Source organism: Cohnella terricola (assembly GCF_007786475.1).
GTDB classification, from domain to species: Bacteria; Bacillota; Bacilli; order Paenibacillales; family Paenibacillaceae; genus Cohnella; species Cohnella terricola.
Map to the genome: position 1 here is coordinate 1 of NZ_VNJJ01000001.1, position 669,380 is coordinate 669,380.

Genomic DNA, 669,380 nt, shown 5'->3' on the forward strand with positions numbered 1-669,380 from the left:
CTTAAAACGCTATTGTAAGTTGCATGCACATGAATGACGAACATCGGAAAGCCGTATGAGGGAAAACCTCAAGTACGGTTTGATGAGGAGGGGCTGAATTTATTTTCAGTTCTTTACTCTAGTTTGCGACAATGATACGGGCAAATCCGATCTTGCTTCCTCCATTGTCGCAAAAAGCAGCAATGGTGCCTGTGAATCCGTGCTCCGAACTCTCATTGTCGCAAAAAGCAACAATGACGCATGTAAATCCGATCCCCGGCGCCCATTGTCGCAAAAAGCAGCAATGGTGCCTGCGAATCTGTACTCCTTGCTCTCATTGTCGCAAAAAGCAGCAATGGTGCCTACGAATCCGTGCTCCGTGCTCTCATTGTCGCAAAAAGCAGCAATGGTGCCTGCGAATCCGTGCTCCGTGCTCTCATTGTTGCAAAAAGCAGCAATGGTGCCTGTGAATCCGTGCTCCTTGCTCTCATTGTCGCAAAAAGCAGCAATGGTGGAGAGCCATTGAACCAGTCGCAGCAACTTCCCCGTACGCCCACCGATTCGTCACCCGCCAAGTTCAGCCTCTAGCCGTTTTTTTTCATTTTGCGGACCGTTCGTGATATAATGCGTTAGAACTGAACTTGCTGCTAACGGCTGGCCGAAGCAACGGGAAGCCAAAGGCCGGAGATAAGCCGGTAGATGTGGAGGGGCTTACCTCATGACGGATCAATCGAAAGATAATTTGGTGTTGTTTCCGAAAACGCTGGATTATTATCAGATACAATTGACGAAAATGTTGGAGACGGAACGCTACGGGGAAGCGAAAGCTTTGCTATCCTTTCTTCTGACATGCCACGGAGATGCGGATAAACACCATACAGAATGGCAGGCGCTTCTCGGGTGGCTGGAAGCGGCGTTCCCCGGGACGGCAGGGGATCTTGATTACGATGCGCTGCTTACGGACGACTTCGGCGAAGAAGAGACGGATGAGAAGGATCTTTTCAAGCGCAAGGTCGCTGAACGCAGCGCGACGGATGCCGACTACATACCGCAGTTATTGGCTTCGCTGTATAGCAGCGTGGATCCCGGGCAGCAAATGCTGATCTTAGGTCAATTAATGCACGTCGTTCACCCGGACGTCGATTTGTCGCTTCGACAATGGCTTGCGCGCGAAGAGTACGTTCCTCCTTTGCAGTTTCGTGCGCTGCAAGCGATTCGCAGTCAAGGAGCCGCTGGCCCCGTATCCTTCTGGAGAGACGGCGAGAGCCTTACCGTGGAAGCCGGAGATACGCCTTTAACTTTCGCCGAGTTCCCACAGGGCGTTCATCAAGTGTTGGAGCGGGTAAGCCGGTCGGCTGAAGTGTCCGATCCAACTCTCGCCTACTTCGCGGAGGAGATCTGGAAAGACTGCGTAGAAATCGCGTACGGATCGCTGATCTACAAAAGCATGATCGCTGACGACGACGGCTCGTCCGATGTTTGGGCCGCGGCGCTGCATCAATTGCTGATGGAAAAGCTGCATGCCCGATACGGCGACGAGTGGATCAGGGAAATGTACGGCATTACGGACGAGTTGAGGTTTCGTTACGAACAGGCGCTCAGGTGGTTGCGGCAATATTCGATGGAGCCGCGGTCGGTGGATTCGTAGAGAGCATGCCCAATGACGGAGCGATGATGGGACTTGAAGTTATGCCTTGTAATGATGTCTGAAGTTGTTTTATAATAGAGTGGTTTATGTGAATTGCCGCATGCGAGCGGCAAGATGTTACGGAGGGGAAAGCATAAAATGTCAGCAAAATGGGAAAAGATAGAGAAGAACCTTGGTGTTCTTGAAGTAGAAGTGGATGCGGAGCAAGTTTCCGTTGCATTGGACAAGGCATTCCGCAAAGTCGTTCAAAAAGTAAACGTACCGGGCTTCCGCAAAGGCAAAGTGCCGCGCTCGATTTTCGAAGCTCGTTTCGGAATCGAAAGCTTGTATCAAGACGCTATCGACATCATGCTTCCGGAAGCTTATACGAAAGCGATCGACGAAGTAGGCATCGAGCCGGTCGACCGTCCGGAAATCGACGTAGAGCAAATCGGTAAAGGCCAATCTTTCAAATTTAAAGCCAAAGTAATTGTTAAACCGGAAATTAAGCTCGGTGAATACAAAGGATTGGTCGTTCCCGTCGAAGATTCCGCGGTAACCGACGAAGAATTGAATGCGGAGCTCGAGCGTCTGCAACAACGCCATGCGGAATTGGTCGTCGTTGACGAAGGACCGGCTCAACAGGGCGACTATACTTCGATCGACTTCGAAGGATTCCTGGACGGCGTGCCTTTCGAAGGCGGCAAAGGCGATAACTATTCGCTCGAACTTGGATCCGGTTCCTTTATTCCGGGCTTCGAAGACCAAGTCGTCGGCCTGAACATCGCCGAAGAGAAGGACATCAACGTCACGTTCCCGGAAAACTACCAAGCGGAGAACTTGGCTGGCAAACCGGTTGTGTTCAAAGTGAAGCTGAACGAAATCAAACGCAAGAACTTGCCAGCGCTTGACGACGAGTTCGCCAAAGACGTTAGCGAGTTCGATACGCTCGACGAGTATAAGGCAGATCTGAAGAACAAGCTGCAAGATCGCAAGTCGAAAGAAGCCGAAACCGTTCGCGAAACGGCAATCGTCGATAAAGCGGCCGAGGCGGCTGAATTGGAAATCCCTGAAGTCATGATCGACACCGAGATCGACGCCATGATGAAGGACTTCGAAAACCGCTTGCGCCAGCAAGGCATGAACCTGGATCTGTACTTCCAATTCAGCGGCCAAGACGAAGCGGCTCTGAAAGCACAAATGAAAGGCGACGCGGAGAAGCGCGTACGCAGCAACCTTGTGCTCGAAGAAATCGCCAAAGCGGAGAAAATCGAAGTTTCCGAGTCCGAAGTGGACGAAGAGCTCGAGAACCTGTCGAAGATGTATAACCGTCCGGCGGAAGAGCTTCGCGGCATTTTCGCATCGAACGGCTATCTGGACAACTTGAATGCGGACCTGAAAGTTCGCAAAGCCGTAAAATTCCTGGTTGAAAACAGCAAATCCGCGTAAGTCGAACAACATAGTCAAGGCACGTGTAACCCGCGTGCCTTATTTTTCTCCCTGAATACATAATTGGCAAATGCCGAACAACGTGACGGATACCCGAAAAAGACTCGTCAACATGACATTCCGTTTTGAACGTGTTAAACTATTACCGAGATTCGAAGTCTAATGAGAAAAGGGGTTGGTAACATGTTAGTACCAATGGTCGTCGAGCAAACGAATCGCGGAGAGCGGTCGTACGATATCTATTCCCGGCTTCTGAAGGACCGCATCATTTTTCTCGGAAGCGCGATTGACGACGATGTCGCCAATCTCATTATCGCTCAATTGCTGTTTCTTGCGGCGGAAGATCCGGATAAGGATATCCATCTGTACATTAACTCCCCGGGCGGCTCGGTAACGGCCGGCATGGGAATCTTCGATACGATGCAATTCATCAAGCCAGACGTCTCGACGATTTGCGTCGGCATGGCCGCGAGCATGGGCTCCCTGCTTCTTACGGCAGGCGCACCGGGCAAGAGGTTCGCGCTCCCGAATAGTGAAATCATGATTCACCAGCCGCTTGGAGGGGTAAGAGGTCAGGCATCGGATATAAAGATTCATGCGGATTGGATTGTGAAGACGAAGCAAAAACTAAATCAGATTTACGTTGAGCGCACGGGTCAGCCTTATGAGAAAATCGAACGGGATACCGACCGCGATAATTTCATGAGCGCCGAAGAAGCCGTACAGTACGGCTTGGTTGATCGGGTGATCTCCCAACCCGTCCAGACGGACAATCCGCAAGCGTAACACGATAACCGTCTTATGGACGGAGATGCGGTTTACTAAGGAGGGTTTACATGTTTAAATTCAGCGACGAAAAAGGCCAGTTGAAGTGTTCGTTCTGCGGCAAATCGCAGGATCAAGTCAGGAAATTGGTCGCCGGACCCGGCGTATATATATGTGACGAGTGTATCGAGCTTTGCACGGAGATCGTGGAGGAGGAGCTCGGACATGAAGAAGAGCTCGATCTGAAAGATATTCCGAAGCCGATAGATATCCGCAACATATTGGACCAATACGTCATCGGACAAGAGCAGGCGAAGAAGTCTTTGTCGGTTGCCGTATACAATCATTACAAACGGATTAACTCCCAAGCCAAGATCGAAGACGTCGAACTGCAGAAGAGCAATATTATGCTCGTTGGCCCTACAGGCTCCGGGAAGACGTTGCTGGCTCAGACGATGGCCAAAATCTTGAACGTTCCGTTCGCGATCGCAGACGCGACTTCCTTGACGGAAGCCGGGTACGTCGGCGAAGACGTCGAGAACATTTTGCTGAAGCTTATTCAAGCGGCTGATTACGACGTAGAGAAAGCCGAGCGCGGCATTATCTACATCGACGAAATCGATAAAGTAGCGCGCAAATCCGAGAATCCATCCATTACACGGGATGTTTCGGGCGAAGGCGTACAGCAAGCGCTGTTGAAAATTCTTGAAGGCACCGTCGCTTCCGTTCCTCCGCAAGGCGGACGCAAGCATCCTCATCAAGAATTTATCCAGATCGATACGACGAACATTCTGTTCATTTGCGGCGGCGCGTTCGACGGTCTGGAACAGATCATCAAGCGCCGTATCGGCAAAAAAGTCATCGGTTTCAGTTCCGTTCTCGAAGGCCAGAAGGATATGAAGCCAGGCGAGTATTTGTCCTTGGCTCAACCGGAAGATTTGCTCAAGTTCGGGTTGATTCCGGAATTCGTCGGTCGTCTTCCGGTCATCTCGACGCTCGAACCGCTTGATGAAGCGGCTCTTGTCCGCATTCTCTCCGAGCCGAAGAACGCGCTCGTGAAGCAGTACCAGAAGCTGCTTGAGATGGATAACGTCAAGCTTGAATTCGAGAGCGGCGCGCTTGAGGAAATCGCTCGCGAAGCGATCAAGCGGAACACGGGAGCGCGTGGATTGCGGGCGATCATCGAGAGCGTTATGCTCGAAGTGATGTACGAAGTGCCGTCGCGCGACGACGTCGTCAATTGCTTGGTGACCGCGAAAGTCATCAAGGATAAGATGGCGCCCGAGTTAACGACCAAAAAAGGCAAGAAAAAAGAAGAAAGCGCGTAACGGGAGCAGGACGAAAGCCGCCACGAAGGCCTTTCGGCCGCCGCGGAGTTCGCCTAGATTGCCGGTTCCACCCTGCGCTCAAGCGGGGTGGACTTTGGCGTATACAGGGGAGAAAACATATGTACAAACGCACGGATACGGTCGCTGTTAAAGTCGGGAACTTGACGATCGGCGGCAACAACCAAGTGATCTTGCAAAGCATGTGCACGACGAAGACGGCGGACGTCGCGGCAACGGTCGCGGAAATCAAGCGGCTGGAGGAAGCGGGCTGCCAGCTCGTGCGCGTTACCGTCAACAATAAAGAAGCTGCGGAAGCGATCAAAGAAATCAAAAAGCAGATCAAGATCCCGCTTGTCGCGGATATCCATTTCGATTATCGTCTGGCGCTGCTAGCGATCGAGAACGGCATCGACAAAGTTCGCATCAATCCGGGCAATATCGGCCGCCGGGAGAAGGTAGAAGCGGTCGTTAAGGCATGCAAGGAGCGAGGTATTCCAATTCGTATCGGCGTCAACGCCGGGTCGCTCGAGAATCATTTGATCGAGAAATACGGCTATCCGACGGCGGATGCAATGGTCGAGAGTGCATTGTTCCACATCGGCATTCTTGAAGAACTCGATTTTCACGATATTATCGTTTCTCTTAAAGCTTCCGACGTCCCGATGGCGATCGAAGCGTATATGAAAGCGGCGGAAGTCATTCGTTATCCGCTTCATCTCGGCATTACTGAGGCGGGCACGCTGTTCTCCGGAACGATCAAGAGTTCTGCAGGCCTTGGTGTGTTGCTTAACCATGGTATAGGCAACACTATGCGAATTTCGTTAAGCGCCGATCCTGTTGAAGAAATTAAGGTTGCGCGCGAGCTGCTGAAAGTATTCGGCCTGATCACCGACGCGCCGACGCTGATCTCTTGCCCGACTTGCGGCCGTCTGGACATCGATTTGTTCGCGGTGGCGAACGAGGTCGAGGAATATTTGTCCAAGCTGAAGGTTCCGATCAAAGTTTCCGTGCTCGGCTGCGCGGTGAACGGACCGGGCGAAGCCCGCGAGGCCGACATCGGCATCGCCGGGGCCAGAGGGGAAGGCATGCTGTTTCGTTACGGGGAGATGATCCGTAAAGTGCCGGAAACGGAACTCGTGAGCGAGCTCAAAAAAGAAATCGACCAGATCGCGGCTGCTTATGCCGAGACTGGCGTTATACCGGGGCGCAGACATGGATAAGATGAAGAAGCTGGCGATCTCGGCGATTGGAATCGGAATGCTCGTTTTAAGTGCGTGCGGCCAAGGGCAAACTTCCCATGAATCCCATGAATCCCATGCTTCATATGCGGCTAATGGAGATTTGCGGGAAGTGACGGCTTCGACGGCGAAGCTTCCAACGTTTCTGGACGGTCAATCGGAAGCCGTGAGAGTCGCTTATCAAGTCGCGGGAACGTTGGACGATACGTTGCAATGGATTCCTTGTTATTGCGGCTGCGGAGATAGCGCTGGGCACCAAAGCAATTTGAATTGCTTCATCCATGAAATTCGCGAAGACGGCACCGTCGAGTGGGACGATCATGGAACGAGATGCGGCGTATGCGTGCAGATTGCCGTGGAATCGGCCCATTTGAAGCAACAAGGCAAGTCGAATTTGGAAATTCGCCAGTACATCGACGGCAAATACGAAACAGGATATGCCAAACCAACGGACACGCCGATGCCTGCAGCCTGAACATCTCAAGTTCGGGACTAACATTGACGATGTATGCAAGGGGCGTGAAGAAATTCGTTCTCACTAAGCAGACGATCCAGGAGACGTGCGATACCGCTTCCTATGCGCGCGGGGAAGCTTATTATCGAGCCGATCGGGTCTTGTCCATCAAAAGAGAAGCGGGCGGAGCAAGCTGCCGGGCAACCGTCAGGGGCTCAAACCAAGAACGATACGAGGTTGAGGTCGCGTTCGACGGGGACGGAGAAATTCGTGCGTCCTGCGAATGCGCGGCCTATTCCCCGTTGTCGTACTGCAAGCATATCGTCGCTGTGTTGCTCAGGCTTGCAGATGAGGAATCGGACGATACGGCCGCTGAAGACATAGAAATGACCGACAAGGATATCCAGCTGACGAAGCGGGTTATCCTTTTGTTCGATCGCGCGATAAGCCGTCGGAATTCAGACGAATCGGGTCTGGATCGCGAAGAGTACGCGGATACCCGAACGCTTGAGGTCGAATTTTATTGCAAGCTCGTAAAAAGCTTCGCGGGCAAACAATTATTCGCGATCTCGATGAAGATCGGCCCAGGCCGAATGTACGTCGTTCAGAAAATCAAAGAGTTTCTCAAACATGTCGAGACATGCACACCTATGGCGTTCGCGAAGCACTTCTCGTACGATCCTTCCGAACATGCTTTTAAAGAGGACGATGCGCGATTCATCGATCTACTGATCTCGGCGATGAACGTCGAGAACGTCTATCAGGATCTGTTTCACTCCTTATCTTCTTATTCCTACAGGGAAGAGAAGATATTGGCCGTTCCACCCGAGGCTTGGGAGAAAATGCTTCCGCTGCTCGATCGGGTGAACATCAGCTTCGAGGACAAAAGAATCGGCACTCAGCGAATGGAACTTATGGATGGAGAACTGCCGATCTCCGCTAGGCTGAACAAGGCGCAGGACGGCGGGTATCGGCTTGATTTCGAGGGTTTGAAAAATTCGGATTTCCTGGACAATTACGGCGTGGCGATCGTGAACGGACTGCTATTTCGGGCCGATCCCGAGCAATTGGAGCGGATCTCGGAATTAAGAAAAATGTTTCATTTCGAGAAAAATACGCGCCTACTGATCGCTCCCGATCAGATCGAAGCTTTTATAGATCGCGTCGTACTAGGATTAAAACCGTTTATCCGAGTCGAAATATCGCCGCAGATCGCCGACCGAATCGTGAACCCGCCGCTCAGCGCCCGCTTATATCTCGATATGGACGGAAATAGGCTGCTTGCAAGATTGGAATACGTCTACGGCGACGTCATCATCTCTCCTCTCCCGCAGAAGGAGACCAAGAATGCCCGGGAAGACGTTATTCTCCTGAGGGATCTCGATCGGGAGAACCGGATTATGGGGTTGATCGAACGGGCTTCCTTCAAATTCAACGGCAAGGACGTCTATCTGGACGCCGAAGACGATATCTACGACTTTCTGTACGACATCGTGCCTCAACTTGAAGGCGACGTGGAGTTGTTCGCAGGCGAGTCGGTCCGGAAGGCCGTAAGTACCGACGACTACCGGCCTAAGGCGCGAGTGGACGTCGATACCGGGACCAATTGGCTGGAAGTGTCTTTCGATATGGAAGGAATGGACGAGCAAGACGTTCAGAACGTTCTGCGGAATCTTGTCGAGAAGCGTAAATATTACCGGCTGCCGAGCGGCCAATTTCTGTCGCTGGAGCAGGAAAGCTTCCGCGACATTACGCGACTATTCGAGGAACTCGATTTACGAAAACCGGATGCAAACGGAAATCGCATGCAATTGCCCGCGGTCCGGGGCTTCCAGCTGATGGACCAGTTCGGGGCTTCGGCCCGCGGCGTTCAAGTCGGGAAGTCTCTGCGCAAATTGTGGGATAATCTGCGGCATCCGGATAACCTCGAATTCGAAGTGCCCGCCGATATAGATCCCGTTCTGCGGGATTATCAGAGATACGGCTTTCATTGGCTGAAGACGTTATCCCATTACCGGCTTGGCGGAATACTCGCCGACGATATGGGACTGGGCAAGACCATACAAAGCATCGCTTATATCGTCGCGGAGTCGGGCCATACCGGAGAAGACGGGGAGCGTCCGGACCCGGCGCTGATCGTCTGTCCCGCCTCGCTGATCTACAACTGGGAGCGCGAATTTCGCAAGTTCGCTCCGGAATTGAAGACGATCGTGGCTGCGGGGGATCGTCAGGAGCGCAGCGGAATCATGGCGGAGGATCCGAAAGAGGCGGACGTATGGATCACCTCTTATCCGCTTCTTCGCAGGGATATCGAGTGGTACGAGCAACGCCGGTTCCGCACGGTTTTTCTCGACGAAGCCCAGGCGATCAAAAATCACGCTTCCCTAACCTCGCATGCCGTTAGAAGATTGCGATCCGGGCAGCGGTTCGCTCTGACCGGTACGCCGATCGAGAATTCCCTTGACGAGTTATGGTCGATCTTCGACGCGATATTCCCGGGATTGTTCGAGGGCAAGAAGTCGTTCTCGGAGCTCACCCGTGAGAAGCTCGCCCGCATCGTAAGGCCGTTTATTCTTCGGCGGCTCAAGAGCGACGTGCTTAAGGAGCTCCCCGACAAAATCGAGAGCGTGCAGCCATCCGAACTATCCATCGAACAGAAACAGTTGTATCTCGCTTACTTGGAGAAGCTGCAGTCCGACGTCGCTCGGGATCTCTCGGCGGATGGAGGGTTCCGGAGAAACCGGATGAAAATATTAGCCGGGCTAACCCGTCTCAGGCAGCTCTGCTGCCACCCCGGCTTATTCTTAGACGGGTACGAGGGAACGTCGGGCAAGTTGGAGCAACTGCTCGAGATCGTCGAAGAATGTCTGGGCGGAAACAAACGGATGCTGATCTTCTCTCAGTTCACTTCGATGTTGGAGATCATACGTCGAGAACTTGAAGGACTGGGCATTCCGTACTTCTATTTGGACGGGTCTACGCCTTCGGAGCGCCGAGTGGAGATGTGCGACGCGTTTAACGGCGGCGATCGGGACGTCTTCCTGATCTCGCTAAAGGCCGGAGGCACGGGATTAAACCTGACCGGGGCCGACACCGTCGTGCTGTTCGATCTTTGGTGGAATCCCGCGGTCGAGCAGCAAGCGGCCGACAGGGCGCACCGCATCGGACAAAAGAAGGTCGTGCAGGTCATAAAACTCGTAGCGCAAGGGACGATCGAGGAAAAGATACTGGAACTGCAGCAGCGGAAAAAGGATCTGGTCGACGAGATCGTTCAGGCCGGCGAAACGGCTTTGACGACGCTAACGGAGGACGATATTCGGGAACTGCTTGAATTGACATGACTATATCTGCCGGCATTCGGGCAATACTACCAAGTATAGCCCGGGTGTCGGTTTATTTGTCTTTGACCGGATGAAGCTGTACCTGCCTGAGGGCGCGATCGGGGAGGATGATATCAGATGAACCTAAGCATGGTTCTCATGTTGATTCAAGTGTTTTTTGCCGTTGTCATTGGCATTTACTTTTGGAATTTGCTGCGCAACCAGAAGAATAACCGGAGCGCAGTGGATCGGGAATCCCGCAAGGAGATGGACAAGCTGCGCAAGCTACGTTCCATCTCGCTAACGAAACCGCTCGCGGAGAGAACCAGACCTGCTGCCATTACCGATATCGTCGGCCAGAAAGAAGGCTTGAGGGCGCTCAAAGCGGCGCTCTGCAGCAGCAATCCGCAGCACGTGCTTGTATACGGCCCTCCGGGCGTCGGTAAGACGGCCGCCGCAAGGGTCATTCTGGAGGAAGCGAAGAAGAATAAGCTTTCACCTTTCCGCCTCGATGCGAAATTTACCGAGATCGATGCGACGACGGCCAGATTCGACGAGCGCGGAATCGCGGATCCGTTGATCGGGTCGGTTCACGATCCGATCTATCAAGGCGCGGGGGCGATGGGGGTCGCGGGCATACCGCAACCGAAGCCGGGGGCGGTGACGAAGGCGCACGGAGGCATTTTGTTCATCGACGAGATCGGCGAACTGCATCCGATCCAACTGAACAAGTTGCTAAAAGTGCTCGAAGACCGAAAGGTGTTCCTGGAAAGCGCCTATTACCACGCGGAGGATACGAATATACCGATGTATATTCACGATATATTCCAGAACGGTTTGCCCGCGGACTTCAGACTCGTCGGAGCGACGACCCGTTCGCCGGGAGAGCTTCCGCCGGCGCTGCGAAGCCGCTGCATGGAAGTTTATTTTCGCCCGCTTCTGCCCGCCGAGATTGCGGAGATCGCCGAGAATGCGATTCAGAAGATCGGGTTTACGCCGCGACAGGATGCGCTCGATGTCATCAAGCGTTACGCGACGAACGGGCGCGAGGCGGTTAACGTCGTCCAGCTCGCTGCCGGGCTTGCGTTATCGGAAAATCGCGAGGAACTGAATGCGGCAGACATCGAATGGGTCGTCAATAGCAGTCAGCTTCCGCCCCGACCGGATCGCAAGGTACCGTCCAAGCCGCAGATCGGTCTCGTTAACGGATTAGCCGTTTACGGACCGAGCATGGGAGCGTTGCTCGAGATCGAGGTGACGGCGATTCCGGCGTTGCCTGGAAAAGGCCAACTTAATATTACCGGCGTCGTGGAAGAAGAAGAACTGGGAGGCGGGCAACGGACGTTGCGGCGCAAGAGTATGGCGAAAGGCTCGCTCGACAATGTGCTGACGGTGCTTCGAAGCAATGGCTTCCAACCGGAGAATTTCGACCTGCACGTCAATTTCCCCGGAGGAACGCCGGTGGATGGTCCTTCAGCCGGAGTCGCGATGGCGGTTGCGATCGCTTCGGCGTTAACTAAGCAGCCCGTGGACAATAAAGTCGCTATGACGGGAGAGATCAGCATTCACGGGGCGGTCAAACCTGTAGGCGGAGTGGTGGCCAAAGTCGAAGCGGCGTTTCAATCAGGAGCGGAGACGGTCATTATTCCGAAAGAAAACTGGCAAGCGATATTCGAAGGACTCGAAGGCGTCAAGGTCATTCCCGTCGACAGGGTGGAAGACGTATTCAGCCATGTGTTCGAGGACAGGATAAGCTGGCTGACGGCGAGACAGCAGACCGCCGAACTGCCTGTAGCCGCGGACGCATTCGCTGCCGCTCCCGCGGGTTCGGTGTTCCAAGCGGTGAATGTTCGGTCCGATTTGCCACCGTTAGAACGGAAGCCCCGTGGAATAGAGGGCTGAGATCCATATTCATGTTTGGCCTAAAGGAAGTAAAGACGATACAGGGTGAATGCCGATATCGTCTTTTCTTTTTTCATAAGAGTTCTCAACAATCATTGCCCGTTTTTGCGGCAAGCGAATACATTTGATACAATGACTGGAGTGTTTGAAATCGTTCCAGAACTGCGAGGTGCGTCAATTATGGGTTCGAGCAAACAGAAGAGCCGTTCCATACCCCTGCTACCCTTAAGAGGGCTACTCGTATATCCGAGCATGGTGCTTCACCTGGATGTAGGCCGGGAGAAATCCGTTAAAGCTTTGGAGCAATGCATGATCGAAGATCATATGATTCTGCTTTGTTCCCAATCGGAAATCAATATCGAGGAGCCGACGCAAGAAGATATTTACCGGGTCGGAACTATTGCCAAAGTACGCCAAATGCTAAAGCTGCCCAACGGAACAATCCGGGTCTTGGTAGAAGGCGTCAGCAGGGCCGAGATTGAACAATATTTGCCGAATGAAGAGTTCTACGAAGTGTTGGCCAGCGAGCTGCATGAATCGGAGACGAACGATTCGGAGCTCGATGCGCTCATGCGCGCCGTTCTCACTCAGTTCGAGCATTACATTAACCTTTCCAAGAAGGTGACGCCGGAGACGCTTGCCGCGGTGTCCGATATCGATCAGCCGGGACGGCTTGCCGATGTCATTACAAGCCATCTTTCGCTGAAAATAAAAGATAAGCAGGAAATTCTCGAAACCGTCGAGGTCCGTCCCCGTCTGGAGAAGCTTCTCGATTTTCTCAACAACGAACGCGAAGTGCTGGAATTGGAACGCAAGATCAGCCAGCGCGTCAAGAAGCAGATGGAGAAGACGCAGAAGGAATATTATCTTCGCGAGCAGATGAAAGCCATTCAGAAGGAGCTTGGCGATAAGGAAGGTCGCGCCGGGGAAGTCGAGGAGTTAAGGACGCAACTCGCCGAAGCGAATCTTCCGGAGAAGATCGCGGCCAAAGTCGAGAAGGAAATCGACCGATTGGAGAAAATGCCGGCTTCTTCCGCGGAGGGAGGCGTCATCCGCACGTACGTGGAATGGCTGCTTGCACTGCCATGGACGAAGATGACGGAAGACCAGCTTGACATCGCGAACGCTGAGAAAATCCTGAACGACGAGCACTACGGGCTCGATAAGCCGAAGGAACGCGTGTTGGAATACTTGGCGGTGCAAAAGCTGGTCAAGAAATTGAAAGGTCCTATTCTTTGTCTGGTGGGTCCGCCGGGCGTCGGCAAAACTTCGCTGGCGAAATCGATCGCGTCGTCGCTCGGTCGCGAGTTCGTACGGATTTCCTTGGGCGGGGTCAGGGACGAAGCGGAAATTCGCGGTCATCGCCGAACTTATGTGGGCGCGATGCCTGGCCGGATTCTGCAAGGAATGCGCAATGCTGGAACCGCGAATCCGGTATTCCTGCTCGACGAGATCGACAAAATGGCGATGGATTTCAGGGGAGACCCTTCATCCGCGCTTCTCGAGGTGCTCGATCCCGAGCAAAATACAACGTTCAGCGATCACTACATCGAGATGCCGTTCGATCTTTCCAACGTCATGTTCGTGACGACGGCCAACGTCGTGCATAACATTCCGCGCCCATTGCTCGACCGGATGGAGCTTCTGCAAGTGCCCGGATATACCGAGCTCGAGAAGCAGCAGATCGCCGAACGCCATCTGTTGCCGAAGCAAAAACGCAACCACGGCTTGACGGATGACCAGCTCGTATTAGAAAGAGACGCCTTAATGTCTCTGATCCGCCACTATACGAGAGAATCCGGCGTTCGGAACATGGAGCAGCAGCTCGCCTCCATTTGCCGCAAAGTGGCCAAAACGATCGTCGCCGATCCCGAAGCCGCTCCGATCGTCATCGACGCGGAGAAGCTGAAGGAAATGCTCGGGCCGCCGAAGTTCCGCTACGGCATGGCGGAGCAGGAAGACCAGGTCGGGGCAGTCACGGGACTCGCCTGGACGGAAGTGGGCGGCGATACGCTCGTTATCGAGGTCACCATCATGCCGGGAAGCGGCAAGCTGACGCTTACCGGGCAACTGGGCGACGTGATGAAGGAATCTGCGCAGGCCGCCTTCAGCTACACGAGAAGCCGGGTAAAGGAATTCGGCATCGATCCGCAATTCCATGAGAAGAACGATATTCACATTCATATTCCCGAAGGAGCCATCCCGAAGGACGGACCTTCAGCGGGCATTACCCTCGCCACGGCGCTGATCTCGGCTCTAACGAACAGCAAAGTATCGAGAGAAGTCGCGATGACCGGAGAGATCACGCTTCGCGGCCGCGTGCTTCCGATCGGGGGGCTGAAGGAGAAGTCATTGGCTGCGCATCGCGCGGGCATAACGAAAGTGCTGTTGCCCAAAGACAACGAACGCGATCTTCGGGACATTCCGGACAGCGTCCGGGAGAGCATGACTTTCGTGCCCGTCTCCCATATGGACGAAGTGCTGCGACATGCCTTGTCCGAGCCTTTGCACGCGTTAGCGGAACAAACGGCTGACGAGCACGGGTCCGGCGCGGAGGAGATTCGGCCTCCGGTGGAAGATAAGCCGGAAGACACGCCTCCGCTGGGAGCGCATTGATAGGAGACGTAATCGCCATGAAAATCAAGCAAACTGAATTTGTAATCAGCGCGGTCGGCCCGGCCCAATATCCGGAGGACGGATTGCCGGAAGTGGCTTTGGCCGGCCGCTCCAACGTTGGAAAATCCTCTCTGATCAACAAAATGCTGCTGCGCCGCAACTTAGCTAGAACGAGCCAGCAGCCGGGTAAGACGCAGACGCTGAACTACTACAAAATCAACGGAGATCTATTCTTCGTTGATTTTCCCGGATATGGGTATGCCCGGGTGTCCAAATCCGAGCGCGAAGCTTGGGGTAAAATGATCGAACGGTACTTGCGGGGCCGCGAGCCGCTTAAGCTCGTGCTTCAGCTCGTAGACGTGAGACATGCCCCGTCCGCCGACGACGTCAAAATGTACGAGTGGTTGTCCCATTACGGCATCCCGATGATCGTCGTCGCGACCAAGGCGGATAAAATATCCCGTTCGCAATGGCAGAAACATATTAAAGTCATACGCCAAAGTCTCGGAATGCCGGGACACGTTCCCCTTGTCCTGTTCTCTTCGGAAACGGGACAAGGAAGGGACGAATTATGGAGCATGATCGCGCAAGCGGCAGAAATACCGCTTAATTCCCCCTCTGAACCCCCCAACATTGCGCAGGAAACAGAGGATAACGGGTAAAAGATCGTCTGGATCGCGGGAGGAATCGATTTTTTCACGTTTTTCCCGTGAAAATCACGTTTGCCCGGGAGGAAACGTCTTGAGAATTCGCGTATAATTAAATCAATTATCGCGAAATACAATCGCAAGACAATGGGAATTGAGGAGATTTTATGGCTCAACGAGTAGCCACGGAGTATGTCAATGCCTGCTTGTCTCTGACGGAAGCCGAAATGCCAAAATTGATTTCACTATGCGAAGTTCAACAGCTTAGGCTTCAAGTATTTGTCCTGGACAACGGGAACCAGGAAGTCGTAATGGAAGACGAAGTCGGCGGAGAATCCATACGCCTGACCTTCGAACGGGTGAACGGCCAATTCCGTTGCGCGCTGACTTGCCGCGTGATCCATCTGAAACTGACCAACGCGCTACGCAAATTGGTCTCGACTTTCAAGGGCGATGCGGTCGTCAATCGGATTTATCAAGGTTTTACGATGATATATCATTATATTCAAGGCAATGTAGCACGCATCATAGAATGCAAGGGGTCGACGTTCAAGACGGTGTTCGAATATCGGAATACGGTCGGACGGCTGGAATCCTTGTATCAGAGTTGTTCGGTAGAAGAAGAAATCGAGCGTTTGCGAGGCTCGGTTAACGAACTGCTTGATTTGCGCAATCAGACGAAGGAAACCGGACTCATTCGCGAGATCGATCAACGCCTGAAATACCAAAGCAGCTTATTGTTTTCTCTCGAAGCCTGATTCGGGGGCGCATCCGAAAGAGCCATGAAGATGGCTCTTTTTTTATGGAAAAATACAAGGAAGAACCCTTACTCCACCGGCATTCGAAGCGTTAGCCGAGCTTACAAAATTAACTATTGCATTTACCCCGTATAGATGTTATTTTTAGATTCGTTGACAACACAATATTAGGAACCAGGATTCACTCAAGGAATGCGGTGAGAGCAAATTCCCTCCAAGTGAATGACGTAGGTCCTAGCGGATGAAATCAGTTTCACATTTTATTCCTAGGAAGGGGGAACCGAAAGATGGAATACTCGACTTTCGGACGACACGTTGCGGTTGACACATGGGGAGGAAACATTGATTTATTGAACAGTGCGGAACTTCTCCAATCGCACATGGTGGAAGCGGCGGAAGCTTGCGGCGCGACGGTACTCTCGGTTCAAGCGAAACAATTCGAACCTCAAGGCGCAACCGTATTGGTTATGCTATCGGAAAGCCACATTTCCATTCACACGTATCCTGAGAGAGGCTTTGCCGCGATTGATTGTTATACTTGCGGTGAAACCGTGGATCCACAGGCTGCAATCGATTATCTTGTTGACGTTCTAAAACCGGAGAAAACCTACGCGAAGAAATTAATCCGCGGACTTGGCGAACTGCAGGTCGAAGAACCAGTGATCAACCAGGCCGAGCTCGTGAAATAACGATAAGTTTAATGACCACGAGGGATAACCTCGTGGTTTTTTTCGTCTGTTTCCGGAATACGGCAAGATCAAATCGACGACAATAAGTAAAAGCTTGCGAATCGCTTTTTCATAAAGTTTTCATATTTGAAGGGAATGCGCCCTACCGACTGTGCTATAATTATCGTTGATATATACAGGCAAGTCCCTTAACTCCAAGAAGAAAGCCAGGTGAATGCCATGCATCTGATCGTGGTCGGATTAAATTACCGCACTGCTCCCGTCGAAATCCGGGAACGCTTCGCGTTATCCGAACGTGAGATGCCGCTTGCCCTGCAGGCGCTCCGGCAAACGACGGGCATTCTCGAAGGAGTCGTCGTGGCGACTTGTAACCGGACGGAAATTTACGCGGTCGTTGATCAGCTGCACGTATGCGGGCATCATATCCGCTCGTTCATGGAACAGTGGTTTAAAATCCCGCGTCAGCAGTTCAATTCGCATCTATATATGCATGAAGACGATCGCGCGATAGAGCATTTGTTCCGGGTCGCAAGCGGTCTCGACTCGATGATTATCGGCGAGACGCAAATTCTCGGACAAGTCCGCGACTCTTTCTTGTTGGCTCAAGAGCTGAACGTGACCGGAACGTTATTCAACCGTCTTTTCAAACAGGCGATTACGCTGGCCAAACGCGCCCACTCGGAGACTTCGATCGGGGAAAGCGCGGTATCGGTTAGCTACGCGGCGGTGGAATTGGGGAAAAGAATTTTCGGCCGTTTCGACGACAAGAAGGTCATGATCGTCGGCGCGGGGAAAATGAGCGAATTAACGGCCCAGCATCTGCACGCGAACGGCGCCAAGGAAGTTTACGTCGTCAACCGCACGATCGAGAAGGCGACGGAGCTTGCCGGGAAGTTCCAGGGCGAAGCCATGACGTTCGACGCAGCGCTTGACCGGCTGAGAGAAATGGATATTGTCATCAGCAGCACGGGCGCTGACCGGTTCGTAATTACTCGCAAGGACGTCGAGGCTGCGATGATCGCACGCAAGCAAAGGCCGCTTTTCCTGATCGACATCGCCGTGCCGCGAGATATCGAACCGGTATGCGGAGATGTGGCCAATGTGTTCTTATACGATATCGACGATTTGGAAGGCATCGTGGAGACGAATATGTCCAAGCGGCGCAAGGAAGCTGCCATCATCGAGAAGATGATCGATGACGAGCAAGAAGCTTACCGCCAGTGGTATACAACGCTCGGAGTCAGCCCGCTTATCCGCGCATTGCAGGAAAAAGCTGCCGTCATTCACGATAACACACTGGATAGCATGCTCCGCAAGCTTCCCGAGCTTGATGACCGTCAAGTGAAGGTCATTCGCAAGCTGACCAAGAGCATCGTAAATCAAGTGATACACGATCCGATCTTGCGGATTAAAGAGCTGGCCGCCGAGAAGCGCAGCGACGAAGCGATGAAGCTGTTCGTTCAACTGTTCGCGCTCGAGGACGACGTCGCACAGTTGAAGGCGGAAGAGAAAGCTGGAGAAAAGGCCCGGAAAGAAAATTCCGGTCCCGCTCTGGATGTCGACAAGTTGCTGGCCCAGTTGGCGGGAGCGCTATAATCACGCAACGAATGTTGGAGGCGTTGCCCCCATGGTCACCCAAGATTGGTTAACTGACGCCGTACTTTATATTTATGCCCTGAGTCTGCTGTTTTTCGTGTCCGACGCCGCTTCCGGCAACCGGAGCGCGAGAAAAGTCGGAACAGGGCTGCTTGTTTTTGTGTGGGTTCTTCAAGGCGTATTTTTGCTCGCGCTCCTGATTAAGCGTTTCACCGTTCCAGAGATCACGCTAAAGGACTTTTTGTTTGTCGTTTCCTGGCTGCTCGTTTCGGCTTCGTTTATATTGAATCGCATCATTAGGGCCGAACTGCTGGTGCTTCTGGTGAACGCGGTCGGGTTCGCGGTGCTTGCTCTTAATCTCATTCAGCGACCGCACCGCGCGATAGAGCTGGAGCCGTGGGAAGTCGCCCGCAGGCTGCTGATCGTTCATGTTAGCTTGATTACTTTGGCATTCGCTCTATTAACGATTACAGCCATTTTAGGAGTTATGTATCTTTTTCTGCATCGTAAGCTTAAATCCAAGAATTGGACGCACGTCATGAGCCGAATGCCCAGCTTGGAATGGATCGACCGATTCGCTTATCGGATTGGACTCATCGGCGTGCCGTTGCTGCTTCTATCGCTATCGACGGGAACCGCTGCGCTGCTGCAAGACAGGAATCCGGCAAAGCTGCTGGACGAGAGGGTGCTGCTTTCCTTCGCGGCGGGATTAATTTACGTTGTATACTTGGTTCGCCGAATGAAATCCCAAGATGACGGAACGCGGCTTGCCCTGTGGAATTTGCTGGCGTATGTGCTGCTGGTCTTTGGATTCTTCGCCAGCTCGGGTTCATCGTTTCACAAGATCGTATAAGCCGGAGAGGGGAGCCGTCATATGGCCGAATGGTATCCGCTGCTTCTGAAGCTAGAAGGGAAAACATGCGTCGTGTTCGGCGGCGGCCCCGTTGCGGAGCGCAAAGCGGGCGGATTGCTGCAAGCGAACGCCGACGTGCGTATCGTTAGCCCCAGAATAACGGTAACGCTGCGGGAATGGGCGGACGCCGGGCGATTGCACTGGGAAGAGCGGGAAGCCGAAGACGGCGACGTCGATGATGCCGTCCTTGTTTTTGCGGCTACGAATCGTCCGGAAATCAATCGCAGGATGTGCGAGCTCGCCAGACGGAGGGCGATTCCGGCGAATATCGCAGATGAAGGCGAAGAAGGGGATTTTCTCGTACCCGCGGTGCTGCGAAGAGGCGGGCTCGTCTTGACCGCGAGCGCTACAGGCGCAAGCCCGGCGCTTGCGACGCGTATTATCGACGAACTTGCCGTGCGGTACGGGCAGGAATACAATGAGAACATCGAAGTGCTTAAAATCATTCGCTCGATCGTCAAGGCCGAAGTGCCCGATCCGGCCGAACGTCGCGAGCTTCTTCAAGCGGCCGTGACCGACGAAGCGTTAAGCGAGTGGCGATCGACTTCTTGGCAGAACGATAAGAGCAGGCTCGTCGCTAGACTGCGGCAGAGAGCCAACGACCGAAGGGATAGATAACTCTATGCGCAATATTATTGTAGGATCCAGGCAAAGCGCGCTTGCGCTGACGCAAACGAACCAAACGATTCAATTGTTGAAGGATTTGTGCGAAAAAGAGGGGCTTGCTTATACGTTCGAAGTGAAGCCTATCGTCACCCGGGGAGACCGCATTCTGGACGTTACGCTCTCCAAAGTCGGGGGCAAAGGACTTTTCGTTAAAGAAATCGAAGAGGCGCTGTTAAACGGAACGATCGACTTGGCGATTCACAGCATGAAGGACATGCCTTTCGAGCTGCCTGAGGGGCTCGTCATCGGCGCGATACCCGAACGGGAGGATCCGCGGGATTGTATCGTAAGCCGAGAAGGCAAGCTGCTTTCCGAATTGCCGCAAGGCGCGAAGATCGGAACCAGCAGCCTTCGCCGGTCTGCCCAACTTCAGGCGTACAGGCCGGACTTTCGAATCGAATCCATGCGCGGGAATATCGATACGCGCTTGAGGAAGCTGGAAGAGGAAGGTTTTGACGCGATTCTTCTCGCGGCTGCCGGGTTGCATCGGATGGGCTGGAAGGATCGCATTACCGAATATTTGTCTCCGGATATTTGTTTACCGGCGGTTGGACAAGGGGCGCTCGCCATTGAATGCCGCGGAAGCGACGAGGAAGTGCTTGCGCTCCTCGGATTGCTGAACGATACGGCTACCGCGCGTGCCGTAGCGGCAGAACGCCGTCTTCTCGGCATGCTTAACGGAGGCTGCCAAGTGCCGATCGGGGCGTACGCCCAACTGGAGACGGATGATGCGGAAGGTTCGATCGTATTGAACGGACTCGTTGCGTCTCCGGACGGGAGCCGCTTGCTAAAAGAGGCGGCATCCGGCGCGGAGCCGCTTCAAGTCGGTTCCGAAGCGGCCGAGGCTTTACTGCGCCGCGGAGCAGACGTCATACTGGCTGAAGCAAGGGAGTGAGCCGGATGGATAAGGGGATCGTCTATTTGGTCGGAGCGGGTCCTGGAGATCCGAAGCTGATCACCGTCCGCGGGTTGGAGGCTCTGAAGCGTTCGGACGTTATCGTCTACGACAGGCTGGCCAGCCCGCAACTGCTGAATTACACGAAGCCGGATGCGGAGAGAATCTACGTCGGCAAGCTTCCCGATCGCCATACGATGAAACAAGAGGAGATCAATCAACTGTTGGTCGATCTTGCGCTTCAGGGCAAAACCGTCATTCGCCTGAAAGGCGGGGATCCGACCGTATTCGGTCGGGTCGGCGAAGAAGCGGAGCTATTGCACAGAAACGGAATCCTATACGAAATTATCCCTGGCATCACTTCGGCGATTGCGGTGCCAGCATATGCGGGGATACCCGTCACGCATCGCGATCTGGCCTCATCTTTTTCTGTCATTACCGGACACGAAAGCCCGGAAAAGCTGGATCATTCGATCTACTGGGACAAGGTGACGAACGCCACCGGAACGCTCGTGTTCCTGATGGGCGTGGCCAAGATCGGATATATCAGCGATCAACTGATCAGGCACGGGCGCTCGCCGGATACTCCCGTCGCGCTCGTTCAGTGGGGCACGAGAGCGGAACAGAGGACAGTTACCGGCATTCTTAGCGATATAGAAGCTAAAGTCAAAGCCGCCAATCTGCAGCCGCCTGCGGTTATTATCGTCGGCGACGTCGTCAAGCAGCGGGCAACGCTGTCTTGGGTCGAGAAGAAACCTTTGTTCGGACAGCGTATTCTCGTGACCCGGGCCCGATCGCAAGCGAGCGAGCTGGCGGCCAAGATCGACGAGCTCGGCGGGGAAGCTTACGAGTTTCCCGTCATCGAGACGAGGCTGCCGTCGACGAAGGAAGCGGAGTCGGCGATTGAACAGGCATTAGGAGCCGCGGAATCTTACGATTGGGTCATGCTTACAAGCATTAACGGCGTTGATTGCTTCTTTCGCTGGCTCGACCGTTTCGGCATCGACATTCGCCGTTTCCATCGCGCGAAATTCGCCGCGGTCGGGCCGAAGACGGCCGAGGCGCTCGCTTCTCGCGGCGTTCGCGCGGATCTGCTGCCCGAAAGCTTTCGAGCGGAAGGATTGCTCGACAGCTTAAGCGGGGTCATCGCGGAAGGACAAACGGCGTTGCTTCCAAGAGGCGACCTGGCTAGGAAGATTCTCCCCGAGGAGCTTAAGATTAGGGGCGTCAAAACGGTGGAGATCGACGTCTACGACACCGTGCTTTCCGTTCCCGAGGACAGATGGTTGCCTGAAATGCTGGAGCGGGGTGAAATCCATACGGTCACTTTTACCAGTTCTTCGACGGTGACGAATCTGCTTGAGGCGCTTCGCCGGTTAGGCGTGCGGAATCCCGCGGAAGCGCTGAAGAGCTGCGAGATTGCCTGCATCGGGCCGGTAACGGCCAAGACGGCAGAGGCGAATGGGCTAAAAGCGACGATAGTGCCGGATACTTATACGATAGATGGTTTAGTGGAAGCGTTGGCCGACAGAAGGCGCGTTTCGAAAGGGGAAGATTAAAATGGCATTTCCGACGGTCAGGCATCGCAGATTAAGAAGCTCGGCGGCCATGCGCAATCTTGTAAGGGAGACCAGCCTCGGACGAAACGACCTCATTGCTCCGATCTTCGTGACGGAAGGCGAAGGAGTTCGGGATGAGATCAGTTCGATGCCGGGCGTGTACCGGTGGTCGCTCGATACGATGGAGAAGGAATTGGCGGAGCTTGCAGGGGCGGGCATACAGTCCGTTCTTATATTCGGAATTCCGGACCATAAAGATGCAACGGGAACTTCCGCATACGACGACAACGGAATCGTGCAAAGAGCGATCCGCAAGATCAAAGCGCTCTATCCTGATTTTATTGTTGTCGCGGATACGTGCCTGTGCGAATTTACCGACCACGGCCACTGCGGTGTCGTCCATACGACAGAATGCGGAGCCGATATCGATAACGACGAATCTCTCGATCTGCTGACGAAGACGGCGGTATCCCAGGCTAAGGCGGGGGCGGATATTATCGCGCCTTCCAATATGATGGACGGGTTCGTGGCGGCCATTCGCCAAGGGCTGGACGAAGCGGGATTCAGCAATACGCCGGTCATGTCCTATTCGGTGAAGTATTCTTCGGCATATTACGGCCCGTTCCGGGAAGCCGCCCAATCCTCGCCGCAATTCGGCGATCGCAAAACGTATCAGATGGACGCCGCGAACGCCCGCGAGGCGTTAAGAGAAGCGCGGACGGATGCGGAAGAAGGCGCGGATTTCCTAATGGTCAAGCCCGGTCTCGCCTATCTGGACATCGTCAGAATGCTGAGGGATCGTTTCGATCTTCCCATCGTGGTCTATAACGTCAGCGCAGAGTATTCCATGGTGAAAGCGGCGGCGCTGCAAGGATGGATCGACGAGAAGGCGATCGTGTTGGAGACGTTAACGGGAATGAAACGGGCCGGAGCGGATCTGATCATCACTTATCACGCCAAGGACGCGGCGCGCTGGCTCCGGGGAGAATAGCGGGACGAGACGTGAACTCCAAGCGGCAAAAATGCGTTATCCAATTCTAATCGCAGGATGTGACGATAATGAGCGAAAATCATCAAATCCGTATCGATTCCAAATCCAAGGCGGCTTTCGAGAAGGCGAAGCGCGTCATCCCAGGCGGGGTAAACAGTCCCGTCCGCGCCTTTAAATCCGTCGAATTGACTCCCCTCGTCATCGAACGTGGCGAAGGCAGCCGGATTACGGACATCGACGGCCAGACGTATATCGATTATGTGCTTTCCTGGGGACCTCTGATCGCAGGCCACGCCCATCCGGAAGTGGTTGAAGCGATCAAGAGGACCGCCGAGAAAGGAACGAGCTTTGGCGCTCCGACCGAACTCGAGACGCTGATGGCAGAGCTTGTATGCGAGAGGGTGCCTTCCGTTGACGTCGTGCGGATGGTCAATTCTGGAACGGAAGCGACCATGAGCGCGCTGCGTCTTGCCCGCGGGTACACGAAACGGAGCAAAATTTTGAAGTTCGAAGGCTCCTATCACGGTCATGCCGACAGTTTGCTCATTAAAGCCGGTTCCGGCGTCGCGACATTGGGATTGCCCGACAGTCCTGGCGTACCGGAAAGTGTGGCGTTGCATACGTTAACGGTTCCATACAATGACCTGGAATCCGTTAAACTCGCGTTCGAACGTTTTGGCGAAGAGATCGCTGCGGTTATCGTCGAACCGGTCGCCGGCAATATGGGCGTCGTCCCTCCTCTTCCCGGCTTCTTGTCCGGATTGAGAGAACTCACGACCCAATACGGAAGCTTGCTCATTTTCGACGAAGTGATGACAGGATTCCGGGTGAATATCAATTGCGCGCAAGGCTTGTACGGCGTAACGCCGGACTTGACTTGCATGGGCAAGGTTATCGGCGGCGGACTGCCGGTAGGCGCATACGGCGGGAAAAGAGAGATCATGGAGCATATGGCTCCGGTCGGTCCGATCTATCAAGCCGGAACGCTATCGGGTAATCCGCTCGCGATGGCAGCGGGGTATACGACGTTAAAGCTGATGACGGAGGAAGCCTATCAGCTGCTGGAGCGTCTGTCCTCCCGCTTGCAGGCGGGGCTTGAGCGTAACGCCAAGGAGCACGGCGTTCCGATGACGATCAACCGCGTAGGCTCGATGGTGTGTCCGTTCTTCACGGACAAGCATGTCATCAATTACGACATCGCCAAGACGGCCAACACGGAACGCTTCCGCACCGTGTTCCGCAAGCTTCTCGACCATGGCGTCAATATCGCGCCGTCTCCGTTCGAAGGTTTGTTCGTATCTACGGCCCATACGGAGAACGACATCGATTTGACGATCGAGGCGCATAGGTTGGCTTTGTCAAAGCTATAGGACACCTGCGCTGCAATAAGGTACAGATTCTCTTGAATTTGAAGAGATCTGTACCTTTTTTAACATATCAGAAAGTAAAAAACTCGCTATAGGAGCGTGCCAGCCACTACTTGTTCGCTCCCCGGGTGATTAGTGATGAAAAACATCATACTTCTGCTTTGTGGGGTGTTGGTAGAGAGCAAGTATGATGAAAAACATCGCTATAGGAGCGCGTGCCAGCCACTATTTGTTCGATTCCCGGGTGATTAGTGATGAAAAACATCATACTTTCGCCTCGAGGGGCGCCGGTAGGGATCAAGTACGATGAAAAACATCGCTATAGGAGCGTGCCAGCCACTACTTGTTCGATTCCCGGGTGATTAGTGATGAAAAACATCATACTTTCGCCTCGAGGAGCGCCGGTAGGGAGCAAGTATGATGAAAAAACTCGCTATAGGAGCGTGCCAGCCACTACTTGTTCGCTCCCCGGGTGATTAGTGATGAAAAACATCATACTTCTGCTTTGTGGAGCGCCGGTAGGGAGCAAGTATGATGAAAAACATCGCTATAGGAGCGTGCCAGCCACTACTTGTTCGATTCCCGGGTGCTTTGTGATGAAAAATATCATACTTTCGCCTCGAGGAGCGCCGGTAGGGAGCAAGTTCTATGAAAAACATCGCTATAGGAGCGTGCCAGCCACTACTTGTTCGCTCCCCGGGTGATTAGTGATGAAAAACATCATACTTTCGCCTCGAGGAGCGCCGGTAGGGAGCAAGTACGATGAAAAACATCGCTATGGGAGCGTGCAAGCCACTACTTGTTCGCTCCCCGGGTGATTAGTGATGAAAAACATCATACTTTCGCCTCGAGGAGCGCCGGTAGAGAGCAAGTATGATGAAAAACATCGCTATAGGAGCGTGCCAGCCACTATTTGTTCGATTCCCGGGTGCTTTGTGAGGTGCTGGTAGAGAGCAAGAATGATAAGGGTTGTTTGCATTTTCAGTCATGCCCGCTTCTCCCCGGCATATAGATAAATAATGAATTGTAAAGGTCCCGGTCGCATCGATCGGGTGCTTATGCCGAAGGGAGGACTTCGTCGTGACGGACCAGTTGAACGGGTTGCGATTCGATATTTACGAGCGCGTGCACTTGCCTGACGATGTAGCCGCAATCGAGGAGCTCGAGGAGATCGAATTGGTGCCTCATATGCAGGCATTGCCACAAGATGATCAAGTGCTTTTGAGAGGGCATTTGCTGTTGTCTGGAATTTACCGCTCTCAGGAATCCTCAGGAGTGTCTCAACTTGAGCATTGGATTCCGGTCGAAATCTCGCTTCCCCTTAATCGGATTGAAAGCGTGGAGGAATTGGCCGTAGAGATCGATAATTTCGACGTGGATTTAATGACGACGCGATCGCTCAACGTGACGGGGGTTCTAGCGCTACGCGGGCTGCAGATGCAATCCGCGCAAAGTCCGATATGGAGGGACGACAGCTTTACTGTCGTGCACCAGGCGATGGATAGCGAACAGGACGATCAAGAGGACAGAATTCATCAGGCGCAATATGATGCGGACGGGGCGATCGTCGAGAAAGCATCTTTTTCCTCGCCCGCCTTGAACGAGCAGATCGAACAGGGCAGGGAAGACGAATGGGGGCTGCAGCAGGAGATCGACTCGTTGACCTCGCACGAATCCGCCGGAGAAAGCAAGGAGAACGGGTGGCTGTCGATGTTCCAGCATCTGGAGGAAGCCAGAGCGGACGAAACGGAAGATGAGCTTATGCCGGAACTGCACGAAGTTTCGGTTTCGAATGACGGCGAAATTCCATTGTGGGGGGACTTGACGAAGGAACGGATCGAAGAGTCGACGTTCCTGGTTGAACCCGAGCTCGTTCAAGAGCCTGACGCGGTATCGGAGGCCGTCGAGGAAATACCCGATGTCAAGGTCGCGCTTGGCGGCAAACCGCTTGAATCGGTAGCCGCGCCGCAGCAGACGGGAGTAGGGCTGCTCTCTCAATTGGGAGAGAAAGGCGCCAAACGAGAAGCGGAACTCCGTATTCAGGAAGCCGCGTTGGCCGAAGAGCAGGCGAAGCAATCCGGCGGTTCGTCTCAGAATTCAAGTACCGGAGACGAATTGGAATGGACGCGGCTATTCCTGAACAACGGTGCGGAGACGAACGCCTTCAAAAAAGTGAGAATGTGCATCGTGCAAAGGGAAGAAACACTCGATCTGATCGCGGATAGATACCACATTCAGCCGAGAGAGCTTCAGTTATACAATCGCCTGCAAGAGCCCTATTTGTCCGAAGGGCAAGTGCTTTATATCCCATAGAAATCCGATGGCCGTCCTCGCGTCGATTCGACGAGGACGGTTTTTTTTGCCGTTAATCGGGTCTCTGCTATCGAAGTCATACATGGTTGCTTTAATCGGCAACGGCTGTCGTAGCCCGGCGAATTCAATCATATTGACTCCAATACGGGCGAAGGGTAAAATAATTACATTAACACAGATAGGGAATAGCAGTCTGACCGTCCATCAGAGAGCGGAACCGCTGCATGAGCCAGCGCTGAGAGGTTCCGCGGGATTACGTTCCGCTGCAAGTCGCCCTGGAGTTTCTTGCTTGAAAACCGGCAATTCGCCGGCGAAGTAGAGCAGGACGGTTGCAACCGTTACTTTGCGGAGAGTGCCGTCGCGGTGCGTAATGATCGACCGGACGGAACGAAGGTGGTACCACGGAAGTTTACCTTTCGTCCTTTGCGGCGGGAGGTTTTTGTTTTGTTTGCCGCTTGTAATACGCGGCTGTCGAATCGATGTCTCTTGGAGGTTGTCCACAAATGTCCGAAAATCAAAAAAGCCCAAACGTCGAAATGCCAACGACTTATGACCCGACGAGCGCGGAGCAAAAATGGTACGATACTTGGCTGCGCAGCGGATATTTCCAAGCGGGAAAACGGCCCGACGCGCCTAAATACACCATCGTCATCCCGCCGCCCAATGTGACCGGCATGCTTCATATTGGCCATGCTCTGGATTTCACGTTGCAGGATATCCTGATTCGCTTTAAGCGGATGCAAGGATTCGACGCCTTATGGGTTCCGGGGACCGACCATGCCGGGATCGCTACGCAGACAAAAGTCGAACAGAAGCTTCGCGAAGAAGGAAAAACCCGCTACGACCTTGGCCGGGAAGATTTCCTGGAGAAAGTGTGGGAGTGGAAAGAGCTGTATGCGGGTACAATCCGCGAACAATGGTCCAAGATGGGCCTAAGCCTTGATTATTCGCGGGAACGTTTTACGCTCGACGAAGGTCTGTCCAAGGCCGTTCGCGAAGTTTTCGTGCGCCTGTACGACAAAGGACTGATCTACCGCGGCAAACGGATCATCAACTGGGATCCGGCGGCGCGTACCGCGTTGTCGGATATCGAGGTTGAGTATAAGGAAGTCAACGGCCATCTGTATCATCTTCGTTATCCGCTAGCGGACGGAAGCGGCCATATTACGGTCGCGACGACGCGTCCGGAGACGATGCTCGGAGATACCGCAGTTGCCGTCCACCCGGATGACGACCGCTACAAGCATCTGATCGGCAAAATGATCCTTCTTCCGATCGTTAATCGCGAGATTCCGATTATCGGCGACGAATACGTCGAGAAAGAATTCGGCAGCGGCGCAGTCAAGATTACGCCCGCGCACGATCCGAACGATTTCGAGGTCGGTTCAAGACATGATCTGCCGCAGATTACGGTCATGGACGAAGGCGGCCGGATGAACGAATTCGCCGGTCCTTATCAAGGTTTGGACCGTTCCGAATGCCGTAAAGCGATCGTAAAAGATTTGCAAGAGCAAGGCGTGTGCATTCAGATCGAGGACCATGTGCATCAAGTCGGCCACAGCGAGCGCTCCGGAGCGGTCGTTGAGCCTTACTTGTCCACGCAATGGTTCGTGAACATGAAGCCGCTCGCCGAGAAAGCAATCGAATCGCAGAAATCCGGACAAGGCGTTAATTTCGTCCCGGATCGATTCGAGAAAATCTATTTGCACTGGATCGAGAACGTTCGCGACTGGTGTATCTCCCGTCAGCTTTGGTGGGGACATCGCATTCCTGCATGGCACCACGAGACGACGGGCGAAGTATACGTCGGCATGGAGGCGCCGGAAGGAGCCGATCAGGCGGATTCGCCTTGGAAGCAGGACAACGACGTACTCGATACGTGGTTCAGTTCTGCGTTGTGGCCGTTCTCCACGCTCGGCTGGCCGGACGACAGTGAGGATCTGAAACGATTCTATCCTACGGATGTGCTCGTGACGGGCTACGATATTATTTATTTCTGGGTCGCGCGTATGATTTTCACCGCCTTGGAATTTACCGACCGGATCCCGTTCAAGGACGTGCTCATCCACGGTCTCGTGCGCGACGCGGAAGGACGCAAAATGTCCAAGTCGCTTGGCAATGGCGTCGATCCGCTCGAAGTCATCGAGAAATACGGAGCCGACGCGATGCGTTTCATGATCTCGACCGGCAGCACGCCGGGGCAGGATTTGCGCTTCAGGTTCGAGAAAGTCGAGCAAGCGCGCAATTTCGCCAATAAGATCTGGAACGCGTCCCGGTTTGCCCTAATGAATCTTGGAGGTTTCTCGCATGATCAGATCGACCTAAGCGGGGAACTGTCGACCGCGGATCGGTGGATTTTGCACCGCTTCAACGAAACCGCGCGGGATATTACCCGCTTGATGGAAAGCTACGAGTTCGGGGAAACCGGGCGATTGCTTTACAACTTCATCTGGGACGATCTGTGCGACTGGTATATTGAATTTTCGAAGCTTACGCTGTACGGCGAAGATCCGGCGGCGAAGCGCAGCACGCAATCCGTGCTTGCTTACGTGCTCGATCGCACGCTCCGTTTGCTGCATCCGTTCATGCCTTATCTCTCCGAGGAGATCTGGCAGCATCTGCCGCACGAGCCGGGGGAGACGATCATGCTGGCCGCATGGCCGGAGTATCGCGCGGAATTCGAAGCGGCGGGTTCGGTCAAAGAGATGGAACTGCTCATGGAAGCGATTCGCGCCGTTCGCAACATTCGCGCGGAAGTGAACGTGTCGCCGGGCAAAAAGATCGAGCTGCTGCTTAAACCGACCGGGGAAGCCGAGGAAGCGATTTTCGCGCGGAACGAGATATACATCCAGCGATTCTGCAATACGTCCGCCTATGCCCTCGATCGGCTGCTGACACCTCCTGAAAAAGCGATGACGGCCGTCATCACCGGTGCGGAGCTTTATCTTCCGCTGGCTGGTCTGATCGATATCGCACAGGAAATCGCCCGCTTGAACAAGGAGTTCGATAACCTGAACGCCGAAGTGGAACGCGTGGAGAAAAAGCTAGGCAATGAAGGATATATCGCCAAGGCGCCGGCCCACGTCGTCGAACAAGAGCGTGCTAAAGGTCAGGATTACCGCGAGAAACGGGACAAAGTGCTGGCAAGAATCGCCGAGCTTCAAGGGTAACGGAGGTTGAACGGCTAAATGACGAACGATAATCTCTCGGCGGCGTCCGCTTTTCGGACGGCGGAAGAAGCGATGGCCTGGATTACCAGTCTGACTTCTTTCGGCATAAGACCGGGAATGGAACGAATACAACTGCTCATGGAAAGGTTTAATCACCCTGAGCGGAGGCTGAAATTCATTCATGTGGCTGGTACTAACGGTAAAGGTTCTGTGTGTGCGTATTTAACAAGCGTTCTGCTTCGGAGCGGTTATGACGTGGGGACGTTCACGTCTCCTTATCTCACCTCGTATTCCAATCGGCTGCAGTACAACGGACAGGATATTGAAGACGACGTTCTGGTACGTCTCGCGAACTTGCTGAAGCCTGCCGCGGAAGAATTGGAGGCCAGCGAGTTCGGGTCTGCGACGATGTTCGAAGTTACGACGGCGCTTGCCTTGCTCTACTACGGTACGGTTGCTTTCCCCGATTACGTCGTATGGGAAACGGGACTAGGAGGACGCTTGGACGTGACGAATATCGTGACGCCGATCGTCAGCGTCATTACGAACGTCGGCCATGACCATATGGACGTGCTCGGTCCGACGCTTACGGATATTGCCCGGGAAAAGGCGGGAATCATCAAGCCCGGCGTTCCCGTCGTGACGGCTGTCTCCCAGCCCGAAGTCGTCGCTGTCGTCGAGGAGACGGCACGCGCCAAGCAGGCCACGGTCTACCGCCTTGGAGACGAATACTCTTATGAGACGTTAAGCGTCGCCGAAAATGAGCAAAAGTTTTCTTTTCAAAGCCAATTCCGTGCTATACAATCGTTAACGTTAACCATGAACGGAGAGCATCAGATCGAGAACGCGGCGACGGCCGTGATGGCTTTGGAAGTGCTTAGGCAGTATTATGCGGTAATTGTGGACGACGAGCATCTGGAGACCGGATTGCGCGAAACGTCTTGGCCAGGAAGGCTCGAGATGGTATCAGACGATCCGAGAATTTTGCTCGACGGCGCGCACAACCCGGAAGGCATGGAGGCACTCAGCCGGGCCCTCCGGACTGTGTACCGTTTCGATCGGTTAAATGTGATGATGGCGATGATGCCGAATAAGAATCATGAGCATTCTTTGCGGCATATACTACCAATGGTGGATACGCTTGTGATCACGGAACCCGATTTTCATAAGAAAATGAACGCGGTCGATCTGGCTGCCGTCGCCGAAGGGCTGCGATCGGAGTTGAACGGACCGCAAAAAGTGATCGTAGAGCCGGATTGGCGCCGTGCCCTGGAATTGCTGACCGAAGCTTCGGCTTCGTCCGACGGCAACGAAAATACGCTAAACGTGATCACCGGAACGTTGTATTTGATTGCGGACGTCCGTTCGTGGCTGATTCATGGAAAGAAATCTGAAAAAGGCTGGTGAAGCGTTGTTGCGGACCGCTGAGCACGTACATTTTATCGGTATCGGAGGCTATGGCATGAGCGCCATCGCCCGGGTCATGCTGGAGATGGGATACCAAGTGTCCGGATCCGATGTGGCGCGCCAGGAATTGACCGACAAACTGGCGGCCAAAGGAGCTCAAATCTATATCGGCCACGAACCGGAGCATGTCCGGGGGGCCGATCTAGTCGTTTATTCGACGGCGCTATCCAAAGATAACGTCGAACGGCAAGAAGCTGAACAATTGAACATACCCGTTCTTCACCGGGCCCAAATGCTTGCTCGTCTTCTTAACGACCGGACGGGCGTCGCCGTAGCCGGTGCGCACGGCAAAACGACAACATCGTCGATGATTGCTCTTGTTATGGAAAATTGCGGACTCGATCCGACTTACATTATCGGCGGAGAGATCGTCAACGTCGGTACGAACGCGAAGGCGGGTAACGGCAAATTCGTCGTAGCGGAAGCTGATGAGAGCGATGGTTCTTTCCTTCAGTATGAGTCCGCCATCGGGGTCGTCACGAACATCGAAGCCGATCATCTTGAGAATTACGACGGGGACTTCGGCAAGCTGAAGGCGGCTTATGTATCGTTCCTTCGGAATATTCGGCCGGATGGCTGCGCCGTCGTATGCATCGACGATGAGAACGTCCGCGAGCTGCTCCCTCAAGTTCAAGATAAGCGAATAATTACTTTCGGCATGGAATCGGATGACGCCGAATATACGGCGACGAACATCGAGCTTGGGGACCGCTGCGTGTCCTTTACGGTCAGTCACCGGAATGACGTGTTAGGTCAAGTCGAATTGTCGGTTCCAGGCAAGCATAACATGTACAACGCGCTCGCTACGACGATCGTCTGTCTCGAGGCGGGGATTCCATTCGCGTCGATCGTGGAAGCGATCCGCGAATTTCGCGGTGCCAAGCGGCGGTTTCAAGTGCTTGGCGAAGTGAAGGACATGCTGGTGGTCGACGATTACGCCCATCATCCGACGGAGATTCAAGCTACGATTCAAGCCGCGAAAGCGACAGGAAAGCGGATTATCGCAGTATTCCAGCCCCAGCGCTATACGAGAACGTATTTTTTGCTGGATGCTTTCAGCCGGGCTTTCTCCGACGCGGACGAGGTCATGATCACCGATATTTACTCGCCGGCGGGCGAGCAGAGAATCGAAGGCATCGATTCCCGCAGACTCGTGGAACTGATTTCTCAGAACAGTAATCCGAACGTGTCGTACATTCCGACGAAGGAAGAAGTGCGCGACTTGCTCACGCAACGGGTCGCCCCGGGAGATCTCGTGCTGACCATGGGTGCGGGTGACATTTGGAAAACGGCAGTCGAGCTCTCTCGATTGCTTCGCGAACGCGAGAATGAACAATAAAGTTTCTCATTACCGTACCTCTGCCAATTGCGATTGGCGGAGGTTTTTTGTTATCGTTCATATTTGTCTCTTGTCTCTCATATTGTAAATTACTAGATTGAGGGACAAGGGGAGACGCCGCATGCCATCCAACGCCAGAATGACGATTCGTTTCGAGCCGCCCGCCAAACCGAAACAGCCTTCGGCTTCCGGAGAGCGGCATGCCGTTCGGCAACCGATTATCGAGCTCATAGAGCCGGATGAGAAGCCTGCGCTGGTTAACAAAGAGGCGAGAATGGGATTCACCTCATGGAACAGTCCCTATCAAGACGATATTCATGCTTTGGAAGAGATTATCCGAAGAACGGATACCGATCACCATAGACAGCCGATCATCGTTCGCGAAGTTAAAGAAGAAGCTCAATATGACGAGATCGTCGTCAGCGATGCCGCGCGAATTCCGAAAGACTCGGAAGACCTGAGGGAGGGCGGTTGGTATTCGCATCTGGGAACGCTGGAGCCGGTGAAAGAGACCGGACCGTCTTGGGGGCGAGTGATTCTATCCGTGGCCGCGGCGATCGGGACCGGAATCCTGTTCGGATATATGGTGTTGAGCTTGTTTACCGGGGCACCGCTGTTTCCAGGTAAAACGGATACGATGCTCCCCGTTCAAGCGACGATGGAGAAACCGTCCAAGACGAATACCTCCCCCGCGTCTTCGCAGAATTCTGCCAAAGCGGGGAGTTCCAATACCGCCGGCGTTACGCCGCCATCCGCGCAAACGGCTTCCGTACCGGTCGTCGAAGTTGCGGGATCCAATTATTACTTGCTGCAATTCGGCGTCTTCAAAAGCAAGGAAAGCATGGAGACGGCGGCTCGGCAATTGCGGGATAAAGGAATTTCGGCCGCGACCGATGTCAGCGACGGATATCGCGTATACGCTGGCGCGGCGACGACAAGAAGCGATGCGGAGCTGCTAGCCGCCGTCATGCCAGGGATGGACATCTATGTTAAAGCCGAGAAACAGGAGGCGCTTGCCGTCTCGACGGACGCGCTTTCGCGGGAAGGAGCGAAATTCATGAACGCAAGCGCGGATTTGATTCGGAAGCTCGTTCTGATGTCCGGGGCGGGAATCCAAGAAGATCAGGTCCGGAAGTTCGGCAAGGAGGATATGGCATCTTTGCAAGATATCGCTCAGGCGTGGTCGAAGATATCGGGGGCCGCGGACAAGATGGGGAGTGGGAGATCGGAAAACGCCGGCATTGTCGTACAAGCGCTGAATTCCGCCCTTGCTTCGGTTGCGGATTATAACGAAAAGCCAACGAGGAAGCTTCTGTGGAGCATCCAGTCCGACGCGATGAAGGCGCTCCTGACAGACCGTCATATCCGTGCCGAGCTCGGATCCTAAGCCGCGAGATCGTGGAGCGACATCGCATATCGGGACTTTAGTATGGGACAGCCTGCATCGCTCAGGCTGTCTTTCGCTTTACACATTGTGCGTCTTGTTAAGGCAACGTATAATGAAAGAATGGGTGTCAAAAAATGGTGGGAGACGGGGAAAAATGAAGAAAAACGGATGGATTTTACTCTTGTTTATCTTTCTTGGGCTGATTGCCGGCGCATTAGTCGCGAATTGGCTTCGAGAAGTTCCGGGCCTCGCCTTTTTGACCCGTGCCCTCGAAGTGAACTGGTCGCCGGCGGCGGATTTGTCGGTCATCAGATACAGCTTCGTCATCGATATTCGATTAAGTTTGCTGAGCGTAATCGGGGCGATCGTCGCGATATGGCTCTACCGTAAAATGTAATGCGAAAGGAAGAGTCTGAAGATGTCTTCTGCTATTCCGGCTAAGCCGCGGCTTGTGCTAGCCTCCGCTTCACCTCGCCGGCAAGAATTGATTTCTTTGCTTGGTCTTCCCGTGCGGGTCATGCCGAGCGGCGCCGCGGAGGATACGCCCGAGGAGTGGTCTCCCGGACAGATCGTCGAGGAACTTTCGTTGCGGAAGGCGCTCGCCGTAAAAAAAGAACTAACCGAACCATCGGATGAATCGTCTATTGTAATAGGCAGCGATACGATCGTCGTGTTGAACGGAATCGCGATGGGCAAACCTAAGGACGAGCTGGAAGCCGTACATATGCTGAGGCAGCTTTCGGGAAAAACGCACGAGGTTTATACGGGCGTATCCTGCGTAAAGGTGTCCGACGGCAGAACCGTAACTTCCCATCGCGTGACGAAAGTCCGGATGAGAACGTTGACGGACGATCAGATTGCTCGATACGTGGCAACGGGAGAGCCGATGGACAAGGCAGGGGCGTACGGCATTCAGGAAGTCGGAGCCTTGCTGGTCGAATCTATCGAGGGAGACTATTTTAACGTAGTCGGTCTTCCCGTGTCGCTCCTGGCCGTTCTGTTGGAACAATTCGAGATTACCGTACCCTGAACGTTAAAGCCAATCCCGCGGCCGACGCGGCTATCGAAGGCAGGTTAACGCCGTGGAGCAGAGATCTTTTCGCATACGCGAAATTCCTTTCGAGGAAAGGCCGCGGGAACGCATGCAGCAATACGGGGCGGAGGCTCTCAGCCACGCGGAGCTGCTGGCGATTTTACTTCGTACGGGCTCATCTAACGAATCCGCCGTGCATTTGGCCCAGCGCATTTTGAACGAAAGCGGGGGCTTGCGCAGACTGGCGGAGAGCAATTGGGAAGAATGGACGTCGATCCGCGGTATCGGCCCGGCGAAGGCGCTGCAACTGCAGGCCTCGATCGAGCTCGGACGCAGGGTTGCGCGTTCCAAGCTTCCGGAGATGATCAAGATTTCCTGCCCGCAGGATGCGGCGGATCTTCTAATGGAAGAGCTGAGACATCGCCGCGAAGAGCATTTCGTTTGCCTATTTCTAAACACCAAAAACCAGGTGATCGGTCGACAGACGTTATCGATCGGCAGCCTGAACGCTTCCATCGTCCATCCGAGAGAAGTGTTCCGGGCGGCTATACGGCGCAGCAGCGCCGCGATTCTCTGCGCGCATAATCACCCTAGCGGGGATCCGACTCCGAGCTCGGAGGATCTTCAACTAACCAAGCGATTGGGGGAAGCCGGACAATTGATCGGAATCGAATTGCTCGATCATTTGGTAATCGGTGACAATCGCTTTATTAGTTTGAAGGAGATGGGTTGCTTATAATATAATAAACAAGATTGTCCCCGACGACTGACACGCATCCTGAGGCGTCAACATAGCAGTCGCGGTTAAAGCAGGAGGTAACTAACATGGTTGGAGGATTTACGCGGGATTTGGGAATCGACCTTGGAACCGCAAATACGCTCGTTTACATGAAGGGAAAAGGAATTGTCGTCAGAGAACCGTCCGTGGTCGCTCTGCGTACCGATACAAAGAAAATCGAAGCGGTCGGTTCCGACGCCAAGAAAATGATCGGACGTACGCCGGGTAACATCGTAGCCATTCGTCCGATGAAGGACGGGGTAATCGCGGACTTCGAAACGACGGCGACAATGATCAAATATTTTATCCGTCTGGCCCAGAAGCCTCGGGCGATGTTCCCTCGCCACCCGGACGTCATGGTCTGCGTGCCGTCGGGAATTACCGCCGTTGAGAAAAGAGCGGTGGAAGACGCCACGAAACAAGCCGGGGCGCGCGAAGCCTATATTATCGAAGAGCCGTTCGCCGCGGCGATCGGCGCCGATCTGCCGGTATGGGAACCGACGGGAAGCATGGTCGTCGACATCGGCGGCGGCACGACGGAAGTCGCGGTCATCTCGCTCGGCGGCATCGTGACCAGCAAATCGATCCGCATCGCGGGCGATGAGATGGACGATGCGATTATCTCTTATATTAAACGGCTGTACAATCTGATGATCGGTGAAAGGACGTCCGAGCAGCTCAAGATGGAGATCGGATCGGCCATGCCGTTGGAGCGGGTCGAATCGATCGAAATTCGTGGACGGGATCTCGTGACCGGATTGCCCAAGACGCTGGCGATTACGTCCGATGAAATCACGGAGGCTCTGTCCGATACGGTCAATTCGATCATTGAAGCCGTTAAAGCGACACTCGAGAGATGTCCTCCCGAGCTCTCCGCGGACATTATGGATCGCGGAATCGTACTTACCGGAGGCGGAGCGCTGCTTCGAAATTTGGACAAGATGCTTGCACGCGAGACCGGCATGCCTGTATTGGTAGCCGATAACCCGCTCGATTGCGTGGCGATCGGAACGGGCCGCGCGCTCGATAATATTCATCTTTTCAAAACCAAAGGCGGCTCCCGATCCAGCCGATAATTATTCAGGACGGGAAAGTTGGTGAGCGCGATCTTTCGTTTAATGCGTAATAAGCGTTTGTTTATTCTCATGATCGGGCTGATCGTGTTTATCGCGCTCATGGGATTTACGTTAGGCCGGACGCGATTGACCTGGCCGGAAAAATTCATTAACGACGCTTTCGGGACTGTGCAAGGAGTATTGTACCGGCCGGTCGGAGCGGTCGCGGATTTCTTCCGCGATCTCGGCCGGCTTTCCGATGTCTACAAAGAAAACGAGCAGCTTCGCATGACGGTCGCCCAATATACGCAGGACCAGATCAGATTCAACGAACTGGAGACGAATAACAAGCGGCTGCAAGAAGCGCTGGATTTCACGGAACATCAGAAAAACATGGATAACTACCGTTACCTGATCGCGCAGGTCATCGGGAGTACTTCCAACCCATACGAGAAGACGATCACGATTAACCGCGGCAGCAAAAACGGCGTCAAGCCGGGCATGGCCATCAGCACGGTGGACGGACTGATCGGACTCGTCAGCAAGGTGAAAAATTTCACTTCTACCGTTACTTTGGTTACGAGTTTGGATGCCAACACTTCGAAAGGCACCCCGGTGTCTGCATCATTCCTTAGCAAGCCTGATTCTTTCGGAATTATAGAATACGATGCGGAAACGAGAACGCTGCAGATGTCGAAGATCGATGAGAAAGACAAGCCTGCCGAAGGAGACAAAGTCGTTACGTCCGGCTTGAGCAGCTTATTCCCTAAGGGAGTCATCATTGGGACGGTCAAGAATAGCCAGGTCGGGGACTTCGGATTGACGTATACGGCAACGATCGAACCGGCCGCGAAATTCGACCATCTCAGGGAAGTGTTCGTCATTGTCGTTCCCGAGGTGGATGAGCCGTGAAAATGCGCACCAATTGGGTGATTCTGCTGGGGCTGGTATTGCTCATCCTCGAAAATTCAATCGTGCCCTGGCTCGTCCCTCCGGCGTGGAGCGATCGACTGCTTCCGCACTTGAACTTCATTCTTACAATTTTCGTGGCCGGGTATGCCGGACGTCACACCGCTTTTTTGTTCGGGCTTGGTTTTGGCTTGCTTCAGGACTTGTTATCTTACGGCCATTTGATCGGCCCTTACGGATTCGGGATGGGGTTAATCGGCTATGCAGCCGGTTTGCTCGCAGGTTACAGAAACTTCACGATCGTCGTATTCTCCTGGGCGGTAATCGTCTTCGGTATAATGCTGGATTCGATCGTGTATTGCATTTACAAGCTGTTCCGGATTACGGATCTCGTATATTCCTTCGTTTTCTATTGGCAGGTGGCGCCTACGGCGCTGCTTCAACTGCTCGTTGCGCTCGTTATGTACGTTCCAGTTCGCCGATATCTGGTAAAGCCAGCTGTATCTTCGGGCGACGAAAGCCCGGAGTAAGCGCGGTTTGACCTAACAGGCAGGAATTCCGCTTGGCGAAGCAGAATTTCAATAGCGTAGGGAGGAGCGGACACCGTGGCGAGCAAATCAACCATTACAATCAAGGGCATTAAAGAAGGCCTCGTTTTTCTGCTGGACGACCAAGTCGATTTCGTCCATCTTCTCGACGATTTGAATGAGAAGCTAGACAAGCATGGACAGCAATTCAACGGTCCTATTGTGCATATTTTCATTAAGCTGGGCTCCAGGCAACTGGAAGAGGAAGACAAAGAGAGAATTCGCGCGGTTTTCCGCAGACAAGGTAATTTGCTGATTCAGTCGATCGAGAGCGACCCTAAGGAAGAGGCCCCGGACCTTGCTTCCGCGCCGACTTTGCATAAGATAGTTGGTATCGTCAGATCCGGACAAACGTTGGAATACGACGGAGATCTGATTCTTCTGGGGGATGTGAACCCTGGGGGAACAATCCGATGCAGCGGTAACGTTTACGTGATGGGGGCGCTAAGAGGGACGGTACACGCCGGGAAAGATGGCAATTCGGATGCGATCATAGTAGCATCTTTAATGAGGCCGACCCAACTGCGGATCGCCGACGTCATTAGCCGCCCGCCGGACGAATGGACATCCTCGGAACCTTGGATGGAATACGCATTTCTACGTGAAGGGACGATGTCGATCGACAAGCTGACGAGTCTCAGCCGGCAGCGCAAAGAAGTCATGCTGTTCAAAGGAGTGTAGAATCATGGGAGAAGCGATCGTTGTCACTTCGGGGAAAGGCGGGGTCGGCAAAACGACGACATCGGCCAATTTGGGAACGGCTCTGGCGATGATGGGACAAAAAGTATGTTTAGTGGATACCGATATCGGGCTTAGAAACCTCGACGTCGTCATGGGGCTCGAGAACCGCATCGTCTATGATATTATCGACGTCGCGGAAGACCGCTGCAGGGTCGGGCAAGCATTGATCAAGGACAAGCGCTTTGAAGAGCTCTACATGCTTCCGGCCGCCCAGACGAAAGACAAGAACGACATTTCGCCGGAACAAGTGCGCCAAATTATCGAAAGCCTCAAGCCGGACTTCGATTACATTATTATCGACTGCCCTGCCGGAATCGAACAAGGCTTTCGCAACGCGATCGCCGGCGCTTCCCAGGCGATCATCGTTACGACGCCGGAGAACGCCGCCGTTCGCGACGCCGACAGAGTGATCGGACTGCTTGAGAAAAACAATTTTCCTTCTCCGAAACTCATTATTAACCGTATTCGGCCGACTATGGTCAAATCCGGAGAGATGCTTGAGATCGATGACATCTGCCAAGTGCTCGCCATTGATCTGATCGGGATCGTGCCGGACGACGAATTCGTCATCAAAGCAGCGAATTCAGGAGAGCCGACGGTCATGAACGTCAATTCGCGGGCGGCCATCGCTTATCGTAACATTGCCCGCCGTATTTTGGGAGAAACGGTTCCCTTATCGCAATTGGACGAGAAATCAGGCATGTTTAGTAAAGTCAAGAAGTTCTTCGGAATGGGATGATCGGACTTGCTTAACCGATTGAAGAAGATAGACTGGATGATGCTGACCATCCTCGTGGCGTTCATGGGGATTAGCACCATTCTAGTGAGAAGCGCAACTTACAACAATCCGGCCTATCCCAATCTCGACATTAAGACTCTTATTTTCTATGGAATCGGATTCGGCGTCGTAATCCTGGCGACGTTGGTGGATTACCGGTTAATTTTGAAAGTATGGTACGCGTGGTATGGGATCGGAATTATATTATTGATGCTCATCTTTGTTATTGTCGAAAAGAAAAACGGCGCCCGAAGCTGGTTCGAGTTCGGCGATTTTTCTTTTCAGCCAGCGGAGGTCATGAAGCTATTCCTGATCATTGCCATCGCTGCGCTTATGGGGAGACGGAAGGGCGATCCGCTTCGAATGCGGAGCGACGTCATGATCGTGGTGGCATTTTCTTTCGTACCGTTTATGCTTGTCATGCTACAGCCCGATTTGGGCAACGCGATGATCTATATTTTCATCGTCTTGGGAATGCTCTGGATTGGCAATGTTCGCTATTCGTACGTCATGATCGGCTTAACTGCCGTCATAGGCGGTATGCTGCTGTTCGTGACGTTGTTCAATACGTACAACTCGGAAATCGAATCCTATTTGAACAGCCACAAGCTCGGTCATTGGTACGAACGGATCAATACGTACATTCATCCAGAAGAAGCCTCCGCGGACGCGCGCAGGCAATCAGAATACGCTCAAATCGCCATCGGATCCGGAGGACTGTCGGGCGACGGCTATTTGCAAGGGGAATCCAAGAAACGCAAGTTCATCCCTTATACGTACTCGGATTCCATCTTTGTCGTTGTCGGCGAGGAATTCGGTTTCCAAGGAGCGGCTTTGCTGCTGCTCTTGTACTTTCTCTTTATCTACCGAATGATTTTGATCGCCTACCAGTGTTTGGATTTGCGCGGATCGTATATCATTATCGGAATCGCATCGATGATGGTGTTCCAGATCTTCCAGAACATCGGGATGATGCTCGGAGTCATGCCGATCACCGGCATCACGCTTCCGTTCATCAGCTATGGAGGAACTTCGTTGCTGCTGAATATGATGTCGATCGGGCTCATCTTCAGCATCCGGGCGCATCAAGATAAATATCAGATCGATTAACATACCAACTGAGGTTTCCGATTAAAAGAGCCGTTCTTTTTCCGATGTGTATTGGAATGGAACGGCTTTTTTATTTGTGCGCACCGCATTATACCAAACTCTGAAAGTTGCTCGAAATAATCGAGCTACTCGCCGCGCACCCGGCCAAACCCTGGGGGTTGCTCGAAATAATCGAGCTACTCGCCGCGCACCCGGCCAAACCCTGGGGGTTGCTCGAAATAATCGAACTACTCGCCGCGCACCCGGCCAAACCCTGGGAGTTGCTCGAAATAATCGAGCTACTCGCCGCGCACCCGGCCAAACCCTGGGGGTTGCTCGAAATAATCGAACTACTCGCCGCGCACCCGGCCAAACCCTGGGGGTTGCTCGAAATAATCGAACAATGTCGTGATTACGCCGACGCCGGCGGAGCCTCTGGCATTGCCATCCTGCGGCATGGTCTAATCTCCGCTTGTCCGCCATAAGGTAGTAGGAGAAAGCGGACAAGGAGGGCTTGCGATGCAAATTCGAAATAACGTTCGTGAACGCAGGCGGGAGAGGATCGCGCAGCTCATCGGGCAACAATCTGTGGAACGGAATAACGTTCCCGATACGATCGGGGAAGAACCGAGGCTGCACTTGTTGAAGGACGAGGAGCCTTCCCTTCCTGCCGCCGAGACTTCCCGAGTTGAATCGATCGCACCGCGTACGCCATCGCCGCCGGACAATTTGCGCTATCCTTCGCAACGATTGGAATTCGAATCGAATTCACTTAGAGAGTCGGATCCCGAACTTTGGTGGAAGGAACGTGAGAAGCGACTCAAGGCGGGAGAGACACCCGGCTGGCAAGGTTTAAAAGGAATTCCTCCCACGTCTTCCCGATCGAATCAATCGACGGGTGGCTTTAATCAGCATCGGTTTGTCCACGGACTGACTCTGCGATTCGTCCTGGCCGCGCTGATGCTTGCGGGAATGTGGGGGTGGCTGAAGCTAGAGTTGCCCGGTAGCGCGCAAGCCCGCCTCTGGATGGTTCGGTCGGTCACTCAGGATATGGATTTTCAAGCGATCGAAGCCTGGTACGGCGATACGTTCGGAGGAAATCCCGCTTTTTTTTCGTTTAACCGCCGCGAACCGGATACCCGGTTAGTCTCGGCTTCGCTTTCTCCATCGGAGACCGCGGTCCCCGTTCGAGGAAAGATCGTTCAAAGCTATGCGGAGAACGGCACCGGTATTAAGCTGTCCGCGCCCGGGGGAAGCGGGATCAGTGCGATCTATAAAGGAAGAGTTCAACAAGTGACGCAAGATCCGGACGGCGGCGTGACGATTATCGTACAGCACCCTAACCGGGTTCTTTCGGTATACGGAGGCTTAGGTAAATCGTCCGTTAAACCGAACGATTGGGTAGAGATCGGGCAACAGCTTGGTCAATTGGACAGGTCCAAGGACGTACTGTCTGAAGGGGTTCTCTATTTTGCCGTACAGCGGAACGGAAGCACGATCAATCCCGCGGAAGTGGTCTCCTTTGATTAAATGGCGGGGAATGGCCTTTCGTCTTCATCCGCTGTTCGTGCTTGTCATGATTGCCTCGATCGCGACAGGCCACTTTGCGGAACTAGTGACGTTGTTCTTGATCGTGCTATGGCACGAATTGGGGCATCTAGCCGCCGCTCTGCGTTTCGGATGGACAGTGAAGGAAATTAAACTGCTTCCGTTCGGCGGCGTCTTGGAAGTGGAGGAAGCGGGGATCGTGCCCGCGAGGGAAGAGCTATGGGTTGCGCTCGCCGGACCGGCCCAGAACGTCGTTCTGGCGGGGATCGGATATTTGTTCGGACACTTGGGCTGGATCGATCAAGGCTGGTCGGACGATTTCGTGCGTGCCAACGCGCTGATCGGCCTTTTTAATTTATTGCCCGTTCTCCCGTTAGACGGGGGGCGGATCATGCAGGCATGGATCAGCATTCAGGTTCCCTATCACCGGACGTTGTTATGGAATGCGAAGATCAGCTTGGTCTTTAGCGTCCTCATCGTCGGATTTTCTTTGTACCCGCTCGCGAACGGCGGCCTGCTGCATTTGAACTTATTAGCGGTTGGTCTCTTTTTATGCGCAACGAATTGGACTTATTATCGTAACATTCCATTCGTTTTCTTGCGTTTTCTCGTGCATCGGAGCGAAAGGGCGGAGAAGCAGATGGATCGGGGCAAGCTCTCACAGCCGATCGTTATCTCTGACGACAGGCCGCTGCTGCTGATCATCAAGCTGTTCATGAAGGAACAATATCATCTCATTTATGTCATGAAGCAGGGGAAAATCGCTAGAGTCGTCCCCGAGAAGACGGTAATCGACGGATTTCTCGGCCGATTGTCGTCGGGGAATGCGGATTTGAAGTTTTTCATGTAAAATAGACATCATCATTTTCCGTTCGCGGAGGTTTACATGAAGCAACTGTTTCTTCACTATTCGCATAATGTTACCCAATCGGCTCTATTGGAGAATGGCATCCTGGCCGAATTCGGCGTGGAACGGACGGAAGGCGTTTCGTTGATCGGCAATCTCTACAAAGGACGAGTCGTGAACGTGTTGCCCGGCATGCAGGCCGCGTTCGTCGATATCGGTTTGCAGAAGAACGCATTTCTATACGTAGATGACGTTCTTCATCCTCATCTGGACAAGCAACCGAAGGAGAAACCCGCTATTAACGATCTGTTGAAGCCAGGGGACGAATTACTCGTCCAGATTATGAAAGAACCTTTGGGCGGCAAAGGAGCCCGCGTCACGACCCATTTCTCGATACCGGGCAGGTGGCTCGTGTATATGCCGGATGCGGATTACATAGGCATATCCAAGAAAATAGAGCACGAATCGGAACGCGGCAGATTAAAGGGCCTTGCCGAATCGATCCGGGCGGAAGGGGAAGGCATCATCCTCAGGACGAACGCCGATGGTGAAAGCCGCGAGGCGTTGGAGGAGGACCTGAACCACTTGCGTCGCGTTTGGCGGAGCATCTTGGAACGCAGCGAACAGGCAGCAGCGCCATCCGAGCTCCATCGCGACATCGGTCTTGTCGGACGTCTGGTCCGGGACGTGATCACGCCCGATACGGAACAGTTGATCGTCGACGACGAAGCCAGCCTGCTGGAGGTCAAAGCCTACTTGCGCCAGGTCGCCCCGGCATTGGAGGGTAAGGTGCAGCTCTATTTGGAGCAACCCCCTTTATTCGAGAAGTTCGGGATCAAGGAGCAGATTGACAAAGCCTTTCAATCCAGAATCTGGCTGCCGAGCGGCGGTTATCTCGTCTGGGAGCAGACGGAAGCCTTAACGGTCATCGACGTGAATACGGGCAAGTATACCGGCTCGGTGGATCTCGAGGAAACGGTGTTCCAGACGAATAAGGAAGCCGCGGACGAGGTAGCCAGACTGATTCGTTTGCGCGACGTCGGGGGCATTATCATTATCGATTTTATCGATATGGAAACGGAGGATCATCGCCAGCAAATCGAACTTCAATTGGAGATGAGAATCAAGCGGGACCGCACCAAATGCCAAGTCGTCGGCTGGACTCGGCTCGGATTGATGGAAATCACGCGCAAGAAAGCGAGAGAAAACGCGATGAACTTTTTCTACGAAACTTGCGCTTCTTGTAAAGGAAGAGGGAAAATTTATATTCGTTAATCATTTGTGTTGAATTGACGCGATTGATGTGATAAAATCCTATAGTGCGTGCAATCTGATGATTTGCAGGCTACAACCGCGCTCCACCGGGTCGATAAGATCGGCGCTGCTCTGGCGGCATTACGCTACGGCATCCGACACCCCAAGAGGCGAGTCTTAGACATGAGGAGGTGCACCAGATGTACGCGATTATTGAAACTGGCGGCAAACAATACAAAGTCCAAGCAGGCGACGTGATCTTCGTTGAGAAGCTCTCCGCTAACGCAGGCGAAAGTATTACGTTTGACCGTGTACTTGCCGTCTCCAAAGACGGAAGCCTGACGACGGGATCCCCGATCGTGTCCGGCGCGTCCGTAACGGGCAAAGTCGAGCAACAAGTGAAAGGCGAGAAAATCATCGTCTTCAAGTACAAGCCTAAGAAGAACTACAAACGCAAGCAAGGCCATCGTCAACCGTACACGAAAGTGACGATCGAGAACATTAAGGCATAAGAGAGGCGCCGAGATGATCGCGATTACGATCGTGCGCAATGACAAGAGGGCTATTATACGGTTTACCGTAACGGGGCACGCTTTTTACAACGATCCTGGCAAAGACATCGTCTGCGCCGGAGTATCGGCCGTCGCCATAGGAGCGGTTAACGCGATCGAGAAGCTGACGGGCCTGGTCCCTCATGCGGTATCGAAATCGGGCCTGCTCAAGGCGGAAGCTCCGCTTAGCGCGGATCCCCTGCGGAACGATCAAGTCCAACTTTTGTTGGAGGGAATGGTCGCCGCTCTCGAATCCATCGTGGAATCTTACGGCAAGTACGTGACCATAAAAGAAACTTTTGAGAAAAAAGGAGGTTGACACCATGTTGAAGTTAGACCTTCAGTTATTCGCCTCGAAAAAAGGGGTCGGATCGACGAAGAACGGACGGGACAGCCACTCCAAGCGCCTTGGCGCGAAGAGAGCGGACGGCCAAGTCGTAACGGCCGGAAGCATCTTGTACCGTCAACGCGGCACGAAGATTCATCCGGGCACGAACGTCGGCATCGGCAAGGACGACACGTTGTTCGCGCTCGTACCGGGCGTCGTGAAGTTCGAGCGTCTGGGACGCGATCGCAAGAAAGTCAGCGTCTATCCTGAAGCGCAAGCTCCGGTAGCTGCCGCGCTTGAAGTTTAATAGGGCATCCAGAACCCCGGCCAAAACAAGTTGGTCGGGGTTTTTGCGTAAACGGGGCGCTTGCGGTCGTGATTCATGGTGAAGCTGAACGAGCCGTGTTATACTGGACAAGTGAATGGCTTCCGGACTTTAGCAAGGAAGGAATTACGAAACGGGAGATATCGCATGATGTTTAGGAGAATAACATTATGGGAATGGGCGGCCCCGATATCGTTGGCGTTGCCTGTCGCGGCAGTATGGATCTGGCATCGTTCATGGTGGACGTTAATCGTATTCGTTATTTGGACGTTCGCGGTCATCCTTTTCATGAGTGCATGGCAAAGACGCAAGCATCGGGAGCGATGCGGCCGACTCAGCGAGTTGTCGCAACTATCGACACTCCGAACGTTAAGCCATCATCGGCACGATTGGATGAATGAATTGCAAATTTTGTACGGCTATTTAAGGCTGAACAAGTTCGATAAAGCAGTCGATGTCGTGGACAGAATAAGAATGCGAATGGAACAGGATAGCAAAATATCGCAGTTAGGCATACCGGAGCTGGCCGTTTTCTTGCTGTCTTTTCGCACGGTGTGCGATACGATGCGATTGGAAGCGGACATTCAGGATGGACTTCAATTAGATAAGCTGCCGATCGACGCGACCCGGCTCTGCGGCAAGATCATCGGGCTCATCAACGTCTTCCGGTTTCGGGCGACGCTTCCGCTCCATGGCGAGAACGTTCTTAAACTCTTTCTGTCCTATGGCGACAGCCATCTTAAAATCGTGATGGACTACGACGGCGAACTCGCAGCTGCAGACAGCGTAATCGAAGAGTTGAAGCAAATCTTGGACGGAATCGGTCATTTGGACCAGGGAATAGAGCCTGCAGAACATTCTCAGCAAGCGCGGACAATGGTGATCCATTTTCCTCTGCCGGCATAATGGAGTGAATACAACATGTTTGTGGATAAAGCGAAGATTTTCGTGAAGGGCGGCGACGGCGGCGACGGGCTCGTCGCTTTCCGCAGGGAATTATATGTTCCGGAAGGCGGTCCGGCCGGCGGTGACGGCGGCAACGGCGGGCACGTTATTTTCAGAGTGGACGAAGGCTTGCGCACGCTGATGGATTTCCGCTATCAGAAGCATTTTAAGGCGACGAGGGGCGAGAAGGGCCGCAATAAATCGCAGCATGGAGCGAATGCCGAGCACATGGTCGTCCGCGTTCCTCCGGGAACGATCGTGATGGACGACGATACGGGAGAATTGGTGGCGGATTTGACCCGGCACGGTCAGGAAGTGATTGTGGCGAAAGGCGGACGGGGCGGACGAGGCAATATTCGCTTCAAAAGCTCGGTCAATACCGCTCCCGCCATCGCGGAAAACGGCGAAGAAGGGCAAGAGCGTTGGGTCACCCTGGAGTTGAAGGTGATGGCCGACGTCGGTTTGGTCGGTTTTCCGAGCGTCGGCAAATCGACTTTGCTGTCCGTCGTATCGGCGGCTCAGCCTAAGATCGGCGCGTACCACTTCACGACGATCACGCCGAATCTGGGTGTTGTGGATCTGGGCGACGAGCGCAGCTTCGTCATGGCCGATCTCCCGGGGCTGATTGAAGGCGCGCATACGGGAATCGGCTTGGGTCACGAATTTTTGCGCCATGTCGAACGCACACGCGTCATCGTCCATGTCGTGGACATGTCCGGAATGGAGGGTCGCGACCCGTTCGAAGATTGGGTCAAGATCAACGATGAGCTGAGACTTTATAATGCTAAGCTCGCGGATCGTCCGCAGATTGTCGCGGCTAATAAAATGGATATGCCGGAATCCGAGGAGAACTTGGCCGTATTCAAGGAGAAAGTCGGGGAGACTCGTCCGGATATCGTCATTATGCCGATCTCTTCCCTTACGAAACAAGGCGTGAAGGAAATGCTCTACCGCGTCGCGGATCTGCTCGATTCGCTGCCGGAGCTTTCCGAGCAGGAAGAGAACGAGCAAACCGCCAAAGCGGAAGAAGGCGTCGTATATCGCTACGAGCCTTCCGGTGATATCGAATTTACGATCTCGAGGGACAACGAAGTGTTCGTGATCGAAAGCGAAGGCATCGAGAAGTTAATGAGACGAACGCAATTCAACTCCTATGAAGCCGTTATGCGTTTCGGACGCATCTTGCGCGGCCTTGGCATCGATGATGCGCTTCGCAAGCGCGGTGCGAAGGATGGCAACACGATCCGAATCGGGAAGTTCGAATTCGAATTTTTCGAAGGCGGCACTGACGATTATTTGTACGAAGACGAGTAACGATCGTAGCGATTAAAGGAAAAAGCCGTCTCGCGGGAGCGTAATAAGCTCTCCGAGACGGCTTTTTTCTATGCAGTTGTTCTTCACGGGTGCAGATTACCTATTGCCGGGGACGTCTCTATTCGATATAATGTCCTCTATATACAAACATTCGTCTTTTCTGGGAGGACGCATCATGACAGAACGTTATTATGTCGTCCGCGAGGACTTGCTGCCGGATGGCATTCTGAAGACGGAGCAAGCCAAAGAACTGTTGCGGCGCGGAGAAGCGGCCACGATTCACGAAGCCGCAGAACGCGTAGGGCTTAGCCGCAGCGCTTATTACAAATACAAAGACGGCGTATATGCGCTTGAGCAAGCTTCCCGGGAGTCGATCGCGACTTTGGCGATGGATTTGGAACATCGCTCGGGCGTATTGTCCAAAGTTCTCGGCGTGCTCGCGGCAAGCGAAGGCAACGTGCTTACGATATCTCAGTCGATCCCGCTTCAGGGAATGGCTAACGTTGTGGTTTCCATCGATATTTCGCCGATCAATGGCGCGCTGCCCGAACTACTTGGCACGCTTCGTTCGCTTGACGGAGTCAAGAAGGTAAGCGTTGTCGGTCGCAGTTAATGTTAATAGAGTGAGCATGATGACAGCTGAAAGCGGAGGAATAGTGATGAAGCCGATAAAAATAGGGTTGCTTGGATTGGGCACGGTTGGAACGGGAGTCGTAAGACTTGTCGAAGGCCATCAGGACGATCTCTCCAATCAAGTAGGTTCGCCGATTTCGATCTCGCAAATTCTGGTGAAAGATCGCAGCAAAAGCCGCAATATTCCGATCGATGCTTCCAAATTGACGGAGGATCCGTGGGAGATCGTTCGCAATCCCGACATCGACGTCATCGTCGAAGTCATGGGCGGCATCGAACTGACCAAAGATTATATTTTGGAAGCTCTTGAACGGGGCAAGCACATTGTAACGGCCAATAAAGATCTGATGGCGCTTCATGGACGGGAAATTCTCGAGAAAGCTCGCGACAAAGGCTGCGACGTTTTGTACGAAGCGAGCGTAGCAGGCGGGATTCCGATTATCCGCACATTGATCGAAGGATTTTCTTCCGATCGGATCACGAAAATTATGGGCATCGTCAACGGGACGACCAATTATATTTTAACGAAAATGAGCCAGGAGGGCGTGGCCTACGCGGACGTGCTCAAAGAAGCTCAAACACTCGGATACGCGGAAGCCGATCCAACGTCCGACGTCGAAGGACTCGATGCCGCCCGCAAAATGACGATTCTGTCCACGCTCGGATTTAGAACCGACGTCGCTTTGGAGCACGTCAAGGTTAAAGGAATCAGCGCCGTTTCCCAAGAGGATATCCAATATGCCAAGCGACTCGGATACGAAGTCAAGCTGCTTGGCATCGCGGAGCGCCAGGACGATCTCATCAGCGTGAGCGTTGAGCCGACCATGGTCAAAACGAGCCATCCGATCGCTTCCGTCAACGGCGTGTTTAATGCTGTATACGTTCACGGCGAAGCGGTCGGAGAGACGATGTTCTATGGCGCCGGAGCGGGAGAGCTTCCGACGGCAACGTCCGTCGTGGCCGACTTGGTCGCCGTTGTCAAAAATATGAAGCTCGGCGTGAACGGACGCCAATCGCAGCTTTCGTACAATGTAACGAAACTGAAGACGGACGAACAGATCGCTTCGAAGTTCTTTTTGTTGCTGCACGTCGAAGACCGCGCGGGCGTTCTTGCGCAGATCGCCCAGGTGTTCTCCGATTGCGAAGTCAGCATCGAATCGGTCATGCAGCCTTCGACGCCGAATCAGTCGAGCACGGAGATTATTATCATTACCCATCAAGCCAGCAAAGCGGCGATGAACAACGTTCTGAAGGCGTTCGAAAGCTCGTCCGCAGTCAGGAAAGTCAAAAGCGTCTATCGCGTAGAAGGCTGATAATTCCTTTTTCACTCGTCATTAAAGGAGCTTTAATATGCTTGAGCAAATCATAACAGAAGCAAAACCCGCGATCGGCCGCGTCATCGTGAAGGTGCCGGCCAGCACGGCCAATCTTGGCCCGGGATTCGATTCGCTAGGAATGGCCTTATCGTTATTCGCATGGGTTAGCATGGCACCCTCCCAGGAAACCCGAATTACGCTGGTGGGAGACCATCTGGAAGGTGTAGCTACGGACAAAACGAATCTGGTGTACGAGGTCGCGCAATCGGTGTTCCGGAAAGCGGGCGTCGAGATTCCCGAGCTCGATATTGGCATACGCAGCGATATCCCGTTAACGAGGGGACTCGGCAGCAGCGCTTCGGCAATTGTCGGGGCGTTGGCGGCTGCGAACGCGTTAACCGGTAATGCGCTGTCGGATGACGAACTGTTTCAGATGGCGACGGCGCTGGAGAATCATCCGGATAACGTTGGCGCCTCGCTATTCGGGGGAATCGTCGTCGCTGCATGGGATGGCAAGAGAGCGGAATATGTTCGGATCGAACCGCCTAAGGACATGAGTGTGATGGTGGCGATCCCTCAATTTGAATTGTCGACCAAAAAGGCGCGCAACGTACTTCCGGAGCAAATCTCGATGAAGGACGCGGTGTTTAACGTAACCCATAGCTCTTTGTTAACCGCCGCGCTGGCTTCCGGCCGTCTTGATCTGCTTTCACACTCAATGAGAGACCGGCTTCACCAGCCATATCGCGCGGCGCTCGTTCCCGGAATGGAGACGATTCTAAGGGAGGCGACGGAGCACGGAGCGCTTGGCGCGGTGTTATCGGGCGCGGGTCCTACGCTGTTGTTCCTATCCAAATCTAAACAAGCCGGTAGTGGCAAATTGGAAGCGTTCGTGAACAAGGTTATGTCCGCCGAAGGAATTGAAGTCTCGATTCGCTGGCTGGAGATTTGCCTGCATGGACCGCAAGTGCGGTTTATCGGGGAGAACGAGCCGGAGTTCGCGTTATCGTCCCGACAATTGCTGCAATTCGCCGAAGCGGAGGTCAACGTATGAGTAAGCGCAAATCGGTAGCCCTATTGCCACAAGGTACGGTTTCGGACGAAGCGGTTCGTTATCTGTTCCGTGACGAAGACGTGGAGTTTGTATATTGCAAAATGATCGCGGACGTATTCCAATCGACCGCTAACGGAAACACAGATTGGAGCGTTATCCCGATCGAGAATACGATTGACGGTTCCGTCAATCTGCATACCGATTGGCTCGTTCATGAAGTGGACTTGCCGATTCGGGCGGAATGGGTGTACCCTTCTATCCAGAATTTGATCGGATCGGCATCCGAACTTGCTGGCGAGAACGGTCAGTGGGACCCCAGCAAAATTGTGAAGGTCATGAGCCATCCTGTCGCCATGGCGCAATGCCTGCAGTTCATACGCGCTAAGCTGCCGCATGCGGAGCTTGAGACGCTGAGCAGCACCAGCGAAGCCGTCAGAACGGTCAAAGCCAATCCTGCAAAAGGCTGGGTGGCGCTCGGTACTCGTCTAGCGGCGGCGGATATGAAACTCGACGTGCTCGAATCCGGCGTAACCGACCACGACAACAATTACACACGTTTTCTGCTTGTCGGTAATACCCCCTACGAGAATCAAAAGGCGACATCGACGAAGACGAGCGTTCTGATTACGCTGCCCGAGGATTATCCCGGTCTGCTTCATCAAGTGTTGTCCGCGTTCGCGTGGCGCCGAATCAACCTGTCCAAGATCGAATCCCGTCCGACGAAGAAGAAGCTTGGAACCTATTATTTCTATATCGATATCGCGTACACGCTCGACTCGGTGTTATTACCGGGAGCGCTGGCCGAGATCGAGGCGCTCGGCTGTCAGGTGCGATTGCTTGGATCGTATCCGAGTTTGCCTTACGAGGGCGAAAAGAATTGATATTGTTTAATCGTTCCGGCATGCCGAGAGGCTGCCGGTTTTTTTTGCGTGATAAGCAGTTTATCCTTGGTTAGTTGCAATTATGGATGTCAAATGCCCAAGAACTGCATAGGATGTAGGGATTGCGCGAGGGCGTTTGCCCGGTCGTGAGATATGTCATCATCTATTCAGGAGGGAACGGCGTGAAAATCCATATCGTAAAGCAAGGAGACTCGTTGTATTCCATCGCCAAGAAATACGACGTACCGTTGGAGGAAATCATTAAAGCCAATCCGGATATCAGCAATCCCGACATTATCGAGCCGGGAATGAAAGTGAAGATTCCTTCGCATGCAAAAACGCCTCTCGGAGTCATTCATCAACATATCGTCCAGCAGGGAGATACGCTTTGGAAATTGTCCAAAGCGTGGGGGATTCAGCTTGCGGATCTAATCAAGGCCAATCCGCAACTGAAAAACCCGAACGCTCTGTTGACGGGGGAAGTCGTCAACATTCCGAAGACGGATCCGAACCCCGCGGTTCCCGGGCCCGCGATGCATTCTGGCAAAGCCAATACGGGAGTTAAGGCGGAAACCGGCAAAAAGGCGGAAACGGCCGTTATGCCCCAACCTGCACCAATTCCTGCACCAACGCCTGCGCCTCCTCCTGTTACGATTAAGCCCGCGCCTGTTGCGCCGGTTCAAGAAGCAAAGCCGATCTATGGTTTAAAAGTTCATGAGCAAGTGGAGATCGTTCATCAATATCCGGTTCAAGAGGTGCATGAACATCACGTGCATGAACACCATGTACATGAACATCACCACGGTTACGGCATGCCGCTCGTCGGTGCGGAGTCCATGTACCCCGGGCACGGATATAGCGGTTTTGCATCCGAGAATGAAGAGCCATCGGTTGCCGGACAATCCATGTTCCCTGGACACGGCTACGGAATGAATCAGCCGTTCGTAGGAGGAGAATCGACGTTCCCTGAGCACGGCTACGGAATGAATCAGCCGTTCGTAGGAGGAGAATCGACGTTCCCAGGACACGGCTACGGGATGAATCAGCCGCTCGTAGGAGGGGAATCGACGTTCCCCGGACACGGCTACGGGATGAATCAGCCGCTCGTAGGAGGGGAATCGACGTTCCCCGGACACGGCTACGGGATGAATCAGCCGTTCGTAGGAGGGGAATCGACGTTCCCCGGACACGGCTACGGGATGAATCAGCCATTCGTGGGAGGGGAATCGACGTTCCCCGGACACGGCTACGGGATGAATCAGCCATTCGTGGGAGGGGAATCGACGTTCCCTGGACATGGAGGGCCAGCGAATATTGCTCCATTGGGAGGCGAAGTCGCAGGCAAAACGGCGGGCTGCAAAACCTGCGGAGGAAAGACGTCCGCAATGCCGAGTAACGTGATCGCAGGAGTTTCTCCATTCGCCGACGCTTACCCGGGAACGGGGTTTTCCGGCTTAGGCAGTCCGTACTCCATGTCGCCCTATGGCACTAGCCCGTATACCGGATATCCCGGAAGCTATCCAACGGCGGATCAACCTGGTTTTCAACCTGGATATCAACCAGGATACCAACCAGGGTATCAACCGGGGTATCAACCAGGGTATCAACCGGGGGCTTATGGCATGCCCGGAGTAGGCGGCTTCGGGGGGGAACCGGCACCTGGATATCCCGCGTACGGCGGCGGAATGCCTCCGATCCCGTCAATGCCTCCGGTAAGAGAAGACGGATCCGATCTTCGTTCCGACGGGGAAGATGAAGCGCCGGCTAAAACGTCCGCCGCAAAAAAACGCCAAGCCAAGCCGAAAGGCAAGCCGGTTCAAGTACGAGTAAATAAACCAAGACGAAAAGAAAGCACTCCATGGATCAAATGGTAAAATAAGCGCATAACACCGGAATTCCCAGGCAACAATAAAGAAAAAAGCAGGGAAGGGGATTCCGGTGTCACGCTTTCGTGTATTTAAAGAACTGAAGAAGTCGTTAAGAAGAAAACGCCGCCATGTCTGGTCCCTTGGAATAGGCGCGGCAGTGTTCCTACTAGCATCTTTGGCGGGTTCATGGTTGGCTTATCGGGTCATTAAGCAGACTCCATCGGAGGTATTCTTGCCAGCGGAGTCTACCCCGGTATGGATGGACGGCTCCGATCATTCTCCGAAAGCCCCGTCGCGGGAGAAGGCCCTGCATGCGTTAAAAGGGCGCCGCGAGGAAGTAGAGCTTGTCCTTCATCGGACCTATCTTTGTGGGGAAGAAACGCGTCGGCTAGGCAGACTCCCGGCTTCCGAAGCAGAGGAACTGCTAAAGGCGCATCGGGAATGGGACGCGAAACTGGATACGGCCGTAGGAAAATTAACGATGGAAGAGTCTGTCGACGATCTATCTCCGCAATGCCGTCAAACCGCTTATATCGGCATGGACAAAGACGGCAACCTATCCTTGTATGACGGTCCTCCTTGGAAGGAAAAAGTGATCCGCACCTTCTTCCAGCTCGACGTGGACATGCTGGAATCCCGCATGAGCGAGGATCGCGTTCGGGAATTGGCGGAAGGCATTCGCGTGTCGGACAAGGAAGAATACAACAGCGTGCTGTCCACCTTTAACGAGTACGCCAGCTTGAAATCGAACGCCGTGCCTCGGTCTTAAGGGCATCAACAATAATATGCGAGTCCCAAAAAAGTCGATACCGGAGGATGATCCGGGTATCGACTTTTTTTGCACCAATAATTCGGCAGAACCTAACTAAATCGCACGAAATCGCGTTCCCCGCCCCTGCAGTCCGATGAAACCCAACTAATTTGCACGAAATCGCGTTCCTCGCTCCTGCAGTCCGATGAAACCTAACTAAATCGCACGTAATCGTGTCCCCGCCTCTGTAGTCCGATAAAACCCATTTTTTTAACCTTCGCCTGAATTGTGTTCTCCTTCTGTTCTCATGGAGGGGAACATTTGCTATAATAAAATGAATTATGCGAAATGATGCTAGAATCGGGGGATCGCTTCATGAGAGTATTGGGGATCGATCCCGGAATAGCCATTATGGGATTCGGGTTTATCGACAAAGCAGGACACAAGCTGACTCCCGTTCAGTATGGCTGCATCGAAACGGCGGCCGGCACTCCGCAGGAAGTACGATTGAAGCAAATCTATGAATCCGTCTGCAGTTTGCTAGACCAGTATAAGCCGGACACGGTTGCGGTCGAAAAGCTGTTTTTTAACAAAAACGTCACCAACGCGTTCAGCGTCGGACAAGCCCGCGGGGTGTTTATGCTAGCGGCGGCCCAACGCGGCTTGCCGATTGCGGAATATACGCCGATGCAAGTCAAGCAAGCGGTCGTCGGATACGGCGCCGCCGAGAAGAGGCAGGTTCAGGAAATGGTCAAAATGTTGCTCAAGCTATCGACCGTGCCGAAGCCGGACGACGTGGCCGATGCGCTTGCGGTCGCGATCTGCCATGCCCATTCCATGGTACTTAACGAACGAATGAACGGAGTGACGCGATCGTGATCGATTATTTGCGGGGTAAGGTCGCCCACGTTGAAAGTGAATATGTCGTTCTCGACGTCCGCGACATAGGTTATCAGGTATTTACGCCGAATCCTTACGCTCTGGCTCGTTCCGAAGAGTCCGTGCAATTATTTACTTATCACCATGTCCGCGAAGACGCAATGCAGCTCTTCGGCTTCACAACGCGCGACGAGCAAGCTCTCTTCCGCAGGTTGTTGGAAGTATCAGGGATCGGCCCTAAGGTCGCGCTTGGCGTGCTTGCGGGAGGACGTCCCGAGACGGTCGTCGCGGCAATCCAACAAGAGAACCTGACATTCTTGACGAAGCTGCCGGGGATCGGGAAGAAAACGGCGCAAAGAATGATCCTTGATCTAAAGGACAAGCTCGGAACGATAGACAGCAGATGGGCTGTCGCATCGATGATCGATCTTGAAGCTCCGGCAGCCGCAGCCCAAGGACAATCCTCGTCATGGACCGCTGCTCGCGAAGCTTTGACTGGACTAGGATACCGCGAAGCGGAATTGGATAAAGCGTGGACGGCAATGCAAGACGGCTTGACCGGCGAAGAGTCACCGGACGCGCTAATCAAGAAAGCGTTGCAGCAATTGTTCCAGGGATGATCGGGAAGCGGGAGAGGAGGCTGTAACAATGGAAGACGAGCGTATCGTCACCGCGCATCTGATGATGGAAGATCAAGCGGTGGAATACAGCTTGCGCCCTCGCTACTTGGCCGAATATATCGGCCAATCGCAAGTGAAGGACAATATGAAGATCTACATAGAAGCAGCCAAGATGCGGCGCGAGCCGCTGGACCACGTGCTTTTGTACGGTCCGCCCGGACTCGGCAAGACGACGCTGTCCAATATTATTGCCAACGAGCTCGGCGTGCATATCCGAACGACGAGCGGACCGGCGATCGAACGTCCGGGAGACTTGGCGGCCATCCTGTCCAATCTTCAGGAGAACGACGTTCTGTTCATCGACGAGATTCATCGACTGCATCGTACGGTCGAGGAAGTGTTGTATCCCGCGATGGAAGATTTCGCGTTGGATTTCATTATCGGCAAAGGTCCGAGCGCACGATCCGTACGACTGGATCTGCCGAAGTTCACCCTGATCGGGGCGACGACCAGAGCGGGCTTATTGTCGGCTCCGCTAAGAGATCGTTTCGGCGTCGTGAGCCGACTCGAATATTACACAGAAGACGAGTTGGCGTTTATCGTGACGCGCACGGCGGAAATCTTCGGCGTCGGCGTCGTCGGCGAAGCGTCGCGAGAGATCGCAAGACGTTCCAGAGGAACGCCGCGCATCGCCAATCGGCTGCTCAAACGCGTCCGCGACCATGCGCAAGTCAGAGGAGACGGCATGATCACCGAAGAGGTCGCCAGCGATGCCCTGGAACGAATTCAAGTCGATCCGATGGGACTCGACAGCATCGACCACAAAATGCTCCGAGCGATGATCTTGAATTACGGAGGAAGACCGGTCGGCTTGGATACGATCGCAGCGTCGATCGGGGAGGAAAGCCAGACGATCGAAGACGTGTACGAGCCGTATTTGATGCAAATCGGGTTTCTGCAGCGTACCCCCAGGGGGCGAGTCGCCACTTCTGCAGCCTACAAGCATTTAGGGCTGCCTATTCCGGAATCTAAAGGATAATGGACAACCGACGATATCAACGAGACGGAGGTAAAAACGGTGACCAATAAGAGCAACGGCAAGCGGTTCTATTCGCGTCTACTGCTGACTGCCGCGCTTCTAACGGGATTAGCGAGTTCCAGCTTCGCTCCCGTGCCGGCAGCAGCGGCTGTCCGAGTGCCGGACACGATCCGGGCGGCGTTCTTTATCAACCTCGGGGCGAGCAAATACCAGTCGATTACTCCTACGGCTACACTATTTTCCCCGGGAGGCATGAATCTGGCATGGCGCGGTTCTCAGGGTGGTTTGCCCGTGGACGTCGTCCCGGCGGGGCAAGGCGTTCGGTTCGCGATGGACGGGTATCGGGCTCTCGTGCTGGAAACTCCGGATTTTAACGCCGCGCTGACCGCGTTAAAAAAAATACAGGCATCATCGAACGCTGGATCGATCACGCAGCTCGTGAAATCCGGCAAAATCGTATACCAAGTAACGGAAGGGGCCTATTCCAGTGCCGCCGGGGCAAGTGCAGCCGTTACGAAATGGACCAGTGCCGGGGTCGCTTCCGGCGTGCAATCCCTGCTTAGTCCTCGAGTGTTGGGTCCATGGGCCGTCGAATCGGGTCCGTATTTCTCCGCAACGGAAGCGCAATCGGCTGCCGATAGGATTGGCAATGCCGGTTTCGACGCGTTCGTTGCCCTTAAGCCCAAGGACAACGCCATGCAGTATGTCGTACGCATCGGCCAGGAGAAAGACAATTCGACACTAGGGGCTTTACAGCAGTCGGTTGCCGCGGCGGGGGGAGCGAACGTCCGTATTCCCGACGCCGGAGAGACCTATGCGACGATCCGCACGGACTTGACTTATAACGGCAGCGCAAATCAACCGATGACGTTATATGCGATGTCTTCGGGGGCTTCAGGTATTCTTCGCGCCGATCCCGTAGGCACGAGCGGAATCCAACTCATCGAACGCAGCAAAAGAACGTACAGGGGCAGCATGGAAATCAGCGTCCTGAATCAATCGCTGGCGGTCGTGAACGAAGTCGGATTCGAAGAGTATTTGTACTCCGTCGTCGGAGCCGAAGTCGGTCCAAGTTGGCCAATCGAAGCCCAGAAAGCTCAAGCGGTAGCAGCACGCTCCTATGCTCTGTCGTCAGGAACGGGTTTCCAGATCGCGCAGGTCGTGGATACGACGCTGAGCCAAAGCTATTACGGGATCGGATCGGAGAACGACAATTCAACGGCAGGCGTCAACGCGACGGCTGGCGAAGTGTTGACCTACGGCGGTAAAGTTATTAACGCGGTATTCTCCGCCAATGCCGGAGGCATTACTGCTGACGGCACCTCCGAAATCTGGGGAGGCGACAGCTCCTATCTGGCGGCGGCCGTCCTGAGCCCGGACGAAGGGCCTCAGAAAGGGAAATTGGACTGGCACTACATCGCTCTTTCCAACGGACAGACAGGATATATTCGTTCCGATCTAGTTGCGGATAGCGGCCAAGTTCATATGAGCGGAGCGAGGCTGCTCAAAATCGTCGGTGAAGGCGTGGCCGTTCGCGCCAAACCGCAAGCGACGACGGAGGAGCCGCTCGCGAGAGTCGGGACGGGCTCGTTGGTCGTCGAACTCGAACAGGTTCCGGAATATACAGATTACAGCTGGATAGAGGCGCCGAAGACGCCGGATCAACTGCTGACGGCGCTGAATAAACGAGCAAAAACGCCGATAAACGGACCTCTGCTTACATTGGAAGTGTCCAAACGAGGCCCTTCCGGACGCGTGACGGAAGTTAAAGCGAACGGGGTTGCCGTTAACGTCGGAGTCGGAGACAATCTTCGCGGAGCTCTTGGCGGTATTAAGAGCACGTTGTTCTCAATAGAGGAGACGGGACGCTTCACGATCCTTGGAGAGGATGGCAAAAAACGCGAAGTCCCGGCGCAAAGCGGATCGCTCCAAATCATCGGAGGCGACGGCAAAGCGAAGAGACTGACGGATGAGAATCTGTTTATGATGGACGGCAACGGCCAATTGCGCGCGGCGACGTCCGAACCAGGATTTGTCCTGTCGGGCAAAGGCAACGGGCACGGCGTAGGCATGTCCCAATGGGGAGCCAGAGGGCTTGCTGAACAAGGGTATGACTATCAATATATCCTGCAATACTACTACAAGAATGTGTCGATCGAAAAGGATGCCGAATAGATGAACGTTAGCGATTACGATTTTAATTTGCCGGAGTCCTTGATCGCGCAGACTCCATTGCTTGACCGATCCTCATCGCGTTTGCTTGTGCTGGATAAGGAAACCGGCTATATCGAGCATCGCGCTTTTACCGACTTGGCGGAATATTTGCAACCGGGCGACACCCTCGTGCTCAATGATACGAGGGTGCTTCCTGCTCGTTTATTCGGCGTTAAGGCCGATACGGGAGCGAAGGCCGAGCTGTTGCTGCTAAAACGCGTCGACGGAGACCGATGGGAGACATTGGTTAAACCCGGGAAAAAACTGCATAAAGGGGCACGGATCGTATTCGGGTTATCCGATAACGGCAGCGAGCAGGAGGATAAGCTTGTGAATCGCGAGCCGCTGCTGACTGCGATCGTCGAAGAAGAAGGCGATATGGGGGCGCGGATCGTACGTTTCGAGTACGAGGGGATTTTCAACGAACTGCTGGATCGGCTGGGACAGATGCCTCTCCCGCCCTATATCAAGGAACGACTTGCCGACCGGGAGCGTTATCAAACGGTCTATTCCCGCAACGAAGGTTCGGCCGCCGCTCCGACGGCAGGGCTTCATTTCACGGAAGATTTCCTGCAACAATTACAGGAGAGCGGAATTAAGCTCTGTCCGATTACGTTGCATGTCGGTCTTGGCACCTTCCGTCCCGTATCCGCGGACACGATCGAGGAGCATGAGATGCACGCGGAATGGTATTCGATTAGCGAGGAAAGCGCAAAGCTTCTTAACGAGGCCAAGGCAGGCAAAGGAAGAATCGTCGCCGTCGGCACGACTTCCGCAAGAACGCTCGAGACGATCGGGCAGCGTTTCGCAGGCAAACCGATCGAAGCATGCAATGGTTGGACGGATATTTTTATCTTTCCGGGTTACGAATATACGATGGTCGACTCTTTGCTGACGAATTTCCATTTGCCGCGTTCAACGCTTGTCATGCTCGTTAGCGCTCTGGCCGGCCGCGAGCACATTTTGAACGCCTATCGCGAGGCGATCGATAATCAGTATCGGTTTTTCAGCTTCGGAGACGCGATGTTCATTACTTCTATGTCGAAAGGAACTCCCTAATGGCAGTTAAATACGAATTAATCAAAACTTGCGCCCAGACCGGCGCAAGGCTCGGGAGATTGCATACGCCGCACGGCGTGATCGATACTCCGACGTTTATGCCGGTCGGAACGCAAGCTTCCGTCAAAGGTATGAGCCCTGAGGAGCTCAAGACGCTAGGCGCGCAAATCATTCTCAGCAACACTTATCATCTGTTTCTGCGCCCCGGGCACGAACTGGTGAAGGAAGCGGGAGGACTGCACCGTTTCATGAACTGGGACCGTCCGATCTTGACGGACAGCGGCGGTTTTCAAGTGTTCTCCCTGAGCGAAATGCGCAAGATTACGGAAGAAGGGGTGCAGTTCCGTTCTCATATTAACGGAGACAAGCTTTCCCTGACGCCAGAGAGCGCGACGCAAGTACAGAATGCGCTCGGAGCCGATATCATCATGGCGTTCGACGAGTGTCCTCCGTACCCGGCCGAGTATGAATACGTAAAGCAATCAACGGAGAGGACGAGCCGCTGGGCCGAAAGATGCCTTAAAGCTCATAGCCGGTCTCACGATCAAGCGCTGTTCGGTATCGTCCAAGGGGGCATGCACGCGGATTTGCGCAAACAAAGCGCGCTCGATTTGACTTCCCTTGATTTTCCGGGGTATGCTATGGGTGGACTGAGCGTAGGCGAGCCTAAGCATTTCATGTACGAAATGTTGGAAGAGACCATCCCTTATCTACCTGGCAATAAGCCTCGTTACTTAATGGGGGTCGGCTCACCGGATGCGCTGATCGAGGGAAGCATCCGCGGAGTGGACATGTTCGACTGCGTGCTGCCGACCCGGATTGCCCGCAACGGTACGCTGATGACGAGCCAGGGACGGATGGTTGTTCGCAACGCCAAGTACACGAACGATTTCGGTCCAATGGATCCGGAATGCTCCTGTTATGCATGCCGTAACTATTCCCGCGCATATATTCGGCACCTGATTAAAGCGGACGAGATGTTCGGTCTCCGCCTGACGACCATACATAACTTACATTTCCTTGTAAATCTAATGGTTCAGGTTCGCGAAGCGATTCGGGAAGATAGGCTTGGAACTTTCCGCGAGGAATTTTTCGAGAAGTACGGAATGGCTGACAACGAAAGCGGCTTTTAAGAGGGGAGGGAAAACAAATGTGGCTGGCTGAACCAAGCGGCGGGAGTAACATTATCTACACATTGGCGCCTTTTATTTTGATGTTCGCCATTTTTTATTTCCTGCTGATTCGTCCGCAACAAAAGAAGCAAAAGCAACGCGGAGCGATGCTGAACGCTTTGAAAAAAGGAGATAAAGTGGTGACGGTCGGGGGCTTGCACGGCACGATCTCGGAAATCACCGACGACACAGTCGTCATTAAAGTGAACGATGTTACGAAGCTTACGTTCGACCGTTCTTCCGTGAATAATGTCTCCGCTCGCTCTACGGAGTCGGAGAAAGCATAATCAAGCTTATCCAGCAAAAAAGCCTTCTCGCCAGGACTCTACTCCATGGCGGGAAGGCTTTTTTTGTCGCGGTTACGAAGGAGCAATCTCGAATGCGATCTATTCTCCGCCCATGCGCCTGCTCTGAGGCCGACATAAGCGGACAGAATGGCGAGCGCAACTCCAGCCACCATATCGGTGAACCAGTGAATCCCTAGATAGAATATGGAGAACACGATGACGCCGGCATTAATCCAGTTAAACACCGCCCAGCGGCGAATGCCCGACTTGCTGGCCAGTAATGCGAGCGTAACGGAAATCGACGTATGCAGGCTAGGAAAGCAATTATCCAAGCCAGACAGCGACCGATATTCCTGTTCGAAGGTCGGGAATACGTCCAGCATCAGAAAGTGGACTTGAGAGTGCGCAAACCATACTTCGTTAACCGGAACGAACAAATAAAAAGGAACGGCGACGAAATAATTGACCAAGATCGCGATACAAAAAGCGTAGTACATTTTCATGTTGCCCCGTTGCGTGTAGATGCCGACGGAAGCGATCATGGCTGATTGGAACAGGACGAGATAGAAGACTGCGCACACGGCTGTTAACAGATCGGAATGAATGTTGTCCTGCAGCCATACGTGCCAGTTCCCTTCCCACCCGGTAAGAGGAGAGGTGAGGTCGTAGGTGATGCCGATCCATTTCTCTAATCGGAGCTCGTTTTTGTTCACAAGCATAATGGCTATAACAGAAATAAAGAAAAGCAAATACTTTCGGGAAACGACCAAAGACTTGACGAATGCCCATGCTGCCGCGAAAGGCTGGCGCCCCGTTCCGAACACGATCAGAACGACAACTGCGATGAGCGTTGAGTAAGCCACAGTCGACATGTTGTGAAATAAAACCATGACTTGCCTCCCAATTGATTCCAGTAAATCTGACTCCTATTATTATAGCACAATATTGGAACTTTATCTCTTCACCGCGAACTCGATCCGGTGTTCACGCCAAGCATTCCTCCAAGAGCTCCTGCGAGACAAGTCACGAGCAATAAAATCGGAACGGCGCTCGTCCAGCCCGCATCGGTGGCGAGGAAGCTGATCGTCAGAAGCAGCACCGCATAGAATAAGCCGTTGGCGAGCCCGAAATACCATCCGCGTCTTCCCGAACGTCTGGCGGATACGAAGCCGCCGGCAAGCGCCGCGAAGCCGTGCACGCCGAACACCCATGTCTGCAGATTGGATTCTTTGAAAGATGAACCTGTCAGTAGAACGGACAATAAGATGGCTCCAATCGCCAGCCATATTCCGGACCAGTAAATGCCGGAAGCGACTGGCGACGCGTTGCGCAAGCCGAAAAGGCGAGTAAACAGATGCAAGGATCATCACTCCTTGTGGAAATAGGATTTGTAACAGCTTATGGCAATTCAAGGAAACCTAGTACAGGCTAACCGTCATTCCCATATTTTCTGCGGCAGCGATCGGAATGAGCGCCCGAGAGATCGGTGACACTATATGTCCGGGCCACCATTATTCGGTCGGATGCACGCCACCCGGTCAAAGCGCGGAGGGATTTGCATGGAAATGACGGCTATTTTGCTTCGAACGACTTTCATGTATTTTTTCGTATTTCTGATCTTGCGGCTGATGGGCAAACGCGAGATCGGCAAGCTTTCGGTATTCGACCTAGTCATTTCGATCATGATTGCGGAGATCGCCGTCATCGTTATCGAAACGACTGAAAAATCCCTTTTGTCGGCGGTGTCGCCGATCCTTCTCCTAGTTCTCATTCAAATCGGCTTCGCCTTTCTATCGCTCAAAAGTCGTAAGATACGCATGCTTCTAGACGGCAAGCCGAGCGTACTTATACGCGACGGGCACCTCAATCGCAAGGAAATGCTTAAGCAGAGATATAATCTTGACGATCTGTTGCTCCAATTGCGGGAAAAGCAGGTCGCCGCGGTCGAGGACGTGGAGTTAGCCGTGCTCGAGTCCACCGGCAAGCTTTCGGTTATCACGAAGAAGACGGACGGGCGAGAAGCGCAAGGAGAATCTCGACCGTCGTCTTCAGATAAATCCGAACAGGGGCCGGTCATTCGCTATGAAGTGCTTCCGATGCCTCTGATCATGGATGGGATTGTGCAAGACGAGAACTTGGAGAAGCTGGGAAAAACGCGATTTTGGCTCAAAAACGAGCTGCAAAAATTCGACGTGGATAACTTCAAACAGGTATTTTTGTGCAGCATTGATCATAAGGGCAAACTATACGTGGATAAAAAATAACGGATTATGAAGAAGGTTTTCTAGGGAAAAATCGCCCGATGAGCGGTATTCGGGCCGCATCGTTACGATCGACCAACTTCAGCATAACGATCAGAACTATGTATACGAGGATGGCGATGAAGCCGGAAACGGCCAGGTTCAAGCTGCTTTGGCCGAACGGATCATAATTCCATATTCGTAAGGCAGCCGCGCTCATGACGACCATAGCCAGGGTTACCTTAAGAAAGTCGAGCGGCTGCATTCTGAAGCCGGTCAGCTTGGCTACGCTGATCCAATGAAGCAAGGTGACAAGCATCATATTAACGCTGATGGCGATTACAGCTCCGACGATGCCGAATCTAGGATCGGAGGCCAGTTCGACGATCAAGAGCAGTTTGACGGCCGCTCCGGCGAACGTGTTAAACAACGCCGTTCCTGGCCGGTTAAGCGCTTGAAGCGCCGCCTGCAGCGGAGCCTGCATATAGAGGAAAATGGCCAGAGGGGCCATCCACCGCAGCATGTCTGCCATTGAATCGTTGCCATACAGAAGCGTGCATAAAGGGCTTGCGAGCAGCCCCATCAGCACGACGAACGGGGCACCCGTCATGACGGCCAGCTTCATCGACTGATGAAGCCTGACGTGAATCGTTGTCCAATCTTCGCGCGACGCTGCTTCAGATAGCGAGGGGACGAGGGATACCGCCAATGAGTAGGTGAGCGCCCCCGGCAGAAGTAGAAGCGGGATGACCATGCCTTGCAAGGCGCCGTATTGCGCCGTGGCTCCCGCGGCGGCAACGCCCGCAAACGTCAAACTTCTGACGGTAAGAATGGACTCAAGCAAATAGGAAAGAGATCCGATCATTTTGCTCCCCGTAACCGGAACTGCGGTATGCAGCAACTCCCTCGCATAACCTTTTTTTCTCGCCGATCCGGCAGATTCGGCTTCGGCGGGTTTGCGGCGATCCCGGACGAATTGAAACCAGAGAACGAGCAAACCCGCGAGCTCGCCCGCGACCATCCCGAGAACGCCCCCCGCGGCCGCCATCTCCAAACCGTACGGCAACAACATCCATGCGAACAGCAAGGTGAGCACGATCCGAAATACCGTTTCAGATGTTTGGGACAACGCCGTCGGAATCATATTTTGTTTGCCTTGGAAATATCCGCGCCATACGGAGGATAACGCGGCGAGCGGGAGTACAGGAATCATGGCCAGGAATGCGGAATGAACGCGGGAATCGGTCATGATTCGCGTCGAGATAAAGTCCGACAAAATTAAGCAAGCCGCGGCCGCGGCCAAACTGATCGATAGGGAGATCGTTACCGCGACCTTTAATATTCGGCGACCCGATTCGCGGTCGTTCCTAGAATCCGCTTCGGCGACGAGCTTGGCAACGGCGAGAGGAATTCCTCCGGATATGATCGTGAGAAGCACGATCATGAATGGAAAGACCAATTGTATGAGGCCGACGCCTTCCGCGCCAATCATCCTCGGCAACGCGATGCGGGGAACAAATCCGAGCACCCGGTTCAAAAGCCCAGCGGCCAGCAGGATCATGGCGCCCTGGATGAAAGATTGTTTGCGAGAACTCAATGGGATCCCTCTTCCCTTGAATGGGTTAGTCCATATGTATGCGAGGGTTGTCCGGCTTCATGCTAATCTACCGGCAGGAAAATTGCCCTTGAATATCGAAAGAATTAAGAGCATCATTAAGAACGGCGCTTTTTACGCGTTTACGACAGACCGGGAGGGAACCGCAGTGGAAGAACTTGAAAAAAAATTGCCGAACGATGAAATGGTGGCATCCGATAGCGGATCCTCGCTTTCCGAATTCGAATTGAACGAGACGATTGCCCAGCTATGCCAGAGCAAAGCGGAGGAATTTCGCTTGATCGGATATGAGCAAGTGACCGGACCGGATGTATGGGAGTGCGTAAGCGATAAATATCATAAAAAAGGCACCCCGCCTCTATACGAGGTCGTGAACGACATTTTGTCGTTGAAGGTGACGCAATTCATGAATTTTATTACGCTAAGCATGTACAGGGGCGAAATTCGATAATCGAAATCGACGAAAAAAGCCTTCCTTCGCGAAAGGCTTTTTTGACTTCTTTTTCATCGCGTAGGTATAATAGGAACATTGAGAATTGAAAGGGGACCGCAATAGAGATGAAACGAATTATAGCTTTCGTGCTCGTTGTTCTCGTAAGCTTCGGAATTATGGGGTATTTCACTCCGGGGTTGCTGAACGAAACGAAGCTTGGGCTTGACCTGAAAGGCGGAGTCGAAATTCTGTACGAGGCGCATCCGATTACGGAAGGCGGCACCGTAACGAAGGAAACTCTGAAACAAACTGCCCTGAGCTTGGAAAAGCGCGCGAATAAATCTGGCGTGGCCGAACCCGAAGTCACGACGGAAGGAAATAACAGAATTCGTCTTAAAATTGCGGTTTCGACGGGAACGACCGATAAGGAACGCGACGAAGCGATTCAGAAGATTCGCGATTTGATGAAAAAGCCTGCGGAGCTTACATTCCGCAGCGCAGCCGGATGCGCGGACGGCTCTTATTGCACGACCGAGCTGTTGGGTTCCGACTTTAAAGAAGGCGCGGCTAAGGTCGAATTCGACAATCTGAACCGCCCTTTGGTTCGGATTGAAGTAAAAGACAAGCAGTTGTTGGCGGATGTATCGAGTAAGCTCGTCCGTAAAAATCTCGCGATCTATTTGGATGAAGATCTAATCTCGGATCCTGAAGTTCAGCAGCCGCTGACGGACGGAACCGCGGTCATCAGCGGTCAACGTACGAGGGCGGACGCTCAGAATCTGGCCGATATTATCAATTTGGGTTCTTTGCCGCTCAAAATTACCGAGAAATATACGCAAAGCGTCGGAGCGACGCTCGGCAAGCAATCCTTGCATGATACGCTGTTCGCCGGGGGCCTTGCTTCCGTACTTATTCTGCTGTTCATGCTTGTGCTCTATCGCATCCCAGGTCTTGTGGCGAGCATCTGCTTGATCGTGTTCGTGTGGGTACTGCTCGGGATCTTCTATTTGATGGGGGCGACGCTTACGCTTCCGGGCATCGCGGCGTTCGTTCTTGGCATCGGGATTGCCGTCGACTCGAACATTATTACGGCCGAACGGATCAAGGACGAGCTTCGCAGCGGCAAGACGATCACTTCGTCGCTTCGCGCCGGAGCCAAGAACAGCTTCCGGACGATTATCGACGCTCACATTACGACGATTATCGCCGGATTCGTCCTCTATTTTATGGGCCACGGCGTGGTCAAGAGCTTCGCGCTCGTCTTGCTGTGGAGTATCGTCATCAACGTGGTGACGAACGTATTTTTGCCGCGTTATCTGCTTTCGCTCCTCATCAAGAGCGGATATTTCAACAAGCCTAAGTTTTACAGCGTGAAGGAGAGTGAAATCAGTGCGCTCTAAGAGATCGTTCGACTTTGTCAAAACCAGCCCATTTTTCCTTTCCATTTCCGCTGTGATATTGCTCATCGGTCTGGTCTTTGTCGGAATTTTCGGCATGAATTACGGCATCGATTTCAGCTCGGGAACGTCGGTCGACGTGACGACCTCCAAAACGCTGGATGAAGCTCAAGTGAAAGAATTTTTAAATAAGCAGCAACTTGGGGATTACACGCTTGCTCCCGGAGAGAAACGGGAATCGATCCGTTTTAAGACGGCGCTCGACGAGAATCAGGAAAAGCAGTTCAAGGCGGATTTCCAAGCCGCGCTTGATCCGAATGCCTCCTTCGAGATCAATATCGTCGACGTCGACATTGCTAAGGAACAGGAAACGAATGCGTTGATCGGGCTGGCCGTGGCCAGCTTGGGCATCATGATCTACGTCAGCATTCGTTTCGAGTGGCGTTTTGCGCTCGGCGCGATCATATCGACCGTATACGATGCCTTGTTCGTTATCTGCATGTTCTCGATCTTCCGTCTGGAGGTTAACCTTCCGTTCATATTGGCGGTACTGACGATCATAGGTTATTCCATCAATGATACGATCGTCATCTTCGACCGAATCCGGGAGAACTTGCGTTTCGCCAAAATCAAATCCCATGCGGATTTGGAACGTCTAGTCAACGATAGTATCTGGCAAACGTTGGCGCGCTCGATCAATACCGTTATTACCGTATTGATCGCCGCCGTCTGCTTGTTCATCTTCGGCGGGGAATCGATTAAGCTGTTCTCGCTCGCGATGATCTTCGGATTGGCCAGCGGTGCGTATTCATCGATCTTCATCGCTAGCCAAATCTGGCTCTTCTTGAAGAAGAAGCAGCCGATCAAGAAAGTCGCGGTTAAACCGCAAAGCGCGAATACGCCTTAAGCATCAGGAAAGGAGTGGCTCTAATGGCTATGGACCATCGCTCCGTCTCTGCGGAACGCGGTACCCTGGTTTCCTTGTGGGGGCTGCTCGGCATGTTTATCGTTAAAGGCTCCGTCGGATGGCTGACGGGGAGCAAAGCGCTGCTAGCGGACGCTTGCCACTCCGCGGCGGATTGTGCGCATACGCTAACCTCCTATCTGGGCATGCGTAAAGCGCGATTGAATCCGAACGCCGCCGGTTCTCCGCGGCAACAGCCGGAAGTCGCGGCGGCGATCGTCTTATCCGCGATCTTGTTCGTTGCGGGTATCGAAATGGGAGTCTCCTCGATCCGCACGGTCGCGAGCGGCGCAGATAAAGCTCCAGGCGTGGGAGCGGTCGTCGTCATTGCCGTCGGAATCGGGGTCAGGGAAGGCCTTGTTAGGTACAGGCGCAATAGCGACAGCCGCTTTGGAATCCGCGGAGATCGGGCGGGGGACAATCGTTCCGATATTTTCGCATCGCTTACAGCTTTGGTTGGAACTTCCGGCGCCGTCGTAGGCGACATGTACGATATGCCGTTCCTGTTCGTGCTCGATCCGGCCGCGGGCCTCGTCATCTCGGTATTCGTTATCCGTATGGGGTATCGCATGACGTCGGGCGTTGTCCGCTCATCCAAACCAAACGGGATGGACGATTCGGATACGCAAACGCTGATCGAAGCGGTGCAGATTATCGACGGCGTCGTTGCTGTAGATGAAGTGAAGGCCAGGGAGCATGGGCACTACGTCATCTTGGACGTCTCCATACGGGTCAACCCGCGAATTAGCGTATTTGAAGGACAGGATGTCGCTCATCGTGTGCGGAGGATCTTGACCAAACGGTTCCTTCACGTCATCGACGTTAACGTCAAAGTGCAGCCTTACGATGCCGGTTATCCTTACAAATCGAATCACCAGCAAGAAGAGCTTTCTTCGCTCTTGCAATAATCGGATGATGATAAGATCCGCCGCCGGCTTGGCGGCGGGTTTTTGTTTGCGTTCGGGGAACGGGAAGGGGTTCTACATGATCAAATCCAAATATAGATGGGTGATGCCCTCGGCAGAGGAACATCTCGTCGCGAAGTTATCCGAGGAACTGCGGATCGACCGATTGTGCGCCGGCGTGCTGGCAGGACGGGGATGGACATCATTAGAGGAAACGGCGTCGTTTCTCAAGCCGGATGCTGATCGCTTGACGGATCCATTCGAGATGAAAGGGATGGCCGCGGCTGTAGATCGGATTCGCCACGCGTTGCGGGAAGGCGAGAAGATTCGCGTGTACGGCGATTACGACGCCGATGGCGTCACGTCGACGGCGCTTATGGTCCGACTATTGACGTCGCTCGGCGCAAATTACGATACCTATATTCCCCATCGGAGCCGGGAAGGATATGGGCTTAATCTTGCCGCGATCGACTTGGCCGCGGAAGCGGGGGTGCGGCTTCTAGTTACGGTGGACAACGGGATTAGCGCGGTCGAGCAGATCGCCTATGCGTCGAGGCTTGGCATCGATGTGGTCGTAACCGATCACCACGAACCTCCCGAAACGCTGCCGGAAGCGATCGCGCTCGTTAATCCGAAGCAAAAAGATTGCCCTTATCCTTTTAAGGGACTGTGCGGCGCGGGCGTCGTGTTTAAGCTGGCGCATGCGATGCTCGGGCGTTCCGTACTGGAATATGCGGACCTGGCCGCGATCGGGACGATCGCGGACTTAATGCCGCTGACCGGAGAGAACCGGATCATTGCGCGGCTGGGTCTGGAACAGCTCAGGAGCCGACCGATCGCGGGAATCAGGGCGTTGACCAAGGCGTCGGGAATAAAGCCGGAAGATTTGACTAGCGGACGGATCGCCTTCTCTCTTGCTCCTAGATTAAACGCAGGCGGTCGGCTCGAGCATGCGGATAGCGCGCTTCGGCTTCTTACGGCGGCCACGGACGAAGAAGCGGATGTCTATGCGGCGGAACTGGATCGGCTGAATGGGGAGAGGCAAGCTCTTGTCGAGCAAACTTTCGAAGAAGCGGATGGATTATGGAGGAGCATGCGAGAAACCGACGGGTTTGTCGCCAGGCATGCGATCGTACTGGCGAAAGAAGGCTGGAACGCGGGAATCGCCGGATTGGTCGCCTCCAGATTCGTGGAAAAGTATTATCTCCCCGCTGTTATTCTAGCGACGGATGCGGGGACCGGTTTGTGCAAAGGCTCCGCACGCTCGATCGACGGCTTCGATTTGTATGCCGCGCTGACCGAATGCGCGGAATGGATGGAGCATTTCGGAGGGCATCAAGCGGCGGCGGGGCTGACCATGAAGCGGGTTCACGTCGCCGAGCTTGCCGCCCGCCTCGACCGGATCGCTCAGGATCGAATAAGTCAGGACGATTGGCAGCCGAAGAGACGCATCGATCTTAGCGTCTCGCTGTCAGACGTTACGCTTAATGCGGTAGACCAGCTCGCGCGGCTCGAACCGTTCGGAAGCGGTAATCCGACGCCCCGGATCGCTATTGGCAATTTACGAATAAGAGACAGCCGGACGATGGGCAAAGAGAGCAAACATCTGCGCTTGACCGTCGAGCAGTCCGGGACGTCGATCGAAGTCGTAGCGTTCGGGATGGGAGCGCATTGCGACCGACTTCCACCGGGAATGCGAATCGATCTGCTTGGGGAACTGACAGTGAACGAGTGGAACGGCAACCGCAAAGCGCAAGTGATGTTCCAGGACTATCGCTCGGAAGATTTGCTATTCAAAGATCGACGTCACGAAAAGGACCCCTTAGCGGCGTTGGATCTGCTCGTTAGCGAAGGGGCGTCGGACCTAGTTGTCGTATGCGCGTCCCAGACGGGGTACAGGGAGGCCATGCATAGATTCGGCACGACGGGGGTGCCGATCGGGTTGTATTCCGATATGGAAGATGATCCGTTAACGAATGCCGAGACAGCTGCTGCGGCCGAGCGGGATCCGGCAACGGCTTCCGCATCCGAACAGGAACGCAGTCATCTGGTGCTGATCGGGTTGCCCGATGATGAGCAGGGATTACGAAGCTTAAAAGCGTGGCTGCTTCCGGAACGTGGTCTGGAACTCGTCACCGTTCTCCCGGATCGGACCTCGGAAACTTTCAAAGACGAAAAACAGCTTTTATTTCCCGATCGCAAGCATTTTGCCGAAGTGTACTCGATGTGCTTAAAGCGCGGAGAATGGCTCGACAATCCCGACGGTTTCCAGCAAGAGACCGCGTTGCAGACAGGCTGGCCGCTCGCGACGGTTCGGATGATGCACGAGGTATTCGCCGAGCTTGGGTTCATTGCCGCGTCCGGCGCCTCGCGGAAAGTGGTCAATAACCCGACTCGAAAGCCGTTGGAAGAGTCGGCCCGTTACCGCAAAGCCCGCGAGATTCACGAAGCGAAACGGCTGCCCGTGCTGTCGACGGACGAGTTGCATCGATGGCTGCAATCCTGCCATAACGCGAAGCCGCAGAATGCATGATCATGCCGTTCCCTGCATGCTCGATTTCCAAGCTAGCCAAAGACCGATCAAAAAGTGTATAATGCTTTTCGTGACCGAGAACGCTCAGGTTCATCCTTATGAAGGAGTATGATGATAGCCGTGAATTTTAAAGACTACATTCGGGTTATTCCCGATTTTCCGCAACCGGGCATCCGGTTTAAGGATATTACAACATTGCTGAAGGACGGCCCGGCATATCGTGCTGCCATTGACGCGCTTAAAGAACTCGTGAAAGATAAAGAAATCGATCTGATCGCCGGACCCGAAGCCCGCGGTTTCGTGATAGGCGCTCCGCTCGCGCTTGCGCTCGGCGTCGGTTTCGTGCCGATCCGCAAAAGCGGGAAGCTGCCAGGAGAGACTGTAGAGGCGGCTTACGATCTGGAATACGGCAAAGACCGTCTCGCCATTCACAGCGACTCGATCACACCCGGACAAAAAATTCTAATCGCCGACGATCTGCTCGCCACTGGCGGAACGATCGCGACGTCGATCGATTTGATTCACCAGCTCGGGGGAGAGATCGTGGGCGCTGCGTTCTTGATCGAGTTGAGTTATTTGAGCGGACGCGACAAGCTGCAAGGCATCGACGTCGCTTCGCTTATGACGTACTGATCGAACTTCTTGATGAAAAGACATCCGATAATCCGACGGTTATCGGTATGTCTTTTTTTGTTGTTGGCCTTCCGCGACAATCCGCCAAGGTTGACGATTCCCGCCGCGAAGAGGCATAATGATAGCAATAACTTCAGGGGAAAATTCCGGCGTAAGGCGCCGGCGGAAAGGAATTCGGCATGGGCATGGAGCTGCTTCTCGAGAAAGCATCTACGTATATGAAGGAACAAGATTTGCAGAAGATTCGGGACGCTTACGAATTTGCCGAAGAAGCGCATCGCGGTCAAGTTCGCAAATCGGGCGAGCCCTATATTTTACATCCCGTGGCCGTTGCTGAAATATGCATGGGGATGCAGATGGACGTCGTCACGGTGATGGCGGCGCTGCTGCATGACGTTGTCGAAGATACGAACGTGACGCTCGACGACTTGCGCGAACGGTTCGGAGAGACGCTTGCCGGGCTTGTCGACGGGTTGACCAAACTCGAACGGATCCAGTTTCAATCGAAGGAAGAACAACAGAACGAGAATTATCGCAAAATGTTCGTGGCAATGGCCAACGATATACGCGTGATTTTGATTAAATTGGCCGACCGTCTCCATAATATGCGCACGCTCAAGTTCCAATCGGAAGAAAGCCAAAGGCGCATCGCGCACGAAACGTTGGAGATTTTCTGTCCGATCGCCCACCGGCTCGGGATCAGCGCAATCAAATGGGAGATGGAGGATATCGCCCTTCGATTCCTGAACCCGCAGCAATATTACCGGATCGCGCATCTGATGAAGATGAAGCGGACCGAGCGCGAGCAGCATATCGCCGAACTGATCGAGAAAATCCGCGAGAAGCTCGAGGAGATGGGCATCCAGGGCGATATTTCGGGACGTCCGAAACATATCTACAGCATCTACAAAAAGATGATGTCCCGCAACAAGCAATTCAACGAAATCTACGATTTGCTTGCGATTCGGATATTGGTAGACAACGTGAAGGACTGTTATGCCACGCTTGGCATTATCCATACGTTGTGGAAACCGATGCCGGGACGTTTCAAAGACTATATCGCTATGCCGAAAGCGAATATGTATCAATCTTTGCATACGACGATCGTGGGATCTACGGGCGAGCCTACGGAGGTACAGATACGGACATGGGAGATGCACCGTACGAGCGAGATCGGCATCGCCGCCCACTGGGCGTATAAAGACGGCAATTCGGCGGGAGTCGTGCCGGGCAGCTTCGGGGATAAGATGAATTGGTTCCGCGAAATCATCGAGCTGCAGCAAGAAACGCGCGATGCGGCGGAGTTCATGGAATCGCTGAAAATGGACTTTTTCACCGATCTCGTGTTCGTGTTCACGCCGAAAGGGGAAGTGTTCGAACTTCCGGCCGGATCCGTTCCGCTAGACTTCGCTTATCGCGTCCATACCGAGGTCGGGAACCGAACGATCGGAGCCAAAGTGAACGGGCGTATCGTTCCGCTTGACCATAAGCTGAAAACCGGAGATATTGTCGAAATATTAACATCCAAGCACTCCTACGGTCCTAGCCAGGACTGGCTTAAGGTCGCACAATCGTCCCATACGAGAAGCAAAATCCGTCAATGGTTCAAGAAAGAGAAACGTGAAGAAAGTGTCGAAAAAGGTCGTGAGCTGCTTGAACGGGAATTGAAGCGGCTGGGCCTCGAGACTCATGAGTGGATGTCGGACGACAAGCTGCTGGACGCGGCGAAGAAATTCACGTTTAACGACGTGGAGGACATGCTGTCGGCGATTGGCTTTGGCGGCATTACGGCGGCTCAGATCTGCACAAAGCTGACGGAGAAGCTGCGTAAAGAGACGGAAGAAGCGCAGCAAATCCAGCTCACGACGGAAGTCAAGGAGATGAAGGCGCCGGCTTCAGCTACAGAGAAGAAGCGTCCTACACACGGAGTCAGCGTGAAGGGCGTGGATAATCTGCTAGTCCGGTTCGCGCGTTGCTGCAATCCCGTCCCGGGAGACGATATTATCGGTTATATTACGCGTGGCCGCGGCGTGTCGGTGCACCGAACCGACTGTCCGAATATCCCGACTGGGGAAGACGGGGAAGAAGCGGCGCGCGTCATCGAGGTCGAGTGGGAAAACTCGGTGGAGGCCAATTACAGCGTCGAGATCGAAATTCTCGGCCATGATCGCCGCGGGTTGCTCAACGAGGTGCTCCAAGCGGTCTCGGAGAGCAAGACGAACATTTCCGCCGTTTCCGGACGTTCCGACAAGAACAAGTTGGCGATTATGCATATGACGATTTTGATCCGCAATAAGGATCATCTCCAGTCGGTCGTGGATAAGATCAAGCGTGTCAAAGATATTTTTTCCGTGCAGCGGAATATGCAATAGAACCGTTGGTTTATGATGGGAGAAGCAGAACATGAAAGTAGTCGTGCAACGGGCGTCCGAAGCCCGGGTGACCGTGGACGACAGCGTCGTCGGCGAGATCGGCAAGGGATTGATGCTGCTGGTTGGCGTCGGTCAGGAGGATACGGAGCAGGATTTGATTTGGATGGCGGACAAGCTGGCGGGTCTCCGAATCTTCGAAGACGAATCGGGTAAGATGAACTTGTCGGTCGAAGATGTGAAGGGCGATATTTTGTCTGTATCCCAGTTTACGTTATTCGGCGATTGCCGTAAGGGCAAGCGGCCGAATTTCATGGGCGCGGCCAGACCGGAGCTTGCCGAAGAACTGTACGAGAAGTTTAACGAACGATTGCGTGGACGGGGATTGCGCGTGGAAACCGGGAAGTTCGGGGCGATGATGGACGTGGCTCTCGTGAACGACGGCCCGGTCACTTTGATCTTGGACAGCCGCAGCGTTTAACGAAGGCGCGTATTGGAAAAACTACATGTCAAAATCCAGCGTGTGAAAAGGCGGGAGATGGCGACATGAGACAATCGCGCAAAGAAAAAACGACGGAATGGTTAATGCGGGAAGGTTTAATGCCGGAACGCCGTGAAGCGATGGCGTTATCCGATCGGATCGGCATGGAACTAGGCGGCGATCTGGGCGCCGGACCGGCTGCGGGCGGGGCTAATGGCAGACGCCATTCTCCTGGCGGCCGGGGATAAGCGATTGTCTGATTTTCGCCATTGTTCGACAGGAATCGCTGAGAATCCGCTTTCTATTTTGTAATGAAACTGTAATCTGATTTACACGATCGTTTAAACTTAATCGACTAATCTATAGACGACCCCCTTTTTCAATATATACAATCATTGAACCTGTCGACGTTGACAGGTTATTTTCTTTCTAGCGGCTTTTTGACAAGCGGTTGCTTGACAGGCCTTCGGCAACAGACTACAATAAATAACAATTGAATTTGCCTTAGATTCGATGACGGGAGCAGTACTCCGGCCCCACGCCCACAGAGAGGAAAGCCTTTAGGCTGCAAGCTTTCCGGCGATGAACGGACGAACGACACCTCCGAGAACCCGATGTGAACTTTTCCGGCTGGCGATGCCGACGGAATCAGTAGCATTGCGGCGCGGCCGAGCGTTAACCGGTTTAAGAGCAAGCCGAGGACCGGAAGGGAACGGCTTGAATGACGGGTGGCACCGCGGGAGCATATCAAGCACGCTCTCGTCCCTGACGATCGTTACGATCGTTACGTGGACGAGGGCTTTTTTAATGGGTTGAAAAAGGAGTGAAACGACAATGAGTTTTCAGAAACCTCCAGGGACGCAGGACATTATGCCCGGCAGCACCGAGTTGTGGCAATACGTAGAGAATACGGCTCGCGATATCTGCCGCCGCTACGGATTCGGAGAAATCCGCACGCCGATCTTCGAAGCAACGGAATTGTTCAAGCGGGGAGTCGGAGAAACGACGGACATCGTCGAGAAAGAAATGTATACGTTCGAAGACCGCGGCAAGCGCAGCATGACACTGCGTCCGGAAGGAACCGCGGGCGTTGTCCGCTCGTACGTGGAAAACAAGCTTTACGGAGAGCCGGACGTCTCCAAGCTTTACTACATTGGACCTATGTTCCGCTATGAGCGCGCGCAGGCGGGAAGATACCGGCAGTTTCACCAATTTGGCGTGGAGGCGATCGGTTCGGTCGACCCGGCTTTGGACGCGGAGATTATTGCTCTAGGCTACGGCTTCTATCGCGAGCTTGGGCTTCAAGGCGTCACGGTGGACTTGAATTCCGTGGGCACGCCTGCTGTGAGGGCTGCTTTCCGCGAGAAGCTGCTTGCTTATCTGGAGCCGATGCGGGATAGCTTATGCGACGACTGCAAATCGCGGATGGCACGTAATCCGCTCAGGGTGCTCGATTGTAAAGTCGATCAAGACAAATTCACGAATGCTCCATCTATTATCGACAGTTTGGACGAGGAATGCGAAGCGCATTTCGCGCGGGTTCGCGAGTGCTTGGACGAGATGGGCATTCCGTATAACCTGAATTCGCGTCTCGTGCGGGGCCTCGACTATTACACGCATACGGCGTTCGAATACAAGGCTCAAGGCATCGGCGCGATCGATACGATCGGCGGAGGCGGGCGGTATAACGGACTCGTGGCCGAGATCGGCGGGGACGACAAGCCGGGAGTCGGGTTCGGGCTCGGCTTGGAAAGAACGCTGCTGCTGTTGGAAAGTCAAGGAATCAAGCCCGATCTGGCAGCTCAGGCCGACGTCTACGTCGTCACGTTGGGCGAACGTGCGGAGAAAGCGGCGTCTGCTCTTCTGCAGCGTCTGCGCGTTGCGGGAATCGCCGCCGAGCGGGACTACCTCGGGCGCAAGACGAAAGCGCAGTTCAAAGCGGCAGAACGCAGCGGGGCCAGCTTCGCTGCGGTGCTCGGCGACGATGAGCTAGATCGCGGGGAAATCTCTTTGCGGTCCGTGACGGGCGGAGATCAGCAGGCCGTCAAGCTGGAAGATCTGGCGAATACGATCAAAAATAAGCTAAAAAGCGAAAAGGGGAATAACCACTCATGATGCTCAAAACGAACGATTGCGGTACACTCACGAAGGAACAGGTCGGCCAGACGGTCGTGCTTAACGGATGGGTACAAGGCTGGCGCGATTTCGGCGGCCTGCTCTTCATCGACCTTCGCGACCGCTCGGGAATCGTGCAGATCGTCTTTAATCCGGAAATCTCGAAGCAGGCGCTTGAATTTGGCAGCCGCGCTCGCAACGAATACGTGCTTGCCGTCCAAGGCAAAATCGTCGAACGCGATCCGGAGACGTTTAACCCTAACCTGGCAACTGGCGAGATTGAAATCCAGGTTCAAGAAGTGGAGATTATCAACGCGGCGAAGACGCCTCCGTTCCCGATCGAAGACGGCGTTGAAGTCGATGAATCGCTCCGCTTGAAATACCGTTATCTGGACTTGCGCCGTCCGGAGATGCAGAAGACGCTTCTGCTTCGTTCCAAAGCGACCAAAGTATTCCGTGATTTCCTGGACGATAACGGCTTTATCGACGTCGAAACGCCGATCCTGACCAAGAGCACGCCGGAGGGCGCGCGCGATTACCTCGTACCGAGCCGGGTTCATCCGGGCGAGTTCTTCGCGTTGCCGCAGTCTCCGCAGCTGTTCAAGCAATTGCTGATGGTCGGCGGCTTGGAGCGCTACTACCAAGTAGCTCGCTGTTTCCGCGATGAAGACCTTCGCGCGGACCGTCAACCGGAATTTACGCAAGTCGATATCGAGACATCGTTCTTGTCCCAAGAGCAACTGCTCGGCATGATGGAGCAACTGATGGCTCGTTTATTCCGCGAGACGATCGGCGTCGAGATTCCGACTCCGTTCCAGCGTCTGACGTACCATGACGCGATTCATAAATACGGATCCGACAAGCCGGATCTGCGCTTCGGCCTGGAGATCGAAGACGTAACCGATATCGTCAAGGGCAGCGACGTGAAAGTATTCGCGTCGGTAGCCGCTTCAGGCGGCGTCGTGAAAGCTCTGAACGCCAAAGGCTGCGCAAGCTGGAGCCGCAAGGAGCTCGACGATCTCCAACCGTTCGCGGCTCGTTACGGCGGTAAAGGCATCGCTTGGATTACGGTGAAGGATGGCGAATGGCGCGGTCCGATCGTCAAATTCTTCAAGCCGGAAGAGATCGCCGCGCTGACGGAACGTCTGAACGTCGAAGAAGGCGACTTGCTGACCTTCTCCGCCGATAAGCTGAAGACGGCTGCGGACGTAATGGGCAATCTGCGTCTGAAGGTCGGCAAAGAGCTGGGACTGATCGACAATAAAGCGTACAAATTCCTGTGGGTCGTCGACTTCCCGTTGCTTGGCTGGGACGAAGAAGCGAAGCGCTTCGTCGCCGAGCACCATCCGTTCACCCGCCCAAGAGACGAGGATCTGCCGTTGTTCGACAGCGATCCGGGCGCGATCCGCGCGCAAGCGTACGATATCGTGCTGAACGGTTATGAAGTCGGCGGAGGCTCCATGCGGATCTATCGCCGTGAAGTGCAAGAGAAAATGTTCCAGGCGCTCGGCTTCTCGCCTGAGGAAGCGAAAGAGAAATTCGGCTTCTTCCTCGACGCGTTCGAATACGGCACGCCTCCGCATGGCGGCATCGCATTCGGTCTGGACCGGTTGATCATGCTGCTGACAGGTCGCACGAACTTGCGCGAAACGATCGCGTTCCCGAAAACCGCTAGCGCTACGGACTTGTTGACTGACGCTCCGTCTTCTGTCGAGGAACGGCAATTGGAAGATCTGCATATTCGTTTGTCCGCGAAAGCGGCTGCGGCACTGGCGAAGAACGAGGCTGACGCCTCCGCGGAAGCTGCTGAGCCGGCCGTACAAGGCTAATAGAAGGGGAGAACGACGATGCTGCATCAATTCTCCAGAACGGAACTCGCGATCGGGCCGGAAGGACTGGAGCGTCTGAAAGGCGCTACCGTCGCCGTGCTTGGAATCGGCGGAGTCGGCGGGATTGCGGCCGAAGCGCTCGCCCGCTCCGGGATCGGCCGAATTATCCTGATCGACAAGGACGTCGTCGACATCACGAACATTAACCGTCAGGTCCATGCGTTGACGACTACGGTCGGGCAGCCTAAGGCGGAACTGATGAAGGAACGGATCAAGCTGATCAATCCGGAATGCGACGCGATCGCCCTGCGGATGTTCTATACGGAGGAAACGTACGAAGAATTGTTCAAGTTCCCTCTGGATTACGTGATCGACGCTTCGGATACGATCGTCTACAAGGTTCACCTCATCAAGCAATGCCTGGCTCGGGGCATTCCCGTCATCTCGAGCATGGGAGCGGCCAACAAGATGGATCCTAGCCGCTTCCAAGTCGCGGACATTTCGAAGACGACGGTCGACCCGATCGCTCGCGTCGTGCGCAGAAAGCTACGCGAAGCAGGGATCAAGAAAGGCGTCAAGGTCGTCTTCTCCACCGAGGAGCCAATTAAGCCGCGAGAAGACGTGACGCAGCGGATCGTGCCGGATACGGCGCCGGAGATCCGCAAAGCCCAGCAGCCGCCTTCCAGCAATGCGTTCGTACCGCCCGTGGCCGGATTGATCATGGTCAGCGTCGTATTCAAGGATTTGGTGGAAACAGTAGGTCAAAGCCGTGGATGAAGCGCTGATCAAGAAGCTTCGCGTCCCGCCGGCAGGCAAGATTGCCGTGATCGAAGCACCCGAAGGGTTTCTCGCTCGGATAGGTCAAGAAGAAGAAAAGCTTTATGCGTTCGGGAGCGAGTCCGGTTCATGCGATTACGTGCAATTGTTCGCCGAGAATGTCGCCGAGCTGGAGAAGTATGTGCCGGAGGCGCTGCGAGCGGTCAATAGGGACGGCATGTTATGGATTTGTTATCCGAAAGGAACGTCGAAGATCAAAACCGACTTGAATCGGGATAAAGGTTGGGCCTGCGTCAATAAAGCGGGTTGGGAGGGCATCGCCCTCGTATCGATCGACGATACGTGGTCGGCGATGCGGTTTCGGCCCGTCGAGGCAGTAGGCAAGTCGCGTCCGTCGCCTGAAGAGCGGCGCTCTTCGCGAACAGAGTCTGCCGAACCTCCGGAAGTGCCCGAAGATCTGCGCGCGGCGTTGCAGGAGAACGAGGCTGCGGAGTCCTTTTTCGCGAAGCTGGCGCCTTCCCACAAGAAGGAATATATTCGCTGGGTCCTAGATGCCAAAAGGCAAGAAACCCGGGATTCGCGGGTAAGGCAAACGATCGAGAAGCTGCGAGGCGGTTTGAAGCGGCCATCGGATAAATGAGATAAGGCTATTTCGGGTGCGTACCCGGAATAGCCTTTGTTTTTTTGACTCAAGGCCGATGAATCGTTTGGACATGATCAAGATGAGTAAAGGTATGGACGCTATCGGCTGTGACTAGCTCCAACAGGTTGTTTTGCACCGATGTCAGCAGGCCGACTTTTTCCGGGCGTTTTCCCAGATCCAGAACGACGAACTCGTTCTCGAACTTTTTTAATTGTTGATCGAACATACGCGCGAGCGGCGGCGCGGCCGAATGGATCGGATGAAGGTTTTGCTTGATCGCGTAAGGAATTTTGCGAGAATCGTAAGGAGAGAGTATTTTCAAATGCCGCATCGAAACGTAGAGCGACCTGAACGTGGACGAATGAAAGACGAAGAAGTCGTTCATGATGCTGGTTACGTAACCGTGAACCGTCTGATTGCCGGCGATATGAATCACGGAAAACACGCCTTTGGAATTCCATAACACTTTGCGGTAGGACAAGTTCTTCGCGGCATCGAGCGGAGGCTGGGAAGGCGCGGCGATAATCGCATGATGAGGTGGACAACTCGTCAAGAGTTCGACTTGAACAAGCGGAATGTATAGAAAAAGAGTTCCATCGAATATAACAAGCACATCGGGGCCAAGATCGACTAGTCGGCCTGTGATGGGAAGGGGAATTCCTGAAACGGTTATCGAAACGGCCTGGTTCAAATAATTATCCATCGTGCGGCGAATGCACCTCCATGGCGACTGCGGCTACGCTCGGCCCCGCCCAGAATGAGCTTTCTATGAATATATCTATGTGCACCTCTGGTACGGAGTAACGGTTGGTTGTCCGAGTAGGAAACAAATTCCGCGAAATGTAACAGGTATAAGCCTTTTTTTGAACGTAGTTCTGCACCTGTCTCTATCGACGGCGGATTCTCGCACATAGACTGTATGATCTTTATAGGGGAGGTGCACAATCATTGAGCATGCGGTTGCATAAGAAGAGTAAATGCGATCCCAAGCATCCCAGACACAGACGCAGAAGGCATAGGCGGCACGTTCGTCACTATCCTGTTCGCGAGCCGGATCGCGAGCCGGATCGCTACCCGGTTGCCGAACCTGTTACTACGTCGCCGGGTCCATATATCGATCCGTGGTGGGGTTGGCATTGGAGGGATCCCCGTTATAATGGGTACCCGGTTGGAACCGGCAGAACGGAGCCGGCCGAGAGACGCACGGATGGAGTCGGCAGGCGTTCCGGTTCGGCTGGCGGTCGATCCGGCGGTGCAGAGAGACGTTCCGGCGGGGTCCAGCAACCTGGTTGGGTCCAGCAACCCGGTTGGGTCCAACATCCTGGTTGGGTTCAGCGTCCCGGTTGGCCTAATCGGCCTGCGGGAGAAGCCGAAAGGCGTTCCGGTTATCATAGAAGCGGGCACGTTTGACCGATTCGTGCCAGGATGGGGTTTCCGCGCGGTTCCGCTGCTGGAAGCCCTTTTCTTGATGGCTTGCGGCATAGACGAATGCCGTTTCCGCGGATGCCCCGACGGAATACGATGATCATGACGTGACGACGATTGAAGAGGAAGGCGAACTCGGGATGCCTCTACCGGTAATAGCGCTTAGTATCAGCGATTCGGCGATGCGAGACTTGGACAAAAATCTGTGGAACGGCATATACGTGCCAGCGAAAATGAAGAACAATAGTAAAACTTCAGCGGTCTCGATCCGTTACCGGGGAGGCCATACGCGGGATTACCCGAAAAAGTCCTACGAGATCGTTCGCGATCGGAGGACCTTCCATTACAACGCGGAATTCGACGATCCTTCATTGATTCGCAACGCCCTTTCCTTAGCTTTCTTTCCGATGATCGGCGTGCCCGCTCCGCGAACGAAACACGTTCGCCTCTTCGTGAACGGGGAACCGAAAGGAGTGTATCTGGAAATCGAAGGTGTCGAGAGGGCTTTTTTTCGCAGAAGGAATCTCGGAATCTCATCTTTATTTTACGCGGTGAACAACCGGGCGGACTTCGGGTTAATTTCTTCGGAATCGAATAGACGCAAGCGTTCCTTGCTTGCCGGCTACGAATTCAGGCTCGGCGCGAGTTCGGAAAAGACGCGCTTGAAGTCTTTTATTAAAGGCTTAAACGTTCTTCGCGGGCCGAGCGGGGAAGCTTTCATCAGATCGCGGCTGGACGCGGACAATTACTTGCGATGGCTGGCCGGAGCCGCGCTGACGGGAAACTTCGACGGGTTTGAGCAAAATTACGCGATCTATCGAGGAGGTAAAAAGGGCAAATTCCGCATGATTCCTTGGGATTACGAAGGGACTTGGGGACGCGATTGTTACGGCAAAATCGTCGCAAGCGATCTAGTGCCGGTCTCGGGTTATAATGCTCTGACGCGCAGGCTGCTCGCGTATCCGATCGCTCGCAAGAAATATCGGTCCATTTTGCGGGAGGCGCTCGAAGGACCGTTCGCCGAGAAGCGGCTGATGCCGATCGTAGAGGACATGATGAACGGCATATCGCCCTACGTTCGCGAGGACCGGACACGCAAATGGACATATGGGGAATTTGCGCGGGAACCGCTGATCATCCATGATTACATTCGGGCAAGGCGAGCGATCGTAGCGAAGGAGCTCGGAAACCAATAGGGGAACGTCAGTTCTTATTCTCTTCCTGAACCGTGCGCTTTCTGGTATGATGGTAGGGAAGAAAGGCGGTTATCCCAAATGGATTTATTCAGCTTTCAAGCGGAATCGACGCCGCAAGCGCGGCTGCTTGCCGATCGAATGCGGCCGGAGACGCTGGAAGAATATATCGGACAGGAACATTTGATCGGACCTGGTAAAGTGCTTAGAAGGGCGATCGAAGGGGATGTCGTTTCCTCCATCCTTCTATTCGGCCCGCCGGGATGCGGAAAGACGACGCTTGCTCACATCATATCCAAACGCACCGAAGGTGACTTCGTTCGACTGAACGCCGTCGACGCTACGGTCAAAGACGTACGCGAAGTTATCGAGCAAGCCGATCGCAACAAGAGCATGTATGGACGCAAGACGATTCTGTTCTTGGACGAGGTTCATCGCTTTAATAGCGCGCGTCAAGACGCGCTGCTGCCCGCGGTCGAGCGGGGAACGATCGTCTTCATCGGAGCAACGACGGAGAACCCGTTCCATTCCGTGAATGGGGCGTTATTGTCGCGATCGACGCTGTTCCGGCTGGCTCCGCTGACGAAAGAGCATTCTTTACAGGCGATGAGGAGGGCGCTTTCCGACTCGGCCAAAGGACTCGGATTCATGAAGCTGCAAGTCGACGAAGACGCGCTCGACCACATCGCCTCCATGGCGAACGGAGATATTCGCCGCGCGCTGACGGCTTTGGAACTGGCTGCCGTCACGACGCCTTCGGAATTGGATGGAACGGTACGCGTGACGCTCGAGATCGCGGAGGAATCGATCCGCCAGCCGACGGTGCAAGCGGACGAATCGACGCAGTATGACGTGCTATCGGCTTTCCATAAGAGTATTAGAGGGTCCAGCGATGCGGCGCTCTTCTGGTTTCTGTACGCGGTGGAGAAGCTGGGCATGGATCCGATGGTGTTCCTGCGGCGCTTGACGGTCGCTTGCGGCGAAGATATCGGACTTGCGAACCCGCAAGCGATGGTGCAGGCGGTAAGCGCGATGGAAGCCTATCATCGCATCGGATGGCCGGAAGCGAAATACATCGTCGCCCAGGCGATTCTATTCGCCGTCGAAAGTCCGAAGTCCAACGCGATCGCGGTGACGATTGGGCGGATGATGGAAACGTTCGATGCGATCAAGTCCGCGGAAGTGCCGCTGCACTTAAGAGACGGGCATTACAGCGGCGCTGCCAAACTTGGGCACGTCGGTTATAAGTACCCGCATGACTACCCAGGTCATTACGTCGAACAGAATTATTACCCAGACAAGCTTTCCACCCGGGTCTTCTACGAAGCGACTGAGCAGGGGATGGAGGATAAGATCCGGCAGAACCAGCTTCGGCGCAGAAGAAAAAAGGAAAATTGAACCTATTTCGTTGGAAATCGGGATATCCGGCCTTTTCGTTCGAAAAACCGGCATAGGTGGCAGGCTCAAGCGAATAGAGATGGGTACTACGGCAGTTTACGAGGTCAACCGTCGTTTGACGGACCGTTGCAAACCGTCTAAGCTATAATAAAGTCGTATATCTATTTTCATATATGCGGCGAGTCTTTATTTTTCTTTAATTACAAAGGAGGTGTACCTGTCCTTCCGATATCGGTGAGGATAGGAATTATTTGGACGGCGACCCCTTTCCGTTAAGCGTGGATTTGGTCCTGATTTTTGTTTTAGTTTTTCTGAATGGGTTTTTCGTGGCGGCTGAATTCGCTATGGTGAAAGCGCGGGGCACGAAGATCGACAGCCTGGTGCAAGAAGGGCATAAGAAAGCGAAAGGCGCCTCCCATCTGATGGAGCACCTGGACTCCTACTTGTCCGCGTGTCAGCTCGGGATCACATTAACTTCTCTCGGCCTCGGCTGGATCGGTGAACCGGCGATAGCCAGAATGCTCGAACCGGTATTTCAGGCTCTCCACTTCAGCGATAAGATCGTTCATCCGCTTTCGTTCATTATCGGATTCGCCTTTATTACGGTGCTGCATATCGTACTCGGGGAATTGGCTCCGAAATCGGTTGCCATCCGCAAGGCGGAGACGGTGACGCTATGGGCGGCAACCCCGCTCATCTTATTCAGCAAGATCATGCGTCCCTTTATCTGGTTGCTGAACGGCACCGCCGGATTATTGCTCAAGCCTTTCGGCATCGATATCAAGGAGGATACTTCGTCCGCACATACGGAAGAAGAAATCCGGATCTTGGTGCAAGAGAGCCATAAGAGCGGATTGATCGACAACACCGAGCTTACGCTTATGGATAATATCTTTGATTTCGCGGAAACGAACGCGCGCGAGATCATGATTCCGAGAACGGAAATGATCTGCTTGTACGGCAATCTGTCGTTCCAGGAGAATAGAACGATCGCTCTTCGCGAGATGCACACGAGGTATCCGGTATGCGAGAAAGACAAGGACAATATTATCGGCTTCGTCCATATTAAAGATTTGCTTAAAGTGCCGGACAACGCGCTTCTGGACATCCGCGATCTGATTCGACCGATGACGACCGTGCCCGAAAGCATGCCGATCAGCGCGCTTCTGAAGCTTATGCAGAAGAAGAAATCGCAGATCGCCATTCTGATCGACGAGTACGGCGGAACTTCCGGACTTGTTACATTGGAAGATATCATGGAAGAGATCGTCGGCGAAATTCAGGACGAATTCGACGAGGAGCGTCCCGACGTGGAGGAACGCGATGAGAATACGTTCTCGATTAACGGCATGATGTTGATCGAGGAAGTGAACAGCTTCTTCGGATTGGATATTCCGACGGACGATTACGATACGATCGGGGGCTGGATGTATTCCCAGATCGAGAATCCGCCGAAGAAAAATCAATTCGTCGTTTCCGATAACGGCTTCCGATTTACGATCGAAGAAACCGATCACTTGCGGATTTCCCGAATTACCGTGAATCGCACGGATGACAAGACCGAGTGGGAACCGCAAGCCGAGACGGGTTAACGCATAGAGAAAACAGAGCTCCCGAAAGGGACTCGCTAACACAAAGAAACCGTTCTTTTCATAAATGGGTGGGTAGTGCCTCCATTTAGTAAAGAGCGGTTTTTTACGGTATATTATGAGTTTGTACATTCGATAATAATAGATGGCATGTATTTCCTGTATGAGCGAAGCGTTTGCCTTTACTTGATATCCGTTCAAACCCCGTCCGAGTGCACTGTAACGGTCTCGTAGACCGTTACATCCACCGAAACCCCGTCCGCGTGTTCTGTAATGGTCTGGCAGACCGTTACATCCGCCGAAACCCCGTCCGCGTGCACTGTAACGGTCTCGCAGACCGTTACATCCGCTGAAACCCCGTCCGCGTGTTCTGCAAGAGATAAATTAATCGACAGAAATTATCAGGTCAGCACCGTTTGTTAGTTTTCTCGCCGAAGGTTCGCGAGCCAAAAACCAACCGCACCAAGAAGGGCGAATACGGCTCCGATGCGGAATACGTAGGCGAGTCCGAACGAATCATATAACCAACCGCCTAACGTGCCCGCAATCAGTCCGGCCAATCCGGACCAGACGACGGCGAACACCGCTTGTCCAGACGAGCGGTATTCGTCTGGGATCAAGGCTTGCAGGCAACGCAGCGCCGTTATGTAGAAAATGGCGAAGGTGAGGGCGTGCAACATTTGCAGAGCGACCATCATCCAAGGCTCCGTAGCCATGCTGAGTAGCGATAAGCGAACGACGTACATCGAGCTGGCAATCGCAAGCAGAGGAAATTCGCGAAAACGATGGCCATACTTGGCAAGCAGAAAAAAGATCGGAATTTCGCTGACGGCCGAGGCCAACGAGGCATATCCGATGACGGAGTCGTCCGCCCCGATTTCCCTCATCGCCACGGATAGGAACCCTTCGTTCATCCGGTGCGCGGCGGATACGAACATAATCAAGCCGAAAAATACGAGCGTTTCCCGGCGGCGAAGAAGGGCGAACAGGCCTTTGAATTCGAATTTTCTCAGCGTTGCTTGATAATCCCCGATAAAGAAGGAGAAAATCAGCGATATCGAAATGACGCAGAGAATGATTGGTATCGTTAAGTTCGAGCCATACACCTTCAACACGTAACCGAAAATAACCGCGCAAATCGCATATCCGAGCGAGCCGTACATCCGAATGGAAGGGAAACTGATCTTCATACGTTCCGCCGCCAGCAGTGACACGCTGTCGAGCATCGAGTTATTCGGTGTTTGGAAGAAGTAAAAGAGCGCCATAATCCCCGCCATGATGGCGAACTCCTTTTGCGGCAACAACCAGGCAAGCGCGAGAATTTGCACCGCGTATAACACGTTAAGAATGCGAGGCAGATTTTTGGTGCGGTCGCTGAGTACGCCAACGGCGAGATTGGATATGATGGATAATAAAGGGCCGACGGAATAGATCGCTCCGATTTGCAGCTTAGAGAAACCTTTGCTCTCGAAATAAAGCGGAAAATAAGCGACGAGGAGCACCATAGAAGCATAGTTTGCGAACTGCAGCGTGCGCAGCACGAAGAGTTGGCCCCGCATCGAGTGGGTTGGATTCATGCTGGATTCTCCTGTTTTAAGATATTAATCGTTCGGTGGCTTCGGCGGAAGAGCCAATAAAGGAATAGCAATTCCGCGACGACTCCTCCGGATTGGGCGATCGACCCGAGCACGCCGTTCCACGATGGAAGCAGCAGGACGAGCAGGAAAACGGTCGCGGCGGTGAAGATCGCGTTGGAGATTTGGGAACCGAACATCAGCTTCGTTTCTCCGTGAGCCATGACGATCCCGTTTAACGTGTCGAGCCATGGGAAAACAAGCACGAACGGAAGAAAACCGCGCAACGCGTGAATACAGGAAGTGAGCAACTCGTCTTTGACTCCTAGAACGTGAGAGAACATCCAGCCTCCGATCGGGGTGAACGCTATCAGAGTCAGAAGCAACGGAGGGACAAAACCGAGCGTTAACGTGAACTTCCGCACGATCGCAGGATTCTTCTTCACGAAAAGCAGAGCGATCTGGTGGAAGTAGGTAAAGAAGCCAAGGACCAGGTTCATGAGGCTTCCGGCGACGGCAAAGGATGCGACGGCGAGCGTGCCTCTCTCGGTCGTGCCGAGTAAAGCGTTCAGAATGGGCAGCGTCCATACGACAACCAAGGACGAATAGAGCAGCGGGTTGTAAAAAGCAGCCACTTGTTTCGGTCGGATCGTCTCGCATTCTTCGTCTTTCTCCGGCATCTGCTTAAGCAGCCTGCTGGATTCCCACCAGCTCAGCAATGCTTCGATCATCATGCCGAAGACGAAGATGATGGTACCTTGGATCGCTCCGGTGACGCCGACGTGCAGGAAATACTGGGAAAGCAGAAACATAGCCCCCAAGCGAAATACCATCGCGATCGTTAACCAGCGCGTCTTCATTTTGTATATGATAACGCCTTGGTACAAACAGCGGATGCCCGAGAAGACGGAAAGGAACATGAGCGCAGCGTAAGCGTGGATCGCTTGCTGTTCTACGGCCGTGTCGGCTCCGTAAGCGCCTCCGAAAATCCAATGACCGACCGGAGTGTAGGCGATTAGACCGCCGAAGACGATGGAAGCGCCAAATACATAGAAGCTGACATGCCTGACAGCGCGAAAAGAAATCCGGTCCCTCACGAGCGCGGAGCAGGTTTGCCGGAACAATACCGCGGGTTTCTCGGTCACGGTTAGCAGACTCATGGCAAGCGCGTAACCCGCGAGAATGATCTCGGGATTGTCGGATCTGGCTAGCGTTCCGTTAATGATGATGTGAGACAGGTTGATCAGAAGAACGGAAATCCCCATCGGAATGAAAAACAGCAAAAGCCGTCTCAGCGAGACCGGCCCGTTATCGGTAGACATATGTTTCTCCTTGTGAGGGACGCGGACGGCTCCTCATGTCGAGTTAACTAGTATTATATCAGATAAAGGAGGAATTTCGGGGAACATTTTCACATAATAAAAGCTGGATTTCACCTATATGAAATGATAAATTAAAGAATGATGCTTTTAAAAACGGCGTATGAAAAAAGTTCAGGTGGTTACGATGCGAATGGCGCACGAAAGACAGTCGGACAGCCATTTCGTATTCAGCGAAAGGCTCGGCATAGAAATCCCTAGCCTGCAATGCGATTGGGACGAACTGGACTCGGGAAGCCAGACGGTTATTTTAACCAGATGGGAATTGATACGCGGGTCGATTCCGGATCGGATAATGGGTTTCGAAGCCGTTATCCGCGTCAAACAGCAACTGCTGTTCGAGGAGGACGATTTCACGCGTTCCTGCCTATTAAATGGGGAAATTGCCGATCTCGCAAGCCGGATCAACGATCTCAACATTTGGTTTCGGGCGCAACAGGAATTGAACGGCGATGCCAAACAACACGCCGGTTAGAGCAAAGCGGAGGACCCTAAGAAATGACAAACCATACGTTGCTAGCGGGCCGCTCACCACGCGGACCTTTTTCGTTAATGAAAAGAGTGTATAAATACATTTTGCCGGAAGTTCGCGCCGAGCTCGGCCGTTGGCGAGAGAAAGCCGATGGGATACCGGATGCAGAGCTTCGCAAGCAGGCGCTCGATAGCATGAATGCCAAGCAATTCCACTGCGAGGGAGGCGGCGTGTACGCGGCCGCGAATCTGGAGCAGCGGCATGTGCTGATTCCGCTGATCGTCGCATTGCAAACGATAAGCGATTATTTGGATAATCTGTGCGATCGCAGCACATCGCTGGACGCACGCGATTTTCGCTTGCTGCATCAAAGCATGCTGGACGCCGTCACGCCCGAGGCACAGCCAAGTAATTACTATGCTTTGAGAGAAGAACAGGATGACGGTGGTTATCTTCAGGCGCTCGTCTCGCAATGCCAAGCTTCGATAGCACTTCTGCCTTCCTACGGGAAAGTTCAGTCACACGTCGTCGAGCTGGTTCAATTGTATGCGGATCTGCAAGTCTACAAGCATATCGCCCACTCCCGCCGCGAAGCGGAATTGCTAGAATGGTGGAACAAGCATTCCGCCGGGTATCCGCAGTTGCAATGGAACGAATTTGCTGCAGCGACGGGGTCCACGCTAGGAATGTTCATGCTTTTTCTTGCGGCCACCGATCCGCGGCTAGATACGGAACAAGCGAAGGCGATTCGCGACCGTTATTTCCCGTCGATCTGCGGTTTGCATATTCTGCTTGATTATTTGATCGATCAGGCGGAGGACAGAGAAGGCGGAGATTTAAACTTCTGCAGCTATTACGACGACGAGCGAGCACTTAATGAACGCATGAGGCTGATGGTTCAAGCCGCGAGACAATCCGCCGACGAGCTGCCCTTCGGGCATTTTCACCGAATGATCGTGGAAGGTTTGGTCGCGTTGTACTTGTCCGATCCGAAGGTGAGGAAACAGCGGGACGTGCGGCAGACCGCCAAGCTTCTGATGAAGGGGAGCCCTTGGACTAGAGTGTTCTTCTGGCTGAACAGCCATTGGATAAGGAAGGCCATGTAAGTTACAGAGAATCAAACAGGGAGGAATTTTGGAGATGAGTGCAGTTAAGAAGATTGCCGTACTGACAAGCGGCGGGGATTCGCAAGGGATGAACGCGGCGGTAAGAGCCGTCGTCAGAAGCGCGCTATTTCGGGGGATTGAAGTATATGGCGTGCAGCGTGGTTACCAGGGCTTGCTTAACCGGGATTTAAGAGAAATGGATTTGCGCAGCGTAGGCGACATTATTCAGCGCGGCGGCACGATTCTGCAGACGGCCCGCTGTAAGGAGTTCGTAACGCCGGAAGGCCAACAACGCGGTGCGGACGTGCTGCGCGAGTATGGGATCGACGGCCTTGTCGTTATCGGGGGCGACGGTTCCTATCAAGGCGCGAATAAGCTAAGCAAGCTGGGAATCAAAACGATGGCCTTGCCGGGTACGATCGATAACGACATTCCGTTCACGGATTTTACGATCGGTTTCGATACGGCGGTTAGCATCGTCGTCGACGCGATCAATAAGCTTCGGGACACGATGACTTCCCACGAAAGATCGTCCGTCGTCGAGGTTATGGGGCGCCACTGCGGCGATATCGCTCTATATGCCGGTTTGGCGAGCGGAGCGGAAGCGATCCTTGTGCCTGAGGTTCCGTTTGATATTAAGGAGATCTCGCTTCGCATGAAGGACAACTTCCAGAAGGGCAAACGGCACGGCATCGTGGTTGTGGCCGAAGGCGTCGGATCGGGAGACGAAGTTGCCCGGGGCATTACCGAGTACAGCGGCATCGAACCTCGCGTTACCGTGCTAGGGCATATTCAACGGGGCGGAGCGCCAACCCATAACGATCGGATTCTGGCTAGCCAATTGGCGGATTACGCGGTGCAACGGCTCATGGAAGGCGATTCCGGCAAAGGGATTGGCCTTGTCAAAGGGGAATTCGTCGCGACGGATATCGAACAAGTCGTATCCACGAAAAAATCCTTTAACCTGGACTTATACAACTTGGCATTGCGCTTAGCCCAATAATCGCTTTTACGGGGCTGTCCCAGGGTCTGATGATCCGAGGGACGGCTCTTTTTTCATGTTCTGGTAAAATATTTTGCCCTAGCGTAGAACTCTTATATCCATTATAATAGCGGATGAGAGAACGGAATTTCATTCGTAATGAACAGAATTTCAAGAAAATAAGTCCTTGGAATGGTGTGAGTTTGGTTGGATAACGACAAAGTCAAAAAAGTAGTCGAGGCAGCCAAGTTATATTACGAGTTGGACTACAGCCAGAATCAAATCGCGGATACGCTTGGGGTATCCCGACCGACCGTTTCCCGTCTTCTACAGCAAGCTAAATCGGAAGGCATCGTCACGATCGAGATCAAGGATCCGACGGAGGATGTCGAAGTTCTAAGAGGTTTGCTGAAAGAGAGATTCCAGTTGAAGAACGTTGTGGTCGCTTTTACTCCGACTTATGAAGAAAGCGTCGTCAAAAGGTATATCGGCCAAGCGGCGGCGGCTTTTATCGCGGAGCTTGTCAAAGACGGCGACACGATCGGGGCGTCGTGGGGATCGACGATGTATCAAGTTGCCCTGCATCTGAAAGGGAGGTCTTTGAATAATTCCTTCGTGGTGCAATTGAATGGAGGGGTCAGCGATGCCGACATCCGGATATCTCCGTCGGAGATCGTTCATCGGATAGGCAAAGCTTTTAACGTGACACCTTACTTCATGTATTTGCCCGCAATTGTAGATCATATTCTCGTGAAGCAGGCGATGCTTACGGATCGCCACATTCGCAGGGTCATGGATATGGGACTTCAAGCGAATATCGCCGTTTTTACGGCGGGGTCGCCGACACCGGATTCCGTCCTGCTGAATTCAAGCTATTTGCGCAATGAAGAATTGGAGATCATAAGAACGAAGGCTGTCGGCGACATTTGCTCGAGATATTACGATTCCGACGGCGAAATCTGTCTTCCAAGCCTGAACGAACGCACGGTGGGCATCGAACTCGCGGACTTGCGCTCCAAGGAACATTCGATCCTGGTCGCAGGAGGCGCTTCTAAAGTAAACGCTATCTTGGGCGCTCTGCGGGGAAATTACGTTAATACGTTGGTTACGGATCAGATTACGGCTAGATCATTGCTCAACAAAACACAAGCATAGGAGAAATGACAACGATGATGACGCCTGAACAAATCGCGCAACGAATCGACCATACTTTGCTGGCAGCCGTTAGCACGAAGAACGATATCGTAAAATTATGCGAAGAAGCGAAGCAATACGGCTTTGCGACGGTCTGCGTGAATCCGTATTGGGTGCCGCTGGCAGTTCGCGAACTTGCCGGCAGCAGCGTAGGCATAACGACGGTAATCGGCTTCCCACTCGGCGCGAGCCGGACGGAGACGAAAGTCGCGGAAGCGCGGGATGCCATTCAAGCCGGCGCGACCGAGATCGATATGGTCTTGAATATCGGAGCGTTGAAATCGGGCGATTCGGAAGCCGCAAAACGCGACATCGCCGAAGTTGTTGCCGCTTGCAAAGGCAAGGCGCCGGTAAAAGTCATTATCGAAACGTGTTATTTAACGGACGACGAGAAACGCCAAGCTTCTCTGCTTTGCAAGGAAGCGGAAGCCGATTTCGTCAAGACGTCGACGGGATTCGGCACGGGCGGAGCGACCGTCGAGGACATCGCGCTCATCCGCAGCGTAGTTGGACCCGATATGGGCATTAAAGCTTCGGGAGGCGTTCGTAATCTCGAAGTGGCTGAGAAGCTCATTGAAGCAGGGGCAACCAGGCTCGGGGCAAGCTCATCGATCGCTATCGTCACGGGCGGAAATGCCCAAGGCTATTAAAAGTATATCTGGACAAGTCAAGGAGGGCACCGAGCGATGAGAACTGTGGATTTAATTACGAAAAAACGCGACGGCGGCGAATTGACGGAACAAGAAATCAACAGCCTGATCCGCGGGTACACCGACGGATCGATTCCCGACTACCAAATGTCGGCAATGGCCATGGCGATTTTCTTCCGGGGGATGACGCCGACGGAAAGAGCGAACTTGACGATGGCGATGGTTCACTCGGGAGACACGATTGACTTGTCCGGGATTTCCGGAATCAAGGTCGACAAGCACAGTACCGGAGGGGTCGGAGATACGACGACACTTGTTCTCGCTCCTTTGGTCGCTTCCATCGGAGTACCCGTTGCTAAAATGTCGGGAAGAGGATTGGGGCATACCGGAGGAACGATCGACAAGTTGGAAGCTGTGCCCGGTTTCCATGTCGAGATCGATAACGAGACGTTTATCGATCTTGTGAACCGCAACGGGCTAGCGGTCATCGGGCAAAGCGAAAACTTGACCCCGGCGGACAAAAAGCTTTACGGCTTAAGGGACGTTACGGGAACCGTAAATTCGATTCCGCTCATCGCCAGCTCGATCATGAGCAAGAAGATCGCATCCGGCGCGGATGCCATCGTGCTTGACGTGAAGACCGGAGACGGCGCTTTCATGAAAGAAATGTCTGAGGCGGAAGAACTCGCTTCTTGCATGGTGGATATCGGCAATCGCGTCGGACGTCGCACCGTTGCCGTATTGTCGGATATGAGCCAACCGCTTGGCAACGCGATCGGCAACGCGCTCGAAGTGAAAGAAGCGATCGATACGCTGAGAGGCGTCGGCCCCGAGGATTTAACGGAGCTATGCTTGACGCTTGGCAGCCATATGGCCGTATTGGCCGGAGTCGCTTCCAGTAAGGAAGAAGCTCGGGATCTGCTTGAACAATCCATCGCAAGCGGCAGCGCGCTCGATAAATTCAAAGCGTTCCTGACCGCTCAGGGCGGCGACGCTTCGCTCGTCGATGAGCCCGAACGTCTCGTTACCGCTAAGTATCGTATCGAAGTTCCTGCCAAAGAAGAGGGCTTCGTCGCCGCGATCGCCGCGGAGAGAATCGGCCTTGCGGCCATGATGCTTGGCGCGGGGCGGGCGACGAAAGAGTCACAGATCGATCTCGCCGTCGGCATCGTCCTCCATAAGAAAATCGGGGATCGCGTTCAACTCGGAGAGTCTATCGCTACGATTCATGCGAATAGCAATTCGAACGACGAAGCGTTGGCGAAAATTTACGAATCCATCGAGATTCGGCCACAACCGGTCGCGCCTCCGGCGTTAATCGTCGGGGAGATTAAATAAATGAAAATCAAGCGGCGGACAAGCAAGTTGGGGTTAATGGGTTACACTTATAAAGGGGGTGAAAAGAAATGGGCCAGTTGCTAAAAAGAATGGAAGAGGCGACTAAGTATATCGCGTCTCGAATCGACGACAAGCCAAAGATCGGCCTGATTCTGGGCTCCGGTCTGGGAGAACTCGCCGACGACATTCAAGACGCTGTCCGGATTCCTTACGAGTCGATCCCGCATTTTCCGGTATCGACGGTTGAAGGTCATGCGGGCCAGCTCGTAATTGGTCGACTCCATGAACGGACGGTCATCGCAATGCAGGGGCGGTTTCATTATTATGAAGGCTATTCCATGCAAGAGGTTACGTTCCCGGTGCGCGTCATGAAGGCGCTTGGGGTCGAAAGACTCATCGTGACGAACGCTTGCGGAGGCATGAATCCCGATTTCGAACCGGGAGATTTAATGCTTATTCAGGACCATCTGAACATGACGGGCGCCAACCCGCTGATCGGGGAGAACGAATCCGCATTGGGACCTCGTTTTCCGGATATGAGCCGAGCGTACACACCAGATTTGCTCGAGCTTGCCCGGGAGACGGCGCAATCGCTAGGCATTCGTGTCAGACAAGGCGTTTACGCCGGGATTACCGGTCCGTCTTATATGACGCCGGCTGAATTGAAGATGCTTCGCCTGATCGGCGGCGACGCGGTGGGCATGTCCACCGTGCCGGAAGCGATCGTAGCGAGCCATATGGCCATACAAGTACTTGGTATTTCTTGCGTTACGGACATGGCGATCGGGGAGCATCTAGAACCGTTAAGCCATGAGCAAGTCATCGAAGTCGCGAACCGTACAAAACCGAAATTCATCTCGCTTGTCAAGGAGATCGTTTCGAAGCTGTAGGCTTGAGGCTACCCGATTTGCAACGCGCAACATTCAATTCCATCGATAATCGATTATAAGGAGAGAATAGGATATGAATAAAACAGCTAAGCTGTTTACAGGTATTATGCTTGTCGCTTCCTTGACGCTTACTGCATGCGGAGCGAAAAATAACAATGGCGGTGCAGCTAGCCCGAGTGAAAGCCCAAGTGCTTCGCCAAGTGCTTCACCAAGCGCAAGCCCAAGTGAAGGCGCGGGAACCGTTGACGGCAAAGGCTTCAAATTCGCGATGGTTACAGACGTAGGCGGCGTAAACGACAAGTCGTTCAACCAAAGCGCTTGGGAAGGTCTTTCTCGTTTGAAAGACGACACGGGAGCAAGCGTCAAGTATCTCGAGAGCAAAGAAGCGACAAACTATTTGACCAACCTGAACAAATTCGTACGCGACGATTATAATCTGACATGGGGTATCGGCTTCCTGATGGGCGACGCGGTAAAAGACGCGGCAACCAAAAATCCGAAAGCACACCTTGCGATCATCGACAATGAAGTCGACGCGCCGAACGTAGCCTCCATTACGTTCGCTGAAAACGAAGGATCTTTCCTCGTTGGCGTAGTTGCCGGCATGATGACGAAATCGAACAAAATCGGTTTCGTAGGCGGAATCGACATCCCCGTAATCAAACGCTTCGAGCTTGGTTTCGTGGCGGGCGTCAAAGCGGTTAATCCGGACGCGAAGGTTACGGTCAACTATACGGGCGCATTCGATAAAGCAGACCTGGGTAAAGCTGCTGCCGCTTCGATCTACAACGACGGCGCGGACATCATTTTCCACGCGGCTGGCGGAACAGGCAACGGCGTGTTCAACGAAGCGAAAGAACGCAACAAGTCGGCTAAGCCGGACAAGAAAGTATGGGTTATCGGCGTCGACAAAGACCAATCCCTCGAATTCGGCGACGACGTTACGCTGACTTCCATGTTGAAACGCGTTGACGAAGCCGTATACCGCATTTCCGAGCAAATGATCGAAGGCAACTTCCCTGCGGGAAAAAACACGACGCTTGGTCTGAAAGATGATGCGGTTGGTTTGCCGGAAACATCGACCAAGAACGTGCCTAAGGAAGTATTGGACAAAGTCGAAGAGTACAAGCAAAAAATCGTAAGCGGAGAAATTACGGTACCGACTGCCAAGTAATTAATAACTAGCAAAGGGTGCGACTATGGAACAGGCGAATACAGTCGTAGAAATGCGCAACATTACGAAACGTTTCCCCGGCATCGTCGCAAACGATAGCGTCAACTTCAAGCTGAGAAAGGGCGAGATTCACGCCCTTCTCGGCGAGAATGGCGCCGGCAAATCGACGATGATGAACGTCTTGTTCGGGCTATACCAGCCTGAAGAAGGGGAGATCTTCGTTAATGGGCAACAAGTCGTCATAGACGGTCCCAATAAAGCGATTAAACTCGGCATCGGAATGGTGCACCAGCACTTCAAGCTGGTGCATCCGTTTACCGTGACGGAAAACATCATCCTTGGCAGCGAGCCCAAGAAATGGCTGGGACTCGCGGTGGATAAGAAGATGGCCTACGAGAAAGTCGGCAACCTCTCCCACCAATATGGCTTAAACGTGGACCCCTATGCGAAAATCGACGAAATCTCGGTCGGCATGCAGCAAAGGGTCGAAATCCTGAAGACGCTGTACCGTGGCGCGGACATTTTGATTTTCGACGAACCAACAGCGGTGCTGACTCCGCAGGAGATCAGTGAACTGCTCGTTATTATGCGTAATCTTGTCAATCAAGGTAAATCGATTATTTTGATCACCCACAAACTTAAGGAAATTATGGCGATTGCCGACAGCGTTACGATCGTACGTCGGGGCAAAGTCATTGACAGCTTGCCGGTAGCGGGAACGAGTCCAAACCAATTGGCCGAGAAAATGGTCGGTCGGGAAGTGTCGCTTAAGCTCGACAAAAAGGATGCCGTGCTGGGCGAGCCGATATTGGAAGTGGACAACCTAGTCGTCAAGGGCCGACAAGGCCTGAATGCGCTTAACGGAACAAACTTCACGCTTCGTCGCGGAGAGATTCTCGGCATTGCCGGCGTGGAAGGAAACGGCCAAAGTGAACTGATCGAAGCGTTGACCGGTCTTCGCCCTGTCGCGGACGGTTCGATCAAAATCTCCGGTGAAGAGATCGCGGGCAAGAAGCCGCGCCAAATCTCAGAGGCGGGAATATCCCTGATTCCGGAAGATCGTCATAAGCATGGTCTTGTGCTCGATTTCCCGGTGCGGGAAAACATGGTTCTGGAAACTTACTATCAACCGCAGTTCAACAAAAAGGGTTTTCTCGATTTCAACGAGATCGCGACCCATGCGGAGCGGCTCGTAAAAGACTTTGACGTGAGAACGCCGTCCATTATGACGGACGCTCGCGCTTTATCCGGAGGAAACCAGCAGAAGGCGATCATCGCGAGGGAAGTCGACAAAAACCCGGACGTTCTGATCGCCGCCCAGCCGACGCGGGGATTGGACGTCGGCGCGATCGAGTTTATTCATAAGAGACTCGTCGAGCAGCGCAACATGGGTAAAGCGGTACTGCTCGTCTCTTACGAGCTCGAGGAAATCCTTCAATTGTCCGATCGAATTGCGGTCATCTATGAAGGACGCATCGTTGGGGAAGTCAAACCTTCCGAGACGAACGATCAGGAACTAGGTCTCATGATGACGGATTACAAGCGACCGCAAGGAGGCCCGGAAAGTGAATAAACTGATTAGAGCATTCACGAAGGATTCGGCGCTCGTTCCGCTCGTCGCGATCGTGCTCGGATTGATCGTGGGCGCGATCATTATGCTGATCGGCGGTTATGACCCGATATTAGCCTATCGGTCGCTGCTCGAAACCGTATTCGGTAATCGATATGATTTCGGGGAAACGTTGACGGCGATTACGCCGATCCTGTTCACCGGCTTGTCCGTCGCGTTCGCGTTTCGTACCGGTTTGTTCAATATCGGCGCAGAAGGACAATATATTATGGGCATGACGGGGGCGACGATTATCGGCGTTACCGTGCACCTGCCGTGGTATATTCATGCTCCGCTCGCGGTTGTTGTCGGCGCGATATGCGGCGGTATATGGGGCATGATTGCAGGTTATTTGAAAGCGGCCAGAGGCGTGAACGAGGTCATTACGACGATCATGTTGAACTGGATCGCTTTGCATCTGGCGAACTATCTCGTCAATCGTTTCTTGCTCGAGCCGGGTAAAGGCAGGTCTTATATGGTAGACGACTCAGCCTCCGCAACAATTGGTTGGCTGTCTCGTTTCATGGATGACGCGCGGATGCACTGGGGAATGTTTTTTGCGTTGCTTTGCGTCATATTCTTCTATGCTTTTCTCTGGAGAACGAAACAAGGCTTTGAGCTGCGTGTTGTCGGATCGAACGCCGACGCGGCCGCTTATGCCGGAATCAACGTCAATAGTGGCGTCGTGAAGGCGATGTTCATCTCCGGCGCGCTGGCGGGATTGGCCGGAGTATTCCAGGTGCTTGGCGTATTCCACAACCAAGTGATCGCGGCCAGCCACACCGGACATGGATTCGACGGCATCGCGGTTGCGCTGCTCGGAGGCAATACCCCTCTCGGCGTACTTCTGGGAGCGATCCTGTTTGGAACGTTGTCCTATGGGGCGGCAGGCATGAGCTTCGGGGCGGATGTGCCTCCGGAGATCATTCGCATCGTCATCGGATCCGTTATTTTCTTCGTCGCGGCTCCGGGCATCATCCGTTGGCTGCTGAAGCGGGTATCCGGGAAGAAACGCAAAGAGGAGGCGATCTAGATGGATGCGGCAACGATAGGACATATGCTCAATACCGCCTTCGTATTCTCGACAGCGTTAATCTTGGCCGCGCTCGGCGGGATCCTCTCGGAACGATCGGGCGTCGTCAATATTGGATTGGAAGGTTTGATGACGGCAGGGGCGTTCGCCGCCGCCGTGGCAGCCTTCAAAGCGCAGGAGGCGGGGTACGGAGCCGCGTCGCCTTGGATAGGCGTAATCGCCGGGGCGATCTTTGGCTTGCTATTCTCGCTGATCCATGCGGTGGCGACGATCACGTTCAGGGCCGATCAGGTCGTCAGCGGGATCGTCATCAACTTCATTGCGGGCGGTTCGACCTTGTATCTCGTGAAGCTGCTTTTCTCGGGCTCCGGCGAAACATCGCTCGTCAATGAAGTTTTCCACAAGGTGAAAATTCCGCTGCTATCGGATATTCCGATCATCGGTGATGGGATTTTTAACGCTTACCCGACGACTTACCTGGCTTTGATCTTGGTCGGTGTGATCTATTATATGCTGTACAAAACGGCTTTCGGCCTGCGCCTCCGTTCTGTAGGCGAGCATCCGAGCGCGGCGGATACGGTTGGCATTAAAGTGCTCCGTATGCGTTACGCGGCAGTGCTTATGAGCGGAATTCTCGCCGGCATCGGCGGTGCGACCATCGCCATGACGACAACGGGATCGTTCTCGCACAACACGATATCCGGACAAGGTTTTATCGCGCTGGCGGCTGTTATCTTCGGTAAATGGAACCCGCTTGGCGCAATGGGCGCTGCGTTATTTTTCGGATTCGCGCAGTCGATCAACAACGTATTGCAGTTGTTCGATTTCTCGTCCCATATCCCGCCGGAATTCATTTACATGCTGCCGTACGTGCTCACGATTCTCGTGCTCGTCGGAGCGGTCGGACGCTCGAAAGCGCCCGGAGCTTTGGGAGAACCTTATTTCCCAGGCAAACGATAACGAACCGCATTATTTAAGAAAGACTGTCGAGAACTTCTCGGCAGTCTTTCTTATATCCCAGAATAGCACGATTAAATCGAGTAACTCCCATGCTGCGCCGTCGTTGTCCCAGAATAGCACGATTAAATCGAGTAACTCCCGGCTTGCATCAAATCAAAAACCCGCCGGGAATCCCGGCGGGATTGAGTTGTATCTTATCAAGTGAATAAGTGCTGTAATCTTAATACTTAACGCCTTCCGAATATCTGTTGCCTGCGCTCCACAAGAGGAACTCCTGAACTCCGCTGTCGTTAAGGGCTTTAATCTGCGCTTGCACTTCCGCTGCCCCGTAAGGAATATAATGTCCTTTGCCTAACCACTTGGCGGTAAAGTCCTGTATCCACGGCCGGATAACCGGCTTGTTGTCTCCTAGAGGCTCCAGCTTCTTATGCGTATCGTCCATGGCGCCTTTGACCGTTGCGTAAGGAGCCGTATCGGGGTCTTTCTGTTTAAACCAACCGGTGCTGTAATGGCTAGGATAGATCATCGGACAGATTACGTGAACCGAATTGGAGATCTTCGTAAAATCTTGTCCGATCCCTTCGGCGGCCGGTACGGATGCCGCGTAGCCGAAAATATCGACGGACACTCTAACCCCAAGCGGCGCCAATTCCTTTTTGGCGTATTCCACGAACCCGGTGACGATGTCGACTCGGCTCAGTTCGTTTTTGTCGAACTTCAGGTTGTCGGCTTTTTTCTCGAAACCTTCGGGGAACCTGACATAGTCGAATTGGATTTCTTTAAAGCCCAGCTTAGCCGCTTCTTTGGCGATCTCGACGTTGTACTCCCATACTTCCTTACGATAAGGGTTGACGAATTTGTCTTTGTTTTTATTTTGCCAGAGCGTTCCGTCCTTCTGGATAAAGGAGTACTCCGGATGCTCCTTAGCGAGCACGCTGTCTTTGAAGACGACAACCCGCGCGATCGGGTAAATGTCGTGCTCCTTTAAGGTCGTCATGAGCTTATCGATATCTTTAATATAAGGCTGGGGACTGCCTAACTCCTGCAATATCGGGTTAGTCGTTTTGTATGTAATGTTGCCCAAATCGTCCTTGATATCAATAACCATGGCGTTCAAATCCGTCTTGTCGATCAAGTTCAACAGACTGGCCATTCTTTCGCCGCCGGCGCTGTAAGCCGTAACATAAATTCCTTTGACGACCGGAGCGTCCGGTTGAGGATCCCCTACGATTACGGGGGATTGCCCGTTGTCCGTTGTCGGATCGACGGGAGCCTGCATATGATGCATTCCGGTCTTCATGATTTTCCATAAGCTGTCCTGCGACTTCCCGTTTTCTTGCTGTCCCCCGATCATGCTGTTGAAAAGCAGAATAAACGTCAGAAAAATATTCATTTATATACTCTCTCCCTATAAGCTCTGTAACAAGATTATAAACGAGATAGGGGAGAGTAGACACAGGTATTTTGTAGTATTTTGATGAAATTTCCGGGTTATCCAATAAATAATTTACCGCTTCCGAAATTCCCCGATCACGTCGACCGTTTGAACGACGTTTACGAAAGCTTTGGCGTCCACTTCTTTGATCATTTTACGGAGTTCGGCCAGTTCAAACCGGGTTGTGACCGTCATGAGCATATCCCGTTCTTCGCTCGTAAATGCGCCTCGGGTTTTGATGATGGTGACGCCTCTAGGAAGCTTGAGCAGTCTAGAAGCGATTTCTTGGGTATGGTTGGTGACGATAAAGGCGGTGACTTTATGGTGAGGCGTGTACGCGGTGTCAATGATTTTTCCCGTCAAATAAATCGACAGCAACGAATACAGGGCGGCATTCCAATCATTTTTAAGGAAACCGAGGGCGGCGACTACGATCGTGTTTAGAAAAACGGTCATAAGGCCGATGGGCAAGTCCCTGTATCGTGATATAATAGAAGCGATGATGTCAAAGCCCCCAGAGGAGCCTCCATATCGAAGCGTGACCGTTGTGCCTAATCCGACGAGAACGCCGCCGAATACGGAGGCAAGCAACCGATCATTCGTAAGCTCGATAACCGGAATAACCTGAAGAAAAATAGCCGTGGAGACAACGGTCACGATACTAAGCGCGATAAACCTTTTTCCGAGAACGCGATACCCCCAGAGCAAAATCGGCACATTCAGGGCAAAATACAGCCAGCCGATATTCCAACCGCTTAAGTATCCAATCACCATGGCAACGCCGGATAGGCCGCTGCTAAGCAGCTTCGTCGGTATCAGTAACAACTGGAAGCCGAGCCCGACCGTGGCGGCACTGATCATCATCAAAAATACGGGGCCAAGAATGGCAATCCTCTTCATGACAGATCTCCCTTGTAGACAAAAACGTGATAAACTTCGGTTGGTTTAGATTTCCCTTGTAATGGAAGCTCATTCAACCGGATGGAATTGTTTGGCTGAAACAATTTCCTCAGACTAGAGTTTATGAGCGGCTTTGTGCTATAATGAACTGATCATTTTTTTGGAAGCCGTAAGTTGAAGGCCCAACACAGAAGGAGATTGAAAAAGTTTGAACACATTTGCAGAGTTTGGTTTGGAGCCTGATGTTCTTCAAGCCATATCGGAGATGGGATTTGAAGAGGCGACCCCAATCCAAGCGAAAGCTATTCCCGTTGCCATCGCAGGCAAAGACATGATCGGGCAGGCCCAGACGGGTACTGGTAAGACCGCAGCATTCGGCATACCGCTGATCAGCAAGATCGCTGCATCAGAAGACCGCATTGTCGCCTTGATTATGGCGCCTACTCGCGAACTCGCGATTCAGGTATCGGAAGAAATCGAGAAGCTTGGACGTTTCAAGGGACTTCGTTCCTTGGCTATATATGGCGGTCAAGACATCTCACGTCAAATCCGTTCCTTGAGACGGAAGCCGCAGATCATTATCGGAACACCGGGTCGTTTGCTCGACCACATTAACCGCAAGACGATCCGCCTAGACGACGTGCAAACTGTCGTGCTGGACGAAGCGGACGAAATGCTGGACATGGGCTTCATGGAAGATATCCAATCGATCCTGAAGCTTGTGCCGGAAGAACGCCAGACGTTGCTCTTCTCCGCGACGATGCCGGCAAACATTCAGAAGCTTGCGCAGCAATTCCTTCGCGAGCCGGAGCACGTGAAAGTCGAATCCAAGCTGCTTAGCGCGCCTTCGATTCAACAATATTACGTGGAAATCCAAGAACGGATGAAATTCGACGGTCTCTGCCGTCTTCTCGACATGGAGCCGCCTGAATTGGCAATTATTTTCGGTCGTACGAAGCGCCGCGTTGCCGAGCTTTCCGAAGGTCTGATGAAACGCGGGTACGCTTGCGACGGCCTGCACGGTGATTTGTCCCAGAACCAACGCGACGCCGTCATGCGCAAATTCCGCGACGGCAGCATCGATATTCTCGTTGCTACAGACGTAGCGGCGCGCGGATTGGACGTATCGGGCGTCACTCACGTTATTAACTTCGACTTGCCGCAAGATCCGGAAAGCTATGTTCACCGGATCGGCCGTACGGGCCGTGCCGGCAAAGAAGGCACTTCCTGGTCGTTCGTTACGCACCGGGAGATCGATCACCTCCACTTCATCGAGAAGGTAACGCGTCACCGCATCGCCAAGAAGATGCTTCCGACATTGTCCGAAGCGATGGAAGGCAAGCAGAAAGTGCTGGCGGAGCGTATCATGGAAACCGTTCGTACAGAAGAAGAAGTCAACCCTTTCAAATGGGTGGCTATGCAACTGCTGGAGCAGTACGATTCCGTTGAATTGCTTGCCGCGGCAATGAAATTGCTTAATGGCGACAAGAAAGACGTCAACATCGAATTGACTCCTGAAGATCCGGTACGTTCCAAGAAACGTAAATTCGAAGGCAATCGCAGCGGTGGTTATAGCAGCGGTAGCGGCGGCGGACGTCGTTACGGCGGCAGCAGCGGCGGTCAAGGCTCCTGGCGTCAAGGCCAAGGCCAAGGGCGCAATGATTCCCGCGGCGGTTCCGGATATGGCGGCGGCCAACGTAAGCCATACGGCGGCGGCGGCAATCGTTACAATAACAATCGCGACGACAGTGGTTATCGGGATCGCGGCGGACGTACGGAGCGCAGAGACGATTCCCGCGGCAGCCGTTCTCAAAACGAGGATTTCGTAAAGATCTAATCAAGCAGGCATACTGACGAAATGGTCATCAGGGAGGAATCCCCATGGAAATGCGGGGCATGATGGGCGGCTTCTATAAGCTGTCCGAATGGATCATGAGGTTGTCAGTTACGAATGTATTATGGCTACTCACATCGTTGCCTTTCTGGTTAGTGATGTTTGCATTTCTGACGGCACAAAACGAGACCGAGCTGCAAGCGTTCGTAATTCCGCTTGCAGTCGTGGCTCCGTTTACTCTGTTTCCGGCGACCTCGGCCATGTTCTCGGTCGCCCGGAAATGGGTGCTTGGAGATGTTGACGTGCCGCTTCTGAAAACATTCTTTCGTAACTACAAACAAAACTACGTTCAGGCGATGATCGGCGGTATTGTCTACGCGCTCCTGTTCGCGATTCTTATAATTGATTTTCAGGTCTATTTACGGCAAATTGCCCAATTGCAGTTGCTCGCGTACTTGTTTATCGCATTGATTATATTGCTGTCGATTTCTTTGCTGCACTTTTTCTCGCTGCTATCGCACTTTCATATGAAAACGGTTCAATTGCTCAAGAATGCGCTTATTCTCACGATCGGACGACCTATCCGTTCTCTGATCATGGCGATCGGCGCAGCGGCCGTGCTCGCTCTGAGCTTTATGAAATTCACGTTTCTTATCCCGTTTTTCTTCGGAAGCATCATCGCCGTTTACACGTTCTTTAACTTCAATCTGGTCATCCAGAAGATGATGTTGCTTAAAGAAGCGGCCGAAGCGACGGACGAATCCCAATCGGAGGACGAAGCGGACGGCGAAACCGACGAAGAGTCCGAAGAAGGAAAGAAATCCCAAGGCTAATCGTTTTACTTTTCAATCCTGCCTGATTATAATAGGAATATTCCTGCCCTGTACGTTACGGCGCTTTATTGTTTTGAACCAATGTTTGTTTCCAGGGAGCTCTACATCGCCAGGCGGCTGACAAGCCCTCGAAAAGGGAAGTCAAAACCCGGGCTGCGGGCACCCACCTGCCAAAGCAGGTTCAGAAACATGCACGTCGGACGGCAATGGCGGGTTTTTTCTATCTATGGGCTTTAATCCCCGGGACAGGCGTGGTATGATAGAACGTAGCGCCAAGGGTACTCGGAGGGAGAGAGAGCATTTGAAGCGATTGTTGATTGGGTTAATCCGAAGCCATGAACATACGAGCGACAAGGCGAAAGATCCAAAGCTTAAATCTCATTATTATCGCCTTTCGAAAGATCGTGCTTGGGACGAGATTAGCACCATTCTCAAGAAGATGAAGGGGTACAAGGTCCTTCACGAAGTTCAGACGGTCGGGGAGATCGTCATGGAGAAAAAATCGATGGCCGGGCGCACGATGGACATTACAGTCCAACTCGTCGGCACGGGCCCAGGCAATACTGCGGTAGATATTTATTCCGCTTCTAGAGGGTCGCTTGGCGATTTGGGAGCGAATTATCGGAATATACAAGAAATATATAGCGTGCTGGATCGTAAATTGGCTACATATAAATCGTAGACAAGCGTTCCTGAAGACATAGAAAAGCGAGGAAGGCGATACCCGCCCATACCTCGCTTTTGTCTTGCATATGTCCTGGCTTATAGCAGGCTCTTAACCGCGGAGATAGCGGCCTCGTAGTTTGGATGCTCGCCCATTTCGTTCAGCACTTCGATGTAAGCAATTTTATCGTTGGCGTCAAGAACGAAGATCGCTCTCATATCCAGTTGGAATTCTTTGATAAGAACGCCGTATGCTTTGCCGAAGCTGTTGTCTTTGTAATCCGAAAGAAGATATACGCGATCGACTCCTGCTGCGGCGCACCAGCGAGCTTGAGCGAACGGCAAGTCCACGCTGATGGTGAGAATGGCGACGTTGTCGCCCAGTTTGGAAGCTTCTTCGTTAAAACGGCGGGTTTGCGCGTCGCAAACACCGGTGTCGATCGAAGGGACGACGCTGATCAGTTTAACCTTGCCGGCGAAATCTTTCAGGGAAGACGTCTCGAGCAGGTTTTTGTTCAAGGAAAAATCGGGAGCAGCGTCTCCGACTTTTAGTACCGGACCGACGAGAGTGATTGGATTGCCTTTGAATTCGGCGGAACGTTCTTGGGACATGAATAGCTTCCTCCTTCATTGATAAGGTTTGCCGTTATCATTATAATCGTTATGGAATGTCCTTGTCCAATCATTGGAATAAACGCGTTACGGAGGAGAGGTTCACTTGGAACTTAGGCAATTGGAATATTTCGTGCAGGTTGCCCGTCTGCAGCATGTTACGAAAGCTGCCGAAGAGCTTCATGTGGCGCAGTCAGCGGTCAGCAGGCAGATTCACAGGCTCGAAGAAGAACTCGGCATTCGCCTATTCATGCAGCGAGGCCGCAACGTTCAACTGACGCCCGTAGGTCAACTGTTTCTGCGTAGAGCCGAAGCGGTGTTGGGAGATCTGGATCGGGCCGTGATGGAAATTCATGAATTTCTAGATCCCGAAGTCGGCGAGATCAGGCTTGGGTTTCCTCATAGCTTAGGCATACATCTCGTTCCCCAAGTCGTAGCCGCTTTTAGAAAGCTGCATCCCAACGTAAAGTTCCGTTTTCGTCAAGGCATGTACCCTTCGCTAATCCGGGATGTTGTCGATGCGGAAGTGGACATCGCTTTTATATCGCCTTTTCCCGATAAGAACGAGCAAGTCACGGGAGAAGTCGTCCTGACGGAGGAATTATTCGCGATATTACCGGAAAGGCATCGATTGGCAAGGGCAAAGTCTATCGTGTTAAGCGATCTTAAGGATGAGACCTTCGTTTTGTTCAGTTCGGGTTATTCCCTGCGTCCGATCGTATGGGATGCCTGCAAGGAAGCCGGGTTTACGCCGAAAATCGGTTTCGAGAGCGAAGAACACGGCACGATACGGGGCTTGGTCGCCGCCGGTATGGGCGTTAGTCTATTGCCGGAAATGGCGATGTACGAGACGAGCTCGATGATGCCGGCCGTCGTGAAGATCAGCGAGCCTCACGTCACCCGAACGATCGGCATCATTCACAGGGCGGGAGAGAAGCTACCTCTCGTCGTACGCATGTTTCATGAGTTTCTGATCGATTTCTTTAAGAACGAATATAAAACGCTGTAACGTTGTTGCCGGAAGGATATGAAGAGGGTGTCCCAAAACCATTGACTGAGGGACACCCTTATTCCGATTACTTTGCGGGGACCCGGGTTGCGGGCGTTAAATTTTGTAGTTAAAGTTAGCACACACCCTGCCTTTCTCCGCCACAAATCTCCGAATGAGTATCGTCACTTTCTACAGCTGTATTCTGCATGGCGATGTACCGGCATATCCTCTCTGGTTAAAAATTTCAGCCGATTTCATCATGATATGTTCCCGAGTAGTGTCCCCTTTTTTCATGAGCTCCTCTGTATGAACCTTGTTCTAATCATTTATTTTTAACAAATTATCCGATTCCGGCCTTGCCTTTCACTAGAAAAATGATACAATAAATAAAATACCGAACGGTATCTTTTTGTTGTACAACAAGCCATTCTAGAATGAAATAGCGCCGAGCCATTTTGGACGGATCGGACGACTCGTATATAGCCCCATTGAGTTATTCTTGTTTTTCGATTCGTATCGCATAATGAATATGTAGGGTACGCAAGGACAAGGAAGTGATTATATATTTTAGAAAAACGGAACGAAAATTCTCATAGTTGCTCGCTATCATGAAGTTGATGGGAATTTGATTACAGGTCAGATTCCACTTCTCTCTGGCTGTAACCAAACCCGTTATTGAAAAACTAGGGTAAAGGTATGGGGCTGCTATTTAAAATAGTGGTCCCATGCTTTCTTTTTGAAAAAAATTGGTTAGGTGGTTATTTATTTGGATGCAGTGATTATAGAAAATAAAACAGCAAGTAAAAGCACGACATTGGCGTTGCTAGCGCTAACAATAGGGGCATTTGCGATTGGAATGACTGAATATATTATTATGGGGTTACTTCCTGAAGTGGCCGAAAGCTTGCAGGTGTCCATCCCCTTAGCGGGGCTACTCATTACCGGATATGCACTGGGTGTGGCTATAGGAGCTCCCATCATCACAGTTGCCACTCATCGAATGAAGCGAAAGCAGTTGCTTCTCTTTCTTATGATTCTGTTCATAGCAGGTAATGCATTGGCTGCTCTTGCACCGAACTATGGAGTATTAATGGCAGCTCGTATCGTGGCTGCATTAACTCATGGGTCCTTTTTTGGTGTTGGATCTGTTATTGCAGCTGGACTGGTTCCTAAGGAAAAACGGGCTGGAGCTATTGCCATCATGTTTACCGGCCTGACACTTGCAACTATTCTTGGCGTTCCAATCGGTACATTTATTGGTCAAACCTATGGATGGAGATCCTCCTTTTGGACGATCACTATAATAGGACTGATTGCTTTGATTGGGATTGCCATACTCGTTCCAAAAGTAAAGGCATCTTCATCAAGCCTAAAGCAGGAGCTTGGTGCACTGCGTCGACCAACAGTTTATGTTGCTCTTTTGATGACGACGTTTGGTTTTGGAGGAGTCTTTACAGCGTTCACTTATATTTCACCGATTTTAACTGATATTACTAAGTTCCCGGTAAATTCCGTTTCTTACATCCTTGTTTTGTTCGGAGTCGGCAGCGCGCTTGGAAATATTATTGGGGGCAAACTGGCTGACCGTAAATTAATGCCATCTCTCCTTGGGATACTCGTTGTGTTGGCCATAGTTTTAGCAATATTATCAATTACGGATCAGTATAAAGTACCTGCTTTGATTACTATTTTTGTATTGGGAATGGCCGCTCTTGGAACTGTACCGGGATTGCAGCTCCATATGCTGAATACGGCCAAAGAAGCTCCAACGCTAGCGTCGACTTTAAATGTTGCGGCTTTTAACTTGGGTAATGCGCTTGGTGCGTATATCGGAGGCTTGGTTATAGATTTACAATTTGGGGGAGGCCTAACAGCCGTTCCTTGGGTTGCTTCCATCGTAACCGTCGTGGGAATTTTATTTACTCTCTGGAGTGCTCAACAACAAAAGAAGAGTATTAGACCTTAATTTTGGTATCCGCGAAGCTTCGCTCAATTGTTTCTTTTCGGTAAGCGTCAAATAGCCCCCACCTTGATCCACAAGCACGGAACAGCTAGGGGCTATCGCTAAGTTGGTCTCGGAAGGGAAAGTAGATGTTAAGATTACAGAACTTTCCCAATGACACTAGAAGGCGTGCGAATGCGCATGGACTGAGCGAAACGGGGCACGCAAGGGGGAAAATCATCGATGATGAGTTACAGACTCGGCTGGCCGTCACGGCTTCGATGCTGTATGCCACATCGACAAAAAGAGCAAGTCCAGAGAACGACTAGCCGGCGATTGCCGTCGTTCGACCTCTAAAGCACTATCCTCGAGCAGATGGTTCCTCATAGCTTTGCAAGCCGGCGTCGCGCAAAGTTCTTCCGACATAGCCCAACTCTCGACGTGCAGCGGCATCGTTGACTGTGAACTCACGCCCGATCATGCGTATCATCGAGCGTGAGATCGGCGGATCGCCGTCTTTTCGCGTGACGGCCCAGATAGTGTCGAGCAGCCGGCCAATGGATGAGGCAAGCCAGTAGGGCATCGAACGCAGCTTATCGATGGACAGGCCCTGCAAGTTCGCGAGCGAGGCGACGAACTCACGGAAAGTCTGCCCTTCCTGGTCTTTGATGAAGAAGGCATGACCGCCTTCTCCGCGCTTAAGAGCGCATTGTATGGCTTCGACCACATTGTCCACGTGGCAGGTTGCAAAAGCGTAGTCGCCGCGGTTGATGAAGGCGAACTGCCCAGATCTGACTGCTTCGGGAAGCGCTCGACTAAACGGATCACCAGGCCCCCAGATAGCCGGTGGGCGGAGCGCGATGGTGCGAAAGCCGGGTTTGTTGGCTGCCAGAACCAAAGGCTCGGCCCGTGCCTTGCTCGCCAGGTAGGCGGAGAAGTGGTTCGGGAATGTTGGCGCACTTTCATCGGCGTCGCGGATGGGCGTACCGCTATTATCCATGAGGATCCCCGCCGCGCTGATGTAGACGAATGTATTCGCCCCGGCGGACTCAGCTGCTTTCAACAAGGCTACGGTGCCATCGATGTTGGTACGGAAGAAGGGTTCGCGAGGCCCTGAGAAGCGGAACAGGGCGGCCGCGTGCACAACCGCATCAATCACCGGCAATATGAGTGGCGTGTTGCTTTCGAGATCGGCATCGACTGGCGTCGCACCAATGGACTTGAGTTTGGCGAGAGATGATGTGGAGCGTGTGAGAGCGAAAATCTCGTGACCGTCCTCCACGAGCTTCGTGATCAGGCGGCCGCCGAGCAGACCGGTGCCTCCCGTGACGAGAATTTTCATTATGTTCGTCCTTTCTGTTCGGGATCTAGGATGGACCGTATTGCGCCCTCACGGATTTGCTCCAGGACCTCAGAAGTGGGTGGCACCACCTTGCGTAGCCGAGCTGTGACGTGAAGTAGGGATGCAGCATTCGCAGACGCCCACATGAGATCGGCAGCCACCTCCACCGTCGGCCTGAGCCGACCCTCAGCGGCGATGGCCGTGATGCGTTGGATCAGGAGCGCAAAGGCCTGCTCGGCGGCGGGAATTGCAGCGTCGTCGAGAACGCGGCTCATCATCACCGCGTAGAGCCGTGGACGAGCCGCCGCAAAGCGCACGTAATCGTCCCAGCCCTCGCGTAGCGCCATCACCGGATCGGAGGATTGGGTGGCAGTCCTTTTGCTTTCGAGAAACTGTGCAAATGCTTCCGTAATGGCGGCGCTCAGAAGCCCGTCGGCGCTGCCGAAGTGATGGTACAATGTCGGTGCGGTCACCTTCGCAATTGCGCAGACGGAGCGTGTCGAGAACTGTGCCTCGCCCTCTTCCTCGAGAACTTGTAAAGCCGCATTGAGCAGAGTGTCGTGTGTATTCATGTGACCAATATAGCACAGCTATATTGGTTTGTCTATAGCGGTGCTATATTGATGCGCTCCCGCCATCAAAGTCTGGCACAGTATGGCATGCCGAAGGTGGTTGGCACGTAGAAGCGGCGTTCTCTATGCGGCATGCTGGTGGCTGACATCTTCCTGCAGCTATCTCACTTTCGATGGCGGATAGAACTGGCAAAGCCCACGAGAATCGTGGGCTTTATTTTCTTTTTTGTGGAGATCATATAAGCATCATATTCTATTTTACGCTTCCGAGCGCTTAACTGTTTTTTAAACAACAATTCTGCAAATAGGACGCAAAGCATGCTGTATTCATTTGCATATGCTTATTATCCCCATCCAATTTGCTGAGCAAAATGCCTCCTTCGAGCAAGGAAAAGGCAAATGAAGCAAGTGCATCTGTATCCAAATCTTCCTTAAACTCCCCACTCTTCATCCCATCAAGAATTATACTCTTCATCATAACCAAATAGTTATGCAGCCCTTGCCTTGCCCGATCACGAAGCTCCGCATGAGTATCGTCACTTTCGACTGCTGTATTCTGCATGGGGCATCCTCCAATAAATGGTGGATTATCGACAACATCTTCATATACACGAAAAAATGCAAGTAACCTCCCTGACGCAGACTGCTCTTGGTCGACCGCCTCAGCAAATTTCCCGCTAACCATACTGGCAGCGTAATTGTAGGCTTCAAGCGCAATCTCATCTTTGCTTGTAAAATGCCGATAGATGCCCCCTTTCTTAATTCCGGTGTCGGCAATAATATCGTTTAACGATGTACCGGCATAACCTCTTTGATTAAAGATTGCTGCCGATTTCATAATAATGTGCTCTCTTGTTCGATCTCCTTTTTTCATAGGTTCCTCCGAATGATCTTATTCTAATCTAACATTATATCAAATGTTACGGCCGAAACCTTGCCAACGTCTTAAATCCTGATATAATAAAGGTACCGATCGGTATCTTTTATTTTAAAACAAACCCATTCCAAAGGCAAACTTGATGGTGCATCTCAGCGTGTACCTGTACCAACAGGCTCCGTAACAGAACTCGTAGCCGTTTTGAACGCTAAGGTAACGGTTGAGGAAGTTAACGCCGCTATGAGAGAAGCGTCCGATCCAGAAACATACGGATACACGGAGGACGAGATCGTATCTTCCGATGTTAGAGGAATGACATTCGGGTCTCTTTTTGATGCCACTCAAACAAAAGTTCTAACAGTTGGCGACCAGCAACTGGTGAAAACAGTAGCCTGGTACGATAATGAAATGTCTTACACCGCGCAACTGGTTAGAACATTAGAATATTTCGCAAAAATCGCCAAGTAACATAGAGGAAAGAATGATAGAGAAAGGCCATTGATTAAGAGGAAATGCGAACAGCGAAGCTGATCGCACAGCCTCTATGAAAGGAGTCATGAAATGAGAGATTCCGAGGAATTGTTCGAAGAGGTAGATGATGTATTGAGAAGACTGCGTCCTTTTTTAATCCGCGATGGCGGAGATGCCGAATTGGTTGAGGTTAAGGACGGAGTGGCTAAATTAAAATTCTTGGGAGAGTGTAACGGCTGTCCTAGTGCAACGATCACATTAAAGGCTGGCATTGAACTTGCCATTTTTGAAGAAGTGGATGGCATTCATGAAGTCGTTCAAGTCTTCTAGAAAGAAAGCCATTGGATAAGCCACAACAACCAGGGGGGGCTGAAGTAAGATGAGTGAAGCAGCAGAAACGCTAGAGGGTTGGTATGCGCTGCATGATTTCCGCACAATCGACTGGGTTGCCTGGAAAGGTGCAACCGCAGAGGAACGCGAGACTGCAAAGCATGATTTAATGATGCTAATCAACGAATGGTCGGCGGTCGAATCCCGGATGGAAGGCAGCTTGGCAATGTACGCCGTCGTCGGCCAGAAGGCAGACATTATGTTTATAAACCTACGTGAGACACTCGAGGAGCTGAACTCAGCGGAGAACGCATTTAATCGTTCCGGGTTCGCCAAATTCGTGAAACCCGTTTACTCGTACGTCAGTATCGTCGAGCTGAGCAGTTATTTAGCACCTCCCGGCTCCGATCCGATGCAAGTTCCCGAGGTAGCCGCTCGACTTAAGCCAATCCTACCCAAGGCGAAGCATATCTGCTTTTACCCTATGAACAAGCGACGCATGCTCAACGATAACTGGTACATGCTGTCTCTGGAGGAGCGCAAAAACTTCATGCGCAGTCACGGTATGATCGGCCGCAATTATGCGGGCAAGGTCAAGCAGATTATCACCGGCTCGGTCGGCTTCGACGATTGGGAGTGGGGTGTCACACTGTTTGCGGACGAGTCGCTGCAGTTTAAGAAGCTCGTCTATGAGATGCGTTTCGACGAGACTAGCGCACGCTTCGGCGAATTCGGCCAGTTCTACGTCGGCAACATACTCACGCCCGGTGGCTTGACAGAGTTGCTGAACGTGTGAGGCCAATAGAGACACCGACGGCTAAATTATGCTTCACGGATTTGTGATTTTTTTTATCTTTTGTGACAGTTCTAGGTCCGTTTCGGATCAGATAATATCTGGTACATGGTCCGACTGATTTCCACGATCTAATCCGAGTAAGAAGCCAGCGACCTGGATTGCTGGCTTCTTCATAACGACTTCAGTTGCTTCAGTCAAATGATCATTGGCCAGCGCTGCATCAATTCCCGCTGTTACGCCCGCTGATGTAATGATTCGGCCTTCGCTCCTTCAAGAGACACATGCCCCTTTTTTATCATCGACAAATCGTAAAAATACGTATCATAACACAAAAGAAACCGTTCTTCGGTTAAATGGAAGTGTCGAGCAACCATTTAACTAAAGGAGCGGTTTCTTCTAATTATCATCCTATTTTACAGCCGAGAGTGTCCCAAAGGACATCCTCTAACTGCGTTCTGCGCGATTTAATCGCGATTGTTGTTCGTGAAGATCATAATGTACTTCAATAGCTCGAGCATGGCGATCAAAGCGGCGGCCACATAGGTTAGCGCGGCGGCATTCAACACTTTGGCGACGCCGCGTTCTTCGTCGCGGGTAATGAAACCTTCAGCAACCATCAGGTCGCGAGCTCGCGAACTTGCGTTAAATTCGACCGGCAACGTAACGAGTTGGAAAGCGACCGCAGCCGAGAAGAAAATAATGCCGAGTCCGATCAAATTGGTAAAGTGGAACACAAAGCCGAGTATCAGGAGCAGCGGAGCCGCTCCGGAAGCGATGCGCACGACCGGGAACATGCGATGGCGCATGACGAGCATCGGATAGGATTGATGGTGTTGAATGGCGTGTCCGACTTCATGGCAAGCGACCGAGATCGCGGAGATCGAGCTTTCGTAATAGACGGGTTCCGACAATCGAACGACGCGGGCGAGCGGGTCGTAGTGATCGGAGAGGCTGCCAGGCACGGGCTCCACGGGAACGTCATGCAGACCGTTGCGGTCGAGCATACGTCTGGCGGCTTCGTATCCCGTCATTCCGCTCGCGGCTCTTACTTCAGACCAGCGGCCGAACGTGCTTTTGACCCTGAATTGAGCCCACAAGGACAACAGAAACGCAATGATGATCAGAAAATCCATCGGGTGAAAGAACAACATCGTTATCAACCTCCGACCTTTCGATTCCGAGCTTACCCCGCATTACATAAAATTGCTTTTCCCCAATAGAAGGAGCAGCGCCTCCACGCAAGCCGCGGTTTGCGGCGTGATCGCTTGAAACAGCTTCCTGGCTTGTCTGGGCTTCAATTGCTCCAGCACGGGTTCGAGCTCCTTGACCTCCCGTTCAAGCTGCGCTAAGTGGGTCTGCAGCTCCGAGAGCTTGCGAGCGACCGCCTCGTCGGCGGCTACTTGGTTAAGCGAAGCGAATTGCTCCCTGATTTCTTCAAGCGAAAACTTCTGCGCTTTTAATTGTTCAATACGGCGAATGCGGCTTAAGGTTTCATCGTCGTATAAACGGTAATTTCCGGTAGATCGTTTGGCCGGCGTAAGCAAGCCCAGGCTCGTGTAGTAATCGATGGTGCGAGAGTTGATACCGGCTAAAGAGGATAGCTCTCCAATCCGGTATAGGCGCTGGGCCTCCATCGGTCCTTTTCGCATCGATATCACCTTCCTTATGACGGAGTAGTCTTGCTTTAATCATACAGAATGCGGAACCGTACAGTCAAACGGGATGCTTCTTCGAACATAATTCAAAAGAAACAATTTTAGCGATAACATAACGTGACGTGCAATGTATATCATCTTATGTTATATATGTGTAACATATAAATGATAAATTTAACGAAAATACCTTGAAAATACGATTGCCTCCTCCTATAATGACATTAATCGTTTCCCTATATGTCATATAACATTACATTGAGGAGTGGTTTGAGTGACCGAGGAACTGAATATGGGGCTTAATGCGTTATGGGTGATGCTTGCGGCGATATTGGTGCTGCTCATGCAAGGCGGATTCATATTGTTGGAATCGGGATCAACGCGAATGAAAAACGCGGGCCATGTCGCCGGCAAAACGATCTTTACGCTAGGATTGGCTTCGCTCGTTTATTGGGCGGTTGGATACGGGCTCGCGTTCGGCGGGGAAGCTTCGGATGCGCTGAATAAGTTTATCGGACTCGGCAACTTCTTCTTTACTCCGGACATTGCCTCCGTGGATAACGGCTTGCCGAATTCGGTGTTTTTCGTTTTCCAACTCGCGTTTGCGGCCGTGTCGCTCTCCATCGCTTGGGGAGGTTTCGCGGAGCGGGCAAAATTGTCCTCTTACTTGATTTTTACTTTGATTTTCGTATCAGTGATTTATCCGGTTGTCGCTCACTGGATCTGGGGTGGCGGCTGGCTAGCCGCGGACGGCGCGCAAGACTTCGCGGGGTCGACGGTCGTTCACTTGACAGGCGCGATCGGAGCGTTGGCGGCGACGATCCTGCTGAAACCGCGAATCGGCAGGTTCAATAAAGACGGTTCCGCCAACGTGATTCTTGGCCATAATCAAGTATACACGGCGTTATCGGTTCTGTTGCTTTGGGTGGGTTGGTTCGGCTTTAACGCTGGAAGCACGATTGCGATCGGCGACGGCTTTTTCGGTTTCGTGGCGTTTAATACCCAATTGGGCGCGGCCGCAGGAGCGGTGGCGGCGATGCTGATCTCCTGGCTTGTGAACGGCAAAGCGGATATTACGGCTATGCTCAACGGAGCATTAGCCGGTCTGGTCGCCATTACGGCGTCTTGTGCGTTCGTCGATCCATGGGCGGCTGTCGTGATCGGCCTTGTCGCGGGTGTGCTCGTCTTCTTTAGCGCCAAGTTCTTCGAGAAAATCAAGGTGGACGATCCCATCTTCGCGCTGTCCGTTCACGGCGCGGCAGGAATTTGGGGGACGTTGGCGAATGGATTGTTTGCGACTGAAGAGCTGTCCGCCAAAGTCGGCGTAGGCCAAGCGGGCCTTTTTCAAGGCGGAGGATGGGGTCAATTATGGGTTCAGTTCGAATCCGTAGCGGTATGCGGAGCGTTCGCGTTCGCAGCTTCATTCATCGTCCTGTGGGTCGTGAAAAAAGCGATCGGGTTCCGCGTGACTGAGGAACAAGAAATTATCGGATTGGATTTAAGTGAACACGGGAGCTACGGTTACCCCGAACAAATGAAGAAAGCCGGTACAAACGCGTAACGCGGCGATTCAGCTACCGGCGCGAACACGGGAGGAATAACCGCATGGGAACGTCCTCGAGGAATCGACTGCTGCTTGACATCGCCAGCGCCGGCGATCCCGAGTCTTTAAGAGTGGCTAGGGAGAGGGTAATGAAAGCGTTGGAGCCGGAGCTGTATTCTTTGCCGGCCGTTACGGAGATCGTGACGCTAAACGAGCTTCACGATGCTCTGATAGCCCGGGCGCTGGTGCTAGCGGAGAAAGAGGTGGCACGGTTGGGGTATGGAGCCCCTCCCGTGCCTTATGCATATATGCTCTACGGCAGCGGCGGTAGATACGAGCAAACGATGCACAGCGATCAAGACAGCGGGCTTGTATATGGGGATACGGCGAGCGAGGATGATGGAGAGAAGAATCGGCGCTATTTTTTGCTGCTCGCCGACAAGGTCGTTCAGTATTTAATTTTGCTCGGATATCCGCCTTGCGATGGAAACGTGATCACCTCGAATCCGGAATGGTGTCTGTCCCTTGCCGGCTGGATCCGCAAAATAGACCATTGGATCGACGATCCGGATTGGGAGAACGTGCGATATTTACTGATCGCTGCCGACGGACGGGCGGTATACGGGGACAAGGAACTCGCCGATCGATTGCGTGATCGCTTTTATCACGACATGCTCGATCACCCTTCGATCGCCCAACGCATGCTGGACAATACGCTTCGACACAAAATTCTTGTCGGCGTATTCGGTCAGCTGCTGACCGAAAGATACGGGGAGGACACCGGGAGTCTTGACATTAAGTACGGGGCATACATCCCGATGGTGAACGCGATCAGGCTCCTAGCCCTACAAGCGGGAGTTCGCGAAACGAGCACGCTGCGCCGAATAGAAGCGCTTCGAATGGCGCATCTGTTATCCGAGGAAGAGGCAGAGGAGGCGGAGGAAGCATTCGTCTTATTTATGAGATTAAGGATGCTGGCTTCCGTATCCGAAGCGAACGGTCAATGGTCCGGTAGCGGGAAAGTTCCCGCGGCCCGATTAACGAAGGAGATGATTGCACCATTAAAAAAAGCGTTGCGAGTCGGAGTTAAACTTCAGAAAAAAGTACAAAAGGAGCTGCAGCGAGGATTCGGCGGGAGGTGATGGAAATGAAGGGTCCCAAGGAAACGGGCTCGATGGGGAGGATGTGGAACCTATACAAGATGGGCGGCCTCACGCCGGCCATCACGTCGATGTTCGGCTCGTCCAATGCGCAGCAGATGGCATTCATTCGTTCCATGTCGAGAGAGCAGCGCAAGGAAAGCGCCATGGAGTTGCGCCTCTCGGAGATGGAGGCAGTCGTGTTCGATTTAGAGACGACAGGCTTTTATCCTTATAACGGCGACGAGATTCTGTCTATAGGCGCGGTCATCGTACGCGGAAGAGAATTTGCCGAAGAGGCCCCTTTTTACCGGCTCGTGAACCCGAATAGGCGTATTCCCGCCCATATTACCGAGCTTACCGGAATCACGAATGAAATGGCCGAGAACGCCCCCGATCTGATGCAAACGCTGCACGATTTCATGAACTACATCGGGAAGAGAGTCCTCGTCGCCCACGGCAGCGGTCATGATAAACCATTTCTGAATGCGGCGTTATGGCGAACATCGAAAGTAAACTTGACCCACCGGATACTGGATACGATGATGATCGCCAAGTGGCTCGAGCCAAACGCGATTTATTACGGGCTCGACGAAGTGCTTCATCGCTACGGGATAGAGGTCACGGAACGCCATCACGCTTTGCACGATTCGATGATGACGGCCAAGCTATATTTTCGATTGCTCGAGCGGATCGCGGATCGCAACGTTCATACGTTGGGCGAGCTCTACGCTTATCTAAGTCGGCATTAAGGACACTACGGCAGCCGCTTGAGCGGCAGGTTGATCCAATAATCTGAACCATTTCGCCGATAGACAGACAGATCGTGAGCGGACTCCGAAAGCCCGATAATCCAATAAGTTGCCCAAGGAATGGATCCCCGCTTGTCGCTTTCGCTGGGCAGGGGTGAGCCGTTCGGGTGAGTATGAAATAAACCGACGATTTCGCGTCGGTTTTTGTGAGCTTGGAAATAAGCGGAGACCCATTCTTCTGGATCGAAAGCAAAAGCTTCTTCCAGCGATGTCGATCGATTGCGAAAAAGGCAGAAATCGTCGGCCGTAACGATTCCGTCACTAACGGTACCGTAGATGATGCCGCAAGCCTCGAAGGGCAGCCTTCGGCGTACGGCTTCCGTAAGCCGGTTCTCGAATAACGAGTCGAGATGAATTTCCGTTTCATGATCCATTGCCTTGTTGCACCGCCTTCCCACTCGTAGTATGAGCGAAGACGGAGCGGCAAGCAATGTCTATTGTACCTTTTTGCCAGGCTTGACCATGAAAAACACGAGTCCCAAAGCGACCAAAGATAACGCGGACACGGTAATGAATACGAGTTGGTTGGATTTCCCCATCATCCAGCCGAACAATGGCGGACCGAACGCGACCCCGAAAAACCGGAGGCTGCTATACAGCGATGTGATCATGCCTCTTTCGGCTTTCTCCACTGCACCGGTTATCATCGTATTCAGGCAGGGGAGGAGCAAACCGGTTCCAATGCTGCTTATGGTCAGCAATCCGATGAACACGTACAGGTTCGTATTCAGCCAGATCGCCAGAGCGAGCGAAACGGCCATAAGGGCTAGACCGATATTCATCAACCAACGAATCAGGACGCCGTTTTTACGGATGACCGTACCCGTAATGTAAGAAGTCGTCACCATGCCGAATAAAGGAATCGCAAGCACGAAACCTTTCCATACTCCGTCGATCGAATAGGGGGGCTTTTCCAAAATATCCGAAAGAAAAAACAGCACGCCGAACAAAATGAACAAAGCGAGCGATCCCGCGAAGAACGACGAAATGAGCCAGCGCCCTTGCTTGATGAAAATCTGTTTGATCGATTGCATGTATTTACGGATCGGCTGCGGTTCTTCTTTCCGTTTAGGTTCTTTAATGAGAAACAAAATGGCCAGCAAAGAAAGCAAACAGAACGCGGGAAAAGCGAAAAAGGCGGCATACCATACGATGAGGGCGAGAAGGGAGCCGAGTATCGGGCTAACGACTTTGCCGGCGCCGTTGGAAGCTTCGATGAGACCGAGCGCTTGGCTTTCTTTGCCTTCTTTGTAAAGATCGCCGACTAACGCCATCGCGATCGGCGCCGTACCGGCAGCTCCGATCCCTTGCAAAGCTCGGGCTCCGATCAGTACGCCGTAGGAATTCCAGACCGCCCCGAATCCGGCGAGAATGCCCGCACCTCCATAAATAATAAGCGCAGGAATCATGACGGCTTTGCGGCTGAATCTGTCGGAAAGATAGCCGGCGATCGGAATGATAATGGCTGCCGACACGGAAAATAAGCTGATGACCAAGCTGCTTTGAAATTGGGAAATTCCGAGTTTCGATCGCAATGTAGGCAATATCGGAACAAGCATGGAATTGCCGAGAACGAGCACTAACGGGACGGTGGATAAAGCGATGTACTCCCAGACTTTGCTTTTGCGTCTGCCTTGCGCATCGGGAGAGGACTTCGCGTTCGCCGCATCGGCTGAATCATCGGTAACGATGTCGCTGGTAAAAGTGACGGACAGCTTATGTTTGGATTTCGTTGCTGCTGGCAATCCGATTCCTCCTTATGGCATCGTCTTGAAGATAAGCGTACTTGCGGTTAAGGTTCCCGCATGAATATGTCAATATGCGCAATTATGAACGCTTTATGAATCGGGAATGCTCTACAACGGGGATGAAGAATGGAACCCGATTCGGAAATAGGATAAAATAAAGGGAAACGCCTATAGTTTGGAGACGAGTGAAAACCCCATGAAAAAGAACGCGTTTATTGTATTGCTGGTAATAGCGGTCGCTATCGGATATTGGTTGTGGGAAAGCAATGGCAAGGAACCAAAGAGTCAAGCGGCGGAAAATCCGGCGGTTAGCAGCCCGATCGGCGACATTCCGGCGTCACCCGAGCCTAAAGAAAATCGCTTCGCGCCAGCGTTTGAATTGGATTCGCTTGACGGCACGACCTCCTACAGCGTCGGCGGCAAGCGGGATAAGGCGCTGATCGTCAATTTCTGGGCAGCGTGGTGCGGTCCTTGCGAACTGGAAGCTCCGGATCTCAAGGACATCTACGATAAGCATAAGGAACAACTGGATCTATACGCCGTTAACGCAACCAATTTCGATAAGGTAAGGGAAGCCAAAGATTTCGTGAAGGAGCAGCAGTTCGTGTTTCCCGTATTGACGGATGTGAAAGGAGTCGCGGGGGATCTTTATAAGGTAAACGGATACCCGATTAGCTTTATTATCGATCGGGACGGAGTAATCCGACATCGGATTCAAGGTATAATCGACCGCGAGCAATGGGAGCTTTATTTACAAGAAGTTCTTGAATCGTAGAGCAAAGAAAAAAAAGGATCGTTCGAATGAGTTCGAACGATCCTTTTGTAGTCGGGATTAATGATTCATTAATCCGTTCGTTTGAATCAACTCGGGAGCGAATTCGTCCTTCGCCATTCCGATCAAAGCGTAACGGATACTGTCCACGAGCGCTTCCCAGCTGGCTTCGATCACGTTGGACGATACGCCGACTGTACTCCAAGTATCCTTGAAATTCGTAGACTCGATAAGTACGCGGACTTTCGCGGCCGTGGTGTCCTTCTCGTCAAGCACGCGCACTTTGTAGTCCGACAAATGGACGTCGCGAATGCCCGGGTAAAATTGCACAAGCGCTTTGCGAAGCGCGTTATCCAGCGCGTTCACTGGACCATTGCCTTCCGCGACGGTGTACACTTGTTCTCCGGCGACGTTGATCTTGACGATCGCTTCGGTCACCATTTGTCCGGCGTTTTTCTCGACCATGATCTTGAAAGACTCGACAGAGAAGATTTCGACGGAGTCGCCGTAAGCGTCTCTTAGAATCAGCTCTAGCGAAGCGTCGGCTCCTTCGAATTGGTAGCCTTGATGCTCCAAGTCCTTGATCCGATCGATGACTTCGCGGGATTTCATGCCTTCCGGATTCACTTCGAGTCCCATTTCCTGCGCTTTGGATAAAATGTTGCTTTGTCCCGCGAGTTCGGATACGAGAACCCGCTGTTTGTTGCCGACGAGATGCGGCTCGATATGTTCGTATGTTTTGGAATCTTTCATGATCGCGGAGACATGGATGCCGCCCTTGTGAGCGAAAGCAGCGTTGCCTACGTACGGCTGATTAACCGGCATGTTCACGTTGGCAATCTCGCTGACGTAACGCGCAACGCCAGTCAAATTTCTGAGCTGTTCGTCGCTTACGCAGTTGTAGCCCATTTTTAATTGAAGCGTCGGAATAATCGAGCAGAGGTTCGCGTTGCCGCAACGTTCGCCGTATCCGTTGATCGTGCCTTGGATCTGTCTTGCTCCGGCCGTGATCGCGGCCAGTGTGTTCGCAACTGCAAGCTCGCAATCGTTGTGCGTATGAATGCCGATCGGGGCATCGATCTCCGACACGACGCGGGAGACGATCTCGTTGATCTCGCTTGGAAGCGTGCCGCCGTTCGTATCGCAGAGGACGATCCACGCTGCTCCGGCCTCTTTCGCTTTGGCCAGCGCGGCCAGCGCGTATTCCGGGTTTGCTTTGTAGCCGTCGAAGAAGTGCTCCGCGTCGAACAGAGCTTCCATTCCGCTGTTTTTCACAAAGGCAAGAGACTCATAGATCATAGCCAGGTTTTCTTCCAGCGTCGTTTGCAAAGCCGTGTGAACGTGGAAGTCCCAGGTTTTGCCGACCAATGTAGCCGCCTGCGCTCCGGATTCGGTGAGATGCTTAAGGTTGATATCCTGTTCGCAAGAACTGTTTTTCCTGCGGGTACTGCCGAACGCCGTTAACTTTGCCTGCAGCTTCATCTCGCGGACGCGACGAAAAAACTCGATGTCCTTGTTGTTGCTGCCGGGATTGCCGCCTTCGATATAGTGGACGCCCAGCGCATCGAGCTTCAGGGCGATTTTAACCTTGTCTTCGGCGGTCAGGCTAATGCCCTCGCCTTGCGTACCGTCGCGCAAAGTAGTATCGAAAATACAAAGTGGGGTTGACATGCGTAACCGGAAAGCCTCCTTAAATATAAAAACAGGTTAAACTATTATACCATGGACATTCTTAAATGTAGAGAGTAACGTCCGTTGCCGATAGGGTCGCAGCCTTTGTATAATAATAGCGATGGAGGAGGGATGAACTTGAGCGACGGCGCGGGCAAGGGACGTATTATATTGCATATCGACATGAACGCGTTCTATTGCTCCGTTCATGCCGCCGAAAATCCGGAAGACTATATGGGGAAGCCGACGGCGGTGGCGGGAAGCGTGGAGCTTCGCAAAGGAATCGTAGTGACGAGTTCTTATGAAGCCAGAGCCAAAGGGGTACGCACGGGGATGACCGTACGGCAAGCGTTAAGCGCTTGTCCGGACTTGCTCGTGATCTCTCCGGATTTCGATCTCTACCGGAAATACAGTAAAGGTTTTATGCGAATTGCGGGTAACTATACGCCATTGGTCGAGGCGGTCTCGATCGACGAATGTTTTCTGGATATTACGGGGAGCTCGCAATTCGGCTCGGCCTTCGAAATCGCGGAGACGATCGCAAGGAGGGTCAAAGAGGAGCTGTCTCTTCCTTGCTCCATCGGAATCGCACCGAATAAGCTGCTGGCCAAGATGGCTTCTGATATGCGCAAGCCCGATGCGATCACGATCCTGCGCAGGCGGGATATGCCTAAACTGCTCTGGGACAAATCTTGCCAGACGTTGTACGGAATCGGCGCACGAACCGCGGATAAGCTGCTGCGCCTTAATATTCGCACGATCGGGGAGCTTGCCGCCGCCGACGAGAGCATGTTGATGGATCGCTTCGGCGTATACGGCTCTTGGATGAAACGGGCCGCGAACGGTTACGACGACTCGCCGGTCGAGCCGCTTCACGAAGCGCCGAAATCGATCGGACACACGACGACGCTGCCCGCCGATTTGACCGAACGGGACCAATACCGCAGAGTGCTGCTCAACCTCGCCGACCAAACGACCCGCAGGCTTAGACATCAGCGGATGGTCAGTTCGACCATACAGATCACGATACGGGATCCGGATATGCGTACGATTACGAGATCCGTGACGCTGTCCGTGCCTACGGAGGCGGCGGACGACGTGTATGCGGCGGCTTGCAAACTGATGGACGCGCATTGGCAAGAAGGGAAACCTGTTAGGCTGCTCGGGATTACGCTCCAAACGTTAACCCCGAAAAAAGAAACTCCACTCCAACTCGACTTGTTCACATATGAAGCCGAGCCCAAGAAAGAACGGCTGATTACCGCCATGGATTCGCTCAGGGACAAGTTCGGAGAAAGCGCCGTGCTGACGGCTGGCATGCTCGGAGACGATCCGTCAACTTTAATTCGCAATAAGAAGCTGAGGGGAACTTCGCTTCAGAAAGATTTTTTGCGGGATCCATCCGATAGTGAAGAGGGCTAGAGGACTAGAATAAAATCCAATAATAATGGGTCAGTCCCGCAAAATGGTTTGATCTTGGCTTCGTTTTATATTATATTGGAGTGTAGTGGACTACTTTCGTTTGACACGGAAAGATTATAGGAGGTAAAAGCACATGGCAAAGTATACTTACGTTGATAAAGACACGTGTATTGCTTGCGGTGCATGCGGAGCGACCGCGCCCGACATTTACGATTACGACGATGAGGGCCTCGCCGAAGTGATTTATTCAGGGGACGGCAACCACGGCAACACGGAAATTCCGGAAGATCTGTACGACGATCTGCAGGATGCTTCCGACGGCTGCCCGACGGATTCGATTAAGATCGCGGATTCCCCGTTTAATATGTAATAGCGAGATCACAAAAGCTTTTCCTCGGACTCGTATGTCCGCGGAAGAGCTTTTTTTTATGGATCAACTCCGCAGTAATGCATCATTTCCTCCTAATTTCTGCATTATCAGCAGAATTGATCGTACTTATAAGATCATTCTAATTGACCCTTGGCTCCCTCTATGATAGGTTCAAAGGAGATAATTAATTAATGAAACATGAATACTAGGAATTAAAAGTTCATGCATCATGCGCGAGGTGGATATTGTTGGTACTCCAGGTCACGAACAGTCCTTTTAATCAGGAACAAGTCGAACTGCTGAATCGATTGCTGCCAGGTCTAACGGAAACCCAACGTTATTGGCTGGGCGGCTATTTGGCGGCTCAAGGTTCTTCCGCAGGAACGAGCGGCGCTCCAGTTAATCCAGTTGCTCCAGCGGCGCAAGCGCCGGCAGTCTCGAAAGAAGTTACCGTGCTCTTCGGGTCTCAGACCGGCAATAGCAACAAGCTGGCGAAGAAGCTGTCCAAGAGGTTGGAAGATCAGGGCATGAAAGTCGCGGTTGCCGCGATGAGCGATTTTAAACCGAACACGCTGAAAAACGTCCAAAACCTGCTAATTCTAGTCAGCACGCACGGCGAGGGAGAACCGCCGGATAATGCGATTTCTTTCTACGAATTCCTGCACAGCAAAAGAGCGCCTCAATTGGATACATTACAATTTTCAGTGCTTGCGTTGGGCGATACTTCTTACGAATTTTACTGCCAGACAGGCAAGGATTTCGACAATCGTCTCGAACAGTTGGGCGGCAAGCGCCTAACGCCCCGCATTGATTGCGACGTGGACTTCGAAGAATCCGCCGAAGAGTGGATGAACAACGTGCTGGCTTCGCTAAGCGAAGTTGCAGCAGCCTCAGCCGCTGCGGTTGCAGGCCCATCCGGCTCGGCAGCGCTAAGCTTGGCGGAATCGGAATATTCCCGTTCTAACCCGTTCCAGGCCGAAGTGTTGGAAAATCTCAATTTGAACGGACGCGGAGCGGACAGAGAAACGCGCCATCTCGAGATTTCATTGGAAGGCTCCAATCTTCAATACGAGCCGGGCGACAGTCTCGGCATTTACCCCGAGAACCATCCTCGTCTCGTCGACGAGTTGATCGCGGCGACTGGGTGGCAAGCGGAAGAACCCGTGGTGGTGAACAAGAACGGCGACAAGCGGCCACTTCGCGAAGCGCTTCTGCGTCACTTCGAGATTTCGGTGTTGACGAAGCCGATAATGGAACAGGCGGCCAAGCTATCTTCCAGCCCGGAATTGACCGAACTGACGAGCGCCGGACACGAGCAGGAGCTTAAATCGTATATCAACGGCCGCGATTTGCTGGATCTGGTCCAGGACTATTCCTTCAAAGACGTGAGCGCCGGACAATTCGTAAGCATTCTTAGAAAGCTTCCTCCGCGCCTGTATTCGATCTCAAGCAGTTCGAAGGCGTTCCCGGACGAGGTGCATGCTACGGTTCGCGCGGTGCGTTACGAAGCGCACGGTCGCGACAGGTACGGCGTCTGCTCTGTGTTCCTCGCGGAAAGAATAGAGTCGGGCGACAAGCTCCCGGTATTCATTCAGCAGAACGAGAGCTTCAAGCTTCCGGACAATCCGGACGCGCCGATCATTATGATCGGACCGGGTACCGGCGTGGCGCCATTCCGCGCGTTCCTCGGAGAACGGGAAGAGACAGGCGCAAGCGGGAAAACGTGGCTGTTCTATGGAGATCAGCATTTCTCCACCGATTTCTTATACCAGATCGAATGGCAGCGCTGGCTTAAAGAAGGCGTGTTGACGCGCATGGATGTTGCTTTCTCCAGAGATACGGATCAGAAAGTGTACGTGCAGCACCGCATGCAGGAAAGCCGCCACGAGTTGTTCCAATGGCTGCAGGAAGGCGCGTATGTCTACGTCTGCGGAGACGAGAAAAAGATGGCTCACGATGTTCAAGCCACCCTTCTCTCGATCATCGAACAAGAAGGCGGACTAAGCGCGGAAGCAGCGGGAGAATATTTGGCTCAGATGCAACAGCAGAAACGTTATCAGAGGGATGTTTACTAAGTCGGCCCCGAAGATTGCGAGAGGAGAATCAAGAGATGTCCGAAAATAACTTACTGTCTCCGAATAGCGCCCCTCATAGCGACGTCGAAGATATAAAGATCAGAAGCAATTATTTGCGCGGAAAACTTGCCGAGACGCTCGAAGACCGGATTACGGGGTCCATCCCCGAGGACGAAAACCGGCTTATGAAATTTCACGGCAGCTACATGCAAGACGATCGCGATCTGCGCAACGAACGGCAGAAGCAGAAGCTCGAGCCGGCCTACCAATTCATGCTTCGCATTCGCGCCCCGGGCGGCGTCGTAACGCCGGATCAGTGGCTGATGATGGATCGCATCGCGCAACAATACGCCAACGAGTCGATTCGATTGACGACTCGGCAATCGATTCAGCTTCACGGCATTATCAAGTGGAACATGAAGAAGACGATCCAGGAGATCAACGACGCCCTGCTGACTACGCTCGCCGCTTGCGGAGACGTGAACCGCAACGTCATGGCCAGCCCGAATCCTTACCAATCGGAAGTGCATTCCGAAGTGTACGAGTGGTCCTGCCGGCTCAGCCAACATCTGGAACCGCAAACGAACGCTTATCACGAAATTTGGCTCGACGGCGAGAAGGTCGTAGACAGCAATGCGGAACAGGAGCCGATCTATGGGCCTGTTTACTTGCCGCGTAAATTCAAGATCGGGCTGGCTGTTCCCCCTTCGAACGACGTGGACGTATTTTCCCAAGACTTGGGCTTTATCGCGATCATCGAGGACGGCAAGCTGAAAGGCTTTAACGTGACGGTCGGCGGCGGGATGGGGATGACTCACGGTGACCCGAAGACATACCCTCAGGTCGCTCAAGTCATTGGATTCTGCAAGCCGGAGCAAGTCATTGACGTGGCCGAGAAAACCGTCACGATTCAACGCGATTACGGCGACCGTGCCGTTCGGAAGCACGCCCGCTTCAAGTATACGATCGACGACCGCGGCATCGACTGGTTTATCGGCGAACTGAGCAATCGTCTGGGATGGAAGCTGGAGGACGCTCGCCCTTATCATTTCGACCATAACGGCGATCGCAACGGCTGGGTGAAAGGAATCAACGGGAAATGGCATTTCACCTTGTTTATCCAGAACGGACGCATTAAGGACGAAGAAGATTACCCGTTGATGACGGGATTAAGGGAAATCGCCAAGGTGCATAACGGAGATTTCCGGCTGACACCTAACCAAAGCTTGATTATCGGCAATGTCAGCACCCAGAAGAAGAAAAAAATAGAGGAACTGATCAAGCAATACGGTCTGACCGACGGGGTTCACTATTCCGCTTTGCGGAGAAACGCGATGGCGTGCGTCGCGCTGCCGACTTGCGGACTCGCGATGGCAGAGTCGGAACGTTACCTGCCTTCCTTGCTGGATAAGATCGAGCCGATGCTGGACGAGGCGGGACTTCGTGACGATGATATCGTCATTCGCATGACAGGCTGCCCGAACGGATGCGCCCGGCCTGCGCTTGCGGAAATCTCGTTTATCGGGAAAGCGCCGGGCAAATACAATATGTACTTGGGCGGCGGATTTGCCGGACAGCGCCTGAATAAGCTTTACAAAGAGAATATCGGTGAGAAGGAAATTCTGGACTCTCTTGCGCCTATCATCAAACAATACGCGAAAGAACGGAACGAAGGCGAGCATTTCGGCGATTTCGTCATTCGCGCGGGCCATGTCAAGGAAGTTCGTTCAGGATTGGATTTCCATTCTTAATGTAATCGAGGTGCAAGTTTTGAAGGGGAGGATTCCCCCAATACTTGCACCTTTTCTTTTTGGCGTGCCCGCATCTGGTCGTTCTAACGGTGTGTCAGACCCTTACAGCCTCTGAAACTCAGTACGCAGTCGTTCTATCGGTGTGGCAGACCCTTACAGCCTCTGAAACTCAGTACGCAGTCGTTCTAACGGTGTGGCAGACCCTTACAGCCTCTGAAACTCAGTACGAGGTCGCTCTAACGGTGTGTCAGACCCTTACAGCCTCTGAAACTCAGTACATAGTCGTTCTAACGGTGTGGCAGACTCTTTCCGCCCCCGCCACTGCGATGCCTTAACAACTCAAGCCGAAAAACCGATAATAAGGGAGGTAAAACGATCGTCGGAGGTGAACGGCATGAGCAAAGAATCCCGCATTGACGAACAGATCCAACACTTCTACGACAACGTTCCCGATGTAGGAGACGCATTGCCGCTTAAGGAATACCTCCTAAAGCATGAAGATAGCCGAATGGCTTGGTATTTGCTTGGTAAAGAGTATGAAGGCAAAGGAGATACGGCGAAAGCCACCTATTGCTTCGCGCAAGCCGGAGAAATCTACGAAGCATTCGAGTCCAAACCCGCGCCGCAGTTGCCTAACAGCAAAGAGAAAAGCAAAAAGAGCTGGCTTAAGCGGATTCTTCTACTGCTAATTCCTCTTTTTCTTGTTGCTGGCGCCATATTGGCGGTCCGTGAGTTCGTGCTGAAGGACGAGCCAGTCGCGCAAGAAGAGCCGGTCAAAGAGGCGAGTGTCTCCCCGTCTCCCGATGGCGTCGTCGCAACCAAGCCGGGAAACGCCGGGAAACCGGCCGCGTTGCCCTCGGGAGCGATCCCGCCGGATTTGGTCGCGGGAGCATCCGGGCCGGATGACGCCGGGCGCAGCGAGCTTGGAGCGCTATTGACGAAGAAGCCATCGAGGCAACCTCGGATTCTGATCGTTTCTCCTCGTCTTGGCAAGTGGAGCGATTGGGTCAAGAGCGGCAAGCCGATCGCTTCCGCGACTTCGGATAAGGAGTCGGGAACGGCCGGGATTCAATGGTTCGACTCGAAATGGTGCGATTGCAAGCCGGACGACGGAAAGGCCGTTCAGAAGCTGGTGCAGGGCTGGAAGCCGATGCAGGAACAGAAAATCGCGCTTCGTTCGGCGATGATTCGATACAAAGAAATGACGGGGAAATGGCCGTCTTCGCCAGAGTCCCTCGCGGGGGATTATCCGGCGAATACGATGGCGGGTTGGACGGAAAATATGACTCCGTGGTTCGATGAATTAAAAGCGGTTCTCGAAGACAGGAAAGATGGCAAAATACCGAAAGCGCCGGTATGGCCGGATAGCACCGGACCGGAAGCGGGACACGGCTCTCCATCCGGGCAATTGTCTTCGCTAGCCGAACAACCGTTAGAGGTTATCGTCGACAAGAGCAATCATAGGCTTGCCATCGTAAGCGGTTCAGTGATTTTGCGGAATTACGAGGTCGGATTGGGCGGTGACAAGACGCCCGAGGGAAAGTTCGCGATCACCGAGAAGGTCAAAGATCCGAACGGACGCAGCAACGGAGCCTTCGGCAGCAGAGGGATGACATTGTCCGACAGCAGGTACGGTATTCACGGGACGGATGAGCCGAAAAGTATCGGGAAAGACGAATCGCTCGGCTGCGTCAGAATGAAGAAGGAAGATATCGAAGAATTGTACGATCTTGTTCCGATGGGAACGCCCGTGACAATTGCAAAAGGAGGCTTGCCCAACGAACTGCGCGCGCCGCCGGAGCGATTCAAGCTGCCGAGCACACAGGACGAGACAAACCCCCATAAAGTATATGATTGGTTAGGTTAATTGCAGAGTTGACTTCATTAAATGTCTAACGCAATAAGCAAAGCCATAATAACGATAATAACCCCAATAGCCGCCCCTATCCAGATAAGCGCCTTCTTATTGACTTGTTCCTTCGGTTTCTGGCGCGAGACGGGCGGTTTTTTTTTGGCTGTGCTCATGAATATCAACCTTTCTATCGTATAATTCGCTTTCTTTCTTCATTGTAATCGTTTTCTGAGGAAAATGCCAGACAAGCCGTAGGGCTTGCGGCGGGAAGAAAAAAATTTGAATTTACTTTCGCGGCAACGCGGGAGCAGGCAGGTTGCCCTTTTCTTTTCCCCGCGAAAAGGCTAAACTGTTACCCGAAAGGTTTTCATTTCTTGTTTCGGTTTTTTGAAAGGATGTCGAATTCATTCATGTACAAATTGGCTAAACCGTTCTTGTTCAAAATGGATCCGGAATCCGCGCATCACTTGATCATAGACGGAATGGGCGCCGCGGCGAAAGTGCCGGGCGTGCCGGGGCTCCTGTCCACGATTTGGGGCACGAAATCATCCCCGGAACTCGCAGTAGATCTGTTTGGCCTTCATTTTCAGCATCCGATAGGTTTGGCCGCAGGTCTGGATAAGAACGCCAAAGCCGTAACGGGGTTCTCGAAAATCGGTTTGTCTTTTATGGAAGTGGGCACGGTAACGCCTAAAGGACAATCCGGCAACGAACAGCCGCGCCTGTTCAGGCTTCCGCCGGACGAAGCGCTCATTAACCGAATGGGGTTCAACAACGACGGTGCGGACGCGATGGCGAAACGGCTCGCCAAGCTCGGCAAATGCAAGATTCCGCTAGCCGTCAATATCGGCAAGAATAAGGTTACGCCGAATGAGCAGGCGGCGGACGATTACCGCGCGTGCGTGCAGAAGTTGTTTCCGTACGGAGATTTCTTCGTTGTGAATATCAGCTCTCCGAATACGCCGGATCTTCGGGCATTGCAGCATGGGGACGAATTGCGCGAACTGCTTAACGCGGTCAAGGACGAGATGGGCAAACAAGCTGAACGGCACGGGGAAATGCCTAAGCCGATTCTGGTGAAGATCGCCCCCGACAATACGGAGGAACAGCTCGAGTATATGGCGGAAGCGATCCAGCTTAGCGGGATGTCCGGAATTATCGCGACGAATACGACGATCAGCAGGGACGGGCTGACGCACGGCAATGCCGGAGAAACGGGCGGACTCAGCGGCCGTCCGCTTACGCAGCGTTCCACGGAAATTATCCGCAGCCTTTATCGGATGACGAAAGGCAAGCTGCCGATTATCGGCTCGGGAGGTATTTTTACCGCGGATGATGCGTACGAGAAAATACTGGCCGGAGCAAGTCTAGTCGAAGTGTATACGGCAATGATCTATAAAGGGCCCGGATTGTTTAAAGAAATTCATAGCGGGTTGATTGAACGGCTGAGACGGGACGGATTCACCCGGATAACGCAAGCGGTAGGAGCGGGCCATCGTTAGGAGGAAAGCCGATGGAAGGTATGGACTGGGGAAAGTTCTTGCTGCCATACGAGCAGGCGGTGGAGGAGTTAAAGGTTAAATTAAAGGCGCTGCGGGCGGAGATGAAAGCCAGAGACGAATATGCGCCGATCGAGTTCGTCACCGGACGGGTGAAACGGGTCTCGAGCATTCTGGAGAAGGCGCGGAGATTGTCGGTTCCCTTGGACCGGATCGATCTGGGCATCGAAGATATCGCGGGAATCCGCATTATGTGCCAATTCGTGGACGATATCCATCGCGTCGCGGAATTGATTCGCCACCGCAAGGACTTAATGCTTGTCTACGAGAAGGATTATATTACGAACTATAAGGAAAGCGGATATAGAAGTTATCATCTGATCGTCGAATATCCCGTTCAGACGTCTCTCGGCTCCAAGCCGGTGCTTGCGGAAATTCAAATTCGCACGCTGGCGATGAATTTCTGGGCGACGATCGAGCACTCGCTGAACTATAAGTACCGCGATCAGTTGCCTGCGCACGTCAGGGAGAGATTGCGCAATGCCGCGGAAGCAGCTTTCTCGCTCGATAACGAGATGTCGAGCATACGACAGGAGATCGTTGAGGCGCAGCAGGACTTCGAGGAAAGCTCCGTCGTCGTGCGGCAGGTGCTGAACGAGATCCAGGAGCTGTATTTTTTCCGTCGAGTCAGGGAAGCCGCCCAGTTCCAGCGCCGGTTCAACGAGCTGTGGGAGCAGGACGATATTTGGGGACTGAAGGAACTGTCCCTGGAAGTCCAGGCGGCGCTAGACCGCGCTGGAAAAGGCGGACCCGAGTAACATGCGCGGCAGCGGGGGGCCAGCCAGCGGGTTGAACGACGTTGCAAAGGACGAACGTTTCGTCGCTTTCGTGACGTATTTCAACCGCGATCGGGATTATTTCGAATGTCATGAAGTGATGGAGGAACTGTGGCTGGAGAACGGCCGCAGTTCTTTGCTTCAGGGGCTGCTTCAGGCGGCGGTCGGCTTGCACCACTGGGATAACGGCAATCGCTCGGGCGCTGTGAAACTGATGAAAGCTTCCTTGGATAAGCTTGGCGGCTATCCGGATGAAATGCTGGGACTTGATCTGCGGAGCTTGCGGGATGAGCTGGAGATCAGCCTGGAAGCGCTGGCTGCCGCGCCTGACCATGCGCTTTTCCGGGCTTTCAGATTGAACGTTCTGGACGAACATGTGCGTATCGCAGTCGAGGGTAGCCTTATCTAACGGTCCGCCAGACCGTTATTTGGTGCCGGAGCCGGGAAAACGCCTCTGTAACGGTCTGGGAGACCGTAAGATGGTGCCAGAGCCGGGAATCCGCCGCTGTAACGGTCTGGGAGACCGTTAGAACGTCTCAACCTCGGGAAAACGCCGCTGTAACGGTCCGGGAGACCGTTAGAACGTCCCAACCTCGGGAAAACGCCGCTGTAACGGTCCGGGAGACCGTTAGAACGTCCCAACCTCGGGAAAACGCCGCTGTAACGGTCTGCCAGACCGTTAGAAAGCCTCAACCCCGGGAATCCGCCACTGTAACGGTCTGGGAGACCGTTAGAACGTCTCAACCTCGGGAATCCGCCGCTGTAACGGTCTGGGAGACCGTTAGAACGTCTCAACCTCGGGAATCCCCCGCTGTAACGGTCTGGGAGACCGTTAGAACGTCTCAACCTCGGGAATCCGCCGCTGTAACGGTCTGGGAGACCGTTAGAACGTCTCAACCTCGGGAAAGCGCCGCTGCAACGGTCCGGGAGACCGTTAGAAAGCCACAACCCCGGGAGTCCGCCGCTGTAACGGTCTGGGAGACCGTTAGAACGCCTCAACCTCGGGAAAACGTCGCTGTAAGGGTCCGGGAGACCGTTAGAACGTCTTAACCTCAGGAATCCGCCGCTGTAAGGGTCCAATGTCACGACAGACGAAATTAAGTACATGCGACGAACTTATCTACTAGACAAAAGTGGTTTCTTCGGAGATAAGCCCGCCAGACGGTACTAATAGCGCCCCAATGTCACGACAGCCGAATTTAAGTACATGCGACGAACTTACTTACTAGACAAAAGTGGTTTCTTCGGAGATAAGCCCGCCAGACGGTACTAATAGCGCCCCAATGTCACGACAGCCGGGTATAAGTTGCGGGCGAGCAAAAAAATGCGGTCCCGAACGCCTGCGCGAGGCTTGTTCGGGACCGCATTCTTTTAAGCGTTAGGGTTAAAGTTGTCTTCGATAAGCTGATGGATCTCATCGTGCGATTTGCCTTGCTTGGTCCATTCCTCGATCTTGACCAACTCCTCGGTGCAAATGCCGCATTGACCGCTGTGATCGGTCCAGGTTACGCCCGATTCATTCTGCTCCGCAACATAACAGCGGAACAGGGAACCGTGAGGGTCATCCTCATACTTCATGCAGCCGCAGTAACAGTTGACCATTTTCATGATCTCCTCGTATTTGCCGACGACGGAATAAAGATGTCTCGTGCGTCCCGAGTATTTGTCGAGGAAGGAAGGCATGTTCGCGAGAGATGCCTTCTGCTCCCACATCTCGTTGCCGTGGCGATGCGGTTCGCTGGCATTGGAGCCGCCTCCGCCGCATGCAACGAGCAGAATGCCGCCGGCCAGAACGGCCGCGGGCAGCGCGAGCAACCATTTGGCCTTCATTAGCTATTGCCCTCCGGCTTATGCTTCTCGAAGAAAGCTTTGAAGTCGTCCAAGGAGTACCCCAAGGTCGTCTCCGATTCCTTTAAGCCGCCTTGCATCCGCTCGCTTTCTACCCCATCTTTGAAGTAAACTAACGTCGGAGTGGCTTCGATGTTCATTTTGTCGAAATATTCCCCGAATTCGCGCAGATTAAACTGGTGAAGATTAATCCCGAGATCATCCGCAAGAGGCTTAAGCTGCGGTGTCGTAACTCTGCAATGCGGGCAATCCGAAGCGAAGAAGTACACGAAGAAGCTGTCTTTGTCTGCAATCTTCTTGTTCAATTCGTCGGGAAGCATGATGTTGTTGTAGTTCGGATCTTTAAGAATGTCCCGGGTAGCCGGGAACAGTTTATCCGCCGGTTTGCCGTAGACGGTGTCCGGCTTCATGTTGTTTAATACGACTAGCGCGACGATCAGCACGGCGAGCGCTCCGAAGAAGATCGACAATTTTTTGGCATTCACTAACGATTCCCCCAGTTCGGACGGTAAAATATTTTGTTAAGATGGACAAGTTCCCTAAACTCTCTTACATTATACCTAATAAGGCTATTCAACAAAACAGGCTTGTCCACAATGACAAGAAACTGTCGCAATAGAAAGCAGGGTGAAGGATGAAAACATCGATACGACTCGATAAAATGCTCGGAAACCTAGGCTACGGCACGAGAAGCGGCATTAAGCTGCTAATCAAACAGGGTGCAGTAACGGTTAACGGAGTCGTCGTCAAAGACCACGGCAAACAAATTCGGCCGACCGAGGACGAGGTTGTTTTGGACGGAGAGGTGATTCGATATCGGGATACCGTGTACGTCATGCTTCATAAACCGGCCGGAGTCATTTCCGCGACGGAAGACCATCGGGATCGAACGGTCATCGATCTGCTCGACGAGGAGATCAGCGTCTTCTCTCCTTTTCCGGTAGGGCGGTTGGATAAAGATACGGAAGGATTGCTTCTGATCACGAACGACGGGAAGCTGTCTCACGAACTGCTGTCCCCCCGCAAGCATGTTCCCAAAACGTATCGTGCGCTTGTCGCGGGAGCCGTAGGGGACGAAGATGGAGCAGCCTTCTCCAAAGGCGTCGAGCTCGACGACGGTTATGTGACGATGCCGGCTCAATTGAGGGTGTTGGCTACCGCCGAGGCAGGCGAAGCGGAGAGCACCATTGCCGCTAGCGACAAGGAAAACGGCGACGAGATGATGGCGGTGCTAAGACATGAACCGGAAGATGTCTCGTCGATTCCGCAGAAGACGTTAAGCTGGATTGAATTGACGATCCATGAAGGAAAGTTCCATCAAGTCAAGCGCATGTTCGAAGCCGTCGGCAAAAAAGTGCTCTATCTCCGCCGCGTCTCCATGGGGCCGCTGAAGCTGGATCCCGAACTTAAGCCCGGAGAATGGCGCGAACTGACGGACGAGGAAACGGAAAGCCTGCACAACTACCGGAAGGATGCGAAGGAATGAGATTTCGTTTGATTGCTTTGGATGTAGACGGCACGCTGCTTAATGATCATCATGAGCTTACGCCAAGGGTGAGGGAAGCGGTTCGCGCGGCGGCGCAGCAAGGCGCAGAGATCGTTCTATGCACGGGCCGCGGCCCTACGAGTACATTACCCGTATTGGAAGAGCTCGGCCTGGCGGGAACGATGATTACCCACAACGGCTCAGCCGTCGTCGACAGCAAGACAAGAAATGTTCTGCAGGATACGACCATTGGGCACGATCAGGCGCAACGTTACATCTCCTTTTTCAAGGAACGGGGAATTCATTACGACATGAATACGGCGTTTGAACTGTTCGTCGAGGAAATGAAGGAAGACGCGGCGCAAATGTATCATAAAATGATGGCGCGGCCGGTTATTCGGGGCAACGACGAGGGCTTGCCGGAACATCTGGTCAAAATGTCCGTTTTTGCGCCCAAGCAAGTGCTGGATGACGTGGAGAAGGAATGGAGCGGCTGGCTGCACGAACTTCAGACGATTCGAAGCGGGGATAATTTTATCGATGTGCAGCATTTGCAAGCCAACAAAGGGCAAGCTTTGGAAAGACTGGCCGCGATGAAGGGAATCGATAGAGAGCACATCCTCGCTATGGGCAATTATTATAACGATACGGGCATGCTCGCTTTCGCGGGGTGGGGGATCGCCATGGACAACTCGCCGGCCGAGGTGAAGGCGATAGCTAACGAAGTGACCGCGTCCAATAACGAAGACGGAGTGGCGCAAGCGATCGAACGTTTAGTGCTTGCGGCGCGATATTGACGAAAAAAGCAAGCCGGTCATCCGGCTTGCTTTTTCAATAATTCCGTCCGTAGTCCACGAGATTTCTACCCGGTCGTTCCCCTGCTGCGTAATTTCGCAGATTGCTCGTGAAGATGTCCGTAACCTTTTGTTTGTATTGGCTCGTCCATCCTCCGATATGAGGCGTAATGATGACGTTATCCATCGTCCATAGCGGGTGATCCGAGGGCAGGGGTTCCGTCTCGAATACGTCCAGACCCGCTCCCCCGATCGCGCCATTCGCAAGTGCCTCCACCAACGCATCAGTATCGACGGAAGCGCCGCGTCCCATATTAAAAAACAAAGCGTGAGACTGCATACGATCGAACCGGCCCGCATCGAAGAGGTGATGGGTTTCTTCCGTATACGGGAGAATGTTGACGATGACATCGCTTTGCGCGAGTACGAAGTCCAATTGTTCCATTCCGTACATTTCATCGACGGCTTCGACCGGTTTGGCGCTGCGCCTTACGCCGAGGGTCCGCATCCCGAACGCTTTGCCGAGACGGGCAACTTCTTCTCCGATCACGCCGACTCCGATAATTCCCATCGTTCTGCCGGCGAGCTGATGATAACGCTCGGATGCTTTCCACTGCCCCCTGCTTTGCTGGCGAATGGCATGATGCAGATTGCGGCTGAAGGCCAGAAGCATTGCGAACAGCGTTTCCGCCATCGATACCGGATGAATGCCGCTTGCGCTTGTCAAATAAATTCCGCGATCGCGAAGCTTGTCGAGCGGAAGCTTATCCACTCCGGCGGAACTCGTCTGCACCCACTTCAATCGTGCGGCGGAATCGAGTGCCGCTTCCATCCGCGAGTTCCATCCGAGCACGATTTCAGCGTTTAAGAAATACTCGTCAGCAATCGAATCCGCATCGCCGGACACGATCGTCCAGTCCGGTATTATGTCGCGAATTTGCTCGATTTGTTCAGGTTTGAGTTCGAAGAGCAGTAGAAGAGTAGGCATGCGAGTTCACTCCTTGAGCTTATTATCCACGGCGGCGTTGCTTAATGGGCCCAGAGGCGGCGCCGCGGTCCAGTGCGGTGAAAGCGGTTACCCGATTTTTGCCGTTCGTCTTGCTGTAGTACATCGCTTGATCGGCTTGCTTCATGAGCGACTCCGCGGTTTCTCCGGGGGAGACCATGCTGTAGCCGACGCTGATCGTGACGATCGATTCCTTCTCCGTCCGGGCGCGGATATTCTCGGCAACTTGCGCTACCGACGACGCCGGTCCGACGATAAACGCGACGAGTTCTTCGCCGCCGTATCGTCCGGCGAGGCCGATGCCGTCCGTCTCTTCCATGATCATCGAGGAGACTTGTTTCAGCACTCCGTCGGCTTTATGATGCCCGTGGGTATCGTTCAATTTCTTGAAGTTGTCGATGTCGCAGAAGATGACGCCGATCGATCGGCCCGTCGCGATCAGTTTGTCCAACCTACCCATAAAATACCGCCTATTATACAGGTTGGTCAACCCGTCGGTAATGGAGGAGCGATATACCGATTGCAAAATCTCGACGACCCGTTCGAACAAAATGGAGAAGAGGAAAATATAGTAAAACACGGGAAGCAGGCCCGAGATCGTCTTGAAGACGTGGACCTCGGGCGCCCAATAAACGGAAGAGATGGCCAAGATCTGCATCGTAAACGCGATCCATAAGCTGGTCATATATTTGCGCGGCTGACCGATATGCGGGGCGAACATCAGCACGAACAACGGGCCAAGCAGCAACAAAAATCCGTCCAGAGCCGGAGTCGATTGGATTCGGTTCATCCATTCTTTGTCGCCGGAGGAGATGCCCGGAAGGAGGTCTCCCGCCGCAACTAGCAGCCCGGTGACGAGCAAACCGTAAAACCAAAGCCGGGTTCGCGGACGCCGACGGTGATAGAGTTCGAAAACGGCGAAATTAATGACGATAAACGCATATACTTGTAGAAGCTTTCCGATGAAAACAAGAATCGGCGACGAAGGCGTCAGATCCAGCGAGATGGCCATCTGAAGCAGATGTTGGATCAGAATGAAGGATAGCGACGTCAGCAGCGATCTATAAGCGAGTTTGCGGTTGCTGACGTATAGGCGATAGGACATGAACAGCATCAGAGCTACGATGACCACGGCCATCGACGAAGAGAACAGAAGGCCGAAATTATCAGGCGTTAACGTAATAAGGAACATGGGAGTCTCCTTTGGGGCAATCTATGTAACTTGCAGAACATATGTTTCTAATATATCATATTTTCTGAAAGACGAAGAGCGTTAATCAGTTCAATTTCAATCATACAGCAAGATCATAGCAAGCGAGGAGGAATCGCTATGAACATATTGCAGGCGCTGTTTTTTCCACCGGAGCAGCCTGGCGGCGTATCGTCGATGGTTCCCTATATTGGGGAGAGGTTTCGCAAGATCGGCTGGGAGATGGAGATGTTCTCGCTTCCGAAGCGCATCCGGAATAAAGGGAACGAAGAGATCGAATTCGCCACTTTCGATTGGCGGTCTTATTCAGGCCATACTATCGTGGACAAATATATTCAGACGTACAAAGACTATATTTGGTGGACGCGATTACGTTTATCGGACCAGCGCTACGACCTGATCCATGCGCATCACCCGATCGCCGCCTTAGCGATGAGCCACATTTATCCCGATACGCCCATCTTAATGACGGTGCACTCCAGTTACGAGCGGGAACTGATCCTGAACGGACGAATCGCAGAGGGGGGGCACGAGCATCGGTTCTTGACTTCGATCTACGGAGAACTTGAGCATCGGACAGACCGTCTGATGACCGTGTCGAATTCCTTTGCTAATTATATCGGCACTTACTTGAAAGAACCTGACAGCACGATCGTCATTCCTAACGGATATGATGAAAAAAGATTCAAACCGGTTCCCCACGAGAACGAAGTCGCTCAGCTTGTCTCCGTATGTCGGCTCGTGCCGGCGAAAGGCCTGGACGTTTTGCTGCAGGCTTGCGCGGAGCTGCGCAAGCGGAACGCGAATTTTGTATTGCACATTATCGGCGACGGACCGATCCGCGAACAACTCGAACAGTTGTCGCAGGAGTTGGGCATATATGACGATACGATTTTTTACGGATACATGCTGCACCCGGAAGAGCTGCTTCCCTTCTTCGATATCTTCGTGCTGCCATCCCGAGCGGAAGCGTTCGGTTCGGTGTTCGCCGAGGCGGCGCTTTGTTTGCTCGCGCTCGTCGGAACGAACGTTGGCGGCATCGCGGAACAGATTGAAGACGGCGTGAACGGCTTGCTCGTTCCCCCCGAGAATGCTACGGCTTTGGCGGATGCGCTGGAGACGGCGATCAACGATCCGCACTTTCGGTACGAGATGGCGCGCGCCGGGTGGAACAAGGCGAAAAAGGCGTATTCTCTCAATCGCGTGATCAACGAATTGAAAAGCATCTATGGCTATTACGACAAGAGTACCGAATCAGAAACCAGTATAGGGGAGATGTGAACGAAGTGGGCGTTCCTTTTTCCTTTATCCATGCAGCCGACTTGCATCTGGACAGTCCGTTCAAGGGGCTGACGAAAGCTCCTGAAGCCGTGCAAGCCCGGCTGCGCGAGTCAACGTTCGCGGCGTTAAGGAATCTGTGCGGACTCGTCGGCCGAGAGAAAGTCGATTTCGTCGTGATCGCCGGCGATTTGTTCGATGCGGCCGACCGCTCCTTGCGCGCTCAGCTAAGGCTCGAGCGTGCCTTGAGGGAAATGACGGAGCAAGGGGCGCAAGTGTTCGTCGTTCACGGCAACCACGATCCGGAAAGTGGGCGGCGTGCCCGGCTCGAATGGCCCCAGGGCGTGCGCGTATTCGGGACGTCACAGGTAGAATGCAACACCGCACATACCCACAGCGGCGAGATAGCCGCCCATATATACGGCATTTCCTATTCGACTCCTGCCGTTACGGACAATCTGGCGCTTCGCTTCAAGAAAAAGGAGGGAGCGCCTTTTCATATCGCGTTGCTGCACGCCAACGTGGACGGAGATCCCGCGCATGATAATTACGCACCCTGCAAGCTGGACGAGCTGTCGTCCGTGGGGTTCGATTATTGGGCACTCGGCCATGTTCACGACCGGCGAACGTTGCGCGAATACCCGCATGTCGTGTACCCGGGCAACCTCCAGGGACGGAGCGTTCGCGAGACGGGCGGTAAAGGCGCTTATGCGGTCTCGGTATCGGAGACCGGAGAAGTCGACATGCGCTTTCACGATCTTGCGGATGTGCTGTGGCAGGAGATTGCCGTCGAGATAGACGGTATCGAGCGCGAGCAGGAACTGCGCGATCTGATGTTGGAGGAGCTTGAAGAGGCCCGGCGGCAAGCCGGAGGGCGACCGGTCCTGGCGCGAATTCGTCTGGAAGGGCGGGGCGCTATGCACGAGCGATTGTTCGATGATGGAATGACGGAGGTGTGGCTTGAAGAGCTTAGGGAATGTCTTGAACCGCCGGAATCGACGGAAGCTTGGATCTGGCCGGAATCGATAGCTGTCCGCACGAAGGGATCGATAAAGCTCGAACAAGCCGCGGAAGAAGACGGGTTTCTGGGCGAATTGTTGAGACGGGGCATATCGGCCGCGCTGCTGCCGGAATCGTCGAAAGAACTATTGGACGAAGCCGCAGAGAGCTTGCGCAGGCAGCCTAAGATTCGCGAATGGCTGGAGTCGAGGTCTCATGGAGAGCGTGAATTATGGATTCGGCAAGCGATGGAGCTGTCCGCGGCGTTGCTTCGCGATGAAGACGCCGGTTAAGCGGTCGAGGTGGAGGGCACGGAATGTACATAAAAGAACTGCGAGTAGACGGGTATGGCGCTTTGCAAGATTTGGCAATTGAGCTTGCCGGCGAACGCGCAGGCGGGCGTACGCCGAACTTAACCGTCATCTACGGCTTAAACGAAGCGGGCAAAAGCACGCTGCTTCGATTTGTTCGCAGCATGTTATACGGATTTCCGACTCGGAAGGACCCCGTGGAGCGTGGGGAGCCTGTATTAGGCGGCCGGCATGGCGGCAGCTTGCTCGTGGCGGACAAGTCCGGCCGCCAGTGGCGGATCGAACGGCATGCAGAACGGAGTGGAGAGCTAAGAGTTCGGGACGAAACGGGAGTGGAACGCATTATCGGGCAGCCGGAGTGGGAAAGGCTGATGCTCGGGGGCGTATCGGAGCGGTTATTTCGCCAATTGTTCGCCGTGTCTTTAAATGAGCTCCACGAGCTTCGTTCCCTGCAAGGGGAGGAGCTTGGCAATTATTTGTATCATGCTGGGCTGGCAGGAGGTTCGGCGATTACTGCAGCCAGGCGCAAACTCGGATCGGAGCTGGATAAGCTGTATCGCCCCAAAGGGTCGACGCAGGAAATGAACCGGCTGCTTGGACGGATGAAGGAAATCGAAACATCGATCCGCCAAAGCCGCGACGATGTGCAATATTATCGGGAAACAACAGATGAGCTCTCCCGGGTTGAGGACCAATTGCTTCGGATCGAGAAGGCTTTCCCCGAGTTGAGAATACGCGCGGCCAAGCTGCAGGGCGCTTACGAGCTTCGCGAATGGTGGCTGAAGCGGGAAGTGCTGCTTGCCGAGGATTCTGAATTAAGATCGGGCTTGGTGGATCCTGACGCTCCTCTCTTGCAAGAAGAAACCGCGATCGCATGGGCGGAATTGAAAGCCGCGACAACTGCCGGGGAACTCAAGCTATCGGAGTTGCGAGAGTCTCTCGCTTCCTTGCGCATGCAGCGGGAGAAGTTGGCATGGGACGAAAAATGGGTCGCCGCCCTTCCCGAACTCCAGCGGCTTGAGTCGATACGCGAAGGGATTGCAGCCAAACGGGACGAGCGATCGGAACTGGAAGCCGAGCGCAGGATGATGGACGAGGCGGTGCGGAATGCGTTGTCTGGAATCTCCGCGGAGTGGGGGGAATCCGAACTGCTTGCTTTCGGCGGGTTAACTGCCGAGAAGGAGCAGGTGCGCAGACTAAACCAGACTTGGGAGGAAGCGGAAAGAGCCACGGGCGCGCTGCAGGCCGAGCTTCGCAAGCTTGATAGGCAGATCGAAGTGCTTCTTGCCGAGGAGCGGGCGTTGGTGTCGGATATGCAAAGCGGTTCGATCGGAAGGGAGGCAGGCGTTTCCTTGGATTATGTCGGTTCGGACGGTATTTTCGTGCCGCGCACGAAACCCGCCCTATTCGAAGCCTGGCATCAAGCGGATGATGCCCGCCGGGAATACGAGCTTGCCAGGGCTAACACCGCGAAACCCGCCCGCGACCGGTTATCCCGTTCGGACACGAACCGCAAGGAACCGGCGAAGGGCGTGTACGCGGTATCAGGTCTTATCGCGGCGGCGGCAGTCGCGCTAACGATCCTACTGAGTCAAGGGGATAACGTCCCGTCCGCGGCTTATCTGCTCTCCGCGAGTCTATTGCTATTATCCGTTTGCCTCGCCGTCTACGGATGGCGGCGACAGAACCGGCCCCCTGTCCGGGGCGACGAAACCGAACCTTCGAATGAGACTTATGCTCATACGCGCAAGGCTCAGGCCCAGTTAACCGAGCGACTTGGCCGATTGCTCACTCATCCCGAGACGGCGACAGCCAGTCTGCTGGAAGATCCGAGAGCGGATAATCAATCGCTAGACGAACGGGGATTGCAGGAAACGGAAGTTGAAGCGTGGCGGCGACTTCGGAGTGCCGTATACGAACAGGTAGAACGGCTAGAAGAGATCGATCGCGGAAGATCTAAGGGACAGGAACTGCAGAGCCGAATCCAGGAGTTGATTAAGGAAAAGGATCTCATCGAGCTTGATGCGAAGGAGCAGAGGGAACGCATCCATGAGCTGCGGGAGAACTGGCAACAATGGCTCCGCGATCGCAAGCTTCCTGCGTTCCTCATGCCGGACGTATTGCCGGAGCTAATGGGTGCGACGGAACGGGGGCAGGTAGCGTTGCGCCAACGCCAGCGCATAACGGAACGGTTGAACGTTGTGGACGGGGCGATCCGGGAATTCGAGCAAGCCGTTGCCCCGTTCGCGGAAGCTTTCGCTCCGCCTCCGGGCATGCGCTCGGACCCGATGTTGGCCGTACAATGGCTGCATCGGGAAGCGGACGAACAACTGAAAACGATGGATGAAGCGCAAAATATCGATCGCCTCATCGAAATGGCGGAGCGATCTATCGAAGAGGTAGCGGAAGATCGGTCGAGAGTCGAACGCGGGATCGCGGAGCTGTTGCGAACGGCGGGGGTTATTTCCGGAGCCGAGTTCGAGCAGAGGATTCGCATTGACGAGCGTTGTTCATCGCTGCGTAAGGAAGCGCGGGAGATTCAATTAAGGCTCGAGTCCGGAAGGGACTTCGGCGCCCAGGCGGAGTTGTACGAACTGCTGGGCAAGCACGACGAGGCATCGCTTGCCGCGCTTCTGGAACAGAGTCAAGAAGCGCTCGCAGCCGAGGAAGCGCTACGTTCGGAACTGCTGGACAAGCGGGGCCGATTGGCGCAAGAGCTCGATCGGCTGCGCAAGGAAGCCGAAGCCGAAGACAAAAGGCATAAGCTGAGCGATCTTCAAGCGCAGTTGGAACGGGTGGTAGAACGTTATGCGATTGTTTCGCTGGCGGATCGCTTGATCGTCCGGACGAAAGCCGTCTACGAGGAAGAGAAGCAGCCGGAGGTTCTCCGGCAGGCCTCTCGGTATTTCCGGCAAATGACCGGCGGCAAATACGAGCGGATCGTCGCTCCCGGAGATTCGAAGTCGCTTTTCGCGGAGACGAAAGACCGGAGGACGGTGGACAGCGTATTTTTAAGTCGCGGAACCCAAGAGCAGCTTTATCTTGCCATGCGTTTCGCATTATGCGGCGCGGCTTCTCCGGAACAGCCGCTGCCGCTGCTCCTGGACGATTTGTTCGTCCATTTCGACGAGAGCCGTTTGAAGCTGACGCTGCCCGTCTTGGAGAATCTGGCGGAATCCCGGCAAGTTATTCTATTTACTTGTCACGGGCATGCCGCCAGGACGCTTACGGAAGGAATACCCGATTCAAGAATGGTTACGCTTGGAGGTTAGGCGGTTTGGGACTGTTGTTGGTAAGAGCCCGGTCTCGACCGATCAGGAACAACCACCCCAAGCTGAGCATGCCGAACATCGGATACAATGCCGAGAGCAGCTTGCCGAAGCCGAATTGACCGGCAAGGAAACAGAACAATAGCAGCACGGCCGTAAGCATCCAAGGGGAAGCTTTCGTTCTAACGTGCAATTGCAGCGTAAGTCCGTAAATATCGGCGACGAGCGTCGTGAAGATTTCCATGAAAATCAATAAGACATAAACCCAATGAAGCCATGTGCCGAGTTCTCTGGCGATACCGCCCATCGGAATATCGAATTGCGCGATGCCCGGCATTCGCGAAGCGAGCGCGAAATGGCCAGCCAGCAACAGCACGCCGATGCCGATCCCGCCTATCCAAGCGCCTCGCAGCAAGCTACGGCGATCGCCGATCGTCGATCCGAGCGGAACGAGGACGGCTTGAGACATCGACAGGTTAAACGCGGCGTATAGAAAGGGAGATAGCCATGCCGCCCAAGGAGAAAGCTCGTTAGGCGCTCTCAACCATTGATCCGTCAGCGGGTTCTGCAGCGTCTTATAGACCAGGAATATCGAAAATATGATCATCATCGGCACGACGATCGTATTGATCGCAAGAATCGCGTTCATTCCTTTGCGCAGCAGCATGAAGCAGGCGAACATCGTGACGATCAACCCGGTTTGATAACCGAGATTCAGTTGCTCGGAGAAAACGGAACCGGCGCCCGCCAGCATGACCGCGTTCACGCCGAGCAAGACGAATAGCATGATATGACTGATCCAGCGTCCACCTCGCTCCCCGAACAAATGCTTATTCAGATCTTCGTAAGATTTGGCTTTTATCTCGGCCGACAGGAGCATCACCTTAGCTCCGATCCATACGAAAAACATCGTAGACACGATGATCAGATATGGTCCCCAATAGCCGAATCGCGTGAAAAACTGCATCACTTCCCTGCCGGACGCGAACCCGGCTCCGACGACGGTCCCGATAAATACCAGTGCGACTTGTATGCTCATGGCCCATTGCTTCATTCCGCGGAACCTCCCGATCGGACCTTGTCCATTCCTACCTTAACTTTATGTCGCTTATCGGGCGGGCATGACTTATGAAAGCTGAGTCGCAATAAAAAACGCCTTCTTTCATCCGGAAAAATCCGTTGAAGGAAGGCGTGTTAAATATCATCTTTGAGAAGTTTGATGGACAATACTTTGCGGGAGTCGGGATCCAAATCGACCTTTAGCCACCCGCCGGATACTTCAAGCGCAAGAACGTTCGTCTTCGCGCCTGCCGAGATGCCGAGCAGATCCGCGGCTTTGGTGCCGTCCATTCCGTAGGACAACCCTTGAACACCCGTGTTCACTTTGTTTGAGGTGATCTCGATATAGACGACTTTATCCCGCTCGTTCAGTCCGATTGCCAAACCGTCGTATTCCCAGATGTTAATCGTATTCGAATCTCCGGGTAGAGGATAAGAATCGTCGGGAGCTCCGTAATGCTTGACGACCTCCTTCTCCGACGCGCCAAGCTTCAAGCTGGCGAGCGACGGCGATTGGGGCTCGAAAATAGGCTCGGTCGGCTTTGAAGGCGGCTTCGATTGGGGCTGGATCGTAGACGTTTCGACAGTCGGCGCCGACGCCGAAGGTTGAATGTCGGGCTGATGTTGCGGCGGCTCCTCCTTAAGCGGGGGTTCCTTGGTTGCGCCTGTCACCGGTTTACTCGAAGGCCGGGCAGGCGAGTTCGTTTCGGGAGATACCGTCGCCGGAGGCGGATCGGCGCTCGCTCCGGAGGAATGAGGAGCCTCGGCGGATGAATTGCACGATGCTAATGCGAAGGATAGCAATATCGCCGCGCATATTTTCAAGCGCGACGGCGAGTAAAATGGCATGTTCATCCCCTCCTCTGGATTTCCCTACTAATATATAAGACAATACACGACTGGAAAAGTTTCGAACCAGTCGTCCTTTTTTTGAAAATCATGCTTTTGTCGCATCCGGTCGCAGTTTGTCGGGACTATAGTCGCGCTAACGCAACATTTTTTGCTTCGCCGATGGAAGCGATAACTGACGAAATCCGGTGTTGCGCGGGGGAATAGGATATGGTACGTTAAACGGAAAAGACAACGGGCGGTGGAGAAGACGATGGATATTCTCAAAGAGAGAATTTTGAAAGAAGCGAGTGTCATCAACTCCGGGGTGTTGAAGTTGGATTCTCTGCTTAACCATAGCGTGGATCCGCAATTAACGATGGAGATGGGCAAGGAGTTCGCGGCCAGGTTCGCCGACGAACGCATTACGAAAGTGATCACCGTCGAGGCATCGGGCATCCCCGTCGCTTTTGCAACGGCGCTTCAGTTCGGAGTGCCGCTCGTGTTCGCACGCAGAAAGAAGACGCTGCTAGGCGAGGCGGACGCTTATTGCGAGAGAGTGCCTTCCTTCACGAAGGGGATCGTGACCGACCTGATCGTATCCAGGCATCTTCTGAGCAAAGAGGATTCCGTTCTTTTTATCGACGATATTATCGCGAACGGCGATGCTGCACGGGGATTGATCAAAATTATCGAGCAGTCTGGCGCCGAGCTGAAAGGGATCGGAATCGTGATCGAGAAGTCGTTCCAAGCGGGCGGACGCACGCTTAGGGAGTTAGGCTACCGGCTGGAAACACTCGTTAAAATCCAATCATTGGACGACGATAAAATTACGTTTGCCGATTAGCCAAATGGGTAATGCGCATTCTTTCGATCCTGAGATCATTATCGTATAATAGAAGTATCCTGCAGATGGGGAGGCGAACAGCAATGGACAATGCCAATCAAATCAATTTGCCGGCCGACTTCTTCTTGCATAAGCTGGAAGAAGCTAAAATTCATTTCGAGCGCGCGCTCGATTGCAAACACACGGAGTTCGACGATTTGTACCCGTACATGATCGAGCATCCGCAATTTTTCTGGTATAAGCGTTACGTCGCATGGTCGGAACTGCTCACGATCGTGAAGCTATGCGAAGAGCTGAAGCTTCCATGGACGGAGCGTTTCGCAACCCATCAGGCGGAATATGTACAGAAGCGAGTCATGTCCAGCAAAGTACTCGACTACTGGTACGAAACGAACGATTCGAAGGAGCACGTCGGGTGATCGCGGCGTTGCCGTTATGTTAAAGAACCGGAGAACCCGCGGGGACTAAGCCCAGCGGGTTTTTCCGCCTAATTAGGAGGCGAATGCCAATGTTGAACGATGAGCAATTGGACAAGCTGCGTGTAGACGGAACGAAAATCAGAATCGTCAGGGACGCGCTAGCGGAAAATGATGTCAGGGGAATCGTAGTCGCTTGGGATGACGATTATGTATTGATTCGCCGCCCGAATCGGCGAGTGATCAAGGTGAAGCGGGAATATCCGATTCAATTGGCGAGCGAGCCGAGACAATGGTCGCTTGAATGAATTTTCCATCATTGAGGAATCCTGAACGTACGGCTCGCAGATGGCAGGCGGGCCGAACCGAAGGATTCTTCTTTCGATTAACGGAGGGATGGACGTGACGCTGGCGGAACAAAATGGCTGGAGCGAACTGGACGCCAAAACACGGCAGCTTATCGGCTTGGGCGTGGCACTTTACGCCAACAACGAGGATTGCGTATTTCGCTATACGCAGGAAGCCAAGGCGATGGGAATCAGCGACGAGCAGATAATGGGGACGGTCGCCGTCGCCGCGTCGGCAAGCGAACGGATCATGTCGCAAGGCGCGGCCAAGGTTGAAGAAGCTCTAAAGATTCAATTGGCAGGGTCGAAAAATTCGGCAAACGCTCATGCATCCATTGCGTCCAACCCATTGCGATACCAGCAAGAAAGCGATGCGGAATTCGCCGATGACGAAGCTTTCGGCCTTTTCGGAGTGATGATCGGAGAAGTGTCGCCATCGTATTGATCGAGTGGTATTAACTGAAAATTAGAACTTCGAGTACTTCTCTTGACTTCGCTTTGATATTTGTGATATTATAATATACGTGATTTCGACAAAGTTACTCGTGCTTACTGCCAATGAGGCGCGATGTAGTCGAAGATTACGTTCCAAAATGCGGTCATGGCGGAATTGGCAGACGCGCTGGCTTCAGGTGCCAGTGGTAGCAATACCGTGGAGGTTCGAGTCCTCTTGACCGCACCACCTTAAGAATGAACGAGCTCTTGAACTTGTCCTTGTGACGGTTCAGGAGCTTTTTGTATGATTGGGATTTGTAAGGTGTTACTTATGACTTGCGCCGACGAAACCTTAAAGCTGCAATCCAGATGAGCATGAGCAATTTTCCCTTCACATTAAAACAATAAGCCGCATGAGTAGTCACTTCAACCTGATACTTCATCATTTTCAGCCATTCCAACATGAAATCGCTGAAAAGAACACCGGTTGGGCTGTCCGAATCTGGAAGACGCTGATATGTTGTTTTAAGCAACATATCAGCGACTTTTCAGTACTTCTCTTTAACGTGGCTACCTTGCTTCTGTTATTTTCCTAGCTCGCTTGCATAGCATTTGAGCCTGTATGAACATTGGATTTGCGACTGGTGATGAGCAGTTGTACGCCGATCATCGCAACAATTATAACAACCATAGCGAGCAGCGCAGCATTAAAGCTTCCGGTGCGATCATGGACCGCCCCGATGAATAACGGGCCTAACGCTCCGATCATATAACCGCCGCACTGAGACATAGCCGACCAAGATCCGGCTTCCTCCGAAGATTTCGTCTCGACAATCGGCAGCATAAGCCCCAGCGGAAATAATCCTCCCGCCCCGATTCCCAGGAATATGACAGCCGGTAGCATTGGTAGACGGAGCAATAACAAGATAATTCCAACCAACTCAAATACACTGCATAGAATGAGAAAAAATCTTCGATTGCCGAATCTAGAAACAAGACCGGGTACCGTCAAGGATACAGGAATTTGAATCATTGTAAAAACGGTAAGAAGCAATGCCGAGTTTTCAGCACTGTAGCCGAAGCTATGGGCAATCGGCGAAATCCATGCCGTAACCGAATAAAACATACTTGCCATCAATCCGAAAAATAACGTTAACAGCAATGCTCTTTTATTGCGGATTGGAAGCTTGGAACGGACCGTACTACTTTTGTTCTCCTTGTTTCGAAGAAAAACCGACCAAACGATTAGCGCAATTACGCCAAGGAATGCCCAGCATGACAGGGTCAACGTTAAGCTCTGGTTGCTTCGATGATAGATCGGAATCGAAAATGCGGAAGCCACTGCCGCTCCTACGATCATGGAGGCAGAATAAATGCTTACGATTCCGGGCTTCGTCGGAAAATACTTCTTAATAAACCCGGACAGCAGAGGTCCTGCCAAGCTAATCCCGATGCCGCCAACCAAGGCGCTCGCTACCAAGACCGGGACTGAACCGACAATCCCCCGCACAGCAGTTGCGCCCGTAATGAGCACTAACGAGATAAAAATGGTGCGCTCGAGACCTAGCCGATCACGCAGCGTCGTTGCTAATGGAGCAAAAATCCCCATGCAAAATACGGGAAATGTGGTCAGCAAACTTGCTGTTAACCCGCTCATTCCCAGATCGTTTTGCAGCGTTCCAAGCAAAGGGGCAACAGAGGTAATAATCGGTCTTAAGTTCAAGGCTGCAATAAAAATCGCTACAATTAAATAAAGCTTTTTCATCGGTTGCTTCCCTCCTGCTTATCTGTGTGAATATATTTATAGTATTTTTGTCTGAAAACGGCTGATTTTTTCAGGAGAAACGAATTAGTTGTTCGCATATTGGGCAGACGCACGCCTGCGAAGTGGTGACGATTGCAAGGCCGAGAGCTGTGCCAAATTGAAACGTCTCAAACCAGAATAGGTACTAAAAAGCTCCTTAGGAAAAAAGGAAGCAAGTTTATGACCAAAGGGAGGGAGTCTATGAAACCTGGACTGCGTCAGACTTACAACATTCCTGTTGAAGCTACGCTGGATGTTATAGGCGGCAAGTGGAAAACGCTGAGTTTATGTCATTTAACGTATGGTTCTAAAAGAACGAATGAACTTAAAAAAAACATTCCAGAAATTACGCAAAAAATGTTAACCCAGCAGCTCAGAGAATTGGAGGAGGACGGAGTTATCACAAGAACGATATATAACCAGGTACCGCCAAAAGTTGTTTATGAATTGAGTGAGCTGGGCGAATCCCTTAAGCCTATCGTCGATCTGATGTGCGATATCCGATTGACATGGGAGAGCGCTTCGCTGCCAGCGAAGCGCTCTCTCACCGATAGTAATCGTCAGTCTCCACTAGATAAGCGATACAATTCAATAGGAAGTCGCTATAGACCCAGCTTCTTGGAAAGCCTTGGTTAATACTTCTTCCCTTTTCAAAGAAAAATTCCCTTGCGCACGAATGATTTGATAGTCGTCGACTCCCATAAAGTTGAACATTGCTTTTAAAAATTTGTGGGAATATTCCACTTCCGTGTACCAGTCATTGTTTGTATAGATCCCGTCACTCGCTTGAATGACAAGCACTTTCCTGCCGTCTTTTAGCAGACCGACTGATCCGTTGTCTGTATAGGCAAAAGTCTCTTTCGCGATTAGAATGTTATCCATATAGTCTTTTAGCTTGGATGGAATGTTAAAGTTATGCAGTGGCATGGCGATGACGTATTTCTTCGCAATTTTAAATTGCTGTAAGATTTCCGATATTCGGGAGTCGAGCGCCCGTTCGTCATCCGTTAAACGCTCATTTCTCCCCTTTTTTTCCTGTAGACTTAGAAAGGTACGGTCAACGAAAGGAATGTGTTCCCGATATAAATCGATTTGTTCAATGGGTCCTTCCGGATTTGTTTTTTTGTAAGTCTCTAGAAAACGATGAAGCACTTGCAGACTGACGGATGAATCGGCATCTACTTTTGGATGTGCATTAATAACAAGTAGTTTTTCCAACTTCGATAACCCCTTATGCTCAATATTGTTTACGTATATAGAGACAACCAAGGGATATATTTTGTGACATAAGTTGCAATTCATATTATCGCCTTCGCGCAAGCTACGGCTTCGCGCTCGATTCGAACGGCCGCATCGGCGACTAGGCGCAGTTGACGACAAGTCTCGCCTCGGACCAAACAAGCCGCCCCGAACGAGATTTTTTTCGCGGGAGCGGCTCATTTGGCGTGCAAGTTCAGATAGGAGGCGAATGATCGAATACGCCCGGCTTAGATCGAGCTTGCGTTCGCTAACGACTCCTCGGCGTCCTTCGCAGGCTGCCCCAACTTGGCTCTGCCGACGCTCAGCGCGACGACCGCGCCGGCGGCCGTGACGCAGAGCGCGAGCACGAAGCCATGGTCGTCGGTCAACCCGTATAGCACCTTACGGGTTAATAGGGCCTCGTTCTTCCATTCGGCGATTAAATCTTCAACTGTAATATACTCTCATCCTCTCCTGAACAAAATCCTCTGCTAGCCTTGTCCCATTTCTTTACTCCCAATGCCTGCTATTAGGGGTTAAGGAATTCGCTTACCGCATGAAAATAACCGTTTAAATCGTCAGCATGGACACCGTGGCCGCATTGTTCAAAAACAATAAGCTTCGTATTCGGTCTTCGCTCCTCCATACGTCTCGCTTGCTCCGTATCGAGAATGAAGCTTTTTGCGCCATGAATGAGCAGAATCGGGGTACTTGAGCCTAACCAGTCATCCCACCATACCCCGTTGGACTGAGGTACGGACACTTGCAGCCCCTTCAAATCCGTTCGGAATCCCCAACCTTGTTCGTCCTCAAACACGCTTTCGGCAAAATAATCAATAGCCCGGACCCCTGTGCTCGCAATCGATTCTCTCAGCTCCTTTAGGGAAGCCGATCGGTTTGGAAGCTTGTCGGCAAAGGAGAAATCGGCATTAATCTCCGCACCGATATCCTCAACGATAACGGCTTTCACCAATTCGGGATAACGGGCTGCGAACTGATAAGCATTCAATCCGCCCAAAGAATGTCCCAAGATTGTGACAGGGCGCCCCCCAAGCTGCGACTGAACGAGGTTCAGAATATCATTCACGTAATCGTCTCTTGCATATTCATTACCTTGGGGGTGCTCGCTCCAACCGTGTCCGCGTTGATCCAGAGAAATAACCCGCCAATCTTGGAAACGCACGGCCAACTCCGAAAATGATCTTGCATTGGCCATATACCCATGCAACATAACAAGCACTCGGTTGCTATCTCCGCCAAAATCAAGATAGGAAAGTCGAAGATTACCCGAGAAAAAAAATTTCCTTATGGCCGATTGGTCAGAGCTGGAATTCGACATCATATTGACTCTCCTTTCTATTTTACTGTTGTTCCTCGAATTTATTATTACCGCTAATGGTGACAGTTCTTGTCATCGATAAACTCCTTATTTTCAGATGTTAAGCGGCAAATTTCGTATTTCAAGCTTTCGTTGTTGTTGTCCATACAAAACTGCCAACAAGGCAGCTATCGCCATAAAGATTGCACTGGACGCAACGCCCACATGCAAGCTGTACCGTTCAACCACCACGCCTCCAACGATGGGACCTATAATCTGCCCTGAGGCAAAAAAGGCGGTGGCTATGCTTAGACTTGCCGCATAAACATTTTGAGGGACATGTCGCCGAAGCAAAGCCGTCGTCATCAACGGAGGAGTAATAAAGGATACCAACCCAATCGTGATTGCGCCCAATGCCGTAAAAAACAAATCATCGGTAATTACGCCGCACACCCCGATCGTCCCAATGGCTAACCCCGACGCAAGCGTATAACCGCTCGGCCATCGGTCAATGGCTTTGCCTCCGATCCATCCGTTAAATAATCCCGCAAACCCGATTGCGGACCAGACCAATCCGGCATAAAGCGATGGAATGCCTTTGCTCACTAAATAAGGAATTAGATAGGTGAAATAGATGATGTAACCCCATCCGAAGAAGAAATAAGAACCGATTAAGAATAAGAGCTTCTTCGGATTCAAAAAGAGACGGTACGCCTTCACGCTTTCTTGGTCCTGTGGCTTCGATTCCGGCGACGAGGGTAATTGGGCGGATCCTCGCCTTTTGGTAACAAACTCGAATCCGAACGCGGCAATGACGCCGAATATCCCCATAGCTGCCCAAGCATACCGCCATCCCTGCAAGTGAGCAGGGTCTATCGTAAAGGGGGCGAATATACCCGTCACCAGAATGCCGGCTGATCCGCCTAACCAAATAAGACCCGATGCCGTTCCTCGTTCCGCCGGTCGAACTGCATCCATAGCAATGGACAAGACTAATACCGTGGCGAAGGCCGATAATAAGCCAATTGCGAACCTCCATAACCCGAGCTCAGTGAAATGATCGCTAAATGCCGAGCCGATCAAGGCCAATCCGAGCAAAAAGCACGTTAATCTGTTGATGACATGCTTGTGGTCTGGAAAGCGTGATAACAAAGGGGAAAGGCACAAAGTCCCGATTAAATAACCGATAAAATTGACTGTGCCTAATATGCCCAATTGTCCGTAACTACCTCCGATCGCCCTTTGTATCCCAGGTAAGAACATGCCGTAAGAGAGCCGTGAAAAACCGAGAATGACGACAAACAAAAGCGAAGCCCATAAAGTGATCCAGTTGAATGCGGATTTCGTGCCCATTATCCCACCTACTTCAAAAGTTAGTATTTACCCTATTGTAAAATTACGGATATGTTTTGTAAAATTGAATTATATGAATAAATAGTTTGTAAAAACTGAACGAAATGGTGATGATAATGGATATTCGAGCTATAAAGACCTTCGAGGCTTGCGTGCGTCATGGTCATTTTTTGAAAGCCGCCGAAGAACTCCGATATGCGCCCTCTACGGTAACTCTTCAGATTCAACGTTTAGAAGCAGACCTGGGCGCTTCTTTATTTGTGCGCGACGGCAAACGAGTGATCGTAACTGAAGCCGGTCGATGGCTCTATCAAGAAGTCTCGACTTTATTGAAGTCAATCGGATCCATCAGGCAGACCGTCTCCGATATCGCGTTGGGGGATAACGGCTACGTTCGCTTCGCCGCCATCGAGCCTGTCGCAAGCCAAAAGCTAGCAGCTGTCATAGCCGATTTTTGCAAGACTCGACCGAAAGTGGAGTTCATCATGGAAGTAAGCGGGAGCAGAACGATCGCTGAGAGGGTACGGAACGGCGAACTAGACTTCGGAGTTTGCTCCGCTCCAAAGGCGGGCCTGACACTGGAGTTTGAGCCTTTAATCGAAGAACGATTAGGGATCATGTTAAACACGAGACACCCACTGGCCGAGAACGACAGCATCACGATGAGCGACCTCTTAGGACAGACCTTGCTCATAAAAGAACCGACTTGTATTTATCGAGAGCTTTGGGAAACGGCGTTTAATCCAGATGAAAAAAACGATTTCTCTTGCATTGAGGTTGGAAGTTTCTTTGTGATTCAACAAATGGTTAAAGCAGAATTCGGCATTGGGATTGTTCCAATGTACAACGGCTTGGAACAGGCAGACTCCGTGGTCATCAGATCATTCGCCGATGTGAACCCTGTTGTCACTATAGGCTTCGCTTATAAAAATAAAAACTACCTGGGAAAGGCATCATTATTGCTAATGAATGCCATTCGGGAATCCTTTAACCAATTCGGAACCGATGTGAAAAAGAGTTGATTGTGACTCATTCGACTTCAACTGGTTCAAATTGAATTCGTATATCCTATGGCAGGTGCTTTCCATTGGTTGAATAATACAAGGACGGGAGAGCCACCTCAAACTGGGATGGCTCTCCTATTTGGGACATTCTATCTTACTAGTGGCTGTCATTTGTTAACCAAGCGGCTCAACCTTACCGAACCGACTCTTGCTAGCAATGCGGATTTAGCCTGATCCAGCGAAGCGCTCTCCCACCGTGGTTTATTTCACTGCCCCAATAATCTGGCATCATACATTAATTGTATTTGAATACCGTACGGGTCTTCGATAATACCGTATGCTTCGCTAAACACATTTCTGGATAAAGGAACAATAATTCTTACCCTATCATCTGTAGTCAAGCTCTTGTAGAAATGTTCGATTTCTTCTAAATCCGCACTCTGAATACACAATGAGGTATTGTTACCCACTGCATATTTTTCTTTGGTGTCCATTGAATTCTCTGCCAGCATTACCTTTGTTTTTCCGATTGATAAGACGGAGTGAGAAATATTATTCTTATTTTCATCAGTAAACTGCAACGAACTGTCACGTTTTGCCATGTCTTCATAAGTAACAAGTAACAATTCCTCTGCGTTGAAATGGTTTTTGTAGAAATTTATCGCTTCTTTTGCTTTTCCGTTCATGGATAAGAAAATAGCTACTTCCAGTGTTGCACTCATGGTATTAATCTCCTTTTATCTAATGATCTCAGGTAGATATCTTTTAACATTGATATAGTACCTTGAACTTAGTATCTTATAAAAAGGAGTCAAAACATGGCACCTTTATGAGGAGAGTTATTATGAAGAAATCAGAAAGACTAAATGACCTGATAAGATTTTTAAATAATCGAGAGTTCTTTAATTTAAATGACCTGATGGATAAATACAATATTTCAAAAAGTACAGCTTTACGTGATATTAGTTCATTAGAACAATTAGGCATGCCTATTTATTCGGAACATGGCAGACATGGACGATACGGTATCCTAAAAAATAGATTGTTATCCCCCATTGTTTTTACTATTGATGAAGTGTATGCTCTATACTTTGCCATGTTGACGTTAGAATCTTATCAATCAACGCCATTTCATTTAAGTGTTAATCAACTAAATGAAAAGTTTGAAAACTGTCTTTCTAAAAAACAAATAGAACAGGTTCACAAAATGAAAAAAGTCCTTCAATTTGAAATGTACCTACATAATAATGTCAGTCGCTTTTTAGATAAAATTTTAAAAAGCATCCTTAATGAGAGCAGCTGCACGGTTCAATATCTAAAAAATAGTCAGAAAAAAAGTTACCATGTTCAATTCTTCAAAATCTCCGCTAAGTTTGGTCAATGGTATGCTACTGGAATTGAGTTAAATACGAATAAATACAGCGTTTTTAGATGCGACAGGATTACCTTTATAGAAGAAGAGAACAATAAATCTCAATTTACTATAGATGAACTCGTTAGTCGTTCATTAAGTATTTATCGTTCCGAGAAGAGTATTCGCTTTGAAGTCGAGATTTTAGAACAAGCAATGGATATTTTTTATAAAGAACATTATCCTTCTATGAAAATAGAAAATGGTAATAAAACAGTTATTAAGGGATTCTATAATCAAGGAGAAGAGGAGTTTATAGCTGACTATTTTATGAGATATGGTCATTATGTTATGTCAGTGAAGCCTGAATCGTTAAAACAAATCATCCAAGATAGAGTGGAGAATCTCTTAAACCACTACCAAAAATTATAAATCGGCATCTCAACGATTTGTCCGTCCACGTGACCGTCGGCTAATGAGTCTGCCGTTGTCGAAAGGCCCGGGCCTCGGCGCTGCAATCTAGATAATCGAGATTAGCGGGCGGCGCGGAGGCTTTTTCGGCGCTCTAACTCCGAGATCGGGACGAATGCGAGTCAATACGGGTTGTTTTGGCGTTGGAATCCACTGAGCATAGGGGGTTCGTGGGGGGATAAGAAGCTGGAGCGATTGGATCACGTATAGCAAGAACCCGATCGCGACAGGCCTGTTGCAGCCCTCTTTGGGCTTCACGTTCAAAAGCTTGCAAACAAGAGAGAGAAGAAATGGGACTTTACAATTCCTTTTTATTCTGATTATAATATGATTAGAATTCTAACTATAGAGGTGCTTTGTGATGAAAGAAAGCAAGCATGAGGACTGGCAGTGGGATAAAGGACCGATTGGTCGGCTTGTCAAAACTGGCTATGTTACGTTGCGTAGAGAAGTGGAAGAATTATTAAGACCTCTGGGTTTAACCCACACGCAATGGAGCTTGTTGAGTGTTATTCGCCATTTTCCAGGCATTTCGCCATCTCAATTAGAACCAATTCTGATGATTGAAAGGCCAAGCGTCACCAGTCTGCTGAACGGGTTGGAAAGCAAGGAACTAATCATCCGAAAGAATCATCCGCAAGATGGTCGGTACAAACTTATTTATTTAACGGAAACGGGTTTGAAATTGGCAGAAGAGACGCAACATTTCACTACTGTTGTAGAAGAACGGGTTAAAGATGGAATGACGGCGGACGAATTCGAATCCTTAAAGGCACTCCTTGTCAAAATGGTCGATTTATTCGCAAAAGAGTGACGATCATTTTTTTAAGAATATAGTTAGAATTCTAATTAAATAAGAAGGAGAAAAATCATGAAGAAATGGGTTCGTATTGCGGGATGGATCGTTGTAGGTCTGACTTCATTATTTTTTATTCAGAGTGGAATTCAGAAGTTGGTGGGTACAGAACAGATGGTCGATATGTTTCATGAGTTAGGCTATCCCGACTGGAGTCGAGTCGTAGTTGGATTGATTGAAATAGTAGGCGCGGTTCTGTTGGCTTTACCGCGCTTGACCTTCTACTCTGCAGCCGCGCTTGGAACACTTATGATTGGAGCAGTTGCTTCCGAATTGTTAGCCGGTCAGGGTCTGGGAGCCTTATTGCCTGGTCAATGGTTGCTCTTATTGGGTCTGATTGCAGGAGTGCGAATCAAATTAAATATACAATCAAAAGCAAGGAGAGTTGAGAACAGTGACAAAAGATTCCAAAAAACTGACATTTGAAAGTTTCGGTTGGTTAGGCTTTCATCATGTGGCCTTAGTTACTCCGGACTTGGACGCAACCATTCTCTTTTATGAAGATGTGCTTGGAATGCACTCATCAACGGTATACCCAGCACTCTCTCAGCGCGGCAGGCACTGTTTTGTAAAACCTGGTGAAACGGAATCGTGGGGAATTCATTTTTTCGAATACCCGGATGCCCAAATATTTCAAAGCACTGATGCGCTGAGACGTCTTGCGGAAAATCCGGAGTCGGCTGATTTATATCGATTCGTGTCCGGAGCGCTTCAACATATCGCGTTTGCACTCGCATCAGAAGAAGATGGGTTGGCCTTGCGCAGTAAACTAAACAGCCACGGAGTTGCAATGACAGAAATCTACGATCAGGGTAAAATACGCAATTTTATTTTTGTTGATAATAATGGAATCCAGTTGGAAGCCGCATGGCCAAAGAAGTAAGGCAATTGGGGATAGGAACTGAAACATGAAATAGAAGATATCCTGCAAACAACCACCAACGGGTTGCAAACATTAGCGTTTTAATCACACCAACCTTTCGGGTGCTACCTTGCAGCATTTGGACTATTGTTGGCGCTCTCTTCATCATAAGCAGGTGATTCCGACCAGAACGAAATAGAGAAATTATTGAAGCGAGCCTATGATCTGGGCTTTCATTATTCCCAACTGAACAGAGATGTGTTTCTTGCTTCGAACTATGCGCATTAACATTGTAACCGGATCGCCGTATAACACTGACCTTGCGAGGTTAGTGTTTTTTCGTGTGGATTCCTTTTTTCAAATTAGCGAACGATAAATCTTGGATAGCCCTCTTTCAATCGCCGCTCGCTCATCTTCGTCCAGAACGCTAAGGAAATAGTTTTTGATCCCATCCGCATAGGTAGGCCATGTGGCCAGAAACGCTTTTTTCCCTTCCCGGGTCAACACCGCGAACGCTCCTCTACGGTCTTCCTCCGTTCGTTCCCTCTTCACGAATCCTTCCCGTTCCAACCGTTCGACGACCCGCGTCAGACCGCTGCGCGTCAGCACCACATGCTTCGCCAACTCGGTCATTCGGAGCTTTTTGTCCGGGGACTGATACAAGGCCACCAGGACGTCGTACGTCGTCAGCGGGATTTTCCTTTGATCCGACAAATCTTTCTCGATTCTTTCGATTACGGCTGCATGTGCGTTCACGAATGCGCGCCATACCGCCAATTGGTGTTCATCGAGCCGTTTCATGCACAGTCCCTCCTGAATGTCTCAACTAATAACATCATATACGAAAAGTTGTTGACTGAGCAAATAACTCGTGATATTTTATTGTTCAAGAAATATTTGCTTAGTCAAATAAATGGGGAGGAGCTATCTGCGATGAGCGGCATTTTGTTTGGTCTGTTATCCGCTTTCTCTTTCGGCACAGCCGATTATTTGGCAGGTAGGGCGAGTCGGAAAACGGGGATTTTTTCGACGCTCTATTTCATGCAGCTGGTCGGGTTGATCTTCCTGACCGTTGCCATGACGTTGGCGGGACAGTGGGGCAAATTGCCGGTCGATCCGAACGCAGTCTTATCGGCAAGCCTGTGGATGGCGTTGGATCTAATCGGCATACTTTTGCTATACCAAGGGCTCGTTTCCGGTAAAGCGTCTATCGTCGCCCCTATTGCCTCCAGTTTCTCGGTCATCACCGTCATCCTGGCCTTGGCGTCCGGAGAGCGAATCGATATAGGGAGACTAACGGCGATCGTTCTGACTTTTGTCGGCGTCCTTTTGACTACGCTGGTTTTATCGTCGAAACAAAAGATGGCAAGACCCAGTAGGAAGCTGGAAAGCGGGGCGGTATGGGCGATATTGGCTGCCTTGTTTCTCGGAGTGGCTTTTTTCGGTCTTCGTTATACGCAGCAATCGCTTGGCGGTCTGGCGACGGTATGGATCGGCCGGCTGCAGGCGACGATACTGCTCCCGATTGTATTTGCTTGTCTGAAGAAGCGTATCGGACTCGCACTCCCGGATTTCAAGAGCGCTGGCCTGATGGTCATCGTCGGCATTCTCGACGCTGCGGCTCTGGTCAGTTACAATTTCGGGCTCGGTTTGGCAAACACCTCGATTGTCATCGCCGCAACTTCGCTGTTTGCCGTCGTTACCTTCCTATGGGGAGTGCTGCTCGACCGGGAAAAACCTGCATGGAACCAGTGGTTGGGAACCGGCTGTACATTCATAGGCATTTTCATCATTTCCTTGCTCCAATAAAAAAATGATTGAGGTGAATTGGATGAAATCAATCCTGTATATTACCGCGAATCCGAAGCGCGAGGAGTTGTCCAACAGTCTGACGGTGGGCCGTCGTTTGGTGAATGCGTACCGATCCTTGAATCCCGACGCCGCGATAACCGAAATCGACGTCTACCGGCAGCCGATTCCGCTCGTGAACGAACATTTCTTAGCCGCGCGTCCGAAGATTGCGGCCGGAGAAGTGCCTGACCAGCTTCCGCCCGAAGAAAAGGAAATCACGGAGAGATTCTATGCCCGCACCTTGCAGTTCATGGAAGCAGATACGTATATTTTCGCCTTTCCGTTGTGGAACTTCGGGGTGCCGCCACTGCTGAAAGCTTATGTTGACACAATAAAAGTGGCGCGGAAAACGTTCCGCTATACGCCCGCCGGTCCGGAAGGTTTGCTGAAAAATAAAACGGCCGTGCTCATTCAATCCAGCGGGGACGTGTACACGACCGGTCCGTTACGGGAATATGAACATGGGAGCCGGTATTTGAAGTCCGTCTTATCGTTCATCGGCGTGGAGAGGATCGAAACGATCCTCATGGAAGGAATGGACAAAAGCGGGGGAGATGCCACGGAGAAGAGAAATCAGGCAATCGAGCGTGCTGTGGAGCTTGCAAAGACGCTGTGATGAATTGGAGTGGTCGTTCAGCGTCTGGGGCTTCAAGACAGTTCCTCTTACCGACCGTGCAAAGAAGAACCTTCGCCGTCTAGTCAGACGGTCTATCGCGTATCCGCCCGAATTGTGCCACTGAGCGAAGAGGCGCTAGCGCATTTTCGGCATCGTGAGTCGGCGTTTGTGTTGCTGACCGATATTCGCGATGACCAACGGGCTCCCCGATGCCGAGGTGTTGCGGCTGTACAAGGAGCAACACGAAGCGGACGGAATTTGTAGCCGCTGGTTGCCCTGCAAACGTACTCGTCCGTCAACAGCTCCACCAATTTCCATTTTTTTATGGAGAACATGCGCGGAAGATGAGTTACTTAATCGTGAAGCGTGTATTTATCATATAACACTTGACCAATCTGATGAAAGGATAACGATTTAGGATTTGCACGTGCTAAAAGCATTGATCCGATGAGCGTTGATAAAAATAAAGATGCTTCAGCATGAGTATCTGCATGACAATTAAATGCGTTGCACTTAACCCCTTCCTCTAAAGTTTTTGCCAACCAATCCAGATTGAGTTGCAGAAATAACTTCACTTCTTGCTGAATCGAATCTTCCAAAGTAATGATATCGCTGCTCAGCATAACACATAAACAAATTCTGCCATCTTCTGAGAAAATAGACTGATAGGCTTGCAGATACTCCTGCAATTTCTCCCGAGAACCCAATTCTGATTGATCGACTTGTTCCAATACCTCTTGAATCGTTTTTCGGTATCGTTTCATTAGCTCAAGCCCTAAATCTGTTTTGCTAGGAAAGTAGTAATGGATACTTGACGTTTTGATATCGAGTTCCTTAGCGATATCGGCATAACTAAAAGCATTAAAGCCTTTTCGTTGGATGAGTTTTTGGGCAGTATCCATGATGTTTTGGTGAGTGCTCTTCTTTGTATTCATCATGATGATATTTTAACCTATTAGTAGATAAAAATAAATCCAAAAAGAGCATTGAAAATCTGTTCGAAATCCATTATGATTTTATCTATCTACTAGTAGGTAGATAAAATCATAATGGAGGTACTACCGTATGAATAATTTAACAACGACTTATGCTACCGCAACAATTGAAGGCTTGGACATTTTTTATCGCGAAGCAGGTCCCAAAAATGCGCCTACTATTTTATTATTACATGGATTTCCGACTTCCAGTCATATGTACCGAAATCTGATAACTGGATTGGCTCAACACTATCGTGTGATCGCGCCGGATTATCCGGGATTTGGCAACAGCAGCGCGCCTGAGCATCACCAATTTTCGTATCGATTTGACACTTTTGCCTCTTTAATAGAAAAGCTTTTAGCACATTTGCAAATCGATGATTTCTTTGTTTATTTAATGGATTATGGTGCGCCAGTTGGTTTCCGCATCGCTAGCAGCAATCCAAATCGAGTCAAAGGGCTTATTGTTCAAAACGGAAATGCTTATGAAGAAGGATTAGCAGAATTTTGGATTCCAATTAAAGAATATTGGAACAATCCAACCGATAATGAAAAACGAGAAGCGCTCCGCTGGCTAACAAGTTTTGATGCAACCAAATGGCAGTATACACATGGTGTAGAAGACGTATCACGAGTTAGCCCTGATACGTATACATTGGATCAAATTTACTTAGATCGACCTGGAAATCAAGAAATACAATTGGATTTATTTTTAGACTATGGTTCTAACCCACCATTATATCCTGCTTGGCAAAAATATTTTCGCGATTTCCAACCACCTACCTTGATTGTATGGGGGAAAGGAGACGAAATCTTCCCAGCAAGTGGAGCTTATCCTTATTTGCGTGATTTACCTCAAGCAGATCTGCACATCTTGGATGATGCAAGCCACTTTGCTTTGGAAACACATGGAGAAAAAATCAAAAATCTGATGTTGGCGTTCTTAAACAAACATAAATAAATCGAAAGAAGTGGAACCCATGACAAATATCATAAAACCACCATTTACATTAGAAACAGCGCGAGCAAAAGTAAAAGCAGCCCAAGATGCTTGGAATACACGTGATCCTGAAAAAGTCGCTTTGGCGTACACCATTGATTCTCAGTGGAGAAATCGTGCCCAATTTTTTGTTGGCAGAGAAGCGATTGTCGCATTTTTGAAAAACAAATGGGAAAAAGAAATGGACTATCGTCTCATGAAAGAATTGTGGGCATATACAGACAATCGAATTTCCGTCCGTTTTGAGTATGAGTGGAGAGATGCTGATACCAATCAATGGATGCGAACACACGGAAACGAACACTGGGAATTTGACCAAGATGGTTTGATGAAAAGAAGAGATATGAGTGCAAATGACTATACCATTGAAGAATCCGACCGCAAGTATAAAGTCCTTTAAAATTTTGCATGTCAAAAATCAGACAGCGAGCAGTCAATGATCTGCCAGCCGTCTGATTTTTTTATCACGATTTTATGAAACACGGATTAAATCAATTGGTTTTGCGAAACTGACTTGGCGTTAATCCTGTCGCTTTCTTAAATGCGCTAAAGAAATGGCTTCTCGTTTGGAAACCTGTCTTTGCGGCGATCACGGTAAGATTATCGTCGGTGTTAGTGAGTAAATATTTGACTTGCTCGATTCGTTCGAGAAGAATATAATCCGCCAAAGTCACTTGGGAAGCTTCTTTGAATACATAACGCAAATGGCTTGTCGAGTATCCGAGATGATCTGCAATGGTGTCCACTGACATCGAAGGGTCCTGTAGATGCTGTTGCACATAATCCAATGTCTCTTGAAATAGTTCGCCTTTGCGACCGCTGATTTGTTGTTGATCTAGGGTATCCATAATTTGGAGTATCTCGTCTTCAATCCAACGTCTTGCCTCAACTAGAGAAGAGAATCGGGATGAGTCCAGTTCAGATGATAAAGTGACTTTATTGAATGACTTGAAGATTCTATAGGCAATCATTTGCAATTGAAAAAAGAATTCATTGTATGTCACGTTCTTCAAATCATTCAATAAGCGATCCAATAGTTGAAGGACTTGATTTCGATCGATTTGCTTTATGGCATGGATGAGTTCGTTCATTATTTTTTCGTCCGGGTGTTTGTGTTCGGAGCTATAGCTTTCTTCCAGATCCTGTGCCGTGTAGACCTTATTCTCTCCCTTGAAAAATTTCAACAATGTGAGTTCGTACGTGTCTTCATAGTCTCGACGAACGTTTTCCTGGATCCGCAGCTTGGAAGAACATGCAATAGAAGTGCGGATGTGCAGCCATCTCTCGATTTGCGCTCCAAGTAACAATAAAACGGTAGAAATCTCGTGTTGTTCACCCCCGGTTTCGGAAGCGCCGATAAGAAGGACGAGATGATCGCCGCCCATATCGACGATTTCGCAGAGGAACTGCGCTTCCTTCACCACCTCATCGCCGATATTGCACATCGCATATTTTAAGAGCTTTCTTGAATTATAATTATAAGTTTCTACAAATTGTTTATATGATTCGATGCGAATGACAGATAAATAATAGGAATCGAGGGAAAGTAACTGAGACGATTGTTCGATGTCATTACGAATGATCGGATAACCTTGTAGAACCCATTGACGCAGAAATTCTTCTCTAACAATGTTGTGATAATCTTTCAAAGAGTGTTTCATAGTCTGATTCGAATTCAGCAAATACATAAAACTGTTGCGGATGATGTCGGCTTCCCCCATAGATTTGCCGATATCCTCATTCCCCAGTTTGCTTTGCAATTCTCTTGATAACATGCGGAACGGTCCGAGCGTTCTCTTCGAATTCCAAAAGTATAAAAGTAACATAACCCCCATTAGAACGATGCAAGAAATAGCGATTTTCTTTTTAAACCATTCGATATTTCGGATCATCTCTTTCTCAATGACAATGAAATGCATGAACAGCTGCCCCGGCAGAAGCTCTACTGAAACGATTTGAGGCTCCTTCGCGGAGGAATACTCCAGTGATTGGAGAGACTCCAATAGTTTGTCGGAAGAAGTAACGGACATCTGATCAGGCAGATCATCTCCGAGGATGATTTGGTTATGTTTGTCCGTAATCGATATTTGCAACCCCGCCGTGTCCTCGTTTTGAAGCAAAAACTTTTGCAGTTCCTTTTGATTGAGAATGATAACGAGATATCCTGCATGTAATGTGACTGCTTGTGTGCTAGGTACAACTAAAGAAATGTAGGATGTCTCGCCAATCGCATGAGGAAAGAAACCAATGTAAGCCGGATGGTCGCGCAGTATTTTATCGACAATATTCTGATCGTAAAAGGATCCGAAATCAGCAATGCCTGTGGATGAATCTATGACTCTTCTCGTCTTTGTATTGATTAAATATATGGAATGCAAGAAGGGTTGTTGATTGGCTAATCGGGTACTTGCCTTGAATGCTTCAGCATCCATTACAGGATTGCTGCGATCCGTGATGAGCCATTCATTGATGGCATTTTCTTGGCTGCTGCTGATGCCGAATGATCGGATTGTATCAAAAGTAAATTGTGTGTTGTGATACGAATGTTTTATTTTGGCCAAGGCGAACATGTTCACGTCAGCGGCGGCTCTCTTTGAATATTCGTGAGATAAGAAAAAAGCAAATGCAATTAACATCATCATAATCAGACTGAGAATCGGGGGAAATCGCAGAAACGTCCTACCACTAACTATTTTCATTCCAAGCTCCTATGTTTTGAAATTGAGTGTCCATTCATTATATAAACAAAGGCAACCGTCGTAAAAGTCTTCATTTTGGAATGAGTCCTCATTCTGATTTATTTGGCGAATCGGCACTTCAAGAACCGATTCGTTAATATGTTGACTTTACCCGTTTCGAAGTTGCTTTTAAGATCGAGACAACAACCGGATGTTACTAAAATCATTGTAAAGGAGCACACATGGAACTTTTCCGAGATATTAAAAAAAATGTCGACCTGTATTTGTTGGCTTTGCCAGGTTTGTTGTTTCTCGTCCTATTTGCATATGTCCCGATGTCAGGACATTTGCTTGCTTTTAAGCAATATCGATTGGCCGACGGGATATGGGGAAGTCCGTGGACCGGATTAGATAATTTCAAGTTTTTTTTCGGTGGCCCAGACTGGCTTAAAGTAACGCTAAATACGCTGTTTCTAAATGGATTGTTCATTGTCGCAAGCTTGTTGGTTTCAGCCGTCATGGCGGTGCTGCTGAATGAAATGAAGAATCGCTTCTTTAAGAAAATGGCGCAGTCTGTTATATTTCTACCCTACTTTATTTCTTGGCTCGTCGTTAGTTTGATGGTTTTCGCGTTCCTGAATTCGGAAGACGGCATGTTAAATAAAGCGTTTGAATCCTTTGGCTGGTCACCGATTCCGTGGTTTCAGACGAAAGAAGTATGGCCGGCAATTCTTACCTTTATTTATGTTTGGAAATTTGCGGGCTATTATTCGATTATTTTCTTGGCTGCGATTACGGGGATCTCTTCTGAATACTACGAGGCGGCACAAATCGACGGTGCAACTCGTTTCAAGCAAATCATTTACATCACGCTTCCATTGATTAGGCCAGTTGCTATCGTACTTGCTCTACTGGGTGTGGGCAGAATATTTTATGGAGACTTTGGGATGATTTACGGAATTATAGGAGATAACGGGATTCTGTTTCCTACAACGGACGTGATCGATACGTATTCTTTCCGAGCGCTGCGACAACTAGGAAACTTTAGCATGTCGGCAGCGGTAATCCTGTATCAATCCGTCATGGGGCTAATCTGCATCCTTCTATTTAATGGGCTAATCCGTAAAGTCGATAAAGATTCCAGTTTATTCTAGGGGGCCGAAATGAGCATTCGTAAAAACCGTTCTAATGGGGAAAGAGTCTTTGTCTTTGGTGTTTATTCAATCGTCATTTTGTTCTCATTGTGTTGTCTGATTCCGTTTTGGTACGTCTTTATTGACTCCTTCGCTACGGATTCCAGCTTCGGAGTACATGGTTATCAATTATGGCCGTCAGAGTTCTCCTTGGATGCGTATCGCTATTTGCTCAGAGGGGATCAGATTTTCCGCAGTTATCTCATAACGATTATAGTTGCTGCGGTCGGCACGGCACTTGCCGTACTTATCACTTCGACGTTCGCTTACGTTCTAGCTAATAAGAAGATGAAATACCGGAGAATACTATCCTTTTTAACCTATTTTACAATGATATTTGGCTCCGGTTTAGTTGGTTTTTATATTTTGATTGCCAACTGGTTGGACCTGAAAGACTCAATTTGGTCGCTCATATTGCCGTATTTATTGAATCCATTCTATGCATTTATACTCGTTTCTTTCTATAAGACATTGCCGGCCGAAATCAACGAGTCCGCTACAATTGACGGAGCAAGAGAATTCAGGATTTTCTTCAGCATTATTTTTCCGATTACGGTGCCGGCTATTGCAACGATTACGCTCTTCTATGTCCTTCAGTACTGGAACGATTGGTGGCTGTCATTGCTATTCATTGATAACAGCAAATTGCACCCGCTGCAAATGATGATTAGGCAATTGATCTCTAATCTAAACGTATCGTCCTACGTATCAGGAAGCAATACAGCCTACAACGTCTCGGTACCGACCAGCATCATTCAAATGGCCACAGTGTGTCTGACGATTGGACCGATTATATTTGCATACCCGTTCGTGCAAAGATATTTCGTAAACGGACTTACTGTTGGTGCGGTGAAAGGCTAATCGAATCGTTATTCGCCGTTTGATAACGGTTGAATAGATACTTTACAAGGGGGAAGAAACAATGAAAAAGATGTTGGCAATCAGTATGACTTTATTAATGGGTACTTCGCTAATTACCGGTTGCTCCAAGACTGATTCTCGGCCAGAGGGATCAAAGTCCGCTCAAGAGCAACTTGACCAGGTTACGTTGAAAATAATGATCCCGGGAGATCGTCCAAAAGACTTCGATGCGGTAATTGCCGAAGCCGAGAAACGGTTGGCGCCAACGTTAAACGTGAAACTTAACGTCGTGTTCGTTCCATGGTCCGATCTTGCCCAAAAGACGCAAGTTACATTGGCATCCGGCGAAGCCGTGGATTTAGTGTTCGATGCGCCTTGGTTACATTTGAACCAAATGGTTGCAGCCAACTATTACGCGCCGCTAGACGATTTGCTAAAGCAATATGGTCCGGATATTTTGAAAGCCCGCTCCGAGCAATTGTGGGAAGCTAACAAATACAATGGACAAATCATGGCGATTCCGCTCAGCAACGCTTACTTAGCAGGTCATGTTTACTATGTTCGTAAAGATTTGAGAGAAAAGTTGGGCGTCGCTCCAATTAAAACATATGACGATCTCATCAAGTTTGCTGAACAAGTAAAGGAGAAAGTTCCAGACATCTCTCCGATTATTTCTTATAAAGCAGTTACGGATTGGACCAATTTCCGCACCTTTTTCGATTACGATTCCCATCTTAATGAAACTGCCATCGGTGTTAACGGCGTTCTCTACCTGAAGGACAATGACGGCAAAGTGCACAATATGTTCGAAGAAATGGATTCTACTGTATGGAAATGGATTACCGATGCCAGATATCTGTATCAAAATAAATTAATGTATCAGGATGTCATGTCAGTCAAAGACCAAATGGAAGTTTTTAAATCCGGTAAAGCGGCAATCATCAACGCTGCTGATTTCGGGGTTAAAACCGATGTGGCGAACGCTTTGAAGAAAAATGTCCCTGGGGCAGAGGTAGAGGCGGTTACGTTCTTCAAGCTGGAAAAGGAAGCGAACCTTTCGAGCTTCCAGGCATGGAATTTCATTGCGTTGTCACAGGTTAGTAAAAATAAAGAGCGGGCGATCCAATTCCTCAACTGGACGCAGCAAAAGGACAACTATGATTTGCTGGCATACGGTATAAAAGGAACGAACTGGGAACCTATCGGAGAAAATCAATACAAGGTTCTTAATGACGGCTATGCCTGGTTCCCATATGCGTGGATTTGGAATCCAACCCTGGATCGCTATGACCAAGGTCTGGGCGAAGAGGCGCAAGCGCTTAATCAATTTGTTGCCGATGCAGACAACTTTACGCCTAGCAAGTTGACCGGCTTCACGTTTGATTCTGCCCCAGTCGCCAATGAAATCGCGCAGTTAAATACACTACGCGATAAATACATGGATGCAATCTACCTTGGCATCGTAGATCCTGAAACGTACTGGAACAAATATAAGAGCGAAGCCAGCTCGGCAGCCAAGAAAATTCAGGTTGAAATGCAGAAGCAAATCGATGCGTTCCTGGCATCGAAGAATTAAACGCAAGTAATCATCTGATAAATCCACTGGTGCCGACGCTTTTCCATCACCGCGTCGGCACCGTTTGTTTCATGCGAAATTACGAGGTATGGAGGTCGAACAAATTGTCTAACGGACTAAAACGGAAATGGAAAGTTTATGTGCTGCATAATTCGCATACTGACATTGGATATACGGAAAGGCAAGAGAAGATAGAGAGATTTCATGCCGATTTCATTCGCCAAGCTGTTCGAATCATTGAAGATATCCAATCGGGCAAACGGTCGGAATGGAAAGGATTTCGCTGGATTTGCGAGACTTTCTGGCAGGTGGAGGCTTTCTTGGCAGCCGCAACGGAAGATGAAATTATTCGTTTCGAAGATGCCGTTCGCAGGGGGGATATCGAACTGCCCGGCACCTACTTGAATCTAACCGAGCTGATCGATGACAATGTCCTTCGTTCCATGCTCGATCGTTCGCAAAAATACGGTCGTTCCTTGGGCGTTCCAATTAAAACGGCGATGACGGCCGATGTCAACGGCTTAAGCTGGGGCTATGCCCAGACGATGGCCGATGCCGGAATCGAAAACTTCATCAGTTGCACACACTCCCATCACGGGACGTTCCCGCTCGGACTCAAGCAGACGCCTTTCTGGTGGAAAACGCCGAAGGGCGATCGCTTACTCGTTTGGAATAGCGAGTATTACCATATGGGGCATGAGTTAGGCTTGGTGCCGAACGCGATGACGACTTATTTGTTGAAAGACGAGTTCACGACAACTCCCATTATGGAGAACCATTGGGAAGTGGCAACGACGCGTTTATTTCGTTATTTGCGCAATCTGGAAAACGAAGGTTATCCATACGATTTCGTGCCGATTTTCGTTTCCGGCTTAATAACGGATAACGCGCCTCCGAACGGTGCGATTATGGATTACATCAAGTTGTGGAATGAACGGTTCGGGGAAGAAGTCGAAATGGAAATGACGACGTTGACGCCATTCTTCGATCACGTTCGCCAGCAAGATGTTCCGATCCCGGAATACTCGGGTGATTGGCCGGATTGGTGGTCTGACGGTTTGGCGTCCACACCACTTCATACACAGTTGTTCAAGGATGCCCAGCGCAAATTGCAGGTGATCAAGAAACTCGACCCGGAAGGAAAGATAGCTCGTCCGGAAAGGATTGCGCAGGCGGAAAAATTGCTTACTTTGTACGCGGAACATACGTGGGGTTACTCTTCCTCGATTTCGGAGCCATGGAACCCGATGGTGCTTCAACTCGGCGCAAGAAAAGAAGGCATGGCCACGAAAGCGCATGAATCGATCATGACGCTTTACGATGACGTGCTCGAGGCGCGCGGCGAAGCATTATTGTATCCGAGCAGGCCGATGCGATATCGAGTCGTGAACACTTCGGATACGGATGTTGCCGATTATGCGCAATTGTACGTCGACTACTGGGAGTATTCTCGAATTCAGCAAGGGCTTCAGATCAGGGATGTCGACACAGGAGAAACGTATCCGCATCAGATGATTTTGGCGAGTCGCGGTCACGTGATCGTCGTTCGGATGGCGTTGAAAGCGGGAGAAGAAAAGCTTGTCGAGATTATCCCAAGCCCGGAAGACATGTCCCTCGTAACGACCACGAGTTCGACGTTAAGGGGAATGGACGGCGTAACCGATATCGCGCCGATCGCGCAGCTGCACGGCGCGCTTGCGGACAGCGCGGTATACGTCGACGGTTCGATTCTGGAAACGTCCACCGTCCGAATCGAATGGGCGATCGGAGAAGGCATCGTGAGCTGGAAGGATAAAACGACGGGTCAAGACGTGCTGCGCGAGGATCGAAGCCATTCGCCGTTTGCTCCTGTTTACGACGTTACGCCGGTGGGCCTTAACCAGGACATTTACACCGTTCGCAAGGAAATGGGCCGAAATCGCAAAGGAACCAAAGCGGTGATCTCTTCAGGCGCATTGATTGGGTCGAAAACGATTTACCAAGGCGCCTTGTTCGCAACGGTGGAGCTGGAATACAAGGTGGCAGGAACGAGCTACTACGCGGTGCACTTAACGGCCTATGCGAATACGCCGCGGGTCGACGTGTCGGTTCGCTTGCACAAGGATAGCGTGTGGGAGCCTGAAAATCTGTATATTTCGTTGCCTTTCGGCGGAAGGGAGCAGTGGATCGAGAAAACCGGAATCGTCTTAAAGCCGCTTGAACAGCAGCTTCCCGGCACGGGGACGGACTTTTATTGTCTGCAAAACGGGTTCAGCTCTAAGTTGGAAAACGGCTGGGTGGCGGTCGCTATGCCGGATACGCCGCTTTTACAAGTCGGTCCACTGGTACATCACCGAATCCTGCTGCAGGGACATCCTGACTTAAACAAAACGCCACGATTACCTTATGCATGGACGATGACGAACTATTGGGAAACGAACTTCAAAGCGACAATGGGCGGTTTTTACGAATTCCGTTACAGCGTTCTATGGGGTTCCGATTTACAATCGGCTGAAGACGGCATTGACAGATGCCGTGCTGTTAATAGCGGGTTAGTATGCTATAGAAGCGAGTAATGGAACCCCTGATTTTATAAGGCTTTTCACGAGTAAAGCGCCACCACCCAATTGGATGGTGGCGCTTCTGTGACTGTCTCTCCTATTAAATTATAAATCAACAAGTTTATTTAATCGGCATGGCTCCTAAGGCTTCGGGGATCATCCTGAGGAAAAGAATGGATCGTAAGAGTACTTCACTAGATTTATGCAAAGTCCAGGGTTGGTAATGTATAATGGACAGGCGGTTATTGAATCGATAAAGGGGGAGCTCGAATGGCGTACGAGCAGAAGACGAAGGAAACCGATCTCAGCGTTGCCGAGTTTATCGAGAGTGTGGACAGCGCTTCGAAACGCAGGGACGCGTATGAGCTGCTTGATATTTTCGCCGAAGCGACGGGTTGTCCGGCCAAGATGTGGGGACCAAGCATCGTCGGATTCGGTTCCTATCATTACAAGTACGAATCCGGTCACGAGGGAGATGCTCCTCTTGTCGGCTTCTCGCCAAGAAAAGCGAAGATCAGCCTTTACTTCGCGCCGGGCGATACAGAGCGGGAGGCTTTATTGGCCGCGTTCGGCAAGCATACGGCGGGGAAAGGCTGCTTGTATATTAACAAAGTAGCGGATATCGATGTAGAAGTGTTGAAAGAGTTGATTCGTCAATCGGTGTCTTTTCTTCGTCAGAGATATCCCGATCGGCCCAACGGAAACAATTAGCCGAAATCTTGATTGAAGAGAGGAGAGATGACCATGATCCCAATCATCAAACCCGATGCGGAGGCTAAGCTGAGTGAATTCACGGGAGCCGAAGCGTATATTCACAGCGAAGCGACATCTTATGTATTCGTCCGGAATTTCAAGGTCAGGGTTACTGAGGCCTTTGTCGCTGGAGAAGGGCCTTACCGCGTCGCTCTTCGATTTGACGGGCACGGCTGGCTCCGCATGGAAGCGATCACCCATTACGAGATGGACGAGCATGGCCGTCTACTACTAGCCGGATATGACGACAGTGGGCGGATGAATGTCGCTCTTCATTTGGGAAAGGAGCCGTTCCCCGAATGAAGATCAACGATAGGAAGGCGCAACGTAAGCTGCTCGCGGTGTTCGCGCATCCCGACGACGAGACGTTTATATGCGGAGGGGCGCTGGCGAAATACGCCGCTGAAGGTGTCGATATTACGCTGGTTAGCGCCACGCGGGGAGAAATGGGGCGCCGAATGGGCAACCCTCCGTATCTCAATCGGGAGTCGATGGGAGCCGCCCGTGAATCGGAGCTGCGCGAAGCGTGCTTGCGCTTGGGCATACGACAGCTTCATTTTCTAGATATTCGAGACAAGACGGTTGAATTTATCAATGAGGAAAAGTTGACTGAACGGATCGCGGGTTTTATTCGGGAACTAGAGCCGGACGTCGTTCTGACGTTCCACGAGAAGCTGGGCGGACATCCCGACCATAATGCGATCGGGAAGGCGACGACGGCCGCGTTCCGCCGGACTGGGAGCAAGGGCGCACTATATTTTATCAGCTTCGGGGCAACGATGGCGCGCCCCGAGCGATTCGGCTATTCCCGCAAAGATGTGGTCCGGGTCGACGTGAGCGCGTATTTGCAAGCGAAGCTTGCCGCTTTCCGCGCTCATCGATGCCAGACCGAGATCGATGAATGGGTATGGCTGCCCGACCGCGAGGCGCTGTCCCGATTCGGAAAGCATGAGTATTTCTTGCTGGGAGGCGGAAAGCCCTCTAGCGGGGACTCTTTGTTTTAGAAGTTTATCGTGAAGACGTCTCGTCTATAGCGGCCGAGGCCAAAGTTTGGATAACCGTATTATCCATCGGCGGATTATGCAGGCCGGCGCGAACGTCCCGGTAGTACCGTTCCAAGGGCAGTTTACGGGATAGGCTAGCGCCGCCGACGATCCGCATCGCCAGATCCACGACTTTGAGCGCGTTATTAACGGCTACGTACTTGGCCATTCCCAGCTCAGGCTTTAGGGAAGGTCTGTTCTCCGTCTCCTTGTCCCAGCGGTCCGCCGCAGCGTACAGAAGCGAGCGGGCGGTACGCAGCTCGATCTCCATCTCTCCGATCGCATGCTGTACCGAGGGGAGGGAGGCGATCGGCTCGTTCAGATTGTTGGGCCGATAAGTACGGGCGAATTCCAATGCGAAATCACGCGCCGCTAGGGCAATTCCCATATAACAAGCCGGGATATGCAACAGCCAGCCTCCTCCATCGTCCGCGCCTTTGCTGGAGAGGCGCATGTTTCGTGGCGCGAATACATCGTCTAACACCACATCGTGACTGCCGGTGGCGCGCATGCCGAGCGTATTCCATGTTTCCTCGACGGTTACTCGATCCGTACGTTGAACGAGGAAATCGCTCGCGCATTGTTCATCGGGGATATACGCGGTAACGACAAAACGATCGAGGATCGGCGAAAGGGTGCTGAACGTTTTGCGGCCCGTAATCCGCCATCCCCCGTCCGCAGGGACCGCCGTCGTCTCGGGCATTCCGCCGCGGCTGGGACTGCCCGTCGCCGCTTCGCTGGCAAAGGTATTGATCATCGTCCCGTCTTTCACGATAGACCGGCATAGATCGGCAAAAACGTCTTCTGGCCACTTTCGGGTCGTCCGCAAATGAAGAATCTGGCCGACATGCCATCCGACGGAAAGCGCGGTCGAACCGTCCCCGTAAGCGAGTCTTTCCTGTAAAAGAACGAGATCATAGAGCGAGAGCTCATCCCCGCCGTATTCTGTCGGAACGGTGATTTTTAAGTATCCGGCCTCGCGCAGGTCGGCAAAATTATCGAACGGGAAAGAACCCTCCGCATCGTGCAGCTCGGCCCTCTCCGCAAAACGCGTGGCTAGCCGGTCAACCTGATCGGCACGTGCCCTTTGATCTTCGCTTCGAATATATTGATCGATTAATCGATTCATCTCTTCTGCTCTCCTTTGCTGTACATCTAGGTCGTAAAGCTGGTTGCGTTATTCGGTCGGCAACTCCATTTTACAACAGTATCCGTAACGCAGGAAGAAACACCGCTAACTATTGTTTTCTAACGGAAGCAGTTGCCGTTAATTCGTTCTATCATACTCCTCTTGAATTCTAAAGGAAATAAACGCCCTTATTTGGGCCGAAACTTAGGAAAACTAACGATTCGGATGCAAATAACGGCAACTAGATCCGTTAGAATCTCAAAGCGGCAATTAATGATGAAATAGAGGCTGTGGCAGCCGTTAAATACCATCGCTCTGATACAGCTTAAACGTACGATATCTCTGGTTCCCGCTGGCCACGACGAGCAATTGTTTGTTGATCAGTTGACGAAGATGTTCTCTGGTGCGGCGTTCTGTTAACTGTAGATGCGAAGAAAGCTCGCGAGGCGTGAAGGGACGAACAAGTCTGCGGGCAAAGCGCAGTGTTTCCGCTTCGGCCCAATTCAGTTTGGATCTCATGCCTGCGGATAGGAACTTCCCCACGAAAGCAAGCGTTAGTTGCTTACAGACGCTGGGGTCGTCTCTTATGGATAAGAAAGCGATGGGAAGGAATAACCAACCGTCAAGGGAAAGCAATGCTTGTTTCAAACATAGATCCTTAAATCGGGCAGTCTCGATGTCTCTGGCATGGGTTCGATAATCTTGGATTTCGATGCATCCCATAACACCGCTGGGCATATAGGCCAAATCCAGGTAGCGGCAACCATTGTTCAAGTCGCGAACCTACTCGGGATACAAATGGTCCAGATTTCCTATGGCAGGGAACCAGATCGAGCGCAAATACAATACAGTCCCGTAGCTTAGTCCTTTTTCAAGACGTTCTCGCCTTCTCGGATTTTTCTCATTGGCAATCTGATTGGACAGCCATCGATCATATACTTCATCGAACGCGCTCATCATATCCTCCGAATCTGGCGGAAGAATACAAAAAGCCGCTTTCATACGAGAGGCTCCATAGAGCGGTTCGTATCAAAGCGGCATGTGCTTCACGCCTTTTATTTGACATCAATCTATCATATTGCATAGATGGAATCAAGCGAATGATATGGATAATAATCAATAAATGCCGACAATCGGCCAAACGATGCCTTTCAAAAAGGCAGGATGAAACAGAATCGGGAGCGGCACGACAAGCCAAACGATGGTCCATAAGCGGCCGACCCAGGGGACTTTGGAAATCGGGCAGCCCCTTTTTTCCAACAGATGCTCGATGACAATGCCACATCCGTGTATGAAGAAATAAAGCAGAGGCATCCCATAGCCTTGCCGGACGGGCAAACTAATGGCCAGCTCATGTAGAATTCCCGAAAAGAGAAACGACGCGAATGCCGCGCTATTTTTGCCGATCAACCCCGCCAACGGGCGATATACGCCGAGCGACGTCATTTCCGAGAATGCAAGATTCCAGCGCCGACTCCAAAATTCATTCAGGCTTCTCGATTGGAACGGATTGCGGAATAAGGGTTGGCAATCGAATCCGGCTTTCCTCCACAGTCCTGCCCCGATATTCAAAAGGCCGAAATGCCCAATCAAGCTCAGACCTGCTAATAGAAACCCGCTAGCACAGATCCGACCGACAATTGGATTCCAATCCCATTGAGCGGCCCAATGCCAGGTTAGCCAAGAGAGGGTAACCATTCCAATGCCGATCAAAAGGCGAACAAATCCTAATCGGATCAACTTGCCGCCGTCGTATGGCTTGTCCTTCCGCTTCGCGAATACATATGGCCGCATTCCGATCCAACAGTGGAAGGCTATCCAACGGAGCAAGGGCAGCTTGCGCGGATCCCTGATCAGGCATTCCATATAAACGACGGATTTCATCGTGTATAACAAAACGACGATGATCACAATCATCCGAATACCCGCAGGTTGTGCCAATAGGAGGCAATCGGCGAGCGCGATCGAGCAGGCAGATATCGTCCAGACGAGGAATCGTTTGGCGACGGGCGAAGGCAACGAAGCGATGTAATACCAAGTAGCGGGAGGCCTACGCAGATTAGCAAAATATAAACGGACATCATGGTAGCCCCCTGGCACCGATAAGAGCAGCTCCGCCGAACACGAGCGTAAAGTAAGCGAAACATAGGGTCAGCGCCCACTCCCCGTAACGATAAATCCCGCTGCTTGGTAAACCTTTTTTGTCGAAGTAAAAGAATTGGATGCCTAATCGAGCTCCCCAATAAAGCGCAATGAAGAGGTTAACGGCTATGGACAGTTCCGTGCCGTCTGCCAGTTTCGGAGCCAGGAAGATGGACAAGACGGAAAAAAACAGATTCGTGCAGAAAATGTAAGCCGCATACGTCCAAAATATTTGCCTTGTCAAAAGACGAACGTTCGACAACTCGCTGCGCCATTGCAGCAAATAAGGGACGGCCAAGCTTCCAAGCGCCACTCCAAGCTGCATGATTCCCGCCAGTCGGATCAGGTCCGGCCATACGTTCAATATCTGGCTCATGTTCATTCCCCCTCTTCAAGCTTTAGGATCATTGTACCGGCTTAGATCCTTTGCGTTCAGTTCCAACTTCTATGGAAGCATGCCAAAAAGAGGTACTACGCCGCATAGTACCTCCAGTTATGAATAAGGCGGTTACTCTCCATTTCAATAAAAAAAAGCCCAAGTGGGCTTTTTGATTTAAATAGACGGTATGTTTCCTTACTTGATCTCGTTCAAGCGCTCTTCCAAACGATCCCAAGTTTCGGTGATACCTTGCAGCATGCCCATGTCCATGACGGTCTTGAGAGCTTCCGCGGACACGTATAGAGAGTGGCTGATCAACTTGGTTTGGCCATCCAGATCGATGAATTCCATCGTGACCTCGGTCGATGGCAAATTCTCATTGATATTGCCTTCGGCATCCGAGAAGTAATCCGTATAGACGATCGTCTCCGGCTCGATAATTTCTTTGTATACGCCTTTGCCCCAAGCTTCCATTCCGTAAAATTGGCCTAGGTTCGGATCGATGCATTTCATGCAATAGTGCCAGACGCCGCCCGGCTTAAAATCGACGATGCAAACCGGAAGCTCCCAGCCTCTTGGTCCCCACCACATTTTGAGATGCTCAGGCTCTTTGAACATCTTGAATACGAGTTCACGCGGCGCGTCGAATACTCGCTCGAGCACCAGCACCCGATTATCGTTCTCTACTCTTGAAACCATTGCATTGTTTGACATTACAACTCCTCCTCATTTTCATGACTAATCGTATGCCGTCCTCACATCAATTCAACGGTTTTTTGCCCTGTAATACTTGGAGATAATCGTCCAACTGATCCAACCGGTTTTCCCACAATCGTCTGTAAGAGTTAAGCCACGTATCCAGTTCTTGAAGCGGTTCGGGCCTTAGCTGATATATCCGCCGATTTGCCATCGGTTGAACCTCGACGAGTCCGGAATCGCAAAGTACGCGAAGATGTTTAGAGGTTTGGGGCTGGTTCAGTTCCAGCTTCTCCGCGATTTTCCCGACCGTAAGCGGTCCGTTCAACAGTAGGTCGACGATATTCAGGCGGTTGGGCTCAGCAAGAGCGCTGAAAGTCTGCGCGTTCATGGTGGATCCTCTCCCAACATTTGTTTTTCGTCCGGTATTCATTTTCATAACCGCTTGTTGCTATACCCAAAGATCACCTCAGTTTTTCCAAAAGGAACTTGCTGTAACCTGTTGTCGATAACAATATACCATACAGGGAATATTCCTGTAAAGGAATATTTAGAAGATGGGAAGGAGCTCGTCTATTTTCTGCGAGCCGCTAATATGTGAATTCGTGAATAAATTCGTCTATCTAATGAGGAGTAGCGGCTCTCCGGTCCGTTAGCGTGCGGAAATGCTTCATTTTGGCAAATAGCGCTTTATGGGTCCGTTAGTAGGGTTCGTGCATCAAAGCGGCATGTTATTCATGACCACTTTTCGGTCCACGTCTAGTTAAGATAAGATGGTAACAAAAGGCAAGAAAAATGGTTCGAAACGAGTAAACGACGGAGGATGATGAAAATGATGAAACCGCGAATTACCGTGATTACTTTAGGAGTCGACGATCTGGATAGAGCTTTGGCGTTCTATCGGGACGGATTGGGATTGCCGACGGAAGGAATTATCGGCACGGAGTTCGAGCATGGGGCAGTCGCTTTTTTCGACCTGCAGGCCGGCATGAAGCTCGCCATCTGGAAGCGCCGGGATTTAGCCCACGAGGCCAAAGTGCCGCTCGTATCTCCGAGTTCGACCGAAATGACGATCGGTCACAATGTCGGCAGCAAGGAGGAGGTAGACCGGATTATGGAAATCGCGAGACAAGCGGGAGCCGTCATTACCGACCCTGCTCACGATACCTTCTGGGGAGGTTATTCCGGCCACTTCATGGATCCGGACGGCCACCTTTGGGAGATCGTCTGGAACCCGGCGTGGGAGACGAACGACGAAGTCGATGGTTGATGGTTACGGTACTGTGCTCGTTAATATAAGGCAGCAATCCGTGCGCAAGCACCTTATGGCCGAGATTATTGGGGTGAACGGGAAATGTTCCTCCCAGCGCATCCTCGATTCGTCCGGTTCGATAACCGTCAATCAGCTCCGGCTGCCTACCGTCAATCCAACGATGGGTCGGCGCTAAAGAAACATGACATTGCTTGGCCGCTTGCGCTGTCACGCCGTTCAGAGCGGCAATTGCCTCGGTGGCGATGGAGCTCTTGGGAAAAGGGTTATATTGCGTGCATAAGACGATCGATGTTCGGCTGACGCTCCTAATCGTCTTGATCATCAAGAGTAAATCTCGTTTGTAACGGGACAGAATGTCGGCAATCATGCGTTTATCGGCCCCTTTCAGCATCGATACGCCCGCAAGGACAAGATCGTCGCCGCCCACCCAAATACTTGTCACCGTAGAGTGTCGAAGCTGTATCGGATCCAGGTTCCTCAACGCATGAAGCAGGTCCAGACTCGTCCATCCGGGATAAGCCTCAACCTGCAAGAATGCGTTTTTGTGTTGAGAATGAAGCATGCCGGCTATCCGTTGAGGATACGCTTTTGCAGGACATGTTGCTCCTACGCCGCTTGTAATCGAGTCTCCCATGGCCGTAAATACGATCATATAACAAATCCCCTTGTTCGTTTGTCATATGGTTACGTTATCACCCTAGTATATGGATGGTTGATGTCGCCCGTTTGTATCTTTGCACATCCAACTAATTGCATTTTTCTTTCGTTTATATATCGGTAAATAGAATAAATGGAGGAAAGTGCTTTGAATGGAAAATGCTCTCGTATTTTGGTGTTGAGCCTAATAATTATCGGCTTGCTGAACTTCTCTTCGATTTCCTTGGCGGCGGACCTTGATGGCAGAGGAAGTACCGAAGCGGGTTCGTCTTCTGTCTTGACCCGCGATCATGCGATAGCCGTTCACGTGAACGGTCAAGCCGTCCGCTCGGAACATGCCGGTTATTTACGGTCGGATGGCATCTTGTACGTGTCCGTTAGGGGACTGGCGGAGGGTCTGGGCATGAAGACGGAATGGAAACCTAAGAAGAATTTTGCTATTGTGACCACGTCCAATGAGCAAACCTTTTACTTTTCACCGAACAAGGAAAACTTCTGGTTTAACGGACAGAGATACGATTTGGAATTCGGCACGGAGTCGGAAGTAGACGCAGGAACCTCTGGAGATTATGTCATGATCCCGGCCTTCGCGGCAAGCAAGCTTTTCAAAGCCGAAGTCAAGTGGGATGCGCAAACGAAGCAATTGAATATCAGCAAGAAGGACGGCAACGTTCTTGCCGGTAGCGGTTCCTCATTCTTAAGGGAATGGGACGTATGGAGCCCGGAGCCGAGTGAGTCGCTGGAGTTGGCGAAGGCGCTTTTTAAGAATGCAAAAATCGCGGACGGCAAACTGACCGTGACCGTTCCTGAGCTGCGGGATAAGCGCAATGGATTTATTGTCTTCAAGGGAACGAACGAAACGCCTCTTCAAAAAGGGAAAACCTATACCTATCGAATTGGCGATACGAAGGCCGGCAACCTATATGCCTACAGAACCGATCCCAAAGGGGGAATTCTGGAAGAGTACTGGATCTGGCTCAGCCCGGGAACCCTGAAATATACTTACGGGATCTACGGTCGCCAAGAGGCGCCCGTTCTCATTCAGAACAAACGCGGAAAGATCGTCTCCCTGGAGAGAATGAAGAAGGTGATTGCCGATGCCGGAAAAATGCTGGATTGCGGCATAGTTGATTTTAAAAGCGGCGATTCCGTAGTCCAACTCCCTATGTACTGCGCGGCAGCCCGGTATGGCGCGGACGAACCGGGTCATACACCGCGCATTCGGCCGAAGTCTCCGCTGCCGGCAATTAATTTCGATATACCGCGAGGTCAGGAGACGCGATTGGCCGCATACTGGATGAATCAAAATGCTGCAGACGGCGAGACGGGCATGCTGTTTATCGCTCCTCGCGGGTGGAAAGTCGACACTGCGGAAGTCGGTGCCAATGGTTCCACGGGCGTTCGGCTGATAGATCCGAGAGATCCCAAGCGGCACTTGAGGATATCTACGATACCCGGATGCCAAGGTTGCGCGATCTCGGCGATTGGAACCTATTTTTCGGATCTTCGTCAATGGGCGGAAGATCAAACTTTTCCAGGATCGGATATCCCTTTTCTCGCGCAACGGAAAATCGATGCCAATACTGTCGCTTACGCTAAACCAATTTCAGAGCAGGGATATGCTGCGAATGGAATCGCTTATCAGAGGCATAGTCAAGAAGGCGGCGTGTTCGGCTCGGCAGAGCTTCAACTCGATAACGTTTCGCCAGATCTCGTCGACACGATATTGAAGTTTCTCGCCGCCCAACTTCCCTCTTGGGTTTAATGTCCCTCGTATTTTTTACGAAAATGACTGAGTGCCAATAACGGCCAAATGTATTTGTAACTGTGATAGTGAACGTAAAAATGTCCCGGGAGGCCCGCGCCTGTCGGGTAGGACACGGCCCATCGGTCTTCGTGTAACGAAGAGATCAGCCTGCGGATTCCTCGATTCATTGCGTCCGTGGGCTGAGAATGTACGGCGATGAGCGCGTCTAACGCCCATGCGGTTTGAGAAGGCGTGCTCTCCCCTAAAGGGACGTAACGTCGAAGCCGGTCGCTGCTGCACGATTCCCCCCAGCCGCCATCGGCGTTCTGGATCCGCAGCAGCCAATCGGCTCCTTTTCTTATCGATTCGTTCCGTTCGGGGGAACGGATTACGGCGGTCAGTCCGGTCAATGCGGCCCAAGTGCCGTAAATATAACAAATTCCCCATCTTCCGTACCACGATCCGTCTTCCTCTTGATGATCAGCCAACCATTGAGTCCCTCTTTTAACGAATAATTGCCTTTCGTCAAATCCTGCGGAGTTTCCCAGATATTCTAAAGTCCGTCCTGTCAGATCGGCCTCCGAAGGATCGATGGCGGCGGACTTGGCGCCGTCGATCGCTACCCAGGTGAGCAGCTCTTTATCGACGTTTTTTTCGAATGCGGGCCAGCCGCCGTCTTGATTTTGCATCGATAGCACCCAGTTGAGCCCTAGATTCCACGATTCCCGGAACGTCGAATCGGATCGGGCGAGGCTTCGGATCGCGCGCAAAGCGGCGGTCGTGTCATCGACGTCGGGGTTGATCGTATTGCTCTCCGAGAATCCCCATCCGCCGGGCACGGGATTAGGGTTATGACGCGACCAGTCTCCTAGTTTGCTGTGCTGTAAAGCAAGCAAATACGAAGAAGCTTGCTGGATCGCAAGGTGATGCTCCTCGGTACCAGATTCCTGCAGCGCATAGGACAACAAGGCGGTATCCCAGACGGCCGAGGGCGAATTCTGAATCGTCATTCCATCGGCTGTCCGATAGCACATCCCGGTCAATCCATACAGGGCATGGGTGACAAGAGGATGCTTGTTATCGTATCCGAGAGCAAGCAGGGCCAAAATCATCAGAACAGTGCTACTTGCATAACTGTAAAAGGTTCCGTCCGCTTCGATCCGTTCCAGCATAAATCGTTCGGCTTTAGCAATCGCGGCTTCATGGAGAGCATGAGGTGCGCCGATCAGCTTATTCATGCCGGAATGAAGCTGGTCGAGCCATTCTTGAAATCCTCTGGATGGCGGTTCAACCGGAGAGGCCCGTTCGACGAGAAGCACGTCTAGATCGGGGGTATCTTCCGTGCGTGCGGAATAACGCCGATCGGCCATGATCAGCATCGGTGCGAGATGGACTCTGGAATACCCCGAAAACTCAAAAAAGTTGATCGGAAAAGAGTCGGGGAGGAGCAGCATTTCCAGAGGAATGGAGGTGAGGGAGCGCGGCCATTTCGCTTGCCCAGTTGCAGCGAGGATGGACCTAGTCAAGATGCTGGTGATTTTACCAAGCCCGCCTTGGGATCGAATATAGCGCTCGGCGCGCTGAAGCGGCTCATCCATAGATTGGCTATACCGGGAGTAGAGAAGCGCGTAGTAGGCTTCGACCGATAACGATAGGTTCCCATTCTTCTCATCCTGATACCATTGCCAATAACCTTCGGGCCGCTGAGCGGCAAGAATGCGATCATGCAGCTGCCGGATCAACTCTTCCTCGTTTTCGATCTTTAGCACGCGAAGCAGGATAATCGTATAAGCATCGATCGTCACCCCATTCTCAAAGCAGAAACGCCAAGAACCATCCTGCTTTTGCTGCCGAATAAGGGTTGTAGTAAGGCGAAGGATCTCTTCGTCTATTTCGTGCATAATACTGCCCATTTCCGCAGCACCTCCGAGGTCGGCATTTTCACCAATATATGAGGTTAGCCAACTAACTAATGAACCATTTATTCATAAACAGGGCTGATTCGCTCGTTGAACAAAACTGTAGGCTGCAAATCGTAAACAAATCCATGTGTGATCGAGCGCTTCGGATTATGGTAAGGGTGCCGCAAAATTATTCGATAAAGGAGTTTGATTAAATGTCAGCATTTAAATTTTCAGTCGGGCCATGGAATGTTCACGACGGCGCAGACACGTACGGGCCGCCGGTTCGCCAAGAGGTGGAATTCGAGGAAAAGATCAAGAAGTTTGCGGAGATGGGTTTTAGCGCGATTCAATTCCACGACGACGATGCCGTGCCGAATCTCAACGAGCTGACGGAAGAGGAAATTAAGGAAGAAGCCAGAAAAATGAAAGCGCTTCTAGACAAATACGGACTCGTCGCCGAATTCGTCGCCCCCCGATTGTGGATGGACCCCCATACGATCGACGGCGGCTATATGTCCACTTCATCTAAGGATCGCGAATTCGCGATGTGGCGTTCTTACCGGTCGATCGATATCGCCAACGAGCTCGGGTGCGACAAAATCGTCCTGTGGTTAGCCAGAGAGGGGACGCTTTGCGCCGAGAGCAAGAGCCCTGTTGAAGCTACGAATCATCTGATTGACGCGATTAATAAAATGTTGAACTACGATAAGCAAATCAAGATTCTGATCGAACCTAAACCGAATGAACCGATTGACCGCAGCATTTGCGGCACGATGGGGCACGTACTGGCCGTTTCGGCAGCTACCATCGATCCCTCCCGCGTCGGCGGCCTTTTAGAGTCCGCGCATGCGGTATTGGCAGGGCTCGATCCCTCCCACGAAATTGGTTTCGCACTGGCGATGAACAAGCTCTGGGGCGTCCATTTGAACGACCAGAACGGCCTGAAATTCGATCAGGATAAAAGCTTCGGGGTGGAAAATCTACGGCAAGCCTTCAACCAGATCAAAGTACTGAAAGAAAACGATTATGGTCGATACGGGGAGTATGTGGGGCTAGACGTTAAAGCCATGCGTACAACCGTAGATCATGATCGTTACAAGCATCTGGAAAACAGCCTGAAGATCGTTAAAGCTTTGGAGGAGAAAGTCGCCCGCTTCGATTACGACTATCAGAAGAAATGCGTTGAAGCGCGAGACTACGAAGGTCTTGAAATGTACGTCATGGAACTATTAATGGGAATCAAATAGAGCGGTCGCGAGTTTGCCTTCGTTAAGCAGCGCTCGTCTATGCCGGTTTACCCTATCGTGGCTCTCCTTATCCGTGTAGAAACGTTGGTTCGCATGGGCGTGAGAGTTGGGCCGGCTTGAATCCCCATGTGGGTTGTTTTCTCTGAATTCCTTAGGCGTACAGCCAAAGTGCTTGACGAACATGGAATTCAAATAGCGCGTATCCGAGAAGCCGCTCTCAAGACAGACGTCAATCAATTTCATATTCGTATGCGCGATCAACTGTTTGGCTTTATCGAATCGAACTTGATTGAGATAGTCTTGGAAGGTCATATTCAGGTTTTCCTTAAAAAAATGAGACAAATAGGACAACGAAAGATTTTCACGTTCGGCAATCGTGGAAAGTAATAGCTTGCTGGTGTAATTTCCTTCGATGTGGCTCATGATTCGGTTCATCCTGTTCAGTCGCTGCACGTTCTTAGCGCGTTCTTCATCGCTAATTTGCCGGTATGGGACGCGCTGCAGCAAAACGTAAAGCAACTGGTTGATCAGCGCTTGACATACAAATTCGTAGGCGGAGCCTTTGTCGAAGTAAGCGAGGGATAGCTCGATCAGTATGGATAATACCGATCGAGCATCTTCGGCTGTAAGAATGTCGGCGAGATTCGAATAATCGAATAAGACGTTTGAAAGAGAAGGGTAATACGAGTTGCAAAATCTAGGCGACATTTGCAGGGACAAGACGAGCGCGCTTCCTTGAGGAGCCCGCAGCTCATGGGGTTGAATCGGATTAAACAGGATAAGGGAATGCGGGTCTAATTCGTAGTTCTCTTTCTTCGTATTCACGGCCAACTTGCCTTCGAGCAGCACGCAGATCTCGAAATCATGATGAAGGTGCGAATTGCGATGGGAGAGATCCACGAGAAAAGCATTCATATATTTAATGCGAGGATACTTAACGATCTCATACTCGTCATTCATGGCGTTCCTCCGGGAAATATCAAGGATTTAACGGAAGTATAGCACATTTATCGCGATTCGGAATCTCGATAAAGTGTTGACAACCGAAATCAGCATGAAGTATATTTAGGTCAATAAATGAATGAACCGTTCATTCATTAATTCTGAAGGGAGTTTTGCAATTATGGTACAATTCGAAGAAAATAAGAAATGGAATGTAGAAGGAAAGTATGCGGTTATTACGGGGGCGACGAGCGGCATCGGGTTGGCTGCGGCTCAAGAATTAGCAAGAAGAGGGGCCGACCTGGGAATCGTCGCACGAAACAGGAGCAAAGCGAGTGAAGCGGTTTCGTTAATCAATGCGGCGAGTGGCGGGCGTGTCAAGGTTGACGTATTTATCGCCGACATGTCCTCGCAATCGTCTATTCGCCAAGCGGCTGCTGAAATATTGGCTAGTTGCCCGAAGGTGGATATTCTAATCAACAACGCCGGAGCGATGTTCGTCTCCCGTAAGCTGACGGTTGACGGTGTGGAGATGACTTGGGCGGTTAACCACCTTGCTCCCTTCCTGTTGACGAATCTGCTGCTGGATCGGCTGAAGGAAAGCGAACACGCACGCGTGATAACGACCGCATCTCATGGGCATAAGATGGCCAAAAAAGGGGTTCGATTCGACGACCTTAGCGCCGAGCGTCTATACAGCTTTCCCCTTAATGTCATGGGCGGTGCTAACTACCGATATGGGGAAACCAAGCTCGCCAACATCATGTTCACCGCCGAATTGGCGAAGCGCTTGGAAGGTACGAGAGTTCGGGCGTACAGTTACGATCCTGGTCTGGTGTCCACGAACTTTAATCAAGATAATGGACGTTTGGCCAGAATGACGATGGCCGTGATGAAGAAGTTTTCTCGCACTCCGGACAAAGGCGCGGAGACGATGGTATGGTTGGCGGACTCCGACGAGGTAGGCGATCAAAACGGACTTTATTATGCCGAGAAGCAAATTAAAACGCCATCCGCGCAAGCTCGGGATGCCAGTGCCGCGAAACGTCTATGGGAAGTTAGCGAAGACCAAGTCCGGCAAACAATATGAGATAGTGGAGCTGAATCACGATTGAAGACGTCAAACGAGCAACGAGCAGACACAGTGCACGATGAACGCAGGAGCCAGATCAAGAAGGCGGCCCTCAAAGTCTTTGCGCTTAGGGGGCTCGCCAACACGAAGATGAGTATGATCGCGGAGGAAGCGGGCGTTAGCCAGGGGTTATCATATCGTTATTTCGAATCCAAAGAAGAATTGTTTACTCTTCTTGTACAGGAAGCATTGGAGGAAGCCCAAGCGGCCATCCAAAACATTCGCTCGCTTTCCGTTTCTCCTACGGAGCAAATCAAAGGGTTAACGCTCAGAATGCTTGACGATAGCCATAAACATTTTTTCATGCTGCTCCAGCATGCGCAATCGACGGACGATATCCCGTTAAAAGCCAAACAAATGCTAGAACGTTATTCTCCGAACGAGACGATCGAATATTTGGTGCCTATCTTTAGAAAAGGGCAAGAAAACGGGGAATTCTGCGAAGGCGATCCCTTTCGAATGCTATTTCTCTACTTCTCGGTCGTGACCGGTCTGATGCTGCAAGACTTTCAAACGCCTCCAGGTTATTGGCTCCAAGACGTGGACAGATTAATGAAGATCATCGTGAAGTAAATATAGCTTTTTGAGATGAAGTGATTGACAGACTGAGGGATGTGTGATAAATTATAATTCTGACCCGGAAGAAGTTGGGTTGGAAATATGCGGTCGTGGCGGAATTGGCAGACGCGCTGGCTTCAGGTGCCAGTGGTAGCAATACCGTGGAGGTTCGAGTCCTCTCGACCGCACCACCTTAATAATGATCAGGCTCTTGAATTTGTCCTTGCGACGATTCAGGAGCTTTTTTGTATTGTCCCGGGCTTGAAAGTGACTCGTGCAGGCTGCCGGCGCGTCGGTCGTTCCGGCGGTGGCGATGCTCATACCGATCCGATATTTTCCTCCGGAAAGGCGAGGCGGGGCGATAAGCATGACGGCCGCCGGTTTGGCGCTCAGCACCGCGATCGGACCTGTCGTTGCCGCGCTGCTGCTCGCCGACGTCTACGGGCTCGACTCCGAATGGATCGGCTTTGCGCTCGTGCCTGCCGCAGTCGCTTCGTCTGCGCTGAGCCGCATCGGCGGAAAGCTGGCGGATCGTAGGGGGGATGTCAGCTTGTACACGCTCGCATCCGAGCTGCTGATGCTCTGTTTCGCAATGTTAGCCGCGTTTTCCGGTGCGGCTCCCCTGTGGACGATTCCGTTAATTCTGATCTTCGGGAATGTCGGTCAGACATTCATCCAAGTCGCCATCTCCAATTCGCTGTCCAAGACATTGTCGAAAGATCAAGCCGGCGTCGGAATGGGGCTGTTGGCGTTTTTTCGGATGCGGTTCCGTCCGGGTCGGCTGACAGAGCCGCAGTTGTCGGCAAAAGGGAGGTGAAGGCAAAGCGGTATCGCACCACGTGTTGCCTGAATCGAACTGGGTTATCGGACGAACAAATCTTTCAATTTATCGAGAAGCTGAGGACTCAGATCGAGGATACGACTGTATATGTCTTTGGGAGATTCAAGTGATAGCGTTTGAACTCCAGCCGGACCGATAATAAGCAGCGCAACAGGGATTAAAGAAACACTTCCCCCTATCCCTCCGTCTAATGGCAGCATCGGGGAAACGGTACTCGAATATTCAGTACCCCCGGAGACAAATCTAAGATTTGTTCGGCATATAGGGATCACGACGGTGCCGTTCGGCGTGTGGATCGGTTTACCAATGACGGTTTCAGCGTCGACAATGCCGTTTAAATGAGGCAACGCGATATCCAGAAAATGATGAATCGGATGCTCGGACATATTAGCACCTCCGCTTGTCAGTGCTAGTTAGTCTAGACAACATAGGATCTCTTCAAACGGGAAACGGGAAAAGGCGGGGCTATTTGGCCCCGCCATTCTTGTTACCGAATTACATCTTCAACCGGTTGAACAGCCCTGTTTACGATCGGGTTTTGACTTATCATATTGCCCGCTTGCCCGCCTACCACTCGGCCAACCCGGTCGCCTAGCACACCACCTAGCACCGCTCCAACCACAGTGCCTATGCCTGGCATCATTGCACTGCCGAGCACTGCTCCATATTCCACTCCAGCCATCACCCCGACGGCCCCGGTTACATTCTCCACCGTTTGCACCGTATATTCCCTTTTATCCATCTGCCCTTGCTTCAGGCTCTTGGTATCTTGAAGCTGCGACATGCCTCCGGAAAGAAGACCCGCCCATAAGGAGCTGTTTTGGAACAAAGAAATCCCTCCATTCTTCATTTTAATAATTACAGCTTACCGCGTTTTGCGGTCATATCAGATTGTTCCCCGATTTGATCTAAAATCGTCGTTCTGTGTCGCTGGAAAACATTTCATCGTCGACTCTCGATAGGTACCGTATTTTGCTTTGTGCCGCAGCCCCCGCGTCCTTCGCCATATCGGTGAGATCGAGAACGGTCTCCGTTCCCTTGACTGCCCAATTTCGAACTATTTTTCTAGCGCTCGGCGACAATGCCAGCAATAAAGCCGCACCGCCCAGAATTAAACCCGCTCGTGACTTTATCATAAGGATCCTCCAAGTAATGGGTTAGTTTGAAACGGATTAAATTATCTCTTAAAACGCGGAGTTTTATGCGCAAATTCACCAGCGATCCTGTTGAATAACCATATCCGACCTGTGCATACTATTTTTTACGCTCAGAACCGCGGTAATTGTCTTTTGAGAGGAGTTACTCCATGTCGATTGCCACTCATCGCAGCAGATTTATTCGCTTAATGCCGGGACGTATTCGCCTTGAATTTGCGGGTCTGCTGCATAACAAGCAAACAGAACTGTCTTTAAATCGGGACCTTGCGAGCCTGACGGGTGTCGCTAAAGCCGAAGCCTCCGCGATCTCCGGCCGAATACTCGTTGTATATGATGAACGGCTAACATCCGGTCGTCAATTGCTGCATCAGTTAGAACTGCTGGAGAGCAAATACGCCGGGCAAGGTCATGATGAACCAAAGGCGTGCGAGGAAATACCGGTACGAGCGGCCGCCGAGTCAGGGGCGCACGTCGAAGCTGCCGCCTCCTTGGAGCTGCCGATGATGCAGCATCAACCTGCGCAGCATACGAACACCGTCGAGGAATCGAGTGATGTGCCCGAATCACTGAGAACGATACCGGTTCCGGTCTATCCGCGAGCTGCTTCACAGCCAGGTATACCTCTTCCGCTCACGCTTGCGATGGGCGGACTCTTAGTGCTTGGAGCCAAACAGCTGATCTTTGGCAGATCTGCATTCGCGCAAAGCCCGGTTCCCTTCTACATGTCGGGGCTCGTCGCGGTCGTTACCGGGTATCCTTTTCTACGTAGAGGTTTTACCCAACTCAGCGAGCAGCGGAAGCTAAATCCCGATCTCATTCTGGGCACTGCTGCATTAGGACTTGCACTGGTACGGGAAAATCTCGTCGTACTAGGTACCTTAAGCATTCTGCAATACGTAAATTGGAAACGCAGCCGGATCGGACTGGATGAAGCGGGATCACAGCCGCTTTCTCCGGAAATTCAAGCCTACAGCGAACGTGCTGGCCGCTGGGGTGTAGTGGGTGCTGCAGCCACATGGCTGATCACCCGCAGTCCTCTGAGGGCCATCGCTGTGCTGCTTGCCGCCAATCCTAGGCCAGCGACGATTCCGGCGAAGGCGGCGTGGCAGCAGGCGGAACTTTACTCTAAGGAAGCGCAGCCGACTTTACCGAATGGAGCGTCGTTAGCGCATTTGGCCCAAACCGGCACGCTGTTATTGGAAAACACGTCTCTGCTTATGCAGTCGAATGTTCAGGAAACGGGATGCGTGTCAAGCGAAGAAGATCCGGATAAGATCATTTGCCTAACTGCAGGTTTGATGGGAAAATCCGAGCATCCTTGGAAAGAGGATGTGCAACGGAAGGCAAAGCTAACGTGCCGTACGATTCGTGCGGCATTTCGCGTCGCCGAAGAAGAGAACGGAATTCGCGGGATGATCAGCAATACGTCTTATTGCATCGGCAATCTCACTTATTGCAAACAGAACGGGGTTTCGTTCGAACGGTATTACCTTGAAGCTAAACGGATGGAGAGCAGTGGCTGCGAAGTGCTCTATCTGGCAAAGCAAACCGGTGGGAACTGGATATGCCAAGGGCTGATCTACCGCGGACAACAGTTCGATTCCGAGCGGAGAGAGCTGCTCTCGCGAGCAAGGCAGCAAGGTATTCAGGTCGCCGTACTAGAGGATAGCTCCAGCATGGGCCGGGAAGAGCTAGATCGGCTTGGCGTGCAAACGGATTGGCTAGACACTCATATCAGTGAAGCGGTAGAGCGTATCGCAACGCTTCATCATCAAGGAAACCGCGTGCTCCTCGTGAGCGAGTCTTCCGATGGGTACAGCCGTTATTTAATGGAAGCCGGCGTCGCCGGAGTCACGTTCGATCAACTCAAACAGATATTGGACACCAGACCGTCCGCCCAGAAGATCGAGAGCACGGTAAATGAGCATTTCTTGGTTACCAAGAGGTGGAATGTAATCGGATCGCTGCTTGCCGCCATCGGCGTGCTCAGTGCCCCGATCGTTAATATCGCCAGCGATGCCCTCTCGCTGATGTTCCTATCGCGTTCGCAAAAGCTGGCACAGCAACTATTTCCATCTGGCGCAACGCATACCACTGATGATGTTGCCCGATCTCGAAATGAAGTGGCCGCGACAGCAGAAGCTGTTGCGTGGCATGGCTTGCCCTGGGAGCGCGTCACCGAACGATTCCAAGTTCGCGTGCAGCACGGCTTAACGGCGAATCAAGTGAACGAGTCGCGCGGCCGATACGGCATAAATCAGCTGGCTGAGAAGCAGCACATCCCTTGGATCGTCTCTTACGCCGGCCAGTTTAGAGAATTTACGACGTTGATTCTACTTGGCACCTCGGTGCTCGCCTTGTTTACAGGCGGACTCTTCGACGGATTAGCCATGGGCGCTGTACTGCTCGCAAACGCGGCGATCGGCACGTTCCAGGAGCGTAAAGCCGAACGGATCGTGGAAAGCTTGAATGAATTTCAACCTTCGGTCAGCAAGGTCATCCGTGACGGCGTGGAGATGAGCATAAACGCCATCGATCTTGTGCCGGGAGACATGGTATGTCTTGAGCCGGGCGACCGTGTACCTGCCGATATTCGCCTGGTTCGCGCGTGGAACCTGGAAGTCAACGAATCGGCGTTAACCGGTGAGTCGGTTCCTGTCATGAAGAAAGAGAAGGAGGCCGAAGGCGATTGTCCGCTATCGGAGCGGAGCTGCATGCTGTATATGGGCACCGATATTTCACGCGGAAAAGCCTTGGGTGTCGTCGTCCAAACCGGCATGAATACGGAGTTCGGCCACCTGATGTCATTGCTCAAAACCAATGAGAAAACGACGACGCCGCTTCAGGGAAAGGTTACGTCCATCAGTAAAAAATTTATCAAATGGGCATTCATCGCGGGTAGTATCGTATTTGCTTCCGGGCTTCTTCGGGGCATTCCATTCCCTCAGCTCGTGAGCACTTCGATTACGCTGATCGCTTCGGCGATTCCCGAAGGGCTTCCAGTTACCATTACGATCGCGCTGAGTGCGGGCATCTACCGTATGGCCAAGAAAAACGTACTCGTCCGCAAGCTGTCGGCTTTGGAGACGCTGGGGCGTGCGACCATCATCTGTACGGATAAAACCGGCACGCTGACGAAAAATGAAATGACGGTCAAACAAATCGCTGCCATTGGCCGCGCCTGGGAAGTTTCCGGCAACGGATACGACCCTGAGGGTATTTTCATGGAGAAGGCCTCTACAGACAACCCTTCCGGTTTGTCGGATGTTATGAACGAAAGCTCCGATACGCAGCCGGAGCTGCAGCGCATCCTGCAGATTGCTTGCTTGTGCAATAACAGCAGATTGATTAAGCAAGGGAAGAATTGGTCGATGCAAGGAGATCCGACCGAGGGTGCTCTGCTGGCGATGGCCATTAAAGGCGGGGTTAAGCCGGAGCGCATGGCCCATTGGCATCGCGGTGCTGAGATGCCATTTGACTCCGGTACTGGAAAAATGAGCGTGGTGTGCAAGGATACTTCTTCTGGTCATGCTTGCTACATATTCTCAAAGGGCTCCGTAGAGTCAATACTACGCCGCTGCAGCAGGTACCAGCAAAACGGCGAGGTACACAAGCTAACCGATGAGATCCGAGCTGGCATCCTGGAGCAAAGCGAAAGTCTCGCCTCTAGCGCCTTGCGTGTTCTTGGCTTCGCTTACCGAGCGCTGCAAGCGGACGAGCATGACGGGCAAGCGGATCTCGACGAGCAAGATATGATTTATGTCGGCATGGCCGGCATGCTAGATCCGCCGAAGGCCGATGTGCGGAAAAGTATTAAAGAAGCGCTTGCCCTTGGCGTAAAGCCGATCATGATTACCGGGGATCATCCCATCACGGCAATTGCTATTGCCGAGCAAATTGGAATTATGGACGGGGGCCAGCCGGGTCAAGTACTTTCGGGTCACGAGCTTGACCGCTTGAGCGATGAGGAACTTGAGCAATCTGTTGAACAGGTGTGCATTTTCGCCCGAATGACACCGGAGCATAAGCTGCGTATCGTTAGCATACTGCGCAAAAAAGGGCATATCGTGGCCATGACCGGGGACGGCGTGAATGACAGTCCCGCGATCAAGCAAGCTAACGTTGGGATCGCGATGGGACGAGCCGGCACAGAGGTCAGCAAAGCGACTGCCGATATTGTGCTGAAGGAAGATGACTTCGGTTCGATTGTAGACGCCGTTAAGGAAGGCCGCACGATTATCGGCAATATTCGCAAGGCAATCGGCTGCTTACTGACCGGCAATCTTGCGGAAATTCTCGTGACAAGCGTTGCGGTTGTTGTGGGTATGCCGATTCCACTCGTGCCTATTCAAATTTTGCTAATGAACATGCTGACCGACGCGCTGCCGGCCATGGTTCTAGCGATCAATCCAGGCAGTAAATCGAAGCAGACAAAACGGATGGATATTGTAGATAAGACGCTTTACCGGAAAGTGATCACACGTGGAGCGCTTCTTGGAGCCGGGTCGCTCGCGCTATACGGTCTGGCTTTGGCCAATGGGCAGCCGATACAGGTGGCGCAAACCATCGCGTTCGCGACGTTGGTGGCAGGACAGCTGATTCAAACGTTCTCTTGGCGGCAGGAAGGGACCGAGCAAACTGTAGGCGATTGGAGCAAAGACCGCTTCCTCGTCGGCGCCATGAGCATCTCTTGGCTTGCTCTACTGGGTGCATTGTATATGCCTTCGCTCAACCGATTTTTCCATACCACGCCGCTCGCCCTGTCTCACTGGGGGCTGATCCTGCTCGTCGCAGGTTCGGTCTCTTGGCTCTCAAAGCCGATTCTGTCCATGCTCGAAAGGAAAAACGCAACAACGAGCACGGCGGCTCTCACCTATTCCGCGGCTTAGCTGCGGAGTGGGTGATTTCATTCCAATTGAGGAGGTAACTGTATCATGCTGGAGAGGAACATGGAAAAGCTTATTGTAGGCGCTGCGCTCGCATTTGCGGCCTCGACGCTGTGGCCGATCGTGAGAAATACATTAAAGCCGCTTGGAGAAACCGGGAAACACGGCGCTGCCAGTCTAACAGGCCGGATTCAATACGTCCTACAGGTAGCTCGCGATGAGGTCGAGGATATCGTTGCCGAAGCTCAGTTCGAACGGATGAGAAAGCAGATAGATCGCGATATCGCCGCGGAACTCCCTTCATTCGAAGAGACAGGAGAATTGACGGATGCAGAATCAATCCATTGACCATCATCTTCAGGAAGCGCTGGCACATTTGGAGCAAGCCATCAATCAAAGCGTTCATGTCGTTCTGGAAAATCAGGCAACAAGCAAAGAGCTAGGCAGTAAGTGGGAGCATTTTTTAGGGGAGTTTTACGGTATGGTCAAGGATAAGGGTAAAAAGACACGGATCAACCTGCTTAGCTGGATTTCTTTCGCTAAAATCCGTTGACTTGTCTTTTTCCTAGGCGGGAGGGAAATCGTTTATGTATTTCACCTATATGAATCGGGAGCTCAGCTGGCTTGCTTTTAATCGGCGTGTGCTGGAAGAGGCGGAGGACGACCGTAATCCATTATTGGAGCGGATCAAGTTTTTGGCGATCGTTGCCACCAATCTGGATGAATTCATGAGCGTCCGCGCCGCGGCCTTGATGGATCAGGCTAAAGCCGGTATCACCAGAAAGGACTTCACCGGTTATACGCCGGGCGGTCTGCTGTGCCGAATCATGAAAAGGACCGAGAACCTGGTGGCTGATCAATACCGTACATACAGGCGCTGTTGCAAGGAACTGGAGCAGCAGGGCGTTATTTTCCGTACGTTCGATGAGCTCGATCAAGACCAGCAGCAGGCGATGGAGGCTTATTATTATGAGAAAGTATTCCCCCTGCTCACCCCGATGGCCATCGACCAGTCCCGCCCCTTTGCGCTCGTGCATAGCCAAAATCTATATTTATCCATCCTGTTAAAACATGACATAGATCCCGAGGATGAAGAGCTGTACTTCGCCATCCTGCAGGTTCCATCGAACCTTGACCGATTGATCAGGCTCGAATCTCCTGCAGGCGATCGCAGGACGGCCTATATGTTGCTTGAAGAGCTGATCAAACGCGGACTTTCCAAGTTGTTCAGCGACTACACGCCTGTTGCCGTTGATGTGTTTCGATTGACTCGCAATGCAGATCTGACCATTGATGAGGAAGGAGCCGAGGATCTGCTTGAGGAAATGGAAAAGGAGCTTCACCGACGCCGCTGGGGTACCCCGATTCGACTTGAAATCGAGCAGGGCTTTCACCCTGAAGCGTTAAAGTTGATCATGGAGGAATTTGAGCTGGGAAGCGGCAACTTGATCACCATAGATGGGCCGATCGATTTAAGCTTCCTGATGAAATTATCGTCATCCCTTCCGGGGCAAGACACGCTGCGTTACCCGAAAGCCGAGCCGGTTTATCCGCCGGAGTTCATGGAGTCCGAAGATTTGTTTAAGGTGATCCGGCAGCGCGATGTCCTTGTTTTTCATCCCTACGAATCGTTTGAAGCGGTTAACGACTTTATTGCCGATGCGGCAAATGATCCGGCGGTGATGGCCATCAAGATGACGCTGTACCGGGTAAGCGGCGATTCCGTGATCGTGCGTTCGCTCGCCCGCGCCGCCGAGGCGGGAAAACAGGTGACGGTAGTGCTGGAGCTGAAGGCGCGGTTTGATGAGGAACGCAACATCGCCTGGGCCAAGAAGTTGGAGCAAGCCGGCTGTCATGTCATTTACGGCTTGGTCGGGCTGAAAACCCATGCTAAGGTAGCGCTGATTATTCGCCAGGAGGAAAGTTCGCTGCAACGGTACGTCCATATCGGTACCGGAAATTATAACGATAGCACCTCCAAGCTGTATACGGATATCGGTTTATTCACCTCGCATCCCCGGATCGGGGAGGACGTGACCGCATTATTCAACGAGATAACCGGTTATTCGACGCCCCATGATTGGAAGGCTCTCTGCGTAGCTCCTTCTCATCTTAAGCCGGCGCTCTTCGAGTACATCGAGCGAGAGATGGCCCATGCCGAGGCAGGCCGGCCGGCGAGAATCGTCGCCAAGATGAACTCGCTATCGCATGGCGATATGGTTGACAAGCTCTATGAAGCCTCGCTTGCCGGTGTCCAGATCGATCTCATGATTCGCGGCATATGCGTGCTGCGCCCAGGTGTGCCTGGGTTAAGTGAAAATATCACGGTGCGAAGCATCGTGGATCGGTTTTTGGAGCATTCACGCGTCTTTTATTTTGAAAATGGAGGCGATCCCCAGGTCTGGCTGTCCAGTGCCGATTGGATGTCGCGTAATTTAACACGCCGTGTTGAGCTGATGTGCCCCATCTACGACGTCCGGTTGCGGGAGCTCGCAATTCGTTACTTACTTCTGCAGTGGGGAGATAACGTCAAGACGAGACAGTTGATGCCAAGCGGCAAATATGTCCGTATTCAAACCGAAGGAACGCCCGTCCGCAGCCAATTTGATTTGCAAGATCAGATACTGAGCTGGAAGAGCGACAGGGTAAGATGACTACCGAAAGGACCTCGAATTCCACTGTAACGTGGAGGTTAAGGTCTTTTTCTTAATCTGATGTTTGCAGCGGCCGGCGAGGGACGCCTTCGAAAGTGAGCTCTACCGGTCGAATGCGATCCTCCTCAAAATACATCCGGTCGATACAAATTACGCGATAATTGGGATCGGTTTCGGACACGGGCCTTCTGTGATATACCATATACCATTCGTCTGTGTCGGGAATTTGGATGACTCCGTGATGTCCGGCCCCGACGCCGATGGCAGGGTTTTGTTGTAGAATTTTTCTTTCCCGATCGAACGGACCCAACGGAGATAAGGCTGCTCCATATGCGACGGAGTATTCGGGTCCGCCCCAGCCTCCCTCAGCCCACATGAAATAATAGATACCGTTTCTTTTGATCATGCAGGGGCCTTCAACAAAACCGTTGGGCGTGATCTCCTTATAAATCTGGCCGTCCTCGAAGGGTTTTAGGCTGATCATGTCGTCATTCAGCTTGACGACGTTGCAATGGCCCCACCCACCGTAATAAAGATAAGCGGTATCGTCGTTATCAATAAAGACGTGAGGATCGATCGGCTGGGCGCCGTTATAAATTTGAGCGATTAGTGGTTTGCCAAGGGCATCCTTGAAAGGACCTTCCGGTCGATCGGATACGGCAACACCGATTCCACCGAGCTCCTCATTGCTCTGAATATCGTTAGCTGCAAAATAGTAATAATACTTGCCGTTACGCTCAATGGGAGAAGGTGCCCACATCGCGCGCTGCGCCCAAGAGATGTTCTTCCGCTCCATGATACGCTCGGCTTTGTGCCAATTCATAAGATCTTCCGACCAGAATGCGTCAAAAAAGAGTTGATCGTCATAGGGAGCCGAATAGGTTGGGTAAATCCAATAGCGGTTTTCAAATATTCTGGCTTCCGGATCGGCGTAGCAGCCGGGAAAAATCGGGTTTCCCGATAAGTTTCGATTGTGATTTGGATGCATATACGATATGACGCCTCCCCACTATAATGCAGACAGCCTGTCTGATAGGTTAAATGTATATCAATTTGGAATCGTTTTCAAGTCCGAAATCTAGCTTGCCTCGTTGACGGCAGCACGGATAGACAAATTAGGATTATTGGATTATGATTTCCCTATCCGATAGGTAAATAGGTGGAAAGGGATGCCCGATGAAAAAAATACAGAAAGTTCACGTTCATGAACTTGTATCCCAAGAAATTCAAAATTATATCCAAGAGAGCAAGCTAAAAGCAGGCGATAAGCTTCCGTCCGTAGATGAGCTGACGCGAATGTTCGGTGTCGGACGTTCTTCTTTGCGAGAAGCGTTGCGTTACCTGGAAGCGATTGAAATCGTCCGGGTGGAAAACGGAAAAGGCATATTTGTTCGCGATGTCGATATTTTTCGGTTTTCCGGGAAAATAAAAGTAGAGAACGAGAAACGGTTTCTGCTTTGCGTTCTCGACGTTCGGCGCGCGCTGGAAGGCAAAGCGATTGAGCTGGCGGCCAAGCGGATTACGCCTGCCCAATTAGAAGAATTGGCGGCGTGTGTAACGGAGTACCGCAGAATGAAGGAAAGCGGCTTGGAAACTTCGGAGGTCGACTTTGCTTTTCACCGCCAGATTATTAAGGTGGCTTCGAATCCTATTCTGGAAGGGATGATGGAGTCGATATCCGTCCTTACCAAAAAGTTTTTCCACGAACCGCTTGGCAATAAACATTTATTTGACGCAACGTATCCTTTTCACTTGACCATGTTTGATGCAATCGCTGCGAACGATCCGGACAAGGCGTTGGTCGAATTGAATAAGCATATGGATTGCGTAGAAGAATCGATTAAGTCGGTACTATAACAGGGTTGCTTCGGGCGCGGTATGGTCCGAAGCACGCAACTAAATTTTTGTTGACAAAAGAAAAGGGCTGTTTTAACCTATACCTATCAGACAGGCTTACTGTCTGAAAACAGGTCCGAGGAGTCGGATTAAAGGGGGATTTCATATGAAAGGTATCAAGCGGTATCTAGCTTTATTGAGTTGCGTATTTTTGATTACATCAATTGTAAGCGCTTGCTCAAGCACCTCCAACTCGAATGAGAACAAGCCCAGCGAAAGTCAGCCAAGTGGAAGTCAACAAAATGAGAGCGCATCCAAAAACGATGGCGAAAAAGTTTCGATTACTTTCTGGAATATGTTCGGCGGTGGAGACGGCGCCATTATGACCGAGATTGTCAAGAAATTCAATGAGGAGCATAAAGGGAAAATCGAAGTGAAGGCGATGACCCAGGATTGGGGCCAATTCTATACCAAATTGCAAACCGCAGTCGCTGGGGGTACTGCTCCCGATCTAGCGATTTCACATGCTTCCAAATTGTCGGAATTGGTGGAAGCGGGTGTCGTTGTACCGATGGATGCAGCTGCCGATGCAAACGGCGTGGATTGGAGCAGTTTTAATCAGAACATTCTGAGTTCTACGATTTTCAATGACGTTCATTATGCGATCCCGTTGGATGCGCATCCGCTTATTTTTTACTATAATAAGAAAATTTTGCGAGATTTAAACTTGCTCGTTGACGATAAGCCGGCCATTGAGCCTGGACCTGACGGTTTCGTGAATTTCTTGAAAAAGATAAAAGAAGGAGCTCCCAAAGGTGTCTCCAATCTGGGTCTGAATTCAAAAGGAGAAACGCCGTACAGGCTCTGGTGGGCTTTGTACAACCAGTTGAACGGACCGGAAATGCTTGACGCATCCGGCACAAAAGTGATGATAAACAACGAACAGGGAAAAAAAGCTGCCGAATTCTTGAACGGACTATTCAAAGATGGTATCGTTCGGAAAAACCAGGAAAACAGCTCGGAAGAGTTCCAAGCAGGCAAGGTGGCGCTTTTGCTAGATGGCGTATGGTCCACCAGTTCATTCGAAACGACAAAAGATCTGGAATTCGGTGCGATGCCAGTGCCACAAATCTATGACAAACCTGCTACCTGGATTGATTCCCATACATTCGTGCTGCCTAAGCAAAAGAAAGGCGAGGATCAGAATAAGATTAACGCCGCAATCGAATTTGCGAAATGGGTAACCGATCATGCGGCTATTTGGTCCCAAGCAGGTCATATTCCGACGACAACAGCGGCAATCAATTCCGATGCGTTCAAGGAAATGCCGCTTCGTCAGGATTATTTGCAGGCTGCTACCGACGGGGCATACTTGCCGCAGACACCGAAGATGTGGCCGATCAAAGATCAGTTGGTTCAAGCGCTTGAAGGAATATGGCAAGGACGATCGTCGGTTGATCAAGGATTGGACAACGCGGTCAAGAGCATGGAAAAACTCCTGAGCAGGTAAACTAATGCGGTTCATGATGGAGTTACATGACGTAACTCCATCATGACGTTATTGGAGGAATATTATGAATAAGGCGCCGCAGAACCAAAGGAGGAAGGGCAATCATAATGGGGTTGCTGCGATTTTTTTAACCCCTTACTTTGCTTTCTTTATCGTTTTTTCGATTGTTCCTATTTTTTATGGATTGTATGTCAGTTTTCATAAGTGGACGTTAGCTGGGAAACAAGGATTTGCGGGCTTGGATAATTACCTGTACGCGATCAAGGACCCGGATTTCTGGGCATCTTTGGGGCATACCGGATATTTCGTGCTTTTGTCGACTCCATTGCTTATATTGGTTCCGTTTGCGCTCTCGCTCATTCTGGACGCCAAGCTTAAAGGACGAACATTTCTGCGAACGGTTTATTTCATGCCTAACATTTTGTCTGTTGCGGTCATCAGTTTTGTCTGGATCTTTATTCTTCGATCGGATGGTTTACTCAATACCCTATTGCGTGAGATCGGTATATTGGGCCAAGAGCAGGAATTATTTTGGCTGGACGAGCCGAAACTCGCCTGGATTTCCCTCGTATTGATCACAACGTGGTGGACACAGGGCTTTAATATGATTATGTTTCTGACCGGACTTCAAGACATTCCGACTGATCAATATGAAGCTGCAACGATAGATGGCGCTAACGCCTGGAAGAGACTGGTTTATATCACCTTGCCGGCAATGCGGCAATTATTGATACTCATCACGGTTCTGACGGTGATCGCATCTTCGAAGGTGTTCGGTCAAGTCTTTCTCGTCACGAAAGGCGGACCTGCCAACGAAACAAGAACGATAATTCAATATATTTATGAAACCGGGTTTAGATCGAACGAGCTGGGATTATCTACGGCCATGTCTTTTATGTTCTTTGTCATGCTGATTGTTTTGTCCTTCTTGCAATTTAAATTTTTCAATCGAAAAAGTGATCAGGGGGAATGATGCATGCCTGAACATGCCAGTAGAAAGCTTAGCTTGCCCGTTCTTCTACTTTATATCGTCGCGTTTAGTCTGGCCATCATCTGTATTGTTCCGATATTGTGGATGGTCGTCACTTCCCTCAAGCCGGAAGGGTCGGTGATCGGCGAGATCGGCAGAAGGTTTTTGCCGCCGTTCACTTTTGAGAACTATCAGTATATTTTTGAAAGTGCACCGATCGTCAGGTGGACGATGAACAGTTTATTCGTTTCGATGGTCGTGCCTATCCTTAGCTTAATCAATGCGTCACTGGCTGCCTACGCCTTGTCGAAAATCAATTTCAGCTACAAGAAAATCGTATTCTGGGTCATTCTGAGCGGGATGATGCTGCCGGGCGAAGCAACAATCGTTTCGTTATATATGGTCGCTAATGGATTGGATATATTGGATTCCTACTACGCCTTGATATTGCCGGCGCTGGCAGGTCCTCTCGGTGTCGTCATTATCAGACAGTTCTATGACGGCATTCCGAACGAATTGGTGGATGCGGCCAAAATCGACGGCTGCGGCCTGTTTAAAACCTGGTGGAACATTTTTCTTCCCTTGTCCAAGCCTGTTATGGCTGCATTGTTTATTTTTTCTTTTCTGGGAACGTGGAACGACTTTCTGTGGCCCTTTTTGTCCATTCAGACGGAAGAGCTATATACGTTACCGATCGGCATTCCTTTCTTCATGAGCTCGTACAATCAGGACGAAACGCTGCCGATGACCGTAAATGCATACGCATCCGTTCCGATTATTATCGTGTTTATATTCTTCCAGAAATACATTGTCAAAGGAATTACATTTACAGGCATTAAAGGTTGAGCTTAAGCGCATTTGATGCATTGGTGGAGAGAAGGAGTGTGGCATATGAGCGTAATAGAAAAGAGGAAAACGCTATATACCGCTGTAGCTGCAGACGAATATGATACAAGGCATCACGGAGCAATCAATTTTCCTTTATATCAGAACAGCCTGTTTGCGTTCGAGACCCATGAAGCATTCGATAGGGCCATGGCGGATGCAGGAAGAGAGCATCACATTTACTCGCGGGGCAACAATCCAACCGTCCGGTATCTTGAAGAGAAAATTTCGGAACTCGAAGGCGGCGAGAGTGCCAAATGCTTCGCCTCCGGCATGGGTGCGATTTCGGCTGCGGTACTGTCCATCGTGGCGCAAGGCGACCATATTGTTTGCGTGAATCAAGCCTATGGACCTACACGCGAATTTCTCGGCTCATACTTGCAGCGCTTCGGCATTGAAACGACATTCGTGGACGGCAGCTTGCTGGAAAATTGGCGAAATGCGGTACGGCCAAACACGAAGCTGTTCTATTTAGAAAGCCCGACAACAATGATGTTCGAGTTGCAGGATATTCCCGCCTGCACGGAGTTGGCCAAGCAAATCGGCGCGGCAACGATTATCGACGGTACATGGGCGACCCCATGCTTTCAGCAGCCGCTTGCTATGGGGGTCGATCTTGTCATTCATTCGATTTCAAAATATTTGTCCGGACATAGTGATTGTATCGGCGGCGTCGTAATCGGTTCCAACCGTTGGATGGATCGTTTATCGCGCACGGAATATATGCTTTTTGGCGGAGTAATGACGGCGCATACGGCGGCTGCGGTCATGAGAGGGCTGCGTACGCTGCCGCTCCGAATGGAAAGACACGAGAGCAGCGGTCTTCGGGTTGCTATGCATCTTAGCAACCAGCCTTATGTCACGCGCGTCAATCATCCCGGTTTGCCGTTTCATCCGCAATACGATTTGGCGCGCCGCCAGCTGACGGGGTACAGCAGCTTATTTTCTTTCGAATCGAATGAACCGCCCGAGAAGTTGAAGGAATTCGCGAACCGTCTGGGCTTATTTAAGATCGGGGTCAGCTGGGGCGGTTATGAGAGTCTGATTACGGTAAATAGAGTTCAACCGGATCAGTCTTCCGACGAAAAAGTTGTCGTTCGCGTTTATGTCGGATTGGAAGACCCCGATGATCTCATTCAAGATATCGACGCAGCATGGGCTTCATTGAACTAAAACAAACAAGAGAAGCAAAGGAGAGGTAATGCCATGTCGTTAACCATGTATAGACCTGATTATCCAAGACCGCAATTCGTTCGCGAGGACTGGCAAAATTTGAACGGAGAATGGAATTTCCGATTTGATGACAAGAACCGGGGGGAAGCCGAGCAATGGTATCGGAAGTTCGAGGCCGATCTTGCAATTCAGGTACCATTTGTCTACGAGACGAAAGCAAGCGGCATCGAAGATACGAGCTTTCATCCGTACGTATGGTACCAGCGCCATTTTTCGATTCCGGCCGAGCAGCGCGACAAGCGAACGCTGCTGCACTTCCAAGCCGTCGATTACACGGCTAAAGTGTGGGTTAACGGATCTTATATCGGCAGTCACGAGGGCGGCTATTCCGCGTTCTCCTTCGACATCACTCCTTATCTTGTGGACGGAGATAACCTTCTCGTCGTGAAGGCGGAGGACAGCGAAGATTGTACGCAGCCTCGAGGGAAGCAACGTTGGAGAAAGGACAACTTCGCCTGCTGGTACGTACAGACGACGGGAATATGGCAGACCGTTTGGCTGGAATATGTCAGCGAGCAATACGTTCAGTCGGCGAAAATCACCCCGGATCTGGATGCAAACGCCGTGCGTTTCGATTACCGCGTCGGCGGACTTTCGCCTCAAGGGGTCCAGCACAACGGAAACTATTATTTGACAACGAAGATCACGCTGGATGGGCAGCTCATTAAAGAAACCGGGATAACGGTCGACCGTTCGGCTTTGTCGCTTACCGTCGATCTGATCAGCGAAACGCCGGAGTGGCGGATTCAAACCTGGAGTCCGGAAAATCCGAAGCTGTATGAGGTCGAATTCATTCTAAACGACGGAAACGGGACGATCGATCGCGTGCATTCCTATTTCGGTCTTCGGAAAGTGTCCATCCAGAAGGGCAAAGTATTATTGAATAACTTACAAATCTATCAACGTCTGATTCTGGATCAAGGCTACTGGACGGACAGCCATTTGACTCCGCCATCGGAAGAAGCCATCATCGAAGATATCGATAAAATACTGGCGATGGGATATAACGGCGTACGCAAGCACCAAAAAATCGAAGACGCTCGATTCCTGTATTGGTGCGATGTGAAAGGCTTGCTGGTATGGTCCGAGATGGCTGCGACCTATGAGTTCAACGATCTTGCGATCAATCGCTTTACACGGGAATGGCAGGATATCGTTGAGCAGCATTACAATCACCCGTGCATCATTACGTGGGTGCCATTCAACGAATCCTGGGGAATTGCCAACGTATTCACAAACCGCAAGCAGCAGAGCTTCACGGAAGCCATCTATCATTTGACGAAATCTTTCGACCCGTACCGTCCGGTCGTCGTAAACGACGGCTGGGAGCATACGATCTCGGACATTATTACGCTGCATGATTACGAGGAGTCCGGTGACAAATTCGCCATTCGCTACGAGAACAAGGATGCAATTACGAGCAACGAAATCTCGCACATGAATTGGAAATATGCAATGGCGCAAGGCTACGGATATAGGGGACAGCCGATTATTATCAGCGAGTTCGGAGGCATCGCATTTCAGTCAGAATCCGGCTGGGGATATGGAAATCAGGTTGCTTCGGAGGAGGCATTTCTTGAGCGCTTCCGTAATATTACGCAGGCGATTAAGAGCACCGAATATATATGCGGTTTCTGCTATACGCAAGTCACCGATGTACAGCAGGAAGTGAATGGGCTGCTGTACGAGGATCGGACGCCTAAGATCGAGATGGCAAAAATCAAGGAGATCAATCTGGCCTAGAGAAAGAATCGTCGATACGCGAAAAGCACGCCCCCCAATGGATTACGGCAATCCGTCGGGAGGCGTGCTTTTTTTGTCAACAATTCACGTTATTCACTTTTGATAGCAATTAATTCCCTTGTCAATAAGCAGTTTAATGAATAGCCCGCCCTGAACGGATCTGTTTTGGAATTCTAGTATTTTTGCAGTGGTCGTTGAATAAAAATCCGTCATCGGAACACGGCTTTCCGACTCGTTATACGCAATCCACAGGCGATCTACGATGGTCGTGAAATCTTCCTTGTTATCGCAGAGCGTTGCGCTCCACACCAGCCAGTCCGATTTGGTATAGGTGTTGCGATTATCCAGCATAAGGCCGTAAGGGCCGGAATGCTTCTCGATATAAGCTTTCGTCTCCGCCTTGAAAGTATCTTTAGGGAATAAATTCAGACCGAAAATTTGATCCCATACCGCATTGTATTTCATGCTAAAGGAACCGGGACGATCGAATGCCAGACGGAAAGTTCCGTCTTCATTTGCGGCCATAACCAGCCATTTCTCAACCATGGAACCGGCGATTTTCATCAGTTCCTCTGCTTTGTCCTCATTTCCGGCTAAGCGGTTCAGAAGGGAGAAACTGGCGATTCCCATAATGGCTTTAATCGACAAATTGCAGTTATGGGCCAGATGCCCCGCGAAATCGTCCGTACATAACTGGTTATCTGGATCAACGCCGTTATCGATAAGGTAATTGCACCATTTTTCGAGATGGCTCCAATTCGCCTGAGCGAAAGAAATGTCATTTTCCGCAAGCGCGACTGCCGCGCAACAGATCAGCATATTCCCGCATTCTTCTACCGGCATCTGCCAATCAGGGCATGTCCCTTTGCTATAAACCTGTCCGTTAAGAAGCGGATAGGTCCCGACATCGTGCGGAGCAAAATCGAAATGCCAAACATCCATGGAGGCATATTTGAAAATCGGTCTTAGCATCCCTTTTACAAGCTCGGGGTTATAAATCAAAAATTGCGGGATGGAAGGGTAGGTTACGTCAACAGTGGCGGCGCAACCGTTACTGAAATTCTCCTTGGAAATAAACAGCACATCTCCGTTGGGATCCACACAAACTTTATGAGCAGCTATAGCCTGCCGGTAGGCAAGGGATAACAGCTCCGCGTATTTCTCATTGCCTGATTCTTTGGCATCCTGATACAGCTTGGACGAAAAGAGTTCGCATTTCTTGAAAAGACGATCATATTCGCTCAGTGCTTGCCGAATCGCTTCCTCGATGGTTTGGCCGTCTTTTTTCCAATAAGCATTCAGAGGCTCGTGAAAATATTCTATCGACTTGATATCGTCATAAGCGACGGCAAACAGTCCGTCCGAATTATGTTCCGTATCCAGCGCGATCGACAGCGACACCGTATGGTTTAGGGTGCCATAATTATTCGTACCAGCTGAGGATGAAACAACGGCCTGATTATGATTTGAAGCGAGATATAGGTATCCCCAATTGATTCTTATATCATCACCGGCTGCGGATAATACGTTCTGGATTTTACTGCCGACCCTGCCGCAGGTAAAGCCCGGTTGGCTAAGATCGGCATATTCGGTCGGAAACTCGTATTTCAAATTTTGGCATAACTCGTCATCCACCGTTATGGTAATCGTCACGCTATGGTTTTTCCCGTCATTGGACCGGACTTTCGAATGAATATAAGATACGGGTCTGGACAACAGGTTCAAATCATCCATCAGAAGGGGAGTCGTGAATGTCACTTCTAATTGAATCTCGTCACATACGAAACGGTAGGCGGTTGAGAGTGCAGTGATGTCCAGGCTGGTTTGTTCCATTTTCAAGCTGTTTGGCGTATCGCCCATAAATAGATACTCATTGCCATCTACCGAAGCAATGCCGGTCATCCGGTGAGGTTTGCCCGTCCAATGCTTGGTGTCCGAATCATTCAGACGATTGTCCATCGACCATACTGAAAAATAAGGATCTACAGTAATAAGTGGAACAGCTGGAGCCCGCAAATTCATTTCAATTCCTCCTGTTTTCGCCCTGGATTGAGTATGATGCAAAAAACTGATGTATCGCTTATGGTTTAATTTATCATTTTAATTGGGCTATAATAATAGAGAATATAATCACAAATGTGAGGATTATCATCATGCGTGAAGAAGTATATAACTTTTGGCAGATGTGCGATTCCAAGTATCCATTAAATGTCGTCATGTCGGGCATCTCTTATTGCGACAAAAATTACCGGATCGAGCGGCATGGACAGAACCTGTTTTCGTTCGAGTACATCATCGATGGCAGTGGCGTTCTGGAGATTAACTCCCAAACCGTATACCCTCAAAAAAATGACGTCTACATTTTGACTCGAGACAGCGATCACGTGTATTATTCCAGCGAAGATCATCCGTGGACTAAAATCTGGGTTGTTTTTTACGGGGAATTTGCCGAATATTTATTCAAGCAGTACCTACCTGCGGATACGTATATCGTAAAGGACTGCAGCATTCTTTCTTATATGAATGAAATCATCAACATCTCGTCGGCCAGCAATAAGAGTTATTCCGAATTGATCGACGAAGTCTCGGTTATGCTGCTCAAGATCGTTTTGCATCTAAAAAACCATTTGGAGCACAAAGTGCTCTCCGCTGCGGAGCAGATCAAATTATGCCTGGACGTAAACATTGAAAACAAGCTGGATATGGACGATGTTTGCATCCAGCTCGGATATTCAAAAAACCATATCATCAAGCTGTTTCGGGAAACGTACGGGATTACTCCTTATGCTTATTTCAGAAAGCACAAAGTCGAACTTGCCAAGCATTATTTGCTAAATACTCATCTCACCATCAACGAAATCTCCGTCAAGCTGAATTTTGCGGATCAGCATTATTTTTCTTCGACTTTTAGCGATATTGTCGGCATTCCACCATCCAAATATCGGAAAAGCAATAAAACGGAAAGATAGCTGGGGCTGGGTCTAAAACTAGGACCAACCAGTCGTATGTTTTGGAGGGCCACGGAGTAGTTAAAATTACAACAAAATTAATAGCCCTGGAGCGAGATATCTTTATGAACAAGAAAAACAAAGGAGAAGATGACCTTGAATAATGACCGGGATGGATTCATATTTGCTTCAGGCCCTCTAAATAGAAATGTCATTATTATAGAAGATCAAAGAATTGACGATTATGTCAATTACATCAATCAGAATGATATAAGATCGATTTATTTTAATTCCGGATACTATTATCTGGATAATGTTGACTGCCTAAAAAGAGTACAGAACATTGAAACTATAAATATTGGAGCAGCGATATCAAATTTTGATGGATTATACAGATCAAGCGAAAGTGTTAAGGTACTTTTGCTAGGCGACATCACAGGGCCAATTGATCTCTTACGTATGAAGTGTGTGGAAGAAATGGCTATCGATGTGAATAAATACGTACTTAATTTGGAGAAGTGTAAGCAGTTAAAGGAATTACGTATATGGAAGTATAAGAAAAATAATCTCGAAGAATTGTCAGGCCTTACAAATTTAAATTCAATGGCAATAACACAAAGTTCACTTGTAACATTAGACGGTTGTAATCGTTTAAATAACTTGAAACAGGTCGAATTAAATTACATGAGCAAGCTTGAAGATGTCAATCAACTAACAGAGCTAGCTGATACTTTGAAGGTGCTCCGAATCGAATCATGTAAAAAGATTAATTTTGATTTTTTACATCGGTTAAAAAATTTAGAGAAACTTTCATTAATTGATAGTGGTTCGATTCCAAACTTGAGTTTTGTGAAAAATCTGCCCAAGTTGAAGTTTCTGGTATTCTCTAAAACCAATGTAATCGACGGCGATCTTTCTTACTGTGAAGGAATAGAATATGTGGCTTTTGACAACAAAAAACACTACTCCCATAAGTCAAAGGATATTGATCAAAAAATCTGTCTTCAGCGTTTAGAAAGGCTATAGAAGAAGTGGTTGTTGCTCGTTGAGCGGCAACCGCTTTTTTTGCATATAGAACGAAGGCGGTCGTATTTTTTAGCGAACCATGGAAAAAGATGGTTGATTTTCGAATATACTTATGATAATGTTCAATTAACAAAATGTTAAATGTTAATAGAAAGGGGGTTGCACAGTGTCTAACAAGGAAGCAATAGAGCAATATGACGTAAAGAAATACAGAACACCAGATGGTTATACGTCGGATATTGCTGTTTTCACGATACTGCCGGTTGAATCAAAAGAATTTAAGCCACCTGTGCTCGATCTCAAGATTATGCTTATCCAACGGAGCAAACTTAACAGTGAGGGGAAGCCAAATATCGAGGCAGGAAAGTGGGCACTGCCTGGTGGATTCGTTGATCCAAACGAAACTGCATTCGAAAGTGCAAAGCGTGAACTGTACGAAGAAACGGGCGTAGAGGACATTCATCTCGAACATTATGGTGTGTATGATAAACCAGGACGTGATCCGAGGGGGTGGATTATCACTAATGCACACTTTGCGATTGTGCCAGAGCACAAACTCTCGAAGCGACAAGCAAATGATGATGCCGCAGACGTTCAACTGTTCTCTGTAAAAGAGGTTATGAATCTGGATCTCGCCTTTGATCATGCAAAAATGATCACCGATGCAATCAACGTAATCCGGCAAAAGCTACTTGAAACGACAGTGGCTAAGGAATTTTTGCCAGAAGAATTTACTTACTCTGAGCTTCAAGCGGTTCTTCTAACGGTCACGGATGATTCCGCAATTGCGTTAGAAGCGGCATTTGCAAGAAAGATTAAGTCTTTGCCGTTCATCCAAGAAGTCGAAGGGAAGAAGACTACCCGTACTTCGAAAAGACCGACAAAACTATACAGATTCATCGATATAGAATTAAACAAATCCATTTACCACGCCAAAATTTAACAATAACAATGTTCTTTGAGTGATGGATGAGCAAATCTGATTTTTTTACTCGTAACAATTAACAATTGTGCAATAGTTAAAAATAAAAGGAGGAATGCAATATGGAAAAGAAAAAAGCACTCATTAATATTGATTACACAGTAGATTTTGTTGCAACGAATGGGAAGTTGACCTGTGGAATACCAGGGCAGGCTGTTGAAGGAAGAAATGTTGAAATTACAAAAGAGTTTATTCAAAACGGTGATTTCGTGGTCTTCGCAATCGACATTCACAAGGAAAGAGATCCGTTCCATCCTGAAACAAAGCTGTTCCCGCCACACAATATTGAAGAAACTGATGGTCGCAAGCTTTTCGGTCAACTAGAGGGGCTGTATCAAGCGAATAAGGACGCAAAGAACGTCTACTGGATGGATAAAACAAGATACAGTGCATTTGCTGGAACGGATTTGGAACTTCAACTTCGGGCAAGAGGCATTACTGAGCTTCACCTTATAGGTGTTTGCACCGACATTTGCGTACTTCATACCGCAGTCGATGCTTATAACAAAGGCTTTGAGATAGTCATTCATGAAGATGCAGTTGCAAGCTTTGATGCCGAAGGTCATGTGTGGGCACTCAGACACTTCAAAGGTACGCTCGGAGCGACCGTTGTCAAACAGGGGGAGAACTAAGATGAAAAAGATCGATCTTCCATTATTGAATCATTCCGATGACAGCTTTGCACTGCATACTGATAAATATCAGATCAACATGACACAAGCCTACTGGCAAGATAACATGCATAATCGCAAGGCAATTTTTGAAGTTTATTTCCGCAAATTGCCCTTCCAAAATGGCTATGCCGTATTCGCGGGACTTGAACGCGTCATCCGCTATCTGAAGGATTTTCGTTTTTCCGAAAGCGATCTAGTTTTTTTGCAAGAAGAAGGATACAGCGAACAATACTTACAATATCTGAAGTCGCTTCGTTTTTCGGGGAAACTCCTCTCGATGAAAGAGGGAGAGTTGGTTTTTGCGAATGAACCGATTATGCGTATCGAAGCTCCGCTTGCCGAAGCCCAGCTTATTGAAACGGCAATCCTGAATATTGTTAACTTCCAAACCCTAATCGCCACGAAAGCATCGCGAATTAAGCAAGTTGTTGGCGATGATAAGACGATGGAGTTTGGAACAAGGCGGGCACAAGAAATGGATGCCGCTATTTGGGGAACAAGAGCCGCTTACCTAGCTGGTTTTGAAGCAACTTCGAATGTACGGGCGGGAAAATTGTTTGGCATTCCGGTATCCGGTACACATGCTCATGCAATGGTTCAAGCCTATCGTGATGAATACCAAGCTTTCCGCAAATACGCAGAGACACACAAGGATTGTGTATTTCTCGTGGATACCTACGACACATTGAAATCGGGTGTACCGACAGCAATCAAAGTGGCTAAGGAATTTGGGGATCGAATCAACTTTAATGGCATTCGTCTCGATAGCGGAGATCTTGCGTATCTTTCGAAGGAAGCTCGGAAAATGCTCGATGACGCAGGGTTTAAGAACACAAAAATCTATGCCTCGAATGATCTAGACGAACAAACGATCTTGAACCTGAAAGCACAAGGGGCAAAGATTGATGTATGGGGGATTGGCACAAAGCTTATTACGGCTTACGATCAGCCTGCTTTGGGTGCCGTTTATAAATTGATTTCGATTGAAGACGAAAATGGCGAGATGGTTGATACCATAAAGATCAGTTCGAATCCTGAAAAAATATCGACTCCGGGACGCAAGCGTGTTTTTCGCATCATTAACAAGACGAACAATAAGTCCGAGGGCGATTATATTGCACTTGAACATGAAGAGCCTGAGAAAGACGAGCGTCTTCATATGTTCCACCCTGTTCATACCTATATCGCGAAGTTTGTAACGAACTTCGAAGCAAGAGAGCTTCATCAACCTATTTTTATAGATGGAGAACTTGTTTATAAGCTTCCGACTCTTCACGACATTCGTGCTTTTGTAAAAGAAAACTTGAATGTCTTGTGGGAAGAATATCGAAGAACGCTAAATCCGGCAGAATACCCAGTGAATCTTAGCCAGAAATGCTGGGATAACAAAATGGAACGCATTGCAGAGATTCGAGAAAAAGTTGCAGAAGCAATCGAGGCATAGGGGGATGATTCTAAGTGGCTAAAATCGGAATTTATGGCTCTTCGTTTGATCCGATTACAATTGTTCACTTGTGGACGGCAAGCACAATCGCTCATCGTTGCAAACTGGACAAGGTGATTTTCTTGCCTTGTTCGAGTAAGCGGCAAGATAAACAGATGAATATATCAGACGAACATCGCTTAAACATGCTTCAAATGGCGATTGCCGGAAACGAAAAGTTTGTCGTTGATGATTATGAGATGCATCAGCTCGGTTGGGAGATTGCAACATATAAAACACTCAAGCATTTCAAAGAGAGATATCCTGATGATGACATTTACTTCATCATGGGAGCAGACTTGCTTGTTGATATTGGGGAAGGGAAATGGCAAAAAGCTGACGAGTTAATTCGTGAGAACAAGTTTATTGTAATGGCAAGAGACGGAATTAATATGCTTTCTGCAATTAGCAAATCCCCGATCCTTCGAAATGCAGATGACGGTCAAACTTTTCACCTTATCGACAAAGGGTTGGCAATGGAGATCAGCTCCAGGTACATTCGCGATGAGTTTATGCGAGGTGGCGAACCCAGGTATTTAATGCCCGATTGTTGTTACGACTATATTAAAGAACATCAGCTTTATCAAAATCTCTAAAGGTGTGTGTAAGTAAATGAGCAAGCAAAATGAAATTATCGAAACACTGAACGTTAAGCCTGTTATTGATATAACACTCGAAATCCAAAATCGGATCCATTTTCTGAAAGCATACTGCAAAAAGTCGGGGGCAAAAGGGTTTGTGCTTGGCATTAGCGGTGGTCAAGATTCAACACTTGCTGGATACCTCTCGCAAAAAGCGGCAGAGGAACTTCGTGCAGAAGGTTATGATGCTTCGTTTATTGCGATACGTCTCCCGTATGGCACACAACAAGACGAAGATGATGCACAGCGAGCTTTGGCGTTTATCAATCCTGACAAAGTGTTTACTATTAATGTGCAAAAAGCAGTGAATGCGTTTGCCGAAACATATGAAGAAAGCCTAGGGAACCCATTGCAGGATTATCACAAGGGAAATGTAAAGGCGAGAATGCGTATGGTAGCTCAATACGCAGTTGCAGGAAAATTACAATGCTTAGTAGTTGGATCTGATCATGCGGCAGAGGCGGTAACGGGATTTTATACAAAGTTTGGTGATGGTGGAGCGGATATTATGCCTTTGTCGGGACTAACGAAGGAGCAGGGTAGTGCGTTGCTGAAAAAGCTAGGTGCTCCTAAAGCTTTATACATGAAAGTTCCAACGGCAGATTTGCTCGACAATAAGCCGCAACAAGCTGATGAAATGGAACTTGGTCTTGGATATCAAGAGTTGGATGCTTATCTTACGGGGAATGCAGTCTCTACAGAAGCACAAGCAAATATTGAACATCGTTATGAAGTGAGTAAACATAAACGAGAGCTTCCAGTCACGCCATTTGATACGTGGTGGAAGTAATCGGTCGAAGGCCGCCCGGCAGGGGCGGCCTTTAACCGAAAATGCTCTCCGAGAATAACATACTCATTTCTCCCGCAGCGCCAGGGGAGACATGCCGTAATACTTCTTAAAAACCTTGTGAAAGTACGAGGCGTCGCTGTACCCTACCGAAGTCGCAATATGATTGATCGGAAGCCTGCCGTCCAGTATGGCTTCCTTTGCGGCTTCCATACGCAACCGGGTAATGTTGTCCATAATATTTTCGCCGATCTGGCTTTTGTAAGCCTTGCTCAAGTATTCCTTGCTCACGTAAAATCGCACAGCGAGTTTCTCCAGCGAGATCGGTTCTTTATAATGAACGTTGATGTATTGCTGAATTTCTTTGAGATCGATTTTTTTCTTGGCTTTGCGGAGCGCGTCGATGTGGCCAAGCGCGATGTCGTACAAGGTCGTAAGTTTCTCGTGAGCCTCCGCGCCGGTCATAGGCCTGGCTTGTTCCCCATGCAGCAGGCGATCGTCCTCGAAGGCTTCCTTCATCTCCGTGCCAGCCAGCGACATGCATTCCTCCAATTCCTTGAGGAATTCCTGGTAGATTCGCCACCATTGGTATGAGTTTTCCTCGATTTTCGATTTCAACTGTTCGAAGCACTCGGTCAAAGCTTGCCGAATCGCATCCGAATTCCCAAGGTTCACGAATGTGCGGACGTTTCGCTTATGCTGCACGACAATATTCAGGACATCGGATGGAAGCACGATGATCGAGCTTGCGGCCCGCCCGGTTCGTTCTTTCGTAATTCGAACGAGGCAAGCCAGCAGAGCCTGCTTCAAGCTTTCCTTATCGAGCGGCTTGAGCAAATATTCGATAACCCCCGAACGGATCGCTTGTTTCGTGTAGACGAAATCGTCATGCCCGCTGAGAACGATCAATTTGATCTCGGGATGATGCTGTTCCAGCTTCTTCAGCAATTCGACGCCGTTCATATGGGGCATGTTCATGTCTGTAATGACGATATCGGGCTTGCGTTCGCGAATGAGCGAGAAGCCGTCCTCGCCGTTTTCTTCCTCGCCGATGATCTGGATGCCCAGATTCGAATCATGAACGAACTGCTTGATCAATTCTCGCGTCCAATACTCGTCCTCTATGACGATGAGCGTAAACATGGGGCATGACCTCATTTGTTGGATGGGATGTAAGGGAGCGTAATCGTCACAAGGGTTCCGCGGCCCCCCGGATGGTTTTGTAGCGTAAGACCGTAGGGCTCTCCGAAGTGGATGCCGATCCGGGCGTTAATGTTTCGCAGTGCCATACTATTCGTGAATGTGATAACGTCACCTGGGTCCGACAACAGGCTTTCGTTGATTTCCGCTAGTCGCTCGGGAGGAATGCCGATGCCGTTATCCATAATGGAGATCCGGACGATATCCGCTTCCCTGACGGCGTCGATCTTGATGATCCATGGTGCTTTCGTATGCTGGAATCCATGCTCGAAAGCGTTCTCCACAATAGGTTGTAAAATAAGTATAGGCAGCAAAGCAGTCTTCGCACTTTCGTCAATCTGAAAATGCTTTTCGATTTTGTCCTTGAATCGGAAATTCTGGATCGTCAGATAATTGTCTACGTGCTCGATTTCCTGCATCAGCGTGACAAAATCGTCCCCCGTAGTCATCGTATATCGAAAGTTGCTGCTGATTGTCTGGATAATCTGATAGACTTCGGGCACGTTTCTGGCGACGGCCATCGCCCCGAGACTTTGCAGCGTATTATGAAGGAAATGCGGGTTGATCTGCGCCTGCAGAGCCTTAAACTGGGCATTTCGTTTCTCGATATAAATGCGGTAGCGAGCGCGTATCATTTCCGAGTATTTTTGCTCCAGCAGCCCGATCTCGTCGTTTCGCTTCGTCTCGATATATTCGTCATGATTGGACTCTGCGGTAAAGGAGATGGCGCGAGCCAGCTTCAAGATCGGATTCGTCGCTTTATTCGCGAGCAGAATCGAAGCGGCCAGAGAGAAGATCAGCAGCCCGATCCCGAGGCTAACGCTGAACCAGAGCGTGCGGCGATTGCTTTCGAGAACGGCGCTCGTAGGAATGGCTTTGACCAGAAACATGGAGCCGTCCCCGACCGCCTGCTGGAACACATAGTACGATTTCGTTTTGAAAAAGGCCTCGCCTGACCCGGAGGACAGCGCGGCGTGAATGTCCTGAAGTGCGAGGCTGTCGTAATCGGCGCCCGGAAGCCCATGCACGGCGCGGCCTTCCCGATCCATGATGAAAATAAGGCTGTTCTCCTCGCTTTTTACCGATTGCAGAATCGGGTCGAGCATACTCCAGTTGACGTGAATCGATATGCCGCCGAGGATGGAACGATCGATGAATTTGAACATCGTGCGATACATATGAAAATGGGGGGACTGCTGATCCTCCATATAATAGGCAAGTTTAAGATTTCCTAAGCGATCCCACGGCAATGGCAGCGCATGGGACGAATGGGCGATGATCCGGCTTTCCCCGTTAATCATCGTATAGCTTTTATTTTCACGGCTGCTGAATACACTGATCTGATCGAACAGATTCAAATTCGGCAAGTACACGGAATTGAGCTTGTTAAGGATATAGGACTGAACGATGTAGCTCGGTTCCATATCGGAATCAAGCGCACCTTCCAAATAACGCGTAATCGTCAAGTCGGCCATGACGGAAAACATGAGATTGTCCAGCAGCTTCAGCTTCTCGTCAATAAACTGCCCGGACCAGATGATACTGGATTGATTGGTCGTGCGAATTTCCGCTTCTAGATTTTTTCTCGATTCGGATATCGCTACCGCCGTGATGGCAATGACGGGGACACACGTAATCAGCATCATCATAAGCAGAAGCTTCTTCTTAATGCTGCTGGAGAAATATTCGATGAACCGGATGCTAGAAGAGATCAGCTTATTTTTGATGCGATTGCTCATCTGTCGAATGCCACCCCCGTGACGAAAAAGGGAGCGATCGAATCATCGCCCTTTCGCTCCCTCCTTGTTTCGTAAAACGTAATTTTGCCATTTTGCGCAGCCTATTGCAAGGCGACGGATGAGATTAGCCCTTAACCGCGCCTTCGGCGATTCCTTGGACGATGAAGCGCTGGAAGAACAAGTACAGCACGACGACCGGCAAGGAAGTCAACACGAGAATGCTGAGAATATAAGACCATTCCGTCGAATACTGCCCGAAGAATACGCTGGCCGCCAGAATGAGCGTATAGCTTTCATATTTGGTTAGCATAATCAGCGGAAGCATGAAATCGTTCCAGATCCACAGGACGTTCAGAATAGCGATCGTCACCGTGATCGGCAGCAGAAGCGGAAAAATAATATGCGTAAACGTTTTAAGCTGACCGCAGCCGTCCATATGGGCGGATTCCTCGAGCTCCCTCGGAATGGATTTCACGAATCCGTGATAGAGGAAGACGGCGAAGTTGACGCCAAGCCCGATATAGATCATCGGCAATCCGTAGACGGAGCTTTGGACGTGGAACGTTTTGGCGACTTTGATTAACGAGAACATGATCGCGTAGAACGGAACGAGCATAGACGAGAAAAACAGGAAAAAGAGCAGTTGGCTTAGCTTGCCGGGCGTACGGGAAATTTTGTAACCGGCGAGAGAGCCGCAGGAGATAATCCCGACAACGGAAATGACGGTAATGACGGTCGTATTGTACAGGTTGTTCATGAGATGAATTTCAGTCAGAACATGCTTGTAATTTTCCCAATGGATCTTGGTTGGCAAGCTAAGCACCGATTTGAACATTTCGCCTTGCGTCTTGAACGAGTTGAAGACGGCCAGCACGATTGGGAACATGAAAAACACCGTTACGGCAATCAAGATGGCTAGCACGACGATGGTCAGGAGGCGGTTGGATTTCATTAAGCTTCCACCTCTTTCTTCTTAAATACCGTAACTTGTACGAACGTGATGATAATGATCATAAAGAACAGAATCATCGCTTTGGCCGTTGCATATCCGAACTGGCGGTCTCTTGCAAAGCCTTCCTGATAGACGTTAAGCGCGATGACTTCCGTGCTGTAGCCGGGACCGCCGCCGGTCAAGGCGTAGACGACCTCGAAAATTTTGAACGAGCTGTTGAGCGTCAGGAACACGCATATCGTTATCGCCGGCATCACCAGAGGGAGAATGATGTGATAGAACCGGCGGAACGTGGAAGCTCCGTCGATCGTGGCGGCTTCTTTCAAATCTTTCGGCACGCCTTGCAGTGCGGCGATATAGATAATCATCAGATATCCAGCGCCTTGCCAGACGGTCACGATCACGGTTGAGAGGAACGCCATATTCGGCGTACTAACCCAGCCCTGATCGAGAAAGCTGAGAAGGGTGTATTCCGCCAGCTTCGGGGCGACTCGGGAGAAAATGAACGCCCACATGAGGGTACTGATATAAATACTGACCATATTCGGCATGAATATAAGCGTGCGGAATAACGTTTTGGATTTGGTGCGGCTTTCGATTAACAATGCCAAGCACAGCGCGATCGCATTTTGCAAAATCACGATGACGACCACGTATTTTAACGTATACAGCAGCGAATGGATAAACTGCGGATCGGAAGTAAGAGCTTGAATATAATTGCTGATGCCGACGAACTTATAGTCCTTGTACAACCCGTTCCAATCGGTCAAGCTGTAGTAGAATCCGCCGATCGTCGGATAGACGAGGAAGATAGCATAGAACAGAAGCGCCGGAGCGGAAAAAGCCAATAATGAAAGCCAAGGTTTTGATTTATATGACACGATTGTCACCGCCTGTCAGGAATGAAAAAACGGTAATCGGAAGTCCATCACCGTTTTTTCGTTATGTTGCTCTTGAAGTTACTTACCGGCTCCTACTGATTTTTTCCACGTTTTGTTAACGGAATCGACGTACTGGTCTTGCGAAATGGATTTGGCGTAGTAGGCCTGGGCCAGCTTGTCCTTGTCCTGATCGGCTGCGACCGGAAGCGTCAAGCCGAGGAAACCTTGACCGGCGTCGACGATATTTTGCGCGTCCTCGTCCCAAGGGAAGGATTTGATCGTTTGGTTCGTCGCGACTTTGTTGAATTTCAAGCTTTCGAAGAAAGCGGAAGAGTCCTGATCGTCAAGAATATAGTTCAGGAAGTCGAGTGCCACGTCCTTGTTCGGGCCATCCGGGTAAGCGGTCAGCGTGGTCGTGATGGCGATGACGACTTTGGTCGATTGCGGATCGTCGTTGATCGGCAGCGCGCCGAGTCCCAGGTTGAAGTTTGGATTAACTTTCAGAATGCTGTCGGAATACCATGGGCCGGTTACGAACATCGCGGCTTTGCCGTTCGCGAAGTCGGCAATACCGTCTTCGGCGCTCAGCTCCAGAGCATTGGAGTTGCCGTTGGCGTTGATCACATCAACTACGTCGAACAGCCCGTTATCCTTCAAATCCTTGAAGGAAGCTTTGTCCGTAGTCATATCGTCCCACCACGTCGGCAGCTTCGTGTTGACGATCGACTGCATGCTGAGGAAGAACGGCCAGCCGGCAACGAAGCTGTCTTTGTAAGCGAGGACGAACGGCGTTACGTTATTGCCTTTCAGCTTTTCGGCGAGCGCTTTCAATTCGGACAGCGTCTGCGGAGGCGTCACGTTGTTCGCTTCGAAAATATCTTTGTTGTACAAGTAGCTCCAAGAGAAGCTCTCCATCGGCACGCCGTATATTTTTCCATCGATTTTGGAAGCTTCGCGCATACTGTCCGTCAGCTTGGCGACGAACGGTTCGTTTGATAGGTCCGCTGCGTAGCCGCCTTTGACGAAATCTGCCCCTTTGGTCGCGAAGTTAAAGGAGTAGATGTCGGGAGCATCCCCGCTGGCGAGCCTTGTCGGAAGAAGGTTTTCATCGGATGGCAGCTCAAGGTTGTACGAAACCTCGATGTTTTTCTCCGCGAGCTCTTTCGCCGCGAACTGCTTCAAATACCCGTCGAACTGGTCCTTAAAGCGGCCGGCCAGGGGGAGCATGATGGACAGCTTTACTTTTCTAACGCTGCCTTGCTCGCCATCGTTCTTGGATCCGGAGCTGTTTCCGCTGCCGCTGGAGCAGCCGGCAATCAAAGCCGGGACAAGCGTCGACACGGCCATAAGCTTTAATGTTTTTTTCACGTTGTAGCCTCCCTTATTTCATGTGAGCGTTTGCAAATCCGATTATATAAAGGGGGCGAAAGTTTGTAACTGGACGATATTAGTTTGCCCGACTGGAATAAATTAATCTCCAAGGGTTGCCTCTTTGTGCTTCCAGTACAAGATGACAAATGCATGGTACGAAAGCACAAAGCGCATGAGAAATATACAAAACTTGAATCGGATGTTCCATTTCAGCGAGGGGGAATTGTCCATTAGAATGGCGTTGTCGGCAGGTAGAGGGGAGGAAGGAGAGGAGCCGTCGGCTCCAGTGCTATTCGATATGAAGGAAGGAAGCGCGTGAATTTTCTTTATATTTGGACGGAGAGACTCCGACCCATTTTTTGAATTGCTTGCTGAAATGATGGATGTCCGGGTAACCGGCTTTCAATGCGACTTCGCCGATAGACAGATCGGTAGACGCAAGCAGCGTTTGCGCCTTCTGCAGCCGGATTTTGTTCACGTACAGAATCGGGGAAGTTTTCATGATGTCGTTGAAAATGTAATGGAAACGGGTAGGCGAAACCGACAGCAAGCTGGCCAATTCCTCGCGGGTAATCGGCTTGTCGATGTTCTGGTCGATGTATTCGAGAACGCCGGCGATTTTCGTAAAATGTATAAAGAAATCAATGCTCTCCCGTTTGATTTTCGAGGCGTCGAGAATCGCGACCAACAACTCAAGCGCCAGAGCTTTGGCGTGAATGATGGATTTGATGGAGATTTTATCCGACGAGCCGCTTTCCGACGATTCGGACAGCTTTCTCACCCATTGCGAGATGAGCTCGCTATCCGCTCCTGTGACGATGGACGGCACATTGAACAGCGACAAAATATCGATATTTTGCAAAAAAGTGTAGTGAATGTGCGCGTAATGGACTTTGCCGATATCCATTCTGTACTTGTGTTTCACGTAGGGCGGCACGATTAGCGTGTTGCCGCTTCCGGCCGTTACGATCTCGTTCGTCTCGTATTCGCAGTAGCATTCTCCTACGAGCGGGCTTACGATGACGGTATAAGGAAGAATCCTCCACTCGTTGAAGTGGATGGAGGATACGGTCTGATTGTTCGCATGGGAATACAAATAGTGAGAAATTGTGTTCTCGATTAATTGGGAGAAGAGATGTCCCGTCGTCATAGCCGAATGCACTCCTATCGTACCCGTTCCAATGTCGATTCCTATATTAGAGGATGGGTATCCAATTAGCAAGACAAGCTGCAGGACCTACAATTAAATAAGGAGAGGGTACTCTTGTCTAACCAACCGTTAAAAGTATTGCTAATCTCGGGAAATGAAAATCATAAATGGCACAATTGGGAGGAGAATACCCCTCTTATTCAGGAAGCGCTGCAAGCGGAGGGCGATATCGCGGTAACCTTATCGCTGGATATAGAGGTTCTAGCCGGGGATCTGGCTGAATTCGACGTTCTAGCGTTGAACTATTGCAACTGGCACGATCCGACGGAGCTGAGTGAACAGGCGAAAGCGAACGTCATCGCTTTCGGCGAGCAAGGCAAAGGAATCGTCATTTTGCATTTCGCGAACGGTGCGTTCCATTTCTCCTTGCCGGAAGCGGGAGCTTCCGACTGGCCGGAATACCATCGTATCGTGCCTCGGGCATGGAACCATCATGGCGAAAGCGCTCATGATGACTACGGAACGTTTACGGTTCGTATGCTGGACGAGTCCCATCCGATTACGCAAGGAATCGCGCCGTTCGAAACACAAGATGAGTTATACTTCAATCAGGAGGGCGACGTAGAGATTCACCCGCTGTATGCGGCCGTTTCGAATATCACGAACAAGGAAGAGCCGCTTGCATGGACGTCCGGCTACCGGAATTCGCGGGTATATCAGACGCTGCTCGGGCACGATCGCCATGCCTACACCGCATCGGAAGTCCGCGAGACGCTGAGAAGAGCCGTTCGCTGGGTAGCCCGCCGACTGTAGGTTGTAGTAAGAATCACTTCATAAAGATGATTTCATTGGGGGGCGACACCGGATGGAGAGCAATAAAATGGCGGCGGCGGTGATGGATCGGCCGCTGTCGATCGAGATCAGGCAGGTGGACATTCCCGAGCCCAAATGGGATGAAGCGCTCGTTCGCGTTCATTGCATCGGTATTTGCGGCTCCGACGTTCATTATTACGAGCATGGCAGAATTGGCCGCTATGTCGTGGAGAAACCGATTATTCTCGGACACGAGCTTGCCGGCACTGTCGTAAAAGTTGGCAGAGGCGTAGGCAACGTTCAGGTAGGCGACCGGGTGGCCGTCGAACCGGGCGTGACGTGCGGTCGCTGCGAATATTGCAAGTCCGGTCGGTATAACCTTTGTCCCGACGTCGTCTTTATGGCAACGCCTCCGGTGGACGGCGCCTGGGCCGAATATGTCGCGATCCGAAGCGATTTTCTGTTTAAGCTGCCGGACGGGATGAGCTTTGAGGAGGGCGCTCTGCTAGAGCCGCTGTCCGTCGGCTTTCACGCGATGCGCCGGGGCAAGATCCAACCGGATCATACTGTGCTCGTAACCGGACTTGGGCCGATCGGCCTGCTGGCGTTGGAAGCGGCGAAGCTATTCGGCGTGACGGAGCTCTACGGGAGCGACGTGGTCGCTTTCCGGCGCGAGCTGGCGATGGAGCTTGGGGCGACGGGCGTCATCGATCCGACGCAAGGATCTATTGCCGAGCAGCTTGGCGATGCGGAGGGCTTTAAGGGATTTGATGTCTTGATCGAAACGTCGGGCAATGCCCGGGCGATTGCCGACAGCATCCGTCTCGTCAAGCGCGGGGGTACGATTGTGCTGGTCGGCTTGCCCGTAGCAGAGTCGATCCCGGTCGACGTGGCCCAATTGGTCGATTCGGAATTAGACGTTTATGGCTTATTCCGTTATGCCAATACGTATCCGGCTGCCATCCAAGCCTTGAGTAGAGGCAATCAGGACATTCGACGGGTCATCACGCACAAATTTCCTCTTCGCTCGATTAAAGAAGCGGTAGAGACGGCCCGCACGCAAAAAGAAACGAGCATCAAAATTATGATATATCCGGACGAAAAGCATGTTTAAGCTTGTCCGTTCGCAACGAGAGAGAGCCTAATATGGGGAGGACGATAATATGAGCAAGTCCATATGCATTACGGGAGCCGACCGGGGATTAGGCTTCGAATTGACGCTGAATTTCTTGGAGCGGGGATATACGGTGTACGCGGGTAAATATTTGGCCGAGTGGAAGGATCTTGACGGGCTTGCGGAGCGTTACGGCGATCGCATTGTTCCCGTTCAGATGGACGTATCGAACGATGACAGCGTGAAGAGCGTGGGCGCTTTTATCTCCGAACGTACGGATAAGCTGGATATGTTGATCAACAACGCGGGCATTCTGCTCGATAGGGACGCAACCGTCTACGACGATCTGAATTTCGATAATATGTTGAAAGAGTACAACGTCAACTCAATCGGCCCGCTCCGCATGACCCAAGCGCTTGCCCGCTTGCTCATGAACAGCGACAGCAAGCTCATCGTCAACATCTCCTCCGAGGCAGGGCAAATCCAACAGCCAGAAAGGGAAGGCTGGTACGGCTACTGTATGTCCAAAGCGGCGCTGAACATTCAATCCAATATTCTTCATAATCACTTGAAGAAAGAGGGCGGAAGAGTTATCGCTATTTATCCGGGCTGGATGCAGACGTATATGAACGGCAAGCTGGACACATCGGCAGAACTGACTTCCAAACAAGCGGCGACTTACATTGCCGATACAATTGTTCGTCTGGGCGCGGAAGAGCTTGGAGACCGGCCTCTGTTCGTGAACAATATAGGGGAACAGATGGAGTGGTAAGGCAAAGGACGAAGACAGATCAGTGGTGACAACGTTCCTTCGACGAGAATAAATTCGCAAGATGAGGTTAACCGGCTTGATCCGGTTTAACCTCTTTTTTCGTTGTAATTTTTTCTGAAAACGAGATTCTGCTGGCGACTCAAGTGACCGCTTATATTGCAATTTCATTGTCGTCCTGCTAGAAGCAAGCTATACTTAGTTCAATTAATCGGTAAGGGGACGATGGCATGAGAGGACTGAACAGAACCTTCCTGAGAACGATTCGCTTCAAGTTGCTGTTCGGTCTACTTCTCGTCATAGTCCCCCTGGTCGGTCTGCTCATCTATAATAACTTCTATGCGATTCAAATCATTCGCAACCAGGTTATGCAATCCAACGTGAATATGATGAGCCTATACATGGGCCGGATCGACGCCAGTCTTAAGGAAGTCGACAACTACTTGTACGCGCTGGCTGCCACGAACACTGACCTGCTTCAACTGGACGTACCGGAGAAGCGCAATCCGAATGAATACAACATTTCGAAAATTGCGTTAGCGAAAAAAATCAACACCGACATCAACTCGTACAAGTCGATTGATTCCTTTATCATCTATTCCCGCGAGAATGACGATATGATGATCACGGAGGAAATGAGCCAAAGTTATGACTACCGCAAAGTCTTAAACGATAGCATTCAAAGCTGGCTTCGGACAGATCCCGGCTCAAAAGGAAATTCCGGCGAACGTTGGCGAACTTATTGTATCGGTAACGAGTATTTCCTGTATCATATCGTGAAAGCGGGCAATGTCGATATCGTCGGCTGGGTCAATGTCAAGAAGATCATGGTTCCCTTGGAACTGATCCAGTTGGGCCAGGACGGACGGGCCGTCTTAATCGACGAGACGGATTCGTCGGCGATGAACGATCGCGACTATGTGAGCGAGCACGGGATCGACTTGAAGTCCGACCGTCTGACCGGCTCGAACGGCAAGTTCCTGGTCGCGGGGGCGCAGTCGAGCCTCGGGCCGTTCAGTCTGGCGGCCGTAATCCCGGATAGCGCGATTCTGGAGCGGTTGTCTTCCTTCAAGGATATCATCGCCGTCATCTGCATCGGTTCCGTTATTGCCATCCCGTTCGTGTTGTTGTTCTTCCAACGCCTAATCTTGCTGCCGGTCCGGCGAATCGTGTCGGCGATGAAGCAGGTAAAGCTCGGCAACTGGGAGGCGAGGATCGAGCCGTCTCCATCCTCGGTGGAGTTTGAGCTGATGCACGAATCGTTTAACACGATGATCCGGACGGTCCAGGAGCTGACGATCAGCGTATACGAGGAGAAAATCAGCAAGCAGACCGCCGAGCTGATGCACCTGCAGCTCCAGATAAATCCGCACTTCTTCATGAACACAATCAATATGATTTACAACTCCGCGCAGGTGCGCGATTACCCGATCATTCAGGAGCTGTCTCTAGCGCTTGTCCGCTATTTCCGGTATATGCTGCTTCAGGGCGACAGGACGCAAGTGCCGCTGCGAGACGAGGTAGAGCAGCTGATCAATTATTTGCGAATTCAGGAGATGCGTTACGGCGACAGTCTGACCTACGAGCTCTCGGCGCCGGAGGAGCTGCTGGATCGGCCCGTGCCGCCGCTGCTCGTTCAGACGTTCGTGGAAAATACGATCAAGCACACGCTCACGATGGACGAGCCGGTGCATCTGCAGATCGATATCTGTAGCGCAAACGGGGACGGAACGGGGCTGCGACTGCTCATTCGGGATACGGGCAATGGATTCCCCGACGAGGTGCTGCACAGACTGGCCGTCCAAGAGGATGTGCGCAGCGAGCGGGGCGAGCATGTGGGGATCTGGAACGCAATGCATCGGCTGCGTCTGCTGTACGGAGACCGGGCGGACATCAAGTTCGCCAATGGCGAGGAATGGGGCGCCGAGATTCGGATTACGTTGCCATGAGCGAATAGCCGGGAGGGAGTTCATCTATGTATCAACTACTGATTGTCGATGACGAGGCCTATACGGCCAAGGTGATCGCGGAGGGTGTGCATTGGGACCGCATGGGGATATCTTCGGTGCATGTCTCGACTAATATCCGGCGGGCCAAGGAGGTCATCCGCAGCCAACGCGTCGACCTGATGATCTGCGACATCGAGATGCCGCAGGGAAGCGGGCTAGAACTGATGGAGTGGGTGAATGAGGAGGCGCCGTATGTGGTATGTATTTTTCTGACTTGTCATGCGGATTTTAAGTTTGCCCAGCGTGCAATTCAGCTCGGCAGCTTCGAGTATCTACTCAAGCCAATCCGTTTCCCGGAGATCGAGAAGGTGGCGGAGCGGGCGTTGGCGGCCATCGCTGCCGAACGGGAGAAGACAACCGAGCAGGAGAAATTCAAGCGATACGAAGTGTTATGGACGTCCCAGCAACCGCTGTTCGTTGAGCACTTCTGGCGGGATCTGCTAGCGGGGATGTTCCCTTCCGAACCCGAGCGAATCAGGGAGTACCTGGAGAAGGGGAACTTGACATACAGCGAGGAAGCAAGATATATACCCGTCCTAATCCGAATCCAACGTCGACGCGGAGAGTCGTTCGTCCGAGAGGAGGGTTCGCTATCCGATATTTTGAAGGAACTGCTGCAGGAGCAGGGGAGTATGGGGCAGCCGGTGCGCATGAGTCCAGAGATGCTGCTACTGATTGTCGGCGAATCGGAAGCGGACGAGCTTCGGACGAGCATGCAGATGCTCATTCAAACGTGCAGAGGAAGGCTTGATTGCGACCTATTTTGTTACGTTGGAGTCGCGGCGACGGCACATCGGATGGTCGAAAGCTACCGGGAACTATTGGCGATGGACGTAGACAATATCCGGTTGAAGAACGAGGTACTGTTCGCAGCTCATCCGCAAGAGCCAACTGGCGTCGAAGATCTGAAAGCGCTTCCCGCACATGTCTGGATGCAACTGCTGAAGCAGAATTCGGAGGCCAAGCTGCTCAGCGAGATCCGCGACTATCTGGACGATGCAGACCGGAACAACCGGCTTAACGCCAAGCTGCTGCGGGAGTTCTATCACAATTTTCTGCAAATCGTCTACCATGTGCTCCATTTGAACGGGCTGCAGGCTCATATCATATTCGAGGAGAACTCCACGCTAGCTCTGCAGGCGACCCGATCCGTCGAGCATATGTTGCAATGGATCGAAGTGTTGGTGAGACAGTCGGTTCGGCATTCCCAGGATGCGGAGAAGACAGGGAACGTGGTGGAGAAAGTGAAGAGCTATATCCTGAACCGCTTATCGGATCCCGAGCTGTCGCGCGAGGAAATCGCGGCTCATGTCTACTTGAATCCCGACTATCTTACCCGAATGTTCAAGAAGGTGACGGGAATGAAAATTTCGGATTTCGTTGTACAGGAGCGAATTCATGTGGCGAAAGAGCTATTGATCAAGACGAACAAGCCGATCCATAGCATCGTTACCGCTATCGGTTATACGAACTTCTCTCATTTCTCCCGGATCTTCAAAAAGAGCACGGGGCAGACGCCGCAGGAATTCCGTCATTCCCGAGAAGAGCTTGGAAGCCTTTCATAATCTAAAAGGCAGCAGCCGGATACGTAGCAGCGTTCCGGCTGCCGCTCTATTCCATGTATGTTATTGTTAGCGTTTTTATTGCATGTCAGATTACGCATAACAATTAGTCTGTATTAAGGTAGCGGCAAACAAACACGATTCCTTATGATAAATGTATCAAAAGAAGGGAAGGTGACAAATGAGAAAAGGGAAAAGGTTACTGTCTATGTTGATCGGGGGGGCGCTGCTCACCGCATCGTTGTCCGCATGCTCCGGCAACAACGGAAAGAATAGCGCAGGAGGTGCACCGAGCGCATCCGAGTCTGGGGAATCTTCTTATGTAATTACGATGGCTTATCCGGGGAACGATCCGCAGGATCTGCAGCTTGTTCAGGATGAGATGAACAAAATCCTCAAGGGTAAAATCGGGGCGACGGTCAAGTTGCTTCCAATCAGCTTTGGCGCTTGGCAGCAACAGCTTAACTTGATGCTTTCCTCGAACGAGAAGCTGGACATTATGACTGTCCAGAGCGCCGAATATGCCACGAAGGTGGCGAAAGGACAACTGGTTGCATTGGACGATCTGCTTGCATCCAACGGACAGGATATTTTGAAAGCGGTTAATTCCTCTTACCTCGATGCCACGAGAATCGACGGGAAGATATACGCGGTGCCGAGCATTCGCGACTTCGCGGCTGGACCGGGGATTCTCATGCGGAAGGACCTGGTGGACAAGTACCATATCGACGTGAACAGCATCAAAACTTACGAGGACCTGACCGCCGTATTCCAGACGATCAAGGATAACGAGCCGAACATCACACCGCTCGTTCCGTTAAACGGCGGCAGCACGACACTAACGTTCACTGATTTGATGAACACGAGCGACTTTGACACGTTGGACGATTCGATCGGCATACTGCCTGGCCTCGATAACCAGTTGAAGGTGACGAATCTGTTCGAGGATCCCATGTACGAGGAACGGCTTAATCTCGTTCGGCAGTGGTACCTGAACGGCTTCATCTCCAAAGATGCGGCGACGATGACCGACTCCGCCGTGACGTTGATGGGTGCGGGCAAGGCATTCGCTTACCTATGTCGGATCAAGCCGGGCATTGAGTCGCAGGAATCGGCGTCGACCGGGCAGCAATTGGTGGCCGTATCGTTCGATCAGCCGGTGACGCAGACGAGCAATATTACAATCATCATGCAAGGCATCGCGTCGAATTCCAAAAATCCGGAGAAAGCGATGCAATTCCTCAACCTGTTGTACTCCGACAGCGATCTGCTTAATCTGCTCGATTACGGCATTGAGGGAAAACACTACGTCACAAATTCTGATAATCTGATTGACTATCCCGAAGGCGTGACCAGCGCGACGAACGGCTACACGAACACGGGCATTCTGTTCGGAAACCAGTTGATCTCACGCGTATTCAAGGGCAACGATCCGGATATCTGGAACCAGCTTCAGCAGTTCAACCAGAATGCAAAGCAATCGAAGGCGCTCGGCTTCACATTTAACGTCGATCCGGTCAAGACGGAGTCGGCGGCTGTTCAGAACGTGATGAACCAATTCAAGGGCGGCCTTGAAACAGGTACGCTGGATCCGGAAAATACTTTACCGAAGTTCATCGACAAGCTGAAGGCGGCTGGTCTAGATAAGATCATCGCCGAGAAGCAGAAGCAGTTGGATGCTTGGTCACAGAACCACCAATAGGCGCCAGCCCCAACCGTACAAGGAGGAAATCGTTATGCAGCACATTTTGCTAATAGGCGCCGGTTCGATGGCAACCGTTCATGCCTTCTCGTACCTGAGCCTGTCTAAGATCAAGCTCGTCGGGATCGTCGATCCGAATTCGGAGAAGGCGGAGCCGCTAGCGCAGATGACCGGCGTCCCAGCCTTCGTCACGTTGGAGGAGGCGCTGGACAAACTGGAGCAAGTCGATATCGTCGATGTTTGCGTGCCGACCTTCCTGCATAAGGAATACGTATTGAAAGCGGCACTGCATGGCAAACACGTCATCTGTGAGAAGCCGTTAGCAGGTAATCTGGCGGATGCGCAGGAAATGATCGACTTCTGTAATTACCGGAAGGTTAAGTTATTCGTCGCACACGTCGTTCGCTTCTTCCCTGAATACGAGAAGGTCAAGGCCCATCTGGACAGCGGCTCGATCGGACAGGTAGGCGTCGTGCGAATGAGCCGGGTCGGAAAGATGCCGGCAGGACACCAGGATTGGTACAGCAACCCCGATCTTAGCGGCGGCGTCGTGATGGATCTCTCGATCCACGACATCGACTTCCTGCGTTGGTGCTTCGGCGATGTGGAGCGCGTCTACGCCAAAGGATTGCGCGGTCGGGAGTGGAACACCAAGCAACTGGACTATGGTCTAGTTACGCTGCGCTTCCGCAACGGCGTCATCGCGCATGTGGAAGGCTCCTGGGCGCACGAGGAGTTTGTCACAACATTCGAATTCGCAGGTTCCGAAGGCATCGTTGATTACGACAGCAGCAAAGACAAGCCCTTGGACTTGAAGCGCCGCGAGTCTTCGGAAGCGGGCGGGGGAGTCTTCGTACCGCTGAGCACAGTCGAGCCCAATCCTTACGCCCGCGAACTGCAGCATTTCATCGAATGTATCGAGACAGGAGCGGACCCGCGGGTGACGGCGGAGGACGGTTTCAAGGCGGTCGAGGTCGTGTTGGCGGCACTGCAGTCAATGGATTCCGGTCAGCCGGTGACTTTGGGCGAACGGGAATAGCGTACCGTATGGCGTAGGATGAAGAGGAGGGCACTACCCATGAAAATCGGAATTATCAGCGTGGCGCATATGCACGCGGTTGGCTATATGTATGTTCTGCAGGGCATGCCGAACGTTGACATCGTCGGTATCGCCGACGAGGATCGGTCGCGTGCTGAACCGTGGGCGAAGCAATTTAACTTGCCGCTATACAGCAGTTATCAAGAACTGTTGGAACAGGAATTGGACGCGGTTATTGTCACTTCGGAAAATGCGAAGCATCACGAGCACGTGATCGCCGCCGCTCGGGCCGGTAAGCACGTGTTGTGCGAGAAGCCGTTATCGACAAACCTGGAGGACGCGCAGGAGATGATCGATGTTTGCGAACGCAGCGGCGTGTACCTCGGCACGGCTTTTCCGGTTCGCTTCAGCACGCCTGTCGCCGCCGCTAAGAAGGCGATCGAGAGCGGCCAGATCGGCGAAATTCTGGCGATTAAGGGTACGAACCACGGTTTTATACCGGAAGGCTGGTTTACGGACCCCGCGCTGTCGGGAGGCGGGGCGGTCATGGACCATACGGTGCACTTGGCGGATTTAATGAGATGGTTTATGGAGACCGAAGTGAAGAAGGTTTACGCCGAGTACGACAGTCGTTTCTCGGACAACCCAATCGACGATTGCGGAATCGTGACGCTCGAATTCGAGAATGGCGCATTCGCCACGATCGACTGCAGTTGGTCCCGTACGAAGGCCTATCCGACATGGGGCGACGTTACGATGGAGATTATCGGCACCGAAGGCATTCTGCACGTGGACGCGTTCGGCCAGAAGATCAACGTGTATAGCGATAAAGTCGGTGTGAAGTGGGACCCTTGGGGCGACAACATGGACGAGGGGTTGCTGCGGAACTTCCTGGATCACATCGGGCAGGGCAAACCTCCGCTCGTGACCGGAGTGGACGGTCTGCGGGCGACGGAAGCGGCGCTGGCTGCCTACCGCTCCTTCGAAGAGAAGCGGACCGTCGTGTTGCGATAGTCTTCAAAGCAAGCCAATAGGGTACGTTCGGACTGTGATCCGCCTGTTGCGCATTACGAGCGGTGGATCACGGTCTTTTTTGACCTGCGAAACGGAGGGATTCGAATATGTCGCACAGCATCGCAGACACGTCTCAAGATTCGGTCCGGCGAAGAGGCGGTCGGAAGTTCAAACGGTACGGCCTTCTGGCGCTTATGATGCTGCCTGGCCTCGTTTATTTTCTCATTAACAATTACTTTCCGATGTTCGGTCTTGTGGTCGCTTTCAAGGACGTTAATTTCTCCAAAGGCTTCCTTGCCGGCGATTGGGTAGGGCTGAAAAATTTCGAATATTTATTCAAGACGTCCGATGCTTACGTCATCACCCGCAACACGATTCTTTACAACGGCTCGTTTATTGTCATCAACACGGTGGCGGCCATCGCTGCGGCGATCCTGCTGAACGAGATCAAGAACAAGTTGTTTATGCGCTTCTATCAGAGCGTCGTGCTCATACCGTACCTAATCTCTACTATTATTATCAGTTACCTGGTGTTTGCCATGTTGAGCACGGAGACCGGATTCGTCAACCGGACGATTCTGCCACTGTTCCATCTGGACGAAATCTCCTGGTACAACGAGGCGAAATATTGGCCGGTTATTCTGACCGTGGTCAACTTGTGGAAAAGCGTCGGTTTCCTATGCGTCATCTACCTGGCCTCGATCATAGGCATCGACCCCGAATATTATGAGGCGGCGACGATTGACGGTGCGTCGAAATTACGGCAGATTCGCTCGATCACGCTGCCGCTTCTCGTGCCGATGATTACGGTAATGACGCTGCTGGCGATCGGACGCATCTTCTACTCGGACTTCGGCCTATTCTACCAGGTGCCGATGAATTCAGGCGCATTGTACGACACAACCAATGTCATCGACACCTATGTGTATCGCGGGCTGATCCAGCTCGGCGACGTAGGCATGTCCTCTGCCGCCGGCTTGTATCAATCGATGGTGGGGCTGGTTCTCGTACTGCTGTCCAACTTTATCGTCCGCAAGGTAAGCCGAGAAAATTCGTTATTCTAAAGGGGGGAGCGGCGAATGAACCGCGAACATCGGATCTGGCAGTGGATAACGCACATCATCATGGTGCTCGCTTCGATCGGGTGTCTATTCCCGTTCGTCTTGCTGATCGTCTCCTCGTTCACCAGCGAGCATGAAATTATTCGCGAAGGGTACTCCTTCTGGCCGAAGTCGTTCAGCCTGGAGGCCTATTCGTACCTGGGCGGCAAGCTAAACGAGATTACCCGGGCTTATGGCGTAACTGCGCTGATTACCATCATCGGCACAATCGTCGGAGTGGCGATTACCGCCATGCTGGCATATCCATTGTCCCGGCAGGACATGCCTTATCGCAATCTGGTCGCGTTCCTGATCTTCTTCACGCTGCTGTTTAATGGCGGACTCGTACCGACTTACCTGATCTACACGCAGGCGTTCGAGATCAAGAACACAATCTGGGCTTTGGTCGTACCGGGTCTATTAACTAACGGATTCAACGTCATGCTGGTCCGCTCGTACTTCGCTTCATCCGTTCCCACGCCTGTCATTGAATCGGCAAGCATCGACGGGGCGGGCGAAATCCGCACTTTCTTCTCGATCGTTATTCCGCTGTCCACGCCCATACTCGCGACAATCGGATTGTTCCAGCTTGTGCTCTACTGGAACGACTGGTTCAACGGTATGATTTACATTACCGACAGCAAGCTGTATAGCCTGCAAAACATGCTTAATCGTATTTTGACGGACATCCAGTTCCTCGCCTCGGGCAGCCTCGGTTCGAACGTCCGAACCGGACCGATGCCGAGCGAGACGGTCCGTATGGCGATCGCCGTCATCGGCGTCGTGCCGCTATTGATCGCGTACCCGTTCTTCCAGCGCTTTTTCGTCAAGGGCTTGATCGTCGGCGCGGTGAAGGGATAAGCGATTGAATTAATGCCAAGGCGGGCGGGCGAATGTTTCCCAAGAGGTCATACTCGAGGGAGATATTCGCCTTTTTGCATCCTTCAATGCTCCTAGCAGGTAGGAGAAGCGGCGGGATCATCTTATTTGACCAAACGGTCTGGAAATGATAATATGTGGTCACAATGAAGGGGGGTAGAAAATTTCGCGTATGGTTAACGCCTATTCTTGACTGAACGATCCAGTAAGGGTAGTATGGGACTGAAAGGAGGCTTGTGAAAATGGCAAGAAACAAGGAATTCGATACGAACTTCGTGCTGCACAAGGCCATGGAAGTGTTCGGACATTACGGTTACGAGGGGACTTCGCTTCAAATTCTGCTCGACAGCCTGGGAATTGCCAGGCAGAGTTTATATGATACGTACGGCACGAAGCGGGATCTGTTCGTTAAAGCCGTCAAACACTACGTGAACGAGAAATCGTCGGCTGTCGTCGCTTATCTGGAGGGGACGGGACCCGTCAGGCAACAGATCGAGAGGATTTTCCGCGATATCGTGGCGGCGCTTCAGGATAAGGATCGGCGCAAGGAATGCTTGATTCTGTATAGCGCCATCGACCAGGTTCCTCACGATCCGGAGATCGCGACGTTGTTCGAACAAGACCGAATCCGGCTGGAGAAGGCGTTCCATGAAGCCTTGATTCGAGCTAAGGATCAAGACGAGCTGAATGATCAACAGGACTTGCTTGCGCTCGCTAAGTATTTGTATCATGCCCGATACGCGTTGACCCAAGTCGCCAAATTATCCGACGATGCAAAAGTGCTGGAGGAAATTACGGCGGTTACTCTGTCCGCGCTTGATCGATAAGAGAAGATCAGAAGTACGCTGATCTTCGTTTATTTTGGCGTTATTAGATCGATCGGTCAAAATATATTCAAATTAGACTATTTGGTCTATAAAGGAGAGGATTTCGATGAAAACAAAAGGATTAGCGCTTTTCATTCTGGCCATTTCGCAGTTGATGATGGCTCTCGATTATACGATTATTTTTGTCGCTATGCCTTCCCTTGGCGAAGAGTTGGGCTTCTCGGCCAACCATCTGCAGTGGGTCGTCAGTGCCTATTCGCTTGCCTTCGGTGGATTCTTGTTCATTGGCGGTCGGTTATCCGATTTACTGGGCAGACGCCGCATGTTCATAATCGCGATGGCCTTGTTCGGTTTAGGTTCGTTGCTCGGGGGCCTATCGGAATCCCAGCTTATGCTGATCATCGCTAGGGGATTGCAAGGGCTTGGAGGCGCGTTGTTGTCGCCGGCGACGTTGTCGCTGATCATGTCCAACTTCGAAGAAGGCGCCGAGCGTAACCGGGCCATGGGCATTTGGTCGGCAATGGGCGGAGTCGGCTTGTCCCTCGGTCTGCTGCTTGGCGGAGTATTGACCAGCTACATCGGATGGGAAGCCACCTTCTTCGTGAATGTGCCGATCGCGCTTCTCGCCATTGCGATGGCGCCGATCGTGCTCAAAGAAAGCAAGATTTCGTCCAAAGCAAGGTCGTTTGACGTTGGCGGCACGTTATCGGTTACGGCAGGTTTGCTTCTTATCGTTTATTATCTCATCCAATCGCCGGTCGAAGGATGGTCTAGTCTAAGGACTGTGCCATATGTCATAGCTGGCGTTATCTTGCTCATCCTTTTCGTTGCCATCGAGCATCGTTCGGCAGCGCCACTGATCTCCTTCCGCTTGTTCCGCAATCGCAATCTGACCGGAGCCGCGCTGACCGCTTTCCTTTTTTCCGCATCGTTCGGTACGCTCTATTACTTCCTAACGCTTTATATGCAGGATGTTCTGCACTATTCGGCCGTTCAATCCGGATTTTCTTTCTTGCCGCTTACGCTCAGCGCGTTTCTGGGAGTAAGGCTGATTCATATCCTGTTAACGAAGGTTGGGGCAGCCGGCACGATTGCTGCGGGAATGGGAACTGGAGCCGTCGGATTTCTGATGCTCACTCAGCTATCCGCTACGGGTTCGGCATGGGGATTCATTCCGGGCATCGTGATGATCGGCATTGGCCAAGCGCTTGTATTCACGACGATGTTCATCGCAGGCAGTACGGGCATCGATCCTAAGGAACAGGGCGTGGCTTCCGCGCTTATAACGACAGGTCAGCAAATCGGCGGCGCGATCGGTCTCGCGGTCATTATGGCGATCATATCCGCAAGCTTGGGCTCGAATGCGACATTGGAGACGATGACTGCGGCCGAACTGAACCACTCCATTCATATTGCGTTCAGGGTTACGACCGCCGTAACGCTGCTAGGTATAATGGTTGCCTTCATTGCTCTTAAGCAAAACAAGACTGCTAACAAGGAAAACTCGATGGCTAGGGTTTGAGAGTGATAGCATGATTCCGTGTAACAGCCTGCTGACAATCAGCAGGCTGTTCCTAGTTAAGGTCTAAGAGGACTGTAGAATTCGCGAATGTCGTTGGCTAGCAGCTCCGGTTCTTCCAGAGCAGTAAAATGCCCGCCGGAAGGCATAGTGGTCCAACGAGTTACATTCAAATTGCTTTTCGTCCAGGATTTTGGGGGGAGCAAAATGTCCGCAGGAAATAGGGCCAAGCCTGTCGGAACTTCTATGCGGCCCAATGGAGGCAAGGTATGCGAATTTTCGTAATATATACTTGCTGATGATCCGACGGTGTTGGTTACCCAATAGATCATGATATGAGTCAATAGCTCATCCTTGCTGAATATTTGTTGGAGGTCCCCCTCGCAATCGCTCCATGAGCGAAATTTCTCAACAAGCCAAGCGGCCAAACCTACCGGTGAGTCGGAAAGTCCATATGCCAGACTTTGAGGTTTGGTCGATTGAATGGACATGTAACCTCCCTCTTGGGAAATCCATTCGGAAGCCTTTTTCTTATATTGTCGTTCTTCTTCGGAAAGTTTCAACTCATCATGCGAAGTCATAAGACTCCTTATTATGCCGACATCCGTTAGATGGATGCCAACTAAAAGTTCAGGATAGGTTGCTGCCAGATATCTCGTAACGCCGGAGCCGACATCACCGCCAGCGGCTGCAAATTTTTTGTAGCCTAATTCTTCTGTCATTAGCTTAGCCCACATCTGAGAGACACGATAATTGTTGATGCCGGGTTGGGTGGGTTTGCCGGAGAATCCAAATCCGGGTAATGAAGGAACAATGACATCAAAAGAGTCCTCGGGATTACCTCCGTGACTAGCCGGATCCGTCAGGAGAGGAATTATTTTTTGATAACGAAGGTAACTGTCGGGCCATCCATGGGTAAGAATTAGGGGGAGGGGGTTAGGCCCTTTGCCGCGCTCGTGTACGAAGTGCACATCTATTCCATCGATATTGCAGCGATATTGGGAAAAGCGGTTCAACTTGGCTTCTTGTGCGCGCCAATCGTAATGATCTCTCCAGTAGGAAACGAGTGTCTTTAAATAATTTAAATCTGTTCCTCGCTCCCAATTCGAGCCTTCTAATTGATCAGGCCAACGAATGTGTTGCAGTCGGTATTGCAGATCGTCAAGAATTTCATCGGAGACTTGAATGTGATAACGCTCAACAGTCATCATAAATTCCTCCTTTTTGCGGATTCACATTGTAATTATATCCCTAGAGGTTGTATGTTACACTGTCATAAATGAAGCAACCAACTACACTATTTGATTGGTGAACAATATGCCGCAAATCGATCGATACAAAAAACGTGACGTGTATGTAGAGTTTAATGCGGTGGAGGATTTTACCAGACTCCCCTATCCTGAACGGTATACGCTGATTTTGATTACGTCTGGAAGTATGAAAGGGATATTGAACGAACGTCCGATAGCAATAAGCGCTCCTGGCGTTCTTTGCTTGGCCGAAGGCGATAAGGTGCAGATCCTTGAGAAGCTTAACGTGGCCGCACAATCCTTTCGTTTTCATCCCGAATTTCTTAACACAATAACGCTTGCCGAGACGGAGGAATACTTTCCTTCAGTTCCTAGAATCCAAACGGGCCTTTCCCTTTTTCATAGAGATTTGCATACGGGTGTGCCTCGTGTAACCGAGAAAGCATATCCGCTACTGTTTGAATGGTTTTTTGTGCTCGGCACAGAGGTGCAGGCGCAAAGCGATGCACTCTGGGTGTGCAGAATAAAAAAATACCTCATTCAAATGATGGGGTTGCTTGAGGAATTGAGTCGAAACAGCGAACAATCACCCGTCGATGCGGTGTTAGATTATATACATACGAATTATTCACGAAAGATTTCATTGGAGGATTTGACAAATCACGTTCATCTTAACCGTGTGACTTTGAATAAGAAGTTTCAGGAAAGATGCGGAACTACAGCGATTGGTTACCTGCTTTCCTATCGATTAAAGGTTGCGAGCGACCTTCTGACACATACAGATATGAACCTTAATGAAATAGCGCGCGTCGCAGGATTTGAGTATGACACCTACTTCATTAAACAGTTTACAGCTAGAAAAGGGATATCACCGACGAAGTACCGTACGATCTCTCGTAATTTTGCTACTGTTCAATAACTTAGAGCTGGATTTCGATTGTGTCATTCGTATTAATTCCGATATTGACAATCGGATAAATTAGAATAAACTTATCCTTACTATAAAAATGACCTAAGGTTGATTCCATGACAACGAGATACGATGCGCAAGAACCGACTCGCATTCAAGCGTTAAGCAGCATGGCCATTGCTCTCAGCGAAACGCTGAACTTGGATGACCTCCTCTATAACGCAGTCAACAAGTGCGTAGAGATATTAGAGTATGACGCCGCAGCCCTATATTTGCTTGGTAAGGACAAGAGAATGTTTATAGCGGAATACCTGTATGGGTTTCCGGAGCAAACCAAGCCGTCTCTGAAGGAATTCCCGATAATCGGACTTACGGCACAGGTCGTGAAAACGGGAAAAACGATCGTTGTACCCAACGTAGAGCCTCACCACGAACGTCGACCGTATTTGTCCGAGTTCAAATCCTGCATCATCGTGCCCGTCAAAGTGAGAAAAGAAACCGTAGGCGTGTTCCTTCTTCACTCCAAGTCTTCTCGTCAATTCGTGAAGGATGAAATATTGCTGATTGAATCGATCGGGCTTCAGATCGGCGTTGCCAGCGAGAATGCCCGCATGTTTGAGTCGATGCGAAGAAGCCGTCGTTTGAACGCGCAATTGCTGGCTGCCCAAATAAACGCGCAAGAGAAAGAGCGGGAGAGAATCGCCAGCGACATTCACGATTCGATCAATCAGTCTATGGTGGGCATTCATTTCCATCTGCAATATTGTTTGGACGAAAAGCAATGCGACCCGGATCAGATAAGGCCCATTCTGAGCAAGCTGCTACAGACGACGGAGAAGAGCATGATGGAGTTCAGGCAAATCATTAACGACCTGCACCCGGTAGCCATTCAGAAATTCGGATTTCTGGGAGCGTTGGAGGAACTGATCTCGTCTGTTTCCATTCAGAATGCGCTTCGAATCGAAATGTTCGTCACTGGCGAGCCAGCGCGATTCCGGCGGGAAGTTGAAATATCTTTATACCGGATCTTTCAGGAGAGCATTAATAACATCGTCAAACATGCCAAGGCTTCCCACGCGGAGCTGGCAATCCACTTCGGGTCCGATTATTTAAAGATTAGAATTCGGGACTATGGCGCAGGATTTGTGACAACCGGTCAAGCAGAGCATGGAGCGACCTACGGCTTGATCGGAATGAAAAGACGGGTTGAGGAATTGGAGGGCCGCTTTGCCATCGACGGCGAAGCCTCGCCTGGAACCCGCATCGATATCGTATTGGATATGAACCGACTTTGTTGCGAAGTCGAGAGAGAATGGCATACAAGGGGAAAGTTCGATGAACAGTTATAAGGTTTTTCTGGCTGACGACCATCATATCGTTCGCGAAGGAATGCTCCTTCTGCTGCAATCAACCGCATTCGAGGTGATCGGTGAGGCTGCCGACGGGGAAGAGGCGTTATCGCAAATCCGAGAGCTGAAGCCGGATATCGCGCTTCTTGATCTGAACATGCCCAAGCTGGACGGCATAGAGGTAACCCGGATGATCAAAGAGAGTGACCCGGACATCAAGGTGATCATCTTAACGGTTTATATGGAAGAGAAGTTTCTAAAGGAAGCAATCCAGTGCGGAGCTGACGGTTATGCTTCCAAAGTGATACGCAAACACGAGCTGATCTCCGGAATGGAGAGCGTAGTTCGGGGAGAAAGATTCATCGATCCCAAATTGCTGCAGCAGTCGTTCATGAACAGTCTGGAAAAGAAGGGCGACAAGGAATCGGCGCTGACGGACAGGGAACTGGAAGTTCTAAAGCTGGTTGCCCAAGGGAAAACGAACAGAGAAATTTCAGTCGAGTTATTCCTAGGCTCCGATACGACCAAGGAGTATGTGGGCAACGTCATTCGCAAGCTCGATTGCAAGAATAGAACGGAAGCGGTCGCCAAGGCGATCCGAAATCATATCATCGTATGACCCCCCCCCCATTTGGGGGATAAAACCTCCGTTTCGGGGGTGTTTTATTATGGACGGGGGTAGTATTCTTGATGTTAATAAAGTAACCACGGACACAAATCCGAGTTAGCAGGTGTGTATAATGTACAATTGTGAAAAAGGAAGTCGCTGTCATGCTTCAAGTTGAAGATCGTGTCGCAAACCGACTGCCGCAAGCCATTCAGGCTCTGCAACGCTACTGTCGGCAACCGGGAATCAGTTCGCAGGGTGTAGGAATCCCGGAGACGATTGATCTGATTGGACAAATGGTGATAGAAGCGGGCGGACAGGTTAGGGTACTTAACGACCTGGGCGGCAATCCGGTTATCTATGCAGAGTTCGAGCCGGGACCGGAAGGCAGCGCAGACAAAACGCTGTTGTTCTATAACCATTATGATGTCCAACCTCCCGAGCCGCTCGAGGAATGGAATTATCCGCCATTCGGAGCGGAGATTCATGAAGGCAAACTCTTCGCTCGGGGAGCATCCGATAACAAGGCCGATCTGGTCGCCCGCCTGCAGGCGATCTCCATCTTGCAGGAGGAAGGCTTGCCTTGTCGGATCAAGTTCCTGATCGAAGGAGAAGAGGAGATCGGTTCACCGTCGCTTCCTCTATATCTGGAGAAGTATGCTTCGTTGTTCCAAGCGGATGCTTGCGTGTGGGAATGGGCGCAGAAGAACGCGGAGGAGAAGCTGGAGATGGTGGCGGGAGCCAAAGGCTTATGTTATCTGGAGCTTACAAGCGAGACCGCCGATATCGATATTCATTCGGCTTACGCTCCGGTGGCAGACAACGCCGCATGGCGCTTGACCCAGGCACTCGCAACGTTGAAGACGGCCGATCATCGGATCGTCGTGGAGGGCTTCTATGACGAGGTGGAGCACCCGTCCGAATCATTGAAGGACATCGCACGGAACAATCCGTACGATACGGCGGCTGCTTCTAGTCTGTATGGCTTGAAGGGGAAGATGATTGCTGCGGATGCTGCTAGGGCGGCTCTTCTCTTCGAGCCGACGATGTCTATCTGCGGAATCGAATCCGGCTATACCGGTGTCGGAGTAAAGACGGTCATCCCCAGAAGGGCGAAGGCCAAGCTGGATTGCCGTCTAGTTCCCCGTCAGGACCCCGAGGATATCGCCCGTAAGATACGACGCCATCTGGACAAGATGGGGTTCGCGGATATTCATGTCGAGCTATTGAGCGCAAGTCATCCCTTCCGATCCGATATGAACCATCCGGTCATCGGTATTGTGAACGCAACGGCAGCCGCCGTGTACGGCGAGGGAAGATATGCCTTAATGCCGAATTACCCCGGGACGGGACCGATGCACTTGTTCGCGCGATATTTAGGGCAGCAATTGCCGATCGTCGCGATTGGCTCCGGCTGGTGGGATGACCGAATTCATGCGCCTAATGAATCGATTCGGATCAAAGATTTCGAAGAGGCGCTCGGTTATATGGTTCGGTTCATTCGCGAGTTCCCAAGAATGGACCAGCGGGCAGAAAGTTGATCATGCATGAAGTAATAAAGCGAGGTTAGCGAACATGTTGGAGCAAGAAAGACAAGCGTTGGCGTCAGGAGGGCTTATCGATGCGGATGTTCACCCGTTTATGAGCTCCTTGGAAGAAATGGTTCCCTATACGGATAGAACCTTACGCAAGAGACTACGTATCGGCGAGTTCAAGAATAGTTCTTTTGGCGAGAACACCTTTACCAGCGATTCGTTTAAGCTGCCATTTCAAAGATATGACAACATCGGTCCCCTGCATGGCTTGCGTACGGACGCAGTTCCGCCTAGTGGGAAAATTCCGGGCGCGGACAAAGAGTTTATGGTGAAGGATCTGTTAGACCGCTACGATACCAAATTTGCCGTACTGAACGCCGGGGGTGGCGTTATGGCAGCCTATCACGACGTAGACCTATCTATCGAATTCAATCGCGCCTACAACGACTACCTGTATGAAGAATGGGTCAACTACGATCCCCGGTTCAAAATGACGATGATGGCTACACCTCTTGATCCGCAAGCTACCGTCCGGGAAATCGAGCGAATCGGGAGAAGGCCGGGCGTAGTGGGCATTAATTTGCAGAACATCAATATTCCGCTCGGCAAGCGTCACTTCTATCCCATCTACGAGATCGCGGAAGAATACGGACTTCCGATCATCTTGCATCCGGACGCGGAAACTTCGGGAGAGTATGCTCCGGCTCAGGCTGTGGGCCCGGCGTCTACGTATATGGAATGGCACACAAGTCTCGGGCTTGTCGCGCAAAGACAAATCATCAGCCTCGTATGCGACGGCGTATTCGAGAGGTTCCCGAAGCTGAAGGTGGCTTTTATCGAATATGGTTTCTCGTGGCTTCCCTCGCTGTTGTGGCGAATCGATAAGAATTGGAAGGCTTTGCGCGAGGAAGTGCCTTGGATGAAGCGTCTGCCAAGCGAGTATATCCTCCAAAACATTCGGATCGGTACGCAGCCCTCCGAGGAGCCGTTCTATCCAGGAGACTTGAACGAGATCATTCGGATGAGCAAGGCGGAGGATATTCTGATTTATTGCAGCGACTATCCGCACTGGGATGGCGATCCTGTGGATCAAGTATTCCGCAGCTTCTCTCCCGAGCTGAAGGAGAAAGTGTTCTCCAAGAACGGCAGAGAATTGTTTGGACTATAAGCGGAATGATCTGTGATGCTGCCAGTAGCGAGGTGAAGAGAAATGAGTGACCAATGGGACCGGCATGAGGTATGCGCCGATGGGGAACTGCTTCCGGGGATGCGGAAGGTTGTTACGATCCGCAGACAGGAGATTGTCGTGCTTAATGTGGAAGGCCGGCTGTACGCTCTTCAGAATCGGTGTCCGCATATGGGCGTGCCGCTTGCACATGGCGCCGTATGCGGAACCATGGTTCCCAGTGACCCGGGCACGCATGTTTACGGCTGTCATAACGCAATCATCAAGTGCCCGCTGCACGGCTGGGAGTATTCGCTGGAGAGCGGACATAATGTGTTCGCCTCAGAGAAAGTCAGAATTCGAACATACGAGGTTGTTGTGGAAGATCATACGATCTATTTATTAACCCCCAAAAAGATAGGGTAGAGGAGAAGAGTGGAAGATATGCGAAAAAAGACAATTGTGCAAACATTCATAGGGCTGTTCGCGTTCGCGATCATCTTGAGCGGCTGCAGCAGCAACACCAATAGCAATTCGAATGGCAGCAAGGGGGCTGAGAGCAGTCCTTCGGCTTCCGTCGACGCCGCTTCTTCGCCGTCGGCTTCTAAAGGCAACAAAATCTTGATCTTCGGCCGGAACTCCGACTCGGTTGGCTTAGACCTCGCGACCACAACGGACGGCGAGTCTTACCGCGTAGCGGTGAACGTTCTCGAGACGTTAGTCGTGTACGATCCGACCACCAAAGGGGTTTCTCCCAAGCTTGCCGAGAGCTGGACCGTCTCCGACGACGGATTGACCTACACGTTTAAGCTGCGTCAGGGAATCAAATTCCAGGATGGTACGGACTTCAATGCGGAAGCAGTCGCATTCAACTTCGAGCGTTGGATGGACAAGAGCAATCCGCTGCACAACAAAGACGGTTTCCCGTATTACGAGAGCATCTTCGGCGGCTATAAGGGAGATGCCCAACATGCCATCGCCGGCATAACCGTCGCTGATCCCTACACGGTGCAGTTCAAGCTGACCAAGCCGATCTCTTCGTTCCTTAGCAATCTGGCCATTCCGAACTTCGGTATTGCTTCCCCCGAAGCATTGAAGGACACGAGCAGAGACTTCAATAAGTCCCCGGTAGGAACGGGACCGTTCCTACTGACCGATTGGAAAGCCAACGATACGATTACGCTGGCGAACAATCCGAACTATTGGCAGCAAGGGCAACCCAAGTTGGACAAGCTCATCTTTAAGGTCATTCCCGATCAGAACGCCCGCTTGACGGCGCTTCAGACGGGAGAGGTCGATATGATAGACGGCGTGAACCCGGAGGACGTTAGAACGATTCTACAGAACGGCGACCTGCAACTGTTCGATACGCCTTCGTTAAATGTCGGCTACCTTGGCTTCAATACGGCCAAAGCGCCGTTCGACAACGTCAAAGTACGCGAAGCCATCGCCGGCATTGTCGATAAGCAAGCTTTAATCGATGCGTTCTGGGCAGGCACGGCAACGCCGGCAGTTAATGCGATTCCTCCGGTATTTATGGGCTACAACGGCGATATCAAAGATCGTACAGTCGACTTGGACAAGTCGAAACAGCTGCTATCCGAAGCAGGATATCCGAACGGCTTCAAAACAACGATTTGGACGACTTCCGCATCTCGGATTTACATGCCGAACGGAGAGAAAGTGGCACAAGCACTGCAGGAGCAATTAAAGAAAATCAACATCGACGCCCAAATTCAAACCTTGGAGTGGGCAACTTACATTGACAAGCTCATCTCCCACGACACCGATCTGTTCCTATCGGGCTGGATTAGCGACACGGCCGATCCGGACAATTTCCTGGCTCCGCTATTCAGCGTGGACAACACTTACAACTTCTCCGGTTATAAGAACGAAGAAGTGAACAAGCTGCTGCAGCAAGGGCAAGTTGAGACCGACAGCGCCAAGCGCGAGCAAGAGTACAGGGATATTCAGGAACTGCTGTTCCAGGACGCTCCGGTCGTGCCGATCGCTCATGCGAAATATTTCGTTGCCGCAGCCAAAGGAGTATCCGGCTTCGTCATCTCGCCAACGGGAGCTAACGAGAGTTTCGCTGACGTGGATATGAATTAACAGAACGATCGCTAGAACCTATATGCTCAAAGGAGCCTCCAAGTCGCCGAAATGCGAAGTTGGAGGCTACCTCATTTTTGGTTTGAGTGAATGAGCAGCCTGACATTTTCAAAGAAAGGGGAGGTCTTATGAATCCTCCTATTCTTGAAGTTTCGCGTCTGAGAATTGATTTTTCTGCCAATCAACGCCCCTTGTCGGTCATAGACGATCTGGATCTGACGATTCGGGAAGGAGAATTGGTCGGAATCGTGGGGGAGTCCGGTTCCGGTAAAAGCATCACTTCTCTTGCGGTGATGGGGCTTGTGCCTAGTCCTCCGGGGAAGATCGAATCCGGCGAAATTCGGTTCAAAGGAGAGGATTTGACGAAGGCTACCCCCAAGCGGATGAGACAACTTCGCGGCAACGAGATGTCGATGATTTTCCAGGAGCCGATGACCTCGCTAAATCCGGTATTCACGATCGGCGACCAGATTGGCGAATCGATCCGCATTCACGCTCGCGTGGGGAAGAAAGAAGCAAAGAGACTTGCCGTTGAGGCACTGAATCGAGTCGGCATTCCACGCGCTGAGGAAGTCATCCGCGAATATCCTCACCAATTATCGGGAGGAATGCGCCAGAGGGTCATGATTGCGATCGCCACAGTGTGTAATCCGAGCTTACTAATTGCAGACGAGCCCACAACAGCGCTTGACGTAACGATTCAAGCTCAAATTCTGGACCTGCTTCGCTCGCTTAATCGAGAAGCAGGCACGGCCATCATGCTCATTACTCATGACTTAGGCGTCGTTGCGGAGCTTTGCGACAAAGTAATTGTCATGTATGCGGGACAAGTCGTTGAAGAAGGAGATGTCCGTTCGATTCTGATGCACCCTAAGCATCCGTACACCGCCGCGCTGCTCGAGTCTGTCCCGGGCCGCGATGCGGATCGGGAGCGGCTAATTTCCATTCCGGGCAGCATGCCTGCTCCCGGAACGGTGACGCAGGGTTGCCGCTTTGCTTCCCGCTGCTCCTATGCGACCGGTAAGTGCAGAGAACGGGTTCCACCGCTGTTCGAAGTAGGCAATGATCATGTCTCGCGCTGCTGGCTAAACGAGGCGAAGTAGGAGGAAGAATGAATTGAGCGAGTGGCTTGAGGTAAATGATCTGAAAACCTATTACCCGGTCAAAAAGGGATTGTTCGGAAGAACGAGCGAGACGATTAAAGCCGTAGACGGAGTTTCGTTCGCCGTAAGAAAAGGAGAAACGTTTGGTCTTGTAGGCGAGAGCGGCTGCGGCAAATCCACGACGGGCCGTTCGATTCTGAGACTTGCAGAGCCAACGGGAGGAACGGTCCTCTTCGAGGGGCAAGACATCATGAAACTCGGCAAGGAGGAGCTGCGCCGCCAGCGCCGCCATATGCAGATGGTCTTTCAAGATCCGCTTTCCTCGCTCAATCCTCGCCATACGGTGGGGAAGCTGCTGGAAGAGCCTCTGATCGTTCATGGTCTCGGCAACTCTTCCGAACGGAAACGAAGCGTGCGGGAGATGCTTGAGATTGTCGGATTACCCGCAGGGTTTGCGAGTCGGTATCCGCATCAATTCAGCGGAGGGCAGCGTCAACGGATCGGCATAGCCAGAGCGCTGATCGTAAGACCGAAGCTGATCGTTGCAGATGAACCGGTATCGGCGCTCGACGTGTCGATTCAATCGCAGGTGATCAACCTGATGCAGGACCTTCAGCGGGATTTCGGATTAACCTATTTATTCATCTCGCATGATCTGGGGGTTGTTCGTCACATTAGCGATAGAGTGGGAGTGATGTATTTGGGGCGGTTGGTCGAGGTAGCCGATAAGCAAGATCTGTTTAGCCGTCCTCTGCATCCCTATACGCAAGCATTGCTATCCGCCATTCCCAACGCCAATCCAGATGCCAAGCGAGAGAGAATCGTGCTGGGCGGCGACTTGCCAAGCGCCGCCCAAGCCCCTTCCGGCTGTGCATTCCATACCCGCTGCCCCTATGCGATGGAGCTTTGCTCGAAGGTTATGCCTCGGATGGTGGAGAGAGAACGCGGGCACGTTGTCGCCTGTCACCTAGATCAAACCGGAAATGAGGCGATTCGTTGCTAGCATATACCTTGCGCCGAGTGGCTATGCTCGTTCCCGTTCTTCTCGGCATGTCTATTATCGTGTTTATGATCATTCATGCGATACCCGGCGATCCGGCTGTCATCATCCTCGGCCAGAAAGCGACTCCTGAGGCTATAGCCGAGCTTCATGCCAGCCTTGGCTTGAACGACCCATGGTATGTTCAATATTTCAGTTATTTGAAGAACATTGCTGGAGGAGATCTTGGAACGTCTATACAGACCAAGACGGCAATCTCGAAAGAGATTGGCCCCTATCTGGCGGCAACCTTCGAGCTGACCGTATTCAGCATGTTGTTTGCCATCTTTATCGGGGTTAATGCGGGCATCCTATCCGCCTGGCGTCGAAACTCCTGGTTCGATTACACCGCCATGCTGATCGCTCTGATCGGCGTGTCCATGCCCGTGTTCTGGCTGGGTCTGATGGAGCAATGGTTGTTCGCCCAGCACCTTAACTGGCTTCCGTCTATCGGCAGGGTGAATGCCCGCGATCCGGTGGAATCGATTAGCGGCTTCTACGTGTTGGATACGATTCTGGCGCGTCGGTTCGATCAGCTTGAAGACGTCTTTAAGCACCTTGTGCTGCCGGGAATCGCCATGGGGACTGTTCCGATGGCGATCATAGCTCGGATTACCAGAGCCGGGATGTCGGAGGCTATGGCCTCCGAATATATAAGAACGGCGCGCTCCAAAGGCGTGCATGAATTTATGGTGGTATACAAGCATGCATTGAAGAATGCTTTTATCCCGATCCTTACCGTAATTGGACTGCAAACAGGAATGCTTCTGGGCGGAGCCGTGCTCACGGAGACGATCTTTGGTTGGCCGGGCATTGGACGTTATCTCTATTCGGCCATCAGCGCCCGCGATTATCCTGTCATTCAGTCCGGCATTCTAGTCATCGCCGTCATCTTTGTATGCATCAATCTTGTAGTAGATCTTCTATATGCTTACTTCGATCCGCGGATCAAGCACCGATAAGGAGAATAAAGGCCGATGATGGAGAAAAAGAAGAGTTCCTATGAAATTCAAGCTGCGGAGGAGGGAACAATCTTGCCTTTGCATTCGTTATGGCGAGGGCTGAGAGCCAACAAGCTGGCGATGGCAGGGTTGACCGTGCTTGTCTTTTTTATCGCAATTGCGATCTTCGCTCCTCTTATTACTCCTTACGCATACGATCAAGGGGATCTTCTAAACACGAACCGACCTCCGTCCTATAAGCATTGGTTCGGAACGGATTACGGCGGAAGGGATATCTATACCCGTATTGTATATGGAGCGCGTCTCTCACTCTGGGTCGGACTTGCGTCCGTTCTCATTTCTGTTAGTGTCGGCTCGGTGATGGGGCTGTTGGCCGGCTATTACGGCAGATGGATCGATATGCTCAATTCTCGATTGTTCGACATCCTGCTAGCTTTTCCAAGCATCTTGCTAGCAATTGCTATCGTGGCAATGCTGGGACCGTCCTTGCAGAACGCGCTGCTATCGATCGCCATTGTTAATGTGCCGACGTTCGGCCGTTTGATCCGCTCCAAGGTGGTGAGCCTCAAAGAAGAGGATTTCATTCTGGCGGCTAAGTCCATCGGGATGAAGGATCGGCGGATATTATTCCTGCATATTTTGCCTAACTGCTTGACCCCGATCATCGTTACCGGCACGATGGCTATTGGAACGGCGATTCTGGAGGCGGCTGCGCTGGGATTTCTCGGAATGGGTGCGCAGCCGCCGCAGCCTGAATGGGGCAAGATGCTCGCGGACTCCAAAGACTATCTCTTGAAGGCGCCATGGACGGTGCTGTTTCCAGGCTTGTCCATCATGCTTGCCGTTATCGGGTTCAACTTGGTTGGCGACGGGCTGAGAGATATTAGCGATCCGAGAATGAAGAGAGGATAGATTGTCTCAAAAATGATACGAAGCTTAGCGGCCTTTGTCCTGTATTCCATGGGACTGAGGCCGTTTATTTTTGCCTGCAATCTTTCGTAATTGAAAAAATGAATTTAATCGACAAACTAGCATTGACAGTTCCTATGAACGTCGTTACAATAAAATCTATTATTTCTATCAAAAAACTAGGAATTAAAAATGACGAGTTTTTCCAAGCGTAGAGGCGCAGGTTTGGAGGATCGGTGTATGTCAGAAGAAGCGAGCTTCATCCAATTGAAGCAGGTGACGAAAAGTTTCCATAAAGACTCGCGTGCTATCGAAGTGTTGAAGGACGTAAACCTTGAGGTGGACCAGGGCGATATCTTCGGCATTATCGGTTACAGCGGTGCCGGCAAATCAACCTTGATTCGCTGTATTAACGGGATCGAAAGCTTGACGAGCGGCGAAGTGATTCTGGATAAGCAGGTCGTCAGCAACCTGAGGGGCGAAGAACTGCGACGATTCCGCAGGCAGGTCGGCATGATTTTTCAACAATTCAACCTGATGCCTTCCCGTACCGTTTTCGGCAATATCGCGTTGGCGCTCCGAAAAAGCGGATTAAGCAAACCGCAAAAAGAACAACGTATCATGGAATTGCTTAAGCTGGTGGATATTGAGGACAAACGCGACGCCTATCCGTCGCAATTGAGCGGCGGACAAAAGCAGCGCGTTGCGATTGCGCGGGCTCTGGCCAATCATCCAAAGGTATTGCTTTGCGACGAAGCGACCAGCGCGCTTGATCCGCAGACGACCAAATCCATCCTGCGATTTTTGAAAGATCTGAACCAGAAGCTAGGCATTACGATTGTTATGATCACCCATGAGATGGGGGTCGTGAAGGAAATTTGCAACAAAGTGGCGATCATTGACCAAGGAGTCATCCTGGAGCAAGGGGATGTGTTCACGGTTTTCTCCAATCCAAGAGAGCCGTTAACGAGAACATTTCTGGAAACTACGTCCAATCTCAGCAAAGTAAACGAGTTGATTCGCATAAATGCACCGTTGGTGCAGCTGAACGAGGGCCAGATTATCGTGAAGTTGACCTATACCAAAACAACGGTCTCGGAGGCGCTGATCTCTGAGATTTCCAGAAGATTCTATGTGGATGTTAATATCATTGCCAGCGATATTGAGATTGTGAATGATATGCTGCTCGGCGGGCTTGTTGCGATTCTGAGCGGGGAACCCGCCAGCATTGAGCAAACGCTCGGTTATCTGCAAGAGAAAAACGTTTCGGCGGAGGTGATCAAGGATGCTCGATCAAGTCATCAAGAAATTTCTGCCGAATGTGTCTAAGGTGTCTGATGTTTTTTACGAATCGATTCTTGAAACTTTGAAAATGTTCGCGATCGCAGGTTCCATTTCGTTTCTGCTCGGTTTGTTTTTCGGTATCGTTTTGCTGGTTTGCAAACCCGGCGGCATTCTGGAAAACAAATGGATCTACAACTTATTGGATAAGATCATCAATGTACTGCGCTCCATTCCTTTTATCATTATGATCGCCGCGCTTATTCCGTTAACCCGCCTGGTGGTGGGTACGGCAATCGGCACGACAGGCGCCATTTTCCCGCTTGTCGTCGGCATCACGCCCTTCTTCTCCCGCCAGATCGAATCCGCGCTCAGCGGCGTCGATCCGGGCTTAGTGGAATCGGGAAAGGCGATGGGCATGAGCGCGTTTGGATTAATCATTCATGTTTATTTGAAAGAAAGCATTCCGGCCATCGTGCGAGCTACTACCATTACCAGCGTGAACTTGATCGGCTTGTCCGCTATTGTCGGAGTAGTAGGCGGCGGAGGCATTGGTAACTTCGCGATCATGTACGGTTATCAGCGCAGTCAGGTTGATGCCACCTATGTTTCGGTCATCGCCTTGCTCATCATCGTGAGCATGATCGAACTGCTGGGGAAACGTGTTCTACGAAATACCAAATATTATTAAATCAATTCGAGGGAGAGAAACAATCATGAAAATCAGACTATGGGTTAGCGCATTTTTGGTACTTGCTATATTCTTGGCAGGCTGCTCCAACAAAAAGGACGGAGATGCTACCGTTGTCAAGATTGGGGTTGTAGGCGAGCCGCAAAAAGTCATTTGGGATGCCGTGAAGAAAAACCTGGCTGCAGACGGCGATAAAATCGAGCTGTCGTTCATCTCCTTTACGGACGGCATTATTGCCAATCAGGCATTGAAGGATAAAGAGCTGGATTTCACCCTGTTCCAGCACTATGCTTTCCTCAATCAAGAAATCGCGGACAAAGGTTATGACTTCGCGGTCATTGGCGAAGCTTTGGTAGCGCCGCTTAGCGTGTATTCCAAAAAAATTACGGATATCAACCAAATTAAAGATGGCGATAGCATTGCCATTCCAAACAATACGACCAATGCAGGACGTGCGCTTAAAGTACTGGAGCGAGCCGGCTTGATCGAGGTCGACGCTAGCAAAGGCTACTTGCCAACCGTGCAAGATATTACTGCCAACAAGCACAATCTGAAAATTAAAGAAGTCGATCCTGCGCTTATTCCGTCCTTGCTGCCCGATCTTGCCGCCGGCATTACCAACGCCGGGATTGCAATCGATAACGGACTGAGCCCGATTACGGATGCGATCTTTTCAATTCCGGTCGATCCCAATGACGACAATATCAAGCCGTATATCAACATCTTTGTAGCAAGAGCGGCGGATAAAGACAATGAGACTTATTCGAAGATCGTAAAAGCATACCGTCAGGACAATGTTGCCAAGGCGATGCTCGACGAATATAAGGGGGCCTTGGTTCCTGCCTGGAATTATACAAAATAAGCCATTGGCAGGAGGGATGGCCCATGAGCGCGCGGCCTATTGCAGACGAAATCAAGAAACATGCCGACTTGCTGCTCCAATGGCGGCGTTATCTGCACCAGCATCCGGAATTATCTTTCAAAGAATTTGATACCGCCCGGTACATTGTGGAGCAGATCGAAGCGATGAACCTGCCTGTGACGATTACCCGGCCTACGCCGACAAGCATTGTTGTCCACCTCGTCGGCGCAAGCGACGGGCCGACCATCTTGCTGCGGGCCGATATCGATGCCCTCCCGATTCAGGAGGACACTGACCTGGCTTTCAAATCGGCCAAGGATGGCATTATGCATGCATGCGGACACGATGCGCATACCGCGATTTTGCTAGGGGTGTTGAACATTGTCGGGCAAAATGCCGAGCAGCTTAAAGGTACGATCCGTTTCGTTTTCCAGGCTGCAGAGGAGGTCGGCGGAGGCGCTCGCGAGTTGATTCGTACAGGACTGCTCGAAGGTGTCGATCAAGCCTACGCCATCCATGTCTCGCCTTCCATTCCTACAGGCCAATATGGAGTAGGTTATGGATCGCTCATGGCCGCCGGAGAAGCGTTTGACGTGGAAATATGGGGCAGCGGCGGCCATGCGGCCAAGCCGGAGGAAGCGAACGACCCGATCAATGTGGCTATTCAGGCGATTACGGCAGCGAAACAGTTGCTGGAACGCAAGACGGATCCGCTCAATCCCAAACTCATGTCCGTTACTTACTTCAACGCTGGTAAAAACAATAACGTCATCTCCGATCGGGCCAACTTCGGCGGAACTTTGCGAACACTGGATGTCGATCTATTGCAGGAGGTCAAGTCGCACCTGGTTCAAACGTTAAAGCACGTGACTGCTTTGTACGGAGCGGACTTTCGAATCCGGTTTGAAACCGATGGCTTGCCGCCGGGGGAGCCGCCGTCCCTGGCGTTGTTCAATCATGACGAGACGACTCGTATTGCGGCATCCGCCATCGCGAAAAATCTTGGCAAAGAACGCATCACGACTGTCAAGCCGTCGTTGACCGGCGAAGATTTTGCTTTTATTTCTGCGATCGTACCTTCGACGATGGTGTTTGTAGGTGTCAGAAACGAAGCGCTGGACGCCGTATATCCGCTTCATCATCCGAAATTCCGAATCGATGAAGCCGCACTGGAATACGGTGTCGCTTATTTCCTCAGTCTCCTAGAAGAACTGACCGTTTTGGAACGGCATGCAGAGGTCTAATAAACTAACAGAAAAGAGATGTTCATTATGGCAGAAATCGAAAGCTTTCAATTAGATCACAACATCGTCAAAGCTCCTTATGTCCGCGTAGCGGGATTGGAGCATGACGAGAAGGGAAGCACCGTACAGAAATACGATTTGCGCTTCCTGCAGCCGAATAAGGATGCGTTGCCGACAGCAGCGGTTCATACGCTGGAACATTTGCTCGCTACTTATTTGCGAGATGAAATCAATGGCGTAATCGACATTTCCCCAATGGGTTGCAGAACGGGATTTTACTTGATTTTATGGAACGAGCATCCGCCGGAAGAAATCGCCTCCGCGCTTGAAAGAACGTTGAAACGCATCCTAGAAACCACCGAGGTTCCCGCGGTCACTGCCTTGCAATGCGGCAATTATAAAGACCATTCGCTGTTCTCCGCGCAGGAATATGCCCGAATCGTGCTGGAAGCCGGTATTAGCCGCGACGCCTTCGAGCGCGTACTGTAATCGCAATGATTGCGATTGATTTGTCAAACCGGTTGGCTGTCGTAACCGGCGGACGCTCGGGAATCGGCAAGGGCGTCGTCGAGCAGCTTCTGAAAGCAGGGGCTACGGTGATTTCGGCAGATATTACGATTGAGCAGGAATACGAGCCAGCCGGGGCACGGTTGATCGAAACGAGACTCGACTTGTCCCGATCGGCCGATGTGGAACGCTGGGTATCGGTTGTGACTGCCGAAGCAGGCGTCCCTGACATCGTGGTCAACTGCGCCGGAACCTCTACGATGGATTATGTCATCGATAGCTCGCTTGCGGATTGGGAAAAAGTTTTTTCGATCAATACGACTGGGCTGTATTTAACTTCCAAACTATTCGCGAAAGCGATGGTCGAAGCCCAAAAGCCGGGCCGAATCATCCAGATTGCTTCTCAAGCCGGGAAAAACGGCTATCGGGCGATGGGCGCATATTGCGCCTCCAAGCATGCCGTTCTCGGGTTAACCAAAGTCATGGCCATCGAACTGGCCAAACATGGCATTCTGGTTAATGCGGTTTGTCCCGGCATCGTCGAAACGCCGATGAAGCATCGGGAACGCATTGAAGGCGGCGCCATCCGCGGCATGACGGCCCAGGAGATTTATGAAGAGGATTGTTCGCAAGTCCCGCTTGGCCGTACGGCGCAAGTGGAGGATGTCGCGGGTGTTGTTCTATTCCTGACGAGCCAGCTGGCTTCATATATGACCGGCCAAGCGATCAACGTGACGGGTGGCATGACGATGCACTAGATCATTACGCAAGGAGTTATAAACCAACATGAAGATAGCCTTTATTGCTGCGATGGCGCAAGAGATCGGTCCGCTGCGAGCCAAGGCGAGCCTGCTGAATAAGGTGCGGATTGGCAAAACGACCATTGAAGAAGCCGTATTGGACGAGCAACCATTGCTGTTGGTTGAAAGCGGGATCGGCAAGGTAAACGCCGCGGTCGCCACCACGATTCTGATTGAAAGACACCGGCCCGAGCTGATCATTAATATCGGATCGGCCGGAGCTTTCGATCGGAAGCTGAACGTAGGCGACGTTGTTGTCGCTACCGAATTTAAATACGGCGACGTAGATGCGACCAACTTCGGTTATGCCAAAGGACAGGTTCCCCAAATGCCGGCAGCCTATCCGTTGGCAGCCCGGTGGGTAGACTTCGTGCTTCACACGATTGCGAATCATAAGTTCTCCTACGCGGTCGATCATGGCTTGGTGCTGACGCTCGATTCCTTTATGAGCAGCCAGCGGCGAGTCGAGCAGACGCTGCATGATTTTCCGACCGTCAAGGTGTCCGATATGGAAGGGTTGGCTATCGTTCAGGCTGCCGATCAGTATGGCATTCCCGTTATCGGCATCAAAGCGGTGTCGGACCATGCAGGTGAAGAGGAAGGCTCTACCGCCAGCTTTACGGAAAATCTCCATTATGCGGCGGATACATCTTCGCATTTTGCAGAGCTTTTATTGCGCCAGTTGGCCTCATAAGCAGTTAATATGACAGGTTTCTGTTCGGCTTTTTCCCGGCCGAGCAGAATCCTTTTCATTATTCAAAGACTTTATCATCGAATGCCGATTACCCATCAGGAGCGTAAAAAGCCCTGTTCGGATAATCGGTACTTATTGTAATTATACTCAAATCTAGTATATACAGCGGGGGTTCTTCATTGAATATCGATAACATAGAAGCATTCGTTTATATCAATCATTATGGCAGCTTTAATAAAGCGGCAGATGTGCTTTTTCTCTCCCAGCCCACCGTCACGGTTCGTATACAATCGCTTGAACGGGAGTTAAACTGCCAGCTGTTCGAACGAGTCGGCAAACAAATTACGCTGACGGATCGGGGTCGGCAATTTTTGCCGTATGCGCAGCAAATTCTCGAGACTTATCAAAAGGGAAGACAGCGCATCTTATCCCAAAGCGCGATGCCCGAGGAATTACGCATTGGCAGTACGGTCTCCGTCTCCAACTATTTAATGGCCCCTATACTGGTACATTTGACCAAACGATTTCCCCATATCACGTTTAATCTGACGACAGGACCGACCCAAGTTTTGGTTGATAAGCTAAAGGTCAAGGAGATTGACCTGGCTTTCGTTCGCAAAATGGTTAATCCGGCTGTTAATGCCTATTGCTTTCTCGATGATCCCATCAATCTGTATGTGTATGCTGACCATCCCCTGGCTAAAGCAGGCCGGTCTTCCATTCGTAGCATCAGTAATGAAACATTGGTCTTCTTTGAGTGCGGCTCACTGGATTGGGAGCGAATTCATCGCGTATTTGACAGTATGGAGCACCCCCCGAAAATCAAATTCGCCGTCGATAATTCTGAAACTGCCAAGAAGCTGATTTTGAGCAAGGCGGGAATTGCCTTCTTACCGGCTACATGCGCCGAGAAAGAGGTTAAAGAAGGTAAACTTGTGCGAGTTGAAATTGCGGAAACTGCAGACGTCTCCCTGCAAACGTATATTATCTCGACAGATAGCAGTCATTCGAATGTCATTGAAGCGCTGCTGGAGCTAAAGACGGATTGGTATGAGTAATAAAACATGTTAATAAAAGAATAATAAAATGCAATTAGACGCATGGACCGGCAAAGTGGTAGATTTAAGTGTACCCAAAATACCCATTAAATTGATGGGGATTATGCACTATCGTAATCTGCAAGCAGCTATGTTTGGCATGTGGCTTTAACATCATCAAACGATTAAGGGGAATTAAACATGAGCAACGAGAATATTCAAGCCTTTCGGGAGACGCACGAAAAGCTGGTACATGCTATTCAAGGTTTGAGCGAAGAGGAATTGGTATGGAAGCAGGCGCCGGAGAAATGGAGCGTTACAGAGGTGCTAAGCCATCTGGCTGATCATAGCATTGTAATCTCCTTTAGAATTCGTGATATTTTAGCGGATACCACATCTTCATTGCCGGCGTTCGGTCAGGATGCTTGGGTAAAAGGCCAGCATGCCAATCTAGGAAACGCTGCAGATATTCTAGCTTTCTTTCATGCTATTCTGCAGTATAACGCGCTCCTGCTTGATCGGCTGACGGAAGAGGAGTGGGGAAAATCCGCGCTTAATTTCAAAGGCGATCAGGTCAGAATCTTGGATATCGTTCGCGGCTTTGCGGCCCATGTAGAGAATCATCTGGGACAGATCAGCCGTATTCGGCACGCCCAAGTTGCTAGTTAAATAAGGGTGACGGTTCAAGGAATTGCAGTAATCCTATTAGCTGGACAAGTCTAGGAGAATAACAGTGGAGGGATAACCATTATGATAATCGATTTTCGAATGAAAGCGCCGATTCCAAAGTGGGAAAAGCTGTTTGCGGACGGTAAGGATGTTGTCAGAGATAACAACAAACTAAGAAACGTTGTCTCGGTACCGTCAAATACGCTTGACGAGGTCATTGGAGAACTAGATTTCCACGGCATAGATTACGCGGTCATTATGGGACGCGGCAACGAGCCGGGATCATCGAACGAGGAGCTTGCGGATTTTCTGAGAAGCCCTCGGTCCAAACGCTTCATTGGTTTTATCGGCGTGGATACTGTCGACGTCGACGAAGCGGTAAGAACGATCGAAACCTACGCCGCTACTGGATTGTTCCGCGGGGTGGCTATCAACGCGTCCGTGCTGCTGCCTCATTTACCGGTAGGCGATCCTGCATGGGACCCTATTTTCAAAGCCTGCGTGAAGCATAAGTTGCCGCTTGCGCTCACCTTGAGTATTTATCTAGGTGTGACCGGACCGAGGCAGAATTACGACTTCGCTAGACCGAGTCAGCTGGTTAGAGCCGCTCAAGCGTTCCCGGAATTAAACTTTATTATTAACCACGGAGCTTGGCCATTTATCGATGAAGCGATCGGAACCGTTTCGTACCTTCGCAACATTTACATCCTGCCTGATCTGTTCGTTCGATTCCCGGGCGGAGATAAATATTTGGAAGCTGCTAATTTTCATTTGTCGGAGCAAGTTCTGTATGGAAGCAATTATCCCAATGTTCCGTATGAATTCACGCTGGAGAAAGTCAGGAGCTGGCAGTGGGATGAAGGCGTGCAACAGAAGTTTTTTTATGAAAATGCCGCTAAGCTGCTAGGACTGCCTGTTGAGGAGTAATGATCCGCAATTAAATACAACCAAGAATTATGGAGGAATAGAAATGAAAAACAGAATGTTCGTATTCATTGTACTTGCACTAGTACTTGTCATCTCCGGTTGCGGTACCAAGAAAAATGAGGGTGGCGTCCAAAAAATTATCGTCGGCGCGACAAACCAGTTCCCCCAAGTGAGCTTCCTGGACAAGGATGGCAAATTAACCGGTTATGACATCGAGCTCGTTCGCGAGATTGATAAGCGTCTTCCGAATTATGAATTCGAATTTAAAATTCTCGATGCGTTGCCAAGCATGCTTCTCAGTCTGGACACGAATAAGATTGACATGATCGCTCACGAAATCGCAAAAAACCCAGAGCGCGATGAAAAGTATTTGTTCAATAAAGTGCCGTACGCCTATTGGAAAAACATGATCACGGTCGCGAAGGACAACAACGACCCGATTGAGACGCTGGATGACGTCAAGGGCAAAAAATTTCTGACGCACGCCTCCAGCTCTGCGGAGCAAGTCCTGAAAAATTATAATAAGGATCACGACAACGCGATCGAGCTCGTATACGCCAGCGGTGATGTATTCGACATCGCCGAACAAATTTCTACAGGTCGCGTGTATGCCTCACTGCAATCCGACTTCGTGCTCCCGGTAATCGACCCGCAAGGCAAGCTGAAGACGGTCGGCAAACCGCTGAGCCAATCGGAAATTTTGTTCCTATTCCGTAAGAACGATTCCGAAGGGCAGACGTTAGCCGACGCGATCGACAAAGTGCTACAAGAGATGAAAGAGGACGGCACGCTGAGCGCCCTGAGCAAGCAATGGCTCGGTCAAGATTTCACAACGGCGGATTAACATTTTCGCGCTCTTGAAAGGGTGACTCACCATAGAAGTACCTTTCGACATTTCGTATGTATTCGAATACGCAGTTAAACTGCTTCCCTATATCCGAATTTCATTGTTAATCGTTGCAGGTTCCTTGATCGTAGGTTTGGGCGTCGGGTTTCTCGCCGCCCTGCCTCGGCTTTATCGCATCCCTGTCTTGCAGAGCTTGTCTAAACTATACGCCTCTTTTTTTCGCGGAACGCCAATCTTGATCCAGTTATTTTTGTTTTATTACGGATTGCCTGAAGTGTTGAAGCTGCAAGGCATCGATCTTTCAAGGGTGCCAGTGCTCGTTTTTGTCATTGCGACATACGGGCTAAACGTCGGAGCGTATATTTCGGAGGGGATCCGGTCGGCGGTTACCTCCGTTGATCGCGGACAAATCGAAGCGGCATATGCAGTCGGAATGAACGGCTTGCAGGCGTTTAGGCGAATCGTGCTCCCTCAGGCGCTCGCGATTGCAATTCCGATCTTTGCGAACGTAACGATCGGGACGCTGAAGGACACTTCGCTTGCTTTTACACTCGGCGTTATGGAGCTGACGTCGAAGGCGCGATCGCTTGGGTTGCTGGCGCAGCACTTTATGGAGGCGTACATCGGTCTTGCAATTATCTATCTCATGATTAGCCTGCTGCTTGAACGGGCGTTTCAGTTCATCGAGCGTCGCATGCTTCGGCACGAGCAGCCGATATCGTCCTCGAAGCAAGCCAGATCCTTTAAATTATGGCAAAAACGCCGCCCGGCACCTGATGCCTCACTGAACAAGGGAGGGCAATGAACGTGAAGTTGGACCCTTCATTTATTTGGACCGCGCTCGTGGAACTGTTGAGCGCAGTGCCGACAACGCTTAACGTCACCATGGTGTCGATACTTTTCGGTACGCTCATCGGAACGATCGTCGCCTTAATTCGTATTTATCGCGTGCCGGTTCTGAATCCAATCGCAAGCGCGTATGTGACCGTTATCCGCGGCACCCCAATGTTGACACACCTGCTGCTCATCTATTACGGGCTGCCTATGCTCGTGAACGGGCTGTCCGATTCGTTTGGCTGGTCGTTCCGAGCGGCGTCTATTCCGATGATCGGCTTCGCATATCTTTCCTTTTCGATTACGTCGGGCGCCTATTTGTCTGAAGTTGTCCGCTCCGGCATGCTTGCCGTGAATCGCGGTCAGATCGAAGCGGCTTACGCGGTAGGGATGACGACACCGCAGGCGCTGCGACGTATCGTACTCCCGCAGGCGTTCGCCGTTAGCTTGCCGAATCTGACGAATGCGTTGATCGGCGCGCTGCATGGCTCGACGCTTGTCTTCTCATTAACGGTCGTCGATATTAACGCCAAGGCCCAGATCGTCGCTTCGACCAATTGGAAGTTCTTTGATGCTTACTTGGCTGCTGCCATCTTGTACTGGGGATTAACGGTGCTAATCGAACAATTGTCGGGACTTCTGGAGAAACGAATTAACGTCTATAATCGCGGAGGCGTCGCATGATCAAGCTTCAAAATATAACGAAGTCATTCGGTCGTCTGCAGGTGCTGAAGGGCATCGATCTCGTTGTTGAGAAAGGCGAGGTCGTGGCGATACTCGGCCCGAGCGGCTCCGGCAAAACGACGCTATTGCGCTGTATCAACTATCTAGAGAAGCCGAGTGACGGCGAAATTACAATCGACGATTTTACGGTGAACTGCAAGCGTCCGTCCAAGAAGGACATCCATACGCTGCGCGGGAAGACGGCAATGGTGTTCCAGCAATATAATCTGTTCCGCCATAAAACGGCGCTCGAGAATGTGATGGAAGGTCTTGTCGTCGTCCAGAAGGTGGAGAAGGAGGAGGCGCGTCGCCGGAGCATTGAGTTGTTGGAAAAAGTAGGGCTCGGCAACAAGCTGAACGCTTATCCGAGTCAATTGTCCGGCGGTCAGCAGCAGCGCGTCGGTATTGCGCGGGCGCTCGCGCTGAACCCGGAAGTCATTCTCTTCGACGAGCCGACATCCGCGCTCGATCCAGAGCTGGTCGGCGAGGTGCTTGCCGTTATTCGGAACATTGCGAAGGAAGGCATTACGATGATAATTGTCACCCATGAGATGGGGTTCGCTCATGACGTTGCGAATCACGTCGTATTCATGGACGAAGGTATTATCGTGGAGGAAGGCAAGCCGAACGATATATTTGTCTCGCCGAAGGAAGAGCGTACGAAGCAGTTTTTGAAGCGCATTACGCCGGAAGGCGTGTATTCCATATAGAAATAGGAGCGATTAAGTAATGGCACTTCATTTTGGCATATTGGACCACAGTACCGTATTTCCAGGCCAGACGCCCAAGAAGGCGCTGGAGAACACAATTAAGTTGGCTCAATTGGCTGAAGCGCTCGGCTATGAGCGTTTCTGGGTATCGGAGCATCATGATTCCCCGGATATTGCGGGCTCTTCCCCTGAAGTGTTGATCTCGTATTTACTTGCGCAAACCGAGCGCATTCGGATCGGCTCCGGCGGCGTAATGCTGCAGCATTACAGTCCATATAAAGTGGCTGAGAATTTCAACGTGCTAGCTCACTTAGCGCAGGGGCGTGTAGATCTAGGGATTGGCCGCGCACCGGGAGGTCTTCCGAGATCGACCAAAGCACTGCAAAAGGGGATCGTCCAAGCGGATTCGTTTGACGATAAGCTGGCCGAGCTCGTGCAGTTTGTAAATGGCGCTGCGGACGAGGAGCATCCGCTTGCAGGTCTGCAAGCGAATCCGATACCCGATATCCCGGCGGATATCCATCTGCTGGGCACGAGCATTTCCAGCGCCGAGCTTGCGGCTAAACTGGGGTTGCCGTACGTTTACGCCCTGTTCATCAACAGCGATCCGGAAGCGGCGCTAAACGCATTGGATAAGTATCGGAACAATTTCAATCGGGCGAAAGGCGCAGAGCCAAAAGCCATTCTCGCGCTATCCGTCATCGTTGCGGATACGGAAGAGGAAGCGGCCGAACTCGCAGGAACGTTAAAGAGCATACGCGTCACGCTGGCAAGCGGCAAAACGGTAAATGTCGGTACGCTTGAGAAAGCAGAAGAATTTGCAAGGCAAGCAGGCGAGACCTATGAGACTGAAGAGCGTGAGATTGATATAGTTAAAGGAACGAAAGAAACGGTTCGTAAACGGCTGCTGGAATTGACGGAACGGTATGGTATAGATGAGCTGATTTTCATAACAGCCATACCTCATTTTGAGAAGCGAGTCCGTTCTTTTACGTTGCTCAAGGAAGCGTTCGAAGAGCAGACGGTTTGACGGAATTGGGGAGGAGGTATATCGATGGGCCGATTTGCCACAGCGTCGCTGGAGCAAAAATTGATTGCCTTTAGGCGGCAATTGCATGAAAACCCGGAGCAGTCTCACGAAGAGTTCGAAACGACCGCAGCCATTCGCGGTTGGCTCATCGAAGCGGGTATCCGAATCGTCAGCGAGTATCCGCTTGAGACGGGTGTTATTGCGGAGGTAGGCGGTTTGCAAGACGGACCCATCATTGCCGTGCGGGCAGATATCGATGCCCTTCCTATCCAGGAAGAGACGGGGCTGTCTTTCGCCTCGCGCGTGTCCGGCAAAATGCATGCTTGCGGGCATGATTTTCATACCGCTGCGATACTCGGCGCGGCTCTGCTGCTGAAGAAACGGGAGCAGGAGTTAAAGGGGACAGTGCGGTTTCTGTTCCAGCCGGCTGAAGAGAAGGCGAAAGGGGCCATTCAGGTCATTCGGAGCGGCGTACTTGCTGGCGTCAGCGCTATATTTGGCCTTCATAATAAGCCCGACTTGCCCGTCGGTACGATTGGCATCAAGGCAGGGCCGATCATGGCTTCGGCGGATGGCTTCATCGTCGAGATCGAAGGTCGAGGCAGCCACGCTGCTATTCCAGAAGCCGGAATCGATCCGATCGTGGTTTCGGCGCATGTGATTACGGCGCTTCAGTCGGTCGTGAGCCGCAACGTCGGATCGCTTGACAGTGCTGTTGTTAGCGTGACGCGGCTAAATAGCGGCAATAGCTGGAATGTTATTCCGGATAAGGCGGAGTTCGAAGGTACGCTGCGAACGTTCGACGAACGTGTACGCGCTGTAGTGCGCGATCGTTTCGAGCAGATCGTAGTCGGCGTATCGTCGGCGTTCGGTGCGAAGGCGAAGGTTCACTGGAACGATGGACCACCGCCGGTTATCAACGACAGCGAGTGGGCCGCACGAGCGACATTGGTGGCGTCTTCAGTCGGTTTGGACCCTATTGAGCCTGCACCTTCGGCGGCTGGCGAAGATTTCGCTTTTTACTTGCAGGAGACGCCGGGGCTGTTCGTCTTTTTCGGTACATCTGGACCAGCGGAGTGGCATCATCCCGCGTTTGATGTCGACGAGAAGGCGTTGCCTCTAGCAGCGGATTTTTTTGCGGCATTATCTGTAGATGCGCTAAACCAGCTCAATGCCAGGCCCTAGGGTATGCGAGAGTCTATTTTGATAAGAGAAGGGAAGTCACTGCCATTCGAAACATATACGATGTTATCGTCATCGGCGCCGGCTCGATGGGAATGAGCGCAGGTTATGAGCTGTCGAAGCGCGGTTTGAAAACACTGTTGATCGACGCCTTTGATCCGCCGCACCCGAACGGCAGCCATCACGGAGAGCCGCGGCTCATCCGTCATGTGTATCATGGAGGAGAAGCCTATGTTCGCATGGCTCTGCGGGCGGACGAGCGGTGGTTGGAGCTGGAAGAAGCGACCGGCGAGAAGCTGCTCGAGCGGGCCGGGGTGCTGAGTATAGCTGATCCTGACGTCTACAAGTTCGATATTCGAGTCGACGATGCTCGGAAGCATGGCGTTCGACTGGAATTACTGGATGCGCAAGAAATAGGAAAGCGATGGAAAGGGATCCGGACTCCCGATACATTCCGCGCGTTGTACGAGCCGGATGCCGGTTACTTGTATAGCGAGAAGTGCATCGCTGCCTACAGGCAACAGGCGCTGAACGCCGGAGCGACACTGCTTACGAACTGTTTCGTCACGGAAGTGAAGGCAGACCAGACTTCCGTTACTGTCCGTACGAAAGATGACGTCTTCGTCGCCGGTCAAGTCCTATTGTCGGCCGGCGCATGGTTCAAGACGTTGGAACCGTTCGTTCATCTTCCGATCCGGGCTGTTCGCAAGACGGTCGGCTGGTTTGAGCCGTCAGGCGCCGCGTTCGATGCAGGGATATTTCCCGGCTTCTCGTTAATTACGCGCAACGGCGGCTATTACGGCTTCCCCAGCATCGATGGGGCTGGCGTGAAGATCGGGCGGCACGATACTGGCGTTGAGTGGACGCCAGGCGAGCCTTTCGAGCCTTTTGGCGACTACCCCGAGGATGAGGGCGACATAAGAGCGGCGCTGGAGGCATACATGCCGGATGCTGCGGGGCGTTTGTTGCGAGGAGCGGCATGTAAGTACGAAATGACGTCTGATGACAACTTTATTATCGACTTCCACCCCGCATATCCGAATGTGCTGTTAGCTGGCGGTTTTTCCGGTCACGGCTTTAAATTCGCGAGCGTCGTTGGCGAAATTACGGCCGATCTGATCGAACACCGGAAGTCGTCGCAAGATCTTCGGCTGTTCGCTGTTTCGCGCTTCGCGCCCACAACATAGTGATGAAACGAGTAGAACCTATCGGAAAGCAGGTGGCAGCTATGCCAGAAAGCCGAATTGTCGTCCGATTAGAGACGCCCTCCGATCGCGAATCGGTCAGGCGCGTATTGTTGGGCGCTTACGGACAATATGAAAACACGCTGTCCCGGGAACTTTGGGAGAATTATATAGAGGAAATCGAGGCGGCTGCAGCCGGCAAGGGCGCGGCAACGAAGGCGCGATTCGTCGCCGAGCTCGACGGGGCAATCGTAGGCAGCGTCTTTCTGTTCGAATCGTCGGAGACAGCCTACGGATACGCAGGCATTTCAACGCCGATAATACGCCTGCTCGCCGTGGTCAAAGCTGCGCGCGGCCAAGGCGTCGCGACGGAGCTCATTCGTGCTTGTGCTGAGCTTGCGCACGCGGGCGGTGCGGAGTCGCTTCATCTCCACACGTCAGATCGTAATGAATCTGCCGTTCGTTTGTATGAGCGGCTTGGTTTTGAGCGGGCTTTTGAATGTGACAGGCAATACGGAGATATCCTCGCGAAGAGCTATCGTCTGCAATTGAACGAGACAGAGTTGCTGAGATCATAATGGAAAGAATTAAAACACCTTTTTGTCTGGCAGTGGAAGTTTGACACTCCCACTTTACCAAACAAAACGGTGTTTTTTTATTTGATTGCGAGCTTCTGATCTGTTTTTTCTGGCAGAGCAGGAACCTTGCTAACGGCATGTCGTCGCAATTGGAGACAATTTGTCCACAACTGAACGACGATTTAGTGACATCTGTTTTGTATAGTTAAGGTGCCAGCGGTGATGCGCCGTGAGCTCAGTAATCTATTATCATAAAGGAGCAGTTACCATGAATAAAATGAGGCTTTTGTCGTTCTTCAGACGTTCTCGCCGAAGTGTAGGGCTACGAATGTTAGCCGTTCCCTTTCTCCTTGCTGCATTTGTTTCCTCCACGGGCTGTGCAAGCCAATCCGATGTTGAACCGGATAAACAGGTCATACCTACAACGCCAGTATCAAGTGTCCGGCCAACGGATGCGGTTAAAGAGGAAACACCGCCAACTGATGTACCCAAAGCACCTGAGTTTCCCCCGGTTCAGTATGAATCCGCCTGGCCTGACCGAACAGTTCTCTCTGACAAGGGGTATCCGGTTAACAGTTGCGTGCCCGAAGAACTGCGTTCTCATGCAACAACGTTAAAAACGAGTGACGATATTTATCTTTCGGCGCTTGTATTGGGGAGTGGTTCCGATGGCATATTGCTTGACCATGAGCAAGGCTATAGTATTTGCTCATTTCTAGATATAGGCACAGAACTGGCCGAACAAGGCTATTTGGTCGTGCTTCCCGAATATCGAGCTCATGGGGCTTCGCAGAAAACAGAAAACATGAAATCAATTGACCTTGACGCCGAAGCCGCTCTTAATGAACTTGCGCGTCAAGGAGCAAAACGAGTTTTCCTAGCAGGCGCTTCTTGTGGAGGGACAACGGCAATTATCTCAGGAGTCCGCCAACCATTGCCCATCCAGGGACTTCTAATACTGTCTTCCCCTGCACAATGCGGTCAACTGGATGCCATTCCAAGCATAAAAGAACTGAAAGCTCCTTCTCTGTTTGTCGTATCGCCGGGAGATATGAATGGAGCGGTTGAAAAGCAAGTACGCCAGTTGTATGAAGCATCCGGCTCGGATCAGAAAGAACTCCTCATTGATGAGAGCGGATTTCATGGGACGGATATGTATAAAAGCGGAGAGTATGGCGATAAACTGCGAACCCGAATCGTGAATTTTATTAACGCAGCCTTTCATTGATGACGAAGGACTGCGCAAATAAGAACAGGCAACCTCCGTAATTTTGCGGAGGTTGCCTGTTTTTTGGCCGGGCCTGCAAATCAACAATTGACACAATTAATAGTAATCATTACAATTTACTAATCGTAATAATTACGAATAATAAAGAAGGGGGCGTTCTTGGCATGATTTTATAGGGAAAAGAGAAGAGGCATGAAGTTAACCATTGATTTGTTATTTAAAACTTGAAATGAAACTATAGGAGGTTGTCATGAATATGAAAAGAAAAAAACAAATATGGACTTTACCATACGGTGTATGGGTAGTATGCGCACTTTTATTTTTGGCAGGATGCGGTTCCGATTCTAAGGTACAAGAAAGCCTATCTGCCTCCCAAAACCCGTCAACGATTAAAACAGATTTGGTGCTTGCCGTGGGAAAAATGGATGGGGGACAGTTTGACCCCAAGAAGGGCTGGGGGATGACACAAATTCGTTTGACTCACAGCTCTCTTCTTGCGATCGACTCTGATCTCAACTTTATTGGAGACCTCGCAAAATCCTACAACATAAGCGAGGATGGCCTTACATGGACATTCCCTTTACGGGAAGAAGCCAAATTCTCAAATGGCGAGCAGGTTTCTGCTGAAGATGTAAAGTTCACGTATGAAATGCTCAAGGAAGACGGCATCAAGTTTGATTTATCATTTGTTAAGCAAATAGAAGTGACAGAGGGCAATACAGTTGTGATCAGGCTTAATGAACCGCGTTCTACTTTTGTAAGTCAATTGACGGAAATCGGTATTGTTCCGAAAGCGCACTACGATGATCAATACTCCCAAAATCCGATTGGTTCTGGTCCATATAAGGTTGTTCAGTACGATGATGGGCAACAAGTTATTCTGGAATACAACCCTTATTGGTATGGTAAAGAGCCTCAGTTTAAAAAGTTGACTTTCCTGCTTCTTGCAGAAGACGCCTCGCTTGCAGCGGCCAAGGCAGGGCAAGCGGATATTGTGTATGTTCCGCCGACATTTGCGAATCAAAAAGTGGATGGAATGACGCTTCGTACATATGAGAGTATTGACTCCCGCGGAATCATGATGCCTACCGTGCCTAGCGGGGGCAAAGGCATGACCAACGGAAATGAAGTTAACATCGGGAACGATGTGACTTCCGATCTCGCGATTCGCCAGGCGCTTAATATTGGATTGGATCGTCAGAAGCTTCTGGATGTGGCGCTGGATGGGCATGGCAAAAAAGCATTTTGTCTATGCGATAATATGCCTTGGTTCAACGAGAAAACCATTGTCGAGGACGGCGATATCCAATCTGCCCAAAAAATACTCGCCGAAGGCGGTTGGGTAGATACGAATAAAGACGGTGTTGTGGAAAAAAACGGTCGCAAAGCCGAGTTTGACATGTACTTTAGCTCCAGCGATCAGCTACGCAGCGATCTTGCCCTTGCCGTCGCTGATCAGGCAAAAGAATTCGGCATTAAAATCAATACGATTGGCGCTACCTGGGATGAAATCTATCTCAAAGGCAAGACCGCAGCAGTCGTATGGGGAGGAGGAAGGCATCACCCCCATCAATTGTTCTCGATGAATTCCTCCGAAAGAATGAACAATGGGATCGACAACATGTCAAACTATCGAAATCCTAAAGTAGATGAATATTTGAAAAAAGCGTTAAATGCGACTTCCCAGGAAGAAGCGAATAAATATTGGAAGCTTGCTCAATGGGACGGAACGACGGGCTTCAGCGGAAAAGGAGATGCGCCGATTGTTTGGTTAATGCGAGTGGACCACTTATATCTGGCGAATGAAAAGTTGAATCTTGGAAAGCAACCGGTTCATTCGCATGGACATGAGTGGGCATTATTCGGTAACGTAACCGAATGGTCATGGGACAAATAACCATGACAAAAAGTATCGTGTTTCGTTTTATTCGCGTGATTACTTTATTGATCGGGCTATCCATCCTCACCTTTTCCCTGATTCATCTGTCGCCGATGGATCCGGTTAATGCCTATATCGGAGGGGATAGCTCGGCGTCACCGGAGCAGATTGAAAAATTCAAAGCATACTGGGGAGTAAATAAAAGTCCGGTAGAGCAATATTTCACCTGGGCCGGGGCGTTATTGCAAGGCAACTTTGGCACTTCTTTGCTTTATCGCAGCCCGGTCCTGGATATTATTCAAAGCCGTTTTTTAACATCGCTCGCCCTAATGGGGGTGGCATGGGTTTTATCGGGAGTGATCGGATATTTGCTTGGTACGGTTGCAGCCATGAATCGGGGAAAGACGATCGATAAAATCATTAAATGGTACAGCTACACATTGGTATCGACACCGATATTCTGGATGGGACTTATTCTGTTAATCGTCTTTGCCGTTTGGCTAAAGTGGTTTCCCGTGGGGCTGGCTGTACCGGCCGGCGTGTTGGAAAGCGATGTGCGCTTCATAGACCGAATTCATCATTTTGTGTTGCCAGTGCTGACCTTGAGCATTTTGGGGGGTTCTAATATTGCGATGCATACTCGCGAGAAGATGATCGATATCCTGAACACGGAATTCATTGTTTTTGCCAAGGCAAGGGGAGAAAGCAGTTGGCAAATTTTCAAAAACCATGGCGTACGCAACTCGATCCACCCGGCCATTTCCCTGCAATTTGCTTATTTCGGCGAGCTGTTCGGAGGCTCCATGTTGGCGGAACAAGTTTTTGCCTATCCGGGGTTAGGCAGCACCCTGACTACGGCTGGACTTAATGGCGACTTGCCATTGATGGTAGGGATCATTTTAATCAGTTCCCTGTTTGTATTTACGGGAAATCTGATCGCCGATCTTTTGAATAAGATTGTTGACCCGCGTGTGAAAGGAGCGATGTAAGGTGCAGGGGGTCCAAGAAGGGTTAAATGTACGGAAGAAAATGATTCTATTGCTCGCTTTTTCTTCCGGATTCTTGTTGGTGATTCTGTTTCTTAGTTTTTGGCTAAGCAACGATAATCTTCGCTTGAGTAGCGCGAAGAACCTTGCGCCAAATCTGGAGCACTTATTCGGCACGGATTGGCTAGGGCGAGATATGTTTACGCGGACGATCAAAGGATTGCGTCTGTCGCTGGCATTAGGAGCCTTCACCTCCTTGCTTAGTGTAATCATTGCCACTTTAATGGGCGTATGCGCGGCGACTTTTGGCAGAACGGTTGATGCTGTCATCTCCTGGTTGATCGATTTGTTTATCGGAATGCCCCATCTCGTTTTTATGGTTCTGATCTGTTTCATTGCAGGCGGTGGCGTATATGGCATCGTACTCGGCATCTCATTGACGCATTGGACGGCGTTGGCGCGGTTGGTTCGCTCGGAGGTTCTTCAGATCAAAAACGTTGAATACATCCAAATATCCAAAAGCTATGGGAAATCTGCATGGTTTATAGCCAGAAAGCATATTCTGCCGTTTATATTTCCTCAACTTATGATCGGCTTTTTGTTGATGTTTCCTCATGTGATATTGCATGAAGCCGCGCTGACTTTTTTGGGATTTGGGCTTTCTCCGCAAACACCGGCTGTCGGTATCATTCTCTCTGAAGCGATGAGCCACATTTCGACGGGAAAATGGTGGTTGGTCGTTTTCCCAGGGGTGCTATTAGTAGGCGTGATCAAAAGTTTTGATAGTATTGGCGAAAAGTTACGTATTTTAATGGAGCCTTCCAGCGCCAATGAATAGAGGGATACGCGATGAGCAACGTTCAAACAAAACCGTTATTGCAGGTAGACCATTTATCAATCGGCTTTTCTCAGTATGTTAAGGGAACACAAAAGCGTATCATCCATCCTATAGCGGATATGCATGTGGAGATTAACGAAGGGGAAATTGTAGCGGTAGTGGGGGCCAGCGGCTCGGGTAAAAGCTTATTGGCGCATGCCGTACTTGGGATTCTGCCCAGCAACGCGATCTTTAGCGGCAAGATGCTTTACAGAGGAGAAGAACTTACGCCAGCGAGAATGGAGAAGCTTAGGGGGCGAGAGATTTCCTTCATTCCGCAATCGGTTAATTATTTGGATCCTCTCATGCGTGTAGGGCGGCAAGTTCAAATCGGACTAGACCCAAGAACGGCACGGGCACAGCAGGAAAAACTGTTTCTTCAGTATGGTCTTCAGAAAAATGATGGTCGACTGTTCCCTTTCGAACTATCAGGCGGAATGCTCCGCAGGGTATTGTTTGCGACTAGCGTTCGGGAGGGAGTCAGACTCGTCATCGCCGATGAACCGACGCCAGGAATCCATCCACAGGCGCTTTCCGAAATCTTAAGGCAACTCAAACAATTTGCGGAAGACGGTGCGGGGGTCATGCTGATCACCCACGACATCATATCGGCGCTCGAAATCGCGGATCGAGTGGCAGTCATCAAGGACGGGGCGACCGTAGAAATATCCGAAGCGTCTGCTTTCGAAGGTAACGGAGAACGACTGAAAACCGAATACACTCAAAGGCTATGGAGAGCTTTGCCGCAAAATGATTTTGATTTGGAATTTAAGAGAGAGGCGGTGAGATAAATTGCCACTGATCGGGGAGAATTTGGGTCACTATTATCAAAAGGACCGTTGGATCATAAAAGATACCAACCTATCAGTTGCACCGGGCGAGGTGCTCGGTTTATCCGGTTATAGCGGGTGTGGCAAAACGACCCTGTCTCGCATTTTAGCCGGTTATATCTCGCCTCGCATAGGTCGTGTATCGATCGGACATAAGACTTTGGAACGGCGAGCCTTTCGTCCGGTACAGTTGATTTATCAGCATCCGGAAAAGGCGATTAACCCCAAGTGGCGTATGCGGGACGTATTGATCGAATCATATACTCCGTCACAGGACATTCTTGATGCATTCGAAATACGTGAGGAATGGATGAACCGATGGCCTGTTGAGCTATCCGGAGGTGAGAAGCAACGCTTCTGTATTGTCCGTTCGCTGAATCCTGCTACCAAATATATTATTGCCGATGAGATGACGACCATGCTGGACGCGATTACGCAGGCCCGAATATGGCATGCGTTTCTTGGAATCTGCAAAAGCAGAAACATCGGGGTCATTGTCGTCAGCCATGAGTCCAGCCTTCTGAATCGGCTTTGTGACAATATATACAAGGTTGGATCGGGAGGGTAGACCTTGGATCCGTCAACGAACCCATTTTCGCTGCCCAGTGGGAACCGATGAGCGAGCAATAGAAGATTTAAGGCCTTCCGAACCCGGAAGGCCATTTTTGCATGTTATCCTTTCACTGCTCCGGCTGCGACACCTTTGACAATGTGTTTCTGAAGAAGAATGAATACAACAATTGAAGGAAATACGGCCATCACCATGGCGGTCATCGTATATTGCCAGTCCGTCGTATATTGTCCGACAAAAATGTAAGAGGCGAGCGTTAACGTCCGTGTTGATTCGGATCCGTTAACCATAATAAGCGGGAGGAGGAAATCATTCCATATCCACATTACGTCAAGGATGACGATCGTCGCCGTAACAGGTCGCAATAACGGGAAAATAATTTTGTAAAACAAGTACAGTCCTGACGCTCCGTCTATCATCGCGCTTTCGTCGATTTCCCTCGGAATGCTTTTCATAAAACCATGATAAATGAAGACAGCGAGCGGAATCCCGAATCCCCAATATTGAATCCCCAATCCCCATGTGCTTTCCGATAAGTGGAACTCTTTTGCCAGCTTTAGTACAGCTATCATAATAGATTGGAAGGGAATGAGCATCGGGACGATGCAAAAAAAGTAAATTATTCCGCTCCATCTTGTTTTTGTTCTAGATAGCTTATAAGCGGCCATCGATCCGAACAGGATAATTCCGGACACACCAAGAATGGTTATAATCGTATTATTAAGAAAAAGGCGCGGGTAATTGAGATAGTTCCACACGTACGAATAATTCGAAAACTGCAGTTTTTGGGGCAGTGCCAGTACATCGGACATCACCTCCCCAAAGGTTTTAAACGAATTCAAGAGCATGATCAGAATCGGAAACAGAAACAGAACCGCAATGAATACCATCACAACTTCAAGCGCAATTAGCTTTCGTCTCTTCATTTGCATTAAGCTTCAACCTCTTTGCTCTTGGAATATTTCAACTGGATGAACGTGATCAACAAGACCGCAATAAATAGGATGAGAGCCTTTGCGGTGCCGTAACCATACATGTTGTTCTGGAAGGTGTCGCGATAAATATCCAGCGTGATGCTGTAAGTCGATCCGCCGGGCCCGCCCGCCGTCAAAGACAAGATGATGTCGAATACTTTTAAGGAGTTCGTCAAAGCCATAAACACGGAAATGGTAACCGCAGGGGCCAGAAGGGGAAGCGTGATGTGAAAAAATTTTTGAAATGGACCCGCCCCGTCAATTGTCGACGCTTCAAGCAATTCCGATGGAATGGACTGCAATCCCGCGATATAGATCACGATGTAGAAGCCAATCGATTGCCATATGGACACGACAACAATAGAGATAAAGGCTAACCGTGGCTCCCCAAGCCAACTGAGATCGAAGACCGATAATCCTGTGATGGCGCTGAGCGAATTAAATCCCTGCGACAAAAGGAACTTCCAAATAAATCCGACGACAATAAGGCTGATAATGTAGGGAATAAAGAACACCGTACGAAGCAATGTGGATGTTCTTAGCTTTTGATCGAGAATGATGGCAAGAATAATGGCTATAACATTAACCAGCACAATGAATAGAATACTGTACTTCAATGTAAATAAAGCCGATTCGATAAATGCCGTATCGTTAGTGAAAATGTTTATGAAGTTTTCCAGGCCAATAAAGCTTGGTCTTTTTTGTATGCCGTTCCATTCTGTGAAGGAGTATCTCATGCTCATGAAAAACGGGATAAAGAATGCGAATAATACGCATAACATGGCTGGAAGGGTGAATAAAACGAAATCCTTTCTGTCAATAGTTTTCTTTCCGATCCTTTTCATTTCTTCACCTCTGATGATATGATTGCTAATACTCTCGATTATAGAGAAGGAGATTTGACGATTGAATACACTTAAGTGGTCAACTGAAGGTAATAAGGTGAACTAATCGTAGGGGCTGATTCCGTAGATGAAGAAGATCATTGGCTCAGGGCTTCGATCGATTTTTCAATTCTGCACTCGAAAAATCGTCATTAAGCTGATTTTGCTATTTACGTCGATTATTTTTCTAGTGATCGGTGTGCTAACCATTATTTCGTATAAAATGTTGGAAAAAGAATCGCGCAACTCCATTTTGGAGGCAAGCACGAATAATTTGAAATTGGTTAACAAAAGCGTTCGCAAATATTTCGACGAAATTTCGCAGTTTACGGCTCCGCAGTATCGGTATGATCCAATCATGAACGCTCTTCGAAACGAGTCGAACGACCATTCTTCCATGGCGTATCTAGAAGACTATTTAAGGGTTCTTTTCTACTCCAGAACGGATGTGGAAGCCATTTATCTTTATTTAATCAACGAGGAGAAGGTGTACTCCTTATCTCGAGACGACGTTGCGGTGAAAAGTACCTATAATGCCAGCATTCCTAGCCAATACTGGTTCGGGCAAGCGGTTAAAGACAAGAAGAATAGATATATTCAGCCGTTGCTGTTAAGTAGGGATACCGGTTATTCCCAGTTAGGAGAAGAATCGTTTTTTGTTTTTCATCGCGTACTTCGCAATTTGGTGGATCGCAATCCGAGAGCTATTTTATCGGTCGTATTAAATTCATCCTATCGGGACGAAATGATTAAGGATAGTCCCCTGACCGAAGGGGCGGAGCTCCTGCTTCTGGACGCCAATCTGGTGCCTTATTACGGCAATAGTCAGAAAGCTTTGAATCATTTGAACGATATGGCTTTCCGTGATCGTTTGAATGATTTGCAGGAGGGTCACTTTACTTGGTCTGATGGAAGCGAAAAATATATGGTCATCGTTGATGTGGAGGAGCAAGCGGGCTGGAGAATGATCAAGCTGATTCCCTTTGACGAGATTTACAAAGCCGCTCGAATGAACCGAGATTTGAGTTATTCTATTGGCGCCGTTATTTTATCGATATCTATTTTGCTGAATATGCTGACAGCCAATGCAATTACCAAGCCAATCAAGTTGCTTGCCAACAAGATGAGAAGGTTTAGCGAGGGGGCCTTCGATGTAGAGGTGAAGGTCAGAGGATCGGATGAAATTGCTTATTTATCTAACCAATTCAACCTGATGGCCATGCGTACGAGCAAACTGATCAATGAGAAATATCATATGAAGCTGGTGCAGAATAACGCGATACTGAAGGCATTGGAAGCGGAGATTAACCCTCATTTTCTGTATAATGCGCTTCAAGCGATCTCAACCAAAGCCTTGAAAAGCGGCGAAAACGAAATAAGGAAAATGGTAGATGCACTAGCTTTGACGTTGCGCTATTGTATTCGGGGCAAGGAATTCGTATTGCTGAGGGAAGAAATCCAGCACATCGAGAATTACATGCTTATCCAGAAAGCGCGCTTTGGCAAGCGGTTACATATTGCGTACGACCTGGATGAAAGCTTGTATGAAGTGAAAATATTAAGGCTCACGCTGCAGTCGCTGGTGGAAAATTCGGTAAAGCATGCGGTGGAGAAAATAACTTCGCCCGTTACCATAGTCATATCGGCACATTCGAACGACCGCCACACGATCATACGCGTTACGGACAACGGTCCCGGGATGAAGAGAGAAAGATTAATGCAAGTGAGAGGTTCCCTACGAGAAAAGTGGGAAGAGCGGCAACAGGAGAACGAGAGCATCGGTCTTAAGAATGTGAACACGCGATTGCAAATTTTGTACGGCGAAGAATACGGCATCGAAATCAATAGCGACGAATCTGGAACGGATACTTGCATGATTATTCCAAGAGCGGGCGGTGAACCGAATGTATAAATTGTTAATCGTTGACGATGAAGAACCGTTAAAAGAAGCAATCAAGCTGCTCGGGGATTGGGAGAAACACTTGATTAGCCAAATTATCGAAGCGGAGAACGGAAAGGAGGGATTAAAGGCCGTAAGGGAGCATAGGCCGGATATTGTTATTGTGGATATGCGTATGCCCGAACTTGAAGGTCCTGAATTCCTTCAGTATGCGGAGACGGAGTGTCCAGAGCTCATCTCCATCGTAGTCAGCGGATATAATGATTTTAAGTATATGCGGCAGGCGGTCAAATCCAACACCATCGACTATTTGCAAAAACCCGTTATGGAACCCGAGCTTAATCAAGCGCTTGCGACTGCGGTCGCACGACTTGATGAGAGGAGAAAGAAAAAAGTAGTATCGACCGAACAGAATATGGCGATCAATATGTCTTTGCCGATGCTTAAGCAGCATACATACTATTCCTTGATCAAAAAGAACTTTAATCCTCAGATTGTAAAGGCCAGGATGGCGTATTTTAATCCGGGTTACGAGCAGATGAACTGGCAGATGGCATTGCTGCGGATTTTAAATCTGAACACGATCGCTGCTTCAAGATTTAACCGGGAGATGGATCTGCTTCACTTCGCAGTTACGAACATCATGAATGAACCCAATGAGCGGGGAACGGTTTGTTTCAGCTTCGCTAATCCGCAAAAGCCTAATGAAATCATGATTGTATTGTCTCTTAATGGGCATTGTTCGGAAGCTCAAGTCACGTCGATCATTAAGGGACTTATCAAGAGACTGAACGAACTGATAGGAGTCGTCGCGATTGCTGCGATTGGTTCAGTTTGCACAGACGTATTTGCATTAGGGGAATCTTATCGCGTATCGGAACAGATTATGGATACGGTCAACATCTGGAATCGGAAAGAATCCGTATTTGCACGACCGAGCGAGAAAGAGAAAACAAAAATTTATACCCTAGCGGCGAAGACACAGTTGCTTCGGCATGCTTTCGAGCGTGAAAGCGCGGAATTTTGTCGTTCCGTGATCAAAGATTTCATTAAGCCCATTGACGATTACGGTTATCTGGGTTTGGGGAATGCCAACAGGATTAAAGATGAATTGGAGCTGCTCCTCCACGATATCGCGCTGGAATCAGGCGTGCCTTCTGAGTCGCTTTTACGAATAGCAGGCGAAACGGTAGAATTTAAAGACGCCATGGAGTTCGAGAGCTCGCTGCTGCAAATCGCGGACAGCATCGGTAAGTTGATCGCGATGTCTTCGCAATTGAATAAAGCTTTTGACATTAACGAGCTCAAGATCTACATCGATCGTTACTATTTTCAAGATATTAAAATCAAGACTTTTACAGACAAGTATTTTCTAAGCCGGGAATATCTCATGAAGCTTTTCAAAAAGGAGATAGGCTTTGGCATCTATGAGTATGTCCAGAAGGTTCGAATGGAGAAGGCCAAGGAGTTGTTGAGCGATCCGACGTTAAAAATTCAATCGATCGCCGAATTGTTAGGTTACAGCAACAGTCACTATTTCAGCAAGGCCTTTAAAAACTACTATCGCCTCTCTCCTTCCGAGCATCGGGCTCTTCAAGCGGAACATAGAGCGGAATGATAGTATTCACTTTATTACACGCAAGACATTACTTAATTGCATTTTGCCCGACGGCCCCTTTTTGGATAATAAGTGTGAAAGTCATTTCAAATCTTGCGGAGGGGTCAAAGTGGTATCAAATGTGAAAAGGGCGTTACTAGGTTTTGCTTGCGTTGTTCTGACGGTCGGCCTTCTGTCTGGTTGCGGTAGCAACAATTCGAATGAGAATCAGAGTTCGCCATCTGTTGCATCGTCCGAAACGCCGAATGAAGTCAATCAAACTTCGGATAAGCCTGCTACAATTCGTATGTTTATAGCTTCTCCCGAGTATACGAATGCGTTTAACGATTCAATAAAAGAATACAAGAAAGTTAAGCCCAACGTGACGATCGAATTGCAGATTACGCAAGCGGATTATCCGACCCTGCTGAAGGCAAAGATCGCAGCTGGCGACCTGCCCGACGTATTTCAGTCGACAGCCGGCGGAGAATTGAAGCAATATGCGGAGTATAGCGCGGATCTATCGAACGAACCGCTTGCAGCAGCCTTGTCGGATAATGCGAAGAAGAATATGACGCTGGACGACAAGGTGTTGGGAGTTCCATTCAAAATCAATTTGTTTTCGCTGATCTATAATAAACAGTTATTCGCGGATGCGGGCATTTCCGAGGTTCCGAAGACGATCGATCAACTAGATGACGCGATTCATAAGTTGGAAGCCAAAGGAATTACACCATTTGCTAATGGGTACAAGGAATGGTGGGTTCAAAAGCATATCTTCCAACATTTCCTCGATGCGGAAAGCGATAATCCGGAACAGCTTGTAAAAGACTTTATTGCCGGCAAAACGACTTTTGAAGAGCATCCGCTCTTAATGAAATATTTCGATTTCATCGAATTGTCGGTAGCTCATGGTTTGCCGAAGACATTGGAAAGAGATTACGGCACCCAAGTCGCTGACTTTGCTACCGGTAAAACTGCGATTATGACAGGACAAGGGGCATGGGCCGAAGAGGGCATTCTAAAAATAAATCCAAATATTCAATTGGGAATTATGGGTTACCCGATCAATGACGATCCTTCGAAATCGATGATTATTACCGGTGCTGATGTCGCCTTTAGAATTAATAAAGACTCCAGCGTACTTCAGGAAACGAAAGATTTCTTTAACTGGCTGTATACATCGGATTATGGGAAGGTTTGGTTCCCGGATGTAGCGAAAATCATTTCTCCTCTAGAGGGCGGTAAAATGCCTGGCCTACAGATGCCGGTTGCCATGGGCGAGCTTCTGCAATCAGAGAAGGCGGGAGAGTCCTCCGTTATTTTCTCGTTGGATAGCTTCCATCAAAAATTCGGCGAAATCATGCAAAAATATATCGGCAAGGATATCACAAAGGAACAAGCAATTGAAGAAATACAGAAGGCCTGGATCCAACTAGGGGAAGCGAAGTAATTAAGTTTGTTGACCGACAAGCTCAAACGATAACCAGCCATCATGAAAAGGGGCACCCTCATCGGGTGCCTTTCGATCGTTTTAGAAGACGGACACCTAAATCAATTGCTCAGGAACGCAAGATATGTCACGCCGATGAGGCTGCCAGCCGGTCGGTGTTGTCCCACGTATTCTCGTGTACCAGCAAGTCGGAGTGCAGAACCGTATCACAAGTGAGCCTGAAGGAATGGCTCTTTTTTTTATTGTTTCTTAATCAGCTCTTTCGCTTGCTGCTTGCCGGCCTCCAGGAGGCTATCGCTCAGTTTGGAATCGCTAACCGATCGCGCCAGTACAAGCGCGCCGACCATGATACTGAGTAAAGCGCTGCCAGTAGAATGATCGATCTCCGCCAGATCGGAGACAAAATCGATCATTTGTTGCAACTCGCGGGTGAAGACTTGACGCACCACCTCCGATGATCGGGAAATTTCGCCGGAGAGAGCGGGGAGTATGCAACCCATCTCTGTTTGATCTCGATGATACGGGCTTAAATAAAATTGAATGACCGCATGAATCTTCGGTTCTTCCACCGCTTGGGCCGCCGCTTTCTGCAGCAACGCGATCGTATCCCTTATGGCATAACTGCAAGTTTCCGACACCAGCTGCTCCTTATTGTCAAAGTGCGAATAGAAACCTCCATGCGTCAGACCGGCACCTTTCATAATGAAGGGAACGCTAATGTCGCGTATTCCGTTCGAACGAAACGCCTTGGCGGCACTTTCGATAATACGGCCCCGAACTTTAACTTTATGACCTTCAGGATATGGCATCATATAACCTCCATCCGTATAAACGATCTTTAAAACATTATAGTCATCATAATTAAACGCGTCAATTTCATAGGGTGGTTGACTGAATCAAAATATGATGGTTATAATATATTTCGTTCATCATATTTAGGATAAGGAGGTTCGTTGGAAATGAGCCAACTTGAAAAAGCGGATACATTAGTCATTGGTTCTGGGCCGGGAGGTTATGCAGCGGCGGTGCGATCGGCGCAGCTTGGAATGAAGACCATCATCATCGAGCGCGGCCAAATCGGCGGAGTGTGTACGAATGTGGGCTGCATTCCCTCCAAAGCGTTGATAGCGGAAGCGCATCGATACGATTCACGCAGGCTATGGAGTCGTTCAGATGCTTTGGATTCCTTCACGGACGCTCAGGCTTTCAAGCAAGCGGTCGTAACCAAGCAATCCAGTGGAGTCCGATACCTGCTGCAAACGGCTGGAGTCACGGTCCTCGAAGGGGAAGCAAGCTTGATTGACGAACATACGGCCAAGATTAAACAATCGGAATCGGAGCAACAGATATCTTTTAATAATGCGATATTGGCAACCGGTTCTCGTCCGATCGAGCTGCGGGCATTACCGTTTGGCGAACGCATATTGTCTTCTACGGAAGCTCTGGCGCTAACTCATATTCCAACTAGTCTAGTCGTGATAGGCGGCGGATATATTGGCATTGAATTGGGACAGATGTTCGCTAAATTCGGCTGCAAAGTGACCATTTTGGAGGGAGGCCGGCAAGTTCTTCCCGGCTTCGAGGCGGATCTTGTCGCCCCTGTGATCAAGCAGATGAACGCCGACGGGATCACCGTGATCACCGAAGCGACAGCTGTTAAAGCGGAGCAAGATGCAGACGGACTAAACCTCTATTATGTAAAAAATGATGATCAGTTTTCGGTTAGAGCGGAGTATGCGTTAGTGACCGTCGGAAGGAGACCGAACACTGACGGCAGCCTGGGGCTGGAACGGATCGGCTTGCCGATCACGAGCAGAGGATTAATCGATACGGATGAGCAATGCCGAACGGCTATTCCGCATATTTTCGCGATCGGAGACATCACAGACGGTCCGGCACTGGCCCATAAAGCTTCTTATGAAGCCAAGGTTGCAGCCGAAGCGATTGCGGGCCAATCTTCCGTCGTCGATTACAAAGCGATTCCGCTTGTCGTTTTTTCCGAACCGGAGCTGGCCAGCGTCGGCTTGAGCGAAACGGAGTGCAAAGCAAGAGCGATTCCGGTTGTCGTTGGGAAGTCTTCATTCGGGATTAACGGCAGAGCTTTGGCGCTGAAAGCTGCGGAAGGATTCGTAAAGGTGATAGCCGACTCGGAATCCGGGATCGTCCTAGGTGCTCAACTTGTGGGCGCAGAGGCGTCGACCCTCATATCCGAGCTTGCTTTGGCGATCGAGATGGGAGCGACTGTAGAGGATTTGACGATGACCATCCATCCTCATCCAACTTTGGGTGAAGTGATTATGGAAGCCGCAGGCAACGCCGCAACAAAATATCTAAAAAATAAAAACAATAAACAGGCTGTTTAAAAGCAGGCATGAAGAGGGAGAACGGGATCAATGAAGCTAAAATCAGTTTCGTATTTTATCATCGCCATCGTACTTGTCGCAGGAGGTTCGCTTCTCGCCACGAAAGGAAAGGATGCAGTGAGTAAGGCAGAGAATCGGAAACAGGCCGTACTTGAGGTGGAGCAAAAAACCGTAATCTATGATAAAAATCCAGGGACAATTGTTAATATCCTTGCGACTGTCGGCGATTCCGTCAAACAGGGAGACCCCTTGTTTAAAGTTCGATTCGCCGAAGGCGGCGAGGCGGAGGTGTCCGCACCGGCTGACGGATCGGTTAGCCAGATTGCAGTGAAGGCGGGAGATCGAGTAGCGCAAGGGCTGCCGGTTGCCATTGTGCAAAAAAACGCCTACTATGCGGACTTTTATGTGCAAGAAGGCCAAATTCAAAAGCTGAAGGCCGGTCAAAGTGTGAGCATTCATTTTCCCTATACGGAGCACTCTGCCGAAGTTGACGGCGTTGTGACTACGGTTGCGACCGCTCCCCAGTTTGCCAACTTGCGAATGACACGCGAAAGAGGACAAGCGGATATAAGCATGTATGCCGTCAGAATAGCTATAGATGCAAACGCCGCTCTCCTTCCGGGCATGACTGCAGAGGTGGACCTTGATGAAATCGTTGATTGAAGAGTGGAAGTACGTCACGAGCAGCAAATATATCGTGGCGATCTTTGTTGCTCCGCTCATTGCTGCTATATTCTTTGGGCTCATGTTCTCTAAAAACCAGATTACCCAATCGCCTGTGGTGGTCATTGACGAGGACCATAGTGCGTATTCTCGACAGTTGACGGCTAAGCTCAATGCCTCTCAATATATGAAGGTGACGAACGTATTCCCGAACCGTATGGACCCGGAAACCTTGCTGGCGAATGAGCGAGCCGTTGCGGTGATTGTTCTTCCCGCCCAACTAGAGTTGCGCAAGCTGCAGGGGCTGTCCTCCAATATCGGAATATTAATGGACAATTCGATGCCTTCGGGGCTTACCGGCGTTCGCACAGCTATTCAGGAGGTCATTACGACGGAAAATATGACGATCTCCATGACTCGCCTCGCACAGCAAGGTGTCGATGCCGATACGTCGAAAGGGTTGATCGCTCCATTGTCGCTACAGCAGCGAATGTTGTTTAATCCGACAACAACCTTAATCGGCACAATGGTCATTGGATTTGTAAATATTGTCGCATTAATGATGACATCCGGCGCTGCGGGGGCGGTTGCTCCCCGCCTTCGCAAAGAGGGGAGGCTGTTTGCGAACGGGACTTCGCCTTTGCAGCTATGGGTCCGCAGCGTTCCTTATGCGGTTCTAACGACCATCTCATTGCTGCTAAGCTATGGACTATTAAAGCAAGTAGGTGGCCTGCGCTTTGAGGCGGCGCCTTATCTTTTCGTCATCCCATTGCTGCTTTATTCTTTTGCCTTATCCTTGGTGGGAATGTTGCTCGGCTATTCGGCCAAAGATCCGTCCAAGGTCGGTTCGCGAATGAGCGTCGTCATATATCCTTCGTTCCTGGTTACAGGAATTCAGCTCTCCCCGCTTGCGCTGCCGCTGTTTTTCCAGGTTACCGCCTGGCCGTTGCCGATGAACTGGCTTAATCGTATCGTGCGCGGAATGGCGTATCGGGGGGGCGAGCTATCCGCCTACGGTTTGGAGATGGGTGCCTTGCTAATCCTTATTGGCGTTGCGTCGTTGTTCATCGGATTGCTTATTCTAGGGGAGGCACGCAAATCCAATACCAGTAGGGTTGAACAATTAGCCTTGGTAAATGAGTAAGAGCCACATTGATAATGAATATAGAGTCATACTAACAGAGAAGAGAGCCACTTCAATTCGGGGTGGCTTGTTTTTGTTATTACATTAATTTATTTTCCGTATTAGCAACTTGAGCGCGATAATCGGTTGGGGAAAGCCCGTACTTCATCTTGAATTTTCGGAAAAAATAGTTGGAGTCTAGAAAGCCGACTTGATTGGCGATGACCGAAGCCTTTAATGTCGTATCGAGAAGCAATCTTTTGGCATGATCCAATCTGACCCGATTCAGATAATCGTTGAAATATTCGTCCGTTTCTTCCTTGAACAGACGTCCCAAATAGACATTATTGACGTCAAATCGATCGGACAACAATTGAAGCGATAACTCGTTCCCGTAATTTTCTTGCACGTAACGCTCGACCTGCCGGATGATCGGGTTTCGGGAGACGATTGCGATAGAGGCGTTAACGGCGTCCGTCTGATGATTGGTCCATGCGGTTAGCGCATTATTGTAAGATTCGTGTATCCGTGACGGCATATCGACGACATCACCCCAATTGTTAATCCAGGATGTCTTCAGAATAGCGGCATAACGGGGAGCCAGGTCATTCATCCAAGCCAGGTTCTGTGCCCGAAATACTTCCGGATCGTTGTCGTTGCCCACAAATAACACGATAATTAACCGGGTTTCATTGATGAAGCAAATGCCTCTCCCCGTCTCCGCCACAGCTTCTTCCATACTGTTCCATATCGCGAATGAACGGAATTGTTCTTCTGCCGGCGATAGCCTGTCCTCGTGCATGGAACGCCACGAAATAAGACAGATTTGATATTTCTCGTACTGTAGCAGCGACAAATTCAAAAACTTCAGCTTTTCTCGCAGTTGATCGTGCTGTATCCGATCTTGAGCCCAGCGCAACAAAATGTTATTTTTCAACAAAAGAAATGACTCGCGTTGCATTTGGTTTTGAATCCAACGATCCTGTAGACGTTCTGTGCAGTTGGCCAGAATAGCGGTTAGTTCCGTGGCATCCACGGGCTTCAGCAAATAATCCTCGACCTGGAACTTCATTGCCTGTCTGATATATTCATATTCGTCATAACCGCTAAGCACGATGATCAACGTCTCCAGCCCGCGGCTTCGGATTTGCTCAATGAGTTCCAATCCGCTGCCTTTGGGCATTCGAATATCCGTTAATACGATGGAAGGAGCATGCCGCTCTATCTTTTCCATCGCCTCGTAGCCTCCCTCGGCTTCAAGCAACTCGCTGATCTCTATCGAAGTCCAGTCGACAAGCTTTTTCAACCCTTCCCGAATATAGCGGTCATCGTCAACGATAAGAATGCTGGTCATGGGTTCCCTCCGGAATTAGATGCGATCGATAAGATTTTACGATTTGTACGGCAATATCATCAGCAGGCGAAAAGGCACGGAAGATGTGTCGGAAGCAACAAGGCGCAAACCGTGACCTTCACCAAAATAAAGCTTAATTCGTTCGTGAATATTTTTGAGTCCGAGATGACGATCGGGAAAGGCGTATGGACCGTTCAACATCGCCGCGATATTTTCGTAATCATTGGATGTGAGGTTATCACCGTTATTGGTTATTTCCATGATCAGTTTGTCCGAGTTCGATCGGATATGGATGGATATGATCGGATGTTCAATCTGTTCCAGCTTGCCATGTTGGATAGCGTTTTCGACAATTGGCTGCAAAGTAAATTTGAGCATATTGCACTTATACAGGTTTAAGTCCGTAGCAACATGGATCTCAACCCGGTTCGACTTTCCAAGCATCAGCAAGTTCAAATAACTTTTGGTGTGTTCAAGTTCTTCGTGCACGGTAATGAGATCATCGGAAGGTTGCAGCATCCAGTGATACAATTTGCCAAGTTGAAATAACTGCTCGGCTAAAGCGGACTGATCGTTGATAATCGCCTGCATCCTTAGGGATTCAAGTGTATTGTAGAGAAAATGCGGCTGGATCTGCATCTTCAAAGCGATGAATTCGGCATTTTTCTTGTGGATCTCCGATACGTACACCTGATTGATGTGGTTCTGTAATTCAGTCGTCATGCGATTGTATCGAAGCATCAGATCGCTGATTTCGTCATCGCCCTGGACGGGGATATGAATCGTAAAAGGATTTCTTTGAACTTGCTTGAAGTGCTGGCTCATCAGCTTAAGCCTGCCTACGATTAGGCGTTGAATCGTATGGATCATGAGAAAGCATACGATCAGGCTGACCCCAAGGATAATGGAAATTCTGGTGTTAATGGAATTAAGCTTACTCTGTAGCGCGGCCTTCTGGCTTATGCCGACGATTGTCAAATTGTAAGAAGACAAAGTTTGCTCAGATCGTAGGTCATCGGTTTTGCCCAAGACCTGTTTATCGGATGCGCTGCTTATCAGAACGTTATCGTTTTGCTTGATCAGCAATTTGTAATCGGTATTATTCTGATCGAATTCGCGTAACAGCGTATCGGCTTTAACGGTCATCAAGTGATAACCATATACTTTGTCGGGATGGATGCTCTGCGTGTTGTAAATAGGGTTAACCAAATATAGCATCGTGTCGCCATTCAAGAGCAATTCATCGGACTTGCCAAAGAAGGGATGGCTGTAGCTTTTTGAGAAAGTACCAAAAAATCCGGCGTAATCGAACGAACGATTCAGTGTGTAGCTATGTAATGGAGATTCGAAAAACAAACGTTGATCCTGCAATCTATACATCATGACGGATGTGGCGAGAGGATTCCTGGTCAGCATCAGCGTCATAACGCTCTTCAGGTAGTTCTGTTCGGCAAGCGCACGCCGATCATCGGTAAGTAACGCGACATGGTTGGGAAGAAACAACTCGTAAATACTCGTTTGCAGCTCGCTTGATGAATCTTGATGGATACTTCTTGCATCGTATTTGAACTTGTCGATCATATCCATGAATTGCAGACCGAGTTTTTCCGTTCGTGAATTCAATAGTTCTTGCTCTTTATTTTCCAGAATGGCGTAAAAGCTATTGTAGGTTACAGCCCATAAAAGTACGAAAATAGCGATTAGGGATATCCCGATTCCCATATTTAATTTTCGAAAGATGAACCGGCCTATCCATTTCTTATACCAGAAGGAGATATATGACATTAGTTTCTCTCCTTATTTCATATATATGAATCTTTTATATAACCTCTCGATCGGGGAACTTTACAAGTCATTCTAGGGAGTTCGTTTGTACAGTGTCAATAGTTTTCATCTCGGTGCAGAGCATGTGTATACTTTGTCCAGTAAAAGTATAGTTTTTGCTATAGTCGGCCTCTTGGAACCGCTTTTATTATTTGACGATAGGAGACGGAAGAGGGGGACGACAACCCTATGAACAAAGGTGAGGAAGTTTAATTTTTATAGCAAAAGTATATATTATACTGTAAAAATCGAAGATTGTAAAAGCTATAATTACTATTGAAATCAGAAGATGAGGTGATCTACATGAAGAAATGGTTGGGTATTTTAGTTACAACAATGCTTGTTTCTGTGTTATCCGCATGTGGAAGCAATTCGGGTTCGGAAGCGACCAAATCACCGGAAAAAGGATCGGAAGCGACGAGTTCGCCGACAAGCGGATCGGAGGGAGCACAGGCTACGGGGGAACCAGTCGAGATCGTATTTCAGTCATGGGTTACTCCGAATTTGACCGCGGAATACTATGATGGTCTGATTGAGAGGTTTAAAGCCGAAAACCCCGGAATCAAGGTTAAACGGATTCAACCTCCGGCCAACGAAGGGTCTCCGGACAATTATTTAAAGACATTGCTTGCTTCCGGTGATTTCCCTGACGTGGTGACGAATGCTACGATCCAGATGTTCGTGGACGCCGATGCGCTGCTAGAAATTCCGATCGATGACGAAATTCAGAAGATCAACAACTATGAAGCGGAAATGATAGACGGCAAGCTTTATAACATTTCGGCCATTCGTCAACCTCAATCGCTCGTGTTCTATAACAAAAAGCTGTTCGAGCAAGCGGGGATTACGGAAACGCCGAAAACGTGGGCGGAGATGGAAGCGACGGCCGAGAAGCTGGCTGCAAAAGGAATTACACCTCTTCTGACGGCGGGAGACTGGACTGCAGGGTTTACGTTCTCGATTCTGACTTCTTCGGAAATCTACAATCACAATAGAACGTGGTATGCGGACCGTTATGACGAGAAGGTTAAGTTTACAGATGCGAACTGGATAGAAGCTGCTGAATACTACAACAACCTCGTCCGCAAAGGCTATTTCAACAAAGGCGCGCTGAGTATCGATTATACAGCCGTAGAGCAGGAGTTCTTGAAGGGCAAGGGAGCCATGTATCCGATGGGATCCTGGTTCAGTGCCGCGGAAGCGGGAGCGGAGAAGGATTTCGAGGTGGGCGTGTTCGCAACGCCTACGAAGGATGGCACGCAATACTTGCTGGGCGGCGAAAATGCCGGTGGTTACGCGGTTTCCAAAAACAGCAAACATCCGGAAGAAGCGTTGAAATTCGCCAAATTCATGATGCTCGATCCCGAGGCGCATAAAGGATATCTGAAAGCGGACGCGTTATTTTCTAATCTGAAAGAACCGCTGAAGTGGGATATGTCGCCTCTGCAAACGGAGATTTACAACCTGCTGTTGAACAACCCGCCGATGGTCGGCCATCTGAACAACAAGGTTGGCCGGGTTCCGGTCGCAGGCATTCAAGATCAATACAACAAGGTCGCACAGAATATACTGCTGGGAGACTCAGATTTGTCGAAACTGATGGCTTCGCTTGACGATTACTGGAACAAAAACAAGCAATAAAGACAGAAAGGGGCGAGGGAGAAGTCTCGTCCCTTTCTTATGTCGTCGTTCGAAAAGAAACAATGAAATATGGCGGTGATAGATTTGAACAAAAGCGATCGTTGGTCATTCGCGACAATGTTTGCCCCTGGCATTTTGATATATGTATGTTTTCTTCTCGTTCCAATTCTATTGTTGATCTATTATTCCTTCCTCAACTGGAACGGCGTAAGTCCGTCGTACCATTTTGCTGGTTTGGCTAATTATATGGAAGCTTTTCGCGATGAAGCGTTCCGCAGAGCGCTTGGCGTTACTCTATTTATTACCGTCGTAGCGACCGTTGTCGTAAATGGGCTAGGCATCCTGTTTGCCGTTTTGCTGAACAAGAAGGGCAAGATGACGAATTTTTATCGTTCGGTATTTTTCTTTCCGTTATTGCTAAGTACCGTGTCTATCGGATTTATCTGGAAGAGCATCTTAAGTTACAACGGACTGCTGAACAACTTGCTGGAGAGTTGGGGATTGGAGCGGATCGAGTTTTTCGGGAACCCGGATCTCGCGGTGTTAACCATTACGTTTTTGGCGATTTGGCAGTCGACAGGTTTCATTATCGTGATTTATTTGGCGGGTCTGCAATCGATTCCGGGGAGCCTTTATGAGGCGGTGAAGATCGACGGGGCCAATCGTTGGCAGCAATTCAGACATATTACGTTTCCGATGCTTGCTCCTTCCTTTACGATGAGCGTAATTTTCATGTTTACAGGATCCATGCGCGAATATGATCGGGTTGCCGTATTGACCTATGGCGGACCGGCCGGCGCCACCGAAACGATCGCTTATCAGGTGGTCAAAGTTGGATTCAGCGCCAATCGGTTGAGTTATTCCGCTAGTCTCGCCGTTTACATGCTTGTCATTGTAAGCATTCTGGCTGTGACGTTGACGGTTTATTTGCGAAGAAGGGAGGAGAGGCTGCTGTGAAAAATACAGTGAGGAATGGATTCAGGCATCTATTCTTGTTGCCATTGTCCATCATGCTTCTTGTACCTTTCTACATTGCTCTGGTCAACGCTTTTAAGACCAAGAACGATATTCTGGCTAGCCCGTTCTCGCTGCCGATTGATCGTATGACCTTTGACAATTTCATTCGTTCTGCCGTAACGCCTTCTTTTAATATCTTTAAAGCTTACGGAACTTCTATCCTGATTACAGGTGTTTCGGTTGCGCTGCTCATTCTCATCACTTCGATGATGTCGTTTGTTTTTGCGAGGCTCCATAACCGATTCCTGTCCGTTTGTTACCTGCTGCTGCTCTCCGGGTTGATGATCCCGCCGCAGGTAATCTTGATTCCGCTAGTTAAAGTACTAGCTGCACTTGGGCTTATGTTTACGCCGCAGGGATTGATTCTGTACAATATCGGCTTCTATATTCCGTTTACCGTATTTATTTATGTTGGGTTTATCCGGACGTTGTCGCGCGAGTTGGACGAATCCGCCAAAATCGACGGCGCCAGCCAATACCGTATTTTCTGGAGCATTCTGTTCCCTTTGCTGCGCCCCGCGACTGCGTCTGCCGTTATTTTCCTGTGTCTCTGGATCTGGAACGATTTTATCAATCCGGTCATCATTCTCGGCTCTACCGGCAATTATACGGTAACGACGGGGATCTTCCAGGCGGTCGGGCAATATAGTACCAATTGGGACGATGTATTCGCATTAGTCGTTCTGGCTTCAGCTCCGATTTTTCTGCTGTATCTGTTTATGCAACGTCACTTCATAGCAGGGCTAACGGAAGGATCGGTCAAAGGCTGAATGGAGGAGGAGCAATAGATGGCTGCGGAAACAAGGACATTCGTTTATATAGCCAAGCTGCTTCCTGGCAAAGAGGCATTGTACCGTGAACTGCACGACCGAATACCGGCACAGATCGAGCTTCATCTGCTGGAGGATGGCATCGTTTCGCTTCAAATCCATCGCGTTGGACAGGAGCTCTGCATGGTCATTCATAGAAACCCAGGGAAAAGCGTTGTTGATCGGAACTATGACGAAGAACTGGAACGCTGGTGGCAGAATGAGACCGGCCAATGTTTTGCGGCTGCTTGGCAACCGGCAGAGCTTGTTTATGCACTATCCGATCAAGGGAGAATCGAAACATGAGGGTGGATGCGCATCAGCATTATTGGCAACCGGAGCGGGGCGATTACGGTTTTCTGACTCCGGAATCAAGAACGCTTTACCGCGATTATTTGCCTAACGATCTGAAGTCGAGTTTGGCGGCCTGCGGTTACGATCGAACAATCGTCGTACAGTCCGCTCCAACCGTCGCGGAGACGCTCTATTTGCTGGATCTTGCGGAGAAAGATCAGACGATTGCGGGCGTTGTGGGCTGGGTGGACTTTGAGGCTGAGCCCACGGAGTTTGATCATCAACTTAACTGCTTGTTGAATCAATCCCGAATCGTAGGCGTCCGGCCAATGCTGCAAGATCTGCCTCCCGATTATATGCTGCAACCGCGGATATTGCGCAACCTTATCGTATTTGCGAAGATTGGACTCGTGTTTGAATGGCTGGTATACTCCCGCCACCTTCCTTTTGTTTATCAAGTCATGGAAGCCTGTCCGGGATTAAAGTGCGTCATCAATCACTTGGCGAAGCCTGATCTTCGGGATGAAGCAGGAGTATTGGAATGGCGGGAATGGATGAGCCGGTTGGCCAAGCTGCCCGCAGTGGCGTGCAAAGTATCGGGGCTCTTCACCGAGTCAGGTCCGGAGAAGCCAAGCGAGGAAGCGCTTAAGCCGTATACGACCTTCGTTTTCGAACAATTCGGCGAAGACAGAGTCATGTTCGGCAGCGATTGGCCTGTCAGCTTGTTAGCTGGCGAATATGAAGAGGTTGTGTCTTGGACGGATTCGCTTGTGCCTAAGCATTGGAATGAAGCGCAAAGAGATAAGTTGTACGGCGGCAACGCTATCCGATGGTACGGATTACAAGACAAGCTGTAATTACGGATAAAGGTGGAAATATGACATGCGCTTGAAAGATAAAGTTACGCTAATTACCGGCGCCGGTTCAGGTATCGGACGCAGCTCAGCGCTCTTGTTTGCCAAGGAAGGAGCGATCGTTGCCGTTAACGATTTGGATGCGGCGAAGGCAGAGGAGACGGTCGGATTGATTCGGGAAGAAGGCGGGCAAGCATTCGCTGTGCGTGCTGATGTAACCGACCCCGCCGAAGCCGAAGAGATGGTCGGGTTAGTCAAGGAAAACAAAGGACGCATTGACGTGTTGTTCAATAATGCAGGGATTAGCGGCGTCGGCAGATTACATGAAATCGAACCGGATGCTTGGGAACGAGTCATGAACGTCAATATTCGGGGCGTCTATCTCCCCAGTAAATATGTGTTGCCGATTATGATGGAACAACGCGGTGGATCTATCATCCATATGTCGTCGTGCATTGCCGAAATCGGACTTGCCCAGCGCGCCTCGTATGCGGCGACGAAAGGAGCAGTCCTTGCGCTTGCAAAGTCGATGCAGGTTGACTACGCCCCCTATAACATTCGGGTAAATGCGATTTTGCCTGGTACAATTTTGACTCCGTTCGTGGAGAATTACTTGAAAACCTCATACGACGACCCAGAGGCGGCAATTGCTTCTCTGAAGCGGCGTCAATTAAGCGGCGAGTTGGGACGCCCCGAGGATGTCGCAAAAGCGGCGTTGTTTCTAGCCTCGGACGAATCGGCGTTTATGATGGGTTCGCCGCTTTATATTGACGGCGGTGTCGTGTTCGGCAAGAACGCCTGAGCGGTTAGTAGAGATGTGGTCATATGGGAGAAGGAGTTGGATAAAGAACGATGAAGATACTCACGTTTCACAAGGGTCAAGGGACAGCGTTAGGGATACGTACCGATCGGGGAATCATCGATGTGGAGCAAGCGGCTGCAGCGTTCGGACTGCCGGCCCCCGCTACGTTGAAGGAAGTTCTCGCAGGGGGAGATGCGGCAAGAAGAGAGCTTGAGAGGTTGGTCGAGGCTGTCGGCACAGTTCAAGGCGATTGGCTGCTCGAGGAAGAACGAATCGTTTTCGCTCCGTGCGTTCCGGACCCGGGGAAGATCATTTGTGTAGGTCTTAATTACCGCAAGCATGCGGAAGAGACGAATGCCGCAATACCGAACTATCCGGTATTATTCAATAAATTCTCCAACACAATTGCCGCTCATGGCGACGATATCGAGATCCCGCGTACCACGTCGCAGCTCGATTACGAAGCCGAATTGATCATCGTCATCGGACAAAAGACGAAATATGTTTCCAAAGATGAAGCGCTGGACCATGTTTTCGGCTACTGTTGCGTGAATGATCTGTCGGCGCGAGATTTGCAAATGCGTACCCCGCAGTGGATGCTGGGCAAGATTGGTGACGGCTTCAGTCCGATTGGACCTTACGTGGTGACGGCGGACGAGGTTGGCAATCCAAACCAGCTGGCCATCCGCTCAATCGTTAATGGCGAAGTTCGCCAGCAATCGAATACGTCGGATATGATTTTCCCGTGCGATGAGATTGTCAGTTATATTTCGCAGCATCTGACGTTGGAGCCAGGCGACTTGATTCTGACCGGCACGCCCGAAGGGGTTGTGCTCGGCTATCCTCCGGAGAAGCAAGTGTACCTGAAGCCTGGAGATATCGTAACCATTGAGATAGAGAAGCTTGGCGCGTTGACGAACCGATTCGTCGCGGAAGCGCAATAGGAGGCAGACTGCATGAGCTTACAACAGAAGACTGCCATCGTTACGGGGTCAACAAGCGGCATTGGCGAGGCGACTGCAAGGGCGTTAGCCGCAGAGGGGATTCGAGTGATCGTGACCGGTCGGAACGCGGAACGGGGCAATCGCATAATCGAAGAGATTAACGCCAACGGATCGGAAGCGTTGTTTGTGCAAGGCGACTTATCCGACAGAAATATGCCAATACGGCTCGTTGATATGGCGCAACGGGAGTGGGGCCGGCTGGACATGATCGTCAACAATGCCGCACTCGTCTGCAACAAACCGATCGAATCCGTGACGCATGGGGATTGGGATCGGCTGTTCGAAGTAAATGTGAAAGCCGGATTTTTTCTCGTCCAAGCGGCACTTCCGCTGCTGCGGGAAACAAAAGGCAATATCGTGAACGTTAGTTCGATCAATGGCTTATTAAACGATAAGAATAACCTTGTCTACGATGTGATGAAAGCAGCGCTAAACCATATGACGCGAGGACTGGCGATGGAATTGCGCGGAGAGGGTATTCGCGTCAATGCTTTGCTGCCCGCGGGAGTGGCGACGCCGCTGCTTGACCAATGGCTGACGCAGGCCCTTGGCAGCGCGGAACAAGCGAAGAGCATTGCGCAAGAGTTGATGGATGCGCCGAACGTGGGGAAGCCGTGGCAAATCGCGGATGCCGTCTTATTCCTGCTTAGCGACCGGGCTTCTTGGATAAACGGAGCCGTTATTCCGATTGAAGGCGGCTATTCCATCGGCCACCCGGCCGCAGACTAAGAGGGGACGATGATCATGATAGATCAAGAGACAACGAGACGGGTACGGATTACGGCGACGCAACGGCATGTTCCGCCGAAATGGGCGATTCTGCAGCGTAGACTGTTTGAGCTTCTGGATTCGGCGTCGCAGGAATTCATTGCCCGATACGTTCGAGAGGATGGAACGCTCATCTGGAGGCGAGATTGGCCTGGGATGGACGGATCCGACGATCCATACGAGGGATTTCAAAACCTGGCGCTGCTGTATGCGTTGGGGGGCCATCCGTCTTTGCATGCGGAATCACGGCGCATCTGGGACGGAATCACCTGGCAATGGACGGAATATGGTCAACTCCATCGGGAGTTCGATGCCTACTACGATTGGATGCACCACGGAGAAGGGTCGTTATTTACCTACTTTTTGGGCTTGGCCGGCCCGGCGACACTAAAGGATCGCCAGCGGGCGGTTCGATTCGCAAGGATGTATACGGGGGAAGACGAAGAGTCCCCCAACTATGATCCCGTTCGCAAGCTCATCCGTTCGCCGCTAACGGGCAGTCGTGGTCCGCGATTCGAAGTGACCGCCGAAGATTGGTCTACCCATCGGGGAATTCTCGACGCGTACCTGGCTCCTTACGAAGATATCCCCGGAGTTGATTTCGAATCGATGAAGTGCGCGTGGTCGGATGACGAAATCTACGCGCATGTGTTGCGGTTGATGAATGAGCGAATGAATAAAGGCGATGTGCCGCTCAATCTTAACGCGACCGGGCTTGTTGCACATGCCTATCTCCACACCAGCGATCCGGCCTTCCGAAGATGGGTTCAAGATTATTTCGAGGCTTGGGAGCAGCGCGCGGAGCGTAATGGCGGCGTTGTCCCGGATAATGTCGGGCTGACGGGGGAGATCGGCGAGCACAATGAGGGGAAATGGTGGGGCGGTTACTACGGGTGGCGCTGGCCGCACGGATTCATGACCATTATCGAGCCGATTGTGAATGCGAGCATGAACGCCGCGCTGCTGTCGGGCAGCATGAAGCCGCTCCGGTTCGCCCGTCAGCAGCTTGATTTGAACTGGGAACTGCGGCAGGAGAGGGAAGGCAAACAGCTGGTTCCATACAAGCATTTCGATTCGGGATGGACCGATTATCGTGAAGCTCCCTCCCAGTATGCTGTGTATTTATGGAGCATGTCGATGCAGGACGAGGACCTGGAGCGAATCGAACGCATTCCGCAGACACACGACTGGAGCGACATCATCGTACCGCAGACATCGGGCAAAGACAAACGAACCGGACGCGAGACGAAGCATTATGTCGGCAATACGTTGCCGTGGTTCCAGTATGTGCAAGGCAAGCTGCCGGATTACCCGGAGAGGATATTGGAAGCTAACGAACGATTGATCGCGCAGCAGCTTGAACGAATGCGGTCTCCGCAGGGAGACCCGTTAAATTGGACAGAATCGTATCATGAAAATGATTTCTCAAGCATTCACATCTGGCAGGAAGTGTGTCCTGTCTACATGGAGAGTCTCGTTCAACTTACGCTCGGCGCGCCAATGCCGATATCCCACGGTGGACTTCTGCATGGCCGATTCCGTTATTTCGATGCTGAACATCGCCGTCCAGGTTTGCCGCTAGACGTAGCGGCTCTTGTCGAGCGTCTTGATGCGGATGGGGCCAATCTGCATCTAGTTAATACAAACGTTTCCGAAACCCGAATCGTGGTTGTGCAGGGCGGCACATTCGGCGAGCATCGTATAGACAGCGTCATTGAAGACAGCGACAGCGTTCGCGAAATCGACGTTGGTGATCGTTGGCTCGAAGTTGAACTGCCGCCGGGGACATCCGTCCGATTGCAGGTCGGGATGAGCCGCTATGCGTATGACCCGACGTATGAGACACCATGGTCTAACAGCAGTCAAGCAGCCGACTTGTTGCGTGGTCGGTCATTGAGCGAATAAGATTATCAAGGGGCATTTAGGTTCCTGATCTGCTTTTTCCGGCAGAGCAGGAACCTTTTTGTTATTCAATATGCTTATCTTAAACGCGATGTAACAACTTGTTTACAAGATTGCCGGAAGTTGATCACATGTATCTTCTATACTCAATAGAGTTAAGTGATTCAATGATGTGGAGGCGGTAATCGTATGAAAAAAATATCAATGTTTATTGTACTTTGTTTGCTTATTGTCGTATTCACAGGCTGCAGCAGTGCGGGCGGTGAAGGGGGAACGGTCAACGGAATTACACATACTCCCACTAAACAGCCAAGTGCTCCAACGCAAGCAACGAAGCCTGCTTCGATGCCTTCGCCTGATCCGAAAAAACAGAGCACATTAGTATTCAGTATGTACAAGCGGGATTCGTATTTTGAGACAGCAGCTAAAGCCTATGAGAAAGAGCATCCCAATACCAAAATCGACTTGAATTACATCGTTGAAAATACAGGCGAGGATGTATCAAGAGCCAAGCAGGAGAAATTCAAGTCCGCGATGATCGCGGAATTTCTAAATGGCAAAGGTCCAGACCTGGTGGTAATGGATGAATTGCCTGCCGATAAATATATCGCCAAAGGGTTGCTTGCGAATGTAGGGGATATGATGAAGGGCGACACCTCTTTCAAAAAAGAGAATTATTATATGAACATATTGGATAGCTTGCAGACAAGCGAGGGCGGATTGTACATGCTTCCCTTGTCGTTTTCCTTACACACGTTGACGGGGGATCAGCAGTTATTAGAGCAGTCGGGTGTCCGCATGAATGACCAGTCGTGGACCTGGAAGGAATTTCTTGATACGATTCAGCAGTTGACAGCCAAGCAAGACGACCGTTACGGATTTATGGCATTTGATGAGAATAAGTTATTGCTGGATATGGCCAGAACAGACTACAACCGACTTGTAGATGCCGCTAACCGTACCGCTCGCTTTGACTCGGACCTCTTCCTGGGTATGCTGGAGCAGATTAAACAGATGAAAGGCAAAACGGTCCTGTACTACGGGAAAGATCTAAAGCAGACAGATGGTTCAAAAGGTTTCCCAATCTATTTTGGTGAAAATGAGCTTCTCACGCCGTTTCAATATTTTCACTATGTTGCTAATAAGCAAGAGTCTGGAGATCATTCGACTGCTTTTTATGAAAAACCCAAAGCGGAGGGGCAGCAGCCGGGAGGTTATTTTGAACCGCGACTAAAGATTGCCATTCATGCAAAGTCTTCGCTGCAGCCGGAGGCATGGGATTTTCTCAAATTTCTGATGTCCGGTGAAGCGAGCGCAGCAGCAGCATGGGGGGCCAATGATCTGACCTATAAGGGGCAGGGATTCAACGGAACTTTTCCGATATCCAAGTCCCTATATGCAGCCAAGACGAATAACATGGTGCAGGCCGGCCCCCTTCAAATGCTGGAGGGCGGTCCTGTGGAGATCACAGAGAAGGATTTGAAGAAACTGGATTCGCTGATCGAAAGCGCCAACAAAGCGATATTTGACGGAGAGATTTTACAGATTATGGCGAAGGAGTCTCCCGCCTACTTCCATGGGCAGAAATCCTCCCAAGAGGTCGCAAGGATAATTCAGAACAAAGTCACTACGTATCTGAATGAATAGATCTTGGGTTCGGCGCTGGCTGCGCAAGGACGGGATAGCGGCCATCCCGTTCCTTGCGCCAAGCCTTGCTGGCTTTTGCTTGTTTTTTGCCGTCCCGCTTGCAATGAGTTTTTATTATTCCTTTTTTGACCGGGTGACGGACGGCACATTTGTTGGACTTGGCAACTATAGGGAACTGCTGGGCAGCAGTTCCTTCCGCAAGGCGACAGGCAATACTTTGCTCTTTTCAGGAGTTGGCGTTCCTTTGTTGATTTTGTTGTCTCTGGGGCTTGCGCTCCTGTTCAACCGCCAGCTATGGCTGAAAAGCGCGATGAAAACGGCAGTTGTACTGCCCTTGGTCGTGCCGATTGCTTCGATTGTCATGATCACGCAGATATTCATTGACTGGAACGGTGTTCTGAACGCCTGGCTATATCGGCTGGATTTACCGCGTGTTGACTGGCTCAACTCGGATGGAGCATGGACGGTCATCCTTCTGATTTACGTATGGAAAAATATAGGCTATAACATGATCTTGTTTTTGGCCGGATTGCAGACGATTCCGCGAAGCTATTACGAAACGGCACGAATGGAGGGAGCCGGCAGCATCCGTCAATTTTGGGGAATTACGCTTGTTTACTTGACGCCAACCCTATTTTTCGTCGTTCTGATTTCGCTTGTTAATTCGTTTAAAGTTTTTCGGGAGACGTATCTGCTGGCAGGGGCTTATCCGTATGACCGTCTTTATATGATTCAGCATTATATGAACAACATGTTTTTTTCTCTGGATATTCAGAAGCTGTCAACAGCAGCCATTCTTATGGTTGGGTTTATCGTCATTTTGATGTCCGGATTATTAAAGATTGAACATCGATTTCTGGAAAATATAGAGTAGCAGGAGAGGGAGGAAAATCATGATATTCGCACGCAATCTCTCCCGCCTTATGCTCTTATTGCTCACAGGGCTTGTAGCTGCAGCCATGATGCTGCCGATTCTGCTTACGGTAACCAACTCGCTGATGACAGAGGGAGAGCTGAGCTTTAATTACAGCTTATTGGGTGTTGTGACGGAAGCATCGGCTCAAGCGAAATTTGTCAATTTGAAGTTGATTCCGGACTGGGTCACATTGAGCCAGTATGCGAAGCTGCTGGATTCAACGCCTAAATTTCTGCAGATGTTCTGGAACTCGATAAAGCTTGTTGTCCCGATTGTAGCCGGACAAACTGCGGTCGCCACGCTTGCGGCCTACGCCTTTGCCAGGCTTCGCTTCAAGGGGCGTGATGTATTGTTCATGGTATATTTGATTACCATGGTGCTGCCTTTTCAGGTTACACTGGTTCCCAATTACCTGATGATTGAACGGCTTGGCCTAATGAATACTTCAGGAGCGGTGATTTTGCCAGGGGTGTTCGGCGTGTTCGGTATATTTATGATCCGTCAGTTTATGGCAAGTCTGCCGTTTGTTTATACGGAAGCGGCGAGAATGGATGGTGCGGGACATGGCCGGATTTTTTGGGAGATTATTTTGCCGTTGACAAAACCCGGTTTGGCGGCACTAGTCATTTTGCTGTTCGTAGATTACTGGAATATGGTTGAGCAGCCGCTTATTTTTTTGAAGGAAGAGTTCGATTACCCGTTATCGCTATATTTGGCTTATATTCAGGAATCGGAGCGGGGTGTCGTTTTTGCTGCTTCTGTACTGTATATGACTCCAATGGTGCTGCTGTTTCTGTATGCCGAATCGTATTTGGTTGAAGGAATCGAGCATTCCGGCATCAAGGGGTAGGATGTTATAGAAAAGGGGGTGTAGAATGGAGGTTCTGCTGAGTTCGGGAAAGCGAAATACTCGCAAGCGTATTGTGGTTGTCATTGCAAGCTTGTTTTTTGGCATACTTCTTTTCTGGACATTATTTAGCAACATGCTGATTGGACTGACATTGCCAAGAGTTGTTACGGAGGCGCCAACACCAGGCTCGCTGGATGTGAACTTTCAAGGCACATCCAGCCTACGGCCTGTATTGGAGGTGGAATTGTTTAACCATTCAGGGGAAAAGCCGACAGAGATTCTGGCACGCGAAGGCGATGTTGTGCAGAAAGGGCAATTGTTGGTGAGGTATGATCGTACCGCAAAGGAGCAGCAGTTAGAACTGGAGCAGAATGCGCTGCAAAAGCTGAAACTTGGCTCTAAGCAGCTTCAGGATGACTATAAGCTGGCAGCGCGTGGAGAGGATGTTGCAGCAATCGAAGCGGCTCGGAATGCTTTGGAAAGCTTAAAGTTGGATCTTTCCGCACAGGAGAAGCGGATTCAGATGCTGCAAACGGAGCTGACGGATCGAACAGAGCTTAGAGCGCCTTTCGCAGGCAGGGTCACATCTGTGCTTGCAATCGAAAATATACCTTCCAATGGGGCGGATATTCGGCTCTTGGATACGGAGCGCGGCATGCAATTCGACATTCGGATCCCGGCCGATATGGCTGCTGAATGGATGGAGGGCGACGCGATCAAAGTACGTACACTTGGAAAGGAAAGTCGTCTGGTAGAAGGACGGATTACGAAAATGGAGGCAGACAGCGGGAATGAAAGCAACATGCCGGAGGAGAGCGCTGCAATGAATATACCGGCATCAGAGGAACGGCAGGCCGCTAAAGAGATGGTGCAGGTTCAGATAAGGATAACCGACAAATCGCTGCGCGCAGGGAATCGGGTGCAAGTCGAGTTGACCCAGTCGGCAGGCGGTGATACGTTAATATTGTCGCGCAAAGCGGTGCATCAGGATCGGAACGGCTTTTATGTGTTTGCGGTTCAGAGCAGGCCCGGTCCGCTTGGCAATCAGTTCTATGTCTCCAAGAACTATGTGACCGTTATCGGCGAGGATGATCAGAGTACGGCCATTGCCCAGGAATTTTGGCTCGAGGAAACTGAAATCATTGTTGAAAGCAGCGAACCGCTGGAGGACGGTCAGCGCGTTCGATATTAAATAAATAATGAGGGATTGCGATGAATCCATCCAAGATCTTGATCATTGAAGATGAAGCCGCCATAGCAGATTTGCTGAAATATGGACTGCAGGAGGAAGGGTATCGGACACAAAGCGCCCTATCCGGAATTGATGGGTTGATGATGCTTCCGGATTTTCAACCTGATCTGTTACTGCTGGACTGGATGTTGCCTGATATGAGCGGGCTGGATATATGCAAGAAGGTAACCGACACTTATAATATTCCGATTGTCATGATTACCGCCAAGTCCGATATTACCGACAAGGTGCTGGGTCTGGAGTTCGGCGCGGATGATTATATTACCAAACCGTTTGATATTCGGGAGGTTAGCGCTCGTATCCGCACAGTCCTGCGGCGTATGGATCAGGCTAACCGGAGTTTGGAAAAACCAGTAAAAGCAAGCGGAAGATTCAAAGACATTGAAATCGTGACCTCTGAGCGGCTAGTTACCAAAGGCGGCGATGAGGTCGAATTAACGCCAAAAGAATTTGATCTTCTGCTTAAACTATATACCCACCAGGGTCAGGTTTTCAGTCGCGCGGAGCTGCTGGACGAGATCTGGGGATATGATTACGCTGGCGATACGCGTACAGTAGATACGCATATTCAACGCTTGCGGAAAAAGCTGGATCTCGGCGATGTGATTGTAACGGTCTTCAGTATTGGTTACAAATTCAACAAGCAGACGGATGGTTAACTTGAAGCGCTCTATTCAAAGCAAGTTTCTAGTCGGATTTCTCATGATATTCGGCGTGTTCTTCCTCATCTTGTATCTCTGGATGACAGCCAATGTCGAGTCCAGCAACCGCAACACTGTGAAGAGCCAGTTGTATGATTTGAAGAACAATAGCAACAGCTACATTCAGCAATCGTTTCTGACGCACCATTTTACCAACGATGCAATTTTTTTAACGCAGATTGCCGAAGAACTCGGAACGGAGCTGCGCCATGCGACTTCCAGCGAGGTAGCCTTGTATTCGCTATCGGGGGAATTGATTTATACTTCCAAGCCGGCGCTTTTTGTATCCCTAAGCGAGGATTTGGAACTGGCGCTGACAGGCAAGACGGCCTATACACTTACCCGTTCGGATGGGAAAGCAATGGCGCTGTTTGCATATCCGGTCGTAGTTCAGGGCGATAAGATCGGGATTGTGCGTTTCGCCAAAGATTTCACCCCTCTGTACAGTCAGAGCGCTCAGATGCAGAGTACGATCGCTTGGACTGCACTGGCTGTTTTTGCTGCTGCATTTCTGTTTTCGATCCTTCTTTCTCGCCATATAACTATTCCCCTTAGCAAACTGACCAAAGCTTCAACAGAGGTGGCGAGCGGTAATCTTCAAGTTCGTATTGGGGTGAAGCAGCAGGATGAGGTAGGCAAGTTGGCTGCCAACTTTAGCCGCATGATCGAGAAGCTGCGGGAGCAGTTTGCGATTGTTGAACAGGAACGTGACAGGCTTGATGCGCTTAATCAACATCGCAAGCGTTTTTTTGATCAGGTTACACATGAATTGAAAACACCGCTGACAACGATAATGGGCTTTGCGGACATGATTCGGATGAAGGGGATCAGGGATCCTGATCTGTTGGATAAAGGGATAAATCACATTCTGAACGAGAGTAAACGTCTGCATGAAATGGTACTGGAGCTGCTTGAAAAATCAGGGGCAGCGGACACCTATGACGCAGTAAAGATCGTGGATATGGCCCGGATAATTCAGGATGTATGCGAAGCGATGACAATGAAGGCCAAGCGGTATAATAAAACGATTTCCTGCCGGACGCCCAATGAAATGCTTGTGTATGGCAAACCGGATCGGCTGCGGCAATTGGTAATCAATTTGGTGGACAATGCGATTAAATATGCATATGCGCATACCGAGATTGACGTGGTGGCTGAACTGGGGCAAGGTCAAGGCAGGCTGATCGTATCCAATCAAGGAGAAACGATTGGTGACGACCACTTGAAACAAATATTTGAACCGTATTATCGTGCAGGACATGATCTTGCCGAAACTGCCAGTGTGGGGCTCGGGCTTTATATATGCAAAGCCATAGTGGACGAGCATCAAGGCAAAATTAATATTACAAGCGACAACGAGCAAACAGAAGTGGATATCTATCTGCCGTTGACAACCGGTGAAAAAAGGGGATGACAATGAGGAAGCAGGCAGTTTTACATGCTTTTTTATTTGGAGTTTTCTGTCTGTTGCTGACAGGATGCCTCGGTGCCCCCAGGGTGGAAACCATTATTATGGATGATACTCCGCAGATGGGCTCTGATGAAGGGAGTTCTAAGTTTGCAGTCCAAACCATCTATACTGTACTTGATGGCATAAAGGAAACGCTGGTTCCTGTCGGTTGGATCAATGACAACTCGTTGCTGGGCATTAGCATGGAGGAGTCCGAAGGCTATCTCGCCCGAGTGAACGAGCCGTTCATCGTGCAGCAGAAGCTGTCCGGTCTTAGTCCACTCATAGGGGAGAGCGGATATAGCAGCGTATCTTTATCCCCGGATGGACATTATGTTTCCTATGTAGAAACAAGCAATAAAGAATGGGAACTGAAGCTGCATTCGTTGGTTGAAGGGCAGGATACAAAACTTGCCGTATCACAAAGCAAATATGCGGTCCGCACACAAATGACGTGGTCGGCCAATAGCCGCTTCTTCGGTTATGTCGATATCGATGAGACGCAGTATCCTGTTTTATTTGTATATGATAGGGTCGAGAAGGAAAGAAAACAGTTTACGATTCCAAGTCTGCAGGCAGACGAAATGATATCGTTTGTTAGCATCTCAGATAACGGTGAAGAAGCGCTTATCATCAAGCAAGGGGCGCAAAACCAGCCGGTATTGGAATGGGGCAAGCTGAGCGGTGATGCATTTGTTGCACACTATCAACATACGCTCAGCCATGAATTGCAGGTGGAGTGGATTCACCAGGATCAGATCGCGTTTGTTGGAGAGGACGGTACGTTATATGCTTATGATCAACGCAATCAGCTGCGCTCAGTACTGCTGCACGATGTTAGCAGATTCCGTTTTTCAGGTGACCGAAAATATATCGCTTATACCCAGGGGGACGTTGTATTTGCAGCAAGCCTCTATGGCAACACGCTGCTGAGGCAGGAGCAGGTTTACAAAGGAATTGATATTTATAACATGGCATGGAGTCTAAACAATAGCAAATTGTTGCTGCATGGTTTGAAAATGGTTGGCCTGCCGCATTCCCAAACGGGAAATATTAGGAGCACTCCTGCTGTAACCCAGAGCTTGGTGATTGCGTTTAGGTAGCCGGTTTGAAATGAAACGAATTACCTTAAATGCCTGCCCCGTCCGTCAAATCATTTTGTTCCGCCGATTCGAATTGGTTTAAAATATGAAACCGCAGGCTTTGAAAATCATGCGCTGCCTTTTTACGGGGATATGGCAAATTTACCGGCACAATTGAACTGATTTCACCAGGGCGCGGCTTTAATATGACGACACGGTTAGCCAGGAAAATAGCCTCATCAATATCGTGCGTGACAAAGATCATCGTTGTCCGGTTTGTCCTCCATATATCAAGCAGCACTTCCTGCATATGCGATCTGGTAAAGGCATCAAGTGCGCCAAAAGGCTCATCGAGCAATAGCACCTTGGGATTCCGCAGCAACGCACGCGCGATCGAGACGCGCTGCGCCATCCCTCCCGACAGTTCGCGCGGATAGGCCTTCTCGAAGCCCTTCAGCTTCACTAGCTCAATGAGTTTATCGACCTTGTTCCGGACCTCCTTGTCACGGAGCGACAAATCGGCCGCAATGTTCTTCTCCACTGTCAGCCATGGAAATAATCGATGCTCTTGAAAAACAAATCCTTTATCTATCCCTGGTCCTGCGATCTGCTCGCCATTAAGCCCAACGAAACCGGAGTACGCTCTATCCAGTCCCGCTATGATGCGCAGCAACGTACTTTTGCCGCAGCCGCTCGGACCAATAACCGTGACAAACTCCCCTTCATTGATATTCAGATTTATACCATGGAGCGCATGCACCGTTCCTTTTCCTGTTGAAAACTGCTTATCGAGATCCTGAATATTCAGCAAAGCGGTAGACATCAATTGATCACCTCTGTCATTTTATATCCGACTAATAATATATTATTGCTAGGCTATCACTGCTGCGTGGATAGTGTCAATACTCATCTGAACTGGAGTTGGGTTAACGGCGCTTTGTCAATATAAGAATATCCACTTGACTTATCGGGATTGTTGGTATACATTTCATTTTGCACTCCTACAATCGTGCAAACGATACACCGTACCTTACAAAAGGTCCTCTTTCAATTCTTCCTTGTCAATAAACTCCCATCCACCATTCCAATGGCGATTATTATGACGTGCATAAAAGAAGGTGCATATTTGAGCGTACCCAGCAAAATCGCCGCCAATCCAAAAATCAATCAAGGGCCGGGGAAATGGAACCTCTTCGGTTTGGCTCTCTTGCTCCCTGTTACCTTACTAACCGCTTGGCAGGTTCTTGGAGATTTGGGGCTAATATCGGATCTGCTCTTTCCAACTCCTTATGCCATTGGGGTTGCATTTGTCGAACTCTCTAAATCCGGCGTTCTGTGGAAGCATATCGGCGTTAGTGTTCAGCGAGTGGTAACAGGATTTCTCATTGGAGCAAGTCTGGGCTTCGTAGTCGGCATTGCCGTCGGCTTATTCAGGCGTACAGAAAAGCTGCTTGATCCGACGGTCCAAATGATCCGCATGATTCCGAGTCTAGCCATAGTGCCGCTCTTCGTGCTCTGGTTCGGGATTGGCGAGTTATCGAAAATTCTCATTATTGCCCAGGCTACCTTTTTCCAGCTGTATATCAATACGTTTTTAGGGATTCGAAACGTAGACAAAAAGCTATTCGAAGTGACGTATGTGCTAGGTTACAGCCGCTTCCAGCAAATTATCCGTCTTGTTTTACCGGCCGCGCTGCCCAATATTTTATTGGGTGTCCGTATTTCATTTGGCATTTCGTGGCTGGGACTGGTCGTTGCCGAATTAACCGCTTCGACTTCCGGAATTGGCTACATGATGTCCGATGCCCGGCAGTTTTCAAATACGCCTGTAGTGTTCGTAGGTATCTTTTTATTTGCCGTCCTCGGCCTGACGGCGGACAGTTTAATCAGATTGCTGCAGATCAGGATGCTCCGTTGGAAAAGCGCCATTTACAGATAAGGAGGGGAATAATGAGCAGCTCGACGAACGAATCGCTGCGTACAGAGCCCGAGCCTTCCCGCCGGCTGCGAAGAAACAGCCGATCTGGGAGCGGCTATTCCGTTTCAGAGCAACACAATACGATAATCGATTTAACGGCACCCTCCGACTCTCAGACCGGTAGACCAGCGCGTTTCTTTTCGCTCGATTCCATTCAGGGTGCCATACTGCCAGTCACTATTTTATTGGCATGGCTTCTTGTTGATTGGAGCGGCAGCGTTCCGAAAACACTTTTGCCATCCCTATTTTCCGTCATTGAAGTATTCTGGCGCATGCTGATCTCTGGCGAATTACTGTCGCATCTTGGCTACAGTTTGGAACGCGTAGCGTATGGATTTCTGACAGGCGGCCTTTTAGGACTTGGGCTCGGTATTATCGCCGGATTCATTCGCAAAATCGATTATTTGATCGATCCTAGTCTGCAAGTGCTGAGATTGGTACCGCATCTGGCCATTGCGCCGCTCATTACGCTATGGTTTGGCTTTGGCGAAGCATCCAAAATTGTCATCATAGCGTTTGGAGCGCTATTCCCACTTTACATTAATACTTATATTGGCATTCGGAACGTAGATAACCAGCTGTTTGAAGTTGCAGACATCCTGCAGTACAACAAATGGAGGCGTGTCACCCATCTCATGCTGCCTTCTGCATTGCCGAATATATTTATGGGCCTCAGAACCTCCATTGCGGTTTCATGGATCAGTCTCGTCGTCGCCGAATATGTCGGTGCCTACAACGGAGTTGGCTTTCTAATCAACGAAGCCAAGCAGAACCTTAAGCCCGAAGTGATTTTTGTCGGTATTATCGTGTTCGCCATTGTCGGGAAAGTTCTCGATACGTTCATCAAACTCCTGGAGCAAAGACTGCTCAATTGGCGAGACAGTTACCAAGGCTGATTTGCCTGGTTGATATTCGTTAATAGAAATTTTAAAGCAATGTTAACAAGAAGGAGCGTAATCCTATGTCAACTAACCCCAATCGCAAATACAGAGTCTTGCCCTTACGTCTTTCCGTAATATTCTTACTTTTGTTATCCATTCTCCTTTTACAAGCTTGCAGCAGCGGGACAAAAGCCGAGAAAACCGTTCCTTCCGTTCTGAACTTCGGTTATATTGGCTCAAACTCCCTTAACTTGCCGACCGGTGCGGAAGGTTGGGGACTTTATAAAGGAATTATTCAAGAGGAATTAAAAAAACACGGCATTGAAACCATCAATACCTTCGGATTCCCGAATGGACCAGACGAATCGGAAGCGCTGATTAGCGGCCGCCTTAATGCCGGAGCTCTCGGCGATACTCCTGCCATCATTTCATATTCGGGAGGTGCCAAAACGCGCTTCGTGGGCCAAATCAATTCCGGCCTTAAAGCATTTGTAATTGGCAAAAAAAATGGCCCAACTACTGTGAAGGAGCTTGAAGGCAAGGTTATCGCCGTTCCGAAAGGTTCGTATAGCCATCGGTACATCATCGGTTTGCTTAAAGAATCAGGTGTCACCAAGTATGAGCTGGTGCACATGCTCGGCTCCGATGCAGCAGCGGCAATTGCTAGAGGCGATATCGACGCCAACGTAGGGTTCGGGGCAGATGCGTTGTCATTGCTTAAGCAGGGCTACCCGCTTATTCATGCATCAGATGATACCCCGCACTTGGCAGGTTCGAGTGTAACGGTTGCCAACGAGGATTTCCTGCGGAAATTTCCGGACTTCCCCAAAGTGTGGAATGAAGCACGTGAAAAAGCACTTGCCGATCTGAAGCAGCATGAAGCGGAATATTACGACTTTATGTCTCAAATTGTAGGTCTGTCTGTCGAAGATGTAAAAAAACTTTACCCGGTCAGCATCTTAACAGATCAGCCGATTTCGGATAAAGCATTGACGCATTTAGAGGGTGTAAAAGAATTCTTGCTTGAAGAAGGCCTGACGAAGAAAGAATTTAATATTAAAGATTGGGCGGTAAAATAACCTGCATTTGTTCATTTCAAGTGAATAGAAAGGCGGTTTGATGAAATGAGTAAAGAAGCTAAAGAAGCCCTGAAACTTCAAGCGGATGTATTAGTCATTGGCGGCGGGCCTGCCGGCGCATGGGCAGCAATCGCCGCTGCCGGGCAAGGTGCGAGCGTTATTCTTGTTGACAAAGGCTACTGCGGAACCAGCGGAGCGACGGCGCCTTCCGGAACAGCCATTTGGTACGTAAAGCCTGAAGAACAAGCGCGCGAGAATGCCATGATGAGTCGGATGGACATGGGCGGTAATCTGGCGGAGCGGCCATGGATGCAACGCGTGCTCGATCGGACCTATCATAATATGCATCAAATTCGGGACTGGGGCTATCCTTTCCCTATCGACGAAACGGGCGGGCCGAACTACATCAGTGTTCAGGGGCCTGAGTATATGCGGCTAATGCGCAAACGGGTGCAAAAAGCCGGCGTTCGCATTCTGGATCATAGCCCGGCACTGGAGCTGCTATCCGATAGTCATGGCGTCGCCGGGGCATCCGGCATTAATGAGCAGACGCGGCAGCCTTGGCGCATTGAAGCGGCAGCGGTTGTCATCGCTACAGGTGGCTGCGCATTTTTAAGCAAGGCACTCGGAACCAATGTCCTGACAGGTGATGGTTATCTGATGGCAGGAGAAGCTGGAGCCGAGTTTTCCGGGATGGAGTTTTCGACAGCCTATGCGATCGTGCCGTATTTCTCGCCGGTCACGAAGACAGCACTTTATCAATTTGCCACGTTCTACTATGAGGACGGGAGAGTCATTGAAGGGGCCGGATCGCGCAGAGGCCGTTCAATTATCGCCAAAACTTTGCTTAAAGAGCCGGTTTATGCGCGGCTGGATAAAGCCGACGAGTCCATAAGGCAATCCATGAGGAAGGCGCAGCCTAACTTCTTCCTATCCTTTGATCGACTTAAGATCGATCCCTTTACCGATAAGTTTCCAGTCACCCTTCGCTTCGAGGGAACAGTTAGAGGCACGGGAGGCATCAACATTGTAGATGAAACCTGCGCGACCAAGGTTCCGGGCTTATATGCCGCCGGCGACGCAGCGACTCGTGAACTTATCTGCGGCGGATTTACGGGCGGCGGCAGTCACAATGCGGCTTGGGCGATGTCATCGGGGTATTGGTCCGGGGAGGGTGCAGCCCAATTCGCTTTGAAACAGGGTACGAATCGTTTCAATCGAAATGCCCGCGGATTATCTGAGTTTTCCGGCGTGTCGACACAAGCAGATTCCTCCAAGTCAAAAATAAGTACGGATGAAGTCATTCGTCTTGTGCAGGATGAAGTGTTTCCATATGATCGCAACTGGTTCCGCAGCGAGCAGGGTCTCACAGCATCCCTCGGTCGACTGAATCAACTGTGGCTAGAAATCAAACAAGGTGTTCGAGCAGATGAAGGCAGCAGAGTGGGAGCAAGAGAAGTTGCGGCGATGACGGCTACGGCCAGATGGATGTATGAAAGCGGACTGGCAAGGCGAGAAACGCGCGGGATGCATGTCCGTACGGATTACCCGGAGCGGGATGCAGCGCAGCACTATCGATTGATTAGTGGCGGCTTGGACCAAGTCTGGGTGAAGCCGCATACTGCGCCTAATAACGGGAATGCAGAGGAGGCCGTTCAAGCGTGATTGAAATACTAAGTGCCGAACGCTGCATTAGCTGCAACCAGTGCGTACGGATCTGTCCGACCAACGTTTTTCAAGAAGTAGAGAACGATATTCCGATCATTGCCAGGCAATCCGATTGCCAGACCTGTTTTATGTGCGAGCTCTACTGTCCTGTGGATGCACTCTACGTAACGCCTAATGCGGACGGAATTGAGAAGGTTGAAGAATCCGCTGTCATAGAAGATAGGCTGCTCGGCAGCTATCGTGAATCAGTAGGTTGGGGAAAGGGCAGAAAATCCACCGCGTCTGACGATGAATCGTTTCTTGTCTTTCGTATAGCGCGTGCTACGAATTAACTTAAATATTGCTCGTTCCTACGAACGACAAACTGCACCTTTAACGCTGAACGCGAGATGGAGGTGCAGTTTTTTTACTAATTAAGTTAACGTCTCAAAATCTGCGGTTTGTATGTCCCATTAGTAGGGGTAACATGAAGGGGCTAATTTTAATTGTGCTCCATGTATGGCGAATGGATGATTGAGTCCTACGCGATCTGGAAATGCTAAGCCTGCGGTTTCTTTAGCTCGCGTTCGAACCATACGATAGAGGAGCGGTTTAATGGGAAATCAACCAAACGCTCGGGCGGATAAGCCCCGTACCCTAACGATCGTTCAAATTCTGCTGTATGCAGCCGCTGTCTTGAACATCGCGAACGGATTTATTTCTTTTGCAAGTACGGACATGCTCAAGAAGCTGCTTAGCGCAGCGATGGTCCTATTTGGAATTGCGGCTTTGCTGGTCGCATCGCGATTAAGCATACCCAAAGTCGTTCATCTCCGCGCGGCTATCGTTCTGTCGAGCGTTCTCCTGGTTCTGCGAATCGCCGAGTACGCCGTTTGGCATAATATCGGTTTTTTACTTGGCGCGATTCTCCCGATTCTCGTGATATGGAGATTAAACGATTCGGATGTAAAAACCTGGTTCAAATCCTGATCCGTATTTCGTTGATTCTTCCAATTGTCAGGCATGCCGGTCAGCGGCATGTCTGATTCGCCGTTTAAAACCGAAACGAAGGCCAAGAAAGTGCCCTGGCTAGACGGGTTCCGGGCTTATGCGCCGCATGCGATTCCGAACTTCAGCGAATCTTCAGCTTTCGTTTAGGTCCACTTCATATGGCTCGTTCTATAATTCTCGTAGTTGTTAACTCACATCCAACGAGAGGGGCAATTCTAGATGGAACAAGAAAATGATTATGCGGGATTTTGGATTCGGCTATTCGCCTTTCTGATCGACTCTGTACTCTTCTATGGCGTTGTCTGGGTATTTGGACGAGGAGGGCTTAACGGACAGACTGGCGGGTTGTTGTTCTCGCTCTACTTGGTTGTCGCAACACTGTTCTTCGGCCGGACGATCGGTAAACTAGTTGTCGGCATTCGCGTCATCCGTCAAAACGGCGAGAACCCCCCTTGGTGGGTGGTAATCCTGCGCGAGGTGCTCGGAAAGTGGCTTTCGGCGCTATTGCTCGGTTTCGGCTTCCTGATGGCAGGCTTTGATGGACAGAAACGGGCGTTGCACGATCATATCGGCCGTACGTACGTGGTGAAGACGCGATGAGGAGGAGTGGCGCGAGCAAGATGGCAAATCGCGAAACCGCCGTTCGCGCGGATAAGCCTGCGATCGAAGTCATCGGCGCGACAAAGGTGCTTAATGGCAGGAAGATTATCGACCGGCTTTCCTTTTCCGTAGAGCGAGGAGAGATCTACGGTTTCCTCGGCCCGAATGGAGCAGGGAAAACGACGACGATTAGGATGATGGTCGGCCTGATCCGAATGAATGAGGGGGATATCCGCATACAGGGACACAGCATCCGAACGGATCGGAAGAGAGCGCTGGCGGAAGTCGGCGCGATCGTCGAGAACCCGGAGCTGTACCGATATTTGACTGGTCGGCAAAATCTACAGCAATATGCAAACCTGTGCGAACGCCCAATTGACCGGCAGCGGATCGATGAAGTCATCCGGCTCGTTCGGCTTGAGGACGCCATCGATCGGAAGGTGCGGACATATTCACTCGGCATGCGGCAACGGCTAGGAATCGCACAGGCGATTCTGCACCGCCCATCCTTGCTGCTGCTCGACGAGCCTACGAATGGGCTCGATCCCGCGGGCATCCGCGAGCTTCGGGATTATCTCCGGCAGCTCGCCCGGGAGGAGAATATGGCGATTGTCGTCTCCAGCCATCTGTTGTCCGAAATCGAGTTGCTGTGCGATCGGGTCATCATCATACAGAAAGGCCGATTCGTAGCGGAGCGGACCTTAAAAGAGGAGGCCACGACGGACGTGCTGTCGTTCGAGATCGAACTTGCGGAGTCGGACGAAAACAAGGATCGGATGGCGCAGCACCTCGAATCGCGTGGCTTCGAGAAGGTTGACGATTCCGGACGCTGGACGATCCCGATTCGCAAAGAACACGTGCCTGCGCTTATCGAGTCGCTCGTTCAAGATCGCGTGCCGCTCATGCAAGCACGCATCCGAACGACTGCGCTGGAGGATCTGTTCCTCCGGCTGACCGAGGAGGGAATCCGATGAGGAGAATACTGTTTCCGCTGCTGCGCAACGAATTGACGAAATTGTTCGCGAGGCCAAGGAGCGTGATGTTCTTGGTGTTTCTCGCAGCGTTTGCCGTCATATCCGGCATCATCGCCGAGAAGACGACAAGCGTGATGGGGGCGTACGGCTTGGCTATCCGTACCTTGGACATCGGGCGTTACTTCGTGCTTGCTTTTACAGTCGTGCTCGCCGCACAGACGATCGCGGACGAGTTCCGGGACGGAACGATTAAGCTGCTTCTGATTCGTCCGCGCAGCCGAGGCGCTATTATGCTCTCGAAGTGGGGAGCCGTCGTTACGCTGCTCTGTATGTCGTTGCTGCTCCTGCTGCTCGCGAGCCTAGCCGTCGGCGTGCTGCTTCTGCCTCGAGGGACGGACGGATACACGCTATGGGTGGTCATTCGAGTGTATCTGTACACGTTGCCGAACCTGCTGTTCTACGTGGGCTTATCATTGTTGGTCGGCGTTCTGACGGCCAGTGTGCCGCTCTCCATTACGCTTGTGGTCATATTGAACTTCATGGGATCCACCTTCACGAGGCTCGCCTCCGGTTACCCCTGGTCTCAATGGCTTGTATTCCGCCATCTGGATCTTCGCGGGCACGATCCTTCTTTGCTTGTCCGCGGCACCGTCGACGACGCGACGGTCGGCTGGTTACCGCTAACGGAATCCGCGGCTATCGTGGTCGTTTACCTAATCGTCTGCTTGGCGGTTACGGCTTATGTTTTCGGACGCAAAGAGGTAAAATGAGAACGACTTGAACTTTCGGTCCAACTGTCTAACCCGCCGAAGGGAGCGAAATAGATATGAAGTATACGATTCTTATCGTCGAGGACGACCCGGCGTTAATTGAACTGCTTCGGCTTTATCTGGAGACAGAATTCACCGTCCTATCGACAGGCAATGGCCATGAGGCGATGGAGGTAGTGGCGCGGCAGCACGTTGATCTGGCCATCGCAGATATCATGATGCCCGGCATGGACGGGCTTCAATGGGTCAGAACCGTGCGGGAACGGCATCGTTTCCCCATACTGATCCTGTCTGCCCGCGATCAGGACCACGACAAAATTCTCGGTCTCGGTCTCGGCGCCGACGACTACCTGACGAAGCCTTTTAATCCGCTCGAGGTGACGGCCCGCGTGCAGGCTATGCTGCGCCGGGCGTACCGGTTTGGATCGCCGGACGATCGAACGGATATGGAGGAAGAGCCGATCCAAGCGGGAGAGTTGACGCTGGACCCCAAGAGTTGCACGCTGTATCGAGACGGAGAGGCGGTTACGCTCACTTCGACCGAATATAAGATTATCGCTTTTCTGATGCGGTACCCGAACCGAGTCTTGACGCGCAAGCGCATTTACGAGTCGGTGTGGGACGACGCGTTCGCTTACGACGACAACACGATTATGGTGCATATTAGCAATCTTCGGGAGAAGATCGAGCGCGACCCGAAGACGCCGGCATACATTCGAACAATCAGAGGGCTGGGGTACAAATTTGAAGCGCCTGAGATGGATTAAAAGAAAGCGGAGGCTGCAAACGTCGCTCGTATTCGATTTCATCGCTGTCAATATCGCGCTCTTCTTCATTCTAATCACTTATCTGGTGTTAGCCATCGTGGATGCTTTCTCGCATTCGACCTTTAGCAGCGAGTCAGTAAGACTGGACACAGCCTTTTACGAGAATGCAGCGAAAAGCGGGAAGGATCTGCAGAGGTTAGAAAAAAGCGGCGGCTGGCTTGAACTGCTAAGCGAGGACCGGCGGATCGTTCGGATTGTGGGACAACCGGGCGAGGTACGCCAAGGCTACACGGCGACTGAACTGCTGCGCGCGCTATCGAATGCGGAAGGACAGCGCTACTACTACGCCATTGCGCCGGTTTCCGGCAACGATGTGAAGGATTCGGCTCGTTATTTGTTGTTTAAGGCGCCGATGGAGCGCGTGTCGGCGGACGCCTATTTGCAGACCGAGCCTTTCGCGCAGAACGGGGAGGCCGACACTTCCCCGCGGTCGCAAATTTACTTCTATGGAGCGGTCGGGCTCATTCTGCTTGTTATTGTGCTTTACAGCTACTGGGTCGCGCGCCGAATCCGCAAGCCTTTGAATGCGATCGCCCGGGGACTCGGACGTATGACGGCAGGAGACCTCGGAGCACGCCTGGAAATCCGAGCGGAGAGAGAGTTCCGGCAGATCGGAGATGCGTTCAACTACATGGCGAGCGAGTTGGAGCGAACGACGCGGGAGAAGAAGCAGTTGGAGGAAAGCCGGCAACGGCTTATCGTTGATCTGTCGCATGACCTGCAAACGCCGATCACGAGCATTCGCGGATATTCGCAAGCGCTTCTTGAGGGGCGGATAAGCGACAAGGAAACAGGTCGGCGATATGTGGAATACATCTACCGGAAGTCCGGTCAGTTGACCGTGCTTGTCCGAAGCATGCTGGAACTGTTCAAGCTGGATTCACCGGATTATCGACTTAAGCTGGTGCGTGAAGATGTTGCGGATGTCCTGAGGGAGACTGTAGCCGACATGTATGAAGATGTGGAGCGTAACGGCTTCGGGTTGCGAACGGAAATTCCCGATCGTGCGGTGTATGCCGTGATTGAGCGGGAAGCACTGCACCGCGTACTCGCCAACTTAATCGGCAACGCACTGAAGTATAACCCCCCGGGTACGGAGCTGCGAATCGAGCTGCGGGAAGAGGCGGACGTCGTTCGGATCGAGATCGCCGACACAGGTGTCGGAATCGCGCCGGATCTGCGGAATCGGATCTTTGATCCGTTCGTACGCGGAGATGAATCTCGGGGAGGCGAGGGAGGGACAGGGCTCGGACTTTCCATCGCTGAACGGTTGTTGCAGAAAATGGGGGGATCGATCAAGCTGCTTCCGGAAGGGGAGGGACGTGAGATCGGCGTGACGACGACGTTTGTCGTCTCGCTGGCGAAGACGCCGCGGGCTTGACGTCGTCAGGCGCTGACTTAGCGGCAAACACCTCCGCCGTCGTCACGGAAAATGCTAGATAAGGGTTGGGAATCGCATAACAAACGCCGCGCCGCCGCCCGGCTCGTTATGGGCCGAGATGCGGCCGCGGCACCGCTCGACGATGGCCCGGGAAATCGCCAGGCCGAGCCCGGTCTCGCCATTCTTACCTTTCGCAAACCGTTGGAAGAGCTGGGATAATAACGGTTCGGGAATCCCTTCGCCGTCGTCCGAGATACCGATGTCGACTCCTTCAGCGTCGGCTGAAGCTTGGATACGAATCGTTGCCTTGGCATACCGAGTCGCGTTGCCCAGGATGTTAATGAGCGCTTGCAGCAGTTTCTCGCGATCCGCATAGATCAACGGATCTTGGTCGTTGTCGAGTCCGTGTATTTCAATGTGCAAGCCGCTCTTGACGAGCAGCGGATTGATGCGCTCCAACGTCTCCGCGATCAACTCCCGTACCGGGACGCGATCCATATGGAATATGCCTTCTTCGCTTTCTAGCTTGGCGAGAAGAATCATCTCCGTCACGATTTTTTTCAACCGTTCGCATTCCTTAACGATGACATTTAGACCTTTACTGGCCTGCTCCCCTGTAAAAATGCCATCCTTGATGCCCTCTGCGTACCCCTGGATGGACATAAGCGGAGTCTTCAATTCGTGCGAGGCGTTCTGGAAAAACTGCTTTTGCGTGTGCTGATATTTCTCCAATTCGCCGGCGAGATCGTAAACAGCCTTCGCCACTTCACCGACCTCGCCTCCCGTTTCAACAAGCTGAACTTCGGAGAAACGGCGTTTCTCCACTTTGTTCAATTCCTTCCTCAGATTCCCTAGCGGTTTGACGAGTCTTCTCGTGATGAGAATGCTCAGCAGGAAAGCGACAATCCCGCCGATGGACAGGATGATCATCAACCGTTTAAATAAGGCGAGCTGCATCGCCTTAATTTTACTTAGCGGGGTTGCCACCACTGCCGTGACATCTTGCCCGTCAGGATCGACGCCCTGTTTGTTCGTTAACGTTTCGATGATATATTTGTCTTCTTTTCCTTGCGATAATCCTCCGGCGCTGGGAATGTCCAGCTTCTTCGATAATTCCATCAATTCTGCCGTTGCTTCGCTGGACAGATTCGTGTAGACAACTTTCTCACCGGGCGCGATCAGTAGCGCGTTCGTGATTCCGACCGAAGGCGCCGTATTAACGCTTTTCGGCACATCTGTCTTTTGTCCCGGTACCTGCACGCCTGAAGATTTTCCCTGTACCTGTCCCTCAGGTTCTAGCGTCGATATGAGCGGCGCAACCGGAGATAAATTCATCAGCAGATTGGCTTGGTCTCGCAGTTCTTTCCGCTGGTTTTCCACCAAATTATCAAGCAGCAGCGGATAGATCAGAACAGCGGTAATCGCCAGAATACATAGCAGCAGTAGCGCAAATGAAAAATTAAGCCGATAGATCATTTTCATCTTATTGCCCCGTCCTTTCCATGCGCAGCCGGTAGCCGTGTCCCCATACCGTATCGACCGGAAGCTCTTTTATTTTTCTGCGCAGCCGTTTCACCAAATCGTCGATAGCCCGGTCGCTCCCGTAATAATTGTCTCCCCAAATCAACGTAAGCAGCTCATCCCGGGTAAACGCCCGATTCGGCTGCTCGGTTAACGTCTGCAACAGATTAAATTCCTTCAGCGTAATTTCCACTTCTTCCTCACGCCAGAAAACGCGCCGTTCTTCCAGAACGAGCCGCAGTTCGCCAACTTCGAAAGTCGCATGTCCCGGCCGCAGAGCAACGGGATTATCCATCGCTTGGAGAATCGAGCTGACCCGGTGGAACAAGCGATTCACGCGCGCGACCAACTCTCTCGGGCTGAACGGCTTCGTCAAGTAATCGTCGCCTCCGAGTTCGATGCCGAGGATGCGATCGACTTCTTCATCGCGCGCCGAGATCAAGATAATCGGAACTTCCGCTTCTTTGCGGATTTGCCGGCATAGATCGAAGCCATTCATCCCCGGAAGCATGATATCCAGAATCCACATATCGGGCGGATCGTTCTTCCATAGCTCCAATGCGTCTTCCGCCGTCGATAATGTAATCGTATGGTATCCTTCTTTAAGCAAATAAGCCTCTACGATTTCCCGGATCTGGGCATCATCGTCGACTACGGCGATTTGATAGGACTTCATGCGGCAACCTCCTAACGTTTATCGAAAAACATTTTACCATACAAAAATCGGCCAAGACCCGATTCCACACTTTTTCCACATTGCTCTCATATTTACTCCCCGGATTTGCATGTACACTAATCCTCGTAAACCCGATTCCCGCAGTTCGTTTACCGGCTCCTGATAGGAGGGTTCATCATGAAATTGCGTCGTCTTGCTCGCAGGGAGCTTCTGGCAGCACTCTGTTTTCTAGCTCCGAGTCTGTTCGGATTTTCCGTTTTTTATCTTATCCCGTTCGGTCAGAGCGTCCTCACCTCGTTCCAGGATCGAATAGGAGGAAGTTTCACGTTGGTCAACTACGAAGAACTGCTCCTCAGTTCCTCATTTCAGAAAGCGGCATCCAACACGTTCTGGTTCACCGCGATCAGCGTGCCGATTCTCGTCGCCGTATCGCTCTTATTGGCATTGCTTTTGAATCAACGGGTGTTCATTCGGAACTGGCTTCGGACCGCTTATGTACTGCCGCTTGTTGTGCCGGTCGCTTCGATCGTGCTTGTGTGGCAAATCTTGTTCGATTGGAATGGCGCATTAAACGCCGTTTTGCAGCATTTTGGCTTTGACCGCCAAGACTGGATGAAATCCGAATGGGCCGGCTTTGTGATCGTGCTTGTCTATGTATGGAAGAACATCGGATACAATGTCATCTTATTCCTGGCCGGTTTGCAGAACATTCCGGATCAATATTATGAGATCGCCGATCTGGAAGGGGCAGGTCCCGTTCGCAAGCTGTTCGGAATTACGCTCACGTATTTGACGCCGACGACGTTTCTGGTCGTGCTCATGTCCGTGCTGAATTCGTTCAAGGTGTTCCGCGAGACGTATCTCGTCGCCGGTGCTTACCCGTATGACCGCATCTACATGATGCAGCATTACATGAACAATATGTTCCTGTCCCTCGATATCCAGAAGGTTTCGTCCGCGGCGGTGTTGATGGCGCTTTGTATTATGGCGCTCGTATTCGTCCTGTTCCGCACGGAGCGGATTTTCCGCTCTTATATGGAGTAAGAGCAAGAAAGAGTTGAAAGAGGTGAATGACGTGATGAAGCAATGGGTCACGCCGCTGTTGCGCTCGTTGTTGCTGATCGCCATCGCCGTCCTACTGCTGATGCCCGTCGTCTTGAACGTCGTCAGCTCCTTCATGACGGAACGGGAAATTCTGGCGAATTACGGCATGCTAGGCAAAACCGACACGAGCGTATTCGTCAATCTCAAATGGATTCCCGACTGGGTGTCGTTCCAACAGTATGACAAAGTATTGATCGCGACGCCGAAATTTCTATACCTATTCTGGAATTCCGTATGGTTGGTCGCTCCCATTATCATTGGACAAGCGGTGGTGGCAACGCTCGCCGCGTTCGCGTTCGGGAAGCTGCGTTTCCCCGGCAGGAATGGATTGTTCTTCCTCTACTTGATGACGATGCTGATGCCGTTCCAAGTAACGCTCGTGCCTAACTACTTGATGGTCGATCGGCTGGGCCTCCTGAATCATTCCGGTTCTATCATACTACCCGGCGTGTTCGCCGCCTTCGGCGTGTTTCTGCTTCGGCAATTTATGCTCCACATCCATTCGGCTTATATCGAAGCGGCCAAAATGGACGGGGCGGGATATTTACGCATATTCGTATCGGTTGCGCTGCCGATGGTGAAGCCCGGTATCGCCGCGCTCATCGTGCTTTTGTTCGTCGACTACTGGAACATGGTTGAGCAGCCGCTTATTTTTCTGCAGGATGCCGCGATGCAGCCGCTCTCGGTCTTCCTCTCCCGTATCCAGGAAGAAACGCTTGGCGTCTCGTTTGCCGTCTCGGTTGTGTATATGACGCCCATGGTGCTTCTGTTCTTAAGTGCCGAACGGTATTTTATCGAAGGAATCCAGCTTTCCGGCGTGAAAGGCTGAGCGAAAGGAGATGGGCAACATGGTATCTCGAAAACAACGGATTTCCGGCATTGCATTGGCTGTGTTCCTCCTCCTATTGGCGGGGTTGACGTTGTTCAGCCAAACGATTCAAACCGCCTTGCTGCCCAAAGTGACGACGGAGAAACCCGCGAAAAAAACGTTGGCACATCGAATCGAAGGCAGCGGGTCCATCACGCCGCGGCGGCAGACCGAGGTGAAAAGCGATAATGGCTGGAAGGTGGCGAAGGTACATGTCCGTAATGAGGAGCAAGTAAAGAAAGATCAGGTTCTTGTTACATTCGATGGAACGGAGGCGCAGCAGCAGCTTCTCGACGCGGAAGATGACCTGAAGAAAAGGAATTTGAATCGGGAGGTGCTGCAAGAACAGTTCGTGGACGCCCAACGATCAGGGGATGAGGTCGCCATTCGCAAGGCGATACGCGACCTGGAACTGGAGCAGCTGGATCGGGACATCGCGATGCGAAGAATTGAAAACCTGCGCAAAGATTTGGCACGAAAACGTACGTTGACCGCGCCTGTGGATGGCAAAGTGACGGATCTGCAAGCCGAGGAAAGCATGAGCGTTCCCCAAGGGCAGCCGGTGCTGATACTGGTGGAAACCGGAGAGGGGTTCCAATTCAACTTCACGGTAAATCAAGATACCGCCGCCTTGATCCGAAAGGGCGAGAAAGTGACTGTGAACGTGGAAGGGGATAAGCCTCTGCAGGCGGAAGGAACCGTCGCCGAAATCAAGTCCGCTTCCCAAGGAAGCGAACCGGATGGAAGCGCCCAGACTCAGAAATCGATTGTCGTCTTCCTATCGGCCGGCGGTCTTCAAGGAGGTGAGTCCGCGAGTGTGAGCTGGGAGAAGCCGTTCGAAGAGAAGGGGCTTGTCATTCAAAAGAAATGGCTCAAAAAAGATGGAAACGGCAGTTACGTATTCATCGTTCGCGAGAAGCGAAGCTCACTAGGCAACACCTACACCGTTCAGAAGGCTTACGTGGTGACTGGCAAGGGGAACGACGAGGAGATTGTCGTGCTCGGAGGCGTTTTTCCGGAGGAAGATATTGTGACCGAGTCAAGCGAACCGTTGCAGCAAGGCAATCGGGTTCGATTAAATTGAGAGGATGATATTTGTGAAAAAAATAGGGTTGTTCGTGATGTTGTCTATCGTACTGCTAATATCTGCCTGTTCGAGCAACAGTGGAGGCAATTCGACGAACGGCGGCAACGCAATCGATTCGGGGCAGCCGAAACCGAACGAAGGCGCCGCAAACGGCGGGACAAAAACCGTCGTCCTATCTGTCATGAATAAGAATCGTTTCTTGGAAACCGCTGTGCGGGAATTTGAGAACAAGCATTCGAACATTCATATCGAAATTAAGGAATTCAAGGTATCGGAGGACGCCGGAGGAGGCGGCATGAACTTGCAGGCCATCTCGCCGGCGGACGTGGAGAAGTACGTGCAATCGGTGACGACGCAAGTCATTTCCGGAAAAGGGCCCGATCTTATTCTCATGAGCGAATTGCCCCAGGATAAATTCGTAGCCAAAAAACTGCTGGTCGATTTGAACGATCTGTTGTCCAAAGACAGCTCGATCGATCCGGACGCATTGTACACCAATATTCTGAAGGCATCCCAAGACGGAGATGGCCTGTATGCCATGCCGCTCTCCTTTGCCCTGTCTCTATTTCAGGGAGATACCGAGCTGTTGAAGAAGGCGAATATTTCAGTCGACCCCAATGAATCTTGGGACTGGAATCAATTTGTAGAAGTCGCCAAAAAGTTTAAGCAAAATAGCGAATCCGAGAAATCGATTAACCTGGCTCCCATCTCGTTGCTCTTCGATTTGATCGAGGACAATTACGCCGAGCTCGTCGGACAAGGCCAACCCAACTTCGATTCGGATCTGTTCCTCAATATGATTAAGGATATCAAGTCGATGTATGACGAAGGCTTGCTCAACGAAGAGATGTCTTTCGGAGCCGAGGCGGCCTTTCAAATGAAGGATATTTACAGCCCCGAGCAAGCCTTGACAATGCCGAATAGTCTGGCTTATTACCACAAACCGAGCGCAAGCGGAAATAAGAATGGCACAACGTTCAAATCCATGTTCAGTCTGGGGATCAACAGCCAATCCAAAGTTCAGCAGGAAGCATGGACATTCATCGCGTATTTGCTTTCCGATGAAATGCAAGAGTTGCCGGATCTCTTTGGAGTACCGATCAACAAAGCTATCGCCGATAAAAAATTTAATGATATCCAGCAAAAAATCGAGAATGGAACGCTGGAAACGATGATGCCGAAAGAGCTGTTGCCGGATGGCGAAACAGTTAAAAAACGGATTGTCGAGGTAGAAAAGCTGATCTCGGCAGCGAAATTTAGAAGCTCCAGCGATATGAAGGTGTTGATGATCGCCATGGAGGAGTTCAATAGCTTTATGAGCGGGCAAAAATCCGCTGAAGAAGTCAGCAAACTTATCCAGAACCGGGTAAAAACGTATTTGAATGAGTAACGGACATCAGAACAAGAGAAAATAAGGTTACGAAGGTTTATAGGAGCAGCGAGGGACCTCCCTAGTTGCTCCTAGTTTTCTTATCATTATCATTTTTTGTTATTTTATTGCTATAATTGTATTAAATAATCGAAAGGAGGGATTGCTTGCGATCAAGTCAATTTCCATGTAACACCACTTTAAGTAACAACTTCAAAGTGAATCTCAAAAAATGAAACGGAGGAAAAAAATGTACACATTAACTGGAAAGAGTAAACAGGTAGCCCGGATCTTAGCCAGCTTTTTAACTTTTATATTCCTATGTTCTTCTTTGGCTTCCGGTATCAAGGCTGCTGAAAGCGGTCCACAATTTAAGGTCATAGCTTTTTACAACGGAACATGGGATGCGGCTCACATTAGCTTTGTAAACGAAGCAAACAAGAGATTTCCTGAGTTTGCTAGACAGTACAATTTTTCGTATGAAGCGACAAACGATTGGAGTAAATTAAATACTTCTAATCTTTCCCAGTATAAGGTTGTTATCTTTTTAGATGATGTACCCCCTGCCGCTCAAAGACCTGCATTTGAGCAATATATGAAAAATGGCGGAGGATGGCTGGGATTTCATGTGAGTGCCTTTACCCAAAACCCGTCATCATGGAACTGGTACTATAACGAATTTTTGGGGTCGGGGTCTTTTAGGTCAAACACATGGGGCCCAACGCCAGCTGTTTTGCGTGTTGGAAACAGTACTCATCCTATTACCCGTGATTTACCAGCAACATACAAAACACCCGCAAGCGAATGGTATAGCTGGTCGGTTGATTTACGTAACAAACCCAACATAGATATCCTATATTCCGTCGATCCTGTAAGTTTTCCTCTCGGAACTGATCCCAACCAATCTTGGTACAGCGGTTTTTACCCTATCGTTTGGTCCAATAAAGATTATAAAATGATGTACGCCAATATGGGCCACAATGATATGAACTATGCAAATAACACCACGAAATCCTTTACTTTTTCGGATGAGACTCAGAACAAACTTATTATTAACGCTCTTTTATGGATGGGTGGCGGTCAACAGCCACAGCCTAACACCTTCTATAGCGTGCCTGGCACAATAGAAGCTGAAAACTATTCCAGCATGATGGGAATACAGACCGAGAGTACTTCCGATATAGGCGGAGGTCTTAATGTAGGCTGGATCGATGCGGGCGATTGGGTGAATTATCCCATCAAAGTCTCTTCATCCAATACGTACACGATAAGTTATCGAGTAGCAAGTCCAACTGGCGGTGGAAGAATTCAAGCAGAGCAAGGCAATACGGGTCGGGTCCTTGGCTCTATCGAAGTTCCTTCTACAGGCGGTTGGCAGAAATGGACCACAATTTCCCATGATGTTAATCTTTCTGCAGGAGAGCAGCAATTAAAATTATTCTTTCCCGCTGGAGGGTTTAATGTTAACTGGATTAAAATCGAACAGAAAAACATTACACCTACTATAAAAATTGAGGCAGAGAATTATACCGACAGTTATGGCGTTAAGACGCAAGCCACAACAGATGTGGGTGGGGGGCTGAATGTCGGATGGATCGACCCAGGTGACTGGATGGCTTATTCAACACCAACTAGTCTTTCTCCGGGGACTTACACAATCAGCTATAGAGTAGCTAGCCCTAATGGCAGTGAAATTCAATTTGAACGGTTTGGCGGAGGAGCAGTATTCGGTACCATTTCAGTTCCGGCAACGGGCGGATGGCAAAATTGGATTACGGTCTCCCATGATGTAGTGTTCTCATCTACAGAACAGCAAATTGCTTTAGCTTTTCCAAAGTCAGGTGGCATAAATGTGAATTGGTTCACGATAACTAGGAAACAATAGCGGAAGATGAACAAGAGCAAATAAGTTTGCGAAGATTTTAGGAGCAGCGAGGGATCTCCCTCGGCTGCTCCTATTTTTATTAGGATGAAGGCGGAGTTGCGGCATGAAACGGGTGAAGCATCCCCACTTTAACAGAACCTAAACGGCAGAAGCAAAATTAAGCTATTATTCATCGATTTGTTTAGGCTCCGTTTCAGTGACGTTGGTAGAGTAGGAAATAAGGATCCTACGTTAATGTTTTCAGCAGGCAACAAATCTATCAAGGAGGAAAACGCATGATTATTACAACAACGGCAATCGTTGAAGGTTCTCCGGTCAGGCAGTATATCGGCGTTGCTACTGGCGAAGTCATTATGGCTGCCAATGTCGGGAGAGACATTCTTGCTTCATTTAGAGATCTTGTAGGCGGGCGTTCGAAAGCCTATGAAACGAAGCTAAGGGAAGCAAGAGACGCCGCCTTTAAAGAAATGTCGGAGCAAGCTTCGCAGATGGGAGCCAATGCCGTTATCGGAGTCGATGTCAATTACGAAGTAGTTCGTCAAGGCATGCTGATGGTCGCGGTCAGCGGAACGGCAGTTATTATCTAAACATTTCACGAAAAACCGAGGAGGAATTAAATTAATGATGAAAAAAATAAAAAAGCTAGGTCTTATCACATTGGGTGCAGCTGTTATGATTTCTGCATCAGCATGTACGAGCGCTTCTAACAATGAGGTTAAAGCAACTGAAGAAGTCACAAAAAAACCAAATGAGACTAATGAAGCTTCAACAATCAGACTGCAAGACGACTTTTATGATGCTGTAAATGAGAAATGGCTTGCATCCACCGAATTGCCGGCGGATAAAGTCGTTATTGGCGGCTTAATTGACCTTGATACGAATGTAAAAAAGCTGGTGACAGCGGATTGGGTTAAAATGGCGGCTGAAGGACGCGACAAAACCGATGACGAGATCGGCAATATGGTTAAATTTTATAAACTTGCCGCTGATCGAGAAAAACTGAACAAAGAGGGATACGAGGTCATTAAGCCGGATATCGAAAAAATTAAGTCGATAAAGAGCTTAGCGGATTTTGCAAAAAATCAAAAGGATCTTTATTTGAAAGGACTTGGTTTACCATTTAGTTTTACTCTTCTGTCCGATATGAAAGATGCAACTAAACATGCGCTATACTTCGAGGCCCCTGTTCCTACAATGCCGGATAAGAGCTATTATGCACCTGAGAATCCTCAAAGCGAAATATTCTTGGGGCTATACAAGAAGATGCTGTCTGATCTATTGGTGATGGTTGGGGAAACTCAACAAGAAGCAGATCGAATTGCCGGTGAAGCTGTTGATTTCGAAAAAGAGTTCGTACTCAATACATTAAGCCCAGCTGAATATAGCAATATCGTATCGATCTATAACCCCAAAACCATTAAGGAGTTAAAAGCATACAGCAAAAACATTGATCTGGAGAAATTTGTGGTTGATGTTGTTGGCAATGTCCCTGAGCGAATTTCCGTCATTTCGGTTAAGTATTTCGAAAACTTGGATAAGATGATCAACGAGGAAAATTGGGGAAAAATAAAAAGTTGGACGTACGCGAACTTTGTATTAAAATCTGCCCCATTGCTATCCGATGATTTTGTAAAAACATCCACTCAATTGAGTAGAGCACTAGGCGGCCAAGAAAAAGTGGAAGCAACGGATGACACGGTTTATAAAATCGTAAATGCAGCATTCAAGGATGTTGTTGGAAAATACTATGCTGAGACCTACTTCGGAGCAGAAGCAAAGAAAGATGTTACGAACATGGTTGAAAGTATGATAGGCATTTACAAAGACAAGTTGGTTAAAAATGATTGGATGTCCGAGGAAACCAAGAAAGCAGCGATTAAAAAGCTGGACAACATGAAAATACACGTGGGCTATCCGGACAAGCTGGAAGACATGTATTCTTTGTTAAAAGTGGATGAAACTAAGTCGTTATTGGAGAACAATCGCTCCTTACAAACGATAAAAACGAAAAACGACTTTGCAAAATTCGATCAACCCGTTGATCGAGATGAGTGGAGAATGTCGGCAAATACGGCGAATATGACTTATCAACCGCTGACAAACACCATTACGTTTCCTGCTGCATCTCTGCAAGCGCCGTTCTATGATAAAAATCAAAGCGCAAGCGAAAATTATGGCGGTATAGGTGCTGTTATTGCACACGAAATTTCTCATGGCTTTGATCCAAATGGAGCAAAATACGATGAGGTTGGCAATTTGGTCAATTGGTGGACGGAAGAAGACTACAAGAAATATGAAGAAAAAGGACAGGCTTTTATTGACCAATACAGTAAAGTGGAGTATTTGGGCCAAAAAATCAATGGAAAACAGACCGTAACCGAAAATATTTCAGATATAGGCGGACTGATGGTAGCTCTTGAAGCGACAAAGCAGTTGCCGGATGCGAATCTGAAAGAGTTCTATCAATCGTGGGCAACCATTTGGAGACAGAAGGCGAGTGCTGCATTTGAACAATTACTTCTAACCATCGATGCTCATTCTCCAAATAAAGTCAGGGTAAATGTAGGCGTTGCTAACACCGATGATTTTTACTCCACATTTAATGTCAAAGAAGGCGATGCGATGTACATTGCCCCAGAGAACAGAGTTAGTCTTTGGTAAGACCATAACACTGAAGAAGGACGGTTTTAAGGTGGAAAAATATTAGTTCTTCATCGAAACTCCCCCCAAAGCAATCGGCGAATCCTTGGGGGGAGCTTTTTTTCGAATCTTACGCTTCTTTCGGCTTGCGGTTCTCGGCGATCAACTCGCCCATCGGCTCCCATGGCGGCGCTTCCCGCCGTATCGGATACGAGACGGGGAGACGCGGAAACAGAAGCTCGGCAATCCGATAAGCTTCTTCCAGGTGCGGGTAGCCGGACAGGATGAACGTATCGACGCCTAACGACGCGTATTCCTTCAGCCGCTCCGCGACTTCGTCTGGATTGCCTACCAGAGCCGTACCTACGCCGCCCCGTACCTGCCCGATGCCCGCCCACAGGTTGGGACTGATCTCAAGGCTGTCCCTGTGGTCCTGCACCAACTGCGTCATGCGACGCTGCCCGACGGAGTCGAAGCGGTTGAACAACGACTGGGCCTCCTGAATGTCGTCTTCGAATACGAATTGCACCAATTGCCTAGCCGCTTCCCAGGCTTCCTCGGAAGTCTCGCGCACGATGATCTGCACCCGCAGACCGACTTTGATCTGCCGGCCCAACGCTTGCGCGCGGGCTCTGACATCGGCGATCTTCTCAGCGACCATGTCCGGCGTCTCAGCCCAGGTCAAATACGTATCGATATGTTTGGCCGCGACCTGATGGCCCGCTTCCGAGGATGCGCCGATGAACAACGGGGGAGACTGCCGGTCGAACGGGACGTACTGCAGACGGGCATTCTCGACTTGAACGTGCTTGCCGCTATAGGTGACGGTCTCTCCCGTCATCAGCCGTTTCCACACATTAAGGAACTCGTCGGTCGCTTCGTAGCGTTCGCCGTGGGAGAGGTAAATGCCGTCTCCTTTCATCTCGTAAGGGTCGCCGCCGGCCACGACGTTGATCAGCAGCCTGCCGGAAGACAGCCGGTCGAATGAGGCGGCCATCCGCGCGGCGATGCTGACCGAGATGCCGCCTGGTCGTACGGCCACCAGAAACTTAAGCGTCTCTGTCGCCTGAATCAATGCCGATGCGACGACCCAGCCGTCTTCGCAGGCGTGGCCGGTCGGGACGAGCATGCCAGTGAAGCCAAGCCGGTCCACGGCTTGCGCGACTTGGCGGAAATAATGCAGGTCCGTTACTTTGGCGCTCTTTGTCGTGCCAAGGTAACGGCCGTCGCCCATCGTGGGCAAGTACCAAAAAATTTCCATGTACTTTCCTCCTCAAGTTGTTGTTCTGTCTCTGACGATGGACTGCAGCAGACGCTGGCGCAGCGGGATGTAATCTTTCGCGGCGCGCAGTTCGTGAAGGGGCAGGCCGCTCTCCGCCTGACATAGCGGATTGGCGAAATCTTCGACGAAGCGCCCGGAACCGGCCTGCATCACGAGAATTCGGCGTCCCAGCAACAGCGCTTCGTCGACATCGTGCGTAATGAAAAATATGCAGGTTCGCGTGCGCTGCCAGATGCCGATCAGATGCTGCTGCATCGTCTCTCTAGTCAGGGCATCCAGCGCGCTGAAAGGTTCGTCCATGAGCACGATGCTCGGCTGCGCCGCCAACGTTCTCGCGAGCGCCGCTCGCTGCTTCATCCCCCCGGAGAGCTGATGCGGCAGGAGGGACGCGGCCGCATCCAGCCCGACCAGGGAGAGGTAATCGGCGGTCCGGCGCTTGCGTTCCTTCTTCGGAATTCCCGCCATCCGCAAGCCGAACGCGACGTTCCCCGATATTGTGAGCCAAGGAAATAAGTTATCGTGCTGGAATACGACGCCGACTTGCGGATCGGGTTTTCGGTGCGGGACGCCATTGATGGAGACCGTGCCCTCCGTCGGTTGCAGATATCCCGCTATCATATGAAGCAGCGATGATTTGCCACAGCCCGATGGTCCCAATACGCAGACGAAATCGTCCGGCGGCAAGTCGAGGCTGATCCCTTGCAGCACCTGCCGCCGTTCGCGGCCCTCGCCGTAAGCGAGCGAGATTTCCGTCAGCCGAATACCTGCCTCCGCGGCCGTTCCTGTGCCGATTCCCATGATTGTGCAGCCTCCCCGTCGTTTTATTTCGAGTACAGATCGTTTCGAATCGCTTTTTGGAAAACGGAGACGTCCGGCGCGCTTTTGATCGATTGCTGTTCGACCAGGAAGTCGGCCGTAGCCTTCAGCAGGGCTCCGAACTCGCCGGGCTTGTCGGGCGTTCCCATGTACTTCTCGTCCGTTTGCTGGGACGCGTCGAGCACGGTAATCTCGTTCATCGCTTGAAGCGTGTCCTCCGGCGAAAGGCCCAGCTCCTGGGCAAGCGCCTCGGAAGCTTCCCGCGGATGGTCGCGGTAGAATTTAGTTCCCTCGTCGAGCACCTCAATGTACTGTTTAACCACATTCGGATATTTCGCGAGGAAATCGTTGCGAACTACGCCAAACTCGCCCGTCAGCGCTCCCTTATCGGCCACTTCCTTGGATGTAATGATGATCTTGCCGTCGTCGGCGAGCAATTTAGACTGGACGGGCTGCCAGATGTAAGCGCCGTCGATGTCCCCGCGCTGCCAAGCGGCCACCAGATCCGGCGCCTGCATGTCGATGATCTTGATCGTCGCGGGATCGATGTTCGCTTGTTTCAACGCCGACATCAAACTGAAGTGGGACGTGGAGCTGAATGTCGTGGCGATCGTTTTGCCCTTGAGGTCTTCGAGGCTGGAGATCCCGGACTTGCCCTGAACGACAAGCGCTTCGCTTTCCCCGATGACGTCGTGTATATAGTAGATTTGATCGGGCAAACCTTGGACGATTCCGGAAGCCCCCGGCGGCGTGCCGACGAGGCCGAAGTCGATGCTTCCGCTGGCGATCGCCGTATTGACGTCGCGGCCGGAGTCGAATTTCAACCAGGAGATCTTAACGTTCGGGAACTTTTTCTCGGCAAGTCCGAGCGCCTTGGCCGTCAACTCGCCGTTCGGGGATACCTGGTAGCCGATCCGAATTTCTTTCGGCAACGGGTCGGCTGCCGTCTGCGACGAAGATGGCGGCTTAGAGGAGGCATCGCTTCGACCGCCGGCATCGTTGGCGGAGCCACAGGCCGCGGCGACCAGCAGCAGCGCGGTCATGAATGAAAAAGCGAACAAACGGGCAAGCTTGCGGTTTAATCGGTTCATATTGGTCCTCTCCTCGTAAACATGGGTTAAAGATCGGCGACTTTATCGCAGGTCTTGTTAATGCTCAATCCAGGGCGATACCCGGCGAATCAGCAGCCGGATGGCCGAATCGATGAGAATGGCGATAATGCCCATAATGATGATGACGGCGTAAATGATGTCGATCCGTAAATACTTGCTCGCATCCAGCACCACCCAACCGATTCCTGATATGGCCGCCACCATCTCGGCCGCGACCAGCGTAGCGTAAGTGACGCCGACCGATGTTCTTAGGCCGGTTAGCAAATCGGGAAGACAGGAAGGGAAAACGACGAATGCGTACAGCTTGAGTCCGTTCGCCCCGAGTGTTCTGGCGCCGTTGATCCGGTCGACCGGAATGCGCCTTGCGCTGTATACGGCCGCGATGAACATCGGCGCGAATCCGCTCAAGAATAGCAGAACCACCTTGGACGTATCTCCGATGCCGAACCAGAGCACGAGCAGCGAGTAGTACGCCAGCGGAGGTAGCGGCCGGTAAAATTCGATAATCGGATCGAAGACGGCTCGGACCCAGCGGCTTCTGCCGCACACAATCCCCAGCGGAACGGCGGTGACGAACACGAATGCCATGGCGATCGCGATGCGTCGCAAGCTTGCTCCGATGTGTCCCGGCAACGTACTGCCCTTGTAGCCTTGGCGCGCGATATCCCCGAACGCCGACCAGACTTCGGCGGGCGAAGGCAGGAACAGAGGATTCACCCAGCGGTACCGGCTGGCGATCCACCAGATCGCGAAAATAGTTAAGACGGTGCATCCGGAAACGGCGAAATACCGGACATTTCCTAGGCCGTTGGATCGGATGATTTTCAGGGCACGAGACTGAGGCGCGGCCAGACGATCACTCCCTTTTGTTAAATAATATTAATCACATTGATATAGTTGGTTTTAATTGCAAAAAAATAAGAAACGTCATTTAGTCCGATTACACCGGCGGAGATCAGGGTCATGCCGACCCATTTTCCGCCGCTTCCCAAACACCGCTTCTCACCAAACCTACTCGTCCATATCAACGGTTTCTCCTGTTGTCAGGTCGACGGTGCACGAAGGAATTAAATCCCGCCGTCCGACATCCCTTTTTGATCGCGGCTTTTCACCATCGTCATCAAATAGGCCAGAACGTCGGATCGCAAGCGCGAATCAAGCGGGGCAAACCCGAACAATTCGCAGTAAAAAAGTCCGTCCGCGGCCAGTCGGGCAATCGTCGCTTCGACGGGGTCCCTGCATTCCGCCGCCATACGGCCCTGCCAGAGCACGTAACGCTCGCGCATCGGATCCAGCATGGCCGGCTGATTCGATGCGGCAGCCAAAATGCCGAAGCTCATCTCAAGGTCTTCCTTGTCGATCTCGAACGTCTTGATCAGGTAGGCTTGGGCCCAACGGTTATCGAGGGTCTGATTTCGCGTCGCTTCGGCGTCCGTATCGGAATCGAAGCGATCGAGAAAATCGTCGAGTGCCGCTTGGATCAACGATTCCTTGGTGGGAAAATGGTACAGCAGCCCGCCCTTGCTTACCCCTGCTTCCTTGGCGACCGCATCGAGGGTAAGATGCGCGGCGCCGTGCCGTCTCACCAGTCGGCAAGCGACTTTCAGAATCTCGGAGCGTTTCGAATTCCGGTTCATAGTGCACCTCCGGTTTTTACTATACTGTCCGGACGGTACAGTAGTCAAGAAAAACTTATATTCCGATCGAAATAGACGAGTATTTGTCGGCGGCACGCTCCTATTGATTGCTCTTATAGACAACGGGCAACAGAATCTCGATCTTCGTGCCTTGCCGCACTTTGGATTGTACTTGGATTTCTCCGCTGTGCGCCTCTAGAAGGCTTTCTCGTCATAGTTTATTCATATTCGCATGATAGGCTGGCACTAAGCTCGCAGGAAAGCTTTCCCATAGCGATTGCGGGAACTATCGAATTTGACTGTAACGGGAGGGTTACCTGTTGAAAGGATTAATAAACTTTTCAATGAACAAAGTGGCCGCAATGTTTATTATGATTGCGATTATTCTGGGCGGGGGAGCGTTCGCGGGAAATACGCTGAAGGTAGAGAACATGCCGGACGTGACGTTTCCGATCGTCGTGATTTCAACTACATACCAAGCCTCTCCCCAGGATGTGATGAGCCTAATAACGAAGCCGATCGAAGATCGGATCGCGACCGTCGACGGCCTCGACAAACTGACTTCGACGTCGAGCGAGGGAATGTCCACCATCATTGTTCAATTTAATGAAAATGTCGACATTCAGAAGAAAAAGCAGGATTTGGATAGCCTTGTCCAAGAAGTTCCGATGCCGGCTTCGGCGGAAAGGCCGCGAGTATCAACGGTGGGCTTCGCGTCCATTCCGGTTTTCTACTTGGCCGTATACGCCAAGGATTCGATGAGTCAATCGGAGCTAGACGCACTGTACGAGAAGGAGCTTAAGCCGGGGTTCGAAACGATCGGAGGACTCGACCATATCGATTCCATCGGCGCGCGTCAGACCACGCTAGACATTCAGTTGGACGCGGGGGCCTTGTCGGCTTACGGACTGACGCCGGCATCGATCGTGGGATTCATGCAGACGGCGATGACGAACGATTCGATCGGCGTCGTCCAGTTCAACGGCAATACGCAGATGGCCCGGGTAAAAGGGGAACTGAACAGCCTTTACGATCTTGAAAATTTGGAAGTTTCCACCCCTACGGGACAAACGCTGCTGTTAAAGGATTTTGCGGAGATTACGGCGGTGAACGAATCCAACTTTATCGCCCGAATGGACGATAGACCGGCAATCGGCATTCACTTGTACAAGTCGAGCTCCACGAATGCAGTTACCTTCTCCGGTGAAACCAAAAAGCTCATGGAGAAATGGGAAGCGGAGTACCCGGGAATTACGTTTAACAAAGTGTACGACAGCGCGGACGAGGTACGGGAGTCGATCAGCGGCTTGCTGAAGGAAGGCATGATGGGGATCGTGCTTGCCTCCCTGATGATTCTGGTGTTCCTGCGCAACGTAAGAATGACGCTTATCGTCGTCGTCTCGATTCCGCTTTCTATCCTGATGACGCTAGCCATGATGAAATACATGAACCTTACCTTAAATATTATGTCGCTCGGCGGGATATTCATCGCCGTCGGCCGGGTCGTCGACGACAGCATCGTCGTAATCGAGAGCATTTACGCCAATTTGCAGAAGGCACAAAAGCGCAACGAATCGGTCATTCTTATGGCGGTTAAGCAAGTCGCGATGGCGATCAGCTCCTCGACGTTCGTCACTGCGGGCGTGTTCCTGCCGATCGCCTTTGTTACCGGCGTTATCGGCGGCTTTTTCCGGCCCTTCGCCATCACGGTGGCATGCGCTCTGCTGGCTTCCTTGCTCGTGTCGTTGACCGTAATTCCGATGCTTGCCAAGCTGTTGGTTTTGCGGGAGTCCAAGCATACCGAGGGGCATTCGGAAGAGCATGAAGGCAAGGTGACGCAATGGTACGGTCGAATTTTGACCTGGAGCTTGACTCATCGCATGAAGACGCTGCTGCTTTCGGGCTTGCTATTGATTGCGACCGTCGTCGTTACCGTTCCGATTTTGCCGAAAGAATTTCTTCCCGAAGGCCCGCCGGACAGGCAGATGAATTTTTCGGTTAAGCTGCCTTACGAAACTTCGTTCGACGGCACGGATTTGCAGGCGAAGCATATTGAAGCGGACTTACGCGAGGCCAAAGACGAGAATGGGCAGCCGCTGTTCCAGTTCGTGGAGGCTCTTGTAGGCTACAGATTTTCCAAGGACCGGGTTCCTTACGCGATAGAGATTATTACCGAAGTGAACAAGGATGTCGATCCGAACGCTGTGCGAGATCAGTACAAAAGCTTAATCGCCGCCCAGCTTCCGGCAGGCTCGGAGGTTATTCCCGGAAGTCTATCCGGAGGCGACGGGTATTCTTCCGTCGATTTCTCCTACGTGCTGTACGGCGAGGATCAGCCGACGCTGGCGCAGGCCGCGGCGGTGGTGAAAGAGAAGCTTAAAGAATATCCCGATTTGAAGGATATCAAGGATAGCTTGGGGGATGCGAAAAAAGAAGTGCAGATTACCGTAAACCCCTCCAAGGCGCGTCAATTCGGAATTCAGGTATCGCAAGTGCGCGATACGGCCGCAGCCTGGATCGCGAGATACAATCTGGGAGATGTCCGCCTGGACAACACCTTGTACCGGACGGCAATCGAGCTGTCCGCCAAAGACAAAAACTCGTTGCAGCAGATCGGACAAATTCCGCTCCCTACGGCAAACGGAAGCACGGTTTATTTGAACGAGGTTGCCAAGCTGGAGGAAGTGGACTCTCCGCTCGCTCTCCAACGGGACGGCCAGAAGCTGATGGTGGAATTGACCGCAAAGATCAACTCCGCCAATAAAAGCCTTGTCAGCTATGAAATTTCCCAGTCTCTCGCCAAGCTTGAGCTTCCCGAAGGCGTGTCGACAACGACCCGGGGAGCGAGCGCCGAAATGGCGAAGGGCTTCGGCCAACTGTTCGTCGCTATGGGAGCCGCCATTGCTATCGTCTACTTGATTATGGTACTTTGCTTCGGCAATGCGGGAACGCCGTTCGCCATATTGTTCTCGCTTCCTCTTGCAGTGATTGGGGGATTGCTCGGACTGCTCGTTACGGGAGAGTCGATCAATATTACGTCTCTCATCGGTTTTATGATGCTGATCGGAATCGTCGTCACGAACGCGATCGTGTATCTCGACCGGACGCAGCAGCTTAGAAAGGAAGGCTATCTCGTACGGCATGCCTTGATCGAATCCGGGAAGGCGCGCTTGCGGCCGATCATCATGACGGCTGGGGCGACGATCGCGGCAATGATTCCTCTCGCGCTTGGATTGTCGCATGGTACTTTGATTTCCAAGAGTTTGGCGGTCGTTGTTATCGGAGGCTTGGTCACTTCAACGATCTTGACGCTCGTTGTCGTACCGATCGTTTACGAGCTGATCGAGTCATTCAAAGCCCGGGCAGGCCGGATGTTCAAACGGGGCAAATCGAAAGCTTCTAAGCAAGAGTTAAATGTATGACTTATGGAGGAGAGCAAATGGACATGAAGACAAAAGGTTACGGCTCGGCAGCCGGCAGAAGATTAGCGTTAATGGTGGGAGTTTTTGTATTCGCGGCATCTCTTGCGGCATGCTCGGCGGACACGTCCGGGTCTCAGGCGTCCGAATCGCCGGCTGCAGCAACGAATCAAGTTAAAGTAGAGCCCGTCGGGAAGGCGAGCATGGGAGATCCCCGCGAGCAGGTTGCGGAAGTCAGCGCGAATGTGCGTATGGACATTACGGCCGATGCGGGCGGAATGATTCTTCATTTGCTTAAGAAAAACGGCGAGCGCGTGAAGGAAGGAGACGTCATCGCGCAGTTCGACAGCCGCAACGCGCAAATTGAGAAGGAAAGAGCGGAAGCCGCGGTCAAAAACGCGGAAGCATCACTGGCGTCCACCTCGGCGGAATTGAAAGCTCAACGCCTGCAGGCGACGAACGTGGTCGTGAAGCTGGAGGCGCAGCTCAAACAGCAGGCCAGAACGGGAACTCAAGAGGAAATAGACGAAGTGATGCGCAGCCTCAAAGCCGAAAGGGGGAAATTGGATGCGCTGAACCAAACCAAGTCAATCGAGGCGCTGCAGGCACAATTGGAATCGTCCAAGATTTCGCTTAAGCAAGCCCAGATGGCCTGGAGCAACGGAACGATCATCGCATCGACGAGCGGCGTGCTGACCGACGTCAAGGCGGTTGAAGGGATGAGCGTTCAGCCGGGCAGCGTGATCGGGGTCATTCAAAACGCAGACAAAGTGAAGCTGAAGGCGAGCTTGTCCGAAACGGCCGCTTCGCTGGCGCGCAACAAAGATGAGCTTGTTTTCTTGACGTCCGATCGCCAAGGTGCGTCGAGAAAAGCGAAGGTCGTTTATCTGGCGGAGCTTCCGGACTCCAATACGAGGCTGTACGGTCTGGAATTGGAAGTCGACAATACGGACCTTGCGCTCAAACCTTCTTCCCGGGTGCAAGTACAATTGACGACGCCCGAAGAAGAAAACGTAGTCGCCGTTCCATCGTTGAGCATTGTACGGGAAGGAAGTGACACCTTCGTGTTCCTGCTGAATGGAACGAAGGCGGAGAAACGCAAAGTCGAGCTTGGTCGCATTAACGGCCCATATCAAGAAGTGATCGGCGGGATAAAGGTAGGAGAAACCTTGGTCGTATCCGGCCAGCACAGCTTGCAAGACGGCCAGACGGTCGAAGTGGCGGCATCAAAATCCTAGGAACGACGTGGACAACGACACCCGGACAGGAAAGGAGGACCCTTGCATGGAGGTCATTCCGACATACGAAAAGTTGATTACGCCGTACATGGACGATTTGCGAAGATATTGCTTTTATTTGACGAAGTCAAAATGGGACGGAGAGGATTTGCTCCAAGACACGCTTCTGAAGTCGCTTGTGTTTTTCTCGCATACGGAGCCGCTTCTAGATATGAAGCCGTTCCTGATGCGGGTTGCACGAAACTTGTGGATCGATGAGCATCGTAAAAAACAAAGAAGGCTTGCTGTGCTGGTCGAACCGCCCAAGCTATATCATAACGATAACGACTATATCGAGGTTCGCAGCGCCATTGAATGGCTGGCGGAACGCTTTCCGAGACGAAGTATCGAGATTTGGCTGTTGTTTCGCTATTTCGGATACTCGATGCAGGAAATTGCGGACAGCACGAACAGCACCGTCTCCGCGGTAAAGTCGATCATTTTCCGCACGCGCAACGTTGTGCGCAGCCGCCACAAACCAGCGGAGTCGAGCAAAGTCCTTCACTTTGACGTGGAGCGCTGGTCGCGGGCTATTATGAACGATATGCCGCAAAGCTTGCTGTCCTAATCTAGCGGGAAGTATCTCTTGGCCGAATATGGAGTCATACCAAAATCCACCTATTGAATGTGTCCGAGGCAACCCCATTCAATAGGCGGATTTGGCTCATCGGTATCATTTTCTTAAAAAATATTTCCATTATTACGCGTCCTAAAATTGATATTCTTTCCTTGCTGCTTTCGACAATCGGTTTTGAGCGCGTTTATTTTTGCCGGGATATTGACGATCGTTGCGCTCTTCATCTCGTTATTTATGAAGCGTGTAAATGGAAACTCATTATCATAAAGTAGTAATAAATGTACTCCTCCACACACTTGCGAATTTTTTGACTACGTGGTCAAGAAGTGATAAAGTGATCTCATGAGTAGACCAAGGGAATTCGATATTGATCATGCATTACACCAGTCTATGGAAGTGTTTTGGAGCAAAGGATACAAATCTACTTCCTATGAGGACTTAACTCGTATGACAGGGGTTAAGAAGCAAAGCTTGTATTGTGTGTTTAACGACAAGCGATCTCTATTCCTCAAGGCTTTAGCCCACTATCGTGAACAACATATTTCGAACTTGAAAGAGTTGGAGGAGCAGAATATCTCTCCACTGGAAAAGCTTGAATCCTTATACAAATCTCTGCTGCACGATGAAGAATTGTGCCGCGGATGCTTGATGGTAAATACCGCAATGGAGTTTGCGAAGGATGACAAAGAAGTCACCCGCGAAATAGAGCTGATGTTCGCCGAAACTGAACATATTCTAGAGAAAATCATCAGCAACGGTCAGAAACTGCAGTTGATTACGACCCGTTTTTCCAGCAGCGTGCTTGCAGCTTATTTAAACAACGCTATTTCCGGCTCAAAGATTTTAGAGAAATCAGGTGGAACTCGGGAACAGATCGAGGCGGTGTTGCGTACGTCTTTTGCAATTATTTTGCCTTGATCTTTTTTTTTGCCAAGATTTTGACCGCGCAGTCAAAAATGGATATCGAATATTTACATTGGTCTTACAACATGATAATAAAGGAGGTGGTGCTTAAGGAACGCCCCTTTGGATGTACATCTAGATGTAAAATAAAACTAATCTTAACGCGGGCCACTGGCCTGTGATACTGTCTAAACATTAAAAAGCGACTAACTTTGGAGGCTATCATGACTAGAACACTATCAGTAGAATCCCTATTTAAACCTTTTGAATTAGGCAACTTGAAATTAGCTAATCGGATCGTAATGGCACCGATGACCAGGCAATTTTCTCCGGATGGCGTGCCTGGCGCTAATGTGGCTTCCTACTACCGTCGCAGAGCCGAGAACAACGTGGGACTTATCGTGACAGAAGGAACGATAGTCAATCATCCGGATGCGTCGAATCAAGCTAACGTTCCGCACTTTTATGGTGAAGCTGCATTAAACGGCTGGGCAAATGTAGTGTCCGAAGTACATGAGGCAGGCGGACGGATCATTCCACAAATCTGGCATATGGGAGCTCGCGGTCAAGTTAATGATTATTCGGAAGAGGAAATTGCCGACATCGTTCAAGCGTTCGCGCAGGCGGCCTCTGAAGCCAAGCGTCTTGGATTTGATGGCATTGAGCTGCATGGTGCACATGGATACTTAATTGATCAATTTTTCTGGGAGAAAACCAACCAACGCACCGATCGCTATGGTGGCGACATGCTTGCACGCACACGTTTTGCAGTTGAGGTGATCGAGGCTTGCCGTCAGTCAGTTGGAGCCGAATTCCCGATTGTACTGCGCTTATCACAATGGAAATCGGGGGATTATTCAGCGAAATTAGCTGGAACACCTGAGCTGCTGGAGCAGTTCCTAGCGCCACTCGTTGCTGCAGGCGTCGATATTTTCCATTGTTCCACTCGCCGTTTCTGGGAGCCTGAGTTCGAGGGCTCTGACCTGAATTTTGCAGGATGGACCAAAAAGCTAACTGGCAAACCGACGATTACGGTTGGATCTGTTGGTCTTGATGGTGATTTTACAAGTCTTTTCGCTGAAGGGAAGGGAGCTGCTAGCACCGGAATTGATGGATTGATTGAAAAACTCGAACGTGAAGAATTTGACTTCGTTGCCATAGGACGTGCTCTATTGATTGATCCGGCTTGGGCAACTAAAATTCGGGACGGCCGGACAGAGGAATTGATTCCTTTTACACCTGATGCATTAAAAACATTAAGTTAAGTGTTGAATTAGCATAATATGCACGATGAAAAGCAGTGACAGGCCTGAATTTTGGGCCTGCACTGTTTTTTTGCGTGTCCGCTTCGCTTTACACAAACTTAAGAAGCTCGTTGCTGCGATTGTGTTGGAATAATACTGTAAAAGATATAGTTTCCCTTGTACAGTATGCTATTATTTGTAATTAAGATGAATATTGGAGGATTGATATTATGCAGAGGATTAAATTTATGTATAAACAATTCTTAAGGGAACCTCTGTGGTTTAAGATTCTTTTCTCTTCAACGTTGCGGTTGCGATAGTATTTAGCAATTCATTTTTTTCGCAAAATGGATATTATCAGAGCATTGCAAAGTTTGCCGCTGCAATGTTCTTCACTTCATATGGCATCAAGTTCCGTAGAAACACTCGTATCTCAGTTATCTTTTTCGCACTAACCATTATATGTATATACCTGTCCTGGGTTAATTTTGAGCACACACGTCTTTAACGGGGAACGTTAGTTCTATAAATCTGCTTTCTTTGCTTGGTGATTTTGAAAGAAAATTAACAGCCCACTCGAAGGTTATGGTTATGGAGTGGGCTGATAAATTATCCTTTGAATGACGTCGGCTTGTGAGTCCGTCCACAAAAGAAGCGGTGGATATTTATTATCACCGAAACGACACCGTACTCCCGCCAGCCTTTCGTCTCCGAATGATCCATTCCGCCGCAAAGAAAAGAAGTACGATCGTTCCTATAACACTCGCCGTATATCCGACCTCATAGCTCATTCCCAGCGCGTTGATGAAGAGAAGCATAAGCGTATGTATCATCTGATTTGTGAAACAGAACGCGTAGCTGCGGATCATCCAGCGGCGGTGGTTTTCAACCCGCCCTTGTCGAATATGCAAGTATGCGTTCACTGTTATAAATATCCAAATGATATTAAGCAAATTGAAGGCTACACTCACGACCTTGCCTCCAGTCGCAAAAGGAGCCATATAGCCTGATGTGATGCATACGGCCAGTACGGCGACGACATAGACGTAGCCGAGAATACGATGCGTCTTCCGGTACTTACGGAGCTTGGCACTGGCAAAGTTTATGGCGCCAGCAGCGATCGCGATGCAGGCGAAGATGACATGAACGTTCAGCATAGTTAGCCAGACAGGTAAATTCATCGGACGGGTGAGCTTGGTCTTGTGGCTCAAAAAAACCGACGCATCCGGATCCAGGGCGAAACGATCCAAAAGCGTCCAGAAGACGAAGGCTGCAGCAACGGTAATCAGGAGGCGGAAAGCTATTTTAGCGTTCATCGGCCTGAGGCGCGCTACCGGCGAATGTGAACAGTGAAACGAAAAACCAGCAATTAAGCGAGAACAAGAAACTGTGACTAATCGTCATGGCGCAACTCCTTTACATGTTTAATGAACCGCATAGCCTTCAACCTTCTCTTAAGTTAGAATTAGCATCGCATGATTCGACATTTTTACTGAGCGTAGAAGTCTTGCAGGGTAACGCGCTTTAATAGGCATAGGGGTTAGGACCGGACCGTCCGGTCCGCAAAATCCATTATACTTTAGCACGGCTGACTTGCAAATAGACAACTTCGGGAATTTTGTGACAAAATAATTAAAACAGCACTGATGAGCTTACATGACGAGGAGGAGAAACATGAATAAGCCAGACGATGTACGAGAAAAAATCATAAACGAGGCTATGCTCTTATTTAATACAAGAGGCATTGCACAAACATCAATTCAGGATATTATGAAGGCAACTGCATTACCTAAAGGTGCGATTTATCGACGATTTGAAAACAAAGAAATGATTGTACTTGCTGCTTTTGAGCGGGCAAAAGGGATATTGCTTGATTTTTTTGTTCAGGCGGAACAAGAAGGAACGAATGTGCTTGATAAGCTCATGAAAGTCTCTGCAGTTTATCGGGATGCTGTAAACAACCCTCCGATTCCTGGGGGATGTCCAATGTTGAATACGGCGGTAGAGAGTGATGGTTCGTTCCCTGAACTTCAGCAGAAAGCTCATGAAGCTTATCAAGTTATGGTTCAATTCATGCGATCAATCATAGATCAGGGGATTCGAAATGCGGAGATTCGTCCGGACACAGACGCAATTGAATTGGCATCATTTCTGACTGACTCGATGGAGGGAGCCATTATGGCAAGCAGATTGACTGGCAGCGCCGACCCCATTCAACGATATATGAAGTACGTGGAGAGGTTGGTCAGAAGTTGCATGATAGATGTTAAAAATACGGGCTTAACAAAACAAAGAAACGGATAAAGTTATCATGATAAGCAGGCTCGATCAATAGCCCGATCGGGCTTTTTTTGCATTGTTCATCGAGTTGTCAGAAAGAATTGTTCCACTCTTGAACGATTAAGGGAGAAGATGTGACCGCGCTTGATCTGCTGAAGGACAGAGATATAATCAACTCGAATTACAATTGGCTTTGGAAGGGAGGCAGTAAGGAATGGGAATTGATACGGTACTATGGAGCAAGCTGGTGACAGGAATGACACTAGGGTTCCATGTGATATTCGCGACGATTGGTGTCGGTATCCCTCTCATGATCGCGATTGCCGAGCTCATCGGCATCCGCAAGCAAGATTTTCACTACACACTGATGGCTAAGAGGTGGGCAAGGGGGTTTGTTATATCCGTCGCGGTCGGTGTCGTAACAGGCACGGCAATCTCACTGCAATTGGCATTGGTGTGGCCGAATTTTATGAAGTTGGCGGGGAACGTTATTGCGCTTCCGTTATTCATGGAGGTGTTTGCATTTTTTTTTGAAGCTATCTTTCTAGGCATTTATCTGTATACGTGGGATCGGTTCAAGAACCCATTTGTTCATTGGCTGCTCACAATCCCCATTGTCGCAGGGGCAGGCATGTCTGCTGTTTTTATTACGACTGTGAATGGTTTTATGAACCAACCCGGGGGATTTACCATGCAAGGCGGACAATTTACAGCCGTTAACCCGGTGCAAGCGATGCTGAATACGGCGACGTTCTCCAAAGTGTTCCATGTATTAAGCTCGGCCTATCTCACAGGAGCAGCTCTGCTAGCAGGAATAGCAGCCTTTACGATGCTTAGAAAGGGCGTTACGGGATATCACAAAAAAGCACTGAAGCTTATGATGGCCGTTGTCATGTTGTTCGGACTGCTAAACACGGTAACTGGAGATGTGTCCGCCAAGTTCTTGGCCGAGCATCAACCGGAAAAGCTGGCTGCTGCGGAATGGCATTTTGAAACCGAAAGCGGCGCGGATTTGATTCTATTAGGATGGCTTAATGCCGAGCATAAAATTATAGGCGCACTTCACCTGCCGAAGATTCTCAGCTTCCTGGCTTTTGGAAACTTCAATGCAAAAGTAACAGGTCTGAATGAATTTCCTCCAGACGAACAACCTCCGCTCCTTGTACATTACTTTTTTGACTTGATGGCTGGCATCGGGTTTTCATTGTTGGGTATATCCGTTCTGTATTTCCTATTTACATTCTGGAAAAAACGCAATGAGCACAACAAATGGCTGCTCCGCATGATTGCTTTAGGTGCGCCGCTCGCATTTTTGGGAGTCGAGCTGGGCTGGTTTTACGCTGAGTTGGGGCGGCAGCCGTGGATTTTACGAGGATATATGCGTGTAGAAGAAGCCGCGACGACATCGCCAAGCGTGAGAAATCTTTTTTTCCTTTTCCTTCTTCTTTACATCGTATTAGGCGTGGTTAGTGTCCTTGTTCTTCGACGCTTATTCAACAATAATCCGGCAGAAAATGAGATGGAGAAGTGGGCGCAGCATGCGGGCGACAAGAGGACAGGGAAGGGAGCGCATGCCTGATGAGTTACGATTTGATTGGGATTTCGGTACTTTGGCTGTTTTTGTACGGGTATATTATTATAGCCTCCATTGACTTTGGAGCCGGTTTCTTTGCCTTTTATGCCCGCCTGACCAAGCAGGACCACCTCATTAATCGTCTGATTTCTCGTTATTTGTCACCCGTATGGGAGATCACAAATGTATTTTTCGTCTTTTTCTACATCGGCATGATCGGATTTTTTCCAGATACAGCCTATTACTATGGTTCGGCGCTGCTTGTTCCGGGGAGTATTGCAATCGTGCTGCTTGCTATTCGCGGTTCGTTCTATGCGTTTGAAAACTATGGTTCCAAAAATAATATCGTCTATCTGTTTTTGTACGGCGCATCGGGTTTGCTGATCCCGGCTTCGTTGTCAGTGGCGCTGGCCCTGTCTGAAGGCGGCTTTATCTTGAAGCAGGATCAGACGGTTTCTCTGGATTACTGGGCTTTATTTACCAATCCATTGTCGTGGAGCATCGTTGGATTGGCGATTGTGTCTGTCTTGTTTATTAGCGCCTGTTTTCTGGCGTTTTACGCTTCACGGGCAGAGGATCACGCTGCGCTAAAGCTTATGCGGACATACGCGCTGTTCTGGAGCACACCGACGATTATTATCGCCCTGACGGCCTTTATCTATTTGGGGCAACACAATGAGCGACATTATCAAAATATGATGGATTTATGGTGGCTGCTTGCACTTTCTGTTGCCTTTTTCATGATTGCGATGTGGCTGTTATACCGCGGCCGTCGCTATGGGTTAGCATTTGTTTGCATCATGCTGCAATTTTTCTGTGCCTTTTTCGCTTACGGGATTGGGCAGTATCCCTATATTCTTGATCCCTACATTACGATTCAGAGCAGCGTCACTTCATCCTCAATGGGCTTCGCGCTGGTTGTCGTATTTATCGGGGGCATGTGTCTATTGATTCCTTCCCTTTTTTTGGTTTTCAAGCTGTTCCTGTTCGATGCAGATTACGTGAAAGGGAAAAAGTAGGCTGATTACTCGCAGGCTATTACCATAAAGGAGTTGAGTTTGGTGAAGGGGAAAAGAAGCTTGATCGCTATACAGATGACCGCCCAACGCAAACGTCTCATTTACCTGACATTCATCTCGCTCGCACTAGGTGCCGCTATTGTAAGTCAGGCTGCATTGCTAGCTGAAGCCGTCCAGCGGATCTTTGTGGAGAAAGCATCTTTTTCATCGGTTGCCCTACTGCTCGGCATCCTACTGGTCGTGATGGCGATACGTACACTGTTGTCATATGGGAACGGGACTGTTGGTTTGCACATGGCAGCAACCGCCAAAAAAAATATGCGAGCAGCCGTGCTTCAGAATTTTACGCATGCTTCCATGCCGTCCTCCCTTCAAGGGCAAACGGGGGGAAAGGTCAGTATTGCGCTGGATGCTGTGGATGAGGCGGATAGTTATTTCAGTCAATACATGCCGCGTATGGTGGAAACAGTCATTATCCCCATTCTGATTTTGGTCGTTACGTTTACCCAACATATCAATTCAGGTATCATCATGCTGGTTACGGCTCCGTTTATCCCGATTTTTATGATTTTGGTAGGGTTGAAAACGAAAAATAAATCAGAAGAAAAGTATACGCAGTTGGCTGAGTTTGCCGGTACATTTCTGGATTCCCTTCAAGGGCTCGTTACGTTAAAAATATTCGGACGGGCCCACCGTCAGCAACAAGAAATCGAACGCAGCAGCTTAAGATACCGTGATGCCACAATGGATATTTTGAAGATTGCGTTTACGAATACCCTCATGTTGGAATCGATTGTGATGCTGAGCATCGGGGTTGTTGCTCTCGAACTGGCCATTCAGCTGCTTGTCTTCAAATCGATGTCGTTTCACACGGCCTTTTTTGTTTTGTTGCTCGTGCCCGAATTTTACAGCTTGCTAAAGAGTTCGGGCACAGCTTTTCACAATGGGCGAACCAGTATGGGGGCGATTCGCAAGGTTGAAACCATGCTCGCGGACACGAACGATAGAAACGATCTGAAGGATCAGCCGATAGGGCTCCGGACATTCCCGAAGAAGCTGTTTCCAATGCCGCCCGCCATTGAACTGGACAATGTCCGGTTTCAGTATGCACCTGATTCGTTTGAGCTGAATACAGGCTCGATCACAATTGGACCAGGAGATCATATTGCCCTTGCTGGTCATAGCGGATCCGGCAAAACGACCTTGCTCCATCTTATAGCGGGATTACTAAAACCGGTGTCGGGGGCCATTATGGTGAATGGAAATCCGCTTACTCAACAGAATGAGACGATATGGTTCGAACATATTAGCTACATTACGCAGCATCCTTACATTTTTGCAGGTACCTTCGCCGATAATATCGCGATCGGTACCGGGCGGAAAGTCTCCAGGGCTGAAATCGAGGCGGCGGCTGCGGATGCGGGTCTTTCCAAGGTTGTATCCCAACTGGAGCGGGGACTTGATACCCCCGTCGGTGAAGGCGGCAGAGGACTATCCGGTGGGGAAAAGCAACGACTTGCCGTAGCGCGAGCTTTTTTGAAGCGGCCCTCCATTATTTTGTTCGATGAGCCGACCGTCGGACTCGACCTTCACACCGAGCGCATCCTGCAACATTCGATTGCAACCTTGGCCAAATCGGCGACGATGATTACGGTGGCTCACCGATTGTATACCATTCGACATGCGGACAATATTCTGTTTATGGACCATGGCGTCCTAGTGGGCTCGGGACATCACGACGAGCTTATGAAACGCCTGCCTGCGTATGCAGAGATGGTCGATGTCCAACGCAAAGGGGTGCCGGGATGAGCGAGTTGGCTATTTTGTCTCAAGCTATGATTCGGGAGCGCAAGGATATTATTCTTTCGATTTTAGGCGGATTTGTCGCCGGTATTGCTGGTGTAGTCCTCTTCTCTGCGAGCGGATATCTCATTTCGCAAACGGTGTTTGCACCCCCGCTTTATACGCTGATTGTACTTACTTCGCTGGTCAAGCTGCTTGGTTTGATTCGAGCGGTGAGCCGTTATGGCGAGCGCTTATATTCGCACAGAGCGACATTCTCTATGCTTAGCCGTTTGCGAACATCCTTTTTTGCTAAGCTTATTCCTTTAACGCCGGGAGTTTTAAGTAATAGACGAAGCGGGGATCTGCTTGCGAGAATCGTTGGGGATGTAGAGAGTTTGCAGCACTATTTTTTACGCGTTGCGTATCCGCCGATCATTGTCGTTATGGTCTTTTTGACGACAATGCTGGCTACCGCCTCCTTTTCTTTCTGGATGGCTTGCTTGTTGCTACTCGGTATGCTGGGGACCGTATTGGTTGTGCCGGGAATCGTATTGCTGGGATATCGGAATATCAATGGGCATGTTCGCAAGCAGCGGGCGTTGTTGTCTACGGAAGTAACAGAGGTGTTATACGGTTTTCGCGAACTTAAAGTTTATGGTCAGCTTGCGAAGAGGGAGCAGCAACTTCGCCAAGCTTCTGCCGCATTGGCAGCTGAGCAGCAGCGAGCGGCCGGACAACTGCTACGTGGACAATCGATGCATGCCTTTGTCACCTATCTGATTTCCTGGGGGGTGTTGGCACTTGGTGCTTATCTGATATCGGATGGAACGCTAGCTGGCGTATATCTGGCTATGCTTGTCATGGCCTCATTAACTGTATTTGATGAAGCATCGGCTATGGCCACGTTGCCAGCATATAAGCAAGATAGTGAACATGCAGCCAAGCGGCTGACGGAAGCCGTATTAACGCCTACCATGCAGCCAGTGAAGCCAAGTCGTACATTAAATACTGACCATGCCGTTTCTATTGAGTTATCCGGCGTTTCCTTTCAATATGAAGGGGAGTGGAGGCCGGCGTTGAAGAACTTTTCGTTGCAAATTCCACCAGGATTCAAAACGGCGATTGTCGGACCTAGCGGCTCAGGAAAGTCCACGCTGATTGAGTTGTTGCTCAAGCTGCGTACGCCGACGGCCGGGGATTTGCGACTGAACGGCATATCGGTACAAGAGCTGGAGGAGTCGAGCATTTGGAAAACGGCGAATGTCGTGCTGCAGCAAAGCCATTTTTTCCGGGGAACGATCCGGGATAACTTGGTCATGGATGGTGAGGACCATTCTGACGGCGACCTGTTGGATATCCTCGCTAAAGTGCAATTGCCGACCACTTCATTAACGGACCCCGTGTACGAAAAGGGAGAAAATTTATCGGATGGCGAAAAACAGCGCTTGGCCCTGGCCCGGGCCATGCTTCGCAATGGAAAGCTATGGCTGCTGGATGAGCCGACGTCTTCACTGGACTATGTGACAGAGCAACGTGTTTTGACACACCTATACGAACAGGCATCCGAAGATACGCTTCTGCTAATCTGTCATCGGCTTAATGGCTTGGAAGGAATGGACAGAATTGTAGTCGTGGAGCAAGGAAGAGTGATCGAATCGGGATCGTATTCAGAGTTGATGGAGCAAAAAGGCTATTTTTATAAGATGAAACAAGTTGAGTTACAATTAATCGGCGAAACGGGGGATTAAAAAGATCTATAATATGTCATTGACACTGAATGGTCATATTTTTCGAGGAAAATAGCCACTTCGGGCCATTCGACTAGACACATAAAACGCGATAATAGCAACAGGCATAGGGTTTAAGGTTCCATAAAGGGGTTGTGGAGCGGTGAGCCAAATCAACAGAGTGTTGCTTGCAGAACCATCGCAAGAGCATAGAGAGCGGATCAAGTACCTGCTGGAGCTGGATCCGATATTTGAGGTCGTAGCGGAAACTGACTGCGGAAGGGATGCGATATCTCTCACCGATTCATTAAAGCCGGAGCTTGCGCTTGTTGCGGTTGAATTACACGATATGAAGGGTACACAGACCATTCAAGAAATGAAAAAGATGAATCCCCAAATGTTAGTCGTATTGCAAGCGGAAAGCGCTGACGTTGAGTATTTTTTTGAAGCCCTGAAAAGCGGGGCGCAGGGTTACTTGTTCAAGTCGCTGCACCCAGCTTCCTTTCACGAGTATCTGAGATCGCTCTTGATCGAGGATGCGACTCTGCCGAGAGAGCTTGGATATCAAATTTTAAAGCAATTTGTTACCGAGAATATCCCACATGGCGAAGAGCCCCTTCTTAGTGTAATGGAAACGGCAGTATTAAGATATCTGTGTAGAGGATTCAACATTGAAGAAATCGCCGATCGCTTAGTAATACCGGATAATGCAGTGAAGCTCATACTGAATGACATTCTTTTTAAGTTGAAATTAAAGAGTCGTACTGAGCTGGTCACTTATGCGTCTGACAAAGGAATTTTTATGTCTAAGGCAAGCTCGAAAAAAAGAAATAGGAGCGTTTGGATCAAATGAACTCAAATGATCAACCAGCCAATAATAAAAGTTATACGATTCCTATAATTGTAACGTCCTTGATTATAAATTTTGTTATACTTCTTTTGTTTTTTTCACCGATTGGATACAAAGGAAGTATCAAATTTGATTTAATCATCTTCCCGAGAATAAATGGAGTTTTAAATGGCTTTACGTTTATATTTTTGCTATCGAGCTTAATTGCAATTTTGAGAAAAAACATTGAGGTGCACAAAGGTTTCATTCTTGCTTCCTTTACCTCGACATTATTATTTCTGGTTTCTTATTTAACATTTCACTACATGTCCTCAGAAACAGCGGCATTTGGCGGCCAAGGTATTATCAGACCCATTTATTTTTTTATTTTAATTTCGCACAGCATCCTTGCCGCAATAATCGTACCGCTAGCCCTATTCACACTTGTTTGGGGATGGACGAATCAAATTCAAAAGCATCGGCGCATTGCTCGATGGACAATGCCTATTTGGCTTTATGTCAGTTTTACTGGAGTAGTCGTGTTTTTAATGATGGAACCCTATTACTGAACAAAAAAAAGCCCATGAGATCGTGGGCTTTTTTTCTTTTTTAAAGTTGACTGCTCTAACGGGAACGATAGTCTGGAGCTGCTCGAAAAGGAAAATAAAAAAATGTTAAGATAGATTAAAAAGCTCTGATCGTAAATAATGGTTGTAATATGGTGATATTAATCCCCATCCAGAAACCACTATAAAGCCAGGGGAAGAATGACTTATTACAAGACCTTTGAGAGGAAACTTAAATTTAGGAGTGATTTAAATGATTAAAGATAATAACATTTACATTAGGCCGTTAAACATAGAGGATTCACTAGAAATACTTAGATTAGAAACAGAGAATCGTGAATTTTTTGAGATGTTTTCAATGACTCGTAGTAATGATTTTTATACGATGGAAAATCAAATTAAGAGAATAACTAAAAATCAAGAAAGCATGCTTAAAGACCAAGAATACAACTTTGGAATCTTTACCAATAATATTGATAAATTAATTGGTACCATTAACCTGTTTCAAGTTATTCGTGGCTCCCTTCAAAATGCTTTCATTGGTTATTTTTTGGATAAGAGTAGTAATGGTAAGGGGTACGCAACAGAGTCAGTAAAATTAGTTGTCGATTATGCATTCAATGAATTGATGTTACATCGGATAGAAGCTGGTGTAATGCTTCATAATATTGCATCCATGCGAGTGTTGGAGAAAGCCGGGTTTCATAAAGAAGGGATTGCACAAAAAAATGTGAAGATTAATGGGATATGGGAAGATCATCAAGTATTAGCTATAATTAATCCTCATGACTAATGCAAAATTCAGCTAACGGAAAACGATAGTTAAGGGGCTTGCTTCGATGCAGCTCCTTTTTTGTTTATTGAAGTAACGGGCAGGATAGCTGAACAAATCGACCGTTGTTTTGTATAATTTGTTTAGTATGAAAGGTGTGTGTAAATGACTATTCATTATAGCGAACAACTAAATGAGATGATTTCAAATTTATTCGAGCCTAAATTGCAAGAACTTGGATTTAAGCGTTCAAAAAACACCTTCTCTAGAAAAGTAAATGGTATCCGTCAGGTGTGCCAAATACAAAAAAGCCGAAATAACAGCAACATATTCGTATCGTTCAGTGTTGGAGTGGGTGTCTACCATCCCGACTTTGCAAAATCACAAGGAAAGCATTTGAAATTTGATCCCATGTTGATTAGCGTACCATTGGCTAACCTAGTAGAAAACGCATTGCAGAAAAAAACCTATCTTAATTGGTATAGAATGGGGGATATCCCTGGGTTTGCACCTTATGGTGGCCTATCAGAAGATACGTTTGATCTGGATGATCCATTTACGAGATACGACCGAATATGGAAAGACCCGAATAAATTGGCTTATATACTAAATCAGGATATAAATCTATGTATCATTCCATTTTTTGAGTCTACCGATACAGAAGCTAAAGTTGTGAATTTCGTAATGGCTAACCAGTACTATAATTTTTTAAGTGAGCTTGGACGGCTATTTATTGACGAAAAATCGGATTTTTGATAATTCTGTGTTGTGCTAACGGGTAAGATAGCGTAACCAAATCAGGTCGCTGATATGAATGATCAAGTCTATTGGATGCGTTACTCCAGATGCTAAATGTTCTTTGGCTTTTTCGAGGGACAACATTTTGCAAAGTAGGTCGGGCTCATATGAGCCTGACTGCCGGTACATACGTAGACTTCTTTGCCGTTATAAGTAAGTTTTCGAAGTGGCTGGGTAGAGAAGAAGGATAAACTCCAGAAAAAACTGTTTTTGCAACTGCTTCTGGGTCTCCCATTCAATTTCTTGACCGGGTAGGTAATTGTGCACGTCTCGAAGCCAAGTTTCAAAGCGGTGCATGATCTCGGTATACGGACCGTCTCCGTTTTTGATGCTTCCTTTGGTGGGATATGCAATGCCGAGCGAGTCTGACCACTTCAGATTGCCGTTTCTTCTGGCGTATGAGAATAATGTACTTAAACTAACGGGCAGGATTTATAGCTATTTCACGAATATTTTAATAATGGAAGTGAGTAATTTGGTCATTAGAATGTATGCAACCGGACCGGTTTAAAGGTAGACGATATCAAAGAAGGACTACTTGTAAAGCTAGATAAAAATGTATTAGTCATGATGGATTGAAACCATGGAAATACTCAGTTCTTTTAACATTAAATAAACTATTAGCGAGGGTGCAAGATGAATATATTCGATGAAATCAGTGAATTGCTGCGAGTGGTAAAGGTCGGTCCTAATCCGAAAGATGGAACAGGGTACCAAGGACATTTGCGCACTTTGGACGGGAAGAACCTGTACTTTTCAGGCCAAGATATTATTACTTTCGAGACGATTTCAGAAAAAATATGGAAAGGTAATAACGATTTATTTGAAACAGTGACACTTAAGGCTGTAAAGGATCAGATAATAAAACTATTGCAGAAACAAGTCTTTGACGGCAATCATATTACTCAAGCGGAAACAGATCAATTTATTCCAACTTTAATTTCAATGCCGATTCAAGCGTGGGAAGTTTTTCGTCCACTCTATGGCGCTAATTTACCACCTAATGCGAATCCTTTAGCATTAGGACCTTTCACAATTTATCATGCTGAACACCATAAAGCGAACATTTTAGCAAAGTACCCTCATGGCAATATGATATATGACTTAGAACTTGAACACATGGATACTATGTTGATTATGAATGTGATGATCAACGCCCGAGAAAATAACAGAGCGAATGAATTGAGTGACAATAAATTCCGTCAATTCGACAATATTATTAGGTATATGCTAGGCCCTACTCATCAACACGATGTAGCGGTTAATAATTTTAATTCTTGGGCAGTTACTCAATCACTTATTTTCTCTGCCGAACAAGCTGCAAGCAGTTCATCTGCAACAGGCTCTATTCAAAGCGTTCAGATAACAGACCAATTCTTTCAAGATTCTAAAAACGGAAACCTCTGGATTTGGAACAAATTGAACTCCGGTAAATTAACCGATCTCGAAAAACGTATTTTCGCTGCTGTCAACTGGATTGGTAAAGGTGCAAAAGAAAAAGAACCAGCGAATAGCTTCGTTCAATATATTTTTGCTTTGGAATCGCTGTTTACATTCCAAAAGAAAGGTGTCCTAGTTTCCCCCTCTATCGCTAATCAACTATCAGAATTTACTGCGTTCATCCTCGGCAATGACCTTGATTCACGTAAAAGATATTTAAAAACTGTTAAAGATTTATATGGTAAACGTTCTGCTGTAGCTCACGGAGGATCACAAGTAATCTTAAAAGATGAAGTTGTTGAGGCATACGAAATTGTGAAAAATCTTGTTGTAACTTTAATTACGCAGCCAGATTTACAGATTCTAAAGTCTGTGGATGAGTTGCAACAATGGGTAGATAATAAAAAATACTCTTAAAGACCTCATCGACTGGCGATAACAATAACATTATTTCTGGGCTTAATAGTCCGTAAATCAGAAGAAAATATCACAAGTTAGACACAATCGCATGAAGTACACCCAGTAAAGTTGACATTGGAAACACATCATGCATTTAACTGATAAAACTATAGGGAATGCACATCAATTTCGTATAAGCTTTTTTGTTTATTCCCGTATGAACAAACAATACAGCAAAGTTGAAAACTTAGGTAAGCTCATCGAATTTCGCTGAACTTACGGGTACGATAGTTGAACAAAGCAGTTACTACTTACTAAGTCCAAAACTGAAACTGCCCGCGAAGAACAGATTCAAGTGAATCATGCAGAGGGAGGGATTGTTTCAGAAGTGTGGATATAAACCCGCGAATGCTGGCAATTTGCGTTCCGCCGATGGTTGTCCGAAAGCAACCGGAGCTAATGTACAGACGGCGCGGTATATGTTATCTTTCTGTACGCTCAGCAGGGCAACATGATCTCAATCTTCGTGCCTTGCCCCAATTTGGAATGCACTTGAATTTCTCCTCCGTGCGCTTCCACGATCGTTTTGGCAATGCTCATCCCAAGCCCGGAGCCAGCCGTCGATTCTTCCGTATTCGTTCCCCGGTAGTAGCGGTTGAACAAATGATGCAGCGTCTCCTCGTCCATCCCTCTGCCATTATCAATGACTCGTATGCACGCCTTGTCTTTTACCCTGCCGATTGAGACGGTGACGACCACACCCGGCGAATTATGCTTTACGGCGTTGGTTAGCAAGTTGTCCATCAACCTCAGCAACCAAGTCTCATCTGCCAATAATCGTACGGGACTCTCGTCTCCAACGTAGAGAAACTGATATTCCGACATCGTGGCGTCGTTGACATACTTCAGCACCGAGCGGCGCACCAGCTCATCCAAATCGATCTCCCGAAGATTCATGATGGAATCGCCCTGTTTGAGTTGATGAATCATAGAAAAGTCGGAGATCAGTTCCAGCATATAATCTCCCTTCTCCCGAATCGTCGAACCCATGAGCCGCATCTCCTCGTGGCTCCATTGCTCAGGCAAGCTCTCCAGCATATACCCGTAGCCTTGAATTGTAGCCAGGGGCGTGCGGAGATCGTGGGAGATCCCAGACATCCACTCTGCTTGCGCCTTTTCCAGCCTCTCGCGTTCCTTCTCGGTTTGCGCCAGTTGGTGCGTCATCTGATAGAAGGATTCAATTACTTCCTTATAGAGCTTGTATCTGGATCGCATCGCGCCGTTACGGCGGAACACCCTGCGCATGTCCTTTGCGGTAAGCACTTCGTTATATTGCCCTTTGCGCATGCGTTCAAACCAGCCTGAGAACAGAATCAGCGGCTGACCGTAGCGGTAGCCGTGCCAGATTGAGATGGGCACAATCAAGAGCAAGATTAGACCTGCGGTCCAGACGAGCCCTCGCGTTGCTGAATCAAGCACAGGATGCTTCAGAGAACCTCCCGCCGCGTTGGGTGTATAGAGGATCCAGGTCATTCCGCTAGACTCGTCCCGATGGACGACAATCGTCGTGTCATAGTTATCGGGAGATTGCTGGATAGCCAAAATATCCAGCGGACGATACGCCCGCTGCATGTAATCTTCATCGCCGATGCCTTGGACGGGAAGACCTGAGGGGTCGATCACTTGCAGATAGCTGCCTGTCTCACGCAGTTGACGGTCCAACATGGAAACCGCTTCGCTGCGCACGACTCCCTGATGCCCGTAGGCGTCGAACCATTCCATGAGCTGGTCAAGTTCAGGACTATGGTAGCCCAGCATGAACAGAAGCGTCTTATTGAAAGCAAAATTCAGCTGAGTGTGTACGGCATACGTCCCAAGCGTCCGTGTCTCTTGAATATAGAGCAGCTCAGCGATGGAGTAGGAGGACGGCACCGATTGTTGGGAAGTCGTATTGACGGCGTAGATTACCTTTCCATCGGCATCGACAACCTGCAGCCACATGCCTTTCTCCTCGATGAGCTTGTTCCACTCGCGGGAAATCTGAATCGTCCCGTCTTTGGTATGCGCTTCTTGTGCGATCATTTGCAGCGCGCCAACCGGAAAGTTCCGGCGTATCTCATTATTCTGCATGTTCTGGAAAACCAGGACGCAGGCAACCAGGGTAATGGCCACAAGCAGCAGGGCATAGAATATTAATTGATACGTGAAGTGGAAGGTCATGCGATGTTGTATTTTCATCGGTCCTGCGACTCCTTCATCAGCTTGTAGCCAAGGCCGCGTACGGTAATCAGCAGCTGCGGATTGCCGGGATCGATCTCGATCCGCTCGCGTATGCGCCGGATATGCACCATTACCGTCGAGTCGTCTCCTTGTCCGTTGATCCCCCATACCTTGTCATAGAGCTGTGTTTTGGTAAATACGATTCCGGGATGCTTACAGAAGTGCAGCAGCAGTTGGAAGACTTGCGCAGGGCAAGGTACCGGCTGTCCCTCCACGATCAGCTCGCCCTCCGCCTCGTTGACGGTGAAGCGGCCGAACCGGTAAATTCCCGAATCGGGCCGTTTAACTGGACTGGCTGCGGGAACATCCGGCTCCAGACGGCGTATGCGCGCCTGAATTCTTGCCGCCACCTCCAGGGGATTGAAGGGCTTCGTAATATAATCGTCCCCGCCCATAGCGAAGCCTCGCAGAACGTCGAGATCCGAAGCTTTGGCCGTTAGAAACAAAATATGCGGATTCCCGTATTCGCGGAGCTTGGAGCAAAGCTCCAGTCCGCTGCCGTCCGGGAGCATAATGTCGAGAAGAATGATATCGGGGACCACGCGCGCCGCCAAATCGAGCGCTTCTGCACAGGTGGAAGCGGCATACAGCTGATTAAATCCTTCCCTACGAAGCACCATTTGCAGCATGGTGACGATCGAAGGTTCGTCGTCGACGATTGCGATTCTAATATCGGATAAGCTTGTCATCGTTTTCACCCCATTCCATCGTAGCATGATCACATTAACAGAACCTAAACGTAGGGAGCAAAATTAAGCTGTTGTTCATCGATACCTTTAGGCTCCGTTTCAGTGACGTCGGTATGGAAGCCAAATCTTTCTGCTGATTAACTGCTCTTTAAGCAGCATTGCTGCAAATAGGACGAGAAGGTTGTCTTGTTCATTAGCATATGCTTGTTGTCTCCATCCAACTTGCTGAGCAAAATGCCCCCCTCCAACAAGGAAAACGCAAACGTAGCAAGCGCATCCGAATCCAGATCTTCCTTAAACTCCCCAGCTTCGATCCCGTCACGAATAATGCTTTTCATCATATCCAAGAAATTATGCAGCCCTTGCCTCGCTCGATCACAAAGCTCCGAATGAGTATCGTCGCTTTCTACAGCCGTATTCTGCATAGGACATCCGCCAATAAACGGCGGATTGTGAACAACATCTTCATAAACGCGAAAAAAAGCAATCAACCGCCCTGACGCAGACTGCTCTTGATCGACCGCCTCGGAAAATTTCCCGGAGACCAGACTGGCAGCGTAATTGTAGGCTTCAAGCGCAATCTCGTCTTTACTGGCAAAATGCCGATAAATGCCACCCTTCTTAATTCCGGTATCGGCAATAATATCGTTTAACGATGTACCGGCATATCCTCTCTGATTAAAGATTGCTGCCGACTTCATAATAATGTGATCTCTTGTTCGCTCTCCTTTTTTCATGGGTACCTCCGAATGTCCTTATTCTAATCAAATATTATATCAATATTTACGACAGAAGCCTTGCCAATCACTCAAATCATGATACAATAAAGATACCGATCGGTCTCTTTGATAATACAACAACCCCTTTTTAATGGGAATCGTGTCCGGCAGCCGCCAATTTCTTTGATTTCATGACAGGCATTTGTCTGTTTGGGATAAATAAAGATTGCAGGAGGAATATTCCATGAGTGTAAAAGTAGGGATTAACGGTTTTGGACGAATCGGACGGCTCGCTTATCGCCGTATTCAAAATGTGGAAGGCGTCGAGGTTGTAGCAATTAATGATCTTACGAACGCGAAAATGTTGGCTCATCTGCTCAAATATGATACGACGCAAGGCACTTTTCAAGGGGACATCGAAGTTCATGACGGAGCCTTCACCGTTAACGGTAAAGAAGTTAAGGTACTGGCTAACCGTAACCCTGAAGAAATCCCTTGGGGCGAGCTTGGCGTAGACATCGTGCTCGAATGTACGGGTTTCTTCACTACCAAAGAAAAGGCGGAGCTTCATCTGAAGGGCGGAGCCAAGAAAGTCGTCATTTCCGCACCGGCAACAGGCGACATGAAAACAATCGTGTACAACGTAAATCATGAAACGCTGGACGGAACGGAAACCGTCATTTCCGGCGCTTCTTGCACAACGAACTGTCTGGCTCCTATGGCTAAAGCTCTGAACGATAAGTTTGGTATTCAATCCGGTTTAATGACGACTATTCACGCCTATACAGGCAACCAGAGCACACTTGATGCACCGAATCCTAAAAACGATTTTCGCGCGGCACGGGCCGCCGCAGAGAACATAGTTCCTTATTCCACGGGTGCTGCTAAAGCCATTGGCCTCGTTCTTCCCGAACTGAAGGGCAAACTTGATGGGGCATCTCAACGTGTGCCCGTATCAACAGGCTCCGTAACGGAACTCGTAGCTGTATTGAATGCTACGGTAACGGCTGAGGAAATTAACGACGCTATGAAAGAAGCGTCCGATCCGGAAACTTACGGATACACGGAAGACGAGATCGTATCTTCCGATATTAAGGGCATGACGTTCGGTTCGCTTTTTGATGCCACGCAAACGAAAGTTCTGACGGTCGGGGACCATCAACTGGTGAAAACCGTAGCCTGGTACGATAATGAAATGTCTTACACGGCTCAATTGGTTCGAACTTTGGTATACTTCGCAAAAATCGCCAAATAATCTGCCCAGCAAGTTGGGCTCAAAAACGGGTGTTATCCTCTGCCGAGGACAACACCCGTTTTTGATTTTTACGCTCGCTCCTCGACACACATTAACAAAAGCTAAACGTGATGGGCAAAATTAAGCTGTTGTTCATCGATTCGTTTAGGCTCCGTTTCAATGCGGCTGCTAGGATAGGGCATGTGGATCCTATTCGAACATGCAGGAAGGAGAAAGATTTATTATGAAATGGTTTTTACAAGGCGTATTTCGCAACAAGGCGGCCATCTCGATTCTCGTGGTGATGGTACTCGGTATCGGGATTTTCAGCTATTTTAAGCTTCCCATGGAATTTATGCCGGAGATGGACAACCCGCAGATATCGGTTAGCGTAGCAGGCCCGGGCTACGATGCAACCACGATGGAGAGCCAGGTGACGAACCCGCTGGAGCAAGCGCTGGCGGTCATCAAAGGCAAAACCAATGCGTTCTCGACTTCGGGAGACGGCTACTCCCAGATCAACCTGATCTTCGGTTCAAAAACAAATATGAAACAAGCAAAAGCGGATGTCGAGCGGGCCGTGAACGCGGTGCAACTGCCGGAGCGTATATTGCCTCCGTACGTCCTTCAGTTCGATACCTCGATGATTCCGATCTCGTTCGTCTCGCTCACGTTCGCCGATGGAACAAGCGAAGCACAGAAGGAGAAGTTGGAACGACAGGTGGTCGATGCTTTCCGTTCGATCGATGGAGCCGGTGAGGTTCAGCTGTCCGGCAAGTCGCTGCCCGGCGTCGGCGTGTTCCCGGATGCGGATAAGCTAGCGGCCAAAGGCGTGCCGATTCAGGCGCTATATGGTGTTATGCAGGGCCGCAGCGCCTCGTCTTCCGTCGGCCAGACGTCGCTGGACGGACAGATCGTCAACTTGAACGTCGCATCCTCTCTGGAGGATATCGAGACGCTGAAGAAGCTGCCGGTCGCAGACGGAGTCGTCTTGGGCGACGTGGCCGATGTCAGACTGCTTGACGATAAGGAAAGCATCAGCCGGCTCGACGGCAAGGACGCGCTGGTAATCACCGTATCCAAAGCGGCAAGCGCTAATGCGGTAAGCGTGGGCAAAGGCGTGGAGAAGACGATTCAGCAGATCAACGAAGATAACAAGGACGTCGAGTTGAAGCTGATGATGAGTACGTCCGAGCAGGTCGTCAACTCCGTCAACAGCATGATGCGCGAAGTGCTCATGGGCGCCTTGTTCGCCACGATTGTCATCCTTCTGTTCATGCGTAACTTACGGGCGACGCTCGTCACGATCGTGTCGATTCCGCTGTCGCTGGCATTAACGCTGTACCTGCTCGACTTGTCCAACATCTCCCTGAACATTTTGACATTGGGCGGAGTCGCTGTCGCGGTCGGACGGCTCGTGGACGACAGCATCGTCGTCATCGAGAACATTTTCCGCCGGCTGCAGAAGGAGTCGTTCTCCGTGTCGGTCGTCATCGACGCGACCAAGGAAGTGGCACGGGCGATCACCGCTTCGACGCTGACGACGGTCGCCGTGTTCCTGCCGATGGGACTTTTGCAAGGCTCGCTGCATTCGTTGCTGCTGCCATTCGCCTTGACCGTCGCATATTCACTGCTATCGTCGCTGCTCGTTGCGCTGACCGTTATTCCGCTCATGAGCGCCGGAGTGCTTCGCAACTTGTCGCTCAAGGAGCACAAGCCGTCCAAGCGGTTTACCGCGTTCCTGCATTGGAATTTACGGCATAAGTGGATTCCGATCCTCATCGCCTTCGTGCTGTTGATCGGCTCGGTAGGCGTCTACTTTAACTTGCCGAAGGGCACGGTCGATACTTCCGACGCCATGAATCTGAACGTGACGCTCGAATACAAATTGGATACCCCGACGGACCAAGTGCTCGACAACGGTAAAAAGCTCGAAGCGTTCCTGATGAACCTGGAAGGCCAGGAATGGGTCAGCATGAGCATGGGCAACAGCGCCGACGCCGCCAAGTATGGAAGCTTTCAATCGCCGACGCTCGTGACGTTCATGGTTCAGTTGAAGGAAGGCGGAAACGCCGACAAGCTCATCGAGGCCATTAAGGCGGAGCGCCCGAACTACCCGGGAGCGGAGCTGAACGCCAGCGCAGGCGGGCTGCTCGGAGTCGGAGCCGGTACAAGCGTATTCGTCGACGTGTCCGGAGACAATCCTGCCCTGCTGGCGAAGACGGTCGACGAGATCGTCGCCCAGATCAAGCCGACTCCGGACGTGCTCAAGGTCGAAACGAATCAGGAAGAGAAAAAGACGGTATACACGCTGCAAGTGAACCCGGCCGAAGCCAAAGCCGGAGACATCGCCTCCCAGCTTCAGGTCATGCTCAATCCGTTGCCGATCGGCACGATGAAGTCCGATGGCGGCGCGCTGAACATCTTCATTCAGCCGGTGCTCGCTCCGAAGTCTGAGCTTGATTTGAACGGCTTGACTGTTCTTACCGATAAGGGACCGAAGCCGGCATCCAGCGTAGCGAAATGGATCAAAGAAGAGAAGCCGACGAAGTTCTACCATAAGGATGGAAAAAGCTACATTCGCGTAACGGCGACGGTAGAGCCGAGCCAGTTGTCCATTGTCGGCGGTAAAATATCGCAGGCGATCAATGACGTGAAGCCGCCGGAAGGTGTCAAAATTTACGTGGGCGGCGCTTCCGCCGACCAGTCCTCGGACATGTCCAACCTGTTCGGCATGATGCTCGTCTCCATCGCCATCGTGTACCTGATCCTGGTCGTTACGTTCAAAACGCTGCGGGCGCCGATTGCGATTCTCGCTTCGATCTTGTTCGTACCGATCGGAGCGGTGCTCGGCCTGATCGTCACCGGCGTGACGCCGGGGCTCACTGCCATATTCGGAGTCGTCATGCTAATCGGTATCGTTGTCACCAACGCAATCGTGCTGATCGACCGCGTGAAGCAGAACGAAGAGACGATGACGATTCGCGAAGCGCTTCTGGAGGCGGCGGGAACGCGCATGCGTCCGATTCTGATGACGGCGATCGCCACCGTCGGCGCTATGTTGCCGCTCGTATTCGGATCGTCGGAAAGCGGCAGCATCGTCTCGCAGAGTCTTGCTATCGTCGTCATCGGTGGCCTCATCGTCGCCACGCTGCTCACGCTCGTTATCGTGCCTTGCATCTACGAGCTGCTGTTCTTCCGCAAGTCCCGTCGTCAGAGGCGGGCAGCCGCCCGGCAAGCGCCCTCGGCTTAACAGCTTGCCGGTCAACGTTCACTAAAACCATCAAGCTCGCCTTGTCCGGCGGACTTGATGGTTTTACCTCCAAAGGGTAGGAAAGAATTATGGTATACTGGCAAAGTAAAGGGGGTGCTTTACTGATGGAGAATCATTTGAGATTGTCTGTGACTACTTTCACTCATGCAAAGCCAATATTGGAGAAGCGTTACTTTGCATGGGGCGTAATTTTTTCCTAACGCTGACTAAGCTTTTCTAATCTTTTGGCTTTGCACCTTATTTTCCAAATAAGGAGTGAAGCGAAATGAAATATACGAATGCCAAAAAAATATTACCCGAAAAGCTAATTATAGAGATCCAACAGTATATCCAGGGAGAGACGATATACATTCCTAAGCAGGAGAAGGAATATAATCAATGGGGAAGCCAGAGTGGTGGAAGACAGTGGTTAGATCACCGAAATGCCGCTATTAGACACGCTTTTAAGAATAATAGCAGTATTGAGCAGCTTGCAAAGGACTATTTTCTCTCCGTTGAAACCATTAAGAAAATTGTTTATTCGTAAACAAACAGCAACCGCACTGATGAAGTTTCTTCATCAGTGTTTTTTATGTCGAAAACGATTCTAAGTTATTGTTTTCATTTTAATCGCTTATTGCGCTCTTTAGAATAGGAATAGGCAGAAGAGGATTCGATGTCGCAGGAGAAAAATTTAAATTTTGAAATCACTCCAAGCGGGGAATACTGGACCCATCAAGAAAGTGAGGAAACGACTACTATGAATGAACAAAAAAGCAGAAGCAGGCATCTGATCGATCAGGAGATTATTAGTGCCATTGATTTAATACCGACGAGCGATCTTTCCGATACTACGCTAATGGAATCGCGGAACAATCAAGCAAAAATGTTGCCGCAAATCGACGTCACGCAGCTGTTTCCTGTCACATTCGAAGAAATGGCTGTGCCAAGTTATTTTGGCGGTCCCAATGTTCGCATAGAAATTATTAAACCCCGCCAACCAAAGTACAATAAGATGCCGTTATATTATTCGATTCACGGCGGCGGAATGGTTTTGGGCAGTCCGGTCGTCGATCGCCAAGGGAATGCGGCACTGGCTGCGCAACATGGCTTTTGCTGCGTATCCGTGTATTATCGCCTGGCGCCTGAACATATTCAGCCAAGTCAATTACAGGATTGTTATTCGGGCCTGAAATGGTGCATTGAACATGCCGAAGAATTAGCGATAGATACTCGTAAAGTCGCTCTTGGGGGCAGCAGCGCCGGCGGCGGATTAGCGGCGGGTCTAGCTCTATATGTTCGCGATCAAAAGGAATTTGATATCCATCATCTCAGGCTGCGCAGCCCCATGCTCGATGACCGTACGAGTATTTCGCCGGAGCATCCATATGCGGGCGAGTTTGTTTGGACCAAAAGAAGCAATTATTTCGGCTGGAAATCGGTATTAGGGCATGAACCCGGTCAAGAGGGGACAAGCGAGTATTACGTACCTGCGCGTGCACAATCGCTGGCCGGTTTACCGCCAACTTATTTGAGCATAGGCAGCATTGATTTGTTCATAGATGAAACCTTATTATTTGCTAAGCAGTTAGCCTATGACGGTGTCTTAGTTGAATTACATGTATACCCTGGATATCATCATTTGGCGCCAATGTTTCCGAGTGCGCATTTTTCTCAAGAAGGCTCCAGATCAAGTGAATTCGCCTTGCTGAAGGCGCTGGAGTTACTTTAAATATTCATAAAGCTCTTGAAGTCGTCTTTATAACGATTCAAGAGTTTTTTGATTTTTTCGGTCAATTTTTCTTCTTGGGAATGACCTTAAAAGGACGCATCATGTCGTGGTCTTCGTGCTCGTCCATGTGGCAGTGCCACACATATTTGCCGGTATACGGGCCGAACCGGGCAATGATCTGCGTAACCTGGCCAGGGTTAGCCCGAACCGTGTCTTTGAAACCGCGTTCGTTCCGCGGAGGTCTGATTGGCGGCCCTGTAAAACGGATTTTACCGGTTCGGTTATAGTATTTAACATCGTAAGATCGCCTCTGCAAAATTTGAAATTGCACTAAATGTACGTGAATTGGATGCGTATCGTCAGTCGTGTTGACCAGATTCCAGATTTCTTTCGTGCCTACCACAGGATTTTCCGTGATCGGAGCGTCCCACATTCGGTTGGTTATCAACTGGAGCAATCGGCCGTATTTGTCGAATGTTTCGTTTAGCGAGAGATAACGGACTTTCCGAACGTTGTGGCGTGAATATCGAACGAGTGAGGATAGGGTGGCTGGAATACGACTCGTATCCTTGACCGTCAAGGGCTGATTCACTCGGAATTGCATGACAAGACCGGTCGTATTCGGGTTTAAATTCTCCGAGTCGCCGTCTGGATAAGGAGCGTCTGCGTTGTTGGTGAGCGTAATCTTCTTGCCGGTCATCTTACTGAAATCTACGATAACATCGACCCTTTCCGCCGGTCCAATCAAAATCTGCTTCACTTTGACCGGTTTTTTAAGCAACCCTCCGTCCGATCCGATCTGATAAAAATACTGCCCAGAGCTTAGCTTCAGGTTGTAGAAGCGGGCGTTGGAAGCATTCAGGATGCGGAAGCGGTACTTGCGCGGCTCGACGTTTAGATAAGGCCAGATTTTGCCGTTCACGAGAATCTGTTTTCCGAAAAACTCCGGCACGATGGAGGGGGTTGGAATCTTGTTTTTCGGGTTCGCCAGATCGCTCGGCTTCGGTCGTCTAGGATAATAGAGCGATCCATCGCTTCTGACAGTGCGATCCGCGATAACCAACGGAATTTCGTAACGCCCTTTCGGCAGTTGCAGTGCCTCTTCTTGATGGTCGCGGATGAAGTAGGGACCGGCCAGTCCGGCGTACAAGTTGAGCCGAGTACTGCCCAGCGCATGGTCGTGGTACCACAACATGGCGGGACGCTGATCATTGGTGTATTGATAGACCTTATTTTTGAAGGCTGGCCCTTTCTTGGCGAAATCTCGGGTAAACCAGGCTTCTGGATACCCGTCGCTATCCGAACGAACTCGTGCCCCATGCAGATGGGCCACGGTGCGCACCTTGGGAGTGGGAGGCCGCGTGCCATGAAGCGAGGTGTCAACGGGGAGCAGGTGATTTTTCGGCAGCTTGTTCTCCCAAAGAACGCTGATCCGCTCGCCTCTGCGCACTTCGAATTTGGGGCCAGGGTAGATGCCGTTGTATCCCCACAGCTTCGTCTTAGGCAAGTCCCGGTGGAGCGATTGCATGACCTGTCTCATTCTGACCCTATAATGGGTGGTCCCGTTTTTTCGAAATACCGGTTTAAGCGTTTTCGGGATCGGCAGCGGGTCAACGAATTTGGCCAGTTTCATGTCATCTTCCTTTCTACGATGATGAATGTCCTTTATTTTATGTGTTTTCCCGTACTGCAGTGAGGCGTTCAGCATGCACCCAAGATAATTGGGCATTTTCGGGAATGTGTTCTAGCGCCGGAGCTGCTCAATGTCGCAAAATGCAGCAATGAGGAACCAGAACTCGTACCGCTGCTGCTCATTGTCGCAAAATGCAGCAATGAGGAACCAGAACCCCCGCCGCTGCCTCCTAATGTCGCAAAATGCAGCAATGAGGAACCAGAACCCGTATCGCCGCTGCTCATTGTCGCAAAATGCAGCAATGAGGAACCAGAACCCGCACCGCTGCTGCTCATTGTCGCAAAATGCAGCAATAAGAAACCAGAACCCGTACCGCTGCCTCCCAATGTCGCAAAAAGCAACAATGAGGAGCCAGAACCCGCGCCACCGCCTCCCAATGTCGCAAAATGCAGCAATGAGGAACCAGAACCCGCGCCGCTGCTGCTCATTGTCGCAAAAAGCAACAATGAGGAGCCGGAACCCGTACCGCTGCTGCTCATTGTCGCAAAATGCAACAATGAGGAGCCGGAACCCGCGCCACCGCCTCCCATTGTCGCAAAATGCAGCAATGAGATGATCAACCTCGCTGTTTATTTCCATTACTCATCCAATTACGATTTCTTATCGATAGAATTAGGCGCTCTATGCTCGAGATTCGCATAGTCGTTTGCGGTGGGCTTGTTTTCCATAGGGGGATTTACTGGACGGTGGAAACCGCGCAATGATATGATGGATAACGGGTGAAGCATAAGATGAATAACGAGACGACAAACGCGGAAGCGGGGGGCGCCCCAGCGGCCGATTCCAACGAGAAACTCGCAGAACTGATCAAAGCCGTACATCATAACGGTCTTACCGCTTTGAAAATGCATTTCGAAGATGTTGAAGGACAGGTTTTAAACCAGGAGATTTACGGTCCGGTGTTCGTCTATCAAGTAAAAGATCAAGCGAATAACGGATACGCATGCGGCTTTTTCCTGCGGGAGTTGGTCGCGAAGTTTCAATCGGGCGGCGATCCGGCGCAGTGGATGGCTTCGTTTTTCATCGAACTGATGAAGACCGAAGGCGGCAAGTTATTGCCCAAACCACCCGCCAGTGAGGATGAAGCCAAGGCGTTGATCGATAAAGTGCTCGTGCCGCACTGCATAAACGCGGTACGCGAAGAATTCGCTCCGGAGCAAGTTCATGCCGGCCTGGACTGGAACGAACAACATGGCCCGGTATTGGAAGCAGGATTCCCGGAAATACGGGAGGGCAATAACGTGTGCGCGATCCCACTTCATTTATTGTACACGCACTTGCTCCTGAATCGCGACCCTGCGGACTTGCTGCTTCAAGGCATGTACAAAATTCAAGAAGACCATGCCTAATACTGAACATCGCAAAAAACGTAACCCTCGGGGGTTACGTTTTTTTTCTTCCCCAGTACACACTGAGTTCAAATTCGGCTTGTATAATTCAATCCAGACACCGGAGGGGAGAGAGAGCAAGTGAGTTGGTTAACCAGAATTAGTTTGAAAAACGGCGCCGCCGTCATCATTTTATGTTTACTCGTGTTGGGGTACGGTTGGTATTCGACGACGAATATCAAACAGCAAACATTTCCGGATTTGGAGTTTCCGGCCGTATTCGTTCAAATCATGCAGCCGGGAGCTTCGACGGAGGAGATAGAAACTTCGGTGACGAAGCCAATCGAGGATAGCCTGAAAAATATGAAAGGTTACGATTCTTTGACCAGCACGTCGGCGGAAGGAGCCGCGAGCATCGTCATCCAATTTCCGTTTGGTTCGAACATGGATAAGCTATTCGGTGAAGTCGAGGCAGCCATTAATAAGCCGAAGCTGCCCGCAAATGCGAAAGCTACGATTCAACGTTTGTCCGTGAACGCCCAACCGGTCTATCGCGCTGCGATATTTTCCGATAAAGAGGATCCGAAAGCATTAGCAGCCATGCTGGAACGGGAAGTCGTTCCCAAGATGCAGAAGCTGGATGGCGTCAATTCCGTTACTTTGAAAGGAACGGAGTCCGAGCAATTGAATATTGCCGTAGACCGGGAGAAATCCGGTCAGAGAGGAATCAGCCTGAACGCGATCCAGACCGCGCTGCAATCGTTGGACTATGCGCTGCCACTCGGATCGGTCAATCAGGACAATACCGACATACCGATCCGCTTGGCGGGCAAAGTCTCGTCCCTGCGGCAAATCGAGGAGCTGCAGCTCGGTACCGCTAACGGCCCCGTCAAGCTTGCGGATATTGCCGATATCAAGACCGTGACGACGAAGGATCAAATTACCCGTTATAACGGGGAACCCAGCGTTGTCGTCGAAGTCGTCAAAAATCAGGACGCTAACACGGCGGACGTATCCGACGAGGTCAAGGCGCTTCTGGCTTCCTATGAAAACAGCGGGGATCTAAATGTCCACGTCATTGCCGACCAGGGTGAAGAGATCAAGCAATCGGTGTCCGGTCTAGTACGCGAAGGCCTGTTCGGAGCTTTGTTCTGCATCATTATCATTTTCCTGTTTCTGCGCAACATTAGAGCCACGATCATATCGATTCTGTCGCTGCCGCTATCGATTTTCGCGACAATCGCGGCTTTGGATTACTTGGGTTACACGCTAAATATTATGACGCTTGGGGGAATTGCCGTTTCGATCGGACGCATCGTCGACGACAGTATCGTCGTCATAGAGAACATCTATCGATGGCGTCAGGAGAAGGGCGATCAGCTCAAAGGCAAGGAGCTCGCCTATAAGGCGACTCGTGAAGTGATCGGCGCGGTCACTTCGTCCACCGTGGCGACGGTCGTCGTATTCGCTCCGCTTGCTTTCGTTACCGGGATTATCGGGGAATTTTTTCGGCCGTTCTCGATCGCCGTCGTCATCTCGATCATCAGTTCGTTGCTCGTCGCCATGATGTTGATTCCAGTACTGGGCAGTCGATTCTTCAGCAACATTAAACCGCATCCGCAAGGCAGCAGATTGGCCGATAGATTCGAGAAGGTGATCCGCGGCGCGTTAAAGCGCAAGGCGATCGTGCTCAGCACGGCCGTGGTGCTGCTGATCGGTTCGCTTAGCCTCATTCCGCTGCTTGGCGTAGCGTTCATTCCCGGGGCTTCGGTCCCGACGGCGACTATCGAGATTAGTTTGCCGGCGAGAAGCGGGATGGAACAAACCGATCAAGCGAGCGGCAAGGTGGAAGGTTATTTGAAATCCATCGAAGGCATCGAAAGCTATCAAGTCGCGATCGGCGCTTCAGGAAGGAATCCGATGAGGTCCTCGGGCGGCAATAACAAAGCGACGGTAACCGCGCAATTCGCCGAAGGAACCGATATGGACCGGGTTATCGAGCAGGCGAGCGCGGAGCTGCCGGGAATCGTAAGCGCCGATGTACCTGGAGCGACGGTGAATATTCGGGCAGGCCAGCAGCAAGGGGCGCCGACGGGCGACAATATCGACGTTAGCTTATATGCCGAGAATACGGACGATCTGGCCCAAGCGGCCAAACAAATCGAAAATCTGATGAAGCAAAGCAGCGAGCTTAAAGACATCACGAACAATATGGACGAAGTGACTCCGAAATGGGTGCTGACGCTGAATCGTCAGGGAATCGAGGCGAATGTCAACCCTTATCAGGTCATGCAGACCGTCAGCGAACTGCTGCGCCCGGTAGACGCAGGGACGTACGCGATCGACAGCGAGAGCCGGACGGTTACCTTGTCTTACAAGCAGCAGATTACTTCCAAGGAGGAATTGGAGAACGTTCGAATTCTCACTGCGGAAGGCATGAAAAAACTGGGGGATATCGCCGATATCCAAGAGCAGAAAACCTGGATCAAAGTGAATCATAACGATGGAAGAATGTCCGCCCAAATTAGCGGCACGGTAAAAAATTCCGACGACGTTTCCAAGGTGACCCGCAAAGTGGAAGCCGACATCAGAAGCTTGCCGCTTCCATCCGGTGTCGATCTAAATCTGGGTGGCGGGCTGAAAATGATCAATGAAGGATTCGCCAGCATCGGAATCGCGATGGTGGCTGCGATCGGACTCGTATTCCTCACGATGAGCATGACGTTCGGAGGAGTGCTCACGCCGATGATTATTTTGTGCTCGCTGGTATTTATTCCGGTCGGTTCGCTCGGCGCGCTGCTGATTACCGGACAAGCACTGTCCATGAGCGGCATGATCGGGATGCTGATGCTCGTCGGCATCGTCGTCACGAACGCGGTTGTCCTTCTGGATCGGGTCGAGAAAAACCGCTTATCCGGCATAGCGATAACCGAGGCGATCGTCGAAGCGAGCAAAACCCGACTTCGCCCGATTCTGATGACGGCGTTCGCGACGATGCTTGCTCTGGTTCCGCTTGCGTTGTCGGATTCCTCGACTAGCCTAATCTCCGGTGGACTCGCGATTACGGTCATCGGCGGATTGTTGACTTCGACGATTCTGACGTTGATCGTGGTCCCGGTTATCTATGAAATGGCTTGGAAAAACCGGAAGAAGAAAGTGATGGAATCCTTCTGATCGCCGCCAAATGATACAAGGGCAGAAGCGCCTCTGCCCTTGAGAAATGGAAGGGAGAGAGCGAAAATGATAAAGTGGCTCGAGAAGATTGCGCTACGGATAGGCTTGAAAAATTTACGATTGGCTTCCATGACGATGGGCGTTCTGGCTGCTCTCATGGCTGGGGCAGTATGCTCTTCCGTCCTGAACGATCTGCCCAGCGACGCCGTAATGTTGCCTTTCATATTGATCGTGCTTTCGGTTGCGGTCTTGCATGGATTCGAATCCGCCAATCGGAAACCATAAGGCTAGAGAGATAGGGGGCGGTACGATGACCGTCGTTATGGTCGTGGACGACGAAGCGCACATCCGTGAGCTAGTGCGATTATATCTAGAGGACGAAGGCATGGATATCGTCGAGATGGCCAACGGTGAGGACGCCTGGCAGTATTATCGAAGTCATACCGTCGATCTGGTCGTGCTGGACGTCATGATGCCCCGGATGGATGGATGGGAACTGTGCCGGCGGTTGCGTGAAGCGGGGGATAAACCGATCCTGATGATCACGGCCAAGGGAGAACCTATGGATCGGATCAAAGGTTTTCGGCTCGGCACCGACGATTACTTGGTCAAGCCGTTCGAGCCGCTTGAATTGGTGATGCGGGTAAAGGCGCTTCTGAAGCGATACCGGATTTCAATCTCCCAGGTCGTCAAGCTCGGCAGTGTGACGCTAGACAAAACGAGCTACCACATCCGGTTTAAGGACACCGGACAGACCGACACGATTCCGATGAAGGAATTCGAGCTGTTCTTTCAACTGGCGAGCCATCCCGGTAAGCTGTTTACGAGGGATGCGCTCATTCAACAAATATGGGGCTACGAGTACGACGGGGATACGCGGACGGTCGATACGCACGTGAAGCGTCTGAGGGAAAGATTCCAATCGTACGAGCACGAATTCAGGATCGTGACGCTGCGTGGACTTGGTTATCGGTTGGAGGTTTATCGTGATTAAGTCTCTATACGTGAGATTGGTTTTTGCTTTTCTGAGTTCCGTGATGCTTAGTCTCGTTCTGAGCTTCGTTCTGAACGATCGCCTTATTGGCGACCGACTGAAACAGTATGTCCAAGGTAATATGATCGGCAGGGGAAAAACGATAATTCAAGCATACGAGCAATATGATCCGAGCAACCGCGATGCGCTGATGACTGGACTTATGGCATTGCCGAATTACTCGGTTCGTCTGATCGACGAAGAGGGGAAACTACTGCATGGAACGAGCATGCCTTCGGGTCCCCATATCGAAGTATTGCCCGATCAGCTTGATCTTGTCCTGAAAGGCGGGGTTTACCGGGATTCGGGCAGGCACGGGTTCCGCTCGACGGTCGGACTGCCGCTCCGAATCGACGACAAGCCGTATGCGTTGTTCTTAACGTCGGAGTTCGGCGACTTCGCGAGAATGCTGTCCGGTTTTTTTCGAAATCTTCTATTGATCGTATTACTGTTCGGCAGCTTCTTTATTTTGATTTCTGCCCGTTACATCGTTCGTCCGCTGCGGCGGCTCACAGAAGCGACCCGCAAGATGTCCAAGGGTGATTTCAGCATTCGCCTACGGACGAAACGCAAAGACGAAATCGGGCAACTGACGGAGAGCTTTAACCAAATGGCGCATGAACTGGGCACATTGGAGCACATCAGGCAGCAATTTGTTTCTGACGTCTCGCATGAGATCCAGTCCCCGCTGACGTCGATCAAAGGATTTACTCAAGCGCTCAAGCATAAGAAAATGGACGAAGCCGGACGCCTCCGGCTGCTCGATATTATCGAAGATGAGAGCAACCGGCTATCGCGATTGAGCAATGATTTGCTTCAACTCGCATCCTTGGAATACGAACATCTGGCTTTGAACGTAAAGCCGTTTCGGTTGGATGAGCAAATTCGCAATGTCATTATCGCCTCTGAGCCGCAGTGGGCGGCCAAGAAGCTGGATATCGAGCTGGAATTGGGAGAGATCCGAATCGCGGCGGATGAAGACAAGCTCAAACAAGTATGGATGAATTTGCTGAGCAACAGCATTAAATTCACGGGTGAGCACGGACGAATATCGATAAAAGCAAACGCGGAGGACGGAGAAGCCGAAGTCGTCGTCACCGACGACGGTCAGGGCATTTCCGATGAGGAGATCGGCAGCATTTTCAAGCCTTTCTATAAGGTGGACAAATCGAGAGACAGGGCGATCGGCGGGAACGGTATCGGGCTGTCGATCGTGAAGCGCATCGTTGATTTGCACCGCGGCGACATTCATGTGACGAGCAAAGTCGGGGAATGGACGACGTTCCGCGTGATATTGCCTTTGACTGCTCCTCCAAACGAAACGCAGAAGAACCTCTGACAGGGGTTCTTTTCTTATTATGGCCCGCATAGCTCGATTGACGCCGACGAAAGCGATTGCTATAATTCGGCTATCGATAAAATTATCGATAATCCTATCGATAATTATCGGAGGAGGAATAGCTCATTCCATATCGTTTGGATGAACGAGGAAATTCGCTCAGCGAGCAAGTCTATTTGGCTTTGCGGGAGTCGATCGTCAGAGGCGAATTGTACCCGGGATACCGGTTGCTCGTGCTGGAGATCGCGAACGAGCTGGGGATCAGCCAAGCGCCGGTCAGAGAAGCGTTGGAGCGCCTTAAACAAGAAGGGCTTATCATTAGCCGGCACAACAAAGGCTCGATCGTAGCCGAGATCAAGCAAGAGGAAATCGAGGAAATCTACGCTTTAAGGGAACTGATCGAGTGGGATGCCGTACGGAAATCGATTCGTTTGTTGGATGAGAAGGATTTCGGCCATTTGACTGCGATATACGACGGAATGGCAAGTGCGGCTAAGAAAGACGATCTTTTCCGTTTCATCGACCTGGATATGGACTTTCACGGTTATTTTTTCGCAAAGTCCGGCAATCAGACGATTCTGCACTTATGGCAGCAGATCGCCGTAAAGCTCAAGCGTTTTCAGGCGATTACGAACAAAATCTATTATCCCGATCTGCTCTCCATTGCCGAAGGCCATGCGCCTTTGATTGAGGTGCTGAGAACCGGGGACGAAGAAAAAATAAGGCAGTTGTTCATCCAGCATATGAAAGAGGTATGGTGGCGGATGAACAAGGACGCCGAAGGACGGATGAGGGATACATGACTCAAACTCTGGAAGTCGGAGAAACGCAGTTTAGTCCGGAAGTGGTCACGTTCGGCGAAACGATGGGGTTGCTGATCGGAGGTCCGAAAGGGATCGAGCATAGCGCCTCCCTGGAGAAATCGTTCGGAGGGGCAGAAAGCAACTTCGCGATCGGATTGGCTCGACTTGGCCATCGTGTAGGATGGTTTGGATTGCTCGGCAACGACCCGATGGGCCGTATGATCTTGAAGACGCTTCGCGGCGAAGGTGTCGACGTCTCAAGGGCGGGGGTAAGCAAGGAAGCGCCGACCGGACTAATGCTGAAGGAACGATTGGCCGGGAATACATCCGTTTATTATTATCGGAAATTATCCGCGGCAAGCCGCATGACGCCGGAGCAGCTCGACGCTGCTTATATTTCCCGGGCAAAGTATCTCCACATCACTGGGATAACTCCTGCTCTTAGCGAAACATGCCGCGATACGGTTCTGGAAGCGGTGAGGATCGCTAGGACGAACGGTGTGAAGGTGGTTTTCGACCCGAACTTGCGCCTGAAGCTCTGGGATTTGGAAGAAGCCAGAGAGGTATTGCTGCGGATCGCGGAGGAAGCGGACTATTTTCTACCCGGCTTGGATGAATTGAAGCTGCTGTACGAAACGGACGACTTCGACCGTATCGTCGAACGTCTCAGGCAGCTTCGCGCCCGCTCGATCGTTAAAGGCGGGAACGACGAGACATATGTGATCGACGACGGCGACGTGATTGCCGTGCCTTACTTCAAGGCGACGCATTTCGTCGATTCGGTCGGGGCGGGAGACGGATTCTGCTCGGGATTTATTTCCGGGTTGCTTCGCGGATACGATCTGGCGGAAGCCGTTCGTCTAGGAAACTTATCTGGTTCGCTTGTTGTGCAGATGATCGGGGATTGGGAAGGCTTGCCGACTTGTGAAGAAGTTGACGCCGTTCTCGGCGATCGCAAGCACGTGGAAAGATAACAATACATCTATAGAAGGCGGAGATCTCATGAATAAGATCGCAACGATTCAACGTATTGTCGACAACGGCGTCGTAGCCGTACTTCGCGGCAAGGACGCGAACGAAGTCGCCGAGATGGCGGAACAGTCTATCGCGGGCGGCATTAAGGTCATCGAAATTACGATGACCGTTCCTTCGGCTTTGAAGGCGATCGAGAAATTGGCGGGGAAATATTCCAGCACGACGAGCGATCCGGATAAATTCGCGATTATCGGCGTTGGTACAGTGCTCGATCCGGAAACGGCGCGCGCAGCGATTCTGAGCGGATCGGAATTCGTCGTTGGACCGTCCTTGAATCCGGCGACCGTCGCGCTGTGTAACCGGTATCGGATTCCGGTCATGCCGGGCGTGATGACGATCAAAGAAATTCAGGAAGCGCTGGAGCTCGGCGTCGATATCGTGAAGCTGTTCCCGAGCACGACGCCGTCGGCGATCAAATCGATCAAAGGACCGTTGCCACAGGCGAACATTATGCCGACCGGCGGCGTTACGCTCGACAACGTGGGCGATTGGATCGCGGCAGGCGCGGTCGCCGTCGGCATCGGCTCCGATCTGACGGCCGAAGCGGTGAAGAAAGGCGATCTGAGCCTCATCGCCGGCCGCGCCGCGCAATATGCGGCGGCTTTCAAAGCAGCTAAAGCGAAGTAAATTCGGTTTCATCCGAGCTGATCGAAATTCAGGCAAGAGCCGTCCCGCAAGGTCGTTAAACCTCGGGGCGGCTCTTTGTTTGCAAGGGCGAAGGACGTTGATGCAACTAATTGCATAAGTGCAACTAATTGGCCAGATACGTTGCTTCTCATGATGATTAGTTGCAAATATACAATTAATTCAAACGAAAACTCTACTTGGCGCCCAAAATATCGCGATTAGATGTATTATTGCAATTAATTTTGATTTTATATCTGGATTTCCCAAATAATTGCATTTTTTGCAACTAATGTACGACGGTGCCGATCGCAGTGGGGTCGCAACGAATGTTGAAGAATAAAGACGAGTGTTTTGATTTTTTGGCCGATTTTCGATATGATGAATAAATAATGGCATCTAATATTCGAAGGAAGCGGAGGTGTCCATGAGAATGAATATCGTGGAGCAAATCGACAAGATCAATATGCAATTGACAGTAAAGGGCTACAAATTGACGCCGCAACGCGAGATTACGCTTAAGGTGCTTCTCGAGAACGAGAGGGATCATCTCAGCGCCGAAGAAGTCTACATGCTGGTAAAGCAGGAGTTCCCCGAGATCGGCTTGGCCACGGTATATCGGACTTTGGAGCTTCTTGCGGAACTTCAAATCGTGCAGAAAATGAACTTCGGCGACGGAGTTGCCCGTTTCGATCTTCGTATGGAAGGGCACGACCATATGCACCATCATTTGATCTGCAAAGTTTGCGGAGCCTTGGAGGAAATCCAAGACGATTGGCTGCTGGATCTGGAGCAGCGTGTTGCCACTGAATACGGCTTCCAAGTGACCGATCATCGTCTGGACTTTACGGGTGTTTATCATACGTGCAAGAATAACAGCAAACAATGCAAAAGAACGGGTAAAGCCGTATCTTGATCCCGAACATCTTCATTATTCTCTTCCCGGAGCCCTGGCTTCCGAGAAGAGTTTTTTATTTTAAAGCAAACGTATTTCATGTTAATGGCTTTTCTAGGCGCCGATTCCCTCGTAATATTTCGATTCGCCGGGGCAACTTAAAGGGGTAATTAAAAACATGAAGGAGGTTTTATCTTGAGAAAGGTCTTGGCCAGTCTGGTGTTGTGTTTGAGTCTATCCATGGTTCTTATGGTTCCTGCATTCGCCGAAACGACTACCGGCAAAACAGTTAAGGACGGCACGACGCTGAACGGCGCTACCGTCCCGACGAAGACCTATCATCCGAACGCCGGCAGAACGGATAACCGTATGCTCACGAATACCGGAACCTATAATGGAACTTATACCGGCACGACGCCTTATGGTACGAATTACGGCACGTATGGTACTGGCATGGCGCCATATGGTACAGGTACAGGTACGTACGGTACGTATGGTGCGAATAACACATACGGCACTGATGGAAACTACGGCGCGTATGACGGTACTCGGATGAACGCATATCGTCCGTACCATACGACGAATTTGACGACTCGTGCGAACAACACGGTCAGAAGGTTGGATACGGCGCCGGCCAGAAGAGGCTTTAGCTGGGGCTGGTTAGGTTTAATTGGCTTATTCGGCCTTGCGGGAATGCGTAGCCGCAGCCGCGACGACGTAAGATAACGTTCCGTATTTGCGAAAATCCTCGTTCGGCTCGGATAAGCCGAATGAGGATTTTTTATTGCGTAACGATCGGTTGCAGAAAAACACATAAATTTTTCCACATCAACAGATACTTAATGAAACGGACCATCTAGTCCCATGTAAAGTTGGAGGAATAACAGTGAAAAAAACGCATAAGATGGGCCGCATGGCCTTGGTACTCGCATTGGGAAGCGGGACGTGGTTCGGAACGATCACGGCGGCGCACGCTCAAGTACCCGAAACGGATCAAGCGGCAGCACCCCGTCAAATCGCCGTCGTCATCGACGATTTCGGCAACGGCATGAAAGGAACGGAACAGATGCTGAGCCTTCCGATCAAGCTGACGGTGGCGGTTATGCCGTTCCTGCCCACGACAAAGAAGGACGCGGAGGAAGCTCATAGAAGAGGGCACGAAGTTATCGTGCATCTTCCCATGGAGCCCGTACGCGGCCTGAAAAGCTGGCTTGGACCGGGAGCAATCACCACGGATCTGACGGACGATGAGATCCGCAAGCGCGTCGAGGCGGCGATTGCTGACGTTCCGCATGCGATCGGAATGAATAATCACATGGGCTCTAAAGCGACTGCGGATAAGCGAGTCATGAAAGTCGTGCTGCAAGTATGCAAAGAAAAGGGGCTTTTTTTTCTCGACAGCCGCACCTCGTTCCGCACCGTTGTTCCGACAGTGGCTCAGGAGCTCGGTATAGCTACGCTTCGCAATGACGTGTTCCTGGACGACGTATATACGCAAAGCCATGTGCTTAAGCAAATCGGGGAAATGAAGAAGATCATCAGCAAGAACGAGACTTGCATCGCGATCGGCCATGTCGGTCCTCCGGGGCTTTATACGTCCAGCGCGTTAAAAAACGCAATCCCGGAGCTTCAGAGCCAAGCAACGTTCGTGCCTCTCTCCCGTTTACTGCCGATGCCCGAGCCGCTCGTTTACGGACAAAAGGCGCGATAAGCCAATATGCCGTTGGCGATGGCAGCGGCAATCCGGTTTTGTCCCGGAATGGAAGTAAGCATGGCCCGGTCTCCGGGGTCGCTTAGAAAAGCGGTTTCTACGATAACACTGGGAGCCTGCACACGGTTTAGCAAATAAAATTGGTCGGCAGCTTGAGGGAGACGAAATCTTCCTTGCTGCTGATTCAGGCTGTCTTGAATGAAACGGGCCAGAAGAGCGCTCTTGCCTTCGGTTTGATGAATGACGAGAGGGCCTTTTTTCTTGCCTTTCGGAGACCAATTGACATGAATGCTAACGAAGATGGAGGCTCCGATCTCTTCGGATAAGCCTTTGCGTTGAGACAAGTCGCGCCGATGCCGGGAGCGGCTCAGATGCCAGCGATTATCGTCGCTTAGCGCATAGTCGCCGGTGCGGTTCAGAATTACTTTAAGTCCTTTGCTGCGAAGAAACAAATACAGTTTGCGCGAGATCTCGAGATTGATGTCTTTCTCCAGCACTCCGTTCCAGTGCGTTCCGCCGTCTATTCCTCCATGTCCCGCATCGATGAGGACATCCGCTGCCGGTAACGCACGCTTGACGTTAGGGGGCTCCGTAGCACCGCTCCGCCCCGCGAGCAACAACATCGAACATACGATCAGCAGTATTCGTATCGGGAACAAGGCCATCTCTCCTCTTAATTTGGGAATTGCGCTTAACCTTTGTCTATATCGTGGCACAAAAAAGCAATCCTCATGCAATGCGGGGGAGGCGAATTCAAGGCAAGCCCAGTGATTGTGCATCGCTTGATTCGGGCATGATATAGGCAAGGAGGCGATTGCAAATGGATAGTTCCGAATACTTGAAATACATGACGGAACGGGTCGTCAGCTACATGGAACGTTCCGAGGATGAGGAAACAAGCCCGCCCAAGAAAAGCAGGGAACCTTGGCTCACCAAATGGTTCGGAGTGGCGCCGCTCGGACTAATGGTTTGGTGGATGAATCGGACGGAATCCAGAAATAAAACGCGCCCGGAGGCGCGTTCCGCGAATTCATCGAACTAACGATAAAAAAGACCTTTGTTAAGCAAAGCTTCGATCGGAACGAATCGCGTTCCTTCCATATCCATAGCAACGTCCAACCGGCCGTTCGACCAACGCTGATATCCGATAATCGATACGGCATACAGCATCGCGTCTCCGAACGGCTCCGTTACATAACGCAGATGGTTCGCGCCGTCGAGACGTTGCTGCAGCAGCTTAGCGTTCTTCGCGGGGAAGGGCGCTTCTTGCGTTAGCCACGGAAGCTTCTCGTACACGTCGAACGTCTCGTTGAGCTGCAGCGCCTCAATGCCCGATTCCTCCGGATTGTCCGCATCCGTTGCGAGATTCAGGTCCCCTGGAAACATCTTCTTCCAGCTATCAACATTTACGGGAAGCTGCTCAGCGGTTTTCGCGTCCAACCAATAGGTTTCCCCTCCGACTTTTACTTCCCAAGCCGCGGCGAACGGATGAACATAATGTTTTACGGCGGTGATCGACCTGAGCTGCGTCTCGGTGGCAAGACCGCCGTCGATAAGTGATCTTACAAGCAACTGCTGGGAAAACAGCGGAAAGGGGCCGAGACCGTATTCGCCAAGCTGGAACGTTCCGTCCGTCACCGCGTGAACGACCATGTAACCGATATGTTTGCCTTCTTTGGTGAACAGCACCAGCCAGCCGTGAGTTCCCGGGCCGAGCGCTTCGATCTGCGAATCGGCGGCAGGCCAATGCCGAAACGGCTTCTGTTCAGCCAGTCGAGAAACCCAGACTTGAACCTGTTTTTCAAGCTTCGAAGGTGCATGATCGCTCGAAACGGAAGGCGCAGCCGAGCCGTAAGCATGCTGCGAATGAACGCCGACCCACAATACGGCCACAGTTAATGCGGCGTGCCAAATGCTTTGCTTCCGTCGCAAATGCGAGCGGGATGGGCGAGTGGAAAACAAATCTATCACCTGCAGTCCTTGAGGATGGGCTATACGTCTTGAGCCGAATCTTATTGTAACGGACAAGCAGTGCCGAGACTGTTAGTTCTTGTCAGCGGGCGGAAAGCGATGATGCTCTATTTTTGCCGATTCGCGGCGGTTTTCCTTCGATGTTAGCTAATCGATACCGGGTAGATGGAAAATCCCGCAGTTTAAGACGGACACGGACACGCGCGGCCGGTACTGCCAGTCGATTTCGGCTTCTCTTTGCTGGAATCGGGCGGTTAACGCTTCTTTCTGTTCCCTCTGATCGGGATGTTCCATATGCTCCAGCATCGGCCGGTAATAATGCCGAATTCGCTCAAGTTCGTCCTGCCGTCGTCCCTCGGCTTCGACCGCCCATGTAAAATCGGCGTTCTTCAGTTTTCTCTCCAATGCGGATTCCAGTTGGGTCATACCCTTGCGCAGCGAGAGGCCGTTTCTAAGCAAATGCACGTTGGAGGGAAGCCGAGGCGTTAGCTTTCGGTCCTTTAGCGTATCCATAAAATTGTCGTTAATGACGCCGGTCGCCAGTGAAATCCCCCAGTTGTACAGTTCCTCCCGTTTCATATCGCATTCGTAGCCGACTTTGAAATTGACTCCAAGCCAGGCCGTGTAAGGCAACGACCCGAGCGGGCCGGGACGACCGCGAGGAGGCTCCTCGAACAAAGTTACGCATTGGCCCGCCTGCGAGACGACCTCGAATAACTGCTGCAACCGCCTGGAGCCGAAATAGACGTCTTCCTGAATGATTCTGCCCGACTCGGTCATGACGTAAGAGATCGGGGATTTCGTCGCTCGGTCTTCTATCGACGGGCTGGCGAACGACCATCTGTACGTCATCGTCTCCGGTTCGACGCCGGTGCGGTCGACGTAGCTCCAATAGTAAGGGCGATTCGATAACGCCCGGTCCGCGTCCGAGGAAAGCTTAACCGTTATGCTGGAGGGACTTTTCTCGATAAAATGGCACTGGGTCGATTCGAGATAGGAAGCGGCGAATTTTTGCACTTGTTTAATGTTCATGGCAGGTTCTCCCGATGCAATTGGCTTTTCGTCGCGAGCAGCGAGTCCCCGAGTCCGTCAATCCTTCTCTTCAGTTCTTCCGAATTGTCGGTTTCAAGCACCAACTGGGCGAGACGTCGCTCCAAAGATTCTTCCTTTTCGAATTGCTGGATAATCTCATCAAGCTCTCCAATTACCAATTCAAACATATTGATTTTCTCATGCAGCAAGTGTACGATATGTTCTTCGATTGTCCCGAGCGTACAAAGATTAAAGATTTGCACATCATGTGTCTGGCCAAGTCTATGGACGCGGCCGATTCGCTGCTCGACCCGCATCGGATTCCACGGAAGGTCGAAATTGATGACGTGATGGCAGAATTGCAAGTTGATTCCTTCGCCTCCGGCTTCGGTGGCGACCATGACTTGGGCTCTTCTTCGGAACAAGTCCATCATCCAGTCTTTTTTACCCCTGTTCATTCCACCGCGGTAAGGTACGGCCGACAATCCGTGTTCCTGAAAAAACTTGAGCAAATACTCCTGTGTCGCACGATATTCCGTAAAAATAATCGCTTTGTCGTTCAGGCTTTGAATAAGCTCCATCGTTTTCTCGGCTTTTGTATTGGCTTTGATCCCTTTGATCAGCTCCACGATCTCCCAGATCCGGGCGCGAAGAGGAGATTCCTCGGAAGTTTTCTTGAAAAGGTTGATTAACGTAAGGAATACGGCGTCGCGGCTGGAGCAAACTTCACGTTGAAGGGTTACCAACGAAAGCATGCTGGTTAGATCTCCGTTTTCGGCTGCCGCATGTTTGCGAACGTAATCGGTCACGCCATGGTATAACGCCATCTCTTCGGATGATAGGCGCAACGGAACATTCGTCACGAGCCGTTTCGTGAACTCAACGCCGCCATCGCTGCGGCGATTGCGAATCATGACCTGTCCGAGAGCTTCGTGAAGCTTGGCTTCGTTCTTCGGAACTCTGCGGTCGGCTACGAAGTTCGTCGCGAAATCGCCTTCCCCGCCGAGTTGACCCGGCTTAAGAAGGGTAATCAGGTTATAGAGTTCGGACATGTCGTTCTGAACGGGCGTCGCGGTCAGCAGCAGGCAATATTTTTTGCGCAATTCGTTGATAAATTGGTAATTGCCCGTTCGTTTATTTTTCAGCTTGTGGGCTTCGTCTACAATAATCAGGTCGTATTCGCTATCGAGCAATTTCTGGCGGTGGGGTTCCCGTTTGGCCGTATCCATGGAGGCGACGACGATGTCGTTGTCCCAGGTATACGCTTTTTTCTGAGCGATGGCGGAGATATCGAACTTCCCGTTCAGTTCGCGGACCCATTGGAGCACGAGGGAAGCCGGAACGAGAATCAGCACCTTCCTCACCAATCCGCGAATCAAATATTCTTTCAGAATCAGGCCGGCTTCGATCGTCTTGCCGAGCCCGACTTCGTCGGCGAGTATCGCGCGTCCCCGCATCTCATGCAGCACTTTCCGCGCCGTGTCTATCTGATGAGGCATAGGTTCGAAGTGCGGAAGCAGCGATAAGCAACGAAGCGCGTGGAAATCGGTAACAAGGGATGCTTCCTCCGCTTCCAGGGCAAGTTGATAAAGAGTCCAGTCGTCCCACGGACCGTTGCGTTCAGCGCGGCGTTCCAATTCTTCGAAAGCTCCGCGATCGATATGCATGTCTATTAACGAATGCAGCTTACGCGGCGCCGACTCGGAAGCGGGAGCGGCGGAATCCGCGGAAGAAGGGTAAGGAATCTGCAACGGGAAATCCTCCTAGCGATATCGTCATCATGACTATTTCTTTAGTATGAGCAAACGCTGAAAATTCATAACATGGCAGTTACAAGTGACCGGATATCCAACGATGTCCGGATGTTCCAGCGTCATTCTTCGTTTAATGGTTGTGGAGGAAGATATACCTATGGTTGCACCATATATGGTGTAGTATAATGGTTCATGTAACAATATATTGTGCTGCCTACATAGGGCTGATTTTTTTATTCTTATTTCGAGAGGGTGCAGCGGTGTTGAAAACAGTTCAAGGAAGACGGTTAGAAGGGCTTAGCGAGAAAATATTTTTGGACCGTTACGCTTGGAAGAACGCCGATACGAACGAGACGAAAGTCGGCGACGTCGTCCTCGTGCTCACGAAGGACGATCCCAAATTTCCATCAAAAGACGTCGGCGAAGTGACGAAGCGCGACGGACAGAATGTGACCGTTAAGCTTCGCAACGGCGATCTGATCGAATCTACCGTGGAGAAGCTGACGCTAACGATCGAGAAAACGCCGGAAGAGATGTGGACGCGATTGGCGAACGCGATGGCTTCCGTTGAAGATACGCAAGAGAAACAGAAAGCCTGGGCGGAGAAATTCCGCTGGCTGCTCGACGACTGGAAGCTCGTGCCCGGCGGGCGGATTGCGGCGGGAGCGGGAGCAAGCGACGAATTGACGCTGTTCAACTGTTATGTGATTCCTTCTCCTCACGACAGCAGGGGCGGGATCATGCAGACGTTGTCCGAGATGACGGAAATTATGGCTCGCGGAGGCGGCGTAGGGATCAACTTGTCCTCGCTGCGTCCACGCCGCTCCATCGTGAAAGGCGTGAACGGTTCTTCCAGCGGCGCAGTGTCCTGGGGCGGATTGTTCAGCTATACGACCGGCTTGATCGAGCAAGGCGGCAGCCGCCGCGGCGCGCTCATGCTCATGATCAATGACTGGCATCCTGACGTCGAGGATTTCATTACCGTCAAGCAGACGATGGGCCAAGTTACCAACGCGAACTTGTCCGTATGCGTCAGCAACGCGTTCATGAAGGCGGTCAAGGAAGACGCGGACTGGGAACTCGTATTTCCGGATTCCGCCGACCCTGAATATGACATTCTGTGGGATGGCGACCTCGAGAAATGGAAAAATAGCGGTAAAAAAGTGATTCACTACCGGACCGTTCGCGCTCGCGACGTATGGAAAAGCATCATCGAAGGCGCCTGGAAGTCGGCCGAGCCTGGCGTCGTCTTCATGGAATATTACAATCAAATGTCCAACAGCTGGTATTTTAATCCGATCATCTGTACGAACCCTTGCGGAGAGCAAGGATTGCCGGCTTGGGGCGTGTGCAATCTGTCGGCGATCAACTTGTCCAAGTTCTATGACGAGGATAAGCACGACGTGGCATGGGATGAGCTGTCCCGCGTCGTCCATTATTCGACCCGGTTCCTGGACAACGTCATCGACAAGACGCCGTACCATTTTCCGGAGAACGAGAAAAACCAGCAGAACGAACGCCGCGTCGGCCTCGGCACGATGGGACTCGCGGAGCTGATGATCCGACTGGAGATCCGTTACGGCAGCCCGGAAAGCCTGGAGTTCCTCGATAAGCTGTACGGCTTCATGGCTCGCGAGGCTTACCTCGCTTCGACGGAAATCGCCGCGGAGAAGGGATCGTTCCCGGCGTTCGAGGCAGAGCCGTTCCTGCAAAGCGGATTTATGAAGAATATGGTTGAGACGTACCCAGAAATCGGTGAAGCCGTGAAGAAGCGCGGCATGCGCAACGTAACCGTGCTAACCCAAGCGCCTACGGGTTCGACGGGTACGATGGTTGGCACTTCCACCGGGATCGAGCCATATTTCGCATTTGAGTTTTACCGTCAGAGCCGTCTCGGCTTCGACAAGCAATTCGTGCCGATCGCCCAGGAATGGCAAGACGCTCATCCGGGAGAGGCGCTGCCGGAGTGGTTCGTGACGGCGATGGATCTGTCCGCTAAGGACCATATTCGGGCACAGGCGGCGATCCAACGTTGGGTCGACAGCTCGATCTCCAAGACGGCGAACTGCCCGTCGGATTTCACGGTCGAAGAGACGGCCGAGCTTTATGAGCTCGCATTTGAGCTAGGTTGCAAAGGCGTCACGATCTATCGCGACGGCAGCCGCGACGTGCAAGTGCTGAGCACGGCCAAGGACGAGAAGAAAGAGGAAGCGAAAGCGAAAGCGAAAGCGCTCGACGCCGCGCTGAGTGTTAGCGTGACGACGGAGCAGAAGAAAGTGTTCGATAAGCCATACAAGAGCCGCCCGAAAATTCTAAGAGGCGCGACTTATAAATACAACACGCCGTTCGGCATGGCGTATATTACGGTTAACGACATCGACGGCACGCCGGGAGAAATCTTCCTGAACGTCGGCAAAGCCGGCTCCGACGTCTTCGCCATGGCGGAAGCGCTCGGGCGCGTCTGCTCATTGTTTCTGCGTTACGGGGATCACGGCGACAAGGTGCAATTGCTCGTGAAGCATTTGAAAGGCATCGGCGGCTCCGGCGCCGTAGGTTTCGGCCCGAACCGCGTCGAGTCGATCGCCGACGCCGTCGCCCAAGCGCTTGAAACCCACGCCGGTCTCACCGAGAACGAGCAAGCGGCAGCCGAGGAAACGCCGATCGCGGCCGCGGGTTACGCTTCGGAGAAGCCGAAGGCGATGTATACCTCGAAGGATCTTTGTCCTTCTTGCGGCTCAGCGTCGCTGTTGAACGTGGAAGGCTGCAAAACATGCGGGAATTGCGGGTATAGCAAGTGTAATTAAGCGCGTTATGTAAATAAGCGATCATACAGATGATGTGATTTTGCATAAAAGATGTGAATTTGACATTTTGTATATTTATACAGATTAATGAATATATAATGTGCAACAAGCCTGTAGCAGCGAGCATTTGCTAGCTACAGGCTTGTTATTTTAATGGTCGAATGTATTGGGGGCTATGTTTATAATGCTCCCATAGGTTGAGACACGGGAGTGGAAAAAATAAGTTATAATGAAGCCATGGAAAAACGGAACGAATTTGCAGACCCTCGCGCACTGCGTAAAGGAATAGCTCTTTACTCAAACCCGAAATCGTAAGCAGCAGAAAGATTTTCAGAAAAATGCGACTGTCGACCAAATACTAGGTTCCTGATTGGGAGAAGAATAATGGCACTAATCCAAGATGAATTAAAAATAACCAAAGTAAAAGACTTGCTTGCTATAAATTTAACCTTGCCATCATATCAGCGACCATATAGTTGGAGCGTGAAGTCAACCAATACCTTATTTACTGATACATATGAGGCGTTTAAAGATGGAATCAATGAATATCGTCTTGGATCGGTAATTTTACACAAAGAACGTTCTGAAAAATATAATATTGTTGATGGGCAACAAAGGCTTACTACATTATCAATTCTGCTTTATTGTTTAGGCGATAACAAACAAAGTATGTTGAAAGAAAAATACAGCAAACTATCGAATGATGTTATTGTCACAAATTTTGGCGTCCTTTCCAAAAGAGCCAACGAATTAACCAATGATGAACGTCAAAAATATAAAGATTATCTTTTGAATCAATGCACCACGGTTCAAATTGTCACGGACAGTGAACAAGAGGCATTTCAGTTCTTCGATTCACAAAATTCTCGTGGTAAAGAGTTAGCGCCACATGATTTGTTGAAATCATACCATTTACGAGAAATGAATAGTGAAGATGAAACCCAAAAAGTTAAAATCATAAATAGCTGGGAAAACATGAACCAAGACGATCTGGACGATTTATTTAAAAGTTATTTGTATCCACTGACTCAATGGTATAAGGGAAAAGAAGGTTTAGGTTATTCTTCAAGTAAAATTGATTCTTTCAAAGGAATTAAGGGAGCAAATATCTACAATTATGCAATTTACCATAAAGCTAGTAATCTGTATGTAGAACAATTCAATGCTAATGGTAGTAATGAATTGCTTGCCTCAAAGTTTTTGAATCAATTCCAATTGACACAACCCTTGATTGCCGGGAAACGATTCTTTAATTACACACTTCATTACGGAAAATTATTAGAAAAAATACAAAAACAAATTAATCGCTTTCATGACCATGATCAAATTCCAAGCAAGCGTTCCGGCGATATTTACATTAAGCAGCTGTATGAATGCTCGTTATTATTCTTTGCGGATAGGTTTGGCATTGAGCGCTTAACCCAATCTGTGATGCAGCAACTTTATTCATGGTGTTATTCATTACGATTGGCAATGAATGCGGTGTATCCGCAGACCATCAATAAATATGCAAAAGGCCAGCATGAACGAGCAAATTATGGAATCGATATGTTTTCTGCCATCAGCGAAATGGCGGATCCAGAAGGATTGAAGTTACTTGTGCTTAAACAGCCAGATGTTGATGACAATAATAAAGAAAAATACAAAGCCGTGCATGAATTGCTTTGTGAATGGAATAGGTGGTAGGAGATGTCCAACGATTTAAAAATTATACCGGTATCGCATGTTTTTGAGAACATCAATTACCTAGTGCCGATTTATCAACGTAATTATGCTTGGAATGAAACGCAAATAGAACAATTGATTGAAGATATTGAAAGCTCTATTGACGGTTCTAATAAAAACTACTTCTTAGGGAATTTAATTGTTAATCAAACAGATAACAATGTTTACGAAGTGATTGATGGGCAGCAGCGATTAACGACTTTATATCTTATTGAGAAGTATTTGGGGATTGAATTTGCGAAAGAAGCGTTGCGATTTGAGGCTCGTGAAAAATCAAATCGTACCCTTTCTTATATCAGCGATAGTAGTAATCCGGAATTAATTGAAGAATTATCATCACCAGAAATCTTGCATGGTTTTCAAATCGTTGATAACTACTTCAAGAATAAAAATATCGACAAAAGCAGCTTTGTTCAAAAGTTGAAACGGGTTTTTCTTATACGAGTTCAAGTCCCGCAGAACATTGATTTAAACCATTACTTTGAAATTATGAATACCCGTGGAGAACAATTGGAACTTCATGAAATCGCTAAAGCTAAGTTGTTAGAAGTACTTGAAAGTGATCACGACAAAAATATAGCAGCACTGATTTGGGAAAAATGTTCTGATATGAATTCGTATGTTCAGATGAATTTTGATGTGAATGTGCGAAGAAGTATCTTTACTGAGAATTGGAGCTGTCTATGTCAATCAATTAAGGATTTTGATTCGATAAAAAGGAAAATTTCGATAGCGAATGAATCAGTAGATAAAAAATCTTTGATTGATATCTTGAGAGATAATGCAATGCTTAATGTGTCAATCACGCAATCCGAAGATGAGAACGAACGTTTTGAATCAACTATTTCATTTCCAAACTTCTTATTGCAAGTCAATGCTGTCATGAGAAAACTCGGAGAAGAAAATGCAAGTCTTGATGATAAACACTTCCTTAATAATCTATCTTGGGCATGGTCAACACCTGAAAAAGCAAAAGATTTCTTGTTCCACCTATTGAAATGTCGAGTGCTATTTGACAAGTATGTATTAAAACGTGAGTTTGCCAGAGATTACAAAGAAACGGGTAAATGGTCCCTGCAACGTTTAGGAAAATATCGTGATAACAAGAAAAATAGCGATAAACCTAAATACGTTGGTACATTTGGTGATGAAGGTAATGCAAATAAGAAGCTAAGAACACTTCAATCTTGTTTACGTATTACTTATACATCACCAAAAACTATGCACTGGATTACCGTTATTTTATCTATTTTGTTAGAAAACGAGGTAACTGACATTATTGCCTTGTTAGAAAACTATTGTAAGATGAAGGTTGATGAATCCGATTACCAAAACAGGAATGGTTTTGGAGTTGAACGAATTGTATTTTCGTATCTTGATTATTTAATTTATAGAGATGGTTATTCATATGGTGGAAAAGAAATCATATCACCATTTCAAGATGATTGGCAATTCCAGTTTAGAAGTTCCATCGAGCATTTCCAACCGCAACATCCGGTCGAAGGAGAAAGTTGGGAACATAACGACTTGAACGGATTCGGTAATCTAGCGTTAATAACGGTTTCGGGGAACTCTAAGTTTTCTAACTTGCCACCTGCTGGAAAAATCAATTCATATCCGAGTATCATCCATCAAAGTTTGAAATTAAAAGTCATGGAAAAAATGACAAGGCTTGGAGATGGGAAGTGGACAGAAGGAAAGGCAAGTAGACATAGAGATGAAATGTTCAACATTTTGGAAAATAAAGGGTAGAACACTTCAAATAATGAGAAATAATAGATTTCCAGCTACCCATTTGTGAACGCCCAATTCATTATTATTCCGGCAAATTCCCTGATCTCGTTCCTACTTCATAAGAAGGGATGATGTTGTCGTACATCAAGTGCAAGATCATCCCTGTCGCAGCATGGTCCAAGTTATGGCAGTGATCCATCCACATTCCAGGATTATCCGCGATAAATGCCACCTCATAAGTCTCGCCTGCATAGACATTTAACGTGTCGGTCATCCAAGGCGTCCTTACTTTCTTGCCGTTCTTCTTCAATACCGTCATATGATGCCCGTGAAGATGCATCGGATGCTCCGTCAGACTTCTATTCACGAATGTTGTTTTGACCCTGTCGCCTTCCTGGACGACAAAGGTTGGGATATAGGGGTATACTTCTCCATTAATTGTCCACAAAAAATTAAATTGTCCGTTATAAAAGCCCATCCTGTTGCCAAGGATCATCGTGAATTCCCGATCGAACCTGGTTGCGGACGTTAATTCGTTGACGATTGGCTTCCCATATTTTGTCGGATCGAACAAGTTGGATTCCGCTTTGAAGCTTGATTCCTTCGGCAGGGAACTCGTATCATCATCACCATAGAAGACGATGCCAGGATCCTCAGATTCCCTGTAGTCTCCGATTTTGAATTTTACGGGATGATCCGGCATCCTAAAGACGATATCATATCTTCCGCCAGATGCGAGTCTGAATGCAGTGTCATCGGACAATAGGTCCGGATCATGAATCCGCACGCCGTCAATGCTTGTAATTTGATAATCGACGCCTTGCAGAAGGTATTTTTGCGAGATGTTTTGCGTGTTGATAATTTTCAAATTTACCATTTTTCCGGGCTCCACTTGCTTGAATTGCATTTGATCCTCGGTTCCGAAGGCGATCTTCTTTCCTTGATCTGTTTCCCAATTATGATTGATAATCGTAAATTGTTCATCGTACTCGTCTATCCGGCCGCTTCTCGGCTCGACAATTAACGATCCGAAGAGCCCCTTCCTCACTTGCTCTGCAGCTTGCTGATGAGAGTGAAACCAATAGGTTCCATCCTGCATCGCCCGAAATTTATACGTAAAAGACTGCCCCGGTTTGACGACGTTCTGGGTCATTCCCGGCACGCCGTCCATCGCGTTCGGCACATTATAGCCATGCCAATGAATCGTCACGCCTTTGTCGATATCCTTGTTGAGCAGCTTTACTTCCACCATATCTCCATATCGCACGCGAAGCTCGGGGGCGATTTCTCCATTGTAGGTCCAGGCATCGATCTTCGCGCCGGAAGCAAGTGTTATTTCCCGCCTCTGCGCGACGAGTTCGAACGTGACATCCGCCGGATCGGAGATATCTCCCGTCAAAGCAGCCACTTCGACCATATTGGAATGATTGGAATGACCGCGCATCTGATGGACTGACATCATCGTAGGCGTTCCGCCCCCTTCATCAATCAGATGATGGTTCATCATATCGGTGGCTTCCGGCAATTTGGATAAATTCGCTCCCCACAAGACATGAACAACAATGATTACGACCGCAACAATTGCCGTTATGGCGGTCATCGCAGCGAACTTAATCAACCTTTTCCAAAATGGATGCAGGATGAGCCCCCTTCGTAAGACCACAACATATCTTCTCACGATGAAAAAAGCAGGCACGACCAGAATAAGCAGCAACAGAAAAGGTCTTTGCACGATTTCAAATAAGCTCGGCATAACCGCTTGAGCGACAACATTGCTAAAAGCATTTATACCGGAAGCCAATGCAGCTGCATAGAGCGGAATAACCAGCAGGGGATCCACTGTCTTGGCCAACGTCACTGCCGACAATTGCTCTTGATTTGCTTCGCCTAGACGCCTTGCCCGCGACAATGTGAAAACAACGACTGGCAAATAACCGGTAAGCGCGACGGGAACCATTCCCTTGATATTCCCTTCAATAATCAGCCAGTCATTTTGAATATAACTGATGATAAGTAGAGCCCCCCATAACCCGGCGATTGTGAGATTGATGTAGATGACCCCCATCAGAATCATTCTCCAGAGCCTTAGTCGCTGGTTATTTTTCGCATAAGGAAGCATCGTAACCAATAATCCAGCAATAGGCCATATAATCGCCATCAGAAATGTCAAAATCATATTGGAAAAAATGTGGAACAATTCATGACCCCCTTTCGCGCTATGATTTGGATTTGTTTAGCTTTGGTTTGATTTTGCCGAATGGTTTGAAATAAGAGATCGCCGTCATAAAAGCAAGCGCGACGATGTTTGCGATAGCGCCTCCGAGAAGGGAATAGCTTTTATCGAGAAATGCTGCATTAATCAGGGCAAGAGACCTTCCCTGGTCCGCTTCGCGAAGGAGCTGCGATAACCATGGGCTCAAATATGCGACCCCGAATAAAATTAAAACTATCGTCAAAATGAGTTTGGTTACAATCCAGTAATAATTAAATAGTCCCCAGTTTGTCCAAAGTGATAGCGCGAGACCTGATAAAAAGGCGACAAGCGCGGTATAGCGAATCAAGATGACATCGACCAAATGCATGTTTTCAAGGGTGTAATAAAGTTGCTCTCCATTATCGGAGTTCAGCATGTACAACCCGAGCATAAACATACAAAAAACGCCGCCGAACCAACTTATAATCGAAATGACATGAATCGTAATCAATAATTGCTTCTTTTTCAAAGATAATCTGTAGCTCATTGATCTGATCCTCCTATATCGTGTTTGTAACAGGCATTACAACTATACTAGCACCGGAATATTGCGAACTTGTGGAGACATGTTTGAGAGGTTGTGGCGCTTCCATTCGTCGAATCAAGTTGTTGTATAGTAAAATGTAGTTAAACTGGAACACGAAATAACGGAAAAATGAGCGAGGGACAAAAATGGGGATCAAAATTCTAATCATCGAAGATGAGGAGAAAATATTGTCGTTAATGGAAGATTTCCTTCAGACGGAGGGCTACGATATTGTTACCTCCAAGGATGGGAAAACCGCGGTCAGTCGATTTGTTGAGCACAAGCCGGATATCGTCATTCTGGATTGGATGCTGCCGCAAATGAACGGTCTGGATGTGTGCCGTTATTTCCGGCAAATCGGAGAGCCGGGAATTATTATGGTAACGGCCAAAACGGAGGAAACGGACAAAATCGTTGGCCTGGAGATGGGAGCGGACGATTATTTAACAAAGCCATTCAGCCTAAGAGAGCTTTCCGCTCGTATCCGATCCTTATTGCGGAGAATGAACAGAAGTGACAGCGGCGTACAGAGCAATGTGCTCAAGAGAGGCGATTTGACGATTTACGAGGAAAGCTTACAAGCATATAAAGGAGATCAGGAGCTGCGGCTAACACCGACCGAATTCAAGCTCCTTCATATGCTTGCGGCGAAGCCTGGCCGGGTATACAGCCGAATGCAGCTGCTTCAGCACGCTTTTGAAGAAGAATTCGTCATTGACGAACGGACGGTGGATTCACACATTAGCAAGCTGCGTAAAAAGATCGAGGACAATATCGATCAGCCTGTATACATTCAGACGGTTTATGGGTTCGGATATCGCTTTGGAGCGAAGCATGAAAATTAGAACGAAGCTTATGCTGTCGATGAGCATTCTGATCGTTTTCATCTTGTTCAGCCTGCTCGCTGTCACACATATCCAGTTTTTTATTGTCCGTGATCTTGCTTATTATAAAGACAAAGTCGCTTTTAAGTTGCTGCAAGAGGAATTTGAGCAATATTATGCGGATCACAATGATTCATGGGAAGGCGTCCATGATGAACAATTTGAACATAGCCGAGGTTTTGCCGAAATCGCCATGGTAGTGGGTGGCAAAACATTGTACCAGCAAGGACGGCTGGACATCGAAATCATGCAGGCCGATGGTTTTCATATCTCGTTACATGAACATGATCAGAAGATTGGCCGCCTTTTTGTTATGAACGACAGCCAGTACAAAACATATGAATTTAAAAACATGTGGTACAACATTCTCCCGAATACCCTTCTTGTATCCTTACTGCTGACTGCTGTTGCCGCTCTGGGCATCATCTTCCTGTTATCCTGGAGGATGACCCGTCCGATACGCAAAATTGTTGCAGGTATCCATGGGATCAGGCAAGGAGATGCAAACGTGATTTTCCCTGTCCGCAGGAAGGACGAGTTCGGGGCGATCTCAAGAGCGCTTCAGGAGATGAATCAAAGTCTCGCCAGCGCAGAACAATCCCGTAAGCAGCTATTATCCGATGTTGCGCATGAATTGAAAACCCCGCTCATGGTTATACAGGGCGAAATGGAGCTTGCTCAGGAAAGGGATGTCCCGCTTACCCCGGAAAAGCTATCGTCTCTGCTCGACGAAGTGTTGCGGCTATCCCGGCTGGTTCATGACGTGCTTGATCTATCCAAGCTGGAGGCCGGCGGCACAGAGCTTCGCCCAACGGCTGAAAATATAGTCGAGATGGTCAGCGTGCTGATCGAGAAAACGCAGTTTTTGGCCGAGGATAAGCATATCGGCTTATCCATGCATGCTTCAGAAGATGTGATCGAGGTCTCGGTCGAGAAATCTCGTATTCTTCACGCGCTATACAATATTTTAATTAATGCGATTCATTATACGAACGAGGGGGGACAAGTACAGCTTCATGTGGAACGGATGTACAGTCCAGACCTGCAGGATGAGGTTGTCCGGATTGTAATTGAGGATAACGGAGTCGGCATCCCACAGGAAGATCTGCCCCATATATTCAACCGGTTTTACAGGGCCGATCATTCAAGAAGTCGTCCGAACGGCGGTACAGGTCTTGGCCTGGCGATCGCGCAGCAAAACATTGTCGTACACAAAGGCTGGATCGAAGTACGCAGCGAAGCTGTAAAAGGTACGGCATTCTCGGTATTTTTACCAATAGCAAAAGAGCGTGTAAGAGAAAATCTATAAAACTATGTTTGTTGAAGCTAACTACCGGAATGATCGATCGAACACGTTTCATGCAACCAAGGCCATCGATCCAATGTACATCAACACTTGATCCCATCGAATATGTACGGGATGTAATGAGCGGTTTCTGATCTGCTTTTTCCGGCAGAGCAGAAACCTTTTTATTATTCAATATCTTTTTAAGCTGCTAATACTGGATGAGAAATTAATGATCAATTGGCGATGATATCACAATTTTTAAATTTAAGGCGATATACATTAAATAACTAGTTTTCATTTGAGAATACCCTAAACAGCCTATATATATCTATGTATTATCTACGTTTTAATCCTTATAATAAACATGTAACAAATAGGTAGTATCAATAGACAATTAAGTGGAGGAATGATATATGAAGGACTCATTGCGGAAAGCTCATCGTTTGTTCAAGGATAACTTGCCAAGTGCTGGGGCAACCGTTGAAGAGCTAAGGGTAGGGGTGGAAGCTATGTTTGCCCTGCTTCCTGTAGCAAACGATTTGGTTACGGAGAAGGTAGACATTGATGGATTGGAAGGGGAGTGGCAAATCCTTCCGGAGTCTGCAGAAGACCGCGTACTTCTATACCTGCACGGCGGAGGATTTATGTATGGCAGTATCAATTCATATCGGATCGAATCCAGTGAAATGGGGAGAGCGGCCAAAGCGCGCGTCTTGTCTATAAATTACCGTCTGGCACCGGAACATCCGTTTCCTGCTCCGATTGAAGATGCGTTGAAAGCTTATGACTGGTTGCTGAATCAAGGGTATCAGCCCCAAAATATAATCATTGGCGGGGTTTCGGCAGGAGGGAATTTAACTGCAGCCTTATTGATGCACATCAGGGATACCAAATCTCCTATGCCGGCGGGAGGGGTAATGGTTTCTCCATGGATTGATTTGGGACAAACAGGAGATACCTACATCACCAAAGAGGGAGTAGATCCGGTTGTTACCAAAGAAGCTCTCGTACAGTTGGCCGACAATTATTTAAACGGAGTTTCGCCCAATGTGCCATATGCGTCGCCGATTTATGGAGATTTAAGGGGACTGCCGCCTATTTACGTAATGGTCGGTGAATCGGAACTCATGCTAAGGGAATCTCTGACGTTTGTGGCTCAGGCCGCATTGGCGGGAGTTGATATCCGTTTCAGATCTTGGCCTTCCATGTTCCACAACTGGCTGAGTTTTTATTCCTCTTTGGAGGAAGCGAAAGATGCGATAATCAGTACCGGCAACTTCATGAATGAATTGTATGAGAAAAACCAAAGAGCATAAAAAATAATAAGAGCAATTACCAATTCATTGAAGAATCGGTAATTGCTCTTAGCATATTAGGAGGATGAAATGTTTCAGAATCGTTCTGACTTCAAGAGGTTGAATACAATCCAGATTTCTGTTCTTGATTTAGTACCTATTTATCAAGGAACTTTTTCTTCAACAGACGCATGCGGATGAATTGACCATTCAATGGAATTTAGGTGCAGTCTCCGTTATTTTAAATTAATTGAAATGACTAGAGTGACCGCTTTATGGACCGATTAGTCCTTATTTAATCAATGGCGTTAGTAATCGTATATCGGAGGCCGTTACAGTACTCGTGTTCGAGGTTTTGGTGGTTGTAAGGGTCTGCGGGACCGTTACAGTACTCGTGTTCGAGGTTTTGGAGGCTGTAAGGGTCTGCGGGACCGTTACAGTGCTTGCTTATGAGGTTTTGGTGGCTGTAAGGGTCTGTGGGACCGTTACAGTACTCGTGTTCGAGGTTTTGGCGACTTTAAGGGTCTGCGGGACCGTTACAGTGATCGTGTTCGAGGTTTTGGTGGTTGTAAGGGTCTGCGAGACCGTTACAGTGCTTGCTTATGAGGTTTTGGTGGCTGTAAGGGTCTGCGGGACCATTACAGCGCAAGTGTTCGAGATTTTGGTGGTTGTAAGGGTCTGCGGGACCGTTACAGCACACTTCACAAAAGATTGTTCGTATCTCCTGTTTGACGCCAACCATCCGTGCCTGCTCGGCGAATGACCAGCTCATTATCGGACTCGTTATAAGGATACACGTCTTGAATATGATTCGGGGACTGTATAAGCTTGCTGTAACGTATACCGTCCTGAAACGTTACAAACATATAGCCGTCGGATCTGACAGTCTGTCCGTTTTCCTCGTAAAAGAAAACAACGACTTGTATTTTACTAATGCTTTTGTCTTCTGGGAACGATTGCGGAACTTCCGCCCCTTCAAACTTCTGCTGCAGCAACATCAAGTCCTCTTGTTTGTCGTATAAAACCGTTAACTCTGGTTGCGTCCTGGTAGTTCCCGTGACATACTGGGACACCTGTATGGAAGCCAATTCTCCTTTGAGTTGAGTCGGGCTTTCGTGGCTGGTGGTCTCTTTAGACGTAGAACATGCCGAGAGATAGAAGATGACAAGGGCAGATAGAATAAAAAGTAACTTTCGCAACTGAGTAACCCCCGGTTATGGAACGATTTCGACGATATAGCGTAATTTTACAGTGAACCGGTGGAACCGCGCAATCAATCATTGTCGCAAAATGCATCAATGACGGCGGGGCGGACCGCGCGGCCCCGCTCATTGTCGCAAATTGCAGCAATAGCAGCGATAAAGGTAACGCAAACCGTCTCATAGTCGCAAAATGCAGCAATGGAGAGGAAAAAGTCGGCGAGCAATCACTCATTGTCGCAAAATACATCAATAGCGGTGAGGCGGGAGACGTAGCCCCGCTCATTGTCGCAAAATGAGGCAATGAGACCCGAGACGAACCCCGAAGGAGGAAGGGAAATGGCGATTCCCAAAAGAGACGTCCTGACATTGGCGATTTTCTCGATTCTAAGCGCTGTGTTCTTTCTCCTTGCGTTTCTGTTCACCGTAAAATATCGAGGGGCTGGATATGGAACCTCCGGCAACGGAAATGTTGGTTTGGTTTTCGTCGTGCCAGCTACAGTGCTCTATGCAGCCACATTGTTTTGCGTGTACCGGATAACTAAACGTTTTCCGATAGGCAAGCCGACAATGAAACTGTCCGTCATCGGATTAATCGCATTGTTGATTGCATGTTTATGGGGAGAATATGCGTCGATAAAACGGCTTCTTCGAGTGTTAGGAGGGGGACCCGGAAATCCCGGTTCGGTTATTTTCCGATACTTCATCCTTAATCAGTACACGAATAAATTATTTTTTAATTTGTTTACGTATATCGGCGGGATATCCGCGGTTTGTCTAATCGCAATAGCAGCAAGGTTTGTTGATCCCGAGAGACCGAGGGAATGTAAGCGGCAAATTGGGGAATGATATTCCCGGCCTACGGAAAGATTGATAACGATTGCCATTCATGGTATCCTCTAGAGGAAGGGCATCTCGCGGCAGGCGAGATGTCTTCGTTGCTATATGAGTTTTTTTACATTTAATGGGCTAGGCGGTGGTGCGATGTTCGATGTTTACTCCCCTGCCTTGGGGGACGCGTTTTGTGCAGGAGCGGAAGCTGTATTGTGCAAATCATGGAAATGGGGAGAGGTCGAATATGGCACGCAGAAACCGGGGCAACGTACATCTTGTGATGCCGGGAAGAGGAAGAGGACAGTGTCCGCGATGCGCAAGGTCAAGAATTAATCTGCTTTACGATCTAGTCGTGGGAGACGGCCCCGCGACGAAAGTGTGCAAGTATTGTCGGCCCGAAAAAATCGTTGAATCAAAGTCAGTGACTTTTTCTGAGAGAGGTGTTTATCCTTAATGGCTAAATACGGACGAACGAAGCAGTTTGCAGGAGAGATCGAAATGGTGGATACATCCGTGTGGGCATGCGCCAATCAAGGCTGCAAATGCTGGATAAGGGAGGATTATTCGTTCGCGGAAAATCCCCTTTGCCCGATATGCGAGTCCAGCATGGTTCGCGAAGTCCGCTCATTGCCCGAGATTCAAGGTTAACCGCTCAGTCTCATTTCGTGTTCCAATTAAAGCCTTCATCCGATCAGGATGAAGGCTTTTTGTTTTTCATAAATATGATTGAGTTCGATTTTGTCTACAATAGTATAGTTGTACCAAAATACAAGCCTCTGAGGAGAACAGAATGCTGGAAAATTTGTTGCTGTTAATGGAAATATTGCTCGTGAATATCGTGCTGAGCGGCGATAATGCGGTCGTGATTGCTATGGCGAGCCGGAATTTGCCCCCGAACCTGAGAAATCGTGCGATCTGGATGGGTGCGATCGGTGCTGTCGGCCTGCGAATCGTTCTATCGATCGTGGCGGTTGCGCTGCTCGGTATGCCTGCTGTTCAAATTGTCGGGGCGCTGCTCCTGCTCTATATCGCGTTCCACCTGCTCATAGATGAAGGCGCGGACAAGCAGGTCAAAGGAGGGGCATCACTCGGCAAAGCGGTCGGGATTATTCTTCTATCCGATATGATCATGAGCTTGGATAATGTCCTGGCGATCGCGGCTATTGCCAAGAATGAGGTGTGGTTAATGGCGGCGGGAATCGCGCTCAGTATTCCGCTTGTTATTTGGGGCAGTCAATTAATCCTTAAAGCGTTGACCCGTTATCCGTTTATCGTTTGGATTGGATCGGCAATTCTTGGTTATTCGGCGGGCGGGATGCTGGAAGATGTTCAGATGGTGAGGGACTTTCTTCCGTCGTGGGGAGATTGGGAATATGGGTGGCTGCCGTTCGCGACGGCGGTTCTTGTGTTATTGATAGCGTTCGTTTGGCGGTGGATGACTGTCGCCACATCCGAGAAAGCGGCCAAACATTAGCAACTGCAACAGCTATCGTTCACAATCTATCTATTGACACTCGCGCTACCTGAATCTATAATTACTTATCGTGAATGAGAATCATTATCAGCAATTTAGAGGCTGAATTATCGATTGCAAGGAGGCTACCGAATGGCGAACACAAGCCGGCCGAGGATGAAGAAAATGTATACGGCGGTTCGCGCAATCATTCTGATGTTGCCTCTTTTATTTGCGATGTCTTTCGCGTCTGTGGCATTTGCGGCTGGTCCAACTGAAGCGAAGGTCGAAGCCGTTATCGCCCATACAGATGAAATGATAGCAAACCTAGACCAGGGTAACGTTTCGCAGGCGGCAGAATCGTTCGGGCTGGTTAAGAAGTGGTGGACTCTAAATAAGAAAACGGTCAAAGAGAACTCGACGGACATGTCGCTCGAGATCGACCGCCAGATCGCGAGCCTGTCACTTGCGTTCTTGAATCAAGACGCAAGCCGGGCGAAAGAAGAAGCAGGCGCTCTGCAATTCTCGCTAAGGAATTACTCGGACGGAGCGTATACCGATAATAGCGGCAAGCAGCGGATGACGTTAACTTCTTATGTCATGAAGCTTCGCCATGCCGCCGACCTGATGAAGAAAGAGCAATGGCCTGAGGCACTGTCCGAAGTCAAGCTGCTTCAGCGCCAATGGCTCTCCGTCGAAGGCGACGTCGTCAGCCAATCCCAGACTGTGTACAATCACGCCGAGCGGGATCTTGTCTTGCTGGATGCGTATTTGTCCGGTTCGGATAAGAAAAATCAAGCGTTGCCGATCGCCGAGAGAATGATCGACTCGCTTTCGCCGCTCATGAATGCGCAATACTCATGGTGGGATGCCGCTTTGATCCCGCTGAGGGAAGGAGTCGAAGCACTTCTAGTTGTGGGGACGTTGCTTATGTACGCGAAGAAATCGGATTCAGCGCCAGCCAAACGTTGGGTCATCGGCGGTTCCGCCGCCGGCATTCTGCTCTGCATAGGGGCAGGTTTAGTCGTAACGTTCGTGCTGTCGTCGAGCGCGTTCGGAAATAACAATTCGCTCATCAACGGCTGGACGGGTGTGCTTGCAAGCTTGCTGTTGTTATATGTAAGCTACTGGCTGCATCGAAATTCTGACGTGAAACGTTGGAATAAGTTCCTACAGTTCAAAAGCACGCAAGCTCTGACGAGCGGCAAAATGATTTCGCTCGCGCTGCTTGCTTTCTTCGCGATCGTGCGCGAAGGATTGGAAACGGTCATTTTCCTGATCGGAATGACGGGCAAGATGTCCACTGGCGAGTTGGTTGGCGGCATTGCGACGGGATTCGGAATTCTGGCCGTGTGCGCAGTCGCGATGATCAAGCTGGGCTCGCGGCTTCCTGTACGTCCCGTTTTCCTCGTGTCCAGCGTAATCGTGTTTTATCTCTGTTTCAAGTTTATGGGATCGGGCATTCATAGCTTGCAGATGGCAGGGGTCATTCCATCAACGGTACATGACTATTTGCCGGAATACGGCTCTTTAAGCTTGTATTCTTCTTGGTACAGCACGTTGCCGCAATTGCTATTCGTACTTATCGCAGTTTTCGCGCTCGTGTATCAGAGAGTTTCTAGAGATAAAAGCAAGAAAGTCGACTTGTTATCGACTAGACCAGACGTCAATTAATTTATTGGGGGAACCGGACAGTGAACAGACAAATCAAGGTGGCAAGCGTTATTCTTGCTGCTGCGCTCGTATTAGGCGCATGCGCTAAATCGAACGACAAAAGCAATAATGAACAACCAGCCACGGCCGTTCAGACGCAGCAAAACGAATCGGCTTCCGCGGACAACAGCGCGATTCGCGAAGGAACGCTGAAGGTGCAGGAAGAGACGAAGAAACTGCAGGAAGCGATCGAGAAGCAGGACACGGATGAGGTCAAACGTCTGAGCAAATCGATCAATGACGCGTGGCTCGCCTTTGAGAACTCTGTTCGTCAGACGTTCCCGCTCGAGTATACGGAAGTCGAGAAATACGAAATGCCGATCTTCTCGGCTTCGGCTTATGACAAGATCGATTTCGCTGCGCTCAAAGTGACGGCCGAGAAGCTGCAGGGCGCGCTTGAGAACTTGCTTAACGCCAAGCAAACGACGGGAAATACATCGGAGCTGCTGGCCAAAGCGGTGGCGAATTACAAACTGTACGTCGAAGAGCAAGCTGAACAACTGGCTATCCAGACGAAGGTGTTCGTTGAAGCCGTCAAAGCGGGAGACTTCGAAAAAGCAAAGTTAGAATACGTGAAAGCTCGCGTCTTCTTCGAGAATATCGAACCGATCGCCGAGAGCTTCGGGGATCTCGATCCAAGAATCGACGCTCGTCTTGCCGACGTGGAGGACGAGAGCGAGTGGACCGGTTTCCACCGGATCGAGAAGGCATTGTGGCTCGACAAATCGCTGGTAGGCATGGATCAATACGCAGATCAGTTGGTGAAGGACACTGAAGAACTGCGGGATAAGATTAAATCGATCGAGTTGGAGCCAACGGCGATGGTCGCCGGGGCGATGGAATTGCTTAACGAAGCGGCGATCTCGAAAATTACGGGAGAAGAAGAGATTTATTCCCACACGGACTTGGTCGATTTTGCGGCGAACGTGGATGGTTCCAAAAATGTGTATCTCGCGATTATCCCGGCGCTGAACGAGAAAAACCCGGGTCTCGCGGACCAATTGGATAAGCAATTCCAGCTTCTTGAACAAACGTTGAGCAAACATCAGACGAACGGACTATTCGTAACTTACGACAAGCTGACAACGGAGCAGATCCGCGAAATCAGCGATCAGATCAGCCAGCTTTCCAATCTCATGTCTCAAACCGCAAGCATACTTTAATTCGATCGAAGAAGGGGAAAGGCAGATGGAGCGGGATAACAAGCAGGATGGAATGTCGCGACGCGATTTTCTGAAAATAACCGCATCGGTGGGCGTCGGCCTCGCGATCGGGGCAAGCGGCATGGCGGCGGTCGGGAAGGCGCTCTCTCCCGCACAGCCAGCCGCCGCAGGAGCAGAAGACGAGAAGAACGAACGGATAGCGTTATATGGCGAGCACCAGCCGGGGATCGTGACCCCTCAGCAAACTTATATGTATTTGGCCAGTTTCAAGATAACGGCGGCGGATAAGCTTGCCGTTATCCGTCTGTTCCGCGATTGGACGAAATTCGCCGATCTGAGCATGGCGGGAGGCACGATGAGGACGGGAGACAACCCGCTGCTGCCTCCGAGCGATACGGGAGAAACGCTCGATTTGCCAGCTTCGAGGCTGACGGTGACGTTCGGCTTCGGGCCGACGTTCTTCCGTCTCGACGGACAAGACCGCTTCGGCATCGCGAGCAAGCAGCCGCAGTTTTTAAAGGACATCCCGCGAATGCCGCGCGAGCGCCTGGATCCGCTGTTGTCAGGTGGAGATGTCTGCGTCCAAGTGTGCGCGGAAGATCAGCAGGTCGCTTTTCACGCCGTACGCAATTTTATTCGCCTGTCGACGGGTTCGGCGACCGTTAATTGGCTGCAGGAAGGGTTTATTAGCGGTGGTAGCGGAGGTCAAACTCCGCGCAACTTGTTCGGTTTCAAGGACGGCACGGCCAACAGTCTGCATCAGACGCCCGATGGATATCGAGACGTCGTCTGGGCAGGCGCGGATGAACCGGACTGGATGCAAGGCGGCACTTATATGGCTTACCGCAAAGTACGAATGCTGCTCGAGGTGTGGGACAGATCGTCGCTTGCCGATCAGGAGGATACGTTCGGTAGATACAAGGAATCGGGCGCGGCCTATGGCAAGAAGGACGAGTTCGACCACGCCGATCCGTCAACGATGCCGGTCGGCGCGCATGTGCGCCTGGCCAAGGAGTCGAAGCAATTGATTCACCGTAGGGGATTTTCGTATACCGATGGGGTCGATCCCCGCACGGGTAATGTAAACGCGGGATTGTTGTTCGTCAGCTTCCAGCGCAATCCGGAGGAGCAGTTTATTCCGATGCTTAAGCTCATGCAAAGCAAGGACGCGCTAAACGAGTACGCGATGCACATCGCTAGCGGGATGTTTGCTTGCCCGGGCGGCTTGCGTGAAGGCCAATACATCGGTCAAAATATTTTGGAATCATAAGTGTCGATATATCGACTAGTTTAACTTTGATTAGTTGGTCGCTCCCGAAGCAGCGTGAACACGGACAATTCGGGTACGCTGCCGATACGGACAGGGATCCGGGTAGTGCCGATTCCCCGATTGACATAGAGATGATAAGGACGGGCGCCTCTTCGGCGCCCTTTAACCGTATATAGACCCTGAACGTATTTGCGGCCGTACACGGTCGTGACGAACGGCCCGAACAGCGGTAATTTCACCTGCCCTCCATGGCTATGGCCTGACAGTTGCAGATCGATCGGGTAGTTTATTAGTCGGTTGGCAAGGTCGGGTTCATGCGCGAGGAGCAGAAGAAACGTCTCGTCCGACACGCCGGATAAGGTTTGTTTTGGCTTCGGCTGGCCTATAATGCAATCGTCCAAGCCGGCGATGAGAATACGATCGCCGTTATCCGCAACAATTCGCGCAGTACGGTTGACCAACATCGTAAATCCGCCACGGCCTAGAAAAGACCCGGAAGTCCGAGAGTTCTTCCAGTAGCCGAAGTCGTGATTGCCGTAGACGGCATATTTGCCGAGTCTAGCGTTCATTCCGGCCAGTATGGGTGCCGGATCGTATTTGGCAATATTGTCTTTCCTTCGTGCGTCATGCAGATCACCCGTAAATACGAGAATGTCGGGATGAAGCGAATTAATGGCATCGGCAAGCCGGCGCAGCCTTTTAAGCGAGTAATGCGGACCGATGTGGGTGTCGCTGAACTGCACGATTGTCGTCCCATCGAACGCGGCAGGGATGCAGTTCGAGCGAATCTCGTGCCGGGTAATGCGCAGACTTCTTGGCTCCATGACCAATCCATAAATACATACGCATATAACGATAAAAATCAAGACGCCAATCCAAACGAGCAGGATCATGGTCATTCCACCTTTCCATCATTATACGATAGCATCGATAAGACCGCGACAAAAGCCGAACGAAGAGCCCCCTTGACAAAATGTGATGTAGTTCACAGTCAGATTTGCCGATCGCATGGTTCAATGGAAGGACATCTAGGCGATGGAGGGAAAGCCGCATGAAAAAGCAGTTTGGCATCGTCAAGAAGATGGTGGTCGGCATTACGATCGCTTCTTCGGTAACTTATGGCACAAGCGCATTTTTTCTTTTGGTTCTTAAAGATATGTTCGATTTCTTGCCCGGATGGCTATTTGAATTATTAACGCTGATCTTCGGCGTGTTCTGGACTGGATTGTTCGGATATTTCGCGGCGAAATGGCTGCTTAGACCACTTCTGTCGCTAACACACGCCGTGCAGGAAGCGGCTACGGGCAACTTAAAAGTGAAGGCGGTCACGCAAGCATCCAACGACGAAATGCAGGCACTGGGCGAAGCATTCGAGCAAATGATGGAGCGGCTTAGAACGATTATTGACGTGATCAAGGATAATTCAAGGCTAACGGATGCCCACGTGAAAGAATTGCAGGAAGCGATCGGCCAAGCGACAGGGCAGATCGAGCAGATGACGAACGAATCGGAAACGATTACTTCCGGAACGCAGACGCAAGCGGATTCCGCGGATCGGCTAAGTAGGGATGCGGAAGCGCTGTCAGAATCGGCCGATCGAATGAGCGAAGAAGCCTCTAGCGTGCGCAAGCGGGCTCTGCAAATGAACAACGCTGCCAAGACGAGCGAAGAAGTGTTCCAATCGTTGATCGGCGGGATGCGTCAATTGTCCGAGCTCAATCGAGAGGCGATGGAAGTAGTCGCGAAGCTAAGCAGTTACGCTGGCGAGATCGGATCGATCTCGAACGTCGTCGGAGAGATCGCGGATCAAACCCATCTGCTCGCCTTGAACGCTTCGATTGAAGCGGCAAGAGCCGGAGAAGAAGGGCGGGGGTTCCAGGTCGTTGCCCAGGCGGTTAAATCTCTTGCGGACGAAAGCGCGGTTTCGGTCAAAAACATTCGCGATCTCATTCGTGAAATTCAAGAGGAAGTCGGCCGGGCCGTTGGCCATATTCGCGCCCAGTACGAAGTATCCGAGAGCGAGGCCAGGAAAGGCGAGGAGTTCGCGGCCGCATTCCATGTCGTGAACGAGGAAGCTCAACATGTCGTCGAGATCGTGGAAACGATGGCAAGTCATTTGACCATTCAGGCTAAGCAAGCGACAGACCAATTGAGCGAAGCTCGCCAAGTGGCGCAGGTCGCAGAACAGATTCGCTTAGGTGCACAACAAGTGTTCTCGGCTTCGCAAGAACAGACGGCGGTCATGGAGGAAATCTCGGCATCGACGGATTCGCTCCGGGCGAAATCGACGGAGCTCAGAAGCAAAGCTGAGTTTTTCCGTTCATGATGAATAGATGAAGGCGGGGGGAAATCGAATGAAAGAGACGATCAAGATCGAGTCCGAATACTCGTCTAGTCCATATCGTACTCCGGACGGGGCACCTGCCGACATCGTGATTTTCACGATTACGTCCGCGGGACGGCAGTCGGCGAAGAAATCGCTGCCGTCCCGGGAACTACAAGTGCTGCTGATCCAAAGAAAAAAATGGCCCTTTGAGGGACTGTGGGCTTTACCGGGCGGATTCTGCGACCCTACCGAGTCGATTCGAGCATGCGCCGAACGGGAACTATTGGAGGAGACCGGGGTAGCGAACATCCATCTTGAGTATTTTAATGCATACAGCGCTCCGGGGAGAGATCCACGGGGATGGATGATTTCGCATGCGTTTTTCGCGCTCGTGAACGAGTCGGTTCTTGCTAGCCGGAAAGCCGCCGATGATGCAGCGGATGTAAAACTGGTTCCCGTATCCGAAGCGCTGGATATGAAACTCGCATTCGATCACGGAACGATATTGCGGGATGCGTTAGAGGAGATACGCTGGCGCATGTTGACGACGACGATCGCCAAGGAGTTCCTCCCCACGGAATTCACGATCAGCGAGCTCTATCAAGTCATCGAGACGGTCGTTCCTGAGTTCGAAGAAAAAAATTTCATTCGCAAAATTACTTCGACTCAAAGCCGGAAGGGTATACTAGAGGAAGCGCGCGACCGGAACGGAGAGATCAAAACCTCGAACCGTTACTCGCAAAGGGCCGCGAAGCTATATCGATTTACGGACCGGCAGCCGCGATTGTCCATTTACAGTTGATTATTTTGTAGTCGTCGATAATGTCTTTTTAATATTATCATTATTACTATTTAAGAAGTAACGTTTTCGACAATGAGGGGACAACAAGCCATGTGCGAGAGCCGGTTAACGCTGCATACCGACAAATATCAAATCAACATGATGTATGCGCATTGGAAACAAGGAACTCAGAATCAGAGGGCGGCGTTCGAAGCCTATTTCCGCAAATTGCCGTTCGGCAACGGATACGCGGTGTTTGCCGGATTGGAACGGATCGTGGAATACTTACGCAATCTGGCGTTCGGTGAGGAAGAAATCGCTTTTTTGCGCACGCAGGAAGAAAATTACGATGAAGGTTTTCTTGCTGAGCTTGAGAAATTCAAATTTAGCGGCAACCTCCACGCCGTAAGGGAAGGCACGCTTGTGTTTCCGAACGAGCCGCTCATTCTCGTGGAAGCAAGAGTGTTCGAAGCCCAATTGATCGAGACGGCGATGCTGAATTTTATGAATTACCAAACGTTGATTGCGACGAAAGCGTCCCGAATCAAACAGGTAGCTCCCGTCGAGCGCTTGCTAGAATTCGGCACGAGGCGAGCACAAGAGGCGGACGCGGCGATATGGGGGGCAAGGGCGACCTATATCGCGGGATTTCATTCGACTTCGAATTTGCTCGCGGGTATGCGTTTCGGTCTGCCTACCTCGGGGACGCACGCGCATTCGTGGGTTCAGGGACACGACAGCGAAGAAGACGCGTTCCGGCAGTACGCCGAAGCGCTTCCCGATCATGTGACGTTACTCGTGGATACGTACGATACGTTAAAGAGCGGCGTGCCTAACGCGATCCGTATCGCCAAGGAGCTGGAGAAGAAAGGCAAGCGGCTGAAGGGCATCCGCCTCGACAGCGGCGATCTCGCATATTTGTCAAAGCGGGCGCGAGCGATGTTGGACGAAGCGGGGCTCACGGACGTGAAGATCGTCGCCTCGAACGATCTCGACGAGAATATCATCGCCGAGCTCAAAGCGCAAGGCGCGAGAATCGACGTTTGGGGTGTCGGTACGCAATTGATCACGGCATTCGACCAACCTTCTCTGGGCGGGGTGTATAAGCTCGTTGCCCGGGAGAAGAATGGCGATCTCGAACCGGTCATCAAAATCTCCGGCAATCCCGAGAAAATATCGAACCCGGGCATTAAAGAAGCGTACAGGATCGTGAACAAAGAGACGGGTATGGCGGAAGCGGATTTCATATGCATGCGGGGGGAAAAGTTTTCACGCGAAGGAGAACCGATAAAGCTGTTCGACCCGCTGCATCCGCATCGGTTCAAAATCGTAAATGAATATGAGGCGATTCCGCTATTACAGCCTGTTTTCATCAATGGGGTGCGGGTTAGCGAACTGCCCGGTCTAGACGATATCCGCAGCTACCATGAGATCCAGCTCGCCCTTTTCTGGCCGGAGCATTTGCGGAAGCTGAATCCGGAAATGTATCGGATTACGTTCAGCAGGGCGATGCTCGACCTGAAGGCGGAGTTGATCGATAGGCATAGTCACTAAGGATGCGGTCGTTCTCGACGGTTTTCCCGGATTAACTGTTGCAATCCCCCGTGCCTCGGGCTATAATTCCAAGTGATTGGCAGCTTGCGGAATTGAATAGACTTCTAACTCTTAAGGTGCCTTAGCGCAAGTAACGCGGATAAGGTTAAAAGGGAAGCCGGCGCAAATCCGGAACGGTCCCGCCACTGTGAAATAGGGACGGCCTCACGACAGCCACTGTCCGCAGGATGGGAAGGCGAGGCGTGTCATGAACCTATAAGTCAGGAAACCTGCCTTAAGATGCAGCAGACGAAATCCTTCGCGGATAAGGATACGGCTCACTCGGGAATTTCAGCTTTAAGACAACGTCAGTTTCCCTGTTTGCTAACCCTCTCTCCGGAATCGATCGCGGAGAGAGGGTTTTTCGTGTCAGGTCGTTCAATCGGTCAAGCTCCTCTCGCAATTGGTATTCGAGGAGAGATGGATTATGAAGTTGAATCAAAAATTATGGGGTAAAATCGGAGCTTGGTTGCTTGTCGCCATGCTCGCGATCGGTCTTGTCGGCTGCGGAGCCGCTAAAAATAACGAGGTAGCGAGCCCATCCTCTAGCCAGGCATCTCCTATTGCTTCGCCGGAAGCATCGCCGTCGGCGTCCGGATCACCAGATCAGAGCGCACAAGCACAAACGACATATCCGCTTACGCTCACGGACAGCACGGGCACGGAAGTCGTTTTCGAACAAGCGCCCGAGAGAATCGTAACGATCGCGCCGAGCGAGACGGAAGTGTTGTTCGCGATCGGAGCAGGATCGAAAGTTGTCGGCGTAGACCAGTACAGCGATTATCCGGAAGAAGCGAAGTCGATCGACAAAGTCGGAGACATGAACACCAATACGGAAGCGCTGCTGGCGCTGAAGCCCGACGTCGTGTTCGCGCATAGCGGCATGCAGACCAAAGTGATCGAACAACTGCGGAACCTGAACGTCAAAGTTTACGCTAGCAATCCGAAGAACCTGGACCAAGTGATGGAGAAGATCGAAACAGTCGGGAAGATCATGAATGTCCAAGAAGGCGCCGCTCAAGTGACAGGGACGATGAAGGACGAACTGAAGCAAGTAACGGACGCTTTGCAAGGAGTCACTCCCAAGAAAGTCTACATGGAGTTTTCTCCGGGTTGGACGGTAGGCACTGGCGAGTATATGGACGAGATTCTGACGCTGGCCGGCGGCGACAACGTGTCCAAGGAAAAGTCCGGCTGGTTCGAAGTCGATCCAGAGAAAGTGATCAAGGAAAACCCGGAAGTGATTCTTTACGCGAAGAACGATGCATACGAGTTGGGTATCCTCCAAGCAATACAGGAACGCCCGGGCTTCGAGAAAATCGACGCGGTGAAAAACAACCAATTGTTCGCGGTGGACGATAACTCGATTAGCCGGGTTGGACCACGTTTGACGAAAGTGCTATACGATATGGCGAAAGCAATCCATCCCGATAAGGTGAAATAAGGATGCGCGCAAAACTGTCTCTATTCATAGGAGGAGCCCTGGTGCTCCTCCTTTGTTCCATTATCGTGAGCCTCTCCTTTGGAGGGGCGAACGTGCCGGTCTCCAAGGTGTGGAGCATTCTGCTGCATCATGTGCCGGGCATTAGCCAGTTGTTCGACCTGCGGTCGCCGATGGAAGGGGTGGGCGATCCCGATGCGACGATCATCATGCAGGTGCGCTTGCCGAGGGTGGTGCTCGCCGTTCTGGTCGGGGCAGCGTTAGCTCTGGCGGGAGCAGGTTTTCAAGGCGTGTTGCGCAATCCGCTCGCGGACCCGTATACGCTGGGAGTTGCGACGGGTTCTTCCGTCGGAGCGGCATTTATTATCTTATTCGGCTTGCAGACGTGGATTGGCTTATGGACGGTTCCCGCCGTATCGTTTGCGACGGGGTTGTTCACTTTGTTCCTCGTTCTTCGGCTCGCATATTACAAAGGGCGAATGGAGCTTGAGACGCTGATCCTATCCGGGGTCGTGATCCAGGCTTTTTTCGGATCGATGGTATCTTTCATGGTATCGTTGTCCAAGAGCGCCGTGAACGAGATCGTGTTTTGGATTATGGGCAGCCTGTCGATGAGGGGATGGAATTACACGCTTATCGTGCTGCCATATGTCGTGGTCGGGGCCATCGTACTGATCTCGCTAAGCAGGGAGCTCAATCTGTTCTCGCTCGGGGAACGCCAGGCGATGCATCTGGGGGTCAACGTGCAGCGTACGAAATTGATCGTGCTGATCGTCTCCACGCTGATGACGGCAGCGGCCGTATCGGTATCCGGCGTCATCGGTTTCGTCGGGCTTGTCGTGCCGCATCTCGTTCGCTTGATCACCGGGCCTGATAACAGGATCGTCGTGCCGGTCTCGGCGATCGTTGGCGGCATCTACGTGCTGTGGTCGGACACGATTGCCCGCATGGCGTTGAATCCGAAAGAGATTCCGCTTGGCGTCGTGACCGCGTTCATCGGTGCTCCGTTCTTTGCTTATCTGCTATGGAAAAGAAAAGCGAAAGGCGGGGAGTCGAGGGCATGACGGATACGATGTTAGAAGCCAGGCAGTTGGATTATCGGATCGGTGATGCGGTGATTCTTCGAAGCATCGACCTTCGCGTGGAAAAAGGATCGTTCTGCGGCATTATCGGCCCTAATGGAAGCGGCAAATCGACTTTGCTGAAGCTGTTGTCCGGCATCGAACCCCCGGAGAGAGGCGAAATTATGCTGGAGGGCAGACCGCTCGACAATTACGGCCGGAAGGAGATCGCCAGAAGAATGGCGGTTCTTCAGCAAGAACCATTGCCTTCGCTCGGGTATACGGTCAAAGAAGTCGTCGAGATGGGACGATTTCCGTATCAGAGTTGGTTCGGCGGCGAAAAGGACGATCCCGGTCCGATCATCGACCGCGTTATGGCGGAACTGGATCTACAACGGTTATCTTCCCGGATCGTTACCGAGTTGAGCGGGGGAGAACGCCAGCGTACGGCGCTCGCGAAGACGCTGGTACAGCAGCCTTCCGTGCTGATGCTGGACGAACCAACGACGTTCCTCGATATCGGCTTCCAGATCCAGATGATGGACTATGTCCGCAAGTGGCGGCAGGACAACGGCCTAACCGTAGTTGCCGTATTGCACGATTTGAATTTAGCGGCCCAGTATTGTGACCGGTTGATCGTGTTACATCAAGGGAGAGTGGCTGCCGAAGGCACGCCCGAGGAAGTGTTGACCGTCGACCTCGTCCATCGTGTGTACGGTACGAAGCCGATCGTACTATCCCATCCCGATACCGGAGTGCCGCAAATTTTATTGAAAGGAAGATAGATCATGACAGCGAAAATGCCAGAGGAGCTCATCGAGGTCATCAAGCGTATACGGCCGTTGGATTCCGTAGCGATGGAAGCCGCGCAAGCGAGACTGGACAGCCTAACCAAACCGCCGGGCAGCCTCGGCAAGCTGGAGACGGTGGCGAAGCAGGCTGCCGGCATTACAGGGGAAGCGATGCCGGATTTGTCCCGCAAGGCGGTGGTCGTTATGGCGGGAGACCACGGCGTATGCGAGGAAGGGGTCAGCGCTTTTCCCCCCGAAGTGACGCCGCAGATGGTGCTGAACTTCCTGAATGGAGGCGCCGCGGTGAACGTGCTCGCCCGTCAGGCCGGAGCCGACGTCGTCTGCGTGGACGTCGGGGTGAATGCGAAGCTCGAGCATCCGAAGCTGGTGTCGCGCAAGATTCGCTATGGCACGGCGAACATTGCACGTGAAGCGGCGATGTCGCGGGCGGAAGCGACAGCGGCCGTACGCGTCGGATACGAGATCGTCTCGGAGATGGTCGCAAAAGGTACGCGCGTGTTCGCAACCGGAGAGATGGGTATCGGTAACACGACGCCTAGCGCTGCCATTCTGATCGCACTGGGCGGATTGTCGCCAGAGCAGGCGGTCGGCCGCGGCACCGGCATCGACGATGCCCGCTTGAGGCATAAGCGGGGCGTTATCGAGCGGGCGTTACAAGCGAACGAGGTCGATCAGGACGACGCGCTGGACGTTCTCGCCAAGCTTGGCGGCCTGGAGATCGCCGGCCTTGTCGGCGTCATCCTAGGCGCGGCGGCGCATCGGGCGCTTGTCGTGATCGACGGGTTTATTTCGTCCGCGGCGGCGCTTGTCGCTAGCCGTATGGCTCCGCTGTCGGTTTCCTATATGATCGCTTCACACATGTCGCTCGAACAGGGGCATCACGGCATGTTGGAGGCGATCGGTTTATCGCCGATGATCCATATGGACATGCGGCTCGGCGAAGGGACAGGGGCGGTCCTGAGCTTTCACTTCCTGGACGCGGCAAGCAACATCATGCGGGAGATGGCTACGTTCGAGAGTGCGGGAGTGACGCAAGGATGATGAGCGCATCTGCGAAACAGCATCCGGCGCGCACGCTCATGCTCCAAGGTACCGCATCCGATGTCGGCAAGAGCGTCCTGACCGCGGCGCTGTGCCGCATTCTCGTGCAGGACGGCTGGGCCGTCGCCCCTTTTAAGTCCCAGAACATGTCCTTGAACAGCTATGTTACGCCGGACGGCAAAGAAATCGGGAGAGCGCAAGGGATGCAGGCGGACGCATGCGGCATCGCCGCAACGACGGACATGAATCCGATTTTGCTTAAGCCAACGTCAGATCGCGCGTCCCAAGTGGTCGTGCACGGGAAGCCTTACCGTACGATGGATGCATTCCGATATCGGAACGAATATTTGACCGAGGCCGGGGCGATCGTTCGGGAGGCTATAGACCGGCTACGCTCGGAATACGACGCCGTGCTGCTGGAAGGTGCGGGAAGTCCGGCGGAGATCAATCTGAAGGATCGGGATATCGTTAATATGCGGATGGCCGGGTGGGCCGATTCCCCCGTCATTCTCGTAGCGGATATCGATCGTGGCGGCGTGTTCGCTTCTATCGTCGGTACGTTGGAATTGCTTGAGCCGGAGGAGCGCGAGAGAGTCAAAGGGTTTATCATCAATAAATTCCGTGGAGACGTCGCGCTGCTTCAACCGGGTCTGGATTGGCTCGAGCAGCGAACGGGCAAACCGGTGCTCGGTGTCATTCCTTATCTGGATGATTTGCGTCTGGAATCTGAAGATTCGTTGTCGTATCGCAGGGTATCCCCTTCGGTCAGAGAGAGGGAAGACATCTTGGATATCGCCGTCATCCGGTATCCTCGCTGGGCTAATTTTACCGATGTCGATCCGTTATTCGCCGAGCCCGATGTGTCGGTCCGATACGTGACGAGAGCGGAGGAATTCGGTCGTCCCGACGCAGTGGTGCTGCCGGGCAGCAAAAATACTGCAGAGGATTTGCTATTCCTAAGGGACGCCGGACTGGAGCGGCTATTGCAGGAATATCGGGAACGCGGAGGATGGTTGTCGGGCATATGCGGCGGTTATCAGATGCTAGGGGAACGACTGTTAGACCCCGAAGGGATCGAGTCCGCGAATCCGAGCTTGCCGGGACTGGCCCTTTTTCCAATGGAGACGGTATTTGCATCGGACAAAAAAACGGTGCGGGTCGCCGGTTCCGCTAACGGATGGTCGAGAGACGAGGGGGAGGTGTCCGGTGACGGCTTGAAGGCGTTCGACATTGAAGGCTACGAGATTCATATGGGCAAATCGTCGTTTACGGACATCGTCGAGCACCCGATGACTATCTCGTCCGTCAAGGGACAAGCATCGGAGGAACTGCACCCGGAAGGGGCGCGCTCGGCGGACGGCAGGCTCTGGGGGACTTACATCCACGGAATCTTGCACAACGATGCTTTCAGGCGTGACTGGCTTAATGCTATGCGTTCGGCGAAAGGCTGGACGCCGCTTGAGGCGGAATTGGATTTTAATCGGCTTCGCGAATCCGAGTTCGACCGTTTGGCCGAACACGTTCGCCGCCATACGGATATGCGTGGAATCTATCGGATACTGGAACAGGGATCGGAGGTCAACTGATGAATAATGGCGGCAATAAAAGCATACTAGAGCCTTACGGGCATGGGGGCGATTTGTTGACAGCTTCCGGCCGTTTCGGCATTGCACCCGGAGAGTGGCTCGATTATAGCGCCAATATCAATCCGCTCGGACCTCCTCCCCAAGCGCTCGATGCGTTGGCTGACGGAATGCGGGCTATCGTCAATTATCCCGATCCGGCGCATCGCGAACTGAAGCGGCTGCTTGCGGCGAAGCTTAACGTCGCGGAGAACGAGCTGCTTATCGGCAACGGAGCGGCGGAATGCATCGCGCTAGCTTTAATGGGTCTAGATATTCGCAAGGTCGGCGTGATCGCCCCGTGTTTCTCGGAGTATGCGCAGCTTGCTGCGGATTTCGGTGCGGAAGTCCACACGGTCGTCGGCAAGGAAGAAAACGGCTTTCGCGCCGATCCTGCCGAGCTCCGGGATTTACTGCGAGAGGTCGACTTGTTGTTCGTGGGGCATCCGAACAATCCAACGGGTTTGACTTACTCGTTGGACCAGCTCCGCGCGATCGCCGATCTGGCGGAAGAGCATTCTGCATACGTCGTCATCGACGAAGCTTTTATGGACTTTCTTCCGCCGGAAGAGCGTCCGACGCTGCTCCCCGAGCTTCGCGCTTATCCGCATGTCGTTCTGATGCATTCCATGACCAAATTTTACGCGATACCCGGCTTGCGTCTTGGATACGCGATCGCCTCGCCGCAGATCGTGGAGCGGATGGCGCGCAAGCAAGTGACTTGGAGCGTTAACGGGTTGGCGCTGCTGGCCGGACAGGCTTGCTTGAGTCCGGAGATCACCGAGTACGAAGCGCGGACGCGGGAGCTGATCTCACAGGAGAGAGAATTCCTGCAGGACCATATCGTGTCGAGGTTAGGCTGGCAAGTGTGGCATGGAGAGGCGAATTTTCTGCTGATTCGAGTTGCCGAGCCGTGGACCGCCGGAAAGCTGCAAGACGATTTGGGGCCGAAAGGGATCATGATCCGCAGTTGCGCGATGTACGAAGGACTGACCGAGAGGGATATCCGCATCGCCGTACGCGGAAGGGTGGACAACGAACGCTTGATTAATGCGTTCGTTGAAGTCGACCTGGAGAGGGAGATGAAGCACGGATGAACCTTGTGATGGTAACCGGCGGCGTCCGCTCGGGCAAAAGCGCCTATGCCGAAAGGCTCGTCAGTGAACGGGCGGCGGCGCTTCCTACGCAAGCCAAAGTGCTGTATGTCGCTACCGGAGTGCGCTATGACGGGGAGATGAATCACCGAATCGACGCTCATCGGGAGCGCCGTCCCGACTCGTGGGACACGATAGAAACGCCGCACGAGATAAGCGTCTCCGATTACGAAGGTTACGACATTGTTCTCGTCGACACCTTGTCCGCATGGGTCGGCAACAAGCTGATGTCGGTGCCGGAGGAGCGCTGCCGGGACACGAAGATGACGGAGCTCATCGGACGGCAAGTGTCCGCTTATCTGGGTCAAATAAGAGCGTCGCAGATTCGCGAAGCCGTTATCGTTACTGACGAGGTCGGCTGGGGTGGCGTCGCGATGTCTCCGTTAGGCCGCTGGTTCCAGGATGTCATCGGCGATGCGAATCAACAGCTTGCGAGCCAGGCGAATGAAGTCGTCGCCATCGTCAGCGGACTGCCCTGGAGGTTAAAAGGATGAGCGCGTTCTGGCAGGCGGTCGGTTTTCTGACTCGTTTTCCCGTACCGAAGAGCGCGCAATCGCTCGAAGGCTGGGAGCGCAGCCCGCGCTATTATCCGACGGTGGGCCTGCTTCTCGGGGCTGCGATCTGGATCGTCGGCTGGTTAGCTGAAATGGGTTTCGGGGAAGCGGGAACGATCGTGACCGCCGTCGTCGCCGTTGCGTTCTGGATTTTCGCGACGGGAGCGCTTCATCTGGACGGCTGGATGGATTTGGCGGACGGATTGGGCAGCCAGCGCAGCCGCGAACGGACGCTCGAGATCATGAAGGACAGCCGGGTAGGAGCGATGGGCGTTGTGGCGGCGATCGTGCTGATCATGCTGAAAGCCGCCGCCTTGTGGCAACTGTCGTCTGTTGAAGGTTGGATGGCCGTCCTTGTTGTTCCCGCAATGGCGAGGGCTGCGCTGCTTGGCGCGATCTACTATTTCCCCTATATCCAGGACAAAGGATTGGGCAGCGGTTTGCGCCAGGGCGTGATGCCGACGATTCTGTTCGTCAACGCGGCTCTTGTGCTCGCGGTATCGTACGGAGCAGCCGGGTTGCCAGGTGCACTTGCTTTCGCGTCACTGGTGCCGGCGCTCTGGCTATTCGGACGATACATCGTTCGCAGATTAGGCGGCTTCACCGGCGACGTCTACGGTGCGTTGATCGAAGGCGCGGAAGTGCTGGCGCTCCTTGTTTTGTTGATCTTGATAGAGCACATAGGGTGAGGTTTTTGTTAGCTGCGGGTGCGTTCTGCTCATGGTTGGGGGATTGACTCCTGGTGCAGCGTGCGAACAAAGGCCAAAAAAGTACCTTGGTTAGGCGAATCTCGGTTACTTAATAAATCGAACATTTCGCAGAAAGCAACATAAAACACAAAAGTTACAATGAACGGAGGAGCCGGCATGGTACAACCTTTTCGCGGTGGCAGCGCAGCCCATTACCAGGCGTCATTGTGGCCGGAGCTGGACATTCGATTCGCCGTGGACCACGTGTCAATTGAAGCTGGCGCGCCAAACTTCCAAACGCTCAGCAACGCGCCGTATCGAGGGGGATGGGGCAGCGGCAGCCGGTTCGTCAATTGGAAAGTTCCGCTTAACTACGATTGCTCCGACCCTTCCGCCATGATGCGCGCCGAACTGGGCCGGTGGGGCTATGATCCGGCGATGGTAGTTGGTTTGCAGACGGCCGCGCATATTACTCATACGTCGTTCGCTGAAGAAACAGGAGACGAATTCAAGCTGCTCGTCTGTTCGTCTGCAGGAACGGGGAACGCAGCGAGAGCGGGCTTGCATCGCGAGACGTTCTCGGCTTATACGCCAGGAACGATTAATATCATGGTCTTGGTTGACGGAAAAATGACCGACGAAGCGATGGTGAATGCGGTCATTAGCGCGACGGAAGCCAAGAGTGCGGCGCTGGCCGACTTGGAAGTGCGCGATCGCAGCCATGACAGGATCGCGACCGGAACATCGACGGACGCGGTGCTGATCGCAGTAAGCCAGTCTGACCAATATTCGTCTATCCACCGTTATGCGGGATCGGTAACGACGATCGGCAACGCGATCGGCCGATTGGTTTACGAGACGGTGCACGAAGCGGTACGCACTCAAGGAGAGCCTTAATAAATGATTGAAATCGGAATCGTTTTGTGCGCTTTTATTATCGATCTAGCCGTCGGAGATCCGAGGGCACTGCCTCACCCGGTCGTCGGCATGGGGTATGCGATTCGCAAGCTGGAACAACCGTTGCGTTCGGCAGCTCGAACGGGCTGGCTGCAGAAAGCCGCGTCCCCGCTCGTTAGACGGATCTCCGATCCTGGTGATCGGGCATTGCGAATCGCGGGAATGGCTTATCCCCTTTTGCTTGTCGGAGGCTCATTCGCTGCAACGTGGCTTCTCTTATACGGACTATCTCTCATCCATCCTTGGCTTGCTTACGCCACGAGCGCATGGCTCATTTCCACGACTGTCGCCGCGAAAGGGCTGGGCGACGCCGGCATGGAAATCTATCGTTTGCTGAAAGAGGGGAATATGGAGAAAGCACGCTACGCCTTGTCCATGATCGTCGGACGAGATACAGACAACCTGAGCGAAGGGGAGATTACGCGGGGAGCGGTCGAGACGGTCGCGGAAAATATCGTTGACGCCATCCTTTCGCCGCTTTTCTATGCCCTGATCGGAGGAGCGCCGCTCGCCATGGCTTACCGGGCTGCGAATACGCTAGACTCCATGGTCGGTTATAAGAACGACAAGTATATTCAGCTTGGATGGGCGTCGGCCAGATTCGACGACCTAGCCAATTGGATTCCAGCTCGTTTATCCGCTCTGTTCATCGCCGCCGCCGCGTGGCTGCTTCAAGCGCAGGCAAAGCGTTCGCTTCGTACGGTCACCAAATACGCCCGTCTGCATCCGAGCCCGAACAGTGGTTACCCGGAATCCGCTGTAGCTGGAGCCCTTGGCATACAGTTAGGCGGGCTCAACTATTACAAGGGGGTCGCATCCGACCGAGCCAGAATGGGGGAGCCCATTCATTCGCTGCAAGCGGAGCACATCCGTCAGACGGTCAGGCTGATGTACGTCAGCTCTGCTCTTTTTGTTGTCGCGATCTCTTTAGCAGCATTCGGATTGGCGATAGCCCTATTTTGAAACGCGCCATACATAAAACCTGTTGCATCCGCCCACACTGAGAAGGAGTAAATTCTTGGAAATGGGCTGATGTTATGTGTAATCGGTACTCGTTAACGGCAGAACTATCGGATTTGACGGCGAACTTCCGCATCGATCGGGTTCATGTGCCTTATCTGATGCGGTACAATATCGCGCCGACCCAACAGATTCCGATCATTCAACAGATCGGGGAAGAACGTTGCCTGAATCAACAACGGTGGGGTCTGATGCCTTACTGGGGCAAAAACTCTGTAAACGCCAACCTGGATACGCTGGGAGACAGACGGTATTTGCGCAACATGCTGACGAAAAAAAGATGCGTCGTTCCATGCAGCGGATTTTACATCTGGAAGCAGGAGGGCAAACATAAGAGCGCCTGGAGAGTCGTGCACCAATATAAAAAGACGTTCGCGATACCCGCGATCTACGATGTGTGGCTCGATTCCGAAAAAATCGAATACCCGATGTGCACGGTCATTACGAGAGGGTATGCTTTCGGAACCGATCATCCATTGCCCCTTATTCTTGACGACGATGCGATCGACCTTTGGCTGAATCCGGGGGAAACACGTATAGAAACTCTGCAATCCCTGCTATACTCGCTGAAGGACTCCGACTTCAGAATTTACCCTGTCACGTCATATGTCGAGAACGAAGCTTGGGAAACGCCGGATTGCATTGAGGAAGTCCACCCGTCCATGGCGCTTGTCAAAGTTTGAATCTGAAAGTTCAGGAGCTTGCCCTCGGGAAATGTACGGCGACAGTCGTCGGATGGGTGAAACAGGGGGGCAAGCTTCGTAACTGTTCCGGAAAATTAACACCGATTCATCCGCGTTTAAGCGGTAGGGTCGGTTTTTTTCTGACCATGATAGGGGATCGACCACTCCCATTGCTGCTTTTTGCGACAATGGGAGAGATACGAGCGAACATATCCTCGTCAATGCCGCTTTTTGCGTCAATGGGAGAATTACGAGCGAACTTGTCCTCGTCAATGCTGCTTTTTGCGACAATAGGAGAGTTACGAGCGAACATATTCTCGTCAATGTCGCTTTTTGCGACAATAGGAGAGTTACGAGCGAACATATCCTCGTCATTGTCGCTTTTTGCGACAATGGGAGAGAGACGCGCGAGCGTGTCCCCGCCATTGTCGCTTTTTGCGACAATGGAGTGTTATGCGTGAACGTGTCCCCGTCATTGCCGCTTTTTGCGACAATAGGATTATGACGAGTATTTTTTTTGCATGCGAAGGCAGGCTTATGTCGATTTAAGTCGTAATATTTGTATCATAAGATATTTCATCATGAGAATAAGGTTCGGGAGGCGCAAAAATGACGACTACGTACAAAATCGCGGTTGCGGGCTGTGGGGGCATGGCGAATACATGGGTGAAGTACGCTTTGGAACGGCCGGACGCCGAAATCGTCGCACTCGTCGATATTAAGGCGGAATACGCGCAAGCGATGGCGGAAAAGCACGGGATCGCATGTCGCACGTATACGGATATCGCGCAAGCGATTGAAGAGACCGGGGCTAATCTCGTTTTCGATATTACGGTACCGGCAAGCCATTATTCTGTCGGCACGACGGCAATGAAGCTGGGATGCGATGTATTCTCGGAGAAACCGCTCGCCGAGACTTCTGAGCAATGTATGGAGATCGTTCACGTGTCAAACCAGACGGGGCGCAACCACGCGGTCATGCAAAATCGACGCTTCGATGTCCGCATCCGTGCGTTGCGGGAACTGATTACGGCCGGTCATATCGGGAAGCCGGGATATGCGGGAGCTGATTTTTTCCTTGCGCCGCATTTCGGCGGATTCCGTGACGCGATGAATAGCCCGCTGCTGCTAGATATGGCGATCCATACGTTCGATCAAGCCCGGCTTATTCTAGGAGCCGATCCCGTTACCGTTTACTGCCAGGAGTTTAATCCCGCCGGTTCCTGGTATGAGGGACAAGCTGCGGCCATCTGCATTTTCGAGATGTCGGACGGTTCGGTGTTCTGTTATAGAGGGTCCTGGTGCGCGGAGGGCGCCCCGACTTCCTGGGAAGCGGAATGGCGCGTCACAGGGGAGAAGGGGACGATCGTCTGGGATGGCATCGGTCAACCGTATGCCGAAGTCGTCGCTCCGGGAGAACAGGAAGAGAGTTTCATGAGAGAGCATATCCGGATCGAGGCCGACTCGCGGGAGCAGGTGAAGCCGTTCCACGAATCGTGCCTGGACGAGATGTTCGCATCGCTTGCGGAGCAGCGGCGCGCAGAAACGGATTGCCGGGACAATATCCGCAGCATGGCGATGGTGCTCGGCGCGATCGAGAGCTCGAAGACAGGGCGGAAAATCAGGCTCTCCGACATGATTGACGATACCGAGTCGAGAAATATCGACAAATGATATGGAAGCCGGCTCTCCTATTGTATAATTGATGCTGTATCACAACTTAGTACCGGAGGTAACGGACTTGGCTCAGTTGTATTTTAAATACGGAACGATGAATAGCGGCAAATCTTTCGAGATTATCAAGGTCGCGCACAATTACGAGGAACAAGGTAAGCCGGTATTGATCTTCACACCCGTGATCGATACGCGGAACGGAGCAGACCGAGTCGGGTCCAGGGCCGGATTCACGCGTTCCGCGATTCCCGTGGACGAAGACACGAACTTATATGAATCCGTCAAAAGACAGCTCGAGGAATCGGGCCGCTACTATTGCGTGCTCATCGACGAAGCGCAGTGGTTGAAGAAGCATCACATCGTCGAATTGACCCGCATCGTGGACGAGCTCAATGTGCCCGTCATGGCGTTCGGATTGAAGAATGATTTTCAGAACGAATTGTTTGAGGGCAGCTACAATCTGCTTGTCTACGCGGATAAGATCGAAGAAATCAAGACGATCTGCTGGTACTGCGACCGCAAAGCGACGATGGTAATCCGGTTCAAAGACGGCGTGCCCGTGAACGAAGGCGAGCAAATCCAGGTCGGTGGCAACGAAGACTATAAGCCGGTGTGCCGACGCTGCTACAACGAAGCTTTCAGAAAATAAGATGAGGACGCGGGGGATCGAAATGTTCAATGCGGAAAATGAATGGATCAAACTATGGCCGGGAGATGCTCCGCTGACCCTAGGCGGAGGCGAAGAGGATATTCCGGCGATTAAAGCCTTTCCGGCAGAAGAACGCGGCAGAGGAGCGGTTATCGTCATCCCCGGGGGTGGATACAGCATGCGCGCCGAACATGAGGGGGAGCCGATCGCGCTCTGGCTGAACCGGATCGGCATATCGGCTTTCGTGCTGCGTTACCGCGTAGCCCCTTACCGCTATCCGTGCGCGCTGTTGGACGCGCAGCGAGCGGTGCGTTACGTGAGGTTCCATGCCGAACGATGGGGAATCGCCGCGGATAAAATCGCCGTGCTTGGCTTTTCCGCGGGCGGGCACCTGACGGCATCCGTCGGTACGCATTACGATGCCGGCAATCCAGAAGCGGAAGATCCGATCGATCGAATATCCTGCCGGCCGGACGCGATCGTGCCATGTTATCCGGTCATTACGATGAAACCGCCCTATGCGCACGAAGGCTCGCGCTTAAATCTGCTCGGAGAGGCTCCGTCGCCGGAACTGATCGAGTCGTTCAGTTGCGAGACGCAAGTAACGCCGGATACGCCTCCGACGTTTCTATGGCATACCACCGACGACGATGTTGTGCCCGTCGAGAACGCGCTGATGTTTGCCGCTGCTCTCGGCCGGAACAAAGTTCCGTATGATCTGCACGTTTACGAGACGGGGCGTCACGGACTTGGGCTCGCTGAAGGGGACCCGCACACGGCGACATGGACCGATATTTGCGGTTTATGGCTGAAAAGGCAGGGATTGTAGGCGAGGGGCTGGTGTGATGTTATTCGTATGGATCGCGTTATGGGCGGTCGCGCTTGTCTTGTTGCTAGCCGATCCCCGATCCCGCGTTAACCGAAGGCTGAGCGCGGCAGCGCTGTGCGGAGGTGCGGGAGCGCTCGCGGCGACGTTATCCGAAGTAATGATTCCATATATTCATGACTCCCGTCCTTCGGACAAAATAGAGGCTGCGCTTTATTTCGTGCAAGCCTCCTCTTCTTTGACGTCCTATTACGGCTTGCCCTACTCTTTTATGCTTTTTGCTCTGGCATACAATCCTCCTCGCCTGAGGGGGACCGCACGACGGTTCATATCGCTTATATTGCTTCTTCCGATCGTATTATGCCTTTTCTTGACTCCGGGATATAACGAATATCATCCGATCTCCTTTTCCGTTGTAGTTTGGTGGGCGGTTCCTTATTTTCTGGCGGCCGCGGCGATCATCGTCTCCAAGGAAATCGGCCATCGGGCGTTGTCACATTCGCATTGGCTGATCTGCTTGGCAGTGCTGCCCCCCGCCCTCTTTACGATGATCATGAGTTACGTGCTGCCGGCTCTCGGCATGCTGCGGATGTGGAAATACAACGTATGGTTCGTTATCATCGGCGTCGTCGTCTTCCTTTTCGGGCTGTTCACGTACGGATTTCTGGGATTGCGCGTACTCGTCGACCGGAGGAGGCTCGATTCCACACTGCGGGCGGTAACCTCGGGAACGGCGATCCTGAATCATGCGATCAAGAACGATGTGGGAAAAATGCGGCTTTTTACGGAGAAAATGAAAACCTACGCCGAAACGACGAATCAACCGGAGCTGTTGGAGGACCTCGCCGTCGTCCAGAAAGCGTCCTCTCATATTCAGGAGATGATCGCCCGCGTTCACCGTCGGACGGAAGATCTCGAAATACGGCCCAGATCGGTTCATTTGGACGTGTTGATCACGGATACGCTTAAGCCGTTCGGGGTGCAACTGGGACGCATCAAGTTAGAGTTGGATATTATGCAGGATTGGCAATGCGAGATCGATCCGGCGCAAGTGGGGGAAGCATTGAATAATTTGATCTCCAATGCGATAGAGGCCATGAACGGTGAAGGCCGATTATTCATCGCGTTGCGGGAGGGAAAGCGCGAATTGACCTTGGAAATAACGGATTCGGGTCCGGGGATGGGCAGAGCCCAAGCCGTGCGCTCTCTCGAACCGTTCTATACGACCAAAAGCGGCAAGGAAACGAACTTCGGTCTCGGTTTGCCTTACGCTTATTACGTCATGCGCAAGCACCGGGGTTCGCTCTATATCCGCAGCAAAATAGGCGTTGGTACGAGCGTGTTTATGGTTTTTCCGAAACGGAGCGTTCAAGCCGTTAAGCCGCAAGTCGCCGACCGTGATGCAACTGTCGAAAGGAGCGCCATCGGTGGATCAAATTAAAGTATGGATAATCGAGGATGACAAGGATTGGCTTCGTGGACTTTGCGCCTATATGGGAGGACAAAACGGGATCGAGGTGACGTTGGCTTCGGACGATCCTGCAGAAGTGAGGAAGTCGCTCTTATCCGGAGAATATTCCGTTGACGTCGTATTGATGGATATTATGCTGCACGGGGAACCGGAAGGCATAGTGTTGGCCGAAGAAACGGCGACCGCCACAGGCGCGAGAGTCATCATGCTGACTTCGATGGAGGAGAAAGAGTTCATTCTCCGTTCTTTCCAAGCAGGAGCGATCGACTACCAGATCAAATCCGATTTCGAGGCTCTCCCAGCTGCCGTTCGGGCTGCCGCGCGCCGCGAGTCGCCGATTAGCCCGGCCGCCGCCGAGCGGATGCGCGAGGAGTTCCGCCGCTTGAAGCTATTGGAAATGGAATTCGAGAAGAAGAAAATGCAGGATCTGATTACGCCTTCCGAACTGGAATTATTGAAGCTGATCGACAATGGTTATACGCAAACCGAAATCGCGGGCCGCCTCTTCGTGTCCATCCGCACGGTCAAAAATCATATCAACCGCATCCTCAAGAAGCTGGGTTCTCCGGGATCCAAAGCTGCGGCGCGGGAAGCAAAAGATAAAGGTTTGTTTTAACGCGGCCGACTGAGGCTCGGTATAGGGCCTTCTCCTCGATCCCGTGCCTCTCTCGCTAAGCCAGATTACAATACTCACGTTAGGGGTACCATATAAAGTTGGTACTTTTTTTTGCGTGCGGATTTTCTAGAATAAAGGTGTGACGAGGCTCTTCCAATACTCGGAAAAGAGGGATGGAGATGGCGTTCGAGGCATTCTCGGCTGCGCATATGCTCGGCATCGCGATGGCCGCGGTTATCGTGTGCGCGATTGTGATTTTTCGCAAGCGATTAAGAACGCCGAGAGCGAACCGTTATGCGAGATACGCATTAGTCGCATTGTTGGTCGGGTGCGAACTCTCGCTGCAAGTCTGGTACGGCCTAACGGATAATTGGGGCGTCTACTCGCTCCCCTTTCAGCTGTGCAGCATCATGATGTGGCTGTCCGCGCTGCTTTTGCTGACTCGCAGCCGCAGGCTATATGAGGTCACGTTTTTCCTCGGGCTCATGGGCGCGCTGCAGGCGCTCCTGACTCCGAATCTGGATGCGGGCTATCCGCAGTTTCGCTTCTTTCACTTCTTTATTGCGCATGGAGCCATAATTGGAGCAAGCCTGTTCTTGACGGTGATCGAAGACTATCGTCCGACGACGGCTTCTATATTTCGAGCGCTCGGCTGGCTGCACGCGCTTGCGGTTCCCGCAGCGATTACGAACGCGGTCGCCGGCACCAACTTCATGTTTCTCGCCCGCAAGCCGGATACCGCGTCCTTGTTGGACCTGCTTGCTCCATGGCCCTGGTATTTGCTCGAATTGGAGCTGGTTGCGTTGATTCTCTGCTTCTTCTTGTACTTCGTCGTAAGGCTTATGGATCGGTTGTTGCGCGTAGATTCGAGACTTTCATCCCACTCGTAGGAGGCTGTTTCCGATATGGAACCCATTATTCGCAAGCATTGGACATCCCTTCTTGGCGTATTGTTTATTCTGGCGGCATTCGTTACGTTATTCAAATATTCCGTCGAGCAAGGCTGGATCACCGACGGTTTGAAAATCGCATTCGGGTTGCTAAGCGGGGCGGGATTGTGCGTCGCGGGTCAGGCTCTGGTTTCGCGCAAGCCCGGTTGGTTGGCCGGCGTTCAGATTTTGATCGGTCTCGGCGCTTGTATCTTGTATGCGACGTTTTCTTTTGCAGGCATCTATTACCGGTTATGGAGCCCGATGACCGTCCTCATCGGCATGACGGCCGTAACGGCAGGGGCTTCCGCTTATGCTTTCCGTTTCGATTCGAGACTGCTTATGAACATCGCGCTGGCCGGCGGACTGTTATCCCCGTTGCTCATGCAACCGGACACGGATCAAGTCTTCACCTTGTTCCTATATCTGCTCGTCCTGAACTCGGCTTTTTTCTTTCTAAGCATCGCGAAAAAATGGAACGAATTAAGAATTGTCGCGTTCGTTGGCACATGGATCGTGTATGCGACCTATTTTGTGCATTTCTCTCCATCGACCGACGGGGTCTGGAGCATGCCGCTGCGTTATGCGTTAGCTGCATTCGTTTTTTACCTGATCGGTTTCCTTCTTTCGTCCTGGAAAGATAATCTTTGCTTTGATGGCTGGAACCTCTATTTAAGCTTGGCGAACGGCGTCTTATTCGGCAGTTGGTCCATATTCATCCTACAAGGAGAAGTTCATTATTCTTCGATATTGGCATTGATCGGCGTCTGTTATCTAATCTCCGGAGGAATTATCTATCGGCTCGTGACCCGGATTCAAACGGCTTCCGCAGGACATCTGCTTGGTGGCGCGCTGATGCTGCTGCTTTCTTCCTCGCACCTTGGAAGCGGTCTTGCGTCCAAACCGCTCATTAACGTATTCGTATGGGGAGGCATCGCCGGCGCTCTCGCCATTATCGGCCAGTTCAGAAGATCGGCGGTCGTCAGCCTTGCTTCTGTAACGATCTGGTCAATCGTCGGATTCTACTGGTTTGCGGTGACCTGGCAAGCACCGCGCGGCGATTGGTTCGGAACGTTCATTCCTTTCCTCAACTGGGGAGCGCTGTCCTGGATGCTGCTAGCGGCAATCGGTTTCTACTTCTCCGCGAAAGGGATAGCCGTAGCGACGCCGAAAGCCGCTGGAACGTTTCTGTCGAATCTATTTGCAGTGTTCTCGCATCTGATCGTTGGGGGATTGTTGACCGTTCAGATCCGCAACGTATTTATCGTTTATGCGGATGAAACGGCGGACCGCCTTTTGCAACTTTCCCTAAGCGTTTCCTGGGGGATTTACGCCCTTCTCTTGTGTCTATGGGGGACTTATCGCCATCAATGGTTATTCCGCGTCTTCGGCGGCATCGTGCTCGTATTGGTCGGGTGCAAAGCCTTGTTCTTGGATTTAGAAGGCAAGATGATGTTATATAAGTTTGCCGTTCTTCTCGTGCTGGCCGGAATTTCTTTCTTAATCACCTGGGTAAACGGAAAATGGAATAATGAACGGAAGGAAGTATCTTTGGAACCTAATTGTGATTAACCTCACAGTGTTAAAACCCTCAATGTGATAATGTCAAAATATCAAATTCAGTTCCGGCAACGGGCCGTTGGGGGGAACGGGCATGGAAACGGAAGCGTTATTGAAGGTAGAACAGCTGGCGATGAAGAAATATAAGATATATAAACAAAGCTTGCTGCGTTATCTGGCGCGTTCGATGCTGGCGAGCATGTTTATCGGCTTCGGGGTGATCGTGGCATTCAAGACCGGCAGCTTTTTCTACAACGAGCACTCGGCGATGACTTACCCGATGGCGGCTCTGACTTTCGGTTCCGCGATCATTTTGATTTCGTACGGAGGAGGAGATTTGTTTACCGGCAATACGTTCTATTACTCGTACGCGGCATTGCGTAAGAAGATGGAATGGCGAACGACGGCGAAGCTTTGGGTCTTAAGCTTTACGGGCAATGTGCTGGGCGCGGCCGTATTTGCCTGCCTGATCTATACGACCGGGCTGTTCGATGAATCTTCCGTGAACGGTTTCCTGCTCAGTGTCGTCGAGAAGAAAATGCACGCGCCGGCCATGGAACTTTTTTTCCGGGCGATTCTATGTAACTGGCTCGTATGTATGGCTTTCTTCCTGCCGATGTTCATGAAGACCGATGGGGCGAAAATGTTCGCGATGCTTCTGTTCGTTTTCTGCTTCTTCATCTCCGGTTACGAGCATAGCATCGCCAATCTGTGCACGTTCGCGATCGCGCTCGTGCTTAACCATCCGGGAACGATCTCGTTCGGCGGAGTCATGCATAATCTGATTCCAGTTACGCTTGGTAACCTGATCGGCGGGGGATTGCTGATGGGCTTTATGTACTATTACGTGAATAAACCTTTTATGGAAGACTAGAAACATTAAAGACGGCTGGAGGAACGGTAAAATGGCGAATAAAACGAGAGTGGTCATTATCGGAGCGGGAGCGGTGGGCTCCACGACGGCATATACGTTGCTGCTGCGCAATCGGGTAGACGAATTGGTGCTGATCGACGCCAATCAAAAGAAAGCGTTCGGAGATGCACTGGATATGAATCACGGCATGCCTTTCCTGGGAGGGGCGAAGCTGTGGGCGGGTACATACGAGGACTGCGCCGATGCGGATATTATCATCATTACGGCTGGCGCGGCACAGCGCGAGGGGGAGACACGCGTCGATCTGCTGAAACGCAACGTCGCGATCTTTGACAGCATCGTCACGGAAGTGACGAAGGTCAACTCGCACGGCATTATGCTGATCGCGTCCAACCCGGTCGATATTATGAGCTATTTCTCCTGGCGGAAATCGCAATGGCCGATTAATCGCATCATTGGATCGGGCACACTGCTCGACAGCGCCCGATTCCGGTATTTGATCGGAGACAAGTTGGGTATCGATCCACGTAGCGTTCATGGTCACATCGTCGGCGAACACGGCGATTCCGAGCTGCCTCTTTGGAGCCTTGCGAACGTGGCCGGGGCTAAGCTGCAGCTGAGCGATTCCGACAAGAACGAGATTTTCGAGAATACGCGAGATGCGGCGTATCAGATTATTAGCGCCAAAGGTGCAACCTACTACGCGATCGCGCTGGCTCTGGACCGGATCGTAACGGCGATTCTGCGGGACGAGGGCGCGGTGCTTAATGTTTCCACCTTGCTGAAGGACTACCACGGCATATCGGACGTGTTCCTAGGCGTTCCTTGCATCGTCGATCGTTCCGGCGTTCGCGAAGTGATGGACATTCAATTGACTGATGATGAGACGGAGCTTCTGCATCGGTCCGCGGATAAGCTCAAAGGATTAATCGAGTCGATTTCTCTACCATCCTGAGCCCGGATCCGGCTATACCCGAAAAACGATCCGTTGTACAATGAGGTTGTCTGAAGCATGAGTACAATATGGATCCGATTAGGGGAGAGACTGGACATGCGATTGCAAAAAGGTCAGAAGCTGTTATTCATCGGGGATTCGATTACGGATTGCGAACGGGCAAGACCGATCGGCGAAGGGCTGTTCGGCGCGCTGGGCAAAGGCTACGTGTCCATGGTGGACGCGTTCTTGACGGCGGTATATCCGGAGCTTGGCATCCGGGTCGTGAACGTGGGGACAAGCGGCAACAATGTGGTCAATCTTCGCGACAGATGGCAAGAGGACGTTCTGGATCAGAAACCGGACTGGCTCTCGGTCATGATCGGCACGAACGACGTCTGGCGGCAATTCGACACGCCGTTTATCAAGGATTGGCACGTATATCCGGAAGAGTACGAAACGACGCTGCGCGCTCTAGTCGAGCGAACGAAACCTCTCGTGGGCAACATCGTACTGATGACGCCGTTCTTTCTCGAGAGCAACGAGCAGGACGCCATGCGCATTAGAATGGATGAATACGGCGCGATCGTAAAGAAAATCGCCCAGGAGTATGGAGCCTTGTTCGTAGATACGCAAGTGGCATATAACGTCGTGCTGAAGGATTTATACTCCGCGACGCTGGCTTGGGACCGCGTGCATCCGACGCCTGCGGGACACGTCGTTCTGGCGAGAGCTTTCCTGAACGCCATTGGATTCGATTGGAACAAAGCTTAAAAAATGAAACCGCCAATATCTCGTTATGCGAGAGAATCGGCGGTTTCATTTTTTACGAATATCATTATTCTCCGTTCAGCCTGAACCGCTCGATTTGATCGAACAGCTTTTCCTTCAGGAGAATTTCCCGCTGCTTCCATCCCATTAAGTCGAAATGAGGGAACGGAGAACGGTTATGAATATATTTAGGATTTAGTCCATTGGAGACGCACCACGCGACGAGACGCTCGAAATCGGAATTGCCGACTTTCGTGACCGTACGAAAATCCGGAAAACGCGGATCGTGCCAATAATGCGTCAAAAACGCGGTTTCTCCGCGAGAGACCGCTTCCTTCCACGCGTTCAGTTCCGCTCTGTTAATCCCGAAAGCCACTTCACTTCATCCTTCTCTCATGGTAATCTGGTAGTTATTTAATAGTATACCACGCCTGGCTCGGAAAGGCGGATTATGCGGCGAGAGAGGATCTCAGACAACATGGACATTTTCCTGCACATTCTGTGGAATAACGTACTTCCTTTATCTATCGTAATTGGTTTGGGAATCGCATTGCATCGGATCTTCAAGCTGGATATTCGGACGTTATCGAAGCTTAATTTTTACTTATTCTCTCCGGCGATTATGTTCGAGCTGTTATACGGTACGGCAATATCGTTGCAATTGTTCGGGCAAGTCCTGTTATTTTTCGTCATCTTTATGCTGCTGCAATACGCAGTTCTTGAAGCGGTCGTTAGGGTGAGAAAATACAAAGGCGGCATGAGAGCGGCGATGCGTAACAGCGTCTTGTTCTATAACAGCGCGAATTACGGGATCCCGATCAACCAGCTTGCGTTTTCCGGCAATACGTATACGCTTTCTATCCAAGTGATTATCATGATGATGCAATCGCTCATCCCGAATACATACGGCATCTACAACGTGAACGCCCATAAGGCGACTTGGCGCGAGATTCGCAAGGTCATTCTGTCGATGCCCGTGATCTACGTCATTCCGGTAGCCTTGCTTATGCGCGGCTTTAGCGTGCCGCTGCCTGAGTCCGTGGACATCTCGGTCGGTTACTTGTCGCACGCTTTTATCGCGATGGCTTTGTTTACGCTCGGCGTGCAGCTTGGAGACATGAAGGGGTTTCTCAGCCGTAAACTTGCGCTCGACGTCGGCATCGCGACGACACTGCGCCTGGTCGCCGGACCGCTTCTGGCTTGGGGCGTCGTGCTGCTGCTTGGGGTGGACGACATGACGGCGTCGGCGTTGATCGTATCGTCGGCCGTTCCGACATCTCTCTCGAGCGTGCTGCTGGCGGTGGAGTTCGATAACGAGAAGGACTTCGCCTCCCAGAGCGTATTGATGTCCACGGCGCTGAGCATCGTGACGGTTACGGCCGCTATTTATTTGCTGAGAATATGAAGAGAATATCGAACCTGTAAAATGTCGTCATTCATCCGTCTCGGGCAGATTTTCTTGAGGTAGAGACTGCTTGATTGGAGGATGATTAGCGATGAAAAACATCGTACTTCCGCCTCGTTTGGCACGGGTTGAGAGCAAGTACGATGAAAAACATCGCTATGAGCGGCGAGCTGCCACTTATTGCGCGCCCCCGGGATGATTAGTAATGAAAAACATCGTACTTCCGCCTCGTTTGGCACGGGTTGAGAGCAAGTACGATGAAAAACATTGCTATTAGCGGCGAACCGCCACGTTTTGCACGCTCCTGGATGATTAGTGATGAAGAACATCGTACTTCCGCCTCGCGGGGCGCGGGTTGAGAGCAAGTACGATGAAAAACATTGCTATGAGCGGCAAGCTGCCACTTATTGCGCGCCCCCGGGATGATTAGTGATGAAGAACATCGTACTTCCGCCTCGCGGGGCGCGGGTTGAGAGCAAGTACGATGAAAAACATCGCTATGAGCGACGAACCGCCACTTATTGCGCGCCCCCGGGATGATTAGTAATGAAAAACATCGTACTTCCGCCTTGCGGGGCGCGGGTTGAGAGCAAGTACGATGAAAACATTGCTATGAGCGGCGAGCTGCCACTTATTGCGCGTCCCCCGGGATGATTAGCAATGAAAAACATCGTACTTCCGCCTCGTTTGGCACGGGTTGAGAGGAAGTACGATGAAAAACATCGCTATTAGCGGCGAGCTGCCACTTATTGCGCGCCCCCGGATGATTAGTGATGAAGAACATCGTACTTCCGCCTCGCGGGGCGCGGGTTGAGAGCAAGTACGATGAAAAACATTGATATTAGCGGCGAGCTGCCACTTATTGCGCGCCCCCGGGATGATTAGTGATGAAGAACATCGTACTTCCGCCTCGCGGGGCACGGGTTGAGAGCAAGTACGATGAAAAACATCGCTATGAGCGACGAACCTCCATTTTTTGACACAAAGAATCGGAAATCCTTCAAACTCAAAAGGACCGTCTGGGCGTTTTTCCCTAACGGTTTTTTTATTGTTCATTCCATGGCTTCGGTACCGTTAAGTGGACTCACAGTTAAACGCGTGTAAACATCCAATGCCTGAGAGTTAAGTTTATTTACAGTCAATCGTGATACAATGGCTTTAGCATTCTATACAACGGCTTTAGCATTCTATACAACGCGAAAAGAGGCGAATGTTGCTTGCAAACAGTGAGAATCGGAATTGTCGGCTTGGGGAACATGGGATCCGGGCATGCCCGCTATTTGATTGAAGGTCAAGTAAAAGGAGCCGTTCTGACGGCGGTCAGCGACGTGAGCGAGGAGAGATTGAACTGGGCGAAGGAGAAGTGGGGAGATCAGCTTCACACTTACCTGACCCCCGGCGAGATGTTCCGTTCCGGCGAGGTAGACGGCGTATTGCTCTGTACGCCGCATTACGATCACCCGAGGCAAGCGATCGAAGCGTTCGAGTGCGGCATGCACGTTCTCGTCGAGAAACCGGCAGGCGTCTATACGAAACAAGTGCGCGAGATGAACGAAGCGGCAGCTCGAAGCGGTAAAATCTACGGAATCATGTACAATCAGCGCACGAATCCGCTATATATCAAACTTAAAGAGTTGATTTCATCCGGAGAGCTTGGGGAAATCCGCCGCACCAACTGGATTATTACGAATTGGTACCGTTCTCAAGCCTATTACAATTCCGGCGGGTGGAGAGCGACCTGGGCCGGAGAAGGTGGAGGAGTGCTGATTAACCAGGACCCCCACCAGCTCGACCTGTGGCAGTGGACGACGGGGTTGATGCCGAAGCGGATACGTGCTTTCTGTGCCTTCGGCAAGCATCGCGACATCGAAGTCGAGAACGACGTGACCGCTTATGCGGAGTATGAGAACGGGGCGACGGGCGTGTTCGTGACGTCGACTTACGAGACGCCGGGAACGAACCGGTTCGAAATCTCTGGAGACCGCGGCAAAATCGTCATCGAGGATGATAAAATGACGTTCTGGCGGCTTCGCCAATTGGAATCCGAGTTTAATCGCGACAATCGGGACGCATTCGCCCAGCCGGAATGCTGGAAGTTCGATATTCCGATCAAACCCGGAGGAACGCAGCATAAGGAGATCACGCAAAATTGGACGGATTCGATTCTTCATGGCACGCCTCTGCTTGCACCGGGCGAAGAAGGCATTAAAGGACTGACGATCTCCAATGCGATGCTGCTATCCACATGGACAGACGGATGGGTCGACCTTCCGATCGACGAGGACTTGTTCCACGACAAGCTTCAGGAACAGATTACCCGTTCTGCCAGTGCGTCGGGCAAAGGGGGTAAAGCATGAGTCGGACTAACGGCATGAATTACGCGCCGCAAGGAAAACCTCGCCCTGTCGTCGGTAAGGGAGAATTCACGTTCGCGGCGATGTCCCTCGAGCATGGTCACATCTACGGGATGTGCAACGGATTAATCGAAGCGGGCGCAACACTGAAATGGGTGTACGATCCCGACCCGGACAAAGTCCGTCGGTTCGTCGAGGTTTATCCGCAGGCGCGGCCTGCCGCTTATGAGCAGGAAATCTTGCAGGACCCGGATGTCGCGCTCGTCGCGGCGGCGGCCATTCCTTGTGATAGAGGTCCGCTTGGAATCAAGGTTATGGAGCATGGCAAAGATTATTTTACGGACAAGACGCCGTTTACGACTTTTGAACAGTTGGAGCAGGCGAGGCGAGCCGTTCGAACTACGGGGCGCAAATACGCCGTCTACTACAGCGAACGGCTGCATGTGGAGAGCGCGGTATTCGCCGGGCAGCTCCTACAGGACGGGGCGATCGGACGCGTCGCTCAAGTGCTTGGCCTCGGCCCGCATCGCCTTAATGCCGCGCAAAGACCCGATTGGTTTTTTAAGAAGGCGCAGTACGGCGGAATCCTGTGCGATATCGGCAGCCACCAGATCGAGCAGTTTTTGTACTTCGCGGGTTGCAAGGACGCGACAGTGTCGCACAGCAAAGTCGCGAATTACAACAATGCTTTGTACCCGGAGTTGGAGGATTTCGGGGATGCGACTCTTGTCGGGGACAACGGGGCGACGAACTATTTCCGCGTCGATTGGCTGACGCCGGACGGTTTGTCGACTTGGGGAGACGGACGTACGGTTATATTGGGGACGAAAGGGTACATCGAGCTGCGGAAGTACGTCGATATCGCGCATCAAGCGACGGGAGACCATCTCTATCTCGTGAACGACGAAGGAGAATTTCACATGGAGCTGGGCGGAAAGGTCGGTTATCCGTTCTTCGGAGAATTGATTCTGGACAGCTTGAATCGGACGGAATTAGCGATGACTCAGGCGCACGCGTTCAAGGCGGCGGAATTATGCTTGCAAGCGCAGGCGTCGGCGGTCAGGATCGATATGTTCGGCACGAACTTCAGTTGAGGAGGAGTATCCGATGATTAAGTTATCGGTATTTACAGTCGCCACACCGGAGATGGGACCGGAAGAGCTCGCAGCGGCGGCCAAAGCGGCGGGATTGCAGGCCGTGGAATGGCGTTATACGGATATTCCGGCGGAAGCGGCAAGCCAGTCCCCGTCGTTCTGGGGGAACAATCTATGCACGATTCGCCCTTCAGGAGGGACTGCGGAGCTGGATCGCTTCAAGCAGGCGACGGACCGATATGGGATCGAGACACTCAGCGTAACTCCGTACTTGAGATCCGGCGATTTGGAATCGACCGAGAAAGTGCTGCAGGCGGCGCAATACATGGGGGCCACCTATATACGGCTTGGCGTTCCGGGATATGACCGCAGTGAACGATTTGACGAATTGTTCGCGTCGGCGCGCACCTACTTGACCGAAGCGGAGAAGCTTTGCCGGAAGTACGGAGTTAAAGGTTTGGTCGAGATTCATCACAGGACGATCGCCGCCACCGCCTCCGGCGCCCGCAGGCTCGTCGATGGATTGGATCCGGACGCAGTGGGCGTTCTATTCGATCCTGGCAACACGGTGCACGAAGGGTTCGAGAACTACAGGATGGCGCTCGAAATTCTGGGGCAGTACTTGGCGCATGTGCACGTGAAAAACGCGGGATGGATAAAAACCGGAACATCCGAGGACGGCAGCGCGATATGGCAATGCGAATGGGTAGCGTTGAAGGAAGGGATGGTGCCGTGGAGACAAGTGCTCTCCGATCTTCTGACGGTCGGTTACGACGGTTATCTTGGGGTGGAGGATTTCAGCAAGCAGTTCGCGGAATCTCGGGCAATGCTCATCCATTATGCCGACTATATCGGGGGACTTCTGAAGGAGCTTCAGTCCGGTGTTTGAGTTCAACTACCGGATGAAAGGCGCGTTCGAGCCGATCTTCCACTCCCACACATTCTACGAGATCTATTATTTTCACGAGGGCAAATGCAATTATTTGATCGGAGACCAGATTTATACGCTGTCTCCCGGCGACTTGATCCTCATGTACGGGATGACGCTGCATTGTCCGAAGATCGACCCTTCGGTTCCGTACATCCGGACGATCGTTCATTTCGATCCGGCGATCCTAAGGCCGTTCTTGGAGATGCCGCAGGCGATTCCGTTCATGCAGCCGTTTGATCAATTCAAGAACTATCGGCTAAGCTTGCGGAGCGCGGATAAAGAGGAGGCCGAACGGATTCTCGGAGTCATGCGCGAGCATCAGCTTAGGGGAGATCCGGTCGGGGAAGGGCGATTGCGACTGGCGTTCGTCGATTTGCTGCACTTTATTTACGAACGATGCCTTCAACCGTTAAGACGGCAAAAGGAATTTCCGTCAGACAAGGAACGAACGGTACAAGACGTGATCGCGTGGCTTGAAGGAAGGTATGCGGAAGAAGAGCTGAGCATGGAGCAAATCCAGAGCGAGCTTCATCTAAGCAAATCCTATTTGGCGAAAATTTTCAAAGAAGTTACAGGCGCGACGATCTTCGAATATGTATTCCGCAAAAGAATCAACGAAGCGAAAATTTTGTTTTTGCTGAATCCGGAGCTGGCCGTAACGGAAGTTTCCTTCCGGCTTGGTTTCAAACATCTGGCTCATTTCAGTAGATTGTTCAAGCAGCAAGTTGGCGTTTCGCCGGAAAAATATAAAAAACAAATCCGGGAAGACGGTTCCGGAAGCGGCTTGACGGCAGCCGGGACCGTGGAGAGGGGAACGAGCTCGTGAAAATGACATTCCGTTGGTACGGGGACGACGACCCCGTCCAACTATGGCAAATTCGCCAGATCCCTGGCGTAACCGGCATCGTAAGCGCGATCTACGATGTGCCGGTCGGCGAGGCATGGCCTCTCGACAAGATCTTGGAGTTAAAGGCGAAGATCGAATCGGCGGGACTTGAGCTCAGTGTCATAGAGAGCGTGCCCGTTCACGAGCACATCAAGCTGGGTCTCCCTGATCGGGACCGTCTCATCGCCAACTACAGACAAACGCTTCGCAATCTGGGCAAAGCGGGAATTCGCACCGTCTGCTACAATTTCATGCCGGTATTCGATTGGACTCGCTCCCAACTTGACTACGTTCTGGAGGACGGCTCGAACGCGCTTATTTACGATGAAGAAGTCGTGCAGCGCATGAACCCGCTAACCGGGGAGCTTCAGCTTCCGGGATGGGATAGCAGCTATAGGAAAGAGGATCTGAAGCTTCTATTCGATCAATACGCGTTGGTCGACGAGGAGAAGCTTTGGGACAATCTCGCTTATTTCGTGAAGGCGATTATGCCGGTCGCGGAGGAAGCAGGCGTCCTCATGTCGATCCATCCGGACGATCCGCCTTGGCCGATCTTCGGATTGCCGCGCATTATTACCGGCGGAGACGCGCTGGAGAGGTTTATCCGGCTGTACGATGGATCCGTAAACGGGCTATGCTTATGCAGCGGCTCGCTCGGCGCAAACCCGGACAACGACATCCCGGCGCTTATTCGCCGCTTCGGCGAGGAAGGCAGAATTCACTTCGTGCATGCGCGCAATATCAAGTTTACGGGCGAGCGCTCCTTCCAGGAATCGGCGCATTTGTCCTCGGCGGGGTCGCTCGATATGGCGGAGATCGTACGGGCGCTTCGGGATATCGGATACGAAGGGCCGACGCGTCCCGACCATGGCCGGATGATCTGGGGAGAAACAGGGAGACCGGGTTACGGGTTGTACGATCGCGCCCTCGGAGCCGTGTATTTGAACGGAATGTGGGAAGCGATCGGCAAAGAGCGGGCGGCAACGAAGGGCTAGCGCAGGCTGGTTTCATCGAACTCGCGTCGGTGGTACAATGGGACGAGACGGGTACGGCGACGTTGGCCGTCATCCGATCGAACTGATGACTAGCGATAAAGGAGCTTCCCCATGGCCTCTACTCTCATGCAAGCTTTATCCCGCGAGAAGATCATAGCGATCGCCCGCGGTTATACGTCGGAACAACTGCTGGCGGCGGCGAAATCGCTTGCCGACGGCGGAATTTCTTTTCTTGAAGTCACCTTGAACACCGACGGTGCGCTGGGGATGATTTCCTGGCTGCGCGAAACCTACGGCGACCGCATGCATATCGGAGCGGGAACGGTGCTCGATATCGGGCAAGCCAAGGAAGCAATCGCCGCGGGCGCACAATATTTGATCTCGCCCAACCTCGACGAGGATGTCGTCTATCACGGCGTCGAGCAAGGTCTGGAAGTGTGGCCGGGAACGATGACGCCTACGGAAATCGTACGTGCCTATAAGGCCGGAGCATCCGCAGTCAAGCTGTTCCCGATGGGCGCGCTCGGCATTAACTACTTGAAAGAAATTCGCGCGCCGCTGGGCACGATTCCAATGATCGCTACTGGCGGAGTGAATCTGGACAATATCGACGCCGTGCTGGAAGCGGGGGCGTTCGCCGTTGGCATGGGCGGGAATTTGCTCGATAAGCGGCTCATCGCGGAAGGCAAATTCGATGAACTTCGGGTGCACGCGCAAGCTTTCGCGAATAAAGCCCAGGGAGCTCGAACGATATAATAGGCGGAGACGCCGAAAACAAAACAACCGAGACGGGGGACGATGCCCCCTAATCTCGGTTGTTTTGTTTGACCAGCATTCTGCGATTGTTTCATAAGAACTCTAGCCAATAGCCCCCATCGACTCAGACTGCCCAGTTACCGTTCCGGAAGATCGGTTCCACGGTTCCATCCTCCGTAATTCCGTCGATGTCTAGGTCCGCCCGACCGATCATAAAATCGATGTGAGTCAGACTATGGTTGATCCCTTTGTCTCCGAGTTGCTCTTTGCTCATCGCAAGACCGCCCTCGATGCAGAACGGGAAGCCGAAGCCGATCGCCAGATGGCAGGCAGCATTTTCATCGAACAACGTATTGTAGAAAATCAAGTTCGTGTCCGAGATCGGGGAACGATGGGGTACGAGAGCGATCTCTCCCAAATAATGCGAACCGTCGTCCGTCTCGACGAGTTGCTTCAGAGTATCGTATTCCTTCTCAGCGCTATAGTCGACGATGCGTCCATCCTTGAAGGTGAACGAGAAGTTCTCGATCAGCTTGCCGCCGTAGTTCAGCGGTTTACTGCTGGATACCGTTCCGTTGATTTTGTCCCTGTGCGGAGAAGTAAATACTTCTTCCGTCGGTATATTGGGAATGAAGGCGGTGCCTGCCGCATTCGTTCCTCCGGCCCTCGTCCATAGATGCCCGTCGGTCAAACCTATTGTCAGATCTGTGCCTGGAGCGCGGTACTTAAGCTCCTTGTATTTCTTTTCGTTCAGCCATTTTGCCTTGGCGGATAAGGTGGCCGCGTGCTCCCGCCAATGTTCGATCGGATTTTCTTCGTTCACGCGCGCTGCGGCAAAGAACGCTTCCCAGAGAGCGTTGACGCGATCGTTCTCCGCAAGCTCCGGAAATACTTTGTTTGCCCATGGTTGAGTTGGATAAGCAACGATAGACCAAGCGCATATATTATTGAGAGTAAAACGTCTGAACGGCTGCATCGCGGTCTGCTGAGCTTTGGTCGAAAGAGCGATCCGCTTCGGATCGACGCCTTGCAGGATATCCGGATTCTCCGCGACGACGTGCAGGAACGCGGTGCCCTCTTCAGCCATTTTTACTCTGCTGTCTGTAAGCCAAGTAGGAAAATAGGAAAGCGTCTCTTCCGATACAAGCTCGAGCCGGCTTCGGCTGACTTCTTCGTCGCTCCAGTCGACCTGAACGTACTTCGCTCCGATCTCATAGGCACGCTTAACGGCCGCCCGAACGAATTCGGCGGCGGATATCGGCGATATGATGCATAACTGTTGACCCGGCTGTACGTTGACGCCGACTTCCACGGCCAGCGCGGCATATTGCTCCAGACGTTGCTGGAATGGCTTCATTATGTATCCTCTCCTTTGTGTTTTATTATACTCTTGTCCCGATAACTTAAGCAAAAAGGAATAGCTTCTTCATAAGCTTTTCATGAAATATGTCCATATATAAAATTATCGCGGGAAATATTGTGTCATAAATAGGTTTGTGGTATACCGTAAATAGCAAAATGATTCGCCGCGAGTCCGGGAACGGCCGGCGCGAACGGATTTCGAGAGAGTATAGAGGAGTGAGGATGCTATCGAACTCACGGCAAGACAAGTCGCGATTATCGATATCGTGAAGAAACATGCCCCGATTACCGGCGAGCAGATCGCGGAATGCTTGGGCATCAGCCGTCCGACGATCCGGTCGGACTTATCCGTATTGGTGATGTTGGGCTATATCGACGCGAAGCCGAAAGTCGGTTATTTTCTCGGCAAGGTGATGACCTCTGAAGGACGTCAGAGCGAGAAAGTCATGAACTTAAAGGTAAAGGACGTAATGAATCGGCCCGTCGTCATCGTCGAAACCTCGACCGTGAACGACGCGGTGATTTCGTTGTTCGTGGAAAATACCGGCTTTCTGACCGTGACCGACGATCAGGGAGATCTTACGGGCATGGTTTCATTGAAGGATTTGCTTAAGGTGACGCTCGGCAACCCGAACGCCGCGGCTATTCCGATTAGCATGGTGATGACCAGAGTGCCGCGCCTCGCTTACGTGACTCCCGACGATTCGCTGCTCGAAGCCGCCAGAAAGATGCTTGACCATCAAGTCGGCGGATTGCCGGTCGTCCATATTCACGGCGATCGGAGCCGTCTCGAAGTGGTCGGGCGAATCACGAAAACCAACATGACGCAAGCTTTGGTGGATTTGACTTCGGGCTTTATCGTCGAGTAGGGGGAACATGGATGTCGGAGCAACGACAGAAGATTATATTCGTATGTTCGGACGCCGTCGGAGAAACCGCCGAAGCGGTGGCAAGGGCAACGGCGAGGCAATTCGCAACCGAACAGGTCAAGATCAAGAGATACGGCAACATCAAGCATGAGGACGAGATCAAGTCGATCATTAACGAGGCGATGCAATGCGGTGGATTTATCGCCTATACGCTGGTGCAGCCTGAGCTGCGCGAGACGATGCGCGAAGAGACGATTCGGCTAGGCGTGCGCGCGGTGGACGTGATGGGCCCGATGATGCAAGCTTTTATCGATACGTTTAACGATTCTCCCAAGTATAAGCCGGGCCTACTGCATGAAATGGACGAAAACTATTACAGGAAAATTGAAGCGATCGAGTTCGCCGTGAAGTACGACGACGGCAAAGATGCGCGGGGCCTTGTGCAGGCGCAAGTCGTATTAGTCGGGGTCTCGCGCACATCCAAGACTCCGCTCAGCATATACTTGGCTCACAAGGGCATCAAGACCGCCAACTACCCGCTGACGATCGAGGTGAAACCTCCGCAGGAGCTTTTCTCGGCTTCTAATCGGCTCGTTGTCGGTTTGACGATGCAGCCGGAGCGGTTGCTCAAAATTCGCACGGAGCGGCTTAAGGCGTTAGGCCTGCCGAGCCAGGCGAACTATGCCTCGATGGAGCGCATTGAGAAAGAGTTGACGTTTGCTAACGAGATTATGAAGCGGCTGCAATGCCCGATAATCGACGTTTCCGAGAAAGCGATCGAAGAGACAGCCGGATTGATCATTGAACTTATGGCACCATAATATAGTCATGCAGAATACACGGCCCTTTCTCTTCCTAGCAGGAAGACGGAAGGGCTTTTTGCGGTTTCTGCTCGTTTGATGTTGCAGGGGGGCGGTGGGAATAGGTGCGTGTGGCGGTAACAGTCTTCTGGAAGGCTCCAACCCCGTGGATCCGACGCTATAACGGTCTGAGAGACCGCTAAATCGCCTCAGTGCCGGGAATCCACCGCTATAACGGTCTGAGAGACCGCTAAATCGCCTCAGTGCCGGGAATCCACCGCTATAACGGTCTGAGAGACCGCTAAATCGCCTCAGTCCCGAGAATCCACCACTATAACGGTCTGAGAGACCGCTAAATCGCCCCGGTACTGGGATTCCGACGCTGTAACGGCCTGAGAGACCGTTAAATTGCCTCAGCCCCGGGAATCCGCCTTTACCACTAACGTAAATCTTCGATCGAATTAACGTCCATATAAGAGGGGACGACGAAGCCCAGGCGGGTTCCTTCTAGGTTGGAACCGAGGTCTTCGAAGCTGCCTTTGTATTTGTTGTAGAAATCGATGGAGGTGGTCGGGAGCCAGGCGGCGACCATGGCGTCGGCGTCTCCACCTGCGATGCCGGCCCACATCGGGCCGATCTCGACTTGCAGCAGATCCACCTTAAATCCGAGTCGGCTTTCCAGCACGTTCTTGACAACGTGAGTACTCGCGATCTCCGAATCCCACGCCACGAGAGCAAGCTTGAGCTTCTGTCCCGATGCAGGAGGAATGCCCTTTACCCATTCGTCCACGGTCGCGGCATTGTCCTTCACCCATCCAGCAGCAGCATCGTCGGGATTTTTGCCCTCACTGATGCCGATCATCACTTTCTCCATATCGGACGGTGTCCAGTGGAACCGATCCAAGAAACGGTAAGCGGAGGGCTGATCCTTGTCCAACTTCAATCTGGCGATCGTGTGGATTTCCTCGCTTGCTCCGAACGACCCTTTGGGATCATCCAAATACTTCAAGTCGTATTTGACGAACATCCAATGCGGCGTCCAACCGGTGACGATGATCGGCTGTTGCGCTTTGTATGCTTTGTCGAGCGCCGCTGTCATGGCGGTGCCCGAACCTTCCAGCAACGACCAATTCCGCAGCTCGTAATCCTGCAAAGCTTTCGCCGACGCTTTCATCAGCCCGGCCCCCGGATCGATGCCGATAATCCGGTTACCGACGGTTTCTCCGATGCTTCCGGCTTCGTTGCCCGCCGCTCCCTCGCGCACATTGTGATAAACGCCCGCGGCCGCAATCGCGACGATCACCGCTCCGCCGATCCAGGCCGCTTGGCGCAAGCCGCCTTTGCGCTTCCGGCGGTCCGATCCGACCAATCTCTGCGACAGGCGGTCGAGCAGAATGGCGAGAATAACGACGGCGAGCCCGGCCTCGAACCCTTTGCCCGTGTTCAATTGGGTGACCGACCGATACACTTCAGCGCCGACGCCTTGCGCGCCGATCATGGATGCGATGACGACCATCGACAGGGAGAGCATGATCGTTTGATTGATGCCCGCCATAATGTTCGGCAACGCCAAAGGAAGCTGGACTTGAAACAGTTTCTGCCCCGGCGTAGATCCGAACGCTTCAGAAGCTTCGATCAGATCGTCCGGCACTTGACGGATGCCCAGATTCGTCAGCCTAATCGTCGGGGAAATCGAGAAAATGACGGACGCGATTACACCGGGAACGACCCCCAGCCCGAAGAACGTAACGGCCGGAATCAAATAAACGAAAGCGGGCATCGTCTGCATAAAATCGAGTAAAGGAGTGATCGCGTTCTGAACGACGCGGTTTCCGGCGCAGGCAATCCCGAGCGGTAATCCCAATACGACGGAGATCAGCGACGAAGTCAGTACGAGCGCGGACGTATCCATTGTCGGGTCCCAGTATCCGAGATCCCAGATCAGTACGAGACCGATCGCGGTGAAAAGGGCCAGCTTCCATCGACCCAAGCGGTAGGCCAAAGCGATCAGCAGCACGATAATGAGCCATTCGGGCAGAAGATGAAGCAGGGAGGAGATGGCATTCACGACGCCGCTGATGATCGAAGCGAGCAAATCGAACAATAAACGAAGATGAACGCTCAACCAATCTACGCCGCGTTCCACCCATCGATCCAGAGGAAGTTTGGTCATTTTCCTTCTCCTCCAGATTCGTTATGCTCATTGCCGCCGGACAGCGCGGCTAGCACCGCTCCTCGCAATATAATCCCTTGCAGCTTGCCATTCTCTCCGACAACCGCGGCGGGAATGCGGGTGCTGCTGACGACCTCGAACAATTCGTTCAAATGCTGCTCCGGTCGGAACACTGGAACGTCGCGAATCGCGATGTCCATTAAAGACCGGCCTCTTTTGATCGCGTCGGAAGCGTCTTCTGCCGAGATCGCGCCGAGAAGCTTTCTGGACCTGTCCACTAAATACAGATTGGAAACCCCGCTGTCATGCATAAGCTGCAATGCGACCCGGGGGCCGCGGTCGGGAGAGATCGTCTCGGGTCTGCGCATAACGTGGGAAGCGGTCAGCACCTTGGACAGATCGACGTCTTCGACAAATCGCTGCACGAATTTGTTGGCCGGGTTGATCATGATTTCTTCGGGCGTGCCGATCTGCACGATAGCCCCGTCGCGCATCAGAGCTACCCGATCCCCGATTCTGAGCGCTTCGTCAAGATCGTGGGTAATAAAAACGATCGTCTTTTTCATCGTTTGCTGCAAATCGAGCAGTTCGTCTTGCATGTCTTTGCGAATAAGCGGGTCTAGCGCGCTGAACGCTTCGTCCATGAGCAGGATGTCCGGGGCGTTGGCTAGCGCCCGCGCCAATCCGACGCGCTGCTGCATGCCTCCGCTTAATTGATCGGGATAGCGGGATTCCAATCCTTTTAGGCCGACGAGTTCCAGGGACTGCAGCGCTTTGTCGCGGCGGGCGTGCGGATCTACGCCTTTGATCCGAAGCCCGTATTCGACGTTCTCGATGATGGTTCTGTGCGGGAACAAGGCGAATTTCTGAAAAACCATCGCCATGCGCTCGCGTCTTACTTCCCTTAATTGCTGGGCATTCATGGACACGATGTCTTTGCCTCCGATCAGCACCTTCCCGCCGGTCGGTTCGATAAGACGGTTGAGCATTCTAACGAGGGTCGATTTGCCGCTTCCGGATAGCCCCATGATGACGAAAATTTCGCCTTCTTCGATGGTAAAGCTGACGCGGTTGACGCCCACCGTATGTTTCGTTGTCTCGAAGATCGTTTTTTTCGATATGCCTTCGGCGAGCAAATTCAGTGCTTTTACTGGCTCCGGTCCGAAAATCTTAGTTAGTTCTTTCACTTCAACGATTGGCATGGTGCCTCCATTTGGCTTTGGAGAAATGGGATTTAAGTTAGATTTTACAAAAACGTTCCCGATTACGCGCGCAAGATGAAGGACAACGCTACTAAAAATTACCTTGACAGCTACCAATGTAAGCGATATCATTTAAGAAGAATTTGAAAACCTTTTCAAGAGTGGAAAGGGCGATGCCCATGACGAAGCCGACGATCAAAGACGTGGCGAAAATGGCGAATGTCTCGATCAGCACCGTATCCAGAGTCATGAATTCGCCGGAATCCGTTATCGAGAATAAAAGAAACCAGGTGCTAGCGGCGATCGAGAAGCTGAAATACAAGCCGAATGCCCTGGCGCGCGGATTGATCTACAAGAAAACGAACACGCTTGGCGTCGTCATTCCCGACATTCGCAACCCGTACTATGCCGATATTATCCGCGGCATGGAGGATGCGTCCAAGAAGCTGGGCTACAACCTCATCATCTGCAATACCGATCGTGATAAAAAACGATTGTTTTCCTATCTCCATAATTTTTACGAGCGTCAAGTCGACGGTATTCTCTACACCAGCGATCCCATCTATCCGGATTACTACCATGAGCTTAATCGTCTGAAAATACCCGTCATGCTCGTGTCTACGCATTCGATGGAATACGAACTTCCGTCCGTGAAGATCAACGACGAACAGGCGGCATACGATGCCGTTAAGTTCCTGATCGATTCCGGCCACCGGAAGATCGGCATGATCGGCTTCGATCTGACCGACAGCATCGCCGGCTTAACGAGATATCACGGATTTATCCGCGCATTAAGGGAACACGATCTCGACGAATGCAAGAACAATATCGTGTACGTGAACGGTTGGTCGTACGATACGCCGGACGCGGCGGCCAAACTGATGGAGAAGTGCCCCGACGTGTCGGCGATTTTCACCGTATCCGACGAGCTTGCAATGGGATTGCTCTGCTACCTTCACGAGCAAAAAATTTCGGTTCCCGAGCAGATTTCCGTCATCGGCTTCGACAATATTCGATTGTCCGACATCATGATCCCCAAGCTCACGACAGTCGCTCAACCGACCTATGAGATCGGATACCGATCGGTCGAGAAGCTCGATGCCGCGATCGAGGGGCGGGATGATCCGATCCTTCGGGAATACTTGCCGCACGAGATTATTGTAAGGGCGTCGACGAAATCGCTGGATTAGACGCTTTTTGTCGGAATTTGAAAAGCTTTTCAGAATGGCAAAGCAAGCGTCGCGTACACTCTATCAGGGAGGTGAATTCGCTCGTTTACATCGTTAATCTCGATTAACGATTCTTCTTTGCATCAATGAAGATCTGAACTTTGAAAGAAAAATTCCAAAGGGGCTGATCCGATTGAAAAACATGAGAAAAACAGGTTTTCTGCTTACCGCAATCATTCTGGTTTTAAGCGTTATGCTTGCGGCCTGCGGAAAAAACAACGATAAAAATGCGAGCTCCAACCCACCATCCAGCGTAGAACCGAGCGTGTCTCCGTCTTCGGAGCCGAGCAGCGAACCTTCTGAAAGCGCTTCAACGGACATGTCCGCTTTAGATGAAGCGTTAGCTGGCAAATATAAAGGCACCAAAGTGACGATGTTCGGTCCGTTCACTGACGCGGACCAAGTGAAATTCGAAGTTGCGATCAAAGACTTCGAAGATAAAACAGGAATCGATATTCAGTATGAAGGCTCCAAAGAATTCGAAGCAACCGTCTCGATTCGCGTCGACGGCGGCAACGCCCCGGACATCGCGGACTTCCCGCAGCCGGGCTTGCTGAATACGTTCGTGAAATCGGGCAAAGTCATCGACGTGTCCACGTTTATGGACATGGATAGACTGAAGGGCAATTACAACAAAAGCTGGCTCGACATGGCGACGATGAAAGGTCCGAGCGGCGACATTATGGCGGGCATCTGGGCGCGGAGCAGCGTGAAGAGCCTTGTCTGGTATCCGAAAAAGGCGTTCGAGGAAGCCGGGTATACGGTTCCGAAAACGTGGGATGAGCTGATGGCGCTGACCGAACAGATCGCGAAGGATGGCGATCCCGCATGGGCGATCGGCATCGAGAGCGGCGCGGCGACCGGCTGGCCTGCTACGGACTGGGTCGAGGACATCATGCTTCGCACGACCAGTCCGGAGAACTACGACAAATGGGTGAACGGCGAACTTCCGTTTACCGACGATATCGTCAAGAATGCGGTTAAGAAAATGTCCGAAATCTGGATGAACAAAGATTACGTCTACGGCGGTACGAAATCGATCGTGACTACATCTTTCGGCGATTCCTCGACGGTTCTGTTCGACAATCCGCCTAAAGCTTGGCTGCATCGTCAAGCAAGCTTCATTACGAGCTTTTTCCCGCAAAACTTGAAATCCGGCGAAGACTACGACTGGTTCTACTTCCCGTCGATCGATCCGCAATACGGCAATCCCGTACTCGTTGCAGGCGATATATACGCTATGTTCAACGATCGTCCGGAAGTACGCGCCGTTATGGAGTTCTTCACGACGGGAGAATCGCTCAAAACGTGGATTCAATCCGGAGGCGTCATCGCGCCGATGAACGACGCGAAGCCGGAATGGTACACGAGCGACGTTGAGCGCCGCATGGCGGAACTCGCGAAGAACGCAACGACGTTGCGCTTCGACGGCTCCGACTTGATGCCGGGTTCCGTAGGCGCGGGCACGTTCTGGAAAGGAATGACCGACTACGTCAGCGGGACGGTCGACCTGGACGGCGCAATGAAAGAAATCCAAGCCGGCTGGAAGCAATAAGCATGAAACGATAACGGAGGGCTTGCAGGGCATCTTGCGCCCTCCGTTATTCGATGGAAGGGGGCCTATATGCAATGACGACTTCCACGGCAACGCCCGCCGAGAAAACGAAGACGAATACCTCGTTAAACGCTCTTTTGTCCATTCTCGCGCTTGCTTTCAATATCGGGTTGAACGGCTTGATTTTCGTTTTTCTGCGGGACAGCGACATGAATCCGGTCATTCATGCGATCCTTGCGATTCTCTGGGGGGTCGGCGGGGTCTATTTTATCTACTGGTCTCTAAACTGGGTTGTAGAGCGGTATTCGGATGCGTGGAGAAGAAGAATTCAGCCCTACCTGTTCGTCGGCCCTGCGTTCCTGCTTCTCGGGTGGTTGCTGCTGATCCCGACGGTACGCACGCTGTATATGAGCTTTCTGGACGCAGGCTCCGAGAAGTTCGTAGGATTCGCCAATTACGCCGCGATCTTCACGAATCGGTTGCTGCTCACGGCGCTGCGGAACAACCTGCTTTGGGTCGCTTTTGGGGCAACTGCGAGTATCGTCCTCGGACTGCTAATCGCCGTATTAGCGGACAGAAGCAGCTTCGAACGGCTGGCGAAGGCGATTATTTTCCTCCCGATGGCGATTTCGTTCGTGGCCGCTGGGGTCATCTGGAAGTTTATCTATTATTATCAACCCGGCGACGAGCAAGTCGGATTGCTTAACGCGATCGTGACCGCTTTCGGGGGCGAACCGCAAGCTTGGACGAGCATGATGCAACCGTGGAACAATCTGTTCCTGATCGTCATTCTGGTCTGGATGCAGACGGGATTCGCGATGGTCATCTTCTCGGCCGCGCTCAAAGGCGTTCCGGAGGATATGCTGGAAGCGGCCAGAATGGACGGAGCGGGGGAGTTCCGCATTTTCTTTAAGATTATCGTACCGTTTATCTCGACGACGATTCTTTCCGTCACGACGACGATCATCGTGTTTACGCTGAAAATCTTCGACGTCGTCATGATTATGACGGGCGGACAATACGATACGGAAGTCGTAGCGACGCAGTTTTACCGCCAATTTTTCATGTACCGGAATTTCGGCTACGGGTCTACGCTAGCCATCGTTCTGCTGATCGCGGTCATTCCCGTCATCGTGTTTAACTTGCGGCAAATGCGTAAACAGGGGGGATTCTGATGCGTCGCAGACCAAGAAGAACCCGTTCGAAAACGACCGTCAATATTGTGCTCGCTGTCATTTGCCTGATCTGGCTCATTCCGACGGTCGGCTTGTTCATCTCCTCCTTCCGTCCGGCCACGGAAATTCTAAAGTCCGGTTGGTGGACCGTATTTCCTCACAAGGAAAACGTGGCGACGCATACGATTACGCTGCCCAAGGATACGGATCTGCGACAGCCGATCGAAGTGGACGGAACGATGTATACGGACGATCAGCTTAGAAGCGGCGCGAAGGCGCCGGACGGTTCCGTGTTCGTCTGGGAGAATCGCAGGGCGAGAACGATCAGCGTTCAGCAATCGGGCTGGACGATGAATACGAATTTCACGACGGAAAATTACGAGGGCGTGCTGACCGGCAAGCAATACCAGATTACGGATACCGACGGCAGCGTCAAAACGAAAAAAGGCAACGGGTTGTCCAGGGCGTTCCTGAATACGGTGACCGTATCGATCCCGGCGACGATTATTCCGATCCTAATTGCGACCTTCGCCGCTTACGCGTTCGCATGGCTGAGGTTCCCGCTGCGGAAAACGATGTTCGTCATCGTCATCATGCTGCTTGTCGTACCGCTTCAGGTCGCGATGATCCCGGTTCTTAAGGATTATACGGCGCTTGGGTTGAACGGCACGTTCCTCGGCGTATGGATCGCGCATGCCGGATTCGGATTGCCGCTGGCCACTTATTTTATGTACTCGTACATCAGCCAACTGCCCAAGGATCTGTTCGAGTCGGCATTCATGGACGGGGCGTCGAACTTTACGATTTTCACCCGGCTCATCTTGCCGCTTGCCGTGCCTTCGATTGCATCGATCAGCATCTTTCAATTTCTATGGGTGTGGAACGATTATCTCGTTTCGCTCGTCTTTATCGGCAATCAGCCTAACGTGCAGGTGCTGTCGATGAAGATCGCCGACATGGTCGGCACGCGGGGCAACGATTGGCATCTGCTTACTGCGGCCGCATTCATCTCCATGCTAATGCCGCTTGCCGTATTTTTCGGTCTGCAGAAGTATTTCGTGAGAGGGCTGCTGGGCGGTTCCGTGAAAGGATAAGAATGCGCAACAAAGCCTGAGTGATCCGAGGGAGAATGCTCCCTGGGCTCGCTCAGGCTTTGTTCGGCGATGTGAAGATTAACGGTCCAGCAGTTGGCGAATCATCTGTTGTTTGCGTTGGGAGCAGGACAGGCGTTTGGAGGTATCACCGAAGAAAATGTGGTGCTCGCCGATGACCGAGATGTTCCGGACATTGACGTAACAGTCGGACGACACGCGGAAGAAAGTCGCGGCATCCGTGATGAGGCGGCTTCTTTCATCGGCGGACATTCTCTTTTTGATGTTATAATTCCGTCCGTGAAAGCTGATCAAGCCGTGGGTTCCGACTTTGAAGAACAACGTGTCCTGGCGCGGATCAAAATCCTCATACACATTTTTCTCCTGAATCGCTGCATTCATCGTTCCAATCCCCCTTAGAATGATGTGCTTTGGTAGCGCTTACAGTATAACATAATTCCAGGCTCTTTGGGGGAGTATCCGAAAATAATTATAAAAATTCACAATTGGCCGTCGTCGATCCGGGGGATGGCGAAGTCTTTGTCTACCCGGATTTTGCTTAAGTTTGATGGAATACGCCTACATGGATGCGAGATTAGAAGGAAAAAAAGACTATGTAACGAAGTAAAGGAATTGTCGAAATAGATATTGTCAAATGGATAGGATTGAAAGGGTTGCCGATTGCAATCCGAAAAAACAACAGCATGGGGGACATATGATATGAATCAAACGATGTTGCGAAAGATGAGTAGGAAGTTGATTGTTATTGTTGCCTTCGTTACAGCATTCATTTCGGCGTCGCCGCAGCCTTCTTCTGCCGCGAATGCCGGTTTTAAGGATGTTCCCGCTTCGCATTGGGCTTACAAAGCGATTAATCAGGCCGCTTCGGACGGTTGGGTCAACGGATACAGCGATGGAACGTTCCGTTTGGCGCAATCGGTGTCCGAAGCCGAATTTCTGAAGCTGCTCCTTGAAGCAGCGGTACCGGGGGAACTGCCGACAAGACAACCGGGAGAGACGTGGATCGCGCCGTATTACAAATATGCGCAGGAGTACAAGTTTCCTTTATCCGCGTCAGGCGATAGCTTTGACCGGGGAGGTGCCGCGCAACTGATTGCCGCACTTGATGGCGAAATTCTCGGGCGAACCGCGGCCGTGCAATATTTGCTCGATAAAGGGTTATCCAAAGGCGTGACATCTGCGACGGTAGAAGGCTACCAGATGGGGAACACGCTTAGTAGGGCGGAAGCGGTTCAGTTTATCTTTAATGTGCTAGCAGCTGGAGGAAAGTCGGAACCGTCCGCACCGATTACAACGGCGGCTTATCGGCTGAGGGACATCGCCATCGGAGATACGGATACGTCGGTGACGGCGAAGCTGGGCAGTCCGGACCGCGTGGATCCAAGCGAATACGGATTTCAGTGGTACGTGTACAATCAAGATTATAAGCAATACGCTCAGATCGGCATCGGTGGAGGCAAGGTCGTCGCATTATATTCCAACGCGGACGCTTGGGAGAGCGCCGACGGTCTACGTATCGGATCCCCCAAGGCGTCGATCGCCGAGAAACTGGGGAATGGCCGTAGCATCACTGACCTGGAAACGAAAATAAACGTAAGTACGGACAGCGCGATGTATCCGAGTTATGAAATTAAAGGTTCGTATGTCACGTTCATGCTGGATCAATTCGATAACGGCAAAATCATGGGGATTTATATCGTTGAGAAGAAGACTGCAGCCGCGCGCAAAGGAAGCTACGGCACGGTGTCCTCTGCGGTCTTGTCCGCATACGAACGGGAAGTATGGGATCTGACGAACGTATCCCGCGTCCTGGTCGGCAAGAAAGCGCTTGTGTGGGACGACTTGGCCGCTTCGACCTCCCGTAATCATAGTAAGGATATGGGGGAGAATAATTACTTCGATCATGATAATCAGCAGGGGCTTAGTCCGTTCGATCGGATGAAAGCGGGGGGGATCGTTTATTCCGCTGCAGCTGAGAATATTGCGGCAGGTCAGATTAACGCCGTCTTCGCCCACGCGGGATGGATGAATTCGCAGGGTCACCGCAATAATATTTTAGGCGACGACTTCGAGCGGCTCGGCGTTGGGCTATCCTATTCGGCCAAATTTAAATATCAAATCTACTATACTCAGAATTTCTATACGCCTCGCTAATAGAATCGCAGTCTCAATTTGCGCTTATGAACGTCCGTAATCAGCCTTTGTCGGATACCGAAACCGGCGAAGGCTGATTTATTTTTGATTTCTGCAGGATTTATATATATATTAATCTTTGACGATAACAGGCTGTCCCCAGAGGAGATAAACGACTGATGATCAACCGTAAAATCACCCCTTCGGAAAGCGGCAAAAGATTGCATCGGTTCCTGAGAAATCTAATGCCTAATATTCCGCTCGGACAAATCTATAAAATGATCGACAACGGCAAAGTCAAAGTAAACGGCAAAAGGAAAAATCAAAATTACGAGCTGGCGGCGGGGGACGAACTGACCCTGTACGTGGAAGAAGCCGCGTATAAGGAAGCGAGCATCGGCCAGAAAAAAGCGAAATACGTCGGGGTTAATTCCAATATCGACGTTCTGTACGAGGACGCCGAGTTGATGGTCGTGAACAAGCCGGTGGGCATGCTTACGCACCCGGACCAGGCCGACCAGAAGGACACGCTTGTCAATCGAGTTCATGCGTATTTGTATCGCAAAGGCGAGCTGGACAGCCCGCTGTTCATGCCGGCGACGGCGAATCGGTTGGACCGGAATACGAGCGGCATCGTGCTCGTCGGGAAGACTGCCGGTATGCTGCATCAATTGAATCAGTGGATACAAAAGCACGAGCTGCAAAAATTTTATGTGACGATTGTGGAAGGAAAGATGGAAGGAGACGGGGTGTTGACGGGGAGTCTTGTTCGCGACGAGAAAAAGAATCGGACCCGCGTCGTCGGCCAGCATCCCGAAGGCTCAGGCAGCGAGGAACAGGCGAAGTCGGCTGAAACCCGGTACCAAGTGCTGCATACGCGCAACGACTACTCGCTCGTCGAAATCGAGCTGATCAGCGGTCGCACTCACCAGATTCGTACCCATTTTCAGGATATCGGGCATTCCCTGCTCGGCGATATTAAGTACGGAGGTAATCGGTTCGGCGACGTAAACCATCAATTGCTTCACGCTTGGCGAATCGTCCTGCCGGACGGGCGGGAATTCAAATCCCCTATGCCGACGCAAATGCGTTCCGTCGCCGACCGGGTCGGACTCAGATTGGATCTGTGACGAAGCTGTCACCGCTGAGCGAGAAGGAAGCTCTCAAATACGTTTCGCGATAATGCAACTACGATTGCTCTGACATACAAAAGCTGCATCCCCTCGACTCCGAAGGGAAGTGCGGCTTTTTTTTCGTGCATGAAAAACAACTATTGCACTAAGTGTATTAAGTGATATAATACACTTAATTCAAAGTCGGGGAGGAGGAAGTCGCTTGGAGGAAATTCGGGTCGGAGGCATGTATTTCTCGCTGGATCTGAGCCTGCCGCTGTACGAGCAAGTGCTTGAACAAGTTCGAAGCTCAATCGCGAAAGGCGAGATCGCCCTGGGCGACAAGATTCCTTCCGTGAGGGAGTTGGCGCAAGCGTTGAAAATCAATCCCAACACGGTCATGAGAGCCTATCAAGAATTAGAACGGGAACAGCTTACCGAAACCCGGCGCGGCCAGGGAACTTATATTACGTCCGATATCGCTAAAGTGGATCTGATCCGGTACCGGGTGGCAGACAAGGCGATCGAAGAATTTCTAAGCAAAATGACCGGACTTGGCTTTGAGACGCCCGAGATCGATAAGTTGCTGCGGATAAAAAGGGGTGAAGCGCATGAATGATACGGCGAACGTTGCAATACGCGCGGAAGACGTATGCAAGAGCTACGGCTCGCGGCAGGCGATCAGGAATCTGAACATGGCCGTGCCCGCGCATTCGGTTACGGCGATTCTCGGTCCGAACGGAGCAGGGAAGTCGACGTTGATGAGAATGATTACGGGGATGGAAACGCCGGACACGGGGACGTTCTCGGTATTGGGACGGAAGCCTTCCTGGGAGCTGAATCGATGGATCGCTTACTTGCCCGATCGTGCGCAGTGGTACAGCCATCATATGGTAGAACATGCCCTCGAGTGGGCGCGAACGCTGCAGCCGGGATTCAACGAGATGAGGGCTCGTGATCTGATGGTTACCCTTGATCTGGATGCTTCCATGAAAGTCGAAGGGATGTCCAAAGGGGAAGAGGCGCGCCTGATGTTGGCCCTGTGCCTCGCCCGCGATGTGCCTCTGCTTGTTCTGGATGAACCGTTCTCGGGCATCGACATGATCTCCAGGGAGAGAATCGTCGCCGCGCTCATCGACTCGTTCAGCGAACGGGAACAGACGGTGCTCATCAGTACACATGAAATCGCCGAGACGGAAAGTTTATTCGACTATGCCGTTTTCGTCGACAAGGGCGTAGCCGTTCTCGCGGGAGACGTCGAGCGGATGCGCGCGGAACGCGGATCCTTGCAGCAAGTCTACCGCCAACTATACGGATAGGAGGAACCAGCATGCCGAAAGGGGCATTCCGTTACTTAATCAAGCATGAGATTATCGCGGAGATGGGACGGATCCGTCAAGGAAAGTGGATTTGGTTCTACGCCGTGTTCATTTTGTTATTGGCTGGCGCGTCGGTGGCGGTCTGGGGATACGACGAGAATTACGATCCTTCCTACTTTTTGTTTACTGCATATATGTTTCCTTTTATGATTTTCGGCTTTGCCGTTAGAACGTTAAAAAGAGAATGGAATGGAGGCACGTCAGGCTGGTGGCTGACGCTTCCGTATTCGCGGGTCCTCCTGCTCGGCGCCAAAGCGATCGCCGCGTTTGTGCAGATTGTGGCGTGCATGGTCGTTTATTTTGCGATTGTCATGTTGCTAGGCGTGTATTCCCGCATTATGTTCGGAGCTCGAGTCACATCGATATCCGGTTTGTTCGATCTTGAAGCCCAGCTTTTCGCGGTACTTCTCGGAATCGTTCCGCTGATGCTGGTGATTGGCTTGTTGATCGTAGCGGTCAGGCGTTCCAGGATGAAATGGCTTGTTCCACTGCTTTGGATCGTGATGGGCGTCGGCGGGAATTTGTCGGGATGGATGATGACCGGCGGAGGCGGCTTGATCATCGCGGGTACCGAGAAAGAACTGGCTCTCATCTCTTATCCGCCTTCGTTATGGATATGGATCGTTCCGGTGTGGGCGGTTGCGGCGTTGCTGTTCGCTGCGACGGTGAGGGTATGCAATAAACATTTGCAAGCATAACGAATCGATAAAGAGGAAGGGAGTTCGGGCTATGAACAACGCTGCGATCGAAGTGATCAAATTGTTGAAAACCTATGACGGAAAAAAAGCGCTGGCCGGAATCTCGTTCAACGTGAAGGAAGGCAGCTGTTTCGGTTTGCTAGGGCCGAACGGAGCCGGCAAATCGACGACGATGAAAATTCTATCCGGTCTGCTCGAAGCGGATGGGGGCAGCGTAAGCATCTTTGGCAGGGAGATTCGTAAAGCGGGCAACGCGATCAAAGATCAGCTCGGCTACGTTCCGCAATCGATTACGTTGTATGAAAAGCTGTCCGCGTATGACAATTTGCAGTTTTTCGGAGAAATGTATGGCGTGCCGAAAAGCGAGCTGAAGCAGCGGATTGGCGAAGTGCTTGAGCAAGTCGGCTTAGCCGACCGCGCAAAGGACGAGGTAACCGCATTTTCCGGGGGAATGAAGAGACGCGTGAACATCGCGGCGGCTCTGCTGCATCGGCCAAAGCTGATCATCATGGACGAACCGACCGTCGGAATCGATCCGCAATCCCGCAATCATATTTTCGAAATGATCCGCGGTTTGAAGAAGGCGGGTGTGACCGTCCTTTATTCGACCCACTACATGGAAGAAGTCGAGGCGCTGTGCGACGATCTGGCCATCGTCGATCACGGTCAAGTCATCGCGCAGGGAGAGCTGAACGAAGTTTTGGAACGGCACGGCACTCAAACCGTATACTTGGAGCTTCATAACGGAGGGAGACCGCCCGCGCTTGCAGGCGTCAATGCGCCTATCCAACGCGGCCGGGGTTGGACGATCGAGACGGATGCTCCGCTGGACGTCCTTGCGGGGTGGGCGCAAGCTTGCCGATCGGCATCGCTAAAAGTCAGTCAATTGGAGATGGTCCGGCCTTCGCTAGAAGACGTCTTCCTGATCATGACCGGAACGACGCTAAGAGATAACTAGATCGGCCTGCGCCGAAAGGGGAAACGATCCATGATCATCCATATCGCCAAAAAAGAGTGGAAGCTGCTGCTCAAGGAGAAAGGGACTTTTTTCTGGCTTCTCGGCATGCCGGTCCTTTTCATCGTCTTGTTCGGATCTATACTGGGGAACGTGTCGAGCTCTGAAGTCACGGTCCCGTACGTCGACAATGATCATTCGGACGTTTCCCGGAGTTTCGTTGCTTCCGTGGAAGAGAAAAGCGGCTATAAGCTCGAAGAGAAGCAGTCGGCCGAGATGCAGGCACAAATCGATAAAATCCGGGACGGCAAAGGCACGGGGCTTCTCGTCATCCCCGGAGGGTTCGGGCAAAGCTTGCAAGAAAATGGAGGAAAAACGATCGCGATCGAGCTGTATCGCGAAGCGACGAGCGATTCGACGATCGCGCCGCTGCGCGCCGTGCTCGAGAACATGGCGAACGCATACCGCGAAACGAAGATAGACAAGGCGCTTGCCGACTCCGGGCAGACCGCGGAGAAGCGAGAACAGACGCTCTCCGCGCCGTTTACGATCGCCGATCGGTTGGAGAACGGTTCCGGGTACAACGTCATCTCGCAGATCGTTCCGGGTTATACGGTTATGTTCGTCTTTTTCGTCATCATATCGATGCTTAAGCGATTTCTTAGAGACAAGGAATCCGGCATGACCGCCCGTCTGCGCAGTACGCGCATGAGTCCCGTAAGCTACTTGCTCGGCATGTGGCTCAGCTATCTGGTCGTCGCGTTGATCCAGTGCACGGTGCTGCTGGCTTTCGGACATTTTGTATACGATCTTCATATCGGCGATCCGGTAGCCGTAGCCGTGCTTGTGCTGCTTCTAGCTCTGTGCGGGACGGGAATCGGCCTTGCGGTCTGCATGCTCGCCAAGAGCGAGAACCAAGGCATGGCCTTTACTCAGTTGCTGACGATGGGCGGCGCTGTATTGGGCGGGCTGTGGTTCCCGATCGATATGATGCCGCAGGCGATCCAGACGATCAGCCGGTTTACTCCGCAATATTGGGCGCAGAAAGCGTTCCAGGACATTATGCTCCGTGGTGTACACCTACCGGGCATCGTGAATTCGCTGCTGGTTTTGGCCTTGATCGCGGCGCTCGCCTTGATCGTGGCGATGCTTAGATACAAGAGGTTTATGAGGACGGCTTTGGGGTAAGGCAGGATTGCGTGCGACAAATAGATGGCCATTCGGCCGTCTATTTGTTTTTCGTTCATATTCAGTTCATAATGACGTCATATTATAATATTTACATATGATTTGTAAGGCCCACAACCTTTTAGGATTCGGAGTTGATGTTCGCGTGCTTAAGCTTTTTCGTTATTTGCAGCCTTATCGCTGGCTGGTCGCCGCGGTAATGGTGCTCGTTCTGCTGCAATCGTTAAGCGAATTGTATTTGCCGACTTTGATGGCGGACATCGTGAACGACGGCGTCGTCAAAGGAGATATCCCGTATATCTGGAAAATAGGCGGATTTATGCTTGGCGTCACGGCGATCGGAACGCTCGTGTCGATCGCGGCAAGTTATCTCTCGTCGCGCATTGCCGCCGGCTTCGGCAGGGACGTTCGCAGCAAGACGTTCCGCCACGTCGAGAATTTCTCCTTGCTGGAGTTCGATAAGATCGGTACGGCTTCGCTGATTACCCGCACGACCAACGATATTACGCAAGTTCAGCAAGTGCTGATCATGATGATGCGTTTGATGGTAGCCGCTCCTATGATGTGCGTCGGCGGCCTGATTATGGCGATCTCCAAAGACGCGCATTTGTCATTGGTATTCGTGGGGGCGATTCCGGTATTGGCTCTTACGATCTATTTGATCGCAAGCAGAGGTATCCCGTATTTCAAAGTCATGCAGAAGAAGGTCGATAAGCTCAATCTCGTCTTGCGCGAAGGCTTGACGGGGATCCGGGTCATTCGTTCGTTCAACCGCTTCGAGCACGAGACGAAACGGTTCGACGAAGCGAACCGCGATTTGACGCAAACCGCGATCAGAGTCAACCAAATTATGGCGTTTATGATGCCGATGATGATGTTGATTCTGAACTTTTCATCGCTGGCGATCATCTGGTTCGGAGGCATTCGGGTTAGCCAAGGCCATATGCTTGTTGGCGACTTGATGGCATTTCTGCAATACGCGATGCAAATCATGTTCTCGCTGCTCATGGTATCGATGATGTTCGTCATGGTGCCGCGCGCATCGGCATCCGCCGTTCGGATCAACGAGGTGTTGAATACGAAACCGGTCATGGACGACAAAGTCCATAACACGGTGAAGAAGGATGCGGATGATTCTTCTGCGATTCCCGCAAATCCGGAAGCTACGCCGGGCTTGGTGGAATTCGAGAACGTCTCTTTCCGTTATCCCGGAGCGGAAAGTCCGGCGATATCGGGCATTAGCTTCAGCGCGGCGCCAGGGGAAGTGACCGCCATCATTGGGGGAACCGGCTCGGGAAAATCGACGCTGCTCAGCATGATTCCGAGATTTTACGACGCTGAAGATGGGGCCGTCCGCATTGGCGGAGCCGACGTTCGAGATCTGCCGGTAGACAGTCTGCGCGGTTTGATTGGACTCGTGCCGCAGAAGGCCCAGCTCTTCACGGGCACTGTGGCCGATAACATCCGCTATGGCAAAACGGATGCCGATGACGAAGAAATTCGTCATGCGGCTGCGGTCGCGCAAGCCGCGGATTTCGTCGAGGAAATGTCGGAAGGTTACTCGGCGATGATCTCACAAGGCGGCTCGAATTTGTCCGGCGGACAAAAGCAGCGTCTGTCGATCGCCCGGGCGCTCGTCAGAAAACCTTCAATTTATCTGTTCGACGATAGCTTCTCCGCGCTCGACTTTAAGACGGATGCCAAGCTTAGGGCAGCGCTGAAGAACGAGACGACGGAAGCGACCGTCATTATCGTCGCCCAGCGGGTAAGCACCGTCATGGATGCGGACCGAATCGTCGTCATGGACGAAGGGCGAGTCGTCGGAATCGGCAATCATAAAGAGTTAATGAATAGCTGCGTCGTCTATCGCGAGATCGTGTCTTCGCAGTTGTCTGAGGAGGAGATCGCATGAGCGAGAAACAGAGCCATCAAGGAGCCCCAGGAAGAGGTCCGGGCCGGGGACCGATGGGTCCCGGCGGCATGGGCGGCATGGGTGGCATGGGGATGCCAGTGCAGAAGGCCAAAAACTTCAAAGGCACTCTGCGCAGGCTAGTCGGTTATTTGCGTCCTCAGCGTGCGAAGCTGCTGGCCGTGTTCGTGACGGCCATTCTGAGCACGGCTTTTGCGATCTATAGCCCTAAAGTATTGGGGCAAGCGACAACGAAACTGTTCGAAGGTATGATGGGCAAGATTAAGGGCGATCCGAACGCGCATTTTGATCTGGCGGGCATATGGCAGATCGTCCTTTTCTTGGCGGGCTTGTACATTGTAAGCTCCATTTTCAGCTATATTCAACAGTTTCTCATGGCGGGCGTCGCCCAGAAAACGGTGTACGGGCTGCGCAACGAAGTGAACGCCAAGCTCGGTAAGCTCCCATTAAAATTTTTCGATAACCGGACGCACGGGGAGATTCTGAGCCGCGCGGTGAACGATGTCGATAACATCAGCAATACATTGCAACAAAGCTTGACGCAGTTGATCACATCACTGATCACGATCGTCGGCGTAATTATTATGATGCTGACCATCAGCCCGTGGTTGACGCTGATTCTGCTTCTGACCCTCCCGCTATCTATGATCGTTATCCGGGGTGCGGCAAGCCGATCCCAGAAATACTTTAAGACGCAGCAGATGGAGCTAGGACAGTTGAACGGGCACGTCGAGGAAATGTACTCCGGGCATAAAATCGTCAAAGCCTACGGCCAGGAAGAAAACTCCGTCGCCCATTTCGATCGGATTAACGAGAGGCTGTACGAATCGGGCTGGAAAGCCCAGTTCGTGTCCGGCAATATCATGCCTCTAATGAGCATGGTCAGCAATATCGGCTACATGTTTATCAGCGTTGTCGGGGGGATTATGGTCACGCGAGGTTCGATCTCCATCGGTAACATCCAAGCTTTTATCCAGTATGCAAGACAATTCTCGATGCCGCTCGTGCAGACGGCGAACATCGCGAATATCATCCAGTCGACGATCGCTTCGGCGGAACGGGTATTCGAGTTGCTGGACGAAGAGGAAGAAATTCCGGAAGCGGCGGAAGGCCAAGACGTCGTCTTGTCTTCGCCGAAAGGGGATGTGGCGATGCGCGGGGTGAGCTTCGGTTACAAAGAAGACGCGTTGCTCATCGAGAACATGGACATCGACGTCCGCAGCGGCCAGATGGTCGCGATCGTCGGCCCGACCGGAGCCGGTAAAACGACGCTCGTCAATCTGCTCATGCGGTTCTATGAAGTAAACGGCGGCGGCATTACGGTCGACGGCGAAGACATTACCAGAATGAAAAGGGCACATCTGCGCGGCTTGTACGGGATGGTACTGCAAGATACGTGGCTGTTCAACGGAACGATTCGCGACAATATCGCTTACGGCCGGATCGGAGCAACGGAAGACGAGATTGTCGAAGCAGCGAAGGCCGCGCATGCGGACCATTTTATCCGCACCTTGCCAGAAGGCTACGATACGGTGTTAAATGAAGAGGCGTCCAACTTGTCCCAGGGACAGAAGCAGCTGCTTACGATCGCGAGGGCGATCTTGGCGGATCCGGCGATCCTGATTCTGGACGAAGCGACGAGCAGCGTCGATACGCGGACCGAAGTGCACATCCAGAAAGCCATGCACGAGCTGATGAAGGACAGAACAAGCTTCGTTATCGCGCATCGCTTATCCACGATTCGCGACGCGGATTTGATTCTTGTCATGAACCACGGCAGCATCATCGAGAAAGGTACGCATACCGAGCTTCTGGCGCAGGGCGGATTCTACGCGGATCTATACTATAGCCAGTTCACGGGCGGCGGGAAAGTACAAGTGACCGCGGGATAATAGGTGAAGGGCGGGCCGAATGGCAATGGGGGGAGCGGGAGGTGCTCCTGTTCCCTCCGTGCCGTCCGGCCCAAATCATTCACTCGCTGCCCACCTCTCACGGTATCCCTTTCGATCAGGTAGGTGCAAAGTCTCGTATCCGCTCTGTCGGTATCCCTTTCGATCAGGTTGGTGCACAGCCTCGTATCTCGTATCTGCTCTGACGGTATCCCGTTCGGTCAGGTTGGTGCACAGTCTCGTATCCGCTCTGACGGTATCCCGTTCGGTCAGGTTGGTACATAATCGCTTATTATGCTATTTTAGTATTCTATTGGATCAGGAAGATGAATGGATTGCTAAGTGAAGAGGAGAGAGAAAATGGCAAGTTTTGAGGAAGTCGTTCGAGGAAGACGCAGTATTGGTAAAGTGAAGTCGGATCCGATTCCAAAGGAATTGGTAGAGAAATTGATCGATGCGGCAATTTGGGCGCCGAACCACTTTCGTACCGAACCTTGGCGGTTTATCGTCATGACCGGAGAAGGGCGGAAAGTTCTCGGAAACGCTTATGTGGACATCGCATCTGAAAAATGGGACGAGGTGTCTAACGAGGAACGCGAGCAGCGTTCGGAAAAAGAGGTAGCCAAAGCGTTCCGTTCCCCAGTTGTTATCGCAGCGGTGTGCGCTCCTTCGGACGATCCGCGGGCCGACTTGCGGGAAGAACTGGCGGCTTCCCATGCCGCGGTGCAGAACCTTCTGTTGTCCGCGCACGCCAACGGTCTTGGAGCCGTATGGCGCACGGGCGATCCCACGTATCATCCCAAAATGAAACAAGCCTTCGGACTCGGCGAACGCGAGCAGATCGTCGGCTTTGTTTACGTCGGATATCCCGATATGCAGCAGCCCGAAGGTACTCGCACACCCGGAGCGGAAAAAACGGTCTGGATTGAAAATTAACATAGCGAAGTTGAACCGAAAGCCATTCCCAAAAGTATGTTTGGGATGGCTTTTTTTCTAACGGAAATGACAACCCTTATTTGCCCGATCCTCCGACATTAAAAATTTTAACGGAACGGACAGCCGTTATATGGTCGAAATAGACCTGCTTCAAGCTTTTTAAGGTCAAATAAAGCCCCATATTTCCGTTAGATTTTGAATAACCCAGATTTCGAAAATATAGCAGCGTTGATTTCCGTTAGATATGCGCTTATATGTTTCTACTGAACCAAGGGGATAGCGACAGGGGGGATTCTGTCTAAGCATCAGGGCATATAGAGGGGAGACCCAACCTGAGTCGAGGGGATAGCGTAAGAGAGAAGGACGGAGAGAGAAGAATCTTCGCCACTTCCCCCTGAACGGAAGGGATAGTCGCAATAGGGATAGCGGGAATAGCCGCCGGCCAGCTTACTTCTCGTCTAGAGTAGCAACTGAGCGGCGGATGATCATGTCGGCGGGGAGGACGACTTTTTTCCACGGCTGATCGGCGGAGCCGCGTTCCTGGATGCGATCGATAAGCATCTGCGTTCCTAGGTAGCCGAATTGGTAGGCCTGCTGGGCGATGACGGTCAAAAACGGATCGATTTCCGAAAAAGGACCAAGGTCATCGAAGCAGACGAGGGACATTTCCTCCGGCACCTGTATGCCCCGTGCGTGAAGCGTGCGAATGACTTCGACGGCGAGTACGTTGTTGCCCGCTACGATCGCCGTCGGCAGCGAATCCATGCGGTCGAACCAGCGTTCGATTTCCGATAGGTCGCTCCTTGGCTCGAAAGCCGTCTCCAGCACGTACTTCTCATCGAAAAGGACGTCGTTCAGCTTCAGCGCCTCCCGATAGCCCTCCAATCTGAGCCTCGCGCTAGAGATTTGTGGCGAGCCGTTGATTAGGGCGATCCTGCGATGACCATGCGAGGTTAAATGTTCGACGAGTTTCCGCGCGTTCTCCTTGCTGTCCCCGAGTACGACGTCGCTGTCCATGCCGGGAACTTCGCGGTCGAGCAAGACGAACGGTACCTGATGCTTGCGAAGCGTCTCCAGGTGCGGCAGCGAGAGATCGCCGGCCGGAGCGACCAGCACGCCGTCGGCACGAGTCGCGAGAATCGTATCGATATAATCCTTCTCTTTGTCGACGCTCTCGTCCGAGTTGCCGAACAGCAGGCGGAAACCGTGTTTCTTGGCGGCGTCCTCCGCGCCTCGGGCCAACGTCGTATAGAAAGGATTTGTAATATCCGTAATCAGCAGGAACAGTACGTTGCTTTGCTGCAGCACCAAGCTGCGAGCCATATGATTCGGAACGTAGTTCAGTTCATCCATGACTCGGCGGACTTTCGCGCGGGTCTTGTCGCTGATTTTGCCAGTGTTATTGATAACTCTGGAGACGGTCATAGCCGAGACGCCCGCTTTAGCCGCGATGTCGTATATCGTAACCATTGATGGAGAGCTCCTTGTCGTCATTAGGTTCTTTTATCTTACAAAATTAAAGAATTGACAGCAAGCGTTTTCCTTGTTACTTTAGGGTTATCGGTAACATTATTTTATTCATTGGAGGCTAAAAGATATGGCAGATCAACAGTTCAGATGGAAAGGCGAATTCCCGAAGATTGGAATCCGCCCCACAATTGACGGCCGTCGCAGAGGCGTTCGCGAGTCTCTGGAAGATCAGACGATGAACATGGCGAAAGGCGTCGCCAAACTGCTTAGCGATAACCTCCGTTATCCGGACGGCTCACCCGTTCAGTGCGTCATCGCCGACTCAACGATCGGCGGAGTCGCTGAATCCGCGGCAGCCGCAAGCAAGTTCTCCAAAGAAAACGTTGGCGTCTCGATCACGGTTACGCCTTGCTGGTGTTACGGTACGGAAACGATGGACATGGACCCTTCCATTCCGAAAGCGATCTGGGGCTTTAACGGGACGGAACGTCCGGGCGCCGTATACTTGGCGGCAGTGCTGTCCGCTCACGCTCAAAAAGGCTTGCCTGCCTTCGGTATCTATGGACACGACGTGCAAGACGCGGGTTCCACGGAAGTTCCGGAAGACGTTAGAGAAAAGCTGCTCGGCTTCGCTCGCGCGGGTCTCGCGGCTGCGATGATGAAGGGCAAATCTTACTTGGCGATGGGTTCCGTATCGATGGGCATCGCCGGTTCGATCGTAAGCGACAGCTTCTTCCAAGAGTATCTGGGCATGCGCACAGAATATATCGACATGAGCGAATTCGTTCGTCGCATAAACGAAAATATCTATGATCCGGTGGAATATGAGAAAGCGTTTGCATGGGTAAAGAAAAACTGCATCGAGGGTCCGGACATCAACGCGGAAAGCATCCAATCCAGCCGTGCTAAGAAGGATCAGGATTGGGAGACAGTCGTTAAGATGACGATCATCGCCCGCGACCTGATGATCGGAAATCCGCGCCTTGCCGAGCTCGGCTTCGGCGAAGAAGCTAACGGTCATAATGCGATCGTCTCCGGCTTCCAAGGCCAGCGCCAATGGACGGACCATTTCCCGAACGGCGACTTCATGGAGACGATCCTGAATTCCTCGTTCGACTGGAACGGTATTCGCTCGCCTTATATGGTTGCGACGGAGAACGACAGCTTAAATGGCGTGGTCATGCTATTCGGCCATCTGCTGACGAACACGGCGCAAATCTTCGCCGATGTTCGCACGTACTGGAGTCCCGAATCCGTTGAACGCGTCACGGGCCATAAGCTGACGGGCGAGGCGGCGAACGGAATTCTTCACTTGCTCAACTCAGGCTCCGCGACGATGGACGGAACCGGAGAGCAGACGAAAGACGGCAAGCCGGTGATGAAGCCATTCTGGGAAATTACCGAAGAGGATGCCCAGAAGTGTCTGGACGCGACCTCCTGGCGTCCGGCGAATGTCGAGTACTTCCGTGGGGGCGGATATTCCTCGGACTTCTTGACCCGGGGCGGCATGCCGCTGACGATGTCCCGCTTGAACTTGGTCAAAGGCATCGGACCGGTATTGCAAATCGCGGAAGGTTATTCCGTCGATCTGCCGCCGGAAGTTCACGATACGCTGGACAAACGAACAGATCAGACTTGGCCGACGACCTGGTTCGCGCCGGTTATTACGGGCAAAGGCGCTTTCAAGAACGTCTACGACGTCATGGACAACTGGGGAGCGAACCACGGCTCGATCAGCTACGGTCATATCGGCGCGGACTTGATTACGCTCGCTTCGATCCTGCGCATCCCGGTCAGCATGCACAACGTACCGGAAGAAAAAGTGTTCCGTCCGCGCGCATGGGGACTGTTCGGCACGGATAATCCAGAGAGCGCCGACTACCGCGCTTGCCAAAACTTCGGACCTCTATACAAATAAGAACGGAGAAGATCGATGAGCAGCCAAGATATTCGTCTGGAACTATGCAAATACGCGCAGAAAACGGTCGCCAACAAGCTTGTGGTTGGACCGGGAGGCAACTTGAGCGCACGTTACGAAGGCAAAATGTATCTATCCCCAAGCGGATTCGCTTTGGATGAAATCAAGCCGGAGCAATGGGTAGAAGTGGACATCGAGACTGGCGACATTACCGATATCGGCCTCCGTCCGTCGTCCGAAGTGCTGATGCATCTATACGCTTACCGTCAAAACCCGAACATCGGCGCGATGGTGCACACGCATCCGCCATATTGCATCGCTTTTACGTTAGTCGAGAAGGATTTGCCGATCATGTTTCCGGATCAAGCCGCTCTTGTCGGCAAAACCGTGTACGTCGATTACGTGCTGCCGACGACCGACAAGCTCGCCGACGCCGTCGTCGAGAAGATCGAGCATTCCTCGATTCTTCTCGGGAACCACGGATTGGTCACGACCGGACGCAATCTGCGCGAAGCATACTACCGTACGGAAGTCGTGGAGGAAAGCGCGAAGATTTTCCTGATCGCCAAAGCGATCAAAGAACCGAAGGTATTGACCAAGGAAGAATTCGAAGAGATCGCCTCGCTGGAAAGCGAAGCTTATCGTATTCAGTTGCTGCAGAAGATGAAGTAAGAACGTCACTACTCATGGGGGAGGGATAAGCGTTGACAACGAAAGCGACCGTGCTCGCATTCGATATGGGTGCGAGCAGCGGCAGAGCTTTGATCGGAAAGCTGACGTCCGAACCCGATGGCAAGCGAAGGCTGGATGTGTCGGAGATTCACCGTTTTCCCAACCATGCGATACAGATCGGCAACCATCTGCATTGGGATACGTTAAGATTGCTTCACGAGATGAAAAAAGGGATTCGATACGCCTTCCAACAAGGATACGAGCCGACGACTTTCGGGATCGATACTTGGGGCGTCGACTTCGGCCTGTTGGATGCGAACGGTGAATTGATCGGAAACCCTTATCATTACCGGGACCCGCAGACGGAAGGGCTGATCGAGGAAGTCGGCAACCTGATCGGGCAAGAGGTTTTGTTTAAGCAAAGCGGCCTGCAGTTTATGCCCTTTAATACGCTATACCAACTGTATGCGATGAAAAAGGCGGCTTCTCCGAAGCTGGACATCGCTCAGACGCTGCTGCTGACGCCGGATTTGCTCGCTTATTTGCTTACGGGCGTCAAATCGTGCGAGTTCACAATGGCAACCACGACTCAGCTATTCCATCCCGAGACGCAAGCTTGGAACACGGAGCTGATGGAGCGGCTCGGCATCCCTTCGCGACTTTTCTTGGAGCCGGTGCATTCGGGAACGATTCTCGGACCGCTTGCGCCGGAAGTGGCGTCGGAGTTGGGTGTTCCGGCGATGCAAGCCGTATCCGTCGGAACGCACGATACGGAATCGGCCATCGCCGCCGTTCCAGCAGGCGACGAACCTTTTGCTTTCCTCGTATGCGGAACATGGTCGCTGCTGGGAACGGAGATGAACGCGCCGCTGCTCACGCCCGAGACGCTCGAGCTCGAGTTCTCCAACGAAGGCGGCGTCGGCGGGACGTACCAGTTGCTCAAAAATATCATGGGCTTGTGGCTGTTGCAGGAATGCAAGCGGGAATGGGACGAACAAGGCAAGGAGATCGGATTCCCCGATCTTGTGCGCTTAGCCGAGCAGGCCGAACCTTTCCGCAGCCTCGTCCATCCGGACGATCCGAGGTTTTTCTCGCCGGGTGGCATGGCGGATAAGATTCGCGCTTTCTGCGCGGAGACGAACCAGCCGATCCCGCAATCGGAAGGCGAGATCGTCCGCTGCATTCTGGAGAGCTTGGCCTTGCGTTATCGCCAAGCGTTAGAACAAGCGGAGAAGCTGACGAATCGAACTTACGGCGGATTGCATATGGTTGGAGGCGGCATTCAGAACCGTCTGCTTTGCCAGTTTGCCGCTAACGCGCTGGGCAAGCCGGTGTGGGCGGGACCAGTCGAAGCTAGTGCGATCGGCAATATGCTCATGCAGCTCGTAGCGCTCGGAGAATGCAAAGATTTGCGCGAAGCCCGCAAGCTTGTCGCAGAATCATTTCCGATTGACGTTTATGAGCCGGATCTTGAGTCGGATTGGACTACGGCTTACGAGACTTTTATCGGCTACGGAAGAGTATAAGGGGCCATGAAGGAGAACGGCATATGCTAAAAGGAATCTCGAAATTGATCTCGCCGGAATTATTGAAAATTCTGATGGAGATGGGCCATAGCGATGAAATTGTCATCGCTGACGGCAATTTCCCGGCTGCCAGCCATGCGCAAAGACTGATCCGCGCTGACGGTCACGGTGCTCCCGAGTTGCTCGATGCCATCCTACGGCTATTCCCGCTCGATCAATACGTGGACAGGCCGGTGTCGCTCATGCAAGTGATGCCTGGCGACACCGTCGAAACGCCGATCTGGAATACGTACGGCGAGATTATCGAAGCGCGAACGGGTCTAGCCGCGCCCTTCGAGGAAGTCGAACGATTCGCTTTCTATGAGCGGGCCAAAAAAGCATACGCGATCGTCGCCACGGGCGAGAGCGCGCTGTATGCGAACGTCATTCTTAAGAAGGGCGTCATAACGGAATAACCGCAGTTAAATCCCGCTTTCTCCTAGATGGAGAAGCGGGATTTAACGTTTAATAGATGAGGTAGGTCTTGCATTCTCACAATATACCGTCTAAAATACTGAATTAACGTTCAGTATTCAGATCGGAGGCAAAGCCGCATGAACAAAAAGAAGCTTCAAAGCGAACAAACGAAAAAACGCGTCGCGGACGCCGCAAAAGCGCTGTTCGTTCAGAAGGGATACAAGGCGACTTCGATCGAAGACATCGTGAAGGCGACGGGAAGCAGCGCGGGGAACATCTATTATCATTTTAAGAGCAAGGAAGGCTTGTTTCTTTATCTATTGAGCGAATGGGACCGGGAATGGGAACAAAAATGGCAGGATAGAGAAAGTTTATTCCCGACAACCAAAGATAAGCTGTATGGCATGGCTGAGCAATTAGTGCTCGACAATCTTAATCACCCTCTGACCAAAGCGGCCGACGAGTTTTACAACTACTCGGAGAAGGCCGGCGATGTGGAAGAACGAATGGCGGAAATGATGGCGGGGTACCTTAGCTTTAATCGGAAGTTGCTTCAGCAAGGAATCGACAACGGCGAATTTGACCGTACGGACGTCGACAAACTCGCGATCGTTCTGGACAGTCTAATTATCGGGCTCAGCCAGCATTCGCGGAAAATGAACCAAGAAGAAGCGCTGACGCTGTACAGGTTTGCGGTTGACGTGTTCCTTAATGGTATTGCCATAAACCGGGACGCGCCGCGATAGCGGCAGGTTGCCCACCTGGCATCCTTTCCGTTTGAGGTGTCGTTTTTAACGTCTTGATATAGAATGAACATTCAGTATAAAAGCACGGGGGACTCATAAATGGCATTACTTCTTAGAAACCGCGGAGCTGTCTTGCTCTTGATGTTTAATATTTTTCTAGTATTTACGGGTGTCGGCCTGGTCATTCCGGTCATGCCCAAGTATATGACGGAACTGCATATTAGCGGCAGCATCGTAGGTTTGCTCGTCGCGGCGTTCTCTATTACGCAGCTCTTGTTCTCACCGATGGCGGGAAGACTGTCCGACACGATGGGCCGGAAGAAGCTCATCGTTGCGGGCATGATCGTGTTCGCCTTTTCCGAATGGCTGTTCGGGGCAGCCAGCTCGTCCGTACTGCTGTTCGCGGCAAGGATGCTCGGAGGAATCGGAGCGGCGTTAATTATGCCGGCGGTTATGGCTTACGCAGCGGACGTGACCACGAACGAGGAGAGAGCGGCCGGCATGGGCTTCATTAACGCGGCGATCACGACGGGGTTCATAATCGGTCCCGGCATCGGTGGTTTTATCGCCGGATTCGGCGTACGCGTGCCGTTCTATGCGGCTGCCGTCGCCGGCCTGGCCGCGGCCGCGATTACCGCATTCGTACTGCCAGAATCGCGGCCGGCTGAGAAGCTGCAACGCAAGGACGCCATTCCAGCGAAGAAACAAAGCCTTTTCGAGCAGCTTCGCAATTCGTACCGACAGCCTTATTTTCTAAGCTTGATTATTGTGTTCGTCATGTCGTTCGGCCTTGCGAATTATGAGACGGTCTTTGGGTTGTTCGTCGACCATAAATTCGGCTTTACGCCGAGGGACATCGCGTTTATTATCACGTTCGGATCGATCGCGGGGGCGGTCGTTCAGGCGACCGTGTTCGGGTGGATGCTGAATCGGTTCGGAGAGAAGCGGGTCATCTCCGTCTGTTTGTTCATGGCGGGTATATTCATTCTGTTAACTTTGTTTGTGAGCCAATACTGGCTGATCTTCGCCGTGACATTTATCGTATTTCTCTCGATCGATATTTTGCGCCCCGCGATCAGCACGCAAATGTCGATGGTGGCCGAGGAGCAGCAAGGTTACGTCGCGGGCCTGAATTCGGCCTTTACGAGTCTGGGGAATATTGCGGGTCCGGTGGCGGCGGGAATATTGTTCGATGTGAATATTAATTCTCCGTATGTCCTCGCGTTCCTTATTCTGATGGGAAGCTTCGCCTTATCGCTCAGGGCGGGGCGGGACCGGGGGAGTTCCCGAACGCATGCCGCAAGCAGGGAATAATCGCCATAACCTATCATTCTTGTTAAGATGAAATCAGGAATGATTCCAATACCGTTTCGGGAGATGTCCGAGAATGAAGCTCGATCGGCTATTATCTATCGTGATTTTATTGGTGAACAGAAGAAGGGTTCAGGCCAAGGAGCTCGCGGATCGTTTCGAAGTGTCGGTGCGCACGATCTATCGCGACATCGAGGCGATCAACCAAGCGGGCATCCCGGTCGTGACATTCCAAGGCGCCAGCGGCGGCATCGGATTAACGGAAGGATACAGGCTGGACCGCAACGTGCTGACCGACGACGAGCTGATCGAGATCGTGAACGCTTTGCAAAGCGTGGCGACGATCTATCCGGAAGGAAACGGCAAGAACCTGCTGGAGAAAATGAACAGCATCGTTCCGCAAGCGGAATCGGAACGGTTCCGTTCGCGCACGCGGCAGTTTATCGTCGATTTTTCCCCATGGGGCAGGCGGGGGACGCTGGAGGAAAAGCTAGAACTGATCAAGCGGGCCGTGGAGGACGAAGTCGAAGTCAGCTTTACTTATTGCAGTGCAGATGGCAAAGTGACCGAACGTTCCGTGGAGCCTTACACGCTCGTATTGAAAAAACAAACGTGGTATTTATACGCCTATTGTCTGGAACGGCGAGATTTCCGCTTGTTCAAGCTGATTAGGATGAAGGAAGTCAAAGCGACCGGGCGAGCGTTCGCTCGGCGTTGCATCGATCTGGAGTCCATTCCGTGGAACCGCGAGTGGTTCGCGCCGGAGAAAACGGAATCGGTGAAGCTGTTGTTTCATCCGAGAGCCAAACATCTGGCCGAAGAATGGTTCGGGGCGGAACATCTGATTCCGGAGGAGAGAGGGTATGTCGTGTCGGCCGATTTTCCCGAGGATCGGTGGCTGTACGGTTTTATTCTCGGCTTCGGGCCGGATGCAGAAGTGCTGGAGCCAGAGCGGATCAGGGAGAAGATTAAACAAATGGCGCTGGATGTTTATCGAAAATACGCTTCGCCGCCGCAAACCTGACAATCCGTTGTCAGGTTCCTCGTCGTATAGTGAAGATTAATACGATTAGGAGTGAGAATAGGATGCAAAATGAAGCGTTATGCCAAAGCTGCGAGATGCCGAGTTCGTACGCTATGATTCGATTGGACGAGCTCACGCTCGTCGGAATCGCGGCAAGAACGTCGAACGGCTTGGAAATGAGCGGCAACGGCAAGATTGGCGGGCTATGGGACAGATTTTGGAAGGAAGGCGCCGATCGGACGATTCCGTCCGACGGTTCGGGTCAGCAGCCGATCTACGGATGTTATTGCGAGTATGAGGACGGGGCTTCGGGGAGTTATACGATTCTGATCGGGAACAAGGTCACGGAGATCGATGACCGGCTGCATTCCGGGCTCGAATCTAAGGTGATACCGGCTTCGGACTATGCCGTGTTTAAGACGAGACGGGGTCCGATCGCGACCGTTGTCTTGGAAACGTGGCAGGAAATATGGCGATTGTCCGCCGATTCGAAAATTCAGAGAACCTTTACCGGCGATTTCGAGTTTTACGACGAGAGAAGCGCGGATCCTGACAATACGCAAGTCGAGATTTACGTTGCGGTGAAATCCAACAATCTATAGTTGGCATTCGGTTATCTTTTTTTGACAGAGGTCGGTAGGTATTTCCAATCGGGCGTCGAAATTACTTGAGAGCCAATCTCGAGGAGGAAATGCGATGGAAAACCAGCCGATCTTTAAAGATCATAATTTCACGATTACGAAAGAACTTTTCATAACCGGCAATATGCGTTTTGCCATACAGCATTTGGTTTCGATCAAGCTAGTGAAAACAAAGAGAACCATTCCGTACACGCTGCTCGTCATAGAAGCGCTACTAATTGCAACTGGATTCATTTGGGATTTCAAGTTCCATTCTCTTGTGTCGCTTCTCGGGATATTGGGAGTCGTGGCTAACGCGCTTCTCTATATTTTCATCAAACCGGTTCACAAGCTGACGTTGGTGTTTTCCTCCGGAGAAAAAGAAATCGTCGGGGTGACCGACTATGCGTATCTCGAGGGACTAGCCAACGCGTTCAGCCGTTCGATCGTGGAGACGAAACAGAGAAGCATGATGATCGGCTAGCCGAAGCCGCGCGATAAACAAAGACCTCAGTTCTCCCGAGAAATCGGAAGGATTGAGGTCTTTCGCTTTACTTCACTGTTATTTCGATTCGCCTTGCAAGTAATTGAAGAACGGTCCGTCGACCCAGAAGTCGTAGTTCACGACCGTCGCGGACGGATCCAGCTTCTTGAAGCCCGCAGTTACGGCAGCCGATTGAAGCTTCAGCGAGAACGACTGTGCGTAGTAATGTCCGGCGGAGATCTTGTTGTTGGAAATTTTCTTATAATCTTTGAGCTCGGTTTGAGAATAATACAACGGCTGCCACCAGGAACCGTAGATGAGACCGGCTTGCTTCTCTTCGTTTTTCTTGGCGTAGCGGAGCACGATGTCGTTAAAACGGTTCTTGTCGGCCGTTGAAGCGAATTCGAAAGCCAAATCGTATTCCTTGGCGTATTCGATATAGTTCCCGTTCTCGATCTGAACGACCTCGTACAGGTCGGAAACGCCCGGATCGCCCCATTCTTGAAGGTAGATAAAGGCGGACGTCTTCGGTTCGAATTGGACTTTGGCTTTGATGCCTTCGCTGCGAAGCAGGCCGATGAGCTGAAGGGCGTGCTTGAAATCCGAGTGTCCGTAGACGAGAGACAAGGAATCGATGAAGTTGGCGTCGTAACGGCTGTCTTTCAAGTTATAACCCGTGACGAGATCTTGTTTCAACGCTTCGTCTACGATTTTTCTGAGCTCCGGCGCTTGGATAATGTCCGAAGTCCGGTAAGCATCGTTCAGCTTGGCGAAGATGTCGGCATCCGAAGAATATCCGAGATAGTGTTTATATTGTCCTTTGGCTTCGAGAACTTTGCCGAGCAATGCGGTCGCGAGCGACTGGGAGGCGAGACCGTCGTTGCGGATTTCCGCGTAATAATCAGAAGTCAGCAGGCCGGCGTCCACCGCCGCGGCTAGCGTCCGCGCTTTGTCAGACGCGTACGCGTTCGATTTCCAGTTTAGCTTCAGTGCGGCGAGTGCTTTTTTTGTTTTGTCCGCGCTGTATGTGGCGGCGAGTTCCTTTAGATCGGCCGCCGTTAACGCGAGTTGCACCGCTTCGGCTGCTTGCAGCCGATCCGTCGTTTTGCCGGCCGTGGACACGGCTTTCGCGCCTGGAGCGGAAGCTAGAATCGCGTTCAGGGCAGTTACGAATTGGCCTCTCGTTAGCTTATCGCTTACAGTGACGCCGAATTTTTCTTTAAGGAAAACTCCGTATTCTTTTGCTTGAGCCGAAATTGGCGAAACGGACTGTGCGACTGTCGCCGCGGAACTCCAGGATGGCGAGAAGGCTGCGGCTGAGGCCGGGAGAAGCAACGCGGATGCGAGCAACAGCTTGGATGCTGTCGAAATGTTTTTTCTCATGATTAATTCCTCCAATTCAGATGAAAATACTATGAATATTGGATCGATCTTAGCATTATAATCCTACGCGTGTCAATACACAAACAAAGCGTGCCTCCCATGAATAGGGAAGCACGCTCTGTGATCTTGCTGCTTATCCGATTTCTTGTCTCGCTTCGGCGATCAGCTCGTAAGATCTTAATCTCGCTTGATGGTCGTAAATCTGCGAGGCGATGATCAGCTCGTCGGCGCCGGTGTCCGCGATGATGGCCTGCAACCGGTTCTTGACCTGCTCCTTGTCGCCGACAACGGCGAAGCCGAATTGCCGGAGCAGCGCCGCTTCTTCATACGGGGACCACAATCCGTCCATGCTGTCTACCGGAGGAGGCAACTGGCCGAAGCGTCCCCGAATCATATTCAGGAATGCCTGCTGTTGAGAAGTGGCCAGCCTTTTGGCTTCGCGTTCGGTATCCGCCGCGGTTACGCTGACGCCGATCATGGCATACGGCTTCTCCAGCGTCTCGGACGGACGGAAGTTGTTGCGGTATATCTCCAGAGCGGGCATCAGATAATCCGGTGCAAAATGGCTTGCGAACGAGAACGGAAGACCGAGCTGAGCGGCCAATTGCGCGCTGAAGCCGCTGGATCCAAGCAGCCAGATCGGCACGTCGAGCCCTTCGCCGGGGATGGCGCGAACGATGCCGTTCACCGGCGCCGAGTTCGGTTTGAAGAACGCCCGCAATTCGCTCAACAGCTCGGGGAAGTCTTCGCCGCCGGCGCCGAGTCCTCTGCGGAGAACGCGGGACACCGCCTGGTCGGAACCGGGGGCTCTTCCGAGGCCGAGGTCGATCCGGTTCGGATAGAGCGACTCGAGCGTGCCGAACTGTTCGGCGATGACAAGCGGCGCGTGGTTGGGCAGCATAATGCCTCCCGAACCGACGCGGATCGTCGAGGTGCCCCCAGCGACATGACCGATCAGGACGGAAGTGGCTGAGCTAGCGATTCCGGGCATACCGTGATGTTCGGCGAGCCAGAATCGATTGTATCCCCATCGCTCAGCGTGCTGAGCGAGATCGAGCGTATGGCGGAAAGAAACGGCAGGTGTACTGCCTTCGGTAATCGATGCCAGATCAAGGACGGAGAAGGTTGCGGACCGAGTTGATGCCATAGTTGTTGCGCCTCCTTACGGGCGGTGTTGCCCTTCGTTCATATTGCGGATCAATTGCAGCAAGCAGCGGTTAAAGGACGACAGATCATCCGTGCACAGATGTTTGAAGTTTGTTTGAGTGCCGAAAATATCGAATTGTTCCAATCGCACGAGCGCCTCCTGTCCCTTATCGGTTATCCGCACAAGGGTCACGCGTCGGTCGTCCGGTGCTTCGTAAGTCGTTACGTACTGGTGCTGCTTGAGCCGATCGATCATGCCGGTCATATTCTGTTTCGTGACCTGCGTGTTCTGTCCCAACTGCTTTAACGACAAGTCCCCTTCCGCAAGCGACGAAAGGATGAACCACTGGTGCACGCTCGTCAGTCCGACTTCGCAGACCAATTTGCGTCCGATGCGCTCCAGCAGGTTGGAGCAACGAAATATATTTACGACGATATTTCCGTGCAGTTGATCGTCTTTGTCCTTATCCAATGCGGCTTCTCCAATTAGTCAATTTATTGACTATAATCCTAACCAATCCGCCGGCGGATGTCAAACGGCCGCAGAAGGGGGGAGAAAAGCTTATGCATTTTTTTCCATTGATTGAAGAACACTACTTCCCGGAGGTGGTCTAACATGGATCAGCAAAACGGCAAGCAGCAAGTCGTTGCCGTTCGGAAGAACGGCGACGGAGACATTGTGGAGCTGAAGCTATCGTCCGGACAGGTCGTCGGCTACAAAGAAGCCCAGCAGATGGCCAAGAGCGATCAGATCGCGAACGTTAATGTGTTCAAAGGGCGCGACGGCGACGAGCATCTGCGTTCCGATCCCGATGGCCGCGAAGACAACAACTTGGACAATCTGCCGACATTTTAACGTGAAAGAGGGTGTCCCATAAGTGATATGGGCTGCCCTTTTTTTCGGGCGGGAACTTACAAATCGAGAAACTTCACGATTCCAATCTGCCTAATTCCCGTCCATGGGCATTGTAACGGTCTCGCAGACCGTTACAGACACAGAACTCCCGTACATGGGCATTGTAACGGTCTCGCAGACCGTTACAGACACTGAACTCACGTCCACGGGCATTGTAACGGTCTCGCAGACCGTTACAGACACTGAACTTCCATCCACGGGCATTGCAACGGTCTCGCAGACCGTTACAGACACTGAACCCCCGTCCACGGGCATTGCAACGGTCTCGCAGACTTGTTAATACCGCTGTAAACCAACTTAGTGACAGCATCTTTCATCATTTACCCTACACTCAGCGACTTTAATCCTCACGCCAAATCGCGAAAGCCGTCCGCGAAAACATCATGTTCATGTGGATTGCAGGCAGGCAACGCCCGGATTTTCGTATCATTAATCGGTTTCGTTCGGAGCGAATGAAAGCCGTACTGGAGACCGTGTTAACTGCGGTTCTTCAATTTCTGGTTGAGGAGAACTACGCACAGCTTCAGATTTACTTTTTGGAACAGCGGCTGCAAGAGAAGCCAAAAGATAAGCCGCTGAAGAAGGCGGTACGCGCGCTTCGCAGGGATTTGCTTCCCGCCTTCGGAGATACGAGACTCATGAAGCCAATTTACGAGAAACTGCTACAGCAAAACGGATCATGAAGTCACATTATGCGAATGAAAGAAGACACATGAGAAATGGCCAGCTCAAGCCTGGTTACAACGTGCAGATCGGCACCGAAAATCAATTCATTGTCGGCTAAAGTTTGCACCAACGATCGACGGATACACGCTGCCTCATCCCTCATCTCGAAAAATTAAAATCACAGTTAGGCAAGTTACCAGGGATCATCATCGCTGATGCGGGTTATGGTGGCGAAGAAAATTACGAATATTTGGATCAGAACGAAATCGAAGCGATCATCAAATACAGCACGTATCACCGCGAAAAAAGCAAGGTATGGCAGAAGGACATTAGCAAGATCGACAACTGGACATCGAACCGTTATTACCGAAGTGCCAGTTGTGAAGACTGTCCGTTCAAACCGCAGTGTACGCTAGCACAAGGCGATCGTGAGATAAGAGTCAGAATAAAGTATTTGCAGCTAAAGAACCAAGCCAGTCAAAGACTCCAAAGCAAAGAAGGTTATGCCCTAGCCGTAAGGCGCAGGATTGAGCCGGAGCCCGTGTTTGGCGCTTTGAAGAACAATCGTGGGTTTAAAAGATTTCTACTTCGAGGCTTGCCCAAAGTTAGCCTCGAGGTCGGGTGCTTTTCCCTTGCCCACAATCTACTCAAGAAAGCCAGTGTAGACGCAAAAAACCGAGGAGCTAAGCGGATACAAATCGCTTTGCTCCTCGATTTCTAAATATCATCCTATTTTACTGCTGAGAGTGTACCACAAGTAATTTTGGAACACTCTCTTTTGTCATCACGCGTCCGGAGTTGACATAGAGGTAGGTCCCTTGTCGGCGCGCTTGGCGATGTTGTAGCGATAGATTCGAATGGCAATGATCTTAACGATGCTATAGGTCGGAACGACGATGATCATACCGAGCGGCCCGATGATCGCGCCGATGCCAATGATCAGAAGCATGATCGTGAGCGGATGCACGTTGAGCTTTTTGCCCATGATTCTGGGGGCGATCAGATTCGCTTCGATCTGGTTCGAGATGACGACAACGATGCAGGCTTCGATGGCGGCGAAGGGCGAGATCGTCAGGGCAACGATAACCGCGGGAATGCCCGCGAGCAGCGGGCCCAAATACGGAATGACGTTGGTGATCGCCGCGACAAGGCCGAGAAGCAGCGGGTAGGGCAGATCGATGATGAGGTAGCCGCAGAACACGAGAGTGCCCATCACGAGCGACGTAATGACTTTGCCCAAGATGAAAGAGCCGATCGAGGCGTCGATTTCCGTCATCGCCGATATGACTTCTTTATGTAGTCGCGCCGGCAAGAATCTCGTTACAAGGGCGGGAAATTTGTTATCCTCCCTCAGCATGTAATAGATAATGAACGGAACGAGACCGAGCAGCAGGAAAAAATTCATGATGGCGTTAAATAGACTGCGTACGCTGCCGACGACGGAATTCAGAATATCGCCGAGCGCAGAGGATAGCTGCGAAGCGATATTTTCGGTCGAGAATGTTTCCTCTTTGCCGATGTTTTGAATCCAAGGGTGCTCTTGAAGAGATATTAGCCATTTGCGAACCGCTTCCAGAATTTCCGGGAAATTATCGACGAGCGTGAACGACTGCTGACGGATCGGCGGCCAGACGAGCGAGGAAAACAAAAATATCAGCCCAATGACGGCCAAGTAAACGATCAGAATGGACAGCGAGATCGGAATTCGTCTGGCTAGCAGGCGTACGGCAGGGCGGAACATATAATAGAACATGCCCGACACGACGACCGGGACGAAAAGAGCCGCAAGCACGGCGCCAAGCGGATCGAACAAAAAATGCACCTTCGAAGCCAGAAAGGCGATGAGCAGCACGACGATGATCCCGTATCCGATTCTGAACCATTTTCCTTGCGGCATGGGCGGCCTCTTCTCTTATTAGGATTTTTTTCCACTATAAGAAGCATACACGGATTTAGGACAATTATAAAGTCTGTCCTCCGACGCATGAAAGCGATTGACGGATTGGAAAAAATTAGATTACAGTTGATTTATTCCGAAATCCGGCGTATTTATAGCGAGGAGGCTGAAGCATCGCATGAGACGTATCGCAAGTGCGTTAACTGTATTAAGAAGAACGATAATCATCTTTCTCGTCATTATTCTTGCCGCATACTATATCGAGCAATGGGTTGATAGCGGGAAACGGGGTATTAACGACCCGATGAAAGAATTGAAGGCGGACGGCGCAGTCGCGACAATACCGGTGGGGAAAAGTTTCGCTATTGACAACGATACATTCACCGCTGACGCTGTCTATGTGACGAATAAGCAGATCATGGTGACCTACACTTATCGCATGAAGCAGCGGAAGGTTAGTTGGTCTTTTCCAGAGATGAGCCTAAAACTCATTACGCCCGACGGCCAGCAATTGACCAGTCATAGCGGAGGCTCAAGCGGATTTTCTTGGGGAGCACGCGGCAACGTTTCTTATGGTCTTCCGGATCATCCGGCCGATCGTGTTATGCTCATCTACGATCTCTACGACCGGTATGGCGAGATCGAACTTCCCCTACCGAAGGTGGGTGAAGGGACATGAAGAAAAAGACATTATTCGCCATAGGCGAATGGATCGCAGTTGCGCTGCTGATTTGGCTTTGCTTCCATGAAAATCTTATTCCTATCGGCGGATCCACGCCGGAAGAAACGCATCGGCTATCCGAGAGCAGCTTTCATTACGGTCCATCCGAAATCGTTCGCAAAGTCGAGGTCCCGTTCGATAAGGACCAAGTGATCTTCCTCGGAACGTACAAGGATTGGTTCTCTGCGGACAGCGTGTACCGTAAAAGAGGAGGCTGGTTTCCCGGCGGAGGCGTCGCGGGCGTCGAGATCGATCGCGACAAGGCTTTCTCCTATAGCTGGGAAGGCAATTCCGCTGGCGACTCTCAAATCATGTATAAATTCTACGGCTACGTATCAGATGACCGCATCGCTACTATGGAATTGCTCATGACGGAAAAGGATACGGGTAAGCCGGTACAGATGCGCGAAGAAATCACGAATGACCGGATGTTTTTGTTCCTATGGAAAATCAAGGACGGCAGCCGCGATTGGCAAGCGATTCGTGGCTTGGACAAGGACAACAAAGTCATCTATGAGCAAACGTTCGGTACATGATGGAATATTCGCCTCGTAATAATCGGCACGAAGTTCTGCCGGGCAGGGGACATACACGATCCAGCGGTTTATTGGGCCTGGAGCGGAGCGAGTTGTTCGATAAAATCGAGCAATTCGGCGAGAAAGGCCCGATGCAAATCATCGTCGAAACCCGGACCACGCAACTAAACGATGCTAAATTCCGTCAACTATAATGTCACAAGACTGGCAGAAGAGGAGTTGAGGGCATGAACCGATCGCAAGCCGAGATGTCCGAGCCGAGGATCGTCGATCCGCTATTCTACGCTCTGGTCGGAACATCGGTATTATGCGCGGCGCTTATCGTCGTTAGAGCATTTCAGCTAGATTACGTCCAATTTCGGTTTTTGTTGTGGAATTTATTTCTCGCCTGGCTGCCGCTTGTCGTCTCAATGGCGTCTTTAGCGCTAGTCCGCGTCACTAAAGGGGCTAACCTGGCCATCGGGCTCGGTTTCCTAGGCATAGCCTGGCTGCTGCTTTATCCGAACGCGCCTTATTTAACGACCGATTTTATCCATCTCATCTTTAACCGGGTATACGACGGAGCGGATAAAGACGGGTTGCTGCTATGGTACGATCTGGTTCTCTTTTTCCTGTTTTCCTGGTGCGGACTGCTGCTCGGATACTTGTCCATGCGACACTTCCATTTCATCGTCGTCCGCTTCGTTGGCGTTATGACCGGGTGGTTTTTTATCTTGGTCGTATCGTTTCTAGGAGGTTTCGGCGTTTATTTGGGACGGGTCGTGCGCTTGAACAGCTGGGATGTTCTATTCAATCCTTTCCGGCTGATCGAGGGCGTGCTGCAAGGCATTAACGCCCGTGCCGCCGTCTTTACGCTTCTGTTCGGCACGCTCATCTTAATCGTCTACGTGACGCTTTTCCTACTCGGAGGCAACCTCAGCCGCGTTCAGTCCACGACCTCGCAGGGGAGCGGCGAAAGGCCGTGAAGCCTGACGAATAGGCCCTTCCACGGGACTTTTACGCCGGATTAAGGCTTATGGAACCATGATTTATCCTTCCTCGTATGAGATAATAAGAGATATCGAAGGGAGTGCACTAAGATGAGCTTTTTCAAAAAGATTACGGATTCGGTTAGCAAAGGAGTTACCTCCGCAACCGAGAAAGCGCAGCAAACGGTGGAAATCACGAAACTAAACGCGCAAATATCCGGCAAACGCAAAGATATCGACAAACTATTCGCAAAAATCGGCGAATCCGTATATGAAGGTTATGTGGCACACGATCTGTCCCTCGCCGAGGCGAAAGTCATGCCCCGCTGCGAGGAAATTTCCGCCATACGCGATGAAATCGCGGCGCTTGATGCACGCATCAAAGAGATTCGCAATGAGAAAGATTGCGTGTGCGGCAAACGCGTGGCTGAGGATACGAGGTTCTGTCCGTCCTGCGGTCATCCGTTTCCCGTGCCGGAACCGGCTCCGATCGAGAAAACCCCGATCCAGGTCGATCCGTACGTACCGGACGACTCTGAAGTCGTGACTTCGGAAACGGCGGAGAGTTCGGAAGAAGAGAATGCTTCTAACGTCCATGCGGATCAACGGCAAATATGCCAAAATTGCGGGACGCCGCTCTACGCGGACAGTCATTTCTGCCCGGCTTGCGGGCAATCGACGAGATAACCAAAGAGATCGGACCTGCCCATTATCGGACGGCGGGGACCGATCTCTTGTCATATACCCGATGCCATTATTTCAATTATTTTCAGCGGATGTCAGGTTGTTAAAATCCCGAATATGTTTGATTCGTGAAGAGCCTTGAAGCGGCCCGCCGCAGCCAACGCGCATGATTGAAGAACTAGATATACCGAGCATATAGACGGGTCCGACCTGGATCGTCGGCCATGGAGAAACGCTAGTCATGTTGACTGAAACGCATGGCTGTTTCAAAGTTAGCTTTGGCAGGAAAAAGAGAGGATACGAAGCGTATCTGAACTCGTCTTTTATAAAATTCGGAATCGCCTTCTGTACGGCCAAAGCTTTGGTTTTCATGTCCGTGCGATCGCCGTCCCCCAATTGCAGCGTTCCGGACGAGCTTACGGTATTGACGTATAAGGCGGCTACGATCGTCGTTCTGCATTGCAAGCTCACTCGATATCGCCCTCCGGCAGTTCAGGGAGAGGAACGAGCGGGGAGACGATGACGGATTCGGGTGGCGTATCGAAGTAAGAATACAGCGTGATCGACTCCGTGTCCCCGAGCAGAAACGCGGACGAGATGGATACGCCGAGCAGGCGAATCGCTCCGACGCTAAGCGGGCCGTTCGTTACGTTCATATTCAAAGGCGTTGTCATGGTCTATCCGATCCTCCTTTTCTTGACTGCGTATTCTTCTGGTTGCTTAAATACGCCGTGAAGGCGCCTTGGATATCCCGTTTCGTCTTCTGCACGATCGAATCGCGCCATTGCTTGCGCTCGTCATCGGTTCCTTCCGCGGGATACACCGAAGTTCTGGCGTAATAGTTCACGCGCGTGTTCAATTGCCGTTTCACGTCATCAATAACCTGCTTGCGATGATCCGAATCCAACGCGACCCCGATTTGCTGTTCCAAATCGACAAGAACTTTGTTCGATTGATCGCTCATATAATCGGCCATTTCCTTCTGAACATCGCGGATCGCGGGAAGCGCCGCGTCCGGCGTTTCGTTCGCGACCTGCCAGCAGGAGGGATCGGGCGTCTCGAGAGATTCGATGCCCTGGACGCCTTGAGGTGACATTCCCACATTCAGCGTCCCCTCCAAGCGGCTTACCTTTAATTGATCGAAATGATATTCGACATGCAGCGGGGGTTTGTTTTTAACGTCGTTCAATTGTTGTTGCAGGTTTGCGATTTGATCCGATTGCTCCTTGAGCTTCTGTTCTGCCTGATAAAGCCGCTGCGCCCAATCATGCCAGTTCGGCGCGATGGGGACCTGGGCAGGATAAGGATAAACGGGCTGCTGTGGCGTCTGATAGACGCCGTTCCATAGTTGGGATTGCTGCATCGGCGCTCCTCCTCTCACGTCGGATTAGGAAGCGGAACGAGAGACAGCTCGTTCAGTTCCGGAGCGGGTCCGGTATACCCGCCCGTATTGTAGAGTTGGGACAATGCCTGAATGCTTCCGGCGCTCCCGATTTGCAATACGGAGGAGTTCGTAACGGCGTTCACTCGAAGCTGGCCGATCGTGATCGTCTGATGAATCGTCCAATTCATATTAAATAACCCCTTGATTACCGATGTTGTTATCTACAGAGTCCTGTACGTCCGGATCGTTCGTAATCGTCGCGCTAACCGCATTATTGCTTATGGGCAGATCGCCGGTAAGGAAGGATCCCGAGCCTGCGTACGTTTTGGAGTTGCTTGAAGGAGAAATTTGTATCGAATCCCCGAATTGAACGACACCGCTGCTGCCAATGCTCAGGATTTTGACATTGCCGACTATGCATGGCATGGGCACAACGACTCCTTCGCTTTAGCCTCTTCGAATAGTGTATGAAGTCAAATGCCCAGAGGTTCTCCCGCGTCCTTCCCAAGCTGCTCTGCACAGGCGCTCCGCTCCGGTCATATCTTGGATGAGGAGGGTTAGGCGCATGCGCGAATGCAGCGTGGTTCGGCGACAGGGGGGATGGAATTGACCGATTTTTTCAATAACGGACCGCTCCCGGATTGGAAGGAAGTTCAAAAGTGGCTAGGCAAGGATATTCCGTGGAATCTGGTCGAGAATTGGAATCGCAGAGGAGACGCCAGTTGGCTAAACGACTATGTTAAGAAAATGATGCAAAATACAATGCCCTCGATGGTCCATTCCCGGAGATCTTTCAATGTGGAGACAAAGCAGGACGCTAAAACCGTAAGCTTGTCTATTCGACTCGATCCCGACACTGATATTCGCAAGCTCCAGATGTTCGCGACCTCGGAACGGCTTAAGTTCACCGGGCTCCCTGGCGACGGAAAACGCGTTGTGCGTTTTCCTAGTCTCGTATATCCCCGTTCGGGCAAAGCGGAGATGAAGAATGATCGTACGCTTGTCATTCGCTTTAAGAGGAGGCCCAGGGAAAAGTCGGAATACGAATTGTTTATCCAACCGTAAACCGTTATAATGCTAAAGGAAACATTACACCGGAATAACGGCGGGATAAACGATGCAAGGGGGTCAATATCGTGGATTTGGTGAACGTATCGGAAGTATCCGCGGGGCTTTTCATCGCGGGTATCATTTTTATTATGCTAATCGGTTCGTTTTTGAGTTTAGGCGTGCTGCGGTTTTTCCAGTTGAAGAAAAAGCAGGGCGGCGTATATTTGAGTTTGTCTGCGGCTTCTTTCGTCGCTATGGTACTTGTCGTTAATACTTGGTTTGTCTAATATGCGAATAAAACCGCCCCGATCGCAACTTGGCTTGCGGTCGGGGCGGTTTGTCGTTGTTCGGATCGTACGGAGGGGTCTTACCTATGTTTACCCCTGAGACCTAAAGTGCGAGCGCTGGTCTCTCCAGCGAAATCGCCGTAGAACACGTCTTTGACGGAGACGCTTGTCGAATGGTGATAAACCGGTACGCAATGATGCCTCCTAATGACCTCTACTTGATGCACGACGTCGACGTGTTGCGGGTGGTAGTAGTCTTCGTATACGGTTTGCGGAGGATCGAATATGGCTTTGCTGTTGCATTGTGGACAATCGGACATGCGGATCATTCCCTTCCTTAGGTTATCGTACATTATACGGCGGCTAACCCCCAATGACTGTTCTTCTGCCTAACAGCCCACCGACATCTGAGGGCGGTTTGACGGAAGCTCAGATTTCCTGCATAGTAAAAGAATCACGCATTGCGGGAGGGTATCTTTTGAGAACGACTGAAGATATTATGCAAAGAATGTCCCGGAATGGGCTTCGGATTACCGAGCAGAGAAAAACGCTGGTTAAATTATTCGACGGAGCCTCGGGATATTTGACGCCCAAGGAAGTCTACGAACATATGCAACGGGTATATCCCGGTTTGAGCTTTGATACGGTATATCGGAATTTACGGGTCCTTCTGGATATGGGCGTCGTGGAACAGATCGTATTCGAGGACGGGGTGAAATTCAAGCTGAGCTGCGAAGAGCAGCACCACCATCATCATATGATCTGCCTACAGTGCGAGAAGACGCTGCCGATCCGTTTCTGTCCGATGTCGGAGACCGACGTTCCTGGAGACTTCGAGGTCGTCAAGCACAAATTCGAAGTATTCGGCTATTGCGGGGAATGCAAGGAGGCTGCCGCGGCAGCCGCTTCCCGGGAAGTACAATGAGAGTCGCCAGAACAACGCTCCAAGCGCCGATCCGCTTCTATCGCAAGTTCATATCGCCGCTGAAGCCGCCGACTTGCCGCTTCTATCCGACTTGCTCCGCATACGCGCTGGAAGCGATAGAAGTTCACGGCGCGGCGAAAGGCGCGTATTTGGCGGCGCGGAGGATTAGCAAATGCCATCCGTTCCATCCCGGAGGTTTCGATCCGGTGCCGCCAGGCAAAGATCAAGAGTAAAGTCCGACGTGCCGCTCGCGGCGGTCCGACTTGACATGGCCGAGGGAATTCGGTTATATTTTCCGAAAGGAAACATATCTAATTTTCCTATGAAGGGATAAGTAAGAAGTATCGCGCTATCGCAGAGAGCCGGGGCAGCTGAAAACCGGTATAGGGCGGCTTCGGAAAATGGTCCTGGAGGAATCGTTCTCGAGCATGTACGGAGCGCTTACGCTCGGTTCTGTAAGGGGAGGACGCGAGTCCGGCGTTACGGATTTTTCTTAATGAGCCTTCGCACGGCATGCAGCTGCGAAGGGAAATTGGGTGGTACCGCGTGAGCGACAGCTCTCGTCCCATATGGACGGGAGCTTTTTATGTGTTTAAATCGCCTAAGGAGATGGGATCAATGACGGAAGCAAACAAATCGTTCTATATTACGACGCCGATTTATTACCCGAGCGACAAGCTGCATATCGGACACGCGTATACGACGGTAGCGGGAGATGCGATGGCCCGATATAAAAGGCTGCGCGGCTACGACGTCCGCTACTTGACGGGGACGGACGAGCACGGGCAGAAGATCGAGCGCAAAGCACAGGAATCGGGGAAGACGCCACAGCAGTTCGTCGACGATATCGTCGTCGGCATCAAGGAGCTGTGGAGCAAGTTGGAAATCTCCAACGACGATTTTATCCGGACGACCGAACCGCGTCATAAGAAGGTCGTTCAGGATATTTTCGCGAAGCTGCTCGAGCAAGGGGACATTTACAAAGGCGAGTACGAAGGCTGGTATAGCATTCCCGACGAGACGTATTACACGGAATCGCAGCTGACCGATATCGAGCGCAACGAGAAAGGCGAAGTGATCGGGGGCAAAAGCCCGGACAGCGGCCACCCCGTTGAGCTGGTGAAGGAAGAGTCGTATTTCTTCCGGATGAGCAAATACGCCGATCGGCTCCTTGCTTATTACGAAGAGCATCCGGACTTTATCCAGCCGGAATCGCGCAAGACGGAAATGATCAACAACTTCATCAAGCCGGGGCTGGAAGATCTGGCGGTATCCCGTACGACGTTCAGTTGGGGCGTTCCGGTGCCGGGCGATCCTAAACACGTTATCTATGTCTGGATCGACGCGTTGTCCAACTACATTACGGCGCTCGGATACGGCACGGAGGCAGACGAAGCATACCGCAAGTATTGGCCGGCCAGCGTTCACCTGGTAGGCAAGGAGATCGTCCGATTCCATACGATCTACTGGCCGATCATGCTGATGGCTTTGGGCGTGCCCCTTCCCGAGAAAGTATTCGCCCATGGCTGGCTTCTGATGAAAGACGGCAAAATGTCCAAGTCGAAAGGCAATGTCGTCGATCCCGTGAAGCTGATCGACCGTTACGGACTGGACGCCGTTCGTTATTATTTGCTGCGCGAGGTACCGTTCGGCGCGGATGGAGCGTTTACCCCGGAGAACTTCGTGGAACGCATCAATTACGACTTAGCTAACGATCTCGGCAATCTGCTCAACAGAACAGTGGCGATGATCGACAAATATTTCGGCGGCGAGCTGCCGAAATTCGCACTCGGAACGACGGAGTTCGACGTGGATCTGGAACGGACGGCGCTGTCTGCGGTAGAGAAAGCGGAAGCGGCGCTGGAGAACATGGAGTTCTCGGTCGCGCTGTCCGCAATCTGGGCGCTGGTCGGGCGCACGAACAAGTATATCGACGAGACGAAGCCGTGGACGCTCGCCAAGGAAGAATCGGATCTTCCGGCGCTCGCTTCCGTAATGGGACATCTGGCCGAGAGCCTGCGTTTCGTATCGCTTCTGATCCAGCCGTTCCTGACGCATACACCTCGCCGGATTTGGGCGCAGCTGGGCATTGCGGAAGGCGAACTGACGGCTTGGAACAGCTTGCGAGAGTTCGGCGCGTCGCTGGCCGGCACGAAGATCAGCAAGGGCGATCCGATTTTCCCGCGCCTCGAGGTCGCCGACGAAGTCGCCTGGATCTCCGGATCGATGGGCGGCGCGGCCAAGCCGTCCGAAGCAGCGGCGCAGGATAACGCCGCCGTCACGCCCACCGGGCAATCGGAAGACGCACCGGAGCTCGCTCCGGAAATCTCGATCGACGATTTCATGAGAGTCGAGTTGCGCGTCGCGCAGGTCATCGCCTGCGAACCGGTTCCGAAAGCCGACAAGCTGCTGAAACTGCAGCTCGACCTCGGCTTCGAACAACGCCAAGTCGTATCCGGCATCGCCAAGTTCTACAAGCCGGAGGAGTTGATCGGCCGCAAAGTCATTTGCGTGACCAACCTGAAGCCCGTTAAGCTGCGCGGAGAGATGTCCCGCGGGATGATCCTCGCCGCTTCGCAAGGGGATCAGCTCAAGTTAGCTACGGTTCCCGAAAATATGCCAAACGGCGCGATCGTGAAATAAATTCGCAAAATAAACAGGGGCAATCCGTTAGGTTAAGCAATGACCTTCCGAAACAGCCCCTGTTTTTTTCTACATTCCAGTGGGAGTATAAAACCCCTGACGGTTTTTCTTAAAACTGATTAGATAGGGGTCATTAGTGATGAAAAACATCGTACTTTCGCCTCGAGGGACGCCGGTGGGGAGCAAGTACGATGAAAAACATCGCTATAGGAGCGTGCCAGCCACTACTTATTCGCTCCCTGGGTGATTAGTGATGAAAAACATCGTACTTTCGTCTCGAGGGACGCCGGTGGGGAGCGAGTACGATGAAAAACATCGCTATAGGAGCGTGCCAGCCACTACTTGATGCTCACGACCGTCAGGACGAACTCTCCTGACGGTTTTTCTTAGCCGCGTTGCAACGGTCTCGCAGACCGTAACAGCCGGCGATCGGCCGTCCATAGGCGTTGCAACGGTCTCGCAGACCGTAGTAGCCTGGCGGAAAGTTTTCTGGGACAGCTTCATGTTTACTCTGGCGCGTCCTGTTGACAGCTACGGGACCGGGGTCTATAATCGGATTTGCTAATAAAAAAGATTACGATTAAGGGGAAACACATGATTCAAGTATCGAAACGATTATTATTGGTTGCTCTTGTCATTGCGATTGCGGCGCTTATCGGTTGCGGCAATGGAGATTCGAACGCTCAGGCGGAAGGCAAAGTCAGCGTCGTCACCAGCTTCTACCCGCTTTATTTCTTCGCCAAGGAAATCGGGGGAGACAACGCGTTTGTCGTCAACCTGATCGCCACCGGCGTCGAGCCTCATGAGTGGACGCCAAAAAGCCGGGATCTCAGTGTCGCATCCAAAGCGCAATTATTCATATACAACGGCGCGGGGCTTGAAGGCTGGGTCGACGGCTTTCTCAACGGCCTCGGCTCGGACAGCCAAGTATTGACTGTGGAAGCCAGTAAAGGCATTAAGCTGATTCAAGGGAACCCAGAAGAACACGACGAGGATCATCAGGATGAAGCCGGGAAGGATCACGAACACTCGCTGCTGGACGTCGATCCGCATACGTGGACCAGTCCGCGATCTGCGCTCGTCATGGCGGCCAACATCCGCGACGCTTTCGTACAAGTGGATTCCGCTCATCGGGCAGAATACGAAGCTAACTATGCCGAAGTTGAAGGGCGGTTGAAGGCGCTCGACGCCGAGTTCACGGAACAGTTATCTGGCTACACCCGACGTGATATCGTTGTCTCTCACCAAGCATTTGGATATTTGTGCCGCGATTACGGGCTTAACCAAATCCCGATCATGGGTTTATCGCCGGAAGCTGAGCCGCGGGCGCAAGATTTGCTGAAAATCGCCCGCTACGTGAAAGAGCAAAACATTCCTTATATTTTCTTTGAGGAGCTTGTCTCGGAGCAGCTCGCGGATACGCTCGCCAGCGAAGCGCACGTGAAAACACTCGTTCTGAGTCCCTTGGAAGGATTGACTTCGGAGCAGGAAAAAGCGGGAGAAAACTATTATACGCTGTTGGAACGCAACTTGCAGAACTTGCGGAAGGCTCTCGGGTGATCTAACATAGAATTGAACGAGTTATCGCGAAAGGAGCGGCTTCCATGAACGGCACGGCAAGCTTGCAGCAAGAAGGATGTCATCAGGAGATCGTCAGGCTGGACGGCGTATCGTTCTCTTACGATTCCCAGCCGGTTCTCCAGGACATATCCTTCAGAATCATGGAACGGGATTTCGTCGGCCTGATCGGCTCTAACGGCGCGGGCAAGACGACGCTGATGCGCATGATCGTCGGGCTTACCCGTCCGCAGAAGGGCTCCATTACTTTGTTCGGCACGCCCGCGGGACAGTTCAAAGATTGGAACCTGATCGGTTACGTTCCGCAGCGAAGCCATGTTAATCCGCTCTTCCCGGCGACGGTGAGGGAGGTCGTATTGTCCGGCTTATACGGGCGCAAGAAGCTATTCCGCCGGGTGTCCAAGGAGGATGCGTCGCGCTGCGAAGACGCGCTGGCGGCGCTCAAGATCGAGAATCTCGCCGACAGCAGAATCGGGGCGTTATCGGGAGGGCAGCAGCAGCGCGTGTTCCTCGCCCGGGCGCTGATCAACAATCCGAAACTGCTGATCCTGGACGAACCTCTCACGGGAATCGACATCGAGACGCAGCACAATTTTTTTCAAATGATCAAACATATGCACCAAAGGCACAATATTACGTTTTTAATGGTGTCCCATGACATGGATATGGTGAGATCCTATTTGGGACAAGAGCCTAAGGAAAGAAGCGGCAAGCTGAATTTCTATGTCCGGCATTCGCACGATCTGGAAGATTGCCAAGGGACGGATTTGCTGCATTCCTTGCGGAAAGAAGGTTAACCGGAGTTGGAGATATTAACGATGGAGTTTTTCCAGAGGGCATTGATCGGGGGGGCGCTGATCGCGATTACCGCTCCGTTGATGGGCCTCTTTCTCGTGTTAAGGCGACTAGCCATGATCGGCGACACCCTCGCTCACGTCAGTATCGCAGGGGTCGCCTTAGGTTTTCTCATGAATGTATATCCGGTAGCGGTAGGTCTGGCATTTGCGATTATCGGATCATTCGCGATCGAAGCGCTGAGACGCACCTATCGCACATACGCGGAACTGTCCCTCGCCATCATCATGTCGGGGGGGATCGCTCTGGCTTCCTTGCTCTTTACGATGGGCAAAGGATTTAACCAGAACGCAAACTCCTACTGGTTCGGCAGCATATATACGCTCACGTATACGGACATTTGGGTCATCGCCGGAGTTACGGCGATCGTGTTAACGATGGTGCTCGTGCATAAAAAAGAACTGTTCCTGCTGACGTTCGACGAAGACGCGGCAGCGGTAAGCGGTTTGCCTGTTAAGTATTTTAATATTATGCTTAGTATATTAACGGCGCTTGTCATCAGTGCGGCGATCAAGATCGTGGGCGCGCTGCTCGTGTCGGCTTTGCTTACGATTCCGGCCGCATGCAGTCTGGCCTTGTCGCGAAGCTTCAAACAAGCTGTTATCCTTGTCGTTGTCGTAGGCGAAATCGCTGTGCTCGCGGGCTTATGGATCGCGGGGGTCGGCAACCTGGCGCCGGGAGGAACGATCGTGCTGCTGCTGATCGGATTTCTGGCGGTATCCGTCGCGACATCGCGGATTATGCGGGCTTAGCCCATAGGAGGTACAGGAGATGGCGGATTTAAACGTGGGTATCGCATTCGCGGCTGGGTTGGCATCATTCATATCGCCTTGCTGCTTGCCGCTATATCCCGCGTATCTATCTTACATAACCGGAGTTTCCGTCAACCAGATCAAGACGGATACGAGCCGGAGCATGCGCTACAAAACGATGAGTCATACTTTTTTCTTCATTCTCGGCTTTTCCGCCGTGTTTTTCGCGCTTGCGTACGGAACGAACGTCTTTACCGACGTCTTCCGCGATTATCAGGATACGATTCGCAAAATCTCGGCGATCTTTATCGTCTTGATGGGATTGTTCCTGATGGGCATCTTTCAACCGCAGGTGCTCATGAAAGAACGCAAAATGAACTTGAAATGGAAACCCGCCGGTTACTTGGGTTCGTTCGTGTTCGGAATCGGCTTCTCGGCGGGCTGGTCGCCTTGCGTCGGGCCGATCTTGGGCTCGATTCTGCTGCTGGCCGCCAGCAATCCCGGCACTTGGGCTGGGCTGACGGCCGCCTATTCGCTCGGATTCGCCGTTCCGTTCTTTGCGCTCGCTTTTTTTCTCGGGGCCGCGAAGGGAATTCTGAAATACTCCAACTTGCTGATGAAGATCGGCGGAGTGATGATGATTCTGATGGGCGTTCTCCTGTTTACCGACAAGATGACGCAAATAACGATCTGGCTGCAAAGCATTACGCCAAAATGGCTAGGATGACGGCAACTCATCGGTATCTGCTTGTTGGCGGATGAGTTAATCTCGACGACGGTTCGGACTTGCTCCGCCCCTATGCGACAGTGTATGATATGGAAGGAAAGGGGGGCTTGCGTTGCCGACCCCAAGTATGGAAGATTATTTGGAGAGAATATACAGGCTCATCGACGAGAAAGGATATGCCCGTGTCTCTGACATAGCGGAGGGTCTCGAGGTGCATCCGTCTTCGGTCACGAAGATGATTCAGAAGCTGGACAAAGACCATTATTTGATTTACGAGAAATACCGCGGCCTCGTCCTGACGAGTAAAGGCAAGAAGATCGGCAAAAGACTCGTGGATCGCCATCATCTTCTGGAGACTTTCCTGAACATCATCGGCGTTCAGGAAGACAAAATATACGGCGACGTAGAAGGAATCGAACATCATCTTAGTTGGGATTTCATCACTTGCATCGAATCGTTGGTCGAATATTTCAATCGCGATCCGTCTCGCGCCGAAGAGCTGAACAAAATCCGTTTAGAGATGGACACCGAATAGCGTTATCCAAATAGGTCTTGCAACGAGATAAGCCGCCATTCCCGGAAACGAACCGGGTAATTGGCGGCTTACTTGTCGTCTGGCATTAGGACACCCCGGCAAAGCATATGGATGAAGGAAGAAACGGACGCGGCGTTCCAACGCCTCGGGGGAGGGAGACCGTGCAGACGACATCCGTGAATGCAGTGTTCGAAGGCGGAGGGGTTAAAGGGATTTCTCTCGTCGGCGCGGTCAAAGCCGCGGAAAGCTCCGGCGTCGTGTTCAACCGAGTCGCGGGGACGTCCTCTGGCAGCATTATCGCGGCGCTGCTTGCAGCCGGATATACGGCGGACGAGATGAAGGAAGCGATCGAGCGGACGCCTATGCATCAACTGCTGAAGCGCAGTCCCGTATTTGATCTGAAGTTCATCGGTCCGGCCGTACGGGTATTTTTGCGCAAAGGGCTCTATTCCGGCAAAAAGCTGGAGCAATGGATCGAGGGGTTGCTCGAGGCAAAAGGGATCGTAACGTTCGAGGATTTGCCCGCCGGCAAGCTGAGGATTATCGCTTCGGATATTACGAACGGCCGGCTGCTCGTACTGCCGCACGATATTAAACAATACGGAATCGTTCCTTCCCGGCTCCCGATTTCGCGGGCGGTACGCATGAGCACGAGCATTCCGTATTTCTTCGATCCCGTCGTTCTAAGACAGCCCTTCAAGGAACGTAAGAAACAAGGACAAACGTTCAGAACTTCGTATGTTGTCGACGGCGGGCTGCTGAGCAATTTTCCGCTATGGCTGTTCCAGGACGACGAAACGGAGGGCGGAGACATTCCCGTCATCGGGTTTCAGATGGTGGGGCGATCTGAAGCCCATTCGCATAAAATCATAGGTCCGATCACGATGTTTCAGGCGATGTTCGAAACCATGCTCAGCGCTCATGATGAACGGTACATTGAGAAACACAAGCTGATCCGCACGATCAAAATCCCGACGCTTGGCATCGGGACGACGCAATTTCACCTAAACCGCGAACAAAGCGAAGCGCTCTATCGGTCCGGACTGCAGGCGGGAGAGAAGTTTTTTCAGCATTGGGATCGCAAGCTCGGCACGATTAAAATATCTTTCAACTATCCCACATAACAAAACCGCTTCCGCGGCAGGACGATCCGAGCCTGCGCGAAAGCGGTTTTGTTAATGATAACGGGGCGGTTCGTCTTCCTTATTCTTGCGCCCCTCGATTACGGTGAACGTAGATGTACGCCGCCGTTCCGCCTTGGCGGCGGATTTGCGGAAGTCCGGCCGTGCCCTCTTGACCTTCGTGCGCGAATTTTTCCGAAGTGTTCTCCATCTATCCGGCGGAAACTTATACAGCAAAAATACGATGGCGACGAGCGACAAAGGTATGAGCCAGGATTGGGTAGATCCTTGCATCAAACGGGCGAATAGTCCGATAGCCATCAAAACGAGAACAACGGCAAACCAAGGTTGGATTCGGTTTCTCATACGCTTCCTCCTCCGATTGTACGGGTCCCGCAACGCTCGCGGCTGCGGGGTATACCTATCATATTAGGCCTGCTTGGCAAGCGCGATTCCAGGCTGGCCGATCTCGCCGTCCAATTCGATCATCCGATTAAAGGAGGCGATGGATACGGCGACTTGATCGTCGGTAGGCTCCTTGGTCGTAAGCAATTGCAGCCATAAGCCGGGCGCTCCGAGCCATTTTAACACCGGAATATCGCGAAGCGCGTTCGTCCATCTCAACACTTCGTAAGATACGCCGAGGACGACGGGCAACAGCAGAATGCGCTGCAGGATTCTTTCCGCCATCGTATCCCACGTGAAGAACGAATAGATGATGACGCCCACGATGACGGTGAAGATAATAAAACTGCTGCCACACCTATAGTGGAGCCTGCTATATTTCTGCACGGCATCGACGGTAAGCTCGGAACCTGCTTCGTAAGCGCTGATCACTTTATGCTCCGCTCCATGGTATTGGAACAGCCTCTTGATCAGTGGGGTTTGGGAAATGAACCAAAGATAGAAGAGCAGGAACACGATCTTGATTACGCCTTCCAGCAGGTTGTGCATTATCTTATTCTCGAAGGCCTGATTAAAGATCAAACCTTCTACGAATGCGGGCACGAGCGTGAAAATTAATTTGCCGACGATAAAGGATAGTATGCCCACAAGAGCAACGCCTAAAATCATCGTCAGATTCCAGCGTTCCTTCTCTTTCGGTTTAGCGGCTTCTTCGGGGCCGCCTTCGTCTTCGGCGTAAGCTTCGGCGGAGTAAGTCAAATGCTGGGAGCCTTTGGCTGCGGATTCGACAATTCCGATGATTCCCCGGATAAACGGGATTTTTTTGATCTTGTTAAGGACAGGTGTCGGTTTTTTAGGTACTTCAAGAAACGTGATTTGTCGGTCCTTGCGGCGCACGGCTGTAACGTGAACATGTTTGCCCGCGAACATGACGCCTTCTATAACGGCCTGTCCGCCGTAGATCGAAGTGGGTTGATTGGACAAGATTAGTCACCTGCTTTGTTTGAAACTCTGGTGCGAACAAATATGCGCCAAGTAATTCTATTTTACAGGAATGCAGATGAGATTGCCACAGGGAAAGAGGCGGCGTACCGCCGGGATTGGATCTTCCGCCGTGGGAATAATATAGCGGAATTTGCGATCCTGGAAGAAAGGATGATCGGAATGGCGGACTCACGAGAAGGCAAAGCCGGAAGAAGGAAAGACGAACGCAGGATTGAGCCGGGCTATCTCATAAAATTCAGCATAAAAATCGGTTTCTACGCAGGTTTGATCTGGGGCTTGGTGCGATGGCTTGCGACTGGACTTAATTTCACGAAAGTCACTCAGGCGTTCTTGATCGATCCGTTCGTTCCGAGGAAGCTGCTCGGAAGCGTCTATTGGCAGTTTGCGGGCTGGGCGGCCTTTATCGTGATGTCGATGCTCGCGGCATTGGTCTATGCCGCTGTATTGGGCCGATTACGCGGCCCGTGGCCCGGCTTGCTGTTCGGAGCGGTGTGGTGGGGGCTGTTCTATGCCTGGCTCGGCCCGATCATCGGCGCTCTGCCGCCGCTGTACAACATCGGCTGGAGCAGTATCGCGACCGATTTTTGTTTATTTCTCGTTTGGGGCTTGTTCATCGGATTCAGCATCGCTTTCGAATTTCACGACGAAGCCGAGCGCGAACCGGTTACGCAAGCTTCGAAAGGTTCTCCTCAATTAAGTTGATGGGCTGCCATTTTCTTGAACCCCCGCTGTATGTTACAATGTCAGATGAACTTCGCTCGGCCGGCGATCCGGCCGGGCGAGCCGGGCGGGAACGGAAGGAGAGAATGGCGAATGGCTAGCATACTGGTGCTCAATGGACCGAATTTGAACATGCTCGGAGTTCGCGAACCTGGCATATACGGGGCCGCGACTTTGGCGGAAATCGAGACGAGATTGACGGAGTTGGGCAAGACGCTTGGCGCGGAATTGCACTTTTTCCAATCGAATCATGAAGGCGCTTTGCTGGACGAGATCCACGCCGCTTACGGCAAGCACGACGGAATCTTGATTAATCCCGGGGCGCTCACGCATACGAGCTATGCGTTGCGGGACGGGCTGGCGGCCGTAGGATTGCCCGTTGTCGAAGTGCATTTATCGAACATTCATAAACGCGAAGCTTTTCGGCACACTTCGGTGACGGCGGCGGTCGCGCTAGGCCAGATCGCGGGATTCGGCCCTGCCAGCTACGAGCTCGGATTGCAAGCCCTTTGCCGGCACATTCAAGGTTAACGCCCGGAGAGGAAGGAACAGCGGACGGCGGCGCCGCCCGAACGGAAAGCGAGGATAACAAAGATGCCCAATCAACGGATTGCCCGACTAAGGGAATCGATCGCGAAAACGGATGGCAAAGCGCTCTTGGTGACGAACTCCCTTAACCGGCGCTACTTGACCGGATTTACTGGGTCGTCCGGGGTCGTGCTTGTTTCCGCGGATCAAGCGGCTTTCATTACCGACTTCCGATACACCGAGCAGGCCGCTCAGCAAGCAGCCGGTTTCGAGATCGTAAAGCACGGCGCGGATATTCATGCTACGGTTGCCGAATTACTGCGAGCTTGGAACGTTGATGCTCTGCTGATTGAGGAACAGAACGTAACGTACGCGACTTATAAGAAGATGGAGCAAGCGTTCGCCCCTGCGAAGCTGCTTCCATCCGATGGAATCGTCGAGAACCTGCGCGTGATCAAAGACGAAGCCGAAATTGCCATTCTGCAGGAAGCCGCGGATTTGGCGGATCGAACCTTCGCGCATATTCTCGGCTTCATCAAGCCGGGAGTAAGCGAGAGGTCGATCGCGCTGGAGATGGAGATGTTCATGCGTTCCCAAGGCGCGGCCAGTTCTTCCTTCGAGACGATCGTCGCTTCCGGGGAGCGCTCCGCATTGCCGCACGGCGTAGCGAGCGACCGGCTGATCGGCAAGGACGAATTCGTGACATTTGATTTCGGCGCCTATTACCAAGGGTATTGCTCGGATATTACGCGTACGATCGTCGTCGGCAAAGCAAGCGACAAGCATCGGGAGATCTACGGAATCGTCAAGGAAGCACAGCAGCATGCACTGGATCATCTGCGTCCCGGCATGACCGGGAAAGAAGGCGACGCCTTGACGAGAGATATCATCGCAAGTTATGGTTATGGAGAATATTTTGGCCACGGGACAGGCCACGGAATCGGATTGGAAATCCACGAATCGCCCAGATTGTCGATGACGGGCGATATTGTGCTCGCTCCAGGCATGGTCGTGACGGTCGAACCCGGCATTTATCTCCCCGGTTTCGGCGGAGTAAGAATCGAGGACGACGTCGTAATGACGGACAAGGGCATCCGAATTCTGACGAATTCGCCCAAACAACTGCTCGAGCTGAATTAATTCAAGGATCAACAGGAGGAATATTCGTGATTTCGGTAAACGATTTTAAAACAGGCTTGACGATCGAAGTGGACGGCGCTCTCTGCACCGTTCTTGATTTCCAACATGTTAAACCGGGCAAAGGCGCCGCGTTCGTGCGCTCCAAGCTCAAAAACCTGCGTAACGGCAACGTCCTAGAGAAGACGTTCCGTGCTGGGGAGAACGTTGTTCGCGCTCATGTCGAGAACCGTGCAGTGCAGTATCTGTATAACTCGGGCAGCGAGTATACGTTCATGGACAACGAAACGTTCGATCAATTCGAATTGAACAAGAGCCAGTTGGAGTGGGAATTGAACTTCATGATCGAGAATATGACGGTCAATATTTCCAGCTACCAAGGCGAAATAATCGGCATCAACATCCCGAACAGCGTCGATCTGAAAGTGATCGAGACGGAACCGGGAATCAAAGGCAACACGGCGACGGGCGCGACGAAGAACGCGAAGCTGGAAACGGGCTTTAACGTTCAAGTTCCACTGTTCATCAACGAAGGCGACGTGCTGACGATCGACACGCGCGAAGGCAGATACATCTCCCGCGCATAATGACATCGGCGTTCGAATCCCCGAATTCGCAAAATCTTGCGAATTTGGGGATTTTTTTATTCTTGGGCCTATTTACTTATGCTATAATATACTGCTGTATGCAGTGGTTCTTTAACGCATGGATAGATTGACTGGGGGAGTGACTACCGGTGTCATTGATAGTGATGAAATTCGGCGGCAGTTCCGTCGGCACGACGGAGCGGATGAGCCGCGTGGCTCAACGCATCATCGACAAAAAACTGCAAGGCGACCGGGTCGTCGTTGTCGTGTCGGCGATGGGAGATACAACGGACGATCTGATCGAAAAAGCGAACGAGATTAACGATAACCCGCCTGCCCGCGAGATGGATATGCTGCTCTCGACGGGGGAGCAGATTTCCGTGGCACTGCTCTCTATGGCGATTCATAAACTCGGGCACGAAGCGAAGTCTTACACGGGATGGCAAGCGGGGATCGTCACGGAAGCGGTACACGCGAAAGCGCGGATCAGCGATATTTCCCCCGAGCGCTTATTCGCTTCACTCGACGAAGGCAATATCGTGATCGTGGCCGGATTCCAAGGGATGACGGAAAGCGGCGAGATCACGACGCTTGGACGTGGCGGCTCGGATACGACCGCGGTAGCGCTGGCGGCGGCCATCAAAGCGGACGTGTGCGAGATCTACACGGATGTCGATGGCATTTATTCCACCGACCCGCGCGTCGTGAAATGCGCGAGGAAGTTAAAAGAAATCTCGTACGACGAGATGCTGGAATTGGCTAATCTGGGAGCGGCCGTGCTTCATCCGCGCGCCGTCGAGTACGCCAAGCACAACAACGTCAATCTGGTCGTACGCTCGAGCTTTACGAATAACGAAGGCACGCTCGTGAAGGAGGAAGCGCAAATGGAACAAGGGATCGTCGTAAGAGGAATCGCATCGGATAAAAACGTGGCCCGCATCAGCGTGCTTGGCGTAGAGGACGTTCCGGGCGTATTGGCCAAAATGTTCGGGGCGCTTGCCGACAACGGCATCGACGTCGATATCATCGTCCAAAGCGGCGTTCAAGACGGCAAAGCCGACTTCTCGTTTACGGTGTCGCTGAACGATCGCTCCCGTGCGCTCGACGTGCTGTCCGGTATTAAGGATCAAGTGCCTTACCGGGAAGCGACGTTCGAGGAAGGTCTCGTCAAAGTGTCCATCGTCGGAGCGGGTATGGTGTCGAATCCGGGAGTCGCCGCGATAATGTTCGAGGCGATCTCGAGCGTTGGCGTCAGCATCAAGATGGTGAGCACGTCCGAGATCAAGGTTTCGTGCGTGATCGCCGCGGAACCGGTTCAAGAAGTGATTCGGGCACTCCACACCGCTTACGGTCTGGATACCGCCGACACCGCGTTCGTCGGTGGTCCTTCGGAACGCCGGTAATCTGACATCACTTCAAATAAAGCCGTCCAGCCAGTCTAACCGACTGCGCGAGGGCGGCTTTATTATTTACCGATGAACAGTTGGACGATTTTGAGAATCATCGCGGTTATTCCCGCGGCCATTAGAGGGCCGACTGGAATTCCCCGCAGCAAGACAACGCCAGCGATCGAACCGACGACGATCCCAACGATCAGTTGGGGATCCATCTTCAACGTCTCCAGACCTTTGCTGTTCAGGTAGGCGCCGATCGCTCCGCCGGCGAGCGCGACCCAGCCCACCCATCCTCCGAAAGCGTCGATCATATCTTTGGGCTGAATCCGGCCGGATGCGAAAGGGACCAAGACGGCCAGCGTCAGGAAGAGCAGGCCCAGCTCGATGCCTCTTCGTTCGATCGTCGGCAAATAACGATCCAGATGCGTCAGCTTGATGACGAGTAGAATACAAGCGGCTGTCGTAATAATCGAGGATCTCCCGACCAGCCCAATGATGATGAGCGCGACAAGAACCAGTTCTCCGTACAACACTTGCGTCACACTCCCGATTGGACAGATGGTACACGATATGGAACAAGCCCCGCGTTTAGAACGCGGGGCTTGTCGGCGCGGGAAAGAAATTAAATCATGTAATCGTTGAACGGAACCTGCTGAAGCTCGAACGTGTCGGAGCGCAATCCTCTGCGCATCGACTCCAGCGTGACGACGTCATGAGGCGCAACATTGCCCAGATGGACGTCGGGACCGAGCGATTTGATCAACGCCACTTGTTGTTCCTTCAAAGGCGCTTCCCAGAGTATGCGGTCCAGATTCGGGACCGCGTTCAGAATATGGGATAGATCGTCGCTTCGGCAATCCCCGCGCTCGTCGAATAGCCCGACGCCTATGCCGGATTCTCTCCCTTCGACAGTGACCATTTCCGCTCCGCAAGCCAAATCCTGCTCGGCCGTCGCGGCGAAATCATCTACGTTGATCCGCGATCCGAACAGCTTTTTCCCATATTCCGTATAGACTTGCAGACCCAGGCCTTTCGCGTCCCGGATCAGATCGTTGCGCAATCCGCGATCAAGGTTGATCGTACCGTCGGATACTTCGATTCCCGTAAATCCAAGGGCGAGAATCTGGCGGAGAAACCCGGGAACGACATCGAGACGCACCGCGGTTTCAAGCAATGTGCCTCCGGGAATGACGGTGATTCCGTTTTTGACGGCAAGATCGATCTTGCTTCGAATGACGGGAAGCGGATAGAGAGGTGACGTTCCGAAGCCGAATTTCAAAATGTCGATATATTCCCCGGCTGTTGTCAACAGGTCTTCGAAGGCGTGAAGGCCGATCCCTTTATCCAACACCATCGTACGACCTTTCGAACGGGGCTTCGATTGCCTGCGCCCGCTCGGATCGTGCAGAATGGCCGGCCATTCGTAATGCAAGGATGTGCTTTGCATGCTCAACTCTCCTCGTTCGTACCAAGGTGGATATTACTCGACCAATATATGCGTTCGCCCAAGGTTAGGTGATCCTCCGCCCGGTAAATTCGGAAGAGCTCCGACGATGGAGACAAGTTACGGGCAAAACCGGCATAAAGATAGTAACGCGGAAAGTTACCGCGCTGGTGATAGGGAGGAATCGTTATGGACAAAGCAGCATTCAGTATGGCCATGCTTCGGATATTGTCCGGCAGCATCGAATTGACCGCGGCGCTCGTCATGCTTCGGCTCAACGATGTGCAGAAGGCGCTGGCCGTCAATTCGATGCTAGCGTTGGTAGGACCGCTTGTTCTGATCTCCACGACGACGATCGGGCTGGTCGGGCTTGCGGACAAGCTGTCCCCTTCTAAATTTCTATGGATTCTCGCAGGGGTGGGCTGTCTTCTAATAGGGATATTGAGGAAATGACCGGAGCCCCGAAGGTACGGCCAAGCATGCATAATCCGGCTGTCCAAGCATACATATGAGAAAGCATTGATCATCTTCCGACGGAAAGGGGGGAGTCTAGTTGCAGCAATCGCAGCCTATCCTGGAGTTGTTTCCGGTATCCCTGCGTCTGGTGCTGGAGCGGATTCCGGCATTCGCTAGGGAAACGTTGGAAGAGATTCGCATTCGCGAGAATCGACCTCTGGAGATCGGATACGGAAGCCGTTATGCGTTCGTTCGCGAGGACGGATCGCTGACGGAGCTTGGCCATGACGCGTTCGTTCCCGGCAAAGAACATTGCCGTGCCCTCCTGGAGAGAATCACGAATCACTCGATTTACGCGGCGGAAGAAGAACTGCGCAGAGGGTATATCACCGTCTCCGGCGGACACCGGGTCGGACTGGCGGGGCGGGCGGTACTGGATAAAGGAGCCGTTTTCCACCTGCGGGATATCGCGGGTTTTAACGTGAGGATCGCGCGGGCGAGAATCGGTTTCGCCGCCCAAGTGCTGCCGGGTTTGCTGGATTTCAAAGCGAGAACGATTCGCCACGCGCTGATCGTATCCCCCCCGCAACAAGGCAAAACAACGCTGATTCGGGACTTGGCACGATCCATCAGCTCTGGGCAATGGCATCATCCGGCCGCGCGGGATTGGGGGAGCCGGAAAGTCGGCGTCGTGGACGAACGATCGGAGATTGCGGCCAGCGACAAGGGAGTTCCCACGTTCGACCTCGGTCCGCGCTGCGACGTGTTGGACGCCTGCCCGAAGGCGGAAGGGATCATGATGATGTTAAGATCGATGTCCCCGGAGATCATCGTCGTCGACGAGATCGGCCGTCAGGAAGACGCGGAAGCGATCCATGAGGCCGTTCACGCGGGCGTGCGGGTACTCGCGACCGCGCATGCCGCCGAATTGTCCGACCTGTTCGGCAGACCGGCGCTCGCCAAGCTGGCCGAAACGGGCATTTTCGGTTCTTACGTGTTCCTGACCCGGGACGGAAGCAAAGTCAATCATCGCATCGTATCGGCCGAAGAAGCGGAGAGGCAAACGTCGCGAAGCCGCCTGCGAACGATCGCGGCGACTCCGCGGGATGCTCCGGGCGCCGGCGGCGCGCAGCCAGAGATCGAAGGCTCGGGCCTGCCCGGCCAATCCATCGTCAAGAATCGGGCGTTGCCGGTTATCCGCTCTCCCGATATGCGCTTGTCGGGAGGCTCCGAAGATGCTTAAACTTGTCGGGGCTCTGCTCGTGTTGATCGCGGGAACTTTGATCGGGCTTGTGCAATCGGCGCGTTACGCGGCAAGACCGAGGCAAATCCGGGAGCTGCTTCACGCGCTTCAGCGCCTGGAGACGGAGATTGGATACGGCCAAACCCATTTGCCGGAAGCGCTGAAGCGAATTTCCGACACGGCTCCGCCTCCGCTTTCCTTGCTGTTCTCCGACATCTCGCGCTCGCTCTCGAAGGAATCGGCCGGGTCAGGGGAAACGGTCAGAGAGTGCTGGGAGAGAATCATCTTGGCCCGTTGGCCGGAGACGGCGATGAAAAATACCGAGAGAGAGGCGATACTCCGGCTAGGGGCGACGCTCGGAGGAAGCGGCCGCGAGGATCAGTTGAAGCATATCCGGCTTGCGGCGATCCAGTTGCAAGCGGAAGAAGCGGCGGCGAGGGAAGATCAGCGCCGGTACGAGAAATTAAGCCGCAGCTTGGGCATGCTTGGAGCCGCGTTGGTCGTGATCGTGATGATTTAACCGGGCGTTAGGCGGCGCCGAAGGATTTCGTCGGTAAATTTAGGAGGCCATAGCGATGAACATCGACATCAGCACCATTTTCCAAATCGCCGGTATCGGCATTATCGTGGCGATGATTCATACGGTGTTGAAGCAGATGGGCAAGGAAGATATGGCGCATTGGGTGACGTTGATCGGGTTTGTGGTCGTGCTGTTTATGGTCGTGCGCATGCTCAATGATTTATTCCAGGAAATCAAGACCATTTTCCTGTTTCAGTAGGTGAAGCGGGTGGACATTCTTCAGATCGTCGGAATCGGCTTTCTAGCGACCGTGCTCATACTCGTTATTCGGGAACAAAAGCCGATGTTCGCCTACTTGCTTGCCGCGTTTGTGGGGGTCGCGATTTTCCTCGCCTTCGTAGGCAAGATCGACGGCGTCATCTCCGTGCTCGAGGAGCTGGCGGAACGTTCGGGCATTCCGTCCGTGTATCTCAAGACGATGCTGAAAATTATCGGAGTCGCGTATATCGCGGAATTCGGAGCGCAGATCGTCAGGGATGCGGGACTTGAGAGCATCGCAACGAAAATCGAGTTCGCGGGCAAAATGCTCATTCTCGTCATGGCGGTTCCGATCATCAGCGTCATCGTCGAAACGGTGCTGAACTTGCTGCCGGCTTGACGGGGCGAAGGGGGATGAACGCGATCTGGCGGACGGGAAAGGCAAGTCGGTGGATGCTCCTTCTATTCTTGCTTGCGATCTTCTTCCTGCCGGAACGTGTTTCGGCGGTCGCCAGCGCGGAAGCTCCCGAGCAAAGCCGCATATCCGATGATTTGGCTAAACAGCAAAGCGAAGAAGTCGAGCTCGGACAAATTCAAAAATTTTGGAACGATTTAAAGGACGAATACGGCGGGTATTTTCCCGAAGGAAAACTTCCCGAACTGCGACAGCTCATGTTTCCCGACGGAAAAGGGTGGAGCGTCGGCCAGGCGCTGACCGGTTTAGCCAGATTTTTCTTGCACGAGGTGTTATACAGCGGCAAGCTTCTGGTGACGATCGTGCTGCTGACCGTATTCACAATGCTCCTAGAGACGATGCAGAGCGCGTTCGAACGCAACGCCGTCAGCAAAGTCGCCTACGGAATCGCCTACATGGTTCTGATCATTCTTGCCGTCAACAGTTTTCGAACGGCAACCTCTTACGCGGGAGAGGCGATCGGGAACATGGTGCAGTTCATGCTGGCGATGGTGCCGCTGCTCTTGACGCTGTTGGCCGGCACGGGGGGAGTCGCTTCGGTCGCGGTGCTTCATCCGCTCATCGTGTTTATGATCCATACGATTGGGACGATCGTGCACGTCGTCGTGTTCCCGCTGCTCTTTTTCTCGGCGGTGCTTCATCTCGTGAGCGCGATTACCGACCGCTACAAGGCGACGCAATTGGCGAATCTGCTCCGAAACGCGGGAGTTGGCGTGCTTGGCGTTCTTCTGACCGTTTTCCTAGGCGTGCTGTCGGTCCAAGGAGCGACGGGAGCGGTAACGGACGGTGTTGCGCTAAGGACGGCCAAGTTCGTGACCGGGAATTTCGTGCCCGTCGTCGGGAAGATGTTCTCGGATGCGACCGATACGGTGATGTCGGCGAGCTTGCTCGTCAAGAACGCAGTCGGATTGGCCGGAGTAATCGTCTTGTTGTTCTTATGCGCGTTCCCCGCCTTGAAAATATTAACGCTGGCCCTCATCTACAACTTGGCTGGCGCGGTGATGCAGCCGCTTGGGGGCACGCCGATCGTTCAGTGCCTGCAAACGATCGGCAAGACGCTCATTTACGTGTTCGCGGCGCTGGCTTCGGTCGGTTTGATGTTTTTTCTGGCCGTGACGATCATTCTTACCGCGGGCAATGCGGCACTAATGATCCGCTAACGGGAGGCGAGCGTTTTGTGGGATTAATGGACGCACTATCGGGCTGGCTTCGCCAGGTCATCGCCGTCATCCTGCTGGCTTCGCTGATCGATCTGATCTTGCCCAATCGAACGATGCAGCGTTACGTTCGGCTCGTCGCCGGTCTCTTCATCCTCATGACAGTGGCGACCCCGATCATGCACTGGCTGAAAGGAGATTTCGGCGGCAAGCTGGCGGCTGGCCTGCAGTCGGTCGAGCGCTCTCCGGGCGATGCGGAACGGGAATTGGCCATGATCGAGGAAGAAGGAGCGAAGCTTCGCGACAGCCATCTGGCGCAGGCCGAGAAGCTGGTCGCTGCGAGATTAGAATCCGAGATCCGTGGCGAAGTGGAGCAGGAAGGCCGACGATCCGTGCGCAAAGTCGACGTCAAACTGGCCCGCGAACGCGACGGAGCGCTGAAGGTGGCTCAGGTGGTCGTCGAGCTGGAGCTAGCGGATCCGGAAGCGGGAACGGGAGGCGGAACGCAAAAGGTTCCCGTACGGGATATCGAAGCGATCGCGGACGTAGATATTGAGATTCGGGCGGGCAGTATCGGCAGCGCGGATCGCGATTTGCCGGTTTCCGGCCGGGAATCGGGTGACCGGGCTGCCGCGGCCCGCGAGGATCGGGTCGATCGCGAGACGCGAACGCGAATCGCGGCGCTCGTGGCAAGTCGTTTCGGCATCGCAGCGGACATCGTCGTCGTCAAGCTGCCTGCGACGGCCGCCGAACGAAATTAAGCTGGAGGTGCGCTATGGCGAATTGGCTGGAGCGGCTGGAATCTTTCATCGGCGGAGGTTCCGGGGGGCCGCGCAGGGTGAAGGCATTCCGATGGCTCGTGCTGCTCGGCTTGATCGGCGCCGCCATGCTGCTTGCGGCTTCCCTGTTGAATATGAAGACGATAGATCCTTCGAAAACACCGGACTACTCCCCGCCCCGCGACGAAGACGTTCCGCAGCAGGAAACGTTCCTTGGCGGCGGCGAGGATAAGAACGGCTCTTCTTTCTCCGATATCGAATCCGAGATCGAATCGCGGCTCAAGGAGATGCTCGAGCGGATCGTAGGCGTCGGTACGGTCGACGTCATGGTGACGGTCGATTCTACCGAGGAGACAGTCGTGCAGCTCAACGAGAAGCAAATGCAGACGATAACGGACGAAACGGACCGCAATGGGGCAAAACGCCACATTACCGACATTTCGAAAGACGGCCAGGTGGTATTATACGAAGTCTCGGGAAACCAAACGCCGATTGTCGTGAAAAAGCTGAAGCCGCGAATCCGCGGCGTCATCATCGCGGCGAAAGGCGCGGAGAACGCGACGGTGCACAGACTGATCGCCGAAGCCGTATCCGCCGGGCTCGACGTGCCGATCCATCGGGTGTCGGTGTTGCCGCGCAAAGCATAGATGGCCTAAATTATAGATTCCGGGAGGAATGGACGAATGAACAACAAACGTCAAACGATATGGTTAGTCTCGATGCTTAGCCTGATGGTCGTGTTATCCGCTTATTACTTGTTTACCGAAGACGCTCCCTCCGACAAATCCAAGACGACGCAATCAATGGAAGACGCGGGCAAAGTCTCGGCGAATTCTCCGGACGGCTTGACGATTACCGAAGAGGACCCGACGGCCGACGAACTGACCGGCGCGGCGACGGGATCTGCGGGGAAGAAGGATAAAGGCGTTCAAGCTGCGGATTCGGGGGATACGTCCAAAGAGGATCAGGAAGTTCTTAAAGGAATGACCAACCTGTCGGGTAACGAACGTCTGGACAAAATCGCGCTGGATCAGAAAATGAGAATGAGCAAATACGCGGAAGAGCTGGAAACGATTATCGGGAACACGAAATCGAGTCAGGAAGAAGCGACAGTCGCCGTCGAGAAGCATAACCAACTCGAGGAATTGGACGCCAGAATTACGAGCCTTCAGGAAAAGCTGCTGCAAGACTTCGAGAACGCGGTCGTCTCCGAAGAGCAATCGAACTTCAAAGTGATCGTGCTCAGCGACAAGCTGGAGAAAAAACAAGCGATCGGCATCATCGATATGGCGACGAAAGAGCTTGAGGTCACGCCGGATCGCGTAACGGTGGAATACGTGCAGTAAGCCTGATCAGGCGGCGCGAATGAATAAAGCCAGAATCAGGGGCTATCCTGAAAGTAGATTCCGCTTCTACTTTCGGGGGCCCTTTCGCGCGTCCTGCCGAACATCCCCGCCGTTCGAGCCTAACCCTTTCCATTTCGGTCGATTATGGTATAATAACTTCGTTGTGGGTTCGAGCATGTTAGTCTTCGAACGCGCTTTCTTTAGACGGGGGATTCCCGAATCAAGGAGTGACCGAGATGTTTAAGCTGAGTGAAATTAAAGAATTGATTAAATTGGTGGACCAAACTACCGTACATGAATTGGAAATCGAGAACGAAGGCATGCGATTGTCCATTCGCAAGCCGGGTCGCACCGAAGTTGTGAATGTACAGACGCCTTCCCTTTCTCCTACATACTTGCCACAGGTTCAGACAGCCGCGCCTGTCGTGGCGGCGCCTTCGGCGCCGGCTGCGGAAGCGAGCGCTCCTGCGGCCGACACGTCCAATCTGCATCGCATCGTTTCGCCGATGGTAGGCACGTTCTACCGTTCGCCGTCTCCCGACGCGTCTGCGTTCGTAAGCATTGGGGACAAGGTGTCCGACAAAACTGTCGTATGCATTCTGGAAGCGATGAAGCTGATGAATCCATTGGAAGCGGAAGTAAAGGGAGAAATCGTGGACATTCTCGTGGAGAACGGACAGCTCGTCGAATTCGGCCAACCGCTATTCCTAGTTAAGCCGGAATAATCCCGAGGAGGACTTCGCTTTGAAATTTAACAAAATATTGGTTGCCAATCGCGGCGAAATCGCGGTCAGAATTATTCGCGCCTGCCGAGAGCTCGGGATTACCACGGTCGCGGTCTATTCCGAAGCCGACAGGGAGTCGCTGCACGTTAGATTGGCCGATGAGGCGTATTGCATCGGTCCAACCGCTTCCAAAGACAGCTATCTTAACTTGACGAACATTATGAGCGTCGCGACCTTGACGGATTGCGACGCGATTCACCCGGGCTACGGGTTCCTTTCCGAGAATGCCGATTTCGCGGAAATCTGCGAATCTTGCAATATTACGTTCATCGGGCCTTCTTCGGACGCGATTAGCCGTATGGGGGATAAGTCGGTTGCCAAGCAAACGATGAAGGACGCTGACGTTCCCGTCATCCCTGGCTCCGATGGACTGCTCGAGGATCTCGACGACGCCGTTCGCGTTGCGCGGGAGATCGGGTATCCGGTCATCATCAAAGCGACGGCCGGAGGCGGCGGACGCGGTATCCGGATCGCGGAGAACGAGGAGATGCTCGTTCGCGAGATTACGACTGCGCAGCAGGAAGCGGAAAAAGCTTTCGGCAATGCAGGCGTATACCTTGAGAAGTTTTTGACCGGCATGAAACATGTCGAAATCCAGATTATCGCGGACAAGCACGGCAATGTGGCGCACCTGGGCGAGCGGGACTGCTCCGTTCAGCGCCGACGCCAGAAATTGGTCGAAGAGGCTCCTTGCGCGATTATGACGCCCGAGTTGCGCGAACGCATGGGACAAGCCTCAGTCAGAGCCGCTCTCGCGGTGAATTATTCCGGAGCGGGGACAATCGAATATTTGCTCGGACCTGACGGAAACTTCTACTTCATGGAAATGAATACGCGGATTCAAGTTGAACACCCCGTAACGGAAATGATTACGGGCATTGACTTGATTAAGGAAATGATTTCCATTGCCGAAGGTGAACAGCTTTCCTTCAGACAAGAAGACGTGAAGTTCGACGGATGGGCGATCGAGTGCCGCATTAACGCGGAAGACCCTGACCGAAATTTCATGCCTTCGGCAGGCAGAATCGGGTTTTATTTGCCGCCAGGAGGCCCAGGCGTACGCGTGGACAGCGCAGCGTATCCGCAATACGTCATTTCTCCGCACTACGATTCGATGGTCGCGAAGCTGATCGTATGGGCTCCGACTCGCGAAGAAGCAATCGCGAGAACGCGCCGCGCACTGAGTGAATTTATGATTGAGGACGTCAAAACGACGATTCCTTTCCATATGAAGCTGATGAATCACCCGTTGTTCAACAAGGGTACGTTCGATATTAAATTCCTGGAAGAGCATGATGTGAACGGCGAAAGCTAAGTTGATCTTGCATCGGCGGACGCCACAAAAAGAGTCCAAGCGTTTGTCATAATAATCCGGGAATGCTATATTTATAGTAGTGAAGGCGGACGCTCGGACTTATGAAATTGTCCGGGATATGGAGGTGGAACAACGCATGGAAATGATTGCCCCGGAATACGAAAAAACGGAAATGGGAACAATCGAGATCGCGCCGGAGGTTATCGAAGTGATCGCAGGGCTTGCGACGCTCGAAGTTGACGGTGTAGCAGGCATGAGCGGAGGTCTTTCCTCAGGCATTGCCGAGCTCCTTGGACGCAAGAATCTGTCCAAAGGCGTAAAAGTCGAAGTTGGGCAACGCGAAGCGGCCGTTGACGTGTCGATTATCGTTCAATACGGTCGCCGTATACCGGAAATCTCTAGCGAAATCCAACGTAACGTCAAACGCTCGATCGAATCGATGACTGGACTTCATGTTGTGGAAGTTAACGTACATATTCACGACGTTCACTTCAAGACGGGCGAGAAACCCGAAGAAGATGAATCTCATGTACGAGTCCGATAGATGACGTGACCGCACCTGTTTTCCGCGGCAAACGGCAAAACTCCGATCTGCGGATGACGACCCTCTGACGAGAGCTTCCTCAGGGACAGCTCTCGCAGAGGTCTTTTCGCGATCATGGAGGAAACTACCCTAACAAGGAACAGGGAGGGCGCACTCGTTGATTAAAGTGTTGGACAGGCTGCTGTTGTTTTTGTACAGTTTGGTGATCGGTATTGCTTCTATCGTGGCTATCGTTGCCGCATGCGGAGGTTTTTCGGACAAATGGCTTGCGGATGTCGTCTACGAGTTTACTGGCGGCGCGCGAGTCGTGCAAGGCTCCGTAATCGGCGTATCGGCGATCATTTTACTCATTAGCTTGAGATTTTTAATCGTATCGATCAAGAGAGACGGAAATTCTGCACCTTCGATTAATCAACGCACGGACCACGGCGATATTCGCATCTCCGTCGAGACGGTGGAAAATCTTGCGCTTAAAGCCGCTTCCCGGACGAGAGGCGTCAAAGACCTGCGCGCGCGCGTCAGAGTGTCGGAGGCGGGGCTTGGCATCATGATCAGAGCATTCGTCGAAGGTGACGGCTCCATACCGGCGATGTCCGAAGAAATGCAGCGCACGGTATCTCAGCAGGTCGAAGAAGCGACGGGCATTCCGGTCGCAGAAGTATCCGTGTTCATCGCGAACGTAACGCAAGCGCCGACGACTTTTAAGAGCCGTGTAGAATAGGGGGGAATACCGCCTATGTGGAAAGACTGGTTGGAAGCTTACGGCGGCAGAATCGCCGGTGTGGCAGCGGGTCTCCTGTTCGGCATCATCTATTTGATCAGCGGATTCTGGGATATGCTGTTCTTCGCTTTGCTCATTGGCATCGGTTATTGGATTGGCAAACATAAGGACGAACGGCGGGGACCGCTATTTCCGTGGGAAAGATTGACGGATTGGGTAACGGACCGTTGGCCTTGGTCGCGATAATCCCTGTGAATGTTCTTGCCCGGACAGGACGGCGGAGCTTAATCGGCTCTGCGGTTTGCGAAGGAAAAGATGCTCATGGGTTTTTTTGCTTTTATCGCGGTCAACAATAAGCTTCAACGACTAGAAACATTCGGGAGGACTCATGAAGCGCAGACTTGCAAGAGAAATTGCGGTACAGAGCTTGTACCAGATCGAGATGAACGGCGTAACCGGACTGGAAGCCGTCAATATGGTGATGGACGAAGCCCGACAGGACAACGAAATTGGCACCGACGTGGCCGAATTGGCCCATATCGACGCATTCACGCGCGAATTGGTGCAAGGAGTGCAAGACCATCAACAACAAATCGACCAGCACCTTGTCATCTATTTGACAGGCTGGCAAGTTGATCGGCTCTCCAGGGTTGACCGCCAAATTTTGCGTTTGGCCGCCTATGAACTGCTGTATTTGCCTGAAGTTCCGCCTAAGGTCGTCATCAACGAAGCGATCGAACTGGCCAAGCATTTTGGTCTGGAAGAGAACGGAAAATTCGTTAACGGAGTTCTGGGGCGAATGCTGCGGGAGAGAGAAGAAAACCCATCGCAGGAGAGTGAGAAGCCATGAGCGCGCAATTAATCGAGGGAAAAAAAATCTCGGATTCAATCCGTGAAGAACTCAAGCAGGAAGTTGAGAAAATAAAGCAAGAAGGCATTACGCCTGGCCTTGTCGTCATTCTGGTCGGCGAGGATCCGGCTTCGCAAGTGTATGTTCGTAATAAAGCGAAAGCATGCGAGCAGCTCGGGTACTATTCGGAGGTCGTCCGACTGCCCGCAGAGACGACGCAGGACGAATTGCTGAAGCTCATCGATCAATACAATCGGCTATCTACGATTCACGGTATTCTCGTTCAGCTCCCGTTGCCGAAACATATCGAAGAGAAAGCGATTATCGACGCGATCGCGGTAGAAAAAGACGTGGACGGATTCCATCCCGTGAGCGTCGGCAATCTGATGATCGGAGACGATACGCTGCTTCCTTGCACGCCTTCCGGCGTCATCGAGTTGCTCAAGAGAACGGGCAACGATCCGGCTGGCAAACATGCGGTCGTCATCGGACGGAGCAACATTGTCGGCAAACCGGTCTCGATGTTGCTGCTGCGTGAGAACGCGACCGTAACGATCTGCCATTCCCGAACTCCGAATTTGCCCGAGATGGCTAGACAAGCGGATATTCTGGTTGCTGCAGTAGGCGTAGCTAAGCTCGTCAAGAAGGAATGGGTCAAACCGGGCGCCGTCGTCATCGATGTCGGCGTGAACAGGCTGCCGGACGGTAAGCTGTGCGGCGACGTGGATTTCGACGAAGTCTCCGAAGTTGCAGGCTGGGTGACGCCCGTACCTGGCGGAGTAGGCCCAATGACGATTACGATGCTGATGGCGAATACGCTGAAAGCGGCGAAACGTTCTTCACGATAGAAAGGAGCCATGCGAATGGAACCGGCGCGCGCGTTAAGCATACGCGATATCAATCGGCTCATCAAGATGAAGCTCGAAGGCGACGCCGGACTCCAGAACATCTGGCTGCGAGGCGAAATATCCAATTTTACGTTCCACTCCAGCGGCCATATGTATTTTACGCTGAAGGACGAGGGCGCAAGATTAAAATGCATTATGTTTGCCTCATACAATCAACGACTGCCGTTCGCTCCCAAGGACGGAATGAAGGTGCTGGCCCGCGGGGGTATATCCGTCTACGAACGGGACGGGCAATATCAGTTTTACGCTACTGCGATGCAGCCGGACGGGATCGGCAGCTTGTATCTCGCATTCGAGCAACTGAAGAGGAAGCTTGAGGGCGAAGGGCTGTTTCGCGCGGAACTGAAACGTCAGATCCCCCTGTATCCGCGTACAGTGGGCGTAATTACTTCGCCGACCGGGGCAGCGGTTAGAGATATTCTGATTACGTTGGAACGTCGGAACCCCGGCGTTCACGTGCTCCTCTATCCGGTATCGGTGCAAGGCACGGGAGCCGCTCCATCCATCGTTAAAGCGATTCAAGCGATGAACGCGCTGGGCGAAGCGGACGTGTTGATCGTCGGAAGAGGCGGAGGTTCGCTCGAAGAGCTGTGGGCGTTTAACGAGGAGGCCGTAGCCAGAGCGATCAGGGCATCGGTCATACCGGTCATATCCGCCGTTGGGCACGAGACGGATTTTACAATCGCGGACTTTGCCGCGGACTTAAGGGCTCCGACGCCTACGGCGGCAGCGGAGCTTGCGGTCAGGCATATCGGGGAATTGAAGCAGGAGCTTGCGTATTTGGAGCGGAAAATGGCGCACTCGCTGCATGCATTGTTAGCCAAAGCGAAAGAGCGTTGGCAGCATGCGGCGCGATCCTCGTATTTCACGCAGCCGAGAAGAAGTCTTCTCGCTCAGGCGGAACGTCTCGACCGGCTTAGGGAAACGCTGCAATACCAAATGAAGGGCGAGCAGGCCAAAGCGCAAGAGCGATTCTCCCGTCTAAGCGGCAGATTGCAGGCGGTGAACCCGAAGCAGCAAACGGTCTATGCCCGCAAGCGAATGGAGACGGCGGCGAGAGGTTTGGAATTAGCGATGAACGGCATCTTGCGAGACAGCCAAAGCCGGTTCTCGTCTCTCGTCAGGCATTTGGATGCGCTCAGTCCGCTCAAAGTAATGGGACGCGGTTACAGCTTGGCGTACGACGAGAACGAGAAGAAGCTGATCCGTTCGATCAAAGAAGTGCAACCGGGCGATTTGATCCATATTCGGCTATCGGACGGCAAATTGGATTGCCAAATCTGGGGAATTCAAGAGGAGGAGCGGACAAATGGCTAAAAACGTTACGGGCGGGGCGGATCAATCTTCTATTAACGAAGAGACGACGGAACCGACTTTCGAGTCGGCGATGGAGAAGCTGGAATCAATCGTGTCGAGGCTGGAAAGCGGAGACGTTCCGCTGGAAACGGCCATCGAGCTTTTTCAAGAAGGAATGTCCTTGTCCAGACTATGCGGCCAGAAGCTGGAACAGGTGGAACGCCGCATCGAAACGCTTGTGGAAGGCGAAGCCGGCCTGCAGCGCAAACCGTTCGCGGCGGGAAAAGAAGAAGCGTAACCTAAGCTAAGCTTCGAAATGCAAAGGGGTATACATGTGACGACTTCGATGGGAATACATACTTATTTGCACAATTGTCGGAATCGGGTGGAAACTGCTCTTCGTACGGTATTTCCGTCCGATTGGTTGATTCCGGACAAGCTGAGGGAAGCGATGGATTATTCTTTGCTCGCGGGAGGCAAGCGGATTCGTCCGATCTTGGTTCTTGCTGCAGCGGAAGCGGTCACGGGCGAGGAGGAGACGTCTGAGAAGGCGTTGGACTTCGCTTGCGCCGTCGAGATGATCCATACCTATTCGCTCGTTCACGACGATCTGCCGGCAATGGATAACGACGATTATCGTCGCGGCCGTCCGACGAACCATAAAGTGTTCGGAGACGCGATGGCGATATTGGCCGGGGATGGCTTGCTGACCCATGCATTTCATATCGTCACGCAAGCGGCGAAAACCGGCGTCCCCGCCGCTCGCGTGCTAGCGGTCATCGAAGAGTTGTCCCGCTTTGCCGGACTGACGGGAATGGTCGGAGGACAAGTCGACGACATGCTTGGCGAACAAGGCATCACCTCGCTGGAACAGCTTGAACGTATTCATCTGCATAAGACGAGCGACCTCATCGCTTTCTCGCTCAGAGCCGGCGGTCACGCCGCGGAAGCGGACGAGCGCCAGCTCGAGGCGTTGGGACTTTTCGGACGCAATGTCGGCCTTGCTTTTCAGATCCAGGACGATATTCTCGACCTGACGGGGTCCGCGGACAAGCTCGGCAAACCAGTCAAGAGCGACGAACGGCAAGAGAAGGTGACTTATCCATTCCTGCTCGGACTGGACGAAAGCCGCAGGCGCGTCTCCCAGTTGACGAAAGAAGCCGGAGATGCTTTGCTTCAGGCGGGGCTAGCCAGTCCACAGCGATTGCTCGAGATCGCCGATTATTTAATTAACCGGGACCATTGACCCGGCACACCGGGACCAACGTCGAAGTCATCGCCTCATTCGTGATTGCCGCGCTTCGCGACAACTCGCGCATGAGGTTTTTTATTGAACGTACGATGTAAAAGTTGTCGGCACGCAGCGGGAATTTGGGCATTGTTTTGAGGATATGGTATAATAACGGTAATATCATCGTGGGGAAAGCGGGGAACATCATTTGCTGCTCGAGCGAATCGACAGTCCGACCGACTTAAAAAAACTATCGCTGTCCGAGCTCCCTCAGCTGGCCGAAGAAATCCGACATTTTCTCATTGGGAAATTGTCCGTTACCGGAGGCCATCTGGCACCGAATCTCGGTGTCGTGGAGTTAACGCTAGCGCTTCATTATTTATATAACAGCCCACAGGACAAGTTTATCTTCGACGTGGGCCATCAAGCTTATGTGCATAAGATGCTGACAGGCCGCCAGGATCGGTTCGACACCCTGCGCCAGAAAGACGGGCTGTGCGGATTCGTTAAACGCAACGAAAGCGAGCACGACGTATGGGAAGCAGGCCATAGCAGCACGTCTCTGTCCGCGGCGATAGGGATGGCTTTGGCACGCGATTTGAAAGGCGACAGCAACAAGGTCGTTGCCGTCATCGGCGACGGCGCTCTTACGGGCGGTATGGCGCTTGAAGCCTTAAATCACATCGGCCACGAAAAACGCAAATTAATGGTCGTGCTCAACGATAACGAGATGTCTATCGCTCCGAACGTAGGAGCTCTTCATAACTATCTGGGCAAGGTAAGAACAGAGAAGATCTATCGCAAGGCAAAGGATGAATTGGATTGGCTTCTGCGTAAAGTTCCGGCGATTGGCGGGAAGCTTGCCCGGACGGCGGATCGGGTAAAAGACAGCCTGAAGTACTTGATCGCGCCCGAAGGAATGCTATTCGAGGAATTCGGGTTGAAGTATCTTGGCCCAGTAGACGGCCATGATATCGGCAAGCTTCTGGAAGCTTTCAAACAGGCTGACAGCTTGGAAGGTCCTGTGCTTGTGCACGTAATGACCGTCAAAGGAAAAGGTTATTCTCCGGCGGAAGCCGATTCGCATAAGTGGCACGGAGTTACGGGTTCGTATAAGATCGAATCCGGCCAAGTCGTCAAGCCGGTCGGCCCGCCGATGTACACGGAAGTATTCGGCAACACGCTGATCGAACTGGCGGAACAAGATAAGCGGATCGTAGCGGTTACGCCCGCAATGCCGGGCGGATCGGGCTTGCTGAAATTCGCGGAGAAGTTCCCGGATCGGATGTTCGACGTTGGGATCGCGGAGCAGCATGCGGCCACGATGTCGGCCGCGCTGGCGATGGAAGGAATGAAACCCGTGTTCGCGGTGTATTCGACCTTCTTGCAACGGGCGTACGATCAAGTCGTCCACGATATCTGCAGGCAGAATCTGAACGTCGTTTTCGCAATCGACCGAGCCGGCTTTGTCGGTGCCGACGGCGAAACCCATCAAGGCGTCTACGATATCCCTTTTCTAAGACACATTCCCAACATGGTGATCATGATGCCGAAGGACGAGAACGAATTGCGGAACATGCTGCGAACCGCCGTTGATTACGATGGCGGACCGATCGCCGTACGTTATCCCCGCATAGCTGGCACTGGGGTCAGTATCGACGAGCAGATGAATCCGATCGAGATCGGTACTTGGGAGACGGTCCGCGAAGGCGATTATGCCGCCGTGCTCGCGATCGGTCCGATGGTGCAGGTCGCCGAAGAAGCGGCTGAACTGCTCAAACGTGAAGGAATCAATATTCGCGTCATTAACGCTCGCTTCATCAAGCCTCTAGATAAGCAGATGCTGCTTGCGTTGGCCAAGGAACGGATTCCTTTGATGATCGTAGAAGAAGGATCGGTATTGGGCGGGTTCGGCAGCTCCGTTCTCGAGTTCTATGCGATGCAGGGAGTTCAACCCGCCTCAGTGCATCTTGCCGGAGTTCCGGACATCTACGTGGAACACGCGACGATTAAAGAACAGAGGGCGGAAGTCGGATTAACCGCCGAAGGGATCGCCAAACAGCTGGCATCGCTTCAAGTACGCACAAGGCAAAGGGCAACCTAATGGAAAAAACGACGACGGCGAAAGAACGATTGGATTTGCTATTGCTTGAGCAAGGCTATTTCGAAAGCCGCGAGAAAGCAAAAGCCGCAATCATGGCGGGTTTGGTGCTCATCGGCTCCGAACGCGTGGACAAAGCGGGAACGAAAGTGCCCAGGGATGCGGCGATTACCGTTAAAGGGGCCGTTCACCCCTACGTCAGCCGGGGCGGCTTAAAGCTGGAGAAGGCGATCAAGCATTTTCATTTGGATTTGCAAGGCGCGGTAATGCTCGACATCGGCGCTTCCACCGGAGGATTTACGGATTGCGCCTTGCAGAATGGCGCTTCGCACGTATATGCCGTGGATGTCGGTTATAATCAGTTGGATTGGTCACTGCGTCAGGACGAGCGTGTACAGGTGCTTGAGCGAACGAATTTCAGGCATATGCAGCCGGAACAATTGGACGGCCCTGCGCCAGGGTTCGCGACGATCGATGTATCGTTCATATCGCTTAAGTTGATTTTGCCGACGCTTGCTGGCATATTGGCCACTGACGGTACGACGATCGCATTGATCAAACCACAGTTCGAAGCAGGGAAAGATCAAGTAGGTAAGTCAGGCGTCATTCGCGACCCGGCGGTTCACGCCAGCGTATTGAGAGAAGTATTGACGACGGCGAACGAGCTTGGTTTCGAGCTTAAAGGCTTAACTTATTCTCCGATTACTGGAGGAGAAGGAAATATCGAATTTCTGGCCTATTGGCAGCTTCCCCCGTCCGGAACTCCGTTGCCTGAACTTACGGAGGACGAGCTAAACGGGATGATCCGCAAGGTCGTTGAAGAAGCAGGCTCCGCTTTCCGTCGCACGCCTTCCTGATTCGATTTATAATGTTTATCCGGAACACCCGGAGCTGCCGAAGAACGGCCGGAGGAACCGGGCGTATTGGCGTGCTTCGGGTGTTCCCTTGTTCATACGGCTTAACATCGCTACTGTTCGCACCTGAGACGAATAGCGATGAGAAACATCGTACTTATGTCTGGTGGGGCGCTTGTTGGGGCAAATACGATGAAAAACATTGCTATTAGAGGCGTAACACCACTGTTGCTTTACCCTCGGTATGATTAGCGATGGAAAACATCGTACTTCAGTCTCGAGAAGTGTTTATCGGGAAGAAATACGATAAAAAGCATCGTTAATCACGTAGTCAATGAATGTATACGTTTCCGTTCGCCAAAGAGGATAATCGGCCACCGATCTCGAAAAGAAAAAGAGCGTCATCACATCCAGTCCAACCCGCATATGTCTCCGTCAGCGAACATTCTGGGAGGTCCGACATGGATAGTATCGGCGATTGGATTATCATGCTTGCTGCGGCGAGCTTGATGGGTTGGTGGGTTGTCAGGCGGTTTGACCGGTGGCTGCACGAGCCCCCCGGCTCGAGATTGCGCAAGCTGGCCCTAGCCGGAGGAGTCGATGAGGATGACAACGTTCTGTCTTTGCGCGAGCAAGGATACGAAGTGCTGTCTGGGAAACATCGGATCCCTCTCGGAGTAGTCATCGATGACGGTCCGACGATGCCGACCCGACTTTATTTCGATTATTTGGCCGTCAAGGAAGATAAATATTATTTAGTGAAGCTTGAACGCTCCAGACAGCCGATGGAATGGACGGCAAGCGGGCTGAGGGAAAGGCTTCTAGCTTATGCGCTGTTGTTCCCAGATTGCGAAGGAATCGTGATCGTGCATTCTCAGGAACGACAAATCAAAACAGTACGATTCAAAGTGGAGGATGGCCAGTAATGAAAGGACAACGTCAACGCAAAATCCGCGAGTTGATCGGCGGAGGGGAAATCGAAACGCAAGAAGAACTCGTGGAAGCGCTGAGTCTGGAAGGCATGCAAGTGACGCAAGCGACAGTATCGCGCGACATTAAGGAAATGCAACTGATCAAAGTCCCGCTGGAGGATGGACGATATAAATATTCGATGCCGCAAGATCAGCGTTATAACCCGGCTCACAAGCTAAAGAGAGCGTTGCTTGATCATTATTTGGGGGCGGAATCCGCTGAGAATCTCGTCGTTTTGAAATGTTTGCCTGGCACGGCGGGGACGATAGCCGCGTTGATCGATGGCATGGATTGGCCGGAAATTATCGGAACGATTGGCGGAGACGATACAACGCTCATTATAAGCCGGTCGAAAAGCCACGGCGAGGATGTACTGAAAAGAATCAACGATATTATGAAGTAATCATTTCTGCCGAATTCAAGGAGGCGAATCATGCTTCGGGAATTATCCATTCATAACTTGGCTGTAATCGAGAACGTATCCGTTCATTTTCATCACGGATTTCATGTGCTTACCGGCGAGACGGGAGCAGGCAAATCGATCGTCATTGATGCTCTGACATTGGCGGCCGGCGGCCGCGGGTTCGCGGAGATGATTCGTCACGGCTGCGACAAAGCGGATATCGAAGCTGTCTTTGATCTGCCGAACGGCCATCCTGTCTGGGAGACGCTGAATCGGCTAGGCATTGTCGCGGATTCCGAGGAAACGCTGCTAATTCGCCGGGAATTGCATGCGCAAGGGAAATCCGCTGCCAAAATCAACGGCCAGAATGTCACATTAACGATGCTTAAAGAAGTAGGAGAGCATCTCGTCAACATTCATGGACAGCATGAGCATCAATCGCTGCTAAGAACCGAGAAGCATTTGGAATGGCTGGATATGTTCGCTGGAGATGACATTCTGGAAGAGAAGAAATCTTATCGTAAACTTTTTCAGGAATACCAAGACGTGAGCCGCGAACGGCGGGAACTGGAAGATAAATCGAGACAAGGCATGCAGATGCTCGATTTGTACCGTTTTCAACTGGAGGAGATCGGAGAGGCGCGTCTAAAGCCCGGTGAAGATGAATCCCTGGCCGACGAAAGGCGTAAACTAACCCATGCCGAGAAGCTGTCCGATTCCGTAACGGAAGCGTACGAGCTCTTATATGGTTCTAAAGGCTTGGGCGCGATATCTCGCGCTCTGACTCGCCTTCAGGATGTCGTCAAATTCGATCCCGCTTTGTTGCAGCCACTCGTAGAACAACTGCAATCCGCGTATTATGCGGCCGAAGACGGCGCTTATCAGCTTCGCGATTATAAGGAAAATATCGAGTTCAACCCTCAGCGCCTCGCGGAAATCGAGCAGCGCTTGGACGTGTTGCACAGCTTAAAACGCAAATACGGCGAGACGATCGAAGATATTTTGGAATACCGAGACCGTATTCAGACGGAGACCGAGCAGCTCGACAATCGCGACGAATTGCTCAAGGAACTGACGGAACGTGAGGCGTTGCTTCGCAACGAATTGCAGGTTAGGGCGGATAAGCTCTCGGCAATTCGGAAAAAGGCTTCCAGGAATCTTGCTCGGCAGATCGAGGAAGAGCTTACCGCATTACAAATGGAGCGTTCTATCTTCGAGGTGAAGCTCGGCACGTCGGAATTGACGAGCATGGGATGCGATACAGCGGAATTCGTCCTTTCCACGAATCCCGGGGAACCGCCCAAACCGTTGGCCAAGATCGCATCCGGCGGCGAAATGTCTCGAGTCATGCTAGCGCTTAAAGCGATATTCGCGCGAATCGATGAAATTCCCGTGCTCGTATTCGATGAAGTCGACACCGGCGTCAGCGGTCGGGCAGCCCAGGCGATCGCCGAGAAGCTTAGCTTGCTGTCGCGGCATTGCCAAGTGTTCGCGATTACCCATCTCCCGCAAGTCGCCTGCATGGCGGACCATCAATATGAAATCTACAAGCAAGTCACGGCGCAAGACCGTACGCAAACGACTGTAACGGAGCTTACGGCGGAGCAGCGGGTCGACGAACTTGCCAGAATGCTCGGGGGCGTGGAAGTTACGGAAAAAACACGCCACCACGCACAAGAAATGCTTAGTTTGGCGCAAGTGCGAAAAAACGCGTAACGACGCGAAAAAATCGCCCGAAAGGAAGCTTTTTGAGAACATAAAAGAGGCATGGCACGGTTACCTTATAGGTACGTTATCGGCGGAATGAAACGCCGATTCAGACTGTAGGGGAGCGTGAGAACTTGTACCAGAAACACTCCAGAAAACGTCGAATAGGTCTCGTCGTTGTTCTTATGCTGATCATAGCCGTTTGCTCTGCGCCTTTTCAACATTTTGCCGAGTTTCCAAACCGGGTACGATTGTTTCAGGGACAGGCGGTATCCTTACATTATGCGATGCCGGTGCATGCTCAAGTCAGTTTGAACCCGCGCGTCGCGGCCATCAATGGCAGCAATGATGCATCCGTTCATGTCGATCTAAGACATCCTTTATCCATCCAGCCGATCTCAAGCGGCGTAACGAATCTCAAGCTCAAGCTTTTCGGCAAAATTCCATTCAAAACGGTTCGGCTTCAAGTGATTCCGGACTTGCGAGTCATTCCCGGAGGCCAAACGATCGGCGTAAAAGTCAAAGCGGCGGGAATCATGGTTGTCGGTCATCATCTGGTCAAAACCAAAAATAATGAACGGATATCTCCTGGTGAATCAGCCAAGCTTCGGTTAGGCGATCTGATCGTGGAGATTAACGGCGAACCCTGCAACGATATTTCCAAGATCGCGGCTTATTCGGAAACTGCAGGTCGTAACGGCATGCCAATGAAACTGCTGGTGCAAAGAGGAAAAGAAAGATTCAAAACGATGATTACACCCGCTTATGACGAAGAGGACAAAGCCTGGAGGTTAGGTCTTTATATCCGTGATTCGGCAGCGGGTGTAGGCACCTTAACGTTCTATGCGCCGGATCAGGGCGTTTATGGAGCGCTGGGGCACGTGATCACAGATATGGATACCCAGACGCCGATCGTCGTCGGAAGCGGCGAAATTCTGCAATCGAGCGTATCATCCATCAATAAAAGCCAGAGCGGAGAACCGGGCGAGAAAAGGGCGCATTTTCTGAAAGAAGGTCGCACGCTGGGGAATGTTGAGCGCAATACTCCGTTCGGTATTTTTGGAAAAATGAAGCAACTGCCGGATCATGCGTATCATCCCGAACCGATCTCGGTCGCATTTGCCGAGGAAGTGAAGGAAGGGCCTGCGCAAATTCTTACAGTCGTCGATAAACAGAAGGTCGAGCGATTCAATATCGAGATCGTCCACGTGACCAAACAATTGTCCCCCGCAACGAAGGGAATGGTCATCAAGATCACCGATCCCGCGCTGCTTGAACGCACAGGCGGAATTGTACAAGGCATGAGCGGAAGTCCGATTATCCAGAACGGAAAGTTGGTCGGCGCCGTTACTCATGTGTTCGTCAACGATCCTTCTTCGGGTTACGGGTGCTTTATCGAGTGGATGCTTCAAGACGCGGGTATTATGCTTAATCCGGAACAAACGATGTCTAAGGCGGTTTGACGCCTTAGATTTCGTTATGCCGAGAAGACATTTGTCGAAAATATACGAAACAAATCATGATTTGACGTGTTGTGGCGTAAATTATTTATTATATTCGATTTTCTAAAATAAATAAAGAAAAAAATTAATTTTGGAGAAGGAATACGCCAGGGCCATGTCGAAAATGGATAAACAGAGAAACGGTGAGCGTTTTTCATTAATACATTCTCGCATATGAGAAAGGGAGGACCAGACATTGCCACGTATTGAAGTGTTTTTAGCAGACGACAACCGAGAATTTACGAATTTGTTATCTGAGTACATCCAAGAGCAGGATGATATGACGGTCATCGGAGTCGCGTACAACGGAGAAGAGGTCATCCGTCAGCTAGAAGAAACACAACGAGTGCCGGATGTCATGATCCTTGATATTATTATGCCGCATCTGGACGGTCTTGGCGTCCTGGAAAAACTGCGGGATATGAATCTGTCTCCTATGCCCAAAATCATTATGCTCACGGCTTTCGGACAAGAGAACATTACACAGCGTGCGGTGCAACTAGGCGCGTCTTACTACATACTCAAACCGTTCGATATGGATGTTCTGGCGAACCGAATCCGCCAACTGGCGGGCAACCCGTCTGCTTCCGTCACGTCGTCGGCAATGCCAAGCAGCAACCGTTCGAACGTCGTCCAGATCGGCAAACCGAAAAATCTCGACGCGAATATCACGAGCATCATCCACGAAATCGGCGTACCCGCGCATATTAAAGGGTATCAGTATTTGCGTGAAGCGATTACGATGGTATACAACAACATTGAAATACTCGGCGCGATCACGAAGACGCTGTATCCAGCGATCGCCGAGAAGTTCAAAACGACGCCATCTCGCGTCGAACGCGCCATTCGCCATGCGATTGAAGTCGCCTGGACGCGCGGCAATATCGACTCCATTTCGCATTTGTTCGGTTACACGATCAACATCGCGAAATCGAAGCCAACGAATAGCGAGTTCATTGCGATGGTCGCGGACAAGCTTCGGATTGAGCATAAGGTGAGTTAGGTGGCTTGGTGTAAGGAATAGCGGGTACCAAGGATAATTGCCAAAAGGAAAATTTATCGGTTATCCTTCGCAGGGTTAACAATCACAAAAGGGATTCTCTTTTACGAGAGAGTCCCTTTTGTGTGGAAATAAGAACTAATTCTTGGTAGAGTTATAACTAAGATAGTGGATTAAAACATGCGATAATGAATGTTCCATAAAGCCTTTCAAATATGATTAGATCAATATTAATAAGATAATAAAATGATCGATTTTTATGAAAATCTAATATTAATTGAGGGTTAACATGAGCAACGGTAGCTACTACTTATATGAATGTTCTTGTGGAAGACGGTGGGAAGTAAGGAAAATTCGCGCTATTATGAGGGACAAAGACGATGAACAATGTCACTGTGGAGAAGACATTGTTAGCTGGAATGGTGGCGTGATGTATAGAGTTAAGTTGGTTGAGGACAAGAATAACAAATAAAACAGTGGGTTTCATGAGGTGATTTATGACGGAACTGTTTTCTATTGACAATGTAATCAAAGTGCTCACAACTTTTATCCCATCCTTTTTGGTAGCTGTAATAACCATTTGGATTGCTCGAAAGCAGTTTTATTCGAATAAATGGTGGGAAACAAAAGCTACAAAATACTCAAAGTTGGTAGAAAGCTTACCACATTAATTTACATTCAAGAGCAACATGTAAGGCAGCAGCACGAGCAAACAATAAACTTGAGTGATGAAACGTGGGACAGGCTTCGATTGCAACATTCCACAGCGTATGATGAGGTAAGGAAGTTTGCAGCCTAAGGATCGTTTGTTATTTCAAAGCGAGCTTCTGAATCGTTGGATAAACTGTATGAAACATTAAACGACGATTCTGAATTTCGAGTTAATTGGAACGAAAAGCTACCGATTCATTTAGATGCATATAAGGAAACAAAGGAGACTATCATACGAGAAGGTCATAAAGACCTCAAGATAAAACACTGATAATAAATGGAGGTTGCATTTAAAATGGACTATTTAAGCTATGAAGACCAATTTAAAGAGGTATTGAACCAAGAAGAATTAAGTCGCATTCAAAATCAAGAGATTAGAAAGATTCGAGAAAAATATTGGAGATTACAGCATGAGGCATTCATAAATGAACACGAAATTCCTGATAGCGATTTAGATAATGTAAGTGAAGAATTGGTACGAAGAGAACAAGAGAAATTACAGCGTTTTAAAAGCAACAGCACCGAATAAAAGATTGGTTTCAAGAGGAAGGGTGAATATATGACAGCATCAATCACACTTGCAATATATCTGTTCATTGGGTTGTTATATGCTCATCATAAATACAAAGAATTAGTCAACGAATTTCACGAAGATATTGATGAAAATGATCCGGAGGAAAAAGAGTATTTACAGGCTAGAAATAACCTTTATGATCAATTATATAATCTGCACAACATACTTGGAGAAAAGAGATTAAAGGCAGTGTTATATTTGATGTACATGATATTTTGGTTCCCAATGATTGTTTATATGAAAGTCAATGCGCTAAGACGATAAAAAAATCCATTTGATTGGGAGACGGGCTTAAAGACTCCAAAGTAGAGATGCATGGCACAGTTATGAAAGATGTTTTAAATCAAGGTGGCAATATAAAAATTGCCGGTGTTGTTTGCAGATCTGTATACAATCTCAAAGATGAATTAGAAATTGGTGAAGCTGCTGATGTTAAGAAGGTCATGAATGTACTTGAAGAGCAATAATCCAAAAAATTCTTTTCAAGGAGCGATTAGTTTATGTCTTGGGATGTAATCTACGATAAAGAGAAGCCGTGTCCTTGTGGAGTAGGGACATATCGTGAAGTTTATGAAATGGATGATTGGAATAGGACAAGAGAAAACGTTACAATGAGCTGTCTCGATTGCAGAGAAAAGTATGTAAAGAAATGGTTTTACAAACCGGATGGAGAAGAGTACTGGAGATGGGTTCTTAAAGAGGTAAAATAACGGATTGGTTTCATGGGGGAAAACAAGGTGGAATCGTTGAATGGACTATTCCTAGAAAGAATGAAAACGTTAGTTCATTGCCATACAGGTCTGCCTCTAATAGAACTTGATATTGACTACTATGAGAAGGCCACAATGTTTATGGGTTATAACTTGAAAGAAAAACTCATAGCATATAATTTACCAATGTATGAACCTAATAAGAGTCAAATTCCTGAATTGGCACATCTTTCATTAGAGGAGTTCTTTGAAATAGCAGTTTATCACGAAATAGGACACCATCTTGATTACATTGCAAACCCGAACAGGAAGTTATATAGAGAAATACTTGTTGAAGATGCGACAATTGAATTCATTCTTGAGGGTGAAATGAATGCTTATAGGTATGCCAGAGATCTTGTGCCAGGCCATCTGATTAGTTATTACGATATTTTGAACCAATTCAATATAGAAAAGTACAATAAAATAGCAAATGAACCCTGAATAATGGGTGTTGGACATTGTTCAGATTTAATATACATGTTGAACGCGTTATTAGACACATTGAAATGAAATCCATTATCCAAACCACACAGGAGGCGTTGATCTAATGGGCGATGACATTTACTATGAAGCTCATTTAGAGAATCTAAAACGTGAGTTGGGAGAGAGCAGTTGTTTAATATAGACGCAGTTTCCATGAAGAAAGTACTGAGGGTTTAGAATCCGATAAAATAGTACTTCATGAGGAGGAAAGTTCTATTACTCAACAGCAGCTAATAATCCACATAGATTGGGATGGCCCATACTCATTAGATCAGATCAATAGCCTTACAGATAATAAAACAGAGAAAGGTGTATATCAAGTATATGGCACCCATCCAGTTTACGGCAAGGATGTGCTGCTTTATATTGGTAAAACAGGAGGTCAAACATTTGGTAAAAGAATTCTTCAAGAGAAGTGGGATAATACAAATAATTATGGAGACATAAAAATTCATGTAGGAAGATTGGCCGGAAGTGTTACGCCATCAAATGACATTTGGTTACAAGAAATAGACTTGGCAGAAAGACTTTTGATTTATGCCCACAAACCTGCATTTAATTCTATGAGTCTTCAAACTGTTCCCCATCATGATTTATGCAATGTTCATATTCTTAACTGGGGCTTATTTAATCAATTAATGCCTGAGGTGTCTGGATTGCGTTGGACTAATATATTGGATAGTATGCCGAATTATGAGGTTTACGGTGAGCATTAAATAGTTGTTTCAATGGAAGGGGAATATTTGATGAATGAAGAAGCAAAAGGAATTTTGATTAGAATTCTTCAGGAGTTGGTATCAAAAGTTGAGAAACTTGGAGACGGTCACGAGGAGACTTGGCTAAGAAATGAAATTACTGACCTTGAGCAGATGCTAGACGAATGACTTTAAAAATTTTCATTTCAAAGGGATATGTTTTTACTGAGCTTTTATGAAGATATGGCAGTTGGTTCCCAATACGGTGGAGCCAATATAAACAAGTTCTTGGCTTATCTTGCTCTTACTCAATCTGCGAGTGAACCATATGATATCGATCTAGATAGATGCATTGTTGTTGATGACTTTGAAACAATGGTAAATGGCGAAGTTGATTTCATTGATCTCGATACATATGAGATTGAAAGAAAGTATATGGATATTCCTATTAATCATACTGTTGGCTGTGGTACACGAATGAAGTTAGAGCAGAGATGGCCAAATCTAAGATAGGGTCAAAACATCCAATGTCTAGGTTAACGGAAGACGATATCAAGGCAATCCGTCAGCGTTTTGAAGATTGGGAAGAAAGAAGAAAAGATTTTGTGGAGATGATTGCAAATAAGTATGGCATTAGTTTGGGATGTGTGAACAGTATTATCTACGGGTATTCCTGGCAGCACGTTGTTTAGTCTGATGGTGGATTCGTGAGTTTTTGCATGGTTTCTTTTGAGTAGTATTTCTCGCCATCTATGATGATTGTAGGTAAACCGTCGATTACGGTTTCTTTTTTATCTGTGGCAAACTATTCATTTCGACTTTTCCAATCATCTGTTTTTTCCCATTCGCGGATTGCTGAGGCGGTCATGTACTTTTCACCACATTATTGCAAACCATGATACGCTCATTCTTTTCTGTCGTTACATTTTCGTATTCTTCATTACCTCATTTAATGCAAGGGAAATCAATGCTCATTTTGTTGATCATCCTCCATGTTTTTTTGATGGATTTATTATGAATTTGCCACATTTAGAGTGAATTGATAATCCTCTAGACCTAGTTTGTCGTTAATGATACTATTATGGAAAATGGTGGATTAATGTTTGAGAATTATTTATTGATCTCATTCGAGGAGGAAATTATGAATTTCACACCAAGCAAAAAATTACTTGATTTGTCTAATGATTATGGTTCAAAACTTTCTAATAAACGTCTAATTGGAATATTTCTTACTGCACTCATTTTATTTCTCCCGAGACTCGTAAATTATAATATATTTGTTTCGATACTTGCATTTTTTGCAATTGTTCCGTTTTGGATCTATTATTTCAACTGGAAAAGTGCAGAGTCAAAAAAAATAAAAGAAATTCATGAAGCTGAATATGAAATTTCGAGAATCATTATTGAAATAGATAAAATTGATAAGCTAAAAAATAGTGGCTTAATGTCGGGAGAAGATTACCTTCAGAAGAAAGATGAGTATCAGAGAATGTATGATAAATATAAAGGCTTTATTGAATAGATTACAATTATTTTGTTGTCTTTCATCACGGGGTGATGGTTATGGAGATTGATGATCTAAGGAAGCTTATCAGAGAGCTAGCAATAAGTATTGGTAAAACTTATGAACCACTCTTTGCTGCAGTAAAACAGGTAACTGATGAATATAGTGAATCTGCAAGAAAAATAGGATTAGAAGTTGCATTCATAGGCGAACAGATTAGCAAATCACTTGCACCTTTAGTAGTAGATACCACTTGGATTGAAGAAGCTATTCCAAGGCTTGAGAATAGCCTTCAAAAATATAAGTTAATATTAATTGACTTAGAATTTCCTCCTTATTACGGTTTTGACTTCAATCAAATTAATAGTTTGGTTGAAGTATATGAACAAAAAGGGAAAGGGGAAGCCAAGAAATATTTAAATGACTTAATCGGTAAAGAATTTAATAGAAATCAAATCAATATTATGTTCGCCAACTGGAAAAGAAGTACTTATATCAATAAGAGTCGTTCAAAAATCCTTGATGAAATACATTTTGCACATACAAGCAGAAAGTATTTCTTATCAGTTGCAACAATCATTCCACAGATTGAAGGAGTTCTTATTAGAGGTAAGAAGCATAAAGGGAGAGTTAACCAGAAGGACATCTTAAAACTTGTAAAAGGACTAATTGATAAAGGTAAATTTAGTATTGATAAAGTACTTGATATTTATTTCGAAACTATTCTATATACGGGTTTCACATTAAATAAGAAAAGGGCAAGTAGTTTATCTAGAAACGCCATTTTACATGGAATAGATATCAAATATGGAAACAGAATAAACTCAATTAAGTGTATGATTTTATTTGACTATCTGCTTAATAAATTAGATGAACAATGACATCATATCATCCTTCGGGGTGTCTTTTTTGTTTTGCCATTAACCTAGGAGATGTAGCGGATTGAATAAAGCCGTCCTGTGTACACTCTCCGATTAGGCGCGGATTGAAGCTTTAAGACATCCTCGTCAGTAAATACCTCAAAAGTTTCTTTCTCTTCTATTTGATATTCAATCGAATCTTTTGGAAGTTCCGATAAAAACGCAGAATCTTTTTCGCAATTGCAACGATTTCTTATTCCGATAAAGATATCGTTTGAATATTAGTGAAAACCCTCAAAACCCTTGATGCGTAAGGCTTCGGCAATATCGACTCTATTTCGCATTTGTTCGGCTACACGATCAACATCGCTAAATCGAAGCCGACGAATAGCGAGTTCATCGCGATGGTCGCGGACAAGCTAAGGATTTAGCATAAGGTGAGTTAGGCGGCTTGGCGTATAGAAAATCTATTAAAAGAATGAAGTTTATAATAAAAATGGCGACCAAATTGGCCGCCATTTTTCATTTCAAGTTGAATAACTTTATTCAGCTAAAGGTAGGTAAACGCAACTAAAATATGTTAGATATAGTATAGTTATATATCGTCTGCAACGAAAAGAGGAATTCACCAATGCCTAAAAACCTAAAAACAAAGGTCTTTGTCTTGCTAATAACAATAGCATGTCTCGTCCCGTTTTTTTTGTTATGGTTGTATTTCTCAATTATGAAAGGATTGTAGTGAAAGAGAATCATCCTATTCAAAACATTATTACAGGCTTTCTTTATTACGATATTGTTTTTGGTTATTGATTTTATTAGAAATAAGAAGCGGAAACTGAGATAGAATTTTTAAATTTGGGGGAGTTCCTTAATGACGAACAGTAAATTGAATCCCAAGGTTGATGGGTTTCTAAGAAAAGCTAAAAAGTGGAAGGAAGAATATGAGAAATTAAGAAGTATCGTTCTTGACTGCGAGCTGACCGAGGATTTTAAGTGGATGCATCCATGTTACACGTATCAGAACAAAAACATCGTTATCATTCATGGATTTAAAGAATATTGCGCGCTACTGTTTCACAAAGGTGCTTTATTGCCCGATCCTTATGGCATTCTAATCCAACAAACGGAGAATGTGCAGGCGGCGCGTCAGATTCGGTTCACCAATGTTCAAGAAATAGTCGAGATGGAATCCATATTGAAAGCCTATATTCGCGAAGCCATTGAAGTCGAAAAAGCCGGTTTAGAAGTGGAATTTAAGAAGAGCGAAGAATTCAAGGTTCCCGAGGAATTTCAAAATAAATTAGATGAAAACCCTGCCTTGAAAGCTGCTTTCGAAACATTGACGCCGGGGCGGCAAAGAGCATACCTGCTTTATTTCGCTCAACCCAAACAATCCAAAACTCGAGAGTCAAGGGTCGAGAAATATATGCAGCAAATCCTCGATGGAAAGGGCTTGAACGATTAACTTTTAGTTTTGATTTTTAAATTTTAATGAAGTACAAGTCGTTATCCTTGATTATCAAATCATTCTTCAACATTCTTGATAAGGCTTCATCAACATCATCGTGAGTAACATCGCCGTGATCGAGCCAAAAGGAAAGGGTGTCGTTTGGACCCGACATATCGAACTGGCCGTTAGATATTAGTTGTTGTAATATTTGGCCTTCAATCGTATTCTTGGGAGCCGTGAAGGCCTTTTTGATCGTCAGATGCTCTCCCCTAGGTTCTACTAATAAAAATAACGTGGTCAGATAACTGCGGGATGGGTCATAATCGATATCCTGCGTGAAGAACATTTCGTCGTTGCCGTCGTTATCATAATCCATAATGCCGAATCGTTCGATACGATTCGTACGGAATGGATGATTATCGGTCAATAATTTCTTCGCTTCCTTAGGATCGGAAACGATTAATTGCACGATTTTACTATATTCAATAAAATCCTTCGGTTTATATTGCTCGTAATGAATGGTTTCAGACAAGCTATACTTCGGGATGTTGATTTGCACAAAATGATGATCAAACGTTGAATAGATTCTTCCGTTTTCGTTTTCGAGCAGAAGCTCATTATCGTTCCATATCTCAATGATTTGGTTATCTTTGTATGTAAACAAATGAACTTGATAATAACTGTCGGTCCGGCCGACGCTCGCATATCCTGCATATACGGCTATATAATTGTTCCCGTTGGAATTTTCAATAATTTGAATAGTCGGCTTAGATGCATAGGCGTAAATATCCCAATAAAGAAAGTCATCAGGTAATTCTACGATGTGATCGTCAACGACTAACTCTAATTTGTGTTCGTCATCTTCACCACTTGGGAGATAATACAAAGCGATATGATTATTTTGTATTCCGTCTAAGGGATAATCTATTTCGTGAAGCATTAATCGGATATCAGTCGGGTTGTTAGAATTCGAATCTTCAGTTAATTTCGGAGGACTTATTTCTTTCCGGTCATGATTATTGCTGCAGCCAACAAGGAATAACGCAATTAGCAAATAAACGATTAGTTTTGTACGCAAATAATCCTCCTCCTATTCTTCATTTCTATTCATTAGACGGTTTTAAACTTATATTTGATGCAACATTAGCTACGCTAACGGTCACACGGGAGGCTAATATGCCGAAAACAGCTGATTTTGTTATTTAACGGTCGTTACAGCGCTTAATCGCTCTGAAAACCGCCAAAAGCGAGCATGATCACAAAATAACTGCGATAGTGTCCGTTAGAATCCAAATGGATAAATTTGCTCCCATTAGCGGCGTCCATGTCCGTTATTTATGAGTACCTAACGACACTTTTTGCAATATTTTTTCTAAGATACCCCCTCAAAACCCGAAGCACTCACGAATAGTTATAATTAACCAATATATTAGCGAGATGCTCAAAAAGAAAGAGGTTTGGGTATATGGTCAGTTCAGCGAAAAAGGTACGTTATATAAACGAGAAAGAAAACTTCAATTTAATGGCTGCATACCAGCTAAGAATTGCCGAGAATGAGCAGTTGCTTCAGGAAATCCATAGATTAAACGCCAAGCTCCAACAGACAAGCACGGAACTCGAGCAAGCTCAAGACGAAGCGAACAATTACCGCGAAATGTATCTTGCGATTCGTCAGGGTCATTATTTGCTTGTTCCGAAATGAGGTTGTTTAACGTACGAAAAGCCGTTTCTTCGAAGAAGGACGGTTTTTTGTTTTGAAGACGCAGGGAATGCAAAGAAGCTAATCTGGGAAATTTAGAGTGGATGATACAGGTTTAATGAACGTAATAAAAGGAGGAAGGTAAATCTTTGACATTGCTGACCAATCAGAAGGATCGGAAGATGACGTCGACACCGACGCCCGCTTCTTCACCTACGTTGGGACAATATTTATTCGATTGCTTGAAAGCGGAAGGCATAAGTGAAATATTCGGCATACCGGGGGATTACAACTTTAGCCTGTTGGATACGTTGGAACGATACGAGGGAATCCGTTTCGTTAACGGACGGAACGAGCTGGGAGCGGGATATGCCGCCGACGGCTACGCAAGACTCCAGGGTATGTCCGCGCTTATTACGACTTTCGGAGTCGGCGAGATGAGCGCGTGCAATACCATCGCTGGCGCGAATAGCGAATATGTGCCGCTCGTGCACATCGTTGGCGCACCGAAATCGACGGATCAACAGGCACATAAGCTTATGCATCACACGCTGCTGAACGGCGATTTTGATGTGTTCCGCAAGATGTATACGCATCTATGCGCATATACGGCGATCTTGACTCCGGAGAATGCCGAAATGGAAATCCCGACGGCGATTCGCTTAGCCAAGCAAAAACGCAAGCCAGTATATCTGATGGTTGCGATCGACCTGGTTACCAAACCGATCGTCAGATGCGCGACCCCGTTGGAGACACCATGCGGGACAAGCAAATCCGCCCTTGAGGCGGCTCTTCAACATATTCGTGGACTGCTTGCCGGATCGAATCATGCGGTGCTTTTGTCGGATATGCTGACGCTTCGTTATGGGCTCCGAGATGCTGTTCACCAATTAGCGCTGCGCTTGAACTTGCCGGCTGCCTCGCTTCTTCTAGGTAAAAGCAGCTTTGACGAACGACATCCAAATTACATCGGAGTATACGGCGGCGCGTTCGGCAGCGAGCAAGTTAGAAACATCGTGGAAAGCGCGGATTGCGTTATTGCGGTGGGGATGATCTGGACGGACATCAATTCCGCGAACGAAACGGCGAAGCTTGACCGTCTTCGCCTTGTCGATATTCAGCCGGAATTCGTCAAGGTTGGCGAAACGAAGTACGAAAATGTCATGGCGGCGGATCTGATAGCTGCATTAAATGCATCCGGTTGGGCTCGAAGTGGAGCGATTCCGCAAATTTCTCACCCTTACGACTCTCTAACTGGAGAGCTGGATCATCCGATCCGCGCGGCATCGTATTACCCGCGGTTTCAGCGCATGCTGAAGGACAAAGATATCGTCGTGGTCGAGACCGGAACGCTGGCGTATGGCATGTCTCAGATGCACTTGCCGGCGGGAGCCGACTATATTTCCCAACAAGGCTGGCAAAGCATCGGTTATGCTACCCCGGCCGCTCTAGGGGCTTGCATCGCTGCTCCGGAGAGGCGCGTGGTGCTGTTTACGGGAGACGGTTCTCTCCAACTGACGGTGCAAGAGATCAGCACGATGCTGAATAACGGCTGCCGACCGATCGTGTTTATCCTGAATAATAGGGGATACACGATCGAGAAGTATTTGAACGTCAAAACGTCCGATCAGCAATACAATCAGATTCCCGATTGGCAGTATACGCGGTTAGCCGAAGCGTTCGGCGGGCAGGCGTTCACGGCACGGGTACGCACGAACCGGGAACTCGATGAAGCGATAGCCGCGGCGGAACAAGCACAAATAAGCCGGTTGTGCATCATCGAGCTGATCGTTACGGATCCACTGGATGCGCCGGAATATTTGCTCCGGCTTCGCAAGCATTTGGAAGAACAGGAACGATTGCAGGGATAACCAAGCTTCCTCCAGAAGACGCGCTCCATCGGAGTGCGTCTTTCATATTCTCCCAAAAAATTTAGGAGCCTTTAAGGTTTAAACTATAATTTCTGTTATAGTTGAGAAATGGTTGTTATTAATTCGAGGGGGAATTACCGGAATGAACGAAAGAAATGAAAATGAATTAAACGATAAGCAAGAGCTTGCAAGTCATGAAGCCGAACAGGAGATTGCTGCGGCATCTGCCGTGGCGGACCCGGCTCCTTTGGCAGCCCCGGAAATAGCGGCTCCCGCTAGAAGTTCCTCGGCGACAGTTGTACCGTGGGTAGTTGCGGTCGTCGCGATCGCGGCGCTCGTCTTCGTACTCATTCGCGGCACTTCCGCCGGCACGGAGAACGAAGCGATTGCGAAGATGGACGGCGTTACGATCAAGAAAAGCGATATTTACGACGAGATCGAAAAACAATTCGGCAAAGAGCAAATGATTTCTTTGATCGACAACGTCGCTCAGACGAGAGCGATCGAAATGGAGTCCAAGAAGGCCGGGGTTACGATTACGGACGAGGACGTAAAAGAAGAAATCGACAATATCATTAAACAATACGGAATGGCTTCCGAGGCGGATTTAACCAATGCGTTGATCCAATCCGGGGCCACGTTGGACGACTTCAAGAATAAGCAGATCATTCCAAACTTGAAAATACTCAAATTGTTCGAGAGCAAGCATCCGGTAACCGACGACGAACTGAAAGCTTATTTCGAGAAAAATAAAGAAACGAAATTCGCAACGACGCCGAAAGAAGTCAAAGCGTCCCATATTCTGCTTCATACGAAGGAAGAGGCCGAAGCCGTGTTGGCCGAGTTGAAAGCCGGCAAAGACTTCGCGACGCTGGCCAAAGAAAAATCGCAAGATCCGGGTTCGAAGGATCAAGGCGGCGATCTCGGATTTTTCGGGCCGGGCGAGATGAACTCCGGATTCGAGACGGCCGCTTTCGCGCTAGCCAAAGGCGAGATGAGCGATGTCGTAGAAGCGGAGAGCGGATTCCACATCATTAAGGTGACCGATATCAAGGAAGCGGTCGTGTCGGAGTACGATGCGGTGAAAAAGGAAGTCAAGCTGGCCTATTATGAAGAAAAGAGAGATACCGAAGGACAAGCATGGTTGAAATCTTTCATGAAGGACAAGAATTATAAGAACTTGCTAGAAGATAAGCCTGAATTGGCTGCTTCCGCGCCGGCAAGTCCGGAGGCTTCTCCATCTGCGTCGGCGGAATCCTCCCCTGCCAAGCAATAATCGAACAGCGAACAGTCAGCTTGTCCGGCGCCATCATGGCTTTCGGACAAGCTGTTTTCATATTGCGGAAAGGTCGAATCTATTTTCATTCATTCCATATACAAACCTTAAGCCTTCCTTAAGAAATGTAAAACCTGCCTTAAGATGCGGACAGAACGTAATCGGATGGGGTATAGTGGGAATGATAGTGCCGAATCTGCACGACGTTTTTAATAAAGGAGTAAGACGTGATGTCCAAATCGATTCTTATCGTCGACGACGATCGCGAGATCGCGAATTTGATCGATATTTATTTGCGCAACGAAGGCTTAGACACCGCTCAGGCGCATGACGGCGAAGAGGCTTTGGCTTTATTAGCAAGCCGGACGTTCCATCTTCTCGTGCTGGACGTGATGATGCCGAAAATGGACGGGATGGAGGTCTGCAGGCGGGTTCGCGAAACCGCGTCCATTCCGATTCTAATGGTCAGCGCCAAGGCGGAGGATATGGACAAAATTCTCGGTTTGATGACGGGTGCGGACGATTATGTAGTGAAGCCGTTTAACCCGTTGGAGCTCGTCGTCCGGGTCAAGACTTTGCTTCGCCGCGCATACCAGTATGTCCAGCCTTCCGCCGCCTCTGCCGAGGATGAAGGCTTGATCCGCATTAACGAGCTGACGATCAATAAATCGACGCATTCCGCCGAAGTGCACGGGCGATCTGTTCACCTCACCTCGACCGAATTCGGTATTTTGCATTTGCTTGCCAGCAATCCTGGCCGGGTGTTTAGCGCGGAGGACATTTTTCAGCAAGTATGGAAGGAAAAATACTTCGAGTCGAACAATACCGTCATGGTGCACATTAGCAAACTCAGGGATAAGCTCGAACAGGAGATGGGCCGCAAGCTCATTACGACTGTCTGGGGGGTAGGCTATAAAATTGAGATCTAGCATCGCTGCGCGCATGGTGTGGAGGCTAGTGTGGCAAATCCTCTTAAGTTCCGTTTTGGCGGTCGTGACCTGTTACATGTCGATTATTATTTTGGAAAGAATGACGCGCGGCAATTACGGACAACGTTCTTTTTTTATCCAATTAAATAGGTTTTTCGGGGAAATGCCGCTTATCTTGTTCGGTTGCTTCGTTCTGTTTATCGTATACATGGTGTTGCTGAATTGGCGGCGCTTTAGCTATTACGATAAGCTGAGCAGGTCCGTCGAGCATATCGCCTTGAAGGGGAATTTTGACGATACGGTGCCCGTAAAACAGAACAACGAGGTGACATTGCTCGCCGAGAACATGAACTTGCTCGTCATCGAACTCAAACGATCGCTTGACGAGGAGAGAAAAGCGGAACAAACGAAAAACGAACTCATTACGAACGTTTCTCACGACCTTCGTACGCCGCTGACGTCAATACTCGGTTATTTGGGACTAATCGAGCAAGATCGCTACCGGGACGAAGTCGAACTGCGTCATTACGTCCAGATCGCGTACGCGAAATCCGAGCGGCTTAACGTTCTGATTCAGGATCTGTTCGAATATACGCGGATGCGGCATGACGTCGTTCCATTAAACAAACAGACGTTTAACCTCGTCGAAATGATGAACCAGCTTATCGTCCATCATCGTCTGTCGCTAGAAAATGCGAAGATGAAGGGCAATTTAATTGCGAACGTGAGCGAATTGCCTATTGAAGGAGATCCAGACAAGCTCGTTCGCGTTTTCGAGAACCTGCTAACCAACGCGATCTCTTACGGATCGACGGGCGGGAAAGTCGATATTTATTTGAACAGGCAGAACAACGCGGCTATTATCGAGGTCGTCAATTACGGAGAAGAAATTCCCGCAGCGGATTTGCCGCACCTGTTCGACCGCTTCTATCGTGTCGACAAATCCAGAACCGAGCATAAGGGCGGCTCGGGATTAGGTTTGGCCATCGCCAAAGGGATCGTAGACAAACACGGAGGAACGATCTCCGCGACGAGCGACGGAAACAGCACCAATTTCCGCGTAAGGCTCCCTCTCTCCGAGCCATCGCCCAAAAGCCCATCTTAAGATAATCTTATGATTTGCTTTTCGTTTGTTTAAATATTTCCCTCTACAATCAATGTCATGAAAGGTTGTACCGTTGATTGGGAGGGAATCGTCGATGAGATTAAAGCGGTTATTGATCGCTGTAGCGATAGTGTTCATCGTGGGTTGGGCCGTGAATGCGAATGGCAAGCTTGGCTTAACGAAACCTAAGGAGCCCGCGTTGGCGGTCGTTTCGGCCGTGATGATGGATGTGGACACAGGAAAATGGCTCTATCGAAGCAACGCCGCCAAACCGTTGCCACCGGCGAGTATGTCGAAGATGATGACGGAAGTGCTCGTTCTAGATAGCGTGAACTCGGGAAATATCGCTTGGAACGATACGACGGCAGCAAGTACGTACGCTTCTAGGGTAGGCGGAGCGAAGATGGGCTTAACGGAGGGACAGATTGTAACCGTCAAGGAGCTATTCGAAGCGATGGCGGTCCATTCCGCCAACGATGCGTCCGTTGCTTTGGCGGAACTGATCGCCGGGACGGAGACGGAATTCGTCAAGCGAATGAACGCCAAAGCCGAGGTTATCGGCTTGTCCAAGGCTTCTCGATTCGCGAACGCAACCGGGCTGTCCAGTAGCGACTTGCGCGATATTAAAACGGCGGCTGCAAAGGGCGAGACGATGATGACGGCAGAGGATGTCGCATTGTTGGCTAAGTATTTGATCGAGACGTATCCCGAGGTACTCCAGACGACGAAAAAAGCCGAGGCCGGTTACGCGAACGTCAAGCTTCAGACGACGAATGAAATGCTCCCGGGACAAAGGTTCGGGACGAGAGGAAACGATGGGCTAAAGACCGGTTATACGGAGAGGGCTGGCTACTGTTTTACGGGAACGACGGTATCCGGTGGTCGACGGTATATTACGGTTGTTATGGGCGCGAGCACGCCTGAAGCACGGTTCGAGGAGACAAAAAAGCTGTTAGCATACGCGGAGGGAAGCTCAACATGAACGATTACGCGAAACGCGTGAGTGCGTTGAAATCCTTCGAAGTGCTTTGTTATTCCTTATGCATTCACTTGCTGACGGAAGAAGTTTTGGCCGTTCACGCTGCCCAGGCAGCCTTGCTCGATCTGTTCGCAGACGAGCAGTTCTGGCGGCTCGAAGACGACGAAAGAACGAAGCGGGTTCGGAGACGAGCGATCGCTAGATCGATGGAACTGCTTTCCCGATCAAAGGAATCGTGAATTTCTAAATCATAAAGGCTCTGCCCCGAACGGGGAAGAGCCTTAACTGTCTGAATGAGCATTCTCGCTTTCCTTGTCGGACGACCGGGAGGGACGAGGGGGACGTGGAACTTTCGGGCGAAATCGAGAGGATAAATAATTATGCTTGCGATCGCGGAAAAAGATCCAACCTCCGATAAATCCGACGCCGGCCAGGAACAAGATTGCTCCGCCGATAAACTTGATCCAAGCAAAATCGGGGGCGTTAATGCTAGCATCGCCGATTTTCGCGAAATAATCGTATAACGAGTCTTTCATAAGCAAGAAACCATAGGCAGCTGCAATGCCGGGAATGACAAGAAGCAGTATGGCGATCAGCCGCTGGATGAGCAGTTTCATGGGGTGCCGAAGCCCTCCTTCCAATTTCTTAATCATAACGATTTTCTGAAGGATTGTCCATGAATGCCAGCAATCGACTGGTGATTTTCCTATGATACGACATGAACCTATGGTATTATGACACAAGAAATATAGAGAAAGAGAGGGATTCGGGAAAGTGGTATTTTCCAGTTTGTTTTTCCTGTATTTGTTCTTACCTATACTGCTTATTGCCTATTTCGTCTTTAAAAATACGACATACCGCAACTGGGTTCTGATCTTGTTTTCGTTCGCCTTCTATGCCTGGGGCGAGCCGGTTTGGATCGTCTTACTGTTAATAGCTTCGATCATCGGATATCTATTCGCGCTGGGGATCGAGAAATATAGAGGAACTTGGCTTGCGAAGGCGCAATACGTGGCCGCGATAGCCGTTAATATCGGGATATTAGGCTTTTTCAAATATGCCGGATTCTTGGTGGATAACGTCAACTCGATTTTGCCGTTTAACATTCCGCATCCGGAAGTAACTTTGCCAATCGGAATTTCTTTCTTCACTTTCGAAATCATTTGTTACCTTACGGACGTCTATAAAGGTACGATCAAAGCGCCGAGATCTCCGAAGAAGCTGCTGCTCTACGTTTCGTTTTTCCCGCATTTGGTGGCAGGGCCGATTATTCGGTATTCGGATATCGAGCAGCAGATTGACAATCCGAAAGTGTCCATGGCGGGCTTCAGCGAAGGGATTACTCGTTTCATGATCGGTCTCGGCAAGAAGGTCATCTTCGCGAACCTACTGGGCGAGGGCGTGTCTCAGATTCTAACGCCAAGCTCCGGATCGGCTTCCGTGCTTGGCATTTGGTTCGGAGTTTGTTTGTTCGCTCTACAAATCTATTTCGATTTCTCCGGTTATTCCGACATGGCGATAGGTTTGGGCAAAATGTTCGGGTTTAACTTGCGTGAAAACTTCAACTATCCTTACGTCTCAAGGTCTGCAGGCGAATTCTGGCGGCGTTGGAACATGTCGCTGGGCGGTTTTTTCCGGGATTACGTCTACATTCCGCTAGGCGGCAACAGAAGATTCTACTTGCGCAATTTGTTCGTCGTATGGTTTCTTACCGGTTTCTGGCACGGCGCGAGCTGGAACTTTATCATTTGGGGACTTTACTTCGGTTTGCTCATCTATCTGGAAAGAGTATTTCTCGGCAAATGGCTGGAGAAAGCGGGAAGATTCGTCTCTCATTTGTACGGTACCATCATGATGCTCATCGGCTGGGTTTGGTTCTATTTCACCGACTTGAAAGAAGCGCTTAAGGCGCTTGCGATCATGTTCGGCCTATACCACAAAGAGTTGTACACGTTGGAACTGGAAATATACTTCAGAGAGAATTTGGTGTTGTTCCTCTTGGGGATTATCGCTTCCACGCCGCTGATGAAATGGATGTTCACGCGTTTGGCAGAATCCAATCCGAAGCTCGGGGCTGGATTGCAGGGCGTAGGGGTGCCAGCCATGAACATTGCCATTCTCGTCGTCGCGACGATCTTGCTGATCGGCAGCACTTATAATCCGTTCCTGTATTACCGGTTCTAACGAGGAGGGTGAAAATGAAACTGCGAGACAAGCTCAATCTCATCTTGTTTTTGGTTGCCATATTCGGATTTGCCATCGTGAACTTGCTTCGACCTCATTCCGAGACGTCCTCGAATTTGGAGCAGCGGGATATCGCGAAGCAGCCTGAGTTTACGAAGGATCGTTTCTTCGCCGGAGATTACACCCGCGAATTCGACAATTACTTCGCCGACAATTTCGCGTTCCGGACGTCCTTGATTCAAGTCGGTTCGTCCATTAAAGAGTTGAAAGGACTTCCGGATGATAACGGAATTTCAATCGTTGTTCAGGGTGGAGACAATATGGGCGGAGATAAATCTGCGACAGACGGCAAAACAAAAGGCGGAACAACCGACGCAGGCGAAGGAAGTACCGTGACAGACGTCAACACGAGCAAGTATATCATTGCAAAAGACAGAGCTTTTATCGCCTTTAAATATTCTGCCGCCGCTTCGAAGAAGTATGCGGACGCATTGAACCAATTCCGGAAATCCGTCGGCCCAGATGTCTCCGTCTACTCCTTGCTTGCTCCGACGGCCGTGGAGTTTTCAAGTAACAAAAACATTCAGAAATTGACCGAATCCCAAAAAGACGCTTTCGCTCACGTGAACGAGCGGCTTGATCCATCGATCGGTCAGGTGGACGCCTATAGTGGGTTGGCCGAACATAAAGACGAATATATTTATTTCCGTACCGATCATCACTGGACTGCACTTGGGGCTTATTACGCTTATTCCAAGTTCATGGAGACGATCGGAGAGAAACCGGTCCCGCTTAGCGAATATAAGAAGAGTAATATTGAAGATTTCCTTGGCACTGCATATAAACAAACATTAAGATCAGAGCTGAAGACGCACCCGGATACAATTACGTATTACACTCCGTTCACTAATTATAAGTACACGATGCATACTTCGCCGACGAGATCGTCCGAGAAAAAAGTCGTCGATCCGAATTTTGCCAAATACAGCAGCACGTTCTACGCCGTCTTCCTAGGCGGGGACTATCCGTGGGGCGAGATCTCGACGGACAACAAAAACGGTAAACGCATCGTCGTCGTGAAGGACTCTTACGCCAACGCTTTCGTTCCGTTTTTGCTGCCGCACTTCGAGAAAGTATATTATCTCGACCCGCGCCACTACCAAGGAAATCTGCTCGACTTCGTCAAAGAGCATAAAATTACCGACGTTCTGTTCCTTAACAACTCGACCGTAGCGAAAAACACCGGTGTAACCGACCAAATACTCGACAAAATGAAAAAAGGCAAATAAACAGTCTCGCAAATCTCGGCGGCCCACTATGGGCCGTCTTCTATTTTTCTCGCAAATGAAGGCTTCGCACGGCCCCCTTAGTTTCGCTATCCCTTTCCATCAGAATCCACTTGAGCCCAATCTCTGCCTGTAATCCCCTCTGACGCTATCCCCGCCGCTCAGAAATAAGTGCATCAGCAGCACAACTACACTCTCACGCACTACCAGTCCCATTTCTCTCTGTCGTCATCCCCTTAGCTCAGGAGAAGGAACACGATCATTCTGTGCTTTGTACCATTTTCTTTCCCTCTGTCGTCATCCCTTCGTTCAGGTGAACTATACGTATTGTACAATGCACTACTTCCTTCTCTCTGCCGGTATCCCATTCTCTCAGAAAAAGTAGCTGCCAGAATGTATCTCTTTCCTTCGTTGTCACTTCTGCCTTTAGTTCGCTTTAACTTCACCTTAACCTCGCCTCTACTTCGCTTTTACTTCGCCTCTAATTCGCTTGCAGGTATCCCGATTACTCAGGTAAATGGAATGTAGGGAATGCCCTCATGATAAGACCAAATCATGCAAAGATACTCTGTGAGACTTCAACGTAAAGATCGGGTAAAGCGTATCGCTGGAATTAACCATGTCAAATAAAGTAGATCGAAGTCAGTGAATTAAAAGTACTAAAGCTTAACTAACCACTGGAACGGCTGTGCGTGCAACACGAGTTGGTCGGATGGATCGTGCAGAAGATTGGGTCAGAGTCGAATAAGTAATACGCTTGGATATGGCGCAATCCGAAATCAGTTGTTCGAATAGGGTGCTCGAACTTCGATTGTACACATAACAAAACTGGTCTAGGTAGCGTTGTAGATGCTTCGGCCCAATACCGCGGTACACGCTGGCGATCCACCAGGTGACTTTGTGGCCCATGCTGGCTAGCGCATTGTTTCTATTTTTACCATACCTTCTTGTAATAATGGCTTGAGGCGCGGATTGCGGGTCGACATGATAGCGAATGAATGGAAGCGGATCGGGAAAGTCGTAGTTGTTCTTTAGCGGCGTTTTGGATTGGAGTTTAACGATGATGGGCTTCAGTTGTTCGTTCTCGTTGCTGGAGGCACCGATTAGAAGCGGTTGTTCTTGCCTATGCCATTCAACAGACCCAGTGTAGCGACGGCTGTAAACCGTATCGGAGATGCGCACAATGCCCGTGAGGAGTCTGTTCGACTCGGCTTGAACCATTGCGTGCCGAATTTTATGTCCGATCAGCCAAGCGGTCTTGTAGGTGACGCCGATGGCCTCGGCAAGCTGAACCGCATTCACGCCAAAAGGCTGCGTATGGAGGTAAATCGCTTGAAACCAAAGATGCAACGGCGTGCGGCTGCCCTCCATAATCGTACCTACGATAAGAGAAGTTTGAGAGCGGCAAGAACGGCATTCGTAGAGAGGCAATCTGCGTGTGGAAATGAGATAAAAATGGGTGTGCCGGCAGTGCGGGCAACGAAAACCTTCCGGCCATTTTAGATTGAACAAGATGCCAAAGCAGTCTTCTTCCCGAGAAAATTGCGCGCAAAACGAATTAAACTTTTCATCGGAACCGAATAATTTCATGGAGAAAACTCCTTTCGGCGTAAAGGGAACATTTGTTCTATTTCCATCATACCAAACATACGTTCCTATTTAAAGAAAAAAATGGACAATTTGATAAAAAACCTGAAAAGTCGGCGTTCTGAACGAAGGGGATACCGACGAAGGGGATTAAAAGGGGGAATGGTGTCAATGGCAGAAATAGAGGGGCAGAACTGAGCCGAGGAGATACTGACGGAGGAGATTAAGAGGAGGACGGATCTAAGGAAGAAAAAGGGAGCTGAACTGAGCCGAGGAGATACTGACGGAGTAGACTGAGGGGTGGACGGGGTCATTGGCAGAAACAGAGAAGCGGTGACTGAGCGTTGGGGATACCGACGAAGGGGATTGAGAGGAGGATGGCGTCAACGGCAGAAACAGAGAAGCGGTACTGAGCGGAGGGGATACCGGCAAAGGGGATCGGATAGGAGCGAGGTTAGGCAGCAAAATGGAGGGCGACGAAGTATCTCGGGTGTTCCAAAAGTGTATTTTACAATGTGCGCTTTGTTCTGGAGCCGAAAAAAGGTACAATGGGAACGTGAGTTTACATACGGAGGGGAAACTATGCCAATCGAAGTCGATGTCGCTATACTGGGCGGCGGTCCGGGAGGCTATACGGCGGCGGTTAAGGCTGCGCAGGCCGGAAAAAGCGTCGTTATTATTGAACAGGACAAGCTAGGCGGCACATGTTTGCACCGCGGTTGCATTCCAAGCAAGTCTTTACTTAGAAGTGCAGAAGTATACGCCACGATCGGAGATGCCGCCAGCTTTGGCATACAATTGCCGGAAGGAGCACCCGCAGTTGATTGGAAAGCGGTGATAACTCGCAAGAACGGCATCGTGGAACAACTGCACAAGGGACTTCAAGCGTTGATGAAACAACATCGGATCGACATTATCAACGGCACTGGCCGTATTATCGGTCCTTCGATATTTTCTCCAAAAAGCGGAGCGATCGCGGTCGTGTTGGCGGACGGGGAATCGGAAACGATCGTACCGAAGAACGTCGTGATAGCTACCGGCTCCCGCCCACGGCGGATAGGAGGTCTCGACTATGATGGAGACCGCATTGCGACGAGCGATGAAGCGCTGGAATGGGCAAACCGTCCATCTTCTATTGTGATCGTTGGAGGTGGAGTGATCGGCGTCGAGTGGGCTTCGATGCTAAGCGATTTCGGCACGGAAGTGACGATAGTCGAGGCTGCCGACCGGCTGCTGCCGACGGAAGACAAAGATGTCGGCGCGGAGATCGCCAAAGCATTGAAGAAAAGAGGCGTTAAAATTCTAACCGACGCTTCGTTGCAAGCCGAAAGCTGCAGCCTTACGGATAAAGGCGTCCGAGCTGAGGTTGTCGTAAAAGGAGAAACCCTAACTTTAGAAGCCGACAAAATGTTGATCTCCGTCGGCAGATCGGGAAATGTAGATAATCTGGGACTGGAAAATACGGATATTAAAACGGAAAACGGATTTATTAAAGTGAGTCCTAATACGTTGCAAACAGGCGAGTCTCACATATACGCGATCGGTGATTGCATCGGCGGTATTCAGCTTGCCCATGCCGCCATGCATGAAGCCGATATTGCGATCGGTCATCTGGCAGGCAGTAAACCGACTCGCGCAGCCGATCGGGATATTCCTCGTTGCATTTATTCCCGGCCGGAGGCTGCGTCAATCGGTTGGACGGAAGCGGCGGCCAAGGCGGAAGGATTTACAGTAAAAACAGCGAAGTTGCCTATGCGCATTATGGGTAAAGCCCTCGTATACGGAGAAAGCGAAGGGTTCGCGAAAGTCGTGGCAGATTCGCAAACGGGAGATTTGCTCGGGGTGCATTTGGTCGGCGCTCATGCAACGGAGCTCATCGCGGAAGCTTCTCTAGCGAAGCTGGTCGATGCGATTCCGTGGGAAATCGGCAGAACGATCCATCCTCATCCGACTTTATCGGAAGCGATGCAGGAAGTTATGCTCGCGCTCGACGGCGCTGCGGGACACGGATGAGGTAGGCCGTCAAATACAGCTCAACCCGGAGAACTCTGGTTCTCATTGTACCGATGAAAACGGCCCATTAAGGGAATTTCATTCGTACTCGGGGTTGGGCGTTTCTTTTTGCTTGCGACAGGAGTATAATAAGCATTAAGTTCAAGTATTAAGACCAGGTTATAAAACTAAACCAAAGCAGGAGGACGCGCCCATGAAACAAGCAGGTTCCGTCCAGCATAATTATCGGCATTCCTCGTTGGGCCTTTCGGATGAACGCGTAGTCGCCATGTATAAGACGATGATGATGGCCCGTCGTTTCGACGAACGGGGCCAATTGCTGCAACGCGCAGGCAAAGTGAATTTTCATATTTCGGGAATTACCCAGGAACCGTCGCAAGTCGCGATGGGTTTTGCCATGGATACGGAAAACGATTGGTTTCTGCCATATTATCGGGATTACGGTTTCGTATTGTCCCTCGGTATGACGGTGAAAGAGTTAATGTTATCCTTGTTCGCAAAAGGTGAAGATCCTAATAGTGCCGGACGCCAAATGCCGGGGCATTTCGGATCCAAGCGGCTGCGCATCGTTACGGGTTCAAGCCCCGTCACGACGCAAGTGCCTCATGCAACCGGCTTCGCGCTGGCGGCCAAGATGCGCGGTGAGCCTTCCGTCGCGCTCGTCACGTTCGGCGACGGATCGAGCAATCAAGGGGACTTCCATGAAGGCTGTAACTTCGCCGGGGTACATCAACTACCTGTAATTTTCGTCTGCGAGAACAACCAGTATGCGATCTCCATGCCGTTATCCAAGCAAACGAGAGGCCGCATTTGCGACCGCGCACTCGGTTACGGCTTCCCAGGCATTCGCGTTGACGGCAACGATCCGCTTGAAGTTTATCGCGTCGTTAAAGAAGCTCGTGAACGGGCGTTGGCCGGAGAAGGACCGACGCTGATCGAGATTATGACTTACCGGGTTACCGCGCACTCGACTTCCGACAATGATCTGGCATACCGTACCAAGGAAGAGGTCGAGCAACATAAGAGTAAAGACTCGTTGCCGGTATTTAAGCAATATTTAATCGACGCCGAGTTATGGTCAGAAGAGCAGGAAGCGGATCTTCAGACGGAAATTCGAGCCGTGATCGACGAAGCGAACGAGTATGCGGAGAAAGCGCCGTTCCAATCGATCGAGGACGCCTTCCGTCATGTATTCGCGGAGCACAGCGGGGAGGGGAAATAATGCCGGTTATTGAGTATATAGATGCGATTCGGCTTGCCATGAAAGAAGAGATGGAACGGGACGGCGACGTATTCGTTCTGGGCGAGGATGTCGGTCTTAAAGGCGGCGTATTCGGCACGACCAAAGGCTTGCAGCAGCAATTCGGAGAGTTGCGCGCGCTCGACGCGCCGCTTGCGGAATCCGCGATCGCCGGTGTCGCGATCGGAGCGGCTATGGCTGGCATGAAGCCTATCGCCGAAATGCAATATTCGGACTTTATGTTCCCAGCAACGAATCAGATCATCAGCGAAGCGGCCAAAATCCGTTATCGCTCGAACAACGATTGGGATTGTCCGGTTGTGATCCGGGCCCCGATCGGCGGCGGCGTATTCGGCGGCTTGTATCATTCCCAATGCCCGGAATCGGTGTTCTTCGGAACTCCGGGACTGAAGATCGTCGCCCCGGCGACGGCTTACGACGCGAAAGGTTTGCTGAAAGCAGCGATACGCGACCCGGATCCGGTACTGTTTTTCGAGAATAAAAAATGCTACCGCTTGATATCGGACGAGGTGCCGGACGAGGACTATATCGTTCCGATCGGCAAATCCAAAGTGATGAGAGAGGGAGCCGACCTAACGGTTATCGGATATAGCATGCCTTTGCACTTTGCGATGCAGGCGGCGGAAGAACTCTCCCTGGAACATGGAATAGAAGCACATATTCTCGATTTGCGTACGATTCAACCGCTCGATCGCGAAGGTATCCTTGAAGCGGCGGCGAAGACCGGCAAAGTACTCATCGTACATGAAGATAACAAAACAGGCGGAGTCGGCGCGGAAGTAGCCGCGATGATCGCAGAGGAACTTCTATACGACTTGGACGCACCGATCCGCCGCTTGTGCGGCCCAGACGTGCCTGCAATGCCGATCAATCCTCCGGGCGAAAAGCATTTCCTGCTTAACAAGGAAAAGCTGAAGACGGCTATGCTGGAGCTTGCCCGTTACTAATAACGGCGCCCTGTAATGGAGAGGAGAACGATTCAAATGGCTAAACAGATAGTGGAAATTACGATGCCGCAATTGGCGGAGTCGCTCGTATCCGCGACGATCGATCGGTGGTTAAAGGAACCGGGAGACATGCTGGAGATGTACGAGCCGATCTGCGAGCTCATTACCGATAAAGTAAACGCAGAGCTTCCTTCGACAGTTAGAGGTAAACTCGTCAAACATCTCATCGGCTCCGGAGAGACGGTCGAAGTTGGCGCCGCGATCTGCCTCGTAGAGGTTGAGGCGGCTTCCGACGCGGAATCTGCCGGTCAGACGATTTCTAACGATGCGCCTGCGACCAACGTTGCTGCTCCGGCTACCCGTCCGGCGACGGCGGCTGCCTATGGCGGTACTGCCGACGCGAACGCGCCGATGCGCCATCGCTATTCTCCGGCGGTACAGAAATTGGCCGCGGAGCATGGAATCGATCTGAACCGCGTTGCCGGAACGGGAGAGGGCGGCCGTATTACCCGCAAGGACGTGTTGGCAGCCGCAGAGTCTGGCAGCGCCGGACATCGTGCCGCAACGTCGGGTGCAGCTCCCGCGACGCCGATCGTGCCGATGGACCCGTCCATTCCTGTTCGCTCCTCGGGGATCCACTTGTCCGAATCCCCGCGCATTCCGTCGGTGGAAATGGAAGGGCAAGAAGTGCCGGGGCGCGGCGAATATTTTATCGACGTTACCCCCGTCCGCAATACGATCGCAACCCGCATGCGCCAAAGCGTCAGCGAAATTCCTCACGGCTGGATGATGATCGAGGTCGATGTCACGAACCTTGTGTTGCTGCGCAATAAGCAGAAAGACGAGTTCAAGAAGCGGGAAGGCATCAATTTGACGTACATGCCCTTCATGATCAAAGCGGTAGTCAACGCGATAAAAGACTATCCGATCATGAATTCGGTATGGGCAGTGGACAAAATCATCGTCAAACGGGATATCAACATTTCGCTGTCCGTCGGCACGGAAGATTCGGTCGTTACGCCGGTCATCCGCAACGCGGATCAGAAAAATATATCCGGACTGGCCCATGAGATCGACGATCTCGCACGGCGTACAAGAGACAAGAAACTTAAGCTGGACGACATCCAAGGCGGCACGTTCACGGTGAACAATACGGGCTCGTTCGGTTCGATTCTGACCCAGCCGATCATCAATTACCCTCAAGCCGCGATCATTACTTTTGAATCGATCGTCAAACGCCCGGTCGTCATCAACGATATGATCGGAGTCCGTTCCATGGTGAACCTGTGCCTCTCGCTAGATCACCGGATATTGGATGGAGTAATCTGCGGCCGTTTCCTGCAGCGGGTGAAAGAAAACCTGGAAAGCTACGATCTGGAAACAAAAGTTTATTAATGCTCAAGCCCGGTATGCCGCAAATGATGCGGTGCGCCGGGCTTTTTTCGGCGTCGGGACGAGAAACGCGGAATCCGAGAAGACGCAATTGCGTTTGCAGTGGTTGAATTCGATGCGATACAATGGTGAGGGAGCAGCCGCAAGCAAGGAGGTTTTCGCAGATGAAGAGGCTGGAGATTGAATGGCTAGCCAGGATAAATTACGGCGACGCTTGGGAGCTTCAGAAGAAGCTGGTCAAGGAGATCGACCGAGAAGAACGGGCGGATTCGCTGCTGCTGCTGGAGCATACGCCTACGTATACGATCGGCACCGATCGGCATCCCGAGCACTTGCTCTACGGCAAGGAAGAGCTGGAACGCCGGGGAATTTCGGTGTACGAAATCGATCGCGGCGGAGATATTACTTATCACGGTCCGGGACAATTGGTCGGATACCCTATGCTCTATTTGGAAGCCGCCGGGCTGGATCTGCACAAGTACTTAAGAAATTTAGAAGATGTCATCATCAAGTTGCTCGCCGAATTCGACATACAAGGCGGCAGAAAACCGGAGTATACGGGCGTATGGGTCGGCGATCGGAAAATCGCCGCCATAGGGGTTAAATTCAATAAGGCCCGCAGCAGGCGCGGATTCGTGACGAGTCACGGCTTCGCCTTTAACGTCAAGCAGAACGTGGAGCAAGACGGCTTCCAAGGGATTATCCCTTGCGGCATTCAGGAGTTCGGCGTTACGTCTCTCGAGACGTTAACGGGGAAAGAACTTCGCGTGGAGGATATAAGCCGTTTAATTGTTCCTCATTTCGCGGAAGTGTTCGGCTACGAGGTTCCTATTGAAGGAGCGACCCTATGCTCATCAACAAAGTAGATACGAGCATGACCAGCAAGGTGACGTAAACCACGATTTTAAACAAACGTTTGTTCATGAAACTGCATCCTTTCCGTTTTATGCTTGTACACATTCTATTGTAACGAAAGCTTCGTCAGGAGGAAAGAACATGGTAAATAAAGAAAGACTATTGGCCGAATTTATGGAATTGGTTCAGATCGACAGCGAGACGAAACACGAAACGGAAATCAGCAAGGTGCTCAAAGCGAAATTCGAGGCATTCGGTTTGGAAGTGACAGAGGACGACGTTGCGGAGAAAATCGGCCATGGCGCCGGCAACCTGTTCGCGTGGCTTCCGGCGACTTCCGGGAAGGAATCCGTTCCCGCGATTTTGTTTACGTCGCATATGGATACCGTCTCGCCAGGCAATGGGATCAAACCGCGTTTGGATGACGACGGTTATATCCGCAGCGACGGCACGACGATTCTAGGCGCAGACGACAAAGCGGGATTGGCCGCCATATTCGAAGCGCTTCGCGTCTTGAAGGAACAACAATTGTCGCATGGCGGCATCCAATTCGTCATCACGACAGGCGAGGAATCCGGACTGCTTGGATCCCGCGCAATGGACGGTTCCCGTCTGCGAGCGAAGTTCGGTTACGCGCTCGATTCGAACGGCGAGATTGGAGCGATCGCCGTTGCCGCGCCGACTAATTCCCGGCAATATATTACGATCAGAGGAAAAGCCGCGCACGCGGGCGTTAACCCCGAAGACGGCATCAGCGCCATTCAAGTCGCTTCCAAAGCGGTATCGCGCATGAAACTCGGACGGATCGACAGCGAGACGACCGCCAACATCGGCCGATTCGAAGGCGGCGGCGAAGTCAATATCGTCACCGATTCGATCAAAATTTACGCCGAGGCGCGCAGCCAAGTTCAAGAGAAAATGGATCGTCAGATCGAGTCGATGCGCGTAGCGGTGGAGAGCGCGGCCAAGGAATCCGGCGCGGAATTCGAATTTGTCACGACGACGATCTATCCTGCTTACTCCTATGGGGATAACGACGAAGTCGTGCAAGTCGCGAAAGCGGCGATCGAAGCGATCGGGCTGACTCCGCGCACGTTCTCTTCCGGAGGCGGCAGCGATGCAAACATGTTTAACGGCAACGGTGTTCCAACGGTTAACCTTGCCGTCGGTTACGAGCATATCCATACGACCAAAGAACAGATCAAAGCGGACGATCTCGTAAAAACGACGGAGCTCGTCCTTGCGATCGTGAACGAAACGCTAACACGATAATTTGAAGCAGATAAGGGCAGCGCCGAGCATCGACTCGGGCTGCCCTTGTCATACGTTAACGCGTGTTTTGGCTTCGCTGCCCGGAGAGCGCCTCAGCGAGCGTCGTTCGGCCTCCGCGGAGTTTCTTTTCCTGGCGTAAGGCTTGCCGGATTTCCCAGGCTTTGCCGACCAGTTGAAGTCTATGAGGTGAAGTATATTTTTTTAGCATCGGATAAAACCTCCTTAGTTGAGGTTATGAGAGAACTAACGATTTCATGTCAGGAGGCATTCCGATGAGCGAACGCAAAGAACAACAACATCCGTTCTATGAGAAAACGCTGGAGAGTAAAGCTATTTTCGCAGGGAAAGTGATTTCTCTTCAGGTCGATACGGTGCTACTGCCCGATGGGGGAACGGCAACTCGGGAAATCGTGCGCCACCCGGGAGCCGTCGCCGTCGCGGCGATCGTAGACAACAAAATGCTCGTTGTCGATCAGTTCCGCAAGCCGCTCGGAAAAGGGCAGGTTGAAGTTCCGGCGGGCAAGCTGGACCCCGGCGAAGAGCCGGAATCGGCCGCCTTGCGGGAACTGGAGGAAGAGACGGGTTATCGCGCCCGCAGCATCCGGCATCTGCAATCGTTCTCCACGTCGCCGGGTTTTGCAGATGAAATCATTCATCTCTACTTCGCCGACGATCTGGAGAAAGGCGATGTCCGATTGGACGAGGACGAGTTTCTGACTTGCGAAGCGATCACGCTCGAAGAAGCGATGGCGTATATTCAATCAGGCCGAATATGCGACGCAAAGACGCTTATCGCGGTTTATGCTTGGCGAATGCATACGTTAACGGGATCGTTCTGATCATGAAGAAACGCGAAGGCCAAGAAACGAACGGGTTGAGTCCATGTTTCGCCGATCTGCACGTCCATATTGGACGCAGTCAAGACGGCCAACCGGTGAAGATCAGCGGAAGCAAAGATTTGACGTTCAGGAACATCGCCAAAGAAGCTTACGAGCGCAAAGGGATCGAGCTCATCGGCATCATTGACTGTCACTCGCCGGCCGTCCAGAAAGATATTATGGATTGCCTTCATTCCGGAGAAATGGAAGAAATCGAAGGGGGCGGCATCCGGTATGGGGGGACGACGATCGTTCTCGGAACGGAAATGGAACTCAAGGAAGAGGGAGGCGGGCCGTTCCATCTGCTCGGTTATTTGCCCGATTTGCATGCGATGCTGGAATGGACGGCATGGATGGCGCCGCGCGTGACGAATGTGAATTTGAGTTCGCAGCGCATCCGCGTCCCGGCGAGAGAACTGCAAGACGAGCTGCTTGCGAGGGGCGGACTGCTTGTTCCGGCGCATGTCTTTACGCCACACAGAGGGCTGCTCGGCTGCTCGGCGGACAGATTGGCGGATCGGCTCGATCCCGAGGGCATCGCAGCAATAGAGTTGGGCTTAAGCGCGGACACCGACATGGCCGGATATTTGTCCGAACTCGACCGCTATCCGTTCCTGACGAACTCCGATGCCCATTCCACGGGGATGATCGGACGCGAATGCAACGAGCTGTTGCTTAGCGAGCCATCGTTCGCGGAGTTCGCCAAGGTACTTAAGGGCGCGGACGGCCGTAAAATCGTGGCGAATTATGGCCTGCACCCGGAGCTTGGCAAGTATCATACAACCTACTGCAACGCCTGCCGCAAAGCTGTTACGAAAGCGGAAGAGACATCTGGCGTCTGCCCTTTCTGCGGCAGCGTGAAGCTTACCCGGGGAGTGTCAGAGCGGATCAGCCAACTTGCTGACCGGGAGCGTTCCGTTCTTATAGATGGGCGTCCGCCCTATCGACAGCAAGTGCCGCTGTCCTTCTTCCCCGGACTCGGACCGGCCAAGAGAGAGCGCTTATTCGCCGAGGTCGGAACGGAGATGGATGTGCTGCACAGAATTTCACGGGACGAAATCGCCCCCGTAACGGGCGAGAAGATCGCCGATCTCATCGTCGATGCAAGAGATGGTCTGCTTAGCTTTTCATCTGGAAGCGGGGGGAGTTACGGAAGCATCCGCCGCTCATAAATCCCCCTCGTCCAACATAGGATGAGGTACGAGAAACCTGTCCGGTTCGGACGAGGGGGAATGGGGCTTGAACTTTCGGCTGTGGAATCTATCTGCTCGCGATAATTTAAATTTGTATGTTTTTGTCGGAGTCCTCGTACTGGTAGGCGCGATATTCGGGGCGCTGCTCGTAAATGCGCTGACGCTGGAGCAGCAACAGGAGCTTGCGGACGTTATCGGCGCTTATATGGCTAATATAAATCATCCGCATGACCTCTCGCCTGCGGCGGCATTCTGGGACAGCTTTTTCTTTTACGGAAAATGGCTGCTCTTGATCTGGTTTCTCGGATTGTCCGTGATCGGCCTGCCCCTCGTGCTTGTGCTCGATTTTCTTAAAGGGGTACTGATCGGTTTCGCGGCGGCGCTGCTAACCCAACAACTCGCTTGGAAAGGCGTACTCTTCTTCCTGGCCGCGACGGCGCCCCAGAACGCGATCGTCGTGCCCGCGCTTATGATCGCCAGCATATCCGCGACAAGATTCGCTTACTTTATCGTCAAAGAACGCCTATTCCGCCGCAAGGGGCAGCTTCTGCCCCCGTTTCTCGCGCATTCCGCGGTTACGGGTCTTATGATTCTCCTGTTGTGCGCGGCGTCGTTATACGAAGCTTACGTGTCGCCTCGCCTGCTGGAGCGGGTAACGCCGTCCGTGTACCCCTCCGAATCTTCTTCCTTTTCTACTGAAAGTCGAGGAATCGAGATGACAAGGTTTGACGAATCGAATGACCGCATCCTATAATGAAGGGAAGTGCAGCAGCGACCGGAGGGGAAAATATGCAAGCCCGCATCGATAAAATAAAACAGCAATTGCAGTCCCAGGGCTACAAGTTGACTTCGCAAAGAGAAGCGACGGTTCGCGTGCTTCTCGAGAACGAAGAAGATCATCTGAGCGCGGAAGACGTGTTTATGCTCGTAAAGGACAAGGCTCCCGAGATTGGTCTTGCTACCGTCTACCGGACGCTTGAGTTGCTAAGCGAAATGCATGTCGTCGAGAAAATGAATTTCGGAGACGGAGTCGCTCGATACGATCTGCGTACGGATAGCAATAAACATCATCATCATCACTTGATTTGCATCAAATGCGGATCTATGTCCGAAATTATGGACGATTGGCTCGGACCGCTTGAAGAACGTTTGGAGAAGGAATATCGCTTTAACGTGCTCGACCATCGCCTGGATTTTCAAGGCATTTGCGCGAAGTGCCAAGCGAAAGAATCTTCCGACGATAAATCGTAAAAAGAAGAAAGGCTGTTCCCGACGGTTTATGGCGGGAACAGCCTTTTGTGCAAGCTCGGTCGATGGCTCAATTAAACCGTCTGTTTCTGAAGCAGCTTGCGGATCGTACCCTCGATTTTTTCGGGCGAAGCCGTCGGGGAGAATCGTTTGACGACTTTGCCTTGCCGATCAACGAGAAATTTCGTGAAATTCCATTTGATGCTTTTAAGGCCGATTAAACCCGGGGCCGCTTTCGTTAAGTGTCGATAGAGCGGATGAATGTCGCTTCCTTTAACGTCGATCTTGGCGAACAACGGAAAGGTCACCCCATGATTAATCAAACAATGCTCAGCGATCGAACCGTCTTCGAGCGGCTCTTGGTTCGCGAATTGGTTGCTGGGGAAGCCCAGCACGGCCAATCCCTGATCCGCGTAAGTCTCGTGCAGCTTCTGCAAGCCTTTGAACTGGGGGGCGAAGCCGCAACGGCTAGCCGTGTTGACGATGAGCATCACTTGACCGGCGTACTCGGACAAGTTCATGTTGTCGCCCCGAGCCGATTGAACCGAAATATCGTATAAGGACATACCCAGACTCCTCCTTGGAGAGATGTGGCTTTTTCACCATCGTAACAAAACATTTTGACAGGCACAATTCCGAATGTTAATGTAAAACCTAAAACGGAGGGATAACTATGTCGATCTATTCATTCTCAGCCCGCAAAGCCAACGGAGAAACCGTACAGTTTAATCAATATAAAGATCGCGTCATGCTGATCGTCAATACGGCAAGCGAATGCGGCTTTACGCCGCAATACGCGGATTTGCAGAGCTTACACGAGTCTTATAAGGAGAAAGGCCTCGTCGTGCTTGGTTTTCCGTGCAATCAATTCGGCGGACAAGAACCGGGTACGTCCCAAGAAGCCGAAGCGTTCTGCAGCTTGAATTACGGAGTGACTTTCCCGATATTCGAGAAAGTCGACGTTAAGGGACCGGAAGCCGATCCGATCTTTACCTATCTGACGGAAGAGACGGGCGGAGAAATCAAGTGGAACTTCACGAAGTTCCTTGTCGATCGCGAAGGCCGCGTCGTCAAACAATACGACTCGTCGGTTAAACCGCTCGACATCGCGTCGGACGTCGAGAGTCTGCTCGCATAAAACCGATAACGGACGGAAAAGGGAGGCCAATGGCCTCCCTTTCTTATAAGCTGTCGCGCCATTGACGCACGGTTATCGACGGTTGTATGCCGTACTCTTCCTCGAGCATCGAGCAGAGCTGATCGTATTTAAGCTTAGCCGCTCCCGCATCGCCGTTCGCGGCATAGTATTTCATGGCGAGAAAATACACTTCTTCGGTATATGGAAACCATGTCTCCATCAGTCCGTATAGCTCCAAAGATTCTTTCGGGTATCCGGAAACTTTTCGCATCTCCTCGACCTCGATCGCATGATTGTACCACATATCACGAAGCCTTTGACGCTCGTTTTCCGCCCACGAATAATTGTTCTCGGACAAATAATCCCCCTTGTACGCGCGAAGCCATCTCATATGCTCTTCGGCCGTATCCGGGGTGAGTTCAGGCAACGACAGGCGGTCGTTCTCCCAATCATGCACGTCGCAGCGATTATCGCCCAAATCCAGATAATAATCGCTCCCGCTGTTGGTCAGCCGAATCGACAGTCCCGCGCTTTCCAGCGATTTACGAATCTGATAGACGGTCGTATAGAGCTGCGTATACGCCTTTTTGTAATCGCTGTTCGGCCATAACAGCTCGAGCAGTATGTCTTTGCGCACCGGCTGATTTCTTTTGTAAACCATATACGCAAACAGCTCTTGGGCTCTAACGGTGCGCCAAGAGAAGGGTTCTCCTTTGCCGTACTCAATGTTCAGCCTCTGGAAACAGCTGACCGTGGCGGCTGGCGCCTCCTCTTCCGCCTCGCCGGTGGGGATCGAGGCACGCCGCTTCAATCGTTCGACGGTTCGAATCAATCTATCGGAATTGATCGGTTTGAGCACATAGTCGAGCGCGGCGAGCTCGAACGCCTTGATCGCATAATCCTCATAGGCGGTCACGAAAACGATCTCGATGCCGTCGTCCAGCTTATGAAATCTCTCGGCGGCCTCCAATCCGGAAATCTCCGGCATTTCAATATCGAGAAAAGCGACGTCGGGTTTGATATCGCCGATTTTCCCCAGCGCGTCTTCGGCGTTCTGGAACATCCCGACGATCTCGATGCCGCCGATTTTGCCCAATTGTCTTTGCAGATCCATTAATGCCAAACTCTCATCATCAACTAATATGGCTCTCATAAGGCATTCTTTCTCTCCTTAGACCTGATCTGCGTTGTTTTAGTGTTACTTCATTTATCGGCATGCGACAACCTAGGAATGAGTGGATATCGAAGATAGGGCTGCACATATTTTCACGGCGCGGGGATAAGGTAATGGATAAAGATAATACCGGAAGTCGGGAGGTAAAGCAATGATCGTCGGATTGCCTAAGGAGATCAAGAAACAGGAATATCGCGTGGCGCTTACGCCCGCCGGTTGCGAGATGATCGTGAAGCAAGGGCAAGAGGTGATCGTGGAGCGCGGTGCAGGGGAATGCAGCGGCTTCCCGGATTCGGAATACGAAGCGGCCGGAGCACGGATGGTCGATGAGGCCGCCGAAGTGTGGGCCGCAGCCGAATTGATCGTGAAAGTCAAAGAACCGGTTGCGGAAGAGTTCGGATATTTCCGCGAGGGACAAATCCTGTTTACTTACTTGCATTTGGCCGCAGCTCCGGATTTGGCCCGCGTGTTAACGGAACGGCAAGTCACGGCGATCGCCTACGAGACTATCCAAGCACCGAACGGCAGCCTTCCCCTATTGACGCCGATGAGCGAAGTCGCGGGACGAATGTCGGTACAGGAAGGCGCCAAGTTCCTGGAAGCCTTTCAAGGCGGACGCGGCGTATTGCTCGGCGGCGTCCCTGGAGTGCCTCCCGCCGAAGTGATCGTCATCGGCGGGGGAATCGTGGGCACGAATGCGGCGAAGATGGCTCTTGGTCTCGGAGCGGAAGTCGTCGTTCTGGAGAAGAGCGCGGATCGGATGCGTTACTTGGATGATGTGTTTCAGGGACGGATCCGGACGTTGACGAGTAACCCGTACAATATCGCGAACGCCGTGAGAAGGGCTGATCTGTTGATTGGCGCCGTGCTCGTCCCAGGTGCCCGCGCGCCACGACTTGTGACGGAAGAGATGGTCAAGTCGATGAAAAAAGGTGCCGTTATCGTCGACGTGGCTGTCGATCAAGGCGGCTCGATCGAGACGATCGATCGGCCGACGACGCACGAGAACCCGATCTACGAGAAACACGGCGTCATCCATTACGCCGTTGCCAACATGCCGGGCGCCGTGCCGCGAACCTCGACGCTTGCGCTTACGAACGTGACGATTGACTATATTTTGCAGCTTTCGGCGAGCGGATTCCAGGAAACGATCATGTCCAATCCGATGCTGGCGTTCGGCGTTAACGCTTATCGCGGCGCGATCACCCATCCGCGGGTCGCCGAAGCCGTGGGCGCGCCGTTCGCGAAGTTGGAAAGCTTATGGTGACATGAATTCCCTTCCCCTGACATACGGATGAGTAAGAGCTTGGACTAGAAAGGGGAAGCGAGGATGAAAGAGCCTTTGAACAAATGGTGGGAGCGATTGCATTATACGCTCCTTTTTCTTGCGCTGACGGTGTTCGTTCACGGTTTTTTCGGGTGGTTCCATAGCTGGTTACGACCGGTGGATCCATACAAAGTACCCGAGGGGAGAGCTGCGAAAGTTTTTCATGCCGGGGAAGGAAGCAACCCGGAAAGCTCCCCGGGAGATCGTCTTCGTTTATTTTATTGGTTGGGGGAATGATGGGGGATACCGGCAGGAATTAACCGCCGTCGCGTTGAAATAATAGACGAACCGCGAGGATAGGCGGATCGCGGCTGCAAGACGAAAGGAAGCGCATATGGAATTGGATAACTGGCTGCGAACCTATCTCGCATACTTATCGGATGAACGAAGGGTTTCGCGCAATACGGTTCAAAGCTATCTTGGTGACTTATCCGATATGATCGGTTACTTGGAGAAGTTGGGAATTGACCGCTCGAACGAGTTGAAAGCCCATCATTTGACCGCGTATTTGAACGTTTTGCGGCAGGAAGGACGGTCAAACGCGACGATCGCGAGAAGAACCGTCTCTATTCGGTCCTTCTGCAAGTATCTGGTTCTTCAAAGGGCGGTCGACTACGATCCCGCTATCCTCCTCGAGGCGCCGAAAGCGGAGAAGAAACCTCCTCGGACGGTTCGGGCATCGGAACTGGACAAGCTCCTCGAAATGCCCGATACAAGCGAAGACATCGGGCTAAGGGATCGGGCGATGCTAGAGGTGCTTTATGCATCCGGTTTGAGGGTATCCGAGTTGGTCTCGCTCGATGTCGAGCACATTAGACTCGACATGGGTTTTTTGCTATGCTTGGGTACGGGAGGACGGGAAAGAATGGTACCCGTCGGCTCCGCAGGTACTGCTTGGGTATCGCGGTATTTGGAAGTAGCCAGACCGCGTTTGGCACGGGACGATAAACGGGAATCAGCTTTATTCCTCAATCATCTGGGGGCGCGGCTGTCTCGGCAAGGATTCTGGAAGACGTTAAAGAAATACGCGGATCAATCGGGATTGGTCGTCACGCCGCATACGCTGCGACATTCCTTCGCCTCGCATCTGCTCGAGAACGGAGCGGATATTCGGGCGGTGCAGGAAATGCTGGGGCATGTCGCTCCCGCATCGACGCAAGCGTATTTACCGACGGTCAAACCGAAGCTTATGGAGATCCATGAGCGCAATCATCCGCGAGCGGGTGCCAAGCGGATCGACTAACCACTAATAATGATGCCGAAGAGAGGAACTAACGATGACTTATCAACGGATAACGGTAATTGTTTTAGATAGCGTCGGGATCGGGGAAATGCCGGATGCGGAACAATTCGGAGATAAAGGCGCTCATACTCTTGGACATATCGTCGAGCGGGTGCAGGGGCTGTCATTGCCTAATATGCGCAAGCTGGGGCTTGGCAATATCGCGAAGCTAGGCAACTGGGAGCCGGAAGAGAACGTATCGGGATATTACGGGAAAATGGCCGAAGCGTCCATCGGGAAGGATACGATGACCGGACACTGGGAAATCGCGGGCCTTCGTATCGACAAGCCCTTTCGGACGTTCCCGGACGGTTTTCCTGCCGGTCTGCTCAGGGAATTCGAAGAGCAGACAGGCAGACACGTCATCGGCAATAAGCCTGCGTCCGGAACGGAAATATTGGACGAGCTCGGCGCCGAACAAATGAAAACGGGCGCTTGGATCGTATACACTTCGGCGGACAGCGTGTTTCAATTAGCCGCCCACGAAGATGTAATACCGCTGGAAGAGCTATATAACGCCTGCCGGGTTGCTCGCCGCTTAACGATGAAAGAGGAGTTCTCCGTCGGAAGAGTCATCGCCAGGCCGTACGTCGGACATCCGGGCGCGTTCAAGAGGACGCCGAACCGGCACGATTACGCCGTGAAGCCGCCGCACCAGACGGTGCTGAACGCGCTGAAAGCCAAAGGGCTGGATGTTGTATCGGTTGGGAAGATCAACGATATTTTCAGCGGGGAAGGCATCACGCGAGCGACTTCGACGAAAAGCAACGCCGACGGCATCGCCGTGACGTTAAAGGAAATGCAATCCGGGTTCCACGGATTTCTGTTCGTGAATCTCGTCGACTTTGACTCCTTATACGGACACCGCCGCGACCCTGAAGGGTACGGGCGCGCCTTGGAGGAATTCGACCGGGCGTTACCCGAACTCATGGGAGCGATGGGCAAAGACGATCTGCTCATCATCACCGCGGACCACGGCAACGACCCGATCCATGCGGGTACGGACCATACAAGGGAATACGTGCCGTTATTGGCGTGGAGCCCGAGCTTTACCGGAACGGGAGAACTCGCCGATCGCGCGACTTTCGCCGATCTGGCCGCGACGATCTCGGACAATTTCGGCGTTGAATATGCCACGCACGGGAGAAGTTTGCTTCACTTGTTGAAATAATCGCTTTCGGCGGAGGGAGAATGAATATGGCACATACGATAACAATAACGATGATCGAGGAAGCTGCCGCGTATATTCGCAGAACGACGGACGTGCGGCCGGACATTGGATTGATTCTAGGGTCGGGCCTTGGCGTGCTCGGAGACGAACTGGAGGATGCGGTTACGATTCCTTACGAGGATATTCCGCATTTTCCGGTTTCGACCGTCGAAGGACATGCGGGGGAGCTGCTCATCGGGAAACTCCAAGGACGGAGTGTCATCCTGATGCGCGGACGATTCCATATGTACGAAGGTTACGAACCAGAACGCACGGCGCTGCCCGTCAGAGTCATGAAGGCGCTGGGCGTAGCGACCCTGCTCGTCACCAACGCGGCGGGCGGCATTAACCTGGACTATAAGCCCGGCAATCTGATGCTGATCTCGGATCACATTAATTTGACGGGACGCAACCCGTTGATCGGACCAAACGACAATGCGCTCGGAGTACGTTTCCCCGACATGTCGGCCGCGTACAGTCCGAGGCTGCGCGGTATCGCGAAGGAAACGGCCGCCGAGCTCGGCTTCTCCGTTCAAGAAGGCGTATACGTCGGATTGCTCGGCCCGAACTACGAGACTCCTGCGGAAATTCGCATGCTGCGCACGTTGGGAGTGGATGCCGTAGGCATGTCCACCGTATCCGAAGTTATCGTGGCCCGGCATTCGGGCATCGAAGTGCTCGGCATTTCCTGTATCAGCAACATGGCCGCGGGCATACTCGATCAGCCTCTCTCGCACGAGGAAGTCATGGAGACGACCGAACTCGTAAAGGAACAGTTCCTGTCGCTGGTCTTGACGGTCATTCCGAAAATGTAAATAGACGATATATAGAGTAGGGAGCTTGCGCTCGAGGCGCAGGCTCCCTTTCGCGTTGTTACGACTCGACTCGATCCATTGCGGCATTCTTTTCAGATTTTGTTCAGGTCGTATCTTTAGAATTCTACTATGCGTTATTTTTGCATGCGGAAAATGGAGAACGACCTTTGGATTTGAAGGAGAGGATGGGAAACGTGAGAATTAGCAGAGTGAGAGTTAGCAAGTCTAGAGCGCGGCAAGCCAAGCAGAAGTTAACGATTTTCGTAGCGCTTGCGCTTGTCTTGCAGTTGGTATCGCAATTGTTCATAGCTCCGTCTTCGCAAGCGGCGGGCACGGCAATCACGGGAAGTTTGATTACTAAAGCAGAGATGTACAACAAGAAACCGCTCTTCGACGCAGTAGACGGAACGGTTACTCCGCAAGGGGACCTCATTCAAGTTGTACCGCCCAAATTTGACGCTTCCACGGCGATCATTTTGGATTGGAACTTGCCTGACGGCCATTTGTACAGTGATGGAGATACCTATACCTTCCAATTGCCGACCCAATTTAAGGTTCCTTCTCAGATCTCTGGAACGTTATCGGGCGATGCCGGCGATTTTGTCGTTAAGCCCAGCGGCGAAGTGACGTTTACGTTCGGGACCCATCCGGGCGTTAGCATCAATAACAAGCAAGGTTACGACGGCCAATTTTATGTCTGGCTGCAGTTCGATGAATCCAAATTGGACGGCGGACTTAAGCAGGAGTTCGACTTCACTTCCGCCGGACAAGGAAAGATCGATGTCACATTCGCGAACATAGCGGAAGACAAACTCAAGAAATCGGGTACTGCCCTAAAGAACGGTACCGCCAACAATTTCAACCCGGACGAGATCGAATGGGTCGTCGATTTTAACCAAGGCGAGCAGTCGATCGCGAATGCCAAGCTTACGGATACTCTGCCGGCCGGACTGGCTCTCAAGGGAAACATCCAGATCTTTGAACTTCAGATCCAACCGAACGGCGGAGTAAAGGTTGCCAATCCGACGCCGGTAATGACGTCTTCAAGTTTTCCGGTCACTCTCCCAAGCAACATCAATAAAGCTTATCGAGCGGTATACAAAACAACGATCGCTCCTCCGACTTCGGACCCGTTCAAGAACGTGTCCTATACGAACAATGTCTTGTTGACTGGAGACGGGGGCTACAGTAAGACCGATTCCAGCACGGTAACTGTCGGTTTCAACGAGCCGTTGGAAAAAGAAAGTATCGGTTACAACGGCGCGGACCAGGAGATTAAATGGAAAATCAAGTACAATTACAATTTGCAAAATATCACTCAAGCCAAGCTTGAGGACCGATTCGCAACGACCGTCCATAGCCTTGTTCCCGGTTCTGTCACGGTTTATGAAGTCCCTATCGACGCTAACGGGAATCCCGGAACAAGAACGCCAATAGCAGCCACTGAGTATTCGATCTTACCCGCTGCGGGTGGCTTCGATATTCAATTTGCATCCGGTGTGACGAAAGCCTACGATATCGAATATAGAACGAAAGCGAACAACCGGATCTACAGCAATACGAGCGTGACAAATCAAGTCTATACCGGAGGCGGTACGGTATCCCGGTCGGCCAATGGTTCTTTCAACGAACAAATCTTCGTTAAACAAGCTACGGGATCGGACTTCAAGAATAAGACGATCACCTGGAAGTTGACCATTAACCACGACAAGCAGCAAATGAGCAAGATTAAGATCGAAGACAAGTACGTCGGCAACCATATGGCTCTTTTGCCGGGAACGATCGAGGTGGATGGCAATCCGCTCAGCGCCACCAGCGATTTCCAGTTGGTGACCTCAGCCGATTATAGCAGCGGCTTCACTCTCGAATTGAAGCCGGGTAAAACCATCAACGAAGAGCACGTAATTACTTTCATGACTTCGTTCGACCCCACAAAAGGCAAGCCGGCAGACGTGAATTATAAAAACACGGCCATCATGACTTATGAAGACGTTAACGGCGCGAAGACGATCACGAAGTGGGACGAAGTCAAACCGTTAGACTATACGAGCAACAACGGCCTCAAAAAAGGCGAATATAATCCTAGAGATAAAAAGATCAAGTGGACGATCGACGTCAACTACAATCTTCATGACGTGACCGACGCGATTATCACCGACGCTTATACAGCGACTAAAGGCCATTTGGAGCCGATTCCCGAGTTATTTAAGGTGTATGAGCTGGATCTGGATTCCACGAACAATCAGGTAGAGCAAGGCAGCGAGGTGACTTTGCCCGCCGGTCAACCAGAATGGAATCTCGATGGGCAAGGCTTTACGCTGAAGTTAGGCAATCTCCAGAAAAAAGCCTACCGGGTCGTATACGAAACTAAGATCGGTGGCCAGTACCCTATCGACGGGGACTACTCGAATCATGCTACGCTCAAAGATGGCACCGGCCCTCTGATTTTCGATCAGAGAGCCACGGTAACGCCGAAGCATGGCGGCGAAAACGTATACAAAACCGGCAGCCAGATCGGAAAGACGGATAAAGCCGATTGGACGGTGCATCTGAACCCAAGCCAGTCGTATATCGCTCCAGGCTCGATCGTAGAGGATACGCTTTCCGACAATCAAATTTTACTAGCGGATTCGATCAAGCTTTATAAAGTCACGTTGCCGACCACCGATACCGCAACGCTTCCGATTACGGGGACGGTATTGGATCCGAATGAATACACGCTGGATCCGCCGACCGCAAATCATTTCAAGATTACGTTTAAGAATGCTGTGGAAACCGTCTATTTGCTGAAATACAGCACTTATATTAATGCCAATGACAAAGACAGAATCGAAAACGAGCTTAAATATGCGGGCAAGACCGTTTCGGCGAAAGGCACGGATAACAAACAAGGCGTTATAGTCGTTCTTGCCGATGCGAATGGAGGCTCAAACGGCAGGGAAAAAATCAAAATCGTCAAAAAGGACGATCTTGGAAAGCCTGTTGCGGGCGCCGTTTTCGAATTGTGGAACGATACGTTCACGATTCTACTGGAAACGTTGACCACCGATGCAAAAGGTGAAGCGATTACGGTCAATAAATACAAATACAGATACAAGAATGCCACTAGCCAAGGCTTCCCTTACAAGCTTAAGGAAGTATCCGCTCCGTCCGGGTATTTGATCGATGCCGATTTCGGCGCCGCGACCGGGAAGAAAATCGAGTTCGCGGACGAGAAAGCTCCATTCGAAATTACGAACAAAGTCATTCGCCAAGGCTTTGAATTGATCAAGAAAGATTTCGCAAATCCGAATCAGCTGCTTGAAGGCGCCGTATTCGAATTGCGCGACTCGGGCGATATCGTCGTAGCAACCTTGACGACGGACGGCAACGGAAGAATCGCTCTTGGAGATCTGCGTGCTGGCAACTACAAGCTGGTGGAAATCGCGCCTCCGAAGTATTACGAACTGGATGCAAAACCAATTCCGTTGACGATCGTGGCTAACCAGACGAAAATCGTCGAGTTGTCGGCTTCGAACAAGCGCGGCTCCGGCGGCAATCTGGTCGTCACCAAAGTGAATGCCGACGATCATAACGATCTGCTTGAGGGTGTGGAGTTCGAGCTTCGCGATGCGGCGAATGCTGTCGTCGCCAAAGGAACTACAGAAGTGAACGGCGTTGTCGAATTTACCAATCTGCCTTTCGGTCCGTACACGCTTGTCGAGACGAAAGCCGACGGTTTCGTCATCGAGAACCCGGAAACTCCCGTGTCCATCGAGAAGCAGACGACGGGATTGCTTATCGAGAATAAAAAGAGCATTCGGTCGGTCAAGCTGACGAAGTATAATGAATATCGCAATCACGTCCTTCAAGGCGCAACATTCGAATTGTGGGCCAAGACGGCGTTCACGGATCTCGAAGGAAACGATATTTATGAGTTGGTAACGGGCATAGATTCTTCTAAACTGGTGACGGATGTAAATGGCGAATTGAACCTGGACGGATTGGCTCCGAATAAGTATCGCTTTGTCGAGAAAATAGCGCCTTCAGGATACTATTTGAATACCGATCCGGTGGAATTCGAAATAAAGGAAAATCAAACGGCGGTAGAACGGGTCGAGAAAACAAACGTTAGAATTCCAAGCTCAGGCGGCGGTGGCGGCGGAACTCCTCCGGTAGATCCGAAACCGACGCCGGGTCCGGAACCGAAACCGAGCCCGGAACCGAAACCGAGCCCGGAACCGACTCCAAGTCCGGAACCGACTCCAAGTCCGGAACCGACTTCAAGTCCGGAACCAAGTAAGAAGCCGGATCCAGAACCGAAAGTAGAGAAAGAAAAGACGAAAGTGGACAAGCCGATCGAAAAGAAAACCGACGTTCCTAAAGGCGGCAAAGCTCGCGCCGGAGAGGACCCGAAACACGGCACCGTAGAGGTTAAGCCGGACGGCAAATGGAAATATACGCCGGACAAAGGCTATAAAGGCAAAGATTCCTTCACGGTCATCGTGACCGATAAGGATGGCAACGAACAGGAGATTCTCGTCGAGGTCGACGTGGACGGCGTTCCTCGCGGCGGAGTGAACGCTGGAGCCGACGGAAAGACGTTGCCGAAGACGGGAGAAGATAGCCATCTGCCGATTCAAATCGCGGGAGCGGGTCTCGCCTTGCTTGGCGTATTCTTCCTGATTCGCAGAAAAGCGCTGCGCAAATAAATAATAGAGAAAATATTACCTGACCTGCCGATTTTCGGCAGGTTATTTTCTTGTATTTATTCGGAGAATAGGGTAGAATTATAGATATTAAGCTAGTCGCGAAAATGGCAAACCTGTCGAAAGGCAGGGACGCAAAGCTATAGGGCCTTCCCTCTCAGAGGATGGTTGCCAGTTGCCGAAGGAACGGGCTTTTTTTGTTCTTTCGGAATGGATAAACGCAGACGACAAACGGCAAACCTGTCGAAAGACAGGGGCGCAAAACTAAAGGGCCTTCCCTCTTCGAGGTTGGCAGCCAGTTGCCGAAAGGGGTTTCTCCATGATCAGCAGAATGATTAGATTACTGTCGTTATCGATCGCTTTGTTTATTGCGATTCCCGCCCTAGCGTTCGCCGATCCGGCTGGGAATGTCCAAGGGTTGGACAAATCCAAGCTTGAAGAAGGAGTCATTGGCGTTAACTATGAGGTCAAGAGCGACGTTCTTACTAGAGTGAAAGTGGCGAAAGGTTCGGCCAGTTATATCTATACGCTCGATGCGAGCGCAAATCAACAAACCGTATGGCTGCCGTTGCAGATGGGAGACGGGTCGTACGAGATCTCGATTCTGGAAAACGTCTCGGGGAACAAATACAAGGTTGCGCTCACAGAGAAAGCGGACATAAGCGTGGCGGACACCGCGAACGTATTTCTGCACCCCGTGCAGAACGTGAACTGGACGAATGCGGTTAAAGCGACTACCAAAGCAAAAGAATTGACAAGTGGACAAAAGACGGACGAGCAGAAAGCCGTCGCCATCTACGATTACATCGTGAACAACATCCGGTATGACAAAGAACTGGCCAAGAAGGTAACATCAGACTATATTCCGGATATTGATAATACGTTCGTTACAGGCAAGGGCATATGCTACGGATATGCGACATTGTACGCGGCCATGCTTCGGAGCGAAGGGATCCCGACGAAACTAGTCATGGGGACGACCAAACTCCTTGACGAATATCATGCATGGAACGAAGTCTTTTTGAACGGCAAATGGGTCGTCGTGGACACGACGATCGACGCGGGACTGATCAAGTCCAGCAAAAAAGGAACGTTCCAAAAGAAAGCAAGCGACTATCAGCCTCAGAAAGTCTATTAAAAAACAGAACTGCCGGACCCTCCATTCAGGGTTCCGGCAGTTTTTATGATCTTCCGATGCTTATTCGATTAGATGCGCTTGAACGATTAACCGATGAGTAGGATTAACAAGCGGGTCGCAGGTAATGAGCGTAAGTATCGATTCGTCTCCTTCGTTCTCCAGTACCGATAAATCCGTAGGCTCGACCCTTTTGATGTTAGATACGTCGTAAACGAATTTATCGTCCGCAGTTTGAATCGCGATGCGATCTCCGACTTCGACCTCGCCCAGTCTATTGAATAACCTTCCTTTGGTTCGAGCGCGGTGGGCTGCGATGGCCGCATTCCCCGGAGCGCCTAGCAGTGCGGTTTCCGTCAAGTGCGTTGCTCCCACGTTCATATTTTGTTTAGTCGCGCCTTCGAGCACCGGCAGCTTTAGATCGATTTTGTCGATCGAGACGATCGCAATCACATTGCCGTCCATCTGCGGCGCCTCAACATCGGAAGGGGCGGATACCGGGGAAGCGCTTGGTTCTTGTGAATGCTCGTCGAAAAGGAAGGCTAAACGGTCATATTCCGAGTGCAAGCGTTCATTCGATAGCCGCTGCTTCGAAAGATCGTCGGCAATATCGTCCAACAAATGTTGTTGTTTCCAGTCATAATAAAATTCTCTCGCCGCCGGGAAGGCGAGCAGCATAATTCCTACAGCGATCAAGATATAGGGTAGTTTTCTCACTTCGTTCCTCCGAAAGCTCTTCATAAATTTACCATGCGGGGTATTTTGCGCAGACCTTCTTCATCCATAAAATAATAAACCATTAAACTGAACAAAAACTAGACATATGAAGGAGGAGATCGGGACGAAAAAACGGGGATTGTACAGAATTTGTTCAGTCTCGGTCGATATAATGATAAATGTTTTCCATTTGATCTAGTTATTTGGTCATGGATCCATTATAATTTATTGGTTCATTCAACCTATGATTATTGATTCAATAGGATCATAATTTGATAGGCGACAGTTCTTGTAGAGGAGTACTTGCATGAAGCGATTAAGGAATGGAACCGGTCAAATTCGCGGCACGATATCGATTGCTTTCTTGGCGGCAATGGCGTTGCTTGCCGGATGCGGTCTGTTTGCCGGGAATGCGAAGCAAGAGGAAGCGAAGCCCGACGAACCGAAAGTTGTTCGCTACGAAGGGCCGATGAGCAAGGAATTTCCTTTCGTCTATACGACCAAAAAAGAGCTTGCCCTGACCTTTAACGGAATGGGAAGCGAGAAAATGATGAGAAATCTGCTGGATACGTTGGATACTTACCAAATCAAGGCCACGTTTTTCGTTCCGGGAATGAGGGTTGCCGAAGAACCCGACATCGCGAAAATGATCGTCGAGAGAGGTCATGAGCTTGAAAACAATACTTTAAATCGGTTGGATATGACCAAGCTCGACTATGAACAAATACACAAAGAGATTCAAATGAGCAACACGATCATCGAGAGAGAAACGGGCGTTGCTCCGCGATATTTAAGAACCCGATCGGGGGATTTTAACGACGACATTAGACTGGCCGCTGCGCAGAACGGAATGGATGCCGTCGTCTCCTACAGTTTGTTTTTGCACAACTGGCAAGGGGAGGACGCGAAAGATAAGTACCTTTATCTTCGAAAATATATCACCAGGGGCGGCATCATTGCGATTGATACGCAGGAAGACGAAGACATCATAGAAGCGGTAAGCCTTCTGGCGAAGGCGTCTATCGATGTCGGGTATCGCTTTATTCCGCTTCATGACTTGGCCCTGCATGGGAGCGAAAGAAAGCCGCTAGAGCAAATTCCCGGATATGACGCTGCCAAGCTCAACCCGGATTATGAGAACGCCAAATATCGCATGTTCGCCAAGAAAGAGACGAGCCGGAAAGAAATCGCTCTGACGTTCGACGATTGGGGGACGGATTATACGGTTACAAAAATATTAGATATATTGGCCGAGAAGCAAGTCAAGGCGACGTTTTTCCTTCGTGCGAACGGGGCCGAAGCGAATCCGAATCTGGCGAGGGCTATCGTGGACGAAGGGCACCAGGCAGCCAACCACTCGTACTCGCATCCGGTCGTGACCACGCTGACGCCGGAGCAGCTGCAGGAGGAAGTGATCAAAGCCCACCAAGTGATCACTTACGCGATTCAGCAGAAACCTGCCATGATATTCCGGCCCCCGACGGGCGAAGTCGACGACAAAACGGCGCGTATTATCGCCGCGACCGGTTATTCGAATATCGCGCTTTACGACGTCACGACATTCGACTGGGATGTAAACAATTCCGCGGATAAGATCGTAAACACGATTATGAATAAAATCGACAGCGGTAGCGTCATTCTGCTGCATATTTTGGATGACATTCACACGGTCGAGGCGCTTCCTGTCGCCATCGATCGGCTGAAATCGGAAGGTTTTACTTTTGTGAAATTGGTGGATATGATGGGGCTTACGGACTAACGTTAGGAGAGGTTTTTATGGGATTATACGAACGAATCGTCGATCGGATGGAGCCGCTTGCGGTCGTCGGGCTAGGCTATGTTGGATTACCGTTGGCGATCGCCTTCTCGAATCGAGCGGAAGTGATCGCATTCGACGTAAATGAGAAAAAAATCGCGGACTACAAAGACGGAATAGACTTGACCGGGGATATCGGAAACGCGGCTGTTAGGAACAGCACGGCGATTTTTACTAGCGATCCGGAACTACTCGGGAGAGCGCGTTTCTTTGTCATTACGGTGCCGACGCCGGTTCGGAGCGGCAACGTTCCGGATCTCCAATACGTCGAGAGCGCCAGCCGAATCGTAGGGAGCAAGCTGACTCACGGGTCGATCGTAGTTTTTGAATCGACGGTTTATCCGGGCGTAACAGAGGAAGTGTGCGTCCCCATATTGGAAGCGGAATCCGGCTTGCGTTGCGGGATCGACTTCAAGGTCGGCTATTCCCCCGAGCGGATCAATCCTGGGGATAAAGTGCGCAAGCTCGAGAATATCGTGAAGATCGTATCCGGCATGGACGGCGAAACGCTTGAAACGGTAGCCAAAATGTATGAACTGATTATCGATGCGGGTGTTTATAGAGCCGAAAGCATTAAAGTGGCCGAGGCAGCAAAAGTCATCGAGAACGCACAACGCGACATCAACATCGCCTTTATGAACGAGCTGTCGATGCTGTTTCATCAAATGGATATTCCGACAAAGGCGGTTCTGGAAGCCGCCGCCACGAAGTGGAATTTCCTGCCCTTTAAACCGGGGCTTGTCGGAGGGCACTGCATCGGCATCGATCCTTACTATTTGACGTATAAGGCGGAAGATACCGGCTATCATTCCCGAATCATTCTTGCCGGACGCCATATTAACGACGGCATGGGCAAATATATTGCCCAAAGCATCGTTAAACTGCTCGTCAAATTAAAAGTCGATATCTCGCGCGCCAAGATCGGAATACTCGGCCTTGCCTACAAAGAAGAATGTTCGGACATCCGAAACACTAAAGTCATCGATATCGTTGAAGAATTCAAAGAATATGCCGTAGTTCCAGAGGTAAGCGATCCGTGGGTTGATCGGCATCAAGTGTACGAAGAATATGGCATCGAATTGACCGACATCGACAATATGCGCGACTTAAACGTCGTCGTCGTTGCCGTGCCTCACCGTTGCTTCGCAACGATGGACGTTCGCGAATTCGAGAAGATGTACGAAACGGGTGGCGGAACGAAAATTTTGATCGATATTAAAGGTGTTTACGATAAAAGGGATTTTGAAAGCAGCGGCTTTCATTATTGGAGTCTTTGAAGATCTGATTCTCGGATTGGAGACAGTGAAGTGTTTAAAAAGAAGAAAAAGCGGATAGAAGAAGTGTTGACCGTTCGGAAAGAGGACAGACGCAGATTGTCCAACGTTCCGGATCCTGAAAACATTCGCGTGATGCACGATCGCAGGGGGACGAAGACCGATTCCGCGGGAAATGGGAATCCAGCAACGGATGAGCTGGAGAAGCTTCGGTTGCTTAGTCTTCGCTACGTTGCCGAATTCGAAGTAACGGTCGTTCCGTCCAGAAAGGGCGAAAAACAATACGTCAAGGGACGGTCCGTGGATATTTCTTCAACGGGTATCCTCGTATCTTTCGAATCTTCAAGCGCAGATTTCAAGGTCGGAGGAACTGCGAAGCTGCGTTTTCGGATTCCACCCGGCGCGATGCCCGAAGGCTTCGAACTCGGCGTAAGTACGCAAGCGACTGCCATCCGCGTATTTACCCGCGAGCAAGACGGAGTCGAGCAAACAATGGTCGCTTTTGAGTTCGTCAAGCCCCTTACGGAGTACTTTCAGAGGAAGCGTTGGGGCTACTCCGTTTATATGGCCAGCGGACTCTTATTCGTTGCGACGGTATTCGTTATGCTCATGCGGGCGGAAAGCGTAATTTACTTCAAATACAATGTCTGGCTCTATTTATACAGCATGATCGCAGCCGCGTTTCTGTTGTCTCGTTATTTGTTCGGAGCATTTTACAGGGACGTCCCGGTGTCGCCGGACTATACGCCCGGCGTATCGATTATTATTCCGTGCTTTAACGAGGAGGAATGGATTCACCGCACGATACTAAGCTGCGTCAATCAAGATTACCCTCCGGACAAGCTGGAAGTCATCGTCGTCGACGATCGTTCGACGGATCGTTCCGTGGAACGCATTCGTGAAGTCATCGAAATGATTCAGAGCGAATCCGAAAGATTCGGCACAAAAGAAAGAGTGAAAATGCACGTTCTTCCACAGAACGGCGGCAAGCGCGTCGCACTGGTCGAAGGGGTGAAGATGGCGAAGCATGATCTGGTCGTCTTCGTCGATTCGGATAGCTTTCTTGAACCGAATGTGATCCGGCATCTTGTTCAGCCGTTCCAGGACCCAAAGATGGGTGGCGTCGCAGGTCGCACGGACGTGGAAAACAAGTTCACCAATTCCATTACCAAGCTTCAGACGGTTCGCTATTACATCGCATTTCGCATTATGAAAGCAGCCGAATCCTGGTTCGACAGCGTCACATGCTTGTCCGGCCCATTGTCCTGCTATCGCAAAGAGCTAGTTCTAAAGCATTCAGACGCATGGTTGACGCAGAAATTCCTCGGGCAGCCGGCAACGTTCGGCGATGATCGAAGCATGACTAACTTTATATTGCGAACTCACCGCACGGCCTATCAGGATAAGGCGATATGCTCCACGATCGTGCCCTCGGATATGGGAGTATTCCTTAAACAGCAGATGCGCTGGAAACGCTCTTGGCTGCGGGAATCATTGCGGGCGAGTACGTTCATGTGGCGGAAGGAGCCTTTCATGGCGCTTTTCTTCCTTATCGGACTTGTCGTGCCGATCGCTGCACCCGTCATCGTCGTTTATAACTTGATCTACGTGCCGATATTCCATCATGTTTTTCCGGGGACGTTCCTGGTGGGGTTGCTCATGATGGCGATGTTGATGAGCTTGGCACATCTGTTTTTCCGCAAGAGCAGGTTGTGGCTATTCGGACTCGTCTTCTGCGTTTTCTACGAGTTCGTGCTGCTCTGGCAAATGCCCGTGGCATGGGTGACTTTCTGGAAGTCGACCTGGGGAACGAGAGATACCCCGCAAGATATCGAAGCCAGAAACAAAAAAGCCGCGCGAAAGCAAAAAAACAAAAAGGAAACCGAAATGCCGCTATAGCAGCGGTTGAAAGGTTTCCGTAGTAAGGAGAGGCAGGAATGGGAGAACGGAGTCCCGCCCTTAACTACCGCAAAAAAAATCGGTTCAAGGCCGTAAAAACGACGATACAGCTCGCGATACTGGTCTTCATTGGCATCGTCTTATTTCAAACGCTTGTAAACGTCGAGAAGTACGCTGAACCGGACAAGTCGAAGTGGACGAACGATAAAGGGTTTATTGCCTTGTCGTATTTCGGCGTCAGCCGTTCGGGAACGCCGAAGCTGATCGCTAAAGCACAATTGAACAAACAGCTTAAGGTACTCAAAGAAATGGGATACGTCACGATCTCGCAGCAGGACATTTTGGATTATTACGAAAAAGGGAAGAAGCTGCCGGATAAAGCGCTGTTTTTGGCCTTCGAGGACGGACGTAACGACTCGGAGCTGTTCGCTCAGCCGCTTCTCGAGAAATATAATTTTAAGGCGACGTTTCTTTCTTACGCGAATAAAATGGGCAACGGCGACGGTAAGTTTTTGCAGCCGGGCGATATGAAAAAAATGATGAAAAACGGTTACTGGGAACTTGGCAGCAACGGTTATCGTTTGACTTACATCAATATTTTCGACAGCGAAGGCCGTTTTGTCGGCTTGAAAGACGAGAACGAATTGCGAAACAAAATGAAAATCGATTATTACAACCATTATCTAATGGACTTTCTCCGGGACAAGGACATGATTCCGTCGGAAGACCGTCCGCAAATGGAGAAAAGAATTACGGACGATTACGTGCTGATGGAGCAGATTTATACGGACAAGCTTGGATTCGTTCCGAACACGTATATGATCATGCACGCCAATGCGCTCGGTTCGGACATGAACCGACTGGTGACCGACGTGAATGACGCCAATATCCGCCGGGTATTCAAAATGCATTTTAATCGCGAGGGAGATGCCCTTAACGGCAAGGAGCACGACGTCTACGATCTGTCCCGCGTGCAGCCGGCCCCTTACTGGTATACGAATCACCTGCTCATGAAAATCAAGGAGGATACCGGGAAAGAAGCGTTATTCCTGACCGGCGAAAAGAAGCGAGCCGCTGATTGGGAAACGGCGCGGGGAGCAGCGGAATTCATCGGCAACCGGATCGCGCTCACTTCCGAACCTTCCGGTACGGGTATGCTGGTCTTGAAAAAAAGCGACGATTACCGCGATGTGAAAGTGATCGCCGACTTGGCCGGGAACGTTGTAGGCAGGCAGACGATCTATGCGAGATATGACCGCGGCAAGGATTCTTTTGTCCGGATCTCTTTGGATAACAATGTGCTGTCCGTAGAGCAGAAAAAAGCCGGACAACCCGTCGAAAAGTTGGTAGTATCGATATTGGACGATATCGATTGGAAAGAAACCGACCTGGCTTTGAATAAAGCAACGATCTATACGCAAGCGCAAACGTCGAAAATCGACTTGACCGAAGAAAGCCAGTACCCGGTGAACATCGCGGATACGCGGAAACTCGACATCGTACTGCAAGGAACGAAGCTCCACGTCGCGATCGATGGAGGATCTTTTGAGATCGCCCGCGACATTGATGCATCAATCGATTCGGGGGCAGTCGCCATCGAGTCGGCTTGGAACGCGCAGAACAAAAGGGACAATATTTACGACGGCGTATTCGACGACTTGAAGATCAGCGCTCTTAAAGGGAACGGAAAAGCTGGGGACGTTCTTTACAGCAACAGGCTTACCGGGTTTCAGAAGCTGTACAACGAAGCGATGCGCTCGTTCGACGCAACGGTGGACTGGATGATCGAGACGTTCTAATAGTTGGAAATGAAGGAGTGCGGCGAATGAACGGCCTCAAGGCATATAACGGCCGCAAGCGCCTGTTCGGACTTGCGGCGGCTGGCGCAATCGCCGTCGCCGCGACCACGCTTTACTTGTGCCGACAGGATGTCTTCGGCGCAGCCGTAAAACCGCAAATCACGGAGCATAAAACCGAAAGGTCGGCCTGGATTGCCGATTGGCGCTGGGAAGCCGGGGTAGCAGATCTGGAAGCCGTTGCCGGCGGGCTGACGAGCCTGCAGATGTTCGCGGCGTATTTCGATCCGTCCGACCGCTTGCTGATCACGGAAGATTTTCGCGATGCACTGCCCCAGATTAGAGAGATCGCCGTACGGAAGGAATTAAAAGAACTGTACCTGACTCTAGTCAACGATATCGTATTTCCGGATGAAACCGCATCCCAGAAGGATCCCGGGCTGGTGTCGAGACTGGTTGCCGATTGGTCTAGCCGGAAGCGGCATATTGACGAGATCGTCGATATCGTGGATACGATCGGACTCTCAGGCGTCGAGCTTGATTATGAACGGGTCGCGGAAAACGACTGGCCCCATTTCGTTCAGCTGATACGCGAGCTTCAAGCCCGCTTGAACACGAAAGGCAAATCGCTGAGAGTCGTGTTCGAGCCACGCGCACCTATCGAGAAGTTGGATCTGCCGGAAGGACCTACGTACGTGATGATGGCGTATAATCTGTACGGCGGACATAGCGGCCCCGGACCTAAAGCGGACGACGCTTTTATCGCCAAACACGCCGCGCGGATGAAGAAGCTCCCCGGTTCCCCGTATATCGCCCTTGCGACGGGCGGTTTCGACTGGCAACTGGAGACAGGCAAAGCCGTCGGAATTACGGAAGGGCAAGCGGCGAAGCTTGCCGAACGCAGCTCCTCCGCCCCGCTGAGAGACGGTTCAAGCGGAGGGCTGCGGTTCGATTATAAGGATTCGAATCAAGCGAAGCATACGGTATGGTACGCGGACGGGACGACCTTAGCGCAATGGATTAATGCGGCCAAGAACGCGGGAATATATAACATCGCAATATGGAAGTTGGACGAGCTGAGTCCCGAATCTTTGAATCAGCTTAGAAGCTCGTCTTCCCATTACGTCGAATAGAAGATGTATGACTCAGGCGCGCCGGTAACGGCGCGTTTTTTTTGTATAACGAATCGGAAAGCGATTGGAATATATTTCTTTCCGCAGGACAAACTAGAATAAAGAAATACTTCGGCCGTTTTACGGCCTCAGGAGGGGGAGCCACTTTTGGCCTGCAACGAGACATATGGATCGAGAAGTCGCGCGAAGTATAGATTGATTGCTTGGATGCTGACGCTCGTTTTAGCAATGCCGCCCGTTGTTTTAGCGAAAGAACCTGCGGCAAATAAGCCGACGGCTAATTTAGCTTCCAACGCGAAATCCGCGATTCTGATAGATGCGGACAGCGGCACCGTCATATTCGAGAAAAACAGCACGGCGGCTCTGCCCCCGGCGAGCATCACGAAGATCATGACGATGCTGCTCGTCATGGAAGCGATCGACGAAGGCCGCCTGAAATTATCGGACACGGTCCGGGCTAGCGAATACGCGGCTTCTATGGGCGGTTCGCAGATTTTCCTAGAGCCGGGAGAGGAAATGTCGGTAGAGGATATGCTGAAGGGAGTCGCCTTGGCATCTGGCAATGACGCATCGGTCGCGCTGGCGGAGAAGCTTGGCGGCAGTGAACAGCAGTTCGTCGCGATGATGAACGAGAAAGCGGCCCAATTAGGAATGAAGAACACGAAATTCGCCAATTGCAACGGTCTTCCCGCCGAAGGCCATGTTTCGTCGGCCCGAGATATCGCCCTCATGTCCCGGGAACTGCTGAAATACGAAGGAATTACGAAGTATACGGGGCTATATCAAGATTACTTACGCAAGGGTAGCCCGAAACCGTTCTGGCTAGTCAATACGAACAAGCTTGTTCGATTCTACAGCGGTGCCGACGGTCTGAAAACCGGATTTACGAGCGAAGCGAAATTCTGCCTGTCAGCTACGGCTCGCAGAGAAAATATGCGCTTGATCGCGGTCGTCATGGGCGAGCCGAATACGAAAACCCGCAACGCCGAAGTATCGCATTTGTTCGATTATGCGTTCGCGCAGTACACGAACGTGCCGATCTATAAGAAAGGCGATCCGATCGGCACACTAACCGTAGAGAAAGGTAAAATCGATCGTATCCCGCTCACGGCCAAACACTCTTACAGCGTGCTGCTCAAGAAAGGCGATGGAGGGCAAGACATTCGCCACGAACTCGTGTTGAAAAACAGCTTGAAAGCGCCCATTGAGATCGGACAGCAGGTCGGCAAGCTGGTCGTCTACCGCGGGAACGATGTCATCAGCGAATTTCCGGTGGAATCGCCCCTGGCGGTAAAACGCGCCGGGTGGTGGACACTGCTTCGCAGGACGACCGGCCATCTCTTTTTCTCCGATTAATGCGTATGCGTAAGGCGGCAAGACGGTTTACGTCTCCGCCTTCTTTGCCTGAAAATGTCGAATCGGGCAACGTAGCTTCTAGTTTTGTCGCCGGGCAGGAATGGGAGAGCCGTCCGTAGAAATGGTGACAAGGCAAACAGGATATGGGGAAGGGGAAGTATACATGAGCTTGCAGGTTGAGCTGGAGCATCAGCGCAACGTATTGATCGTTCGTTTGCGAGGGGAATTGGACCATCATACGGCGGATATCGTTCGATTCAAGATGGAGGATGCGATTCTAAGAGGCAGGTGCGACCACATCGTGTTAAGCCTCAGAGATTTGCAATTCATGGACAGCTCGGGGCTGGGGGTCGTTCTCGGAAGGTATAAGCTGATCAAGAGTCGAGGCGGCAAAATGGTCGTGTGCGATACGCAGCCCGGCGTTAAGCGGTTGTTCGAGCTGTCGGGGCTGTTCAAGATTTTACCGTTCTACGACACCGAACGTTCGGCGCTAGCCAGTCTGGAGGTCGTCTCATGAACGAACGCAACCACATGCAGCTATCTTTCGCCAGTCGGTCCGAGAACGAAGCTTTCGCCAGAGTCGCCGTTGCCGCGTTCGTCTCCCAACTGGATCCGACATTGGAACAGTTGGACGAGATCAAGACCGTCGTCTCGGAAGCGGTGACCAACGCCATCATTCACGGCTACGAAGGCAGTGTCGACGGCATCGTTACCGTTGAGGCCGAGATCGAAGGCGACATATTCTCCGTAACCGTCCGCGACGAGGGCAAAGGAATCGAAGATCTGGAACTAGCCCGTCAACCGCTCTTTACCTCTCGTCCTGAACTTGAACGTTCGGGAATGGGGTTCACGATCATGGAAAATTTCATGGACGAATTCGACGTCGTCAGTTCTTTAACCGGGGGCACATCGCTAAGAATGAAAAAACGGATTGAATCGAAAAAAGCGTTGTTTAACTAAAACCGCGCGGTAGGGGTTGGAGGCATGGAAGCGGAATGGAAACGATCGTCTCCGCCGGCTTATTTGGATGACAGCGAGGTCAAACGTCTAATTGCGCTCAGTCAATCCGGAGATTCGACCGCGCGGGATACGCTCGTAAATAGCAATATTCGATTAGTATGGTCGGTCGTACAGAGATTCTCCAACCGCGGTTACGACAGCGACGACCTGTTTCAAATCGGCTGCATCGGTCTGCTCAAGTCGGTGGACAAGTTCGATCTTTCTTACGACGTGAAGTTCTCAACTTACGCGGTGCCGATGATCATCGGCGAAATCCAGCGCTTCTTGCGCGACGATGGAACTCTGAAGGTCAGCCGTTCCTTGAAAGAAATGGCGAACCGGGTCCGCAAAGTCAAGGACGAGCTGTCGAAGAGGCTCGGCCGAGCGCCGACCATCGGGGAAGTCGCCGAGGAAATCGGCGTGACTCCGGAAGAAATCGTATTCGCCCAAGAGGCGAATAAACCTCCGTCTTCGATCCACGAGACCGTGTTCGAGAACGACGGCGATCCGATTACGCTGATGGACCAGATCGCCGACGATTCGCAAGAGCGCTGGTTCGATAAGCTTGCGCTGACGGAAGCGATCCAAGGTCTGAGCGAGCGGGAGAGGCTGATTATCTATCTTCGTTATTTCCGCGATCAAACTCAATCCGAGGTCGCCGGCAGGCTCGGTATCTCGCAAGTCCAAGTGAGCCGGCTCGAGAAAAAAATACTGCAAAACATTAAAGACCAGATCGCGCAATAGCAGGCGAGAGAGTATACGTACAAGCCGAACGTCGGAAAGCAAATTCCGACGTTCGGCTTGTTTTTATCTACAGTATAGAATTTATAAGTTTCCGGGGATGAAGCAGGTCTTCATCCTTTTCGTTTTTTGGTTCATGGGGCGATTAGTGATGAAAAACATCGTACTTCCGCCTCGCGGTGGGCTGATGGGGAGCAAGTACGATGAAAAACATCGCTAAAAGGAGCGAACTCACTCATAAGGACCGTCAGGGAACGAACTTATCCCTGACGGTTTTCTTATTTTCCGGTTACAATGCCGGTTTCTTCCCCATACTAAGCGAAATGCCGCCGGGGAGGGAGAGTCGATGGAGCGTACGAGAGAGGAGTCCAAAGTCGTCTACGTTCGGATGCGCCGTAGAGCCGTCGTGCGTCCCCGCTCGACCGTCTCCTTAGGAGACGTCGCCAGACTGGTTGCGGAGGAAGATTTACAGGAACGTCTGAAGAAGCTGCCGTTACATCGGATATCCGAGAAAGACGGCAACTTGCTCTTGATCGATATGCTGCAGGTGGTCAAAGCGATCCGGGAATCGGAGCCTGGCATGGTCATTGAAACGTTCGGGGAACCCCATGTGCTGCTAGAGATCTCTCCGGCGGGCGAAGTGAAACCGCGGAAAATCATGCTCATACTGGCTTGGCTGCTGCTTTTTTTCGGCTCGGGCATGGCGATGATGAACTTCCACGCGGATGTGAACATGCCCGCGGTGCAGCGTCGGATTACGGAACTGGTCACCGGAAACGCGGAATCGCATCCTTGGCTGTTCCAGATTCCGTATTCACTGGGCATCGGTATGGGCATGCTGCTATTCTTCAATAGGCTTCTGCGCAAACGCATGAACGATGAGCCAAACCCGTTGGAGGTGGAGATGTTCATGTACCAGGAGAACGTGAATCACTACGTGATCACGGAAGAGTATCGCAAAAAGCACGAGAACGAGGCGGGAGAAGACGGTGTTTGAGGCTTTGCGGGGGGCAATGTTGGGAGTCGTAGGTCTGGCCGGAGGGTTCGCGGTAGGGAGCGCCTTCGTCGCCCTGCTGATCGTTCTGGATCTGATTCCTCGGCTCGTTCAATTGACAAGAGCGTATCGTCGTTCCGCCGTATTCGAATCCGGCATATTATTCGGCGTTATGTGTTGGAGCAGCGCGGATCTGTTCGGATGGTCTTTTCGGCTGCCTGCCGCGGTGTTGCTGCTTCCTTCCGTTTTTCAGGGATTGTTCGTCGGGATGTTCGCGGCCGCGCTCACGGAAGTGCTTAACGTTATTCCGATCGTAACCAAAAGACTCAGGCTGATGCCTTATTTGTTGTCGCTGTTGATGGCTATGGTGTTGGGGAAGGTGACGGGATCCCTTGTAGACTGGCTGTGGCTGCACCCATAAGGAGCGTGAACGCAATTGGAAACGACTGAACATGGCAGCATGGATCTAGGACATTCGGCTCCGCCGGGATGGCCGTCCGATGAGCGTAATAGCCGCGATAATGGTTCGGAGGATAATCGCGACTCCGGCAGCCGGGAACGGCAGAAAGAGTCGATGCCTTCGGCGTCCGAGCAAGCGAGAAAATCGCAGCAACGAATACCGGACAATATCGAAGATTGGAAAAAAATGCTGGAAGCCTCCATCGGACTCGACAAAAGCTTCGAGGTTCAAATCCGCGAAATGAATTTCGGAGGCCGGCGCGTCGGGATGTTATTTCTCAGCGTATTCGCCAAAGATACCGCATTGACGGAAATCATCAAGAGATTGTCTTATTTGGATCCCGAATCCCGAATGGATCACGACGCGCTTCAGGCATTTCTCGAATGTTATGTTCCGGCGATCCAGATCAAAAAAACCGTTTCGTTCCCGCAAATGATCGATGAAGTACTGATCGGGAATACCGCTTTCTACGTTGACGGGGAACCGGCGGCATTGATGATAGACGCCAAAATGTTCCCCGCGCGAAATCCGGAGCAGCCGTCTTTAGAGAAAGTCGTTCGCGGCAGCCAAGACGGTTTTACGGAAACGCTGCTCGTAAACGTGGCGCTTGTTCGAAGAAGGCTCCGGGATCCCAATCTGCGCTTCGAAATCTTAAAGGTGGGCCGGCGCACGCAGACGGACGTCTGCATCGGATATATCGACGACGTCGCGAACGTAGAGCTGGTCGAATCGATACGCGACAAGATCAGGGCCATCGACATCGACGGCTTGCCGCTTGCCGACAAACAGCTCGAAGAAATGACGGTGGGCAGCAGATGGAGTCCTTTTCCGCTCGTTCGCTACACGGAGCGGCCCGACGTCGTCTCCGCGCAGCTTCTCGACGGGAGCGTAACCGTGATCGTGGACACTTCGCCCAGCGCAATTTTGCTGCCGACGACGTATTTTGATCTTGTGCAGCATGCCGAGGAGAACCGGCAAAATCCGTTCATGGGCACTTACATGAGATGGGTGAGGTATCTCGGAATACTGGTCTCGCTGTTCCTGATGCCGCTATGGTACTTATTCAATGAAAAACAAGCGCTACGTCCGGATTGGTTATGGTTCGTGGGGGTGGACAAAGTCGGCGATATTCCGCTGATCGTCCAGTTCCTGATCGCGGAAGTCGGCGTCGACTTGCTGCGGCTTGCCGCCGTGCATACGCCCGCTCCGCTCGTAACGGCTATGACGCTGCTGTCGGCGATTCTGATCGGGGACATCGCGGTGAAGACGGGCTTATTCATCAACGAGGTGATTCTGTATATGGCCGTCTCAGCGATCGGAATGTTCGCGACCCCGAGCTACGAGCTGGGATTGGCCAATCGGATTATCAGGCTGGGGCTGCTGCTCGTCGTTTACTTTTTCCATGAGATCGGGTTTGTCGTGGCGTCGACGCTCGTCTTCCTGTTCCTGGCGTTCGAAAGATCCTTTAATGCTCCGTATTTATGGCCGTTCTTGCCTTTTAACGCCGCTGCTTTCGGCAATATTATTTTTAGGCTGCCGCTGTCAGCGAACAAGAAGCGGTTGTCGATCTACCGGACGAAAAAAACGCGCAAGCAACCTGTGTAATGATAATATGCAAATGTTGCGGCAAATCCTCCATTTCCCCGCAGGTTATTTTCCGCTATACTGAGTTGTAAAGTACAAACACCGGAATGGAATCGACATGGGACCGATACCGGAAAATTCGCCAAAGGGGAATAAAGGATATGTTCTTGCATGGAACGAGCAAAATAAATAGCAAAGGTCATCTGGAAATCGGTGGCTGCGACGTTACGGGTCTAGCGAAGGAGTTCGGAACGCCTCTGTACATTGTAGACGAGTCCCTCGTTCGTCAACGGGCGCGCGAGTTCATGGATGCGTTCCGCGCGACGGGATTGCGCCATCAAGTCGCTTATGCCTCCAAGGCATTCTGCGTAATGGCGATGTGCCGTCTCGTAGAAGAGGAAGGCATGAGCCTTGACGTCGTCTCCGACGGAGAGCTATATACGGCGCTGCAAGCGGGTTTCCCAGCCGAGCGCATTCACTTCCACGGCAACAACAAGACGCCGGAAGAAATCGAGATGGCGCTAGAAGCGGGAATCGGCTGTTTCGTCGTCGATAATTTTAACGAGCTTCATCTGTTAAACGCGCTTGCCGCGGATCATGGCAAACGCGTTAACATTTTGCTTCGCATTACGCCGGGCGTTGAAGCTCACACGCATGATTATATTTCCACCGGACAGCAGGACTCGAAGTTCGGTTTCGATCTTGGCAACGGAACGGCTTTCCAGGCAATCGAAACCGCGCTCGGTCTGCCTAACCTGAAAGTGCTCGGCGTTCACTCCCACATCGGTTCGCAGATTTTCGAAGTGGAAGGCTTCCGTATGGCGGTGGAGAAAGTATCCGGCTTCGCCGTGGACATTCGCGATAAGCTGAACTACACGTTCACCGTTCTTAACCTTGGCGGAGGGTTCGGCATCCGGTATGTGGAAGGCGATCAACCGCTGCCGGTAGGCGTTTACGTACAAGCGATTGCCGACGCCGTCCGTTCGACTTGCGAGAACGCGAACTTCCCATTGCCGGAAATCTGGATCGAGCCGGGTCGCAGCATCGTGGGCGACGCTGGAACGACTTTGTATACGGTAGGGACAAGCAAAGATATTCCGGGCGTTCGCAAATACATCGCCGTAGACGGCGGAATGACGGATAACCCGCGTCCGGCGCTTTACGAATCCAAGTACGAGGCCGTGCTTGCGAATCGCGCCAACGATCGCCCGGATGATCTGGTTTCGGTAGCGGGCAAATGCTGCGAGAGCGGCGATATGCTCATCTGGGATCTGAACCTGCCGGCCGTTCAATCCGGAGATCTCCTCGCGGTATTCTGCACGGGAGCTTACAATTACGCGATGGCGAGCAACTATAACCGGATTCGCCGTCCGGCGGTCGTATTCGTGAAGGACGGTCAAGCGGATTTGGTCGTCGCCCGCGAAACCTACGACAACATTATCGGCAACGATTTGATCCCGCAGCGTCTGCGGAAACAAGCGGTAGCCAAATAACATGATCGTTCATCCGCGTCCCAATATAGGGCGCGGATTTTTTGTCGTTTCATGGAGGGAAAACGATCCAGAAGAGCGAATTATTAGATGACAATTTCTGGTTGGAGGTTCGGCAATAACATGATGAGAAAAATACAAGTCATTAGCTTAGCCGGCATACTGCTCGTTGCGGGGTGCCAATCCGGGTCTCCCGCATCTTCGACGAAGCTGCCTATACAAGCTGCCGAGGAAACGGATTCGGTCTCGCCGGTTGCGGCAATCGAGCCCGCCGCAGGAACCGAGCGGGTGAACCATCTCTCCGTATGGGACGAGCTCGCTGCCAAGCACCCCGATAACGGCACTTTTATCTTGGATTCTGCCAGTGAACCCGATATGTTTAGATTTTATCTGGAAGGGTTGAGGCACTCCAATCCTTATGTCCAATGGTACGCTTGCAATAGGATGATCTGGTTCGACTACCGCGAAGATAAGCAGGAAGCGCTCGACGCTTTGAAGTTGTTAACGAAGTCCAAGAAGGACGGCGTAAAACAGGCGGCGCAATTCGCGCTGCACGTATTCGAACGGGATTTCGACGACGAAGCTTTTTCGCGCTCGCCGGATGGGAAGCGAACGGCCTTTCATCTTTACAACGAAGCGCGTTACAACGACGGGATAGTATGGATTTACGATTCGGAGACGCGTGCCGTGAATCCCCTGCCAGGAGAATGGCCAAGCATTGAACGTCTAGTCTGGTCGCCCGATAGCCGCGCGCTAGCCGTGGAGTTCGGAGGCAGAATATGGGGCAACGTCGACCTTATCGATCCCGCGACGGGAGACTCTTTGCTGCAGCCCGGCGTATTCGACCTTCTCCGTAGCAAAAAGCTTTACACGGCGGACAAGCAAGGAAGACCCGATCCGTATAACCGATTGGTCGAATGGGATCCGAAAGGCAGAAAAGCGATGCTCTCCTATGCGTTTACCGACGATGACTACAATGTGCAGCAAGGCGTTTTGGTTTACGATATCGCCAAATCGGCTTACACAGACGTGAAACGGTACCCTTCCGGGACGGATTCGTACCCGAGGCTGAACAAGCCGGAAGGCTTCAAGTGGTGAGAATAGCCATAATGTTGTACAATAAGGCGATATGATTTAAGGAGGACTTCACATTATGGCTAAACAAGCGGTTATCAAAATGGCCGACGGCAACGAGATCGTTCTCGAGATGTTCGACCAAGACGCGCCGAATACGGTCGCCAACTTCGAGAAGCTGGCTAACGAAGGCTTCTACGACGGCATTCCGTTTCATCGCGTTATTCCGGGATTCGTCGCGCAAGGCGGCTGCCCTAACGGCAACGGTACCGGCGGACCCGGCTACACGATCAATTGCGAGCATAACAAAAATAAGCATGAGCGCGGCAGTCTGGCAATGGCGCACCGTGGACCGAATACCGGTGGCAGCCAGTTCTATATTTGCTACAATCCGCAGCCGCACTTGGATGGCGTACATACCGTCTTCGGCAAGGTGACGTCCGGGATGGAGCATGTCGATGCTCTTAAGGGCGGCGAAAAAATGGCTGAAGTAAAAGTATCGGACGAGTAGAGTAAGCTTTTGATTTCAAGGGGTTGTTCTAAGCGATAAGCTTGGGCAGCCTCTTTTCCTATTTTATATCCGACTCCGCCGCTTGCAATTTATTGGGCATGGTGGTACACTTTCATAAAATAAGTTGCTTATCCTTCGGGGCGGGGTGCAATTCCCCACCGACGGTGATCGGCGGTTAAACGGCCGGCTAGTGATAGCCGCGTCGGTCATACCGCAGTCAGTCCGTGACCCGATATTGCCTTCTTCCGGAGCAACCGGCGGAAGCGATTCGGTGGACCTGGTGCAAATCCGGGACCGACAGTAACAGTCTGGATGGGAGAAGGAAGCGCAGCGGCCATGCCGTGCGATAGAAGAGCAACGTTATGGCAGGACCGATATCCGCTAACTGTCGGAACGGATTGTTCCTTTTTTCACAATCCTGCTATAATGACGGGTTTATTCAGCATGCTTCAGCATAGCGATTTTCCTCAAGCATTCGAGGTAAAACGATGTGTTTGTTCGGTGACTCCCGATAAGCTGCTGTACCCCTTGCTTTTCGGGACACGACCTGTAGGCTTATTTTTCGCTGTGCATCTACCACCCCCGGGATATTATTCCTTGGGGGTTTTCTGTTTGTTTCGGCTTGCTGAAACACCTCGAAGAGGCGCAGCCGGCCAACAGGCCGGTCGGAAGGGAGGGGCTCATGGAACGATTGAATGATGAGTACTATATGCAATTGGCTTTAAATATGGCGGAAGCCGCTACCGGACAAACCGGCATAAATCCCGTCGTCGGCTGCATTGTCGTCAAAGATGGCCGCATCGTGGGAATGGGCGCGCATTTGCGGCGTGGTGAAGGGCACGCGGAAGTACTCGCTTTGAATATGGCGGGAGAGCATGCGAGAGGCGCGACCGCTTATGTGACGCTTGAGCCTTGCAGCCACTACGGGCGCACGCCACCATGCTGCGAAAGGCTCATCGAGGAGGGCGTGGCGCGAGTCGTCGTCGCCGCGGTTGATCCGAACCCGCTTGTAGCCGGGCGCGGAATCGCCAGGCTCAAAGAAGCGGGAATCGAAGTCGAGACGGGCGTACTGGAAGAGAAAGCCGTTCTCCAGAATGAAGCGTTCAACAAGTTTATCCGAACAGGCAAGCCGTTCGTGACCTTAAAGACGGCTTTGTCGCTGGACGGCCGTATTGCTACCCGTACGGGCCACAGCCGATGGATTACCGGCGAGCAGTCCAGGGAAGCGGTGCACACGCTTCGGCATCGACATGTTGGCATAATGGTTGGCGTGGAGACGGTGCTTGCAGACGATCCCGAACTGACGACGCGCTTAAGAGTTCCGGGGTTGAACCCGGTTAGAATCGTCGTCGATTCGAAGCTGAGAATTGCCGAGTCCGCCAGGGCACTAAACGATTCGGCTCCGACGATCATCTTGACGACCGTACGGACTGACGAAGAAAAAGCCACCCGGCTTCAGGCGCTTGGAGCGGAAGTGCTGCGCGTCGGTTCCGGAGATCGCGTAGATCTGATCGAAGCGATGATCGAACTGGGGAAACGGGAAATCGGCTCGATTCTGCTGGAAGGCGGTGGCGTGCTGAACGGCGCTATGCTCCAGGCAGGTCTAATCGACAAGATTATGTTGTTTTATGCCCCTATCATTGTCGGAGGGGAAGGCTCGCCTTCCGCGTTTGCTTTCAAGGGGCCGGAATTCATGTCCGATGCGTTGCGGCTCGAAAATGTTACGATGCAGAGCTCCGGACAAGATTGGTGCATTGCTGGATATCCGGTAAGACCAGTCGCCGGCGAACTGGAAGGCAGCGGAACTGCGGATTACTTGGGGAAGGAGAGTTGAGCCATGTTTACGGGACTTATTGAAGAGATGGGCGTACTTCGTTCGGTGCAACGCCAAGGCGAAGCGATGATTCTGGTCATCGCGGCTTCCAAAGTACTCTCGGACGTTAAACTCGGCGACAGCATTTCCGTTAACGGCGTATGTTTGACGGTTGTCGAATTCGGTGGCGGCGCTTTTTCCGTCGACGTGATGCCGGAAACCTACCGGCACACGACCCTTAACGCCATTAAACCCGGCTCGTTCGTCAATCTGGAGCGGGCGATGATGGCCGGCGGAAGATACGGCGGACATATCGTTCAAGGCCACGTGGATGGAACCGGGGCGATTCGAGGGAGATACACGGAAGCTAATGCCGTCGTGTTCGAGATCGAACCGCGCGATCCCGGAATGCTCAGGCATGTCGTGAAGCAAGGCTCGGTTACACTAGACGGGATCAGCCTTACGGTCGTTTCGGTTGATCGGGACGGCGGGAGGTTCACCGTTTCCATCATCCCGCACACGCTGCGGGAGACGGTACTGCAGCACAAGCATCCAGGGGAGTCCCTAAATATCGAGTGCGATATTCTGGGTAAATATGTCGATCATCTGCTTAGCATGCGCGAGAGCGGCCCTCCAGCTGGCCAAAGGAGAGGGTTAACGGAGTCGGTCCTGCGAGATAATGGATTTATGTGAAAGGAGCGATAGATATGTCGCAAAATCATTTTGACCCTATCGAAGAAGCGATATATGATTTGATGAGAGGCAAGGTAATCATCGTCGTGGACGACGAAGACCGGGAGAACGAAGGCGACCTCATCGCATTGGCCGACAAAGCGACGCCGGAGGTTATCAATTTCATGATCAAGGAAGCGAGAGGCCTGCTGTGCGTTCCGGTGACGCCAGAGATGGCGGAAACGCTTGACCTGCCACCGATGGTCAGTCACAATACGGATTATCACGGCACGGCATTTACCGTTTCCGTCGACCACGTATCAACGACGACGGGAATATCCGCGCACGAGCGTTCACTTAGCGTGAAGGCGCTGATCGATCCGGCCGCCAAGCCTGGAGATTTCCGCAGGCCCGGCCATATTTTCCCGCTGATCGCCAAGAAAGGCGGCGTGCTCAGGCGTGCGGGACATACGGAAGCTGCGGTCGATCTCGCCAGAATGTGCGGCTCCACTCCGGCCGCTGTCATCTGCGAAGTCATCAAAGAAGATGGAACGATGGCTAGATTGCCCGATCTTCAAGCGTTTGCGGCCCAACATTCGTTGAAACTGATCACGATCAAGGATCTGATCCGTTACCGCAACGAGAAGGAGAAGCTCGTCAATCGAGAAGTGGAAGTCAGAATGCCGACCGACTTCGGAACGTTCAAGGCGATCGCATATACGAATGACGTAGACCATAAGGAGCATGTCGCCTTCGTTAAAGGCGAGATCGACAGTTCCAAGCCGGTACTCGTCCGCGTGCACTCGGAATGTTTGACGGGGGACGTGTTCCATTCCCATCGCTGCGATTGCGGTCCGCAATTGGAAGCCGCGCTAAGGCAGATCGACGAGGAAGGTTCAGGCGTGCTGCTTTATATGAGGCAGGAAGGCCGCGGTATCGGCCTCATCAATAAATTGCGCGCATACGAGCTCCAGGAGCAGGGATTGGACACCGTGGACGCGAATATCAAGTTGGGATTCGCTCCTGATTTGAGGGAATATGGAATCGGAGCGCAAATCTTGAAGGATATTGGCGTGAAGGATATCCGTCTTCTGACGAACAATCCGCGCAAAATCAAAGGGTTGGAAGGATACGGTCTGAACGTGGTCGAGCGCGTGCCGATCCAGATGAAAGAAAACGAAGACAATACCCGCTATTTGCATACGAAGAAAGCAAAGCTCGGGCATTTGCTTTCCTTTAAGGGAGAGCCGAATTAAGATCTGCTGCAGAGCTTAGATTTTTACAATATAATGGAAAGATACATGAGAGGATGAATAAAATGTCAATCGTATACGAAGGTCACTTAATCTCCAAAGGGTTAAAATACGGAATCGTCGTCGGAAGGTTTAACGAATTCATTACTTCCAAGCTGCTTGGAGGTGCGTTGGATGCGTTCAAACGCCACGGCGCGGAAGATCACGAAGTCGAGATCGCTTGGGTGCCGGGAGCATTCGAAATTCCGCTGATCGCTCAGAAAATGGCCGAAAGCGGCAAATACGACGCAGTCGTAACACTTGGCGCAGTCATTCGCGGCTCTACGCCGCATTTCGACTACGTCTGCAACGAGGTGGCCAAAGGCGTGTCCGCAATCTCGCTCAAGACGGGCGTGCCGACGATTTTCGGCGTACTGACGACGGATAGTATCGAGCAAGCGGTGGAACGCGCGGGAACGAAAGCCGGCAATAAGGGCTGGGAGGCCGCTTCCACAGCGATCGAGATGGCGAATTTGACGCGGGCGATTACGGGCTAATAAAATAGAACAATCGGGAACAAGCGTTAGGCAGGAGGAGAAACCCGCGTGGCAATGCTGTACAAGCTAGAAACGTTCGAAGGGCCGCTCGATTTGCTGCTCCATCTAATTGACAAAGCGGAAATCGATATTCAGGATATCTCGATCAGCGATATCACGGATCAATATATGGAATACTTGGCGGCTATGCAGGAGCTTGAGCTTGACATTACCAGCGAGTTTCTCGTCATGGCGGCCACGCTGCTCTCCATGAAGAGCCGTCAATTGCTTCCGAAGCCTCCGGTAACCGAAGAACCGTGGCTGACGGTGGATGACGACGAGGAATTGGATCCGCGCGAAGAACTCATTCGCAAATTGATCGAATATCGCAAGTTCAAATCGGTCGCCGGACAGCTGCGCGAGAAGGAATGGGATCGAAGCCAGGTTTATACTCGCGAACCGGCCGACTTGTCGCCGTTCGAGAAGGTTGTTCAGACAAACCCGGTCGAAGGGCTGCATGTCGACGATCTGGTAAGAGCTTTTCAGAAGGCGATGCGGCGGATGGCTGGGCGTTCCCGCGTATCATCGATTCGGAAAGATGAGATTTCGGTTAAAGATCGCATCCGGAACATCATAGATACGCTGAAAAGCCGATCCCATGAGGGAAGGCTGCTTTTCTCCCAATTGTTGGGGGAAGGGGACGAGCGCGAGGAGATCGTAGTCACGTTTCTGGCCATTCTTGAACTCATGAAGCGCAAATGGATATCCTGCCATCAAAACGCATTGTTCGACGAGATTGTGTTGACCTGGACGGGAAGAGAGGATAACGATGAATTACTCGACATTGAAATCAGTACTTGAGGGACTGCTGTTCGTCTCGGGCGACGAAGGCATCAGCGCCAAGACGGCGGCGGAGGTCGTCGAGACGGACGTGGAAGTCGTCAAGGACGTGCTCAAGGATCTTCAGAAGGAGCTGGCGAAGAAAAACCGCGGCATTCGTATTGCCGAAGTAGCCGGCGGTTATCGTCTTACGACCGTCATCGAGCATGCTCCTTATTTCGAGAAATTGGCTTATTCTCCTTCGCGTTCCGCCTTGTCGCAAGCCGCGCTTGAAACACTTGCGATTATCGCTTACAGACAGCCGATAACGCGAGTCGAAATCGAGGAAATTCGTGGCGTCAAAGCGGAGCGGCCGCTGCATCATTTGGTCAACAAGGATCTGATCGAAGAAAAGGGAAGAGCGGAAGCGTTAGGCAGGCCGATCCTGTACGGAACGACGAAATCATTCTTGGATTATTTCGGTTTGGCGAACATTGCCGGATTGCCGGAGCCTTCGTTAACAGACGGAGACGACGAACTCGAAGAACGAACGAAAATGCTGTTCGACCGGATCGAAGGCCGACAGCTTTCGCTTGAGGATCTCGATCGGGAATTGGAAACGGATTGAAATTCCGGTAGACAGAATGAAGAATATCCAGAAGGCCATACTACCCCTAGGAAAGGCGGGGAAAGTATGGCCTTCTGGCTTTGGATCGCGCTCGCGGTCGTTATCCTCCTTGTTGCCGGAGCGTTACTCTCGCGAATCCGATTTCGAGTCCGTTACTCGCGCAGCGGCCGGCTGGATCAGCTCGTTATCGTTATTAGGGCGCTGCATGGCTTATTTCAATACCAAATAGAGATGCCTTCCGTCGTGATTCGCGGTTGGAATGTCGTATATCGCGAGCGTAAGGAAGGGGGGCTGGCAGGTCACGGTAATGCCGCCAAAAATAAGAGAAGAATCGGAAGAGGAACACTGCGTCGTCATAGTCGGGCGTATCGCTCGCTGTTATCTTCCACGAGAAGTTTCAGACGATGGGCGAGAAGCTCGCTAAAAAAAGTGGAGTGCACCCGGTGGCGCCTTGATTTCCGCGTCGGTACGGGTGATGCGGCGACGACGGCGGTTATGGCCGGACTGCTGTGGGCCGTTTCGGGCGTAGCTTCGGGAGCCGCGGGGCAATTCATTACGTTCAGAACTTCTCCATGCGGGGAAGTATCGCCGAATTATTCGTCACTCGAATTTACGGCCGTGTGGGAAGCGGATTTTCAAATTCGCCTGTTCGCCGTTATATGGGCGGGAATTCGACTTGGATCAAATACGGTTCATATCAGGCGAGCCATTCGCGCGTGGCGCAGCCTAACGACACCGCCGAAAGAAGCTTGAGCAAGCCATGAAGATGGCAGAAGAGGGTTGTCGATTCGACGCATAATCGATACGGGATTTCGGGCAAATTAGGTACACGAAAGGAGGAGTTGATGATGTCTCAGCACCCGATTAACGGCCTTATGCAAACCGCCATGGAAAATATTAAGGATATGGTGGACGTCAACACGATCGTCGGCGAACCCGTACAAACGCCGGACGGCAGCGTCATTATGCCGATCTCCAAAGTCGGTTTCGGCTTTGCGGCGGGCGGCAGCGAATTTAACGCGAATGAAGATTCGGGCGAGCATGGCCACAAGGCAAACGGGCAAGACGCCCATAACGCATCTGTATCGCTTCCCTTCGGGGGCGGCAGCGGAGGCGGCGTCTCGATCACACCGATCGCTTTTCTCGTTGTTGGCTCGCAAGGCGTAAAGGTTGTCCCGCTCGACAACCAGACGCATATTATCGAGCGGTTGATCGACGCTGCGCCGGAGTGGGTCGATAAGTTGAAGAGCATGTTCCAGAGGGACGCATCGACGGATGCGATCCGGAACGTCTCGGATTCTTCCAACGACCGCTATATGTAAAGTAATTCATCCGCAACCGGCCATTCGGGCCGGTTTTTCGTTATGCATACAACTCCACATACTTTAGGACATGCATACATAAAATGGTGACATGAACTTTCGCGAGGAGCGCGATCATAATCGATTCCACTGAAGCCGATCGCTGCCCGAGGAGGAAACGCATGTTCACCATGTCCCGAGCAATTCGTTTTTTTCGCAGGATGGGAATGATCCCGCTGATCGTGATGTTGCTGCTGTCCGCCGTGCGATTTACAAGCGCTGCGGGCTTCGAAGCGGTCGATGAGTCGGGGGGATTCGCATTGCCGAAACCGCCGTCCAATCAAGCCAAGGCCGCCGCGCTGGCCGACGTCGCGTCCGGACGAATCCTGTTCAGCCAGCGCGGGGACGAGCCGATGAAAATCGCCAGCCTGACGAAAATCATGACCGCGATCGTCGCGATCGAGCACGGACAATTGGATAGCACGATCGAGGTCAGCAAGAAAGCTGCCGGCAAAGAAGGCTCCTCTTTATACTTGAAAGCGGGCGAGAAAATGACTCTTCGCGACGCGCTGTACGGGCTGATGCTGCGATCGGGCAACGATGCCGCGGTAGCCATCGCCGAGCATGTCGGAGGATCGGTCGAGGGTTTCGCTTTTTTAATGAACCGTAAAGCGGATGAAATCGGCCTTACTCACAGCCATTTCATGAACCCACATGGACTGGACGAGCAGGGGCACTATTCCTCCGCGAACGATTTGGCGAAGTTGACCGTTTATGCGCTACATAATCCCGAATTTAAAGAAATTGTCAAAACCCGGGTCAAGACCGCGCAGAATCCGAATGAGTCTTGGGATTACAAATGGGTCAATAAAAATAAAATGCTGACCATGTACGACGGCGCCGACGGCGTAAAGACGGGATATACAAAGCAGGCGTTGCGCACGCTTGTTAGTTCCGCGACGAGAAACGGACAGCAACTCGTTGCGGTAACCTTGAACGATCGAGATGACTGGGCCGATCATCGGAAAATGCTCGATTACGGATTTGCCCATTTTCCGTTAACGAACGTCGCCAAAGATGGGGAACATGTCAAAGGATATCCGTTTGAAACTTCCGGAAGTTTTGACTATCCGTTCGCCAAAGGAGAACGAGATCGGCTCGAAATTCGTCTCGCTCGCCTTAAAGAAGGCACGGTCCACTATAATTTGGGATATCGCGGACAGATAAGTTTTGTCTTGGATAATCGCGTGATCGGCGCTCTTCCGCTCGTGGCCGACCCGGAACTGGAGCAGATGGGCCGACAAGAAAACGAACGACCGACATCGGCGGAGGGCCGTAACCGGATGTCCTTCGCCGCCGCGCTGCGATCGGCCATTAAAGCTCTGTTCATGCTAGGAGGCGGATAACCGATGGTGAACTGGATTTGGATGGGCATGATGGTCGTCAGCGTTTTGTTCGGGGCGGCCAACGGCAAAATGGAGAAAGTGGCGGAGGCGGCGTTCGGAGGCGCTCAAACCGGCGTTACGGTCTGCTTGGGACTTATCAGCATTCTCGTGTTTTGGATGGGATTGATGCGGGTCGCCGAAGATGCGGGGCTGGTCGGCAAAATAGCCAAACTTATGGCTCCTGCGATTCGACGGTTGTTTCCGGACGTTCCCAGAGATCATCCGGCCATGGGGTACATCCTTTCCAATATGAGTGCGAACCTTCTCGGATTGGGGAACGCGGCTACGCCTATGGGAATCAAAGCGATGCAAGAGCTTCAGAAGCTGAATCCTAATCCGGACGTCGCAACGCCGGCGATGTGTACGCTGCTTGCGATGAATACGGCAAGCATCACGCTCGTGCCGACGACGATCATCGCTATTCGGATGAACTTCGGTTCCGTTCATCCGGCGGAGATCGTTGCGCCCACGCTTCTAGCTACAATTGTCGCGACGGGGGCGGCGATTCTCGCGGATAGATGGTATCGAAGCCGGAATACAATCCCGCCGTCGCAATCGTCGGCGAAGCCAGGGCGCCGAGAGGCGCCTGTATCCGTCATTCCGCCTTCGGCGTCCGCGGGAGGGGGCGGAACGTATTGATCGCGTTCATCCAGCTCGTGTCGACCTGGACGATTCCGATGCTTATCGCATTTATTCCTTTATATGCTTCATTCCGCAAAGTTCCCGTATACGAAGCTTTCATCGACGGTGCTAAGGACGGATTCGGCACGGCGATCGGCATTATCCCGCATCTCGTCGCGATGATGACGGCGATCAGCATGTTTCGCGCCTCGGGCGCGATGGACGCGTTCGTCGGCTTGATCAAGCCTTTGTTTGAAAGCGTGGGCGTTCCCGGCGACGTACTGCCTCTTGCCTTGCTGCGGCCGATTACGGGTGCGGGGTCGCTAGCTTACGTTACAGATTTGATCAAGGTACACGGTCCGGATTCGTTCGCCGCGCGCATCGCTTCGACCGTTCAAGGGAGCACGGATACGACGCTGTACGTGCTTACGGTATATTTCGGCGCCGTAGGCATTCGGAAATCCCGTTATGCGCTTAAAGTCGGATTGTTTTCCGATGTTGTCGGTTTTTTTGCCGCCGTCGCCGCTTGCTGGTTATTGTTCGGCTTGGTATGATGGGGGATGAGGTGAAAGACCGTGGAAGAAAGATTGCAGAAAATTCTCGCGAACGCCGGCGTCGCATCGAGGCGCAAATGCGAAGAATTAATTACATCAGGAAAAGTAACGGTTAATGGCAAAGTCGTAACCGAACTGGGCGTTAAAGCGGATCCCGCGTCCGATACGATCACGGTATCCGGCAAGCCGATCAAGAAAGAAGCGAAGATTTACATTTTGTTCAACAAACCTAAGGGAGTCATTACGAGCGTCTCGGATCCGAAAGGACGGAGCGTCGTGACCGATTACCTGAAGGAAGTCAAGGAAAGGCTTTACCCGGTCGGACGACTCGATTACGACTCCGAGGGACTGCTGCTGCTCACGAACGACGGCGATCTTGCCCATAAGTTGACGCATCCGAGCCACCATGTCCCGAAAACGTACCATGCCACGGTTGAAAGAGTGCCGCATGGGAACGCGCTCGAGAAATTGCAGAAGGGCATCAAGCTGGAGGACGGGATGACCGCTCCGGCGGAAGTCGAATATCACGACATCGATCCCGACGGCAAGTACGCGACGATCGCCATTACGATTCACGAAGGACGCAACCGGCAAGTGCGTAGAATGTTCGATGCGATTCATCACCCCGTAACGAGGCTGAAACGGATTACCTTCGGGGGACTGCACCTGAACAATCTGCAGAGGGGCAAGCATAGAAAGCTGACCGCCGCTGAGTTGAAGATGCTCCAAGAGTCCGTAGCGGGCATCGCGGTGTCAGGGCAAGAAAGCACCACGGAAGTAGAGGATTAACGACATCTAGCAGGCAGAAAAGGGCGAGTGATCGCTCTTTTTTTGTTGCATTTAGCCAGGTGCGTGACAAGAAGTTCGATTTTTTCGTGCAACTCTCTTTAGATTGTGCGGCGCGAGGCGAGATGTTCGATTAAATCGTGCTATTCTCTTGAGTTGGTCCAATACGGGACGTGATATTCGAATATTCCGTACTACTTATGCGTTGCGACGCCGCTGCGAGGCAGGATCTACGAAGCATCTACAACGCGTCCGGGCCTATCGTTACATTGTACTAATTTTGACAAACAAACTCGCTAAAACCCGCGCAAAATCAACGTATACTGGGGAGTGGTTGATTGCTGACGGACAGGCGTTCGGCTACAATGGGAATAACGGATTTATAGGTGGTGTGAAAACGATGGGACGTTATCGGAAACCGATTCAATACGTCATTTTAGCTTTTGTACTTCTGATCGGAGGTTTCGCGATCGGTAATTCGCTGTTTACGAAGAGCGTCGTGCTGGCGAAAGGCGACAAGCCGCCGAGTTTTCGGCTTGCCGACTTGAACAGCCAAGTTCATGAATTAAAAGACTACGAAGGCAAGCCGCTTATCATTAATTTCTGGGGCACGTTCTGTCCGCCTTGCCGCAACGAAATGCCCGCTTTGCAGCAGCAATACGAGAAGTGGAAAGGGCAAGGCCTCGAGTTGATCGGGATCAATCTCAGCGAAGACAGATTAACGGTGGATAGCTTTATTCGCCAAATCGGCGTTGATTTCCCCATTTTGCTCGACAAGGACAAAAAAACGGAAAAAGCATACGGTCTCAAACAGTATCCGACGACATTTTTCATCACCCCAGCGGGGAAGATTCAAGAGGTTGTTATCGGCGGTTTGTTGACCGAGGACGAGATTGAGAAGCGCGTAGAGCGGCTTATGCAATCTTAGTCGCAATGTCAACAAGGGAGGCCTGACCGTTGTTTCAGAACACCAAATGCGAATGCGGGCATCAGAACCCCATCGGCACCGTGCTGTGCGAATCGTGCGGCAAACCTCTTGACGAGGGACTGCTCAAGGACGAGAACGCGCAGCTCGAAATGCGATACGACGGCGTGGCGAGAAGGTCGCAGAAAGCGAATCCGCATGTCGTTGACCGGATATGGAACTTTTTCTCATCGGTCAAAATCGCCGTATACTTAATCGTCATTACGTTGATCGGCGCGTCGCTAGGGACGATCTTCCAGCAAGAAAGCACGCTCATCAATATGACGGAAAGATCGGAGTTCGCCGCCTTTTATAAAGAAAAGTACGGGACGGTCGGCGTCATCTACCACGCGCTCGGCTTATCCAGAACATACGAGTCCTGGTGGTTTATTACGCTGCTGGTCATGATCGGCACGTCGCTGGTCGTCTGCAGCCTGGATCGGGTGCTGCCGCTTTATCGGGCGCTAAGCAAGCAACAGATCCGCAAGCACTTGCAATTTATTACGCGCCAGCAGGTCGTCTATGTCGGAACGCTGAAGGACGAACCGAAAGAGTGGGTCGGCCGCTTCGGTCAAGAACTGAAACGGAAGCGTTATCGGGTATGGCAGGAGAACGGCGCTTTGCTCGCGGAGAAAAACCGGTTCAGCAGATGGGGGCCATATATCAACCATATCGGCCTGATTATATTTCTACTGGCGGTGCTTGGCAGGAGCATCCCCTCATGGCATATGGACCAGTATCTTTCTTTATACGAAGGTGAAACTCGGCAAATCCCCGGTACGAATTATTATTTAAAGAGCGATAAGTTCACCGTGGATTATTACAATGATTCCGAACTGGCGAACAACCAGAAAGGAACAAAAGTCGTCAAGCTCTACGAGACGCAAGCCCGTTTGTACGAATGTACCGACGCTTGCGACGATCCGCTGGCAGAGCCTGTTCTGAAAGAGGTCATGCAGCACGAAATCCGCGTCAATAGCGCATTGACGTATAAAGGGCTGAGCATATACCAGAATAGTTACCAGGAACGAGTTCGCTTGATTTCCGTTCATCCGACGCTACTGGACGTCGGTACAGGCGAAGCTTTTGGTACGTTTGATCTACTGATGGATCACCCCGATAGGAATCAATTCCAAGTCGGCGACTATACGCTTAAATTGAACGATTATTATCCGGATTTCAGCCTGGATGAACAGAAAAGGCCGATGACGAAATCGAGAGATCCGAACAATCCGGCTTTCGTGTTTCGAATTTTCGGTCCCGGCGTACAGAGCAAGGGGGAAATCTATATCTATTTCCCATTGCCGAATGAGAAAAGCAAATATTACGAGCAAGTTCTTAACGAAAGCTTTAAGATAAGAGGAGACAATACGGGCCGATTCGCAGTCAAGGTGGAAAATCCGATTGTCGATGGTAAAATGAACAATATCGAGTACTCCGAATATACGACCTATTTGAACATTCGTGTGGATAAGGCGATGCCTTATATTTGGGTCGGGGCCGCGATCTCCATGATCGGCCTGATCATGGGATTCTATTGGCAGCACAGGCGTATCTGGCTTCGCGTCGATGGAGACAAGCTGTCGCTTGGCGGACATACGAACAAAAATAGTTTTGGTCTAAGGGCGGACGTCGCGTGGGCGCTGGGCCGTTCCGGCATCGAGGTATCGCCCAAGTCGCTTGATAACAGGAGGAATTCACGTTGAAGTGGTGGCTGGATTTTAGCAGTGACGCATTTATGGTTGCCTTTTATTTATACTGCGCGTCTTTTATCACCTTTGCGATCGCGGTCGGCGGCAAACGCTGGAGCAACCGCAAACCCGAGGATCATGCCAATCGATGGGGGAAGATCGGCTTCGGACTTGCCGTTGTCGGATGGATCGCGCATTTGACGTTTTTCTTCACTCGCTGGTACGGCGGGGGACACATTCCGACAAGCAACATGTACGAGTTCATGACGTTCCTAGGAATGGCGATAATGTTCGCGTTTATTATCGTACATCTAATCTATCGCAATATGCTGTTAGGAGCGTTCGCGCTGCCGCTTGTCGTAATAATCGTCGCTTATGCATCGGTCTTTCCTTCCGAAGTGCAGCCTCTTATTCCGGCATTGAACAACGTGTGGTTGAAAATACACGTCACGACGGCCGCAACCGGCGAAGCCTTCTTCGCAGTCGGTTTCGCAGCCGCGCTCGTGCAGCTCATTCGGGTCGTCGACTTTACCCGTACCGACAAGGCGGGCAGACGCTCGCAGTTCTGGACGGAATTTTCTTTGTTCGTCATTATCGTTTTGGTCGGTTTCATCGTAGCCGTCTTCGCGTTCCGCGGAGCGGGCTACGAGGCGAGCTTTACGCAAGAGAAGGTTACGATCGCAGACGACGGCACGGCGCTGTCGGAAGTCAATAAAGTCGAATATAGTCTTCCGCCGCTCGTCGCGCCGTATAACAGTGAAACTGTTGTGTTCAAGCCGTTCCTCGGCATGAGCAAACCGTTAGTTGAAGCGCCGTCTTGGCTGAACGGGGTGAATGCGGGCCGCAAGCTTAATACGATCATCTGGTCTGTCATCGCCGGCGTTATTCTTTACGGCATTCTTCGTCTCATTGCGCGCAAGAAACTGACTGCCGCCATTCATCCTCATCTGTCGGACATCGATGCGGACGATTTGGAGGAAATCAGCTACCGCGCTATCGCGATCGGATTTCCGATCTTTACACTTGGCGCGCTCATCTTCGCTATGATCTGGGCGCAGATCGCTTGGTCGAGATTCTGGGGGTGGGACCCGAAGGAAGTATGGGCGCTCATTACCTGGCTGTTCTATAGTGCATACTTGCACTTGCGTTTATCGCGCGGATGGCAGGGTACGCGATCGGCATGGCTGGCGGTTATCGGATTCCTGGTTGTCATGTTTACGCTAGTCGGAGTTAATCTGGTCATTGCCGGATTGCATTCGTACGCGGGGGCTTAATATCGCCCATAGACGGTTAAGAACCGAGAGGAGTGCTGACGCATGAATACGGGTAGTCGAATATTGGTCGTAGACGACGAAGAAAGAATTCGTCGGTTGCTACGGATGTACTTGGAGAAGGAAGGTTATGAAATCGAAGAGGCGGAGGACGGAGAAACGGCTCTGCGCAAAGCGCAAGACAGCGACTTCGATCTGATCGTGCTCGATCTGATGCTTCCGGGCATTGACGGGATCGAAGTGTGCACCCGTTTGCGCCAGCAGAAGGCGACGCCGGTGCTGATGCTCACGGCTAAAGGCGAGGAAGTCAACCGCGTGCAAGGCTTCGAGGTCGGCGCGGACGACTACGTCGTTAAGCCTTTCAGCCCTCGGGAGGTTATTTTCCGGATTAAGGCGATATTGCGCCGTTCTTCGGCTACGGCGTTCTTGTCGAAAGAAGTCAATACGAGCAACAATATCGTTTTCCCTCACTTGGTCATCGAGCACGATGCGCATCGCGTGACTGCAAGCGGCCAGGAGGTAAATCTGACGCCTAAAGAATACGAGCTGCTGCATTATTTGGCGAGCACGCCGGACAAGGTATTCTCTCGCGAAGAACTGCTGAAAGACGTGTGGAATTACGATTTCTTCGGCGATCTGCGAACGGTCGATACCCACGTGAAACGGCTAAGGGAGAAGCTGAACCGCGTGTCCGCGGAAGCGGCTTCCATGATTACGACGGTCTGGGGCGTCGGTTACAAGCTGGAGGCGGCGAAGTAAGCGATGGTGATCTGGAGATCGGTCGTCGGTAAGATGTGGCTGACAATTATGGGGTTAGTCGGAGTCGTCATTATTACGATCGGTCTGTTCCTGCTGGAGTATATCGATTTAAAATTTTCCGATCCCGTAAAAATCAAACATTTGTTCATTTACTCGGGAATCGTCGGTTTCTTGTTGACGACGTTCTTCGCTTTTTTCCTGCTGACGAAGATTACGAATCCGCTGCGGGAGATGACAGACGCCGCGAACAGGGTCGCTCAGGGCGATTACACGACCCGGGTCGCTATCCGTTCGAAGGACGAGATCGGCGAACTCGCCAACACGTTTAATCAGATGGCTTCCGAGCTTCAGACGCTCATTCGCGATATCCAGCATGAGAGGGACCATCTAAGCAGCGTGCTCAGAAGCATGACCGACTCCGTCATCTCATTCGACGCCGAAGGGGAAGTCATCCTGACCAACCCGCAGGGACAACACCTGATCGAGGAATGGAACTCGGTGGACTGGTCCGATGAAGACGCTCCTGTACGCGATGCGCACGTTCCGGGGCCGCTACGCGAATCGTTCCGCAACGTCATCGCCACCGGTAACGATCTGACCGCCAAGGTGCATGTCAAAAGCGGCGTCTGGTCGGTCGTAATGACGCCGCTCGCCGCGACGGATTCCGTTCGCGGTGCGGTTGCGGTGCTGCGTGACGTCACGGAGGAATTCCGCGTTGACAAGATGCGCAAAGATTTCGTCGCCAATGTCTCGCACGAGATCCGCACCCCGCTCTCGATGGTGCAAGGCTATAGCGAGGCGCTCATGGACGACATTGCGGCTTCTCCGGAAGAGCGTAGGGAGCTCGTACAGGTCATCCACGACGAATCGCTGCGGATGGGCAGACTGGTGAAGGATCTTCTCGATCTCGCCAGAATGGAAGCCGGGTACTTGGAGATGAACTTCCAGCACTTGGACATGAATGCTTTGCTGTCCCGAGTGTATCGGAAATTCGCCGCCCTGGCGAAAGAGCGGCAGATTGCGCTGTCGAAATCGGAAGAGGATCCGTCCTTAATGCTGGAAGCGGGGGACGGAGACCGGCTCGAGCAAGTGTTGACCAATCTGATGGATAATGCGCTCAGGCATACGCCTTCAGGAGCTTCTATCGAACTGCGGGCGTCCAGGGTCGAAAAAGATGATGGCGAATGGATTGAGATTCAAATCATCGACGAGGGCCAGGGCATTCCGCCCGAAGATTTGCCTTATATTTTTGAAAGGTTCTACAAGGCGGATAAAGCCCGCAAGAGAGGTGCGAGTGGCGGCACCGGGCTGGGACTCGCGATCGTCAAAAACCTGATCGTTGCCCACGGAGGAACGATCGGGGCGGTCAGCGAGATCGGCGTCGGCACGACGTTCACGATACTGCTTCCTACAACTACGCGAAGTGCTTCATCCTAATGATCGACGCGTTCGGTACTTCAATCGCCATCAGGCGATGAAGCTCCGCGCGCGTTTTTTTGTTCGCTCCTATGGCTGATTAGCGATGAAAAACATCGCACTTTCCTCTCGTGGAACTCGAGTCACGAGTAAATACGATGAAAAACATCGCTAGTAGCGGAGTGGCACCACTTTTTCGTGCTCCCGGGACCGATTAATGATGAAAAACATCGTACTTCTTTCTCACGGAACCCGTGTCATGAGCAAATACGATGAAAAAGATCGCTATATTAGGAAATCTGGATTGTCACTTTGCTATTTTTCTCTATACGTATAGGAATATGCAGCTTCGTCTGCCGGGGAAACACGGAGCGAATCGATGTCTAGAAAAAACTTGTGTTTTTTATGAATAGAGTTTAAATAAACCGAAGGAGATTTGGTATCGGCCCAAATCTCCTTCGGTTTTATTACGCGTGTATTTAATACAAATGAACTTCTTTGGCGTTGTTCAAATCCGGCAGAGAAGCGATTTCGCCCAGAATCGCTTTCGTTACGCCTTTATCCACGCCGACGACCATGATCGCTGCGCCGCCGACGATCTTACGTCCGACTTGCATCGTCGCGATATTCACGTCGCGCGTGCCGAGAAGCGTACCGACGCGGCCGATAATGCCCGGCTTGTCGTCGTGCGAGATAAGCAGGATATGGCCTTGCGGTTCGACGTCGACTGGGAACTTGTCGATTTGCGTAATGCGTGGTCCGAACCCGTTCAGCAGCGTGCCTGCGACAAGACGTTCTTCGTTGTCCGTGCGAAGTGTAACGCTGATCTGGTTGGTGAAGCCTTTAGTCGCGTTCGATTTCGTCACGACGATGTTCACGCCGCGGTTTTTGGCCAAATGCAAGGCGTTCACGACGTTAACCTGTTCGGATCCGAGGTGGTGGGCAAGAACGCCTTCCACGATCTGGCGATTGAGCGGCTGCGTATCGACGTCAGCCAATTCGCCAGCGTAAGCGATCGCGATTTCCTTGACAGGGCCTTCGGCGATCTGAGCCGCGAAGTTGCCGAGTTTCTTGCCGAGCTGGAAATAAGGCTCCAGCTTGTTCATAACGTCGGCTGCGACCGGAGGCATGTTGACCGCATTCTTGAACGGCTCTCCGCGAAGAATATGAAGCAGTTGCTCGGAAACGTCGATTGCAACGTTCTCTTGAGCTTCCACCGTCGAAGCGCCAAGGTGAGGCGTCACGATGATTTGCGTATGATTCAGGAACGGGTGGTCCGCCGCAGGAGGTTCTTCCTCGAATACGTCGAAAGCGGCTCCGGCGACTTGGCCCGCGTTGATGGCATCGACCAGAGCGAGCTCGTCGACGATTCCGCCGCGCGCGCAGTTGACGATGCGAACGCCTTTTTTGATGCGCGCGAACTGTTCTTTTCCGATCATATGGCGGGTTTCCGGCGTAAGCGGAGTATGAACGGTAATAAAGTCCGCTTCAGCGATGATATCGTCGACGGTTGCTTTGCGAACGCCCATTTTCTCCGCGCGTTCTTCCGTCAAGAACGGATCGTAGCCGAGTACGTCCATTCCGAACGCTTTCGCACGGGCGGCCACTTCGCTGCCGATCCGGCCCATGCCGAGTACGCCGAGCACTTTGTTGCGAAGTTCAACGCCCAGGAACGATTTGCGATCCCAGACGCCGCTAACGGTTTTCGCATACGCTTGAGGAATGTGGCGAGCTACGGCCATCATCATCGCGAAGGTATGTTCGCAAGTCGTGATCGTATTGCCGTCCGGTGCGTTAATGACGATGATTCCACGTTTGGTGGCAGCGTCCAGATCGATATTGTCTACCCCTACGCCTGCGCGACCGATTACTTTAAGCTGCTTGCCGGCGGTCATGATTCTTTCCGTCACGCGAGTCTGACTGCGCACGAGAAGCGCGTCGTATTCGCCGATGATTGCGACGAGTTCGTCCTCGCTAAGTCCGGTTTTCTTGTCGATGGAGATGTCGGACGCCTCGACGAGGAGCGAAATGCCCAAATCGCTGATCGGATCCGATACAAGTACTTTAAACATGTGAAACCCTCCTTCAAGAATATAGAAAACACCCCCAACCGCCGATCCTCCGCGTGAAGCGGACTAACGGCGCATAGAGGGTGACTCCGCAAGGTCACTGCAATGTTTCGATTGCCGTACGCACGATCTCGTTTTCCAATTGCCTTACCTATTTTATAGCAATCGGACAGACAATTGCAATGGGGAATGTGCGACAATTGACGCTTTATAGCGTTAAAGAGCTAAAAAATTATTTTCCTGGCGAGAAAAACGGCAATTGAGGCAGTTGTTCGTCCTCGTAAAACCGTGTTTTCACTTCGTTGAAGTAGCCGCTGCCGACGGCTTCCGTGCTCGTGAGTAGCTCCGCCACGGCGTTGAAGCTTTTGATTTTGCGTTTGTTCGCTTGGCCCGAACTAATGAATTGGTCGATTTTGGCTGCGAGATCGTGCGGCAAATAATCGGTTAGCGCGGCTTGCTCCGACATGAAGTCGGAAGCGACCTTGATCTTCACGATAAGCGGCAAATGCGACCATTTTCCGATCGATAGTACTTCAGGGCTCGTATAATCCCCTTTGACGTCCATGTTCACGGATGCCGCCCATTTCAGCATCGATGCGTAATATTCCTTCTGCGCGTTCAGAGAATGGTTAAGCCCTTCCTTGTAGAAAGAATTACGGCTTACCTTGTCCAGAACGGACTGTGCGGAACTTTCGTTCGCGGTTGAAGCAAGGGCGGAGAAGCTTTCTTCGAACAGCTTCAGGCTTTTTAGATAGTCGGTTTGCGCGTTTTTAAGCTCCGGGGAGATCGGGGCAACATAGACGCCCTTAATTGCCTCGTATTTGCGTTTGGCCGTTTTGGCCAATTCCTTCATGGAAGCGGAGCGATCCGCCGCCGGATCGGACAGCCATTTATTTTGGGCGGCGAACCAATCGTTTTGAAATTCACGATAAGACAAAAATACGGTATGATAGAAGGAAACCAAATCTTGTTGCTGGTAAGCGCTCGGTTCCGCTGTCGCGGAAACTTCCGGCGCATTCGCCGAAGCGTGCTTGGCTTCGGTCCGATCGGTCCCCACTTTAACGCCATAGAAAAAAGCGCCAATCGCGATAATAAGCAAGAACAAGAAAGCCAAAGAAAACATGAGATCAGATCGATTCAGACGCTTTTCCATCGGTTGCTCCTTTATTAATGTCATAATAAATTATTGGTAGACCTAGTATAGAAAAAAACGATGCGCTTGAACATACAAAAATTAGCATAACGCGAGGGAACATGAGAAAATTCGACATCCGTAAAATCAAAGTCCGCCAAGTAAACGTCGACGAACTAAACGATAACATGCTGCTAGCTAATTTATATATCACTCAAGCGCTTACCCTTATTATCGGTATCGTATGGGTTTTATTTCAGCGCAGAAATCCACTTGATTTATTTATTTGGCCTTCCGCGTACGATTTTGCCGCTTGGGGTGCAGGATTCGCCGTACTGGTCCTGCTTTTCGATCTCGCCATCTCCCGATTCGTGCCTGAAGAAGCCCAGGACGATGGAGGCATTAACGAAAGGATATTCGCGGCCAGGCCGGTATGGCACATCGCCGTCATTTCATTCGTGGTAGCGATATGCGAGGAACTGCTTTTCCGGGGAGCCATTCAATACGCGATCGGGCCTTATTGGACGAGTATCGTTTTTGCGGCGATCCATGTGCGTTACTTGCGCCATTGGATTCCGACCGGGCTCGTATTCGCGATCAGTTACGGATTGGGTTGGCTCTTTAATTATACGGGTACGTTGTGGGCGCCGATCTTGGCGCACTTCCTGGTGGACTTCGTAATGGGCTGTATCATTCGTTTGCGGAGGGAAGATAAATGAAATCGGACCGTGAGCCATCCTCGATATGGGAAAAATACGTCGAGGCCAAGCAGGCCGCATTCAGCGATTCCACGGAATCCGAAGAGCCTTTAACTATAGAAGAGCTGGAAGCGGCAATCGCCGAGACTGCAGCTAGCACGGGGATCCCGGAGATCGGAATGCCGCCCCGCTCGACGGTCCATCCCGTGAAACAAAGGCAATTGTCCAAGTGGTTTTATTTGGTTCTTGTTTTTCTTTTCGGAAGTTTGATTGCCGCACTGTTGTGGTGGGGGCAGAATATGGAGAAACTATGAGGTTCGAAAAAGGCTGCTCGCGGATTCGCTCCCCGCGTGCAGCCTCTTTCGTTTGGAGTTATTCCGATTCCGTCTCGATAGCGTTCGGATCGACGAACGAGTAGCCCTTCTCTTCGAGTTGGGTCAGGAGATTGTCGAGCGTCTTGGCAGTCCAAGGCAGCTCGTGCATCAGAATGTTGCTTCCGGGGTGCAACTGCTCCAACACATTGTCGATCACCTTCTGAGGACGTTTTTCTTCGGCGATTTTCCCCATATCCCAGTCAAGGGAGCCGTTCGACCAGGTCATAAAGAGCAGTCCGTTTTCCTTGGCGATTTTGCGGACGAAGTCGTTGGAGGATCCGTGTGGAGGCCTGAAGAAAACTGGGGCTTTGCCGGTTAGTTCCTTTACGATCTCTTGAACTTTTTCGATTTGTTCCTTGATCTTCGGTTCCTTTTCCTTCTTCAGCGCGATATGATCCCAGGAATGATTGCCGATGACTTGGCCGCGTTCGTCGATTTGTTTCAATAGTTCCGGATTCGCTTTTACACGGTAGCCGTTCACGAAGAAGATCGCTTTCGCATGATGCTTGTCCAGCGTATCCAGAAGGGGATCTAGTGTCTCGGGCGCTTTAGGCCCATCGTCGAACGTCAGAAGAACGATTTTGTTATCGGTTTTTTCTTTGTCGATCGGGACGATGAAATAATTTTTGTTCATGCGGTACGTTTTTTCAATTTGCTCGGGTTCCGGAGGGACGTTCTCTTCGGTTTCCGCAGGCGCTTCGGAACTTGCGGGCGGGGATTCCGAAGATGAAGCTTCTGGAGAGGCCGGTGCGGTCTCTGATACTGCAGTGGTAGGAGAAGCGGTTCCCGGAGAAGCGGTTTGGTTGCCGCAGGCCGCAAGAAGGCCTGCCAACAAGATGATTGTGCTTAAAGAAGTCAATCGACGGTTCATGAGAATAAGTCCCCCTGTTTTTCGTGCGTTCGATTGTTCGATTGTATCATATTTACCCCTTTTTTCGACAGTTCAAGCTTCCTTATTTTGATGGAGCATGACCTGTCCGAGCACGGTCACAATATAGGTAATAAGGAGGTGGCAAATGAAAATCGGGACTTTTGTAATCGGCGGTCTGGCGGGTGCGGCCATCGTAATGATGATTCGGCGCAATCAGAGAATGTCGGCGGCTGCCACAAATTTGGGGCATAATCTTAAGCAGAGAGTAAACAGCATGAAGGACGATGCGATCGGCAAAGCTATGGGCATGAAGTTTGCAAGCAACTTCCGGGGTTCAGGCAGCGACGGTCATTCTGAGCATTCCTTCTCATCCCATTCTTCCCGAGAAGGGGGATTGGATGAGGTGAAGAAGCTGATTTCTCAGGACCCGAAAGTCGGCGCGGAAGTCGAGTCGATCTTGAATGAAAACGGACGGCATCACAATTAAAACGGAATAAAGTCGAATCGCGAAGGCGCCTTTCCCCAGGATTCAAGGGGGAAAGGTGCCGTTTTTTTGCGTATAGAGGGTTTTCCCTAGTGCATTTCTAATGGAGAAGTGATAACATGTTGTCAAGAAAGATCATTCACGCATTATATGCTTAATCATAAGCTGTTATCACCGGCAGAAGGAGGATCCTGTCATGAGGATGGAGCGGCTTAGCCAAGACAAAATTCGGATTTTCCTCACGTTTGACGATTTGACGGAGCGCGGGATCCAAAAGGAAGACATGTGGCGGGAAATACCGAAAGTGCACGAACTGTTCAGCGAGATGATGGATCAAGCTTATAACGAATTGGGATTCGACGCTTCGGGGCCACTTGCCGTTGAGGTTTTCGCAATGCCCGCGCAAGGCATGGTCGTCATCGTAACGAGAGGGAAGCTCGAGAGAGACGCCGAACACGCCGCCGAAGACGAGGACGAAGTCTATGAATTGGAAGTTACGCTTGAGCAAAGCGAAGCTATCATATATCGATTCAGAGATATTGAAGATGCGATCGGCGCGGCGAAGACCTTGAACGGCCGTTTGACGGACGAAGGAAGCATGTTCCGTTATCAGAACCAATGGGTGCTTTGCTTCGACCCTGCGGGAATGGAGAGCTCCGCTTATCATGCTCTGATTGCCGTTTTGGCTGAATACGGAGAAGCAACTTCGATTACGCCAGCCGTTCTTGAGGAATACGGTCAATTAATTATTGACTCTGATGCCGTTAAAGTACTGGCCGAGCATTTCACGAATTAATACCGGCTTGCAATGACGCAACAAAGCCCCGACGATTCGGGGCTTTGTTGCGTCATCGCGCATTCAACAGGTAAAAAATACCTATCTTCACGAAATGTTCTTTTTTTATGGGCAACGATTTACTGTTATAATGAAAATCAGGAAGGGAGGAGCGAACGGATGTTGCTCATATCGGTATTGGCGGCCGCGATCATACCGGGAATTGCGTTGCTCGCTTATTTTTACTGGAAAGATCGCTATGACGCCGAACCGATCCCGATCGTGGTCAAGATGTTCCTGACCGGAGCATTGATCGTGGTCCCGATCATGATCGTCCAACGCAGCTTGGTCATCTGGTGGGGAGAAAACCCGTTTACTTACTCGTTTATTATATCCGCGGGTGTTGAAGAGTTTTTCAAATGGTTCGTTCTTTATCATATTATTTATAATCATACTGTGTTCGATGAGCCATACGACGGCATTGTGTATGCCGTAGCTGTGTCGCTGGGCTTCGCTACGCTAGAGAACGTGCTCTACGCCTTTCTTCAGCCCGCGACGTTCGGATCTCTTATGATTCGTGCACTGCTTCCGGTTTCGGGACATGCTTTATTCGGCGTCTTTATGGGTTACTCTCTGGGTAAAGCGAAGTTTTCTGTCGGCAGGTCCGTTAAGGTTCACTTATGGCTTGCTTTACTGCTTCCTATCGCTTGGCATGGCGTATATGACTATCTATTTCTTACCGTTCCGTCGACTTGGGTCTGGCTCGCCGTTCCGTTTATGTTCTTGTTATGGTTCAGGGGGATGCGGATGGTGAATAGCGCCAATGCCATCTCTCCGTTTCGGTTTATTAAGCGGGAGGAAGAGATTAAATACTAGCCGATCCGTCCATACTGGGTGTGATAACATTCGGTAAAGGAGAGGGGCCTTGTTGTCTCAACGGCTGAAGGTAACGATCAGGTGCAACCGTTGCAATGAAAAATTCATTTTACGAGGGCGTAAAGACAGGGGACGGGTGGATACCGGATTCAAGATGTGCCTGTGCAATAACGCCGAGGATTTCGATATCGAAGAGGAAGCGCTCATCTAGCCGATGGGCGCTTTGTTTCCTTTCTGGACGAATCGTGCCGAATTCGCGCATAAAGTCGAAGTCTTCTTCCCACAATAACGGCATACCGTATGGGAATGAAAGGGGTCGGCTTTTCATGTATGCTCGATTAAGTTCTATTTTGTTTCCGATCGCGACGCTTCTGTTTATCGGCTCCATTGTCTGGGGGTATCAGGAGCATCAGGAGAAAAACTCCGTTCTGATCAAGGCGGAAAACCAGTACCAGCGCGCCTTCCACGATCTAAGCACGCATATGGGAAGACTGCACGATCAGCTCGGACAAACGCTTGCGGTATCGTCCGCGTCCCAAGGAATGCATCGCAAAGGACTGGTGAACGTCTGGAGACTGACAAGCCAAGCTCAGAACGAGATCAATCAGCTTCCGCTCGCGATGCTGCCGTTCAACAAAGCGGAGGAGTTCCTCTCTCGGATGTCGAATTTCGCTTACCGCACATCCGTTCGGGATTTGACGAAAGAGCCGCTTAGCTCCGATGAAGTCAAAATGATGAAATCGTTGTATAAGACCGCGGGATCGGTTAACCAGGAACTAGGCAAAGTTCAAGATGCGGTCCTCAAGAACCGCTTGCGCTGGATGGATGTGGAAGTTGCAATGGCGAGCGAGAATGGCCCCCACGACAATACGATCATCGACGGGTTCAAATCGATGGACAAGCATATGGGGGCTTATCCAGAGGCGGAATGGGGACCGTCCGCGATGTCCACGGCCCGCAAGCTTTCGTCTAAGGGATTGGACGGTAGCGAAGTGTCGCCGGATGAAATCAGGAGGAAAGCCGTCCAATTCCTCGGCCATTCGGCGGCCAACGGCGAAATCCAGGTCACGGAGCAAGGCGGCAAGACGGAGTTGCCCGTATACGCGGTTACAGTTAATGGACATGGCGGAACTCCGGTGCAAATGGATTATACGCGCAAAGGGGGGCACCTTCTCTGGTATATGAATCCCCGCGTCGTCAAAAGCCGGAAAATCAATTTCGATACGGCGCGCAATAAGGGCTCCCAGTTTCTGATACGGCACGATTACAAAGATATGACTCCGATCACTTACGACGAATACGACCATGTCGCTGTCTTCACTTACGCCCATACAATCGGCGGCGTAAAAAACTATTCGGACAAAATGACGGTGCGCGTCGCTTTGGATAATGGAGAAATCGTGGGATTGCAAGCGAGCGACCACGTGTTTGCTCAGAAGGTTCTGACGCCGGGCAAGCCAAAGCTGACGAAGGAGCAAACGCGAAAAGGATTGAATCCGGACTTCCGCATCGAAAGCTCGTCGCTAGCTGTCATCGAGAATGATATGCGCAAGCCGACGCTGTGTCACGAGTTCATGGGCAAGATCAACGACCGCCACTATCGGATCTATTTGAATGCAGACACGGGGCTTGAGGAAAGTATCGAGGAAATCCCGAGTTCGGAAAAAGCGATATACAAATAAAACGGATTCCGCATGCGCCATCCCCCGGGTTTCGCCGGAGTGATGGCGTATTTTCGTTCCCGAATCCCTATCCGCATGATATAATGTGTCCGAATCATACTATCGTTAAGAAAAGGATATGCCGTTTTTTGTTTCAAAACGGCTCATCCGGGACACGGAGGGGTGCAGGTGCTTCCGAAAATCAACCAAATGATGTACATACAGACCGAAGCCGATTCCGAGACGGTTACGTTGCGCTCGCGCGTTGCGGATATAGACGACGTGAACGTTTATATCGAAATTCCGTTAAACGAGAAAAGCCGAAAGCTGTATCGAGCCCGTGAAGGGGAAGAAATGGAGTTGTATTTTTTCACCCAAGACGGAGTGAAGCATTTATTCTCCAGCAGCGTCACCGGATTCCGCAAGGAATCGGTCCCTCTGATCGCGATCCGCAAGCCCGATCCGGACCAGATAACGAAAGATCAGCGGCGAAGCTTCCTCAGGGTTAACGCCAATCTGGAGCTTGCCGTTAAGATCGGAGATAAGCTCAGCTTCGTCGCCGTCACCGAGGATATAAGCGGAGGCGGGGTTTCTTTCTTATGCGAAAGAAGATGGCCGATTGGACCGAATGACGTGCTTTCTTGTTGGTTATTATTAAGCTATAAGGGCGGATCGATCGCACACGCCAAATTCGAAGGAGAAGTCGTCAGAGTGTTGCCGATCGAGCCGGACAAGCATTTGATCATGATGCGCTTTCAGGAAATCTCGGATTCCGATCAACAGAAAGTGATACGATACTGTTTCGAACGTCAATTGGACATGCGCAGGGAATGAAGCAGGCGACAGCCGGCGCGGCCTTGGCGCGCGTTCCGGAGGGCCTGATAGATGGTGAAGAAATCGAAAGATAGATACGACCAAGAGTTTATTGCCTGGTCGGATCGCATGGAGAAGATGTTGATCAAAGGGATCAAAGCGCTTATCGGGTTGTTGATCGTAGCCCAGCTTGCTTTGCAATTTCCCGCCGTCAGGCATTGGATCACGAAGGCGGATAGCGCGGAAGGAGTTCCCTTTCATCGCCAATCCCGCTAGCGTTTACGCAACCATTTTTGCATCCGCAAAGGCCCTGTGGTATAATTTTCTCGATCCACGCAGGCTGTGCCTGCCTTATTTTTTGGTCAGCAAGCGCAATTCGTCATCTCTTGTTGTCGGCATGTAGGAGGTCTAATCTTTATCTTATGAACGCACCGTATTCCCCTCGAATCAATATCGCGATCGACGGTCCGGCTGGAGCCGGCAAAAGCACGGTCGCCCGCAAGGTTGCCAGCGCTCTTCGCTATATCTACATAGACACCGGCGCCATGTACAGGGCGGTTACGTTGAAGGTGCTAGAATCGGGGCTTTCGACCGAGGATAACGAGGGTGTAGGTCGTTTGGCGGACGGATTGGATATCGTTCTATTACCCGGCGCCGAGTCCCAGCGCGTTCTCGTGAACGGAGAAGACGTAACCTCGCGGATCAGAACGTTGGACATTAATCGCAATGTATCCTACGTTGCCCGATTAGCCGACGTTCGCTCAAGAATGGCCGAGCTCCAACGGCGCATGGCCTTGGAGAAAGGCGTCGTCATGGACGGACGGGATATCGGCACGCACGTTCTTCCGGACGCGGAGCTTAAAGTTTTTCTAACCGCTACGCCGAGAGAGAGGGCCAAACGGCGATTCCTTGAGCTCGATCCGAACGAAGGGATCACGCTTGAGCAACTGGAGAAGGAAATCACCGAGCGGGATCGCTTGGATCAAGAGCGCAACATTGCGCCTCTCCTTCAGGCTCACGACGCTCTTCTGCTCGATTCCACGGGAAAGACAGTGGACGAGGTTGCGGAAGAAATCGTACAATGGGGACTTGCGGCGGTAAGAACCATTTCGGCGGGGGAGAAGTAAATTATGTTATATCGTTTCGCAAGAGCTATTCTCCGCTTCGTTTACTGGTTGCTCTACCGGCTGGAGGTCAGGGGAGTCGAGCAAATTCCCCGGGATGGCCCGCTCGTGTTGTGCAGCAATCACAAAAGTTTACAGGATCCCATCACTTTGGGGATATGGGTGCCCCGCAAAGTTCATTATATGGCGAAAGAAGAGTTATTCCGTATTCCGCTCTTCGGCTCGTTGATTAGAGCTTTAGGAGCGTTTCCGGTCAAACGCGGAGGCGTGAGCAAGGAAGCGATCCGAACGGCGATTACGCTGTTGCAGGGTGGAAACGTGATGGGGATTTTTCCGGAAGGTACCCGCAATGAATCGGTAGGCATGGGCAAACGCGGAGCCGTAACGATGGCTGTCCGCGCCAAGGCTGTTGTCGTACCGGTCGCATTGGTCGGAGAGTACCGTCCGTTCCGCAAGATGCTCGCGGTGTACGGAGCGCCGATTGATCTGACGCCGTACGCGGAGCAAGGCACGTCCGAAAGTTTGGAAGAAGCGACCGAATTGATTATGTCCCGCATCAGGGAAATGGTAAGAACCGGGCAACCGGCTTCTTAATCGGATGCATGTTTCCGGCAAGAAACCATCATACTAAAGGCATTATTTGGTTCTCGCGTTTTCGGGTAAGTAAGATTTAAGCGCCGCATAGTGCGAGTTCAAAAAGTTTAGCCAAGTGATCGAAGTCGAACTTTTTGAACAACCTTTTAAAGCGGGTTTAAATAAAGTTGGGGTAGAACTGAGGAGGTAATTTTTCATGTCTGAAGAAATCAACGTCCAAGAAACTGCGGCTGCAGAACCGGTGGCTGAGAACGTCAGCCAGGAAGCGCTGGAGAATGTCGTAACCTTGAAGAAAGGGGACACCGTGAAAGGTACGGTGGTCAAAATTGACGACAACCAAGCGTACGTTAGCCTTGGATATAAATATGACGGCGTCATTCCGCTGCGCGAACTGTCTTCCGTTAATCTGGAGAATGCCGCAGAAGCGGTTCAAATCGGCCAGGAAGTCGAAGCGAAAATCGTCAGCATCAACGATGCCAAAGAATCGCTCGTTCTTTCCAAACGCCAAGCAGACGCTCCACGCGCGTGGGATGAGCTTCAAGTGAAATTCGACAACGGCGAAGCTTTCGAAGTCGCGATTACCGACGTCGTCAAAGGCGGCCTGGTCGCTGACGTGGGCGTACGCGGATTTATTCCGGCATCCATGGTAGAACGTCATTTCGTAGAAGATTTCAGCTCGTATAAGGGCCGTACGTTAAAGGTGAAAGTCAAAGAAATCGACCGTGAAAACAACAAGGTCATTCTTTCCGCCAAGGACGTGCTCGATGCCGAGTACGAAGAGCAAAAACAAAAAATCATGAACGAGCTTCAACCTGGCCAAGTGTTGGAAGGAAAAGTCCAACGCTTGACACCATTCGGAGCTTTCGTGGATATCGGCGGCATCGATGGTCTCGTGCACGTGTCCGAGATGGCTTGGCAACATGTCGCGCATCCTGCGGACGTCGTCTCCGAAGGCCAAGACGTAAAGGTGAAAGTGCTGAAAGTCGATCCTTCGATCGGCAAAATTTCCCTCAGCATTAAAGCGGCTCAACCGGGTCCTTGGGAAACGGCTGTCGGCCAATTCAACATCGGCGATGTCGTAACTGGCGTCGTTAAACGTCTGGTCACTTTCGGAGCATTCGTTGAAATCGCTCCGGGCGTAGAGGGACTCGTTCACATTTCGCAAATCGCGCATCGCCATGTCGCAACGCCTCACGAGGTGTTGAAGGAAGGTCAAGAAGTTCAAGCGAAAGTGCTTGATTTCAACCCTGCCGAGAAACGCGTTTCCCTGTCCATCAAGGAAACGGAAGAAGCGCCGGCCCGTCCGGAACGCGAAGCTCGCGCACCGCGCGCGCCAAGAGAAGAAACGAACCTTCCGCCGGCTGAAAGCATGAGCTTTAACCTGGGAGAACGTTTCGGCGATAAGCTGAGCAAGTTCAAATAAGTTATATTTTCGAAAACCCGCCTATGCAGGCGGGTTTTTTGCGTCTAGACGCTGCAGCCCCTGAATAGCACGATTGTTTCGAGCAACTCCGACGAATGGACACTGCTGTTTCAGAATAGCACGATTATTTCGAGCAACTCCGGCGAATAGACACTGCAGTCCCAAAATAGCGCGATTGTTTCGAGTAACTCCGGCAGAGGCGGCCTCTCCGATATTTCCTCGTCGTCCATCGAGAGCATGGATTGCAGCCTATCCGGCGCATACTAGCTTATGGAGGTGAGAGGGGATGTCGCCGATATTCATAGCCGCTTTCTTATGGTTGATCGCCGCGATCTTATGGTGGAGCGGATGGAGGGAGGAGCCAATCGAGGGAGTGCCGTATTGGGCCGTCGGCATTTTTCTTGCCGTTTGGCCGCTCGCGATACTCGGGAGTCTTCCCGTAACCTCGTCGGTGTCGCTTAACGGGGCATGGTTATGGACGCTGATCTCCGTCGGTGCGTTGGCATGGCGAATCCCTCCCGCCAGGAGGTGGATGTCGCTGTCGGCCGGCATTCTGATTGGTTCCGTTGCGATTCTGCTCGGCAGAATTGCATATTCGCCAATCGGGATCGCTCACGGTTACACGCCTTGGGCGATTCCGATACTCGTAGGCTTGCTGGCTGCGCTTTTTCTTCGTTCCTTGCCGGAACAGGTGCTGGCGATATCGTTAAGCCTCATCTTAAGCGAAGGGATTGCGGCTATCGTGCAAGCCCCCGGTGAGTCGATGTCGGAGATAAGGGGCGCTGCGTGGCTTGAGGGCTGGTGGATCGCCGTGTCGTTTGCTCGATTATGGAGCGCGGCCGTGAAGTCGGCAGTAGAACACGGAAGGAAACTAACGTTGAAATTCAGCGGAAAAAGAGGGGGGCAGCGTTTATGATGCTCGGCTGGCTACATGCCCACAAAGAATTGACCGCCGTCGTTCTCGGAACGGCGTTCGGAATGGCGGTAAGGGTAACGATGCTTCGCAGCGATTATCGCCAATACCCGGCGTATCCTCATGGGAAGATCATCCACTTGTCGCTCGGATTGATCGCCGGGGCACTAGGTTCGGTCGCCGTTCCTGCGCTGTACAACAAAGATTACACGGCGATCACGTTCTTGTCACTCGCGGCGCAGCAATTTCGCGAAGTGCGCAATATGGAACGCAACACGCTGACCGCGATCGACAAAATGGAATTGATCCCGAGAGGGGCCGCTTATATCGAAGGGATTGCGGTCGTGTTTGAAGGGCGCAATTATTTGGCGATCCTGACCGCTTTTATAACCAGTAATTTCGTCCTCTGGATCGGTTGGTGGGTGGGTTTGATCATGGGTTTAGTGTTGCTAGTAGTAGCGAATTACTTTATGAAGGGAAAAAAAATATCCCATATCGCCGACGTCCAGATGGCGCCTCTCAAGCTAGAGGGGCCAAATCTGTTCGTCGGAGACGTGTACTTAATGAATGTGGGCTTGGACGAGAGCAGGAACATTATCATGCAACTGGGCATCGGCTTTATTTTGACTCCGAAGAACGACGACGCCAAAGTCACGATCGCCAATCTGGGGCAGCGTCAAGCGATCCTTCACGACGTGTCGACGCGGCTTGGCGTCTATCGCGACGATGGCGACCCTTCTTTGCTGCCGATCGCGAAATTAGGTCTGCCTACCGGCAAGCTGGGAATTCTCGTACTGCCGCGTGAGAAGGATACGGACAAAGCTTATCAATCGGTTAGAAACGTGCCGCTTCTAGAGGCGGCCGTGCGCATGCCTACGGAAGCAAACCGAAAGAGCACGGAGGCGAACCCAAGTGGCTAAGATCGTTGGCGTCGTCACGACGAAGCGCGAGTATGTCGGAGGCGGAGCTCCGATTATCTTCGCGAGAGACGAAGCTCATCTGCAAATGATTGCCCACTTGCTGGAGAAGGTGATGGACTGTTCCGCCCATTCGGTCGACGAGGAACTGTTTATTATCGTGGATCACAAGTAATTATCTGAAGACGATCCACTCCAAACATGGGCTCAGGCAATAATCGTTAGCCAAGTAGACCGATTTTTGATATGATGAAATTTGCGATTGTTTCAGTTCCTGGCCCTGCCAGGACGATGATTGTTCGATATGTTGAGGAGTGGAAAATATGGCACGACCCGTTATAGCCATCGTTGGAAGGCCCAATGTGGGCAAATCCACGATATTTAACCGGATTATCGGCGACCGTCTTGCGATCGTCGAAGATAAACCGGGTGTAACCAGAGATCGTATATACGGCACCGGAGAGTGGAATGGGCGTTCATTTAACGTCATTGATACCGGCGGCATTGAAATCGACGGCGAAGATAGCTTGCTTCGATCGGTAAGAATACAGGCTGAGCTTGCCATCGAAGAGGCAGACGTCATTATTTTTATGGTCGACGCCAAATCCGGAGTGACGAACGCGGATGAAGAAGTGGTGCGTTTGCTGTTCCGTTCGCGCAAGCCGATCGTGCTTGGGGTTAATAAAGTCGATAATCTGCAGCGGATGGACGACATTTACGAGTTTTATTCGCTTGGCATCGGCGATCCGTTGCCGCTATCAGGCTCGCACGGAACGGGTATCGGCGACTTGCTCGATGCTGCAGTGAGCAAACTTCCGGTCAAAGAAGACCAAGAGTATAACGACGACGTGATCAAGGTCGCGTTGATCGGACGCCCGAACGTGGGCAAATCCTCTCTCGTGAACGCGATTCTAGGAGAGGAGCGCGTTATCGTTAGCAATATCGCGGGAACGACACGCGACGCGATTGACACGCCGTTCGAGAAAGACGGGCAGAAATACGTTCTGATCGATACGGCAGGCATGCGCAAACGCGGCAAGGTCTACGAGACGACTGAGAAGTACAGCGTGATGAGAGCGATGCAAGCGATCGAACGCGCGGATGTCGTGCTCGTCGTCATTAACGGCGAGGAGGGCATTATCGAGCAGGATAAGCATATTGCCGGATATGCGCATGAGAACGGCAAAGCGGCGATCTTCGTCGTGAACAAATGGGATGTCGTCGAGAAGGACGACAAAACGATGCAGCATTTCACGAACTCGATTCGCGAACAATTTCTGTTCATGACATATGCGCCTGTCGTGTTCTTGTCCGCTCTGACGAAACATCGACTGACCAAGCTGTTCCCCGTTATAACGCGGGTTGCCGAGCAGCATGCGCTGCGCGTACCGACGAACGTGCTGAACGACATCTTGTCGGATGCGGTCGCGATGAATCCGCCGCCGACGGACAAGGGAAGAAGATTGCGCATCAACTATATGACGCAGATCGCGGTCAAACCGCCGACTTTCCTCATTTTCGTCAACGACCCCGAACTTATGCATTTTTCTTACGAACGGTATTTGGAGAACAAAATCCGCGCGGCTTTCGCTTTCGAAGGAACTCCGCTGAGATTGTTCACCCGTAAGAAATCCGATCAAGAATAGGGGAGAACGGCGTGCTCAACACGATTATTGCGATTATCGTCAGTTATTTATTAGGCTCGATTTCATTCAGCATTTTGTTCGCGCGGTGGCTCCGCAAGATCGATATCAGGGAGCACGGCAGCGGCAACGCGGGAGCGACGAATACGCTCAGAGTATTGGGCAAAGGACCGGCGATCGCCGTGTTCCTGCTTGATATTGCCAAAGGTTCGGCCGGTGTGCTCATTGGACAGTGGTTAGGGGACGGCAACGCTTGGATCCCGGTCGCATGCGGTTTGGCCGCTATCGCCGGACATAACTGGCCGATCTATTTCAGGTTCAAAGGCGGTAAGGGGATCGCAACAACCGTCGGAGCTTTGGTGATTTGGGCGTTTTTGCCGACGCTGATCGCGGGAATCGCGGCTATTTTGATTATTGTCGTTACTCGCTACGTATCTTTAGGGTCTCTGATCTTCGCCGTATTGCTTCCGATCTTGTTTTATATATTCGATCTGAACACCTCGTTGATATGGGGGGCAGTCGTCGTTGCCGTGCTTGCGATTGTCCGCCATCGCAAGAACATCGTTAAGCTTATGAACGGAACTGAAAATAAGCTGGGCGGCGGTAAGAAGGGGGAGCCTCACGGTGTCTAAGAAAATCGCCGTAATCGTTGCGGGCAGTTGGGGGACGGCATTATCTCGGGTGCTTGCGGATAACGGACATCGCGTCATGTTATGGACGCGTAAACAAGCTCAAGCGGACGAGATCAACCGCGAGCGCAGCAACGACAAGTTCCTTCCCGGTGTAAAGTTGCCCGAGGGGATCTCGGCCACGTCCGATATGGCCGAAGCGATGGCAGGCGCCGAGGCGGTGCTGTTCGTCGCGCCTTCGTCCGCCATGCGAGAAGTCGCTCGCCAAGCGGCTAAGGTTCTTCAAAAGGACGCATTGGTTATTCATGCGACGAAAGGTTACGAGAGCGATTCTCTGAAACGAATGTCCGTCGTGCTCTCGGAGGAACTAGGTCGTCCGGAGAGCAGTATCGTCGTCTTGTCCGGACCCAGCCATGCGGAGGAAGTCGTGCAGCAGCATCCGACGACGATCGTCGTGGCAGCCAAGGACGTTTCCTGCGCGGAAGCGGCGCAAGATTTATTCATGAATCATTCTTACTTCCGAGTCTATACGAATCCGGATATGGTCGGCGTGGAGACGGCCGGAGCGATCAAGAACATTATCGCGCTTGGGGCCGGTCTTTCCGATGGACTCGGCTTCGGCGACAATGCCAAGGCGGCGCTCATTACGCGCGGCTTGGCGGAGATCGCTAGGCTTGGAGATGCGATCGGGGCTAACCCCTTGACGTTCGCGGGCTTGGCCGGCGTAGGCGACTTAATAGGGACGTGCACCAGTCAACATAGCCGCAACTGGAGAGCAGGCTCAATGCTAGCGCAAGGGATTCCGTTGCCAGAAGTACTGGAGCGAATGGGCATGGTCGTAGAAGGCGTGAGAACGACGAAAGCCGCTTACGTACTGGCCCGCCAGCATGGTGTCGAGATGCCGATCACGGATCAGCTCTATGCCGTTCTATTTGAAGGATTGTCTCCCGATAAAGCGGTCGGGGCGCTAATGGGTCGCGTTCGTACCCACGAGATCGAGGAAGTCGCGACCGAATTGACGAGCAAGCGGGCCAATCGATCAATATAAGGCTTGGGCGGTAAAAGCCCGCACCCTTCGAACCTTCTCCTCATAGGATGCATTGTTACATTCGGAGGAGGGGAAGTATGGACAAATTTCCGAAGGATCTACTCGGCGCCGTCAATAAAAAAACCGGGAAAAACATCTCCGAAAACTCCATCAAGAAGATCGCGAGCTCTGTTACTCCCAGCACTTTACAAAGCGATGCCCAGATCAGGGCGTTGATTAAACAGGTGTCGGCGATGGCTAACGTTCCCGTATCCGAAAGCACGATACAGGAAATCGTCGGTGCCGTCAAGAAGAGCGGGTTGAACATGGGCAACTTGGAGTCGCTCGTCAAAATGATGGTGAAGAAATAATAACGGAGCGTAATGCAAAAAGACTTCCGGTCGCCGGAAGTCTTTTTGTGCGTCATTTATGTAGGAGATGGGCGGAAAACCGATCTATCTCACTGGGGCTTAGCTGACGTTTCTTTGAGAGAATCTTTGCGGGATTGTCCAGGCTGCCACGGCGGCGAGAGCGATCCAGAGAACGTCGTACATTTTGAACATGTCGCTAAAGGAGATAATGGAGCCGGCATCCGATAAACCTAGTTGCTGAAGGTACTCTTCGACATCTTGTTTGACTAAATAATAAGTGATGTATTTGCCTGCGAGAACACCCAGCAAACCGAATATGACCGCGATAATCTGGTGCAGTGGCGTCACGTTTTTCCGAGATAAGAAAGCAACGACGAAGCCGACTAGCGCGCCGATTGCCGAAGCCAGTATGCCAAGCTCGTAATTGCCATAATAGGCGATCAATGCCCAAACGACGGCTCCCACCAACGCTGCGGCGACTGCCCCGACGATAATGACGCCCATCGGCAAGGATCTGGTTTCCTGTTCCGGCTCCCTCGTAATTTCATACTGAATTCTTTGCGAATTTGCGGATTGCGATTGCTCGCCTTGCGTTTGTTCCAATTGCGGAGTTTCCAATTTCGTAACACCCTTTCGTCTAAGTTAAAACTTTCCAAAATTACTATTCTACACCGATAGCTCTATTCCTCCTTCATTCGACAAAAAACTACTTTTACTCCATTTTTGTCAACCTACTTGTCAAATGGTATAATATTAAGCATTTGAGTCAGTAAGAGATGGGAGGGCGGCATCGATGTTTAACATGCTGCAAACGTACGCCGCGGCCAAGCTGGATCCGATGAGCAAAATGTGGGTGTCCTTCATCGGGATCGGCTTGATGGTATTGGCGGCGTTAATGATTACATTCGCGCGCACCAAAACAAAAGGATGGGTTCGTCTCGTCCTCACGCTAGTCGCGATCGTTATGCTGATTTATGGTATGATTTGTGGACTTTTATCCATCGTATAATACATAAGTGGAGGGGATCAGCATACTTACTTTAACCGGACGAACCCTCTCGAAAACGGTCGAAACGCAAATCGGCAAAAGCTTGCTCCAGATCGCGCAGTCCGAATCGATAGATTGGCAGTTCAACTGTTCCAGGGGCACATGCGCGAAGTGCAGATGTATCGTGGAGGAAGGCGCGGATCTGCTGTCGGAAGTGAGCGATGCCGAGTGGGACCGACTGGGACCGGACGAATTGGATGCGGGATATCGGCTGGGCTGCCAAGCCGTCGTAGAGGCGAAGGGCGTCATCAAAGCGATAAACAAAACTTATTTCTAAGCCAAGAATGGAAGTGGCCGATATGCGGAACGATTTGCCGCTCTCCGCGCTGACGAAGCTGATCGCCGAGCTGGAGGAAGAAGAAGCCAGCTACGTCGTCGGGGGCAGCACGGGGCTGGTTCTGCGCGGAGCGAACCTAGATCGCCCTCCGCGCGATCTGGATGTTTACGTCGATGAGGATGCGGTTCGTCCCGTTCACGAACGTTTGCGTTCTTATGCGTTAGATGGCCCGGAAGACAACGAGACGGAAAAATACCATTCCACGTTGTCCCATTATCGGATCGAGGGAACGATGGTCGAGCTGGTCGGACATTTTCGCGTTTACGCCAGACAATCCGTCTATACGACGGAAGTGAACGGGTTTCTTTACCCCAATTGCGACATCATCGAGTTTGACGGAGTTAAGGTTCCTGTTATTCCTTTGGGGCACGAATTGATCTTTAACGTGCTGCGCGAGCGGCACGATCGAGCGGAAGCGGCGGGGAAGCTGATCTCGCAGGATCCAGATAAGCATATGCCCTTGCTGAAGGAACTCATTCGCAGAAATCGATTAAGCGAACAAATCGCGGCGGAAACGCTGGCGCTTGCAGGCGCCAGGATGTTCGATCCCCAGGAGGAGCAATGATGGGGGGCGGGGGCAAACATTCGGTAACCTTCGGGCCGGACGGGGAGCAAATCTTCGTTAGACCGGGAACGACTTTATTGGAAGCGTCCCGCAGGGCAGGCGCGAAGGTTCGCACGCGCTGCGGAGGCGTGGCCGGATGTCTGATGTGTAAAATCCATGTGTCCGAGGATCAGGCGGATCGTCTACAGCCTCCGACTACGGCGGAAATTCGCAAGCTCGGCTCTCTGCTGGGGCAAGGTGTACGTCTCTCCTGCCAAGCCAGAACGCGGGGCGACGTCGTCGTGTCGATTCCGGAGGATCCGCTAAAAGCGGCGATCCGCAAGCGGCTGGCTGAACAGGAAGAAGACGATTGGTTGATTTGACGTCATTCGGGAGGATTCAACGATGATAGTTCGATTATTGCCCAAGGCGCTAGCAGCGGTATTGGCGAGCCTGGCGTTATTATTGCTGGCGGGATGCATGTATCCGGAGGACCAATCTCCGGGAAACAACGCATCGGCCAGAGAAGCGGTGCTTACCGTGCAGGATGCGGTGGACCGCTATCGTGAACAGACGGGACTGCTGCCGATTCAGAATGCCGATGAGACGATTCCGCAGTACGAGAAATATAAAGTGGATTTCGGCAAATTAAAAAGACTCGGTTATGTCTCTCAAGTTCCCGGTGCCGCTTTCGAAAGCGGAGGCGCATATCAATTTCTCATTATCGATGAAGAGACGAATCCGCTCGTCAGGCTGCTTGATCTAACAGTGTTTCAATCCGTCGCCGGCGTTCAGAAGAAGGTGGACGAATATCGCGCCGGACACGCGAACCGCAATCCGGCGGGCGACGAAGTATATCCCGGATTCGCTTCGGTCGATTTCTCCAAGCTAGGCATGAAATCTCTGGAGATCCGAAGCATGTATTCTCGTCAAACGTTAAATTTGCTCGTGGACGAAGCAGGTCAAGTGTTCGTCGATTACGGAATCGATATCGCGACCGCGCTGAATAAGGCGGAGGTCAAGCCCGGAGCGAATGAAGACCTTAGACGCATGTTGATCGACGCCTCGTATTTCGTTCCCGTTCGATCTCCGGCTTACCAATTGGTGAACGGCGAACCGACGGCAGTTCGTTCTTGATATCTACTCTTTTCATAAAAAAGATTAAAGGGAGATGACATACGTGTCTCTCTTTTTTCATATGCTCATGGGGGAAACACGGGGAGCTCTGGCAGGCGTAAGCCGACAGGGCAAACATTTTGTGCGGGCGGCGTCATATTCGGGACAATCGCACATACAATGTTACTAGTCCAAGTTCGTGTACGAGTTCCGCCCTGAAGGCGGGTCACGAAAGTTTCGCGATTACGATGGGAGGGAATCTCAGTGGAAAAAGTGGACATTTTCAAGGATATCGCCGAACGCACCGGCGGCGATATCTACCTCGGGGTCGTGGGTGCCGTCCGCACGGGCAAATCGACCTTTATCAAACGGTTTATGGAAACCGTTGTTTTACCTAATATCGCGTTTGAAGCGGATCGGATCAGAGCGATCGACGAATTGCCTCAAAGCGCGGCAGGCCGTACAATCATGACGACGGAGCCGAAGTTCGTCCCGAACAACGCGGTGCAGCTCAAAGTGGCTGAAGGCCTCGAAGTGAACGTCCGCCTCGTCGATTGCGTCGGATATACGGTCGACGGAGCGAAAGGCTTCGAGGATGAAGGCGGTCCGCGTATGATTACGACACCTTGGTTCGAGGATCCGATTCCGTTCCAAGAAGCGGCAGAGATCGGAACGCGCAAAGTCATTCAAGAGCATTCCACTCTTGGCGTCGTCGTGACGACGGACGGAACGATCTCGGAAATTCCTCGCGGCTCCTATGTTGACGCCGAGGAGCGGGTCGTGAACGAGTTGAAGGAAGTTGGCAAGCCGTTCGTCTTAATCGTGAACTCCGCACGGCCGAGGAGCGAAGAAACTCAGGCGCTCCGCAACGAGCTGGCCATTAAATACGATATTCCCGTTATGGCGGTAAGCGCCGCGACGATGGGCGAAGACGAAGTTATGGGCGTTCTTCGCGAAGTGCTGTACGAATTCCCCGTGCACGAAGTCAACGTTAATCTGCCAAGCTGGGTCATGGTACTAAACGAAGGCCACTGGCTGCGCACGAGCTACGAGAATTCCGTTCGTGAGACGGTCAAGGATATTCGCAGACTGCGTGACGTGGAACGTGTCGTCGCCCAGTTCATGGAGTACGATTTCGTGGCTAGAGCCGGCCTCAGCGGCATGAATATGGGGCAAGGCGTAGCCGAAATCGACCTATACGCTCCCGATGAACTGTACGACAAAATCCTGATGGAAGTCGTCGGAACCGAAATCCGCGGCAAGGATCATCTGCTTCAGCTAATGCAGGAGTTCTCGCACGCGAAGAGGGAATACGACCGGTTCTCGGAAGCGCTCGAGATGGTCAAGACGACAGGCTACGGAATCGCGGCCCCATCGCTTGCGGAGATGGTGCTTGACGAGCCGGAGCTCATTCGACAAGGTTCGCGTTTCGGCGTCAGGCTGAAAGCGACGGCGCCTTCGATCCACATGATCCGGGTCGACGTCGAGTCCGAATTCGCGCCGATCATCGGTACGGAGAAGCAAAGCGAAGAGCTCGTTCGCTACCTCATGCAGGATTTCGAGAAAGATCCGATCAAGATTTGGGAATCCGACATTTTCGGGCGCTCGCTGCATTCGATCGTCAGGGAAGGCATTCAGGGCAAGATCGCGATGATGCCCGACAATGCTCGTTACAAGCTGCAAGAAACGCTGGGCCGGATCATCAACGAAGGCTCGGGCGGCTTGATCGCAATCATTCTATAAGTGGTCTTACGAAGCGCTTGCCGGTACTTGTGCCGGTCAAACGCTTCTTTTGTTTTCAAGACTGCAATTAACTGTAACCCCGCTCCGCGTAGTCAGGTTTCACCTGACTACACGTGCCAAAGTCCCGTTTTGCACCGTCTAATCAGCTTTCACCTGACTACACGCGCCAAAGTTCCGTATTGCGCCGTCTAATCAGGTTTCACCTGACTACACGCGTCCAAGTCTCGTTTTGTGCCGTCTAATCAGGTTTCACCTGACTACACGCGTCCGAGTCCCGTTTTGCGCCGTCTAATCAGGATTCACCTGACTACACGCGTCCGCTACCCCGTTTTGCGCCGCCTAATCAGGTTTCACCTAACTACACGCGCCAAAGTCCCATTCAGCACCGTCTAATTCGTTATTACCTAACTAAACCCATCAGTACCCGCAAAGATTACAAGACTTCTATCAATATAGGAAATGAAAGCGCAATTCTAGTGGCAAATCCAAGAATATGCGATCTAGGATATTGCCAGTCGCGGGGAATTCGCCTACAATGTTCTGATGGACAGAACGTGCAAAGATAGCGTATAGCCGCAGCAATATGCGAATTTTTTGAATTAAGTAATAAAACCGATTGACATACTCGGAATAACTGGTTATAGTAAATTTCATCATAGACATGCAGTTATGAATTGGGAGGCAAGAGAGAGATGAATCAACGTAAATTTAAAGGGTCATGGGTCGCACTGTTGCTAGTATTCGTATTGGTGCTGGCGGCGTGCGGTAAAAAAGAAAACAACAACGCGGGCAGCTCGTCGCCTGCTGCGGAATCGCCATCTGCTTCGGCAAGCGCGCCTGCATCCAACGATTCGGAACAAAACGCGGAACTGGATGCGCTTAAAGGCAAAAGAATTGCGCTCGTCATGCGTTTCAACACGGGAACGTTCTCCGCTCAATACGTAGACGGTGTTAAGAAACAAGTGGCCAAATTCGGCGGCGAAGTGACTGTGCTTGCTTCCGAGAACGATCTGGCGAAAATGGCGGCGAACTTGGATTCCGCTGTTAACCAGAAGTTCGACGGCATTCTGATCGACCACGGCGATGCCGCGGCACTGACGAATGGTCTGAATAAAGCGAAAGAGGCTGGCATTCCGATCGTCGCGTTCGACTCGGGCCTGCAGTCTTTCGAAGGTATTACGAATCTCGCCCAGAACGACCAGCAGCTTGCCGAGTTCACGCTCGAGAAGCTCGCGGAAGAAGCAGGCGGCAAAGGCAATATCGTTAAAGTATGGGTTGCCGGATTCCCTCCAATGGAAAGCCGTCAAATCTCTTACAAAGCGTTCACCGAGAAGTATACAGACATTAAAGAAATCGCGTCGTTCGGCGACGCAAGCAATCCGCAGCTCGATACGCAAAATAAAATGGAAGCCGTATTGAAACAATATCCGAAAAAAGGCGACATTACTGCGGTATGGGCGGCATGGGATGAATTCGCTAAAGGCGCAGCCAATGCGATCAAACAAGCCGGACGCGACGAGATCAAAGTATACGGTATCGATCTGAGCGATGAAGACTTGAAGATGATTCAAGATCCGACGAGCCCTTGGGTAGCTTCGGCCGCCGTCGACCCGACTTCGATCGGAACGGTTCAAGTCAGATTCCTGTACCAGAAGTTCCATGGCGATACGACCGATCCGGTTGTTCAATTGGAGCCGGTATTCGTACACCGCGATGCGCTGCCTAAGGACAAAATCATTACGACCGCAGAGCTTTCTCAATACGTGGAAGGCTGGGGTAGCAGCGATCTCGGCAATACGGATTATCTGAAAGAATTGGAAGCGGCTGTAGGCGCAAAATAAACGATTTACAGAACATTCGGCAGGCACGGCGCGGGGATTCATCCGCGCCGTTTCCTGCTGTCAATACGAATTTCGAACAGTCTTCGGCGGGAAAGGGGACGATCTGCGATGTCAACGAACGATAAGGCTTCCGTACTGAATATGAGAAACATCTCGAAATCTTTCGCGGGCGTTTCCGCCTTAAAGAACGTGGATTTCTCTGTCAGAGGCGGGGAAATCCACGCATTGCTCGGTGCGAACGGCGCGGGGAAGAGCACGCTAATGAAAATATTGTCGGGCGCTTACGAGTCAGACGAAGGCAGCATTGAGATCGGGGATGCCTCGTTTAAGTTCGTATCTCCCGCTGATTCCAAGAGAGCGGGCATTCATTGCGTATATCAAGAGGTGGATACTTCACTCGTTCCGCATCTGACCGTTTCGGAGAACATTTTCCTCGATCGATTGGCGACTTCCAAAGCGGGAGCATGGCTCCGTTGGGGTGGCCTGCACGAGGAAGCCCAGGCGGTTCTTAAACGGATCGGGTTGACGCTATCTCCAAGAGAGCTTGTACGGGATTTGACGTTGTCGGAGAAGCAGCTTGTGTTGGTCGCGCGTCTGCTCGCCGAGAATGCCAAATTCGTCATTCTGGATGAGCCTACCGCTCCGCTTAGTCTGGAAGAAGCCGACAAGCTGTTCGGAATCATGACGGGATTAAAAGATGCGGGAATCGGTGTTATCTTTATCTCCCACAGGTTGCCCGAAGTGTTCCGAATTTGCGATCGCATTACCGTGATGAGAGACGGCGAGCACGTCTTGACGGAGGACAAGAGCAAGATCGATGCCAGCGGCGTCGTCCGGGCGATGCTCGGACGCAGTTTCGAAGAGGAGTTTCCGAAGCTGGATGCGAAGATCGGCGAACCGGTATTGAAGGTCGAAGGACTGGAAGCCGGACGGCGCGTACGGGGCGTTAATCTCGAGGTGAAGCGCGGAGAGATCGTTGCGATCGTCGGCTTGGTCGGAGCGGGCAAGACCGAATTGTCCCGGGTGCTGTTCGGCGCGGATTCGTCGGAGCGTGGGACGGTCAGTGTCGGGGGCAAGCCGGTGAATCTCAGAACCCCATCGGACGCGGTCCAAGCGGGTATCGCACTCGTTCCCGAGGAAAGGCGCAAGGAAGGCATACTCGTCAGGGAGTCAGTCTTGCATAACTTGAGCTTGCCTTTGCTGAAAACGATAAGCAAACTTGGGTTTCTGTCCGGCAGATCGGAGCGCGCGTACGCCGCTGAACAGATCGAGGGGCTTGGCATAAAAACTTCGTCGGTGTCCTTGCAGACCGCGTTTCTGAGCGGCGGCAACCAGCAGAAAGTGGCGATCGGCAAATGGATGGGCACGGAAGCGGACGTCTACTTGTTCGATGAGCCTACCAAAGGCGTCGACGTCGGGGCCAAAAGCGATATTTTCCGCATTATTGGAAAGCTCGCGCAGCAAGGCAAAGGCATCGTTTACTTGACGTGCGAATTCGCAGAAGCTCTTGGCTTGGCCGACAGAATTCTCGTGATGTGCGACGGGGCCATCGTAAAAACATTCAACCGCGGCGAAGCAACGCAAGAGGATTTGTTGTATTATGCCAGCGCGGGCCGGGAGGAATTAGCGTGAAAAATCGCCTGCTGCCGTTTACGTTCAAATACGGAGCGCTCATATTCATCGGTTTCGTCATTCTGTTCTTCTCTCTTAGAAACGAATATTTCTTTACCTATAACAATATTACCGATATTCTTCGTTCGATCTCGATTGTGACGTTCGTCGCTATCGGTGTAACGATCTCGCTGACGGTTGATGGATTCGATCTGTCGGTGGGCTCCACTGTATCGCTCTCGACCGTCATTACAGCGACAATGATGGTTTGGTACGAGATGCCGCTTGTCGTCGTGCTGGTCGTTCCGCTTGCGGTAGGTGCCATAGTGGGCTTGCTTAACGCGCTGCTAATCGTTAAGATCCGTATCCCGGACCTTCTAGCGACGCTTGCTGTTATGTATATCGTCAATGGTATTCACAAGACGTATACGAAAGGATATTCGATTTACAGCAATATGCCGCTGTCTGACGGTACGACGGCTCCCGGCGTGATGTCCAAGGAGTTTCTATGGATCGGTCAAGGCAAGTTATTTGGCGTACCTTTTCCCGTCATCCTCATGCTGCTCGCTGTCATTGCCGCCCACATCTTCTTCAAGTACACTCGGTGGGGACGGCAGATGATCATGACCGGCGGGAACGAGGAAGCGGCTCGACTCTCGGGGCTCAAAGTCAAACGCGTACGCACGTTGGCGTACGTCGCTTCCGGCGTCTTCGCTGCGATCGGAGGCATCCTGTTTGCATCGCGGATCGGTTCGGGGCAGATCGATGCAGGAGCTCCGATGCTGATGGAGTCGGTCGCGGCCGTTTTCGTAGGATATTCGGTGTTCGCGGCGGGGCGGCCGAACATTATCGGCACCTTCTTCGGAGCCGTACTGATGGGTGTTCTCGTGAACGGATTGACGATGATGAATGTGCAATATTACACCAACGACATTATTAAAGGTGCGGTGCTCGTTCTTGCCCTTGCCGTTACTTTTATCCATCTCAATCGCCGCAAATCTGGGTGACAAATACCGGGAAATCGCGCCACGCTTGAAACTTCACGATTCCGGAGTGTATAATTTCTGTTGAAACGGATAAACAAATAACATGCCATCGCACGATTGGGGGAGGTGAAATTGCTATGAATAAAACCGAATTGATTACTAAAGTGGCCGAATTGGCCGACTTGTCCAAGAAAGATGCGACCCAAGCGGTTGACGCTGTTTTCGACGTTATTTCCGAAGCGCTGCAGAACGGAGACAAAGTTCAACTCGTAGGGTTTGGCAACTTCGAGGTTCGCGAACGTTCCGCTCGTAAAGGCCGCAACCCGCAAACCGGCGTCGAGATCGAGATCCCAGCCGGCAAGATCCCTGCGTTTAAGCCGGGTAAAGCCCTTAAAGAAGGGATTAAATAACACAAAAATCGTTAGGGTGCGCTCCTGTTTCCTTCAGGGGTGCACCTGTTTTATTCAAATCTAACTACCCCGGCTAATGGTTGCGAGAGTCGTCGCAAATATGCTATAATATCGTAAAATCCCCATCAGGTAGGGATTACCCTATCGTACATATCGCGTACATATCCGGGACGTGGCGCAGCCTGGTAGCGCGCACCCTTGGGGTGGGTGAGGTCGAGAGTTCGAGTCTCTCCGTTCCGACCATATCATGTCAGATATGGCTATCCCTTTCAAACCAAATCGACCATTTCCTTAAGGTGTATCGCACGCTAAAGGGAATGGTTTTTTGTTAGCCTCGCGGTTCTGCGAGAAAGCAGTTAAAAGATTTGACAGCGATCTATCTTTTCTTCATTATGGGAGTCATAAAAGGAGGTTGCACAACGATGGGCGAGAATGAACAAGATTTTGTCGTCATCAAGGCCAAAGACGCCGGCGTGCAAGTTATCGGTTTAACGCGCGGCCAAGACACGAAATTTCACCATACCGAAAAATTGGATAAGGGCGAGGTGTTGATCGTTCAGTTTACCGATCATACGTCGGCCATGAAAATCAGAGGCAAGGCAACGATTATGACGAAACATGGCACGATCGATACGGATGTATAAACAAGTTTACGATGCGGCGCAGGCATAGCCTGCCCTTTTTATTTGTACAATGGGTATGGAAGAGCCTCTACAGGAAAGGGGAAATCACCATGCCCGTTTATCGATTGTTCCCTTGGGGGATATTGGGAATTGGCGGAATTCTCGCCGTGTATTTGCTTGCGCAGTTGCCGCAAATGGAACAAAGCCTGCAGCATCGCCGGGAGTCCGTGGCCGCATTTCAGCCGAATCGGACGAAATGGCTGACGGATGACCGCCTCGTGGATGCGATCGCCGGCGTACCGCTGCATAGCCGGATGCTTAAGGTAGGGTGGGATCATGCGATACTGGCCGTCGATCTGCAGGGAGGAAAGCCTGAACGGGTACGAGATGACATCGGAAAGCTTGTTCTCTTCGCCTACTCCGACACCAGCAATATTAAACAGGTATTAATCCGAGTGTACGGAGAACGAGGCGGCAGCCGCGAATTGCTTCTTGCGGCGGAAACACGCAAAGATGACTGGACGGAGCGGAATTTGGATGAATTGCGGTTGCCGTTAACGGGCGACGGTATGGAGCTGCCCGACCACATTCGGTTTACGTTGACATCGCAAGGAAAACGCTGGATTGCAAATTTTGCAAATTCATGAACAAAGTCAATGGCTTATGCGAGCCTATCTAGGATATGTTATAATAGTTAAGATAAACATCGTTAGAAGTGCCTGGCAGCTAGTTCGGAGGCGGAAGCAATGAGTAGAGCACGAATTAACCAATTGGCGAGCAAGTATATGAGCCACGACATGATCAGCCTGCACACGGATCTACCGGATTTTCCGGAAGGCAGGATTTCTTTGTTATACACTGTTCTGAGCCATCAGCCGAGTTCGGCATCCCATAAGGAACTGCTATCGGTTGTCACGACGCTCGTTCAGATGGGGCTGGACACGCACGATATGGTGGAGAACTCTCCAAGTGGGACGACGAATGGCGTGAAGGGCATGCGAACGCAGCAATTAAGAGTGCTTGCCGGAGATTACTTCAGCAGCCGTTTCTACCATTTGCTGTCCCAAGCCGGACAGATTGAGATGATCCGCCGCCTGAGCGAGGCCGTATGCAACATCAATCAGTTGAAAATGAATTTCTATGGCAAGTTGAAACAGATGAAAATGAACGCGGAAGAGTATCTCCATTGCGGCGCAGAGCTGAAATCTGGGCTGTTCCTCGCGTTTACGGGGGTTATGGGCGGTCTGTACGAGCGCTTGTGGCCGGAAATCGTCGAACGCTTTAGCCGTTGCGAAGTATTGATGCACGAACTGGCTAAAGTAGAGAAGATGTCCTCATTGGCCGGCAGTTGGGGAGTTTGGCATATACTGCAAGAAGGCGCGGAAGAAGATCGGAATATTTTGATCGAACGCGGAGATGAGAATCAATCCATTCAGCCGCTGATTCATAAATACGAGATCGCGGAGAAGTTGAGCGCTCATCTCCGGCAATCGGCAACGCAATTGCAGGTTCTGATTCAGAAGCTGCAGTCGGACAATTTGCTGCGTGAACTGCAGCCTCTGATCGAGCCTTTCGTAAAGGCGGGGCAGCATAGAGCAACCGCATTGAAGGAGTTGGGATAGACAGGATGATGGACGCGGAATCGAAACAGAAACACGTGCATGAAGTATTCGAGAGCATCGCTCCGAAATACGATAGGTTGAACGATATTATTAGCTTCAGAAGACATAAGGCGTGGCGTCGATTCACGATGCGCAAGATGGACGTCAAGCCCGGCCAGACCTCATTGGATCTTTGCTGCGGCACATGCGACTGGACGATCGCTCTTGCCCAAGCGAGCGGAGGCCGGACCGTTGGGCTGGACTTCAGCCGCAATATGCTCGACGTTGGACAAGCCAAAGTCGACAAGCTTGGACTCGGAAATCAAATTACACTTGTCCAGGGGAACGCGATGGATCTCCCTTTCGAGGATAATTCGTTCGACTTTATTACGATCGGGTTCGGCTTGCGCAACGTGCCGGATATCGTCAAGACGCTTAAAGAAATGAAGAGGGTCGTCAAGCCTGGCGGACTCATCGTCTGTCTGGAGCTTTCGAAACCGACCTGGCAGCCGTTCAAAGGCATTTATTATTTTTACTTCGAAAAGCTGATGCCGCTGCTGGGCAAATGGTTCGCGAAGCGGCAAGAACAGTATCGCTGGCTGCCCGAGTCTTTGGTGGCTTTCCCCGATCTGCAAGCGCTCGCCGAAATGTTCCGCAGCATTGGCATGCGCAACGTGAAAGCTTACCCTCTAACGGGCGGAGTCGCTGCGCTGCATATCGGTACGAAAGGGAATGAAATCGTATGATCTCCAAAATTCGCATTTTCCTGGAAATGATTAAATTCGAACATACGCTGTTCGCGCTTCCTTTCGCTTTCGTGGGAGCGATTCTCGGAGCGGTCACCGTCGAGAAGCGCTTGCCGGAATGGGGCGAATGCGGGTGGATTCTCTTAGCGATGGTCGGCGCACGCACGGCGGCAATGGGTCTAAACAGGGTGATCGACAAAGCGATCGACGCCCGTAATCCGAGAACGGCCACGCGGGCGATTCCGGCGGGACTGCTGAAATCGACGGAAGTCATCGTATATATCGTGATCTCCTTCGTGTTGCTATTCTGGGCAGCGGCCCAGTTGAACCCGTTGGCCGTCAAGCTGCTTCCGATCGCCGTGTTTATGACCGTTTTCTATTCTTATACGAAACGCTTTACCTGGGCGTGCCATTTGGTACTGGGACTGACGCTAGGATTGGCACCGCTCGGAGGCTGGGTCGCGATAACGGGTGGCGTCACTTGGACTTCGATGATTCTGTTCGTGACGGTTGCATTGTGGAGCGCGGGTTTCGATATCATCTACGCTTGTCAGGACGTCGAGTTCGACCGTAAGGAAGGTCTTTATTCGATCCCAGCGCGCTTCGGCATCGCACGCGCGCTTGGCATCGCAAGGGTGTTCCACGCACTTACGGCTGTCGGCTTTGCCTTAATACTCGTCCTTACCGATCTGAGCTGGTGGTACTTCATCGGCATGATTTTCTCAGGCGGATTGCTGCTGTACGAGCACAGGCTCGTCAAGCCCAATGATCTTAGCAAACTCAATGCGGCGTTCTTCACGATGAACGGCGTGATCAGTGCCGTTATTTTCGTCTTTACGTTCATTGATCTGGTGGTGGTAAGATCATGGTAATAAAAGCAACCGAAACCTCGGAGCCGAGGCGCTGGGTTGTCGGCATCACAGGCGCCAGCGGCGCGATATACGGAGTGACGCTGTGCCGGCAACTGCTCGCTGCCGGCTTTCATGTTCATCTCGTCATATCGGATGCCGGTTGGCGGGTACTGAAAGAAGAGCTAGGTTGGAATGCCTCCCATCGGTTAGACTGTTTAGATAAGGCTTTCGATTCCGCGCCCGCAGAAGGCAGGATGACTTATCACCCCCTTAACGACATCGGCGCAAGCATCGCCAGCGGTTCCTTCCGCTGCGAAGGAATGGCGATCGTGCCGTGTTCGATGGGATCCCTATCGGCGATCGCGAGTGGCGCATCGACGAATCTGCTCACCCGCGCCGCGGACGTGATGCTGAAGGAAGGACGCCCGCTGCTAATCGTGCCGAGGGAGACGCCCCTTCATGCCATTCACTTGGAAAACATGCTTAAGCTCGCGCGGCTAGGCGTACGGATTATCCCGGCAATGCCGGCTTTCTATAACGGCCCCCAATCGCTTGACGACATCGTAAACTTCATCGTTGGCAAGACGATGGACAATATGGGGATCGTACATCAATTATACAAAAGATGGGGTCAACCCAATGAATAATAGCCAATCGCGACCGATTCAACTTGGCCGCATCTCATACACGAATGCTTGGCCTGTTTTTCACCATTTCGATCCCGAAGCGCTCCCGTTCCGAACGGAGGTCCATTCGGATTTGCCAGCCACGTTGAATCGCAAGCTTAAAATAGGCGATATCGATATGGCGGCCATTTCTTCCTATGCATACGGAATCTCGTCGGACTCCTATTACGTCCTGCCGAATCTTTCGGTTAGCTCGTTCGGTCGAGTTCAATCGATATTGCTGTTCTTGAAATCCCCTTTGGAAAAGGTGCTTCACGGCAAGATTGCGTTAACGACGGCATCCGCGACCTCGGTGAATTTGTTGAAAATCATCATGGAGAAGTTTTACGGAGGCAAACCGACTTATGAAGACGCGGAGCCGTCGCTGGAGAACATGCTGGAGAATGCAGATGCTGCCTTGCTGATCGGGGATCATGCGATTCGGGCTTCTTGGACAAATCACGGCTATCGCGTTCTTGATCTCGGAGAAGTGTGGAACCTATGGACCGGACAGTGGATGACTTTCGCGTTATGGGCTGTACGCAAAGATGCGGCTTACCGCGATCCGGAATCGTTCCAGGCGATATATGAGGCGTTGATCGAGAGCAAAGGCAAATCTTCCCGTGATATGGGGCCGGTCATCCGGAAGGCCATGGATCAAATCGGCGGCACCGAGGCGTATTGGCAAAATTATTTCAGCCACCTCTGTCATGACTTCGGTCCGGATCAGAAAACAGGACTGCAACTGTATTTTCAATATGCCAGAGAACTCGGCCTGCTGACCAGCGAACCCGACTTGTCGGAATTGCCTAGCCCAACCCGCAACAGATAATCAAGCGAACCGCAGGTGAACTTATGAAATTAATGCAGCTTTATGCCTCCATGAAGTCGGATTTGCAAGCCATCGAAGATCAGATGGCTCATACCGTTACCTCCGATCTGCCGATCTTGAGCGAGGCGTCGCTTCATTTGCTCAAGGCGGGAGGGAAAAGGATACGGCCTGTATTCGTATTACTCTCGGGTAAATTCGGCGATTATTCGCTGGAGACGCTTAAGAAAGTGGCTGTGCCGCTAGAGTTGATTCATATGGCAACGCTCGTCCACGATGACGTCATCGACGATGCCGATACTCGGCGGGGACAACTGACCGTTAAGTCGAAGTGGGATAACCGAGTGGCCATGTATACCGGAGACTATATATATGCCAAGGCGCTGACGGTCATTACCGAACTGGATAAACCGAGAATCCATCAAATTTTGTCCGGATCGATCGTCCAGGTGTGCATCGGCGAGATGGAGCAGATTCGCGACTTCTTTAACGTTGACCAAAGCGTCCGCAACTATTTACGCCGGATTAGGCGGAAGACGGCGCTTCTCATCGCGATTAGCTGCCAATTGGGCGCGATTGCGACCGACGCACCGGTTAAAGTCAGCAACGCGCTATACCGATTCGGCTATAACGTGGGCATGTTGTTCCAAATTACGGACGATCTGCTCGATTTGTGCGGAACGGAAAAGGCGATCGGCAAACCGCCCGGCAGCGATCTGAGACAAGGGAATATTACGCTTCCGGTTCTATATGCGCTGCAAGACGAATCTATTAAAGGACGTTTGCTTGACGAGATCCAGCTGATCAAGGAGAGTGACGGACAGGCGGGATCGGCGGCAGCCGTAAAACTGGTTCGATCAAGCAGAGGGATTAAAGATGCGGAGCAAATGGCGGAACGGTATCTGACCAAAGCTCTTAAAGCGCTAGAGTCGCTCCCGGATATTGCGGCAAAACGGAATTTGGCCGATATTGCTCGATTCGTGGCGAAACGAAGTTATTAATCAACCTCTTTTATGGTAAAATAGGAGTGCAATACCGCTTGGAATTGGAAGGAGAGAGGTTTGATGGAAAGAACGTATTTGATGGTCAAACCCGATGGCGTGCAGCGGGGACTGATCGGAGAGATCGTCGGCCGTTTCGAACGCAAAGGGTTAAAGCTTGTCGGCGCCAAGTTGATGAACGTTTCGCTCGAGCTCGCCGAGAAACATTACGCAGAACATAAAGGCAAGGATTTTTACGAGAAGCTGCTGGAGTTCATTACATCCGGACCGGTATTCGCGATGGTGTGGGAAGGCGATCAAGCCGTCGGACTGTGCCGCGCGATGATCGGCAAGACGAACGCGCTAGAGGCGGCGCCAGGAACGATACGCAGCGATTATGCCATACATACGAATTTTAACTTGATTCACGGCTCTGATTCCCACGATAACGCGGAACGCGAGATCGGCATTTTTTTCTCGGAAGAGGAACTGGTGTCCTACGATAAAGCGATACAGGTGTGGATATAAGGGAGAGAATTGAACGTCATGGGAGACATTCGTTCCAATCCAGCAACAAATTTGCGTTTTTCCGAAGATGAGGATTTCGCGAAATTCATCGTGGACATCAAGCGTTTGACGTCCATCGATTTGTCTCAATATAAGGAAAATCAGATGCGGCGCCGTCTGACCACTTTGCGGATGAAATACGGGTACAAGACGTTCGAGGAATACTTTACGGCTCTATCCGGCGAACCACGGCTGCGAAACGAATTTCTGGATCGAATGACGATCAACGTGTCCGAATTTTGGCGCAATCCGAATCGCTGGGAGGTACTGAAGGATAAGTTCCTGCCTAAGCTGATTGAGGATTCCTCGAGGCTGAACATCTGGAGTGCCGCTTGTTCGACGGGGGAGGAGCCTTATACGCTGGCCATGATTCTGGATTCACTCGGCATCCTGGATCGAACCGCTTTGCTGGGGACGGATCTTGATGAAGGAGTGCTCGCCAAAGCGAAGGAAGGCGTCTATTTGGAGCGCTCTTTGCGGGACGTGCCGAGAGAGTATCGGGAGAAATATTTCGTCGAGGCCGACGGGGCGTTTCAGATTGCGGACAAATTAAAGAAAGCCGTCAAGTTGCAGAAACAGAATCTGCTGCTCGATTCTTTCGGGGAAAAGTACGATTTGATCGTCTGCCGTAACGTGATGATTTATTTTACGGAAGATGCCAAGCATATTTTGTACGGTAAGTTCGCTCAGGCGCTTAAACCCGGAGGATTGCTGTTCGTCGGCAGCACCGAGCAGATTTTTTCTCCCGGGCAATACGGCTTGGAGACCGCCGAGACTTTTTTTTACCGGCGTCTGGAATAGACGTATGTTCGCAAAGTTCTCAACCGATAATAAGGCTATTCAGGCCACGCGGAGGGAACTATGGACAAACGCAAAGTCATAGCGGCTTACAGGCGAGGATTGATATCCGTACAGGAATGCGCGCAAATATTGGGCTTGGATAACGTGGAGCTTCTCGGACATATGAGGGAATCGAGAGCGCCGCGTGCGAATGCCGGGAAGAAACAGTCCGTCCGTACGTGACGGGCTATTTTCTTTTCTAAAGCTCTTTGCTTGTCAAACGCTTTAACGCTGTACTATAATGTATCAAAGATATTTTCGGCTTTCGTGGCATGAAGGGGAGGAACCGGGATTGAGTTTACGTTACTTAACCGCGGGAGAGACGCATGGCCCGCAGCTTACCGCAATTATAGAAGGGTTGCCTAGCAATCTGGAACTTGATTTCGAAGCTTTGAATTTTCAATTGCAGCGTCGCCAGAAAGGCCACGGCCGCGGCCGGCGCATGCAGATCGAGACCGATACGGCGCAGATCGTGGGCGGAGTCCGGCACGGCCGCACGACGGGAGCGCCGGTAGCCGTTGTCGTCGAGAATAAAGACTGGAAGCACTGGACGTCGGTCATGAACGTGGAGCCGATCGAAGGCGGAGACGAGACGAAACGCCGCGTATTCCGTCCGCGTCCGGGACATGCCGACTTGAACGGTGGACTGAAATATAATCTGAAAGATTTGCGCAACGTCCTTGAGCGCTCCAGCGCCCGAGAGACAGCGGCTCGCGTAGCGGTCGGTGCCATCGCGCGCCAATTGCTGGGCAAATTCGGCATTCAGGTAGCCGGACACGTCGTATCGATCGGCGAAGTGGTCGCTGCTGCTCCGAATCTTCCGATCGACGAACTGATCGCCGTAACCGAACAATCGCCGGTTAGAGTCGCGGACAAAGATGCCGAGCAGAAAATGATGGAACTGATCGACCGTATGAAATCGGAAGGTGATACGATCGGCGGTGTGGTCGAATGCATCGTAACGGGACTTCCAGTTGGCCTCGGCAGCCATGTTCAGTGGGATCGTAAGCTGGACGGTCGCATCGCTCAAGCCGTCGTTTCGATCAACGCTTTTAAAGGCGTCGAAGTGGGAATCGGATTCGAGGCGGCTCGCATTCCCGGGTCGAAGGTGCATGACGAAATCCTATATTCCGAGGAGAAGGGTTTCTTTAGAGGTTCTAACCGCGCGGGAGGATTCGAAGGCGGAATGACGACCGGCGAACCGATCGTCGTGCGCGGCGTCATGAAGCCGATTCCGACCTTGTACAAGCCGCTGGCAAGTGTCGATATCGATACGAAGGAAGCATTTACCGCACAGGTCGAACGTTCCGATGCTTGCGCGGTTCCGGCAGCTAGCGTGGTTATGGAACACGTGGTCGCTTGGGAAGTGGCGAAGGCGTTCCTAGAGAAATTCGGCGGAGATTCCATAGAAGAAATTCAAGCGAACCTGGATCATTACTTGAGCCAAGTGGAGGCCTACTAATGGCGGGCGGAACGAGAGTACTGACGGTGGAACTCGGGGAACGGTCATATCCGATCTATATCGGAAGCGGATTGATCGAAGAGACAGGGAAGAAGTTCGCGGAGCACGGTTTTCCAGTCAAATCGCCTATTCTACTCATTACGGACAGCGCCGTCGAGGGGTTATATGCGGAACGGGTCGAGATCAGCTTACGAGCATTGGGGTATACAGTTTCGCGCGCCGTCGTGCCGTCCGGGGAATCTTCCAAATCGCTTGAGATGTTGGACGTTCTCGTAGAGCAAGCTTTGAAGGCGGGACTGGACCGCAAATCGACCGTGATCGCCTTGGGTGGCGGAGTGGTCGGCGATCTAGCGGGGTTCGTCGCTGCATCCTATATGCGGGGCGTCCGATTTGTACAGATCCCGACGACGATTCTAGCTCATGACAGCAGTGTTGGAGGTAAAGTCGCCGTCAACCATCGCTTGGCCAAAAATATTATCGGGGCTTTCCATCAGCCGGAATTCGTGCTTTACGATTTGAATACGCTGGCAAGCCTGCCTGCTCGCGAAGTGAAGGCGGGGCTCTCGGAGGTCATCAAGCACGGGCTGATCTGGAACGAAGATTTCGTGGCTTGGTGCGATGAGAACGCAGAGAAGCTCCTTGGACTGGAACCGGACGCACTCGGTTACGCCCTATACGAAGGCTGCAAAGTGAAGTCCACCGTCGTCTCGCGCGACGAGAGGGAGAACGATCTGCGAGCGATCCTGAATCTAGGGCATACGATCGGCCATGCACTGGAAGCCGTTGCGGGTTACGGACAATTGCTGCATGGTGAGGCGATCGCGATCGGCATGGTCGGGGCCGCGCGGCTTGCCGCCAAGTTCGGTTATTCGGCGGATATCGCTGAGACGACGGAGCGGATATTCCGCAAATTCGGACTTCCGGTCCGGATTCCGGACGACTGCGCGACGGACGAGATTATGGGCGCCATGCTCCATGACAAAAAGTTCGCGGAGGGGAAAATGGTCTTCGTCGTGCCGACATCCATCGGTAGCGTGGAGATTCGCAATGACGTGCCATCGGCATGGGTAACGGAAATCGTGGATGGATTAAGAGAGGGGAAATCGCAATCATGAGCGTGAGGGGAATCCGCGGGGCCATAACGGTCGAACAGAACGAAGAGCAGCTCATTCTGGATGCGACAATTGAGCTGTTGAACGGAATCGTAGAAGTGAATCAATTCGAGCCTGAAGATATCGCCAGCGTCTTCGTTACGGTCACTCAAGACCTGGACGCCACGTTTCCTGCGCGTGCCATCCGTCAGATGGCAGGCTGGGAACTCGTGCCGCTCATGTGCTCGCTTGAAGTTCCGGTAAAGGGCAGCCTGGAAAAGTGCATTCGTCTCATGGTACTCGTGAACACGAACGTCCCTCAGAAGGATATTCGTCACGTATACTTAAATCGCGCTCAGGCACTACGGCCGGATTTGGCGGCTAAGTAATCGTAAATAGAAAATCCTCCTCGCACTGATCAGGGTGCCGTGGAGGATTTTTTTGTACCCGTTTTGAATCAAGGTACCCGTGCAAATATGTAAACATCAGTATGCATTGACGCCACTTCTAAGCGATGGTATAGTTTATTCATTGAAGCACAGCGGAACGGTCGGCCACAGGGACGACAACTTACGCGCGTGCGAGCCGAGTAGAGTTGAGATGAGATGAGCGGAGTATCCGTATCCTCGCGCCGATGGGTCGTGCGCGGCGAGAAGCGGTTAACTTTTACTTATCGATCATGCGCATCTCTGCGGAGCAGAGATGCTTTTTTATTTGGACGAACAGGCCGGCAAGCGCGGCGGAGGGAGAGAGAAAGATGGACGAGTTGGAGCTTCAAGGAATTAAGTCGATGGCCGGACAGTACAACGTGATCCCGGTCGTGCGCAAGCTGCTTGCCGATACAGAGACGCCGATACGGGTGTTCCAGCATTTGAGCCGGGACGAGCGCGCGTTCCTGCTGGAGAGCGTGGAGGGCGGCGTCAAGTGGGCCAGATATTCTTTTATCGGAACGGACCCGTTTCTCGTATTGAGACTGAAGCACAACCGCCTGACGTTGGAGCAGAACGGCATAGTGGAATCGCATAAGACGACGGAGCCGCTTCAATTGCTAAGAGATAAGCTTCGCTCCTACCGCAGTCCCGCGTTGCCTGAGCTTCCTCCTTTCACCGGAGGGGCGATCGGATTTTTCGGATACGATCTGCTGCAATATTACGAACGGAAAATTCCGCCGCACAAGCAAGACGATCTGAACATGGACGATATGCAATTCATGTTTTGCGACCGGGTTATCGTCTTCGATCATTTTAAGCAACAGGTACTAGTGATCGGGAATGTGCATATCGCCGAGGGTGCAAGCGATGCCGATATCGAGTCGGCTTACAGGGAGACCCTTAACGGGATTGACGACACCATCCGCAGAATCCAGCAGCCGATTCCGATTCAGCCGTCGCGCAGCACGCCGCCCCAGGACCCCGACCTCGGAGTCGTCGCGTCGAACGTGACCAAGGAACAGTTTATTGACAATGTAAATCAGGCGAAGGAGTACATTCGCGCGGGGGACATTTTCCAGGTCGTGCTTTCGCAGCGTTTTCACATCGAGACGGAAGTCGATCCGCTTCACGTATACCGAGTGCTCAGAACGATGAATCCGTCCCCTTACATGTATGTGCTTAAGTTGGACGACGAGGTTATCGTGGGAACTTCACCCGAGTTGCTCGTCAAAGTCGACAACGGCAAAGTGGAAACCCGGCCGATCGCCGGTACGCGGCCACGTGGCCGCACGCCGGAAGAAGATTTGCAGTTGGAAAAGGAACTGCTGGCGGATGAAAAAGAGCGCGCCGAACACGTCATGCTCGTTGATCTCGGCCGCAACGACATCGGGAGGGTATCTACGTTCGGGACGGTCAAATGCGACAGCTATATGGAGATCGAGCGATATTCCCACGTGATGCACATCGTGTCCAACGTGACCGGTCAGTTAAGGCCGGATAAGGATTTCTACGACGCGTTCCTATCATGCCTTCCCGCTGGAACGGTGTCGGGCGCTCCAAAGCTCAGGGCGATGGAGATCATCGCCGAGCTTGAGAACGAAGCTCGCGGCGCGTATGCCGGAGCGATCGGTTATCTCGGATTTTCGGGCAACCTCAATACATGCATAACAATCAGAACGATCATTTTCAAACATGGCAAAGCATTCGTGCAAGCCGGAGCGGGTATCGTCTGGGATTCCGTGCCGGAAAACGAGTACGAGGAAACGCTCAATAAAGCGAAGGGGATGCTCAAAGCGATTCGCGCTGCAGAAGCGGCATTCCCTCCCGATAACTCCGTAAGAAGAACCGCGAATGAATTTTCGACCGTGCTGGCGGGCGATCGCAGGACCAATCTGGATTATGACTAAGGGAAAGGGGAATGAAGCGAGATGAATGAAGCGATCACGATTAGCTTGCCGCTGGCGCTGAACAAGCTGACGAGCGGCCATGATTTGACCCGGGACGAGGCGTTCGGCGTCATGACCACGATCATGAAAGGCGAAGCGACACCCTCCCAGATTAGCGGGACGGTAATCGCACTGCGCATGAAAGGCGAGACGGTCGACGAGATTCTCGGATTCGCCGAAGCGATGAGAGCTTTCTCCAACCATGTCGCGACGGAAAATACCGATCTGCTGGACACTTGCGGTACGGGCGGTTCGGGCATTCACAAATTCAATATCTCGACGGCGTCGGCGATCATCGCCGCTGCTGCGGACGTCAGAGTCGCCAAGCACGGCAACCGGGCGATGTCCGGTAAAGCGGGCAGCGCGGACGTGTTGGAAGCGTTAGGCGTCAATATCAACCTAACCGCGGCGCAAGCGGCGGAATGTCTTGAGCAAACGGGCATCTGCTTTATGTTCGCGCAGTTATTCCATCCCGCTCTGAAGCATGCAGCTGTGCCTAGACGCGAGCTAGGCGTCCGGACGATCTTTAATATGTTGGGGCCGCTGACCAACCCTGCGAAAGCGGATTGCCAGCTGATCGGCTTGTACGACAGAACCCGGACTTCGACGGTAGCCGAAGTGCTTTCCCGACTCGGTTTGAAAAAAGCGATGGTCGTCGGCAGCCACGACGGCCTCGATGAAATCAGCATTTCGGCACCCACACAAGTTTCCGAACTGCAGAACGGGGAAGTGATTACGTACGACGTCACTCCCGAAGAGCTCGGGCTCGCGACAGTATCCCTCAAAGCGGTGCAAGGGGGCAACGCGGTGGAGAACGCGCATATCATCCGACGAGTTCTTGGCGGTGAGAAAAGCGCCTACCGGGATGTCGTGCTTGCCAACGCGGGTGCCTGCATTTATGTAGCGGGGCGTGCAGCGTCTCTGGCTGACGGCGTTAAAGCCGCGGCCGCTACGATCGATTCCGGTTTAGCTGAAGACAAATTGCTGCAATGGATTGCCACGACAGGAGAATTGAGCCATGTTTCTTGATCGCATCGTCGCTACCAAACAACAAGAGGTAGAGACGTTAAAACAAACGTTATCGATTGCCGACGTGGAAAAACAGATCGCGGACATGTCGTCTTGCCGCGGATTCGAGCGAGCGTTGATCGGCCGCAACCGCCCGGTCGGGCTGATCGCCGAAGTGAAGAAGGCAAGCCCTTCGAAAGGGCTGATCCGTCCCGATTTCGATCCGGTCAGCTTGGCGCAAGCCTACGAGCAGGCGGGTACGGACTGCATCTCCGTGCTGACGGATACCGATTATTTCCAAGGCAGCAACGCGTATTTGACGCAGGTTAGCAGTCATGTTAAAGTACCGCTATTGCGTAAGGACTTCACGATCGACGAGCGGCAAATTTACGAAGCCAGACTGATCGGGGCGGATGCGATCTTGTTGATCGCTGCAATCTTGACGCCTGCCCAGCTCGCTTCTTTCCATGCGCTTGCCCGCGACCTGGGCTTGGACGTGCTCGTCGAAGTGCATAACCGTCCGGAATTGGAAACAGTTCTCGAGATGGGCCAAGCGACGCTGATCGGCGTCAATAATCGCGACTTGAAGACGTTCGCGACTGATCTGCGGGTAACAGAACAGTTGATCGGATTGATGCCGAAGAACGTCGTTGCGATAAGCGAAAGCGCGATCTCATCGACGGACGATATTGCGTTCGTGCGCCAAGCAGGAGCGCAGGCCGTGTTGATCGGCGAGCATTTCATGCGCCAAGCGAACGTTCAGGACGCGGTGAACAATCTGCTGGGACCTGCGGCGAAAGAAGGCTCAGCGCAATGAAGAATGAACGATTGCCATCATCCTTCGTCAAAATATGCGGAATCAAGGAAGAGTCGACGCTGCTAGGCATGGCCGGTCTGGCCGTGGAATATATCGGATTCGTCTTCGCCAAGAGCCGCAGACAAGTGTCGCCTGAGCGGGCGGCGGAATTATTGGCGGTCGCGCGGCAGGTCGGAATGGCTGAAGGGCGTCCACCGCTCGCTGTCGGCGTATTCGTGAATCCGACGATAGATGAGCTTGAAGCGACGCTGTCCCGGGTGGCGCTGGATGTCGTGCAGTTGCATGGCGACGAGACGCCGGAGTTCAGCCGGGAAGTTCGGGAAAGGTTTAACGTTGACGTATGGCGTGCATTGCCCGTTACCGAGGCAACTGGCATTGATAAAGGGCTTGGAAGACTTGCGGCTTACAAAGGCGCTGCGTCCACGATTCTGCTCGATACGGCTGGAGGGGGCACAGGTCAAACCTTCCGTTGGGACGTTATCCCTTCCTATCAGGAAGAAGCCGCGAAACACGGCTTGCGCCTCTTTATCGCGGGCGGGTTAAATCCGGACAATGCCGATCAGTTGATCGTGTCCTATCGTCCGGACGGCGTCGATATTTCCAGCGGCGTGGAGACTGACGGCGTCAAAGACAACGGCAAAATCGCCGCATTCGTAGAAAGGGTGAAAAGCACTTGAGTACAGTACCGGATCAACACGGACGCTTTGGTCCTTTCGGTGGAAAGTACGTCCCGGAAACGCTGATGAACGCTTTGCTGGAACTTGAAGAAGCGTATCAAAAATATAAGGACGACCCCGAATTTCTGGCGGAGGTTCGCTATTTGCTCAAACAGTATTCCGGACGTCCGACTCCGCTTTATTACGCGGAACGGTTGTCGGAACATCTGGGCGGAGCCAAAATCTATTTGAAGCGCGAGGATTTGAACCATACAGGTGCGCACAAGATCAACAATACGATCGGGCAAGCAGTTCTGGCGAAACGGATGGGCAAGAAAAAGGTAATCGCCGAGACGGGAGCAGGCCAGCACGGGGTGGCGACAGCTACAGTGGCTGCGCTCATGGGGCTGGAATGCAAAGTGTTCATGGGCGAGGAAGACACGAAACGCCAGCAGTTGAACGTCTTTCGTATGAAGCTTCTCGGCTCGGAAGTCGTTCCGGTTATGTCGGGCACGCGCACGCTCAAAGACGCTTGCAACGAGACGCTGCGCTACTGGGTTAGCCATGTCGACGATACTTACTATATTCTCGGCTCGGTGACGGGGCCTCACCCGTACCCGATGATGGTTCGCGATTTCCAGCGCATTATCGGCTTAGAATCGAGGGAGCAGATTCTCGAAGCGGAAGGACGGCTGCCTGACGTTGTCGTCGCCGCGGTGGGCGGCGGAAGTAACGCGATCGGCATGTTCCATCCTTTTGTCGAAGATACGGACGTCCGACTTCTGGGCGTCGAAGCGGCCGGTCGAGGCGTGGACACGGAAGAGCATGCCGCGACAATGACGAAAGGTCGCCCGGGCGTGTTTCAGGGTTCAATGAGCTACGTGCTTCAGGATGAAGGCGGACAGGTTCTGCCGGCTCATTCGATCTCCGCGGGTCTTGACTATCCGGGTATCGGTCCTGAGCATGCGTACTTAAAAGATTCGGGTCGCGCGGATTACGTACCGATTACGGACAAGGAAGCTTTGGACGCGCTTAGCACCCTCTCACGCATGGAAGGCATAATTCCGGCGCTGGAGTCCGCACACGCGATCGCCCAAGTGCTGAAAATCGCGCCGACGATGGGCAAGGACGAGATTATCGTGGTCAGCCTATCCGGCCGTGGGGACAAAGACGTGGAATCCATCATGTCTTACTTGGCGAAAGAGGAGGAGCAGCCATCATGAACACGTCGACAAGCGCGAACGCGATCGACGCCGTATTCGCGGAGTTGATGCAACGCGGGGAAACGGCTCTCATTCCTTTTATGACGATGGGCGATCCCGACTTGGACACGTCGGTCGCCTTGATTCAGGCGGCTGAGCAAGCGGGCGCGCATATGATCGAGCTGGGCGTACCGTATTCCGATCCGCTTGCGGACGGTCCCGTAATCCAACGGGCGTCCGAGCGCGCGCTGAAGAACCGGATCAGCTTGTTGGATTGTATCTCCGTCGCATCCAAAGCAAGAGAACGCGGGGTAAAGCTGCCATTTATCTTGTTTTCCTACTTTAATCCCGTTCTCCAGCTCGGTTTGGACAGATTTTTCGCGCTCCTGAAGGAGCATGGCTTCAGCGGGACGATCATTCCGGATTTGCCGATGGAGGAAGATGCGGAAGTTAGCGCGCTGGCGGAAGCAAGCGGCATTCATCTCATTCCGCTCGTGGCGCCGACTTCGGAATCTCGCGTCGAGCGAATCGCGGCGAGAGCGAAAGGATTCGTCTATTGTGTATCCTCGCTCGGCGTGACCGGCGTGCGTTCCACGTTCCACGACGGAATCGATGCGTTCCTGAGCACGGTTCGCAAAGCGTCGACTGTGCCGATCTGCGTCGGTTTCGGGATTGCTTCCCGGGAGCACGCGGAACGTTTTGCCGGTCAATGCGACGGCGTGATCGTAGGCAGCGCCATCGTCCGCCAAGTAGAAGAAGCGCTTCCGCAGCTGACTTCCGATTTAGCCTCGGAACGAGAGCAGGGCGTTCAAGCCGTTCGCGATTTTATTGCCGGCCTAAAGCCTCGCACGGCGAACTGAACGAGCGAATTTCGCGTAAAACGCAATTGCCATCTGTACAGTGACGCGTTGGTGTGTCACAATAGAATAACCATTTCCATACGGAGCGACAGAAGTTCCGCCTCAGGCGGAACTCGTCACGCTCCGTTTGTCGTATCTCAGGAGGGGAAACCTATGCAACCGAAACCGAATATTGTACATTTGCCGGTATATCAACCAGGGAAACCGGTCGACGACGTGAAGCGGGAACTTGGATTGACGGAAGTCATCAAGCTCGCATCCAACGAAAACCCGTTCGGCAGCTCGCCGAAGGCGAAGGAAGCCATTGCCCGCGAAATCGAAAATATCAGCATCTACCCGGACGGCGCCGCCGTCGAGCTGACGAATGCGTTAGCCAAACACCACGGCGTGAATTCGGATCAAATTATATTCGGAGCGGGTTCCGACGAGATTATCTTGATGATCTGCCGCGCTTATCTTCTGCCCGGCGATGAGACGATCATGGCGGATCAGACGTTCCCGCAATACAAGCATAACGCGCAGATTGAGAACGCGACGATTATCGAAGTGCCGCTGAAGGAAGGCACTCACGACCTTTACGCCATGCTGGAACGCGTGACGGATAAGACGAAGGTCGTCTGGATTTGCAATCCGAATAACCCGACGGGCACAGTCAACAACGTAGACGAGGTGGAATGGTTCCTGTCCAAAGTTCCGGGACATGTTCTCGTTGTGCTGGACGAAGCTTATTGCGAGTACGTGGAAGATCCTTCTTTCCCGAACGGCTTGCAGCTTTTGAAAAAATATCCGAACGTGATCACGCTTAGGACGTTTTCGAAAATTTACGGGCTTGCTTCGCTCCGGATCGGTTATGGTATCGGCCGTCCCGACGTCATACGCAGCATTAATCAAGTAAGAGAGCCTTTCAACACTTCCAGATACGGACAAGCCGCGGCTCTGGCAGCTCTCGAAGACGAAGCGTTCATCGCGTTCTGCCGCGAAGAAAATAAAAAAGGACTCGCGTTCTTTAACCGCTCGTTCGCGGAGCTCGGCTTGAAGGCTTTCCCGGCGTACGGTAACTTTATTATGGTCGACGTGGAACGGCCTAGCCAAGAAGTGTTCGATGCGCTGTTGCGTAAAGGCATTATCGTGAGAGCGGGACATAAGATGTACCCGACGAGCCTCCGGATTACGGTCGGGAGCGAGGAACAGAACGCGAAAGTCATCGCCGCGCTGACTGAGGTGCTGCAAGAGATCAAGGCAAAGGTGTGAAGGCATGAGCGGCGAGTTTAGTGATTTTACGGATTTTACAGACTTTAGCGAAAAGAATCCGATCAAGATCGCCATCTTCGGAGTCGGATTGATCGGCGGCTCCTTGGCGTTATGTTTTAAAGGAAAACCGGGCGTTCGTGTCGTTGGCCATTCCGTCAACCCTGCGTCCACGGAGAAATACGTCGCCAGAGGTGTCGTCGATTCGGCGACGACGTCTTTGGAAGAAGCGGCGAAAGACGCGGACTTTATCTTCTTATGCGTACCGGTCGGGCGTCTCGAGGAATACGTGGACGAGCTGTCGCGCATGCCGCTTAAGCCGGGTTGCATTATTACGGACGTTGGCAGCACCAAAGCTTCCGTCGTGCGCCATGCCGACAAGCTGAGCTTACGCGGCGCCGTATTCATCGGCGGCCATCCGATGGCCGGCTCCGAGCGTTCCGGCGTCGAAGCGGCGAGCTTGCACCTGTTGGAGAACGCCTATTACGTGTTGACGCCGACTGACAAGACTCCGCCCGAATACGTCGGTAAGCTAGAGAGGCTGCTTAGAAACACGCGCGCCCACATCGTCAAGACGGATGCCGTTCAGCACGACGATATCGTCGGGGCGATCAGCCATCTGCCGCATATGATCGCAGTGGCGCTCGTTAATCAGATCGCCGGATACAATGAAAGCAACGATCTCTACATGAGACTAGCGGCCGGAGGCTTTCGCGACATTACGCGCATCGCTTCGAGCGATCCGACGATCTGGCGGGACATTCTGCTGAATAATCGCGAAGTGATGTTGAAGCTCGTGCAGGATTGGCAAGAAGGAATGGATCAGTTTGCCGACTTGCTTAGAAGCGAAGACGGAGATGGGATTGCTGAGCAATTCCGTACGGCCGGCGATTTCCGCAGCCAGCTTCCGGAAAGACGCAAAGGCATGATCACGTCTCTTTACGAATGTTACGTAAACGTTCCGGATCACCCGGGTATTATCGGCAAGATCGCTACCGAACTCGGGCACGCGAAAATCAACTTGAGCAATCTGCGAATTATTGAGAGCAGGGAAGACGTTCCAGGTGTTCTTCGCTTGTCTTTTCATCAATCCGATGATTTAGACAGGGCTACGGCGCTGTTGAAGTCGTTGAATTACGATGTACATGCGTAAGAAGTTATCACCGAACTAGAAGTCCATCATTATCGAATGATGAGCAGGCCTCCAGGGTTTTGACCCCGGGGGCTATTCTTTCAAATTTTCTTTATGCAAACGCTTTAAAATAAAATGAAAACGCTTATTGACAAAATGAAAACGTATACATATAATAAAAGTACAGTATGGTTTCTCTCCACTCCTATCCAATCCTTGCACGATGTGCGACCACCCTTCGGGGTGGATTTTTTTTGCCTAATTTTCAACGAATAAGAAGCAAAATTTGAGAAATTTTTAAGCCGCAAAAGACTCATCTTGTGTTACAATAGCATATAGTATTTGTAAAATACTGGCTTGTAAACTTTTAATGCGCCTTTGAGCGCAACTTTTTCGTTTTTGGCCGGTACAATAAGTAAGATTACCGGCTGCGAACGTTCACCCTGATCAGGGGAGGGTCGCGGTAATGATGACCGATTCCCAATTAATACGGGAAATTAAAGACGGCAATGTAGAACTGTATTCTACGCTTATGGGACGATACCAGAAGAAAATCTTGTCTTTCGTCTACCATATGCTGAAGAGCGCCAAACTCGAGATGCTCGCTGAAGATCTCAGTTCGGAAACTTTCTACAAAGCCTATCGAAGTCTGCATTCCTTCAGGGAAGTTGACGCTTCCTTTTCGACATGGCTATATACGATTGCACGGAACACGGTTCTCAGCGAACTGCGCAAACAGAAAGCCGCGCATCTATCGCTCGACGACTCCACATACATACCGGCCGCGCCTCCCGAGGAGGCGCCCGAGCAGCGTTTGCTGCGCAACGAGAAGGTTTCCATGGTAAGAGACGCCATCAACAGTTTGCCCGAGAAGCAGCGTTCCGCGCTAATTCTTCGAGAGTATGACGGAATGGACTATCAGGAAATCGCCAACATTTTAGGACAGACGGTCAGTTCCGTCAAATCGTTGTTATTCCGGGCCAGGGCCAGTGTGAAGACGCAATTGGAATCGTACTTTACCGAACCGGCCATGATGAAGGAGTACGAGGAGATGAAGCTGCGATGAAATGCGAAGAAGCCGCGGAATGGTTCGGAATTTATCGGGATTTGCCGGTGGATTCCGCTGATAAGCTCGCTGTCGATTTGCATGTGAAAGGATGCAGGGAGTGCGAAGAAGAATTTCGCCTATGGGAAGAGAGCGCCCTGCTCATTCACGATTTTCCTTTGAATGACGATCAAGATGACGTTCCGATCTCCTCCGCAAGAGTTAATCAGAACGTCATGGACCGGATATATACGGAACAAAGCTGGTATATGCCCGCAACACGCCGGACTTACGCCTTTTCTTTTGTGTTCAGAAAAAGGGTAGCGGGTGTTCTCGCCGCCTTGCTGGCCTTGTTCGTGTGCGGTTTCCTATACACCACGTTCGGCAGCGGCTCTTCGGACAATTCCGGCAAGCTCGAGTCGGCTAGCGCTTTTGCAGCCAGCCATCAATACGGCGGCAGCCTTCGGTTTGAAATTCCCTCTGCCAGTCTGAGCGATCCTTTCGTGCTGAACGTATCTCCTTCTTTGCCGGAGTATTGGATCGCATTCTCGATCGTCGGCATGATCATGACGCTCCTTATTTTGAACTGGTTTTCTAGAGTGCGCTCATGACGAAGGCTACAAGAATCGGATGGGTGCGCCACGGGATAACAGAATGGAACAAACGAGGAATGATTCAAGGTATTACCGACATTCCCCTTAGCACGGAAGGGCTGCAGCAGGCGCGTTTGCTCGCGGATCGTCTGGCACATGATGCTGAACGCTGGAACGGAGTATATTGCAGCGATCTGCAACGGGCAGCACAGACGGGAGAGATACTCGCTAATAAGCTCGGAATCCCTCTGATCAAGGATGTAAGAATCAGGGAGAGGTCTTTCGGCGAGGCGGAAGGAACGACTGAGCCCGAGCGGATATCTCGCTGGGGGCCGGACTGGCGGAGAACGGTACCCGATCAGGAGAGCGACGACGAGATCAGGATTCGAGGTCATGATTTCGTTCGCGAATTTGCCGAGAAACATTCCGGCGAAGCGTGGCTCGTTGTTTCCCATGGCAGCTTCCTTGCGAGAATGCTCCAATCGCTTTGCCGCGAGATCGAAGATTCCCATTTGCTGAATATGTCGTTGACCGTACTGGAACGCCGGGAGGAAGACGGATGGAAACCGTTGCTACATAATTGCACCCGGCATCTCGAGCCTGCGGAACAGCAAGTGAAGTCATAAAACGTATTCTGAGGCTCACGAATAAAGATGTTTAACATCGCAATTCGAACGGCTCATCTGTTTTGTTAGTACAATAACGATGTTTATCATCGTAATTTGTTGGAAAGTTTGTGCTTGCGCGAGAATGTGCCGGAATTAGCGATGTTTATCATCACTATTAGCATGGTCCGCAAGTTGCCTCCATGCAATAACGATGTTTTTCATCGTAAAGCATGGAACTACCTAGTGAGCTGTAGAGTCATATGGATTCCCTGCTGATTAAAATCAACCTCTCTTGTGAAGATGGCGGATCGAAACCTCCATTTCAGCAAAGAGAGGTTTTTTTGTTATCCCCGACAGTACTGGAGTTTTTGTACGAAATCGTTTTTGCCTGCATGTATGTTTAAGACGAGTCTACCGCGCCCATACTGAGAAATAAATCCTCCATCGATAGGGGGGAACAAAAGTGAATTTGGCGGATATGCTCTGTTATTCGGATATTGCCGAGCTGAAAAAAATCGCCCAAACCTATGATTGTCCCAGCGGTGGCCACTCGAAGAACGAGCTGATACAATCGATTCTGGCGACGGTGCAAAGACGAGACGTCTTGGAGTCGAGGGTCGGAGAAATGACGGGCAGCGATTTGCGATTTCTGAACTCACTGGTGTTCGAAAATCGAAAGGCGTACAGCTTGGAAGAACTGAAAGCGAGAGCGCAGGATGGAGTATCAGCTAAATCTTCCCCGGCGTCAGAAACCCTTGCCGTTCCGTCCGTCTCCGAACCATTAAATCGGCGCGTTCGTAAAACGAAAAAGCCGGAAGAGAAGCCGCCTCCGGGACCGGAAGAGATGGCTCGCCTCTCGATCTCGAGATTTAAAAATTACGGATGGCTCTTTAACGGAGTTTCGCAACAGACACGCACGCTGTATCAGGTGCCGGAAGACGTCAAATCCCGGTTGCGTGATGCGCTCGAGAAACGTTACAGATCAACTTTGGTAATTATGGACGAGCCGCAAGCCTATAGGGACGAGAGAAGCCTTCTGGCCGACGACGTCGTCAGCTTTCTGCGCTTCGCAAGAAATTATGCGCTCCCGTTAACCTCGGAAGGGGTTATTTATAAGCGTCAGCTTATGCAAGCGCTAGAGCTGTTATCCGTAACAGAGGCTCTTCCGACAAGGGGAGGATGGCGTTTCGGGTATGGGCGGCATTATCGAGACTACCCAGATAGGTTCTCGTTATTGTATGACTTTGCCTACTTTGAAGGTTATCTGGTCGAGCAACCGGATCATCTCGAACTGACTTCCGAAGGCAGGGATATCGCGAACGGCCTCGTCAAGCCGGATCCGGCAAAGATGTATAAGTTCTGGTTAAGGCTGTACAAAAGCGCGATCCCCAATCTGTCCTCGCTTGCGCAATGGATCGTTCGACTGTCGGCGGAATGGGCGACGATCGAGTCTTTGCAGCGAATTTTGCTGCCTCTCGTGCGCGCCTTCTATTATGATACGCCGACGGATATCGTAGAAGCGCGGGTCATAAGAATGATGGTGCACCTGGGAGTACTTCGGTGGGGAGAAACGGAAGATGGCGTTCAAGTCGTTAAGGCGACTCCGCAAGGGAAAATATTCGTATCCGGTCAATCGCTTGCCATCGAGGAATCGATTGATTTAAGCAAACGTTAACAGGACTACGAAGACAGCTGCGGCGATAACAAAATAGGCAAAAGTACATTGATCGGCATGGGGGCTAACGTCTTGTACGGGGAGGGCATCGCTGAATATGCTTTATTGGGAGCTGCGCGAGCATAGGCGGGAATATCCGGGCCCCTGCCGGGAGCCCTGACGCCGGATTTCGGAGGTGCAACGAATGGACAACATGAAAGTCGCCTATGAGACGATGCTTGGGTTGGCGGCAGAAATGGTCCTGGACGAAGCGCTGCGCAATTACCGGACGGAGAAAATATATCATGCGATCGATGATGCGCTTGCGCAAGGAGACGCCGAATCCTTTCGGCGGTTAACGAATGAGCTGAAGGCGATCCAGAGATAAACGGATTCCACACGGCTGACAACGAGACTCCGCAACATTAAACGGATGACCCCGGTCCATTGTGGCCGGGTTTTTGCCGTTTCCGGCAGATCCCTTCCTTATAATATGAAATCATGTGAACTCTTTTAATGTGCGAGTTTTTGGAGTACGATAAATAAGCGATCACAGAAATCGTTCGTATACATAAGCAGAAATGACGCAGAAGCGAGAGGAGTGAAACATACGAATGAAATTCGGCGAGATCGATCCCGGTAGCTGGCCTGAACTTCAACCTTATCTGGATACATGCTTGCTGCCGATGTCGGGGCTTACCGGTGAAGAGTCCCCGTGGGAAGCCGCAGACAAGGCGGCCAGAACGGGGGAATGGCTTTCCCCATTGGAGCAAGCGTTCAGAGGACGAACCGTTACAATGCCGGCCTACCACTATGAAGCCGGCGGCAAGGAACATGCTTCGCGGGTCAATCGAATCATTGACGCATGGAAGAAACAAGGCTTTCGTTACGTCGTGGTCGTCAGCGGGCAGCCGTTGGAACTGGCTGATGAACTGAACGCGGACTTGTTCATTCGCCCTAACCTCGACGACGAGGAGCCGGAAGCGCAGGCCATCACGAAAGCCTTAGCGGATTTATGGCGCAAGCCCAGGGATTAAAGCCGATTTTAAGACGGAAAACGTCATTGCGGCACGAATAGGTTGGAAAGTTCAAGCAAACAATAGCCAAACACGGGCCACGGGGAATTGTGACAAATTGAGAACATTTTAGTTCCTTTCCTCCCGCTAGCATAGGGAAACTCCAGACCCTATTCTTGACGCTCTATAGCGCGTGGGCTATTATAGTTATGTCCTTGTGAACAAAATGTTAAAGTCCGTTACGGACGGAAGATTGGTGTGGCAAAGGGGGTAGAACGAATGGACCACAATAACCAGCAAGAAACTACGCACAAACCGGTTAAGCGCAAAGAAATGACGAGACGTCAGTTTCTGTCTTATACGCTTGGCGGTGCAGGCGCCTTCATGGCCGGCGGAGCGATCTTACCGATGATCCGCTTTGCCGTAGATCCCATATTGCAGAAAAAAGAAAAGAGCGGATTCGTTAAAGTCATCGAAGAGAGCAAAGTGACAAGCGAACCTACCGAGGTAAAATTCAAAGTTCATCAGGTAGACGGCTGGTATGAAAGCGATCCAAAGCTGGCTGCGTGGATTACGAAAGGCGACGACGGCAAGATTTTCGCACTGTCCCCTGTGTGTAAGCACCTTGGATGCATGGTAAGTTGGGGCGGCGAAGAAGCGCCTAACGAATACCATTGCCCTTGCCACGGAGCGCGTTACACCAAAGACGGCAAAAACCTGAAGGTTGCGCCTAAGCCGCTCGACGAGTACGAGGTCAAAACGGAGAACGGCTGGGTTTATCTCGGACCGATTGATCCGAATAGTCGCGTTTAGAAGGAGGGCGTTTCGTCCCATGTTCAAAAACATGTACAACTGGATTGACGAACGTCTCGATATTACGCCGATGTGGAGAGACATCGCCGACCACGAGGTGCCTGAGCACGTCAACCCGGCGCATCATTTCTCTGCTTTCGTTTATTGTTTCGGCGGATTGACGTTCTTCATCACCGTCATTCAGATCCTTTCGGGGATGTTTTTGACGATGTACTACGTCCCAGACATCATTAACGCTTACTATAGCGTTGATTACCTGCAGCACCAAGTCGCGTTCGGCGCGATCGTGCGGGGGATGCACCACTGGGGAGCAAGTCTTGTCATCGTAATGATGTTCCTACATACGCTACGCGTTTTCTTCACGGGCTCTTACAAAGCGCCTCGCGAGATGAACTGGGTAGTCGGAATGTTGATTTTCTTCGTCATGTTGGGCCTTGGGTTTACGGGTTACCTGCTTCCTTGGGACAACAAAGCGTATTACGCGACGAAGGTTGGTCTGGAAATCGCCGGATCCGTACCTTTCCTGGGCGACTACATTAAGGAGCTTATGAACGGCGGTACGATCGTCGGCGCCCAAACGCTGACTCGATTCTTCGCGATCCACGTGTTCTTCTTGCCTGGCGCGCTGCTTGCGTTGCTGGCCGGACACTTCTTTATGATTCGAAAACAGGGCATTTCCGGGCCGCTGTAAGAGAGGGGAGTGACTAGCGATGGCACATAAACATGATCCAAACGAAAAAGTCGTATTTGTCGGCGATTCGCGCATTCGGAAGCGGGATTACTCGAACGTGACGCCTCCGGATTATACCGCTTTCCCGGGTAAGTCCGAAGCCTTCATTCCGAACTTTTTGCTGAAGGAATGGATGGTCGGAGTTGTCGTTCTCGTCGGTTTTCTGGTTCTGGTCATCTCTGAACCCGCTCCGCTCGGCTATCCAGCCGATCCGCTGAACAGCGCGTTCATCCCGATGCCGGACTGGTACTTCCTGTTCTTGTACCAGTTGTTGAAATATCCGTACGCTTCGGGCGATTATATCGTCCTCGGTATTCTAGGCTTGTCCGGACTTCCGTTTATCTCGCTTCTGATTGCTCCGTTCCTGGATACGGGCAAAGAACGCCGTTTCTATCGTCGTCCAATCGCATCGTCGCTGATGCTGGTTTCCTTGGTGGCGGTCGCTTACCTGACTTGGGTTTCGTGGAACCACTACGAGCACGAGTTGGAAGCAAACGGTCAAGTGCCTGAGCACATCGAGCGGAAGATTAAAGCGGAAGAAGCAGTCAAGGCCGGCAAACCTCGTCCGGTTCCGGGCAAAGAGAAAATTCCGGCTATGGTCGCAGCAGACGATCCTGCCTTCACCGAAACGATGACTCAAGCGCAATGTATTGCTTGCCACGGTGCGGAGCTCGAAGGCGGCGGCGCTCCGGCGCTTCGCGGCATCGGCGACGTCTTGAGCAAGGAAGAGCTCGTCGAGACGATTACGAACGGTAAGGGACAAGGTATGCCGCCTTTCAAAGAAACTTTGTCGGCGGAACAAATCGACCAAATCGCAACATGGCTGTCCCAACAGAAAGCGGAAGCGGCGCAATAAGCTCCGTCCCGCTCCAAACCTGACCGGTAACGGTCAGGTTTTTTTGTAAATGATCCTATCCCCGAAAGGACAGGCGATTCATGAACTTGCAGAACTGGTTGAAATGGATTCTTTCCCGCAACGTATTGATGCATCCCGCAATCTTGTGGCTCATGATGCTTATTTACGTTCCTGGCACGATCTACGGTTATTACTGGTACAAAGGTCAATTGATCAGCACTTGGGAGGAGCATCCGCACTGGCAAATCCCGTTCGTGCCCGACAGCCCGACGGCTTCGCTGTTTTTCACATTGGCGGTGCTGTGGTTATGGATTGCACCCAAACCTTCTCCGAGAAAGTGGATCAATGGCGTACGTGGAATCGTGGAGGCGCTTGGCGTCGTCACCTCGATCAAATACGGCATATGGGCGACCGCCATCATCTTCGCGGCCCAAGCGAAGGGAGCGGTTCTGCGCGGCGACGATTGGATGCTCATTATCGGGCATACCGCGATGGCGATTATGGCGCTTCTCTACGCCAGATTCTTTGCGTTCGGCGGTATGGCGCTGCTGGCGGCGGCGGCATGGACTTTCCTGAACGATACGGTGGACTATACGTTTGATGTCTATCCCTATTTGCCGGTACAACTGGATAATGATTTGTTCTACGTCGCTCTGTTTACTTTCTTGCTGACGGCATTAAGCGTAGCTGCGGCTGGGGTGGCAAGGTTCGCGGTCGCAAATCCGCAGAGGATTGCGGACAAGTCGTTCTAAAAACGGACATCCCCTCATATCCCTAGGATAAGGAGGGGATGAGCTTTGTTATCGTTCATGACTTCGCCATGGCGGATGAGAAAACTTCGAATTGCGGGAGCAGCTTTGATTGCTGTTCTCGGTCTGATCGTCATCGCCCCTTCTACGGGGCGAGGATTAGCGTTCGCGGAAGCGAGCGCAACTGGACCCGAGAAACTCGCTCCGGCTGCGGGAAGACCCTACCAACTGGCGTACGACCGTTTCTTGTCTACAGCCGAAGCTTTATATGAAGACGTTAACGCCGGCTTGATGCGATCGGCATCGCAACGCCTAACGGATATCGAAGAGCAATTCCGCAATTTATCGATGAAAGAGATCGCTACGGCCGAGGGCATCCATGCGCTTGCCCAGACGATTACGGAGTTAAAACGGACAAGCGCTGCCGTAAAGCGGGACATAACAAAGTGGAAATCTGGTGCGGCTGCTTTGAGACTGGCAGCAGATGCGCTTGCGCACCCGGACAAGCCGATCTGGCACCGTTACAGAACGGTTTTGCAAGAGGACCTGGCCAAGATAGGCCAAGCTCTGCCGAAACAGACGTCCGTATCCGGCCCCGCGCCCCGGACGGCGGTAGCCGCATTTGACCAGCTATCCTCGCATTATTCCGTCATTCGTACGGCTGCGCTTCTGAGAAACGAACCATGGATAATCGAACGAAGCGACTCCGTTCTGCGATACGCAAGCCGGATATACCGAGCCGAATCACCGAAGGGCGAGCTGCTGCAGAGCACGGTCGAACCTCTGAAGGAAGCGATAAACGGATTGTTCCCAAGCAATAAAGAAGCTTCAACCGCAGTCGTTCCACCGGTAGGTGTCGTTCCTCCTTCATGGGGATGGTCGGCGATGATGGGTTCGTTCATTGTCACGATTCTGACCTGGGTCGGCTGGAGACGTTATAAATACGAAGAGTACTCCGGCAAAAGCGACAGCTACGGAAAGCCCGACGAATCGAAAGACGCCGCCCGGCAATGGCTGAACAAGTGGACAAGAAAAAAATAGCGTGATATCACGCTGTCACTCGTCCCGGAAACCTTCTCCGAGCACGTCGTGCACGTCGTTGATGACGATAAAAGCCCTCCGGTCATGTTGACGGACGAGGCTTTTTAATTTGCCGATCTCGAAGCGGCTGACGACGCAATAGACGACATGTTTATGTTCGCCGGAAAAAGCGCCGACCGCGGGCATCAGCGTAACTCCCCGATCCAGCTCGATCGTGATGTTTTTGGCCATGATTTCCGGATCGCGGCACAGGATCGTGAATGCTTTGGCGGCGTAGGCGCCTTCTTGAATGTAGTCGATGATACGGGAAGCGATAAAGACACTGACAATCGTGTACAGTACTTTTTCCTTCGGGATAAACAAGAGCGAGACAACGAGGATAAGCACGTCCATCGACAGAATGATCTGTCCCATGCTCCATCTGCGCGCGCGATGCAGAATTCTTGCGATGATGTCGGTTCCGCCGGTCGTCCCGCCTGCTCGAAATACGAGCCCAAGGCCGGTACCTAGCGTGACGCCCGCGTAGAGGACAACAAGAATGAAATCGTGCTCGGAGCGAAACGGAGTCAGCCATCCCCGGTTTACCGCCGTTTCCGCCAGCCATAGAAATATCGACAGAAGCACCGTTCCCGCAAGGGTATAGACCATCGCTTCTTTGCCGAGCTGACGCCAGCCCAAAAAAAACAGAGGTAGGTTGATGAGAAGAGAAGTCAAGGACACGGGCAGGGAGAGCGCATAGTTCAGGAGAACGGCGACTCCGGTCACGCCGCCTTCCATCAACAGGTTGGGGATGATAAAATATTGCAAGCCGAACGCGTAAAGGGCCGTGCCTGCGATAAGGAGACTCCAGGATTTCAAGGAGTTCCACATGTCGAAACGATTCATAGGACGATTCCTCCAAATTTGCATTTGTTTTCGAATTCGTCTTACGATAACATAGGATAGAAACCTTCATGAAAGGAAGCGTACAATGGGAGAGTCGCGCATTGCCGATTTGACTCTGAAAGAACAAACTCTCGCCGACATTCAGCGCGAAGTGGATGCTTACATCTCGCAATTCAAGGAAGGTTACTTTTCGCCGCTCGCGATGCTTGCACGCATGACCGAGGAAGTGGGAGAACTGGCGCGCGAAGTCAACCACCACTACGGAGAAAAACCGAAAAAAAAGGATGAAGCCGACAATTCCATCGAGCTTGAGTTAGGCGATATTTTATTTATCGTCACCTGTTTCGCGAATGCTTTGGGCATCGATCTGACGGAGGCTCACCGCAAGGTGATGCACAAATTCAACACAAGGGACGCAGACAGATGGACGAAGCTGAACACAGATAACGGTTAATTCTCATATGCTGTACCATCCCCGAACGAAGGGAGGATGGTCGGCATGGACGGGGATATGTGTCTCCGGCAAGCTTACGATGCCATCTATCAAGGGGATTTCGAATCCGCTGTTTACTGGTTCGGAAGGGCGATCGAGCTTGATCCCGGCAACGCCGCCTATTACCACAGGGCTTCCATTACTTGCGCCAGGAGCGGAAAACTTCAACTGGCGATGGATTATGCGCTTAAAGCGTTGGAACTGAATCCGGATGAGCCGTCATATCGGTTGAATCTTAGAATGATTCAATCCAAGCAACGGATCGCCGAAGTCAGGCAACTGCTGTCGCAGCCGACACCCGACATCGCCTCGTGCATCGCGCTAATGAGGGAAGCCGTTCAGCTTGACCCGCTCTCGGCGGAAGCAAATCTCGTGCTGGGCGTCCTCTACCGAATGCAGCAGAATTATAGCCAAGCGCTCGGCTTTTTGCGGGATGCTTTGCAGCTTGAACCCGGGCTCGAGGAAGCCAAACGGCTGATGAGCGAGATTCGGGCCGAAAGGCGTCGGGTTATTAAACAACAATACAAGATCTACCATACGAAAAGGAAAAGGTGATCCCATGTCCTCAATCATTAAAGTAGCCGTAGCCGGAGCAGGCGGCCGCATGGGCCGCGAAGTCGTCAAAATGGTGCTCGAGGATCCCGAATTGCAACTTGTGGCCGCTATCGGCAGGTCGGCGGGTTCCATTGACGCCGGTTCACTCGTCGGTAAACCGGATACCGGCGTCATTGTTTCGTCGAATTTGGCCGAAGCGTTGTCCGCGAGTCGTCCGGATGTGCTTGTCGACTTCACCAATCCGAAATCGGCGATGCCGAACACGGAGACGGCGATCGCTTACGGAGTACGTCCCATCATGGGCACGACAGGTTTTACTCCGGAGCAAATCGCCGAATTGGACAAGCAATGCAAAGACAAAGGAATCGGCGGGCTGATTGCGCCGAACTTCTCGATCGGGGCGATCCTGATGATGAAGTTCTCGGCGATGGCTGCCAAGTATTTTCCCCATGTCGAAATCATTGAATACCATGGTGACCAAAAATTAGACGCTCCTTCCGGTACTTCGATCAAAACGGCCGAATGGATCGCGGAAGCCCGGCAAGAGCTGCGGCAAGGCAATCCGAACGAGGAAGAGTTGATCGAAGGAGCAAGAGGCGGTTATTATAACGGATTCCGCATACATAGCGTAAGGCTTCCCGGCGTATTTGCGCAGCAGGAAGTCATATTCGGGGCGTTCGGCCAAACGCTCAAAGTCCGCCACGATTCTTACGATCGAGCCGGTTATATGCCGGGCGTTAACACGGCGATCAAAAAAATCATGAACGTCACCGGAATGATCTACGGTTTCGAGCATTTCCTAGACTAGCACCTGCATCTATACCTATATCGCCTCAGGAGAGGAGAACTGCAACGATGATCGATATCGCGCTGATTGCCCACGATCGCAAGAAAGACGAAATGGTGAACTTCGCCATCGCTTTCGAACACGTATTGAAACATCACCGGCTGTACGCCACTGGCACGACCGGCACGCGGATTATGGAGAATACTTCGTTATCCGTGCACCGTTTCATGTCCGGACCGCTCGGAGGAGATCAACAAATCGGTGCAAGAGTGGCCGAGAATACAATGGATTTGATTATTTTTCTGCGGGACCCATTAATGGCGCAGCCTCACGAGCCGGATATCATTGCTTTGCTGCGGCTTTGCGACGTCCAAGGCATACCGCTTGCAACGAACGTAGCGACGGGAGAATTGTTGATCAAATCTCTAGAACGCGGGGATTTCGCGTGGCGCGAACTCGTGCATAAATATAAGCCGGGAATAGAAGGGTGAAAGATCGAATGAACCCTTCACATGATACGTCTCTCGATTTGCTCGTCTTCGCCGCGCATCCTGATGACGCGGAGATCGGCATGGGCGGCACAATTGCCAAACACGCGCGGGAAGGCTTAGCTGTCGGGATTATCGACCTCACCTATGCGGAAATGTCCTCCAACGGAAACGTAGAGACACGCCAGAAGGAAGCGGCGGAGGCTAGCGAGGTACTCGGTCTTGCCGTTCGGGAAACGCTGGGCTTGCCGGATCGGCGTCTCTCCCCGGTTCCCGAGCAGGTCGATCTCATGGTCGAGGCGATTCGCCGCTACCGGCCGAGACTTGTCTTCGCGCCGTATCACATAGACCGTCATCCGGACCATATCGCGGCTAGCCGCATGGCGGAAGAGGCGGTTTTTAACGCCAAGCTGAGAAAATACATGCCGGAGCTGCCCGCATGGACGGTCGAGCAGCTTTATTTCTACATGATCAACGATGTTCACGCTCCTCAGTTGTTGATCGACGTGAGCGATGTTCACGAGATCAAAATGACCGCGCTGAAGGCTTACCGTTCGCAATTTATGCCGGAAAGCAGCGAATCGGATTGGGTGGAGACCCCGCTGACCGGCGCTTATCTGGACAACGTCGCGGCGCGGGACAGGCTGTTCGGGCAGGTAAAGAAGTATCGATACGCGGAAGGATTCATTGCAAAAGGTCCTGTTGCGCTGCAACGCTTCTAATCGCGAATGATCGGGGAATATATTAACGAATGACGACCGATGGGCGATGCCGCGCATCGTTGCCGTCGATTGGTTTTCCGAAATGGAGGAATCGACATGAATCGCCCACTGCGAATAGGCATTACCTGCTACCCGTCGCTCGGGGGCTCGGGCGTTGTAGCGACCGAGCTCGGGAAGCTGCTCGCCGAAAAAGGACACGAGATTCATTTTATTACGCATAGCATGCCTTTCCGACTGGGCAAGTTTCACCGCAATATTTTTTATCATGAAGTGGAAGTGTCCGATTATTATGTATTTCGTTACCCGCCCTATGATCTGTCTCTTGCCAGCAAGATGAACCAGGTCGCAAGGCTGCAGAAGCTGGACTTGCTGCACGTGCATTATGCGGTTCCACATGCGATATGCGCGATTTTGGCCAAACAGATGGCCGGGGACGATCTGAAAGTCGTCACGACACTTCACGGTACGGATATAACGGTGCTGGCCCAAGACGAAACGCTTAAAGACATTATTCGATTGGGCATCCGCAATAGCGACGCTGTCACAGCGGTCAGCAAGGATCTGATCCGGGAGACGCGAGAGCTGCTGGACATCCGCGAGCCGATCGATCTGACATACAATTTCGTGGACAAAAGAATCTATTATCCCCGCGAATGTCGGGATTTACGCCGAGACTACGCGGAGCCACACGAGAAAGTGCTGATGCACATCTCGAATTTCCGTCCAGTCAAAAGAACGAGCGACGTCGTTGATATTTTCGCCAAGGTGAATGCCGCTATGCCTGCTAAGTTAGTTCTGGTCGGAGAAGGGCCGGATCTGCCGAAGATTCAGTCGAAGATTCAAGCAATGGGCTTAACCGAACGGGTGCATTTTCTAGGCAAACAGGACGACGTCGCGCAGGTGATTTCCATCGCGGATTTGTTGCTGCTGCCATCTGAGAAGGAAAGCTTCGGATTGGTCGCTTTGGAAGCGATGGCTTGCGGCGTACCGACGATCGGGTCGGTAGCGGGCGGCATTCCCGAGTTGGTTCAACATGGCACTACAGGGTTCCTGTCTCCGATCGGAAACACGGACGATATGGCGGCAAACGCGCTTAAGCTGCTGAACAACGAAAAGCTCTATGCGGATTTCAGGGAAGCCTGCCTGCAGCGCGCGCATCACGTGTTCTGCGATGAGCTGATTACGTCTCAATACGAAGAAATCTATTATCGCGTGCTCGGCATGCCGCTCGAAGCTCCGGTTCCCGCTTGTAACGTTTAAAGGGCCGTAGCACGAACGGAAGGAAGTGGATTCAACCATGGAACATGAATTGGAAAACGACAAGCGGTGGACGGAAGGACTTGATATCGTCCACCGTCTTGAACATAACGGACATCGCGCCTACCTCGTCGGCGGATGCGTCAGAGACAAGCTGCTTGGTCGGCCGCTTCACGATATCGACATCGCGACTTCCGCGAAACCCGAGGAAGTGCTTGGGTTATTCTCGCGGACGCTGCCGACAGGTCTGAAACACGGAACGGTTACGGTCATGGAAGAGGGCAGCTCTTTCGAAGTTACGACGTTTCGCCAGGAAGGCGATTATACCGACGCCAGAAGACCGGACGAAGTCTCGTTCGTGCTGGATGTGAAAGAGGATCTCGCACGCCGTGATTTTACGTTTAACGCGATGGCTTTCGGGTCCGATGGAAAGATCGTGGATCCGTTCGGCGGGCAAGACGCGTTAAGAGCGGGAGTCGTTCAGTGCGTAGGGCAACCGTCCGAACGTTTCGGAGAAGACGCGCTAAGAATGCTGCGAGCGATTCGTTTTGCCGCTGAATTCGGATTCGATATTTTGCCCGACGTCTGGGAAGGGATCATTAGCAACCGCGGCAAGCTTGCCCAGGTCGCCATGGAACGCGTCAGCGCGGAATGGGACAAGATGATGGCAGGAGGCGGTCCGGAGCAAGCTTGCCACTATTTGTTCAAGAGCGGCCTGCTCGTTAATGTGAAAGAATCTTTGCCCGAGTCGTTCAGGGGCGCGGCGGAGAGATATAGGCTTAACGGCAGTGATTGGCATTGGGAAGAGTGGGGCGCATTAGACTCCGACGAAAGTTCATCGGGCAATCTGCTTTATCTTCCGCTGCTTCCCGACGCCGATTTGCGATGGGCGGCTTTGCTTATCGGAATGGGCGTGAACGGAAGCGATACGCTCAAGCTGTTCCGTTCTTTACGGATCAGTGGGAAAAGAGCGGAACGCATCGCGGCGATCGCGGATTTCCATGAAAGTTTGAGCGCGTATGATGAGTCTACGATGCGGCACGGATGGATAAAAAACACGATTGCGCACAGCCGAAGCATTGCCGAAGATTTGCTGTCGATAAGGGAAGCTTGTGGGGAAACCGTCTTCGCGGAGCGGGAATGGTTAACGGAGATGTCTGTTTCGTCGGTGGCGGAACTTGATGTCAAAGGAGACGAGCTCTCTCGCTATTTAGGCGTCGCTCCCGGACCTTGGATCTCGGTTTTGCTGCAGCGTTTGCTAGAAGAAGCGGCGTCGGGACGAATTCCTAACGATAAGGGATCGCTTCTGTCCGAAGCCAAATCGGCGATGCGAAACATGACGGAGGAACGAAAATGAGCAAAGTCGGTTTGTTGAGCATATTGGAGGCCAGCGAGGGCGAATACGTGTCGGGCGAGGAAATCAGCCGGTTGCTCGGCGTCAGTCGGACGGCCGTCTGGAAGCAGATTCGCAAGCTGGAGGCGGAAGGGTATGTCGTTGAGGCAGTTCCCCGCTTAGGATATAAGCTTACTGGCAAGCCGGCGCGCCTTTCACTCCAGGATTTGCTGCCCAAGCTTCATACGAAGCGTTTTGGCCGCCAAATACGCATACTTGACGTCGTCACATCGACGCAAGACGAAGTGCGAACGATGGCGGAACAAGGAGCCCCGGAAGGGACCCTCGTTATCGCGGAGCAACAGACGAGCGGAAGGGGGCGCATGGGACGCAATTGGGTGTCCCCGCTCGGCAAAGGCATCTGGATGAGCTTGCTCCTTAGGCCGCCGGTTCCGCTGCCCTTAACGCCGCAGTTGACGCTGCTTGCGGCCGTCGCGCTCAGCCGGGCAATTGCGCGCATTATACCGGAACTATCGATCGGTATTAAATGGCCGAACGATCTGCTGGTTGGCGGCCGTAAAATTAGCGGTATTCTGCTTGAATCCGCAGCTGAGGACGAAAGATTGCGCTATATCGTCGCGGGCTTGGGCATTTCCGTGAATTTGGACGAAAAGGATTATCCGGACGAGCTGTTGCCGAAGGCGATTTCGCTTAAAATGGCTTCGGGGCGCGAGGTGAACCGCAGCGATCTCATCGCGAGCGTTCTCGAAGAATTCGAGGGGCTGTACGATCTCTACTTAGAACAAGGATTCGCGCCGATCCGGTCGTTATGGGAAGCTCGTTCAGTCACATTAGGCCACGTGACGCAGTTGAATACTCCGCAAGGCTCCGTTACGGGAATCCCGCGAGGACTAGACGAAATGGGAGGACTTCGTGTCGAGCTGGCGGATGGAAGCTGGCGAACGATCTACTCCGCAGAGATCAGAGATGAAGCCGCAAGTTCATAGACGGAAACTCTTATTTCTGATATAATTTCCTTGCAAGGTGGTATCGCTTGGATGCGAACCGCACTTGTAGCTTGTATGAAAAGCAATAAAAAATGCAACAGTAATCCAATACCGTCATGGATTCGCGGCGGATTCTGCTCTGAGCCGAAAGGACCGAGACAGAAGGACGTGAAGGACGTTCTATGTTGAATGGGAACCCTTTTTTGCTCATGGGCAAAATGGGTTTTTTTGTTGTGAAATCCTGTTATCATTAGGAGGATCTCCCATGAAACAAGCATTAACCGTCCCGCGATTAAAAACGATGAAAGCACAAGGAAAACCAATTGCGGTAATAACGGCATACGATCACCCATCCGCAATGCTTGCGGAAGAAGCAGACGTTGACGTCATCCTGGTTGGCGATTCGCTCGGCAACGTCGTACTCGGTTACGATACGACGGTTTTTGTCAAGCTTGAGGATATGATATACCATACACGTTCGGTCGTGCGCGGAGCACCTAGAACGATGGTCGTGACGGATATGCCCTTCGCGACTTATCGATTGGGCCCCGAGGCTACGCTGCGCAACGCCGCTAGGCTAATGCAAGACGGCGGCGCACATGCTGTCAAGCTTGAAGGAGGCGCGGAACTTGCGGACGAGATTCGTCATCTCGTCTCGGCAGGCATTCCCGTACTAGGACATCTTGGATTAACGCCGCAATCCGTTCATCAGATCGGCGGCTATAAAGTACAAGGCAAGAGCAGCGCGGAAGCCGAGAAGCTGATTGAAGACGCCAAGGCGCTTGAACAAGCGGGCGCCTTCGGTATCGTGCTTGAGCTAATGACGGAGGAACTGGCAACGGAAGTTTCCCAAGCGATCAGCATTCCGACGATCGGGATCGGCGCGGGCCGAGGTTGCGACGGACAAGTGCTCGTCTATCACGATCTGCTCCGGTACGGCTCGGGAATCCGGGATAAGAAGATGGTAAAAAGCTATGCGAATATCGGAGATACGGTTCGCAGCGCCATCGCGGAATACGTGAGCGAAGTGAAAACAAGAGCGTTTCCGGAAGAAAAACATTCGTTTACGGTGAAGGAATCGCCCGAAAATCAGAACGCTCCAGTGAAGCTATACGGAGGAGATAAACAATGACGATTAAAGTCGTTCGCACGATCTCTGAACTGAGACGCGAGATCACGGCTTTTCGCAGTACAGATGCGGAAGGACGCGCAGTCGGATTCGTTCCGACGATGGGGTATTTGCATGAAGGTCATGCGAGCCTGCTTCGCCGGTCCGCGCAAGAGAACGGGCTGACCGTACTTAGCGTATTCGTCAATCCGATCCAATTCGGACCGAACGAGGATTTGGATAAATATCCTCGCAACGAGGAGAGAGATCTGCAAGTCGCCGTAGAAGCCGGAGCCGATCTCGTATTTATGCCGTCTGTCGTGGAAATGTATCCCCGGCCTCGCGTGACCACCGTCGCCGTAACGGAAGTGACCGATCGTTTATGCGGCGCCAGTCGCCCTGGCCATTTCGACGGAGTGGCGACGGTCGTGACGAAGCTGTTCAATATCGTGCAGCCCGATCGGGCGTATTTCGGCTTGAAAGACGCTCAACAAATCGCCGTTATCGAGCGCATGACGCAAGATCTGAACATACCGGTCGAGATCGTGCCATGCCCGATCGTCCGCGAGGCGGACGGACTCGCGATGAGCTCGCGAAACGTCTATTTGAGCGCGGCGGAGAGGGAACAGGCCTTGGTGCTGTCCAGATCGCTTTCCCGGGCAGGAGAATGGATCGGGGAAGGCTTAACAGCCGACCGGATCGTCGCTCGCTTGAAGGACGAGATAGGCAGCGTTCCGCTGGCGAATATCGAATACGTGGAAATTTTGACTTACCCGAATTTGGTTCCCGTGGCCGAAGGGCAACCGCTTATCCATATCGGCGATTCGTTGTTGATCGCATTGGCGGTTCGTTTTGGCAATACCCGCCTGATCGATAATCGGCTGCTTATTCCAAAGGAAGTAGGTGCTGAATTATGTTCCGTCAAATGATGAAAGCGAAAATACACCGGGCTACCGTGACCGAAGCGAACCTGAATTACGTCGGGAGCGTAACGATCGACCAAGACTTGATGGAATTGGTCGATATTCTGCCAGACGAAAAAGTTCAAATCGTGAATAATAACAACGGAGCCAGGTTCGAAACCTACGTGATTCCCGGTCCGAGAGGCTCTGGCGTCATCTGCTTAAACGGAGCCGCGGCAAGACTCGTTCTGCCAGGAGATAAAGTCATTATCATCAATTATGGATTGATGTCCGACGAGGAAGCCCGACGTCACCGTCCGCGCATCGCGATTCTGGACGACAATAACCGGGTTGCCGAATTGTTGGCGGAAGAACCGCATTCGACCGTTTTGTAACGCGTATGAAACCCCTCCTTGAAACGCAGAATGAGCAGTACAATAACATCTTGCGACAAGGGGGAACGATCATGATCCAACAATGGTTCGCGACGATGAACGAAGCGCTCGACGATCTGATTTTGCGTTATCCACACGCTTCGGCAAACGAAAAAAACGATCTGCGGCAACAATGGGATGTGCTCAAAGGGTTAAGTGATGATATTATTGAATTATGGCTGCAATTTGAAGACAAAATGGGTTTTTTCCGGGATGTTGAACAGCAATCGACCATCGTCGCGCCCGAACCGCAAAAACTTCTAGGCTCCTTCATTAAAGGACAAGGCTATTTCAAACTCCAGATGTTCCAGCACGCTTCCGTTCATCTCGAGGAAACGATCGCCTCGTACCCAGATTTTATTTGCGCACGATTATTTCTTGCCATGACCCTTATGCATATGAAACAATGGAATGAAGCCCAAAGGCATTTTCAATTGATTGCCGCCGTCACCGATGAGAAAAGGCTGCAGGCGATTGCCTACAACGCGCTTGGCTGCATTCAAGCGATCTACGCTCATTTGGATAAAGCCCAAACTTATTTTCATAAAGCATTGGAAGCCGACCCCGGTTTTACCGATCCGAAACATAATCTGGAGTCCGTCCGTCGGGGAAACGGGCAGATTCAGCTTCAATTCGGCAGCGCGGAATTGCAATCGTTGGTCCAAGTATAACTTGGGTATCATTCGGATCTTTTTTGATTTGCGCACCGGAAGGAAAGGAAGTCTGGAATGAAATTTGCCGTGCTCGATTTTGAAACGACGGGCATGTCGTCCGATAAAGATGAAATTATCCAAACGGGACTCGCGTTCATTGACGAAGCGGGTGCCGTTTGTTCCACGTATGCGAGCTTTGTACGGCCTTCGAAGCCGATACCTGCCGAAATCACGCGCCTCACGGGTATATCCGATGCCGACGTCGCGTCCGCGCCGGAACTTGGAGAGATGCTTAACGAGATCGTTCCACTGCTGCAGGACGCCGTGCTCGTCGGTCACAATGTCGGCTTCGACGCTCACTTCCTGCAAGCCGCTCTCGACAGCAGCGGATATTTGCCATTTGCGGGGCGGATGATTGACACTGTTGAACTCGCCCGTGTTCTGTATCCTACGGAACCGAGCTTCTCTCTGACTTCACTCACCGAACGGCTCGGAATATCGCATGACCGCCCGCATCAAGCCGACAGCGACGCCATTGCGACTGCCGAATTGTTCCTCTTATGCATGAACAAGCTGCGCAATCTTCCGCTCTTTACGCTGCAACGCTTAAATTCGTTATTCGATCCCGATCGTAACGATCTTGGCTGGCTGATCGCCGACACGTTGGCATGGAGAGAGACTCAGCCTCTCGCAGCCGAAGAGGGATATCATTATTTCCGCCAATTCGCGATGAGCGTTGGGGATTGGAGCGAAGAGTCCTCCGAAAGTCTAGACAAGGAGAACGATGCGTCTGCGATATTGGAGACGATGGATTTCGAGCAGTATATGGCCGCCATACAGCAGAATCTGAAAATGGCTTTTCCCTCGTATGAATCCCGGGAGGGCCAAGATATTATGTTCCAGGAAGTATACGGGGCATTGCAAGACGATAGCCATCTTCTCGTGGAAGCGGGAACGGGAACGGGCAAATCGTTAGGCTACTTATTGCCGTCGCTTTATTATGGGCGGAAAGAGGACAAAAAAATCGTCGTCAGCACCCACACGATCCAGTTGCAAGAGCAACTCCGCGAGCGCGATCTGCCGCTTCTGCATCAAGTTCTTCCGATTCCTTTTCGCGCTTCGGTGTTCAAAGGACGCAACAATTATTTATGCTTGCGAAAGTTCGAGAGCCGGCAGCAAATTCCCGAGCATGCATTGGACAAGGAAGATGCCGTTACGCGCGGCGGGATGACGGTCTGGTTAAGCGAAACGGCAAGAGGTGAGTCGGAGGAACTTAACATCGGGGGACGAAATCGCGACGAATGGGCCGCCGTGGCTAGCGACTCAGCTTCTTGCCTGAATCGCGCTTGCCCGTGGTTTAAGAGATGTTTCTATCATAGAGCTCGGCAAGAAGCGGGCAAAGCGGACCTGATTATTACGAATCATGCGCTGCTCTTCACAGACATGCGAGCGGATCATCGTCTTCTCCCCGCATACGATCGATTGATCGTGGACGAAGCGCATCATCTGGAAGAGGTCGCGAGCAGCCATCTAGGGCAGAAAACTTCTCATGGCTCGCTGATGATTCCGTTACTGAGAGTATGGAAAGATGCAAGAACGGGGTTATTGCCGCAACTTCTTAGCGCTGTATCGTCGCTCGGAACCGTAAATTCGGGAGCTTGGACGGAGAAGCTTGAAATGGCGATTCCCAAAGTTCAGGAGATTCGCGAAGCTTGGGAGCGGTGGATGGAAGCATTGTACGGGGTGCTGGCGAGCAATGCCGCCGCGGATGAAACCGGTAATTTCACGCTGCGAATCAAACCTGCCGAACTTCCCTCGCAATGGGACGGCATTAGCGTTGACGGCAACAACGTGATTCAATTGCTATCGGATTTGATCCGGCCGATAGAGAAGCTGATTGTAGAAATTCGCGAAGAATCGGACGAGCTAGGATTGCAAGGAACACTTACGGATTTAAGCGGAGTAATAAAAGATTTGGCGAACGTCCGTGCCGACGCTTTATCGTTCGTGACGCTCGGCAGACCCGAATTCGTTTATTGGATCGAGGGCCATTCACAGTATCGCAGTCGTTCGATTCATCTGTACGGCGTCCCGGCAGACGTTAGCGAGCTTCTTAAAGAGGGAGTATTCGAACGCAAAGCGAGTGTCGTCATGACTTCAGCGACACTTACGATCGACAAATCGTTCAAATACGTAACGGAGCAACTCGGTTTAGACGAGGCCGAGAAGGGCGGAAGACTAAAAACCGCAATGCTTCCATCGCCGTTCCGATATCGCGAACAGGCGCTCGTGCTTATACCGAGAGACTTTCCGGCCATTAAAGGGCGAGACGGAGAGGCGGTTTTCGTCAGCGCCTTGATTGACTCCTTGCTGGAAACGGCCCTTACCGTCGGCGGTCGAATGCTCGTGCTGTTTACGTCTTACCGGATGCTCAGGAATGTCTATGGACCTCTTAAAGAGCGACTAGAAGCAAGCGGCATTCAAGTGCTCGGCCAAGGCATGGACGACGGCAGCCGCAGCAGGCTGACGCAGAAGTTCATGAAGCAACCCGCATCGGTCTTGCTAGGGACGAACAGCTTCTGGGAAGGCATCGATCTGCCTGGTGACGCCCTTACTTGCTTGGCGATCGTCCGTCTTCCGTTTCAGCCGCCGAATCACCCGGTCGCAGAAGCCAAGTCGGAGAAGCTGCAAGCCGAGAATAAAAATCCGTTTATGAAGTTGTCTCTACCACAAGCGGTTATTCGTTTCAAACAAGGTTTCGGCCGTCTCGTTCGCACGGCGTCTGACAAAGGAATTGTCATTTTATACGATACCCGCGTGCTTGACACGAATTATGGCAAGTATTTTCTATATTCTTTACCCGGTCCGAAAATGGAGCACCTGCCCACGGCGTCGATGGCGTCGCGAATCAGCTCTTGGCTGCATCCGGCAATCGCCGAAGAGGGGGAAGAAACACAATGAAACCGATCAAAATATCCGAAGCTGTCGTAAGACGGCTTCCGATCTACTTACGATTCCTGAACGAATTGAGCTTAAGCGGTATTCAAACGGTATCGTCCCAGGATTTGGGAGAGAAGCTGGATCTCAATCCAGCGCAGATCCGCAAGGATTTGGCCTATTTCGGCGAATTCGGGCGCAAAGGGGTCGGGTACAACGTTGACTATCTGATCGAGAAAATCCGGCAGATTCTCAAACTCGACAAAACGATGAATGTCGCGCTCGTCGGAACGGGAAATCTGGGACGGGCACTATGCAATTACAATATGTACATCAAAGACAATATGAAGATCGTTGCGGTTTTCGATGCCGATAAGGGAAAAGCCGGCACAACGATCAATCATCTCGTCGTCCAACCGATGTCGGAGCTGTCGACATCGGTGAGAAAATTGGACATCTCCGTCGGCATTATTACCGTCCCGGCGGGAGAAGCCCAGAACGTAGCCGATCAATTCGTAGCCGCGGGTATTCGAGGGATTCTGAATTTTGCACCAGTCGTTCTAAAGGCAACTGCTGGCGTGAGGATTCATAATGCCGATTTTACGGCTGAATTGTTAAGCTTGGCCTATTACATGGATGAAAACGATGAAGCGGAAGAAGGAGACGGAGAACGATGACACGTCTATTAATCAATCGGGGAACATTCGTAACGATGGACGACCAAAAAGCCGAATTTCAAGGATGGATGGCGATCGAAGGCGATCGCATTGCCGGAATCGGCAGCGGTCCCGCGCCCGAGGAAGAAGTCGCACGTGCGACGGAAACGTTGGATGGGACCGGATTGTTGTTCATGCCCGGGCTGGTCAATACGCATGGACACGCGGCGATGTCTTTGCTGCGCGGATTGGCGGACGATCTAGCGCTTCAGGATTGGCTGCAAAATCATATGTGGCCGACAGAAGCGAAGTTCACCAGCGATGACGTGTATTGGGGCTCTGCCTTGGCCGCGGCGGAAATGATCAAAAGTGGCACGACAACATTCGTAGACATGTACGACCATATGAACCGGGTTGGCGAGGTGGTCGATCAATCCGGAATGCGCGCCAGTCTGGCAAGAGGCGTGATTGGATTATGTCCGGAAGATGTTCAGAAGGCGAAGCTGAACGACGCCATCCAATTCGCAAAAGATTGGCATGGCGCCGCGAATGGACGCATCAGCGTGATGATCTCGCCTCATGCTCCTTATACTTGCCCGCCTGATTTCATTCGGAAATTCGTCGAAGCTTCCCACGAGCTCGACTTGCCGATGCATACGCATATGTCTGAGACGATCGCGGAAGTGGAACAGAATGTGAGAGACTACGGCTGCCGGCCGGTAGAACACTTGGACCGTCTCGGTATGTTCAGCCGTCCGACGCTGGTCGCTCATGCCGTGCATTTGAACGACGAGGAAATCGCGCTTCTGGCCGAACGCCGCGTCGCGGTATCCCATAATCCGATCAGCAATCTTAAGCTGGCCAGCGGCGTCGCGAGAGTACCCGACTTGTTAAAGGCGGGGGTAACGGTCTCTCTTGGTACCGATAGCGCGGCTAGCAACAATAATCTCGATCTGTTTCAGGAAATCTCGACTGCCGCCTTGCTGCACAAAGGCGTATCGGGGGATCCGACGGTCGTGCCGGCCTCGGAAGCTCTTCGCTTAGGAACGGTGAACGGCGCGCGCTCGATTGGCTTGGAAGGAGTGACGGGCCAGCTCAAGCCCGGATTAAAAGCCGATTTCATCGCGCTTAATCTTTCGAAACCACATTTTGTCCCGCATACGGATTACGTCTCGCATCTTGCCTATTCGGCAAGAGGGTCGGATGTCGTACACGTGTGGGTGGACGGCAAACAGCTGCTCCGTAACGGTCAGCTTCTTACGCTCGACGAGGACAAGATCATGGCGGAAGCGGAACGTTGCTTCCGGAGGTTGAGAGCATGAAATTAAGCCGCAGTGAAGGCAAACGAAAGCTACCGTCGCTATCGCTTGCCAAATGGCTGTTCCTGATCGCCGGTTTTGTCGTATTTGTGGCTGTTTGTTTCGTGCTGTACGTACGTACGGCGGATGCTGATTACCGCAACGCAGAAAAACAGGCGATTCGGATCGCTAAGGAGCAAGGTGGATTAACGGAGATCAGCGAAGCGGTCAGGCATACTTGGATAGAGACGGTATGGATCGTAACCGGCAAGGACGCGGACGGCGCGGATTGGATGATATTCGAGCGCAAGGACGGTCTTGCGCGCGAGAATATCAGCGAGAATCTGTCCGAGAATCAGATGCTCGCTAAGTTCGCCCAAGAGCACGAGGGAGAACCGATCCGCATCATGCCGGGTTGGTTCAACGATCATCCGGCATGGGAAATTCGATATTGGAACGAGAAAAGCGAGGAGCATCAGACGCTCGATTTCTATTCCTTTAAGGACGGAACGTTGCTGAAGAGGTATGTATTGTCGAGTCAATAAAGGTTAATTCCGAAAACGCCGCAAAGGCGTTTTTTTGTTTTATGCGTGCCCAGAGGCACGCATCATCTAGCCGGTGAAAGTCCGGTCGCGGGAGGGGCCAAGCCCCCGCGTAGCTAGGATACTTGCGTATGGAGAAATCTGTGCGTAAAAGCGTATCGACAAAA

651 protein-coding genes, 3 tRNA genes, 1 other RNA gene, 6 pseudogenes, 4 riboswitches and 1 other annotated feature are annotated in these 669,380 nt (G+C 51.4%); of the genes and pseudogenes, 541 read left to right on the plus strand and 120 right to left on the minus strand.

Features of this window, described 5'->3' with window-relative positions:
* Nucleotides 1-105 precede the first annotated feature (105 nt).
* Complete coding sequence (locus FPZ45_RS00005) at nucleotides 106-519, minus strand: hypothetical protein (protein WP_144696921.1); 414 nt, start codon at nucleotides 517-519, stop codon at nucleotides 106-108.
* A gap of 178 nt (nucleotides 520-697) precedes the next feature.
* Between FPZ45_RS00005 and FPZ45_RS00010 the strand changes: the two genes are divergently transcribed.
* From FPZ45_RS00010 to yajC, 55 genes are all read left to right on the plus strand, one after another.
* The gene (locus FPZ45_RS00010) at nucleotides 698-1,627 is read left to right on the plus strand and encodes a hypothetical protein (RefSeq protein ID WP_144696923.1); all 930 of its coding nucleotides are present in this window, start codon (nucleotides 698-700) and stop codon (nucleotides 1,625-1,627) included.
* A gap of 138 nt (nucleotides 1,628-1,765) precedes the next feature.
* Nucleotides 1,766-3,055 (plus strand): trigger factor, encoded by a 1,290-nt coding sequence (tig, locus tag FPZ45_RS00015; protein ID WP_144696926.1) that lies wholly within the window; start codon nucleotides 1,766-1,768, stop codon nucleotides 3,053-3,055.
* Nucleotides 3,056-3,238: 183 nt separating this feature from the next.
* On the plus strand, nucleotides 3,239-3,841 hold the full coding sequence (gene clpP, locus FPZ45_RS00020; protein ID WP_144696928.1) for an ATP-dependent Clp endopeptidase proteolytic subunit ClpP: 603 nt from the start codon (nucleotides 3,239-3,241) through the stop codon (nucleotides 3,839-3,841).
* 50 nt (nucleotides 3,842-3,891) lie between these two features.
* A complete protein-coding gene (clpX, locus tag FPZ45_RS00025; protein WP_144696931.1) occupies nucleotides 3,892-5,148 on the plus strand; it encodes an ATP-dependent protease ATP-binding subunit ClpX in 1,257 nt (418 codons plus the stop codon).
* 119 nt (nucleotides 5,149-5,267) lie between these two features.
* A complete protein-coding gene (gene ispG / locus FPZ45_RS00030; RefSeq protein ID WP_144696934.1) occupies nucleotides 5,268-6,368 on the plus strand; it encodes a flavodoxin-dependent (E)-4-hydroxy-3-methylbut-2-enyl-diphosphate synthase in 1,101 nt (366 codons plus the stop codon).
* A gap of 1 nt (nucleotide 6,369) precedes the next feature.
* Nucleotides 6,370-6,861, plus strand: a complete 492-nt coding sequence (locus FPZ45_RS00035) for a PCYCGC motif-containing (lipo)protein (protein WP_144698290.1) — start codon at nucleotides 6,370-6,372, stop codon at nucleotides 6,859-6,861.
* Between the two features lie 44 nt (nucleotides 6,862-6,905).
* On the plus strand, nucleotides 6,906-10,181 hold the full coding sequence (locus FPZ45_RS00040; RefSeq protein WP_246120260.1) for a DEAD/DEAH box helicase: 3,276 nt from the start codon (nucleotides 6,906-6,908) through the stop codon (nucleotides 10,179-10,181).
* A 117-nt stretch (nucleotides 10,182-10,298) separates the two neighbouring features.
* Entirely contained in the window at nucleotides 10,299-12,062 is a 1,764-nt protein-coding gene (gene lonB / locus FPZ45_RS00045) for an ATP-dependent protease LonB (protein ID WP_144696940.1), read from the plus strand.
* A 180-nt stretch (nucleotides 12,063-12,242) separates the two neighbouring features.
* The gene (gene lon, locus FPZ45_RS00050) at nucleotides 12,243-14,678 is read left to right on the plus strand and encodes an endopeptidase La (protein ID WP_144696944.1); all 2,436 of its coding nucleotides are present in this window, start codon (nucleotides 12,243-12,245) and stop codon (nucleotides 14,676-14,678) included.
* Nucleotides 14,679-14,695: 17 nt separating this feature from the next.
* Entirely contained in the window at nucleotides 14,696-15,340 is a 645-nt protein-coding gene (yihA, locus tag FPZ45_RS00055) for a ribosome biogenesis GTP-binding protein YihA/YsxC (protein WP_144696947.1), read from the plus strand.
* Nucleotides 15,341-15,492: 152 nt separating this feature from the next.
* Nucleotides 15,493-16,083, plus strand: coding sequence for a non-ribosomal peptide synthetase module (locus tag FPZ45_RS00060; RefSeq protein WP_144696950.1), 591 nt, complete (start codon nucleotides 15,493-15,495; stop codon nucleotides 16,081-16,083).
* A gap of 287 nt (nucleotides 16,084-16,370) precedes the next feature.
* Entirely contained in the window at nucleotides 16,371-16,772 is a 402-nt protein-coding gene (gene speD / locus FPZ45_RS00065; protein ID WP_144696953.1) for an adenosylmethionine decarboxylase, read from the plus strand.
* Between the two features lie 219 nt (nucleotides 16,773-16,991).
* Nucleotides 16,992-18,368, plus strand: coding sequence for a glutamyl-tRNA reductase (gene hemA, locus FPZ45_RS00070; protein WP_144698292.1), 1,377 nt, complete (start codon nucleotides 16,992-16,994; stop codon nucleotides 18,366-18,368).
* A gap of 31 nt (nucleotides 18,369-18,399) precedes the next feature.
* Entirely contained in the window at nucleotides 18,400-19,221 is an 822-nt protein-coding gene (ccsA, locus tag FPZ45_RS00075) for a cytochrome c biogenesis protein CcsA (protein WP_186438161.1), read from the plus strand.
* 21 nt (nucleotides 19,222-19,242) lie between these two features.
* Nucleotides 19,243-19,899, plus strand: coding sequence for a precorrin-2 dehydrogenase/sirohydrochlorin ferrochelatase family protein (locus tag FPZ45_RS00080; protein ID WP_144696959.1), 657 nt, complete (start codon nucleotides 19,243-19,245; stop codon nucleotides 19,897-19,899).
* A 4-nt stretch (nucleotides 19,900-19,903) separates the two neighbouring features.
* Nucleotides 19,904-20,842 (plus strand): hydroxymethylbilane synthase, encoded by a 939-nt coding sequence (gene hemC / locus FPZ45_RS00085; RefSeq protein ID WP_144696962.1) that lies wholly within the window; start codon nucleotides 19,904-19,906, stop codon nucleotides 20,840-20,842.
* Between the two features lie 5 nt (nucleotides 20,843-20,847).
* Nucleotides 20,848-22,401: a uroporphyrinogen-III C-methyltransferase gene (gene cobA, locus FPZ45_RS00090; RefSeq protein WP_144696965.1), complete on the plus strand. Its 1,554-nt coding sequence runs from the start codon at nucleotides 20,848-20,850 to the stop codon at nucleotides 22,399-22,401.
* A gap of 1 nt (nucleotide 22,402) precedes the next feature.
* Nucleotides 22,403-23,392, plus strand: coding sequence for a porphobilinogen synthase (gene hemB, locus FPZ45_RS00095; RefSeq protein WP_144696968.1), 990 nt, complete (start codon nucleotides 22,403-22,405; stop codon nucleotides 23,390-23,392).
* Between the two features lie 65 nt (nucleotides 23,393-23,457).
* Nucleotides 23,458-24,762, plus strand: a complete 1,305-nt coding sequence (hemL, locus tag FPZ45_RS00100) for a glutamate-1-semialdehyde 2,1-aminomutase (RefSeq protein ID WP_425456938.1) — start codon at nucleotides 23,458-23,460, stop codon at nucleotides 24,760-24,762.
* 1,077 nt (nucleotides 24,763-25,839) lie between these two features.
* Entirely contained in the window at nucleotides 25,840-27,072 is a 1,233-nt protein-coding gene (locus FPZ45_RS00105) for a LysM peptidoglycan-binding domain-containing protein (protein WP_144696974.1), read from the plus strand.
* Between the two features lie 503 nt (nucleotides 27,073-27,575).
* Nucleotides 27,576-30,242, plus strand: coding sequence for a valine--tRNA ligase (locus FPZ45_RS00110; RefSeq protein WP_144696977.1), 2,667 nt, complete (start codon nucleotides 27,576-27,578; stop codon nucleotides 30,240-30,242).
* Between the two features lie 18 nt (nucleotides 30,243-30,260).
* The gene (locus FPZ45_RS00115) at nucleotides 30,261-31,649 is read left to right on the plus strand and encodes a bifunctional folylpolyglutamate synthase/dihydrofolate synthase (RefSeq protein WP_144696980.1); all 1,389 of its coding nucleotides are present in this window, start codon (nucleotides 30,261-30,263) and stop codon (nucleotides 31,647-31,649) included.
* A complete protein-coding gene (murC, locus tag FPZ45_RS00120; protein ID WP_425456926.1) occupies nucleotides 31,621-33,048 on the plus strand; it encodes a UDP-N-acetylmuramate--L-alanine ligase in 1,428 nt (475 codons plus the stop codon). The genes FPZ45_RS00115 and murC overlap by 29 nt, the downstream gene beginning before the upstream one ends.
* A gap of 121 nt (nucleotides 33,049-33,169) precedes the next feature.
* Entirely contained in the window at nucleotides 33,170-34,435 is a 1,266-nt protein-coding gene (locus tag FPZ45_RS00125; RefSeq protein WP_144696983.1) for an SPOR domain-containing protein, read from the plus strand.
* A 154-nt stretch (nucleotides 34,436-34,589) separates the two neighbouring features.
* The gene (locus FPZ45_RS00130) at nucleotides 34,590-34,832 is read left to right on the plus strand and encodes a DUF4321 domain-containing protein (RefSeq protein WP_144696987.1); all 243 of its coding nucleotides are present in this window, start codon (nucleotides 34,590-34,592) and stop codon (nucleotides 34,830-34,832) included.
* A 21-nt stretch (nucleotides 34,833-34,853) separates the two neighbouring features.
* Entirely contained in the window at nucleotides 34,854-35,465 is a 612-nt protein-coding gene (locus FPZ45_RS00135; RefSeq protein WP_144696990.1) for a Maf family protein, read from the plus strand.
* 52 nt (nucleotides 35,466-35,517) lie between these two features.
* On the plus strand, nucleotides 35,518-36,207 hold the full coding sequence (gene radC, locus FPZ45_RS00140; protein ID WP_144696993.1) for a RadC family protein: 690 nt from the start codon (nucleotides 35,518-35,520) through the stop codon (nucleotides 36,205-36,207).
* An 86-nt stretch (nucleotides 36,208-36,293) separates the two neighbouring features.
* Nucleotides 36,294-37,322 carry a rod shape-determining protein gene (locus FPZ45_RS00145; protein ID WP_144696996.1) on the plus strand — a complete coding sequence of 343 codons (1,029 nt, stop codon included), beginning with the start codon at nucleotides 36,294-36,296 and terminating at the stop codon, nucleotides 37,320-37,322.
* A gap of 21 nt (nucleotides 37,323-37,343) precedes the next feature.
* Complete coding sequence (gene mreC, locus FPZ45_RS00150) at nucleotides 37,344-38,213, plus strand: rod shape-determining protein MreC (protein WP_246120261.1); 870 nt, start codon at nucleotides 37,344-37,346, stop codon at nucleotides 38,211-38,213.
* A 2-nt stretch (nucleotides 38,214-38,215) separates the two neighbouring features.
* Complete coding sequence (mreD, locus tag FPZ45_RS00155; RefSeq protein ID WP_246120297.1) at nucleotides 38,216-38,740, plus strand: rod shape-determining protein MreD; 525 nt, start codon at nucleotides 38,216-38,218, stop codon at nucleotides 38,738-38,740.
* A 75-nt stretch (nucleotides 38,741-38,815) separates the two neighbouring features.
* Nucleotides 38,816-39,478 carry a septum site-determining protein MinC gene (gene minC / locus FPZ45_RS00160; protein WP_144697002.1) on the plus strand — a complete coding sequence of 221 codons (663 nt, stop codon included), beginning with the start codon at nucleotides 38,816-38,818 and terminating at the stop codon, nucleotides 39,476-39,478.
* A gap of 4 nt (nucleotides 39,479-39,482) precedes the next feature.
* Complete coding sequence (gene minD, locus FPZ45_RS00165) at nucleotides 39,483-40,277, plus strand: septum site-determining protein MinD (protein ID WP_144697005.1); 795 nt, start codon at nucleotides 39,483-39,485, stop codon at nucleotides 40,275-40,277.
* 6 nt (nucleotides 40,278-40,283) lie between these two features.
* Nucleotides 40,284-41,426, plus strand: a complete 1,143-nt coding sequence (locus FPZ45_RS00170) for an FtsW/RodA/SpoVE family cell cycle protein (RefSeq protein WP_144697008.1) — start codon at nucleotides 40,284-40,286, stop codon at nucleotides 41,424-41,426.
* A gap of 158 nt (nucleotides 41,427-41,584) precedes the next feature.
* Complete coding sequence (locus tag FPZ45_RS00175; protein WP_144697011.1) at nucleotides 41,585-41,890, plus strand: hypothetical protein; 306 nt, start codon at nucleotides 41,585-41,587, stop codon at nucleotides 41,888-41,890.
* Nucleotides 41,891-41,924: 34 nt separating this feature from the next.
* Entirely contained in the window at nucleotides 41,925-42,935 is a 1,011-nt protein-coding gene (locus FPZ45_RS00180; protein ID WP_144697014.1) for a M23 family metallopeptidase, read from the plus strand.
* Complete coding sequence (locus FPZ45_RS00185; RefSeq protein ID WP_144697017.1) at nucleotides 42,928-43,803, plus strand: M50 family metallopeptidase; 876 nt, start codon at nucleotides 42,928-42,930, stop codon at nucleotides 43,801-43,803. Before FPZ45_RS00180 ends, FPZ45_RS00185 begins: the two co-directional genes overlap by 8 nt.
* A gap of 36 nt (nucleotides 43,804-43,839) precedes the next feature.
* Nucleotides 43,840-45,075 (plus strand): Rne/Rng family ribonuclease, encoded by a 1,236-nt coding sequence (locus FPZ45_RS00190; protein WP_144697020.1) that lies wholly within the window; start codon nucleotides 43,840-43,842, stop codon nucleotides 45,073-45,075.
* A 179-nt stretch (nucleotides 45,076-45,254) separates the two neighbouring features.
* Nucleotides 45,255-45,566, plus strand: coding sequence for a 50S ribosomal protein L21 (gene rplU / locus FPZ45_RS00195; protein WP_144697023.1), 312 nt, complete (start codon nucleotides 45,255-45,257; stop codon nucleotides 45,564-45,566).
* A gap of 13 nt (nucleotides 45,567-45,579) precedes the next feature.
* Complete coding sequence (locus FPZ45_RS00200) at nucleotides 45,580-45,924, plus strand: ribosomal-processing cysteine protease Prp (RefSeq protein ID WP_144697026.1); 345 nt, start codon at nucleotides 45,580-45,582, stop codon at nucleotides 45,922-45,924.
* A gap of 4 nt (nucleotides 45,925-45,928) precedes the next feature.
* Complete coding sequence (rpmA, locus tag FPZ45_RS00205) at nucleotides 45,929-46,240, plus strand: 50S ribosomal protein L27 (RefSeq protein WP_144697029.1); 312 nt, start codon at nucleotides 45,929-45,931, stop codon at nucleotides 46,238-46,240.
* 165 nt (nucleotides 46,241-46,405) lie between these two features.
* On the plus strand, nucleotides 46,406-47,164 hold the full coding sequence (locus FPZ45_RS00210; RefSeq protein WP_246120262.1) for a Spo0B domain-containing protein: 759 nt from the start codon (nucleotides 46,406-46,408) through the stop codon (nucleotides 47,162-47,164).
* A gap of 15 nt (nucleotides 47,165-47,179) precedes the next feature.
* Nucleotides 47,180-48,517 carry a GTPase ObgE gene (obgE, locus tag FPZ45_RS00215; RefSeq protein WP_144697032.1) on the plus strand — a complete coding sequence of 446 codons (1,338 nt, stop codon included), beginning with the start codon at nucleotides 47,180-47,182 and terminating at the stop codon, nucleotides 48,515-48,517.
* 175 nt (nucleotides 48,518-48,692) lie between these two features.
* A complete protein-coding gene (locus FPZ45_RS00220; RefSeq protein WP_144697035.1) occupies nucleotides 48,693-49,130 on the plus strand; it encodes an ACT domain-containing protein in 438 nt (145 codons plus the stop codon).
* 46 nt (nucleotides 49,131-49,176) lie between these two features.
* Nucleotides 49,177-50,463, plus strand: coding sequence for a homoserine dehydrogenase (locus FPZ45_RS00225; RefSeq protein ID WP_144697038.1), 1,287 nt, complete (start codon nucleotides 49,177-49,179; stop codon nucleotides 50,461-50,463).
* A 37-nt stretch (nucleotides 50,464-50,500) separates the two neighbouring features.
* Complete coding sequence (thrB, locus tag FPZ45_RS00230) at nucleotides 50,501-51,520, plus strand: homoserine kinase (RefSeq protein ID WP_144697042.1); 1,020 nt, start codon at nucleotides 50,501-50,503, stop codon at nucleotides 51,518-51,520.
* Entirely contained in the window at nucleotides 51,517-52,401 is an 885-nt protein-coding gene (gene pheA, locus FPZ45_RS00235) for a prephenate dehydratase (protein WP_144697045.1), read from the plus strand. The genes thrB and pheA overlap by 4 nt, the downstream gene beginning before the upstream one ends.
* A gap of 182 nt (nucleotides 52,402-52,583) precedes the next feature.
* Nucleotides 52,584-54,275 (plus strand): LysM peptidoglycan-binding domain-containing protein, encoded by a 1,692-nt coding sequence (locus FPZ45_RS00240; protein WP_144697048.1) that lies wholly within the window; start codon nucleotides 52,584-52,586, stop codon nucleotides 54,273-54,275.
* A 64-nt stretch (nucleotides 54,276-54,339) separates the two neighbouring features.
* Nucleotides 54,340-55,038 (plus strand): BofC C-terminal domain-containing protein, encoded by a 699-nt coding sequence (locus tag FPZ45_RS00245; RefSeq protein ID WP_144697050.1) that lies wholly within the window; start codon nucleotides 54,340-54,342, stop codon nucleotides 55,036-55,038.
* 357 nt (nucleotides 55,039-55,395) lie between these two features.
* Nucleotides 55,396-55,899, plus strand: coding sequence for a crossover junction endodeoxyribonuclease RuvC (ruvC, locus tag FPZ45_RS00250; protein WP_144697053.1), 504 nt, complete (start codon nucleotides 55,396-55,398; stop codon nucleotides 55,897-55,899).
* Nucleotides 55,896-56,519, plus strand: a complete 624-nt coding sequence (ruvA, locus tag FPZ45_RS00255; protein ID WP_144697056.1) for a Holliday junction branch migration protein RuvA — start codon at nucleotides 55,896-55,898, stop codon at nucleotides 56,517-56,519. The genes ruvC and ruvA overlap by 4 nt, the downstream gene beginning before the upstream one ends.
* 28 nt (nucleotides 56,520-56,547) lie before the next feature.
* Nucleotides 56,548-57,558, plus strand: coding sequence for a Holliday junction branch migration DNA helicase RuvB (ruvB, locus tag FPZ45_RS00260; protein ID WP_144697059.1), 1,011 nt, complete (start codon nucleotides 56,548-56,550; stop codon nucleotides 57,556-57,558).
* Nucleotides 57,559-57,597: 39 nt separating this feature from the next.
* Entirely contained in the window at nucleotides 57,598-59,733 is a 2,136-nt protein-coding gene (locus tag FPZ45_RS00265; RefSeq protein ID WP_144697061.1) for a SpoIID/LytB domain-containing protein, read from the plus strand.
* Complete coding sequence (gene queA / locus FPZ45_RS00270) at nucleotides 59,734-60,831, plus strand: tRNA preQ1(34) S-adenosylmethionine ribosyltransferase-isomerase QueA (RefSeq protein ID WP_144697064.1); 1,098 nt, start codon at nucleotides 59,734-59,736, stop codon at nucleotides 60,829-60,831.
* Complete coding sequence (gene tgt, locus FPZ45_RS00275) at nucleotides 60,831-61,964, plus strand: tRNA guanosine(34) transglycosylase Tgt (RefSeq protein WP_144697067.1); 1,134 nt, start codon at nucleotides 60,831-60,833, stop codon at nucleotides 61,962-61,964. The genes queA and tgt overlap by 1 nt, the downstream gene beginning before the upstream one ends.
* Before the next feature lie 17 nt (nucleotides 61,965-61,981).
* Nucleotides 61,982-62,290 carry a preprotein translocase subunit YajC gene (gene yajC, locus FPZ45_RS00280; protein WP_144697070.1) on the plus strand — a complete coding sequence of 103 codons (309 nt, stop codon included), beginning with the start codon at nucleotides 61,982-61,984 and terminating at the stop codon, nucleotides 62,288-62,290.
* A gap of 38 nt (nucleotides 62,291-62,328) precedes the next feature.
* Here the strand turns inward: yajC and FPZ45_RS00285 are convergent, their stop codons facing one another.
* Together FPZ45_RS00285 and FPZ45_RS00290 are read right to left on the minus strand one after the other, a co-directional pair.
* A complete protein-coding gene (locus tag FPZ45_RS00285) occupies nucleotides 62,329-63,180 on the minus strand; it encodes a phosphatase PAP2 family protein (RefSeq protein ID WP_144697073.1) in 852 nt (283 codons plus the stop codon).
* 71 nt (nucleotides 63,181-63,251) lie between these two features.
* On the minus strand, nucleotides 63,252-63,650 hold the full coding sequence (locus tag FPZ45_RS00290) for a TIGR04086 family membrane protein (protein ID WP_144697076.1): 399 nt from the start codon (nucleotides 63,648-63,650) through the stop codon (nucleotides 63,252-63,254).
* Between the two features lie 199 nt (nucleotides 63,651-63,849).
* Here FPZ45_RS00290 and FPZ45_RS00295 point away from each other — a divergent pair, with 199 nt between their 5' ends.
* On the plus strand, nucleotides 63,850-64,554 hold the full coding sequence (locus FPZ45_RS00295) for a DUF421 domain-containing protein (protein WP_144697079.1): 705 nt from the start codon (nucleotides 63,850-63,852) through the stop codon (nucleotides 64,552-64,554).
* 4 nt (nucleotides 64,555-64,558) lie between these two features.
* On the opposite strand, the gene spoVB is transcribed toward FPZ45_RS00295, so the two are convergent.
* A complete protein-coding gene (gene spoVB / locus FPZ45_RS00300; RefSeq protein ID WP_144697082.1) occupies nucleotides 64,559-66,091 on the minus strand; it encodes a stage V sporulation protein B in 1,533 nt (510 codons plus the stop codon).
* A 124-nt stretch (nucleotides 66,092-66,215) separates the two neighbouring features.
* On the opposite strand from spoVB, the gene FPZ45_RS25155 reads away from it, so the two are divergent.
* From FPZ45_RS25155 to FPZ45_RS00365, 13 genes are all read left to right on the plus strand, one after another.
* Entirely contained in the window at nucleotides 66,216-66,596 is a 381-nt protein-coding gene (locus FPZ45_RS25155; RefSeq protein WP_342780010.1) for a post-transcriptional regulator, read from the plus strand.
* A gap of 107 nt (nucleotides 66,597-66,703) precedes the next feature.
* Entirely contained in the window at nucleotides 66,704-67,978 is a 1,275-nt protein-coding gene (gene secD / locus FPZ45_RS25630; protein ID WP_144697088.1) for a protein translocase subunit SecD, read from the plus strand.
* Entirely contained in the window at nucleotides 67,968-68,882 is a 915-nt protein-coding gene (secF, locus tag FPZ45_RS25635; protein WP_144697091.1) for a protein translocase subunit SecF, read from the plus strand. Before secD ends, secF begins: the two co-directional genes overlap by 11 nt.
* Nucleotides 68,883-68,905: 23 nt before the next feature.
* Nucleotides 68,906-69,847 (plus strand): cation diffusion facilitator family transporter, encoded by a 942-nt coding sequence (locus tag FPZ45_RS00320; RefSeq protein ID WP_144697094.1) that lies wholly within the window; start codon nucleotides 68,906-68,908, stop codon nucleotides 69,845-69,847.
* Between the two features lie 76 nt (nucleotides 69,848-69,923).
* Complete coding sequence (gene recJ, locus FPZ45_RS00325; RefSeq protein WP_186438162.1) at nucleotides 69,924-72,377, plus strand: single-stranded-DNA-specific exonuclease RecJ; 2,454 nt, start codon at nucleotides 69,924-69,926, stop codon at nucleotides 72,375-72,377.
* 120 nt (nucleotides 72,378-72,497) lie between these two features.
* Complete coding sequence (locus tag FPZ45_RS00330; RefSeq protein ID WP_144697100.1) at nucleotides 72,498-73,010, plus strand: adenine phosphoribosyltransferase; 513 nt, start codon at nucleotides 72,498-72,500, stop codon at nucleotides 73,008-73,010.
* 179 nt (nucleotides 73,011-73,189) lie between these two features.
* Nucleotides 73,190-75,382: a RelA/SpoT family protein gene (locus FPZ45_RS00335; protein ID WP_144697103.1), complete on the plus strand. Its 2,193-nt coding sequence runs from the start codon at nucleotides 73,190-73,192 to the stop codon at nucleotides 75,380-75,382.
* Nucleotides 75,383-75,413: 31 nt separating this feature from the next.
* Nucleotides 75,414-75,860, plus strand: coding sequence for a D-aminoacyl-tRNA deacylase (dtd, locus tag FPZ45_RS00340; RefSeq protein ID WP_144697106.1), 447 nt, complete (start codon nucleotides 75,414-75,416; stop codon nucleotides 75,858-75,860).
* A 65-nt stretch (nucleotides 75,861-75,925) separates the two neighbouring features.
* On the plus strand, nucleotides 75,926-76,108 hold the full coding sequence (locus tag FPZ45_RS00345; protein ID WP_144697109.1) for a hypothetical protein: 183 nt from the start codon (nucleotides 75,926-75,928) through the stop codon (nucleotides 76,106-76,108).
* A 586-nt stretch (nucleotides 76,109-76,694) separates the two neighbouring features.
* A complete protein-coding gene (gene hisS / locus FPZ45_RS00350; RefSeq protein WP_144697112.1) occupies nucleotides 76,695-77,975 on the plus strand; it encodes a histidine--tRNA ligase in 1,281 nt (426 codons plus the stop codon).
* A complete protein-coding gene (gene aspS, locus FPZ45_RS00355) occupies nucleotides 77,972-79,804 on the plus strand; it encodes an aspartate--tRNA ligase (protein WP_144697115.1) in 1,833 nt (610 codons plus the stop codon). The genes hisS and aspS overlap by 4 nt, the downstream gene beginning before the upstream one ends.
* Nucleotides 79,805-79,822: 18 nt before the next feature.
* Complete coding sequence (locus FPZ45_RS00360) at nucleotides 79,823-80,581, plus strand: tRNA threonylcarbamoyladenosine dehydratase (RefSeq protein WP_144697118.1); 759 nt, start codon at nucleotides 79,823-79,825, stop codon at nucleotides 80,579-80,581.
* The gene (locus FPZ45_RS00365) at nucleotides 80,574-81,221 is read left to right on the plus strand and encodes a YdeI/OmpD-associated family protein (RefSeq protein ID WP_144697121.1); all 648 of its coding nucleotides are present in this window, start codon (nucleotides 80,574-80,576) and stop codon (nucleotides 81,219-81,221) included. Before FPZ45_RS00360 ends, FPZ45_RS00365 begins: the two co-directional genes overlap by 8 nt.
* Nucleotides 81,222-81,270: 49 nt before the next feature.
* On the opposite strand, the gene FPZ45_RS00370 is transcribed toward FPZ45_RS00365, so the two are convergent.
* A complete protein-coding gene (locus FPZ45_RS00370; RefSeq protein WP_144697124.1) occupies nucleotides 81,271-81,927 on the minus strand; it encodes a DUF2642 domain-containing protein in 657 nt (218 codons plus the stop codon).
* Between the two features lie 453 nt (nucleotides 81,928-82,380).
* On the opposite strand from FPZ45_RS00370, the gene FPZ45_RS00375 reads away from it, so the two are divergent.
* From FPZ45_RS00375 to FPZ45_RS00390, 4 genes are all read left to right on the plus strand, one after another.
* Nucleotides 82,381-82,749: a hypothetical protein gene (locus tag FPZ45_RS00375; RefSeq protein WP_144697127.1), complete on the plus strand. Its 369-nt coding sequence runs from the start codon at nucleotides 82,381-82,383 to the stop codon at nucleotides 82,747-82,749.
* A gap of 7 nt (nucleotides 82,750-82,756) precedes the next feature.
* A complete protein-coding gene (locus tag FPZ45_RS00380; protein ID WP_246120263.1) occupies nucleotides 82,757-83,845 on the plus strand; it encodes a CotH kinase family protein in 1,089 nt (362 codons plus the stop codon).
* Between the two features lie 78 nt (nucleotides 83,846-83,923).
* Nucleotides 83,924-85,240, plus strand: a complete 1,317-nt coding sequence (locus FPZ45_RS00385) for a replication-associated recombination protein A (RefSeq protein WP_144697130.1) — start codon at nucleotides 83,924-83,926, stop codon at nucleotides 85,238-85,240.
* 251 nt (nucleotides 85,241-85,491) lie between these two features.
* The gene (locus FPZ45_RS00390) at nucleotides 85,492-86,832 is read left to right on the plus strand and encodes a hemolysin family protein (RefSeq protein WP_144697134.1); all 1,341 of its coding nucleotides are present in this window, start codon (nucleotides 85,492-85,494) and stop codon (nucleotides 86,830-86,832) included.
* Between the two features lie 194 nt (nucleotides 86,833-87,026).
* Here the strand turns inward: FPZ45_RS00390 and FPZ45_RS25885 are convergent, their stop codons facing one another.
* The 3 genes from FPZ45_RS25885 to FPZ45_RS00400 all read right to left on the minus strand — a co-directional run bounded on the left by FPZ45_RS25885 (nucleotide 87,027) and on the right by FPZ45_RS00400 (nucleotide 89,725).
* Complete coding sequence (locus FPZ45_RS25885; protein WP_281284867.1) at nucleotides 87,027-87,149, minus strand: hypothetical protein; 123 nt, start codon at nucleotides 87,147-87,149, stop codon at nucleotides 87,027-87,029.
* A gap of 99 nt (nucleotides 87,150-87,248) precedes the next feature.
* Nucleotides 87,249-88,406 carry an MFS transporter gene (locus FPZ45_RS00395; RefSeq protein WP_144697138.1) on the minus strand — a complete coding sequence of 386 codons (1,158 nt, stop codon included), beginning with the start codon at nucleotides 88,404-88,406 and terminating at the stop codon, nucleotides 87,249-87,251.
* Nucleotides 88,403-89,725, minus strand: a complete 1,323-nt coding sequence (locus FPZ45_RS00400) for a multi antimicrobial extrusion protein MatE (RefSeq protein WP_144697141.1) — start codon at nucleotides 89,723-89,725, stop codon at nucleotides 88,403-88,405. Before FPZ45_RS00400 ends, FPZ45_RS00395 begins: the two co-directional genes overlap by 4 nt.
* 190 nt (nucleotides 89,726-89,915) lie before the next feature.
* On the opposite strand from FPZ45_RS00400, the gene FPZ45_RS00405 reads away from it, so the two are divergent.
* The 11 genes from FPZ45_RS00405 to FPZ45_RS00455 all read left to right on the plus strand — a co-directional run bounded on the left by FPZ45_RS00405 (nucleotide 89,916) and on the right by FPZ45_RS00455 (nucleotide 101,190).
* Nucleotides 89,916-90,257: a hypothetical protein gene (locus FPZ45_RS00405; protein WP_144697144.1), complete on the plus strand. Its 342-nt coding sequence runs from the start codon at nucleotides 89,916-89,918 to the stop codon at nucleotides 90,255-90,257.
* A gap of 23 nt (nucleotides 90,258-90,280) precedes the next feature.
* Nucleotides 90,281-91,360: a tetraprenyl-beta-curcumene synthase family protein gene (locus FPZ45_RS00410; protein WP_144697147.1), complete on the plus strand. Its 1,080-nt coding sequence runs from the start codon at nucleotides 90,281-90,283 to the stop codon at nucleotides 91,358-91,360.
* 34 nt (nucleotides 91,361-91,394) lie between these two features.
* Nucleotides 91,395-92,363, plus strand: a complete 969-nt coding sequence (pfkA, locus tag FPZ45_RS00415) for a 6-phosphofructokinase (protein WP_144697151.1) — start codon at nucleotides 91,395-91,397, stop codon at nucleotides 92,361-92,363.
* Between the two features lie 186 nt (nucleotides 92,364-92,549).
* Nucleotides 92,550-93,497, plus strand: a complete 948-nt coding sequence (locus tag FPZ45_RS00420; protein ID WP_144697154.1) for a DNA-binding transcriptional repressor DeoR — start codon at nucleotides 92,550-92,552, stop codon at nucleotides 93,495-93,497.
* Nucleotides 93,498-93,514: 17 nt separating this feature from the next.
* On the plus strand, nucleotides 93,515-94,186 hold the full coding sequence (deoC, locus tag FPZ45_RS00425; protein ID WP_144698302.1) for a deoxyribose-phosphate aldolase: 672 nt from the start codon (nucleotides 93,515-93,517) through the stop codon (nucleotides 94,184-94,186).
* A gap of 36 nt (nucleotides 94,187-94,222) precedes the next feature.
* On the plus strand, nucleotides 94,223-95,524 hold the full coding sequence (locus tag FPZ45_RS00430) for a pyrimidine-nucleoside phosphorylase (RefSeq protein WP_144697157.1): 1,302 nt from the start codon (nucleotides 94,223-94,225) through the stop codon (nucleotides 95,522-95,524).
* Nucleotides 95,525-95,592: 68 nt separating this feature from the next.
* A complete protein-coding gene (locus FPZ45_RS00435; RefSeq protein ID WP_144697160.1) occupies nucleotides 95,593-96,414 on the plus strand; it encodes a purine-nucleoside phosphorylase in 822 nt (273 codons plus the stop codon).
* 73 nt (nucleotides 96,415-96,487) lie between these two features.
* Nucleotides 96,488-97,588: a BMP family lipoprotein gene (locus tag FPZ45_RS00440; protein ID WP_144697163.1), complete on the plus strand. Its 1,101-nt coding sequence runs from the start codon at nucleotides 96,488-96,490 to the stop codon at nucleotides 97,586-97,588.
* 25 nt (nucleotides 97,589-97,613) lie between these two features.
* Nucleotides 97,614-99,161, plus strand: coding sequence for an ABC transporter ATP-binding protein (locus FPZ45_RS00445; protein WP_144697166.1), 1,548 nt, complete (start codon nucleotides 97,614-97,616; stop codon nucleotides 99,159-99,161).
* A complete protein-coding gene (locus FPZ45_RS00450; protein WP_144697169.1) occupies nucleotides 99,154-100,230 on the plus strand; it encodes an ABC transporter permease in 1,077 nt (358 codons plus the stop codon). Before FPZ45_RS00445 ends, FPZ45_RS00450 begins: the two co-directional genes overlap by 8 nt.
* A complete protein-coding gene (locus FPZ45_RS00455; RefSeq protein WP_144697171.1) occupies nucleotides 100,231-101,190 on the plus strand; it encodes an ABC transporter permease in 960 nt (319 codons plus the stop codon).
* 220 nt (nucleotides 101,191-101,410) lie between these two features.
* On the opposite strand, the gene FPZ45_RS00460 is transcribed toward FPZ45_RS00455, so the two are convergent.
* Both FPZ45_RS00460 and FPZ45_RS00465 read right to left on the minus strand, forming a co-directional pair.
* Entirely contained in the window at nucleotides 101,411-102,583 is a 1,173-nt protein-coding gene (locus FPZ45_RS00460; protein ID WP_144697174.1) for a putative glycoside hydrolase, read from the minus strand.
* 114 nt (nucleotides 102,584-102,697) lie between these two features.
* Nucleotides 102,698-103,525, minus strand: a complete 828-nt coding sequence (locus tag FPZ45_RS00465) for a YitT family protein (protein ID WP_144697178.1) — start codon at nucleotides 103,523-103,525, stop codon at nucleotides 102,698-102,700.
* Between the two features lie 208 nt (nucleotides 103,526-103,733).
* Here FPZ45_RS00465 and cshA point away from each other — a divergent pair, with 208 nt between their 5' ends.
* The 4 genes from cshA (at nucleotide 103,734) to FPZ45_RS00485 (ending at nucleotide 106,874) form a co-directional block, all read left to right on the plus strand.
* Nucleotides 103,734-105,362, plus strand: coding sequence for a degradosome RNA helicase CshA (gene cshA / locus FPZ45_RS00470; protein ID WP_144697181.1), 1,629 nt, complete (start codon nucleotides 103,734-103,736; stop codon nucleotides 105,360-105,362).
* 44 nt (nucleotides 105,363-105,406) lie between these two features.
* A complete protein-coding gene (locus tag FPZ45_RS00475) occupies nucleotides 105,407-106,192 on the plus strand; it encodes a YesL family protein (RefSeq protein ID WP_144697184.1) in 786 nt (261 codons plus the stop codon).
* A gap of 37 nt (nucleotides 106,193-106,229) precedes the next feature.
* Nucleotides 106,230-106,412, plus strand: a non-coding RNA gene (gene ssrS, locus FPZ45_RS00480) — 6S RNA.
* A 36-nt stretch (nucleotides 106,413-106,448) separates the two neighbouring features.
* Complete coding sequence (locus FPZ45_RS00485) at nucleotides 106,449-106,874, plus strand: DUF1499 domain-containing protein (RefSeq protein WP_144697187.1); 426 nt, start codon at nucleotides 106,449-106,451, stop codon at nucleotides 106,872-106,874.
* Between the two features lie 80 nt (nucleotides 106,875-106,954).
* Here the strand turns inward: FPZ45_RS00485 and tpx are convergent, their stop codons facing one another.
* Nucleotides 106,955-107,467: a thiol peroxidase gene (gene tpx, locus FPZ45_RS00490; RefSeq protein ID WP_144697190.1), complete on the minus strand. Its 513-nt coding sequence runs from the start codon at nucleotides 107,465-107,467 to the stop codon at nucleotides 106,955-106,957.
* 106 nt (nucleotides 107,468-107,573) lie between these two features.
* Between tpx and gltC the strand changes: the two genes are divergently transcribed.
* The 3 genes from gltC to FPZ45_RS00510 all read left to right on the plus strand — a co-directional run bounded on the left by gltC (nucleotide 107,574) and on the right by FPZ45_RS00510 (nucleotide 110,729).
* Nucleotides 107,574-108,476, plus strand: coding sequence for a glutamate biosynthesis transcriptional regulator GltC (gene gltC, locus FPZ45_RS00495; protein WP_144697193.1), 903 nt, complete (start codon nucleotides 107,574-107,576; stop codon nucleotides 108,474-108,476).
* 748 nt (nucleotides 108,477-109,224) lie between these two features.
* Entirely contained in the window at nucleotides 109,225-110,424 is a 1,200-nt protein-coding gene (locus FPZ45_RS00505) for an MFS transporter (RefSeq protein ID WP_144697196.1), read from the plus strand.
* A gap of 125 nt (nucleotides 110,425-110,549) precedes the next feature.
* Entirely contained in the window at nucleotides 110,550-110,729 is a 180-nt protein-coding gene (locus tag FPZ45_RS00510; RefSeq protein ID WP_144697198.1) for a hypothetical protein, read from the plus strand.
* Nucleotides 110,730-110,761: 32 nt separating this feature from the next.
* Here the strand turns inward: FPZ45_RS00510 and FPZ45_RS00515 are convergent, their stop codons facing one another.
* From FPZ45_RS00515 to FPZ45_RS00525, 3 genes are all read right to left on the minus strand, one after another.
* Nucleotides 110,762-111,742 carry an NAD-dependent epimerase/dehydratase family protein gene (locus FPZ45_RS00515; protein ID WP_144697202.1) on the minus strand — a complete coding sequence of 327 codons (981 nt, stop codon included), beginning with the start codon at nucleotides 111,740-111,742 and terminating at the stop codon, nucleotides 110,762-110,764.
* Entirely contained in the window at nucleotides 111,742-112,314 is a 573-nt protein-coding gene (locus tag FPZ45_RS00520; protein WP_144697205.1) for a TetR/AcrR family transcriptional regulator, read from the minus strand. Before FPZ45_RS00520 ends, FPZ45_RS00515 begins: the two co-directional genes overlap by 1 nt.
* 274 nt (nucleotides 112,315-112,588) lie before the next feature.
* Entirely contained in the window at nucleotides 112,589-113,188 is a 600-nt protein-coding gene (locus tag FPZ45_RS00525; protein ID WP_144697208.1) for a TetR/AcrR family transcriptional regulator, read from the minus strand.
* A gap of 132 nt (nucleotides 113,189-113,320) precedes the next feature.
* Here FPZ45_RS00525 and FPZ45_RS00530 point away from each other — a divergent pair.
* The 3 genes and pseudogenes from FPZ45_RS00530 to hemQ all read left to right on the plus strand — a co-directional run.
* A pseudogene (locus FPZ45_RS00530) lies at nucleotides 113,321-113,659 on the plus strand (type I glyceraldehyde-3-phosphate dehydrogenase); the annotation flags it as partial.
* A 93-nt stretch (nucleotides 113,660-113,752) separates the two neighbouring features.
* Nucleotides 113,753-113,992, plus strand: a complete 240-nt coding sequence (locus FPZ45_RS00535) for a NifU family protein (RefSeq protein ID WP_144697211.1) — start codon at nucleotides 113,753-113,755, stop codon at nucleotides 113,990-113,992.
* A 49-nt stretch (nucleotides 113,993-114,041) separates the two neighbouring features.
* The gene (gene hemQ, locus FPZ45_RS00540; protein WP_144697214.1) at nucleotides 114,042-114,788 is read left to right on the plus strand and encodes a hydrogen peroxide-dependent heme synthase; all 747 of its coding nucleotides are present in this window, start codon (nucleotides 114,042-114,044) and stop codon (nucleotides 114,786-114,788) included.
* Between the two features lie 464 nt (nucleotides 114,789-115,252).
* Here the strand turns inward: hemQ and FPZ45_RS00545 are convergent, their stop codons facing one another.
* Nucleotides 115,253-115,939, minus strand: coding sequence for a zinc metallopeptidase (locus FPZ45_RS00545; protein WP_144697217.1), 687 nt, complete (start codon nucleotides 115,937-115,939; stop codon nucleotides 115,253-115,255).
* 42 nt (nucleotides 115,940-115,981) lie between these two features.
* Nucleotides 115,982-116,437, minus strand: a complete 456-nt coding sequence (locus tag FPZ45_RS00550) for a MerR family transcriptional regulator (RefSeq protein WP_144697220.1) — start codon at nucleotides 116,435-116,437, stop codon at nucleotides 115,982-115,984.
* A 295-nt stretch (nucleotides 116,438-116,732) separates the two neighbouring features.
* On the opposite strand from FPZ45_RS00550, the gene FPZ45_RS00555 reads away from it, so the two are divergent.
* From FPZ45_RS00555 to FPZ45_RS00565, 3 genes are read left to right on the plus strand one after another with little or no spacing between them, the layout of a single operon-like run.
* Complete coding sequence (locus FPZ45_RS00555) at nucleotides 116,733-118,001, plus strand: ammonium transporter (RefSeq protein WP_144698304.1); 1,269 nt, start codon at nucleotides 116,733-116,735, stop codon at nucleotides 117,999-118,001.
* A gap of 44 nt (nucleotides 118,002-118,045) precedes the next feature.
* Nucleotides 118,046-119,125 carry a DUF294 nucleotidyltransferase-like domain-containing protein gene (locus tag FPZ45_RS00560; RefSeq protein ID WP_144697223.1) on the plus strand — a complete coding sequence of 360 codons (1,080 nt, stop codon included), beginning with the start codon at nucleotides 118,046-118,048 and terminating at the stop codon, nucleotides 119,123-119,125.
* Between the two features lie 5 nt (nucleotides 119,126-119,130).
* Nucleotides 119,131-119,874: an exonuclease domain-containing protein gene (locus tag FPZ45_RS00565; RefSeq protein WP_144697226.1), complete on the plus strand. Its 744-nt coding sequence runs from the start codon at nucleotides 119,131-119,133 to the stop codon at nucleotides 119,872-119,874.
* Nucleotides 119,875-119,879: 5 nt separating this feature from the next.
* Here FPZ45_RS00565 and FPZ45_RS00570 read toward each other — a convergent pair whose 3' ends face one another.
* Both FPZ45_RS00570 and FPZ45_RS00575 read right to left on the minus strand, forming a co-directional pair.
* Complete coding sequence (locus FPZ45_RS00570; RefSeq protein ID WP_144697229.1) at nucleotides 119,880-120,308, minus strand: M67 family metallopeptidase; 429 nt, start codon at nucleotides 120,306-120,308, stop codon at nucleotides 119,880-119,882.
* A gap of 60 nt (nucleotides 120,309-120,368) precedes the next feature.
* Entirely contained in the window at nucleotides 120,369-121,679 is a 1,311-nt protein-coding gene (locus FPZ45_RS00575) for an MFS transporter (protein WP_144697233.1), read from the minus strand.
* 199 nt (nucleotides 121,680-121,878) lie between these two features.
* Between FPZ45_RS00575 and FPZ45_RS00580 the strand changes: the two genes are divergently transcribed.
* On the plus strand, nucleotides 121,879-122,457 hold the full coding sequence (locus tag FPZ45_RS00580) for a TlpA family protein disulfide reductase (RefSeq protein ID WP_144697236.1): 579 nt from the start codon (nucleotides 121,879-121,881) through the stop codon (nucleotides 122,455-122,457).
* Nucleotides 122,458-122,514: 57 nt separating this feature from the next.
* Here the strand turns inward: FPZ45_RS00580 and cimA are convergent, their stop codons facing one another.
* Complete coding sequence (gene cimA, locus FPZ45_RS00585) at nucleotides 122,515-124,125, minus strand: citramalate synthase (protein WP_144697239.1); 1,611 nt, start codon at nucleotides 124,123-124,125, stop codon at nucleotides 122,515-122,517.
* Between the two features lie 138 nt (nucleotides 124,126-124,263).
* Between cimA and FPZ45_RS00590 the strand changes: the two genes are divergently transcribed.
* From FPZ45_RS00590 to FPZ45_RS00610, 5 genes are all read left to right on the plus strand, one after another.
* Nucleotides 124,264-125,547, plus strand: coding sequence for a DNA polymerase IV (locus FPZ45_RS00590; RefSeq protein ID WP_281284868.1), 1,284 nt, complete (start codon nucleotides 124,264-124,266; stop codon nucleotides 125,545-125,547).
* 133 nt (nucleotides 125,548-125,680) lie between these two features.
* Nucleotides 125,681-125,917 carry a ferredoxin gene (locus FPZ45_RS00595; protein ID WP_144697245.1) on the plus strand — a complete coding sequence of 79 codons (237 nt, stop codon included), beginning with the start codon at nucleotides 125,681-125,683 and terminating at the stop codon, nucleotides 125,915-125,917.
* 248 nt (nucleotides 125,918-126,165) lie between these two features.
* Nucleotides 126,166-127,992 (plus strand): assimilatory sulfite reductase (NADPH) flavoprotein subunit, encoded by a 1,827-nt coding sequence (locus FPZ45_RS00600; protein ID WP_144698306.1) that lies wholly within the window; start codon nucleotides 126,166-126,168, stop codon nucleotides 127,990-127,992.
* Nucleotides 127,993-128,027: 35 nt separating this feature from the next.
* A complete protein-coding gene (cysI, locus tag FPZ45_RS00605) occupies nucleotides 128,028-129,743 on the plus strand; it encodes an assimilatory sulfite reductase (NADPH) hemoprotein subunit (RefSeq protein ID WP_144697248.1) in 1,716 nt (571 codons plus the stop codon).
* Between the two features lie 394 nt (nucleotides 129,744-130,137).
* Complete coding sequence (locus FPZ45_RS00610) at nucleotides 130,138-131,610, plus strand: L,D-transpeptidase (protein WP_144697251.1); 1,473 nt, start codon at nucleotides 130,138-130,140, stop codon at nucleotides 131,608-131,610.
* 17 nt (nucleotides 131,611-131,627) lie between these two features.
* Here the strand turns inward: FPZ45_RS00610 and FPZ45_RS25165 are convergent, their stop codons facing one another.
* The gene (locus FPZ45_RS25165; RefSeq protein WP_186438164.1) at nucleotides 131,628-131,768 is read right to left on the minus strand and encodes a hypothetical protein; all 141 of its coding nucleotides are present in this window, start codon (nucleotides 131,766-131,768) and stop codon (nucleotides 131,628-131,630) included.
* A 237-nt stretch (nucleotides 131,769-132,005) separates the two neighbouring features.
* Here FPZ45_RS25165 and FPZ45_RS00615 point away from each other — a divergent pair, with 237 nt between their 5' ends.
* From FPZ45_RS00615 to FPZ45_RS00625, 3 genes are read left to right on the plus strand one after another with little or no spacing between them, the layout of a single operon-like run.
* The gene (locus tag FPZ45_RS00615) at nucleotides 132,006-133,097 is read left to right on the plus strand and encodes a quinone-dependent dihydroorotate dehydrogenase (protein ID WP_246120264.1); all 1,092 of its coding nucleotides are present in this window, start codon (nucleotides 132,006-132,008) and stop codon (nucleotides 133,095-133,097) included.
* Between the two features lie 11 nt (nucleotides 133,098-133,108).
* Nucleotides 133,109-133,912: a GTP diphosphokinase gene (gene yjbM, locus FPZ45_RS00620; protein ID WP_144697257.1), complete on the plus strand. Its 804-nt coding sequence runs from the start codon at nucleotides 133,109-133,111 to the stop codon at nucleotides 133,910-133,912.
* A 1-nt stretch (nucleotide 133,913) separates the two neighbouring features.
* Entirely contained in the window at nucleotides 133,914-134,339 is a 426-nt protein-coding gene (locus FPZ45_RS00625) for a DUF309 domain-containing protein (protein WP_144697260.1), read from the plus strand.
* On the opposite strand, the gene FPZ45_RS00630 is transcribed toward FPZ45_RS00625, so the two are convergent.
* The 3 genes from FPZ45_RS00630 to FPZ45_RS00640 form a co-directional block, all read right to left on the minus strand.
* Nucleotides 134,336-135,037, minus strand: a complete 702-nt coding sequence (locus FPZ45_RS00630) for a hypothetical protein (protein WP_144697265.1) — start codon at nucleotides 135,035-135,037, stop codon at nucleotides 134,336-134,338. The genes FPZ45_RS00625 and FPZ45_RS00630 overlap by 4 nt on opposite strands.
* 264 nt (nucleotides 135,038-135,301) lie before the next feature.
* Nucleotides 135,302-135,760, minus strand: coding sequence for a PCYCGC motif-containing (lipo)protein (locus FPZ45_RS00635; RefSeq protein WP_144697268.1), 459 nt, complete (start codon nucleotides 135,758-135,760; stop codon nucleotides 135,302-135,304).
* Complete coding sequence (locus FPZ45_RS00640; RefSeq protein ID WP_246120265.1) at nucleotides 135,760-136,263, minus strand: thioredoxin family protein; 504 nt, start codon at nucleotides 136,261-136,263, stop codon at nucleotides 135,760-135,762. The genes FPZ45_RS00635 and FPZ45_RS00640 overlap by 1 nt, the downstream gene beginning before the upstream one ends.
* Before the next feature lie 149 nt (nucleotides 136,264-136,412).
* On the opposite strand from FPZ45_RS00640, the gene FPZ45_RS00645 reads away from it, so the two are divergent.
* Together FPZ45_RS00645 and FPZ45_RS00650 are read left to right on the plus strand one after the other, a co-directional pair.
* Nucleotides 136,413-137,264, plus strand: coding sequence for a pseudouridine synthase (locus FPZ45_RS00645; protein ID WP_144697270.1), 852 nt, complete (start codon nucleotides 136,413-136,415; stop codon nucleotides 137,262-137,264).
* A complete protein-coding gene (locus FPZ45_RS00650) occupies nucleotides 137,261-138,061 on the plus strand; it encodes a Cof-type HAD-IIB family hydrolase (protein WP_144697273.1) in 801 nt (266 codons plus the stop codon). The genes FPZ45_RS00645 and FPZ45_RS00650 overlap by 4 nt, the downstream gene beginning before the upstream one ends.
* A gap of 34 nt (nucleotides 138,062-138,095) precedes the next feature.
* On the opposite strand, the gene FPZ45_RS00655 is transcribed toward FPZ45_RS00650, so the two are convergent.
* Together FPZ45_RS00655 and FPZ45_RS00660 are read right to left on the minus strand one after the other, a co-directional pair.
* On the minus strand, nucleotides 138,096-139,046 hold the full coding sequence (locus tag FPZ45_RS00655) for a D-2-hydroxyacid dehydrogenase (protein ID WP_144697276.1): 951 nt from the start codon (nucleotides 139,044-139,046) through the stop codon (nucleotides 138,096-138,098).
* 22 nt (nucleotides 139,047-139,068) lie between these two features.
* Nucleotides 139,069-140,256, minus strand: coding sequence for a GGDEF domain-containing protein (locus tag FPZ45_RS00660; protein ID WP_144697279.1), 1,188 nt, complete (start codon nucleotides 140,254-140,256; stop codon nucleotides 139,069-139,071).
* Nucleotides 140,257-140,394: 138 nt separating this feature from the next.
* On the opposite strand from FPZ45_RS00660, the gene FPZ45_RS00665 reads away from it, so the two are divergent.
* The 3 genes from FPZ45_RS00665 to FPZ45_RS00675 are packed head-to-tail and all read left to right on the plus strand — an operon-like array spanning nucleotide 140,395 to nucleotide 146,134.
* Nucleotides 140,395-141,555 (plus strand): glycosyltransferase family 4 protein, encoded by a 1,161-nt coding sequence (locus FPZ45_RS00665; RefSeq protein ID WP_144697282.1) that lies wholly within the window; start codon nucleotides 140,395-140,397, stop codon nucleotides 141,553-141,555.
* Between the two features lie 5 nt (nucleotides 141,556-141,560).
* Entirely contained in the window at nucleotides 141,561-142,844 is a 1,284-nt protein-coding gene (locus FPZ45_RS00670) for a metallophosphoesterase family protein (RefSeq protein ID WP_186438165.1), read from the plus strand.
* A 23-nt stretch (nucleotides 142,845-142,867) separates the two neighbouring features.
* Nucleotides 142,868-146,134, plus strand: a complete 3,267-nt coding sequence (locus FPZ45_RS00675; RefSeq protein WP_144697288.1) for an AAA family ATPase — start codon at nucleotides 142,868-142,870, stop codon at nucleotides 146,132-146,134.
* Here FPZ45_RS00675 and FPZ45_RS00680 read toward each other — a convergent pair.
* Both FPZ45_RS00680 and FPZ45_RS00685 read right to left on the minus strand, forming a co-directional pair.
* Nucleotides 146,118-147,185, minus strand: a complete 1,068-nt coding sequence (locus tag FPZ45_RS00680; protein WP_144697291.1) for a YkvI family membrane protein — start codon at nucleotides 147,183-147,185, stop codon at nucleotides 146,118-146,120. The two genes, FPZ45_RS00675 and FPZ45_RS00680, sit on opposite strands and share 17 nt — an antisense overlap.
* Nucleotides 147,186-147,325: 140 nt before the next feature.
* Nucleotides 147,326-148,039: a hypothetical protein gene (locus FPZ45_RS00685; RefSeq protein ID WP_144697294.1), complete on the minus strand. Its 714-nt coding sequence runs from the start codon at nucleotides 148,037-148,039 to the stop codon at nucleotides 147,326-147,328.
* Nucleotides 148,040-148,292: 253 nt separating this feature from the next.
* On the opposite strand from FPZ45_RS00685, the gene FPZ45_RS00690 reads away from it, so the two are divergent.
* The 5 genes from FPZ45_RS00690 to FPZ45_RS00710 all read left to right on the plus strand — a co-directional run bounded on the left by FPZ45_RS00690 (nucleotide 148,293) and on the right by FPZ45_RS00710 (nucleotide 150,310).
* The gene (locus FPZ45_RS00690; RefSeq protein ID WP_144697297.1) at nucleotides 148,293-148,865 is read left to right on the plus strand and encodes a xanthine phosphoribosyltransferase; all 573 of its coding nucleotides are present in this window, start codon (nucleotides 148,293-148,295) and stop codon (nucleotides 148,863-148,865) included.
* Nucleotides 148,866-148,948: 83 nt separating this feature from the next.
* Nucleotides 148,949-149,284, plus strand: a complete 336-nt coding sequence (locus FPZ45_RS00695) for a hypothetical protein (protein WP_144697300.1) — start codon at nucleotides 148,949-148,951, stop codon at nucleotides 149,282-149,284.
* Between the two features lie 89 nt (nucleotides 149,285-149,373).
* Nucleotides 149,374-149,589, plus strand: coding sequence for a hypothetical protein (locus FPZ45_RS00700; RefSeq protein WP_144697303.1), 216 nt, complete (start codon nucleotides 149,374-149,376; stop codon nucleotides 149,587-149,589).
* A 94-nt stretch (nucleotides 149,590-149,683) separates the two neighbouring features.
* On the plus strand, nucleotides 149,684-150,073 hold the full coding sequence (locus FPZ45_RS00705; RefSeq protein WP_186438166.1) for a carboxymuconolactone decarboxylase family protein: 390 nt from the start codon (nucleotides 149,684-149,686) through the stop codon (nucleotides 150,071-150,073).
* 150 nt (nucleotides 150,074-150,223) lie between these two features.
* Nucleotides 150,224-150,310: transfer RNA gene (locus FPZ45_RS00710), tRNA-Leu, on the plus strand.
* A gap of 345 nt (nucleotides 150,311-150,655) precedes the next feature.
* On the opposite strand, the gene FPZ45_RS00715 is transcribed toward FPZ45_RS00710, so the two are convergent.
* Complete coding sequence (locus FPZ45_RS00715) at nucleotides 150,656-151,828, minus strand: MFS transporter (RefSeq protein WP_144697308.1); 1,173 nt, start codon at nucleotides 151,826-151,828, stop codon at nucleotides 150,656-150,658.
* Between the two features lie 240 nt (nucleotides 151,829-152,068).
* On the opposite strand from FPZ45_RS00715, the gene FPZ45_RS00720 reads away from it, so the two are divergent.
* Nucleotides 152,069-152,503, plus strand: coding sequence for a winged helix-turn-helix transcriptional regulator (locus FPZ45_RS00720; protein ID WP_144697311.1), 435 nt, complete (start codon nucleotides 152,069-152,071; stop codon nucleotides 152,501-152,503).
* Here the strand turns inward: FPZ45_RS00720 and FPZ45_RS00725 are convergent.
* From FPZ45_RS00725 to FPZ45_RS00735, 4 genes are all read right to left on the minus strand, one after another.
* The gene (locus tag FPZ45_RS00725; protein WP_144697314.1) at nucleotides 152,456-153,085 is read right to left on the minus strand and encodes an FMN-dependent NADH-azoreductase; all 630 of its coding nucleotides are present in this window, start codon (nucleotides 153,083-153,085) and stop codon (nucleotides 152,456-152,458) included. The two genes, FPZ45_RS00720 and FPZ45_RS00725, sit on opposite strands and share 48 nt — an antisense overlap.
* Nucleotides 153,086-153,354: 269 nt before the next feature.
* Nucleotides 153,355-153,495, minus strand: coding sequence for a hypothetical protein (locus FPZ45_RS25170; RefSeq protein WP_186438167.1), 141 nt, complete (start codon nucleotides 153,493-153,495; stop codon nucleotides 153,355-153,357).
* 140 nt (nucleotides 153,496-153,635) lie between these two features.
* Complete coding sequence (locus FPZ45_RS00730) at nucleotides 153,636-154,448, minus strand: alpha/beta fold hydrolase (RefSeq protein ID WP_425456929.1); 813 nt, start codon at nucleotides 154,446-154,448, stop codon at nucleotides 153,636-153,638.
* A 90-nt stretch (nucleotides 154,449-154,538) separates the two neighbouring features.
* Entirely contained in the window at nucleotides 154,539-155,777 is a 1,239-nt protein-coding gene (locus FPZ45_RS00735) for a YbfB/YjiJ family MFS transporter (RefSeq protein WP_144697317.1), read from the minus strand.
* A 116-nt stretch (nucleotides 155,778-155,893) separates the two neighbouring features.
* On the opposite strand from FPZ45_RS00735, the gene FPZ45_RS00740 reads away from it, so the two are divergent.
* The gene (locus FPZ45_RS00740; RefSeq protein ID WP_144697320.1) at nucleotides 155,894-156,799 is read left to right on the plus strand and encodes a LysR family transcriptional regulator; all 906 of its coding nucleotides are present in this window, start codon (nucleotides 155,894-155,896) and stop codon (nucleotides 156,797-156,799) included.
* 248 nt (nucleotides 156,800-157,047) lie between these two features.
* Here the strand turns inward: FPZ45_RS00740 and FPZ45_RS00745 are convergent, their stop codons facing one another.
* Nucleotides 157,048-157,503, minus strand: a complete 456-nt coding sequence (locus FPZ45_RS00745) for a VOC family protein (protein WP_144697323.1) — start codon at nucleotides 157,501-157,503, stop codon at nucleotides 157,048-157,050.
* A 122-nt stretch (nucleotides 157,504-157,625) separates the two neighbouring features.
* On the opposite strand from FPZ45_RS00745, the gene FPZ45_RS00750 reads away from it, so the two are divergent.
* The 4 genes from FPZ45_RS00750 to FPZ45_RS00765 all read left to right on the plus strand — a co-directional run bounded on the left by FPZ45_RS00750 (nucleotide 157,626) and on the right by FPZ45_RS00765 (nucleotide 160,342).
* Nucleotides 157,626-158,564 carry a helix-turn-helix transcriptional regulator gene (locus tag FPZ45_RS00750; RefSeq protein WP_144697328.1) on the plus strand — a complete coding sequence of 313 codons (939 nt, stop codon included), beginning with the start codon at nucleotides 157,626-157,628 and terminating at the stop codon, nucleotides 158,562-158,564.
* A gap of 400 nt (nucleotides 158,565-158,964) precedes the next feature.
* Nucleotides 158,965-159,417 carry a MarR family winged helix-turn-helix transcriptional regulator gene (locus FPZ45_RS00755; protein WP_144697331.1) on the plus strand — a complete coding sequence of 151 codons (453 nt, stop codon included), beginning with the start codon at nucleotides 158,965-158,967 and terminating at the stop codon, nucleotides 159,415-159,417.
* Between the two features lie 57 nt (nucleotides 159,418-159,474).
* Nucleotides 159,475-159,885, plus strand: coding sequence for a DoxX family protein (locus FPZ45_RS00760; protein ID WP_186438168.1), 411 nt, complete (start codon nucleotides 159,475-159,477; stop codon nucleotides 159,883-159,885).
* Nucleotides 159,854-160,342, plus strand: a complete 489-nt coding sequence (locus FPZ45_RS00765; protein ID WP_222430752.1) for a VOC family protein — start codon at nucleotides 159,854-159,856, stop codon at nucleotides 160,340-160,342. Before FPZ45_RS00760 ends, FPZ45_RS00765 begins: the two co-directional genes overlap by 32 nt.
* Before the next feature lie 336 nt (nucleotides 160,343-160,678).
* Here the strand turns inward: FPZ45_RS00765 and FPZ45_RS00770 are convergent, their stop codons facing one another.
* Complete coding sequence (locus FPZ45_RS00770) at nucleotides 160,679-161,122, minus strand: MarR family winged helix-turn-helix transcriptional regulator (RefSeq protein ID WP_144697336.1); 444 nt, start codon at nucleotides 161,120-161,122, stop codon at nucleotides 160,679-160,681.
* A 132-nt stretch (nucleotides 161,123-161,254) separates the two neighbouring features.
* Between FPZ45_RS00770 and FPZ45_RS00775 the strand changes: the two genes are divergently transcribed.
* Nucleotides 161,255-162,130, plus strand: coding sequence for a DMT family transporter (locus tag FPZ45_RS00775; RefSeq protein WP_186438169.1), 876 nt, complete (start codon nucleotides 161,255-161,257; stop codon nucleotides 162,128-162,130).
* A gap of 22 nt (nucleotides 162,131-162,152) precedes the next feature.
* Entirely contained in the window at nucleotides 162,153-162,788 is a 636-nt protein-coding gene (locus FPZ45_RS00780; RefSeq protein ID WP_186438170.1) for an FMN-dependent NADH-azoreductase, read from the plus strand.
* A 353-nt stretch (nucleotides 162,789-163,141) separates the two neighbouring features.
* Here the strand turns inward: FPZ45_RS00780 and FPZ45_RS00785 are convergent, their stop codons facing one another.
* Complete coding sequence (locus FPZ45_RS00785) at nucleotides 163,142-163,726, minus strand: TetR/AcrR family transcriptional regulator (protein ID WP_144697345.1); 585 nt, start codon at nucleotides 163,724-163,726, stop codon at nucleotides 163,142-163,144.
* 127 nt (nucleotides 163,727-163,853) lie between these two features.
* Between FPZ45_RS00785 and FPZ45_RS00790 the strand changes: the two genes are divergently transcribed.
* Nucleotides 163,854-164,726, plus strand: coding sequence for an alpha/beta fold hydrolase (locus FPZ45_RS00790; RefSeq protein ID WP_144697348.1), 873 nt, complete (start codon nucleotides 163,854-163,856; stop codon nucleotides 164,724-164,726).
* A 19-nt stretch (nucleotides 164,727-164,745) separates the two neighbouring features.
* A complete protein-coding gene (locus FPZ45_RS00795) occupies nucleotides 164,746-165,165 on the plus strand; it encodes a nuclear transport factor 2 family protein (protein WP_144697351.1) in 420 nt (139 codons plus the stop codon).
* A 91-nt stretch (nucleotides 165,166-165,256) separates the two neighbouring features.
* Here FPZ45_RS00795 and FPZ45_RS00800 read toward each other — a convergent pair whose 3' ends face one another.
* A complete protein-coding gene (locus tag FPZ45_RS00800) occupies nucleotides 165,257-167,464 on the minus strand; it encodes a helix-turn-helix domain-containing protein (protein ID WP_144697354.1) in 2,208 nt (735 codons plus the stop codon).
* Nucleotides 167,465-167,685: 221 nt separating this feature from the next.
* On the opposite strand from FPZ45_RS00800, the gene FPZ45_RS00805 reads away from it, so the two are divergent.
* The 7 genes from FPZ45_RS00805 to FPZ45_RS00835 all read left to right on the plus strand — a co-directional run bounded on the left by FPZ45_RS00805 (nucleotide 167,686) and on the right by FPZ45_RS00835 (nucleotide 175,370).
* Nucleotides 167,686-168,597, plus strand: a complete 912-nt coding sequence (locus FPZ45_RS00805) for an ABC transporter permease (RefSeq protein ID WP_144697357.1) — start codon at nucleotides 167,686-167,688, stop codon at nucleotides 168,595-168,597.
* 9 nt (nucleotides 168,598-168,606) lie between these two features.
* Nucleotides 168,607-169,497 carry a carbohydrate ABC transporter permease gene (locus tag FPZ45_RS00810; protein WP_144697359.1) on the plus strand — a complete coding sequence of 297 codons (891 nt, stop codon included), beginning with the start codon at nucleotides 168,607-168,609 and terminating at the stop codon, nucleotides 169,495-169,497.
* Between the two features lie 61 nt (nucleotides 169,498-169,558).
* Entirely contained in the window at nucleotides 169,559-171,073 is a 1,515-nt protein-coding gene (locus FPZ45_RS00815; RefSeq protein ID WP_144697362.1) for an extracellular solute-binding protein, read from the plus strand.
* 104 nt (nucleotides 171,074-171,177) lie between these two features.
* Nucleotides 171,178-173,628, plus strand: coding sequence for a glycoside hydrolase family 38 N-terminal domain-containing protein (locus tag FPZ45_RS00820; protein ID WP_246120266.1), 2,451 nt, complete (start codon nucleotides 171,178-171,180; stop codon nucleotides 173,626-173,628).
* Nucleotides 173,629-173,883: 255 nt separating this feature from the next.
* Complete coding sequence (locus FPZ45_RS00825) at nucleotides 173,884-174,324, plus strand: DUF1801 domain-containing protein (protein WP_144697367.1); 441 nt, start codon at nucleotides 173,884-173,886, stop codon at nucleotides 174,322-174,324.
* A gap of 33 nt (nucleotides 174,325-174,357) precedes the next feature.
* On the plus strand, nucleotides 174,358-174,669 hold the full coding sequence (locus FPZ45_RS00830; protein WP_144697370.1) for a DUF1806 family protein: 312 nt from the start codon (nucleotides 174,358-174,360) through the stop codon (nucleotides 174,667-174,669).
* The gene (locus FPZ45_RS00835) at nucleotides 174,666-175,370 is read left to right on the plus strand and encodes a PIG-L family deacetylase (protein WP_144697373.1); all 705 of its coding nucleotides are present in this window, start codon (nucleotides 174,666-174,668) and stop codon (nucleotides 175,368-175,370) included. The genes FPZ45_RS00830 and FPZ45_RS00835 overlap by 4 nt, the downstream gene beginning before the upstream one ends.
* Nucleotides 175,371-175,374: 4 nt before the next feature.
* Here the strand turns inward: FPZ45_RS00835 and FPZ45_RS00840 are convergent, their stop codons facing one another.
* The 7 genes from FPZ45_RS00840 to FPZ45_RS00865 form a co-directional block, all read right to left on the minus strand.
* Nucleotides 175,375-176,538: an acyl-CoA dehydrogenase family protein gene (locus FPZ45_RS00840; protein WP_144697376.1), complete on the minus strand. Its 1,164-nt coding sequence runs from the start codon at nucleotides 176,536-176,538 to the stop codon at nucleotides 175,375-175,377.
* A gap of 300 nt (nucleotides 176,539-176,838) precedes the next feature.
* A complete protein-coding gene (locus FPZ45_RS00845; RefSeq protein WP_342780012.1) occupies nucleotides 176,839-177,312 on the minus strand; it encodes a hypothetical protein in 474 nt (157 codons plus the stop codon).
* Nucleotides 177,313-177,321: 9 nt separating this feature from the next.
* The gene (locus FPZ45_RS25925) at nucleotides 177,322-177,540 is read right to left on the minus strand and encodes a hypothetical protein (protein ID WP_342780013.1); all 219 of its coding nucleotides are present in this window, start codon (nucleotides 177,538-177,540) and stop codon (nucleotides 177,322-177,324) included.
* A 114-nt stretch (nucleotides 177,541-177,654) separates the two neighbouring features.
* Complete coding sequence (locus FPZ45_RS00850) at nucleotides 177,655-178,638, minus strand: wax synthase family protein (protein ID WP_144697379.1); 984 nt, start codon at nucleotides 178,636-178,638, stop codon at nucleotides 177,655-177,657.
* Nucleotides 178,619-179,056, minus strand: coding sequence for a hypothetical protein (locus FPZ45_RS00855; protein ID WP_144697382.1), 438 nt, complete (start codon nucleotides 179,054-179,056; stop codon nucleotides 178,619-178,621). Before FPZ45_RS00855 ends, FPZ45_RS00850 begins: the two co-directional genes overlap by 20 nt.
* A gap of 198 nt (nucleotides 179,057-179,254) precedes the next feature.
* Nucleotides 179,255-179,773, minus strand: a complete 519-nt coding sequence (locus tag FPZ45_RS00860) for an SRPBCC domain-containing protein (protein WP_144697385.1) — start codon at nucleotides 179,771-179,773, stop codon at nucleotides 179,255-179,257.
* A 46-nt stretch (nucleotides 179,774-179,819) separates the two neighbouring features.
* A complete protein-coding gene (locus FPZ45_RS00865; protein WP_144697388.1) occupies nucleotides 179,820-180,146 on the minus strand; it encodes an ArsR/SmtB family transcription factor in 327 nt (108 codons plus the stop codon).
* A gap of 444 nt (nucleotides 180,147-180,590) precedes the next feature.
* Between FPZ45_RS00865 and FPZ45_RS00870 the strand changes: the two genes are divergently transcribed.
* Complete coding sequence (locus tag FPZ45_RS00870; RefSeq protein WP_144698313.1) at nucleotides 180,591-181,025, plus strand: VOC family protein; 435 nt, start codon at nucleotides 180,591-180,593, stop codon at nucleotides 181,023-181,025.
* Here the strand turns inward: FPZ45_RS00870 and FPZ45_RS00875 are convergent.
* Nucleotides 180,949-181,680 (minus strand): SGNH/GDSL hydrolase family protein, encoded by a 732-nt coding sequence (locus tag FPZ45_RS00875; protein ID WP_144697391.1) that lies wholly within the window; start codon nucleotides 181,678-181,680, stop codon nucleotides 180,949-180,951. The genes FPZ45_RS00870 and FPZ45_RS00875 overlap by 77 nt on opposite strands.
* 153 nt (nucleotides 181,681-181,833) lie before the next feature.
* Here FPZ45_RS00875 and FPZ45_RS00880 point away from each other — a divergent pair, with 153 nt between their 5' ends.
* Nucleotides 181,834-183,450, plus strand: a complete 1,617-nt coding sequence (locus FPZ45_RS00880; protein ID WP_186438171.1) for a DUF4850 domain-containing protein — start codon at nucleotides 181,834-181,836, stop codon at nucleotides 183,448-183,450.
* Here the strand turns inward: FPZ45_RS00880 and FPZ45_RS00885 are convergent.
* Entirely contained in the window at nucleotides 183,447-185,345 is a 1,899-nt protein-coding gene (locus tag FPZ45_RS00885; RefSeq protein ID WP_144697395.1) for a terpene cyclase/mutase family protein, read from the minus strand. The genes FPZ45_RS00880 and FPZ45_RS00885 overlap by 4 nt on opposite strands.
* Nucleotides 185,346-185,548: 203 nt before the next feature.
* Here FPZ45_RS00885 and FPZ45_RS00890 point away from each other — a divergent pair, with 203 nt between their 5' ends.
* Nucleotides 185,549-186,583 (plus strand): TIM barrel protein, encoded by a 1,035-nt coding sequence (locus FPZ45_RS00890; protein WP_144697398.1) that lies wholly within the window; start codon nucleotides 185,549-185,551, stop codon nucleotides 186,581-186,583.
* On the opposite strand, the gene FPZ45_RS00895 is transcribed toward FPZ45_RS00890, so the two are convergent.
* The gene (locus FPZ45_RS00895; RefSeq protein WP_144697401.1) at nucleotides 186,566-187,543 is read right to left on the minus strand and encodes an AraC family transcriptional regulator; all 978 of its coding nucleotides are present in this window, start codon (nucleotides 187,541-187,543) and stop codon (nucleotides 186,566-186,568) included. The genes FPZ45_RS00890 and FPZ45_RS00895 overlap by 18 nt on opposite strands.
* A gap of 163 nt (nucleotides 187,544-187,706) precedes the next feature.
* Here FPZ45_RS00895 and FPZ45_RS00900 point away from each other — a divergent pair, with 163 nt between their 5' ends.
* From FPZ45_RS00900 to FPZ45_RS00915, 4 genes and pseudogenes are all read left to right on the plus strand, one after another.
* Nucleotides 187,707-188,615, plus strand: coding sequence for an SDR family NAD(P)-dependent oxidoreductase (locus FPZ45_RS00900; protein WP_144697404.1), 909 nt, complete (start codon nucleotides 187,707-187,709; stop codon nucleotides 188,613-188,615).
* 21 nt (nucleotides 188,616-188,636) lie between these two features.
* Entirely contained in the window at nucleotides 188,637-189,230 is a 594-nt protein-coding gene (locus tag FPZ45_RS00905; protein ID WP_144697407.1) for a TetR/AcrR family transcriptional regulator, read from the plus strand.
* Nucleotides 189,231-189,319: 89 nt separating this feature from the next.
* Nucleotides 189,320-189,406: transfer RNA gene (locus tag FPZ45_RS00910), tRNA-Leu, on the plus strand.
* 80 nt (nucleotides 189,407-189,486) lie between these two features.
* Nucleotides 189,487-190,032 (plus strand): annotated as a pseudogene (locus tag FPZ45_RS00915) (MFS transporter); the annotation flags it as partial.
* Nucleotides 190,033-190,076: 44 nt separating this feature from the next.
* Here FPZ45_RS00915 and FPZ45_RS00920 read toward each other — a convergent pair.
* The 3 genes from FPZ45_RS00920 to FPZ45_RS00930 all read right to left on the minus strand — a co-directional run bounded on the left by FPZ45_RS00920 (nucleotide 190,077) and on the right by FPZ45_RS00930 (nucleotide 191,192).
* Nucleotides 190,077-190,442: a spore germination protein GerW family protein gene (locus FPZ45_RS00920; protein WP_144697410.1), complete on the minus strand. Its 366-nt coding sequence runs from the start codon at nucleotides 190,440-190,442 to the stop codon at nucleotides 190,077-190,079.
* A gap of 101 nt (nucleotides 190,443-190,543) precedes the next feature.
* A complete protein-coding gene (locus tag FPZ45_RS00925) occupies nucleotides 190,544-190,885 on the minus strand; it encodes a hypothetical protein (RefSeq protein WP_144697413.1) in 342 nt (113 codons plus the stop codon).
* Between the two features lie 79 nt (nucleotides 190,886-190,964).
* The gene (locus FPZ45_RS00930) at nucleotides 190,965-191,192 is read right to left on the minus strand and encodes a hypothetical protein (protein ID WP_144697416.1); all 228 of its coding nucleotides are present in this window, start codon (nucleotides 191,190-191,192) and stop codon (nucleotides 190,965-190,967) included.
* Between the two features lie 170 nt (nucleotides 191,193-191,362).
* Between FPZ45_RS00930 and FPZ45_RS00935 the strand changes: the two genes are divergently transcribed.
* The 4 genes from FPZ45_RS00935 to ppk1 are packed head-to-tail and all read left to right on the plus strand — an operon-like array spanning nucleotide 191,363 to nucleotide 198,753.
* Nucleotides 191,363-196,102, plus strand: coding sequence for an HAD-IC family P-type ATPase (locus tag FPZ45_RS00935; RefSeq protein WP_144697419.1), 4,740 nt, complete (start codon nucleotides 191,363-191,365; stop codon nucleotides 196,100-196,102).
* A 45-nt stretch (nucleotides 196,103-196,147) separates the two neighbouring features.
* On the plus strand, nucleotides 196,148-196,447 hold the full coding sequence (locus FPZ45_RS00940; RefSeq protein ID WP_144697424.1) for a DUF5132 domain-containing protein: 300 nt from the start codon (nucleotides 196,148-196,150) through the stop codon (nucleotides 196,445-196,447).
* Nucleotides 196,428-196,652, plus strand: a complete 225-nt coding sequence (locus FPZ45_RS00945; RefSeq protein ID WP_144697427.1) for a hypothetical protein — start codon at nucleotides 196,428-196,430, stop codon at nucleotides 196,650-196,652. Before FPZ45_RS00940 ends, FPZ45_RS00945 begins: the two co-directional genes overlap by 20 nt.
* Before the next feature lie 34 nt (nucleotides 196,653-196,686).
* Nucleotides 196,687-198,753, plus strand: coding sequence for a polyphosphate kinase 1 (gene ppk1, locus FPZ45_RS00950; protein ID WP_144697430.1), 2,067 nt, complete (start codon nucleotides 196,687-196,689; stop codon nucleotides 198,751-198,753).
* A 52-nt stretch (nucleotides 198,754-198,805) separates the two neighbouring features.
* Here the strand turns inward: ppk1 and FPZ45_RS00955 are convergent, their stop codons facing one another.
* The gene (locus tag FPZ45_RS00955; RefSeq protein ID WP_144697433.1) at nucleotides 198,806-199,741 is read right to left on the minus strand and encodes a glycoside hydrolase family 43 protein; all 936 of its coding nucleotides are present in this window, start codon (nucleotides 199,739-199,741) and stop codon (nucleotides 198,806-198,808) included.
* A 188-nt stretch (nucleotides 199,742-199,929) separates the two neighbouring features.
* Between FPZ45_RS00955 and FPZ45_RS00960 the strand changes: the two genes are divergently transcribed.
* The 6 genes from FPZ45_RS00960 (at nucleotide 199,930) to FPZ45_RS00985 (ending at nucleotide 206,930) form a co-directional block, all read left to right on the plus strand.
* Nucleotides 199,930-200,610, plus strand: coding sequence for a FadR/GntR family transcriptional regulator (locus tag FPZ45_RS00960; RefSeq protein WP_144697436.1), 681 nt, complete (start codon nucleotides 199,930-199,932; stop codon nucleotides 200,608-200,610).
* Nucleotides 200,611-200,971: 361 nt separating this feature from the next.
* Nucleotides 200,972-202,099: an ABC transporter substrate-binding protein gene (locus tag FPZ45_RS00965; protein ID WP_186438172.1), complete on the plus strand. Its 1,128-nt coding sequence runs from the start codon at nucleotides 200,972-200,974 to the stop codon at nucleotides 202,097-202,099.
* A 64-nt stretch (nucleotides 202,100-202,163) separates the two neighbouring features.
* Nucleotides 202,164-203,072, plus strand: a complete 909-nt coding sequence (locus FPZ45_RS00970; RefSeq protein WP_144697442.1) for a carbohydrate ABC transporter permease — start codon at nucleotides 202,164-202,166, stop codon at nucleotides 203,070-203,072.
* Between the two features lie 3 nt (nucleotides 203,073-203,075).
* A complete protein-coding gene (locus FPZ45_RS00975) occupies nucleotides 203,076-203,915 on the plus strand; it encodes a carbohydrate ABC transporter permease (protein ID WP_144697445.1) in 840 nt (279 codons plus the stop codon).
* Nucleotides 203,916-203,960: 45 nt separating this feature from the next.
* Nucleotides 203,961-205,127, plus strand: coding sequence for a trans-sulfuration enzyme family protein (locus FPZ45_RS00980; RefSeq protein WP_144697448.1), 1,167 nt, complete (start codon nucleotides 203,961-203,963; stop codon nucleotides 205,125-205,127).
* 33 nt (nucleotides 205,128-205,160) lie between these two features.
* Nucleotides 205,161-206,930 (plus strand): glycoside hydrolase family 2 protein, encoded by a 1,770-nt coding sequence (locus FPZ45_RS00985; RefSeq protein WP_144697451.1) that lies wholly within the window; start codon nucleotides 205,161-205,163, stop codon nucleotides 206,928-206,930.
* A gap of 93 nt (nucleotides 206,931-207,023) precedes the next feature.
* Here FPZ45_RS00985 and FPZ45_RS00990 read toward each other — a convergent pair whose 3' ends face one another.
* Nucleotides 207,024-208,994: a glutaminase domain-containing protein gene (locus FPZ45_RS00990; RefSeq protein ID WP_281284869.1), complete on the minus strand. Its 1,971-nt coding sequence runs from the start codon at nucleotides 208,992-208,994 to the stop codon at nucleotides 207,024-207,026.
* A gap of 89 nt (nucleotides 208,995-209,083) precedes the next feature.
* Here FPZ45_RS00990 and FPZ45_RS00995 point away from each other — a divergent pair, with 89 nt between their 5' ends.
* The 7 genes from FPZ45_RS00995 (at nucleotide 209,084) to nadE (ending at nucleotide 215,474) form a co-directional block, all read left to right on the plus strand.
* The gene (locus FPZ45_RS00995; protein WP_144697454.1) at nucleotides 209,084-209,899 is read left to right on the plus strand and encodes an AraC family transcriptional regulator; all 816 of its coding nucleotides are present in this window, start codon (nucleotides 209,084-209,086) and stop codon (nucleotides 209,897-209,899) included.
* A 135-nt stretch (nucleotides 209,900-210,034) separates the two neighbouring features.
* Nucleotides 210,035-210,904 carry a leucine-rich repeat domain-containing protein gene (locus FPZ45_RS01000; RefSeq protein WP_144697459.1) on the plus strand — a complete coding sequence of 290 codons (870 nt, stop codon included), beginning with the start codon at nucleotides 210,035-210,037 and terminating at the stop codon, nucleotides 210,902-210,904.
* A 166-nt stretch (nucleotides 210,905-211,070) separates the two neighbouring features.
* Nucleotides 211,071-211,847, plus strand: a complete 777-nt coding sequence (locus FPZ45_RS01005) for an NUDIX hydrolase (RefSeq protein WP_144697462.1) — start codon at nucleotides 211,071-211,073, stop codon at nucleotides 211,845-211,847.
* Nucleotides 211,848-211,948: 101 nt separating this feature from the next.
* On the plus strand, nucleotides 211,949-212,518 hold the full coding sequence (locus tag FPZ45_RS01010; RefSeq protein WP_144697465.1) for a cysteine hydrolase family protein: 570 nt from the start codon (nucleotides 211,949-211,951) through the stop codon (nucleotides 212,516-212,518).
* 1 nt (nucleotide 212,519) lies between these two features.
* Entirely contained in the window at nucleotides 212,520-214,004 is a 1,485-nt protein-coding gene (locus tag FPZ45_RS01015) for a nicotinate phosphoribosyltransferase (RefSeq protein WP_186438173.1), read from the plus strand.
* A gap of 14 nt (nucleotides 214,005-214,018) precedes the next feature.
* Complete coding sequence (nadD, locus tag FPZ45_RS01020; RefSeq protein ID WP_144697468.1) at nucleotides 214,019-214,639, plus strand: nicotinate (nicotinamide) nucleotide adenylyltransferase; 621 nt, start codon at nucleotides 214,019-214,021, stop codon at nucleotides 214,637-214,639.
* A 16-nt stretch (nucleotides 214,640-214,655) separates the two neighbouring features.
* Entirely contained in the window at nucleotides 214,656-215,474 is an 819-nt protein-coding gene (nadE, locus tag FPZ45_RS01025) for an ammonia-dependent NAD(+) synthetase (RefSeq protein WP_144697471.1), read from the plus strand.
* Nucleotides 215,475-215,537: 63 nt separating this feature from the next.
* Here nadE and FPZ45_RS01030 read toward each other — a convergent pair whose 3' ends face one another.
* The 6 genes from FPZ45_RS01030 to FPZ45_RS01055 all read right to left on the minus strand — a co-directional run bounded on the left by FPZ45_RS01030 (nucleotide 215,538) and on the right by FPZ45_RS01055 (nucleotide 222,764).
* Nucleotides 215,538-216,614: a response regulator transcription factor gene (locus tag FPZ45_RS01030; RefSeq protein WP_186438174.1), complete on the minus strand. Its 1,077-nt coding sequence runs from the start codon at nucleotides 216,612-216,614 to the stop codon at nucleotides 215,538-215,540.
* An 11-nt stretch (nucleotides 216,615-216,625) separates the two neighbouring features.
* Nucleotides 216,626-218,410, minus strand: a complete 1,785-nt coding sequence (locus FPZ45_RS01035; RefSeq protein WP_144697477.1) for a sensor histidine kinase — start codon at nucleotides 218,408-218,410, stop codon at nucleotides 216,626-216,628.
* Between the two features lie 124 nt (nucleotides 218,411-218,534).
* Complete coding sequence (locus FPZ45_RS01040) at nucleotides 218,535-219,362, minus strand: carbohydrate ABC transporter permease (protein ID WP_144697480.1); 828 nt, start codon at nucleotides 219,360-219,362, stop codon at nucleotides 218,535-218,537.
* Nucleotides 219,362-220,243, minus strand: coding sequence for a carbohydrate ABC transporter permease (locus FPZ45_RS01045; RefSeq protein ID WP_144697483.1), 882 nt, complete (start codon nucleotides 220,241-220,243; stop codon nucleotides 219,362-219,364). Before FPZ45_RS01045 ends, FPZ45_RS01040 begins: the two co-directional genes overlap by 1 nt.
* A 78-nt stretch (nucleotides 220,244-220,321) precedes the next feature.
* Nucleotides 220,322-221,611 carry an ABC transporter substrate-binding protein gene (locus FPZ45_RS01050; RefSeq protein ID WP_144697486.1) on the minus strand — a complete coding sequence of 430 codons (1,290 nt, stop codon included), beginning with the start codon at nucleotides 221,609-221,611 and terminating at the stop codon, nucleotides 220,322-220,324.
* Nucleotides 221,612-221,903: 292 nt separating this feature from the next.
* Nucleotides 221,904-222,764: a helix-turn-helix transcriptional regulator gene (locus FPZ45_RS01055; RefSeq protein ID WP_144697490.1), complete on the minus strand. Its 861-nt coding sequence runs from the start codon at nucleotides 222,762-222,764 to the stop codon at nucleotides 221,904-221,906.
* Between the two features lie 114 nt (nucleotides 222,765-222,878).
* Between FPZ45_RS01055 and FPZ45_RS01060 the strand changes: the two genes are divergently transcribed.
* The 12 genes from FPZ45_RS01060 to FPZ45_RS01115 all read left to right on the plus strand — a co-directional run bounded on the left by FPZ45_RS01060 (nucleotide 222,879) and on the right by FPZ45_RS01115 (nucleotide 237,114).
* Nucleotides 222,879-223,577 carry a ThuA domain-containing protein gene (locus FPZ45_RS01060; RefSeq protein WP_186438175.1) on the plus strand — a complete coding sequence of 233 codons (699 nt, stop codon included), beginning with the start codon at nucleotides 222,879-222,881 and terminating at the stop codon, nucleotides 223,575-223,577.
* A gap of 52 nt (nucleotides 223,578-223,629) precedes the next feature.
* Complete coding sequence (locus FPZ45_RS01065) at nucleotides 223,630-224,691, plus strand: NAD(P)-dependent alcohol dehydrogenase (protein ID WP_144697496.1); 1,062 nt, start codon at nucleotides 223,630-223,632, stop codon at nucleotides 224,689-224,691.
* A 49-nt stretch (nucleotides 224,692-224,740) separates the two neighbouring features.
* Nucleotides 224,741-225,463, plus strand: a complete 723-nt coding sequence (locus FPZ45_RS01070) for an SDR family NAD(P)-dependent oxidoreductase (protein ID WP_144697499.1) — start codon at nucleotides 224,741-224,743, stop codon at nucleotides 225,461-225,463.
* Nucleotides 225,464-225,690: 227 nt separating this feature from the next.
* A complete protein-coding gene (locus FPZ45_RS01075) occupies nucleotides 225,691-227,409 on the plus strand; it encodes a sensor histidine kinase (protein WP_144697502.1) in 1,719 nt (572 codons plus the stop codon).
* 26 nt (nucleotides 227,410-227,435) lie between these two features.
* The gene (locus tag FPZ45_RS01080) at nucleotides 227,436-229,034 is read left to right on the plus strand and encodes a response regulator transcription factor (protein ID WP_144697505.1); all 1,599 of its coding nucleotides are present in this window, start codon (nucleotides 227,436-227,438) and stop codon (nucleotides 229,032-229,034) included.
* A gap of 178 nt (nucleotides 229,035-229,212) precedes the next feature.
* Nucleotides 229,213-230,733, plus strand: a complete 1,521-nt coding sequence (locus FPZ45_RS01085) for an ABC transporter substrate-binding protein (protein ID WP_144697508.1) — start codon at nucleotides 229,213-229,215, stop codon at nucleotides 230,731-230,733.
* Between the two features lie 34 nt (nucleotides 230,734-230,767).
* Nucleotides 230,768-231,772, plus strand: coding sequence for a Gfo/Idh/MocA family protein (locus tag FPZ45_RS01090; protein ID WP_144697511.1), 1,005 nt, complete (start codon nucleotides 230,768-230,770; stop codon nucleotides 231,770-231,772).
* Between the two features lie 39 nt (nucleotides 231,773-231,811).
* On the plus strand, nucleotides 231,812-232,786 hold the full coding sequence (locus FPZ45_RS01095; RefSeq protein WP_144697513.1) for a Gfo/Idh/MocA family protein: 975 nt from the start codon (nucleotides 231,812-231,814) through the stop codon (nucleotides 232,784-232,786).
* 107 nt (nucleotides 232,787-232,893) lie between these two features.
* Entirely contained in the window at nucleotides 232,894-233,850 is a 957-nt protein-coding gene (locus FPZ45_RS01100) for an ABC transporter permease (protein ID WP_246120269.1), read from the plus strand.
* Nucleotides 233,851-233,865: 15 nt separating this feature from the next.
* Nucleotides 233,866-234,747, plus strand: coding sequence for a carbohydrate ABC transporter permease (locus tag FPZ45_RS01105; protein ID WP_144697516.1), 882 nt, complete (start codon nucleotides 233,866-233,868; stop codon nucleotides 234,745-234,747).
* A gap of 260 nt (nucleotides 234,748-235,007) precedes the next feature.
* Nucleotides 235,008-235,592, plus strand: coding sequence for a TetR/AcrR family transcriptional regulator (locus tag FPZ45_RS01110; RefSeq protein WP_144697519.1), 585 nt, complete (start codon nucleotides 235,008-235,010; stop codon nucleotides 235,590-235,592).
* Nucleotides 235,593-235,698: 106 nt separating this feature from the next.
* The gene (locus tag FPZ45_RS01115; RefSeq protein WP_144697522.1) at nucleotides 235,699-237,114 is read left to right on the plus strand and encodes an MFS transporter; all 1,416 of its coding nucleotides are present in this window, start codon (nucleotides 235,699-235,701) and stop codon (nucleotides 237,112-237,114) included.
* Between the two features lie 56 nt (nucleotides 237,115-237,170).
* Here FPZ45_RS01115 and FPZ45_RS01120 read toward each other — a convergent pair whose 3' ends face one another.
* Nucleotides 237,171-238,319 carry an epoxide hydrolase family protein gene (locus FPZ45_RS01120; RefSeq protein ID WP_144698322.1) on the minus strand — a complete coding sequence of 383 codons (1,149 nt, stop codon included), beginning with the start codon at nucleotides 238,317-238,319 and terminating at the stop codon, nucleotides 237,171-237,173.
* 109 nt (nucleotides 238,320-238,428) lie between these two features.
* Here FPZ45_RS01120 and FPZ45_RS01125 point away from each other — a divergent pair, with 109 nt between their 5' ends.
* From FPZ45_RS01125 to FPZ45_RS01175, 11 genes are all read left to right on the plus strand, one after another.
* A complete protein-coding gene (locus FPZ45_RS01125) occupies nucleotides 238,429-239,280 on the plus strand; it encodes an AraC family transcriptional regulator (protein WP_144697525.1) in 852 nt (283 codons plus the stop codon).
* 107 nt (nucleotides 239,281-239,387) lie between these two features.
* On the plus strand, nucleotides 239,388-240,620 hold the full coding sequence (locus FPZ45_RS01130) for a GAF domain-containing sensor histidine kinase (RefSeq protein ID WP_144697528.1): 1,233 nt from the start codon (nucleotides 239,388-239,390) through the stop codon (nucleotides 240,618-240,620).
* Entirely contained in the window at nucleotides 240,607-241,239 is a 633-nt protein-coding gene (locus FPZ45_RS01135) for a response regulator (RefSeq protein ID WP_144697531.1), read from the plus strand. Before FPZ45_RS01130 ends, FPZ45_RS01135 begins: the two co-directional genes overlap by 14 nt.
* A 152-nt stretch (nucleotides 241,240-241,391) precedes the next feature.
* On the plus strand, nucleotides 241,392-242,768 hold the full coding sequence (locus FPZ45_RS01140; protein WP_144697534.1) for a M20/M25/M40 family metallo-hydrolase: 1,377 nt from the start codon (nucleotides 241,392-241,394) through the stop codon (nucleotides 242,766-242,768).
* 34 nt (nucleotides 242,769-242,802) lie between these two features.
* Nucleotides 242,803-243,930, plus strand: a complete 1,128-nt coding sequence (locus FPZ45_RS01145; RefSeq protein WP_144697537.1) for an amidohydrolase family protein — start codon at nucleotides 242,803-242,805, stop codon at nucleotides 243,928-243,930.
* A 42-nt stretch (nucleotides 243,931-243,972) separates the two neighbouring features.
* The gene (locus FPZ45_RS01150) at nucleotides 243,973-244,353 is read left to right on the plus strand and encodes a Rieske (2Fe-2S) protein (protein ID WP_144697540.1); all 381 of its coding nucleotides are present in this window, start codon (nucleotides 243,973-243,975) and stop codon (nucleotides 244,351-244,353) included.
* Nucleotides 244,354-244,371: 18 nt separating this feature from the next.
* Nucleotides 244,372-246,039, plus strand: a complete 1,668-nt coding sequence (locus FPZ45_RS01155) for an ABC transporter substrate-binding protein (RefSeq protein ID WP_144697543.1) — start codon at nucleotides 244,372-244,374, stop codon at nucleotides 246,037-246,039.
* Between the two features lie 128 nt (nucleotides 246,040-246,167).
* Nucleotides 246,168-247,142 carry an ABC transporter ATP-binding protein gene (locus FPZ45_RS01160; protein ID WP_144697545.1) on the plus strand — a complete coding sequence of 325 codons (975 nt, stop codon included), beginning with the start codon at nucleotides 246,168-246,170 and terminating at the stop codon, nucleotides 247,140-247,142.
* A 13-nt stretch (nucleotides 247,143-247,155) separates the two neighbouring features.
* Nucleotides 247,156-248,145 carry an ABC transporter ATP-binding protein gene (locus FPZ45_RS01165; RefSeq protein ID WP_144697547.1) on the plus strand — a complete coding sequence of 330 codons (990 nt, stop codon included), beginning with the start codon at nucleotides 247,156-247,158 and terminating at the stop codon, nucleotides 248,143-248,145.
* Entirely contained in the window at nucleotides 248,139-249,143 is a 1,005-nt protein-coding gene (locus tag FPZ45_RS01170; RefSeq protein ID WP_186438176.1) for an ABC transporter permease, read from the plus strand. Before FPZ45_RS01165 ends, FPZ45_RS01170 begins: the two co-directional genes overlap by 7 nt.
* A gap of 15 nt (nucleotides 249,144-249,158) precedes the next feature.
* On the plus strand, nucleotides 249,159-250,055 hold the full coding sequence (locus FPZ45_RS01175) for an ABC transporter permease (RefSeq protein ID WP_144697551.1): 897 nt from the start codon (nucleotides 249,159-249,161) through the stop codon (nucleotides 250,053-250,055).
* A gap of 35 nt (nucleotides 250,056-250,090) precedes the next feature.
* Here FPZ45_RS01175 and FPZ45_RS25975 read toward each other — a convergent pair.
* A pseudogene (locus tag FPZ45_RS25975) lies at nucleotides 250,091-250,159 on the minus strand (IS3 family transposase); the annotation flags it as partial.
* A gap of 133 nt (nucleotides 250,160-250,292) precedes the next feature.
* Here FPZ45_RS25975 and FPZ45_RS01180 point away from each other — a divergent pair.
* The 24 genes from FPZ45_RS01180 (at nucleotide 250,293) to FPZ45_RS01295 (ending at nucleotide 272,220) form a co-directional block, all read left to right on the plus strand.
* Entirely contained in the window at nucleotides 250,293-251,381 is a 1,089-nt protein-coding gene (locus tag FPZ45_RS01180) for a methionine ABC transporter ATP-binding protein (protein ID WP_144697554.1), read from the plus strand.
* Complete coding sequence (locus tag FPZ45_RS01185; protein ID WP_144697557.1) at nucleotides 251,338-252,024, plus strand: methionine ABC transporter permease; 687 nt, start codon at nucleotides 251,338-251,340, stop codon at nucleotides 252,022-252,024. The genes FPZ45_RS01180 and FPZ45_RS01185 overlap by 44 nt, the downstream gene beginning before the upstream one ends.
* A 25-nt stretch (nucleotides 252,025-252,049) precedes the next feature.
* Entirely contained in the window at nucleotides 252,050-252,886 is an 837-nt protein-coding gene (locus FPZ45_RS01190; protein WP_144697560.1) for a MetQ/NlpA family ABC transporter substrate-binding protein, read from the plus strand.
* Between the two features lie 23 nt (nucleotides 252,887-252,909).
* Entirely contained in the window at nucleotides 252,910-254,130 is a 1,221-nt protein-coding gene (locus FPZ45_RS01195; protein ID WP_144697562.1) for a M20 metallopeptidase family protein, read from the plus strand.
* A 27-nt stretch (nucleotides 254,131-254,157) separates the two neighbouring features.
* Nucleotides 254,158-254,619, plus strand: a complete 462-nt coding sequence (locus FPZ45_RS01200; protein ID WP_144697563.1) for an S-ribosylhomocysteine lyase — start codon at nucleotides 254,158-254,160, stop codon at nucleotides 254,617-254,619.
* Between the two features lie 5 nt (nucleotides 254,620-254,624).
* Nucleotides 254,625-255,395: an SDR family NAD(P)-dependent oxidoreductase gene (locus tag FPZ45_RS01205; protein ID WP_144697565.1), complete on the plus strand. Its 771-nt coding sequence runs from the start codon at nucleotides 254,625-254,627 to the stop codon at nucleotides 255,393-255,395.
* Nucleotides 255,396-255,423: 28 nt separating this feature from the next.
* Entirely contained in the window at nucleotides 255,424-256,131 is a 708-nt protein-coding gene (locus FPZ45_RS01210; RefSeq protein WP_144697567.1) for a 5'-methylthioadenosine/adenosylhomocysteine nucleosidase, read from the plus strand.
* A gap of 179 nt (nucleotides 256,132-256,310) precedes the next feature.
* A complete protein-coding gene (locus FPZ45_RS01215) occupies nucleotides 256,311-257,189 on the plus strand; it encodes a LysR family transcriptional regulator (protein ID WP_144697569.1) in 879 nt (292 codons plus the stop codon).
* Nucleotides 257,190-257,369: 180 nt separating this feature from the next.
* Nucleotides 257,370-257,837 carry a DinB family protein gene (locus tag FPZ45_RS01220; protein WP_144697571.1) on the plus strand — a complete coding sequence of 156 codons (468 nt, stop codon included), beginning with the start codon at nucleotides 257,370-257,372 and terminating at the stop codon, nucleotides 257,835-257,837.
* 81 nt (nucleotides 257,838-257,918) lie between these two features.
* Nucleotides 257,919-258,764 carry an amidohydrolase family protein gene (locus FPZ45_RS01225; protein WP_144697573.1) on the plus strand — a complete coding sequence of 282 codons (846 nt, stop codon included), beginning with the start codon at nucleotides 257,919-257,921 and terminating at the stop codon, nucleotides 258,762-258,764.
* A 43-nt stretch (nucleotides 258,765-258,807) separates the two neighbouring features.
* On the plus strand, nucleotides 258,808-259,608 hold the full coding sequence (locus tag FPZ45_RS01230) for a transporter substrate-binding domain-containing protein (protein WP_144697575.1): 801 nt from the start codon (nucleotides 258,808-258,810) through the stop codon (nucleotides 259,606-259,608).
* 31 nt (nucleotides 259,609-259,639) lie between these two features.
* Nucleotides 259,640-260,416 carry an amino acid ABC transporter permease gene (locus FPZ45_RS01235; protein WP_144697577.1) on the plus strand — a complete coding sequence of 259 codons (777 nt, stop codon included), beginning with the start codon at nucleotides 259,640-259,642 and terminating at the stop codon, nucleotides 260,414-260,416.
* A 2-nt stretch (nucleotides 260,417-260,418) separates the two neighbouring features.
* Nucleotides 260,419-261,129 carry an amino acid ABC transporter permease gene (locus tag FPZ45_RS01240; protein WP_144698326.1) on the plus strand — a complete coding sequence of 237 codons (711 nt, stop codon included), beginning with the start codon at nucleotides 260,419-260,421 and terminating at the stop codon, nucleotides 261,127-261,129.
* The gene (locus tag FPZ45_RS01245; protein WP_144697579.1) at nucleotides 261,126-261,878 is read left to right on the plus strand and encodes an amino acid ABC transporter ATP-binding protein; all 753 of its coding nucleotides are present in this window, start codon (nucleotides 261,126-261,128) and stop codon (nucleotides 261,876-261,878) included. The genes FPZ45_RS01240 and FPZ45_RS01245 overlap by 4 nt, the downstream gene beginning before the upstream one ends.
* 19 nt (nucleotides 261,879-261,897) lie before the next feature.
* Nucleotides 261,898-262,908, plus strand: coding sequence for an LLM class flavin-dependent oxidoreductase (locus FPZ45_RS01250; protein ID WP_144697581.1), 1,011 nt, complete (start codon nucleotides 261,898-261,900; stop codon nucleotides 262,906-262,908).
* 24 nt (nucleotides 262,909-262,932) lie between these two features.
* A complete protein-coding gene (locus tag FPZ45_RS01255) occupies nucleotides 262,933-264,093 on the plus strand; it encodes an amidohydrolase (protein WP_144697583.1) in 1,161 nt (386 codons plus the stop codon).
* Between the two features lie 44 nt (nucleotides 264,094-264,137).
* A complete protein-coding gene (solA, locus tag FPZ45_RS01260) occupies nucleotides 264,138-265,277 on the plus strand; it encodes an N-methyl-L-tryptophan oxidase (protein WP_281284878.1) in 1,140 nt (379 codons plus the stop codon).
* Between the two features lie 41 nt (nucleotides 265,278-265,318).
* A complete protein-coding gene (locus FPZ45_RS01265) occupies nucleotides 265,319-265,852 on the plus strand; it encodes a GNAT family N-acetyltransferase (protein ID WP_144697587.1) in 534 nt (177 codons plus the stop codon).
* Between the two features lie 268 nt (nucleotides 265,853-266,120).
* Entirely contained in the window at nucleotides 266,121-267,080 is a 960-nt protein-coding gene (locus FPZ45_RS01270) for an alpha/beta hydrolase family protein (RefSeq protein WP_246120270.1), read from the plus strand.
* A gap of 250 nt (nucleotides 267,081-267,330) precedes the next feature.
* Nucleotides 267,331-268,977, plus strand: coding sequence for an ABC transporter substrate-binding protein (locus FPZ45_RS01275; protein WP_222430753.1), 1,647 nt, complete (start codon nucleotides 267,331-267,333; stop codon nucleotides 268,975-268,977).
* A gap of 2 nt (nucleotides 268,978-268,979) precedes the next feature.
* Nucleotides 268,980-269,948 carry an ABC transporter permease gene (locus tag FPZ45_RS01280; protein WP_144697589.1) on the plus strand — a complete coding sequence of 323 codons (969 nt, stop codon included), beginning with the start codon at nucleotides 268,980-268,982 and terminating at the stop codon, nucleotides 269,946-269,948.
* A 40-nt stretch (nucleotides 269,949-269,988) separates the two neighbouring features.
* A complete protein-coding gene (locus FPZ45_RS01285) occupies nucleotides 269,989-270,783 on the plus strand; it encodes an ABC transporter permease (protein ID WP_144697591.1) in 795 nt (264 codons plus the stop codon).
* 11 nt (nucleotides 270,784-270,794) lie between these two features.
* Nucleotides 270,795-271,613, plus strand: a complete 819-nt coding sequence (locus FPZ45_RS01290; protein WP_144697593.1) for an ATP-binding cassette domain-containing protein — start codon at nucleotides 270,795-270,797, stop codon at nucleotides 271,611-271,613.
* 1 nt (nucleotide 271,614) lies between these two features.
* Nucleotides 271,615-272,220 (plus strand): ABC transporter ATP-binding protein, encoded by a 606-nt coding sequence (locus FPZ45_RS01295; protein WP_144697595.1) that lies wholly within the window; start codon nucleotides 271,615-271,617, stop codon nucleotides 272,218-272,220.
* Between the two features lie 104 nt (nucleotides 272,221-272,324).
* Here FPZ45_RS01295 and FPZ45_RS01300 read toward each other — a convergent pair whose 3' ends face one another.
* Entirely contained in the window at nucleotides 272,325-273,155 is an 831-nt protein-coding gene (locus FPZ45_RS01300; protein ID WP_144697597.1) for a carbohydrate ABC transporter permease, read from the minus strand.
* Nucleotides 273,155-274,042 carry a carbohydrate ABC transporter permease gene (locus FPZ45_RS01305; protein WP_144697599.1) on the minus strand — a complete coding sequence of 296 codons (888 nt, stop codon included), beginning with the start codon at nucleotides 274,040-274,042 and terminating at the stop codon, nucleotides 273,155-273,157. Before FPZ45_RS01305 ends, FPZ45_RS01300 begins: the two co-directional genes overlap by 1 nt.
* A 127-nt stretch (nucleotides 274,043-274,169) precedes the next feature.
* On the opposite strand from FPZ45_RS01305, the gene FPZ45_RS01310 reads away from it, so the two are divergent.
* From FPZ45_RS01310 to FPZ45_RS01320, 3 genes are all read left to right on the plus strand, one after another.
* On the plus strand, nucleotides 274,170-275,993 hold the full coding sequence (locus tag FPZ45_RS01310) for a sensor histidine kinase (protein WP_144697601.1): 1,824 nt from the start codon (nucleotides 274,170-274,172) through the stop codon (nucleotides 275,991-275,993).
* Nucleotides 275,986-277,599: a response regulator gene (locus FPZ45_RS01315; RefSeq protein ID WP_144697603.1), complete on the plus strand. Its 1,614-nt coding sequence runs from the start codon at nucleotides 275,986-275,988 to the stop codon at nucleotides 277,597-277,599. Before FPZ45_RS01310 ends, FPZ45_RS01315 begins: the two co-directional genes overlap by 8 nt.
* A gap of 109 nt (nucleotides 277,600-277,708) precedes the next feature.
* Entirely contained in the window at nucleotides 277,709-279,031 is a 1,323-nt protein-coding gene (locus tag FPZ45_RS01320; RefSeq protein WP_246120271.1) for an ABC transporter substrate-binding protein, read from the plus strand.
* A 239-nt stretch (nucleotides 279,032-279,270) separates the two neighbouring features.
* Here the strand turns inward: FPZ45_RS01320 and FPZ45_RS01325 are convergent, their stop codons facing one another.
* Nucleotides 279,271-279,840, minus strand: coding sequence for a TetR/AcrR family transcriptional regulator (locus FPZ45_RS01325; protein ID WP_144698333.1), 570 nt, complete (start codon nucleotides 279,838-279,840; stop codon nucleotides 279,271-279,273).
* 150 nt (nucleotides 279,841-279,990) lie between these two features.
* On the opposite strand from FPZ45_RS01325, the gene lpdA (FPZ45_RS01330) reads away from it, so the two are divergent.
* The 3 genes from lpdA (FPZ45_RS01330) to FPZ45_RS01340 are packed head-to-tail and all read left to right on the plus strand — an operon-like array spanning nucleotide 279,991 to nucleotide 283,201.
* Complete coding sequence (gene lpdA, locus FPZ45_RS01330; protein ID WP_144697606.1) at nucleotides 279,991-281,394, plus strand: dihydrolipoyl dehydrogenase; 1,404 nt, start codon at nucleotides 279,991-279,993, stop codon at nucleotides 281,392-281,394.
* A gap of 30 nt (nucleotides 281,395-281,424) precedes the next feature.
* Nucleotides 281,425-282,057: a biotin/lipoyl-containing protein gene (locus FPZ45_RS01335; protein WP_144697608.1), complete on the plus strand. Its 633-nt coding sequence runs from the start codon at nucleotides 281,425-281,427 to the stop codon at nucleotides 282,055-282,057.
* Nucleotides 282,041-283,201: an ABC transporter permease gene (locus tag FPZ45_RS01340; protein ID WP_144697610.1), complete on the plus strand. Its 1,161-nt coding sequence runs from the start codon at nucleotides 282,041-282,043 to the stop codon at nucleotides 283,199-283,201. The genes FPZ45_RS01335 and FPZ45_RS01340 overlap by 17 nt, the downstream gene beginning before the upstream one ends.
* A 79-nt stretch (nucleotides 283,202-283,280) precedes the next feature.
* Here the strand turns inward: FPZ45_RS01340 and FPZ45_RS01345 are convergent, their stop codons facing one another.
* Both FPZ45_RS01345 and FPZ45_RS01350 read right to left on the minus strand, forming a co-directional pair.
* A complete protein-coding gene (locus FPZ45_RS01345) occupies nucleotides 283,281-284,534 on the minus strand; it encodes a response regulator transcription factor (RefSeq protein ID WP_144697612.1) in 1,254 nt (417 codons plus the stop codon).
* Nucleotides 284,535-284,570: 36 nt separating this feature from the next.
* A complete protein-coding gene (locus tag FPZ45_RS01350; protein WP_144697614.1) occupies nucleotides 284,571-286,319 on the minus strand; it encodes a sensor histidine kinase in 1,749 nt (582 codons plus the stop codon).
* A 342-nt stretch (nucleotides 286,320-286,661) separates the two neighbouring features.
* Between FPZ45_RS01350 and FPZ45_RS01355 the strand changes: the two genes are divergently transcribed.
* The 16 genes from FPZ45_RS01355 to FPZ45_RS01430 all read left to right on the plus strand — a co-directional run bounded on the left by FPZ45_RS01355 (nucleotide 286,662) and on the right by FPZ45_RS01430 (nucleotide 303,368).
* On the plus strand, nucleotides 286,662-287,999 hold the full coding sequence (locus FPZ45_RS01355; protein WP_144697616.1) for an ABC transporter substrate-binding protein: 1,338 nt from the start codon (nucleotides 286,662-286,664) through the stop codon (nucleotides 287,997-287,999).
* Between the two features lie 84 nt (nucleotides 288,000-288,083).
* On the plus strand, nucleotides 288,084-288,956 hold the full coding sequence (locus tag FPZ45_RS01360; RefSeq protein WP_186438177.1) for a carbohydrate ABC transporter permease: 873 nt from the start codon (nucleotides 288,084-288,086) through the stop codon (nucleotides 288,954-288,956).
* Nucleotides 288,953-289,786 carry a carbohydrate ABC transporter permease gene (locus FPZ45_RS01365; RefSeq protein WP_144697620.1) on the plus strand — a complete coding sequence of 278 codons (834 nt, stop codon included), beginning with the start codon at nucleotides 288,953-288,955 and terminating at the stop codon, nucleotides 289,784-289,786. The genes FPZ45_RS01360 and FPZ45_RS01365 overlap by 4 nt, the downstream gene beginning before the upstream one ends.
* 18 nt (nucleotides 289,787-289,804) lie before the next feature.
* Entirely contained in the window at nucleotides 289,805-290,131 is a 327-nt protein-coding gene (locus FPZ45_RS01370; RefSeq protein ID WP_144697622.1) for an L-rhamnose mutarotase, read from the plus strand.
* Nucleotides 290,128-290,976, plus strand: coding sequence for an amidohydrolase family protein (locus tag FPZ45_RS01375; protein WP_186438178.1), 849 nt, complete (start codon nucleotides 290,128-290,130; stop codon nucleotides 290,974-290,976). The genes FPZ45_RS01370 and FPZ45_RS01375 overlap by 4 nt, the downstream gene beginning before the upstream one ends.
* A 25-nt stretch (nucleotides 290,977-291,001) precedes the next feature.
* Nucleotides 291,002-291,775 carry an SDR family NAD(P)-dependent oxidoreductase gene (locus FPZ45_RS01380; protein ID WP_144697626.1) on the plus strand — a complete coding sequence of 258 codons (774 nt, stop codon included), beginning with the start codon at nucleotides 291,002-291,004 and terminating at the stop codon, nucleotides 291,773-291,775.
* Nucleotides 291,776-291,825: 50 nt separating this feature from the next.
* Nucleotides 291,826-292,719, plus strand: a complete 894-nt coding sequence (locus FPZ45_RS01385; RefSeq protein ID WP_144697628.1) for a fumarylacetoacetate hydrolase family protein — start codon at nucleotides 291,826-291,828, stop codon at nucleotides 292,717-292,719.
* Nucleotides 292,720-292,731: 12 nt separating this feature from the next.
* The gene (locus FPZ45_RS01390) at nucleotides 292,732-293,508 is read left to right on the plus strand and encodes an SDR family NAD(P)-dependent oxidoreductase (protein WP_144697630.1); all 777 of its coding nucleotides are present in this window, start codon (nucleotides 292,732-292,734) and stop codon (nucleotides 293,506-293,508) included.
* 15 nt (nucleotides 293,509-293,523) lie between these two features.
* A complete protein-coding gene (locus FPZ45_RS01395) occupies nucleotides 293,524-295,452 on the plus strand; it encodes a DUF8034 domain-containing protein (protein WP_144697632.1) in 1,929 nt (642 codons plus the stop codon).
* A gap of 186 nt (nucleotides 295,453-295,638) precedes the next feature.
* Nucleotides 295,639-297,096 carry an ABC transporter substrate-binding protein gene (locus FPZ45_RS01400; protein WP_144697634.1) on the plus strand — a complete coding sequence of 486 codons (1,458 nt, stop codon included), beginning with the start codon at nucleotides 295,639-295,641 and terminating at the stop codon, nucleotides 297,094-297,096.
* Nucleotides 297,089-297,970 carry a carbohydrate ABC transporter permease gene (locus FPZ45_RS01405; RefSeq protein ID WP_144697636.1) on the plus strand — a complete coding sequence of 294 codons (882 nt, stop codon included), beginning with the start codon at nucleotides 297,089-297,091 and terminating at the stop codon, nucleotides 297,968-297,970. Before FPZ45_RS01400 ends, FPZ45_RS01405 begins: the two co-directional genes overlap by 8 nt.
* A gap of 19 nt (nucleotides 297,971-297,989) precedes the next feature.
* Nucleotides 297,990-298,862 carry a carbohydrate ABC transporter permease gene (locus FPZ45_RS01410; RefSeq protein WP_144697638.1) on the plus strand — a complete coding sequence of 291 codons (873 nt, stop codon included), beginning with the start codon at nucleotides 297,990-297,992 and terminating at the stop codon, nucleotides 298,860-298,862.
* 25 nt (nucleotides 298,863-298,887) lie between these two features.
* Nucleotides 298,888-300,054 (plus strand): efflux RND transporter periplasmic adaptor subunit, encoded by a 1,167-nt coding sequence (locus tag FPZ45_RS01415; protein ID WP_144697640.1) that lies wholly within the window; start codon nucleotides 298,888-298,890, stop codon nucleotides 300,052-300,054.
* A 20-nt stretch (nucleotides 300,055-300,074) separates the two neighbouring features.
* Nucleotides 300,075-300,773: a response regulator transcription factor gene (locus FPZ45_RS01420; RefSeq protein ID WP_144697642.1), complete on the plus strand. Its 699-nt coding sequence runs from the start codon at nucleotides 300,075-300,077 to the stop codon at nucleotides 300,771-300,773.
* Between the two features lies 1 nt (nucleotide 300,774).
* Entirely contained in the window at nucleotides 300,775-302,229 is a 1,455-nt protein-coding gene (locus tag FPZ45_RS01425) for a HAMP domain-containing sensor histidine kinase (RefSeq protein WP_144697644.1), read from the plus strand.
* Nucleotides 302,230-302,231: 2 nt separating this feature from the next.
* A complete protein-coding gene (locus FPZ45_RS01430) occupies nucleotides 302,232-303,368 on the plus strand; it encodes a hypothetical protein (RefSeq protein ID WP_144697647.1) in 1,137 nt (378 codons plus the stop codon).
* 25 nt (nucleotides 303,369-303,393) lie between these two features.
* Here the strand turns inward: FPZ45_RS01430 and FPZ45_RS01435 are convergent, their stop codons facing one another.
* Nucleotides 303,394-304,170 (minus strand): ABC transporter ATP-binding protein, encoded by a 777-nt coding sequence (locus tag FPZ45_RS01435; RefSeq protein ID WP_144697649.1) that lies wholly within the window; start codon nucleotides 304,168-304,170, stop codon nucleotides 303,394-303,396.
* 276 nt (nucleotides 304,171-304,446) lie between these two features.
* On the opposite strand from FPZ45_RS01435, the gene FPZ45_RS01440 reads away from it, so the two are divergent.
* The 11 genes from FPZ45_RS01440 (at nucleotide 304,447) to FPZ45_RS01490 (ending at nucleotide 314,495) form a co-directional block, all read left to right on the plus strand.
* On the plus strand, nucleotides 304,447-305,286 hold the full coding sequence (locus FPZ45_RS01440) for an ABC transporter permease (protein WP_186438179.1): 840 nt from the start codon (nucleotides 304,447-304,449) through the stop codon (nucleotides 305,284-305,286).
* Between the two features lie 11 nt (nucleotides 305,287-305,297).
* Nucleotides 305,298-306,221, plus strand: coding sequence for an ABC transporter permease (locus tag FPZ45_RS01445; protein ID WP_144697651.1), 924 nt, complete (start codon nucleotides 305,298-305,300; stop codon nucleotides 306,219-306,221).
* Between the two features lie 65 nt (nucleotides 306,222-306,286).
* On the plus strand, nucleotides 306,287-307,285 hold the full coding sequence (locus FPZ45_RS01450) for an ABC transporter substrate-binding protein (RefSeq protein ID WP_144697653.1): 999 nt from the start codon (nucleotides 306,287-306,289) through the stop codon (nucleotides 307,283-307,285).
* 45 nt (nucleotides 307,286-307,330) lie between these two features.
* Nucleotides 307,331-308,950, plus strand: coding sequence for an FAD-dependent oxidoreductase (locus FPZ45_RS01455; protein ID WP_144697655.1), 1,620 nt, complete (start codon nucleotides 307,331-307,333; stop codon nucleotides 308,948-308,950).
* On the plus strand, nucleotides 308,947-309,285 hold the full coding sequence (locus tag FPZ45_RS01460) for a 4Fe-4S binding protein (RefSeq protein ID WP_144697657.1): 339 nt from the start codon (nucleotides 308,947-308,949) through the stop codon (nucleotides 309,283-309,285). Before FPZ45_RS01455 ends, FPZ45_RS01460 begins: the two co-directional genes overlap by 4 nt.
* A 262-nt stretch (nucleotides 309,286-309,547) precedes the next feature.
* The gene (locus FPZ45_RS01465) at nucleotides 309,548-309,922 is read left to right on the plus strand and encodes a hypothetical protein (protein WP_144697659.1); all 375 of its coding nucleotides are present in this window, start codon (nucleotides 309,548-309,550) and stop codon (nucleotides 309,920-309,922) included.
* A 240-nt stretch (nucleotides 309,923-310,162) separates the two neighbouring features.
* Complete coding sequence (locus tag FPZ45_RS01470) at nucleotides 310,163-310,543, plus strand: RDD family protein (protein WP_144697661.1); 381 nt, start codon at nucleotides 310,163-310,165, stop codon at nucleotides 310,541-310,543.
* Between the two features lie 20 nt (nucleotides 310,544-310,563).
* Entirely contained in the window at nucleotides 310,564-311,517 is a 954-nt protein-coding gene (locus FPZ45_RS01475) for an ABC transporter ATP-binding protein (RefSeq protein ID WP_144697663.1), read from the plus strand.
* Nucleotides 311,514-312,287, plus strand: coding sequence for an ABC transporter permease (locus tag FPZ45_RS01480; RefSeq protein WP_144697665.1), 774 nt, complete (start codon nucleotides 311,514-311,516; stop codon nucleotides 312,285-312,287). Before FPZ45_RS01475 ends, FPZ45_RS01480 begins: the two co-directional genes overlap by 4 nt.
* Nucleotides 312,288-312,343: 56 nt before the next feature.
* Entirely contained in the window at nucleotides 312,344-313,054 is a 711-nt protein-coding gene (locus tag FPZ45_RS01485) for a response regulator transcription factor (protein WP_144697667.1), read from the plus strand.
* A complete protein-coding gene (locus tag FPZ45_RS01490) occupies nucleotides 313,032-314,495 on the plus strand; it encodes a sensor histidine kinase (protein WP_144697669.1) in 1,464 nt (487 codons plus the stop codon). The genes FPZ45_RS01485 and FPZ45_RS01490 overlap by 23 nt, the downstream gene beginning before the upstream one ends.
* Before the next feature lie 54 nt (nucleotides 314,496-314,549).
* Here the strand turns inward: FPZ45_RS01490 and FPZ45_RS01495 are convergent, their stop codons facing one another.
* Together FPZ45_RS01495 and FPZ45_RS01500 are read right to left on the minus strand one after the other, a co-directional pair.
* The gene (locus FPZ45_RS01495; protein WP_144697672.1) at nucleotides 314,550-315,977 is read right to left on the minus strand and encodes a sensor histidine kinase; all 1,428 of its coding nucleotides are present in this window, start codon (nucleotides 315,975-315,977) and stop codon (nucleotides 314,550-314,552) included.
* A gap of 1 nt (nucleotide 315,978) precedes the next feature.
* A complete protein-coding gene (locus FPZ45_RS01500) occupies nucleotides 315,979-316,692 on the minus strand; it encodes a response regulator transcription factor (protein WP_144697674.1) in 714 nt (237 codons plus the stop codon).
* 177 nt (nucleotides 316,693-316,869) lie between these two features.
* On the opposite strand from FPZ45_RS01500, the gene FPZ45_RS01505 reads away from it, so the two are divergent.
* The 7 genes from FPZ45_RS01505 to FPZ45_RS01535 all read left to right on the plus strand — a co-directional run bounded on the left by FPZ45_RS01505 (nucleotide 316,870) and on the right by FPZ45_RS01535 (nucleotide 325,666).
* Nucleotides 316,870-317,736 (plus strand): carbohydrate ABC transporter permease, encoded by an 867-nt coding sequence (locus FPZ45_RS01505; protein ID WP_144697676.1) that lies wholly within the window; start codon nucleotides 316,870-316,872, stop codon nucleotides 317,734-317,736.
* Between the two features lie 34 nt (nucleotides 317,737-317,770).
* Nucleotides 317,771-318,625, plus strand: coding sequence for a carbohydrate ABC transporter permease (locus FPZ45_RS01510; protein ID WP_144698337.1), 855 nt, complete (start codon nucleotides 317,771-317,773; stop codon nucleotides 318,623-318,625).
* Between the two features lie 19 nt (nucleotides 318,626-318,644).
* Entirely contained in the window at nucleotides 318,645-319,748 is a 1,104-nt protein-coding gene (locus FPZ45_RS01515) for an efflux RND transporter periplasmic adaptor subunit (protein WP_186438180.1), read from the plus strand.
* 13 nt (nucleotides 319,749-319,761) lie between these two features.
* Nucleotides 319,762-321,141: an ABC transporter substrate-binding protein gene (locus FPZ45_RS01520; RefSeq protein WP_186438181.1), complete on the plus strand. Its 1,380-nt coding sequence runs from the start codon at nucleotides 319,762-319,764 to the stop codon at nucleotides 321,139-321,141.
* A gap of 229 nt (nucleotides 321,142-321,370) precedes the next feature.
* Nucleotides 321,371-323,005: a carbohydrate-binding protein gene (locus FPZ45_RS01525; protein ID WP_144697682.1), complete on the plus strand. Its 1,635-nt coding sequence runs from the start codon at nucleotides 321,371-321,373 to the stop codon at nucleotides 323,003-323,005.
* Between the two features lie 275 nt (nucleotides 323,006-323,280).
* Nucleotides 323,281-323,592 (plus strand): YbjQ family protein, encoded by a 312-nt coding sequence (locus FPZ45_RS01530; protein WP_144697684.1) that lies wholly within the window; start codon nucleotides 323,281-323,283, stop codon nucleotides 323,590-323,592.
* A 34-nt stretch (nucleotides 323,593-323,626) separates the two neighbouring features.
* Nucleotides 323,627-325,666 (plus strand): M13 family metallopeptidase, encoded by a 2,040-nt coding sequence (locus FPZ45_RS01535; RefSeq protein ID WP_144697686.1) that lies wholly within the window; start codon nucleotides 323,627-323,629, stop codon nucleotides 325,664-325,666.
* 109 nt (nucleotides 325,667-325,775) lie between these two features.
* Here FPZ45_RS01535 and ssuD read toward each other — a convergent pair whose 3' ends face one another.
* The 5 genes from ssuD to FPZ45_RS01560 form a co-directional block, all read right to left on the minus strand.
* Nucleotides 325,776-326,906, minus strand: a complete 1,131-nt coding sequence (gene ssuD, locus FPZ45_RS01540) for an FMNH2-dependent alkanesulfonate monooxygenase (RefSeq protein ID WP_144697688.1) — start codon at nucleotides 326,904-326,906, stop codon at nucleotides 325,776-325,778.
* A gap of 12 nt (nucleotides 326,907-326,918) precedes the next feature.
* Nucleotides 326,919-327,725 carry an ABC transporter ATP-binding protein gene (locus FPZ45_RS01545; RefSeq protein WP_144697690.1) on the minus strand — a complete coding sequence of 269 codons (807 nt, stop codon included), beginning with the start codon at nucleotides 327,723-327,725 and terminating at the stop codon, nucleotides 326,919-326,921.
* A 23-nt stretch (nucleotides 327,726-327,748) separates the two neighbouring features.
* Nucleotides 327,749-328,834: a taurine ABC transporter substrate-binding protein gene (locus tag FPZ45_RS01550; protein WP_144697692.1), complete on the minus strand. Its 1,086-nt coding sequence runs from the start codon at nucleotides 328,832-328,834 to the stop codon at nucleotides 327,749-327,751.
* Between the two features lie 57 nt (nucleotides 328,835-328,891).
* Nucleotides 328,892-329,572 (minus strand): ABC transporter permease subunit, encoded by a 681-nt coding sequence (locus FPZ45_RS01555; RefSeq protein WP_342780015.1) that lies wholly within the window; start codon nucleotides 329,570-329,572, stop codon nucleotides 328,892-328,894.
* A gap of 350 nt (nucleotides 329,573-329,922) precedes the next feature.
* The gene (locus tag FPZ45_RS01560; RefSeq protein WP_144697696.1) at nucleotides 329,923-330,492 is read right to left on the minus strand and encodes a TetR/AcrR family transcriptional regulator; all 570 of its coding nucleotides are present in this window, start codon (nucleotides 330,490-330,492) and stop codon (nucleotides 329,923-329,925) included.
* A 320-nt stretch (nucleotides 330,493-330,812) separates the two neighbouring features.
* On the opposite strand from FPZ45_RS01560, the gene FPZ45_RS01565 reads away from it, so the two are divergent.
* The 5 genes from FPZ45_RS01565 to FPZ45_RS01590 all read left to right on the plus strand — a co-directional run bounded on the left by FPZ45_RS01565 (nucleotide 330,813) and on the right by FPZ45_RS01590 (nucleotide 337,933).
* Nucleotides 330,813-333,914, plus strand: a complete 3,102-nt coding sequence (locus FPZ45_RS01565; RefSeq protein WP_144697698.1) for an efflux RND transporter permease subunit — start codon at nucleotides 330,813-330,815, stop codon at nucleotides 333,912-333,914.
* 17 nt (nucleotides 333,915-333,931) lie between these two features.
* Nucleotides 333,932-335,149, plus strand: coding sequence for an efflux RND transporter periplasmic adaptor subunit (locus FPZ45_RS01570; RefSeq protein WP_186438182.1), 1,218 nt, complete (start codon nucleotides 333,932-333,934; stop codon nucleotides 335,147-335,149).
* 46 nt (nucleotides 335,150-335,195) lie between these two features.
* Nucleotides 335,196-335,756 (plus strand): RNA polymerase sigma factor, encoded by a 561-nt coding sequence (locus tag FPZ45_RS01575; RefSeq protein WP_144697702.1) that lies wholly within the window; start codon nucleotides 335,196-335,198, stop codon nucleotides 335,754-335,756.
* 351 nt (nucleotides 335,757-336,107) lie between these two features.
* The gene (locus FPZ45_RS01585) at nucleotides 336,108-336,683 is read left to right on the plus strand and encodes a TetR/AcrR family transcriptional regulator (RefSeq protein WP_144697706.1); all 576 of its coding nucleotides are present in this window, start codon (nucleotides 336,108-336,110) and stop codon (nucleotides 336,681-336,683) included.
* Between the two features lie 209 nt (nucleotides 336,684-336,892).
* Entirely contained in the window at nucleotides 336,893-337,933 is a 1,041-nt protein-coding gene (locus tag FPZ45_RS01590; RefSeq protein ID WP_144697708.1) for an NADH:flavin oxidoreductase, read from the plus strand.
* Between the two features lie 650 nt (nucleotides 337,934-338,583).
* Here the strand turns inward: FPZ45_RS01590 and FPZ45_RS01595 are convergent.
* The gene (locus FPZ45_RS01595) at nucleotides 338,584-339,228 is read right to left on the minus strand and encodes a DUF2306 domain-containing protein (protein WP_144697710.1); all 645 of its coding nucleotides are present in this window, start codon (nucleotides 339,226-339,228) and stop codon (nucleotides 338,584-338,586) included.
* A gap of 358 nt (nucleotides 339,229-339,586) precedes the next feature.
* Between FPZ45_RS01595 and FPZ45_RS01600 the strand changes: the two genes are divergently transcribed.
* From FPZ45_RS01600 to FPZ45_RS01645, 10 genes are all read left to right on the plus strand, one after another.
* Complete coding sequence (locus tag FPZ45_RS01600; protein WP_144697712.1) at nucleotides 339,587-340,216, plus strand: TetR/AcrR family transcriptional regulator; 630 nt, start codon at nucleotides 339,587-339,589, stop codon at nucleotides 340,214-340,216.
* Between the two features lie 190 nt (nucleotides 340,217-340,406).
* A complete protein-coding gene (locus FPZ45_RS01605; RefSeq protein WP_144697714.1) occupies nucleotides 340,407-341,771 on the plus strand; it encodes a cytochrome ubiquinol oxidase subunit I in 1,365 nt (454 codons plus the stop codon).
* Complete coding sequence (locus FPZ45_RS01610; RefSeq protein ID WP_144697716.1) at nucleotides 341,771-342,784, plus strand: cytochrome d ubiquinol oxidase subunit II; 1,014 nt, start codon at nucleotides 341,771-341,773, stop codon at nucleotides 342,782-342,784. Before FPZ45_RS01605 ends, FPZ45_RS01610 begins: the two co-directional genes overlap by 1 nt.
* Before the next feature lie 42 nt (nucleotides 342,785-342,826).
* Nucleotides 342,827-344,593: a thiol reductant ABC exporter subunit CydD gene (gene cydD / locus FPZ45_RS01615; protein ID WP_144697718.1), complete on the plus strand. Its 1,767-nt coding sequence runs from the start codon at nucleotides 342,827-342,829 to the stop codon at nucleotides 344,591-344,593.
* The gene (cydC, locus tag FPZ45_RS01620) at nucleotides 344,590-346,317 is read left to right on the plus strand and encodes a thiol reductant ABC exporter subunit CydC (protein ID WP_144697720.1); all 1,728 of its coding nucleotides are present in this window, start codon (nucleotides 344,590-344,592) and stop codon (nucleotides 346,315-346,317) included. The genes cydD and cydC overlap by 4 nt, the downstream gene beginning before the upstream one ends.
* 142 nt (nucleotides 346,318-346,459) lie before the next feature.
* Entirely contained in the window at nucleotides 346,460-347,149 is a 690-nt protein-coding gene (locus FPZ45_RS01625) for a response regulator (protein WP_144697723.1), read from the plus strand.
* Nucleotides 347,146-347,694, plus strand: coding sequence for a DUF420 domain-containing protein (locus FPZ45_RS01630; protein ID WP_144697725.1), 549 nt, complete (start codon nucleotides 347,146-347,148; stop codon nucleotides 347,692-347,694). Before FPZ45_RS01625 ends, FPZ45_RS01630 begins: the two co-directional genes overlap by 4 nt.
* A 250-nt stretch (nucleotides 347,695-347,944) precedes the next feature.
* A complete protein-coding gene (locus FPZ45_RS01635) occupies nucleotides 347,945-348,484 on the plus strand; it encodes a GNAT family N-acetyltransferase (protein ID WP_144697727.1) in 540 nt (179 codons plus the stop codon).
* Nucleotides 348,485-348,628: 144 nt separating this feature from the next.
* Nucleotides 348,629-349,219 (plus strand): DUF4304 domain-containing protein, encoded by a 591-nt coding sequence (locus FPZ45_RS01640; RefSeq protein ID WP_144697729.1) that lies wholly within the window; start codon nucleotides 348,629-348,631, stop codon nucleotides 349,217-349,219.
* A gap of 678 nt (nucleotides 349,220-349,897) precedes the next feature.
* Nucleotides 349,898-351,118 (plus strand): HEPN domain-containing protein, encoded by a 1,221-nt coding sequence (locus tag FPZ45_RS01645; RefSeq protein WP_144697731.1) that lies wholly within the window; start codon nucleotides 349,898-349,900, stop codon nucleotides 351,116-351,118.
* Between the two features lie 480 nt (nucleotides 351,119-351,598).
* Here FPZ45_RS01645 and FPZ45_RS01650 read toward each other — a convergent pair whose 3' ends face one another.
* The 3 genes from FPZ45_RS01650 to FPZ45_RS01660 form a co-directional block, all read right to left on the minus strand.
* Nucleotides 351,599-353,338 carry a HAMP domain-containing sensor histidine kinase gene (locus FPZ45_RS01650; RefSeq protein WP_144697734.1) on the minus strand — a complete coding sequence of 580 codons (1,740 nt, stop codon included), beginning with the start codon at nucleotides 353,336-353,338 and terminating at the stop codon, nucleotides 351,599-351,601.
* Entirely contained in the window at nucleotides 353,335-354,069 is a 735-nt protein-coding gene (locus FPZ45_RS01655) for a response regulator transcription factor (RefSeq protein ID WP_144697736.1), read from the minus strand. The genes FPZ45_RS01650 and FPZ45_RS01655 overlap by 4 nt, the downstream gene beginning before the upstream one ends.
* A gap of 137 nt (nucleotides 354,070-354,206) precedes the next feature.
* A complete protein-coding gene (locus FPZ45_RS01660) occupies nucleotides 354,207-354,806 on the minus strand; it encodes a TetR/AcrR family transcriptional regulator (protein WP_144697738.1) in 600 nt (199 codons plus the stop codon).
* Between the two features lie 226 nt (nucleotides 354,807-355,032).
* Between FPZ45_RS01660 and gap the strand changes: the two genes are divergently transcribed.
* The 4 genes from gap (at nucleotide 355,033) to FPZ45_RS01680 (ending at nucleotide 361,007) form a co-directional block, all read left to right on the plus strand.
* Nucleotides 355,033-356,043, plus strand: coding sequence for a type I glyceraldehyde-3-phosphate dehydrogenase (gap, locus tag FPZ45_RS01665; protein WP_144697740.1), 1,011 nt, complete (start codon nucleotides 355,033-355,035; stop codon nucleotides 356,041-356,043).
* Between the two features lie 223 nt (nucleotides 356,044-356,266).
* Nucleotides 356,267-359,275 (plus strand): efflux RND transporter permease subunit, encoded by a 3,009-nt coding sequence (locus FPZ45_RS01670; protein WP_144697742.1) that lies wholly within the window; start codon nucleotides 356,267-356,269, stop codon nucleotides 359,273-359,275.
* Nucleotides 359,276-359,561: 286 nt separating this feature from the next.
* On the plus strand, nucleotides 359,562-359,822 hold the full coding sequence (locus tag FPZ45_RS01675) for a CD3324 family protein (protein ID WP_144697745.1): 261 nt from the start codon (nucleotides 359,562-359,564) through the stop codon (nucleotides 359,820-359,822).
* A 213-nt stretch (nucleotides 359,823-360,035) separates the two neighbouring features.
* Nucleotides 360,036-361,007 (plus strand): alpha/beta hydrolase, encoded by a 972-nt coding sequence (locus FPZ45_RS01680; RefSeq protein ID WP_144698339.1) that lies wholly within the window; start codon nucleotides 360,036-360,038, stop codon nucleotides 361,005-361,007.
* Nucleotides 361,008-361,068: 61 nt separating this feature from the next.
* On the opposite strand, the gene FPZ45_RS01685 is transcribed toward FPZ45_RS01680, so the two are convergent.
* Complete coding sequence (locus tag FPZ45_RS01685; protein ID WP_144697747.1) at nucleotides 361,069-362,640, minus strand: multicopper oxidase family protein; 1,572 nt, start codon at nucleotides 362,638-362,640, stop codon at nucleotides 361,069-361,071.
* Between the two features lie 111 nt (nucleotides 362,641-362,751).
* Complete coding sequence (locus tag FPZ45_RS01690) at nucleotides 362,752-363,279, minus strand: hypothetical protein (protein WP_144697749.1); 528 nt, start codon at nucleotides 363,277-363,279, stop codon at nucleotides 362,752-362,754.
* A gap of 152 nt (nucleotides 363,280-363,431) precedes the next feature.
* Here FPZ45_RS01690 and FPZ45_RS01695 point away from each other — a divergent pair, with 152 nt between their 5' ends.
* The 11 genes from FPZ45_RS01695 (at nucleotide 363,432) to FPZ45_RS01745 (ending at nucleotide 374,642) form a co-directional block, all read left to right on the plus strand.
* Nucleotides 363,432-364,049, plus strand: coding sequence for a hypothetical protein (locus FPZ45_RS01695; protein ID WP_144697750.1), 618 nt, complete (start codon nucleotides 363,432-363,434; stop codon nucleotides 364,047-364,049).
* 120 nt (nucleotides 364,050-364,169) lie between these two features.
* Nucleotides 364,170-367,202 carry an efflux RND transporter permease subunit gene (locus tag FPZ45_RS01700; protein ID WP_144697752.1) on the plus strand — a complete coding sequence of 1,011 codons (3,033 nt, stop codon included), beginning with the start codon at nucleotides 364,170-364,172 and terminating at the stop codon, nucleotides 367,200-367,202.
* Between the two features lie 66 nt (nucleotides 367,203-367,268).
* Nucleotides 367,269-367,487, plus strand: a complete 219-nt coding sequence (locus FPZ45_RS01705; RefSeq protein ID WP_144697754.1) for a hypothetical protein — start codon at nucleotides 367,269-367,271, stop codon at nucleotides 367,485-367,487.
* Nucleotides 367,488-367,512: 25 nt separating this feature from the next.
* Nucleotides 367,513-368,196: a response regulator transcription factor gene (locus FPZ45_RS01710; protein ID WP_144697756.1), complete on the plus strand. Its 684-nt coding sequence runs from the start codon at nucleotides 367,513-367,515 to the stop codon at nucleotides 368,194-368,196.
* Nucleotides 368,189-369,574: a sensor histidine kinase gene (locus FPZ45_RS01715; RefSeq protein ID WP_246120272.1), complete on the plus strand. Its 1,386-nt coding sequence runs from the start codon at nucleotides 368,189-368,191 to the stop codon at nucleotides 369,572-369,574. Before FPZ45_RS01710 ends, FPZ45_RS01715 begins: the two co-directional genes overlap by 8 nt.
* A gap of 137 nt (nucleotides 369,575-369,711) precedes the next feature.
* Nucleotides 369,712-370,377, plus strand: coding sequence for a GntR family transcriptional regulator (locus FPZ45_RS01720; RefSeq protein WP_281284871.1), 666 nt, complete (start codon nucleotides 369,712-369,714; stop codon nucleotides 370,375-370,377).
* Nucleotides 370,374-371,351: a sugar kinase gene (locus tag FPZ45_RS01725; RefSeq protein WP_144697760.1), complete on the plus strand. Its 978-nt coding sequence runs from the start codon at nucleotides 370,374-370,376 to the stop codon at nucleotides 371,349-371,351. The genes FPZ45_RS01720 and FPZ45_RS01725 overlap by 4 nt, the downstream gene beginning before the upstream one ends.
* Before the next feature lie 28 nt (nucleotides 371,352-371,379).
* Nucleotides 371,380-372,039 (plus strand): bifunctional 2-keto-4-hydroxyglutarate aldolase/2-keto-3-deoxy-6-phosphogluconate aldolase, encoded by a 660-nt coding sequence (locus FPZ45_RS01730; RefSeq protein ID WP_144698343.1) that lies wholly within the window; start codon nucleotides 371,380-371,382, stop codon nucleotides 372,037-372,039.
* Nucleotides 372,040-372,469: 430 nt separating this feature from the next.
* A complete protein-coding gene (gene fur / locus FPZ45_RS01735) occupies nucleotides 372,470-372,952 on the plus strand; it encodes a ferric iron uptake transcriptional regulator (RefSeq protein WP_144698345.1) in 483 nt (160 codons plus the stop codon).
* Nucleotides 372,953-373,126: 174 nt separating this feature from the next.
* Nucleotides 373,127-373,657, plus strand: a complete 531-nt coding sequence (locus FPZ45_RS25505; protein WP_144697762.1) for a WGxxGxxG family protein — start codon at nucleotides 373,127-373,129, stop codon at nucleotides 373,655-373,657.
* Nucleotides 373,658-373,835: 178 nt separating this feature from the next.
* Nucleotides 373,836-374,642 (plus strand): divergent polysaccharide deacetylase family protein, encoded by an 807-nt coding sequence (locus FPZ45_RS01745; protein WP_144698347.1) that lies wholly within the window; start codon nucleotides 373,836-373,838, stop codon nucleotides 374,640-374,642.
* On the opposite strand, the gene FPZ45_RS01750 is transcribed toward FPZ45_RS01745, so the two are convergent.
* Entirely contained in the window at nucleotides 374,621-375,301 is a 681-nt protein-coding gene (locus tag FPZ45_RS01750; RefSeq protein ID WP_246120273.1) for an N-acetylmuramoyl-L-alanine amidase family protein, read from the minus strand. The two genes, FPZ45_RS01745 and FPZ45_RS01750, sit on opposite strands and share 22 nt — an antisense overlap.
* 161 nt (nucleotides 375,302-375,462) lie before the next feature.
* On the opposite strand from FPZ45_RS01750, the gene FPZ45_RS01755 reads away from it, so the two are divergent.
* A complete protein-coding gene (locus FPZ45_RS01755) occupies nucleotides 375,463-375,684 on the plus strand; it encodes a YqzE family protein (RefSeq protein ID WP_144697764.1) in 222 nt (73 codons plus the stop codon).
* Here the strand turns inward: FPZ45_RS01755 and FPZ45_RS01760 are convergent.
* From FPZ45_RS01760 to FPZ45_RS01770, 3 genes are all read right to left on the minus strand, one after another.
* Nucleotides 375,681-376,604: a hypothetical protein gene (locus tag FPZ45_RS01760; RefSeq protein WP_144697767.1), complete on the minus strand. Its 924-nt coding sequence runs from the start codon at nucleotides 376,602-376,604 to the stop codon at nucleotides 375,681-375,683. The two genes, FPZ45_RS01755 and FPZ45_RS01760, sit on opposite strands and share 4 nt — an antisense overlap.
* A 156-nt stretch (nucleotides 376,605-376,760) precedes the next feature.
* Complete coding sequence (locus FPZ45_RS01765) at nucleotides 376,761-377,645, minus strand: YqhG family protein (RefSeq protein WP_144697769.1); 885 nt, start codon at nucleotides 377,643-377,645, stop codon at nucleotides 376,761-376,763.
* Nucleotides 377,642-379,312 (minus strand): DEAD/DEAH box helicase, encoded by a 1,671-nt coding sequence (locus tag FPZ45_RS01770; protein ID WP_144698351.1) that lies wholly within the window; start codon nucleotides 379,310-379,312, stop codon nucleotides 377,642-377,644. The genes FPZ45_RS01765 and FPZ45_RS01770 overlap by 4 nt, the downstream gene beginning before the upstream one ends.
* A 350-nt stretch (nucleotides 379,313-379,662) precedes the next feature.
* Between FPZ45_RS01770 and FPZ45_RS01775 the strand changes: the two genes are divergently transcribed.
* From FPZ45_RS01775 to FPZ45_RS01785, 3 genes are all read left to right on the plus strand, one after another.
* Nucleotides 379,663-382,203, plus strand: a complete 2,541-nt coding sequence (locus FPZ45_RS01775) for an adenosylcobalamin-dependent ribonucleoside-diphosphate reductase (RefSeq protein ID WP_144698353.1) — start codon at nucleotides 379,663-379,665, stop codon at nucleotides 382,201-382,203.
* Between the two features lie 384 nt (nucleotides 382,204-382,587).
* Nucleotides 382,588-383,889: a DUF262 domain-containing protein gene (locus tag FPZ45_RS01780; RefSeq protein ID WP_144697771.1), complete on the plus strand. Its 1,302-nt coding sequence runs from the start codon at nucleotides 382,588-382,590 to the stop codon at nucleotides 383,887-383,889.
* Between the two features lie 3 nt (nucleotides 383,890-383,892).
* Nucleotides 383,893-385,680 (plus strand): DUF262 domain-containing protein, encoded by a 1,788-nt coding sequence (locus tag FPZ45_RS01785; RefSeq protein ID WP_144697773.1) that lies wholly within the window; start codon nucleotides 383,893-383,895, stop codon nucleotides 385,678-385,680.
* Nucleotides 385,681-385,744: 64 nt separating this feature from the next.
* Here FPZ45_RS01785 and FPZ45_RS01790 read toward each other — a convergent pair whose 3' ends face one another.
* Together FPZ45_RS01790 and FPZ45_RS01795 are read right to left on the minus strand one after the other, a co-directional pair.
* Nucleotides 385,745-387,859 (minus strand): multicopper oxidase family protein, encoded by a 2,115-nt coding sequence (locus FPZ45_RS01790; protein WP_246120274.1) that lies wholly within the window; start codon nucleotides 387,857-387,859, stop codon nucleotides 385,745-385,747.
* Nucleotides 387,860-387,878: 19 nt separating this feature from the next.
* Nucleotides 387,879-388,385 (minus strand): CopD family protein, encoded by a 507-nt coding sequence (locus FPZ45_RS01795; RefSeq protein ID WP_246120275.1) that lies wholly within the window; start codon nucleotides 388,383-388,385, stop codon nucleotides 387,879-387,881.
* A 203-nt stretch (nucleotides 388,386-388,588) separates the two neighbouring features.
* Between FPZ45_RS01795 and FPZ45_RS01800 the strand changes: the two genes are divergently transcribed.
* From FPZ45_RS01800 to FPZ45_RS01815, 4 genes are all read left to right on the plus strand, one after another.
* Nucleotides 388,589-389,287 carry a response regulator gene (locus tag FPZ45_RS01800; protein WP_144697777.1) on the plus strand — a complete coding sequence of 233 codons (699 nt, stop codon included), beginning with the start codon at nucleotides 388,589-388,591 and terminating at the stop codon, nucleotides 389,285-389,287.
* A 19-nt stretch (nucleotides 389,288-389,306) separates the two neighbouring features.
* On the plus strand, nucleotides 389,307-390,635 hold the full coding sequence (locus tag FPZ45_RS01805) for a sensor histidine kinase (RefSeq protein WP_246120276.1): 1,329 nt from the start codon (nucleotides 389,307-389,309) through the stop codon (nucleotides 390,633-390,635).
* Nucleotides 390,636-391,027: 392 nt separating this feature from the next.
* Nucleotides 391,028-391,930 carry an alpha/beta hydrolase gene (locus FPZ45_RS01810; RefSeq protein WP_144697781.1) on the plus strand — a complete coding sequence of 301 codons (903 nt, stop codon included), beginning with the start codon at nucleotides 391,028-391,030 and terminating at the stop codon, nucleotides 391,928-391,930.
* Between the two features lie 322 nt (nucleotides 391,931-392,252).
* A complete protein-coding gene (locus FPZ45_RS01815; protein WP_144697783.1) occupies nucleotides 392,253-392,672 on the plus strand; it encodes a hypothetical protein in 420 nt (139 codons plus the stop codon).
* Here FPZ45_RS01815 and FPZ45_RS01820 read toward each other — a convergent pair.
* Nucleotides 392,611-393,108, minus strand: coding sequence for a hypothetical protein (locus FPZ45_RS01820; protein WP_144697785.1), 498 nt, complete (start codon nucleotides 393,106-393,108; stop codon nucleotides 392,611-392,613). The two genes, FPZ45_RS01815 and FPZ45_RS01820, sit on opposite strands and share 62 nt — an antisense overlap.
* A 1,287-nt stretch (nucleotides 393,109-394,395) precedes the next feature.
* Between FPZ45_RS01820 and FPZ45_RS01830 the strand changes: the two genes are divergently transcribed.
* The 5 genes from FPZ45_RS01830 (at nucleotide 394,396) to efeB (ending at nucleotide 399,541) form a co-directional block, all read left to right on the plus strand.
* Entirely contained in the window at nucleotides 394,396-394,590 is a 195-nt protein-coding gene (locus tag FPZ45_RS01830; RefSeq protein ID WP_144697789.1) for a cold-inducible protein YdjO-related protein, read from the plus strand.
* Nucleotides 394,591-394,732: 142 nt separating this feature from the next.
* Complete coding sequence (locus FPZ45_RS01835) at nucleotides 394,733-395,416, plus strand: TerC family protein (protein ID WP_144697791.1); 684 nt, start codon at nucleotides 394,733-394,735, stop codon at nucleotides 395,414-395,416.
* A gap of 132 nt (nucleotides 395,417-395,548) precedes the next feature.
* Complete coding sequence (locus FPZ45_RS01840; protein WP_246120277.1) at nucleotides 395,549-397,069, plus strand: FTR1 family iron permease; 1,521 nt, start codon at nucleotides 395,549-395,551, stop codon at nucleotides 397,067-397,069.
* 20 nt (nucleotides 397,070-397,089) lie between these two features.
* Nucleotides 397,090-398,271 carry an iron uptake system protein EfeO gene (efeO, locus tag FPZ45_RS01845; protein ID WP_144697793.1) on the plus strand — a complete coding sequence of 394 codons (1,182 nt, stop codon included), beginning with the start codon at nucleotides 397,090-397,092 and terminating at the stop codon, nucleotides 398,269-398,271.
* 25 nt (nucleotides 398,272-398,296) lie between these two features.
* Nucleotides 398,297-399,541, plus strand: coding sequence for an iron uptake transporter deferrochelatase/peroxidase subunit (gene efeB / locus FPZ45_RS01850; RefSeq protein ID WP_144697795.1), 1,245 nt, complete (start codon nucleotides 398,297-398,299; stop codon nucleotides 399,539-399,541).
* 20 nt (nucleotides 399,542-399,561) lie between these two features.
* Here efeB and FPZ45_RS01855 read toward each other — a convergent pair whose 3' ends face one another.
* Entirely contained in the window at nucleotides 399,562-400,434 is an 873-nt protein-coding gene (locus FPZ45_RS01855) for a metallophosphoesterase (protein WP_186438183.1), read from the minus strand.
* 158 nt (nucleotides 400,435-400,592) lie between these two features.
* Between FPZ45_RS01855 and FPZ45_RS01860 the strand changes: the two genes are divergently transcribed.
* The 24 genes from FPZ45_RS01860 (at nucleotide 400,593) to FPZ45_RS01975 (ending at nucleotide 425,582) form a co-directional block, all read left to right on the plus strand.
* Complete coding sequence (locus FPZ45_RS01860; RefSeq protein ID WP_144697799.1) at nucleotides 400,593-401,867, plus strand: methyl-accepting chemotaxis protein; 1,275 nt, start codon at nucleotides 400,593-400,595, stop codon at nucleotides 401,865-401,867.
* A 28-nt stretch (nucleotides 401,868-401,895) separates the two neighbouring features.
* Complete coding sequence (locus FPZ45_RS01865; protein WP_144697801.1) at nucleotides 401,896-402,669, plus strand: NUDIX domain-containing protein; 774 nt, start codon at nucleotides 401,896-401,898, stop codon at nucleotides 402,667-402,669.
* A 90-nt stretch (nucleotides 402,670-402,759) separates the two neighbouring features.
* Nucleotides 402,760-404,202, plus strand: a complete 1,443-nt coding sequence (locus FPZ45_RS01870) for a nicotinate phosphoribosyltransferase (protein WP_144697803.1) — start codon at nucleotides 402,760-402,762, stop codon at nucleotides 404,200-404,202.
* A gap of 97 nt (nucleotides 404,203-404,299) precedes the next feature.
* A riboswitch (cobalamin riboswitch) is annotated at nucleotides 404,300-404,493 on the plus strand.
* A gap of 175 nt (nucleotides 404,494-404,668) precedes the next feature.
* Complete coding sequence (locus tag FPZ45_RS01875; protein WP_144697805.1) at nucleotides 404,669-405,685, plus strand: ABC transporter substrate-binding protein; 1,017 nt, start codon at nucleotides 404,669-404,671, stop codon at nucleotides 405,683-405,685.
* A gap of 2 nt (nucleotides 405,686-405,687) precedes the next feature.
* On the plus strand, nucleotides 405,688-406,746 hold the full coding sequence (locus FPZ45_RS01880; protein WP_144697807.1) for a FecCD family ABC transporter permease: 1,059 nt from the start codon (nucleotides 405,688-405,690) through the stop codon (nucleotides 406,744-406,746).
* Nucleotides 406,743-407,528 (plus strand): heme ABC transporter ATP-binding protein, encoded by a 786-nt coding sequence (locus tag FPZ45_RS01885; RefSeq protein WP_246120278.1) that lies wholly within the window; start codon nucleotides 406,743-406,745, stop codon nucleotides 407,526-407,528. The genes FPZ45_RS01880 and FPZ45_RS01885 overlap by 4 nt, the downstream gene beginning before the upstream one ends.
* A gap of 3 nt (nucleotides 407,529-407,531) precedes the next feature.
* Nucleotides 407,532-408,596 carry a nicotinate-nucleotide--dimethylbenzimidazole phosphoribosyltransferase gene (gene cobT, locus FPZ45_RS01890; protein WP_246120279.1) on the plus strand — a complete coding sequence of 355 codons (1,065 nt, stop codon included), beginning with the start codon at nucleotides 407,532-407,534 and terminating at the stop codon, nucleotides 408,594-408,596.
* Complete coding sequence (locus FPZ45_RS01895; protein WP_144697809.1) at nucleotides 408,593-410,182, plus strand: cobyric acid synthase; 1,590 nt, start codon at nucleotides 408,593-408,595, stop codon at nucleotides 410,180-410,182. Before cobT ends, FPZ45_RS01895 begins: the two co-directional genes overlap by 4 nt.
* Nucleotides 410,182-411,315 carry a threonine-phosphate decarboxylase CobD gene (gene cobD, locus FPZ45_RS01900; RefSeq protein ID WP_144697811.1) on the plus strand — a complete coding sequence of 378 codons (1,134 nt, stop codon included), beginning with the start codon at nucleotides 410,182-410,184 and terminating at the stop codon, nucleotides 411,313-411,315. The genes FPZ45_RS01895 and cobD overlap by 1 nt, the downstream gene beginning before the upstream one ends.
* The gene (locus FPZ45_RS01905) at nucleotides 411,312-411,866 is read left to right on the plus strand and encodes a bifunctional adenosylcobinamide kinase/adenosylcobinamide-phosphate guanylyltransferase (protein WP_144697813.1); all 555 of its coding nucleotides are present in this window, start codon (nucleotides 411,312-411,314) and stop codon (nucleotides 411,864-411,866) included. Before cobD ends, FPZ45_RS01905 begins: the two co-directional genes overlap by 4 nt.
* Nucleotides 411,863-412,615 carry an adenosylcobinamide-GDP ribazoletransferase gene (gene cobS / locus FPZ45_RS01910; RefSeq protein WP_144697815.1) on the plus strand — a complete coding sequence of 251 codons (753 nt, stop codon included), beginning with the start codon at nucleotides 411,863-411,865 and terminating at the stop codon, nucleotides 412,613-412,615. Before FPZ45_RS01905 ends, cobS begins: the two co-directional genes overlap by 4 nt.
* A gap of 177 nt (nucleotides 412,616-412,792) precedes the next feature.
* Entirely contained in the window at nucleotides 412,793-413,512 is a 720-nt protein-coding gene (locus FPZ45_RS01915; RefSeq protein ID WP_144697817.1) for an adenosylcobinamide amidohydrolase, read from the plus strand.
* 3 nt (nucleotides 413,513-413,515) lie between these two features.
* Nucleotides 413,516-414,535 carry an adenosylcobinamide-phosphate synthase CbiB gene (gene cbiB / locus FPZ45_RS01920; protein ID WP_144697819.1) on the plus strand — a complete coding sequence of 340 codons (1,020 nt, stop codon included), beginning with the start codon at nucleotides 413,516-413,518 and terminating at the stop codon, nucleotides 414,533-414,535.
* Nucleotides 414,536-414,609: 74 nt separating this feature from the next.
* The gene (locus FPZ45_RS01925) at nucleotides 414,610-415,275 is read left to right on the plus strand and encodes an SOS response-associated peptidase (protein ID WP_144697821.1); all 666 of its coding nucleotides are present in this window, start codon (nucleotides 414,610-414,612) and stop codon (nucleotides 415,273-415,275) included.
* 609 nt (nucleotides 415,276-415,884) lie between these two features.
* Nucleotides 415,885-416,949 (plus strand): Gfo/Idh/MocA family protein, encoded by a 1,065-nt coding sequence (locus FPZ45_RS01930; RefSeq protein WP_144697823.1) that lies wholly within the window; start codon nucleotides 415,885-415,887, stop codon nucleotides 416,947-416,949.
* Nucleotides 416,950-417,016: 67 nt separating this feature from the next.
* Nucleotides 417,017-417,598, plus strand: coding sequence for a thymidine kinase (locus FPZ45_RS01935; protein WP_144697825.1), 582 nt, complete (start codon nucleotides 417,017-417,019; stop codon nucleotides 417,596-417,598).
* A gap of 22 nt (nucleotides 417,599-417,620) precedes the next feature.
* Nucleotides 417,621-418,427: an alpha/beta hydrolase gene (locus FPZ45_RS01940; RefSeq protein ID WP_144697826.1), complete on the plus strand. Its 807-nt coding sequence runs from the start codon at nucleotides 417,621-417,623 to the stop codon at nucleotides 418,425-418,427.
* 16 nt (nucleotides 418,428-418,443) lie between these two features.
* The gene (locus FPZ45_RS01945) at nucleotides 418,444-419,865 is read left to right on the plus strand and encodes a sensor histidine kinase (protein ID WP_144697828.1); all 1,422 of its coding nucleotides are present in this window, start codon (nucleotides 418,444-418,446) and stop codon (nucleotides 419,863-419,865) included.
* Nucleotides 419,852-420,511 carry a response regulator transcription factor gene (locus tag FPZ45_RS01950; protein WP_246120280.1) on the plus strand — a complete coding sequence of 220 codons (660 nt, stop codon included), beginning with the start codon at nucleotides 419,852-419,854 and terminating at the stop codon, nucleotides 420,509-420,511. The genes FPZ45_RS01945 and FPZ45_RS01950 overlap by 14 nt, the downstream gene beginning before the upstream one ends.
* A gap of 179 nt (nucleotides 420,512-420,690) precedes the next feature.
* On the plus strand, nucleotides 420,691-421,401 hold the full coding sequence (locus FPZ45_RS01955) for a YwaF family protein (protein ID WP_186438184.1): 711 nt from the start codon (nucleotides 420,691-420,693) through the stop codon (nucleotides 421,399-421,401).
* A gap of 15 nt (nucleotides 421,402-421,416) precedes the next feature.
* The gene (locus tag FPZ45_RS01960; RefSeq protein ID WP_144697832.1) at nucleotides 421,417-423,012 is read left to right on the plus strand and encodes a DUF2339 domain-containing protein; all 1,596 of its coding nucleotides are present in this window, start codon (nucleotides 421,417-421,419) and stop codon (nucleotides 423,010-423,012) included.
* Nucleotides 423,013-423,094: 82 nt separating this feature from the next.
* Nucleotides 423,095-423,874, plus strand: a complete 780-nt coding sequence (locus FPZ45_RS01965; RefSeq protein WP_144697834.1) for a formate/nitrite transporter family protein — start codon at nucleotides 423,095-423,097, stop codon at nucleotides 423,872-423,874.
* Between the two features lie 31 nt (nucleotides 423,875-423,905).
* Nucleotides 423,906-424,829 carry an L-lactate dehydrogenase gene (locus FPZ45_RS01970; protein ID WP_144697836.1) on the plus strand — a complete coding sequence of 308 codons (924 nt, stop codon included), beginning with the start codon at nucleotides 423,906-423,908 and terminating at the stop codon, nucleotides 424,827-424,829.
* A gap of 96 nt (nucleotides 424,830-424,925) precedes the next feature.
* A complete protein-coding gene (locus tag FPZ45_RS01975; RefSeq protein ID WP_144697838.1) occupies nucleotides 424,926-425,582 on the plus strand; it encodes an SGNH/GDSL hydrolase family protein in 657 nt (218 codons plus the stop codon).
* Between the two features lie 64 nt (nucleotides 425,583-425,646).
* Here the strand turns inward: FPZ45_RS01975 and FPZ45_RS01980 are convergent, their stop codons facing one another.
* Nucleotides 425,647-425,955: a hypothetical protein gene (locus FPZ45_RS01980; protein ID WP_144697840.1), complete on the minus strand. Its 309-nt coding sequence runs from the start codon at nucleotides 425,953-425,955 to the stop codon at nucleotides 425,647-425,649.
* 102 nt (nucleotides 425,956-426,057) lie between these two features.
* Between FPZ45_RS01980 and FPZ45_RS01985 the strand changes: the two genes are divergently transcribed.
* The 7 genes from FPZ45_RS01985 (at nucleotide 426,058) to FPZ45_RS02015 (ending at nucleotide 434,000) form a co-directional block, all read left to right on the plus strand.
* Nucleotides 426,058-426,984 carry an AEC family transporter gene (locus FPZ45_RS01985; protein ID WP_144697842.1) on the plus strand — a complete coding sequence of 309 codons (927 nt, stop codon included), beginning with the start codon at nucleotides 426,058-426,060 and terminating at the stop codon, nucleotides 426,982-426,984.
* Nucleotides 426,985-428,201: 1,217 nt separating this feature from the next.
* Complete coding sequence (locus FPZ45_RS01990) at nucleotides 428,202-429,341, plus strand: Gfo/Idh/MocA family protein (protein WP_144697844.1); 1,140 nt, start codon at nucleotides 428,202-428,204, stop codon at nucleotides 429,339-429,341.
* Nucleotides 429,338-430,432 (plus strand): Gfo/Idh/MocA family protein, encoded by a 1,095-nt coding sequence (locus tag FPZ45_RS01995; protein WP_144697846.1) that lies wholly within the window; start codon nucleotides 429,338-429,340, stop codon nucleotides 430,430-430,432. Before FPZ45_RS01990 ends, FPZ45_RS01995 begins: the two co-directional genes overlap by 4 nt.
* 16 nt (nucleotides 430,433-430,448) lie before the next feature.
* On the plus strand, nucleotides 430,449-431,321 hold the full coding sequence (locus tag FPZ45_RS02000) for a sugar phosphate isomerase/epimerase family protein (protein ID WP_144698367.1): 873 nt from the start codon (nucleotides 430,449-430,451) through the stop codon (nucleotides 431,319-431,321).
* Nucleotides 431,314-432,189, plus strand: coding sequence for a helix-turn-helix transcriptional regulator (locus FPZ45_RS02005; RefSeq protein WP_246120281.1), 876 nt, complete (start codon nucleotides 431,314-431,316; stop codon nucleotides 432,187-432,189). The genes FPZ45_RS02000 and FPZ45_RS02005 overlap by 8 nt, the downstream gene beginning before the upstream one ends.
* Nucleotides 432,186-433,244 carry a mannonate dehydratase gene (uxuA, locus tag FPZ45_RS02010; protein ID WP_144697848.1) on the plus strand — a complete coding sequence of 353 codons (1,059 nt, stop codon included), beginning with the start codon at nucleotides 432,186-432,188 and terminating at the stop codon, nucleotides 433,242-433,244. The genes FPZ45_RS02005 and uxuA overlap by 4 nt, the downstream gene beginning before the upstream one ends.
* A gap of 111 nt (nucleotides 433,245-433,355) precedes the next feature.
* Nucleotides 433,356-434,000, plus strand: a complete 645-nt coding sequence (locus FPZ45_RS02015; RefSeq protein ID WP_144697850.1) for a bifunctional 4-hydroxy-2-oxoglutarate aldolase/2-dehydro-3-deoxy-phosphogluconate aldolase — start codon at nucleotides 433,356-433,358, stop codon at nucleotides 433,998-434,000.
* 124 nt (nucleotides 434,001-434,124) lie between these two features.
* Here the strand turns inward: FPZ45_RS02015 and FPZ45_RS02020 are convergent, their stop codons facing one another.
* The gene (locus tag FPZ45_RS02020) at nucleotides 434,125-435,357 is read right to left on the minus strand and encodes an aminopeptidase (RefSeq protein WP_144697851.1); all 1,233 of its coding nucleotides are present in this window, start codon (nucleotides 435,355-435,357) and stop codon (nucleotides 434,125-434,127) included.
* 232 nt (nucleotides 435,358-435,589) lie between these two features.
* Between FPZ45_RS02020 and FPZ45_RS02025 the strand changes: the two genes are divergently transcribed.
* Both FPZ45_RS02025 and FPZ45_RS02030 read left to right on the plus strand, forming a co-directional pair.
* Nucleotides 435,590-436,231 (plus strand): helix-turn-helix transcriptional regulator, encoded by a 642-nt coding sequence (locus tag FPZ45_RS02025; protein WP_144697853.1) that lies wholly within the window; start codon nucleotides 435,590-435,592, stop codon nucleotides 436,229-436,231.
* A gap of 11 nt (nucleotides 436,232-436,242) precedes the next feature.
* Nucleotides 436,243-437,052 carry a pyruvate, water dikinase regulatory protein gene (locus tag FPZ45_RS02030; protein ID WP_144697856.1) on the plus strand — a complete coding sequence of 270 codons (810 nt, stop codon included), beginning with the start codon at nucleotides 436,243-436,245 and terminating at the stop codon, nucleotides 437,050-437,052.
* 418 nt (nucleotides 437,053-437,470) lie between these two features.
* On the opposite strand, the gene FPZ45_RS02035 is transcribed toward FPZ45_RS02030, so the two are convergent.
* Nucleotides 437,471-439,204, minus strand: a complete 1,734-nt coding sequence (locus FPZ45_RS02035) for a glycine betaine ABC transporter substrate-binding protein (RefSeq protein WP_144697858.1) — start codon at nucleotides 439,202-439,204, stop codon at nucleotides 437,471-437,473.
* The gene (locus FPZ45_RS02040; RefSeq protein WP_144697860.1) at nucleotides 439,201-440,406 is read right to left on the minus strand and encodes a quaternary amine ABC transporter ATP-binding protein; all 1,206 of its coding nucleotides are present in this window, start codon (nucleotides 440,404-440,406) and stop codon (nucleotides 439,201-439,203) included. The genes FPZ45_RS02035 and FPZ45_RS02040 overlap by 4 nt, the downstream gene beginning before the upstream one ends.
* A gap of 179 nt (nucleotides 440,407-440,585) precedes the next feature.
* Here FPZ45_RS02040 and FPZ45_RS02045 point away from each other — a divergent pair, with 179 nt between their 5' ends.
* From FPZ45_RS02045 to FPZ45_RS02060, 4 genes are all read left to right on the plus strand, one after another.
* Nucleotides 440,586-441,596, plus strand: a complete 1,011-nt coding sequence (locus tag FPZ45_RS02045; protein ID WP_144698369.1) for a LacI family DNA-binding transcriptional regulator — start codon at nucleotides 440,586-440,588, stop codon at nucleotides 441,594-441,596.
* Nucleotides 441,597-441,768: 172 nt separating this feature from the next.
* Nucleotides 441,769-443,190: an ABC transporter substrate-binding protein gene (locus FPZ45_RS02050; RefSeq protein ID WP_425456932.1), complete on the plus strand. Its 1,422-nt coding sequence runs from the start codon at nucleotides 441,769-441,771 to the stop codon at nucleotides 443,188-443,190.
* Between the two features lie 74 nt (nucleotides 443,191-443,264).
* Complete coding sequence (locus FPZ45_RS02055; RefSeq protein ID WP_144697862.1) at nucleotides 443,265-444,365, plus strand: carbohydrate ABC transporter permease; 1,101 nt, start codon at nucleotides 443,265-443,267, stop codon at nucleotides 444,363-444,365.
* A complete protein-coding gene (locus tag FPZ45_RS02060; RefSeq protein WP_144697864.1) occupies nucleotides 444,365-445,459 on the plus strand; it encodes a carbohydrate ABC transporter permease in 1,095 nt (364 codons plus the stop codon). Before FPZ45_RS02055 ends, FPZ45_RS02060 begins: the two co-directional genes overlap by 1 nt.
* Before the next feature lie 78 nt (nucleotides 445,460-445,537).
* Here FPZ45_RS02060 and FPZ45_RS02065 read toward each other — a convergent pair whose 3' ends face one another.
* Entirely contained in the window at nucleotides 445,538-445,858 is a 321-nt protein-coding gene (locus FPZ45_RS02065; protein WP_144697866.1) for a hypothetical protein, read from the minus strand.
* A gap of 318 nt (nucleotides 445,859-446,176) precedes the next feature.
* On the opposite strand from FPZ45_RS02065, the gene FPZ45_RS02070 reads away from it, so the two are divergent.
* The 10 genes from FPZ45_RS02070 to FPZ45_RS02115 all read left to right on the plus strand — a co-directional run bounded on the left by FPZ45_RS02070 (nucleotide 446,177) and on the right by FPZ45_RS02115 (nucleotide 457,697).
* The gene (locus tag FPZ45_RS02070) at nucleotides 446,177-447,631 is read left to right on the plus strand and encodes a CAP-associated domain-containing protein (protein ID WP_144697868.1); all 1,455 of its coding nucleotides are present in this window, start codon (nucleotides 446,177-446,179) and stop codon (nucleotides 447,629-447,631) included.
* A gap of 158 nt (nucleotides 447,632-447,789) precedes the next feature.
* Nucleotides 447,790-448,740 (plus strand): RluA family pseudouridine synthase, encoded by a 951-nt coding sequence (locus FPZ45_RS02075; RefSeq protein WP_144697870.1) that lies wholly within the window; start codon nucleotides 447,790-447,792, stop codon nucleotides 448,738-448,740.
* 205 nt (nucleotides 448,741-448,945) lie between these two features.
* Nucleotides 448,946-449,341 carry a GntR family transcriptional regulator gene (locus tag FPZ45_RS02080; RefSeq protein WP_144697872.1) on the plus strand — a complete coding sequence of 132 codons (396 nt, stop codon included), beginning with the start codon at nucleotides 448,946-448,948 and terminating at the stop codon, nucleotides 449,339-449,341.
* The gene (locus FPZ45_RS02085) at nucleotides 449,334-450,041 is read left to right on the plus strand and encodes an ABC transporter ATP-binding protein (protein WP_144697874.1); all 708 of its coding nucleotides are present in this window, start codon (nucleotides 449,334-449,336) and stop codon (nucleotides 450,039-450,041) included. The genes FPZ45_RS02080 and FPZ45_RS02085 overlap by 8 nt, the downstream gene beginning before the upstream one ends.
* A gap of 11 nt (nucleotides 450,042-450,052) precedes the next feature.
* Nucleotides 450,053-450,799 (plus strand): ABC transporter permease, encoded by a 747-nt coding sequence (locus FPZ45_RS02090; RefSeq protein ID WP_144697876.1) that lies wholly within the window; start codon nucleotides 450,053-450,055, stop codon nucleotides 450,797-450,799.
* 31 nt (nucleotides 450,800-450,830) lie between these two features.
* A complete protein-coding gene (locus tag FPZ45_RS02095; RefSeq protein WP_144697878.1) occupies nucleotides 450,831-451,757 on the plus strand; it encodes an ABC transporter ATP-binding protein in 927 nt (308 codons plus the stop codon).
* Nucleotides 451,758-451,787: 30 nt separating this feature from the next.
* On the plus strand, nucleotides 451,788-452,942 hold the full coding sequence (locus FPZ45_RS02100) for an ABC transporter permease (RefSeq protein ID WP_144697880.1): 1,155 nt from the start codon (nucleotides 451,788-451,790) through the stop codon (nucleotides 452,940-452,942).
* 145 nt (nucleotides 452,943-453,087) lie between these two features.
* Complete coding sequence (locus FPZ45_RS02105) at nucleotides 453,088-454,854, plus strand: ABC transporter ATP-binding protein (protein WP_144697882.1); 1,767 nt, start codon at nucleotides 453,088-453,090, stop codon at nucleotides 454,852-454,854.
* Complete coding sequence (locus tag FPZ45_RS02110) at nucleotides 454,851-456,764, plus strand: ABC transporter ATP-binding protein (protein WP_144697884.1); 1,914 nt, start codon at nucleotides 454,851-454,853, stop codon at nucleotides 456,762-456,764. Before FPZ45_RS02105 ends, FPZ45_RS02110 begins: the two co-directional genes overlap by 4 nt.
* A 357-nt stretch (nucleotides 456,765-457,121) precedes the next feature.
* Nucleotides 457,122-457,697: a nitroreductase family protein gene (locus tag FPZ45_RS02115; RefSeq protein WP_144697886.1), complete on the plus strand. Its 576-nt coding sequence runs from the start codon at nucleotides 457,122-457,124 to the stop codon at nucleotides 457,695-457,697.
* 447 nt (nucleotides 457,698-458,144) lie between these two features.
* Here FPZ45_RS02115 and FPZ45_RS02120 read toward each other — a convergent pair whose 3' ends face one another.
* Nucleotides 458,145-459,167, minus strand: coding sequence for a LacI family DNA-binding transcriptional regulator (locus tag FPZ45_RS02120; RefSeq protein ID WP_144697888.1), 1,023 nt, complete (start codon nucleotides 459,165-459,167; stop codon nucleotides 458,145-458,147).
* A 127-nt stretch (nucleotides 459,168-459,294) separates the two neighbouring features.
* Between FPZ45_RS02120 and FPZ45_RS02125 the strand changes: the two genes are divergently transcribed.
* The 9 genes from FPZ45_RS02125 (at nucleotide 459,295) to FPZ45_RS02165 (ending at nucleotide 467,924) form a co-directional block, all read left to right on the plus strand.
* Nucleotides 459,295-461,085 (plus strand): L-fucose isomerase, encoded by a 1,791-nt coding sequence (locus FPZ45_RS02125; protein ID WP_144697890.1) that lies wholly within the window; start codon nucleotides 459,295-459,297, stop codon nucleotides 461,083-461,085.
* 15 nt (nucleotides 461,086-461,100) lie between these two features.
* A complete protein-coding gene (locus FPZ45_RS02130; RefSeq protein WP_144697892.1) occupies nucleotides 461,101-461,757 on the plus strand; it encodes a class II aldolase/adducin family protein in 657 nt (218 codons plus the stop codon).
* Between the two features lie 65 nt (nucleotides 461,758-461,822).
* Entirely contained in the window at nucleotides 461,823-463,283 is a 1,461-nt protein-coding gene (locus FPZ45_RS02135; protein ID WP_144698373.1) for a rhamnulokinase, read from the plus strand.
* 23 nt (nucleotides 463,284-463,306) lie between these two features.
* On the plus strand, nucleotides 463,307-463,738 hold the full coding sequence (fucU, locus tag FPZ45_RS02140) for an L-fucose mutarotase (RefSeq protein WP_144697894.1): 432 nt from the start codon (nucleotides 463,307-463,309) through the stop codon (nucleotides 463,736-463,738).
* 138 nt (nucleotides 463,739-463,876) lie between these two features.
* On the plus strand, nucleotides 463,877-464,485 hold the full coding sequence (locus FPZ45_RS02145; protein WP_144697896.1) for a TetR/AcrR family transcriptional regulator: 609 nt from the start codon (nucleotides 463,877-463,879) through the stop codon (nucleotides 464,483-464,485).
* 99 nt (nucleotides 464,486-464,584) lie between these two features.
* Complete coding sequence (locus tag FPZ45_RS02150) at nucleotides 464,585-465,799, plus strand: MFS transporter (RefSeq protein ID WP_144697898.1); 1,215 nt, start codon at nucleotides 464,585-464,587, stop codon at nucleotides 465,797-465,799.
* Between the two features lie 73 nt (nucleotides 465,800-465,872).
* On the plus strand, nucleotides 465,873-466,820 hold the full coding sequence (locus tag FPZ45_RS02155) for a helix-turn-helix transcriptional regulator (RefSeq protein WP_144697900.1): 948 nt from the start codon (nucleotides 465,873-465,875) through the stop codon (nucleotides 466,818-466,820).
* A 62-nt stretch (nucleotides 466,821-466,882) separates the two neighbouring features.
* Nucleotides 466,883-467,422 carry a GyrI-like domain-containing protein gene (locus FPZ45_RS02160; protein WP_246120284.1) on the plus strand — a complete coding sequence of 180 codons (540 nt, stop codon included), beginning with the start codon at nucleotides 466,883-466,885 and terminating at the stop codon, nucleotides 467,420-467,422.
* Nucleotides 467,423-467,516: 94 nt separating this feature from the next.
* A complete protein-coding gene (locus FPZ45_RS02165; protein WP_144697902.1) occupies nucleotides 467,517-467,924 on the plus strand; it encodes a DUF6232 family protein in 408 nt (135 codons plus the stop codon).
* A gap of 78 nt (nucleotides 467,925-468,002) precedes the next feature.
* Here FPZ45_RS02165 and FPZ45_RS02170 read toward each other — a convergent pair whose 3' ends face one another.
* From FPZ45_RS02170 to FPZ45_RS02180, 3 genes are all read right to left on the minus strand, one after another.
* Nucleotides 468,003-469,307 (minus strand): hypothetical protein, encoded by a 1,305-nt coding sequence (locus FPZ45_RS02170; RefSeq protein ID WP_144697904.1) that lies wholly within the window; start codon nucleotides 469,305-469,307, stop codon nucleotides 468,003-468,005.
* Nucleotides 469,308-469,440: 133 nt separating this feature from the next.
* The gene (locus FPZ45_RS02175; protein ID WP_144697906.1) at nucleotides 469,441-470,454 is read right to left on the minus strand and encodes an LLM class flavin-dependent oxidoreductase; all 1,014 of its coding nucleotides are present in this window, start codon (nucleotides 470,452-470,454) and stop codon (nucleotides 469,441-469,443) included.
* Nucleotides 470,455-470,469: 15 nt separating this feature from the next.
* On the minus strand, nucleotides 470,470-470,925 hold the full coding sequence (locus tag FPZ45_RS02180) for a MarR family winged helix-turn-helix transcriptional regulator (protein WP_186438185.1): 456 nt from the start codon (nucleotides 470,923-470,925) through the stop codon (nucleotides 470,470-470,472).
* 144 nt (nucleotides 470,926-471,069) lie between these two features.
* Here FPZ45_RS02180 and FPZ45_RS02185 point away from each other — a divergent pair, with 144 nt between their 5' ends.
* Complete coding sequence (locus FPZ45_RS02185; protein ID WP_144697910.1) at nucleotides 471,070-471,309, plus strand: DUF3892 domain-containing protein; 240 nt, start codon at nucleotides 471,070-471,072, stop codon at nucleotides 471,307-471,309.
* A gap of 90 nt (nucleotides 471,310-471,399) precedes the next feature.
* On the opposite strand, the gene FPZ45_RS02190 is transcribed toward FPZ45_RS02185, so the two are convergent.
* The gene (locus tag FPZ45_RS02190; RefSeq protein WP_144697913.1) at nucleotides 471,400-471,624 is read right to left on the minus strand and encodes a hypothetical protein; all 225 of its coding nucleotides are present in this window, start codon (nucleotides 471,622-471,624) and stop codon (nucleotides 471,400-471,402) included.
* Nucleotides 471,625-471,638: 14 nt separating this feature from the next.
* On the opposite strand from FPZ45_RS02190, the pseudogene FPZ45_RS25980 reads away from it, so the two are divergent.
* Nucleotides 471,639-472,756 (plus strand): annotated as a pseudogene (locus tag FPZ45_RS25980) (transposase); the annotation flags it as partial.
* Nucleotides 472,757-472,819: 63 nt separating this feature from the next.
* Here the strand turns inward: FPZ45_RS25980 and FPZ45_RS02200 are convergent.
* The gene (locus tag FPZ45_RS02200; RefSeq protein WP_144697914.1) at nucleotides 472,820-473,932 is read right to left on the minus strand and encodes an AI-2E family transporter; all 1,113 of its coding nucleotides are present in this window, start codon (nucleotides 473,930-473,932) and stop codon (nucleotides 472,820-472,822) included.
* Nucleotides 473,933-474,110: 178 nt separating this feature from the next.
* Here FPZ45_RS02200 and FPZ45_RS02205 point away from each other — a divergent pair, with 178 nt between their 5' ends.
* From FPZ45_RS02205 to FPZ45_RS02220, 4 genes are all read left to right on the plus strand, one after another.
* Nucleotides 474,111-474,611 carry a DUF4179 domain-containing protein gene (locus FPZ45_RS02205; protein WP_144697916.1) on the plus strand — a complete coding sequence of 167 codons (501 nt, stop codon included), beginning with the start codon at nucleotides 474,111-474,113 and terminating at the stop codon, nucleotides 474,609-474,611.
* Nucleotides 474,608-475,189, plus strand: a complete 582-nt coding sequence (locus FPZ45_RS02210) for a hypothetical protein (RefSeq protein WP_144697918.1) — start codon at nucleotides 474,608-474,610, stop codon at nucleotides 475,187-475,189. Before FPZ45_RS02205 ends, FPZ45_RS02210 begins: the two co-directional genes overlap by 4 nt.
* Nucleotides 475,190-475,416: 227 nt before the next feature.
* On the plus strand, nucleotides 475,417-476,154 hold the full coding sequence (locus FPZ45_RS02215) for a DUF1361 domain-containing protein (protein ID WP_144697923.1): 738 nt from the start codon (nucleotides 475,417-475,419) through the stop codon (nucleotides 476,152-476,154).
* A gap of 114 nt (nucleotides 476,155-476,268) precedes the next feature.
* Entirely contained in the window at nucleotides 476,269-476,844 is a 576-nt protein-coding gene (locus FPZ45_RS02220) for a zinc-ribbon domain-containing protein (RefSeq protein WP_144697925.1), read from the plus strand.
* Between the two features lie 72 nt (nucleotides 476,845-476,916).
* On the opposite strand, the gene FPZ45_RS02225 is transcribed toward FPZ45_RS02220, so the two are convergent.
* Genes FPZ45_RS02225 through FPZ45_RS02245 form a run of 5 tightly spaced genes read right to left on the minus strand, consistent with a single transcriptional unit; the run spans nucleotide 476,917 to nucleotide 478,651 of the window.
* Nucleotides 476,917-477,312: a spore germination protein GerPE gene (locus FPZ45_RS02225; RefSeq protein WP_144697927.1), complete on the minus strand. Its 396-nt coding sequence runs from the start codon at nucleotides 477,310-477,312 to the stop codon at nucleotides 476,917-476,919.
* The gene (locus tag FPZ45_RS02230; protein ID WP_246120287.1) at nucleotides 477,309-477,515 is read right to left on the minus strand and encodes a spore gernimation protein GerPD; all 207 of its coding nucleotides are present in this window, start codon (nucleotides 477,513-477,515) and stop codon (nucleotides 477,309-477,311) included. The genes FPZ45_RS02225 and FPZ45_RS02230 overlap by 4 nt, the downstream gene beginning before the upstream one ends.
* Nucleotides 477,512-478,204, minus strand: coding sequence for a spore germination protein GerPC (gene gerPC, locus FPZ45_RS02235; RefSeq protein WP_144697928.1), 693 nt, complete (start codon nucleotides 478,202-478,204; stop codon nucleotides 477,512-477,514). Before gerPC ends, FPZ45_RS02230 begins: the two co-directional genes overlap by 4 nt.
* A 14-nt stretch (nucleotides 478,205-478,218) precedes the next feature.
* The gene (locus FPZ45_RS02240; protein ID WP_144697929.1) at nucleotides 478,219-478,413 is read right to left on the minus strand and encodes a spore germination protein GerPB; all 195 of its coding nucleotides are present in this window, start codon (nucleotides 478,411-478,413) and stop codon (nucleotides 478,219-478,221) included.
* A gap of 1 nt (nucleotide 478,414) precedes the next feature.
* Nucleotides 478,415-478,651, minus strand: a complete 237-nt coding sequence (locus FPZ45_RS02245) for a spore germination protein (RefSeq protein WP_144697930.1) — start codon at nucleotides 478,649-478,651, stop codon at nucleotides 478,415-478,417.
* A 180-nt stretch (nucleotides 478,652-478,831) separates the two neighbouring features.
* On the opposite strand from FPZ45_RS02245, the gene FPZ45_RS02250 reads away from it, so the two are divergent.
* From FPZ45_RS02250 to metG, 5 genes are all read left to right on the plus strand, one after another.
* Complete coding sequence (locus FPZ45_RS02250) at nucleotides 478,832-479,290, plus strand: hypothetical protein (RefSeq protein ID WP_144697931.1); 459 nt, start codon at nucleotides 478,832-478,834, stop codon at nucleotides 479,288-479,290.
* Between the two features lie 71 nt (nucleotides 479,291-479,361).
* The gene (locus FPZ45_RS02255) at nucleotides 479,362-479,562 is read left to right on the plus strand and encodes a hypothetical protein (protein ID WP_144697932.1); all 201 of its coding nucleotides are present in this window, start codon (nucleotides 479,362-479,364) and stop codon (nucleotides 479,560-479,562) included.
* Nucleotides 479,563-480,040: 478 nt separating this feature from the next.
* Complete coding sequence (locus tag FPZ45_RS02265) at nucleotides 480,041-480,487, plus strand: Fur family transcriptional regulator (protein ID WP_144697935.1); 447 nt, start codon at nucleotides 480,041-480,043, stop codon at nucleotides 480,485-480,487.
* On the plus strand, nucleotides 480,484-480,720 hold the full coding sequence (gene yidD, locus FPZ45_RS02270; RefSeq protein WP_144697937.1) for a membrane protein insertion efficiency factor YidD: 237 nt from the start codon (nucleotides 480,484-480,486) through the stop codon (nucleotides 480,718-480,720). The genes FPZ45_RS02265 and yidD overlap by 4 nt, the downstream gene beginning before the upstream one ends.
* Nucleotides 480,721-480,800: 80 nt before the next feature.
* Nucleotides 480,801-481,058, plus strand: a binding site (T-box leader).
* A gap of 47 nt (nucleotides 481,059-481,105) precedes the next feature.
* Nucleotides 481,106-483,130, plus strand: a complete 2,025-nt coding sequence (gene metG, locus FPZ45_RS02275) for a methionine--tRNA ligase (protein ID WP_144697939.1) — start codon at nucleotides 481,106-481,108, stop codon at nucleotides 483,128-483,130.
* 318 nt (nucleotides 483,131-483,448) lie between these two features.
* Here the strand turns inward: metG and FPZ45_RS02280 are convergent, their stop codons facing one another.
* Nucleotides 483,449-483,634, minus strand: coding sequence for a hypothetical protein (locus tag FPZ45_RS02280; protein ID WP_144697941.1), 186 nt, complete (start codon nucleotides 483,632-483,634; stop codon nucleotides 483,449-483,451).
* A 90-nt stretch (nucleotides 483,635-483,724) separates the two neighbouring features.
* Here FPZ45_RS02280 and FPZ45_RS02285 point away from each other — a divergent pair, with 90 nt between their 5' ends.
* From FPZ45_RS02285 to FPZ45_RS02310, 6 genes are all read left to right on the plus strand, one after another.
* Nucleotides 483,725-484,690, plus strand: coding sequence for a metal ABC transporter substrate-binding protein (locus tag FPZ45_RS02285; protein WP_144697943.1), 966 nt, complete (start codon nucleotides 483,725-483,727; stop codon nucleotides 484,688-484,690).
* Nucleotides 484,691-484,734: 44 nt separating this feature from the next.
* A complete protein-coding gene (locus tag FPZ45_RS02290; RefSeq protein ID WP_144697945.1) occupies nucleotides 484,735-485,505 on the plus strand; it encodes a metal ABC transporter ATP-binding protein in 771 nt (256 codons plus the stop codon).
* A 6-nt stretch (nucleotides 485,506-485,511) separates the two neighbouring features.
* On the plus strand, nucleotides 485,512-486,315 hold the full coding sequence (locus FPZ45_RS02295; protein WP_186438186.1) for a metal ABC transporter permease: 804 nt from the start codon (nucleotides 485,512-485,514) through the stop codon (nucleotides 486,313-486,315).
* Between the two features lie 19 nt (nucleotides 486,316-486,334).
* Complete coding sequence (locus FPZ45_RS02300) at nucleotides 486,335-487,042, plus strand: cytochrome c biogenesis CcdA family protein (protein WP_144697947.1); 708 nt, start codon at nucleotides 486,335-486,337, stop codon at nucleotides 487,040-487,042.
* 112 nt (nucleotides 487,043-487,154) lie between these two features.
* Nucleotides 487,155-487,577, plus strand: a complete 423-nt coding sequence (gene mntR, locus FPZ45_RS02305; RefSeq protein WP_144697949.1) for a transcriptional regulator MntR — start codon at nucleotides 487,155-487,157, stop codon at nucleotides 487,575-487,577.
* Between the two features lie 161 nt (nucleotides 487,578-487,738).
* The gene (locus FPZ45_RS02310; protein WP_246120288.1) at nucleotides 487,739-488,701 is read left to right on the plus strand and encodes a patatin-like phospholipase family protein; all 963 of its coding nucleotides are present in this window, start codon (nucleotides 487,739-487,741) and stop codon (nucleotides 488,699-488,701) included.
* Nucleotides 488,702-488,752: 51 nt separating this feature from the next.
* Here FPZ45_RS02310 and FPZ45_RS02315 read toward each other — a convergent pair whose 3' ends face one another.
* The gene (locus FPZ45_RS02315) at nucleotides 488,753-489,064 is read right to left on the minus strand and encodes a hypothetical protein (protein ID WP_144697953.1); all 312 of its coding nucleotides are present in this window, start codon (nucleotides 489,062-489,064) and stop codon (nucleotides 488,753-488,755) included.
* 63 nt (nucleotides 489,065-489,127) lie between these two features.
* Nucleotides 489,128-490,087, minus strand: coding sequence for a DUF1385 domain-containing protein (locus tag FPZ45_RS02320; RefSeq protein WP_246120289.1), 960 nt, complete (start codon nucleotides 490,085-490,087; stop codon nucleotides 489,128-489,130).
* 180 nt (nucleotides 490,088-490,267) lie between these two features.
* Between FPZ45_RS02320 and FPZ45_RS02325 the strand changes: the two genes are divergently transcribed.
* From FPZ45_RS02325 to FPZ45_RS02345, 5 genes are all read left to right on the plus strand, one after another.
* The gene (locus FPZ45_RS02325) at nucleotides 490,268-490,810 is read left to right on the plus strand and encodes a YqhR family membrane protein (RefSeq protein WP_186438187.1); all 543 of its coding nucleotides are present in this window, start codon (nucleotides 490,268-490,270) and stop codon (nucleotides 490,808-490,810) included.
* Nucleotides 490,811-490,921: 111 nt separating this feature from the next.
* Nucleotides 490,922-491,359 (plus strand): type II 3-dehydroquinate dehydratase, encoded by a 438-nt coding sequence (gene aroQ / locus FPZ45_RS02330; RefSeq protein ID WP_144697957.1) that lies wholly within the window; start codon nucleotides 490,922-490,924, stop codon nucleotides 491,357-491,359.
* Between the two features lie 63 nt (nucleotides 491,360-491,422).
* Complete coding sequence (locus tag FPZ45_RS02335) at nucleotides 491,423-492,496, plus strand: M24 family metallopeptidase (protein WP_144697959.1); 1,074 nt, start codon at nucleotides 491,423-491,425, stop codon at nucleotides 492,494-492,496.
* A 26-nt stretch (nucleotides 492,497-492,522) separates the two neighbouring features.
* On the plus strand, nucleotides 492,523-493,080 hold the full coding sequence (gene efp, locus FPZ45_RS02340) for an elongation factor P (protein WP_144697961.1): 558 nt from the start codon (nucleotides 492,523-492,525) through the stop codon (nucleotides 493,078-493,080).
* 149 nt (nucleotides 493,081-493,229) lie between these two features.
* Complete coding sequence (locus FPZ45_RS02345) at nucleotides 493,230-494,483, plus strand: aspartate kinase (RefSeq protein ID WP_144697963.1); 1,254 nt, start codon at nucleotides 493,230-493,232, stop codon at nucleotides 494,481-494,483.
* Nucleotides 494,484-494,545: 62 nt separating this feature from the next.
* Here the strand turns inward: FPZ45_RS02345 and FPZ45_RS02350 are convergent, their stop codons facing one another.
* On the minus strand, nucleotides 494,546-495,004 hold the full coding sequence (locus tag FPZ45_RS02350) for a DUF441 domain-containing protein (protein ID WP_144698383.1): 459 nt from the start codon (nucleotides 495,002-495,004) through the stop codon (nucleotides 494,546-494,548).
* Nucleotides 495,005-495,096: 92 nt separating this feature from the next.
* Nucleotides 495,097-495,921 carry a phosphosulfolactate synthase gene (gene comA / locus FPZ45_RS02355; protein WP_144697965.1) on the minus strand — a complete coding sequence of 275 codons (825 nt, stop codon included), beginning with the start codon at nucleotides 495,919-495,921 and terminating at the stop codon, nucleotides 495,097-495,099.
* A gap of 186 nt (nucleotides 495,922-496,107) precedes the next feature.
* Here comA and FPZ45_RS02360 point away from each other — a divergent pair, with 186 nt between their 5' ends.
* The 38 genes and pseudogenes from FPZ45_RS02360 (at nucleotide 496,108) to FPZ45_RS02540 (ending at nucleotide 525,385) form a co-directional block, all read left to right on the plus strand.
* Nucleotides 496,108-496,371: a YqhV family protein gene (locus FPZ45_RS02360; RefSeq protein WP_144697967.1), complete on the plus strand. Its 264-nt coding sequence runs from the start codon at nucleotides 496,108-496,110 to the stop codon at nucleotides 496,369-496,371.
* A gap of 100 nt (nucleotides 496,372-496,471) precedes the next feature.
* Nucleotides 496,472-497,617, plus strand: a complete 1,146-nt coding sequence (gene spoIIIAA, locus FPZ45_RS02365; protein WP_246120290.1) for a stage III sporulation protein AA — start codon at nucleotides 496,472-496,474, stop codon at nucleotides 497,615-497,617.
* Nucleotides 497,610-498,137 (plus strand): stage III sporulation protein SpoIIIAB, encoded by a 528-nt coding sequence (gene spoIIIAB / locus FPZ45_RS02370; RefSeq protein ID WP_144697970.1) that lies wholly within the window; start codon nucleotides 497,610-497,612, stop codon nucleotides 498,135-498,137. The genes spoIIIAA and spoIIIAB overlap by 8 nt, the downstream gene beginning before the upstream one ends.
* A gap of 55 nt (nucleotides 498,138-498,192) precedes the next feature.
* A complete protein-coding gene (gene spoIIIAC, locus FPZ45_RS02375) occupies nucleotides 498,193-498,396 on the plus strand; it encodes a stage III sporulation protein AC (RefSeq protein ID WP_094050916.1) in 204 nt (67 codons plus the stop codon).
* Nucleotides 498,397-498,405: 9 nt separating this feature from the next.
* Nucleotides 498,406-498,795, plus strand: a complete 390-nt coding sequence (spoIIIAD, locus tag FPZ45_RS02380) for a stage III sporulation protein AD (RefSeq protein ID WP_144697972.1) — start codon at nucleotides 498,406-498,408, stop codon at nucleotides 498,793-498,795.
* 14 nt (nucleotides 498,796-498,809) lie between these two features.
* Entirely contained in the window at nucleotides 498,810-500,030 is a 1,221-nt protein-coding gene (gene spoIIIAE, locus FPZ45_RS02385; protein ID WP_144697974.1) for a stage III sporulation protein AE, read from the plus strand.
* Nucleotides 500,031-500,056: 26 nt separating this feature from the next.
* Nucleotides 500,057-500,788 (plus strand): stage III sporulation protein AF, encoded by a 732-nt coding sequence (locus FPZ45_RS02390; RefSeq protein ID WP_246120300.1) that lies wholly within the window; start codon nucleotides 500,057-500,059, stop codon nucleotides 500,786-500,788.
* Between the two features lie 14 nt (nucleotides 500,789-500,802).
* Entirely contained in the window at nucleotides 500,803-501,453 is a 651-nt protein-coding gene (gene spoIIIAG, locus FPZ45_RS02395; protein ID WP_144697979.1) for a stage III sporulation protein AG, read from the plus strand.
* A 36-nt stretch (nucleotides 501,454-501,489) separates the two neighbouring features.
* Nucleotides 501,490-502,152, plus strand: a complete 663-nt coding sequence (locus tag FPZ45_RS02400; RefSeq protein ID WP_144697981.1) for a SpoIIIAH-like family protein — start codon at nucleotides 501,490-501,492, stop codon at nucleotides 502,150-502,152.
* A gap of 236 nt (nucleotides 502,153-502,388) precedes the next feature.
* Nucleotides 502,389-502,877 carry an acetyl-CoA carboxylase biotin carboxyl carrier protein gene (accB, locus tag FPZ45_RS02405; RefSeq protein ID WP_144697983.1) on the plus strand — a complete coding sequence of 163 codons (489 nt, stop codon included), beginning with the start codon at nucleotides 502,389-502,391 and terminating at the stop codon, nucleotides 502,875-502,877.
* Nucleotides 502,878-502,896: 19 nt separating this feature from the next.
* Entirely contained in the window at nucleotides 502,897-504,252 is a 1,356-nt protein-coding gene (gene accC / locus FPZ45_RS02410) for an acetyl-CoA carboxylase biotin carboxylase subunit (RefSeq protein WP_144697985.1), read from the plus strand.
* 136 nt (nucleotides 504,253-504,388) lie between these two features.
* Entirely contained in the window at nucleotides 504,389-504,796 is a 408-nt protein-coding gene (locus FPZ45_RS02415; protein WP_144697987.1) for an Asp23/Gls24 family envelope stress response protein, read from the plus strand.
* A 157-nt stretch (nucleotides 504,797-504,953) separates the two neighbouring features.
* Complete coding sequence (gene amaP, locus FPZ45_RS02420) at nucleotides 504,954-505,517, plus strand: alkaline shock response membrane anchor protein AmaP (protein WP_144697989.1); 564 nt, start codon at nucleotides 504,954-504,956, stop codon at nucleotides 505,515-505,517.
* A 15-nt stretch (nucleotides 505,518-505,532) separates the two neighbouring features.
* A complete protein-coding gene (locus FPZ45_RS02425; protein WP_144697991.1) occupies nucleotides 505,533-505,763 on the plus strand; it encodes a DUF2273 domain-containing protein in 231 nt (76 codons plus the stop codon).
* A gap of 142 nt (nucleotides 505,764-505,905) precedes the next feature.
* The gene (gene nusB, locus FPZ45_RS02430) at nucleotides 505,906-506,367 is read left to right on the plus strand and encodes a transcription antitermination factor NusB (RefSeq protein WP_144697993.1); all 462 of its coding nucleotides are present in this window, start codon (nucleotides 505,906-505,908) and stop codon (nucleotides 506,365-506,367) included.
* Entirely contained in the window at nucleotides 506,364-507,215 is an 852-nt protein-coding gene (folD, locus tag FPZ45_RS02435) for a bifunctional methylenetetrahydrofolate dehydrogenase/methenyltetrahydrofolate cyclohydrolase FolD (protein WP_144697995.1), read from the plus strand. The genes nusB and folD overlap by 4 nt, the downstream gene beginning before the upstream one ends.
* Before the next feature lie 15 nt (nucleotides 507,216-507,230).
* Complete coding sequence (gene xseA, locus FPZ45_RS02440) at nucleotides 507,231-508,592, plus strand: exodeoxyribonuclease VII large subunit (protein ID WP_144697996.1); 1,362 nt, start codon at nucleotides 507,231-507,233, stop codon at nucleotides 508,590-508,592.
* A complete protein-coding gene (gene xseB / locus FPZ45_RS02445) occupies nucleotides 508,585-508,869 on the plus strand; it encodes an exodeoxyribonuclease VII small subunit (protein WP_144697998.1) in 285 nt (94 codons plus the stop codon). The genes xseA and xseB overlap by 8 nt, the downstream gene beginning before the upstream one ends.
* Nucleotides 508,870-508,905: 36 nt before the next feature.
* Nucleotides 508,906-509,817: a polyprenyl synthetase family protein gene (locus tag FPZ45_RS02450; protein WP_425456934.1), complete on the plus strand. Its 912-nt coding sequence runs from the start codon at nucleotides 508,906-508,908 to the stop codon at nucleotides 509,815-509,817.
* 193 nt (nucleotides 509,818-510,010) lie between these two features.
* A complete protein-coding gene (gene dxs / locus FPZ45_RS02455) occupies nucleotides 510,011-511,906 on the plus strand; it encodes a 1-deoxy-D-xylulose-5-phosphate synthase (RefSeq protein ID WP_144698002.1) in 1,896 nt (631 codons plus the stop codon).
* Nucleotides 511,906-512,760 carry a TlyA family RNA methyltransferase gene (locus FPZ45_RS02460; RefSeq protein WP_144698004.1) on the plus strand — a complete coding sequence of 285 codons (855 nt, stop codon included), beginning with the start codon at nucleotides 511,906-511,908 and terminating at the stop codon, nucleotides 512,758-512,760. The genes dxs and FPZ45_RS02460 overlap by 1 nt, the downstream gene beginning before the upstream one ends.
* A gap of 458 nt (nucleotides 512,761-513,218) precedes the next feature.
* A complete protein-coding gene (locus tag FPZ45_RS02465; RefSeq protein ID WP_144698006.1) occupies nucleotides 513,219-513,683 on the plus strand; it encodes a hypothetical protein in 465 nt (154 codons plus the stop codon).
* Entirely contained in the window at nucleotides 513,683-514,132 is a 450-nt protein-coding gene (gene ahrC / locus FPZ45_RS02470; RefSeq protein WP_144698008.1) for a transcriptional regulator AhrC/ArgR, read from the plus strand. The genes FPZ45_RS02465 and ahrC overlap by 1 nt, the downstream gene beginning before the upstream one ends.
* Nucleotides 514,133-514,162: 30 nt before the next feature.
* On the plus strand, nucleotides 514,163-515,848 hold the full coding sequence (gene recN / locus FPZ45_RS02475) for a DNA repair protein RecN (RefSeq protein WP_144698010.1): 1,686 nt from the start codon (nucleotides 514,163-514,165) through the stop codon (nucleotides 515,846-515,848).
* A gap of 125 nt (nucleotides 515,849-515,973) precedes the next feature.
* A complete protein-coding gene (gene spoIVB / locus FPZ45_RS02480) occupies nucleotides 515,974-517,302 on the plus strand; it encodes a SpoIVB peptidase (protein WP_144698012.1) in 1,329 nt (442 codons plus the stop codon).
* Nucleotides 517,303-517,537: 235 nt separating this feature from the next.
* A complete protein-coding gene (gene spo0A / locus FPZ45_RS02485) occupies nucleotides 517,538-518,344 on the plus strand; it encodes a sporulation transcription factor Spo0A (protein ID WP_144698014.1) in 807 nt (268 codons plus the stop codon).
* A gap of 1,003 nt (nucleotides 518,345-519,347) precedes the next feature.
* Nucleotides 519,348-519,581, plus strand: coding sequence for a hypothetical protein (locus tag FPZ45_RS02490; RefSeq protein ID WP_144698016.1), 234 nt, complete (start codon nucleotides 519,348-519,350; stop codon nucleotides 519,579-519,581).
* Nucleotides 519,582-519,611: 30 nt separating this feature from the next.
* Nucleotides 519,612-519,890, plus strand: coding sequence for a hypothetical protein (locus tag FPZ45_RS02495; RefSeq protein ID WP_144698018.1), 279 nt, complete (start codon nucleotides 519,612-519,614; stop codon nucleotides 519,888-519,890).
* Between the two features lie 62 nt (nucleotides 519,891-519,952).
* A complete protein-coding gene (locus tag FPZ45_RS25180; protein ID WP_186438188.1) occupies nucleotides 519,953-520,093 on the plus strand; it encodes a hypothetical protein in 141 nt (46 codons plus the stop codon).
* A gap of 33 nt (nucleotides 520,094-520,126) precedes the next feature.
* The gene (locus FPZ45_RS02500) at nucleotides 520,127-520,336 is read left to right on the plus strand and encodes a hypothetical protein (protein WP_144698020.1); all 210 of its coding nucleotides are present in this window, start codon (nucleotides 520,127-520,129) and stop codon (nucleotides 520,334-520,336) included.
* Nucleotides 520,337-520,363: 27 nt separating this feature from the next.
* Nucleotides 520,364-520,819, plus strand: coding sequence for a hypothetical protein (locus FPZ45_RS02505; protein ID WP_144698022.1), 456 nt, complete (start codon nucleotides 520,364-520,366; stop codon nucleotides 520,817-520,819).
* 395 nt (nucleotides 520,820-521,214) lie between these two features.
* Entirely contained in the window at nucleotides 521,215-521,577 is a 363-nt protein-coding gene (locus FPZ45_RS02510; protein WP_246120291.1) for a hypothetical protein, read from the plus strand.
* 30 nt (nucleotides 521,578-521,607) lie between these two features.
* Nucleotides 521,608-521,745 carry a hypothetical protein gene (locus FPZ45_RS25185; RefSeq protein ID WP_186438189.1) on the plus strand — a complete coding sequence of 46 codons (138 nt, stop codon included), beginning with the start codon at nucleotides 521,608-521,610 and terminating at the stop codon, nucleotides 521,743-521,745.
* A 75-nt stretch (nucleotides 521,746-521,820) separates the two neighbouring features.
* Nucleotides 521,821-522,027: pseudogene (locus FPZ45_RS02515) on the plus strand (hypothetical protein); the annotation flags it as partial.
* A 670-nt stretch (nucleotides 522,028-522,697) separates the two neighbouring features.
* On the plus strand, nucleotides 522,698-523,078 hold the full coding sequence (locus tag FPZ45_RS02520) for a hypothetical protein (RefSeq protein WP_144698027.1): 381 nt from the start codon (nucleotides 522,698-522,700) through the stop codon (nucleotides 523,076-523,078).
* A 41-nt stretch (nucleotides 523,079-523,119) separates the two neighbouring features.
* Nucleotides 523,120-523,941 (plus strand): hypothetical protein, encoded by an 822-nt coding sequence (locus FPZ45_RS02525; protein WP_144698029.1) that lies wholly within the window; start codon nucleotides 523,120-523,122, stop codon nucleotides 523,939-523,941.
* Nucleotides 523,942-524,240: 299 nt separating this feature from the next.
* Nucleotides 524,241-524,351: pseudogene (locus FPZ45_RS25985) on the plus strand (sporulation initiation factor Spo0A C-terminal domain-containing protein); the annotation flags it as partial.
* 440 nt (nucleotides 524,352-524,791) lie between these two features.
* Nucleotides 524,792-525,385 (plus strand): YdeI/OmpD-associated family protein, encoded by a 594-nt coding sequence (locus FPZ45_RS02540; protein WP_144698031.1) that lies wholly within the window; start codon nucleotides 524,792-524,794, stop codon nucleotides 525,383-525,385.
* A 16-nt stretch (nucleotides 525,386-525,401) separates the two neighbouring features.
* On the opposite strand, the gene FPZ45_RS02545 is transcribed toward FPZ45_RS02540, so the two are convergent.
* A complete protein-coding gene (locus FPZ45_RS02545; protein ID WP_144698033.1) occupies nucleotides 525,402-526,448 on the minus strand; it encodes an ACT domain-containing protein in 1,047 nt (348 codons plus the stop codon).
* A gap of 387 nt (nucleotides 526,449-526,835) precedes the next feature.
* Here FPZ45_RS02545 and FPZ45_RS02550 point away from each other — a divergent pair, with 387 nt between their 5' ends.
* From FPZ45_RS02550 to FPZ45_RS02580, 7 genes are all read left to right on the plus strand, one after another.
* The gene (locus tag FPZ45_RS02550; protein ID WP_144698035.1) at nucleotides 526,836-527,072 is read left to right on the plus strand and encodes a hypothetical protein; all 237 of its coding nucleotides are present in this window, start codon (nucleotides 526,836-526,838) and stop codon (nucleotides 527,070-527,072) included.
* Between the two features lie 179 nt (nucleotides 527,073-527,251).
* Nucleotides 527,252-528,940 carry an alpha-keto acid decarboxylase family protein gene (locus FPZ45_RS02555; RefSeq protein ID WP_144698387.1) on the plus strand — a complete coding sequence of 563 codons (1,689 nt, stop codon included), beginning with the start codon at nucleotides 527,252-527,254 and terminating at the stop codon, nucleotides 528,938-528,940.
* A 142-nt stretch (nucleotides 528,941-529,082) separates the two neighbouring features.
* A complete protein-coding gene (locus FPZ45_RS02560; RefSeq protein WP_144698037.1) occupies nucleotides 529,083-530,216 on the plus strand; it encodes a peptidylprolyl isomerase in 1,134 nt (377 codons plus the stop codon).
* Nucleotides 530,217-530,446: 230 nt separating this feature from the next.
* A complete protein-coding gene (locus FPZ45_RS02565) occupies nucleotides 530,447-531,145 on the plus strand; it encodes a response regulator transcription factor (RefSeq protein WP_144698039.1) in 699 nt (232 codons plus the stop codon).
* Nucleotides 531,135-532,250: a sensor histidine kinase gene (locus FPZ45_RS02570; protein ID WP_144698041.1), complete on the plus strand. Its 1,116-nt coding sequence runs from the start codon at nucleotides 531,135-531,137 to the stop codon at nucleotides 532,248-532,250. The genes FPZ45_RS02565 and FPZ45_RS02570 overlap by 11 nt, the downstream gene beginning before the upstream one ends.
* Nucleotides 532,251-532,344: 94 nt before the next feature.
* Nucleotides 532,345-533,232, plus strand: a complete 888-nt coding sequence (locus FPZ45_RS02575) for a D-alanyl-D-alanine carboxypeptidase family protein (RefSeq protein ID WP_144698043.1) — start codon at nucleotides 532,345-532,347, stop codon at nucleotides 533,230-533,232.
* Nucleotides 533,229-533,468: a hypothetical protein gene (locus tag FPZ45_RS02580; RefSeq protein ID WP_144698045.1), complete on the plus strand. Its 240-nt coding sequence runs from the start codon at nucleotides 533,229-533,231 to the stop codon at nucleotides 533,466-533,468. The genes FPZ45_RS02575 and FPZ45_RS02580 overlap by 4 nt, the downstream gene beginning before the upstream one ends.
* A gap of 42 nt (nucleotides 533,469-533,510) precedes the next feature.
* On the opposite strand, the gene FPZ45_RS02585 is transcribed toward FPZ45_RS02580, so the two are convergent.
* Entirely contained in the window at nucleotides 533,511-533,846 is a 336-nt protein-coding gene (locus FPZ45_RS02585) for a DUF2627 domain-containing protein (RefSeq protein ID WP_144698047.1), read from the minus strand.
* A gap of 157 nt (nucleotides 533,847-534,003) precedes the next feature.
* Here FPZ45_RS02585 and FPZ45_RS02590 point away from each other — a divergent pair, with 157 nt between their 5' ends.
* Nucleotides 534,004-535,413 carry an MBOAT family O-acyltransferase gene (locus FPZ45_RS02590; protein ID WP_144698049.1) on the plus strand — a complete coding sequence of 470 codons (1,410 nt, stop codon included), beginning with the start codon at nucleotides 534,004-534,006 and terminating at the stop codon, nucleotides 535,411-535,413.
* Nucleotides 535,414-535,427: 14 nt separating this feature from the next.
* Nucleotides 535,428-536,702 carry a DHHW family protein gene (locus tag FPZ45_RS02595; RefSeq protein WP_144698051.1) on the plus strand — a complete coding sequence of 425 codons (1,275 nt, stop codon included), beginning with the start codon at nucleotides 535,428-535,430 and terminating at the stop codon, nucleotides 536,700-536,702.
* Between the two features lie 663 nt (nucleotides 536,703-537,365).
* Here the strand turns inward: FPZ45_RS02595 and FPZ45_RS02600 are convergent.
* Entirely contained in the window at nucleotides 537,366-538,289 is a 924-nt protein-coding gene (locus FPZ45_RS02600; protein ID WP_144698053.1) for a transposase, read from the minus strand.
* 579 nt (nucleotides 538,290-538,868) lie between these two features.
* On the opposite strand from FPZ45_RS02600, the gene lpdA (FPZ45_RS02605) reads away from it, so the two are divergent.
* The 5 genes from lpdA (FPZ45_RS02605) (at nucleotide 538,869) to lipB (ending at nucleotide 544,765) form a co-directional block, all read left to right on the plus strand.
* A complete protein-coding gene (lpdA, locus tag FPZ45_RS02605; protein WP_144698055.1) occupies nucleotides 538,869-540,299 on the plus strand; it encodes a dihydrolipoyl dehydrogenase in 1,431 nt (476 codons plus the stop codon).
* 193 nt (nucleotides 540,300-540,492) lie between these two features.
* A complete protein-coding gene (locus FPZ45_RS02610) occupies nucleotides 540,493-541,521 on the plus strand; it encodes a thiamine pyrophosphate-dependent dehydrogenase E1 component subunit alpha (RefSeq protein WP_144698057.1) in 1,029 nt (342 codons plus the stop codon).
* On the plus strand, nucleotides 541,521-542,507 hold the full coding sequence (locus FPZ45_RS02615; RefSeq protein WP_144698059.1) for an alpha-ketoacid dehydrogenase subunit beta: 987 nt from the start codon (nucleotides 541,521-541,523) through the stop codon (nucleotides 542,505-542,507). The genes FPZ45_RS02610 and FPZ45_RS02615 overlap by 1 nt, the downstream gene beginning before the upstream one ends.
* Nucleotides 542,508-542,543: 36 nt before the next feature.
* On the plus strand, nucleotides 542,544-543,902 hold the full coding sequence (locus tag FPZ45_RS02620) for a dihydrolipoamide acetyltransferase family protein (protein WP_144698061.1): 1,359 nt from the start codon (nucleotides 542,544-542,546) through the stop codon (nucleotides 543,900-543,902).
* Nucleotides 543,903-544,063: 161 nt separating this feature from the next.
* A complete protein-coding gene (gene lipB / locus FPZ45_RS02625) occupies nucleotides 544,064-544,765 on the plus strand; it encodes a lipoyl(octanoyl) transferase LipB (protein WP_144698063.1) in 702 nt (233 codons plus the stop codon).
* Here lipB and prli42 read toward each other — a convergent pair.
* Nucleotides 544,728-544,859 carry a stressosome-associated protein Prli42 gene (prli42, locus tag FPZ45_RS25990; protein WP_425456936.1) on the minus strand — a complete coding sequence of 44 codons (132 nt, stop codon included), beginning with the start codon at nucleotides 544,857-544,859 and terminating at the stop codon, nucleotides 544,728-544,730. The genes lipB and prli42 overlap by 38 nt on opposite strands.
* A 36-nt stretch (nucleotides 544,860-544,895) precedes the next feature.
* Between prli42 and FPZ45_RS02630 the strand changes: the two genes are divergently transcribed.
* A complete protein-coding gene (locus tag FPZ45_RS02630; RefSeq protein WP_144698065.1) occupies nucleotides 544,896-546,026 on the plus strand; it encodes a M20/M25/M40 family metallo-hydrolase in 1,131 nt (376 codons plus the stop codon).
* A gap of 55 nt (nucleotides 546,027-546,081) precedes the next feature.
* Here the strand turns inward: FPZ45_RS02630 and mciZ are convergent, their stop codons facing one another.
* Nucleotides 546,082-546,234: a Z-ring formation inhibitor MciZ gene (gene mciZ / locus FPZ45_RS02635; protein WP_144698067.1), complete on the minus strand. Its 153-nt coding sequence runs from the start codon at nucleotides 546,232-546,234 to the stop codon at nucleotides 546,082-546,084.
* Nucleotides 546,235-546,298: 64 nt separating this feature from the next.
* Between mciZ and FPZ45_RS02640 the strand changes: the two genes are divergently transcribed.
* From FPZ45_RS02640 to fur (FPZ45_RS02655), 4 genes are all read left to right on the plus strand, one after another.
* Nucleotides 546,299-546,865: an NUDIX domain-containing protein gene (locus FPZ45_RS02640; RefSeq protein WP_144698069.1), complete on the plus strand. Its 567-nt coding sequence runs from the start codon at nucleotides 546,299-546,301 to the stop codon at nucleotides 546,863-546,865.
* Nucleotides 546,866-546,867: 2 nt separating this feature from the next.
* Complete coding sequence (locus FPZ45_RS02645; RefSeq protein ID WP_144698071.1) at nucleotides 546,868-548,076, plus strand: endonuclease Q family protein; 1,209 nt, start codon at nucleotides 546,868-546,870, stop codon at nucleotides 548,074-548,076.
* Between the two features lie 67 nt (nucleotides 548,077-548,143).
* Nucleotides 548,144-548,851: a stage II sporulation protein M gene (spoIIM, locus tag FPZ45_RS02650; RefSeq protein ID WP_144698073.1), complete on the plus strand. Its 708-nt coding sequence runs from the start codon at nucleotides 548,144-548,146 to the stop codon at nucleotides 548,849-548,851.
* A 35-nt stretch (nucleotides 548,852-548,886) separates the two neighbouring features.
* Nucleotides 548,887-549,348: a ferric iron uptake transcriptional regulator gene (fur, locus tag FPZ45_RS02655; RefSeq protein ID WP_144698075.1), complete on the plus strand. Its 462-nt coding sequence runs from the start codon at nucleotides 548,887-548,889 to the stop codon at nucleotides 549,346-549,348.
* Nucleotides 549,349-549,419: 71 nt separating this feature from the next.
* Here the strand turns inward: fur (FPZ45_RS02655) and FPZ45_RS02660 are convergent, their stop codons facing one another.
* Nucleotides 549,420-549,911, minus strand: a complete 492-nt coding sequence (locus tag FPZ45_RS02660) for a glutathione peroxidase (RefSeq protein WP_144698077.1) — start codon at nucleotides 549,909-549,911, stop codon at nucleotides 549,420-549,422.
* 107 nt (nucleotides 549,912-550,018) lie between these two features.
* Between FPZ45_RS02660 and FPZ45_RS02665 the strand changes: the two genes are divergently transcribed.
* Complete coding sequence (locus tag FPZ45_RS02665) at nucleotides 550,019-550,483, plus strand: glutathione peroxidase (RefSeq protein ID WP_144698079.1); 465 nt, start codon at nucleotides 550,019-550,021, stop codon at nucleotides 550,481-550,483.
* A 43-nt stretch (nucleotides 550,484-550,526) separates the two neighbouring features.
* Here FPZ45_RS02665 and FPZ45_RS02670 read toward each other — a convergent pair whose 3' ends face one another.
* Entirely contained in the window at nucleotides 550,527-551,636 is a 1,110-nt protein-coding gene (locus FPZ45_RS02670) for a response regulator (RefSeq protein WP_144698081.1), read from the minus strand.
* Between the two features lie 172 nt (nucleotides 551,637-551,808).
* Here FPZ45_RS02670 and ald point away from each other — a divergent pair, with 172 nt between their 5' ends.
* The 7 genes from ald to FPZ45_RS02705 all read left to right on the plus strand — a co-directional run bounded on the left by ald (nucleotide 551,809) and on the right by FPZ45_RS02705 (nucleotide 562,117).
* Complete coding sequence (gene ald, locus FPZ45_RS02675; protein WP_144698083.1) at nucleotides 551,809-552,924, plus strand: alanine dehydrogenase; 1,116 nt, start codon at nucleotides 551,809-551,811, stop codon at nucleotides 552,922-552,924.
* A 63-nt stretch (nucleotides 552,925-552,987) separates the two neighbouring features.
* The gene (locus FPZ45_RS02680) at nucleotides 552,988-553,221 is read left to right on the plus strand and encodes a DUF4227 family protein (RefSeq protein WP_144698085.1); all 234 of its coding nucleotides are present in this window, start codon (nucleotides 552,988-552,990) and stop codon (nucleotides 553,219-553,221) included.
* A 97-nt stretch (nucleotides 553,222-553,318) separates the two neighbouring features.
* Nucleotides 553,319-554,227 carry a tyrosine recombinase gene (locus tag FPZ45_RS02685; protein ID WP_144698087.1) on the plus strand — a complete coding sequence of 303 codons (909 nt, stop codon included), beginning with the start codon at nucleotides 553,319-553,321 and terminating at the stop codon, nucleotides 554,225-554,227.
* 34 nt (nucleotides 554,228-554,261) lie between these two features.
* Nucleotides 554,262-555,437, plus strand: coding sequence for a phosphopentomutase (deoB, locus tag FPZ45_RS02690; protein ID WP_144698089.1), 1,176 nt, complete (start codon nucleotides 554,262-554,264; stop codon nucleotides 555,435-555,437).
* Nucleotides 555,438-555,463: 26 nt separating this feature from the next.
* Nucleotides 555,464-556,291: a purine-nucleoside phosphorylase gene (locus FPZ45_RS02695; RefSeq protein ID WP_425456937.1), complete on the plus strand. Its 828-nt coding sequence runs from the start codon at nucleotides 555,464-555,466 to the stop codon at nucleotides 556,289-556,291.
* Between the two features lie 194 nt (nucleotides 556,292-556,485).
* Nucleotides 556,486-560,982 (plus strand): collagen binding domain-containing protein, encoded by a 4,497-nt coding sequence (locus FPZ45_RS02700; protein WP_186438191.1) that lies wholly within the window; start codon nucleotides 556,486-556,488, stop codon nucleotides 560,980-560,982.
* 96 nt (nucleotides 560,983-561,078) lie between these two features.
* A riboswitch (cyclic di-GMP riboswitch) is annotated at nucleotides 561,079-561,162 on the plus strand.
* A gap of 40 nt (nucleotides 561,163-561,202) precedes the next feature.
* A riboswitch (cyclic di-GMP riboswitch) is annotated at nucleotides 561,203-561,286 on the plus strand.
* 12 nt (nucleotides 561,287-561,298) lie between these two features.
* On the plus strand, nucleotides 561,299-562,117 hold the full coding sequence (locus tag FPZ45_RS02705; protein ID WP_144698095.1) for a transglutaminase-like domain-containing protein: 819 nt from the start codon (nucleotides 561,299-561,301) through the stop codon (nucleotides 562,115-562,117).
* A gap of 60 nt (nucleotides 562,118-562,177) precedes the next feature.
* Here FPZ45_RS02705 and FPZ45_RS02710 read toward each other — a convergent pair whose 3' ends face one another.
* Entirely contained in the window at nucleotides 562,178-562,831 is a 654-nt protein-coding gene (locus FPZ45_RS02710; protein WP_246120292.1) for a class D sortase, read from the minus strand.
* A 307-nt stretch (nucleotides 562,832-563,138) separates the two neighbouring features.
* On the opposite strand from FPZ45_RS02710, the gene FPZ45_RS02715 reads away from it, so the two are divergent.
* From FPZ45_RS02715 to FPZ45_RS02870, 32 genes are all read left to right on the plus strand, one after another.
* Complete coding sequence (locus tag FPZ45_RS02715; protein WP_144698099.1) at nucleotides 563,139-564,590, plus strand: polysaccharide deacetylase family protein; 1,452 nt, start codon at nucleotides 563,139-563,141, stop codon at nucleotides 564,588-564,590.
* A gap of 17 nt (nucleotides 564,591-564,607) precedes the next feature.
* Nucleotides 564,608-565,924 carry a nucleotide sugar dehydrogenase gene (locus tag FPZ45_RS02720; RefSeq protein WP_144698101.1) on the plus strand — a complete coding sequence of 439 codons (1,317 nt, stop codon included), beginning with the start codon at nucleotides 564,608-564,610 and terminating at the stop codon, nucleotides 565,922-565,924.
* Nucleotides 565,925-565,954: 30 nt separating this feature from the next.
* Entirely contained in the window at nucleotides 565,955-567,820 is a 1,866-nt protein-coding gene (locus tag FPZ45_RS02725) for a glycosyltransferase family 2 protein (RefSeq protein WP_144698103.1), read from the plus strand.
* Nucleotides 567,821-567,858: 38 nt separating this feature from the next.
* Nucleotides 567,859-569,619 (plus strand): polysaccharide deacetylase family protein, encoded by a 1,761-nt coding sequence (locus tag FPZ45_RS02730; protein WP_144698105.1) that lies wholly within the window; start codon nucleotides 567,859-567,861, stop codon nucleotides 569,617-569,619.
* 26 nt (nucleotides 569,620-569,645) lie between these two features.
* Nucleotides 569,646-570,749: a glycosyl hydrolase family 18 protein gene (locus FPZ45_RS02735; protein ID WP_144698107.1), complete on the plus strand. Its 1,104-nt coding sequence runs from the start codon at nucleotides 569,646-569,648 to the stop codon at nucleotides 570,747-570,749.
* Between the two features lie 207 nt (nucleotides 570,750-570,956).
* The gene (locus FPZ45_RS02740; protein ID WP_144698389.1) at nucleotides 570,957-572,105 is read left to right on the plus strand and encodes a D-alanyl-D-alanine carboxypeptidase family protein; all 1,149 of its coding nucleotides are present in this window, start codon (nucleotides 570,957-570,959) and stop codon (nucleotides 572,103-572,105) included.
* A gap of 163 nt (nucleotides 572,106-572,268) precedes the next feature.
* Nucleotides 572,269-572,622 (plus strand): anti-sigma F factor antagonist, encoded by a 354-nt coding sequence (gene spoIIAA / locus FPZ45_RS02745; protein WP_144698109.1) that lies wholly within the window; start codon nucleotides 572,269-572,271, stop codon nucleotides 572,620-572,622.
* The gene (gene spoIIAB / locus FPZ45_RS02750) at nucleotides 572,619-573,065 is read left to right on the plus strand and encodes an anti-sigma F factor (RefSeq protein ID WP_144698111.1); all 447 of its coding nucleotides are present in this window, start codon (nucleotides 572,619-572,621) and stop codon (nucleotides 573,063-573,065) included. Before spoIIAA ends, spoIIAB begins: the two co-directional genes overlap by 4 nt.
* A gap of 24 nt (nucleotides 573,066-573,089) precedes the next feature.
* A complete protein-coding gene (sigF, locus tag FPZ45_RS02755; protein ID WP_144698113.1) occupies nucleotides 573,090-573,848 on the plus strand; it encodes an RNA polymerase sporulation sigma factor SigF in 759 nt (252 codons plus the stop codon).
* Nucleotides 573,849-574,191: 343 nt separating this feature from the next.
* Complete coding sequence (locus FPZ45_RS02760) at nucleotides 574,192-574,842, plus strand: stage V sporulation protein AA (protein WP_144698115.1); 651 nt, start codon at nucleotides 574,192-574,194, stop codon at nucleotides 574,840-574,842.
* Nucleotides 574,843-574,858: 16 nt separating this feature from the next.
* Nucleotides 574,859-575,260, plus strand: a complete 402-nt coding sequence (locus FPZ45_RS02765) for a stage V sporulation protein AB (RefSeq protein ID WP_144698391.1) — start codon at nucleotides 574,859-574,861, stop codon at nucleotides 575,258-575,260.
* Nucleotides 575,261-575,299: 39 nt separating this feature from the next.
* Nucleotides 575,300-576,904, plus strand: a complete 1,605-nt coding sequence (locus FPZ45_RS02770; protein ID WP_144698394.1) for a spore germination protein — start codon at nucleotides 575,300-575,302, stop codon at nucleotides 576,902-576,904.
* A gap of 140 nt (nucleotides 576,905-577,044) precedes the next feature.
* Nucleotides 577,045-578,376, plus strand: coding sequence for a diaminopimelate decarboxylase (gene lysA, locus FPZ45_RS02775; protein ID WP_144698116.1), 1,332 nt, complete (start codon nucleotides 577,045-577,047; stop codon nucleotides 578,374-578,376).
* 120 nt (nucleotides 578,377-578,496) lie between these two features.
* Entirely contained in the window at nucleotides 578,497-579,471 is a 975-nt protein-coding gene (locus FPZ45_RS02780; protein WP_144698118.1) for a TolB-like translocation protein, read from the plus strand.
* 55 nt (nucleotides 579,472-579,526) lie between these two features.
* Nucleotides 579,527-579,958, plus strand: coding sequence for a peptidylprolyl isomerase (locus tag FPZ45_RS02785; protein ID WP_144698120.1), 432 nt, complete (start codon nucleotides 579,527-579,529; stop codon nucleotides 579,956-579,958).
* A 127-nt stretch (nucleotides 579,959-580,085) separates the two neighbouring features.
* Nucleotides 580,086-580,286, plus strand: a riboswitch (FMN riboswitch).
* A gap of 354 nt (nucleotides 580,287-580,640) precedes the next feature.
* The gene (ribD, locus tag FPZ45_RS02790; protein WP_144698122.1) at nucleotides 580,641-581,792 is read left to right on the plus strand and encodes a bifunctional diaminohydroxyphosphoribosylaminopyrimidine deaminase/5-amino-6-(5-phosphoribosylamino)uracil reductase RibD; all 1,152 of its coding nucleotides are present in this window, start codon (nucleotides 580,641-580,643) and stop codon (nucleotides 581,790-581,792) included.
* Between the two features lie 3 nt (nucleotides 581,793-581,795).
* Complete coding sequence (gene ribE, locus FPZ45_RS02795; protein ID WP_144698124.1) at nucleotides 581,796-582,464, plus strand: riboflavin synthase; 669 nt, start codon at nucleotides 581,796-581,798, stop codon at nucleotides 582,462-582,464.
* A 14-nt stretch (nucleotides 582,465-582,478) separates the two neighbouring features.
* Entirely contained in the window at nucleotides 582,479-583,699 is a 1,221-nt protein-coding gene (locus FPZ45_RS02800; RefSeq protein WP_144698126.1) for a bifunctional 3,4-dihydroxy-2-butanone-4-phosphate synthase/GTP cyclohydrolase II, read from the plus strand.
* Nucleotides 583,700-583,761: 62 nt separating this feature from the next.
* Complete coding sequence (ribH, locus tag FPZ45_RS02805; RefSeq protein WP_144698128.1) at nucleotides 583,762-584,232, plus strand: 6,7-dimethyl-8-ribityllumazine synthase; 471 nt, start codon at nucleotides 583,762-583,764, stop codon at nucleotides 584,230-584,232.
* Nucleotides 584,233-584,280: 48 nt separating this feature from the next.
* Nucleotides 584,281-585,072, plus strand: a complete 792-nt coding sequence (locus tag FPZ45_RS02810) for a segregation and condensation protein A (protein WP_144698130.1) — start codon at nucleotides 584,281-584,283, stop codon at nucleotides 585,070-585,072.
* Complete coding sequence (scpB, locus tag FPZ45_RS02815; protein WP_144698132.1) at nucleotides 585,041-585,658, plus strand: SMC-Scp complex subunit ScpB; 618 nt, start codon at nucleotides 585,041-585,043, stop codon at nucleotides 585,656-585,658. Before FPZ45_RS02810 ends, scpB begins: the two co-directional genes overlap by 32 nt.
* Before the next feature lie 66 nt (nucleotides 585,659-585,724).
* Nucleotides 585,725-586,411, plus strand: coding sequence for a DUF2953 domain-containing protein (locus tag FPZ45_RS02820; RefSeq protein ID WP_144698134.1), 687 nt, complete (start codon nucleotides 585,725-585,727; stop codon nucleotides 586,409-586,411).
* A gap of 95 nt (nucleotides 586,412-586,506) precedes the next feature.
* Entirely contained in the window at nucleotides 586,507-586,980 is a 474-nt protein-coding gene (ytfJ, locus tag FPZ45_RS02825) for a GerW family sporulation protein (protein WP_144698396.1), read from the plus strand.
* Nucleotides 586,981-587,150: 170 nt separating this feature from the next.
* On the plus strand, nucleotides 587,151-588,365 hold the full coding sequence (locus FPZ45_RS02830; RefSeq protein ID WP_425456939.1) for a D-alanyl-D-alanine carboxypeptidase family protein: 1,215 nt from the start codon (nucleotides 587,151-587,153) through the stop codon (nucleotides 588,363-588,365).
* 3 nt (nucleotides 588,366-588,368) lie between these two features.
* Nucleotides 588,369-589,043 carry a nucleoside recognition domain-containing protein gene (locus FPZ45_RS02835; protein WP_144698136.1) on the plus strand — a complete coding sequence of 225 codons (675 nt, stop codon included), beginning with the start codon at nucleotides 588,369-588,371 and terminating at the stop codon, nucleotides 589,041-589,043.
* A gap of 38 nt (nucleotides 589,044-589,081) precedes the next feature.
* Nucleotides 589,082-589,579 carry a spore maturation protein gene (locus tag FPZ45_RS02840; protein WP_186438209.1) on the plus strand — a complete coding sequence of 166 codons (498 nt, stop codon included), beginning with the start codon at nucleotides 589,082-589,084 and terminating at the stop codon, nucleotides 589,577-589,579.
* Between the two features lie 21 nt (nucleotides 589,580-589,600).
* Nucleotides 589,601-590,368 (plus strand): pseudouridine synthase, encoded by a 768-nt coding sequence (locus tag FPZ45_RS02845; RefSeq protein WP_144698140.1) that lies wholly within the window; start codon nucleotides 589,601-589,603, stop codon nucleotides 590,366-590,368.
* A gap of 397 nt (nucleotides 590,369-590,765) precedes the next feature.
* The gene (locus FPZ45_RS02850) at nucleotides 590,766-591,293 is read left to right on the plus strand and encodes a redoxin domain-containing protein (protein WP_144698141.1); all 528 of its coding nucleotides are present in this window, start codon (nucleotides 590,766-590,768) and stop codon (nucleotides 591,291-591,293) included.
* 29 nt (nucleotides 591,294-591,322) lie between these two features.
* Nucleotides 591,323-593,035 carry a cytochrome c biogenesis protein ResB gene (gene resB, locus FPZ45_RS02855; protein ID WP_144698143.1) on the plus strand — a complete coding sequence of 571 codons (1,713 nt, stop codon included), beginning with the start codon at nucleotides 591,323-591,325 and terminating at the stop codon, nucleotides 593,033-593,035.
* 32 nt (nucleotides 593,036-593,067) lie between these two features.
* Nucleotides 593,068-594,294, plus strand: coding sequence for a cytochrome c biogenesis protein CcsA (gene ccsA / locus FPZ45_RS02860; protein WP_144698400.1), 1,227 nt, complete (start codon nucleotides 593,068-593,070; stop codon nucleotides 594,292-594,294).
* A 42-nt stretch (nucleotides 594,295-594,336) separates the two neighbouring features.
* Entirely contained in the window at nucleotides 594,337-595,050 is a 714-nt protein-coding gene (locus tag FPZ45_RS02865; protein WP_144698145.1) for a response regulator transcription factor, read from the plus strand.
* A gap of 3 nt (nucleotides 595,051-595,053) precedes the next feature.
* Nucleotides 595,054-596,487, plus strand: a complete 1,434-nt coding sequence (locus FPZ45_RS02870) for a HAMP domain-containing sensor histidine kinase (RefSeq protein ID WP_144698147.1) — start codon at nucleotides 595,054-595,056, stop codon at nucleotides 596,485-596,487.
* Between the two features lie 458 nt (nucleotides 596,488-596,945).
* Here FPZ45_RS02870 and serA read toward each other — a convergent pair whose 3' ends face one another.
* A complete protein-coding gene (gene serA, locus FPZ45_RS02875; protein WP_144698149.1) occupies nucleotides 596,946-598,538 on the minus strand; it encodes a phosphoglycerate dehydrogenase in 1,593 nt (530 codons plus the stop codon).
* Between the two features lie 229 nt (nucleotides 598,539-598,767).
* Nucleotides 598,768-599,688 (minus strand): hypothetical protein, encoded by a 921-nt coding sequence (locus FPZ45_RS02880; protein WP_144698151.1) that lies wholly within the window; start codon nucleotides 599,686-599,688, stop codon nucleotides 598,768-598,770.
* A 101-nt stretch (nucleotides 599,689-599,789) separates the two neighbouring features.
* On the opposite strand from FPZ45_RS02880, the gene FPZ45_RS02885 reads away from it, so the two are divergent.
* Both FPZ45_RS02885 and FPZ45_RS02890 read left to right on the plus strand, forming a co-directional pair.
* A complete protein-coding gene (locus FPZ45_RS02885) occupies nucleotides 599,790-600,386 on the plus strand; it encodes a type II CAAX endopeptidase family protein (protein WP_144698153.1) in 597 nt (198 codons plus the stop codon).
* Nucleotides 600,383-600,679, plus strand: a complete 297-nt coding sequence (locus FPZ45_RS02890; protein ID WP_144698155.1) for a hypothetical protein — start codon at nucleotides 600,383-600,385, stop codon at nucleotides 600,677-600,679. The genes FPZ45_RS02885 and FPZ45_RS02890 overlap by 4 nt, the downstream gene beginning before the upstream one ends.
* 58 nt (nucleotides 600,680-600,737) lie before the next feature.
* Here FPZ45_RS02890 and FPZ45_RS02895 read toward each other — a convergent pair whose 3' ends face one another.
* A complete protein-coding gene (locus FPZ45_RS02895; RefSeq protein WP_144698157.1) occupies nucleotides 600,738-601,610 on the minus strand; it encodes a polysaccharide deacetylase family protein in 873 nt (290 codons plus the stop codon).
* Nucleotides 601,611-601,755: 145 nt separating this feature from the next.
* Here FPZ45_RS02895 and FPZ45_RS02900 point away from each other — a divergent pair, with 145 nt between their 5' ends.
* From FPZ45_RS02900 to FPZ45_RS02975, 17 genes are all read left to right on the plus strand, one after another.
* Nucleotides 601,756-602,097 (plus strand): hypothetical protein, encoded by a 342-nt coding sequence (locus FPZ45_RS02900; protein ID WP_144698159.1) that lies wholly within the window; start codon nucleotides 601,756-601,758, stop codon nucleotides 602,095-602,097.
* 193 nt (nucleotides 602,098-602,290) lie between these two features.
* A complete protein-coding gene (locus FPZ45_RS02905) occupies nucleotides 602,291-602,890 on the plus strand; it encodes a genetic competence negative regulator (protein ID WP_144698161.1) in 600 nt (199 codons plus the stop codon).
* 159 nt (nucleotides 602,891-603,049) lie between these two features.
* Nucleotides 603,050-603,745, plus strand: coding sequence for a glutamic-type intramembrane protease PrsW (prsW, locus tag FPZ45_RS02910; RefSeq protein WP_144698162.1), 696 nt, complete (start codon nucleotides 603,050-603,052; stop codon nucleotides 603,743-603,745).
* A 49-nt stretch (nucleotides 603,746-603,794) separates the two neighbouring features.
* Nucleotides 603,795-603,956 carry a hypothetical protein gene (locus FPZ45_RS25195; RefSeq protein WP_186438192.1) on the plus strand — a complete coding sequence of 54 codons (162 nt, stop codon included), beginning with the start codon at nucleotides 603,795-603,797 and terminating at the stop codon, nucleotides 603,954-603,956.
* Nucleotides 603,957-604,071: 115 nt separating this feature from the next.
* Nucleotides 604,072-605,427 carry a germination protein YpeB gene (gene ypeB / locus FPZ45_RS02915; protein ID WP_144698164.1) on the plus strand — a complete coding sequence of 452 codons (1,356 nt, stop codon included), beginning with the start codon at nucleotides 604,072-604,074 and terminating at the stop codon, nucleotides 605,425-605,427.
* Nucleotides 605,428-605,595: 168 nt separating this feature from the next.
* On the plus strand, nucleotides 605,596-606,240 hold the full coding sequence (locus tag FPZ45_RS02920) for a flagellar brake protein (RefSeq protein WP_144698166.1): 645 nt from the start codon (nucleotides 605,596-605,598) through the stop codon (nucleotides 606,238-606,240).
* 51 nt (nucleotides 606,241-606,291) lie between these two features.
* Entirely contained in the window at nucleotides 606,292-606,495 is a 204-nt protein-coding gene (locus tag FPZ45_RS02925; protein ID WP_144698168.1) for a hypothetical protein, read from the plus strand.
* A gap of 146 nt (nucleotides 606,496-606,641) precedes the next feature.
* Nucleotides 606,642-607,346, plus strand: coding sequence for a (d)CMP kinase (gene cmk, locus FPZ45_RS02930; protein ID WP_144698170.1), 705 nt, complete (start codon nucleotides 606,642-606,644; stop codon nucleotides 607,344-607,346).
* Between the two features lie 3 nt (nucleotides 607,347-607,349).
* On the plus strand, nucleotides 607,350-607,937 hold the full coding sequence (locus tag FPZ45_RS02935) for a lysophospholipid acyltransferase family protein (protein ID WP_144698172.1): 588 nt from the start codon (nucleotides 607,350-607,352) through the stop codon (nucleotides 607,935-607,937).
* Between the two features lie 196 nt (nucleotides 607,938-608,133).
* Nucleotides 608,134-609,360, plus strand: a complete 1,227-nt coding sequence (rpsA, locus tag FPZ45_RS02940) for a 30S ribosomal protein S1 (RefSeq protein ID WP_144698174.1) — start codon at nucleotides 608,134-608,136, stop codon at nucleotides 609,358-609,360.
* A gap of 286 nt (nucleotides 609,361-609,646) precedes the next feature.
* Nucleotides 609,647-610,276: a hypothetical protein gene (locus tag FPZ45_RS02945; protein WP_144698176.1), complete on the plus strand. Its 630-nt coding sequence runs from the start codon at nucleotides 609,647-609,649 to the stop codon at nucleotides 610,274-610,276.
* Nucleotides 610,276-611,193: a YIEGIA family protein gene (locus FPZ45_RS02950; RefSeq protein ID WP_144698402.1), complete on the plus strand. Its 918-nt coding sequence runs from the start codon at nucleotides 610,276-610,278 to the stop codon at nucleotides 611,191-611,193. The genes FPZ45_RS02945 and FPZ45_RS02950 overlap by 1 nt, the downstream gene beginning before the upstream one ends.
* Nucleotides 611,186-611,365 (plus strand): capping complex subunit for YIEGIA, encoded by a 180-nt coding sequence (locus tag FPZ45_RS02955; protein ID WP_144698178.1) that lies wholly within the window; start codon nucleotides 611,186-611,188, stop codon nucleotides 611,363-611,365. The genes FPZ45_RS02950 and FPZ45_RS02955 overlap by 8 nt, the downstream gene beginning before the upstream one ends.
* A 148-nt stretch (nucleotides 611,366-611,513) precedes the next feature.
* Nucleotides 611,514-612,836: a ribosome biogenesis GTPase Der gene (gene der, locus FPZ45_RS02960; RefSeq protein ID WP_144698180.1), complete on the plus strand. Its 1,323-nt coding sequence runs from the start codon at nucleotides 611,514-611,516 to the stop codon at nucleotides 612,834-612,836.
* A gap of 11 nt (nucleotides 612,837-612,847) precedes the next feature.
* The gene (gene plsY / locus FPZ45_RS02965; protein ID WP_144698182.1) at nucleotides 612,848-613,465 is read left to right on the plus strand and encodes a glycerol-3-phosphate 1-O-acyltransferase PlsY; all 618 of its coding nucleotides are present in this window, start codon (nucleotides 612,848-612,850) and stop codon (nucleotides 613,463-613,465) included.
* A complete protein-coding gene (locus FPZ45_RS02970) occupies nucleotides 613,458-614,510 on the plus strand; it encodes an NAD(P)H-dependent glycerol-3-phosphate dehydrogenase (RefSeq protein WP_144698184.1) in 1,053 nt (350 codons plus the stop codon). The genes plsY and FPZ45_RS02970 overlap by 8 nt, the downstream gene beginning before the upstream one ends.
* A gap of 77 nt (nucleotides 614,511-614,587) precedes the next feature.
* Entirely contained in the window at nucleotides 614,588-614,860 is a 273-nt protein-coding gene (locus FPZ45_RS02975; RefSeq protein WP_144698186.1) for a stage VI sporulation protein F, read from the plus strand.
* Nucleotides 614,861-614,959: 99 nt separating this feature from the next.
* On the opposite strand, the gene FPZ45_RS02980 is transcribed toward FPZ45_RS02975, so the two are convergent.
* The gene (locus tag FPZ45_RS02980) at nucleotides 614,960-615,478 is read right to left on the minus strand and encodes a hypothetical protein (RefSeq protein WP_144698188.1); all 519 of its coding nucleotides are present in this window, start codon (nucleotides 615,476-615,478) and stop codon (nucleotides 614,960-614,962) included.
* A gap of 211 nt (nucleotides 615,479-615,689) precedes the next feature.
* Here FPZ45_RS02980 and FPZ45_RS02985 point away from each other — a divergent pair, with 211 nt between their 5' ends.
* The 44 genes from FPZ45_RS02985 to FPZ45_RS03200 all read left to right on the plus strand — a co-directional run bounded on the left by FPZ45_RS02985 (nucleotide 615,690) and on the right by FPZ45_RS03200 (nucleotide 653,156).
* Nucleotides 615,690-615,869 (plus strand): DUF2768 family protein, encoded by a 180-nt coding sequence (locus FPZ45_RS02985; RefSeq protein ID WP_144698404.1) that lies wholly within the window; start codon nucleotides 615,690-615,692, stop codon nucleotides 615,867-615,869.
* A 7-nt stretch (nucleotides 615,870-615,876) separates the two neighbouring features.
* Nucleotides 615,877-616,185 carry a 2Fe-2S iron-sulfur cluster-binding protein gene (locus FPZ45_RS02990; protein WP_342780017.1) on the plus strand — a complete coding sequence of 103 codons (309 nt, stop codon included), beginning with the start codon at nucleotides 615,877-615,879 and terminating at the stop codon, nucleotides 616,183-616,185.
* A 22-nt stretch (nucleotides 616,186-616,207) separates the two neighbouring features.
* A complete protein-coding gene (locus tag FPZ45_RS02995; protein WP_186438193.1) occupies nucleotides 616,208-616,810 on the plus strand; it encodes a nucleotidyltransferase domain-containing protein in 603 nt (200 codons plus the stop codon).
* Nucleotides 616,810-617,172 carry a 2Fe-2S iron-sulfur cluster-binding protein gene (locus FPZ45_RS03000; RefSeq protein ID WP_144698409.1) on the plus strand — a complete coding sequence of 121 codons (363 nt, stop codon included), beginning with the start codon at nucleotides 616,810-616,812 and terminating at the stop codon, nucleotides 617,170-617,172. Before FPZ45_RS02995 ends, FPZ45_RS03000 begins: the two co-directional genes overlap by 1 nt.
* Before the next feature lie 22 nt (nucleotides 617,173-617,194).
* Nucleotides 617,195-617,926, plus strand: a complete 732-nt coding sequence (locus tag FPZ45_RS03005) for a hypothetical protein (RefSeq protein WP_144698192.1) — start codon at nucleotides 617,195-617,197, stop codon at nucleotides 617,924-617,926.
* A gap of 243 nt (nucleotides 617,927-618,169) precedes the next feature.
* Nucleotides 618,170-619,648, plus strand: coding sequence for a stage IV sporulation protein A (gene spoIVA, locus FPZ45_RS03010; protein ID WP_144698194.1), 1,479 nt, complete (start codon nucleotides 618,170-618,172; stop codon nucleotides 619,646-619,648).
* Between the two features lie 692 nt (nucleotides 619,649-620,340).
* A complete protein-coding gene (locus FPZ45_RS03015; RefSeq protein WP_144698196.1) occupies nucleotides 620,341-621,489 on the plus strand; it encodes a sugar ABC transporter substrate-binding protein in 1,149 nt (382 codons plus the stop codon).
* Between the two features lie 108 nt (nucleotides 621,490-621,597).
* A complete protein-coding gene (locus FPZ45_RS03020) occupies nucleotides 621,598-623,121 on the plus strand; it encodes a sugar ABC transporter ATP-binding protein (RefSeq protein WP_186438194.1) in 1,524 nt (507 codons plus the stop codon).
* Nucleotides 623,118-624,107: an ABC transporter permease gene (locus FPZ45_RS03025; protein ID WP_144698197.1), complete on the plus strand. Its 990-nt coding sequence runs from the start codon at nucleotides 623,118-623,120 to the stop codon at nucleotides 624,105-624,107. The genes FPZ45_RS03020 and FPZ45_RS03025 overlap by 4 nt, the downstream gene beginning before the upstream one ends.
* Before the next feature lie 116 nt (nucleotides 624,108-624,223).
* Complete coding sequence (locus FPZ45_RS03030; protein WP_144698199.1) at nucleotides 624,224-624,496, plus strand: HU family DNA-binding protein; 273 nt, start codon at nucleotides 624,224-624,226, stop codon at nucleotides 624,494-624,496.
* 166 nt (nucleotides 624,497-624,662) lie between these two features.
* Nucleotides 624,663-624,739: transfer RNA gene (locus FPZ45_RS03035), tRNA-Pro, on the plus strand.
* A 179-nt stretch (nucleotides 624,740-624,918) separates the two neighbouring features.
* Nucleotides 624,919-625,140: a trp RNA-binding attenuation protein MtrB gene (gene mtrB / locus FPZ45_RS03040; protein WP_144698201.1), complete on the plus strand. Its 222-nt coding sequence runs from the start codon at nucleotides 624,919-624,921 to the stop codon at nucleotides 625,138-625,140.
* Nucleotides 625,141-625,229: 89 nt separating this feature from the next.
* Nucleotides 625,230-625,766: a hypothetical protein gene (locus FPZ45_RS03045; protein ID WP_144698203.1), complete on the plus strand. Its 537-nt coding sequence runs from the start codon at nucleotides 625,230-625,232 to the stop codon at nucleotides 625,764-625,766.
* Nucleotides 625,767-625,865: 99 nt separating this feature from the next.
* Complete coding sequence (locus FPZ45_RS03050) at nucleotides 625,866-626,741, plus strand: heptaprenyl diphosphate synthase component 1 (RefSeq protein WP_144698205.1); 876 nt, start codon at nucleotides 625,866-625,868, stop codon at nucleotides 626,739-626,741.
* Between the two features lie 5 nt (nucleotides 626,742-626,746).
* Complete coding sequence (locus tag FPZ45_RS03055; protein ID WP_144698207.1) at nucleotides 626,747-627,466, plus strand: demethylmenaquinone methyltransferase; 720 nt, start codon at nucleotides 626,747-626,749, stop codon at nucleotides 627,464-627,466.
* Complete coding sequence (locus tag FPZ45_RS03060) at nucleotides 627,463-628,338, plus strand: UbiA-like polyprenyltransferase (protein ID WP_144698209.1); 876 nt, start codon at nucleotides 627,463-627,465, stop codon at nucleotides 628,336-628,338. The genes FPZ45_RS03055 and FPZ45_RS03060 overlap by 4 nt, the downstream gene beginning before the upstream one ends.
* On the plus strand, nucleotides 628,332-628,964 hold the full coding sequence (locus tag FPZ45_RS03065; RefSeq protein WP_144698210.1) for a UbiX family flavin prenyltransferase: 633 nt from the start codon (nucleotides 628,332-628,334) through the stop codon (nucleotides 628,962-628,964). The genes FPZ45_RS03060 and FPZ45_RS03065 overlap by 7 nt, the downstream gene beginning before the upstream one ends.
* Nucleotides 628,957-629,814: a menaquinone biosynthetic enzyme MqnA/MqnD family protein gene (locus FPZ45_RS03070; protein WP_144698212.1), complete on the plus strand. Its 858-nt coding sequence runs from the start codon at nucleotides 628,957-628,959 to the stop codon at nucleotides 629,812-629,814. The genes FPZ45_RS03065 and FPZ45_RS03070 overlap by 8 nt, the downstream gene beginning before the upstream one ends.
* 23 nt (nucleotides 629,815-629,837) lie before the next feature.
* Nucleotides 629,838-630,812, plus strand: a complete 975-nt coding sequence (hepT, locus tag FPZ45_RS03075; protein ID WP_144698214.1) for a heptaprenyl diphosphate synthase component II — start codon at nucleotides 629,838-629,840, stop codon at nucleotides 630,810-630,812.
* A 63-nt stretch (nucleotides 630,813-630,875) separates the two neighbouring features.
* Nucleotides 630,876-631,319, plus strand: a complete 444-nt coding sequence (gene ndk / locus FPZ45_RS03080; RefSeq protein ID WP_144698216.1) for a nucleoside-diphosphate kinase — start codon at nucleotides 630,876-630,878, stop codon at nucleotides 631,317-631,319.
* Between the two features lie 18 nt (nucleotides 631,320-631,337).
* Complete coding sequence (locus FPZ45_RS03085) at nucleotides 631,338-632,159, plus strand: CheR family methyltransferase (protein ID WP_144698218.1); 822 nt, start codon at nucleotides 631,338-631,340, stop codon at nucleotides 632,157-632,159.
* A gap of 60 nt (nucleotides 632,160-632,219) precedes the next feature.
* A complete protein-coding gene (locus tag FPZ45_RS25200; RefSeq protein WP_186438195.1) occupies nucleotides 632,220-632,381 on the plus strand; it encodes a hypothetical protein in 162 nt (53 codons plus the stop codon).
* Between the two features lie 109 nt (nucleotides 632,382-632,490).
* Nucleotides 632,491-633,660, plus strand: coding sequence for a chorismate synthase (gene aroC, locus FPZ45_RS03090; protein ID WP_144698221.1), 1,170 nt, complete (start codon nucleotides 632,491-632,493; stop codon nucleotides 633,658-633,660).
* Nucleotides 633,660-634,775, plus strand: coding sequence for a 3-dehydroquinate synthase (gene aroB, locus FPZ45_RS03095; protein WP_144698223.1), 1,116 nt, complete (start codon nucleotides 633,660-633,662; stop codon nucleotides 634,773-634,775). Before aroC ends, aroB begins: the two co-directional genes overlap by 1 nt.
* Entirely contained in the window at nucleotides 634,772-635,140 is a 369-nt protein-coding gene (gene aroH / locus FPZ45_RS03100; protein WP_144698225.1) for a chorismate mutase, read from the plus strand. The genes aroB and aroH overlap by 4 nt, the downstream gene beginning before the upstream one ends.
* Nucleotides 635,141-635,508: 368 nt before the next feature.
* A complete protein-coding gene (gene trpE / locus FPZ45_RS03105) occupies nucleotides 635,509-637,089 on the plus strand; it encodes an anthranilate synthase component I (RefSeq protein WP_144698227.1) in 1,581 nt (526 codons plus the stop codon).
* A gap of 21 nt (nucleotides 637,090-637,110) precedes the next feature.
* Entirely contained in the window at nucleotides 637,111-638,157 is a 1,047-nt protein-coding gene (trpD, locus tag FPZ45_RS03110) for an anthranilate phosphoribosyltransferase (protein ID WP_186438197.1), read from the plus strand.
* Complete coding sequence (gene trpC / locus FPZ45_RS03115; protein WP_144698229.1) at nucleotides 638,147-638,953, plus strand: indole-3-glycerol phosphate synthase TrpC; 807 nt, start codon at nucleotides 638,147-638,149, stop codon at nucleotides 638,951-638,953. The genes trpD and trpC overlap by 11 nt, the downstream gene beginning before the upstream one ends.
* Nucleotides 638,950-639,630 (plus strand): phosphoribosylanthranilate isomerase, encoded by a 681-nt coding sequence (locus tag FPZ45_RS03120; RefSeq protein WP_186438198.1) that lies wholly within the window; start codon nucleotides 638,950-638,952, stop codon nucleotides 639,628-639,630. Before trpC ends, FPZ45_RS03120 begins: the two co-directional genes overlap by 4 nt.
* Complete coding sequence (gene trpB, locus FPZ45_RS03125; RefSeq protein WP_144698231.1) at nucleotides 639,627-640,832, plus strand: tryptophan synthase subunit beta; 1,206 nt, start codon at nucleotides 639,627-639,629, stop codon at nucleotides 640,830-640,832. The genes FPZ45_RS03120 and trpB overlap by 4 nt, the downstream gene beginning before the upstream one ends.
* Nucleotides 640,829-641,671 (plus strand): tryptophan synthase subunit alpha, encoded by an 843-nt coding sequence (gene trpA / locus FPZ45_RS03130; protein ID WP_144698233.1) that lies wholly within the window; start codon nucleotides 640,829-640,831, stop codon nucleotides 641,669-641,671. Before trpB ends, trpA begins: the two co-directional genes overlap by 4 nt.
* Nucleotides 641,672-641,824: 153 nt before the next feature.
* Nucleotides 641,825-642,922, plus strand: a complete 1,098-nt coding sequence (hisC, locus tag FPZ45_RS03135) for a histidinol-phosphate transaminase (protein ID WP_144698235.1) — start codon at nucleotides 641,825-641,827, stop codon at nucleotides 642,920-642,922.
* Between the two features lie 4 nt (nucleotides 642,923-642,926).
* Nucleotides 642,927-644,072, plus strand: a complete 1,146-nt coding sequence (locus FPZ45_RS03140) for a prephenate dehydrogenase (protein ID WP_144698237.1) — start codon at nucleotides 642,927-642,929, stop codon at nucleotides 644,070-644,072.
* Between the two features lie 448 nt (nucleotides 644,073-644,520).
* The gene (locus FPZ45_RS03145; RefSeq protein ID WP_144698416.1) at nucleotides 644,521-645,117 is read left to right on the plus strand and encodes an RNA polymerase sigma factor; all 597 of its coding nucleotides are present in this window, start codon (nucleotides 644,521-644,523) and stop codon (nucleotides 645,115-645,117) included.
* Nucleotides 645,114-645,707, plus strand: coding sequence for a zf-HC2 domain-containing protein (locus tag FPZ45_RS03150; protein ID WP_144698239.1), 594 nt, complete (start codon nucleotides 645,114-645,116; stop codon nucleotides 645,705-645,707). Before FPZ45_RS03145 ends, FPZ45_RS03150 begins: the two co-directional genes overlap by 4 nt.
* Nucleotides 645,704-646,315 (plus strand): histidine phosphatase family protein, encoded by a 612-nt coding sequence (locus FPZ45_RS03155; protein WP_144698241.1) that lies wholly within the window; start codon nucleotides 645,704-645,706, stop codon nucleotides 646,313-646,315. The genes FPZ45_RS03150 and FPZ45_RS03155 overlap by 4 nt, the downstream gene beginning before the upstream one ends.
* 445 nt (nucleotides 646,316-646,760) lie before the next feature.
* A complete protein-coding gene (locus FPZ45_RS03160; protein ID WP_144698243.1) occupies nucleotides 646,761-647,972 on the plus strand; it encodes a hypothetical protein in 1,212 nt (403 codons plus the stop codon).
* Nucleotides 647,973-648,156: 184 nt separating this feature from the next.
* Nucleotides 648,157-648,339 carry an IDEAL domain-containing protein gene (locus FPZ45_RS03170; RefSeq protein WP_144698244.1) on the plus strand — a complete coding sequence of 61 codons (183 nt, stop codon included), beginning with the start codon at nucleotides 648,157-648,159 and terminating at the stop codon, nucleotides 648,337-648,339.
* 226 nt (nucleotides 648,340-648,565) lie between these two features.
* Nucleotides 648,566-648,988 (plus strand): DUF2487 family protein, encoded by a 423-nt coding sequence (locus FPZ45_RS03175; RefSeq protein ID WP_144698246.1) that lies wholly within the window; start codon nucleotides 648,566-648,568, stop codon nucleotides 648,986-648,988.
* Between the two features lie 258 nt (nucleotides 648,989-649,246).
* Nucleotides 649,247-649,780, plus strand: coding sequence for a QcrA and Rieske domain-containing protein (locus FPZ45_RS03180; RefSeq protein ID WP_144698248.1), 534 nt, complete (start codon nucleotides 649,247-649,249; stop codon nucleotides 649,778-649,780).
* Between the two features lie 19 nt (nucleotides 649,781-649,799).
* Nucleotides 649,800-650,471: a menaquinol-cytochrome c reductase cytochrome b subunit gene (qcrB, locus tag FPZ45_RS03185; RefSeq protein WP_144698250.1), complete on the plus strand. Its 672-nt coding sequence runs from the start codon at nucleotides 649,800-649,802 to the stop codon at nucleotides 650,469-650,471.
* Between the two features lie 19 nt (nucleotides 650,472-650,490).
* Nucleotides 650,491-651,366 carry a c-type cytochrome gene (locus FPZ45_RS03190; RefSeq protein WP_144698252.1) on the plus strand — a complete coding sequence of 292 codons (876 nt, stop codon included), beginning with the start codon at nucleotides 650,491-650,493 and terminating at the stop codon, nucleotides 651,364-651,366.
* An 80-nt stretch (nucleotides 651,367-651,446) separates the two neighbouring features.
* On the plus strand, nucleotides 651,447-652,118 hold the full coding sequence (locus tag FPZ45_RS03195; protein WP_144698254.1) for a DUF1405 domain-containing protein: 672 nt from the start codon (nucleotides 651,447-651,449) through the stop codon (nucleotides 652,116-652,118).
* A gap of 45 nt (nucleotides 652,119-652,163) precedes the next feature.
* Nucleotides 652,164-653,156, plus strand: a complete 993-nt coding sequence (locus FPZ45_RS03200) for a sporulation protein YpjB (protein ID WP_144698256.1) — start codon at nucleotides 652,164-652,166, stop codon at nucleotides 653,154-653,156.
* 15 nt (nucleotides 653,157-653,171) lie between these two features.
* Here the strand turns inward: FPZ45_RS03200 and FPZ45_RS03205 are convergent, their stop codons facing one another.
* Nucleotides 653,172-654,041 (minus strand): YitT family protein, encoded by an 870-nt coding sequence (locus tag FPZ45_RS03205; RefSeq protein ID WP_144698258.1) that lies wholly within the window; start codon nucleotides 654,039-654,041, stop codon nucleotides 653,172-653,174.
* 85 nt (nucleotides 654,042-654,126) lie between these two features.
* Here FPZ45_RS03205 and FPZ45_RS03210 point away from each other — a divergent pair, with 85 nt between their 5' ends.
* From FPZ45_RS03210 to FPZ45_RS03285, 16 genes are all read left to right on the plus strand, one after another.
* A complete protein-coding gene (locus FPZ45_RS03210; protein ID WP_144698260.1) occupies nucleotides 654,127-654,495 on the plus strand; it encodes a nucleotide pyrophosphohydrolase in 369 nt (122 codons plus the stop codon).
* Nucleotides 654,496-654,540: 45 nt separating this feature from the next.
* On the plus strand, nucleotides 654,541-655,089 hold the full coding sequence (locus FPZ45_RS03215) for a tetratricopeptide repeat protein (protein WP_186438199.1): 549 nt from the start codon (nucleotides 654,541-654,543) through the stop codon (nucleotides 655,087-655,089).
* Between the two features lie 4 nt (nucleotides 655,090-655,093).
* Nucleotides 655,094-655,897 (plus strand): 4-hydroxy-tetrahydrodipicolinate reductase, encoded by an 804-nt coding sequence (gene dapB / locus FPZ45_RS03220; RefSeq protein WP_144698264.1) that lies wholly within the window; start codon nucleotides 655,094-655,096, stop codon nucleotides 655,895-655,897.
* A gap of 47 nt (nucleotides 655,898-655,944) precedes the next feature.
* A complete protein-coding gene (locus FPZ45_RS03225) occupies nucleotides 655,945-656,367 on the plus strand; it encodes a methylglyoxal synthase (RefSeq protein WP_144698266.1) in 423 nt (140 codons plus the stop codon).
* An 8-nt stretch (nucleotides 656,368-656,375) separates the two neighbouring features.
* The gene (gene bshB1, locus FPZ45_RS03230; RefSeq protein ID WP_144698268.1) at nucleotides 656,376-657,086 is read left to right on the plus strand and encodes a bacillithiol biosynthesis deacetylase BshB1; all 711 of its coding nucleotides are present in this window, start codon (nucleotides 656,376-656,378) and stop codon (nucleotides 657,084-657,086) included.
* Between the two features lie 96 nt (nucleotides 657,087-657,182).
* Entirely contained in the window at nucleotides 657,183-658,346 is a 1,164-nt protein-coding gene (gene bshA / locus FPZ45_RS03235; RefSeq protein ID WP_144698270.1) for an N-acetyl-alpha-D-glucosaminyl L-malate synthase BshA, read from the plus strand.
* A gap of 37 nt (nucleotides 658,347-658,383) precedes the next feature.
* A complete protein-coding gene (locus FPZ45_RS03240) occupies nucleotides 658,384-659,700 on the plus strand; it encodes a CCA tRNA nucleotidyltransferase (RefSeq protein ID WP_144698272.1) in 1,317 nt (438 codons plus the stop codon).
* A complete protein-coding gene (locus FPZ45_RS03245) occupies nucleotides 659,697-660,683 on the plus strand; it encodes a biotin--[acetyl-CoA-carboxylase] ligase (RefSeq protein ID WP_144698274.1) in 987 nt (328 codons plus the stop codon). Before FPZ45_RS03240 ends, FPZ45_RS03245 begins: the two co-directional genes overlap by 4 nt.
* 265 nt (nucleotides 660,684-660,948) lie before the next feature.
* A complete protein-coding gene (panB, locus tag FPZ45_RS03250; protein ID WP_144698276.1) occupies nucleotides 660,949-661,815 on the plus strand; it encodes a 3-methyl-2-oxobutanoate hydroxymethyltransferase in 867 nt (288 codons plus the stop codon).
* A 2-nt stretch (nucleotides 661,816-661,817) separates the two neighbouring features.
* Nucleotides 661,818-662,720 (plus strand): pantoate--beta-alanine ligase, encoded by a 903-nt coding sequence (gene panC, locus FPZ45_RS03255; protein ID WP_144698418.1) that lies wholly within the window; start codon nucleotides 661,818-661,820, stop codon nucleotides 662,718-662,720.
* A complete protein-coding gene (gene panD, locus FPZ45_RS03260) occupies nucleotides 662,705-663,088 on the plus strand; it encodes an aspartate 1-decarboxylase (protein WP_144698278.1) in 384 nt (127 codons plus the stop codon). The genes panC and panD overlap by 16 nt, the downstream gene beginning before the upstream one ends.
* Before the next feature lie 71 nt (nucleotides 663,089-663,159).
* Entirely contained in the window at nucleotides 663,160-663,798 is a 639-nt protein-coding gene (locus tag FPZ45_RS03265) for a hypothetical protein (protein ID WP_144698280.1), read from the plus strand.
* A gap of 57 nt (nucleotides 663,799-663,855) precedes the next feature.
* Entirely contained in the window at nucleotides 663,856-666,741 is a 2,886-nt protein-coding gene (gene dinG / locus FPZ45_RS03270) for an ATP-dependent DNA helicase DinG (RefSeq protein ID WP_144698282.1), read from the plus strand.
* Nucleotides 666,738-667,394, plus strand: coding sequence for a redox-sensing transcriptional repressor Rex (locus FPZ45_RS03275; protein WP_144698284.1), 657 nt, complete (start codon nucleotides 666,738-666,740; stop codon nucleotides 667,392-667,394). Before dinG ends, FPZ45_RS03275 begins: the two co-directional genes overlap by 4 nt.
* Nucleotides 667,391-668,695, plus strand: a complete 1,305-nt coding sequence (locus tag FPZ45_RS03280; protein WP_144698286.1) for an amidohydrolase — start codon at nucleotides 667,391-667,393, stop codon at nucleotides 668,693-668,695. The genes FPZ45_RS03275 and FPZ45_RS03280 overlap by 4 nt, the downstream gene beginning before the upstream one ends.
* On the plus strand, nucleotides 668,692-669,216 hold the full coding sequence (locus FPZ45_RS03285) for a cell wall elongation regulator TseB-like domain-containing protein (protein ID WP_144698288.1): 525 nt from the start codon (nucleotides 668,692-668,694) through the stop codon (nucleotides 669,214-669,216). Before FPZ45_RS03280 ends, FPZ45_RS03285 begins: the two co-directional genes overlap by 4 nt.
* Nucleotides 669,217-669,380 lie beyond the last annotated feature (164 nt).

Excerpts from the sequence above, each read along its gene's own strand:
- FPZ45_RS02800 (WP_144698126.1), top strand. The coding sequence starts at position 582,479 with ATGTCGCAAAATCATTTTGACCCTATCGAAGAAGCGATATATGATTTG.
- FPZ45_RS01695 (WP_144697750.1), top strand. The coding sequence starts at position 363,432 with ATGAATAACGAGACGACAAACGCGGAAGCGGGGGGCGCCCCAGCGGCC.
- FPZ45_RS02495 (WP_144698018.1), top strand. The coding sequence starts at position 519,612 with ATGACAGCATCAATCACACTTGCAATATATCTGTTCATTGGGTTGTTA.
- pfkA (WP_144697151.1), top strand. The coding sequence starts at position 91,395 with ATGAGTGCAGTTAAGAAGATTGCCGTACTGACAAGCGGCGGGGATTCG.
- FPZ45_RS00955 (WP_144697433.1), bottom strand. The coding sequence starts at position 199,741 with ATGCATCCAAATCACAATCGAAACTTATCGGGAAACCCGATTTTTCCC.
- FPZ45_RS00740 (WP_144697320.1), top strand. The coding sequence starts at position 155,894 with ATGGATATTCGAGCTATAAAGACCTTCGAGGCTTGCGTGCGTCATGGT.
- FPZ45_RS00375 (WP_144697127.1), top strand. The coding sequence starts at position 82,381 with ATGGGTACCCGGTTGGAACCGGCAGAACGGAGCCGGCCGAGAGACGCA.
- FPZ45_RS00110 (WP_144696977.1), top strand. The coding sequence starts at position 27,576 with ATGTCCGAAAATCAAAAAAGCCCAAACGTCGAAATGCCAACGACTTAT.
- FPZ45_RS00615 (WP_246120264.1), top strand. The coding sequence starts at position 132,006 with ATGTACAAATTGGCTAAACCGTTCTTGTTCAAAATGGATCCGGAATCC.
- FPZ45_RS02600 (WP_144698053.1), bottom strand. The coding sequence starts at position 538,289 with ATGAAATTATTCGGTTCCGATGAAAAGTTTAATTCGTTTTGCGCGCAA.
- ytfJ (WP_144698396.1), top strand. The coding sequence starts at position 586,507 with ATGTCTCAGCACCCGATTAACGGCCTTATGCAAACCGCCATGGAAAAT.
- FPZ45_RS02170 (WP_144697904.1), bottom strand. The coding sequence starts at position 469,307 with ATGAGAAAAAACATTTCGACAGCATCCAAGCTGTTGCTCGCATCCGCG.
- tig (WP_144696926.1), top strand. The coding sequence starts at position 1,766 with ATGTCAGCAAAATGGGAAAAGATAGAGAAGAACCTTGGTGTTCTTGAA.
- FPZ45_RS01905 (WP_144697813.1), top strand. The coding sequence starts at position 411,312 with ATGAACCTTGTGATGGTAACCGGCGGCGTCCGCTCGGGCAAAAGCGCC.
- FPZ45_RS02680 (WP_144698085.1), top strand. The coding sequence starts at position 552,988 with ATGAAAGAGCCTTTGAACAAATGGTGGGAGCGATTGCATTATACGCTC.
- FPZ45_RS02660 (WP_144698077.1), bottom strand. The coding sequence starts at position 549,911 with ATGTCCTTATACGATATTTCGGTTCAATCGGCTCGGGGCGACAACATG.
- FPZ45_RS03085 (WP_144698218.1), top strand. The coding sequence starts at position 631,338 with ATGGGAGACATTCGTTCCAATCCAGCAACAAATTTGCGTTTTTCCGAA.
- FPZ45_RS00285 (WP_144697073.1), bottom strand. The coding sequence starts at position 63,180 with ATGGTTTTATTTCACAACATGTCGACTGTGGCTTACTCAACGCTCATC.
- FPZ45_RS00460 (WP_144697174.1), bottom strand. The coding sequence starts at position 102,583 with ATGAATATTTTTCTGACGTTTATTCTGCTTTTCAACAGCATGATCGGG.
- FPZ45_RS00970 (WP_144697442.1), top strand. The coding sequence starts at position 202,164 with ATGAATAAGGCGCCGCAGAACCAAAGGAGGAAGGGCAATCATAATGGG.
- metG (WP_144697939.1), top strand. The coding sequence starts at position 481,106 with ATGACGGAAGCAAACAAATCGTTCTATATTACGACGCCGATTTATTAC.
- trpD (WP_186438197.1), top strand. The coding sequence starts at position 637,111 with ATGAATGAAGCGATCACGATTAGCTTGCCGCTGGCGCTGAACAAGCTG.
- gerPC (WP_144697928.1), bottom strand. The coding sequence starts at position 478,204 with ATGCAGCAATCCCAACTATGGAACGGCGTCTATCAGACGCCACAGCAG.
- ispG (WP_144696934.1), top strand. The coding sequence starts at position 5,268 with ATGTACAAACGCACGGATACGGTCGCTGTTAAAGTCGGGAACTTGACG.
- FPZ45_RS00440 (WP_144697163.1), top strand. The coding sequence starts at position 96,488 with ATGAATAAAACAGCTAAGCTGTTTACAGGTATTATGCTTGTCGCTTCC.
- FPZ45_RS00210 (WP_246120262.1), top strand. The coding sequence starts at position 46,406 with ATGATGTTTAGGAGAATAACATTATGGGAATGGGCGGCCCCGATATCG.
- FPZ45_RS01150 (WP_144697540.1), top strand. The coding sequence starts at position 243,973 with ATGAGTGACCAATGGGACCGGCATGAGGTATGCGCCGATGGGGAACTG.
- FPZ45_RS01190 (WP_144697560.1), top strand. The coding sequence starts at position 252,050 with ATGAAAATCAGACTATGGGTTAGCGCATTTTTGGTACTTGCTATATTC.
- FPZ45_RS01650 (WP_144697734.1), bottom strand. The coding sequence starts at position 353,338 with ATGAAAATACAACATCGCATGACCTTCCACTTCACGTATCAATTAATA.
- FPZ45_RS00750 (WP_144697328.1), top strand. The coding sequence starts at position 157,626 with ATGAAGAAATCAGAAAGACTAAATGACCTGATAAGATTTTTAAATAAT.
- FPZ45_RS00510 (WP_144697198.1), top strand. The coding sequence starts at position 110,550 with ATGTTAAGATTACAGAACTTTCCCAATGACACTAGAAGGCGTGCGAAT.
- FPZ45_RS02290 (WP_144697945.1), top strand. The coding sequence starts at position 484,735 with ATGAACGGCACGGCAAGCTTGCAGCAAGAAGGATGTCATCAGGAGATC.
- FPZ45_RS00410 (WP_144697147.1), top strand. The coding sequence starts at position 90,281 with ATGACAAACCATACGTTGCTAGCGGGCCGCTCACCACGCGGACCTTTT.
- xseB (WP_144697998.1), top strand. The coding sequence starts at position 508,585 with ATGGCTAAAAACGTTACGGGCGGGGCGGATCAATCTTCTATTAACGAA.
- FPZ45_RS01640 (WP_144697729.1), top strand. The coding sequence starts at position 348,629 with ATGACTATTCATTATAGCGAACAACTAAATGAGATGATTTCAAATTTA.
- queA (WP_144697064.1), top strand. The coding sequence starts at position 59,734 with ATGAACGTTAGCGATTACGATTTTAATTTGCCGGAGTCCTTGATCGCG.
- FPZ45_RS00345 (WP_144697109.1), top strand. The coding sequence starts at position 75,926 with ATGAGACAATCGCGCAAAGAAAAAACGACGGAATGGTTAATGCGGGAA.
- FPZ45_RS02925 (WP_144698168.1), top strand. The coding sequence starts at position 606,292 with ATGGTGAAGAAATCGAAAGATAGATACGACCAAGAGTTTATTGCCTGG.
- FPZ45_RS03140 (WP_144698237.1), top strand. The coding sequence starts at position 642,927 with ATGAGCGGCGAGTTTAGTGATTTTACGGATTTTACAGACTTTAGCGAA.
- FPZ45_RS02540 (WP_144698031.1), top strand. The coding sequence starts at position 524,792 with ATGACGAACAGTAAATTGAATCCCAAGGTTGATGGGTTTCTAAGAAAA.
- FPZ45_RS00645 (WP_144697270.1), top strand. The coding sequence starts at position 136,413 with ATGAAAACATCGATACGACTCGATAAAATGCTCGGAAACCTAGGCTAC.
- FPZ45_RS01885 (WP_246120278.1), top strand. The coding sequence starts at position 406,743 with ATGACGGATACGATGTTAGAAGCCAGGCAGTTGGATTATCGGATCGGT.
- FPZ45_RS00135 (WP_144696990.1), top strand. The coding sequence starts at position 34,854 with ATGTCTTCTGCTATTCCGGCTAAGCCGCGGCTTGTGCTAGCCTCCGCT.
- FPZ45_RS00895 (WP_144697401.1), bottom strand. The coding sequence starts at position 187,543 with ATGAATGACGAGTATGAGATCGTTAAGTATCCTCGCATTAAATATATG.
- bshB1 (WP_144698268.1), top strand. The coding sequence starts at position 656,376 with ATGAACCCTTCACATGATACGTCTCTCGATTTGCTCGTCTTCGCCGCG.
- FPZ45_RS00720 (WP_144697311.1), top strand. The coding sequence starts at position 152,069 with ATGAAACCTGGACTGCGTCAGACTTACAACATTCCTGTTGAAGCTACG.
- FPZ45_RS01705 (WP_144697754.1), top strand. The coding sequence starts at position 367,269 with ATGATAAAGTGGCTCGAGAAGATTGCGCTACGGATAGGCTTGAAAAAT.
- mciZ (WP_144698067.1), bottom strand. The coding sequence starts at position 546,234 with ATGCTAAAAAAATATACTTCACCTCATAGACTTCAACTGGTCGGCAAA.
- FPZ45_RS03050 (WP_144698205.1), top strand. The coding sequence starts at position 625,866 with ATGAGTAGAGCACGAATTAACCAATTGGCGAGCAAGTATATGAGCCAC.
- ribE (WP_144698124.1), top strand. The coding sequence starts at position 581,796 with ATGTTTACGGGACTTATTGAAGAGATGGGCGTACTTCGTTCGGTGCAA.
- FPZ45_RS00985 (WP_144697451.1), top strand. The coding sequence starts at position 205,161 with ATGTCGTTAACCATGTATAGACCTGATTATCCAAGACCGCAATTCGTT.
- FPZ45_RS02030 (WP_144697856.1), top strand. The coding sequence starts at position 436,243 with ATGTCGGAGCAACGACAGAAGATTATATTCGTATGTTCGGACGCCGTC.
- ribH (WP_144698128.1), top strand. The coding sequence starts at position 583,762 with ATGTCAATCGTATACGAAGGTCACTTAATCTCCAAAGGGTTAAAATAC.
- FPZ45_RS01475 (WP_144697663.1), top strand. The coding sequence starts at position 310,564 with ATGGCAAATCGCGAAACCGCCGTTCGCGCGGATAAGCCTGCGATCGAA.
- FPZ45_RS01480 (WP_144697665.1), top strand. The coding sequence starts at position 311,514 with ATGAGGAGAATACTGTTTCCGCTGCTGCGCAACGAATTGACGAAATTG.
- aroB (WP_144698223.1), top strand. The coding sequence starts at position 633,660 with ATGGCGGGCGGAACGAGAGTACTGACGGTGGAACTCGGGGAACGGTCA.
- FPZ45_RS01355 (WP_144697616.1), top strand. The coding sequence starts at position 286,662 with ATGAAGAAATGGTTGGGTATTTTAGTTACAACAATGCTTGTTTCTGTG.
- lipB (WP_144698063.1), top strand. The coding sequence starts at position 544,064 with ATGAAGAGGCTGGAGATTGAATGGCTAGCCAGGATAAATTACGGCGAC.
- FPZ45_RS02645 (WP_144698071.1), top strand. The coding sequence starts at position 546,868 with ATGAAGAAACGCGAAGGCCAAGAAACGAACGGGTTGAGTCCATGTTTC.
- FPZ45_RS00755 (WP_144697331.1), top strand. The coding sequence starts at position 158,965 with ATGAAAGAAAGCAAGCATGAGGACTGGCAGTGGGATAAAGGACCGATT.
- clpP (WP_144696928.1), top strand. The coding sequence starts at position 3,239 with ATGTTAGTACCAATGGTCGTCGAGCAAACGAATCGCGGAGAGCGGTCG.
- FPZ45_RS00535 (WP_144697211.1), top strand. The coding sequence starts at position 113,753 with ATGAGAGATTCCGAGGAATTGTTCGAAGAGGTAGATGATGTATTGAGA.
- panB (WP_144698276.1), top strand. The coding sequence starts at position 660,949 with ATGAAACAAGCATTAACCGTCCCGCGATTAAAAACGATGAAAGCACAA.
- FPZ45_RS01875 (WP_144697805.1), top strand. The coding sequence starts at position 404,669 with ATGAAGTTGAATCAAAAATTATGGGGTAAAATCGGAGCTTGGTTGCTT.
- FPZ45_RS02150 (WP_144697898.1), top strand. The coding sequence starts at position 464,585 with ATGGCATTACTTCTTAGAAACCGCGGAGCTGTCTTGCTCTTGATGTTT.
- FPZ45_RS02400 (WP_144697981.1), top strand. The coding sequence starts at position 501,490 with ATGAACAACAAACGTCAAACGATATGGTTAGTCTCGATGCTTAGCCTG.
- FPZ45_RS01505 (WP_144697676.1), top strand. The coding sequence starts at position 316,870 with ATGAAATTGCGTCGTCTTGCTCGCAGGGAGCTTCTGGCAGCACTCTGT.
- FPZ45_RS02595 (WP_144698051.1), top strand. The coding sequence starts at position 535,428 with ATGAAACTGCGAGACAAGCTCAATCTCATCTTGTTTTTGGTTGCCATA.
- FPZ45_RS02850 (WP_144698141.1), top strand. The coding sequence starts at position 590,766 with ATGGGACGTTATCGGAAACCGATTCAATACGTCATTTTAGCTTTTGTA.
- FPZ45_RS01810 (WP_144697781.1), top strand. The coding sequence starts at position 391,028 with ATGAAGGACTCATTGCGGAAAGCTCATCGTTTGTTCAAGGATAACTTG.
- FPZ45_RS01250 (WP_144697581.1), top strand. The coding sequence starts at position 261,898 with ATGGCACTTCATTTTGGCATATTGGACCACAGTACCGTATTTCCAGGC.
- FPZ45_RS01645 (WP_144697731.1), top strand. The coding sequence starts at position 349,898 with ATGAATATATTCGATGAAATCAGTGAATTGCTGCGAGTGGTAAAGGTC.
- panD (WP_144698278.1), top strand. The coding sequence starts at position 662,705 with ATGTTCCGTCAAATGATGAAAGCGAAAATACACCGGGCTACCGTGACC.
- accB (WP_144697983.1), top strand. The coding sequence starts at position 502,389 with ATGTTTAAGCTGAGTGAAATTAAAGAATTGATTAAATTGGTGGACCAA.
- FPZ45_RS00900 (WP_144697404.1), top strand. The coding sequence starts at position 187,707 with ATGGTACAATTCGAAGAAAATAAGAAATGGAATGTAGAAGGAAAGTAT.
- FPZ45_RS01855 (WP_186438183.1), bottom strand. The coding sequence starts at position 400,434 with ATGATCCTGCTCGTTTGGATTGGCGTCTTGATTTTTATCGTTATATGC.
- FPZ45_RS02715 (WP_144698099.1), top strand. The coding sequence starts at position 563,139 with ATGAAGCGATTAAGGAATGGAACCGGTCAAATTCGCGGCACGATATCG.
- secD (WP_144697088.1), top strand. The coding sequence starts at position 66,704 with ATGAAACGAATTATAGCTTTCGTGCTCGTTGTTCTCGTAAGCTTCGGA.
- FPZ45_RS01270 (WP_246120270.1), top strand. The coding sequence starts at position 266,121 with ATGAATAAAATGAGGCTTTTGTCGTTCTTCAGACGTTCTCGCCGAAGT.
- FPZ45_RS00370 (WP_144697124.1), bottom strand. The coding sequence starts at position 81,927 with ATGGATAATTATTTGAACCAGGCCGTTTCGATAACCGTTTCAGGAATT.
- FPZ45_RS02325 (WP_186438187.1), top strand. The coding sequence starts at position 490,268 with ATGGCGGACTCACGAGAAGGCAAAGCCGGAAGAAGGAAAGACGAACGC.
- FPZ45_RS00625 (WP_144697260.1), top strand. The coding sequence starts at position 133,914 with ATGCGCGGCAGCGGGGGGCCAGCCAGCGGGTTGAACGACGTTGCAAAG.
- thrB (WP_144697042.1), top strand. The coding sequence starts at position 50,501 with ATGCTTGAGCAAATCATAACAGAAGCAAAACCCGCGATCGGCCGCGTC.
- FPZ45_RS02465 (WP_144698006.1), top strand. The coding sequence starts at position 513,219 with ATGGATAGTATCGGCGATTGGATTATCATGCTTGCTGCGGCGAGCTTG.
- FPZ45_RS02880 (WP_144698151.1), bottom strand. The coding sequence starts at position 599,688 with ATGGAAAAGCGTCTGAATCGATCTGATCTCATGTTTTCTTTGGCTTTC.
- murC (WP_425456926.1), top strand. The coding sequence starts at position 31,621 with ATGGAAAGAAATCTGAAAAAGGCTGGTGAAGCGTTGTTGCGGACCGCT.
- FPZ45_RS02040 (WP_144697860.1), bottom strand. The coding sequence starts at position 440,406 with ATGCCAATCGTTGAAGTGAAAGAACTAACTAAGATTTTCGGACCGGAG.
- FPZ45_RS00930 (WP_144697416.1), bottom strand. The coding sequence starts at position 191,192 with ATGATAAAGTCACGAGCGGGTTTAATTCTGGGCGGTGCGGCTTTATTG.
- FPZ45_RS01115 (WP_144697522.1), top strand. The coding sequence starts at position 235,699 with ATGAAAACAAAAGGATTAGCGCTTTTCATTCTGGCCATTTCGCAGTTG.
- lysA (WP_144698116.1), top strand. The coding sequence starts at position 577,045 with ATGTTCTTGCATGGAACGAGCAAAATAAATAGCAAAGGTCATCTGGAA.
- FPZ45_RS02870 (WP_144698147.1), top strand. The coding sequence starts at position 595,054 with ATGGTGATCTGGAGATCGGTCGTCGGTAAGATGTGGCTGACAATTATG.
- FPZ45_RS02210 (WP_144697918.1), top strand. The coding sequence starts at position 474,608 with ATGAAGAAAAAGACATTATTCGCCATAGGCGAATGGATCGCAGTTGCG.
- FPZ45_RS03275 (WP_144698284.1), top strand. The coding sequence starts at position 666,738 with ATGAAACCGATCAAAATATCCGAAGCTGTCGTAAGACGGCTTCCGATC.
- FPZ45_RS25925 (WP_342780013.1), bottom strand. The coding sequence starts at position 177,540 with ATGAAAGCGGCTTTTTGTATTCTTCCGCCAGATTCGGAGGATATGATG.
- ribD (WP_144698122.1), top strand. The coding sequence starts at position 580,641 with ATGGAACGATTGAATGATGAGTACTATATGCAATTGGCTTTAAATATG.
- FPZ45_RS02300 (WP_144697947.1), top strand. The coding sequence starts at position 486,335 with ATGGCGGATTTAAACGTGGGTATCGCATTCGCGGCTGGGTTGGCATCA.
- spoIIAB (WP_144698111.1), top strand. The coding sequence starts at position 572,619 with ATGAACGAACGCAACCACATGCAGCTATCTTTCGCCAGTCGGTCCGAG.
- speD (WP_144696953.1), top strand. The coding sequence starts at position 16,371 with ATGGAATACTCGACTTTCGGACGACACGTTGCGGTTGACACATGGGGA.
- FPZ45_RS03070 (WP_144698212.1), top strand. The coding sequence starts at position 628,957 with ATGAATAATAGCCAATCGCGACCGATTCAACTTGGCCGCATCTCATAC.
- FPZ45_RS00690 (WP_144697297.1), top strand. The coding sequence starts at position 148,293 with ATGGATATTCTCAAAGAGAGAATTTTGAAAGAAGCGAGTGTCATCAAC.
- FPZ45_RS02155 (WP_144697900.1), top strand. The coding sequence starts at position 465,873 with ATGAAGCTCGATCGGCTATTATCTATCGTGATTTTATTGGTGAACAGA.
- ccsA (WP_186438161.1), top strand. The coding sequence starts at position 18,400 with ATGGTCACCCAAGATTGGTTAACTGACGCCGTACTTTATATTTATGCC.
- FPZ45_RS01450 (WP_144697653.1), top strand. The coding sequence starts at position 306,287 with ATGTCAACTAACCCCAATCGCAAATACAGAGTCTTGCCCTTACGTCTT.
- FPZ45_RS01955 (WP_186438184.1), top strand. The coding sequence starts at position 420,691 with ATGGCGTTCGAGGCATTCTCGGCTGCGCATATGCTCGGCATCGCGATG.
- minD (WP_144697005.1), top strand. The coding sequence starts at position 39,483 with ATGGGAGAAGCGATCGTTGTCACTTCGGGGAAAGGCGGGGTCGGCAAA.
- ndk (WP_144698216.1), top strand. The coding sequence starts at position 630,876 with ATGGAAAGAACGTATTTGATGGTCAAACCCGATGGCGTGCAGCGGGGA.
- pheA (WP_144697045.1), top strand. The coding sequence starts at position 51,517 with ATGAGTAAGCGCAAATCGGTAGCCCTATTGCCACAAGGTACGGTTTCG.
- FPZ45_RS00940 (WP_144697424.1), top strand. The coding sequence starts at position 196,148 with ATGCTGGAGAGGAACATGGAAAAGCTTATTGTAGGCGCTGCGCTCGCA.
- FPZ45_RS00805 (WP_144697357.1), top strand. The coding sequence starts at position 167,686 with ATGGAACTTTTCCGAGATATTAAAAAAAATGTCGACCTGTATTTGTTG.
- FPZ45_RS01745 (WP_144698347.1), top strand. The coding sequence starts at position 373,836 with ATGGGCCGCATGGCCTTGGTACTCGCATTGGGAAGCGGGACGTGGTTC.
- FPZ45_RS00295 (WP_144697079.1), top strand. The coding sequence starts at position 63,850 with ATGGAAATGACGGCTATTTTGCTTCGAACGACTTTCATGTATTTTTTC.
- FPZ45_RS01830 (WP_144697789.1), top strand. The coding sequence starts at position 394,396 with ATGGCTAAATACGGACGAACGAAGCAGTTTGCAGGAGAGATCGAAATG.
- FPZ45_RS01195 (WP_144697562.1), top strand. The coding sequence starts at position 252,910 with ATGAGCGCGCGGCCTATTGCAGACGAAATCAAGAAACATGCCGACTTG.
- cobA (WP_144696965.1), top strand. The coding sequence starts at position 20,848 with ATGGATAAGGGGATCGTCTATTTGGTCGGAGCGGGTCCTGGAGATCCG.
- cydC (WP_144697720.1), top strand. The coding sequence starts at position 344,590 with ATGAGCGAGTTGGCTATTTTGTCTCAAGCTATGATTCGGGAGCGCAAG.
- FPZ45_RS01430 (WP_144697647.1), top strand. The coding sequence starts at position 302,232 with ATGAGGAAGCAGGCAGTTTTACATGCTTTTTTATTTGGAGTTTTCTGT.
- cobT (WP_246120279.1), top strand. The coding sequence starts at position 407,532 with ATGACAGCGAAAATGCCAGAGGAGCTCATCGAGGTCATCAAGCGTATA.
- FPZ45_RS01965 (WP_144697834.1), top strand. The coding sequence starts at position 423,095 with ATGGAAACGGAAGCGTTATTGAAGGTAGAACAGCTGGCGATGAAGAAA.
- FPZ45_RS00515 (WP_144697202.1), bottom strand. The coding sequence starts at position 111,742 with ATGAAAATTCTCGTCACGGGAGGCACCGGTCTGCTCGGCGGCCGCCTG.
- cbiB (WP_144697819.1), top strand. The coding sequence starts at position 413,516 with ATGATTGAAATCGGAATCGTTTTGTGCGCTTTTATTATCGATCTAGCC.
- FPZ45_RS00855 (WP_144697382.1), bottom strand. The coding sequence starts at position 179,056 with ATGAGCCAGATATTGAACGTATGGCCGGACCTGATCCGACTGGCGGGA.
- hemC (WP_144696962.1), top strand. The coding sequence starts at position 19,904 with ATGCGCAATATTATTGTAGGATCCAGGCAAAGCGCGCTTGCGCTGACG.
- FPZ45_RS02060 (WP_144697864.1), top strand. The coding sequence starts at position 444,365 with ATGCGTCGCAGACCAAGAAGAACCCGTTCGAAAACGACCGTCAATATT.
- FPZ45_RS00010 (WP_144696923.1), top strand. The coding sequence starts at position 698 with ATGACGGATCAATCGAAAGATAATTTGGTGTTGTTTCCGAAAACGCTG.
- FPZ45_RS01220 (WP_144697571.1), top strand. The coding sequence starts at position 257,370 with ATGAGCAACGAGAATATTCAAGCCTTTCGGGAGACGCACGAAAAGCTG.
- FPZ45_RS01785 (WP_144697773.1), top strand. The coding sequence starts at position 383,893 with ATGTCCAACGATTTAAAAATTATACCGGTATCGCATGTTTTTGAGAAC.
- FPZ45_RS00780 (WP_186438170.1), top strand. The coding sequence starts at position 162,153 with ATGAAATCAATCCTGTATATTACCGCGAATCCGAAGCGCGAGGAGTTG.
- FPZ45_RS00650 (WP_144697273.1), top strand. The coding sequence starts at position 137,261 with ATGAGATTTCGTTTGATTGCTTTGGATGTAGACGGCACGCTGCTTAAT.
- FPZ45_RS01095 (WP_144697513.1), top strand. The coding sequence starts at position 231,812 with ATGAAAATCGGAATTATCAGCGTGGCGCATATGCACGCGGTTGGCTAT.
- FPZ45_RS01340 (WP_144697610.1), top strand. The coding sequence starts at position 282,041 with ATGAAATCGTTGATTGAAGAGTGGAAGTACGTCACGAGCAGCAAATAT.
- clpX (WP_144696931.1), top strand. The coding sequence starts at position 3,892 with ATGTTTAAATTCAGCGACGAAAAAGGCCAGTTGAAGTGTTCGTTCTGC.
- FPZ45_RS03205 (WP_144698258.1), bottom strand. The coding sequence starts at position 654,041 with ATGAATCGTTTCGACATGTGGAACTCCTTGAAATCCTGGAGTCTCCTT.
- FPZ45_RS00995 (WP_144697454.1), top strand. The coding sequence starts at position 209,084 with ATGCGTGAAGAAGTATATAACTTTTGGCAGATGTGCGATTCCAAGTAT.
- FPZ45_RS02090 (WP_144697876.1), top strand. The coding sequence starts at position 450,053 with ATGCCGAAAGGGGCATTCCGTTACTTAATCAAGCATGAGATTATCGCG.
- FPZ45_RS01765 (WP_144697769.1), bottom strand. The coding sequence starts at position 377,645 with ATGAACATTAAACAAGTGCAAAAATTCGCCGCTTCCTATCTCGAATCG.
- serA (WP_144698149.1), bottom strand. The coding sequence starts at position 598,538 with ATGTTTAAAGTACTTGTATCGGATCCGATCAGCGATTTGGGCATTTCG.
- FPZ45_RS01570 (WP_186438182.1), top strand. The coding sequence starts at position 333,932 with ATGGACATGAAGACAAAAGGTTACGGCTCGGCAGCCGGCAGAAGATTA.
- trpC (WP_144698229.1), top strand. The coding sequence starts at position 638,147 with ATGTTTCTTGATCGCATCGTCGCTACCAAACAACAAGAGGTAGAGACG.
- FPZ45_RS00810 (WP_144697359.1), top strand. The coding sequence starts at position 168,607 with ATGAGCATTCGTAAAAACCGTTCTAATGGGGAAAGAGTCTTTGTCTTT.
- FPZ45_RS03265 (WP_144698280.1), top strand. The coding sequence starts at position 663,160 with ATGATCCAACAATGGTTCGCGACGATGAACGAAGCGCTCGACGATCTG.
- FPZ45_RS00685 (WP_144697294.1), bottom strand. The coding sequence starts at position 148,039 with ATGCCATTTTACTCGCCGTCGCGCTTGAAAATATGCGCGGCGATATTG.
- FPZ45_RS01630 (WP_144697725.1), top strand. The coding sequence starts at position 347,146 with ATGAACTCAAATGATCAACCAGCCAATAATAAAAGTTATACGATTCCT.
- FPZ45_RS01670 (WP_144697742.1), top strand. The coding sequence starts at position 356,267 with ATGAAATGGTTTTTACAAGGCGTATTTCGCAACAAGGCGGCCATCTCG.
- fur (WP_144698075.1), top strand. The coding sequence starts at position 548,887 with ATGCAAGCCCGCATCGATAAAATAAAACAGCAATTGCAGTCCCAGGGC.
- spoIIIAG (WP_144697979.1), top strand. The coding sequence starts at position 500,803 with ATGGCGAATTGGCTGGAGCGGCTGGAATCTTTCATCGGCGGAGGTTCC.
- FPZ45_RS01105 (WP_144697516.1), top strand. The coding sequence starts at position 233,866 with ATGAACCGCGAACATCGGATCTGGCAGTGGATAACGCACATCATCATG.
- FPZ45_RS01035 (WP_144697477.1), bottom strand. The coding sequence starts at position 218,410 with ATGAGCAATCGCATCAAAAATAAGCTGATCTCTTCTAGCATCCGGTTC.
- FPZ45_RS00465 (WP_144697178.1), bottom strand. The coding sequence starts at position 103,525 with ATGAAGAGGATTGCCATTCTTGGCCCCGTATTTTTGATGATGATCAGT.
- FPZ45_RS00680 (WP_144697291.1), bottom strand. The coding sequence starts at position 147,185 with ATGAAGCAATGGGCCATGAGCATACAAGTCGCACTGGTATTTATCGGG.
- FPZ45_RS02075 (WP_144697870.1), top strand. The coding sequence starts at position 447,790 with ATGATCAACCGTAAAATCACCCCTTCGGAAAGCGGCAAAAGATTGCAT.
- FPZ45_RS00785 (WP_144697345.1), bottom strand. The coding sequence starts at position 163,726 with ATGATGAATACAAAGAAGAGCACTCACCAAAACATCATGGATACTGCC.
- FPZ45_RS02065 (WP_144697866.1), bottom strand. The coding sequence starts at position 445,858 with ATGAATGCAGCGATTCAGGAGAAAAATGTGTATGAGGATTTTGATCCG.
- FPZ45_RS02245 (WP_144697930.1), bottom strand. The coding sequence starts at position 478,651 with ATGCCATGCATAGTCGGCAATGTCAAAATCCTGAGCATTGGCAGCAGC.
- FPZ45_RS00865 (WP_144697388.1), bottom strand. The coding sequence starts at position 180,146 with ATGAACGCGCAGACTTTCAGCGCTCTTGCTGAGCCCAACCGCCTGAAT.
- hepT (WP_144698214.1), top strand. The coding sequence starts at position 629,838 with ATGAAATTAATGCAGCTTTATGCCTCCATGAAGTCGGATTTGCAAGCC.
- FPZ45_RS02085 (WP_144697874.1), top strand. The coding sequence starts at position 449,334 with ATGAATGATACGGCGAACGTTGCAATACGCGCGGAAGACGTATGCAAG.
- dapB (WP_144698264.1), top strand. The coding sequence starts at position 655,094 with ATGTCCTCAATCATTAAAGTAGCCGTAGCCGGAGCAGGCGGCCGCATG.
- rplU (WP_144697023.1), top strand. The coding sequence starts at position 45,255 with ATGTACGCGATTATTGAAACTGGCGGCAAACAATACAAAGTCCAAGCA.
- FPZ45_RS00190 (WP_144697020.1), top strand. The coding sequence starts at position 43,840 with ATGAAGCAACTGTTTCTTCACTATTCGCATAATGTTACCCAATCGGCT.
- rpsA (WP_144698174.1), top strand. The coding sequence starts at position 608,134 with ATGTCTGAAGAAATCAACGTCCAAGAAACTGCGGCTGCAGAACCGGTG.
- recN (WP_144698010.1), top strand. The coding sequence starts at position 514,163 with ATGCTTCGGGAATTATCCATTCATAACTTGGCTGTAATCGAGAACGTA.
- FPZ45_RS03190 (WP_144698252.1), top strand. The coding sequence starts at position 650,491 with ATGGCACATAAACATGATCCAAACGAAAAAGTCGTATTTGTCGGCGAT.
- FPZ45_RS01015 (WP_186438173.1), top strand. The coding sequence starts at position 212,520 with ATGAAAAAGATCGATCTTCCATTATTGAATCATTCCGATGACAGCTTT.
- FPZ45_RS02070 (WP_144697868.1), top strand. The coding sequence starts at position 446,177 with ATGAATCAAACGATGTTGCGAAAGATGAGTAGGAAGTTGATTGTTATT.
- rpmA (WP_144697029.1), top strand. The coding sequence starts at position 45,929 with ATGTTGAAGTTAGACCTTCAGTTATTCGCCTCGAAAAAAGGGGTCGGA.
- ppk1 (WP_144697430.1), top strand. The coding sequence starts at position 196,687 with ATGTATTTCACCTATATGAATCGGGAGCTCAGCTGGCTTGCTTTTAAT.
- FPZ45_RS01065 (WP_144697496.1), top strand. The coding sequence starts at position 223,630 with ATGGAGAGCAATAAAATGGCGGCGGCGGTGATGGATCGGCCGCTGTCG.
- FPZ45_RS00405 (WP_144697144.1), top strand. The coding sequence starts at position 89,916 with ATGGCGCACGAAAGACAGTCGGACAGCCATTTCGTATTCAGCGAAAGG.
- qcrB (WP_144698250.1), top strand. The coding sequence starts at position 649,800 with ATGTTCAAAAACATGTACAACTGGATTGACGAACGTCTCGATATTACG.
- spoIIAA (WP_144698109.1), top strand. The coding sequence starts at position 572,269 with ATGAGCTTGCAGGTTGAGCTGGAGCATCAGCGCAACGTATTGATCGTT.
- FPZ45_RS01925 (WP_144697821.1), top strand. The coding sequence starts at position 414,610 with ATGTGTAATCGGTACTCGTTAACGGCAGAACTATCGGATTTGACGGCG.
- tgt (WP_144697067.1), top strand. The coding sequence starts at position 60,831 with ATGGCAGTTAAATACGAATTAATCAAAACTTGCGCCCAGACCGGCGCA.
- FPZ45_RS01285 (WP_144697591.1), top strand. The coding sequence starts at position 269,989 with ATGATTCTATTGCTCGCTTTTTCTTCCGGATTCTTGTTGGTGATTCTG.
- recJ (WP_186438162.1), top strand. The coding sequence starts at position 69,924 with ATGATCAAATCCAAATATAGATGGGTGATGCCCTCGGCAGAGGAACAT.
- FPZ45_RS00630 (WP_144697265.1), bottom strand. The coding sequence starts at position 135,037 with ATGTACTTAATTTCGTCTGTCGTGACATTGGACCCTTACAGCGGCGGA.
- FPZ45_RS01130 (WP_144697528.1), top strand. The coding sequence starts at position 239,388 with ATGACAACGAGATACGATGCGCAAGAACCGACTCGCATTCAAGCGTTA.
- ahrC (WP_144698008.1), top strand. The coding sequence starts at position 513,683 with ATGAAAGGACAACGTCAACGCAAAATCCGCGAGTTGATCGGCGGAGGG.
- nusB (WP_144697993.1), top strand. The coding sequence starts at position 505,906 with ATGAAGCGCAGACTTGCAAGAGAAATTGCGGTACAGAGCTTGTACCAG.
- FPZ45_RS02670 (WP_144698081.1), bottom strand. The coding sequence starts at position 551,636 with ATGAGAGCCATATTAGTTGATGATGAGAGTTTGGCATTAATGGATCTG.
- FPZ45_RS02240 (WP_144697929.1), bottom strand. The coding sequence starts at position 478,413 with ATGAATTGGACGATTCATCAGACGATCACGATCGGCCAGCTTCGAGTG.
- FPZ45_RS02665 (WP_144698079.1), top strand. The coding sequence starts at position 550,019 with ATGTCGATCTATTCATTCTCAGCCCGCAAAGCCAACGGAGAAACCGTA.
- FPZ45_RS03065 (WP_144698210.1), top strand. The coding sequence starts at position 628,332 with ATGGTAATAAAAGCAACCGAAACCTCGGAGCCGAGGCGCTGGGTTGTC.
- FPZ45_RS25200 (WP_186438195.1), top strand. The coding sequence starts at position 632,220 with ATGGACAAACGCAAAGTCATAGCGGCTTACAGGCGAGGATTGATATCC.
- FPZ45_RS01575 (WP_144697702.1), top strand. The coding sequence starts at position 335,196 with ATGGAGGTCATTCCGACATACGAAAAGTTGATTACGCCGTACATGGAC.
- FPZ45_RS02135 (WP_144698373.1), top strand. The coding sequence starts at position 461,823 with ATGGGTGCGAGCAGCGGCAGAGCTTTGATCGGAAAGCTGACGTCCGAA.
- FPZ45_RS01995 (WP_144697846.1), top strand. The coding sequence starts at position 429,338 with ATGAGTCGGACTAACGGCATGAATTACGCGCCGCAAGGAAAACCTCGC.
- FPZ45_RS01610 (WP_144697716.1), top strand. The coding sequence starts at position 341,771 with ATGAGTTACGATTTGATTGGGATTTCGGTACTTTGGCTGTTTTTGTAC.
- FPZ45_RS00545 (WP_144697217.1), bottom strand. The coding sequence starts at position 115,939 with ATGTTGTTCTTTCACCCGATGGATTTTCTGATCATCATTGCGTTTCTG.
- FPZ45_RS01400 (WP_144697634.1), top strand. The coding sequence starts at position 295,639 with ATGAAAAAAATATCAATGTTTATTGTACTTTGTTTGCTTATTGTCGTA.
- FPZ45_RS01180 (WP_144697554.1), top strand. The coding sequence starts at position 250,293 with ATGTCAGAAGAAGCGAGCTTCATCCAATTGAAGCAGGTGACGAAAAGT.
- FPZ45_RS01690 (WP_144697749.1), bottom strand. The coding sequence starts at position 363,279 with ATGGAAATAAACAGCGAGGTTGATCATCTCATTGCTGCATTTTGCGAC.
- FPZ45_RS00485 (WP_144697187.1), top strand. The coding sequence starts at position 106,449 with ATGATAGAACGTAGCGCCAAGGGTACTCGGAGGGAGAGAGAGCATTTG.
- FPZ45_RS02785 (WP_144698120.1), top strand. The coding sequence starts at position 579,527 with ATGGCTAAACAAGCGGTTATCAAAATGGCCGACGGCAACGAGATCGTT.
- lonB (WP_144696940.1), top strand. The coding sequence starts at position 10,299 with ATGAACCTAAGCATGGTTCTCATGTTGATTCAAGTGTTTTTTGCCGTT.
- aroH (WP_144698225.1), top strand. The coding sequence starts at position 634,772 with ATGAGCGTGAGGGGAATCCGCGGGGCCATAACGGTCGAACAGAACGAA.
- FPZ45_RS01985 (WP_144697842.1), top strand. The coding sequence starts at position 426,058 with ATGGACATTTTCCTGCACATTCTGTGGAATAACGTACTTCCTTTATCT.
- FPZ45_RS01175 (WP_144697551.1), top strand. The coding sequence starts at position 249,159 with ATGATGGAGAAAAAGAAGAGTTCCTATGAAATTCAAGCTGCGGAGGAG.
- FPZ45_RS03155 (WP_144698241.1), top strand. The coding sequence starts at position 645,704 with ATGACGAAGGCTACAAGAATCGGATGGGTGCGCCACGGGATAACAGAA.
- FPZ45_RS02500 (WP_144698020.1), top strand. The coding sequence starts at position 520,127 with ATGTCTTGGGATGTAATCTACGATAAAGAGAAGCCGTGTCCTTGTGGA.
- FPZ45_RS02315 (WP_144697953.1), bottom strand. The coding sequence starts at position 489,064 with ATGAGAAACCGAATCCAACCTTGGTTTGCCGTTGTTCTCGTTTTGATG.
- FPZ45_RS02185 (WP_144697910.1), top strand. The coding sequence starts at position 471,070 with ATGGATCAGCAAAACGGCAAGCAGCAAGTCGTTGCCGTTCGGAAGAAC.
- FPZ45_RS00080 (WP_144696959.1), top strand. The coding sequence starts at position 19,243 with ATGGCCGAATGGTATCCGCTGCTTCTGAAGCTAGAAGGGAAAACATGC.
- FPZ45_RS00560 (WP_144697223.1), top strand. The coding sequence starts at position 118,046 with ATGGGAACGTCCTCGAGGAATCGACTGCTGCTTGACATCGCCAGCGCC.
- FPZ45_RS01780 (WP_144697771.1), top strand. The coding sequence starts at position 382,588 with ATGGCACTAATCCAAGATGAATTAAAAATAACCAAAGTAAAAGACTTG.
- FPZ45_RS02695 (WP_425456937.1), top strand. The coding sequence starts at position 555,464 with ATGGCACATACGATAACAATAACGATGATCGAGGAAGCTGCCGCGTAT.
- FPZ45_RS02720 (WP_144698101.1), top strand. The coding sequence starts at position 564,608 with ATGGGATTATACGAACGAATCGTCGATCGGATGGAGCCGCTTGCGGTC.
- cmk (WP_144698170.1), top strand. The coding sequence starts at position 606,642 with ATGAACGCACCGTATTCCCCTCGAATCAATATCGCGATCGACGGTCCG.
- FPZ45_RS25185 (WP_186438189.1), top strand. The coding sequence starts at position 521,608 with ATGAATGAAGAAGCAAAAGGAATTTTGATTAGAATTCTTCAGGAGTTG.
- spoVB (WP_144697082.1), bottom strand. The coding sequence starts at position 66,091 with ATGATCCTGCTGGCCGCTGGGCTTTTGAACCGGGTGCTCGGATTTGTT.
- FPZ45_RS00225 (WP_144697038.1), top strand. The coding sequence starts at position 49,177 with ATGAAGCCGATAAAAATAGGGTTGCTTGGATTGGGCACGGTTGGAACG.
- FPZ45_RS01975 (WP_144697838.1), top strand. The coding sequence starts at position 424,926 with ATGCGATTGCAAAAAGGTCAGAAGCTGTTATTCATCGGGGATTCGATT.
- FPZ45_RS01930 (WP_144697823.1), top strand. The coding sequence starts at position 415,885 with ATGACGACTACGTACAAAATCGCGGTTGCGGGCTGTGGGGGCATGGCG.
- FPZ45_RS01070 (WP_144697499.1), top strand. The coding sequence starts at position 224,741 with ATGAGCAAGTCCATATGCATTACGGGAGCCGACCGGGGATTAGGCTTC.
- FPZ45_RS01530 (WP_144697684.1), top strand. The coding sequence starts at position 323,281 with ATGATTATTACAACAACGGCAATCGTTGAAGGTTCTCCGGTCAGGCAG.
- FPZ45_RS02620 (WP_144698061.1), top strand. The coding sequence starts at position 542,544 with ATGGCTAAACAGATAGTGGAAATTACGATGCCGCAATTGGCGGAGTCG.
- FPZ45_RS01525 (WP_144697682.1), top strand. The coding sequence starts at position 321,371 with ATGTACACATTAACTGGAAAGAGTAAACAGGTAGCCCGGATCTTAGCC.
- lpdA (WP_144697606.1), top strand. The coding sequence starts at position 279,991 with ATGAGCCAACTTGAAAAAGCGGATACATTAGTCATTGGTTCTGGGCCG.
- FPZ45_RS02560 (WP_144698037.1), top strand. The coding sequence starts at position 529,083 with ATGAACGAAAGAAATGAAAATGAATTAAACGATAAGCAAGAGCTTGCA.
- FPZ45_RS00715 (WP_144697308.1), bottom strand. The coding sequence starts at position 151,828 with ATGAAAAAGCTTTATTTAATTGTAGCGATTTTTATTGCAGCCTTGAAC.
- FPZ45_RS02705 (WP_144698095.1), top strand. The coding sequence starts at position 561,299 with ATGATCAGCAGAATGATTAGATTACTGTCGTTATCGATCGCTTTGTTT.
- FPZ45_RS00400 (WP_144697141.1), bottom strand. The coding sequence starts at position 89,725 with ATGTCTACCGATAACGGGCCGGTCTCGCTGAGACGGCTTTTGCTGTTT.
- cimA (WP_144697239.1), bottom strand. The coding sequence starts at position 124,125 with ATGTCAACCCCACTTTGTATTTTCGATACTACTTTGCGCGACGGTACG.
- FPZ45_RS02830 (WP_425456939.1), top strand. The coding sequence starts at position 587,151 with ATGTCCCGAGCAATTCGTTTTTTTCGCAGGATGGGAATGATCCCGCTG.
- FPZ45_RS02895 (WP_144698157.1), bottom strand. The coding sequence starts at position 601,610 with ATGAACCGTCGATTGACTTCTTTAAGCACAATCATCTTGTTGGCAGGC.
- FPZ45_RS02175 (WP_144697906.1), bottom strand. The coding sequence starts at position 470,454 with ATGGCATCAACTCGGTCCGCAACCTTCTCCGTCCTTGATCTGGCATCG.
- FPZ45_RS01315 (WP_144697603.1), top strand. The coding sequence starts at position 275,986 with ATGTATAAATTGTTAATCGTTGACGATGAAGAACCGTTAAAAGAAGCA.
- FPZ45_RS03215 (WP_186438199.1), top strand. The coding sequence starts at position 654,541 with ATGGACGGGGATATGTGTCTCCGGCAAGCTTACGATGCCATCTATCAA.
- FPZ45_RS00430 (WP_144697157.1), top strand. The coding sequence starts at position 94,223 with ATGAGAACTGTGGATTTAATTACGAAAAAACGCGACGGCGGCGAATTG.
- FPZ45_RS01600 (WP_144697712.1), top strand. The coding sequence starts at position 339,587 with ATGAATAAGCCAGACGATGTACGAGAAAAAATCATAAACGAGGCTATG.
- FPZ45_RS00700 (WP_144697303.1), top strand. The coding sequence starts at position 149,374 with ATGTTGAACGATGAGCAATTGGACAAGCTGCGTGTAGACGGAACGAAA.
- FPZ45_RS01895 (WP_144697809.1), top strand. The coding sequence starts at position 408,593 with ATGATGAGCGCATCTGCGAAACAGCATCCGGCGCGCACGCTCATGCTC.
- FPZ45_RS25180 (WP_186438188.1), top strand. The coding sequence starts at position 519,953 with ATGAAAGATGTTTTAAATCAAGGTGGCAATATAAAAATTGCCGGTGTT.
- FPZ45_RS00695 (WP_144697300.1), top strand. The coding sequence starts at position 148,949 with ATGGACAATGCCAATCAAATCAATTTGCCGGCCGACTTCTTCTTGCAT.
- mreD (WP_246120297.1), top strand. The coding sequence starts at position 38,216 with ATGCGCACCAATTGGGTGATTCTGCTGGGGCTGGTATTGCTCATCCTC.
- FPZ45_RS00870 (WP_144698313.1), top strand. The coding sequence starts at position 180,591 with ATGAAACCGCGAATTACCGTGATTACTTTAGGAGTCGACGATCTGGAT.
- FPZ45_RS00735 (WP_144697317.1), bottom strand. The coding sequence starts at position 155,777 with ATGGGCACGAAATCCGCATTCAACTGGATCACTTTATGGGCTTCGCTT.
- FPZ45_RS01125 (WP_144697525.1), top strand. The coding sequence starts at position 238,429 with ATGCCGCAAATCGATCGATACAAAAAACGTGACGTGTATGTAGAGTTT.
- tpx (WP_144697190.1), bottom strand. The coding sequence starts at position 107,467 with ATGTCCCAAGAACGTTCCGCCGAATTCAAAGGCAATCCAATCACTCTC.
- hemA (WP_144698292.1), top strand. The coding sequence starts at position 16,992 with ATGCATCTGATCGTGGTCGGATTAAATTACCGCACTGCTCCCGTCGAA.
- spoIIIAE (WP_144697974.1), top strand. The coding sequence starts at position 498,810 with ATGAACGCGATCTGGCGGACGGGAAAGGCAAGTCGGTGGATGCTCCTT.
- FPZ45_RS02995 (WP_186438193.1), top strand. The coding sequence starts at position 616,208 with ATGCGGAACGATTTGCCGCTCTCCGCGCTGACGAAGCTGATCGCCGAG.
- FPZ45_RS00525 (WP_144697208.1), bottom strand. The coding sequence starts at position 113,188 with ATGAAAAAAGGAGATCGAACAAGAGAGCACATTATTATGAAATCGGCA.
- FPZ45_RS02220 (WP_144697925.1), top strand. The coding sequence starts at position 476,269 with ATGAGCTTTTTCAAAAAGATTACGGATTCGGTTAGCAAAGGAGTTACC.
- FPZ45_RS00115 (WP_144696980.1), top strand. The coding sequence starts at position 30,261 with ATGACGAACGATAATCTCTCGGCGGCGTCCGCTTTTCGGACGGCGGAA.
- FPZ45_RS02285 (WP_144697943.1), top strand. The coding sequence starts at position 483,725 with ATGATTCAAGTATCGAAACGATTATTATTGGTTGCTCTTGTCATTGCG.
- FPZ45_RS03055 (WP_144698207.1), top strand. The coding sequence starts at position 626,747 with ATGATGGACGCGGAATCGAAACAGAAACACGTGCATGAAGTATTCGAG.
- FPZ45_RS01685 (WP_144697747.1), bottom strand. The coding sequence starts at position 362,640 with ATGAAACTGGCCAAATTCGTTGACCCGCTGCCGATCCCGAAAACGCTT.
- FPZ45_RS02685 (WP_144698087.1), top strand. The coding sequence starts at position 553,319 with ATGGAATTGGATAACTGGCTGCGAACCTATCTCGCATACTTATCGGAT.
- FPZ45_RS02575 (WP_144698043.1), top strand. The coding sequence starts at position 532,345 with ATGAGATTAAAGCGGTTATTGATCGCTGTAGCGATAGTGTTCATCGTG.
- FPZ45_RS00550 (WP_144697220.1), bottom strand. The coding sequence starts at position 116,437 with ATGCGAAAAGGACCGATGGAGGCCCAGCGCCTATACCGGATTGGAGAG.
- FPZ45_RS00860 (WP_144697385.1), bottom strand. The coding sequence starts at position 179,773 with ATGTCAAACAATGCAATGGTTTCAAGAGTAGAGAACGATAATCGGGTG.
- FPZ45_RS01865 (WP_144697801.1), top strand. The coding sequence starts at position 401,896 with ATGAAAGAGACGATCAAGATCGAGTCCGAATACTCGTCTAGTCCATAT.
- FPZ45_RS01515 (WP_186438180.1), top strand. The coding sequence starts at position 318,645 with ATGGTATCTCGAAAACAACGGATTTCCGGCATTGCATTGGCTGTGTTC.
- FPZ45_RS01680 (WP_144698339.1), top strand. The coding sequence starts at position 360,036 with ATGAATGAACAAAAAAGCAGAAGCAGGCATCTGATCGATCAGGAGATT.
- lon (WP_144696944.1), top strand. The coding sequence starts at position 12,243 with ATGGGTTCGAGCAAACAGAAGAGCCGTTCCATACCCCTGCTACCCTTA.
- FPZ45_RS00455 (WP_144697171.1), top strand. The coding sequence starts at position 100,231 with ATGGATGCGGCAACGATAGGACATATGCTCAATACCGCCTTCGTATTC.
- FPZ45_RS00675 (WP_144697288.1), top strand. The coding sequence starts at position 142,868 with ATGTACATAAAAGAACTGCGAGTAGACGGGTATGGCGCTTTGCAAGAT.
- FPZ45_RS01120 (WP_144698322.1), bottom strand. The coding sequence starts at position 238,319 with ATGACTGTTGAGCGTTATCACATTCAAGTCTCCGATGAAATTCTTGAC.
- FPZ45_RS00520 (WP_144697205.1), bottom strand. The coding sequence starts at position 112,314 with ATGAATACACACGACACTCTGCTCAATGCGGCTTTACAAGTTCTCGAG.
- FPZ45_RS00885 (WP_144697395.1), bottom strand. The coding sequence starts at position 185,345 with ATGGGCAGTATTATGCACGAAATAGACGAAGAGATCCTTCGCCTTACT.
- FPZ45_RS02215 (WP_144697923.1), top strand. The coding sequence starts at position 475,417 with ATGAACCGATCGCAAGCCGAGATGTCCGAGCCGAGGATCGTCGATCCG.
- FPZ45_RS01395 (WP_144697632.1), top strand. The coding sequence starts at position 293,524 with ATGATAGATCAAGAGACAACGAGACGGGTACGGATTACGGCGACGCAA.
- FPZ45_RS00975 (WP_144697445.1), top strand. The coding sequence starts at position 203,076 with ATGCCTGAACATGCCAGTAGAAAGCTTAGCTTGCCCGTTCTTCTACTT.
- FPZ45_RS01080 (WP_144697505.1), top strand. The coding sequence starts at position 227,436 with ATGTATCAACTACTGATTGTCGATGACGAGGCCTATACGGCCAAGGTG.
- FPZ45_RS01140 (WP_144697534.1), top strand. The coding sequence starts at position 241,392 with ATGCTTCAAGTTGAAGATCGTGTCGCAAACCGACTGCCGCAAGCCATT.
- FPZ45_RS03145 (WP_144698416.1), top strand. The coding sequence starts at position 644,521 with ATGACCGATTCCCAATTAATACGGGAAATTAAAGACGGCAATGTAGAA.
- FPZ45_RS00320 (WP_144697094.1), top strand. The coding sequence starts at position 68,906 with ATGGCTATGGACCATCGCTCCGTCTCTGCGGAACGCGGTACCCTGGTT.
- spoIIIAB (WP_144697970.1), top strand. The coding sequence starts at position 497,610 with ATGCTTAAACTTGTCGGGGCTCTGCTCGTGTTGATCGCGGGAACTTTG.
- FPZ45_RS00555 (WP_144698304.1), top strand. The coding sequence starts at position 116,733 with ATGGGGCTTAATGCGTTATGGGTGATGCTTGCGGCGATATTGGTGCTG.
- FPZ45_RS02280 (WP_144697941.1), bottom strand. The coding sequence starts at position 483,634 with ATGAAGCTGTCCCAGAAAACTTTCCGCCAGGCTACTACGGTCTGCGAG.
- FPZ45_RS01835 (WP_144697791.1), top strand. The coding sequence starts at position 394,733 with ATGCTGGAAAATTTGTTGCTGTTAATGGAAATATTGCTCGTGAATATC.
- FPZ45_RS01345 (WP_144697612.1), bottom strand. The coding sequence starts at position 284,534 with ATGACCAGCATTCTTATCGTTGACGATGACCGCTATATTCGGGAAGGG.
- FPZ45_RS00395 (WP_144697138.1), bottom strand. The coding sequence starts at position 88,406 with ATGAATCCAACCCACTCGATGCGGGGCCAACTCTTCGTGCTGCGCACG.
- FPZ45_RS01415 (WP_144697640.1), top strand. The coding sequence starts at position 298,888 with ATGGAGGTTCTGCTGAGTTCGGGAAAGCGAAATACTCGCAAGCGTATT.
- FPZ45_RS01435 (WP_144697649.1), bottom strand. The coding sequence starts at position 304,170 with ATGTCTACCGCTTTGCTGAATATTCAGGATCTCGATAAGCAGTTTTCA.
- FPZ45_RS02580 (WP_144698045.1), top strand. The coding sequence starts at position 533,229 with ATGAACGATTACGCGAAACGCGTGAGTGCGTTGAAATCCTTCGAAGTG.
- FPZ45_RS01605 (WP_144697714.1), top strand. The coding sequence starts at position 340,407 with ATGGGAATTGATACGGTACTATGGAGCAAGCTGGTGACAGGAATGACA.
- FPZ45_RS00875 (WP_144697391.1), bottom strand. The coding sequence starts at position 181,680 with ATGATCGTATTTACGGCCATGGGAGACTCGATTACAAGCGGCGTAGGA.
- FPZ45_RS03015 (WP_144698196.1), top strand. The coding sequence starts at position 620,341 with ATGAATCAACGTAAATTTAAAGGGTCATGGGTCGCACTGTTGCTAGTA.
- FPZ45_RS01350 (WP_144697614.1), bottom strand. The coding sequence starts at position 286,319 with ATGTCATATATCTCCTTCTGGTATAAGAAATGGATAGGCCGGTTCATC.
- FPZ45_RS01010 (WP_144697465.1), top strand. The coding sequence starts at position 211,949 with ATGGAAAAGAAAAAAGCACTCATTAATATTGATTACACAGTAGATTTT.
- FPZ45_RS01465 (WP_144697659.1), top strand. The coding sequence starts at position 309,548 with ATGGGAAATCAACCAAACGCTCGGGCGGATAAGCCCCGTACCCTAACG.
- aroQ (WP_144697957.1), top strand. The coding sequence starts at position 490,922 with ATGGCTAGCATACTGGTGCTCAATGGACCGAATTTGAACATGCTCGGA.
- FPZ45_RS01590 (WP_144697708.1), top strand. The coding sequence starts at position 336,893 with ATGACTAGAACACTATCAGTAGAATCCCTATTTAAACCTTTTGAATTA.
- FPZ45_RS00335 (WP_144697103.1), top strand. The coding sequence starts at position 73,190 with ATGGGCATGGAGCTGCTTCTCGAGAAAGCATCTACGTATATGAAGGAA.
- FPZ45_RS02100 (WP_144697880.1), top strand. The coding sequence starts at position 451,788 with ATGATCATCCATATCGCCAAAAAAGAGTGGAAGCTGCTGCTCAAGGAG.
- FPZ45_RS01420 (WP_144697642.1), top strand. The coding sequence starts at position 300,075 with ATGAATCCATCCAAGATCTTGATCATTGAAGATGAAGCCGCCATAGCA.
- FPZ45_RS01290 (WP_144697593.1), top strand. The coding sequence starts at position 270,795 with ATGAGCAACGTTCAAACAAAACCGTTATTGCAGGTAGACCATTTATCA.
- FPZ45_RS00035 (WP_144698290.1), top strand. The coding sequence starts at position 6,370 with ATGAAGAAGCTGGCGATCTCGGCGATTGGAATCGGAATGCTCGTTTTA.
- sigF (WP_144698113.1), top strand. The coding sequence starts at position 573,090 with ATGGAAGCGGAATGGAAACGATCGTCTCCGCCGGCTTATTTGGATGAC.
- FPZ45_RS01660 (WP_144697738.1), bottom strand. The coding sequence starts at position 354,806 with ATGAAAAAAGGAGAGCGAACAAGAGATCACATTATTATGAAGTCGGCA.
- FPZ45_RS03285 (WP_144698288.1), top strand. The coding sequence starts at position 668,692 with ATGAAATTAAGCCGCAGTGAAGGCAAACGAAAGCTACCGTCGCTATCG.
- obgE (WP_144697032.1), top strand. The coding sequence starts at position 47,180 with ATGTTTGTGGATAAAGCGAAGATTTTCGTGAAGGGCGGCGACGGCGGC.
- FPZ45_RS02615 (WP_144698059.1), top strand. The coding sequence starts at position 541,521 with ATGCCGGTTATTGAGTATATAGATGCGATTCGGCTTGCCATGAAAGAA.
- FPZ45_RS01335 (WP_144697608.1), top strand. The coding sequence starts at position 281,425 with ATGAAGCTAAAATCAGTTTCGTATTTTATCATCGCCATCGTACTTGTC.
- FPZ45_RS02950 (WP_144698402.1), top strand. The coding sequence starts at position 610,276 with ATGCTCGGCTGGCTACATGCCCACAAAGAATTGACCGCCGTCGTTCTC.
- FPZ45_RS00795 (WP_144697351.1), top strand. The coding sequence starts at position 164,746 with ATGACAAATATCATAAAACCACCATTTACATTAGAAACAGCGCGAGCA.
- FPZ45_RS02865 (WP_144698145.1), top strand. The coding sequence starts at position 594,337 with ATGAATACGGGTAGTCGAATATTGGTCGTAGACGACGAAGAAAGAATT.
- FPZ45_RS01915 (WP_144697817.1), top strand. The coding sequence starts at position 412,793 with ATGGTACAACCTTTTCGCGGTGGCAGCGCAGCCCATTACCAGGCGTCA.
- FPZ45_RS00980 (WP_144697448.1), top strand. The coding sequence starts at position 203,961 with ATGAGCGTAATAGAAAAGAGGAAAACGCTATATACCGCTGTAGCTGCA.
- FPZ45_RS01305 (WP_144697599.1), bottom strand. The coding sequence starts at position 274,042 with ATGAAAAGGATCGGAAAGAAAACTATTGACAGAAAGGATTTCGTTTTA.
- hisS (WP_144697112.1), top strand. The coding sequence starts at position 76,695 with ATGAGTTTTCAGAAACCTCCAGGGACGCAGGACATTATGCCCGGCAGC.
- FPZ45_RS02120 (WP_144697888.1), bottom strand. The coding sequence starts at position 459,167 with ATGGTTACGATATACGACATCGCGGCTAAAGCGGGCGTCTCGGCTATG.
- FPZ45_RS00840 (WP_144697376.1), bottom strand. The coding sequence starts at position 176,538 with ATGAATCGATTAATCGATCAATATATTCGAAGCGAAGATCAAAGGGCA.
- FPZ45_RS03245 (WP_144698274.1), top strand. The coding sequence starts at position 659,697 with ATGAGCAAAGTCGGTTTGTTGAGCATATTGGAGGCCAGCGAGGGCGAA.
- FPZ45_RS01545 (WP_144697690.1), bottom strand. The coding sequence starts at position 327,725 with ATGGGAATCGGCACAGGAACGGCCGCGGAGGCAGGTATTCGGCTGACG.
- trpE (WP_144698227.1), top strand. The coding sequence starts at position 635,509 with ATGGACGAGTTGGAGCTTCAAGGAATTAAGTCGATGGCCGGACAGTAC.
- FPZ45_RS01185 (WP_144697557.1), top strand. The coding sequence starts at position 251,338 with ATGCTCGATCAAGTCATCAAGAAATTTCTGCCGAATGTGTCTAAGGTG.
- FPZ45_RS02735 (WP_144698107.1), top strand. The coding sequence starts at position 569,646 with ATGAACGGCCTCAAGGCATATAACGGCCGCAAGCGCCTGTTCGGACTT.
- FPZ45_RS01375 (WP_186438178.1), top strand. The coding sequence starts at position 290,128 with ATGAGGGTGGATGCGCATCAGCATTATTGGCAACCGGAGCGGGGCGAT.
- der (WP_144698180.1), top strand. The coding sequence starts at position 611,514 with ATGGCACGACCCGTTATAGCCATCGTTGGAAGGCCCAATGTGGGCAAA.
- FPZ45_RS01800 (WP_144697777.1), top strand. The coding sequence starts at position 388,589 with ATGGGGATCAAAATTCTAATCATCGAAGATGAGGAGAAAATATTGTCG.
- ruvB (WP_144697059.1), top strand. The coding sequence starts at position 56,548 with ATGGAAGACGAGCGTATCGTCACCGCGCATCTGATGATGGAAGATCAA.
- xseA (WP_144697996.1), top strand. The coding sequence starts at position 507,231 with ATGGAACCGGCGCGCGCGTTAAGCATACGCGATATCAATCGGCTCATC.
- FPZ45_RS03240 (WP_144698272.1), top strand. The coding sequence starts at position 658,384 with ATGGAACATGAATTGGAAAACGACAAGCGGTGGACGGAAGGACTTGAT.
- FPZ45_RS02390 (WP_246120300.1), top strand. The coding sequence starts at position 500,057 with ATGGACGCACTATCGGGCTGGCTTCGCCAGGTCATCGCCGTCATCCTG.
- FPZ45_RS02975 (WP_144698186.1), top strand. The coding sequence starts at position 614,588 with ATGGACAAATTTCCGAAGGATCTACTCGGCGCCGTCAATAAAAAAACC.
- cobD (WP_144697811.1), top strand. The coding sequence starts at position 410,182 with ATGAATAATGGCGGCAATAAAAGCATACTAGAGCCTTACGGGCATGGG.
- yjbM (WP_144697257.1), top strand. The coding sequence starts at position 133,109 with ATGGAAGGTATGGACTGGGGAAAGTTCTTGCTGCCATACGAGCAGGCG.
- FPZ45_RS00830 (WP_144697370.1), top strand. The coding sequence starts at position 174,358 with ATGATCCCAATCATCAAACCCGATGCGGAGGCTAAGCTGAGTGAATTC.
- FPZ45_RS01040 (WP_144697480.1), bottom strand. The coding sequence starts at position 219,362 with ATGAAATCCAACCGCCTCCTGACCATCGTCGTGCTAGCCATCTTGATT.
- FPZ45_RS01940 (WP_144697826.1), top strand. The coding sequence starts at position 417,621 with ATGTTCAATGCGGAAAATGAATGGATCAAACTATGGCCGGGAGATGCT.
- FPZ45_RS02835 (WP_144698136.1), top strand. The coding sequence starts at position 588,369 with ATGGTGAACTGGATTTGGATGGGCATGATGGTCGTCAGCGTTTTGTTC.
- FPZ45_RS01160 (WP_144697545.1), top strand. The coding sequence starts at position 246,168 with ATGAATCCTCCTATTCTTGAAGTTTCGCGTCTGAGAATTGATTTTTCT.
- aspS (WP_144697115.1), top strand. The coding sequence starts at position 77,972 with ATGATGCTCAAAACGAACGATTGCGGTACACTCACGAAGGAACAGGTC.
- lpdA (WP_144698055.1), top strand. The coding sequence starts at position 538,869 with ATGCCAATCGAAGTCGATGTCGCTATACTGGGCGGCGGTCCGGGAGGC.
- FPZ45_RS01135 (WP_144697531.1), top strand. The coding sequence starts at position 240,607 with ATGAACAGTTATAAGGTTTTTCTGGCTGACGACCATCATATCGTTCGC.
- FPZ45_RS01635 (WP_144697727.1), top strand. The coding sequence starts at position 347,945 with ATGATTAAAGATAATAACATTTACATTAGGCCGTTAAACATAGAGGAT.
- FPZ45_RS03060 (WP_144698209.1), top strand. The coding sequence starts at position 627,463 with ATGATCTCCAAAATTCGCATTTTCCTGGAAATGATTAAATTCGAACAT.
- FPZ45_RS02020 (WP_144697851.1), bottom strand. The coding sequence starts at position 435,357 with ATGAAGCCATTCCAGCAACGTCTGGAGCAATATGCCGCGCTGGCCGTG.
- FPZ45_RS01310 (WP_144697601.1), top strand. The coding sequence starts at position 274,170 with ATGAAGAAGATCATTGGCTCAGGGCTTCGATCGATTTTTCAATTCTGC.
- FPZ45_RS01485 (WP_144697667.1), top strand. The coding sequence starts at position 312,344 with ATGAAGTATACGATTCTTATCGTCGAGGACGACCCGGCGTTAATTGAA.
- prsW (WP_144698162.1), top strand. The coding sequence starts at position 603,050 with ATGTTGCTCATATCGGTATTGGCGGCCGCGATCATACCGGGAATTGCG.
- FPZ45_RS03150 (WP_144698239.1), top strand. The coding sequence starts at position 645,114 with ATGAAATGCGAAGAAGCCGCGGAATGGTTCGGAATTTATCGGGATTTG.
- FPZ45_RS03005 (WP_144698192.1), top strand. The coding sequence starts at position 617,195 with ATGATAGTTCGATTATTGCCCAAGGCGCTAGCAGCGGTATTGGCGAGC.
- fur (WP_144698345.1), top strand. The coding sequence starts at position 372,470 with ATGAATATCGTGGAGCAAATCGACAAGATCAATATGCAATTGACAGTA.
- nadE (WP_144697471.1), top strand. The coding sequence starts at position 214,656 with ATGAGCAAGCAAAATGAAATTATCGAAACACTGAACGTTAAGCCTGTT.
- FPZ45_RS03225 (WP_144698266.1), top strand. The coding sequence starts at position 655,945 with ATGATCGATATCGCGCTGATTGCCCACGATCGCAAGAAAGACGAAATG.
- FPZ45_RS02360 (WP_144697967.1), top strand. The coding sequence starts at position 496,108 with ATGGACAAAGCAGCATTCAGTATGGCCATGCTTCGGATATTGTCCGGC.
- comA (WP_144697965.1), bottom strand. The coding sequence starts at position 495,921 with ATGCAAAGCACATCCTTGCATTACGAATGGCCGGCCATTCTGCACGAT.
- FPZ45_RS01560 (WP_144697696.1), bottom strand. The coding sequence starts at position 330,492 with ATGAACCGGAATTCGAAACGCTCCGAGATTCTGAAAGTCGCTTGCCGA.
- FPZ45_RS00815 (WP_144697362.1), top strand. The coding sequence starts at position 169,559 with ATGAAAAAGATGTTGGCAATCAGTATGACTTTATTAATGGGTACTTCG.
- FPZ45_RS00595 (WP_144697245.1), top strand. The coding sequence starts at position 125,681 with ATGGCAAAGTATACTTACGTTGATAAAGACACGTGTATTGCTTGCGGT.
- FPZ45_RS02490 (WP_144698016.1), top strand. The coding sequence starts at position 519,348 with ATGGACTATTTAAGCTATGAAGACCAATTTAAAGAGGTATTGAACCAA.
- FPZ45_RS02055 (WP_144697862.1), top strand. The coding sequence starts at position 443,265 with ATGACGACTTCCACGGCAACGCCCGCCGAGAAAACGAAGACGAATACC.
- FPZ45_RS01110 (WP_144697519.1), top strand. The coding sequence starts at position 235,008 with ATGGCAAGAAACAAGGAATTCGATACGAACTTCGTGCTGCACAAGGCC.
- FPZ45_RS00435 (WP_144697160.1), top strand. The coding sequence starts at position 95,593 with ATGGGCCAGTTGCTAAAAAGAATGGAAGAGGCGACTAAGTATATCGCG.
- FPZ45_RS02335 (WP_144697959.1), top strand. The coding sequence starts at position 491,423 with ATGCCCAATCAACGGATTGCCCGACTAAGGGAATCGATCGCGAAAACG.
- FPZ45_RS01535 (WP_144697686.1), top strand. The coding sequence starts at position 323,627 with ATGATGAAAAAAATAAAAAAGCTAGGTCTTATCACATTGGGTGCAGCT.
- FPZ45_RS01805 (WP_246120276.1), top strand. The coding sequence starts at position 389,307 with ATGAGCATTCTGATCGTTTTCATCTTGTTCAGCCTGCTCGCTGTCACA.
- ypeB (WP_144698164.1), top strand. The coding sequence starts at position 604,072 with ATGTATGCTCGATTAAGTTCTATTTTGTTTCCGATCGCGACGCTTCTG.
- FPZ45_RS01265 (WP_144697587.1), top strand. The coding sequence starts at position 265,319 with ATGCCAGAAAGCCGAATTGTCGTCCGATTAGAGACGCCCTCCGATCGC.
- FPZ45_RS00775 (WP_186438169.1), top strand. The coding sequence starts at position 161,255 with ATGAGCGGCATTTTGTTTGGTCTGTTATCCGCTTTCTCTTTCGGCACA.
- FPZ45_RS02130 (WP_144697892.1), top strand. The coding sequence starts at position 461,101 with ATGAGCAGCCAAGATATTCGTCTGGAACTATGCAAATACGCGCAGAAA.
- FPZ45_RS00960 (WP_144697436.1), top strand. The coding sequence starts at position 199,930 with ATGAAAAAAATACAGAAAGTTCACGTTCATGAACTTGTATCCCAAGAA.
- FPZ45_RS00180 (WP_144697014.1), top strand. The coding sequence starts at position 41,925 with ATGCAAATTCGAAATAACGTTCGTGAACGCAGGCGGGAGAGGATCGCG.
- FPZ45_RS03120 (WP_186438198.1), top strand. The coding sequence starts at position 638,950 with ATGAAGAATGAACGATTGCCATCATCCTTCGTCAAAATATGCGGAATC.
- FPZ45_RS03000 (WP_144698409.1), top strand. The coding sequence starts at position 616,810 with ATGGGGGGCGGGGGCAAACATTCGGTAACCTTCGGGCCGGACGGGGAG.
- FPZ45_RS01880 (WP_144697807.1), top strand. The coding sequence starts at position 405,688 with ATGCGCGCAAAACTGTCTCTATTCATAGGAGGAGCCCTGGTGCTCCTC.
- trpA (WP_144698233.1), top strand. The coding sequence starts at position 640,829 with ATGAACACGTCGACAAGCGCGAACGCGATCGACGCCGTATTCGCGGAG.
- FPZ45_RS02770 (WP_144698394.1), top strand. The coding sequence starts at position 575,300 with ATGGATCTAGGACATTCGGCTCCGCCGGGATGGCCGTCCGATGAGCGT.
- yidD (WP_144697937.1), top strand. The coding sequence starts at position 480,484 with ATGAGAGTCGCCAGAACAACGCTCCAAGCGCCGATCCGCTTCTATCGC.
- FPZ45_RS00130 (WP_144696987.1), top strand. The coding sequence starts at position 34,590 with ATGAAGAAAAACGGATGGATTTTACTCTTGTTTATCTTTCTTGGGCTG.
- FPZ45_RS00835 (WP_144697373.1), top strand. The coding sequence starts at position 174,666 with ATGAAGATCAACGATAGGAAGGCGCAACGTAAGCTGCTCGCGGTGTTC.
- mtrB (WP_144698201.1), top strand. The coding sequence starts at position 624,919 with ATGGGCGAGAATGAACAAGATTTTGTCGTCATCAAGGCCAAAGACGCC.
- FPZ45_RS01840 (WP_246120277.1), top strand. The coding sequence starts at position 395,549 with ATGGCGAACACAAGCCGGCCGAGGATGAAGAAAATGTATACGGCGGTT.
- FPZ45_RS02200 (WP_144697914.1), bottom strand. The coding sequence starts at position 473,932 with ATGCCGCAAGGAAAATGGTTCAGAATCGGATACGGGATCATCGTCGTG.
- FPZ45_RS01445 (WP_144697651.1), top strand. The coding sequence starts at position 305,298 with ATGAGCAGCTCGACGAACGAATCGCTGCGTACAGAGCCCGAGCCTTCC.
- FPZ45_RS02945 (WP_144698176.1), top strand. The coding sequence starts at position 609,647 with ATGTCGCCGATATTCATAGCCGCTTTCTTATGGTTGATCGCCGCGATC.
- FPZ45_RS01585 (WP_144697706.1), top strand. The coding sequence starts at position 336,108 with ATGAGTAGACCAAGGGAATTCGATATTGATCATGCATTACACCAGTCT.
- yajC (WP_144697070.1), top strand. The coding sequence starts at position 61,982 with ATGTGGCTGGCTGAACCAAGCGGCGGGAGTAACATTATCTACACATTG.
- FPZ45_RS01325 (WP_144698333.1), bottom strand. The coding sequence starts at position 279,840 with ATGCCATATCCTGAAGGTCATAAAGTTAAAGTTCGGGGCCGTATTATC.
- FPZ45_RS02425 (WP_144697991.1), top strand. The coding sequence starts at position 505,533 with ATGTGGAAAGACTGGTTGGAAGCTTACGGCGGCAGAATCGCCGGTGTG.
- cobS (WP_144697815.1), top strand. The coding sequence starts at position 411,863 with ATGAGCGCGTTCTGGCAGGCGGTCGGTTTTCTGACTCGTTTTCCCGTA.
- FPZ45_RS01710 (WP_144697756.1), top strand. The coding sequence starts at position 367,513 with ATGACCGTCGTTATGGTCGTGGACGACGAAGCGCACATCCGTGAGCTA.
- FPZ45_RS02460 (WP_144698004.1), top strand. The coding sequence starts at position 511,906 with ATGGAAAAAACGACGACGGCGAAAGAACGATTGGATTTGCTATTGCTT.
- FPZ45_RS01075 (WP_144697502.1), top strand. The coding sequence starts at position 225,691 with ATGAGAGGACTGAACAGAACCTTCCTGAGAACGATTCGCTTCAAGTTG.
- FPZ45_RS01730 (WP_144698343.1), top strand. The coding sequence starts at position 371,380 with ATGAATAAGATCGCAACGATTCAACGTATTGTCGACAACGGCGTCGTA.
- FPZ45_RS03045 (WP_144698203.1), top strand. The coding sequence starts at position 625,230 with ATGCCCGTTTATCGATTGTTCCCTTGGGGGATATTGGGAATTGGCGGA.
- FPZ45_RS02565 (WP_144698039.1), top strand. The coding sequence starts at position 530,447 with ATGTCCAAATCGATTCTTATCGTCGACGACGATCGCGAGATCGCGAAT.
- FPZ45_RS00580 (WP_144697236.1), top strand. The coding sequence starts at position 121,879 with ATGAAAAAGAACGCGTTTATTGTATTGCTGGTAATAGCGGTCGCTATC.
- FPZ45_RS01550 (WP_144697692.1), bottom strand. The coding sequence starts at position 328,834 with ATGAACCGATTAAACCGCAAGCTTGCCCGTTTGTTCGCTTTTTCATTC.
- FPZ45_RS00730 (WP_425456929.1), bottom strand. The coding sequence starts at position 154,448 with ATGATGTCGAATTCCAGCTCTGACCAATCGGCCATAAGGAAATTTTTT.
- FPZ45_RS01030 (WP_186438174.1), bottom strand. The coding sequence starts at position 216,614 with ATGTTTACGCTCATCGTCATAGAGGACGAGTATTGGACGCGAGAATTG.
- FPZ45_RS01405 (WP_144697636.1), top strand. The coding sequence starts at position 297,089 with ATGAATAGATCTTGGGTTCGGCGCTGGCTGCGCAAGGACGGGATAGCG.
- folD (WP_144697995.1), top strand. The coding sequence starts at position 506,364 with ATGAGCGCGCAATTAATCGAGGGAAAAAAAATCTCGGATTCAATCCGT.
- deoC (WP_144698302.1), top strand. The coding sequence starts at position 93,515 with ATGACGCCTGAACAAATCGCGCAACGAATCGACCATACTTTGCTGGCA.
- FPZ45_RS01085 (WP_144697508.1), top strand. The coding sequence starts at position 229,213 with ATGAGAAAAGGGAAAAGGTTACTGTCTATGTTGATCGGGGGGGCGCTG.
- FPZ45_RS02125 (WP_144697890.1), top strand. The coding sequence starts at position 459,295 with ATGGCAGATCAACAGTTCAGATGGAAAGGCGAATTCCCGAAGATTGGA.
- spoIIIAC (WP_094050916.1), top strand. The coding sequence starts at position 498,193 with ATGAACATCGACATCAGCACCATTTTCCAAATCGCCGGTATCGGCATT.
- yihA (WP_144696947.1), top strand. The coding sequence starts at position 14,696 with ATGAAAATCAAGCAAACTGAATTTGTAATCAGCGCGGTCGGCCCGGCC.
- FPZ45_RS01755 (WP_144697764.1), top strand. The coding sequence starts at position 375,463 with ATGGATAGTTCCGAATACTTGAAATACATGACGGAACGGGTCGTCAGC.
- FPZ45_RS00920 (WP_144697410.1), bottom strand. The coding sequence starts at position 190,442 with ATGTCCGAGCATCCGATTCATCATTTTCTGGATATCGCGTTGCCTCAT.
- FPZ45_RS01725 (WP_144697760.1), top strand. The coding sequence starts at position 370,374 with ATGACTCAAACTCTGGAAGTCGGAGAAACGCAGTTTAGTCCGGAAGTG.
- FPZ45_RS01210 (WP_144697567.1), top strand. The coding sequence starts at position 255,424 with ATGAAGATAGCCTTTATTGCTGCGATGGCGCAAGAGATCGGTCCGCTG.
- FPZ45_RS02900 (WP_144698159.1), top strand. The coding sequence starts at position 601,756 with ATGAAAATCGGGACTTTTGTAATCGGCGGTCTGGCGGGTGCGGCCATC.
- FPZ45_RS02905 (WP_144698161.1), top strand. The coding sequence starts at position 602,291 with ATGAGGATGGAGCGGCTTAGCCAAGACAAAATTCGGATTTTCCTCACG.
- FPZ45_RS01970 (WP_144697836.1), top strand. The coding sequence starts at position 423,906 with ATGGCGAATAAAACGAGAGTGGTCATTATCGGAGCGGGAGCGGTGGGC.
- FPZ45_RS01440 (WP_186438179.1), top strand. The coding sequence starts at position 304,447 with ATGACGTGCATAAAAGAAGGTGCATATTTGAGCGTACCCAGCAAAATC.
- FPZ45_RS02765 (WP_144698391.1), top strand. The coding sequence starts at position 574,859 with ATGTTGGGAGTCGTAGGTCTGGCCGGAGGGTTCGCGGTAGGGAGCGCC.
- ald (WP_144698083.1), top strand. The coding sequence starts at position 551,809 with ATGATCGTCGGATTGCCTAAGGAGATCAAGAAACAGGAATATCGCGTG.
- FPZ45_RS02110 (WP_144697884.1), top strand. The coding sequence starts at position 454,851 with ATGAGCGAGAAACAGAGCCATCAAGGAGCCCCAGGAAGAGGTCCGGGC.
- FPZ45_RS02205 (WP_144697916.1), top strand. The coding sequence starts at position 474,111 with ATGAGACGTATCGCAAGTGCGTTAACTGTATTAAGAAGAACGATAATC.
- FPZ45_RS02015 (WP_144697850.1), top strand. The coding sequence starts at position 433,356 with ATGGCCTCTACTCTCATGCAAGCTTTATCCCGCGAGAAGATCATAGCG.
- FPZ45_RS02525 (WP_144698029.1), top strand. The coding sequence starts at position 523,120 with ATGGAGATTGATGATCTAAGGAAGCTTATCAGAGAGCTAGCAATAAGT.
- FPZ45_RS01370 (WP_144697622.1), top strand. The coding sequence starts at position 289,805 with ATGGCTGCGGAAACAAGGACATTCGTTTATATAGCCAAGCTGCTTCCT.
- FPZ45_RS00385 (WP_144697130.1), top strand. The coding sequence starts at position 83,924 with ATGGATTTATTCAGCTTTCAAGCGGAATCGACGCCGCAAGCGCGGCTG.
- FPZ45_RS02840 (WP_186438209.1), top strand. The coding sequence starts at position 589,082 with ATGCTTATCGCATTTATTCCTTTATATGCTTCATTCCGCAAAGTTCCC.
- FPZ45_RS00945 (WP_144697427.1), top strand. The coding sequence starts at position 196,428 with ATGCAGAATCAATCCATTGACCATCATCTTCAGGAAGCGCTGGCACAT.
- FPZ45_RS01245 (WP_144697579.1), top strand. The coding sequence starts at position 261,126 with ATGATCAAGCTTCAAAATATAACGAAGTCATTCGGTCGTCTGCAGGTG.
- FPZ45_RS02935 (WP_144698172.1), top strand. The coding sequence starts at position 607,350 with ATGTTATATCGTTTCGCAAGAGCTATTCTCCGCTTCGTTTACTGGTTG.
- FPZ45_RS00220 (WP_144697035.1), top strand. The coding sequence starts at position 48,693 with ATGACAGAACGTTATTATGTCGTCCGCGAGGACTTGCTGCCGGATGGC.
- FPZ45_RS01100 (WP_246120269.1), top strand. The coding sequence starts at position 232,894 with ATGTCGCACAGCATCGCAGACACGTCTCAAGATTCGGTCCGGCGAAGA.
- ruvC (WP_144697053.1), top strand. The coding sequence starts at position 55,396 with ATGAGAGTATTGGGGATCGATCCCGGAATAGCCATTATGGGATTCGGG.
- FPZ45_RS01860 (WP_144697799.1), top strand. The coding sequence starts at position 400,593 with ATGAAAAAGCAGTTTGGCATCGTCAAGAAGATGGTGGTCGGCATTACG.
- FPZ45_RS02165 (WP_144697902.1), top strand. The coding sequence starts at position 467,517 with ATGGAAAACCAGCCGATCTTTAAAGATCATAATTTCACGATTACGAAA.
- FPZ45_RS02230 (WP_246120287.1), bottom strand. The coding sequence starts at position 477,515 with ATGACAACGCCTTTGAATATGAACGTAACGAACGGCCCGCTTAGCGTC.
- prli42 (WP_425456936.1), bottom strand. The coding sequence starts at position 544,859 with ATGTGTACAAGCATAAAACGGAAAGGATGCAGTTTCATGAACAAACGT.
- FPZ45_RS01090 (WP_144697511.1), top strand. The coding sequence starts at position 230,768 with ATGCAGCACATTTTGCTAATAGGCGCCGGTTCGATGGCAACCGTTCAT.
- FPZ45_RS01385 (WP_144697628.1), top strand. The coding sequence starts at position 291,826 with ATGAAGATACTCACGTTTCACAAGGGTCAAGGGACAGCGTTAGGGATA.
- FPZ45_RS02730 (WP_144698105.1), top strand. The coding sequence starts at position 567,859 with ATGGGAGAACGGAGTCCCGCCCTTAACTACCGCAAAAAAAATCGGTTC.
- FPZ45_RS01500 (WP_144697674.1), bottom strand. The coding sequence starts at position 316,692 with ATGAAGTCCTATCAAATCGCCGTAGTCGACGATGATGCCCAGATCCGG.
- FPZ45_RS00200 (WP_144697026.1), top strand. The coding sequence starts at position 45,580 with ATGATCGCGATTACGATCGTGCGCAATGACAAGAGGGCTATTATACGG.
- FPZ45_RS01960 (WP_144697832.1), top strand. The coding sequence starts at position 421,417 with ATGGAACCCATTATTCGCAAGCATTGGACATCCCTTCTTGGCGTATTG.
- FPZ45_RS00145 (WP_144696996.1), top strand. The coding sequence starts at position 36,294 with ATGGTTGGAGGATTTACGCGGGATTTGGGAATCGACCTTGGAACCGCA.
- FPZ45_RS00965 (WP_186438172.1), top strand. The coding sequence starts at position 200,972 with ATGACCGAGATTGTCAAGAAATTCAATGAGGAGCATAAAGGGAAAATC.
- FPZ45_RS02885 (WP_144698153.1), top strand. The coding sequence starts at position 599,790 with ATGAGAAAATTCGACATCCGTAAAATCAAAGTCCGCCAAGTAAACGTC.
- FPZ45_RS01770 (WP_144698351.1), bottom strand. The coding sequence starts at position 379,312 with ATGCATATCGATCGCGGAGCTTTCGAAGAATTGGAACGCCGCGCTGAA.
- FPZ45_RS01870 (WP_144697803.1), top strand. The coding sequence starts at position 402,760 with ATGTGCGAGAGCCGGTTAACGCTGCATACCGACAAATATCAAATCAAC.
- FPZ45_RS02820 (WP_144698134.1), top strand. The coding sequence starts at position 585,725 with ATGGCCTTCTGGCTTTGGATCGCGCTCGCGGTCGTTATCCTCCTTGTT.
- FPZ45_RS02160 (WP_246120284.1), top strand. The coding sequence starts at position 466,883 with ATGCAAAATGAAGCGTTATGCCAAAGCTGCGAGATGCCGAGTTCGTAC.
- FPZ45_RS02115 (WP_144697886.1), top strand. The coding sequence starts at position 457,122 with ATGGCAAGTTTTGAGGAAGTCGTTCGAGGAAGACGCAGTATTGGTAAA.
- cysI (WP_144697248.1), top strand. The coding sequence starts at position 128,028 with ATGTCCGAAAATAACTTACTGTCTCCGAATAGCGCCCCTCATAGCGAC.
- ssuD (WP_144697688.1), bottom strand. The coding sequence starts at position 326,906 with ATGGAAATTTTTTGGTACTTGCCCACGATGGGCGACGGCCGTTACCTT.
- FPZ45_RS01230 (WP_144697575.1), top strand. The coding sequence starts at position 258,808 with ATGAAAAACAGAATGTTCGTATTCATTGTACTTGCACTAGTACTTGTC.
- fucU (WP_144697894.1), top strand. The coding sequence starts at position 463,307 with ATGCTAAAAGGAATCTCGAAATTGATCTCGCCGGAATTATTGAAAATT.
- FPZ45_RS01595 (WP_144697710.1), bottom strand. The coding sequence starts at position 339,228 with ATGAACGCTAAAATAGCTTTCCGCCTCCTGATTACCGTTGCTGCAGCC.
- FPZ45_RS02190 (WP_144697913.1), bottom strand. The coding sequence starts at position 471,624 with ATGCCCGTGGACGGGGGTTCAGTGTCTGTAACGGTCTGCGAGACCGTT.
- gap (WP_144697740.1), top strand. The coding sequence starts at position 355,033 with ATGAGTGTAAAAGTAGGGATTAACGGTTTTGGACGAATCGGACGGCTC.
- FPZ45_RS00825 (WP_144697367.1), top strand. The coding sequence starts at position 173,884 with ATGGCGTACGAGCAGAAGACGAAGGAAACCGATCTCAGCGTTGCCGAG.
- FPZ45_RS00570 (WP_144697229.1), bottom strand. The coding sequence starts at position 120,308 with ATGGATCATGAAACGGAAATTCATCTCGACTCGTTATTCGAGAACCGG.
- FPZ45_RS00760 (WP_186438168.1), top strand. The coding sequence starts at position 159,475 with ATGAAGAAATGGGTTCGTATTGCGGGATGGATCGTTGTAGGTCTGACT.
- FPZ45_RS00060 (WP_144696950.1), top strand. The coding sequence starts at position 15,493 with ATGGCTCAACGAGTAGCCACGGAGTATGTCAATGCCTGCTTGTCTCTG.
- FPZ45_RS02760 (WP_144698115.1), top strand. The coding sequence starts at position 574,192 with ATGGAGCGTACGAGAGAGGAGTCCAAAGTCGTCTACGTTCGGATGCGC.
- FPZ45_RS03195 (WP_144698254.1), top strand. The coding sequence starts at position 651,447 with ATGAACTTGCAGAACTGGTTGAAATGGATTCTTTCCCGCAACGTATTG.
- hisC (WP_144698235.1), top strand. The coding sequence starts at position 641,825 with ATGCAACCGAAACCGAATATTGTACATTTGCCGGTATATCAACCAGGG.
- FPZ45_RS00790 (WP_144697348.1), top strand. The coding sequence starts at position 163,854 with ATGAATAATTTAACAACGACTTATGCTACCGCAACAATTGAAGGCTTG.
- FPZ45_RS02145 (WP_144697896.1), top strand. The coding sequence starts at position 463,877 with ATGAACAAAAAGAAGCTTCAAAGCGAACAAACGAAAAAACGCGTCGCG.
- FPZ45_RS03170 (WP_144698244.1), top strand. The coding sequence starts at position 648,157 with ATGGACAACATGAAAGTCGCCTATGAGACGATGCTTGGGTTGGCGGCA.
- FPZ45_RS03210 (WP_144698260.1), top strand. The coding sequence starts at position 654,127 with ATGGGAGAGTCGCGCATTGCCGATTTGACTCTGAAAGAACAAACTCTC.
- FPZ45_RS02610 (WP_144698057.1), top strand. The coding sequence starts at position 540,493 with ATGAAACAAGCAGGTTCCGTCCAGCATAATTATCGGCATTCCTCGTTG.
- FPZ45_RS01380 (WP_144697626.1), top strand. The coding sequence starts at position 291,002 with ATGCGCTTGAAAGATAAAGTTACGCTAATTACCGGCGCCGGTTCAGGT.
- FPZ45_RS02095 (WP_144697878.1), top strand. The coding sequence starts at position 450,831 with ATGAACAACGCTGCGATCGAAGTGATCAAATTGTTGAAAACCTATGAC.
- FPZ45_RS02740 (WP_144698389.1), top strand. The coding sequence starts at position 570,957 with ATGCTGACGCTCGTTTTAGCAATGCCGCCCGTTGTTTTAGCGAAAGAA.
- dtd (WP_144697106.1), top strand. The coding sequence starts at position 75,414 with ATGAAAGTAGTCGTGCAACGGGCGTCCGAAGCCCGGGTGACCGTGGAC.
- bshA (WP_144698270.1), top strand. The coding sequence starts at position 657,183 with ATGAATCGCCCACTGCGAATAGGCATTACCTGCTACCCGTCGCTCGGG.
- FPZ45_RS00635 (WP_144697268.1), bottom strand. The coding sequence starts at position 135,760 with ATGAAGGCCAAATGGTTGCTCGCGCTGCCCGCGGCCGTTCTGGCCGGC.
- FPZ45_RS00125 (WP_144696983.1), top strand. The coding sequence starts at position 33,170 with ATGCCATCCAACGCCAGAATGACGATTCGTTTCGAGCCGCCCGCCAAA.
- FPZ45_RS03280 (WP_144698286.1), top strand. The coding sequence starts at position 667,391 with ATGACACGTCTATTAATCAATCGGGGAACATTCGTAACGATGGACGAC.
- FPZ45_RS00655 (WP_144697276.1), bottom strand. The coding sequence starts at position 139,046 with ATGCCTACTCTTCTACTGCTCTTCGAACTCAAACCTGAACAAATCGAG.
- FPZ45_RS01205 (WP_144697565.1), top strand. The coding sequence starts at position 254,625 with ATGATTGCGATTGATTTGTCAAACCGGTTGGCTGTCGTAACCGGCGGA.
- FPZ45_RS02555 (WP_144698387.1), top strand. The coding sequence starts at position 527,252 with ATGACGTCGACACCGACGCCCGCTTCTTCACCTACGTTGGGACAATAT.
- FPZ45_RS01495 (WP_144697672.1), bottom strand. The coding sequence starts at position 315,977 with ATGAAAATGATCTATCGGCTTAATTTTTCATTTGCGCTACTGCTGCTA.
- FPZ45_RS00770 (WP_144697336.1), bottom strand. The coding sequence starts at position 161,122 with ATGAAACGGCTCGATGAACACCAATTGGCGGTATGGCGCGCATTCGTG.
- FPZ45_RS01280 (WP_144697589.1), top strand. The coding sequence starts at position 268,980 with ATGACAAAAAGTATCGTGTTTCGTTTTATTCGCGTGATTACTTTATTG.
- FPZ45_RS02045 (WP_144698369.1), top strand. The coding sequence starts at position 440,586 with ATGACGAAGCCGACGATCAAAGACGTGGCGAAAATGGCGAATGTCTCG.
- FPZ45_RS01510 (WP_144698337.1), top strand. The coding sequence starts at position 317,771 with ATGAAGCAATGGGTCACGCCGCTGTTGCGCTCGTTGTTGCTGATCGCC.
- FPZ45_RS00660 (WP_144697279.1), bottom strand. The coding sequence starts at position 140,256 with ATGTTCCTTATTACGTTAACGCCTGATAATTTCGGCCTTCTGTTCTCT.
- FPZ45_RS00360 (WP_144697118.1), top strand. The coding sequence starts at position 79,823 with ATGCTGCATCAATTCTCCAGAACGGAACTCGCGATCGGGCCGGAAGGA.
- FPZ45_RS02520 (WP_144698027.1), top strand. The coding sequence starts at position 522,698 with ATGAATTTCACACCAAGCAAAAAATTACTTGATTTGTCTAATGATTAT.
- FPZ45_RS25165 (WP_186438164.1), bottom strand. The coding sequence starts at position 131,768 with ATGAGCACAGCCAAAAAAAAACCGCCCGTCTCGCGCCAGAAACCGAAG.
- FPZ45_RS03020 (WP_186438194.1), top strand. The coding sequence starts at position 621,598 with ATGTCAACGAACGATAAGGCTTCCGTACTGAATATGAGAAACATCTCG.
- FPZ45_RS02630 (WP_144698065.1), top strand. The coding sequence starts at position 544,896 with ATGGTAAATAAAGAAAGACTATTGGCCGAATTTATGGAATTGGTTCAG.
- FPZ45_RS03180 (WP_144698248.1), top strand. The coding sequence starts at position 649,247 with ATGGACCACAATAACCAGCAAGAAACTACGCACAAACCGGTTAAGCGC.
- FPZ45_RS03030 (WP_144698199.1), top strand. The coding sequence starts at position 624,224 with ATGAATAAAACCGAATTGATTACTAAAGTGGCCGAATTGGCCGACTTG.
- FPZ45_RS02585 (WP_144698047.1), bottom strand. The coding sequence starts at position 533,846 with ATGAAACTGCTCATCCAGCGGCTGATCGCCATACTGCTTCTTGTCATT.
- FPZ45_RS01255 (WP_144697583.1), top strand. The coding sequence starts at position 262,933 with ATGGGCCGATTTGCCACAGCGTCGCTGGAGCAAAAATTGATTGCCTTT.
- FPZ45_RS02550 (WP_144698035.1), top strand. The coding sequence starts at position 526,836 with ATGGTCAGTTCAGCGAAAAAGGTACGTTATATAAACGAGAAAGAAAAC.
- FPZ45_RS01655 (WP_144697736.1), bottom strand. The coding sequence starts at position 354,069 with ATGACAAGCTTATCCGATATTAGAATCGCAATCGTCGACGACGAACCT.
- FPZ45_RS00745 (WP_144697323.1), bottom strand. The coding sequence starts at position 157,503 with ATGAGTGCAACACTGGAAGTAGCTATTTTCTTATCCATGAACGGAAAA.
- FPZ45_RS01225 (WP_144697573.1), top strand. The coding sequence starts at position 257,919 with ATGATAATCGATTTTCGAATGAAAGCGCCGATTCCAAAGTGGGAAAAG.
- FPZ45_RS00610 (WP_144697251.1), top strand. The coding sequence starts at position 130,138 with ATGAGCAAAGAATCCCGCATTGACGAACAGATCCAACACTTCTACGAC.
- FPZ45_RS03175 (WP_144698246.1), top strand. The coding sequence starts at position 648,566 with ATGAAATTCGGCGAGATCGATCCCGGTAGCTGGCCTGAACTTCAACCT.
- FPZ45_RS01300 (WP_144697597.1), bottom strand. The coding sequence starts at position 273,155 with ATGCAAATGAAGAGACGAAAGCTAATTGCGCTTGAAGTTGTGATGGTA.
- FPZ45_RS02640 (WP_144698069.1), top strand. The coding sequence starts at position 546,299 with ATGAGCGAACGCAAAGAACAACAACATCCGTTCTATGAGAAAACGCTG.
- FPZ45_RS00890 (WP_144697398.1), top strand. The coding sequence starts at position 185,549 with ATGTCAGCATTTAAATTTTCAGTCGGGCCATGGAATGTTCACGACGGC.
- FPZ45_RS02035 (WP_144697858.1), bottom strand. The coding sequence starts at position 439,204 with ATGACCAAACTTCCTCTGGATCGATGGGTGGAACGCGGCGTAGATTGG.
- FPZ45_RS00565 (WP_144697226.1), top strand. The coding sequence starts at position 119,131 with ATGAAGGGTCCCAAGGAAACGGGCTCGATGGGGAGGATGTGGAACCTA.
- FPZ45_RS01155 (WP_144697543.1), top strand. The coding sequence starts at position 244,372 with ATGCGAAAAAAGACAATTGTGCAAACATTCATAGGGCTGTTCGCGTTC.
- dinG (WP_144698282.1), top strand. The coding sequence starts at position 663,856 with ATGAAATTTGCCGTGCTCGATTTTGAAACGACGGGCATGTCGTCCGAT.
- FPZ45_RS00475 (WP_144697184.1), top strand. The coding sequence starts at position 105,407 with ATGGAAATGCGGGGCATGATGGGCGGCTTCTATAAGCTGTCCGAATGG.
- FPZ45_RS01410 (WP_144697638.1), top strand. The coding sequence starts at position 297,990 with ATGATATTCGCACGCAATCTCTCCCGCCTTATGCTCTTATTGCTCACA.
- FPZ45_RS01275 (WP_222430753.1), top strand. The coding sequence starts at position 267,331 with ATGAATATGAAAAGAAAAAAACAAATATGGACTTTACCATACGGTGTA.
- FPZ45_RS01145 (WP_144697537.1), top strand. The coding sequence starts at position 242,803 with ATGTTGGAGCAAGAAAGACAAGCGTTGGCGTCAGGAGGGCTTATCGAT.
- FPZ45_RS00665 (WP_144697282.1), top strand. The coding sequence starts at position 140,395 with ATGAACATATTGCAGGCGCTGTTTTTTCCACCGGAGCAGCCTGGCGGC.
- hemQ (WP_144697214.1), top strand. The coding sequence starts at position 114,042 with ATGAGTGAAGCAGCAGAAACGCTAGAGGGTTGGTATGCGCTGCATGAT.
- efeB (WP_144697795.1), top strand. The coding sequence starts at position 398,297 with ATGGAGCGGGATAACAAGCAGGATGGAATGTCGCGACGCGATTTTCTG.
- FPZ45_RS02415 (WP_144697987.1), top strand. The coding sequence starts at position 504,389 with ATGGAAATGATTGCCCCGGAATACGAAAAAACGGAAATGGGAACAATC.
- FPZ45_RS01945 (WP_144697828.1), top strand. The coding sequence starts at position 418,444 with ATGTTATTCGTATGGATCGCGTTATGGGCGGTCGCGCTTGTCTTGTTG.
- deoB (WP_144698089.1), top strand. The coding sequence starts at position 554,262 with ATGACTTATCAACGGATAACGGTAATTGTTTTAGATAGCGTCGGGATC.
- ccsA (WP_144698400.1), top strand. The coding sequence starts at position 593,068 with ATGGTTGCCTTTTATTTATACTGCGCGTCTTTTATCACCTTTGCGATC.
- scpB (WP_144698132.1), top strand. The coding sequence starts at position 585,041 with ATGAATTACTCGACATTGAAATCAGTACTTGAGGGACTGCTGTTCGTC.
- FPZ45_RS00445 (WP_144697166.1), top strand. The coding sequence starts at position 97,614 with ATGGAACAGGCGAATACAGTCGTAGAAATGCGCAACATTACGAAACGT.
- FPZ45_RS00935 (WP_144697419.1), top strand. The coding sequence starts at position 191,363 with ATGTCGATTGCCACTCATCGCAGCAGATTTATTCGCTTAATGCCGGGA.
- FPZ45_RS01470 (WP_144697661.1), top strand. The coding sequence starts at position 310,163 with ATGGAACAAGAAAATGATTATGCGGGATTTTGGATTCGGCTATTCGCC.
- FPZ45_RS01390 (WP_144697630.1), top strand. The coding sequence starts at position 292,732 with ATGAGCTTACAACAGAAGACTGCCATCGTTACGGGGTCAACAAGCGGC.
- FPZ45_RS01455 (WP_144697655.1), top strand. The coding sequence starts at position 307,331 with ATGAGTAAAGAAGCTAAAGAAGCCCTGAAACTTCAAGCGGATGTATTA.
- FPZ45_RS01675 (WP_144697745.1), top strand. The coding sequence starts at position 359,562 with ATGAAATATACGAATGCCAAAAAAATATTACCCGAAAAGCTAATTATA.
- FPZ45_RS00800 (WP_144697354.1), bottom strand. The coding sequence starts at position 167,464 with ATGAAAATAGTTAGTGGTAGGACGTTTCTGCGATTTCCCCCGATTCTC.
- FPZ45_RS01200 (WP_144697563.1), top strand. The coding sequence starts at position 254,158 with ATGGCAGAAATCGAAAGCTTTCAATTAGATCACAACATCGTCAAAGCT.
- FPZ45_RS02780 (WP_144698118.1), top strand. The coding sequence starts at position 578,497 with ATGATGAGAAAAATACAAGTCATTAGCTTAGCCGGCATACTGCTCGTT.
- FPZ45_RS01055 (WP_144697490.1), bottom strand. The coding sequence starts at position 222,764 with ATGACGACGGGACATCTCTTCTCCCAATTAATCGAGAACACAATTTCT.
- hemB (WP_144696968.1), top strand. The coding sequence starts at position 22,403 with ATGGCATTTCCGACGGTCAGGCATCGCAGATTAAGAAGCTCGGCGGCC.
- FPZ45_RS02890 (WP_144698155.1), top strand. The coding sequence starts at position 600,383 with ATGAAATCGGACCGTGAGCCATCCTCGATATGGGAAAAATACGTCGAG.